General features: G+C 72.5%; 838 protein-coding genes, 11 tRNA genes, 11 pseudogenes and 5 riboswitches (2 of these 865 running past the window's edge). Of the genes and pseudogenes, 377 read left to right on the top strand and 483 right to left on the bottom strand.

Annotated elements, in window-relative coordinates; translation table 11 throughout:
* From GA0070608_RS05115 to GA0070608_RS05145, 7 genes are all read left to right on the top strand, one after another.
* On the top strand, positions 1 to 648 hold the 3' portion of the coding sequence (locus GA0070608_RS05115) for an IS110 family RNA-guided transposase (protein WP_141719611.1). The gene continues 552 nt to the left of window position 1, outside the view; the window shows 648 of its 1200 coding nt (coding positions 553–1200); the start codon falls outside the window, past its left edge; its stop codon occupies positions 646 to 648.
* Positions 649 to 1014: 366 nt separating this feature from the next.
* Positions 1015 to 1677 (top strand): peptide-methionine (S)-S-oxide reductase MsrA, encoded by a 663-nt coding sequence (gene msrA / locus GA0070608_RS05120; protein WP_091622527.1) that lies wholly within the window; start codon positions 1015 to 1017, stop codon positions 1675 to 1677.
* Between the two features lie 397 nt (positions 1678 to 2074).
* Positions 2075 to 3859 (top strand): N-acetylglutaminylglutamine amidotransferase, encoded by a 1785-nt coding sequence (locus tag GA0070608_RS05125; protein WP_091622530.1) that lies wholly within the window; start codon positions 2075 to 2077, stop codon positions 3857 to 3859.
* A gap of 2 nt (positions 3860 to 3861) precedes the next feature.
* Positions 3862 to 5679 (top strand): N-acetylglutaminylglutamine synthetase, encoded by a 1818-nt coding sequence (gene ngg, locus GA0070608_RS05130; RefSeq protein ID WP_091622533.1) that lies wholly within the window; start codon positions 3862 to 3864, stop codon positions 5677 to 5679.
* Positions 5676 to 6860, top strand: coding sequence for an osmoprotectant NAGGN system M42 family peptidase (locus tag GA0070608_RS05135; RefSeq protein WP_091622536.1), 1185 nt, complete (start codon positions 5676 to 5678; stop codon positions 6858 to 6860). Before ngg ends, GA0070608_RS05135 begins: the two co-directional genes overlap by 4 nt.
* A gap of 345 nt (positions 6861 to 7205) precedes the next feature.
* Entirely contained in the window at positions 7206 to 8135 is a 930-nt protein-coding gene (locus GA0070608_RS05140) for a ribonuclease Z (protein ID WP_091622541.1), read from the top strand.
* Complete coding sequence (locus GA0070608_RS05145; protein ID WP_091622545.1) at positions 8132 to 8641, top strand: GNAT family N-acetyltransferase; 510 nt, start codon at positions 8132 to 8134, stop codon at positions 8639 to 8641. Before GA0070608_RS05140 ends, GA0070608_RS05145 begins: the two co-directional genes overlap by 4 nt.
* 13 nt (positions 8642 to 8654) lie before the next feature.
* Here GA0070608_RS05145 and GA0070608_RS05150 read toward each other — a convergent pair whose 3' ends face one another.
* From GA0070608_RS05150 to GA0070608_RS05160, 3 genes are all read right to left on the bottom strand, one after another.
* On the bottom strand, positions 8655 to 9545 hold the full coding sequence (locus tag GA0070608_RS05150; RefSeq protein ID WP_091622550.1) for a peptidase associated/transthyretin-like domain-containing protein: 891 nt from the start codon (positions 9543 to 9545) through the stop codon (positions 8655 to 8657).
* 160 nt (positions 9546 to 9705) lie between these two features.
* The gene (locus GA0070608_RS05155; protein WP_091622554.1) at positions 9706 to 11076 is read right to left on the bottom strand and encodes a cystathionine beta-synthase; all 1371 of its coding nucleotides are present in this window, start codon (positions 11074 to 11076) and stop codon (positions 9706 to 9708) included.
* A gap of 75 nt (positions 11077 to 11151) precedes the next feature.
* The gene (locus tag GA0070608_RS05160; protein ID WP_091622558.1) at positions 11152 to 11508 is read right to left on the bottom strand and encodes a YkvA family protein; all 357 of its coding nucleotides are present in this window, start codon (positions 11506 to 11508) and stop codon (positions 11152 to 11154) included.
* 150 nt (positions 11509 to 11658) lie between these two features.
* On the opposite strand from GA0070608_RS05160, the pseudogene GA0070608_RS05165 reads away from it, so the two are divergent.
* The 3 genes and pseudogenes from GA0070608_RS05165 to GA0070608_RS05170 all read left to right on the top strand — a co-directional run.
* Positions 11659 to 12734, top strand: a pseudogene (locus tag GA0070608_RS05165) (SGNH/GDSL hydrolase family protein); the annotation flags it as partial.
* The gene (locus GA0070608_RS31885; RefSeq protein ID WP_141719410.1) at positions 12708 to 13511 is read left to right on the top strand and encodes an SGNH/GDSL hydrolase family protein; all 804 of its coding nucleotides are present in this window, start codon (positions 12708 to 12710) and stop codon (positions 13509 to 13511) included. The pseudogene GA0070608_RS05165 and the gene GA0070608_RS31885, both read left to right, overlap by 27 nt.
* A gap of 226 nt (positions 13512 to 13737) precedes the next feature.
* Positions 13738 to 15000, top strand: a complete 1263-nt coding sequence (locus GA0070608_RS05170) for an acetyl-CoA C-acetyltransferase (RefSeq protein ID WP_091622561.1) — start codon at positions 13738 to 13740, stop codon at positions 14998 to 15000.
* 269 nt (positions 15001 to 15269) lie between these two features.
* Here the strand turns inward: GA0070608_RS05170 and GA0070608_RS05175 are convergent, their stop codons facing one another.
* From GA0070608_RS05175 to GA0070608_RS05185, 3 genes are all read right to left on the bottom strand, one after another.
* On the bottom strand, positions 15270 to 15587 hold the full coding sequence (locus GA0070608_RS05175) for a hypothetical protein (protein ID WP_091622563.1): 318 nt from the start codon (positions 15585 to 15587) through the stop codon (positions 15270 to 15272).
* Between the two features lie 215 nt (positions 15588 to 15802).
* Positions 15803 to 16618 carry a Bax inhibitor-1/YccA family protein gene (locus GA0070608_RS05180; protein WP_091622567.1) on the bottom strand — a complete coding sequence of 272 codons (816 nt, stop codon included), beginning with the start codon at positions 16616 to 16618 and terminating at the stop codon, positions 15803 to 15805.
* A 110-nt stretch (positions 16619 to 16728) separates the two neighbouring features.
* Positions 16729 to 16809: transfer RNA gene (locus GA0070608_RS05185), tRNA-Leu, on the bottom strand.
* A 102-nt stretch (positions 16810 to 16911) separates the two neighbouring features.
* Between GA0070608_RS05185 and GA0070608_RS05190 the strand changes: the two genes are divergently transcribed.
* Positions 16912 to 18744 (top strand): hypothetical protein, encoded by a 1833-nt coding sequence (locus GA0070608_RS05190; protein ID WP_091622571.1) that lies wholly within the window; start codon positions 16912 to 16914, stop codon positions 18742 to 18744.
* 178 nt (positions 18745 to 18922) lie between these two features.
* Here GA0070608_RS05190 and GA0070608_RS05195 read toward each other — a convergent pair whose 3' ends face one another.
* The 13 genes from GA0070608_RS05195 to GA0070608_RS05255 form a co-directional block, all read right to left on the bottom strand.
* A complete protein-coding gene (locus tag GA0070608_RS05195) occupies positions 18923 to 20254 on the bottom strand; it encodes an NAD(P)/FAD-dependent oxidoreductase (RefSeq protein WP_091622574.1) in 1332 nt (443 codons plus the stop codon).
* A 104-nt stretch (positions 20255 to 20358) separates the two neighbouring features.
* The gene (locus tag GA0070608_RS05200) at positions 20359 to 20919 is read right to left on the bottom strand and encodes a hypothetical protein (protein WP_091622579.1); all 561 of its coding nucleotides are present in this window, start codon (positions 20917 to 20919) and stop codon (positions 20359 to 20361) included.
* Complete coding sequence (locus GA0070608_RS05205; protein WP_091622582.1) at positions 20916 to 22313, bottom strand: DUF58 domain-containing protein; 1398 nt, start codon at positions 22311 to 22313, stop codon at positions 20916 to 20918. Before GA0070608_RS05205 ends, GA0070608_RS05200 begins: the two co-directional genes overlap by 4 nt.
* 14 nt (positions 22314 to 22327) lie before the next feature.
* On the bottom strand, positions 22328 to 23332 hold the full coding sequence (locus tag GA0070608_RS05210) for an AAA family ATPase (RefSeq protein ID WP_091622587.1): 1005 nt from the start codon (positions 23330 to 23332) through the stop codon (positions 22328 to 22330).
* Positions 23329 to 23913 carry a hypothetical protein gene (locus GA0070608_RS05215; protein ID WP_091622590.1) on the bottom strand — a complete coding sequence of 195 codons (585 nt, stop codon included), beginning with the start codon at positions 23911 to 23913 and terminating at the stop codon, positions 23329 to 23331. Before GA0070608_RS05215 ends, GA0070608_RS05210 begins: the two co-directional genes overlap by 4 nt.
* Positions 23914 to 23977: 64 nt before the next feature.
* On the bottom strand, positions 23978 to 24721 hold the full coding sequence (locus tag GA0070608_RS05220) for a DUF4129 domain-containing protein (protein ID WP_091622594.1): 744 nt from the start codon (positions 24719 to 24721) through the stop codon (positions 23978 to 23980).
* Between the two features lie 76 nt (positions 24722 to 24797).
* Positions 24798 to 25511 (bottom strand): uracil-DNA glycosylase, encoded by a 714-nt coding sequence (locus tag GA0070608_RS05225; protein WP_091622597.1) that lies wholly within the window; start codon positions 25509 to 25511, stop codon positions 24798 to 24800.
* 19 nt (positions 25512 to 25530) lie between these two features.
* Positions 25531 to 26217, bottom strand: coding sequence for a dienelactone hydrolase family protein (locus tag GA0070608_RS05230; RefSeq protein WP_091622602.1), 687 nt, complete (start codon positions 26215 to 26217; stop codon positions 25531 to 25533).
* Positions 26218 to 26426: 209 nt separating this feature from the next.
* Positions 26427 to 26909 (bottom strand): LppU/SCO3897 family protein, encoded by a 483-nt coding sequence (locus GA0070608_RS05235; protein WP_091622607.1) that lies wholly within the window; start codon positions 26907 to 26909, stop codon positions 26427 to 26429.
* Positions 26910 to 27027: 118 nt separating this feature from the next.
* Positions 27028 to 28050: an HAAS signaling domain-containing protein gene (locus GA0070608_RS05240; protein WP_091622610.1), complete on the bottom strand. Its 1023-nt coding sequence runs from the start codon at positions 28048 to 28050 to the stop codon at positions 27028 to 27030.
* On the bottom strand, positions 28047 to 28379 hold the full coding sequence (locus GA0070608_RS05245) for a PadR family transcriptional regulator (RefSeq protein WP_089001967.1): 333 nt from the start codon (positions 28377 to 28379) through the stop codon (positions 28047 to 28049). Before GA0070608_RS05245 ends, GA0070608_RS05240 begins: the two co-directional genes overlap by 4 nt.
* A 77-nt stretch (positions 28380 to 28456) precedes the next feature.
* Positions 28457 to 30310: a serine/threonine protein kinase gene (locus tag GA0070608_RS05250; RefSeq protein ID WP_091622615.1), complete on the bottom strand. Its 1854-nt coding sequence runs from the start codon at positions 30308 to 30310 to the stop codon at positions 28457 to 28459.
* Between the two features lie 154 nt (positions 30311 to 30464).
* Complete coding sequence (locus GA0070608_RS05255) at positions 30465 to 30764, bottom strand: hypothetical protein (RefSeq protein ID WP_091622620.1); 300 nt, start codon at positions 30762 to 30764, stop codon at positions 30465 to 30467.
* Positions 30765 to 30916: 152 nt separating this feature from the next.
* Here GA0070608_RS05255 and GA0070608_RS05260 point away from each other — a divergent pair, with 152 nt between their 5' ends.
* Positions 30917 to 31726 carry a helix-turn-helix domain-containing protein gene (locus tag GA0070608_RS05260; protein WP_091622624.1) on the top strand — a complete coding sequence of 270 codons (810 nt, stop codon included), beginning with the start codon at positions 30917 to 30919 and terminating at the stop codon, positions 31724 to 31726.
* Positions 31717 to 31923, top strand: a complete 207-nt coding sequence (locus tag GA0070608_RS05265) for a DUF397 domain-containing protein (protein WP_091622629.1) — start codon at positions 31717 to 31719, stop codon at positions 31921 to 31923. Before GA0070608_RS05260 ends, GA0070608_RS05265 begins: the two co-directional genes overlap by 10 nt.
* An 81-nt stretch (positions 31924 to 32004) precedes the next feature.
* Here GA0070608_RS05265 and GA0070608_RS05270 read toward each other — a convergent pair whose 3' ends face one another.
* Positions 32005 to 32943 carry a Ppx/GppA phosphatase family protein gene (locus GA0070608_RS05270; protein ID WP_176733935.1) on the bottom strand — a complete coding sequence of 313 codons (939 nt, stop codon included), beginning with the start codon at positions 32941 to 32943 and terminating at the stop codon, positions 32005 to 32007.
* Between the two features lie 27 nt (positions 32944 to 32970).
* Entirely contained in the window at positions 32971 to 33963 is a 993-nt protein-coding gene (locus GA0070608_RS05275; protein ID WP_091622638.1) for an ArsR/SmtB family transcription factor, read from the bottom strand.
* A gap of 96 nt (positions 33964 to 34059) precedes the next feature.
* Here GA0070608_RS05275 and GA0070608_RS05280 point away from each other — a divergent pair, with 96 nt between their 5' ends.
* Positions 34060 to 34959 carry a CE1 family esterase gene (locus tag GA0070608_RS05280; protein ID WP_245715702.1) on the top strand — a complete coding sequence of 300 codons (900 nt, stop codon included), beginning with the start codon at positions 34060 to 34062 and terminating at the stop codon, positions 34957 to 34959.
* A gap of 46 nt (positions 34960 to 35005) precedes the next feature.
* On the opposite strand, the gene GA0070608_RS05285 is transcribed toward GA0070608_RS05280, so the two are convergent.
* Genes GA0070608_RS05285 through eno form a run of 4 tightly spaced genes read right to left on the bottom strand, consistent with a single transcriptional unit; the run spans position 35006 to position 38085 of the window.
* Positions 35006 to 35542, bottom strand: coding sequence for an amino-acid N-acetyltransferase (locus GA0070608_RS05285; protein WP_091634325.1), 537 nt, complete (start codon positions 35540 to 35542; stop codon positions 35006 to 35008).
* A gap of 2 nt (positions 35543 to 35544) precedes the next feature.
* Complete coding sequence (locus GA0070608_RS05290) at positions 35545 to 36102, bottom strand: DUF501 domain-containing protein (RefSeq protein ID WP_091634329.1); 558 nt, start codon at positions 36100 to 36102, stop codon at positions 35545 to 35547.
* 34 nt (positions 36103 to 36136) lie between these two features.
* Positions 36137 to 36769: an FtsB family cell division protein gene (locus tag GA0070608_RS05295; protein ID WP_091622644.1), complete on the bottom strand. Its 633-nt coding sequence runs from the start codon at positions 36767 to 36769 to the stop codon at positions 36137 to 36139.
* A gap of 32 nt (positions 36770 to 36801) precedes the next feature.
* Positions 36802 to 38085, bottom strand: coding sequence for a phosphopyruvate hydratase (gene eno / locus GA0070608_RS05300; RefSeq protein WP_091622649.1), 1284 nt, complete (start codon positions 38083 to 38085; stop codon positions 36802 to 36804).
* A gap of 233 nt (positions 38086 to 38318) precedes the next feature.
* Here eno and GA0070608_RS05305 point away from each other — a divergent pair, with 233 nt between their 5' ends.
* On the top strand, positions 38319 to 39008 hold the full coding sequence (locus GA0070608_RS05305) for a hypothetical protein (RefSeq protein WP_091622652.1): 690 nt from the start codon (positions 38319 to 38321) through the stop codon (positions 39006 to 39008).
* A gap of 20 nt (positions 39009 to 39028) precedes the next feature.
* Positions 39029 to 39844: an NAD(+) diphosphatase gene (locus tag GA0070608_RS05310; protein ID WP_245715703.1), complete on the top strand. Its 816-nt coding sequence runs from the start codon at positions 39029 to 39031 to the stop codon at positions 39842 to 39844.
* Between the two features lie 52 nt (positions 39845 to 39896).
* Here GA0070608_RS05310 and GA0070608_RS05315 read toward each other — a convergent pair whose 3' ends face one another.
* The 4 genes from GA0070608_RS05315 to mfd form a co-directional block, all read right to left on the bottom strand.
* Positions 39897 to 41516 (bottom strand): DUF885 domain-containing protein, encoded by a 1620-nt coding sequence (locus GA0070608_RS05315; RefSeq protein ID WP_091622659.1) that lies wholly within the window; start codon positions 41514 to 41516, stop codon positions 39897 to 39899.
* A gap of 9 nt (positions 41517 to 41525) precedes the next feature.
* Positions 41526 to 42497, bottom strand: a complete 972-nt coding sequence (locus GA0070608_RS05320) for a nucleoside triphosphate pyrophosphohydrolase (protein WP_091622663.1) — start codon at positions 42495 to 42497, stop codon at positions 41526 to 41528.
* A gap of 2 nt (positions 42498 to 42499) precedes the next feature.
* A complete protein-coding gene (locus tag GA0070608_RS05325) occupies positions 42500 to 43279 on the bottom strand; it encodes a hypothetical protein (protein WP_091634332.1) in 780 nt (259 codons plus the stop codon).
* 194 nt (positions 43280 to 43473) lie between these two features.
* Positions 43474 to 47136 carry a transcription-repair coupling factor gene (gene mfd, locus GA0070608_RS05330; protein ID WP_091622668.1) on the bottom strand — a complete coding sequence of 1221 codons (3663 nt, stop codon included), beginning with the start codon at positions 47134 to 47136 and terminating at the stop codon, positions 43474 to 43476.
* Between the two features lie 286 nt (positions 47137 to 47422).
* On the opposite strand from mfd, the gene GA0070608_RS05335 reads away from it, so the two are divergent.
* Positions 47423 to 48367, top strand: a complete 945-nt coding sequence (locus GA0070608_RS05335) for a cyclase family protein (protein WP_091622672.1) — start codon at positions 47423 to 47425, stop codon at positions 48365 to 48367.
* A 191-nt stretch (positions 48368 to 48558) separates the two neighbouring features.
* The gene (locus GA0070608_RS05340; protein WP_091622676.1) at positions 48559 to 49479 is read left to right on the top strand and encodes a DUF559 domain-containing protein; all 921 of its coding nucleotides are present in this window, start codon (positions 48559 to 48561) and stop codon (positions 49477 to 49479) included.
* A 184-nt stretch (positions 49480 to 49663) separates the two neighbouring features.
* On the opposite strand, the gene GA0070608_RS05345 is transcribed toward GA0070608_RS05340, so the two are convergent.
* Positions 49664 to 50704 (bottom strand): S66 family peptidase, encoded by a 1041-nt coding sequence (locus GA0070608_RS05345; RefSeq protein WP_091622679.1) that lies wholly within the window; start codon positions 50702 to 50704, stop codon positions 49664 to 49666.
* 281 nt (positions 50705 to 50985) lie between these two features.
* Here GA0070608_RS05345 and GA0070608_RS05350 point away from each other — a divergent pair, with 281 nt between their 5' ends.
* The 3 genes from GA0070608_RS05350 (at position 50986) to ppc (ending at position 55541) form a co-directional block, all read left to right on the top strand.
* A complete protein-coding gene (locus GA0070608_RS05350; RefSeq protein WP_091622682.1) occupies positions 50986 to 51474 on the top strand; it encodes a hypothetical protein in 489 nt (162 codons plus the stop codon).
* Positions 51475 to 51588: 114 nt separating this feature from the next.
* Positions 51589 to 52626: a hypothetical protein gene (locus GA0070608_RS05355; RefSeq protein ID WP_245715704.1), complete on the top strand. Its 1038-nt coding sequence runs from the start codon at positions 51589 to 51591 to the stop codon at positions 52624 to 52626.
* A gap of 128 nt (positions 52627 to 52754) precedes the next feature.
* Positions 52755 to 55541, top strand: a complete 2787-nt coding sequence (ppc, locus tag GA0070608_RS05360; protein WP_091622685.1) for a phosphoenolpyruvate carboxylase — start codon at positions 52755 to 52757, stop codon at positions 55539 to 55541.
* A gap of 136 nt (positions 55542 to 55677) precedes the next feature.
* On the opposite strand, the gene GA0070608_RS05365 is transcribed toward ppc, so the two are convergent.
* On the bottom strand, positions 55678 to 56421 hold the full coding sequence (locus tag GA0070608_RS05365; protein WP_091622689.1) for a hypothetical protein: 744 nt from the start codon (positions 56419 to 56421) through the stop codon (positions 55678 to 55680).
* 115 nt (positions 56422 to 56536) lie between these two features.
* Here GA0070608_RS05365 and rmuC point away from each other — a divergent pair, with 115 nt between their 5' ends.
* Positions 56537 to 57715, top strand: a complete 1179-nt coding sequence (rmuC, locus tag GA0070608_RS05370) for a DNA recombination protein RmuC (protein WP_091622692.1) — start codon at positions 56537 to 56539, stop codon at positions 57713 to 57715.
* A 162-nt stretch (positions 57716 to 57877) separates the two neighbouring features.
* The gene (locus tag GA0070608_RS05375) at positions 57878 to 61147 is read left to right on the top strand and encodes a S8 family serine peptidase (protein WP_091622695.1); all 3270 of its coding nucleotides are present in this window, start codon (positions 57878 to 57880) and stop codon (positions 61145 to 61147) included.
* Between the two features lie 847 nt (positions 61148 to 61994).
* Here GA0070608_RS05375 and GA0070608_RS05380 read toward each other — a convergent pair.
* Together GA0070608_RS05380 and GA0070608_RS05385 are read right to left on the bottom strand one after the other, a co-directional pair.
* Positions 61995 to 62441, bottom strand: coding sequence for a hypothetical protein (locus tag GA0070608_RS05380; protein WP_091622698.1), 447 nt, complete (start codon positions 62439 to 62441; stop codon positions 61995 to 61997).
* Between the two features lie 42 nt (positions 62442 to 62483).
* A complete protein-coding gene (locus tag GA0070608_RS05385; protein WP_091634338.1) occupies positions 62484 to 63473 on the bottom strand; it encodes a 4-hydroxy-3-methylbut-2-enyl diphosphate reductase in 990 nt (329 codons plus the stop codon).
* Between the two features lie 168 nt (positions 63474 to 63641).
* Between GA0070608_RS05385 and xseA the strand changes: the two genes are divergently transcribed.
* Positions 63642 to 64862, top strand: coding sequence for an exodeoxyribonuclease VII large subunit (gene xseA / locus GA0070608_RS05390; protein WP_091622701.1), 1221 nt, complete (start codon positions 63642 to 63644; stop codon positions 64860 to 64862).
* 36 nt (positions 64863 to 64898) lie between these two features.
* Positions 64899 to 65111, top strand: a complete 213-nt coding sequence (locus GA0070608_RS05395) for an exodeoxyribonuclease VII small subunit (protein WP_091622704.1) — start codon at positions 64899 to 64901, stop codon at positions 65109 to 65111.
* A 112-nt stretch (positions 65112 to 65223) separates the two neighbouring features.
* Here the strand turns inward: GA0070608_RS05395 and GA0070608_RS05400 are convergent, their stop codons facing one another.
* The 3 genes from GA0070608_RS05400 to GA0070608_RS05410 all read right to left on the bottom strand — a co-directional run bounded on the left by GA0070608_RS05400 (position 65224) and on the right by GA0070608_RS05410 (position 67957).
* Positions 65224 to 66078: a hypothetical protein gene (locus GA0070608_RS05400; RefSeq protein WP_091622707.1), complete on the bottom strand. Its 855-nt coding sequence runs from the start codon at positions 66076 to 66078 to the stop codon at positions 65224 to 65226.
* Positions 66079 to 66321: 243 nt separating this feature from the next.
* Positions 66322 to 67131, bottom strand: coding sequence for a hypothetical protein (locus GA0070608_RS05405; RefSeq protein WP_091622710.1), 810 nt, complete (start codon positions 67129 to 67131; stop codon positions 66322 to 66324).
* A gap of 112 nt (positions 67132 to 67243) precedes the next feature.
* Positions 67244 to 67957: a DUF4245 domain-containing protein gene (locus GA0070608_RS05410; protein WP_091622713.1), complete on the bottom strand. Its 714-nt coding sequence runs from the start codon at positions 67955 to 67957 to the stop codon at positions 67244 to 67246.
* Positions 67958 to 68109: 152 nt separating this feature from the next.
* Here GA0070608_RS05410 and glpX point away from each other — a divergent pair, with 152 nt between their 5' ends.
* A complete protein-coding gene (glpX, locus tag GA0070608_RS05415; RefSeq protein ID WP_091622717.1) occupies positions 68110 to 69141 on the top strand; it encodes a class II fructose-bisphosphatase in 1032 nt (343 codons plus the stop codon).
* The gene (locus GA0070608_RS05420; RefSeq protein ID WP_091622720.1) at positions 69138 to 70106 is read left to right on the top strand and encodes a DMT family transporter; all 969 of its coding nucleotides are present in this window, start codon (positions 69138 to 69140) and stop codon (positions 70104 to 70106) included. Before glpX ends, GA0070608_RS05420 begins: the two co-directional genes overlap by 4 nt.
* On the opposite strand, the gene GA0070608_RS05425 is transcribed toward GA0070608_RS05420, so the two are convergent.
* From GA0070608_RS05425 to GA0070608_RS05455, 7 genes are all read right to left on the bottom strand, one after another.
* Positions 70036 to 71652, bottom strand: coding sequence for a hypothetical protein (locus tag GA0070608_RS05425; protein WP_091622723.1), 1617 nt, complete (start codon positions 71650 to 71652; stop codon positions 70036 to 70038). The two genes, GA0070608_RS05420 and GA0070608_RS05425, sit on opposite strands and share 71 nt — an antisense overlap.
* Before the next feature lie 66 nt (positions 71653 to 71718).
* Complete coding sequence (locus tag GA0070608_RS05430; RefSeq protein WP_091622726.1) at positions 71719 to 72687, bottom strand: NAD(P)/FAD-dependent oxidoreductase; 969 nt, start codon at positions 72685 to 72687, stop codon at positions 71719 to 71721.
* Positions 72688 to 72833: 146 nt separating this feature from the next.
* Positions 72834 to 73487, bottom strand: coding sequence for a rhomboid family intramembrane serine protease (locus GA0070608_RS05435; RefSeq protein ID WP_091622729.1), 654 nt, complete (start codon positions 73485 to 73487; stop codon positions 72834 to 72836).
* Positions 73488 to 73599: 112 nt separating this feature from the next.
* On the bottom strand, positions 73600 to 74298 hold the full coding sequence (locus tag GA0070608_RS05440) for an aggregation-promoting factor C-terminal-like domain-containing protein (protein WP_091622732.1): 699 nt from the start codon (positions 74296 to 74298) through the stop codon (positions 73600 to 73602).
* A gap of 277 nt (positions 74299 to 74575) precedes the next feature.
* Positions 74576 to 75991: an RNA 5'-3' helicase PhoH2 gene (gene phoH2 / locus GA0070608_RS05445; RefSeq protein WP_091622735.1), complete on the bottom strand. Its 1416-nt coding sequence runs from the start codon at positions 75989 to 75991 to the stop codon at positions 74576 to 74578.
* Between the two features lie 379 nt (positions 75992 to 76370).
* Positions 76371 to 76736, bottom strand: a complete 366-nt coding sequence (locus tag GA0070608_RS05450) for a hypothetical protein (protein ID WP_091622738.1) — start codon at positions 76734 to 76736, stop codon at positions 76371 to 76373.
* Positions 76737 to 76767: 31 nt separating this feature from the next.
* Positions 76768 to 77112: a hypothetical protein gene (locus GA0070608_RS05455; protein WP_091634341.1), complete on the bottom strand. Its 345-nt coding sequence runs from the start codon at positions 77110 to 77112 to the stop codon at positions 76768 to 76770.
* Positions 77113 to 77376: 264 nt separating this feature from the next.
* Here GA0070608_RS05455 and GA0070608_RS05460 point away from each other — a divergent pair, with 264 nt between their 5' ends.
* From GA0070608_RS05460 to otsB, 3 genes are all read left to right on the top strand, one after another.
* Entirely contained in the window at positions 77377 to 77817 is a 441-nt protein-coding gene (locus tag GA0070608_RS05460; protein WP_091634345.1) for an XRE family transcriptional regulator, read from the top strand.
* Positions 77818 to 77980: 163 nt separating this feature from the next.
* Positions 77981 to 78334, top strand: a complete 354-nt coding sequence (locus GA0070608_RS05465) for a hypothetical protein (protein WP_091622742.1) — start codon at positions 77981 to 77983, stop codon at positions 78332 to 78334.
* A gap of 100 nt (positions 78335 to 78434) precedes the next feature.
* Positions 78435 to 79259 (top strand): trehalose-phosphatase, encoded by an 825-nt coding sequence (gene otsB, locus GA0070608_RS05470; RefSeq protein ID WP_091622745.1) that lies wholly within the window; start codon positions 78435 to 78437, stop codon positions 79257 to 79259.
* Positions 79260 to 79524: 265 nt separating this feature from the next.
* Here otsB and GA0070608_RS05475 read toward each other — a convergent pair whose 3' ends face one another.
* The 4 genes from GA0070608_RS05475 to GA0070608_RS05490 all read right to left on the bottom strand — a co-directional run bounded on the left by GA0070608_RS05475 (position 79525) and on the right by GA0070608_RS05490 (position 84608).
* Entirely contained in the window at positions 79525 to 80295 is a 771-nt protein-coding gene (locus GA0070608_RS05475; protein WP_091634348.1) for an isoprenyl transferase, read from the bottom strand.
* Positions 80296 to 80326: 31 nt separating this feature from the next.
* Positions 80327 to 81490: a geranylgeranyl reductase family protein gene (locus GA0070608_RS05480; RefSeq protein WP_091634356.1), complete on the bottom strand. Its 1164-nt coding sequence runs from the start codon at positions 81488 to 81490 to the stop codon at positions 80327 to 80329.
* Between the two features lie 372 nt (positions 81491 to 81862).
* Positions 81863 to 82723: a hypothetical protein gene (locus GA0070608_RS05485; protein WP_091622750.1), complete on the bottom strand. Its 861-nt coding sequence runs from the start codon at positions 82721 to 82723 to the stop codon at positions 81863 to 81865.
* A gap of 43 nt (positions 82724 to 82766) precedes the next feature.
* Positions 82767 to 84608: a phosphoenolpyruvate carboxykinase (GTP) gene (locus tag GA0070608_RS05490; protein WP_091622753.1), complete on the bottom strand. Its 1842-nt coding sequence runs from the start codon at positions 84606 to 84608 to the stop codon at positions 82767 to 82769.
* Between the two features lie 395 nt (positions 84609 to 85003).
* On the opposite strand from GA0070608_RS05490, the gene GA0070608_RS05495 reads away from it, so the two are divergent.
* Positions 85004 to 85537: a GtrA family protein gene (locus tag GA0070608_RS05495; protein ID WP_323135708.1), complete on the top strand. Its 534-nt coding sequence runs from the start codon at positions 85004 to 85006 to the stop codon at positions 85535 to 85537.
* Positions 85538 to 85601: 64 nt separating this feature from the next.
* A complete protein-coding gene (locus GA0070608_RS05500) occupies positions 85602 to 86348 on the top strand; it encodes a GtrA family protein (RefSeq protein WP_091622762.1) in 747 nt (248 codons plus the stop codon).
* Positions 86349 to 86399: 51 nt separating this feature from the next.
* On the opposite strand, the gene GA0070608_RS05505 is transcribed toward GA0070608_RS05500, so the two are convergent.
* Together GA0070608_RS05505 and GA0070608_RS05510 are read right to left on the bottom strand one after the other, a co-directional pair.
* Positions 86400 to 86972, bottom strand: coding sequence for a PH domain-containing protein (locus GA0070608_RS05505; RefSeq protein WP_091622765.1), 573 nt, complete (start codon positions 86970 to 86972; stop codon positions 86400 to 86402).
* Between the two features lie 189 nt (positions 86973 to 87161).
* On the bottom strand, positions 87162 to 88037 hold the full coding sequence (locus GA0070608_RS05510) for a biotin--[acetyl-CoA-carboxylase] ligase (protein ID WP_091622768.1): 876 nt from the start codon (positions 88035 to 88037) through the stop codon (positions 87162 to 87164).
* A 105-nt stretch (positions 88038 to 88142) separates the two neighbouring features.
* Here GA0070608_RS05510 and GA0070608_RS05515 point away from each other — a divergent pair, with 105 nt between their 5' ends.
* A complete protein-coding gene (locus GA0070608_RS05515) occupies positions 88143 to 89726 on the top strand; it encodes an acyl-CoA carboxylase subunit beta (RefSeq protein WP_091622771.1) in 1584 nt (527 codons plus the stop codon).
* A 50-nt stretch (positions 89727 to 89776) separates the two neighbouring features.
* Here the strand turns inward: GA0070608_RS05515 and GA0070608_RS05520 are convergent, their stop codons facing one another.
* From GA0070608_RS05520 to GA0070608_RS05530, 3 genes are all read right to left on the bottom strand, one after another.
* Positions 89777 to 90694 carry a hypothetical protein gene (locus GA0070608_RS05520; RefSeq protein WP_091622775.1) on the bottom strand — a complete coding sequence of 306 codons (918 nt, stop codon included), beginning with the start codon at positions 90692 to 90694 and terminating at the stop codon, positions 89777 to 89779.
* Complete coding sequence (locus tag GA0070608_RS05525; RefSeq protein ID WP_091622778.1) at positions 90687 to 91187, bottom strand: SigE family RNA polymerase sigma factor; 501 nt, start codon at positions 91185 to 91187, stop codon at positions 90687 to 90689. The genes GA0070608_RS05520 and GA0070608_RS05525 overlap by 8 nt, the downstream gene beginning before the upstream one ends.
* 75 nt (positions 91188 to 91262) lie before the next feature.
* A complete protein-coding gene (locus GA0070608_RS05530; protein WP_091622783.1) occupies positions 91263 to 92006 on the bottom strand; it encodes a M50 family metallopeptidase in 744 nt (247 codons plus the stop codon).
* Positions 92007 to 92107: 101 nt separating this feature from the next.
* On the opposite strand from GA0070608_RS05530, the gene GA0070608_RS05535 reads away from it, so the two are divergent.
* A complete protein-coding gene (locus GA0070608_RS05535) occupies positions 92108 to 92653 on the top strand; it encodes a Uma2 family endonuclease (RefSeq protein WP_245715706.1) in 546 nt (181 codons plus the stop codon).
* A gap of 71 nt (positions 92654 to 92724) precedes the next feature.
* On the opposite strand, the gene GA0070608_RS05540 is transcribed toward GA0070608_RS05535, so the two are convergent.
* Complete coding sequence (locus tag GA0070608_RS05540) at positions 92725 to 92955, bottom strand: hypothetical protein (RefSeq protein ID WP_091622787.1); 231 nt, start codon at positions 92953 to 92955, stop codon at positions 92725 to 92727.
* A 90-nt stretch (positions 92956 to 93045) separates the two neighbouring features.
* Positions 93046 to 94968, bottom strand: a complete 1923-nt coding sequence (locus GA0070608_RS05545) for a serine/threonine-protein kinase (protein WP_091634366.1) — start codon at positions 94966 to 94968, stop codon at positions 93046 to 93048.
* Between the two features lie 80 nt (positions 94969 to 95048).
* On the opposite strand from GA0070608_RS05545, the gene GA0070608_RS05550 reads away from it, so the two are divergent.
* From GA0070608_RS05550 to GA0070608_RS05575, 5 genes are all read left to right on the top strand, one after another.
* Positions 95049 to 95258, top strand: a complete 210-nt coding sequence (locus GA0070608_RS05550; RefSeq protein WP_091622792.1) for an acyl-CoA carboxylase subunit epsilon — start codon at positions 95049 to 95051, stop codon at positions 95256 to 95258.
* 144 nt (positions 95259 to 95402) lie between these two features.
* Positions 95403 to 95876, top strand: a complete 474-nt coding sequence (locus tag GA0070608_RS05555) for a hypothetical protein (RefSeq protein ID WP_091622795.1) — start codon at positions 95403 to 95405, stop codon at positions 95874 to 95876.
* 1420 nt (positions 95877 to 97296) lie between these two features.
* Entirely contained in the window at positions 97297 to 98448 is a 1152-nt protein-coding gene (mycP, locus tag GA0070608_RS05565; RefSeq protein WP_281186178.1) for a type VII secretion-associated serine protease mycosin, read from the top strand.
* A gap of 133 nt (positions 98449 to 98581) precedes the next feature.
* Positions 98582 to 99226: a Maf family protein gene (locus GA0070608_RS05570; RefSeq protein ID WP_411970811.1), complete on the top strand. Its 645-nt coding sequence runs from the start codon at positions 98582 to 98584 to the stop codon at positions 99224 to 99226.
* A 9-nt stretch (positions 99227 to 99235) separates the two neighbouring features.
* The gene (locus tag GA0070608_RS05575) at positions 99236 to 99889 is read left to right on the top strand and encodes an O-methyltransferase (protein ID WP_091622801.1); all 654 of its coding nucleotides are present in this window, start codon (positions 99236 to 99238) and stop codon (positions 99887 to 99889) included.
* Positions 99890 to 100006: 117 nt separating this feature from the next.
* Here GA0070608_RS05575 and GA0070608_RS05580 read toward each other — a convergent pair whose 3' ends face one another.
* The 4 genes from GA0070608_RS05580 to GA0070608_RS05595 form a co-directional block, all read right to left on the bottom strand.
* Complete coding sequence (locus GA0070608_RS05580) at positions 100007 to 101308, bottom strand: MFS transporter (RefSeq protein ID WP_091622806.1); 1302 nt, start codon at positions 101306 to 101308, stop codon at positions 100007 to 100009.
* A 111-nt stretch (positions 101309 to 101419) separates the two neighbouring features.
* Complete coding sequence (locus GA0070608_RS05585) at positions 101420 to 102175, bottom strand: ABC transporter permease (protein WP_091622810.1); 756 nt, start codon at positions 102173 to 102175, stop codon at positions 101420 to 101422.
* A 20-nt stretch (positions 102176 to 102195) separates the two neighbouring features.
* Positions 102196 to 103155, bottom strand: a complete 960-nt coding sequence (locus tag GA0070608_RS05590; protein WP_091622815.1) for an ATP-binding cassette domain-containing protein — start codon at positions 103153 to 103155, stop codon at positions 102196 to 102198.
* A 130-nt stretch (positions 103156 to 103285) separates the two neighbouring features.
* Complete coding sequence (locus tag GA0070608_RS05595; RefSeq protein WP_091622819.1) at positions 103286 to 103891, bottom strand: PadR family transcriptional regulator; 606 nt, start codon at positions 103889 to 103891, stop codon at positions 103286 to 103288.
* A gap of 146 nt (positions 103892 to 104037) precedes the next feature.
* Between GA0070608_RS05595 and GA0070608_RS05600 the strand changes: the two genes are divergently transcribed.
* On the top strand, positions 104038 to 105789 hold the full coding sequence (locus GA0070608_RS05600) for an acetyl/propionyl/methylcrotonyl-CoA carboxylase subunit alpha (protein ID WP_091622824.1): 1752 nt from the start codon (positions 104038 to 104040) through the stop codon (positions 105787 to 105789).
* 17 nt (positions 105790 to 105806) lie between these two features.
* On the opposite strand, the gene GA0070608_RS05605 is transcribed toward GA0070608_RS05600, so the two are convergent.
* On the bottom strand, positions 105807 to 106697 hold the full coding sequence (locus GA0070608_RS05605; protein WP_091634379.1) for a LysR family transcriptional regulator ArgP: 891 nt from the start codon (positions 106695 to 106697) through the stop codon (positions 105807 to 105809).
* A gap of 96 nt (positions 106698 to 106793) precedes the next feature.
* On the opposite strand from GA0070608_RS05605, the gene GA0070608_RS05610 reads away from it, so the two are divergent.
* On the top strand, positions 106794 to 107390 hold the full coding sequence (locus GA0070608_RS05610) for a LysE/ArgO family amino acid transporter (RefSeq protein ID WP_091634383.1): 597 nt from the start codon (positions 106794 to 106796) through the stop codon (positions 107388 to 107390).
* A gap of 86 nt (positions 107391 to 107476) precedes the next feature.
* Positions 107477 to 108916, top strand: coding sequence for a GuaB1 family IMP dehydrogenase-related protein (locus tag GA0070608_RS05615; protein ID WP_091622828.1), 1440 nt, complete (start codon positions 107477 to 107479; stop codon positions 108914 to 108916).
* 172 nt (positions 108917 to 109088) lie between these two features.
* On the opposite strand, the gene GA0070608_RS05620 is transcribed toward GA0070608_RS05615, so the two are convergent.
* Positions 109089 to 109658 (bottom strand): TetR/AcrR family transcriptional regulator, encoded by a 570-nt coding sequence (locus GA0070608_RS05620; protein ID WP_091622832.1) that lies wholly within the window; start codon positions 109656 to 109658, stop codon positions 109089 to 109091.
* Positions 109659 to 109744: 86 nt separating this feature from the next.
* Between GA0070608_RS05620 and GA0070608_RS05625 the strand changes: the two genes are divergently transcribed.
* The 4 genes from GA0070608_RS05625 (at position 109745) to GA0070608_RS05640 (ending at position 114527) form a co-directional block, all read left to right on the top strand.
* Complete coding sequence (locus tag GA0070608_RS05625; RefSeq protein WP_091622836.1) at positions 109745 to 110191, top strand: DoxX family protein; 447 nt, start codon at positions 109745 to 109747, stop codon at positions 110189 to 110191.
* Between the two features lie 25 nt (positions 110192 to 110216).
* Positions 110217 to 110681, top strand: a complete 465-nt coding sequence (locus GA0070608_RS05630) for a MarR family winged helix-turn-helix transcriptional regulator (RefSeq protein ID WP_091622841.1) — start codon at positions 110217 to 110219, stop codon at positions 110679 to 110681.
* Complete coding sequence (locus GA0070608_RS05635; protein WP_091622844.1) at positions 110675 to 112408, top strand: ABC transporter ATP-binding protein; 1734 nt, start codon at positions 110675 to 110677, stop codon at positions 112406 to 112408. The genes GA0070608_RS05630 and GA0070608_RS05635 overlap by 7 nt, the downstream gene beginning before the upstream one ends.
* Positions 112409 to 112484: 76 nt before the next feature.
* Complete coding sequence (locus GA0070608_RS05640; RefSeq protein ID WP_091622855.1) at positions 112485 to 114527, top strand: ABC transporter ATP-binding protein; 2043 nt, start codon at positions 112485 to 112487, stop codon at positions 114525 to 114527.
* Between the two features lie 53 nt (positions 114528 to 114580).
* Here the strand turns inward: GA0070608_RS05640 and thrS are convergent, their stop codons facing one another.
* Positions 114581 to 115798 carry a threonine--tRNA ligase gene (gene thrS, locus GA0070608_RS05645; protein ID WP_091622858.1) on the bottom strand — a complete coding sequence of 406 codons (1218 nt, stop codon included), beginning with the start codon at positions 115796 to 115798 and terminating at the stop codon, positions 114581 to 114583.
* Between the two features lie 546 nt (positions 115799 to 116344).
* Here thrS and GA0070608_RS05650 point away from each other — a divergent pair.
* Both GA0070608_RS05650 and GA0070608_RS05655 read left to right on the top strand, forming a co-directional pair.
* Positions 116345 to 116992: a DedA family protein gene (locus GA0070608_RS05650; RefSeq protein ID WP_091622862.1), complete on the top strand. Its 648-nt coding sequence runs from the start codon at positions 116345 to 116347 to the stop codon at positions 116990 to 116992.
* A 95-nt stretch (positions 116993 to 117087) separates the two neighbouring features.
* Complete coding sequence (locus GA0070608_RS05655) at positions 117088 to 117732, top strand: DUF998 domain-containing protein (RefSeq protein WP_091622866.1); 645 nt, start codon at positions 117088 to 117090, stop codon at positions 117730 to 117732.
* Here the strand turns inward: GA0070608_RS05655 and GA0070608_RS05660 are convergent.
* Positions 117710 to 119113 carry an NAD(P)H-quinone dehydrogenase gene (locus tag GA0070608_RS05660; RefSeq protein WP_091622869.1) on the bottom strand — a complete coding sequence of 468 codons (1404 nt, stop codon included), beginning with the start codon at positions 119111 to 119113 and terminating at the stop codon, positions 117710 to 117712. The two genes, GA0070608_RS05655 and GA0070608_RS05660, sit on opposite strands and share 23 nt — an antisense overlap.
* 106 nt (positions 119114 to 119219) lie before the next feature.
* On the opposite strand from GA0070608_RS05660, the gene GA0070608_RS05665 reads away from it, so the two are divergent.
* Positions 119220 to 119675, top strand: coding sequence for a gamma-glutamylcyclotransferase family protein (locus GA0070608_RS05665; protein ID WP_091622873.1), 456 nt, complete (start codon positions 119220 to 119222; stop codon positions 119673 to 119675).
* 93 nt (positions 119676 to 119768) lie between these two features.
* Here GA0070608_RS05665 and GA0070608_RS05670 read toward each other — a convergent pair whose 3' ends face one another.
* From GA0070608_RS05670 to GA0070608_RS05685, 4 genes are all read right to left on the bottom strand, one after another.
* On the bottom strand, positions 119769 to 120731 hold the full coding sequence (locus GA0070608_RS05670; RefSeq protein ID WP_091622877.1) for a GNAT family N-acetyltransferase: 963 nt from the start codon (positions 120729 to 120731) through the stop codon (positions 119769 to 119771).
* Between the two features lie 68 nt (positions 120732 to 120799).
* Positions 120800 to 121543, bottom strand: a complete 744-nt coding sequence (locus GA0070608_RS05675; RefSeq protein ID WP_091622882.1) for an SCO6745 family protein — start codon at positions 121541 to 121543, stop codon at positions 120800 to 120802.
* 37 nt (positions 121544 to 121580) lie between these two features.
* Positions 121581 to 122531 carry a hypothetical protein gene (locus GA0070608_RS05680; protein ID WP_091622887.1) on the bottom strand — a complete coding sequence of 317 codons (951 nt, stop codon included), beginning with the start codon at positions 122529 to 122531 and terminating at the stop codon, positions 121581 to 121583.
* 5 nt (positions 122532 to 122536) lie between these two features.
* Entirely contained in the window at positions 122537 to 123169 is a 633-nt protein-coding gene (locus GA0070608_RS05685; RefSeq protein ID WP_091622890.1) for an MBL fold metallo-hydrolase, read from the bottom strand.
* Between the two features lie 116 nt (positions 123170 to 123285).
* On the opposite strand from GA0070608_RS05685, the gene GA0070608_RS05690 reads away from it, so the two are divergent.
* The gene (locus GA0070608_RS05690; RefSeq protein WP_091622894.1) at positions 123286 to 124284 is read left to right on the top strand and encodes a DUF4349 domain-containing protein; all 999 of its coding nucleotides are present in this window, start codon (positions 123286 to 123288) and stop codon (positions 124282 to 124284) included.
* On the opposite strand, the gene GA0070608_RS05695 is transcribed toward GA0070608_RS05690, so the two are convergent.
* A complete protein-coding gene (locus tag GA0070608_RS05695) occupies positions 124241 to 125500 on the bottom strand; it encodes an amidohydrolase (RefSeq protein WP_091622898.1) in 1260 nt (419 codons plus the stop codon). The genes GA0070608_RS05690 and GA0070608_RS05695 overlap by 44 nt on opposite strands.
* A 719-nt stretch (positions 125501 to 126219) precedes the next feature.
* Positions 126220 to 127803: an acyl-CoA mutase large subunit family protein gene (locus GA0070608_RS05700; RefSeq protein WP_091622901.1), complete on the bottom strand. Its 1584-nt coding sequence runs from the start codon at positions 127801 to 127803 to the stop codon at positions 126220 to 126222.
* Between the two features lie 205 nt (positions 127804 to 128008).
* Between GA0070608_RS05700 and GA0070608_RS05705 the strand changes: the two genes are divergently transcribed.
* Both GA0070608_RS05705 and GA0070608_RS05710 read left to right on the top strand, forming a co-directional pair.
* On the top strand, positions 128009 to 130162 hold the full coding sequence (locus tag GA0070608_RS05705; protein ID WP_091622904.1) for a serine/threonine-protein kinase: 2154 nt from the start codon (positions 128009 to 128011) through the stop codon (positions 130160 to 130162).
* 36 nt (positions 130163 to 130198) lie between these two features.
* Positions 130199 to 131923, top strand: coding sequence for a phospho-sugar mutase (locus GA0070608_RS05710; RefSeq protein ID WP_091622908.1), 1725 nt, complete (start codon positions 130199 to 130201; stop codon positions 131921 to 131923).
* Between the two features lie 200 nt (positions 131924 to 132123).
* On the opposite strand, the gene GA0070608_RS05715 is transcribed toward GA0070608_RS05710, so the two are convergent.
* Together GA0070608_RS05715 and upp are read right to left on the bottom strand one after the other, a co-directional pair.
* Positions 132124 to 132801, bottom strand: coding sequence for a GOLPH3/VPS74 family protein (locus GA0070608_RS05715; protein WP_091622912.1), 678 nt, complete (start codon positions 132799 to 132801; stop codon positions 132124 to 132126).
* Positions 132802 to 132879: 78 nt separating this feature from the next.
* Positions 132880 to 133512: a uracil phosphoribosyltransferase gene (upp, locus tag GA0070608_RS05720; RefSeq protein WP_091622916.1), complete on the bottom strand. Its 633-nt coding sequence runs from the start codon at positions 133510 to 133512 to the stop codon at positions 132880 to 132882.
* A 133-nt stretch (positions 133513 to 133645) separates the two neighbouring features.
* Between upp and deoC the strand changes: the two genes are divergently transcribed.
* The 10 genes from deoC to GA0070608_RS05770 all read left to right on the top strand — a co-directional run bounded on the left by deoC (position 133646) and on the right by GA0070608_RS05770 (position 145299).
* The gene (gene deoC / locus GA0070608_RS05725; RefSeq protein ID WP_091622919.1) at positions 133646 to 134605 is read left to right on the top strand and encodes a deoxyribose-phosphate aldolase; all 960 of its coding nucleotides are present in this window, start codon (positions 133646 to 133648) and stop codon (positions 134603 to 134605) included.
* A 9-nt stretch (positions 134606 to 134614) separates the two neighbouring features.
* The gene (locus tag GA0070608_RS05730) at positions 134615 to 136045 is read left to right on the top strand and encodes an aldehyde dehydrogenase family protein (protein ID WP_091634387.1); all 1431 of its coding nucleotides are present in this window, start codon (positions 134615 to 134617) and stop codon (positions 136043 to 136045) included.
* Positions 136038 to 136877: an aldehyde dehydrogenase family protein gene (locus GA0070608_RS05735; RefSeq protein ID WP_091622922.1), complete on the top strand. Its 840-nt coding sequence runs from the start codon at positions 136038 to 136040 to the stop codon at positions 136875 to 136877. The genes GA0070608_RS05730 and GA0070608_RS05735 overlap by 8 nt, the downstream gene beginning before the upstream one ends.
* Positions 136878 to 137104: 227 nt before the next feature.
* Positions 137105 to 137566 carry a BlaI/MecI/CopY family transcriptional regulator gene (locus tag GA0070608_RS05740; RefSeq protein WP_245715707.1) on the top strand — a complete coding sequence of 154 codons (462 nt, stop codon included), beginning with the start codon at positions 137105 to 137107 and terminating at the stop codon, positions 137564 to 137566.
* 10 nt (positions 137567 to 137576) lie between these two features.
* Positions 137577 to 138482: a M56 family metallopeptidase gene (locus GA0070608_RS05745; RefSeq protein ID WP_091622924.1), complete on the top strand. Its 906-nt coding sequence runs from the start codon at positions 137577 to 137579 to the stop codon at positions 138480 to 138482.
* Between the two features lie 295 nt (positions 138483 to 138777).
* Positions 138778 to 140028 carry a cytochrome ubiquinol oxidase subunit I gene (locus GA0070608_RS05750; protein ID WP_091622926.1) on the top strand — a complete coding sequence of 417 codons (1251 nt, stop codon included), beginning with the start codon at positions 138778 to 138780 and terminating at the stop codon, positions 140026 to 140028.
* Between the two features lie 10 nt (positions 140029 to 140038).
* Entirely contained in the window at positions 140039 to 141046 is a 1008-nt protein-coding gene (locus GA0070608_RS05755; protein ID WP_091622928.1) for a cytochrome d ubiquinol oxidase subunit II, read from the top strand.
* Entirely contained in the window at positions 141043 to 142722 is a 1680-nt protein-coding gene (gene cydD, locus GA0070608_RS05760) for a thiol reductant ABC exporter subunit CydD (RefSeq protein ID WP_091634391.1), read from the top strand. The genes GA0070608_RS05755 and cydD overlap by 4 nt, the downstream gene beginning before the upstream one ends.
* Positions 142719 to 144503, top strand: a complete 1785-nt coding sequence (cydC, locus tag GA0070608_RS05765; RefSeq protein ID WP_091622931.1) for a thiol reductant ABC exporter subunit CydC — start codon at positions 142719 to 142721, stop codon at positions 144501 to 144503. The genes cydD and cydC overlap by 4 nt, the downstream gene beginning before the upstream one ends.
* Positions 144504 to 144639: 136 nt before the next feature.
* Positions 144640 to 145299, top strand: a complete 660-nt coding sequence (locus GA0070608_RS05770; RefSeq protein ID WP_091622934.1) for a permease prefix domain 1-containing protein — start codon at positions 144640 to 144642, stop codon at positions 145297 to 145299.
* 55 nt (positions 145300 to 145354) lie between these two features.
* On the opposite strand, the gene GA0070608_RS05775 is transcribed toward GA0070608_RS05770, so the two are convergent.
* Entirely contained in the window at positions 145355 to 145696 is a 342-nt protein-coding gene (locus GA0070608_RS05775; RefSeq protein ID WP_091622937.1) for a PadR family transcriptional regulator, read from the bottom strand.
* A gap of 117 nt (positions 145697 to 145813) precedes the next feature.
* Here GA0070608_RS05775 and GA0070608_RS05780 point away from each other — a divergent pair, with 117 nt between their 5' ends.
* The 3 genes from GA0070608_RS05780 to GA0070608_RS05790 all read left to right on the top strand — a co-directional run bounded on the left by GA0070608_RS05780 (position 145814) and on the right by GA0070608_RS05790 (position 150612).
* Positions 145814 to 146767 carry a DNA primase gene (locus GA0070608_RS05780; RefSeq protein ID WP_091622940.1) on the top strand — a complete coding sequence of 318 codons (954 nt, stop codon included), beginning with the start codon at positions 145814 to 145816 and terminating at the stop codon, positions 146765 to 146767.
* 40 nt (positions 146768 to 146807) lie between these two features.
* The gene (locus GA0070608_RS05785) at positions 146808 to 149258 is read left to right on the top strand and encodes a transposase (protein WP_091622943.1); all 2451 of its coding nucleotides are present in this window, start codon (positions 146808 to 146810) and stop codon (positions 149256 to 149258) included.
* A 130-nt stretch (positions 149259 to 149388) separates the two neighbouring features.
* Positions 149389 to 150612, top strand: a complete 1224-nt coding sequence (locus GA0070608_RS05790) for an ABC transporter substrate-binding protein (protein ID WP_091622945.1) — start codon at positions 149389 to 149391, stop codon at positions 150610 to 150612.
* A gap of 188 nt (positions 150613 to 150800) precedes the next feature.
* Here GA0070608_RS05790 and GA0070608_RS05800 read toward each other — a convergent pair whose 3' ends face one another.
* The 4 genes from GA0070608_RS05800 to GA0070608_RS05815 all read right to left on the bottom strand — a co-directional run bounded on the left by GA0070608_RS05800 (position 150801) and on the right by GA0070608_RS05815 (position 155840).
* Positions 150801 to 151394 carry a GTP-binding protein gene (locus GA0070608_RS05800; protein WP_091622951.1) on the bottom strand — a complete coding sequence of 198 codons (594 nt, stop codon included), beginning with the start codon at positions 151392 to 151394 and terminating at the stop codon, positions 150801 to 150803.
* Between the two features lies 1 nt (position 151395).
* A complete protein-coding gene (locus tag GA0070608_RS05805) occupies positions 151396 to 151773 on the bottom strand; it encodes a DUF742 domain-containing protein (RefSeq protein WP_091634396.1) in 378 nt (125 codons plus the stop codon).
* A gap of 96 nt (positions 151774 to 151869) precedes the next feature.
* Positions 151870 to 152274 (bottom strand): roadblock/LC7 domain-containing protein, encoded by a 405-nt coding sequence (locus tag GA0070608_RS05810; RefSeq protein WP_007455462.1) that lies wholly within the window; start codon positions 152272 to 152274, stop codon positions 151870 to 151872.
* A complete protein-coding gene (locus GA0070608_RS05815) occupies positions 152271 to 155840 on the bottom strand; it encodes a sensor histidine kinase (protein ID WP_091622955.1) in 3570 nt (1189 codons plus the stop codon). Before GA0070608_RS05815 ends, GA0070608_RS05810 begins: the two co-directional genes overlap by 4 nt.
* Positions 155841 to 156032: 192 nt before the next feature.
* On the opposite strand from GA0070608_RS05815, the gene GA0070608_RS05820 reads away from it, so the two are divergent.
* Entirely contained in the window at positions 156033 to 156638 is a 606-nt protein-coding gene (locus GA0070608_RS05820) for a uridine kinase family protein (protein ID WP_091622958.1), read from the top strand.
* 34 nt (positions 156639 to 156672) lie between these two features.
* Here the strand turns inward: GA0070608_RS05820 and GA0070608_RS05825 are convergent, their stop codons facing one another.
* From GA0070608_RS05825 to yczE, 4 genes are all read right to left on the bottom strand, one after another.
* Complete coding sequence (locus tag GA0070608_RS05825) at positions 156673 to 157752, bottom strand: adenosine deaminase (protein ID WP_091622962.1); 1080 nt, start codon at positions 157750 to 157752, stop codon at positions 156673 to 156675.
* Between the two features lie 115 nt (positions 157753 to 157867).
* Complete coding sequence (locus GA0070608_RS05830; protein ID WP_091622965.1) at positions 157868 to 158281, bottom strand: PPOX class F420-dependent oxidoreductase; 414 nt, start codon at positions 158279 to 158281, stop codon at positions 157868 to 157870.
* The gene (locus GA0070608_RS05835; RefSeq protein WP_091622968.1) at positions 158278 to 158847 is read right to left on the bottom strand and encodes an NADPH-dependent FMN reductase; all 570 of its coding nucleotides are present in this window, start codon (positions 158845 to 158847) and stop codon (positions 158278 to 158280) included. The genes GA0070608_RS05830 and GA0070608_RS05835 overlap by 4 nt, the downstream gene beginning before the upstream one ends.
* Positions 158835 to 159464, bottom strand: coding sequence for a membrane protein YczE (yczE, locus tag GA0070608_RS05840; RefSeq protein ID WP_091622970.1), 630 nt, complete (start codon positions 159462 to 159464; stop codon positions 158835 to 158837). The genes GA0070608_RS05835 and yczE overlap by 13 nt, the downstream gene beginning before the upstream one ends.
* A 59-nt stretch (positions 159465 to 159523) precedes the next feature.
* Between yczE and GA0070608_RS05845 the strand changes: the two genes are divergently transcribed.
* From GA0070608_RS05845 to GA0070608_RS05865, 5 genes are all read left to right on the top strand, one after another.
* Complete coding sequence (locus GA0070608_RS05845) at positions 159524 to 159997, top strand: MarR family winged helix-turn-helix transcriptional regulator (RefSeq protein ID WP_091634400.1); 474 nt, start codon at positions 159524 to 159526, stop codon at positions 159995 to 159997.
* A gap of 114 nt (positions 159998 to 160111) precedes the next feature.
* Positions 160112 to 162274: an MMPL family transporter gene (locus GA0070608_RS05850; RefSeq protein ID WP_091622972.1), complete on the top strand. Its 2163-nt coding sequence runs from the start codon at positions 160112 to 160114 to the stop codon at positions 162272 to 162274.
* Positions 162271 to 163488 (top strand): sensor histidine kinase, encoded by a 1218-nt coding sequence (locus tag GA0070608_RS05855; protein WP_091622974.1) that lies wholly within the window; start codon positions 162271 to 162273, stop codon positions 163486 to 163488. The genes GA0070608_RS05850 and GA0070608_RS05855 overlap by 4 nt, the downstream gene beginning before the upstream one ends.
* Complete coding sequence (locus GA0070608_RS05860; protein ID WP_091622983.1) at positions 163476 to 164120, top strand: response regulator; 645 nt, start codon at positions 163476 to 163478, stop codon at positions 164118 to 164120. The genes GA0070608_RS05855 and GA0070608_RS05860 overlap by 13 nt, the downstream gene beginning before the upstream one ends.
* Position 164121: 1 nt before the next feature.
* Positions 164122 to 164985 carry a putative RNA methyltransferase gene (locus GA0070608_RS05865; protein ID WP_091622986.1) on the top strand — a complete coding sequence of 288 codons (864 nt, stop codon included), beginning with the start codon at positions 164122 to 164124 and terminating at the stop codon, positions 164983 to 164985.
* 22 nt (positions 164986 to 165007) lie between these two features.
* Here GA0070608_RS05865 and GA0070608_RS05870 read toward each other — a convergent pair whose 3' ends face one another.
* The 9 genes from GA0070608_RS05870 to GA0070608_RS05910 form a co-directional block, all read right to left on the bottom strand.
* A complete protein-coding gene (locus GA0070608_RS05870; protein WP_091622990.1) occupies positions 165008 to 165688 on the bottom strand; it encodes a DUF4272 domain-containing protein in 681 nt (226 codons plus the stop codon).
* A 111-nt stretch (positions 165689 to 165799) separates the two neighbouring features.
* Positions 165800 to 167080: a thymidine phosphorylase gene (locus tag GA0070608_RS05875; protein WP_091622994.1), complete on the bottom strand. Its 1281-nt coding sequence runs from the start codon at positions 167078 to 167080 to the stop codon at positions 165800 to 165802.
* A 133-nt stretch (positions 167081 to 167213) separates the two neighbouring features.
* The gene (locus GA0070608_RS05880; protein WP_091622997.1) at positions 167214 to 167918 is read right to left on the bottom strand and encodes a cytidine deaminase; all 705 of its coding nucleotides are present in this window, start codon (positions 167916 to 167918) and stop codon (positions 167214 to 167216) included.
* Positions 167919 to 167932: 14 nt separating this feature from the next.
* The gene (locus GA0070608_RS05885) at positions 167933 to 169213 is read right to left on the bottom strand and encodes an ABC transporter permease (protein ID WP_091623001.1); all 1281 of its coding nucleotides are present in this window, start codon (positions 169211 to 169213) and stop codon (positions 167933 to 167935) included.
* A gap of 3 nt (positions 169214 to 169216) precedes the next feature.
* Positions 169217 to 170548 carry an ABC transporter permease gene (locus GA0070608_RS05890; RefSeq protein ID WP_091623005.1) on the bottom strand — a complete coding sequence of 444 codons (1332 nt, stop codon included), beginning with the start codon at positions 170546 to 170548 and terminating at the stop codon, positions 169217 to 169219.
* Positions 170545 to 172176, bottom strand: a complete 1632-nt coding sequence (locus GA0070608_RS05895; protein ID WP_091623008.1) for an ABC transporter ATP-binding protein — start codon at positions 172174 to 172176, stop codon at positions 170545 to 170547. Before GA0070608_RS05895 ends, GA0070608_RS05890 begins: the two co-directional genes overlap by 4 nt.
* A gap of 170 nt (positions 172177 to 172346) precedes the next feature.
* A complete protein-coding gene (locus tag GA0070608_RS05900; RefSeq protein WP_091623013.1) occupies positions 172347 to 173414 on the bottom strand; it encodes a BMP family lipoprotein in 1068 nt (355 codons plus the stop codon).
* 279 nt (positions 173415 to 173693) lie between these two features.
* A complete protein-coding gene (locus tag GA0070608_RS05905; RefSeq protein WP_091634403.1) occupies positions 173694 to 174035 on the bottom strand; it encodes a hypothetical protein in 342 nt (113 codons plus the stop codon).
* Between the two features lie 47 nt (positions 174036 to 174082).
* Positions 174083 to 175150 (bottom strand): hypothetical protein, encoded by a 1068-nt coding sequence (locus GA0070608_RS05910; protein WP_176733645.1) that lies wholly within the window; start codon positions 175148 to 175150, stop codon positions 174083 to 174085.
* Positions 175151 to 175239: 89 nt separating this feature from the next.
* On the opposite strand from GA0070608_RS05910, the gene GA0070608_RS05915 reads away from it, so the two are divergent.
* Positions 175240 to 175839 (top strand): TetR/AcrR family transcriptional regulator, encoded by a 600-nt coding sequence (locus GA0070608_RS05915; RefSeq protein WP_091623016.1) that lies wholly within the window; start codon positions 175240 to 175242, stop codon positions 175837 to 175839.
* A gap of 271 nt (positions 175840 to 176110) precedes the next feature.
* Here GA0070608_RS05915 and GA0070608_RS05920 read toward each other — a convergent pair whose 3' ends face one another.
* The 4 genes from GA0070608_RS05920 to GA0070608_RS05935 form a co-directional block, all read right to left on the bottom strand.
* On the bottom strand, positions 176111 to 177922 hold the full coding sequence (locus GA0070608_RS05920) for a glycoside hydrolase family 13 protein (protein ID WP_091623018.1): 1812 nt from the start codon (positions 177920 to 177922) through the stop codon (positions 176111 to 176113).
* A gap of 214 nt (positions 177923 to 178136) precedes the next feature.
* Positions 178137 to 178946 (bottom strand): sugar ABC transporter permease, encoded by an 810-nt coding sequence (locus GA0070608_RS05925; RefSeq protein WP_245716073.1) that lies wholly within the window; start codon positions 178944 to 178946, stop codon positions 178137 to 178139.
* Between the two features lie 113 nt (positions 178947 to 179059).
* A complete protein-coding gene (locus GA0070608_RS05930) occupies positions 179060 to 180700 on the bottom strand; it encodes an ABC transporter permease subunit (RefSeq protein WP_091623028.1) in 1641 nt (546 codons plus the stop codon).
* Complete coding sequence (locus tag GA0070608_RS05935) at positions 180700 to 181953, bottom strand: sugar ABC transporter substrate-binding protein (RefSeq protein ID WP_091623031.1); 1254 nt, start codon at positions 181951 to 181953, stop codon at positions 180700 to 180702. Before GA0070608_RS05935 ends, GA0070608_RS05930 begins: the two co-directional genes overlap by 1 nt.
* A gap of 197 nt (positions 181954 to 182150) precedes the next feature.
* Between GA0070608_RS05935 and GA0070608_RS05940 the strand changes: the two genes are divergently transcribed.
* Together GA0070608_RS05940 and GA0070608_RS05945 are read left to right on the top strand one after the other, a co-directional pair.
* Entirely contained in the window at positions 182151 to 183230 is a 1080-nt protein-coding gene (locus tag GA0070608_RS05940; protein ID WP_176733646.1) for a LacI family DNA-binding transcriptional regulator, read from the top strand.
* A 314-nt stretch (positions 183231 to 183544) separates the two neighbouring features.
* Positions 183545 to 185179: a glycoside hydrolase family 13 protein gene (locus tag GA0070608_RS05945; protein ID WP_091623035.1), complete on the top strand. Its 1635-nt coding sequence runs from the start codon at positions 183545 to 183547 to the stop codon at positions 185177 to 185179.
* 164 nt (positions 185180 to 185343) lie between these two features.
* Here the strand turns inward: GA0070608_RS05945 and GA0070608_RS05950 are convergent, their stop codons facing one another.
* From GA0070608_RS05950 to GA0070608_RS05980, 7 genes are all read right to left on the bottom strand, one after another.
* A complete protein-coding gene (locus GA0070608_RS05950) occupies positions 185344 to 185787 on the bottom strand; it encodes a hypothetical protein (protein ID WP_091623037.1) in 444 nt (147 codons plus the stop codon).
* 95 nt (positions 185788 to 185882) lie between these two features.
* The gene (locus GA0070608_RS05955) at positions 185883 to 186521 is read right to left on the bottom strand and encodes an SRPBCC family protein (RefSeq protein WP_091623039.1); all 639 of its coding nucleotides are present in this window, start codon (positions 186519 to 186521) and stop codon (positions 185883 to 185885) included.
* Between the two features lie 48 nt (positions 186522 to 186569).
* Entirely contained in the window at positions 186570 to 186938 is a 369-nt protein-coding gene (locus tag GA0070608_RS05960) for a GntR family transcriptional regulator (protein WP_245715708.1), read from the bottom strand.
* 14 nt (positions 186939 to 186952) lie between these two features.
* The gene (locus GA0070608_RS05965; RefSeq protein WP_091623045.1) at positions 186953 to 187876 is read right to left on the bottom strand and encodes a YihY/virulence factor BrkB family protein; all 924 of its coding nucleotides are present in this window, start codon (positions 187874 to 187876) and stop codon (positions 186953 to 186955) included.
* A 137-nt stretch (positions 187877 to 188013) separates the two neighbouring features.
* On the bottom strand, positions 188014 to 188571 hold the full coding sequence (locus GA0070608_RS05970; protein WP_091623047.1) for a 2'-5' RNA ligase family protein: 558 nt from the start codon (positions 188569 to 188571) through the stop codon (positions 188014 to 188016).
* Positions 188572 to 188613: 42 nt separating this feature from the next.
* A complete protein-coding gene (gene trpS, locus GA0070608_RS05975) occupies positions 188614 to 189639 on the bottom strand; it encodes a tryptophan--tRNA ligase (protein WP_091623050.1) in 1026 nt (341 codons plus the stop codon).
* 33 nt (positions 189640 to 189672) lie between these two features.
* Complete coding sequence (locus GA0070608_RS05980) at positions 189673 to 190698, bottom strand: hemolysin family protein (RefSeq protein ID WP_091623053.1); 1026 nt, start codon at positions 190696 to 190698, stop codon at positions 189673 to 189675.
* Positions 190699 to 190876: 178 nt separating this feature from the next.
* Here GA0070608_RS05980 and galE point away from each other — a divergent pair, with 178 nt between their 5' ends.
* Together galE and galK are read left to right on the top strand one after the other, a co-directional pair.
* Positions 190877 to 191860, top strand: a complete 984-nt coding sequence (gene galE / locus GA0070608_RS05985) for a UDP-glucose 4-epimerase GalE (RefSeq protein ID WP_091623056.1) — start codon at positions 190877 to 190879, stop codon at positions 191858 to 191860.
* The gene (gene galK, locus GA0070608_RS05990) at positions 191857 to 193017 is read left to right on the top strand and encodes a galactokinase (protein ID WP_091623058.1); all 1161 of its coding nucleotides are present in this window, start codon (positions 191857 to 191859) and stop codon (positions 193015 to 193017) included. Before galE ends, galK begins: the two co-directional genes overlap by 4 nt.
* Positions 193018 to 193101: 84 nt before the next feature.
* On the opposite strand, the gene GA0070608_RS05995 is transcribed toward galK, so the two are convergent.
* The 8 genes from GA0070608_RS05995 to GA0070608_RS06030 all read right to left on the bottom strand — a co-directional run bounded on the left by GA0070608_RS05995 (position 193102) and on the right by GA0070608_RS06030 (position 200817).
* A complete protein-coding gene (locus GA0070608_RS05995; RefSeq protein ID WP_091623061.1) occupies positions 193102 to 194415 on the bottom strand; it encodes a sulfate adenylyltransferase subunit 1 in 1314 nt (437 codons plus the stop codon).
* Positions 194415 to 195326: a sulfate adenylyltransferase subunit CysD gene (gene cysD / locus GA0070608_RS06000; protein WP_091623062.1), complete on the bottom strand. Its 912-nt coding sequence runs from the start codon at positions 195324 to 195326 to the stop codon at positions 194415 to 194417. Before cysD ends, GA0070608_RS05995 begins: the two co-directional genes overlap by 1 nt.
* An 80-nt stretch (positions 195327 to 195406) precedes the next feature.
* The gene (locus tag GA0070608_RS06005; protein WP_091623065.1) at positions 195407 to 196240 is read right to left on the bottom strand and encodes an inositol monophosphatase family protein; all 834 of its coding nucleotides are present in this window, start codon (positions 196238 to 196240) and stop codon (positions 195407 to 195409) included.
* Between the two features lie 119 nt (positions 196241 to 196359).
* Positions 196360 to 196950: an aminoacyl-tRNA hydrolase gene (pth, locus tag GA0070608_RS06010; protein WP_091634410.1), complete on the bottom strand. Its 591-nt coding sequence runs from the start codon at positions 196948 to 196950 to the stop codon at positions 196360 to 196362.
* Between the two features lie 102 nt (positions 196951 to 197052).
* Positions 197053 to 197736 carry a 50S ribosomal protein L25/general stress protein Ctc gene (locus GA0070608_RS06015; RefSeq protein WP_091623068.1) on the bottom strand — a complete coding sequence of 228 codons (684 nt, stop codon included), beginning with the start codon at positions 197734 to 197736 and terminating at the stop codon, positions 197053 to 197055.
* A gap of 366 nt (positions 197737 to 198102) precedes the next feature.
* Positions 198103 to 199083, bottom strand: a complete 981-nt coding sequence (locus GA0070608_RS06020) for a ribose-phosphate diphosphokinase (protein ID WP_091623073.1) — start codon at positions 199081 to 199083, stop codon at positions 198103 to 198105.
* Positions 199084 to 199136: 53 nt separating this feature from the next.
* The gene (gene glmU / locus GA0070608_RS06025) at positions 199137 to 200672 is read right to left on the bottom strand and encodes a bifunctional UDP-N-acetylglucosamine diphosphorylase/glucosamine-1-phosphate N-acetyltransferase GlmU (RefSeq protein ID WP_411970775.1); all 1536 of its coding nucleotides are present in this window, start codon (positions 200670 to 200672) and stop codon (positions 199137 to 199139) included.
* A 74-nt stretch (positions 200673 to 200746) separates the two neighbouring features.
* Positions 200747 to 200817: transfer RNA gene (locus GA0070608_RS06030), tRNA-Gln, on the bottom strand.
* A 193-nt stretch (positions 200818 to 201010) separates the two neighbouring features.
* Here GA0070608_RS06030 and GA0070608_RS06035 point away from each other — a divergent pair.
* The gene (locus tag GA0070608_RS06035; RefSeq protein WP_091623080.1) at positions 201011 to 201967 is read left to right on the top strand and encodes an acyl-CoA desaturase; all 957 of its coding nucleotides are present in this window, start codon (positions 201011 to 201013) and stop codon (positions 201965 to 201967) included.
* Positions 201968 to 202197: 230 nt separating this feature from the next.
* Positions 202198 to 202887 (top strand): TetR/AcrR family transcriptional regulator, encoded by a 690-nt coding sequence (locus tag GA0070608_RS06040; RefSeq protein WP_091634415.1) that lies wholly within the window; start codon positions 202198 to 202200, stop codon positions 202885 to 202887.
* A 15-nt stretch (positions 202888 to 202902) separates the two neighbouring features.
* On the opposite strand, the gene GA0070608_RS06045 is transcribed toward GA0070608_RS06040, so the two are convergent.
* The 7 genes from GA0070608_RS06045 to GA0070608_RS06070 all read right to left on the bottom strand — a co-directional run bounded on the left by GA0070608_RS06045 (position 202903) and on the right by GA0070608_RS06070 (position 209225).
* Positions 202903 to 203379 carry a DUF4383 domain-containing protein gene (locus GA0070608_RS06045; protein WP_091623083.1) on the bottom strand — a complete coding sequence of 159 codons (477 nt, stop codon included), beginning with the start codon at positions 203377 to 203379 and terminating at the stop codon, positions 202903 to 202905.
* A gap of 249 nt (positions 203380 to 203628) precedes the next feature.
* Positions 203629 to 204084: a DUF4383 domain-containing protein gene (locus GA0070608_RS06050; RefSeq protein WP_091623086.1), complete on the bottom strand. Its 456-nt coding sequence runs from the start codon at positions 204082 to 204084 to the stop codon at positions 203629 to 203631.
* 113 nt (positions 204085 to 204197) lie between these two features.
* Positions 204198 to 206003 (bottom strand): ABC-F family ATP-binding cassette domain-containing protein, encoded by a 1806-nt coding sequence (locus GA0070608_RS06055; protein WP_091634419.1) that lies wholly within the window; start codon positions 206001 to 206003, stop codon positions 204198 to 204200.
* Between the two features lie 277 nt (positions 206004 to 206280).
* Positions 206281 to 207237, bottom strand: coding sequence for a 4-(cytidine 5'-diphospho)-2-C-methyl-D-erythritol kinase (locus GA0070608_RS06060; RefSeq protein WP_091623089.1), 957 nt, complete (start codon positions 207235 to 207237; stop codon positions 206281 to 206283).
* Complete coding sequence (locus GA0070608_RS31890; protein ID WP_176733647.1) at positions 207234 to 207374, bottom strand: hypothetical protein; 141 nt, start codon at positions 207372 to 207374, stop codon at positions 207234 to 207236. The genes GA0070608_RS06060 and GA0070608_RS31890 overlap by 4 nt, the downstream gene beginning before the upstream one ends.
* Before the next feature lie 9 nt (positions 207375 to 207383).
* A complete protein-coding gene (gene rsmA, locus GA0070608_RS06065; protein WP_091623091.1) occupies positions 207384 to 208253 on the bottom strand; it encodes a 16S rRNA (adenine(1518)-N(6)/adenine(1519)-N(6))-dimethyltransferase RsmA in 870 nt (289 codons plus the stop codon).
* 51 nt (positions 208254 to 208304) lie between these two features.
* Positions 208305 to 209225: a TatD family hydrolase gene (locus GA0070608_RS06070; protein WP_091623093.1), complete on the bottom strand. Its 921-nt coding sequence runs from the start codon at positions 209223 to 209225 to the stop codon at positions 208305 to 208307.
* A gap of 167 nt (positions 209226 to 209392) precedes the next feature.
* On the opposite strand from GA0070608_RS06070, the gene GA0070608_RS06075 reads away from it, so the two are divergent.
* Positions 209393 to 210244: an alpha/beta fold hydrolase gene (locus GA0070608_RS06075; protein WP_091623095.1), complete on the top strand. Its 852-nt coding sequence runs from the start codon at positions 209393 to 209395 to the stop codon at positions 210242 to 210244.
* A 59-nt stretch (positions 210245 to 210303) separates the two neighbouring features.
* Here the strand turns inward: GA0070608_RS06075 and metG are convergent, their stop codons facing one another.
* Entirely contained in the window at positions 210304 to 212106 is a 1803-nt protein-coding gene (gene metG / locus GA0070608_RS06080; protein WP_091623098.1) for a methionine--tRNA ligase, read from the bottom strand.
* Between the two features lie 148 nt (positions 212107 to 212254).
* Here metG and GA0070608_RS06085 point away from each other — a divergent pair, with 148 nt between their 5' ends.
* Positions 212255 to 213184, top strand: coding sequence for a hypothetical protein (locus tag GA0070608_RS06085; RefSeq protein ID WP_245715709.1), 930 nt, complete (start codon positions 212255 to 212257; stop codon positions 213182 to 213184).
* A gap of 32 nt (positions 213185 to 213216) precedes the next feature.
* On the opposite strand, the gene rsmI is transcribed toward GA0070608_RS06085, so the two are convergent.
* Positions 213217 to 214083, bottom strand: coding sequence for a 16S rRNA (cytidine(1402)-2'-O)-methyltransferase (gene rsmI, locus GA0070608_RS06090; RefSeq protein ID WP_411970776.1), 867 nt, complete (start codon positions 214081 to 214083; stop codon positions 213217 to 213219).
* Between the two features lie 66 nt (positions 214084 to 214149).
* Between rsmI and GA0070608_RS06095 the strand changes: the two genes are divergently transcribed.
* The 7 genes from GA0070608_RS06095 (at position 214150) to GA0070608_RS06125 (ending at position 225647) form a co-directional block, all read left to right on the top strand.
* On the top strand, positions 214150 to 215865 hold the full coding sequence (locus GA0070608_RS06095; protein ID WP_091623100.1) for a dolichyl-phosphate-mannose--protein mannosyltransferase: 1716 nt from the start codon (positions 214150 to 214152) through the stop codon (positions 215863 to 215865).
* 453 nt (positions 215866 to 216318) lie between these two features.
* Positions 216319 to 216972 (top strand): HNH endonuclease family protein, encoded by a 654-nt coding sequence (locus GA0070608_RS06100; protein WP_091623104.1) that lies wholly within the window; start codon positions 216319 to 216321, stop codon positions 216970 to 216972.
* A 924-nt stretch (positions 216973 to 217896) separates the two neighbouring features.
* A complete protein-coding gene (locus GA0070608_RS06105; protein WP_091634429.1) occupies positions 217897 to 221823 on the top strand; it encodes a Pls/PosA family non-ribosomal peptide synthetase in 3927 nt (1308 codons plus the stop codon).
* An 81-nt stretch (positions 221824 to 221904) separates the two neighbouring features.
* A complete protein-coding gene (locus GA0070608_RS06110) occupies positions 221905 to 222714 on the top strand; it encodes a dimethylarginine dimethylaminohydrolase family protein (protein ID WP_091623107.1) in 810 nt (269 codons plus the stop codon).
* A 5-nt stretch (positions 222715 to 222719) separates the two neighbouring features.
* Positions 222720 to 223472 (top strand): BPL-N domain-containing protein, encoded by a 753-nt coding sequence (locus tag GA0070608_RS06115; protein ID WP_091634432.1) that lies wholly within the window; start codon positions 222720 to 222722, stop codon positions 223470 to 223472.
* Positions 223469 to 224812: a heparan-alpha-glucosaminide N-acetyltransferase domain-containing protein gene (locus GA0070608_RS06120; RefSeq protein WP_091623109.1), complete on the top strand. Its 1344-nt coding sequence runs from the start codon at positions 223469 to 223471 to the stop codon at positions 224810 to 224812. The genes GA0070608_RS06115 and GA0070608_RS06120 overlap by 4 nt, the downstream gene beginning before the upstream one ends.
* A 16-nt stretch (positions 224813 to 224828) precedes the next feature.
* Entirely contained in the window at positions 224829 to 225647 is an 819-nt protein-coding gene (locus tag GA0070608_RS06125; RefSeq protein WP_091623111.1) for a BPL-N domain-containing protein, read from the top strand.
* Between the two features lie 88 nt (positions 225648 to 225735).
* Here GA0070608_RS06125 and GA0070608_RS06130 read toward each other — a convergent pair whose 3' ends face one another.
* Complete coding sequence (locus GA0070608_RS06130; protein ID WP_245715710.1) at positions 225736 to 225972, bottom strand: hypothetical protein; 237 nt, start codon at positions 225970 to 225972, stop codon at positions 225736 to 225738.
* Positions 225973 to 226142: 170 nt separating this feature from the next.
* Between GA0070608_RS06130 and GA0070608_RS06135 the strand changes: the two genes are divergently transcribed.
* From GA0070608_RS06135 to GA0070608_RS06145, 3 genes are all read left to right on the top strand, one after another.
* Complete coding sequence (locus tag GA0070608_RS06135; RefSeq protein WP_091623117.1) at positions 226143 to 226343, top strand: hypothetical protein; 201 nt, start codon at positions 226143 to 226145, stop codon at positions 226341 to 226343.
* Positions 226336 to 226992 carry a 4'-phosphopantetheinyl transferase family protein gene (locus tag GA0070608_RS06140; protein ID WP_091623120.1) on the top strand — a complete coding sequence of 219 codons (657 nt, stop codon included), beginning with the start codon at positions 226336 to 226338 and terminating at the stop codon, positions 226990 to 226992. The genes GA0070608_RS06135 and GA0070608_RS06140 overlap by 8 nt, the downstream gene beginning before the upstream one ends.
* Positions 226993 to 227194: 202 nt before the next feature.
* Positions 227195 to 228253 (top strand): DUF4352 domain-containing protein, encoded by a 1059-nt coding sequence (locus tag GA0070608_RS06145; RefSeq protein ID WP_245715711.1) that lies wholly within the window; start codon positions 227195 to 227197, stop codon positions 228251 to 228253.
* A 484-nt stretch (positions 228254 to 228737) separates the two neighbouring features.
* Here the strand turns inward: GA0070608_RS06145 and GA0070608_RS06150 are convergent, their stop codons facing one another.
* Complete coding sequence (locus GA0070608_RS06150; RefSeq protein ID WP_141719411.1) at positions 228738 to 229427, bottom strand: hypothetical protein; 690 nt, start codon at positions 229425 to 229427, stop codon at positions 228738 to 228740.
* 260 nt (positions 229428 to 229687) lie between these two features.
* Here GA0070608_RS06150 and GA0070608_RS06155 point away from each other — a divergent pair, with 260 nt between their 5' ends.
* From GA0070608_RS06155 to GA0070608_RS06175, 5 genes are all read left to right on the top strand, one after another.
* Positions 229688 to 230431, top strand: coding sequence for a hypothetical protein (locus GA0070608_RS06155; RefSeq protein WP_091623131.1), 744 nt, complete (start codon positions 229688 to 229690; stop codon positions 230429 to 230431).
* Positions 230428 to 230772 carry a winged helix-turn-helix domain-containing protein gene (locus GA0070608_RS06160; RefSeq protein WP_091623135.1) on the top strand — a complete coding sequence of 115 codons (345 nt, stop codon included), beginning with the start codon at positions 230428 to 230430 and terminating at the stop codon, positions 230770 to 230772. Before GA0070608_RS06155 ends, GA0070608_RS06160 begins: the two co-directional genes overlap by 4 nt.
* A 139-nt stretch (positions 230773 to 230911) precedes the next feature.
* Entirely contained in the window at positions 230912 to 231415 is a 504-nt protein-coding gene (locus GA0070608_RS06165; RefSeq protein WP_091623137.1) for an O-acetyl-ADP-ribose deacetylase, read from the top strand.
* 230 nt (positions 231416 to 231645) lie between these two features.
* Positions 231646 to 233175, top strand: a complete 1530-nt coding sequence (locus tag GA0070608_RS06170; protein WP_091623140.1) for an MFS transporter — start codon at positions 231646 to 231648, stop codon at positions 233173 to 233175.
* 35 nt (positions 233176 to 233210) lie between these two features.
* Entirely contained in the window at positions 233211 to 233810 is a 600-nt protein-coding gene (locus tag GA0070608_RS06175) for a TetR/AcrR family transcriptional regulator (RefSeq protein WP_091623143.1), read from the top strand.
* Positions 233811 to 233897: 87 nt separating this feature from the next.
* Here the strand turns inward: GA0070608_RS06175 and GA0070608_RS06180 are convergent, their stop codons facing one another.
* From GA0070608_RS06180 to GA0070608_RS06190, 3 genes and pseudogenes are all read right to left on the bottom strand, one after another.
* A complete protein-coding gene (locus tag GA0070608_RS06180; RefSeq protein ID WP_245716173.1) occupies positions 233898 to 234593 on the bottom strand; it encodes a hypothetical protein in 696 nt (231 codons plus the stop codon).
* 325 nt (positions 234594 to 234918) lie between these two features.
* Positions 234919 to 235395: pseudogene (locus tag GA0070608_RS33270) on the bottom strand (SigE family RNA polymerase sigma factor); the annotation flags it as partial.
* A 790-nt stretch (positions 235396 to 236185) separates the two neighbouring features.
* Positions 236186 to 236851, bottom strand: coding sequence for an NUDIX hydrolase (locus tag GA0070608_RS06190; protein ID WP_245715712.1), 666 nt, complete (start codon positions 236849 to 236851; stop codon positions 236186 to 236188).
* 512 nt (positions 236852 to 237363) lie between these two features.
* Here GA0070608_RS06190 and GA0070608_RS06195 point away from each other — a divergent pair.
* Positions 237364 to 237864, top strand: coding sequence for a site-specific integrase (locus tag GA0070608_RS06195; protein WP_245715713.1), 501 nt, complete (start codon positions 237364 to 237366; stop codon positions 237862 to 237864).
* A 101-nt stretch (positions 237865 to 237965) separates the two neighbouring features.
* Here the strand turns inward: GA0070608_RS06195 and GA0070608_RS06200 are convergent.
* A tRNA-Ala gene (locus tag GA0070608_RS06200) sits at positions 237966 to 238042 on the bottom strand.
* 339 nt (positions 238043 to 238381) lie between these two features.
* Between GA0070608_RS06200 and GA0070608_RS06205 the strand changes: the two genes are divergently transcribed.
* The gene (locus GA0070608_RS06205) at positions 238382 to 239125 is read left to right on the top strand and encodes a class I SAM-dependent methyltransferase (protein WP_091623155.1); all 744 of its coding nucleotides are present in this window, start codon (positions 238382 to 238384) and stop codon (positions 239123 to 239125) included.
* A 121-nt stretch (positions 239126 to 239246) separates the two neighbouring features.
* Here GA0070608_RS06205 and sepX read toward each other — a convergent pair whose 3' ends face one another.
* The 5 genes from sepX to GA0070608_RS06230 form a co-directional block, all read right to left on the bottom strand.
* Positions 239247 to 240038: a divisome protein SepX/GlpR gene (sepX, locus tag GA0070608_RS06210; RefSeq protein WP_176733648.1), complete on the bottom strand. Its 792-nt coding sequence runs from the start codon at positions 240036 to 240038 to the stop codon at positions 239247 to 239249.
* A 178-nt stretch (positions 240039 to 240216) separates the two neighbouring features.
* Positions 240217 to 240867 carry a GNAT family N-acetyltransferase gene (locus tag GA0070608_RS06215; RefSeq protein ID WP_091623163.1) on the bottom strand — a complete coding sequence of 217 codons (651 nt, stop codon included), beginning with the start codon at positions 240865 to 240867 and terminating at the stop codon, positions 240217 to 240219.
* Between the two features lie 105 nt (positions 240868 to 240972).
* Positions 240973 to 242286, bottom strand: a complete 1314-nt coding sequence (locus GA0070608_RS06220) for a molybdopterin molybdotransferase MoeA (protein WP_091623167.1) — start codon at positions 242284 to 242286, stop codon at positions 240973 to 240975.
* A complete protein-coding gene (locus GA0070608_RS06225; protein ID WP_091623171.1) occupies positions 242283 to 243245 on the bottom strand; it encodes a UTP--glucose-1-phosphate uridylyltransferase in 963 nt (320 codons plus the stop codon). Before GA0070608_RS06225 ends, GA0070608_RS06220 begins: the two co-directional genes overlap by 4 nt.
* 9 nt (positions 243246 to 243254) lie before the next feature.
* Positions 243255 to 245525 (bottom strand): diguanylate cyclase, encoded by a 2271-nt coding sequence (locus tag GA0070608_RS06230; protein WP_091623175.1) that lies wholly within the window; start codon positions 245523 to 245525, stop codon positions 243255 to 243257.
* Between the two features lie 85 nt (positions 245526 to 245610).
* Between GA0070608_RS06230 and GA0070608_RS06235 the strand changes: the two genes are divergently transcribed.
* Complete coding sequence (locus GA0070608_RS06235; protein WP_091623179.1) at positions 245611 to 246279, top strand: 5-formyltetrahydrofolate cyclo-ligase; 669 nt, start codon at positions 245611 to 245613, stop codon at positions 246277 to 246279.
* Between the two features lie 216 nt (positions 246280 to 246495).
* Here GA0070608_RS06235 and GA0070608_RS33280 read toward each other — a convergent pair whose 3' ends face one another.
* Positions 246496 to 246777 (bottom strand): hypothetical protein, encoded by a 282-nt coding sequence (locus GA0070608_RS33280; RefSeq protein WP_245715714.1) that lies wholly within the window; start codon positions 246775 to 246777, stop codon positions 246496 to 246498.
* A gap of 62 nt (positions 246778 to 246839) precedes the next feature.
* Positions 246840 to 247034, bottom strand: a complete 195-nt coding sequence (locus GA0070608_RS06245) for a hypothetical protein (protein ID WP_091623184.1) — start codon at positions 247032 to 247034, stop codon at positions 246840 to 246842.
* Positions 247035 to 247130: 96 nt separating this feature from the next.
* Between GA0070608_RS06245 and GA0070608_RS06250 the strand changes: the two genes are divergently transcribed.
* Positions 247131 to 247460 (top strand): hypothetical protein, encoded by a 330-nt coding sequence (locus GA0070608_RS06250; RefSeq protein WP_091623187.1) that lies wholly within the window; start codon positions 247131 to 247133, stop codon positions 247458 to 247460.
* Between the two features lie 30 nt (positions 247461 to 247490).
* Here the strand turns inward: GA0070608_RS06250 and GA0070608_RS06255 are convergent, their stop codons facing one another.
* Entirely contained in the window at positions 247491 to 247973 is a 483-nt protein-coding gene (locus tag GA0070608_RS06255) for a DUF2231 domain-containing protein (protein WP_091623191.1), read from the bottom strand.
* 229 nt (positions 247974 to 248202) lie between these two features.
* On the opposite strand from GA0070608_RS06255, the gene GA0070608_RS06260 reads away from it, so the two are divergent.
* Both GA0070608_RS06260 and GA0070608_RS06265 read left to right on the top strand, forming a co-directional pair.
* Positions 248203 to 248628 carry a Fur family transcriptional regulator gene (locus tag GA0070608_RS06260; RefSeq protein WP_091623195.1) on the top strand — a complete coding sequence of 142 codons (426 nt, stop codon included), beginning with the start codon at positions 248203 to 248205 and terminating at the stop codon, positions 248626 to 248628.
* 50 nt (positions 248629 to 248678) lie between these two features.
* Positions 248679 to 249536, top strand: coding sequence for an oxygenase MpaB family protein (locus GA0070608_RS06265; RefSeq protein WP_091623199.1), 858 nt, complete (start codon positions 248679 to 248681; stop codon positions 249534 to 249536).
* Between the two features lie 405 nt (positions 249537 to 249941).
* Here GA0070608_RS06265 and GA0070608_RS06270 read toward each other — a convergent pair whose 3' ends face one another.
* From GA0070608_RS06270 to GA0070608_RS06315, 11 genes are all read right to left on the bottom strand, one after another.
* Positions 249942 to 250784 carry a RecB family exonuclease gene (locus tag GA0070608_RS06270; RefSeq protein ID WP_411970812.1) on the bottom strand — a complete coding sequence of 281 codons (843 nt, stop codon included), beginning with the start codon at positions 250782 to 250784 and terminating at the stop codon, positions 249942 to 249944.
* Between the two features lie 138 nt (positions 250785 to 250922).
* Positions 250923 to 251537, bottom strand: a complete 615-nt coding sequence (locus GA0070608_RS06275) for a MarC family protein (protein ID WP_091623207.1) — start codon at positions 251535 to 251537, stop codon at positions 250923 to 250925.
* A gap of 40 nt (positions 251538 to 251577) precedes the next feature.
* Complete coding sequence (locus GA0070608_RS06280) at positions 251578 to 252444, bottom strand: PHP domain-containing protein (RefSeq protein ID WP_091623210.1); 867 nt, start codon at positions 252442 to 252444, stop codon at positions 251578 to 251580.
* Positions 252445 to 252492: 48 nt separating this feature from the next.
* Entirely contained in the window at positions 252493 to 253770 is a 1278-nt protein-coding gene (locus GA0070608_RS06285) for a hypothetical protein (RefSeq protein ID WP_245715715.1), read from the bottom strand.
* Positions 253767 to 254939 (bottom strand): SigE family RNA polymerase sigma factor, encoded by a 1173-nt coding sequence (locus tag GA0070608_RS33285; RefSeq protein ID WP_245715716.1) that lies wholly within the window; start codon positions 254937 to 254939, stop codon positions 253767 to 253769. The genes GA0070608_RS06285 and GA0070608_RS33285 overlap by 4 nt, the downstream gene beginning before the upstream one ends.
* A 105-nt stretch (positions 254940 to 255044) precedes the next feature.
* Positions 255045 to 255920 carry a PH domain-containing protein gene (locus GA0070608_RS06295; RefSeq protein WP_091623214.1) on the bottom strand — a complete coding sequence of 292 codons (876 nt, stop codon included), beginning with the start codon at positions 255918 to 255920 and terminating at the stop codon, positions 255045 to 255047.
* Between the two features lie 6 nt (positions 255921 to 255926).
* On the bottom strand, positions 255927 to 256085 hold the full coding sequence (locus GA0070608_RS32515; protein ID WP_007455302.1) for a hypothetical protein: 159 nt from the start codon (positions 256083 to 256085) through the stop codon (positions 255927 to 255929).
* A gap of 151 nt (positions 256086 to 256236) precedes the next feature.
* Positions 256237 to 256938 carry a DUF6758 family protein gene (locus tag GA0070608_RS06300; protein WP_323135710.1) on the bottom strand — a complete coding sequence of 234 codons (702 nt, stop codon included), beginning with the start codon at positions 256936 to 256938 and terminating at the stop codon, positions 256237 to 256239.
* A gap of 108 nt (positions 256939 to 257046) precedes the next feature.
* Complete coding sequence (locus GA0070608_RS06305) at positions 257047 to 257670, bottom strand: TrmH family RNA methyltransferase (protein ID WP_091634445.1); 624 nt, start codon at positions 257668 to 257670, stop codon at positions 257047 to 257049.
* Between the two features lie 79 nt (positions 257671 to 257749).
* Entirely contained in the window at positions 257750 to 258277 is a 528-nt protein-coding gene (locus GA0070608_RS06310) for a hypothetical protein (RefSeq protein ID WP_176733649.1), read from the bottom strand.
* Between the two features lie 62 nt (positions 258278 to 258339).
* A complete protein-coding gene (locus GA0070608_RS06315; protein ID WP_091623222.1) occupies positions 258340 to 258855 on the bottom strand; it encodes a MaoC family dehydratase in 516 nt (171 codons plus the stop codon).
* Positions 258856 to 259404: 549 nt separating this feature from the next.
* On the opposite strand from GA0070608_RS06315, the gene trxA (GA0070608_RS06320) reads away from it, so the two are divergent.
* From trxA (GA0070608_RS06320) to GA0070608_RS06330, 3 genes are all read left to right on the top strand, one after another.
* Entirely contained in the window at positions 259405 to 259767 is a 363-nt protein-coding gene (gene trxA, locus GA0070608_RS06320) for a thioredoxin (protein WP_091623225.1), read from the top strand.
* 161 nt (positions 259768 to 259928) lie between these two features.
* Entirely contained in the window at positions 259929 to 260369 is a 441-nt protein-coding gene (locus GA0070608_RS06325; protein ID WP_091623228.1) for a hypothetical protein, read from the top strand.
* Positions 260366 to 261274: an HTTM domain-containing protein gene (locus tag GA0070608_RS06330; RefSeq protein ID WP_091623232.1), complete on the top strand. Its 909-nt coding sequence runs from the start codon at positions 260366 to 260368 to the stop codon at positions 261272 to 261274. Before GA0070608_RS06325 ends, GA0070608_RS06330 begins: the two co-directional genes overlap by 4 nt.
* Here GA0070608_RS06330 and GA0070608_RS06335 read toward each other — a convergent pair.
* The gene (locus GA0070608_RS06335) at positions 261238 to 261657 is read right to left on the bottom strand and encodes a thiol-disulfide oxidoreductase DCC family protein (RefSeq protein ID WP_091623236.1); all 420 of its coding nucleotides are present in this window, start codon (positions 261655 to 261657) and stop codon (positions 261238 to 261240) included. The genes GA0070608_RS06330 and GA0070608_RS06335 overlap by 37 nt on opposite strands.
* A 101-nt stretch (positions 261658 to 261758) precedes the next feature.
* Between GA0070608_RS06335 and GA0070608_RS06340 the strand changes: the two genes are divergently transcribed.
* The 3 genes from GA0070608_RS06340 to GA0070608_RS06350 are packed head-to-tail and all read left to right on the top strand — an operon-like array spanning position 261759 to position 263984.
* The gene (locus GA0070608_RS06340) at positions 261759 to 262805 is read left to right on the top strand and encodes an Rv2578c family radical SAM protein (RefSeq protein WP_091623240.1); all 1047 of its coding nucleotides are present in this window, start codon (positions 261759 to 261761) and stop codon (positions 262803 to 262805) included.
* A 23-nt stretch (positions 262806 to 262828) separates the two neighbouring features.
* On the top strand, positions 262829 to 263554 hold the full coding sequence (locus GA0070608_RS06345) for a hypothetical protein (RefSeq protein ID WP_091623244.1): 726 nt from the start codon (positions 262829 to 262831) through the stop codon (positions 263552 to 263554).
* A gap of 22 nt (positions 263555 to 263576) precedes the next feature.
* Entirely contained in the window at positions 263577 to 263984 is a 408-nt protein-coding gene (locus tag GA0070608_RS06350; RefSeq protein ID WP_091623247.1) for a CoA-binding protein, read from the top strand.
* Positions 263985 to 264224: 240 nt separating this feature from the next.
* Here GA0070608_RS06350 and GA0070608_RS06355 read toward each other — a convergent pair whose 3' ends face one another.
* Positions 264225 to 265421 (bottom strand): acyl-CoA dehydrogenase family protein, encoded by a 1197-nt coding sequence (locus GA0070608_RS06355; RefSeq protein WP_091623250.1) that lies wholly within the window; start codon positions 265419 to 265421, stop codon positions 264225 to 264227.
* A 174-nt stretch (positions 265422 to 265595) separates the two neighbouring features.
* Between GA0070608_RS06355 and GA0070608_RS06360 the strand changes: the two genes are divergently transcribed.
* Positions 265596 to 266180 (top strand): DUF4190 domain-containing protein, encoded by a 585-nt coding sequence (locus GA0070608_RS06360; protein ID WP_091623253.1) that lies wholly within the window; start codon positions 265596 to 265598, stop codon positions 266178 to 266180.
* Between the two features lie 9 nt (positions 266181 to 266189).
* Here the strand turns inward: GA0070608_RS06360 and GA0070608_RS06365 are convergent, their stop codons facing one another.
* Positions 266190 to 267026 carry an SDR family NAD(P)-dependent oxidoreductase gene (locus GA0070608_RS06365; protein ID WP_176733938.1) on the bottom strand — a complete coding sequence of 279 codons (837 nt, stop codon included), beginning with the start codon at positions 267024 to 267026 and terminating at the stop codon, positions 266190 to 266192.
* Between the two features lie 191 nt (positions 267027 to 267217).
* Between GA0070608_RS06365 and GA0070608_RS06370 the strand changes: the two genes are divergently transcribed.
* A complete protein-coding gene (locus tag GA0070608_RS06370) occupies positions 267218 to 267748 on the top strand; it encodes a DUF4190 domain-containing protein (protein ID WP_091623262.1) in 531 nt (176 codons plus the stop codon).
* Positions 267749 to 267804: 56 nt separating this feature from the next.
* Here GA0070608_RS06370 and GA0070608_RS06375 read toward each other — a convergent pair whose 3' ends face one another.
* On the bottom strand, positions 267805 to 268761 hold the full coding sequence (locus GA0070608_RS06375) for an HpcH/HpaI aldolase/citrate lyase family protein (protein ID WP_091623267.1): 957 nt from the start codon (positions 268759 to 268761) through the stop codon (positions 267805 to 267807).
* 127 nt (positions 268762 to 268888) lie between these two features.
* On the opposite strand from GA0070608_RS06375, the gene GA0070608_RS06380 reads away from it, so the two are divergent.
* Positions 268889 to 269713 carry an SDR family NAD(P)-dependent oxidoreductase gene (locus tag GA0070608_RS06380; RefSeq protein WP_091623272.1) on the top strand — a complete coding sequence of 275 codons (825 nt, stop codon included), beginning with the start codon at positions 268889 to 268891 and terminating at the stop codon, positions 269711 to 269713.
* A 71-nt stretch (positions 269714 to 269784) separates the two neighbouring features.
* On the opposite strand, the gene GA0070608_RS06385 is transcribed toward GA0070608_RS06380, so the two are convergent.
* A complete protein-coding gene (locus tag GA0070608_RS06385) occupies positions 269785 to 270453 on the bottom strand; it encodes an MFS transporter (RefSeq protein WP_176733650.1) in 669 nt (222 codons plus the stop codon).
* 245 nt (positions 270454 to 270698) lie between these two features.
* On the opposite strand from GA0070608_RS06385, the gene GA0070608_RS06390 reads away from it, so the two are divergent.
* From GA0070608_RS06390 to GA0070608_RS06405, 4 genes are read left to right on the top strand one after another with little or no spacing between them, the layout of a single operon-like run.
* Positions 270699 to 271793: a SagB family peptide dehydrogenase gene (locus GA0070608_RS06390; protein ID WP_091623279.1), complete on the top strand. Its 1095-nt coding sequence runs from the start codon at positions 270699 to 270701 to the stop codon at positions 271791 to 271793.
* Entirely contained in the window at positions 271790 to 272809 is a 1020-nt protein-coding gene (locus GA0070608_RS06395) for an alanine racemase (protein WP_091623284.1), read from the top strand. Before GA0070608_RS06390 ends, GA0070608_RS06395 begins: the two co-directional genes overlap by 4 nt.
* Positions 272806 to 274053 carry an MFS transporter gene (locus tag GA0070608_RS06400; protein WP_091623287.1) on the top strand — a complete coding sequence of 416 codons (1248 nt, stop codon included), beginning with the start codon at positions 272806 to 272808 and terminating at the stop codon, positions 274051 to 274053. Before GA0070608_RS06395 ends, GA0070608_RS06400 begins: the two co-directional genes overlap by 4 nt.
* A complete protein-coding gene (locus GA0070608_RS06405; protein ID WP_091623290.1) occupies positions 274037 to 274780 on the top strand; it encodes a class I SAM-dependent DNA methyltransferase in 744 nt (247 codons plus the stop codon). Before GA0070608_RS06400 ends, GA0070608_RS06405 begins: the two co-directional genes overlap by 17 nt.
* A gap of 135 nt (positions 274781 to 274915) precedes the next feature.
* On the opposite strand, the gene GA0070608_RS06410 is transcribed toward GA0070608_RS06405, so the two are convergent.
* Both GA0070608_RS06410 and GA0070608_RS06415 read right to left on the bottom strand, forming a co-directional pair.
* Positions 274916 to 277117 (bottom strand): APC family permease, encoded by a 2202-nt coding sequence (locus GA0070608_RS06410; protein ID WP_091623294.1) that lies wholly within the window; start codon positions 277115 to 277117, stop codon positions 274916 to 274918.
* Between the two features lie 171 nt (positions 277118 to 277288).
* Positions 277289 to 278251, bottom strand: a complete 963-nt coding sequence (locus GA0070608_RS06415) for a DMT family transporter (protein WP_091623296.1) — start codon at positions 278249 to 278251, stop codon at positions 277289 to 277291.
* Between the two features lie 105 nt (positions 278252 to 278356).
* On the opposite strand from GA0070608_RS06415, the gene GA0070608_RS06420 reads away from it, so the two are divergent.
* Positions 278357 to 279088, top strand: coding sequence for an HAD family hydrolase (locus tag GA0070608_RS06420; protein ID WP_091623299.1), 732 nt, complete (start codon positions 278357 to 278359; stop codon positions 279086 to 279088).
* A gap of 16 nt (positions 279089 to 279104) precedes the next feature.
* On the opposite strand, the gene GA0070608_RS06425 is transcribed toward GA0070608_RS06420, so the two are convergent.
* The gene (locus GA0070608_RS06425; protein WP_411970813.1) at positions 279105 to 279569 is read right to left on the bottom strand and encodes a hypothetical protein; all 465 of its coding nucleotides are present in this window, start codon (positions 279567 to 279569) and stop codon (positions 279105 to 279107) included.
* Positions 279570 to 279705: 136 nt separating this feature from the next.
* Positions 279706 to 280575 (bottom strand): PhzF family phenazine biosynthesis protein, encoded by an 870-nt coding sequence (locus tag GA0070608_RS06430; protein WP_091623307.1) that lies wholly within the window; start codon positions 280573 to 280575, stop codon positions 279706 to 279708.
* A gap of 33 nt (positions 280576 to 280608) precedes the next feature.
* Between GA0070608_RS06430 and GA0070608_RS06435 the strand changes: the two genes are divergently transcribed.
* From GA0070608_RS06435 to GA0070608_RS06445, 3 genes are all read left to right on the top strand, one after another.
* On the top strand, positions 280609 to 281895 hold the full coding sequence (locus GA0070608_RS06435) for a magnesium transporter MgtE N-terminal domain-containing protein (RefSeq protein WP_091623311.1): 1287 nt from the start codon (positions 280609 to 280611) through the stop codon (positions 281893 to 281895).
* The gene (locus tag GA0070608_RS06440; RefSeq protein ID WP_091623316.1) at positions 281888 to 282502 is read left to right on the top strand and encodes a DUF1003 domain-containing protein; all 615 of its coding nucleotides are present in this window, start codon (positions 281888 to 281890) and stop codon (positions 282500 to 282502) included. Before GA0070608_RS06435 ends, GA0070608_RS06440 begins: the two co-directional genes overlap by 8 nt.
* 175 nt (positions 282503 to 282677) lie before the next feature.
* On the top strand, positions 282678 to 283826 hold the full coding sequence (locus GA0070608_RS06445; protein WP_091623319.1) for an Mrp/NBP35 family ATP-binding protein: 1149 nt from the start codon (positions 282678 to 282680) through the stop codon (positions 283824 to 283826).
* A gap of 575 nt (positions 283827 to 284401) precedes the next feature.
* Here the strand turns inward: GA0070608_RS06445 and GA0070608_RS06450 are convergent.
* Positions 284402 to 284824, bottom strand: a complete 423-nt coding sequence (locus tag GA0070608_RS06450) for a twin-arginine translocase TatA/TatE family subunit (protein ID WP_091623322.1) — start codon at positions 284822 to 284824, stop codon at positions 284402 to 284404.
* A 73-nt stretch (positions 284825 to 284897) separates the two neighbouring features.
* The gene (locus GA0070608_RS06455; protein WP_091623327.1) at positions 284898 to 286238 is read right to left on the bottom strand and encodes a S1C family serine protease; all 1341 of its coding nucleotides are present in this window, start codon (positions 286236 to 286238) and stop codon (positions 284898 to 284900) included.
* Between the two features lie 279 nt (positions 286239 to 286517).
* Between GA0070608_RS06455 and GA0070608_RS06460 the strand changes: the two genes are divergently transcribed.
* The gene (locus tag GA0070608_RS06460) at positions 286518 to 287105 is read left to right on the top strand and encodes an O-methyltransferase (RefSeq protein ID WP_091634446.1); all 588 of its coding nucleotides are present in this window, start codon (positions 286518 to 286520) and stop codon (positions 287103 to 287105) included.
* 49 nt (positions 287106 to 287154) lie between these two features.
* Here the strand turns inward: GA0070608_RS06460 and GA0070608_RS06465 are convergent, their stop codons facing one another.
* Both GA0070608_RS06465 and GA0070608_RS06470 read right to left on the bottom strand, forming a co-directional pair.
* On the bottom strand, positions 287155 to 288621 hold the full coding sequence (locus GA0070608_RS06465) for a leucyl aminopeptidase family protein (protein WP_091623331.1): 1467 nt from the start codon (positions 288619 to 288621) through the stop codon (positions 287155 to 287157).
* 128 nt (positions 288622 to 288749) lie between these two features.
* Positions 288750 to 288917 (bottom strand): DUF3117 domain-containing protein, encoded by a 168-nt coding sequence (locus GA0070608_RS06470; RefSeq protein ID WP_007455245.1) that lies wholly within the window; start codon positions 288915 to 288917, stop codon positions 288750 to 288752.
* Positions 288918 to 289107: 190 nt separating this feature from the next.
* Between GA0070608_RS06470 and GA0070608_RS06475 the strand changes: the two genes are divergently transcribed.
* Together GA0070608_RS06475 and GA0070608_RS06480 are read left to right on the top strand one after the other, a co-directional pair.
* Positions 289108 to 289932, top strand: a complete 825-nt coding sequence (locus tag GA0070608_RS06475; RefSeq protein WP_091623336.1) for a PaaX family transcriptional regulator — start codon at positions 289108 to 289110, stop codon at positions 289930 to 289932.
* Complete coding sequence (locus GA0070608_RS06480) at positions 289929 to 290720, top strand: enoyl-CoA hydratase-related protein (protein WP_091623341.1); 792 nt, start codon at positions 289929 to 289931, stop codon at positions 290718 to 290720. Before GA0070608_RS06475 ends, GA0070608_RS06480 begins: the two co-directional genes overlap by 4 nt.
* Positions 290721 to 290797: 77 nt before the next feature.
* Here GA0070608_RS06480 and GA0070608_RS06485 read toward each other — a convergent pair whose 3' ends face one another.
* From GA0070608_RS06485 to GA0070608_RS34130, 4 genes and pseudogenes are all read right to left on the bottom strand, one after another.
* Positions 290798 to 291421, bottom strand: coding sequence for a hypothetical protein (locus GA0070608_RS06485; protein WP_091623344.1), 624 nt, complete (start codon positions 291419 to 291421; stop codon positions 290798 to 290800).
* Positions 291422 to 291434: 13 nt separating this feature from the next.
* Positions 291435 to 292016: a DNA-3-methyladenine glycosylase I gene (locus tag GA0070608_RS06490; RefSeq protein WP_091623347.1), complete on the bottom strand. Its 582-nt coding sequence runs from the start codon at positions 292014 to 292016 to the stop codon at positions 291435 to 291437.
* 50 nt (positions 292017 to 292066) lie between these two features.
* A complete protein-coding gene (locus GA0070608_RS06495) occupies positions 292067 to 292564 on the bottom strand; it encodes an SRPBCC family protein (protein ID WP_091623351.1) in 498 nt (165 codons plus the stop codon).
* Positions 292565 to 292959: 395 nt separating this feature from the next.
* A pseudogene (locus GA0070608_RS34130) lies at positions 292960 to 293316 on the bottom strand (DivIVA domain-containing protein); the annotation flags it as partial.
* Positions 293317 to 293600: 284 nt separating this feature from the next.
* Between GA0070608_RS34130 and folP the strand changes: the two are divergent.
* Complete coding sequence (folP, locus tag GA0070608_RS06505) at positions 293601 to 294470, top strand: dihydropteroate synthase (RefSeq protein WP_091623359.1); 870 nt, start codon at positions 293601 to 293603, stop codon at positions 294468 to 294470.
* A 49-nt stretch (positions 294471 to 294519) separates the two neighbouring features.
* On the opposite strand, the gene ndhC is transcribed toward folP, so the two are convergent.
* The gene (gene ndhC, locus GA0070608_RS06510) at positions 294520 to 294897 is read right to left on the bottom strand and encodes an NADH-quinone oxidoreductase subunit A (RefSeq protein ID WP_091623363.1); all 378 of its coding nucleotides are present in this window, start codon (positions 294895 to 294897) and stop codon (positions 294520 to 294522) included.
* A 135-nt stretch (positions 294898 to 295032) separates the two neighbouring features.
* On the opposite strand from ndhC, the gene GA0070608_RS06515 reads away from it, so the two are divergent.
* From GA0070608_RS06515 to GA0070608_RS06525, 3 genes are all read left to right on the top strand, one after another.
* On the top strand, positions 295033 to 296433 hold the full coding sequence (locus tag GA0070608_RS06515; protein ID WP_091623367.1) for a hypothetical protein: 1401 nt from the start codon (positions 295033 to 295035) through the stop codon (positions 296431 to 296433).
* 322 nt (positions 296434 to 296755) lie between these two features.
* The gene (locus tag GA0070608_RS06520; RefSeq protein ID WP_091623370.1) at positions 296756 to 298603 is read left to right on the top strand and encodes a 2-oxoacid:acceptor oxidoreductase subunit alpha; all 1848 of its coding nucleotides are present in this window, start codon (positions 296756 to 296758) and stop codon (positions 298601 to 298603) included.
* Complete coding sequence (locus GA0070608_RS06525; protein ID WP_091623373.1) at positions 298596 to 299630, top strand: 2-oxoacid:ferredoxin oxidoreductase subunit beta; 1035 nt, start codon at positions 298596 to 298598, stop codon at positions 299628 to 299630. Before GA0070608_RS06520 ends, GA0070608_RS06525 begins: the two co-directional genes overlap by 8 nt.
* 82 nt (positions 299631 to 299712) lie before the next feature.
* Here GA0070608_RS06525 and GA0070608_RS06530 read toward each other — a convergent pair whose 3' ends face one another.
* Together GA0070608_RS06530 and GA0070608_RS06535 are read right to left on the bottom strand one after the other, a co-directional pair.
* Complete coding sequence (locus GA0070608_RS06530; protein WP_141719413.1) at positions 299713 to 301488, bottom strand: trypsin-like serine protease; 1776 nt, start codon at positions 301486 to 301488, stop codon at positions 299713 to 299715.
* A 331-nt stretch (positions 301489 to 301819) separates the two neighbouring features.
* Positions 301820 to 302833 carry a potassium channel family protein gene (locus GA0070608_RS06535; protein WP_091623379.1) on the bottom strand — a complete coding sequence of 338 codons (1014 nt, stop codon included), beginning with the start codon at positions 302831 to 302833 and terminating at the stop codon, positions 301820 to 301822.
* Positions 302834 to 303031: 198 nt separating this feature from the next.
* Between GA0070608_RS06535 and GA0070608_RS34135 the strand changes: the two genes are divergently transcribed.
* Both GA0070608_RS34135 and GA0070608_RS06545 read left to right on the top strand, forming a co-directional pair.
* Positions 303032 to 303529: a helix-turn-helix domain-containing protein gene (locus GA0070608_RS34135; protein WP_091623382.1), complete on the top strand. Its 498-nt coding sequence runs from the start codon at positions 303032 to 303034 to the stop codon at positions 303527 to 303529.
* A gap of 136 nt (positions 303530 to 303665) precedes the next feature.
* A complete protein-coding gene (locus GA0070608_RS06545; protein WP_091623385.1) occupies positions 303666 to 304265 on the top strand; it encodes a ClpP family protease in 600 nt (199 codons plus the stop codon).
* Positions 304266 to 304496: 231 nt separating this feature from the next.
* On the opposite strand, the gene GA0070608_RS06550 is transcribed toward GA0070608_RS06545, so the two are convergent.
* From GA0070608_RS06550 to GA0070608_RS06570, 5 genes are read right to left on the bottom strand one after another with little or no spacing between them, the layout of a single operon-like run.
* Positions 304497 to 305273 carry an ABC transporter ATP-binding protein gene (locus GA0070608_RS06550; RefSeq protein ID WP_091623390.1) on the bottom strand — a complete coding sequence of 259 codons (777 nt, stop codon included), beginning with the start codon at positions 305271 to 305273 and terminating at the stop codon, positions 304497 to 304499.
* Positions 305270 to 306289 carry a FecCD family ABC transporter permease gene (locus GA0070608_RS06555; RefSeq protein WP_218107494.1) on the bottom strand — a complete coding sequence of 340 codons (1020 nt, stop codon included), beginning with the start codon at positions 306287 to 306289 and terminating at the stop codon, positions 305270 to 305272. The genes GA0070608_RS06550 and GA0070608_RS06555 overlap by 4 nt, the downstream gene beginning before the upstream one ends.
* The gene (locus tag GA0070608_RS06560) at positions 306286 to 307275 is read right to left on the bottom strand and encodes a FecCD family ABC transporter permease (protein ID WP_218107495.1); all 990 of its coding nucleotides are present in this window, start codon (positions 307273 to 307275) and stop codon (positions 306286 to 306288) included. The genes GA0070608_RS06555 and GA0070608_RS06560 overlap by 4 nt, the downstream gene beginning before the upstream one ends.
* Positions 307265 to 308080, bottom strand: coding sequence for a siderophore-interacting protein (locus tag GA0070608_RS06565; protein ID WP_091623396.1), 816 nt, complete (start codon positions 308078 to 308080; stop codon positions 307265 to 307267). The genes GA0070608_RS06560 and GA0070608_RS06565 overlap by 11 nt, the downstream gene beginning before the upstream one ends.
* A complete protein-coding gene (locus tag GA0070608_RS06570) occupies positions 308077 to 309081 on the bottom strand; it encodes an ABC transporter substrate-binding protein (protein WP_091623400.1) in 1005 nt (334 codons plus the stop codon). The genes GA0070608_RS06565 and GA0070608_RS06570 overlap by 4 nt, the downstream gene beginning before the upstream one ends.
* A gap of 126 nt (positions 309082 to 309207) precedes the next feature.
* Between GA0070608_RS06570 and GA0070608_RS06575 the strand changes: the two genes are divergently transcribed.
* Together GA0070608_RS06575 and GA0070608_RS06580 are read left to right on the top strand one after the other, a co-directional pair.
* A complete protein-coding gene (locus GA0070608_RS06575; protein ID WP_218107496.1) occupies positions 309208 to 310059 on the top strand; it encodes a helix-turn-helix transcriptional regulator in 852 nt (283 codons plus the stop codon).
* 173 nt (positions 310060 to 310232) lie between these two features.
* Entirely contained in the window at positions 310233 to 310628 is a 396-nt protein-coding gene (locus GA0070608_RS06580) for a RidA family protein (protein ID WP_091623409.1), read from the top strand.
* A 14-nt stretch (positions 310629 to 310642) separates the two neighbouring features.
* On the opposite strand, the gene GA0070608_RS06585 is transcribed toward GA0070608_RS06580, so the two are convergent.
* The 3 genes from GA0070608_RS06585 to GA0070608_RS06595 form a co-directional block, all read right to left on the bottom strand.
* Positions 310643 to 312457 (bottom strand): AfsR/SARP family transcriptional regulator, encoded by a 1815-nt coding sequence (locus GA0070608_RS06585; RefSeq protein WP_245715717.1) that lies wholly within the window; start codon positions 312455 to 312457, stop codon positions 310643 to 310645.
* A gap of 90 nt (positions 312458 to 312547) precedes the next feature.
* Entirely contained in the window at positions 312548 to 314122 is a 1575-nt protein-coding gene (locus GA0070608_RS06590; protein ID WP_245715718.1) for an amino acid adenylation domain-containing protein, read from the bottom strand.
* Positions 314119 to 315489, bottom strand: coding sequence for an MFS transporter (locus tag GA0070608_RS06595; protein WP_091623417.1), 1371 nt, complete (start codon positions 315487 to 315489; stop codon positions 314119 to 314121). Before GA0070608_RS06595 ends, GA0070608_RS06590 begins: the two co-directional genes overlap by 4 nt.
* Positions 315490 to 316268: 779 nt before the next feature.
* Between GA0070608_RS06595 and GA0070608_RS06600 the strand changes: the two genes are divergently transcribed.
* The 21 genes from GA0070608_RS06600 to GA0070608_RS06700 all read left to right on the top strand — a co-directional run bounded on the left by GA0070608_RS06600 (position 316269) and on the right by GA0070608_RS06700 (position 339379).
* Entirely contained in the window at positions 316269 to 316517 is a 249-nt protein-coding gene (locus tag GA0070608_RS06600; protein ID WP_091623422.1) for an acyl carrier protein, read from the top strand.
* Complete coding sequence (locus GA0070608_RS06605; RefSeq protein WP_091623427.1) at positions 316514 to 319705, top strand: non-ribosomal peptide synthetase; 3192 nt, start codon at positions 316514 to 316516, stop codon at positions 319703 to 319705. Before GA0070608_RS06600 ends, GA0070608_RS06605 begins: the two co-directional genes overlap by 4 nt.
* The gene (locus tag GA0070608_RS06610; RefSeq protein ID WP_091623430.1) at positions 319702 to 320427 is read left to right on the top strand and encodes an alpha/beta fold hydrolase; all 726 of its coding nucleotides are present in this window, start codon (positions 319702 to 319704) and stop codon (positions 320425 to 320427) included. Before GA0070608_RS06605 ends, GA0070608_RS06610 begins: the two co-directional genes overlap by 4 nt.
* Complete coding sequence (locus GA0070608_RS06615; RefSeq protein ID WP_091623434.1) at positions 320424 to 321164, top strand: SDR family NAD(P)-dependent oxidoreductase; 741 nt, start codon at positions 320424 to 320426, stop codon at positions 321162 to 321164. Before GA0070608_RS06610 ends, GA0070608_RS06615 begins: the two co-directional genes overlap by 4 nt.
* Positions 321161 to 322441 carry a glutamate-5-semialdehyde dehydrogenase gene (locus tag GA0070608_RS06620; protein WP_245715719.1) on the top strand — a complete coding sequence of 427 codons (1281 nt, stop codon included), beginning with the start codon at positions 321161 to 321163 and terminating at the stop codon, positions 322439 to 322441. Before GA0070608_RS06615 ends, GA0070608_RS06620 begins: the two co-directional genes overlap by 4 nt.
* The gene (locus GA0070608_RS06625) at positions 322438 to 322707 is read left to right on the top strand and encodes an acyl carrier protein (RefSeq protein WP_091623443.1); all 270 of its coding nucleotides are present in this window, start codon (positions 322438 to 322440) and stop codon (positions 322705 to 322707) included. Before GA0070608_RS06620 ends, GA0070608_RS06625 begins: the two co-directional genes overlap by 4 nt.
* Complete coding sequence (locus GA0070608_RS06630) at positions 322704 to 324035, top strand: TrpB-like pyridoxal phosphate-dependent enzyme (protein ID WP_091623447.1); 1332 nt, start codon at positions 322704 to 322706, stop codon at positions 324033 to 324035. Before GA0070608_RS06625 ends, GA0070608_RS06630 begins: the two co-directional genes overlap by 4 nt.
* Before the next feature lie 10 nt (positions 324036 to 324045).
* Complete coding sequence (locus GA0070608_RS06635; protein WP_091623451.1) at positions 324046 to 325269, top strand: phosphopantetheine-binding protein; 1224 nt, start codon at positions 324046 to 324048, stop codon at positions 325267 to 325269.
* Positions 325266 to 326765 (top strand): class I adenylate-forming enzyme family protein, encoded by a 1500-nt coding sequence (locus GA0070608_RS06640; RefSeq protein WP_091623455.1) that lies wholly within the window; start codon positions 325266 to 325268, stop codon positions 326763 to 326765. Before GA0070608_RS06635 ends, GA0070608_RS06640 begins: the two co-directional genes overlap by 4 nt.
* Entirely contained in the window at positions 326758 to 328008 is a 1251-nt protein-coding gene (locus GA0070608_RS06645; protein ID WP_091623458.1) for a type III PLP-dependent enzyme, read from the top strand. Before GA0070608_RS06640 ends, GA0070608_RS06645 begins: the two co-directional genes overlap by 8 nt.
* 7 nt (positions 328009 to 328015) lie before the next feature.
* On the top strand, positions 328016 to 328258 hold the full coding sequence (locus GA0070608_RS06650; RefSeq protein ID WP_091623462.1) for a phosphopantetheine-binding protein: 243 nt from the start codon (positions 328016 to 328018) through the stop codon (positions 328256 to 328258).
* Positions 328255 to 329421 carry an acyl-CoA dehydrogenase family protein gene (locus tag GA0070608_RS06655; protein ID WP_091623466.1) on the top strand — a complete coding sequence of 389 codons (1167 nt, stop codon included), beginning with the start codon at positions 328255 to 328257 and terminating at the stop codon, positions 329419 to 329421. Before GA0070608_RS06650 ends, GA0070608_RS06655 begins: the two co-directional genes overlap by 4 nt.
* 67 nt (positions 329422 to 329488) lie before the next feature.
* Positions 329489 to 330565: an acyl-CoA dehydrogenase family protein gene (locus GA0070608_RS33925; RefSeq protein WP_281185967.1), complete on the top strand. Its 1077-nt coding sequence runs from the start codon at positions 329489 to 329491 to the stop codon at positions 330563 to 330565.
* Positions 330562 to 331503 carry a hypothetical protein gene (locus tag GA0070608_RS06665; protein WP_091634461.1) on the top strand — a complete coding sequence of 314 codons (942 nt, stop codon included), beginning with the start codon at positions 330562 to 330564 and terminating at the stop codon, positions 331501 to 331503. Before GA0070608_RS33925 ends, GA0070608_RS06665 begins: the two co-directional genes overlap by 4 nt.
* 10 nt (positions 331504 to 331513) lie before the next feature.
* Positions 331514 to 333079, top strand: a complete 1566-nt coding sequence (locus GA0070608_RS06670) for an amino acid adenylation domain-containing protein (RefSeq protein ID WP_091623474.1) — start codon at positions 331514 to 331516, stop codon at positions 333077 to 333079.
* Positions 333072 to 335501 carry a condensation domain-containing protein gene (locus GA0070608_RS06675; protein WP_091623477.1) on the top strand — a complete coding sequence of 810 codons (2430 nt, stop codon included), beginning with the start codon at positions 333072 to 333074 and terminating at the stop codon, positions 335499 to 335501. The genes GA0070608_RS06670 and GA0070608_RS06675 overlap by 8 nt, the downstream gene beginning before the upstream one ends.
* A 15-nt stretch (positions 335502 to 335516) precedes the next feature.
* Positions 335517 to 336275, top strand: a complete 759-nt coding sequence (locus tag GA0070608_RS06680; RefSeq protein WP_091623480.1) for a HalD/BesD family halogenase — start codon at positions 335517 to 335519, stop codon at positions 336273 to 336275.
* A 5-nt stretch (positions 336276 to 336280) separates the two neighbouring features.
* On the top strand, positions 336281 to 337507 hold the full coding sequence (locus GA0070608_RS06685) for an argininosuccinate synthase (RefSeq protein ID WP_091634465.1): 1227 nt from the start codon (positions 336281 to 336283) through the stop codon (positions 337505 to 337507).
* A complete protein-coding gene (locus GA0070608_RS06690) occupies positions 337504 to 338424 on the top strand; it encodes a methionyl-tRNA formyltransferase (RefSeq protein ID WP_091623483.1) in 921 nt (306 codons plus the stop codon). Before GA0070608_RS06685 ends, GA0070608_RS06690 begins: the two co-directional genes overlap by 4 nt.
* A 54-nt stretch (positions 338425 to 338478) precedes the next feature.
* Positions 338479 to 338850, top strand: a complete 372-nt coding sequence (locus GA0070608_RS06695) for a VOC family protein (protein ID WP_091623486.1) — start codon at positions 338479 to 338481, stop codon at positions 338848 to 338850.
* Between the two features lie 4 nt (positions 338851 to 338854).
* Positions 338855 to 339379 (top strand): flavin reductase family protein, encoded by a 525-nt coding sequence (locus GA0070608_RS06700; protein ID WP_091623491.1) that lies wholly within the window; start codon positions 338855 to 338857, stop codon positions 339377 to 339379.
* A gap of 39 nt (positions 339380 to 339418) precedes the next feature.
* Here GA0070608_RS06700 and GA0070608_RS06705 read toward each other — a convergent pair whose 3' ends face one another.
* Positions 339419 to 339934, bottom strand: coding sequence for a hypothetical protein (locus GA0070608_RS06705; RefSeq protein ID WP_091623494.1), 516 nt, complete (start codon positions 339932 to 339934; stop codon positions 339419 to 339421).
* Between the two features lie 210 nt (positions 339935 to 340144).
* On the opposite strand from GA0070608_RS06705, the gene GA0070608_RS06710 reads away from it, so the two are divergent.
* Together GA0070608_RS06710 and GA0070608_RS06715 are read left to right on the top strand one after the other, a co-directional pair.
* Positions 340145 to 341410: a DUF11 domain-containing protein gene (locus GA0070608_RS06710; RefSeq protein ID WP_091623498.1), complete on the top strand. Its 1266-nt coding sequence runs from the start codon at positions 340145 to 340147 to the stop codon at positions 341408 to 341410.
* A gap of 300 nt (positions 341411 to 341710) precedes the next feature.
* Positions 341711 to 341968 (top strand): hypothetical protein, encoded by a 258-nt coding sequence (locus GA0070608_RS06715; protein WP_245715720.1) that lies wholly within the window; start codon positions 341711 to 341713, stop codon positions 341966 to 341968.
* A gap of 222 nt (positions 341969 to 342190) precedes the next feature.
* Here the strand turns inward: GA0070608_RS06715 and GA0070608_RS06720 are convergent.
* Together GA0070608_RS06720 and GA0070608_RS06725 are read right to left on the bottom strand one after the other, a co-directional pair.
* Positions 342191 to 342263 (bottom strand) — tRNA-Arg (locus tag GA0070608_RS06720).
* Positions 342264 to 342862: 599 nt separating this feature from the next.
* Positions 342863 to 344596 (bottom strand): hypothetical protein, encoded by a 1734-nt coding sequence (locus tag GA0070608_RS06725; RefSeq protein ID WP_218107497.1) that lies wholly within the window; start codon positions 344594 to 344596, stop codon positions 342863 to 342865.
* 507 nt (positions 344597 to 345103) lie between these two features.
* On the opposite strand from GA0070608_RS06725, the gene GA0070608_RS06730 reads away from it, so the two are divergent.
* Entirely contained in the window at positions 345104 to 345322 is a 219-nt protein-coding gene (locus tag GA0070608_RS06730) for a hypothetical protein (protein WP_091634469.1), read from the top strand.
* A gap of 9 nt (positions 345323 to 345331) precedes the next feature.
* On the opposite strand, the gene GA0070608_RS06735 is transcribed toward GA0070608_RS06730, so the two are convergent.
* Complete coding sequence (locus GA0070608_RS06735; RefSeq protein WP_091634472.1) at positions 345332 to 345634, bottom strand: DUF4193 domain-containing protein; 303 nt, start codon at positions 345632 to 345634, stop codon at positions 345332 to 345334.
* 1014 nt (positions 345635 to 346648) lie between these two features.
* Here GA0070608_RS06735 and GA0070608_RS06745 point away from each other — a divergent pair.
* Positions 346649 to 346846, top strand: a complete 198-nt coding sequence (locus tag GA0070608_RS06745; protein ID WP_091623507.1) for a hypothetical protein — start codon at positions 346649 to 346651, stop codon at positions 346844 to 346846.
* A 389-nt stretch (positions 346847 to 347235) separates the two neighbouring features.
* On the opposite strand, the gene GA0070608_RS06750 is transcribed toward GA0070608_RS06745, so the two are convergent.
* The 4 genes from GA0070608_RS06750 to GA0070608_RS06765 form a co-directional block, all read right to left on the bottom strand.
* Positions 347236 to 348834, bottom strand: coding sequence for a B12-binding domain-containing radical SAM protein (locus tag GA0070608_RS06750; protein WP_141719415.1), 1599 nt, complete (start codon positions 348832 to 348834; stop codon positions 347236 to 347238).
* 146 nt (positions 348835 to 348980) lie between these two features.
* Complete coding sequence (locus GA0070608_RS06755; protein WP_091623516.1) at positions 348981 to 350411, bottom strand: Gfo/Idh/MocA family oxidoreductase; 1431 nt, start codon at positions 350409 to 350411, stop codon at positions 348981 to 348983.
* A 102-nt stretch (positions 350412 to 350513) separates the two neighbouring features.
* The gene (locus GA0070608_RS06760) at positions 350514 to 351491 is read right to left on the bottom strand and encodes an Ldh family oxidoreductase (RefSeq protein ID WP_091623521.1); all 978 of its coding nucleotides are present in this window, start codon (positions 351489 to 351491) and stop codon (positions 350514 to 350516) included.
* A gap of 34 nt (positions 351492 to 351525) precedes the next feature.
* Positions 351526 to 352455, bottom strand: coding sequence for a ParB/RepB/Spo0J family partition protein (locus GA0070608_RS06765; RefSeq protein WP_141719416.1), 930 nt, complete (start codon positions 352453 to 352455; stop codon positions 351526 to 351528).
* Between the two features lie 1047 nt (positions 352456 to 353502).
* Between GA0070608_RS06765 and GA0070608_RS06770 the strand changes: the two genes are divergently transcribed.
* The 3 genes from GA0070608_RS06770 to GA0070608_RS06780 all read left to right on the top strand — a co-directional run bounded on the left by GA0070608_RS06770 (position 353503) and on the right by GA0070608_RS06780 (position 357565).
* Positions 353503 to 355080: a phosphopantetheine-binding protein gene (locus GA0070608_RS06770; RefSeq protein ID WP_176733651.1), complete on the top strand. Its 1578-nt coding sequence runs from the start codon at positions 353503 to 353505 to the stop codon at positions 355078 to 355080.
* Between the two features lie 172 nt (positions 355081 to 355252).
* Entirely contained in the window at positions 355253 to 355810 is a 558-nt protein-coding gene (locus GA0070608_RS06775; RefSeq protein ID WP_091623530.1) for a histidine phosphatase family protein, read from the top strand.
* Positions 355811 to 355954: 144 nt separating this feature from the next.
* Positions 355955 to 357565: a condensation domain-containing protein gene (locus tag GA0070608_RS06780; protein WP_176733652.1), complete on the top strand. Its 1611-nt coding sequence runs from the start codon at positions 355955 to 355957 to the stop codon at positions 357563 to 357565.
* 19 nt (positions 357566 to 357584) lie between these two features.
* On the opposite strand, the gene GA0070608_RS06785 is transcribed toward GA0070608_RS06780, so the two are convergent.
* On the bottom strand, positions 357585 to 358382 hold the full coding sequence (locus tag GA0070608_RS06785; RefSeq protein WP_091623539.1) for a hypothetical protein: 798 nt from the start codon (positions 358380 to 358382) through the stop codon (positions 357585 to 357587).
* 171 nt (positions 358383 to 358553) lie between these two features.
* On the opposite strand from GA0070608_RS06785, the gene GA0070608_RS06790 reads away from it, so the two are divergent.
* Entirely contained in the window at positions 358554 to 359051 is a 498-nt protein-coding gene (locus tag GA0070608_RS06790) for an NUDIX domain-containing protein (RefSeq protein WP_091634475.1), read from the top strand.
* 30 nt (positions 359052 to 359081) lie between these two features.
* Here GA0070608_RS06790 and GA0070608_RS06795 read toward each other — a convergent pair whose 3' ends face one another.
* On the bottom strand, positions 359082 to 359906 hold the full coding sequence (locus tag GA0070608_RS06795) for a hypothetical protein (protein WP_141719417.1): 825 nt from the start codon (positions 359904 to 359906) through the stop codon (positions 359082 to 359084).
* Between the two features lie 215 nt (positions 359907 to 360121).
* On the opposite strand from GA0070608_RS06795, the gene GA0070608_RS06800 reads away from it, so the two are divergent.
* The 5 genes from GA0070608_RS06800 to GA0070608_RS06820 all read left to right on the top strand — a co-directional run bounded on the left by GA0070608_RS06800 (position 360122) and on the right by GA0070608_RS06820 (position 364272).
* Complete coding sequence (locus GA0070608_RS06800; RefSeq protein WP_091623546.1) at positions 360122 to 361069, top strand: ABC transporter ATP-binding protein; 948 nt, start codon at positions 360122 to 360124, stop codon at positions 361067 to 361069.
* Positions 361066 to 361842, top strand: a complete 777-nt coding sequence (locus tag GA0070608_RS06805) for an ABC transporter permease (RefSeq protein ID WP_176733653.1) — start codon at positions 361066 to 361068, stop codon at positions 361840 to 361842. Before GA0070608_RS06800 ends, GA0070608_RS06805 begins: the two co-directional genes overlap by 4 nt.
* Positions 361843 to 361871: 29 nt before the next feature.
* Entirely contained in the window at positions 361872 to 362669 is a 798-nt protein-coding gene (locus GA0070608_RS06810; RefSeq protein ID WP_176733654.1) for an ABC transporter permease, read from the top strand.
* A gap of 526 nt (positions 362670 to 363195) precedes the next feature.
* Entirely contained in the window at positions 363196 to 364011 is an 816-nt protein-coding gene (locus GA0070608_RS06815) for a GNAT family N-acetyltransferase (RefSeq protein ID WP_218107498.1), read from the top strand.
* A gap of 21 nt (positions 364012 to 364032) precedes the next feature.
* On the top strand, positions 364033 to 364272 hold the full coding sequence (locus tag GA0070608_RS06820) for an acyl carrier protein (protein WP_091623560.1): 240 nt from the start codon (positions 364033 to 364035) through the stop codon (positions 364270 to 364272).
* A gap of 4 nt (positions 364273 to 364276) precedes the next feature.
* Here the strand turns inward: GA0070608_RS06820 and GA0070608_RS06825 are convergent, their stop codons facing one another.
* From GA0070608_RS06825 to GA0070608_RS06840, 4 genes are all read right to left on the bottom strand, one after another.
* Positions 364277 to 369121: a non-ribosomal peptide synthetase gene (locus tag GA0070608_RS06825; RefSeq protein WP_091623564.1), complete on the bottom strand. Its 4845-nt coding sequence runs from the start codon at positions 369119 to 369121 to the stop codon at positions 364277 to 364279.
* Positions 369108 to 370067: a quinone oxidoreductase family protein gene (locus GA0070608_RS06830; RefSeq protein ID WP_091623567.1), complete on the bottom strand. Its 960-nt coding sequence runs from the start codon at positions 370065 to 370067 to the stop codon at positions 369108 to 369110. The genes GA0070608_RS06825 and GA0070608_RS06830 overlap by 14 nt, the downstream gene beginning before the upstream one ends.
* Positions 370068 to 370242: 175 nt before the next feature.
* On the bottom strand, positions 370243 to 372426 hold the full coding sequence (locus tag GA0070608_RS06835; RefSeq protein WP_091623570.1) for a lantibiotic dehydratase: 2184 nt from the start codon (positions 372424 to 372426) through the stop codon (positions 370243 to 370245).
* Positions 372413 to 377803: a type I polyketide synthase gene (locus GA0070608_RS06840; protein ID WP_326564455.1), complete on the bottom strand. Its 5391-nt coding sequence runs from the start codon at positions 377801 to 377803 to the stop codon at positions 372413 to 372415. Before GA0070608_RS06840 ends, GA0070608_RS06835 begins: the two co-directional genes overlap by 14 nt.
* 140 nt (positions 377804 to 377943) lie before the next feature.
* Between GA0070608_RS06840 and GA0070608_RS06845 the strand changes: the two genes are divergently transcribed.
* Entirely contained in the window at positions 377944 to 378984 is a 1041-nt protein-coding gene (locus tag GA0070608_RS06845) for a thioesterase domain-containing protein (protein ID WP_176733656.1), read from the top strand.
* Here the strand turns inward: GA0070608_RS06845 and GA0070608_RS06850 are convergent.
* Positions 378941 to 379999, bottom strand: a complete 1059-nt coding sequence (locus GA0070608_RS06850; RefSeq protein WP_091634479.1) for an LLM class flavin-dependent oxidoreductase — start codon at positions 379997 to 379999, stop codon at positions 378941 to 378943. The two genes, GA0070608_RS06845 and GA0070608_RS06850, sit on opposite strands and share 44 nt — an antisense overlap.
* Positions 380000 to 380001: 2 nt before the next feature.
* Entirely contained in the window at positions 380002 to 383055 is a 3054-nt protein-coding gene (locus GA0070608_RS06855) for a non-ribosomal peptide synthetase (RefSeq protein ID WP_176733657.1), read from the bottom strand.
* 494 nt (positions 383056 to 383549) lie between these two features.
* On the opposite strand from GA0070608_RS06855, the gene GA0070608_RS06860 reads away from it, so the two are divergent.
* Both GA0070608_RS06860 and GA0070608_RS06865 read left to right on the top strand, forming a co-directional pair.
* Positions 383550 to 384059, top strand: coding sequence for a SigE family RNA polymerase sigma factor (locus tag GA0070608_RS06860; protein WP_091623584.1), 510 nt, complete (start codon positions 383550 to 383552; stop codon positions 384057 to 384059).
* Positions 384056 to 384901, top strand: a complete 846-nt coding sequence (locus tag GA0070608_RS06865; RefSeq protein WP_091623588.1) for a hypothetical protein — start codon at positions 384056 to 384058, stop codon at positions 384899 to 384901. Before GA0070608_RS06860 ends, GA0070608_RS06865 begins: the two co-directional genes overlap by 4 nt.
* 55 nt (positions 384902 to 384956) lie before the next feature.
* On the opposite strand, the gene GA0070608_RS06870 is transcribed toward GA0070608_RS06865, so the two are convergent.
* From GA0070608_RS06870 to GA0070608_RS06905, 8 genes are all read right to left on the bottom strand, one after another.
* Positions 384957 to 386186: a trypsin-like serine peptidase gene (locus tag GA0070608_RS06870; protein ID WP_091623592.1), complete on the bottom strand. Its 1230-nt coding sequence runs from the start codon at positions 386184 to 386186 to the stop codon at positions 384957 to 384959.
* A 176-nt stretch (positions 386187 to 386362) separates the two neighbouring features.
* The gene (gene mnhG, locus GA0070608_RS06875) at positions 386363 to 386725 is read right to left on the bottom strand and encodes a monovalent cation/H(+) antiporter subunit G (protein WP_091623596.1); all 363 of its coding nucleotides are present in this window, start codon (positions 386723 to 386725) and stop codon (positions 386363 to 386365) included.
* Entirely contained in the window at positions 386722 to 386985 is a 264-nt protein-coding gene (locus GA0070608_RS06880) for a monovalent cation/H+ antiporter complex subunit F (protein WP_091623600.1), read from the bottom strand. Before GA0070608_RS06880 ends, mnhG begins: the two co-directional genes overlap by 4 nt.
* Complete coding sequence (locus GA0070608_RS06885; protein ID WP_091623605.1) at positions 386982 to 387617, bottom strand: Na+/H+ antiporter subunit E; 636 nt, start codon at positions 387615 to 387617, stop codon at positions 386982 to 386984. Before GA0070608_RS06885 ends, GA0070608_RS06880 begins: the two co-directional genes overlap by 4 nt.
* Positions 387614 to 389191 carry a Na+/H+ antiporter subunit D gene (locus GA0070608_RS06890; protein ID WP_091623608.1) on the bottom strand — a complete coding sequence of 526 codons (1578 nt, stop codon included), beginning with the start codon at positions 389189 to 389191 and terminating at the stop codon, positions 387614 to 387616. Before GA0070608_RS06890 ends, GA0070608_RS06885 begins: the two co-directional genes overlap by 4 nt.
* Entirely contained in the window at positions 389188 to 389667 is a 480-nt protein-coding gene (locus GA0070608_RS06895; protein ID WP_091623613.1) for a Na(+)/H(+) antiporter subunit C, read from the bottom strand. The genes GA0070608_RS06890 and GA0070608_RS06895 overlap by 4 nt, the downstream gene beginning before the upstream one ends.
* Complete coding sequence (locus GA0070608_RS06900) at positions 389664 to 392531, bottom strand: Na+/H+ antiporter subunit A (RefSeq protein ID WP_091623616.1); 2868 nt, start codon at positions 392529 to 392531, stop codon at positions 389664 to 389666. Before GA0070608_RS06900 ends, GA0070608_RS06895 begins: the two co-directional genes overlap by 4 nt.
* 121 nt (positions 392532 to 392652) lie before the next feature.
* On the bottom strand, positions 392653 to 393132 hold the full coding sequence (locus GA0070608_RS06905; RefSeq protein WP_091623619.1) for a cation:proton antiporter regulatory subunit: 480 nt from the start codon (positions 393130 to 393132) through the stop codon (positions 392653 to 392655).
* 147 nt (positions 393133 to 393279) lie between these two features.
* Between GA0070608_RS06905 and GA0070608_RS06910 the strand changes: the two genes are divergently transcribed.
* On the top strand, positions 393280 to 394263 hold the full coding sequence (locus GA0070608_RS06910; protein ID WP_245715721.1) for a hypothetical protein: 984 nt from the start codon (positions 393280 to 393282) through the stop codon (positions 394261 to 394263).
* A 76-nt stretch (positions 394264 to 394339) separates the two neighbouring features.
* On the opposite strand, the gene GA0070608_RS06915 is transcribed toward GA0070608_RS06910, so the two are convergent.
* Positions 394340 to 395947 carry an amidohydrolase gene (locus GA0070608_RS06915; protein WP_091623622.1) on the bottom strand — a complete coding sequence of 536 codons (1608 nt, stop codon included), beginning with the start codon at positions 395945 to 395947 and terminating at the stop codon, positions 394340 to 394342.
* A gap of 200 nt (positions 395948 to 396147) precedes the next feature.
* On the opposite strand from GA0070608_RS06915, the gene GA0070608_RS06920 reads away from it, so the two are divergent.
* The 4 genes from GA0070608_RS06920 (at position 396148) to GA0070608_RS06935 (ending at position 400719) form a co-directional block, all read left to right on the top strand.
* Positions 396148 to 396714, top strand: a complete 567-nt coding sequence (locus GA0070608_RS06920) for a sigma-70 family RNA polymerase sigma factor (RefSeq protein WP_091623626.1) — start codon at positions 396148 to 396150, stop codon at positions 396712 to 396714.
* A gap of 87 nt (positions 396715 to 396801) precedes the next feature.
* Entirely contained in the window at positions 396802 to 397557 is a 756-nt protein-coding gene (locus tag GA0070608_RS06925; protein ID WP_091623630.1) for a zf-HC2 domain-containing protein, read from the top strand.
* A 158-nt stretch (positions 397558 to 397715) separates the two neighbouring features.
* Positions 397716 to 398354, top strand: a complete 639-nt coding sequence (locus tag GA0070608_RS06930; protein ID WP_091623634.1) for a copper resistance CopC family protein — start codon at positions 397716 to 397718, stop codon at positions 398352 to 398354.
* Positions 398355 to 398484: 130 nt separating this feature from the next.
* A complete protein-coding gene (locus GA0070608_RS06935) occupies positions 398485 to 400719 on the top strand; it encodes a bifunctional copper resistance protein CopD/cytochrome c oxidase assembly protein (RefSeq protein ID WP_425413223.1) in 2235 nt (744 codons plus the stop codon).
* Positions 400720 to 400726: 7 nt separating this feature from the next.
* Here the strand turns inward: GA0070608_RS06935 and GA0070608_RS06940 are convergent, their stop codons facing one another.
* The 12 genes from GA0070608_RS06940 to GA0070608_RS06995 all read right to left on the bottom strand — a co-directional run bounded on the left by GA0070608_RS06940 (position 400727) and on the right by GA0070608_RS06995 (position 413497).
* Positions 400727 to 401092: a hypothetical protein gene (locus tag GA0070608_RS06940; protein ID WP_091623642.1), complete on the bottom strand. Its 366-nt coding sequence runs from the start codon at positions 401090 to 401092 to the stop codon at positions 400727 to 400729.
* Positions 401089 to 401856 (bottom strand): ABC transporter ATP-binding protein, encoded by a 768-nt coding sequence (locus GA0070608_RS06945; RefSeq protein WP_091623645.1) that lies wholly within the window; start codon positions 401854 to 401856, stop codon positions 401089 to 401091. Before GA0070608_RS06945 ends, GA0070608_RS06940 begins: the two co-directional genes overlap by 4 nt.
* Positions 401856 to 402974 (bottom strand): FecCD family ABC transporter permease, encoded by a 1119-nt coding sequence (locus GA0070608_RS31910; RefSeq protein ID WP_218107499.1) that lies wholly within the window; start codon positions 402972 to 402974, stop codon positions 401856 to 401858. The genes GA0070608_RS06945 and GA0070608_RS31910 overlap by 1 nt, the downstream gene beginning before the upstream one ends.
* A gap of 5 nt (positions 402975 to 402979) precedes the next feature.
* Positions 402980 to 403993, bottom strand: a complete 1014-nt coding sequence (locus tag GA0070608_RS32990; protein ID WP_091623648.1) for an ABC transporter substrate-binding protein — start codon at positions 403991 to 403993, stop codon at positions 402980 to 402982.
* Positions 403994 to 404022: 29 nt separating this feature from the next.
* Positions 404023 to 404203: riboswitch (cobalamin riboswitch) on the bottom strand.
* A gap of 81 nt (positions 404204 to 404284) precedes the next feature.
* Positions 404285 to 404956, bottom strand: a complete 672-nt coding sequence (locus GA0070608_RS06960) for an ABC transporter ATP-binding protein (protein ID WP_091623651.1) — start codon at positions 404954 to 404956, stop codon at positions 404285 to 404287.
* Positions 404953 to 406017, bottom strand: a complete 1065-nt coding sequence (locus GA0070608_RS06965) for an ABC transporter ATP-binding protein (protein ID WP_245715722.1) — start codon at positions 406015 to 406017, stop codon at positions 404953 to 404955. Before GA0070608_RS06965 ends, GA0070608_RS06960 begins: the two co-directional genes overlap by 4 nt.
* The gene (locus tag GA0070608_RS06970) at positions 406014 to 406883 is read right to left on the bottom strand and encodes an ABC transporter permease (protein WP_091623655.1); all 870 of its coding nucleotides are present in this window, start codon (positions 406881 to 406883) and stop codon (positions 406014 to 406016) included. Before GA0070608_RS06970 ends, GA0070608_RS06965 begins: the two co-directional genes overlap by 4 nt.
* Entirely contained in the window at positions 406876 to 407919 is a 1044-nt protein-coding gene (locus tag GA0070608_RS06975) for an ABC transporter permease (RefSeq protein WP_091623658.1), read from the bottom strand. Before GA0070608_RS06975 ends, GA0070608_RS06970 begins: the two co-directional genes overlap by 8 nt.
* Complete coding sequence (locus GA0070608_RS06980) at positions 407916 to 409511, bottom strand: ABC transporter substrate-binding protein (RefSeq protein ID WP_091634494.1); 1596 nt, start codon at positions 409509 to 409511, stop codon at positions 407916 to 407918. The genes GA0070608_RS06975 and GA0070608_RS06980 overlap by 4 nt, the downstream gene beginning before the upstream one ends.
* 397 nt (positions 409512 to 409908) lie before the next feature.
* A complete protein-coding gene (locus GA0070608_RS06985) occupies positions 409909 to 410667 on the bottom strand; it encodes an SRPBCC family protein (protein ID WP_091623661.1) in 759 nt (252 codons plus the stop codon).
* Between the two features lies 1 nt (position 410668).
* Entirely contained in the window at positions 410669 to 411277 is a 609-nt protein-coding gene (locus GA0070608_RS06990) for an ArsR/SmtB family transcription factor (protein WP_176733658.1), read from the bottom strand.
* Positions 411278 to 411385: 108 nt separating this feature from the next.
* A complete protein-coding gene (locus GA0070608_RS06995; RefSeq protein ID WP_091623665.1) occupies positions 411386 to 413497 on the bottom strand; it encodes a heavy metal translocating P-type ATPase in 2112 nt (703 codons plus the stop codon).
* Between the two features lie 193 nt (positions 413498 to 413690).
* On the opposite strand from GA0070608_RS06995, the gene GA0070608_RS33305 reads away from it, so the two are divergent.
* From GA0070608_RS33305 to GA0070608_RS07020, 5 genes are all read left to right on the top strand, one after another.
* Entirely contained in the window at positions 413691 to 413963 is a 273-nt protein-coding gene (locus GA0070608_RS33305) for a hypothetical protein (protein WP_245715723.1), read from the top strand.
* The gene (locus GA0070608_RS07005) at positions 413918 to 414430 is read left to right on the top strand and encodes an ATP-binding protein (RefSeq protein ID WP_342672607.1); all 513 of its coding nucleotides are present in this window, start codon (positions 413918 to 413920) and stop codon (positions 414428 to 414430) included. Before GA0070608_RS33305 ends, GA0070608_RS07005 begins: the two co-directional genes overlap by 46 nt.
* Positions 414431 to 414562: 132 nt before the next feature.
* Positions 414563 to 415396 carry an MEDS domain-containing protein gene (locus tag GA0070608_RS07010; protein ID WP_091623672.1) on the top strand — a complete coding sequence of 278 codons (834 nt, stop codon included), beginning with the start codon at positions 414563 to 414565 and terminating at the stop codon, positions 415394 to 415396.
* Positions 415393 to 416352, top strand: coding sequence for a sensor histidine kinase (locus GA0070608_RS07015; protein WP_091623676.1), 960 nt, complete (start codon positions 415393 to 415395; stop codon positions 416350 to 416352). Before GA0070608_RS07010 ends, GA0070608_RS07015 begins: the two co-directional genes overlap by 4 nt.
* Before the next feature lie 208 nt (positions 416353 to 416560).
* A complete protein-coding gene (locus GA0070608_RS07020) occupies positions 416561 to 417799 on the top strand; it encodes a DUF2786 domain-containing protein (protein WP_091623680.1) in 1239 nt (412 codons plus the stop codon).
* A 30-nt stretch (positions 417800 to 417829) separates the two neighbouring features.
* Here GA0070608_RS07020 and GA0070608_RS07025 read toward each other — a convergent pair whose 3' ends face one another.
* The 8 genes from GA0070608_RS07025 to GA0070608_RS07060 all read right to left on the bottom strand — a co-directional run bounded on the left by GA0070608_RS07025 (position 417830) and on the right by GA0070608_RS07060 (position 424780).
* Positions 417830 to 419290, bottom strand: coding sequence for an alpha/beta hydrolase (locus tag GA0070608_RS07025; protein ID WP_218107631.1), 1461 nt, complete (start codon positions 419288 to 419290; stop codon positions 417830 to 417832).
* A gap of 267 nt (positions 419291 to 419557) precedes the next feature.
* Positions 419558 to 419827 carry a hypothetical protein gene (locus GA0070608_RS07030; RefSeq protein ID WP_091634511.1) on the bottom strand — a complete coding sequence of 90 codons (270 nt, stop codon included), beginning with the start codon at positions 419825 to 419827 and terminating at the stop codon, positions 419558 to 419560.
* Positions 419824 to 420180, bottom strand: coding sequence for an ArsR/SmtB family transcription factor (locus GA0070608_RS07035; RefSeq protein ID WP_091623685.1), 357 nt, complete (start codon positions 420178 to 420180; stop codon positions 419824 to 419826). The genes GA0070608_RS07030 and GA0070608_RS07035 overlap by 4 nt, the downstream gene beginning before the upstream one ends.
* Before the next feature lie 289 nt (positions 420181 to 420469).
* Positions 420470 to 420685 (bottom strand): hypothetical protein, encoded by a 216-nt coding sequence (locus GA0070608_RS07040; protein WP_091623688.1) that lies wholly within the window; start codon positions 420683 to 420685, stop codon positions 420470 to 420472.
* A 277-nt stretch (positions 420686 to 420962) separates the two neighbouring features.
* Positions 420963 to 421136 carry a CsbD family protein gene (locus GA0070608_RS07045; protein ID WP_089002267.1) on the bottom strand — a complete coding sequence of 58 codons (174 nt, stop codon included), beginning with the start codon at positions 421134 to 421136 and terminating at the stop codon, positions 420963 to 420965.
* 141 nt (positions 421137 to 421277) lie between these two features.
* Positions 421278 to 423533, bottom strand: coding sequence for a heavy metal translocating P-type ATPase (locus GA0070608_RS07050; protein ID WP_091634514.1), 2256 nt, complete (start codon positions 423531 to 423533; stop codon positions 421278 to 421280).
* Positions 423534 to 423543: 10 nt separating this feature from the next.
* A complete protein-coding gene (locus GA0070608_RS07055) occupies positions 423544 to 424542 on the bottom strand; it encodes a hypothetical protein (RefSeq protein ID WP_091623693.1) in 999 nt (332 codons plus the stop codon).
* Between the two features lie 28 nt (positions 424543 to 424570).
* Complete coding sequence (locus tag GA0070608_RS07060; RefSeq protein ID WP_091623696.1) at positions 424571 to 424780, bottom strand: heavy-metal-associated domain-containing protein; 210 nt, start codon at positions 424778 to 424780, stop codon at positions 424571 to 424573.
* A 151-nt stretch (positions 424781 to 424931) separates the two neighbouring features.
* On the opposite strand from GA0070608_RS07060, the gene GA0070608_RS07065 reads away from it, so the two are divergent.
* Positions 424932 to 425234, top strand: a complete 303-nt coding sequence (locus tag GA0070608_RS07065) for a metal-sensitive transcriptional regulator (protein WP_091098681.1) — start codon at positions 424932 to 424934, stop codon at positions 425232 to 425234.
* A gap of 108 nt (positions 425235 to 425342) precedes the next feature.
* Here the strand turns inward: GA0070608_RS07065 and GA0070608_RS07070 are convergent, their stop codons facing one another.
* The gene (locus tag GA0070608_RS07070; RefSeq protein ID WP_245715725.1) at positions 425343 to 425972 is read right to left on the bottom strand and encodes a DUF305 domain-containing protein; all 630 of its coding nucleotides are present in this window, start codon (positions 425970 to 425972) and stop codon (positions 425343 to 425345) included.
* A gap of 82 nt (positions 425973 to 426054) precedes the next feature.
* Positions 426055 to 426555 carry a hypothetical protein gene (locus GA0070608_RS07075; RefSeq protein ID WP_141719419.1) on the bottom strand — a complete coding sequence of 167 codons (501 nt, stop codon included), beginning with the start codon at positions 426553 to 426555 and terminating at the stop codon, positions 426055 to 426057.
* Between the two features lie 218 nt (positions 426556 to 426773).
* Here GA0070608_RS07075 and GA0070608_RS07080 point away from each other — a divergent pair, with 218 nt between their 5' ends.
* Both GA0070608_RS07080 and GA0070608_RS07085 read left to right on the top strand, forming a co-directional pair.
* Entirely contained in the window at positions 426774 to 428138 is a 1365-nt protein-coding gene (locus tag GA0070608_RS07080; protein ID WP_091623703.1) for a YibE/F family protein, read from the top strand.
* 166 nt (positions 428139 to 428304) lie between these two features.
* Positions 428305 to 428436: riboswitch (cyclic di-AMP (ydaO/yuaA leader) on the top strand.
* Positions 428437 to 428439: 3 nt separating this feature from the next.
* Entirely contained in the window at positions 428440 to 429456 is a 1017-nt protein-coding gene (locus GA0070608_RS07085; protein ID WP_091623706.1) for a coiled-coil domain-containing protein, read from the top strand.
* A gap of 60 nt (positions 429457 to 429516) precedes the next feature.
* Here GA0070608_RS07085 and GA0070608_RS07090 read toward each other — a convergent pair whose 3' ends face one another.
* Positions 429517 to 430269: a carbonic anhydrase gene (locus GA0070608_RS07090; protein ID WP_091623710.1), complete on the bottom strand. Its 753-nt coding sequence runs from the start codon at positions 430267 to 430269 to the stop codon at positions 429517 to 429519.
* A gap of 211 nt (positions 430270 to 430480) precedes the next feature.
* On the opposite strand from GA0070608_RS07090, the gene GA0070608_RS07095 reads away from it, so the two are divergent.
* Positions 430481 to 430822 (top strand): helix-turn-helix transcriptional regulator, encoded by a 342-nt coding sequence (locus tag GA0070608_RS07095; protein WP_091623714.1) that lies wholly within the window; start codon positions 430481 to 430483, stop codon positions 430820 to 430822.
* Positions 430823 to 430982: 160 nt separating this feature from the next.
* Positions 430983 to 432230 (top strand): type VII secretion-associated serine protease mycosin, encoded by a 1248-nt coding sequence (gene mycP / locus GA0070608_RS07100; protein WP_245715726.1) that lies wholly within the window; start codon positions 430983 to 430985, stop codon positions 432228 to 432230.
* Between the two features lie 271 nt (positions 432231 to 432501).
* On the opposite strand, the gene GA0070608_RS07105 is transcribed toward mycP (GA0070608_RS07100), so the two are convergent.
* The 10 genes from GA0070608_RS07105 to eccCa form a co-directional block, all read right to left on the bottom strand.
* Positions 432502 to 433827, bottom strand: a complete 1326-nt coding sequence (locus tag GA0070608_RS07105; RefSeq protein WP_141719420.1) for a WXG100 family type VII secretion target — start codon at positions 433825 to 433827, stop codon at positions 432502 to 432504.
* Between the two features lie 16 nt (positions 433828 to 433843).
* Positions 433844 to 434422, bottom strand: coding sequence for a hypothetical protein (locus GA0070608_RS07110; RefSeq protein WP_091623721.1), 579 nt, complete (start codon positions 434420 to 434422; stop codon positions 433844 to 433846).
* A gap of 33 nt (positions 434423 to 434455) precedes the next feature.
* Positions 434456 to 436060: a S8 family serine peptidase gene (locus GA0070608_RS33930; RefSeq protein ID WP_091623726.1), complete on the bottom strand. Its 1605-nt coding sequence runs from the start codon at positions 436058 to 436060 to the stop codon at positions 434456 to 434458.
* Between the two features lie 82 nt (positions 436061 to 436142).
* Complete coding sequence (locus tag GA0070608_RS07120; RefSeq protein ID WP_091623728.1) at positions 436143 to 436421, bottom strand: WXG100 family type VII secretion target; 279 nt, start codon at positions 436419 to 436421, stop codon at positions 436143 to 436145.
* 28 nt (positions 436422 to 436449) lie between these two features.
* On the bottom strand, positions 436450 to 436758 hold the full coding sequence (locus tag GA0070608_RS07125) for a WXG100 family type VII secretion target (protein ID WP_091623731.1): 309 nt from the start codon (positions 436756 to 436758) through the stop codon (positions 436450 to 436452).
* A gap of 149 nt (positions 436759 to 436907) precedes the next feature.
* Positions 436908 to 437180, bottom strand: coding sequence for a hypothetical protein (locus tag GA0070608_RS07130; protein WP_141719421.1), 273 nt, complete (start codon positions 437178 to 437180; stop codon positions 436908 to 436910).
* Between the two features lie 27 nt (positions 437181 to 437207).
* Positions 437208 to 437933 carry a hypothetical protein gene (locus GA0070608_RS07135; protein ID WP_176733659.1) on the bottom strand — a complete coding sequence of 242 codons (726 nt, stop codon included), beginning with the start codon at positions 437931 to 437933 and terminating at the stop codon, positions 437208 to 437210.
* A gap of 31 nt (positions 437934 to 437964) precedes the next feature.
* Positions 437965 to 438258, bottom strand: a complete 294-nt coding sequence (locus GA0070608_RS07140) for a hypothetical protein (protein ID WP_091623745.1) — start codon at positions 438256 to 438258, stop codon at positions 437965 to 437967.
* Positions 438259 to 438274: 16 nt separating this feature from the next.
* On the bottom strand, positions 438275 to 438700 hold the full coding sequence (locus tag GA0070608_RS07145) for a YbaB/EbfC family nucleoid-associated protein (protein WP_245715727.1): 426 nt from the start codon (positions 438698 to 438700) through the stop codon (positions 438275 to 438277).
* Positions 438701 to 438791: 91 nt separating this feature from the next.
* Entirely contained in the window at positions 438792 to 442754 is a 3963-nt protein-coding gene (gene eccCa / locus GA0070608_RS07150; RefSeq protein WP_091623749.1) for a type VII secretion protein EccCa, read from the bottom strand.
* A 168-nt stretch (positions 442755 to 442922) separates the two neighbouring features.
* On the opposite strand from eccCa, the gene eccD reads away from it, so the two are divergent.
* Positions 442923 to 444320 (top strand): type VII secretion integral membrane protein EccD, encoded by a 1398-nt coding sequence (gene eccD, locus GA0070608_RS07155; protein WP_091623753.1) that lies wholly within the window; start codon positions 442923 to 442925, stop codon positions 444318 to 444320.
* A gap of 53 nt (positions 444321 to 444373) precedes the next feature.
* Here eccD and GA0070608_RS07160 read toward each other — a convergent pair whose 3' ends face one another.
* Positions 444374 to 445555: a type VII secretion protein EccE gene (locus GA0070608_RS07160; RefSeq protein WP_091623756.1), complete on the bottom strand. Its 1182-nt coding sequence runs from the start codon at positions 445553 to 445555 to the stop codon at positions 444374 to 444376.
* Between the two features lie 151 nt (positions 445556 to 445706).
* Between GA0070608_RS07160 and eccB the strand changes: the two genes are divergently transcribed.
* The 8 genes from eccB to GA0070608_RS07200 all read left to right on the top strand — a co-directional run bounded on the left by eccB (position 445707) and on the right by GA0070608_RS07200 (position 452574).
* Positions 445707 to 447296 carry a type VII secretion protein EccB gene (gene eccB, locus GA0070608_RS07165; RefSeq protein ID WP_091623759.1) on the top strand — a complete coding sequence of 530 codons (1590 nt, stop codon included), beginning with the start codon at positions 445707 to 445709 and terminating at the stop codon, positions 447294 to 447296.
* Between the two features lie 107 nt (positions 447297 to 447403).
* Positions 447404 to 447772 (top strand): hypothetical protein, encoded by a 369-nt coding sequence (locus GA0070608_RS07170; RefSeq protein WP_091623762.1) that lies wholly within the window; start codon positions 447404 to 447406, stop codon positions 447770 to 447772.
* Positions 447765 to 449054, top strand: a complete 1290-nt coding sequence (locus GA0070608_RS07175; RefSeq protein ID WP_091623767.1) for a WXG100 family type VII secretion target — start codon at positions 447765 to 447767, stop codon at positions 449052 to 449054. The genes GA0070608_RS07170 and GA0070608_RS07175 overlap by 8 nt, the downstream gene beginning before the upstream one ends.
* A gap of 181 nt (positions 449055 to 449235) precedes the next feature.
* On the top strand, positions 449236 to 449604 hold the full coding sequence (locus GA0070608_RS07180; RefSeq protein WP_091623770.1) for a hypothetical protein: 369 nt from the start codon (positions 449236 to 449238) through the stop codon (positions 449602 to 449604).
* A 246-nt stretch (positions 449605 to 449850) separates the two neighbouring features.
* Positions 449851 to 450669, top strand: coding sequence for a hypothetical protein (locus GA0070608_RS07185; RefSeq protein WP_091634529.1), 819 nt, complete (start codon positions 449851 to 449853; stop codon positions 450667 to 450669).
* Positions 450670 to 450747: 78 nt separating this feature from the next.
* Entirely contained in the window at positions 450748 to 451080 is a 333-nt protein-coding gene (locus GA0070608_RS07190) for a DUF1232 domain-containing protein (RefSeq protein ID WP_091623775.1), read from the top strand.
* Positions 451081 to 451111: 31 nt separating this feature from the next.
* Positions 451112 to 451519, top strand: a complete 408-nt coding sequence (locus GA0070608_RS07195) for a pyridoxamine 5'-phosphate oxidase family protein (RefSeq protein WP_091623781.1) — start codon at positions 451112 to 451114, stop codon at positions 451517 to 451519.
* 377 nt (positions 451520 to 451896) lie between these two features.
* Positions 451897 to 452574 (top strand): C39 family peptidase, encoded by a 678-nt coding sequence (locus GA0070608_RS07200; protein WP_091623785.1) that lies wholly within the window; start codon positions 451897 to 451899, stop codon positions 452572 to 452574.
* Positions 452575 to 452666: 92 nt separating this feature from the next.
* Here GA0070608_RS07200 and GA0070608_RS07205 read toward each other — a convergent pair whose 3' ends face one another.
* The 3 genes from GA0070608_RS07205 to GA0070608_RS07215 form a co-directional block, all read right to left on the bottom strand.
* Positions 452667 to 452903, bottom strand: coding sequence for a ferredoxin (locus GA0070608_RS07205; RefSeq protein ID WP_091623788.1), 237 nt, complete (start codon positions 452901 to 452903; stop codon positions 452667 to 452669).
* Positions 452904 to 452907: 4 nt separating this feature from the next.
* Positions 452908 to 454110 carry a cytochrome P450 gene (locus tag GA0070608_RS07210; RefSeq protein WP_245715728.1) on the bottom strand — a complete coding sequence of 401 codons (1203 nt, stop codon included), beginning with the start codon at positions 454108 to 454110 and terminating at the stop codon, positions 452908 to 452910.
* Between the two features lie 201 nt (positions 454111 to 454311).
* Positions 454312 to 454494, bottom strand: coding sequence for an antitoxin (locus tag GA0070608_RS07215; RefSeq protein WP_091623794.1), 183 nt, complete (start codon positions 454492 to 454494; stop codon positions 454312 to 454314).
* A gap of 192 nt (positions 454495 to 454686) precedes the next feature.
* Between GA0070608_RS07215 and GA0070608_RS07220 the strand changes: the two genes are divergently transcribed.
* A complete protein-coding gene (locus GA0070608_RS07220) occupies positions 454687 to 455805 on the top strand; it encodes an AI-2E family transporter (RefSeq protein WP_091623797.1) in 1119 nt (372 codons plus the stop codon).
* Between the two features lie 184 nt (positions 455806 to 455989).
* Here the strand turns inward: GA0070608_RS07220 and GA0070608_RS07225 are convergent, their stop codons facing one another.
* The gene (locus GA0070608_RS07225) at positions 455990 to 456649 is read right to left on the bottom strand and encodes a dienelactone hydrolase family protein (protein ID WP_091623800.1); all 660 of its coding nucleotides are present in this window, start codon (positions 456647 to 456649) and stop codon (positions 455990 to 455992) included.
* A 261-nt stretch (positions 456650 to 456910) separates the two neighbouring features.
* Here GA0070608_RS07225 and GA0070608_RS07230 point away from each other — a divergent pair, with 261 nt between their 5' ends.
* Positions 456911 to 457090: a hypothetical protein gene (locus tag GA0070608_RS07230; RefSeq protein ID WP_091623804.1), complete on the top strand. Its 180-nt coding sequence runs from the start codon at positions 456911 to 456913 to the stop codon at positions 457088 to 457090.
* A 173-nt stretch (positions 457091 to 457263) separates the two neighbouring features.
* On the opposite strand, the gene GA0070608_RS07235 is transcribed toward GA0070608_RS07230, so the two are convergent.
* From GA0070608_RS07235 to GA0070608_RS07275, 9 genes are all read right to left on the bottom strand, one after another.
* Positions 457264 to 459636, bottom strand: coding sequence for a glycoside hydrolase family 65 protein (locus GA0070608_RS07235; RefSeq protein ID WP_091623808.1), 2373 nt, complete (start codon positions 459634 to 459636; stop codon positions 457264 to 457266).
* Entirely contained in the window at positions 459633 to 460385 is a 753-nt protein-coding gene (locus GA0070608_RS07240) for an HAD family hydrolase (RefSeq protein WP_091623811.1), read from the bottom strand. Before GA0070608_RS07240 ends, GA0070608_RS07235 begins: the two co-directional genes overlap by 4 nt.
* 62 nt (positions 460386 to 460447) lie before the next feature.
* On the bottom strand, positions 460448 to 460912 hold the full coding sequence (locus GA0070608_RS07245; RefSeq protein WP_091623815.1) for a DUF4442 domain-containing protein: 465 nt from the start codon (positions 460910 to 460912) through the stop codon (positions 460448 to 460450).
* Positions 460913 to 461148: 236 nt separating this feature from the next.
* Positions 461149 to 462447, bottom strand: coding sequence for an ABC transporter ATP-binding protein (locus GA0070608_RS07250; RefSeq protein ID WP_091623819.1), 1299 nt, complete (start codon positions 462445 to 462447; stop codon positions 461149 to 461151).
* Between the two features lie 158 nt (positions 462448 to 462605).
* Positions 462606 to 464819 (bottom strand): bifunctional glycosyltransferase/CDP-glycerol:glycerophosphate glycerophosphotransferase, encoded by a 2214-nt coding sequence (locus GA0070608_RS07255; protein WP_091623823.1) that lies wholly within the window; start codon positions 464817 to 464819, stop codon positions 462606 to 462608.
* Positions 464820 to 464835: 16 nt separating this feature from the next.
* A complete protein-coding gene (locus tag GA0070608_RS07260) occupies positions 464836 to 466896 on the bottom strand; it encodes a DUF5941 domain-containing protein (RefSeq protein WP_091623826.1) in 2061 nt (686 codons plus the stop codon).
* A complete protein-coding gene (locus GA0070608_RS07265) occupies positions 466893 to 467567 on the bottom strand; it encodes an ABC transporter ATP-binding protein (RefSeq protein WP_411970815.1) in 675 nt (224 codons plus the stop codon). The genes GA0070608_RS07260 and GA0070608_RS07265 overlap by 4 nt, the downstream gene beginning before the upstream one ends.
* Before the next feature lie 74 nt (positions 467568 to 467641).
* Positions 467642 to 468469, bottom strand: a complete 828-nt coding sequence (locus GA0070608_RS07270) for an ABC transporter permease (RefSeq protein ID WP_091623832.1) — start codon at positions 468467 to 468469, stop codon at positions 467642 to 467644.
* A 59-nt stretch (positions 468470 to 468528) separates the two neighbouring features.
* Complete coding sequence (locus tag GA0070608_RS07275) at positions 468529 to 469899, bottom strand: L-serine ammonia-lyase (protein WP_091623837.1); 1371 nt, start codon at positions 469897 to 469899, stop codon at positions 468529 to 468531.
* A 351-nt stretch (positions 469900 to 470250) separates the two neighbouring features.
* Here GA0070608_RS07275 and GA0070608_RS07280 point away from each other — a divergent pair, with 351 nt between their 5' ends.
* Positions 470251 to 470457, top strand: a complete 207-nt coding sequence (locus GA0070608_RS07280; protein WP_091623842.1) for a PspC domain-containing protein — start codon at positions 470251 to 470253, stop codon at positions 470455 to 470457.
* 122 nt (positions 470458 to 470579) lie between these two features.
* Here the strand turns inward: GA0070608_RS07280 and GA0070608_RS07285 are convergent, their stop codons facing one another.
* The 6 genes from GA0070608_RS07285 to pdxH all read right to left on the bottom strand — a co-directional run bounded on the left by GA0070608_RS07285 (position 470580) and on the right by pdxH (position 475635).
* Positions 470580 to 471407, bottom strand: a complete 828-nt coding sequence (locus GA0070608_RS07285) for a DUF4230 domain-containing protein (RefSeq protein ID WP_091623845.1) — start codon at positions 471405 to 471407, stop codon at positions 470580 to 470582.
* Between the two features lie 153 nt (positions 471408 to 471560).
* Positions 471561 to 471866, bottom strand: a complete 306-nt coding sequence (locus GA0070608_RS07290; protein ID WP_089002310.1) for a type II toxin-antitoxin system VapB family antitoxin — start codon at positions 471864 to 471866, stop codon at positions 471561 to 471563.
* 248 nt (positions 471867 to 472114) lie between these two features.
* Entirely contained in the window at positions 472115 to 472717 is a 603-nt protein-coding gene (locus tag GA0070608_RS07295; protein ID WP_091623849.1) for a nitroreductase family protein, read from the bottom strand.
* Positions 472718 to 472729: 12 nt separating this feature from the next.
* The gene (locus GA0070608_RS07300; protein WP_091623853.1) at positions 472730 to 473659 is read right to left on the bottom strand and encodes an aldose 1-epimerase family protein; all 930 of its coding nucleotides are present in this window, start codon (positions 473657 to 473659) and stop codon (positions 472730 to 472732) included.
* A gap of 48 nt (positions 473660 to 473707) precedes the next feature.
* Positions 473708 to 475009, bottom strand: coding sequence for an MFS transporter (locus tag GA0070608_RS07305; protein WP_091623857.1), 1302 nt, complete (start codon positions 475007 to 475009; stop codon positions 473708 to 473710).
* On the bottom strand, positions 475006 to 475635 hold the full coding sequence (gene pdxH / locus GA0070608_RS07310; protein WP_091634534.1) for a pyridoxamine 5'-phosphate oxidase: 630 nt from the start codon (positions 475633 to 475635) through the stop codon (positions 475006 to 475008). Before pdxH ends, GA0070608_RS07305 begins: the two co-directional genes overlap by 4 nt.
* 285 nt (positions 475636 to 475920) lie before the next feature.
* Here pdxH and GA0070608_RS07315 point away from each other — a divergent pair, with 285 nt between their 5' ends.
* From GA0070608_RS07315 to GA0070608_RS07330, 4 genes are all read left to right on the top strand, one after another.
* Positions 475921 to 477027 carry a citrate synthase 2 gene (locus tag GA0070608_RS07315; RefSeq protein WP_091623860.1) on the top strand — a complete coding sequence of 369 codons (1107 nt, stop codon included), beginning with the start codon at positions 475921 to 475923 and terminating at the stop codon, positions 477025 to 477027.
* Positions 477028 to 477318: 291 nt separating this feature from the next.
* Complete coding sequence (serC, locus tag GA0070608_RS07320; protein ID WP_091623863.1) at positions 477319 to 478446, top strand: phosphoserine transaminase; 1128 nt, start codon at positions 477319 to 477321, stop codon at positions 478444 to 478446.
* A gap of 187 nt (positions 478447 to 478633) precedes the next feature.
* Complete coding sequence (gene sepH / locus GA0070608_RS07325) at positions 478634 to 479713, top strand: septation protein SepH (protein WP_091623866.1); 1080 nt, start codon at positions 478634 to 478636, stop codon at positions 479711 to 479713.
* Between the two features lie 76 nt (positions 479714 to 479789).
* Positions 479790 to 480776, top strand: a complete 987-nt coding sequence (locus GA0070608_RS07330; protein WP_091623869.1) for an aldo/keto reductase — start codon at positions 479790 to 479792, stop codon at positions 480774 to 480776.
* 12 nt (positions 480777 to 480788) lie between these two features.
* On the opposite strand, the gene thpR is transcribed toward GA0070608_RS07330, so the two are convergent.
* The 5 genes from thpR to GA0070608_RS07355 form a co-directional block, all read right to left on the bottom strand.
* Positions 480789 to 481367, bottom strand: a complete 579-nt coding sequence (thpR, locus tag GA0070608_RS07335) for an RNA 2',3'-cyclic phosphodiesterase (RefSeq protein ID WP_091623872.1) — start codon at positions 481365 to 481367, stop codon at positions 480789 to 480791.
* Positions 481368 to 481380: 13 nt separating this feature from the next.
* Positions 481381 to 481890 (bottom strand): hypothetical protein, encoded by a 510-nt coding sequence (locus GA0070608_RS07340; RefSeq protein ID WP_091623876.1) that lies wholly within the window; start codon positions 481888 to 481890, stop codon positions 481381 to 481383.
* A 102-nt stretch (positions 481891 to 481992) separates the two neighbouring features.
* Positions 481993 to 483276, bottom strand: coding sequence for an MFS transporter (locus GA0070608_RS07345; RefSeq protein ID WP_091623881.1), 1284 nt, complete (start codon positions 483274 to 483276; stop codon positions 481993 to 481995).
* 68 nt (positions 483277 to 483344) lie between these two features.
* Positions 483345 to 483794 carry a MarR family winged helix-turn-helix transcriptional regulator gene (locus GA0070608_RS07350; protein ID WP_176733660.1) on the bottom strand — a complete coding sequence of 150 codons (450 nt, stop codon included), beginning with the start codon at positions 483792 to 483794 and terminating at the stop codon, positions 483345 to 483347.
* Positions 483795 to 483912: 118 nt separating this feature from the next.
* A complete protein-coding gene (locus tag GA0070608_RS07355) occupies positions 483913 to 485391 on the bottom strand; it encodes an NCS2 family permease (RefSeq protein ID WP_091623888.1) in 1479 nt (492 codons plus the stop codon).
* 87 nt (positions 485392 to 485478) lie between these two features.
* On the opposite strand from GA0070608_RS07355, the gene GA0070608_RS07360 reads away from it, so the two are divergent.
* Positions 485479 to 485727 (top strand): DUF2530 domain-containing protein, encoded by a 249-nt coding sequence (locus GA0070608_RS07360; protein WP_091623892.1) that lies wholly within the window; start codon positions 485479 to 485481, stop codon positions 485725 to 485727.
* 63 nt (positions 485728 to 485790) lie between these two features.
* Here GA0070608_RS07360 and GA0070608_RS07365 read toward each other — a convergent pair whose 3' ends face one another.
* Positions 485791 to 486630, bottom strand: coding sequence for a DUF3027 domain-containing protein (locus GA0070608_RS07365; protein WP_091623895.1), 840 nt, complete (start codon positions 486628 to 486630; stop codon positions 485791 to 485793).
* An 87-nt stretch (positions 486631 to 486717) separates the two neighbouring features.
* Between GA0070608_RS07365 and GA0070608_RS07370 the strand changes: the two genes are divergently transcribed.
* Entirely contained in the window at positions 486718 to 488427 is a 1710-nt protein-coding gene (locus GA0070608_RS07370; protein ID WP_091634537.1) for an MFS transporter, read from the top strand.
* Positions 488424 to 489074 (top strand): futalosine hydrolase, encoded by a 651-nt coding sequence (locus GA0070608_RS07375; RefSeq protein WP_091623900.1) that lies wholly within the window; start codon positions 488424 to 488426, stop codon positions 489072 to 489074. Before GA0070608_RS07370 ends, GA0070608_RS07375 begins: the two co-directional genes overlap by 4 nt.
* A 3-nt stretch (positions 489075 to 489077) precedes the next feature.
* On the opposite strand, the gene GA0070608_RS07380 is transcribed toward GA0070608_RS07375, so the two are convergent.
* Positions 489078 to 489977, bottom strand: coding sequence for a GNAT family N-acetyltransferase (locus tag GA0070608_RS07380; protein WP_245715729.1), 900 nt, complete (start codon positions 489975 to 489977; stop codon positions 489078 to 489080).
* A 583-nt stretch (positions 489978 to 490560) separates the two neighbouring features.
* Here GA0070608_RS07380 and GA0070608_RS07385 point away from each other — a divergent pair.
* Entirely contained in the window at positions 490561 to 491409 is an 849-nt protein-coding gene (locus tag GA0070608_RS07385) for a 1,4-dihydroxy-6-naphtoate synthase (RefSeq protein WP_091623903.1), read from the top strand.
* Here GA0070608_RS07385 and GA0070608_RS07390 read toward each other — a convergent pair.
* On the bottom strand, positions 491370 to 491756 hold the full coding sequence (locus GA0070608_RS07390) for a cold-shock protein (RefSeq protein ID WP_091623907.1): 387 nt from the start codon (positions 491754 to 491756) through the stop codon (positions 491370 to 491372). The genes GA0070608_RS07385 and GA0070608_RS07390 overlap by 40 nt on opposite strands.
* A gap of 34 nt (positions 491757 to 491790) precedes the next feature.
* The gene (locus tag GA0070608_RS07395; protein WP_091623910.1) at positions 491791 to 492414 is read right to left on the bottom strand and encodes an HAD family hydrolase; all 624 of its coding nucleotides are present in this window, start codon (positions 492412 to 492414) and stop codon (positions 491791 to 491793) included.
* A gap of 83 nt (positions 492415 to 492497) precedes the next feature.
* Between GA0070608_RS07395 and GA0070608_RS07400 the strand changes: the two genes are divergently transcribed.
* On the top strand, positions 492498 to 494978 hold the full coding sequence (locus GA0070608_RS07400) for a helicase-associated domain-containing protein (protein WP_091623917.1): 2481 nt from the start codon (positions 492498 to 492500) through the stop codon (positions 494976 to 494978).
* A gap of 10 nt (positions 494979 to 494988) precedes the next feature.
* On the opposite strand, the gene GA0070608_RS07405 is transcribed toward GA0070608_RS07400, so the two are convergent.
* A complete protein-coding gene (locus GA0070608_RS07405; RefSeq protein WP_091623920.1) occupies positions 494989 to 495237 on the bottom strand; it encodes a hypothetical protein in 249 nt (82 codons plus the stop codon).
* Between the two features lie 125 nt (positions 495238 to 495362).
* A complete protein-coding gene (locus GA0070608_RS07410) occupies positions 495363 to 496241 on the bottom strand; it encodes a L,D-transpeptidase family protein (protein ID WP_091623923.1) in 879 nt (292 codons plus the stop codon).
* Between the two features lie 176 nt (positions 496242 to 496417).
* Here GA0070608_RS07410 and GA0070608_RS07415 point away from each other — a divergent pair, with 176 nt between their 5' ends.
* The 6 genes from GA0070608_RS07415 to GA0070608_RS07440 all read left to right on the top strand — a co-directional run bounded on the left by GA0070608_RS07415 (position 496418) and on the right by GA0070608_RS07440 (position 500448).
* Positions 496418 to 498097, top strand: coding sequence for a DNA repair helicase XPB (locus GA0070608_RS07415; protein WP_091623927.1), 1680 nt, complete (start codon positions 496418 to 496420; stop codon positions 498095 to 498097).
* A gap of 44 nt (positions 498098 to 498141) precedes the next feature.
* On the top strand, positions 498142 to 498429 hold the full coding sequence (locus tag GA0070608_RS07420; RefSeq protein ID WP_091623931.1) for a DUF7660 family protein: 288 nt from the start codon (positions 498142 to 498144) through the stop codon (positions 498427 to 498429).
* 124 nt (positions 498430 to 498553) lie between these two features.
* Positions 498554 to 498904, top strand: a complete 351-nt coding sequence (locus GA0070608_RS07425) for an NIPSNAP family protein (RefSeq protein ID WP_091623935.1) — start codon at positions 498554 to 498556, stop codon at positions 498902 to 498904.
* A gap of 98 nt (positions 498905 to 499002) precedes the next feature.
* Positions 499003 to 499344, top strand: coding sequence for a hypothetical protein (locus tag GA0070608_RS07430; protein ID WP_091623939.1), 342 nt, complete (start codon positions 499003 to 499005; stop codon positions 499342 to 499344).
* 28 nt (positions 499345 to 499372) lie between these two features.
* Positions 499373 to 499864, top strand: a complete 492-nt coding sequence (locus tag GA0070608_RS07435; RefSeq protein ID WP_091623943.1) for a helix-turn-helix domain-containing protein — start codon at positions 499373 to 499375, stop codon at positions 499862 to 499864.
* Positions 499843 to 500448, top strand: coding sequence for a transposase (locus tag GA0070608_RS07440; RefSeq protein ID WP_245715730.1), 606 nt, complete (start codon positions 499843 to 499845; stop codon positions 500446 to 500448). The genes GA0070608_RS07435 and GA0070608_RS07440 overlap by 22 nt, the downstream gene beginning before the upstream one ends.
* Before the next feature lie 512 nt (positions 500449 to 500960).
* Here GA0070608_RS07440 and GA0070608_RS07445 read toward each other — a convergent pair.
* Both GA0070608_RS07445 and GA0070608_RS07450 read right to left on the bottom strand, forming a co-directional pair.
* Positions 500961 to 501209, bottom strand: coding sequence for a hypothetical protein (locus tag GA0070608_RS07445; RefSeq protein ID WP_091623947.1), 249 nt, complete (start codon positions 501207 to 501209; stop codon positions 500961 to 500963).
* A 1103-nt stretch (positions 501210 to 502312) separates the two neighbouring features.
* Positions 502313 to 502522 carry a winged helix-turn-helix domain-containing protein gene (locus GA0070608_RS07450; RefSeq protein ID WP_091623951.1) on the bottom strand — a complete coding sequence of 70 codons (210 nt, stop codon included), beginning with the start codon at positions 502520 to 502522 and terminating at the stop codon, positions 502313 to 502315.
* A 422-nt stretch (positions 502523 to 502944) separates the two neighbouring features.
* On the opposite strand from GA0070608_RS07450, the gene GA0070608_RS07455 reads away from it, so the two are divergent.
* Positions 502945 to 503211 (top strand): DivIVA domain-containing protein, encoded by a 267-nt coding sequence (locus GA0070608_RS07455; protein ID WP_326564704.1) that lies wholly within the window; start codon positions 502945 to 502947, stop codon positions 503209 to 503211.
* On the top strand, positions 503208 to 503477 hold the full coding sequence (locus GA0070608_RS07460) for a hypothetical protein (RefSeq protein ID WP_091623961.1): 270 nt from the start codon (positions 503208 to 503210) through the stop codon (positions 503475 to 503477). The genes GA0070608_RS07455 and GA0070608_RS07460 overlap by 4 nt, the downstream gene beginning before the upstream one ends.
* Positions 503478 to 503480: 3 nt before the next feature.
* Here GA0070608_RS07460 and GA0070608_RS07465 read toward each other — a convergent pair whose 3' ends face one another.
* Entirely contained in the window at positions 503481 to 504395 is a 915-nt protein-coding gene (locus GA0070608_RS07465; protein ID WP_091623964.1) for an RNA polymerase sigma-70 factor, read from the bottom strand.
* Positions 504396 to 504562: 167 nt separating this feature from the next.
* Here GA0070608_RS07465 and GA0070608_RS07470 point away from each other — a divergent pair, with 167 nt between their 5' ends.
* The gene (locus GA0070608_RS07470) at positions 504563 to 505048 is read left to right on the top strand and encodes a carboxymuconolactone decarboxylase family protein (protein ID WP_091623967.1); all 486 of its coding nucleotides are present in this window, start codon (positions 504563 to 504565) and stop codon (positions 505046 to 505048) included.
* A 90-nt stretch (positions 505049 to 505138) separates the two neighbouring features.
* Here the strand turns inward: GA0070608_RS07470 and GA0070608_RS07475 are convergent, their stop codons facing one another.
* From GA0070608_RS07475 to GA0070608_RS07485, 3 genes are all read right to left on the bottom strand, one after another.
* On the bottom strand, positions 505139 to 506098 hold the full coding sequence (locus GA0070608_RS07475; RefSeq protein WP_091623971.1) for a zinc metalloprotease: 960 nt from the start codon (positions 506096 to 506098) through the stop codon (positions 505139 to 505141).
* Positions 506099 to 506335: 237 nt separating this feature from the next.
* Complete coding sequence (locus GA0070608_RS07480; protein ID WP_091623975.1) at positions 506336 to 506935, bottom strand: dihydrofolate reductase family protein; 600 nt, start codon at positions 506933 to 506935, stop codon at positions 506336 to 506338.
* The gene (locus GA0070608_RS07485) at positions 506935 to 507699 is read right to left on the bottom strand and encodes a TIGR03089 family protein (protein ID WP_091623979.1); all 765 of its coding nucleotides are present in this window, start codon (positions 507697 to 507699) and stop codon (positions 506935 to 506937) included. Before GA0070608_RS07485 ends, GA0070608_RS07480 begins: the two co-directional genes overlap by 1 nt.
* Before the next feature lie 203 nt (positions 507700 to 507902).
* Between GA0070608_RS07485 and GA0070608_RS07490 the strand changes: the two genes are divergently transcribed.
* Entirely contained in the window at positions 507903 to 509063 is a 1161-nt protein-coding gene (locus GA0070608_RS07490; RefSeq protein ID WP_176733661.1) for a hypothetical protein, read from the top strand.
* A 34-nt stretch (positions 509064 to 509097) separates the two neighbouring features.
* Here the strand turns inward: GA0070608_RS07490 and ligD (GA0070608_RS07495) are convergent, their stop codons facing one another.
* A complete protein-coding gene (gene ligD, locus GA0070608_RS07495) occupies positions 509098 to 510012 on the bottom strand; it encodes a non-homologous end-joining DNA ligase (RefSeq protein WP_091623986.1) in 915 nt (304 codons plus the stop codon).
* Positions 510002 to 510943 carry a non-homologous end-joining DNA ligase gene (ligD, locus tag GA0070608_RS07500; RefSeq protein WP_091634551.1) on the bottom strand — a complete coding sequence of 314 codons (942 nt, stop codon included), beginning with the start codon at positions 510941 to 510943 and terminating at the stop codon, positions 510002 to 510004. The genes ligD (GA0070608_RS07495) and ligD (GA0070608_RS07500) overlap by 11 nt, the downstream gene beginning before the upstream one ends.
* An 86-nt stretch (positions 510944 to 511029) precedes the next feature.
* Between ligD (GA0070608_RS07500) and ku the strand changes: the two genes are divergently transcribed.
* The 6 genes and pseudogenes from ku to GA0070608_RS07530 all read left to right on the top strand — a co-directional run bounded on the left by ku (position 511030) and on the right by GA0070608_RS07530 (position 515405).
* Positions 511030 to 512046: a non-homologous end joining protein Ku gene (gene ku / locus GA0070608_RS07505; protein WP_091623990.1), complete on the top strand. Its 1017-nt coding sequence runs from the start codon at positions 511030 to 511032 to the stop codon at positions 512044 to 512046.
* Positions 512047 to 512139: 93 nt separating this feature from the next.
* Positions 512140 to 512532, top strand: a complete 393-nt coding sequence (locus GA0070608_RS07510; RefSeq protein WP_091623994.1) for a MerR family transcriptional regulator — start codon at positions 512140 to 512142, stop codon at positions 512530 to 512532.
* Complete coding sequence (gene trxA / locus GA0070608_RS07515) at positions 512502 to 512849, top strand: thioredoxin (protein ID WP_091623997.1); 348 nt, start codon at positions 512502 to 512504, stop codon at positions 512847 to 512849. Before GA0070608_RS07510 ends, trxA (GA0070608_RS07515) begins: the two co-directional genes overlap by 31 nt.
* 83 nt (positions 512850 to 512932) lie before the next feature.
* Positions 512933 to 513577 (top strand): DUF4241 domain-containing protein, encoded by a 645-nt coding sequence (locus GA0070608_RS07520; protein ID WP_091624001.1) that lies wholly within the window; start codon positions 512933 to 512935, stop codon positions 513575 to 513577.
* Between the two features lie 87 nt (positions 513578 to 513664).
* Positions 513665 to 514352 (top strand): annotated as a pseudogene (locus GA0070608_RS07525) (FKBP-type peptidyl-prolyl cis-trans isomerase).
* 162 nt (positions 514353 to 514514) lie between these two features.
* Positions 514515 to 515405, top strand: a complete 891-nt coding sequence (locus GA0070608_RS07530) for an SCO6745 family protein (RefSeq protein WP_425413224.1) — start codon at positions 514515 to 514517, stop codon at positions 515403 to 515405.
* Positions 515406 to 515414: 9 nt separating this feature from the next.
* On the opposite strand, the gene GA0070608_RS07535 is transcribed toward GA0070608_RS07530, so the two are convergent.
* Positions 515415 to 516155 carry a DUF981 family protein gene (locus GA0070608_RS07535; RefSeq protein ID WP_091624009.1) on the bottom strand — a complete coding sequence of 247 codons (741 nt, stop codon included), beginning with the start codon at positions 516153 to 516155 and terminating at the stop codon, positions 515415 to 515417.
* A gap of 224 nt (positions 516156 to 516379) precedes the next feature.
* Here GA0070608_RS07535 and GA0070608_RS07540 point away from each other — a divergent pair, with 224 nt between their 5' ends.
* Complete coding sequence (locus tag GA0070608_RS07540) at positions 516380 to 517393, top strand: NADPH:quinone reductase (protein WP_091624013.1); 1014 nt, start codon at positions 516380 to 516382, stop codon at positions 517391 to 517393.
* 226 nt (positions 517394 to 517619) lie between these two features.
* Here GA0070608_RS07540 and GA0070608_RS07545 read toward each other — a convergent pair whose 3' ends face one another.
* Positions 517620 to 519269, bottom strand: coding sequence for a fatty acid--CoA ligase (locus GA0070608_RS07545; RefSeq protein WP_091624017.1), 1650 nt, complete (start codon positions 519267 to 519269; stop codon positions 517620 to 517622).
* Positions 519270 to 519352: 83 nt separating this feature from the next.
* Between GA0070608_RS07545 and GA0070608_RS07550 the strand changes: the two genes are divergently transcribed.
* Positions 519353 to 519844, top strand: a complete 492-nt coding sequence (locus tag GA0070608_RS07550) for an NUDIX domain-containing protein (protein WP_091624022.1) — start codon at positions 519353 to 519355, stop codon at positions 519842 to 519844.
* A gap of 75 nt (positions 519845 to 519919) precedes the next feature.
* Here the strand turns inward: GA0070608_RS07550 and GA0070608_RS07555 are convergent, their stop codons facing one another.
* Both GA0070608_RS07555 and GA0070608_RS07560 read right to left on the bottom strand, forming a co-directional pair.
* Positions 519920 to 521587, bottom strand: coding sequence for an MDR family MFS transporter (locus GA0070608_RS07555; protein ID WP_091624026.1), 1668 nt, complete (start codon positions 521585 to 521587; stop codon positions 519920 to 519922).
* A gap of 141 nt (positions 521588 to 521728) precedes the next feature.
* Positions 521729 to 522289 (bottom strand): type 1 glutamine amidotransferase domain-containing protein, encoded by a 561-nt coding sequence (locus tag GA0070608_RS07560; RefSeq protein WP_091624029.1) that lies wholly within the window; start codon positions 522287 to 522289, stop codon positions 521729 to 521731.
* 113 nt (positions 522290 to 522402) lie between these two features.
* On the opposite strand from GA0070608_RS07560, the gene rfaE2 reads away from it, so the two are divergent.
* Positions 522403 to 524175, top strand: coding sequence for a D-glycero-beta-D-manno-heptose 1-phosphate adenylyltransferase (gene rfaE2 / locus GA0070608_RS07565; RefSeq protein WP_091624032.1), 1773 nt, complete (start codon positions 522403 to 522405; stop codon positions 524173 to 524175).
* Entirely contained in the window at positions 524172 to 525050 is an 879-nt protein-coding gene (locus GA0070608_RS07570; protein ID WP_091624035.1) for a glycosyltransferase, read from the top strand. Before rfaE2 ends, GA0070608_RS07570 begins: the two co-directional genes overlap by 4 nt.
* Before the next feature lie 76 nt (positions 525051 to 525126).
* On the opposite strand, the gene GA0070608_RS07575 is transcribed toward GA0070608_RS07570, so the two are convergent.
* The 3 genes from GA0070608_RS07575 to GA0070608_RS07585 form a co-directional block, all read right to left on the bottom strand.
* Positions 525127 to 526239: a glycosyltransferase family 9 protein gene (locus tag GA0070608_RS07575; RefSeq protein ID WP_091624038.1), complete on the bottom strand. Its 1113-nt coding sequence runs from the start codon at positions 526237 to 526239 to the stop codon at positions 525127 to 525129.
* Between the two features lie 8 nt (positions 526240 to 526247).
* Complete coding sequence (locus GA0070608_RS07580) at positions 526248 to 526796, bottom strand: Hsp20/alpha crystallin family protein (protein WP_091624041.1); 549 nt, start codon at positions 526794 to 526796, stop codon at positions 526248 to 526250.
* Between the two features lie 102 nt (positions 526797 to 526898).
* On the bottom strand, positions 526899 to 527405 hold the full coding sequence (locus tag GA0070608_RS07585; RefSeq protein WP_091624044.1) for a DUF2231 domain-containing protein: 507 nt from the start codon (positions 527403 to 527405) through the stop codon (positions 526899 to 526901).
* Positions 527406 to 527549: 144 nt separating this feature from the next.
* Between GA0070608_RS07585 and GA0070608_RS07590 the strand changes: the two genes are divergently transcribed.
* From GA0070608_RS07590 to GA0070608_RS33330, 5 genes and pseudogenes are all read left to right on the top strand, one after another.
* Entirely contained in the window at positions 527550 to 528167 is a 618-nt protein-coding gene (locus tag GA0070608_RS07590) for a pyridoxamine 5'-phosphate oxidase family protein (RefSeq protein ID WP_091624047.1), read from the top strand.
* Positions 528168 to 528196: 29 nt separating this feature from the next.
* Positions 528197 to 528517 carry a hypothetical protein gene (locus GA0070608_RS33935; RefSeq protein WP_176733662.1) on the top strand — a complete coding sequence of 107 codons (321 nt, stop codon included), beginning with the start codon at positions 528197 to 528199 and terminating at the stop codon, positions 528515 to 528517.
* 371 nt (positions 528518 to 528888) lie between these two features.
* Positions 528889 to 529593, top strand: coding sequence for a helix-turn-helix domain-containing protein (locus tag GA0070608_RS33940; protein ID WP_266317410.1), 705 nt, complete (start codon positions 528889 to 528891; stop codon positions 529591 to 529593).
* Complete coding sequence (locus GA0070608_RS07600; RefSeq protein ID WP_091624051.1) at positions 529590 to 530882, top strand: MFS transporter; 1293 nt, start codon at positions 529590 to 529592, stop codon at positions 530880 to 530882. The genes GA0070608_RS33940 and GA0070608_RS07600 overlap by 4 nt, the downstream gene beginning before the upstream one ends.
* Before the next feature lie 149 nt (positions 530883 to 531031).
* A pseudogene (locus GA0070608_RS33330) lies at positions 531032 to 531481 on the top strand (SRPBCC family protein); the annotation flags it as partial.
* Between the two features lie 424 nt (positions 531482 to 531905).
* On the opposite strand, the gene GA0070608_RS07610 reads toward GA0070608_RS33330, so the two are convergent.
* The 3 genes from GA0070608_RS07610 to GA0070608_RS07620 all read right to left on the bottom strand — a co-directional run bounded on the left by GA0070608_RS07610 (position 531906) and on the right by GA0070608_RS07620 (position 533484).
* Entirely contained in the window at positions 531906 to 532310 is a 405-nt protein-coding gene (locus GA0070608_RS07610) for a VOC family protein (RefSeq protein ID WP_091624057.1), read from the bottom strand.
* Positions 532311 to 532346: 36 nt separating this feature from the next.
* Positions 532347 to 532883 (bottom strand): DUF4240 domain-containing protein, encoded by a 537-nt coding sequence (locus GA0070608_RS07615; protein WP_091624062.1) that lies wholly within the window; start codon positions 532881 to 532883, stop codon positions 532347 to 532349.
* A 115-nt stretch (positions 532884 to 532998) separates the two neighbouring features.
* Positions 532999 to 533484 carry a hypothetical protein gene (locus GA0070608_RS07620; RefSeq protein ID WP_091624066.1) on the bottom strand — a complete coding sequence of 162 codons (486 nt, stop codon included), beginning with the start codon at positions 533482 to 533484 and terminating at the stop codon, positions 532999 to 533001.
* A gap of 307 nt (positions 533485 to 533791) precedes the next feature.
* Between GA0070608_RS07620 and GA0070608_RS07625 the strand changes: the two genes are divergently transcribed.
* Positions 533792 to 534286, top strand: a complete 495-nt coding sequence (locus GA0070608_RS07625) for a GNAT family N-acetyltransferase (protein ID WP_245715731.1) — start codon at positions 533792 to 533794, stop codon at positions 534284 to 534286.
* Between the two features lie 115 nt (positions 534287 to 534401).
* Positions 534402 to 534869, top strand: coding sequence for a hypothetical protein (locus GA0070608_RS07630; protein ID WP_141719423.1), 468 nt, complete (start codon positions 534402 to 534404; stop codon positions 534867 to 534869).
* Positions 534870 to 535354: 485 nt separating this feature from the next.
* Here the strand turns inward: GA0070608_RS07630 and GA0070608_RS07635 are convergent.
* Positions 535355 to 535428: transfer RNA gene (locus tag GA0070608_RS07635), tRNA-Thr, on the bottom strand.
* Between the two features lie 135 nt (positions 535429 to 535563).
* On the opposite strand from GA0070608_RS07635, the gene GA0070608_RS07640 reads away from it, so the two are divergent.
* Positions 535564 to 537321 carry a metallophosphoesterase family protein gene (locus tag GA0070608_RS07640; protein ID WP_245715732.1) on the top strand — a complete coding sequence of 586 codons (1758 nt, stop codon included), beginning with the start codon at positions 535564 to 535566 and terminating at the stop codon, positions 537319 to 537321.
* A 121-nt stretch (positions 537322 to 537442) separates the two neighbouring features.
* On the opposite strand, the gene GA0070608_RS07645 is transcribed toward GA0070608_RS07640, so the two are convergent.
* The 7 genes from GA0070608_RS07645 to tmk all read right to left on the bottom strand — a co-directional run bounded on the left by GA0070608_RS07645 (position 537443) and on the right by tmk (position 543842).
* Entirely contained in the window at positions 537443 to 537946 is a 504-nt protein-coding gene (locus GA0070608_RS07645) for an AAA family ATPase (RefSeq protein ID WP_091624077.1), read from the bottom strand.
* A 31-nt stretch (positions 537947 to 537977) separates the two neighbouring features.
* A complete protein-coding gene (locus tag GA0070608_RS07650) occupies positions 537978 to 538814 on the bottom strand; it encodes a PSP1 domain-containing protein (RefSeq protein ID WP_091624080.1) in 837 nt (278 codons plus the stop codon).
* Positions 538815 to 539026: 212 nt separating this feature from the next.
* Positions 539027 to 539713, bottom strand: a complete 687-nt coding sequence (locus GA0070608_RS07655; protein ID WP_091624083.1) for a hypothetical protein — start codon at positions 539711 to 539713, stop codon at positions 539027 to 539029.
* The gene (locus GA0070608_RS07660) at positions 539713 to 540018 is read right to left on the bottom strand and encodes a hypothetical protein (RefSeq protein WP_091624086.1); all 306 of its coding nucleotides are present in this window, start codon (positions 540016 to 540018) and stop codon (positions 539713 to 539715) included. Before GA0070608_RS07660 ends, GA0070608_RS07655 begins: the two co-directional genes overlap by 1 nt.
* Before the next feature lies 1 nt (position 540019).
* Entirely contained in the window at positions 540020 to 540349 is a 330-nt protein-coding gene (locus tag GA0070608_RS07665; protein ID WP_091624089.1) for a YbaB/EbfC family nucleoid-associated protein, read from the bottom strand.
* A 149-nt stretch (positions 540350 to 540498) separates the two neighbouring features.
* The gene (locus tag GA0070608_RS07670) at positions 540499 to 541779 is read right to left on the bottom strand and encodes a DNA polymerase III subunit delta' (RefSeq protein WP_091624092.1); all 1281 of its coding nucleotides are present in this window, start codon (positions 541777 to 541779) and stop codon (positions 540499 to 540501) included.
* Positions 541779 to 543842, bottom strand: coding sequence for a dTMP kinase (gene tmk / locus GA0070608_RS07675; RefSeq protein ID WP_091634562.1), 2064 nt, complete (start codon positions 543840 to 543842; stop codon positions 541779 to 541781). The genes GA0070608_RS07670 and tmk overlap by 1 nt, the downstream gene beginning before the upstream one ends.
* Positions 543843 to 544173: 331 nt before the next feature.
* Here tmk and GA0070608_RS07680 point away from each other — a divergent pair, with 331 nt between their 5' ends.
* Positions 544174 to 545382: an amino acid deaminase/aldolase gene (locus GA0070608_RS07680; RefSeq protein ID WP_091624095.1), complete on the top strand. Its 1209-nt coding sequence runs from the start codon at positions 544174 to 544176 to the stop codon at positions 545380 to 545382.
* A gap of 24 nt (positions 545383 to 545406) precedes the next feature.
* On the opposite strand, the gene GA0070608_RS07685 is transcribed toward GA0070608_RS07680, so the two are convergent.
* Positions 545407 to 545979: a TetR/AcrR family transcriptional regulator gene (locus tag GA0070608_RS07685; protein WP_091624098.1), complete on the bottom strand. Its 573-nt coding sequence runs from the start codon at positions 545977 to 545979 to the stop codon at positions 545407 to 545409.
* Positions 545980 to 546201: 222 nt separating this feature from the next.
* Here GA0070608_RS07685 and GA0070608_RS07690 point away from each other — a divergent pair, with 222 nt between their 5' ends.
* Positions 546202 to 547518, top strand: a complete 1317-nt coding sequence (locus GA0070608_RS07690) for a D-arabinono-1,4-lactone oxidase (RefSeq protein WP_091624101.1) — start codon at positions 546202 to 546204, stop codon at positions 547516 to 547518.
* 97 nt (positions 547519 to 547615) lie between these two features.
* Here GA0070608_RS07690 and GA0070608_RS07695 read toward each other — a convergent pair whose 3' ends face one another.
* From GA0070608_RS07695 to GA0070608_RS07725, 7 genes are all read right to left on the bottom strand, one after another.
* Positions 547616 to 548581, bottom strand: a complete 966-nt coding sequence (locus GA0070608_RS07695; RefSeq protein ID WP_245715733.1) for a DUF559 domain-containing protein — start codon at positions 548579 to 548581, stop codon at positions 547616 to 547618.
* Positions 548582 to 548717: 136 nt separating this feature from the next.
* Entirely contained in the window at positions 548718 to 551558 is a 2841-nt protein-coding gene (topA, locus tag GA0070608_RS07700; protein WP_091624104.1) for a type I DNA topoisomerase, read from the bottom strand.
* A 363-nt stretch (positions 551559 to 551921) separates the two neighbouring features.
* Positions 551922 to 552665 carry a hypothetical protein gene (locus tag GA0070608_RS07705; protein ID WP_425413225.1) on the bottom strand — a complete coding sequence of 248 codons (744 nt, stop codon included), beginning with the start codon at positions 552663 to 552665 and terminating at the stop codon, positions 551922 to 551924.
* On the bottom strand, positions 552656 to 553198 hold the full coding sequence (locus GA0070608_RS07710) for a hypothetical protein (RefSeq protein ID WP_091624107.1): 543 nt from the start codon (positions 553196 to 553198) through the stop codon (positions 552656 to 552658). The genes GA0070608_RS07705 and GA0070608_RS07710 overlap by 10 nt, the downstream gene beginning before the upstream one ends.
* Positions 553199 to 553311: 113 nt before the next feature.
* Entirely contained in the window at positions 553312 to 555681 is a 2370-nt protein-coding gene (locus GA0070608_RS07715) for a sodium-translocating pyrophosphatase (protein ID WP_091624112.1), read from the bottom strand.
* Between the two features lie 341 nt (positions 555682 to 556022).
* Entirely contained in the window at positions 556023 to 556457 is a 435-nt protein-coding gene (locus GA0070608_RS07720) for an ATP-binding protein (RefSeq protein ID WP_091624115.1), read from the bottom strand.
* The gene (locus GA0070608_RS07725) at positions 556457 to 556813 is read right to left on the bottom strand and encodes an STAS domain-containing protein (RefSeq protein ID WP_091624118.1); all 357 of its coding nucleotides are present in this window, start codon (positions 556811 to 556813) and stop codon (positions 556457 to 556459) included. The genes GA0070608_RS07720 and GA0070608_RS07725 overlap by 1 nt, the downstream gene beginning before the upstream one ends.
* A gap of 142 nt (positions 556814 to 556955) precedes the next feature.
* Between GA0070608_RS07725 and GA0070608_RS07730 the strand changes: the two genes are divergently transcribed.
* The 4 genes from GA0070608_RS07730 (at position 556956) to GA0070608_RS07745 (ending at position 561907) form a co-directional block, all read left to right on the top strand.
* Positions 556956 to 559478: a DEAD/DEAH box helicase gene (locus tag GA0070608_RS07730; protein WP_425413226.1), complete on the top strand. Its 2523-nt coding sequence runs from the start codon at positions 556956 to 556958 to the stop codon at positions 559476 to 559478.
* A gap of 91 nt (positions 559479 to 559569) precedes the next feature.
* Positions 559570 to 559776 (top strand): hypothetical protein, encoded by a 207-nt coding sequence (locus tag GA0070608_RS07735; protein WP_091624121.1) that lies wholly within the window; start codon positions 559570 to 559572, stop codon positions 559774 to 559776.
* A gap of 449 nt (positions 559777 to 560225) precedes the next feature.
* A complete protein-coding gene (locus tag GA0070608_RS07740; RefSeq protein ID WP_091624125.1) occupies positions 560226 to 560804 on the top strand; it encodes an LURP-one-related family protein in 579 nt (192 codons plus the stop codon).
* A gap of 158 nt (positions 560805 to 560962) precedes the next feature.
* On the top strand, positions 560963 to 561907 hold the full coding sequence (locus GA0070608_RS07745) for an inositol-3-phosphate synthase (protein WP_091624130.1): 945 nt from the start codon (positions 560963 to 560965) through the stop codon (positions 561905 to 561907).
* 89 nt (positions 561908 to 561996) lie between these two features.
* Here the strand turns inward: GA0070608_RS07745 and GA0070608_RS07750 are convergent, their stop codons facing one another.
* From GA0070608_RS07750 to ssd, 7 genes are all read right to left on the bottom strand, one after another.
* Positions 561997 to 562425 carry an Rv3654c family TadE-like protein gene (locus GA0070608_RS07750; protein WP_425413227.1) on the bottom strand — a complete coding sequence of 143 codons (429 nt, stop codon included), beginning with the start codon at positions 562423 to 562425 and terminating at the stop codon, positions 561997 to 561999.
* On the bottom strand, positions 562422 to 562820 hold the full coding sequence (locus tag GA0070608_RS07755) for a TadE family type IV pilus minor pilin (protein ID WP_091624137.1): 399 nt from the start codon (positions 562818 to 562820) through the stop codon (positions 562422 to 562424). The genes GA0070608_RS07750 and GA0070608_RS07755 overlap by 4 nt, the downstream gene beginning before the upstream one ends.
* Positions 562817 to 562945 carry a DUF4244 domain-containing protein gene (locus GA0070608_RS07760; RefSeq protein ID WP_208418639.1) on the bottom strand — a complete coding sequence of 43 codons (129 nt, stop codon included), beginning with the start codon at positions 562943 to 562945 and terminating at the stop codon, positions 562817 to 562819. The genes GA0070608_RS07755 and GA0070608_RS07760 overlap by 4 nt, the downstream gene beginning before the upstream one ends.
* Positions 562946 to 563008: 63 nt before the next feature.
* A complete protein-coding gene (locus GA0070608_RS07765; RefSeq protein WP_091624141.1) occupies positions 563009 to 563788 on the bottom strand; it encodes a type II secretion system F family protein in 780 nt (259 codons plus the stop codon).
* On the bottom strand, positions 563788 to 565020 hold the full coding sequence (locus GA0070608_RS33335; protein ID WP_245715734.1) for a hypothetical protein: 1233 nt from the start codon (positions 565018 to 565020) through the stop codon (positions 563788 to 563790). The genes GA0070608_RS07765 and GA0070608_RS33335 overlap by 1 nt, the downstream gene beginning before the upstream one ends.
* Positions 565017 to 566228, bottom strand: coding sequence for a TadA family conjugal transfer-associated ATPase (locus GA0070608_RS07775; protein WP_091624144.1), 1212 nt, complete (start codon positions 566226 to 566228; stop codon positions 565017 to 565019). The genes GA0070608_RS33335 and GA0070608_RS07775 overlap by 4 nt, the downstream gene beginning before the upstream one ends.
* Entirely contained in the window at positions 566225 to 567328 is a 1104-nt protein-coding gene (ssd, locus tag GA0070608_RS07780; protein WP_091624148.1) for a septum site-determining protein Ssd, read from the bottom strand. Before ssd ends, GA0070608_RS07775 begins: the two co-directional genes overlap by 4 nt.
* A gap of 386 nt (positions 567329 to 567714) precedes the next feature.
* On the opposite strand from ssd, the gene GA0070608_RS07785 reads away from it, so the two are divergent.
* The 3 genes from GA0070608_RS07785 (at position 567715) to GA0070608_RS07790 (ending at position 570204) form a co-directional block, all read left to right on the top strand.
* Complete coding sequence (locus GA0070608_RS07785) at positions 567715 to 568635, top strand: acetyltransferase (protein WP_091624152.1); 921 nt, start codon at positions 567715 to 567717, stop codon at positions 568633 to 568635.
* Between the two features lie 232 nt (positions 568636 to 568867).
* Entirely contained in the window at positions 568868 to 569044 is a 177-nt protein-coding gene (locus tag GA0070608_RS32530; protein WP_176733663.1) for a hypothetical protein, read from the top strand.
* Between the two features lie 353 nt (positions 569045 to 569397).
* Positions 569398 to 570204 carry an HAD family hydrolase gene (locus GA0070608_RS07790; protein ID WP_091624156.1) on the top strand — a complete coding sequence of 269 codons (807 nt, stop codon included), beginning with the start codon at positions 569398 to 569400 and terminating at the stop codon, positions 570202 to 570204.
* Positions 570205 to 570258: 54 nt separating this feature from the next.
* On the opposite strand, the gene GA0070608_RS07795 is transcribed toward GA0070608_RS07790, so the two are convergent.
* Positions 570259 to 571005 (bottom strand): Fic family protein, encoded by a 747-nt coding sequence (locus GA0070608_RS07795; RefSeq protein ID WP_091624160.1) that lies wholly within the window; start codon positions 571003 to 571005, stop codon positions 570259 to 570261.
* A 267-nt stretch (positions 571006 to 571272) separates the two neighbouring features.
* Between GA0070608_RS07795 and acs the strand changes: the two genes are divergently transcribed.
* The 4 genes from acs (at position 571273) to GA0070608_RS07815 (ending at position 580159) form a co-directional block, all read left to right on the top strand.
* The gene (gene acs, locus GA0070608_RS07800; RefSeq protein ID WP_091624164.1) at positions 571273 to 573237 is read left to right on the top strand and encodes an acetate--CoA ligase; all 1965 of its coding nucleotides are present in this window, start codon (positions 571273 to 571275) and stop codon (positions 573235 to 573237) included.
* Positions 573238 to 573504: 267 nt separating this feature from the next.
* Entirely contained in the window at positions 573505 to 576297 is a 2793-nt protein-coding gene (locus GA0070608_RS07805) for an immune inhibitor A domain-containing protein (RefSeq protein WP_091624169.1), read from the top strand.
* 324 nt (positions 576298 to 576621) lie between these two features.
* Complete coding sequence (locus GA0070608_RS07810) at positions 576622 to 579015, top strand: immune inhibitor A domain-containing protein (protein ID WP_091624172.1); 2394 nt, start codon at positions 576622 to 576624, stop codon at positions 579013 to 579015.
* Between the two features lie 211 nt (positions 579016 to 579226).
* On the top strand, positions 579227 to 580159 hold the full coding sequence (locus GA0070608_RS07815) for an alpha/beta fold hydrolase (RefSeq protein ID WP_091624175.1): 933 nt from the start codon (positions 579227 to 579229) through the stop codon (positions 580157 to 580159).
* Between the two features lies 1 nt (position 580160).
* On the opposite strand, the gene GA0070608_RS07820 is transcribed toward GA0070608_RS07815, so the two are convergent.
* Positions 580161 to 580526, bottom strand: coding sequence for a hypothetical protein (locus GA0070608_RS07820; protein ID WP_091624178.1), 366 nt, complete (start codon positions 580524 to 580526; stop codon positions 580161 to 580163).
* Positions 580523 to 583483 (bottom strand): SseB family protein, encoded by a 2961-nt coding sequence (locus tag GA0070608_RS07825; protein ID WP_141719424.1) that lies wholly within the window; start codon positions 583481 to 583483, stop codon positions 580523 to 580525. Before GA0070608_RS07825 ends, GA0070608_RS07820 begins: the two co-directional genes overlap by 4 nt.
* 153 nt (positions 583484 to 583636) lie before the next feature.
* Between GA0070608_RS07825 and mycP (GA0070608_RS07830) the strand changes: the two genes are divergently transcribed.
* Positions 583637 to 584917: a type VII secretion-associated serine protease mycosin gene (mycP, locus tag GA0070608_RS07830; RefSeq protein ID WP_091624182.1), complete on the top strand. Its 1281-nt coding sequence runs from the start codon at positions 583637 to 583639 to the stop codon at positions 584915 to 584917.
* A gap of 185 nt (positions 584918 to 585102) precedes the next feature.
* Here mycP (GA0070608_RS07830) and GA0070608_RS07835 read toward each other — a convergent pair whose 3' ends face one another.
* Entirely contained in the window at positions 585103 to 585396 is a 294-nt protein-coding gene (locus GA0070608_RS07835; RefSeq protein ID WP_091624187.1) for a WXG100 family type VII secretion target, read from the bottom strand.
* 26 nt (positions 585397 to 585422) lie between these two features.
* Positions 585423 to 585743: a WXG100 family type VII secretion target gene (locus GA0070608_RS07840; RefSeq protein ID WP_091634585.1), complete on the bottom strand. Its 321-nt coding sequence runs from the start codon at positions 585741 to 585743 to the stop codon at positions 585423 to 585425.
* 307 nt (positions 585744 to 586050) lie between these two features.
* Here GA0070608_RS07840 and eccE point away from each other — a divergent pair.
* The 4 genes and pseudogenes from eccE (at position 586051) to rarD (ending at position 589885) form a co-directional block, all read left to right on the top strand.
* A pseudogene (gene eccE, locus GA0070608_RS07845) lies at positions 586051 to 587903 on the top strand (type VII secretion protein EccE).
* Positions 587904 to 587963: 60 nt separating this feature from the next.
* A complete protein-coding gene (locus GA0070608_RS07850) occupies positions 587964 to 588350 on the top strand; it encodes a phage holin family protein (protein ID WP_091624194.1) in 387 nt (128 codons plus the stop codon).
* A 108-nt stretch (positions 588351 to 588458) separates the two neighbouring features.
* A complete protein-coding gene (locus tag GA0070608_RS07855) occupies positions 588459 to 588959 on the top strand; it encodes a GNAT family N-acetyltransferase (RefSeq protein WP_091634588.1) in 501 nt (166 codons plus the stop codon).
* Positions 588956 to 589885 (top strand): EamA family transporter RarD, encoded by a 930-nt coding sequence (rarD, locus tag GA0070608_RS07860; protein ID WP_091624198.1) that lies wholly within the window; start codon positions 588956 to 588958, stop codon positions 589883 to 589885. The genes GA0070608_RS07855 and rarD overlap by 4 nt, the downstream gene beginning before the upstream one ends.
* Before the next feature lie 160 nt (positions 589886 to 590045).
* Here the strand turns inward: rarD and GA0070608_RS07865 are convergent, their stop codons facing one another.
* Together GA0070608_RS07865 and GA0070608_RS07870 are read right to left on the bottom strand one after the other, a co-directional pair.
* Entirely contained in the window at positions 590046 to 590732 is a 687-nt protein-coding gene (locus GA0070608_RS07865; protein WP_091624201.1) for an anti-sigma factor family protein, read from the bottom strand.
* The gene (locus GA0070608_RS07870) at positions 590729 to 591223 is read right to left on the bottom strand and encodes a sigma-70 family RNA polymerase sigma factor (RefSeq protein ID WP_245716082.1); all 495 of its coding nucleotides are present in this window, start codon (positions 591221 to 591223) and stop codon (positions 590729 to 590731) included. Before GA0070608_RS07870 ends, GA0070608_RS07865 begins: the two co-directional genes overlap by 4 nt.
* Before the next feature lie 250 nt (positions 591224 to 591473).
* On the opposite strand from GA0070608_RS07870, the gene GA0070608_RS07875 reads away from it, so the two are divergent.
* Positions 591474 to 593585: a PhoX family protein gene (locus tag GA0070608_RS07875; protein WP_091624207.1), complete on the top strand. Its 2112-nt coding sequence runs from the start codon at positions 591474 to 591476 to the stop codon at positions 593583 to 593585.
* A 57-nt stretch (positions 593586 to 593642) separates the two neighbouring features.
* Here GA0070608_RS07875 and GA0070608_RS07880 read toward each other — a convergent pair whose 3' ends face one another.
* Entirely contained in the window at positions 593643 to 594425 is a 783-nt protein-coding gene (locus GA0070608_RS07880; protein WP_091624210.1) for an IclR family transcriptional regulator, read from the bottom strand.
* A gap of 154 nt (positions 594426 to 594579) precedes the next feature.
* Here GA0070608_RS07880 and GA0070608_RS07885 point away from each other — a divergent pair, with 154 nt between their 5' ends.
* On the top strand, positions 594580 to 595761 hold the full coding sequence (locus tag GA0070608_RS07885; RefSeq protein WP_091624213.1) for an MFS transporter: 1182 nt from the start codon (positions 594580 to 594582) through the stop codon (positions 595759 to 595761).
* 85 nt (positions 595762 to 595846) lie between these two features.
* Here the strand turns inward: GA0070608_RS07885 and GA0070608_RS07890 are convergent, their stop codons facing one another.
* From GA0070608_RS07890 to paaA, 26 genes are all read right to left on the bottom strand, one after another.
* The gene (locus tag GA0070608_RS07890) at positions 595847 to 596932 is read right to left on the bottom strand and encodes a polyprenyl synthetase family protein (protein WP_091624216.1); all 1086 of its coding nucleotides are present in this window, start codon (positions 596930 to 596932) and stop codon (positions 595847 to 595849) included.
* A gap of 90 nt (positions 596933 to 597022) precedes the next feature.
* Complete coding sequence (gene nuoN / locus GA0070608_RS07895; RefSeq protein ID WP_091624219.1) at positions 597023 to 598576, bottom strand: NADH-quinone oxidoreductase subunit NuoN; 1554 nt, start codon at positions 598574 to 598576, stop codon at positions 597023 to 597025.
* A 31-nt stretch (positions 598577 to 598607) separates the two neighbouring features.
* A complete protein-coding gene (locus tag GA0070608_RS07900; protein ID WP_091624224.1) occupies positions 598608 to 600143 on the bottom strand; it encodes an NADH-quinone oxidoreductase subunit M in 1536 nt (511 codons plus the stop codon).
* A gap of 64 nt (positions 600144 to 600207) precedes the next feature.
* The gene (nuoL, locus tag GA0070608_RS07905; RefSeq protein WP_176733664.1) at positions 600208 to 602166 is read right to left on the bottom strand and encodes an NADH-quinone oxidoreductase subunit L; all 1959 of its coding nucleotides are present in this window, start codon (positions 602164 to 602166) and stop codon (positions 600208 to 600210) included.
* A gap of 11 nt (positions 602167 to 602177) precedes the next feature.
* The gene (gene nuoK, locus GA0070608_RS07910) at positions 602178 to 602495 is read right to left on the bottom strand and encodes an NADH-quinone oxidoreductase subunit NuoK (RefSeq protein WP_091624228.1); all 318 of its coding nucleotides are present in this window, start codon (positions 602493 to 602495) and stop codon (positions 602178 to 602180) included.
* Between the two features lie 55 nt (positions 602496 to 602550).
* Entirely contained in the window at positions 602551 to 603321 is a 771-nt protein-coding gene (locus GA0070608_RS07915) for an NADH-quinone oxidoreductase subunit J (protein ID WP_091624233.1), read from the bottom strand.
* Positions 603318 to 603959 carry an NADH-quinone oxidoreductase subunit NuoI gene (gene nuoI / locus GA0070608_RS07920; RefSeq protein WP_091624236.1) on the bottom strand — a complete coding sequence of 214 codons (642 nt, stop codon included), beginning with the start codon at positions 603957 to 603959 and terminating at the stop codon, positions 603318 to 603320. Before nuoI ends, GA0070608_RS07915 begins: the two co-directional genes overlap by 4 nt.
* A gap of 1 nt (position 603960) precedes the next feature.
* Positions 603961 to 605316 carry an NADH-quinone oxidoreductase subunit NuoH gene (gene nuoH / locus GA0070608_RS07925; RefSeq protein WP_091624240.1) on the bottom strand — a complete coding sequence of 452 codons (1356 nt, stop codon included), beginning with the start codon at positions 605314 to 605316 and terminating at the stop codon, positions 603961 to 603963.
* Positions 605313 to 607877 carry an NADH-quinone oxidoreductase subunit G gene (locus GA0070608_RS07930; RefSeq protein WP_091624243.1) on the bottom strand — a complete coding sequence of 855 codons (2565 nt, stop codon included), beginning with the start codon at positions 607875 to 607877 and terminating at the stop codon, positions 605313 to 605315. Before GA0070608_RS07930 ends, nuoH begins: the two co-directional genes overlap by 4 nt.
* Entirely contained in the window at positions 607877 to 609193 is a 1317-nt protein-coding gene (gene nuoF / locus GA0070608_RS07935) for an NADH-quinone oxidoreductase subunit NuoF (protein ID WP_091624246.1), read from the bottom strand. The genes GA0070608_RS07930 and nuoF overlap by 1 nt, the downstream gene beginning before the upstream one ends.
* Positions 609190 to 610350, bottom strand: coding sequence for an NADH-quinone oxidoreductase subunit NuoE (gene nuoE / locus GA0070608_RS07940; RefSeq protein WP_091624250.1), 1161 nt, complete (start codon positions 610348 to 610350; stop codon positions 609190 to 609192). The genes nuoF and nuoE overlap by 4 nt, the downstream gene beginning before the upstream one ends.
* Positions 610347 to 611672: an NADH-quinone oxidoreductase subunit D gene (locus GA0070608_RS07945; RefSeq protein WP_091624253.1), complete on the bottom strand. Its 1326-nt coding sequence runs from the start codon at positions 611670 to 611672 to the stop codon at positions 610347 to 610349. Before GA0070608_RS07945 ends, nuoE begins: the two co-directional genes overlap by 4 nt.
* Positions 611669 to 612394, bottom strand: coding sequence for an NADH-quinone oxidoreductase subunit C (locus GA0070608_RS07950; RefSeq protein ID WP_091624256.1), 726 nt, complete (start codon positions 612392 to 612394; stop codon positions 611669 to 611671). The genes GA0070608_RS07945 and GA0070608_RS07950 overlap by 4 nt, the downstream gene beginning before the upstream one ends.
* A 55-nt stretch (positions 612395 to 612449) precedes the next feature.
* Positions 612450 to 613124: a NuoB/complex I 20 kDa subunit family protein gene (locus tag GA0070608_RS07955; protein ID WP_091624260.1), complete on the bottom strand. Its 675-nt coding sequence runs from the start codon at positions 613122 to 613124 to the stop codon at positions 612450 to 612452.
* A 14-nt stretch (positions 613125 to 613138) separates the two neighbouring features.
* Positions 613139 to 613504 (bottom strand): NADH-quinone oxidoreductase subunit A, encoded by a 366-nt coding sequence (locus GA0070608_RS07960; RefSeq protein WP_091624263.1) that lies wholly within the window; start codon positions 613502 to 613504, stop codon positions 613139 to 613141.
* A gap of 133 nt (positions 613505 to 613637) precedes the next feature.
* Positions 613638 to 614915 carry a geranylgeranyl reductase family protein gene (locus GA0070608_RS07965; RefSeq protein WP_091624268.1) on the bottom strand — a complete coding sequence of 426 codons (1278 nt, stop codon included), beginning with the start codon at positions 614913 to 614915 and terminating at the stop codon, positions 613638 to 613640.
* Positions 614916 to 615094: 179 nt separating this feature from the next.
* A complete protein-coding gene (locus GA0070608_RS07970; protein ID WP_091624270.1) occupies positions 615095 to 615325 on the bottom strand; it encodes a hypothetical protein in 231 nt (76 codons plus the stop codon).
* 54 nt (positions 615326 to 615379) lie between these two features.
* A complete protein-coding gene (locus GA0070608_RS07975; protein WP_091624273.1) occupies positions 615380 to 616099 on the bottom strand; it encodes a demethylmenaquinone methyltransferase in 720 nt (239 codons plus the stop codon).
* A 108-nt stretch (positions 616100 to 616207) separates the two neighbouring features.
* Positions 616208 to 617458 carry a cell wall anchor protein gene (locus tag GA0070608_RS07980; protein WP_091624276.1) on the bottom strand — a complete coding sequence of 417 codons (1251 nt, stop codon included), beginning with the start codon at positions 617456 to 617458 and terminating at the stop codon, positions 616208 to 616210.
* 228 nt (positions 617459 to 617686) lie between these two features.
* The gene (locus tag GA0070608_RS07985) at positions 617687 to 618892 is read right to left on the bottom strand and encodes an LPXTG cell wall anchor domain-containing protein (RefSeq protein ID WP_091624279.1); all 1206 of its coding nucleotides are present in this window, start codon (positions 618890 to 618892) and stop codon (positions 617687 to 617689) included.
* Positions 618893 to 619226: 334 nt separating this feature from the next.
* The gene (gene mqnC / locus GA0070608_RS07990; RefSeq protein WP_091624282.1) at positions 619227 to 620417 is read right to left on the bottom strand and encodes a cyclic dehypoxanthinyl futalosine synthase; all 1191 of its coding nucleotides are present in this window, start codon (positions 620415 to 620417) and stop codon (positions 619227 to 619229) included.
* Between the two features lie 194 nt (positions 620418 to 620611).
* Positions 620612 to 621730: a 1,2-phenylacetyl-CoA epoxidase subunit PaaE gene (gene paaE / locus GA0070608_RS07995; RefSeq protein ID WP_091624285.1), complete on the bottom strand. Its 1119-nt coding sequence runs from the start codon at positions 621728 to 621730 to the stop codon at positions 620612 to 620614.
* Positions 621727 to 622203 (bottom strand): 1,2-phenylacetyl-CoA epoxidase subunit PaaD, encoded by a 477-nt coding sequence (gene paaD, locus GA0070608_RS08000; RefSeq protein WP_091634596.1) that lies wholly within the window; start codon positions 622201 to 622203, stop codon positions 621727 to 621729. Before paaD ends, paaE begins: the two co-directional genes overlap by 4 nt.
* A 114-nt stretch (positions 622204 to 622317) precedes the next feature.
* Positions 622318 to 623043 carry a 1,2-phenylacetyl-CoA epoxidase subunit PaaC gene (gene paaC / locus GA0070608_RS08005; RefSeq protein ID WP_091624288.1) on the bottom strand — a complete coding sequence of 242 codons (726 nt, stop codon included), beginning with the start codon at positions 623041 to 623043 and terminating at the stop codon, positions 622318 to 622320.
* Positions 623044 to 623119: 76 nt separating this feature from the next.
* Positions 623120 to 623407 carry a 1,2-phenylacetyl-CoA epoxidase subunit PaaB gene (gene paaB, locus GA0070608_RS08010; protein ID WP_091624293.1) on the bottom strand — a complete coding sequence of 96 codons (288 nt, stop codon included), beginning with the start codon at positions 623405 to 623407 and terminating at the stop codon, positions 623120 to 623122.
* A complete protein-coding gene (gene paaA, locus GA0070608_RS08015; protein WP_091624298.1) occupies positions 623404 to 624471 on the bottom strand; it encodes a 1,2-phenylacetyl-CoA epoxidase subunit PaaA in 1068 nt (355 codons plus the stop codon). The genes paaB and paaA overlap by 4 nt, the downstream gene beginning before the upstream one ends.
* A gap of 363 nt (positions 624472 to 624834) precedes the next feature.
* Between paaA and GA0070608_RS08020 the strand changes: the two genes are divergently transcribed.
* Together GA0070608_RS08020 and GA0070608_RS08025 are read left to right on the top strand one after the other, a co-directional pair.
* The gene (locus GA0070608_RS08020) at positions 624835 to 625785 is read left to right on the top strand and encodes a hypothetical protein (RefSeq protein WP_091624302.1); all 951 of its coding nucleotides are present in this window, start codon (positions 624835 to 624837) and stop codon (positions 625783 to 625785) included.
* Complete coding sequence (locus tag GA0070608_RS08025) at positions 625785 to 626732, top strand: serine hydrolase (protein ID WP_091624305.1); 948 nt, start codon at positions 625785 to 625787, stop codon at positions 626730 to 626732. The genes GA0070608_RS08020 and GA0070608_RS08025 overlap by 1 nt, the downstream gene beginning before the upstream one ends.
* Before the next feature lie 51 nt (positions 626733 to 626783).
* Here the strand turns inward: GA0070608_RS08025 and GA0070608_RS08030 are convergent, their stop codons facing one another.
* Genes GA0070608_RS08030 through GA0070608_RS08040 form a run of 3 tightly spaced genes read right to left on the bottom strand, consistent with a single transcriptional unit; the run spans position 626784 to position 629616 of the window.
* Positions 626784 to 627635, bottom strand: a complete 852-nt coding sequence (locus GA0070608_RS08030; RefSeq protein ID WP_091624308.1) for a menaquinone biosynthetic enzyme MqnA/MqnD family protein — start codon at positions 627633 to 627635, stop codon at positions 626784 to 626786.
* A 33-nt stretch (positions 627636 to 627668) separates the two neighbouring features.
* Entirely contained in the window at positions 627669 to 628991 is a 1323-nt protein-coding gene (locus GA0070608_RS08035; RefSeq protein WP_091624311.1) for an MFS transporter, read from the bottom strand.
* 40 nt (positions 628992 to 629031) lie between these two features.
* The gene (locus tag GA0070608_RS08040; protein WP_091624314.1) at positions 629032 to 629616 is read right to left on the bottom strand and encodes an ArsR/SmtB family transcription factor; all 585 of its coding nucleotides are present in this window, start codon (positions 629614 to 629616) and stop codon (positions 629032 to 629034) included.
* Between the two features lie 321 nt (positions 629617 to 629937).
* Here GA0070608_RS08040 and GA0070608_RS08045 point away from each other — a divergent pair, with 321 nt between their 5' ends.
* The 4 genes from GA0070608_RS08045 (at position 629938) to GA0070608_RS08060 (ending at position 634881) form a co-directional block, all read left to right on the top strand.
* The gene (locus tag GA0070608_RS08045) at positions 629938 to 632274 is read left to right on the top strand and encodes a HelD family protein (RefSeq protein ID WP_091624319.1); all 2337 of its coding nucleotides are present in this window, start codon (positions 629938 to 629940) and stop codon (positions 632272 to 632274) included.
* A 58-nt stretch (positions 632275 to 632332) separates the two neighbouring features.
* The gene (locus tag GA0070608_RS08050) at positions 632333 to 633262 is read left to right on the top strand and encodes an ABC transporter ATP-binding protein (RefSeq protein ID WP_091624323.1); all 930 of its coding nucleotides are present in this window, start codon (positions 632333 to 632335) and stop codon (positions 633260 to 633262) included.
* A 14-nt stretch (positions 633263 to 633276) separates the two neighbouring features.
* Positions 633277 to 634014 carry an ABC transporter permease gene (locus GA0070608_RS08055; RefSeq protein WP_091624327.1) on the top strand — a complete coding sequence of 246 codons (738 nt, stop codon included), beginning with the start codon at positions 633277 to 633279 and terminating at the stop codon, positions 634012 to 634014.
* 105 nt (positions 634015 to 634119) lie between these two features.
* On the top strand, positions 634120 to 634881 hold the full coding sequence (locus tag GA0070608_RS08060) for a VOC family protein (protein WP_091624330.1): 762 nt from the start codon (positions 634120 to 634122) through the stop codon (positions 634879 to 634881).
* A 364-nt stretch (positions 634882 to 635245) separates the two neighbouring features.
* On the opposite strand, the gene GA0070608_RS08065 is transcribed toward GA0070608_RS08060, so the two are convergent.
* From GA0070608_RS08065 to GA0070608_RS08080, 4 genes are all read right to left on the bottom strand, one after another.
* The gene (locus GA0070608_RS08065; RefSeq protein ID WP_091634600.1) at positions 635246 to 636037 is read right to left on the bottom strand and encodes an ABC transporter ATP-binding protein; all 792 of its coding nucleotides are present in this window, start codon (positions 636035 to 636037) and stop codon (positions 635246 to 635248) included.
* 89 nt (positions 636038 to 636126) lie between these two features.
* The gene (locus GA0070608_RS08070) at positions 636127 to 637230 is read right to left on the bottom strand and encodes a FecCD family ABC transporter permease (RefSeq protein WP_091624333.1); all 1104 of its coding nucleotides are present in this window, start codon (positions 637228 to 637230) and stop codon (positions 636127 to 636129) included.
* A gap of 13 nt (positions 637231 to 637243) precedes the next feature.
* Positions 637244 to 638182, bottom strand: a complete 939-nt coding sequence (locus GA0070608_RS08075; protein ID WP_091624337.1) for an ABC transporter substrate-binding protein — start codon at positions 638180 to 638182, stop codon at positions 637244 to 637246.
* A 111-nt stretch (positions 638183 to 638293) separates the two neighbouring features.
* Positions 638294 to 638376, bottom strand: a riboswitch (cobalamin riboswitch).
* Between the two features lie 164 nt (positions 638377 to 638540).
* Positions 638541 to 640424: a M14 family metallopeptidase gene (locus GA0070608_RS08080; RefSeq protein ID WP_091624342.1), complete on the bottom strand. Its 1884-nt coding sequence runs from the start codon at positions 640422 to 640424 to the stop codon at positions 638541 to 638543.
* Between the two features lie 212 nt (positions 640425 to 640636).
* On the opposite strand from GA0070608_RS08080, the gene GA0070608_RS08085 reads away from it, so the two are divergent.
* Positions 640637 to 641995: a C39 family peptidase gene (locus tag GA0070608_RS08085; protein WP_091624346.1), complete on the top strand. Its 1359-nt coding sequence runs from the start codon at positions 640637 to 640639 to the stop codon at positions 641993 to 641995.
* A gap of 583 nt (positions 641996 to 642578) precedes the next feature.
* Here the strand turns inward: GA0070608_RS08085 and GA0070608_RS08090 are convergent.
* Genes GA0070608_RS08090 through mqnE form a run of 3 tightly spaced genes read right to left on the bottom strand, consistent with a single transcriptional unit; the run spans position 642579 to position 644514 of the window.
* On the bottom strand, positions 642579 to 642854 hold the full coding sequence (locus tag GA0070608_RS08090; RefSeq protein ID WP_091634603.1) for a DUF4229 domain-containing protein: 276 nt from the start codon (positions 642852 to 642854) through the stop codon (positions 642579 to 642581).
* A gap of 44 nt (positions 642855 to 642898) precedes the next feature.
* Positions 642899 to 643321 carry a hypothetical protein gene (locus tag GA0070608_RS08095; RefSeq protein WP_091624350.1) on the bottom strand — a complete coding sequence of 141 codons (423 nt, stop codon included), beginning with the start codon at positions 643319 to 643321 and terminating at the stop codon, positions 642899 to 642901.
* Positions 643322 to 643344: 23 nt separating this feature from the next.
* A complete protein-coding gene (mqnE, locus tag GA0070608_RS08100; protein ID WP_091624353.1) occupies positions 643345 to 644514 on the bottom strand; it encodes an aminofutalosine synthase MqnE in 1170 nt (389 codons plus the stop codon).
* Between the two features lie 240 nt (positions 644515 to 644754).
* Here mqnE and GA0070608_RS08105 point away from each other — a divergent pair, with 240 nt between their 5' ends.
* The 4 genes from GA0070608_RS08105 to GA0070608_RS08120 all read left to right on the top strand — a co-directional run bounded on the left by GA0070608_RS08105 (position 644755) and on the right by GA0070608_RS08120 (position 650709).
* Positions 644755 to 646386, top strand: a complete 1632-nt coding sequence (locus GA0070608_RS08105; protein WP_091624356.1) for a C40 family peptidase — start codon at positions 644755 to 644757, stop codon at positions 646384 to 646386.
* A 1133-nt stretch (positions 646387 to 647519) separates the two neighbouring features.
* Positions 647520 to 647993: a hypothetical protein gene (locus GA0070608_RS33345; RefSeq protein WP_245715735.1), complete on the top strand. Its 474-nt coding sequence runs from the start codon at positions 647520 to 647522 to the stop codon at positions 647991 to 647993.
* 220 nt (positions 647994 to 648213) lie between these two features.
* Complete coding sequence (locus tag GA0070608_RS08115) at positions 648214 to 649980, top strand: DEAD/DEAH box helicase (RefSeq protein ID WP_091624359.1); 1767 nt, start codon at positions 648214 to 648216, stop codon at positions 649978 to 649980.
* A gap of 108 nt (positions 649981 to 650088) precedes the next feature.
* Positions 650089 to 650709, top strand: coding sequence for a putative glycolipid-binding domain-containing protein (locus GA0070608_RS08120; protein ID WP_091634611.1), 621 nt, complete (start codon positions 650089 to 650091; stop codon positions 650707 to 650709).
* Between the two features lie 64 nt (positions 650710 to 650773).
* On the opposite strand, the gene cds1 is transcribed toward GA0070608_RS08120, so the two are convergent.
* The 3 genes from cds1 to GA0070608_RS08135 all read right to left on the bottom strand — a co-directional run bounded on the left by cds1 (position 650774) and on the right by GA0070608_RS08135 (position 653314).
* On the bottom strand, positions 650774 to 651865 hold the full coding sequence (cds1, locus tag GA0070608_RS08125; RefSeq protein WP_091624362.1) for an L-cysteine desulfhydrase Cds1: 1092 nt from the start codon (positions 651863 to 651865) through the stop codon (positions 650774 to 650776).
* Positions 651866 to 651887: 22 nt separating this feature from the next.
* Positions 651888 to 652715, bottom strand: coding sequence for an SDR family NAD(P)-dependent oxidoreductase (locus GA0070608_RS08130; protein WP_091624365.1), 828 nt, complete (start codon positions 652713 to 652715; stop codon positions 651888 to 651890).
* Between the two features lie 140 nt (positions 652716 to 652855).
* Positions 652856 to 653314, bottom strand: a complete 459-nt coding sequence (locus GA0070608_RS08135) for an Lrp/AsnC family transcriptional regulator (protein ID WP_091624369.1) — start codon at positions 653312 to 653314, stop codon at positions 652856 to 652858.
* A 268-nt stretch (positions 653315 to 653582) separates the two neighbouring features.
* Between GA0070608_RS08135 and GA0070608_RS08140 the strand changes: the two genes are divergently transcribed.
* Positions 653583 to 653849 carry a BldC family transcriptional regulator gene (locus GA0070608_RS08140; protein WP_089002465.1) on the top strand — a complete coding sequence of 89 codons (267 nt, stop codon included), beginning with the start codon at positions 653583 to 653585 and terminating at the stop codon, positions 653847 to 653849.
* Positions 653850 to 653921: 72 nt separating this feature from the next.
* Here GA0070608_RS08140 and GA0070608_RS08145 read toward each other — a convergent pair whose 3' ends face one another.
* Positions 653922 to 654551, bottom strand: coding sequence for a UbiX family flavin prenyltransferase (locus GA0070608_RS08145; RefSeq protein ID WP_091624373.1), 630 nt, complete (start codon positions 654549 to 654551; stop codon positions 653922 to 653924).
* 218 nt (positions 654552 to 654769) lie between these two features.
* On the opposite strand from GA0070608_RS08145, the gene GA0070608_RS08150 reads away from it, so the two are divergent.
* Entirely contained in the window at positions 654770 to 655777 is a 1008-nt protein-coding gene (locus GA0070608_RS08150; protein WP_245715736.1) for a terpene synthase family protein, read from the top strand.
* Between the two features lie 87 nt (positions 655778 to 655864).
* Here GA0070608_RS08150 and mqnP read toward each other — a convergent pair whose 3' ends face one another.
* The 3 genes from mqnP to GA0070608_RS08165 all read right to left on the bottom strand — a co-directional run bounded on the left by mqnP (position 655865) and on the right by GA0070608_RS08165 (position 658993).
* The gene (mqnP, locus tag GA0070608_RS08155) at positions 655865 to 656839 is read right to left on the bottom strand and encodes a menaquinone biosynthesis prenyltransferase MqnP (RefSeq protein WP_091624378.1); all 975 of its coding nucleotides are present in this window, start codon (positions 656837 to 656839) and stop codon (positions 655865 to 655867) included.
* The gene (locus tag GA0070608_RS08160; protein WP_091624381.1) at positions 656839 to 658299 is read right to left on the bottom strand and encodes a menaquinone biosynthesis decarboxylase; all 1461 of its coding nucleotides are present in this window, start codon (positions 658297 to 658299) and stop codon (positions 656839 to 656841) included. Before GA0070608_RS08160 ends, mqnP begins: the two co-directional genes overlap by 1 nt.
* A 61-nt stretch (positions 658300 to 658360) precedes the next feature.
* The gene (locus tag GA0070608_RS08165) at positions 658361 to 658993 is read right to left on the bottom strand and encodes a carboxymuconolactone decarboxylase family protein (RefSeq protein ID WP_245715737.1); all 633 of its coding nucleotides are present in this window, start codon (positions 658991 to 658993) and stop codon (positions 658361 to 658363) included.
* A 35-nt stretch (positions 658994 to 659028) separates the two neighbouring features.
* Between GA0070608_RS08165 and GA0070608_RS08170 the strand changes: the two genes are divergently transcribed.
* Positions 659029 to 659505, top strand: a complete 477-nt coding sequence (locus GA0070608_RS08170) for a MarR family winged helix-turn-helix transcriptional regulator (protein ID WP_091624388.1) — start codon at positions 659029 to 659031, stop codon at positions 659503 to 659505.
* A gap of 97 nt (positions 659506 to 659602) precedes the next feature.
* Positions 659603 to 660772 carry an FUSC family protein gene (locus tag GA0070608_RS08175; protein ID WP_091624393.1) on the top strand — a complete coding sequence of 390 codons (1170 nt, stop codon included), beginning with the start codon at positions 659603 to 659605 and terminating at the stop codon, positions 660770 to 660772.
* A gap of 90 nt (positions 660773 to 660862) precedes the next feature.
* Here the strand turns inward: GA0070608_RS08175 and ccsB are convergent, their stop codons facing one another.
* The 6 genes from ccsB to hemL all read right to left on the bottom strand — a co-directional run bounded on the left by ccsB (position 660863) and on the right by hemL (position 667053).
* Entirely contained in the window at positions 660863 to 661837 is a 975-nt protein-coding gene (gene ccsB, locus GA0070608_RS08180; protein WP_091624397.1) for a c-type cytochrome biogenesis protein CcsB, read from the bottom strand.
* Positions 661837 to 663492: a cytochrome c biogenesis protein ResB gene (resB, locus tag GA0070608_RS08185; RefSeq protein WP_091624401.1), complete on the bottom strand. Its 1656-nt coding sequence runs from the start codon at positions 663490 to 663492 to the stop codon at positions 661837 to 661839. The genes ccsB and resB overlap by 1 nt, the downstream gene beginning before the upstream one ends.
* On the bottom strand, positions 663492 to 664367 hold the full coding sequence (locus GA0070608_RS08190; protein WP_091624405.1) for a cytochrome c biogenesis CcdA family protein: 876 nt from the start codon (positions 664365 to 664367) through the stop codon (positions 663492 to 663494). The genes resB and GA0070608_RS08190 overlap by 1 nt, the downstream gene beginning before the upstream one ends.
* Complete coding sequence (locus GA0070608_RS08195; RefSeq protein WP_091624409.1) at positions 664367 to 664942, bottom strand: TlpA family protein disulfide reductase; 576 nt, start codon at positions 664940 to 664942, stop codon at positions 664367 to 664369. Before GA0070608_RS08195 ends, GA0070608_RS08190 begins: the two co-directional genes overlap by 1 nt.
* Positions 664942 to 665589, bottom strand: a complete 648-nt coding sequence (locus tag GA0070608_RS08200) for a histidine phosphatase family protein (protein WP_091624413.1) — start codon at positions 665587 to 665589, stop codon at positions 664942 to 664944. The genes GA0070608_RS08195 and GA0070608_RS08200 overlap by 1 nt, the downstream gene beginning before the upstream one ends.
* Before the next feature lie 126 nt (positions 665590 to 665715).
* Positions 665716 to 667053 (bottom strand): glutamate-1-semialdehyde 2,1-aminomutase, encoded by a 1338-nt coding sequence (gene hemL, locus GA0070608_RS08205; protein ID WP_091624416.1) that lies wholly within the window; start codon positions 667051 to 667053, stop codon positions 665716 to 665718.
* Positions 667054 to 667324: 271 nt separating this feature from the next.
* On the opposite strand from hemL, the gene GA0070608_RS08210 reads away from it, so the two are divergent.
* Entirely contained in the window at positions 667325 to 667660 is a 336-nt protein-coding gene (locus GA0070608_RS08210) for an STAS domain-containing protein (protein WP_091624421.1), read from the top strand.
* 499 nt (positions 667661 to 668159) lie between these two features.
* On the opposite strand, the gene GA0070608_RS08215 is transcribed toward GA0070608_RS08210, so the two are convergent.
* The gene (locus tag GA0070608_RS08215; protein ID WP_091624424.1) at positions 668160 to 668714 is read right to left on the bottom strand and encodes a response regulator; all 555 of its coding nucleotides are present in this window, start codon (positions 668712 to 668714) and stop codon (positions 668160 to 668162) included.
* Complete coding sequence (locus tag GA0070608_RS08220) at positions 668711 to 673078, bottom strand: HAMP domain-containing protein (RefSeq protein WP_091624427.1); 4368 nt, start codon at positions 673076 to 673078, stop codon at positions 668711 to 668713. The genes GA0070608_RS08215 and GA0070608_RS08220 overlap by 4 nt, the downstream gene beginning before the upstream one ends.
* Positions 673079 to 673284: 206 nt before the next feature.
* Here GA0070608_RS08220 and GA0070608_RS08225 point away from each other — a divergent pair, with 206 nt between their 5' ends.
* Positions 673285 to 675375 carry a SpoIIE family protein phosphatase gene (locus GA0070608_RS08225; RefSeq protein WP_091624432.1) on the top strand — a complete coding sequence of 697 codons (2091 nt, stop codon included), beginning with the start codon at positions 673285 to 673287 and terminating at the stop codon, positions 675373 to 675375.
* Positions 675376 to 675432: 57 nt separating this feature from the next.
* Here GA0070608_RS08225 and GA0070608_RS08230 read toward each other — a convergent pair whose 3' ends face one another.
* Positions 675433 to 676782 carry an FAD-binding oxidoreductase gene (locus GA0070608_RS08230; protein ID WP_091624436.1) on the bottom strand — a complete coding sequence of 450 codons (1350 nt, stop codon included), beginning with the start codon at positions 676780 to 676782 and terminating at the stop codon, positions 675433 to 675435.
* Between the two features lie 90 nt (positions 676783 to 676872).
* Between GA0070608_RS08230 and GA0070608_RS08235 the strand changes: the two genes are divergently transcribed.
* Positions 676873 to 678969 (top strand): S9 family peptidase, encoded by a 2097-nt coding sequence (locus tag GA0070608_RS08235; RefSeq protein WP_091624440.1) that lies wholly within the window; start codon positions 676873 to 676875, stop codon positions 678967 to 678969.
* A gap of 118 nt (positions 678970 to 679087) precedes the next feature.
* Here GA0070608_RS08235 and GA0070608_RS08240 read toward each other — a convergent pair whose 3' ends face one another.
* From GA0070608_RS08240 to GA0070608_RS08250, 3 genes are all read right to left on the bottom strand, one after another.
* Positions 679088 to 680029 (bottom strand): threonine ammonia-lyase, encoded by a 942-nt coding sequence (locus tag GA0070608_RS08240; protein ID WP_091624444.1) that lies wholly within the window; start codon positions 680027 to 680029, stop codon positions 679088 to 679090.
* A gap of 82 nt (positions 680030 to 680111) precedes the next feature.
* Positions 680112 to 680549, bottom strand: coding sequence for a VOC family protein (locus GA0070608_RS08245; RefSeq protein WP_091624449.1), 438 nt, complete (start codon positions 680547 to 680549; stop codon positions 680112 to 680114).
* Position 680550: 1 nt separating this feature from the next.
* Positions 680551 to 681135 (bottom strand): DinB family protein, encoded by a 585-nt coding sequence (locus GA0070608_RS08250; protein WP_091624452.1) that lies wholly within the window; start codon positions 681133 to 681135, stop codon positions 680551 to 680553.
* A 61-nt stretch (positions 681136 to 681196) separates the two neighbouring features.
* Here GA0070608_RS08250 and GA0070608_RS08255 point away from each other — a divergent pair, with 61 nt between their 5' ends.
* On the top strand, positions 681197 to 682183 hold the full coding sequence (locus tag GA0070608_RS08255) for a helix-turn-helix transcriptional regulator (protein ID WP_091624455.1): 987 nt from the start codon (positions 681197 to 681199) through the stop codon (positions 682181 to 682183).
* Positions 682180 to 682368, top strand: a complete 189-nt coding sequence (locus GA0070608_RS08260; protein WP_091624459.1) for a hypothetical protein — start codon at positions 682180 to 682182, stop codon at positions 682366 to 682368. The genes GA0070608_RS08255 and GA0070608_RS08260 overlap by 4 nt, the downstream gene beginning before the upstream one ends.
* Before the next feature lie 55 nt (positions 682369 to 682423).
* Here the strand turns inward: GA0070608_RS08260 and GA0070608_RS33945 are convergent, their stop codons facing one another.
* Positions 682424 to 682558 carry a hypothetical protein gene (locus GA0070608_RS33945; RefSeq protein ID WP_281185980.1) on the bottom strand — a complete coding sequence of 45 codons (135 nt, stop codon included), beginning with the start codon at positions 682556 to 682558 and terminating at the stop codon, positions 682424 to 682426.
* 65 nt (positions 682559 to 682623) lie between these two features.
* The gene (locus GA0070608_RS08265; RefSeq protein ID WP_091624463.1) at positions 682624 to 683199 is read right to left on the bottom strand and encodes a TIGR03086 family metal-binding protein; all 576 of its coding nucleotides are present in this window, start codon (positions 683197 to 683199) and stop codon (positions 682624 to 682626) included.
* A gap of 31 nt (positions 683200 to 683230) precedes the next feature.
* On the opposite strand from GA0070608_RS08265, the gene GA0070608_RS08270 reads away from it, so the two are divergent.
* Positions 683231 to 684097 (top strand): helix-turn-helix domain-containing protein, encoded by an 867-nt coding sequence (locus GA0070608_RS08270; protein ID WP_091624468.1) that lies wholly within the window; start codon positions 683231 to 683233, stop codon positions 684095 to 684097.
* A 97-nt stretch (positions 684098 to 684194) separates the two neighbouring features.
* Here GA0070608_RS08270 and GA0070608_RS08275 read toward each other — a convergent pair whose 3' ends face one another.
* Genes GA0070608_RS08275 through GA0070608_RS08300 form a run of 6 tightly spaced genes read right to left on the bottom strand, consistent with a single transcriptional unit; the run spans position 684195 to position 689793 of the window.
* Positions 684195 to 685733: a SpoIIE family protein phosphatase gene (locus GA0070608_RS08275; protein WP_091624471.1), complete on the bottom strand. Its 1539-nt coding sequence runs from the start codon at positions 685731 to 685733 to the stop codon at positions 684195 to 684197.
* A gap of 2 nt (positions 685734 to 685735) precedes the next feature.
* Positions 685736 to 687064: a sensor histidine kinase gene (locus GA0070608_RS08280; RefSeq protein ID WP_091634615.1), complete on the bottom strand. Its 1329-nt coding sequence runs from the start codon at positions 687062 to 687064 to the stop codon at positions 685736 to 685738.
* 32 nt (positions 687065 to 687096) lie between these two features.
* Positions 687097 to 688116, bottom strand: coding sequence for a SpoIIE family protein phosphatase (locus GA0070608_RS08285; protein ID WP_091634620.1), 1020 nt, complete (start codon positions 688114 to 688116; stop codon positions 687097 to 687099).
* On the bottom strand, positions 688113 to 688532 hold the full coding sequence (locus GA0070608_RS08290) for an ATP-binding protein (RefSeq protein WP_091624476.1): 420 nt from the start codon (positions 688530 to 688532) through the stop codon (positions 688113 to 688115). Before GA0070608_RS08290 ends, GA0070608_RS08285 begins: the two co-directional genes overlap by 4 nt.
* Positions 688529 to 688939, bottom strand: coding sequence for an STAS domain-containing protein (locus tag GA0070608_RS08295; RefSeq protein WP_091624481.1), 411 nt, complete (start codon positions 688937 to 688939; stop codon positions 688529 to 688531). The genes GA0070608_RS08290 and GA0070608_RS08295 overlap by 4 nt, the downstream gene beginning before the upstream one ends.
* On the bottom strand, positions 688939 to 689793 hold the full coding sequence (locus GA0070608_RS08300; RefSeq protein ID WP_091624486.1) for an STAS domain-containing protein: 855 nt from the start codon (positions 689791 to 689793) through the stop codon (positions 688939 to 688941). Before GA0070608_RS08300 ends, GA0070608_RS08295 begins: the two co-directional genes overlap by 1 nt.
* A 161-nt stretch (positions 689794 to 689954) precedes the next feature.
* Between GA0070608_RS08300 and GA0070608_RS08305 the strand changes: the two genes are divergently transcribed.
* The gene (locus tag GA0070608_RS08305; protein ID WP_091624489.1) at positions 689955 to 690311 is read left to right on the top strand and encodes an STAS domain-containing protein; all 357 of its coding nucleotides are present in this window, start codon (positions 689955 to 689957) and stop codon (positions 690309 to 690311) included.
* A gap of 8 nt (positions 690312 to 690319) precedes the next feature.
* Here the strand turns inward: GA0070608_RS08305 and GA0070608_RS08310 are convergent, their stop codons facing one another.
* A complete protein-coding gene (locus GA0070608_RS08310) occupies positions 690320 to 691627 on the bottom strand; it encodes an MFS transporter (RefSeq protein WP_091624492.1) in 1308 nt (435 codons plus the stop codon).
* Between the two features lie 50 nt (positions 691628 to 691677).
* Here GA0070608_RS08310 and GA0070608_RS08315 point away from each other — a divergent pair, with 50 nt between their 5' ends.
* The 4 genes from GA0070608_RS08315 to GA0070608_RS08330 all read left to right on the top strand — a co-directional run bounded on the left by GA0070608_RS08315 (position 691678) and on the right by GA0070608_RS08330 (position 693681).
* Complete coding sequence (locus tag GA0070608_RS08315) at positions 691678 to 692361, top strand: FadR/GntR family transcriptional regulator (protein ID WP_091624494.1); 684 nt, start codon at positions 691678 to 691680, stop codon at positions 692359 to 692361.
* A gap of 39 nt (positions 692362 to 692400) precedes the next feature.
* Positions 692401 to 692874, top strand: a complete 474-nt coding sequence (gene mscL, locus GA0070608_RS08320; RefSeq protein WP_091624496.1) for a large conductance mechanosensitive channel protein MscL — start codon at positions 692401 to 692403, stop codon at positions 692872 to 692874.
* Positions 692875 to 692956: 82 nt separating this feature from the next.
* Complete coding sequence (locus GA0070608_RS08325; protein ID WP_091624499.1) at positions 692957 to 693205, top strand: hypothetical protein; 249 nt, start codon at positions 692957 to 692959, stop codon at positions 693203 to 693205.
* 107 nt (positions 693206 to 693312) lie between these two features.
* Positions 693313 to 693681 (top strand): hypothetical protein, encoded by a 369-nt coding sequence (locus GA0070608_RS08330; protein ID WP_091624503.1) that lies wholly within the window; start codon positions 693313 to 693315, stop codon positions 693679 to 693681.
* A gap of 278 nt (positions 693682 to 693959) precedes the next feature.
* Here the strand turns inward: GA0070608_RS08330 and GA0070608_RS08335 are convergent, their stop codons facing one another.
* Positions 693960 to 695309 carry a benzoate/H(+) symporter BenE family transporter gene (locus GA0070608_RS08335; protein ID WP_091624506.1) on the bottom strand — a complete coding sequence of 450 codons (1350 nt, stop codon included), beginning with the start codon at positions 695307 to 695309 and terminating at the stop codon, positions 693960 to 693962.
* Between the two features lie 62 nt (positions 695310 to 695371).
* Here GA0070608_RS08335 and GA0070608_RS08340 point away from each other — a divergent pair, with 62 nt between their 5' ends.
* Positions 695372 to 695944 carry an XRE family transcriptional regulator gene (locus GA0070608_RS08340; protein WP_245715738.1) on the top strand — a complete coding sequence of 191 codons (573 nt, stop codon included), beginning with the start codon at positions 695372 to 695374 and terminating at the stop codon, positions 695942 to 695944.
* 113 nt (positions 695945 to 696057) lie between these two features.
* Here the strand turns inward: GA0070608_RS08340 and GA0070608_RS08345 are convergent, their stop codons facing one another.
* On the bottom strand, positions 696058 to 697122 hold the full coding sequence (locus GA0070608_RS08345; protein WP_091624510.1) for a LuxR family transcriptional regulator: 1065 nt from the start codon (positions 697120 to 697122) through the stop codon (positions 696058 to 696060).
* 63 nt (positions 697123 to 697185) lie between these two features.
* Between GA0070608_RS08345 and GA0070608_RS08350 the strand changes: the two genes are divergently transcribed.
* Together GA0070608_RS08350 and GA0070608_RS08355 are read left to right on the top strand one after the other, a co-directional pair.
* A complete protein-coding gene (locus GA0070608_RS08350; protein ID WP_091624515.1) occupies positions 697186 to 697905 on the top strand; it encodes a PP2C family protein-serine/threonine phosphatase in 720 nt (239 codons plus the stop codon).
* Positions 697906 to 697976: 71 nt separating this feature from the next.
* Positions 697977 to 699176, top strand: a complete 1200-nt coding sequence (locus GA0070608_RS08355; RefSeq protein ID WP_091624520.1) for a GNAT family N-acetyltransferase — start codon at positions 697977 to 697979, stop codon at positions 699174 to 699176.
* A 109-nt stretch (positions 699177 to 699285) separates the two neighbouring features.
* Here the strand turns inward: GA0070608_RS08355 and GA0070608_RS08360 are convergent, their stop codons facing one another.
* From GA0070608_RS08360 to GA0070608_RS32535, 5 genes are all read right to left on the bottom strand, one after another.
* Positions 699286 to 700368 (bottom strand): NAD-dependent epimerase/dehydratase family protein, encoded by a 1083-nt coding sequence (locus tag GA0070608_RS08360; protein ID WP_091624522.1) that lies wholly within the window; start codon positions 700366 to 700368, stop codon positions 699286 to 699288.
* A gap of 18 nt (positions 700369 to 700386) precedes the next feature.
* A complete protein-coding gene (locus tag GA0070608_RS08365; protein WP_245715739.1) occupies positions 700387 to 700719 on the bottom strand; it encodes a hypothetical protein in 333 nt (110 codons plus the stop codon).
* Positions 700720 to 700836: 117 nt separating this feature from the next.
* Positions 700837 to 701328 carry an anthrone oxygenase family protein gene (locus GA0070608_RS08370; protein WP_091624526.1) on the bottom strand — a complete coding sequence of 164 codons (492 nt, stop codon included), beginning with the start codon at positions 701326 to 701328 and terminating at the stop codon, positions 700837 to 700839.
* 223 nt (positions 701329 to 701551) lie between these two features.
* Complete coding sequence (locus tag GA0070608_RS33350) at positions 701552 to 701980, bottom strand: hypothetical protein (RefSeq protein ID WP_245715740.1); 429 nt, start codon at positions 701978 to 701980, stop codon at positions 701552 to 701554.
* 81 nt (positions 701981 to 702061) lie between these two features.
* The gene (locus tag GA0070608_RS32535; RefSeq protein WP_176733665.1) at positions 702062 to 702235 is read right to left on the bottom strand and encodes a hypothetical protein; all 174 of its coding nucleotides are present in this window, start codon (positions 702233 to 702235) and stop codon (positions 702062 to 702064) included.
* A gap of 243 nt (positions 702236 to 702478) precedes the next feature.
* Here GA0070608_RS32535 and GA0070608_RS08385 point away from each other — a divergent pair, with 243 nt between their 5' ends.
* The 3 genes from GA0070608_RS08385 to GA0070608_RS08395 all read left to right on the top strand — a co-directional run bounded on the left by GA0070608_RS08385 (position 702479) and on the right by GA0070608_RS08395 (position 703682).
* Positions 702479 to 703279, top strand: a complete 801-nt coding sequence (locus GA0070608_RS08385) for a helix-turn-helix domain-containing protein (protein ID WP_091624533.1) — start codon at positions 702479 to 702481, stop codon at positions 703277 to 703279.
* Entirely contained in the window at positions 703270 to 703461 is a 192-nt protein-coding gene (locus GA0070608_RS08390; RefSeq protein WP_091624537.1) for a DUF397 domain-containing protein, read from the top strand. Before GA0070608_RS08385 ends, GA0070608_RS08390 begins: the two co-directional genes overlap by 10 nt.
* A 146-nt stretch (positions 703462 to 703607) precedes the next feature.
* Positions 703608 to 703682: transfer RNA gene (locus tag GA0070608_RS08395), tRNA-Lys, on the top strand.
* A 62-nt stretch (positions 703683 to 703744) separates the two neighbouring features.
* Here GA0070608_RS08395 and GA0070608_RS08400 read toward each other — a convergent pair.
* Both GA0070608_RS08400 and GA0070608_RS31930 read right to left on the bottom strand, forming a co-directional pair.
* Entirely contained in the window at positions 703745 to 704170 is a 426-nt protein-coding gene (locus GA0070608_RS08400) for a tyrosine-type recombinase/integrase (protein WP_091624541.1), read from the bottom strand.
* A 200-nt stretch (positions 704171 to 704370) separates the two neighbouring features.
* Entirely contained in the window at positions 704371 to 704682 is a 312-nt protein-coding gene (locus tag GA0070608_RS31930) for a hypothetical protein (RefSeq protein WP_141719425.1), read from the bottom strand.
* Between the two features lie 672 nt (positions 704683 to 705354).
* On the opposite strand from GA0070608_RS31930, the gene GA0070608_RS08415 reads away from it, so the two are divergent.
* Genes GA0070608_RS08415 through GA0070608_RS08425 form a run of 3 tightly spaced genes read left to right on the top strand, consistent with a single transcriptional unit; the run spans position 705355 to position 708457 of the window.
* Positions 705355 to 706044: a hypothetical protein gene (locus GA0070608_RS08415; RefSeq protein ID WP_091624554.1), complete on the top strand. Its 690-nt coding sequence runs from the start codon at positions 705355 to 705357 to the stop codon at positions 706042 to 706044.
* Positions 706044 to 706922, top strand: a complete 879-nt coding sequence (locus tag GA0070608_RS08420; RefSeq protein ID WP_091624558.1) for an ABC transporter ATP-binding protein — start codon at positions 706044 to 706046, stop codon at positions 706920 to 706922. Before GA0070608_RS08415 ends, GA0070608_RS08420 begins: the two co-directional genes overlap by 1 nt.
* Positions 706919 to 708457, top strand: a complete 1539-nt coding sequence (locus GA0070608_RS08425; protein ID WP_091624561.1) for a hypothetical protein — start codon at positions 706919 to 706921, stop codon at positions 708455 to 708457. Before GA0070608_RS08420 ends, GA0070608_RS08425 begins: the two co-directional genes overlap by 4 nt.
* 38 nt (positions 708458 to 708495) lie before the next feature.
* Here GA0070608_RS08425 and GA0070608_RS08430 read toward each other — a convergent pair whose 3' ends face one another.
* Positions 708496 to 708879: a MerR family transcriptional regulator gene (locus GA0070608_RS08430; protein WP_091624564.1), complete on the bottom strand. Its 384-nt coding sequence runs from the start codon at positions 708877 to 708879 to the stop codon at positions 708496 to 708498.
* 59 nt (positions 708880 to 708938) lie between these two features.
* Here GA0070608_RS08430 and GA0070608_RS08435 point away from each other — a divergent pair, with 59 nt between their 5' ends.
* On the top strand, positions 708939 to 709844 hold the full coding sequence (locus GA0070608_RS08435; RefSeq protein ID WP_218107501.1) for an aldo/keto reductase: 906 nt from the start codon (positions 708939 to 708941) through the stop codon (positions 709842 to 709844).
* 210 nt (positions 709845 to 710054) lie between these two features.
* Here the strand turns inward: GA0070608_RS08435 and GA0070608_RS08440 are convergent, their stop codons facing one another.
* Entirely contained in the window at positions 710055 to 711554 is a 1500-nt protein-coding gene (locus GA0070608_RS08440; RefSeq protein ID WP_091624572.1) for a SulP family inorganic anion transporter, read from the bottom strand.
* Positions 711555 to 711827: 273 nt separating this feature from the next.
* Here GA0070608_RS08440 and GA0070608_RS08445 point away from each other — a divergent pair, with 273 nt between their 5' ends.
* Together GA0070608_RS08445 and GA0070608_RS08450 are read left to right on the top strand one after the other, a co-directional pair.
* Entirely contained in the window at positions 711828 to 713027 is a 1200-nt protein-coding gene (locus tag GA0070608_RS08445) for a chymotrypsin family serine protease (RefSeq protein WP_091624575.1), read from the top strand.
* Between the two features lie 259 nt (positions 713028 to 713286).
* Complete coding sequence (locus GA0070608_RS08450) at positions 713287 to 713793, top strand: hypothetical protein (protein WP_091624579.1); 507 nt, start codon at positions 713287 to 713289, stop codon at positions 713791 to 713793.
* Here the strand turns inward: GA0070608_RS08450 and GA0070608_RS08455 are convergent.
* Positions 713737 to 714228, bottom strand: coding sequence for a GNAT family N-acetyltransferase (locus GA0070608_RS08455; protein ID WP_091624583.1), 492 nt, complete (start codon positions 714226 to 714228; stop codon positions 713737 to 713739). The two genes, GA0070608_RS08450 and GA0070608_RS08455, sit on opposite strands and share 57 nt — an antisense overlap.
* Positions 714229 to 714302: 74 nt before the next feature.
* Positions 714303 to 714497 (bottom strand): hypothetical protein, encoded by a 195-nt coding sequence (locus GA0070608_RS31935; protein ID WP_141719426.1) that lies wholly within the window; start codon positions 714495 to 714497, stop codon positions 714303 to 714305.
* Between the two features lie 138 nt (positions 714498 to 714635).
* Between GA0070608_RS31935 and GA0070608_RS08460 the strand changes: the two genes are divergently transcribed.
* A complete protein-coding gene (locus GA0070608_RS08460; protein ID WP_091624585.1) occupies positions 714636 to 715274 on the top strand; it encodes a phosphatase PAP2 family protein in 639 nt (212 codons plus the stop codon).
* Positions 715275 to 715447: 173 nt separating this feature from the next.
* Here GA0070608_RS08460 and GA0070608_RS08465 read toward each other — a convergent pair whose 3' ends face one another.
* Positions 715448 to 716260, bottom strand: a complete 813-nt coding sequence (locus GA0070608_RS08465) for a prepilin peptidase (protein ID WP_091624590.1) — start codon at positions 716258 to 716260, stop codon at positions 715448 to 715450.
* 539 nt (positions 716261 to 716799) lie between these two features.
* On the opposite strand from GA0070608_RS08465, the gene GA0070608_RS08470 reads away from it, so the two are divergent.
* The 12 genes and pseudogenes from GA0070608_RS08470 to GA0070608_RS08525 all read left to right on the top strand — a co-directional run.
* A complete protein-coding gene (locus GA0070608_RS08470) occupies positions 716800 to 717417 on the top strand; it encodes a hypothetical protein (RefSeq protein WP_411970781.1) in 618 nt (205 codons plus the stop codon).
* Between the two features lie 140 nt (positions 717418 to 717557).
* The gene (locus GA0070608_RS08475; protein WP_091634632.1) at positions 717558 to 718442 is read left to right on the top strand and encodes a hypothetical protein; all 885 of its coding nucleotides are present in this window, start codon (positions 717558 to 717560) and stop codon (positions 718440 to 718442) included.
* A 101-nt stretch (positions 718443 to 718543) separates the two neighbouring features.
* Positions 718544 to 719125 (top strand): SAF domain-containing protein, encoded by a 582-nt coding sequence (locus GA0070608_RS08480; RefSeq protein ID WP_091634636.1) that lies wholly within the window; start codon positions 718544 to 718546, stop codon positions 719123 to 719125.
* Positions 719126 to 719127: 2 nt separating this feature from the next.
* Positions 719128 to 719928 carry a CpaE/TadZ family protein gene (locus tag GA0070608_RS08485; RefSeq protein ID WP_091624602.1) on the top strand — a complete coding sequence of 267 codons (801 nt, stop codon included), beginning with the start codon at positions 719128 to 719130 and terminating at the stop codon, positions 719926 to 719928.
* Positions 719918 to 721453: a TadA family conjugal transfer-associated ATPase gene (locus tag GA0070608_RS08490; protein ID WP_091624607.1), complete on the top strand. Its 1536-nt coding sequence runs from the start codon at positions 719918 to 719920 to the stop codon at positions 721451 to 721453. Before GA0070608_RS08485 ends, GA0070608_RS08490 begins: the two co-directional genes overlap by 11 nt.
* On the top strand, positions 721414 to 722358 hold the full coding sequence (locus GA0070608_RS08495) for a type II secretion system F family protein (protein ID WP_091634641.1): 945 nt from the start codon (positions 721414 to 721416) through the stop codon (positions 722356 to 722358). Before GA0070608_RS08490 ends, GA0070608_RS08495 begins: the two co-directional genes overlap by 40 nt.
* A 58-nt stretch (positions 722359 to 722416) precedes the next feature.
* Positions 722417 to 723286: a type II secretion system F family protein gene (locus GA0070608_RS08500; RefSeq protein WP_091634644.1), complete on the top strand. Its 870-nt coding sequence runs from the start codon at positions 722417 to 722419 to the stop codon at positions 723284 to 723286.
* A gap of 25 nt (positions 723287 to 723311) precedes the next feature.
* Positions 723312 to 723515 (top strand): hypothetical protein, encoded by a 204-nt coding sequence (locus GA0070608_RS08505; protein WP_091624611.1) that lies wholly within the window; start codon positions 723312 to 723314, stop codon positions 723513 to 723515.
* A gap of 69 nt (positions 723516 to 723584) precedes the next feature.
* Positions 723585 to 724037: a TadE family protein gene (locus tag GA0070608_RS08510; protein WP_245716085.1), complete on the top strand. Its 453-nt coding sequence runs from the start codon at positions 723585 to 723587 to the stop codon at positions 724035 to 724037.
* Positions 724022 to 724552, top strand: a complete 531-nt coding sequence (locus GA0070608_RS08515; protein WP_091624616.1) for a TadE/TadG family type IV pilus assembly protein — start codon at positions 724022 to 724024, stop codon at positions 724550 to 724552. Before GA0070608_RS08510 ends, GA0070608_RS08515 begins: the two co-directional genes overlap by 16 nt.
* Before the next feature lie 200 nt (positions 724553 to 724752).
* Complete coding sequence (locus GA0070608_RS08520) at positions 724753 to 725184, top strand: pilus assembly protein TadG-related protein (RefSeq protein ID WP_266318087.1); 432 nt, start codon at positions 724753 to 724755, stop codon at positions 725182 to 725184.
* A gap of 15 nt (positions 725185 to 725199) precedes the next feature.
* Positions 725200 to 726255, top strand: a pseudogene (locus GA0070608_RS08525) (LysM peptidoglycan-binding domain-containing protein); the annotation flags it as partial.
* Positions 726256 to 726583: 328 nt separating this feature from the next.
* Here the strand turns inward: GA0070608_RS08525 and GA0070608_RS08530 are convergent.
* Entirely contained in the window at positions 726584 to 727435 is an 852-nt protein-coding gene (locus tag GA0070608_RS08530; protein ID WP_091624620.1) for a Rieske (2Fe-2S) protein, read from the bottom strand.
* 127 nt (positions 727436 to 727562) lie between these two features.
* Positions 727563 to 728192, bottom strand: coding sequence for a 5,6-dimethylbenzimidazole synthase (bluB, locus tag GA0070608_RS08535; protein WP_091624624.1), 630 nt, complete (start codon positions 728190 to 728192; stop codon positions 727563 to 727565).
* A 37-nt stretch (positions 728193 to 728229) separates the two neighbouring features.
* Positions 728230 to 728422, bottom strand: a riboswitch (cobalamin riboswitch).
* A gap of 201 nt (positions 728423 to 728623) precedes the next feature.
* Between bluB and GA0070608_RS08540 the strand changes: the two genes are divergently transcribed.
* The gene (locus GA0070608_RS08540) at positions 728624 to 729388 is read left to right on the top strand and encodes a crotonase/enoyl-CoA hydratase family protein (protein ID WP_091624627.1); all 765 of its coding nucleotides are present in this window, start codon (positions 728624 to 728626) and stop codon (positions 729386 to 729388) included.
* A gap of 151 nt (positions 729389 to 729539) precedes the next feature.
* Here GA0070608_RS08540 and GA0070608_RS08545 read toward each other — a convergent pair whose 3' ends face one another.
* The 8 genes from GA0070608_RS08545 to GA0070608_RS08580 all read right to left on the bottom strand — a co-directional run bounded on the left by GA0070608_RS08545 (position 729540) and on the right by GA0070608_RS08580 (position 744409).
* Positions 729540 to 733232, bottom strand: a complete 3693-nt coding sequence (locus GA0070608_RS08545) for a discoidin domain-containing protein (RefSeq protein ID WP_091624630.1) — start codon at positions 733230 to 733232, stop codon at positions 729540 to 729542.
* A gap of 188 nt (positions 733233 to 733420) precedes the next feature.
* Positions 733421 to 736300, bottom strand: coding sequence for a galactose-binding domain-containing protein (locus GA0070608_RS08550; RefSeq protein WP_091624635.1), 2880 nt, complete (start codon positions 736298 to 736300; stop codon positions 733421 to 733423).
* 158 nt (positions 736301 to 736458) lie between these two features.
* The gene (locus tag GA0070608_RS08555; RefSeq protein WP_091634653.1) at positions 736459 to 738111 is read right to left on the bottom strand and encodes a glycoside hydrolase family 13 protein; all 1653 of its coding nucleotides are present in this window, start codon (positions 738109 to 738111) and stop codon (positions 736459 to 736461) included.
* A 13-nt stretch (positions 738112 to 738124) separates the two neighbouring features.
* A complete protein-coding gene (locus GA0070608_RS08560; RefSeq protein WP_091624639.1) occupies positions 738125 to 739012 on the bottom strand; it encodes a carbohydrate ABC transporter permease in 888 nt (295 codons plus the stop codon).
* A 13-nt stretch (positions 739013 to 739025) separates the two neighbouring features.
* Positions 739026 to 739982, bottom strand: a complete 957-nt coding sequence (locus tag GA0070608_RS08565; protein WP_091624642.1) for a carbohydrate ABC transporter permease — start codon at positions 739980 to 739982, stop codon at positions 739026 to 739028.
* An 82-nt stretch (positions 739983 to 740064) separates the two neighbouring features.
* Positions 740065 to 741444 (bottom strand): ABC transporter substrate-binding protein, encoded by a 1380-nt coding sequence (locus GA0070608_RS08570; RefSeq protein ID WP_091624645.1) that lies wholly within the window; start codon positions 741442 to 741444, stop codon positions 740065 to 740067.
* 375 nt (positions 741445 to 741819) lie between these two features.
* The gene (locus GA0070608_RS08575) at positions 741820 to 742821 is read right to left on the bottom strand and encodes a LacI family DNA-binding transcriptional regulator (RefSeq protein WP_091624649.1); all 1002 of its coding nucleotides are present in this window, start codon (positions 742819 to 742821) and stop codon (positions 741820 to 741822) included.
* Between the two features lie 112 nt (positions 742822 to 742933).
* Positions 742934 to 744409: a dihydrolipoyl dehydrogenase family protein gene (locus tag GA0070608_RS08580; protein WP_091624652.1), complete on the bottom strand. Its 1476-nt coding sequence runs from the start codon at positions 744407 to 744409 to the stop codon at positions 742934 to 742936.
* Positions 744410 to 744502: 93 nt separating this feature from the next.
* Here GA0070608_RS08580 and GA0070608_RS08585 point away from each other — a divergent pair, with 93 nt between their 5' ends.
* The gene (locus GA0070608_RS08585) at positions 744503 to 745567 is read left to right on the top strand and encodes a serine hydrolase domain-containing protein (protein WP_091634656.1); all 1065 of its coding nucleotides are present in this window, start codon (positions 744503 to 744505) and stop codon (positions 745565 to 745567) included.
* Between the two features lie 71 nt (positions 745568 to 745638).
* On the opposite strand, the gene GA0070608_RS08590 is transcribed toward GA0070608_RS08585, so the two are convergent.
* Positions 745639 to 746577, bottom strand: a complete 939-nt coding sequence (locus tag GA0070608_RS08590) for a phytoene/squalene synthase family protein (protein ID WP_091624656.1) — start codon at positions 746575 to 746577, stop codon at positions 745639 to 745641.
* 64 nt (positions 746578 to 746641) lie between these two features.
* On the opposite strand from GA0070608_RS08590, the gene GA0070608_RS08595 reads away from it, so the two are divergent.
* The 8 genes from GA0070608_RS08595 (at position 746642) to GA0070608_RS08630 (ending at position 752275) form a co-directional block, all read left to right on the top strand.
* Complete coding sequence (locus tag GA0070608_RS08595) at positions 746642 to 747790, top strand: polyprenyl synthetase family protein (protein ID WP_091624660.1); 1149 nt, start codon at positions 746642 to 746644, stop codon at positions 747788 to 747790.
* Positions 747791 to 747820: 30 nt separating this feature from the next.
* On the top strand, positions 747821 to 749299 hold the full coding sequence (gene crtI / locus GA0070608_RS08600; RefSeq protein WP_091624663.1) for a phytoene desaturase family protein: 1479 nt from the start codon (positions 747821 to 747823) through the stop codon (positions 749297 to 749299).
* 34 nt (positions 749300 to 749333) lie between these two features.
* Positions 749334 to 749954 carry an isopentenyl-diphosphate Delta-isomerase gene (idi, locus tag GA0070608_RS08605; RefSeq protein ID WP_091624667.1) on the top strand — a complete coding sequence of 207 codons (621 nt, stop codon included), beginning with the start codon at positions 749334 to 749336 and terminating at the stop codon, positions 749952 to 749954.
* Complete coding sequence (locus GA0070608_RS08610; protein WP_091624671.1) at positions 749944 to 750894, top strand: MerR family transcriptional regulator; 951 nt, start codon at positions 749944 to 749946, stop codon at positions 750892 to 750894. Before idi ends, GA0070608_RS08610 begins: the two co-directional genes overlap by 11 nt.
* A gap of 75 nt (positions 750895 to 750969) precedes the next feature.
* Positions 750970 to 751767: a polysaccharide deacetylase family protein gene (locus tag GA0070608_RS08615; protein WP_091624674.1), complete on the top strand. Its 798-nt coding sequence runs from the start codon at positions 750970 to 750972 to the stop codon at positions 751765 to 751767.
* A gap of 153 nt (positions 751768 to 751920) precedes the next feature.
* Positions 751921 to 751993, top strand: a tRNA-Glu gene (locus GA0070608_RS08620).
* A gap of 33 nt (positions 751994 to 752026) precedes the next feature.
* Positions 752027 to 752103, top strand: a tRNA-Asp gene (locus GA0070608_RS08625).
* A gap of 98 nt (positions 752104 to 752201) precedes the next feature.
* Positions 752202 to 752275: transfer RNA gene (locus GA0070608_RS08630), tRNA-Phe, on the top strand.
* 177 nt (positions 752276 to 752452) lie between these two features.
* On the opposite strand, the gene GA0070608_RS08635 is transcribed toward GA0070608_RS08630, so the two are convergent.
* Together GA0070608_RS08635 and GA0070608_RS08640 are read right to left on the bottom strand one after the other, a co-directional pair.
* The gene (locus GA0070608_RS08635) at positions 752453 to 752779 is read right to left on the bottom strand and encodes a hypothetical protein (protein ID WP_091624678.1); all 327 of its coding nucleotides are present in this window, start codon (positions 752777 to 752779) and stop codon (positions 752453 to 752455) included.
* A gap of 296 nt (positions 752780 to 753075) precedes the next feature.
* The gene (locus tag GA0070608_RS08640; protein ID WP_091624682.1) at positions 753076 to 754242 is read right to left on the bottom strand and encodes a hypothetical protein; all 1167 of its coding nucleotides are present in this window, start codon (positions 754240 to 754242) and stop codon (positions 753076 to 753078) included.
* Positions 754243 to 754547: 305 nt separating this feature from the next.
* Here GA0070608_RS08640 and GA0070608_RS08645 point away from each other — a divergent pair, with 305 nt between their 5' ends.
* The gene (locus GA0070608_RS08645) at positions 754548 to 755066 is read left to right on the top strand and encodes an SRPBCC family protein (RefSeq protein WP_091624686.1); all 519 of its coding nucleotides are present in this window, start codon (positions 754548 to 754550) and stop codon (positions 755064 to 755066) included.
* A gap of 144 nt (positions 755067 to 755210) precedes the next feature.
* Here the strand turns inward: GA0070608_RS08645 and GA0070608_RS08650 are convergent, their stop codons facing one another.
* Entirely contained in the window at positions 755211 to 755918 is a 708-nt protein-coding gene (locus tag GA0070608_RS08650; protein WP_091624688.1) for a DUF2786 domain-containing protein, read from the bottom strand.
* A 41-nt stretch (positions 755919 to 755959) separates the two neighbouring features.
* Positions 755960 to 756349, bottom strand: coding sequence for a hypothetical protein (locus GA0070608_RS08655; protein ID WP_091634660.1), 390 nt, complete (start codon positions 756347 to 756349; stop codon positions 755960 to 755962).
* 155 nt (positions 756350 to 756504) lie between these two features.
* On the opposite strand from GA0070608_RS08655, the gene GA0070608_RS08660 reads away from it, so the two are divergent.
* Positions 756505 to 757854, top strand: coding sequence for an ABC transporter substrate-binding protein (locus GA0070608_RS08660; protein ID WP_091624691.1), 1350 nt, complete (start codon positions 756505 to 756507; stop codon positions 757852 to 757854).
* A gap of 63 nt (positions 757855 to 757917) precedes the next feature.
* Here GA0070608_RS08660 and GA0070608_RS08665 read toward each other — a convergent pair whose 3' ends face one another.
* Positions 757918 to 758661: an enoyl-CoA hydratase/isomerase family protein gene (locus tag GA0070608_RS08665; protein WP_091624694.1), complete on the bottom strand. Its 744-nt coding sequence runs from the start codon at positions 758659 to 758661 to the stop codon at positions 757918 to 757920.
* The gene (locus GA0070608_RS08670; RefSeq protein ID WP_091624699.1) at positions 758658 to 759515 is read right to left on the bottom strand and encodes a 3-hydroxyacyl-CoA dehydrogenase family protein; all 858 of its coding nucleotides are present in this window, start codon (positions 759513 to 759515) and stop codon (positions 758658 to 758660) included. Before GA0070608_RS08670 ends, GA0070608_RS08665 begins: the two co-directional genes overlap by 4 nt.
* Positions 759516 to 759676: 161 nt before the next feature.
* On the opposite strand from GA0070608_RS08670, the gene GA0070608_RS08675 reads away from it, so the two are divergent.
* Positions 759677 to 759973 (top strand): hypothetical protein, encoded by a 297-nt coding sequence (locus GA0070608_RS08675; RefSeq protein ID WP_091624704.1) that lies wholly within the window; start codon positions 759677 to 759679, stop codon positions 759971 to 759973.
* Positions 759974 to 760080: 107 nt separating this feature from the next.
* Here GA0070608_RS08675 and GA0070608_RS08680 read toward each other — a convergent pair whose 3' ends face one another.
* Positions 760081 to 760860 carry a class I SAM-dependent methyltransferase gene (locus tag GA0070608_RS08680; RefSeq protein ID WP_091634663.1) on the bottom strand — a complete coding sequence of 260 codons (780 nt, stop codon included), beginning with the start codon at positions 760858 to 760860 and terminating at the stop codon, positions 760081 to 760083.
* Positions 760861 to 760914: 54 nt separating this feature from the next.
* Here GA0070608_RS08680 and GA0070608_RS08685 point away from each other — a divergent pair, with 54 nt between their 5' ends.
* Positions 760915 to 761313, top strand: a complete 399-nt coding sequence (locus GA0070608_RS08685; protein ID WP_091624708.1) for a PPOX class F420-dependent oxidoreductase — start codon at positions 760915 to 760917, stop codon at positions 761311 to 761313.
* Between the two features lie 89 nt (positions 761314 to 761402).
* Here GA0070608_RS08685 and GA0070608_RS08690 read toward each other — a convergent pair whose 3' ends face one another.
* Both GA0070608_RS08690 and GA0070608_RS08695 read right to left on the bottom strand, forming a co-directional pair.
* A complete protein-coding gene (locus GA0070608_RS08690) occupies positions 761403 to 761612 on the bottom strand; it encodes a BldC family transcriptional regulator (protein ID WP_007073996.1) in 210 nt (69 codons plus the stop codon).
* A gap of 251 nt (positions 761613 to 761863) precedes the next feature.
* Positions 761864 to 762703, bottom strand: a complete 840-nt coding sequence (locus GA0070608_RS08695) for a DUF8083 family protein (RefSeq protein WP_091624711.1) — start codon at positions 762701 to 762703, stop codon at positions 761864 to 761866.
* Between the two features lie 171 nt (positions 762704 to 762874).
* Here GA0070608_RS08695 and GA0070608_RS08700 point away from each other — a divergent pair, with 171 nt between their 5' ends.
* Positions 762875 to 763954, top strand: coding sequence for a Glu/Leu/Phe/Val family dehydrogenase (locus tag GA0070608_RS08700; protein ID WP_091624715.1), 1080 nt, complete (start codon positions 762875 to 762877; stop codon positions 763952 to 763954).
* A 286-nt stretch (positions 763955 to 764240) separates the two neighbouring features.
* Positions 764241 to 764456, top strand: coding sequence for a DUF3073 domain-containing protein (locus GA0070608_RS08705; protein ID WP_091624720.1), 216 nt, complete (start codon positions 764241 to 764243; stop codon positions 764454 to 764456).
* A gap of 143 nt (positions 764457 to 764599) precedes the next feature.
* On the opposite strand, the gene amcA is transcribed toward GA0070608_RS08705, so the two are convergent.
* The 5 genes from amcA to GA0070608_RS08730 all read right to left on the bottom strand — a co-directional run bounded on the left by amcA (position 764600) and on the right by GA0070608_RS08730 (position 769356).
* A complete protein-coding gene (gene amcA, locus GA0070608_RS08710) occupies positions 764600 to 764833 on the bottom strand; it encodes a multiple cyclophane-containing RiPP AmcA (RefSeq protein WP_091624724.1) in 234 nt (77 codons plus the stop codon).
* Positions 764802 to 765905: a cyclophane-forming radical SAM peptide maturase AmcB gene (gene amcB / locus GA0070608_RS08715; protein ID WP_323135714.1), complete on the bottom strand. Its 1104-nt coding sequence runs from the start codon at positions 765903 to 765905 to the stop codon at positions 764802 to 764804. Before amcB ends, amcA begins: the two co-directional genes overlap by 32 nt.
* 171 nt (positions 765906 to 766076) lie before the next feature.
* Positions 766077 to 767231 carry a phosphoribosylformylglycinamidine cyclo-ligase gene (gene purM, locus GA0070608_RS08720; RefSeq protein WP_091624731.1) on the bottom strand — a complete coding sequence of 385 codons (1155 nt, stop codon included), beginning with the start codon at positions 767229 to 767231 and terminating at the stop codon, positions 766077 to 766079.
* A gap of 58 nt (positions 767232 to 767289) precedes the next feature.
* Positions 767290 to 768831, bottom strand: a complete 1542-nt coding sequence (purF, locus tag GA0070608_RS08725) for an amidophosphoribosyltransferase (protein WP_091624735.1) — start codon at positions 768829 to 768831, stop codon at positions 767290 to 767292.
* A gap of 171 nt (positions 768832 to 769002) precedes the next feature.
* On the bottom strand, positions 769003 to 769356 hold the full coding sequence (locus tag GA0070608_RS08730; protein WP_091634666.1) for a sterol carrier family protein: 354 nt from the start codon (positions 769354 to 769356) through the stop codon (positions 769003 to 769005).
* Positions 769357 to 769516: 160 nt separating this feature from the next.
* On the opposite strand from GA0070608_RS08730, the gene GA0070608_RS08735 reads away from it, so the two are divergent.
* Positions 769517 to 771532, top strand: coding sequence for a peptidase associated/transthyretin-like domain-containing protein (locus GA0070608_RS08735; RefSeq protein ID WP_091634669.1), 2016 nt, complete (start codon positions 769517 to 769519; stop codon positions 771530 to 771532).
* 246 nt (positions 771533 to 771778) lie between these two features.
* On the opposite strand, the gene GA0070608_RS08740 is transcribed toward GA0070608_RS08735, so the two are convergent.
* The 4 genes from GA0070608_RS08740 to purS all read right to left on the bottom strand — a co-directional run bounded on the left by GA0070608_RS08740 (position 771779) and on the right by purS (position 776387).
* Complete coding sequence (locus GA0070608_RS08740; protein WP_091634674.1) at positions 771779 to 772534, bottom strand: 2-phosphosulfolactate phosphatase; 756 nt, start codon at positions 772532 to 772534, stop codon at positions 771779 to 771781.
* A gap of 4 nt (positions 772535 to 772538) precedes the next feature.
* On the bottom strand, positions 772539 to 775376 hold the full coding sequence (gene purL, locus GA0070608_RS08745) for a phosphoribosylformylglycinamidine synthase subunit PurL (protein ID WP_245715741.1): 2838 nt from the start codon (positions 775374 to 775376) through the stop codon (positions 772539 to 772541).
* A gap of 67 nt (positions 775377 to 775443) precedes the next feature.
* On the bottom strand, positions 775444 to 776127 hold the full coding sequence (gene purQ / locus GA0070608_RS08750; protein WP_091624740.1) for a phosphoribosylformylglycinamidine synthase subunit PurQ: 684 nt from the start codon (positions 776125 to 776127) through the stop codon (positions 775444 to 775446).
* Positions 776124 to 776387 carry a phosphoribosylformylglycinamidine synthase subunit PurS gene (purS, locus tag GA0070608_RS08755; RefSeq protein ID WP_091624745.1) on the bottom strand — a complete coding sequence of 88 codons (264 nt, stop codon included), beginning with the start codon at positions 776385 to 776387 and terminating at the stop codon, positions 776124 to 776126. Before purS ends, purQ begins: the two co-directional genes overlap by 4 nt.
* 413 nt (positions 776388 to 776800) lie before the next feature.
* On the opposite strand from purS, the gene GA0070608_RS08760 reads away from it, so the two are divergent.
* Positions 776801 to 777484 (top strand): S1 family peptidase, encoded by a 684-nt coding sequence (locus tag GA0070608_RS08760; protein WP_091624750.1) that lies wholly within the window; start codon positions 776801 to 776803, stop codon positions 777482 to 777484.
* Positions 777485 to 777508: 24 nt separating this feature from the next.
* A pseudogene (locus GA0070608_RS33950) lies at positions 777509 to 778076 on the top strand (YbjQ family protein).
* A gap of 158 nt (positions 778077 to 778234) precedes the next feature.
* On the opposite strand, the gene purB reads toward GA0070608_RS33950, so the two are convergent.
* The 3 genes from purB to GA0070608_RS08780 all read right to left on the bottom strand — a co-directional run bounded on the left by purB (position 778235) and on the right by GA0070608_RS08780 (position 781620).
* A complete protein-coding gene (gene purB / locus GA0070608_RS08770) occupies positions 778235 to 779656 on the bottom strand; it encodes an adenylosuccinate lyase (protein WP_091624754.1) in 1422 nt (473 codons plus the stop codon).
* A gap of 126 nt (positions 779657 to 779782) precedes the next feature.
* The gene (locus GA0070608_RS08775; RefSeq protein ID WP_091624757.1) at positions 779783 to 781108 is read right to left on the bottom strand and encodes a hypothetical protein; all 1326 of its coding nucleotides are present in this window, start codon (positions 781106 to 781108) and stop codon (positions 779783 to 779785) included.
* On the bottom strand, positions 781105 to 781620 hold the full coding sequence (locus GA0070608_RS08780; RefSeq protein WP_091624761.1) for a SigE family RNA polymerase sigma factor: 516 nt from the start codon (positions 781618 to 781620) through the stop codon (positions 781105 to 781107). Before GA0070608_RS08780 ends, GA0070608_RS08775 begins: the two co-directional genes overlap by 4 nt.
* A gap of 155 nt (positions 781621 to 781775) precedes the next feature.
* Between GA0070608_RS08780 and GA0070608_RS08785 the strand changes: the two genes are divergently transcribed.
* Together GA0070608_RS08785 and GA0070608_RS08790 are read left to right on the top strand one after the other, a co-directional pair.
* A complete protein-coding gene (locus tag GA0070608_RS08785) occupies positions 781776 to 781985 on the top strand; it encodes a type II toxin-antitoxin system VapB family antitoxin (RefSeq protein ID WP_091624766.1) in 210 nt (69 codons plus the stop codon).
* Positions 781982 to 782407, top strand: a complete 426-nt coding sequence (locus tag GA0070608_RS08790) for a PIN domain nuclease (protein ID WP_091624770.1) — start codon at positions 781982 to 781984, stop codon at positions 782405 to 782407. The genes GA0070608_RS08785 and GA0070608_RS08790 overlap by 4 nt, the downstream gene beginning before the upstream one ends.
* Before the next feature lie 312 nt (positions 782408 to 782719).
* On the opposite strand, the gene GA0070608_RS08795 is transcribed toward GA0070608_RS08790, so the two are convergent.
* Positions 782720 to 784450, bottom strand: a complete 1731-nt coding sequence (locus tag GA0070608_RS08795; RefSeq protein WP_091624774.1) for a hypothetical protein — start codon at positions 784448 to 784450, stop codon at positions 782720 to 782722.
* A gap of 187 nt (positions 784451 to 784637) precedes the next feature.
* On the opposite strand from GA0070608_RS08795, the gene GA0070608_RS08800 reads away from it, so the two are divergent.
* The gene (locus GA0070608_RS08800) at positions 784638 to 786947 is read left to right on the top strand and encodes a right-handed parallel beta-helix repeat-containing protein (protein ID WP_091624778.1); all 2310 of its coding nucleotides are present in this window, start codon (positions 784638 to 784640) and stop codon (positions 786945 to 786947) included.
* Positions 786948 to 787029: 82 nt separating this feature from the next.
* Here the strand turns inward: GA0070608_RS08800 and GA0070608_RS08805 are convergent, their stop codons facing one another.
* Positions 787030 to 788322: an acetyl-CoA C-acetyltransferase gene (locus GA0070608_RS08805; protein WP_091624781.1), complete on the bottom strand. Its 1293-nt coding sequence runs from the start codon at positions 788320 to 788322 to the stop codon at positions 787030 to 787032.
* 55 nt (positions 788323 to 788377) lie between these two features.
* Here GA0070608_RS08805 and GA0070608_RS08810 point away from each other — a divergent pair, with 55 nt between their 5' ends.
* The 7 genes from GA0070608_RS08810 (at position 788378) to GA0070608_RS08840 (ending at position 795716) form a co-directional block, all read left to right on the top strand.
* On the top strand, positions 788378 to 789733 hold the full coding sequence (locus GA0070608_RS08810) for a 3-oxoacyl-ACP reductase (RefSeq protein WP_091624784.1): 1356 nt from the start codon (positions 788378 to 788380) through the stop codon (positions 789731 to 789733).
* Positions 789733 to 790701, top strand: a complete 969-nt coding sequence (locus GA0070608_RS08815) for a MaoC/PaaZ C-terminal domain-containing protein (RefSeq protein ID WP_091624788.1) — start codon at positions 789733 to 789735, stop codon at positions 790699 to 790701. The genes GA0070608_RS08810 and GA0070608_RS08815 overlap by 1 nt, the downstream gene beginning before the upstream one ends.
* Positions 790702 to 790796: 95 nt before the next feature.
* Complete coding sequence (locus GA0070608_RS08820; protein ID WP_091624792.1) at positions 790797 to 791552, top strand: NUDIX hydrolase; 756 nt, start codon at positions 790797 to 790799, stop codon at positions 791550 to 791552.
* Positions 791549 to 792520, top strand: coding sequence for a serine/threonine protein kinase (locus GA0070608_RS08825; RefSeq protein WP_091624798.1), 972 nt, complete (start codon positions 791549 to 791551; stop codon positions 792518 to 792520). Before GA0070608_RS08820 ends, GA0070608_RS08825 begins: the two co-directional genes overlap by 4 nt.
* Before the next feature lie 10 nt (positions 792521 to 792530).
* Positions 792531 to 793490 carry a hypothetical protein gene (locus tag GA0070608_RS08830; RefSeq protein ID WP_091624804.1) on the top strand — a complete coding sequence of 320 codons (960 nt, stop codon included), beginning with the start codon at positions 792531 to 792533 and terminating at the stop codon, positions 793488 to 793490.
* 46 nt (positions 793491 to 793536) lie between these two features.
* Positions 793537 to 794889 carry an adenylosuccinate synthetase gene (locus GA0070608_RS08835; protein WP_245715742.1) on the top strand — a complete coding sequence of 451 codons (1353 nt, stop codon included), beginning with the start codon at positions 793537 to 793539 and terminating at the stop codon, positions 794887 to 794889.
* 212 nt (positions 794890 to 795101) lie between these two features.
* Positions 795102 to 795716 carry a DedA family protein gene (locus GA0070608_RS08840; RefSeq protein ID WP_091634683.1) on the top strand — a complete coding sequence of 205 codons (615 nt, stop codon included), beginning with the start codon at positions 795102 to 795104 and terminating at the stop codon, positions 795714 to 795716.
* 289 nt (positions 795717 to 796005) lie between these two features.
* Here the strand turns inward: GA0070608_RS08840 and GA0070608_RS08845 are convergent, their stop codons facing one another.
* Positions 796006 to 796623: a TetR/AcrR family transcriptional regulator gene (locus GA0070608_RS08845; protein ID WP_091624808.1), complete on the bottom strand. Its 618-nt coding sequence runs from the start codon at positions 796621 to 796623 to the stop codon at positions 796006 to 796008.
* A 94-nt stretch (positions 796624 to 796717) separates the two neighbouring features.
* Here GA0070608_RS08845 and GA0070608_RS08850 point away from each other — a divergent pair, with 94 nt between their 5' ends.
* Positions 796718 to 797629, top strand: coding sequence for an NAD(P)-dependent oxidoreductase (locus GA0070608_RS08850; protein WP_091624812.1), 912 nt, complete (start codon positions 796718 to 796720; stop codon positions 797627 to 797629).
* 64 nt (positions 797630 to 797693) lie between these two features.
* Here GA0070608_RS08850 and GA0070608_RS08855 read toward each other — a convergent pair whose 3' ends face one another.
* Positions 797694 to 798329 (bottom strand): TetR/AcrR family transcriptional regulator, encoded by a 636-nt coding sequence (locus tag GA0070608_RS08855; RefSeq protein ID WP_091624816.1) that lies wholly within the window; start codon positions 798327 to 798329, stop codon positions 797694 to 797696.
* 67 nt (positions 798330 to 798396) lie between these two features.
* On the opposite strand from GA0070608_RS08855, the gene GA0070608_RS08860 reads away from it, so the two are divergent.
* The 3 genes and pseudogenes from GA0070608_RS08860 to GA0070608_RS08870 all read left to right on the top strand — a co-directional run.
* Complete coding sequence (locus GA0070608_RS08860; RefSeq protein WP_091624820.1) at positions 798397 to 798849, top strand: SCP2 sterol-binding domain-containing protein; 453 nt, start codon at positions 798397 to 798399, stop codon at positions 798847 to 798849.
* Position 798850: 1 nt separating this feature from the next.
* Complete coding sequence (locus GA0070608_RS08865) at positions 798851 to 800065, top strand: acyl-CoA dehydrogenase family protein (RefSeq protein WP_091624823.1); 1215 nt, start codon at positions 798851 to 798853, stop codon at positions 800063 to 800065.
* A gap of 63 nt (positions 800066 to 800128) precedes the next feature.
* Positions 800129 to 801433, top strand: a pseudogene (locus tag GA0070608_RS08870) (MFS transporter); the annotation flags it as partial.
* Positions 801434 to 801561: 128 nt separating this feature from the next.
* On the opposite strand, the gene GA0070608_RS08875 reads toward GA0070608_RS08870, so the two are convergent.
* From GA0070608_RS08875 to GA0070608_RS08895, 6 genes and pseudogenes are all read right to left on the bottom strand, one after another.
* The gene (locus GA0070608_RS08875; RefSeq protein WP_091624832.1) at positions 801562 to 802413 is read right to left on the bottom strand and encodes a hypothetical protein; all 852 of its coding nucleotides are present in this window, start codon (positions 802411 to 802413) and stop codon (positions 801562 to 801564) included.
* Positions 802406 to 802924 carry a SigE family RNA polymerase sigma factor gene (locus GA0070608_RS08880; protein ID WP_091624841.1) on the bottom strand — a complete coding sequence of 173 codons (519 nt, stop codon included), beginning with the start codon at positions 802922 to 802924 and terminating at the stop codon, positions 802406 to 802408. Before GA0070608_RS08880 ends, GA0070608_RS08875 begins: the two co-directional genes overlap by 8 nt.
* A 59-nt stretch (positions 802925 to 802983) precedes the next feature.
* Positions 802984 to 804231: a phosphoribosylamine--glycine ligase gene (purD, locus tag GA0070608_RS08885; RefSeq protein WP_091624846.1), complete on the bottom strand. Its 1248-nt coding sequence runs from the start codon at positions 804229 to 804231 to the stop codon at positions 802984 to 802986.
* Between the two features lie 93 nt (positions 804232 to 804324).
* Positions 804325 to 805047, bottom strand: coding sequence for a hypothetical protein (locus GA0070608_RS08890; RefSeq protein WP_245716087.1), 723 nt, complete (start codon positions 805045 to 805047; stop codon positions 804325 to 804327).
* 72 nt (positions 805048 to 805119) lie between these two features.
* A pseudogene (locus tag GA0070608_RS33955) lies at positions 805120 to 805248 on the bottom strand (type IV toxin-antitoxin system AbiEi family antitoxin domain-containing protein); the annotation flags it as partial.
* A gap of 268 nt (positions 805249 to 805516) precedes the next feature.
* A complete protein-coding gene (locus tag GA0070608_RS08895; protein ID WP_091624852.1) occupies positions 805517 to 806803 on the bottom strand; it encodes an adenylosuccinate synthase in 1287 nt (428 codons plus the stop codon).
* Between the two features lie 123 nt (positions 806804 to 806926).
* On the opposite strand from GA0070608_RS08895, the gene GA0070608_RS08900 reads away from it, so the two are divergent.
* Together GA0070608_RS08900 and GA0070608_RS33365 are read left to right on the top strand one after the other, a co-directional pair.
* Positions 806927 to 808045 (top strand): diacylglycerol kinase family protein, encoded by a 1119-nt coding sequence (locus GA0070608_RS08900; RefSeq protein ID WP_091624855.1) that lies wholly within the window; start codon positions 806927 to 806929, stop codon positions 808043 to 808045.
* 98 nt (positions 808046 to 808143) lie between these two features.
* A complete protein-coding gene (locus GA0070608_RS33365) occupies positions 808144 to 810771 on the top strand; it encodes a chromosome partitioning protein (RefSeq protein ID WP_425413228.1) in 2628 nt (875 codons plus the stop codon).
* Between the two features lie 73 nt (positions 810772 to 810844).
* Here the strand turns inward: GA0070608_RS33365 and GA0070608_RS08915 are convergent, their stop codons facing one another.
* Positions 810845 to 811273: a DUF3151 domain-containing protein gene (locus GA0070608_RS08915; protein ID WP_091624864.1), complete on the bottom strand. Its 429-nt coding sequence runs from the start codon at positions 811271 to 811273 to the stop codon at positions 810845 to 810847.
* A 265-nt stretch (positions 811274 to 811538) separates the two neighbouring features.
* Here GA0070608_RS08915 and GA0070608_RS08920 point away from each other — a divergent pair, with 265 nt between their 5' ends.
* Positions 811539 to 812795, top strand: coding sequence for an LOG family protein (locus tag GA0070608_RS08920; protein ID WP_411970782.1), 1257 nt, complete (start codon positions 811539 to 811541; stop codon positions 812793 to 812795).
* A 102-nt stretch (positions 812796 to 812897) separates the two neighbouring features.
* Here the strand turns inward: GA0070608_RS08920 and fbaA are convergent, their stop codons facing one another.
* Together fbaA and GA0070608_RS08930 are read right to left on the bottom strand one after the other, a co-directional pair.
* A complete protein-coding gene (gene fbaA / locus GA0070608_RS08925) occupies positions 812898 to 813923 on the bottom strand; it encodes a class II fructose-bisphosphate aldolase (protein ID WP_091624872.1) in 1026 nt (341 codons plus the stop codon).
* Positions 813924 to 814074: 151 nt separating this feature from the next.
* Entirely contained in the window at positions 814075 to 814458 is a 384-nt protein-coding gene (locus tag GA0070608_RS08930) for a phage holin family protein (RefSeq protein ID WP_091624877.1), read from the bottom strand.
* 128 nt (positions 814459 to 814586) lie between these two features.
* Here GA0070608_RS08930 and GA0070608_RS08935 point away from each other — a divergent pair, with 128 nt between their 5' ends.
* The 5 genes from GA0070608_RS08935 (at position 814587) to GA0070608_RS08955 (ending at position 821734) form a co-directional block, all read left to right on the top strand.
* Positions 814587 to 814799, top strand: a complete 213-nt coding sequence (locus tag GA0070608_RS08935; protein WP_091624881.1) for a hypothetical protein — start codon at positions 814587 to 814589, stop codon at positions 814797 to 814799.
* A gap of 225 nt (positions 814800 to 815024) precedes the next feature.
* Entirely contained in the window at positions 815025 to 816617 is a 1593-nt protein-coding gene (locus tag GA0070608_RS08940) for an LPXTG cell wall anchor domain-containing protein (protein ID WP_091624884.1), read from the top strand.
* A gap of 305 nt (positions 816618 to 816922) precedes the next feature.
* Positions 816923 to 818401: a 3' terminal RNA ribose 2'-O-methyltransferase Hen1 gene (locus tag GA0070608_RS08945; protein WP_091624887.1), complete on the top strand. Its 1479-nt coding sequence runs from the start codon at positions 816923 to 816925 to the stop codon at positions 818399 to 818401.
* Positions 818398 to 820923, top strand: coding sequence for a polynucleotide kinase-phosphatase (locus GA0070608_RS08950; RefSeq protein WP_091624891.1), 2526 nt, complete (start codon positions 818398 to 818400; stop codon positions 820921 to 820923). Before GA0070608_RS08945 ends, GA0070608_RS08950 begins: the two co-directional genes overlap by 4 nt.
* Positions 820924 to 821020: 97 nt before the next feature.
* Entirely contained in the window at positions 821021 to 821734 is a 714-nt protein-coding gene (locus GA0070608_RS08955; RefSeq protein WP_091624894.1) for a DedA family protein, read from the top strand.
* A gap of 58 nt (positions 821735 to 821792) precedes the next feature.
* Here the strand turns inward: GA0070608_RS08955 and GA0070608_RS08960 are convergent, their stop codons facing one another.
* From GA0070608_RS08960 to clpB, 15 genes are all read right to left on the bottom strand, one after another.
* Positions 821793 to 822170, bottom strand: a complete 378-nt coding sequence (locus tag GA0070608_RS08960; RefSeq protein ID WP_007454255.1) for an ArsR/SmtB family transcription factor — start codon at positions 822168 to 822170, stop codon at positions 821793 to 821795.
* Between the two features lie 57 nt (positions 822171 to 822227).
* Positions 822228 to 822767 (bottom strand): orotate phosphoribosyltransferase, encoded by a 540-nt coding sequence (locus GA0070608_RS08965; protein WP_091624897.1) that lies wholly within the window; start codon positions 822765 to 822767, stop codon positions 822228 to 822230.
* 168 nt (positions 822768 to 822935) lie between these two features.
* Positions 822936 to 823745 (bottom strand): SDR family NAD(P)-dependent oxidoreductase, encoded by an 810-nt coding sequence (locus tag GA0070608_RS08970; RefSeq protein ID WP_091624900.1) that lies wholly within the window; start codon positions 823743 to 823745, stop codon positions 822936 to 822938.
* A 9-nt stretch (positions 823746 to 823754) separates the two neighbouring features.
* On the bottom strand, positions 823755 to 824417 hold the full coding sequence (locus GA0070608_RS08975) for a hypothetical protein (RefSeq protein ID WP_091624903.1): 663 nt from the start codon (positions 824415 to 824417) through the stop codon (positions 823755 to 823757).
* Positions 824418 to 824489: 72 nt separating this feature from the next.
* Positions 824490 to 825395, bottom strand: coding sequence for a hypothetical protein (locus GA0070608_RS08980; protein WP_245715743.1), 906 nt, complete (start codon positions 825393 to 825395; stop codon positions 824490 to 824492).
* A gap of 259 nt (positions 825396 to 825654) precedes the next feature.
* On the bottom strand, positions 825655 to 825912 hold the full coding sequence (locus tag GA0070608_RS08985) for a hypothetical protein (protein ID WP_091624907.1): 258 nt from the start codon (positions 825910 to 825912) through the stop codon (positions 825655 to 825657).
* A 164-nt stretch (positions 825913 to 826076) separates the two neighbouring features.
* Positions 826077 to 827645 carry a polyamine aminopropyltransferase gene (locus GA0070608_RS08990; RefSeq protein ID WP_091624911.1) on the bottom strand — a complete coding sequence of 523 codons (1569 nt, stop codon included), beginning with the start codon at positions 827643 to 827645 and terminating at the stop codon, positions 826077 to 826079.
* A complete protein-coding gene (locus tag GA0070608_RS08995; RefSeq protein ID WP_411970819.1) occupies positions 827642 to 828418 on the bottom strand; it encodes a hypothetical protein in 777 nt (258 codons plus the stop codon). Before GA0070608_RS08995 ends, GA0070608_RS08990 begins: the two co-directional genes overlap by 4 nt.
* A 62-nt stretch (positions 828419 to 828480) precedes the next feature.
* On the bottom strand, positions 828481 to 828903 hold the full coding sequence (locus GA0070608_RS09000; protein WP_091624918.1) for a DUF350 domain-containing protein: 423 nt from the start codon (positions 828901 to 828903) through the stop codon (positions 828481 to 828483).
* A 31-nt stretch (positions 828904 to 828934) separates the two neighbouring features.
* Positions 828935 to 829360, bottom strand: coding sequence for a DUF4247 domain-containing protein (locus GA0070608_RS09005; protein WP_091624922.1), 426 nt, complete (start codon positions 829358 to 829360; stop codon positions 828935 to 828937).
* Positions 829357 to 829863, bottom strand: coding sequence for a DUF2617 family protein (locus GA0070608_RS09010; protein WP_091624925.1), 507 nt, complete (start codon positions 829861 to 829863; stop codon positions 829357 to 829359). The genes GA0070608_RS09005 and GA0070608_RS09010 overlap by 4 nt, the downstream gene beginning before the upstream one ends.
* On the bottom strand, positions 829863 to 830489 hold the full coding sequence (locus tag GA0070608_RS09015; protein ID WP_091634693.1) for a DUF4178 domain-containing protein: 627 nt from the start codon (positions 830487 to 830489) through the stop codon (positions 829863 to 829865). The genes GA0070608_RS09010 and GA0070608_RS09015 overlap by 1 nt, the downstream gene beginning before the upstream one ends.
* A gap of 117 nt (positions 830490 to 830606) precedes the next feature.
* The gene (locus GA0070608_RS09020; protein ID WP_091624928.1) at positions 830607 to 831431 is read right to left on the bottom strand and encodes a hypothetical protein; all 825 of its coding nucleotides are present in this window, start codon (positions 831429 to 831431) and stop codon (positions 830607 to 830609) included.
* 70 nt (positions 831432 to 831501) lie between these two features.
* Positions 831502 to 831882, bottom strand: coding sequence for a hypothetical protein (locus GA0070608_RS09025; protein ID WP_091624933.1), 381 nt, complete (start codon positions 831880 to 831882; stop codon positions 831502 to 831504).
* A gap of 126 nt (positions 831883 to 832008) precedes the next feature.
* Positions 832009 to 834600 carry an ATP-dependent chaperone ClpB gene (gene clpB, locus GA0070608_RS09030; RefSeq protein WP_091624938.1) on the bottom strand — a complete coding sequence of 864 codons (2592 nt, stop codon included), beginning with the start codon at positions 834598 to 834600 and terminating at the stop codon, positions 832009 to 832011.
* 432 nt (positions 834601 to 835032) lie between these two features.
* Between clpB and GA0070608_RS09035 the strand changes: the two genes are divergently transcribed.
* From GA0070608_RS09035 to GA0070608_RS09045, 3 genes are all read left to right on the top strand, one after another.
* The gene (locus GA0070608_RS09035; protein WP_091624943.1) at positions 835033 to 835533 is read left to right on the top strand and encodes a cation:proton antiporter regulatory subunit; all 501 of its coding nucleotides are present in this window, start codon (positions 835033 to 835035) and stop codon (positions 835531 to 835533) included.
* A gap of 7 nt (positions 835534 to 835540) precedes the next feature.
* Positions 835541 to 836746, top strand: a complete 1206-nt coding sequence (locus GA0070608_RS09040) for a cation:proton antiporter (RefSeq protein WP_091624947.1) — start codon at positions 835541 to 835543, stop codon at positions 836744 to 836746.
* 181 nt (positions 836747 to 836927) lie between these two features.
* Positions 836928 to 837359, top strand: a complete 432-nt coding sequence (locus GA0070608_RS09045; protein WP_091624952.1) for a hypothetical protein — start codon at positions 836928 to 836930, stop codon at positions 837357 to 837359.
* Positions 837360 to 837576: 217 nt separating this feature from the next.
* On the opposite strand, the gene GA0070608_RS09050 is transcribed toward GA0070608_RS09045, so the two are convergent.
* The 5 genes and pseudogenes from GA0070608_RS09050 to dnaK all read right to left on the bottom strand — a co-directional run bounded on the left by GA0070608_RS09050 (position 837577) and on the right by dnaK (position 843036).
* Positions 837577 to 837786 (bottom strand): hypothetical protein, encoded by a 210-nt coding sequence (locus GA0070608_RS09050; RefSeq protein WP_091624957.1) that lies wholly within the window; start codon positions 837784 to 837786, stop codon positions 837577 to 837579.
* An 821-nt stretch (positions 837787 to 838607) separates the two neighbouring features.
* The gene (locus GA0070608_RS09055; protein ID WP_091624961.1) at positions 838608 to 839048 is read right to left on the bottom strand and encodes a heat shock protein transcriptional repressor HspR; all 441 of its coding nucleotides are present in this window, start codon (positions 839046 to 839048) and stop codon (positions 838608 to 838610) included.
* A gap of 46 nt (positions 839049 to 839094) precedes the next feature.
* Positions 839095 to 840287: pseudogene (gene dnaJ, locus GA0070608_RS09060) on the bottom strand (molecular chaperone DnaJ).
* An 86-nt stretch (positions 840288 to 840373) separates the two neighbouring features.
* Positions 840374 to 841102 (bottom strand): nucleotide exchange factor GrpE, encoded by a 729-nt coding sequence (grpE, locus tag GA0070608_RS09065; RefSeq protein ID WP_091624965.1) that lies wholly within the window; start codon positions 841100 to 841102, stop codon positions 840374 to 840376.
* 47 nt (positions 841103 to 841149) lie between these two features.
* Positions 841150 to 843036, bottom strand: coding sequence for a molecular chaperone DnaK (gene dnaK / locus GA0070608_RS09070; protein ID WP_091624968.1), 1887 nt, complete (start codon positions 843034 to 843036; stop codon positions 841150 to 841152).
* Between the two features lie 223 nt (positions 843037 to 843259).
* Between dnaK and GA0070608_RS09075 the strand changes: the two genes are divergently transcribed.
* The 3 genes from GA0070608_RS09075 to GA0070608_RS09085 all read left to right on the top strand — a co-directional run bounded on the left by GA0070608_RS09075 (position 843260) and on the right by GA0070608_RS09085 (position 848118).
* The gene (locus GA0070608_RS09075; RefSeq protein ID WP_091624971.1) at positions 843260 to 845101 is read left to right on the top strand and encodes a GTPase domain-containing protein; all 1842 of its coding nucleotides are present in this window, start codon (positions 843260 to 843262) and stop codon (positions 845099 to 845101) included.
* Entirely contained in the window at positions 845098 to 846783 is a 1686-nt protein-coding gene (locus GA0070608_RS09080) for a GTPase (protein WP_091624975.1), read from the top strand. The genes GA0070608_RS09075 and GA0070608_RS09080 overlap by 4 nt, the downstream gene beginning before the upstream one ends.
* A 114-nt stretch (positions 846784 to 846897) precedes the next feature.
* Positions 846898 to 848118, top strand: a complete 1221-nt coding sequence (locus tag GA0070608_RS09085) for a hypothetical protein (protein WP_091624978.1) — start codon at positions 846898 to 846900, stop codon at positions 848116 to 848118.
* Positions 848119 to 848284: 166 nt separating this feature from the next.
* Here the strand turns inward: GA0070608_RS09085 and GA0070608_RS09090 are convergent, their stop codons facing one another.
* Positions 848285 to 848905, bottom strand: a complete 621-nt coding sequence (locus tag GA0070608_RS09090) for a phosphatase PAP2 family protein (protein WP_091624984.1) — start codon at positions 848903 to 848905, stop codon at positions 848285 to 848287.
* 74 nt (positions 848906 to 848979) lie between these two features.
* Between GA0070608_RS09090 and GA0070608_RS09095 the strand changes: the two genes are divergently transcribed.
* The 7 genes from GA0070608_RS09095 (at position 848980) to GA0070608_RS09115 (ending at position 857673) form a co-directional block, all read left to right on the top strand.
* Positions 848980 to 849765: an LbetaH domain-containing protein gene (locus GA0070608_RS09095; RefSeq protein WP_245715744.1), complete on the top strand. Its 786-nt coding sequence runs from the start codon at positions 848980 to 848982 to the stop codon at positions 849763 to 849765.
* Between the two features lie 9 nt (positions 849766 to 849774).
* Positions 849775 to 850059 carry a hypothetical protein gene (locus tag GA0070608_RS33370; protein ID WP_245715745.1) on the top strand — a complete coding sequence of 95 codons (285 nt, stop codon included), beginning with the start codon at positions 849775 to 849777 and terminating at the stop codon, positions 850057 to 850059.
* A gap of 626 nt (positions 850060 to 850685) precedes the next feature.
* Complete coding sequence (pdhA, locus tag GA0070608_RS09100) at positions 850686 to 851861, top strand: pyruvate dehydrogenase (acetyl-transferring) E1 component subunit alpha (protein ID WP_091624988.1); 1176 nt, start codon at positions 850686 to 850688, stop codon at positions 851859 to 851861.
* A complete protein-coding gene (locus GA0070608_RS09105; RefSeq protein WP_091624991.1) occupies positions 851861 to 852850 on the top strand; it encodes an alpha-ketoacid dehydrogenase subunit beta in 990 nt (329 codons plus the stop codon). The genes pdhA and GA0070608_RS09105 overlap by 1 nt, the downstream gene beginning before the upstream one ends.
* A gap of 5 nt (positions 852851 to 852855) precedes the next feature.
* The gene (locus GA0070608_RS09110) at positions 852856 to 854325 is read left to right on the top strand and encodes a dihydrolipoamide acetyltransferase family protein (RefSeq protein ID WP_091624994.1); all 1470 of its coding nucleotides are present in this window, start codon (positions 852856 to 852858) and stop codon (positions 854323 to 854325) included.
* 218 nt (positions 854326 to 854543) lie between these two features.
* Positions 854544 to 854681 carry a hypothetical protein gene (locus GA0070608_RS32540; RefSeq protein ID WP_165823299.1) on the top strand — a complete coding sequence of 46 codons (138 nt, stop codon included), beginning with the start codon at positions 854544 to 854546 and terminating at the stop codon, positions 854679 to 854681.
* 343 nt (positions 854682 to 855024) lie between these two features.
* A complete protein-coding gene (locus GA0070608_RS09115) occupies positions 855025 to 857673 on the top strand; it encodes an LppU/SCO3897 family protein (RefSeq protein ID WP_091624997.1) in 2649 nt (882 codons plus the stop codon).
* Positions 857674 to 857737: 64 nt separating this feature from the next.
* Here the strand turns inward: GA0070608_RS09115 and GA0070608_RS09120 are convergent, their stop codons facing one another.
* Positions 857738 to 858862: an FG-GAP repeat domain-containing protein gene (locus GA0070608_RS09120; RefSeq protein ID WP_176733669.1), complete on the bottom strand. Its 1125-nt coding sequence runs from the start codon at positions 858860 to 858862 to the stop codon at positions 857738 to 857740.
* A gap of 435 nt (positions 858863 to 859297) precedes the next feature.
* Here GA0070608_RS09120 and GA0070608_RS09125 point away from each other — a divergent pair, with 435 nt between their 5' ends.
* Positions 859298 to 861943, top strand: a complete 2646-nt coding sequence (locus tag GA0070608_RS09125) for a helix-turn-helix transcriptional regulator (protein WP_091625011.1) — start codon at positions 859298 to 859300, stop codon at positions 861941 to 861943.
* 70 nt (positions 861944 to 862013) lie between these two features.
* On the opposite strand, the gene GA0070608_RS09130 is transcribed toward GA0070608_RS09125, so the two are convergent.
* From GA0070608_RS09130 to GA0070608_RS09150, 5 genes are all read right to left on the bottom strand, one after another.
* Positions 862014 to 862205: a DUF397 domain-containing protein gene (locus GA0070608_RS09130; protein ID WP_091625014.1), complete on the bottom strand. Its 192-nt coding sequence runs from the start codon at positions 862203 to 862205 to the stop codon at positions 862014 to 862016.
* Between the two features lie 473 nt (positions 862206 to 862678).
* Positions 862679 to 863152, bottom strand: coding sequence for a hypothetical protein (locus GA0070608_RS09140; RefSeq protein ID WP_218107502.1), 474 nt, complete (start codon positions 863150 to 863152; stop codon positions 862679 to 862681).
* Between the two features lie 71 nt (positions 863153 to 863223).
* Positions 863224 to 864177 (bottom strand): hypothetical protein, encoded by a 954-nt coding sequence (locus tag GA0070608_RS09145; protein WP_141719429.1) that lies wholly within the window; start codon positions 864175 to 864177, stop codon positions 863224 to 863226.
* A gap of 40 nt (positions 864178 to 864217) precedes the next feature.
* On the bottom strand, positions 864218 to 864565 hold the full coding sequence (locus tag GA0070608_RS34275; protein ID WP_141719430.1) for a helix-turn-helix domain-containing protein: 348 nt from the start codon (positions 864563 to 864565) through the stop codon (positions 864218 to 864220).
* A gap of 82 nt (positions 864566 to 864647) precedes the next feature.
* On the bottom strand, positions 864648 to 864839 hold the full coding sequence (locus tag GA0070608_RS09150; protein WP_091625032.1) for a DUF397 domain-containing protein: 192 nt from the start codon (positions 864837 to 864839) through the stop codon (positions 864648 to 864650).
* A gap of 87 nt (positions 864840 to 864926) precedes the next feature.
* Between GA0070608_RS09150 and GA0070608_RS09155 the strand changes: the two genes are divergently transcribed.
* Positions 864927 to 865370, top strand: coding sequence for an ankyrin repeat domain-containing protein (locus tag GA0070608_RS09155; protein ID WP_091625037.1), 444 nt, complete (start codon positions 864927 to 864929; stop codon positions 865368 to 865370).
* 143 nt (positions 865371 to 865513) lie between these two features.
* Complete coding sequence (locus GA0070608_RS09160; RefSeq protein WP_091625040.1) at positions 865514 to 867355, top strand: NHL domain-containing thioredoxin family protein; 1842 nt, start codon at positions 865514 to 865516, stop codon at positions 867353 to 867355.
* Between the two features lie 2 nt (positions 867356 to 867357).
* Here the strand turns inward: GA0070608_RS09160 and GA0070608_RS09165 are convergent, their stop codons facing one another.
* From GA0070608_RS09165 to GA0070608_RS09175, 3 genes are read right to left on the bottom strand one after another with little or no spacing between them, the layout of a single operon-like run.
* Positions 867358 to 868107 (bottom strand): LamB/YcsF family protein, encoded by a 750-nt coding sequence (locus GA0070608_RS09165; RefSeq protein ID WP_091625043.1) that lies wholly within the window; start codon positions 868105 to 868107, stop codon positions 867358 to 867360.
* Positions 868091 to 868981: a 5-oxoprolinase subunit C family protein gene (locus GA0070608_RS09170; RefSeq protein ID WP_091625046.1), complete on the bottom strand. Its 891-nt coding sequence runs from the start codon at positions 868979 to 868981 to the stop codon at positions 868091 to 868093. The genes GA0070608_RS09165 and GA0070608_RS09170 overlap by 17 nt, the downstream gene beginning before the upstream one ends.
* Entirely contained in the window at positions 868978 to 869667 is a 690-nt protein-coding gene (locus GA0070608_RS09175) for a 5-oxoprolinase subunit B family protein (protein WP_091625049.1), read from the bottom strand. The genes GA0070608_RS09170 and GA0070608_RS09175 overlap by 4 nt, the downstream gene beginning before the upstream one ends.
* Before the next feature lie 107 nt (positions 869668 to 869774).
* On the opposite strand from GA0070608_RS09175, the gene trhA reads away from it, so the two are divergent.
* Complete coding sequence (gene trhA, locus GA0070608_RS09180) at positions 869775 to 870452, top strand: PAQR family membrane homeostasis protein TrhA (protein ID WP_091625052.1); 678 nt, start codon at positions 869775 to 869777, stop codon at positions 870450 to 870452.
* Between the two features lie 60 nt (positions 870453 to 870512).
* On the opposite strand, the gene GA0070608_RS09185 is transcribed toward trhA, so the two are convergent.
* The gene (locus GA0070608_RS09185; RefSeq protein WP_091625056.1) at positions 870513 to 870800 is read right to left on the bottom strand and encodes a DUF6458 family protein; all 288 of its coding nucleotides are present in this window, start codon (positions 870798 to 870800) and stop codon (positions 870513 to 870515) included.
* Positions 870801 to 870915: 115 nt separating this feature from the next.
* Here GA0070608_RS09185 and GA0070608_RS09190 point away from each other — a divergent pair, with 115 nt between their 5' ends.
* Entirely contained in the window at positions 870916 to 871452 is a 537-nt protein-coding gene (locus tag GA0070608_RS09190; RefSeq protein ID WP_091625060.1) for a SixA phosphatase family protein, read from the top strand.
* A 61-nt stretch (positions 871453 to 871513) separates the two neighbouring features.
* Here the strand turns inward: GA0070608_RS09190 and GA0070608_RS09195 are convergent, their stop codons facing one another.
* The 4 genes from GA0070608_RS09195 to GA0070608_RS09210 form a co-directional block, all read right to left on the bottom strand.
* Positions 871514 to 871783 (bottom strand): DUF6458 family protein, encoded by a 270-nt coding sequence (locus GA0070608_RS09195; protein ID WP_013730795.1) that lies wholly within the window; start codon positions 871781 to 871783, stop codon positions 871514 to 871516.
* Between the two features lie 325 nt (positions 871784 to 872108).
* Positions 872109 to 873965, bottom strand: coding sequence for an acyl-CoA dehydrogenase (locus GA0070608_RS09200; RefSeq protein WP_091625064.1), 1857 nt, complete (start codon positions 873963 to 873965; stop codon positions 872109 to 872111).
* Positions 873966 to 874133: 168 nt separating this feature from the next.
* Positions 874134 to 875261 carry a PP2C family protein-serine/threonine phosphatase gene (locus tag GA0070608_RS09205; protein WP_091625067.1) on the bottom strand — a complete coding sequence of 376 codons (1128 nt, stop codon included), beginning with the start codon at positions 875259 to 875261 and terminating at the stop codon, positions 874134 to 874136.
* A gap of 98 nt (positions 875262 to 875359) precedes the next feature.
* Positions 875360 to 875989 carry a septal ring lytic transglycosylase RlpA family protein gene (locus GA0070608_RS09210; RefSeq protein ID WP_176733670.1) on the bottom strand — a complete coding sequence of 210 codons (630 nt, stop codon included), beginning with the start codon at positions 875987 to 875989 and terminating at the stop codon, positions 875360 to 875362.
* Between the two features lie 171 nt (positions 875990 to 876160).
* On the opposite strand from GA0070608_RS09210, the gene GA0070608_RS09215 reads away from it, so the two are divergent.
* From GA0070608_RS09215 to GA0070608_RS09225, 3 genes are all read left to right on the top strand, one after another.
* Positions 876161 to 876712 (top strand): phosphoribosyltransferase family protein, encoded by a 552-nt coding sequence (locus tag GA0070608_RS09215; protein WP_091625074.1) that lies wholly within the window; start codon positions 876161 to 876163, stop codon positions 876710 to 876712.
* Between the two features lie 34 nt (positions 876713 to 876746).
* Complete coding sequence (locus GA0070608_RS09220; protein WP_091625079.1) at positions 876747 to 877811, top strand: questin oxidase family protein; 1065 nt, start codon at positions 876747 to 876749, stop codon at positions 877809 to 877811.
* Positions 877812 to 877922: 111 nt separating this feature from the next.
* On the top strand, positions 877923 to 878354 hold the full coding sequence (locus tag GA0070608_RS09225; RefSeq protein WP_091634698.1) for an ASCH domain-containing protein: 432 nt from the start codon (positions 877923 to 877925) through the stop codon (positions 878352 to 878354).
* A 54-nt stretch (positions 878355 to 878408) separates the two neighbouring features.
* On the opposite strand, the gene GA0070608_RS09230 is transcribed toward GA0070608_RS09225, so the two are convergent.
* On the bottom strand, positions 878409 to 879290 hold the full coding sequence (locus tag GA0070608_RS09230; RefSeq protein WP_091625084.1) for an LLM class flavin-dependent oxidoreductase: 882 nt from the start codon (positions 879288 to 879290) through the stop codon (positions 878409 to 878411).
* Between the two features lie 123 nt (positions 879291 to 879413).
* Here GA0070608_RS09230 and GA0070608_RS09235 point away from each other — a divergent pair, with 123 nt between their 5' ends.
* The gene (locus GA0070608_RS09235) at positions 879414 to 880211 is read left to right on the top strand and encodes an AAC(3) family N-acetyltransferase (protein ID WP_091625086.1); all 798 of its coding nucleotides are present in this window, start codon (positions 879414 to 879416) and stop codon (positions 880209 to 880211) included.
* Positions 880212 to 880318: 107 nt separating this feature from the next.
* On the opposite strand, the gene GA0070608_RS09240 is transcribed toward GA0070608_RS09235, so the two are convergent.
* Positions 880319 to 881452, bottom strand: a complete 1134-nt coding sequence (locus GA0070608_RS09240) for an epoxide hydrolase family protein (protein ID WP_218107635.1) — start codon at positions 881450 to 881452, stop codon at positions 880319 to 880321.
* Between the two features lie 74 nt (positions 881453 to 881526).
* On the opposite strand from GA0070608_RS09240, the gene GA0070608_RS09245 reads away from it, so the two are divergent.
* Entirely contained in the window at positions 881527 to 882483 is a 957-nt protein-coding gene (locus tag GA0070608_RS09245; protein WP_091625089.1) for a helix-turn-helix transcriptional regulator, read from the top strand.
* 142 nt (positions 882484 to 882625) lie between these two features.
* On the opposite strand, the gene GA0070608_RS09250 is transcribed toward GA0070608_RS09245, so the two are convergent.
* A complete protein-coding gene (locus tag GA0070608_RS09250; protein WP_091625094.1) occupies positions 882626 to 882997 on the bottom strand; it encodes a winged helix-turn-helix transcriptional regulator in 372 nt (123 codons plus the stop codon).
* A 56-nt stretch (positions 882998 to 883053) separates the two neighbouring features.
* Between GA0070608_RS09250 and GA0070608_RS09255 the strand changes: the two genes are divergently transcribed.
* Together GA0070608_RS09255 and GA0070608_RS09260 are read left to right on the top strand one after the other, a co-directional pair.
* Positions 883054 to 883734, top strand: a complete 681-nt coding sequence (locus GA0070608_RS09255) for an SDR family oxidoreductase (RefSeq protein ID WP_091634707.1) — start codon at positions 883054 to 883056, stop codon at positions 883732 to 883734.
* Positions 883706 to 884980 carry an MFS transporter gene (locus GA0070608_RS09260; RefSeq protein WP_218107503.1) on the top strand — a complete coding sequence of 425 codons (1275 nt, stop codon included), beginning with the start codon at positions 883706 to 883708 and terminating at the stop codon, positions 884978 to 884980. The genes GA0070608_RS09255 and GA0070608_RS09260 overlap by 29 nt, the downstream gene beginning before the upstream one ends.
* Before the next feature lie 145 nt (positions 884981 to 885125).
* On the opposite strand, the gene GA0070608_RS09265 is transcribed toward GA0070608_RS09260, so the two are convergent.
* Positions 885126 to 885199, bottom strand: a tRNA-Gly gene (locus GA0070608_RS09265).
* 316 nt (positions 885200 to 885515) lie between these two features.
* On the opposite strand from GA0070608_RS09265, the gene GA0070608_RS09270 reads away from it, so the two are divergent.
* The gene (locus tag GA0070608_RS09270; RefSeq protein ID WP_091625097.1) at positions 885516 to 886502 is read left to right on the top strand and encodes a zinc metalloprotease; all 987 of its coding nucleotides are present in this window, start codon (positions 885516 to 885518) and stop codon (positions 886500 to 886502) included.
* A 136-nt stretch (positions 886503 to 886638) separates the two neighbouring features.
* Here GA0070608_RS09270 and GA0070608_RS09275 read toward each other — a convergent pair whose 3' ends face one another.
* Positions 886639 to 887190 carry a pyridoxamine 5'-phosphate oxidase family protein gene (locus GA0070608_RS09275; RefSeq protein WP_091625101.1) on the bottom strand — a complete coding sequence of 184 codons (552 nt, stop codon included), beginning with the start codon at positions 887188 to 887190 and terminating at the stop codon, positions 886639 to 886641.
* A gap of 78 nt (positions 887191 to 887268) precedes the next feature.
* Here GA0070608_RS09275 and dcd point away from each other — a divergent pair, with 78 nt between their 5' ends.
* Entirely contained in the window at positions 887269 to 887847 is a 579-nt protein-coding gene (gene dcd, locus GA0070608_RS09280; protein ID WP_091625106.1) for a dCTP deaminase, read from the top strand.
* A 75-nt stretch (positions 887848 to 887922) separates the two neighbouring features.
* Here the strand turns inward: dcd and GA0070608_RS09285 are convergent, their stop codons facing one another.
* A complete protein-coding gene (locus GA0070608_RS09285; protein WP_091625109.1) occupies positions 887923 to 888963 on the bottom strand; it encodes a C40 family peptidase in 1041 nt (346 codons plus the stop codon).
* A 12-nt stretch (positions 888964 to 888975) separates the two neighbouring features.
* Positions 888976 to 889109, bottom strand: a riboswitch (cyclic di-AMP (ydaO/yuaA leader).
* Between the two features lie 256 nt (positions 889110 to 889365).
* On the opposite strand from GA0070608_RS09285, the gene GA0070608_RS09290 reads away from it, so the two are divergent.
* Positions 889366 to 891384 carry an N-acetylmuramoyl-L-alanine amidase gene (locus GA0070608_RS09290; RefSeq protein WP_091625112.1) on the top strand — a complete coding sequence of 673 codons (2019 nt, stop codon included), beginning with the start codon at positions 889366 to 889368 and terminating at the stop codon, positions 891382 to 891384.
* A gap of 64 nt (positions 891385 to 891448) precedes the next feature.
* On the opposite strand, the gene GA0070608_RS09295 is transcribed toward GA0070608_RS09290, so the two are convergent.
* The 3 genes from GA0070608_RS09295 to GA0070608_RS09305 all read right to left on the bottom strand — a co-directional run bounded on the left by GA0070608_RS09295 (position 891449) and on the right by GA0070608_RS09305 (position 895565).
* On the bottom strand, positions 891449 to 892447 hold the full coding sequence (locus tag GA0070608_RS09295) for a C40 family peptidase (RefSeq protein WP_091625115.1): 999 nt from the start codon (positions 892445 to 892447) through the stop codon (positions 891449 to 891451).
* Between the two features lie 276 nt (positions 892448 to 892723).
* A complete protein-coding gene (locus GA0070608_RS09300; RefSeq protein ID WP_091625119.1) occupies positions 892724 to 894940 on the bottom strand; it encodes a (Fe-S)-binding protein in 2217 nt (738 codons plus the stop codon).
* 358 nt (positions 894941 to 895298) lie between these two features.
* Positions 895299 to 895565 (bottom strand): cell division protein CrgA, encoded by a 267-nt coding sequence (locus GA0070608_RS09305; protein ID WP_091625124.1) that lies wholly within the window; start codon positions 895563 to 895565, stop codon positions 895299 to 895301.
* Positions 895566 to 895792: 227 nt separating this feature from the next.
* Between GA0070608_RS09305 and GA0070608_RS09310 the strand changes: the two genes are divergently transcribed.
* The 4 genes from GA0070608_RS09310 to GA0070608_RS09325 all read left to right on the top strand — a co-directional run bounded on the left by GA0070608_RS09310 (position 895793) and on the right by GA0070608_RS09325 (position 899433).
* Positions 895793 to 896599 carry a DUF881 domain-containing protein gene (locus tag GA0070608_RS09310; protein WP_091625129.1) on the top strand — a complete coding sequence of 269 codons (807 nt, stop codon included), beginning with the start codon at positions 895793 to 895795 and terminating at the stop codon, positions 896597 to 896599.
* A 536-nt stretch (positions 896600 to 897135) separates the two neighbouring features.
* Complete coding sequence (locus tag GA0070608_RS09315; protein ID WP_091625132.1) at positions 897136 to 898485, top strand: class E sortase; 1350 nt, start codon at positions 897136 to 897138, stop codon at positions 898483 to 898485.
* A gap of 2 nt (positions 898486 to 898487) precedes the next feature.
* Complete coding sequence (locus GA0070608_RS09320) at positions 898488 to 898775, top strand: hypothetical protein (protein WP_091625136.1); 288 nt, start codon at positions 898488 to 898490, stop codon at positions 898773 to 898775.
* Between the two features lie 7 nt (positions 898776 to 898782).
* Positions 898783 to 899433 (top strand): aminodeoxychorismate/anthranilate synthase component II, encoded by a 651-nt coding sequence (locus GA0070608_RS09325; RefSeq protein WP_091625140.1) that lies wholly within the window; start codon positions 898783 to 898785, stop codon positions 899431 to 899433.
* A 44-nt stretch (positions 899434 to 899477) separates the two neighbouring features.
* Here GA0070608_RS09325 and GA0070608_RS09330 read toward each other — a convergent pair whose 3' ends face one another.
* Genes GA0070608_RS09330 through GA0070608_RS09365 form a run of 8 tightly spaced genes read right to left on the bottom strand, consistent with a single transcriptional unit; the run spans position 899478 to position 909147 of the window.
* The gene (locus tag GA0070608_RS09330) at positions 899478 to 900164 is read right to left on the bottom strand and encodes a SanA/YdcF family protein (RefSeq protein WP_245715746.1); all 687 of its coding nucleotides are present in this window, start codon (positions 900162 to 900164) and stop codon (positions 899478 to 899480) included.
* Positions 900165 to 900181: 17 nt separating this feature from the next.
* On the bottom strand, positions 900182 to 901987 hold the full coding sequence (gene pknB / locus GA0070608_RS09335; RefSeq protein ID WP_091625151.1) for a Stk1 family PASTA domain-containing Ser/Thr kinase: 1806 nt from the start codon (positions 901985 to 901987) through the stop codon (positions 900182 to 900184).
* The gene (locus GA0070608_RS09340) at positions 901984 to 903423 is read right to left on the bottom strand and encodes a serine/threonine-protein kinase (RefSeq protein WP_091634715.1); all 1440 of its coding nucleotides are present in this window, start codon (positions 903421 to 903423) and stop codon (positions 901984 to 901986) included. Before GA0070608_RS09340 ends, pknB begins: the two co-directional genes overlap by 4 nt.
* A 1-nt stretch (position 903424) precedes the next feature.
* Positions 903425 to 904930, bottom strand: coding sequence for a peptidoglycan D,D-transpeptidase FtsI family protein (locus tag GA0070608_RS09345; protein WP_091625155.1), 1506 nt, complete (start codon positions 904928 to 904930; stop codon positions 903425 to 903427).
* Positions 904927 to 906417 carry an FtsW/RodA/SpoVE family cell cycle protein gene (locus GA0070608_RS09350; RefSeq protein WP_091625158.1) on the bottom strand — a complete coding sequence of 497 codons (1491 nt, stop codon included), beginning with the start codon at positions 906415 to 906417 and terminating at the stop codon, positions 904927 to 904929. The genes GA0070608_RS09345 and GA0070608_RS09350 overlap by 4 nt, the downstream gene beginning before the upstream one ends.
* Before the next feature lie 25 nt (positions 906418 to 906442).
* Entirely contained in the window at positions 906443 to 907870 is a 1428-nt protein-coding gene (locus GA0070608_RS09355) for a PP2C family protein-serine/threonine phosphatase (protein ID WP_091625162.1), read from the bottom strand.
* Entirely contained in the window at positions 907867 to 908352 is a 486-nt protein-coding gene (locus tag GA0070608_RS09360) for an FHA domain-containing protein FhaB/FipA (RefSeq protein WP_091625166.1), read from the bottom strand. Before GA0070608_RS09360 ends, GA0070608_RS09355 begins: the two co-directional genes overlap by 4 nt.
* 6 nt (positions 908353 to 908358) lie before the next feature.
* Positions 908359 to 909147 (bottom strand): FHA domain-containing protein, encoded by a 789-nt coding sequence (locus tag GA0070608_RS09365; RefSeq protein ID WP_091625169.1) that lies wholly within the window; start codon positions 909145 to 909147, stop codon positions 908359 to 908361.
* Positions 909148 to 909373: 226 nt separating this feature from the next.
* On the opposite strand from GA0070608_RS09365, the gene GA0070608_RS09370 reads away from it, so the two are divergent.
* From GA0070608_RS09370 to GA0070608_RS09380, 3 genes are all read left to right on the top strand, one after another.
* Positions 909374 to 909459 (top strand) — tRNA-Leu (locus GA0070608_RS09370).
* A 67-nt stretch (positions 909460 to 909526) separates the two neighbouring features.
* Entirely contained in the window at positions 909527 to 910642 is a 1116-nt protein-coding gene (locus tag GA0070608_RS09375; RefSeq protein WP_176733671.1) for an NAD-dependent epimerase/dehydratase family protein, read from the top strand.
* Complete coding sequence (locus tag GA0070608_RS09380; protein ID WP_091625176.1) at positions 910639 to 911445, top strand: WecB/TagA/CpsF family glycosyltransferase; 807 nt, start codon at positions 910639 to 910641, stop codon at positions 911443 to 911445. Before GA0070608_RS09375 ends, GA0070608_RS09380 begins: the two co-directional genes overlap by 4 nt.
* A gap of 70 nt (positions 911446 to 911515) precedes the next feature.
* Here GA0070608_RS09380 and GA0070608_RS09385 read toward each other — a convergent pair whose 3' ends face one another.
* A protein-coding gene (locus tag GA0070608_RS09385) for a S8 family peptidase (protein ID WP_091625180.1) crosses the window boundary here: on the bottom strand, positions 911516 to 912756 show its 3' portion. The gene runs 625 nt beyond the window's last position; only the last 1241 of its 1866 coding nucleotides appear in the window; its start codon lies beyond the right edge, outside the window; the stop codon is at positions 911516 to 911518.

The raw sequence follows: 912756 nt of genomic DNA on the forward strand, positions 1-912756 counted from the left end.
TGCGGCGGTCCGGTCGGGTTACGCAAGGCCGGCCGCCGCAAACTGATGTCCATCGCCGCGCCTCACGCACCACGCATGGGTGAGCGCCTCGTCGAGCAGGTCATGATCGCCCTCGACGAGCAGACCGTCACCGTCCCCGGCACCCAGGCTGCGGAGACGATCCTGCCTCGCCTCGCCGACAGCCTCCGCGACGTCCTGCGACAACGCGACCAGGTCGCCACTCAGGTCGAGAGGATGCTTGATGCGCACCCTCTTGCCGGGGTCCTGACCTCGATGCCCGGCATCGGCGTCAGGACCGCAGCCCGGATCCTGCTCGAAGTCGGCGACGGCACCGCCTTCGCCACGCCCGGGCACCTCGCCGCCTACGCCGGCCTCGCCCCGGTGACCCGACGATCCGGCAGCAGCATCCGCGGCGAACACCCACCGCGAGGCGGCAACAAAAACCTCAAACGCGCGTTCTTCCTCGCCGCGTTCGCAGCCCTCGCCGACCCCACCAGCAGGGCCTACTACGACCGCAAACGCGCCGAAGGCAAACGCCACAACGCCGCCCTCATCTGCCTCGCCCGCCGCCGCTGCGACGTCCTGTTCGCCATGCTCCGCGACAAAATCCCCTACCAACCCCGCCCCACCACCCCGATCGCCGCTTGACGAAACACATAGGGACACCCCCCCGCCGGTGGACGGTCGGGTCACCGGCGGGGCGGGGCGGTGCTGCCGCGAGCGCCCCGGTGATCAGGACGCCATGGACGTTACCCGGCGGTTTTAGGGTCCATGGCGTCCTGATCACCGTTGGCTGGGTCGTGGCGTTCGTGGGTTGCGTCAGTGACTGGGCGGACGATTCGGGCAGGGTGTCGCAGTGCGTCGTCCGCCGTGAAGCGGCACCGACCAGCCCCGCCGCGCGTAGGGCGTTGAGTCGAGCTCCGACGCCGGCTCCGCCTGAGTGCGGGTGGAGCGGGTAAGGAAGACGGGTCCGGCGGTGTTGCACGCTGGGAGAGGTACGAGAGGAGTCCCACCGTGTTCCTGCGCCGTATGAAGGCCGAGCTGCCCACCTCCGACCGGGCCCTGCCGGGTCGGCTGATCGCGATGCCGATCGCGGACCGGCACGAGGTGCTGGGCAGCCCGCTCAAGGGCCCCTTTCCGGAGGGCTCACAGGTGGCCGTGTTCGGCATGGGCTGCTTCTGGGGCGCCGAGCGGCTGTTCTGGACCCTGCCGGGCGTGATCACCACGTCTGCCGGCTACGCGGGCGGCATCACGCCGAACCCGACGTACGAGGAGGTGTGCTCGGGCATGACGGGGCACGCCGAGGTGGTCCAGGTGGTCTACGACCCCGCCAGGATCAGCTACGAGGACCTGCTGAAGGTCTTCTGGGAGAACCACGACCCGACCCAGGGCATGCGCCAGGGCAACGACGTGGGCACCCAGTACCGGTCGACGATCTATGTGACCACGGACGATCAGCTCACCACCGCGCAGGCGTCGCGGGACGCGTTCGCGCCGATCGTGGCGCGGGCCGGCAAGGGCGAGATCACCACGGAGATCGACCGGCTCGGCGAGTACTACTTTGCCGAGGATCTGCACCAGCAGTATCTGGCGCCCACGAAGAACCCGAACGGGTACTGCAACCACGGTCCGAACGGGCTGAGCTGCCCCGTCGGCGTCGCGCGCACCTCCAGCTGACCCAGGCGCCCGCGCACCTCCAGCTGACCCAGGCGCCCGCGCACCTCCAGCTGATCCAGGCGCCCGCGCACCTCCAGCTGACTGAGGCGTCGGTGCCGCACCTCCGGCCGAGCCGGTGGCAGCCGTACCTCCGGCTGGAACCCGCGACGGCGCCGCGCCACCTCAGCGCCGCGCCGGCCCTTCGGTGGCCACGGCCGGGACCATCGGTGGTGACCGGGTCTGCGGTTTTTGTCACACCGCAGACCCGGTTCCGATCCGGGCACCGGGCCGAGCCGGGCGGGAAAGCCGCCGCAGCCGGACCTTGGGGGCGAGCAGCCGCGCATCATAGCAACCGAGTGCTGCTGACGGCATCAGCTCAACGGGCGAACCCCATCCGCCTCTGGCAGCATTGGCTCGCATGTGCGGACTTGCGGGAGAGTTCCGTCGTGACGGTTCACGCGCCGATGTGGCAGCGGTGGAGCGCATGGCGGCCACGATGAGCGACCGGGGGCCCGACGACAGCGGCGTCTGGGCCCAGGGCCCCACCGCCCTCGGACACCGACGCCTGAAGATCATCGACCTCTCCGCCGCGAGCGGACAACCGCTGGTCGATCCCGGCGCGGGACTGACCGGCGTCTTCAACGGGTGCATCTACAACTACCGCGAGCTGCGCGAGGAACTCCAGGCCAAGGGTCATCGGTTCTTCTCCTCCGGCGACAGCGAGGTCGTGCTCAAGGCGTACGCCGAATGGGGTCTCGACTTCGTCGACCACCTGATCGGCATGTTCGCCGTGGCGATCAGCGAGCGGGACACCGGCCGGCTGGTGCTGGCCCGGGACCGGCTCGGCATCAAGCCGCTCTACCTGGCCGAGACGCCCGGCGTGGTGCGCTTCGCCAGCACCCTGCCCGCGCTGCTGGCCGGGGGCGGGATCGACACCAGCATCGACCCGGTCGCGCTCGCGCACTACCTGAGCTTCCACAGCATCGTGCCGCCACCGCGCACCATCCTGCGCGGCGTCACCAAGCTGCCCCCGGCGACCGTACGGGTCTACGAGGCGGACGGCCGCACCTCCGAGCGGGTCTACTGGGATCCGGCCTTCACCCGCTCCGCCGAGCGGGCCGGCTGGTCCGAGCAGGACTGGCAGGACGCGCTGTTGGAGTCGCTGACCACCGCCGTACGACGGCGGATGGTCGCCGACGTGCCGGTCGGCGTGCTGCTCTCCGGCGGCCTGGACTCCAGCCTGGTGGTCGCCCTGCTGGCCGGGGAGGGCCAGCGCGGGCTGTCCACCTTCTCCATCGGCTTCGATGCGGTCGGCGGCCGGGAGGGCGACGAGTTCCGCTACTCCGACCTGGTCGCGAAGACGTTCGACACCGACCACCACCAGATCCGGGTGGCCGCCGCCGACCTGGTGCCGCCACTGGAGGCGGCCGTCGCCGCGATGTCCGAGCCGATGGTCAGCCACGACTGCGTGGCGTTCCACCTGCTCAGCGAGGTGGTGTCGCAGCACGTCAAGGTGGTCCAGTCCGGTCAGGGCGCGGACGAGATCCTCGGCGGCTACCACTGGTATCCGCCGCTCGCCCGGATCGGTCGGGACCAGGCGCTCGACACGTACGCCGGGGCCTTCTTCGACCGGGACGCGGCCGGTCTGGCCCGGGTGCTGAACCCGGCCTGGCTGGCCGACGGCGACCCGGCGCGGGAGTTCGTGGCCGCGCACCTGGGCCGGGCCGGCGCGGAGACCGCCGTCGACGCCGCCCTGCGGATCGACACCCAGGTCATGCTGACCGACGACCCGGTCAAGCGGGTGGACAACATGACGATGGCGCACGGGCTGGAGGCCCGGGTGCCGTTCCTCGACCACGAGTTCGTCGAACTCGCCGCGAGCTGCCCGCCGGAGCTCAAGCTGGCGCAGGGCGGCAAGGGGGTACTCAAGGAGATCGGCCGCCGGATGCTGCCGCACGAGGTCATCGACCGGCCCAAGGGCTACTTCCCCGTGCCGGGCCTCACCCACCTGGAGGGCAAGCTCCTCGACCGGGTGACCGACGCGCTGCGCGCGCCCGAGGCCCGCCGCCGCGACCTGTTCCGCGCCGATTACGTCGACGCCCTGCTCGCCGACCCGAACGCCGAACTGACCCCGTTGAACGGAAACAAGCTGTGGCAACTCGGACTCCTGGAAATGTGGCTCCAGAGCCACGGAATCGACTGACGGTGAACGACACCCTGGCGACCGGCGCGGCCCGGCCCGACCGGTTGCGTGGCGGGCGGCGACGGGAGCGGGTGGGCCCCGGCGGCGACCCGATGGCACCGGAGCCGGCGGAGCCGCCGACCCGGGAGGGCGACACGGACGTGGTGCTGGACTGCGGCTGGGGGCGGCTCGTCTTCGGGCAGACCTTCGCCGAGCAGGCCGCCGTCGCCGCCGTGTTGCGTTCCGAGGCCGCCGGTTCCCGGGACATCTGCGTCTACCTGCGCGACCCGCACGTGCTGGTGTCCCGGCTGCCCGACGAGTTGTTCATCGACCCGTCGCTGACCTACCGGCTGCCGCTCGGCGACGACCGGCCGACCGCCGACGAGGACGAAGTCCCGGGGCTGGCCATCCGCCCGCTGGCCGACGCCGCCGACGCGGACGCGGTGAACCGGATCTACGCCCGCAACGGCATGGTCACCGCGCCGGTCGACGTGCTCGTCGCCAACGCGCGTACGGACCGGTTCCTGCACCTGGTCGCCGAGGACGCCACCGGCGAGATCGTCGGCACCATCACCGGCGTCGACCACGTCGCGGTCTTCGACGACCCGGACGAAGGGGCAAGTTTGTGGTGCCTCACCGTCGACTTCAACACCGCGCCGCCGGGCACCGGCCAGGCGCTGATCACCGCGCTGGCCGCCCGGCTGGTCGAGCGGGGCCGGGCGTACGTGGACCTGTCGGTGCTCGCCGAGAACGCCGGGGCGATCCGGCTCTACGAGCGGCTCGGCTTCTACCGGATGTCGATGCTCTGCGTGAAGCGGAAGAACCCGATCAACGAGCGGCTCTTCCTGCCCGCCACGCCCGAGGGGTACGACCGGCTCAACCCGTACGCGAGGATCGTGGCCGACGAGGCGATGCGGCGCGGCATCCGGGTGGAGGTCACCGACCCGGCCTGGGGTGAGCTGCGGCTGAGCAGCGGCGGGCGGACCGTGCTGACCCGCGAGTCGCTGTCGGAGCTGACCTCGGCGGTGGCGATGAGCCGCTGCGACGACAAGCGGGTCACCCGCCGGATCCTCACCGAGGCGGGGCTGTCCGTGCCGCGTGGCCGGACCGCCACCGGCGACGACGGCGACGCCGCCTTCCTCGCCGAGGTCGGCCGGGTGGTGGTCAAGCCGGCGCGGGGCGAGCAGGGCAACGGGATCACGGTGGGCGTACGGAGCCCGGAGGCGCTGGCCGCCGCCGTCGCGCTGGCCACCCGGTTCTGCCCGGACGTGCTGATCGAACAGATGCACACCGGCGAGGACCTGCGGGTCATCGTCATCGACCACGAGGTGGTGGCCGCCGCCGTCCGGCGTCCCGCCTCGATCACCGGCGACGGGGTGCACGACATCGCCGAACTGATCGAGCGGCAGAGCCGCCGCCGGGCCGCCGCCACCGGTGGCGAGTCGCGGATCCCGCTCGACGACCTGACCCGGGACGTTCTCGCCGACGCCGGCCTCGAGCCGCACGACATGCTGCCGGAGGGGAAGGTGCTGGCCGTACGCAGGACCGCGAACCTGCACACCGGCGGCACCATCCACGACGTCACGGCCGAGCTGCACCCGACGATCGCCGAGGCGTGCGTGGCGGCCAGCCGCGCCCTGGACATCCCGGTCACCGGGCTGGACCTGCTGGTCGCCGCCCCGGACCGGCCCGAGCACGTCTTCATCGAGGCCAACGAGCGGCCCGGCCTGGCCAACCACGAGCCGCAGCCGACCGCCGAGTGCTTCGTCAACCTGCTCTTCCCGGGCACCCGCGCACCGCAGCGGCTCTGGACCCCGGCCGGACCGGGAGGTGCCGCGTGAGCCCGAGGCCCTTGGAGATCGACCTGGACTACCTGCGCCAGGTGCTGCTGGAGCTGCTGGAGATCCCGAGCCCGTCGGGGCGTACGGACCACGTGCAGCAGTACGTCGGCGAGCGGCTCTCCGCGCTCGGCATCGGCTCCACCCTGACCCGGCGCGGCGCGCTCAGCGCCCACCTGCCCGGCCCCCGCTCCACCGGCGCCGACCGGGCGATCGTGGTGCACACCGACACCATCGGCGGCATGGTCAAGCGGCTCAAGGAGAACGGCCGGCTGGAGCTGAAACCGATCGGCACGCACAGCGCCCGGTTCGCCGAGGGCGCGCACGTGCGGATCTTCACCGACGACCTGGACCGGGTGGTCACCGGCCAGGTGCTCCCCCTCAAGGCCAGCGGGCACCGCTACAACGACGGCGTGGACCTCCAGGGCGTGGGCTGGGAGCAGGTGGAGATCCGCGTCGACGAGCCGGTCGACGACATCGCCGGCCTGCGCGCGCTCGGCATCGACGCCGGGGACTTCGTCGCGTTCCTGCCGAACCCCACCATCACCCCCTCCGGGTACGTCAAGTCCCGGCACCTGGACGACAAGGCGGGCGTGGCGGCGGTGCTGACCGCGTTCAAGGCGATGGTCGACGCGGGCGCCCGGCCGGCGGTCACCGCGCACCTGCTGGTCACCGTGACCGAGGAGATCGGGCACGGCGCCTCACACGGCCTCGACCCCGACGTGGCGGAGATCGTCTCGGTGGACGCGGCGGTGGTCGCCCCAGGCCAGCAGTCCCGCGAGGACGCGGCAACCCTGGCGATGGGCGACGGGGTCGGCCCGTTCGACTACCACCTGACCCGCAACCTGGCCTCGATCGCCGCCGAACACGGCGTACGCCTGGTCCGGGACGTCTTCGACTACTACCGCTCGGACGTGGCGGCAGCCGTGGAGGCCGGGGCACACGCCCGGGTGGCGCTGCTCGGCTTCGGCGTGGACGCCACCCACGGGCACGAACGCACCCACCTCGACGGCCTGCGCCAACTCACCCAGTTGCTCTGCCTCTACCTCCAGAGCGACCTGGTCTTCCCCGAGTGGGACGCCGAGCCGGAGGGTGACCTGGCCGACTTCCCGTCGCTGGCCGTGCAGCCGGCCAGCGAGGAGGGCCCCCGCGAGGGCCCGATCGGCATCGCCGAGACCTCCTGACGCGGCACGGCACTCCCGGGAAGTGCCGTGTGATCGAAATCCGTTGCCGGGCGCGCGAGGGCTGGATAGCGTGGCGGTACACGGGAAAGGAGGTGGTCCAGACTTGTATAGCAATCGGACTCGTGAGGTGGCTGTCCGCTAGCCGCTGTCCTCGACAGTGAAACCGTCCGCCGCGAGGCGGGCACAGCACCATCGTCGAGACCGTGTGGCAGCGGTGCGGCGAAACCACGACAGCCACCCGACCCCCGGGGTGCCGGCCCAGTCCAGCCGGCCCGTGCGCGAGCATGGAAGCCCCGGGGGTCGACCCTTGTCCGGGGCGGGTGGTCGACGCAGCCGGAGGTCACCGTGTCGATGCGCGAACTGGTGGTGCTCGGGACGGCCAGCCAGGCCCCGACCCGGCAGCGCAACCACAACGGGTACGTGCTGCGCTGGGACGACGAGGTGATCCTCTTCGACCCGGGCGAGGGCAGCCAGCGGCAACTCCTGCACACCACGGTCACCGCCACCGACCTGACCCGGATCTGCGTCACCCACTTCCACGGCGACCACTGCCTCGGCCTGCCCGGCACCATCCAGCGGCTCTCCCTCGACCGGGTGCCGCACCCGGTGACGGTGCACTTCCCGGCCGGTGGCGCGGAATACTTCGCCCGGCTGCGGCACGCCGCCAGCTTCCACGAGACCGCCGAGCTGCGCGTCGAGCCGATCGAGACCGACGGGCAGCGGATCACCCTGGGCGTCGGCACGCTGGAGGCCCGCCGGCTGCGACACCCCATCGAGACGTACGGCTACCGGCTCGTCGAGCCGGACGGCTGCCGGATGCTGCCGGAGAAGCTGGCCGCGTACGGCATCGCGGGGCCGGCCGTCGGGGAACTGATCCGCGTCGGCCACCTCGACCTCGGCGGGCGCCGCGTCACCCGCGACGAGGTGAGCGTGCCGAGGCCGGGGCAGCGGTTCGCCTTCGTGATGGACACCGGCCTCTGCGACGGGGTGTACGCCCTCGCCGAACACGCCGACCTGCTGGTCATCGAGTCGACGTTCCTCGACTCGGAGGCCGCGCTCGCCGCCGAGGTCGGCCACCTCACGGCGGGCCAGGCCGCGCGGGTGGCGGCCGAGTCGGGCGTACGCCGCCTCGTGCTCACCCACTTCTCCCAGCGGTACGCCGACCCAGGCCGCTTCGCCGACGAGGCCCGCGCGCACTTCGACGGGGAACTGGTGATCGCCGAGGACCTGACGACCGTGCAGGTTCCGCCCCGGCGGGTAGCCTCGGCCGGGTGACGGTCACCCTGCGCCCCGCCGCCGTCGACGATCTGATGGCGGTGGGCGCCCTGCACCAGCGTTCCCGGGTCGCCGCCTACTCGGCCTTCCTGCCGGCGGAGGCGCTGGCCGACCCGACGCCCGAGGCGATGGGCGCCTACTGGACCGAGCGCTGGACGTGGGAGCGGGACGAGCACCGGATGACCGTGGTCGAGCGCGACGGCCGGCTGGTCGGGTTCAGCTATCTCGGCCCCGACGACGAGGGCGACCCGGCGACGGGCCTGCTCAACGCCATCCACCTCGACCCGGCCGAGCAGGGCCGGGGCACCGGCCGCGCCCTGATGGTCGACGCGCTGGACGCCATGCGGGCGCGCGACTGGTCCCGTGCGGTGCTCTGGGTGCTGGCGTCGAACGCGCACGCGCGGCATTTCTACGAGCGCGGCGGCTGGACCCCCACCGGCACGGCCCGGGACGAGCATGTCGGCCCGGCGGTCACGCCCCAGCTCCGGTACGCCCGACGGCTCTGACCGTCGGCGACCGTCACTGCCCGTCCCGATCCGCGTCGACACCGAAGTTGATCACGCCGAGGTGGCCGTCCCCGTCCTCGGTGACCTTGAGCAGCATGCTGGCGTCGTAGATGTTGTCGTTGTCGTTGAAGGTGTCCCGTCCGGTGTGCGCGGCGTACGGCTGCGCGGCGAAGACCTTCGAGTTCAGCGCCTCGTCGAACATCAGCTGCGTGGTCAGCACCCGGTCGGTGCCGATGTGCACCATCGCGTGGACGTGCACGGTGCGCCCCCGGTACCAGCCGGGCCAGACGGTGGTGAACTCGACGATGCCGTCGGCGTTGGTGACCTGCGCGCCACGCAGGTAACGCTTGTCGTCGGTCGGGGTGAGGTCGGCCAGCTCGCCGTTCCCGCCGCCCGGAGCACCGCCGCCAGCGGGCGGGCTGCCCGGCCGGGCACCGCCGGGTGCGCCGCTCGGTGGGGCACCGCCGGGTACGCCGCCCCCGCCGGACGACTGGGCCTCGGCGCCCGAGTACAGCCCGGCCGCGTCGCAGTGCCAGATCTCCACCACCGCGTTCGACAGCGGCCCGCACTTCTCGCTGTCCTGCACCCGGATGGCCAGCCGCAGCCGGGTGCCCGCGCGGTCCTCCCGGATGTCGCTTCGGATCTTGTCGGCGTCGAAGTAGTACGGCCCCTGAGTGGTGTCGGCGGTCAGCCGGCACGTGTTCGCGTCGGCGAAGAGCGCTGTCAGGTCCTTCGCCGTGGTCGCCTGCGGGCTCACCGTCTCCCCCGTGGAGGTGGTGACGCTCCCGCTGTCCCGGCCGCAGGCCGCCAGCAGGCCGGCCAGGCCCACCGAGCCGATCCCGGCGATCAGGCGGCGACGGCTGACCCGCTGCCCCTCGTGGTGGTCGTGGTGCGCGGCTGCCATCGGTCCTCCCAAAGCTGGATCGTCCCGGCACCGACGCTAGCCACGGCGAGTACGAGCAGCCTGTGCCACGCTTGTGCCCCCGCTGTGAAGGCACGGCGCGGATGTAAGGAAGGGCCCCTTGTTCACGCATTGCGTTAACAAGGGGCCCTTCCTTACATCGTCAGTGGGCGCCGAGGTGGGCCAGCAGGTCCTGCCGGGTGAGGACGCCCTTCGGCTTGCCGTCGACCAGCACCAGGGCGGCGTCGGACTTCTCCAGCAGGCCGACCGCCTCGCTCACCGGCTGCCCGCCGCCGATCATCGGCAGCGGGTCGGCCATGTGCCGCTCGATGGTGTCGTGCAGGTGTGCCTGCCCGGTGAAGAGTGCGTCGAGCAGGTCCCGCTCGGCGATCGAGCCGGCCACCTCGCCGGTGACCACCGGGGGCTCGGCCTTGAGCACCGGCAACTGTGAGACGCCGTACTCACGCATGTAGTCGATCGCGTCGCGGACCGTCTCGGTCGGGTGCACGTGCACCAGCTCGGGCAGGCCACCCGGCTTGCCGGCGAGCGCGTCGGCGACCGTCGGCTCCGCGCCGGAGTTGTCCAGGAAGCCGTACCGGGCCATCCAGGTGTCGTTGAAGATCTTGGACAGGTAGCCCTTGCCGCTGTCCGGCAGCAGCACCACGACCACGTCGTCCGGGCCGGCCCTGCGGGCCACCTCCAAGGCGGCAACCACGGCCATCCCGCACGAGCCACCGACCAGCAGCCCCTCCTCGCGGGCCAGTCGCCGGGTCATCTCGAAGGACGCCTTGTCGGAGACCTCGATGATCTCGTCGGCGACGCCCCGGTCGTACGTCTCCGGCCAGAAGTCCTCGCCGACGCCCTCGACCAGATACGGCCGGCCGGTGCCGCCGGAGTAGACGGAGCCCTCCGGGTCGGCGCCGACGACCTTGACCCGGCCCTCCGACGCCTCCTTCAGGTAGCGTCCGATGCCGGAGATGGTGCCGCCGGTGCCGACGCCCGCCACGAAGTGGGTGATCTCGCCCCCGGTCTGCTCCCACAGCTCGGGGCCGGTGGTCTCGTAGTGCGAGCGCGGGTTGGCCGGGTTGCTGTACTGGTTGGGCTTCCAGGCGCCGGGGATCTCCCGGGCCAGCCGGTCGGAGACGTTGTAGTAGGAGCGCGGGTCCTCCGGGGCCACGGCGGTCGGGCAGACCACCACCTCCGCGCCGTACGCGCGCAGCACGTCCTGCTTGTCCTGGCTGACCTTGTCAGGGCAGACGAAGACGCACTTGTAGCCCCGCAGCTGCGCCACCAGCGCCAGGCCGACGCCGGTGTTGCCGCTGGTCGGCTCGACGATCGTGCCGCCGGGCTGGAGGATGCCCGCCTTCTCCGCGTCCTCCACCATCCGCAGCGCGATCCGGTCCTTCACCGAACCGCCCGGGTTGAGGTACTCCACCTTCGCCAGCACGGTGGCCTGGATGCCGGCCGTGACATTGCGCAGCCGTACCAGCGGGGTGTTGCCGATCAGCTCGACGACGTTGTCGTAGTACCGCACCTGGTTGTGCCCTTCTCCTCCGGCGCCGGCGGAGGCCGGGCAGATGTCTTCCTCGACGCCCCAGGGTACGTGGGTTCAGGACGCCACGTGTCCGGGGATCACTGAGCTGCGCCGGGCCTCCCACTCCAGGAACCGCTCGGTCTCGGCCAGCACGCTGCCGGCCAGCCAGGTCACCATGACCGCGTCGTCGGCCAGCCCGAAGATCGCCAGCGGAATCTCCGGAAGCAGGTCGATCGGCGAGACGATGTACGCCGTCGCCGCGGTCATCAGGGCCAGCCGCAGGCCGCCGTCGTACTCCCCCCGGGTGGTCGCCCGGATCATGCGGGGCAGCGCGCCCAGCCGTGCCCCGAGCGACGGCCCGCCCCGCGACCCGGTCGCGAGCGCCCGGGCCAGCGCGCTGAACGCCGCGCTGCGTTTCAATGTCTTCCCCATGTTCGGCCCCTCTCCACGTGCCAGGATGACGCGCCCGCGCAAACCGGTCCCCCGGTCACCCGTACAGGTACCCACGAGCGTCGGCTTCCAGGCACCCGGGAGCCGGCACGACGACAGCGGCGTGTCGTGCCGGCGCGATAATGTCGCTGTATGGGGGTCGCTGGTTCCGTCGTCCCGGTCGGTTCGCGCTGGCAGCGTGCTCGGCAGATCGCCCGCCTCACGGCGATCGGCACGGGCGCCGCCGCCGCGGCCGTGGTGGCGACCGGCGGCGTGCTCCTCGGCCAGGCCCGGCAGGCCCGCCGCACGATCCCGATGGCCGAGGCGCCGCCGCCGCGCTGCGACGGGGTCTACGGCGCGAAGCTGCCCGGCCCACCGGTCACCGTGGTCGTGCTCGGTGACTCGACGGCCGCCGGCTACGGCGTGCACCGCCGCCGGGAGACGCCCGGGGCGCTGCTCGCCACCGGCCTGTCCCGCCGCCTGCAACGCCCCGTGCGGCTGCACCGTTTCGCCGTGGTCGGCGCGATCTCGGCCGTGCTCCGGCACCAGGTGGAGGCGGCGCTGGAGTGCCACCCCGACATCGCGGTGATCCTGATCGGTGGCAACGACGTGACCAACCGCGCACCGTTCGCCCTGGCGGTGCGCTACCTGGTCGACGCGGTCCGCACGCTGCGCGCCGCCGGCTGCGAGGTGGTCGTCGGCACCTGCCCCGACCTGGGAGCGATCCAGCCGATCCAGCCGCCGCTGCGCTGGCTGGCCCGCCACTGGAGCCGGCAGCTCGCCGCCGCCCAGACGGTGGCCGTGGTCGAGGCCGGCGGCTGGACGGTCTCCCTCGGCGACCTGGTCGGGCCCCGGTTCGCGGCCGAGCCGACCCGGATGTTCGGCCGGGACCGGTTCCACCCCTCTGCGGAGGGCTACGCGATGGCCGCCGCCGCGCTGCTGCCGACGGTGCTGTCCGCGCTCGGCGCGGGGCAGGAACGCCGCCCGACGCTGGTCCGGGGCGCGGGCGTACGGTCGCTGCCGCAGGCCGCACAGGAGGCGGCCCGCCACGCGGGCACCGAGGTCAGCGGCATCCGGGTCCGGGGGCGCGAGCGCGGCCCCGCCGGCCGGTGGGCACAGCTGCGCCGACGGGCCTTCTTCGGTGTCGGCGCGATGTCGCAACCAGGCCCCGCCGTCGACTCACCCACACTGGAGGGACTGGCATGAGCGAGCGCTTCACCCCCTCGGGGCTCGCCAATCGACTGGGCCGGGCGGCGACGCTCAGCCTGATCGCCGGCACGGTCGGCGGCGCCGCCGTCCTCGCCGGTCAGGCCTTCGCCGCCCGGCGCCGCCGGTACGCCCAACCGGAGCTGGCGCTCGCCCTGCGCGCCACGGTCGGGCGCGCCGGTGCGTCGCCGCTGCGACTGGTGCTGCTCGGCGACTCGTCCGCCCTCGGCGTCGGGGTCGGTCGCCTCGACGAGACCATCGGCGGCCAGCTGGCCAACCTGCTCGCCGAGGGCCCGAACGGCCGCCGGGTGCACCTGTCCAGCGTCGGCGTCTCCGGCTCGCGGTCGACCGACCTGGCCACCCAGGTGGCCCGGGCGCTGCTCGGTGAGCATCCCGACGTGGCGGTGATCCTGATCGGGGCCAATGACGCCACCGCCCTGCGTCGCCCGGCGGAGGCCGCCGCGTACCTCGCGGCGGCTGTGCACCGGCTCCGCGAGGCCCAGGTGGAGGTGGTCGTCGGCACGTGCCCCGACCTGGGCGCCGTACGCGCGATCGCGCCGCCGCTGCGGCAGGTGGTCGGCTGGTCCGGGCGTCGGGTGGCCCGCGCCCAGACGGCGGCGGTGCTCGACGCGGGCGGCACGGTGGTCGACCTGGCGACCGAGACCGGCCCGGTGTTCCGCGCCGACGCCGGGACGCTCTGCCACGACGGCTATCACCCCTCCGCCGACGGCTACCGGGTCTGGGCGCACGCCCTGCTGCCGGCTGTCGCCGCGGCGGCTGTGGTCGCCTCCAGGCACTGACCGCCGGCCGTCACCCCGACCGGCCGCGCCCACCCGGGGCGCCACACGGGGCGCCACACGGGGCGCCACACGGGGCGCCACACGGGCCCGAGGCCGCCGCACGGCCCCGTGCCCGCCCCAGGCCGTCGTCCGGCCCGCACCCGGCGGCTGCGGGTTCGGAGGGCGTGACATTTCCCGGCCGGCGGGCAGCTTCCGCCCGAAGTTACCGGCGGGTTAACGTTGGTTCATGCCGACCGAGTCGTCCCGCGACGCCGTCATCGTCGCCACCGCCCGCTCCCCCATCGGCCGGGCGCACAAGGGGTCCCTGCGCGACGTCCGCCCGGACGACCTCGCCGCGACCATCGTGCGGGCCGCCCTGGACAAGGTCCCCCAGCTCGACCCGGGCGAGATCGATGATCTCCACCTGGGCTGCGGCCTGCCCGGCGGCGAGCAGGGCTTCAACATGGCCCGGGTGGTCGCCACCCTGATCGGCCTGGACACCCTGCCCGGCACGACGCTCACCCGCTACTGCGCGTCCTCGTTGCAGACCACCCGGATGGCGATGCACGCGATCCGGGCCGGCGAGGGTGACGTGTTCATCTCCGCCGGTGTGGAGACCGTCTCCCGGTACGCCCGCGGCAACTCCGACGGGCTACCGAAGGAGGCGCAGGCGTTGGTCGGCGGCGGCTGGGAGAACCCGCGCTTCGCCGCCGCAACCGAACGGTCGAAGTCCCGCGCCCAGGGCGACGCCCCGGTCTGGACCGACCCGCGCGAGGCCGGCGAACTGCCGGACATCTACCTGACCATGGGTCAGACCGCCGAAAACCTGGCCCAGGTGTACGACGTGACCCGCGCCGACATGGACGAGTTCGGCGTACGCAGCCAGAACCTCGCCGAGAAGGCGATCGCCGACGGCTTCTGGGCCCGGGAGATCACTCCGGTCACCACGCCGGACGGCACGGTGGTCGGCACCGACGACGGGCCGCGTGCCGGAGTCACCCTGGAGGCGGTCGCCGGTCTGAAGCCGGTGTTCCGACCGGACGGCCGGATCACCGCCGGCAACTGCTGCCCGCTCAACGACGGCGCCGCCGCCGTGGTGATCATGAGTGCCCAGCGGGCCCGGGATCTCGGGATCACTCCGCTGGCCCGGATCGTCTCCACCGGCGTGACCGCCCTCTCCCCGGAGATCATGGGTCTCGGCCCGGTCGAGGCCAGCCGGCAGGCGCTCAGTCGGGCCGGGATGACCATCGACGACGTCGACCTGGTCGAGATCAACGAGGCGTTCGCCGCACAGGTGATCCCCTCGTACCGTCAGCTCGGCATCCCGCTGGAGAAGCTGAACGTGATGGGCGGGGCGATCGCCGTCGGGCACCCGTTCGGCATGACCGGGGCCCGGATCACCGGCACCCTGCTCAACGCCCTGGAGTGGCACGACAAGACGATCGGCCTGGAGACCATGTGCGTCGGTGGCGGCCAGGGCATGGCCATGGTCGTCGAGCGCCTCAGCTGAGCGCGCTGGCCCGAGCCGGCAAGCGCGCTGGCCCGAGCCGGCAAGCGCGCTGGCCCGAGCCGATGAGCGCGCTGGCCTGAGCCGGCAAGCGCGCTGGCCCGAGCCGATGAGCGCGCTGGCCTGAGCCGGCAAGCGCGCTGGCCCGAGCCGATGAGCGCGCTGGCCTGAGCCGGCAAGCGCGCTGGCCCGAGCCGGCATGGCCTGAGCCGCATGGCCTGAGCCGGCCGCACGCCGGGACCGGAGCCCCGGCCGGCCGCGCAGGGTTCGCGCTAGAGCGTTTCGCGGGTCGCCGTCACCTCGGCGGCGGCCCGCGCCAGCACCTCGGGCGGCGCGGCGGCGATCAGGTCGGCGGCCACCACCCGGAGCTGGTCCGGCAGCGCCAGGTCGTTGTCGAGCCGGGGCACCGCCCGCCGTGGCCCGCCCTCCGCGTCGGCGCACAGGTTGGCGATCTCCTGCACCAGGCGGTGCAGCAGGTCGGCGCGGGACATGTTGCCACCGGTGGCCGTCGCCGCCCAGCGCGGCTGCTGCCAGTGCCTGACCTGACGCACCAGCAACTCCACCGCCCGCCCCAACTCCCCCAAACTCACCCCGCCAACTCTACGTACCCCACCCACCCCACCCACCCGGCCCACCCACCCCGGTGCGGACGCGTCGATCATGAGGTTAGCGGGCAGGAACGCGATCAACTTCGCCGCCAACCTCATGATCGACGCTCGGGGGCACGGTGGGGGTGGGGTGGGGTGAGACGACGGCGCCCGCCCTCCGTGGAGCGGGGGCGGGCGCCGTCGGACGGGGACGACGGTCAGTCGTCGCCCTGGAAGTAGCTCAGCAAACGCAGGATCTCGAGGTAGAGCCAGATCAGGCTGACCAGGATGCCGAAGGCGGCGACCCAGGAGTAGCGCTGGGGCAGACCCATCCGGACGCCGTCCTCGACCTCCTTGAAGCTGAGCACGAAGCTCAGCGCGGCGACCACGATGCAGACCAGGCTGAAACCGATCGCCAGCGGGCTGCCGTCGCGAAGGCCGGTGTTCACGCCGAAGAGCGCGAACACGAGGTTGATCAGCATGACGGCGAAGAGACCGGCCATCACGGCGATCATGCCCTTGACGAACTTCGGGGTCGCCCGGATGACCTTCGCCTTGTAGAGCATGGCCATCACGAAGAAGACACCGAACGTGGCGGACACCGCCTGGAGCACGATGCCGTCGTAGAGCGACTCGAAGACCTTGCTGACCATGCCGACGAAGACGCCCTCGACGACGGCGTACGCGACGACCAGCGCCGGGTTCGCCATCCGGGAGAACGAGATGATCAGCCCGAGGACCAGACCGACCACCGCCGCGCCGATCCAGGCCGGGCCGAGCAGGGCGTCGGGCACCAGCACCCAGGCAGCCGCGGCGGAGACGCCGAGGATGCCGAGGAGCGTGACGGTCTTGACCACCACGTCGTCGATCGACATGGTGTTGACGGTCGGCGGGGCCGCCGGGTAGCCGGCTTCCGTCGGGTACTGCTGTGGATAGCCGGGCTGTCCGTACGGCCCGGTCGGGGCGTACCCGGCGGAGCGCTCCCGCTCGGCCGCCTGGCCGAGCCGGGCGAGCACCGGGTTCGAAGTCTTCACTGTCAGGCCTCCCTCAGGGGGTCGTTGCACGTGAACGTGCACTCCAAGAGTAAACGCCCAGGGCAGTCCCGTGGAGATCGCCAAGCTGAGCGGAAGCTGAGAGTGCGGCGTGCCCGGGGCGGGGGTCGAACCCGCACGCCTTGCGGCAGCCGCTTTTAAGGCGGCCGTGTCTGCCGTTCCACCACCCGGGCGGGTGACACCACGCGGGTCGACACGCGCGGTGCAGTGTCACGGTAGCGGGTCGGTGGCGACTCAGCGTACCCCGGCGTCCGGGTCGCACTAGGGTCGACGCCGTGAGCAGCACAGCCCCTACGGCCCCCGACGCCGCCCCCGACCAGGCTGTCCTCGCCGCCGGCCGGCTACCCCGCCGGTTCCGGCCGGCGCGTCTGCTGACCGCCGTCCGCCGTCGCCGGGCGGACCTCACCGTCGCGCTGGTCTTCGTGGCGCTCGCCGGTTGGCTCACCCACGGGCTCTGGCCCGACCCGGCGGCCCGGGTCCTGGCCCTCAACCCGGAGGACCAGGCCCTCTACGAATGGTTCCTCGCCGTCGACTCGCGGGCGCTGCTCGGCGACTTCGACCTGCTCACCGAACGGCTCAACGCGCCGGACGGGGTCAACCTGATGACCAACACCACGGTCATCGCCCTCGGGGTGCTTCTCGCCCCGGTGACCCTGCTGTTCGGTGCGCCGGTCACCTTCGCCCTGCTGGCCATGGCGAACCTGGCCGGCACCGCGGTCGCCTGGTACCTGCTCTTCACCCGGGTCCTGCGCGCCCGCCGGCTCGCCGCCGCGCTCGGGGCGGCACTCTGCGGCTTCGGCCCTGGGATGGTCTCGCAGACCAACAGCCACCTGCACATGACCGCGCAGTGGCTGGTTCCGGTGATCGTCTGGCTGGTGGTCCGCCTGCTGTGGGCCGCCGACCCGGCGGGCACCGCCGACGGGCCGGACAGCCGGCGGGTGGTCAGCTCGGCCGTCGGCCTGGCGGCGGCGGTCAGCGCGCAGGTCTTCATCGGCGAGGAGGTGCTCTTCCTCTGCGCCGTCACGCTGCTGGTGATGGCGGTCACCTACGCGGTGGCGGACCGGAACCTGGCCCGCCGCGCCCTGCCCGGTTTCGCCGGCGGGATGATGCTCGCCGCCGGGCTTGCCCTGCTCGTGCTGGCCTGGCCGCTCTGGTTCCAGTTCGCCGGCCCGCAGGGCGTCTCGGACGGCATGTTCAGCCCGCACTACTTCTCGGCGGACCTGCGCAGCTGGTGGACGGTCTCGCCGCTGTCGGTCGCGGGCGACGACGGGGCCGCCCGGCTGACCACCGGGCCGGCCGAGTACAACACCTTCCTCGGGTTGCCCCTGCTGCTGGTCGCCGCCGCCGGGGCGCTCTGGCTGGGCCGTCGTCCGCTGGTCGTCGCCTGCGTGGTCGGCACGCTGGTGACGGGAGCGTTGTCGCTCGGCCCCCGAGTGATCGTCGACGGCGAACGCACCGCCGTGCCGGGCCCGTACGCCCTGCTCTCGGGGCTTCCCGTGGTGGACGGCGCACTGCCGATGCGGTTCGCGCTCGCGGTGCTGCCGCTGGTCGCCACGCTGCTGGTGCTGGCGGCCGACCGGGCGCTGCGCGGCACCGGCCGGGCCCGCCGCCTGGTGCCGGTGGCGGTCGGCATGGCGCTGCTGCCCCTGCTGCCGACGCCGCTGCCCACCGCCGAGCGCCCGCCACTGCCCGAGTTCATCACCGGCGGGCACTGGCGCCGGTGCGTCGAGCCGGGCGGGGTGCTGGTGCCGGTGCCGCTCGCCACGCCCAAGGAGCCGTGGCCGATGCGCTGGGCGACCGCCGCAGACGCCGCGTTCGGCATGCCGGAGGGCTTCTTCATCGGGCCGTACGGCCGCGACGGCACGGCGGCGATGGGCGCCTACCAGCGGCCCACCTCGGTGCTGCTGGCCGAGGTCGGCAGGCACGGCGGGCAACCGGTCGTCGACGACGGACAGCGCCGGCAGGCCGCGCAGGACGCGGACTTCTGGGGCGCCTCATGCGTGGCGCTGGCCGTCGACACCCCGCACGCCGACAGCCTGCGCGGCACCCTGGATCAGCTCTACGGGCCCACCACCCGGATCGCCGACGCCTGGACCTGGCGGGTCTGACCCACCCCGGGTAACACGTTGAGGCCATCTGAAAGGGCGCAGGCGTACCCATGATCGGTTGATGCTGGCCCGGGTGGGAAGTGGCCCTGGGCCCGGCGGAGCATCAACGGATCATGAATGGCCATCGAGGGCACCGGTGCGCGGAGGCGGGCCAGGTCGGCGTCGTCCTTTGGGGCGGTCAGGGCCGGCCGACACCGACCGGCTGGGACGCCTCGGCGAACTCCTCGCGCGGGTCGTGCAACTGACCCAGGGCTACCACCTCACGCTTGAGGAAGAACGCCAGCGACCAGTCGACCACGACCCGGACCTTACGGTTGAACGACGGGATCCGGCTCATGTGGTACGTCCGGTGCATGAACCACGCCGGCCAGCCGGTCATCTTGATCCCGTACACCTGGGCCACGCCCTTGTACAGGCCGAGGCTGGCGACGCTGCCGGCGTGCTTGTGCTTGTACTCCACCGGCTCCCGGCCACGCACGGCGTTGACGATGTTGTCGGCCATCCGGGCGGCCTGCCGGACCGCGTGCTGGGCGCTCGGCGAGCAGTAGTTGCCGGGCTCCTTGGTCAGGTCCGGCACGGCTGCGCAGTCACCGGCGCTCCAGGCGCCCTCGACCACCCGGTCGCCATCGACCACCTGGAGGGTCGGCAGGCAGGTGACCCGCCGCCGCTCGTCGCGGGGGAAGTCCGTGGCGTCCAGCATCGGCGACGGCTTCACGCCGGCCGTCCAGACGATGGTGTCGGAGCGGAAGCTGTCGCCGTCGGAGAGCTTCACCACCCCGTTGAGACAGGATTCCAGGCGGGTGTCCAGCCGGATGTCCATGTTCCGCTTGATCAACTCCTGCACCGTGTAGGCGCCCATGTCCCGGTCGACCTCGGGCAGCACCCGCTGGGTCGCCTCGACCAGCACCCAGCGCATGTCCTCCGGCTTGAGCTCCGGGTAGTACTTCAGCGCGTCGCGGGCCATGTCCTCCATCTCGGCGAGCGCCTCGATGCCGGCGTACCCGCCGCCGACGAAGGTGAAGGTCAGCGCGGACCGGCGGACGGCCGGGTCGGGCGTGGCGGCGGCCACGTCGAGCCGATCCAGCACGTGGTTGCGCAGGTAGATGGCCTCGCCGATGGTCTTGAAGCCGATGCCGTGCTCGTGCAGGCCGGGGATCGGCAGCGTGCGGGAGACCGCACCGGGGGCGACGACGACATGGTCGTACTGGATTTCCCGGGTCGGGCCGCTGATGGGCTGCACCACCGCCGTCTTGCGGTCGTGGTCGATCCGGGTCACCGCGCCCGCCACCACCTTGCACCGCCGCAACTCGCGCCGCAGCGGCACCACGGAGTGCCGGGGCGAGATGTTGCCGGCCGCAGCCTCGGGCAGGAACGGCTGGTACGTCATGTGGGGCTGAGGGTCCACCACGACGACCTCAGCCTCACGGGAGCTGAGCTTCTTCGACAGGCGCAGGGCCGCGTAGAGACCGACGTGCCCGGCACCCACCACAAGGATCCGCTTCGGGTTCACGTCATCTATCTTTCCCCGCGCGGGCCGGCTAATCCCGCTCGCGCCCCTTCTCTGTGACGGAGCACAATCCTTGTGACCTGCGCAACGTTGCCAAAAAGGGGCTGTCACCTGCGGCGCAGCAGCCACCTCAGCAACGCCGCCACCGCCACCGCCACGAGCAGGCCGACCACCGTCGCCGCCTGGTGTCCGGCATCACCACCGAGCCCGGCGACCTCCACCAGCAGCACGCCGAGCACGAAGGTGGCCAGCAGCACCGCACCGGCCCGGGCCAGCCACCGCACGATCAGATCCGGGTCGACCACCGCGTCGTACGGCAGCACGGCAGCCAGCGCGCAGAGGGTGTGGGTGAGGTAGAGCACCGCCGCCACGGCGAGCAGCCGCCACAGGGCGATCGGCCGGCCGTACCCGTCGGTGGCGACCAGCCATCCGCCGACCGTGACCAGCGCCGCGAAGGTCGGCCAGACCCGGCGCGGCCCGACCGCCGGCAGCGCCGCCACCACCACCAGGGCGAGCAGCGCTCGACCGAGGAGCACCTCCGACGGGTACGCCAGCACCAGGCCGACCAGCACGGTGAGGAAGATGCCGGCCCGCACCAGCAGGGGCGTCAGGCTGATCCGGGCGGCGGCGAACCGCAGCGCCCGCACCCTCTCGATGACGGCGCTCACCGGTTGTTCACCCGGGGGGCGGTCGCCATCCGGGCCACGTCCCGCAGCACCTCGTCGAGGCTGCCCGCGCCGGCCCAGCGCACCACCGGCACGCCGTGCTCCCGCAGCTGCCCGATCATCGTCTCCCGGTCCAGCCGCCACAGCCGGTACGCCACCTCGGCCCAGCCCCGGTCCTTCGGCGGGGTGAGATCGGCGGGCAGGGTGTCCACCGCCACCACGAACCGCCCGGAGCGGGCCAGCCGGGCCAGCATCTCCGCCGACCGCTCGTCGAGCAGCGGGGTGAGGACCACCACCAGCGCGTCCGCCGACAGCAACTGCGGGCCGAACACCTGGTCGTACGGCTCGTGCGGGGAGGACTCCGCCCGCACCTCCAGCAGCCATTCCAGCACGGTCAGGTACTGCCGGCGGCCGGTGGCCGGGCGCAGCCGGCGGGCGGCGGGGCCGTATTCGAGCATCGACACCCGGTCGCCACGGTGCAGGTAGTGCTCGGCGATCGCGGCGGCGGCCCGGACCGTGGTGTCCAGCACGGAGGCCGCCCCGGACACGCCCCCTGAGCGGCCCGCCTCGGCGAGCACGTCGAGCAGCACCACCACCTCGGCGTCCCGGTCGGAGAGGGTGGCCGCCACGTGCAGTTGCCGGGCGCGCAGCGACACCCGCCAGTCGATCCGGCGCAGCCGGTCCCCCGGGGCGAAGACCCGTACGCCGGCCAGTTCGCCGCCCTCGCCGGGCCGGCGCGAGTGGTGCGCGCCGACCAGGCCGGCGGCCCGGGGCATCGCCTCGACCGCGTCGAACGGCTCGGTCCTCGGGTAGACCCGCAACCGGGACGGTTCGGCGATCACCGCGCGGGAGACCAGCAGGCCCTGCGCGGCGGCGACCCGGGCGCCCGCCGGGCCGATCGGGTGCCGACCCCAGCGCAGCGCCGTGCCGGTCAGCTCCAGGTCCACGGCCACCGCCCTCGGGACGGCCGTCACGAAGGGCCGTTCGGCGACGGACGGGGCGGTCGGCGAGCCGGCGCCGGACGCCACGGTCGCCCCGGCGATCGTCACCCGCTCCACCCGCAGCCACGGTGAGACCCGGCTGCGGACCACCGCCACGTCGTAGTCGAGCAGGTCCGGGTTGCCGACGGTGACCGTGCCGGTCAGCTCGCCCCCCTCGACCAGGTGCCCCTCGTCGGCGGAGATCCAGACCTGCGGCAGGGCGGCCGGCCGGCGGCGCAGCGCGTACGCGGTGCCGAGCGCGAACGGGGCGGCCAGCACGACCAGGTCGACCCGGCCGAGCAGCACTCCCGCGATCAGCAGCAGCCCGGTGAGCAGCACCGCCCGGCCGAGCGCCCAGGTGGGCGTCCAGCCGGTGGCGGGCTGCGGCCCCGGCGACGACTCGACCCGGGGCGACATGGCGGGCGCGAGCATCAGTGCCCGGGGCCGGCGGCGTAGCTGGGCAGCGCCCCGCTGGCGGGCGCCGGGGTCGCCTCCAGCACCTCGCCGACCACGAAGGACGGGTCGACGCGGCGCAGCCACATCTCCGGGCGCAGGGTGATCCGGTGGGCCAGGGCGGGTGCCGCGACCTCCTTGACGTCCTCCGGCACCACGTAGTCGCGGCCGGCCATCACGGCCCGTACCCGGGACAGCAGCAGCAGCGCCAGCGAACCGCGCGGTGACGCGCCCACCAGCACCGACGGGTGCTCCCGGGTGGCCGCGGTGAGCGCGACGATGTAGCGGCCGACGGAGTCCTCCACGACCACGTCCTCCAGCGCGGCCTGCATGGCGCGCAGGGTCTCGGCGTCGACCACCGGCTTGATCTCCGCCTCCTCGCGGCGGCGGGCCATCCGCCGGCGCAGCACCTCCCACTCCTCCTCGTGGTCCGGGTAGCCGAAGGAGACCCGGAGCAGGAACCGGTCGAGCTGCGCCTCCGGCAGCGGGTAGGTGCCCTCGTACTCGATGGGGTTGGCGGTGGCCAGCACGTGGAACGGCTCGTCCAGCTTGTACGTGACGCCCTCCACCGAGACCTGCTTCTCCTGCATCGCCTCCAGCAGGGCCGACTGGGTCTTCGGCGGGGTCCGGTTGATCTCGTCGGCGAGCAGCAGGTTGGTGAAGACCGGCCCGGCCCGGAACGCGAACTCGCCGCTGCGCTGGTCGTACAGGAACGAGCCGGTGACGTCGGCCGGCAGCAGGTCGGGGGTGAACTGGAGCCGCCGGAAGTCCAGCCCGAGCGCCTGCGCGAAGGACCGCGCGGTCAGTGTCTTGCCGAGACCCGGCAGGTCCTCCAGCAGCACGTGCCCGCCGGCCAGGATGCCGGCGAGGACCAGCTCCAACGCGTCCCGCTTGCCGACCACGACCTGACCGACCGCCTCCAGCACCGACCGGGCGAGGCGGCCGACCTCGGCGGCGGGCATGCTGCGGTCCACGTCGTTCATATCTTCTCCAGTTCGGCGACGATCGCCGCGAGGTCGCGCGGCGACGGGGGGCGGCGGGAGGGGGTGCTGAGGAAGGTCCAGAGCCGGTCACCGAGCAGGACCCGGGCCCGCTCCGGGTCGGACTCCCGGGTCAGGCCGTGGCGCTGGCGCAGCCGCTCGTCGGCCAGCTCGCCGAGCCGGGGCAGGATCCGCTCGGCGAACCGCTCCCGGTTGCCCCCGGACCAGTCCAACGGCCGTTCCCAGCCGTTGATCGCGGCCCGCAGCGCGTCCCGGGCGCCCCAGTTCCAGGTGCCGTCGTCGTCGCCGGCCGGAACCCTGCCGCCGGACCGGGGCGGGGGCGGTGGCGCGAGGGCGGCGACGACCCGGCGCACCAGGAACAGCGCGACCACCCCGGTCACGAGGACCGGCAGGGAGACCCGGAGGCCCACCAGACGCAGCCCGGCGACCAGCACGACCACGACGGCCGCGATGCCGGCCAGGGTGCGGAGCACCTGACCGGCCCGCCCGCCCCGGGACCGCTCGGCGGGCGCCGGCCGTTCCTCCTCGAAGCTCAGCAGGTCGTCGATACTGGTGCTGCTCACCGCGTCACCTCGCCACGCCGGGCGAACGCCGGCCGCATCCCGGTCCCGCCGGTGCCCGTCCCGGTCACGCCGGTGCCCCGGTTTCGTCGGCGACCACGGCGGTCAACTCGCCGCGCAGCCGGCGCAGCGCCGCGCGGGCCTGGTCGCGGGTACGTTCGTCGACTTCCCGGGTGGCGTACCGGGCCTCGCGGTAGACGTGTGCGAACTCGGCCAGCACGTCGGTGCTGGCGATCGACGGCACCCCCGCCGACGGGTCGCCCCGCAGCAGACGGGTGACCAGTTCGGTGGGGGTGTCACCGGTCAGCCGGGGCACGCCGGCCCCGGCGGCGGCCTCCTCCAGGCGTACCCAGCAGGCGATCACCGCCGTGCGGGGGTCGGTGTCCCGGTCGTCCAGCTCCTCCAGCCCGGCGTCGAGGGCGGCGGCCACCTCGCGGGCGGTGCCCTCGGGCGTACGCCGGTGCCGCCGGTCCGGCAGCACTCGGGTGGTGCGCCGGATCGCGCCCCGGATCAGCGTCCAGGTGAGGTAGCCGAACGCGGCTAGCAGTGCCAGCCCGAGCAGCACGACGGCGGCCGTGCCGATCCACCGCGGAATCTGCGCCTGGGTCGCCGCGCCGGCGTCCCGCGGCTCGACCGGGATCGAGGCGGCCGGCTCGGCAGTCGGATATTCCGGCACGTAGGGGATGTTGTCGGCGGCGGGCGGGACCCGGCTGGCACCGATCGACGAGTGGGCGGACGAGAGCGCGGCAACGGCCAGCAGGAGCACCACCGCCGCCACCGGCCACCACCTGCGCAGGACGCCGAGTTCCATCGAGGGCTACCTCCGGGCCGCCGGGGCGGGTCGCACGGGTCGACGCGTTCCGTCCGTCATCGCCACCCCCCACGCCTCAGTCCACCCCGGCCGACTGCTTCGCCTGGGCGAACACGTCGTCCAGCATCTCTGGTGTCAGCCGCCCGGTGAAGGTGTTCTGCTGGCTGACGTGGTAGCAGCCGAGCAACTCCGGCGCGCCCGTGCCGGACCAGTGTGCCCCATGGCCGAACGCCGGCCGCGGGCTGGGCGGGCGCACACCGTACACCTGACGCAGCACCGGCCACCACGAGGCCCAGGCGAACGCGCCCAGCGCGACCACGACGCGCAGGGTGGGCCGGATCAGCGCCACCTCGCGGTGCAGCCACGGCGCGCACGTGTCCCGCTCGCCGGGAGTGGGCTTGTTGTCCGGCGGCGCGCAGCGCACGGCGGAGAAGACGCGCAGGTCCCGCAGGGTCAGCCCGTCGTCGGCGGCGACACTGGTCGGCTGGTTGGCCAGGCCGGCCCGGTGCAGCGCGGCGAACAGGACGTCGCCGGAGCGGTCGCCGGTGAAGATCCGGCCGGTGCGGTTGCCGCCGTGCGCGGCGGGTGCCAGGCCGAGGATGGCGATGCGCGCGTCGGGAACGCCGAAACCGGGCACCGGGCGGCCCCAGTATTCCTGGTCCCGGAAGGCCGCCCGGCGGGTGCGGGCCACCTCCTCCCGCCACCGCACCAGCCGTGGGCAGGCGAAACAGTCGCTGACGGCGGCGTCGAGGTCGGCCAGGTCGGTCGCCCGCGTGGCGCGGGCGACCACCTCGTCGGGCGTACGGGGCTCAGCCAAGCTTGGCCCGGAAGAGTTCGAGGGTGCGGGCCCAGGCGGTGGCGGCGGCGCGCTGGTCGAAGTGCTCCGGCCGGTCCTCGTTGAAGAAGGCGTGTGAGGTGCCGGGGTAGTCGTAGGTCTGGCAGGTGCCGCCGGAGGTCTCGATGGCGCGGCGGACGGTCCGCACGCCGTCGGCGGCGGAGGTGCCGTCCTCTTCGGAGCAGTGGATGTGCGCGGCCTTGCCGGCGTAGTCGGCCCACTCGGGGCTCATCCCGTCCCACGGCAGCCGGGGGTAGAAGGCGGCGGTGGCGACGATCCGCTCGGAACGGGTCGCCGCCCAGAGGGCCAGGCTGGCACCGGCGCAGAAGCCCGCGCAGCCCACCTTGCCGGTGACCTCGGGCCGCCCGGCGAGGTAGTCCGCCGCGCCGGCGATGTCCGCCGCCGCCTCGTCCATCTGCGGGCCGTTCAGCATCTGTCGGGGCTCACTGGGCTTGCTCGCCGGGCCGCCGCGGCGGAAGTCCGGGGCGAGGGCGACGAAACCGGCCTCGGCGAAGCGGTCCACAACTGCCCGGACGTGCGGCACCAGGCCCCACCAGTCCTGGATGACGATGACCGCGGGGCTGGTCGCACCGCCGGAGGGTATCGCGAGATACCCCTCGCTGGTCCCCCCGTTGTTGCGGTAGCTCACCAATTCGCCCATCGGCCCTCCTCCTAGCGGTCAGTCATCGTTGGCTGGTCGCCCAGTGGTCCTACGTGTCGGTAGCCTGCCACGCAGTGAGCACCCGGGGAAGACGCCGGAACAGTGGCATTCACCTCCTGTTCGCGGGGCGGCTCCGCAGACGCCGTCGGCGGCGCGGACGTCGTCCGCGCCGCCGACGGCGGTGCTGTGGTGCTGTGGTGCTGGGGGAATCAGGCCTTCTTCGTCAGGCAGAGCAGGTAGCCGGTCTTGCCCGGCTCGATGCTGTAAAAGAGGTAGCCCTCCTGGCCCTCCTTGATGTACTGCCCGCACGCCTCGCCGGAGCGGGCCTGCGCCGTGGTCTGCCCGTCGACCCGGCCGACCACGTTGTAGACGGCATCGGCGGAGGTGCACTCGACGACCTTCGCGCCGTCGACCTTCTCCTCCTTCGTGCCAGTCACCTCGGGCAGCTCGGCGATGCAGTCACCGGCCTTGGCCTCGGCGGTCTCGTCCTTGTTGAAGAAGTTGCCGATCGCCGAGCCGATGCCGAACTTGAGGCCCGCGACGACCAGGAACACGACGATCGCGCCCACGATGCCGAGCAGCTTCTTGGAACCGGACTTCTTCGCCTCGGGCTCCGCCGGGGGCGGCGCCTGGACGGCCGACGGGGGCTGGCTGGCGTCCGGCGCGGGGGGCGGTGCGACCTGCTCTGACACGCGTTTTCCTTCCAAGGGGTGGGTGAGCAGACGACACCGTAGCGACAGGGGCCGACAGCCGTTGCCCCGCTGGACTCATCCGTTCAGCTATTTCACAGCTTCCGCGGCATGATCCGTTTCACGTGCGGTTCGGCACGGGCGTTCCGGCCGTGGTGTCCGACGGCGTGGGCGCCGTGGTCGGGGTGCTGCTCGGGGCGGGCGTGGGCTCGGTCTGGCCCTCCGACGTGGTGGGTGTCGGCAGCGGCGGCACGCCTGTCGACGGCAGTGAGCCGCCCGGCGCCCGCGGCGCGAACGGCGCCTGCTCCGGGCAGTACGGGTACGTGCGCAGTAGCGGGTTGCCGCGCTCGTCCGGGATCCGCAGGTCGAGGCAGTCCGGGTGGCCGAGCCGGATCGGGTCGCCGTTCTGGTCGAAGAGCCGGGCGTTCTCCACCAGCCGGCCCTCGCGGTCGTAGACGAAGACGTCCCGGATGTGGTCGTACCGGCCGTCGATCGAGATCTGCTCGTAGCCGAAGTCCCCGCTGCCGACGCGGCCGTTCATGTCCGCGAGGCCGACCAGCCCGAAGACCACCAGGACCGCCGTGCCGGCGTGCAGCATCCGCCGTTTGGGCCGGGACAGGCCGGGCGTGTGGTGGCCGAGCCAGATCGAGGCGAGCACGCTGCCGGCGAGCAGCACCAGGCCGGCCAGGGTGCTGCCGTTGAGCTCGGGCAGCACACCGAACGTGTCGCCGGTGGTGGCGACCGTGACGAGCATGGCGGCCAGGTAGCCACGCAGCACCCACCAGGCCGGCCGGAGCAGCCGGAGGAACTCGCTGGCGGTGGCGTACCCGAGGGGTGGTCCGAGTTGGACGTCCCAGCGGTGCGCCCGCCCACGGAGCCGGTCCACGGCGACGCCGAGGCGACGGTCCAGGCGGCGACCGCCGGCGACGGCGGCGCCGACCCCGGCGGCGGCGCGCAGCTCGGCCGCGTACGCCTCGGGCTCGCCGAGCCGCTCGACCAGCGTGCCGCCGGCCTCGGCGGCGACTTCGGCGAGGTGCTCCGGCAGGTCCTCGGTCAACTCGTCGCGGTGTGCCGGCGGCAGGTCGGCCAGCGCGGCCCGGACCCGTGCGGCGTAGTCCGCGATTTCCTGCTCAGTGACGGTCATGCCGCCATCCCCCGATCGTCGAGCAGTGCGTCCATGGTGGTGGCGAACGAGCGCCAGAGCTTGCCGGAGCGGGTGAGCTGGTCCCGGCCGGCGGCGTTGAGGGAGTAGTACTTGCGGTGCGGGCCGGACTCGCTCGGCACGACGTAGGTGGTCAGCAGGCCAGCGGCGTAGAGCCGGCGCAGCGTGCCGTAGACCGAGGCGTCGCCGACCTCCTCCAGCCCGGCGTCGCGCAGCCGGCGGAGGATGTCGTAGCCGTAGCCGTCCTCCTCGCGGAGCACGGCGAGGACCGCGAGATCCAGCACGCCCTTCAACAGTTGTGTGGTGTCCACGCATTGCACACTAGTGCGTAATGCGGAGTACCGTCAACGAGTCGCGACACGTGTCGGACTCATTGCGGCCCCGACGGTCAGGACACTATTCGCCAGCGCTGGTTCTCGCTGCCGTCGCACGCGCCGTAGCCGACCGGCTGGCCGGAGCCCCGGGAGGTCAGGCACCCGCTCGCGTTCCGCTTGCGGAACTGGCGTTTCCCGGAGTCGTAGACCCACCCGTAGAGATTTCCGAAGCTGGTTGGTTTCAGGATTCCGCGCTCGTCATAGTTGATGGTGAACTGCATGGACGGTAGAGACCTCACGACCATGACTTCGCCGTCCGACTCGAATTTCCATCTCTGGCCGGGAAGGTCTCCCCAGGCGGCGGTCACCACCTTCGAGCCGTGTTTCGTGTCGGTGGTGCTGAGCACCGTGCCGTCGGAGCTCACGATCACCATGTTGTCGGGGTTGAACGGCCCCGAGGGCAGCCCCGAGGCGCGCGGCGCGGTCCTGGTCGGCGCCGGGACGCCCGGATCGTCCTTGGTCGGCGTCCGACCGACCGACGGGCTGGTGACCACGCCCGGACCGCCACCGGGCGCACCGGGCGCATTCGTCGCACCGGTCGGGCCGGTCGCACCGGTTGCACTGGTCGCACCGGGAGCGTGGGGAGAACTGGCGGGGCCGGAGGGGCCACCGGCGATCGGGGCGGCAGGGGCGGCGGCGGCAAGATCGGTCGGCGGGCCGCCGGCCGAAGGTGCACCGGATCCCACGCCGCCACTGGCGAGATACGTCCCACCCAGCACCACCACGAGCACGCCGACCGCCGCGGCGACAGCCGGTCGACGCCAACTCCGGCGCCGGGTGTCGATCGGCGGCAGGGCATGGGTCGTCAGATCCGGTAGCTTCGTCAGCACCGCGGCGACCGGTTCGGCGACGGTGTCGGGTCCAGGAGCGCCGTCAGCGAGCCCGTCCTGGCCGATCGGCTTGGTGACGGCCAAGGTCGGTGCGATGCCGGGCGCCCTCGCGGGGACGGTCAGAGCGGCCCCGATCTGGGGAAGGGTCTCTTCGAGACCGTCGGGCAGCCAGCCCTGCCCGGTGGCTGCCGCACTGCGGTCGACGTAGGCGGCGATGACGTCCTGCGGCGTCGGGCGCAGCTGCGGCTCCTTCGCCAGGCACCGGCTGACCAGCTCCCGCAGCCCCGGGTCGGTGATCCCGTCAAGATCGGGTTCGCCCTGCGTGACGCGGTAGACGAGCTCCACGGCGTTGCCGGCGCGGAAGGGAGCCCTCCCGGTGGCGGCGAAGGCGACGACCGAGCCGAGCGCGAAGACGTCCGTGGCAGGAGTGGACTTCTCCCCGCGTACCTGCTCCGGTGCCATGTAGGACGGGGTGCCCATCCGTACGCCGGTCTGGGTGAGGTCGCGTTCGCCGTCGGCCCGGGAGATGCCGAAGTCGATGACGCGGGGTCCGTCGGCGGCGAGCAGCACGTTGCCGGGCTTGAGGTCGCGGTGGACGATGCCGGCGGCGTGGATGGCCTTGAGGGCCTCGGCCACCCCGGCGGCGAGTCGCCACACGCCGTGCAGCGGCAGTGTTCCGTGGCGCGCGACGGCGACGGCGAGGTTGAGGCCCGGCACGAATGCGGTCGCCAGCCACGGGCGGACGGCCTCGGCGTCGTGGCTCACCACGGGGGCGGTGAAGACGCCGCCGACCCGACTGGCGATCGCGGCCTCGCGCGCGAAGCGGGCGCGGAAGGAAGGGTCGGTCGAGTAGGGATCCTTGACGACCTTCACGGCCACAGCCCGGTCGGCCTGGGTCATCCCGAGGTAGACCCGGCCCATGCCGCCCTCGCCGATCCGGCCGAGCAGCCGGATGTCGCCCACCGCAGCGGGATCGTCCGGTTCGAGGGGGAGGAAGTCCAGCCCAAGCTCGGGCAGGGTCGGGATGATGTCGTTCACTCGGCGCCCCCTCGTCGTCGCAGCGATGCTACAGACGCGAAAAGGTTGCAGAGTATCGGCGTTGTCTGATCCCGACGGCCAGGGTGACTCACGTACGCGGCTGCCGTCCGGTGTCAGTCGTGGACGACAGCGGGCACGAGGAACGGGTGCCGGATCAGGCCGCCCGCCGCGCCGCGTCGTCCGCGACCCGCAGCAGATCCCGCAGTACGTGCACCAGCACGCGAGCCTGCACCAGGTCGATCGGCCAACGCTCCGGGTCGTCGCCGGCGGACAACTCCAGCAGCACACCGGACGGGCTGAGCCGCCCGACGTCCATCTGCCAGAGCCCGGCGCGCACCTGGATCACCTCGTCGCCACGCGGCGCCGCCGGCCGCAGGCGGGACAGGTGCAGCGCGCTGGCCGCGCACCCGCTCTCGGGTGCGCACCATCCCGGGTGGACACGTCGGATCGCCACGTCATCGCTCCTCGCTCGGGTTGTGAGGGCACTGTGGGCCCACCGTCACCCCATCCTCGTGACCACTCGACTACGGTCGGAAGTCGCGCGAGGGGCACCGGCCGACGGTGGCCCGCGCGGCCCGTCGCGTGAGACCTGGTGAGCGAGGTGTGATGACCGGATCGCAACTGTCGACGCTGGACCTGCTGGCCGGCGAGCTACGACGACTGCGCGTCGAGCGCGGGCTCAGCCAGGAGGAACTGGCCCGACTGATCAACTACTCCGGCTCGCTCGTCGGGATGGTGGAGATCGGCCGGCGTACGCCCTCGCTCGACTTCGTCCGCCGCGCGGACGAGGCGTTGGAGAGCGGCGGTTTGCTCGGGCGGATCCTGCCGCTGGTCAGCCTGGAGACCGCGCCGGCCTGGTTCCGGCCCTGGGTGGCGGTGGAGCAGGAGGCGGCCACGCTGTGGTGGTTCGAGATCTCGGTGCTGCCCGGCCTCCTCCAGACGGAGGAGTACGCCCGCGTCGTCCTTCAGGACGGGGGCCTGGTACCCGACGCCGAGGTCGAGGAGCGGGTTGCGGCACGACTTCAACGACAGCAGATCCTCGACCGCGCCCAGCCGCCACAACTGGTCGCGGTGATTGACGAGATGATCCTTCGCCGCCCGGTGGCGGACCGTTTCGGGGTAATGAGCGAGCAGGTCGACCACCTGATCGAACTCGCGGCCCGCCCGCACGTCCACCTGCATGTGATCCCGGCCGAGGTGGGCGTGCACGCCGGTATGGCCGGGCCGTTCATCCTGGCCGGGTACGACGACGGGGGTTGGGTGGCGCACCTCGACAGCCCGCTACGGGCCCAGGTGCTCGACCGCGCCGAGGAGATTGCCAGCCTGCACCGCAGGTGGGAAAGTGTCCGCTCAGAGGCGCTGTCCCGGCGGCAGTCGCTGGCGCTGATGCAGGAAGTGGCGAAGACATGGAGCTGATCGACGCCCGGTGGCGCAAGTCCACCCGCAGCGGAAACGGCGGCGCCTCGTGCGTGGAGGTCGCCGACAACCTGCCCGGCGTGGTGCTGGTCCGCGACAGCAAGGACCGCTCGGGCCCCCTGCTCTCCTTCGGCCCGGCCGCCTGGTCCCACTTCGTCAGCGGCGTCGCGAACGGCACGACACCCGGTCAGCCGTAGAGCCCGCGAAGCCCCGCGCGCGATTCCGGCACCTCGGCATCGCGGGCGACCACCTCGCGGGCGAAAATCCGCGCCGCCGGCTCAGCCGCCCGTCGCGAGGCTCCAGGCGATGCCGTCGAGGATGTCGTGCTCGGAGGCGACCACCGAATCCATCCCGGCCCGCTCCATGATCACTCGGAGCACCAGGGCACCCGCCCCGATGACGTCCGCCCGGCCCGGGTGCATCACCGGGATCGCCAGCCGCTGCTCCCTGGTCTTACCGAGCAGGTCGGCGGTCACGTCGGCCACCGCGTCGTACGACACCCGGGCGTGGTGGATGCGGTCCGGGTCGTACTCCTGGAGGCCCTGGGCGATCGCGACCACGGTGGTGACCGACCCGGCGAGCCCGACCAGCGTGGCGGCCTGCCGGCCCGGCACGGCCTCCAGGGCCCGGTCCACCGCGACCGCGATGTCGGCCTGCGCGGCAGCCACCTCACCCATGCCCGGCGGGTCGCCGTGCAGATGCCGCTCAGTCATCCGGACGCAGCCGATGTCCATCGAGATGGCCGCCTCGACGCCGCCCGCGCGGGTGCCCACGACGAACTCGGTCGAGCCGCCACCGATGTCGACGACCAGGTACGGCTCGCGTGCGTCGGCCGGCAGCCCGCGCACCGCGCCGGTGAAGGAGAGCCGCGCCTCCTCGTCGCCGGTCACCACCTCGGGCGCCACCCCGAGGGTCCGCTCGACCATCTCGCGGAACTCGGCGGCGTTGGAGGCGTCCCGGGACGCCGACGTGGCGCACATCCGGACCCGCTCCGCGCCCAGCTTCTCGATCTCGGCAGCGTAGGAGGCCAGCGCGACCCGGGTGCGTTCGATCGCCTCCGGGGCCAGCCGGCCCGTCCGGTCGACGCCCTGGCCGAGTCGGACGATCTCCATCCGCCGGCTCAGGTCGACCAGCGGCGCCTGCGGACCCGCCGAGGGGTCGGGCAGGTCGGCGACCAGCAGTCGGATCGAGTTGGTCCCGCAGTCGATGGCGGCCACACGCGTCGTCACGGCAGCAACCCTACGTCAGGCGCGACCGGCCGGCGGGACGTCGTCGTGGCCCAGCAGGTCGGTGCCGAGCGGCGTCAACCGGTGCAGCACCGCCCCGCCGTCGCGGACGCTGCTGACCAGGCCGGCCGCCCGCAACGCCCCGGCGTGCTCGGACGCCGAGGAGACGCTGATCCCGACGGCCCGGCCGAGCGCCGTGGTGGTGTGCCGGCCGGGGCGGGCGAGCCGGCGCAGCACCGCCGCCCGGGTGGCCCCCAGCAGCCGGCCGAGCGGATCGGTGGCGCTCGCCTCGACCCGGCGCGGCATCGGCGCGGGATACACCACCAGCACCGGCCGACCCGGCTCCACCAACACCCGGGGATGCGGGCCGGCCAGCGGGGAGGGCAGCAGGAGGAGGCCGTGCCCGGTGCCGGACATCGTCGCGCTCCACCACGTCCGCACCGTCAGCGTCGGCGCCTCCCACCGGATCGCCGGGTGCAACGCGTTCAGCAGACCGTCCAACCCGTGTGCCGCGAGGTGCCCGGTCGCCTCGGCCACCTGGTGCCGGTGCGCGTCCGTCAGGTCGGCCCAGTGCGGCGCGAGCACCGCGTCGTGCCAGGTGTCCAGGGCCCGGCCGAACAGGCTCATCGTCTCCCCGTCGGCCTCGGCGAACCGCCTTCGCAGCGGCGTCGCGGGCAGTTGGGCGTACGCGGTGGCGACCTCCGCCCGGACCCGCTGGACGGGGACGGCCCGGATCGCCTCCAGACCGGCTGCGACCGACTCCATGCCGTCCAGCGGGGTGAGGAAGTCCGGCAGGCGCCCGCGTACGGGCAGCAGGTGCCGCAGCACCGAGGCGGCGGACCGGGCCCGCCCCGTCGCCGCCGCCGCGCCCGCTGCGGGGCCCGGCGCCATCCGGGCCGTCTCCGCGTCGTACAGCACCTGACAGGCCAGCAGGGCCGTGCCCACCGGGTGCAGGCCGGCGGTGAAGCGGACCCGGCACAGGTCCGCCGGCCCCAGGCGGAGACGAAGCATGCCAGCAGACTGCCTCCCTTCGGCCTGGACCGAAAGGGTTGCCCCGCACGGGCCGGCCGATCCAGTGTGGGCCGTGGGTCACGGAGGAGGCGGGGCGTGCGACGGACGGTGGCGGTGCTGACGGGGGTGCTGCTCACCGTCGTCGCGACGGCGTGTGGTGGGGACAGGGGTCAGACCCGTGTCACGCCGGCCCCGTCGCCTTCGGGGGCCGTCGAACGCCCTGCCGCCGGCGACCACCAACTCACCCTGTCGCATGGCGGGGCCGACCGCCGCTACCTGCTACACGCACCGCCCGGATACGACCCCACCCGGCCCACCGCGCTGGTGATCGCCCTGCACTTCTATCCCGGCAGCGGCGCCCGGCTGCGGGAGATGGTGGGGCTGGACGCCGTGGCCGACCGGGAGAACTTCCTGGTCGCCTACCCGGACGGGCAGAACGGCGGCTTCAACGCGCTGATCTGCTGCGGGACGACCGACGACGTCGGCTTCCTCAAGGACCTCACCGCCCACCTCGTGCGGACGTGGCGGGCCGACCCGGACCGGGTCTACCTCACCGGGATCTCCAACGGCGGGGACATGAGCTTCCGGGCAGCCGTCGAGACCGAGGGGCTCTTCGCGGCGATCGGCGTGGTCAGCGGTGGCTACAGCGGCCCCCGGACGGCCGCCGAGACTTACGTGCCCCGGCGACCGGTGTCGGTGATCACGTTCATCGGCGGGCAGGACCGCTACGCCGAGACCTTCACCGAGGGCGTACGGACCTGGCAGCGGCGGCTGGGCTGCACACCGGCGACCGGCAGGGCGCAGGCGGGCGCGCCCGGCGTCACCCGCACCGACGCGCGGTGCGGCGACGGCAGCGACGTGACCGTCTACACCGTGGCGAACATGGGCCACTCCTGGCCCGGAGCGCCGACCGGCGAACTGGCCGCCCCGGACGCGGGGCTCGTCGCCACCCAACTCGTCTGGGACTTCTTCGCCGCCCACCCGCGCCGGAGCTGAGTGTCGCGGGCGCCGGCACAGGCCATGGTGCCCGGTGCCAGCCCGGTCAGAGACGCAACAGCATCCGGGTGTTGCCGAGGGTGTTCGGCTTGACCCGTTCCAGGTCCAGGAACTCGGCGACGCCCTCGTCGTAGGAGCGCAGCAGCTGCTCGTAGACCGGCTGCGGCACGGGTGCCCCGTCTATCTCGGTGAACCCGAACGAGGCGAAGAACCGGGTCTCGAAGGTGAGCACGAAGATCCGGGACACCCCCACCTCGCGGGCGCCGTCGATCAGCTCCCCGACGATCCGGTGGCCCAGCTTGCGCCCCCGGCAGGACGGGTCGACCGCCACCGTCCGGATCTCGGCCAGGTCCTCCCACATCACGTGCAGCGCGCCGCAGCCGACCACCGCGCCGTCGCCGGCGCGTACCGCGACCCGGAACTCCTGCACGTGCTCGTAGAGGGTGACGGTGGCCTTGCTGAGCAGCCGCCGGTCGTCGGTGTAGGTGTCGACCAGCCCTCGGATGCCACGCACGTCCGAGGTGCGGGCCCGCCGCACCATGATCTCGTCGGCCCCCGCCCCGGCCCGGTCCGCGCCCGCCATGGTCAGTCCGCCGCCGGCACGTCCACGCAGGGCCCCGCCGCCCACCACTTCTCCACCAGTTCCAGCGTCTCGTCGCCGAACGGGTTCACCCCCGGCCCGGCCCCGAGCGCGTGCCCGAGGTGCACGTGCAGGCACTTGACCCGGCCGGGCATCCCGCCGGCGGAGATACCGGCGATCTCCGGCACCTCGCCGACCGCGTCCCGGCGGGCCAGGTAGTCCTCGTGCGCGGCGCGGTAGCGCGCGGCGAGATCCGGGTCGGCGGCCAGCCGGTCCGCCATCTCCTTCATCAGCCCCGCCGACTCCAGCCGGCTGCACGCCGCCGTCGCCCGGGGGCAGGTCAGGTAGAACAGCGTCGGGAAGGGGGTGCCGTCGGCCAGGCGCGGGGTCGTCTCCACCACGTCGGGCAGGCCACAGGGGCAGCGGTGGGCGACGGCCCGGGTGCCCCGGGGCGGGCGTCCGAGCTGCGCGGCCACCGCGGCCAGGTCGGCCTCGGTGGCCGGTTCCCGCTGCGGCGGGGGTACGGAATCCGCCGCCGGCTCCTGCGGTGGTACGACAGTCACGGTGCCCATCTCTCGTTCGCTGCTCGGGTGTCGCTCACTTGTCGGAGTGCTCGCCGTTGGCGGCCCGCACGCTCGACCAGAGGGTGTCATACCAGGAAGCGGGCTCGGCGGGCGTCGACGGGGGCGTCGACGAGCCGGCGTCGCGGGCGGCGCCCTCCGGGTCGGAGAGCACCACCAGCAGCGTCTCGCCCGGCGGGCCCATGAAGAACCGCTCCCTGGCCTGGATCTTGATGTATTCCGGGTCCTGCCACTTGGCGGCTCTCTCGGAGAGTTCCTCGATCGCCTTCCGCTGGTCGGCCTGGGCGGCTTCCATCCGCTCGATGTCGGTCTGCTGGTCCAGGTAGACCCGTACCGGGTAGGTGTAGGCCAGGGCGAGCGCGATCAGCACCGCGAAGAGCACGGTGGCCCGCCCGGTGAGGCCCCGGGAGCGGGGTGCGGAGAGCCGCTTGACGGTGCCGGCGGCCGTACGACGGGCCGCGGCGGGCCGGTTCGCGGAGCGTACGCCCTCCGCCCCCCGGGTCGCCCCCGGCGCGCGACCGGCGGTGGCCCGCGGCTCGGCGCGGACGCCGCCCTCACGGACCGATGTCCGGGCGCCCCGGGCCCCGCCCGGCCGGCCGGTCGGCCGGCGGGCGGGACGCTGGCCGCCCGGTGTGCGGCGCTGCTGCATCGTCACACCCCTCCCCCGAGGCCTCGGGTGTCTCAGGCGGAACGGTAGCGCGGGAAGGCGCCCGCCCCGGCGTACCGCGCCGCGTCGGCCAACTCCTCCTCGATCCGCAGGAGCTGGTTGTACTTCGCGACCCGGTCCGAACGGGCCGGGGCACCGGTCTTGATCTGGCCGCAGCCCGTGGCCACCGCCAGGTCGGCGATGGTGGTGTCCTCGGTCTCGCCGGAGCGGTGGCTCATCATGCACTTGAAGCCGGCCCGGTGGGCCAGGTCCACCGCGTCCAGGGTCTCGGTCAGCGAACCGATCTGGTTGACCTTGACCAGGACCGCGTTGGCGGCCTTCTCAGCGATGCCGCGGGCGATCCGCTGCGGGTTGGTGACGAACAGGTCGTCGCCGACGATCTGGACGCGGTCGCCGATCGAGGCGGTCAGCGTCTGCCAGCCGGTCCAGTCGTCCTCGGCCAGCGGGTCCTCGATCGACACGATCGGGTAGTCGCCGGCGAGCTTGGTGTAGTAGTTGCTCATGTCCTCGGCGGTCTTCGCGGTGCCCTCGAAGGTGTAGGTGCCGTTGTCGAAGAACTCCGTGGCGGCCACGTCGAGCGCGAAGACGATGTCGGTGCCGAGCCGGTAGCCGGCCTTCTCGACCGCCTCGGCGATCAGGTCCAGGGCGGCGGCGTTGGTGGGCAGGTTCGGCGCGAAGCCGCCCTCGTCACCGAGGCCGGTGGAGAGGCCCTTCTTCTTCAGCACCGACTTCAGCGCGTGGTAGACCTCCGCGCCGGAGCGCAGCGCCTCGCGGAAGCTGGGGGCGCCGATCGGCGCGATCATGAACTCCTGGACGTCGACGTTCGAGTCCGCGTGCGCGCCACCGTTGAGGATGTTCATCATCGGTACGGGCAGCAGGTGCGCGTTCGGGCCACCCAGGTAGCGGAAGAGGCTCAGCTCGGCGCTGCCGGCCGCCGCCTTGGCGACCGCCAGGGAGACGCCGAGGATGGCGTTCGCGCCCAGCTCGGACTTGCTGTCGGTGCCGTCGACGTCGAGCATCTTCTGGTCGATCAGCCGCTGCTCGCTGGCCTCGTAGCCGATCAGCTCGTCGACGATCTTGTCCTCGATGTTCGAGACCGCCTTCTCGACACCCTTGCCCTGGTAGCGGTCGGCGTCACCGTCGCGCAGTTCGATCGCCTCGAAGGCGCCCGTGGAGGCGCCGGAGGGCACCGCCGCCCGGGCGATCGTGCCGTCGTCGAGCCCGACCTCGACCTCGACGGTCGGGTTGCCCCGCGAGTCCAGAATCTCCCGCGCGACGATTCCTTCGATGGTTGCCACTGAGTCGCTCCTCGTTTGTGTGTACCGGTCCGGTGTGGGCCGCGACGGTGCGGCTGAGGCAGTTGTTGAACGCAGCGTATCGGGCGACGCTCGGAGGCGGGCGGTCCGGTCGTACGCCAGCCCGGCCCGAAACCGGCCTCCGGGCAGTGCTTTACACGGACATTCCCGGATTCTCGTGCCTCAACCGGCAACGGGTTTGCGCGCGGTTGACCCGATCGGCCAGGCTGGTCGGCATGCCCGCCGCCTCGACCACCCTCCGCATGCTCGCCGTGTCGGTCATCGCGTCGCTCACGGTGACCGGATGTCAGACCCTCGACGACGCCGGCCGGGCGATCGGGCGGGCCGACCTGGTGAACGACATGGCTGCCCGCCTCGACCAGGCACTGGAGTTGACGTACTCCGCCGACTACCAGCTCGCCGGCGGGCAGACCGCCACCATCGCCCAGGCTCAGGAGCCGGCCCGCTCCGCGTACACCTGGCCCGGCGGCAAACTCACCGTCACCCCGGAGGCGACGACCCGCTGCGAGACCGCCGCCGGCCGCGCGACCTGCACCCTGGAGGCCCCGCCCGCGCCCAACGCGAAACCCACAGTGACCATGTTCGCCGAGGCCAAGCGGCACGGCCTGGTCACACCGCCGATCGTCGTGGGGCTGCTCACCGCCGCCGCGCTGGACCCGGACGCGGTGATCGCCCAGAGCGACACCACCCTCGCCGGCCACCACGCCACCTGCATCGAGGTGGACCGGTCCGCCGGCGACTTCACCGCCTGCGTGACCACCGAGGGTGCGCTGGGCAGCTTCACCGGCAAGGTCGACGGCAGCCAGGTCGAGCTGGCGCTGAGCCGCTACCGCGCGACGGTCGACGGCACGGCGTTCGACCTTCCGCCCCACGCCGGCGTCGTCGACCGCCGCCCGGCCAGCTAGTGACCGACCCTGGCGGGTTCGTGCCCGGGGCCGACCGGAGCGCCGCCCCCGCGCCCGCCGACCTCGCCCTCCCGGTGGCCGGAAACAAGCTGCTGACCGCCGACGACGGCGCCGTGCTGCGGGTCGCCGACCTGCCCGCCGACACCGACTGGGTGCCGCTGGGCACCCTGGACGGCGTACCCGCCTGGGCCACCGAGCCCGCCGGTGCGCAGGACCTGCCGGGCCGCTGGCGCGGCTGGGCGTCGCTCGCCGCCGAGGTGCCCGAACCACTCGCCACCCTGGCCGGCCGCGCGCTGGCGGTGGTCACCTGGCGGCGTACCCACCGCTGGTGCGGGGCCTGCCGGGCCGAACTGGCCGACGTGCCCGGGGAGTCGGCCCGGCGCTGCCCCGGCTGCGACCTGTACGTGCCGCTGCGGCTCTCCGCCGCCGTGCTGGTGGCGATCACCCGCCCCGGGCCGGCCGGCCGCCCCGACGAACTGCTGCTGGTCCGGCACTCGTACGGGCCGACGGGGCTGTGGGCGCTGGTCGCCGGGTTCGTCGAGGGCGGCGAGACACTGGAGGCCGCCGCCCGCCGCGAGGTCGGCGAGGAGGTCGGGCTCGCCCTCGACGGGCTGACCTACTTCGGCAGCCAGCCCTGGGCGTTGTCCGGCCCCGGCGTGCTGCTCACCGGCTTCACCGCCACCGCCGCCGACCCCGGTGCCGAACCGGTGGTCGACGGGCGGGAAGTGGCCGAGGCGCGCTGGTTCCCACTCGACGGGCTGCCGGCGGAACTGCCGCCCGCGTACTCCATCTCGCGCTGGCTGATCGACGCGACGGTGACCGCCGCGCGACGGTGAGCCCGACGGTGTCAGGAAGGGGCCCGTGACACCGTCAGGAAGGGGCCCTTCCTTACACGCCGAGCAGGGTGCGGAGGTGGCGTGGCGGCGGGCAGTTGTGGGCGAGCATCGCGTCGTGCCAGTCGCGCACCGACACGCCGGCCGGGCGGGCGGCGGCGATCCCGGCCACCTCGCTGTAGCCGACGAAATACGTCGAGAGCTGCGTCGAGGTGAGCAGCGCGCGCCGCCACTTGCCGGCCGCCTCGCCCTCCTCCTGGAAGCCCCGCCCGGTCATCAGCGCCATCGCCTCGGCCTCCGGCAGTTCCTCGCAGTGCACGAGCTGGTCCAGCAGCGCGTTGATGGTCATCCGGAGCTGCATCTTGAGCTGCTGCAACCGCACCGGCAGGCCGCCGAAGCCGAGGCCGACCATCAGCTCCTCCGTGTAGACCGCCCAGCCCTCGATGAAGGGCCCCGACTCGGTCAGCGCCCGGACCCGGGTGGGGCCGACGTGCCGGCGGGCGTGCGCGAGCTGGAGGAAGTGTCCCGGCATCGCCTCGTGCACGGTCAGATTGCGGATCATGTGGTCGTTGTATTCCCGGTAGAACGACTCGACCCGGTGCGCGGGCCAGTCCGCCGGGGTGGGTGCGATGCAGTAGAAGGTCGGCACGTCCGCCGTCTCCAGCGGGCCGGGCGAGTCGCAGTAGGCGACTGCCACGCCCCGGGCGAACTGGGGCATCTCCTGGATCACGCACGGGTCGTCGACCAGGGTGACCAGGTCGTGGGCGCGTACGAAGTCGGTCGCCTCGTCCAGGGTGACCGAGGCGAGATCCACGATGGTGTGGTCGTCGGGGTGCTCGGCGGCCAGCAGGGCCAGCGCCCGGCGTACCGTCTCGTCGTCGGCCGGGCCGCCGACCAGCTCGACGGCCGCCGCGCGGATCTCCTCGCCGACCCGGTCCAGGTTGGCCCAGGCCCGCCGCTGGATCTCGGCGGCGCCCAGCTCGGTGTCGAGGGTGTGCCAGAGCCGCGCCTCCCAGCGGCGGCGGCCCAGCCGCGGGTCCCGCCCCGGGCCGGCGTCGGCGGCCAGACCCTGACGCAGCCACGCGACGAACTCCTCCAGCGCCGCGATCGCCGCCGTGGCCGCCGGCTCGACCCGGTCGTAGAGGGCGGGGGCCTGCGCGAGCAGCGCCGGCACCTCGTCGCGGACCAGTGCCGCCGCGCCGGTGAACTGCCCGACCGCCGTCTCGGCGTGGATCCGCGGCATGTCGCGCAGCGTCGCACGCGCGGTCGCCAGCGCGTCCGGTACGGCGGCGAGCCGGCCGGCCAGGCTGGTCAGCCGGACCTCGACCGGGGCGTACGGGCGGGCGAGCAGCGCGTGTAGCAGCGGCCCCGGGTTGTGCCGCAGCGGATCCCACTCGTGCGCGCGGATGTCACTGCCCTCGAAGAGGGCCCGGTCCACGAACGAGGTGAGCAGCGTGTGGTCGACGCGCTGCTCGACGTCCAGGGCGTCCGGGTCGAGCTCGGCGAGCGCGTCCGCGGCCTCCTTGAGCATGGCCTGGTCGGCCGTGACCGCCTCGGCGGAGAGGTCCGGCAGCCGGTCGTCGTACCGGTGGTCGCCGGTGGAGGTCGCGAGCCCCGGCCGGCTCTCCAGCAACGCGTCGACGATCCGCTCCGCGAGCGGCACAAACGATTCCACCCGCCGACCCTACCGGCGTTCGGCCGTCCTGACGGCGTCGGCGTAGGCGAGGGCGGCGCGGCGTAGGGCGGCCTCCGGGTCCAGGCCTGCCTCGCGGGCCGCCGCGACCGTGGCGAGCAGGCCCGCGCCGAGCCTCGCCTCCGGGTCCACCTGGGACTCCGCGAGGGGCGGCGGGACGGCCAGGCCGACCCGGCCGGCGCGCTCCAGGATCTTGGCGGCCAGGGCGAGGGCGGGCTGGCTCAGCGCGATGCCGTCCAGCACCGAGTCACGTGCCTTCTCGGCCCGCTTGATCCGCTCCCAGCTGGCCTCGATCTCCTCCAGGGTGCCGGCCTCGGCGTCGGCGAAGACGTGCGGGTTGCGCCGAACCATCTTGTCGACCAGCTCTCCGGCCACGTCGTCGACGGTCCACCGCTGCTCCTCGGGCAGCTCCTCGGCGAGCCGGGCGTGCAGCACCACCTGGAGCAGCACGTCGCCCAGCTCCTCGCGCAGCGCGTCGGTGTCCCCGGCGCTGATCGCGTCGTACGCCTCGTAGCACTCCTCCAGCAGGAAGCCGGCGAGGCTGCGGTGCGTCTGCGCCCGCTTCCACGGGTCGCCGCCCGGCGAGGCCAGCCGGTCCATCACCGCCACCGCGTCGAGCAGCCGGGCGCCCGGGGGATCCCAGGAGCCGTACATCAGCTCCAGCTCGGCCAGGCCGGGCTCGCGGGCCAGCCGCAGGCCCAGCTCCCGGGCCAGCGACTCGTCGCCGGCCGGGCCGGCCAGCCAGACCGCGACGCCGTGCGCCGCCGCCGCGTCGAGCAGCGCCTGGGTGGCCCGGCCGTCGACCACCGTGACCTCGCCGCCCGCCACCCGGACCGCCGTCGTCAGCTCGCTCTCCGCTCCCACCAGCACCGGATGCCGGCGTACGACGTCCCAGGCGGCGGCGGTCAGCAGCCCGGCCGGCAGCCGGGGCGAGGTGACGAGCAGGACGATCCGGGCCGGCATGCTCAGCTGTCGGTCCCGCCAGGCGCCTGCGGTCCGCCAGCCGCCTGCGGCCCGGCGGTGGGCAGCGGATCCGGGGTGGAGACGTCGGTGACCGCGTCGGAACCGGCCTCGCCCAGCGGCACGCTCACCGCCGGCGCGTCGCCGGAGAAGCTCAGCACCGGGAACTCCAGCGGGCGGTAGCGGGGGTTGACCGTCACGTCGTACGCGGCGACCGCATCGGCCAGCGACTTGCGGGTGGCCAGCGCGGTGCGCAGCTGCTCACCGTCGAGCTGGCCGGCAGCCGCCTCGTCGGTCACGTCGGCCGGGATGGCACCCGCCTTGCGGCCCGCCGCCAGCACGTCCGCCAACTCCTGCGCGGTCGGCGCGACCGGCGCCCCGGCCGGCACCCCCGACAGGCAGCTGTAGAGCGCGGCCGTCTGGCGCACGTAGCCGGTGTCGGACGACAGGCCGAGCTGCTGGGCGACCTGTTCCGGCGCCACCTGCCCGCGCGGCTGGTAGTTCTTCTCCGCGGAGACCCGCTCGCAGACCTCGGACAGCACCAGCACGCTGACGACCTGGCCGCGGTCGGGCGGCTGCGGCACCTGTGCCGGGGGCTGCCCCTCGGGCGCCGCGGTGGGCGTCGGGTTCTTCGTCCGCAGGTCGTCCATGACCCCGGTGACGGCGTCCTCGGTGATCCGCAGGTCGCCGACGTAGGCGGCGACACCGGGCTCGGCACGGCAACCGGAGAGAGCGACGAGGCCGAGCGCCACGCTGGCGACGGCGACAAGACGGCGAGCACGCATGACGGCCACTCTCTCATGCCGCCCGGGATGCGCGTGACGCCGCCCACCGGTCCCCCCGCCCGCCGGTCCTGCGCCGACGGGTCCGCTGCCCGCCGGTCCCCGACCCACGGACCTCCCGCTGATCGGGCTCCCGCTCACAGGTATCCCGCTCACGGACCTCCCGCTCACAGGCATCCCGCTCACTGACCTCCCGCTCACCGGGCGGAGGCTCCCGCCACGGCCGGCTCGCCCAACACGTCCTTCAGCAGTTGGGCGCACCACTCCAGCAGGGCCTGGTCGCGCAGCGGCTCGCCGCCCAGCCGCCGGGTGCTCGGGCGGGGCACGCTGACCTGGTCGAGGGCCTGCTTGTAGACCGAGTCCGGGTGGTAGCGCTTGAGCCGCAGCTGCCTCGAGTCGGGCAGCGGCAACGGGCCGAACCGGAGGTGCTTGCCCTGCATGGAGACGTCGGTCAGGCCGTAGCGGCGGGCCAGCAGCCGGAACCGGGCCACCGCGACCAGGTTCTGCACCGGGGCGGGCGGCTCACCGTACCGGTCGGTCATCTCGGCGACCACCTCGCGCAGCCGCTCCTCCTCGCGCGACTCGGCGAGCTTGCGGTACATCTCCAGGCGCAGCCGTTCCACGCCGATGTAGTCGTGCGGCAGGTGCGCGTCGACCGGCAGGTCGACCTTGACCTCGGTCTCCTCCTCGGGACGCTCGCCCTTGAACGCGGAGACCGCCTCGCCGACCATCCGCACGTACAGGTCGAAGCCGACGCCCTCGATGTGCCCGGACTGTTCGCCGCCGAGCAGGTTGCCGGCACCCCGGATCTCCAGGTCCTTCATCGCCACGTACATGCCCGCGCCCAGCTCGGTGTGCTGGGCGATGGTGGCCAGCCGCTCGTGGGCGTGCTCGGTGAGCGGCTTCTCCGGCGGGTAGAGGAAGTACGCGTACGCCCGCTCCCGGCCCCGGCCGACCCGGCCGCGGATCTGGTGCAGCTGGGCCAGGCCGAGCAGGTCGGCCCGCTCCACGATCAGGGTGTTGGCGTTCGGGATGTCGATACCGGACTCCACGATCGTGGTGCAGACCAGGACGTCGAACTCCTTCTCCCAGAAGCCGACCATGACCTTCTCCAGGGCATCCTCGCCCATCTGGCCGTGCGCCACCGCGACCCGCGCCTCGGGCACCAGCTCGCGGAGCTTGCGGGCCGTCCGGTCGATCGACTCGACCCGGTTGTGCAGGTAGAAGACCTGCCCGTCGCGGAGCAGCTCGCGGTGGATGGAGGCGGCCACCTGCCGTTCGTCGTGCGCCCCGACGAAGGTGAGCACCGGGTGCCGCTCCTCGGGCGGGGTGGCGATGGTGGACATCTCCCGGATGCCGGTGATCGCCATCTCCAGGGTGCGCGGGATCGGGGTGGCCGACATGCTCAGCACGTCGACCGAGGCGCGCATCGTCTTCAGGTGCTCCTTGTGCTCGACCCCGAAGCGCTGTTCCTCGTCGACGACGACCAGGCCGAGCGACTTGAACCGGGTGGCCGCCTGGAGCAGCCGGTGGGTGCCGATGACGATGTCGGCGGTGCCCGCGCCGGCCATCTCCAGGGTCTGCTCGGCCTCCTTCGGCGTCTGGAAGCGGGAGAGCTGCTTGATGGTCACCGGGAACTGGCTCATCCGCTCGGCGAAGGTGTTGTAGTGCTGCTGCACCAGCAGCGTGGTGGGCACCAGCACCGCCACCTGCTTGCCGTCCTGCACCGCCTTGAACGCCGCCCGGACCGCGATCTCGGTCTTGCCGTAGCCGACGTCGCCACAGATCAGCCGGTCCATCGGGACGGTCTGCTCCATGTCCCGCTTGACCTCCTCGATGGCGGCGAGCTGGTCCGGCGTCTCCTGCCACGGGAAGGCGTCCTCCAGCTCCCGCTGCCACGGCGTGTCGGGGCCGAAGTTGTGCCCCTTCGACGCCTTGCGGGCGGCGTAGAGCTGGATGAGCTGGGCGGCGATCTCCTTGACCGCCTTGCGGGCCCGGGCCTTGGACTTCTGCCAGTCCGAGCCGCCCATCTTGTGCAGGGTGGGCTGCTCGCCGCCGACGTAGCGGGAAAGCTGGTCGAGCTGGTCGGTGGGGACGAAGAGCCGGTCGGCGGGCTGGCCACGCTTGCTCGCGGCGTACTCGATGACCAGGTATTCCCGGGAGGCCCCGTTGACGGTGCGCTGCACCAGCTCGACGTAGCGGCCGATGCCGTGCTGCTCGTGCACGACGTGGTCGCCGGCCTTCAGCTCCAGCGGGTCGATGGTGTTGCGCCGCCGGCTCGGCATCTTGCGCATGTCGCGGGTGGAGGTGCCCCGCCCGCCGGTGACGTCGTTGCCGGTGAGCAGCACGAACCGGGACGCCTCGTCGACGAAGCCGCCGGTCAGGCTGCCGCAGGCGACCAGCACCTCGCCGGGGGCGGGCGCGGTCGGGATCTCCTCGGTCAGCCGCGCGCCGAGGCCCGCGTCGCGGAGCACCTCGACCGCCCGCTGGGCGGGGCCGTGCCCCTCGAAGACCAGCGCGACCGACCAGCCCTCGCCCACCCAACGCGTCAGGTCGTCGACCACCCGGGCGGTCTCGCCGTGGTAGAGCGGGGCCGGCTGCGCGGCCAGGGTCACCGCTATCGCGTCGTCGGGGGTGACGTCGAACGTCTCCGGCGCGTCCTCCCAGGGCTGCCGGGACGGGACGGCGTCCGCCTCCACCAGGCCGAACGGCGACAGCGTCCACCAGGGCTGGCGCAGCTTCGCCGCCACTGCGCGTACGTCGGCCAGGGTCCGGAAGGCGGCAGCGCCGAGGTCGACCGGGGCCTGGCCACCGACGGCGGCGGCGGCCCAGCTCGCCTGGAGGAACTCGTCGGAGGTACGCACCAGGTCGTGCGCCCGGGTGCGGATCCGCTCCGGGTCGCAGAGCAGCACGTGGGTGCCGGCCGGCATGGCGTCCAGCAGCAACTCCATCGAGTCGGCGCCGATCAGCGCCGGGGCGAGAGACTCCATCCCCTCCACCGGGATGCCCTCGGCCAGCTTGTCGAGGATCTCGGCCAGCTCCGGGTGCTCCTCGGCGAGGGCGGCGGCCCGCTTGCGCACCGACGGGGTGAGCAGCAGCTCCCGGCACGGCGGCGCCCACAACTGCGGTACCTGCTCGATGGTGCGCTGGTCGGCGACGGCGAAGGTGCGGATCTCCTCCACCTCGTCACCCCAGAACTCGACCCGGGACGGGTGCTCGTCGGTGGGCGGGAAAATGTCGAGGATGCCGCCGCGCACGGCGAACTCGCCCCGCTTGGTGACCAGGTCGACCCGCGCGTACGCCATGTCGGTCAGCTGGCGGGCGACCTCCTCCAGGTCGGCCTCTCCCCCGGCGGCGAGCTGCACCGGCTCCAGGTCGCCGAGCCCTTTGAGCTGCGGTTGCAGGAGCGACCGGACGGGCGCCACGACCACCCGCAGCGGGCCGGTGCGACCGTGCGCGTCGGCCGAGGCCGGGTGCGCCAGCCGACGCAGCACGGCCAGCCGCCGGCCGACCGTGTCGGAACGGGGCGACAGCCGCTCGTGCGGCAACGTCTCCCAGGACGGGAAGACCGTCACCTGCTCGGGCGGGAGCAGACTGCCCAGCGCGGCGGCCAGGTCGTCGGCCTCCCGGGTGGTGGCGGTCACGGCAAGCACCGGACGACCCGCGCCGCCGCCGGTCCCGCCGGCCTGGGCGGCCCCATCGGCCTGGTCGGCCGCGACTGCGGCGACCGCGAACGGGCGCAGCGCGGGCGGCGCGGTGATGTCGAGCCCGTCGACCTGCGCGGCACCGGAGCGCGCCAGGTCACGCGCCCGAGCCAGCCCCGGGTCGGCCAGGGCGGCGGAGAACAGACCGGTGAGCATGTCAATCACTTCCCGTGGGATCGCCGGCTCGGCACACGGCGGCGCCGCAGCACGACAGAAGCCCCGCGTCCGTCGGACGGGGGGTGCACGCCCGCCAGCCTATCTCGCGGCGGGGACAATAAGGCCGCAGAGCCGACGGCGGCGGCGCGCGGAACCGGATCTTCACCGGGGCGGCGCCGGGCGGAACCGGATCTTCACCGGGGCGGCGGCGCGAACCGGACTGACCGGGGCGGCGGCGCGGAATCGGATCTTGACCGGGGCGGCGGCGGCGTGGTCGGCTTCGACGATGACCGGACAGTGGCGGGCACAGTTTGACGCGGAGGTCATCTTCGCCAACGGCGGCGGGCTGCGGACCGACGGTTTCCGGCTCGACATCCCCGGTCGGGAGATCGGCGACGCCGAACTGGCGGCGCTGTTCGTCCGGCACCTCGGGCTGCTGATGGTGGCCGAGGTGCGAATCAGCGACAAGACGGTCCTCCATGAGCCGCACAAGGGCGGCCGGGGCCTGGCCGGCCCGGACGGCCTGGCCGGCGGGACCGGGCCGGACGGCGGGACCGGGCGGCGGCTGGTCGAGCTGAGCCACGTGGTGGCCGACGGGATGATCACCCTGCCGGGCTGGCCGGCCCCGCGGATCACCGAGTGGCTGACCCGCGAGGCGTCCCGGGCGAACTACGCCCCGGGCACCGAGTTCCAGGTGGGGCGGATCGACATGATCGCCAACACCGGCACGTACCTGGACACTCCCGCGCACCGCTTCGCTGGCGGCGCCGACCTCGCCGGCACGCCACTGGACCGCCTCGCCGACCTGCCCGGCATCGTGGTCCGGGTACCGGCCGGCACCCGCGCGATCGACCGGCTGATGCTGGCCCCGTACGACGTCACCGGGCGGGCGGTGCTGCTGCACACCGGCTGGGACGCGCACTTCGGCACCGACCGGTACGGCGCCCCGGAAGCGCCCCACCTCACCGGGAACGGCGCCCGGGCCCTGGTCGAGGCGGGCGCCGCCCTGGTCGGCACCGACTCCATCAACATCGACGACATGAGCCCGGCAGCCGCCGGCGAGCGACCGGCACACAGCACGCTGCTGGCCGCCGGCGTCCCGATCGTGGAGCACCTGACCGGCCTCGACGCGCTGCCCCCGGAGGGCTTCCGGTTCACCGCCGCCCCGCCCCGGGTTGCCGGCATGGGCACCTTCCCCGTCCGCGCCTTCGCCGTCCTCGACACCGCTTGATCGGCCGCCGGCAGCCGAAACCACGGACTTCGAACTGCTGAAATTAGCTGCATGGCGCTCACGTCGAGCATCGGCGACGACGGGCACGGTCACAAACCCGGCTGACATTCTCCGCACCACGCTGCTACCGGAGGCAGCGCCGCGAACCCTCGGGGCAGCGCGCGACCGGTCCATGGCGGGAAGCTGTCGGAATGCCACGGGAACCACACACCCCCAGCGGGTTGGCATTCCTCCCGTTCTCCGGCAGTCAGGCCGTCGCCGCTGGCCTGGTCACGTGGCGGATGCTTCGTGGGCCGTCCTGGCGTCGGCTGCTGCCCGACATCTACGTCCACGTCGACGGTTACCGTGAGAACGACCACCGGATGTGGTGCGACGCCGTTGCCCTGACCCTGCCGACGGGGGCCGCCATCAGCGGCCTCAGTGCGGCGTTTCTGTGGGGCGTCGATCTTCTCCCACGCGCGAGCCCGGTCGTCGTCACGCTTCCGGGGGCGGCCCGCCGACGCTCCACCCAACGGGTGTCGGTCAACCAACGGTCGCTCTCCGCCCAGGAGATCACCCGGTTCACCGGCTTGCCGGTCACCACCGGTGTCCGCACGGCCTTCGACCTCGGGCGGCAGTTGCCCCGGACAGACTCACTGGTCGCGGTGGACGCGCTGCTGCATCGGCGGGTGGTCAAGCTCCCCGCGTTGGGCAGCTACCTGGACACGCACAACGGCTGGCCCGGCACCACCCAACTGCGCGAGGTGCTCACGCTGGCCGAGCCGCTGAGCGAGTCGCCGATGGAGACCCGGCTCCGGCTCGTCCTGCACGACGCCGGCCTGCCGCCCCTGACCGCGCAACACGACGTCCATGGTGCCCACGCGCAGCGAGGACGCATCTTCCTCGGCCGCGTCGACCTCGCCTACCCGCGGTGGCGGATCGCCATCGAGTACGAGGGTGACCACCACCGGGAGCGCACGCACTTCCAGCGCGATGTCGCTCGACTGAACGCACTACGCGCGGCGGGCTGGTTGGTGCTGCGCTTCACGGCGGACGACGTACTGCGACACCCTGCCCGAATTGTCCGCCTGGTCACTGACGCAATCCACGAACGCCACGACCCAGTCAGGTGATCAGGACGCCATGGACCCTAAAACAGCCGGGTAACGTCCATGGCGTCCTGATCACCGGGGCGCTCGTGCGGCATTGCCGTTGGGCTGCCGGGGGCGCTCGTGCGAGCGGGGCTGCGGCGCTCGTGCGGGAGGAGCTGGAGCGCTCGTGCGGGAGGAGCCTGGGCGCTCGCTAGGAGGAGCGGGGTCAGTAGCGGACTGAGATGTGCTGGGTCGCCGCGTTGATCCGGGCGGTGCCGCCGTACGGGAGGATCAGCTGCGGGTCGGTGTGGCCGAAGTCGACGTCGAAGACCACCACCGCGTCCGGGTTGTAGGCGGCGAGCACCCGGGTGACCGCCTCCCGCTGCGCGTCCGCCCAGTCCCGCCGCTCGTCGGGGGTGTGCGGCCGGTCGAAGTCCCACGCCTTCGCCCGGCCGACGAGGACCGCCGGGAAGCCCGCGAGCAGCCCCCGCTCCCCCATGTTGCGCAGGATCCGGAACACCTCGGTGGCGGACGGCAGTTCCTCCGAGGTCTCGACCATCAGCACCGACCCGGCCAGTTCCCCTGCGGAGGGCACCCGGTCGGTCGCCATCAGCCAGTGCAGGATCTCCAGGTTGCCGCCCCAGGTGCGCCCCTCGACCATCGTCGACGGCCCCTGCCAGCGCCAGCCCTCCCCCGGGAACATCTCCGGCTCGACCGCCAGTGACGCCGGGTCCCGCCAGTCGCCGGGCTGGTCGCCCCACTCCGGCGCGGGCCTGAGGTCGTACCAGCCGGAGGTGAAGAGGGCGGCGCGCAGCGAGTCGAAGGTCAGCGGGTGCGGCCGACCCGGCCGGCCGAGGTGCACCAGCACCGACCCGCCGTGGTACGCCACGACGCCCAGCCGGTACAGGTGGTTGAGGACGTTTATGTTGTCGGAGCAGCCGAAGTACGGCTTCGGATTGGCCCGCAGTACGGCGTCGTCCAGGTGCGGGGTGACCGTGATCAGGTCGTCCCCGCCCACCGTGGCGAGCACGGCCGTGATCGTCGGGTCGGCGAAGGCCGCGGTCAGGTCCCGGGCCCGGTCACGGGGGTCGGCACCGAGCACCCGGGTGGTCGGATACTCCACCGGCTCCAGGCCGAACTCCTCGCGCAGTCGGCGCAGCCCCAGCTCGTACACGTGGGGGAAGAGAGCGGGCAGGCCGGCGGAGGGCGAGACGACCGCGACCCGGTCTCCCGGTCGGGGCTTGGGGGGATACATCGGTGAGGTCATGATCGGACGCTACCGGCCCGCCCAACCGGTTTTCCCGGCCCACCGAACCGCTGGTGGGAGCCACCTATCCTGGGCTCCCTGAAGTTGATCGAGAACCTGGAGCCCTCGTGACCACCCCGGCCGGACCTCCGCCGCAGCCCTTCCACGGCGCCCCGCCGCCCGGCCACCCGTGGGCAGGACACCCCTCGCGGCCAGCGCCGGTGGCCAGGCGCGTCCCGGAGGACCAGCCCTACGTGGTACGCCCCGGTCTCGCGAAACGCGGACTGGTGTCCATAGGGATCATGCTGGTCCTCATCCTCCCGATCGCCTTCTGCGCCGGCCTCGGCATGGTGAACTCGGCGGACCCGGAGATGCGCTCCCAGGCGGTCGTCGGCATCCTCGGCGTGGTGGCCTGCCTGCTGGCCCTGATCGGCCTGCCGCTGGGAATCCAGCTCTGGCTGATCGGCTCCGGCGGTCCGGTTCTGGCGCTCGGTCCAGCCGGGCTCTGGATCCGCACCCGGCCGACCCGGGGCCAGGCGATCTGGCTGCCCTGGGAGGGCGTCGCGCAGATCTCCCGCCGCCGGTGGAGCCTGGAGAAGATGCTGGTGGTCAAGGCACGCGACTCGCGGGTGCTCCAGCGCCTCGGGGTGTTCACGGCGGTGGACAGCGCGACGCTGAACGCCTTCTACGGCTCCGGGCTGGCCGCCACGCTCAACTTCGCCGACCGGCCCGAGGCGGAGATCATGTCGGCGGTCGCCCACTACAGCGCGGGCCGCTGCCAGATCAACTGACCCGCGGGGCGCGGACCACCGCCGGACCTCCCGACCGGCAGGGCACGGGCGGCCCCGCCCGGACCGGGCCGGGAAACGCCACATACCGGGCGCGAGGCACCCTAGGCTGACGGTGTGGACCAGGAGATGCGCGACAGGCCTCCGCGCACCGCCGCACTGCTGCTCGGCACCCTGGTGCTCGCCACCGCGTTCATCGCCGCGTACGTCGGCGCGCTGCACCGGCCCACGCCCCGCGACGTGCCGGTCGGCGTGGTGAGCGGCGACCAGAAGGCGCAGGCCGTCCTCGCCGCCGTACGGAACCAGACCGACATCCTCGAAGATGTCGACTACGGCGACCCGGACGCCGCCGCCGACGGCCTGCGCAACCGCGAGGTGTACGGGGTGCTCGCCAGCACCACCGAGGGCGGGCTGGTCCTGACCACCGCCAGCGCCGCCGCGCCCGCCGCGACCGACGTCGTCATCCAGGTGCTCGGCAGCGCCGCCCGACAGGCGGAGATGCCGTTGCGGATCACCGACGAGGTGCCGGTGGCGCCGACCGACCCGCGCGGGCTCGTGCCGTTCTACCTGGCCGTCGGGTACGTGCTGGGCGGATACCTCGCCGCCACCGTCCTCGGCCTGGGCAACGGCACGGCCCCGCGCAGTCTCCGCCGCGCCGGGCTGCGGATCGCCGCGCTCGCCGTCTACAGCCTGGTGCTCGGGGCCGTCGGCGCGGTCGTGGTCGGGCCGGTCCTGGACGTCTGGGACCACGACCTGGTCGGCATCGGCGCAACCGGGGCGCTGGCGGTGTTCGCGGCGGCGATGATCGCCTCGGCGGTGCAGGCCTGGCTGGGGCTGTTCGGCACCGGGCTGGTGATCCTGCTGCTGGTGGTGCTCGGCAACCCCGGCTCCGGCGGCATCTACGCCCCCGAGTTCCTTCCCACCTGGCTGCGCGGAATGCACCTGTGGAACGTGCCGGGGCTCGCCACCGACCTGCTCAAATCCGTCATCTACTTCGACCGCCGGTCGTCCGGCTGGCCGGCCACCGGGCTCACCATCTGGACGGCGCTGGGCGTGGTGGGTGTGCTCAGCGCCACCCTGTTCCACGCCGGTCGCCGGGCCGCCCGCCGCCCGCCACCCGCCCCTACCAGCACAGATTCGCCGACCGCCGGCTGAGGTGGCAGGAATGACTCCTTCCTGTACCGCGGGTGATTGCAAGGGTCCCCTCCTTACCGGCAGGGGACGCGGATACGATCCAGGGAGTCGGACAGCGCTGTCCTTCGTACTCGCGTAAGGAGCGCATCGTGACCGACCAGCATGACCATGACGGCCCCGACGCCGCACTGCGGGCCGACATCCGACGCCTCGGCACCCTGCTCGGGCAGACCCTCGCCCGCCAGGAGGGTCGGCCGCTGCTCGACCTGGTCGAGGAGATCCGGGCGCAGGTCCGCTCCGACGCCCCGGCCGCCGCGCAGCGCCTCGCCGGCCTGGACGTCACCACCGGCACCAAGCTGGCCCGCGCCTTCTCCACCTACTTCCACCTGGCCAACATCACCGAGCAGGTGCACCGGGGCCGCGAGCTGCGCCGCCGTCGTGCCGTCCAGGGCGGCTGGCTGGACCAGGCGGCCAAGATGATCGCCGAGCGCGGGGTGCCGGCCGAGGAGATCGCCGCGGCGGCCCGGCGGCTGGCGGTACGGCCCGTCTTCACCGCCCACCCGACTGAGGCGGCCCGCCGGTCGATCCTGTCCAAGCTGCGCGCCATCGCCGACGAACTGGACACCGAGACCGCCAACGCGATCCTCTACGGCGCCAGCGACGAGGGCCCGGCCAACCGCCGGCTCGCCGAACTGCTCGACCTGATGTGGCAGACCGACGAGCTGCGGCTGGACCGGCCGGACCCGACCGACGAGGCCCGCAACGCCATCTACTACCTGCGTGACCTGTACGCCGAGGCCGCCCCGCAGGTCCTCGACGACCTCGCCGACACGCTGCGCACCCTCGGGGTGGAGACCTCCCCGACCGCCCGGCCGCTCTCCTTCGGCACCTGGATCGGCGGCGACCGCGACGGCAACCCGTTCGTCACCCCGGCCGTGACCCGCGAGGTGCTGACCATCCAGCACGAGCACGGCATCGCGGCCACCGAGAAGGCGATGGACCACCTGATCAACGAGGTGTCGGTCTCCCGACGGCTGCGCGGGGTGTCCCTCGACCTCTCCGCCAGCCTCGCCACCGACCTGGACGCGCTGCCCGAGGTGGCGGCCCGGTTCCGGCGGGTAAACGCCGAGGAGCCCTACCGGCTCAAGGCCCGCTGCGTGAAGGCGAAGCTGGCCAACACCCGGCAGCGGCTACGCCAGGGCACCGCGCACGTGTCCGGCCGGGACTATCGCGGCTCGGCCGAGCTGATCGCCGACCTGGAGCTGCTGCGCGCCTCGCTGGCCCGCAACTCGGGCCAGCTCACCGCCGTGGGCCGGCTCGCCTCGACCATCCGTACGGTCTCCGCGTTCGGCCTGCACCTGGCGACCATGGACGTCCGGGAGCACGCCGAGGCGCACCACGCAGTACTCGCCCAGCTCTACGCGGCCGTCGGCGAGGTCTCCGAATACCCGTCGCTGACCCGGCTGGAGCGGACGAAGCTGCTCGCCGACGAGCTGACCGGTCGCCGGCCGCTCTCCACGCTGGACACCCCGCTGACCGAGGTGGCACGCAAGACGTTCGACGTGTTCGGCACCATCCGCGAGGCACAGGACCGGTTCGGCAACGAGGTCATCGAGTCGTACATCGTCTCGATGACGCTCGGGGTGGACGACGTGCTCGCCGCGGTGGTGCTGGCCCGCGAGGCCGGCCTGGTGGACGTGCACAGCGGCCGGTCCCGGATCGGCTTCGTGCCGCTGCTGGAGACCCCGAGCGAGCTGAACGCGGGCGGCGAAATCCTCGACGAGCTGCTCTCGCTGCCGGCCTACCGGGCGCTGGTGACGGCGCGGGGCGACGTGCAGGAGGTGATGCTCGGCTACTCCGACTCCAACAAGGAGGCCGGCATCACCACCAGCCAGTGGTCGATCCACCGGGCGCAGCGCGCGCTGCGCGACGTGGCCGCCCGGCACGGCGTACACCTGCGGCTCTTCCACGGTCGCGGCGGCACCGTGGGGCGCGGTGGCGGGCCGACGCACGAGGCGATCCTGGCCCAGCCGTACGGCACCCTGGACGGCGCGATCAAGGTCACCGAGCAGGGCGAGGTCATCTCCGACAAGTACTCGCTGCCGTCGCTGGCCCGGGAGAACCTGGAGCTGACCCTGGCCGCGGTGCTCCAGGCCACCCTGCTGCACACCGCGCCCCGACAGCCCGCAGAGCTGCTGGAACGCTGGGACGCCACGATGGAGCTGGTCTCCGACTCGGCCTTCCGGTCGTACCGGTCGCTGGTCGAGGATCCGGACCTGCCCGCGTACTTCTGGGCGTCGACGCCGACGGAACTGCTCGGCGCGCTCAACATCGGTTCCCGGCCGGCGAAGCGGCCGAACACCGGGGCCGGCCTCGCCGGGCTGCGCGCCATCCCGTGGGTGTTCGGCTGGACCCAGACCCGGCAGATCGTGCCCGGCTGGTTCGGGGTCGGCTCCGGCCTGGCCGCTGCCCGGGAGGCGGGGCTGGCCGACGTGCTGGCCGAGATGCACCGCAACTGGCACTTCTTCCGCACGTTCCTGTCGAACGTGGAGATGATGCTCACCAAGACCGACCTGAGCATCGCCCGCCGGTACGTCGAGACGCTGGTGCCGAAGAAACTGCACCCGATCTTCCACCAGATCGAGCAGGAGTACGAGCTGACCAAGCAGGAGGTGTTGGCGGTGACCTCCTCGCCGGCCCTGCTGGAGAACTCCCCGGTGCTCCAGCGCACCCTCGCCGTCCGCGACACCTACCTGGAGCCGCTGCACCACCTCCAGGTGGCACTGCTGCGCCAGTACCGGGAGTCCGGGGCGGCGGGCCGCGCGGTGGCCACCGCACCGGGCGGCCGGCGGGCGCCGAGCGACGGTACGGCGCTGGAGCGCGCGCTGCTCACCACGGTCAACGGCATCGCCGCCGGCATGCGCAACACGGGCTGAGGACAAGGAAGGGCACCTTCCTAACGCATTTCGCACAGGAAGGTGCTCTCCCTTACCCGGCAACCGACGAACTCGGCCGACACCGGTCACCGCCGACGCCGTCAGCCTCACCAGTCACCGCCGACGGCGTCGGCCCTCACCAGTCGCCGCCGCCGAAATCACCGCCCCCGAAATCACCACCGCCGAAGTCACCACCGAAGTCACCGCCCTGCTCGCCGTAGCCGGTGGCATCCCCGAGGCCCTCCTGGCCGGCGGCCTCGTAGCCGTAGCCGGGGTCGACGAAGGCGGGCGAGAAGAGCGCGTCGGCGATCAGCATGCCGCCGAGCACACCCGCGCCGGCGCCCAGCGCGGTCTTCCACCAAGGGGTGGAGTACCAGCCCGCCGGCACCGGCCGGCCCTGGTAGCGCCCGCCCGGGTAGTAGTAGGGGGTGTCCCGGCCGGGCTGCGGCCCGGCCTTGAAGCTCTGCCCCTGTACGTCGACCTGACGCTCCCGGGTGAGCTGCCCCGCGCCCTGCGCGGCGGCCAGCGGGGGCAGCTCGGGGCCCGGGTCGATGCCGAGCGCCACCCGGGCCGCCCGCGCGTAGGTCAGCCCCTCCAGCGCGGTCTCCCGGGCCAGGCGGTACTGCTCGACGCTGCGGGCCTGCTCCAGCTGGCTGCCGGCCGCGTTGTAGCGCTCCCCGGCGTCGACCAGCGCCTGACGCACGGCCGGATGGTCGCCGTGCAGGTTCATCACCTGGCCGCCGAGCCGCTCGTACCAGCGCTGGGCGTCGGCCCGCGCGTCGGCGAGGCGCCGGTCCTCCCGGGCGACGCTCTCCCGACGCCACCAGAGGAACGCACCCACCAGCAGCACCACGAGGATGAGCAGCGGCAGATATCTCATGCCTGCGACGTTACCCACGCCAGGCCAGCGCCACGCCTCCGTTCGGCGGGGTGGGAACCGGGGACCGGGGAGCGGCACGGCGACGCGTGGTGGGCCCGTCTGGCAAGCTCCGGGGGTGGACTTCTCGACGCTGGCCGTGGTGATCGTCTGCCTCACCGCCGGAGGCGCGGCCGGCTGGTACGCCGCCCGGGCGCGCTCGGCGACCGAGATCGCGCGGCTGGAGGCGACGTTGGCCGCCACCCGGGAGGGCGAGGGGCGGCTGGAGCAGTCCATGCGGGCACTGAGCTACGAGGCCACCGCGCAGTCCCAGGAGGCGGTGGCCCGCGCCGTCGCCCCACTGCACGACATGCTGCGCCGATACGAGCAGCGGGTCGCCGAGTTGGAGCACGACCGCGTCGACGCGTACGCCGAACTGCGTGAACAGGTCCGCGCGATGAGCACGGTCTCGGGCGAGCTGCGTACCGAGACGAAGCAGTTGGTGGCGGCCCTACGGGCGCCGCAGGTGCGGGGCCGCTGGGGCGAGCACCAGTTGCGCCGGATCGTCGAGGCCGCCGGCATGCTGGAACACTGCGACTTCTCCGAGCAGGTCACCGCCGCCACCGACCACCAGGGGGTCCGCCCCGACCTGGTGGTCCGGCTGCACGGCGGCCGGTCGGTGGTGGTGGACGCCAAGGCGCCGTTCGACGCCTACCTGACGGCGATGGAGGCCCGCGACGAGCGGGGCCGCGACACGCACCTCGACGCGCACGCGAAGCACCTGCGCGGGCACGTGGACGCGCTCGCGGCCAAGACCTACTGGGCCGCGTTCGACAGCACCCCGGAGTTCGTGGTGCTCTTCGTGCCGGCCGACCCGTTCCTCGACGTCGCGTTGCAACGCGATCCGACGCTGCTGGAGCACGCGTTCAGCCGCAACGTGGTGCTGGCGACCCCGGCCACCCTGGTCGCACTGTTGCGTACGGTCGCCTACTCATGGCGGCAGGAGGCGCTGGCGCGCAACGCGGTGGCGGTGCACTCGCTGGCCCGGGAGCTCTACGGGCGGCTGTCGACCCTGGGTGAGCACGTCGGCAAGCTCGGCGCGTCGCTCGGCGGCGCGGTGACGGCGTACAACCGGGCCGTCGGGTCGTTGGAGGCGCGCGTGCTGGTCAGCGCCCGCAAGCTCGCCGAGCTGGGGGTCTCCGACCAGGAGTTGGCCACGCCGGCCCAGGTCGAGTTGGCGCCCCGGCAGCCGCAGGCCCCGGAGTTGGTCGGAACCGTTGACGCCGGGTCGCCGACCGGTCGGTCGACACTGGACTGAAAGACGATACCTATCACCGCCGATGTGACAATGGACAGCCATCCATATCACGAAGTGGTCACAACGAACTCTCCGGTAGTGACAGTGACCAGCGAAGGCGCGAAGGATTCGGTCACGCGTGCCCTGCATCTGAGGGGCCCTGTTCTCTGGAGGAAAGAGAACGTGAGCAAACCCCGAAACCTGAGCCGGCGGACCTCCGCCGCGCTCTTCGCGTCGGTCGTGGCGGCCAGCGCCGTGACCGTGGCGGGCGGTGCCGCCACCGCGAGCGCCGCCCCCAACGCCGCACCCGACGCATCCCAGGCCACCCCCGTGGAGGCGCTGGGCTCGCACGACGCCAAGCTGCTCGGCGAGGCGGAGGCGAAGAAGGCCCCGACCGTCACGCTCATCGTGGCCACCAAGAAGGGCGAGGCGAAGGACGTCGCCGCCGATCTCAAGGCGCTGGGCGCGGCCGTCACCGAGCGCTACGACAGCATCGGCTACATCCTGGCCAAGGTCCCCACCTCCAAGGTGGTGAAGGCGGCCACGCTGCCCGGCGTCTCCGCCGTCGACCTGGACGAGACGATCCAGCTGCCCGACCCGACGCCCGAGGTGGCACCCTCCGGCAAGAAGGCGGCGAAGCAGGCCACGACCCTGTCCGGCCCCGGGGCCGGCACCCGGGCCGACAACCCCTACATGCCGACGAACGAGATCGGCGCGGTCGACTTCGTGGCGGACAACCCCCAGTGGGACGGCCGCGGCGTCACGATCGGCATCATGGACTCCGGTGTGGACCTCGGTCACCCGGCGCTTCAGAAGACCACCACCGGCGAGCGGAAGATCGTCGACTGGGTGACCGCGACGGACCCGTTCGAGGACGCCACCTGGCGCCCGATGCTCACCGAGGTTACCGGTCCCACGTTCACCTCCGGCGGCGCGACCTGGACTGCCCCGGCGGGCACCTACCGGTTCAACCGGTTCAGCGAGTCGATCACGGCCGCCAGCGACCCGGCCGGTGACGTCAACCGCGACGGCGACCGGACCGACACGTTCGGCATCCTCTACGACCCGGCCACCCACAACATCTGGGTGGACACCAACCAGAACAACAACTTCACCGACGACGCCGTGATGCGGCCGTACAAGGAGAAGTACGACGTCGGCTACTTCGGCACCGACAACCCGGCCACCCCGGTGGCCGAGCGGATCCCGTTCGTGGTCGAGTACCGCGAGGACGTGGACACCGCGCCCATCGGCGGCCCCGGCCTGCTGGACTACGTCAACATCGGCATCGTCGAGAGCACCCACGGCACCCACGTCGCCGGCATCACCGCCGCCAACGACATGCTCGGCAACGGCGCCTTCGACGGTGCCGCGCCCGGTGCCAAGCTGGTCTCCGCCCGGGCCTGCTCGTGGGGCGGCGGCTGCACCTACGCCGCCCTCACCACCGGCATGGCCGACCTGGTGATCAACCGCAAGGTCGACGTGATCAACATGTCGATCGGCGGTCTGCCGGCGCTGAACGACGGCAACAACGCCCGCACCGTGCTCTACAACAACCTGATCACCACCTACGGCGTGCAGATGTTCATCTCGGCCGGCAACTCCGGCCCGGGCCTGAACACCATCGGCGACCCCTCGGTGGCCGGCAACGTGGTCAGCGTCGCGGCGAGCATCAGCAAGGACACCTGGCTGGCCAACTACGGTTCCGCGGTGAAGAAGAAGAACGCGCTGTTCAACTTCTCCTCCCGCGGCCCGCGTGAGGACGGCGGCGTCAAGCCGAACATCGCCGCGCCGGGCTCGGCCATCTCCACCGCCCCGACCTGGCAGCTCGGCAACGCGGTCCCCGAGGCCGGCTACTCGCTGCCCCCGGGCTACGCGATGCTGAACGGCACCTCGATGGCCTCCCCGCAGGCCGCCGGCGCCGCCGCGCTGCTGCTGTCGGCCGCCAGGGCGACCGACAAGGGCGTCACCCCGGCCGCGCTGCGCCGGGCGATCTACAGCTCGGCCAAGCCGATCAACGACGTCCCGACGTACGCCCAGGGCTACGGCATGTTCAACGTGCCGGGCGCGTGGAAGCTGCTGCGCAAGGGCGTGGAGGCCCGGTCCTACACGTCCGATGCCTCGGTCTGCACCGTGCTGTCCGGTCAGTTGGCCACCCCGAACCAGGGCACCGGCCTCTACAACCGTTGCGCCTCCACGGACGGCGGCCAGCGGATCGGCCAGTCGAAGACCTACCAGGTCAAGCTCACCCGCACCAGCGGGCCGGCCGGCACCGTGAAGCACAACGTGGGCCTGCGCGGCAACGACGGCACCTTCAAGGCGCCGAAGACCGTCTCGCTCCCGCTGAACAAGACCGTCACCGTCTCGGTCACCGCCAAGCCGGCCACCGCCGGCGCGCACGGCGCGATCATGACGATCGACGATCCGGCCACCTCGGTCATCGACTTCGAGGTCTCCGCCGTCGTGGTGGCCTCGAACGACGTGAAGAAGCCGAACTTCTCCTTCTCTGCCGAGGGCTCGGTTGACCGGAACGGCTTCACCTCGTACTTCGTGACGGTTCCGCCGGGTGCGGGTGCCCTCCAGGTGAACCTCTCCGGCATCGCCACCGGTTCGCAGACCCGGTTCGTCGCCTTCAACCCGTACGGCGTGCCGGTGGACAGCACCTCCAGCCTCGCCTGCTACACCAACTTCGCCAGCACGGTCGTCTGCAACGCGTTCGAGCGCGACTACCAGAACCCGATCGCCGGGGTCTGGGAGATCGAGGTGGAGTCCCGGCGGACCTCGCCGTCGCTGAACAACCCGTTCCAGCTCACGGCGCGGGTACAGGGTGTCGCGGTCGAGCCGGCCGTGGTCGAGCTGCCGTCGGTCGACGCCGGCACGGCGACTCCGGTGACCTGGTCGCTGCGCAACGCCTTCGGCCCGGTCGCGGTGACCGGCCAGGGCGGCCCGCTCTCCAGCGTCCACGCCGAGCGGCCCACCATCACCGAGGGCGGTTCGCAGGAGTACATCGTGGAGGTGCCGGCGGGCGCGACCCGCTTCACCGCCCGAATCGGCAACACGGCCAGCGCCGCGGCCGACCTCGACCTCTACGTCTTCCGCGGCGCCGCGGAGGTCGGTCGGGCCGCCGACGGCGACTCCGAGGAGGCCGTGACCATCAACAACCCGCCGGCGGGCACCTACCGGGTGGTCGTCGAGGGCTACGCGGTGGACGGGGCCGGTGGCAGCACCGCCTACGACTACCGGGACTCGTTCTCCGCGGCGGCGCTGGGTAGTCTCTCGGCGCCCGCCACCCCGCTCAACCTGGCCCACGGCGCCACCGCCACCCTCACCGGTACGGTGACCGCCCAGTCCACCCCGGTCGCCGGTCGGGCGCTCTTCGGTGAGCTGTCCGTGGTGACCACCGAGGGCGCGGTCGTCGGCCGCGGTGCCGTCTCCATCGGCGCCGTGAACTGACCCGTCCCGCACCGGAACACCGGAGCCCGTCCCCAACCGGGGGCGGGCTCCGCCCGTTCTGCTCGCCGCCGCGTTGACGGTCTACGGACTGTGGCGCGGTCCGGCGCGAACCGGTGGTTGACCTCGGCCTCGCGCGAGCCGCGCCGAAGTCCGGCCCGTTTCGGAGGGTGCGAGGCTGCCGTGACGGGACTGCCACCGGCGGGCTGGTGCCAGGTACAGCTGTCGGGGCGCGATGAGGTGTCGCGGGCGCTGTCGAGCTGCCCCGTCGATAGGACCGCCAGGGGATGGGCGGTGCGAACGCTGCCCCGATGGTCGATCGGAAGCCGGGCTCCCCAACGACCATCAGGCTCCTCGGGAGTCCGCTCCTCGCGGATCCGCTCTCGGGAATCGGCTCTCGGGAATCGGCTCTCGGGAATCGGCTCTCGGGAGTCCGCTGGCGTAGCGGTCGGTAGCGTTGCCCCATCTGTGCGGGCAGCTCGACAGTGGGTTACGGACGTCCGTGTCGACCACGGACCGTCGCACCGCCGGCGACGGTCTCCGGTGCCCGCCAGACCTGCCCGGCGTCCACGTGCAGGCGGCCACGTGGCCAGACCGTCGCCCGGGCCGGCGTACACCGTGCCCCATAGGGGCCTTCGACGCGCGGGCTGGTGGCAGCGGTCATCGCCAGCACGCGGTGCGGCCCTGGAGGTGTGTCCGGTCGCGTGGCCAGGGCGGATTCCCCCGATCCACGCCTCGACCCCGGCGGCCGTTCCCCGGCGGCCGTTCCCCGGCGACCCGGAGCCGACGCGGCCCCGGCCAAAGCCCCGGCCGAAGCCAAAGCCCGGCCGAGGCCGCCGCCGATCTGGTCTCAGCTACGGCGGGCGGTCTCGACCAGGAAGGGCGTGCCCTGCTGGCAGGTCGTGAGCAGGTCGCGCTGGACCCGGCCGGTGACCGTGACCTTCGCGCCCGACGTCAGCACGTCACGCGGGCCGCCGACCAGCAGGTAGTTGTCGAGCAGCAGGCAGTTGGGCTCCACGCCGGAGGTGACCGTCCCGGTCAACGTGGTGCCGCCGGCCGGCGGCGACGTCGTCGGCCCGCCGGAGCCCTTCGGGGGCGGGGGCAGGGCTGGACCGGTCGGGTCGACCGGGTCGCTGGGGGTCGGTGGGACGCTTGGATCCGGGCTGGGCGGGCTGGTCACCGGCTGCGCTCCCGTCGGGGTGGGGGTAGGGGTGTCGCCGATACCGTCCTGGCCGCCACAGGCGCTCAGCGCCACGCAGACGGCCAGCGCGGAGACGGCAAGCCGAAAGGTCCTCATACCTGTATCCGACGCAGCGGGGCCGCGCGCCGTTCCCGCCGGTCAGCCACGGGCCGCGGCGGCGGCCTTCATGTCCCGCTTGAGCTCCTGCGGCAACGAGAAGGTCAGCCGCTCGTTGGCGGTCACCACCTCGTCGACGTCGGTGAAGCCGCGCGCGGCGAGGTGGGCGAGCACCTCCTGGACCAGTTCGTCGGGGACGCTGGCACCCGAGGTCAGGCCGACCGTGCGCGCCCCCTCCAGCCACGCGTCGTCGATCTCGTACGCGAAGTCGACGAGGTGACCGGCGCGCGCGCCGGCGTCCAGGGCGACCTCGACGAGGCGTACGGAGTTGGAGGAGTTGGTCGAGCCGACGACGATCACCACGTCGCACTCGGGCGCGATCTCCTTGACCACGTGCTGCCGGTTGGAGGTGGCGTAGCAGATGTCGTCGCTGGGCGGCGACTGGAGCATCGGCAGCCGCTTCTTGAGCCGGGCCACCGTCTCCAGCGTCTCGTCGACCGAGAGGGTGGTCTGGGAGAGCCAGACGACCTTGTTCGGGTCGCGGACGGTGATCCTGTCGGCGTCCTCGGGCCCGTCCACGAGCTGGATGTGCTCGGGGGCCTCACCGGAGGTGCCGATGACCTCCTCGTGCCCCTCGTGGCCGATCAGCAGGATGTCGTAGTCCTCGGCGGCGAACCGCTTCGCCTCGTGGTGCACCTTGGTGACCAACGGGCAGGTCGCGTCGATCGCCCGCAGCGAGCGGCTCCGGGCCTGCTCGTAGACCACCGGGGCGACCCCGTGCGCGGAGAAGACGACGGTGGCGCCCTCCGGCACCTCCTCGTTCTCCTCCACGAAGATCGCACCCTGGGCCTCCAGGGTCTGCACGACGTGCTTGTTGTGCACGATCTGCTTGCGTACGTAGATCGGGGCGCCGTAGAGCTTGAGTGCCTCCTCCACGGTCTGCACCGCGCGGTCCACCCCCGCGCAGTAGCCGCGGGGCTTGGCCAGGATCACGCGCTTGCCGGTCCGGGACGTCGCTTCAGCCTGAGTCACCCACCCATCGTACGTGCCGCCCCAGAGGCCGACACGGGACGCGACCCCCACCACCCGGTCCCGCCTCCCCCCTTGTTGATCATGAAGTTGTCGCCCGCGACACGCCGTTGGCGGCACCACAACTTCATGATCGACGGCGCTGGGGGCGGCGGGTCGTAGGGTGGGCGGGTGAGCACAGGCGAGGTGGGGCGGAGCACATCCGAGGAGCCGTGGCCGGTCCGGGTGGTCAGCCAGAAGGTCGGCGCCTGGATCGCCCGGCTGGGCTGGGTGTGGGTGGACGGGCAGGTGGCGCAGATCAGCCGCCGGCCTGGTGCCAGCACCGTCTTCCTCACCCTGCGGGACCCGTCGGCCGACCTGAGCCTGACCGTCACCACGAACCGGGACGTCCTCGACTCCGGCGCGCCTGAGCTGCGTGAGGGCGCCCGGGTGGTGCTGCACGCCAAGCCGGAGTTCTACGCCGCCCGGGGCACGTTGAGCCTGCGCGCCGACGAGATCCGGCAGGTCGGCCTCGGCGAGCTGCTGGCCCGGCTGGAGAAACTCAAGAAGCTGCTCGCGGCCGAGGGGCTGTTCGACCGGGCGCGCAAGCGCCGGCCGCCGTTCCTGCCCAACCGGATCGGGCTGATCACCGGCCGTGCGTCGGCCGCCGAGCGGGACGTGCTGACCAACGCCGGCCGGCGCTGGCCGGCGGTGGAGTTCCGCACCGTCAACGTGGCCGTCCAGGGGCCGAGCGCGGTCCCGCAGATCGTCGACGCGCTCAAGGTGCTCGACGCCGACCCGACCATCGACGTGATCATCATCGCCCGGGGCGGGGGTGGCATCGAGGACCTGCTGCCCTTCTCCGACGAGGCGCTCTGCCGGGCCGTCTTCGCCTGCCGTACCCCGGTGGTCAGCGCCATCGGTCACGAGACCGACACGCCGCTGGTCGACTACGTCGCCGACCTGCGGGCCTCGACGCCGACCGACGCGGCCAAGCGGGTGGTACCCGACCTCACCGAGGAGGTACGCCTCATCCGGCAGGCCCGACACCGCCTCGAACGCGCGGTTCGTCACCTGGTGGATCGCGAGTCGCACCGACTCGACGGGCTACGCTCCCGTCCGGTGCTGGCCCGCCCGCAGGTGATGGTCGACCAGCGGGCCGCCGACCTGACCGGGCTGCGGCAGCGGGCCGGGCGCTGCCTGGACCACCGGCTCGCCGCCGCCGACGACGACCTGCGGCACACCCTGGCCCGGCTGCGCGCCCTCTCCCCCGCCGCCACCCTCGACCGGGGCTACGCGATCGTCCAACGCGCCGACGGTCACGTCGTGCGCGCCGCGTCCGAGGTCGGCAAGGGCGACCCGCTCCGGGTACGCCTCGCCGACGGCGAGCTGGCCGCGACGGTCGACGGGTGAACGGAGCGGGGATCACGATGTGGTGGGATGGCAGCGATGACTGACGAGAAGAAGGACGAACAGCTCAGCTACGAGCAGGCCCGCGCCGAACTGGCGTCGGTGGTCGAGCGGCTGGAGGCCGGCGGCACCACGCTGGAGGAGTCGCTGGCGCTCTGGGAGCGCGGCGAGAAGCTCGCCGACACCTGCCAGCGCTGGCTCGACGGCGCCCGCGCCCGCATCGACGCCACCCGCCAAGCCCCCACCTCCTGACCCGCCCTCCGCTCCTACCGCACCCCTGGCCCCACACCATCTTCTGCCCCACGCCCGCCTGCCCCGCACGCCGACGCGTGATCGACCTGACGGGGCAGGGCGGGGGCGGGGGTCAGTTGAACAGGTTGTAGAGCTCGGCCGGTGCCTCAACCACCTGGTCCGCCGGCGGCTTCTGCGCGGCGGTGGCACTGCCGTAGTCCGCGTACGTGATCTTGATGTCCTGCGCCTTCGTCTGGCCGGCGGCCGGGATCTGGATGACCATCTCGGTGAGCCGGCCCTGCGGGTCGAGCTTCGCGGTGAACGGCACCGACTTCGCCTGCGCCCCGAGGGCCGTGATCACGGTCGGGTCCACCGAACCCGCCTCCGCCGCCTTCGACACGTCGATGGTGCCGGCGTACGCACCCTCGCCCGTCTGGCGTACCTCCGTGATGCCCTGCGTCAGCACCTCGCTGCCGGCGGGATCGACCTTGTCGAAGTCGAAGCCGAGGTTCCGGTTGCCCTTGATCCGGGTCTGGTCCAGGTGCTGGTACTTGCCGAGGTTGAGCTTCTGCACGCCCGGCACACTGTTGGCGGTCGCGCCGCCGAGCTCGACCTTCACCCAGCTGTCCGGCTTGTAGTGGACCAGGTCGAGCTTCATGAACAGGTCGTCGGTCGGTTTGCCGACCGTCACCCGCATCTCGGCGCTCTGGGTGGGCTCGTGCACCCGCCCCTCGGCGGTCGAGCCGACACCGGACATGGTGAACCGGAAGTTGCCGTTGCTGATCTCGCGGGTCGAGGCCAGCAGCGCCTGCTTGGCGTCACCGGACCCCGGGGCCGCGCTGCCGGATGCCGCAGGCGTGCCGGACGCCGAGACGGTCGGGGTGGCGGACGATCCCGCCGTCGGGGTCCCGTCGGCGTTGCAGGCGGCCAGTCCGGGAGTGAACAGGGCGGCGGCCACCAGGCCGGCGCTCAGGCGTCGAACGGTCATGCGTGTCTCCCACGTGGGTCACCCGACGCACCTGTCGGCGGCCGGAACCGGGCGACGCACCACATCGGCTGCGCCGCGCGAACCCAGCGGGGCCGGCTGCCGGGGCGACCGACCCGGGTTCGCTCCACTCCTGTTCCCTGTCGCCGCGTCGCACAATCACCGTTGTGTCCGGTTGCCCCGGTCGGGTGACCCCGGAACGCGGAAACGGGGCGGCCGAGGCCGCCCCGTTTCCACCGTCCGGTGTTAGTTCTTGAACATCTCGTAGGTCTCGTCGGACGCCTCGACCACCTTGTCGGCCGGCGGCTTCTGCGCGGCGGTGGCGCTGCCGTAGTCCGCGTAGGTGACCTTGATGTCGTGCGCCTTGGTCTCACCGGCGGCCGGCACCGAGATCACCAGCTCGGTGAGCCGGCCCTGCGCGTCCAGCTTGGCGGTGAAGGGCAGCGCCTTGGCCTGCGCGCCGAGGGCCTTGACCGTGTCGGCGTCCAGGGCGGAGGAATCGGTCGCGGCGGACGCGTCGAGCTTGCCGGTGTAGCTGCCCTCGGCGGTCTTCTGCACCTCGGTGATGCCCTTGGTCAGCGTCGCGCTGCCGGCCGGGTCGACCTCCTCCATGTAGCGGCTGAGCTCGCCGGCGCCCTTGACCTTGGACTGGTCGAGGTGCTGGTACTTGCCCTTCGTCTTCTCCGCGCCCGGGATCATGGCGCCCAACTCGCCGAGGTCGAGCATCACCCAGCTGTCCGGCTCGATGTAGATCAGCTCCATGCCCATCGACGTGCCGGAGCCGTCGTCGAACTTCATGCTGAACTGGGCGCTGTTGCTGGGCTTGTGCACCAGGCCCTTGCCACTCAGGCCGTCGCCGGACAGCGTGAAGGTGAAGTTGCCCTTCTCGATCTCCTTGGTGGAGGCGAGCAGCGCCTCCTTCGGGTCCGCCGGAACGGCCACCTCGGACGAGCCGCCGCCGGCAGCGGGCTCGGAGGCGTCCGACTTGCAGGCGGTCAGGCCGGGAACCAGCAGCGTGGCGGCGAGCACGCCGATACTCCACCGTCGAATGTTCACAATTGTCTCTCTTCGCGAAACGGAAAGCACCCGACCAACCAGGGTCGCCGGGCAGTGGGCCGGGGCAGCGTAGCCGATCCCCCCGACGTCTGGGGGGCAGCGGCGGAGCCGGCTAGCGGATCGCCCCGGCCAGCTGTCGCAGCTCGTTGTCCCGGGCGTCGCCGATCACGATCACCGTCCGGTCCGGTTCGAGCAGCACCAGCGCCTGCTCGTTGCCCCGGGCGGTGTAGCGCTGCCAGGTAAGCCCGCCCAGGTCGGTCTGGCCCTGCGGCTGCCCCTCGGCGGTCAGCTCGGTCGGCAGCAGACGCTCCGGCGGCACGCTGCTCTGCACCAGCTGGGCACCCCGACCCTCCGGAGTCAGGTAGCCGAGGCGGAGGCTCGACCCGCCCTCGACGGTCTGGAAGTTCGCGGTGACCGTACGCCACCCGTCGTCCAACTCCGCCGGCTCGCTGACCGGGAAGGCGTTGGCGGCCCGCGCCGACTCCAGGGCGGGCACCGGATCGACGGTCGACGGCTGGTCGCCGCCGAGGAACCCCCGGTAGAAGGCGAGCAGCAGGGCGATCGGGATCAGCAGCACGAGCAACGAGATCGCCATGTCCTTCGGCGAGCGTTCCGACTTGCGGGTGTCGACCGCGGGCGGCGGCGCGGGCCGCTCGCCGGTCTCCGCCGGGCCGTCTGGCGGAGCCGCCCGGGGAGCGTCGGCGGGCTCGACCAGCGCCGGCTCCCCCTCCGGTACGGCGGCGGTCCGGCTCGGGACGACCGGCGGCTGGCCGTCCGGCGGGGTCGAGTCGGCGGGTACGCGATCGGCAGGCTGTGCGGGTTCCACCCTGCCATCTTCGCAGCCGCCCGACCGGCCGTATCCAGGCCATCACCGCCCCGGCCCGGCGCCGGGTGAGCCATCGTGTGAGGATCAGCGACAAAGCCGGCAGCGGCGACGCCGCACCCTGCCGCCCCGCAACGTCGCGAGGAGGAGCCGTCATGACGAACACCAGGACGCGGATCCCACAGGATCTCGACCGCAACCTCGCCCTCGACCTGGTCCGGGTCACCGAGGCCGCCGCGATGGCCGCCGGTCGCTGGGTCGGCCGGGGCGACAAGGAGGGCGGCGACGGGGCCGCCGTCGACGCCATGCGCAAGCTGATCAACTCGATCCAGATGCGCGGTGTCGTGGTGATCGGCGAGGGCGAGAAGGACAACGCCCCGATGCTCTTCAACGGTGAACAGGTCGGCGACGGCACCGGCCCGGAGGTGGACGTCGCCGTCGACCCGGTCGACGGCACCACGCTGATGAGCAAGGGCATGCCGAACGCGGTGGCGGTGCTCGCCGTCTCCGAGCGGGGTGCGATGTTCGATCCGAGCGCGGTCTTCTACATGGAGAAGCTCGCCGTCGGGCCGGCGTACGCCGACGTGGTGGACATCAACGCCGGGGTGGCCGACAACCTGCGCCGGATCGCCAAGGTCAAGGGCACCGACGTCTCCGAGGTGACGGTCTGTGTGCTGGACCGGAGCCGCCACGACGACCTGGTCACCCAGATCCGCCGGGCCGGGGCGGGCATCCGGTTCATCTCCGACGGGGACATCGCCGGCTCCATCGCCGCGGCCCGGGGCGAGTCGGGCGTCGACGTGCTGATGGGCATCGGCGGCACCCCCGAGGGCATCATCTCCGCCTGCGCGCTGAAGTGCATGGGCGGGGCGATGCAGGCCAAGCTCTGGCCGCGCGACGCCGCCGAGCGCGAGAAGGCGCTCGCCGCCGGACACGACCTGGACCGGGTGCTGGGCACCGACGACCTGGTCACCGGGGACAACTGCTTCTTCGTGGCCACCGGCGTCACCTCCGGTGACCTGCTGCGGGGCGTCCGTTACCAGGCCGGCGGGGCGTACACCCAGTCGATCGTCATGCGGTCGAAGAGCGGGACGATCCGCGTGATCGACTCGTACCACCGGCTGGAGAAGCTGGCGCTCTACTCGGCGATCGACTTCGACGGCCGTCCCCTGGCCGAGCAGGAGTGAGCCTCGCCGGGACGCCGGCCCCACTGGCCCCGTCGGCGACCCGCCGGATCGCCGGCGTGGGTCTCGCCACCGCCTCCGGGCTGGCCGTGGCCGTGCAGTCCCGGATCAACGGCGAGTTGGGCGTACGCCTGGCCGACGGGATCGCCGCCGCGGTGGTCTCGTTCGGGCTGGGCCTGCTGGTGCTGCTGGTGCTGGTCCCCGCCACCCGGGGTGGGCGACGGGGGCTGGCCGCCCTGCGCGGCGCGCTCACGGACGGCACGCTGCGGCCGTGGCAGTGCCTCGGCGGGGTGTGCGGCGCGTTCCTGGTCGCCACCCAGGGGCTGACCATCGGCACCCTCGGCGTGGCGGTCTTCACGGTGGCGGTGGTCGCCGGCCAGTCTGGCAGCAGCCTGGCCGTCGACCGGGCCGGGATCGGCCCGAGCGGCCGTCAGGCGGTCACCGGCCAACGGCTGGCCGGCGCGGCGCTGACCGTGGTCGCGGTCCTGCTGGCCGTCGGCGACCGGCTCGGCGACCCGGGCACTCTCGGGCTGGCCCTGCTGCCGCTGCTCGCCGGGGTGGGCATCGCCTGGCAGCAGGCGGTCAACGGCCGGGTACGGATGGCCGCCGGCAGCGCGCTGACGGCCACGCTGGTCAACTTCACGGTCGGCACGGTGGCCCTGCTGGTCGCGTTCGCCGTCAACGTCGCCGTACGCGGCTGGCCGGCGGGCAGCCCGCCGGCCGAGCCCTGGCTCTATCTCGGTGGGCCGATCGGGATCGTGTTCATCGCGATCGCCGCCGCGATCGTCCGGTTCACCGGCGTGCTGCTGCTCGGCCTGGCCACGATCGCCGGGCAGATCGTCGGCGCCGTACTGCTGGACCTGCTGCTGCCCACGGCGGCCTCCCGCCCGGGGCCGGTCACCCTGCTCGGCGCGGCGCTGACCCTGGCCGCGGTCCTCGTCGCCGCCCTCGCCCCACCGCCCCGCTGACCGGGTCGGCGGACGCGTTGACCAACCGGGCCGCCCGCCAGCCCAGCAGGAGCCCCGGCACGGTGGCCGCCACGGCGAGCAGCACTGCCGTGCGGGTGTACGCGGGCCGGCCGTAGAGCCAACCGACCAGCGGCAGTGCGGTCAACGCCAGGGTCAGGGCGGCGGCCAGCAGCACCTCCAGGGTCCACCGCCGGCGCGCGCCGCGCAGGCCGGTCGGCGCCAGGACGGAAAGCAGCAGCAGGGGAAGCAGGACCGCGGCCAACGCGACGAGACTCAACTCCCGGGTGAACAGCGGGTCCGACCAGGTCGTGGCCAGCAGTACCCAGGCGGCACTCCCGAGCGCCGCCAGGGGGAGGGGCTGCCAGCGGGTGGCGCCTCTCCGCAGCCCCACCCGCACACCCGACACGGCAAGCACCGACACGGCCAGCGTGAGCCCCAGGGCCAGGGCCAGGAGCAGATCATCCTGCCGGTCCGCCGGGGTGCTCCGGCCGAGTGCCGGCGGCCGCCCGTCGAACGGGTATCCACCCTTGCGGGCATCGACGAAGCCGAGCCGTTCCCAGGCCCCGTCGGGCCGGCGGATGGCGAACCCGTCCCGGCCGTTGGCCACCAGCACCACGTGCCGGCCGTCGCCGGTGTCCCGCACGGTCAGCTCCTGCGTGGCGATCCGCTCCCCACGCGGCCCCGGGTCCGGGTACTGCCGGCGGAGGACAGCCCGTTGCGCCTCGGTTGCGCCCCAGGCCGGGCGCCAGCTCCGACCCGCGTCGTCGCTCTGTTCCACGGCGAGCCGGCCGGGGACCACCCGGTAACAGCCCGTCGGCGTGGCGGTCGAACAGCTCCGGCTGACGGGGCCGGCGACCAGCCCGTTCCTACCGGCCAACGCGTCAGCCTCGCCCGGTGTCGGATCGCGCCACGTCGCCCCGGCGTCGTCGCTCACCTGCCAGCCGGTTCCGAAGACATGCGTGTCGTAGCCGGAACTGGTGCCGGCCGCCAACTGTTCGCCGAGGACCACCGCCCGGACGGCGTCGGGGTAGTGGACGGGGCTGGTGGCCGCCACCGCCAGCGTCGCCGCCGGCAGCAGCACCACCAGGCGGACCAGCCGCGCCGAGCGCCCCCGCACCGGTTCGCGCCGCGCCCGCAACCAGCTCCACCACGCGAGGGCCAGCGCCGGCAGGGCGAGCAGGTCGGTGCGGTCCGCCCGGATCAGCGACGGCCCGCTGACCACGCTCCACGCCGCGGAGACCACCGCGGCGGCGTACCCGCTGGACTTGACGATGGTGAAGCCTGCGGCGACGAGACCGAGCCCGACCGCGACGGCGCCGCGGGCCGGCAGCCGTGGCGCCAGCAGCGTGAGCAGCACCGCGACCAGCGGCGGCGCGAGGACCAGCCCGGCGACGTCGCTGAGCTTCCCGGTCAGCAGGCCGGGAAAGGCCGCCTTGAGCAGGTGGTCGTTGACCACGAGCAGGACGAGAGCGACGACCGTCGCGGGGTGGCCCAGCCAGGCCAGGGTCGCCGGGGCGCCGTCGCGGTGCCGGGGTGGGGCGCTCATCGGCCCACGATCACAGCCACCGATCTCGATTTGGGCACGGCCGGGGCAGCATCCGGTACCGGTGCGTCAGGTGCCGTCGGAGGAGTGCCCGGGGAACAGGTGCGCGCTCGGGTCGATGGCCACCGCCGCGTTGTTGACCGCCGTGGCGGCCTCGCCGAAGCCGGTCGCGATCAGCCGCACCTTGCCCGGGTATTCGGTGATGTCGCCGGCCGCGAAGACCCGGGGCAGGTTCGTGGCCATCGCGCTGTCGACCAGGATGTGCCGGCGGTCCAACCGCAGCCCCCACCCGGCCAGCGGGCCGAGGTCGGCGGTGAAGCCGAGGGCGGCCACCACCGTGTCCACCGGCAGCAGTTCCGCCGCGCCGCCGCGTACGGTGATCTCGGCCCCGGTGACCGCGCCGTCGCCGTACAGCCCGGTCACCTCGGCGTTGACGATCACCCGCACCGGCAGCTCCAGCACCCGGGCGACGGTGGCGGCGTGGGCCCGGAACTTCTCCCGCCGGTGCACCAACGTCACCGAGCGGGCCAGCGGCTGGAGCGTCGACGCCCAGTCGAACGCGGAGTCGCCGCCGCCGACGATCAGCACGTCCCGGTCGGCCAGTTCCGTCGGCTGCGGTACGAAGTAGACGATCCCGGTGCCGACGAAGTGCTCCGCCACCGGCAGCGGGCGGGGCGTGAAGCTGCCCAGCCCACCGGTGACGATCACTGCCCCGCACCGGAGCTGCTCGCCCCCGGCGAGACCGAGCACCGGCCGCCCGTCGGCGTACGAGAGCTTCTCGGCGCGCGCGCCGAGCAGGTAGCACGGGTCGAAGGGAGCCGCCTGGGCGACGAGGTTGGCCACCAGGTCCCGCCCCTTGACCGCCGGGAAGCCGGCCACGTCGTGGATCAGCTTCTCCGGGTACATGGCGGTGATCTGACCGCCGGGCTCGGGCAGCGCGTCGACGACCGCGACGGAGAGCCCGCGGAATCCGGCGTAGTACGCCGCGAAGAGCCCGGCCGGACCGGCCCCGATCACCGCGACATCGACCTCGCGCATGGGCGTACCGTCGCTTTCCGCTCACGGATCAACGCGTGCTGATTCCGACGGTAGGGTCGGCGGTGCCCCCGGGCAAGCATGTCCCACCGGATCGCACGACACCGGCGCGTCGGCGCCGGCCGGTCGGCCCGCCGGCTTCGTGCGGGTCAGGGCATGGTGAGGGTGGACTCCGAGCGGTACGGCCCGCCGAGGTCGCCCCGGCGGCGGCGGAAGATGATCGCGGCGACCACCCCGCCGAGCAGCCCGAACAGGTGCCCCTGCCAGGAGATCCGCTCGTCGGTGGGGAGGATGCCGACCAGCTGCCAGCCGTAGAGCAGGCCGACCAGCAGGAAGACCGCGAAGTTCCACCAGCTCCGTTCGACGATGCCCCGGGTCAGCAGGATGCCCAGGTAGCCGAAGATGACGCCGCTCGCACCGACGACGACGGAGGTCGACGAGCCGGTGAACCACACCCCCAGCCCGCTGACCAGGATGATGACGAGCGTCGACCAGAGGAACCGGCGGGCACCGGCGGCGAGCACGAAGGTGCCGAGCAGGATCAGCGGGATGCTGTTGCTGTAGAGGTGGTCGAAGCCGTGGTGCAGGAACGGCGAGAAGAAGACCCCGTCGAGCCCGTCGATGCGCTTCGGGATGATTCCGGCGGTGGCGTCGAGGCCGAACGCGAGGCCCTGGTCGAGGGCCTCGATGAGGAACAGGAACGGCACCACCGCGCACATGGCGACGAAGGCCCGGCCGAGCGCGGCGTAGAACGCCTCGGTGCCGAACCGGTGCGGGTCGCCGCTTCCCGGGTGCAGGTTCACCCGTCAAGAGCTATCAGGTGATGGGCTCCGCCGCCACTTCTGCGGCGATCCTTACCCGGAACGACGAGGGCGGGGTGTGTGGACGTCCACACACCCCGCCCTCGAACGTCGGTCAGTACCAGCCCACGTCCTGGGAGTGCGCCCAGGCCTTGCAGGGCGTGCCGTAGCGGCCCTCGATGTAGCCGAGGCCCCACTTGATCTGGGTCGCCGGGTTGGTCTGCCAGTCGCTGGCGACGGAGCCCATCTTGCTGCCCGGCAGCGACTGCGGGATGCCGTACGCCCCGGACGAGGAGTTGCGGGCCTTGTGGTTCCAGCCGCTCTCCTTGTTCCACAGCTTGTTCAGGCAGGGGAACTGGTCCATCCCGAAGCCCGCCTTCACCATGAGGGCGCAGCCGACCTCACGGTTGCCGCTGAACTCGGCGCAGGACGCCGGGATCGGCCCGTCGTACGGCTTGCTCTCGGCGGCCTTGGCGGCCTCGGCCTTGGCGGCGGCCTCGCGGGCCTTCTTCCGCGACGCGGCGGCGGCCTCGGCCTGGCGGGCGCGCTTCGCGGCCTCCTTGGCCGCCTCGGCCGCCCGCAGCTTCGCCTGGTACTCGGCGGACCGCTGCTTCGCGGACTGCACCTGGTGGGCGGCCTGCCGCTCGCGCTGGTACTCGAACTCTGCCTGCTCGACAGCGACGCCGACCTGTGCGGTCAGGCCCTGCTGCTGGGTCTGTCGGTCTTCGCCCAGGTATACGCCGCCGGCAACGCCCACTGAGAGCAGCGCGACAGCGGCCGTACGGGCGCCGAACCGGCTCCACAGCCGACTCACGAAGTGGTCCCTTCGTCGGGTGCAAGGACACGGCGCGGGGCGGCATTCCAGGTGGGATGCGTCCGCGCCGCAAGCGCCCCGACCCGGTGCCGGTCACAGCCGACGTACCCCGGTGGAGATGCTGGCGTGTCCTGTGACGAACGATCACCAACGATCTTCTCGGTACGTGGGCGCTCGTGGGACACCATCGCGCACAGTGGGACTGATGGGAAACCAACAGCCTCAAATGTGACTTGCACCACAAAGAGAATGCCGACAAAACCCTACATAACGACCGTCATTGCGGGATGTCCTCCAGGAGATCCGTCACCATCGCGGCGATCGGCGAACGCTCCGAACGGTTGAGGGTGACGTGGGCGAAGAGCGGATGACCCTTGAGCGCCTCGATCACCGCGGTCACCCCGTCGTGCCGCCCGACGCGGAGATTGTCCCGCTGGGCCACATCGTGCGTGAGCACCACCCGGGAGCCCTGGCCGATCCGGGAGAGCACCGTCAGCAGCACCCCGCGCTCCAGCGACTGCGCCTCGTCCACGATCACGAAGGCGTCGTGCAGGCTGCGGCCCCGGATGTGCGTCAGCGGCAGCACTTCCAGCAGCCCCCGCGAGGTGACCTCCTCCAGCACGTTCTCGTGCACCACCGCGCCGAGCGTGTCGAAGACCGCCTGTGCCCAGGGCGACATCTTCTCCGACTCGGAGCCGGGGAGATAGCCCAGTTCCTGGCCACCGACGGCGTAGAGCGGGCGGAAGACGACGACCTTCTTGTGCCGGCGGCGCTCCATCACCGCCTCCAGCCCGGCGCAGAGGGCCAGCGCCGACTTTCCGGTGCCGGCCCGCCCGCCCAGCGAGACGATGCCCACCGACTCGTCCAGCAGCAGGTCGAGCGCGATCCGCTGCTCGGCCGAGCGGCCGTGCAGCCCGAACGCCTCCCGGTCGCCACGGACCAGCCGTACGGACTTGTCGGGCATCACCCGACCGAGCGCCGAGCCCCGGGCCGAGTGCAGCACCAGGCCGGTGTGGCAGGGCAGCCCGGCAGCGGCGTCCAGGTCGAGCGACTCGCCGGCGTAGAGCTGGCCGATCTGCTCCTCGGCGAGCTCCAGCTCGGTCATCCCGGTCCAGGTGGGGTCGCTGGCCTGACCGTGCCGGTACTCGTCCGCCCGCAGGCCCACCGAGGCGGCCTTGACCCGCAGCGGCATGTCCTTGCTGACCAGGGTCACCTCCCGCCCCTCGGCGGCGAGGTTCAGCGCGACGGAGAGGATCCGGGCATCATTCGAGTCGGTGCGGAACCCCGGCGGCAGCACGCCGTCGTCGGAGTGGTTGAGCTCCACCCGCAGCGTGCCGCCGGAGTCGTTGGTGGGCACCGGACGATCCAGCCGCCCGTGCCGGACCCGCAACTCGTCCAGCATGCGCAGGGACTGCCGGGCGAACCAGCCCAGCTCCGGGTGGTGTCGCTTGCCCTCCAGTTCGGAGATGACCACGAGAGGCAGGACCACCTCGTGCTCGGCGAAGCGGTGGAAGGCCGCCGGGTCGGACAGCAGCACCGAGGTGTCCAGGACGAACGCCTGGCCTGCTGGTCGGGGCTCCTCGGTGCCGACCGGAGCGGCGGACGCGCTGCGGCGGCTCCGGGTGGCGCGGCGGGTCGTGGCAGTCGCGGCCGGGGTCTGGTCGGTCCCGGCGGGCGTACGGCGAGTCGTCACAGGCCTGCTCCGACGGATGGGCACCCGCCACCCGTGTTCCGCCTCCTCCGGTGCCCGGGGACACGGGGTCGGATGCGGAACCCCGTGCGCGAGGTCGCAGATCCGGGCGGACCGGCTGGCCCGGGAGAACCCCGTGCCATGCCTAGACGCTAGCCGCGCCGGACCCCGTGGGCTAGAGGGCGAACGTGGATCTCCGGGGACCGTCTGGTGAACGGGACCGGCGGCGGAACCGGCCGGGATGCATGCCCCCTGCGCGCATCCCGGCCGGCGGGACCACCGTCACCGGTCTGACGTGGTCCCGACGGTGCGTGTCCGCCGCGGACGCCGCACCGCGCCTGTGTTCCGGCCGACGGGGCCTCGGGCTCCCCGCCGACCGGGCTCATCCGGTCCGCCGGACCAGGGTGCCGGTCGGATGCCGCCCGGCGACCGGCGCTACCGGCGCTACCGGCGCTACCGGCGCTACCGGCGCGGAGAACGACGAGCCGGTGTACGTGGTGCCGGGCCGGACCACGGTGCCGGTGACCCGGTTGGTGGTGCCGGGCGACGGGCCGGCCAGGGCGGACGCGATGGCCGCCTGGGCGTCGCGGCGACGACGGTTCCAGGCCCCCCGGTCGCCGTCGAAGTAGCCCTGCCGGTAGCCGAACCGATAGCCGATCCGGTAGCTGAGCTGACCGTGCAGCCGCCCGGCGGCATAGCTCGTGGCGCCGAGGACGAGGACGAGGAAGACGGCGAGGAAGGGGCTCATCCGGCGGCTCCGGGCCGCCGCGGCTGCCGGGTCATCGCTCCTCCGGCTCGGTCGGGGCGGGCTCGGCGACCAGCAGCCGGTCCAGGTCGTCGGTGCTGACCTCCTCGACCAGCTCGACGCTGATCCGGCAGCCGTCCACGACGACCTCGGCCACCGAGGAGCGGCGGATCTCGCCACCGGCGTCGTACACCCGGACGCTGAGCTCGGGGCAGCCGAGGTGGGTCCGCCAGGCGTCCCACTCGGTGCGGTCGCCGACGCTGAGCGACAGATAGCGGCAGCCCCGGGCGAGGTAGAGCCGCCATGGCGCGCTCAGGCCCGCGGCCACCCCCGCCGCGATCAGGCCGAAGGCCTGGGCACGGGTGGCTAGCTCGGTCACCACACCCCCCTCGCACCGGTGGCGTGACGCATGTGAGCACTGATCGTCTCATGCACGTGACACACCGTAGATTGTCCCATGAGCGTGACAGTATCAGCTTTTCGTCCGTTTACCGCGGCCCCTACGGGCATCTACTCTGCCCAGGTGACACCCCTCAGGAGCGGTGCCGGATCGTTTACCGGCATTCCGAAGACCACGTCACGTACGCGTGACAACAGCGTGCCAGGACGCGCGCCGATGGCCGGCTGGTCGTACCGTCACCAGGTGACCGAGACGGCCAACGCACGGAAGATCGCCTTCGCCACCTTCGTCCGTAGGGCACTCGACGAGGCCCGGGCCACCCGGGCCTGGAGCGGCACCGAGGTGTCCCGTCGCACCGGCGTCTCCCGGCAGACCATCAACCGCTGGGTCCGGGGCGACTGGGCGAGCGACCCGGAGGCCGAACGCGTGGTCGCGTTCTGCGAGGGCCTCGGCCTCAGTCCCGCCACCGCCTTCGCCGCGCTGGGCTGGGAACGGACGACCAGCCCGCACAGTGCCCCGACCCCGCCGCCGATGGACCCGGACGTGGAGGCCCTGCTGCGCCGGCTGGTGGACCCCGACGTCTCCGACGCGGAGAAGTTCCACATCCGAGAAACCATCCGATATCTCGCGTACCGCCCCACGCTCCCGGTCGATGTCCGAAAGCGAGGGAAACAGGCCGGCTAGTTCCTCAGATGGCGAAAGAACGGCAGGTCAGACTCATTCGTTTCGCTCCGGGGCCGGAACGGGCGCGCTAGCGTCCCTATTCGTACTGCTTGGGCTCGTCGTCGGCGGGGGGACGGGACAAGGCCGAACCCAGCCCTGCGGGACAAGAAGGAGGGGTCTGTCCATGACCCTGAAGTGGATGGCAGTCGTGATCGCCACCGTGTCGCTGACACTGGGCGTGACCGGAAACGTGGTGACCCTGGCGGTCAACGGCGGGCAGCTTCCCCTGCTCGTGAACCTCCTCGCGCTCACCTGCGCCGGCACTGCGGTCGTCCTGGCCGTGGTCGCCGAGTTGCACGACCGGCTCGACAACCGGGTCAGCGCCCTGACCGACTTCCTCGTCGGCCGGCTGAAGGAGATCGAGGACCGCACCGGCGACCGCAACAGCGGATTCGTCGAGGGTTACCTGCTCAGCCACGGCCAGGAGGCCGCCGTCGTGCCGTTCGGCCGGCGGGGACGGGGAGCCGCCGAACGCTGACCGCCAGGCCCCCCGCAAACCGACCACGCGCCCCGGGCGCCGGCCGGACGCCACCTCTCGCCGGGGATTGAGCCGCCCCGCCCGGGGTACGCTGTGGCGCGTGCCGCCGTTGAACCTGGGCAACCAGCAACCGAGGATCCCGTTGGACGCCGACCAGGCCTGGCGGACGACCGCCGCGAGGGCGGCCGGGACCGTCCTCTTCTTCGACTTTGACGGCACCCTGGCGCCGGTCGACGACGATCCCACCGCCGTCCGCCCCGCCCCGAAGGTGCTGGCCGCGATCGAGGCGCTCGCCCCGGTCGTCCGGCGGATCGCGATCGTCTCCGCGCGCCCGGTCGACTTCCTCCGCGACCACCTCGGCGGCCTCACTGGCGTCGACCTGTACGGCCTGTACGGCCTGGAGCACAGTCACTCCGGCGGCGAGACCGTGACGGAACCGGCGGCCCTGCCCTGGGTGCCCACCATGGCCGAGCTGGCCGAGCTGGCCCGGGCCGAACTGCCCGAGGGCGCGCTGGTGGAATACAAGCGGCTCTCCGTGGCGCTGCACTGGCGCACCGCGCCGCAGCTCGGCGGGGCCGTGGAGCGGTGGGGCCTGGCCCAGGCCGAGCGGCTCGGGCTCAAGGTCCAGGCCGGGCGGATGGTGCTGGAGCTCAAGCCCCCGGTCGACGGCGACAAGGGCCTGGTGATCGGCGAGATCGTCCGGGACGCCGAGGGCGCCTGGTACTTCGGGGACGACGTCTCCGACATCAAGGCGTTCGCCGCGTTGCGGGCCCGGGCCGCCGCCGATCCACACTTCTTCGGCGTCTGCGTCGCCGTCGCCAACCCGGAGACGGGTGACGAGGTCGCGGAGGCAGCCGACCTGACCCTGGACTCCCCCGCCGCCCTCGGCGACTTCCTCACCGCCGCCACCCACCACCTCACCTGACCCCTCCCAAACCCCCAACCCCGCCCCGCCCCGCCCCGCCCCGCCCGGCCCTGCCCTGGCCCTGCCCTGTCCCGGCCCCGCGATCTTGCACTTTCCGCCCGGTCAAACAGGTTCAAAACGGTCATCGGTGGGGCCGGAAGTGCAAGATCGCGGAGGAGAGGCGGGGACGGGGCAGGGGCCGCGGGGCAGGGGGCAGGGGGCGGCGGGGTGGTGGTGGGGGAGAGAGAGGCGGGGCGCGCGAGTGGGCGAGTGGGCGCGGGTGGGGTCAGGCGCCGTAGCGGCGTTGGCGGTTGGCGTAGGAGCGCAGGGCGCGCAGGAAGTCGATGTGCCGGAAGTCCGGCCAGTTGAGTTCGCAGAAGTAGAACTCCGAGTGCGCCGACTGCCACAGCATGAAGCCGGAGAGGCGCTGTTCGCCGCTGGTCCGGATGACCAGGTCCGGGTCGGGCTGGCCTCGGGTGTAGAGGTGTTCGGCGATGTGCTCGACGTCCAGCACCTCGGCCAGTTCCTCGAGGGTGCCGCCGGAGGCGGCGTACTCCAGCAGCAGCGACCGGACCGCGTCGGTGATCTCCCGCCGGCCGCCGTAGCCGACCGCGATGTTGACCTCGGCCCCGCCGCTGCGGTCCCGGGTGCGTTCCTCGGCAGCCTTCAGCGCGGCAGCGGTTGAGGCCGGGAGCAGGTCGAGCGCGCCGACCATCCGCAGCCGCCAGGGGTTGCCCTCCTCAGCCAGCTCGACCACCAGGTCCTCGATGATCTGGAGCAGCGGGTCGAGTTCCTTGGCCGGACGGCGCAGGTTGTCGGTGGCCAGGAGATAGAGCGTGACGTGCCCGATGCCAGCCTGGTTGCACCAGCCCAGCATGTGCTTGATCTTGACGGCGCCCATCCGGTGCCCGTCGTTCGGGTCGACGTAGCCCATCTCCCTGGCCCACCGCCGGTTGCCGTCACACATCACGCCGACGTGCCGGGGCACCGGCTTGCCCGCGAGCTTCGCGGTGAGGCGACGCTCGTACACCGAATAGATCAGGTCCCGCAGAGTCATCACCTTGCAGCGTAGCGACATACCCGGCGGATCACCGCCTCGGAGTGCGCTCCCGCGCCGACAGACCGATGCCGATCATGCCCAGTGTGCGAGCGTCGAGCCGTCCGTCACCCAGCCCCAGCTCGACCACCGCCCGGTAGACGCGCTCGTCCCGACGCGCAGCGCGGACCGCCGCGTCGACCACCCGCCGGTGCCGGGCCAGCCACGCCGCGAGCGAACTGTGCCGCAGGTGGGTGCCGAGCCGCCGGCGCAGCCCGTCCGCGTACCGCCGGGCGGCCTGCTCGGGCGAGCCGGCCGCCGCCGCGCCCGCGAGCGCTCCGGAGAGCAACGCGTAGAAGATGCCCTCGCCGGTGAACGGGTTGATCAGGGAAAGCGCGTCCCCGGCGAGCACCACCCGGCCGAGCCCGGGGGACGGGCGGTGCGTCGACAGCGGCAGGTGGTGGGCCCGCAGGTCGGTGACCGTGGTCGGGTCCGTGTCGGGCAGCAACGCGCCGAGCCGGTCGACCAGGTGTGCCCGGGTCAGCGGCTCGCCCCGCAGCACCTCCCCGTACCCGACGTTCGCCCGACCGTTCCCGATCGGGAACGACCAGGCGTACGCCGGCCAACGCGGCGCCGATGTGACGATGAGCTGTTCGGGCGGGCCGGGCAGGGCAGGGGCGTACCCCCGGATGGCGAGCGCCAGGTGCCGGTCGGGATTCGGCCGCTGCCCGAGCACCCGCCGGACGATGGACCCGGCGCCGTCCGCGCCCACCACCGCCCGCGCCGTCAGCCCACCGTCGAGCACCACCCGATCGGCCCGTACCTCAATGTGACGTACCACGTGCCGGCGCAGCTGCGCGCCAGCCGCGACCGCCGCCACCACCAGCCGGGCGTCGAAGACCCGCCGGGGCACGGTGTACGCCGGCCGGGGCAGCGCCCGGGCCACCGTGCCACCGCCCGGCCCGACCAGTCGCAGCGCCGGCAGCGGCGCGTGCCCGGCCACCGCGTCGGACACCCCCAGCTCGTCCAGTACGTCCAGCGCGTGCGCCGCGATGCCGTCCCCGCACGCCTTGTCCCGAGGAAAGTCGGACCGGTCCAGCAGCAGCACACTCGCCCCCGCCCGGCGGGCCGCCAGCGCAGCGGCCGACCCGGCCGGACCGGCCCCGACCACCACCACGTCGAACTCGTCGCGTCCCACCGTGTCGCGTCCCACCATGTCGCGTCCCACCGCGTCACCTCCCACCGCCGGTCCGGCTCCTCCGGCCATCCTGCCGCCGGACACACCCACCGTGCCGAAACCCGCCCGGCACGTCAGGTCGCCCGGTGCTACATGCACCCGGCGGGCCGACCCACATCGGGGACGCGATCCGTGTGCTCTCGACGCGGGTCGCCGGGGGAGATCCGGTCGTGTCGGATCCATGTCGCGCTGACGCGGATACCGAGAGCGCGGGCGCTGTCGAGCCCGGCAACCCGCGCAGTTCGTCGTCGGGCTGCTCTTCCGGTGCTGATGCTGCCCGCACAGACGGGCAGGAAGCTCCGACCCACTAGCCGCGATCTCGGCCACCCGACCGCGGTGACCGCCACGGGCCTACGCCGCCGGAGCGGCCCGTTCGGCACGGGTCGCGCGCCTCAGGCCGTAGAGCGTCAACGCGGCGGCGGCGAGCAGGGGGCCGCCGTCGCGGACCAGCCCGTCCGGGCCGAGCAGCCACCAGCACAGTGGCAGGTCGACGGCGAGCACGACCGCGGTGACCGCCACCAGCAGTGTGCGGGCCCAGCCCTTGCCGCGCATGAGGAAGGCCGTGCAGAAGAGCACCGCGTAACTGGTCACGATCCCGGCGCCGAACCAGAACAGCACGGCGGGTACGGCGGCCAGCCGGTCGTCCAGCACCGCGCCGCCGGCGACCAACGCCGGGACCAGCATGAGCGGGCTGTAGGTGAACGCCGCGGCCCGGCTGGTGAGCAGCCAACCGCTCACCTCCGGCTGGCGGGGCGGGGTCTCCCGCCAGGAGATGCCGTCTCGGTCGATGACCAGCCGGGGCCGGTGGCGGACCAGGTGCCCGGACACGGCGGGCGAGCGGTAAAGCAGCCAGACCACGGCGACGCAGAGCCCGGTGAGCAGGGCAAACCCGAGCAGCCCCGGCAGCGGCGGCACCCCCTGGCGGGGCACGATCAGCCGGCCGACCGCGAAGACCGTGGTCACCGCCAGGATCAGCCCGAACGGCCGGGCCACCGTCCGGCCCCGACGGACATGCCCGATCAACAGCAGGAAGCCGAGCGACCGGAGCATTGCCCAGCCCGTCCGCACCGCCAGCCCGAAGCCCTGCTCCGGGGCGTACCACCAGTTGAGCAGCTCGACCACGACGGTGGCCGTCGCGGTCAGCGCGAGCAGCGTGGTCAGCGCCCGGACGGCGGACGGCCGCCGGACCTCGGTCACGGCGGCCGTCCTCATGGGATCCGATGATGCCCCGTCGGGGCGTCGGTCACACCTGTCCTCAGCGCTGCGGCTCCGCGTCGAGCCGGGCGCGCAGCGCGTCCAACTCGGCCCAGAGCACGCCCGGCAGCTTGTCGCCGAACTTCTCGAACCACTCGGTGACCAGCGGGAGCTCCTTGCGCCACTCCTCCGGGTCGACCTTCAGCGCGATCCGGACGTCCTCCGGGGTCATGTCCAGGCCCTCGATGTCGAGCGCGTCCTGGGCCGGGACCATGCCGACCGGAGTCTCCACCGCCTCGGCGCGCCCCTCGATCCGCTCGACGACCCACTTGAGCACCCGGGAGTTCTCGCCGAAGCCCGGCCAGAGGAAGCTGCCCTCCGGGTCCTTGCGGAACCAGTTGACGTAGTAGATCTTCGGCAGCTTGGCCTCGTCGCCGTCGGTGCCCTTGCCCATCTCGATCCAGTGCCGGAAGTAGTCACCGGCGTGGTACCCGATGAACGGCAGCATCGCCATCGGGTCGCGCCGTACGACGCCGACCGCGCCGGAGGCGGCAGCGGTGGTCTCCGAGGAGAGCGTCGCGCCCATGTAGACGCCGTGCACCCAGTCGCGGGCCTCGGTCACCAGCGGAATGGTGTCCCGGCGGCGACCACCGAAGAGGATCGCGTCGATCGGCACGCCGTTCGGGTCGTAGTAGTCATCGGAGAGGATCGGGCACTGGGTGATCGGGGTGCAGAACCGGCTGTTCGCGTGCGAGGAGAGGCTGTCGCTCTCCGGCGTCCAGTCGTTGCCCTTCCAGTCGATCAGGTGCGCCGGCGGCTCGCCCATGCCCTCCCACCAGATGTCCCCGTCGTCGGTCAGGGCCACGTTGGTGAAGACCGAGTTGCCGCGGTCCAGCGTCCGCATCGCGTTGGCGTTGGTCTTCCAGTCGGTGCCGGGCGCGACGCCGAAGAGGCCGTACTCCGGGTTGACCGCGTAGAGGCGGCCGTCGGGGCCGAAGCGCATCCAGGCGATGTCGTCGCCGATGGTCTCGACCTTCCAGCCCGGGATGGTCGGCTCCAGCATGGCCAGGTTGGTCTTGCCGCAGGCCGACGGGAAGGCGCCGGCGATGTGGTAGACCTTCCCCTCCGGCGAGGTGATCTTGAGGATCAGCATGTGCTCGGCGAGCCAGCCCTCGTCGCGGCCCATCACGCTGGCGATCCGCAGCGAGTAGCACTTCTTGCCGAGCAGCGAGTTGCCGCCGTAGCCCGAGCCGAAGGACCAGATCTCCCGGCTCTCCGGGAAGTGCGAGATGTACTTCGTCTCGTTGCACGGCCACGCCACGTCCTGCTGGCCGGGGGCGAGCGGGGCGCCGATGGAGTGCAGCGCGTGGACGAAGTCCACGTCGTCGCCCATGGCCTCCAGGACCTTCGCACCCATCCGGGTCATGATGCGCATGGAGGCGACCACGTACGGGCTGTCGGTGATCTCGACACCGAACATGGGGCTCTCGGCCTCGACCGGGCCCATGCAGAACGGGATGACGTACATGGTGCGCCCGCGCATGCAACCGCGGTACAACTCCGTCATCGTCCGCTTCATCTCGGCCGGCGCCATCCAGTTGTTGGTGGGGCCGGCGTCCGCCTCGTCGACGGAACAGATGTAGGTGCGCTCCTCGACCCGGGCGACGTCGGTCGGGTCGGTCCGCGCGTAGAACGAGTTGGGCTTCTTCTCGGGGTTGAGCCGGATCAGGGTGCCGGCCTCGACCAGCTCGTCGGTGAGGCGACGCCACTCCTCGTCGGACCCGTCCACCCAGACGACGCGGTCGGGGGTGGTCAGTTCAGCGACCTCACGGACCCAGGCGAGCAGTTTGGGGTGGGACGTCGGGGCCTGATCGATACCCCGAACGGTAGCCGGAGCAACCATGACACATCTCCTTGGTGGTCGACGCTGACCGATCTATGGGATGCACGAGTCTTGACGGCGCTATGCGTCGCCTTCGTGGAAACCTGGGATTGGCCTCAGCGTAAACCGGGTGCGGTCGCCAGTCAGTGGGACTGGTTGTGAAGAACTGCACAAGGTGCGGTCACGCTGCGGCATCACGAGCTAATACCCGCTTTCACGCGCAGTTTCACGCAAATCTTGGGGAAACCCTCGCCGGCCGAGCCGGCCGCGGCCCGTCGCCGGAACCCGCGAACGGACCCGGATGTCGCCCTGACCTCGTTACGCTCTGTCCACAGACGCACACCCTGTGGGCCCGTGCGTCGTTGCTACCCGTGCGGGATGTCCGCAGCCGGTAGGCTCGCGTCGTGGCCGCGACGATGACCGGGGAGCCAGGTTCCCCGCAGACCCGCACGGGTCTGGCCCGCTCGCTGGTGGACCGCTTCGGCCACCTCGTCCGCGAGCTGAGCAAGTTCGCCACCGTGGGCGGGATCGCCTTTCTGATCGACTTCGCGCTCTTCAACTACCTGACGAGCGTGCGGGGCGTCGAGCAGGTCACCGCGAAGACCATCTCGACGGTGATCGCGGCGACCGTGGCGTTCTTCGGCAACCGGTTCTGGACGTGGCGACACCGCAGGCGCTCCAACCCGGCCCGCGAGTACGCACTGTTCTTCTTCTTCAACGCGGTCGGCCTGGGGATCGCCGTGGCCTGCCTGGCGATCAGCCGCTACGGCCTGGGCAGCATCTGGCCGGAGGTGTTCCAGACCCCGCTGGCTGACAACATCGCCAGCTTCGTCGTCGGCACCGGGCTCGGGACGCTGTTCCGGTTCTGGTCCTACCGACGGTTCGTTTTCGTGGAAGCGGGAACCCCGACCGTTCCGGAAGAGAAGCACGACCGAGACCACCGGGCGTGACCTGCCGCCCACCTCGTCCCGGCCGGAGCCTGCCGGCCCCGCCCACTGCCCTAAGGTGTTCCGCATGCGTCTTGTCCGTCTGCTGCCTGAGCGCTGGCAGAAGTTCATCCACGAGGCGCTCAAGTTCGGAATCGTCGGCGGCGTCAACACCGTAATCAATTACGCCGTGTTCAATGCACTCGCACTGACCGTTTTCGTCGACGGCCAGCTGAAGGCGACGGTCATCGCGACGGTGGTGGCGACGATCACGTCGTATCTCATGAATCGTCACTGGACGTACCGGGACCGCCCGAAATCAGCAATGCGGCGCGAGTATGCCCTATTTTTCCTTTTCAACGGGGCTGGCCTACTCATCGAACTGGGCGTCCTGGCCGCTGCCAAGTACGGGCTGGGCCTGAACAGCCTGCTGGCCCTCAACGTGGCCAAGACCGCCGGCGTGCTGCTCGCGACGCTGTTCCGCTTCTGGTCCTACCGGACGTTCGTCTTCCAACCGACGCCCGCCCACGCGGCCGACACCTGGCACAGCATCCCGCGCGACGAGTGGGACACGATGGCCGAGATGGATCCGGTGGCCGAGCTGGCCGAGTCGATCTCCGAGTTGGAGGAGTCGGAGCCACCGCCGGGCACCGGGCGGCGCGTTCCCCGCACCGCGACCGGCCCCTCCCCCGCGTCGGCGGCGGGCCCGGGGGCCCCGGTCCAGGGGCGCCCCGCCCCGCTCGGCTCCGGCCTCGGCGGCTCCCTCGACCGGAAACTGGAAGCGGAACTGGCCCCCGAACTCCAGGCCTCCAGCCGCCGACCGCCCCGCCGCTGACCCGCGCTGGCCCGCCGCACGCCCGGCCGGCCGACCGGGGGTGCCCACGGGTCAGGCGGTGGGGTCGCGCAGCGGCTTGCCTTCGTGCAGGTCCGCCAGGATGTCGCGCATCTCGTTGTCGCCGAGGGAGTGCTTGTCGTGGTGGGCCTCCACCAGCTCGTAGAGCTTGGTCTGGACCTGACCGACCTTCGGCACGTCGTGCAGAACGGACTGGCCGCGTTCGCCGGCCGACTCGATGGTCAGCGTTCCGCAGCCGAGCAGGCGCTCCACGAACTGCTGGTTCATCGCGTGGTCGTTGATCCGGGTCAGCGGGATGTCTCGCCGATCGCGGGAGAGCACCCCCTGCTGGAGCAGTACCCGCTCGTCGGTGAAGAGGTAGTGGGTGGTCCGCCAGACCAGGAACGGCCAGAGCGCCAGCCACAGCACCGCCAGCAGCGCCAGGCCGCCGATGACGGCGAGCGCGATCGAGCCGCCTCCGCCAGACGGCAGCAGCACCACGCCGGCCACCACCGCCGCGACGGCGAGCACGAGCACCGCGGCTGGCCGGATCAACGCCTTCCAGTGCGGGTGCAGGTGCAGTACGACATGCTCGTCCTCGGTGAGCACGTCATCGGGGAACGCCACAGGAACCTCCTCGCAGAAACGGACGCGCTGACCGTAACCGCTCCCCTCCCGCCGGGGGATCAGCCGCGCGGCGGGCCGACCCCCGCGATCTTGCACTTTCAGCCCCCGTTTCGCGGCTTTCACCCCTTACGCCGGGGCAACAACTGCAAGATCGGCGCCGGAGGAGGAGGGAGGGAGGGAGGGAGGGGTTTAGCGGAGGTGGAGGATGTCGCCGGCGGCCAGGGGGCGGGTGGTGGTGGGGGTGGTGATCAGGAGTTGGCCGTCGGTGTCGATGTCGGTGGCGGTGCCGGTGAGTTCCTCGCCGCCGGGCAGCAGCACGCGTACCCGCCGGCCGATCGTCGCGCAGGCCGCCAGGTAGGCGTCGCGCAGGCCGCTGGCGACCGCGTCCCCGCCGGCCGCGCGCCACTCGCCGTACCAGTCGGCGATCCCGCGTAACAGCGCCCGCAGCAGTGGGTCCCGGTCGGTGGCCGCCGCGCCGGCCAGTTGCAGGGAGGTCGCCGACAGCCCCGTCGGGTTCTCCGGCAACTCGTCGGCGCGGAGCGTGACGTTGAGGCCGATACCGAGCACGATCGCGGGCGGCCGGGCCGGCTCGGGCCCCGGCACCGCCTCGGCGAGGATGCCGGCGCACTTCGCGTCGCCGACCAGCAGGTCGTTCGGCCACTTCAGTCCAGCGTCCAGCTCGGCCAGCCGGGTCACCGTCTCGACCAGGGCGACGCCGGCGAGCAGCGGCAGCCAGCCGTACCCCGTCTGGGGTGCCGGCGGCCAACCACGCTCGGCGTCGGCCTCCCCCGGGCGGAGCAGCACGCTGGCGGCGATGCCGGCCCGGGCCGGCGACTGCCAGGCCCGGCCGCGCCGACCACGCCCGGCGGTCTGCCGCTCCGCGACCACCACCAGGCCCTCCGGCTCGCCGGCCCGGGCCGCCTCGGCGACGTCCGCGTTGGTCGAGCCGGTCTCGGCGCGCAACTCCAGCCGCGTCCAGGGCCCGTGCGGGGCGACCAGCGCCCGCCGCAGCCGCGCCGCCGACAGCGGCGGGCGGTCCAGATCGGTGTACGGGGAGCCCGGCATCCCGTCAGCCTACGGCCAGCCCGGCCAGCCGCCCGGAGGCGTCGCGGGTCGGGCTGAGGCGAACTGCACAGCGGCGCCGGCCTGAACCATCGTTATATTCCCAGGGTGACTACCGAGACCGGGATCAACATCCACAGCACCGCGGGCAAGCTGGCCGACCTGGAGCGACGGGTCGACGAGGCGGTGCACGCCGGGTCGGCACGAGCGGTCGAGAAGCAGCACGCGAGGGGCAAGAAGACCGCCCGCGAGCGGATCGAGATGCTCCTCGACGAGGGGTCCTTCGTCGAGCTGGACGAACTGGCCCGGCACCGGTCCATCAACTTCGGGCTGGAGAAGACCCGCCCGTACGGCGACGGCGTCATCACCGGCTACGGCACCATCGACGGCCGGCAGATCTGCGTCTTCGCCCAGGACTTCACCGTCTTCGGCGGCTCCCTCGGCGAGGTCTTCGGCGAAAAGATCGTCAAGGTGATGGACCTGGCCATGAAGATCGGCTGCCCGGTGGTCGGCATCAACGACTCCGGCGGCGCGCGCATCCAGGAGGGCGTCGCCTCACTCGGCCTCTACGGCGAGATCTTCTTCCGCAACGTACGGGCCAGCGGCGTCATCCCGCAGATCTCCCTGATCATGGGCCCGTGTGCCGGCGGCGCGGTCTACTCCCCGGCTGTCACCGACTTCACCGTGATGGTCGACCAGACCTCGCACATGTTCATCACCGGCCCGGACGTCATCAAGACGGTCACCGGCGAGGACGTGGGGATGGAGGAGTTGGGCGGCGCCCGTACGCACAACGCGCGCAGCGGCAACGCGCACTACCTCGCCACCGACGAGCAGGACGCGATCGACTACGTCAAGGCGTTGCTGTCCTACCTGCCGTCGAACAACCTGGACGAGCCGTTGGTCTTCGACGCCCCGGCCGACCTCGACGTGACCGAGGAGGACCGGGAACTGGACACGCTGATCCCCGACTCGTCGAACCAGCCGTACGACATGCACCGGGTGATCGAGCACGTCCTCGACGACGGCGAGTTCCTGGAGGTCCAGCCGCTCTACGCGCAGAACATGGTCGTCGGCTACGGCCGGGTCGAGGGCCGGCCGGTCGGCGTGGTCGCCAACCAGCCGATGCACTTCGCCGGCACCCTGGACATCGCCGCCTCGGAGAAGGCCGCCCGGTTCGTGCGCACCTGCGACGCGTTCAACGTCCCGGTGCTGACCTTCGTGGACGTCCCCGGCTTCCTGCCCGGCACCGGCCAGGAGTGGGACGGCATCATCCGCCGGGGCGCGAAGCTCATCTACGCGTACGCCGAGGCCACCGTCCCGAAGGTCACCGTCATCACCCGCAAGGCCTACGGCGGGGCGTACGACGTGATGGGCTCCAAGCACCTCGGCGCTGACCTGAACTTCGCCTGGCCGACCGCGCAGATCGCGGTGATGGGCGCGCAGGGCGCGGTGAATATCCTCTACCGCTCGGATCTGGCCGGCGCCGAGGATCCGGCCGCCGTGCGGGCCGAGAAGATCGCCGAGTACGAGGACACCCTCGCCAACCCGTACATCGCGGCGGAGCGCGGCTACGTGGACAGCGTCATCGCGCCGCACGAGACGCGCGCCCAGATCGTCCGCGCGCTGCGGGTGCTGCGCACCAAGCGCGAGACCCTGCCCCCGAAGAAGCACGGCAACATCCCGCTGTAGGGGCGTTTCCGGAGATCCCCGCGTCCGTTCGTGGAGGCGGGGATCTCCGCTCAGCAGCCGGGGTTCGCCGCCGCGCACATCCGGCGTGCCGCGGTCCTGCCCAGCGCCTCCAGGTCGGCGTGACTGAGGCCACGGCCGGGGCGGACGTCGTCGACCGGCTCCGCGACGGTGTCCACGACGGTGTCCGGGCCGGTCGCGACCACGGTGACCAGGTCGCCGACCCGCACCACCATGGTGACCTCGACCGACGGGGTCGCGGCCACCGCCTTCCCACCAGCCTGGCTGCGCGGGGGGACCAGCGACTCGTGTCGCAGCATCACGGACTCGTCACCGGCGAAGCCGCTGACCGGCGTCTCCCACCGGTGCGTTTCGACGGATGCCACCGGATGGCCGCCCAGGAACGTGGGCCCGGTGAACTGCCACTCCGCACAGGCGTTGAGCAGCATCCCGACGAGGCCGAAAATCAGCCGTCCCTGGCCCGGATCGACCCGGTAGACGTCCTGGGTGAGCGCCGGATGTCGTAACGTCGGGTCGACCGGCGCCCAGAGCAGGGTCTGGGACCGTGAATAACGGGACGTGGGTGCGTCCGACGGCACCCCCCGGGCTCGGCCGCAGGCCTCCAGCACCGGGTCGAGCCGTACCGGCGCCACGATGCCTGTCTCACCGAGCTGCACACCGGTCTTCAGGGGCACGTCCCGGGGGGCGAGCAGGGCCTCCGGCGGGATCTCGCCCGGCGCGACGCTCACCGGAGACACCGAGGCGGCGGCGACCAGGGGTGACGGCGATACCGACCGTCCGGCTGCCGCGTACGCGGAACCCGACATCACGACGAGCACCGCGACCGCCGCAGTCAACGCCGTACGCCTGCCGCGTCTGCGGGCCCGGGCCCGGATTTCCGCCGGCTCCGGCCAGCGGACGTCGCGCAGGTCCCGGTGCACCTGTTCGATCAACGTCATCTCGTCACGCATCAGCGCCCTCCTCCAGGTCAGAGACGGCGAGCAGCCCGGCGAGCGCGGTGCGCCCCCGGGAGAGTCGGGCTTTGACCGTGCCCACCGGGGCGGCCGTCTGCCGGGCCACCTCGGCGACCGGCAGGCCGACCAGGTAGTAGAGGGCGATGGCGGTGCGCTGCTCCTCGGGGAGCAGGCGCAGGGCGGTGACCACCTCGACGGTCGCGGTGTCCGGGCCGGGCACGCTCTCGCTGGCGCCGTGCCGCAGGTAGGCGCGGGCCCGGCTGCGCAGGCTGCGCCACCGGCTGACCGCGATCCGGCTGGCCACCACCCGCACCCATGCTTCCGGCTCCTCGTACGTGCTCACCGTCGACCAGCGCTGCCAGGCCCGGATGTACGCCTCCTGCACGGCGTCCTGTGCCTCGGCGAGGTCACCGGTGAGCGCGTAGACGAACCCGAGCAGCCGCTGCCGGCTGCCCCGGTAGAACTCGTCGAACTCGTCGACGTCCGGCAACTGCTACCTCCCCGTGGCGGTCGCAGGGAACACGCGCCCGGCGGGGCCACCGGTTGCCCGGTCAGTCGACCATTTTCAGAGCGTGATGCCAGCCCCGGTGAGGATCGGTCCGGCGAGCAGCAGCGCGCCGACGCCGAGGGCGACCAGGTTGACCAGGGCGAAGACGGTGACCCAGAAGAACGCGGGCAGTGGGGTGAGACCGGCCAGCTGGTCGGCGTCGGAGGCGGGCATCCGGCCCCGGGAGCGCAGCCGTTGCAGCTCCACCACCGGCCGCACCCCGCCGAGCAGCAGGAACCACACCCCGGTGTACGCGAACGCCGCCTGCACCTGCGGCTCGGCATACCAGGAGACGGCGAGCACCACCCCGCCGGTGACCAGCAGCGAGAGCACTCCGAAGACGTTGCGGATCATGACGAGCATGGCCAGCAGCAGTGCCACGGCCACCCAGAGCAGCAGGGTGATCCGGTTGCCGCCGAGCAGCCACGCGCCGGCCAGCCCGACCAGCGGCGGGGCGATGTAGCCGGCGAGCAGGGTGAGGATCATCCCCGGGCCGGTGGGCCGCCCGGCGGAGAGGGTCAGCCCGGAGGTGTCCGAGTGCAGCCGGATGCCGTGCAGCCGGCGGCCGGTGAGCAGTGCGACCAGCGCGTGCCCGCCCTCGTGGGCGATGGTGACGGCGTTGCGGGCGATCCGCCAGGGCACCCGGGTGGAGACCACCACCAGCGCGACAGCGGCCGTCAGCAACACCAGCAGGGGCGGCGGGTCCGGCTGCGCCGCGAACAGCTTGTCCCAGAGACCGCCGAGCCCGTCGATCGACACCATGGGGCGCGAGCCTACCGGCCCCGACCTGTGTCGCTGCGCCCTCGTCGGTCCGTATCGTGTGAAGCTGACCTGGTGGCGATCGGAGCGGGAGGTGGACGCCGGTGAGCGCCGCACCCCTGGAACCCCACATCGGCCTGTGGACAGAGGCCGAGTACCTCGCCATGGGCGAGACTTCGAACCGGATCGAGTTGCTCGACGGGAGCCTGATCGTGAGCCCTGCCCCGAGCAAGCGGCACCAGCGGGTGTCGAGGCTGCTGGCCAACAGTCTCGACGGCGCAGCCGGAGCCCTCGCGGTCTTCGAGGCGGTGAACGTCCGGCTCGGCGTCGACCGCCTCGTCATCCCCGACGTGGTGGTGGCCGACACCGACGACGAGGGCACCGTGGTCGAGGCGGCCGAGGTCGCCCTCGTCTGCGAAATCGTCTCGTCGGGGAATGCCGCCGCCGACCGGTTGGTCAAGATGCAGCTCTACGCGATCGCCCGGATCCCGTGGTACCTGCTGGTCGAGCAGGACGGGGCCGGCCACTCGCTGCGGCTGCACCGGTTGGACGGCGCGCACTACGTCGAGGATCAGGTCGCGAAGCCGGGCGAGGAACTCAGCCTGGCCGAGCCGATCCGCTGGCGTGTCGACCCGGCCATGCTCCGCTGAGCGGCACCTTCAGCGCCTCCAACGGCGGTCGTCAACTGGTCCGGCTGCCCGCCACGCCACCGTCTCGGGCGTCAGGCTCGCCGTCGGGCCGACACGGGAACGGTCACCGCGTTGTCGCGGGCGAGCGCGTTACGCCGGGCGAACCGCCGGGCACCCACCCCGGCAAGCGTGACGGTGACGACGCTGATCAGCGCGTACAGCACCGGCAGGCCGGCGCTGACGAGCAGCAGGACGATGTCGCCGAGGGCCACGAGCATCCACAGTGCCACTCGAGGCCGGGCGTCCCTGAGTCGGTATCCCATGTCGTACCCTCCCTTCCGTCGTGAGGGTCAGATACCCCGTACGACGGAAGGTCATGCGGATCGATCTCGCAGCGGCGCGAATCCCGCGGGTCAGTCCTGGCGGTCGGGCACGAAGCCCTTCGCGATCCGGTCGAAGTTGGCCAGGTTGGCCTGCCAGTCCTTCTCGGCGACCTCCCAGCGGAGGGCGTAACCGCGATTCTTGGCCGTGACGAAGCCCCGGTTGCGGACGTGGATCCGGGTCCCGTCGCGGGTCTCCAGCCACTCCCAGTCCGCGCAGGTCTTCCAATAGTCGCAGCGTTCGATGCTGAGGTACTGGTAGTTGTTCACCCGGCTCTTGCGGCTCGGTTCGTTCCGCTTCCAGTCGGCGTACGCGTCCGACTTCGGCGAGGAGGTCCACTGCACCAACAACTCACCCACTCCGCCGGGCTCGTCGAAGACAACGGTGTCGGCTCCGGCGCTACGGCGCACCCAGGTCGCCGGCAGCGGCAACGCGAAACCTGCCGGGTCCTTGTGCAGCTTCCAACCCGCCGGCAGCGCGTTCGGATCGGTGGAGGGGGTGGCCGACGGTGTCGGGCTCGGCGCGGCGCTCGTGGGCGGGGCCGGCGCGGAGGACTGCGGCTGCGAGGTCGCGGCGTTGGTCGGGTCGGCCTGCGGGCCACCGCCGCCGCCCCCACCGTCGCCGCTGGTCAGCATCGGCACGACCACCACCAGGCCGATCAGCAGCACCGCGACCAGCACGCCGATCAGCACGTTGCGCCGGGTGTTGTCCGGCTTCGTGTCGTCGGACGGGACGACCGTCGCCCGGCCGGACGGCGGGCTCACCGGCGCGGGCATCACCGAGGTGGGGTTCGCCGGCTTCCGCGGCGCCGACTCCACCGGCTCGGTCCTCGTGTCGTCGAGTGCCGGCTTCGGGGCGTCGACCTTCGCCGTCGGGTCCGTGTCCGAGCTCGACGGTCCGACCTTGGCGGTCGGCGCGAGGTCCGAGGAGACCACCGAGGTCGCGTCCTCGGCGGCGGAAGCGGCAGCGGCGGCACCGGCCACCGCCTGTGGCGCGCGGGGTGCCGGCGGGCTGACCGGCTTGTCGGACCGTCCCTCGGCCGGACGCGGCGCCGGCACCAGCGGCGGGCGCGGCTCACGCGGACCATTCGGCCCCGGCCGGCGTACGCCGTCGAGCAGCGGGATGGTGCGCGTCCGCTTACCGCCGGCGCGACGCAGCAGCCGCTCCGCCACCTCGGCGGTGATCCGCTCGTTCGGGTCCTTGCGCAGCAGGCCGTTGAGCACCGGCTTGAGCGGCCCGGCGTTCTTCGGCGGCGGCATCGGCTCCGTGGCGAGCGCCGCCAGGGTGGAGATCGCCGACGGCCGCGCGTACGGCGACTTGCCCTCGACGGCGGCGTAGAGCGTGGCGCCCAGCGACCAGAGGTCTGCCTCCGGCCCGGCGGTGCCCTCTCGGGCCCGTTCCGGCGAGATGTACGCGGGCGACCCGAGCACCATGCCCGTACGGGTCACGTTCGGGTCGCCGGGAATCGTCGCGAGGCCGAAATCGGTCAACACCACCCGGCCGTCGTCACCGAGCAGCACGTTGCCGGGCTTGACGTCGCGGTGCATCACACCGGCCTTGTGCGCCGACTTCAGCGCGGCCAGCACGCCCAGGCCGATCTCCACGGCGCGGGCCGGCGTCACCGGGCCGTCCTCGGCGAGGGTGTCCTGCAACGACTTCGACGCTACGTACTCCATGACGATCCACGGGTCGCCGTCGGTGCGCAGCACGTCGAAGACGCGGACCACATTGATGTGGTTGAGTCTGGCGATGGCCCGGGCCTCGCGCAGCGACCGCTCCCGCATCTCGCGGCGTTCCTCGTCGGTGAGGCTGGGCGGCGGGACCAGTTCCTTGATCGCCACGTCCCGGTGCAGCACCTCGTCGCGCGCCTTCCACACCCGACCCATGCCGCCCTGACCGAGCGGCGAGAGGAGCCGGTATCGGTCAGCGACGAGTTGGGGCAGCGCGTTCGACATCGCCCAGACGGTACCCGGAGCCGACGACACTCACACCGCCGGCACGCCACTGTACGGTTCACGGCACGTACGCTGGCGGCATGTCTGCCGAAGAGCCGCTGTTCCGGGTCGTCCGTGGGATCCCCACCGCCGAGGAGTTGGCCGCGCTGGTGGGCGCGATCGTCGTACGCTCCCGCCCGGCCGCCGCGACCCCGCCGGTCGCCGCGTCCGCCTGGGCCCGCAGCGGCCGGCCCGTCGGAACGGCGGTCGCCGGCCCCGGCGCGTGGCGGGCCTCCGGCCTGCCCCGCTGACCTTTTCCGGTACGGATCACCGCAGCTCGGTGCCGATGCACACACGCAGGGTGGCCGGTGAGTGCCGGGGCGGGGCTGCCGACAGCCCCGGAGACCCATTAACCTCACTCAGGGAAACGGCGCAGTGACGGGTAGGGAGGATCGATGATCCCCGAGGAGGACCTTCCAGCGTCCTGGCTCCACGGCTACGGCGGCATCGAGGCGGACATCCGCCAGCTCCGCGAGTTCGCCGACAAACTCCAGGCCGAGGTGGAACGCAACTACGCCCCGCACCTGTCGTACATCGCCGAGGACATGACCGCGCCGGTGCCCAATCCCGCCGACGCCTTCATCGAGCTGGTCAATTTTCTGCGAGCACACCACGAGACCCAGCAGGCCGCCACCGACATGGTGTGGGGCGTCCGCGACGCCACCGGCCACCTGGCCGTCGCCGCCGGCACCGTCGCCACCCGCTACACCGGGTCCGACGCCTTCGCCTCGGCGCGCGTGATCGACGTCGAGCGAGCACTCGCCAACCCGGCCCCCGCAGCGCCTCGCGGCGCGTCCCCGGTGCTACGCGATCCCACCGGGCCGGATCCCGTGCCAGGGCAGGTGCAGGGACCAGTGGTGTTGCCGTGATCGAACGGGGCACCGGCGGTCGCACGTCCGCTCTCACCGACTGGCGGCTGATGGACGTCGCCAGCATGTGGGCCTGCCTCCAGGACCACGACACCACCAACCACTGGAAGCAGGTCGCCGGCTGGCGCAAGGTCTGCGAGCTCGCTCGCACGCACCTCGGCCGGCTCCAGGAATACCGCCGTGGGCTGGCGGAGGCCTGGCCCCCGGAGACCAACCAGGCCGCCCGGGCGTACGTCCGGGAGCTGGACGAGCTGATCGACAAGGTGCAGCGCACACACGACGCCGCCAGCGCCAACTACACCGCGCTCTCCGCCGCCACACAGGCCATCAGCGCCACCCGCGCCGAACTCAAGAAGGTCTACGACGCGTACGCCGTCAAGCTCCAGGAGAAGCAGACGTACGACGCGACCCTCGCCGACCCGAAGGCGGCCATGGGCAGCCGGGTCCCCGATCGCCCGGTCACGGACGCCGACCTGGAACGGCTCAACGTCCAGGCACGCGGCATCATGTACGGCCTCAGCGGCGAACTCCAACAAGCCCAAGTAATGCTCCGTCAACCGCCGCCTAGGCCTAAGCCTTCACCTGAAGCGGACCAGCCCAACTCCGATGTCTACGGAGGCGCCGGTTCAGGCGCTCCGGTAATTCCGCCCGTCGTTCCCGTGCCGTTGTCAAGTTCGACTACTTCGTCCGTTGCCCGGCCAACCACGAACACGCGACAGGTCTCCGCACCAACCCCCCGTAACGTCGGGCCTGTCCTCGGCGAGGTCAAACCCGGTCTAGCGCCCTCTCCAATCAATCCCGCGATGCCAGGTGCAACTCCACCCGGCCTCCCCACTGGCTCCGGCAGCGGACCGATGCCTGCTATGCCACCAAGCGTGCGACCTGGACACGGGATCTCTGGATTGCCGATCGGTCAACCTGGTCCTAGCAGCCGGCCGGTCAACGGAGCCAGTAGTGGACTCCCGCCTGCCACGCCACCGGGATCGCCCCGGCCCATGCCACCAGGTGGTCTGATCGGCGGAACCCCCGGAATGGGGTTTGGACCATCGAGTAGCAGCGGCGCACAGCAACGTCGGGTTAACCCGATTGGTGGAGTAATCGGTGGCGGGGGCGCAGGCACCGCTCCGACCGGGGGCGCAGGCTCCCGCCCTGGGGCTGGCCGCAACTTCAGTACGGTGCAGGGCATACCGCCAATGGGCGGAGCACCCGGCATGGGCACTGCCCGCGCAGGCGGGATGCCGGGCCAGGCAGGGCGGTACGACGGCAGTGACGAGGAGTCGCGACGCTGGGATCCGGACCACCCATGGGAAGTGGACCGAGGCGTAAGCCCGGTAGTCCGCGCCCCGGACGAAGATGGCCCCATCGACCCAGGTCCGGCTATTGGCTTTAACCGTTGAGAACTCGGACCATTCAAGCAGCCTTGGCGCTGTTCACTCTTACGGCAACACTCCTGCCACCAACTACCTCGCATTCCTGGTCTAACCGTAACGCCGCAAGTCCACAGGGCGTTGACCGAATCCGGGGGGACCAGTGGCACCTGACTTTTCTCAGGATCGCCGAAGCGCACAGGATCGCTCAAGGCGAAGGCGTAACGGTTGCGGTGCCAGACACCGGCGTTCATCCACATCCCGATCTTGCGCGCAATCTGCGCCGAGGCACAGATATTGTTGCTGGGGGTAGTGGCGACGGCCGACAAGACCGAAACAGCCACGGAACCGGCATGGCAGGTCTAATCGCCGCCCACGGGCGTGCTGGCAAACAAGGCGCTCTTGGCATCGCGCCAAAGGCGAGGATCCTTCCCATTCGGGTAAAAATAAACGACCAAGGGGGCACCACTCACCATTTGGCAGATGCGATCAAATACGCAATCACGCAAAATGTCAATGTAATCAGCATTTCAGCAGCAGGAGCAGCAGACAGCCGTTTACAGACGGCAATCGAGGCCGCAATTCGCGCGGATATTGTTGTCGTCGCCGCAGCAGGCAATAAGCCACTCAGCCAACACGTCGGATACCCTGCCTCCTATCCGGGCGCAATTGCCGTAGGTGGGGTTGATCGGCTCGGCCAGCGAGCCTCAGTGTCAGTCACCGGACCGGAGATCGACGTGGTCGCTCCGGCAGTCGATATCTTCAGCACTAGCATCGACGGCAAGTATCGCAAGGGCACGGGCACATCGGATTCCGCGGCCATCGTCGCTGGGGCGGCAGCGCTAATTCGGTCCAAGTACCCGTACCTGCCTGCTTCCGAGGTGGCGCATCGGCTTACGGCCACTGCGATCGACAAGGGCCCTCCGGGACGGGACGACGAGTACGGCTACGGAGTCATCGACCTGGTGGCGGCGTTGACGGCAGACGTACCGCCGCTGGGTTTTGGTTCGGCGACGGCGGGCGCCCCGGACCACACCGCCTCGACCACGACGACGGCAGCGGAGCCGGCGGACGATGGGGAGAGTGGGACGACAGCCCGCGGTCTGGTCACCCTCGGCGTGATCGTGGCAGCCTGCGGGGCGTGGGCGTTGATTGCCCGTCGGCGTCGCCATGGCAATGACCCGCCACCCCGCATCAGTCGCTGACCTGTCGATGACGACGGAGGCGGGAGTGCAAGACGCGCTCCGCTGGTCCGATCGTTTGACGGTCGTTCCGGGCAGGCCACCGGAGACACCTTCGTCACGGTCAGCCGGTAACGTCGGCGACGTGCCGAAATCCATGCCGCCCCGTCTCGTGCTCGCCTCGGCGAGCCCCGCCCGACGCAAGATTCTCCAGGCCGCCGGGATCGACCCGGACGTGCTGGTCAGCGGCGTCGACGAGTCCCTCGTGGTCACCGATCGGGCCGAGGAACTCTGCCTGGAGTTGGCCCGGTTGAAGGCACAGGCGGTGCTCACCCGGCTGCGGCCGGCCGACGACCAGCGGACGTTGGTGATCGGGTGCGACTCGGTGCTGGCCTTCGACGGAGAGATCCTCGGCAAGCCGGACGACGCGGCGGACGCCACCCGGCGCTGGGAGCTGATGCGTGGGCGCAGCGGCGTACTGCACAGCGGGCACTGCCTGATCGACGTCGAGGCGGGGCGGCGGGCCGAGGCGGTCGCCTCCACCGTCGTGCACTTCGCCGACGTCAGCGATGAGGAGGTCGCCGCGTACGTGGGCACGGGCGAGCCGCTGGCTGTGGCGGGCGCCTTCACGATCGACGGTCTGGGCGGGCCGTTCGTGGAGCGGATCGAGGGCGACCCGAGCACGGTCATCGGGCTCTCCCTGCCGGTGCTGCGCCGCCTCCTCGCCGAGTTGGACCTGCGGATCACCGATTTGTGGACGAAGGTCGCGCCCGGCAACCAGACGGTCCAGCCGCTCGGCTAGCGTCCGTTCATGACCACCAAGTCGATTTCGCTGACGTCGGAACTGCACGCGTACCTCGTCGCGCACGGTGCGCCGCCGGACGAGATCATGCGGGACCTCACCGAGGAGACCCGCGCGGTCCTGCCGGACGACGCGCAGATGCAGGTCGCGCCGGAGCAGGCAGCATTCCTGACCTTCCTCACCCGGCTGCTCGGGGTGCGGCAGGCCGTCGAGGTGGGCACGTTCACCGGCCTGTCGTCGCTGGCGATCGCCCGGGGGTTGCCCGAGGACGGGCGGCTGACCTGCTTCGACATCTCGGAGGAGTACACCGGCATCGCCCGGCGGTACTGGGCCCGTGCCGGCGTGGACGACCGGATCGAACTGCGCATCGGCCCGGCCGGCGACACGCTACGCGAGCTGCCCCACGAGCGTCACCTGGACTTCGCATTCATCGACGCCGACAAGACCGGTTACCCGGTCTACTGGGCGGAACTGGTGCCCCGGATGCGCCCCGGCGGGGTCATCGCGGTCGACAACGTGCTGCGCGATGGCCGGGTGGTCGCTCCGCAGAACGCCGCCGACCGGGCCATCGCCGCGTTCAACGACGAGGTGCTCGCCGACGTCCGGGTGGACGCGGTGATGCTCCCGGTCGCCGACGGCCTGACCCTGGCCCGGGTGCTCTGACGCCACCGGTCAGGGCTCGCCCTACGGATCTTGGTATGAAATTGCCCTTCCAGGGGCCGTTTCGTACCAAGATCCGGCCGGCACGGCTTCCGTCGGCACGGCTTCCGTCGGTCTCGGTCAGGCGTTTGTCGTCGCGGGGGTGGGGGCGGGGGTTGCGGTCGGGCGCAGGGCTCGGCCCAGCCGGGCGGCGAGCACCGCAGCCGCCGCGATGAAGCCCGGCAGCAGCAGGAAGGCCAGGTGCGGTCCGACGCCGTCGGCCACCCAGCCGAGCGCGACGGGCGCGATCCCGAAGCCGACCCCCATCGAGTACGACGCCCAGCCGGCCGCCCGGTCCGCGGCCGGCCCGGCGACGGCGAGCGCGATCGAGATCGCCAGCGGGTAGTGCAGGGCGTTGCCGAGGCCCAGGACGACCAGGCCGGTGACGGCGAGCCAGCCGATCGGGGCGATCCAGAAGAGCGCGAACCCGGCCAGCGACACGCCCAACGCGGCCAGCAGCAGCGGCACGGGACGGTACCGCAGGGCGAACCGGCCCCCGACGAGGCGGCCCACGAACATGCCGCAGACGATCGCCGCGACGGCGGCCGAGGCGGCGCCGGCCGTCATCCCGGCGTGCGAGCGGAGTACGTCGGCCGTCCAGAGCGACAGGCAGACCTCGATCGAGCCGGTGACCGCCATCAGCGCCCAGGCGATCCAGTACGCCGGAGGCAGCCGTCGCTCCGGTCGGCGGGCACCGGAAGGCCAGTCGGCGTCGACAGCCGGGCCGGTGTCGACAGCCGAGCCGACAACGGCAGTCGGGCCGGCGTCGGCCCGGTCGCCGGCCGGCCGGTCACCGGGAGCCGCGGCAGCGGGGGCGGGCCGCGGAAGGCGTACGCGCAAGATCAGGGCGGCGAGCGCGACCAGCGCGATCAGGCCGACCTCGACGGCCATCGCCGGCCGCCAGCCCCACCCCGCGTCCACGCTGGCGCCGATGACCAGCGGGGCGAGGATGCCGGCGCCGGCGCAGACGGCGTTGGCCTCGGTCAGCGCCGCCGGAGCGCCGGTGCCGTGCCGGTCGGTGAGTACCACGGAGACGCCACTGATCACCAGCATGCCGAAGGTGGCGATCACCGCGACGGCGGTGATCGTGGCGGGCAGGGCGCGGACGCCGCCCAGGGCGGCGACGCCGGCCGCCACACCGGCCAGCCCGGCCCAGATCACCCGGCCACGGCCGAACCGGCGGGCCAGGGGCGCGAAGAGGGCCCCGCCGGCCAGCGCGCCGGCGGCGATGCCGGTGCTGTGCAGGCCGGCCACGGCGGCCGAGGTGCCCTGTTCGTCGCGGAGCAGCGGCACGACCGGCCCGAAGCCGTAGAGGAAGAAGCCCCACAGCCCGAGTTGGGCGTAGGTCAGCCAGGTGAGACGGTCACGGGTGAGGCGGGGCACCGGCCTCACGCTACAAGCGTCGGGCCGGTGCCCCGCCCCTGGTGAGAGGCAGCTCTCCCGAGACGCCAGGAAGGGGCCGTTCCCCTAATACGAGGTGCCCTTCCTTCCAGCTCAGCGGACGCTGCGGGCGAACTGCCGGGCGGCCCAGAAGACACCGGCGGCGGCGAGGACCGCGATGATGCCCAGCCCCTGCCAGACCTTGTCGTCGCCGAGGTTGCCGGCGAAGAGGGCCCGGGTGCCGTCGACCGCCCAGGAGAACGGGTTCCACTCGGCGATGCCCTGGAGCCAGCCGGGGGCGAAGGTCAGCGGCAGCAGGATGCCGGAGAGCAGCAGCACCGGCTGGGCCACGGTGTTCATCAGCGGGGCCAGCGCGTCCTCGCTCTTGACCTTGAGCGCGATGCCGTAGGAGATGGCCGAGGTCATCAGCGCGATCAGGGCGAGCATGAGATACGCCAGCAGCAGGTCGACGAGGGAGACGCGCAGGTCGAACAGGAGCGCGAGCAGGGTGATGATGACGGCCTGCACGATGAGCGACACCACGTCGCGCAGCGAGCGGCCGAGCAGCAGGGCGAGTCGGCTGACGGGGGTTACCCGGGACCGTTCGATGACGCCGGCGCGCAGCTCGGCGATCAGGCCGAAGCCCTGGAACAGGCCACCGAAGATGGCCAGCAGCACCAGCAGGCCCGGTACGAAGATCTTGTAGGCCTCCGCCTGGGTGGACGCGTTCAGCGCCGGCTTGAGCAGCGGGGCGAAGAGCAGCAGGTACATCACCGGCTGGAAGACGCCGACGAAGACCCAGACGGGGTTGCGCAGCAGCAGCTGGAACTGGCGCTGGAAGATCAGCCAGGTGTCACGGGCGAGTTTCATGAGATCTCTCCGGTCTGGGATCAGGACTCGCGCAGCGAGCGGCCGGTCTTGGTGAGGAAGACGTCGTCGAGGCTGGGCCGGTGCAGCTCGATGGAGTTGAGCCCGAGGCCGGCGGTGTCGACGCGGCGCAGGATCTGTGGGATGGCGGTCGCGCCCTCGTCGACGTAGAGCCGCAGCCCGCCCTCGTCGACGGTCTCCAGCTTGTTGACGTACGGCTCGCCGTCGAGCAGTTGCGCGGCCTGCGGGGTGGCCCCGGCGTCGAGCCCGACCAGCACGACGTCGCCGGAGATCTCGCGCTTCAGGTCCGTCGGGGTGCCCTCCGTGACCACCTCGCCGTGATCCATGATCGCGATCCGGTCGCAGAGCGCGTCGGCTTCCTCCAGGTAGTGGGTGGTGATGAAAACGGTCATGCCGTCGGTGCGTAGCCGCCGGATCTCGTCCCACATGTGCGCCCGGCTCTGCGGGTCGAGGCCGGTCGTCGGCTCGTCCAGGAAGACGACCCTCGGCTCGTGGATGATGCCGAGGGCGATCTCCAGCCGCCGACGCTGGCCGCCGGAGTAGGTCTTGCACTTGCGGTCGGCGTACTCGGTGAGCTGGAAGGCGTCGAGGGCACGGGCGGCCCGCCGGCGCGCCTCGGCCTTGCCGATGCCGTACATCCGGGCGTGCAGGACGAGCTCTTCCCGGGCGGTGGACTCGTCCCAGGTGCTGCCGCCCTGGGCGACGTAGCCGATGCGGTGGCGCACCTCGGCCGGGTCCCGGCGCAAATCGGCTCCGGCGATGGTGGCCTCGCCGCCGTCCGGCTCGATGAGCGTGGCCAGCATCCGCAGGGTGGTGGTCTTGCCGGCGCCGTTGGGGCCGAGGAAGCCGAAGATCTCCCCCTCGGCGACGTTCAGGTCGACGCCGCGCACCGCGTCGACGGTCTTCGTCTGGCGACCCTCTCGGGAGCGGTACGACTTCCGCAACCCTCTGGTCTCGATCATCTCTGCTCCTGGTCGTCCGGGCCGGTGCGACCGGCCACCTGTCTGTCCCTCGGAGACGACGCCGGACGGCATGGTCCCCCGTGGCGCCCCGGGCAGGCTAACGCGATATAACTTTTCTGGTCAACGTTGATTATTCTTCTTCCGATCGGCGGGACGGCAGCCGCTCCTCCCCGCCATCCCGCCCCTGCGCCGTCGCGTCGGGCAGGTACGACACCCCCGACTCGATCCGTTCCGCGATCCGCTCGCACCAGGAGATCTCCGCCTCGGACCGGGCCGCCCAGAGCTCGAACATCCACTCCACGTGCACCGGCTTCGTCTCACGCATCCAGCCTGAACTCAACGACGTACGCATCCACTCGACACCGGCGCGCAGCAGGTTCGCCCGGTTTCGCAGGGCAGCCGCCGCCTCCTCGGGCGGCATCGCGGGCAGGAAGGAGAACGCCGCCGCGAACGGATCCGGCGGCTCGTGCAGCTGCCACCAGAGCCCGCGCAGCAGCGACTCGAACTCGTCCTCCCCCTTCGGCGTCACCTCGTACGTGGTGCGGGCCGGCCGGGCACCCACCTGCTCGGTGGCCACCTCGCGCAGCAGCCCTTCCTGGGTCAGCTTGCGCAGGGCGTGGTAGATCGAACCGGGTTGCACGTTCGCCCACCTGTCGGCGCCCCGACTGAGCAACTCGCGGCGCACGTCGTAGCCGTGCACCGGCTGCATCCAGCGCACCAGGCCGAGGATCATCATTCGCGTGGCAGACACCGGATGAGCGTAATAAGCAAATTTGACTAGAGCGCGGGGGACAGTGCGGCATCCCACACTGAGCGATCGTTTGGGCTGCCACGGTGGCCGATACACTCCCGGTCAGTGACCCTCCGGGAGGAGCCAGCAAGGTGCGCAAGGTACTCATCGCCAACCGCGGCGAGATCGCCGTCCGCGTCATCCGCGCCTGTCGCGACGCCGGCCTCGGCAGCGTCGCCGTCTACGCGGACTCCGACCGGGACGCCCTGCACGCCACGCTGGCCGACGAGGCGTACGCGCTCGGTGGGGACACCGCCACCGAGACGTACCTGCGCATCGACAAGCTGCTGGAGGTCGCCGCGAAGGCCGGGGCCGACGCGGTCCACCCCGGCTACGGCTTCCTCGCCGAGAACGCCGACTTCGCCCAGGCCGTCATCGACGCCGGGCTGGCCTGGATCGGCCCCACCCCGCAGGCGATCCGGGACCTCGGCGACAAGGTGACCGCCCGGCACATCGCCCAGCGCGCCGGCGCGCCGCTGGTGCCCGGCACCCCCGACCCGGTCGGCGGCCCCGACGAGGTGATGGCGTTCGCCGTCGACCACGGCCTGCCGGTCGCCATCAAGGCCGCCTTCGGTGGCGGCGGGCGCGGGCTCAAGGTGGCCCGCACCATGGAGGAGATCCCGCACCTGTTCGAGTCGGCCACCCGCGAGGCGGTCGCCGCGTTCGGCCGGGGCGAGTGCTTCGTCGAGCGCTACCTCGACCAGCCCCGCCACGTCGAGGCGCAGGTGCTGGCCGACCAGCACGGCAACGTGATCGTGGTCGGCACCCGGGACTGTTCGCTCCAGCGCCGGCACCAGAAGCTGGTCGAGGAGGCCCCCGCGCCGTTCCTCACCGACGCACAGCGGGCCCAGATCCACGACAGTGCCAAGGCCATCTGCCGGGAGGCGGGCTACCACGGCGCCGGCACGGTGGAATACCTGGTCGGCGCGGACGGCACCATCTCCTTCCTGGAGGTCAACACCCGTCTCCAGGTCGAGCACCCGGTCACCGAGGAGACCGCCGGCGTCGACCTGGTCCGCGAGCAGTTCCGGATCGCCGACGGCGAGAAGCTGCGGTTCACCGAGGACCCGACGCCGCGCGGGCACTCCATCGAGTTCCGGATCAACGGCGAGGACCCGGGGCGCAACTTCCTGCCCGCCCCCGGCACGGTCACCGCGCTGCGGCTGCCCACCGGCCCCGGCGTCCGGGTGGACACCGGTATCTCCGCCGGCGACGTGATCGGCGGCAACTTCGACTCGCTGCTGGCCAAGGTGATCGTCACCGGCGAGACGCGTACCGAGGCACTGGAGCGGGCCCGTCGGGCCCTGGACGAGATGGTCGTCGAGGGCATGGCCACCGCGCTGCCGTTCCACCGGCTGGTCGTCCGGGACGAGGCGTTCACCGCCGAGCCGTTCACCGTGCACACCCGGTGGATCGAGACCGGGTTCGACAACACCGTTCCGCCGTTCACCGCCGCCGCCGGCCCCGCCGAGGCGCCGGCCGGGCGCGAGACCGTCGTGGTCGAGGTCGGCGGCAAGCGGCTGGAGGTCAGCCTCCCCGCCGGCCTCAACGGGGGTACGACCGCAGCCGCGCCCGCCGCGCGTAAGCCGGCCCGCCGGGGCGGCGGGGCCAAGGCTGGCGTCGCGGTCGGCGGCGACGCGCTGACGTCCCCGATGCAGGGCACCATCGTCAAGATCGCGGTAGCCGACGGCGACACCGTCGCCGAGGGTGACCTGGTCGTGGTGCTGGAGGCGATGAAGATGGAGCAGCCGCTGCACGCCCACAAGGCGGGCACGGTCAGCGGCCTCGCGGCCGAGGTCGGCGCCGTCATCACCGCCGGCGCGGCGATCTGCACCATCGCCTGACCCCGCCACGATCACAGTCAGCGCAGCTCGGCGCCCGCCATCGCCCGGACGGCGGCGGTCAGCGCGTCCAGGATGGCGGACTCCACCCGCCAGTGCTGCCAGTACAACGGGCGGTCCAGGTGGCGCCCGGCGCCGAGGTCGACGCAGTGCCCGGTGGCGAGGTCGGCGCGGGCGAACCGCTCCGGGACCATGCCCCAGCCCAGCCCGAGCCGTACCGCCTCGTTGAAGCCGTCGAAGGACGGCACGTAGTGGATCGGCGGGTCGATCCGGCGGCGGGTCACGGTGCGGGCGAACGTGTGCTGGAGTTGGTCCTTGCGGTCGAACGCCATCATCGGCGCCGACCCGAGGGCGGCCTCGGTCAGCCCGTCGGGGAAGTGCCGGGCGGCGAACCCGGCCCGGGCCAGCGCGACGTACCGCATCGCGCCCAGCCGCTCCACCCGGCAGCCCTGGACGGCCTCCCGCTGCGCGGTCACCGCCGCCATCGCCGTACCGTCGCGGATCAGCTCCGCGGTGTGCTCCTCGTCGTCCCGGCGGACGTCGAACAGCAGCGCCAGCTCGGTGGGCAGCCGCGCCAGTGCGCCGACGAACCAGGTGCCGAGCGAGTCCCCGTTCGCGACGACCGTCACCCGGGTGGGGGCGGGCCCGCCGACCGCCGGCGGCCGGGCGGCGTGCAGTGCCTCCCGCTCCAGCAGGGCCACCTGCCCGGCCAGCCGCAGCAGCGGACGGCCCGCGTCGGTGGCCCGGCACGGCTTCGACCGGCGGACGAGCACCTGCCCGACGGCCTGCTCCAACGCCTTGATCCGCTGGCTGACGGCCGAGGGGGTGACGTGCAGGGACTGCGCCGCCGCCTCGAAGCTGCCCTCGCGGACCACCGCGGCGAACGTCCGGAGCTGCGTGGAGTCCAGCATGATGAAGCTGAGCTTATCCGCCATGAGAATCTTCAGCTGGGCTGCATCGCTCACGGCTCGTAGCGTCGGCTCGTGCCCGACATCCTCAGCAGCTCCGTGGCCGGCTCCGCCGCTGCCGGTTTCTCCCTCGCCATCGCGCTGATCGCCGCCATCGGAGCGCAGAACGCTTTCGTCCTGCGGCAGGGCCTGCGCCGGGAGCACGTCGTGCCGGTGGTCGCCGTCTGCGCCGCCTCCGACGCGCTGCTCATCGCGCTCGGCATCGCCGGGATGGGCACCGCCACCGCGGACCACCCCGCCGCCATCACCGCCGTCCGTTGGCTCGGCGCCGCGTTCCTGCTCGGGTACGCCGTGCTGGCCACCCGCCGCGCGCTGCGGCCCGGCGCGCTCTCCCCCGCCGACCGGCCGCCGGCCACCCTCGGGGCGACGCTGTTGGCCTGCCTCGCGTTCACCTACCTCAACCCGCACGTGTACCTCGACACCGTCCTCCTGGTCGGTGGGGTGGCCCGCCAGCACCCGCACCACTGGGTCTTCGGCGCGGGCGCCGCGCTGGCCAGCGTGGTCTGGTTCACCGCCATCGGCGTCGCCGCCCACCGGCTGGCGCCCGTGCTGGCCCGCCCGGCGGCCTGGCGGATCGTCGACGGCACGGTCGCCGTCGTGATGACCGTGGTCGCGGTGACCCTGCTGCTCGGCTGACTGTGCGTGCCGGCCCCCGGGCGTGGCCGGGGTGTTTTCGGCTACCACCGCGGGCGCGGGCCCCGCCGGGCGGGAATGATGGCGACGTGCAGTTTCTTCACGGCGCGGTCCCCGCGCACGACCTGACCTACAACGACGTCTTCATGGCGCCCGCCCGCTCCGAGGTGGGCTCACGGCTCGATGTCGACCTGGCCGCCAGCGACGGCACGGGCACCACCATCCCGCTGGTGGTGTCCAACATGACCGCCGTGTCCGGCCGTCGGATGGCCGAGACGGTCGCCCGGCGCGGCGCGATCGCGGTCATCCCGCAGGACATCCCCATCGAGGTGGTGGCGAACGTCGTCGCCTGGGTCAAGCAGCGGCACCTGGTGCACGACACGGCCATCACGCTGGGCCCGACCGACACCGTCGGCGACGCGATCCACCTGCTGCCGAAGCGGTCGCACGGTGCCGTGGTGGTGATCGACGAGGAGAGCCGGCCGCTGGGTGTGGTGACCGAGGCGGACACCGTCAGCGTGGACCGCTTCGCCCAACTCCGGCACGTGATGTCCACCGAGCTGCACACCGTGCCGGCGGACGCGGACCCGCGTACCGGCTTCGACCGGCTCTCGGCGGGCCGACGCCGGCTCGCCCCGGTGGTCGACGGCGAGGGGCGCCTGGTCGGGGTGCTGACCCGGCAGGGCGCGCTGCGGGCGACCCTCTACCGGCCGGCGGTCGACGACCGGGGCCGGCTGCGGATCGCCGCCGCCGTGGGCATCAACGGCGACGTGACCGGCAAGGCGGCGGCGCTGTTGGAGGCCGGGGTGGACACGCTGGTCGTGGACACCGCGCACGGCCACCAGGAACGGATGATCACCGCGCTGCGGGCGGTCCGCGCGCTGGACCCGGGCGTCCCGGTCGCGGCCGGCAACGTGGTGACCGCCGAGGGCGTACGCGACCTCGTGGAGGCGGGCGCCGACATCGTCAAGGTGGGCGTCGGCCCGGGTGCGATGTGCACCACCCGGATGATGACCGGGGTGGGCCGGCCGCAGTTCTCCGCCGTGCTCGACTGCGCCACGGCGGCCCGTCAGCTCGGCCGGCACGTCTGGGCCGACGGCGGCGTACGCCACCCGCGCGACGTGGCGCTGGCGCTGGCCGCCGGAGCCTCGAACGTGATGATCGGCTCCTGGTTCGCCGGCACCTACGAGTCCCCCGGCGACCTCTACACCGACGCGGACGGCCGGCGCTACAAGGAGAGCTTCGGCATGGCCTCGGCGCGGGCGGTCAGCGCGCGGACGGCCGACGACAGCGCGTACGACCGGGCCCGCAAGGCGGTCTTCGAGGAGGGCATCTCCTCGGCCAGGATGTATCTGGACCCGGCCCGCCCCGGCGTGGAGGACCTGATCGACGAGATCATCGCGGGGGTGCGGAGCGCCTTCACCTACGCGGGCGCGCGGGACCTCGCGGAGTTCCACGAGCGGGCCCTGGTCGGCGTGCAGAGCGCGGCCGGCTACACCGAGGGGATGCCGCTGCCCACGAGTTGGTGACGGCACGGCCTGGCACGGCGGTGCCGGGGGCGGGGTTCTCACGCGGTCCCTGTCGAGCTGAATCGTCTACGACATCAGCTCGACAGGACCGACGTGACGGCGCTACCCGCCCGCGGCGTTCCCGCGGCACCACGATCAGACGATGACCGTGCCCCCGGTTCCCAGGGGTTCCTCAGGTCTTCGGGAAGAGGCGGTGGGCGACCGCGCGGGCCGCGGCCCGGGGGTCGTCGCCGACCCGGGCCGGCAGCGCGCCCGACAGCCAGAGCGTGGCGAAGCCGTGCACGATCGACCAGGCCGCGAGCGCGTCGCCCTGCGGATCCTCCGCCGTCGGGCGTCCCTCGGGCAGCGCGGCCACCCCCGAGTGCAACGCGGCGCCGGCGCGCTCACGGGCCGCCACCAGTTCCGCCGCGTCGGGCCGGTAGAGGTCCGGGCGGAACATCACCTCGAAGTGCGCGCGGTGCCGGACCGCGAAGTCGACGTACGCGACGCCTCTGTCCAGCAGGTCGTCGCCCGCGCCGGTCAGCGCCTCGGCGAGCAGGTCGAACCCGTCGGCGGCGAGCGCGGTGAGCAGCCCGGCCTTGTCGCCGAAGTGGTGCGCCGGGGCGGCGTGCGAGACGCCGGCCCGGCGGGCCAGGTCGCGCAGGCTCAACGCCGCCGGCCCAGACTCCTCGATCACCCGCACCGCCTCAGCGAGCAGGGCTCGGCGCAGGTCGCCGTGGTGGTAGCCGCGCGTTCCGGTCATGCCGCCAGCCTATCTTGCTGTTGACAAGATGCCCACCGGGAGGGCAATCTTGTCGGCGACAAGATTCATGACTGAGGAGGCTCCCCATGGCTCCACTCATCGCCCTCGTGACCGGCACCGTGCTCGCCCGACTGGCCGGCCTGGCCGGCGTGGGCGCACTCGACGGCTGGCATCCCGCGCTACGGGTGGGGCTGGCCCTGATGTTCGTGGTGACCGGCGCCGCGCACTTCGCCCCACCCCTCCGCAGGGACATGATCGCGATGGTGCCGCCCACCCTGCCCCGGCCCGAGCTGCTGGTCACGGCCACCGGCGTGCTGGAACTGGTCGGCGCGGTTGGGCTGCTCGTGCCGTCGACCGCCCGCTGGGCCGCGGCCGGGCTGGCGCTGCTGATGCTGGCCATGTTCCCGGCGAACGTCTCGGCGGCCCGACGCGGGTTGACCTTCGGAGGCCGGCCGGCGACGCCCCTCGGGCCACGTACGGCGGAGCAGGCCCTGTTCGTCGCCGTGGCGCTCGCTATTTCGTTTGGGGCCTGATGTTCAGGGAGCTAACCTGTTGCCCATGGAACTGACCACGCTGCGGGATGTGCCGATCGGGCGACTGCTCGCGGTCGCCGGGCACCTCACCGGACAACGGTGGAACCGCTACCTCGCCGAGTCGCACGGCCTCACCCAGGCCGGGATGGTCACCCTGATGACCCTCGCGGAGCACGGCGAGCTGCCGCACCGCACGGTCGCCGAGCACTGTTTCGTCCGGCCGGCGACCCTGACGGGCATCGTCGACACCCTCGCCCGCGACGGCCTCGTCGAGCGGCAGCGCGACCAGGCCGACCGGCGCAGCGTCCGGATCGCGATCACGGCGGCCGGCCAGGCCCGGGTCGAGGCGTTGACCGCCGTGATCCGCTCCGGCGCCCCGCTCACCTCGGTCGACGCCGACCCGGCGAAGGAGGCGGTGATCCGCGAGTTCCTCCTCGAGGTCATCGGCAGCGGCGACCACTGCACCGTGGAAGGCGGTCCGGCATGCTGACCCGGCTGCTGCGTACGCACCTTCGCCCCTACCACCGGCCGCTGGTCGCCGTGGTGCTGCTCCAGTTCGTCGGCACGATGGCGTCGCTCTACCTGCCCAGCCTCAACGCTGACATCATCGACCTGGGCGTGGCCCGAGGCGACACCGACTACATCGTGCGCACCGGCGGATGGATGCTCGCGGTCAGCCTGGTCCAGATCGTCTGCTCGATCGCGGCCGTCTACCTCGGCGCGCGGACGGCGATGGCCTTCGGCCGGGACGTCCGGTCGTCGATCTTCGGGCACGTCAACCGCTTCTCCGCCCGCGAGGTCGCCAAGTTCGGCGCGCCCTCGCTGATCACCCGCAACACCAACGACGTGCAGCAGGTGCAGATGCTCGTGCTGATGAGCTGCACGATGCTCGTCGCCGCGCCCATCATGAGCGTCGGCGGCGTGGTGATGGCGCTGCGCGAGGACCTCGGGCTCTCCTGGCTGATGCTGGTCAGCGTTCCCCTACTGGCCGTCGCCCTGTGGCTGATCATCCGGCGGATGGTGCCGGGCTTCCGGCTCATGCAGACCCGCATCGACACGGTCAACCGGGTGCTGCGCGAGCAGATCACCGGCATCCGGGTGGTGCGGGCGTTCGTCCGGGAGCCGTACGAGACGGAGCGCTTCGCCACGGCGAACGCCGACCTCACCGCGACCGCCCTGCGCATCGGCCGCCTGATGGCGTTGATCTTCCCGGTGGTGATGCTGGTGCTCAACGTCTCCAGCGTGGCCGTGCTCTGGTTCGGCGCCCAGCGGGTGGACGCCGGGGCGATCCAGGTCGGCGCCCTCACCGCCTTCCTGCAATACCTGATGCAGATCCTGATGGCCGTCATGATGGCCACCTTCATGCTGATGATGGTGCCGCGCGCGGCGGTCTGCGCCGAACGGATCGTCGAGGTGCTCGACACCGACTCCTCCGTGGTGCCCGCCGCCCACCCGGTGACCGAGGTGACGACCAGCGGCGAGTTGGAGTTGCGCGAGGTCGGGTTCCAGTACCCGGGCGCGGCCGAACCGGTGCTGCGCAACGTGTCTTTCCGGGTGACGCCGGGGACGACGACGGCGATCATCGGCAGCACCGGCGCGGGCAAGACCACTCTGCTGTCGCTCGTCCCCCGGCTGGTCGACGCGACCGCCGGCATGGTGCTGGTCGACGGCGTGGACGTACGGGACCTGGCGCCGGACGAGCTGTGGCGCCGGATCGGGCTGGTGCCGCAGCGGCCGTACCTGTTCACCGGAACCGTGGCGAGCAACCTGCGCTACGGCAACCCGGACGCGACCGACGCCGAACTCTGGGACGCGCTGGAGATCGCCCAGGCGCGGGACTTCGTGGAGGCGATGCCCGAAGGGCTGGAGTCGCCGATCGCGCAGGGCGGCACGAACGTCTCCGGCGGGCAGCGGCAACGGCTGGCCATCGCGCGGGCGCTGGTCCGGCAGCCGGAGATCTACCTCTTCGACGACTCGTTCTCCGCGCTCGACCTCGGCACCGACGCGCGGCTGCGGACGGCGCTGCGGCCGGTCACCGCGGACGCCGCCGTGGTGATCGTGGCGCAGCGGGTCTCCACCATCGTCGGCGCCGACCAGATCGTCGTGCTGGAGAACGGCGGCGTCGTCGGGATCGGCAGACACGACGAACTACTCCGCACCTGCCCGACGTACGCCGAGATCGTGGCGTCGCAGAACACGACGGAGGTGGCCGCGTGAGCGAGCGACGCGTGCGAACCATCAGGCACAGCAGCACGGCGCCTCGCGCCGCCGCCGAGCGAAGCGAGGTGGTCGCGTGAGCGCCGTACCGCAGCAGAAGCCGGCCGCCGACGCGCCGACGCCGAAGCGGCTGCCGCCGGGCGGGCAGCGCGGCGGTCCGCACGGCGGCGTCGGGATGCCCGCCGAACGGTCGATGAACTTCGGGCCGTCGGCCCGTCGGCTGCTGGGCCGGCTGCGCCCGCAGCGCCTCCAACTCGTCGCCGTGATCGCGCTGGCGGTGCTCAGCGTCGGGCTCAGCGTGGTCGGGCCGAAGGTGCTCGGCTGGGCCACCGACCTGATCTTCACGGGGGTGATCGGTCGGCAGCTGCCGGCGGGCACCACCGCCGACCAGGCGGTGGACGCGGCGCGGGCGGCCGGCAACGACAGTTTCGCCGACATGCTCGCCCGGATGGACGTGGTGCCCGGCGTGGGCATCGACTTCGCCGCGCTGGCGCGGGTGCTGCTGCTGGCGCTCGGCCTCTACGTGGCGGCCAGCCTGCTGATGTGGTGGCAGGGCTGGCTGCTCAACGGGGTGGTGCAGCGCACCGTGCTGCGGCTGCGCGCCGAGGTGGAGGACAAGCTCAACCGGCTGCCGCTGCCCTACTTCGACCGGCAGCCCCGGGGCGAGCTGCTCAGCCGGGTCACCAACGACATCGACAACATCTCCACCAGCCTCCAGCAGACGCTGAGTCAGCTGCTCACCTCGCTGCTCACCGTGGTCGGCGTGCTGGCCATGATGTTCTGGATCTCGCCGCTGCTCGCCCTGGTGGCCCTGGTCGCGGTGCCGGTCTCGGTGGTCGTCACCACCGCCATCGCCAAGCGGTCGCAGCGGCAGTTCATCGCCCAGTGGGCGCACACCGGCGAGCTGAACGGCCATATCGAGGAGGCGTTCACCGGCCACGAGCTGGTCAAGGTCTTCGGCCGGCAGCGCGAGGTGGAGGCCGCCTTCACCGCGAAGAACGACGAACTGTTCCGGGCGAGCTTCGGCGCCCAGTTCATCTCCGGGATCATCATGCCGGCGATGATGTTCGTGGGGAACCTCAGCTACGTCGCCATCGCCGTGGTCGGCGGCCTGCGGGTGGCGTCGGGTTCGATGAGTCTCGGCGACGTGCAGGCGTTCATCCAGTACTCCCGGCAGTTCACCCAGCCGCTCACCCAGGTCGCCTCGATGGCGAACCTGCTCCAGTCCGGGGTGGCCTCCGCCGAGCGGGTCTTCGCCGTACTCGACGCCGACGAGCAGAGCCCCGACCCGGCCGACCCGGCCCGGGTACGCGACCCGCACGGCCGGGTCGAGTTCGCCCACGTCTCCTTCCGGTACACCCCGGACCGGCCGCTGATCGAGGACCTCTCCCTGGTCGCCGAGCCCGGGCACACGGTGGCCATCGTCGGGCCGACCGGGGCCGGCAAGACCACCCTGGTCAACCTGGTCATGCGCTTCTACGAGCTGGACGCCGGCCGGATCACGCTCGACGGGGTGGACGTCACCACCATGAGCCGCGACGACCTGCGCGGCCGGATCGGCATGGTCCTCCAGGAGACCTGGCTCTTCGGCGGCACCATCCGCGACAACATCGCGTACGGGCGGCCCGGGGCGACCGAGGAGGAGATCGTGGCCGCGGCCCGGGCCACGTTCGTGGACCGGTTCGTGCGCAGCCTCCCCGACGGCTACGACACGGTGATCGACGAGGAGGGCAGCAACGTCAGCGCCGGCGAGAAGCAGCTCATCACGATCGCCCGGGCCTTCCTCGCCGAGCCGTCGCTGCTGATCCTGGACGAGGCGACCAGCTCGGTGGACACCCGCACCGAGGTGCTGCTCCAGCGGGCGATGGCCGCGCTGCGGTCGGACCGGACGAGCTTCGTCATCGCACACCGGCTCTCCACCATCCGCGACGCCGACCTGATCCTGATGATGGAGGACGGCCGGATCGTGGAGCAGGGCACACACGACGAACTGCTGGCCGCGCAGGGCGCGTACCACCGCCTGTACCGGTCGCAGTTCACCGCCGCCATCCAGCCCGACTCCGAACCCCGGCCCGACCCCGAGCCCGAGCCCGCGCCACTTGAGGGGTCGACCCGGTGACGGGAAGGCCGCCGGTGGCGACGGGCGGGCGGGCGCCGGGGTCGGGCGGGGGCTCAGCGGGCCGGCAGCAGGTCCGGGCTACGGTCGGCCACCACCGCCCCGATCAGCCGGAGGGCGTCGGCGGCGGGCATCGGGTCCAGGACGCGACCGCCGCGCAACCGCAGCGCCACCGCGCCCCCGGCCGCCTCGCGGGGGCCGATGACGGCGGCGTACGGGACCCGGGCGCGGGCCGCGTCGCGGATCCGGGAGCCCAGCGACCCGGCCTCGTCGACCGCCACCCGCAGCCCCGCGGCCAGTGCGTCGCGGGCGAGCCGGGCCGCCGCGTCGGCCTGGCCGTCCCCGACCGGCAGCACCACCAGCTGCACCGGGGCGTACCAGGCCGGGAAGGCGCCCTCGTGCACCTCGATCAGGTACGCGAAGAGCCGCTCCATGCTGCCGACGAGGCTCCGGTGCACCATCACCGGTCGACGCCGTCCCCCGGACGCGTCGGTGTACGACAGGTCGAACCGCTCCGGCTTGTCGAAGTCGAGCTGGACGGTGGAGAGGGTGAACTCCCGCCCGGCGGCGTCCAGTACCTGGATGTCGATCTTCGGCCCGTAGAACGCGGCCTCCCCCGGTGCCTCGGTGAACGCCACCCCGTCGAGCGCGGCGCGGAGCAGTTCCTCGGCCCGCGCCCACTGGTCGTCGGTCCCCACGTACTTCTCCCCCGGCCCGCGCAGCGACAGCCGGAACCCGGCCGGCCGTACGCCGAGTGCCGCGTGTGCCACGCGGATCAGCCGGAGGATCTCGACGACCTCCTCGCCCACCTGCTCCAGGGCGCAGAAGTTGTGCGCGTCGTTGAGCGAGATGGCCCGCACCCGGGACAGCCCGCCGAGCACCCCCGAACGCTCGGCCCGGTACATGCCGCCCAGCTCGGCGATCCGCAACGGCAGCTCCCGGTAGGAGCGCCCCCGGGCCCGGAACACCAGGGCGTGGTGCGGGCAGAGCGCCGGCCGCAGCACGAACTCGTCGTCGGCGCCGAGCGCCATCGGCGGGAACATGTCGTCGGCGAAGTAGCCGAGGTGGCCGGAGAGTTCGAAGAGTTCCCGTTTGCCCAGCGGGGGGGTGAACACGTGCCGGTAGCCGGCCCGGCGTTCCAGCTCGCGGACGTACTCCTCGACGGCGTGCCGGGCGGCGGCGCCGGCCGGCAGCCAGAGCGGCAGCCCGGCGCCGGCCAGCGGGTCGGAGTCGAACAGCTCCAGCTCCCGGCCGAGCCTGCGGTGGTCGATCATGTCGCGCTCCTTGATCGGGTACGACCCGGAGGCGACCCGGTCACCGGACGCGACGAGGCCCCGGGGCGGATCGCCCCGGGGCCTCGTCGACGGTCAGGTCAGTGCGGCGCGCCGGGGTCTCCCGGCGTCGTGGTGGATACCGCACTGCGCATACGGCGACGGTACGTCCCCGGTCGAGGGACCGCAGCCGGTTTTTCGGGGCGGCCCGGCACCCGGACGGCGTGGGCGGGGCCACGGGTCGGCACGCCGTACGGGACGGGGGCGGGCCGCCGGCACGGGACCTGCCGGCGGCCCGCGGCGGCCAAACCATCAGGAACGGGGGACCCGACGGTCGTGGGGCCGCGCGTCGACAACGGTACGCCGGGCCACTGCGTTCCGCCGACCCTCGGCGGTACGCGGAACCGTCACCTTCGGCCGGGTCCGCTCGTTGTGTCCGGTGGCTCTGCCGTGTCGGTGGTCACCACGAGCCAGGGTCATGCCCTGTGACGCCGGCAGACCCGTCAGGCTCGCTACACGCAATCAGCCCCGTCCGGCGAGGTGGCAGTCGTGCCCGAACTACTCACTGAGGTCGCATCGCCGACCTGGGCGTACCTCGCGCTGCTCGCGCTGCTGGTCGCGGACGCCTTCGTCCCGGTGATCCCCACCCAGGTCGTGATGATCACCGGCGGCGCGCTCACCGTGTACGGCGGGCTGAACCTGCCGGTGACCATCGCCGTCGGCGCGCTGGGCGTCTTCGTCGGTGACCTCGCCTGCTACCTGCTGGGCCGGGGCGCACCGGAACGCCGGGCACCCCGCGACACCGAGCGGGGCCGGGCCCGGCAGATGGCCCACCGGGTCACCCAGGGGCTGCGGCGGCCCGGGCCGCTCGTGATCCTGCTCTGCCGCTTCGTGCCGGGCGGCCGGATGGCGGCCTGCTTCTCCGCCGGCCGTAGCCGATATCCGTACCGGCTCTTCCTGCTCTACGAGGGCCTGGCGGCGCTGGGCTGGGCGACGTACGGCGGCATGATCGGGCACCTCGGCGGGACGGCGCTCACCGAATCGGCGTGGCGGCTGGCGCTCATCGCCGGTGTCGCGGCGGCCGGCTTCGCGGCGGCGGGCTGGGCGATGACCGTCGTCGGCGCCCGACGGGCGGCCGAAGCGGTGGCGGCGATGCCGGTTGTCACGGCGAGGACGGACGCGCCCACAGCGGAGTGACCGGTCGCTCCGTCACCGCCTAGGGGTGGTCCCGGGGATCGGCCTCGGTGGGCTGCCCGGATCCGCCTGGGGTCCCTTCCGGGACAGGCTGAGCCATGCGCGCAACCCGGAACAGTGGACTGCTGGCCCTCGGCGGGATAGCCCTCGCGGCGCTGCTCGCGGTGATCGGCCACCTCGAGGTGAACGAGGACCTGAACCCCTGGGCGCTGACCGTCAGCGACTTCGCCGTCTCCGACCGGGGCGGCGTGATCGACGTCGCCATGGTGGTGCTCGCGGCGGCCAGCGCCGTGCTCCTGCCCGCCCTGCGGCGGGCAGGCCGGCTGCCCGGGGCCGGGCGGCCCGGCGTCGGCCGCCCCCGGGCCGGACTGCTGGCCGAGGCGCTTCTTGCCGCCTGGGTCGGCGGGCTGCTGCTGGCCGCGGTGGTGCCGACGAACGAGCCCGGCCTGCCCATGGACACCGCCGCCTACGTCCACCGGTACTCCTCGGTGGTCGCCTTCCTGGCGCTGCCGGTCGCCGGCTGGCTGCTCGCCCGGCGGCTGCCCGGGGCCGCCGGTCGCCCGGTACGCGGTCTCGCCGCAGCCAGCGTGGCCCTGGCTGCGGCGATGGTCTGGTCGGCCTACCCCGGCGACCGGCTGCTGCTCGGCCTGGTCGAGCGGGTGCTCATCCTCACCGAGGTCGCCATGCTCGTCGTCGTCGCGGCCGCCCTGCTCCGCCGGGTCACTCCAGCTCGTGCAGCATGAGCTGGCGGGCGGCCTCGGTGATGGAGCCGGAGAGGCTCGGGTAGATCGTGATCGTCTGGGCCAGCTCGTTGACCGTGAGGTTGTTCTCCACCGCCAGGGTGATCGGCAGGATCAGCTCGCTCGCCTTCGGCGCCACCACCACGCCGCCGATCACCTGGCCGCTGGCCGGGCGGCAGAAGAGCTTGACGAAGCCGTCGGCGAGGTCGTCCATCTTGGCGCGGGCGTTGCCGTCCAGCGTCAGCATGACCTGCCGGGCCGGCACCTTGCCCGCGTCGACCTCGTCCTGGGTGACGCCGACGGTGGCCAGTTCCGGGTCGGTGAACACGTTCGCCGCGACGGTACGCAGCCGCAGCGGCCGGACCGCCTCGCCGAGCGCGTGCCACATCGCGATCCGGCCCTGCATGGCGGCGACGCTGGCCAGCGGCAGCACCCCGGTGCAGTCGCCGGCGGCGTAGATGCCGGGCACGTTGGTCCGGGAGACCCGGTCGACGGTGACGTGCCCGCCCCGGGCCAGCGCGACGCCGTACTCGGCCAGGCCCAGGTCGGCGGTGTTGGGGATGGAGCCGACCGCGATCAGCGCGTGCGAGCCGGCCACCCTGCGGCCGTCGGAGAGCTCGACCTCCACCCCGTCGGCGGTACGCCGGACCGCGTCCGCCCGGGAGTTGTTCAGGATGCTCATGCCCCGGTTGCGGAAGACCCGCTCGATGGCCATGGCCGCGTCGGCGTCCTCGTGCGGCATCACCCGGTCGCGGCTGGACACCAGCGTCACCTGCACGCCCATCGCCAGGTAGGCGCTGGCGAACTCCGCGCCGGTGACGCCGGAGCCGACCACGATCAGGTGCTCGGGCAACTCCGGCAGGTCGTACACCTGGCGCCAGGTCAGGATGCGCTCGCCGTCCGGCAGGGCGGTGGGCAGCTGGCGTGGGGTGGCGCCGGTGGCAACCAGGACGGTCGACGCGGCGATGGACTGCTCCGCACCGCCGTCGGTCGGGGTGACGAGCACCCGGTGGGTGTGGCCGAGGGTGTCCTCGCCGAGCCGGGCGGTGCCCGACACGAAGGTCACCCCGGCCTTGACGAGCTTGGCGTGGATGTCGGCGGACTGGGCGAGCGCGAGGCGCTTGACCCGCTCGTGCACCGTGCTGGCGTCGACCGTGACCGCCTCCAGCCCGTCGGAGTGCACCCCGAACTCCTCGGTGTCCCGATAGCCGGTGACCACCTCGGAGCTGGCGATGAAGGTCTTCGACGGTACACAGTCGGACAGTACGCAGGCACCGCCGGCGCCCTCCGCCTCCACGACGGTGACATCAGCGTCCAACTGCGCGGCGACCAGGGCCGCCTCGTAACCGGCCGGTCCACCGCCGATGATCACGATCCGGCTCACAGCGCTCGCCCTTCGTCAGTGCTCACAGTGACTTTCTTCTCCCGAACGCGTCCGACACGCACCGTCGTATTCTCCCCCACCCGCCGGGCGGGCTATCGTCATCGCCGTGCGTCATCACGCCGCCTACGGCTCAAACCTCGATCCCGCCCGCATGCGCGCCTACTGTCCGCATTCGCCGATGGTGGGCACAGGCTGGTTGGAAGGCTGGCGCCTCACCTTCGCGGGCGAGGACGTGATCGGCTGGGAGGGTGCGGTCAGCACGGTCGTCGAGTCCCCCGGCGACCGGGTCTTCGTGGCGATCTACGACATCCACCCGTACGACGCAGCCCAGCTCGACGAGCTCGAGGGGGTGACCGCCGGCACGTACCGCAAGCTGCACGTACGCGTCTCCACCCTCGACGGGGACGTGACCGCGTGGATCTACGTCTTCGACGGGTACGAGGGCGGGCTGCCCACGGCGTGGTATCTCTCGGAGATCGCGAACGCCGCCGAGAAGGCGGGCGCGCCGGACGACTACGTCACCGAGCTGCGGTCCCGCCCCACCGGCACCGCGTCGGCCTAGCGACCCTCGTCGGCCCAGCGCGTATCCCACGGCCCCCAGTCTGCTCCGGCGCCGGGTGGGGCCTCCATCCGGCCCCGCGTCCGGCGTCGTCAGTCACACACCGGCGGCCGGCACGACCAACTCGTACATGTCGACCCAGCGCACCTCGCGCAGCCCCACGGAGCGGTAGAGCGACAGTGGTGCGGTCGGGTTGGCCAGGTCGACCCCGAGGCCGACGGACTCCCGCCCCTTCTCCACGTACCGGGCGAACGCGTGGTTCAGCAGCGCCGCGCCCACCCCACGGCGACGCTGGCCGGGCAGCACGGCGAGGACCCTGACCCAGCCCTCGTTGCGGTCGAGCGCCTGGTCGGACGACTGGAGGACGCCCGCCGGCTGGCCGTCCACCTCGGCGAGAAACCACTCGTCCCAGGCCGGGTCGGATTTGATCCGGGCCCGCCACCGGTCGTAGCCCACCGGCTCGTAGTCGGGGGTGTCGCGGAAGGCGGTGTCGTAGATCCGGTGAAAGTCGCGCAGCTCCGCCTCGTCGCCGGGACGCAGCGGACGGACCGTCACCCCGGGCGGCGGTGCCGGCGGCTCACCGGGTACCCCCGCCAGCGATCGGCGCATGAGCTGGTAGCGCTTGACGAAGCCGAAGCCCGCGTCGGTCAGCTCGGCCGCCCATCGGCGCTCGGGCGGACATGCGGGACACCGCACGGTCATGGCCGACAGGCCACGCTCGGCGGCGCGCCCGGCCACCCGGTCCAGCTGCCGGGCCAGCAGCGGCGCCCGCACCGACGCGCCCCGGTCCGGGTCGACGAACACGTCGACGAACTCCCGCCCGGTCCCGGTCTCGTTCTGCAGGATCGCCCAGGCCACCAGTGTGCCGTCGGGATCGGTCACCACCCAGGAGTCCCGGTCCGGGTCGACGTTCGGCGCGGTCAGCGCGCCCCGTACGTCCTCCGCGTCGAAGTCCGGATAGCCGATGGCGAAGGTGTCGGCGGCGTGTACCACCGCCAGGATCGCCGGAACGTCGTCCGGGGTGGGTCGGCGGGCGTGCCAGCCGGCAGGAAGAGTCACGGAGGCGATCCTGACAGGCGGGCCGGCGACCCGCCGCCGATTTTCCGGCGGGGGCGGCGGGGCAGCGCTCAGCTCGGGTCGGTCAGGTGGGCCCTGGTCGCGGTGAGCAGTTCCACCAGTTCGGTGCCGTCCGCCGGACCGAGCGCCGCGAACGCCGGCGAGGCCAGCCGATCGGTCACCGCCTCGGCCCAGAGCCGCCGCCGGACCAGTGGCTCGACCGGCGGGTACGGCGGCGGCCAGCCGCAGGCCACCGCGCCCGCCTCGCCGTCCGGCCCGGCGAGCACGGCCTCCAGCGGAGTCATCCCGCTGGCCCGGACCGCGATCAGGTGCGCCCCGGCGAAGTGCTCCCGGAGCAGGCGCAGGCCGACGGCTGCCCGGGCGCCGGCCGTCCGGACCGGCACCGGCAGGGAACGCCAGGCAGCGAAGAGCGGCATGCCGCTGGCATCCGCGGCGTCGACTGCTCGGCCGAGCAGTGCGGCGAGTCGGCTCACCCCGGCCAGGGTGTCCAGCTGGTCCTCGCCCCACCGGCAGCACTCGGCGAGGGTGGCGGCGGCCACCTCGACCGGCGGGACGATCCGCCGGGCCGCGTCCCAGCCGTCGGCGACCGCGTCGGGGGCCAGGAAGCCGAGGGCGGCGGCGACCGTCTCGGCGCGGACATCCCCCAGGGCGCCGGCCCGCCCGGTGACGTAGAACGCCCAGCCGGAGATGCCGAGCAGCCGGGCCCGGCGCAGGGTGGTCGGGCATCGGGTGAAGACATCGCCGAGTTCCAGCACGACCGGCTTGCTGGCTGCGGCGACCTGCTCCGGCGTCATCCGCCCGTTCCCCGGTCTCCCCGTCCGTCCACAGGGGTCAGTCTGCCGCGCCGCCACCCGGCCCGGCATCCCCCTCTTCGGCGTCGAACGCCTCCACCGCCGCCTCGACCTCGCCCGCGCGCCGGCGGGCGGCCGTCACCGTCCGTTCCGCCCCGCGCCGGGCCAGCCGGGCCCTGCTCAGGTCCTGCTCGGCGACGGCCCGCCGCCGCTCCAGCTCGGCCAGTTCCGCCTCGACCGCGTCCAGATCGGCGACGCCGTCGCGCTCGGCCGCCGTCGCACCGGCCAGCTCCGCCTCGGCCCGATCCTGGTCGGTACGCGCCTTCGCCAGTTCCTTCTCCAGCGCCCGCCGCCGACGTGCCCGATCCGCCCGGGCTGCCCGTTCCGCCTGCTCGGCGCGGAGCGTGGCCCGGTCGGTGCCGCCGGACTGCTTCCCGGCCGGCGCGGGCCGGGGCGCCGGTTCCGGCTCCTCGTCACCGGTCACCAGGCGCAACTGCGGGCGGGGCACCTCGCCGAAGCCGGCGTAGCTGGCGGCCCGGAGCAGCCGGCCGGAGCGGACCTGCTCGGCGACGTCGGTGTCGGCGAGCGCGGCGTTGAGGGTGGCCTCCACCTCGGCCAGCGGCAGCTTCCCGGCCGACGGGGCTCCCTCGGCTCCGGCCGCCAGCTTTCGCACCTCGGCGACGAGTGCGCCGACCACGGCCCGCCGCTGGGCGGACAGCTCCCGCAGCCGGGGCCCGCGCAGGTCGCGCTGGGCGGCGCGCAGTGCCTCGGCTAGCTGGGCCAGGTCGGCGACCAGCTCGGGGCGGCGGAGGGCGAGCAGGTTGACCAGCCAGGCCGCCACGGTGGGTCGGCGCAGCCGGGCGATCTCCCGGGCGGCCTTCGGGTCGCCGGCGCGGCGGGCCTCGGCGACGGCTTCGTCGCGGATCGCGACGAACCGGTCCGGCGGGGTGGTGTAGAGCCGGTGCACCAGCTCTCGGGGCGGGCCGGGCATCGCCGTCAGGCGTCGATCCGGGTGCCCGGTTCGAGCCGGCGGTAGTCCACCTCGGACAGCCGGGTGAAGTTGCTGTTCAGCACGCCGAGCCCGTTGTCGTTGAGCAACCCGTCGTGCAGCGCGTACGCCCTGCGCGGGGCGACCGCCCGGAGGAAGTCCAGCGACTCGGAGAACTTCGTCCACGGGGCGTGGATCGGCAGGAAGAGCGTGTCGACCTGCGCGTCCTCGGGGACGACCAGGCTGTCCCCCGGGTGGTAGACCACCTCGTTGATCAGGTAGGCCAGGTTGTCCACCACCGGGATGTCGGGATGGATCACGGCGTGCCGGCCGCCGTGGGCGCGTACCGGCACGCCGGCGGCCGTGAACGACTGTCCGGGTCGGACCGGATCGAGTGCCTCGGCGGCGTCACCCAGGGTGTCGGTGAGCGACGCCGGGCCGTGGATCACGAAGGTGCGCCGGTCGAGCTGCCGGGTGACCGCCTCGACATCCAGGTGGTCGGGGTGCTCGTGGGTGATCAGCACCGCGTCCGCGCCGTCGAGCGCTGCCGCCGCGTCGCTGAACACGCCCGGGTCGATGACCAGCACTCCCCCGTCGTGCTCCACCCGGAGACAGGAGTGGGCGTACTTGGTGAGCTGCATCGTGACTCCAAGATTATCGAATCGTGACGTCCTGAGCGCAGTCTGCCGGAACCGACGTGGTCGCGCGCCACGTCTGAGGTATCGCCCCGCACGGGGGCGAGGAGATGGGGGCGGGGATGGACACACGGGACCGACGACGTCGGGGCGTACGGCTGACGGGCATCGCGCTGGTCGCGCTGGTCGCGCTGGCGGGCTGCGGCAGCGGCGCGGGCGACGACTCCGCCGGCGCGCCTGCGGCCCGGGACCAGGCCCGCGGCGCGGCGGAGCAGGCAGGTGGCGCGGCGGACCAGGCGGACGGCGCGGCGGCGCGGGGCGGCGGCAAGGCCGAGCCAGGCAGCGGCGCCGGCGCGCCGGACCTGCGGGTCGACCAGCGCTCCATCATCTACACCGGCACGATGCGCGTACAGGTGGACGATGTGGATGCCGCGGCGCGCAGCGCGATCGCCGCGGTCACGGCGGCCGGCGGTTTCATCGGCGGCGACCAGCGGCGCAGCGCCGACGCGGACGCGCGGGCCGAGCTGGAGCTGCGGGTGCCGGCGGCCAAGTTCCACGGCGTCGTCGACGAGCTGGCGAAGCTGGGTCGACAGCAGCGCCGGGAGATCCGCACCGAGGACGTCACCGAGCAGGTGGTCGACCTGGACGCGCGGATCACCAGCCAGCGCGCCCGGGTGGCGAGCGCCCGCCAGCTACTGGCGCGGGCCAGCTCGATCAGCGACCTGGTGTCGCTGGAGAACGAGCTGTCCCGCCGGGAGGCCGACCTCGCCTCGCTGGAGGCGAAGAAGGAGCGACTGGCGGACCTGACGAGCCTGTCGACGATCACGGTGTCGCTGGTCGGCCGGGACGCGAGCACCGCCGACGAGGAGACCGAGGTCGGCTTCATGGTGGGGCTCAGGGGCGGCTGGAAGGTCTTCCTGACCTCGATGACCGTCCTGCTGACGGTGCTGGGTGCGGTGCTGCCGTGGCTGCTGCTGCTCGGCGTACCGCTGACGGTGCTGCTGGTGGTGCTGCGCCGTCAGCGACGCACGGTCGCGCCGCCGATGACGCCGACCGGCCCGGTCGCGCCGCTGCCGCCTACCGCGCCGCCGCCAGTGCCCGCAGCGCGGTCTGGACCATGAGGCGTACGCCGACGGGGATGGCCCGTTCGTCCGCGTCGAACGAGGCCCGGTGCAGGTCCACGTTCGGGCCGGAACGGCCGACGCCGAGCCGGGCGAGCGCGCCGGGGACGTACTCCAGGTACCAGGAGAAGTCCTCGCCGCCCATGCTCTGCGGGGTCTCGGCGACGCCCTCCGGTCCGAGCGCGGCGGTGGTGGCGGCGGTCAGGACTCCGATGGCCCGGGAGTCGTTGCACACCGGCGGGCGGCCCCGCAGGTATTCCAGGTCGACCGTGGCCCCGGTCGGGGCGACGACGTCGCGGACCACCTGACTCACGATCTTGGGGGCCAGCTCCCAGGTGTCGCGGTCCATCACCCGCAGGGTGCCGGAGGCGGACGCCTCGGAGGGGATGACGTTGTAACGGGTGCCGGCCGAGGCGTGGCCGAACACCAGCAGCAGCCCGCTGTTGGCCGGCACCCGGCGGCTGACCAGGGCCGGCACCTCGGTAATCAGGCGACCGAGCGCGTCGACCAGGTCGACGGTCAGGTGCGGCCGGGCGGTGTGCCCGCCGGGGCCGGTGAGCCGGACGGTGACGTTGTCGGCGGCTGCGGTGATCGGGCCGACCCGCAGGCCGATCTGCCCGACCGGCAGGTTGGGGTCGCAGTGCAGCGCGAAGATCTGCACCACGTCGTCCAGGCCGCCGGCCTCGATGACCTCCAGCGAGCCGCAGGGCAGGATCTCCTCGGCGGGCTGGAAGATCAGCCGGACCCGGCCGGGCAGCTCGCCGAGGTCAGCGAGCTGGGCCAGCAGCATGCCGACACCGAGCATGACTGTGGTGTGCACGTCGTGACCGCAGGCGTGGCAGACGCCATCCACGGTGGAGCGGTACGACACGTCCTTCGAGTCGGTCAGCGGCAGGGCGTCGATGTCGGCGCGCAGCGCGATCACCGGGCCGTCGGGGCGGCCGTCGATGTCGCAGATGACCCCGTTGCCCTTCGGCAGCATCCGCGGCCTCAGCCCGGCCAGGGAGAGCTCCCGGGCGATCAGGGCGGCCGTCTCGAACTCCTCGCCGGAGAGCTCCGGGTGCGAGTGGAGGTGGCGACGGGTGGCGATCAACCCGGGCATCCGGAGGTGGAGCAGGTGGTCCAGCTCGAACGGCAGGGGCTCGGACCCGGACGGCGCCGCCAGCCAGGACGACGCCAGCTGGTTGCCGGTGGGCAGCGTCAACGCACTCGTCACGTCGAATTCTCGTTCGCTAGAGATGGATGGATCATCAGGAACAGCCGACAGCCTAGACCTCCGACGGTGACGCTGCGCAACGTCGTTCCGGTAGCCGTCGGACCGCGCTGCGTCACGAATGCCCTGCTCGGAGCGGTCGTAGATCTGCGAGACAGCAGGTAGATCGCGGTCGGACGCTGTCATCTGCCCCACCCCTCCTACAACGCGTAACCGACTCGGCATCGGCGAAATCGATGTCGATCTCGAGAGCCGTCGTTCCGAATTGTCGCATTAGTCGGTCAGGTGAACTGACACTCCGACAATTACCCGACGACCGCCCGACCGGGGGCACCGGAGACGGTCACACGCCCCGTCGCGAACCGAGCGCACCCCGTGTGCGTCCACGGCCACGGGTTACCCCGAACCCGGCCCGCACACGCCACTCCCGGAGGGCAACACCGCCCGCCGAGCCTCGGCAGGTGTCGCCGGGAGACGCGTCGCGCCTCGGGCAGGCGTCGCCGGGAACGCTCCGCGCGCCCGCGCCGCCGACCGGCGGGGCGTCTCCCCCGACTGTAGCGCTCCGACCGAACGCCCGCGACCAGCGGAAACGCCCCGTGGGCTGGTCGTTACCCGCAGGTTGCCCGCCCGTTACGGCGCGAGGGAAGAACGGCGGCCCGCCGACCGACGGCTGCCCGACTCCCAGGCGTGGTGAGAGCCGGACGGCCGACGGGTCGGCGTGATCAGAACCGGTCGGTCGGGCGGTAGAGCCCCCACACCTGGCGCAGGGTGCCGCAGACCTCGCCCACCGTGGCGCGGGCCCGCAGCGCCTCCTTCATCGGGTAGAGCACGTTCTCGGTGCCCTCCGCGGCGGCGCGCAACTCGGCCAGCCCCCGCTCGACCGCTCCCGCGTCGCGCTCGGCGCGCAGCCGGGCCAGCCGCTCGGCCTGTGCCGCCTCGATCGTCGGGTCGACCCGCAGCGGCTCGTACGGCTCCTCCTCGTCGACGGTGAACCGGTTGAGGCCCACCACCACCCGCTCGCCGGAGTCGATCTCCTGCGCGATCCGGTACGCCGACTGCTCGATCTCCCGCTTCTGGAAGCCCGCCTCGATGGCGTCGACCGCCGAGCCGTGGTCGAAGACCCGGTCCATCAGCTCGTTCGCCGCCGCCTCCACCTCGGCCGTCATCGCCTCCACCACGTACGAGCCGGCGAACGGGTCGACGGTGGCGGTCAGGTCCGTCTCGTACGCCAGCACCTGCTGGGTACGCAGCGCCAGCCGGGCCGCCTTCTCGGTGGGCAGCGCGATCGCCTCGTCGAAGCTGTTGGTGTGCAGCGACTGGGTGCCGCCGAGCACCGCGCCGAGGCCCTGTACCGCCACCCGGACCAGGTTGACCTCGGGCTGCTGGGCGGTGAGCTGCACGCCTGCCGTCTGGGTGTGGAAGCGCAGCATCATCGACTTCGGGTTCTTGGCGCCGAAGTCGTCGCGCATCAGCCGGGCCCAGATCCGCCGGGCGGCCCGGAACTTCGCCACCTCCTCCAGCAGGGTGGTGCGGGCGACGAAGAAGAACGACAGCCGGGGCGCGAAGTCGTCCACGGCCAGCCCGGCCGCCAGCGCGGCCCGGACGTACTCGACGCCGTTGGCCAGGGTGAACGCGATCTCCTGCGCGGGCGACGCGCCGGCCTCGGCCATGTGGTAGCCGGAGATGGAGATGGTGTTCCACTTCGGCACCTCCTTGCGGCAGTAGCCGAAGGTGTCGGCGACCAGCCGCAGCGAGGGCTTCGGCGGGAAGATGTACGTCCCGCGGGCGATGTACTCCTTGAGGATGTCGTTCTGGATCGTGCCGTTCAGGGCCGAGCCGGCCACGCCGCTCTCCTCGGCCACGAGCTGGTAGAGCAGGAGCAGCACCGAGCCGGGCGCGTTGATGGTCATCGAGGTGGAGACCTGGTCCAGCGGGATGTCGTCGAAGAGCAGCCGCATGTCGTCGATCGAGTCGATGGCCACCCCGACCTTGCCCACCTCGCCGTGCGCGATCGGGTCGTCGGAGTCGTAGCCCATCTGCGTCGGCAGGTCGAAGGCGACGGAGAGTCCCATCGTGCCGGCCCGCAACAACTGGTGGTACCGGGCGTTGGACTCGGTGGCAGTGCCGAAGCCGGCGTACTGGCGCATGGTCCAGGGGCGGGAGGTGTACATGGTGGGGTAGACCCCACGCGTGTACGGGAACTCGCCCGGACCGCCGAGCCGGGAGTCCAGGTCCTCCGGAAGATCCGCCGCCGTGTAGACGCCCCTGATCGGAAAACCGGACTCGCTTGACCGCGGTTCGCTCATTAGCGGATGGTAGGACGCGCGACGGCGTCGGCGGGTGAGGGATACCGCACACCGGTCGGCGGACATCGACGAGAGGTGAACGTTCGGGTACGTACTGTTCAGTTCGGTAAACGTCCGCCGCGTCGGGTTTCGCATCGGGCGTCGGAACCAGCAAGATAGGGGGGTTGTGTCCCAGCCCCCCTCGAATTCCCCCGGTGGCTTTTCTGTGACTCAGATCCCGACGTGGAGCGGCGGACCAGTGAGTCCCCCCAACGGACGCGCGACCCCCGGCACGACCATCGGTGACCGCTACTCGCTGCGTTCGACGGTGGGCAACGGCGGCATGGGCACGGTCTGGCGTGCCACAGACACGCTCCTGCGGCGGGACGTGGCCGTCAAGGAGGTCGTCCTGCCTCCGGGGCTGGCCCCGAGCGACCGTGACTCCATGTACGAACGCACCCTGCGCGAGGCCCGCGCCGCAGCCGCGATCCAGCACCCGGCCGTCGTCCAGGTCTACGACGTGGTCACCGAGGGCGGCCGGCCGTGGATCGTGATGGAACTGCTCGACGCCCGCAGCCTCGCCGACATGGTGATCGAGGACGGACCGGTCACGCAGCGGGTGGTCGCCAAGATCGGCATCGCACTGCTCGGCGCGCTCGAGGTGGCGCACGCGATCGGCGTGCTGCACCGCGACGTCAAGCCGGCCAACGTGCTGATCTGCGCCGACGGCCGGTGCGTGCTGACCGACTTCGGCGTGGCCCGGATGCCCACCGACGTGCAGCTCACCACCCCCGGCATGGTGCTCGGCTCGCCGCACTTCATCTCCCCCGAGCGGGCGATGGGCCAGGAGTTCGGCCCGCCGAGCGACCTCTTCTCGCTGGGCGTCACGCTCTACACGGCGGTGGAGGGGCGGCCCCCGTTCGACAAGGGCGACCCGATCGAGACCATGCACGCCGTGGTCGAGGACCCGCCCGCCCCGCCGCAGCGCAGCGGGCCGCTGGCCCGGGTGCTGATGGGCCTGTTGGAGAAGGACCCGGCCCGCCGCTTCGACGTGCACACCGCCCGGGCCATGCTGCGCGAGCTGCTCGCCGGCCCGCTGACCAGCAACGCCGCCGCGGTGAACTCGGTGACCGATCCCTACTCGGTGGTCCCGGTCCCACGGTCGGTGCCGGCCCCGCCGGCCGCCCAACCGGAGCAGCCGAAGCCGAGCGGGCATATCGGCGGGCGGGCCATGCTGAACCCGGGCGAGTCGCTCACCGACCGGTTGGCGGCACTGCGCCGGGGTGAGCGCCCCGGCCAGGCCGCCCTGCCCGCCGGCCCCGCCGCGATGGAGGACACCAGCGCCGACGCGCTGGCCGGGCCGCTGCACACCCCCACCGGCGCGATGCCGGCGCCGACCGGGCCCAAGCCGGCCGGCCGCACCTACGGCGGCCCCGAGGCGACCCAGCGGATGACGGCCGGTGGCAACGACGCCACCCAGCAGATGCGGACCAACGCCGCCGGCCTGGTCGGGTTCAGCGGCCCGACGGAGGCGACCCAGCGGGTGAACGCGGGCACGCCCGTCTTCGGCGCACCGCCGGAGGCCACCCAGCGGGTGAGCGCGGGCACGCCCGTCTTCGGCCCGCCGCCGGAGGCCACCCAGCACATCGGTGGCACCTACGGCGGCGGCCAGTGGTCGGTGCCGGGCACCGGGCAGCCGTGGGCGACCCCGGCCACCGAGCCGGCTGCGGCCGGCTCCGGCGGTGGATTCGCCGGTCGGGTGGGCGGTGTCGTCGGCACGGTCAAGGGCTGGCCGCGCAAGGTGCAGCTCGCCGCCGCCGGCGGCCTGGCCGTGGTGCTGCTGATCGGGGCGGTCGTCCTGTTCAGCGGCGGCGACGAACCCGCGCCGACCACCCCGCAGGCCGCCCCCACCTCGCAGGCCCCGGCCGGCGGCGTGCCCCAGATGAAGGAGCACTCCGGCAAGGGCGTGCGGGTCATGGTGCCGCAGGGCTGGGAGCTCAACAGCGCCGGCAACTGGGTGGACTACGTCGACCCGCAGGACGAGGGCCGCAAGGTCCGGATCCTGGTGGAGGACTTCCGTACCACCTCGATGCGCTGGGCGGAGGTCGCCACGGACGGCCTGAAGAACCGTTCCAAGTCCTGCGCCAAGCCCTACAACCAGCTCGCCATGGACGAGGTGCAGTGGGTCGGCAAGGCCGCTGCCCAGTTCGAATACACCTGCGGCGAAGGCGAGGCCAAGCGGCACGGCGTGTGGCGCGGTGTGGTGCACGAGGGCAAGAGCTACTCGTTCTATCTCACCTCGAACGACGCGAAGTTCGCCGACAGCAGGCCGATCTTCGACGAGATGGTGAAGTCGTTCCAGCTCACCGAAGCCGGCTGAACGCGGGGGTGATCCGCCGGCGTGCTATCAAGAGACATGCCGGCGGACACCACTGACATCGACGACATTCGCGACCGAGCCCGGCGCTGGCTCGACGACGACCCCGACCCGGCCAGCCGGGACGAGCTGCAGGCGGTGCTCGACCGCCTACCGACGAGCGCCCCGGAGCTGGCCGACAGGTTCGCCGGCCCACTGACCTTCGGCACCGCCGGGCTGCGCGGCCCGCTGCGCGCCGGCCCGAACGGGATGAACCTCGCGGTGGTCACCCAGGCCGCCGCCGGGCTGGTCGGCTGGCTCGCCGCCCAGGGCGGCTCCGGCCCCCTGGTGATCGGGTACGACGCCCGGTACGGCTCCCGTCAGTTCGCCGAACGGACCGCCCAGGTCGCCACCGGCGTGGGCCGCCCGGCGCTGCTGCTGCCCCGTCCGCTGCCCACCCCCGTGCTCGCCTACGCGGTGCGCCACCTCGGGGCGGTCGCCGGGGTGATGGTGACCGCCAGCCACAACCCGCCCCAGGACAACGGCTACAAGGTCTACCTCGGCGCGGAGTTGGGCGGGGCACTCGGCGCGGGCGCCCAGATCGTGCCGCCGGCCGATGTCGGCATCGAGGCCGCGATCCGGTCGGTCGGCCCGCTGGCCGAGGTGCCCCTCGGGCCGGTCGGGCAGGTGCTCGGCGACGACCTGGTGGCCTCCTACGTGGAGCGGGCCACCGCCGTGATCGACCCGAACGGGTCGCGTGACCTGGCCGTGGCGTACACGCCGCTGCACGGGGTGGGCGCGGCGGTGCTCACCGCGGCGTTCGCCCGGGCGGGCTTCCCCGTGCCCGGGGTGGTGCCCGAGCAGGCGGAGCCGGATCCGGCGTTCCCGACCGTCTCCTTCCCCAACCCGGAGGAGCCGGGGGCGGTGGACCGGCTGGTCGCGCTCGCCGAGGCGACCGGCGCGGACATCGCCATCGCCAACGACCCGGACGCCGACCGCTGCGCGGTGGCCGTACGGGACACCGGCCCGGCGACGAGCGCGAGCGGCGAGGTCGCCGGGCCGAGCGAGCCGACCGGGGACCCGTCCGGCTGGCGGATGCTGCGCGGTGACGAGGTGGGCGTGCTGCTGGCCGACCACCTGATGCGGCGCGGCGTGACCGGCCTGTACGCCACCACCATCGTGTCGTCGTCCCTGCTGCGGGCGATGTGTGCCGCCCGGGGCCTGCCGTACGACGAGACGCTGACCGGGTTCAAGTGGATCGTGCGGGCCGGCGGCGGGGCCGCGCCGCTGGTTTTCGGCTACGAGGAGGCGCTCGGCTACTGCGTCGCCCCGGAGCACGTACGCGACAAGGACGGCATCACCGCCGCGCTGACCGTGGCCGAGTTGGCCGCCGGGCTCAAGGCGCGGGGGCGCACCCTGACCGACCGGTTGGACGAACTGGCCGCCGAGTTCGGTGTGCACCACACGGACCAGCTCTCGGTGCGGGTGGACGACCTGCGGCTGATCGCCGACGCGATGGCCCGGATCCGGGCCGCGACGCCGACCACGCTGCTCGGGCAGCCGGTCACCGAGGCCCAGGACCTGCTGCCCGAGGCGGACGTGGTGATCCTGCGCACCGGCACCGCCCGGGTGGTGATCCGCCCCTCGGGCACCGAGCCGAAGCTCAAGGCGTACCTGGAGGTGGTGGAGCCGGTCGCGGACGGCGACGTCACCGCGGCCCGCACCCGCGCCACGAACGCGGTCACCACCCTCCGCGCCGAGATCGCCACCACCCTGGCCCTCTGACCCACCCCCACCATCCCACCCGAGGCCACCACCCGCGCCCCACCGTGTCGATCAAGAGGTTTGCGTCAAGGAACGCGCTTCCCCGAGACGCAACCCTCTTGATTCGCCGCAGCTGACGACCGACGGCGGCAGACAGCGGCGGTGCCAGGGGTAGGTGGTGGGGGTGGACGGGTGGCGGGGGTGGGTCGGTGGCGGGGTGGTCAGCGGCGGGGGCCCAGGGCGGCGTTGACGGCGTGGCCAAGGGCGGCCACGACGAGGCCGACCGAGGGGCGCACGACGGAGTCGTCCAGGCTGACGGTGCCGGAGAAGCCGGCGCCGCCGGCGATCTCCTCCAGCCGGTGCCGGGCCTCCCCGGCCGCGTCACCGGTCAGGCCGAGCGCCGGCTCCATCCGCAGGACCGCGACCAGGGTGGCCAGGGCGGCGGTCCGCTCGTCGGGCAGTTCCCCGCTGGCCAGCGCCTCCGCCAGCCGGCGGCGGGTGTCCGCCTCGACGGCCGGGTCCACCGTCGGGTAGCGGTGCACGTGGATGAAACCCAGCTCGGTCTCGTCGACGTCACGCACCACGCCCCGGGCGCACAGGTCGCCGAGGATCCTGTCCCGCAGGCCGTGCCGCAGCCGCTGGACCCAGGACGCGGGGCTGCGCGGTAGGTCGGCGGCCATGCGGGCGAGAACCTCGTCGGCGAGCGGCTCGCCGATGGGCGTCGGGTCCACCGCCGCCAGGGACCCCTCGGAGTACACGATCCGCCCGGCCAGGGCCAGTTCGATCAACACCGCGGCAGCCATCCCCAGGTCGAGGCTGATCCGCGGCATGGTCGCCTTGCCGGTCTCGTCGTCGTACGCGAGGAGAAGCAGCTCTTCGGCGAGAGCAACACCAGTCATGGCCCGGAACGGTAGCGGCTGCGCGCATCCCACGCACGGACTCGCGCGTACGGACTCGCGTGCAGCCGCGCGGCGACCTCAGAAGCGGGGCATCCCACCGAACTGGCGGTCGCCGGCGTCGCCGAGCCCCGGCACGATGAACATCTGGTCGTTGAGACCCTCGTCGATCGAGGCGGTGACGAGGCGCAACGGCAGGCCGGAGCGCTCCAGCTTCTCGATGCCGACGGGTGCGGCGAGCACGCAGAGCACGGTGATGTCGGTACAGCCCCGGTCGGCCAGCAGCCGGCAGCAGTGCTCCAGCGAGCCGCCGGTGGCGAGCATCGGGTCGAGCACCAGCACCGGCAGGCCGCTGAGATCACGCGGCAGCGACTCCATGTAGGCGCGCGGCTCGTACGTCTCCTCGTCGCGGGCCAGGCCGACGAAGCCCATCGAGGACTCCGGCAGCAGGCCGAGCGCGGCGTCGGCCATGCCCAGGCCGGCCCGCAGCACCGGCACGAGCAGCGGCGGATTGGCCAGCCGGGTGCCCTCGGTGCCGGTGACAGGGGTCTGCACCGGGTACTTCTCGACGGGGAACGAGCGCGCGGCCTCGTACACCAGCATGGTGGTGAGTTCGTGCAGCGCCGCCCGGAAAGAGGAGGAATCGGTGCGCGCGTCCCGCATGGCGGTCAGCCGCGACTGGGCGAGCGGATGGTCAATGACGTGTACGTCCACGATCGCTCAACCTACCTGTCCGGCCGTGCCCGCACTGCGGCTGCGGGCGGACCAGCGACCTCGCTCACCACCGGACCGGCAGGCGGCACCGTGACCAAGATCACTCGTCGGTCGGATGCGTAGACTCCGGTGTATGACGGCGACAGCGACGTCGGCCCGGTCGGAGCTCTCCGAGTTGGGACGATCCGAGACCGCTCTGCGGACCTTCCTGCACGGCCTGCCGGGCGTGGACCAGGTCGGCGCGGAGCAGCGGGCGGCACAGCTCGGCACCCGCTCCATCAAGACCACCGCCAAGGCCCAGGCCATCGACCTGGCGATCCGGATGGTCGACCTGACCACACTGGAGGGGGCTGACACCCCCGGCAAGGTGCGGGCCCTCGCGGCCAAGGCGCTGCGCCCCGACCCGGCCGACCCGTCCTGCCCGCACGTCGGCGCGGTCTGCGTCTACCCGGCGATGGTCCCGCACGTGGCCGAGGTGCTGCGCGGAAGTGACGTGCACCTGGCCAGCGTGGCGACCGCCTTCCCGTCGGGCCAGGCCCCGCTGGAGGTCAAGCTCGCCGACACCCGGGCCGCCGTGGCGGCCGGGGCCGACGAGATCGACATGGTGATCAACCGGGGGGCCTTCCTCGCCGGCCGGTACAAGGAGGTCTACGACGAGATCGTGGCCACCAAGGAGGCCTGCGGGGACGCCCACCTCAAGGTCATCCTGGAGACCGGCGAGCTGGCCACCTACGACAACGTGCGGCGTGCCTCCTGGCTGGCCATGCTGGCCGGCGGCGACTTCATCAAGACCTCCACCGGCAAGGTCCCGGTCGCGGCCACCCTGCCGGTGACCCTGGTGATGCTGGAGGCGGTCCGCGACTTCCGCGCCGCCACCGGGCGGCAGGTCGGCGTGAAGCCGGCCGGCGGCATCAAGACCACCAAGGACGCGATCAAGTACCTGGTGATGGTCAACGAGACCGTCGGCGCGGACTGGCTCGACCCGGACTGGTTCCGCTTCGGCGCGTCCAGCCTGCTCAACGACCTGCTGATGCAGCGCACCAAGCTGACGACCGGCACCTACTCCGGTCCCGACTACTTCACCCTGGACTGAGAGCCGATGTTGTTCGAATACGCACCCGCCCCCGAGTCCCGCTCGGTGGTGGACATCAGAACCTCCTACGGGCTGTTCATCAACGGGGAGTTCGTCGCCCCCGCCGACGGCGGCAGCTTCAAGTCGATCAACCCGGCCTCCGAGGAGGTGCTCGCCGAGGTCGCCGAGGCCGGCGCGCAGGACGTGGAGCGTGCGGTCCGCGCCGCCCGGAAGGCGTACGACAAGGTCTGGGGCCCGATGCCGGGCCGGGACCGGGCCAAGTACCTGTTCCGGATCGCCCGGCTCGTCCAGGAGCGCTCCCGCGAGCTGGCCGTGCTGGAGTCGCTGGACAACGGCAAGCCGATCAGGGAGTCCCGCGACGTCGACCTGCCCCTGGTCGCCGCGCACTTCTTCTACTACGCCGGCTGGGCCGACAAGCTGGAGCACGCCGGGTTCGGCGCGAGCCCGCGACCGCTCGGCGTGGCGGCGCAGGTCATCCCGTGGAACTTCCCGCTGCTGATGCTGGCGTGGAAGATCGCCCCGGCGCTGGCCGCCGGCAACACGGTGGTGCTGAAGCCGGCCGAGACGACCCCGCTGACCGCGCTGCTCTTCGCCGAGATCTGCCAGCAGGCCGACCTGCCGGCCGGCGTGGTCAACATCGTCACCGGCGCCGGCGACACCGGCCGCGCGCTGGTCGAGCACCCCGGCGTGGACAAGGTCGCCTTCACCGGCTCGACCGAGGTGGGCCGGGCCATCGCCCGCTCGGTGGCCGGCACCCGCAAGAAGCTCACCCTGGAACTGGGCGGCAAGGCGGCCAACATCGTCTTCGACGACGCCCCGGTCGACCAGGCCGTCGAGGGCATCGTCAACGGGATCTTCTTCAACCAGGGGCACGTCTGCTGCGCCGGCTCCCGGCTGCTCGTTCAGGAGAACGTCGCCGACCGGGTGCTGGAGTCGCTGAAGCGCCGGATGGCCCAGCTACGAGTCGGCGACCCGCTGGACAAGAACACCGACATCGGCGCGATCAACTCGGCCGCCCAGCTGGCGCGGATCCGGGAGCTGTCCGAGGCCGGGGCCGCCGAGGGCGCGGAGCGCTGGTCGCCGCCGTGCGAGCTGCCGGAGCGCGGCTTCTGGTTCGCGCCGACGATCTTCACCGGGGTCACCCAGGCACACCGGATCGCCCGCGAGGAGATCTTCGGCCCGGTGCTGTCCGTGCTGACGTTCCGCACCCCGGCCGAGGCCGTCGAGAAGGCCAACAACACGCCGTACGGGCTGTCGGCCGGAATCTGGACCGACAAGGGCTCCCGGATCCTGTGGATGGCCGACCGGCTGCGCGCCGGCGTCGTCTGGGCCAACACGTTCAACAAGTTCGACCCCACCTCGCCGTTCGGCGGCTACAAGGAGTCGGGCTACGGTCGCGAGGGCGGCCGGCACGGGCTGGAGGGCTACCTCAATGTCTGAGCGGGTCGCGGTACGCAAGACGTACAAGCTCTTCATCGGCGGGAAGTTCCCGCGCAGCGAGTCGGGACGGTCGTATCTCGTGCAATCCGGCAGCGACGGTACCGCGAACGTGTCCCTTGCCTCCCGGAAGGACGCGCGGGACGCGGTCGTCGCCGCCCGCGCCGCCGTCAAGGGCTGGGCCGGGGCGACCGCGTACAACCGGGGTCAGATCCTCTACCGGGTCGCCGAGATGCTGGAGGGCCGACGCGAGCAGTTCGTCGCCCTCGGCGTGCCCGGCGACGAGGTCGACGCGGCCGTGGACCGCTGGGTCTGGTACGCCGGCTGGTCCGACAAGCTCCCCCAGGTGTACGGCGGCGCCAACCCGGTCGCCGGGCCGTACTTCAACCTGTCGGCGCCCGAGCCGACCGGCGTGGTGGCCGTGGTGGCTCCCGAGTCCCCGGCACTGCTCGGCCTGGTCAGCGTGATCGCCCCGGCGATCGTCACCGGCAACACCGTGGTGGTGGCGACCTCACCGACGCAGCCCCTGGCGGCGGTCACCCTGGCCGAGGTGCTCGCCACCTCCGACCTGCCCGGCGGCGTGGTCAACCTGCTCACCGGGCGGATCACCGAGACCGTGCCGGCGCTGGCCGCCCACATGGACGTCAACGCCATCGACCTGACCGGGGTGGCCGACGCCGAGCTGGCGACGGAGCTGGAGGTGAAGGCGGCGCAGAACCTCAAGCGGGTGCTTCGGCCGGCCCCGGCCGACCACGACTGGTCCGCCGACCCGGGTATCACCCGGATGACCGCGCTGCTGGAGACGAAGACGGTCTGGCATCCCAAGGGGGTGTGACGGGTTCTGGCCGGGGGTTTTCCGGGGAGCCCCGCCCGCTCCGGGCGGTCAGGCTTGATCCCTGCGCGGGCGGGGCTCCCCGGAAAACCGTCCGCGGGCAGGTCCGCGGGAGAGGCTCAGCTCAGGGGTGCTGCCTTGGGAAGGGTCAGCTCTGGTGTGCTGCCGTGACATGGGCGCTCGGATGTGCTGGTGGGGAATGGGTCTACTACCGGGGGTAGGATTGCGGCGTGACTCGGCTTGGTGATCTCGAACGTGCGGTGATGGACGTGCTGTGGGACTCGGTCCCGGGGCCGTCGGACGGGATCACCGTGCGGGAGGTGGCCGACGCGCTCGACGGCCGCGAACTGGCGTACACGACGGTGATGACCGTGCTGGACCGGCTCGCCGGCAAGGGCATGGTGCAGCGCGAGCGGGAGGGGCGGGCCTGGCGTTACCGGGCCGCCGCCAGTCGCGAGGCACACATCGCCCAGCTCATGCTCGACGCCCTCGATCTCGGCGGCAGCCGGGACGCCGCGCTGGTGCGCTTCGCCCGTTCGGTGACCGGCACCGAGGCCGAGGTGCTGCGCGCCGCCCTCGGGGCCGAGGCCGACGGGACCGGAAGCGGTGCCGCGCTGACCGACCGGGTCGAGGCGCCCTCGGCCGACGGGGTCGGCCAAGGGCCCCGGGTCGACAAGGCAGCGGACCGGTAGGGCGGCGGTCGTGGCGTACGCCCTGCACTTCGCCGCGTCGATGCTGGCCTGCTGGCTGACCGCGCAGGTGCTGGCCCGCTCCACCTGGACGTGGCGCAGCCCCCGGGTGGCGATCGTCTGCTGGCAGGCGGTCGGTCTGGCCCTCGGGCTCTCCGCCATGGGCGTACCGATGGCGCTGGGCCTGGCCGCCTACGACCGCCCGACCGGCAGCGCGCTGGTCGCCCTCGCCACCGACCTGAGCCACGGCGCCCTGCCCGTCGGGCTGGGCGCGGCACACCTGGCCGCCGTCGGGGTGGGCTTCGGCATCGGCGCGGTCCTACTGGGCACGACCGTCCGCAGCATCCACGGCACCGTACGCGCCCAGCGCCGGCATCGGGACCTGCTCGCCCTGGTCGCCCGCCGGGACCCGACGGTGCCCGGCGCGCTGGTGCTCGACCATCCGAGCGCGGCGGCGTACTGCCTGCCCGGGATGAGGCCCCGGGTCGTGGTCAGCGCCGGCACCCTCGACCTGCTGGACAGCGCCGAACTGGCAGCCGTGCTCGCTCACGAGCGGGCGCACGCCCAGGAACGGCACGACCTGGTGCTGCTGCCGTTCACCGCGCTCAGCCGGGCGCTGCCCTGGTTCGCCTGGGTCCGCGAGGCCCACGATCGGGTCGCCCTGCTGGTCGAGATGCGGGCCGACGACAAGGCCCGGGAGGCGCACGCCGACGCCCCGCTGGCCGGCGCGCTGCGCCGGTTCGCCGCGGCCGGCAACCGGATCACCCCGGCCGGCGCCCTCGGGCTGGGCGACCGGGACCTCGACGTCCGGGTGCAGCGGTTGCTGGTCGCCGACCGGCCGCCCCGGCTGCTCGGGACCGCCGCGCTGGCCGTGGCGACCACCGTGGCCGCCCTGCCGGTCTCCCTCTTCCTGAGCTGACAGCGGCGGGCCACCGCCCGGCCGCCCTCCGCACCGCGCCGGAGTTACCACTGCGTGGATCGTGCCCGACCATGCTGGAACCAGACCCGCACGGCCGTGTTGGGGCGAGACCCGCACGGCCGTGCTGGGACTGGACCCGCACCGCCTGCGCGAGCGCGACCCGCCCGTTCCTCGCCACTCCCCCACAACTACTACGACTCGTCGTAGCATCATCCACGACGGGCCACAGTTACGTGTAGGGAATCTACGTGTAGGCTGGCTACGACAAGCGAGCCAACCGTACGGAGAGCCGGCAATGGACACCCTGTTCCTCGCCCGCCTGCAGTTCGCCACCACCACCTCGATCCACTTTCTCTTCGTGGCGGTCACCCTCGGCCTGGTCACCCTGCTGGTCGGCCTCCAGACCGCCTCGGTGATCACGAACAAGCCGGTCTACGAGCGGCTGACCCGGTTCTGGGGCCAGCTCTACGTGATCAACTACGTGCTCGGCATCGCCACCGGCATCGTGATGGAGTTCCAGTTCGGGCTGAACTGGAGCGGCCTCTCGCGCTACGTCGGCAACGTCTTCGGCGCGCCGCTGGCCATCGAGACGCTGGTCGCCTTCTTCCTGGAATCGACGTTCCTCGGCATGTGGATCTTCGGCTGGCACCGGTTGCGCCGGGGCGTCCACCTCGCCCTGCTCTGGGGGGTCGCGATCACCGCGTACGCCTCCGCGTTCTGGATCATGGTGGCGAACTCCTGGTTGCAGAACCCGGTCGGCTACGAGGTGCGCGACGGGGTCGCCCACCTCACCGACTTCTCCGCACTGTTGGACAACCCCACCCTCCACATGGCGCTCGGGCACGTCGTCACGGCGGCCCTGCTGGTGGGCGGGATGCTGATGGCGGCGGTCAGCGCGTGGCACCTGCTCCGGCGCACCCCCGACTTCGCGCTGCACCGCAAGGGACTGCGGATCGGCCTGGTCACCTCGGCGGTGGCGATCTTCTTCGTGCAGGGCTTCGGGTTCGCCCAGTTCTTCGCGATCGGAGACGTGCAACCCACCAAGTTCGGCGACGACCCCGCCGCCGCGCCGCTGATCGCCGACTGGACCGCCCGGTTCGGCCCCGGTGACTACACCCCGCCGGCCCTCGCCAACGTCGGCCTCGGTTTCATGATCCTGATCGGTTTCACCCTCGGCCTGCTCTGGCTGATGCTCCCGCTGCTCTGGCGGGACTGGGTGATCCGGCTGCGCGTACCGCTGTGGATCCTCCAGTTCGCCCTGCCGCTGCCGTTCGTCGCGATGATCCTCGGATGGATCGCCCGCGAGGTCGGCCGCCAGCCCTGGGCCGCGTACGGGCTGCTGCCCGTGGACCAGGCGGTGTCGCCGGTCAGCCCGTGGCTGATGCTCGCCTCGCTGATCGGTTTCAGCCTGCTGCTCGGCGCCCTGGCCGTCACCAACTGGGTGCTGCTGGCCCGGCACGCCGCCCGGGGCGCGCACGACCCGGCCCTCGGCCGGCAACCGGACCAGCCGCCGGCCGACCCCCGCCCCGAGCCCGCCTTCGCCTGAGGAGACGACCGTGGAACTCGCCTGGTACGCCCTGCTCGGGCTCTTCTTCGCCAGCTACCTGGTGCTCGGCGGCTACGACTACGGCGTCGGCCTGCTGCTCGCCCGGGGCACCGACCCTGCCCGCCGCCGCGCCGCGCTCAACGCGGTCGGCCCGTTCTTCCTCGGTAACGAGGTCTGGCTGGTGGCCGCCGTCGGCATTCTGTTCGGCGCCTTCCCCGTGCTGGAGGGAGAACTGCTCTCCGGCTTCTACCCGGCCGTGTGCGGCGCGTTGACCGGGGTGGTCCTGGTGACCGCCGGCGTGCAGCTGCGCAGCCGCCCCGCCGGGCAACGGGCCCGCGCCTGGTGGGACCGGGTCGTGGTGGTCGGCAGCGTGCTCGCCGCGCTCGGCTGGGGCGCCGTGCTGGCCGGGCTGCTCCAGGGCGTACCGCTGCATGCCGACGGCCACGTCGCCGGGGTGACCCACCTCTTCACCCCGTTCGTGGCCGCCGCCGGGCTCGCCGTCGTCGCGCTGGTCGCGCTGCACGGTGCGACCTTCCTCACGCTGCGGCTACCCACCGCCGACGCCGCGCCGGTCGGGCGACTGGCCGCCCGGCTCGTCCCGGTGGCGCTCACCGCCGTCGGCGCGGCCACCGTCCTCGGCCTGCTCTCCGCCGACGTACGCGCCGCCGCAGGGCAGCCTGTGGCGGGCATACTGCTGCTGTCTTTGCTGGTCACGGCGCTGCTGGCGGCCCGGGTGGCGCTCGCCCGGCGGCGGCCGGGGCTGGCCTTCGCCGCCACCTGCGCGGCCCTGGCACTGCCGGTGGCGCTGGTCGGCGCGACCATCTGGCCCCACGCGCTGGTTTCCACGATCGAGCCGAGCGCGTCACTGACCGTGACCGAAGCAGCGGCTAGCACCCCCACTCTGCGGCTGCTGGGCTGGCTGACGCTGCCGCTCCTGCCGGCCCTACTAGGCTTTCAGGCAATGTGCTGGTGGGTGTTCCGGGGACGGACCGACGGCAGGGCACCGGTGTACTGGTGAACCGCCGTCCCTTCGACCCGCGTCTGCTGCGCCGGGTCCCGGGGGCTCGGCGCGACCTCGCCGTGCTCGCGCTGCTCGGCGTGCTGGCGGCGGGGCTGGTCGTCGCGCAGGCGACCGCGCTGGCCGCGCTGCTGGCGACCGCGTTCGACGGGCGGCTGGACCGGCCCGCGCTGGCCGGCTTCGCCGCCTCCGTGGCCGCCCGCTCGCTGCTGGTCTGGGCGCAGGGCACGGTGTCGGCGCGGATCGCGGCGACGGTCAAGGCGGCGCTGCGCGCGGACCTGCTCGGGGCGGTCGGTCGGCACGGCCCCGGCTGGGTCGCCGGCCAGCGCGCCGGACAGTTGGCCACGCTGACCGGGCGTGGGCTGGACGCGCTGGACGCCTACTTCACCGGCTACCTGCCGCAGCTGGTGCTGAGCGTCACCGTGCCGCTCGCCGTGCTGGCCCGGATCTTCGTCGCCGACTGGAGCTCGGCGCTGATCATCGCGGTCACCCTGCCGCTGATCCCGATCTTCGGCGCGTTGCTCGGCTGGCAGGCGCAGGCCGCCACCGAACGGCAGTGGCGCCGGCTCTCCCTGCTCGGCGGGCACTTCCTCGACATGGTCGCCGGGCTGCCCACGCTGCGCGCGTTCGGTCGGGCCCGGGCGCAGACCGAGGTGGTCCGCCGGATGGCCGACGGCCACCGGGTGGCGACCATGAAGACGCTGCGGATCGCCTTCCTCTCCGCCCTGGTGCTGGAACTGGTGGCCACCCTCTCGGTGGCGCTGGTCGCCGTGCCGGTCGGCATCCGGCTGCTCGGCGGCGGGCTGACCCTCCAGACCGCGCTGCTGGTGCTGCTGCTCACCCCGGAGGCATACCTGCCGCTGCGGGCGGCCGGCGCCCGGTTCCACGCCAGCATGGAGGGCCTCACCGCGCTGGACGACGCGCTCACCCTGTCGGCCACCGCCCCCGCGCCGACGGCGCGCGGCGTGGTCGCGGCCACCCCCGACGGCCGCGGCGAGATCCGGTTCGAGGCGGTGACCGTGGCGTACGAGCGGACCACCGCCCTGCGCGACGTCACGCTGACCATCCGGCCGGGCGAGCGCATCGCCGTGATCGGCCCGAGCGGCGCCGGCAAGAGCACCCTGCTCGGCCTGCTGCTCGGCTTCGTCACCCCGACCGCCGGCCGGGTCACCGTGGGCGGAGTGGACCTGGCCGACGCCGACGGTGACGGCTGGCGCCGCCAGGTGGCCTGGGTGCCGCAGCGGGCCCACCTCTTCGCGGCCTCGCTGGCCGACAACATCCGGCTCGGCGCGCCGGACACCCCGGACACCGCGCTCGCCACGGCGGTGCACGACGCCGCCCTGGACGACGTGGTCGCCGGGCTGCCCGACGGGCTCGCCACCGTGCTCGGCGAGCGCGGGTACGGCCTGTCCAGCGGGCAGCGGCAGCGGGTCGCGCTGGCCCGCGCGTTCCTGCGGGACGCCCCCGTGGTGCTGCTCGACGAACCGACCGCCCGACTGGACACCGCCGCCGAGGCGGTCGTCCTCGACGCCACCCGCCATCTGGTTGCCGGGCGGACAGCGCTGCTGGTGGCACACCGGCCGGCGCTGCTCGCCGACGCGGACCGGATCCTGCGGATCGAGAACGGCCGGGTCACGGAGCTGACGCCCACGTCGGCCGGGGAGGCGACCCGATGACCGACGAGCCCCTGCCGCCCGGCACCCGGCCCGCGCGTGCGCGTGCCGGCTCGGCCGAGCGGACCGTGCTGCGGCTGGCCCGGCCGTACCTGAACCGGCTGCTCGGCGCGGGGCTGCTCGCCGCCGCGACCGAGTTCGCCGGCCTCGCCCTGATGGCAACCGCGACCTGGCTGCTGATGAGCGCGGCCGGCCAACCCCCGCTGGACCGCCTCACCGTGGCGATCGTCGCGGTCCGGGCGCTGGCGATCAGCCGGGGGGTGCTGCGCTACACCGAACGGCTCGCCGGGCACGACGCCGTGCTGCGGCTGATCACCGACGTCCGGGCCCGGGTGTTCGGTGCCCTCGCCGCCCGCCAGACGGCCCGGCAACGCTCCGGCGACGCGCTGAGCCGGCTCGTCTCCGACGTGGAGGCAGTCCAGGACCTGCTGCTGCGGGTGCTGGTGCCGGCCTCGGCGGCGGCGCTGGTCAGCGTGCTCGCCGTCGGCGGGGCGGCGCTGATGTCGCCGGCCGCCGCCGGGGTGCTCGCGGTCGGGCTGCTGGTCGCCGGAGTCGCGCTGCCCGCCCTGGCCACCGTGCTGACCCGGCGGGCCGCCGCCGAACTGGCGCCGCTGCGCGGCGCCCTCGCCACCGACGCGGTCGACCTCACCCACGGCGCAGCCGACCTGGCCGCGTTCGGCGGCACCGGGCATGCGCTGGAGGCCGCCGGGGCACGGGCCGAGCGGCTGGCCCGGCTGGAACGGCGACTCGCCGCCACCGGCTTCGCGGTCGACGCCACCGGGGTGCTGGTGGCCGGGCTGACCGCTGGCGCGGTGGTGCTCGCCGCGCTCGCCGACGGCGTGGACGGGGTGCTGGTCGGCGTCCTGGCGGTCGGCACCCTCGCCGCCGTGGAGATCGCGCTGGCGTTGGTCGGGGCCGCCCGGCAGTGGACCCAGCTCCGGACCGGCCTGACCCGGGTCGCCGCCCTGTTGGAGGCCCCGGCCGGTCCAGCCGCGTCCGACGGCGCACCGGTCGACCCCGGGCCGTACGACGTGCGGTTCGAGCAGGTGACCGTCCGGTACCGGGAGGGCGCCCCGCCCGCCCTGGACGGGTTCAGCCTGGAACTGCCGCCCGGCCGCCGGGTGGCGGTGGTCGGGCCCAGCGGCGCCGGCAAGAGCACCCTGGCCGCCGTCCTCACCGGCGCGGTACACCCCGAACACGGGCGGATCGTCCTCAACGGGCGGGAGCTGTCGGCGTACCGGGCCGAGGAGTTGCCCCGCGCCGTCGGCGGGCTGCTCGCCGAGGCGTACGTCTTCCACGCGTCCGTGCGGGAGAACCTGCTGCTCGGGCGACCCGACGCCGACGAGGAGGAGTTGGCGACGGCGACCGCGGCGGCCGGCCTGCTGGACTGGGTACGCGAACAGCCGGACGGCTGGGACACCGTGGTCGGCGAGGAGGGCGGCCAGCTCTCCGGCGGCCAGCGGCAGCGGCTCGCGCTGGCCCGGGCGCTGCTCGCGGCGCCGGGTGTGCTGGTGCTCGACGAGCCGACCGAGGGGCTCGACCCCGCCGCCGCCGACACGGTGCTCGCCTTCGCGCTGGCAGCCACCCCGGCCGGGCATTCCGTGCTGCTGATCAGCCACCGGCTCAGCGGGCTCGCCGAGCTGGACGAGATCGTGGTCCTGGACGCCGGCCGGGTGGCCCAGCGTGGCCGGCACGCCGAGCTGGTCACCGCCCCCGGCTGGTACCGGGACCAGTGGCTGATCCAGGAGGCGGCCGAACGCGGGTACCTCGCGCTGCGCCCCTGACCGGTGCCCGCCCCGCCCCGTCCCGTCAGCATGGCCCCCGCGCTCTCGCACAGGGCCCGGCTGAGGCCGGCGGCTCCGGGTCGGGCCAGGGTTTGTCCCCGAGGACGCCGGCGGCGAGCCGTGACAGGGTGAGGCCATGCGGGGCGAGAACGACGCGACGATGGTGGAGCAACGGCTGCGGGAGCTGGGCGTACGCCTGCGGGGGCCGCGCCGGCTGAAGTCCGACCTGCTGACCGAGGCGCGGCACGGGCTGCTGGACGCCGTCGACGCGTACCGGGAGGACGGGTTGTCGGCGACGGAGGCGCAGCGCCGGGCGGTGGCCGAGTTCGGCTCGCCTGCGCAGCTCGCCCCGGCTTACCAGGCGGAGCTGGCGGCGGGTGCGCTGCGAGGGCTGTCGCTAAGGGTCATCGCACTCGCCACGGTCGCGTTCGTCGCCGGTGACCTCACCTGGCAGGGGTCGAGCTGGGGCGGCACCCGGCCGCCGGCTGCCTACCAGCTCCTGTCGGCGTCGGTGGGCTGGATCTGGGCGGCGGCGTTCGTGCTGGCCGTGGTCGGGCTGCTGCCGGCCGGCCGGTCGGTGCTGCGCGGCGGTGCCGGCGACCGGGCGGTGGGGGCGGCCCTGACCGGGGTCCTCGCCCTCGGCGTGCTGGCCGGCTCGGCCCTCTTCACGTGGTCACTCGGCCTCTGGGACGCCGCGCTCACCTGGCCGCCCATGATCATCGGCGTGGTGCTGGCCGCCGCCGGCTATCTCTGGCTCGGCCGGGCCGCCCGTACCTGGCTGCTCGCCAGCCGCTGACCCGCCGGATCCGGCACGGCGTGGCGATGGGCATGGCCGGATCGCCGCACGACCCTCAGGCCGGCGCGGTCGGTGGCGGGTCGGTGTCGAGGAACCGGCCGACGGTGGAGCGGAACTCGTGCCATCCGGACCGCTCCCCGGCCAGCGCCCGCCGGCCGTCGTCGGTCAGCTGGTACGTCCGCCGCTCCCGCCCATTGACGGTGCTCCAGGTGCTGGACACGTGGCCGGCCCGCTCCAGCCGGCGCAGCGCCGGGTAGACGGTGCCGGTCGGCAGGTCGAGCTGACCGTCGCTGCGGTTGCGTAACGCCTCGATGATCGCGTAGCCGTGCAGCGAACCCTGCTCGAGCACTGCGAGCAGCAGCGCGTCGAGGTGTCCGTGCAGCGCCTGGGCCTTCATGTGTAGCAACGCTACTTGTCACCGGCCCGCTCCGCCACCGGGGTGCGACACCGGTCACCCGGAGACGCCCACTAGGGTATGTGCCCAGAGTCACTCGTCGGCGGTGGACGCCGGCGGGTGGGCAACCCGAAGCACACGGAGGTCAGCGTGGCCCGCCAGTCGCCCCAACGGCCCGACGCCGACGAGCCTGAGCTCGACGACGCCGATGCCCCGGCCGAGTCCGGCACCGCACCCCTTTCGGCCGAGGCCGCCCGCGCCCTCTGGGACGAGTTGCGGATCGACCCGGTGGAGATCGCGCTGCCCGCCGGCACCGGCTACACGCTGCGGGCGTACCGGCCGGCGCGGGAGCTGACCCCGACCGACGTCGCCGAGCGCGACCAGGACGACCCGTTCCTGGCCCGCCGTCAGGTCGCGGAGGACGACGCGGAGGACGACGACGAGGCCGTTGTCATCCTCGACGAGGATGTCGCGCAGGAGTTCGCCGAGAGCGACGAGGACGAGGCCAAGGGCCGCCGTCGCGACGCGACCGACGACGAGGACGCCGAGACCGACTCCGAGGACGAGGACGAGGACGAGGCTGGCGACGAGGAGGTGCCGCTCTTCCTCAGCCACCGCGGAAAACTGCTGCTCTTCAAGACGCCTGAGTCGCTGGTCAGTTTCATCCGTTCCGGGGCGCCGAACGACCTGTCTCAGCTGGACAGCTGGAATGAATTGTCCGAACGGGTCGAGCCGGCCGACATCGCGCCACTCGACGAGGACATCTACGAGCTCGACCTGGTGGTGGAGAACCTCCGCGGCGGGCACGACACCTGGGACCCGACGCTGCTCATCGAGGCCGGCGAGGTGGCCCGCGACCTGGCGTACGGGCTGCGGCTTCCTGCGGTGCTCGACATGCTCTCCGCCGGCTCCAGCCTCGATGACCTGGACGAAGCCCTGCGCGCCACGGTCAACGGCGGCGTCGGCGGGTTCTTCGGTCGGCGTCGGCTGAAGAAAATCGGGGCACAAACCGCAAGTTTGGGTTGGCGCACCATTGTCGGCAAGATCTCTGCGGTCGTGGACTGGCGCGACTGACCCTTTACGGGGAGCATCAGTCTCTGGCAGTGAAAGCCTTGTGTCCCGGGAGGAGGACGACGCCGTGGCGCTCGTGCGCGTGTACTGCGGTCTGGCCTCGGCGGATCCGGCCGACCGACCGGCCTCGGCCGGTTCGACGCTGACGTCCGCTGTGGTCGACGACGCAGGCCGTCTGCTGCATGTCTGCGAGATCGGCGACGACCCCGCCGGATACGCCCGGCTGGTCGCGCTGCTCGTGGAGCGGTCGGGCGGGCCGAGCGGTGCGGCCATCGCCGCCGACAGCGACGACCACACGGTCACCTCGCTGCTCAGCGCCGCCGGTCGTCCACTGGCGATCGCCGACGACGACTCCGTCGACGACTTCGCCGAGCGGTTCGCCGACGACGACTCCCTGGAGGAGATGCAGTCGCCCCCGGCCGAGCGGCACGCGGTCGGACTGGCCCGCGCCCTGCAGGCCGGCGCCCTCTCCGCCGTCACCCTCCCGACCCCCCGGGACCTCGCCGGTTACAAGCAGGTCCTCGCCGCGCACGCCGCCCTGGCCAGCGGCCGGCACTCCGCCGCCGTCACGCTGCGCGAGGTGCTCCGCGAGCTCTACCCGGCCGCGTTGCGCGCCTACCCGGACCCGGCCGAGCCGGTCTCGCTGGCCGTGTTGGACGCGTTGCCCGAGCCCGGCATGCTGAGCGGCGCCGTCGGTCGCGGCGGCGATGTCCCGGTCGCCGTGGAGGCGGTCGCGGCGCGCCTCGCCGCCGACGGGATCGCCGACGCCGACGAGATCACCGACGCGGTGACCGCCCTGCGGGTGGCCATCAGCGAGACGCCCCGGCGTGCCACCGTGAACCGCGCCCTCACCTCCGCGGTCGCAGAGACCGTGCGGCAGGCGGTCGCCTCCGTCCTGGCCTGCGACGCCGGCTGCCAGGCCCTGGTCGACGCGCTCAACGACCGGGTCGGCACGCCCGTCGTGTCGGCCCCGGGCCGCCGCGCCGCCACCCGACATGGCGAACCGCTCGCCGACGTGCCCGGACTCGCCCCCACCGGCGGCAGCCTGCCCGGCTTCCCTGCTGCTGGCGGCGACCTGTCCGGACTCGCCCCCACCGGCGGCCTGCGTGCCCTGCGGCCCGCAGAGCCCGAGCCCACCCCGAGCGGTGGCCGCCGGAGCCGACCCGAGCCCGTCCCCGGTGTGACGCCGCCCCCGGTCCCCCGGCCGCTCGGCCCGCCGCCGGTCGCACCGGCCCCGATCGCCCCGCCCCCGATCGCACCGACGCCGATGATGCCGGCCGCGGTCGCCGGTCCCCCGGTCTCCGCGCCCCCCGCACGGCCAGGCCCGCTGCCCAGCCGGATCGACGGCCCGACCAACCGTCCGGTGTCCGCGCCGCCTCCTCCGCCGCCGGGCATCACCCCCATCGCCCCCGCCCAGCGGGGCACGGTGCCGCCCGCCGAGGCGGGGGAGCCGTTCCGCCCCACCCTGACCACCGCGGCGATCCAGAACGCCCGCGCCGAGCGCCAGCGCACCGTGATCCCGCCCCGCCCTAAGACCAACGGCGAGTCGGCCACGCCCACGGGCGGCTTCAGCGCCACCGACCTCAACGTGCCCGTGCCCACGCCGCGCCCCGGCCAGGCGTCCGCTTCCCCGGCCGCCCGGGCGGAGTCCGCGCCCCCCGGCTCCCGGGCGAACTGGCCGCTGGTCAACAACCCGGAGGACCCGGCCGACAGTTCCGCGAAGAACCCGGTCGTCGGCTCCTACGGCGACCGTGGCGGGCGCGGCGTCGACGCCCCGACCGATCCGGGGGCGGAGCGCCGGGTCACCCCGCCCTGGCTGGCCGACGACCTGCCCCAGGAGCCCCCGGTGCTGCGGCTGGTCGAGCCGCCGCCGCTGGCCGACCGCGCGCTGCTGGCCGGGACGGGCCCCACTGCCGAACCGCAGCCCGAGACGCCCCCGCTGCGGCTGGTCGACCGCGAGGAGGCCGCACGCAGCGGCCGGCCGGCCCCCCGTGACGAGCGGCCTGGAGCCGAGTACCGGCCCGCACCGCCGATGGAACGCCGCCCCCCGCCCGTGTCCGATGAGGGCGACGGCGACCTGCTGATCTTCGCCCAGGCCAAGTCCGCGTGGTTCGTAGGACACGACGACGAGTCCGACATGGACTGGTCCACCACGGCGGACACCGGCTGGCAGGCGGCCGAGCAGGCCGCCCGCCCGGCAGTCGGCGCCGAGACCCCGGCCGGGCTGCCCAAGCGGGTCCCCCAGGCCAACCTCGTCCCCGGCTCCCCGCTGCGGGACGAGCGACCACTGCGGATCGTCCGCGACGCGGCGAGCCTCGCCGAGAACACCACCGGCTACTTCCGCGGCTGGCGCCGGGGGCAGGAGATCGGTGGGTTCGCGGTCGGCGGCCGGCCCGGCCGTGAGGCCGCCGGCGGCTGGGACTTCACCCGCGACACGGGTGACCGCGACGACGACCGGGAATACGAGTACCGCTCCGCCGGCTACCGCTCCTGACCGCCCGGAAACCGCCTCCCACCTGCGTGTTCCTGCCCACACCCGGATAATTTGACGCCGGGTCGCGGTGGCCGGGAGCATACCGGCGGAACGGCCGGCGGCAGGGGTCGCCGGCTGGGAAGGCGACTCAATGGCGACATCGGCAACCGGCCCCTCCGCGTTCACCCGTCGTGGTCTGCTGGCCGCGACGGCGGGCACGCTCCTGCTCAGCGCCTGCGGGCGCGGCGAGGCGGGCGAGGGCGACCCGGTCAGCACGGTCACGCCAGGCGGCCAGGGGCTGCTGATCGGGGCCAGCCTGGAGCTGACCGGTCCCGGCGCCGCACTCGGCGTGCTACAGCACCGGGCGCTGGAGATCACCCTCGAATCGCTCAACGCCAAGGGCGTGCCGGTCGGCAACCTCCGCCGCGCCGTACGGCTGGAGGTTCGGGACAACACCGGCGACGCCGCGCTGGCGGCCCGGCACGCCACCGAACTGGCCCGCGACACCGGCGTGCACGCCCTGGTCGGCGGCACCATGGCCGAGACCTCGATCGCCCTGGCCGGGGTCGCGCAGAAGGAGCGGGTGCCGTTGCTCTCCCTCGCCTTCGGCGACGGGATCGTGCTGCCGCTGGCGCAGCGGACGTACGTCTACAAGATGACTCCGGACGCCGGCGACATGGCCCGGCGGCTCGCCCGGCTCATCGCCTCGCAGCGGCTGTCCCGGGTGGCGTTGCTGGCCGCGGCCGGCCTGCACGGCGACTCCGGCGTACGGGCGATGACAGGGGCCCTGCGTACGGCCGGGGTGGCGCTGGCCTCCGGCACCCGGCTGCCCCGCACCGGCGAGGACTTCCGCCGGGCGGCCCGGGCGGCGACGGGCTCCCGCCCCGACGGGGTGGTGGTGTGGGCGACCGCCCCGGACTCGGCCGCCGCCGTCGGGGCGCTGCGCCGGGCCGGCTACGACGGCCCGGTGTTCCTCGACGCGGGTGCGGTCGCCGAGCAGACCCTGGAGGCCGGGAACGCGGCCCTCATGGAGGGCGCGCACGCCGTCCATCCGACCTCGCTGGGCGGGGCGATGCTCACCAACACCACCATGTCGGCGTTGGACCGCAAGGAGTTCATCTACCGCTACGTCCAGCTGCACGGCGGATTCAGCGGCTTCGCCCCGTACGCGTCCGACGCGGTGCAGCTGATCGCCGACGCGGCGCGGCTCTCCACCAGCGTCGACCGTGGGCGGATCCGGGCGTTCCTGCAGAACCAGGTCACCGAGGGGATGGCGGGAATGTACTCCTTCACCCCCATCCGGCACGGCGGCATGGACCAGGGCTCGCTGGGCATCTACACCGTCAGCGCGGGTGCCTGGACGCGGGTGTCCTGACGCCGGCGGTGCGCGCCCGGCAGCGCCGCCTCGTCGACGGTCCGAGCCTGGCGCCGCCGCATCGACGGTCCGAGCCCGGCAGCCCGCGTCGACGGTCCGAGCCCGCAGAGGTGGCCCGGTGCCGTGGTGCGGGCAGCGACGAGCACCCGGTGGCGGCCGAGGCCGTCCACCGGGTGCGGTCGCGTCGATCAGGCCGGCGCGACGGCGCGCGTACGCCGCATGGTCAGCACGTACTCGACCAGCGAGATCAGCACGTGCTTCGTCGACTCCCGGTTACGGGCGTCGCAGGCCACCACCGGCACGTCGCCGGAGATCGCGAGCGCGTCCCGGACGTCCTGCGGGTCGTGGTACTGCATCCCGTCGAAGCAGTTGATGGCCACCAGGTACGGCAGCCGCCGATGCTCGAAGAAGTCGATCGCCGCGAAGCAGTCGGCCAGCCGACGGGTGTCCACCAGCACGACCGCGCCGATCGCGCCGCGGACCAACTCGTCCCACATGAACCAGAACCGGGTCTGACCCGGCGTACCGAACAGGTACAGAATCAGGTCACGGTCGATCGAGATGCGGCCGAAGTCCATCGCCACCGTGGTCGTCGTCTTGCCCGGCACCTGCCGGGTGTCGTCGACGCCCACGCCGGCGGAGGTCATGATGGCCTCGGTCGTCAGCGGCGTGATCTCCGAGACCGAGCCGACCAGCGTCGTCTTGCCGACGCCGAATCCCCCGGCGATAACGATCTTCGCCGACGTCACGCGCCCACTCGGGGTCGGCGGGCGGTGCGACATGTCAGAGCCTGCGAAGTCCACTCAGCACCCTCTCCAGCAGTTCAGTGCCCACCGCGTCGTCCGAGTCGTCCAGAATAGTCGGCTCGTGGACCGCGACCAGGCCATCCGTCGCCATGTCGGCGATGAGCACCCGGGCCACACCGAGCGGGAGCTGCATCCGCGCCGCGATCTCGGCGAGCGACTGCACACGTCCGTCACACAGCGCGGCGATGTACTGGTGCTCGCGGCCCTGGCCGCCGTTGCCAGTGGCAGCGGCGCGGCCGCGCACCGTCGTCTCGACGAGCGCCTCCAGCGCGATGTCGAGGCGGGGGCGGGTACGACCACGGGTCACGGCGTATGGACGGACCAACGCTCCGGTCGGTTCGTCACGATCGGCCATGTCGCCGTTCACCTCCTTCGCACCCGGCACCGGCTCCGGATGGAGCCCGTCGTCGTTGTCGTTGTCGCCCCGCGGACCTCACGGGTCAACAGGTCGTCAGCCCAGCATTCCCGCAGCCGCACGTGGCTGCGGGGTCAACGCGTCGCCCACCCGGTCGACGAGCAGGGCCATCTCGTAGCCCACCTGTCCCACGTCGCTGCTGCGGGCGGCGAGCACCGCGAACGACGATCCGTCCGAGATGGACATCAGGAACAGGAAGCCATTGTCCATTTCCACCACTGTCTGCAGCACCGCGCCTCCCTCGAAGCAGCGGGCCGCCCCCTGGGTGAGGCTGACCAGGCCGGACGCGATCGCGGCCAACTGATCGGCCCGGTCACGCGGAAGGTCCCGTGACGACGCCAGGAGCAGTCCGTCCGCGGAGACGGCGACCGCGTGCGCGACACCGGGTACCCGGTCGGCGAAGTTGGCCAGTAGCCAACCGAGATCCTGCGTAGTTGTCATCGTTCTTGCTCCTTCTGCCCGCTCCCGGCCATCGGGCCTGAGCCAGACTGCGAGGATTGCTGCCCTCCCGGAGCCGCCTCCGGGTTGGTCGGGTTGCTGTCCGACGGGTTCGTACGACCCCGTTGCACGCCCCGATGGTAGGCCGAAAGCAGGCCCCGGACACCCTCCGGCGTACGCCGCTGCACCGATGCGGCCGGCTTCTCCACCGCACCGGGCACCAACTGCGCCATCGGGGTGCGCTTGGGCAGCCCCGTCGTGGTGGTCGCCACGACGGGCACCTCGGTCGCCGCCGAAGCGGCACGCCACCCGTCGTCGGCCGAGGTCTGCCAACCGCCGGTCTGCTGCTGAGAGGGGCGGCGGTGACCGAAGCTGCCGGCGACGCCGGAGCGACCGCCCTCGTTGGCCGTCGGTCCGTTCTCGCGCGGCGCCCCTCCGGCCGCCGGGGTGTCTGCCATCGGTGCGTTACCTGTCGTCCCGGGTGATGTCGGCTGCACGGCCCGACCGCCGGCGTCGACCCGGGCGAACTGCTGGGTCGGCGCACCGCTGGTCGGCGTCTTCGCGGCGGCCGTCGGCGTCTCCTCCTCCGTCCCCGGGCGGCGGGTACGGAACCAGGCCGACTCGAGCTCCCGGAAGATCGGCAGCTCCATCGTCTCGTCCGCGTACCGCTGCCGGCTCTGGGCTGGCGGCGTGGTCGGCCGCGCCTGCGGGGCGGCCGGCGCCGGCGGAGCTGCCTGCTCGGGAGCCTGGGCAGCCGGGGCCGGCGCACCGGACCGCGACACTCGCGGCAGTTCGGTGGTCATGTCCAGCGCGGCGGCCAGACGCTCCGGTACCGGCGGGGTCGCCGCGTCGCGGTCCGCACCGACGACCGGCGGCCAGGCCGGCGGCGCCGGCGTGCTCGGACCCGGCAGGCCGGGGGCCTGACGTTGGGGCAGCGGGCCGGCCGGCGGCGCCGAGACCGGCGGGCCGGAGTACGGCACGGCCGAGACCGGGCCGGAGTACGGATGGCCGGAGACCGGAGACGCGGAGACCGGCATGCCGGAGACCGGCGGGCTGGACACCGGCGGCGCGGAGTAGGGCGCCGGCGGGGTGGACACCGGCGGGCCCGCGTAGGGCACGGGCGGCGCGGAGACCGGCGGGGCGGAGTACGGCCGGGCCTCGGGGCTGCTGGGCAGCTGCCGCGGGATGGCCTGCTGCTGGCCCGTGGCGTCCTGGTCGTCGGCGGACCGCCGCTGCGGCAGCGGGTCGATCGGCTGGCCGTTCGACGTGCGGGGCCGGAAGGCCTCGCCGCCGTTGAACCCGCTGGCGCCGGTCAGGTCGGACCAGGCCGGCATGGACCGCGTGGTGCCGGCCGAGGCCGGCGTGCCGGCCCCGTTGCGCGGCGCCGGGTCGAACGGCCGGCCGCCCAGGGTGACCTGGTTGCCGGACTCGCCGGGGCGCTGGGTGGGCAACGGACTGGCCGGGCTGTTGCCGAGCGCCGGCAGCGGACTGGCCGGGCTGTTGCCGAACGCCGGCAGCGCGCCGAAGGCCGGGGCCGGGCCGGGCGACTGAGGGCCGGGCGACGGCAGCGGACGGCCGGAGAGCGCCCGGGGCACGAGCACCGAGGTCGGCATGACCACCTCGGCGACGGTCCCCCGGTCGGTGCCGGGACGCAGCTCGACCTTGACGCCGTGCCGGGACGCCAGGCGGGCGACCACGACCAGGCCCATCATCCGCGAGACGGCCACGTCCACCTGCGGCGGTGTGGCCAGCCGCTCGTTGAGGTCGTGGAGCTGTTCGGGGCTGATCCCGATGCCCTGGTCCTCCACGTAGAGCGACGCGCGGTCGCCGACGCGCCGGGCCTCCACCATGACGTGCGAGTCCGGCGACGAGAAGGCGGTGGCGTTGTCGAACAGCTCGGCGACCAGGTGGACCAGGTCGTTGACCGCGTGCGCCGAGACCTCGATGTCGCGGTCGATGACCCCGAACTCGATCCGGGTGTAGTGCTCGACCTCGGACTGGCCCGCCCGGAGCACGTCGATCAGCGCGGCCGGCTCCCGCTGCACGCGGGTGGAGTCGGCGCCCGCGAGCACCAGGAGGTTCTCGTCGTTGCGGCGCATCCGGGTCGCCAGGTGGTCGAGCTGGAACAGCTCGGCCAGCCGGTCCGGGTCCTCCTCGCCGCGCTCCAGCCGGTCGAGGTGGCCGATCAGGCGGTCGACCAGGATCTGCGACCGGCGGGCCAGGTTGACGAACATCGTCGCGACGGACGCGCGCAGGGCGGCCTGCTCGGCGGCGGTGCGGACGGCCTCCAGGTGGACCGCGTTGAACGCCTCGGTCACCTGGCCGAACTCGTCCTTGCTGCGCACCGGCAGCGGTTCGGCGATCTGGTTGGCGAGCTGCACCGGGGAGAGCTGCCCGGTGACCTGGGGGTCGCGCAGCCGGGCCACCGCCTGGGGCAGGCCGTACTGCGCGATGGAGAGGGCGCCCTGGCGCAGGTCGCGCAGGGATCGGGCCATCGAGCGGGCGACCAGGTAGGCGAAGAGGATCGCCAGGAGCAGCATGCTGAGCAGCAGGCCGGTCTCCAGGAACACCTGGCGCTGCACGTCCGAGCGCAGGTCCTCGGCGAGCGCGACCACGTCACGGTCGATCTTCGTCTCGACCGTGCGGATCAGCTTGGCGTTGGCCACCATGGCCGCGTCCCACTGGTCGGCGTCGAACGGTGCGCCGGTGAGGCTGTCGGCGGTGGTGATGCCGTTGAGCCAACTGTTGTACGTGTTCGCCTCGCGCAGGTCGGGGCCGGCGACCGCCTGGGCGTAGTACTCCTGCTCGGGCTGGCTGGCCACCACCTGGAAGCTCTGCAGCCACTGGCTGGAGCCGGTGCTGGTGGCGATGTACTCGTTACGCAGGTTCGGGGTGAGCCGCTGCTGGATGAACGCCCGGTGCACCACGTCCCGGCGGCGGGACAGGAACTCCTTGTTCCGGGCGGTGGCGGTCGACGCGCGCATCTTGTCGCTCAGCTCGTTGTCACCGGCGAGCTGGGTGGCCGAGTCGCGGATGCTGATCAGGTCGTCGATCAGTCCGTCGTACGCCTGCATCGCCGGGACGAGCCCGAGCTTGCCGTTGAAGACCTGGCTCCGGGTGCCGGGCAGGTCGATCAGCGTCTGGTCGATCTCGCCCAGCAGGGTGTCGAAGTTGGCCGGGAGGTCCTCGACCTCGGCCCGCTGCTGGGAGTACAGCCCCTTGGCCTTGTCGACGCCGGCGTTGGCCTGCTCGTACGCCTGCTTGTAACGGGCGTTGTCCTGGTTGCGCGGCACGCCCAGCAGGCGCAGCGCGTTGGTCCGCTCGTTCTGGAGGGTGTCGACCAGGTCACCCGAGTAGCCGACGAGGTTGGCCAGGTCGCCGGCCCGGTTGGCGTTGTTCAGGGTCTCCAGGTGGTCGACGAGGCCGCTGGTGCCCACGACCACCGTGGCGATGGTCGGCACGATCATGATGAGACCGAGCTTGGACCAGATCGGCATGTCGCGGAGCCGACCGGTGGGCCGGCGCAGACGCGACAGGAAGGAGCCCTCCGCCTTCGGCCGTTTACTCACGTCACCGCCCTCGCGATTTCCGGACTGCGCTGCCCCTGGACAACGCCCAGCGTCCGACCCTGGGGGTCGGACCATCCGAGATTCCATCACGCCACCCCTGAAAGAGAAAGCCCAGGTTGGCCGCAGCCGGAGGTGTGATGAGATGTTGATGCAATTTGATAGCAATCCGTCTGGCCGGAGTCACTGAAGGTAATGAAGCACCCTCATCGCGTTGTCCTGCTCGCCGGGCCCTCCGGGTCCGGAAAGTCGTACATAGCGCAGCGAACCGGCCTTCCGGTGCTCTGCCTGGACGACTTCTACAAGGACGGTGACGACCCCACGTTGCCACGAGAAAACGGCGTGGTGGACTGGGAGTCGCCCCGCTCCTGGGACGCCGCGGCAGCCGTGGCGACGATTACCCACCTGGCCAGGGAGGGCAGGGCCGATGTGCCGGTCTACGCCATCGGTGAGGACCGCCGGGTGACCACCCGGCCATTCGAGGTCGCCGATTCGCCACTTTTCGTGGCCGAAGGGATCTTCGCCGCCGAGATCGTCGAGGAGTGCCGCCGGCGCGGGGTCCTCGCCGGGGCGTACGCCCTGCGGCGGCCCCGGGGCGCGACCTTCGTCCGCCGGCTGGCCCGCGACCTCGCCGAACAGCGCAAGGCACCCGGGCTGCTGGTGCGTCGCGGCCTGACGCTGCTACGCGCCGAGCCGGCCGTGCTGCGCAGGCAGACCGGCCTGGGCGCCGAGGCGGCCCGGGCTGGCGAGGTGCTGCGTGGGGTGGCCGGCCTGCTCGCCGGCCACCCGCACCGGTCCTGACGCGGAGCGCCGCCGCCCGTCGGCGGCGGCGCGGTCAGCCCAGCAGCTTGCCGTACGCGGGCTTGATCACCTCGTCGATGATCTCCAGCCGCTCGTCGAACGGGATGAAGGCGCTCTTCATGGCGTTGATGGTGAACCACTGGAGCTCCTTCCAGCCGTAGCCGAAGGCGTCCACCAGCAGGGCCATCTCCCGCGACATCGACGTGCCGCTCATCAGCCGGTTGTCGGTGTTCACCGTCACCCGGAACCGCAGGTCCCGCAGCAGCCCGATCGGGTGGTCGGCGATCGAGGCGGCGGCGCCGGTCTGCACGTTCGAGGACGGGCAGAGCTCCAGCGGGATCCGCTTGTCCCGCACGTACGCGGCCAGCCGGCCGAGCACCGGCTCCGGACCGGGGGTGATGTCGTCCACGATCCGCACCCCGTGGCCGAGCCGGTCCGCCCCGCACCACTGGATCGCCTGCCAGATCGACGGCAGGCCGAACGCCTCGCCGGCGTGGATGGTGAAGTGGAAGTTCTCGCGCTGGAGGTACTCGAAGGCGTCCAGGTGCCGGGTGGGCGGGAAACCCGCCTCGGCACCGGCAATGTCGAAACCGACCACCCCGGCGTCCCGGTGCCGGACGGCCAGCTCGGCGATCTCCTGCGACCGGGCGGCGTGCCGCATCGCGGTGAGCAGGGTGCCGACCCGGATCTGCCGTCCCGCCTCGGCGGCCGACGCGCTGCCCTCGACGAAGCCGGCCAGCACCGCCTCGACCACCTCGTCCAGGGTCAGGTCCCGCTCCAGGTGCTGCTCGGGGGCGAACCGCACCTCGGCGTAGACCACCCCGTCGGCGGCCAGGTCCTGGGCGCACTCCCGGGCGACCCGCCGCAGCGACGACGCGGTCTGCATGACGGCGACGGTGTGCGCGAACGTCTCCAGGTAGCGCTCCAGGGAGCCGGAGTTGGCCGCCTCGACGAACCACCGTCCCAGCGCCTCGGGGTCGGTGGTGGGCAGTTCGTGGCCCACCTCGGCGGCCAGTTCGACGATCGTCGCCGGCCGCAGGCCGCCGTCGAGGTGATCGTGCAGCAGCGCCTTCGGGACCTTGACGATGTCCTCGTAACGGATTGTCGCGACCATGCACAGACCCTAGTCGCCTCCGCCGGTCCCGTCGGCGGGCCCGGCGGTCGGCGTGGCGCCGTTTCGGACCGGCACCGGCCCCGGGAAGCGGTCCGGGAGGCCGGGCCGGATCCGGTCAGGGACGCCAGCCGTACACCCGATTGACGGCGAGCCGGAGCACCAGCCGGCCGTCGGCGACCATCGCCGCCCGGTATTCGGCCCAGTCGGGGTGCTCGCCGCGGATCCGCCGGTAGACCTCGACCAGTTCCTCGACGCTGGCATCGTCGGGTGCCGCCGCCGGCGGGGTGAGCGTGACCACCCCTTCCGCGACCGCGTACGCCTCGCCGTCGGCGGTGGTGACGTGCAGGCTGGCCCGGGGATCTCGGCGCAGGTTGCGCACCTTGGCCCGGTCGGCGGTGGTGGAGCAGCGGATCAGGCCGGGCTCGGCGAGGAAGTCGAGGTTGGACAGCTGGGGCCGCCCGTCGCGGCGCAGGGTGACCAGCACGCCCCGGCCGTGCTCCCCGAACAGCTCCCACAGCCGGGCGTTCACGCCGGCACCCGCAGCGGGGCGAGGGCGGCGGCGAGCCGGGCCATCTCGTCGAGCATCACCTCGGCGGCGGCGGCGCGCGCCGGGTCCGGCAGCAGCTCGCCGGCGTCGCCGAGGGCCTCCCGCAGGAACACGGTCACCGCCTCGTTGGCCGGCATCATCTTGAGGGTGGTCACCACCTGCTTGATCATCTGGACCGCGCGCAGGCCGCCGGAGGTCATGCCGTAACTGACGAAACCGACCGGCTTGTACTGCCACTCTGTGTAGAGGTGGTCGATCGCGTTCTTCAACGGCGCGCTGAAGCCGTAGTTGTATTCCGGCATGACGAAGACGAAGGCGTCCCCGGCGTCGACGGTGGCGCTCCACCTGCGGGTGTGCGGGTGCAGGTAGCGCCCCTCGGAGGGGTGGTGCGGCTCGTCGTGGAAGGGCAGGCCCACCTCGGCGAGGTCGACGAGGCGTACGTCGTCGAAGGCGTCGTGCGCGGTGGCGACGGCGGTGAACCAGTCGCCGATCCGGCGGCCCACCCGGCCGGGCCGGGTGCTGGCGACGATGACGGTCAGGCAGGGCATGGCGGTGTCGCTCCTCTGGTGGCGGGCCGGCCCGGGGCCGGCACGGTGAACTTCGGGATGAGGTGGTGCGCCAGCGGCCCGATGCTGACGGCGAAGAGGAGGGTGCCGGGGCCGACGGTGCCGCCGAGTGCCCAGCCCAGCGCGAGCACGCCGAGCTCGATGGCCGTGCGTACCCGCCCGATCGGCAGGCCGCGGGAGGCCAGCCCGGTCATCAGTCCGTCGCGCGGCCCGGGCCCGAGGCGCGCACCGAGGTAGAGGGCCGTGGCGAGCCCGTTGAGCAGGATGCCGGCGACCAGCAGGCCGATCCGGCCGGAGACGGGGGTCACGGGCGGCAGGACGGCAAGCGTGGCATCGGCGGTGACCCCGACCACCACAGCGTTCGCGAGGGTGCCGAACCCGGGTCGCTGCCGCAGCGGGATCCAGAGCAGCAGCACGACCACGGCGACCAGGTTCACCACCTGACCGAGGGGCAGCCCGGTCCGCTCGGCGAGCCCCTGGTGCAGCACGTCCCAGGAGGCGAGGCCCAGGTCGGCGCGGACCATCAGGGCCACGCTGACGCCGAACAGCACGAGGCCGGCCAGCAGGCGGGACAGCCGGCCCGGCAATCTGGTTGACATGTCACCCACCCTAGGAACTGAATTGATGACATGTCAACCAGATGGCTAGGGTGGTCGGCATGGAACAACCACGCTGGCTCGACGAGCGGGAACAGAGCGCCTGGCGGGGCTACCGGCAGATGCGCCGCCTGCTCGACCTGGAGCTGGCCCGCGAGCTGATGCGGGACGCGGGGCTCTCCGAGCCCGACTACGACGTCCTCTCCGACCTGTCGGAGACGCCCGACCAGCGGCTGCGGCTCAGCGAACTGGCCGACCGGATGCTCTGGTCACGCAGCCGGCTCTCCCACCACCTGACCCGCATGCAGCAACGTGGCCTGGTCACCCGCGAGGAGTGCGCGACGGACGGGCGGGGCGCGGTAGTCGCGCTCACCGCCGAGGGCCGACGCGCCGTCGAGGCAGCGGCCCCCGGCCACGTGGCGGCGGTCCGCCGGCACCTCATCGACCTGCTCACCCCCGACGAGATCGTCGCGCTGGACGCGCTGACCCACCGCGTGGTCGACCACCTGACCGGCCCGGACGACGCGCGGCGGTGACCGGTGGTGGTGCGGGCACCACCATCGGACCGGCGTACGCGCACCATCGAAGTGACCCGTCCGGCTGCCTAGCGTCAACGGCATCACCAGAAGCCGACGCGGGGAGAAGCACACGTGTTCACCACATTGGCCACGGCGGTGGTCAGGCGCCCGGGACGGGTGATCGCCACCTGGCTGCTCGTCATCACCGCGCTGACCGCCGCCACCTTCGCCGTCTACGGGCCGGAGGGACCGCGGCCCGCCGACAGCCAGGCCGAGTTCCTGCCCGACCGGTTCGAGTCCGCGCGGGCGGCCGGGATCGGCTCCCGGATCTTTCCCGAGCCCGCCGGCAGCAGCGCGGTGCTGGTCGTCCGCCGGGCCGACGGGTCACCGCTGACCCCCGACGACAGCGCCCGGATCGACGCGCTGCCGCAGCGACTGCGGGTCGCGGGGGTCACCGCGGTGACCCCCGGGGCGGTCGCCTCCGACGGGCGGCTACGCCTGGCCGAGGCACGCCTGGCCGGCGACGCCTACGCGGAGACGACCGTCCAGGCGGTCGACCGGCTGCGGGACGCCACCGACGACGCGCTGGCCGGCACCGGCCTGGTCGCCGGCTGGACCGGCGAGGCCGCCGGCGCCGCCGACAGCTTCCTGCTCGACCTGATCGTCCACGGCGCGATGATGCTGGTGATCCTGGTCCTGCTGCTGGTCGTCTTCCGCAGCCCGGCGATCGCGCTGCTCAACCTGTTCCTGGTGCTGCTGGTCGCGCAGGCCGCCACCGGCCTGCTCGCCCTGGGCGGCAAGGTCTTCGGGTACGCCCTGGACAGCTCCACCACCGGCCTGCTCCCGGTCGTGCTGCTCGGCATCGGCACCGACTACGCCGTCTTCCTGCTGTTCCGCTACCGGGAACGGCTCCGGGCCGGCGACGACCGCCGTACCGCGATGGTCCACGCGGTCAGCCGGATCGGCGGGGCGGTCACCGTGTCCGCGCTGGTGGTGGCGGTGGCGTTCGGCGCCCTGCTGCTCTCCCGGCTCACTTCCTTCCAGGTGCTCGGGCCGGCCCTGGCAGTGGCCGTACTGCTCATGGTGGCCGCCGCACTGACCCTGTTCCCCGCGGTCTACTCGCTGCTCGGCCGGCGGGCCTACTGGCCGGCGAAGCTGGTCGACCCGGGTGCCGGCCGCACCGACGCCACCGCGGCGACCGGGCCGGCGGCCCGGACCGCCCGCCTGGTCGCGCGCCGGCCGGCCCTGGTCGCGTTGGCCACGGTCGCCGTCCTCGGGCTGCTCGGTCTCGGCGCGCTGCACCACCGGCCGAGCTACGAGATGGACGCGCTGCCGCCCGGCTCCGAGTCGGCCCGGGCCCTGGAGTGGCTCCGCTCGGGGCTGCCGGCCGGGACGCTCTCCCCGACCGTCGTCTACCTCACCGGGCCCGGGATGGACGCGACCGCCGCCGAACGGTTCGCCGCACGGCTCGCCGAGGTGCCCATCGTGGCGGCGCCGGGCGGGGTCGAGGTCGAGGGCGACGTGGCGCGGGTCCAGGTGCTGCTCGCCGAGCCGCCGTACTCGCGGCAGGCCATGGACGCGGTGGAGCACCAACTGCGCCCGGCCGCGCACGCCGCCGCGCCGCCCGGCACCCGGGCGTACGTCGGCGGGGAGACCGCCACCTTCGCCGACATCCGGGCCGTGCTCGACGAGGACCTCCGGTTGGTCTTCCCGGTGGCCGCCGGGCTGATCGGGCTGCTCCTGCTGCTGATGCTGCGCGGGCTGCTCGCCTCGATCGGGCTGCTCGCCGCCGTCGCGCTCGGCTTCGCCGCCACCCTCGGCACCAGCGTGCTGGTGTTCCAGGTCCTCGGCGGGCAGTCCGGGCTCAACTTCCAACTGCCGCTGGTCGTGTTCCTCTTCGTCACCGCGATCGGAACCGACTACAACATCCTGATGGTCGCCCGGCTCCGGGAGGAGCTGCGCGCCGGGCGCCCGCCCCGCCAGGCCGCCGCGGAGGCGGTACGCCGGGCCGGGCCGGCGGTCGCCGCGGCCGGGGTCATCCTGGCCGGCAGCTTCGGGGTGCTCGTGGCGTCGCCGATGATGGCCCAGATCGGGCTCGCCGTCGCCGTCGGCGTGCTGATCGCCACGTTCGGGCTCTCCTGGCTGCTGGTGCCGGCGCTGGCCGCGCTCACCGGCCGGGCGGCCTTCTGGCCGGCCCGTATCCGCCCCGAGCCCGACCCGGGCGTCGCGCCGGGGGCCAGCCCGGTCTCGGCGCAGTCGGAGGCCGTCGTGCCGGCTGGGACAATGGCCCGATGAGCGGGGTGCGGCGGGCATGGCGGGAGCTGAACCAGCTGGCCGTCGCGGCGGGGCTGGCCTGGGTGGGCATCGTGCCCTTCCTGGCCACCCTCCTCACCGCCGGGCTCAGCCTGATCGGCGTCGGCCTGCCCCTGCTCGACCGCACCCTCGTCGGCACCCGGACGCTGCTGGACCGGCAGCGCCGCCGGTTGCCGGGCCCGCCGGTCCGGTCCCCGTACCGGCCGGTGGGCGGACCGCTGGTGGCCCGGCTGCGGACCATGGCCGGGGATCCGGCCACCTATCGCGACCTGGCCTTCCTGTTCGCGCACTTCTGCCTCGCCCCGGTCGCCGTGGTGCTGGCCGTGGGGCTCTGGCTCGGCGCCGCGCAGGGCGTCGCCATGCCGCTGATCCACACGGTGGCGCCCGGCGCGATCGACAACTACCTCGGCCTGCCGATCGACTCGCTGCGCAACGCCGCGCTGGCCGTGGTGCCCGCGCTGCTGGTGGGGGTCGGGGCGTACTGGCTGCCCCGGGGGCTGCTCCACCTGGAGGACCTGCTCACCCGGGCGCTGCTCGGACCGAGCGCCCGGGCGGCCCTGGCCGAACGGGTGGTGGAACTGGCCGACACCCGCGCCCAGACCGTCGACACGCAGGCGGCCGAGCTGCGCCGCATCGAGCGGGACCTGCACGACGGCGCGCAGGCGCGGCTGGTCGCGATGGCGATGAACCTCGGCCTCGCCGAGGAGCTGCTGGCCCGCGACCCGGAGGCGGCCCGCGGGCTGGTCACCGAGGCCCGTACGAGCGCCGGCACCGCCCTGTCCGAGCTGCGCGACGTGGTACGCGGTATCCACCCGCCGGTGCTGGCCGACCGGGGACTCGCCGGTGGCCTCGCCGCCCTCGCCCTCGGCGCGGCCCTGCCGGTCGACCTGGACGTCGACCTGCCCGATCGGCTGGCGCCCCCGCTGGAGTCCGCGCTCTACTTCACCGCCGCCGAGCTGCTCACCAACGCGGCCCGGCACAGCGGGGCGGCGCGGGTGGCGGTGCGGCTGCGCCGGGTCGACACGACGGTCCGGCTGACCGTCTCCGACGACGGCCGGGGCGGCGCCGACCCGGAGCGGGGCACCGGGCTGGCCGGCATCCGGCGGCGGCTCGCCGTCTTCGACGGCCGGGTGCGGATCAGCTCGCCGGCCGGTGGGCCTACCGTGGTCGACGTGGAGCTGCCGTGCGAATCGTGATCGCCGAGGACCTGGCGCTGCTGCGCGACGGGCTGATCCGGCTCCTCACCGCGTACGGCGACGAGGTGGTGGCCGCCGTGGAGACCGGTGACGAGCTGCTCGCCGCCCTGCTGGAGCACCGTCCCGACGTGGCGGTGGTGGACGTCCGCCTCCCGCCGACCCACACCGACGAGGGGCTGCGCGCCGCACTGACCGCCCGGGAACGGATTCCCGGACTGCCGGTGCTGGTCCTCTCCCAGTACGTCGAGCAGCTCTACGCCCGGGAGCTGCTCTCCGACGGCGCCGGGGCGGTGGGCTACCTGCTCAAGGACCGGGTGGCCGACGTGACGCAGTTCGTCGCCGCCGTGCACCGGGTCGCCGACGGCGGGATGGCGATGGACCCCGAGGTGATCTCGCAACTGCTGGCCCGGCCCGCCCGGGCCGCGCCGCTGCGCCGGCTCACCCCGCGCGAGCACGAGGTGCTGTCGCTGATGGCCGAGGGGCGCTCCAACGGCGCGATCGCCCAGCGCATGGTGGTCACCGAGAAGGCGGTCAGCAAGCACATCAACTCGATCTTCGCCAAGCTCGACCTGCGCGACTGCGACGACGACCACCGCCGGGTACGCGCGGTGCTGACCTATCTGGACGCCTGAGGTGGATTCCCGCATCGTCGACCGGCTCCGCTGCCCGGTCTGCGCCGAGCCGCTGGCCGAGGTCGCCGCCGGCGGTGCCCACGCGCTGCGTTGCCCGCGCCGGCACAGCTTCGACATGGCCCGCCAGGGCTACGTGAACCTGCTCACCGGCCGCGCCCCGCACGCCGGGGACACCGCCGAGATGGTGGCCGCCCGCGCCGACTTCCTCTCCGCCGGCCACTACGACCTGATCTCGACCGCCCTCGCCGCCGCCGCGACGCAGGCCGTGGAGCAGGTGGTCGGTGCGTACCCCCTGGTGGTGGATGCCGGGGCGGGGACGGGCCGGCACCTCGCGGCGGTGCTGGCGGCGCTGCCGGACGCCGCGGGTCTCGCCCTGGACGTGTCGAAGCCGGCGCTGCGCCGGGCCGCCCGGGCGCACCCGCGCGCGGCGGCGGCGCTCGCCGACACCTGGCAGCGGCTGCCCCTGGCCGACGCCGGCACGGCCGTGCTGCTGAACGTCTTCGCGCCGCGCAACGGGGCGGAGTTCCACCGGGTCCTCGACCCGGCCGGGTCCCTGTTGGTGGTGACGCCGGCCGAGGACCACCTCACCGAACTGGTCGGTGCCCTCGGCCTGCTGCGGGTGGACCCGGCCAAGGCGGACCGGGTCGCTGACAGCCTCGGCGGGCACTTCACCCCGGCGACGTCCACCGTGCACCGGCGGAAGCTGACGCTGACCGGCCCGGAGGTCGCGACGCTGGTCGGGATGGGCCCCAGCGCCTGGCACACCGACCCGGCCGGGCTCGCCGCCCGGGTGGCCGCGCTCGCCGAGCCGGTCCGGGTGACGGTCGCGGTGGATCTCACCGTCTGGCGCCCGACGTCCCGCTGACCGCCCGTCGCTCTCCCGGCGGTCAGGTGGAGAGGTCGACCTCTTCCCAGCCGGGAGGCTCGTCGTGGTACGGCCCGCGCAGGATCACCGCCCACTCCAGGGCCCACCGGCGCTGGCCGATCGCGTTCGCGTCCACCAGCCCCGGTGGCGTCCGGCCGGACCGCTCCGTCTCCAGATATGCCCAGTCCAGGCAGTAGTGCAGGTCCAGCAGGGCCGCCGCGTCGGCGGGATGCTGCGGGGCGGTGAGGATCCGGGCCCGCCACTGGCCGAAGTTCTCCCCGTCGGGGATCTGCGGCATCCGCTCCACCAGCCGCTCGTCGACCGGCAGCGTCGGGTCGAGCTGCTTGGTCAGGCCGAGCACCCAGGCCAGCGCGAAGAGCGCGTCGTGGTGCAGCACGAACGACCGGTGGTCGCCCCTGCCGCCGGTCACGAACTGGAACTCCGGCGGCGTGACCATGTCGACCAGGTGCGAGGCGAGCAGCCAGCTCATCGCCGACTGCGGCGGCATCCCGAAACAGCGGGCCAGGATCAGGTGCAGCACCGCGATGCGGGCCTCGATCTCCACCGTTGGTCGGAGCTCGATCTGGTCGCCAGGCTCCCACACGAGCGGGAACTGGGCTGGCGGCAGCGGGAGACGCAGCCGGGACAACTCGTCCAGGCTCGCCTCACGCACCTCCCGTGGATCGGGGGCAGGTACGGTCACGGCGGAAAAATCCTGTCTGCTCGCGACGACTCAGCGCCGGTTGTCCCCCTGGCCAGGGAGGATAGCGCTCCGAGCGGGCCAGCACCATGCCCGCCCCGGCGACCGTCGCGCTCAGCCGATCCGCTCGATCACCAGCTGCGTCGTGGCGGGCGCGACCGGCGAGATCCGCACCGCCCGCGCGGCGTCGTCCCGCGCCGCCGGAAGCCGGGCGGCGTCGTCCGTGCGCAGTTCGTAGATCGGGTCGCCGGCCCGCACCGGGTCGCCCGGACGCCGGTGCAGCACGACCCCCGCCGGCACGCTGACCGGGTCCTCCTTGCGGGCCCGCCCGGCGCCGAGCCGCCACGCGGCCACCCCGATGGCGTACGCGTCGACCGCCGCGACGAAGCCGTCCGCGTCCGCGCGGACCACCTCGACCTCCTTCGCGACGGGCATCGGGGCGTCCGGGTCCCCGCCCTGGGCGCGGATCATCGCCCGCCAGGAGTCCATCGCCCGGCCGTCACGCAGGGCGGCCTCCGGGTCGGCGTCCGGCAGCCCGGCCGCGTCGAGCATCTCGCGGGCCAGTGCCAGGGTCAGCTCGACCACGTCGGCGGGGCCGCCCCCGGCGAGCACCTCGACGGACTCGGTCACCTCGACGGCGTTGCCGATGGCCAGGCCGAGCGGGGTGGACATGTCGGTGAGCAGGGCGACGGTACGCACGCCGTGCGCGCCGCCCAGCTCGACCATCGTCCGGGCCAGCTCGCGGGCCTGCTCGACGGACTTCATGAACGCGCCGGAGCCGACCTTCACGTCGAGCACCAGCGCACCGGTGCCCTCGGCGATCTTCTTGCTCATGATCGAACTGGCGATCAGCGGGATGGCCTCGACGGTCCCGGTCACGTCACGCAGCGCGTACAGCTTGCGGTCGGCGGGGGCGAGGCCCGCGCCGGCCGCGCAGATCACCGCGCCGACGTCGCGGAGCTGGGCGGTGAACTCGTCGTTGCTCAGCGCCGCCCGCCAGCCGGGAATCGACTCCAGCTTGTCCAGCGTGCCGCCGGTGTGTCCGAGGCCCCGGCCGCTGAGCTGTGGCACGGCGGCGCCGCAGGCGGCGACCAACGGGGTGAGCGGCAGGGTGATCTTGTCGCCGACGCCACCGGTGGAGTGCTTGTCGACGGTCGGCCGGTCGACGGCGGAGAGGTCGAGCCGCTCCCCGCTGGCGATCATCGCGGCGGTCCACCGGGCGATCTCCGGCCCGGTCATGCCGCGCAGCAGGATCGCCATGGCCAGCGCCGACATCTGCTCGTCGGCGACCATCCCCCGGGTGTACGCGTCCACCACCCAGTCGATCTGCGCGTCGGAGAGCACTCCCCCGTCCCGCTTCACCCGAATAACATCAACCGCCGCAAACCCACTCATCACAAAAGATCTTCCTAGTCGTATGGCAATACCGATTCGCGCACCGCGCCCACCGGGGATGGGCCGACCGTGCCCGGCGGAGGGATCAAGCCTGACCGCCCGGAGCCGGGCACGGTCGGCCCATCCCCCAAGCTCAACCCGCCCAGCGAACCGGAATCTCCATCGGCGGCTCACCCTCGCCGGCCCAGAAGATGCCGCCGGCCGCGTCCACGACCACCACCCGGGGCGTACGGGCCAGGCCCCAGGCAATCGCCTCCGCCGGGTCACCCCAGCTCGGACCCTCCTCCAGCACGCCGGTCTCGGCGTCCTCGCTGTCGCCCGCGGACCGCTCCCAGTAGGCCGTCCAGACCTGCTGGCCGGCGGAGAGGTCGGGGTGCGCGAAGACCGTGCCGCGCCCACGCCAGGCGGCCAGCCGCTCCGGCACCACGGGCACCGGGGCCTCCCCGGTCACGGCCTCCAGGTCGGTCACGTCGAAGGCGTGCGGCAGCAGCTCGGCCATCCGCAGCGGCCCGCCCCTGGCCTCGATCAGGCACTCCGGGCCACCCTGCTCCCAGAGCAGCTGACGGCACCGGCCGCACGGCATCAGCGGCTCGCCGGTGGCGTCGACGCAGGACAGGGCCACGATCCGGCCACCGCCGGTGGCGTGCAGCGAGGAGACCACCCCGCACTCGGCGCAGAGCACCACGCCGTACGCGGCGTTCTCCACGTTGCAGCCGACCACCACCCGGCCGTCGTCGACCAGGGCGGCGGCCCCGACCGGGAATTTCGAGTACGGCACGTACGCGTGCCGCATCACCTCGGTGGCGGCGGCCCGCAGCCGCTCCCAGTCGATCTCCATGTGGTACTCCCCCGTCAGCCCTTGATGTACGGCTTGCCGTCGGCGGCCGGCGCCCGGACCCGGCCGACCAGCCCGGCCACCGCCAGGATCGTCGCCAGGTAGGGCAGCATGGCCAGGAACTGGTTCGGGATCACGCTGTTGATCGCGCCCAGGTAGGTGGCGAGCTGGTCGGCGAAGCCGAAGAAGAGCGCCGCGAGCAGCGCCCCCGTCGGGCTCCACCGGCCGAAGATCAATGCGGCCAGGGCGATGAAGCCCTTGCCGCCGATCATGTTCTTGGTGAACGAGTAGAGCGCCAGCGTGTAGGAGGCCCCGCCGATGCCGGCGACCACCCCGGCGAGCAGCACGTTGCGGTAGCGCAGCCCGAGCACCTTGACGCCCAGCGTGTCGGCGGCGGTGGGGTGCTCGCCGACCGAGCGGGTGCGCAGGCCCCACCGGGTGCGGAACAGCGCTATGTGGATCACCAGCACCAGCAGCAGGGCGAGGTAGAGGAAGATGTTGCCCCGGAACAGCGCCGGGCCGAGCAGCGGGATGTCCGACAGCAGCGGGATCTCCCAGTTGCTGAACCGGGGGGCGCTGTTGTACTTCTGCGCGTTGGTCTGCATCAGCCGCTCGTAGAGGAAGCCGGTGATGCCGAGCGCGAGCAGGTTGAGCACGATGCCCATGACCACCTGGTCGACCAGGTAACGGATCGAGAAGACGGCCAGCAGCAGCGAGATGAACGCGCCCCCGATGGCCGCGGCGACCAGGCCCACCCAGACGCTGCCGGAGAGGCTGCCGAAGAGCGCGCCGCTGAAGGCCCCCATCAGCAGTTGCCCCTCGATGGCCACGTTCACCACACCGGAGCGTTCGCAGAGCACGCCGGCCAGGGCGCCGAAGATCAACGGCAGGGCCAGGAAGAACGTGCCCCGGATGATGTTGACCAGCGGCATGAAGTTCTGCCCGGCGGGCGCGGCGGAGACCTGCCAGCAGAGGAACGACAGCACGAACCCGACCAGGCCGACGCCGAGCACCAGGGTGAACCAGCGCTTCGGCAGCCCGGCGAGCATCGTGACGCCGGCGGCGACCGCGACGAGCCCGAAGAGGATCGCGCCGAAGGTGCCGTCGATCTTCAGCGCGGCGCCGGCAGAGTCCTCGCTGAGGGTGAAGCGGGCCTGCTCGCCGGTGGCGAGCGCCCCGAACAGCACCGTCGCCAGCAGGCCGAGCGCGAGCAGCACGGCGCCGACCTTGCGGGTACGGGTCCAGAAGCCCTGGTCGACGGGGGCGACCGCGACGTCTTCGACAGCCATGGTGGACATGAGTTACCAGCCCTTCGCCAGGCTCGTCTGCAACCGGGCGGCGCGGGCGGCCCGGAGCTGGAAGATCGCCTTCACCAGGGCCGGCGCGGCGATGAAGATGACGATCAGCGCCTGGAGCACGGTGACCAGCTCCAGCGAGATCCCCGAGTACGACTGCATCCGGTTGCCGCCGGCCTGGAGCGCGCCGAAGAGCAGCGCGGCCAGCGCGACGCCCCACGGCTTCACCCGGCCGAGCAGCGCCACCAGGATGCCGTCGAAGCCGATCTGCGCGGCCACCAGCGGGGTCAGCGCGCTGGCGGTGGAGCCGAGCACCATGTTGGAGCCGCCGAGGCCGGCCAGCGCCCCGGCGAAGACCATGATCAGGACGTACGTCCGGGTGACGCTGATGCCGGCGGTCCGCGCGGCGTCCGGGTTGGCGCCCACGGCGCGTAGCTCGAAGCCCAGCGTGGACCGGTTGAGCAGCCACCAGACCGCCCAGGTGGCCAGCACCGCCAGGATGATGCCGGCGTGCACCCGCAGCCCGTCACCGAACAGGCGGGGCAGTTGGGCCGAGCCGTCCACCGGCCGGCTGATGGCGTCCGCGCGGTTCGGGTCCTGGACGCCGTTCTGCACGATGATCCAGGTCAGGAAGTACGTGGCGATGTAGTTGAGCATGATCGTGTTGATCACCTCGTGGGCGCCGGCCCGGGCCTTGAGGATGCCCGGGATGAAGCCCCAGACCGCCCCACCGAGCGCGCCGGCGAGCACCGCGACGAGCAGGTGCAGGCCGGGCGGCAGCGGCAGCAGGAAGCCGGCCAGCGCGGCCACGATCACGCCCACGATGGCCTGGCCCTGGGCACCGATGTTGAACAGGCCGCCCCGGAAGGCCAGCGCCACCGACAGGCCGGTGAAGACCAGCGGCGCGGTGTAGGTGAGCGTCTCCGAGATCGGGCTCATCACCGCCTGGAAGCCGACCGCCTCCGGGTCGAAGATGGCGCCCTTGAACAGGTTCCCGTACGCCTCGCTGACCAGCGTCCAGCTCGCGTTCAGCGCGTCGCCCGGCCGGGCGGTGATGTAGCTGAAGGTGGCCAGCACCTCGGGGTCGGAGACGATCATCAGCAGCGCGCCGACGACCATCGCCAGCACCAGCGACAGCAGGGTCACCGTGAAGGTGTTCGCCGCCCAGAGGTTGTCCAGGAACAGCCGGCCCAGCGAGGGCTTCGCCTCCGGGGCCGGCGACTTCGGGGTGCTGGCCGGCTCGGCGCGCTCGGTGTTCTCCAGCGCGGTCTCCGCCGCCTGCGCCTCGGTCGCCGGGTCCTTGTCCGGGGAGCCCGAGTCAGGGTTCGGGTTGGTCATGCCTCGTCCTCGCTACCAGGGCCTTCGGCGGCCGGGGCCGGCGCGGCGCCGTCAACCGGGGTCGTGCCGTCCACTGCGGCGGGGGCCGCATCGGGGGTGATGCCGGCCATCAGCAGGCCGATCTCCTCGCGGGGGGTGTCCGGGCCGACGATGCCGATGATCCGGCCGCGGTACATCACCGCGATCCGGTCGGCCAGGCCGATCACCTCGTCGAGCTCGCTGGAGACCACCATGACGGCGGTGCCGACATCCCGCTCCCGGATGACCTGGCTGTGGATGAACTCGATCGACCCGACGTCGACGCCGCGGGTCGGCTGGGCGGCGATGAAGAGCTTCAGCGGCCGGGACAGCTCCCGGGCCACGATGACCTTCTGCTGGTTGCCGCCGGAGAGGGTGCCGACCGGCGCGTCGGCCGAGGAGGTGCGGACGTCGAACTGCTCGATCCGCTCCTTCGCCGACTTCGCGATGGCGTCCGGCCTGAGCGCCAGGCCCTTGCCGAAGGGCGGCCGGTCGTAGATGTCGAGCACCAGGTTCTCCGCGACGGAGAACTCCTTGACCAGGCCGTCGACGCTGCGGTCCTCGGGCACGTAGCCGACACCCGCGCGGAGCACCTTCTTGGTGGACCAGCCGTGGACCTGCTGGCCGTCGAGCGTGACCGTGCCGGCGAGCATCGGGCGCAGCCCCATGATCGCCTCGATCAGTTCGGTCTGGCCGTTGCCCTGCACGCCCGCGACACCGAGCACCTCGCCCGCGTGCACGGTCAGGTCGATCCCGTCGACCGCCCGGATCTGCCGGTCGTCGTCGACGACCAGGCCGGCGACCTCCAGGATCGGCTTGCCGGGGGTGGCGGGCTCCTTCTCCACGGTGAGCCGGACGCTGCGGCCGACCATGAGCGCGGCCAGTTCGTCCCGGCTCGCCTCGGGGGACGCGGTGCCGACGGTCCTGCCGCGCCGGATCACGGTGATCCGGTCGGCGATGGCCTTGACCTCGCCAAGCTTGTGGGTGATGAAGACGATCGACTTGCCGGCGGCCTTGAGCGACCGCATCACGGCGAGCAGTTCCTCGGTCTCCTGCGGGGTGAGCACGGCCGTCGGCTCGTCGAGGATGAGCAGGTCGACGTCGCGGGTGAGCGCCTTGACGATCTCCACCCGCTGCTGGATGCCGACCGGCAGGTCCTCGATCACCGCGTCCGGGTCGACCCGCAGGTTGTACCGCTCGGAGACCTCGGCGACCTCGCGCCGGGCCCGCCGCCGGTCCAGGAAGCCGACGATGCCGCCCCGGACCTGCTCGGAGCCGAGCATGATGTTCTCGGTGACGGTGAAGACGGGCACCAGCATGAAGTGCTGGTGCACCATGCCGATCCCGGCCGCGATCGCGTCGGACGGCCCTCTCAGCTTCAACGGCTGTCCGTCGACCAGGATCTCGCCCTCGTCGGGCTGGTAGAGCCCGTAGAGCACGTTCATCAGGGTCGACTTGCCGGCGCCGTTCTCGCCGAGCAGGGCGTGAATCTCTCCAGGCTCCACCGTCAGGTCGATGTGGTCGTTGGCGACCAGATCACCGAACCGCTTGGTGATGCCGCGCAGTTCGAGTCTCAGCGCAACCTCCTGGAGTGCGAAGCGATGGTGCAGCGTAGCTGCCGGGTGACCGCTCGCGGCGCGGGGCCGTCGTCGGGTGGAGCGGGATCGGCCGCCCCGGCGCCGCAGGGTTTTCCCGCGACGCCGGGGCGGCCGGATCTTCGTGCTGTACCGCCCGCCGGCCTACCCGGGTGATCGTCTCACCGCGGTCGGCCGGCGGAGCCTCACTTCGGCTGGGCCGCGGAGGTGACCGGGACGGTACCGGCGGCGATGTCCGCCTTCAGCTTGTCGATCTCGGCCTTCAGCTCGGCCGGGACCTTGCTGTCGAACTCGTGGAACGGGGCGAGCCCGACGCCGTTGTTGGACAGGTTGCCGAGGTAGCCCGGGGTCGGCGACAGCTTCTCGCCGCCGGCGGCCTTGACGACGGCCTCCTTGACGGCGTCCGGGATGTTCTTCTCGACGGTGGTGATGATCGCCGAGCAGTCCTGGGTGCTCTCGCAGCCGTCGACGTCCACCCAGATGGTGTTGTACTTGCCGCCGGACGCCTTGGCCGCGCCGGTGGTGCCGAGGCCCGCTCCGCCGGCAACCGGCATGACGATGTCGGCGCCCTGGGCGACCAGCGCGTCGCTGATCTTCTTGCCCTCGTCCTGCTTGACGAAGTCGTTGGTGAAGGAGCCCTTCTGGGCGGCCTTGTCCCAGCCGACGACCTTGACGGTCTTGCTCTTCGTCTTGTTGTAGTGCGCGACGCCGTCGGCGTAGCCGTCCATGAAGATGGTGACCGGCGGGATCGGCAGGCCGCCGTAGGTGCCCACCGTGCCGCTCTTGCTCATCCCGGCGGCCAGGTAACCGGCGAGGAAGCCGGCCTGGGCGGTGTCGAACTGCATCGGGTAGACGTTGGTCTCCGCGACCTTCGCGTCGACGATGCCGAACTGCTGGTTCGGGTTCGCCTTGGCGATCTTGGAGGTGGCGTCACCCATCAGGCCACCGACGGCCAGGATGAAGTCGCACTTCTGGTTGACGTACTGGGTCAGGTTGACCTCGTAGTCCGCCTCGGCCTTCGACGCCGTGTACTTGATGTCGATGTTGGGGTTGGCCTTCTTGGCCTCCTCCAGGCCCTTCCAGGCGGAGGTGTTGAACGACTTGTCGTCGATGCCACCAACGTCGGTCACCATGCAGGCGCTGTACTTCTTGCTGTCGCCACTGCCGGCCTTGTTGTCGTCCTCGGGAGCCTCACCACACGCGGCGGCGCCCAGCACGAGCCCACCGACCGCGAAGACGGAGGCAATCCGCATCCCACGCACAGAGCGCAAGACGTCTCCTTCCCAATTGCACACCGCGTCCTGCACGGTGGCAGCCCTTTTGAGCCGGCCTGCACTGCGCCGCCGGCGTCCCACGTTACGGACGGGAGCGTACGCCCGCGCCCACCCACCGGCCGACAATCGTGCACGACTGTTGAGTGCCTGTTACCCCTACGTAACCCTTAGGTGGGGCAGATCACTCAAAGTGCTGGTAAGTGTGCGGCGGGGCACCGCGAAACGTCCGGTTCTGTGCGTCGCCCCCTGCCGGTGACGTTACCGCCAGAAAACCGCCACCGCCGCGTTGACCAGGGTCAACCCGACGATTGCCAGGAAGTGCCCGCGGTTGACCGCGTCGCGCTTCCGGGAAAAGAAGACCATGACGAAGATCAGTATGGCGAGCACCAACTTGGTAACAAGTTTCGCGGGGTCCGGCTCGTTGCCGTCGCGCAGCGGCGCGGAGAGGCCGATCCCGGTCAGCAACATGATCACGGCCCCCCAGAGCATGGCCGGGTTGATCCGCAGCTTTCCGCTGATGTACTGGACGATCGCGCCGCCGAGCAGCAGGGCGAACCCGATCAGATGGACGTAGCGCAATATCAGTCTCAAGGCTTCCACGCGCACCATCCTCCCCCACCAACGACGGATCGTAGTAGTGGGGCGGCTCAGCGCGTGTCGGCCGCCGTCCGGGCACCGGCCGGGCGGGACACCTCGGCACCGGCTGGACCGGTCGGGTGGGGCGCCCCGGCACCGGCTGCACCGACCTGGTCAGGCGCCCCGGCACTGGCCGGGCCGCGCGCCACCAGCACCAGCACGAGGCCGACCAGCGCGTACCCGGCCAGGACGGCAAGGGGCTGACCGGCGCCGGCACCGTCGAAGAAGGTCACCGAGCGGAGCAGGGTGCCGCCAGCGCCCACGGGCAGGAACTGGCCTACGGCACCCCACGGCTGCGGCAGCAGCTCGGGGGCCGCGCCGACCGCCGAGATCGGATTGCCGACCAGGAAGACCAGCAGCGCGCCCAGGCCGATGCCCGGCCGGCCGAGCACCGCTCCGAAGCCGGCCACCGTGGCTGCGCCGGCCAACGCGAAGATCCCGACCGCCGCAGCCTCGGCGAACGGGTTGCCGTCGAGCACGCCGAGCCAGCCGTGCAGCACGATCGCGCCGACTCCCCCGGCGAGGGCACCGAACGCCACCAGGCCGAGCAGCCGGGCGACCCGGCTCGCGACCAGCAGGATGAGCAGCGCGCCGGCCGCCATGGCCGCCATCGCGAACGGCAGGAAGCCGGCGGCGAATCCGACGCCCCGGGGATCGTCGGGGGCGGCCGGAACCACCTCGACCACTGGCACCGGGCGGCCGGTGCCGGCGGAGAGTTGGGCCGCCGCCTCGGTGAGGAGCGCCGCGACCGTCGGGCTGGCCGCCGCCGCGGTGTGTAGGGCGACCCCCGCCGGACCGATGACGAAGGCCCCGTACACCTGCCGGTCGCGCAACGCCCGGTCGGCGGTCGCGGCGTCCGGCAGCGTGGTCACCTCGAACGCGCCCGGCCGCGCGGCGGCGAGCCGGCCGGCCAGTTCGTCGGCGGCGGGCGCCGGGCCCGCGACGGCAACGGGCAGGTCACGCGGCGCCAGGTTGGCCGCCGGAGCCGCGAAAAGGGGTACGAGCAGCGCCATCAGGACCGCCGCCAGCGCGGCGATTCCGAGGGCGGTCGGCAGGGGCCGTCGGATGCGGTTCAGCATCGGTCCACTCCTAAAACGAACATTCATTCTTTTAAAAACCAGGTTCCCCCTCGCTTGCATCACTGTCAAGAACGAACGTTCGATTTACGATGCATCCCGTGCCACGCGTCTCGCCGGAACACCTCGCCGCCCGCCGCCTCCAGATCGTCGACGCGGCCCGCAGATGCTTCCTGCGCGAGGGCTTCCACCGCACGACGATGCAGGACGTGATCGCCGAGGCCGGCCTCTCGGTGGGCGCCGTCTACCGCTACTTCCCGAGCAAGGCGGATCTGATCAGCGCGATCGCCGAGGAAGCGGTCGGCGGAGCCGAGGTGGTCCTCGACGAACTGCTCCACCGGGAGCCGCCGCTGCCCCTGGTCGAGGTGCTCGACCGCGCGCTGGCGTACGTGGAGACCCAGACCGGCGACGACGGCGCCCTGCGGATCGCGGTCCAGGTCTGGGGCGAGGCACAGCGGGACCCGGTGCTGGCCGAACTGGTCGCCGCCAAGTACGACAGCTTCCGCCGTCACTTCGAGGCGCTCGTCCGACGCGCCCAGGGCATTGGCGAGGTGCCCGCCGACGCCGACCCGGAAGCCGTCGCCGCCGCACTGTTCGGCCTGGTCCCCGGTTGGTTCCTCCAGCGCCTGCTCACCGGCCGCCCGGACCGCGCCACCTACCTGGCCGGCGTCCGCACCCTCCTCGCCCGCTGACCCCGCCCCGCCCTCCCCGCCCTCCCCACCCCTCCCCGCCCGAGCCTCCGAGCTCCGAGCCTCGGCGATCTTGCACTTTGTGCCCTTGGTTTGCGACATATGTCCCTGTTGCCCGGGCCGCAAGTGCAAGATCGCGGGAAGGGGAGGGGGAGGGGGAGGGGAAGGGGAAGGGGAAGGGGAAGGGGGCGGGCGGGACGAGGCGGGAGGGCGGGGGCGGGGGCGGGGGCGGGGGCGGGGGCGGGGGCGGGGGCGGGGCGGGGTGGGGTGGGAGTTAGGGGAGGCGCCAGGCCTGGAAGGTGGGGCCGTCGGGCGGGAGGGTGATCGTGCCGTCCGCGTCGGGGCGTAGGGCCGGGGCACCGCCGTGGAGGTTCTCCGCCGGCCGCAGCCCGGTCAGGCGGATCGGGGCACCGGCGGCGCGGCGGGCCAGCACCAGTACCGCGCCGGTCGGGGCCTCGCGCAGGAAGACCAGGGTGTCCGCGTCGGCGTGCAGCCAGCGCAGGCCACCGTGGCGCAGCGCGGGCTCGGCCCGGCGCAACGCGACCAGCGCCCGGTAGTTGGCGAACGTCGAGGTGTCCCAGCTCTCCGGCCGGTGCCACGGCATCGGGGTACGCGAGCCCTCGCCGTTGCTGCCGGTCAGGCCCAACTCGTCGCCCGCGTAGATCATCGGGGTGCCGGGCATGGTGGCGAGCAGACCGGCGGCGACCTCCTGCCGCGCGGCGTCGCCGACCACCGTCCTGATCCGGGCGGAGTCGTGCGAGCCGAGCAACTGCCACGAGTGGGTGTACGACCGCCAGGAGATCAGTGAGCGGTAGGCGTTCATGGTGGCGAGCACCGCGTCCGCGTCCCGCCGCACCACTCCGCCCGGGGTGCCGAGGAAGTTCGGCACGGGCTGGTCGCCGTGCCGCAGCCAGGACCAGACCGGGTCGGTGAAGCCGACGTAGTTCATCGTGCCGTGCCAGCCGTCGCGGTCCAGGTCGCCGGTGTGGTCGTGGCCGTGCTCGGCCATCAGCAGCCCGTCGGCCCGGGTCCGGACGACCACCTCGCGCAACAGGGCTGCCACCTCGTGGGTGTACGCGTCGGCGCCCCGCCGCCCGGTCATGTTCGCGACGTCCACCCGCCAGCCGTCCAGCCCGTACGGCGGGCGCAGCCAGCGGCGCAGCAGCGAGTCGTCGGCGGTGGCGAAGCGCCGGCGAAGCTCGGCGCTGCCCCAGTTCAGCTTCGGCAGCGACCTGACCCCGTTCCAGGACTCGTAGTCGGCGGTCGCCTCGTCGAAGTAGTACAGCTCCCGCTCGGGCGCGGACCCGTCGGAGGCGGCCCGGGTGAACCACTCGTGCGCGTCGCCGGTGTGGTTGCTGGTGATGTCGCCGAGCAGCCGCCACCCCCGGGCCCGTACGGCGTCGGCGAGGCGGGCCAGCGCGGCGTCCCCGCCGAGCAGCGGATCGACGGTGTCGAAGCTGGCCGCGTCGTAGCGGTGGTTGGAGCGGGCCGGGAAGATCGGGGTCAGGTAGACGGTGTTCACGCCGAGGCGGTCCAGGTGGTCCAGCCGCTCGGTGACGCCGTCCAGGTCGCCGCCGTAGAACTGGCGGGGCGTCTCGGGGCCACGCCCGATCACCGGGGTGTCCCAGTCGCACGGGACGGCCCAGTCCGGCAGCTCGCGCCCGTCGGCGCCGGCGGAGCGGGCGAACCGGTCGGGGAAGATCTGGTAGATCACCGCGTCCCGGGCCCAGGCCGGCGGCGGGGCGTGGGTGACCAGCTTGAAGTCGCCGTTGTCGGGCACGTCGTGGGGCGCCACACCGGCGGCGTTCAGCCAACGGTGGCCACGGCTGCCGGTGAGCATGAACCGGTAGTTGCTGACCGGGTTGCGGGCCTCGACGGGGACCCGCCACCAGACGTCACCGCCGTCGGTGCGGTCGACGACCGCCTCGGTGAACCGGGGCTCGCCGTCGCCGGTGGTGCGCACGTGCACCTGCCGGACGCCGGCGCCGGCCGGCACCCGGACGAAGACGTCGATGGTCTCGCCGAGCGCGGGTTCCTGCTCGGGGACGTACAGGGCGGATCCGTCGTGGTGCGGCAACAGGGACATGGCGGTGCCTTTCGCGTCGGTCGGACGGGGAGAGAAAGGGGTCACCCGCCGCGGCCGGTCATCCGACCGCGGCGGTCGATCCGTGACTGCTCCGGTGTACGTCGGACGCCGACGCCCTTGCCGCAGCGAACGGGAGATCGGGTGGGGGATCAGGCGGCCGACGGAGCCGGCACGCTGACCCTGCCCTCCGCGGGAGGGCGGCCACCCATCCGATTCATCCCTTGACGGCTCCGGCGGTGAGGCCGGAGACGATGTAGCGCTGGACCATCTGGAAGACCAGCACCGTGGGGATCGCGGTGAGCAGGGTGCCCGCCGCGAAGATCCCGAAGTTGTTGTTGCGTTCACCGGCCACCAGGCCGAACATGCCGACCGCGAGGGTCTTCGACTCGCTGTTGGTCAGGAAGACGTTCGCCATCAGGAACTCGTTGATGGTGCCGATGAAGGCGAGCAGGCCGGTCACCGCCAGGATCGGCGCCACCAGCGGCAGCATGATCCGGAAGAAGACCTGGGCGTGCGTGGCGCCGTCCATGGTGGCCGACTCGTCCAGCTCCCGGGGAAGCGTGTCGAAGAAGCCCTTCATCAGCCAGGTGTTCACGCCCAACGCGCCGCCCAGGTAGAGCAGCAGCAGGCCCCACGGGGTGTTGAAGCCGATCGCCGGCCACAGGTCGGTGACCGTCGTGAAGATCAGGAAGATCGCCACGATCGCCAGGAACTGCGGGAACATCTGGATCAGCAGCAGCGAGAGCAGCCCGACCCGGCGCCCGGAGAAGCGCATCCGGGAGAAGGCGTACGCCGCCAGCGCCGACAGGAAGACCGACACGAACGCGGACACCCCGGCGATCAGCAGCGAGTTGAAGAACCACCACCCGAACGCCGTACGGTCGAACAGGTTCGTGAAGTTCTCCAGGGACGCCCCGGTCGGCAGCAGCTCCGTCGAGGAGAGCGTGCCGAGCGGGTTGATGGCGGCCGACAGCACGAACAGGATCGGGAAGAGACTGAACGCGACTGCCAGCACGGCGACCAGGTGACGCCAGCCGACCTGGGCGAACCACCGGTTGCGGCGCCGGCCCGTGTTGCGGTTGACGGCCGGGGTTGCGCCGGTCGCGCCGCCCGCGACCGGAGTGCCGCTGAGCGAGGTCACGAGTACACCTCCTCCTGCTTACGGGTGCGCCGGAAGCTCACCGCCGACACCACCGCGACGATGGTGAAGATGAAGATCGACACTGCGGCGGCCAGGCCGAACTGGGCGCCCTGCGCACCGAAGGCCAGCCGGTACGTGTACGTGATCAGCAGGTCCGTCGCCCCCGCCGTCGGGTTGTCCGCCGGGAAGGGACCGCCCTCGGTGGTCAGGTAGATCGCGTTGAAGTTGTTGAAGTTGTACGCGAACGACGCGATCAGCAGTGGGGAGAGCGCGACCAGCAGCAGCGGCAGGGTGACCGCCCGGAACGACTGCCACGGTGACGCGCCGTCGACCGAGGACGCCTCGGTCAGCTCCTTCGGGATGGCCTGGAGCGCGCCGGTGGCGACCAGGAACATGTACGGGTAGCCGAGCCAGAGCTGCACCAGGATCACCGCGATCCGGGCCGACCACTCCTGGCCGAACCAGTCCACCCCGAGCCCGAACAGGTTGTTGATCAGCCCGAAGTCGGTGTTGAACATGTCCCGCCAGACCAGCAGCATCGCGAACGACGGCATGGCGTACGGCAGGATCAGCAGGACCCGGTAGAGGTTGGTGCCGCGCATCCGGGGCGAGTGCAGCGCCAGGGCGATGAACATGCCCAGGATGAACGTGCCGCCGGTGGAGCCGACGGCGAAGGCGAAGTTCCACAGCAGCGTGCCGAAGAAGGGCCCGGAGATGGCCGGGTCGGTGAGCACCCGGGAGAAGTTCTTCAGCCCGACGGTGACCTTCCAGCCCTGGGCCAGCCGCTCGCCGTCGGCGGCGACGAAGGCGCCGGTCTCCTCGTCCGCCGTCCAGGTCCGGCCGGTCTCGATGTCCTTGACGCAGTCGCAGCCGGCGTCGTACGCCCGGATGGCCTTGCCCTCGTAGGCGCGGGACAGGCCGGCGGAGCGCAGCGCGCCGCCGGACGTCGGCACGATCAGGTCGGTGATCTCCTGGCTACGGGCGCTGGCCTGGCCGAAGTTGAGCACCGTGTAGCCGTCGGCGGCGGTGACCTTGCCGCCCGGTGCCACGGTGACGTCGGCCGCATCGAGCTGGCGCAGCCCGCCGGCGTCGCCGGCCGATACGGCGCCGGTGCCCGGGTCGCTGACCAGGAAGACGAGCGGGCCGGTCGTCGGGTCGCCCTGGGTGGCGACGGAGAGGGCGTACTCGGTGGAGCCGGGCAGCTGCTTGACCGAGGCGGTCTGGATGGCGACGACGGCGTCTTCCTTGGTGCCGCGGTGGCCGTCGCCGAAGTTCGTGAAGGCGGTGCTCGCCGTGTAGAGCACCGGGACCACCTGGAACGCGATCAGGAAGAGCGTGCCGGGGACCAGGTACTTCGCCGGGATGTGCCGGCGGGTCAGGTAGAGGTAGAAGAGCCCGGCGGTGGTGGCGGCCAGCACGGCCAGCCCGGTCCACTTCTCCGCCTCGATGAGCGGGAAGGCCGCCCAGATCGCGATCCCGGCGGTCAGGCCGAGCAGGGCCACCTTGACGAGCAGACCGGTCATGGTGGTCGGCGCGTGGTGTCGCGCGGTGCGGGATTTGCCCGGCAGCCCGGGGCCGACGGGCTCCCGGCCCGGGGGCTGCGTGGCAGCCCCCGGGCCGGACAGCGACGTGCTCATTACTTGATCTGGCCGGAGATGGTCTTGCCGGCCGCGGTGATCGTGGTGGCCGGGTCGGCGCCACCGATGATGGCGGCCTCGGCCTTGCCGAACGGGTCCCAGATGGTGGCCATGGCCGGGATCGCCGGGAGCACCTGGCCGTTCTTGCCGGCCTCCTGGAACTTGGCCAGGTCCGGGTCGGTGCCCTTGACCTGGTCGAGGGCGGCGGTCAGCGCCGGCGGGCGGGCCTCGGCGTTGTAGAGCGCCACGGCCAGCTCGGGGGTGCTGACGTGGTTGGCCACGAACTCCTGGGCCAGGGCCTTGTTCTTGCCCTTGGAGGCCACGTAGAACGCCTGGACGCCCACGAACGGCTGGGCCTCCTTGCCACCGGCGAAGCCGGGGACCGGCGAGATGTCGTACTTGATGTTGGCCTTCTTGGCGTCCGCGACGGCCCACGGGCCGGAGACCAGGTAGGCGCACTTCTTGCCGGTGAAGTTGGCGATCGAGTTCTCGGCGGTGATCGAGCGCTTCAGCGCGCCGTCGCCCTTCTCACCGAGCTTGGCGATCTTCTTGAACGCCTCGATCGACTCCGGCTTGCCCACGCCCAGGTCCTTCGGGTCGTAGTCGCCGTTGGCGGCGGTGCCGAAGAGGTACCCGCCACCGGAGGTGTAGAGCGGGTAGATGTGGTAGGCGTCGCCGTTCTGGCCGGACTGGAGGCAGAGGATCTCGCTGGCCTTCTTCTCGGCCTTGAGCTTCTTGCCGGCTGCGACCAGGTCCTCGATGGTCTTCGGCGCCTCGGGGGCCAGCTCGGTGTTGCGGATCAGCGCCAGGTTCTCCATGGCGTAGGGCACGCCGTAGAGCTGGCCGTTGAACGTGACGGCCTTGACGGCGGTCTCGTTGAAGCCGCTCTTCTGCTCGGCGGCGAGCTGCACGGGGTCGATGGCGCCATTCTGGACGAGGTTGCCGATCCAGTCGTGCGCGCCGACCACCACGTCCGGGCCACTGCCCTGCTGGGAGGCGGTGACGAAGTTGGTCTGGAGGTCCTTGGAGACGGCCTGTACCTCGACCGTGACGCCGTTCTCCTGGCCGAACTTCTCGGCGAACGGCTTGAGGGCGGCGGTGCGCTTGTCGTCGGCCCAGATCACCAGCTTGCCGCCGGTGGCGGCCTTGGTGGATTCCTTCGCGGCCGGCTCGTCGCTGCTGTCGCTGCCGCAGCCCGAGGCGGCGAGGGCCAGTCCGAGGACGGCGACCACACCCGCGGTACGGATGCGCATCGGTACTCCTGTCGTCATGGCGGCCCCGGGGGAAGGGCGATCCGCCAGTGGAAGCTCTGGAAATTTCTTGCCAACCGGCGCCCGGTGTGCTGCGCCGCTGCTCTCGCATGTTGCGGGGACGTTAGCAAGAGGTTGCAGATAATGGAAGGGCTTGCAGAGGCGTACGCAAGAACTTGCCCGTGAGCTACAGTGCGGCCATGCGCGCTCGACTGTCCGACATCGCCCAGCAGGCCGAAGTCAGCGAGGCCACGGTGTCGCGGGTGCTCAACGACCGCCCGGGAGTGGCCCCCGAGACCCGGCAGGCCGTACTGACCGCCCTCGATGTGCTCGGTTACGAGCGTCCGGCCCGGCTGCGCAAGCGCAGCGCCGGCCTGGTGGGTCTGGTGGTCCCCGAACTCGACAACCCGATCTTTCCCGCCTTCGCCCAGGTGATCGAGTCGACCCTGGCGCAGAGCGGCTTCACCCCCGTGCTGTGCACCCAGACAGCCGGCGGGGTCACCGAGGACGAGTACGTCGAGATGCTGCTGGACCGGCAGGTCTCCGGAATCGTCTTCGTCTCCGGCCTGCACGCCGACACCTCCGCCAACCACGACCGCTACCGGGCCCTGATCGCCCGCCCACTGCCCGTCGTGATGATCAACGGATACGCGCCCGGCATCCCCGCCCCCTTCGTCTCCTGCGACGACGGCGAGGCCACCGAGCTGGCCGTGGCCCACCTGGTGGCGCTCGGGCACCGCCGCATCGGCCTGATCACCGGTCCGGACCGGTTCGTGCCGGTGCAGCGCCGGGTGGCCGGCTTCCGGGCCGCGGTGAGCCGCCTGGTCGGCGTCACGGAGGCCGGCCTCGACGAGCTGGCCGAGCTCTCCCTGTTCGGTGTGGAGGGTGGCGAGGCCGCCGCCGCGCGGCTGCTGGACCGCGGCGTCACCGGCATCGTCTGCGGCTCCGACCTGATGGCGCTCGGCGCGATCCGGGCCGCCCGGCAGCGTGGCATGTCCGTCCCGGGGGAACTGTCGGTGGTCGGCTACGACGACTCCCCGCTGATGGCCTTCACCGACCCGCCGCTGACCACCATGCGGCAGCCGGTGGCCGCGATGGCGGTCGCCGCCGTCCGGGCCCTGGTCGACGAGATCAACGGGCACGCCGCCCCGAACTCGGAGTACGTGTTCCGCCCGGAACTGGTGGTGCGCGGCTCCACCGCGGTCGCCCCCACGCGCCCCGCGCCGGACACCCGGGCCCGACAGCGCCCGGCCCCGCCCGCCCTAGCCGTCCCAGCCTGACCCCCCGCCCCTCCCCGCCCCTCCCCGCCCCTCCTCCCCTCGCCTCGCCTCGCCTCGCCTCGCCCCTCCTCCCCTCCTCCCCTCGCCTCGCCTCGCCGATCTTGCACTTTTGGCCCGCGAATCGCGGCAAATGCACTCTTTGCTGAGGCCGGAAGTGCAAGATCGCGGGCGCGAGGGCAGGGGCGGCGTCATTTCTTGCGCAAGGAATGCTTGACTCTTGCAGTGTCGGGCGGCATTCTGCTCAGACACCGCATCCGAACCCGCAACCGCGCCGGGTGCAGCCGTCTTGCGCCACAGAACGGGGAACGCCACAGATGACCGTCAGCAACCCCACGCCGCTGACCTCCGACGACGACTGGTGGCGCTCCGCGGTCGTCTACCAGGTCTACGTACGCAGCTTCGCCGACTCCAACGGCGACGGCGTCGGTGACCTCCAGGGCATCCGTGAGCGCCTGCCGTACCTGCGTGACCTCGGGGTGGACGCGCTCTGGCTGACCCCCTTCTACACCTCACCGATGATCGACGGCGGGTACGACGTCGCCGACTACCGCGACGTCGACCCGATGTTCGGCAGCCTCACCGACTTCGACGCGATGATCACCGACGCGCACGCCCTCGGCCTGCGGATCATCGTCGACCTGGTGCCCAACCACACCTCCCACGCGCACCCGTGGTTCCAGGCGGCGCTGGCCGCCGGGCCCGGCTCACCCGAGCGCGCGCGCTATCTCTTCGCCGAGGGCACCGGCGAGAACGGCGAACTGCCCCCCAACGACTGGGAGAGCATCTTCGGCGGCCCCGCCTGGACGCGGATCGACGACGGCCAGTGGTACCTGCACCTGTTCGACCCGGCCCAGCCGGACCTGAACTGGCGCCACCGGGAGGTACGCGCCGAGTTCGAGGGCGTCCTGCGCTTCTGGCTCGACCGGGGCGTGGACGGCTTCCGGATCGACGTGGCGCACGGCATGATCAAGGCCGAGGGGCTGCCGGACGTCGGCTTCAGCACGATGACCACCGGTCAGCGCCAGGCGGAACTGCTCGGCAAGGGCCGGCTCCCCTACTTCGACCAGGACGAGGTGCACGAGATCTACCGCGCCTGGCGGCCGATCCTGGACAGCTACCCCGGCGGTCGGATGGCGGTCGCCGAGGCGTGGGCCGAGACCCCGCAGCGCCTCGCCCGCTACATCGGCCCGGACGAGCTGCACCAGGCGTTCAGCTTCGACTTCCTCGACGCGACCTGGTCGGCCGACTCGTTCCGCAAGGTCGTCGACACCGCGCTCGCCGAGTCGACAATCGTCGGCGCGCCCACCACCTGGGTGCTCTCCAACCACGACAAGCGGCGGCACGTAACCCGCTACGGCGACGGCGCCGAAGGGCTGCGCCGGGCGCGCGCCGCCACCCTGCTGATGCTCGCCCTGCCCGGTTGCGCCTACCTCTACCAGGGCGAGGAACTGGGCCTGCCGGAGGTGCTCGACCTGCCGGACGAGCTGCGCCAGGACCCCGCGTTCCTGCGTACCGGCGAGAGCCGGGACGGCTGCCGGGTGCCGATCCCGTGGAGCGGAGAGCTGGCCCCGTACGGCTTCGGGCCGACCGGCAGCGAGCTGAGCTGGCTGCCGGCCCCGGCGACCTGGCGTGGCCTCTCGGTCGCCGCCCAGGCGGGCGTGCCCGGCTCGACGCTGGAGCTCTACCGCACCGCGCTGCGGATCCGCCGGGACCACCCGGCGCTGGCCGCCGACGCGGGCGGGGTCACCTGGTTGGAGGCCGGGCCGGGCGTGCTCGCCTTCAGCCGCGCCGCCGGCGACACCGTGCTGACCTGCGTGGTCAACATCAGCGGTGCGCCGGCCCTGATCGACGGGTACGGCACGCCGGTCGCCGCCAGTGCGCCGCTCACCGGGCAGGGCTCCGGCCATCTGCTTCCGGTCGACGCGGCCGCCTGGTTTGAACGACGCTGAGCGGGTAACCCGTCATCGACCTGGTCGTCCGTTGTGCCCCGCGCCGACGGGCGGCCGGGCCATCGACCCCTTGTGGTGGGGGGTGAGGTGGCGCCGGCGTTCCCCGGAGTCCGCTCCGGGGGGCGCCGGCGTCCGTCTGGAAGCGCCCGCCGGGTCGGATCGGCTCAACCGGCCCGGCCGGTGAGCTTCGCGGCGATGCGCTCGAAGCCGGCCCGCAACTCGGCCTCGGTGGGCGGGGCGAGCGGCTCCGCGTGGTCGTCCTGTGCGGCGGCCTCCTCCAGCTCCTCGTCGATGGTGTCCTCGAAGTCGCCGTAGAGATCGGCCCCCTCCATCCGCGCCGTCTCGTCCTCCGCGGCAACCTGCGCGGCGACGATCTCGCCCCGGATCTCCTCGGCCGAGACCGCGGGCAGCAGCGGCTCGACCACCGCCATCAGCTCCTCCTCGGCCACCACCGCCTCCGCGAGCGCGAGCGCGTGCAGGCGCTCGTAGGGACCGCAGACCACCGGCTCCCACTCGTCGATGTCGCCGAGCGGGCCGAAGGTGATGATCCACGGCAGGCCGAGCATCGGCGAGTCGTCCGGCAGGTCCAGAGTCACGAGTGCGCCCACGCGCCCATCATGGTCCGTCGCACCGGAGACCCGGGTGGCATTCGCCCTATTCACCGTCGCGGAGCCTGTCACCGATCCCGCTTCGCAGTCGCCGGTCAGGTGCCGACTGCGGCCCGCCAGCGGGCCGCCCAGTCGCGGTGCAGGAGGTCGAGCCCGGCCTCGTCCAGGCCGTAGGCGCTGACCGTCAGGCTGACCGTCGAGGCCGCGCCGTCTGCCAGTGGCGCGCCGGCGGCCACCACGAGCAGCCGCCCCTCGGCGTCCACCACGATCCGCTGACGCGGGCTGTCGTGCCACCGCCGGGTCGGACCTGCCGCGTCGAGCACGGCGAGCACCTGAGCCCCGGTCGCGCTGCCCGTCAGGTGCACGGTGCTCCGCCGCCCCGCCGGTGCCCGCTCCAGCAGGAAACGCAACTGCTCGAAGAACGCCCGCCAGCCCTCCACGATCGCGTCCCACCCCGGCTCGGCGTCGGCCGACGGGGGCAGAACCGCCCGCAGCACGGTCCGGTCGCCCTCGCTCGCGAGCTGGAGCTCCTGCCCGCCGGCCAGCCCGATCCGGTCCGGCGGGGCGGGCACGGCGTGGTCGACGAAGATGAAGCGGATCTCGTCGGCCAGGCCCTCGTGCTCCCAGCCGAACCACTGCCGGATCTGCTCCGGCTCGGTCAGTGCCCGCCAGACCCGTTCGGCAGGCGCGGACACCGCCGTCTCGACCTGGATGGTGCGGTGCGTCTCGGGCATCGGTCTCCTCCTCCTGCTGTCGTCGGTGGCCGGACCGGCACCGCGCCGTCAGCCCGGTCGCGCCGCGTCCAACGCCGCGCGGACCAGGGCCAGCGCCGCCGCGGGTGGCACGCCCAACCGGGCGGCCTCGGCGGCGTAGCCGGCCGCCACCCGCTGCAACCGGTCCGTCGCATCATCGCGCCCGGGTGCGACGAAAGTGCCGAGCCGGCCCCGGGTCTCCAGCAGACCGGCCGCCTCCAGCTCCCGGTAGGCACGGGCCACCGTGTTGACCGCCAGCCCAAGGTCCGCCGCGAACCCCCGGACGGTGGGCAGCCGGGTGCCCACCGCCAGCCGGCCCGTCCCGATCAGCTCCGCGAGCTGCCCGCGCACCTGCTCGTACGGCGGCACCGCCGAAGCCTGGTCGACCGAGATCCGCACGCCCGCTCCCCCGCTCATCCGGCCCCGCCCGGGGTGCCGGGATCCGTGTCCGCGTCCAGGTCGGCCGGTGCCGGGCCCTCCGCCAGGTCCACCACCCGGCCGCGCGGGCTGGTCGCGGCCAGCGCCGCACCGAAGAGCACCAGCTGGTTGAGCAGGTAGAGGTAGAGCAACAGCCCCACCGCACCCGCCACCACCGTGTACGCCGGGTTCCGCTCGGTACGCACCACGTAGTAGCGCCCGACGGTGTTCAGCAGCGTGATGCCGACCGCGACCAGCACCACCACCGGGCGCAACCGGGACCGGCTCATCCGCAGCCTCGGCACCGCCACCAGCAGCAGGGTGGCCAACACCGCGTTGACCAGCACGCTGAGCACCGCGCTGACCGTGGTCAGGCCGACCGAGCCGGTGCTGCGCAGCAGGAAGCGCAGCAGCGATTCCAGGGCGTCCACCGCCGCCACCGAGACGCCGAGCAGCACGAAGACGGCCACCATCACGCCCAGGTCCACCAGACGACGGACCACCAGGTTGCCGGGCTGCTGGTTGAGCCCGTACATCAGCCGCTGGGAGGAGCGGATCGCCTCCACCCAGCCGACCCCGGTGAACGCCAGGATGATCAGGCCGACCACCCCGACCGTGCCGCTGCTGTCGGCGATCTGCACGGGGTCGAGGAACGGCAGGTTCTCCCGGAGGAAGTCCGCGGCGGCCGCGCTGACCTCGTCGTTGTCCTCCAGGATGGCCCCGAAGATCGAGTACCCGACCAGCGCCAGCGCGAAGACCGCGAAGAAGCCGTAGTAGGCGATCGCGGCGGCCAGCCGCCCGCCCAGCACGTCGTTGTAGAGCACGCCGGCTCGCCACAGGTGGTCGGCGGCGCTCCACCGCCGACGGGTGGCGCTGATCCGACGGTCGATGCCCGCCTCGATACGGCCCAGCACGTTCACGCCGTCATCCTCGCCGATCTCCCGCCACCGCGCGGGCAACCGGGCGGCGGCCCGCGCCGGGCGGCGGTCGTGGACCGTGGTGGGCCGGTGTCAGTGGCGTGGAGATCGTGGCGCTCGGGGCACACCCGGGCGACCGCTCAGCCGCCCAGCCGGAAGTCCCGGCGCGGCTGCCACCGGGTCTGCCCACTGTGCGAGAAGAGGGTGAACGCCTCCACCTCGAACATGGCGGAGAAGTCGGCCAGGTCCTCGTACGCCCGGTCCAGCGCCTCCGGCGCGACGTCCTGCGCGACCGTGACGTGCGGGTGGTACGGGAAGCGCGCTTCGCGGTGCAGTTCGGGGGCGGCGCGGATCGCGGCGGCGAGCAGTTCGCACTCGCTGATCCCGGCGGCCACCGCCACGAAGACGACCTGGGTCACCGGCCGGAACGTGCCGGTGCCCCGCAGGTGCAGGGCGAACGGCAGGTGGGCGGCGGCGACCACGCCGAGGTGCCGCTCCACCGCCGGCAGCGTCGCCACCGGGATCTCGGTCGGCCCGAGCAGGGTCACGTGCGCGGGGACGACCCGGGGGTCGCCGGCCTCGACCCGCCGCCGGGTGAGCAGGCCGCCCCACGGCTCCGGGATGTCGACCGCGATGCCGATCTCGATGGTGTCACCGGCGTCCGGCGCCCCGTCCCTGCGATCCACGCTGTGCGTCATCCCTCCACCGACCCGTCCGCCCTCACCCGTCGCGCCGGGGCGCTACTCGCCGCGCACCGGCGGGAAGAAGCCCACCCGCTCGTACACGGTGCGCAGCGTCGCCCCGGCGAGCACCCGGGCCTTCTCCGCGCCGGCGGCGAGCAGCTTGTCCAGCTGCGCCGGGTCGTCGAGGTAGGTCCGGGTGCGCTCCTGGATCGGGCCGACGAACTCCCGCACCACCTCGCCGAGGTCCTTCTTCAGGTCGCCGTAGCCCTTGCCGGCGTACGCGGCGACCAGGTCGTCGATGCTCCGCCCGCTCAGCGCGGAGTAGATGGTCAGCAGGTTGGAGATGCCGGGCTTGGTCCCGGTGTCGAAGACGATCTCCCGCCCCGTGTCGGTGACCGCGGAGCGGATCTTCTTGGCCGAGCGGGCCGGATCCTCCAGCAGGTTGATGATGCCGGCCGGCGACGAGGACGACTTCGACATCTTGGCCGTCGGGTCCTGGAGGTCGGTGATCTTCGCGGTGTCCTTGACGATGTGTGGCGCGGGCACCGTGAGGGTCTGCCCGAACAGCGAGTTGAACCGCTGGGCCAGGTCGCGGGAGAGCTCCAGGTGCTGGCGCTGGTCCTCGCCCACCGGCACGGCGTTCGCCTGGTAGACCAGGATGTCGGCGGCCTGGAGGATCGGGTAGGTGAACAGGCCGACGCTCGCCCGCTCGCCGCCCTGTTTCTGCGACTTGTCCTTGAACTGCGTCATCCGGCTCGCCTCGCCGAACCCGGTGATGCAGCCCAGCACCCAGGCGAGCTGCGAGTGCTCGGGCACCTGCGACTGCACGAAGAGCGTGCTGTGCTCCGGGTCGAGGCCGACGGCGAAGAGCTGCGCGGCGGCCATCCGGGTGCGTTGCTTGAGCGTCTTCGGGTCGTGTCCCGCAGTGATCGCGTGCAGGTCGACCACGCAGTAGTAGGCGTCGTGGGTGTCCTGCAACGCCACCCAGTGCCGCACGGCGCCCAGGTAGTTGCCGAGGTGGAACGAGTCGGCCGTCGGCTGGATGCCAGAAAAGACGCGGGGGCGGGCGGGAACGTCGGACATGGCGGCAATTCTGTCAGCAAGACCCGGTGCGCGTCATGACGGGCCGGCGGGTCGGCTGCGCCTCGCCGGTGCCGGGGCGGCGACCTCGCGTCGTGGTTCCGGCAGGCGCACGGCGGAGACCGTGAGTCGGGCCACCCGTCGCCCCTCCAGCGTGAGCACCCGCAGCAGCCAGCCGCCGGGCGGGTCGTCGGGTTCCGCGCCACCGTCGCCGGCCCGGCCGGCGGCCACCGGCACCTCGTCGCCGGCGGCCGGGAGCCGGCCCAGCGCCGCCATCACGAAGCCGCCAACCGTCTCGTACGGGCCGGACGGCAGGCTCACCCCGGTGCGCTCGGCGAAGTGGGCGAGGTTGAGCCGGCCGTCCACCACGGCGGGCAGGCCCGCGTGCACCGGGTCGGGGGCGGTGTCGTACTCGTCGTGGATCTCCCCGATCAACTCCTCGATCAGGTCCTCCAGGGTGACGATGCCGGCGGTGCCGCCGTACTCGTCGACCACCACGGCGAGGTGGTGGCGCTCCCGGCGCATCTCGCTGAGCGCGGCGAGCACCCGTTTGCTGCCGGGCAGCCGCTTCACCTCCCGGGTCAGCTCGCCGACCGTGGTGCAGGGGTCGAGGTCGGGACGGAGCAGCACGTCGCGTAGGTGCACGAAGCCGACCACGTCGTCGTGGGTGCCGTCGACCACCGGGTAGCGGGTGTGTGTCGCGGCCCGGACCAGCCGCTCCGCCTCGGCGATGGTGAGCCGGGCGGAGAGGAAGACCACCTCGGTGCGCGGCATCATCACCTCGCGGACCAGGCTCGCGCCCGCGACCAGCACCTCGTCGATGATCCGGCGCTCGACCGGGTCGAGCAGGGTGTTGGCGGCGACCAGATCGCGCAGCTCCGCCTCGCTGATCCGCTCCCGGCCGGCCGCCGGGCTGGCGCCCAGCAGGGCCGTCACCGCGCGGGTGGCGCCGTCGGCGGCGCGGACCACGATCCGGGCGACGGCCCGGGCCAGCGGCCCCGGCTCGCGGCGCGGCCGATTCCGGGCGCGTCGCCGCAGCCCGGGACCACCCGATCCCCGCATGACAGTGATGGTAGACAGCGTCGGGCCGGATGGGCTGCACCCGCGCTCGCCTCTGTTCGAAGTTGGGAAGTCATGACGGAACTACAAGGCCGCTGACGGAGGGCGGTCACCGGGCGACCGGCCGTAGGGTGATCACGACACGGGCCGCGTCCGGGCGGCCTGGCAAAAGGAGACCGACGTGAAACTGCTCGTCACCGGCGGTGCCGGCTTCATCGGCAGCGTGGTTACCCGGCTGCTGCTCGACGCCGGCCACGAGGTGGTGGTGCTCGACGACCTGCGCACCGGCCACCGGGAGGCGCTCGCCCCCGACGCGACGTACGTCGACGCGTCCGTGCACGACGCCGCGCGGGTGCTCACCCCCGGCGCCGGCTTCGACGGGGTGCTGCACTTCGCCGCGCTGATCGCCGCCGGCGAGTCGATGACCAGACCCGAGCTCTACTGGCACACCAACACGGTCGGCACGATCGCCCTGATCGACGCGGTCCGGGCCGCCGGCGTGCCCCGCCTGGTCTTCTCCTCCACCGCCGCCGTCTACGGCAACCCCACCGAGCTGCCGATCCCGGAGACCGCGGTCAAGGCCCCCACCAACACGTACGGTGCCACCAAGCTCGCCGTCGACATGGCCCTCACCTCGGAGGCGATCGGGCACGGCCTGGCCGCCGTCTCGCTGCGCTACTTCAACGTGGCCGGCGCGTACCTCGACGGCGACGTCGCGCTCGGCGAGCGGCACGACCCGGAGACCCACCTGATCCCCATCGCGCTGGAGGTGGCCGCCGGCCGGCGGGAGAAGCTCCAGCTCTTCGGCGACGACTACCCGACCGTCGACGGCACCTGTGTGCGCGACTACATCCACGTCGCCGACCTGGCCCGCGCCCACCTGCTGGCGCTCGGCGCCGCGACCGCCGGCCAGCACCGGATCTACAACCTGGGCAACGGCAACGGCTTCACCAACCGGCAGGTGGTCGACGTGGTCCGCGAGGTCACCGGGCACCCGGTGCCGGTCGAGGTGGCGCCGCGCCGCGAGGGCGACCCGGCCGAGTTGGTCGCGTCGTCCGCACTGGCCCGCGAGGAACTGGGCTGGGTGCCGCAGAAGCCGACGCTGCCCGACATCGTCGCCGACGCCTGGGCCTTCTACCGCACCCACGTCGTGGGGCCGCGGTGACCGACGACGTCGCGGCCCGTGCCACCGCCGGGTTCCGTTCGGCGTACGGCGGGCCGCCCGCCGGCCGCTGGGCGGCTCCCGGGCGGGCCAACCTGATCGGCGAGCACACCGACTACAACGACGGCTTCGTGCTGCCCTTCGCCCTGCCGCTGCGCACGGTGGCGGCCGCCGTCGGGCAGCCCGACGACACCTGGACGGTCTGCTCCGAACTCTCCGGCGCGACGGTCACCTTCGGCGTCGACGAGGTCGCCGGGCCCGGCCGGGTCGCCGGCTGGGGCGCGTACGTGGCCGGGGTCGTCTGGGCGCTGCGGGAGGCCGGGCACGCCGTGCCCGGCGCGCGGCTGGCAATCGCCTCCGACGTGCCGCTGGGCGCGGGGCTGTCCTCCTCGGCCGCGCTGGAGGCCGCCGTGCTGGCCGCCCTGGTCGACCTGGGCGGGCTGGACCTGCCCGCCGAGCGACGGCCCCGGCTGGCCCAGCGCGCGGAGAACGACTACGTGGGCGCGCCGACCGGGATCATGGACCAGTCGGCGGTGATCCGTTGCCGCGCCGGGCACGCGCTCTTCCTGGACTGCCGTGACGAGTCCGTCGAGCAGGTCCCGTTCGACCTGGCCGCCGCCGGCCTGGCCGTGCTGGTCGTCGACAGCCGGGCCCCGCACCGGCACGCCGACGGCGAGTACGCCGCTCGGCGCGCGTCCTGCGAACGGGCGGCCGGGCTGCTCGGCGTGGCGGCGCTGCGGGACGTCCCGACCGACGGGCTGGCCGACGCCCTGGCCCGGCTCGACGAGGACGAGACCCGCCGCCGGGTGCGGCACGTCGTCACCGAGAACCAGCGGGTGCTCGACACCGTCGCGCTGCTGCGCGCCGGCCGGGTACGCGAGATCGGCCCGCTGCTGACCGCCTCGCACGCCTCCATGCGGGACGACTTCGAGATCACCGTGCCGGAGATCGACACGGCCGTCGAGGCGGTCCTGGCGGCCGGGGCGCTCGGTGCCCGGATGACCGGCGGCGGTTTCGGCGGCTGCGTCCTCGCCCTGGTCGACGCGGAGCGGTCCGACGCGGTCGCCGCCGCCGTCACGGCCGCGTACGCCGAGCGGGGATTCGCCGCACCCGGCCTCGTCACCGTCCTACCCGGTCCGGGCGCGACCCGGCTGGACTGAGCGCCAACGGCGGCGCCGGACGAGGCCCCACACCCCACCCCGACGCCGCTCAACCGCCCCGGACCACACGCCCGCCGGTGCGCGTCACTGTGCCTCGACGATCATCCCCGCGCCGACCGTACGGTTGGTGGCCTCGTCGATGATCACGAAGCCGCCGGTGGTGCGGTTGCGGCGGTACTCGTCCGCGAGCAGCGGCACGGTGGTCCGCAGCCGCACCCGGCCGATCTCGTTGAGCCCCAGCTCGCCCGCCGACTCGTCGCGGTGCAGCGAGTTGACGTCCAGCCGGTAGTGCAGCCCGCGCACGATGGCCCGCGCGGAGCGGGTGGTGTGCTTGATGGCGTACCTGCCGCCGACCTGGAGGGGACGGGTCTCGTCCATCCAGCACACCATCGCCTCGATGTCCTGGGACACCGCCGGGGAGTTGTTCGGACGGCAGATCATGTCGCCCCGGGAAATGTCGATCTCGTCTTCCAGGCGTACGGTCACCGACATCGGCGGGAACGCCTCCGTGACCGGCCCGTCGGCGGTCTCCACGGCGGCGATCCGGCTGGTGAACCCGGACGGCAGCACCATCACCTCGTCGCCCGGCTTGAGCACCCCGGAGGCGACCTGGCCGGCGTAGCCCCGGTAGTCGGTGACGGTGGTGGACTGCGGGCGGATCACGTACTGCACCGGGAACCGGACGTCGACCAGGTTGCGGTCGCTGGCGATGTGCACCCGCTCCAGGTGGTGCAACAGCGACGGGCCCTCGTACCAGGGCATGTTCTCCGACCGGCTGACGATGTTGTCGCCGCGCAGCGCGGAGATCGGCACCACCGTCAGGTCGGGCGCGTCGAGCTTCGCGGCGAACGCGGTGAACTCGTCCGCGATCCGCTCGAAGACGTCCTGCGACCAGTCGACCAGGTCCATCTTGTTGACGCAGAGGACCAGGTGCGGCACCCGCAGCAGCGAGCAGAGGAACGCGTGCCGGCGGGACTGCTCGACCAGGCCCTTGCGGGCGTCCACCAGGATCAGCGCCAGGTCGGCCGTCGACGCCCCGGTGACCATGTTCCGGGTGTACTGGATGTGCCCCGGGGTGTCCGCGATGATGAACTTCCGCCGGGGGGTGGCGAAGTAGCGGTACGCCACGTCGATGGTGATGCCCTGCTCGCGCTCGGCCCGCAGCCCGTCGGTGAGCAGCGCCAGGTTCGTGTACTCGTCGCCCCGCGCGGCACTGACCGCCTCGACGGCGGCAAGCTGGTCGGTGAAGAGCGACTTCGTGTCGTAGAGCAGCCGGCCGATCAGGGTCGACTTGCCGTCGTCGACGCTGCCGGCCGTGGCGAATCGCAGCAGGTCCATCGGCCTGGCCCCGGTGGCGGCCGGCCCGTCAGTCGTGTTCGTGACGGTCTCGGTGGTCATCAGAAGTAGCCCTCCCGCTTGCGGTCCTCCATGGCGGCCTCGCTGACCCGGTCGTCGCCGCGGGTCGCGCCACGCTCGGTGATCCGGGTGGCGGCGACCTCCTCGATGACCTTCTCGACCGTGTCGGCGTCGGAACGGACCGCCGCCGTGCAGGAGGCGTCGCCCACCGTCCGGTAGCGCACCCGCTCCTTGAAGCGGTCCTCGCCCGCCCGAGGACGGAAGAACTCGTTGACCGCGTAGAGCATCCCGTCCCGCTCGATCACCTCGCGCTCGTGCGCGTAGTAGATCGACGGCAGCGCGATGTGCTCCCGGGCGATGTAGTGCCAGACGTCCAGCTCGGTCCAGTTGGACAGCGGGAAGACCCGGATCGACTCGCCCGGGTGGCGGCGGCCGTTGTAGAGCGCCCACAGCTCCGGGCGCTGGTTCTTGGGGTCCCACTGGCCGAACTCGTCACGGAAGCTGAACACCCGCTCCTTGGCGCGGGCCTTCTCCTCGTCGCGGCGGGCGCCGCCGAAGAGCGCGTCGAACCGGTGCTTCTCCACCGCGTCCAGCAGCACCGGCGTCTGGATCCGGTTGCGCATCCCGTCGCCCGACTCGCGCACCAGCCCGCTGGCCAGCGCCTCGGGCACACTCGCCACCACCAGTTGCAGCCCCAGCTCGGCGACCCGCTGGTCCCGGTACTCCAGGACCTCGGGGAAGTTGTGCCCGGTGTCCACGTGCATGACCGGGAACGGGATGTTGGCCGGGGCGAACGCCTTCTGGGCCAGCCGGAGCATCACGATCGAGTCCTTGCCGCCGGAGAAGAGCAGCACCGGCCGCTCCATCTCGGCGACCACCTCGCGCATCACGAAGATGCTCTCGGCCTCCAGCGCGTCGAGGTGCGACACCTGGTAGGCGGCGGGGGCGGTCATGACACGGGCTCGCTTCGCTCGAATCCGCTCATCGAATTCCAGACCTTTCCGGTCGGGTATGCCAAGAAGTGCGGCTCAGGCTACCCGGAATGACGCTGCAACGCTGCAAGCAACCGACTGGCGAGATCCTTGCGGCAGACCAGCAGATCGGGTAGGCGCGGATCCGCCTCGTTGTATCTCAGCGCAGAACCATCGATCCGGGAAGCGTGCAGCCCGGTGGCCGTCGCCACAGCCACCGGCGCCGCCGAGTCCCACTCGTACTGGCCGCCCGCGTGGATGTAGGCGTCCACCTCACCGGTGACCACCGCCGCGATCTTCGCCCCGGCCGAGCCCATCGGCACCAGGTGCGCGCCGACGTCCTCGGCCAGGTCGGTCAGGAACACCGGCGGTCGGCTCCGGCTCGCCGCCAGGCGGATCGTACGACCGCCGGGAGTGTTCGCCGCCTCCACCGTCATCGGCGGGTACGCCGGCGGATAGTCGGTGCCGAGCACCCGGTGCTGCGCCGGCAGCCCGACCGCGCCCGCGACCAGACCGTGCGGCGTCGGCGCGGTACGCGCCCAGAGCGCCACGTGCACCGCCCAGTCCGAGCGGCCCTCCTCGGAGAACTCCCGGGTGCCGTCCAGCGGGTCGATGATCCACACCCGGTCGGCGGTCAGTCGGGGCACCACCGCGGCGTTCACCTCCGCGGCCCAGGCCAGCCGTGAGCCCTCGTCCTCCTCGGAGAGGACCGCGTCGCCCGGCCGCCACTTCGCCAGCTCGGTACGGATCAGGTCGTGCGAGACCTTGTCGCCCGCGGCCTTCAACGCCCCCGCGTCGGCGAAGCCCATCTCGGACCGCAGGCCGACCAGCGCCTGACCGGCCCGGGCCGCCAGCCACCGGGCGAACGCGCCGTCGATCATCGGAGGACTGCCCATGACTCCTGCTCCCGTCGCTCGCCACGCTCCGCATCCGATCCGCCACACCGCCGACGACCCACGTCGACGGTCGCGCCGGAATGGCGAAGACTACCGGCCCCCGGCGTCCGGCCCGGCGCTCACACCCCGTGGTAGAGGTTCTGCGTCGGCTCCACGCCCCTGGTGATCACCGACTCCACCACATCCGCGGCCCGGTCCACCAGAAACTCCAGTTCCTTGCGCTCCGCCGCGCTGAAATCCGACAGTACGTAGTCCGCCGGATCCTGCCGCCCCGGCGGCCGACCGATACCGAACCGCACCCGGACGTACTCCTTCGTGCCCAGCGACTTCGACATCGACCGCAGGCCGTTGTGCCCGCCCTCGCCGCCGCCGCACTTCACCCGCAGCTGGCCGTAGCCGATGTCCAACTCGTCATGCACCGCCACCACCTGGCCGGGCGGCACCTTGTGGAACTGGGCCAGGCCGGCCACCGGCCCGCCGGAGAGGTTCATGTACGTCAGCGGCTTGACCAGCACCAGCTTCGGCCCGCCGAAGCCGAGCCGCCCCTCGGCGACCTCCGCCGCCGCCCGCTTGTGTCGGCCGAACCGCGCGCCGAGCCGGCCCGCCAGCAGGTCGGCCACCAGGAAGCCGACGTTGTGCCGGTTGCCGGCGTACTCCCGACCTGGATTGCCCAGGCCGACCACCAGCCACGGCCCCGTCTCGTCCGTCACGCCTCGCCCCTCCCGCTGCTCGCCGTCACCCACCCGCATACCGATACGCCGACAGGCGCCCCCGACCGTGCGGGGACGCCTGTAGCAGCGAATGCGAACCGATCAGGCCTCGGTCTTCGCCTCGGCGTTCTCCTCGGCGGCCGGAGCCTCGGCGCCCTCGGCGGTCTCCTCGCCAACCTCGGCCTCGGCCTCCTCGGTGGCCTCCTCGACCTCGGGGAGGGTGGCCTCGAGCTGCTCGGCGGTCGGCGCGGCGGTCACCGAGGCGACGGTCTGCTCCGGGTCGGCGGCCAGCTCGACACCGGCCGGCAGCTCCACGTCGCCGGCGGTGACCTGGGTGCCGGCCTCCAGACCCGCGATCGAGGCCTCCAGGTGGTCCGGCACCTTGGTGGCGTCGGCGGTGACCGACAGGGTGTCGTGGTCGTGCACGATCAGGGTGTCCCGCGCGGCCTCGCCGGTCAGCTGGACCGGGACCTCGACGGTGACCTTCTCGCCCCGGCGGACCAGCAGCAGGTCCACGTGCTCGAAGGTGTCCCTGATGGGGTCACGCTGAATCGCCTTCGGCAGCGCCAGCACCTGGGTGCCGTCGCTGACCTCGATCGCGAAGAGCTGGTTGGCACCGCCCTTGCGGATCGCGGCCGCGAACTCGCGGGCCGGCAGCGCGATGTGCTTGGGCTTCTCGCCGTGGCCGTAAAGCACGGCGGGCACCTTGCCGGCCCGGCGGGTACGACGGGCACCACCCTTGCCGAACTCGGTACGGGGCTCGGCGCTGATCTTTACCTCGGACACGGGGAAACTCCTGATGCTTTCGCTGCGGCGGCTTGTCGTCTGGCGGTGCTGGGGCGAGGGGCTCGCTGGGGCTCAGCGTCGAGAACGACGGCCCGGAGCACCGCGTCGATGACGGTGCCTCCGTGCGGCGCTTGTCAGCGACCCGCCGGGCACCCTCGCCGTGGCAACCGCACCAGTCTACCCGAGCTGATTCCGCGCTTTCCGGCAGTCCCCTTATCACCGTTCCCGCAGGCCCGCAGGGTGATACGGATCCGCCCGCCGGCCCCTCGTCCAGGCACCTCCCGCGCGGCGGCCGTCCGGTCGCCGGCCGCGACGGCCGACGCCTGGGCCGACGGGCAGTGGCCCGCCGGCCCAGGCGTCAGGCGGTCAGCTCAGGCCGCCGAAGAGGGTGGTCACCGAGCCGTCGTCGAAGACCTCACGGATCGCCCGCGCCAGCAGCGGCGCGATCGACAGCACGGTGATCTTGTCGAGCTGCTTCTCCGGCGGCAGCGGCAGCGTGTTGGTCACCACGACCTCGCTGATCGGGGCGTTCTTCAGCCGCTCGGTCGCCGGGTCGGAGAGCAACGCGTGGGTCGAGGCCACGATCACGTCGGCCGCGCCGGACTGCCGGAGGATGTCCGCCGCCCCGCAGATCGTGCCGCCCGTGTCGATCATGTCATCGACGATGAGGCAGACCCGGCCCTCGACCTCACCGACCACCCGGTTCGCCACCACCTGGTTCGGCTTCAGTGGGTCCCGGGTCTTGTGGATGAAGGCCAGCGGACAGCCGCCCAGCCGGTCCGTCCACCGCTCGGCCACCCGCACCCGGCCCGAGTCCGGCGCGACCACCGTCATCGGGCGGCCGGCGTACTTGTGCTGGACGTACTCGGCGAGGATGTCCATCGCGAAGAGGTGGTCGACCGGGCCGTCGAAGAAGCCCTGGATCTGCGCGGTGTGCAGGTCGACGGTGAGGATCCGGTTCGCCCCGGCCGTCTTGAGCAGGTCCGCCACCAGCCGGGCCGAGATCGGCTCCCGGCCGCGGTGCTTCTTGTCCTGCCGGGCGTACGGGTAGAACGGCAGCACCACGGTGATCCGTTTGGCCGAACCGCGCTTCAGCGCGTCGATCATGATGAGGGTCTCCATGACCCAGGTGTTGACCCCGTGCGTGACGGACTGGACCACGAAGGCGTCCGAACCGCGCACCGAGTCCTTGAACCGTACGAAGATCTCACCGTTGGCGAACTCGTACGCGTCGGCCGGCGTCGGCGCGACGCCGAGCACCTCACCGATCTCCCTGGCCAACTCCGGAAAGCCACGTCCGGAGAAAAGCATCAGGCTCTTGCGGTTTTCGGCGACGATGCTGCCCATGGGCCCGTCTGCTCCCGTTGGTCGGTGGTACCCGGCGGGTGGTGGGCCGGGGCCTATTCGGTTGCAGTATCCCCCGCGCCGGACGCCGACCTGACCGGCTCGGCGTCCCCGTGGATTGCCTCACCTTCACTTGCCCCGGACCCCGACGCCGACGCACCCTCATCAGCCGTTCGGGCCCGCCCGGCCGCCTTCGCGGAGGCCGTACCGGCCCGTTTGCGGGTCACCCAGCCCTCGATGTTGCGCTGCGGCGCCCGGGTCACCCCGAGCGCACCCGGCGGCACGTCCTGCGTGATCGCGCTGCCCGCCGCCACGTACGCCCCGGCGCCCACCTCGACGGGCGCGATGAGGCTGGTGTCGCAGCCGACGAACGCGGCCTCGCCGACCGTGGTGCGGTGCTTGTTCACCCCGTCGTAGTTCACGAAGATCGTCGCCGCGCCGATGTTCGCCTTCGCGCCGATCGTCGCGTCCCCCACGTACGACAGGTGCGGCACCTTCGCGCCCGCGCCCACCTCCGAGTTCTTCACCTCGACGAACGTGCCGACCTTGGCCTTCTCGGCCAGCCGGGCGTCCGGCCGCAGGTACGCGTACGGCCCGACGGCGGCGCCCGGGCCGACCTCCGCGCTCACCGCGTGGCTGCGCAGCACGGTGGCGTCCGGGCCGACGACGGTGTCGATCAGCGTCACGTCCGGCCCGACCACCGCGCCGGTGCCGACCACCGTGCCGCCGCGCAGCTGGGTGTTCTGGTCGATCACGGCGTCCCGGTCCAGGGCGACCGTCACGTCGATCCAGGTGGTGTCCGGGTCGAGCAGGCTGACCCCGGTACGCATCCAGGCCTCGTTGACCCGGTCGCGCAGCAGCCGGCGCAGCACGGCCAGCTCGACCCGGTCGTTGCAGCCCAGCGTCTCGACGTGGTCCGCCGCCACGTGCACCACCACCGACTCGCCGGCCGAGCCCAGCAGGCCGAAGACGTCGGTCAGATATTCCTCGCCCTGGTCGTTGTCGGTCGACAGCTTGCCCAGCCCGGCGCGCAGCCGGGCGGCGTCGAACGCGTAGATGCCCGCGTTGATCTCCCGGATCGCCCGCTGTGCTCCGGTGGCGTCGCGCTCCTCGACGATCTGCTCGAGCCGCCCGTCGGCATCCCGCACGATCCGGCCCAGGCCGGTCGGGTCGGGCACCTCGGCCGCGAGCACGGTCGCCGCCGCGCCCGCACCCTCGTGCGCCTCCACCAGCGCGGCCACCGTCTCCGGGCGGAGCAGCGGCACGTCGCCGTTGATGACGACCACGGTGCCGGTGGCGTCCGCCGCGGCGTCCAGCGCGATCCGTACGGCGTGCCCGGTGCCGAGCTGCTCGGCCTGGAGCACCGGGGTGGCCTCGGGGGCGATCTCCGCGAGGTGCGCGCGGACCTGGTCGGCACCGTGTCCCACCACGACGATCGTGCGGTCTGCGGTCAGCGGCGCGGCGGCGGCGAGCACGTGGCCGACGAGGGTACGGCCGAGCAGCGGGTGCAGCACCTTGGGCAGCGCCGACTTCATCCGCTTGCCCTCACCGGCGGCGAGCACGACAACGGTGCGGAGGTGGGGCTGGGACACGACACGGGCTCCCGTCGGGACAGCGGACAGTCTCGCGGCCATGCTAACCAGACATCGTCCGCGACGAGCGGAAGCTCCCGGGAGAGGACTCGAACCCCTACAATCAGGACCAAAACCTGACGTCCTGCCATTAGACGACCCGGGACGGCCTAAAACGGGCAAACCGAACGGCTGCCCGTCCTCTACACCTTAGCGCCCCTGGTCCGTAACGCCATCGCTCATTCCGTGCGGCAGCCTCAGGCATTCATCCCCGCCGCTGTCCCATGCGTGTCCAGGGAACCTAAGTTACGGTGACGTAGGCGTAACTTCGTGATCTTCCCATCCGTCTGCGAGGTGACATGCCAACCACATCCCTCGATTCGTCCGCCGGCCCGAAACCACTCACCCAGGGCACCCAGTCCCGAGGCATCCTCGTCGCCCTCTGGGCGTTCGTGGTGATCCCCTTCCTGGCCCTCGTCGCCGCCGTACCGGTCGCCTGGGGCGGCTGGCTGAGCTGGACCGACGTGGCCGTCGCCGGGTTCTGGTACGTGCTCTCCGGGTTGGGCATCACGGTCGGCTACCACCGGTACTTCACCCACGGGTCGTTCAAGGCGAAGCGCTGGCTGCGGGTCGCGCTGGCGGTGTCCGGCTCGCTGGCGGTGCAGGGCGAGATCATCCAGTGGGTGGCCGACCACCGGCGCCACCACGCCTTCTCCGACCTGGAGGGCGACCCGCACTCGCCCTGGCGGTTCGGGGAGAGCGTCAGTGGCCTGACGAAGGGCCTGTTCCACGCGCACGTCGGCTGGCTCTTCGGTCGGGAGTTGTCCAACCGGCGGCGGTTCGCCCCGGACCTGCTCGCCGACCGGGACATCAACCGGGTGGACCGACTGTTTCCGCTGCTGGTGGTGCTCTCGGTGCTCGGTCCCGCGCTGATGGGCGGCCTGCTCACCTGGTCGTGGCGGGGGGCGCTGTCCGCGCTCTTCTGGGCCGGCCTGGTGCGCATCGCGCTGCTGCACCACGTGACCTGGTCCATCAACTCGGTCTGCCACGTCTATGGGGAGCGGCCGTTCGCGATGCGCCAGGGCGACCGGGCGTCAAACTTCTGGCCGTTGGCGATCCTGTCGTTCGGCGAGAGCTGGCACAACCTGCACCACGCCGACCCGACCAGCGCCCGGCACGGCGTACTACGCGGCCAGGTGGACATCTCGGCCCGGGTGATCTGGCTGTTCGAGAAGGCCGGCGCGGCCCGGGACGTGCGCTGGCCGAAGCCCGAGCGCATCGCGGCGAAGCTGGTCGAGCCCGGCACTGGGCGGTGAAGCGGGGCAGGTGGGCGCGAAGGCCACCTGGCAGTATGGCCGGGTGACCGAGCGAAGCGGATGCGATGCCGGGCGGCCCGGCGAACCGGGGGCGGGGCCCGACGGGGATACGGTCACCGGGGCGGCAGCGCCACCCGACCGACGACCGGCGAGGGGACGACGTGACCCAGCACGGCGGCGGCAACATCCCACGACAGGGCGGCACCGAGCGCCGGCGGAGTGACGAGAACATGGCGGATGTCCCTGGCAGCGACGGCACGGCCGGCCGGCGGCGGGCGGTTCCCGCCGCGGCCCCAAAGCCCTCCTCACGGGTACGCATGTCGGCGGCCCAGCGCCGGGAGCAGCTGATCTCGATCGCCCGGCAGATCTTCGCCGAGCGCGGTTTCGACGCCACCTCCATAGAGGAGGTGGCGTCCCGCGCGAAGGTCTCCAAGCCGGTGGTCTACGAGCACTTCGGCGGCAAGGAGGGGCTCTACGCGGTGGTGGTGGACCGGGAGGTCCGCGCCCTGCTGGACCGGATCACCACGGCCCTGACCGCCGGCCACCCGCGCGAGTTGCTGGAGCAGGCGGCGCTGGCCCTGCTGACCTACATCGAGGAGGAGACCAGCGGCTTCCGGGTGCTGGTACGGGACTCGCCGGTGCTGTCTGCGGCGGGCAACTTCAGCAGCGTGATGAACGACGTGGCGCACCAGGTGGAGCACATCCTGGGTGCGGAGTTCAAGAGCCGGGGCTACGACCCGAAGCTGGCCGAGCTCTATTCGCAGGCGCTGGTGGGGATGGTGGCGCTGACCGGCCGCTGGTGGCTGGAGGTCCGCAAGCCGCGCAAGGAGACGGTCGCGGCGCACCTGGTCAACCTGGCCTGGAGCGGGCTGTCGCACCTGGAGGCGAAGCCGGGCCTGATCACGGTGCGGGGGCGCTGACCCGGGGGCGGATGTTCAGCGGCTGTGGGCGTCGGAGACCGGGTGGTGCCGGCGGCGCCGCTCCTCCTCGGCGTGCTCGTCGGTGCCGACCTTGTCGTACAGGCCGGTGCCGAGCAGGAGCAGGCCGAAGAACATCGACACGACGACGGTGGACATCGAGAAGTTGAGGAAGTTGGCGTCGGTCTGGAGCACGGACATCATGAGGATGCTGGTGGCCAGGAAGACGACCCCGGCGGTCAGGTTCATGTGGTGACCGAGGTTGCCGCGCCGGGACGCCCCGACGATGAGCACGATCCCGAAGGCGACGGAGATCAGCGAGAAGGCCAGGTTGGTGCGGAGCCCGAGGGCCCAGTTGCTGCCCCGGTCGAAGAGCGGGTCGCCCCACGTCAGGGCGACGCCCCAGACCCCGAAGACCAGGATGTAGAGCCCCACCAGGCCGGCGAGGACCCGGTAGACCGGCCGTGCCGGATGGTTCACGGGAAAGTGCGGCATGGCCCCTCCGCCCGAGTAGGACAATCGCCCCGATTGTCCCCCGGCAGGAGCCGACTGTCCCCCAAACCGCCCAAAGGCAACACCCGACAACGGGCGGAACGAAGAAGATCCCACCCCACCGGACCGCAGGGCCGGGTCGGAGCGGGACCACGTCGGTTGTCGCCGGAGCCCGACCCGCGCAGGGATCAAGCCTGACCGCCCGGAGCGGGTCGGGCTCCGGCGACAACCCGGAGCACAATCAGAGAAAGATCAGAGTACGAGCCGGGCCTTCTGCCAGGCGTCCTGCTCCGCGTCCGTGCCGACCTTGCCGTACATGCCGACCATCAGCAGGACCAGGCTGACCACCATCAGCACGATGACCGTGAAGATGCTGAAGTTGAAGATGTTGGCCTCGGTCTGGATGAAGGCGAGACCGGCGAGGCTGATCACCATGATGACGTACGCCAGCCACTGGTTGACCATGACGTCGATGTTGCGACCGATCGCGGTGCCGGCCAGCACCGCGGCCCCCAGCAGGACGCTGACCAGTGAGAACCCGAGGTTCGTGCCCTGGCCGAGGATCGCGGTGTCATCCTGGGCGAAGACCTCGTCGCCGACGCTCGCGATGATGCCGAGCACGCCGAAGGCCACCAGGTACAGACCGGTCAGCCCGCCGATCGCCCGGTAGACCGGCCGCGCGGGGTGATTGACGGGGGTGTGGGCCATGTCTGAGTCTCCAACGCCGTTCGGTTGAGGGGTCGCGGACGATTGTCCCGCACGTCGAAGTGTGACGCCGCACACGGGGGCCTCCCGGTGCGGCGCCGCGACGACGGGATGGCTCAGATCGCCGGAATCTCGTCCGCCAGGGTCAGCCAGGTCTCCTCGGTCCGCTCCCGATCGGCCCGCACCTCCTTGAGCTGCGCGTCGAGTTCGGCGACCTTGGCGTAGTCGGTGGAGTGCGCGGCAAGCTGGTCGAGCAGCGCCCCCTCCTTCTGGTCCAGCTTGACGACCTGCCGTTCCAGCCGGGCCAGTTCCTTGCGGGCCTGCCGTGCCTCGGCGGCGGACATGCCGGTCGCGGCGGGGGCGTCGGAGCTGGTCCCGGGGGCCGCCCCCGGCACCGCCGGCCCGGGTTGGCCGGCGGCCCGGGCGAGGTACTCGTCGACGCCGCCGGGCAGGTGCACCAGCCGGCCGTCGCCGAACATCCCGTACGCGACCTCGGTCACCCGCTCGATGAGGTACCGGTCGTGGCTGGCCACGATGACGGTGCCGGGCCAGGAGTCGAGCAGGTCCTCCAGCGCGGCGAGGGTGTCGGTGTCCAGGTCGTTGGTGGGCTCGTCGAACAGGAGCACGTTCGGCTCCCCGGCGAGCAGCCGGAGCATCTGCAACCGGCGCCGCTCGCCGCCGGAGAGGTCGCTGACCGGCGTCCAGAGCCGCCGGTCGTCGAAGCCGAAGACCTCGGCGAGCTGGGCGGCGGAGACCTCCCGGTCGCCGAGCTGCACCCGCCGGGCGACCTCCTCGACCGCTTCGAGCACCCGCAGGTGCCCGGGAAGCTCGGCCAACTCCTGGGAGAGGAAGGCCGGCCGGACGGTCGAACCGGTGGCGAAGCGCCCACCGTCGGGGCGGGTGATGCCGGCGAGCATCCGCAGCAGGGTGGTCTTGCCGGCGCCGTTACGGCCGAGGATGGCGATCCGGTCGCCGGGGCCGACGTGCCAGGTGGTGTCGCGCAGGATCTCCTTCGGGCCGGCGTGCAGGGTGACGTCCTCCAGGTCGTACACCTGCTTGCCGAGCCGGGCGGTGGCCATCCGTTGCAGCGACATGGTGTCGCGCGCCGGCGGGACGTCGGCGATCAGCGCGTTGGCGGCATCGATGCGGAACTGCGGCTTGGAGGTACGGGCGGGCGGCCCGCGCCGCAGCCAGGCGATCTCCTTGCGGAGCAGGTTCTGCCGACGGGCCTCGGTGGCCGCGGCGACCCGGTCCCGCTCGACGCGGGCCAGGGTCCAGGCGGCGAAGCCGCCCTCGTACGCCCGGACGGTCTGGTCGGCGACCTCCCAGGTGTCGGTGCAGACGGCGTCGAGGAACCACCGGTCGTGGGTGACCACGACCAGCGCGCCCTTGCGGCCGACGAGATACTTCGCCAGCCAGTCGACTCCGCCGACGTCGAGGTGGTTGGTGGGCTCGTCGAGGATGAGCAGGTCCGACTCGCGGACCAGCAGCGCGGCCAGCGCGACCCGCCGCCGCTCACCGCCGGACATCGGGCCGACCGGCTGGTCGAGGCCGAGGTGGGGCATGCCGAGCCCGTCGAGGATGGCGCGGACACCCGCGTCGCCGGCCCACTCGTGCTCGGCGCCCATGCTCTCGCCGAGCCAGGCGGTGCCGAGCACCACGTCGCGGACGGTGGCCTCGGGGGCGAGCTGGAGGTTCTGCGGCAGCCAGGCGACCCGCAGGTCGCGGCGGTGGGTGACCCGCCCGTCGTCCGGTTCCTCGATCCGGGTGAGCAGCCGCAGCAGGGTGGACTTGCCGGCGCCGTTGAGACCGACCACACCGATCCGGTCGGCGTCGTCCAGGCCGAGCGAGACGTCGGTGAGCAGTGGCCCGGCGGCGCCGTAGCCCTTGGAAACCCGGTCCAGGTTGACGATGTTGGCCACGACCTCACCTCCCATGATCAAGGCGTCCCGGTGCCGGCCGGCACCTGGGACGCCTGAGCCTCCAGCCTACGCGGACCACCCCACCGCCCGCCCCACGCGGGGTTCCCGCAGACTTCCCCGCGATCTTGCACTTAGCGCCCCGACAAGGGGCACATTCCACCCATATCTCGGGCCAGAAGTGCAAGATCGGCGGCGATGGTGCCGAACACCAGCGAGCGTCTTGCCCGCGCGGACACGCGCGGGAGGACGGGGGGACGGGGGGGGAACGGGGAGGGGGTCAGGCGATGCGGGCGCCGGGGACCGGGCCGTGGGCGGTGCGGGCGGTGCGGCAGACGTCGGCGGATGCCAGCTCGGTGGCGATCCGTTCGGCGTCGGCGGCATCCGTCGCCAGGAAGACGCAGGTTGGCCCCGAGCCTGAGACGATTCCGGCCAGCGCGCCCGCCGCCTCGCCGGCCTTCAGCGTCTCCGCCAGCGACGGGCGCATGGCCAGGGCGGCGTCCTGGAGATCGTTGCCGAGGGTCTCGGCCAGGACCCGGGGGTCGCGTTGGCGCAGCGCGGCGAAGAGCGCGTCGGTGCTGCCCAGCGGCTCGCCGGCCACGCCGGCCTCGCGGAGCCGGTCCAACTCCCGGTAGGCGGCCGGGGTGGAGAGGCCGCCGTCGGCGATGGCCACCACCCAGTGCCAGGTGGTGGGGCGGGCCAGCACGGGGCTGACCGTCTCGCCCCGACCGGTGCCCAGGGCGGTGCCACCGTGGATCAGAAACGGCACGTCGGAACCGAGGTCGGCGGCGATCCGGGCCAGCTCGTCGCGGGACAGCCCGGTCCCCCAGAGCGCGTCGCAGGCGACCAGCGCGGCGGCGGCGTCGGCGCTGCCCCCGGCCAGCCCGCCGGCCAGCGGGATCTGCTTGCGCAGGTGCAGTCGGGCGTGCGCAGGCACCCCGGCGTGGGCGGCGAGGGCGTGGGCCGCCCGGATGACCAGATTGGTGTCGTCCAGGGCCAGCTCGCCGGTGCCCTCGCCCTCCATGGTGAGGGTGAGCGTGTCGCCCCGGCGGGCGGTCAGCTCGTCGTGGATGGAGATCGCGTGGTAGACGGTGTTCAGCTCGTGGTAGCCGTCGCCGCGCAGCGGCCCCACCCCGAGGTGCAGGTTGACCTTGGCGGGCACCCGGACCCGCACCGGCCCGCTGGCTCCGCGCCGCCGCTGCTCGCCCTCGTCGTCCGGTCCCCAGGCCTCGGTCACGGGGCGGTGTCCCGCACGCGCAGGCGGATGTCGAACGGCTTCTCCACGATCAGCTCCTCGGCGGAGTCGACGGCCAGCTCGTACCGGCCGTCGACCAGGTCGTACGCGTACACGTGCGGATGGCCCCCGGTGGGCACGGCGTCAGCCTACTGCGCGGCGGGTGGGGCGGCCGGAGCCGACGCGGCGATGGCGGCGAACTGCTCGACGGTGAGTGACTCCCCGCGCGCGCCGGGGTCGACCCCGGCGGCGACGAGGGCCGCAGCCGCCCGGTCCGCGCCGCCGGCCCAGCCGGCCAGCGCGGCGCGCAGGGTCTTGCGGCGCTGCGCGAACGCCGCGTCCACCACGGCGAAGACCCGTTGCCGGGGTACGTCGACGCGGGGCGGCTCGCGGCGGGCGAAGGCGACCAGTCCGGAGTCGACGTTCGGCACCGGCCAGAAGACGTTCGGCGGGACCTTCCCGGCGGCGCGGGCCGAGGCGTACCAGGCGAGCTTGACCGAGGGCACGCCGTACACCTTGGAACCGGGGCCGGCGACGAGCCGGTCGGCGACCTCCTTCTGCACCATCACCAACCCGTGCCGCAGGCTGGGCAGCTCGGCGAGCAGGTTCAGCACCACCGGCACGGCCACGTTGTAGGGCAGGTTCGCCACCAGCGCGGTCGGCGGCGGATCGGCCAGCTCGGCGGCCCGGATGCGCAGCGCGTCGGCGTGGTGCATGGTCAGCCGCGCGGCGTGGGGCTCGGCGTGCCGGGCGACGGTGTCCGGCAGCGCGCCGGCCAGCGTCGGATCGAGTTCCACGGCGTGCACGTGCGCGGCGACCGGGAGCAGGGCGAGGGTGAGCGAGCCCAGGCCGGGGCCGACCTCCAGCGCCACGTCGTCCGGGGCCAGCCCGGCGGCGGTGACGATGCGCCGGACGGTGTTCGGGTCGTGCACGAAGTTCTGGCCGAGCCTCTTGGTGGGGGTGACGCCCAGCCGGGCGGCCAGTTCCCGGATCTCCGCCGGGCCGAGGAGACCGGTCACGCCCCGTAGCCTATGCGGCCCCCCTCAAGTGAAAGGAGGGGCCCCTTCCTTTCACCACGGGCCGAAGGTGCGGTTGCCGGTGGTGGAGATGGCGGCGCAGAGCCGGTCCAGGTCCGTACCGGTCGTCTCGGCCAGCGCCCGTACGGTCAGCGGGATCAGGTACGAGGCGTTCGGCCGGCCCCGGTGCGGCATCGGGGTCAGGTAGGGCGCGTCGGTCTCCACCAGGAGCTGCTCGACCGGGGTCAGCGCGGCGGCCTCCCGCAGCGCGGTGGCGCTGCCGAAGGTGACCGTGCCGGCGAAACTGAGCAGGTAGCCCCGGCGGACGCACTCGCGGGCGAAGTCGGCGTCGCCGGAGAAGCAGTGCAGCACCACGGTCTCCGGCGCACCCTCGTCGTCGAGGATCCGCAGCACGTCGGCGTGTGCGTCCCGGTCGTGGACGACCAGCGCCTTGCCGTACCGCTTGGCGATGGCGATGTGCGCCCGGAAGCTCTCCTCCTGCACGGCGCGGCCCTCCTCGCCGGTACGGAAGAAGTCCATCCCGGTCTCGCCGATCCCGCGTACCCGGTCCCGGGCGGCGAGCGCCTCGATCTCGCGCAGCGCCTCGTCCAGGTCGGCCAGGCGGGGGGCCTCGTTCGGGTGCAGCGCCACGGTGGCCAGCACGGCCGGGTGGGTGTCGGCGACGTCGGCGCCCCAGCGGGAGGAGGCGACGTCAACGCCGACCTGCACCAGCCGGTCCACCCCCACCGAGGCGGCGACGGCCACGGCCACGGCGACCGGGTCCTCAGCGGCGCCGCCGCCCGGATCTCCGTCCGCCCGCGGGGGCACGCCGGCCTCGCTGACGGTGATGTCGAGATGGGTGTGGCTGTCCAGCACGGGACGGGGCAGCGGATCGGGCACCGGCGGGAACTCCCCGGCCCGGCGGGCGGCACGCTGCTTGCGGGTTTCGGTGGGCTCGCTCATCGCGGCCAGCATCACACACCGCCGTCAGCGCGGCGGAAAAGACCCGCGCGTGACGTACGGGGGCGTGGTGGACCTGCCGTACCCGCTCTGACCGGGCGCGGCACCCGCAAGCGGCGGCATAACCCCGGGCGGGGCGGGAACCCGCGGGCGTCCGACCGTCACGTGACCAGGAGACGCGTATGCCTTTCATCACCGTGGGTACGGAGAATTCCGCCCCCATCGACCTGTACTACGAGGACCACGGCCAGGGGCAGCCGATCGTGCTGATCCACGGCTTCCCGTTCAACGGGGCGACCTGGGAGAAGCTGAGCGGCCCCCTGCTCGCGGCCGGCTACCGCGTGATCACGTATGACCGGCGGGGCTTCGGCAACTCGGCGCAGCCCAGCTTCGGCTACGACTACGACACGTTCGCCGCCGACCTCGACGTGCTGATGAACGAGCTGGACCTGCGCGACGCGATCCTGGTCGGCCACTCGATGGGCACCGGCGAGGTGACCCGCTACCTGGGCGCGTACGGCTCGCAGCGGGTCGACCGGGCGGTGCTGATGGCCCCGCTCGCGCCGTTCCTGCTGAAGACCTCCGACAACCCGGAGGGGGTCGAGAAGAGCCTCTTCGACGGCTTCCAGAAGGCGATCATCGATGACCGGTTCGCCTACCTCACCACCTTCTGCGAGGCGTTCTTCAACTACCAGGAGAACAAGGGCAGGGTGGTCAGCGAGGAGGCGTTCCGGGCGCACTGGGAGATCGGCGCGCGGGCCTCGGCGAAGGGTACGCACGACTGCGTGGACGCCTGGCAGACCGACTTCCGGGGCGACCTGCCGAACATCGACGTCCCGGTGTTGATCATCCAGGGCGACAAGGACGCCGTGCTGCCCTACCCGGCGACCGGTCAGCGGCTCGCGTCGATGCTGCCCGACGGGAAGCTGGTGACCCTGAAGGGGGCGCCGCACGGCACTCCCTGGACGCATCCGGCCGAGGTGAACCGCGCGATCATGGACTTCATCGGCGCCCCCGCGATGGCCCGGGCCTGACGCGTACGACGACGGGCGCGACCCTCCCGGGGTCGCGCCCGTCGGCACGCAGGCGGCCGTCAGTCGGCCAGGCGGGCCAGTTCCTCGTCGACGATCGACGGGTCGAGCTTGCGGAAGACCGGCGTCGGCGTGGCCAGCGGCCGGCCGGCCTCCAGCGGCACGGACTCCCAGCGCGCGCCGACGGTGTAGTCGCCGGTCAGCACCGGGTACGCGGGCCCGCCGTCGAGGTCCTCGACCTCCTCGATGACCGGCATCGGGGCGTGCACGTCGGTGCCGCCGAGCAGCTCGTGCACCTTCTGCGCGGAGTGCGGCAGGAACGGGGTGAGCAGCGTGTTGGCGTCACTGACCACCTGGAGGACGACGTGCAGGATGGTGCCCATCCGCGGCTTGTCGGCGTCGCCCTTGAGCTTCCACGGCGCCTGCTCGGAAAGGTATCGGTTGGCCTCGGCGACCACCTTCATCGCCTCGCCGATGGCCTGCTTCTGGCGGTGCCGGGCGATCAGGTCGCCGACCGTGGTGAAGCCGGCCCGGGCGACCGCGAGCAGCGCCTCGTCGGCCTCGGTGCGGCCGGCCGGGTCGACCGGCGGGATCGCGCCGAAGTTCTTCGCCGCCATGGAGACGGACCGGTTGACCAGGTTGCCCCAGCCGGCGACCAGTTCGTCGTTGTTGCGGCGGAGGAACTCGGCCCAGGTGAAGTCGGTGTCGTTGCTCTCCGGGCCGGCGGCGGCGATGAAGTAGCGCAGCGCGTCGGCGTCGTAACGCTCCAGGAAGTCCCGCACGTAGATGACGACCCGGCGGGAGGAGGAGAACTTCTTCCCCTCCATGGTGAGGTATTCGCTGGAGACCACCTCGGTGGGCAGGTTGAGCCGGCCCAGCCGGCCCGGCTCGCCGGCCCGGCTGCCCTCGCCGGAGTAGCCGGAGAGCAGCGCCGGCCAGATCACCGAGTGGAAGACGATGTTGTCCTTGCCCATGAAGTAGTAGCCGCGGGCGTCCTTCCCCTCGCCGTCGGCGGACCAGTACTTCCGCCAGGCCTCGGGGTCGCCGGAGCGGCGGGCCCACTCGATGGAGGCGGACAGGTAGCCGATCACGGCGTCGAACCAGACGTAGATGCGCTTGTCGGGGCGGTCCCGCCAGCCGTCGAGCGGGATCGGCACGCCCCACTCCAGGTCGCGGGTGATGGCCCGGGGCTGGAGGTCGTCGAGCAGGTTCCTGGAGAAGCGCAGCACGTTGGGCCGCCAGCCCTCGCGGGTGTCGAGCCACTGCCGCAGCACGTCGGCCAGGGCGGGCAGGTCGAGGAAGAAGTGCTCGGTCTCGACGAACTTCGGGGTCTCCCCGTTGATCCGCGACTTCGGGTCGATCAGGTCGATCGGGTCGAGCTGGTTGCCGCAGTTGTCGCACTGGTCGCCACGGGCGCTGTCATAGCCGCAGATCGGGCAGGTGCCCTCGATGTAGCGGTCGGGCAGGGTCCGGCCGGTGGACGGGGAGATCGCCCCCATGGTGGTCTTCGGGACGATGTAGCCGTTGCGGTACATCCCCTCGAACAGCTCCTGCACCACCGCGTAGTGGTTGCGGGTGGTGGTGCGGGTGAACAGGTCGTAGGAGAGGCCGAGGCCGTGCAGGTCCTCCACGATCACCCGGTTGTAGCGGTCGGCCAGCTCGCGCGGGGTGACGCCGTCGGCGTCCGCCTGCACCTGGATGGGGGTGCCGTGCTCGTCGGTGCCCGACACCATGAGCACGTCGTGGCCGGCCATCCGCATGTACCGGCTGAAGACGTCGGAGGGAACGCCGAAACCGGAGACGTGGCCGATGTGGCGCGGGCCGTTGGCGTACGGCCAGGCGACCGCCGCGAGAACGTGACTCATGACCAGGAAGCCTAGTGACCCGCTCACGGTGACCGCGAACCAATAGGGCCCACGGGTCGTAGGACCGGCCGGGAAGGCCCGCTGTTTGTCCGATTTGTCGCCGACACGCGGCCTGAACTGCCGGCCGCCGACCCGGCGGCGGGGTGCAATGAACGTCGTGACTGGCAGACGAGCGGCCCGGGATCGTGACGACCGTCCCTTCGGGGCGCCGCGCGGCGGCGCGGAGTCGCCACGCGGCGGCGTCGGGTCGCCACGCGGCGGCGTCGCCCCGCACCCCCGCGTCGTACCGGCCGCCGCCGGACCGGAGGCGCCCGCCGACACCGCCGAGCCCCTCGCGCCCGCCGTCGAGGTGGAGCCCACCACGGGAGCGCCGGTCGACGCGGTGCCGCGCCGGGTCCCGGTCCGCCGGGGGCACTCCCCCGTCGGGAGTACGCCAGGCGCAGGCGACGCCGCAGGTACGCCGGACGGCGGCGACGGCGCGTACTGGCCGCCGATCGAGCAGGTGCACTGGGACGGCACGCCGATCCGGGAGGAGCCGAAGCCGCAGCGGCGGCGGTCACCCGGCGCCGACCGGGGCACCCCACGCCCGCCCGACCCGCTGCCCGGGTTGGCCGTGCTGCTGTCGTTGAGCCTGGTGGCGGCCTTCTTCGCCTGGGTGAGCGCGGGGCCGTTCTGGCTGGCGACGGGGCACGCCACCCGGGGCGAGGTGGTGATCGTCGACTGCACCGGGGACGGGCTCGCCCAGCGCTGCCGGGGCACCTTCACGCCGGCCGGCCACCCGTGGGTCGCGCCCGCCGTACGGGTCAGCGGGGTGGCCGCCGAGGAGACCGCGACCGGTACGACGCTGCCGGCCCGGATGACCGGCCCGGACAGCGGCACCGCGTACGCGGACACCGGCCCCGCCGGGCACCTGCGTTGGCTGCTCGGCCTGCTGGTGGTGCTCGGCTGCGGCGCCGGGATCGCCCGGTGGACCGGGGCCACCCGGCTCGCCGATCCCCGGCTGCGCCGCTGGGCGGTGACCGGCGCGCTGGCCGGCCCACTGGTGATCACCCTCGGCTTCCTCGTCGCCGCCTGGTGACCCCCGGCCCGCGCGGCACACCGGCGGGTCGCTCAGGCGTGCACGACGGTGTAGACGTCGCGGCGGCGCAGGCCGTACCCGGTGGCGACCTCGGTGATGGCGTCCCGGCGGGACAGGCCGGCGGCCTCCCGGGCGGCGACGGCGGCCCGCAGCGTGTCGTCGTCGGGTCGCTCGGGGGCCGTTTCGGGCGCACCGGCCACCACGAGGGTGATCTCGCCGCGCGGATCCCCCTCGGCCGCCCAGGCGGCCAGTTCGCCGAGCGGACGGCGGACGATCTCCTCGTACGTCTTGGTCAGCTCGCGGCAGAGCGCGGCGGGTCGGTCGGCGCCGAACGCGGCGGCCAGGTCGGCGAGCGCGGCGGCGATCCGGTGTGGCGCCTCGAAGAAGACCAGCGTCCGGTCCTCGGCGGCGAGCGCCCGCAGGCGGGACCGGCGGGCGCCGGGGGTGCGCGGCAGGAAGCCCTCGAAGCAGAACCGGTCGCAGGGCAGGCCGGAGAGCGCCAGGGCGGTGGTGACCGCGCTCGGACCGGGCGCGGCGGTGACCGGCACGCCGGCGTCCACGGCGGCCCGGACCAGCCGGTAGCCCGGGTCGGAGACGCTCGGCATGCCGCCGTCGGTGACCAGGGCGACCAGGTAGCCGGCGGCCAGCACGTCGACCAGCTCGGGTGTGCGTCGCTCCTCGTTGCCCTCGAAGTAGGAGACGATCCGGCCGCCGACGGTGACGTCGAGGTCCCGGGCCAGCCGGGTGAGCCGGCGGGTGTCCTCGGCGGCCACCACGTCCGCGGCGGCGAGCACCTCGCGGAACCGGGCGGAGGCGTCGGCGGGGTTGCCGAGCGGCGCGCCGAGCAGGACCAGGCGCCCGGTGTCGGACATTTCACCCACGAGATGCAGCTCCTTCATCGATGGCGGTACCGGTATCGGGGACGACGGGCGCCACCGGGCACCTTCGCAGCCTACGATCGCCGGGTGACGAGTGCGTCGACAGCACAGAGCGCGAGCCAGGCGGAGCCGGATCCCACGGACGGGAGCACGCCGGAGGGAGCGGCCTCCGATTCCGGTGGCGTCCCCGGCGTGGTCCGCCGGCGGCTGGCCACCGTCGAGGCCCGACTGGACGGGCGTTCCTGGTTGGCCACGGGCGTGATCGTCGCGATCGCGGCGATCCTGCGCTTCGTCGGCCTGAGCCACCCGCCGGGCAAGATCTTCGACGAGACCTACTACGCCCGGGACGCGTGGGCGCTCGTCGACAAGGGCGTCGAGTGGAACTTCAAGGACAACGGCCCGTCGTACGTGGTCCACCCGCCGCTCGGCAAGTGGCTGATCGGGCTCGGCGAGTGGGCCTTCGGCTACTCCGACGCCGAGCACGGCATCTCCGTGCCGGGGCACCTGATGACGACCGCGCCGGAGTTCGGCTGGCGGTTCTCGGCAGCGCTGATCGGCACCCTGTCGGTGCTGCTGCTGGTCCGCATCGGCCGGCGGATGTTCCGCTCGACGGCCCTCGGCTGCGCCGCCGGCCTGCTGCTCGCGCTGGACGGCTTCCACCTGGTGCTGTCCCGCACCGCGCTGCTCGACATCTTCCTGCTCTTCTTCGTGCTGGCCACGTTCGGCGCCCTGGTGCTCGACCGGGACGCCCGGCGCCGCCGGTGGGCCCGGGCGTTGGAGGCCGGTCTGGACCCGGGCCGACCCGGGCGGGCCGGGCGGCCGGCGGGCGGCTGGCGGAACTGGCCGTGGTGGCGGCTCGCCGCCGGGGTCCTGTTCGGCTGCGCCTGCGCCGTCAAGTGGAACGCGCTCTACTTCCTGCCCGTCTTCGCGCTGCTGGTGATCCTCTGGGAGGTCGGGGTCCGCCGCTCCGCCGGCGTACGCCGGCCGTGGCGGGACGCCCTCCTCGACGAGTTGCCCTGGCTGGTGCTGGCCGGGGTGCTGATGGTGCTCACCTACCTCGGCACCTGGTCCGGCTGGCTGCTCAGTGACGACGGCTACTACCGGCTCGCCGAGCGGTACCCGAACGCCCCGCTGAGCGACGCCCCGGTGTTCGGCGCGCTGAACAACCTGATCGAGTACCACAAGGCCGCGTACGGCTTCCACCGGACGCTGGACGAGGGGCACAAGTACCAGTCCTGGCCGTGGCAGTGGCTGCTGCTCGGCCGGCCGGTCGCCTTCTACTGGTCGGGCGACGGGGCCTGCGGGGCGGCGAGCTGCGCCTCGGAGGTCCTATTGCTCGGCACTCCCCTGCTCTGGTGGTCGTTCCTGCCCGCCCTGGTGGCGCTGGCCTGGCTGGGCCTGGCCCGGCGGGACTGGCGGGCCGGGGCGATCCTGCTCGTCGTGGCGGCCGGCCTGCTGCCCTGGTTCTGGTTCGCGCTCGACGGCCGGACGATGTTCTCCTTCTACACCGCCCCGGTCCTGCCGTTCCTGGTGCTGGCGGTGGTCTACGTGCTCGGTGCGATCGTGACGCCGGCCGGTCCACCGGGAGCCGTCGCCGAACGGTCGGGTGACGCCGGTGCTGCCGCCGGGGGCGGGGGGCTCGACGAGGCCCGGGACCGCAGGCTGGTCGGGGGGGTGATCGCCGGGGCCTACGTCCTGCTGGTCGCGCTCTGCTTCGCGTACTTCTATCCGATCTTCGTCGGGAACGTGCTGCCGTACGCGGAGTGGTCGGCGCGGATGTGGCTGGACGGCCGCTGGATCTGACGGACGGCACGGCACCCGCCGCGCGTGCTGAACGGCGGCGGGTGCACGGAGAACGGGCCCGCACGCGGTGGCGTGCGGGCCCGTCGACGTAGATGCGCGCCCCGATCGCCTGCCACGGGGGAAGCGGGCGATTGGGGCGCGCACCAAGAGCTTAACCACCCCGTACCACTGACACAACGGGTCGACTTCGGTCAGATTTCCGACCTATGCGACACCGAACGGATGGTTTACATCCGACATCTGACGGTCCGTCATCTTGCGCAAACGGTACGGATCGACGGCACCATCCGGGACCGGCATCTGCCACATTTGCGGCCGGCAGGATTCCCACCAGCAGCTGAGTTCCCGTAACGTATCGATCGATGTGGTTTTGCAGTCATCCGGGGTCCGCCCCGTCGACACCCGTGCCGGCTGCACTGTCGGCCACCCCCGATCGATCGGACGGAGTACGCGATGACCCGTACCCTGCGCTGGACCGGCGGCCTGCTGGCCACCGTCACCGCCGCCACCCTCGGTCTGGCCGCCCCCGCCCACGCGGCCACCGTCTCGGTGCCGTTGCGCACCCTCGTCGCCGACCTGCCGGTGGCCACCGAGGTCCGCACCGGCTACTCCCGGAGCCTGTTTCCGCATTGGGCCGACACCGACTCCGACGGCTGCAACACCCGGTACGAGGTACTGATCGCCGAGGCCACCACCCGCCCCACGGTGGGCTCCGGCTGCCAGCTGACCGGCGGACGCTGGCGCTCCTACTACGATGCGGCCTACTGGACCAACCCGTCCGATCTGGACATCGACCACATGGTCCCGCTGGCCGAGGCATGGGACTCGGGCGCAAGGAACTGGACCACCACCCGGCGACAGGCGTTCGCCAACGACCTCGGTGACGTCCGCTCGCTGGTCGCGGTGACCGACAACGTCAACCAGTCCAAGGGCGACCAGGACCCGGCAACCTGGCTGCCGACCCACGAGAAGTGCCGGTACGTCGGCGAGTGGGCGGCAGTGAAGACCCGGTGGCGGTTGAGCGTCGACAGCACCGAGAAGAGCGCGTTGACCAGCCGGGCGGGCTCCTGCACGAACATCACGATCACGGTGACGCACGCGTACTGACCGCATACCCGGGGAGGGCCACGCCCTCCCGTCACGGGAGGAGCCGATCTCCGGCGCGGCTCCTCCGGCCGCGCAAACCGCCTGCCCTGGCGGGGCTTCATGCCCGGGTATACCGGTATTCGACTGGTTGGGCCGTTCGTCATCCATGTCGTCGGACGGTCCGTTCATCCGGACGTTCACCTTCTGGAAACTCCGCCTTACGCAACGCGGCATAACCAGACATAGAACTCTTATTGCCTCCCTAGTCTCGTCCGAGTGGTCGTTTACATTCACGACGGTGGGACGCCTGTCGTCCTCAAGGGACTTCCCGCCGCCAACTCCGCCCCGGTCCTCGTCGAGGTCACCGGACGCCGACATCGCCCGGCACGCCCCGGCGGAGTCCTCGCCGCAGCAGGCTCCCTGACGCACCTCCCGGTCATCGCGACCACTGTCCCGTCAGGACCGGCGCTCCCGACCCCCCGCCCTCGGGATGTCGACGGCTCGCCCCACCCGCACGCGGCCGACCAGCCCCGCTCGTCCACAGGCGGGAGCGCCGACTGACCACGGCGACAGTCAGCGGTACAGGCGACGCCAATCACGACACTTTGCTACTTCCGTGACGCCCTACGGGCTTCACGGCACATCTCGCCGCCCATTTGCTCATGCCCTGCGTCCGGCTTCCGCCGGACACCCCTGCCACCAGCCTGGTGATCGCAGGAGTTCGCAGAGGTGTTCACCGCATGGGACCGGTGCTGGCTCGTGATCAAGCAGGAGGTTTGCGGTTCCGTGAAGCACGTAGGTCTCACCGGCACACCCGTGTCACCCCTGCGGCCGGAGCATCATCCGGACGCGGAGGCGCGGGTCGTGGTTGGCTCGCTGGACGTCGGTCCCGTGACCGGACTACGGGACGAAAGCGACGTCAAGCGCACGCGACGTCTGCACCACGTGTTCGAATCCGCTTGCGACCGGAATCCGTCGGCCATCGCACTCGAGCACGGCAGTGAGCGGTTGACCTACCGCGAGCTGGACGAGCGCGCCAACCGGTTGGCCCACCACCTGCGCGCGCTCGGTGTCGGTGCCGGCTCACGGGTGTCCATCCTGCTACGGCGCTCCGTCGAGACGTACGTGGCGTTGCTGGGCGTGGGAAAAGCCGGCGCCGCGTTCGTGCCGATCGACCCCGAGTCCCCGGCCGACCGGGTCGCCTACATCACCGAGGATTCCGACGTCGACCTGACGGTGACGTCCTCGGCGCTCGCCGACCGGGCCGGCGAGCGGCCCACTCTCGTCGTCGACGAGTGCGCTGCCGAACTCGCCGCGGCACCGAGCGACCGGCCGGAACTCGGCGGCGACGGAATCCAGGACCCCAGCGCCTACGTGATCTACACCTCCGGGTCGAGCGGTCGACCCAAGGGCGTCGAGGTCGCGCAGTCGAGCATCTGCAACTTCCTCGAGGTGGTGCCCGGCGTGTACGACGTACGCCCGACGGACCGGGTCTACCAGGGCATGACGATCGCCTTCGACTTCGCAATCGAGGAGATCTGGCCGACCTGGTCGGTCGGCGCCACCCTGGTGGCCGGCCCGAACGACTCCCGCCGCCTCGGCGCGGAGTTGGCGGACTTCCTGGACGAGGCACGTGTCACCGTCTTCTACTGCGTGCCGACCCTGCTGGCCACCATCCCGCGCGACCTACCCCGGATCCGCAACCTGCTCGTCGGCGGGGAGGCCTGCCCGGGGCAGTTGGTCGAGCGGTGGAGCCGGCCCGGCCGACGGATCCTCAACACCTACGGGCCGACCGAGGCCACGGTCACCGCGACCTGGGGAGAACTGCTCCCCGGACGGCCGGTCACCATCGGGCGGCCCCTGCCGACCTACTCCGTGGTGCTGCTGGACGAGCGGCGGCAGCCGGTCGTCGACGGCGAGGTGGGTGAGATCTGTATCGGCGGCCCGGGGGTGGCGCGCGGGTACGTGGGGCGCCCGGACCTGACCGCCGACCGGTTCATCGAACACGCTCTGGCGCCGCCCGGCAGTCGGCTGTACCGCACCGGGGACCTCGGTCGGATCACCGCCGAAGGCGAAATCGAATACCTGGGCCGGGCGGACTCCGAGGTCAAGATCCGTGGCCATCGGGTGGACCTCGGTGAGATCGAGAGCGTGCTGCTGGAGGATCCGGGGATTGCCGAGGCCGTGGCTGCGCTGGTCCCGGTCGCCGACGACCCGGCCGCCCCCCACGAACTGGCCGCCTACCTCGTTGCGCACGACAGCGACGAGGGCGGGTGGGAGGAGCTGACCGTCCGGCTGTGCCAGACCCTGCAGACCCGGCTGCCCGGTTACATGGTGCCCTCCTTCCTGGATGTCGTCACCGCGCTGCCGACCATGCCCAGCGGAAAGGTCGACCGGAAACGACTGCCCCCGCCGAACCGCCGGCTCACCCTCCCCGCCGGCCCGCTGGTGGCCGCCGAGGGCGAGTTGGAGGAGCAGGTACGTGCGGCGTGGGCGGAGGCGTTCGGCATCGAGGCCGGGGCGCTCTCGGTCGAGGCGGGCTTCTTCACCGACCTCGGAGGGCATTCGCTGCTCGCGGCGCGGGTGGTGTCGCTGCTGCGCGCCCGCAAGGTCGGCGTGAGCCCGGCGGTCCGGGACCTGTACGCCCACCCGACCGTACGAGGCATGGCCGCTCACCTCGGCGCCGCCGATCGGACCGGTGGGTCCGGCGCGCCGCCCCGCCCCGCCCCGCTGCGGCACCGCAGCCGGCGGATCGCGCTGGCCGGGTCCGGCCAGGTGGCGGTGATCTACCTGCTGCTGTTGGCAGTCACGCTCCCCGTCTCCTACGTCTACACCCGCAACGACGGTCTCGTGTCGGCCCGCGTCCTCGCGGAACTGATGATCGCGATCCTGCTCAGCTACCTTGGCGTGCGGTGGGTGCTGCCGGTCCTGCTGGCCCGGCCCTTGGCCGCGGGCATCCGGCCCGGCCGGTACCGCCTGTGGGGGCTCACCTACGTCCGGCTCTGGGCGTTGGACACACTGCTGGCGGTCGGGCCGCTGCCTGTGCTCAGCGGTTCTCCGCTGATGGCGACCTACCTGCGGCTGCTCGGTGCCCGGATCGGCTGCCGGACCACGATCGCGACCAGCGCGATCAGTCTGCCGACCCTGATCTCCATCGGCCGGGACGCCTCAGTCGGGTACGGCGTTTCGCTGCGGCCGTGGCGGGCGGAGGACGGCTGGGTCGTCGTCGGGCCGATCATGATCGGGGCGGACGCCTTCGTCGGCGCGAACGCGGTCCTCGAGCCCGGCGCTTCGGTCGGGGCGCGAGCCGGCCTCGGCGAGCAGTCCGTCCTCGTCCACGGCGAGGCGGTGCCACCCGGAGCGCGTTGGGCGGGCTCACCGCCGGCTCCGACCCCCCGGCTCGCTCCCACCGTGGAATCGCTGCTCAGCTACCGCCGCCTGCGGCGTGGCTGGCGCCCGCACCACGTCGCCGCCGCACTGGTCGGCCTGATCGGGCTGGAACTCGGGGCGATCGCGATGGTCCTGCCCAGCGTGGCGCTGGTGTGGTGGGTGCTGCTGACCCGAGGCCTGCTCACCGGCCTGGTCGCGACCATCCCGGCCGGGATCGTCTACGTGCTCACCGTCTGCGCGCTGGTCGCCCTCGGCAAGCGCCTTGTGCTGCCGCGGGTACCAATCGGCGTTCACCACCGCCTCCACTCGATGCTCGGCGTACGAAAGTGGATTGCCGACAAGCTGCTCGAGTCCAGCCTCATGTTCACCAACTCGCTCTACGCGACCCTCTACACCGGGCCCTGGCTGCGACTGCTCGGTGCCCGGGTCGGCCGCGGCGCCGAGGTCTCCACCGCCGCGCACCTGGACCCGGACCTGCTCACCCTGGGGTCGGAGAGCTTCGTCGCCGACATGGCCAGCCTGGGCGCCGCGACGTTCGCCAACGGCCGGATGGCGTTCCTGCCCACCACGGTCGGCAGCCGGGCCTTCGTCGGAAACGCCGCGTTCGTACCGGCCGGCACGGTGCTGGGCGACGGATCCCTGATCGGCGTCGGCACGTTGCCGCCCGACGACGGTGTCCCGGAGGGCACGTCCTGGTTGGGCTCACCGGCGATGCACCTGCCGGCCCGCCAGAGCAGCGGTTCCTTCTCGGAGGCGGTGACGTTCCGCCCGCCGCGCATCGTGGTGGCCCGCCGGCTGTTCGTCGAGTTCTTCCGCGCGACCCTGCCCGCATCGGTGCTCGGCGCCAGCTTCTACCTCTACCTCCTGGCGCTGTCCTCACTCGCCAACGGCCGGGACCTGCTCGTGCCGGCACTGGTGTCGCCCTTCGTCGCGATGGCGTCGAGCGTCGCGGTGATCGCCTTCTGCGCGGCGACCAAACGCAATGTCGTCGGCACCTACCAGCCCCGGGTGGAACCGTTGTGGAGCGGCTTCGTCCGGCGGACCGAGTTCGTCACCGGTCTCTACGAGGCCGCGGCGGTCCCCGCCGGCATCGGGCTCCTGGTCGGCACCCCGTTCCTGCCGCCGATGCTGCGCTGGTTCGGGGTCCGCGTCGGCAGACGCACCTGGATCGGCACGACGTACCTCACCGAGTTCGACCTGGTCGAGATCGGCGACGACGCGACCGTGGGCACCGAGGTGTCGCTGCAGACCCACCTCTTCGAGGACCGGGTGATGAAGATGTCCGTCGTCACGGTCGGCGCCGGCGCCACGATCGGCACCCGCGCCATCGTGCTCTACGACGCCGTCGTCGGCGACGACGTCATGCTGGGCTCGCTCTCGCTGCTGATGAAGGGCGAACACCTGATTCCCGGCACCCGATGGCGCGGGATCCCCGCCCAGGGAGTGCTCGCCCAGAGCACCACGAGACCACGGGCGGCCTGATGCCGCGCCGTACGGCGGCGGCTCGCACCACGCCGTGGCCCGATCCGTCCGCCATCCACTCCCCGAGAGGAAGAACGCTCGATGAACAAGGCCCTGCTGGTATCCGACGCGGCCCACTTCCGGGTCGACTACGAGATCAACCCGTACATGCACACCGAGGTTCAGCCCGACCGCGCGGTGGCGATTCTCGAGCACGAGCGCATCATCGCCGCGCACCGGGCGGCGGGGCGCCGCATCGAGTACGTGACGTCGGCGCCGGAGTGCCCGGACATGGTCTTCGCCGCGAACGCCGCGCTGGTACGGGGTGGCCGGGCCGTGCTGGGAGCACCGCCACCTGAGCGCAAGGCAGAGCTGCCGTACTTCCAGGAGTGGCTGATCAACCACGACTTCGAGGTCCTGGAGGCGCCGTACCCGTTCAGCGGGCAGGGCGACGCCCTGGCCTGCGGCGACCTGCTGCTCGCCGGCCACGGCCAGCGGACCGACCGGCGGATGCATGCCGTGCTCGCGCGGGAACTCGGCTACGAGGTCGTGCCGCTGCGGACGGTGAGCCACCGGTGGTACGACCTCGACCTTGCGGTCGGGGTCGTCGAGCCGGGACGCACGCTCGCCTACTGCCCGGACGCCCTCGACGAGCCGAGCCGTCGGCGGCTGCGTGGCCTCGGCATGGACCTGATCGAGGTCTCCGTCGAGGAGGCGGCGCGCTTCGCGCTCAACCTGATCAGTGACGGCGTCACCGTGACCATGACCAGGGGGGCACCGCGGCTGGCGACCTCGTTGCGTGCGCGCGGCCTGCGGGTCGTCGAACTCGACACGACCGAACTCGCCAAGGGCGGGGGTGGGGTCCGCTGCACCGCGCTGACGCTCGACAACCCGCTGCCGGCGGGATCGTGATCGCGATGGGGAACGTGGGTCGGTTGCTCGCCGCCGGCGGACGGGCCCTCGCCGGCCGTGGCCTGACCGTCCGTTCGCCGCTGCCCGGGTTGCCGGAGCCGCCGGTGGCGCTGGTCTACCGGGGGCCGGCGACGCTGCCCGGGTGCCCCGAGGCGGTGGCGGCGCTGCTCAAGTCCAGCCGTTGGGGCTTCGACGTCCGGTACGTCGGCCCGGACGAGGACCTGCCGCTGACCCGTCGGGCCCTGGCCGGGGCGGCGCTCTACGCCCAGCCCGGTGGCGGCACCCTCAAACGCGGCTACCGCCACCTGAAGCGCCACCGCGACGAGATCAGGCAGTTCGTCCACTCCGGCGGAAACTACCTGGGCTTCTGTCTCGGCGGCTACCTCGCGGGGGCCACCCCCGGCTTCGGCCTCCTGCCAGGGGACACCGACCAGTACATCGTCTCGTCCGCCGCCACGGTCGGCTCGGAGAAGAACACCGTCGTCCAGGTCTCCTGGCGCGGCCGGCGGCGGACGCTCTTCTTCCAGGACGGCCCGTACTTCTGGCTGCGCCCGGAGGCCGGCGCCGATATCCTCGCCACCTACCCGAACGGCACCATCGCCGCGATGGCCACCGCCTTCGGCGCGGGCCGGGTCGGAGTCGTCGGCCCTCACCCCGAAGCCACCGACGACTGGTACGTCGACGCCGGGCTACCGATCGTCGACCGGCTCGGCACGGATCTCGGCTGCGACCTGGTGGACACCGTGATGCGGCCATGACTCAGACCGCACACCTCAGCCGCACCGCCCTGGACAGGGCCGCCAGTCCGCCCGCGACGACCGACCTGTCGGCCGGGCGGACCCGACTGCTCGGCGTGGACGCCGCGCGTGGCGTCGCGCTGTTCGGAATGATCGCCGTGCACTCGTTGTATCAGGCTGACGCCGCAGGTCTACCGACCTGGTCGTTCACGGTCTTCGGCGGTCGGGCGGCTGCTCTGTTCGCGGTGCTGGCCGGAGTCGGTATCGCGTTCATGACCGGTCGGCGACGGGTCCCCCTGACCGCCGGCGCGGGTCCCGTGGCGGCGCTCGGCGTCCGGGCTCTGGTCATCGGCGCGATCGGGTTGGCGCTGGGCTACACCGACGCGTCCCTGGCGTCGGTGATCCTGCCCTACTACGCGGTGATGTTCGTGCTGGCGATCCCGCTGGTGTTCCTGCCCACCTGGTTGGTGGCGTTCACCGCCGTGACCGTGGCCGCCGGCGCTCCCGTGCTCCGCCAGCTCCTGCTGCCACGGCTACCGGAACCGACCTATGACAACCAGGCATTCACACATCTCATCGGCGACCCCGGCGCGCTGCTCACCGAACTGTCGATGACGGGGGAGTTCCCGGCGGTGACGTGGCTGGCGTACCTCTGCGTCGGGCTGGTGGTCGGGCGGTTGGCCCTGAACCGGTTGATGGTGCTTCTCGGGCTGCTCTACACCGGAGCCCTGCTCGCCGCCGCGGCGCCGGTGGCGTCGTGGATTCTGCTGAACCGGTACGAGGGCTTCCGGCAGATCTGGTTCACGCAGCCCCGGAGCGGGCTGACCGCAGCCGAGACGACGGAGCTCCTCGTGTTCGGCGGGGACGGCAGCACGCCCACCTCGACGTGGTGGTGGTTGGCGGTCGACGCGCCGCACACCGGCACCCCGCTCGACCTGCTCGGCACGGTCGGCAGCGCGATCGCCCTGCTCGCCGTCATGCTGCTCGCCTTCCACGTCGCACGGCCCGTCCCACGGCGGGCGATCTCCGTGCTGCTGGTGCCCCTGGCCGCGGCCGGCAGCATGACGCTGACGCTCTACACCGCGCACATCATGTTCATCAACTCCGAACTCGACTCCTTCGAGCCCGTGACGGGTTACCTCGCGCAGGTCCTGGCCATGGTGCTGTTCGGGACGGCGTGGTGGGCCACGGCCGGCCGCGGCCCGCTGGAGGGGCTGGTGACGCTGCTCTCCGACGGCGCCCGCCGAGTGGTCACCCGGCGCAACCGAGCCAACCGCCACCGGGCCGGCATGTCGATGTACTCACAGGAGGAAACGCGGCGGCGATCACCTCGGCAGGCGACCACTCGACACCGCCGCTGAACGGCGGGCGTACGACATGAGATGGACCAGTGCGGGCCTGCTGCCCGGAGAGACACGCCGGATCGACCGGCGGCGCCTCCTTGTCGGTGCCGGTGCCGCCGGCACCCTGGCCGCGCTGGGGTGGGCCGGTGCCTCGGCGGTCACCGGGGACCACGACCGGCCGCTGGCGCTCATCTACCGGGGTCCGGCCGCCTGTTCGGGCTGCGCCGAGGCCGTAGCCGCCCTCCTGCGCGCCGCCCCGGGCAGGTTCCGCACCGGATACTGCGGTCCGGACGAGCAGCGGCAGATCTCGCGGAGCACGTTGACGCAGGCGGCTGTCTACGCCCAGCCTGGCGGCGGCAACGTCAGGCCGGCTTGGCGGAGGCTGCGTGACCACGCCGACGAGATCCGTGACTTCGTCCACGACGGCGGTCACTACCTCGGCTTCTGCCTGGGGGCATACCTCGCCGCCGGCCAGCCCGGCTTCGGACTGATCGACGGTGAGGTCAACCAGTACATCAGCACTGACGGAGCGAGCGTCGACAGCGTCGACGACACGGTGATCCCGGTCCGGTGGCGCGGCAGTTCCCGGCACATGTTCTTCCAGGACGGGCCGACGATCGAGCTGCGCCCGGGGGTGCCGGGCGTCGTGCTCGCCACCTACGACACCGGGGCGCCCGCCGCCGTCGTCACCACCTTCGGCGCCGGGCGGGTGGGGCTCGTGGGACCGCACCCGGAGGCCGACCGGTCGTGGTACGCCGAGGCAGAGCTGACCAACCCGGACGGCATCCGCTTCGACCTGGGCCATGACCTGATCAGGAACACGATGGACGGAACGGGTCTGCCCGTCCGGTGACCTGCTGGTTCGGCGTCGCGGCCGATCCGGGACAGCGGTGGCGGCAAGAGCGGGGATGCGGGCGGGGACGGTGGCGTCCCCGCATCCGTCACATCCGCCGGTGTTCCCGTGGCAGCCAGCCGATGAACCGGTCCTGGAGGGCCGTCCCGCGCGCGGCCGACAGGTCCTGCGTGGCGGCGGCCAGGCAGGACCCGAGGTACACGCTGAGCATCGCCCGGTCGACCTGGTACTCCTCCAGCAACCGCGCGCGTTTGGTCGCGCACGGCCAGTCCGCGCCGCAGGTGCCGCAGGTCCAGGCCGGCGTCACCGGCGTGTGTTCGTCCATGGGGGATGCCGTGGATTCCGCACCACCGAACATCGCACTCCCTCTCCGGTTCCACGTGGCGGCCACCGCCGGCGTACCGCACCGACGATAGATGTCCGTCACCCTTCGGCGACGCCCTGTCAGCGCCACGGAACGCTGCGGCGTTACACCTTGCGGTACGTTCACCAACCATGTCCCTCACGACGCTGACCGTGGCCCAGGTGCTCGCCTGGCGGGACGGTCGACAACTGCCGCACCGGCCGGCGGGCGGGCGGCCCGTCGACGTGGACGAGCTCGGCGCCGTCCGCCCCGACGACGCCGTACGCCTGCTTCCCGCGTTCCCGGTGCGGGCGCACGTGCGGTCGTACCGGTCGGGGGGCGGCGATGCGTGACCTGCTGCCGCCTGCGGTGGCGGTGGCCGTGGCCGGGCCGGCGGACTGGACGGGCGAGCTGCTGCCGGCCGAGCGGGCCTGCCTGACCGAACGCGCGGTGCAGAGCCGCCGCCGCGACTTCACCGCTGGGCGGGTCTGCGCCCGCCGGGCGATGGCCGCGCTGGGACTGCCCCCGGTCGCGGTGCCGGCGGCGGCGGACCGCTCGCCGGTCTGGCCGGCCGGCGTGGTCGGCGCCATCACCCACACCTCCGGCTACTGCGCCGCCGTCGCGGCCCGCGTCGGCGAGATCCGGTCGGTCGGCATCGACGCCGAGGGGCACCAGGAACTCAACGCGGGCGTACGCCGGCTGGTCTGCCTGCCCGAGGAGGATGAACGGTGCGCCCGGCTGCCGGCGGGGACCTCCTGGCCGGCAGTGGTGTTCAGCGCCAAGGAGAGCATCTACAAGGTGTGGCACCCGGTCGTCGGCACGTGGCTGGGCTTCCACGACGCGCTGGTGGAGCTCGATCCGGATGCCGGCACGTTCACCGCCCGCATCGCGCCGGCCCGGCTCGACGCCGCCCCGGTGGCCGATCCGCCCGCTCTGGTCACCGGCCGGTTCGCCGTCGACGACGCGCTGGTCCGCACCGCCGCCGTGCTACTGCCCCTTTGACCCGGGAACGGACTCCGAACAGGGGACAGCGCGGCGCTGCAGGAGACGCGAAGATGGTCCGTTGTCCGCGCACGGTAGCGTCAGCCGCGTTTGCCGTCGTCGTCAGGTGCTTAGGAGTACGGTGAGTCACCCCCAGCCCCCTTATGGGCCGCAGGATCCGAATCAGCCGAACCCGGAGCAGCAGCCGTACCCGCCGGCCCCGATGCCGCAGTTCCCCGCCGAGCAGGGCGGCTACCCACCGCAGCCACCGACCTCCGGCGTCCCGCAGCCCGCGGGCGACCCGTGGGCCCCGCTCCCGCCCGTGCCGCCGCAGCAGCCGGCCGGCGACCCGTGGGCAGCGCCGCAGCCCCCGGTCTCCGGGGTCCCGCACCCCCCGGTGTCGGGCACGCCCGGCGAGCCGTGGGCACAGCCGCCGGTTTCCGGGGCACCGGGCGAGCCATGGGCCGCCCCGCACCAGCCGACCTCGGGCGTGCCGCAGCCGCCGGTGTCCGGCACGCCGTACCCGCCGGTGTCGGGGACGCCGTACCCGCCCGTGTCGGGGACGCCGTACCCGCCCGTGTCCGGCACGCCCGGTTACCCGCCCGCGGGGCCCGGCTATCCGCCCGCAGGGTCCGGTTACCCGCCCGCAGGGCCCGGCTACTCGTTCGGCGCGCCGCCGCCGGTCGCTCCGCCGAAGAAGAACAGGACCGTCCTGATCGTCGTGGCGGTGGTGGCCGTGCTGGCCCTGCTCTGCTGCGTCGGCGGCGTCGCCGCCCTCATCGCCGGTGCCAACAAGGCGGCGGACGACCTGGAGAAGGCCCTGCCAACCCCGGGAACCACCCATGTGGCACCGGGTGGCGCCTCCGCGCCGGCGAAGAACGGCGAGACCTACAACATGAAGCCCGGCGCCACCCTGGTGCTCTCCGACGACGAGGGGACCATCGAGATCACGGTCAGCCGGTTCACCACGGAGACCAAGGGCTGCCGGACGTACGCCCCGGACCCGGACAAGGGCATGTACCTGATCGCCCATGTCACCGCGACGGTGACCAAGGGCAAGAGTTCCATCAACCCGTTCTACTTCGAGTGGGTGGCCGCCAACGGCACCACGGCCAACGGCCTGGCAAGCGCCCTCTCCGGCTGCGGCGACACGCTGAGCTCCGGCAACAACCTGCGCGAGGGCAGCAAGCGGGCGGGCACGGTGGTGTTCAACGTGGCCGACAAGAACGGCGCCCTGGAATACCGGCACAAGTTCGAGACCGCCGGCTCCTGGAAGCCGTGATCCGCACCTGCCGATGGAAGGCCGGTCCCCTCGGGGCCGGCCTCCCGTCTTTCCACGGCCGTGGCGAGGTGGGCCTTCCCGACTATCTCTCTTCGATGGCGATAAAGTGACCCAGAGATGGGACGATTCGCCACTTGAAGGCCGGTTTGGGGCGCGGCAGGCTGGTTGGCGCCGTGCTTCACAGCGGACGACGCACGGCGACATCCCGCCCGAATTGCGTCCGCTAGCAACTGACGCAATCGTCGGACGCAGCTGAAGCGGCCAAAGGTGATCAGGACGCCATGGACGCTACCCGCCCGTTTTGACGTCCATGGCGTCCTGATCACCACAGCGCTCGTGCAAGCGCAGCGCTCGTGCAAACGCAGCGCTCGTGCAAACGCAGCGCTCGTGAAAGCGGCGTAGGGAGCCGGACGGAACGAACCGGGATGGTCGTCGCGCTGTTTCCGGCGGTCGTCTCCCGTCCCGGCGCAGGGTCGGCTCTTCGTCACCGGCCCTGTTCGAGCAGGTCGGCGACCGTGATCAGCGGTGTCACCAGGGATCCCACCGAGGTGTGATCATGCAGCCGGCCGCTCCGGTAGGTGATCAGTTCCGGGCCGCGCACGCTCCACGCCGGCACCGCCCCGGCCAGGTGCGCGGCGAGCAGGGTCGGCCCGACCAGGGCCTGCTGCCCGGGAGCCGCCGCACCCACCCGCCACTGCCGGTCGAACTCGGCGTTGCCGGTGGCGTACCCGTCGCTGCCGAACAGGGCGCGGCCGAGCTTCGAGAACACGTGGCGCGGCGCGACCGCGAGGTCCGGGAACGGCCGCCGCAGCCACACGAACGCGACGACGTACGCGTGGGTCTGCGAGCTCGTCGTCTGGTTGCCGTCCGCGCCGGTCGAGGTATGCGTCTCGGTGTACGCGTACTCGGCCACCCCGACCGGCCGTCCGTGCATCGTTCCGGTCAGCGCGAACCGCACGCCCCGACGGTTACGACCCGGCACCCGGCCGGTCCAGGCCACCTGCGGGTTCTCGGTGAACGTCCACCCCTGGTGGGCCGCCCACCGCCGCCACGAGTCCCGCCGCTCCCGCTCCTGGCGGTGGGCCACCACCACGATCGCGGCCAGTCCCGCCCCGAGGAGGAGCACGAGGCCGACACAGCCGCCCATCCAGAACACGGTTGTCACACGGTCCACGGGCGGCAGCGTAGTGGCCGACCGCACGCGACGCGTTCACCCCGTCGGGGTGCTTGAGCATCCCGTGCCACCCGCTCCGCGAACCTGCTGATGCCCCAGCCCGTACCCACCTCCTGCGAGCAGGGGTCCTGCTGGCCGAAGTTCCCGGGATGGTGCCGGTACCCCTCCCCGGTGCGCCCACACGCTTGCCATCGGCACAGGCCGCCCTTACGCTTTGCGATGCAAAGTTATCGCGATCGCAGAGCGGATTGGGGCACGCCATGGACCAGGGCGCCACGGAAGAGGCCGGACGCACCCTCGCCGACCTGGAACGGCTGCGCAGGCGCACGCACCGGCGGGCACACGGCGGCGCGTGGCTGCCGGCCGCCGCGATCGCCGGGTTGCTGTTGGCCAGCATGGCGCTCTACCGTCACCCGCTCGGGCAGACATCGTCCATCACGGCAGACCACCCCTGGTGGGCCGGCCTGCCCGACGAGCAACGCGACCCGGTCACGTCCTACCTGTTCTGGTTCGTCGGCACGCCCCTGCTGTTCGCCGTCACCGCACTCTGGTACCACTGGCGCGCCCGCCGGCAAGGCGTACGGGTGGCCTGGCCGTTGTTCGCCGGCACCGGGCTCGGGGTGCTGGCCCTGCTGGCCGTGCTCGCGGCGGTGCCCACCGGGCCCGTACCGGACGGGCTCGCCGCAACCGACGGACCGTACTGGCAGGGGCTGCTGACTCCGTTGCTGCCGCTCGCCGCCGCGGTCATGGTGCTCGGCTGGGCTGAGCGCAGTCGCGGCCTCATCGCCGCCGGCGGATGGATCACCCTGCTCACGGTCTGGCTCTGCACCTCGTTCCCGCTGGGCTACCTGCCGGGTTGGGCGACCACACTGCTCAATGGCGGTGGGGAATCCCTCGGTGGCAATCTCGCACTGCGCCCCGGCCACTATCTTGTCCTGATGGCCCTGCCCCTGCTCACCGTCGCCGCTGTCCGGCTGGTGTCGAGCCGTGCGGACCGCGCGTGACGCAGGAACAACCGCCGCACCCCGCCACAGCCCTGGACGACGTCGTCCACCAGCGGGTCCGGCTCGGCATCCTCACCGTGCTCAGCGAGACACACGAGTGCCGGTTCGCCACCCTGCGTGACGAGCTCGGGCTCACCGACGGCAACCTCAACCGGCACCTGCGGATCCTGGAGCAGGCCGGCCTGCTCCAGGTGACCAAGGGCTACGAGGGCCGCCGCCCGTGCACCTGGCTGCGGTTGACCCGCCAGGGCCGCGTCGCGCTGCGCGCGGAGGTCGCCGCACTGGAGCAACTGGTCAGCCGGATCCGCACCGCCACCGACCGGCCCGACCCGCAGGCCTGAGCGCTCCCAGCTGGCATGCCCGCAGGTCACGGCCATCGGTGTGGCTGCCGCACCCGGGCAAGGCTTGGCCGCCCCCCCGGGTGGGCCGACGGCCAGGTATGGAACCACGCACGGTCGGCCGCGCTGACATCATCGGGCCATGCCCCGAATCGAAGTGGTACGCGGTGACATCACCCGCGAGGACGTCGACGCCATCGTCAACGCGGCGAACGAGTCGTTGCTGGGTGGTGGTGGCGTCGACGGGGCGATCCACCGGGCGGCAGGACCGCGGCTGGCACAGGCGGGTGCCGCCCTCGCGCCGTGCGACCCGGGCGAGGCGGTCGCCACCCCCGCGTTCGACCTGGACCCACCGGTACGCCACGTCATCCACACGGTCGGGCCGGTATGGGAGGGCGGCGGCCACGGCGAGGCCGAGGTCCTGGCGTCGTGCTACCGGCGCAGCCTCCAGGTCGCCGACGAGATCGGCGCCCGTAGCGTCGCCTTCCCCGCCATCGGTACCGGCGTCTACGGATACCCGCCGGACCGGGCGGCGACGATCGCGGTCACGACTATCAGGGCGACCCTCACCGCCGTCGAGCACGTCCGCCTGGTGGCCTTCGACGAGGCCACATATCGACTGTTGCTGGCGGCCTCGGAGGTCTGAGCCAGAGCAGTACGGGCACGGGTGTGCCTTCCGAAGCAAGAACGTCCGGCAGCCCTGACCTGTCCGCTTCGGGAGAACTCACCATCCCGACGTATCAACCGGCCGCCTTCCGTCGATATGACGAGGCAACTGCGTGCAGAGCGAGCACTGGCTGGCCTACATCTCCCAGATATTTGAACGATAGTTCTATTTGTACTATCGTTCAAATAATTCCTTCGGAGGAGACTGACATGCCAGAGACCGCGACCCGACGAGCCGGAGCGCGGGAGTGGGTCGGCCTGGGACTGTTGGCGTTGCCGACTGTGCTGCTGGGACTGGACGTCACCGTCTTGTACCTGGTGTTGCCGAGCATGGCCGCCGCCCTCGACCCCTCTGCCACCCAGACGTTGTGGATCATGGACGCGTACGGGTTCTTCATCGCCGGATTCCTCATCACGATGGGCACCCTGGGCGACCACATCGGCAGACGTCGCCTGCTGTTGATCGGCATGACGGCGTTCGCCGTCGTGTCAGTGCTCGCCGCCTTCGCTCCCAGCGCCGAGTTGCTGATCGCAGCCCGGGCCCTGTTGGGGATCGCAGGGGCGACGCTGATGCCGTCCACGTTGTCGTTGATCTCGAACATGTTCTCCGACGTGCGTCAACGTGCGGTGGCGATCGGGGTGTGGGCCACCATGTTCGCCCTCGGCATGGCCGCCGGGCCCGTGGTCGGAGGGGCGCTGGTCGACGCGTTCTGGTGGGGTGCGGCGTTCCTGCTCGCGGCCCCCATCGCGATCATCGTCCTGGCTGGCGCGAAGGCTCTGCTGCCGGAGTACGCCGCCCCGCAGGCCGGACGGCTGGATCTGGCCAGTGTCGCCCTGTCCCTGGGGGCGATCCTGCCGGGCATCTATGCCGTCAAGCACGCCTCCTCACATGGCGTGGATGCGAGCACGGCGATCCTCCTCGCTGTCGGCGCGACCGCAGGCGTGGTGTTCGTACGGCGACAACAGCGGCTGACCTCCCCGTTGCTGGACGTCTCGCTGTTCACCAACCGGGCCTTCTCCGCAGCGCTGGCCGTGCTGCTGATCGGGCTCGTCGGTGTCGGCGGCACCATGTACCTGGTCACCCAGTACCTCCAACTCGTCGAGGGCCTCACTCCGTTCACCGCGGGACTCTGGATGGGGCCACCGGCCTTGGCGATGTTCGCCGCCGCCATCGGCGCACCCCTGATCGCCCGCAGGGTCCGCCCAGGCTTGGTCATGGGGATCACGCTCGCCCTGTCGGTGATCGGGTATGCACTACTGGGGACCGCCGGCACCGGCGACGCCGTGGCCGTGGTGGCCGGGTTCGCATTCGTCTACCTCGGCCTCGGCGCGATCGCCGCACTCGGCACCGACATGGTCGTCGGCGCCGCACCGGCATCGAGGTCCGGATCGGCCGCCGCGATGTCCGAGACCGTCCAGGAACTCGGCATCGCCGTCGGTGTCGCCCTGCTCGGCAGCCTCACCACCGCCCTCTACACCGCTCACATGACCGCACCCACCGGTGTCGCGCCCGAGGACGCCGACCGGATCACCGACAGCCTCCCCGGCGCGCTCTCGATCGCAGACCGAGTGCCTGCCGAGGTCGTGCGGGCCGCGCAGGAGGCGTTCACCACCGGGCTCAACATCGCCTCGGCCGTAGCCGGCGGCGCCATCGTCGTCGCGGCGTTGCTGTGCCTGGTGGCGCTGCGGCACGTCCGTCCGCTCGGCGAGGACCAGGAGGCCGCAGCAGATCCCCGGTGACGGACTCAATTATCCTGACCCCAGGAGGAGGGAGCATGAGCGGTGGCGAGGGACGACCCGTCGACGGACGACGCGCCAGGGGCGACAAGCGCCGTGCGGAGATCATCGAGGCGACCCTCGCCGTGGTCACCCGTGACGGCGCAGCGGGTGTCACCCACCGCACCGTCGCCAAGCAGGCCGGCATCACCACCAGCCTGAGCACCTACTATTTCGCCGCCCTCGACGACCTCCTCGTCGCCGCACTGTCCAGCGTCGCCGACACCTACACCGCGCGCATCCGCCAGATCATCGACGAACCCGGCGACAAGCTGCACGGCCTCGCCGAACTCATCGTCGAATCCGGCGGCCCCGGGCGCGAGCGCGCCCTGGCCGAACGCGAACTGTCCACCCTCGCCGCTCGCAGGCCAGCTCTGGCACCGGTCGCCCGACAGTGGCGCGAGAACGTCGCCGAGCTCGCCGCCACCCTCACCAACGATCCGGAAGCCATCGCCGCCCTCGTCGCCGCCTCCGACGGCCTGTGCACCGCCATCCTCATCGACAACATCCCCGCCGACACCGACTATGTCCAGCGGGTGCTCTCCCAAGCCCTCGGAGCACCCCGCGAGGCAGCCCGCTGGCCGGTCGAGGAGCGCTGACTAGCTCAGGCGTCGTTGGTCGACATCTGCATGACGGGTAGGTCGACCGCGCTTGGAAGGGGCCGCGCGCATCGGCTGAGCCCGACGTCAGCTCGTGGTCGGCTCCGGTTTCGTGATGGAGGATTCCGCAGTTACCACCACCTGCGAGACATCGATGCGTACGGCTTTGGCGGCCTGTGCGCGCAGCAGGTCGAGGGTGGCGCGGTCGGTGGCCGGGCCGACGTACGTGGCGCGTACCCAATTGACCCAACGATTCTGTGCGTCACGTTTCTGCCCGCTGGCGAAGCCGCTGATCCCTGTCCCCTTGAGGCCGATGGACGGTGGCCTACTGGTGCCGGAGGCGGCGGGGCCGGAGGCCGATACGGTGAACCAGAGGCCGGGCACCTCGACGACCCGCGCGTCCCGTACGCCATCGAGCTTGCGTAGGTTCGCGGCGGCGTGCTCCAGCTCAGCTCTCGTGACCGACTGATCAATGACGATGGCCGGGCCACCGACCGGAGCGTCGGGAAAGGCCGCCCGCAAGTCGTTGGGCTGGGAGAAATCGTGATCTCCCGGGCCAAGCGCGGAGAACACCGCCGTACGGAACTCGTTCGTGGAAGACACGTCCGACGCCACGCGTCCCGCATCCGGAGTCCAGCTCAGGATAGGAATTTCTGTCCAGTACTCGCGCAACGACGGGTCCAGGGCGATGGACGACGCGGCCGGCTGCGGGCGGTCCCGGTCGGGCCCGGCACCGGTGACGGCCACCATCCCGATCGCCAGAAAGAGCACGACCCCGAACACGCCGGCCGTCGCGGCCCTCGCGGCTCGACGGCGCCGTGCCAGACCCTGGACCACGCCGTACGCGGCACCAACGCCTGGCGCGTCGCGTCGTCGGCCGCGTCCCGAAGCATGGTGTCCAGACCGGGCAGCGGGCTCTCCAGGGCAGGTTTCCCGACCATGGGGCTTTCGAGCTCGCGGCTCTCTCGATCGGGGTACTGGCGTTCAGGCATGACGACGCTCCAGGGTTGTGATCTCGTTCTGTCGGTCGGACCGGCGGGGCGTGCCGGCCTGTGGCTCGCCCGCGAGGGGCGTGGAGACCGGATTCCGGCCGCCTCCACGGATGCGAAACGTCCACCTCTTCGAGGACCTGTCGCAGAGCGGTGCGCCCGCGCGACAACCGGGCCTTGACCGTTCCGGATGGCACCCCCGTCTCTACGGCGACCTGATCGACGGACCGATCGCACAGGTGGTGCAGCACAATCGCGCGTCGCTGCTCCTCAGGCAGACGTTGCAGGGCCGCCACGATCAGCGGAGTCTCCACGCCGGGCGCAGGCACGTGTGGAACCAACCCGTGGCGCCGCCACGCCGCCAACCCGGACCGTGCCGAGCGCCAACAGCTGACCGCGATCCGGCGGGCGACGGTTCTGATCCACGCCTCCGGCTCGTCCCCGTCAGCGAACCGGCGACGTCTGCTCCAGGCCCGGACAAACGCCTCTTGAACAGCGTCCTGCGCGTCGGCAAAGTTGCCGGTCAGCAGGTACACCTGACCGACCAACCGCGCGAACGCCGATGCGTAGAACGCCCGGTAGTCGTCCTCTGTCACGCCGACCTCACTCTCCTCGGTACTGCTCCTCCCACCCACGCAGCAGAGCGACACGACGGTTGCACTGGATCGAGGAAATATCCCGGCCTACGACGACCTCACCTGTTCGGATGGCGCTGGATGATGTGCTGACCGCCTTGCTTCCGCCTGGGCAGACCGGACGTGCACACACCCTGAGCACCTGCTACTCGCCGCGCGGGACACTGGCGGGCTCTGCTACGCAAGATCAGAAAAGGCCGCCTCCGGCGAGCGGAAACGGCCTTTGAGCTGGGTGGAGTTGAGGGGATTCGAACCCCTAATGCCGCTTGCCGCCGACAAGTTAGCCTGAACCGGACAGTTCTGGCCTCTGACCAGCGCGGCAGCCTACATCGACTCTCGACGTTTTACAGGGCTTCCGGCCTCAGTTGTGCCCGATCTGTGCCCGATGATCTTGCACCGGCATCAATGATGCCCCTTGCCGGTCGCCCTGACCGCTCTGAGGTCGGACCCGGCTTTCGTGTCGCGGACCCTGCCCCCGGCGGACACCGCCACATCGGCCCTTTTGACCTGACCGCGACCGGCTACGGGGCCGGCTCCTGGGCGACCGGCCCGACCACGGCGGCCACCACCCCCTTCCCAGGTGCCGGGTTTGATCTGAGCTGGACTGCGGTGGCGGCTCGCGTGGGGGTCGTCTGCTCGGGCACGGCGGACAACGCCCCCATGCTTGGGGCTTGTAGCTCCTCCCCTGCAGCTTCATCTCGGTACCGCACTTCGACGGCATAGGTCTACGGCTGGGTTGCCCGACGCGGCCTCACAGACCGATCTGCACCGGCTTGGGCGGGACGCCGCCGGCAACCAATACCGTCAGCAGGTCGGCGAGGTCGCGGGGCCCGAACAGGTCGGGTCCCGGGTAGGCGATGATGTCGGGCAGGCGCCACCATCGGAGTTCGCTGATATTTTCGGCGGCTAGTTGCTCGTCGGACATGGTGCCTCGCGGGTTAAAGGCGGCGGTGCGGACGAGAAAGTAGTCGTTGATCACGCCGTCGTAGCCCGGTAGGTGTCCGGGTACGACAAACTCCTGGTGCCACACGTGTGGTGGTTCGGCATCTACGGCCAGCCCGACTTCCTCTTGCAGCTCGCGACGAAGGGCTACAAGCGCTGTCTCGCCGCTCTCGATGCCTCCGCCGGGCGTTGCCCAGACGACTCGTCCAGGCGGATCGGGAATGACGTGTCGACAGAGCAGGATGCGGTGGTCTTCCGTGAGGATGATCGCCCGGACAGAGTGGCGCAGCTTCGGTGATGGCACGTCGGCATCCTCGGTGATGCGTGCGCAGAAGGCACGTGACTTTGTTCCGATCGAGCGCCATGCCGTGCGCGCCGGGGCGTGACCGGCCGCCAGGCCGCACGCGCGCCCCGGCGCTGGCACGGCATGGCGCGCCAAGGCCCGCCCTTGACCAAGTAAAGAAAGTCTGAACACACTACCCTCCGTTCGCGAGAGGTTGACACTCCCCGAACAGTGTGAACAGATTGATGGATGACGTCCTCATATAGGTGCACCTTTTGCGGCACTAGCTTCTCGGGCAGTTCGAGCTGGAGCAGCGGCGGGCCCGAGTATTCCTGCTCGTCCTGCTCCAGCAAGGGCAAGAAAGCGTACGAGGAAAGAAAACGGGCCTACGAGTCTAGGTCCGGAGGGGGAAGCGGATGCGCCATCGTCGCGATCCTTCTGGTCGCCGCACCGATCTTAACGGCCTCCGCCTGGATGATCATTACCTGACACAATTCATCTCCCCAACACCCCTCGCAGGGGTTCTCAAAAGGAATCTTCATCGCTCTTCTTCGTGCGCGCTCCCATCGCCGTCATGAACGCCGCTGCGGCGGACAAGGTCATCTCCGATAACCCGTGCAAAGCGGTACGGCTGTCGGCAATTCTGCGGGACTTATCCCGTGCGCCGAAGTGGGGTTCCCACCGATGAGGACATGCTTGCCTTGGTGAAGGTCGTTCCTGACCGTTGCCAGGCGGCCATTTGGTGCGGTGCGGGCGAAGGGCTGCGCCTGGGTGAGGTTCTGGGCCTGGAGAACAGTGAACGGTGTATCGATCGCTCGCGTCAGGAGTTGCACGTAGTTCAGCAGCTACGGTTCCACAAAGGCCAGTACGGCGGGTTCTATCTTGCTCGACCGAAGTCCGGCTCGGTTGGTGATGTGGACTTGGATGATCACGTAGCGCTAGCGCTCGGGGAGCACGTCCGCAAGTACCCGCCCGCGTTGGTGGAGTTGCCCGACATCACCGGGGGGACCCCCGATCCGGGGAAGCGGGCGAAGCGCCGGACGGTCTCGCTGTTGTTCACCGACGACCAGGGCAAGCCGATTCAACCCGACCGACGTGCAGAACGCGCTACGGCATTCCAGCCTGCGGATCACGCTGGAGACGTATGTGCACTGGTGGCCGAAGAAGAACCGCCGTCGCAACATCGTCAGCACGGCGCTTCGTGAGGCTGCGGGCAACTGCCCTGGGCTGAGGCTTCCGGGCTGAGTTGTGCCGGATCTGTGACAAACGATCAATGACCAGCGTTTCCGCTGGTCATTGATCGTTATGGTGGAGTTGAGGGGATTCGAACCCCTGACCCCCTCGATGCGAACGAGGTGCGCTACCAGACTGCGCCACAACCCCTCCGCCGGCGAACCGGCATCGGTCCCACCCGGCTTTCACCGGGCGGGCCGGCAACAAGGCTAACAGGTCGGCTGTCCCCGCCGCGAATCCGCCCCCCGCGCGGGGAGATCTTGGCCCGAAACGGCCCTCCACTTGGGGACAACCACCCCAAGGGCCGGAACTTACCAAGATCTCCCGCAAACCAACCAGTCAACGGACAGGGACCAGCCGGCGGCAGCCGGTCGAGCGCCTGCCGAGACGGAACCGGGACGCGGCAGGTGGGCAGGGCGGGCGAAATCGATGGACAGGGCATCCACGTGCGAGATGGACAGGGTATCCACGTGCGAGCAGCCTCGGGGCATGCGACAGGAGAAGCTCTGGGACGCGGACACGGCCCGCCGCTACGACACCCCCGGCACCGGCATGTTCGCGCCGGAGGTCCTGGAGCCGACCGTGGACCGCCTCACCGAGCTGGCGGCCGGCGGGGCGGCGCTCGAATTCGCCGTCGGCACCGGCCGGGTGGCCGTACCGCTCGCCGCGCGCGGGGTGCCGGTCACCGGCATCGAGTTGTCCCGCCCGATGGTCGAGCGGCTGCGTACGAAGGTGGACGAGGCGACGGTCCCGGTGGTGATCGGCGACATGGCGACCAGCACCGTCCCGGGCGAGTTCTCGCTGGTCTACCTGGTCTACAACACGATCTCCAACCTGCTCACCCAGGCCAGGCAGGTGACGTGCTTCCGCAACGCCGCCCGCCACCTCGCCCCGGGCGGCCGGTTCGTGATCGAGTTGTGGGTGCCGGAGCTGCGCAAGCTTCCGCCGGGCCAGCAGGCGACGGTCTGGAGTTCCGAGCCGGGATACATCGGCCTGGACACCTACGACGTACTGCACCAGCAGGTCGTGTCGCACCACTTCCAGTTCGACGAGAGCACGCAGGCCCGATTGTTCCGGTCGCCGCACCGCTACATCTGGCCCGCCGAGCTGGACCTGATGGCCCAGCTGGCGGGGTTCGAGTTGGAGACCCGGCACGCGGACTGGGCCGGCGCCGAGTTCACCGCCGACTCGCGGTCCCACGTGTCCGTGTACCGACTGCCCACCACGAACTGACGTACGGCAGGCGGCCCGGTCAGGCCAGGACCGACCGCCGGCCACGGACTGACGCACGGCGAGCTGCCCGGTCAGGCCAGGGTGGCCGTCGGCCACGAACGACTCGCGGCGAGCGGCCCGGTCAGGCCGGGTGGGAGCCGCGGCCGGACTGGTAGGGGCGACCGCGCAGGCCGCCGGAGCGGCGGTAGGAGACCGAGCCGCCGTTGGCAGCCGCCGGCAGGTCGGCCGGCCGGTCCAGGCCCATCGCGGCGCGGCGTACCACCTCGCGTTGGGCCGCCAGGCGGCGCTGCGCCTCCCGGCGGGCCGCCGCCCGGCGGGCCTGCTCCCGCCTGACCTCGGCCTGTCGGGCGGCCAGCCACGCCGCCTCCCGGGCCCGGGCCCGCCGCCGCCGGCGATCCGCCACCGCCAGCCTCCGCAGGTGCACGACGTACGCGACCAGCAGGGTGGCGGTGACCCCGAAGCTGATCCAGAAGCCGGGGCTGACCACGATCACGCCGATCAGCTCGACGAAGTTGAGCAGCAGCAGGGCGGCGAGCACCCGGCGGCGCCGGTAGACGGCGGGTGGGTGGTGCCGGCGGGGCGGTGGCCGGCGGCGGCTCTTTTTCGCGGCCGGCGGCACGGCGCGCAGCCGGTTCGACCGGCGGGCGGCGGGCGGTGCGGAGACCGGCACGGAGAGACCGCCGGTGTTCGCATCTTCACTGAGCGTGATAACGAGGGAGCGGGGCGGGTGCGTCGGGCGTCGCCCCGGCACAGTGCGGCGCCGCCGGCGGCGCTGGAGCACCCGCGCCGTCGACTGCGCCCGCTCCGCCACCAGCCGCTCGGTGGCGTCGTACCGGCGAACCAGCGCCGGAGCGAGGGCGAGCAGGCCGGCAGCGGCGAGGACGGCGAGGAGCACCGAGGTCGGCACCCTCACCCCTCCCGTCACCGAATTCGGAGCAACCGCCGTCCGACCGCAGGATCTTCCACCGATCGTGGTCGGGTGCGCGGATCGTACGGGTGAAACAGCGCTTGCCACAGCTTGCAGTTACTTGAGGTTACGGGCCGTGGACGCGGATGCTGACACGCCGCGCCGATCCCGTGCGTGGGACGGCTCACCCCGTGGTGGCGCGGATCCGGTGCCAGCGGGCCAACAGCCCACCCTCAGCGACGACCTCGTCACTGGTCATCGCGTATCCGATGTGGTCCCGCCACGCACCGTCGATGTGCATGTAGCGCACGTGGTACGACTCCTCGCGGAAGCCCAACTTCTCCACCACCCGGCGCGACGGCCGGTTCTCCGGGCGGATGTTCACCTCGACCCGGTGCAGCCCGGCCACTTCGAAGGCATGGTCGACGGCGAGCGCCAGCGCGGTGGGGATCACGCCGCGACCGGCAACCCGGGAGTCCACCCAGTAGCCCACGTACCCGGAACAGAACGCCCGCCGCACGATGCTGCCCACGTTGAGGTGGCCGACCAGCCGCTCCCGGTCACCCTCACGCAGGCAGACGGCGAACGGCAGCCCCTCGCCGGTGCGCGCCGAGCGGCGCTGGTCGCGGTGCACCCAGCGGAAGGCGGCCGGCGAGTTCAGCTCGTACCAGCTTCCCGGCAGGGACGACTCCCACGGCGTGAGCCACTGCCGGTTGGCGCGGCGCACCTCCGACCAGGCGGCGGCGTCCGAACGCCGGTAGGGCCGCAGCAGCACCGGCCCGTCGGCCAGCACCGCCGGCCACCCCGGTATCCGCCCCGGGCCCCACAGGCTCACCGGGCAGACCTCCCGCTCGCAACCGACGAAGCCGATGCCCGGGCAGCGCTCATCAGGCCAATCTTCCGCTCGCGACCGCGGGGCTCGCAAGCTCACTGCTCGCGCTCACCGGCGCCGGTCCAGCAGGAGGACGTCCACGGTGGATCCGGCCGCCGCGCTGGTCACCCGCTCGCCGAGCACCATCAGCCCGTTCGCCTCGGCCAGCCCCGAGAGGGTGTACGGCCCACCGTTGAGCGGCTGCACCGTGTAGCCGCCGCCGCGCCGCTCGGCGACGTGCGCGGGGCGGAACTCGCGCAGCCCGACCGGGGACGAGATCGTCTCCAGTAGGTGTGCGCGGACGCTGGGCCGGAACACCGGTTCCGCCCCGGCCAGCAGGTTGATCGCCGGACGGGCCAGCACCTCGAAGCCGATCAGGGCCGAGCCCGTGTCGCCGGGCAGGCAGACCACCGGCACCTCCTCGGCGCCGACCGTGCCGAAGCCGAGCGAGGTGCCGGGATAGAGCGCGACCTCGGTGAAGGTGACCGGGCCGGCCCGGCTGCCCTCCCGCCGGGAGAGGATCCGCCGCACCATGTCGCCGGGGCCGGTGCCGGTGCCCCCGGTGGTGATGATCAGGTCGGCGCGCAGCGTCTGGTCCTCCAGCAGCCCGCGCAGCCCCTCCGGGTCGTCGTCGCAGATTCCCACCCGGTACGCCAGGGCGCCCACCTCGGCCGCTGCGGCGGTCAGCGCGTGCGAGTTGGCGTCGACCGTCTGGCCGGGCTGGCTGCCCCGGCCCACGTCGACCAGTTCGTCGCCGGTGGCCACGATGACCACCCGGGGGCTGGGCCGGACCACGACGTGCCCGATGCCGGTGGCGGCGAAGACCGCCACCAGCGCCGGCGAGACGTAGGTGCCGGCCCGGGCCAGCAGGGTGCCGGCCGGCAGTTCCTCGCCGGCCCGGCGTACCCCGTACCCCCGTTTGGGGACGCGGAAGATCTCCACCGCGGCCATGCCCTGGTCGGTCCACTCGACCGGGACGACCACGTCCGCGGTGAGCGGCAGCGGCGCCCCGGCGGCGACGGAGAAGCACGCCCCCGGGGTGAGCCGGACCGGTCGCCAGCTCGCCGCGCCGAGATCGCCGACGACGTTGAGCCGGACGTTGCGCCCGCCCGGCCCGCCGGACTGGGTCGGGACGTAGCCCATGCTCCGACCGCCGCCGGAGATGTCCTCCCAGCGGGCGGCGTATCCGTCCACGGCCGACTGGTCGAAGGCCGGGAAGGAGTGCGGCGCGACGACGTCCTCGGCGAGGACGTTGCCGTGCGCCTGGGTGAGGTCGAGGTCGAGCGGAGGCAGCGCGCGTAACCTGCGCAGCACGCTGCCCAGGTAGTCGGCGAGCGGCGTCAACTCGTTCGCGGCCGCCTCGGCGTCGGCCGACGCTGTCATGTACCAGTCACGCCCGATGCGTCGGAGTTGACGAACTCGGTCAGCCACGCGCGGAACTCGGCTCCGAGGTCGTCGCGCTCGGCCGCGATCTGCACCACGGTCTGGAGGTAGCCCAGCGGCATGCCGGTGTCGTAGCGGGTGCCCCGGTAGACGATCGCGTGCACCGGCGTGCCCTCGCTGCGCAGCAGCTCCATCGCGTCGGTCAGCTGGATCTCCCCGCCGCTGCCCGGCTTCGTCCGCCGGATCGCGTCGAAGATGGTGCCCGGCAGCACGTAGCGGCCCAGCACCGCGAGGTTGCTCGGCGCGTCCTCCGGCTTGGGCTTCTCCACCATGCCGGTGACCCGGACGACCTCGCCGATGTCGGTCAGCTCCGCCTCCGCCGGCTCCACCGAGGCGATGCCGTAGCGCTTCGTCTCGGCCGGGTCGACCTCGAAGAAGGCCAGCACCACGCCGCCGGTGCGCGCCTGGAGCTCCAGCATGGCCGGCAGCAGCGGCTCGGACGGCTTGACGAACTCGTCGCCCAGCAGCACCGCGAAGGGCCGGTCGCCGACGTGCGACTCGGCGTAGCCGACGGCGTGGCCCAGGCCGAGCTGCTCCGGCTGGCGGCAGCTGTAGATCTCGGCCAGCTCGCTGGGACCGCGTACGGCTGCCAGCCGCTCCGCGTCACCCTTCGCCTCCAGCCGCGCCTCCAGGTCGGGGCGGCGGTCGAAGTGGTCCACCATCGATGTCTTGCCCCGCCCGGTGATCAGCAGGACGTCACCGATGCCGGCCTGGGTGGCCTCCTCGACGATGTACTGCAACACCGGCCGGTCGACCACCGGGAGCAGCTCCTTGGGCACCGCCTTCGTGGCCGGCAGGAACCGGGTGGCCAGGCCGGCAGCCGGGATGACGGCTTTGACCGCACGGGAGCGACCGGTTGCGGCGGTCGCCGTTGAGGGGTTCGCTGAGTGCTCCGACATGCCGCGAGACTATCGGCCACGGCTCTGTCTTGGAGGGTGAGGACCGGAAGACGCGCCGCCGCCGGGACCCGGCCCCACCGGGCCGGGCCCGGCCGGCGCGCTCCCGGGTTCGGCGTCGGCCGGTTCGGCCGGTTCGGAACGGGCCCGGACCGGCTGGCGGGGAGCGCCGGCGCGCGGCATCCCGTCCTCGGGGGTGGTCGCCGCGGCCGGGACGGGGATCTCCCGCGCCGGCGCCTCGGCCCGGGCCTCGGCGATCCGCCAGGTGTCCCGGCCGGCCGCCTTGGCGGCGTAGAGCGCGTCGTCGGCGGCGTCCAGCACCTGCTGGCCGGTACCGCCGTGGTCGGGGTGCACGGCGATGCCGATGGAGACGGTGACTCCGATGGCCACCGCCGCCCCACCGTGCCCGTCGGCGGCGATCGGCTCGTCCCGGATCGCCGCGCCGAGCCGCTCCGCGACGATCGCCGCGCCCCGGGCGTCGGTCTCCGGCAGCAGCAGCACGAACTCCTCGCCGCCCTGGCGGAAGGCGAGGTCGACCTCGCGGATCTCGCCGCGCATCCGGCGGGCGAACTCGGCCAGCACGGCGTCGCCGGCCGCGTGCCCGTGCGTGTCGTTGACGTCCTTGAACCGGTCCAGGTCGAGAACGAGGACGCTGAGCATCCGGCCGAACCGGGTCGCCCGCTCGACCTCCCGGCGGATCGACTCGCGCAGGTAGCGGTAGTTCCACAGCCCGGTGAGCGGGTCGGTCAGCGAGAGCCGCTGCGCCTCCTCGTGCACCCGGACGTTGTCCACCGCCACCGCGGCGTGGCCGGCGAAGGTGCGCAGGGTGACCAGGTCGTCGTCGTCGAACTCGTCCGCGCCGAGCCGGTCGTAGAGGGCCAGCACGCCGAGCGCCCCGGCCGGGGCCGCCGGCTCCGAGCCGGGGCGGGCGGCCGGCCCGTCGCCGCGGGCGGTGACGTCGGGCGGGCCCGCCGTGCCGGGAGCGGCGAACGGCACCGCGATGTACGTCCGGCACCGCGGCTCCCCCGGCGGCGTGGCGGACGGATCCACCCGGCCCCGGCGCGGTTCCCCGGTTGCCGCGACGGCGCCCACCACGCCGCTGCCCAGCGGCACCCGCAGCGCCCCCGTCCGCTCGTCCGCGGCAGCGGGCCCGTCCAGCCCTTCGGTGCACTGCGCGACGAGTACCCCGCCGTCGTCCACCAGCAGCACCGCGCCCGCCCGGGCGCCGGTCGCCGCGATCGCGCTGTGCAGGATCACCCGCAGGATGCGTTGCAGGTCGTGCGTGCTGGCCAAAGTGTCCCCCAGCACGGCGAGATGCCCGCGTAGCTGGTCCCGGCTGCTGGTCAACGCCGCCACGTAGGTGCCCGTCTCGCGGGTCATCCGGTTGAACGCGCCGGCCAGCCGGCCGATCTCGTCCCGGCTGCGTACCGGCACCCGGGTGGTCAGGTCGCCGCTGGCCACCCGGTCCACCGCGCCCGCCAGCTCGACCAGCGGGCGGGTGGTGACCCGGGCCAGCCGCCAGGCGGCCACCACGGCCAGCAGGGTCGCCACCAGCACCGCCGAGCCCAGGGCGACGTACAGGCCCCGTGGTCGTTCACTGGGGACCGAGAGCACCAGCGGCAGGGGCTGCCCGAAGGACGGGCCGACCCGGCGGACGTACCGGCCGTCGGGGGTCTCGGTGACCCGCTCGCCGTCGAGCGTGCCGGCGGCGGCGAGCACGGCGTCGCGTACGCCGCTGGACTCGGTGCTGTGGACGAGCCTGATGGGCGCCTCGGCGTCGTCGAGCAGGGTGACCGCCACTCCCGTCACGGCCGCGAGGCGCGCCACGAAGGCCGGGTCGACCGGCTGCGCGGCGGTGACCGTGCCCAGCGGCCCGCCGGCCCGGTCGCTCAGGTCGGCCCGGGCGGCGAGGGCCCGCACCGGCCCGACGACCGGCGGGCCGGCGCAGTCCCGCCAGGGCGCCGGAGGGCCGCCGGGCGTATCGTAGGTGACCCGGCCGGTGACGTCGGTGACCAGCACGGCGGTCGCCAGGCCACGGCGTACCACCTGGCTCGCGGCGGCGGGCCGGTCGCCGGCCAGGGCGACCGCGTCGGCGGCGGCCCGCAGCTGCTGGCAGAGGGCGTCGACGGAGGTGCGCACGGTCGCGGCGGCCACCGCGAGCCGCTCGGTTGACCGGCTCGCGTCGACCGCCGCCACGGTCGCCCCCACGAACATCACCCCGAGCACCACCGGGCCGAGCGCCACCGCCAGGAAGGCTGTGGTCAACCGCCCGCGTAGCGTCACTCGGTCCCCCCGGAAGTTACGCCGCCGTTGCCTGCGATGCTGACACAGAGCCACCAGACGACAAGCGTTGCGTCAGGAGTGTTGCGTGCCCGAATTTTCTGATGGAGCGGAAGAGGCGAAGCGGGATGTTCGCACCGCTGTGCTCGCCCACCGCCGGGCGCTGACCGCGCCGCAGCGGGCCGATGCCGCCGGGCGCGTCCAGACGGAGCTGGTGGCTCTCGTACGCCGGCTGCGCCCGCTCCGGATGACGGCGTACGTGCCGGTCGGCTCCGAGCCGGGCGGGCCCGACCTGCCGGCGGTGTTGCACGCGGCGCTGCCGCCGGGCGGGGAGTTGCTGCTGCCGGTGCTCCGCGACGACCTCGACCTGGACTGGGCGGCCTGGAGCGGGCCGGCCGGGCTGGTGGCCGCCGGCCGGGGGATGCGCGAGCCGGCCGGGCCTCGGCTGGGCCGGGCGGCGGTCGCCGGGGCACACCTGTTGGTGCTGCCGGCGCTGGCGGTGGACCACCGTGGGCTGCGGCTGGGCCGGGGCGGCGGCTCGTACGACCGGGCGCTGGCCCGGGTGCCGGTGACCGCGCTGACCGTGGTCCCGCTGCACGACGGCGAGCTGGTGGAGGCCCTTCCCGCCGAGCCGCACGACCGGCCGGTACGCGCGGTCGTCACGCCCGCCGACGGCCTGCGTACGCTGGACGCCGCCCCGGGGGGCGCGGCGGGTGTCGCGCCCCACACTTCCGCTGGACGAACCCGGGGGCGATGACGCACCATTGGCACTCGAATACGTCGAGTGCCAACCGGCCGTGCCAGATCCGGAGGAGAACGTGCCCACCTACCAGTACGCCTGCACCGCGTGCGGTCACCAGCTCGAGGCGGTGCAGTCCTTCTCTGACGAGCCGCTGACCGAGTGCCCGGCGTGTGAGGGGCGGCTGCGGAAGGTCTTCAACTCCGTCGGCATCGTGTTCAAGGGCTCGGGCTTCTACCGCACGGACTCGCGCTCGTCCGGCTCGGACAACGCGACGGCCGGCGGCGCCGCCAAGCCGGCGAAGTCCGACTCGTCCTCCGGCGGCGACTCCGGCTCGACCGGTGCGTCGTCGGACTCGTCCTCTTCGTCGGGCTCGTCGTCGTCCTCGTCCTCGTCGGGCTCTTCGTCGGGCTCGTCGTCGTCGGGCTCGGGCGGCTCCTCCGGTGGCGCGGGCAAGGCCCCGGCCGCCAGCACCTCCTGACCCGCGCCGCACCGGGTCGCACCGGTCCGCGGCACCCACGCACCGACCCGGGGCCGGCTCTCGACCGCCGCCCCGGGGCTCATCCCGCAGGCCGGACTCAGTCCCAGTGTGGGGGGCGCTCCGCGAGCAGCCAGTCGTCGTTGCCGCCGGAGCGCTCGCCCCAGCCCCGGTCGGTGTCGTCGGCGGTCTGCTCGGGCAGCACCACGAAGTCGTCGCTGAGGTCGACCGTGCGGTCGTCGTCGCCGCGTACCGCTGGCCTGCCCGGATCCTCGGTGATGCTCACGAGCGGCAAGACTAGCGCAGCCACGACCGGCGGGACCGGCGTCGAACCGGCGGGCCGCCGCGTCCAGCCGGCCGGCGGGCCGGGGCGTTGGTAGCGTCGGACGGCGTGACGACCCCCACCTCCGGCAGCTCCCCGGACGAGTACTGGCGTCGGCCCGACACCTCGCCCGAGTGGCCCGCTGTCGTCCCGGCCGCGTCGCCCCCGGCGCGTGGGAGCGGCTACCCGGGCCCGCCCCCGACCACCCCGCCACCGGCCGGGTGGCGCCCGCCGGTGCACCTGCGGCCACCACCGCCCCGGCGGCTGCCACCGCAGGACATGGCGGAACTCGACGCGGCGGAGCAGCGGGCGCAGCGGCTCACGTACGGCGTGGGCACGGTGGCCGGTGTGCTGCTGGTGGTCCTCGTCTGCGTGCTCTGCTCCCGGCTCCTGTTCTGACCGGCGCCGGGGCCACCGGATACCGGGACGTCAGAAGGTGTTGCCCCAGACCGCCTCGGACCCGGAGTGCCCGGTGAGATAGACGTAGATGAGGCTGACGACGCCGAGCGCCACCACCACGACCGACAGCACCGGTGTCACCCAGGACGGCAGCTTCGGCACCCGCGGGTGCCCGCTCGTCACCACGAGCAGCAGCAGTGTCGCCACGGCCAGCGGCAGCACCCAGCGGAACAGGACGTCGCCGTAGCCCGAGTGCTCGAGGATCTGGTCCAGGATCGGGCCCTGCATGCCCCGGGCGACGAACGCGTCGGTCAACTCCTCCCCCGACTCGACCGCGACGAAAGCCGACAGGGGTGCCGCCACGGCCAGGAGCGCCACCGCCCAGTCCAGCCGCGACCGGAACCGGGGCAGCGCCACGTACGCGGCGGAGAGCAGGGCCAGCAGCGGCACGAGCACGACGACCGCGTGCACCACCAGCACATGGGCCGGCAGACCCATGATCTCCTTGAACATCGAAACCTCCGGCGGTACGCGGTCGCGGGATGGCCAGCGTACGGTGTGCCGGTCGACCCGCCCAGGTCATCTCGATCGACTACACGCGTCCGGAGCCGGTTCGGTTCACCGTTCGGGGCAGCCAGGCTCACCACCGATCCACCGTCGGACGAGCGGCCCGGCTGTGGCCGGCGCCACCCTCACCCGGAGGCCGGTTGTCGGTCCCCGACCCTCGTGCTGTCATTGGCACATGCCCGGTGGCGAGGAACTGCTCCGGTCGAGGGGCCTGCGGGTCACCCGGCCGCGTCTCGCCGTGCTCGACGTGCTGGCCGCCGGCGGCCACCTCGAGGTGGACGAGATCACCCGCCGGGTCCGCGAGCGCCTCGACTCGGTCTCCACCCAGGCGGTCTACGACGTGCTGGGCGCCCTCTCCCGGGCCGGGCTGTCCCGCCGCATCGAGCCGGCCGGCAGTCCCGCCCGGTACGAGGCCCGGGCCGGGGACAACCACCACCACGTGGTCTGCCGGGGCTGCGGCGAGATCGCCGACATCGACTGCGCGGTCGGCAGCACGCCCTGCCTGGATCCGGACATCGCCCACGGGTTCGAGGTCGACGAGGCGGAAGTGACGTTCTGGGGCCTCTGCCCCACCTGCCAGGCCCGCCGGTCCGCCGACTGACGGCAGCCCGCCCGCGGGCGTGCGGTGGCAGGGCGTGGCACCCTTGGTCGGTGGACTCCGATGACCTCGGTCTCTTCGGTCCGGGTTCGGTCACGTGGAAGGTGCACGAGGAGCCGATCCTGATCGTCGCCGGCCTGCGTTCGCTCTACCTCCAGTCACTGCACCCCCGGGCCATGGCCGGGGTCGCCCAGAACAGCAACTACCGCTCCGACGCCTGGGGCCGCCTGGTACGCACCGCCACCTACGTGGGGACCACCGTCTACGGCACCACCGCCGAGGCGGAGGCCGCCGGGTTGCGGGTCCGCCGCCGACACGCCCGCCTCCGGGCCACCGACCTGTTCACCGGGGAGGAGTTCCGCGTCGACGACCCGGAGCTGCTGCGCTGGGTACACGTCACCGAGGTCGAATCGTTCCTCGACACGGCCCGCCGGGCCGGGCTGCCGCTGACCGCCGACGAGATCGACGGCTACTACACCGAGCAGCGGCGCTCCGCCGCCCTGGTCGGCCTCGACCCGGAAACCGTCCCGGGCACCGCCGCCGAGGTGGCCGACTATTACCAGCGGATCCGCCCGGAGCTGCGGATGACCCGCGAGGCGGCCGAGACGGCGCTCTTCCTCACCGCGCCGCCGATCCCGTGGAAGCTCAGCCTGCCCGCCCGGATCGGGCTCAACCTCGGGCCGGCCCGCTGGGCATACTTCGGCATCGCCGGCACCGCCCTCGCGCTGCTGCCGGCCTGGGCCCGGCGGATGTACGGCGGGCCGGGCCTGCCCACGACCGCGCTCTCCGCCGACCTGAGCGTACGGGCGCTGCGACTGACCCTCGCCACGGTGCCCCGCCGGTGGCGGGAGGGGCCGTTGCAGCAGGCCGCCAAGGAACGCGCCGCTCGCCTCGCCAGCACCCTCGCCTGACCCGCACCGGCCGCGCCGGTGGGCCGTTGCCGGTGGGCCAGGCCGGTGGGCTAGGCCGACGGGCCGTTGCCGACGTCACGGGATGCGCCGTGGCAGCGCTTGAGCCTACGCAGGGGTGAGCGGTTCGACGGCAACGAGCCTGTCGCAGTCGACGGCAGACCTTGCGCACGCTGTCGAGCTGCCCCTATAGATGGGGCGGCGGTGCCCGGTCGCATACACGGGGCAGCTCGACAGCGCCCACAGCACCACTGCGGCTCTGGAGCCACGAGTACGAGGTCGACGCGGGCCGTCCTCAGTACGCGACGGTGAAGCGGCGTTCTCGTGACGCGGGTCCTCGATCTCGTCCACGATCGCCACCGGCCACCGGGGCAGCCAGTCCTGGCCGGGCACCGGCCACCGGGGCGGTCAGTCCTGGCCGGGCACCGGGTCAACGGCGCGCTCGACGGCCGCCCACGGCTCCTTGCCCGGCGCCTGCGCCCCCGCCGGGCAGGTGCGCCGGTAGTCGCACCAGCCGCAGCGCGGGCCCGGGGTGGTCGGGAACGCCTCGTCGGGGTCGCCCCCGTCGGCGACCACCCGTTCCGCGGCCATGATGTCGCGGGCGCTCTCCTCGGCCCGGGTGAGCTGCCGGGCCAGTGACTCCACGGTGTGCTCGTGCGCGGCCACCGTGCCGGTCGGCAGGTGGTGCAGCTCCACCCGGCGGCACGGCCGGCGGAACACCCGCTCGGCCGCGTACGCGTAGAGCGCCAGCGCCTGCGAGCCGCGCGCGTCGTCGGCGTCCAACCCGGTGCGGCCCGTCTTGTAGTCGACGATCACCAGCTCGGGACCGTCGGGCCCGGGGCGGGAGTCGATCCGGTCGGTCCGGCCGTTGAAGGCCAGCACGGCGGTCTTGACCGCCACCACCCGCTCCACGCCGAGCGGGTCGACCCCGGGATCCAGGGTCTCGACGTAGGACTCCAGCCAGCCCAGGGCCCGCCGGTAGGCCGCCCGCTCCTGCTCGTCGTCGCGGTAGCCCTCACGCACCCAGGTGCCCTTGAGCAACGCGGCGAGGGCCTCCGGCCGGCGCCGCTCGGGGCTCAGGGCATACCAGTTCTTCAGAGCGGTGTGCACGCTCGCACCGAGGGAGTTGTGCGCCCACGGCGGGCCCTTCGGCGGGGCCGGACGGTCGACGTAGGAATAGCGGTAGCGCCGGGGGCAGTCGGCGTAGGCGCCGAGCTTGCTGGGGGTGCAGACGAAGAGCCGCTCCGGCATGCCCTCGAAGCCGAGCTGCTCGGGCTGGTCGCCGCGTGGCCGGGGCGCCCGGCCGCCACTGGTGGAGGATCGTCCTGCGGAAGAGGCTCGTCGCACATCTCGATCCTGCCATCCGCCCCCGACAGAACCGGCCGGTGGTCAGGTCATGTTGGCGTACTGGGTCACGAACGCGGCCACCGCATCCGCGATGAGCTGCACCGCGATCGCGGCCAGCAGCAGACCGGCGATCCGGGTCAGCACCTCGATCCCGCCGGGGCGCAGGATCTTGACGATCCCGCCGGAGAACCGGAGCACGAGCCAGACGGTCGCCATCACGGCCAGGATCGCGGCGGCGATGGCCGTGACGTCCGCCCCGCCGTCGGCCTGCTGGACGAAGAGCATGGTGGCCACGATGGCGCCGGGCCCGGCGAGCAACGGCGTACCCAGTGGGACCAGGGCGATGTTCGAGGTGGCCTGTTGGCTCGGGTCGTCGGCCTTGCCGGTCAGCAGCTCCAACGCCACCAGCACCAGCAGCAACCCGCCGGCGGCCTGCAACGCCGGCAGGTCCACGTGCAGGTAGTCGAGCAGTGTCTGTCCCGCCACCGCGAAGATCACGATCACGCCCAGCGCCAGGGCGACGGCCTGCCAGGCCGCCCGATGCCGGTCCCGGGCCGCCAGTGGGCCGGTCAGCGCCAGGAAGATGGGCATCATGCCCGGCGGGTCGACGATCACCAGCAGGGTCACGAAGACCTCGCCGAACAGCTTGGCATCCACGTGATCAACGTAGCCGCGCCGCCGGATGCGGAAACATGGATCAGCCGGAAGCGACCTCGGTCACCCCGCGCGCCTCGGCGACGATCCGCTCGTACGCCTCGGGGCCGGTGGTGAACGCGCCGAGCCGGACGGTCTTGTGGGTGCCGTGGAAGTCCGACGAGCCGGTCACCAGCAGGCCCAGCTCGCCGGCCAGGGCGCGGACGTGCGCCCGCTCGGCCGGGGAGTGGTCCTCGTGGTCGGCCTCCAGCCCCGCCAGCCCGGCCGCGGCCAGGTCGGCGATCAGCTCGTCGGGCACGATCCGCCCCCGCCGGGTGGCTCGGGGATGGGCGAAGACCGGCACGCCGCCCGCCGCGCGGACGAGCCGGATCGCGCGGAAGACGTCGATGTCCTCCTTGGGCAGCCGGTAGCGCTCGCCCAGCCAGTCCGGCCCGAACGCCTCCGTGGTGGTGGTCACCAGGCCGGCCCGGATCAGCGCCTGTGCGATGTGCGGCCGGCCCACGGTCCCGCCGCCCGCGCCGGTCAGGATCTCCGGCCAGCTCACGTCGACTCCGTCGGCCCGCAGCAGCGCCACGATCCGCTCGCCCCGTTCCTCCCGGGCGGCCCGCACCCGGGCCAGTTCCGCGACGAGTTCCGGGGCGTCCGGATCGAACAGGTACGCCAGCAGGTGCAGCGGCAGCGCCGGCTCCTCGCCGTACCACCGGCAGGAGAGCTCCGCGCCGCGGACCAGGCTGAGCCCGGCCGGCAACGCGTCCAGGGCCGGCGCCCAGCCGGCGGTGGTGTCGTGGTCGGTGATCGCCACGACGTCCAGCCCCGCCTCCGCCGCCGCCCGCACCAGCTCGGCCGGGCTTAGCGTGCCGTCGCTGGCGGTGGAGTGGGTGTGCAGGTCGATCCGTGGTGCCGCGCTCATCGCCCCGACGCTACCGGCCGGCCGGCCACCACCGGCGCGCGGGCGCCGTCAGGGACGATGGTCGTTGCCCACCGGCACCGGGCGGTCCCCGGCGGGCAGGCCGTTCACGGGCACGGACCGGGCCGCCTCGCCGTCGAGCACCCGGCTCACCTCGACCCGCACCAGGGCGCCGGCCGCGTCGGAGTAGTGGGCCGTTCCCTGCGGAGTCCAGGCCACCGGCCCGGCCAAGGGCGGACCGGCCGGGCGGGCCGTCGGCGTGGGGGCGAGCCGGTCCAGGTCGACCAGCAGCGCCCGGTCCTCCCGGCCTGCCTTCCCGTTGGCCAGGAGCCACCGCCCGTCGGCGGAGACCCCGCCGGGTCCGTCCTCGTTCAGCGTGGGCCCACAGGCCGTCCGCACCGGCGCGAGGTCCCGGGCCGGGTCGAGCAGGGCGACACAGGGCCGGCGGGGGGTGCCTGCGGAGACCAGCGCGACCACCAGTCCGTCGGGGCGGGCGCCGTAGACGTGCAGTGCCCGGTCGCCCACGCCGCGCGGCGGACCCGCTGCCGGGCGCCATAGGGCGTGACCGGACCGGCCCGGGTCGGGGCGGATCAGGACGGTGTCCCCGGCGAAAGCGACCGGCACCGCGTCGGGCGACGCCGGGGTGCGGGCTGCGGCGACGACCTGCGTGCCGACGATGCCCGCGACGACCAGCTCCGTCCCCTCCCGCCAGGCCACCTGTCGACTGTCCGGGCTGAGGACGATCTCCCGCGCCCCGGCCAGGAGCAGGTGTGCCGCGCCCTGCGGCAGCACGATCCACAGCGAGCGGCCGGCCGCCGTCGGCGCGCCCACCACCGCCCAGCCGGCCCCGTCCGGCAGCCGCTGCGCACGCTCGGCGGCCGGGCCCACGTCGGGCAGGGCCAGCCGCAGCCCGCCGGCGGTGACCAGCACGTCGTCGAGGATGAGGTCCACCTCGCCCCGACCCAGGTCGGCCCGCGGGGCGGCCGACAGGTGCGGGGCCGGGCCCGGCAGCGGCGAGGCGTACGGGTCACCGAGCACCACGGTGGGATGGGTGGGTGGTCCGGGCTGCTGCCCCAACTGCGCCATCCCGGCGCTTACCGTCACGGTGGCCACCGCGGCGAGGGCCACCCCGGCCAGCATCTGCCGGCGCCGGGCGCGGTCGGCCCGCCGGATCGCCAGTCCCGCCGGGTCGGCGACGAACGGACGCGCGACGGCCACCCGGCGGGTGAACGCCTCCCGTACCGCCTGCTCCAGCTCGTCCTCGGTCACGGCGAATGGACGCGTCGGGCCGCCGGTCCGGTTGTCGTCACGGCCGGCCGGAGGGCTCACCGGTGTTCTCCGGCGCCGGTGCCGGCCGGTACGCCCGGGCAGGCGGCCTGCCGGCCGCGTTGCTCGTCGCGAGCGGCACGCACCGCCGGCCCGGCGCCGGCCCGCGCCCCTGAGGCCACGGGCACCGGATCACCCTCCGGCTCGGCAGCCGGCGTGGGACGCCCGGTGTCCGGCGCGGAGAGCCCGGCGGCCTGCGCCGGGAGCGCGGTGGCGGGGTCGCCTGGGACGGCGGTGGTGGCACCCGGCCCACCCGGGACGGCGGGAGTGGCGCTGCCAGTCCTGCTTGCGGCGACCGGCGGTACGGCGTTCGCCGCCGCGACCACGGCCGCCGCGTCCGCGCCCACCACCATCGTCGGCGCCCCGTAGGCCGCCGACGGTCGGACCGGTGCGCCGCCGGGGGTGAGGGCGGACCGGTCCGTGCCGCCGCGGACGGGGACGGACCGGTCCGCGCCGCCGCGGACGGGGACGGACCGGTCCGCGCCGCCGTGGACGGGGACGGACCGGTCCGCGCCGCCGTGGACGGGGGCGGACCGGTCCGCGCCGCCGTGGACGGGGGCACCGCCGTGGGCAGGGGCACCGCCGTGGGCAGGGGCACCGCCGTGGGCGGGGGCGGGCTGGCCGGTGTCGTCGCGCTGCCGGGCCGGGGTCGGGTCGGCGCCGGCCGGCAGGTCGAAGGCTGCCTCGGCGCCCATCCGGCGGCGCAGGGTGCCCAGGGCGCGCGAGGTCTGGCTCTTGACCGTGCCCGGCGAGATGTTGAGCAGGGCGGCGGTCTGCGCCTCGGACATGTCCTCGTAGAAGCGCAGCACGAGCACCGCCCGCTGCCGGCTGGGCAGCGCGCTCAGGTGGCGCCAGAGCAGGTCCCGGTCGAGCTGCTGCTCGATCTCGTCGACGCCGGCCCGCTCCGGCAGCACTTCCGTGGGGCGTTCACCGTGCCAGCGCCGGCGCCACCAACTGGTCGAGGTGTTGATCATGACCCGGCGGGCGTACGGCTCGATCGCCTCGATCCCGCCGAGCCGCTTCCAGGCCAGGTACGTCTTGGTCAACGCGGTCTGCAGCAGGTCCTCGGCGGTGGCCCAGTCCCCGCTGAGGAGGTAGGCGGTGCGCAGCAGGGCGCTGGAGCGGGCCGCGACGAAGTCGCGGAACTCCTCCTCCAAAGGATCCCTGCTCACCACCGGCCACCTCCGCACCCTGTTCCCCTGGCAGGTTGCCATGCCCGAAGTGGTCAGGTCGACGGCGAACGGTGCGCAGTTCCTCCGATGTTCGGTCGAAAAGTTTCACGCCCCGTCGTCGGCCTTGGCCTCGTCGGCCTCCTTGCCCAGCCGTGCCTCGACCGCCTGCGGCTCGTACATCTCCTCGACGACACGCAGGTAGAGCTCGTTCGGGTTGGGCAGGTTCTTGATCTCGCGCAGCGCCTGCTCCTGACCGGCGGACTCCAGCACGAACGTGCCGTAGTTGAGCGCCCGCCCGGTCGGGGTCTGTTCGTATTTCATGTCGGTGACCCGGACCAGCGGCATCATCGCGACCCGCCGGGTGATGATGCCGTTGACCACCATCACCCGCTTGTTGGTCAGGATGAAGCGGTCGTACCACCAGTCGGCGACCTTCCAGGCCACCCACCCCATCACGGCGAACCAGAGCAGCACCGCGATCGTGGTGAGCGCGCCCACGTCCTGCCCGGCGAGGAAGCCGGAAAGGTAGCCGAGCACGAAGGTGGCCGCGATGCCGACCAGCAGCGGGGTGGTGAGGTGGATCCAGTGCCGCTTCCACTCGCCCCGGTAGCGCTCGGTCGGGAAGAGGTAGCGCGCCACCAGCGAGCTGGGCTCGTCCTCCAGCGGCAGCACCCGGCGCGGCGCCATGCCGGCGGCGTCGGCCCGCAGGCCGGCCAGCTCGTCCTCGGAGATCTGCGGGGGCTGGTAGCCGGCCTCCGGGTCACGGACCCAGGCCCGGCCGGACCGGCCCTCCCCGGCGTACGCCGGGCCGTCGCCGAAGCCGACGTCGTCCGAAAGGGAGGGGCCGTCGGAGAGGCCTGGACCGGTGCCGTAGCCCGGCCCGTCGTCGGGGCCGACTCGGGGGATCGGCTCCGTGTCTTGCTCCCGGCGCTCCCGATCGGGGTCGTCGGGATCGAAGGGTGGACCGGAGGGGTTACCCATCGGCGGCTAGGCGACGAGGCTGGTGAAGAAGTCGCCGAACCCCTGGGCGATGTCCATGATCCCGCCGCCCAGCGACTTGAACACGTCCGCCGCAGAATTTGGCCGATAGGCGACGAAGAAGATCAAGAATGCGATTCCGGCCCAGGTGAGGACCTTCTTGACCATGGCGGGCCATCCTCTCGCGCGGCGCCGGGTCCCATTACCGCAGCGGTACCCAGAGTATCAGTGTGGTGTCGTACAGTGAATATCTGCGTCCGTTCTCCGACATTCCGGAAGACCTGTCAAGCTCTGGAGCCCTGTCAGGCCCCGGAGCACGTCAAGCCTTTCCGTGCAGATACGGAGACGGTGCGCCGTACACGAGCTCGGGCGGTGTCCACTCGGTCAGGTCGTGCAGCACGACATCTTCCGCGAGCAGGTGACCCGCACTCGCCGGCCAGGCTATCGCATGGAGCCACAATCCCCGAGCCTCGCCGGCGTACGCGCTTCGATCTGTCGGCGAGTTCACGAGCCACAGTGGAGTGGGATGGCCGGCCACCCTGATCCTGGCCTGCCCGACGTGCTCCGGATGCCCCGGCCCGGGGTCGGTCAACGCCTGGGCGAGTTCCGGGCCCGGATCCGGGCCGGCCAGCCCCGCGAACCGGGTGCCCAGGCCCACCCCCGGCTCCTCGGCCACGAAGAGCAGATCCGCGGGGCCACCGCCGAGCGGCTCCGGCCCGGCGCAGGCCACCGCCGTGGCACGCACCCCGGTGCGGTCGTCGCCGGCGTACGCCACGCCGGTCATCGTCCAGCCCGTCGGCAGCGGCCACGGGCACCACAGCGGCGTCGCCGGCCGGCGCGGCGGCTCGGCGGCAGCGGTGATCCGCTCCACCACGCTGGCCACGATGCCGGCGCCGATGTGCTCCGGCACGTGCAGCGGGGCAACCGGGCCGCAGTCCAGGCAGCGCGACTCGGTGTGCATCAGGTCCGGCGCCCGCACCGGTCCACCACATTTAGGGCAACTCACCGCGACACTCACCATCCCACCGTCGCCCCGCCGCGCCGCCCCGTCAAGTGGAGCGCCGGTTTCGGTGCCGTCGGACAACACCCGGACCGAGGCCGGCCAGCCGGACGAGCCCGGCCGGGCCGGTCAGGCCGGCAGCGGCCCGGCGTGCGTACGGATCCAGGCGTGCATGGCGATGCCGCTGGCCACGCCGGCGTTGATCGACCGGGTGGAGCCGTACTGGGCGATGGAGAACAACTGGCCGCAGGCGGCACGCGCCGGGTCGGACAGCCCCGGGCCCTCCTGCCCGAACAGCAGTACGCAGCGCCGCGGCAGGGTGGTGGTCTCCAGCGGACGGGACCCGGGCAGGTTGTCGATGCCGACGACCGGCAGCTCCCGCCCGGCCGCCCAGGCGACGAACTCCTCGATGGTCTCGTGGTGGCGGACGTGCTGGTAGCGGTCGGTCACCATGGCTCCGCGCCGATTCCACCGCCGGCGGCCCACGACGTGCACCTCGGCGGCGAGGAAGGCGTTGGCGTTGCGGACGACCGTGCCGATGTTGAAGTCGTGCTGCCAGTTCTCGATCGCCACGTGGAAGTCATGCCGGCGCCGGTCCAGGTCGGCCACCACGGCCTCGCGCCGCCAGTAGCGGTACCGGTCGACGACGTTGCGCCGGTCGCCCTCGGCGAGCAGCTCCGGGTCGTACCGCGGGTCGTCCGGCGGGTCCCCGGGCCACGGTCCCACGCCGACGTCGAGCTGGTCTCCGGTCACGGTCACGCAGGGTACGGCCCGCAGATCCCGCCCTGGGCCGCGACCCCGGCCGGGCCCGGTGCGGGCGGAACGGGGCGGCTCAGCACAGCCCCAACGCGCCACCGAGCCGGTCGAGGAGGTGGCGGTCGGCGGGGGCCGGCGGCAGCCCGGGGGCACCGACCGTCGCCGCCCGGCAGACCCGGGCCGCGACCGACTGCACCCACTGCCGGTAGGCGGCCGAGTCGGCGGGATCTGCCCGGCGTCGCAGCACCCGGGTCGCGACCCGGCAGGCGGCGAACAGGTCCACCACGTCGGCGGGGAGGGCGCCGGGGCCGGCTGCCCCGTCGTGCCGGGCGTAGATGGTGGCGACCACCGCGCGTACGAGATCGCTGTCGAAGGCCCGACCGGCGGCGACCGCGTCCAGGCCGGCGAGCCCGGCGTCGACTCCCGGGTGGGGCCGCCCGGGGCCGGGCGCGGCGGCGGCCACGATCACCCGGCCGGGCAGGCTGGTCAGCAGATCCCACTCGGCGGCGGAGTAGACGGCGGTGGTCAGCGGTGCGGCGCGGCGGCCGGCAGAGGACGGCTCTCCGGCGACGGAGTGGCTCATGGGGACCTCCGGCGCCAGCATATGCCCCGGATGGGAAAAAGGGCCCCTACCACCCGGAACCCGGATGAGAAGGGGCCCGTCGGTCAGCGCGGCTCGGGAAAGCTCGGCCGTTCCGGGTCGACGCCCTCGGGCACCGTCGTCGCCGCGCACTCCTTCTTCGGGACCATCACCCGGCGGCGGAAGACGCACACCATGGTGCCGTCCTGGTTGTAGCCCCGGGTCTCGACGGAAACCACGCCCCGGTCGGGCTTGGAGGCCGACTCGCGCTTGTCCAGCACGGTGGTCTCGCCGTAGATCGTGTCGCCGTGGAAGGTCGGCGCCACGTGCCGCAGGGACTCGACCTCGAGGTTCGCGATGGCCTTGCCGCTGACGTCGGGCACCGACATGCCCAGCAGCAGCGAGTAGATGTAGTTGCCGACCACCACGTTGCGCTTGAACTGGCTCGCCGTCTGAGCGTAGTGCGCGTCCATGTGCAGCGGATGGTGGTTCATGGTGAGCAGGCAGAAGAGGTGGTCGTCGTACTCGGTGACGGTCTTTCCGGGCCAGTGCCGGTAGACCGCGCCGACCTCGAACTCCTCGTAGTAACGGCCGAACTGCATCCTTGTCCCCTTCGAAGGGTGGCGATGGAGTTCGGCACAGCATGCCTTATGGAGTGTTAAGGCGAGGCCTGGGGCGCGTGGCGTGCGGAAATGTCACACCCGCCACAACCGAGGGGAGACGCAATGAGCGGCGGGGCCCTCCCCGGCACCCGCCGCCCACGCTCTGATGGGGAAGATTCTGCCGCACGACAAGGCGAATCGAACAGAGACCGAGGTCACATTTACCTTTTCGTAACACTACTCTCCGTGAGCGACCGACCGAACGCCGGCGATCTCCGCATACCGGATAGCCGCTTGTCAAGCGCCTGATTGCTTATTTGACCCGGCCAATCGTGTCGATCTCAATGGAAGCGCTCCCATTACGGCTGGTCACGCAAATGCGTCATGCACTTGCGTACCGCAACGGCACAACCGGAACAACTTCGGTCGATGGGAGCGCGACCGCCCCACGGCGTGACGAGCACGTTTCGGCGGAGGTGGGCCGGGAATTCCACGTGGTACGCCCTGGTTCCACCTGACGTAGCTATTCCGCGCCGATCGGAGACTTTCATGGCAACCGTAGAGCTGACCACGGCAAACTTCGACGAGGTGACCGGCAGCGACGGCATCGTGCTGGTCGACTTCTGGGCCGACTGGTGCGGCCCGTGCAAGCGGTTCGCCCCGGTCTACGAGCGCTCCTCCGACAAGCACTCCGAGATCGTGTTCGGCAAGGTCGACACCGAGGCGCAGCAGGAGCTGGCCGCCAAGTTCAACGTCAGCTCGATCCCAACGATCATGGCGATCCGCGACGGCGTCATCGTCTTCGCCCAGCCCGGCGCCCTCCCCGAGTCCGCCCTGGAGAACCTGATCGAGCAGGTCCAGGCCCTCGACATGGACGACGTCCGCAAGAAGCTGGCCGGGCACAGCCACTGAGCCGGAACGCCTCACGACGGCCGGGCCCGAACGGGCCCGGCCGTCGTCGCCTGCCCGCCGGCTGACCGGGAAGCGGCCCAGACCTCTGGCCCCCTGGGCAGCGCGAAGTGGCCGACGGAGGGACCCGGGGCGGGCGGTACATCCCGTATCGTCACGACCCGATGGAAACCTTGACCACCCGCGGTCGCGCCGCCCGGCTCACCGCCACCGCCCTCGGTCTGGCCGTTCTGCTGGCCGGTACGGCCTGGGGCGCCGACGACCACTTCCCGTTCGGCCCGTTCCGGATGTACTCGACGTCCAACCCGTCGAACTCCCCCGCCCCGGACACCCGGGTCGAGGGCGTCGACAGCACCGGAGCGGTCGTCGAACTGGGCGAGGGCGCCACAGGCATCCGCCGGGCCGAGATCGAGGGCCAGCAGAGCCGGTACGCCGCCGACCCCGAGCTGCTCACCGAGGTCGCCGACGCGTACGCCGAACGCCACCCGGACGCGGCGGAGCTGGTCGAGGTCCGCATCGTCATCCGCTGGCACGGCATCCGCGACGGGCGGCCCACCGGCCGCTTCACCGACGAGACCGTGGTCGCCTGGCAGGCGGACCGATGAGCCGCTGGTTGACCGAGCCGGTGCCCCGCGGCCGGGTGGCCGCCTTCCGCACCCTGATCTACCTCTTCGTCGCCGCCGACCTGGTCGTCTTCACCCCCTGGGTGCGCACCCGGGTGGCGGTGCCCGGCGAGCTCTACCAGCCGCTGCTGGTCGGCCGGCTACTGCCGCTGCCCACGCCCACCCCGACGCTGGTCGCCGCACTCTTCTGGGCCCTGCTGCTGCTCGCTCTGCTCGCCGCTACCGGCCGGGCGCCCCGGCTGCTCGGCTGGACGGTCTTCGCGCTCTACTTCGAGTGGATGATCATCGCGATGAGCTATGGAAAGGTCGACCATGACCGGTTCGGCCTGCTTGTCGCGCTGGCGGTGCTGCCCACCGTCGGCCGGGCCCGACACGGCGACGCCACCCGCACCGAGGCGGGTGGCTGGGCGCTGCGGGTCACCCAGATCGCCGTCATCTGCACATACTTCCTGGCCGCCTGGGCCAAGTTCCGCTTCGGCGGGCTGGACTGGCTGACCGGCTCGGTGCTGGCCCGGGCGATCCTCCGACGCGGCACCGAACTGGCCGACCTGATCGCCTCGGTGCCGTACCTGCTGATCGTCGCCCAGTTCGGCATCATCGCGTTCGAGCTGTTCAGCCCGGTGATCTTCCTGCTCAGGGAACGCTGGCGACTCGCCACGGTGGGCTTCTTCTACACGTTCCACCTGGTCACCATCGCGACCATCACGATCTCGTTCGCCCCGCACCTGGCCGCGATGACCAGCTTCCTGCCACTGGAACGGGTCCGGCCGGTGGTCTGGGCACGCCGGCTGCTCACCCGCTGGCGGCGGGACGCCGCACCACCTGCCGGTATCGAGCCGGCACTCGCCGGTCAGGCGTCGGCGGCCGGGCGACCGGACGGTCCGTAGAGGCGCTCCCGCGCCTCCTGGGGCAGCGCGCAGGCGGCCGTGCCGCCGGGCAGCCGGTGCCGGTTGCGGGCCACCCAGCGGTACGCGGGCCAGGCGGCGGCGCGTACCGGGGGGAGCCTGAGGCCGGTGCCAGCGATCCGCCAGAGCGGGCCGCTGTCGCCGAGCAGCCTCGCGATCGCGTCGGGGCCGGCCGCGCGGGAACCGTCCGCGCCGACCCACTGCACCGCCTCCTCGCACTCGGCCTCGCTCAGGCCCAGCGCGTCGAGGTCGGCGAACTGCCACGGCACCACCCGGGTGCCGGTCGGAATACGCCGCTCGATGAACTCGGCGCACCGGGTGCAGAACGCGCAGTCCCCGTCGTAGACGAACGTCGACCTCTCCATGCCTCCATCCTCCACCCGCCGACCGCGCGGCCGGCGGCGAGGTGGGCGGGAACACGGCCGGCCGCTTGCGGCGCGCTCGTACGTGTGTTCGAATGAGGGCCATGCGCTGGGACAACCTCACCGCTCCCCCGGATGAGGGAGTCCCCGATCGGGCAGCGCCAGCGACACCACCCCTGCCGCTGGCGCTGCCCGGCGCGGTCGCCCGCACCTTCGACACCCCGGGCTTCGCCGGCATGACCTTCTACGAGGTGCAGGCCAAGTCGATCATCAACAAGGTGCCCGGCACGTCCCGGGTCCCGTTCGAGTGGACGATCAACCCGTACCGGGGATGCAGTCATGCATGCAAATACTGCTTCGCGCGGAACAGTCACACCTATCTCGACCTGGACGCCGGGGCGGACTTCGACCGGAAGGTGATCGTCAAGGTCAACGCCGGTGAGCTGGTCCGGCGGGAGTTGGCCGCGCCGCGCTGGCGGGGCGCGCACGTCGCGATGGGCACCAATGTCGACTGCTACCAGCGGGCCGAGGGGCGCTACCAGCTCATGCCGCAGATCATCGCGGCGCTGCGCGACTTCGCCAACCCGTTCTCGATCCTGACCAAGGGCACCCTGATCCTGCGGGACCTGCCGCTGCTGCGCCAGGCCGCCGAGGTCACCCGGGTCGGTCTCTCCTTCTCGGTGGGCTTCGTCGACGAGCGGCTCTGGCACACGGTCGAGCCGGGCACCCCCAGCCCGCGGCGACGGCTGGACGCCGTACGGGCGCTGACCGACGCCGGCTTCGACGTCGGGGTGCTGATGGCGCCGATCCTGCCCGGGCTCGGCGACGACGAGTCGGCGATCGACGCCACCGTCGCGGCGATCGCCGGCGCCGGGGCGACCAGCGTGACGCCGCTGGCGCTGCACCTGCGGCCCGGTGCCCGCGAGTGGTACGCGCACTGGCTCGGCCGCGAGTTCCCGCACCTGATCCCCCGATACCGCGAGCTCTACCACTCCGGCGCCTACGCCCCGCAGTCCTACCAGCGGGAGTTGACGGCGCGGGTGCGGATCGCGGCCCGTCGGCACGGCCTGCCCCGGGGCGAACGCGACGACGTTCGTCAGCCCGACCCCGCGCCCGCGCCGCCGCCCGCCGAGCAGCTCAGTCTCCTGTAGACGACGGCCGATACGCTACCGCCGTGCGGGAGATGATCGATCGGGCGCTGCGCCGGCAGCGCATCGCGGCGGCGGTCGCGGTGGCCGCCGGGCTGCTCTGGGGCCTGGCGGCCAGGCGGGTGGAGAGCGCCGGTGCCGTCGCCCTGCTCACACTGGTGCCGATACTCGTGCTGCTGTGGGCCATGCTGCGCGCCTTCGGCAGGCCCGGCACCGGCGAGTTTCGGGTGGACGAGCGGGAGCACGCCTTCTTCGTCCCGCCCACAGGCCGGACGAGCTACCGCTGGATTGTGCTCGCCTTCGCCATTTACACGACAACCAACCAGCTCGCCTCGGACCGGGAGGGGCTGTGGTGGCTCTACCCGAGCCTCACCGGCCCGCTCGCCGTGGTGCTGGCGGTCGCCCTCTGGCGCCGGGTGCCGAGTGTCGCGCTGACCCCGACCGGGATCAGCGCCGGCGATCCACTGCGGCACCTCTGGGTGCCGTGGGAGGCCCTGGACCCGGCGGGTCCGGGCGGTTCCTACCGGCAGTCCGGTCACCTGCGGCTGCCGGTGCGCAACCGGAATCTGGTCCGGCAACGGGGGATCGCCTCGCGCCGTCACACCGTCGTCGAGACCAGCGAGCTGGACGTCACGCCGGAACTGCTGGCCGGTGCGATCCGGCACTACGCCACGCATCCCGAGCACCGAGCGGCGATCGGCACGCCGCAGGAGCACGCCCGACTGCGTACTGCACTCGCGGGCGACGGCTGAGCGGCGGGGTTACAGTCGGCGGGTGCGCTCCGCTCAGCAGATCCTCGCCGACTCCGCCGTGATCGCCGTCGTGGGCGCGTCCCGCGACCCGCGCAAGGCCGCGCACAGCGTGCCGGCGCAGATGCAGCGGTACGGCTGGCGGATCATCCCGGTGAACCCGACGGCCCACGAACTGTTCGGCGAGCGGGTCTACCGCTCCCTGGCCGAAATCCCGCACCCGGTGGACCTGGTCGACGTGTTCCGGCCGGCCCACGACGCGGTCGACGTGGTGCGCGAGGCGGTGGCGATCGGCGCTCCCGCGGTCTGGTTACAGCTCGGCATCGTCTCGCCCGAGGCGCGGCGGATCGCCACGGAGGCGGGCATCGACTACGTCGAGGATCGCTGCCTGATCGTCGAGCGCGCCGCCGGCGGCCTGACCCGACTGGGCTGAGCGGACGTACGGCCGGCGGGCGGCGTCGGTGCCGTCGGGTCGGCCCTGTCGAGCTGATGTCGTAAACGACTCACGCTCGTACGCGCGGGTGATGTCGTGGACGACTCAGGCTCGTACGCGCGGGTGATGTCGTGGACCACTCACGCTCGTACGCGCGGGTGATGTCGTAGACGATTCAGCTCGACAGGGGCCGGATGGCGGCACCGGTGGTGGGCCGGCGCCGCCAGCGCGGCGAAGGCGTCAGAGCTTGTACTCCTTGAGCAGGCCGCGGGAAATGATGGTCTTCTGGATCTCCGAGGTGCCCTCGCCGATGAGCAGGAACGGGGCCTCCCGCATCAGCCGCTCGATCTCGTACTCCTTGGAGTAGCCATAGCCGCCGTGGATGCGGAACGCCTCCTGGACGACCTCGGCGCAGTATTCCGAGGCGAGCAGCTTCGCCATCCCGGCCTCGACGTCGTTGCGCTGGCCGGCGTCCTTGAGCCGGGCCGCGTTGACCATGAGCGAGTGGGCGGCCTCGATCTTGGTGCCCATCTCGGCGAGCTTGAAGGCGATGGCCTGGTGCTTCGCGATCGGCTGACCGAAGGTGCGGCGCTGCTGGGCGTACGCGACGGCGAGCTCGAAGGCCCGGATGGAGATGCCGCAGGCGCGGGCGGCCACGTTGACCCGGCCGACCTCGATGCCGTCCATCATCTGGTAGAAGCCGCGGCCGACCTTCTCCGCGCCGCCGAGGACGGCGGAGTCGGGGACGGTCACCCCGTCGAGCACCATCTCGGTGGTCTCGACACCCTTGTAGCCCATCTTGTCGATCTTGCCGGGGATGGTCAGGCCGGGCGCGGTCTCGCCAAAGCCGGGCTCCTTCTCCAGCAGGAAGGTGCTCATGTTGCCGTAGACGGAGTCGGCGCCGGTGTCGGTCCGAACCAGGGTTGCCACCACCGAGGAGTACGCCCCGTTGGTCAGCCACATCTTCTGCCCGTTGATCACGAACCGGTCGCCGTCACGGACGGCCTTCGACTTGATCGCGGAGACGTCGGAGCCGCACTCGGGTTCTGACATCGAGAAGGCGCCGCGCACCTCGCCGGTGGCCATCCTCGGCAGCAGCCGGGTCTTCTGCTCGGCGGAGCCGTGCTGGGAGATCAGGTACGCCACGATGAAGTGGGTGTTGACGATGCCGGAGATCGACATCCAGCCCCGGGACAGCTCCTCGACCACCAGCGCGTAGGTGAGCAGGGACTCGCCGAGCCCGCCGTACTCCTCGTCGATGGTGAGGCCGAAGAGGCCCATCTCGCGCATCCCGTCGAGGATGGCGCTCGGGTACTCGTCGGCGTGTTCCAGCCGCTGCGCGTGCGGGATGATCTCCTTGTCGGCGAACTCCCGGACGGTTTCCAGGATCGACCGCTGCACATCGGTCAGGCCGGGCGTCTGGGCGAGTCGGGCCATCTCAGCCTCCGGGTGGTCGGCGCCTTACTCATGGGTAACTGAACGCCTGGTCAGTATTGGCCGCTCGGCGGTCGAGGCCAAGGTGACCAGTCCACACAACCGCTGTGAAAAGGTTCACCGCTGCGGGTAGCGTCCGGCAAGAGGGACGCGATCCGCCACCGGCAGGAGGAGACCGTGAGCCAGCCACCGCCGTCGGGCCCGCCCGATCCGGACCGGCCGCCGTCGCCCTGGGAGCCCCCGGAGGGACACGACCCGTCGAGGTACGAGCCGCCCTCGGAGCCGCCGCCCACCCCCGAGCCGCCGTCATACGGCCCACCCGGGCACGAACAGCCAGCGTACGGGCAGCCGGCGCACGAGCAGCCCAGCTACGGGCAGCCCGGCTACGAACAGCCGGCGTACGGGCAGCCCAGCTACGAACGGCCCGGGGAGCCGCCGCACGGGCAGCAGTGGGGGCACCAGCCCCCGTACACCCCGCAGGTGCCCTACGGGCAGTACGGCCCGCCGTCCTCCGGTCCCCGGCCGGGCGGGACGAACGTGCTGGCCATCCTCTCGCTGGTCTTCGCGTTCGTCTTCTCCCCGGCCGGCATCGTCCTCGGGCACCTGGCCAAACGGCAGATCCGCACCACCGGCGAGGAGGGCGACCAGCTCGCCACCTGGGGCCTCATCCTCAGCTACGTCATCACCGGGCTCGGCCTGCTGGCCTGCTGCGGCTGGATCGCGCTGGTCGCCATAGCCGGTAACAGCGGCAACAGCTACTGACACCCCCGATCAGCGGAACTGCGCCTCCCGGACACTGTTGCCGCCGTCCACCACCAGCATCTGCCCGGTGATGTACGAGGCAGCCGGCGAGCAGAGGAAGGCAATCGCCGCGGCCACCTCGTCCGGCGTGCCGGGGCGGCCCACGGGGGTGCCCAGGCCCTGCCTGATCTCCGCCACCGTGGAGGCCGCGGTGTGGATGGTGCCCGGCGCGACCGCGTTGACGGTCACCCCGTCGGCGATCATCTCCATCGCCAGCGCCCGGGTCAGCCCGACCACGCCCGCCTTGGCCGCCGCGTAGGCCGCCTCGGTCGGCAGTGCGTTGACCGGCCCAGCGGTGGCCGCCAGGTTGACGATCCGCCCCCAGCCCCGCTCGGCCATGCCGCCGATGAAGGCCCGGCTGCACAGGAACACGGTGGTGAGGTTCCGGTCGATCTCACCGCGCCACTCGTCGTAGCTGAGCTGGGCCACCGGGCGCAGCACCTCGGGGCTGGCCCGGCTGGCCAGCCCGGCGTTGTTGACCAGCACCTCCACGTCGCCGAGTTGCTCGGCGACCGCGTCGGCGAGCGCGCCCACCTCCGACTCGTCGGTGAGGTCGGCGACGAAGCCGGTCACGCCCAACTCGCCGGCGCGTTCATGGATGCGTCGGGTGGTGGAGACGATGGCCACCCGGGCGCCGAGGTCGGCCAACCGGCGGGCCGTCGCGTACCCGATGCCGTCCGGGCTGCCCGCCCCGGTGACCAGGGCGACCTTCCCGTCGAGCCGCATGGTCACCGGGTCCGGCAGCGGCGCCGGCTCGTCGGTGCCGTCGGTGCCCGCCGGGGCGGTGGCGCGGGTACGCCGGGCCAGGCCGGGGCGGCTCGCGTCCCGTCTCGGTCGACTGCCGGAACGGTCCGCGGCTCGCGCGTCAATCACCATGCCAGAATCCTGCCCGCTTCCCGGGGCCCGGGCAACGCGGCACACCCGGTGGCGACGCACCGGGGTCTGGGCAGGGCTCACTACCCTGACGGGCAGCACCCCGCACCCAACGGAGCAGACAGATGACATATCCCCCGCCCTCCGGCGGCTGGAACGACCCGGCGTGGTCGGGCCAGCAGTCGAGCCCGCCCGCCGACCCCGCCCTCCCGGTGAGTGGTCAGCCCATCCCCACCCAGCCCACCGGCCCCGACCCGTACGCGCCGGCCGACCCGTACGCGGGCGGCGACCCGTACGCCGGGATGAAGCAGGCCCCGGGCCAGCCGGCGCCCGCCGCCTACCCGCCGCCGGGCTACCCGGGTTACCCGGGCTACGGCTACGCCCAGCCGCCGAAGACCAACGGCATGGCCATCGCCGCCCTGGTGCTCGCCCTGGTCGGCATCGGGTCCTGCATCACCGCCCCGGTCGGCGCGATCCTCGGCCACGTCGCGCAGAAGCAGATCCGGCAGACCGGCGAGGGTGGCGAGGGCATGGCGAAGGCCGCCATCATCGTCGGCTGGATCCTCACCGGCCTGCTCGTGCTGGTGATCCTCTTCTACGTGGCAATCATCGTCTTCGCGATCACCCAGGCCGAGACGAGCAGCACCAGCTACTGACCCGACAGTGCCGCCCCGGCGCGGGCCGGGGCGGCACGGGTCGTCAGGCGGCCGGACTACTCCGCCGGCGGGGTGAAGGACGAGGTGCGGGTCATCCCGGCGGCCCGCCCCTTCGCCGAGACCACGAGGGCCATCTTGCGGGACGCCTCGTCGATCATCTCGTCGCCGAGCATCACCGCGCCGAGCCTGCCGCCCGCCTCCGACGTGTAGTGCTCGTACGCGTCGAGGATCAACTCGGCGTGGTCGTAGTCGGCCTGGGCCGGCGAGTAGACCTCGTTCGCGGCGTCGAGCTGGCCCGGGTGCAGCACCCACTTGCCGTCGAAGCCGAGCGCCGCCGAGCGCTTGGCCACCTCGCGGAACGCGTCCACGTCGCGGATCTGGAGGAACGGGCCGTCGATGGCCTGCTTGTCGTGCATCCGGGCCGCCATCAGGATGCGCATCAGGATGTAGTGGTAGGGGTCGCCCGGGTAGTCCGGGATGAGCGCGCCGACCACCAGGGACTTCATGTTGATCGAGGCCATGAAGTCGGCCGGACCGAAGATGATGGTCTCGACCCGGGGCGAGGCGGCGGCGATGGCGTCCACGTTGACCAGGCCGGCGGCGTTCTCGATCTGCGCCTCGATGCCGATCCGGCCGACCTCCAGGCCGAGCGTCTTCTCCAACTGGGTCAGCGTCATGTCGAGCCACTGCACCTGGGCCGCGTTCTGCACCTTCGGCAGCATGACGCAGTCGAGGTTGGCGCCGGCCCCCTCCACCACGTCGATGACGTCCCGGTAGGTCCACGGCGTGGTCAGGTCGTTGACCCGGACCACACGGGTCTTGCCCGACCAGTCGCCCTCGTTGAGCGCCGCGACGATGTTCTTCCGGGCGTCGGGCTTGGCCAGCGGGGCGACCGCGTCCTCCAGGTCCAGGAAGACCTGGTCAGCCGGGAGTCCCTGGGCCTTGCCGAGCATCTTGACGCTGGAGCCGGGTACCGCGAGGCAGGACCGGCGGGGGCGACCGACTGCGGTCATGGAAGCGCTCCTTCCAGCGTGCGGAGGGCACGCCGACGTCACCTGACGGAGATACCAGGGCTTAACGATCCCAAAGGTCTTTGTGACGCCACGGTAACCTCGTGCCGTGACCGGGGTGAATGGACCTGTGGAAGATCTCACTGGGCGTCGACTCGTGGTGGTGACGGGGGCCAGTTCGGGCATCGGCCTGGCCGCCGCCGTCGACCTGGCGCGCCGCGGTGACCAGGTGGTACTGGTCGGCCGGGACCCGGCGCGACTCCAGGCCGCGGCGGAACAGGTCCGGGAGGCGTCCGGCGAGCGACCGGAGCTGTTCCGGGCCGACTTCGCGGTGCTGGACGACGTACGCCGGCTGGCCGGGAAGCTGCGCGACGCGTACGACCGGATCGACGTGCTCGCCAACAACGCCGGGGCGATCGTGCTCCAGCCGCTGACCACGGTCGACGGCTTCGAGCTGTCGATCCAGGCCAACCACCTGGCCCCGTTCCTGCTCAGCAACCTGCTGCGGGACCGGATCGGCCGGATGGTGGTGACCGCCTCCGGCGCGCACCGCAGCGGCGTGCTCGACCCGGCCGATCTGAACGCCCCGCTGCGCCGCTACGGGCCGATGCGGGCGTACGGCACCAGCAAGCAGGCGAACATCCTGTTCACGGCCGAGGCGGCCCGGCGCTGGCCGGACATCCCCGCGTACTCCTTCCACCCGGGGGTGGTGCGCAGCCGGTTCGGCAACGACAGCCGGCTGGTCGCCCTGGGCATGCGGATCCTGCCGTTCCGCAGCCCGGAGAAGGGCGCCGAGACGCTGGTCTGGCTGGCCAACCAGGATCCGGCGCGGCTGGTGACGGGCGGCTACTACGCCGACCGGCGACCGCGCCGACCGCTGCGCCGGGCGGCCGACCCGCAGCTCGCCGCCCGGCTCTGGACGGCCAGCGCCGAGGCGGTCGGCGTCGCCGGATAGCGGGGCCGCCCGGCAGTGGCCGGGGGCGCCGGTTCGCAGGGGGCGCGGGGCTCGCCGGATACCCGCGACGGCTACGACGGCTTCATGGCCGAAGGTGCGGTCGGAGGCTGAGCGGGCGGGGACGCGCGCCGGATCAGCACGACGATCCCGCTCACCGCCGTGGCCAGCAACGCCACCATCTCGACCGGGACAACCAGCACGAAGGGAAGTCTCCAGTTTGCCGTCTGGGCCAGAAGCGTCCCAGCCACGGGTCCCAGACAGAGCGCCAGCCCCACCACGCCGCCCACGAGCGGCGCCACCCACACGCGCCGCGCCCCCATCTGCGCGACCAGCACGGCCGTGGTGCCCCAGGCCAGGCCAGCCCCGAACCCGGTCACCGCGCGGCCGAGCAGCAGCGAACCGCTTCCCGGCGCAAACGCGGTCAGCAGCGTTCCGAGAACCAGCAGCGTGATCGCGGACAAGGTGACGGCAGTGGGCCACCGCCGGCCGACCAGAGTGCCGGCCAGCACCGCCAGCACCGCGGGAAGCAGGTACGCGACGAAGATCCAGAGCTTCGCCGAGGCCGGCAGACCCAGGGCCCGCTGGATCGCGGTCAATGCCGGCCCGACAGTGACGGCGAGCAGGAAGGCACCCACCGACGCGGCAAGTGCCGGACCGATCACCAGCCAGACTGGACGGGCGTCGGGGCGCAGGCCATCTGCGGAAAGCTGCTTGGCCGTGCCGGGGAGGGGTGTGGTCACCGGAGCAGCATACGACCGCACGGCACTGTGGCCGGCGTCCCGCTGAGGCGAGGATCAGCCGATCCGCCGGAGAGGCTGTGTTCACAGTGGACTTGCTGGTACGGTCGATGCGTTCCAGTGATCAACACCGATTAGTGAGGGAGACCCACATGACCGAGCAGGTTGAGGCCTTCGAGCCCGTGGCGTCCGACGACTACGACCAGGAACTGACCTGCCTGGAGCCCCCGGTCGAAGCCTGAGTAGTCATGCGTGCCCGTGTGTCGCGGCTGGTCGTCTTCCTGTGGCGTGATGGTCAGCTCGTCTGCGACGATCCGCTGCGGCACCGGCAGTTCGCGTTGACTGTTGAGGCTGAGAGGCTGCTGCGCGACTACGCCGACTGGGCTGAGCCCACCGGCCGGCTCGCGCAGCAGCTCCTCGACGCCCACGTCCTCGTCGCCGAGGGCTCGCCGGAACATGCCCAGGAGGAACGCCTCGGCGCCTGGCGCGAGCTGGGGCCGGCGGCCACCTACTACCACCTGGCCAGCCGTACGCTCGGCAGCGACGTCTTCCGTTCCGCCGCCGAGGACGCCGCGGTGCTGCGCGCCAAGACCGGTCAGCCGGATCCGGTCAAGGAGTACGACGGGCCCCGCATCGCCCTGCCTCGTGCAGACCCGCCCGCGGTCGACTTCACCAGCGTCCTCGACGCCCGACGGTCGACGCGATGGTTCGACCCGGATCGCCCGGTGCCGCTGTCGGCATTCGCCGCCCTGTTGCGCTGGACGGCCGGGGTCCGGCGCGAGGTGGATGTCTCGGGCGTCGGGACGGCGCTGCTCAAGACCGTTCCGTCCGGCGGGTCCCGCCATCCGGTCGAGGTCTATCCGGTCATCCGTGACGTCGAAGGGCTGGAGCCCGGCGTCTACCACTACTCGGTGCGTCGCCACGAGTTGGTGCGGCTCGCCGACGCCAGCGGCGAGGACCGGCTGCGCGAGTGGTGCGGCGGGCAGCCGCACGCCGCCCAGGCCGGTTTCCTGCTGATGTACGCGGCGGTCCTCGACCGGACCGTGTGGAAGTATCCGGCGGCGCGCGCGTACCGGGCGCTCCTGCTCGACGTCGGCCACCTGAGTCAGACCGTGTACCTCACCGCGACCGCACTCGGTCTCGGGACGTTCTTCACCGCCGCCACCCGCGACGCGCCTGTCGAGGACGCCCTCGGGCTGTCCTGGCCGGACGAGATCTTCCTCGGCGTGTCCGGCGTCGGCGTGCCGCATCCCGCCGAACGGGACCGCCAGGCGGCGATGCTCGCCGGCGGCGAGGCGGCGTTCTCCTTTCCCCCGGACGCCTGGCACGGACGGGGCGAATGACGCCGAGGACGACCGTCGACCTGGCCAGGCTGGACGCGAACATCTCACGGTACGGCAAGCTCGCGGACGAGGCCGGTGTCGCCCTGCGCGCACACGTCAAGGGACACCGGACGCCCGAGATCGCCGCCCGGCAGGTCGCCGCGGGCGCGGTGGGCGTCGCGGTCCACTCCGCCGCCGAGGCCGAGGCCTACCTGGCGGTGGGCGTGACGGACGTGGCGGTGGCCTGGCCGTGGCGTGATCCGTGGCGGTGGACCAGGTTCGCCCAGCTCGCCCGGCACTGCGCGGTGACGGTGCACGTGGACCACCCGGACGCGGTGACCGGGCTCGGCGCGGCGGCCGTGGCTCATGGCGTCGCACTCGACGTACGGATCGAGGTCGACACCGGCCTGCACCGGGTCGGCGTCGACCCCGACGCCGCCGGGGAACTGGCCACGTCGATCGCGGAGACCCGCGGGCTACGCCTGGCGGGCGTGACCGGGTACGTGGGGATCACCGACCCCGTCACCGCACGGGACAGGGGCGACCTGGGCCGCCGCCAGGCGCAACTGCTGGTGTCGGTCGCGCAGCGGATCCGCGCCACCGGAGCACCCTGCCCGACGGTGAGCGTCGGGGGCACACCGACCCTCCTCGGCGCGCTGGGCGTCGCCGGTGTGACCGAGGTCTGCGCCGGCGCGTACGCGCTGCTCGACGGCGGGCTGGCCCGGCTCGGCGAGTGCGCCCCCGAGGCGGTCGCGATCGCCGTCACCACGACCGTCACCGGCATCGACGGGCAGGTGCCGCGCACCGACGCCGACACGCTGCTCGCGGGCGCCGACCAGACCTGGATGAGCGGTGTCGTGATGACCCGGCCCGACGGCACGCCGGTCGCCGCCGACTCGGTGTCCGTGGGAGACGAACTGCGGGTGCTGCCCGGACACGTGTGCCCGGTGGTGGCCCGCCAGCCGCTGCTGCACGTGCTCGACTCCGGCGAGCCGGTGGCGCGGTGGCAGGCGCTGGTCCGCCCGGATCGGGCATGACCGGCGCCGTCGCGTCCGTGGACCGCCCGGTGGACCCGCTGCGCCAGCGCCGGTTCGTCCTGTTCGCCACCGCCAGGACGATCTCCGTCTTCGGCAACGCGATGGGTCCGCTCGCGCTGACCTTCGCCGTACTCGATCTTCCCGACGGATCGCCCCCGGCGTTGGCGCTCGTGCTCGCCGCGATCTCGGTGCCCAGGATCGCGCTGATGTTGCTCGGCGGCGTCATCGGCGACCGGCTGCCGCGCCACCGCGTGCTGGTGGCCGCGGAGCTGCTGTGCGGTACGGCCTACGGCGCGATGACCGTCCTCGTCCTGACCGGGCGGGCGGGCGTCGCCACCCTCGCCATCTGCGCGGCCGTCGCCGGCACCGCCTCCGCGCTGCTGCTGCCCTCGCTGACCGGGCTGACCGCCGAACTGGTCGCGCCGGAGGCGCGGCAACGCGGCAACGCCGTGCTGCGGCTGGGTACGAACACCGCCACGGTGGCGGGCTTCACCGCCGGCGGCGCGCTGATCGCCTGGCTGGGGCCGGGTTGGGCGCTGGCCCTCGACACCGCCACGTTCGCCGTCGCCGCCGGACTTCTCGCGCGGCTACGCCTCGCCAGGACGTCCCGGCCAACCCGGCGGAACCTGCCGGCCGAACTCCGCGACGGTTGGCGCGAGTTCGTCCGGCGGGCCTGGCTGTGGCGGATCGTGCTCGCCGCGGCCGTGATCAACGCCGCCGTCGGGGTCACCTTCGGGCTCGCGGGGCCGTTGCTCGCCAGGACACACCTGGGTGGCGCGGGCGCGTGGTCCGGCATTCTCGCCGGGTACGCGGTGGGCATGTTCGCCGGTGTGCTGGTCGCGATGCGGATCAGGACGACCCGTCCGCTGCGAGTGGCCGTGCTCGCCGTGTCGGTGCTGGGACTGCCGGCGCTGCTGCTCGGATCCGGCGCCGCGCTGCCGTTCGTGATAGCCGCCGCCGTGCTGGCCGGGGTGGCCTTCGACGTCTTCGGGGTGCTGTGGGAGACGACCGTCCAGTCCGAGGTGCCGACCGAGGCGATGTCCCGGGTGAGTGCCTACGAGTGGCTGGGGGCGGTGGGCCTCGGACCGCCGGTCATGATCGCCGCCGGCTTCGTCGTACCCGAGATCGGCGTACGAACGACCCTGCTCGGTCTGGCCGCGGTGATCTTCGTCGCCGCACTCGCCCCGTTGGCCAGTTCCCCCGTCCGGCACTACGAAAGGCAACCCGATGGCCGAGTACGTTGACGCCTTCGCCACGGCGTATGACCGCTTCTGGGCGCCGTACCCGGAGCGGATGGGCGACGCGTGGCTGCGGCTGCACGCACAGGTGGCACCCGGAGCCGAGCGGAGCCTGCTCGATGTCGGCTGCGGTACCGGCATCGTGGCCGCCCGGTTCGCCGCCGCCGGCTACCGGATCGTCGGGGTCGACATCTCCGAGGCGATGATCGCCCGTGCCCGCGAACGGCTGGCCGGCACCGACGCGGTGCTGATCGCCGCGGACGCCACGGACTTCGAGGTGCCGCGTCCCTGCGCGTTCGCGCTCTCCACGTACGACATCCTCAACCACGTCGGCGAAATCGACCGGGTCCGCGCCTACCTGCGCCGCGTCCACGCGGCGGTCGCGCCGGGCGGATGGTTCGGCTTCGACATGTCGACGATCAGAGGGCTGCGCGCCGATGTCCCACCGGTCACCCGGCAGGACGGGACAGCCTCCGTCGTGGCGGCTCGTGGCCCGCTCGACGGCGACCGCCGCCCGCTGCACATCACCGGCGAGCTACGCACCGACGACGGCCGCGCGACCCCGTTCGCCACGACGATCACCAACACCGCCCATCCCGTCGCCGACGTGCTCCGCGCCCTGACGGAAGCCGGCTGGGTGCCGAGCCACGTCGCCGCCATCGACGATCTGCTCACCCCGGTACCGGACCCGGAGGCGCTGCCCCGGGTCGCGGTGGTCGCCCGACGCGACTGACGGGCGCGGTCAGTCGTCCCCGGCGCCACCGCCGGGACGGCTGTGGCGGTGCCGTTCGGTTTGCTGGTCCAGCCGGTGGCCGTCTCCGCCCACGCGGTCGATCCGCGCCCGGGTGCGCCCCACCGGCGCGGGCGGCTACCCGCCCGGGTGCACCGGGAGGCTGGTGACCACCACCCCCGGCAGCCGGCGCAGCGCGGCGCGCAGCCGCTGCTCGGTGCGGCTGTGCAGCAGCCGGTGCCAGCGGCTGCGCACCACCACCTCCGGCACGACGACGGTCAGCACCAGATCGGCCCGGGAGGCGTGCAGCGCCTCCAGGTAGTGCGCGAGCGGCCCGATCACCGCCCGGTACGGGGAGACGATCGTCTCCAGCCGCAGGTGGTCACCCCACGCCCGCCACTGTTCCCGGAACCGGTCCGCCTCCGGCTCCTCGGGGGCGATGTGCACGGCCAGCGTCGGCTGCCCGAGCGAGGCCGCGTACGCCAGGGCCCGCAGCGAGGCCCGGTTCAGCCGGGCGACCGGCACCACCACCAGGTGACGTACCTGCTCGGGCAGTTCCTCCTCCTCCGGCGCTGCGGGCCCGGCGGCGGGCGGCGCAGCCGGCACCACCGACGGCCCGGGCGCCGGGCCACCCGACGGCGGGTGCAGCGCCAGAGACCGGTGCAGCCTCTCGTAGTGCCGGTGGATGGCCCCGAACAACAGGACCAGCAGCGGCACGGCGACGACCACCACCCAGGCGCCCTCGGTGAACTTGGTGACCGCGGCGACGACCAGCACCAGGCCGGAGAACGCACCGCCCACCGCGTTGATCGTCGCCCGACGGCGCCAGCCGGGGCCGCGCCGTCGTCGCCAGTGCAGCACCATCCCGGCCTGGGACAGGGTGAAGGCGAGGAACACCCCGACCGCGTAGAGCGGAATCAGCGCCTCGGTGTGCCCGCGGAAGGCCACCAGGATCACCGCCGCCGCGACGGTGAGCGCCACCAGCCCGTTGCTGAAAGCGAGCCGGTCGCCCATGTGCAGGAACCGGCGTGGCGCGTGCCCGTCCCGGGCCATGAAGAAGAGCAGCCGGGGGAAGTCGTTGTAGGCCGTGTTCGCGGCCAACAGCAGGATCAACGCGGTGGCGGCCTGGATCAGGCCGTACCAGGGGCCGCTGGGAAAGGTGACCCGGGCCAGCTGGGAGAGGATCGACTGCTCGGCGGTGGGCACCAGCCCGGACAGGTGGATCAGCCCGACCAGGCCGCCGAAGAACAGCACCAGCATCGCGACCATCCAGGTGAGCGTGGTGCGCGAGTTGCGCCACTCGGGAGACCGGAACGCGGGAACCGCGTTGGAGACCGCCTCGATGCCGGTCATCGACACCGCGCCCGAAGAGAACGCGCGGAGCACCAGCAGCAGCCCCAGCCCCTCCACGGCCGACACCGGCGGCGGGTCGACCGGGACGAAACCCCGCCCGGCCGCGCGGAACCAGCCGACCGCGAGCAACGCCAGCAGCGCGACCACGAAGGCGTACGTGGGCAGCACGAAGAGGTTGCCGGCGGTCCGTACGCCGCGCAGGTTGCCGGCGAGCAGCAGGCCGACCACGGCCAGCCCGAGCGGCACCGTCCAGCCGGCCAACTCCGGCACCGCCGAGGTGACCGCCCGGATGCCGGCGGAGACGGACACCGCCACGGTCAGCACGTAGTCCGTCATCAGTCCCGCCGCCGCGGCCAGGCCCGCCCCCGCGCCCAGGTTGTCGCCCGCCACGATGTACGACCCGGCCCCGTGCGGATAGGCGGCGACGGTCTGCCGGTAGGAGACGCCGACCGCGACCATGAGCAGCGCCAGCCCGGCGGCCAGCGGCAGGGACAGCCCGAGCGCCCCGCTGCCGGCGAGCAGCAGCACGGCGAGCATCGCCTCCGGCCCGTACGCCACCGAGCTGAGCAGGTCGGAGGAGAGCACCGGCAGGGCCACCAGCTTGCGCATCCGCTCGTAGAGCACGGCAGCGCTGCTCAGCGGCGGCCCGAACAGCACACGTCGCAGCCGGGTGGCCGCCCGGCCGAGCCGGCTGCCGGGCAGGTTGGCCGGCTCGGTGGCGACCAGTTCGTCCGGCTCCCCGACCCGGAACATCACGATCGGGGCGAGCCGGCCGAAACGCGTCGGAGCCGGCCGGTCGGGGTGGCGGCGCAGCGTCGGGTCCACCGGCAGCAGGTCCGCGCCGGGCGGTCGACCCCGGCGGGCGTCGCGCCACCGGTCACCGATCCGGCGTAACGCCCGCAGCTCGTCCGGGTCGAGCGGCGGGAACTCGGCCGACGGCGTGACGACCGTACCGCCCTCGCCCTCGCCGCCGTCCCGATCCGCCATCGGCCTTCCCGTCCCGGTGTTTCCCTCCTCCGCACTCTCACGGACGCGGCCGGCTCCGGCAGCGAAACGGCCGTTCCCGCGCCGACGAGTGGCGTCCGCCGCGTCGCCCGGCGGTGCGGTCGGTCCGCCGGACCGAAGCGGATCGAGCCGCCGGCCGGGGAGTCGGGCGGCTCAGTCGGGCAGCGGGCCGGCGTCGGCGGGGACGACGGTGGGCACCGGTGGGATGCGGCGGGCGGCACGGGCGCCGCCGAGCACCACCACCGCGACGCCGGCCAGGAGCAGCGCCAACCCGAGCAGGGCGGTCACCCCGGGCAGCTGCCCCAGCCAGGCCCAGCCGAGCAGGGCCGCGCCCGGCGCCTCCAGCAGCACCAGCACGCTGACCGTGGTCGCCGAGACCTTCCTCAGCGCGTAGTTGAACATCGAGTGCCCGAGCAGTTGGGCCCCGGCGACCAGGGCCAGCACGGCGGCCCAGCTGCCGGCGTCGAAACCGGTCAGTGGTACTCCGCCGACCAGGCAGACCAGCAGCAGGAGCAACGCGCAGACGCCGTAGCAGATGGTGGTGTAGGTGGTCGTGCTGATCGTCGTACGAGCCCGCTCGCCGAACGCGGTGTAGACCGCCGCGAACATTCCACCGGCCACCGCGAGCAGGTCGCCGGCGACGGCCCGGCCGGAGACGGCGAAGTCGGCCCCGGTCGCCACGCCCGCCCCCGCGACCGCCACCGCGATGCCGGCCCACACGACGCCCGGCAGCCGGCGGCCCTGGACGCGGGCGATCAGTCCCTGCCAGACCGGCTGGGTGGCGCACAGCGCGGTCGCTGCGGCGACCGAGGTGAGCCTGGTGCTGGGCATCCAGGTGGCGAAGTGCGCGGCGAGCGCCACGCCCGACAGCATGCAGTAGACGCCCTCACGCCGACCGGCGCCGACCGTCAGCGACCGGAACTCGGCGCGTCGCCGGGCCATCGAGAACGGGCCCAGCACGACGACCGAGAGCAGGTTGCGCCAGAACGCGACGGCCAGGGCCGGCGCCGCCGCGAACGCCACCAGCGGCGCGGACGACGAGACGGCGACGACGGCCAGGGCGAGCGCCCCGGTGGTGACCGGGTCGAGCGGCGGGCGGCGCGGTGCGGGGGACACAGGGTGAAATCCTCACACGTGACGGGGCATCACCTACCGTCAACGCTCCGTTACGATCATGCCGTCCGCGCCGGCGATTCCCCTACCGCCCGGAGGCGCTCCCCCATGCCCACGTACCAGGCGGTCCTGTTCGACTTCTTCGGCACGCTGACCCGTTCCGTCCAGCGGGGTGCGGCCCACCGGTCGACCGCCGAGTTGCTCGGATGCCCGCCGCGCGCGCTCGTCGAGGTGCTCGACCGCACCTACTACGAGCGGGCCTGCGGGCGGCTCGGCAACGCCGAGGCGACCCTGCGCTGGGTCTGCGAGCAGGCGGGCGTGCACCCCTCGGACGACGCGGTCCGCTCGGCGGTCGCCTCCCGCCACCGGGCCATCCGCGCCGACACCCGGCTGCGGGACGAGGCGGTGCCCACGCTGGCCGCGCTGCGCCGGCTCGGCCTACGGACCGGGGTGATCAGCGACTGCACACACGAGCTGCCGGCGTTCCTGCCGCAGTTGCCGATCGCCCCGCTGCTCGACGTGCGGGTCTTCTCCGTACAGGTGGGACGCTGCAAGCCGGACCCGGCGCTCTACCAGGCGGCCTGCCGGCGGCTCAGCCTGGCACCGGCCGACTGCCTCTATGTCGGCGACGGCGGCAGCCAGGAGCTGACCGGGGCGGAGCGGGCCGGGATGACAGCCGTACGGCTGGCCGCACCGGACCTGGCCGGCCACATGGTGTTCAACGCCGACGCCGCCTGGATCGGGCCTGCGCTGCACTCGCTCGACGAGGTGGTCGACCTGGTGCGGGCCACGACCGTGCCGCCGGGCCCCCCGCTGCCGGCCGCCTGCGGCTCCTGCTGACCTCGGCCCGCCCGCCTCAGCGGCGGCGGACCCGGTGCAGGCGGAACGGTTTGCGGGTCACTCGCACCGCCGGCGTCTCGCGGGGCACCTCGGCCAGCGAGTCGGCGGGCAGCCCGGCACCGGCGACCGGCTCGCCGGCCGGGGTCAGCCGGTTCACCGCACAGCCCTCGGCCGCCCAGCGCTCCACCAGTTCGGCGGTGGATCCGGACGCGTTCAGCCGCTTCGCGGCCACCAGCGGCGCGGCGGTCTCCCAGTGCTCGGTGCCCGGCGCCAGGCGGCTCACCCGGGCCGGCCAGGTGACGATCCGCCCGCCATGGTCACCGCGGAGCGTGACCTGCGCCTCGGTCGCGTCGGCCAGCCCCGGCGCGGACTGTTCCCCCGGGCCGCTGACCACGAAGAGCGCCCCCTCCAGAGGTGCGCACCACAACGCGAGCGCCGGCCCACCGGGCACGCTCACCCAGGCCACGGCGGCCTTCTTCATCGCCTCGTCGACCAGGGGCGTGCTGGTCCGCTCCACGTCGGTCACCCTCGTATTCTCCCGCACCGCGTGCCTCCCGTCAGCGCCACCCGCCACCGGAACGCCGAGATCTGCCACGGAGACGTCCAGGCCCTCGTCGTCAGCCGACGAACGGGGGAACGGCGATCTCGCCCCGGGCCACCGGCATCACCTGGCCGGCCACGGTGGCGCCCACCGCCTGACCGCCGGCTGCGGTCACCGTGCAGGCCAGCAGGGACGGACGGTTGATCTCGACGCCCTGGTGGACGGTGTACTCCGCGCGCCCGTCGGCGGGCAGCAGGCCGCTGGCGACCAGCCACACCCCGAGGCCCAGGGCGGCCGAGCCGGTGGCCGGGTCCTCCGGCACGCCGAGCCCGGGGACGAAGACCCGGGCATGTGCGGTTTGAGCGACGGCGTTCCAGGAGAAGACGCTGACGTGCTCCACTCCGTACCGTGCTGCCGCCGCCGCGTTCACCCGGGCGCGGGCCACCGCGTCCGGACGGACCGGAAGGTAGGGGAACTCCAGCCCGCAACCGGCCACCCGGGGGGCCGGGCCGACGTGGTCGTCCGCGGCGAGCCCGGCCATCTCCAGCAGCGGCTCCGGGTCCAGCTCGGGGCCGAGGGTGGCCACGCCGCCCGTCAGCGTCGCCCCGGTGGGGGTGACCTCGATGGGCAGCACGCCCGCCCCGCACTCCTGGGTGACCTGCCCCACACCGAACATGCCGCGACGGCTGGCGGTCACCGCCGCGCCGACGCTCGGGTGCCCGGCGAAGGGCAACTCCTCGGCCGGGGTGAAGATCCGGGCCCGATAGGTGGCACCGACCTGGGTGGGCGGGAGCACGAAAACCGTCTCGGAGAGGTTGAACTCCAGCGCGAGCGCCTGCATCTGCTCGGTGGCCAGCCCTTCGGCGCCGAACACCACCGCCAGCGGATTGCCGGCGAACGGGCGATCGGTGAAGACGTCCACGATCTCGTAGGACAAGGTCGACATGTTGCTAGACACTAGGCGCTTAGGCTGGTGCCCGTGAGCACGCCGACCCGGGTCTACCTCGCCCGGCTCGCCGGAGTCGCCGTCTTCGATCCCAACGGTGACCAGGTGGGCCGGGTCCGCGACGCGGTGGCCCGGCTGCGGCCGACGCAACGCCCGCCCGAGGTGGTCGGCCTGGTCGCCGAGATGCCGATGCGGCGGCGCATCTTCCTCTCGCTGAACCGGATCACCTCCATCGACTCCGACGCGGTCGTGCTCGGCAGCGGCACGCTCAACCTGCGGCGCTTCGAGAAGCGCCCGAACGAACTGCTCGTGCTCCAGGAACTGCTGGACCGGCGGGTGCAGGTCGAGCCCGTCGGGCAGCCAGGGTCCGTGGTCGACGTGGCGATGGAGTGCAGCCGGGGCGGCGAGTGGTCGCTGGCCCGGGTCGCCGTACGCGAGCAGACCGGCCGGCTGACCCGCCGGGGCCACCTGCACCAGGTCGAGTGGGAACGGGTACGCGGGCTCAGCGGCATCGCCGACAGCCGGGGCACGGCCAACCTGCTCGCGGTGCTGGAGGACATGCGCCCCGCCGACCTCGCCAACGCCCTCCAGGACCTCCCCGACGCCCGGCGCAACGAGGTCGCCGCAGCGCTGGACGACGAGCGCCTGGCGGATGTGCTGAGCGAGCTGCCGGAGCGCGACCAGGTGGAGATCCTGGCCGCGCTGGACCGGCAGCGGGCCGCCGAGGTGCTGGAGGAGATGGACCCGGACGACGCCGCCGACCTGCTCAGTGAGCTGCCGCCGCCCGAGCAGGACGTGCTGCTCGACCTGATGCAGCCGGACGAGGCCGATCCGGTGCGTCAGCTGCTCAAGTACACGCCGGGAACGGCTGGCAGCGTGATGACCTCCGAGCCGGTGATCCTGCCGCCGGACGCCACCGTCGCCGAAGCCCTGGCCCGGATCCGGGAACCGCAGCTCTCGCCCGCGATCGCCGCGCAGGTGTTCGTGTCCCGGGCGCCGATGACCACGCCGACCGGCCGCTACCTGGGCATGGTGCACTTCCAGCGGCTGCTCCGCGAGCCGCCGGCCGACCTGCTCGGCGGCGTGGTGGTCAACGACATCGACCCGCTGCGGCCGACCACCCCGCTGCCGGAGATCACCCGCCGGATGGCCACGTACGACCTGGTGTCCATGCCGGTGATCGACCGCAACAACCGGCTGGTCGGCGCGGTCACGGTCGACGACGTGCTGGACCACCTCCTGCCCCGGGACTGGCGGGACCGGGACGCAGCCGCGCGCCCGCCCACCGCCGCGCCGACGCTGGACGGCGCGGATGGCTGAGCAGCGACGGGCGCAGCGGCTCGACCAGCCGCGCGAGCCCCGGGGCGTCAAGCTGCCCCGGTTCGACCCGGAGGCCTTCGGCCGGTGGTCCGAGGGGATCGCCCGGGGGATGGGCACCGCGAACTTCATCGTCTACATGACGATCGTGATCGCGCTGTGGTTCGGCTGGAACACCCTGGCCCCGGCGGACCTGCGCTTCGACCCGTACACCTTCACGTTCCTGACCCTGGTGCTGTCCCTCCAGGCCAGCTACGCGGCCCCGCTGATCCTGCTGGCGCAGAACCGGCAGGCCGACCGGGACCGGGTCACCCAGGAGGAGGACCGCCGGCGGGCGACCATGCAGAAGGCCGACACCGAGTACCTGGCCCGGGAGATCGCCGCGCTGCGCAACGCGATGGGCGAGGTGGCGACCCGGGACTTCCTCCGCTCCGAGCTGGCCCGGCTGGCCGAGGAGCTGGACGAGGCGGGCCGGCGCCGCCAGCGCCTGGAGCGGCGGCAGCAGGGGAAGGTCGCGCAGCACGGGGAAGGGCTGGAGGAACCCCGCGACGACCTGGACGGCGACTGGGCCCACGACGGCCGGCCGGGGGGCCGGGAGCCGGAGAGCTGAGCGGCCGGAAGGGCTGAGCTGAGCGCCGTCCGCCCCACGGAGCCGGGCGAGCGGCGTTCGCCTGGAACCTCCCACTTCGCCCCGCATTTCGGCCACCCAGCCGTCGCCATCGAATCGCTCACACCGGCCCCCGCTGGCGGCGGCGGGGCATCGGCCCCGACGTAGCATTGCGGGCATGTCAGCACCCGTCAGCACCGTCTCCGACGCGATCCAGGCCGCGCTGGCCACCGTCAACGACCCGGAGATCCGCCGGCCCATCACCGAGCTGGGCATGGTCCGCTCCGCCGAGATCGGCGACGACGGAGTCGTACGGGTCGAACTGCTGCTCACCGTCGCCGGCTGCCCGCTGAAGGACAAGCTGCGCTCGGACATCACGGCCGCCGTCGGCACGGTGCCCGGGGTCACCGGCGTGGAGATCGAGTTCGGCGTGATGAGCCCTGAGCAGCGCCAGGAGCTCCAGTCGAAGCTACGTGGCGGCGGCGCCTCCCAGGAGCCGGTCATCCCGTTCGCCCAGCCGGGCTCCCGCACCCGCGTGTACGCGGTCGCCAGCGGCAAGGGCGGCGTCGGCAAGTCCAGCGTGACGGTCAACCTGGCCGCCGCCCTGGCCGCCCGCGGGCTCTCCGTCGGCGTGGTCGACGCGGACATCTACGGCCACTCGGTGCCCCGGATGCTCGGCGCGGACGGCCGCCCGACCCGCGTCGAGGACATGATCATGCCGCCGCAGTCGCACGGCGTGAAGGTCATCTCGATCGGCATGTTCACCGCCGGCAACGCCGCCGTGGTGTGGCGCGGTCCGATGCTGCACCGGGCGTTGCAGCAGTTCCTCGCCGACGTCTACTGGGGTGAGCTGGACGTGCTCCTGCTCGACCTGCCCCCGGGCACCGGCGACGTGGCCATCTCCCTGGCCCAACTGCTGCCCAACTCCGAGATCCTGATCGTCACGACCCCGCAGGCCGCCGCCGCCGAGGTGGCGGAGCGGGCCGGCGCGATCGCGTTGCAGACCCACCAGCGCGTGGTCGGCGTCATCGAGAACATGTCCTGGCTGGAGCTGCCGGACGGCTCCCGGATGGAGGTCTTCGGCGCGGGCGGCGGCCAGACGGTCGCCGAGTCGCTGACACAGACCATCGGCGCGCAGGTGCCGCTGCTCGGGCAGATCCCGCTCGACACCCGGGTCCGCGAGGCCGGCGACGACGGCACCCCGATCGTGCTGGCCGCGCCGGAGTCGCCGGCCGCGAGGGCACTGGGCCAGATCGCCGACCGGCTCGCTTTGCGGCGGGAGTCGCTGCTCGGCAAGCCGCTGGGCCTCAAGCCCGCCGGCCGCTGACCGTACGCCGGTCGCCGGCGGCCGGCGGCCGGCGGCCGGCGCTGTCGCCACCGGCTCGAAGCGACGAAGCTCAATCGCAGGAGGGCGTCGGGGGCAGCCGGTCTCGCGCACAAGCTCTGCCCGACCATGATCGTCTGATGGAAAACCGGCCGGATCCATCCCCACGCTCCGGCTGCCCATCAACTGATCATGGTAGTGATCGAGCCGCAGTCGGGCGGGGGCAGGGCGCAGCCGGGCGGGCGGGTCAGGGCGCAGCCGGGCGGGCGCAGCCGAGCGGGCGCAGCCGGGCGGGCGCAGCCGAGCGGGCGCAGCCGGGCGGGCGCAGCCGAGCGGGCGCAGCCGGGCGGGCGCAGCCGAGCGGGCGCAGCCGAGCGGGCGCAGCCGAGCGGGCGCAGCCGAGCGGGCGCAGCCGAGCGGGCGCAGCCGAGCGGGCGCAGCCGCGCAGCCGAGCGGGCGCAGCCGCGCAGCCGAGCGGGCGCAGCCGCGCAGCCGAGCGGGCGCAGCCGCGCAGCCGGCGGGGGTTAGGGCGCGGCGGGGGTTAGGGCGCGGCGGGGGTTAGGGCGCGGCGGGCGGGGTCAGGTCGCGTCGTCGTAGCTGGCCCGGGGGGCGGGGGCCGGGGCGCTGCCGGTGGCGGTGGCCGGGCGGCTGCCGCCCGCCCGCAGGTCGGCGGCGGAGGCGACGTCCTTCAGCTCGTTGTGCACGCCGGTGACGTCCGCCCGCAGGTTGTCGTAGACGCCCTGCAACGGCTTCCGGATCGCCTGCTCGTCCTCCTCGCTGAGCAGGTGCTTGCGGATGAACGCCTTCGGGTGCAGGTCCTCCAGCTGGATGTCGGTGCCCAGCTCGCGACTGAGGTCGGTGGTGGCGTTGTTGGCCATCGTGCGCAGGTTGCGCACCATGCGCAGGCCGTCGCTGATCACCGCGGGCAGCCGGTCACCGAAGATCAGCAGCGCCACGAGCAGCAGCGCACCGATCTCCCACCAGTTCAGGTTCTCGAACACTGCACGGGCCTCCTTCGGCGTCAGCAGCAAGACTACGCACGTCGGACGCCACCGGGGAGGGGGTGACCGGCCCCTACTTGGCGTCTGCGGCCAGAGTCACGGAGGCGTTCTGCCGGTCCGCGCCCCGGCGATACTCCACGGTCACCACCGCGCCGGGGGCGAACTTGCGGACCAGGGCGATCAGGTCGGTCGGTTCGGTCATCGGCCGCCCGTTGAGCTTCAGGATCACGTCACCGGCCTTCAGTCCCGCGCCGGCCGCCGGCCCGGACGGCTCCACGGCCGCCAGTCGTACGCCGGCTCCTCCGGTGCCCGCGGCGGACCCGCCGACCTGGGCGCCGATCACCGTGCGGCGGGCCTTGCCGGTGCCGATGATGTCCTGGGTGATCCGCTTGGCCTGGTTGATCGGGATGGCGAAGGCGAGGCCGATGTTGCCCGCCTCCTGCCCCTCCGCCACCAGCGACTTGATGGTCGAGTTGACCCCGATCACCCGGCCCGCCCCGTCGACCAGCGGGCCGCCCGAGTTGCCGTGGTTGACCGCCGCGTCGGTCTGGATCGCCGCGTAGTAGCGCGTGGGGCCACCCGGCTCGCCGGCCCGCATCGTCCGGTCCAGTGCGCTGACGATGCCGGCTGTGACCGTGTTGGCGAGCGACAGCGGCGAGCCCATGGCGAGCACCGGGTCGCCCACGGCCAGCGCGTCGGAGTCGCCGAACTCGACCGGCCGCAGGCCCGTCCGAGAGACCTTGATCACGGCGATGTCGGATTCCGGGTCCTGCCCGATGACGGTCGCCGGGGCCGAACTGCCGTCGTTGAAGATCACCGACGCCTTGCCGGTCGCCCCGGCCAGCACGTGGTCGTTGGTGATCACGTGCCCGTCGGCGCTGGCGATGAAGCCGGAGCCCTCGCTCGTGCCGCCGAGGCTCGCCACCCGGACGGTCACCACGCTGGGCAGCACCCGCTCGGCGACCCCGGCGAGCGACTCGGGCCGGCGCTGGGCCAGACCGGGTGCCTGCGGATCCGCGCCGAGCACCGTGCCGGCGGCGCCGCCGCGCACCGCGAAGGCGTACCCGAGCGCGCCGCCCAGGCTGCCCGCGAGCAACGCGGTGATCAACGGGATGAGCAGCAGTTGCCGCAGCGTGGGCCGGCCCGGGGCGTCCGGGTCGCTGACCGGCTCCGGCTCGTTTCCGGGGCTCGGCGCGGCCGGCAGCAGCACGGCGGCCGGCGCGCTCGGGTCGCGCCACGGGTCGGCCAGCGCGTCCGACCACCAGGGCGAAGTCGTGCCGCCCCCGGCGCCCGAAGGCGTCGGCGGCGACCCCACCGGCGGATACCCGGGCCCCGGCGGTCGCGCCGGTGCCGGAGCTCCCCCGGGCTGGCGCCAGTCCCAGCCGTCGGTCACGTCGGTGCCCTCCCAGTCCATCCCCGGATCCCGCGCTCCACCGACCCGGCGACAGGGTCGCCCGGTCGCGCTCGCCGGAACACCGCTTCCAGGATTACACGGATGCCACGGCTGGAGTCACCTGTTGCCGGCCGTGATCGTCGGGTGGCGGACGCGCGGCTGCGCCCGTACGACGTCGCCTCTAGGCTCACAGTGCCCACCCGCCCCCGCACCACGCACGCCGCCCGGAGGTGTCCCATCGCCACGGTCGCCGGTTCCGGCACTTCGACGGCCCAGACCCTGCACTTCGCCGAGTCGTACGTGACCGAGGATCTCGTCCTACGCACCGCCCGCAGTCTGGCCCACGAGGTCGGCCTCGAGGCGGTGACCCCCGGCGCCGGCGCGGCCCTGCGGCTGCTCGCCGCCGCCGGCAGCGCCCGGGCGGTGGTGGAGATCGGCACCGGCACCGGAGTCAGCGGCGTCTGGCTGCTGCGCGGCATGCGCGCCGACGGCGTACTCACCACCATCGACGTCGAGGTCGAGCACCAACGGATCGCCCGGCGGATCTTCACCGAGGCGGGCGTCGCCGCAGGTCGGACCCGGATCATCACCGGTCGGGCGCTGGACGTGCTCCCCCGGCTCACCGACGGCGCGTACGACCTGGTCTTCGTGGACGCGGAGGCGACCGGGTTCGCCGCCTGCGTGGACGCCGCGCTGCGGCTGCTGCGGCCGGGCGGCGTGGTCGCGCTCAACGGCACGCTGGCCGGCGGCCGGATCGGCGACCCCGCCGCCCGGGACGTCGAGACGGTGACCGTCCGCGAGGCGCTGAAGACGATCCGGGAGTCGGAACACTGGATCCCGGCGCTGCTGCCGGTCGGCCACGGGCTGCTCGCCGCCGTCAAGTGCTGACCTACCGCCGCTGACCGGGCGCCCGCCGGGTGCGGGCGCCGCCCGGCGGTCAACCCAGCGAGCCCAGCCAGCGCAGCAGCGAGCGTACGCCCCAGCCGGTCGCGCCCCGGGTCAGCTCGGCGTCGTCGCCGTCGGCCCAGGACGGCGCGGACATGTCCACGTGCAGCCACCGGTCGCGCAGCCCGCCGGTGAACTCCCGCAGGTAGAGCGCGGCCATCACGGAACCGGCGCCCCGGTCCGGGGAGCTGTGCAGGTCGGCCAGCTCGCTGCCGAGGTGCTCGGCGTAGTCGGCGGGCAGCGGCATCCGCCAGGCGGCCTCGCCGGCGGCGGAGATCGCGGCCAGCACGTCCGCGGCGAGCCCCTCGTTGTCGCTGTAGAGGGCACCCATGCGCTTGCCCAGTGCGACCGCGTTCGCCCCGGTGAGCGTGGCGAGGTCGACCAGCAGGTCGGGCTTGAGCTCGGCGACGGCGTACCCGAGCGCGTCGGCCAGGACGAGCCGCCCCTCGGCGTCGGAGTTGGTGGTCTCGCTGGTCGTGCCGCCGTAGTGGCGGATGATGTCGCCGGGGCGGAACGCCGAGCCGCTGAGCATGTTCTCGGCCAGCGGAGCGAGCGTGGTGACCCGGACCGGCAGGCGCAGGGCCGCCGCGCCGAGGGTCGCCGCGACCACCGCCGCCGCGCCGGCCATGTCCTTGCGCATCAGCTTCATCGACGCCACCGGCTTGATCGAGATACCGCCGGTGTCGAACGTGATCCCCTTGCCGACCAGCACCACGTGGATGCGCGCGTCGGCCGGCCGCCAGTCCAGCTCGACCAGGCGCGGGCCGCTGGCCGAGCCGCCTCCGACGGCGAGGATGCCGCCGAATCCCTCGGCCGCCAGCTCGTCCGGGCCGCGTACCCGCAGGTGCAGGTCCGGCACGTCGGCGGCGAGGGTGGCGACCTGGTCGGCGAACCACTCCGGGTTCTTGGTCGACGAGGGGGTGTTGGTGAGATCTCGGGCGAACCGGGTCATCCGGGCCGTCGTCCGGGCCAACTCCACCACTGCGGTGTACGCGTCCGGGTCGGCCACCACCACGTCGACCCCGGCCAGGGCGGGAGTGCTGCCGGCGTCGGTCAGCCGGAACCGGTACGAGGCCAGCAGCAACCCCTCGACCAGTCCGCGTACGGCCGCCGGGGTGACCTCCGCCGGCATGGCCAACGTGATGTGTGTCTCATCCTTCCCGGCCCGGGCCAGGGCCGCGCCGGCCGTCCGCCAGCCCGCCTCGTCGCCCTCGCCGACGCCGAGCAGCAGCAGCCGGCCGGGATCGCGTCCGGGCCGCAGCTGTGCCTGGACCTCACCGGGGCGTCCGGTCAGCCGGGCCGCCGGCACCAGGGCGGCAGCCTCCTCGACCACGCCGTCGGGCAGCGTCGCCGCGGTCGGGGCCGGTCGGGCCGGGTCGTCGTCGCCCGGACCGGGCCAAACGGGCAGAACGAGGGTGTCGAGCCGGTCCGGCTCGGCGAGCAGACGGATGGCGAGCACGCGGAGCCGTACCTCCAGGAAGCGCGCGGAGGGTGGCTCCGCGGGGAATGAAGACCCTGAGCCACCGGCGGTGCCGGTGGCTCAGGGGTTGACGAAAGGCCCACGCGGGCGCGCGGGCCACTTCTCGGTCAGCCGGCGGCTGCCTTCAGTGCGTCACCGAGCGCGTTGGCCTCGTCGGGAGTCATCTCGACGACGAGCCGGCCACCGCCCTCCAGCGGGACGCGCATGACGATGCCCCGGCCCTCCTTGGTGACTTCCAGCGGACCGTCGCCCGTCCGCGGCTTCATCGCCGCCATGTTGTCTCCCCTCAGACCTACACCAGGGTCGGTGGGTTGCCCCACAGCCACTTCGTCTTGACCACCCGCAACCTACGCGGGGGTGTCGACCAACGATTTTCCCTGATGAACACCGCCGGACCCAAACCGAAGCAGCATTGATGTAACAGCATCTAGCTTATCCTGAGAAGGCCTGTCACAATGTGCGGTCATGCAGGCACGGTCGGCACTCTTCGACCTGTACGGCGACCACCTCCGGGCGAGGGGCGGCCGGGCACCCGTTGCCGCCCTGGTCAGGCTGCTGGCGCCGCTCGGGATCGCCCCGCCCGCGGTGCGCACGGCGGTCTCCCGAATGGTCCGCCAGGGGTGGCTCGACCCGTGCCGGCTCGCCTCCGGGCCGGGATATTCGATCACACCGAAAGCCGCCCGCCGGCTGGACGAGGCGGCGGCCCGGATCTACCGGACCGGCCGGATCACCTGGGACGGACGGTTCGACCTGCTGTCGCTGGAAGTCCCCCTGTCCCGGCGGGACCGGCAGCGGCTCGCCGCCAACCTGACCTTCCTCGGCTACGGCGCCCTGGACGAGAGCACCTGGGTGGCCACCCGACCGGGTGAGGACGTGGACGTGCTGCTCGACGAGGCGGGCGTGCGCTACGAGCGGTTCACCTCCGCGCACACCGCCGGCACCCCCGGCGCGATGGGCGTGGTCCGCCGGGCCTGGGACCTGACGGAGATCGGTCAGGCGTACGAGCAGTTCGTCGCCGAGCAGCGACCGCTGCTGGCCGGGGTCACCGTGCGCAGCCCCGACGAGGAGGCGTACGCGGCCCGGTTCCGGCTAGTGCACGCGTGGCGTACCTTCCTGTTCCGGGACCCGCAGCTGCCCCCGGCACTGCTGCCCGAACGCTGGCCCGGCACCGCCGCCGCCAGTTTCTTCGACCGGCACGCGGCCCGGCTGCGGCCGGCCGCCGACAGGTACGTCGAGCAGTGCCTCGACGTTGGCAACCGCATCGCCCGACAGAAGGGTCGTGAGAAGTGACCGAGCCTCTGCTCGTCGACCGCACCGACGCCGTCGTCACCCTGACGCTGAACCGCCCCACGGCGATGAACGCGCTCGACGTGGCACTCAAGGAGGCGCTGCGGGACACGCTGGCCGAGCTGGAGACCGACCGGTCCTGCCGCGCGGTGGTGCTCGCGGGCGCGGGCCGGTCGTTCAGCGCCGGCCAGGACCTGCGGGAGCACGTGCAGACCCTGGAGTCCACCGACGGCAACCCGTTGGACACCGTCCGGGCGCACTACAACCCGATCGCCGCCCGGCTGGCCAACCTGCCCAAGCCGGTCGTCGCGGCGGTGCGGGGGATGGCCGCCGGGGCGGGCGCCTCGCTGGCCTTTCTGGCCGACATCCGCATCGGCGGACCGTCGACCAGCTTCCTGATGGCGTTCGCCAAGGTCGGGCTCGCCGCCGACACCGGCGCCTCCTGGACGCTGCCCCGGCTGGTCGGCCACGCCAAGGCGATCGAGCTGCTGATGCTGGCCGAGCCGGTGCGCGCGACGGACGCCTGCCAGCTCGGGCTGCTCAACCGCCTGGTGGAGGACGACGAGCAGGTGCTGCCGACCGCCCAGGAGCTGGCCGCCCGGCTGGCCGCCGGCCCGACCGTCGCGTACGGGGCGATCAAGCGGCAGCTCTCCATCGCCGACGCGGGCACGCTGGCCGACGCCCTGGCCGCCGAGGCCCAGGCGCAGTCGATCTGCGGGAGCACCGCCGACCACCGCGCCGGCACCCTGGCCTTCGTCAACAAGCAGAAGGCGGTCTTCGAGGGTCGCTGACGCCTACCGGGCCGGCCCACCGCAGGCCTCGGGCAGGCGGCGGGCCGAGCCTGCGGCGGGGCACCGACCCGATCGGGTCAGTCGTCCTCCTCCGGATCCTGGTTGGCCTCCGCGCCGAGCACGAACGCCTGCATGGCCAACTCGTCGCCGAAGGGCGACACGAAGGCGGGCAGCTCGCGGGGCCCCAACTCCTGCACGTAGGCCCAGAACAGGCGGACCGCCTCGGCGGGCGACCCGGCCTCGATCGGCAGGTCGAGGCTGACCAGCCAGGGACGCCGTTGCGGCGGCGGACCGAGCCGGTCGGACAGTTCCCGGAAGGCCGTCGGGGCCAGCGCGGTCACCGGCCCGTCGAGCGCCAGCGCGTCGGCCGGCACCGGCTCGTCGAAGGCCCGCCGGGTGTACGCCACCACCAGCGGCGTCTCGGCCCGCTCGGACTGCGGGTCGTCCGGGTCCTCCGGCTCCTGGCCGCTGGCCGCGGCGACCCGGCCCAGCGCCACCAGCCGTGGCGGCGCGTCGACCAGCACGGCCACCCGGTCGCCGGGGCGGGGCCGGGGGGCGTCGGTCAGGCCGGTCAACTCGAGCGTGTCGTGGTGGACCAGCCGCTCGGCCTCGTAGCGCCCGGTGGGCAGCAGCACCGCCCAGGAGTCCGTGCCGTCGGCGGGGCGCGCTCCGTCCACCCGGTGCGCGGTGTCGGTCGTCATGGCTTCCATCCCATCACGCCGCCCGCGCCGCCACGACGTGGCAGCCCGCAAGGTGGTCGTCGACCATCCCGGTGGCCTGCATCAACGCGTAGGCCGTGGTGGGGCCGACGAAGCGGAAGCCCCGCTTCTTGAGTGCCTTGGCCAACGCGGTGGACTCGGCGGTCAGCGCCGGCACCTCCGCGAACGACGTGGGCCGGGCCGGCCGGGGTGGCGGGGCGAAGGACCAGAGCAGCGCGGAGAGCCCTTCCGGCAGCTCCAGCGCCGCCCGGGCGTTGAGGATCGCCGCCTCGATCTTGGCCCGGTTGCGGACGATGCCGGCGTCGGCGAGCAGCCGGGCGATGTCGGCATCGCCGTAGCCGGCCACGGTCCCGATCCGGAACTCGTCGAAGGCCAGCCGGAACGCGGGACGTTTGCGCAGGATGGTCAGCCAGGACAGCCCCGACTGGAACGCCTCCAGCGTGAGCCGCTCGTAGAGCGCGTCGTCGCCGTGCAGGGGCCGGCCCCACTCGGTGTCGTGGTAGGCGACGTAGTCAGGGGTGCTGGTACCCCAGCCGCATCGTGGCAGCCCGTCGGCGCCGATCACCAGGTCATTCACGCGTCCACGCTAGGGCACCGCCCCGACAGGCCGGTGGCCTCCGCCCCGGGTCAGGGGAGCCGGCCCTGCTCCACCAGCCGACCGAACTTCTTCAGCGCCTGGGTCAGGCCGAACTTCGACCCGGGCCAGAGCACCGGCCAGGCCACCCGCCCGGCAGGGCCGCCCGGCAGGTGGAACCACTCGTGCCACACCACCTGGGTGCGGTTCCGCTCCAGCGGTGTGCAGCGGAGCACGCCAGGGCCGCGCAGCAGCTTCCCGCAGTGCACGACGCCCACCTCGTACGGCGCGTCCACCCGGACCACCCGCATCTCGTCGCGCAGCACGGCGGGGCCGAGCGTGGTGACCGCCTCGACCAGGCTGCCCTCACCGCCGTCGCCCTCGACCACTCGGACGGTGGTGAAGGGGATCCAGTCCGACTGCCGCTCCCAGGCCGTCAGCGCCGCGAAGACCCGCTCCGCCGGCGCGTCGACGATCACCGTGGCGGTTACCTCGCCCGCGCCGGGGTGCGCCACGTCGCGCAGGTCCTCGCCGCTTCCCGGCCCGGTCACTTCGACTCCGACTGGACCACCGGATCGGGACGTGCCCCGTCGCCCGCCGGCCGCGTCGTGCCGTCGTCGCCCGCCCCGGCCCGGTCCGTGCCCTGGTCACCATCGGTCCGGTCCGTGGCGACGTCGCCCGCCCCGGCCCGGTCCCTGCCCTCGTCACCATCGGCCCGGTCCGTGCCGTCGTCGCCGTCCCTCCGGGCGACGGCCCCGTCGTCGGGGCACGCGGTGGCTCCGACGCCGGCAGGGGTCGCGTCTTTCGCCCCGGAGCCGACGGTCGGGCCCGCGAACGCGGGAACCGGCTCGACGACCACGTCGGCGTCCCCGGGCGCGCCCGGCCGGTCGGCACCGACCGGCACCGTCCCCCGGGCCTCCGGCGACGGCTCGGCGGCGCCCGCCCGGGCCGCCTGCTCCCGGGACCGGCGCAGGGCGTCGGCGTCCGCCGCCCGCCCCTCGCGCAGCGCGGCGACCTCCGCCTCCAGCACGCCGATCAGCTCGGACTTGTAGCCGATGTCGTAGGCCGCCCGGCGCATCGCGTGGTCGACCTGGGCCATCCGATAGCCCCGCAGCGCGGTGTCGAACCGGACCTCACCCACGTCGGACTCGCGGAGCGGACGGGCCGCCGGCAACGGCACGGCCCGCCCGTCCGGCTCGGCCGGCGTCAGGCCGGGATCCCGGCCGGAGACCAGCACAGTCACCCCGAACACGACCGCCGCGACGGTCAACGCCACCACAAGCAGGAGCAGAACCTGATCCATGCACAGATCGTGGCACGTCGAACCGGCTGGAGCGACCCCACCACCCGCCCGCGTCCGGATCCGCCCCGACTGACCTCCGTCCGGCGCACCGGCCCACGCCGCCGATGTGGCGGGGAAAACTCGTCCCGCGCCCGGCACGCGCGACGGCTTGGGCTGGGAGAGCAGCGCCCGGGGCGCCCGACCGCCGGCATCGGACCGGCGGGGCCCGACCGGGGTGGACCGGCTAGCGTCGTGATCGGCCGACGGCGGGCACGGGTCGGCGGCGCGGACCTTCAGGAGGCGGCATGGCCGGGGCGCTTCGGCTCGGTGGGCGCACGTTCGGCCCGGACGAGCTGGTGGTGATGGCGATCGTCAACCGTACGCCGGACTCGTTCTTCGACCAGGGTGCGACCTTCGCCCAGGACAGCGCGCTGCGCGCGGTGGAGCGGGCGGTCGAGGAGGGTGCCGAGATCATCGACATCGGTGGGGTGAAGGCCGGCCCGGGCGCGGTGGTCGACGTGGCCGAGGAGATCCGGCGCACGACGGCGACCATCGCCGCCGTCCGGACCGCCTTCCCCGATGTGGTGATCTCGATCGACACCTGGCGGGCCGAGGTGGCGGTGGAGGCGGTGGCGGCCGGCGCCGACCTGCTCAACGACACCTGGTCCGGCGCCGACCCGGCGCTGGCCCGGGTCGCGGCGCAGACCGGCGCCGGCCTGGTCTGCTCGCACGCCGGTGGCCTCGCGCCGCGGACCAGGCCGCACCGCGCGGCTTTCGCCGACGTGGTCGCCGACGTGGTCACGACGGTGACCGGGCTCGCCGAACACGCGGTCGCGCTGGGCGTACGCGCCGACGGGATCCTGATCGACCCGGCGCACGACTTCGGCAAGAACACCCGCCACTCGTTGGAGATCACCCGCCGGCTCGGCGAGCTTTCCGACACCGGCTGGCCGTTGCTGGTCGCCCTGTCGAACAAGGACTTCATCGGCGAGACGCTGGACCTGCCGGTGGCCGAGCGGCTGGAGGGGACGCTGGCGGCCACCGCGGTCTCAGCCTGGCTGGGCGCCCGGGTGTTCCGCGCGCACCAGGTCCGTCCCACCCGTCGGGTGCTCGACATGGTCGCCTCGATCCGGGGCGACCGCCCGCCGACGCTGACCCGGCGCGGCCTCGCCTGACCGCCGCGCCGGGAGCGGGCGGCACGGCGGCCGTCGCCGCCCGGGGCGGTCAGGTCCAGCGCAGGATGTTCTTCCGCCAGGCGTAGAGGATGCCGAGCGCCAGCACCGCGACGAAGACCGCCATCTCCACGACCGTGACCATCCCGAACCCGGGCCGGTCGAAGACCACCGCCCAGGGGAAGAGGAACACCGACTCCACGGCGAACAGCACGTAGAGGTAGGCGTACACGTAGTAGCGGATCTGCATCTGCGCCCAGTCGGCGCCGACCGGGTCGAGGCCGCACTCGTAGGTGGCGCGCTTGCTGAAGGGCTCGGCCGGACGGGCGGGACGTAACACCCGGTTGGCCGAGAACGCCGTCACGAAGAAGAGGACGCTGGCGAGCAGGAGCAGCCCGAGCGTCGCGTACGAGCCCAGGTAACCGGTCACGGTCGCTGAGCCTACCGCCCCCCGTCGCCGCCCGGGTCGGGTCGAACCCGTTACGGATTTGTTTCCCGGTGGGACTAGTGCCTCCAGACAACGGTTGTCGAGTATTGGAGCTCATTCATCGGCGCCGGAGGACAGATGGTTCGCGTGGACGTACGGCCCGGCCGGCGGGCGCGTGACCGACGCGCCGCGCCACTACTGGCGATCTGCCTCGCGATCGGGCTGACAGTCATCATGGTGCCGGGATGGGCGACCGCCACCCCGACCCCCCGGGTCGCCGCCCCCGCGACCGAACAACCGGGCGCCGAGCCGGGCGGGGACACCCCGACGACGGATCCCACGGACACCGGGCCGGTCCCCACCGAGGCGCCGCCGACCACGGCGCCTCCGCCGGAGACCACGCCACCAGTCGCGACGACCGAGCCGGCGCCGACGACGACGGCCCCGGAGCAGCCGGCGTCCACCACGGCCGCGCCGACCACCGGCGCACCGCCCCCGGCACCGTCGGCACCGCCCTCCGCGCCCGCACCGACCCCACCGGCGCCCCCGGTCGGGGTGAGCGTCACCACCGACGACATCACCCTGGACGCCGCGTACTGGAACGCACCGAGCACAGCGACCACGCTGCGGGTGACCGTCACGAACACCGGCGCCACGCCCGCCCGGATCCGGCTGGCCTACACGCTCCCGGCCGGGCTGACCGATGCCGGCACTGGCGGCTGCGCCCTGCTCGGCGGCGGGGAGCACCGCTGCGGCGAGTGGGCGGGCGCACCCGGTGCCCGGTTCAGCGCCCTGCTCCGGATCCGCGTCAGCGGCGACGCCTGGCAGCGGATGCCGCTCAGCGGCTCCGTACGGGTCACCGCGACCGCCCCCGGCGGAGCCGGCCCGGCGCACGACAACGAGGGGTTCGCGGTGCTCTTCCCGCCCGGCCCGCCGGTGCCGGGGATCAGGCTGGACGCCGACGGGGTCTCCTTCGACATCAGCGGCGTGGCGGGCGGGCTCGACGTGCGCCTGGGCAACACCGGCCGGGTGGATGCCGACGGCCGGATCGAGGTTGTCCTGCCGGCCGGGGTGACCGTGCCGACACCCCCGTCCGGTTGCACCACGGTCGACGCCGCCCGTACGCGTTGCGAGCTGGGCACCCTCACCGCGGGCCGGACGGCGGAACTGCGGCTGCCGGTGTCCGCGACGCCCGAGGCCCAGCGGCAGGCCCCGCTGGCCGGCGCGGTGCTCGGCTGGCTCGACCCGCGCAGCGGCCCGACCAGGCAGGTGCGGATGAGCTTCCGGATCACCGCAGCCGCCGCGCTGGCGACCCCGGTGGCCTCGCCACCCGCGCCGACCGGCTCGCAGGGCGTGCTGGCCGCCGGCGCCCCGGCCGTCAGCGATGGCGGCGGGGGCGGCTCGGTACGGCGGACGGCCCTCCTCCTGATCGCGGTCTCCACGCTGCTGGTGGTGTTCGCCCTCGCGCTCGCGACCACCACACTGCGGCGGCGGCTGACCGCCCCGGCGGCCGGACCGTCGACGGCATCGACGGAGTGAGCCGAGACGGCCCCGGGACGCCGATCGGACCGGGCTGGCGTCCCGCCGACCGGGGCGACCGGTGATCTCGATTACGGCGAGCGGATGGAAACACCTCAAATCGGGGTGGAATCTCGCTGGATCGCATCCCACAGGGCGGCCTCCGAGAAGGTTGGGGCGGCGATTCGACGTAGGCTCTCAGGTGAGGTAACTACAGCGGACCGGGCCCGTTCGGCGGGTCTGGTACAGCGGTGCGTCAAGGAGGTCACGTGGCCGGGCAAGGCGAGGTCACCATCAAGTTCAGCCGCCCGCGCGACCGCGCCCAGCGAAGCGAGGTGCAGGCGTGACCAAGCAGATCCGTCAACTGGACCGGGTGGTCATCCGGTTCGCCGGTGACTCCGGCGACGGCATGCAGCTCACCGGCGACCGGTTCACCTCGGAGACCGCGCAACTCGGCAACGACATCTCCACGTTGCCGAACTTCCCGGCGGAGATCCGGGCTCCCGCCGGCACCCTGCCGGGCGTGTCGAGCTTCCAGGTGCACTTCGCCGACTACGACATCCTGACCCCCGGCGACTCGCCGAACGTGCTGGTGGCGATGAACCCGGCGGCGCTCAAGGCGAACCTCGCCGACCTGCCGCGCGGTGCGGACATCATCGTCAACACCGACGAATTCACCAGGCGCAACCTGGCCAAGGTCGGCTACCAGTCGAACCCGCTCGATGACGACTCCCTCGCCGGCTACGTGTTGCACCCGGTGGCGCTGACGTCGATGACGGTCGGCGCGCTCGCCGCGCTCGACGTCTCCAAGAAGGACGCCGAGCGGGCCAAGAACATGTTCGCCCTCGGCCTGCTCTCCTGGATGTACAGCCGGCCGTACGAGTCGACGCTGCGCTTCCTGGAGCGCAAGTTCGCCGCCCGCCCCGAGCTGGTCGCGGCGAACGTCGCGGCGTTCCGGGCCGGCTGGAACTTCGGCGAGACCACCGAGGACTTCGCGGTCCGCTACGAGGTCAAGCCGGCGAAGATGCGGCCGGGCACCTACCGCAACATCACCGGCAACGCGGCCCTCTCGCTCGGTCTGGTGGCCGCCGGCGTCCGTTCCGGGCTGCCGGTCTTCCTGGGTGCATACCCGATCACCCCGGCCTCGGACATCCTGCACGAGCTGAGCAAGCACAAGCGCCTCGGTGTGCTCACCATGCAGGCCGAGGACGAGATCGCCGCGGTCGGCGCGGCGCTGGGCGCGTCGTACGGCGGGGCGCTCGGCGTCACCACCACCAGCGGCCCGGGCGTGGCGCTCAAGAGCGAGACGATCTCCCTCGCGGTGGCACTGGAACTGCCCCTGGTGATCGTCGACGTGCAGCGGGCCGGCCCCTCCACGGGCATGCCCACCAAGACCGAGCAGGCCGACCTCAACATGGCGCTGCACGGCCGCCACGGCGAGGCTCCGATCGCGGTGATCGCGCCGAAGTCTCCGTCGGACTGCTTCCACGCGGCCATCGAGGCGGCCCGGATCGCGCTGACCTACCGCACCCCGGTCATCCTGCTCTCCGACAACTACGTCGCCAACGGCTCCGAGCCGTGGCTGCTGCCCGACGTCGAGTCGCTGCCCGACCTGCGGGTCGAGTTCGCCACGAAGCCCAACGGCGACGACGGCACCACGTTCCTGCCCTACCTGCGCGACCCGGAGACGCTGGCCCGGCCGTGGGCCATCCCGGGCACCGCCGGGCTGGAGCACCGCATCGGCGGGCTGGAGAAGGCCGACAAGACCGGCGACATCTCGTACGACCCGGCGAACCACGACTTCATGGTGCGTACCCGGGCGGCCCGCATCGAGACGATCCCGGTGCCCGACGTCGAGGTCGAGGACCCGGACGGCGACGCCCGGGTGCTGGTGCTCGGCTGGGGATCCACGTACGGGCCGATCGGCGCCGCGTGCCGGGGCCTGCGCCAGCGTGGCCACGCCGTCGCGCAGGCGCACCTGCGGCACCTCGCCCCGATGCCGGCCAACCTCGGCGAGGTGCTGCGCTCCTACGACCGCGTGGTCATTCCCGAGATGAACCTCGGCCAGCTCGCCCACGTGATCCGGGCGAAGTACCTGGTCGACGCGATCAGCTACAACCAGGTCCGCGGCCTGCCGTTCACCGCCGCCGAGCTGGAGACGACGCTGGAAGAGGTCCTGAAGAATGTCTGAGCCCGTCGCCCTCAAGCTCACCACCAAGGACTTCAAGTCCGACCAGGAGGTGCGCTGGTGCCCCGGCTGCGGCGACTACGCGATCCTCGCCGCGATCCAGCAGTTCATGCCGGAGCTGAACATCCCGCGCGAGCGGATCGTCTTCGTCTCCGGCATCGGCTGCTCCTCCCGCTTCCCGTACTACATGAACACCTACGGGATGCACTCGATCCACGGCCGTGCCCCGGCGATCGCCACCGGCCTGTCGGTCTCCCGGCCGGACCTGTCGGTCTGGGTGGTCACCGGTGACGGTGACGCGCTCTCCATCGGCGGCAACCACCTGATCCACGCGCTGCGCCGCAACGTCAACCTGAAGATCCTGCTGTTCAACAACCGGATCTACGGCCTGACCAAGGGGCAGTATTCTCCGACCTCCGAGGTCGGGAAAGTCACGAAGTCGACGCCGGCCGGCTCGGCCGACGCGCCGTTCAACCCGCTGTCGCTCGCCCTCGGGGCCGAGGCCACCTTCGTGGGCCGCACCATCGACTCGGACCGCAAGCACCTCCAGTCGGTGCTGCGAGCCGCCGCGGAGCACCAGGGCTCGGCGTTCGTGGAGATCTACCAGAACTGCAACATCTTCAACGACGGCGCGTTCGACCAGTTGAAGGAGCCGACCACCCGCGACGACTTCCTGATCCGGCTGGAGCACGGGCAGCCGATCACCTTCGGCAGGGACGGGCAGTTCTGCGTCGTGCACCCGCCCGGCGGGTTCGGCCTGGAGGTCCGGGAGACCGCCGCTGTCGACGCCGGGGAGATCGTCGTGCACGACGCGACGGTCACCGACCCGGCGTACGCCTTCGCGCTCTCCCGGCTGCCCGGCCTGGACCTGCGGAACACCCCGATCGGCGTGTTCCGCTCGGTGGACCGGCCGTCCTACGACAGCGTGGTGCAGGCGCAGCTCGCCGAGGCGAAGGCGACGGTCACCGAGACGCCGGAGCAGCAGCTCGCCGGTCTCCTCGCCAGCGGGGACACCTGGACGATCAGCTGATCCGAGCCGCCTCCGCCGGCAGAACAGGGACCGGGGCCCGCAACCGATCGGTTGCGGGCCCCGGCACGTTCCACCTGCCTGGTCAGAAGACCAGGTTGAAGTAGTCCCAGTCGGTGGAGATGGTCTTGCCCTTGGCGTCGAGCCACTGGCCGTAGCCGTTGGTCGTGTAGATCCGCATCTGGTGGAGGTTGTTGACGCCCAACATGTCCACCATGTTGTCGCCGTCCCAGTCGCCCGGGGTGATGATGTTCTTGAAGCCACCCCAGCCGCTGCCGATCAGGTCGCCCTTCGGGTTGGTCCACCCGCCGGTGCCGTTGGACTGGTACAGCTTCAGGTCACCGCCCGAGGTGCGGCCGATGATCACCTCACGCCCGTCGCCCTTCCAGGCACCCGGCGTCAGGAACAGGTTGAAGGTGTTCCAACCGGTGCCGATCAGGACGCCCTTCGGGTTCTCCCAGCCGCCCGCACCGTTGCTGGTGTAGCGGACCAGCTCGCCGTTGGACCGGCGGACCAGCAGGCTCGGCCGGTTGTTGCCGACCCAGTTGTTGGTCACCATGAGCGAGGTGAAGTTCTGCCAACCGGTGCCGACCAGCTTGGCCCCGCCGACGAAGTTGCCCGCGCCGTCGGTGTCGTACCGGTACAGCTCGCCGTTCGGCCGCATCGCCATGATGGACGGCTTGTTGTCGCCGTTCCAGTTGTAGACGCGGAAGATGCGGCTGAAGCCGCCCCAGCCCGAGCTGATCGGGCGGGACATGTAGAAGCCGCCGAACCCGTCCTTGCCGAAGCCACTGCCGTAGTGCAGCCAGAGGTCGCCGGCAGCGTCCCGGGACATCAGGTCGGTGTGACCGTCACCGGTCCAGTCGGCGTTGACCAGCGGCGGCCGGGTGAAGTCCGCCTTGACCGTGGTGACGTAGTTGTTCAGCCGCACGTAGTAGCCGGCGTACTTGCCACACGGCCGGAAGCCCCAGCTGGTGATGCCCACCTGCTTGCCGCCGACGACGAGCGGGCCGCCCGAGTCGCCGTTGCAGGTGTCGCTGCCCAGCTCCGCGTCGGTGCCGCCAGTGCCGGCACAGATCATCTCGTTCGGGAAGTAGAGACCCGTAGCGTTGCAGTCGGCGTTGGACCGCATCGGCACGGTGGCCTTGCGCAGCCGGCTGTCCGGGTTCTGTTCGTCGGACGAGGTCTTGCCGTAACCGGCGATCACCCCGGTGGTGCCGGCCGTGTACGGCGCCTGGTCGCCCTGGGTGCCCATGGCGATCGGGGTGTACTCGGCGGGCAGGTTCTTCTTGAGAGTGATCACCGAAACGTCGTTGCGGATCGGCGCGTTCTCGTCGGCGTACTGCTGTTCGAGGTTCCAGTTCGGGTGCGACCAGGTGGAGGCCACCTCGGCGACGTACCCGCTGTTGTTGAGGATGTTGCCGTTGGAGTCGAGGATCTGATCGTTACCGGCGATGACCCGGGTGGTGCCCGGCCCGTCGGTGACGCAGTGCGCGGCCGTCAGCACCTTGTTTCCGGCGATGATCGTGCCGGTGCACCAGTACCAGTAGGACTCACCGTCGACCTTGAGGGTGGTGACGATCCCGACGATGTACGGGAACTCCGAGGCGCTGGCGAGTTCCCCCTTCACGATGCGGGGTGACGCCCCGGTGCCGGACTGGAACCGGCGTCCCTTGGCGCCCGGCTCGGGCAGCTTCAGCTCGCCCTTTTGCAGGTTCGGCAGCTTGTCCAGGTTCCTCTTCCCGGACTCGCCCGCCGCGTTGTAGACGCCGTCCCCGGCGGGGGCGGCCTGCGCGACGGTCGCGGGTGCGACGGCCACGACGCCGGCGAGGGCCAGGCCCGCGACGACACCGGCCGACAACCGCCGTCTGGCTCCTGCGGATGTTGCCACTTCAGCCACTGATGGTTTCCCGTCGTTCGATTAACGAGGCACTCGGAACTGCGCAGATTGGGTGCCCGACCGGACGGAAAGACGACAATCGACACCCGGGCCTGATTGCCCCGCGCGAAAGATGTTGCCCCCGTCGCCTGAGCCAGTGACGGTGCGTCGACTTCGGCCGATGATCGCACCCGTTTGGCAATTCCAAGCCGTCGAACGATATCAAGCATCCCGCCGGAGAAAAAGATCCGTAAAGGTGATTCTTCAATCAGCCCAAGGGTCCGACCAGGCACACCCTGCGGCCCACGACCGGTCAGGGCGTGCTGGTCGCCTTAGGACGGTCGTCGCGCACGTGCACCAGCATGTCGCCGGTTTCGATGACCGCGCCGGCCCGGTCGGCCAGGGTGACCACCTTGCCCCGCCGGACCAGGGCGATGACCAGCGATTCCAGCTCCCGGGGGGAGCGGCCCACCTCGGAACGCTCGGCGGAGCGCATTGCCAGCGCCATGCCCTGGCCGGGGGTGAGCAGGTCCTCCACCACGTCGATCAGCGGTGGGGCCGAGGTGGACAGACCCAGCAGCCGGCCGGCGGTGGCCGAGGAGACGATCACGTGGTGGGCGCCGCTCTGCTTGAGCAGTGGGGCGTTCTCGGCCTCGCGCGCGGCGGCGATGATCCGCACCTGCCCGGCGGTGAGTTGCCGCACGGTCAGGGCCACCAGGACCGAGGCGTCGTCGCTGTCGGTCGCGATGATCACCGCTTTGGCGTTGCGTACGTGCGCCTCGTTGAGCACCGACGAGCGGGTCGCCGAGCCCTCGATCGCCACCAGGCCGGCCGAGGTCGCCTGCCGCAGTGCCGGCCCGCTGCGCTCCACCACCACGATCCGGGACTTGTCCAGCCCGTTCTCCAACAGGGCGGAGACCGCGCTGCGGCCCTTCGTGCCGTAGCCGCAGATGATGACGTGGTCCTTCACGGCTCTCCTCCACCGCGACAGGCGACGCCCGGTGCGGTACTGCTCGGTCAGCACTTCCAGCGTGGTACCCACCAGGATGATCAGGAAGAGCACCCGGGCCGGCGTGATGTAGACGACGTTGATCAGCCGGGCGGTCTGACTGATCGGGGTGATGTCGCCGTAGCCGGTGGTCGAGAGAGTGACCACCGCGTAGTAGAAGCAGTCGAGGAGGGTCAGCCCGTCCTCCTCGACGTCGCGGTAGCCGTCCCGGTCGAGGTAGACCACGGCGACGGTGGCGAAGACCAGGCCGACGGCGGCGGCCAGCCGGAGACTCAGCGCGCTCAGAGGGCCCCGTCGCTGCGCGGGAAAATGGATCATGTAAGAGCCTGCCCCGGACCTGTCGTCGCCTGCACGACCACAACATAGCGGCCTGTGCGGATCTCGCATGGCGGGGTCGCCGACCCGGGCGGCGACGGATCGCGGCACGACGCGCGCCCGGGCGGGCCGACCCGCGCGGCCGGCAGGGGGCATGATGGAGGACGTCCCCTGGACGACGAGCCCGAGAGTGAGGCCGGCATGTCCCTGCTGCGACGAGTGATCGGTGGGGTGCTGCGCCGGCTCCGGCTGCGGCAGGGCCGCACGCTGCGGGAGGTGGCCGAGGCCGCCGGGGTGTCGGTTCCTTATTTGTCCGAGGTCGAACGCGGTCGCAAGGAGGCCTCCTCGGAGGTGCTCGCGGCGATCTGCCGGGCGCTCGGCATCCACCTGTCCGACCTGCTCGAGGAGGCGCGCGACGACCTGCGCCGGGTCGAGCCGCGGATCCCGGCCGCGCCCCGGGCCAGCCAGGGCCGGCTGGAGCGGGCTGAGGTCGGCCGGCCCGACACCGCCACCCCGGCCGTCCGGGTCGGTCCCCGGGCCGGCGGCCCCCTGCTCCACCTGGGGCCACGCACCGGTGGTCCGACCCTCCGGGTCGGGCGCCCCGCCTCCGCCGGGGGCGGTCGCCCCGGCCCGCGTACCCGCGTCGTGCTCGGCTGCGGGCGGACGCGGGCGGGCGCGCGGCAATTGACCGTCGTCTAGGCCGGCCGGTTCTGCCGTCGGCAGATCGGCCGACGGCAGAATTGCTGGGTTCCCGGGCCCGTCGCGCGCAGGCTGGAGGGGCCGGTTTCCGGGCGCCCTCCGGTCGCCCGCCGGCACTGCCGGGAGGGCGGACGCGATGATCGGTCTCGACGTGCGGATGTTGGACGGTGGGCAGCCGTCCTTCGGTGACCAGGTGTTCGATCGGCTGCTGAGGGAGCGGATCATCTTCCTCGGCACGGAGGTGACCGATGCCTCGGCGAACCAGATCTGCGCCCAGATGCTGCTGCTCGCCGCCGAGGATCCGGAGCGGGACATCGTGCTCTACATCAACTCGCCGGGCGGCTCGGTGAGCGCGGGGATGGCGGTCTACGACACGATGCGGTTCGTCCGCAACGACGTGGCCACGGTGGCGCTCGGCTTCGCCGGCTCGATGGGGCAGTTCCTGCTCTGCGCGGGCACGGCCGGCAAGCGTTACGCGCTGCCCCACTCGCGGATCATGATGCACCAGCCGTCCGGCGGGTTCGGCGGCACCGTCGCGGACATCACCATCCAGGCGGAGAACATGCTGCACGTGAAGCGGACCATGCAGGAGCTGATCGCCCAGCACAGCGGGCGCAGCCTGGCGGAGATCCAGCGGGACTGGGACCGTGACCGGTGGTTCACCGCCGAGGAGGCCCGCGAGTACGGGCTGATCGACCGGGTGGTCACGAAGGCCGAGCAGCTTCCGGCGAGCTGACGGTCCGGGCCGCGACGGGGGCGGTCCGGGCCATACCGGCGCCGGACGCGCCCCCTCGATCCGCGTCCGGCCCCCGGTACGCGATGGCCACTGATGGTGCTGGCCGCCGTACGCAGAGCCTATTCCCGGCAATGAGAATCCGTGCGGACGACAGCTTGCAGCGTATTGGGCACGAATCTCGTTACACCCGACGGCGGGGCGGCCTGAGCTTGCGGTCAACCCCGCCGGGGGTCAGACGGTCGGCACCACCATCGGGGTGCCGGTCACCGGGTTCGGCATCACCACGCTCGGCAGGCCGAAGACCTCCCGCATGAGATCCGCGTCCACCACGTCGGCCGGCGGCCCCTGCGCGACGACCCGGCCACCCTTCATCGCCACGAGGTGATCGGCGAAGCGGCACGCCTGGTTGATGTCGTGCAGGACCGCGACGATCGTACGGCCCTCGTCGCGCAGCCGCGCGAAGAGCGCCAGCAGCTCGTACTGGTGGGTGATGTCGAGGAACGTGGTGGGCTCGTCGAGCAGCAGGTACGGCGTCTCCTGCGCGAGCACCATCGCGATCCAGACCCGCTGCCGCTGGCCCCCGGACAGCTCCTCGACGGGCCGCTCGGCCAGGTCCGCGACGCCGGCCACCGTCATGGCCGAGCGGACCGCCTCCTCGTCGGCGGCCGACCCCGTGCCGAGCAGGGACTGGTGCGGGTAGCGGCCCCGGGCGACGAGCCGCCGGACGACGATGTTCTCCGGGGCGACCAGGCCCTGCGGCAGGAACCCGACCTGGCGCGCGAACCGCTTCGGACGGTGGTCGGCGACGTCCCGACCGTCGAGGCGGACCGCGCCCGACGACGGCGTGAGCAGTCGGACGAACGCCTTCAGCAACGTCGACTTTCCGCACGCGTTGGGCCCGACGATGGCCGTGAACGCACCGTCCGGCACGGCCAGGCTCACCCGCGTCGACACCACCCGCTCGCCGTAGCCGAGCGTGACGTCCTCCGCGGTCAGGCGGCTGCTCACCGTCGTTTCACCTCCATGCTCAACAACCAGATGAGATAGCAGCCGCCGATCGCCGTGGTGACCACACCGACCGGCAGGGCGACCGGTGCCAGCAGCAGTTGCGCGACGAGATCGGCGGCCAGCAGCAGCACCGCGCCGGTCAGCGCCGCCGGCACCAGGGGCACGCCCGCGGCCCCCGCCAGCCGCCGGCCGATCTGGGGCGCGGCGAGGGCGATGAACACGACCGGCCCGGCGACGGCGGTCACGGTGGCGGTGCAGCCCACGCCGGCCAGGACCATCAGCAGCCGCAGCCGACCCAGCCGTACGCCGCTGGTGCGGGCGATCTCGTCGCCCAGTGCCGCCTGGTGCAGGGCGTGGGAGATCACGAGGAGCAGCAGCACGAACACGCCGATGACGGCGAACGGCAACCGGATCTCGGCCCAGTCGACCCCGTTGAGCGAGCCGGCACTCCACCCGGTGGCGGCCATCGCCACGTCGATCTCGGCCCGCAGCACGATCCAGGAGTTGAGCGCGGTGAGCATCGCGTTGACGGCGATCCCGACGACGACCAGCCGCAGGCCGCTGAGCCCGGAGTCCAGCGACAGCAGGTAGATGACCGCGGCGGCCAGCAGCCCGCCCGCCACCGAGCCCGCCGCGAGCTGCCCGGCGCTGCCGTTCAGCACCGTGATCGCCACCAGCGCACCCGTGTACGCGCCCGCGTCGAGGCCGATGACGTCCGGGCTGCCCAGCGCGTTGCGGGTCAGGTTCTGGAAGATCGCCCCGGCGAGCCCCAGGGACGCGCCGAAGACCAGTGCGGCCGCCACCCGGGGCAACCGCCACTCCCTGATCACGAAGGCCGAGTCGCCGCCCCTGGTCAGGGCCGTGAACACCTCCGCCGGGGTGGCCCAGTCCTGCCCGTGGCAGAGGGCCAGCAGGGCGAGGCCCGCCGCGACCGCGACGAGCACCGACGACACGACGGCCGTACGGCGTTCGACCTCGACCACGACCGGTCCCGCCCGCAGCGTCAGCGTGCTCACAGCGTCGCCGCCCCGTAGCGGCGGACGGCCCAGATCAGCACCGGACCACCCAGGAACGCCGTGACGATCGACACCGGCACCTCGCCGGTGGGCAGCAGGATCCGCGAGCCGATGTCGGCGACGAGCAGCAGGATCGGCCCGAGCAGCATCGAGTACGCCATGATCCACGGAATCGAGTCGACCGCCAGCCGCCGCGCCAGGTGCGGCACCATCAGGCCGACGAACGCGATCGGCCCGGCGACGGCGGTGGCGACGCCGGTGAGCACGGTGACGAGCACCAGGACGGTGATCCGGATCCGCGTCACGTGGGCGCCGAGCGCGTGGGCGACGTCCTCGCCGAGGGCCAGCGCGTTCAGCGGTCCGGTGGTGGCCATCGCGGCGACCAGGGCGACCACGGTCACCAGCACGGGCAGCAGCAACGGCGTCTGCTCGGTGCCGGCCAGCGCCCCCACCGACCAGAACCGGTAGCGGTCGAAGACGTCGGGGAAGGTCAGCCGCAGGCCGAGCGAGACGCCCATCAGGACCCAGCCCAGCGCGACGCCGGCCAGGACCAGCCGCAGCGGCGAGACCCGCCCGACGGCGTAGACCGCGACCGCGGCGAGGGCGGCGCCGGCCACCGCGAGCCCGAGCTGCCCGGCCTGCGATCCGGCGACGCCTGCCAGGACGCCCAGGTTGATCGCGAAGCCGGCCCCGGCGGTCACGCCGAGGATGCCGGGCTCGGCCAGCGGGTTGCGGGTCAGTGTCTGGATCAGCACGCCGGCCGCGCCGAGGGCGGCGCCGACGCAGACGCCGAGGATCGTGCGGGGCAGCCGGATGTCGCGTACGACGAGGTGGTCCGCGGTGCCCGCGAAGTCGGTGAGGGCCCGCCAGACCTCGGCCACCGCGACGGCGCGGGCGCCCACCACCAGGCTCGCGCCCGCCGCGACGACGAGCAGCGCGGCGGACACGAGCAGGAGGGTCGCGCGTCGGGACAGGTCAGTCTTCAAGCCCGGCGATCCCGCGTTTCCAGTATCCGGTGATCAGCGAGTCGAGGCGGTCCCGGCTCCAGGCGCGCAGCGGCTTGATGTCGGTCGCCTCGCCGGCCGCGAAGAGGAAGCTCCGCCCGGCCGGCAGGCGCAGCGACCGCACCTCCTCCGCGAGCGTCGAGCTGATGCCCTCGCGCACCAGCCAGGTCACCGCCACCCGGTCGCGCGGCGTCAGCGGGTAACCCCGTTCGGCGGCGTCGTCGACCTCGACCACGACGTGGGCCGACACGTCGGCCGGGGAGTCCTCCAGCCACCGGCCGACCGCCGGCAGGGCGGTGCCGTCGACGGCGAAGACGTAGTGGTCGTAGGTGTGCGGGAACGCCTTCGCCCCGGGCGGGCCGGCGATCGTCGCCTCGTCGCCCACCGCCGCGGAGGCGGCCCAGGTCGAGGCGACTCCGCCGTCGTGCAGCACGAAGTCCAGGTCGATCTCGTGGGCGGCGGCGTCGTACCGGCGCACGGTGTACTTGCGGGAGGTGGGCGACGGCCGAGGCCAGTCGAGCATCCCCTGCCCGTCCGGGACGGGGTCGCGGCGGGTGCCGTCCGGATCGGGGAAGACGACCTTGACGTGGTCGTCGGCCTGGTACGTGTGGAAGCCCGCGAGGTCCGGGCCGCCGAGGGTCAGCCGCAGCATGCGCGGGGTCAGCTGCCGCCGGGCGAGGACCCGGACGCGCCGCACCCCGATCGGGTAGCCGATCCGGGTCGTACCGCTGCCGGCGCGGTGGTGGGCGGCGACCCGCGCCGCCGGGTCGTGCCGGTCGACGGTCATCGGGTGAGCAGCGGCGCGAAGGCCTTGTCGATGGAGTCGAGGGTCTTGAGGGCCGACTCGTACGTCGCCGCCTCCGTGTACCGGAGCGGGAACACCCGGCCGGCCTTGACGGCGGGCAGGTTCTTCCACAGCGCGGAGTCGAGCACCTGCTTCACCGCCTCCGCGGGGGTGCCGTCGGGCTGGACCGTGTACGTGATGGCGTCCGCCTCGCCGAGGCTCTCCGGCAGTTCCTCGAGCGCCGGGTACTCGCTGACGTCGCGCCCGCCGCCGCCCTTCTCCTTGACCTCGCCGTAGTAGGTCACGCCCGCGTCCTGAGCGATGTTCGTGCCCCACGCCTTGGCGAACTCACGCTGGAAGGTGCCCTTGGAGATGTCGCCGTAGGAGCCCACGTGCCCGAACTTCAGGCTGGCGAGCGCGGTGCCGTACCTGGCCTTCAGCTCCCCCGCTTTCTTCTCGTACGCGTCCTTGGCCGCCTGGAAGTGCTCGGTGCGGCCGGCGGCGTCGGACTGGCGGCGGGACAGTTCACGCCAGGCGTCGGGAACCGTGGGGCCGATCGCTACGACGGGCGCGATGCTCTCGAGCCGCTTCATGTCGATGTCGCCGAGGACCGGCTTCGGCACGCCGATCACGATGAGGTCCGGCTTGGCGGCGGCGATGGCCTCGTAGTTGGTCTCGGCGGCGGCCTCGCCGGCGACCTTGGACAGCCGGTCGTAGGTGGCGCGGTCCTGCTCGGTCATCATCGCCAGGCCGCGCTTCCAGGTCGAGATCCCGACCAGGGCGGCGTCCGCCTCGATGAGGACCGGCACCGCGTAGCCGGTGGCGACGACGCGCTTGGGGTCGACGGGGATGCTGATCTCGCCGTTGTCGGCGGCGAAGACGCGGGTGTCGGAGCCACCGCCGGACGTCGCGGCTGATTCGGCGCCGTCCGAGCCGCAGCCGGTCAGCACGGCGAGGGCCAGGGCTGCGGCAACGGTCAGACGCCGGTGCTGTCGTACGGACATCTACACAGTTCCTTTGCGGGGCATCAAGGGGTGGCAACCCCACTGGGCTGCAAAGGTTAGGTTAACCTTACTTTTTCGTGCGGGATGTCGACGAGAGGTCAACCCATGTCGGGGAGAGGTCAGAGCGTGACGGTCACGGGCCCGATCACGGCGGATCCCGTCAGCTGCGACGAGTTCGGCTACGGCCTCGGCCACCCCGACGGCATCCTCGTCCTGCGCTACCGGTCGGTGACCCGCCTGGCGTTCGGCGAGAACCGGCAGGACTTCCTGCACCAGCTCTACTGGTCGCCCGACGGCCTGCTCTCCGCCCGTCACGGTGGGCACACCACCTTCGTCGGGCCGGACGAGGTCTTCTGGGTCCACCGGGCGGTGACCCACGAGGTGCACGCGGCGGACCGGCAGTCCGTCTACCGGATCTGCCTGCGCGAGGTGCCCCCCGCCCTGGCCGGGCTGCGGGCCGGCGTCGCCGCCATCGACGCCGAGGCGGCTCGGCTCGTCCTCGCGCTCACCGACCGGGGGTACGACGAACGCGACGCGCCCGAGGCCCGCAGCCGCATCATGGCCGGGCTCGACCCCCGGTCCCACCCGGCCGACGACCGGCAGGCCGGCGGCCCGGGCGTCGCGGTGGCGGTCGCCACGGCGCTGGCACACGACCCCGGCGACAGCACCGGCCTCGCCGAATGGGCCGAACGCCTGCACGTCAGCGTCAAGACGCTGCAACGCGACTTCGCCCGCGAGTTCGGCATGTCGTACTCGCAGTGGCGGACGAGGCTGCGCCTGCGCGCGTCGCTGGCGCTGCTGGAGACCCGACCGGTCGGCGAGGTCGCCCGCCGCATCGGGTACGCCAGCCCGTCCGCCTTCATCTCCGCCTTCGCCCGGGAGTACGGCTACACGCCGGGACGCGCCGCTGCGATGAGACGCACCGCCGACACGCCCGTGCCGTCGTCCCGTCCCGGGCCGGGGTCCGCCCGCTCGTAGTCGTCCGGCCCGGCGCACCGAAAAGGGTTGGGCGGCACCCCGATCCGGGTACCGGACGAAACGGAAACGAGACGCGGTCCCGGTCCGTCCGGGATTCAGGTCCCCGGGATGACCTTTAGACTAAGGTCACAGTCCGTAATCCGGATTCCCCCGGACAATCGGAAGGACAACACATGATCGAGACCATGCAGATGAGGCCGATCAACCCCGAGTCGGTGCCGGAGGCCACGGGCGGTTACCACAACGCGCTGGAGGTCCAGACCGCCGGACGGATGCTGTTCATCAGCGGGCAGATCCCCCAGTCCCGGGACGGCCACGTCCCGGCCACCCCCGAAGCGCAGTGCCGACAGGTCTGGGACAACATCCGGGCCGTCCTCGCCGAGGCCGGCATGGGCGTCGACAACCTGGTCAAGGTCACCACGTTCCTGGCCGACCGCGGGCACGCCGACGTCAACACCAGGGTCCGCAACGAGGTGCTCGGTGCGCACCGCCCGGCCCTGACGGTGATCATCACCGGGATCTTCGACCCGGAGTGGGTCATCGAGATCGAGGCGATCGCCGTCGCCTGACCGCCCACCGACGGTCAGGCGGTCATGGCGGGAGGCTGGCCGCGCAGGGGGACCAGCTGGTCGCACTCGGGGTTGTGGCCCAGTTCGCGCACGTGGGCCCGGACCAACTCGGGGATCCGGTAGCGGCCGTCGGGCAGCGCCTCGGCGAGCCCCGTGTCGACCAGACGTTCGACGGCGACCTCGGCGGCAGCCGTCGGCTGACCCGACAACGCGGCGAGGTTCGACACGCTGACCATGCCTCGGTCCAGCCGACCCAGCAGGCACAACGCCCGCAGCGCCACGCCGTCGCCGTCGCCGTACCGGGCCAGCACCCGCACCGCGCCGGCCAAACAGTCCCGGACCGTCATCGATTCGCAGACCAGGGCGTCGAGCCGGCCGGCGGGATCGGCCAGCCGGGCGGCGAAGGCGGCGAGGGACCAGTTCTGCCGGGTCGCGAGCCGGGCTGCCGCGATCCGCAGGGCCAGGGGCAGCGCGTCGCAGCGCTCCACGAGCATCCGCGCCGCCTCGGGCTCGGCATCCACCCGCTCGGCGCCGAGGTGGTCACGGAGCATGTCGAGCGCGTCGTCCGGGTCGAGCGAGCCGACCGACACCCGGGTGGCGCCGTCGAGCGTGGTCATCCCGGAACGCGAGGTGGCGATCAGGGCGCCACCGGCCGGCATCGGCCCGAGGACACGCACCTGCGCGGCGGTCGCCACGTCGTCGAGGACGACCAGGACCCGGCGGCCGGTCAACAGCGTCGACCAGCCCGACGCCGGGTGCTCGTTCCTCGGTGACGAGAGTCCCAGGGCGTCGGCCAGGACCCGCACCGCCCGGGCGGCCTCCGCCGGCCCGTCAGGCGTCCCCCCACCCATGGGTACGAACACCAGCCCGCCCGGATATTCCGCGGCCAACTCGTGGGCGGCGCGTACCGCCAGGGCGGTCTTTCCGGCGCCGGCCAGGCCCTGGACCACGCCCAACCGCCCCGACCGCACCCCCTTGAGGAGCCGGTCCAACTCGGAGTGCCGCCCGCGCAGGGTCACCGGGTCGGCGGGGAAGCGGGAGACCGGCGGGCTCGACGTGACCACCCGGGCAGGCGGACGGGCGCCGGGTCGGTCCGGCCGCAGCGACGGGTCGTTGCGCAGGATCCGCTGTTCCAGGTCGCGCAGGGACTCGCTGGGCTCGATGCCGAGCTCGTCGACCAGCAGCCGCCGCAGGTCGCGGTACGCGCCCAGGGCGACCGCCTGCTGGCCGTCGCGGTACAGGGCGGTCATCAGATGGGCGTGCAGGCGCTCCCGCAGCGGGTGCTGGCTGACGAGCACCTTGAGTTCCGGCAGCAGCATGTTGTGCCGGCCCAGCTCCAACTCGGCGCCGATGCGTGCCTCGACCGTCGCGATCCGGGTCTCCTCCAGCCGGGCCACCTCGGCCATCACCAGCGGGGTCGGCCGGACGTCGGCCAGCGGGGCGCCACGCCACAGCGCCAGCGCCGCGTCGAAGCCCTCGACGGCGGCGTGCGGCAGGCCGGCCGCCAGATCGGTGTGGGCCTGCCTGATCAGCCGCTCGCACTCGCCGATGTCGATCGTCTCCGCGGCGACCACCAGGCGGTAGCCGGGGCTCCGGGTGGTCAGGACCCGACCCTCCCGGTCGTTGAGGGCCCGGCGCAGCCGCCACGCGTACCCGGCGACGAGGCCACTGGCCGAGGCCGGCGGGTTGTCGTCCCAGAGTTCGGCGACCAGTTGTTCGAGCGACACCACCTGGTCGGCCTTGAGCAGCAGCATCGCCAGCAACGCGCGCTGTTTCGCCGAGCCGATCCCCCGCCACTGGACGCCGTCGTGGAACTCCACCGGTCCCATCAGCCGGAACCTCAGGCGAGCGGGCGGTGACTGCCGCGGGATGGGCATCTCTGCTCTCGATTCGTGAGCCGTGGTGGAGTTCGCTGCCCCTCAGACCAGTCCGACGTCGGCTGCCAGCCGTCGGCGGTCGACCTTGCCGTTGGCGTTGACCGGGAAGAACTCGACCCGGTGGTACCGGGTCGGCGCCATGTAGCGCGGCAGGTGACCGGCCACCAGCGCGGCCAACGCCGTCTCCTGCACCGTGTCGCAGGTGTAGAGCGCGTGCAGCTCGATCTCCGCCGCGCCGGCGGGCAGCGCCAGGACCACGACGTCGTGCACCCCCGGATGCCGCCGCAGGACGGACTCGATCTCGCCCAGCTCGATCCGGTAGCCGTGAATCTTGACCTGGTCGTCGAGCCGGCCCAGGTGAACCAGTTCACCGCCCTCCCGACGCACCCGGTCCCCCGTCCGGTACCAGCTCTCCGGGCCGGGCAGGCCGTCGACGGGGGTCGTCCGGCGGCCGTCGTGGTGCACGAAGCGGCCGTGGTTCTGCCCGGCGTCGAGGTAGCCGTCGAACCGCTGGCCGCCCCGCACGCAGAGCTCGCCGTCGTCCCCGGCGGCCCCGTCGGCCGCCAGCAGGACCGCCTCCAGGTGCGGATGGATCCGCCCGATCGGCACGGTGTCGTTGCTGGTGTGGGGCCACCGTGCCGGATCGGCGGGAAGCTGGTAGCGGGTGCAGGTGACGGTGAGCTCGGTGGGCCCGTACAGGTTCTCCAGGGTGCTGTCCGGCGCGGCGTCCGCCCACACCCGCGCCTGGGTCAGGGTGAGCTGCTCACCGGCGAACAGGCTCCACCGCAGGCCGGGCATGCTGCCGGGCCGCAGGCTCCGGAGGCGGCGGGCCAGGGAGATCACCGACGGTACGGAGAACCAGTGGGTGATCTGGTTGTCGTTCACGAAGCGGACCGGAGCCAGGGTCTCGCCGGGTGCGGCGACCACCAGCAGCGCCCCCGACAGCCAGGCGACGAACATGTCGAACACCGACGGGTCGAAGGTCAGCTCGAAGTTCTGCGACAGCCGTGACCCCGGCCCCACCTGGTACGCCTCGACGCAGTGCGCGAGGTAGGGGGTGAGGTTGCGGTGCCTGATCGGCACCGCCTTGGGCGCGCCGGTGGACCCGGAGGTGGACAGCGTGTAGGCGACGTCGTCGGGGCCGCCGGAGTACGCGTCCGTCCACCGCTCGGCCGGCACGTCGTACCAGCGGTCGTCCGGGGTGTCGGGCAGGTGCAGGACGTCGAGGGGTCCGGCCGCCTCCTCGGCCACCCGCCGGCCCGCGTCGTCGGCGAGCAGGGCGTCCACCCCGGCGTGGGCGCAGGTGCGCCGGATCCGTTCCGCCGGCGCGTCGGGGCCGAGCGGCACGACGGTCGCGGCCAGCCGCAGCGTGGCGAGATAGCCGACGTACGCCGCGAGGCTGCGTGACGCGCAGAGCCCGACGACCCGGGGCGGGCGGCCGTGCGGGGCGACCAGCCGGGTGGCCAGACGCTCGACCCGGTCCAGGAGCTCGGCGTAGCTGAGCTCGTGCCCGGCGACGCGCAGGGCCGGCGCGTCGGGATGCCGACGGACCGAGTCGGTGAAGCCCTGGAAGAGGGTCGGGCCGTCCGCGCGCACCGGGAGGCCGCCCGTGCTCACCGGGTGCCGCCGGTGGTCGCCGCCTCCGGCAGGTCCCCGCCGTCGTCGGCGGTGCCGGTGCCCCTGTCGCCGTCCGGGCCCCCGCCGGGCACCGGGTCGGCGGCTCCGCCGGCCGGGCCGTCGACCTCGGCGATCCGCTCCGCGGTGACCACCTTGAAGAACGGGTAGATCAACAACACGCAGAGCACCGCGAAGAAACCGAACGCCACCTGGTAGGAGAAGACCTGGGCGAGGATGCCGGCGAGGATCGCGGCGACCGGGGTCATGCCCCAGGCCACGAGGCGGCTCGCCGCACTGAATCGACCGAGCATGTCGGCCGGCACCAGCGACTGCGTGATGAACCGCGAGTTGACCGTCCACATCGTGCCGCCGGCGCCGGCGACGAACGCCGCGACGCCGATGGCCCAGGCACTGGACGGCGCGGCGGGCAGCAGCGCGGGGGCCGCGACGAGGGCGAAGGCGCCGATGATGTCGGTGAACATGGACCAGCGCCGGCCGATCCACCGGTTGACCGGCCCGACGATGACGGTGCCGATCACCCCGCCCGCGCCGAGGCAGGTGAGCAGGAAGCCGTACTGACGCTCGTCGAGCCCGAGCGGGCCGTTGACGGCGTAGACCGGGATGAGGGCGAGCCAGGCCGCCCAGCAGCCCGCCATGATCGCGATGAGTAGCGCCATCGTCCGCAGCAGCCGGTGCTGCCAGAGGAACCGGATGCCCTCACGGATGTCCTCGTTGACCGAGCGCTTGCGCGTGGTGGCGGCCACCTTGAAGTTGCCGACCAGCAGGAGCAGCAGGACCGCGCCGACCACATAGGCGAAGCCGGTGACGCCGAGTGCCAGCCCGAACCCGATCGCCACCAGGAAGCCGCCGATCGGCTGCCCGGCGAAACCGTTGAACAGGTATTCCAGGGCCGTGATCCGCGCGTTGGCGGTCTCCCAGCGGTGTTTCGGCACGGCCGACGGGACGATGGAGGCTCCGGCGATTCCGGCCACCACGTCGGCCAGGCCGATGACCAGGGCGGCGACGTAGATCAGCGCCAGGGTGGGGCTGGCGGCGAGCACGGCGACGAGGAGCGCGCCGACGGATACCATCCGGGCGATCTCGGCGGCCATCATCAGGGCCCGCCGGTCCATCCGGTCGACGAAGACGCCGACGTGCAGCGCGGCCACCAGCCACGGCAGGCTCATGATGGCCGCGACCGCGGTGACCACGACGGGTGATCGACTGATCTGGGCGGCGAGCAGCGGGAGGGCGATCCGGGCCACCGCGTCGGCGATGTTCGTGGTGCCCGTGAAGATGACCAGAATCCATTCGTTTCGCCTGGCTCCGGGCGGATCCGCCTGCACTGTGGTTTGAGCTGTGGCCACGACAATCCCTCGCACGGTCTTGAATTAGGAGAAGTGAATGGGAACTTCGCCGCGAAACGCGCGCACCACCCCGACAAACGATAAAGGACCATTTACCCGATCGCGCTCGTCAATTAGCTGACAAGGTAATGCTGAGCGGACGGGTGGCTGATCCCGGGCATCCGCCCCGTCATCGCCGGCAATTCCGGCCGGACGGATCATCGGAGCGGAGCGGGTTCGCAGGCCAGCGGGGTCCGCGCGTTGAGGGTGTGGTCGTACATGCATCGACAGGCGGCTCCAACGATCGCGGATAGTCCCTTTCGCGCCTTTTAGAAATACTCTGCGTTGCGCTTGTTGCACCATAGGTCATCCGCAGGGATGTGTCCATCCTCACCGCAGCAGGTCCGCCCACCCGCCGGTAACGGCCACGACGGCCGATCGCGGGGCGGCCGGCGACCCGAAAAATACGTACCGGTAGTTCTGTCGTCCCGTGCCCGGATCTGGGGCGATTACGGTGGCATTGCCATCCCACGAGCACCACCGCCACGGGCTCCGCCACTGGCCAGCGCCCCTTTCCCGCCGCCCCGGCCCGCACTCCGGGCGAGCTCCGCGGTGCCGCCCGAATGAACGACCAACGACATTCCATCCCGGGAACATCGAGAGAACATCGGGGCCGGGATGCTCGGACCCGTAGAACTTCCAAGCGCAAATTCAGTCGACCAACGTCGATCGGAAACCCACTCCTTGTCCGGTTTCCGATCGTTCGGGCGCGGCCGACCTCAGGTGAACGGGAAGCAGGGATGACGACTCCAGCTGACCTCGACACGACGATCGCGAAGTACGCGTCGGTGGCCTTCGACGACTCGACCCCTCTGCTGGAGGCCGGACTCGAATCGCTGTCCCTGCTGCGGCTCGCCGTCGAGTTGGCCAACGACGACGACGCGGAGATCGACGCCACCCGACTGGTGGACCTCCGCACCGTCGGCGACCTCAAGCAGTGGCTGCGCGAGCTGAGCGCCGTGGGAGCCGACAGAGGAGGCGCACAGTGACCACGACGGCCGGGACACAGCCCACGGCGGACACCGGGCCGGTGCGACTGCCGATCACCGAATCCCAGAAGGGCCTGCTGGTCGTCAACGAACGCTCGCCCGGCCGCGCCGTCTACAACCAGCTGGTCCGGTTCGACATCGACCCGTCGATCCCCGACGAGACGATCGAACGCGCACTGGCCACGGTGGTCGCCGTCCAGCCGGCGATGCGGCAGGTCTTCGGGCTGCTCCCGGAGATGCACGCCCGGCTCACCCCGCCCCCTCGGTCGGAGGACTTCCCGCTCGACCGGGTGACGGCCCGCAGACGCGACTTCGAGGAGGCCGTCAGCGCGGCACAGCGACGGATCGGCCGGCCCGAGTTCGACCTCGCCGACGGTCCCGCGTACCGGTTCGCCGTCGTGCGCTGCGTCGACGAGCCCCACGTGGCCGTCCTCATGTGCGACCACCACATCATCCTCGACGGCGTGTCGATGGGGCCCCTGGTGCGGGACCTGGAGGAGGCGCTGTCCGGACGCCTCGCCGGGGCGGAGATCGAGCAGCGGCGCGTCGCCCGCGAGAAGGCCTTCGGCAAGGAACTGGCGGCGCAGAACCGCACCGCCACCTCCGACCGGGTCGTCGACCGGTCCCGGGAGTGGGCCGCCCGGCTGCGGGAGGTCCCTCCCCTGGTACTGGCCCCCATGCCCGGTCGCGCCGCGCAGACGGAGTTCACCGGCGACCGGGTCAGCTGGTACCTCAGCCAGGCCGAGACGACCGCGCTGGCGGAGACCTGCCGGCGGCTGGAGATCTCCCCGTTCGTCTTCTTCTCCGGCATCTACGGCACCGTGCTGGCCCGGCACGGCAACGTGTCCAGCGTCCTGGTCGGCAGCCCGTTCATGGCCCGCCGCACGATCGGCGCGTTCGACCTCGGCGGATTCTTCGTCAACACCCTGCCGGTCACCGTCGACGTGGAGTGGAGCCGCACCGTCGACGAGCATCTCGGCAAGGTGGTCCGGGAGTCCATCGACTTCTGCCGCGCGAACGTCGACGTCACCTTCAACCGGCTCGTCGCCGACGTACGGCCCGACCGGTCCAGCAACCGCAACCCACTGTTCTCGGCGATGCTCGCCATGCAGGACACCTTCACGCCGGAACCGGGCGGAGCCGTGCTACGGGTCCTGGAGCCCGGCAACGGCACCGCCAAGTTCGACCTCTGGCTGGGCGCCACCCCCGTCGACGGGCGGTGGCTACTCGAACTCGAGTACGACCGGCAGCTCATCGCGCCGGTCGTCGCCGACGGGCTGCTCACCTCGCTGCGCGACGCCGTACGCGGGGCGGTCCGGGACGGCTCGCGCCGGCTCGGTGACCTCTTCGCCGACGCGTCCGCCACGGCCAGCGTCCGCTCCGACGGCTGGACCAGCCCACTGACCGGTGACACGCCGTGGGACTGGGTGTCGGCGGCGGCCCGACAGCGTCCCGGAGCCCCCGCGATCGAGGACCCGACCCGACAGCTCGACTACCGCCAGTTGCTGGCCGAGGCCGAGCGGATCAGCGCCGGGCTCGCCGCGCACGGAGTGGGCCCCCGCGCCGTGGTGGGCCTCGCCGCGACCACCCTCTGCGACACGGTGACCGCCATCCTGGCCATCCTCCGCCGGGGCGCGGCGTACCTCCCACTGGATCCGGGGCTGCCCGCCGAGCGGCTGGAGTACATGGTCCGGCGGGCCGGCTGCGAGTTCGTCGTCGGCGAGGCGCTGGTGCCCGACGTACCCACGGTCGCGGTGGCGGACCTGGCCGCCACGACGGAGCCGGTGCCCGATTCGCTGGCCGACCCCGACGCCCCGATCTACGTGATGTACACGTCGGGCTCCACCGGGCAGCCCAAGGGCGTCCAGATGGGACACCGCCCGCTGGCCAACCTCACCGGCTGGCAGATCGCGGCCCTCGGCATGGACGCCGAGACCCGGTTCCTCCAGTACGCCCCGCTCGGTTTCGACGTCTCCTTCCAGGAGATCCTGCCGACCCTGGCCGCCGGCGGGACGGTGGTCTCCCGCGAGCCGGCCGACCGGCGGATGTTCACCGCGGTCCTCAGCCGGATCGTCAGGACCGAGGTCACCCACGTCTACCTGCCGGTCGCGGCGCTGCGCCCCCTGGTGCAGACCGCCGCGAGTCGGGGCACCCGGTTGCCCGCGCTGCGCTACCTGTGCGTCTCCGGCGAGCAGCTCGTCGTTGACGACGAGATCCGCGACTTCTTCCTCGCCCACCCGCACTGCACCCTGGTCAACCTGTACGGCCCCACCGAGACCCACGCGGTCACGTCGCACCGGCTGTCGTACCGGGACGCGGTGTGGCCGGCCCACGTGCCGATCGGCCAGCCCTATCCACGGGTGAGCGCGTACGTGGTGGACGCCACCGGTCACCTCGCCCCGCCCGGCGTCACCGGCGAGCTGCTGCTGGGCGGGGACTGTCCCGCCGACGGCTACATCAACGACCCGGAGATCACCGCCGAACGGTTCGTGCCCGACCGGTTCTCCGGCGTACCGGACGGGGTCATGTACCGCACCGGGGACCTCGTGGTCCGCGACGACCGGGGTGACCTGGTCTTCCTGGGCCGGATGGACACCCAGGTCAAGATCCGGGGGTACCGGATCGAGCTGGGCGAGATCGAGGCGGTCGCCAACCAGGTCGACGGCGTCCGGCAGGCGGTCGCGGTGGTCCGGGGCGCCGGCGCCGACCGGGAACTCGGGCTGTTCGTTCGTCCCGACGCGGACTCCACCGTCGACCCGGAGCAGGTCCGCCAGCGGCTGACCACGACGCTGCCGGTCTACATGCGCCCCCTGTGGATCTTCCCGGTGGACCGGGTCCCGACCACCCCGACCGGCAAGACCGACCGCGACGCCCTGCTGCGGCTCGCCGACGAACTGCTGGTGGAACAGCAGAGCGCGGACCCCGCCGAGGTCGCGTACGCCGACGAGCTGGAGCGTGAGCTGGCCGGGCTCTGGGGCGGGGTGCTCGACGTCGAGGGCATCCGGCCGGACCGCCCGCTGATCGAGTACGGCGCCCACTCGCTGAACATCTTCACCACCCTCGCCGAGGTGCAGGAACGCTACGGGGTGCCGGTGCCGCTGGTCGACTTCTTCGCCGCGCCCACCGTGGCCACCCTGGCCGGGCTCGTCCGCGCGGCGCGGGGCGGCGACCCGGCGGTGACGCCGTGACGACCAGGCTGCCCGGCCGGCTGGTCCCCCTGCTACGGCGGGGCGTCCGCCCGGCGTGCGTGCTGCTGCCGGGGGCCGGCGGCGGCCTGCACCCCTACCTGCGGCTCGCCGCGGCGATCGGAAAGACCCACAACGTCGCGGCGGTACGCGCGGCCGGCCTGCTGCCCGACGAGGAACCGGAACTCAGCATCGCCGAGATGGCCGACGCGGCGCTGCGGGCGCTGGACGAGGACGGCACGGTCCCGGCGGCCGTTCTCGGCTGGTCCCTCGGCGGCTCGGTCGCCTGGGAGCTGTGCGTCCGGCTGGCCGAGCGGGGGCACCTGCCCGACCTGGTGCTGGTGGACGCGTCGCCGCTGCCGCGCCGCGCCACCGCCGACGAGGACGCCCGGGTACGCGAGACCGTGGTCGGAATGCTCGGGCCGCGCCCCGACCCGGCGACCGTCGAGCGGGTCCGACGGGTCTTCGACACCCAGGTCGCCGCCTTCGCCGACTACCGGGCCGACCGGCCCTACGCCGGCCGGGTGCTGATGCTGACGTGCACCGACGAGGAGTTCGAGTTCCGGGCCGAGGCCTCGACCCGGTGGCGGGAACTCGCACCGGACCTGCGCGCCGGGCGGCTCGACGCGGGCCACTTCGACGTCTTCGATCCCGACCGCCTGCCGCAGCTGGTCGACGAGGTGACGCCGTTCCTCGGCCGGGCCTCGGGGGCGGTGCTCCGATGAGCCCGCTCGCGGTGGTCAGCGGCGGCACCCGGGGCATCGGGCTCACCTTCAGCCGCCGGCTGGTGAAGCTGGGGCACCGGGTGGTCGCGCCGTACCGGGGTGACGCCGGCGCGGCGGCGTCGGCGGCGGCCGAGCTGGGCGAGGCGTTCCACCCGGTCCGGCTCGACGTGGGCGACGCCGACGCGGTCGGCGCCACCGTGCGGACGGTCCTCGCGGAGCACGGCCCGCCGACCGTGCTGGTCAACAACGCGGGCATCAACATCGACCGGCCGTTCCTGGAGATGTCGACCGAGGACTGGCGGCGGGTGCTGGACACCAACCTCTCCGGCGTCTTCCACCTGACCCGGGGGTTCGCGCCGGCGATGCTGGCGGCCGACCGCGACGGCGTGATCGTCAACGTTGGCGCCACCACCGGCATCCGTCCCCGCCGCAACGGCGTGAACTACTGCGCCAGCAAGGCCGGCCTGCTCCAGCTCACCAAGTGCCTGGCGCTGGAACTGGCGCCCCGGATCAGGGTCAACTGCCTGATCCCGGGCATGACCGAGACCGACGAGCTGGTCACCCGGTTCCGGCTGGACGACCCGGCCGCCCGGGCGGCGGTGGTCGCGGAGATCCCCCGCGGCCGGATCGGCACCACCGACGAGATCGCCGACGCCCTGGAGTTCCTCGTCGGGCCGGCGAGCGGATATCTGACCGGGCAGAAGCTGATCGTGGACGGTGGGCAGTTCATGTGGTGACCGATCTGGACGAGATCCTGGACGACGCGACGCGGGCCCGGGCCGAGCTGCCCCCGCCCGGCGACGGACGCTACGACCGGTACTGCGCGGCGCTCGCCGACCGGCTCACCTCCGGCTGGGCCGACGTCCTGGCGGCCAACGCCACCGACGTGGCCCGGGGCACCGAGGCCGGCCTCGGCCCCGAGCTCGTCGACCGCCTGGTGCTCGGCAAACGCCACCTCGACGCGCTGGTCGACCTGATCGCGCGGACCCGTGCGGCGCTGCCGGCGGTGACCGCCCCGACCGGTGGGCACCACGCCGGCAACGGCGCGTTGGTACGCCGGGTGCCCAAGCCGCTCGGCGTACTCCTGATGATCTTCGAGGCGCGGCCGACGGTGACGGTGGAGGGCGCCCTGCTGCCCGTGGCAGTCGGCAACGTCGCCGTCCTGCGCGGCGGTGCGGAGATCGCGGCCACCAACCGGGCCCTCGCCGTCGTCATCGGGCGGGCGCTGGACGACGCCGGGCTGCCCGCCGGCACGGTGCGGATCGTCACCGACCCCGACCGCCGGCTGGTGCGGGCCCTGCTGAAACGGCACGACGCGGTCGACGTGCTGATCCCCCGGGGCAGCCCGTCGCTCATCGACTACTGCCTGACCAGCTCCACCATCCCGGTCATCGCCAGCGGCGGCGGGGTCAACCACCTCTACGTCGACCGCAGCGCCGACCTGGAACTGGCCGCCCGGATCGCCCTCGACAGCAAGCTGGGCGAGCCCACCGCCTGCAACACGCTGGAACTGGTGCTGGCCCACGCCGACGTGGCCGAGGAGCTGACCCGGGCCCTGCTGCGGGTCGGCGCCGGGCAGGCCGAGCCGTGGCTGCTGCGGGTCGACCCCCGGCTGACCGCCGCCGCACCCGCCGGGGCGCCGGTGGTCGAGCTGACCACCGCCGACGACGGCCGGGAGTTCCTGGAACGGGCGGTCGGCATCCGCCCCGTCGCCGGTCTCGACGAGGCGGTCACCCACATCCGCCGCTTCGGTTCCGGGCACACCGAGGGCGTGGTGGCCACCGATCCGGCCGTGGTGGACGCGTTCCTGGCCCGGGTGGACGCCGCCGCGCTGGTGGTCAACGGCTCCCTGCGCCTGCACGACGGTCCGACCATGGGGCTGGGACCGGAGCTGTCCATCAGCACGGGTCGGCTGCACGTGCGCGGGCCCGTCGACCTGTCCGCCCTGCTGACCTGGAGCTGGGTCGTGGACGCCGGGGGCCGGCTGCGCGGCGACGGGACGGAGGCGGCATGACGGACCGGTCCCTGATCAACGAGGCCGTCAAACGGCTGGTCGTACGCGAGTCCCGGCTCGCCGTCGACCCCGGCACGGTCGACGACCACGAGCCACTCAACGGCGACCTGCTGAGGGTCAACTCGCTCGGCTTCCTCGGCATGCTCGTCCGGCTCGAGGACGAACTCGACGTGACACTGCCCGACGACATCTTCGCCGGGCGGGTCTTCACGACCGTCGCCGACCTGGTCGACGTCGTCGCGGACGTGGTGAAGGAGGAGGCGTGACCGAGACACCCCGAGCCTGGCGCAGCGTCCTGCCGCACCTCGGTTACGAGCTGCCCACGGATCTGACCCCGGAGGACAGCGGCGGACCGGTGACCGCGACCCTGCCCCTGGAGCTGATCCGGCAGAGCATCTCCAGCCGGGAGTTCTGGCCGATCCCCGAGCCGGTGGCGGAGCGCTACCGGGCCTACCGGCCGGCGCCGCTGTGGCGGGCCCGACGCTTCGAGGCGGAGATCGGGGCCACCGTCCCGGTCTACGTCAAGTACGAGGGCGGGAACATCTCCGGCAGCCACAAGTTCAACACCGCGCTGGCACAGGCCCACTACTACCATCGCGCGGGCTTCCGGGAGCTGGTCACCGGCACCGGTGCCGGGCAGTGGGGCAGCGCCCTCGCCGCCGCCTGCGCCGCGTTCGGCATGGCCTGCACCGTCTTCATGGTCGACGGGAGCCTGCGCGACAAGCCGTACCGGGGCAGCCTGATGCGGCTCTACGGCGCCGAACTGCACGCCAGTCCCAGCCCGCTGACCGGGGTGGGACGTGCCGCGGCCGAGCATCCGGGGCAGGGCAACAGCCTCGCGCTGGCCATCGGTGAGGCCGTCGAGTACGCCCGGGCGGACCCGAAGCGGGCGTTCTGCATCGGCAGCGGCGAGACGTACAGCATCCTGCACCAGTCGGTGATCGGCCTGGAGGCGATCGACCAGCTCGCCGCCCTCGACGCCACCGTGGACGCGGTGATCGGCTGCGTGGGCGCCGGCAGCAACTTCGGCGGGCTGGCCCTGCCGTTCTTCGCCGCCGACTCAGCCGGCGAGCGGGAGGTTCCCGCCGACCTGATCGCGGTCGAGTCCAGCACCACCCCGAAGCTCACCCGGGGGGTGTACGCCTACGACCACACCGACTCCACCGGCACCGGCCCGATGGAGGCGATGTACACGATCGGCAGCGGGTACGCGATCCCCGCGTCGCACTCGGCCGGGCTGCGCTTCCACGGCGCGGCGAAGCTGATCTCCGCCATGCGGCACCGGGACCAGATCTCGGCGCTGGCGGTGGGCCAGCGGGAGGCGCTGACCGCCGGCCGGACGTTCGCCCTGACCGAGCTGGTGCTGCCCGCGCCGGAGTCGGGTCACGCGCTGGCCGCCGCCGCCCGGGTGGCGGCCGGGCGCGAACCGGGACACCCGGCGCGGCACGGGGTGCTGGTCTGCGTCAGCGGGCACGGCCTGCTCGACCTGGCCGCGTACGACAAACTCCTCGCCGGTCTGCCCGAGGACCGGCCGGCCGACGAGGACGCGTTGCGGACGGCGACGGCGTCGCTCCGCGCGGTCCACCCGATGTGAAGGGCCTGACATGGTCGTTGTGCCTGCGGTGCCGACGCGCAGCCGGGAGTGGACGCCGGTGCTGACCGGTCTCCGCGCCGACCTGCTGGACTGCGTCCAGGTGAACCTGGCCGCGCTGGCCGACCGGGCCTACCGGCCCGGCGCGCACCTGGCGCTCGGCGCCACCCTGCGGTTCCACACCGCCGAGGGGCCCGCCGGGGCTCCGGCGGTGACCGCGTCGGTCGACCAGCGCCTGGCCGAGGCGGCCGACCTGCTCGGCCTGCGGGTCACCCGACGCTGGGACGACGTCTCCGGCGCGCGGCTGCGCGAGCTGCTCGCGGAGCACTCGCCGCTCTACGTGGTCGCCGACACGTTCACCATGAGCTGGCTGCCGTACGCCGGCAACCAGCACATGGAGCACAGCTTCCTGCTGGTCGACGCCGGTGAGCACTGCGTCGTGGCCGACGGCTACCACAACTCCACCCAGTGGGGCGACGCGCGACCGGGGGTGTGGCGGATGTCGGCTGCCGACTTCGACGCGGCGGTGCCCCACGCGACCGCGATGACCATCGCCGCCGAGGGCGCCCCGGTGCTCGACCGGGCTGCGGTCCTGCGGGACAACGCCGCCGCGCTGCGCGCCGGAGCCGATCGGATCGAGGGCTACCTGACGGCGGTCCGGCAGCGGGCCGGCGAACCGGAGGCGGCGGCCCAACTGGTGCTCGACGTGTGGCTGCTCGGCCGGTCCCGGGCCCTGCACGCCGCCTGGCTGGCGGGCGAGGCGGACGCCGCCGACGCGGCGCGGGAGGCCGCCGACCGCGCCGACGCCTGGCTCGCCCTGGCCGGTCAGAGTTACGTGGCGATGCGCCGGGTCCGCCGGGGCGGCGTCTTCCCCGCTCCCGTCCTCGACCAGCTCACCGGCCTGCTGCGCGGCGAGGTGGCCCTCGCCGGAGCCGGGTCGGAGCCGCCGCACGGCGGGCCGGTGGCCGACCCGGACCGGATCCGCGCGGTGCTGGCCGACGAGGTGCGCGCCGTCCTCGGAGTCGGCCCGGAGGTGCCGGTCGACCAGCGTCCACTGCGGACGCTGCCCGGTTTCAACTCGTTCCGGCTGGTCGAGGTGATCGAGCGGGCGGAGGCCCGGTTGGGGGTGGAACTGGAGCCGGACGATCTCACCGGGCCCGCGCTGCACGACCTCGACTCGCTGGGCGCCGTGTTCGACCGGGCCCGGCCGGCGACGCAGGGGGTGTCGGGCCGGTGACCGGGCTGCTGCACGAACTGCTGGACCGCGCCGCGACCGACCGGCCGGACGCGCCGGCGATCGGTCACGGCGACCTGGTCCAGAGCTACGGCGAGCTGGACGCCGCCAGTCGGCGGCTCGCCGGCTGGCTGGCCGGCCGGGGCGTCCGCCGGGGCGAACGGGTGATCGTCTGCCTGCCCACCGACCCGCTGGTGCCCGCCCTGTTGTACGCCTGCTCCCGGGCGGGCGCCGTGTTCAGCGTGGTCAACGACCAGTCCCCCGCGATCGCCCTGGCGCACGTGCTGACCGACGCCGAGCCGGCGCTGCTCGTCACCGACAGCGCCCGGGCGCTCGCCGTGGCCGCCGAGCACGGGGTGCCGACCATCGGCTCGGCAGACCTGCGCCGGATCGTGCGGGACGGCCCGGACGCCGAGCCGGCGGCGGCCCCGCTGACCGTCGACCCGGTCTGCCTCATCTACACCTCCGGCAGCACCGGGATGCCTAAGGCCGTGGTGTCCACCCACGCGCAGGCGGTCTTCGCCGTCGGGGCCATCGCCTCCCAACTCGACTACCGGGCCGACGACGTGGTGTGGTGCGCCCTGCCGCTCTCCTTCGACTACGGCATGTACCAGATCTTCCTCAGCACGCTGGCCGGCGCCCGGCTGCACCTGGCCTCCCCGGCCGACACCGGCCCGACGCTGGCCCGGCAACTGGTGAACAGCGAGGCGACCGTGCTGCCCGCGGTGCCCGCGCTCGCCCGTGGCCTGGCCCGGATGCTGTCCCGCCCGGGCACGGCCGCGCCGGCGCTGCGCCTGCTCACCAACACGGGTGCCGCGATGCCGCCCGAGGTCCTGCGCGACCTGCGCGCCCGGATCCCCACCCTGCGCGTACAGCTGATGTTCGGGCTCACCGAGTGCAAGCGCGCCGCGATCATGCCGGTCGACGAGGACCTGCGCCGGCCCGGCGCCTCCGGGCTGGCCCTGCCGGGCACCGAGATCCTGATCGTGGACGCGGCCGGCGCGACGGTGCCGCCCGGCACGGTCGGCGAGATCGTGGTCCGCGGCCCGCACGTGATGGCCGGCTACTGGCGTCGCCCGGAACTCACCGCACAGCGCTTCCCCCGCGCCGAGGGGCTCTTTCCCCAGCTGCGGACGGGTGACCACGGCTGGCTCGACGCCGACGGCTACCTCTACTTCCACGGCCGGCGCGACGACATCTACAAGGAACGCGGCATCCGGGTCAGCGTCACCGAGGTCGAGGCGGCAGCGCACCGGATACCGCAGGTGCAGGCCGCCGCCGTGCTACCGCCCCGCGCCGAGGACGGCACCGACTCGGCCACCCTGTTCGCGGTGGGCGAGCTGACCGCGCCGGAGGTGCTCGCCGCGCTGCGGACCGAAATCGACGAGATCAAGACGCCCCGGACCTGCCTGGTCGTCCCGGAGATCCCGCTGACCCGCAACGGCAAGGTCGACCGGGCCGAGCTGTACCGGATGTGGTCGGAGCGGGCCCGTGTCTGAGCTCGCGGAACTCTTCGACCGGCCGGACGCGCCACAGACCCCGGCGTACCTCTACGACCTGGACGAGCTGGCCCGCTCGTACGCCGCGCTGCGCGCCGCCCTGCCCACGCCCGCCGAGCTGTTCTACTCGCTCAAGGCCAACCCGCACCCGACGGTGGTCGCCGGCCTCACCGCCTCCGGGTGCCGGGCGGAGGTCTGCTCCCCCGGCGAGTTGCACGTCGCCCTGGCGGCCGGCTGCGATCCGGCCGAGATCCTCTACACCGGTCCCGGCAAGCGGGACGTCGACCTGGCCGACGCCGTACGGGCCGGGGTCGGGCTCTTCTCCGTCGACTCGCCGTACGGGCTGGACCAGCTCGACCGGGTGGCCGGCGAGCACGGCGCCGAGGTACGCGCGCTGGTGCGGATCAACGACGACACCCCGGCGCCCGGGCAGGGACTCACCATGACCGGCGTCGCCTCGCAGTTCGGCGCGGACGTGCGCTGGGTGCTGGACCGACCCGACCTGTTCGGGCCGCGCGGCCACGTCCGCCCGATCGGGTTCCACCTCTACATGGGCAGCAACGTCGACGGCGAGGACGCCCTGGTCGCCCAGTTCACCCAGTCCGTCGACACCGTACGGCGGCTGGCGGCGGCGACCGGGGTGCAGCCGGAGCTGATCGACCTGGGCGGCGGCTTCGGGGCGCCCTTCGCGCGGGCCGGCGGCCGACCGGACCTGCCCAAGCTGGCAGACCGGCTGACGGCGTTGCTGGACGACGCCTTCCCGGGCTGGCCGGGGCGCGGGCCGGGGGTCGCCTTCGAGTCGGGCCGGTACCTGGTCGGCACCTGCGGCACCCTGGTCACCCGGGTCCTGGACGTGAAGCGGTCGCAGGGCGCCACCGTGGTCGTGCTGGAGTCGGGCATCCACCACCTCGGCGGGATGTCCGGGCTGCGCCGGCTGCCGCCGATCGTGCCGGACCTGGTCACCGTGGACGCGGCGGCCGGCCCACCGGTGCCGGGGACCATCGTCACCGGGCCGCTGTGCACACCGCTGGACACCTGGGCCCGTTCCGCCGCCCTCCCACCGCTGGTCCCGGGCCAGCTGGTCGCCGTGCCCAACGTGGGCGCGTACGGCCTCTACGCCAGCCTGGTGGCCTTCCTCGCACATCCCATGCCGGTCGAGGTCACCGTCGCCGGGGGCCGGATCACCGGCGTGACCCGGCTGGAGCTCACCCGGCACACCGTCATCGGCAGCGACAGGGGTTGATCTGACAATGGACGCCGCTTTTCCGGACCTGCTCAAGCCGTTCCTCAAGTACGCGGGAACGCAGCCCATCACCGCCGAGGCCTCGCTCAACGAACTGGGCCTGGACTCCATGCGCGCGATCGAGCTGCTGTTCACCATCGAGGACACCTACGGCGTGTCCATGCCCGACGAGTTGCTGACCGACAGCACCTTCGCCACCGCGGGCAGCCTCTGGAGCACCATCGAGTCGCTGCGGGGACGGGCAGCGTGAGCGCCGCGACCGGGGCGGCCCGCCACGAGAGCGCGCTGGCGGAGGTGCTGGACGCTGCCGCCACGCACGCGGAGCACGCCGACGAGACGGCGGAGTTCCCCACCGCAGCGCTGGACGCGATGCGGGCCACCGGCCTGCTCGGCCTGCTGGTGCCGGCGGAGCACGGCGGCGGTGGCGGCGGGCTCGGCGACCTCGTCGACGTGACCCTGCGGCTGGCCCGGGTCGACATGTCCGTCGCCTTGATCTTCGCGATGCACTGCCAGCAGGTCGTGGCCGTGGTCCGGCACGCCGACGGTCCCCTCGCCGAGCGGCTCCTGCCGGCCCTCGGCAAGGGAGACGTCTACCTCGCCTCGGTCACCACCGAGCGGGGCAAGGGCGGGCACCTGCTCAGCTCGGAGTCGGCGGTCCAGCAGGACGCCGGGATGTTGACGATCGACCGGGACGCCCCGATCGTGACCGGTGGCCAGCACGCGGACGCGTACCTCATCACCACGCTGGCGCCGGACGCCACCTCGCCGAGTCAGGTGTCCCTGGTGTACGCCCGCCGCGACCAGCTCACCCTGGAGGTACGCGGCGGGTGGCAGCCACTCGGGATGCGGGCCACCCAGAGCGTGCCGATGCGGCTGACCGGGCGGGTGCCGGCCGACCAGGTGATCGGTGCCCCCGGGAAGTTCCGCGAGATCGTCGCCCCCACCTTCGGCCCGCTGGCGCACATCGGCTGGTCGGCGGCGTGGCTCGGCGCGGCGACCGGCGCGCTGTCCCGGATCCTGCACCACATCCGCGACGCCGGCCGGGGCCAGTTCGATCCCTCCTCGGAGCTGCTGCTGACCCGGCTGGCCCGGGTCCGGGGCCGGCTCGACCTGATCAACGCGCTGCTGCGACACACCGTCGCCGCCGTGGACGCCGCCCCGGACGTGGCCGACCCGTCGACCCAACTGCTGGTCAACTCCCTGAAGGTGCAAGCCGCCGAGCAGTGCTTCGCCGCCGCCGACGAGATGGTGGAGCTGGTCGGTCTGCGGCACGGCTACCTCAGGTCGTCGCCGCTGTACCTGGAGCGGGTCTTCCGGGACCTCCGCTCGGCCTCGTTGAACTACGCCAACGACCGGCTGCTGCTGGTCAACGGGGCGCTGACGCTGCGGGACCGGCAGGTGCACCTTGCCTGAGCTGCGGACGGCACCGGCGACGGCCCCCGCCGGGCCCGTCCCGGCGGCATCCGACACCGGTGGCGACGTGGCCGCGCGTACCGAGGCGGCGCTGCGCGGGCTGGCGACCCCCGGGGACGCCCAGGCGCTCTGGCGGACGCTCGGCGACCACGGCCTGCTGCGTGACCTCGGGCCGGACGGGCTGCCGGGACTCCTCGCCACCCTCGACGCGCACTGCCCGGTCGGGGTGGTGCTGTCGGTCTGCGTCCAGGTCGCCAGCGCGCTGCCGGTCCTGGCCGAACAGGTCGACGCGGAGCGGGAGGACGGGCCGCTGCGGGCCGCGTACCTCGACACGGTCTCCGGTCGCGCGACGCTCGCGCTGGCCGCGACGGACCGCGACGGTGCCGGCTCCGACCTGATGGAACTCGGCACGACGGTACGGCTCGACGACCGGTCACTGGTGCTCGACGGCGGGAAGCGGTGGATCACCAATGCCCGCACCGCCGGGCACGCGCTCGTGCTGGCCCGGCACCGCCCGCAGCGGCACTTCACCAGTTTCGTGTGGGTGCTGGTGCCGATGGATTCCCCCGGCGTCCGGGTGTCCGCGACCCGGGGCACCCCGCTGTCCGGTGCCGGCCTGGGCGACCTGCACTTCGACGGCGTACGCCTGGACCGGTCGTACCTGGTCGGCCGGCCCGGCCGGGGAATGGTCAGCTTCGCCCGGCACATCGCCACGGAACGTTTCGCCGGTGGCGTGTGGGCCGCCGCGATGTGCCGGCGGGTGCTCGCCGACACCCACCGCCGGCTCGTCGAGCGTCCCCTCGGTGGCGGCCGGGCCTGGGACAACCCGGCGATCCGGGAGCGGTTCGCCCGGTGCGTGGTGGAGGCGTGGCGGATCGGGGCGGCCTGCGACGCCCACCGGGGGAGCACCGAGCCCCTGGTGACCAGCATGCTGCTCAAGACCTCGGTGGCGCAGAGCCTGGACCTGGTGCTCGGCGAGTGCGCCGCCCTGATCGGCGCGGAGGCGTACGCCGAGGGCGGGCTGGCGCAGCTGCGGGCCGCGGCCGGCATGTTCGCCACCGCCGGCGGCGCCACCGGCGCGATGCTGGCCGGGATCGCCGAGCACGTGCCCGACCTGCTCCGGAGCGGGCCGTGGTCGCGATGACCGCCCCGGACCCCCGGTTCGCGGGGCTGAGCTGCTACACCAGCAACCTGGCCGGCTACCAGGCCGGCGAGTTCGCCGACACCCCGGACCGGTTCGCCGACTCGGTACGCGTCGCGGTGCGCACGGACCTGCCGGAGGGGCAGCTCGCCTTCTCCCACCACCGGGTGCCGCTGCACCGGCTGCCGGACGGCACCCGGCTGGCCTGGGCCACCGCCGGGCCGGACGGGGTCGTCGACCGCGTCGACGCGGAGCTGCGCCGCCACGGCCGGGTGCTGGTGGTCACCGACAACGCGGCGTTGCCCTGGTCACCGTCGGCCGACGGCACCGGGCACGCGCCACACTGGCTGCTGCTCGACGACCGGCGCGGCGACGACTGGCACGTGGTCGACGGGTTCAGCGGGCTGCTGCCCGCCGGCGAGCAGGAGCCGTACGCCGGCTGGCTCGGCACCGCCGGGCTGCTCGCCGCGATGACCCCGCCGCCGACCTGGCACCCGGAACAGGACCGGCGCAACGCGTTGGCCTTCGGCTTCTGGCTGCCCCCGCCGGGCGGCGCGCAGCCGCACTGGCTGGCCCGTACGGACGGTGCCGGGGACGAGCCGGGGCTGCCCGGTGACTGGCTGCTGGACGAGGGCGAGGCCCTGGAGTTCCTGTGCGAGCACGTCGTCGCGCACCCGGAGGCCGCCGGGTCGCATCTGGACGACCTCTGGGCCGTCGCGCAGCACCGGACGTTCCGGTACCGCCACCTCGGCGACGACGAGGCGGTCCGGGCCTGGGCGGACCTGCCCCGGGCACTGCGCTTCGCGGTGGAGTCGGCCCGCCGGGGACGCCCCCGCCCGGCGCTGGTCCGGACCACCTTCGACCACCTGCGGCACCTGGAACGAGACCGGTCGACCACCCCAACGCCGGCGGCGGTACGCCCGCACCGGCAGACCTTGTGAAGGATGTGCGATGCAGACCCGTTCCCTCTACGACTGGTTCCGTACGTCAGCCCGGCTGCACCCGGACAACGTGGCGATCGAGGTCGCCTCGGACGCACTGACCTACGCCGAGTTGCGGGCCGCGGCCGAGCGGTTGTCGGCCGCCATGCAGCGGGTGCCGGGGCGGCCACCCCGACGGGTCGGGCTGCTCACCTCCCGCAGCCTCGTCGGTTACGTCGCCTACCTGGCCGCGCTGCGGCTCGGTGCGACGGTGGTGCCGCTCAATCCCGCCAATCCGGCGGCCCGCAACCTCGCCATCGCCGACGAGGCGGGGCTCGACCTGGTCATGGTCGACGACACCTCCGGCGACGGGCTGGCCGAGTTCCGGGCGCAGACCACCGTCACGGTCCTCGACCTGACCGGTGAGGGCTGGCGCCGGTTCCTCGCTCCCGGCGGCGGCCAGGAGGTCCCGCCGGAGGTGGAGCGGGGCCGCGACGACTTCGCCTACATCATCTTCACCAGCGGCACCACCGGAAAGCCCAAAGGCGTGCCGGCAACCCACGCCAACGTCGACTCGTTCCTCACCGAGGTGATCAAGAGGTACCGGTTCCGGCCCGAGTCGCGGGTCTCGCAGACCTTCGAGATGTGCTTCGACGGCTCGATCCTGGCGATGTTCGGCGCCTGGGGCACCGGCGCCACCCTCTGCGTGGCCCAACGCGGCGACGTGCTGACGCCGGTGCGCTTCATCAACACGAAGCGGCTCACGCACTGGTTGTCCGTACCGTCGCTGATCTCGTTCGCCAAGCGGCTGCGGGCCCTCGCGCCGGACAGCATGCCGACCCTGCGGCTGAGTTCCTTCGGTGGGGAGCCGCTCACCATCGAGCAGGTCAACGACTGGACGGCCGCCGCACCGAACACCGCGGTGATCAACTGCTACGGCCCGACCGAGACCACGGTCATCGTCACCGCGTACGAGGTGCCCGCCGACCCGGCCGCCCGGATCGAGTCGTCGAACCGGTCGGTGCCGATCGGGGACATCTACCCGCACCTCGACTACGTGCTGCTCGACGAGGACCTGCGCCCGGGCGACGACGGCGAACTGTGTGTCCGCGGCGAGCAGCGTTTCCCCGGCTACCTGGACCCGGCGGAGAACGCGGGCCGGTTCGTCTCCTTCGACGGCGACCGGGGCCGGCTCTACGACGGCACCGGGCCGCTGACCGCCGAGCACTGGTACCGCACCGGCGACCGGGTCCGCCGCGAGTTCGGCGAGTTGGTGCACCAGGGCCGGATCGACCACCAGGTGAAGGTGCGCGGCAACCGCGTCGAGCTGGCCGAGATCGAGGCCGCGCTGCGCGCCCACACCGACGTGGTGGAGGCCGTGGTGCTCACCGTGGCCGGCACCGACGGGGAGTTGGACCTGCACGCCGTCTACACCGGCACGTCGCTCGCCGACGACGACCTCACCCGGCTGGTGGGGCACCTTCCCCCGTACATGCGGCCACATGCGTTCCACCACCGGGCCGAGATCCCGCTGACCGAGGTCGACAAGGTCGATCGCAAGCGGTTGACCTCCGAACTGCTCGCCCCCCGTGGCTGAGCGGCGCGCCGGGGCCGCCCCGGACCTGATCCCCGCCACCGCCATGCAGGAGTCCCTGTGGTGGGTGCACCAGCGGGCTCGCAACCGGTCCGTCTACCACCTCACCTGGCGGCTCGCGGTCGACCAGCCGCTCGACGAGGCGGCGCTGCTCGTCGCCTGGCAGGCGATGGTCGACCGGCACGAGGCGTTGCGGACCTCGGTCGTACGCCAGGCGGACGCCGTCACGTTGGTGGTGGCGCCCCGGATCGTGGTGGGCCTGCACCGGGTGGAGGTGGACGACCCGGGCCCCGCCGATCCGGGCACCCTGCTGCGGCTCGTCGCCGAGGAGGTGCACGCCGGGCCGATGGAACCGGAGACGGCACCGCTGGCCCGGATCACCCTGGTCCGGGTCGGCGACCGGCACGAGGTGCTGCTGACCGTGCACCACGTGGTGCTGGACGGTTGGGCGGTCCAGTTGCTCGTCGGCGAGCTGTCCGAGGCGTACGCGGCCGTGCGGGAGGGGCGTGCCGTGAGCTTCGCGGCCGACCCGGTGCCGTTCAGCACGTACGCGCGAGAGCAGGCGGCGGCGCGCGTGGACGGGCGGTGGGACAAGAGCCTGGCGTACTGGTGCGACGCGCTCGCCGACGCCGCCTCCGCCGTGCTGGAGCCCGACCTGCCGGGCGAGGTGGCCAGCGGTGCACCCGGTGCGATCCTGCGCTACGGCTTCAGCGTCGAGGCGGGCGCCGGGATCGCCGCGCTGGCGAAGGCCACCTTCGCCACCCCGTTCGCGATCATCCTCGGCGCGGCGCAGCTCGTGCTCGCCCGGGCCGGCGCCGGACCGGACGTGGCGGTGGGCGTGGTGACCGCGAACCGGATGACCGCCCGCGACCAGGCGTTGCTCGGCTACACCGCCAACCTCTGCGTGGCCCGGGCCAGGGTCACCGACGCGGACACCGTCGCCGGGGTGGTGGGCGCCGCCCGGGACGGGATGTGGCAGATGCTGGCCCACCAGGCGGTGCCGTACCCGGTGGTGTTCGGGGCGCTGCCCGAGGAGACCCGGACCGCGCTCGGTGACCCCGCGCCGCTGCTGCTGAGCTACCTCGGCCCGATCGGCACCGACCTGCGACTCGGCGCGGTGCCGGCGACGCTGCTGCCCAGCCCGAACCGGGCCGCCCGGGCCGACCTGGCGATGTCCGCCTGGGAGGCCGACGGCGGCTACCTCGCCGAGATCGAATACCACACCGGGCGGTACCGGGAGAGCAGCGTGCTGGCCCTGCTGCACGACCTGGACGCGGTGCTGGCCGACGGCGGCGCCGAGCCGCAGCGCACGGTCGGCTCGTTCGACGTCGCCACCCGAGCCCGTACCGGCCGCGCGGCCCCGGTCGCCGTGGACGCCGACCGGGCGGCCGGCCCGCTGCCCGAGTCGACGGACTGGCAGCGGGTCGTCGCCACCTGGACCGACGTGCTCGGCGGCCCGCCGGCCGGGCCGGACGTCGACTTCTTCGCCGCCGGCGGCAACTCGCTGAGCGCCCTCCGGCTGGTGGACGCGCTGGCCGCCGACGGGCAGCCGGCGGTGGACGTCGTGCGGTGGCTGGGCGAGCCGACCCCCCGCCGGCTGGCCGACCTGCTGGGCAACGGGTCGCAGTCGGCGCCGGCGGAGTCGACCCTGGTGGGGCTGCGGGACGGCCCGGGGCCGCACCTGCACCTCGTGCACGGCGCCGGGGGCAGCCCGCAGGACTACCAGGACCTGCTGGCGGAGTTGCCGGAGCACTGGCGGGTGACCGCCTCCCGCGACAGCGCGGAACTGCCGACGGTGCCGGCGCTGGCCCGCCGGTACCAGGCCGACCTGGACGCCGCCGGCCTGGTCCCGGACCTGCTCGGCGGGTGGTCGTTCGGCGGTCAGGTCGCCTACCAGATGGCCGCCGACCAGGTCGGGCGGCGGCCCGCGCTGGTGCTGCTGGACTCCGCCCCGCCGGTCGGCTACGAGCTGCCGGCCGACGACGTCCGGCAACGCTTCGACACCTTCACCGAGAACATCCACCGGGCTCTCGACCTGGAACCGGACGCCCCGAGGCCCCGGGTGACGGGCGGTACGGAGCCGGCCGGCTTCGACGAGCGGCTGGCCGTCGGCACGCTCGCGGCCTGCCTGGCGGCCGTCCGGCAGCCCGTGCCGACAGCGCTGTTGGCGCACCGGTGGCGCAGCTACGAGCGCCACGTACGGGCCAGTGCCGAGTACGTCCACGACGGCCCGGTCGACACTCCCGCGCTGGTGATCGGCGCGGACCTGCTCGACGCGCAGCTCACCCAGTGGGCGGCCCGGCTCGGGGCACCGCGGTCCCAACGGATCGGGACCGACCACTTCGGAGTGTTGCATTCCGCCGCCGTGGCGCTGGTGGCGGCGGCCGTCATCGATTTCGCGCGCGTCGCGGCGGCGCGAGGTTAAACCAAGGAGGAATCCGTGTTCGACTCGAGAGTCTTGTACCAGGAACTGCGGGAGCATGTGGAACGCGACGTCGCACCGGACGACATCGCCACGGCCCGCCGCGACTTCTCCTACCTGGGGCACGCGAAGGTCTCCTTCGTCGCCCCCGACAGCGTCAAGAAGGCGGTCGCCGACGAGGTCAACGAGCTGATCGACAAGGCCGGTACGCGACGGGACCTGCGATTCGCCGAGACCGACTACACGCCGCGCCGGATGCGCAACGTGACCCGGGCCGAGATCGCCGAACTGGGCACCGTGATCACCCAGGTCTACACCGCCGAGCCGATGCTGCGGGTGCTGTCGGAGGTGGCCGGCGAACCGGTGCACCCGTGCCCGTACGAGCCGGAGCAGTTCGTCATCACCTGCCTGGAGAAGGACGGCGACACCCACGGCTGGCACTGGGACGACTTCGCCTTCGCCCTGGTCTGGGTGGTGGAGTGCCCGCCGGTGGAGCATGGCGGTTTCGTCCAGTGCGTGCCCGGCACCACCTGGAACAAGCAGCGTCCGGAGATCAACCGGGCGCTGGTCAGCCGGCCGATCTACTCGATGGAACTGTTCCCCGGCGACCTGTACCTGATGCGGACCAACACGACGCTGCACCGGGTGGCCCCGGTCCGCCAGGGCCGCCGCAAGATCATCAACATGGGGTACGCCTCGACGTCCGACCTGACCCGCGACTTCACCCACGAAACCATGGACCAACTGTGGGCGACCGCGCCCGCCGGAGAGGTGTGACCATCATGTCGACTCGGAACAACATCGCCCCCCAGCACATCGTGCTCGCCTTCTCCGGCGGGCTCGACACCTCGGTGGCCCTGGTCTGGCTCAAGGAGCGCTACCGCTGCCGGCTGACCGCCTTCATCGCCGACCTGGGGCAGGGCGAGGAACTGGACACCGCCGCCCGCAAGGCCGAGAAGCTCGGCGCCGACGAGGTGCGGGTGGTCGACCTGCGTGAGGAGTTCGCCCGGGACTACGCGTTCCCCATGTACCGGGCCAACGCCCTGTACGAGGGGCAGTACCTGATGGGGTCCTCCATCGGCCGGCCGCTGATCGCCGCCGCGCAGATCCGGGTGGCCGAGGAGGTCGGCGCCGACGCGGTGGCGCACGGGGCCACCGGCAAGGGCAACGACCAGATCCGCTTCGAGATGACCTTCGCCGCGCTGCGTCCCGACATCACGGTGATCAGCCCGTGGCGGGAGTGGGATCTGGCCTCCCGCAGCGACCTGCTCGCGTACGCCGGCCGGCACGGCATCGAACTGGACCTGAGCAGCGGCGAACGGCCGTACTCCATCGACAGCAACCTGCTGCACACCTCGTACGAGGGAGAGGCCCTGGAGGACCCGGCGCAGCCGGCGCCGGAGGGCCTGCTGTTCCGGGTGCGCGACCTCGCCGACACCCAGGACGAGCCGGAGACCGTCGAGATCCACTTCCAGGGCGGCAACCCGGTCGGCGTCAACGGGACGCCGCTGTCGGCCAGCGCCGTGCTGGAGGCGCTCGACGAGATCGGCCGCCGGCACGGGATCGGCCGGCTGGATATCGTGGAGAACCGGATCTTCGGCATGAAGACCCGGAACATCTACGAGGCGCCATCGGGCAGCCTGCTCTGGCACGCCCACCGGGCGGTGGAGTCGCTGGTGCTCGACCCGGAGGTGGCCCAGCTCAAGGAGGAGCTGATGCCGAAATACACCGCCCTGGTCTACCGGGGCCTGTGGTTCGCCCCGGAGCGGCTGATGTTGCAGACCGCCATCGACTTCAGCCAGCAGGACGTCACCGGCGACGCGATCCTGCGGGTGCACCGGGGCACCGTCCAGGTCATCGGCCGCCGATCCCCGCACAGCCGCTACGACACCGCGTTCGCCACCTTCGAGGCGGACGACGTGTTCGACCAGCGGGACTCCTCCGGCTGGCTGCGGGTCAACACCGTCCGTTTCCGGGCCGGGCTGGCCAACGGGGCGGCGAAGCGGTGAGAGTCGTCTTCTTCGGGTACGGCCAGTTGGGCGCCACCGTCCTGCGGGGCATCGCGCCCCTGCACGAGGTGCTGCTGGTGCTGACCCACCGGGCCGAGTTCAGCGGGCTCGGCGAACCGGACGTGGAGCTGGCCGCGGCGGAACTGGGGCTGCCCGTGCGCTACTCGACCACCGCCCGCGAGCCCGACCTGCACGAGCAACTTCGCGAGCTCGCACCGGAGGTCATCGTCTCCACCAACTGGCGGACCCGGGTGCCGCCGGAGGTGCTGCGGATCCCGGAACACGGCGCGGTCAACACGCACGACGCGCTGCTGCCCGCGTACGCCGGGTTCGGCGCCGTCAACTGGGCGATCCGCAACGGCGAGGAGGAGACCGGCCTCACCGTGCACTACATGGCGGAGGAGCTGGACACCGGGCCGACGATCACCCAGGCCCGCGTGAAGATCGGTCCGCACGACACCGCCGGGCAGATCCTGGAACGACTCCTCGCGGAGTACGTGCCGATCACGCTAGAGGCGTTGGACCGGGTCGCCGGAGGGCACCGGGGCGAACCGCAGCCGCCCGAGGGGGCGTCGTTCTACCACCGGATCGGGGTCGAGGACACCCGGATCGACTGGCGGGACAGCGCCACCACGATCTGCGACCTGGTACGCGGCCAGTCGGACCCGTTCGTCAACGCGTGGACGACGCACCGCGGCTTCCGGTTGTGGGTCAAGGCCGCCACCCGGCCGACGCGGGCGCACGGTGGCACTCCCGGCCGGATCGTCAAGGCCGACTACGGCGGAGTGGTCGTCGCCAGCGGCGGGCCGGGCGACGGCGACGACCGCGGGGTGGTGCTGCTCCAGGTCTGCACCGAGACCGGGCCACCCGTGCGCGCCATCGACTACTTCACCACCTTCGGCGAGTACCTTCACTGACACGGTGACCGGGGGCACCGGTCATCGCGCCATGACGATGACGGGAGAGGTCGGATGATCGGTCGACTGCACTCGGTGGTGCTGGACTGTCCGGACGCCGAGAAGTTGGCGGAGTTCTACGTCGAGCTGACCGGCCTGGAATGGGCTGACAGCGACGGGTACTGGGTGACGCTGAAGGGCTCGGACGGGCATCCCCGCCTCTGCTTCCAGAGCGTTCCCGACTACCAGCCGCCGCAGTGGCCGGATCCGACCTTCCCGCAACAGGCCCACCTCGACGTGGAGGTGGACGACATCCAGGAGGCCGAGCAGGCGGTGCTCCGGCTCGGGGCAACCCGGCTGCGCGGCGGCGGGAGCCGTAACCACGGCTTCCGGGTCTACACCGACCCGGCGGGGCACCCGTTCTGCCTGGTCTGGGGTCAGGACTGACACCATGACAAGCCAGGACCGGGCAGTGGAGTTCCGCCGTACCGCCGGGGCGTTCGCCACCGGCGTCGGCATCGTCAGCAGCGTGTACGACGACATCCCGCTGGCGATGACGGTCAACTCGTTCACCACCGTCTCGCTGAACCCCACCCTGGTCCTGACCTGTCTGAAGCACCGGAGTCGACTGCTCGGCCAGATCCGCGACTCCGGCATCTTCGCGGTCACCGTGCTGGCGGCGGACCAACGGGACGTCGCCCGTTGGTTCGCCGACGCCCGGCGGCCCTCCGGCGCGGCCGCGTTCGCCGGCGTCCGGGTGCACCGGGCACCGGCCACCGGCTGCCTCGTGTTCACCGAGGGACTGGCCTACTTCGACTGCCGGGTGCGCGACCTCTCCGACCAGGGCGACCACTCGGTGGTCATCGGGGAGGCGGTGTCCTACGGCGCCCTGAACCCGGCCAAGGCGCCGCTGTTGTACCTCAACGGGTCGTACCGGTCGATCGCGGTGGCACCCTCGGCGGTGTCGGCCGCCTAGCGGGCGGCTGGGCCGCTACGACCCAGCCGTACGAGACGGTCATGTCGAGTTACTCCGACGCAGCCGCAGAGCCACGGCCACCAGTCCCGCGACAATGACGGCCAGCATCGCACCCGCCATGAGCCACCAGCCCGGCAACTGCGCAGGCGCCGGTGCCGCCGTGGCAGGCATCGAGACCGCTGCGGGCGCGGATGGCGTCCCCGGCAGCGGGCGGATCCCGATACACAACCCGGTGGCCCCGCCGGCGGAATTCACCCGGTACCGGGTGCCGGCATGGAAGTCGTACCCACAGCTGGCCTCGTTGCGGCTAACCCTGAGCCTCAGCGTGGCCCCTTGCCCGGCGCTGCCCTTCTCGACCGACTCGACCGCGAGTCGAACCGCCTTGCCCGTCACCTCGGTGACCGCGCCGACGACGATGAGGTCGGCCCGCTCATCCTGCTCACCCGGTCCCAGGGCGCAGGAACAGGCCCACGCGGGCTCCGCCGGTGAGACGAGCACGACGAGGCCGAAGCCGAGCGTGGCCAGGGCAAACATGATCACGGCGCGCAGCATCATGCCATCACCGACGCGCGCGAGACGCCCGGGGTTCCGTTCAGCGCTGGCCGAATGCTGGGCCGCCAGCACCCGATTCTTCGATATCAACGGTTGGAGGGAAGGGCGCGCGGACGTAACGGTGGTCACGATCGTGGCGCTCTACTAACGGAACTCCGACGTTCCCGAGGATCGGGCCGCCGGCCCGGTCGATCCCTCCGACGTTAGGACGTGATGTCCGTTCAACTCCGCTCCACCCGCCAACACCTGCTCCGTAGCGGCCTCGCGATCGGCGCGCTGGCCGCAGTCGGCACCGGCCTGCTGCCCGCCGCCCCGGCCGTCGCCGCCCCGGCCCGGGCGGACCTGGTCGTCGCCATCTCCGTCGACCCCGTCGAGGTGCCGGCCAGCGGCGGCTCATCGAACCTCACCCTCGACCTACGCAATTCCGGTACGAAGGCCAGCCAGGACGTGACGGTGGCGTTCACGCTGCCGGCGGGGGCCTGGTTCTTCACCGACGGGTTCGTGATCCCGCCGAGCTGGAACTGCGACCTGCTGGGCACGGCGACCTGCACCCACGCCCCGCTCGCCGCCGGGGAGGTCGCCGACACGCTGGCCATCCCGTTCGGGATGCCGGCCGGTACCGCCGGCGACACGCTGACCGTCACCGCCACGGCGTCGACCGGCATGGAGTCGTCGACCGCCAACAACACCGGCCAGGCAACCCTGCGCTACATCCCCAGCACCGTGGATCTCGACGTCGTGCCCGCCGTCACCACCCAGCAGCTACTTCCGAACGAGCAGGCGCAGCTCGTCACGTCCGTCCGAAACACCGGGAACTCGCCCTCGGGCGACGTCACCGTCACCACCCCCGTGCCGACTGGAATGCGCGGCTGGGAGACGTACAACGAGGGGTGGGACTGCGCGTTCGGTGACGGCGTGGCAGACGGCCGGACCGGCTGGCGGTGCGTTCACGGCCCGCTGCAGCCGAACCAGACGAGCGAGCCACTGACCTTCGCCGCGAACCTGACCGATGTCACAGCAGGCGACGTCGTGACGATTGAGGCGACCGCGTCGACGACGTCGACGGAGACCACCCTGGACAACAACACGGCGCGGGACACCGTCACGGTGGAGCAGGGCGCCGTCGTGCGCGGCATCGTCTGGGTGGACAGCAACCGCAACGGCGTGCGGGACGCGACCGAGGGAGGTGCCCCGGTCGGCAACGGCGGGATCGACCACCTCGAGCTGATCCCACAGACCCCGGGCCAGCCCGGCTACACGGTCACCGTCAACCCCGACGGCACCTACGTCGCGTACGCCCGCTCAGGCACCTACCGTGTGGAGTTCTACGTGCAGGACCCGCACGAGTTCATTGACTCGGTCGACTCGGACCTGATCTACCACTGGAACGAGACCGGTGGCTACAACAACTACGGCTACACCGACTGGTTCACCGTGGCGACCGGTGACCAGGTCACCCTGGACGCGGGCGTGAACTGACAATCCTCGGCGCCGTGCCGGGCGGTCCGGCCTCCGCGGCCGGGCCGCCCGGACCTCGTCGTGGGCCCATCGGGTGGCGCGGTTGCGCGCTGTTCGTGTTCGGGCCCGCGCGGTTGCACTACACGCTGGCCCGCGGTGACATCATCTCGAAGGCCGCTGCAGGCGAGTACCTCGCGCAGTTGTTCCCTGGGTACGCCGATCTCGCACACCGAGCGGTCCGCTGGCGTACGGGCGAAGCGGAACGGTTCACCGCCACAGACCTTGTCGCCGCAGGCGACAGTGTCAACGTGGTGGCCGACGATGCGTGGCGTCGCATCGGAAACTGATCCACCGTCCTCGACGTACTCCAGGGTATGGGATGAGGCCCGGACGGAGCCCGACCCCGGACCGGCCGGCCTTACCCTGGCCGGCCGACCCTCCGACCTGCGGCACGCCGGGGTGTCGCTCTGGCTCAACGCCGGGCACCCGGTTGACGTGCTGCTCAAGGTGTACGCGAAGTGCCTCGACGGTGACCGCAGCCGGATGAACGAGCGGATCGAGGCGGCGCTGAGCCGATGATGATCACTGGTGGGATGTGTGGGCCGCGGCGATGCTGCGGCCCGTCCGCGTTGCAGCGGCTCTGAGCTGGGGAAACAGGGCCGCTCAACCGTCGAAGATCGTTACACGCATCTGCACGGAAAGCTGTAATCGGTGGCTACGGGTGACACTGGCTGCGCAGGTCGACCGATCGACGCGATGACGCATCCGCTGCTCAGATGGCGTCTTTGCTGATCTTCGAGGTGCCCCCGGCAGGATTCGAACCTGCGACACACGGTTTAGGAAACCGATGCTCTATCCCCTGAGCTACGGGGGCGCGAGGGCCTAGTCTAGCGACCTGCGGGTTCACCTGGGGTGGCAGGGAGTGGCCCACGTTCACCTACCTCACCCGTACCCCGTGTTCGCCCAGCCCAGGACCACACCCGGAGCACACGAACCCCGGTTGCGACCGGCGGCCGCCGCGGTGACCCGCGTTGGCACCGGTTCACCCGGGTTGGCATCCGCTGGAGAGCACACACGCGCACATCGTCGATCATTGTCGATGCTTTGTCAGGATGCCTACCGTGGGCGCCGCCACCGGAGAACCTACGGAGGGCTCACCTCGGGATGGCATCGCTCGGACCCGCCGCGATTCTGACTCTGACGGCCCCGCCAAGCGTCCGCTCACAGCCGATGAGCGGGCATTCGGGGCTTCCTGGAGCCAGGTGCCGACCTGATCCGCGAGGTAGCGCCGATGTCTGCGCCGGTCGGCCGCACACCGCTGCCCACCGAATGGAGCGAGTGAACATCGATCACACCGGAACGCTGCTCACCCGATCCATTCATCGTGCCCGCACCAGGCACCCATACCCACCGCACGTGACGAGTCCCGGTACGTGCGGACAGGGACGGCCCTTCGCCAGTTGGGCTTGAGGCCTACTCGTCGTTGCCGGTCGTCGCCTCGGATCCAGTCGGCTCCGTACACGTCGTGCCGGCGATCTCGCCCTTACTGCCCGACTCGATGGCAGCGTGGCTCCGCCGTTGAAGCTCTTCGCGTTCGACGTCGGGGATAGTCATCGACTCGGCGAGCACGGCGGCAAGCGTGTCCACCTGACTGTTGTCGATGTCGACCTGGAAGTGCCATCGGATGTTCTCGTCGCGCGTGATGAGGTCGATCGCCGAGCGTGAGCTTTTGTCCTGGCTGGTCACTGCTCGGACGTACCGCACCCGTTCGATCGGGATTTCCTGATGAATCTCGCCCTGCTCGAGGAATGTGTTCGTCTTCGCCGTGATGATGCGGCGATCGGTGACGGCGACAAGTATCTTTGTCGTCGCCTTGTCCCTCGCTGCTGCCAGCATTTCCATCGCTCCGTTGAGGATCGAAGAAATGGGGTCGGAAGCATCGGGCTGATCGGGGAAGCCGAGGACGCGGAGGGTCTCACCGTCCTCGAGGAACCATCGCAGAATGCGGAGGTACGGTTCGAGATCCAGCGATTCGGGTGCGCAGACGGCGCCTGGCGCCTCCAGCGGAGGGGCCGGCGGATGGAGAGCATCGGCAAGCGGCTGGATCGCCTCCAGGAGACGGGCGGAGGTTTGGCGGGCAGCGGTCGAGCCCTTCCGCTTGCCCGACAGCGGCAGTGTGCCGCGTCCGGGGAGCTCAACGATGATGCGTAGTTCCCGGGTCAGCGAGTCGACGAGGCTGGTCGCCTCGGGGAGAGCGGAATCGAGCGCCGTACGGGTATCGCGCGCGATGACGTCGACGAGCCGTGCCTCGTCGACGTCTTCGGCTCCAGCGGCTCTAGCCCGCGCGGCGTGCAGCGCCTGATGTCCGGTCCATGCTTTGAGGGAGGACAGCAGGGCGTGTGCGTCGAAGATTATCGCCTCGGCGTTCGTCTCCAGATATGCACGGCGGCCCTGCGTGTCGTGACGGATCTGCCCGATGTGATTACTGACGTTCAGCCGGTACAGCTCAAGCTGCTTACGCAACGACGCTTCATTGCCCGCGATGCTGTTCCACAAGGAGGTGGGTACCGATTCGATCTCTCGCGCCTGGTCGACCGCGCGATCGATGCTAGCGACGAGCGCCGTCAGTTCGGCCCACTGCTCGTGGCGGATGGTCGTGAGTACCTGGCTGGTCAGCGCGATGTTGGTTCTCGTGAGGCCGGTGACCTCACTGAGCTGCATCTGAAGGGCGATCATGGCCAGCGCCGGCCCGATCGTGGCCGCAAGCTGCGCCGCACCCACCGCGGCCACTGGGATGAGGCGGGCCTGACCGACTATCTTGCCGTTGGCGAATATCGCGCCGAGGTTCGCGCCGTCCTTGACCGCGAGCGTTCCGCCTGCCTTCAGCAGGGCCTGTGTCGTGCTGCTGAGCCTGTAGAGCCCCTGTGCGCTGGCGAATGCTTTTCCGAGGTTGCCGGCCGCAGTCGCCGTGTTGCCGATCGAGGCGAGAAATGTGGAGATCTGCGTGCGGTCGGCGGCCGGCACGAGCCCGAAGTCAATCAATTCGAGTTTGAGCACCGCCGGGACCTCGCCGAAGACGACAGCAACTCCTGGGAGCACCTCCGCCAGGACCGTCGATGCCGTCGTTGAGTCGATGTCCGAGTCGGGTGCCGGTCTGTCCACAACAGGCGAATCGACGGTTTTGCGCTGACCGTTCTCCTCAGGCACGGCGCTCCATCGAGTCTGAAGGGTCTTGCATGCGATCTCCTCCCCGCGGGCGCGCAACGGCCAGACGTCGTTGGCGCTCGATGCCGGAGAGTGTACGGCTCGACGCCCTAAGTTCAGACGCCGCCGAGAGTAGAGCACGTTTCACTCGCGAACAATCGTGCCGCGCACCCTCCCTGGCCTCACCCCCCGTACTACATGAGGTGTGCGCTTCTGCCGCAGACCGCATGCCCGCAGCCGCTGCCGCCCGACCTCAGAATTCAGTTGGCCGCTTGAAGGCTTTAGATCTAGGGCGGCAGGGGAGATCGCCAGAGATGCTGCGAGAACGAGTCGACCGCACATCGTCCGGCCACGCAACGACCAGACGGCCCTGAATCGTCTACGACATCAGCTCGACAGGTCCGGTACGGAGATCCTCTGCCGGCCGGCACCGTGGCGGATCCTGACGCTCACGTCTTTTCAAGATCATTATGTTTCGTCTGCTTGCCCGCGGTGCTATACGGTCAGCAGGTGAAAATCGAGCGTCACTGGTGGAATGGGGACCGGAGTTCGCGGGGGCGTCGCGACGTCTACATCCGCACCGACGGCCAGCGGTGGGAAGTAGAGGCGCAGACCGGCGGCGTCGCGGGCCGGTCGAAGCTACACGTCTGTCCGAGCCAGACGTCGGCGCAGATCCTCGCCGATGCATGGCTGGGTGTTCGTCCGGGCTGGCGGGAACTGGTGCCCTGACGGCGAACGTCAGGAGCACTCCCGGCAGACCTCCCGACCATCGGGCTGCGCGGCGAGCTGACTGCGGTGGTGCACCAGGAAGCAACGCGGACATCGAAACTCGTCCGGCTGCATCGGCACGACCGCCACGGTGAGTTCCTCGCCGGACAGGTCCGCGCCAGGCAACTCGAACTTCTCGGCAGCCTCGGCCTCGTCGAGGTCGACTCTCGGTGACTGCGCCGCCGCGCCGCGCGCCTTGAGTTCCTCCAAGCCGTCGTCTTCAACCTCAACCGCCGGCCGGCGCGGTGCGTCGTAATCGATGGGCTTGCTCATCGTGATGGCCCCTCCGGTTTGGTCCACGGTTGCCACGACGGTAGACCGCGCGGGTCATGTCGTGGCGCTCAAGAGAGCCGTGGAAGGGTAGCGCTCCCCCCTGAAGGCGAGGGGCACCATAGGCAGTGATTGCCCCTCCCAACGGCGAATGGCTCCGCACTCCCCCGGCCATGACCGGCCCTGAAGAGCGCTGGGAGGGACAGCAGGTCACGTACGACCATGCGAGCAGCGCAGCGGGGCCGACGCCATTCAGCGCCGTTCAACGCGCCCTGCTGCTCCCGCTCTGCCCCCTGTCACCATCGCCGCGGACACCGGAAGCCGTGTACCGACGAAAGCTCCAGCAACGGATCAGCCGCTTCGGCGGTTACCCCACTGGCGAGGGCTCTGGACCGAGCTCCGGCCGCCGGGGTGCTGACCCTTTCCATACGGTTGAGGCGAGGCCACCTTGCCCTTCGCGCGTCGGGCAGCCCGATTTGCGTAAACGGCAGCCTCGTCGGTCTCGGTCTCGGTCTCGGCCGTGGTTGGCCTGTCGGCGTCCTCGGCGTGGACGTCTTGAGCCGGCTCAGGCTCCAGCATCGGTATCTCCCTGGATTCGTGGGTGCCCTGCGGACCGTCGCCAGCCGGCGGACGCGGACGGCTCGACGCCGGTGGGGGCACCTTGACGGTATCGCAAGGCCGGGCCCGTCCGATCGACGGTCCGTGGCCCAGCGCGGGTGGCGACGCCGTCCGGGACGTGACGGTGCCGTTGCCGTACCGCACGTCCGCATCCCGGTCGAGCAGGGCCGCCAGCATCAGCGACGCTGGTCCACCGCGGACGTCGACGGCCCAGCGGGCTGGCTTGCGGCGCGACGGATGGCGACGACGGGTATGGTGCGGTGTGTGCCGCCGGGCGGTCGCCGGCGATCCAGGTACCGCCACCGGATGCCAGCGCGAACGCGGGCCTGTCACGAAGACGGCGTGGCAAGAATTGCCCACGACCCAAGGCACTCCTCTCCCGAAGATTCGGACTGCTGCATGATTCTGAACGGCAATGATCGTCCGGCGTTGTTTCTCGCCACCCCGGCCGCCGACGGGCTCGACGACCCGGGCGTGACCTTCGACGGCAGCGAGGAGGCGATGCGGCGACTACGCCATCCGTTCGCGGTGAACCCGGCCCGTCCATCGCTGCGGCCGACGGCAACCGCGAGCGACAACCCGGAGCAGCGCGTCTGATCCCGCAGGTCGAAGGCCACCTGCTCCAGTCGTCGATCATGCGTTGTGTGGTGGCCGCCGGGCACCCAGCCCACCGTCGACTGGCAGGCCGAGACCGAGGAGCGACCGACCGGCCGATCAGCCCGGCGATCCGGCCGCGCCGCCACCGGCGGCCACCTGCGGGGACCGGCCGGTTCGCGACCGGGGGTTGGCCACGGTGACCAGCGCTGGCGCCGGTCACCCCGGGTTGACCCCGGCTGGAGAGCACACTCCTCCTCGATCGTGCGAAATCATGAAGGCCCCGCCGTCGGGGCAAGCCGCGGCGGGGCCCAGCCGGCCCGCCGGCATTGTTGCCACGGCGGCCACGGCGTCCCGGCGGGCGCACCCGCCGGGTGTTCGTCGGGGACGGTTCAGCTGCTGGCACCGACCGGGGCGGGCTTGATCAGGAACGGGTTGGGGTCGGCGTCGTAAACCAGCTTGAGGTCCTGGTACAGGACGTCCACCTCGGCGTCCACAGCAGCAAAGACCGGTGCCGTCCGCGCCTCCTCCTCGGCCTCCATTTCCAGCAGAGCGGCCGAAGACGGCTCACGCCGGGCCAGGTCCAGCGCCTTGCGCATGAAGTCCAGATCCAGTTCACGCAGCCGCTGCAGGGCGGGCTCGAAGGACCGCATCTGCTCACGGTTGATCGCCTTGGGGGCGGCCAACGGATCGATCGCCTTGTCGTACGAGGGCTGGTGCGCCACGTGCCAGCGCTTCATCGCGTCGTACACCGCGCGAGCCGCTTCGTCCCGCACCGAGTAGACGTAGTTCTGACCCACCAGCGGCAGGGGTTCGTTGTCCGTACGCCGGTTCAGGATCTTCGTCCAGGGAGTGCCCTCCGCAGCGTAGAGCTCTGTGAAGGCGCCCTTGGTCACCAGCCACGGGTACTGGCGGTACGCCTCGTAGTTCTCCTCGAGTTCATCCAGCACCGTCTCGGAGTCGAACAGGATCATGCCGCCCTGGACCACGTAGTCGAGCTTGCGGAGCAGCCGGAGCGCCTCGTGGTTCTGCTCGACGGTGGCTGGCTTGCTCCACCGGTCGAGCACCCTCTGCGAGAAGTTCTCGACACCCACGAAATACGACTGGAAGCCGGCCCGCTTCAACTCGCTGAGAATGTGCTCGTCCACCCGGTCCGCGCGCAGGTAGGTCCACATGGTGAGGTCCAGGCCGTTGGCCTCGATGGCGTCAGCGAAGCGGGTGCACCACTCCCCGTCACGCGGCGGCTCGATGAAGGAGTCGTCAACCACCTTGATGTGCCGAGCGCCGAGCGCCTGCAGTTCGACGAGTTCCGCGACGATCGACTCGATGCTGCGACTGCGCCAGCGCGGCGCGGACGCCTTGGTCTGGAAGGCATTGATGGAGCAGAACAGGCAGTGGGCGTTGCAGCCGCGCGCGGTCGAGATGTGCGCCGCACTCCCCCGCTGCAGGGCCGTGGTGGTGTAGTCCCTGCACGGGAAGGGGTACGAGTCGAGATCGGCGGACCAGATCGCCGGCCGGTCGTGCTTTACCCTGCCGTCCACGTGGTAAGCGGCGCCCGGGACGGAATCGACGTCCTTGCCCTGCAACCGGTCGGTCAGGGCGAGCACGGTCAGCTCCGCCTCACCGCGCACCACGTAGTCGAACCCGGATTCGAGAAAGTACTGCGTCTGGAAGGTGGGCCCGAACCCACCCACCACCGCCGGCACCGACGTCAACTTCTGCTTCACCAGATTGGTGGTCTCGATGGCCTGCGTGCTGTTGAAGCCATAGCAGGCAAAGCCGTACCAGAGCAGGTCGTCGACCTCGGTGATCCGGTCCGCCAGCTGGCGAGGGCTCAGCCCTTCCAGCCAGGCGTCGATCACAACGACGTTGATGCCCCGGTCCCGCAGCATCCGGGCGAGGTAACCGAGACCGAGGTTCTCCTCGGCTGTGCGGTGGGACGTCGTACCTGGCGTGGCCAGGACCACGCTGTTCTTCACGGAAGTCGACACTGGCTCTCCAACGGAGCTTGAAGGGGGATGGGGTCGGGGGCCGGCGAGCAGCAGCTAGGCCGAAGGCCGGGAACGCAGATCGGAGGCAGCGAGGAATGCGCCGCGCAGCACCGAGGTCCGCATGTTGGCGGACGGGGTCGGACCGGTCACGGGAGCGGGCTGATGAGCTCGTCGAGCAGCAGGGTCTTTGCCGGCGGAACAATGCCGGGACCGCTCTGGTACTCCTCGGCGATCAGCTCGTAGAAGGCAGAGAACAGCCGCATGGCGAGCCGTTGCTCCTGCAGGGTCGCGAAGTGGGAGAGGTGAAGCGCGTCCACCTCGTATCCGCCGGAGGCCAGGATGAAGGACTGCGTCAGCTGCCGCGGGGTGATGGTCTGCTCTTCGTAGGCGTTGGAGTACTCCGTCTTCCGATATTCCTCGCCCAGCGATGGATGCTGACGGCGGATGGTCGTGATGGAGTCGCCGTAGAAGACCCGGTCGTTCTTGATGAGCTGCCAGTTCTGCATCATCCCCTGGTGGATGTCCAGATAGACCTGGGACATCCGGCCACCCGACTTCTCGTTGGCGGGGTTCAGCACCTCCTTCTCGTAGCCGTTCTCCCGCGGCGCGTACGTCGAGTGGTTCGAGGTGTAGGTGATCACCCCGATCGGGACGTTTTGAGCGTCCAACACCTGGACGACAAACGAGAAGTCGAGCTCGCACGCCAGGGTCCGCGCCGGCAGCTCGACGTCCTCCAGCGCGAGGTCCCGCTCGCCGGTCAACTCCATGAGCTGCTGGTACCGTCTGCCGGCGAGGTAGTCCCGCACCCGGTTGACGTAGCTCAACGAGACGCGCAACTTGGCCGCCCGGCCGCGGGCCATCTGCAGATACCAGCCCAGCGTGTCCACATAGTGGTAGCTGGAGTGGGCCAGACCGCCCACGCCCTCGAGGTATCCGTGCGCCCCACCCTTGAGGAACTCGATGGGAAACCGGTGCAGGCCGCCGTTGACGATCGCGTTCAGGAAGGTGATGCCTTCACCGGTACGCCGGTGGACCTCGTCCAGATGGGTGGCGATGCTCAGGAAGGGGGTGAGAGCTCGGCGGCGCAGCGGCGTGCCGAAGAGGTAGTCCGCGCGCTCACGCACGGCCGCCCGCTCCAGGGCCAGATGCTCGTCGAAGGTCGTCCAGATCGCAGCGGCCTGCTCACGGTCCCAGGAGGCGTCCGGCATCAGCACCGGCGGCTTGTCACACAGCACGTTGATCCCCCGCTGGAGACCCCAGCGGGAGTAGGTCTCGTGGTGGGCAGGGCCGCTGGCCACGAGCACGGCGTCGCATCCGTTCTCGGCGACATGGCGATCGAGGGCGCCGACGACTTCGGCGTCCGAACGACCGACCGTGTCAATCCACTCCGGCCGGTCGGCGGCGACGAGTTCCCGGCCGGCCGGGCGCAGCGCCGTCGGCACCGGCTCCACGGGATCGACGATTCCCGTCACCCGCACGGGAACACCGTTCCGCTTCATTTCGAGAACTGCCGGATGATGGTTAAGTTCTGCCCACCAGCCACAACCTCCGGCAATCAATAGCCTGATCTCGCGCATGACGCCTCATTCCGGAAAACCTACTAACGTACCGTTCAGACTATGTGAACAACGACGCCCAAAACAGCGTGCAGAGGCGGCAAAACTGCTCACCCGGCCGGTTCAGACGTCGTCACCGCGGCAGGCCCGCAGAAACTCCCGGTACCGGTCCTCACCAAGCTCGACCAACCCCGTTCTGGCCGTTTCAGCAAAGCGGGCACCACTTTCCTCACCCGGCAGTCGTACGGGGACGGCCGGGTTCTTCGGGCGACTGTGCCGCAACTCCGCCAGAAATCGGGAATTATCTCGCTTGAAGTCCTCGATGCTGCCGAATCGCGCCGGATCGACGGCGACGAAGAAGTAGCCGAGGTCGGCCGGCGACCGGATGGCCGATCCCATCGGCGTACCCAGCAGAGAGCCGGTCAGCAACTGGAGCACGAGGCCGACCAGAAAGCCGCGGTGTTCGCCGAACCCGTCCACGGCGCGTACCTCGGCCGGAGTCGTCGTGTAGTCGCCCGCCCCGTTCAGGAAGGTCTCCTCCGGCAACGGGTCGTCGAGCAGCAGGCGGCTCATCGGTGCCTTGGCAGTCGCCATGTCGATCACCAACGGGGTGGTCGAGGTGGGAAACCCCGCGGCCAACGGGTTGGTGCCCAACACGGCTTGGGTGCCACCGAACGGCGCGACCGCCGGCTCACAGGAGTTCGTGACGATCCCGACCAGGTCGGCCTCCGCGATTCGGCGGGCCCACGGATCCAGCATCCCGTACCGCTGAATGTTCGTGAGGCCGACGAGCGCGATCCCGTGCCGCCGAGCGCGCTCGATCACCAGCCGCACCGCCAGGTCCGCCCCGACCGGCCCGAGTTCACCCTGCCCGTCCAGCAGAACGCACGCCCCGGTGTCGCGCACGACGACCGGTTCACCATCGCGTTGCCGGTACTGCGCCAGCTCCTTGCAGAACTTGCTGAGACCGTGGGTCTGCTTACCAAGCCGCTCGGCGTCGACATAGTGCTCCGCGGTAATCCGCGCCGCCGCCGGCGGACAACCCGCCGCCTCCAGCGCTCGACATGCGGTCTGGATCAGATCATCGACGGAGACCTTCATACGCCCTCCTACCCGCGCTGTCCGGACGCGGCGGTTAGCCGGCCTCTCTGGTCTGCTGCTTGAGACTGAGCGCGAGGCGACCCCACTCGTCCGCGCACTGTTGCGCCAGGTTGGCGAAGATATAGGCCGTGTGCGGTGGCAGCTGCGACACCAGTTGGTGCCACTCCCCCGGTCGCACGGCGCGGGTCGACAGCCAGCGCAGCATCGCCCGCCCTGACTCGGTGAACCGCAGAGACGGGTCGCGGGTGAGGCTGTCCAGGGTGGCGTTGATGTCCGCGACCTGGCTCTGCCCGGTCACCTGGCGCAGCTTTGGCGCGGGCTGGTCGATCCGGCGGTCCGTGGCCGATCCTGACAGCGCGGACGGCTCCTCCGCCCCCATCTCGCGCTGCATGCGGCACCGCACGTCGCGCACCGTCGACGGGGAAACTCCCACCTGCTTTGCGACCTCCCGCAGGGAGGCGCCCGGCGAGCGCTCGATGACTTCCCGGATCTGTTGCCGCTTCTCGATCGGGTCGGTGGGGCGGGCCCGGCCGTCTCGGCCGATCCGGGCCTCGTCGCGGGCCCCTTCCGGCACCGCGCGTTGCCGGACGCCCTTGACAGTGCCGGGACTCAGGCCGCTCGTGGCGGCCACCGACCGATCCGACCAGGATGGATTCTGCTGAATCAGTACGGTGGCGGCGGCGACGCGCTCAGCGTGGGTCAACGGCAGGCCATGGGTGATGTTGGCCCGCACGGCGAGCGCGAAGGCTTCCTGGTCGGTGCCGTCGAAGAAGCATGCCGCGATGGACGTGACGCCGCGCGACCGTGCCGCGGCCACCCGGTGTGCCCCGTCGATGATCCGCATGGTGGCGCGGTGAACGATGATGGGTGGCAATTGGGCGTCAGTCTCGGCGAGGGCTTGGATGTGTTCTGGGTCCTCGCCCTTCAGACGGGGTGACCGTGCGGGCAGCAACGATTCGATCACTACCAGTTCAGCATTTCCCGGGCTCGGACACACGCTGCCCTCGTCTGATTGATACGGCCCCCCGTGACGCACGTGGCGCAAGGTGTTCCTCCGTACTTTCCAAATGCAACCAGCAATTAACACAAGCACTGCGCCAGACGTACCGGAGAACGGACGGACACTCCTTCCGGGTTGCCGACAACCAATTGAGGCGTCCACAAGAGCCTCCCGGGGGACAGAGCGTACCGGACCATCGCGGCCACGGGGAGAGCACAGGTTCCCGGGGGCAGCCCGGTGCACAGGGCCCCAGAGCCCCGGCAAAGTCGTCAGGTGATGCAGAGTAAGGCCAACGGCCAGTTACTGTCACGGGCGTGGTGACGGTTGGTGACGCCGGCGGTGCATAGCGCGCCGATGGCAGCGTTGCGTAGGGCGGCCATTACTTTTCGATTCCACTCCGGCACACATCTGAGACCAGTTTTCGTCGCAGGTCACGTCACATAAACAGTCAATTTCATTATCATTAGTAATGACGTAGACGCTCTCGGTGGCGAAACGCTTCGGTTCGTCGAGGCGATGCCTTCGGCGACGGGTCTGCATCGCCTGGACAGCGCGCGGGAGGCCGACCCCGGTCGAGATGGTCAGGACCTTCGGGGTGCGGATCTCGTGGCGGCCGTGTCCACGGTCGGCCTCACGGGCGACGTCCAGGACGGCTCGCGGCCACCTGTTCAACTGCTCAGTCGGTCACTTGAACACCCGGCCGGGTGGCAGAACTCCACCGGCAGAGACCCTTTCACGCCCACCACGTCCGCCTGCCGGACGTCCACGTCGCCTGGCCGCGACTACGCCGCATCCAGAGTGGACGGACGCGTCGCGGGGGGCGACGCCCGCAGCTCGCCGTCAGGCCCGCCCGCTGGCCCGACCAGGCACCGCCAGCTACATTCGGCACCGCGACGCGGACCGCGAGGCAGCATGGCCGTTCGGGGGTCGACGATCGGCTCCGATCTCGGCCGCCTTCGCAGGCCTCGCCCACATTCATCCAGCCGCTCACTGTCTCCGAGGAGTGCGTTCATGACCTCCGTCCACGAGGCAACCGGCCTCGAAGACCGCGTGGCCCGGCTCGTCGAAGACACCACGGGAATGGGCCAGGTGCCATTCGACGAGTCACTGTTCGCTCTCGGCCTGAGCTCGATCGGAGCGGCCGTGTTGAACGTCGGACTCTCCGAGGCGTTCGGCGTGGAACTCCCGGACGACTTCGTGTACGTGAACCCCACGGTCCGCACGATGGCGCGAGCCCTGGCCGCGGTACCGGACGTGGCACCGGCTCCCGCCACTCCGGCGGCCCCCGCGCCCGCCCTCGCGTCCACCGACCTCGCCGCGACCCTCGCTCGCAACGGCGAGGTCTTCGGCGAGACAGCCGAACTGTTCCCGGCGTACTTTCTTCAGCGCTGGTACCTGCACGACGGCTATTCCAGCAACATCACGGTCGAGCTCTCCTTCGCGAAGCAGCCCGGCGTGGCCGACCGGTGCAGCCAAGCGATCGGCAAGCTGATCGAGGGTTCGGAGCTGCTGCGCTCCCGGCTCGTGCAGACCGAGGACGGGCTGTCCTTCCAGGTGGCGCCAGCAGGGGTGCAGTGGGAGATCGCCCGGGTCGGCGCCACCGACGCCGAACTTCAGGACCGGTCGTTCGTGGAGTCCCTCCGGAGCAAACTCTCCACCACGCTGGGCAAGGTGCGGACCGACCAGCCACTGCATCAGCCGCTGCTCGTGGAGTCCGACCACCATCTGCTGTGCGTCTGGACCTTCTCCCACGCGATCTTCGACCAGGCCAGCGCGCACGTGGTCAAGCGGTTCGTTGCCGAGGAGGTCGCCGGCATGGAGCCGGTCTATCCGGCACACTCGTCATACGCCGAGTACGCGCGATGGATGACGGCGTACAACACCATCGACCGGATCGAGGCCCACCCCCTCACCCTGCGGCTGGCTTCGGCCAAAACGCCGGAGTTCACCTTCCCGGACGAGCCACGGCCCCTGTTGCTCTCCTGCCCGGTGGAAGACTCGTCCGACCCGGAAGCCGTCACCCGGACGCTCATCCACCGGGTCGGCACGCTGCTCGCCGAGGTCGCGCAGGTCGATCGCATCGCGGTGTCCACCATCCTCAACATCCGTGAGGTCGGAAGCATGGACAACCGTGGCCTGGTCGGCGACTACCACTCGAACGTGACCTTTCCGGTCGACCGCGGTCAGAGCTCGTCGTCGCTACTGGCCGAGCAACGCGCCGTGCTGGCCGACTACCGGGACGGACTACAGCCGCTGGTCGCGGTGTTCGGCACCTATCCCGAGATGTCCGAGCGGCAACGCCGGCTCGACGACCTGTACAACATCCGTCCGGTCACCAAACTGAACTACCTCGGTGAACTCCAGAGCCAACGCCTGTCGGACGTGTTGGCGGGCCTCCAGGGCGTCTGGGCCTCGCTCGCCGCCTTCCGCGGCTCCCGGATCTACGCCACGGCGTTCAGCATGGCCGGTACCGCCTACGTCGCATTCCCGCGCTTTCCGGTCACCAGCCATCAGGTGGTCGAGGGTGCGGGTCTGAGCGTCGTGACGCTCGACGAGCCGGACCAGCTTCCTCACACCGAACTGAGGTAGCCGTCGCCGGCATCTGGGCCGACATCCTGAGTTGCCCGAAGATCGGCATGACCGGCAACTTCCTGCCACCATCCACGACATCCGTCGAATTGACGCCGAACGCGGTGCCGACTTAGTGCTGCGGCAATTTCCGTTCATTGTGCACGGTTGCCGCCGGACCTAGACTCGGCCCATGTTTGATGACTTGGACGAAGTCGTTCTCGTACGACATGCCATGCCTGTTCTCCAGCCCGAAATCCCGGCCGTGGACTGGGAACTGGACGAGCAGGGTCGTGCCGCTGCACGCGCATTTTCCGGCACCCTTCCGGATTCCGCATACCTCGTCTCCAGCACGGAACCGAAGGCGATGCAGACCCTCCAAGAGATGGCGTCCGGGCGCACCGTTGTGCCCGAGGACGGCTTCCGGGAGGTCCACCAGCCGATTCGCTGGTGCGACAACTACCACGATCTCGCGCGCGCCTACCTGGACGGGGTGGTGCCCGACGGTTGGGAGACCCACGAGGACCTCGTTGCGCGGTTCAACACGGCGGTCGCCCGTCACGCGGCCGCAGCCAGGGCCCAAGGGCAGACGCTGATCATCGGCACCCACGGGCTGGCAGCGACCGTCTGGCTCGCCCAGCATCTGCCTCTCGAGCCCACCCCGACCGACTTCTGGGCGGCCATCGGCCTACCGGACGTCATCGACGTGGATTTCGCCGGCAAGCAGGCTCGACGGCGACAGATTTCCTGAACTCGCCTGAACGAACAGCCCGGTGCTCCGTCCGGGCGAAGCGGTCCCGAAATGGCCCTCCCGACACCGGGGTCGGATGCCCGCACATGCGCATCGGGACTCATCTCGACGACCCGCCTGCCAGAAAGCGATGATCGGTGTTCAATGATTGAGTACGCGGCAACCGGAGAAGTCGACTGGGCGCAGCGGTGGCTGATCGAGAACGACCTGCAGGACCTGACTCCCGACGAGTACGAGCACTGGCTGACGCACAGCCTGTCGCAGGGCGGCGCCCCCGCCGAGGTCGCCGTCGCGTGCGCGATCTCGGGAGCCATCGACCCGGCCGCACTCCGCCGGGCACTGGCCACCCTGATCGAGCGTCATCCCGCGCTTTGCCTCGCGTACCCGGAAAGGTCGGGAGCTCCCTGTCGGATACTGGGCGGTCAGGACGACGCCGACGGGATGCTGACCGTCACGGAGGCCGCGGCGGAGTCTGTCGCGGCCTCCGTCAGTGCCCTCGCCGTCCGGAGTTTCGACTTGAGCACCGGACCGTTGTTCCGCGCCGGGCTCGTCCAGGTGGACGACGGGGACTCCGTCATCGTGCTCACCGCACACCAGGCGGTCTGCGACGACGCCTCCATGCTCGCGCTGCTGAAGGAACTCGGCGACCTGTACGCCGCCGTCGAGAACCGGACCGCCCCGGCGGCGGCCCCGGTCAGCCGCAACGGCACCCCCATCTACCCTGCCAGCTCGGCGCTGCTGAGGCACTGGGTCGACAGCCTGGCCGGATTCGATCCTGAGAACATGGCGCTCACCCTGCCCGACGGCGTGGACGCCGGCCCGTTCGACGGCGCCCAGTGCGAGCGCCGGCTGCCGGCCGCCATCACGTCTGCCCTGACCTCCGTCGCGGCGCGGCTCGAAACCGACGAGCGGACCCTGCTGCTGGCCGCGTACTTCGTCCTGTTGCACCTGCACGGAGCGCAGGACGACATGGTGGTGGGACATCCGCTCAGGTCGGGCGACGAGCCGGTGGTGGCCCCGCGTACGCCGACCGCCGCGATCCGGCTCCGCTGCCAGCCCAGTGACATCTTCGCCGAACTGGTGGCCCGTACCCGGGCAGCAGTGCTGACCGGGCAGCAGCACTCTCCCGTACCGCTCGGGCAAATCGTGACCGCGCGGGTCCCGACTGGTGCCGATTGGCGTACGCCGCTGTTCCGGCACCTCTTCGACTACCAGGTCGTCCACGCCCTGCCACTGGTCGCCGGCCGGCCGGCCCGGCTGATTCCGGTCGGTGCGCGTCGGTGCCGGCTCGACCTGGAGCTGCTGGTGCAGCGCGAGGCCACGGAGACGGTCGCCGTCCTCACGTACAGCCGGCGAGCCCACCGCGACCGCGACGTCGTCGCGCTGCTCGAACGTTACGAGGCCATCGTGCGGGCGGTCACTGCCGATCCCACGGTCGGCTTGTCCGCGCTGCGCGCGGTCGTGGGCGACCGCACGGTTACCACGGCGGCCCACGACACGGTGCCCGGCGTCGAGAGGGCACCGGCCGGCCCGTTGGACCGGCACACCGAACTCTTGACCGAGGTCTGGCGGCATGTGCTACGGGACAGCTCTCTCGGGCCGGAGACCAACTTCTTCCGCAACGGCGGCAACTCGTTCAAGGCGCTGCTGCTCATCAAGGAGATCGAGGACCGGCTCGGGGTGAGCGTGCCGCTGGACCTGGTGTTCGAGTCGGCGACGCCGCGCAGCATGGCCGCGGCCATCGAGACGCTGTGACGCACCCGGGTCCGTCCGGTCATCCGACGCGGTCGTCCACGAGCGCGGCCACGTCCCGGTCGAGAAACAGTTCCCCAAGTTCCACGGCCGGCTGTAGACAGTCGACGCCGTCGCGCCCGCACGGCGGCACCGCCCGGGAGTGGATGCACATCGCGACGTCGCCGGGCGAATCCTCCACCCGACCGCACAGCGCCAGGTACCTGAGGTACGTGGCGACCCGGGTGGCGAGTTGCTCAGCGACCTTCGCCGGCATCTTCAGCTCCTGCAGCGTCTCCCGGGCTAGCCGGGCATATTCGACGTGCAGCGCGGCGGCGATGTCGTCCAGCTCAGCCGGATCGAGGTCGAGCGACGGGTCACGGACGGGAAGGAGTGCCTCGGTCGGGGCACCCGCCTCCACGGCCCACTGGGCCAACGTCCGGACAGCCGTGACGAACTCGGCGCGCAGCGTTTCCGCGGTAACCCGGGCCGGGTCCAGCAGGACGAGTGGGAGGTCGCCTTCGACGCTGAGGCGCCGGTGCAGCATCCCGGCGACGTTCGAACCCGCGCAGTAGCCGAGCACTCCCCGGATCATCAGGTTCGACGAGCGCAGGTCCGCCAGCAACTCGTCGACGTACCGGTCGACGGTCATTCCGGCCTGGGCCGGGGGCCGCGATTCCAGAATCCAGCCAGAGAAGCTCAGGCGCTGAGCGAGATCCCCCATTCCGGCGCCCGGCCGTCCGATGCCGAAGTCGAGAGCCACCAGAGCTGCGTCAGTCTCTCCCTGGCGCACCACACGCCACTGCGTGAACGACATGTCGTTGCCCCCGACCCTCGTCATTTCGTCTCCGTCAGCGGAGATCCGTGCCGAACTCTGGCCAGGAACGTACAGCGGCATCCGGCCGCACGCCACACACGGCGGTTTCTACTTCACCTTGTCTGGAACGCCCCCTGACCCCGTCCACGTGGGAGATCGCGGAGCCTCGTGGTAGGCGGGGCATAGGGTCGCGTGGTGACTGACGCCGTCGTACCGTCGGGTGCTGAATATGTCGCGGGCGTGACGCGGGTGCGGGCCGCGGCTGGGGCGCTGCTGTTAGACGAAGCTGGCCGGGTACTCGTCGTGCACCCCACCTACAAAGACGTGTGGGAAGTTCCGGGCGGAATGCTGGAGCCCGACGAGTCGCCAGCGCAGGCGTGCGAGCGGGAGATCCACGAGGAACTCGGCCTGGCCCTGCCCGTTGGTGACCTGTTGTGCGTGGACTGGGTGGCGCCGAGCCCGCCTTGGGATGGCGGGCTGATGTTCCTGTTCGACGGTGGCGTGCTCCGTGGCGAGCAGGTCGCCGCGGTGCGGTTGCGCCGGGAGGAGCTGGACAGGTTCGAGTTCGTCGAACCAGCGGCCCTGGGAGAGGTGTTGATCCCCCGTCTGGCTCGACGAATCACCGAAGCGCTGTCCGCACGGCGCGACGCTCGGGCGGTCTACCTCGAGGACGGCTTCCAGCTCGCCCGGTGATCGCCCCTCGACGCAGGTCGTCGCGGCCGGTCAGGCCCTGCCGGACAGCAGCCGCGTCACCAGGTCGGCCGCCTCCTGGCTGCCGAGCAGCTCGACCCGTGGCATGTCGAGTTGTCGCACGTCGGCGTGTGCCAGTCGCAGCGAGTCGGCGTGTTCCAGCAGTGCTGCCGGCACCGGATCGTGCGATCGCAACACGAGCGCCGGTGAGGAGCCCGGCGACAGCGGCGCGGCCGCCGCGATTGCCAGGTACCGGAGATACCGCGCCAGCCGGCTGACCAACTGTTCGGCGAACTCTGCGCCGATGCCGAGTTCCTCGCAGCCGCGCGGCGCGAGGTCAGCGTAGGAGTCACTGAGCCACCGGGCGAGTTCGTCGATGCTGGTGGTGGCGTCGGCCTGGACCCGGGCGTGCTCGATGGCCTGGCCGACGACACTGTCGCCGAGGCCCGGCGCCAACTGGGTGACGGCTTTCGCGTACTCCTGCCAGAGCGACTGCGGCAGCACCGGCAGCGGGTCGAAGAAGACCATCACCGGCGCCGTCGGGCTGGCGATCCGATCGGCGAAGGCGGCGGAGAGCCGGCATCCGGCGCAGTACCCGAGCACGGCCACCACCTCGGGCCCGAACTGGGCGGCCGTCGAGAGCCACTGCTCCAGCCGGGCGGTCGGGCCGACCGTGCCGTCCTCGCCGTCGGTCCAGGCGGAGCGGAGCGGCGCCTGGACCGTGTAACGGTCGGGAAGGAGCGGGACCAGATCCCCGAACCCGGCGGTCTCGCGGCCGGTATCGGCGCTGAAGTCGACTACGAGCACGATCTCGCTGCCGGTGCCGACCCTCAGCGTGTCCCACATTGGAATGCTCACCCGTTCCGCCCTCCCACCCCACCACAGCGGTTTCAGTATCGCAAGAATTGCGCTGAGTAACTCCCGGAGCGGAAGTCGGGACGACACTATCAGCGACTTCCCAACCGCCCACGACGACGTCTATATTGACCAGGCCAACCGGGCCGGCCGCCAGGGATGGCGGACGTCCGCATGGCGCGCGTCGGGCCGACCAGCACCGCGACAAAGGAATCCGAATGCCAGCGGTTGTCGAAATTCGCGAATTGGTCCGCACGTACCGGACACGGCGCAAGGCTGAGGAGACCGTAGCCCTCGGTGGCGTCACCCTGTCTGTCGATGACAGCGAGATCCTCGGCCTGCTGGGGCCGAACGGAGCAGGGAAGACCACGCTGGTCAAGATCCTTTCCACCGTTCTCCTGCCCACTTCCGGTACCGCGATGGTGCTCGGAAAAGACCTGGTCACTGCTCCGCGAGCAGTCCGGGAGAACGTCGGTGTCGTTTTCGGCGGCGAGCGCGGACTGTATCCCCGCATCAGTGCGCGACAGAATCTTGCCTTCTGGGCCGCGCTGTACCGGCTGGACCGCCGTACCGCCCAGAACCGCTGCACCGAGCTACTCGAACGGATGGGGCTCGCCGACCGGGCGGATGAACCCGTGGAAACATTTTCCCGGGGAATGAAACAGCGACTGCACCTGGCTCGCGGGCTGATCCACGGGCCCCGGATCTTGTTTCTTGACGAACCGACGACCGGAATGGACCCAGTCGCCGCCCGCGATTTCCGCGTACTCGTGCGGGAATTGCGGCAGGAAGGGCGCACGGTCTTTCTCACCACGCACGACATGGCCGAGGCCGAGGCCCTCTGTGACCGGGTCACCCTCATCGACCACGGCCGGCTCGTACTCGATGAACCAACCAGGCACATCGGCCGGTACCTGGACGCCCGCGAATGCGTCGACTTCTCCTGCGACGACCCGGCGCTGCTGGCCCAGGTGCCGGAGTTGGCGTTCGTGGAGAGCGTCGAGCCACGTGAGGGCGGCTACCGGGCGCTGCTGAGGGAACCCGCGGATGTGGCACAGCTGCTGGTATGGCTGATCGAGCGGGGTGTGCTGTCGGCGCGTCGGAGCGAGTCCACGCTCGAGGATGTGTACCTGCGGCTCATCGGCACGAGAGCGATGTCGGTGTGAACGCGTTACGCGTCATCGCCGCGGCCTTCCGGCTGCAGCTCGCCATCACCCGGCGCAGCCCGGGCCACCTGATGATCCTGCTGACCTCACCGCTGTTCAGCGTCATCTTCCTGTCGCTCGTCATGAACGGCCAGCGGCCGGGAGCGCTGGTGAACGGCGTGCTCGCGCCGGGCCTGATCGGGCTCTGGTTGATGTCCCTGGACCTGGCGGCTTCGATCATCGAAGAGGAGCGGTGGGGCGGGCGGATGGAACTACTGGTCGCCTCGCTCACTCCGGTGAGCCTCGTGGTGTTCGGACGGATCGGAGTCGTCATCCTGGCCGGCGCGCTGACCTTCTTCGAATCGTGGTTGGTGGCGGTCGTCGGATTCGGAGCCGACGTACCACTCGAACGACCTGGCGTGTTCGTGGTGTCCATCCTGGCCACCTGCTTCGCGATGGCCGGTACCGCCACCCTGCTCGCCGCCGTCTTCATCAAGTCACGGGCGCTGCACGTGTTCCAGAACGCGCTCACCTACCCGTTCTACATCCTCGGCGGGGTCCTGGTGCCGGTCGCGCTCCTGCCGGGCTGGCTGGAACCGGTCAGCCGGGTCGTCTTCCTGTCGTGGAGCGCTGACCTGCTGCGCGGCTCGATGAGCGGGGATCTGCCGGACGCCTGGCCGGCCTGGATCGCCGTGACCGCCGGTCTCGGCGCGGCAGCGCTGGTCACCGGCTTCCTGCTGATCAACCGGATCATCGATCAGAGCCGCGAGACCGCACACGTGGGTCATTCATGAGCGCCCCCTCTTCCCTCGGATCTTCTTCGTTGACTGCCGGATGGCTACGCCTCGGGTACCAGTCGGTGCTGTTCTCGATCGCGGAGATGCGAACGGTCCACACGTGGCGCACCTGGCTGTTCGGCTGGGTGGCCCGGCTGCTGACGCAGGTGACCTTCTTCGCGTTGATCGGGAAGTTCCTCGCCGACGACGCCACCATGCAGTTCGTGCTGGTGGGCAACATCGTCGCGCTCTGCTGCCTGGAATCGATGATCGTCGTGCTGACGATAGCCGGTGAGCGCCGACTGGGCACCCTGCCGCTGCTCGCGATGGCCCCGACCAGCCACGTACCCGTGTATCTCGGTCGCGGTCTGCACTGGCTGGCCAGCGGCATCGCCAGCTCTGTCATCGGTTGGCTCGTCCTGCCGCCGTTGCTGGGCGTGCCGCTGCCGTGGCCGGAGGCGTTGCCAGCGATGGCGATCATCCTTCTCGTCGCGCTCAGCTGCTACTGCTACGGCTGCTTCCTGGCCGGTCTCGCCGTGCGCTACCGCAGCCTGCAGGTGATCGTGCTGAACCTCGGCTACCTGCCCATCATGGCGTTCTGCGGCGTGAACGTTCCACTCTCCTTCTGGCCCACCTGGCTGCAACCGGTTCTTCACCTGTTCCCGTTGACCAACGGCCTGCAGGCCATCCGTACCGTTCTCGCCGGTGGCACCTGGTCCGAGGTATGGCCGAAGCTCGCGCTGGAGGCGCTCGTCGGGATCGGCTGGTTCGCCCTGGCCACCGTTTCGATCAACCGCGTGGTCACAAAGGGTCGCGCCGACGGCACTCTGGAGTTTGGAAACTGAGCGGACGGCCGCACTGATCAATTCCTGATGCTACGGATCCGGCTTGGCCACCATTGCCGGAAATTGCGGGCCGGTGGTTTGATCGACCAAGGCCGGACAGGTGGGGAACCGGCACAGGCCCGCTGGCAGCGCCCCGTCGTCGCCAGCAAGGGCCGCGCCGACCGCCGCCGCTGACCGACCGCACCGGATCGGTCACACCGGGAATTGGGCGTCGATAATACGCGTCCGGTGCGGGCGACATCATTGACAGTGCCAAGGCCGGACCCTAGCATTTCTCACAATGTCGCAGCCTGATGATAACCCCGTAACGGTCAGCACGGATCTGATTGCGGTTCTGCGTGACGCGGGGCCGGCGCTGGTCAGTGAAATCGACCGACTCGAAATGATACGGGTGGACCAAGCCCTGGCGAATATCGGCCAGGCCGCGAAGTATGTCGTCCTCGGGTCCGGGCAGCCGGGTCCGCTGGGCCTTCTTACGGTTTATCCGGTCGGGTGGCCGTACAGCGTGGCGCCGCATCCTCGGCTGGTGCTCGACGGGTCGGAGGCGACCCGGGGATGGCGGACGGGCTGCTACCTCGGTTCGCTCGGCCGGGCACCGGCGATGGTTGCGTTGAGCCCCGCCGCCGAGGCCGGCCCGGTCCGGGCGGCCCTGTTGGAAGCCGGCTGGAAGCTGGTGCTGCAACAGTCCGAGGGGCTGGATTTCGCGTGCTTCCCGCTGTTGGATGACGAACTGCTGGCGGCGGTGATGCCGCTGGTCGCGGCGGATGACCCGGTGCTGGTGGAGAGCAACGAGGCCTTCGTCCCGGTGTCGTACGACTCCTTCGCCGGATACCTGGCGGCGCAGTCGTCGAGTCGCCGGGAGATGATCCGCAAGGAGCAGCGGCGGTTCCAGGCGGCGGGCTTGCGGGTCGTCGAGGTCGACCTGTCGGCGCGGCACCGGGAACTGGCGCCGCTGCTGCGGAACGTGGAACTCAAGTACGGGGTGGCCGGCACCGTCGAGGACTATGAGAACTACCTGCTCAGCATCGCGCGGACGCTGGGCGATCAGGCGATCTGCCTGGCGGTGTTCGGCGACGACGATCCACACCAGAGCGAGCCGGTCGCGTTCACGGTGATCTGGCGGCAGGACAAGGTGTGGCGGGTCCGCTGCTGGGGCTGTGACTACGAGCGGACGGCGGGCACGTACTCGTATTTCAATCTGGTCGTCTACGAACCGGTGCGGCTCGCGATCGAGGCCGGCGCGCAGCGGCTGATACTCGGGCGCGGCAGCCTTGAGGCGAAACTCGCCCGAGGTGCCGAGCTGCTGCGGCTCACCAGCGTTGCCGTGTCACTGGCACGATGAGCAAGAGATAAAGGAAAACTTATGTCTGGCGATGTCATCGCACAACTGGTCACCATCTGGCGGACGGCGCTCAAGAACGACGCACTCGGTGCGGAGAGCGATTTCGTGGATTTCGGTGGTACGTCACTGACGGCGGTGCGTATCCGGGCTCTCATCCGGACGGATCTGGCGAAGGACGTCGATCTGCTCGACATCCTCGACTTCCCTACCCCGACGGCGCTGGCTCCCGCCGTCGCGGCAGCACCCGGCTGGAGCGAATAGCCGGTCAGCTGGCCAGCGCCGCCGCCAGGCCGGCGATCGTCGGATAGCGGAACAGGTCCAGCAGCGCCACCTCCCGCGACAGCCGACGGGACAGTTCCGTCTGCACCTTCAGCAAGCCGGCCGACGTACCGCCGCAGTCGAAGAAGTTGACCTCCGGACCCGCCGGTCGCATGCCCAGCACCGTGCTCCAGACCTGCGTGATCGTGGCTACCAGCGCGTCGGTTCCCTTGGCGGAGGCGGTCGGCGTGGTGGTGACGGTCTTCGCGATCTCCGCGAGCCGGGCCAGGTCCGGCTTGCCGTTCGGTGTCAACGGGATCGCCGGCATGACCACCACCCGGCTGGGCACCATGGTGTCCGGCAGCCGTTGCGCGAAGTGCCGGATCACGGCATCGCTGGGCAGCGCCCCCGGGTCACCCTCCACGAAGGCGACGACCTCGGTCGACGACGACCGGACCGCCGTCGTCACCACGCAGTCACGTACCAGGGAATGTTCCCGGGCCACGAGTTCCAGCTCCGCCGGTTCCACCCGGAGTCCGTTGACGGTGATCTGCCGATCCGCCCGCCCGGTGATCACGACGCTGCCGTCCGGCCGGGTGTGGCCCAGGTCGCCGGTGCGGTACTCGCGCACCCCGTCCCGGAGCAGGAACTGCCGCGCCGTCCGGGCGGGGTCGCCCAGGTAGCCCAGGGCGAGATACGGGCCGCGTACCACGATCTCGCCCGTGCCGTTCACCGGCGCGGGCCCACCCGAGGGCGTGGCCACCGACACCTGAGCGGTCGGTCCACCGGAACCGACGCCCACACCGGCCCCCAGGTCGGCCACGCTCACCACCTGTGGCGTCTCGGTGGTGCCGTAGTACGACATCAGCCGTGCCTGCGGGAACAGGGCCCGGGCATCAGCGGTTCCCGCAGGCGTCATCGCCGCGCCACCGAACCCCACCAGCCGCACCGACGGCAGCGTGACTCCCTCGACGATCGCCGCGGCGCTCAACAGCCGTCCCAGCGCGGGCGTCAGGTGCAGGACCGTCGGCTCGATCCCGGCGAGCCAGCGCACCATCGCGACCTGTGACTCCGACGCCACCGGCGGTGGCACGAAAAGCCGTGCGCCGATGGACAGCGGCGTGAGCACGTCACGGAGAAGCGGATCGTGCCCGATCCCGGACAACAGGACGAACCGGTCGGACGCGGTGAGGGCGAACTGCGGTACGTACCACTCCAGGAATGCCTGCAACGGCTCCTCACCGGCGGCGATGGCCGCGGGTGCACCGGTGGTACCGGACGTGAAGGCCACGTACGCGGTGCCGTCGGCAACATCCGCGCCCGTACCCCGGTCGCATCCGCTGAGCTGGCCGACCAGTTCCGGGTACTGCCCGTCGGTGGCGTCCCACCATTGGCCGACCTGGGCCTGGGCGATCATTCGGCGCAGCCGGGCGAACGGCTGTGAGGCATCGAGCAACACGAACGGAACGCCCGCCGTGAGTGCCGCCAGGACGCCGACCGGCAGTGCGGGGGTACGCCCCGCCACGATCCCGACCGGACCCTTGCCGCGCCAACCGGCAGCGAGATCCGTGACCGCCGCATCCAGCTCCGCGTACGAGTACGCGTCGCCGATCGCGGGTGCCGCACCTCGCCGCGACACGGCCTGCCGGAACCGCTCCACGACGCGCGGGCCCGGCACGATGAAGTGTCGTGGCGTACGACCAGGGTCGTGCACCCCGAAGTCGAGGTCGGAGATCGCACCGTCCGGCACGGAGGCAGCCAGCGGCAACAGCGTGCACAGGTGGTCGGCCATCGCCTGTGCGTGGTCGGCCTCGAAGAGCTCCGCGTCGTAGACGACCTCGATGTTCAGCCCGGCGCCGTCCTCGACGAAGTACCAGGACAGGTCGAAGAGCGCCCCGGCCAGCGGTACCGGCAGCGGCTCGACCACGCAGCCGGGCAGCCGCAGCGGTGCCGGCGGGTAGGAGAGCATGTTGCACCACATCTGGAACAGCGGGTTCGCGCCCGGCGTACGGGGGGCGTTCACCTCGCGTACCAGCACGTCGAACGGGACATGCGGGTGTGCCAACGCGGCCATCAGCCGCTCGTGCGTGGCTGCGGTCAGCTCCGCGACCGTCGCGTCGTCGGCCACCTCGCAGCGCAGCGGCAGCGAGTTGTTGAAGAACCCGACCAGGTCCTCGGCCCGCAGGTCGTCACGCCCCGCCACCGGCATGCCCAGCAGGAACTCGTGGCGACCGCTGTACCGGGCGACGATCACCTGGACGCAGGTGACGAGCACGGCGAACACCGTGGTGTGCAGCGCCCGCGCCAGTTCCCGGACGGCGTCCATGGTGGACGCCGGCACCGGTGCCGTGACCCGGCCGCCGCGAAACCGTGGCCGGGCCGGCCGGAGCCGTTGCACCGGCAGCCGCAGCGGCTCCGGAATCGAGGCCAGCTCCCGTCGCCAGAAGTCCAGCTCAGCGGTGACTGTCTCCTGGTAGCCGGCGGCCTGCTGCTCGGCCGCCAGGTCGATGAACTGCGCCGGCAGCGGCTCCCACGCCGGCGGCCGACCGGCCTGCACCGCCTCGTACGCCAGCCCGAGATCGCGTTGGATCACGGTGAACGACCAGCCGTCGGTGATGATGTGGTGCGCCAGCAGCAACAACGCGTGCTGGTCGGGCCCCGTCCGGAACAGCACCGCCCGGAACAGCCGGCCCCCGGCCAGGTCGAAATCCGCCGCCGCGACCTCGGCCTCGCACCGCGTCGTCAGCTCCGCCTCCGACACCGTTACCAGCAGCAGGTCGATCGGCTCGTGGTCGACGACACGCAGGACGTCCCGGTCGGCCACCGTCGTGATGACCGTGCGCAGCGCCGAGTGCCGTTCCACCAGCAGGTCCAGCGCCGCCGAGAGGACGGCGACGTCGAGGTCACCGGTCAGGCGGTGCAGCGCCGCCAGGGTGTACGCCTGACAGTTCGGGTACAACCGGTGGAGCAGCAGCAACGCCTGCTGCGCCGTCGAGAGCGGCCCGATCCGCCGGCTCGGCCGCGCGGCACCCGGCGTCGGGGCGGTGGTCGCCTGCGCGTCGATGGCGGCGGCGACGGCGGACACGGTGCGGTGCCGGTAGACGTCGGCCACGGTCAGGGCGACCCCGAAGTCGCGCCGGATCCGCCCACCGAGGCGCACCGCGGCCAGCGAGTGCCCGCCCAGCGCGGTGAAGTCGGCGGCCACGTCGATCGTCTCGACGCCGAGTACCTCCGCCCACAGGCGGGCCAGCGCCGCCTCCGTCGGCGTCTGCGGTGCGTTGTCGCCGGTCGGGGCGATCGGCGGGGAACGCCGGGCAAGGGCTGCCCGGTCGAGCTTCTCGTTGGCCGTCAACGGGAACTCGGCGACGAAGACCACCCAGTTCGGCACCATGTAGTCCGGCAGCAGCTCACGCGCGTGGGCGAGCAGGGATTCCGTGGTGCCCGCGCCGGTGACGTAGGCGCAGAGCGTCTCGGCGGCCGACTCCGGCTGCACGACGACGGCGCCCGCCACCCCGGGGTGGCGTTCGAGCACCGCCTCCACCTCGGCCGGTTCGACGCGGAATCCGCGCAGTTTGATCTGCCGGTCGACACGTCCGCAGTAGACGAGGTTGCCGTCGGAACGGCGTCTCACCAGGTCACCGGTGCGGTACAGGCGGGCGGAACGGGCGGTGTCGAACGGGTCGGGGACGAAGCGTTCCCGGGTGAGTTCCGGCCGCCGGTGGTAGCCGAGTGCCACCTGGACACCACCGACCCACAGCTCACCGACCTGTCCGGCGACGACCGGGCGGCCGTCGGGGTCGAGAACGTGCGTGGTGACGCCGCGTACCGCCATGCCGATCGGGGTCCGGCCGTCGTCCGGCTCCGGGCCGTCGCCGGTGATGTCGTACGCGGTGGCGATGACGTGGGCCTCGGTCGGCCCGTACGCGTTGACGATCTTCAGCCCCGGGACGGCGGCGGCGATCCCGTGCAGGAGCCGCTCCGGGATCGGTTCCACGCCGACCATCAGCCGGCGCAGCGTGAGCGCGCCCGGATGCGCGTCCACCCATGCGCGCAGCGACGGCAGGATTGCCGGTGGCAGGTAGGCGGTCGCCACCGCGTGCCGGGCCATCAGGGCGAACATCGCCGCCGGCTCCAGCCGGACGTCGTCCGGTACGACCAGCAGGGTGCCGCCGGCGAGCAGCACCGAGAAGATCTCGTAGACCGACGCGTCGAATCCGACCGACGACCACATCGTGCCGACCGCGCCCGGGGCGAGCGGTTGCCGCGTCGCGAAGTCGGTCAGCAGGTTGCTGATCCCCCGGTGGTGGCAGAGCACCCCCTTGGGCGTACCGGTGGATCCGGAGGTGTAGATGAGGTACGCCGGATCGTCGCCGTGTGCCATCGGCCGCGCCACCGGCACGTCGGCCGGCGCCGCAGCCCAGTCCAGGTCGATGACCGGCGTCGTCGTCGCGGGGAGGGGAAACGTCGGCACCCGCAGGACGGCGGCCGGCGCGGCCTCGCCGAGCACCGCGGCGACCCGGCCCGGTGGTGTGTCCGGGTCGATCGGCAGGAACACCGCGTCGGCGGCGAGCGCGGCGAGGAGACCGAGGAGATACTCCGTCGACCGCCCGGCGCAGACCGCGACGACATCGCCCGGCCCGACACCGGCAGCCCTCAGCCGCCCCGCCAGCCACGACGCGGTGGTGAGCAGCCGCGCGTAACTGACCGACTCGTCGCCGGAGCGGATCGCGGCCAGTTCGGGGTCGCGCCGCCCTGCCGCACTGATGAGCGAGAACAGTCCCACGTCAGCCGGTGACGGGAACGGCTCCTCGTCGGCCGGTGACGTGAGTGTTTCCTCGTCAGCCGGCGACATCGAGGATGAGCTTTCCCGTCGTCTCCCGGTTGGCCAGCGCCATCAGCGCCTTGCCCGCCTCGGCCAGCGGATACACGTGCTCGGTGACCGGGGTCAGCGCACCCTTGCTGATCATCGCGAACAGGCCGGTCATCGTCTCCGCAGTGATCCTCGGGTACCGGGTGACCAGGTCGTTCGCCCAGAAACCGAGAACGCTGCGGGAGCCCTGCATCAGCGACTCGGCGCGGATCGGCGTGCTGCCCCGGCCCGACGCCGCGCCGTAGGTGACCAGTCGGCCGAGCCGCCCCAGCGACGCGAGCGCGGTGTCGAGGGAGGCGCCGCCCGACATCTCCAGATACAGGTCGACCGGCTTGCCGTCGTTCGCGGCGATCAGCTCGTCGGTGAGGTCCTCGGAGGTCGGGTCGAGCGCGACATCGGCGCCGAGCTGGACCGCGAGGTCACGTTTGGTCCCGGTGGACGCGAGCGCGATCACCCGCTTGGCACCCCACGCCCGGGCCAGTTGCACCGCCAGCGATCCGACGCCGCCGGCGGCGGCGGTGACCACCACGGTGTCCTGCCGGGTCATCCGGCCCGTGGTACGCAGGATGTGCCACGCCGCGAACCCCTGGTTGGCCACCGCGAGTGCCTGTAGGTCGGTGATGGCGTCGGGCACCGCGACCAGCGTCGCGGCGGGGGCGGCCACCCACTCCGCCCACGCCCCACCGGTGCGGGGCAACGCGACGACCCGCCGCCCGTCGGGGTCGGTACCGACCGCCTCGATGCCCGGGACGTACGGCAACGACGGCCGGTAGCTGTAGGAGCCCTCGACGACGTGCTTGTCGGCGAAGTTGATGCCGGCCTTCTCCACCCGGACGAGGACTTCGTTCTCACCCGGTACCGGTTCGGCGAAGTCGATCGCCGAGAGCGACTCCGCAGGGCCGAACCGCTCCACCACGACCGCTTTCACACTGCCTCCCACCGAAACACCAGCATCACCGCACCCTGCGGCCGATGATCTGACCCGACAACGTTGTCGCCACCGGCTGCCCGGAGTCGACAACGAAGAACCAATCCGTGCCGCCCGGGCAGCGCGGCCGAGCGACCACGGTGGGCGGCCTGCGTCGTCGACGCCAGGTCAACGCTCACCGGCCGAACCGATCCACGCAGACGAACCTGAACTCCCCGGTGTACCGGCGACCGCGGGAGTCCCTGAGCCACAGCTGTTCCGGCCCGGGCAACATCTCGCTGAACCGGAGCCGGGCATACCCCCGGCGGCGCAGCCGGTGGCTGAGCACCGCCAGCGACATGGGGTTCGACAGGTCGACATGGAACGGCTTGCGTTCTCCGGCGATCGTGGCGAACACGTGCCGGGGCAGGCCGAGCTCGTCCCGCAGCCGACCGGCTGCGGCGTGCAACACCCGATCCCGGCCGTCCAGGCGTCCCGCCGGGATCGTCCACGACTCCCGCGACACGACCAGGTTGTCGACCGTCACCCGTGGCTGGTGGGGGCGGGCCGGCAGCATCCCGAACCGCTGCGCCGCCGCGTGTGACAGGAAGTCGCCCAGCACCTGTACCGCCGGCGCCTCGAAGTCGCCCCGTACGTCGGTCACCACCAGTCCCGCCTCGCCGCGCCGCAGCCGTAGCCGGGAAGCGGGCAGCAGCCGGTCGGGCGGCCCGTACGGCGTCTCCGCGGCGAGCCCGAGGTAGCGGTACCGCGCCGACAGGTACGTGTCCGGCGGCACCGTGCGGGAGTTGAGCACGCCCGAGCCCAGCTGGTAGATCGGCACGACCCGGTCGTCGCCCATCACCTCGTCGATCAGCGCGTGCAACGCCGGACGATCCGGATGGAACTCGTACGCCGACAGCACATCCATGGTCTGCATGGCCGGATGCACCTCGCCCAGCACCGCCAGAGCCTGACCGGCGCGGACCTGTTCCAGGTCCGTGGCCGCGAACATCAGGTCGGGGCTGTGCCAGCGGGCCTGCGCCCACAGCGGCGGGCCGGCCGGGAACGCCGCCTCGACCCCTGCCCGCAGGTCCTCGCTGGTCAGCTGCACCGCCCTGACGTCGGGATCGGACACCAGCAGGCCTTCCCAGCGGCGCCGCAGCTCCGCGACGGCCGCGTCCGCGGGCGGCGAGGAGTCGCCGTACGTGGCCGACCTGGCGACCATGTCCATGACGCTCAGCAGCGGCACTCCCGCCACCGGGTCCACCTGCGGCGTGAGCCAGGCCTCGTACTCCGCGGCGGTGCGGCGGCAGTACCACGAGGCCCCGGCGAGCACGAGATCCAGCGCCGGCCCGACGTCGGCGAGCAGTTGTGTGCCCAGCGAAACGTCGAGGTCGCCCAGGCAGTCCTGGAACAGGACGGTGCGCCCGGCATAGAAGTCACCGGCCCGGTGGTACGCGTTGCCGCTGGTCAGCTCGACGAACCGGTCGTCGAGGCCGGTCAGCGCGGCGTCGAGCGCGGCCAGGTCGTCGCCCACCGCGGCCACCCGGTCCCGCGCCTCGACGACGCGGTCAAGGTCGGCCAGCGCCGCCGAACGGCGGGCCGGGTCGGTCACCCGCAGCAACTGACCCCGCAGCGCACGCTCCGGTTTCACCCCTCGCAACACCGCGAAACCGCTGGTCAGCAGTCGCATCGTACGCAGCCGGGCGATCTCGGCGAGCACCGTGTCGCGGTCGGCGTCAGCGATCTCGGCCACGACGTCGTCGACGGTACGGCGGCCGTCACACAGTGCCAGCACCCGGGCGCGCAACGCCGACAACCGCAGTTCGGTGCCGTCGGCGAGCAACAGGCTCTCGCCTTCCAGGTGGGTCACCGGCGCCCGTCGCGGTACTGTCCAGCGGCTCAGGTCGTGCCGTTCGTGCAGGGCATCGGCGACGGCGCGGATCGCCCACGACTCGAAGAACGTGCCACGTTGCCGTGGCGGCCGGCCCGCTTCGCTGACGTCGGTGGGCCCGTCGGTCCACTGCCCCCAGACAACCGGGCCGAAGAAGCCGATCATGTCGTTCTTGGCGCAGTACCGGGAGGCGTACGCCCACAGCGCCCGGTCCCGTTTGCGCTGTTCGCTCGGCTTTCCCGCCTTCTCGCGACTACGGTACCGGCGGCGGTAGACGGCCGGGTTCTGCCACAGCAGCGCCTCCCGCAACACCGGCTGCTCGTCGACGGCCGCCAGCGCCTGCTGCGCCGCCTTCTCGTCGACGTCGAAGTCGCCGGTCGCCTCGATCTGCACCCAGTCGAACGGCATTCCGGCGGTACGCGCCACGAGAGTCGGCCACACCTGCCACCGTTGCCCGTGGCCGAACTCGTACTCAGCCGATCGCATCGGCGGTCCGGTCAGAATCCAGCAGGCCCGCCAGTTTGCGGATGGTCGGATATTCGAACATGTCCGCGGCCGACAGCTCCACCGTCAACCGTTCCCGGATCCGCGACGCCAGCTGCACCACCGTCAGCGACGAGCCGCCGAGCAGGAAGAAGTCGTCGTCGATGCCGACCTTGGTCAGCCCGAGCGACTCACACCACAGCCGTGCCAGCTCCCGTTGCACCGGTGTCTGCGGCGCCACGAACGTCGTACCGATCGTGCGTACCGGCTCGGCGACCGTCTCGGCCGCCTCGACCGCCTGCTGGTTGAAGGTACGGGCGACAGCCAGCCGCTCCGGCAGCGATCCGACCGACGTGATGACCTGCGGCCCCGGTCGCAGCCGCATGATCCGCCGGAACAGTTCGCCGCCCTCGACGTTGGTCAGCATTCCGGTGCCGCGAACGGTCGGCTCGCCCGCCGGCCCCGCGGCGGTGACCGCCACCGACTCGTCCACGCTGCGCAGCGAGTACCCCTCGACGGTCACGCAGACCCTGCCGTCGGCGTCGACGATGACCTCGTCGATCTCCATGAAGTCCGGTCGCGTCGGGTCGCTGTGATAGGTCTGCACCACCCAGCACCGTTCCGGGATACGGCGGTGCACCTCCACCGACCGGTACAGGAACGGCAGGTAGCGGCGACCCTCGACGCCGGACAACCCGTAGACCGCCCGGTCCAGCAACGCCGGATGCAGCGTGTACCGGTCCGCGTCGTCGCGCCCCGCCGCCGGCAGTTCCAACTCGACCAGGCCCCGGGTGTCCTTCTCCCAGTACCGGCTGACCGCCTGGAACCGTTGCCCGAACGCGACGAGCCCCGAGTACGGCTGGGTCGCGTCCGCCTCGACCAGTTCCTCCCGGAACTCCGCGATGTCGACGCGCTCGGCGCTGCCGTCCGGTACGGCACGAACCCGGCCACGACAGTGCACCGTGGCCGACTGCCCCGCGAGGGCGAAGCTGATCGCGAATTCGAAACCGCCCGCGTGCGCCGGCGACAGCGTGACCACACCGGTCGCCGCCGCCGTGACCCGCACCGGGTCGATGAAGACGACGTCCTCGAGTCGTACCGGCACCTCACCCCACACGTGCCGGGCAGCGGCGTGGACCATCTCCAGCAGACTCGTGCCGGGCAGCACACCTACGCCGCCGATCCGGTGATCGGTCAACACCCAGTGGCTGTCCACGTCCAGGTCGACCTCGAAGGTCCAGCCGTCCCCGTCGGGCGACGCCCGATGCAACAACGGATGGTCGAGCGTCGTGACCGCCGAGCCGCCGCGCAGGCGCCGCAGGGTGCGGAACCCCTCACCGGCACGGTCGGTCGACACCATGCCGACCTCCTGCCAACCCCACCAGTTGATCGCGACCACGTACGGCGAACCGTCCGCGTGGGCGGTGGCGTACGCGTCGAGGAAGGTGTTCGCCGCCGCGTAGTCGCTGTGCCCGTAGTCGGCCGAGACGGCGACGATCGACGAGAAGAGCGCGATGAAGTCCAGCTCGGGCAGCTGACCGGCCCGCACGAGCGCGTCCAGCACGAGCGTGCCGCGCACCTTCGGCGCCAGCACCCGATCGGCCGTCTCCGCGTCGTGCAGCGCCAGCAACTGGCCCCCGGCGATCCCGGCAGCGTGGATGATGCCGGTGATCGGGCCCAGCTCGACCTGAGCTCTCCCCACCACGGACGCCATCGCGTCGGCGTCGGTCACGTCGGCGCGCAGCACCAGCACCCGGGCACCGGTCGCCTCGATCCGCCTGACCGCCGCGATCTGCCCCCGCACCCCGTCCGGCGTACCGGGGTCGTCCCAGCTCTCCCGGTCCGGCAGCCCACCTCGGCTGACCAGCACGAAGTCGGGCTGTTGCCGGGCTGCCAGGTCCTCCGCGACCGCCAGGCCGAGGCCGCCGAGCCCGCCGGTTACGAGCAGGACGCCGCCGCCGTCACTCTGCCGCGGCACGCTCACCGGCTCGTTCGGGATCGACGCGTGGTGGTGCACCCAGCGACGGTGTCCACGCAACGCCACCAGTTCCGCGTCCCCACCGGCACCGATCTCACCGACCACGGCCACCGCCACCGCGGCAGCGGTCAGCGCCGCGTCGACCTGCCGCACCCGGACCGTGCTCAGCTCACGCGGCAGCGTCCGCAACGGGCCGGCGATCGTGGCGCCTTCGGGCCGCGCCGGCTCACCGTTGACCGACCACACCCGGTCGGTGACCGCCACCAGTTCCACCTCGGCCCGGAAGGTCCGCAGCATCGCCTTGGCCAGCGCCGCCATCCGGTGGTAGCCCCGCATCGCGACCAGTTCCGGATCGGCGGTCAGGTCGTCGTCGAACACGGCGTAGACGATCCGGTCCGGCAGCAGACCCGCCTGGTGCACCGCCTCCACCAGCAGATCCACGTCGTGGCTGGCATCCGGGTCGAACTCGTAGCCGTCCGGCGCCGAGACGAAACCCGGGCCGGCGTACGCGGGCAGCACGAACACGTCCCGCCGTCGCGCCGCCTCGATGATCTCCGCGCCCACCGGACCGTCGCCCGCGAGGACCAGCCACGTCTCGCCGAGCAGGCTCCCGCCCCGGCGCGGTACCGGCTGCGACCGCCACGCCGGCAGGTACAACGGCGTCAGCAGCGGGTCGTTGGACACCTCGACGTCCTCGTCGAACGCCCCAGGACGGACCGGATCCGGGTCCACCCAGCAGCGCCGCCGCTCGTAGGGGTAACCGGGCAGGCTGACCCGCCGCCCGCCGCTCGTCCGTACCGCCGAGAAGTCCAGGTCGACGCCGGACACCCACAGCCGGCCCACCGTCGTCGCCAGCACCGTCACGTCGGTGGCGGTGGTGTCGTTCGGCAGCGCCATCGTGGTCAGCGCGGTCGCCGACCGGCCCTGGCTGGCGGCGTACTGGCGGGCGAAGACGCACATCGACTGCCCCGGCCCGACCTGGACGTGCACCGCGTCGGTCAGCTCGTCGAGCCGCGCCAGGCAGCCCTCCAGCCGCACTTCCTGCCGTACGTGGGTCGCCCAGTACGCGGCGCTGGTCGCCTGCTCGTCGGTGATCCAGTCGCCCGTGACGTTCGACAGGTAACGCAGTTGCGGCGCCTGCCGGGGGAAGCTGTCCACCAGCGCTGCCAGGTCGTCGCAGATCGGCGCCATCATCCGCGAGTGGAACGCGTGCGACGTGCGCAGCAGGGAGCCGGACAGCCCGATGTCCGCCAGTTCCTGCGCGAACTGCTCGACGGCGGCCAGCTCACCGGAGACCACACAGGACGACGGCGAGTTGCTGGCGGCGATGTCCAGCTCGCTCGGCAGCATCGCCCGTACCGCGTCCGCGCCCAGCGACAACGACAACATGCCGCCCGGCGGCAGCGCCTGCATCAGCTGCCCGCGTCGCGCGACCAGCCGCAACGCGTCCGGCAGCGCGAACACGCCGGCGACCGTCGCCGCCACGATCTCCCCGATGCTGTGCCCCAGCAGCGCCACCGGTTCGATGCCGAACGAGCGCAGCAGTTGTGCCAACGCCCATTCCACGGTGAACAACGCGGGCTGGGTCACGGCGGTCTCGTTGAGCTTCGCCGCGGCCTGCTCGTCGGTGACCTCGGCGTTCAGCAGCTCCCGCAGATCCAGACCGAGCAGCGGCAGAAGCTGGTCGGCGCAGGTGTCGACGGCGTCCCGGTAGACCGGCCAGGTCCGGTAGAGGTGCCGCCCGGCTCCCGGGAACTGCGCACCCTGGCCGGGGAACAGGAACGTCACCTGCGGCGACCCCGCGACACCGGCGATGGTGCGTACCGTCGGCTCGCCGGTCAGCTCCGCGACCGCCGCCTCCGGATCGCCGGCCACCACCAGCCTGCGGTGCGCGAACGCGGCCCGCCCCTCCTGCAACGTGAACGCCACGTCGGCCGGGTCGTACCCGGCGTCGCCGAGTCGCTCGGCCAACGTCTCGCAACTGGCGGCGAGGGCGTCGGCGGAACGGGCCGACACCGGCCACAGCTGCGGTGCCGCCGTCGTCCGCGCCGGTGGCGCCGTCTGCGTGGGGGGCTGCGCGATGATGACGTGCGCGTTGGTACCGCCGATGCCGAACGAACTCACCGCGGCGACCCGCGGCGCGTCCCGGTCGAGCCACTCGGGGTTGGACCAGTGCTGGGCCTCCCTGGCGAGCCGGAACGGGGAGTTCGCGAGGTCCAGCGCCGGGTTCGGCTCAGCACAGTTGATCGTCGGCGTGATGACGCCGTCGCGTACCGCGAGGATCGCCTTGAGCAGGCCGACGGTGCCGGCCGCCGGGCCGAGGTGGCCGACGTTGCCCTTCGTCGAACCGAGCCAGCAGTACTCGCGACGTTCGGTGCGCTCCAGGTATGCGGCACTCAGCGCCGCCACCTCGATCGGGTCGCCCACGACCGTGCCGGTGCCGTGCGCCTCGACCATCCCGATCGCCTCGGGATGCACCCGGGCGTCGTCCAACGCCGCCCGGACCAACTCCAGTTGGCCGTCCACGCCGGGAGCGGTGAACCCGGCCCGCCGGTTGCCGTCGTTGTTGACCGCGGAACCCTTGATCACCGCGTACACCTGGTCGCCCGCGGCCGTCGCCGCCGCCAGTGGCTTGAGCACCACCAACGCGCCGCCGTCAGCGAAGATCGTGCCGGTGGCATCGGCTGCGAACGGACGGACGTGCCCGTCCCGCGACAGGATCCCACCCTCCAGGTACGGGTAGCCGCCGCCCAACGGCAGGTCGATCTGCACGCCGCCGGCGATCGCGACCTCGCACTCGCCGCGGCGCAGCGCCTGCATCGCCTGGTGCACGGCGACCAGGGACGTCGAGCACGCCGTGTAGACAGACACGCTCGGCCCCATGAACCCGAGGCGGTACGACACCAGCGGAGCGATGTAGTCCGGGTTGTTGCCGGTGCTCATGCTGGTCAGGCCGGCGGCGCGACTGACGGCGCGGTTGCGTTCGATGTGGTCGAACCGGTACCGGTTCGTGGTCGCGCCCCCGAAGACACCCACCCGCTGCCCGATGCCGCGCGGGTCGTAGCCCGCATCGGTGAGCGCGGTGTAGGAAAGCTCGAGGAACAGCCGGAACTGCGGATCGCAGAGCTCGGCCTCACGTTGCGTGAATCCAAAGAACTCAGGATCGAACAGGTCGAGATCGGCGGCGGTGGCCGTCACCGGTTGGTAACCCGGCGCATCCGTCTCTTCCGGCGGCAGTTGCCGTGCGCGCGCCACTTCGGGAGCAAAGCGCTCGACAGACTCCACACCGCTTTGGAGGTTGCGCCAAAACTCACGGACATTGCGTGCGCCCGGTAACCGTGCCGCCACTCCGACAACAGCTATGTCGTTGTCAGATGTGCCGTGAGTGTCCGTCACCAACACTCCCTTACAATACTGTTGGGCGGGCCAGCCTACGGGACGATAGTCGCGCCCCCAGGCCGTGTCAATGGGCCTTTGTGTGACACGCCCGCCGGTCGGTTCACCAGCTACAATGACGCGTGCCAGAAGAAGCCCCGAACCGTTTGAGTAACGAATTTGCCGATTACGCGACGGTCGGCAGTCAAATGGTCGTCGCCGAGGCGATGGGACTGTTACAGCTACCGCCAACCAACGTCACTCTCGGTGATTTGGGCATCATCGGCGCGGAATGGGAACGCATCCAACGCGACCTGTTCGAGATCTTCCACCTCCGCGTCGACCCGACGGCACTCAGCGTGCTCACTCCGGCACAACTCGGTCAGTTCATCGCCGACCAGCCGATCAACCGGCCCGGCCCCCAGTTGCGCCTCGCGGACGGAAGCGGCACCGCGACGTGGCTGGTGCACGGCGCCGACGGCGAGGTGAGCTGGTTCCTCAAGCACCTCGACGGGATCGGGTTGCCGACCCCCCTGATCGGTCTGCGCGCCCCCGGCTGGTACGACGAGCCCACGCCCGCGTCGATCGAGGAACTCGCCGCCCGGTACAGCGACCAGGTCCGGGCCGCGCAGCCGACGGGCCCCTACCGGCTCGCCGGGTACTGTGCCGGCGCCGTCATCGCCGTCGCGATGGCGAACCTGCTGGAAAGCCAGGGGGAGACGGTCGAACGGATGTTCTTCATCGACCCGGACCTGCGGCACGAGCCCGCGTCGAGACGCGACGCCGTCATGTTCCGGCTGCACCAGCTCAAGCGCCGTCCCGAACCGGCCGCGCGGCTGCTGCGCAAACCCGCGACCGAGACGACGCTCGCCCAGGTGCTGGAACGGATGGCCGACCCACGGCCCCATCAGGACCCGGTGGAGCGCGTCCTCTACCGCGGGCTCGGGGTCGTCGCCGACATGATCGGCCTCACCGGTGGTGACACGCTGACACCGGTCGCCAGCACGGCGACCGCCTGGTTCACCGATTCCTACCTGACCTCGATCGCCGAGAGCAAGGACAAGGTCATGGCACACCTCGCCACCATGTTCAGCGGCGGCGTCGACATCCGGTACAGCCCCTCACACACGGAGATATTCGCGACCACCGAATTCCGTGACTGGCTCATTCAGTATGCCGCAGCGGAAACCCACAACGCCGCCAGATAGCCGCCATCTCCCGCAACCCGGCGATTCGCTCGGCCATTGTTGCGCCGCGGGGCGCAACCGACAGCGTATTGAGACCGGCTGCGGCGTACGCCCGCACCCTGGCCTCGATCCGCGCAGTGGAGCCGAGCAGGCACGTACGGTCGAGGAATTCGAACGGTACTGCCGCGAGCGCGTCCGGGTCGCCTTCCTGGAACAGTTTCCGCACCTTGTGTGCCGCGTCGCCGTAACCGAGCCGCTCGGCCTGTTCGACATAGAAGTTGCGGGCGTTTCCACCCACGCCCAGGAATTGGGCGGCGTACGGCCGCACCTGATTCGCGCACGCCTCCAGGTCATCACCCATGGCCATTGGCATCGTGGCGACCAGGTCGAACCCGGTTCTGTCGCCCGACGCCCGGTTTCGGCCCGTCGCGATATGCGCGAGGGTCTCCGCGACGCCCTCCGGCGGCAGGAAGAGCGACAGCGATCCGTCGGCGATCTCCCCGGCCAGTTCCAGATTCTTCGGCCCCAACGCCGCCAGATAGATCGGCAGGTCGCGCCGTAGCGGGCGCATCGTCAACCGTTGCGGCTCCCCCGGCGCGCCCGGCAGCGGCAGCGTCGTGTGCCGTCCCGCGAACCGGACCGGCCGGCGGGTCAGTGTCGCGCGGACCACGGCCACGTATTCCCGGGTCCGGGTCAACGGCTGTCCGAAGGGCACCCCGTACCAGCCCTCCGACACCACCGGGCCGGATATTCCCAGCCCCAACCGGAATCTGCCGCCGCTGGCCAGGTCGAGCGTCGCCGCGGTCATCGCAGTCATCGTCGGCGCCCGGGCGGGAATCTGCATGACTGCGGCGCCCAGGTCGATCCGCTCGGTCTGCGCGGCCAGCCAGCCCAGCAGCGTCGGCACGTCGCTGCTGTACGCCTCGGCGATCCACAGTGCGTCGTACCCCAACTGGTCCGCCGCCTGTGCCAACGCCAGCAGATCGTCGAGACTGGTCCGGTCGTGCAACGTACCGAGATTCAGTCCGAGCCTCATCGTCATGCTCCCTCCGATTGTTGGCTCAGCACGAATCCGGCCAGCTGCTGCGGTGTCGGTGCCGAGAAGACCGTCGACAACGACACACTCACCCCGGTCGACCTGGTGACCTGCTGCGCCAGTTTCGCGGCGAGCAGCGAATGACCGCCGCTGCGGAAGAAGTTCGACTGCTCGTGCAACTGCGGCGCCTTCAGAATGCTCCGCCACAACTCCACGAACTCACCGACCAGACCATCGGCGACCGGCGCGGCCTCGGCCGAGTGAGCTCTCCGGGCCGCTGTCCGCTGCTCGGCCATTGCGCTCAACGTCGGATAGTCCACTTTGTCGTTGCCGGTCGTCGGCATCGCCTCCAGCACCACCACGTCGGTGGGTACCGCGTACGACGCGAGCTGGTCCTTCGCGAAACGCCACACGTCGTCGGCGATGTCGGCGCTGGCACCACGCACGAAGGCCACCAGGCCGCCGTCGGCGCTCGGGTCGCCGGCCAGCACCACCGCGGCGGCGCTCACCCGCGGATGCTGCTCCAGCACCGCCTCCACCTCGCCGAGCTCGATCCGGTGGCCCCGCAGCTTGACCTGGCGGTCGGTACGTCCCCGCAGCTCAAGCGTGCCGTCGTGGCGCCAGCGGCCGACATCGCCGGTGCGGTAGAACCGGCCCGCACCCCCGAGCTCACCGAACCGCTGCGCCGTCAACTCGGGGCGGCGCAGGTAGCCGATGGCTACACCGTCGCCGCCGATGCACACCTCGCCCGGCATTCCGGGCGGCTGCGGTCGGCCATCCCCGTCGGCGATCACCACGGTGGTGTTCGCAATCGGCCGACCCACCGGTACGCCCGCGTCGATGTCGGTGACCAGCGCGCTGGTGGACCAGATCGTCGTCTCGGTCGGCCCGTACACGTTCCACAGCGTGCAGCCGGTCGCGAGCAGCGCCCGTGCCAGATGCGCCGGCAGCGGTTCACCGCCGCAGAGAACCCGCCGCCCCCGCAGCCGGCCCTTCGCCTCCTGCACCACCAGCCGCCACGTCGTCGGTGTCGCCTGCAGCACCGACACGTCGTAGCGCTCCACCAGGTCGAGCAGGACCGCGCCGTCGCTGCGGGCGGCATCGTCGGCGACGACCACCCGCGCGCCGGCGACGAGGGGCAGGAACACCTCGAGAGCGGAGATGTCGAACGCGAAGGTCGTCAGCCACAGCAGGGCGTCCTGGCTGGTCACGCCGAGGTCGGTGAGGTAGTGCCGCACCACGTTCGCCAGGTTGGCGTGGCTGATCACCACGCCCTTCGGCAACCCGGTGGAGCCGGAGGTGTAGATGACGTACGCCGGGTCGGTCGGTGTCGGCGTCGGTGCCGGCCAGTCCCGCTCGTCCGGATCGGCCGACCCGAGCTCGATCACCCGACAGCCGGCGGGAACTACCCCCGGCGGCGGCTCATGATCCACCAGGAGCACGCTGACCTGGGCATCCGTGAGCTCGTACGCGAGCCGCGCAGCCGGTTGGTCCGGGTCGAGCGGCAGGTACGCCGCTCCCGTCTGCCAGATGCCCAACGCGGCCACCGCGCACGGGAAGTCCCGCTCGGCGTAGAGGCCGACGATCGCACCCTTCCCCACCCCCGCCCGGGCCAACAGCGCGGCGACACCGGCCGTCCGCGCCGCCACGTCACGGTACGTCCATGTCACGCCGTCGCGATCGATGATCGCCGTCGCTTCCGGCTGGGCCGCCACCTGCGCGGCGATTCCTTCCGCCACCGTTCTCAACGGACTGTCGACCGCTGTCGCGTTGGCGTCGTCGACCACGGCCCGGTCTGCGGCGCTCCAGATGTCGAGGCCCCCGACCGGCCGGTCGATCTGAGCCGGCAGTCGTTCCAACACCGCCTCGTACCGCGCCAGCAGCGCGGCGATGTCGTCCGCGTCGTGGACGTCCGACCCGTAGACCGCCTTCAGCGTGACGCCGTCGCCCTCGCGCATCACGACCAGCTCGATGTCGAGCCGGCTGTGATCGCTGTCGATATCCCACACCTCCGCCGCCAGTTCGTCCAGGCCGCCGGTCATCGGCTCCGCGGGCGGCCGGTGGTTGAACATGTGGCGGAACGGCGGCACCCACCACGCCGCCTCACTGCGCGTGTGCGACGTCTCCAGTTCCTCGTACGAGACATCAGCGTGGTCCATCGCGGTGACGAACAACCGCCGGACCTCCCGTACCAACTCCCCGAAAGTGCGCTCCGGCGCCACATCCACCCGCAACGGCAGGGTGTTCATGTAATAGCCGACCGCCCGCCGCGCCGCGCCGTCCCGTAGGTCGACCGGCACCCCGACCACCACGTCCCGACCCGCGCCATGGCGCATCAGCAGCACGTAGTACAGCGTCAACAGCACGATGTTGTCGGTTGCGCGGCACGCCCGACGCAGGTCTCGCATGGCGGTGATCGCAGCCGCGGACAGGCGCCGGGTGACGGCGCCGCCAGCGAACGTCGGCGTCGCCGGGTCCGGCCGGCCGAACTCCAACGCGGCCGGTAGGCCCCGCAGGTCCGCGAGGTGCCGGTGCCAGAAGTCGAACGCCGCCGCCGTCGGCGCGGCGAGTTCCGGTGCCGGTCCGGGCCCGGCGAGCTCCGCCGGTGGTCGGCCGTCGGCGAGCATCGCCGGATACAGTGCCGCGAACTCCTCGACCAGTACCGCGGCCGACACCGCATCGACCGCCAGATGGTGCAGGCACAGGCAGATGACGTCCCGGTCCGGGCACCGCACCAGGACCGCGCGGACCGGAATGTCCTCGGCCAGGTCGAACGGCCGCCCCGTGGCAGCGCGGCACACCTTGCCGGCCTCGTCGGCCGCTGCCTCCACCAGTTCGAGCGGCACCGGGGCGGACTCCGCCACCACCCGCGCCGGCAGCCCGTCAACCTCGACGAACCGCGTCCGTAGCGCCCGATGCCGCCGCGCCAGCTGATCCAACGTGGCCTGTAGCGCCACGACGTCCAGTCGTTCCGTCGTGACCAGCGTGATCGGCACGTTGTTCACGCCGCTGCCCGGCAGCAGCCGCTCCAGCGTCCAGAGCGCGTTTTCCTTCACCGACAACACGGTTTTCACCTCACACAATCGGCGGCGAGGACGTCAGGGCAGTCGTCGTGACGCGGTACGCCGTTCGCGAGCGCAACGGCGGACGGAGTTACGCCCGGGCGACGACGTGACGACGCGGCCGATCCGGGCAGGCGGAACACTGGGGATTCCGGCACATGAACCCCCTGAGACACGGCTCTGAGCCGCCCCGCGACGAATGATCTCCGACAGGCTAGCGGCGCATGTCGCGTGGCATCAAGGGCGTGGCGCCGCAGACGCGACCCCAGTCCACCACTCCCCGGCGGCCCATCGAAGCTTGTCGTAGGCCGGCACTGGTCCAGTAGCGACAGTCGTGGCCTCGTGCGGTAGCTCCTCGTTGGGGAGTTGGGCCTGGTGGATTGTGGCGACCCGGCCCGAACGTGGCGGCACGGAGGAATTCGCTCCCGGAGGCAACCCGGGGAGTCCGATGCCGCGTGACTATCTCGAAACGGGGATCGGAGGCCTGGATGGGCGATCGCGACACGGCGTTCGCGGAGTACTTCGCGGCAAGGTCGGACGCGATGCGCGGGACCGCGTACCTGCTCTGCGGCGACTGGCACCGGGCGGAGGACCTGGTCCAGACCGCGTTCACCAAGCTCTATCTGGTCTGGAACCGGATCTCGCGGCACGAGGTGCTCGATGCGTACGTGCGGCAGATCCTGATCCGCACCTTCCTCGACGAGCGAAGGCGGGGCTGGTGGCGGCGGGAGCGGGTGGGCGGGGAGGCCGCCGAGCGGACGGCACCGCCCGACGCGCCGGAGAACCGGCTGGTGATGCTCCAGGCACTGGCCGCCGTACCGCCACGCCAACGAGCCGTCCTGGTCCTCCGGTACTGGGAGGACCTTTCGGTCGAGGAGGCCGCGGCAATGCTCGGATGCTCGCCGGGCACGGTGAAGAGCCAGGCCGCCCGTGGCCTGGGCACGCTGCGGAGCCTCCTGTCACCCACACACAGCGGGATCGAGAAGGGGGCACGATGAACGGAGAAGAGTTGCGGGAGGCGTTGCGCGGCGAGATGTCGGCAACCACCCCGCCGCCGCCGCTGAGTACGACCGCCATGTTGGGCACCGCCCGACGCGCGCGCAGCCGCCGTCGTACCGTCTGGGCCTGCGCCGGATCGGCGGCGGCAGTTCTGGCGGTCGTCGGCGTCGCGACGGTCAACCCCCCCGGTGCCGGCGGCTACGGCCCAGCGGGTCCCGCGCCGCAGGCCGTCCCGCATCCCTCGGTCAAGGACACCGCGCAGCCGTGGCCCACCGGACCGGACGGCCGCCCGCAGGAGGACCGGACCGCGCGGGCCGGCTCCAGATACGACCAGGGGATCCGCCTGCTCGACGAGGTCACTTCTGTCGTGCCCGCCGGTTACACCGCGCCGGAGAACCCGGCGAACCTGCCCGCTGATCGGATGCCGTTTCGGACGCACCAGGCGCAGTTCGAAGACAAGGTGAACGGCGTCGACGTGTGGAGTTACATGTCCTCAGCCGCCTTGGCGCAGGGGAAGCGGATGGGGCGCCTGCTCGTCGAGGTGCACACCGCGGGCAACCAGCTTCCGGCCGAGCCGTGCCCGCTGGCCCGCCAGTTCTGGGGCATGCAGGGCGAGTGCCAGGTGGTGAGCGCCGGAGCGGCTCAGGTCGGCGTGGTGGTCCGGCCGGCCAGGGACGACCGGTTCGACCAGTGGGCGGCCTATCGGCATCCGGACGGTGTGGTGGTGTTCGTCGCGCAGGGCGCGAGCCTCGATGACGAGCGGCAGGGCCTGGCCACGCTGCCGTTCTCGGTGCGGCAGCTGGCGGCCCTCGCCGTGAACGAGAGGTTCCACCTTCGGTGAGTCGGCATCGAGCGGGCCGCCGGGCCGCGCATCGCGCCCCGGCGGCCCGTCGTCGTCAGCCGTTGGCGATCAGACTGGCGATCTCGTTGTAGATCAGGTGTGCCTTTGCACCCTGGTTCGACGGGCAGCCGCCGAGGTGGTGCAGGGCGATCACCCGGTGGCTGGCATTCAGCACCGGCGAGCCCGAGTTGCCGCCGGAGGTGTCACAGCTGTAGCTGATGTTCCAGGTGTTGTAGTTCGCGTTCTTGACGGTGCACGTCGCGCCGTTCTGGGTGTCCTCGAAGATCGACAGTCGCTTCGGGCTGCCGTCGCCGTGCCCCGGGATGTACATCCGGGTGCCGGTGGTGGTGGCGGTGGTCGCCAGGTAGAGCGTGCCGAAGCTCTGGATGTTGGCGAAGTTGTTCACCGAGTACAGGGTGTAGTCCAGCTGGTTGGAACCACCGCTGCTCACCTTGTAGAGGGTGGCGCCGCTCACCTTGGTGCCGGCGCCCGGGTTGGCGCCGCCACAGGTGGCGCACTGGTAGTTGAACTGCATCTCGCTGCCGCTGACGGCGGACTGGGTCGAGAAGCAGTGCTTGTTGGTCAGCATGCGGTTCGTGTTGCCGACCCGCCAGGTGGTGCACATCCCACCGCCGCTGATCAGCAGCCGCGCCACCGCGTTGCCCCGGGCGTACTCGTTGGGGTGGCTGCTCTGGTAGCAGACCGCGTCGCGGCGGGCGTCGGTGCTGCAGACGGACTGCGTGGAGAAGTTGTGCTGCGCGATCTCCGCGCGGTCGTAGCCGCGCCAGAACCGGTCGATGGTCGCCACGTTGCCACGGGAGGAGCGGCTGCTGTGCACCGTCACCACCGCGGTGTCGCCCTCCACCGACATCGCCCAGAAGCCGGGCTGCCCGTCGGTGGTGTAGTCCGAGCCGGTCGCCCGGTTCAGGTAGCGGTCGTACCGGTGGCTCTCCCGGCCGTCGGGGCTCGCCACGGTCACGTAGTCGCCGTGCGCCAGTCGCAGCGCGCTGAAGTGCACCTTCACGTACGACGCGCCGGGGTGCTGGATGATCTGCGTCCGGCCGTCCCGAGCGGAGGACAGCGCGCCGTCGACGGTACGGAGTTCACCGACCGTGGTGACGCCCTCCGCCGAGAACTGATCCGATTCGGGTGCCCGCTCGGAGTGTGGTGCGAGAGGTTGAACCGCGTACGCCTCGGCGGCCGGCACCGAAAGCAGACTCAGCCCGAGTGTGCAGGCGCCGAGCGCGACCGCCGCCGTTCGCAGGCGACGCATGGCATGTTTCATCATCGCTCCTCCCCAGGAACCAGCACCCAGAAGTGCTTTCAGCCTTCATACACGAAAGCAAGCAAGACATGCAAGATTATCGATGTCTTGGAATCTGCGGGGCGGTGCGGTCGGGTCGGTCTCCACATTGATCGGTTCCCGTGCGGTCCGCTCGACGCCCGGGCCGGCGGCGCCGGTCAGGACCGGCCGGAGCTGATCCGGTCCAGGTGGGGCGCGAGTTCGTCGGTGATCAGCAGGTCGCGGCGGATCTCGTCGTGCGGGTAGCCGGCCCGGCCCACCATGTGCGCCGCGACGGGCGCGGTGGCGAGTTGGAAGGCGCCGACGAGCACGAGGGTGGTGATGTCCACGCCGGTACGCAGCCGCAGCGCGCAGCCGAGCATGACGAGCAGCAGGCCGAGCACCTGGGGCTTGGCCGCGGCGTGCATCCGGGCGAGCAGGTCGGGGAAGCGCACCAGCGCCGCCCCGGCCGCGACGCAGAGCAGCGCACCGGCGATCAGGCAGACGGCGGCGATGACGTCGAGGACGGCGTCGAGCGTCACTTGTCGTTCCTCCGGGCGGCGAACCGGGCGACGCTGACGGAGCCCACGAACCCGAGGATGGCGAGAACGACCAGCACGGGCAGCGCGGTGGCGTCGCGGCTGTAGGCGACCTCGGTGGCGATGGCGGCGACGACGACGGCGAGCAGGACGTCGACGGCGACGGCACGGTCGAGGATGGACGGTCCACGGATGATGCGGACGAGGGTCAGTCCGACGGCCACGGCGAGCAGCGCGGCGACGGTCACGGCGACGACGGTCATCTGGGTGCCCCTTCCGGGTGGGCCGGCTCCGGCGGGCCGGCGGGGTCGGGTTGCGTCACGCGGCGCAGTTCGTCGGGCGAGCCGATGGCGGCGACGATCCGCGCTTCGAGGTCGAGTACGCCCTGCCGGAACCGCTCCACCTCGGCGCGGTCGCGGATGCCGATGACGTGCACGTAGAGGGTGCCGGTCGCCCGGTCAGCCTCGATGATGAGGCTGCCGGGCACCAGGGAGAGCGCCTCGGCGGTGAGCGTGAGGTTGAGGTCGGTGTTGACCCGCAGCGGCACGGCGATGATCGCGCTGAGCGGGGGGTGCCCGAACCGCACCGCCAGCCGGGCGATCTGGACGGAGGCGACCACGAGGTCTCGCAGGAAGCGCACCCAGAACCGGGCGAGCGGCACGGGGCGGATCCGACCGGCGAAGGTCACCGGCGGCAGCGGGAACACCGCCAGCAGCACGACGGAGAGCACCAGCCCGCTGATCAGGTTGGCCCAGGTGAAGGTGCCCCAGAGCAGCACCCAGACGCTGGTCAGCCCGATCACGGCGATGATCCGGTTGCGACGGCGCGCCTTTCGGGTCAGCGGCGGGTTCGTCGGTCCGGCGGGGTGCGCCGGGGTCGTCGGTCCGGCGGTCACGGGGCACCGTCCGGGAACACGGCCTCGACGTACGGGGTCCGGCGCAGCAGGTCGTCGGCGGCGTCGGTGCTGATGTCGAAGAGCGGCCCGGCCACCACCGTCAGCGCCAGGCCGAGCACCACCAGGGCGGCGGTCGACCCGATCATCAGCCGGGGCAGCACGGCGCCCGACGCCTCGGGGTCCGGTTCCCGGTGTGGCTGCTCGGCACCGTCGGTGCGGGCGGCCCGGACGGTGTCGCCGGCGTCGGGCATGTCCGGGTGCGGGGCACGCCAGAAGGCCAGGTTCCACACCCGGGCGATGGCGTAGAGGGTGAGCAGGCTGGTGAGCAGCCCGCCGGCGACGAGCGTCCAGGCGAGCGGGCCGCCGTCGTCCACACCGGCCTGGACGAGGCCGAGCTTGCCGAGGAAGCCGGAGAACGGTGGGATGCCGGCGAGGTTGAGCGCCGGCAGGAAGAACAGCACGGCCAGCAGCGGCGAGAGTCTGGCCAGCCCACCGAGCCGGTCCAGGGCGGTGCTCCCGCCACGTCGTTCGACGAGGCCGGCGGCGAGGAACAGGGTCGTCTGGATGGTGATGTGGTGCACCACGTAGAAGATCGCCGCGGACAGCCCGAGGGAGGTGCTCAGGCCGACGCCGAAGAGCATGTAGCCGATGTGGCTGATGAGGGTGAACGACAGCAGCCGTTTGACGTCGGACTGGGCGACCGCGCCGAGGATGCCCACCACCATGGTCAGCGCCGCCACCACCAGCAGCAGGTCGGCGGTGCGCCCGCCGGGGAACAGCAGCGTCTCGGTGCGGATGATCGCGTACACGCCGACCTTGGTGAGCAGGCCGGCGAAGACCGCGGTGACCGGGGCCGGGGCGGTCGGATAGCTGTCCGGCAGCCAGGCCGACAGCGGGAACACGGCCGCCTTGATGCCGAAGGCGAGCAGCAGCATGCCCTGGAGGACCAGCCGCAGGTCGTCCGGCAGCGCGTCGAGCCGGTCGACGAGCTGGGCCAGGTTGAGCGTGCCGGTCGCCGCGTAGACCAGGCCGATCGCGACCAGGAAGATCAGCGACGACAGCAGGCTGACCACGACGTACGTGGTGCCGGCCCGGATCCGGGTCTCGGTGCTGCCCAGGGTCAGCAGCACGTAGCTGGCCACCAGCAGGATCTCGAAACCGACGTAGAGGTTGAACAGGTCGCCGGAGAGGAACGCGTTGCACACGCCCGCGGTCAGCACGAGGTAGGTCGGGTGGTAGACCGACAGCGGGGTCTCCTCGTTGCCGTCGGCCGTGCCCTGCCCGATCGAGTAGACCAGCACGCAGAGGGTGACGGCGGCGGATACGACGAGCATCAGCGCCGCGAGCTGGTCGGCGACCAGGACGATGCCCAGTGGCGCGACCCAGCCGCCGACCTCGACGACCAGCGGCCCGTCGACGGAGGAGAAGAGCAGCAGCATGGCCGCCACGGCGACGGTGGCGGTGAGGACGGTGAGGCTGACCCAGCGCTGGGCACGGGGTCGGGCGACGAGCAGCAGCGTCAGGGCCGCGCCGAGCAGCGGCATCACCACCGGCAGGGGTACGAGCCAGGTCATCGGCCCCTCCCCGCGTCCCCGGCCGGGCTCGCCGCCCGGTCGTCCGCGGGCCCGGTGACCGGGCCACCGTCACCGCTGTCGTTGTCATTGTCGTTGTCGGCGGTGCCCGGGCCCTCGTCCCGGTCGGCCAGCTCCATGATGCGGCGGTCCTCGACGTCGTCCTGCACCTCGTCGTGCCCGTTGAGGTGCCAGCTGCGGTACGCCAGGGCGAGCAGGAACGCGGTCATGCCGAGGGTGATGACGATCGCGGTCAGCACCATGGCCTGGGGCAGCGGGTCGCTCATGTCCCCCTCGGCGGTGGTGCCGACGATCGGCGGGCCGCCCGCCCGGCCGCCGGTGAGCAGCAGGAGGTTGGCGCCGTTGCCGAGCAGGATCACGCCCATCAGCACCCGGGTGAGGCTGCGTTCCAGCAGCAGCGTCACCCCGGCGGCGAAGAGCACGCCGACCACGAGGACGTAGGTCAGGTTCGGGTTCACACCAGCTCCTTCGTCCGGTCGTCGGGCTGTTCGGTCTCGTCCTGGTCCGTCTCGTCCTGGTCGTTCTCCTGCTGGTCGGTCTCCTGCTGGCGGTCCATCTCCGCGCCGAGGCTGCGCAGGATGTCCAGGATCAGGCCGACCACGATGAGGTAGACGCCGACGTCGAAGAAGGTCGACGTGACGAAGTGGAGGTGACCGAGGACCGGCACGTGGAAGTCCAGCAGGGCGCTCTGTAGGAACTCCCCGCCCAGCAGCATCGCGGCGACGCCCGTGCCGACCGCGACGAACAGTCCGGCGCCGAGCAGCTTGCCGGCGTCGACCGGGGCGGCCCCGTTGAGTTCGGTACGCCCGCCCGCCAGGTAGCGCACGGCCAGCGCGAGCCCGGCGACCAGTCCGGCGGCGAAGCCGCCGCCGGGGGCGTTGTGCCCGGAGAAGAGCAGGTAGATCGAGAAGAGCACGATGGCGTGGAACAGCAGCCGGGTGACGACCTGGAGGATGACCGACTGCTGGCGGGTGGTGGCGCCGGTGGTGAGCCAGCGCGGCCGCGCCGACGCGGTGCGGCCGGCGCCGGGGATGCCCCGGCGCAGGCCGAGGTCCCGGGTCCGGCGGAAGATGAGGCTGGCCACGCCCGTGGCGGCCACCACCAGGACGGCGATCTCGCCCATCGTGTCCCAGGCCCGGATGTCCACCAGGGTCACGTTGACGATGTTCTTGCCGCCGCCGTAGGAGACGGCCTGGTCGGGGAAGTCGACGGAGATCGGGGTGGCCACCCGGGCACCCGCCGCGACGTACGCCATGCCGGCCGTGACCACGCCCACGGCGACGCCGAGCGCGACGCGACCGCGCCGGCTGGACCGGATGGGCCGCTCGGAGAACTTGGCCGGCAGGTGTCGCAACACCAGCACGAACATGACGATCGTGACGGTCTCCACCAGGAACTGGGTCAGGGCCAGGTCCGGAGCTCCGTGCAGGATGAACAGCAGCGCGGTGCCGTAGCCGGCGACGCCGACGAGGATCATCGCGGTCAGTCGGCGCCGGGCGCGGGCGGCGGCCACGGCGGCCACGATCACCACCGCGGCGGCGACGGCCTGCAACGGGGTGTCCCACAGTTGGAACCGCTGTGGCCAGGGGAACCCGGCCAGCAGCGCCCCACCCGGCAAGGTAATCAGCACCAGCAGGATGACCCCGAGATAGAACGGGAGGGATCCGCGCTGGGTGGCGCCGGTCAGCTCCACCGCCAGCCGGTCCACCCCGCCGATGAGCCGGTCGTAGACGGCCGCCCCGTCGAAGGGCAGGCGGGCCGCCGGGCCCAGCCGCCCCCGGTGGCGCAGGAGGAACAGCCCGACGCCGGCGGCGACCGCCAGCGCCGACAGGCCCAGCGCCGGGGTCGGCCCGTGCCACAGCGCGAGGTGGTAGCCGGGCTCGGCGGTCGGGTACAGGTCCGCGTACGGGGCGAGGAACCTGTCGACGACGGGCGCGAAGAGCCCCACCGCCAGGCCGGCGGCGGCGAGCACGACGGCCGGCGCGAGAAAGAGCCAGCCGACCGGCCGGGCCTGGGTGGCGGGCACGTCGCCTTTGGTGGCGAACGCGCCCCATACGAAGCGCAGCGTGTACGCCACGGTCAGCGCCGAGCCGAGCACCACGCCGGCGAGCACCGCCAGGTCGGCGGCGCCGCCGTGCAGGAACGCCTCGACCGCCGCCTCCTTGGCGACGAATCCGGCCAGCGGCGGCAGGCCGGCCATCGAGGCCGCCGCGAGGCATGCCACCACCGCGAGGGCCGGTGCCCGGCGACCGAGGCCGCTGAGTTCGCGCAGGTCACGGGTGCCGGCGGCGTGGTCGACGACCCCGACGACGAGGAACAGGGTGGACTTGAACAGCGCGTGGGCCAGCACCATCGCCACGCCGGCCAGGGCGGTGTCGCGGGTGCCGGCGCCGAGGACCACCATCAGCAGGCCGAGCTGGCTGACGGTGCCGTAGGCCAGCAGCAGCTTCAGGTCGACCTGCCGCAGCGCCGCCCACCCGCCGAGGAACATGGTGATCAGCCCGCCGGCGAGCAGCACCGGCCGCCACGGCGTGACCCCGGCCACGGCCGGCCCCATCAGGGCGACGAGGAACACACCGGCTTTGACCATCGCCGCGGCGTGCAGGTAGGCGCTGACCGGGGTGGGCGCGGCCATCGCGCCGGGCAGCCAGAAGCTGAACGGGAAGATCGCCGACTTGCTCAGGGCGCCGAGCAGGATCAGCACCAGGGCCACGGCCAGGTAGCTGCCGCCGGGCAGGTCGGCGGCGATCTCCGACCAGCGGTAGGTGCCGGCGTGCTGGCCGAGCATGACGAACCCGGCGAGCATCGCCAGGCCGCCCAGGGTGGTCACCAGCAGCGCCTGCATCGCGGCCCGCCGGCTGGCCCGCCGGGTCGGGTCGCTGCCGATCAGCAGGTAGGAGAGGACGGTCGTCAGCTCCCAGAACACGTACAGCAGCAGCAGGTCGTCGGAGACCACCAGGCCGAGCATCGCCCCGGCGAAAGCGACGAAGACCGCCGCGAAGCGGCCCAGGCCCGGGTCGTCGGAGCGGAAGTAGCGGGCGCTGTAGGCGAGCACCAGCGCCCCGACCCCGCCGACGAGCACCACCATCAGCCACGCCAGGGTGCCCATCCGCAGGGCGACCTCCAGGCCGAGCTGGGGAACCCAGGTGACCGTCTCGACGACCGGGGTGCCGGAGCGGACCGTCCCGGCCCGGGTCAGCGCCCAGCCCAGGGTCGCGGCGGGGGCGAGGGCGACCAGGTAGAGGGCGCGCCGCCCCCAGATACGTATCAGTCCCGGGGCGATCACGGCTGCGAGCGCATGGATCGCCACCAGAACCAGCACATACCCTCCCCAGAGCTCGACAGCCGGTTAGTCAAGCCTAACCGGTAAGGAGCGAATCCGCCTACTGCCGATACCGGTCCAGCAGCGCACCCGCGCCTGTGGATGGTGCGACTACCGGTCGTCAGCCCCCCGCGAGGAGATCCGCGGCGGCCGACGTCGCGGCCTCGGTGCCCGCGACCACGACCTCGTCACCGGCGTGCAGGACGAACCCGTCGCCGGGGGTCGGCACCACCGTGCCGTCACGGACGACCGCGAGCAGCGCCAGTGCCTGCCCGGCCAGGCCGGTGCCGGCGAAGGGCCGCCCACCGGCCGGCGAGTCGAAGCTGACCGGTATCCGCACCACGGAGACCCCGGGCAGCCGCCGCTCCAGCTCGGCGACGTGGTCCACCGTCACCGCCTCGTCCAGCACGGCGGCGACCGCCTGCGCCTCACCTTTCGCCAGCACCAGGGTGTGCAGTGCCGTGTCCAGGTCCTGCGGGTGGTAGACGACAAGGTCACGCTGGCCGTTGACGTGCGAGATGACGGCGGCCTGCTGACCCCTGGCGGTCGTGAAGCGCTGGCAGACACCGATCCCGGCCATCACCGTACGTTCGAACCGCATGGCCGACCTCCCGTCGCTCGCGTACCTTCTGCCTATCATGATCAGGAGGCGATCGCCCACCTTCCGGCTACTCTTGGCGGCCTGGTGAGCAGGGCGGACGGCATGCTCCGAAGCGCGCCGGATCGCGCCGGTGATCGAAGATGACAGATGGGTGGGGCGATGCGGATCGGGGCGCTGGTGTCGACCCGGGCGGCCCTCGCCGGGGCGACGGGCAACGCCCTCGTGATGGGCGTGGCCGAAGTGAGCACCCCGCTCGGCTGGGTGCTCCTTCCCGGGCTCCTCGGCGTGTCCACCCGCCCCCGGGTGGCCGCGCTGGTCTCCGCCTGGGCGGCCGTCCTGCTGGCGGCGTCCGTGGTCGTTCCCGTCGTACCCGGGCACCGCGCCGATCCGTGGGCGCTCGGCGCCTCCGTGGCCAGCCTGGCCGCCGTACCGCTGCTGGCCTGGACCCGGCGACGTCGTGTGGAGCGCGCGGTAGCCCGCGTGCCCGCACCGCGCGACGTCGCCGTGTTCACCATGCCCGCCGGCACGGGACGCGCCGCACTGGCCGTCTGCCGCACCCCGGGGGAGGTCGCCGCGGCGGTACCGCTCCGGCGGGGCGGCCTGCGCGTCCTCGTCGGTGTGGCGCACGGCGCCACCCTGGCCCGACCCGAGCACACCCGGGCACTGGAGGCGGCCTTCCGCACCGAGGCCCTGCGCGGCGGACGATCGCTGCCACGGATCGCCGACACCCTCGACCACGTCGTGCGGGACATCTCCCCCGGCGGCTACCTCGCCGCCACCCTGGTGGAGGTCGCCGGGGACGGGCGCGTCGTGCTGCTGCGCCGCGGCGGCCCGGACGTCGCCGTGCACGCCGGGGACGGGACACGTCCCGGGGATCTGCCCGACGCGGGCCCGATCGGCCTGGCCGAAGTGGCGACGAGCGTCACCGAGGCGCCGGCGGACGCCCTGCGGCTGGCGGTCACCCCGGCCGCCGACCGGCCCGGCCACGCCGCCGGGTCACACCGGTGGACCGACGAGGCGCTACGGTCCACGCTTCCCGCGGACGCCGTGGTCGCGCTGACCCGACTCCCCGGCAGCGGTCGCCGGATCGGCCCGGCGCTGGTGATCGACCTGCCGCCCGAGCGACCCTGACCGCCGGCCCCGCTCCGCTCGGCGACCGGCGGGTCAGCGCTGCCCGGCGACCGGCGGGTCAGCGTCGTCCGGCGGGTCAGCGCTGCCAGCGCACCACCCCGCCGACCACGGTCAGCGCCACCGTGAGGTCGCGCAGGTCCGCCGGCTCGACCCGGTACGGGTCGGCGGGCAGCGCGATGAAGTCCGCGAGCATCCCGGGGGTCAGCCGCCCCTTCAGGTGCTCCTCGTAGGAGGCGTACGCGCCCGCCTCGGTGAAGCAACGCAGCGCCGTGTCGACATCGACCCGTTCGTGCGGGTCCACGCCGCCGGGCGGGGTGCCGTCGGCCTGCTGCCGGGTCACCGCCGCGTGGATGCCGAAGAACGGATCCGGGTCCTCCACCGGGGCGTCCGAGCCGAACGCCACCGTCGCGCCGGCGTCCAGCAGGCTGCGCCAGGCGTACGAGGCGAGGTCCCGGCCGGCGAGCATCCTGCTGGTCAGGGGAATGTCGCTGGTGCAGTGGGTGGGCTGCATCGAGGCGGTCACGCCCAGCCGGGCGAGCAGCGGCACGTCCGCCGGCCGCAGGTGCTGGGTGTGTTCGATCCGGTGCCGCAGCCGCCGTACGGCTCCCGCGACGGTCGGGTTGGTGCGCGCCGACTCCTGCCACCGGGCGTACGCCCGCAGCACCATCTGGTTGGCCGCGTCACCGATGGCGTGCGCCGCGACGGCGATGCCGGCCCCGGCTGCCTTCGCCACCAGCCGCTCGAACTCCTCCACCGGGGTGACCGCGATGCCATGGTTGCCCGGCTCGCCGTCGTACGGTTCGGTCATCAGGCAGGTGTGCGAGCCGAGCGCCCCGTCGGTGAAGATCTTGACCGGGCCGGTGCTCAGCCAGCGGTCCCCGTCGCCGGTCGCCCAGCCCCGGTCGATCGCCTCGTCCAGCGCGGTCGACGGGATCGACTTGTGCACCCGCAGCGGCAGCTCGCCCCGGGCGTACAGGGTCTCGTAGGCGGCCCGGCAGTCCTGCCCGTCCAGGTCGTGGATGCTGGTGAGGCCGACGGAGAGCAGCCGGGGCAGGTGGGTGCGCAACAGCGCGACCAGGTCACCGGTGAGCGAGGTGCGCATCAGGTCGTAGGCCGCGTCCCCCGCCGACTCCCGCAGGATGCCGGTCGGCTCGCCGCGTTCGTCACGGACGATCTGCCCGCCGGCCGGGTCGGGGGTGCCGGCGTCGATGCCGAGCCGGCGGAGGGCGGCACTGTTGACCCAGGTGGTGTGCCCGTCGATGCTGGGCAGCACGGCGGGCCGGTCCGGGCAGACCCGGTCCAGGTCGGCCCGGGTCGGCTGCACCGGCCGGTCCCACTTGTGGCTGTCCCAGCGCCCGCCGAAGAGCCAGGCGTCGGACGGCAGGGTGGCGGCGTGCCGCCCGATCCGCGTCAACGCCTCGTCGAGGCTGGTCGTGCCACGCAGGTCCACCTGTTCCAGACCGCGTACGTAGAGCGCCGAGTGGAGGTGGCTGTCGACCAGCCCGGGCAGCACGGTCATCCCGTCGAGGTCGACCCGGCGTGCCTCGACGCCGGCGCGGTCCCGGCATTCGGCGAGGCTCCCGACGGCGACGATCCGCTCGCCGCGGACCAGCATCGCCTCGGCGTGTGGACGGGCGGGGTCGAGGGTGTGGATCTGGGCGTTCTCGAAAACCGTGGCGGTCATGGGCTGCCTGCTTCGACGGTCGGGTGGGGGCCAACCATGCTAGACAGCTCCCGGCGACGGGCACAGTGACCCCCGGAGATGGGTGCCGGCAGTGGGTCCCCGCTGGAATCGGTTGCGGTACGCTACCGACCAGTCACTACTACAACCTGTCGTGATTGTCGGCGGGCTCCCCCTCCGGCAGCCCGACGCGGAGGTGCCGGATGGCTGACGACGTGGAGCTCGCCGCGTGGGCGCTGGCCGCCGGCCGGGGCGATCGGACCGCCGCCGCCTCGCTCGTCCGGGCGACCCAGCAGCAGGTCCGGCGCTTCCTCGCCGCGTTGATCTCGCCCCGCGAGGCGGACGACCTGACACAGGAGACCTTCCTTCGGGCGATGCGGTCGCTGCCGTCGTACGCCGGACGCTCCTCGACCCGGACGTGGCTGCTCGCCATCGCCCGCCGGGTCGCGGCGGACCACGTCCGCACCGTGACGTCACGGCCACGGATGGTCCCGATGCCGGACCGGTACGACGCCCCCGACCCGGGGCACAGCGGCTTCGACCGGCAGATCGTGCTCGAACACCTCATCGCGGCATTGCCCACGGACCGGCGGGCGGCGTTCGTCGCCACCCAGGTTCTCGGCCTGTCCTACGCCGAGACCGCGCAGGTGTGCGGCTGCCCGGTGGGCACCATCCGTTCCCGGGTGGCCCGGGCCCGGGAGGATCTCGTCGCCGCCGTGCACAACTGGCCCGAGTTGGACGCGCACCGGGGCGGCAAGGCCACCGGCTGAGCCGCACTCCCCCGCTGACCTGCGCGAAAGCGGCGGTCCGGCAAACTGCGCGGGAACCAACGACCTGTCCGGGCCGACTACCGGTACATGGGGTGTGAGCAGTGGCGTGAGGTGCTGTCGGCGCAGTTGGACGGGGAGGAGACCACCGCCGAGCGGACGGCGGTGGCGGCCCACCTGGCCGGCTGCGGCGGCTGCCGGACGTGGTACGACCAGGCCGCGGCGGTGACCCGTCGGGCCCGACTGTCGGTCGCCGTCACCGGTGCCGACCTCACCGACGTCATCCTCGACGCCCTGCCCACGCCGGCTCCACGCCGCCGGCGGGAGCGGGTCGCGCTCACCCTGCGGGCGGCGCTGGGTCTGATCGGGGCGTTGCAACTCGTACTGGGGCTGGCACAGGTCGGACGCGGCACGGCGGGCGCACACGGGCACGCGGCGACCGGCGCGCTGGCCTCCGGGCACCTGTGGCACGAGTCAGCGGCGTGGAACGTCGCCGTGGGCGCGGGCTTCCTGTTCGTCGCGGCCCGGCGCACACCCCCGACCGGGCTGGTGCCGATGTTGAGCGCCTTCGTCGGCATGCTCGCCCTGCTGTCGGTCAACGACCTGCTGACCGGCCAGGTGGACGCCACCCGGCTGGTCAGCCACGGCTTCCTGCTCGTGGGCTACCTCATCGTCGTCGCCCTGTCCCGCCGGAGGGCGCACCCCGACAGCCCGGTACGGCGCAGCCGTCCGGACGAACCCCGCTGGAGCCTTCCCGCCGACGAACCCGCGGAGTCGCCGGGGCTGCGGCTGCTCCCGGCTCCGCATCCCGGCTCCGCGCGTGTCTCCGACCGTCGCGCGGCCTGACTCGGCGGAGCCGCCCGACGGCGGGGCGGATCGCTCGGAAGGCGCCCACAGTCGCCGGCCAGAGGTACCCGTCCGGGCCGGAACCTCCCCGGCCAGCCTGCCGACCAACCGGACGTCACATGACCAGTCACCACCAACAACCAGGAGAAACACCAGACATGCACACCCGGTCCCGCCGCCCGACCGCTGCGGCCCTCGTCGCCGCCGCGCTGGCCGCCGCCGCGCTGCTGCTCGTACCGGCGACCCCCGCCGCCGCGCACAACACGCTGCGGGCCGCCAGCCCCGCCGACGGCGCCCACCTGACGACGCCGCCGACGCGGATCACGCTGGAGTTCGCGCAGCGGCTCGACCCGACCTTCACCACCATCGCGCTGACCGACGCGGTTGGGCGGAAGATCCCCACCGGTGCGCCAGCCGTCGACGGGACGAAGGGCACGGTGACGATCGACGAGGCGCTGGGCGAGGACACCTACACCGTCGCCTTCCGGATCGTCTCCGCTGACGGACATCCCGTGCAGGGGTCGTACCGGTTCACGGTCGCCGGCGGCGTCGGCGCCGCTCCCGGAGCGACCGGAGCGAGCAGCGCCCCGCAGACCGGCGGGGCACCCGTCTCGTCGGGTGGCCCCACCGCCACCGCTGCCGCGACCGACTCCGGCGCCGCTCCCTCGACCGCCGCTGCGGCGACCGGCTCGGGCGGCTTCGGGGCGGGCGCCGCCGCGCTCGTGGCCGCCGGGGTCCTGGTCGCCGTCGTCGGCGGGGCAGCGCTACTGCTGCGCCGACGCCGCGAGACCGCCTGACGGGCCAGCACCCCTACCTCCTGACGGGGACCGCCCGGCCTCGACGCCCCGGCCCGTGTCAACGGCAGGACGTCCACCGCTACCCCTCCTCCCGCACCGCCGCCCTCCTCGTACACCAAGGGACACCGACGTGCCAGACACCACTTCCCGCCCTGCCCACCCCGCCCCGGGTCCGGACGCCGACTCCGGGGCGGAGACGGCGGTGGGTGATTCCGGACCGGTCGCGGACCCGGCCGGCGCCGGCGTCCGTCCCGACGTCCGGGGTCGTGGCGGGTGGCTCCTGCCCGTCGCGGCCGTGGCGTCGGCGGTGGCTGTTCTCCTGCTCGGCCTGCGTGTTGGCGGAGCGCTCGCGGTCGCGATCCCCGGGCTGCCGGACCCGGGGCCGGTCACGGCGTGGGCGCTACCCGTGGTCCGACTGCTCGCCGACGGCCTCGCCACCCTGACGGTCGGGCTGGTGGTGACGGCGGCGTTCCTGCTACCCGGCGACGGGCGGAGCGTCTCCCCGTACGGCTGGCTGCTGCTGCGCCGCGCGGGCGCGGTGGCCGCGGGCTGGGCGGTGGCGGCGGTGGCGCTGATCGTGCTGACGGTCTCGGACCTGCTCGGCATCCCCGTGGGCAGACTCGGCATCGCCACGGTGGTCAGCTTCGCCTCCTCGATCGCACAGGGGCAGGCGCTGCTGCTCCAGGCGGGGCTGGCGCTGCTCGTGGCGGTACTGGCCCGGGTCGGGGTGTCGCGTGGGCTCGCCGCCGTGGCCGCGTTGGTCGCGCTGGTCGGGGTGCTGCCGCCGGCGTTCACCGGGCACGCCGCCGGGGCGGGCAACCACCAGATCGCGGTGTCCAGCCTCGCCCTGCACGTGCTGGCCGCCGCCCTCTGGGTCGGCGGGCTGGTGGCGCTGCTGATGATCCGCCGCAGCCGGCAACTGGCCGACGCCGCCGACCGGTACAGCCGCCTCGCCCTGGGCTGTTTCGTGGCCGTCGCGGTCAGCGGGACGGCCAACGCCGCCGTACGCCTCGGCGCCGTGGCCGAGCTCTGGCAGTCCCGGTACGGCTGGCTGGTCCTCGGCAAGCTCTTCGCCCTGGCGGCCCTGGGTGCCCTCGGCGCCGTGCACCGGTCGCGGACCCTGCCGGCCCTGCGAGCCGGCCGACGCGGCGCGTTCGCCCGGCTGGCCGCAGGGGAACTGGTCGTGTTCGCCGCCACCGTCGGGCTGGCGGTGGCATTGTCCCGCAGCCCCACCCCGGTGACGCAGAACCCGCTGGACGCCGATCCGATCACCGAACTGCTCGGCTTCCCGATGCCCGCCGCGCCGACCCCGGAACGTCTGGTGGGCCAACTGCTGCCGGACATGTTCTTCCTGACCCTCACCGTCCTCGGCGTCGGCGGCTACCTGGCCGGGGTGTGGCGGCTGCACCGGTCCGGGCACCGCTGGCCGGTCGCCCGGACCGCCAGTTGGCTGGCCGGTCTGCTGCTGCTGGCCGCCGTCACCAACCTGGGTGTGGCCCGCTACGCGTACGTGCTGTTCAGCGCTCACATGGTGCAGCACATGGTGCTGTCGATGCTGGTGCCGATCCTGCTCGTCGGCGGCGCCCCGGTCACCCTCGCGCTGCGCGCCCTGCGTCGCCCCACCGACCCGCAGGTGCGGGGCGCCCGGGAATGGCTGCTGCTGGCGTTGCACAGCCGGCCCACGAGGCTGCTCACCCATCCTCTGGTCGCGCTGGGCATCTACGCCGGGAGCCTCTTCGGCCTGTATCTCAGCGACCTGCTCGGCACGTTGATGCGGTCCCACCTCGGCCACCTGGCCATGCTCACCCATTTCGTGGTCGCCGGGTACCTGCTGTTCTGGGTGCTCATCGGGGTCGACCCCGGCCGGCCGCGGATCGCCCACCCCCTCCTGGTGATCATCCATCTCGCGTCGATGATGGCGCACGGCTTCTTCGGCCTGGTCCTGATGCAGACCACCACCCTCATCGCCCCGGACTGGTACGTCGCGGTCCACCCCGACTGGGCGTCGTCGCTGATGGAGGACCAGAAGCTGGGCGCGGGCATCGCCTGGGCGTTCGGGGAGATACCGGCCGCGGTCGTCCTGGTCGTGCTGGTCCGGCAGTGGATCCGTGCCGACGGGCGGGAACAGGCGCGCCTCGACCGGGCCGCCGCCCGCGCCGAGGCCACCGGTGAGCCGGACGACCTGGCCCGCTACAACGCCTTCCTCGCCGCCGCCGGCCGCGCCGGTCCTCCCGTCCCCGCCGGCACCGCTGCCGGGGACGGCGGCTTCGTCGGCGACAGCGGCCCGCCCGGCGACGGTGTCGGCGCTGACGGCCCGGCGGCGAGGGCCGGCGACGGTCGGACCGCAGCGTCGGGGCCCACCTGAGGCCGCCTCACCGGCCGGGGCGGAGCGCCGGGGCGACCACCGACAGCTCCAGCGCGGCGGGCAGCGGCGCCACGCCCGGCCCGCCGGCCCGGACCCATGCGGTGATGTCGTCGACGACGGTGTCGTGCAGGACCAGGCCGAACCAGACCGGACGTGTGCCGGCGCGGCGGGCCGCCGGCGCGGGGTGGACGACGACCAGGTTCGACTGCGCGCAGAGGTCGAGGCAGTCGCTGATCCGTACCCGGTGAGGTGCCGGCAACCCGGCGCGCAGCCGCCGCAGCTGTGCGTCGTGGTCGACGGAGGGGTGCTTGCGGGTGCTGCCGCAGCAGCAGTCGCGGCAGACGGTGACGAGGCAGCCCGGTGCGACGGTCATGGCGCGGGCGGGTGGTAGGTGATGGCGGGTCGCCCGGTGGCCGGGTGCGCCACGACGTCGGCTCGTACCCGGTAGACGTCGGCGAGCAGCCCGGGGGTGAGGACCTCGGTGGGTGTACCGGCGGCGACGACCTGCCCGGCGGCCAGGACGACCACCGCGTCGCAGAACATGGCGGCCAGGTTGAGGTCGTGCAGCGCGGCCAGGGTGGTCACCTCCGAGCGGCGGACCAGGTGCAGCAGGTGCAGCTGGTGACCGATGTCGAGGTGGTTGGTGGGCTCGTCGAGCAACAGCAGCAGCGGTTGCTGAGCCAGGGCACGGGCCAACTGCACCCGCTGCCGCTCGCCGCCGGAGAGGGTGTGCCAGCGGCGGTCGGCGTACCCGTCCAGGTCCACCCGGGCCAGCGCGTGCGCCGCCGCGGCGCGGTCGGCGGCGCTGTCGGACCACCGCGAGCCACGGTGGGGCGTACGACCGAGCAGCACCACCTCGCCGACGGTGAGGTCCAGGTCCGTGTCGGCATGCTGGGCGAGCAGCGCGGTACGGCGGGCCAGCGTGACCCGGGGCAGGGCGGCGACGTCGTCGCCGCCGACCGTGACCAGCCCGGCGTCCGGCGCGGCGAGCCGGGCGACGATGCGCAGCAGGGTGGTCTTGCCGCAGCCGTTGGGGCCGAGCAGCCCGACGAGGCTGCCCGCCGGCACCGCGCAGGTGACGTCGTCGAGGATCCGCCGGGCTGCGACGGACCAGGACACCCCGGTGACGGCGAGCATCAGCCACGCACCTTCCGGCGGTGCAGTAGCACCACGAAGGCGGGCACCCCGAGCAGCGCCGTCAGCACGCCGACCGGCAGTTCCCGGGGCGCGAACACGGTCCGCGCGGCGGTGTCCACCCAGACCAGGAAGATCGCCCCGACGAGGACCGCGACGGGCAGCAGGCGCCGGTGGTCCGCCCCGGTGAGGAACCGGGCGGCGTGCGGCAGGATCAGCCCGACGAAGCCCACCGCGCCACTGACGGCGACCAGCGCCGCGGTGAGCAGCGCGGTGGCGACCAGCAGCAGCCACCGCACCCGGGCGACGGGGACACCGAGGGTCGCCGCGGCGTCCTCGCCGAAGGCGAACGCGTTGAGCGTGCGGGCGTGCGCCGCCACCAGGGCGAGCACGGCGGCCAGGACCGGCGCGGCCCAGGCCAGGGCGCTCCAGTCGACGCGGGCCAACGAGCCGGAGAGCCAGAAGGTGATGCTCTGGGTGGCGTGCGGGTCGGCGACCCAGATGATGACGAACGAGGTCGCCGCCCCGCAGAGCTGCGCGACGGCCACGCCGGCCAGCACCACCCTTGTGGGGGCCAGCGCGGCCCGCCGGCCGGCCACCGCGGCCACGACCGCGAACGCGGCCAGCGCCCCGGCGAAGGCGCCCCCGGTGAGCGCGGCGACCCCGCCGCCGAAGCCCAGGACGAGGACCGCGACCGCGCCGAGCGACGCCCCCGAGGAGACCCCGAGCAGGTACGGGTCGGCCAGCGGATTGCGGGTGACGGTCTGCATCACCGCGCCGACGGCGGCCAGCCCGCCCCCCACCGCGGCGGCCCCGAGCACCCGGGGCAGGCGCAGCCGCCAGACGATGTGCTCACGCAGCAGCGGCACCTCGGCGTGCGGGAGTCCCAGGCGGTCGGCCACGACCGACCAGACCGTCGACACGGGAATGTCGGCCGGCCCGACGGTGACGGCCACGCCGATCGACACGACCAGACCCGCCAGCAGGGCCACCAGCAGCGCCGCCAGGCCGACCGGGTGCGTCGCGCGGAACCCGGCTTGGCGGACGGGTCCGGAGTCGGTGGGCCGGGTCGGGTCGGCGGCGGCGCGGTAGGTCGGATCGGCGGCGGCGCGGCGGACCACGGCGGTCAGCGGTCCGCCCCGGCGGGGAGCTGCGCCACGCCCGCGGCCAGCGCCTCGACGCCGAGCACGACGCGTACGCCGGCGGAGGTGGACGAGAACGGGATGACGACGAAGCGTTGCCCGGCCACGGCGGGCAGGTCCTTGAGGCTGGGGTGCCGGGTCAGGAAGGCCCGCTTCGCGGCGGCCGGGTCCCAGCCCGCGTCGACCAGCACGATCGCGTCGGGGTCTCGGTCCGCCACCGCCTCCCAGCTGGTGTTGGCCCAGCCGCCGGTGAGGTCGCCGAAGGCGTTGCCCACCCCGACGGCCGACATGATCATGTTGGGGCCGCCGCAGCAGGCGCCCACGCTCGGGGCGTCGGTGCCGGCGTCCCACCAGAGCACGGAGACGTCCCGTGCGCCGCCGATCCGGGCGACGGCCGTGGCGATCCGGGCCCGCTGGTCGGCGATGAGCTTCTCGGCCCGCTCCGGCACCCCGAAGACGGCCGCCACGTCCCGGATCTCGGCGAACACGTCCTCGACAGTCAGCCTCGCCGGCCGGTGCTGCTTCGGGCATCCGGCCCGCGAGAGGTACGTGCCGATGCCGAGTCCCGACAGCGCGGCGCGGTCGCCGACACCCTCGTCGCCGAAGGCACTGTGGAACGAGGCGTAGACGAAGTCGGGTGTCGCCTCCAGCAGTTTCTCCTTCGCCGGGTACCTGTCCGACAGCACCGGCACGGCGGCGTACGCGACGGCGTGCTCCGGCAGGATCGCGTCGTCCAGGTACGCCGTGCCGGCCATGCGATCGGCGAGGCCGAGCGCCAGCATGATCTCCGTGGCGGGCTGGTTCAGGGTCACCGCCCGCTCGGGCGGGGCGGGGACGGTGACCGGCGTACCGCAGTTGGTCAGCGTGACCGGGGCGGCGGACGGCGGGGGCGTCGTGGCCGGATCGTCCGTGGCGCACGCGCCGAGCAGGACGACGAGGACGGACAGGGGCGCGGCAACGCGCCGGGACAGGGTGGACCGCACAGCGCGCACGCGCATCGGGACTGCCTTCCAACACCTCGTGGACGGGTCATCGCAGTGCCGTGGCCGGTCTCCTGGCTGACGGGAGGTGCGTCCGTGGCCGGCCTTCCCAGGCGTGTGACGCCCAGTGACCTCTTACGACGAGGGCCGCGAACTTCCCGATCACAGTGGCGAGGGCCGCACCGGTCTTCCACCGGCTTCCCGAACACCACGGCAGCGTCACCATAGCCGCCCGCCGGCCCGGAAGTCACGGTGACGAACACCATCGGGGACGGTCGAACCGAGGGCGCTCGGCCGGACACCGCCCTGTCAGGACTGCGGCGGGGACGGCAGGTCGACCACCCGGGTTGCCCAGCGGGCCATCAGCGCCGGGTCGTGGGTGATGAGCAGGACCCCGGCCGCGTGCTGCCGCTGGTAGTCGGTGATGACGGCCGCGAGGTACGCCTGGGTGGAGGCGTCGAGCATGGCGGTGGCCTCGTCGCAGAGCAGGTAGTCCGGCTGGTGCACCAGCGCGCGGGCGAGGCAGGCGCGTTGCAGTTGCCCGTCGCTGACCGCGTGCGGGCGGCGGGCGAGCAGGTCGGGCGTGAGGCCGACGAGGTCGGCCAGCTCCGCCGCCCGGGCTCGCGCCGGTTCCTCGGGTGTGCCGGTGGCGCGCAGCGGTTCGGCGATGATGTCGGCGAGACTCAGCCGGGGGTCGGTGGCGGCGCGGGGGCTCTGGAACAGGATCGCGACGCGGGTACGGACGGCGGCGGGCAGCCGGTGCCGGGCGCCCGGCACCCGTTGGCCGTCGAGGGTGACGTGCCCGGCCTCGGGGGCGTGCAGCAGGGCGAGGACCCGGGCGAGGGTGGACTTGCCGCTGCCCGAGGGCCCACGCAGCCCTACCGTCTCGCCGGGGGCGACGCGCAGGTCGACGCCGTCGAGGACGCGCCGGCCGCCGTAGGAGACCGCGACCTGGTGGACGGCGAGCGCGGTGCTGGTCATGCCGGCGCTCCGAGGGTCAGCGGGTGGTGGCAGGCGGCCCGGCCCGGGACGCCCGCCGAGGGCACCGGCGGGGTGCGGCAGAGGTCGGTGGCGCGCCCGCAGCGCGGCGCGAAGGCGCAGCCGTCGGGCAGGTCGGTGAGCATCGGCGGGTGGCCGGGGACCGGCCGGAAGGCCCGCTCGGGCAGGGCGTCGAGCAGGCCTGCGGTGTAGGGGTGGGCGGGCGCCGCGAACAGCTCGCCGGTGGGCCGCCGTTCGACGATCCGGCTGGCGTACATGACGGCCACGGTGTCGGCGACCCGGCGGGCGGCGGCCAGGTCGTGGGTGATGAGCAGGACGGCGCCACCGGCGTCACAGCGGCGGCGCAGCAGGTCGAGGGTGTGGTCGACCAGGGGACGGTCAAGGCCCGTGGTCGGTTCGTCGGCGAGCAGCAGCGGCGGGTCGGGGGCGAGGGCGAGGGCGGTGGCCAGGCGTTGGGCCATGCCGCCGGACAGCTCGTGGGGATAGCGGTCCAGGTCGACGGGGTCGAGACCGACGTCGGCGGCGACCCGCTCGGCCGCCGCGGGCGCCTCACGCCGGGTACGCCCGTGGGCGCGCAGGGTCTCCTCCAGCAGCCGCCGCCCCGTCCGTACGGGAGTCAGCGCGGTGGCCGGGCTCTGCGGCACCAGCCCGACCGCGCGTCCGCGTACGGCGCGGGCGAGGTGACGCTCGGAGGCGCCGACCAGGTCGACCGGCTCCCCGGCGGCTGGGCGCAGGCGGGCGTGCCCCGTGACGGTGGCGTTGCCGGGAAGCAGGCCGAGCAGGGCGTGGGCGAGCACCGACTTGCCGCAGCCGGACTCCCCCACCACCGCCAGCAGTTCGCCGGGTTGGACGGTCAGGTGCAGGTCGGTGACGGCCTGCACCACGGCGTCGCGGAGTTGGAAGCGGACGGTCAGCCCGTCGACCTCCAGCAGGGCGGGCCGACCATCGGTGCCGGTGCCGGCGGTGCCGCTCGTCATGGCGGTGGAGTCGGGCGTCGCGGTGGAGTCGGCCGGTACGGCGGCGGGCTCGCGGGTGGTGGTCACAGGTTCAGCTCCGCTCGTACTCGCGGGTCGAGACGGTCGCGCCACCGGCCGGTGAGGGCGGCCAGGGCCAGCGTGACGACGACGAGAAGCAGACCGGGCACGATGCTCGCCCACCAGGCGCCGGTGAGCAGGGACCGCTGCCCGTCGTTGATCATGTTGCCGACGGAGGCCAGGTGCGGGGGCAGACCGAGACCGAGGAAGGACAGCGCCGTCTCGTGCCAGACGGCGTGCGGCACCATCAGCGTGGTGGCCAGCGCCAACCGGGGCAGCACGTGCGGCAGCAGGTGCCGCAGGATCACCCGGGGGCGGCTGGCGCCGCCGGAGATCGCGGCGTCGATGAACGGCCGGGTGCGGAGGCTCAGCAGCTCGGACCGGACGATGCGGGCGGTGGACAGCCAGTGCGTCAGCCCGATCGACAGGATCACCGCGCCGAGGCTCGGACGCAGCATCGCGACGATGAAGATGCCCAGCAGCAGGTGCGGCAACGCCGCGATGGTGTCGACCACCCGCATCAGCACGCGGTCGACCCAGCCGCCGAGGGTGCCGGCCACCGCGCCGACGAGGCCGCCGATCACGGTGGCGACGATCGCGGCGACCGCGCCGACGAGCAGCGAGACCCGCAGGCCGTAGAGGCTGCGGTGGGCCACGTCGCGGCCCAGGTCGTCGGTGCCGGCCGGGTGCGCCCAGGACGGCGCCAACCGGGTGCGGGCCAGGTCCACCGCGCTCTCGTCGAGCGGCCAGAGGACGGGGGCGAGGAGACAGGCCAGGCCCGCGCCGACGAGCACGGCCCAGGCGACGACGGCACCGGCCCGGCCGGTACGCGGCCTGGACCGCCGGACCCGGGCGGGCAGGGAGAGGTCAGTCATCGAGGCGTACCCGGGGATCGGCTGCGGCGTAGCCGAGGTCGGTGGCCAGGTTCGCGGTCAGCACCACGACGGTGGTGGCCAGGGTGGTGGCGGCCAGCAACGGGAAGTCGCTGCCCAGCGCCGCCTGGACGGTGACCGCGCCCAGACCGGGCAGGGAGAACACGGTCTCCACCAGGACGGCGCCGCCGATGAGCTCGGGCAGGTGGGTGCCGACGAGGGTCAGGAACGGCAGCAGGGCGGTACGCAGGGCGTGGCCGAACAGGACGGTACGGCCGGGCAGCCCCCGGGCCCGGGCGGCGAGGACGTGATCGTCGCGGAGGCTCTCGGCGACGGCGTCCCGGATGAACAGCACGAACCACGGCGTCTGGGAGATCGCCAGCACGCCCACCGGCAGGATCAGGTGCCGGGCCACGTCGGCGGGGTCGGTGCCGGTGGCGGTGATGTCGGTGAGCCCGCCCGCCGGCAGCCAGCCGAGGGTGAGGGCGAACAGGGCGATCGCGGCCAGCCCGATCCAGAACACCGGCATCGACTGCACGGCGTACGCGGTGGCGCGCAGCGCCCGGTCGAACCAGCCTCCGCGCCGGTACGCGGCCAGCGTGCCCAGCAGCAGGCTCGCCAACAGGACGAGGGCGAGGGCGGCGCCGACGAGCAGCAGGGTCCAGCCGGCGCGGGCGGCGAGCACGGAGGTGACCGGTTCGTGCCGGCTGGTGGACCAGCCCAGGTCGCCCTGGAGCAGGTTGCCCACCCAGCGGAGGTACTGCACCGGCAGCGGGTCGTCGACACCCCAGTTGGCGCGGATCTGCGCCAGGTTCTCCTCGCTGGCGGTGAACGCCGCCGCGCCCGCGTACTGCTGGGCGGGGTCGATGGGCGAGGCCGCGCCGAGGGCGAACATGCCGATGCTGGTGGCGGCGAGGATGGGCACGGCCACCAGCAGCCGACGGCGGACCACCGTGCCGGCTCCCGCCAACCGACGCGGCCGGCGCCCGGCGGTGGTCTTCGCCGGGGCTGGCGCGACTGTCGGGGCGGGTGTCGTCACGACTTCCTCGTCCAGGTGTGGATGTTCCACCACAGGCTGTTGGCCACGTCGTGCTCGTGCGGCTCCACCCGCGGCGTCACCCCGGCGACGGCGTCCTTCACCACATAGGTGTGCTGGAGATAGTTGAGGAACACCCACGGCATGTCGGTGGCGAGCTGCTTCTGGAACGTGGCGTACGCGGCCTTGCGGGTGGCCGGGTCGGCGTTGGCGCGGCCATCCTGCAACGCCTTGTCCGCCACCTCGGACCGGTAGGAGCCGGGGTTGAAGAAGCCCTGGCCGGCGAAGGCGGAGCCGAACAGCTTGTAGGTGACGAAGTCCGGGTCGTACGGGGTGCCGTAGCCCATCATCAGCGCGTCGCTCTTCATCCGGGGGGTGATCGCGTCCCAGGTCAGTCCCTCGGGGGTGATCTTGATGCCGACCTTCTTGGCGTCGGCGGTCACCGCGAGGGCGAACTCCTTGCGCAGGCTGTCGGTGGCCGGGTACATGAGCGCGAAAGCGGCCTGCCGACCGTCCCGGACCCGGATCCCGTCCGGGCCCGGCTTCCAGCCGGCGGCGTCGAGAGCGGCGGTCGCCGCGGCCGGGTCGGCGGTGGGCTTGCCGACGATCGACGGATCGGCGTACTCCGAGCTGGGCGGGATCGGCCCGAACGCCGGCTCGCCCGCGCCGCCGAGCAGGCCGGTGACCATCGCCGCGCGGTCCACCGCCGCGTTCAGCGCCCGACGCACCGCGAGGTCGGCGGTGACCGGGTTGCCCATCGGCAGCATCACGCCCCGGTAGTCGGCGGTGGGCACCCGCTGGACCCGGTAGCCGGCCTGCCCGTCGAACCCGGTGGCCAGTTTCGGGGCCAGCTCCGCCGCGTCGAACTCTCCCGCCCGCATCCGCTGCGCGCGCACGTTGTCGTCGGCGACGAACGCGACCACCACGCCGCTGTTGGCGGGCCGGCCGCCCCAGTACTTCTCGTTGGCCGCGAGCACCAGCCGGTCGCCCGGGGTCCACGACGTCACCCGGTACGGGCCGGTGCCCACCGGCTTGCGGTTGAACTCGGCCTTGTTGATGTCCTGCCCGGTCAGTGCCTTCGCCGGCACGATCCCCAACGCCAGCCGCTGCGCGAAGGGCGCGTAGGCGTACTTCAGGCTGAACACCACGGTCGACGGGTCGGGCGCGGTGACCGAGGCGAGCATGTCCAGGTCGGAGCGGAGGGTGGAGTCGACCTTCGGGTCCAGCACCGACTGGTAGGTGAAGACCACGTCCTGGGCGGTGAACGGGCTTCCGTCGTGGAACAGCACGCCGTCGCGCAGCTTCGCGGTGACCGTCCTGCCGTCCGTCGACACGGTCGGCAGCTCCCGGGCCAGCGCCGGCACGAGCTGGTTACGGGCGTCGCGGGCGACCAGCCCGTCGAAGATCAGGGAGCCGCCGTCGACCCCGTAGTTGAGCACCGGGTTCAACGCGTCCGGCTCGCCCCCCGTCGCCACCACGAGGGTGCCGGCACCGCCGCCCCCCGTCGCCGTGGTCGTCGGGGACGAGCAGCCGGCGAGGGCGAGGACACCGGCGACGGCCATCGCCGCCACGCGCTTGGACACAGGCGTACCCATCACATGCTCCCGGGTCGGTTCATCGCACGACCGGCGGGCGCACGCCGGGTCGGCGTCCTGCGGTGGACCGGCCGTGCCGCTGTGGTTCGCGGTCACGAGCGGGGCGGACATCCTGGAGATGGTCTGGTACTCGCCACGACACCGCCCACTAACGCCAGCATTACGCAGTTGCCAGTTACATGCAACAAGCGCCACGTCACAACAGGTCGCAACCGGCCGTCCGGCGCCCCCGCCTCGCCCAGCATGATCCGCTCGCTGGTCCGTCCCTTGATCATGCGCGAGACACCCTGCGCGAGACGGTACGGGCAGGCATGCCGGCGCCACCACACGCCGTGTAGCGCCTGTCGACTACGTCACGAACGCCCGGTGCGGCTCATCGGGCGTTCGGGTCGACGGATCAGCCGACGGGCAGGGCGGCCAGCCAGTCCTGCCAGGCCCGCTCGGCCCGGGCCGGATCCTGCCCGGCGGCGAAGACGTGGTGGCCGAGGACCAGGGCGTCGCCCCGCTCGGCACCGGAGTAGAGGAACCGGTGGAGCGCGTCGGCGGTACGCACGCCGACGTAGGTCGGGAGGCCGGCGAGGTCGACGACACCCTCGATCGGTGGCAGTCCCTCGACGGTGAACCGGACCCGGTCCCCCTCGGCGATCGGTCCACGCAAGCCGAAGGCACCGGCCACAGCCGCCCACACCCGGTCCGGGCCACCGGCATCCGGTCGGAATGCCGAGATCGGCACCGCGGTCCGGCCGGGGAAGTGGGCGAGGTAGGCGGCCAGCGTCCCGAGGTACATGTCCCAGCCGACCGCCATCGCCTCGTACTCGGTCTCCCAGTTGTCGCCGAGGACACCACTCTGGACGAGCCGCAGGGTCGTGCTGCCCCGCTCGCGGCCCTCGATGAGATATTCCATGGCCATGAAGGTGCCGTCCGGGGCTGGCTCGGTGCGGTCGGCGAACCGCTTGCCGGGCTCCCAGCCGGTGATCGTCGCCTCCTCGACGTGGCCGGCCATCGTCAGGCGGGTCCGGCCGCCCTCGCCCGGCTCGACCTCGGTGCGGCCCATGAACCAGGAGTCGATGCCCGGGCCGGTGGCGATCGCCTCCCACACCTGCTCCGGCGTGGCGGCCAGCTCGACGTCCTTGCGCAGCTCGAAGTGGTGTCCCATGTCAGTGCTCCTCGTTCGGGGTGCTGTCGTCGGGGTCGGCGCTGGGGTGCAGGGCGACCACCACCCGGTGCTCGCGCCCGCCGGGGGCGTTCTCGTCGTGATACCTGCCGACCAGGGCGGTGACGGTGGCCGCCAACTCCTCGGCGAAGGCCGCCCGGTCACGCGCCGAGGCGAACCGGACGGTGCCGTCGACGGCGAACGTCGCCACCCGCTGCTTCGCCCGCTCCGAGCCGGTGATGAGCGCGCCGACGTCCTGCACGAGCCGGGCGGCCAGCGCCAGCAGCCAGCGCGCCGAGAGCCGGTCCGGCGACCGGGACGGATCGGGTCGCACGGCGGCGAGGGCCAGGGGCGAGATCACGTACGACGCCGCGGTGGCCCGCATGACCCGCTCGGTGACGTTGCCCTTCCGTCGCTCCTCCACCAACTCGACCAGGCCGTGCTGCTCCAGCGCCCGGAGGTGGTAGTTGACCTTCTGCCGGGGCAGCCCGACGCGGGCGGCGAGCATCGTCGCCGAGGCCGGCTCGGCGAGCGCGGCCAGCAGCCGCGCCCGCATCGGATCCAGCGACACCTCGGCCGCCGCTGGATCCTCGATCACTGCGATCTCGAACATGACCACAGCGTCCCACCGACAGATTTTTCTGTCAAGACAACCCGATTAGTCGGCGTGCCTGCTGGTCGGCCTCGGCGTCTTCGCACAGCATCCTGGCGCTGAGGCCCCTCACCCCTCCGGCCTCAGGCGTACCCGGCGCAGCAGTTGGGCGTTGAGCGCCACCACGATCGTCGAGGCCGACATGAGGACCGCACCGACCGCCGGGCTGAGCGACACACCGGCCCAGGCCAGCACGCCCGCGGCCAGCGGAAGGGCCACCACGTTGTAGCCGGCGGCCCAGGCCAGGTTCTGGATCATCTTGCGGTACGAGGCCCTGGACAGCCGGATCACGCCGGTGACACCGCGCGGGTCGGACGAGGCGAGCACCACCCCGGCCGACTCGATCGCCACGTCGGTGCCGGCGCCGATGGCGATGCCCACGTCGGCGCGGGCCAGGGCGGGGGCGTCGTTCACCCCGTCGCCGACCATCGCCACCCGCAGCCCACGCCGTTGCAGGTCGGCCACGGCGTCGTCCTTGTCGGCGGGCAGCACCTCGGCGAAGACCTCGTCGACGCCGGGGCGGAAGCCGAGGTCGGCGGCGACCGCCTCGGCGACCGGCCGAGCGTCCCCGGTGATCATCACGATCTTGCCGATGCCCTGCTGTCGCAGCTCGGCGATCGCTTCCCGGGCCTCGGGGCGGACCTGGTCCTCCAACGCGAGGGCGCCGAGCACGGTGGCCGTGTCGCCGTCGAGGCGCAGCAGGTGCAGCACCGCCGCACCCCGCCGCGACCAGTCGTCCTGCCGGTCGGCCAGGTCGCCCGGCACCTCGGCCTTCAGCTCGCGGAGCAGGGCGGGACCCCCGACCGCGTACGCCGTGCCGTCGACCTCGGCGCGGACGCCGCGCCCGGTCAGCGAGCGGAACCCCGTCGCCCGTCGGGCCGGGCCGCGCTCGGCCCCGGCGGCCACGATGGCCCGGGCGAGTGGATGCTCGCTGTCCGCCTCCACCGCCGCTGCCAGGACGAGCACGTCGTCCTCGCTGCCTCCCCCGGTGGCGACCACCCCCGACACCACGTGCTCACCCCGGGTCAGGGTGCCGGTCTTGTCGAACAGCACCGCGTCGACCGTGCGCATCCGCTCCAGCGCCAGCCGGTCCTTGACCAGGATCCCGCCCCTGGCCGCCACGGCGGTCGACAGCGCGATCACCAACGGGATGGCCAGGCCCAACGCGTGCGGGCAAGCGATCACCAGCACGGTGACGGTACGCACCACGGCCTCGCCCGGGTCGCCGAGCACGGCCCAGGTCACCAGGGTCGCCAGGGCCACCGCGGTCGCGATGTAGAACAGCCAGGCGGCGAACCGGTCGGCGAGCACCTGCGCGCGACCGCTGGACTGCTGCGCCTGGGCCACCAGGCGCTGGATGCCGGCCAGCGCGGTGTCCTCACCGACCGCCTCGACCCGCACCCGGATCGCCGCGTCGGTGGCCACCGTGCCGGCGACCACCCGGTCGCCGACGCCACGGGAGACCGGCCGCGACTCGCCGGTGACCATGGATTCGTCCAGCTCGGCGTCGCCCTCGGTGATCCTGCCGTCGGCCGGCACCCGGGCGCCGGGCCGGACCAGCACCAGGTCGTCGACCCGCAGGTCCGCCACGGACACCCGCTCGACCCCGCCGTCGGCGGTCACCCGTTCGGCGTCGTCGGGCAGCAGCGCCGCCAGGGCGGACAGGGCGCCCTGCGCCTGGCCGATGGCCTTCATCTCCTGCCAGTGCCCGAGCAGCATGATCGTGACCAGGGCCGCGAGCTCCCACCAGAAGTCCAGGTCGAAGGCGCCGAGCGCGGTGGCCGCCGAGGCGACGTAGGCCACCGTGATGGCCATCGCGATCAGCAGCATCATGCCGGGCGCCCGGTCGCGCACCTCCCGTACCGCGCCGACCAGGAACGGCCAGCCGCCGTAGAGAAAGACGACCGTGCCGAGCACCGGACCGACCCAGGCCATGCCCGGGAACTCCAGCCGGTAGCCGAACCAGTCCATCACCATCTCGCTGGTCAGGATGATCGGCACGGACAGGGCAAGGCTCAGCCAGAACTTCCGGCGGAACATCTCCGGGTCGTGCCCGGCGTGCTTGTCGTGGCCGCCGCCGTGGCCGCCGCCGTGGGCGTGCTCTGCGGCGGGCGGCGACTCACCCGGGGCCGACTCGTGCGGCCGGTGGTCGACGTGCTCGTGGTGTGGATCGTGGGACATGTCCGCCTCCTCTCGACCACCATATACCCCCTCGGGGTATCGGCAAGCAGTGGTTGCGAAACAGCGGCGATCGACGTGACGCCGGCCGCGTCCGGTGGCGTCGATCGGGTGGGTCACCGCGTCCGGGGCCCACCAGTCGGCCGGTTCCGGGGGTGGCGGCGGGTCGGTTGCCGCGCTGGTCGATCATCGGCCCATGTTCAGACGCCTCCGCGAGACCGCTCGCGAGAACCGCCGACAGCAGGACCTCCGGGCGAAGTCGAAGAACCCCGACGGCTGCTGCGACTGCTGCGACCTGGGCCTGTTCTCCACCCTGCTGATGGTCGGCTCGGCGACGGCCGCGGCCACCCACGCGCCGGTGCTGGACCGTGGGAGGCCGGATGGCCGCCGAGCGGGTGCGTCGCTGCCGTCCCGGGGTGGCCCGTGGCACCCACGATCCGGTGCGCTGACTCGCCCACCAAGGGCGTGAGCCGGCGGGAGATCGGGTACGACAAGGCCATGGGCAAGCTGAGCAGTTCCCCATTCCCGCCGCAGGCCAGCGAGCTGCGACGGTGGACGTTGTCGGAGGCGGCGGACCTGCGGGCCCTGCGGGCGTCCCTGCACGAGGAACTGACCGGCGACGTGCTCGGTGAGGACGAGGCCCTGGAGGAGGTCCCCGAGCTCATCGCGCTGATCGCCACGGAGCTCGCCACGAACGCCCTGCGCCACGGGATCCCGCCGACCGTCGTCCGGCTGCTCGCCACCGACGACCATCTCGTCCTCGACGTCGCCGACCACGACGTGGGCTCGCTGCCAGAGCTCGTCGAGGCCCGGCCCGTCGGCGACGGCGGGCGCGGCCTGGAGTTGGCCCGCGCCCTATCCCTCGACGTCGGCTGGTACGCCACGGGCACCACCAAGAACATCTGGGCGTCCTTCCCCCGCTCCGCGCGCGTCTGAACAAACACGCGCACCGCCTGACCGGCCGCCGGCCGGCACGGCGCCGGAAGCCGGCCCGCCGGGTCCCGGCAGGTCGGGGGACATGGCCCCTGTCTCCGTCCGGCCTACACTCGTTGTCGTGAGGCAACCAGCGTGATCAGCAGAGAGCGGCGGGCCACGTCGCGGGGTCACGTCTGCTGGACGTACGACGACCCGGAGGCTCTCGCCGACCAGGCGGAGCGTCACCTGGCCGCGAGCCTCGCCGCCGGCGAGCGCTTCTGGTACATCACCCCGCAGCCCTCGGACCAGGTCGCCGAGCGGCTACGCGCCCTGCCCCACTTCGCCGCCGCCGTGCGCCGCGGAGCCGCCGCCGTGGTCCCCCTGGTCGCGACCTACTCGCCCGACCACGTCGTCGACCCGGCGACGCAGGTCGCCGCCTACGCCGCCGCCACCGACGAGGCGCTGGCCGCCGGCCACACCGGGCTGCGCGTGGTCGCGGAGGCCACCGAACTGGTCCACACCCCGGCCAAGCTGGATGTCTTCACCCGCTACGAGCACCAGATCGACCGCTACATGTGCACCCGGCCGTTCGCGGCCCTGTGCGCCTACCACCGGCCCAGACTCAGCGACCGGGCGGTCACCGAGCTGGCCTGCATGCATCCGGAGAGCAACGTCGAGGGCCTACTGTTCCGGTTGTACGCCGTGGCGCCCGGCGACGGGCACGCCGCGCTGGCCGGCGAGCTGGACATGTCGAACCACGAGCTGTTCCGCACCGCCCTGGACCGCGCCGACCTGCGGCCCACCGACGGTGAGCTGGTGCTTTCGGCGGCCGACCTGCGCTTCCTGGACCACCGCGCCCTGACCTACCTGGCCGAGTACGCGAGTCGGCGCGGCGCAACCGCCGTGCTGCGCACTCCCCGCCCGGCCACGACCCGCCTGGTGGACCTGCTGGACCTGCCCGGGATCCGGGTGGAGGTCACGCCATGAGGACCGGCGCGGCCACCCAGCACCACGGCTACTACCACGAGGCCATCCGCTACGCCTCCGACGAGGAGCTGCTGGCCGTCACGGTGCCGTTCCTGCTCGGCGGCGTCGAGGCGGGCGAGCCGACCTTCGTGGCCCTGGGCGAGCGCACCGGCGGGCTGGTCCGCTCGGCGCTGCCGGCCGGTTCCCCGGTCGACTTCCTCGCCGGCGGCGACGTCTACGCCCGGCCCGCCGCCGCCATCCGGTCCTACCGTCAGCTCCTCGCCGAGCAGGTGGCCGCCGGCGCCGGGCAGATCCGGATCATCGGTGAGGTGCCCCCGACCTCGTTCGGCGCGACCTGGGACTGGTGGGCCCGCTACGAGTCGGCGATCAACCACGCGTACGACGACTTCCCGCTGTGGAGCATGTGCGCGTACGACACCCGGATCACGCCGACGTCGGTCATGGCCGACGTGGCCCGGACGCATCCCCGGTTCGCCACCGCCGACGGGCGGCACCTGCCCAGCCCGAACTGGACCCCACCCACGGACTACCTGCGGGAGAACCGCCCGATCGTGCCCGACCCGGTCCAGGCGCAGCCGCCGGCCGTCGAGCTGACCGACCCGACGGCGGCCGAGGCGCGCGCCGCCGTGCACAAGGCCGACCACGGGCAGGTGCCGGTCGACGACGTGGAGGATCTCGTCGTCGCGGTCAGCGAGATCGTCACCAACGCGCTGCGCCACGGCCGGCCGCCGGTCCGGCTACGCGTCTGGGCTGGCGACGACCGCATCGTGGCAGCGGTCAGCGACGGTGGCGAGGGGCCGGACGACCCGTTCTGCGGGCTGCTTCCGGCGTCCGGCGACGCCCCCGGCGGGCTCGGTGTCTGGATCACCTACCAGTCCTGCAACCACGTGACCTGGCAGCGCGAGGACGGTGGCTTCATGCTGCGGCTGACGGCCGGGAACGCGTACACCGGCTGACCGGACCGACCCGGACGGCCTCCCGCCCCGGCGCGGAGCCCGGCGGGCCCACGCCGGCGGAGGGCGGGACCGGCGTGCTGTGCTCCCGCTGCGCACCGGTGGCACCGGTCACGACTGGCGTACGGCTGCCCGGCCGGGAGGTACCTTCGGCGGGCGGGCGACGATCGTTTCCCGGCGCGGGAGAAGCAGACCCCAGGAGGACGCGGCCGTGCCGGACGCCGAGGAACTGATCAGCGACGCGCTCGCGGCGGTGCGCGGCACCGACGTACGCCTCGCGGAACGGCAGCTGGACCGGCTGATGATCGGAACGGGCGCCCCGGACGGCGCAGCGACGGTGGACGCCACGCTTCTGCGCCGCCTGGCCCGGGGCGTCGGCCGGCTCGCGCAGCGCGGCTGGCAGCCGGTGGACCTGTGCCGGCTCGCCGCCCGCCGGCTCGACCCCCGCGCGGCCGGGCTGGTCACCGACGCGTTCGCCGCACAGCGCCGCGACCTGACCGGGCCGGTGCCGCCGTGGTGGGACGACCAGCTGCGCGACCTGGGCGCGGCGGTCTGGTGGGACACCGACGAGGGCCACCTGGCCGCCTGGTCGACCCGCGCCGGGTGTGACCGGTTCACCACGCTGCGGGCGGCGGTCGACGCGCTGGCCCTCGTCGAGGGACTCCCGCCGGTCGCCGTGTTGCGCCCGCCGCCCGGCGCGTCCGTGGCCGACGTCGCGCGTGCCGGGTCGGGCAGCGGCTCCCGGATGCTCGGCCGGGTGCGGGCGCTGCTGGCCAAGGCGGAGTCGACCACCTACCCGGCCGAGGCGGAGGCGCTGACCGGCAAGGCCCAGGAGTTGATCGCCCGGCACAGCATCGACCAGGCGCTGCTGGCCGGCGCCGCCGAGCCCGGCGACCGGCCGGGCGGGGTGCGCCTCGGCACCGAGTCCCCGTACGCGGGTGCGAAGGCGCTGCTGGCGCAGGAGGTGGCGGCGGCGAACCGCTGCGAGGCCGTCTGGTCCGACGATCTCGGCTTCACCACCGTGCTGGGCTGGCCGGCCGACCTGGAGGCAGTCGAGCTGCTCTACACCTCGCTGCTGGTGCAGGCCACCGCCGCGATGCTGCGCGGCCGGGGCGAACGGCGCACCAAGGGCGCCGGCCGGCGGACCCGGGACTACGACGAGTCGTTCCTCAACGCCTTCGCACTGCGGGTCGGCGAGCGGCTGCGGGCCGCCACCGACGCCGCGGACCGGGAGGCGGCGGCGCAGGCCGGGCCGGAGCGGCTGCTGCCGGTGCTCGCCACCCGCTCCGCAGCGGTACGCGAACGCCTCGACACGCTCTTCCCTGGCGTCACCCGGTCCCGGCTCACCGTCCGCGACGCCGACGGCTGGTCGTCGGGCACCTCCGCCGCGGACCGCGCCTCGCTCAGCGCCGGCCCCGCCCCGAAGCGCCAGGTGCGCGGCCGGCGCTGAGGGTTCCTCCGCGCCGGCCGGCTCCCCACGTCAGGCCCCGGGCTCCGCGACGGCGGGGCAGCTGCTGCCGTCGACGGGCACGTCGACCGAGATCAGGTAGCGGTCGATCGCCTCGCCCATGCACGGGCTGCGGGTGTAGTTGCCGTGTCCCCATCCCTCGTAGGTCAGCAGCACCCCGGAACGGCCGAGCTGCCGCGACACGTTCGTCGCCCAGTTGTGGCCGCTCGCCGGGTCGTGTCGGCTGTTGGCGAGCAGCAGCGGCACGTCGGTGCGGACCCGGAGCCGGTGCTGCGGGTTGGCGACGGGGGCCGGCGTGCCGAGGCAGGTCGCGATCGCCGGCAGCGCCTGCGGGTAGCGCACGTCGGGCGCGATCCGGGCCATCCGGCGCAGGTGGGCCGCATACTCCCGGTGGTCGCGGACGGGCAGGTGCCAGTCGGCGCAGAAGACCGCGAAGGGGTACGGCGCCACGGTCTCCTCGCCGCCCTGGTCGTCGGCGGCACCGGGCCCGGCGGCTGCGGTCGGCTCCGCCCGCAGGGCGACGATGCGCCGGACCAGACCGGGCCAGTCCGGGCCGTACAGCCTGCGCTGCGCGAACCGGCTGAGGTCGTACGGGGTCAGCGCCACGCCGGGCCGGTCCGGGTCCACCAACTCGCCCTGCTCCGCCCGGGCCAGGAGGCCGGCCCAGACGGCGCGGACATCCTCGCCGTGCAGGGCGCAGCTCGGCGTACGGACGCACCAGGCGACGAACTCGTCGAAGGAGTCCTGCGCGGTGGCGGCCTGGGTGTCGAGGAAGGCGCGGGTGCCGAGGCTGTGGTCCACCACGCTCTCCAGCACCATCGCCCGGATCCGGCCCGGGAACTCCTCGGCGTACTGGGCGCCGAGCAGGGTGCCGTACGAGCTGCCGTGGAAGGTGAGGCGCGACTCGCCGAGCGCCGCCCGGACGGCGTCCACGTCCCGTACGGCGCTGCGGGTGTCGACGTGGTCGTACAGCGGCCCGGTCCGCGCCCGGCAGTCGGCCCGCAGCAGCGCGTTGTCCTTCAGCGCGGCGTCGAACCGGGCCTGGTCGGTGATGACCTGTGGCTGCCGGCCGAGCAGTTCCGCCGAGCAGCGCACCGGGTTGCTTCGTCCGATGCCACGCGGGTCGAAGCTGACAATGTCGAACCGGCGGCGCAGCTCGTCGCTGAACCGGTCGTTCTTGATGATCCGGTCGACGCCGGAGTCTCCCGGCCCGCCCGGGCCGAAGACCAGCGAGCCGATCCGGGCGGCCGGGTCGGTGGCGGCGCGGCGGGCCAGGTGGAGCGTGAACCGGTCACCGTCCGGCCGCTCCCAGTCGACCGGGAGCGACATGGTGCCGCACTCGGCGGTGCGGTCCTTTTCGCAGGGCTGCCAGGCGATGCCCGGCGCGGGAACTGGCGTGGGCCGGGCTGCCGAGGCCGGCGCGGGCGTCGGCAGGGCCGCCGCCAGCAGCGCGGCGGTCGCGCCGACCGCCAGCGTCCGGAACCAGACGGGGCGTGGAAGCTGGGCTGGGCCAGCCCGGCGGCCAGCGGCCTGACCGACCTCCGCGTCCTGTCGAGCTGAGTCGTCCACGACATCGGACGGGTCGCCGCCACGAGCGGCGGATTTGCGTGTGCGCAGCACGAGATGCTGTCCTCTCCATCGAAGGAGCGTTGCGATGAGAACTCGCCCGTGGGCGAGGCGATGCTTCTTCCACCCGGGCCGTCGAGTTGGCGCTCGGCGGTCCGGGGCCTTTCGGGTCCGTCAGTCGACCTCCTTGAGGACGCGTTCCACCGAGACCAACCGGGACTCCATCGCGCCGAGCCGGCCGTCGAGGGCGGCCAGCACCCGCCCGTTGGCCTCCTGGGCCTGGACGGCGCTCTCGGCGAGCCGTCGGTACTCCTCCTCGCGTGCCCCGACCACCCGGGCCCGCCGGGTCTTGGCAACCTGCACGATCGTCACCGTGATCACGCTGAGGAGCAGGGCGAAGATCCCGATCGCCCCGACCACCTCGGTCCAGTCGTGCTCGCTCATGCCGGCCACTTCTCGTCCTCGTCCGGCCCAGCGCCCGGGGCGGCGGTGAGGCTGTCGGCCGCCGTGGCGATGGCGGCCGGAGTGAGGGTGTACACGAACGGATTCACCTCGTAGTACTTCATTGCCTTCCCGTCCTCCGATAGCTCCAGGTACGCGGACACGAGGCCGGCCGCCGCGAGCTTGCGCAGGTGCACCTGCACCAACGCCCGGCTGATGCCCAGCTCGCGAGCGAGTTGGCTGACGTACGCGCGCCGTCGCGCCAGCACGGCGACCACCCGCATGCGGTGCGGGTTGGCCAGCGTGGCCAGTACGCGCACCAGTTCGTCGCCGGTGACCGGCGGATCAGCGCTCATGACCAGCCCTTGCACATGCAAACGAAAGTTAGCGGGTCGAGGTCGGTGATGTCACCAGTGGACGGTCGATCTCAGGGGCGGGTGGGGGATGCCCCTGTTCCTCCCCGGAGCGGGGCGGGGCGGGAGGCCCGGGGTGATCCCCCGCCGCCCGCGCGGGCACGCCGACGCCTCAGACCGCCCGCGCCCGGCCGGGCCGCCGTCGAGGACGCGCGCCAGCGCCGGAGTTGGCGGGCGATGGCCTGGCTGCTGGTCGCCGGGGCGGACCGGGAAGCGTCGACGCCGTCAGCGTTCAGGCGCGGCAGTCGCGGGTCAGCGTCGGCGGGAGGCCCGTGAAGGTGGAGTCCAGCCAGGCGGCCGGGCGGGAGGCCCGGGAGCCGGCGTCGATCCGGTCGGCGGTCTCCTCGATCAGGGTGCGGATCTGCGGGTCGGCGGCACGGCGGGCCTGCGCGCGTACGTCGTCGGCCAGTTCCGCCAGGTTGCGCCGGAGCTGGGGCGACCTGCTCACGGTGCGGTCACGGGTGAGCGAGGCCGCCGGGTCGGTGGAGATCTTCCGGCTGCCGGCGCGGATGACCTGGTCGACCTCGCGGCAGACCTCGACGGTGTTGGCCGCGGTCGTGGCGACCGGGTCTCGGCCGGCCCTGTGGACGGCACGGGTTCAGCCGACGCCGGGGGCGGCAGCACGTCGTCCTGCCAACGAGTGGCGGCGGCTGCGGGACACGTCGACCGGTACGCCTTCCGCCGGGCCGGCTTGCAGCCGGCCCGGCGGTGTTCGCGTACGCGAATCAGCTCTTGAAGGCGTCCTTGATCTTCTCGCCGGCCTGCTTCAGCTTGGCGCTCGCCTGCTCGTTGCGGCCCTCGGCCTCGAGCCGCTCGTTGTCGGTGGCCCGGCCGGCGCCTTCCTTCAGCTTGCCGGCCGCATCCTCGGTCGTGTTGTTGATCTTGTCGTCGAAACCCATGTCAACCTCCCGATTGGCAGTGCCGGTACGCCCCCGATGTACCCCGTCCGGCCGCCGCCCAACCGCCCCGGTCACCGAGCGTCAACAATTCACCGGCACCGCCCGCCCCCACGCGGGAGCGGGCGGCACGGTGTGGCGGGCTCAGGCGACCGAGCGGAAGCCGCGCAGCCGGAGGCTGTTGGCGACCACGAAGACCGAGGAGAAGGCCATCGCGGCACCGGCGATCATCGGGCTCAGCAGGCCGGTGGCGGCCAGCGGCAGGGCCGCCACGTTGTAGGCGAAGGCCCAGAACAGGTTGCCCTTGATGATGCCGAGGGTGCGCCGGGCGAGCCGGATCGCGTCCACGGCGGCCATCAGGTCGCCCCGGACCAGGGTCAGGTCGGACGCCTCGATCGCCACGTCCGTGCCGGTGCCCATGGCCAGGCCGAGGTCGGCCTGGGCCAGCGCGGCGGCGTCGTTGATCCCGTCGCCGACCATCGCCACCGTCCGTCCCTCGTCCTGGAGCCGCCGCACGACGTCGACCTTGTCGGCGGGCAGCACCTCGGCGATCACCTCGTCGATGCCCACCTCGGCGGCGACCGCGCGGGCGACGGTGGTGTTGTCGCCGGTCAGCAGGATCGGGGTCAGGCCGAGCCCGCGGAGCTGTGCGACCGCCGCCCGACTCGTCGGTTTGACCACGTCGGCCACCGCGAGGACGCCACGGGCGCGGCCGTCCCAGCCGGCCAGCACCGCCGTCCGTCCCTCGGCCTCCGCCGTGGTCGCCGCCCGCTCGACCTCCTCCGGCACGTCGAGACCATGCTCGCGCAGCAGCCGGAGCCGGCCGATCAGCACCTCCCGGCCGTCGACCGTCCCGCTCACGCCGAGCCCCTCGGCGTTGGCGAAGCCGGTCACCGGCGGCAGCACGCCCGCCTCGGCCGCCCCGGCGGCGATCGCCCGGGCGATCGGGTGCTCGGACGCGGACTCCAGCGCCCCGGCGAGCCGGAGCAGCTCGGCGCGGTCCTCGCCGGCCGCCGGGAACACGTCCACCAGGGTCATCTGACCGGTGGTGACGGTGCCGGTCTTGTCCAGCACCACGGTGTCCACCTGCTTCGTGGACTCCAGCACCTCCGGCCCCTTGATCAGGACGCCGAGCTGCGCGCCCCGGCCGGTGCCGACCAGCAGGGCCGTCGGCGTGGCCAGCCCGAGGGCGCACGGGCAGGCGATGATCAGCACCGCCACGGCGGCGGTGAACGCGGCGGTCGCGCCCGACCCGCTGCCGAGCCACCAGCCGAGCGTGCCCACCGCGAGGGCGATCACGATCGGCACGAAGACGCCGGAGATCCGGTCGGCCAGCCGCTGCACCGCCGCCTTGCCGGTCTGCGCCTGCTCGACGAGCCGGGCCATCTGGGCCAGTTGGGTGTCGCCGCCGATCCGGGTGGCGGTGACCACCAGCCGGCCGCCCGCGTTGACGGTCGCGCCGACCACGGAGTCACCCGGACCGACCTCGACCGGAACGGACTCACCGGTGAGCATGCTGGCGTCGACCGCCGAGGTGCCCTCATCGACCACCCCGTCCGTGGCGATCTTCTCGCCGGGCCGGACCACGAACCGGTCCCCCACGGCGAGCTGGTCCACCGGGATCCGGGTCTCCGTGCCGTCACGCAGCACCGCGACGTCCTTGGCGCCCAGCTCGAGCAGGGCGCGCAGGGCCGCGCCTGCGGTCCGCTTCGCCCGCGCCTCGAAGTAGCGGCCGGCGAGGATGAACAGGGTCACCCCAGCCGCCGCCTCCAGATAGATGTTGCCGGCGCCGTCGGTGCGGTCGATGGCCAGAGTGAACGGGTGGGTCATCCCCGGTGTCCCGGCGGTGCCGAGGAAGAGCGCCCAGACCGACCAGCCGAGCGCGGCCAGGGTGCCGAGCGATACCAGGGTGTCCATGGTCGCCGCGCCGTGCCGCAGGTTGATCCAGGCCGCCCGGTGGAAGGGCAGGCCGCCGTAGACGACGACCGGGGCGGCCAGGGTCAGCGACAGCCACTGCCAGAAGTCGAACTGCCAGGCGGGCACCATCGCCAGCACGATCACCGGCACGGTGAGCACGGCCGAGACCCACAGCCGGGTACGCAGGCCGCGCAGCTCGTCCACCGGCTCGGCGGCCGGTTCGTCACCGGCGGACCTGGGCGGGGGCGGCAGGGCCGCGGTGTAGCCGGTCTTCTCGACCGTGGCGATCAGTTCGTCCGGGGTGACCTCGTCGGCGAACCGGACGGTGGCCTTCTCGGTGGCGTAGTTGACGGTGGCGGTCACCCCGTCCATCCGGTTCAGCTTCTTCTCGATCCGGGCGGCGCAGGAGGCGCAGGTCATCCCGCCGATTGCCAGCTCGATCTGGTTCGGCGCGTATGGCAGGGGCTTGCTGCTGGTCGTCATCACGGTCCCGTCAGTCATGCCCGTGACCGGGGACGCCGTGGCTGGCGTCGACGGTCGGGGAACTTGTGGCGGCGGGCGTGCTCGCCGCCGGGGCGCCCGTCGCGGCCGGGGCGCCCGGCACGGTCAGGCTGCCGGCGACGACGGTGAATTCGGCGGTACGCACGACGCCGCCGTGCTTGAAGTCCAGGTAGAGCCGGTAGGCGCCGGCCGACGGCACCTCGGCGGAGAAGCTCACCTCGGGGCCGGGCCTGGTCCGCCCGTCGCCCGGCTCACCGTTCGGGTGCACGTGCAGGTACGCCAGGTCACCCTGGCGCAGCGCCACCAGGTGGCCGTACGCGCCCAGGTAGGGCTCCAGGTCGGTGACCGGCGCGCCGTCGCGGCTCACGGTCAGGGTCAGCTCGGCGGTGCGGCCGGGCTGCGGGGCGCCGGCGAGCGTGACGGTGTAGCCGTCGACCGTGGTGCTGGTCGCCGGGGCGGGCAGGGGTCGCCCGGTCAGCGCGCCGGGGACCGTCACGTCGACGCCGAGGGTCAGCGCCTCGCCCCCGGTCGGGGTGAAGTCGGCGAACGCCCGCCAGACGCCGGGCCCGGCGAGCGGCGAGTCGACCCGCCAGGTGCCGTCCGGCTGCATCTCCGGGTGCACGTGCCGGAAGCCGGAGAGGTCGCGGCGGGCCACGATCAGGTGCATGCGCTTGTCGTGCGCCACGTCGTACGCGGTGACCGCCCGGCCGTCGGGACCGGTGACCTGGAAGGCGAACTGCCCGGCCGGGGCGCCGAGAGGGTGGAGGGTGTATCCGCGGTCGGAGACGAGCAGGCCGCCGGGCAGGTGCGCCGCCGTGCCGTTGTCGCCTCCGTGTCCGGCCTCGCCGTCGTTCCCGTGACCGCCGGTGGCGTCGTGCGGGGCTTCGACGGGCGGCGCCACGGGGTCGGCCACCCGGCCGACCCCGTACGTCGCGCCGAACACCACTGCGAGGCCGAGGGCGAAACCGCTCAGCTTCGTCGCCGTGTTCATGGTGTTCCTCGATTCTCCGTGCTCGCTGTCAGACGCCGACGAGGTCGTAGCCGGCCTCGTCGACGGCGGCACGCACGGTGTCGGTTTCCAACGGGCTCTCGCTGGTGACGGTGACCCGACCGGCGGCGACGTCGACCTGGACGTCGCTGACGCCTGGGATCGCGCCGACCTCGGTGCTGACCGAGTTGGCGCAGTGCCCGCAGGTCATGCCCTGCACCTGGTACGTCGTGGTGATCATCGAACTCTCCTCTCGACACCCCCAGCCTATACCCCCCGGGGGTAAGGCGGAGGCAGACCGGCGCCTGTTCAGTGTACCGGTACCCGGTGGGGGTATCCCGGCCACGGAAGGACAGTACCATACCCCCGAGGGGTACGGTATCCTCGACCCCATGACCACACCGACGCCCGCCCCGACCAGGGGCTACACCGCCACCAAGGACCAGCTGCTCGCGCGGCTGCGCCGCGTCGAGGGGCAGGTCCGTGGCATCGAGAAGATGGTCGACGACGACCGCTACTGCATCGACGTGCTCACCCAGATCTCCGCGATCCAGGCCGCCCTGGACAAGGTCGCGCTCGGCCTGCTCGACGGGCACGCGCGGCACTGCATGCACGAGGGCGCGGCCGAGGGCCGCGCCGACGAGATGGCCACCGAGATGATGGCCGCCGTGGGCCGACTGATGAAGCGCGGCTGAATCCGCGATCCCCGGGTGACTCCCTGAGGGACCCCGTCGGGCCGCGCCCGTCGAGGCTCGGCCGGGGCGCCCCGGCGCTCCCTCGATGGGAGCGCCGGGGCGACCGGGTCAGAACCGGCCGAGGATCTTCCTCATCGTGTCGATCTCGGCCTGCTGGCTGCTGACGATCTGCCCGGCCAGGGCCTTGGCCTCCGCGTTCACGCCCTTGGCGATCTCGTCCCGGGCCATCGTGACCGCGCCCTCGTGGTGGGCGATCATCATGGTCAGGAACTGCCGGTCGAACTCCCGGCCGGAGGCCGCCGCCAGCTTCGTCATGTCGGCGTCGGACATCATGCCGGGCATGCCGTGGTCCATGTGCGGCATCTCGGCTCCCGGCGACGGCACCGGCCGCCCCCAGGCCGTCAGCCAGCCGCTCATGGTGGCGATCTCAGGTGCCTGGGCCGCCTTGATCTCCGCGGCGAGCCGCTTCACCTCCGGGTCCGCCGCCCGCGTCGCGGCCAGGTCCGCCATCTCCACCGCCTGCTGGTGGTGCGGGATCATCATCTGGGCGAACATCGCGTCGGCGTCGCCGAACGCGGCCGCGCCGGTGGCCGTGGCGGACGGCCCGCCGGTGCCGGGCGTGCCGTGTCCCATTTCCGGGGACGAGTGGCCGTCGCCGCCGCAGGCGGTCAGGGCGAGGGCGGCGGTCAGAGTGGCGCCGGCCAGGGCGGCACGGCGCGCAAGGGTACGAGTGGTCACGTCTGAGGCCTTTCGGTGTCGGAACGTACGCAGCACGACGAGGACGCGGAGCGGCGTGGGGCCGGACCGCGCCGGACGCGTCCTACCTGCGCAGCACCGAGACCGTGGCGAGCCGCAGACCGACCGGCCGGTGCGGCGGGGCCCGGGGCGACGGGAAGGTGCCGGCCGTGCCACGCCCCGGCGGACCGACGGCGCGTGCGACGGCCGACAACAGCGCGGCGGCCAGCAGCGTGACCACGAACGCACCCAGCACGGCCAGGCACACGCCCCACCCGGGCAGCTCTCCACCCGCGCCGCCGAACGGCAGGAGCCGGTCGGGCACACAGTCACCAGCGCAGCCCGCGACGGCCTGGAAAGTCGCCACGGCGGCGTACTCGAGGACGGTGTCGTGCCTGGGTGGCATGGCCGCGTCCGCCCCGTCCGGGTGCGGGCCGGGCCCGGCGACGGCGTGCGCCGACGGTTCGGCGGAATGCCCCGTCGGGTGTGAGTCGTGGCCGATGGTGTGCATCGCGGCCAGACCGAGCAGCGTGCAGAAGAGCAGCAGGAGCCGGGCCCCCCGCGCCGCTGTCACCGTCGTCCGCACACCCGACACGCTAGCGTGCCGGCCCGCCCGTATGGCGGCCACCGCGCGGTACGGCACCTGAACAGGCGGCACCGACGGCGGCGGACGGTGGTCCACGTCCCGACACCCCCCGCACGACCTGCGCCCGGACGTCGGGGTGACTACCATTCGCCCGGTGGCCCTCCGGATTCCGCACCGGCCGGCACGTACCCCGCCCTGGATTCGTTGGGAGACACTCGATGGGCGCCGACCACACCCGTCCCGCTCCGTCCGCCCCGCCGGGGGTACGGCGGATCCTCGTCGCGACGGTGGTGCCCCTCTTCGTCGCCACGCTGATCGCGGCCCTGGTGCTGTGGCCGTGGGACACGTCGGATCCCGCGGCCGGCACCGAGCCACCCCGTTACCACGGCACGGTGACCCGGGTGGTGACGGAGCCGTGTCCGCCGGCCCCGGAGACCCCGGAGGGGAGCCCGGGCACGCCGCAGGGTCCCTGCGGCACGGTCACGGTGCGGGTGGACGACGGTCCCGACGCCGGCCAACAGGTGCAGACGCCGGTGCCGGCCGGCCCCGGTGCGCCGACCGTCGCCGTGGACGACGAGATCATCCTGGTCGAGCTCACCGACCCCGCCGACCCCACGGCCAGCGCGTACAACATCGCCGAGCACCAGCGCGGCAAGCCGCTGGTCTGGCTGGTGGTGCTCTTCGCGGCCGCGATCGTCGCCTTCGGGCGGTGGCGTGGGCTGGCCGCGCTGGCCGGCCTGGCGGCGAGCTTCGCCATCCTGCTGACCTTCGTACTGCCCGGCATCGGCGCCGGAAGCCCGCCGCTGCTGGTCGCGGTCGTCGGCGCCGCCCTGATCATGTTCGTGGTGCTCTACCTGACCCACGGGGTGACCGCGCAGACCTCGGTCGCCGTGCTCGGCACGTTGGGCAGCCTGGTGTTGACCGGCATCCTCGCCACGATCGCCACCGCCGCGACCCACCTGACCGGGTTCGGCACCGAGGACGCCACCACGCTGTCGATGCTCCAGGCCGACGTCGACCTGCACGGCCTGCTGCTGGCCGGGATCATCATCGGCTCCCTCGGTGTGCTCGACGACGTCACGGTCACCCAGGCCGCCACTGTCACCGAGTTGGCGCACGCCAATCCCGGGCTGTCCCGGAGGCAGCTCTACCGGGCGGCGACCCGGGTCGGCCGGGCGCACATCGCCTCGACGGTGAACACCATCGTGCTGGCGTACGCCGGCGCCTCGCTGCCGGTGCTGCTCCTGCTGACCGCCGACTCGCGGGCGGTGACCCAGCTCCTCACCAGCGAGTTCCTGGCCCAGGAGATCGTCCGCAGCGCGGTCGCCACCCTGGGCCTGATCGCCGCCGTGCCGCTGACCACCGGGCTGGCGGCCGTGGTGACCACGGCGGGCCGGCGGGGCGGTGCCGCCACCGGCCGCGACGGGCCCGCGCCCGCGCCCGCGCCTACGCCCGCACCGACGCCCCGGCCGGCGGCCGACCGGTCCGAGGCGCTGGAGGCGCTCGGCGGGCCGCGTGCCGGGAGCACGCCGTCCGCCGCCGGCTGGCCCGACCGGGACAGGAGCACGGATACCGCATGGTGACACTCCTCAGCGTGACCGCTCTGGACGTCCGGCTTGATAAACGCATCACTGGTCACCGTCTGCCATTACGAAATAACGCATTTAGTCGGCTTAGGGGCGTAGATCCCCAGGAGGCATCTCGGGTAACCTCGCTGCCGGTCACCGCCGAAGGCGCGCAGCGGCGCCTGCGGTGCCACCGCCCAATCGCCGCCAGGCGAGCCGGGGACCCAGGCACGTGGGGTGAATCCGCGACAGCGGTAGGGGCCACTTCCGCCCCGAACCCGTCAGCTAACCCGGTCGGCGGTCGACGGAAGGGAAAACTGTGACGGCACCCCTACGCCGCTGGTTGACGCCCGTGGTGGCCGTGTTCGCCGCCCTGGCGGTCTTCGCCGGGCCCCTCCCGGCGGTGGCCGCGCCCACCCCGCCCAAGCCCTCCGGGCACGGGGACGACGAGCCCAAACTGCTCGGCGACCTGATCGAGGCCCGGAACCGGTCCTTCGTGCAGGCCCAGGCCAAGCTGAAGAAGTCGCAGGACCGCCAGCGTGAGCTCGCCCGGGAGGTCGACCGGGCGCAGGCCGCGCTGGCGCTCCTGGCCCCGCAGGTGAGCCAGATCGCCGCCCAGTCCTACCGGACCGGGCGGATCGGCGCGGTGTCGATGCTGCTGGACACCGCCAGCCCGGACTCGTTCGTCCAGCGCGCCGCCGCCCTCGACGAGCTCAACCTCGTCAACTCCAAGAAGCTCGCCGAGGTGAACGCGGTCAAGGACCGCGCCGAGCAGGCCAAGCTGGCGCTCGACGCCGAGGTCCGCGAGCAGCAGAAGCTGACGAACGAGTTGGGCCGTGAAACGAGAGAGGCGAAGAAGGCGCTGGCGCTGGTCGGCGGCAACGGGCTGACCAAGGGAAAGGTGGTGGCCGAATCACCGGTGGCCCGATTGGCGCCCGGTCGTACCGCCGACGGCGACTGGAAGCCGCTGTCCTGCACCGAGAACGACCCCACCACCGCCGGCTGCATCACCGCCCGCACCCTGCACATGTACAAGGAGGTCAAGCGGGCGGGCTTCAACAGGTTCGTCGGCTGTCACCGCTCCGGCGGACCGTACGAGCATCCGAAGGGCCGGGCCTGCGACTGGTCGTTGCAGAACAGTGGCTTCGCCCCCTGGCACAACGACAGCACATTCAGGTATGGCAACGACCTGACCGCGTTCCTGGTCCGTAACGCCGACCTGCTCGGCATCTACTACGTGATCTGGAACCGGCAGATCTGGTTCCCGGCGACCGGCTGGAGCTCCTACAGCGGCCCGTCGAACCACACCGACCACGTCCACGTTTCACTGCTCTAGCCGAGCGCTACGAAAAGGGCCGCCCCGCCGACGACGCGGGGACGGCCCTTTCTCGTCGGGTCAGGCGAGCGCGGCGCTGGCCGAGGGCTCCGGTGTGTCGACCGCGCCGGCGGGCACCGCGGCCACCGTCCGCACCCCGCCGGCGGTCAGCCGGTACGACATGCCGACCACCCCGCAGCGACCGGCCGCCACCTCCGCCGCGAGCGCGGCGGACCTGCCCAACATCGCCTCGACGGTGTACGCGATGTGGATGTCGACGATCCGGTCGATGTCGTCCACCCCCTCGGCGGCGGCCCGGCGCAGGCTGGGCACCACGGCGTCCACCACGGCGCACAGGTGCCCGGGCGGCGGGGTGCCGGTGGCATCCGCCGTACGCGCCGCCTGGACAGCCCCGCAGGAGTCGTGCCCGAGCACCACCACCAGCGGCGTGCCCAGGACCGTCACGGCGTACTCCACGCTGCCCAGCACCTCAGGGCCGATGGTGTGCCCGGCGGTACGGACCACGAAGAGGTCACCGAGGCCCCGATCGAAGATGATCTCGGCGGCGAGTCGGGAGTCGGAACAGCCGACGATCACCGCGAAGGGGTGCTGCCCGTCGGCGACCGCGGCCCGGTGCCCGGCGTCCTGGTTGGGGTGGCGCGGAGCGCCGGTCACGAACCGGAGGTTGCCGGCGTGCAGCTCGGCGAGCGCCTGTCCGGGATTCGTGGGGGCGGCGGGCGTGGTGCCGACGTCGACGGGGGCACCGCCCGTGGTCGGCACCGGGAGCGTCCGCTCCGGGCCCGGTTGAGTGCCTGGCGATCCGGGACGGCTCATCCCCCACCTCGCTGCCTTACGTGAACGGCCTGGTCACCCGGGCCGACGCTGGACGCGGGCTGCCACCACCGTCACACGCAGCGCAAGATACGTCAAGGGATGCGTGATATCCATTTCATATGTTCGGCGACCCTCGTGCGCTGGTGATCGGCCCCTCGCGCACCCGCCGGCCACGAGGGCGCGAAGCGAAACCCGAAGCAGTGGCCATACGATGACGGACATGGCGACGACAGGGGAGAACGGGAGCACCCGCAACTGGACCTTCCTCACCAACCACGGGCACGTGCTGCTCGCCATCGCCCGCAACCCCACCGCCCGGCTGCGCGACGTCGCCGACGAGGTGGGCGTCACCGAGCGGGCCGCCCAGGCGATCGTCGCCGACCTGGAGGCCGGCGGCTACCTGAACCGCACCCGGGTGGGCCGGCGCAACGAGTACACCCTCAACCCCGCCGGACGGTTCCGGCACCCGGCCGAAGCGGACCGGCAGGTCGGCCACCTGCTCGCCCTCTTCGCCGACGAGCAGGAGCCGGCCGAGGCCGTCGAGCGCTCCTGACGACGGATCCACCCGTCCGCTGCCGCAACGCCTCCGCCCGGGTCGTCGCCGGTCGCCCCCACCCACGTCACCGGCCACCTGGCAGGGCTCCCACCCCGCCACGACGCCCGGCCCGGAGGCCGTGGCGCGCGCCCTCGGCCCGCGGCGGTAATCTCACCGCGTGCGCGAGAGTTTCCGACCGGGCGGGCCCGAGCCGGCCCGCCGACCCGGGCGTGGTGCCCGCGCGGTCCTCTGTGGAGCGGCTGCGGTTCTGCTCGGCACCACCGTCGTCGCTCCGTCGCCCGCTTCGGCGGCGGTCCCCGACTGCGGTCCAGGCGGCGTCGCCGCCCCCGCCGAAACCCCGTGGCCGCTACGGAGACTCGAGCCCTCGTCGGCCTGGCGGATCTCCCGGGGCGCCGGCGTCACGGTGGCGGTCATCGACTCCGGCGTCTCCGCCAGCCATCCCGCCCTGAAGGGCCAGGTCAGGGTGGGCCGGGACTTCAACGGCCTGCCGCAGCAGGAGGGCCGCTGCGACCTGGCCGGGCACGGCACCATCATCGCCGGCATCATCGCCGGGAAGGAGGGCCGCGGCGCGTCGTTCAGCGGCATCGCGCCACAGGCCAGGATCCTTCCCGTACGCGTACTGCCCGACACCAAGACCACCACCGACGAAGGTCTGCCCGGGCAGATCGCCGCCGCGATCCGGTGGTCGGTGCAGAACGGCGCCGACGTGATCAACCTGTCACTGGTGACCCAGGACCGGCAGGAGCTCGCCGACGCCGTCCGCCACGCCCTCGACGAGGGGGTGGTCGTGGTGGCCGCCGCCGGCAACCGGCAGGAGAACCAGCAGGACCGGCCCGCGTTCCCGGCCGCCTACCCGGGGGTGATCGCGGTCGCCGGGGTGGACGAGGAGGGCGGCCACGTGGGCAGCTCGGTGAGCGGGAACTACGTCGACCTCGCGGCGCCCGGGGTGAACATCCTCGGCCCGGCCCCCGGGGGCGAGGGCTATCTCGTCGAGCCACAGGGCGGCACCAGCTTCGCCGCCGCGTACGTCTCCGGGGTGGCCGCGCTGGTCCGGGCCGCCCACCCCGACCTCGGCCCGGAGCAGGTCGCCGACCGGTTGACCCGGACGGCCGACAGCCCGCCCGAGGGGAAGAACGCCGAGGTCGGCTACGGGGTGGTGAATCCGTACCGGGCGGTGGCGAGCCTGCTCGGCAGCCGTACCGACCCGCCGGCCGGCGCGATGCCCACACCGCCCTCCACCGCCGACCCACTGGCCTGGCAGGGCACCGTCGCGCTCTGGGTCGCCGCCGTCGCCGCGCTCGTCGCCGGGCTGCTGCTGTCCGTGAAACCGATCATGGTTCGTGGACGGCGTCGGGGCTGGCGCCCGGGCCGCCGCACCTCGGAAGCGGACGCCACCGCCGGCTGACGCCCGCCCCGGTGCCACTGCACCAGCGACGGCAGCATCCGCCCGGTGGAGAACGCCGCCCCGCGCGCCCGTGCCTCATGCCTCGCATTCCACCCACACCGGCCGGTCCCGGCCCGTACCTCTGCTGCCGGATGCCCGAACCGGGCACCGGTGACGGGTCGGGGGCACGCCGAAGGTCCGTCCGGCACCTCGGGGATGGCGGGTGCCGCACGGCGCCGGACAGCGCTGAGCGCCGCCCACCTGTGCGGTGGACGACGCTCAGCCAACGCTGTCAGCGCAGGATGCCGGGCGTACCGCCGCCGTCGGCACCCCAGACGTCGTCGTCCTCCTCCAGCCAGGTGTTGCGAGCGGTCTCCTCCTCGCCGTAGCCGGCGCCACCCATGCCGCCCATGCCACCGACGCCCCGTGCGCCCGCACCGGCGCCCTTGGCGCCCGCACCGGCGGCACCCGCGCGACCGCCGCCGCCACGACCGGCCCCACCGGCCGCGCCGCCCATCATCGGCGACATTCCACCCGCGCCGAGCTTGCCACCGGCACCGAGCTTGCCGCCGGCGCCCCGGCCGCCACCGCGATTGGCACCAGCCGCGCCGCCGCCCATCATCGGCCCCATGTTGGGGCTCACCGGCCGGCCGAGCGAACCGCCACCGGGGATCATGCCCCCGCCCAGCCCGCCGCCACCGGAGCCCAGCCCGCCACCGGAGCCGAGCCCCGAGGTGCTGGGCAGGCCGCCACCGCCACCGCCGAGGGCGGGAACGGTCGGGGCACCGGCACCGGCCAGACCGCTGCCGTAGTCGTCGGCGAGGCTGCCGGTGCCCGGCGGCCTGTAATCGCCGGAGAGGTCGGGATGCGTGCCGGAGCCGATGTCCGGAGTCTTCGTGTAGGGCGGGTTGAAGTCCGGCTTCGTCACGTCCGGAGGATTACTGCCGATGTCCGGCATCTTGGTGTCGGGGGTCTTGATGTTCGGGTTCCCGATGTCCGGGTTGGCGCCGATCGGTTTCACCGGGCCCGGCTTGTCGAGGTTCGGCGTCTCCACGTCCGGGCCTCTGTCGTCGATCGGCGGCCTGCCATCACCGGGCGTGCCAGAATCGACAGTCAGGTACTCGCCCCTGACCTGGTTGTAGACCTTGGCCGCCTCATCGGACTTGTCATTGATCCAGTCGGCGAGCGAGGTGAGCGGGTCGAGCAGACCCAGGAAGTCGGGCTTGACCTTCATCTCGAAGAACCCCGCGCCGATCACGAGTCGGCCGTTGCGCGCCTCCAGCACGTCGTTGAGGCAACTGGCGGGGATGGGAAAGTCGGCCTGCGCGGCACTCAGCTTGTCGGCGGCGGTCTTCAGCGACTGGACGATGCCATTGTGCTTCTCAGCATCATCGACGATCTGGCCCGTCGTCATGGCGAGCCCCTTGACGTGGGTCTTGAAGGACTCGTACGCCGGGCCCTTCCACACGTCACCGAGATCGGTGACGTTCTTCTCCAGGCTCTCCTTGACGGCGTTCAGGTTCTTCAGCAACTGCTCCCAGCCCAACGCGGCGCTGGCGACGTCGCCCGGCCTGCCTGCGACGACGAGTTCCTGGCACATCTCTTCCCAGCTTGGCATCCTGTCAACCTCCCGTTCAGCCGGTGGGCCCGGTGGGGGCCTGCGTGAAGGCACGCGTCATCTCGGCGGCAGACATCTCGTTCGCCTTCTCCGCGGTCTCGTAGTTCTCCTTGACCTCTTTCAAGGCGTTGGCGGCCTGGTAGAGGCTCTCGGAGAGAGCGCGGACCTTCTGCTGAGAGGTGGTGAAAAGACCACTGTGCTTCCGCGCCAGGTCACCCGCCCGGTCGAAGGCACCCAACGGGTTCGACGACCCGCCGCCCGGGCCGCCCACGCCCCCCGCCGCGACGCCGCCCATCTTGTCCTGGATCTCAACCATCTCGTACGACTGGTTGTGCAGGAAGGAGGCGTGCGCCTCCAGCCAATCGATGGCGCTGTCCAGGCTGGACGCGTCCCACTCCGTGTCGTCGCCCTTCTCGCCCGCCCCCGGCACCAGACCGGAGGGGGTCTTCGCGCGGTTGACGTTGTCCATCGTGATGCCGTTGTAGGTCACCATGGGCGCCAGCGGGTGGACCGGCACGGGAACGGGCAGGTCCGCCCGTATCTCCTCCGGCAGCTCCGTCCTGTCCACCCGTGGGCTCGTCCCGTCGTCCGTCATCGGTTCCTCCCCGTCGCCGACTGAAAATCTGGCTTACTGCTGGTGCCCGCCGGAAGCCGGCGGAGGTGGGGGTGCCGTTGGGCCCGCGCCGGGCGCCCAGGCACCGGCCTGGGGCGCTGGCGGCGTGCCGTACGGGTGGGGTCCGCCGGTGGGCGTCGGGCCGTACCCGGCCGGGGGTCCCGCCTGCGGCGGTGCGGGCGAGCCCGTCGGCGCCCCACCGGACGGCGGGTGTCCGGGCACACCGAACTGCGGGTTGCCGGACGGCCTCCCCGGTGCACCGCCGAGCGGCGCGTAGCCGGGCGGCGGTGGATAGCCGGGAGGCGTTGGGTAACCGGGGGGCGGTGGGTAGCCGGGGGATCCGGGCGGCGGGCCACCGGACGGTGGAAAACCGGGCGGGCCAGTCTGCGGGCCGCCGGACGGCGGGTAGCCGGGCGGGCCCGTCGCCGCCTTCCGCCGGGACCGGCGCACCAGCACGATCACGAGAATCAGCAGCGCGATGGGCACGAGCAGGCAGAGCGCGCCCTGGACCAGCGCGCCGGTGCCATTCTTCATGCTGATCGACACCGCCGGACCGTCGTCCTTCGACGGCGTCGCCGCTGGCGCGGACGGGGCGGCGCCGTTGGTGGCGCCGGCGAGCAGCGGGTGCGCGTCCACCGCCGGCACTGAGCGGGTGAGCGCGGCGAGCGGGTCGACCGCGCCGAAGCCGTACTGGCTGTCGCGGCCGGCCGGGCCCTGGTCGCGGGCGGTCCGGATCAACCGGTTCACCACGTTGGCCGCATCGAGGTCCGGGTACTTCGCGCGGACCAACGCCGCCACCCCGGACATGATGGCGGCTGCGTCGCTCGTGCCGCTGCCGAGGCCGTAGCCGTTCGACGAGACCGACTTTGGCCGTGGCGAAATGATCTTCTCCATCGGCGCGGCGAGAACCGCCTCCGGCCCGCCGACGCTCTCGGCGAAGTGCCCGCCGTCCTTCGCCAGGCCGGTCACGGCGATGATGCCGGGAATACTCGCCGGGCTGCCGACGCCCCGGGCGCCCTGTTTCCGGTTGCCCGCGGAGGAGACCAGAACGACGTCCTTGTCCAGGGCATACCGGACGGCCGCGACCTCCTCCGGAGTGGGCTGTGCGTCGGACCCGATGGACAGGTTGATCACGTCCGCGCCGGCGTCGGCCGCCCACCGGATGCCATCCGCGACATCCCTCGTGTCGAAGGGCCTGCCGAGTGCGACGGGCAGGATCCGGGCCTCGGGCGCGATGCCGAGGCACCGCATCGCGCCGCCACCTCGCGACGCGATGATGCCCGCCATCGCCGTGCCGTGGGCCAACTTCTCGTCGTCGTCACGCCGGCCGTCGGAAGCGGTCGCGGAGCCCACCCCCTTGCCCGGGAGGATCTGCCCGCGCAGGTCGGGGAGGCTCGCGTCGACACCGCTGTCGATGACCGCGACGGTGACGCCCTTACCCTTGGTGATCTTGTGAGCCTGCGGGATCTTCAGCGTGTCGAGATACCACTGCAGTTCGCGCACCGTGTCGGCGCGTGCCGGAGCCGGCGCGGCCAGTGGACCGGAGCCGGCGCCGACGACCAACGCCAGCGCGGCGACGGCCAGCCTGAGCTTGGGCCGCGGAGGCTTCCTCGCACGCATGATTCTCCCAGGACCTATCGACGCACAACGCGATGCGGCTCCGGCCCGGTCGAACCGGACCGGAGCCGCATCGGCGATTGTGTCAGTTCCACGCCTTGGCGTTGCTCATCTCGGTGCTGACGTAGTTCTCGCGGGCAATGCCCACCGCGCCACCGATGTCGTTCAGGATCTTGTTGATGTCCCGGACGGCGGCATCCCACTGCGCCTGGTGCTGCTCGTACGAGGCACGGTCCTCACCGTCCCACTGGAGCTTCGACAGCATCGAGCGCAGCGTGTCCAGTTTCTCGTCGATGGTCTTCGAGATGGCCATCATCTGCTGGTTACTGCTCTCGAGGACCGCGTAGTCGACCTTGATGCTCATGAGTTCCTCCCCTGCTCGTCTCGGCGGATCACGGGTTGAGTGCAGAGTGGAACTTGTCCAGCATCTGCTGCTGCTCTTCGTCGTTGACCTGGTGCGTCGTACCCGACTTGTCGAGCAGGTCGGCGATGTTGTCCATCGCCGTCAGCAGCTTGCCCGTGTCCTCGTTCCAGCGCTGCATCAGCGACTGGAAGCCGGTGGACGCCCCGCCCTTCCAGGCGATGGCCAGGTCGTCGACCACGTTCCAGAGCTTCTTCAGCTCGCCGTCGACGTCGCTGCGCGTGGAGCGCACGTCACCCGCGGCGGTATGCAGAGTCGCTGCTTCGACCTCGAACGCCATGCTTCACACCCTTCCGTCATGTTGTGGCGGCGCAGTCGCCGCGCCCTCCCCCGCCGCAAGGCAATCACCCCACCGACGGACACTCAGTCAAGACCGTAGCGGACGGTGTCCAATCCGCGCAGCCCTGCCCCACATGGCGCGACAACCGCTCAACTGGGCCCCTGGGACGGCCGGAAGTACGAGCGGAGGTGCATCACCACGCCGACGGCGAACAGGGCGACCAGCAGCACCACCAGCGTCCACTGCAACCCGTCGTCGGCGAGAGTCCCGAGAGCCACCGCGAACGCGGCCACACCACTGAGCAGAACGATCTCCATCAACCGCCGGGCCAGCCGCGAGCGAGTCAACTGCGCGACCAGTCCGAGGACGATGAAGACCGGGATGGTGACCAGTGCGTACACGAAAACGCCTGTCTGCCACACGTTGCCAACCACCTTCCGGCCAGCCGATCAGGCCGTGTAGAAACCCGAATCCTGCACCCAGTCGATCTTGACGTCCTTGATGTCGGGGTCGGGCCCCGTCGCGAAGCCCGGCTTGGACTCGGTGGTGAACTGGTGCACCTCGGCCCCCCGGAACGAGCTCGTGATGGTGGAGAGCAACGACCCGATGTCCTGGAAGACGAACGCGACGATCGCCATGCTGGCGGTGAGGCCGGCCACCCCGATCGCGTTCGCCAACGGAATGGTGGGCGGGAAGGCCTGGAGTGCCACCGCCGCGATCACCGCGATCAGGATCGTCGTCAACACGGCGACCAGCGCGTCGATCACGGCGTTGTAGTGGTCCTGTAGCCCCTGCAACGCGTCCTTGTTGGCATTGAGCGCGTCGGCGAGGGCCGAGACCTCCATGTTGAGCTGCTGCACGAACTTGTCGAACGCCTCGCGGTCCTCGAAGTTCCACTCCTTGTCGGACGGCGGCACGCTTTCCATCGCCTTGCCGAACTGGTCCCCGCCGAGATAGGCGGCCGCGTCACCCCAGTTCTTGACGGCCTTGGAGATCTCGTCGTTGTCGAAGGACTCGAGGTGGACGATGGCGATGATGAGGACACCGGCACCGACGAGCCAGGCCCAGTTCGCCCGGGCCGCACCGGCCAAGGTCCGGACCGGCGCGGTCTGCGCGGCGACGCTGTGCGTCCCCACCACCGAACCCGAGGAATTGGCGATCAGGATTTCCGGCATCAGGGCCTCCCTGCGTCCTGCGCCTGCGGGATCACTTGACCACCCAGGGCTGGTCCGACTTCTCCCAGTTGCTTGCGGTCTTCTCGAGGTTGTCGGCGGCCTTCTGCAGGTGCTCGATGCCGGAGGTCAGGTTGTCCACGTGCTCGTCGATCACCGCGTTGTGCCTGCCCACGGCACCGATGCCCAGGATGGTCATGGACAGGCCGGACAGTTTGACCTCGTCCAGCTTCTCCTTCGCGTTCCGCAGGAAGGCCTTCGGGCCGTCCTCTGCGGCGAGCTTCTTACCGGCGCCCCGAATCGCGCCGACGTCGACCTCGTTCGCCACTGTCCTCCCCTTCCCGTCAGCCGCGCAGCCGGCGCAGCGGGTCCTTGAGGTCCACCCCGAAGTGCTTGAACCACTCCTCCGGAGTCACCTTCCCCGCCTCGGCCTGCCGGACCAGGTCGGCGCCGCCGACCATCTCCTCCACCAGCTCACGCTGCCGATCAGCGTGCGCGGAGTACGCGGCGTCGATCGCGGCCTGGAGCGACTCGGCCAGGGCGAAGCTGTCGAGCCGCATGGCCCGCGCGTTGATCTCGATGTCGCCGACCTTCATGTCACCGTCGACGGTGACCTGGACCAGGCCGTCCGGGCTCTCCCCGGTGACCCGCAGTTCGGCGCGCTGCCGCTGGAAGTCCGCGAGCCTGCGCTGCTGCTCCTGCGCCTGCCGTAGCAGTCCCTCGAGACCGGCTGCTCCCGCGCCCCCGGGCGTCCACGATGTGCTCAACACGGTCCTCTCGTCGGTTGCGACGCTCGTGCCGCAGGTTACCGGATGCCGTCCCGTCGGTCCGCCCCGTCGACCCGGCCGGACCAACACCCCCTCAGAGCGGCTCTGACCAGGCCGTCTGGATGAGCTGCTGACCGTCCCGCCGACGCACCAGCGTGCCCCGCCCCGGCGGCTGCGGGCTCGGCCGCAACGTGCCGAAGACCGCGCCCTCCTCCCGGTTGCCGGACATCAGCAGGCCGGGCTGGTCCAGCTCGCGCAGGCGTTGCAGGACCGGCTCGTAGAGCGCCCGGGCCACGCCACCCACCCGCCGGGTGATGATCAGGTGCAGGCCGATGTCGCGGGCCTGGGGCAGCAGCTCGTGCAGGGCGCTGAGCGGGTTGTTCCCGCCCGAGGCGACCAGGTCGTAGTCGTCGACCAGGACGTAGAGGTCCGGCCCCTTCCACCAGCTGCGGTCGCGCAACTGTGCGGTGGTGACGTCCGGGCCGGGCAGCCGGTTGGACAGCGCGCTGCGGATCGAGCCGAGCCCCTGCGCGAACACCTGGTTCGAGGGCGCGTAGTCGAGCAGGTGGTCCCCCTCGACCGCACCGAGCAGGCCACGTCGGTAGTCGGCGATGACCAGCCGGGCCTGCGCCGGGCTGTACCGCTCCGTGATGCCGCGCGCGATCAGCCGCAGCAGGCTGGTCTTGCCGCACTCGGCGTCCCCGAAGATCGTCAGGTGCGGCTCGTTGACGAGGTCGAGGTAGACCGGGGCCAGCGCCGACTCGTTGACACCGATCGGCAGGCCCGGCGCCGACCGGTCGACGACCCGGGCCAGCTCGCTGACGGGCAGCCTGCGCGGCAGCAGCCGCACCTTCGGGGCCGGCTGACCGGTCCAGGCCTCCGCGACGTGCTGGCACAGGGCGATCGACGCCTCGGTCAGGTCGTCGATGTCACGCCGGCCGTCGATCCGGGAGATGGCGGTGAGGAAGTGCAGCTTGTCGCGGGTCAGGCCGCGCCCGGGCGAACCGTTCGGAACGTTCGCCGCCGCCCGCCGGTCGATCTCCGACTCGTTGGGGTCACCGAGACGCAGCTCCAGCTTCGTGCCGAGCAGGTCCCGCATGTTGATTCGGATCTCCGCCCACCGCACGGCGGTCAGCACCACGTGCACGCCGAAGCCCAGGCCGCGGTTGGCCAGGGTGGTGATGGTCTGCTCCAGCTCCTCGTACTCCTGGCGCAGGGTGTTCCAGCCGTCGATGACGAGGAAGACGTCGCCGAACGGGTCGTCGGCGAACTCCCCGGCCGCCCGGCGGCGACGGTAGCTGGCCACCGAGTCGATGCCGTGCTGGGCGAACCGGTTCTCCCGGTCGTCGATGACGGCCACCACCTCGGCCACCGTACGGCGTACCGCCTCGGTGTCCCGCCGCCCGGCCACGCCGGCCGTGTGTGGCAGCCCGTCCAGGCTACGCAGCGCGCCGCCACCGAAGTCGAGGCAGAAGAACTGCACCTCGCGCGGGGTGTGGGTGAGCGCGAGCGAGGCGAGCATGGAACGCAGCATCGTGCTCTTGCCGCTGAGCGAAGCGCCCACGATCACCACGTTGCCGCCGGCACCCGCCAGGTCGACCAGCATCGGGTCACGGCGCTGCTCGTACGGCCGGTCCACGATGCCCACCGGAGCGGCCAGCCGCCCGCGACCGCCCCACGAGGCGGTGCAGAGGCCGAACCTCGGGTCGACGCTCAGCGGCGGCAGCAGCTCGCCCAGGCCCGGCGGTTCCGCCAGCGGCGGCAGCCAGACCTGGTGAGCCGGACGGCCCCGTCCCTTCAGCCGGTCGATCAGCACGTCCAGCATCGCCACGGCCTTGCCGTCGGTGGACTGCTCCGGCTCGGGCGCGTCCGGCACCGGCAGGGTGGGGTTCTGCACCGGCACGAAGTCCACCCCGTACCGGACGATCCGGCGCTGCACCATCGCCCGCGACGACGCGGCGGCCTGCCCCGGCGCCCGGTACGGCCCGGACACGTACGCGGCCCGGAACCGCAGCATGGTGCTGGTGTCGGTCTTCAGGTAGCCGTGGCCGGGGGCGCTGGGCAACTCGTACGCGTCCGGCACGCCGAGCACGATCCGGCTCTCCACCGCCGAGAAGGTACGCAGGCCGATCCGGTACGACAGGTGGGTGTCCAGGCCGCGCAGCTTGCCCTCCTCCAGCCGCTGGCTGGCCAGCAGCAGGTGCACGCCGAGCGAACGACCGAGCCGGCCGATCATCACGAAGAGGTCGATGAAGTCGGGCTTCGCGGCGAGCAGCTCGCTGAACTCGTCACAGATGATCAGCAGGCTGGGCATCGGGTCGAGTGGCTCGCCGGCCGCCCGGGCCTTCTCGTAGTCGTAGCGGGAGACGTAGTTGCCGGCGGCCCGCAGCACCTCCTGGCGACGGTTCATCTCGCCGGCCAGCGCGTCCTTCATGCGGTCGACCAGCGTCAGCTCGTCGGCCAGGTTGGTGATCACCGCGCTGGTGTGCGGCAGCGCGTCCAGCGAGGCGAAGGTGGCACCACCCTTGAAGTCGACCAGGACGAAGTTGAGCTCCTCGGAGGAGTGCGTCACCGCCAGCGCGCCGACGATCGTCCGCAGCAGCTCGCTCTTGCCGGAACCGGTCGCGCCGATGATCAGGCCGTGCGGGCCCATGCCCTCGTGCGCGGACTCCTTGAAGTCCAGCTCGACCACGTTGCCGTCCGGTCCGACGCCGAGCGGGATGCGCAGCCGGTCGCGGTGGCTGCGCGGGCGCCAGGTGTGCTGCACGTCGACCGAGGCGGCGTCGCCGATGCCGAGCAGGTCCGGCAGCTCCATGCTCTTCGCCAGCGGCTCGTCCGACGTGCTCTGCTGCTGCGACAGCCGGTACGGGGCGATCTGCCGGGCCAGCCCCTCGGCGGCGGCCTCGGTGAGCCGGTCCGGCCGGCCGAGCCGGGACGAGGACGTGCCGCGGACCAGTTCGAGGGAGCTGCCGTCGCCCACGTCGAGGCAGAGCAGCCACCGGCCGGCGTCGCGGGGCACGGTGCCGGAGAGGTCGAGCACGGTCGCGCCGAGCAGGCCCGGCCCCATGAGCTGGCAGGCCGCCGAGACCTCACCGCCGTCGATCACCACCACGAGGTGCGGCGCGGCGGTCAGCGGCTTCGCCTCCGGCGCGAACCGGGGCCGGCCGGCCAGCTCGTCGGCGAGCGCCTCCTCGGCCTCGGCAAGACTCGCGAAGACCATCCGGCGCGCGCCCGCCGCGTCGGTCCGGGCGCTGTGGTGGTTGTGCGGCAGCCACTTCACCCAGCCCCAGGACGCCTGCCGGTCCGGCGCGGCGACGATCGCGACGACCATGTCGTCCGGGGCGTGGAAGGTGGCGAGCTGGCCGAGTGCGGCCCGGGTCAGGTCGAGCACCGGCTCCCGGTCGCCGCGCAGCACCACCCGGCTGAACGCCCGGACCGAGAGCGCGGTCGGCAGGTCCGGCACGTTCGAGTGGGCGCGGACGAAGCGACGCAGCGCGATCGCGCTCATCGGCTCCAGGTCCTCGACGGGCTTGGTCTCCGGCGGAACGATCTCCACGGCCAGGCGCTGCGGACCGGTGGCGATCCGGGTCTCGCCGAAGTCGTCCTCGGTGATCCGCCGCTCCCACAGCCGGCGGGAGGCGCCGATCGACCAGAGCGCGTCCGGCTCAGGGTGCCGCCAGGCCATCGCCGCCCGCTGCTGCTCGGCGGCCCGCCGGGTGCGCTTGCGCATCTGGGCCAGGTAGCGCATGTAGTCGCGCCGGTCGGCGTTCAGCTCGGCCTTGTCGTTGTTGCCGTTGCTCATCGACCCGAGCGCCATGCCCAGCATCGAGACGCCGAAGAGGCCGCCGACGATGTAGGTCATCGTGCCGCCGCCCCGGCCGGCGTACAGGAACGCCATGGCGCCCGCGCCGCAGAGCATGGGCAGGATCATCAGCAGCTGCCCCATCCCGCGCGGGGTCGGTTCGGGCAGCTCCGGAGGCGACTCCAGCAGCACCTCGCCTCGCGGCAGCGCAGGCCCCGGCTGACGCGGGAGCCGGCGGAACACCACCGTGCTCACGGCTGTCTCCTCCCAGAAGCGGCCCTGATGAAGTTCGGCGAGCGACCGGAGTCGTCGGGTGGGCATCGTACGTGCCCGCCATCGTAGGTAATCTCCCGTGGGCGTCAGGAACCCGTACGTCGGTACCGCCGGCCAGGGGTGATCGTAGAAGAACGCGAGGAGGCCACTGTGGCGACGAAGACGGCGACCGGCGGCCTGAGCCGGATCACCATCGTGGCGCCCCGCACCCGGATGGATCTCGCGCTGCCGTCGGACGTACCGCTCGCCGATCTGCTGCCGACCCTGCTCCGTTACGCGGGTGAGGACCTGGCCGACGAGGGGGTGCGGCACGGCGGTTGGAGCCTGGCCCGGCTCGGCGGCGAGCCGCTGGACGGCGGCCGGACCGCCACGCAGCTCGGCATCCGCGACGGCGAGGTGCTCTATTTCAACCCCCGGTCCGCGACCGCGCCGGAGATCGTCTTCGACGACGTGGTCGACGCCGTGGCCACCGCCACCAACCAGCGTCCGGGCGCCTGGCAGGTCGGCACCACCCGTTCCTTCGCGGTGCTCTTCGCCGCCGCGGCGCTCGGCGCCGGAGCGGTGGCGGCGCTGTTCACCGGGCCGCCGCACCTGCCCGCCGCGCTCGCCGCGCTGGTCGTCGCGGTCGCCCTGGTGGTCACCGCGGCCGTGTTGTCCCGGGCCGCCGCCGACAGCGCGACCGGGTCGGTGCTCGGGGTCGTCGGCCTGGCGTACGCGGGGGTCGGCGGCCTGCTGGTGCTGGCCGGCGACCGTCCGTTGACCGGGTTGGGCGCCCCGCACGTGCTCCTCGGCGCCACGGCGGTGGTGCTCTGTGCGGCGGTGGCCGCGCTGGCCGTCGGCGACCGGATCCCACTCTTCTTCGGCGCGGTCGGGGTCGGTGCCGTCACCGGCCTCGGCGCGCTGGTCAGCCTGGCCTTCGACACCGATGCGCCGGCCGCCGCCGCGGTCGTCGCCGCGGTCGCGTTCGGCACGGTGCCGGCGCTGCCGATGGCGGCGTACCGGCTGGCCCGGCTGCCGGTGCCGTCCATCCCGACCGGCCCCGACGACCTGAAGAGCGACACCGAGTCGGTGGACGGCCGGCAGGTCCTCCAGCTCAGCGAGCGGGCCGACGAGTTCCTGACCGGCCTGCTCTGGACGGTGTCGCTGCTGGTGCTCGGCGCCCAGGTGGTGCTCGCGCTGCACGGCAGCCTGCCGGCGGTGCTGCTCTGTCTCGTGCTGGCCCTGCTGTCGCTGCTGCGGGCCCGGCCGTTCCTGGGCCGCGCCCAGCGGACCCCGGTGCTGTTCGCCGGCACCGGGGGGCTCGGCCTGACCGCCGCGGCCACGTTCGGCAACGGCTCGACGGCGGTACGCCTCGGCCTGATCCTCGGCGGCCTGGTGCTCGCGGCCGTGGTGAGCCTGATCTACGGGCTCAGCGTGGCCGGCAAGCGGATCTCCCCGGTCTGGGGCCGGCTGCTCGACATCGTGGAGATCATGCTGATCATCGCCCTGGTCCCGCTGGCCGTCTGGGTCATCGGTCTCTACGGCTGGATCGTCAACCTCCGTCCCTGACCCACCCCACCCCACCCCTGCCGCCCGCCGGGCGGCGGGGGTGGGCGTCTTCGTCAGTCGGTCGGGGGCAGGGTCGTGACGGTGGTGGCGACCGGGGCGGTGGCGTAGACGGCCGGGCCGTGCTGGCCGTCCACCGGGCGGGCCGGGGCGCCGGACCGGCGGGCCACCTCGCGCACCGCCTTGACCAGCGCCTCCACGTGGTCGTCGAGCGCCGCCACCCGGAGCATCGGCGGGGCGACGCGCCCGCCCGGCAGCACCACGGCGGCCAGCGTGTGCGACGGGGCGGACGTCGCCGTCACCGCTTCCACCAGCGGCCCGAACGGCGCGTCGGCCCGGGGCCGCAGGACCAGGCAGCGCTGGGTCCAGCCACCGCCGCGCAGGCCGGTCCAGGTCTCCGCCGGCGGCGCCGGCGCCAGGTCCAGCCCGGCCGCCGAGACCACGGCGGCACGCAGCTCGTCGCGGCTGAGCGGGCGGTGGGCGAGCCCGGCCGCGGTCAGCGCCTTGCCCAGCCGGCCGATCCCGGCGGACAGCGTGCGGTGCACCCCGGGCATGCCGCCGCCCCGGCTGACGGTCTCGGCGCGGGCGTCCCGTACGGAGAGCCGCAGCGCGAGCCAGACCGTCCGGTGGGCCGCGGGTGGCGCTCCCGGTGCCGGGTACCAGACCAGGGTGTGCGAGATCGCCTGGGCGCGGGTGACCGGGCCGGTGAAGTCGGCGAGCACCCGCAGTGCCCGGTCGATCACCGAGGCCTCGACCGATCCGGCGGGCTCCCCGGCCCGGCCCTGCAACGCCACCGCCGCGAACCAGCCCTGTGCGTCCTGCCCGATGCCGAGCCGAATGCCACGGTCTGTGAGCTCCGTCACAGTGAGCTCGGGGGCCAGAACGGCCAGCCTCGGATCGACCCCGCCGTCCGCCGCGACGGTGCTCCTGGCCGCCTCCCGTCGCCGCCGCAGCCGCCGGCGCAGCAGCAGGTCCTCGTACCACCAGCGGCCGCCCCGGCGGGCGAAGACGGCGACCACCACCGCCAGCGACAGCGCCCCGACGGCCCCGGCCAGCCAGACCGGCCCGCCCAGCGCCGCCCAGACGGCCAGGGCGCAGAGTTCCAGCACCACGAGTTGCCCCACGGCTACGGACCCGATCCGACCACGGTCGCGCCGGTCGGCCGGAACGACCGGCCGTTGGGCGACGCCGGACGGCTGCGGAGCCGGACGACCGGGTGGCGCCTGAACCTGCGTCATCGCTGACAGTCCTTTCTGGACGGCGGAGCGTCCGCCGGATCAGGTCGGGCGCTGGTCCCGGTGACCCGTCGACGGCCCCTTATCGTAGGGAAGCCCGCGACACCGACTCGGACCTGCTCGTCGCGGACCCACCCCCCGCCGGAGGTAAGTCATGCGGACCCGCCGCGATCAGGTGCAGGCGTACCGCTTCGTCACCCGCCGGATCGTCTCAGCGCTGCTGTCGGGCGACCCGGAGACCAGCAACCTGCCGATGCGGCGGCTCGGCATGGCGGTCTTCGGCAGCGTCATCGCCGCGGCCGTGGTGCTCGGCGGCGTCGGCGCGTACGGGCAGTTCACCGGCAACACGGCGCCGCTGGAGCCGAACACCCTGGTGATCGAGCGGGAGACCGGGGCGACGTACGTCTTCGTCGACGGGCAACTGCACCCCACCCTCAACTACGCCTCCGCCCGGCTGATCATCAACGAGCCGGCCCCGCAGGTCCGCACGATGTCCCAGGCGTCGATCCGGGAACGGCCACGGGGGCGCACGGTCGGCATCGTCGGCGCCCCCGACGCGCTGCCGGACCGCAAGTCCCTGACCGGTCTGCCGTGGTCCGTCTGCGACGTCCCGGACCCGGCCGATCCCCGCCGGTCCGGCACCCGGGTGGTGATCGACCGCCCGCTGCCCGGCGGTTCGCCGCTCGGCGACCGGGGCGTGCTGGTGGAGGCCGACGGCCAGCGGCACCTGCTCACCGCCGACACCCGGTTGCGGGTGACCGGCGGCGACTCCGCGCTGGCCGCGCTGCGGATGGCCAACGCGCCCCGCCTGCCGGTGGGGCAGCAACTGCTCAACGCCGTGCCGGCCGGGCCGGTCATGCGCGAGCCGGCCATCGCCGGCGCGGACGAGGCCAGCAGCCTGACCGACCGCCCGGCCCGGGTCGGTCAGGTCTTCCGGTCGGCAGGCCAGCACTACGTGCTCACCCGGGAGGGACTCTCCGCGATCGGCGAGATCAGCGCGCTGCTGTTGCTGCGCGACGGCGGCCAGGTCACCGACATCACCCCGGCGCAGGCTGGCAAGCTGCTGACCGACCAGCGGGCGGAGGAGGCCGGGATGCCGCAGGCCCTGCCCGCGCTGCACCCGGTCACCGCGGGCCGGACGGCGATCTGCGCGACCTACCGGGCGGGTACCGACGGCGGGCCGCCCACCACCACGCTGGAGGTCTTCGACCGCGTACCGGCAGAGCTGGCCGCCTCCGGCGCCGTCCCGGTACGGCAGGGCGCGCGCGACGGCGTGCGTACCGCCGAGGGCGTGCTGCTGCCGGGTGGCAAGGGCGTGCTCGTGCAGGCCACGCCCGGGTCCGGCGAGAGCGGCACGGCCGCCCCCGGCGCCACCGTCTACCTGATCAGCGCCCAGGGGGTCCGCTATCCGCTCGGTGTCGGCGCCATGTCGGCGCTCGGCTACGAGGGGGTCACCCCGGTGGCCGTGCCCGCGTCGCTGCTGGCCCTCGTGCCCACCGGGCCGACCCTCTCGCGGGACGACGCGCTCGCCCACTTCGCGCCCGGCCCCGCGGCGTCGACCCCGGCGGGCGGCCAGCCGAAGCCGACGGGCAGTCCCGCGAAGCCGACAGGCAGCCCCGCGAAGCCGACGGGCAGTGCGACACCGGGCAGATCCGGCACCCCGGCGACGCCCTCCGGCGGGCCCACGTCGAGGTCACCGGCCTCCCCCGGCACGTCGTCCCCCACCGCCGGGTCGGACGGCTGAGTTCGCACCTGGTGGATCGATACCGGCGGCGGGTCGCCCGTGTCGCACCGGTCGACTAACCTGTGCCCTGCCAACGGTTATCGACGATGACGTACGGGGATGCTGCCATGACCGGGCGCACGACAGTCGACCTGATGTCCCTGGAAGACTTCCACCAGAAGTTGGCCAACCGGCTGACCGAGGCGGAGAAGGCGTTGCGGAAGCTGAGCACCGAGATGCAGTGCCAGCCGCCGGCGCTGGGCTCGTTCACGGACGCCACCCAGAACTCCCGCCGCTACTCCGAGATCCACCAGTCCTACCTGGACCAGGTCGACCGGCTGCGTGCCGCGGTGAAGGCGGCCCAGAGTGCCACCGCGACGATCCTGGCCAACTACCGCACCACCGAGGAGCGCAACGCGGCCAACTCCGCCGACATCTCCGCCGTGCTGAACGGGGTGGACGACGCGTTGAAGCCGAAGGAGGCGCCCCGTGTCTGAATACACCTCGCGTTACGAGGGCGTCGGCCACCAGCAGCTATACGACGGCGTGATGGCCGGCCAGCCAGGTCAGATCGACGGCATCGCCGCGCAGTGGACGTCACTCAAGGGCATGCTCGACGGGTTGTCCCGCGACCTCAGCAGCGACCTCGACAAGCTCGCCAACACCTGGACGGGCTCGGCCTCGCAGGAGTTCCAGCGCCGGTTGACGCTCGTCACCGACTACGCCGACACGCTCGGCGAGGGCATGGCGGACGTGAGCCGGGGCCTGACCCTGATGGCCGGCGAGCTGCGCACCGCCCGCAAGCAGGCGGAGAGCCCGGCCGAGACCGACGACCACGACCAGACGCTCTCCGGCGCGGCCAAGGGCGCCGTGTTCGGCGTGCCGGGCATGGTGATCGGCGGGCTGTTGGGCCACCAGCAGGACAAGGCCGAGCAGGAGAAGGCGCACAAGCGCATGGTCAAAGTGGTGGCCGAACTGGCCGCCGGCTACGACCTCTCCGCCTACGGTCGGCTCGTCGCGCCGCCCCCGCCGCACCCCGACACCCCGGGCCGGACCAGCCGCGATCCCTCCACGACCCCGCGCAGCGGCCCGAAGGCCACCACGCCGACGGCCGCGCCGACCACCACCGGCCTCGACGGGCGGCCAAAGCGCGCCACCGTCGCGGCCCCCGACCGGCCGGGCTCCGGACCGGACGGCGGTAACTCCGGGACTCTCACCCCGGGCGTCGTCGGCGGCGGGCACCCGGGCAGCGGCGCGACCGGCGGCACGCCTGGCGTCGTGGTTACCGGCACCGATACCGGCACCTCCCTCGCCGGGGCCACGCCGCTGGCCCCGACCGCCGTGACGGGTCCTGGCGGGCCGGGCGGCACCTCGACGGCCTCGGCCAGCCTCCAGTTCGGCCCGCAGGGCAGCGGCCCGGCGGGCGGCGTGCTCGGCACCGGAGCCCTCGCCGGGTCGAGCGGCAACGCGCCGACCTCTGCGGTCCGGTCCGCCGGTGGCAGTCCGATGGCGGACAACCGGTCCGCGACCGGGATGGGCCGGCGCTTCGACAATTCGCGGGACGGGGCACGGCAGGGCGCCGCCGGTGACCGGGCGGCCACCGGGACCGGGCGTTCGGGCGGCGCTCGCGGCGCGGCCAACCGCCACGGCGTCCTCGGCGCCGGCCAGGGAGCACACGACGACGACGCCGACGGCCGGCTGACCTGGCTGACGGAGGACGACATGGTCTGGGGAAACGACGCGTCCGCCGCTCCGCCCGTGCTCGGCACCGACGGCTGACGCACTTCCGCACGACGACGGCCCACCCGGCGGGCGTACCACCGGGTGGGCCGTCGCACGTCCAACGGGCCCGGTCGGTTCCGGCCACTGGGCGATCCACTTCGGACATGGTGGTGGCGGTCACCCGATCCCGGGCCGTCGCCGCGCTGCACGAGCCGGGCCCGGGCGATAGGTTGGACGGGTGCCGTCCGTAGCGTCCGTCGACCCGTTCTGGTCGGTCACGCTGCGCTCGCTGCGTGAGCTGACCCGACTGGCTGTCGCCGCGCTGGTGCTCGCCGTGGGCCTCGGAGGGGCCGCCGCCGCGCCGTCCGCCGCCGCCGGTCCGGCCGCCGTCACCGTCGGTCCGGTCGCCACGACCGCCCGGGTCGCGCAGCCACTGCCGGGCCGCGAGCCGATGGCCGAGCAGGCCAGCGACGCCGCCGCCCCGCCGAGGATCCGTCTGGCCGACACTTCGGTCGGCACCTCCGCCGGTCCGACCGACCGCCCGGACGGCCCCGCCCACGACCCCGGCCGGGGCGTTCCCGCCCGCCGCGGTCCGCCCACCGCCTGACCCGTCGGCCACCGGCTCCGCGTCCGGAGCGCCGGCCGCCACGGACCGCCGTCGTACGACGCGGGTCCGTCCGCCCGGCCCCGATGCTCCGGCCGCCGCGTCACCGGCGTCCGCCCGTCGGCCTACCGCCCCGGCGCTGTCCGCTACCGGAGCCGTACGCCCCGCACGCGCGCCAACGATGCTCACCCGCCCGTACGCCGGGCGCAGACCCTGTCGACTCCCTCGATCGACCGCGAGGTGCTGACCATGCAAAACGTGTTCTCCTCCGTCCTGCTCGACGTGCCCCGGGCCGCCGTGATCTGGCTGAGCCTGCTCGGGGTCGTCGCCGTCACCGTGGCCGGCCTGCTGCTGCGGCCCGGCCGGCTCCGGTTCGCCGCCGGTTCCCGGATCCGTCGCGCCGCCATGCCGAGCGAGCTGGAACGGGCCGAGGAAACGCGTGAGCGTTCCCGGTACGCCGAGGAGGTCTCGGTGGCCGCGGAGCGGTCCGCCACCACCGCTGCCCGGCTGCGGGCCGAGTGGCTGACCGCCCAGGAGGAGGTCGAGGCGGCCTGGCAGGCGTACGAGGCCGCCGAGGCGGATGTCCGCCGGTTGACGGTCGCCGAGGCGATGCCCCTTCCACGGACCGTCCGGACGCCCGCCGAGTACGCCGAACGCGAGCGTTTCCTGCACCGGGCCGCCCTCGACGCGTACTGGCGGAAGGACCTGTCGGTGGAGCAGCTCAGCGACGTCTTCGCGCACCGCAACGGCTGGGACCCCCGGCTGCACCCGGTCGAGCAGGAGCTGGTGCTGCGCCGGGCGGTACGGGACAACCTGCTCGCCCGGCAGCGGACGGCCCGGGAGCGGGAGCAGGCCGCCTGGCGGGCTGCCGAACTCGCCGCCGAGTCGGCGGGCAGCCTGCGGGACGAGGCGTTCGCCGCGGTCAACCGCCGCCCCGAGGAGTCGCAGTCACTGCTGCCGCTGATCGAGGGCACCGGTGTGACGGAGCAGACCCGGGAGTTCCCGGCGGTGACCAGCCGAGAGGTGCCGGCGGTGGCCCGGGGCCGGGCTCCGGTCGTCGCGTACTGACCGGCCACGCCGGGCGGAACCCGGTCCGGCGGGGCTGGCGTGCGGGCGGAACCGGCCCGGCTGGGCTAGCGTGGCGGTATGTCCAGGGAGGCGTGGGTCGTCGTCGGCGTCGTGGCGGTCGCCACGTTGGTCGGCGCGGTGCTGCTGGCCGTCCGAGTGATCCGCACCCGCCGGCTGCTCGGCACGCTCGGGGTGAACGGCAAGGTCGCCTTCTACGGCGCGCTGCTCTACACCATCCTGCCGGTGGACCTGCTTCCCGACCCCATCTACCTGGACGACATGGCGGTGCTGACCGGCGCGCTGCTCTACCTCGGCCGGCTGGTCCGGCAGCGTCGGGCCGCGAGCGCACCCCTGCCCGGCGCACCGGACGCGCCGTCCGACCTCGACCGGGCCGGCCGCCGCATGCCATGATCGGTGCCGCGCCGCGAGACGGGGGACGGACATGCCCGGCGACCATCGGTTGGCACCGCAGGACGAACTGGTCGTCGCGTTCTGCCGGGAACGGCACCTGGCCACGTTGACCACCCTCCGCGCGGACGGCAGCCCGCACGTCGTACCGGTGGGGGTCACCTTCGACGCGGCGACAGGCCTGGCCCGAGTGATCACCGACGGGGCGTCCCGCAAGGCGCGGCACGTCGCCGCCGCCGGCCCGCAAGGCGCCCCGGTGGCCGTCTGCCACGTCGACGGGCGACGCTGGCTCACCTTCGAGGGGCGGGCCGTGGTGCGCTCCGACCGGCCGGCGGTCGCCGAAGCCGAGCGCCGGTACGCCGAGCGCTACCGGACGCCCCGCACGAATCCGGGCAGGGTGGTCATCGAGATCTCCGTGACCCGCCTGCTGGGAAACCTGTAACCGACTGACCGTTTCGTCCCGCGACGCGTCGGGCCGCACGATTGACCGGTCCACCCGCCCCGCCCGCCGTGCCCCGGCGGCGGAGGCAGTGGGGATGCGAACCGGCCCGGCGTCCGGATGGCATGGCCGGCGGGCGGCGTGTGACACGCGGCATCCGTACGCCGGAATTCTGCTGCCCGCGGCCCGGTTGAACCTCGACGTGCGGCCGGTACGCCCCGGCCGAAAGCCGGAATGCCCACCGGAGCAGGGCCGTTGCGTCCCTGAGTACGCCCGTGGGCCGACCGCCCCGGGCCGTCGAGTCCCCGAGCCGAGCGCCTCTCCCGGTGCTGTGCGCCCCCGATCCCCCGGAGGCGTCGACCCCCGATTGGAGCCCGACCATGAATCCGATCGTCCAGAGAAGCGGCCTTTCCGTCGTCGGCCTGCTGGTCGCCGGTGGCTGCCTCGCGGGCACGACGGTGACTGCCCAGGCGGCAGCGGCGGCGACCACCCCGGCCGGTCCGGTGCACACCGACCGGGATGGCCGTGCCGAACAGAACGGCCGCGCCGACCGGCGGGCCGAGCGCACGGTGAACATCGAGTACCAGGCTCAGCCCAACTTCTACTATTGCGGCCCGGCCGCGACCCGCATCGCCCTGTCGGCGATGGGCAAGGCGCTCTCCCAGGACGAGGTCGCGAAGAAGTTGGGCACCACCGAGGCCGGCACCGACTCGGCCCTGGACACCACCCGGGTGCTCAACGAGCTGACCGGCGGCAGGTACCGGACCACCGAGATCCCGGACCCGGTGGCCAGGCCGGCGCAGGTCGACCGGCTGCGGGCCGACGTGCTCGCCGCGTTGGACGAGGGCCGGCCGGTGGTGGCCAACGTCAAGGGCACCGCAGTCGACACCGACGGCCACCCGCAGTCGTACGAGGGCGGGCACTACCTGACCCTGGTGGGCTACCGGGACGGCGGTGGCCTGATCCGGATCGCGGACCCGGCCTCTCCGGAAGGCGAGTACTGGATGACCCTGGAGAAGGTCGCCAACTGGATCGCCGAGCGTGGTTACTCGTCCTGATCCGACCGAAAACTGGTTGACCTGTCCCCGGGCCGGCGGCACGATCGGCCCGGCTGCGATCATCGCCCCCACGCCGGCACACCCACCCGGGCTCAGGGCTCCGGTGCGATCCGGCGCGGGCCGTCCGCCTCGGACACGATGATCGCCTCCATCGGGCAGGAGTCCGCGGCGTCCACCAGCGCGTCGTCCGGCGCGACCCGTTCGGCCAGCGGGCGGGACAGCCCGCTCACCAGCACGAAATGCCCCGGCGCGGTGCCCGCGCAGATCCCCGACCCGATGCACCGCGTCGGATCCACCCGCACCCGCCACTGCTCGTTCGTCGCACTCACCGGATCACCAGCTCACCGGCATGGCGAGCAGGCCCCGGACCAGCAGCCCACTCTTCCAGGTCAGCTCGGATTCCGGCACGGCCAGCCGCAGGCCGGGGGTGCGGGTGATCAGCGTTTCCAGGACGACCTGGAGTTCCATCCGGGCGAGCTGTGCGCCGATGCAGTGGTGCACCCCGTGCCCGAAGCCGAGGTGCGGGTTGGCCTGCCGGGTCAGGTCGAGCCGGTCCGGCTCGGCGAAGACCGTCCCGTCCCGGTTGGCCGAGGAGATCGACACCACCACCGGCTCGCCGGCCCGCACCAGCACGCCGCCGAGCTCCACGTCCTCCAGGGCGTAGCGGGCGAAGGCCGAGGACGCGCCGAGCGGCACGAACCGCATCAGTTCCTCGACGGCGCTCGGCACCAGATCCGGCCGGGCCCGCAGCCGATCCCACTCGTCGGGGTGGGTGAGCAGCGCGTACACGAAGTTGGGTATCTGGGTCACGGTCGTCTCGTGCCCGGCCGCGAGCAGCCCGGCGGCCAGCCGCACCACCTCGTCCGCCGCGAGCCGGTCGTCGGCGTCCCGGGCCCGGACCATCGCGCCGAGCAGGTCGTCGGTGGGTTGCTCGCGCCGCCGCGCGATCAGCTCGCCCATGTACGCGAACAGGTTGTCGATGTACTCCTGGGCCTGTTCCAGGCTCAGCGAGGTGGTCGACACGATCGCCTCGGACCAGGTGTGGAATCGGTCCTGGTCGGCCACGGGGACGCCGAGCAGGTCGCAGATGACCCGGATCGGCAGCGGGGTGGCCAGGTGCGCCACCAGGTCGGCCGGCGGACCGGCGGCGAGCATGCCGTCGACCAACTCGTCGGCCACCTGTCTGGTCCGGGGTCGCAGCTCCTCCACCCGCCGGGCGGTGAACGCCTTCGCCACCAGCCGACGCAGCCGGGTGTGCTCCGGCGGGTCCATGGACAGGATCCCGCCCTCCTGCCGCCGTGGCGAGTTGCGGGGCTCGTCCCGGTCCACCGAGGCGGCCCGGCTGAACCGGGAGTCGCCGAGCACGGTCCGGACGTCGGCGTGCCGGGTGGCGAGCCAGGCCGGCTCGCCGAACGGCATGCGGATCCGGGTGAGCGGTTCGTCCCGGCGCAGCCGGGCGTAACACGGGTCCAGGTTGAGCCGGTCGGGATCGCTGAACGGGTAGCGCTGGGGCACGGTTTCGGGTGCCTCGGTCACCGGCTTGACTTCCTCTCGCCACGGCGCCCCAAGGGGTTGGGCGCCGGTCCGGTCGGGGACGAATTGACTGTTAGTCATGCTCCGACTGCGGATAGTAGCGAGAGTGGTCGATCCTTGGCTAGCGGTGCGCGTCGATCCGCCAAAAAGGTGACCGCCCCGGGCCGCCGACCGCACGGCGATCCTGGGACGGTCCCGACCGGGTCAGCGAACCTGGTCGCCCTCGCCGGTGCGCGCCTGGGCCTGGTCGACGCCCTTGTCGATCTGCTCGTCGTACTTACCGCCCGTGCGCTTGTCGGCCATGTCGCCGCCCTTCTCCATGCCCTGGTCGACCTGCTTGTCGTGCTTGTCAGCGAAGTCCTTGGCCTTGTCCATGAAGTCGCTCATCGGGTCCTCCTCGAATCCGGGGTCCGACCTCCGCCTTCCCTGAGGTAGCGCGCGCAAACGGACGGGCAGGCGGCCGGGAAACGGTCGGTCGGTCCTCCGACGTCTCGCCCGCCTGTCCAGCGGGAGAGGGGACGCGGGTGTCGGAGGGACTCCGGCCGGGTACCGACTCGCCGGAGATCGAGGAGGGCCGACGTGGTCACAGACGATGCCGGGCGTACGCCCGAAGGGACGACAGGCCGGGGCGCGGGTCCCCGACAGGCCTGGGCCGGGCTTCCCTGGCTGGTCCGCTCGGCCGTGGTGTGGAGCGCCTGCCTGGTGGTGATCGTCGCCGGGCTCTACCTGCTGGGGAAGATCGCGGTGCTGCTCGCGCCGCTGGCCATCGCGCTGGCCGTCACCGTGTTCCTCACGGCGCTGCTCGACCCGGTGCAACTCGCGCTGCGCCGACTCCGGCTGCCCGCCGCACTGGCGGCCCTGCTCACCGTGCTGCTGCTGCTCGGCGTCCTGTTCGGCGTCGGCGCGCTGGTGTGGAGCCTCACCGCGGGCCAGTTCAGCGAGTTGAGCCAGGAACTGGGGCAGGGCCTGCAACGGACCCGGGACTTCGTGACCTCCACGCTGCCGGTCAGCGACCAGCAACTCGACCGGCTCGTCGAACAAGCCCGTCAGGGCCTCGGGCAGAGCTCGCTCGACCCGGTGTCCAGCGCCCGGACGGCCACGGAGGTGATCGGCTCCGCGCTGCTCGCGCTCGTCCTGCTGTTCTTCCTGCTCAAGGACGGTCGGTCCATGTGGCACTGGACGCTGTCCCGGATGACCGGACCGAACCGGGCCGTGACCGCCGAGGCGGGCCGGGCAGGCTGGCGGACGCTGGGCGCGTACAGCCGGGGCACGATGCTGATCGCCGCGATCGACGCGATCGGCATCGGCCTGGCGCTGGTGGTGCTCCGGGTGCCACTGGCGTTTCCGCTCGCGCTCATCACCTTCTTCGGCGGCTTCATCCCGATCATCGGGGCGACCGTGGCCGGCGCCGTGGCGGTGCTGGTCGCGCTCGCGGCGAAGGGGCCGGTGACCGCGCTGCTCGTCCTGGCCGCCGTGATCACCGTGCAACAGGTCGAGGGCAATCTGCTGGAGCCGCTGGTCATGAAGCGTCAGGTGCGCCTACACCCGGCGGTGATCCTGGTTGCGGTCACCGCCGGCACTCTGATCGCCGGCGTCGCCGGTGCCTTCGTCTCGGTGCCGATCACCGCCGTCGTGTGGCGGGTCATCGACACCATCCAGCAACACCGCCAACGCCCGACACTCCCACCCCCCGCCTGACCCACCCACCCCAGCCCCAGCCCCAGCCCCAGCCCCAGCCCCAGCCCCGGTGATCATGAGGTTAGCGGCGAAGTCGATCTCCATTACCGCCGCCAACCTCATGATCAACCCACATCGGACGGGCGGGGGCGGGAGGCGGGGCGGGGCGGGCGGGGCGGGCGGGAGCGGGGCGGGGAGGCGGGGGTCAGTGGGAGGGGGAAAGGTGGGTGGTGAACCAGTCGGCGGCGCGGCGGGCGACCTGTTCCAGGGTGCCGGGCTCTTCGAAGAGGTGGGTCGCCCCGGGGATCACCGTCAGCTCGGCGGTGTCCGGCAGCGCCTCCTGCGCCTGCTCGTTGAGCGTGATCACCTGCTCGTCCAGACCGCCGACCAGCAGCAGCGTGGGCGCGCGCACCTGGCCGAGGGCCGGGCCGGCCAGGTCGGGACGGCCGCCCCGGGAAACCACCGCGCCGACGAGTTCCGGTCGGGCCGCCGCCGCTACCAGGGCGGCGGCGGCCCCGGTGCTGGCCCCGAACAGTCCGATCGGCACCGCGCCGAAGGGCCGCTCCGCCGCCAGCCAGTCCACGATCGCGGCGAGACGACCGGCGAGCAGCGGGATGTCGAAGCGCAACTCGGCCGTCCGGGCGTCCACCCGGTCCTCAGCCGGGGTCAGCAGGTCGACCAGCACGGTGCCGAGGGCGCCACGGTTGAGGACGTGCGCCACGGCCGTGTTACGCGGGCTGTGCCGGGAGCTGCCGCTGCCGTGCGCGAAGAGCACCACACCGGCCGGCTCCGCCGGCACCAGCAGGTCGGCCGGGAGATCGGCGTCCCCCGCCGGGATCGTCACCGCACTGTCGCGCACGTCCATCTCGCCTCCGTACGTCCTCGGTCGGTCCCCGCCCGGCCGTCGTCGCCTGCCCGGCCATCGTCCCCCGCCCGGCAGGCGGTCGCCTCGGCCCGGGGCAGGCGGGTCGCCCGCCCGACAGTCGTCGCCCGGCCGCATACCCGCCCCTGACGGCGGCAAGCGGCCCCGGCGCACCGGCGTTTGTCGCCGGGGGCCCCGGGTAGGCGATAGGTGACCGCAGACCGTACCGGCGCAACCGCGCCCCGACGGATCGCGAGGATCGCCATGGCGCAGCAGCAGCGGAACCCTCGACAGCAGACCACCGACCGGGACCGGCGGGAACAGGACACCGAACGTGGCCGCGACTGGGCGGACGAAGCGGCCCAGGCGCGCACGGCCGACGATCCGCGGGCGATGGCGCCCCGAGACGCGGCCGGCCGCCCGTCACAGGGCAGGCCGCTCTGACCGGCGCCGCCGGTCGCCATTCAGGGCCGCAAGCCGGCCTGACCGGCACCGCCGGTCGCCCGCACCGGAGTAGGCCACGCTGATCCACGACGCCGGCCCGCCGCCACCGGGCAGGCCACGCTGATCCGATGCCCGTCGGCCGCCGTGACGAAGGCGGGCCCGGCGGGCATCGGTCACGGTTCGTTCTCCGGCAGGCGGAGCAGGGGAGCACGGCCCGGGGCCTGCTCCGGGGCCGGACCGGACACCTCCGCCGGGGGGATCGGCATCGTCACCGGTTCCGCGCCGGTGACCCGGACCGGCTCGTCGTGGTGGCGCAACTCCAGCACGTCGTCCGGCTCGCCGTGACGCAGCGAATACGTGGTCCGGTCCGGCCGGACGTCCACCCGCAGCCGCATTCCGCGCCACTGGAGCGAGAACTCCAGCCGCCCGAGCCGGCTGGACAGCCGGGGCGCGAACGACAGGTTGCCGTCATGGTCGCGCAGCCCGCCGAACCCGGCCACCAGGGCGATCCACGCCCCGGCGAGCGAGGCCATGTGCACGCCGTCGCGGGTGTTCTCGTTGAGGTCGTGCAGGTCCATCAGCGCCGCCTCCCGCAGGTAGACGTGCGCCAACTCCGGGTGGCCCACCTCAGCCGCCAGCACCGACTGGGTGCACGCCGACAGCGACGAGTCGCGCACCGTCCGCCGCTCGTAGTAGAGGAAGTTGCGCAGCTTCTCGTCCGGCGTGAACGCGTCGCCCCGCCAGTGCATGGCCAGGACCAGGTCCGCCTGCTTGACGACCTGCTTGCGGTACAGGTCGAAGTACGGGTAGTGCAGCAGCAGCGGGTACTTCTCCGGCGGCGTGTGCTCGAAGTCCCACTCCTGGAGCCGGGTGAAGCCCTCGACCTGCTCGTGGACGTCGATATCCTCGTCGTACGGGATGTGCATGGACGCCGCCGCGTCCCGCCAGGCGGCTGCTTCCTCGTCGGTCACGCCGAGGTGGAACGCCTCGTCCCGGTAGCGCATCACCGCGTCGGCGGCGGCGACCAGGTTCCGCTGCGCCATCAGGTTGGTGTAGATGTTGTCGTTCTTCACCGCCGTGTACTCGTCGGGGCCGGTGACCCCGTCGATGTGGAACTGGCCGTGCCGGTCGTGGTGGCCCAGCGACCGCCAGAGCCGGGCGGTCTCCACCAGCAACTCCAGCCCGATCTCGCGTTCCAGCTCGGTGTCGCCGGTGACCTGCACGTAGCGTCGCAGCGCGTCGGCGACGCCGGCCGCGATGTGGAAGGCCGCGGTGCCCGCCGGCCAGTACCCCGACGACTCCGGTCCCTCGATGGTGCGCCACGGGAAGGCCGCGCCCTCCAGGTTGAGCGTCCGGGCCCGCTCGTGGGCGGCGGCCAGGGTGCCGTGCCGCCAGTGCAGCGCGTCCCGCACAGCGGCCGGGTGGGTGTAGGTGAGCACCGGCAGGACGAACATCTCGGTGTCCCAGAACGCGTGCCCGTCGTACCCCGGGCCGGTCAGGCCCTTCGCGGCGATCGGCCGCCGCTCCGCCCGGGAGCCGGCCTGGAGTACGTGGAACATGCCGAACCGGACGGCCTGCTGGATCTCAGGGTCGCCCTCCACCACCACGTCGGCGGCGTCCCAGAACTCGTCGAGGTACTCGCGCTGCTCCCGGTGGAGCCCGTCCCAGCCGTCGAGCCGCGCCCCCGTCAGGGCGGCCTCGACCTGGTCGCGCATCGCCGGCAGCGACCGGCGGCTCGACCAGCCGTAGGCGAGGTACTTGACCACGCGCAGCGTCTCGCCGGGCTGGAGCACGCACCCGATCGTGGTACGCACCCAGTCCTCGTACCCCTCGGACTCGATGGTCTTGCGCGCCGGGGCGTACACCTCGTGTTCCATCGCGGCGGCCACCCGCAGCCCGGAGAGCTTGGTCCGGTGGATCAGCAGCCCGCCGTCGGCGGTGGTGAGCTCCTCCTCGGCCTGCAACGGCGACTCCAGCACGGCCGCGACCCGCGGGTCCCGGCTCTGCGCGGGCAGCGTCTCGTTCGCCACCAGCTCCGACTGGAGGATCAGCCGCAGCGGGCCGTCCACCGCCTCCACCTCGTAGTTGATCGCGGCGACGGCGCGTTGGGTGAACGAGACCAGCCGGGTGCTACGGACCTTGACCTCGCGACCGGCCGGGGAGCGCCAGTGCATCTCCCGGTGCAGGGTGCCGGCACGCAGGTCGAGGACCCGTTCGTGGGCGAGGAGTTCGCCGTAGCGGACGTCGAGCGGCTCGTCGTCGACCAGCAGCCGGATCAGCTTGCCGTTGGTCACGTTGACGACCGTCTGGCCGGACTCGGGAAACCCGAAACCAGCCTCCGCGTACGGCAGCGGGCGCAGCTCGTAGAAGGAGTTCAGGTACGTGCCGGGCAGGCCGTGCGGCTCCCCCTCGTCCAGGTTGCCGCGCAGCCCGACGTGCCCGTTGGACAGGGCGAAGACCGACTCGGACTGGGCCAGGACGTCCACGTCCAGTCGCGTCTCCCGGACGTGCCACGGCTCGACCGGATAGGCACGTTCCCGGATCACGCGGGTCCTCCGGTGTCGAGCAGGTCGGCGAGGTCGGTGACGACGACGTCGGCGCCGTGGGCCCGCAGCTCGTCGGCCTGGCCGACCCGGTCCACCCCGACCACGTACCCGAACCCGCCGGCCCGTCCGGCGGCGACCCCGGCGAGGGCGTCCTCGAACACGGCGGCGTCACGTGGGTCGACCCCGAGCAGCCTCGCGCCGGCGAGGAACGTGTCCGGCTCGGGCTTGCCGCGCAGCCCCTCGGCGCGGGCGACGAGCCCGTCCACCCGGGCCTCCAGCAGCGGTTCCAACCCTGCTGCGGCGACCACCTCCCGGCCGTTCGCGCTGGCCGTGACGACTGCCCGGCGCAGGCCGGCGGCGGTGACCGCCTCCAGGTAGGCGACCGATCCGGGGTAGACGTCCACGCCGTGGGTGCGCAGCTGCTCCAGCAGTAGCACGTTCTTGCTGTTGCCGACCCCGTTGACGGTGTCGGCGTCCGGCGGGTCGTCGGGCGATCCCTCGGGCAGCACGATGCCCCGGGAGGCGAGGAAGGTGCGCACCCCGTCGGCGCGCGGCCGGCCGTCGACGTGGCGGTTGTAGTCCGGCCCCGGGTCGAAGGGGCGGAACGCCTCGCCGGTGGTGGCGGCGCGTCGGCGCAGGAAGCCGTCGAACGTCTCGGTCCAGGCGGCGTTGTGCACCCGGGCGGTCTGCGTCAGCACACCGTCCAGATCGAAGAGGCAGGCGGTCACATGAGCAGGTAGGCCCAGCACGGTACGAATCTATCCAGACCTCCGCACCCGCAAACCGCTTTCGGTCCGCTTGCCGCTCCGACTCAGTTGGGGCGCAGCGTCCAGACCACGGTCATCTCGCCGGTCGGCTTGCCCTCCTCGGTGGCGATCTCCACCCGCACCGGGAACTCCGGCCGCCGGCCGGACTCCAGTTCCGCGACCACCTCGGCGACCGGCCGGTCGAGGCGCGCGGTGGCCCGCACCGGCCCCAGGGCCAGCTTCCGGTACGCGATCTCGGCCCGTACCGCCAGCGGCGTGGCCCGGTCGAGCAGCTGCCCGAACGCGGCCAGCACGACCGCGCCGGAGGCGGTCTCGCCGAGGGTGAACATGGCCCCGGCGTGCGGCCCACCGACGTGGTTGTGGGTGGCCGGCGAGTCGGGCAGCCGGACGGTCACCCGCACCCCGCTCTCCGCCTCGGGGGCCACCTCGACGAATTCGATGCCGAGCGTACGGGCGAACGGTACGGCCTCCAGAATGCCGGCCGCCACCTGGCGTGAGTCGATGGTCATGGCCCGACGTTACTAGCCAGTAACTTCACCCACAACCCCCGTCCTCAGACGCAAGGCGTCGCGCGGCGGGCTGATCGGCCAACCAACGGTGATCAGGACGCCATGGACCCTAAAACGGCCGGGTAACGTCCATGCCGTCCTGATCACCGGGGCGCCGCGCGGAGCGCCCCGGCAACAAACATGGGAACTGCGTCCGGTCCGGCGGTGTCGGGGCTGCTGCTCCTTGCTGGCGCCCGTCAGCGCCAGCCGACGTCGATCCGGTCACCGCGTTCGTCGAAGAAGTGCAGCGCGTCCATGCGTACGGAGACGGCCAGGGCATGACCGGCGGAGACCCCGGGGTACGGCGCGAGCCGTACCGCGAGCTCGGCGGGGCGGCGGTGGTGCCGGCCCGGGTCGTTGAGCACGCTGGTGCGGGTGACGGTGGCCGGGACGGGCTCCTCCTCGGCGGCGGCGCGACCGGTCAGCCGCTGCATGACCTGCCCGACGCGACGCAGGCCGCGCTGGCCGGTGGGTGCGTCGACCCGGGTGCCCATCTCGTCCACGACGATCGCGGTGGCCCCGATGTCGAGGTAGGCGAGCGACTCGTGCCCGTGGTGCTCCAGGTAGCGGATCCGGCCGTGCAGTACGGCGCCCCGGGTGTCCGGCGCGACCGGGGTGAGCGCCTCGGCCCGCATCCCGACCACGATCCGCTCCCCGTGGTAGTGCGCGACCGCCCGGCTGCGGATGTCGTCCCACGGCAGGTGAAGCGCCTGGTCGCCGAGGGTGAGGGTCACGTAGCGGTCGAGGTGGACGTAGACCGACGCCTCCAGGAGGTTCATCCGCGGGCTGCCGAGGAACGCGGCCACGTAGAGGGTGGCCGGGCGGCCGTACACCTGGGTGGGGGTGCCGACGTCCTGGAGGACGCCCTTGCGCATGATGGCGACCCGGTCGGCCATGGTCAGCGCCTCGGCCTGGTCGTGGGTGACGTAGATGGTGGTGACGCCCAGTTCCCGGGTCAGGCCGGAGATCTCGGCGCGCAACTCCGCCCGGAGCCCGCTGTCGAGGTTGGACAGCGGCTCGTCCATCAGGAACAGGCCGGGGCGGCGGACGATGGCCCGGCCCATCGCGACCCGCTGGCGCTGCCCGCCGGAGAGCTGGCTGGGTTTGCGGCCGAGCACGTCGCCGATGCCGAGCGCGCTGGCCACGTCGGTAACCCGCTCGCCGCGGGGCTCGGGTTCCATCCCGGACAGCCGGAGCGGGAAGGCGATGTTCTCGCCGACGGTCATGTGCGGGTAGAGCGCGAAGTCCTGGAAGACCATGGCGATCTTCCGGTCGCGCGGCGGCAGGTCGTTGGCCAGCTCGCCGTCGAGCATCACCGCGCCCGACGTCGGGTCCTCCAAGCCGGCGACCATCCTCAGCACCGTGGACTTCCCGCAGCCTGACGGGCCGAGCAGCACCATGAACTCGCCGTCGTCGACGTCGAGGTTGACCCTGTCGACGGCGAGGGTGCCGTCCCTGAACACCTTCGAGACATCCTTGAGCGCGACGGTTGTCACCGTGCCCTCCCCCCAGCTCGTCGACCGAACCCGGAATGACTGTGACGAGGATCATCCGGTTCGCACATCGGGTAAACGTGTCATGTTCGGCTCGTGACGGCCCTGTGAAGTCCACCGCACGGGGACACCGCCGCCGGCAGCGCGGCGCGGGCCGGTCGTCAGCAGCCGGACGCGCCCGGCTCCGGCTGCTCGCCGAGGAAGACCCGGCGGACCACCCGCTCGGCGGCGTGGCCGTCGTCGAGCGCGCAGAACCGGGCCCGGAACCGCTGCCGGGCCTCGCGCGCCGCCTCCGCGTCGACCTCGCCGGTGTGGAACAGGTCGAGCAGGTCGGCGAAGCTGGTGGCCACCGCGCCCGGTGGCTGGGCGGTCACGTCGAAGTAGACGCCGCGGGCCAGCCGGTACGCCTCCCAGTCCGGGGCGTAGACGACGATCGGCCGGTCGAGCACGGCGTAGTCGAACATCGCCGAGGAGTAGTCCGTGATCAGCACGTCCGCCACGAGGTAGAGGTCCTCCACGCGCGGGTGGTCGCTGACGTCGCGTACCCGGTCCCGCTCCCCCGGGCGGCGGGTGCGCCGGTCCCGGTCGTGGAAGTAGTGGCTGCGGATCAGCAGCCGGCCGGCCGGGCCGAGCGCGTCGAGCAGCCGCTGCGGGTCGAACGGCGGCCGGTAGCCGGGCAGGTGCTCGCGGTGCGTCGGGGCGTACAGGACGACCTGTTCGCCGAGGCCGAGGCCGAGCCCGGCGCGCAGCCGGAGCACCTCCTCGGCGGTCGCGGTGACCAGCCGGTCGTTGCGCGGGTAGCCGACCTCCAGGGTGGTGTACGCGGCCGGGTAGGCACGCTCCCACATCTGGCTGGAGAAGCTGTTCGCGCTGACGCTGTAGTCCCACCGGTCCACCCGGCGCAGCAGCCCGGCGAAGTCCATCCCGACCGCGCCGAGCGGGTACCGCTGCTGGTCGAGCCCCATCACCTTGACCGGGGTGCCGTGGTGGGTCTGCACGTGCACGGTGCCTGGCCGCTTGCGGACGAAGTCCGGGAAGTTGACGTTGTTGACCAGCCACCGTGCCCGGGCCAGCGCCCGGTAGTACGCGGGCGTTCCGGCGACCACGTACGCGACGCCCTCGGGCACGGTGTGCACCCGGTCCCGCCGGACGATCCACACCCCGTGGACCTCCGGCGCCAGCCGGCTGGCCGCCTCGAAGACGGCCGCCGGGTTGTCCGCGTATCCCCGGTACCAGTAGGCCGCGTAGACGGCCAGCGTCGGGTCGACCGGCCGGCGCGACTCGGCCCGGTAGTACTCCCGCAGCAGGGTGTCCCGGGTCAGCCGGGCCGCACGCCGGGCCCGGGGCGCGACCCCTCGCCGGGTGCCGCGGGCGGTACGCCGGGCGGTGTCGCGCGCCTGGTACGCGGTGCGCAGCGCGCTGAACGTACGCCAGCGGCCGGCAGCCACCAGCCGGTGCTTGAGCCCTTCGGCGCCCGCTGGTGGCGGATAGCCGCCGGGGGGCAGCCAGCGCGCGTGGTCGGCGGTGATCCGGGCGAAGAAGGCCGGCCGCAGTTCGGGGGCGATCCGCTCCCCGTTGCCGAGCACGGTCAGGTAGTGCCAGATCATCCGCTCGAATACCGCGGGGCGCAGGTCGTCGACCGCCGGCCCCCAGGCGTCCATCAGCCGGAACACCCGGTGCCACTGGTGGAAGACCTCGAAGTGCCGGTCGCCCCTGGTCCTGGTGATCGCCCCGGCGCGGCGCTGCCGGTAGTTGACGCAGACCCGGTCCAGCACGGCGATCCGCTCGGCGGCCATCAGCACCGGGTAACTGAACGAGACGTCCTCGTACCAGCCGGGGGCGAAGCGCAGGCCCTCCTCGATCAGGAACTGCCGGCGGACCGGGCGGTTCCAGGCGGTGTGCAGCAGCCGCAGCGTCTCGGGGCGGTCGCGCAGCCGGAAGGTCTCCTCGCCGGGCGGCTCCGGGAACACCTCCGCCATCGCGCTGGGGCTGGTGGTGTTGTTCCAGTACGTCCGGACGTGGTCGACCAGGAGCACGTCGGGGCGGCTGGCGCGGAGGCTCTCGACCACCTCGGCGAGGCATTCCGGGACGAGCCAGTCGTCGCCGTCGACGAACCAGACGTACTCGCCGGTGGCTCGGTCCAGCCCGATGTTGCGGGCTGGACCGAGCCCGACGTTCTCCGTCAGCCGGACGGCGTGCATCCGCCGGTCGCGGGCCGCGTACTCGGCGAGGATGTCGCCGCTGTCGTCCGGCGAGCAGTCGTCGACGCCGATCACCTCGATGTCGGTGACCGGCTGGTCGAGGATGGAGTCCAGGCATTCGCGCAGGTAGCCCTGCACCCGGTAGGCCGGCACGACGAAGCTGATCAAGGTCATCGGCCGGCCCCTGTCGTCAGCCCGGCGAGCGACCTCCCGCGCCGGCCAGGCCCACCGACGCCCGCGCGGCGCGGGCGGGCAGGACGACCCAGGCGAGGACGACACTCCCCACGAAAACCACGAGAAGGTACGTACCGAGTGTAGCCATCCCGATACCCGCAAAACCGACGATCGCCGCCAGGGCCAGCAGCACCGACCGCCCATCCCAGCCCAGCGTGCCGCCGTGCAGCGGCGGGGCGGCCTGCCGCTTCTCCAGCCGCGCGGTCAGGTCGTAGTGGTGCAGGGTCAGCACGAAGACGTACCCGAAGATCAGCCACGGCGGCACGTCGCCCACCACCCCGACCGCGATGGCGAACAGGAACTCGCCCGCCCGCAGCACCGCCGGGACCAGCCAGTCCAGCGGCCTGTTGTGCGCCACTCCCGTCACGCCGCCGGCGAGCAGCAGCCCCACCAGGGCGAGCGGCAGCGTCCACCGGGGCGGCGGGGCGGCGTCGCCCCCACGCAGCGCGATGAGCAGCACGATCGCCGCCGGCAACGCGGCCAGGACCGCCAACGCCAGCGGCCCCGGGCGGCGGGCCACCGGCAGCAGCCGGGCCAGCGGCCCGTCGTCGCGGTACAGGGTGGTGTCGACCGTGTCCAGCACCGGCACCCGCATCCAGCGGGCCCGCAGCGTACGCAGCGCCCCGGTGTACGCGAAGGCCAGCACCCCCCAGGCCAGCACCGCGTACAGGCTGACCAGCGGGCCGAACAGTGCCACGGTGATCGCGATCAGCGCCCACCGCTCCCCGATCGGGAAGACCACCGTCCGCTTCAGCCAGTACGACACCGAACCCGTGTCGGCCTGCACCCGGTTGGAGGCGGCGTTCAGCTTGTCGCCGATGCCACCGCCGGAGGCAACCGTCGCCTTCGGCCGGCGGGCCGCCTCGTCGTGCAGCACGCCGTACCAGGTGTCCGTCATGTGCCGGACGGTCTGCAGGGTGATCGCGGCGATCGCCAGCGCCCAGCCGTACCGGAATCCGGCCTGGGTCGCCCCGTAGCCGAGGCCGGCGTAGACCACGTACTCCTTCGCCCGGTCGGCCATGGTGTCCAGCCAGCCGCCCCAGGCGCTGAAGTGCCGGGTGTAGCGGGCGACCTGGCCGTCCACGCAGTCCAGCACGAAGCCGAGGTAGAGCAGCACCGCCCCGACGACCAGCGCCGCCCGCCCGCCCACACCGAAGAGCACGGCGGCGGCCACCGCGAAGGCCACCGAGATCATCGTGACGGCGGTCGGGCCGAGCCCGAGCTTCGCCGACGCCTTCGTCACGTACGGCGACCAGGTGCTGACGAAGAAGGTGGTGAAGAAGTCGTCCCGCTCCTTCACCGAGAGCTTCAACTCGGCCCGGTCCTCGTCGACGGCGGCCACCGCCGCCTCCGCGGCGGCCAGCCCCACCGGATCGCTGACCCGGTGCGCGACGAGCAGGCGTACCCGCTGGGCGAAGGTCAGCGTGCCGAGCCCGTTGAGGCCGGCGAAGAGCCGGTCCACGGCGGGCCCGACCACCGCCGGCCCGGCGGCCGACGGCGGCACAGCGGCCACCGACGGAGGTCCGGCGGGCATCGGCGGCGCCACGGCCGACGGGGGCCCGGCGGGCACCGTTCCGGCGGTGGCGCGCGCGGCCCGGGCGAGCGCCGGCAGGTCGTCGACGCCGACCCGCAGCGCGCCGCCGAAGACGCCGGTGGCCCTGCCGTCGAGCGCCTCCGGCGGCCCGGCCTCGACCACCTGGCCGCGTTCCTCGCGCACAGCCGTGCGTCCGTGGCCGGGCGGGTCGGTCAGCACCAGCGCGACCGTCGGCCCGACGGGGCTGGTCGCCAGGTGCCGCAGGACGGCGGTGTGCGCGACCAGGTCGGCGCCGGTGACGAGCACCGGGTGCGTAGCCGCGTCGACGAGGGCGGCCAGCTCGGCCAGGTCGGCGGCGTGGCGGACCTCGTCCGCCCCGGCGCGACGCAGCTGGTCGGCCAGCCGGTCGGCGAGGGATTCGCCCGAACGGGTCGGCAGGCTCGCGGCCGGGTCGTCGGCGGCGAGCACGATCGCGAGCGTCACCGCGGAACCGCGGCGTGGTACGCGTGCAGCGCCTCGGCGATCGTGCCGTCGACGCTCAGCCGGCCCCCGTCGAGGTAGAGCCCCCGACGGCAGAACCGGGTCAGATCCTTTTCGTTGTGTGACACCAGCACCAGAGTGCGCCCCTCCCCGAGCAGACGGTCGATCGTCGCATAACACTTCTTGCGGAACTCCTCGTCCCCGACCGCGGTCACCTCGTCCATGAGCAGGATCGGGTGCGGCAGGTGCGAAATGATGGCGAAGCCGAGCCGGACCTTCATGCCGGACGAGTAGTGCCGCACCGACGTGTCGACGGCCCGCTCCACCTGCTCGCCCGCGAACGAGACGATGTCGTCGAAGTGCCGCCGCAGGTAGCCCGACGAGAGCCCGTGCAGGCCGCCGACCAGGTAGAGGTTCTCCCGCCCGGTCAGGTCGTTGGAGAACCCGGCGGAGAGCTCCAGCAGCGGCGCAACGTCCCCACGCACCCGGATCCGGCCCTCGTCGGGGATGAGTACGCCGGCGATCAGCCGCAGCAGGGTGCTCTTGCCGGAGCCGTTGCGGCCGATCACACCGACGGTCTCCCCGGCCCGGACCGAGAACGACACCTCGCGCAGCGGCCAGAACCGGCCGTCGGCCGCACCACGCCGCCCCCGGTGGATGAACAGTTCCCGCAGCCGCAACTGCCGCCGCCGGTTGCGGACGAACCGGATGCCGAGCCCCGCCGCCTCGATGATCGGGTCGGTCATCTCTACAGTTCCTTGAGCACGGCGGGTTCGAGCCGGCGGAACGACCACCAGCCGGCGGCCAGCACCAACAGGCTGACACCGACGGTGGTGGCCAGCAACCGGGCGTCCGGGAACTCGTCCGGATACCAGACCGCGTGGTGCAGTTGGAAGATCCCGACCAGCGGGTTCAGCTCGTAGGCGATCTTCAGCCAGCCCGGCAGGTCGGCGTCCCGGACTAGGCTCAGCGGGTAGATGATCGGGGTGGCGTAGAAGAGCACCCGGATGACCAGCCGCATGAACCGCTCGACGTCGCGCATCAGCACGTTGACCGCCGAGAGCAGCAGTGCCAGCCCGACCAGCAGGACGGCCTGCACCGCCACCGCGAACGGCAGGGCCAGCAGCGACCAGCCCAGCTCGATCCGGCCGTACGCGGCGTAGCCGACGGCGATGGCCAGCAGGATCGGCAGGCCGGCGGCGTACTCGGCGAAACGGCCGGTGACCCGGCCGATCGGGAAGACCTGTCGTGGCACGTTCATCGTCGTGATCAGCCGGGCCTGGCCGGTCAGCGCGTTGGTCGCCTCGCTCAGCGCCGAACTGGTCCACATCCAGGCGAAGATCCCGGTGAGCAGGAACAGCGGGTACGAGTCGGCCGCGTCACCGAGGTGGCGGTTGGTGTCCCGGGAGTAGAGGACCCCGAAGACGAACCAGTAGATCGCCCCCATGCCGAGGGGCTCGATCAGCGACCAGAGGTACCCGAGCATGGACTGCTGGTACTTCACGGCGAGGTCGCGCCGGACGAGGATGCGCAGCGAGGTGCGGTGCGACCACAACGCCGCGATGCCAGAGGTCACCGCCGCCTCCCGCCTCACCGGACGGACGACAGGCTAGCAGTCGGTGAACGAACGCCCCCTCAGCACTCGATCACGTTGACGGCCAGTCCGCCGCGCGCCGTCTCCTTGTATTTGACCTTCATGTCCGCGCCGGTCTCGCGCATGGTCTTGATGACCTTGTCCAGCGAGACGTGGTGCACCCCGTCGCCGCGCAGCGCCAACCGGGCGGCCGTGATCGCCTTGATGCTAGCCACCGCGTTCCGCTCGATGCAGGGGATCTGCACCAGACCACCGACGGGGTCGCAGGTCAGCCCGAGGTTGTGCTCCATGCCGATCTCGGCGGCGTTCTCCACCTGCTCCGGGGTGCCGCCCAGCGCCTCGGCCAGCCCGGCGGCGGCCATCGAGCAGGCCGAGCCCACCTCGCCCTGGCAGCCCACCTCGGCGCCGGAGATCGAGGCGTTCTCCTTGAACAGCACGCCGATCGCGCCCGCCGCCAGCAGGAACCGGACCACCCCCTCGTCGGAGGCGCCCGGCACGAACCGGGTGTAGTAGTGCAGCACCGCCGGGATGATCCCGGCCGCCCCGTTGGTGGGCGCGGTGACGACCCGGCCGCCGGCCGCGTTCTCCTCGTTCACAGCGAGGGCGAAGAGGGTCACCCAGTCCATCACCCGCAGCGGGTCGGTGTCGTCGGACTCCGTCTCCAGGCTGCGGCGCAGTTCGGCGGCGCGGCGGCGGACCTTCAGCCCACCGGGCAGCACCCCGTCGCGCGAGCAGCCCCGCTCGACGCACTCCCGCATCACCCGCCAGATCTCCAGCAGGTAGGCGCGCACCTCGCCCCCGCTGCGCCAGGACAGCTCGTTGGCGAGCATCACCTCACTGATCGACAGTCCCGTCGACGCGGTCACGTCGAGCAGTTCGGCACCGGTGAGGAACGGGTGCCGCACCCGCGTGGCGTCCGGCTTGATCCGGTCCGCCCCGGCCGCCGCCTCGTCCACCACGAACCCGCCGCCGACCGAGTAGTACGTCCGTACCCGCAGCTCCGCGCCTCTGTCGTCGTACGCGACGAAGGTCATCCCGTTGGGGTGGTACGGCAACGAGCGACGCCGGTGCAAGACCAGGTCCCGGTCCGGATCGAAGTCGATCTCGTGGGCGTCGAGCAGGCCCAGCCGACGCTCGGCGCGGATCCGGGTGACCCGCGCGTCGACCGTGTCGGTGTCGACCGTCTCCGGGGCCTCGCCGGCCAGCCCGAGCAGCACCGCCCGGTCGCTGCCGTGGCCGTGCCCGGTCGCGCCGAGCGAGCCGAACAGCTCCGCCTGCACCCGTACCGTGCCGGTCAGCAACCCGTCGGCCTTCAGCCCGTTGGCGAAGGTGCGGGCGGCCCGCATCGGCCCCACCGTGTGCGAGCTGGACGGCCCGATGCCGACGCTGAAGAGGTCGAAAACGCTGATCATGGCTGCACTTCCTCGCCGTCGCACCCTCGTGGGATTCCGGCCCGTCGTGGCCGCCCGGTCCGGGCGGCCGTGCGGCACCCGGGGGTGTGGGTGCCCGACCGGCGAGCCTACCCGCCCAGCTCAGCGCCTGCCCGTCGTCGCGGGCCGACCGCCGAAATCCGGCAAAATCCGCCCCGGCGGCCCTCGCCCGGAAGCGTCGGCGCGGGCGCGGAGGCATCGCGGGGTCGGCTCCCGGGTAACCACCTACGGGTACGGGCGGCGCCGATCCTCCTCGCGACCGAGGGCACGGCGGTCACCCCTTCCTACCGTTGAGGCAGAGGCGGCGAACCGCCGCAGAGTGGGAGTACGACGATGAGTCGCAAACTGGTCCGCCCCCGTCAGGGACGCATGATCGCTGGCGTCTGCGCCGGCCTGGCCCAGCGTTTCGGCAGGTCGGCCGGCTTCATCCGGCTGCTGTTCCTGCTGTCGCTGCTGCTGCCCGGCACCCAGGTGATCGTCTATCTGGTCCTCTGGGTGCTGATGCCCAACGAGGACCGCCACGCCGCCGCCCGCTACTGACCCCGCCACCGCCCCGCGGGCCGGCGGCGGGGCACCGGCTGCCGCCCGGCGCGGGGTGACCACGCAGCGGCGCCCGTCCCGACGACCGGGGCGGGCGCCGCCGCCTCGGCGGGGTCCCCTCGTCACGGAGCGATGTACGTGACCGTCACCTTCTCGTAGCCGAGGGAGCGGAGCAGGCCCTCCAGCATCTTGCGGGTGTTCTCCTCGGCCCGCTGGGTCAGGCCGCTGTCGCGGGCGGCGCCGGTGATCCGTTCCTCGGCGAGCTGGTAGACCTGCTGCTGGCGGTTGGGGTCGCCCTTCACCAGCTCGCCGACCCGGTTGAGCAGCCCACGCTCCTCGGCGAAGACGTAACTCTTCTCCAGGTCGAGGTTGGTCTTGCCGAGCTGCGGCGCCGGCAGTTTGATCTCCACCGACTTGCCGTCAGCCGACTCGACCACCGCACCCTCGGAGATCTTGGCGAAGTCGACGTACGCCTCGACGCTGCCCGCCCCGACGAAGAGGGTGCGCTGGCTGAGCAGCCAGTCGGGCACGTTGCGCCGGTCGTTCTGGAGATCGACGACCACCTGGAAGTTGCCCTCGGCCGCGACGTAGCGGCTGAGGTCCTGGATCGACTTGAGCAGCGGCGGCTGGCTGCGGTCGGTCTGCTCCTTGGTGAACGGGTTGCGGAAGTCCGGCAGCAGACCGGTGGCCTGCACGCCGAGCAGCGCCACCACCGCCATCGCCGCCGCACCGAGCACCCAGAGCAGGCCGCGCGCGGGCCCGCCTGCCGACGGTGGCGCATCCGGCTCCGGCGGTGGCGCATCCGGCTCCGGCGGTGGCGCACCCGGCTCCGGCGGTGGCGCACCCGGCTCCGGCTCGGGTGTGACAGCCGTCCGGTCCTTGAGCGCCTCGCCGGTCGGATAGCCGGGAAACTCCCTGGTGGGCTCGTTGATGTCACCGTCGCGGGCCATCGCCCTCACCGTCCTCGTCAGACACGTCGTCTGAAGATGACGGTACGGCTCCCGTACGACAGCCGCTCGCTGAGCGGCACGACCAGGCGGAACCGCCGCGTCGATCCGGCGAAACCGCAGGTCAGGACGGGTCGGACAGCCGGCGGGTCGAGTTCACTCGATCGGCCCCGAGAGGACGAGCACCCGGGCGTGGATCTGGTTGCGCTGCTGTAACGCCGCCCGCAGGGCGCGGTGCAACCCGTCCTCCAGGTAGAGCCCGCCGTTCCACTGCACCACGTGCGGAAAGAGGTCGCCGTAGAAGGTGGAGTCCTCGGCGAGGAGCTTGTCCAGCGCCAACTCGCGCTTGGTGGTGATCAACTGGTCCAGGCGCAGCGGCCTCGGCGGAATCTCCGCCCACTGCTTGAGCGTCAGGTTGTGCTCCGGGTAGGGACGCCCGTCCCGAACCGCTCTGAAGATCACGACGGCACGCTCCCCTCCCCCTGGCCGGGCCGACCCACGACACCGGGTCGGGTCGCGGCGCGGCACCGCGAGCCACGGCACCGATGACCGTGCCAGCGTAACCGGCTGCGCCACACCGCGTTCTGCTCCCTGATGTCAGTTTCACTACCCACAGTCCGGTTTGCCTCCGAACAAAACACCTGACGGGACTCCATGACGCCGCGCCAGGCCGCCTGTCCCGACTCGTCGGACAAGGCATCAGAGGCCGGTCAGCTCCACCGCCCCCACCGGACCACCTCGTCCACCGGGCGGCGCCCCCGGCGCAACGACGGTGACCGGTGGTCGGGTGCACGATAACCCACCGTGACAGCCCCGACGGGGTCGTACTCCGCCGGCACCCCGAACGCCTCCCGGTACGCGTCGAGGCGCGGCGACGGAATGCCGAAGAAGCACGCCCCCAGCCCCTCGTCCACGGCGGTCAGCAGCATCAGCAGGGCGGCGAAGCCGGTGTCCACGTACCAGTAGGGCACCGGCCAGCGCTCCGCCGAGCGGTCCGCCCAACCCTTGTCCGGTTCCGCGTACCGCTCCAGGTAGGCCGACCGGTTCGCGTGCGGTACGACGATCAGCGGGGCCTTCCGCATCCCCGCCAGCCACCGCTCCCGACCGCCGCCGCCCGGCGTGGTCGCGGCCCAGAACCGGTCCCGGTCCGCCGCAGTCTCCAGCACCAGGAAACCCCAGCCCTGGGCGAAGCCGGCCGACGGCGCGCGGACCGCGTGGTCGAGCAGCCGCCGCACCACGTCGGGCGGGACGGGACGGTCCGGGTCGTAGTTGCGCACCATCCGGCGCCGCCGGACCACCTCGCTGAACTCCATGCGCTCCTCCGCTCAGGCCCCGGGCCGTACGCCCCACACACCCCGCCAGGTCGCGCCCGGCTTCAGGGTGATCACGTCCCGACCCGAACGGAACGCGTCCGGCGGGCAGGTCATCGGTTCCACCGCCACGGAGCGGCGCCGCCGCTCGCCGGGCAGGGCGTCGCCGGTGAACACCTGCCACCAGCCGAACTCCCGGTCCGCCCAGATCCGCACGCCCGTCACACCGTCCGGGGCGGCCAGGCTGACCACCGATCCACCGTCGTCGTCGCGGATCACGTCACCGAAGGTGAGATCGAGCCGGGCGCCGCCGATCCGGCGGGGGCTGGTCCAGTCGTACTCGGTGCCGGCGACCGGGGTGCCTCCCAGCGGCAGCAGCCGCGAGTCCACCAGCAACCGGGTGCGGGCCGGCAGCCGCAACGCCAGGTCGTCCACCGCCACCCCGGGCACCCGCAGGTACGGATGCGCGGCGAAGCCGAACGGCGCGGGCTCGGTGCCGAGGTTCGTCGCCTCGTGCTCCGCGCGCAGCCCGTCCGGGCCGACGCTCCACCGGGTGCGCAGCCGCAGCGGCCACGGGTAGCCCGGCTGCGGCGGCAGGTCGTAGCCGACGGTCACCGCGTCGGGCGACCGTTCCACCAGCCGCCACGGCACCCAGTTGACCAGCCCGTGGATGGCCACGGCCCGGTCCGGCTCGCTGAGCGTGAGCTGCAACGACCGCTCGCCGAACGTGTAGCGCCCGTCGCGGATCCGGTTCGGCCAGGGGGCCAGCACCTGCCCCGCGCAGCCGGGGCAGATCTCGTCGGCGTCGTACCCGTCCAGCCGGTCCACCCCGTCCTGCCGGTATGTCCGGACCCCACCGCCCACTTCCACGATGACGGCCTCGTGGCCGGCGGCAGAAATAGTCCACTGTGCGCCCGAGGGCGGACGCTGGTCGGAGGTGTCCATGCGGGGGACCCTAGTGGTTCCCGTCCCGCCGTCGCTCGCCCCGACCCGTCACGCCCGGTCACCGCCGGAGGAGGACGCCGCCCGGTAGCGCAGCAGCACCGGGAACGCCACCGCGAGCAGCACCGCGAGCGCCGCCGAGAGCAGGCCGCCGCCGACCCAGGCGACGCCGCCGCCGAAACCGGCCGCCACCGCACCGGCCCGCAGGTCGCCCAGGCGTGGGCCACCGGCGATGACCACCGTGTTGACCCCCATCAGCCGCCCGCGCATCCGGTCCGGCGCGTAGACCAGCAGCATCGACTGCCGTAGCACCGCACTGACCAGGTCGGCAGCCCCGGCCACCGCGAGCAGCAGCACCATCAGCCAGAGCTGACCGGCCAGCCCGGCCGCCGCCACGGCCAGCCCCCAACCGACCACCGCCACCACCAGCACCAGCCCCTGCCGGCGCAGCCGGCCGATCCAGCCGGAGGTCAGCCCGCCGAGCATCGCGCCGGCCGCGATCGCGCTGTAGAGCCAGCCGACCGCCGCGCCGCCGCCGAACCGGGACTCGGCGATCTCCGGGAAGAGCGCCCGGGGCATCGCCAGCACCATCGCGATCAGGTCGATGACGAAGGAGAGCAGCAGCACCGGCGTGGTGGCCAGATAGCGCAGCCCGTCGAAGATGCTGGCCAGCCCGGCCCGCCGTGGGGTGTCCGTTGCGTCCGGGTCCGGCTCCGGCGGCATGGCCGGCAGCTTCACGGTCGCCCAGACGGCGACCGTGTAGAGCACCGCGTCGGCGGCGTACGCGATCGGCAGGCCGAGATCGGTGCCCCACCCGGCGAAGATCACGCCGGCGACCAGCGGGCCGAACACCGAGGCGGCCGTGAAGGTGGTGAAGTTCAGGGTGCTCGCCGCCGGCACCAGCTCCGCCGGCACCAGCCGGGGCAGGATCGCGTTGCGGGTGGGCGAGCTGACCGCGAAGGCGATCGACTGCACCGCCACCAGGGCGAGCAGCAGCAGCGGGCTGCCGATCCCGAGCACCGCCTGCACCGCCAGGCCGAGCGTGGCGGCCCAGAGCACCGCCGCCGTCGCCAGCAGCACCTTGCGCCGGTCGTACGCGTCGGCGACCGCGCCGCCCCACAGCCCGAAGACCAGCAGCGGTACGAACGCCGCGATCCCGATCAGGCCGACCCAGAGGGAGCTTCCCGTCAGCGCGTACATCTCCACCGGCACGGCGACCGCGGTGAGCTGGATGCCGAACATCGCGATGCCGTTGCCCAGCCACATCCGCCGGTACGCGGGCACGGCCAGCGGACTCAGGTCGATCGCGAACCGGCGCAGCCCACCCGGGCGGGCGTCCTTGAGCTGGGTCACGGCGCCAGTCGCTCGATGGTCCACTCCCCGGACCCGTTGAGCCGGAACCGCAGCCGGTCGTGCAGGCGGCTGGCCCGGCCCTGCCAGAACTCCACCGACTCCGGCCGCACCCGCAGCCCGCCCCAGTGCGGCGGGGCGGGAATCGGCTCGACCTCGGCGAACCGCTCCGCCGCCGTCCGGTACGCCACGTCCAGCACGACCCGGTCGGGGATCACCCGGGACTGGGTGCTGGCCCAGGCACCGAGCTGGGAGCCGCGCGGCCGGCTGGCGAAGTACGCCTCCGTCTCCGCCCGGTCGACCCGCTCGACCCGGCCGGCCACCACCACCTGCCGGTGCATCGCAAACCAGGGAAAGACGAGGCTCACATACGGGTTGACGGCCGCCTCGGTGCCCTTGCGGGACCCGTAGTTGGTGAAGAAGACGAAGCCCTGCGGGTCGTACCCCTTCAGCAGTACGGTCCGCGCGCTCGGGTGGCCCTCGGCGTCGGCGGTGCCGACCACCATCGCGTTCGGTTCGGGCAGCCCGGCGGCGACCGCGTCGGCGAACCAGCGGGCGAACTGGCCGTGCCAGTCGGCGGCCAGGTCCGCCTCGGAAAGGCCCAGCTCCGCGGCGTACTCGTTACGCATCGCCGCCGGCCGGTCTGTGTCCCCCGTCACGTTCCCTCTCCTCCTCGCCGGCCCGGCCCACCCCCTGCGGCGCAGGCCAGCCCATACCGCCCAGTGTCACCGACGCGGACCGGGCGGCCCTGACCGGGGATGTCGCGTGCGGCACAGTCGCTGTGGGTCGCGGATCCGGTTACCCAGCAGGCAAGATGTCACGAACACATCCCTGAGGGTCGCCTAAGGCGCTCGCCCGGCTGGGCCGGGACCGGAGCCCCGGGCGGGCGCACCGAGCAGATCCAGGAGAACGAGATGGCCGATTTCAAACCCGGTCTGGAGGGCGTCGTAGCCTTCGAGACCGAGATCGCCGAACCCGACCGCGAGGGCGGCGCGCTGCGCTATCGCGGTGTCGACATCGAGGATCTGATCGGCCAGGTCTCCTTCGGCAACGTGTGGGCGCTGCTGGTCGACGGGCGGTTCGGCCCGGGCCTGCCGCCGGCGGAGCCGTTCCCGGTGCCGGTGCACTCCGGCGACATCCGGGTGGACGTGCAGTCCGCGGTCGCGATGCTGGCCCCGTACTGGGGTCTCAGCCAACTGCTCGACATCTCCGACGAGCAGGCCCGCGAGGACCTCGCCCGGGTGTCGGTCACCGCGCTCTCCTTCGTCGCCCAGTCGGCGCGCGGCCTGGGCCTGCCGGCGGTACCGCAGAAGGAGATCGACAAGGCGTCCACCATCGTCGAGCGCTTCATGAAGCGCTGGCGGGGCGAGCCGGACCCGCGGCACGTCAAGGCCGTCGACGCGTACTTCATCTCGGCCGCCGAGCACGGCCTGAACGCCTCCACCTTCACCGCCCGGATCGTCGCCTCCACCGGCGCGGACGCCGCGGCCTGCATCTCCTCCGGCATCGGTGCCCTCTCCGGCCCGCTGCACGGCGGCGCCCCGTCCCGCGTGCTCACCATGCTGGAGGCGGTCGAGCGCGGCGGCGACGCCGAGGGCTACGTCAAGGGCGTCCTCGACCGGGGCGAGCGGCTGATGGGCTTCGGCCACCGGGTCTACCGGGCCGAGGACCCGCGCGCCCGGGTGCTCCGCCGCACCGCCAAGGAGCTGGGCGCGCCGCGCTTCGAGATCGCCGAGGCGCTGGAGAAGGCCGCCCTGGCCGAGCTCCAGGCCCGCCGGCCGGACCGGGTGCTCGCCACCAACGTCGAGTTCTGGTCGGCCGTGGTGCTGGACTTCGCCGAGGTGCCGGCGCACATGTTCACCTCCATGTTCACCTGCGCCCGGATGGGCGGCTGGAGCGCGCACATCCTGGAGCAGAAGAAGCTCCAGCGGTTGGTCCGCCCGTCCGCCCGCTACATCGGCCCGGGCACCCGCAAGCCCAGCGACGTCGAGGGCTGGGACGCCATCCCGCACGGCGTCTGAGCGGTCCACGAAGGGGCCCCTTCCCGTCGCCCGGCGGCGGTGAGGGGCCCCTTCGTGTGCGTGGTCACAACAGGGCACGACACCGGCCACGGTTGTGGTGCACGCCTCAACGCCGCTGGTGGGACCAGCGACCGGACCGGCCGCGTCGGGTGGGAGGATGAAGGCCGGCAGTGTCGCCGGACCGGGCCCGGGTCCCGGCCGCGTCGTGCGCCTGAGCGCGCGTCCGCCGTCGATCCGCGCCCACCTGAACACCGGGCCCGCTCGCGCCCATGCGGAAGGATCTCGACAACCGTGGCTGACGCACCGACCATCCGGATTCCCGACGACCTCAAGCCCGCCGACGGGAGGTTCGGCTGCGGGCCGTCCAAGGTCCGTCCGGCGGCGGTATCCGCCCTCGCCGACGTGGCGACCAGTTACCTGGGCACCTCGCACCGGCAGAAGACCGTCCGCGACCAGGTGGCCCGACTGCGCCGCGGCCTCGCCGACTTCTTCTCCCTCCCCGAGGGCTACGAGGTGGTGCTGGGCAACGGCGGCACCACGGCGTTCTGGGAGGTCGCGACGTTCGGCCTGGTCCGGGACCGGGCGCAGTTCGCCAGCTTCGGCGAGTTCGGCGCGAAGTTCGCGAAGTCCGTCAAGGACGCCCCGTTCCTCGGCGAGCCGACCATCCACAAGTCGGCGGCCGGCTCCGCCCCCAGCCTGGTCGCGGAGGCCGGGGTGGACGTCTACGCCACCCCGCACAACGAGACCTCGACGGGTGTCGCGGTGCCGATCAGCCGGGTGGCCGGCGCCGACCCCGGCTCGCTGCTGCTGGTCGACGCCACCTCGGGCGCCGGCGGCCTGGACGTCAACGTCGGCGAGACCGACGTCTACTACTTCGCCCCGCAGAAGTGCTTCGGCTCCGACGGCGGCCTGTGGCTGGCCCTGATGTCCCCGACCGCGCTGGAGCGCGCCGGCGAGATCAAGGCGTCCGGCCGCTACGTTCCGGCCTTCCTCGACCTGGTCACCGCGATCGACAACTCGCGGCTGGAGCAGACCTACAACACCCCGGCGTTGGCCACCATCTTCCTGGCCGCCGAGCAGACCGACTGGATGAACTCCCAGGGCGGGCTGGCGTGGGCGGCCAAGCGCACGGCCGAGAGCGCCGCGATCGTGTACGGCTGGGCGGAGCGCTCCGAGGTGGCGACGCCGTTCGTCACCGACCCGGCGCTGCGTTCCAACGTGGTCGCCACCATCGACTTCGCCGACTCCGTCGACGCGACCGCGGTCGCCAAGGTGCTGCGCGCCAACGGCATCGTGGACACCGAGCCGTACCGGAAGCTGGGCCGCAACCAGCTTCGCGTCGCGCTCTTCCCGGCCGTCGAGCCGGCCGACGTCGAGGCCCTCACCGCGTCGATCGACTACGTGGTCGAGCGACTCTGATCGCCGTCACGGTCGGTGGCCGCCGACGCGTTCGACGGCCACCGACCGTGATCATCGCCGCAGCTCAGTCGCGACATGCGGGTGTCGCATCCCCCACCTCCGGACAGATGCGCGTACGGTGGTGCGAGGACGCCCGGGTGGCCGGCTCGTGGCGTGACGGCCAGCGAAGCGGGACGGAGGCAACGTCATGCGCCCAGTACGCTTCGTCGCCCTCTCCGAGGACGGCCAGGCCATGGTGCTCGCCGACGAGGTCGGGCGACTGCTCGCCCTGCCCATCGACGAGCGCATCGCCGGTGCGTTGCACGCCGAGCCCGGCGCCCCGCCGCTCGCGGTGGCCCCGGCGGCCGGCGCCGACCCGATACCCTCACTCTCCCCACGGGACATCCAGGCGAAGATCCGCTCCGGCGAGTCCGCCGAGGACGTCGCCCGGATCGCCGGCGTGCCGGTCGACCGGGTGCTGCGCTACGCCGGCCCGGTGCTCCAGGAGCGGGCCATGCTCGCCCAGCACGCCCGGCGCACCCGGCTCAAGGGCGCGGAGAAGCCCACCCCGCTCGCCGAGGTGGTCAACGGCCGGCTGGCCCAGCACGGCATCGACACCGAGAAGATCTCCTGGGACGCCTGGCGCCGCGACGACGGCACCTGGCGGATCGTGGCGACCTGGCCGTCGGGCAAGGCGACCGCGCAGGCGATCTGGGATCTCGACAAGACCCGGCAGTCGGTCGCCCCGCACGACGACATGGCGCAATACCTCTGCGCCGAGCGCCCCACCCCGATCCTCGGCCAGGAGCCGGCGCCGGAACGGGGCGGCCACGCGCTGCCCGGTCCGTCGCGCGGCGAGCCGAGCCGGGGCGGGCACGGCCTGCCTGCGGCGGCCGAGCACAGCCGTCCCGGCCGCGACCCGATCCGGGCCGGGCGGGACGCCCTGCTCGCCTCCCTCGACCGTCCGCTCGGCTCGACCTCGGGCCGCGGGCTCGAACCGCGCACCCCGGCTGCGCTGGCCGGGCAGGACGCGCCGCGCCAGCGGCCGGTCGGCGGCGGAGCGGCGGCGCTGCTCGGCGGCGGTCAGGGTTCCGCGTTCGACGACGACTCGGACGCACCCAAGGAGGTGCCGGCCGTGCCGTCGCTGGCGGTGCTCCGGCCCCGCCGTACGGGTACGGCGGCAGCGGCCGGCGAGTCGACCGACGCCGCTGGCAAGCCGCGCAAGCGCCTGCCGAGCTGGGACGACGTGCTCTTCGGCAGCGGACCGGCGGCACGCGAATCCTCGTGATCACCCGGCTCCGGCGACGACCTGTCGCCGGAGCCGACACGAGGCGCTCGAAGTGCCGCCGTGGCAGGGTGGCCTCATGGAGTACACGAACCTTGGCCGTACCGGCCTGTCAGTCAGCCGCCTCTGCCTCGGCACGATGAACTTCGGGCCGCAGACCACCGAGCCGGACAGCTTCGCGATCATGGATCGGGCCCTCGAACACGGGATCAACTTCTTCGACACCGCCAACGTCTACGGCTGGCAGACCGGCGAGGGGATCACCGAGCAGATCATCGGGCGCTGGTTCGCCCAGGGTGGCGGCCGACGGGAGAAGGTCGTGCTGGCCACCAAGGTCTACGGCAAGATGGGTGAGTGGCCCAACGAGCAGGGCCTCTCCGCCCGGCACATCGTGCGGGCCTGCGAGGACTCGCTGCGCCGCCTCCAGACCGACACCATCGACCTCTACCAGATGCACCACGTCTCCCGGAGCACGCCGTGGGAGGAGATCTGGCAGGCCATGGAGACCCTGGTCGCCCAGGGCAAGGTGCTCTACGTCGGGTCGTCCAACTTCGCCGGTTGGCACCTCTCGGTGGCGCAGGAGGCGGCGGGGAAACGCCACTTCCTCGGCCTCGTCTCCGAGCAGTGCATCTACAACCTGATGACCCGGTACGTCGAGTTGGAGGTGGTGCCCGCCGCGCAGCACCACGGGCTGGGCATCATCCCGTGGTCGCCGCTGCACGGCGGGCTGCTCGCCGGTGTGCTGCGGAAGATGACCGAGGGCGGGGCCGCGCGCGGCGCCGCCGGTCGCTCCGCCGACGCGCTCGCCGAGCACCGGCCGACCATCGAGGCGTACGAGAAACTCTGCGGCGACCTCGGTCACGACCCGGCGGACGTGGCCCTCGGCTGGCTGCTGTCCCGGCCCGGGGTGACCGCCCCGATCATCGGACCGCGTACCGTCGACCAGCTCGACCGTTCCCTGGGCGCCCTGACCGTCACCCTCGACGAGGACACCCGTACCCGTCTGGACGAGCTCTTCCCGCCCGTCGGCGCCGGCGGCCCCGGCCCCGAGGCCTGGGCCTGGTAGCCGAGGGAAACGTCAGAGGGGCCAGGCGGCCAGGCGGTCGTAGCTGCGGCGGGGGCCGGGGTTGCTGCGCACGAGGACCATCTCGGTCGCCGGCCACTGCGGGCCCTCGTAGTCGTCGAGGGTGGCCACGTCAGCCGCCACGTCGGCCGGTGACATCCGGTCGCCGGGGCGGGCGACGGTCAGGTGCGGGCGGAACGGCCTCTCGTCGTACGGCAGCCGGGCGTGCCGCAGCCGGGAGCGGATCAGCCGGGCCAGCACCAGTATCGGCTCCAGTTCGCCCCGCAGGTCGACCCAGAGCACGGTGGCCCGGTCCTGGCCGAACCGCCCGCCGCCGGCGAGCCGGAGCCGGGGCGCGGCGTGGCGGCCGTCCCGGGACCACTCGGCGGCGAGCCCGAGCGCGCTCTGCACGGCGACCAGCCGGTCCGCCTCGACGTCGCCTAGGAAGGCGAGGGTGACGTGCGCGTCGGCCGGGTCGGCCAGCCGGACATCGATGCCGGCGGCAGCCGCCGCGCCGGTCCGCAGCCGGGCGACCTGCTCGCCGAGGTGCGCGACCGCCTCGGGCGGTGGGTGGACCGCGACGAAGAGCCGCACGCCGCTACGCCCCTCAGTGGTGGCGCTGCCGGTGGCTTGCCCGGGCGGCGGGCAGGGCCAGCCCGGCGGCGTGCAGCAGGCCCTCCACCCGGACCCGTTCCAGCTCCAGGTCGACGCCCGCCAGCTCGGCCAGGTGCTCGGTGATCCCGAGCGCCTGGCAGGCCAGTCGGAGTCGGTCGTCGTACGCCTTGAGGACCATGGGGTGCCAGACGGGCTGGCGGCCGTCGAACCCGACCCCGTGGCTGCGCAGGCGGCGCAGGTCGACGGCGAGTTCCTCCAGCGGGCGCCGGTCGGGCCGGTCGAGGGCGGTGAGGTCGATGTCGCGGGTCAACGCGTCGGCCTCGACGGCCTGGTCGAGCCGGGCGATGGTGCGCCGCTCCCGCCGGCGCTCACGCCACTCGGCGTAGCCACAGGCGACCCGGTCGATGATCTCGTCCGCACAGAAGACCAGGGCGATCACCGCCGGCAGGCTGGCCATGGCAACGAAGGCAAGGATCAGCAGCAGCGCGCGCCCGGGCTCCACGTATCGACGCTAAGCCCCTTGCTCCCGGATCGCCACCGCTTTCGTGTCATCCGCGCCGTCCGGGACAGGACCGGTCTACCCATCCCGGGACGGCGGGGACGTTCAGCAGTCCGTGGAGGTGACGTAGAAGCGCGGCATCGGCAGGACGCGGAAGCGCAGCCGGGCACCGGAGCGGCGGAGCTGCCAGGTGAGCGCGATCAGAGCGGTGGCCAGCGAGATCAACCCGCCCATCCAGATGCTGGCACCGGCGCCGTAGGTCTCGGCGACCCAGCCGATGAGCGGTGCCCCGACCGGGTTGGTGCCGAGGAAGACCAGCACCCAGAGGGCCATCACCCGGCCGCGGAAGGCGGCATCCGTGCCGAGCTGGACCCGCTGGTTGGCCGCCTGGGCGAAGAACACCATGAAGAACCCGGTCGGCAGCAGCAACGCCACCACCAGCCAGTACGCCTGGGCGAGCCCCACCAGTGTGCCGAAGCTGGCACAGCCGACCGCCGCGCCGAGCACCAGCCAGATCGACGGGCGGCTGCGCCGCCCGGTGCCGGCGAGCGCGCCGACCAGCGCGCCGACGGCCAACGCGGTGCTGAACAGCCCGAACGAGGCCGCCCCGGTCTGGAACACGGTCTTGGCCAGCGCGGCGAGGGTGAGCTGGAAGTTGAACAGCGACATGCCGATCACCGACATCACCGCCATGGGTAGCAGCAGGTCGGGCCGGCGCCAGACGTAGCGCAGACCGTCGATGACCTTGGCCGACGCCCGCTCGTCACGCGGCAGCAGCGCCTCCCGGTTCAGCTCGGCCGGCCGCATCTGGATCACGGTGACCAGCGGGGCGATCGAGCTGAGCGCGGTGAACATGAAGACCGGTCCGACGTCGAAGGCGGCGATGGCCAGGCCGGCGACGGCGGGCCCGACGATCCGCGCGGAGTTGAACACGGCCGCGTTCAGCGAGAGCGCGTTCGGCAGCAGCGGGGTGCCGACCAGTTCGGAGACGAACGCCTGCCGGACCGGGGTCTCCACGGCGTTGGCGACGCCGAGCAGGGCCGCGAACGTGAAGACGTGCCAGAGCTGCACGACGCCGGTGATCACCAGCAGGCTCATGCCGAACGCCAGCACGGTCCAGAACGCGTTCGCGACGAAGAGCAGCATCCGCTTGTCGTAGCGGTCGGCGAGCCGCCCGGAGAGAAGCGTGAGCAGCAGCACCGGGGTGAACTGGAGTGCGGTGACCACGCCGAGCGCGGTGGCGGAGTTGTCGGAGAGCTCGAGGACCAGCCAGTCCTGGGCGATGAACATCATCCAGACGCCGATCAGCTTGATCAGCTGCCCGGATGCGAAAAGCCGGTAGTTGCGGACCTGTAGGGACTGGAACATCGTGCTCAGCTTCGCCTGCACTCTTAGTGCGCCTCCTTGCGGTCGTACGCGTCATCGACGGCGGACGGCGCGGTGGCACGACGCGCGGGTCAGGCGCGGGCGACCTGCTGGAGGATCTCGGCAGCCTGCCGCAGGGTGTCCCGCTCGGCTTCGGTCAGCTCGGCCAGCCGGCTGGCCAGCCACTCGTCACGGACCCGCTCGAACTGTTCGAGCACTGCCCGTCCCCCCTCGGTCGCCGCCAGGATGACCTGCCGGCCGTCGGTCGGATGGGGGGTGCGCTGCACGAGGCCACGCTCCTCCAACTTCGCGACGATCTTGGTCATCGTGGGCGGCTGCACCCGTTCCACGTCGGCCAGTTCCCGAGGCGTCAGCGCACCCGCCAGCTGGAGGCTGGTGAGCGCGGAGAGCTGGGTGACCGTGAGGTCGCCGACCGGCCGGGCCTGGCGGACCCGTCGGTTGAGCCGGGTGATCGAATCACGCAGCTGGGGAGCCAGCTGCGCCGGTGGCACGCGTTTCGCCGTCACCGTCCGCTCCGTCACGATAGTTAGCCTAGCTAATTAGCCTGGCGAATGAGATGCGATATGAGCAGGCTCACGAAGAGACGCCCTGCTCCGGGCCGGTCACCCGATTCGGCCACCGGCCCGGAGCAGAGGGAGTTCAGAGCACCACGGACTCGATCGGCCCGCGCAGGAAGTAGAGCACGAAGAGGGCGGCCACCCCGTACAGCAGCGGGTGGATCTCCCGGGCCTTGCCCTTGGCGAGCTTCACCACCACGTACGCGATCAGGCCGGCGCCGATGCCGTTGGAGATCGAGTACGTGAAGGGCATCACCGCGATCGTCAGGAACGCCGGGATCGCGATCTCGTAGTCGGACCAGTCGATCGTCCGTACCGCGGTCATCATCAGGAAGCCGACCACCACCAGCGCGGTGGACGCCGCCTCGAACGGCACCACCAGGACCAGCGGCGCCAGGAACATAGCCAGCAGGAACAACCCGCCGGTGACCAGGTTGGCCGCGCCCGTCCGGGCACCCTCCGCCACACCGGCGGCACTCTCGATGTACGACGTGTTGCTGGACGTGCTCGCCGCACCGCCGGCCGCCGCCGCGATCGAGTCGACCAGCAGGATCTCCTTGGCCCGCGGCGGGGTGCCCCGCTCGTCGAGCATCTTCCCCTCCTGGCCGACCGCGACCATCGTGCCCATCGTGTCGAAGAAGTCCGTGATCAGCAGGGTGAACACGAACATGAGGACGACGAGCCAGCCGGCCTTGCTCCACGAGTCGAACACGTTGAACTTGCCGAGCAGCGACAGGTCCGGCAGGTCCACCCAGGTCTTCGGCAGCTCGGGCACGTTCAGCGCCCAGCCCTTCGGGTTCGGCTTGCCGTCGACGAAGGACGGCCCGATGTTCGCCACCGCCTCGACGACGATCGCCAGCACGGTGGAGCCGAGGATGCCGATCAGGATCGCGCCCTTGACCCGGCGCACCATCAGCACCACGGTCAACAGCAGACCCACCACGAAGACCAGCATGGGCCAGCTGCCCAGGCTGCCGTCGAAGCCCAGCCCGACCGGGACCGTGGTGTTCGCCGAGTCCGGCACCCGGCGGACGAAACCGGCGTTGACCAGGCCGATGATGGTCAGGAAGAGGCCGATGCCGACGCCGATCGCCGTCTTCATCTGCGTCGGCACCGAGCGGAACACCGCCGTACGCAGGCCGGTCAGCACCAGCACCGCGATGATCACACCCTCGATCACCACGAGGCCCATCGCGTCCGCCCAGGTCATCTCCGGGGCGATCTCGTACGCGACCAGCGCGTTGACGCCGAGGCCGGCGGCGAGCGCCAGCGGGAACCGGCCGACCACACCCATCAGGATGGTCATCAGGCCGGCGACGAGAGCCGTCGCCGCGGCCAGGGCGGGAATGGGGAGCTTCTGACCGTCGCCGTCGACGGCACCACCGATGATGAGTGGGTTGAGCACCACGATGTACGCCATCGTGAAGAAGGTCGCCAGGCCACCGCGTACCTCGCGGCTCATCGTCGAGCCACGGGCGGAGATCTCGAAGTACCGGTCGAAACCGCTACGCGGGCGGGCTGGGTCGGGTGGTGTGCCGTTCTCGGGCGGCGCTACTTTCATCAAGTCCTCGCAGGTGATCTTCCGTTGTCGCGCGCATCGTCGCAGATCACCGGCCTGCAGGAAAAGTTGATCGCGTACGCTTGCCGCGTGTCGAAGGAGCAGCCACCGCGGCCCGAGCCGCTCGACCCGCCGATGGTGCCGTTCGCCCTCGCCGGGATCGCGGCCTGGGCGCTCGCCGGGTTGGTGCTGCTGGTCTTCTTCCGCGACTGGCTGACCACACACGATCACCAGGACTGGCTGTGGACCTGCCTGGCCGGTTTTCTGTGGGGCTTCCCCGGTCTCGCCGTGATGATGCGGCACGACGCCAACCGGCGTCGCCGCCGCGCCGGCCGCTGACCTGCGCCGACCCTGATCCGCCGGACCGGCGCCGCAGCCACGGCCCGGCGCCGGGCCCGATCGTCAGGGGTGGCCGTACGGCTCCGCAGGCTCCGCGGCCTCGACGGAGCCCGGTGCCCGGCTGACCGCCATGGGCTCGACTGCGCTGTCGTCGTAGACCGTCGGCATCTCGTCGACCGGGGTCTCGGCGGCCTCGATCAGGGTCTCCGAATGCGCCCCGCAGCCATGGTCGGCGCTGACCACCCGGCCGTCGTCGGGGGCGTAGAAGTTGCCGCAGGCCCCGAAGGCCTGCCGCAGGGCACCGGCGAGCGGCAGGTAGAAGCCACAGGTCCCGCAGCGGGCGGCGGCGGGAGCGGCGGTCGAGATCGCGGCGGACGGGCCGTGGTCGCCGTCGTACCAGCGCTGGGCGGCATCGCTGCGGCCCTCCCGGGAGAGCACCCGGGCCCGGCCGAGACCAAGCTCCCAGGCGGTCTCCTCGACCGCCGGGTCGTCGGAGAGCAGGTAGCCGGGCTGGAGCCGGTCGTCGTCCGGCGAGGTGGGCAGCAGGTCGCCGGGGCCGAGGTCGCCCGGCTTGAGCCGCTCCTGCCACGGCAGCCAGCCGGGCGCGAGCATCGCGTCCGTGCCGGGGATCAGCACCGTCTCACAGACGGTGACATGCCGGCTGCGCGGCACCCGGGTGACGGTGACCGCCCACCGCCAACCGCGATAGCCGGCGAGCTGACACTCGAAATAATGCGTGACGAGTCGGTCGCCCTCCGCGACGGCCTGCAGGTGGTCGCCGATGTCCGAGGGGTCGACCTCGGTGATGGCGTCACGTGCCACCTCGACGGCGGCGGCGCAGACCTGGTCGAGACGAGCGGCACGAGCGGAGGCGGGCCTGGTCACCAGACCATTGTTCCCCATGCGTACGGCCGAGCGACAGGCACCCGCCGACGATGTTCTGGGACAGTGGTGCGGCACGGACGGACCGGATGGGTGAGGATGGTGGACATGCCGCTGTTCTCCCGCTCCGGGCGGTCCGTCGCCGGGCGGACCGTCGGCACCGGCATCAAGGCCGTCCGCCTGCTGTTCCGTGGTTCGGTCAGTGGTGGGCGCTGGATGACCCGCCGGGCGGGCCGGGCCCGCACCCGGGGCGCCGGGGGCGAGGTCGGCATGGTCCGCCTCTTCGACCTGCACGCGGTCTCCTGCGCCGGGGACACGCTGATCGCCATCGGCCTCGCCGGCACGATCTTCTTCAACGTCCCGCTCGGTGAGGCGCGTAGCAAGGTCGCCCTCTACCTGCTGGTGACCATGGTGCCGTTCGCCATGCTCGCCCCGGTGGTGGGCCCACTGCTCGACCACTTCCGCCACGGCCGCCGGTACGCGCTGGCCGCCACCATGCTCGGCCGGGCCTTCCTGGCCTGGCTGATCTCCGACTACATCCACGGCTTCGGCCTCTATCCGGCGGCCTTCGGCGTGCTGGCGCTCTCCCGCGCGTACGGGGTGGCCCGCTCGGCGGCCGTCCCACGGCTGTTGCCGGAGGGGCTCGGGCTCTCCCAGGTGGGCGCCCGTGCCAGCGTCTACGGCACGGTGGCCGGCGCCCTGGTCGCCCCGATCGGGCTGGCCGCCTTCTGGTTCGGGCCGCAGTGGCCGCTCCGGGTCGCCTCGATCATCTTCCTGGTCGGCATGGTGATCTCCCTGCGGCTGCCGCCGAAGGCCGACTCGGAGCCGCCGGAGCGGGTGCCCCGGCCGCTGCGGGCGCTCGGCAGGCGCAACGGTGACCGCCCGCTGGGCCGGGGGCGGCCGGCCGGCCGGCTCGTGATGGCCACCCTGATCAACTCCGCGACGCTACGCGGAGTGTACGGATTCCTGCTGCTCTTCCTGGCCTTCGCGATCAAGGCCGGCGACCTGACCACCGTCGTCTTCGGCCGGGACCTGGGCGACGAGGGAGCGCTGGGCCTCGTCGGCGCGGCACTGGCCGTGGGCACCTTCCTCGCCACCGCGATCGGCACCCGACTGCGCATCCACCGACCCGTCGCGATCCAGTCCAGCGGTCTGATCATCGTGGGCGGGGTGGGGATCCTCACCGCGGTGATGTTCTCGCTGCCGATGGTCGCCCTGCTCTGCCTGGTGGCCGCGCTGATCAGCGGCATCGCCAAGCTCGCCGTGGACGCCTCGATCCAGGAACGTATCCCGGAGCGGCTGCGCGCCAGTTCGTTCGCCCATTCCGAGACGGTGCTGATGCTCGCGTTCGTCGCCGGGGGCGGGCTGGGGCTCGTACCCTTCGACGGCCGAATCGGGATCGCAGTCGTCGCCGGGGTCGGCGCGTTGGCCGCCATCCGGGGCGTGGTGGTGGCGAGCCGCCTGCGCGCCGAACGGCTGGCCGGTCGCCCGCTCGCCGACGACGAGTTGGCCGACAAGACCGACGAACCCGACCCGGACCCCGAGGCCGATACGGACACCGGAGCCGGCACGGACACCGGACCCGGCACGCGCACCACGGCCGAGGCCGGCGCGTACATCGAGCCCGAGGCCGGTCCCGAGCCCGAGGCGGCACCCGTCTCGCCTGCCCCGGCGCAGGGCGGCTCGCCGTTGGACGACCCGACCCTGGCCCCGCCGGGGTACCACATCTACCGGCCGTCGTCGGCCGTCGGCGGGCCGGTTGGGCCGGGCGGGGCGGACGACGAAACCCGGCGGGAACCGCAGGGACCTCTGCCGTGACGGGCCTGCTGGTGGTGACGGCGGTGCCCGCCGAGGCCGAGGCGGTCCGCGCGGGCCTCACGGACCCGTCGACGACGGTGCTGCCGGTGGGGGTGGGGCCAGCGGTGGCCGCCGCCACCACCGCCCGACTGCTGGTGCTCGCCGAGGCTGCCGGGCGGCCGTACCGCGGTGTGGTCAGCGCGGGCGTGGCGGGCGGCTTCGCCGGCCGCGTGGAGGTCGGCGCGACGGTGCTGGGCTCCGTGTCCGTCGCCGCCGATCTGGGCGCCGAGTCACCGGCGGGCTTCCTCCCGGTGGACGAGCTGGGCATGCCCCCGGAGTGGCTCGGTGGTGGCACAGCGCCCGCCGCCGACCCGGGACTGCTGGCGGCCCTGCGGGCCGGGCTACCGACGGCAACGGTGGGCGCGGTGCTTACCGTCAGCACCGTGACCGGCACCGCCGCCAGCACGGACGCCCTGCGCCGGCGTCACCCCGACGCGGTCGCCGAGGCCATGGAGGGGTACGGCGTGGCCGTCGCCGCCGCGCAGGCCGGCGTCCCGTTCGTCGAGCTGCGTACCGTCTCGAACCCGATCGGCCCCCGCGACCGCGACGCCTGGCGCATGCGCGAGGCGCTCGCCGCCCTCACCACCGCCGCCGCGGCCCTGACCTGAGAGTCAGTCCGCAGCAGCAGGCCGACGGTCCAGCCGCAGGGCCCACGGTCGGCTCGCCTCCAGCCGATATCCGCAGCCGAGCAGGAGGTCGACGCCCCCGAACTCGGCGATCGCGTGGGCGGTCCGGATACCCGCACGGTCCATCTCGTCCGCGAGCAGTCCGACCAACCTGCGCCCGATGCCGAGCCGTCGACAGTCTCCGGCGACGAGGACACCGTCGATGACGATCTCCCGCTCCTCACTCGGGTCGTCGCCGTACATCAGGTGCGGGCTACGCTCGTGGGCCCGCAGCTCACCGACCAGCTCGCCACCCGGCAGTTCCGCCACGAACCGCCACGACGTCGTCGGCAGGCCGCCTCCCGCCACCCGACGCAGCCGGACCGTCCGCCGGATCTCCTCGGCCCGTCGGCGCCGATCCCGGTGGGCGCGACTCCTCTGGTACGTAGCCAGCGGTAGCGGTAGTGGCCAGAGCGCTGGCGGCAGGTTGTACCAGTTCGCCCACCAGGCACCCGGCCAGTCCTTCGGCTCGTTCACCTCCCAGACGTCGAGGTGGGCGGGATAGCGACGTCCTGCTCCCTCCCGCAGCCGGTCGTGCGGCACTGCCGGCAGCGACCGGTCGATGCTTCCGGCCGCTCCCCCCGCGTCGGCCGTGACGGTGGTGGCGGTGGTGGCGGTGGTGGCGGTGGTGGCGTGCAAGCTGATTGTCACCTCCCCGCCGGCAGCCCGGACCAGCCGCTCCACCGTCCGGAACCGTGGATCGGCGGCCCGGCCCGACTCGATCCGGGCCAGGGTCGCCTGGGGCACTCCAGACCGCTCAGCCAGGTCGCGCTGGCTCAGGTCCGCTCGGCGTCGCAGGGCCCGCAGGGTCGCGCCAAGGTCAACGGCATCCGTCAGCTCTGCCACGAGAACATGTTCCCCGGTGCAACGCTGCGTTCTCAACAACTGCCCACCATCTGTGGACAACCCTGTGGACAACGTCGGCCGCCGGCGGATCGGACTGTCGCACCGGCTCGCCAACCGGCTGAAAACGGCACGGCCAAGGACGAGAACAGGACTCTGCCACGACGCTGTCGAGCTGAATCGTTTACGACATCAGGCACCGCGATCCGCCCGTCACCCCAAAACGATGATCATGATCCGAACAAACAGGAAGAACCGCAGCCGAACGGCGCAAGCGCTGCGGGGCGGCGGCTGGCAGACGGCAGACGGTGGGCGGCGGCGAGCGGCGAGCGGTAGGGGGCCGACCAAGGGATGGCGGGCACCGTACGGGGCTGAATCGTTTACGACATCAGCTCGACAGGGGCTGTCGGGCAGAGCCGACCGGCAGAGCGGGACAGACACGCCGGTCCGTCGGGCGTGTGTTCATCGGTGCACGGGCGGGCGGAACCGCTCGGCCGAGTGGCCGCTGGCTCGGCGGGACGGATCCAGGTCACACCGAGGCTGCCACGGTCGGGCGACCCGCACAGCGCGGGGATACGGTGGGGGCGTGGCGCACTCGCTGGCGATCTCGCCCTGCCCCAACGACACGTTCGTCTTCCACGCCCTGGTGCACGGCCTCGTACCCGGCGCCCCGCCGGTCGACGTCACGTACGCCGACGTGGACGTCACCAACACGGCCGCCGAGCGGGGGGCGTTCGACCTGGTCAAGGTGAGCTACGCGGCGCTGCCGTGGCTGCTGGACGACTACCACCTGCTGCCCTGCGGGGGTGCGCTCGGCCGTGGCTGCGGCCCGCTGGTGCTGACCCGCCCCAACCGATCCGACCGACCCGGCCGCGCCGATCTGAGCGGCGCCACGGTGGCGGTGCCGGGCGACCGGACCACGGCGTACCTGCTCTTCCGGCTGTGGGCGGCAGAGCGGCCCCCGGCGCGGATCGAGGTCGTGCCGTTCCACGAGATCATGCCGGGCGTCGCCGCCGGCCGGTACGACGCCGGCCTGGTCATCCACGAGGCCCGGTTCACCTATCCGCGGCACGGCCTGACCGCCCTCGTCGACCTCGGCGAGTGGTGGGAGGCCGACACCGGGCTGCCCATCCCCCTCGGCGCCATCCTGGCCCGGCGCGGCGCGGTCGACCCGCAGGCCGCGGCCGGGTGGATCCGCGAGTCGGTCCGCCAGGCCTGGGCCGATCCGGCCGCCAGCAGGGAGTACGTGCTGGCGCACGCGCAGGAGATGGAGCCCGACGTGGTGGATCGGCACATCGGGCTCTACGTGAACGAGTTCACCGCCGACCTGGGGGACGCGGGGTTCGCCGCCGTGCGGGCGCTGCTCGGCCGGGCCGCCGACGCCGGGCTGGTGCCTCAGACCTCCAGCTCGTTCGCGACCGCGTGGACCAGCTGAGCGACCTTCTGCGCAGTCTTACGGTCCGGGAAGCGGCCCCGGCGCAGGTCCGGCTGGACCTTCGCCTCCAGCACCTTGATCATGTCCTCGACGAGGCCGTGCAGCTCCTCTGCCGGCCGGCGACGCAGCTCCGCCACCGAGGGCGGCGCGTCGAGCAGCTTGACCCCCATCGCCTGCGCACCCCGGCGGCTGTCCACCACGCTGAAGTCGACCCGCTGGCCACCCTTGAGGTCGGTGACACCCGCCGGTAGCGCGCCCTTGGGCAGGAACACGTCGCCACCCTCGTCACTGGTGACGAACCCGTATCCCTTGGCCGTGTCAAACCACTTCACTCGACCCGTCGGCACCTGAGAACCCCTGCTTCGCTTGAGCTTGAGACGTCTACCGCTCCAAGGCTAGCCGGATCATGCCGTCGAGCGCCGCCGGGAATCCGGTGAGATCATCCAGCACCACCTCCGCCCCTGCCGCGCGCAGCTCGTCGGCAGTGCACGGGCCGGTGGCTACCGCGATGCCGGGTACGCCCGCCGCGCCGGCGGCCACCATGTCCGCCACATGGTCGCCGACGTAGTGCGTCGCGCCGTGCCGCCGCAGCGCGGTCGCCTTCTGCTCCGCGAACAGGTCGCCGGCCACCTCGTCGACCACCAGCCCGAGATGGTCGAGGTGCAGCCGGGCCAGGCGGCCCAGCTTGGCGGTGACCACCAGCACCCGGCCGCCGTGGCCGCGTACCGCGTCGATCGCGGCGAGCGCACCGGGCAGCGGGACGGTGGGCGTGATCGCGTACGCCGGATAGAGCTCGCGGTACGTCCGGACGGCCGCGTCGACCTGCTCCGGCGGGAACCAGCGGGCGATCTCGGTGCGCAGCGGCGGGCCGAGGCGCGCCACGGCGGCGTCCGCGTCCACGGGCACCCCCGTGCGGGCCGTCAACGCCCGGAACGTGTCGGCGATGCCGGGACGCGAGTCGACCAGAGTCATGTCGAGGTCGAAGCCGACCGTCAGCGTTGCCATCCGGAGAACGTACCGCCCATCCCCGGGTCAGCCGGACGTCCGAGGGGCGCAAGGGCCCCCTGCCGGGCTAGCGTGGAACGACGATGACCACCTCACTCGCCGACCACCTGCGCTCGCTGCCCGACGAGTCGCTCGCCGCCCTGCTCCAGCTGCGGCCGGACCTGGTCGTACCCGTGCCGGCCGACGTCTCCGCGCTCGCCACCCGGGCCCAGTCCCGGGTCTCGGTGGCCCGCGCGCTCGACGCGCTGGACCAGTTCACCCTGCTGGTGCTGGACGCCGCCCGGCTGACCCGGGACCCGGCCGACGGGACCACCTCCACCGAGGCGGTGCTCGCCATGGCCACCGCCGGCCCGAACCCGCCGGCCCCCACCACCGTCCGGGCCGCCGTGAACCGGCTGCGCGCGCTCTTCCTGCTGTACGGACCCGAGAGCGGCCTGCGCCTGGTGGCGAGCGTCGACGAGGTCTCGCCGCATCCGGCGGGGCTGGGGCGACCGGCGGCAGACCTGGACCCGCGGGCGGCGGCGCTCTGCGCGGACCCGGCGAAACTGCGGCGGACGCTGCTGGCCGCGCCGCCCTCGGCCCGGGCGATCCTGGACCGGCTGGCCGCCGGACCGCCGGTCGGCAGCGTGCCGGCCGGCGCGTTGCAGGCGCCCCCGGTCGGCGCGGAGGACGACCTGCCCCCGGACCTGACCAACGGCGGCTCGCCCACCGGCTCGCCGGTGCGCTGGCTCGTCGACCACCACCTGCTGGTGACCGTCTCCAGCGGCAGGGCCGGCGCCACCGGCACCGTCGAACTGCCCCGGGAGGTCGGCCTGCTGCTGCGCCGGGACAGCGGCCCGCTCGGCCCGCTACGCAGCAGCCCACCGCCGGTGGTCACCCCGCCGCGTGAGCCGAAGGCCGCCGACTCGGCGGGGGCCGGTCAGAGCATGGAGGTGGTACGCCACACCGAGGCGCTGCTGGAGCAGTTGGCCGCCGAACCGGCGCCGGTGCTCCGCTCGGGTGGCCTGGGCGTCCGCGACCTGCGCCGGCTGGCCCGGGTGGTCGGGGTGGACGAGCCGACGGCGGCCCTGCTGCTGGAGGCGGCGTACGCGGGTGGGCTGATCGGCGAGGTCGACCTGCCCGGGGCCACCACCACCCGGTACGGCGCGGACCAGCAGGTCCTGCCCACCGCCGGGTACGAGGTGTGGCGTGCCGGAACGTTGGCGCAACGCTGGGAGCAGGTGGCCCGGGCCTGGCTGACCATGACCCGGCAGGCCGGGTTGGTGGGGCAGCGCGACGACCGGGACCGGCCGATCACGGTGCTCTCCGCCGAGGCGGAACGAGCCAGTGCGCCGGCCGCCCGGCGGGCCGTGCTGGAGGTGCTCGCCGACCTGGAACCGGCCACCGGCCCCACCCCCGAGGAGGTGCTGGCCCTGCTCGACTGGCGGGCGCCGCGGCGCAGCCGGGGACGGGAGGCCGCACACCGCGAGGTGCTGGCCGAGGCGGCCACGCTGGGCGTGACGGGGCTGGGGGCGCTCACCTCGTACGGGCGGCTGTTGCTGGCCGACGTGACCGCTGCCGACGAGCGGGGCGGGGACGACCCGCTCGGGCTGCGGTCGGATGCCGAGAGCGGCGACGCGACCAACGCCGTACGCGCGCTGGACGCCCTGCTGCCCGCCCCGGTCGACCACTTCCTCGTGCAGGCGGACCTGACCGTCGTGGTGCCCGGCCCGCCCGACCCGGCGCTCGCCGCCGAGTTGGAGGTGGTGGCGGAGCACGAGTCGGCTGGTGGGGCCAGCGTGCACCGGGTCACCCCGGCCAGCGTGCGCCGGGCCCTGGACGCCGGCTACTCGGCCGACGACCTGCACGCCCTGTTCCGGGGGCGGTCCCGCACTCCCGTACCGCAGGGGTTGAGCTACCTGGTGGACGACGTGGCCCGCAAGCATGGCGGGCTGCGGGTCGGCTCCGCCGGGGGGTACGTGCGCAGCGACGACGAGGCGCTGCTGACCGAGGTGCTCGCCGACCGGCGGCTGGAGCCGCTGGCGCTGCGCCGGCTGGCGCCGACGGTGCTGTCGACGCCGTACCAGGTGGGCCGGATGTTGACGGCGCTGCGTGACGCCGGGTACGCCCCGGTGCCGGAGGACGGGAGCGGTGCGGCGGTGTTGGCCCGCCCGAAGACTCGACGCGCACCGGCCCGGGTGCCGGTGACGACCCGGACGCTCGACCCGCTGACCACACCGAAGCTGGCCATGCCCCGCCTGCTGGGCGTGGTGGAGCAGATCCGGCGGGGCGAGGCGGCAGCCCGGGCCGCCCGACGGGCGCCGGCCGTGGTCCGGGGCGGGGTCGGGCGCACCGGTCCGGCGCCGGTGCCCGGGCACAGCGACGCCCTCGCCGTACTCCAGCAGGCGGTGCGGGACAGGGCGCTGGTCTGGGTCGGATATGTCGACGCGCACGGGGCGACCGCGTCCCGGCTCGTCCGGCCGGTCTCGATCGGCGCCGGCTATCTGCGCGCCGAGGACGAGCGGACGGAGATGCTGCACACCTTCGCCCTGCACCGGGTCACGGCGGCGGTGCTGGAGGACTGAGCGGGGTGGGTCAGCGCCGGCTGCGGCGTACGGTCCCGATGACGGAGACGATCAGCAGCAGCGTGAACCCGGCGCCGGCCGACTCGCCGACCGAGTCGACGAAGCCCTGCCGGAGCACCAGCCAGCCGAAGAGGAACCAGCCGACAAGCACGATCGCGGCGCCCGCGTACGCGACCACGGTGGCGGTGGAGACCTCCTCGGCGGGCGACCGGTCGTGTGCGGGACTGTGTTCCGGGATCGCTTCGCGGTCGACCGTCATCTCCAGCCTCCCCGTCCGGTTCGACGCCTGGCATCCCAGCGTGTCACTCCGGTGGCGCGAGTGACAGGGGATAAAACCCGGATCGGACGAGATGTGCGACGCCGTCGGCCCGGCGACGGGGCTGCTCAGGTGCCGGGTCGCCGCCCGATCAGCACCACCTTGTTGCCGACCTTACCCAACTCCCAGTAGCGGACGGCGTCGCCGGGCAGCAGGTTGACGCAGCCGTGCGAGCCGATCGACTTCTCGTGCAGGTAGGTGGTGGTCTGGTGGAAGCCCATCCCCCGGGTGAAGTGCTGCCAGTACGGCAGCCACACCTCGTACGGGTCGGACCACTCCTTCACGTTGCGGTAGTTGATGGTGAACGTGCCGGCCGGGGTGCGGTAGCCGGGCATGCCCGTCCGGGTCACGGTCGGCTTCACGAGCACCTTGCCGTTGCGCATCACCCAGGTGGTCTGCCGCGTCAGGTCGATGCAGAAGGTGGTGCCGGAGCCGGCCTTGCAGCGCGCCGTGTCGGTGGTGGCGAGCCGCTTCGCCACGTCCTGGGTGGTGGGGCCGGCGCGGCCGAGGGCCGGGCGGATGTCGTACCGCTTCTGGAACTTCTTGATGGCGGCGCAGTCGGCGGCGGACTGCCGGCCGTCGACGGTCACCGGGCCGAACCCGCCCAGCCGGGCCAGGTGCGCCTCCACCTCGCGCTGGTGTTCGCCCTGCGGGCAGCCGGCGGCGGACGGCGAGCTGGTGGGTTTCGCCGCGGGGCGGGTCGGCTTCGGCGTGCTCCGCGTCGGTTTCGGCGTGGCCTTCGGCTTCGGCGGGGTGGTGCCGGGCTTCGCCCGCTGGTCCGGCCCGGGCGTACCGCTCGCCCCCGTTGCCCGCTCCGCAGCCCCGGCCGCGACGGATCCCCCGCCTCCGCCACCGTCGGCCTGCGGATCGAACGCGCACGCACCGGCGCCGACCAGCGTGACCACGGCCAGGGCGACGAGCCGGGTGGTGATCCGGACGTGCTTCATGACGCCTCCCTGACAGTTGTCCTCTTTGCTAGACGTTGCGAGGACCGCTCCGGTTGCTCCAGGTGGCCAGATTTTTCTGTGCCCACCCGGTTACGTGCAACACTGGTGGGTCGGCCTGGGGCGGGTCAGTCGCCTCCCGGACAGCCGACGACCCGAGGTGGAGGAGAGGCACTGGCGTGAGCGGTGGACCCCTGATCGTGCAGTCGGACAAGACCCTGCTGCTGGAGATCGACCACCCCGACGCGCAGACGTGCCGGATGACCATCGCGCCCTTCGCCGAGCTGGAGCGCTCCCCCGAGCACGTGCACACGTACCGGCTGACCCCGCTCGGGCTGTGGAACGCGCGCGCCGCCGGCCACGACGCCGAGGGCGTGGTGGACTCGCTGATCAAGTACTCCCGCTACCCGGTGCCGCACGCGCTGCTGGTCGACGTGGCCGAGACGATGGACCGGTACGGCCGGCTCCAGCTCGCCAACGACCCGGCCCACGGGCTGGTGCTGCGGGCGCTGGACCGGCTGGTGCTGATCGAGGTCGCGAAGAGCAAGAAGCTCGCCGGGATGCTCGGCGCGAAGCTCGACGACGACACGATCGCGGTGCACCCGTCCGAGCGGGGCCGGCTCAAGCAGGCGCTGCTCAAGCTCGGCTGGCCGGCCGAGGACCTGGCCGGTTACGTCGACGGCGAGGCGCACCAGATCGAGCTGGCCGAGGCCGGCAAGGACGGCAGCAAGCCGTGGACGCTGCGGTCGTACCAGCGGGAGGCCGTGGAGGCGTTCTGGGCCGGCGGCTCGGGGGTCGTGGTGCTGCCCTGCGGCGCCGGCAAGACGCTGGTCGGGGCGGCGGCGATGGCCGAGGCGAAGGCGACCACCCTGATCCTCGTCACGAACACGGTCGCCGGCCGGCAGTGGAAGCGGGAGCTGATCGCCCGCACCTCCCTGACCGAGGAGGAGATCGGGGAATACTCGGGCGAGCGCAAGGAGATCCGCCCGGTCACCATCGCCACGTACCAGGTGCTCACCTCGCGGCGCGGTGGCGCCTTCACCCACCTGGACCTGTTCGGGGCCCGCGACTGGGGTCTGGTCGTCTACGACGAGGTGCACCTGCTGCCCGCGCCGATCTTCCGCTTCACGGCGGACCTCCAGGCCCGCCGCCGGCTGGGCCTCACGGCGACTCTGGTACGCGAGGACGGCCGGGAGGGCGACGTGTTCAGCCTGATCGGCCCGAAGCGGTACGACGCGCCGTGGAAGGACATCGAGTCGCAGGGCTGGATCGCCCCGGCCCAGTGCACCGAGGTACGGGTGACCCTGACCGACGCCGAACGCATGTCGTACGCGACAGCGGAGGCCGAGGAGCGCTACCGGATGGCGGCGACCGCCCGCACGAAGCTACCCGTCGTTAAGGCGCTGGTGGACCGGCACCCGGGCGAACAGGTGCTCGTCATCGGCGGCTACATCGACCAACTGCACCAACTCGGCGAATACCTCGACGCGCCGATCGTGCAGGGGTCCACCACCAACAAGGAACGGGAACGGTTGTTTGACGCGTTCCGCTCCGGCGAGGTGCGAACGCTCGTCATCTCGAAGGTCGGCAACTTCTCCATCGACCTGCCGGAGGCGGCGGTGGCGATCCAGGTATCGGGGACGTTCGGGTCGCGGCAGGAGGAGGCACAGCGGTTGGGGCGGGTGCTGCGGCCGAAGGCCGACGGCCGACAGGCGCACTTCTACACCGTCGTCTCCCGCGACACCATCGACACCGAGTACGCGGCGCATCGGCAACGCTTCCTCGCCGAACAGGGCTACGCATACACCATCGTGGACGCCGACGACGTCCTCGGCCCGAAACTCCCCACCGTCGACTGACCCTGCAAGACCAACTCCCTCTACAGAACAGGCACGATGACCGGATGAGCGGTGCCTACGAGACCGGCAGGTTCACCAACATCCGTCTAGACGAGGTGGACCACGTCACCACGAACACCGAGGCAGCCGAGATCGTCGGGCGAATGCTCGCAGATCTGCGTGCGCACCCTACGGAGTGGGAGAACCACACACTCGAACGCTTCCTGGACGCACTGGAGTCCTCGTTCAAGTCCCTGCCCTGGCTCTACCGCAACCGAGGGGAAGACTTCCCCGACCAGCCGACCTGGAAGCAGTTCACCGAGGCCCTCATCATGGCCACCGGCCGCGAGTAGCCCTCGCCGAGGCGTTGAGGTCCTAACCAGGGCACCCGCTCGCCCTACTCCTTCATGTCCACGATGACCTCAGGAAGCAGTTCGTGAAGCCCATCCAGCGCCTCGGGCCCCGTAGGGTTGTGCCATGATCACCTGCGTCGTGCACTACACCATCGACCCCGCGCAGATCGAGGCGTTCGAACGCTTCGCCCGCGCGTGGATGCGGCTGGTGGCCCAGCACGGTGGTGTGCACCACGGTTACTTCCTGCCCGCCGAGGGAGCCAGCGACCAGGCCGAGGCGCTGTTCAGCTTCGAGAGCCTGGCCGCCTACGAGCGTTACCGCGCACGGTTCGGCAGCGATCCGGAATTCGTCGCAGCCGACCGCATCCGCGACGACTCGGGTTGCGTCGTGCGGTATGAGCGAACGTTCATGCGCCCGCTCTTGCCCACTGAGGGGTTCACCGAGACCCTCGTCATGACCACCAGCCGCGAGTAGCCCTCGCCTGCGCAGCCTGGGCTTGAGGTAAAGGGGGGCCGTCGTCGATGAGATACACCGCCAGATGCGTACGCACAGGCGCTTGGTGGGCGATCAGCGTGCCGGAGATCAAGGGCGTGTTCTCTCAGGCCCGTCGTCTCGACCAGGTCGAAGGCATGGCACGTGAAGCTATCGCCCTCATGCTCGACGTCGACCCGCACAGCTTCGACATCGACGTACAGCCCGACCTGCCGCAAGAGGTGACCCGCGCCCGCAGCGCCCGCAGCGAGCTGCGCAAGGCCGAAGAGTCCGCCGAGGAGGCGACTGTCACCGCCGCACGCGCGCTACTCGCAAAGGGCTACACGGTCCGCGATGCGGGCGCACTTCTTGGCATCTCCCCGCAGCGCGTGTCGCAGCTACAGACCTTGAATGGCCAGGTTCGTCCGATGTGGCCTGTGTGATGGCCTCGCGTTGGGGTAGATCGATGGGATGAGGTATCCCGATGGAGGTGGGTTGTCCGCGCGGGGGCGGGCGAAGCGTGAGGCGGTACGACGGCAGGCGGCCGGGTGGTTCGCCCAGGATGTGTCGGTGCCGGAGATCGCGCGCAGGCTGCGGGTGTCGCAGACCGCGGTGTACGGGTGGCGTAAACGGTGGCAGGTCGGTGGTGAGCAGGCCCTGGCCTCGAAAGGGCCGGGTGGGTCTCGGTGTCGCCTGGATGAGGGCCGGCTGCGGCGGCTGGCCGATGGCCTGGAGGAAGGGCCGGCGGCGCACGGGTTCGGTAGTGATCAGCGGTGGACCCTGGCGCGGGTGTCGGACTTGATCGCCCGGATGTTCCGTACCCGGTACACGCTGCGCGGGACGGCGAACATCATGTACCGGTTGGGTTGGTCGGTGCAGGTCCCCGCGCATCGTGCGGTCGAGCGTGACGAGGCCGCGATCGTCACCTGGCGGCGGGAGACGTGGCCGGCGGGAAAACGGTAGCGGCGCAGCGGCAGGCGTGGCTGGTCTTCGAGGACGAGGCTGGTCAGACGTTGCGCCCTCCGAAGGCCCGCACCTGGGGACGACGCGGGCACACCCCTGTGGTTCCGGTGGCGGGCAAGGGTTCCGGTCGGGTCTCGATCGCCGGGTTGACCTGTTACCGGCCCGGGAAGCGGTCCCGGCTGATCTACCGCACGATCACCCATCGCGGTCGCAAGAACGAGCGCCGTAGCTTCAGTGAACGCGACTACATCTGCCTGCTCGACGCCGCTCACCAGCAGCTCGGCGGCCCGATCGTGTGCGTCTGGGACAACCTGAACACCCACGTCTCCGCCGCCATGCGGCAGATGATCGACGCCCGGGACTGGCTGACCGTCATCCGGCTACCGGCCTACGCCCCGGACCTGAACCCGACAGAGGCAGTGTGGTCCCACCTCAAACGCAGCATCGGCAACCTCGCCGTGACCGGCGTCGACCACCTCCTCGCAATCGTCAAGAACCGACTCAAGAGCATCCAGTACCGCACCGACCTACTCGACAGCTTCCTCGCGCACACCGGACTGACCCTCAAACCCGACACAACCTGACCATTCAAGATCTGTAGCGCCGAAGAAGGGCACGGCCGGGCAGTCCGGCAAGGGCGCGAAAGGCGTCCTCAAGCAGGACCACGGCATCGCCGCCGCTTGATGCGGCGATCTCCCATCCCGGAACGACCTCCTCAGCCGGCAGCACGGCGACGTCCAGGCGTCTCTGATGCCCCGATCGGGGGCCTTCGATCAGCTTGGTCTGACCGTCCTGGTCGGGAGGACGATGTGTTCAGCCTGCTCGCCGCACCTGGAACCGCCCCGGCGGATGCAACTGGCGATCCGGTGGGATCGCGCCGTCCGACGGGTTGCTGTCGGCTGTGCTCCCGCAGCGCCTCCGGCCGGACATGCCCCCGCCGGGGGGAAAAAGTGACCTGACGTAGCGGCGAGTGTGATCAAGTGTCGTACCGCGTGGTCAGACGCATAGGTCGTGCCGTCGAGCATGATCGAGTCGGATCACGCGGTACGGCGTTCGCTGACGATCCGCTGACTTTCGGATGGCGTGCTGCGGGCGGTCAGCCGATCGGCCCACGAAGCGGCTGCCAGCCCCACCCGTCGAGCTTGGATAGCGCCGCCTCCCACGCAGCGACTGTCAACTCCCGGGCATGCTCATCACACAGCACCAACCGGACCGCGAGGTCCTTGACAGACAGTTCGAGCCTGATTCCTTTCCGGTACTGCTCTATCCCCTTCAGCGGGTCGCCCGTCCACGCCTGTCCACGGGTCGCCGGACGATCACAGTCATTCACCACGCAAGTCAGCATCAGAGGATGCTCTCTCGCCCGCGATCTCCGCGTGGGGCTGGCACGGCTGTGCGTGCACGCGCGGCTGTCCGGCGGCGTACGGCTCACCGCCCCCGGCCTCGGGTCGGGGGCGGCTTGCCGTGCCGCCGGCTCTTCGTGCGTCTGGACCCTGGTACCCGGTGGCAAGCCGCGAAGCGGCGCGGCAGCGGTCGCCCGACCTCGACGGTGGCCAGCCACCCTCGCGACCGTCACGGCCTGGCGGTGGCCGTGTACGACTGGCAGGATGTCGTCATGAACGCCGTTCGAAGGGGTTATGCCGCGTAGAAGACCGGCATCGCTTCGACTGCGGGAGCAGACCTGGCGACGACCGTGGGTGCGCTATCGCAGCACTCCCGGGCTGTCCGGAGCAACCAACGCGGCGATTCGGCAGCTTGAAGGCGCGCAACTGATGCCAGGGGGCGTGGCTGCGGCAATCAGCGTGTGGTCCGTGCACGTACGTGGGCTCCGACGTTCGTGGAAGCAGTGGGAGGCCGAGTTCACCTGCTCCTGCTGCGGTGCGGGCTGGGCTCGCGACATGCTCGAAGACGTCGTGACGATGCTCCCACCGCGCGCCGGGAGTGAGGTGCGCTCCCTCGTTGATGCCTTGGACGCCGTCCTGCTGCGCCGGAGCCTTCACGATCCCCAGACGTCGCCCGAACTACCGTGGTGGCACCGTCGATGCTGACCAGCCGAACGACCGGCCCGCCGTGCCGGCCGATGCCGGCCGAAGGCCGCCAGCAGGCCGAGCACGGCGGGCGGGCCGCGCTTGCGCGGGCCCTTGATCCTGTTGAGAGTGTTTCGGCAATGCCGGGACTAGACACAGGACTAGACACCACCGGTAATCCATCGGGTTTTGTCACGGGACATGCTTGACGGTTGGGCTCCCGCAGATGCCTGGCACGATCGCACGGCCAGCGGCATGAGTGAGCCTTACACGAGGAAGATCAGCAGTAACCGAGCCCGGCGTTGTTCTTGTTCAGCTCTCGGCAGCGCCGGCCAACTTGGGTCTTGATCTTCCAGATTGCAGCTTAGAGCCGCAATATGCCGACCAGACCGAAGACCAGCTCATGGCCGGCCAGCACGGGTCAAGGCCGGGTGGACTCCGCAACGAAGACGCCGCGACCCGGGCGGCCGACCAGGACACCCTGCTCCCGCAGCGTGGCAACCGCTCGCTGGATGGTCGAGTGGGAGACGTCGTAGGAGTCGGCGAGAGCCCGGCCTGACGGCAACTGACTGCCCGGCGGATAGGTCCCGTCCTTGATCTTGCTCCGCAGGTCGTCCAGCAACTCGTCCATCGTGGGCGGAATAGGCACAGTGAGGCCCCTTGTAGTCGGTTGGCCCACCCAGTATTGATCCACGCCCTTGAAGTAGGCAATGCATGAGCTGAAAGAGGTGATGGTGGTGACAGAGATGATGATGGTGATGGTTCAGTAAAAGAGTATGGCGCTGCACTTGACGTAGGTGAGGTCGCATCGGTAGCGTCACTGTCGGTGATGCGGTGCTGCTGCGGTCGGTTGGCGCCTCTCGTACTGGTCTCGCATCGCCGTCGAGACCCCCACTCCCGCGCTCCCCCGGCGCGGCCCTGTTGCCGTACCGCCGATCGAGGCTGCGGTGACAGGGCGGGTCTCCGTCGACCGCAACCGGCGGAGACCGCCCCTTCCACTACCGACGCGATCCCGACGAAGGGCGGTCACCCGTGCGCAACCTGATCCGTCGACTGACGGGCCGACACGAGCAACGACGCCCGGCGGACGTCGTCCGCCCACCACGAGGGCTACGGCCGTGGCAGATCCGCGACCGGTGCTTCAACGTCCGCCGGCGTGGCCTCGATCCCGTCGAGATCCGCGCCTTCCTGCACCAGGTGGCCGACGAACTGACCGTCGCGCAGACTGCCCTGGTCGCGGTGCAGGAGGAGAACGTACGCATCAAGAAGGCCCTGAGTGCGTGGCAGAGCGCCCAGCCGGCGAACCACCGCTACCGGTGACCGACCGTTGGGTGATCCACCTGCCGGTCACCGCGCCCGACCTGCTCCAGGCCCAAATCCTCGCCCGGGCCGCCGCCCGGGTGCTGGCCCGGCTCACCGCCCGAGTCGAGCCCGGCGGGGTTACCGTCTCGGCCGAGGACCAGCAGGGCGTACGCCACTGGGTCTTCTGCGACCGGCCCTTGCCCGACGGCGGCGTGCGGTGTGCGCTGCCGGTGGACCACACCTCGGCCTGCGCGCGGCGTCCGCCGGGGCTCAGGCGGCGCTGAGGCTCACCGGCTCAGGACGGTCTCCCGTTCCATGTGGGACAGCTTCTCGGGATTGCGTACGGCGTAGATCCCGGTGATGAGGCCGCCCTCGACGCGCACGGCCAGGACCGTGTCCATCTCGCCCTTGAGTTGGACGATCAGCGCCGGGTGGCCGTTGACCTGCGCCGGCCGCCACGACGTGCTGCCCGCGATCTTGCCCCACCCGCCGGCCAGCAGGCGGGCCACCTTGTCGGCTCCGATGATGGGCCGCGGGACTGCCTGCTTGACGCCGCCACCGTCGCCGAGGAGGACCACGTCCGGCGCAAGGATGTCGAGCAGGCTCTGCAGGTCGCCGGTCTCGATCGCCCGCCGGAACGCGTCGAGCGCGTACCGGGTCTCGGCCGCGGAGACGACCCGGCGGGGCCGGCGTGCCGCGACGTGTGCCCGTGCCCGGTGAGCGATCTGACGGACAGCGGCGGGGTTCTTGTCGACGGCTTCGGCGATCTCGTCGTAGCCGAGGTCGAACACCTCGCGCAACACGAACACCGCCCGTTCGGTCGGTGCCAGCGTCTCCAGCACCAGCAGCATCGCCATCGAGACGCTGTCGGCCAGCGCGATGTCCTCGGCGACGTCCGGAGCGGTGAGCAGCGGCTCGGGCAGCCAGGGACCCACGTAGGACTCTCTGCGGCGGCTGAGCGTACGCAGTCGGATGAGTGCCTGGCGGGTGGTGACGCGGACCAGGTAGGCGCGCCGGTCCCGGACCGCGCCCAGGTCGACGCCCGCCCACCGCAGCCAGGTCTCCTGTAGGACGTCCTCCGCGTCGGCGGCCGAGCCGAGCATCTCGTACGCGACGGTGAAGAGCAGGTTGCGGTGGGCGAGGAACGCCTCGGTGGCCGGGTCCGGGCGATCGTCGGCGGCGGTCTGCGGCGTGCCCACCATGGGTGACTCCTGTTCCCTCTCGACTGCGTCACCCATCAGATGCCGGCCCCGGCCGTTCTGTGACACCTCAGTCTGTGGCAGTCCTCACCCGGCCGCACCGTCACATGGCGCTGCTCGCCGGCATCTCGTGTTCGTCCGATCGAACACCAGGAGTTAAGGACGGAAGCATGGACGCCCGATTCAACATGTTCGACAACGAGATCGCCATGAAGTTCGCCAAGCGGTTCGCGAACGCCGGCATGGTGATTCAGCAGTCGCCGCTGCCCAAGGCCACGCAGGAGCTGGTGTCGCTGCGGGCCAGCCAGATCAACGGCTGCGGCTGGTGCATCGACATGCACACCAAGGAGGCCGTAACGGCCGGCGAGAGCGCGGTCCGGCTCAACCTGGTCGCCGCCTGGCGCGAGTCCACCGTCTTCACCGAGGCCGAACAGGCCGCGCTGGCGCTCGCCGAGGAGGGCACCCGGCTCGCCGACGCCCACCAGGGCGTGTCCGACGAGACCTGGGCCCAGGTGCGCAAGCACTACGACGACGACCAGATCGCCGCGCTGGTCGCCCTGGTCGCCCTGATCAACGCGGCCAATCGGCTCGCCGTGATCGTGCACCAGCGGGGCGGTTCCTACCAGCCGGGCATGTTCGCCGCCGCATTCGACTGAATCGAGATCCGGCCCCGGACCGGGATCAGCCGATCCGGGGCCGACGGTGGCGGCCGGTCAGCGACCGGCCGCCACCTGCACAGCACTGCGTCAGCCAGCACCGCCGGCCCGGAACGCCACCCAGGCGTCGCTCATCCGGTCCGCCTGGCCCGGGGTGAACATGTTCATGCAGGAGTCCTGCGTGTAGTCCATGAAGTTGTGGATCGGGTCCAGCCCGGGTGCGGTGCAGGTGTCCGCACCCACCGGGCAGTTGAACTGCGGTGCCGCCTCCCGAGGGGTGTCCGCGACGAAGTCGCCGGCCGCAGAGCACCCGTGCGCGAAGGTGTGCTCCAGCATCAGCCAGTGCCCGACCTCGTGCGTCAGCGTGTCACCGAGGGCGTACTTGCCCGCCGTGCCGCCCGGCATCGACTCGTCGAGCATCACCACGCCGTCGATGTAGTCCCGGCCGTTGTTGTAGCCCTTCGGGAAGTACGCCCAGCCAAGCAGCCCGCCGCCGATGTTGGCCGCGTACACGTTGAGGGTCTCGGAGTCGCCGGTGTACAGCGCCTTCTTCATGTCCCGCTCGTTCTTGCCCGGCACGACCGTGTACCAGGCGCTGTTCACCGTCCACGTCGTGTCGACCAGCGAGAACCGGAACGGCGTGTCGGAGGCGTTCGCGGCGGTGCTGCCCGCGAACGAGTCGTTGAGCACCTCCATCTGCGCCGCGATCAGGGTGTTCCACCTGGTCGTCTCGGCCGCGCTGAGCGGGTGGTCGGAGATCATGTGGAAGACCGTCGGCACGTTGACGCTGCCGTTGGCCAGGCGCGGGGCGTCCTTGATCACCCCGTAGGCCTTCGCCTCGTTCTTGGCGTACAGCTCCGGCTCCTGCGCGGTGGCGCCCTCGGCGAGCCGGGCCGCGCTGTGCTCGTCGGCGCCCGGCTCACACGCCGCGACACCCGGGGAGACGGTCACGGGCGCTGCCGATACCGCGCCGTAGGCGCCACCGGAGGCCAGGAACGTCGCGGCGGTGGCGGTGAGGACTGCAAGTCGGAAGATCGGTCTCCTGTGCATCGGTGCACCTTTCAGAGAATGGAGGCGGTGCGGAGTCGACGCGGGGTTGTCATGACCTGGTCGATGACGTCGTCTTCCCGGTATGAGAACACGTCGATGGCACCGGCAACAGACCTGCGAAAAGGGCTGGATTTCCCTGTAACGGCAGCGGGCCGGGGAGCGCTGTTTGGAGGCACTCGGGGCGTTCGGCGGGCCACGCCGAGCCTCCTCGAGGCTCAACTCGTCCTCTGCGGACGGCTACGGGCGACGGACCCGGTAATAGAGGTGGGTTACCCGGTCGCCCTCGACGACCGTCGGGTTCGACAGCTCGACGGGGGCGTCGCGGACGTGGTCGAAGAACGGCACGCCGTCGCCGAGCAGGACCGGCACCAGGTTGACCCGGATCTCGTCCAGCAGCCCGGCCGCCAGGCACTGGCGGGCGATGGTGCCCCCGTTGACCCCGACCCAGCGGTCACCGGCCAGCTCCCGGGCCTGCGCGACGGCCGCCTCGATGCCGTCGGTCACGAACGTGAACGGGGCGCCCGGCCGGGGCCAGCCGTCCGGCACCTGGTGGGTGACGATCACCACCGGCTTGTCCAGCGGGTGCCGGCCGTCCCAGCCGCCGATGAGGTCGAACAGCCGCCGGCCGACGACCAGGGCGCCGGTGTCGTCCAGGGTCTGCCGCAGGTGCCCGGCGCTCGCCGGGGAGGTGCGGAAGGTCATCTCCGGCTTGGTCGTCGGGATGGCGACGTCGCCGTTCTCGTACCACTGGAAGAGCTGGTCGAAGCCGGTCGCGCCCGGACCGGCGATGTAGCCGTCCAGCGACATGCTCGCCTCGGTGTAGATCCCGCCAGCCATCAGAGCACCCGGGTGACGTGCTCGGCGGCGACCCGGGCGTCCAGGGTCGCCGGATCGAGGTTGGCGCAGAGCACGACCGACGCGCCGACGGCCAGCGGCGCCAGCAGCCAGTACACCGGCTGTTCGTGTTCGGCGACGTCAACCAGCAGCCGGTCGCCGGCCCGCAGGTCGAGCCGCTCCGCCACGGCCAGCGCGACACTGCCCCACTCGCGGTAGCTCGTGCCGTCCGGGCTGGCCGCGTCGGTGCTGGTCAGCGGGGCGGACGCGGGCAGCGCGTCGGTGTGCCGGCCCACCTCGGCGAACCAGTCCAGGTAGCCCAGGGGCACCTCGCGTGGCGGGGCGGCGCCGAGCCCGAGCACGTAGCGGTGCCGTGCCTCCGGCACGTCCTCCAGCCAGTCGTCCAGCCGCTCCGCGCTGACGAAGACCGCGTCGAAGGGCCCGTCGGCGCCCGGCCCGAGTCGCGGCAGGCCGGCCGTCGCCCGAGGCTGGAACGACACCGCCACCCCCGCCGACCAGGCGCCCAGCAGCACGGCGGCGGTCTGCCAGTGCGCCGGGAGCAGCACCGCCGCCCGGTCTCCGACACCGAGCCCGCAGCCCTCGCGCAGCAGCCCGGCGGCCCGCGCCGCCCAGCTGCCCAGTTCCGTCGCGGTCAGGTCGACCCGCTCGCCGGTCGCGTCGTCGAGATAGGTGAGCAGGGGCCGGTCCACCTCCGCCGCCCGGCCACCGGTCAGCGGATCCCGGACGAGGGCATCAGTCAGGTTCATGTCGCACTCCTCGGCAGGCTGCGGCCACCCTACTCAACCGGCGACGGGCCGGCGGGAGACCGCCGCGCGGGTCCCCCGGCCGGCGCGGAACGCCGGTCGCCGGCTCCGCCCCCGACGCGTCGCCGCCGCACCGGGTCGGCCATTGACGGGCATTGCCACACTCGTGGCGCAACGGTCCGGCGAGGCTCAGAGAGGCTGCGGTCATGCAGACAGATCAACGAGTGCCCGGGGCCCGCCACGGCCGACTGCTGCGCGGCGCGGTGGCGCTGGCGATACTGCTCGCCGGAGTGGCGCTGGCCGGGCCGGCGCCTGCCGCGGCGGATCCGCTGCCCGGGATTGACCCGACGGTGACGGCCACCGTCTGGGCGTACTCCCCGACGACCACCGAATATCGCATCACCGACGGCTACAGCGCCCACTCCGGCGAGGGCGACGTCGTCGTGCGGCGGACCGGCACCGGGGCGTACACGGTGGTGCTGGAGGGGGCGGCGGCCACCGGCGGGGTGGCGCACGCGGTGGCGTACGGCGGCGGGCCGGTTTTCTGCACGGTGTCCAGCTGGTACCGCAGCCCCATCGGCCCGCCCGACCTGCTGATCCTGGTGCGCTGCTTCGCCGCGACCGGCAGCCCGGCGGACAGCCGGTTCGTCACCACCTTCACCAACGTCCGGCAGGTCAGCCAGGGCCGGCTGGCGTGGTTCGTCACCGACCAGGCACAGCCGACCGGCGTACGCACCCTGCCCGCCGCCTACCGGTACGACTCGACCGGCGGGGCGGTCTCCTACGAGCGCCTCGGCACCGGCCGGTACCGCTTCCTGATGAACCCGAACCCGGCCAGCGAGGACGGCCCGATCTTCCCGATGTCGCACGTGACCGCGCTCGGCAGCACCGCCGTGCACTGCCAGCTCGACCCGCCGGACGTGTGGGTGGTGCACTGCGCGAACGCCGCCGGCAACCCGGTCGACGCCCGCTTCGTCGTCACCTACGGCTCACGGGTGGACCTGCTGGGCCGGGCGTCGGGGCCGCGCTTCGCCAGCGGCGTGTTCCACGGCGAGAACGTCAGCGGCACCTGGATCGGCGGCGAGAGCTACAACTCGACGATCCCGGGCTTCGGCGGCGCGGCGGGCACCGTGATCGGCACCGGCCGCTACCAGGCGCGCTTCGCCGGCACGGGGACCGGCTACGGCACCGCCTTCGTGAACTCCTTCGTGACCAGTCTCCAGCGCCCGCCGCGCGGCTACTGCGTACTGGCCGGCTGGTTCCCGTCCGGGGCCGACACGGTCGTCTCGGTCAACTGCTACGCCTGGCTGGGCGTGCCGGCCAACCTGAACGCGCGGATCTCGTACACCACCTGGCCGGCCGCCTGACCGGCTGCCCGGCCGGTCTTGCCCGCCGGCCGGGTCACGGGGTGGGCAGTTCGGGGCCGCCATCGAGGAGCGGGGCGAGCAGGTCCCCTTGCTTCTCCACCCGCCTGAGCACCTCCCCCGCCGGGTACGGCTTCGATGCCGGCCGCCGGCCGGCCGCGCCCGCCTCGACCTCGTCCCAGGTCAGCGGGGTGGAGACGGCCGGCACGGACTGGGCCCGCAGCGAGTACGGCGACACGGTCGTCTTGGCCGCGTTGTTCTGGCTCCAGTCGATGAAGACCTTGCCGGGCCGCAGGTTCTTCGCCATCTTCGACACGATCAGCTTCGGGTTTGCCTGCTCCAACTCCTGCGCGATCCGCCTGGCGTAGTCGGACACGACATCGGCGGACTGGGTACCGGCGACCGGGCAGCAGAGCTGCATGCCCTTCTTCCCGGACGTCTTGGGATACGAGGAGATCCCGTCGTCGGCGAGCCGGTCGCGCATCAGCAGCGCCACCTGGCAGCACTGGCGCAGCGTTGCCGGCGGCCCGGGGTCGAGGTCGACGACCATCACGTCGGGGTGCTGGCCGATCTTCCACTGCGGCGTGTGCAGCTCCAGCGCGGCGAGGTTGGCCAGCCAGACCAGGGTGGGCAGGTCGTCGGCGACCACGTAGTCGATGGTCTCCCGGCCCTTGCTGGACCCGGGCGCGGGCAGCGTCTCGGTGCGTACCCAGCCGGGGGTGGCGGCCGGGGCGTTCTTCTCGAAGAACGAGCCGCCGGTGACCCCGTTGGGGAAGCGGATCCGGGTCAGCGGGCGGTCGGCCAGGTGCGGCAGGAGCACCGGGGCGATCCGGGTGTAGTAGTCGATCACCTCGCCCTTGGTGAACCCGGCGTCGGGATAGAGCACCTTGTCGAGGTTGGACAGATCCAGCGCACGTCCCTCGACGTCCACCCGGAACCGTTCAGCCGGCATCATCGACCTCCTCGGCGGGCTTGTCGGGCCGCAGCCGCAGCACCCGGGGGAACCGCAGTCGCCCGTCCGGGGTGCGCTGGCCGTACTTCACCTCCACCACGACCCGGGGGGTCACCCAGATCGCGCCTCGGGCATCCTCGCGCGGCACGCCGTCGGCGAACGGCGACGCGCCGGTCCGCAGCGGCTCCAGTTCGCGGAGCAGTTCCCGCTCGATGGCCGCGCCGATGCCACCGCCGACCCGCCCCCGATAAATGAGCCGCCCGTCCGGGCGTGGCACCCCGACCAGCAGGCCGCCGATCTTGCGCGCCCCGGGCCGCCAGCCGCCGACCACGAAGTCGCCGGTGACCTCCAGCTTGACCTTGACCCAGTCCGGCGAGCGCACGCCCGGCCGGTAGACCGAGCCGACCCGCTTGGCCATCACCCCCTCCAGGCCGTGCTCGCCGGCCGCCTCGTAGGTGGCCGGTCCGTCGCCGAAGACCGGCGGCACCGCCCACCGGGAGCCGCCGAGCGCCAGGCCGTCCAGGGTCTCCCGCCGGCGTTCGTACGACCGGCCGGTCAGGTCCTCGCCGTCGAGCCGGAGCAGGTCGAAGATCATGTACGTCACCGGGGAGACCGCCGCCAGCCGGGCGGCCTTGTTCCGGTCGCGTACGTGCATCCGCTCCGCCAGGGCGGTGAACGAGGGTTGGCCGGTCTCGCCGAGCAGCACCACCTCGCCGTCGAGCAGCGCGTCGCCCACCTGCTCGGGCAGGGTGGCCAGTTCGGGGTACGCGACGGTGATCTCCACGCCGCTGCGGGCGTACAGGTGCTGCCGGCCGCCGGTGATGTCGGCGAGCGCGCGGATGCCGTCCCACTTGAACTCGTACGCCCAGCCGGCACCCGCCGGGAGCTGCCCGGTCATCGCGAGCATCGGCTTGAGCGGCGCGCCGGGCACCTCCCGACTGTACTTGCGCACCGAAGCACTCGCGTGGCCTTCGATCTTTTGCGATCCTGGGCTGTACCGGCGAGAGGAGCACGGGGATGCGGGCCATCTGGAAGGGAGCCGTCTCGTTCGGGCTCGTCTCGATCGGGGTGAAGCTCTACTCGGCCACCGAGGAGAAGGACATCCGCTTCCACCAGGTGCACCGGGAGGACGGCGGGCGGATCCGCTACAAGCGCACCTGCCAGGTCTGCGGCGAAGAGGTCACCTACGACGACATCGCCAAGGGCTACGACATCGGCGGCGGCGAGATGGTGATCCTCACCGACGACGACTTCGCCGAGCTGCCGCTGTCCAGCTCGCGCGCGATCGACGTGCTGGAGTTCGTCCCGGCCGAGCAGGTCGACCCGATCCTCTACAACAAGGCGTATTTCCTGGAGCCGGAGGGCACCGCCACCAAGCCGTACGTGCTGCTGCGCGACGCGCTCACCGACTCCGAGCGGGTGGCGATCGTCAAGGTGGCGCTGCGCCAGCGGGAACAGCTCGCCACGCTGCGGGTCCGCGAGGGCGTGCTGCTGCTCAACACGATGCTCTGGCCGGACGAGATCCGTACCCCCGCCTTCGGCTTCCTCGACGAGGACCTGAAGGTCCGCCCGCCGGAGCTGGCGATGGCCAGCTCGCTGATCGACTCGATGGCCGGCGAGTTCGAGCCGGACGCCTTCACCGACGACTACCGGGCGGCGTTGCAGGAGGTCATCGACGCCAAGGTGGAGGGCCGCGAGGTGGTCCAGCCGGAGGAGGTCGAGGAGGCCCCGGCTGCGGCGGTGGACCTGATGGCGGCGCTGAAGGCGTCCGTCGAGCGGGCCAAGGCCGCGCGCGGCGAGGCCCCGGCCGGCGGCGGCGGGGAACCGACCCCGATCTCGTCGGCGCGCTCGGCCCAGAAGAAGGCCGCCGAGAAGAAGGCGGCGAAGGCGCCGGCCAGGAAGACCGCAGACAAGAAGGCCGCACCCAAGAAGACGGCCGCGAAGAAGGCAGCCCCGAAGAAGGCCGCCGAAGGCGAGAAGAAGCCCGCCGCCAAGAAGGCCGCCCCGAAGAAGGCAGCCCGCAAGACGGCCTGACCACCCGAACGAAGTGCCCGTCCCTACCACCGAGGTTGCCTTGACGCCGGTGGCAAGGTCTAGCGTCGGTCGGGTCGGACGAAGGGGGGCCGGATGCTGATCGGTGAGCTGGCGGAGCGCGCCGGCACGAGCACCCGGGCCCTGCGCTACTACGAGACGCACGGCCTGGTCCGGGCGGCCCGCTCGGCCAACGGATACCGGGTCTACGACGAGGCGGAGCTGCCCGTCGTACGCGAGATCCGGGCGCTGCTCGCGGTGGGCTTCGGCCTGGACGACATCCGCCCGTTCGTCGCCTGCCTGCGGGCCGGCAACGCCTCCGGTCACGTCTGCCCCGACTCGGTGGCCGTGCTGCGGCGGAAGCTGGCCGAGGTCGACGCCGGCATCGACCGGCTGCACGAGGTCCGCCGGGAGTTGCGCGACCAGCTCGCCCACGCCATCACCCACCGGGAGGAAACATGCTCGAGACTGCGCCGGACGGCTCACTGACCGTCGTCACCGACGACACCTTCGCCACCGTGGTGCTCGCCGCCGACCGTCCGGTGGTCGTCGACTTCTGGGCGGACTGGTGCCCGCCGTGCCGGGCCATCTCCCGCAGCCTCGCCGAGCTCGCCGAGGAGTTCACCGGACGGATGGTCGTCGCCACGATCGACACCGACGCCAACCCGGCGGCCACCCGCACCTACGGCGTGATGTCCCTGCCCACCCTCCTGGTCTTCCGCCACGGCAAGGTGGTCGGCTCGATCGTCGGGTCCCGCCCGAAGCACCATCTGCGCCAGTCCCTGGCACGGCACCTCGAGGGCTGAGCCGCCGAACGGTGCGGTGCGGTGTCGCCCGGCGAGATCCACCGCGGGTACGCTCCGCGCGCACCTGCCGCGAGAGGAACCCCATGCCGTACACCCCCGACCTGGACCGGCTGCTGACGCCCGGCGCCCACTTCGCCGACCAGCACGCCACGTACGTCATCGAGGTGCACCCGGTGGGCGATGTCGTGCTGCCGACGGGGCGGGTGGTCGGCTGCGACCCGGTGGCCTGCCCCGAGGACGAACCGTTCACGGTCGGGGTGGCTCCCGGCCGCTACCCGGCGCGGGCGTGGGTCGCCGTGGTGCGGGGCGAGGACACCGAGGCGGACCGGCGGGTGGCCGCCCTCCAACTGGTGATCCACGACGAGCCTGCGGTCCGCTGGGAGATGGCGCTGGTCGGTGACCAGGAACTCGCTGCCCTCAAGCCCGACGGCTGGTTCGGTTACGGGGTGGACACCGGCATCGGCACCCTGGCCGACCCGACCGCCCTGGCCGCCTTCGAGGCCTGGGACGAGGACGCGGTGACGGACGTCTTCGTCGCGGACAGTCCCGGTGACGGGCCGGTGCCGGGGCACGTCGCCGCAGTGCTCGACGAGGCGACCGGGGCCAACGTGGTGACGGTCTGGTCGGGCTGGGGCGACGGCTGCTACGGCACCTGGATCGGGCGCGGCGCGGACGGCCGGGTCACCTCGTTCGTGACCGACTTCATGGTGGTGCCGGGGCCGGCGTGACGGGTGCGGTGGTAACCACGACCGTCGAGGCGGCGCGGTGGGCGGCCGGGCGGGTACCGTGTGCGTCGGCTTTCCCCCGGCACTCGGATGCCGGCCACCACCTTCGCAGCAGGGAGTCGACGCCGTGAGCGAGCGTACGCAGAACCGGTCCCAGAAGTCGGAGCGGCGGCTGGCCGCCCAGTTGGCGGCGCAGAAGGCGGCCGAGGCGAAGCGCCGTCGGCAGGCCTGGGCCGGCGGGCTCGCCGGTGTCGCCGTGGTCGCGGTGCTGATCACCGTCTTCGTGACGATCGGGCGCAACGACGACGGCGACAAGAACCCGACGGCCAGCGGCCCGTCGGCGGGCGCGGACGCCAGCGCCCCGCCGGCCGCCGCCCCGGGTGCCCCGCAGCTCCCGGCGGGCGCGGACCCGGCCCTGGGCAGCAAGCCGACGGTCACCGCCGGCACGGGCGAGCTGACGAAGCTCATCGTGACCCCGCTGATCAAGGGCACCGGCCCGGCGGTGAAGGCCGGCCAGACGGTCACCGCGAACTACGTCGGCGTCTTCTTCAAGGACGGCAAGGAGTTCGACTCGTCCTGGAGCGAGGGCCAGCCGGTGCCCTTCCCCATCGGCGTCGGCGGGGTCATCCCGGGCTGGGACCAGGGCCTGGTCGGGGTGACCGTCGGCAGCCGCGTGCAGCTCGACATTCCGACCGAGCTGGCGTACGGCGAGAAGCCCACCGGGGGCCGCCCGGCCGGCCCGCTGCGCTTCGTGGTGGACGTGCTCGCGGCCCAGTGACCGGCCCGGCGCCCCGGGTGACCGGCCTGTTACCTCTCGGTAGCAGCCCGGTTCGCCCGGGATGTCGCCCGTCGTTGATGCAGTAGCCCACACGGGGCTTCCGGCCCCTTGCCCAGCCGCAGTAGGTTCGGCGTCACCCCCGGGCGGTCCGGCCTCCCGGGGATGATCGGACCGGACGCGGAGGTGCACGTGACGGCGCTGGACGACGCGGGGCGGGCCGCCCGGGTGATGTGGACGCACTACGAGCCGGTCCACGCGGTCACCTACTTCCATCCCCGTGCCCGGGCCGCCTTCGAGGCGGTCGGGTTGCGGGGCTTTTGGCGCGGCTACTTCGCGGGCCGGGCCGCGCCGCTCGGGCCCGCCGAGCCCGCGCCGGTGATCGCGGCGTTCTTCAGCTTCGCCCCGCACACGGTGGCGCGGGCGCTGCCGGCCGTCTGGCGGCTGGCCACCCCGCAGGAGGCGCTGCGGGCGCGGCTCACCGGCGCGGTGCAGGCGCTGGCCGAGCTGACCTACCAGCTGCCCGAGTCGCACCTGGTGGAGGCCGCCGAGCTGCTGGAGGCCGCCGCCGCCGAGGCGGAGCCCGCCGGCCGGGTGCTCGGTGCCGCCAACGCCGCCCTGCCGCGCGGTGAGTACCCGCTGGCCCGGCTCTGGCAGGCCGCCACCACGCTGCGGGAGCAACGCGGTGACGGGCACGTGGCGGCGCTGGTCGCGGCCGATTTCGACCCGGTGGAGACGCTGGCCTGGCGGGCCGCTGTCGGCATGTCCCCGCTGAACCTGCTCGGGCGGGGATGGACCGAGGAGCAGTGGGCCGCCGCCCGCACCCGGCTGGCCGGGCGGGGCTGGCTGACCCCGGACGGCGAGCCGACCGAGCAGGGACTGGCCCGGTTCGAGGCGATCGAGGACGCCACCGACGCCGCCGCCGCCCGCCCTTGGCGGACGCTGGGTCCGGAGCGTACCGAGCGGCTGCGCGAGCTGCTCGAACCGATCGCGCTCGCCGGCCACACGGTCATCCCGGAGGGCAACCCGATCGGCCTGCCCGCACTGCGCAGCTGACCACGGCGGCTACTGGGTGTTGACGATCAGCCCGATGTGGGTGAAGTAGTTCAACGCGCCGAAGAGCAGGAACGCGAGTCCGGCGAGGCCCCAGGCCCAGCCCGCGATCAACAGCAGCGTGCGTTGCAGGCGGCGCAGCGCGAACGGGAAGAGCACGGCGCCGACCCCGACCAGCACGTAGAGGCCGGAGATGAAGGTCGCCTCCACCAGGGGGTAGTCGGCGAACTGCCCAGAGATCGGTTCTTCCGGCGGCGCCGCGAAGAGGGTGTACGTCCAGCCGGCGGCGGCGATCGCGAAGCAGGCGAGGCCGAGCCCGAAGATGAACACCGACATCGGCCCGATGAGCCCCCGCACGTACCGCATCCGTGCGTCGCCGGCCGCCTCTTCGTCCGGGACCGCTGACGCGAAGAGCGGCGCCCGACGCCACAGCACGAAGCCGATGGCCAGCATCAGTACGCCGAAGGCCAGCGCGGGTTCCCCGAAGATGATGTTGTCGAATGCGAAGCCCCCGCTGGCCAGGGGCCAGGTGAGGGTCATGTGCAGCCCGGTCGCGGCGAGGATGGCGCCGGGGACGATGAAGGCCATCGCCCATCCCTCGGGGACGATGTCCCGGCGTTGTAGCAGTTGCCGGCCGAACGTGACGATCAGCAGCAGGCCGGCGCCTGCGGCGAGCGCCATGATCGTGTTGTAGGTGGGCATCTCCACCCAATTGATCTTCAGGCCGTCCTGGGCGAGCGTCTCCGTCGTCATGCCGCCTCCAGCGCAGTCGAGGTCCACCGCTCACCGAGGGCGGCGCCCACCGACCGCCCTGTCCCCGTTGTGAGCTGCGGGAAACCCCCTTGCGCAGAAGCCAACGCAGGTCAGCGGGGCTTTCACCGGTTCGACCGACGGGCGTACCGGATTGATCGGGGCCTACCGGGGTAGGGCGGAACGCACGTCCCGACGTGAGGAGACCCCGACGTGAGGAGACGACGATGAGGGCGATCGTGTACGAGACCGGCGGCGACGCGTCGGTGCTGCGCCTGGTCGACCGACCGGTGCCCGAACCGGGGCCGGGCGAGGTCCTGATCCGGGTGGCTGTCTCCGGGGTCAACCCGACGGACTGGAAGTCCCGCCGGCAGGACCCGCCGGCCGGCTGGCAGATCCCCGGCCAGGACGGCGCCGGGATCGTGGAGGCGGTCGGCGAGGGCGTCGACCGGGATCTGATCGGCGAACGGGTCTGGCTGTGGGAGGCCGCGTGGCAACGGCCGTGGGGCACCGCCGCCGAGTACACGGTGGTGCCGGTCCGGCAGGCGGTGCCCCTGGGCGACGCCTCCTTCGAGCTGGGGGCCTGCCTGGGCATCCCCTTCCTCACCGCGCACCGGTGCCTGACCGCCGGCGAGTACGCGCCGGACCGGCTGCACGCGGGTGCGCTCAGCGACCACACGGTGCTCGTGCAGGGCGGGGCGGGCGCGGTGGGCAACGCCGCCATCCAGCTCGCCCGATGGGCGGACGCCTGCGTGGTCGCCACGGTCAGCAGCCCGGAGAAGGCGCAGTTGGCGGCGGCGGCCGGCGCGTCCCTCGTGGTCGACTACCGGACGCAGGACGTGGTCGAGGAGGTCCGCAAGATCGCACCCGACGGGGTGCACACGATCGTCGAGGTCTCCGCGGCGCGCAACGCCGCCACCGATGTCCAGTTGCTCCGGCGCGGCGGCGCGATCTGCGTCTACGCCGACAACGGCGGGGACGAGGTGACCCTGCCGATCCGGCCGTTGATGGCGCCGAACGCACGGTTGCAGTTCGTGCTCGTCTACACCGAGCCGAAGGTGGCCAAGGCCCAGGCGGTGGTGGACGTGGCCGCCGCGGTGGCGCAGGGCGGGATCCGGGTGGGCGAGGACGCCGGGCTGCCGCTGCACCACCACCCGCTCTCGGCGGCCGGCGCGGCGCACCAGGCGGTGGAGAACTCGGTGGTCGGCAAGGTGCTGATCACCACCAGCGGGGACGAGTGACGGCGGGGACGCGGAGGCGGACCGACGGCGACGACCGACGAAACCCCGCCGAGCTGGGCGGATTTCCCCGTCACCGGGACAGAGGCGAACAACTTTCGCAACAATGACGGTGCGGGTCACCCGCATGGAACGGGCGGCCCCGGCGCGGTGCGAACGCCGGGGCCGCCCCTGGGGAGGGATTTCAGGAGTGGTCCCTACCCGACAGGCGACGGTGCGCCTGAGAACGTTACGGGGCGGTCAGCTCCCGGACACTCAGTTCGCCCCCGGCGTACCGGGAACGCACCACCTTCTTGTCGAACTTGCCCACGCTGGTCTTCGGCACCGCGTCGACGACGGCCCAGCGCTCCGGCAACTGCCAGCGGGCCACCGCCCCGGCGAGGAACTCCCGCAGCTCCTCGGCCGTGGCCGACGCCCCCTCACGCAGCACCACGGTGGCCAGCGGACGCTCGCCCCAGCGCTCGTCGGGCACCCCGACCACGCAGGCCTCCAGCACCGCCGGGTGGGCCATCAGGGCGTTCTCCAGCTCGACCGAGGAGATCCACTCGCCGCCGGACTTGATGACGTCCTTGGCCCGGTCGGTGAGCGTGATGTAGCCGTCCGGCGAGAGGGTGCCGACGTCTCCGGTACGCAGCCAGCCGTCGCGGAACTTCTCCTCGTCCGGGGTGTCGTCGCCGACGTACCGGGCGGTCACCCACGGGCCGCGGACCTCCAGCTCACCGACGGACGTCCCGTCGGCGGGCAGCGGCTCGCCCAGCGGGCCGACGATCCGGGCCTCGACCCCGGCCGGCACCCGGCCCTGCGTGTAGCGGTAGCGCCAGGCCTCCTCGCCGCCCGCCCCGGCCGGCGGGCGGGACACCGAGCCCAGCGGGGACGTCTCCGTCATCCCCCAGGCGTGGATGACGTCGATCCCGTGCCGCTCGGCGAACGCGTGCATCAGCGCCGGCGGGCAGGCCGAACCGCCGACGATCGCCTCCCGCAGCGAGGAGCTGTCCACGTCGTGGGTGTCCAGGTGGGCGAGCAGGTCGGTCCAGATGGTCGGCACCGCACCGGCCAGGGTGGGCCGCTCGGCGGCGATCATGTCGGCGATCGGCGCGGCCTGGAGGAACCGGTCCGGCATGATCAGCGACGCCCCGGAGAGGAAGGCCGCGTACGGCAGCCCCCAGGACATCGCGTGGAACATCGGCACGATGGCCAGCTCACGGTCGGTCGGGCCGAGACCGAACCCCTCCGGCATGCAGATCTGTAGGGAGTGCAGGTAGATCGAGCGGTGCGAGTAGGCCACGCCCTTCGGGTTACCGGTGGTCCCGGAGGTGTAGCAGAGAGCGGCGGCGTCGCGTTCGTCCACCTCCGGCCAGTCGTAGCTGTCCGGGCGGTCGGCCAGCAGCGCGTCCCAGTGGTGTACGACGATCCGGTCGCCGGCCGCCGCCGTCAGCGGGGCCGGATCCCCGCCGCCGACCACCACCACGTGCCGCACGGTGATCAGCTCACCGATCACCCGGGCCAGCAGCGGGATGAGCGTCGAGTCGACCAGCACCACCCGGTCCTCGGCGTGGTTGGCGATGTAGGTGACCTGGTCCGGGAAGAGCCGGATGTTGAGGGTGTGCAGCACCGCGCCCATGCTGGGCACCGCGAAGTACGCCACCAGGTGCTCGGCGTTGTTCCACATGAAGGTGGCGACCCGCTCGTCACCGGTGACACCGCACTCGTCGCGCAGCGCGTGGGCCAGCCGGGCCGCCGTCCGCCCGACCTCGGCGTACGTCATCCGGCGCGGCTCGCCGCCCGTCCAGGTGACCACTTCCGCCGTCCCGTGCACGCTCGCGCCGTGGCCGAGGATCCGGGAGACCTGGAGGGGGGCGTCCATCATCGTGCTACGCATGAGTAACAAGCTAGTGTCGCCAGTCACAGGTTGGGAACCCTGGAAAGCCGGTCGACCCCGGACCGGGCCCGTAAATTGTCCGGGTGAGCATCTCCTGGGCCGATTCGTACGTGGGACAGCTGCGCGCCCTCGCCGGTGACCGGACGCTGATGTTCGTCGGCGCCCGCGCCGTGGCCCGGGACAACGCGGGACGCCTCCTGCTGATCCAGCGCTCCGACAACGGACAGTGGGCCATGCCCGCCGGGGCGATGGAGCTGGGCGAGTCGATCGCCGACTGCGCCGTCCGCGAGGTACGCGAGGAGACCGGGCTGCGCGCGCTGCGGGTCAGCGCCTTCGCCCTCTACACCGGCCCGGACCGCACCCACACCAACATGTACGGCCACACGTACCAGATCTTCACGGCGGCGTTCCGGGTCGACGAGTGGGACGGCGAGCTGGCCCGGATCACCGACGAGACGACCGACGCCGGCTTCTTCCACCGACGCCAACTCCCCGCCCCGCTCTCGCCGAGCGTCCCCGAGACCCTCGCCGACCTGGACGTCTTCGAGCAGACCAACCGGCTGATCCTCAAGTAGCGCGCGGCTCCCCAACGGGCGGCGCCTCCGGTAGCGGGCGGCTCCCCAGCCAGCGGGCGGCGGCATCCGCCCCGGTCAGAGCATCGTCTGGCTCTTCGCCTCCATCTCGGTGGCGGCCTCCTCCTTCGACTCCTTGGCCAGCGGCTTGCCGCCGGGCGCCGGGCCCTCGCCACCGAGGCCGTCCGTGCCGCCCGTGGAGCCGCCCGGTCCCGCGCCGCGCAACTTCTCGTTCGGCAGCGCCAGGGTGACCAGCACCGCCACGATCGCGATCAGGCCGGTGGTCAGGAAGACCAGGTGCAGCGACTCGACGAACGCCGCCTGGACGGCCGCCCGCACCGGGGCGGGCAGCGCCAGGATGGTGGCCGGATCGTTGATCGAGACGTCCGCCCCGCCGCCCGCCGCCACCGCGGCCTGCTGCTGCGGCGGCAGTTGGGCGATCGCGCCCGGCAGCCGGTCGGCGAGTTCCGAGGTGAGCCGGGACGACAGCACCGCGCCGAGGATGGCGACGCCGAACGAGCCGCCCAGCGACCGGAAGAACGTCGCCGACGAGGTGCCCGCGCCCAGGTCCCGCATCGAGACGGAGTTCTGTACGGCCAGGATCAGCGACTGCATGCAGAGCCCCAGCCCGACGCCGATCACGACCATGAAGCCGAACGCCAACCAGAGCGAGGTGTCCACCTCCAGCCGGGTGAACAGCAGCATGCCGACCAGCAGCACCGCCGCGCCGGCCACCGGGAACCACTTGTAGCGCCCGATCCGGCTCATCGCCCGACCGGTCAGCACCGAGGTGACGATGATGCCGGCCATCATCGGCAGCATCAGCAGGCCGCTGCGGGTCGGCGAGGCGCCCCGGACGATCTGGAGATAGAGCGGAATGAAGATGATCGAGCCGAACATCACCAGGCCGAGCACGAAGCCGGCCGAGTTGGCCAGCGCGAACGTGGCGGAGCGGAACAGCCGCAGCGGCAGGATCGGCTCGGCGACCCGGGCCTCCTGGAGCACGAAGAGCACGCCGAGCACCACGCCCGCGACGAAGAGGCCGACGATCACGCCGGAGCCCCAGGCGTACTCGTTGCCGCCCCAGCTCAGCGCGAGCAGCAGGCAGCTCACCCCGGCGACCAGCAGCGCCGCGCCGAGCCAGTCGATCGTGTGGTCGCGCCGGGTGAACGGGACCAGCCGCAGCACCCGGGAGCACACGATGATCGCCAGGATCCCCAGCGGCAGGTTGATGTAGAAGATCCACCGCCAGTCGGTCTCGGCGAAGTAGCCGCCGACCAACGGGCCGGCGACCGAGGAGACGCCGAAGACCGCCCCGAACAGCCCCTGGTAGCGACCGCGTTCCCGGGGCGACACCACGTCCGAGATGATGGTGAACGCGAGCGTCATCAGGCCGCCCGCGCCGAGACCCTGGATTCCCCGGGTGGCGATGAGCTGGGTCATGTCCTGCGACAGGCCGGCCAGCAGCGAGCCGAGCAGGAACGTGCCGATGGAGAAGAGGAAGACGGGACGCCGCCCGTACAGGTCGGCCATCTTGCCGTAGAGCGGCGTCGAGGCCGTGGAGGCGAGCAGGTACGCGGTCACCACCCACGAGTAGTGGTTGATCCCGCCCAGCTCGCCCACGATGGTCGGCAGCGCGGTGCCGACGATGGTCTGGTCGAGCGCGGCCAGCAGCATGCCGGTCATCAGGCCGAACATCAGCAGCCGGATCTGCCGCGCGCCGAGCGCCGGGGCTTGCGTGGTCATCCCGCCTCCTTTCCCCGCCCACCCGGAACATGCCTGCGGAACAGCGTCCACCTTGCCGGTCGTGAAGTCGACGGCACTCGGCGGCCGGCCTCACGACCAACGAGGCGACGCTCGGCCGCCGACCTCACGACCAACGATCGGTCAGCGGGACGAGTGCGGGCCCGCGGCGAACTCTTCGACGATCTTGGCGCAGAAGGCCGGCAGGTCGTCCGGCTTACGGCTGCTGACCAGGCCGTCGTCCGTCACCACCTGCTCGTCGACCCAGTCCGCGCCGGCGTTGGCCAGGTCGGTGCGCAGGCTGGGCCAGGAGGTGATCCGGCGGCCCCGCACCACGTCCGCCTCGATCAGCGTCCACGGCCCGTGGCAGATCACGCCGACCGGCTTGCCGGCGTCGAAGAACGCCTTCACGAAGCGGACCGCGTCCGCGTCGGTCCGCAGGAAGTCCGGGTTCGCCACCCCGCCGGGCAGCACCAGCGCGTCGTAGCCGCCGGCGTCCGCGTCGGCCGCCGTCACGTCCACGTCGTACGTCCCGGACTGGTCCAGGTGGTTGAAGGACCGGATGGTGCCGGGCTTGAGCGAGACCAGCACCGCCGTGGCGCCGGCCTTCTCCACCGCCTCGCGGGGCTGGACGTACTCGACCTCCTCGACGCCGTCGGCGGCCAGGAACGCGATCCGCTTGCCCTGAAGTGTCGTCGCTGCCATCTTGGTGTCTCTCCTCTCGGGGGTACCGTCCGTCCCTTCCCGGCGGCCGGTGCCCGAAACCCGTGGCCGGCGGCACAGGTTTGGCCCGGATGCCCCGGGGGACCCGGGACGGCATGGCAGGAGGAGCAGCGGAACAGCGCCGGCTCGCCGCAGTGGTGGAGGGCTGGCTGGGACGTCCCGTTCTGATCGTGGGCGACGCCATGCTCGACGAGTGGCGGTTCGCCGAGTCCGACCGGCTCTGCCGGGAGGCGCCCGCCCCCGTCCTCACTCTGCGCCGGCGGATCTCCGCAGCCGGTGGGGCGGCGAACACCGCCGTCAACGTCGCCACGCTCGGGGGCCGGGCGGTGCTGGTGGCGCCGGTCGGAGCGGACGTGGCCGGCGACGAACTGCACGACTGTCTGGACCGGGCCGGCGTCTGGGACCGTACGGTCAACCAGCCCGGCCGCCCGACGCCGGTGAAGCGACGGATGCTGGCGGGCAACCAGATCCTGCTCCGGGAGGACTCCGGCGACCCCGACGACGCGCTCGACGACGACGGGGTGGCCCGGCTGCTCACCGCGCTGGACTGCGCCACCGAGGAGCTGCGCGCCGCCGGCGGCGAGGCGCCGACCCTGGTGGTCTGCGACTACGGCCTGGGCGCGCTGCCCGCGCCGGTCCGCGCGTGGCTGGTCGCCCACCGGGAGCGGTACGCGACGGTCGCGCTGGACGCCCACGACCTGGCCGACTGGCGCGGCCTGGCCCCGACCGTGGTGACCCCCAGCTTCGCCGAGGCGACCCGGCTGCTCGCCCGGGCCGCCGGTGCCCGCCCGGCGCCGGGCGTCGAGCTGCACCTGGACCATCCGGACGGCGATCCGGCCGACGGTCCCTCCGAGCTCACGGTGGGGGTCTCCCCCGGCGGGGCCGGCCGCACCGGGCTCGGGGCGACCGGCGAGCCGACGCCCGGCGAGGGCCGGGTGGCGATGACCGGGAACGGGCTCACCGTGACCGGCACCGGCGTCACCGTGAACGCCACCGTCGGCGAGGGCGTCGACCGGGCCGTACTGGCCGAGTCCCGGCTCGCCGAACTGCGCGCGCACACCGGCGCGGACGTGGTGGCGGTGACCCTGGACACCGACGGCGCGGTGGTCGGCGGGGCGGACGGCGAGCCCCGGCGCAGCCACAGCACCCCGGTGCCGGCCAGCCACGCGGTCGGGGCGGGCGACGCGTACCTGGCGGCGATGACGCTGGCGCTGGCCGCCGACGCGCCACTGCCCACCGCCGCCCAGCTGGCCCAGCTCGCCGCGACCGTCACCGTCTCGGACACCGGCACCTGCGTGTGCCGCCGGGAGGACCTGTTCGACGCGCTGGGCGCACCGGGCGACGGGGCGGTCCACCGGGCGCTGGTCGGCACCGACGAGCTGGCCACGCTCGTCGAGGAGCACCGCCGGGCGGGCCGCGCGATCGTCTTCACCAACGGCTGCTTCGACGTGCTGCACCGCGGTCACGTGCGCTACCTGGAGCAGGCCCGCGCGCTCGGCGACCTGCTGGTGGTGGCGGTCAACTCCGACGGCAGCGTACGGCGGCTGAAGGGCCCCGACCGGCCGGTGAACCCGGTCGAGGACCGGATCGCCCTGCTCGCCGCACTGGCGTGCGTCGACCACGTGGTGGTCTTCGAGGAGGACTCCCCGGCCGGGCTGATCGAGACCGTCCGCCCCGACGTGTACGTCAAGGGCGGCGACTACCCGCCGGAGATGGTGCCCGAGGCGCCGCTGGTACGCCGACTCGGCGGGCAGGTCCGCACCCTCGGGTACGTCCCCGACCGGTCCACCTCGGCGATCATCGACCGGATCCGGTCGCACGGCCACGAGCCCCAGCCGGACACCTCCCTGACGAGCAAGCCGTCGTGAGTCGCCCGCTCGACCTCGGCACGGCCGGGCGGTTCCGCGCCGAACGGCTGCTCGACGTGCTGGTCCCGACCCGCAACCGGCCCGCCGAACTGGCGGTCACCCTCTCCGGGCTGGCCGCCCAGGAGGGCCTGCCCGGTTTCGGCGTGGTGGTCAGCGACCAGTCCGACGGCGACGCCGCGTACCGGCATCCGGCGGCGGCCACCATGGTCCGGGCGCTGCGCCACCGGGGGCACCCGGTGCTGCTGACCCGCCGGCTGCCCAGGCGCGGGCTGGCCGAGCACCGGGCATACCTGCTGGCCGCGTCCGCCGCCCGGTACGTGCTCTGCCTCGACGACGACGTCTGGCTGCAGCCGGGCACGCTGCGCCGGCTGGTCACCGCCATCGAGGAACTGGGCTGCGGCTTCGTCGGCAACGCGGTGCACGGGCTGTCGTACGCCGACGACGTCCGGCCGGAGACACACCGGCACTACGAGGAGTGGACCGGCCCGCCCGCCCCGGAACGGATCCGCCCGGGCACTTCGCAGTGGGAGCGGGCGTCGATCCATTCGGCGGCGAACCTGCTGCACGTCACGCGGCAACTGGACCTGCCGGCGGGGGCCTGGCGGGCGTACAAGGTGTCCTGGATCGGCGGCTGCGTGCTCTACGACCGGGCGAAGCTGGTCGACTCCGGCGGGTTCGACTTCTGGCGGCGGGTGCACGAGAAACACCAGGGCGAGGACGTCGCCGCCCAGCTCGCCGTGCTGGCGCGCTTCGGCGGCGCCGGCGTCCTGCCCAGCGGCGCGTACCACCTGGAGTCGCCGACCACGGTCACCGACCGGGACGTGGAGGCGTGGGAGGTCGTGCTCGCCGAGGACGACGCCGCCCAGCCGGCCTGAGGCCGGCGCGGGCATCCCACGCGCGGCGGACGGCGGCGGCGTTCAGGGCGCGCCGGGCTCCGGGAGTCGGTCGCCGTCACCGAGGCCGGCGGAGCAGCTCGCGGGCCGACTCCACCACCTCGGCCACCGGCACGTCGGTGACGAAGGAGTCCCGGTGCGGGCAGTCGCCGTCGCCGGGGCGGTGCGGGTAGATGCCCGGGGTGCAGTCCACCCCGCAGACCGGGCAGAGCACCGTCCACGAACAGATCGGCCGGTGCCGGCCGCGCAGCGGGTTCGCCACCGTGATCAGGTTGCCGACCCAGTAGATGCCGACGGTCGCGGTGCCCACGGCGGCGGCCAGGTGCAGCGGCCCGGTGTCGTTGGAGACCACCAGCTCGCAGCCGGCGTAGCAGCCGGCCAGCCCGCCGAGGCTGAGCGTGCCCACCTGCGGACGGACCGGCACCCTGGCCGCCCCGACCACCCGATCCACCACCTCCTGCTCGGCGGGGGTGCCGGTGACCAGCACCTCGTACCCGTCGCCGACCAGCTCGCGGGCGACCTCGGCGAAGCGTTCGGCGGGCCATCGCCGGCGGGTGTCCGTGGCGCCGGGGTGCAGCGCCACCCTCGGCCGCTCCGCCGGGCCGAGCACGTCGGCCGCCTCGGCCCGGTCGGCGTCGGTCACGGCCAGCACCGGGACGATCGTGGTGGCGCCCGCGCCGACGAGCCCGGCCACCTCCAGGTAGCGGATCACCTCGTACTGGTAGTAGACGTACCGGATCCAGCGGTCCAGTGGCGGCGCGTCCGCGGCGCGCAGCCCGGCGGTGACCCGCGCGCCGAGGGCGCCGACGAACGGGTTGGAATTGGCACCGCCGCCGTGCAGCTGCAACGCCAGGTCGAAGCGTTCCTCACGGGCGGCGGCGAGGAACGCGTCCGGCGTCGACTCCGGCTCGCCCGGCTCCGGGTGGCGGATCCCCGGCGCGGGCGGCACCACCAGCACGCGGTCCACCGGGCCGGGCCGCTCCCGCCAGAGCTTCGCGTGCCACGGCGCACCGAGCAGCACGATCTCCGCTTCCGGGTACGCGCCCCGCAACGCGTCCAGCGTCGGCAGGACGAAGATGAAGTCGCCGAGCGCGTTGGCGCGCAGCACGGCGATCCGCTCGACGTCGGGCACGAGCCCGGTGGCCGGGCCGAGCAGGTCCGGGGTGACCACGTCGCCCGTTACGGCTGGACCGTATCGCCGACGGCGATGTCCGGGCGGTGCATCTCCCGGTCCGCGGCCGGGTCGACGACGCTCGGCGTACCCCCGACGGGGCCGGTGGAACGGGGGCCGGTACGGCCGACGGTGATGGTGCGCGGCCCGGGCCGGGTGGCCCGGGGCAGCCGCACCCGGAGCAGGCCGTGGTCCATCACCGCGTCGATGGCGTCGGGGTCCACCCGGGACGGCAGGTCGACCCGGTATTCGAAGCCCCGGGTCTCGAAGCCGCCGGGGATACCGTGGTCGGCGTTGACCTCGGCCTCGGAGCGGGCCCGGACGCAGAGCTCACGGTCGTCCAGCTCGACGGCCACCTCCTCCGGTGCCACGCCGGGCAGCCGCACCACGACCTCCCAGCCGTCGGCGGTCTCGGCCAGCTCGACTTCCGGTGGCCCGGCCCGACCGCCGACCAGCCGGCGCAACTCCGTACGCAGGGACTGGAGCTCACCCATCGGGTCCCAGCCCTGCTGCCGGCCGCGCCAGCCCCGGCCAGCCCCTCCGCCCTGCTCGCTCATGACGGCCCTCCGCTGCGCTCCGTGCCGCCATGAGGCACCACCGCACTGAGCCCGATGACTCGCTCGCTGCGCTCGCTCATGACGGCCCTCCGCTGCGCTCGCTCATTGCCTCTCTCCGATCCGTTGGATGGCCGCGGTTGATCGCAGTGAGCTGGGCGCGTCCAGGCCGGCGTCCCGGTCCACGCCGACGCCGAGCCGGTCGACGAGTTCCCCGCCCAGCCAGGCGCTGACGCCGAGGATGGCCAGCGCGACCACCTCGATGGCGATCAGCGCGCCACCGGCGGCCCGGGAGTCGGCGTTGAGCCGGACCACCCAGACCGCGGCGAAGAGCAGGATCACCGCCAGGTTGGCGGCGGCGTGGGTCAGCGCCACCCGCTTCGCGCGGGTGGCCGACGGGATGGCCAGCAGGTCGAACGTCCCGGCCACCGCGGCCAGCAGGCCGCCGATCAGGCCGACGGTGATGTTCCAGTACGCGACCTCGCCGAGGAAGTCCGGCCCGCCGACGGTGTCCACCAGGTCGAACAGGACGGCGGTGACCAGCAGGCCGACGGGAAACATGACCAACATCGGGTGGAGGGGATGGCCCAGCACCTTGAGTCGGCTCTCCATCGGGCCTCCACTGCTCGGTCTCTCCGGGCGGGTCGGGTGAGGCGGTACCCCAGCCCGGGCGGGACAAACCTCGCGCCGGCCGCGCCCATAGGCTGGCGGTCGGCGGGCAGGCCGCCACTGGCTCAACGCACAGGGGAGGATCACGTGACGGTGGAGATCACCTCGCACGAGGAACTGCGCGAGCTGCTGGGGGCGCCGGTGGCGAGGGCGCTTGCCAAGGAGCGGCCCGTCCTGCACCCCCGGGACCGGGACTGGCTGGCCGCCTCGCCGTTCTGTCTGGTGGCGACGGCGGGCGCGGACGGCAGTTGCGACGTCTCGCCGAAGGGCGACCCGCCCGGCTTCGCGCTGGTGCTGGACGAACGGACCATCGCCATTCCGGAGCGGCCGGGCAACAGGCGTGCCGACGGCTACCGCAACATCCTGGACAACCCGCACGTCGGGCTGATCTTCCTGATTCCCGGGCGTACCGACACGCTGCGGATCAACGGCCGGGCCCGGCTGGTCCGCGACGCGCCGTGGTTCGACGACATGGTGGTCAAGGGGCACCGCCCGGTCCTTGCCGTGGTGGTGGAGATCGAGCAGATCTTCTACCACTGCGCCAAGGCGTTCCTGCGTTCACAGCTGTGGCAGCCGGAGAGCTGGCAGCCGGACGTGCTGCCGTCCCGGGCCCGGCTGGTCAAGGAGGTCGAATACCCGGCGGCGGACCTGGCGGACCTGGAACGCCACTACGGCCCGGACTACGCCACCACCATCTACACCTGAGTTCTCGCCCCGCCCCGGACGCCATGGTCATGTTCGACCTCGAAATTTCGGCACACCGACCCCCGGTTGATCGCCCCGTCCCGTCCCTTCCCGGCGGCCCGGCGGCCGGGGCGGCCGGCGGCGGGGCGGCCGGCGGCGGGGCGGCCGGCGGCGGGGCGGCCGGCGGCGGGGGCGGCGGGGCGGCCGGCGGCGGGGTGGCGGGCGGCGGGGGCGGCGGGGTGGCGGGCGGCGGGGTGGCGGGCGGCGGGGGCGGCGGAGCGGCCGGCGGCGGGGTGGCGGCAACGCCCTCGGGTCAGCGCGGCAACCCGCCACCTCTCAGTCCGCCACTGACTCGGCTCACCTTCCACTGACTCGGCTTAACCATCTAGCGAGCGCCCTGGTGATCAGGACGCCATGGACGTTAAAACCGCCGGGTAGCGTCCATGGCGTCCTGATCACGTTTGGCGGCGGCGGGGGAGCGCACCGCCGCCCGCGCTGATTCACTTTCCGATGCGGCATTCCAGGGTTGCGTCCGCCACTAGACGGATAATTCGGGGCAGAAAGTCAGTACGCCGTCCGCCGCGAAGCGCAGCACCCACCAGCGTGACGCGCGAAGGTGCGTTGAGCCGAGCAACGTCGCGTTGAAGGTGAACACGCTCCCGCCGGTGGTCACCCTCGGACCAGACAGCACCCTCACCCTCAGCAGTTGCTAAAGCTATCTTTATAAAGATAGCTTTAGCATGTGTCCCTACCCGAGGTGAAGCTCACCGACCCCAAGGCCCTGCGGGGCTACGCGCACCCGCTACGAATGGCCCTGATCGGGCTACTGCGCCAGCAGGGCCCGATGACCGCCACCCAGGCCGCCGAGCGGCTCGGCGAGAGCGTGCCGAACTGCTCCTTCCACCTCCGGCAGCTCGCCAAGTACGGGCTCGCCGAGCGGGCGCCCGGCGCCGACGCCCGAGAACGGCCCTGGCGGGCCACCGCCCTCAATACGTCCTGGGACGACGTCTCGGACGACCCGCAGACCCGGGCGGCCGTTGACGAGCTGAGCGCCGTCCAGCTCGCCCTCTACACCCGCCAGGCCGAGGAGTTCCTGACCCGGCGGGCCGACGAGTCGACGGCCTGGCGGGCGGTCACCGGGTTCGGCGACCGGCCGGTGTACGTCACCCCCGAGGAGATGGCCGCGCTGAGCGCGCGGATCGACGCCCTGCTCGCCGAGTACGACGACCGGATCGTCGACCCGACGAAGCGGCCGGCCGGCAGCCGGAAGGTCAGGCTCGTGCACCTGACCGTCCTCGCCGACCCGCCACCCGCCGAAACCGCCGGGGCCTCCGCTGATTCCGCCAACACCGCTGGTTCCGCCGACACCGCCGCTGGTTCCACCGGCGACGCCACGGGCCCCGGGCTGGCTGCCGGCCGCTCCGGCCAGTCGGACGACGCACGATGAGTGGCGCGGAGGCGACCGCCGCCCCGGCCGCCGCCCCACCGGACGGTCCGGCCCGACGCGGCCCGCTGCCCCGGCTGCTGCGTGAGCGGGTGTTCCGTCGGTTCTGGTCGGCGCAGACCGTGTCGTACTTCGGCGACGAGATCTCCACCCTGGCCCTGCCGCTGCTGGCCGTGCTGGTGTTCCAGGCCACGCCCGCCGAGATGGGCTACCTGACCGCCGCCGCAGTCATCCCCAACCTGCTCTTCTCGCTGCTCATCGGCGCCTGGGTGGACCGGCACCCGCACAAGCGCCGCCTCATGATCCTCACCGACCTCGGCCGGGCGCTGCTGCTCGTCGCAGTGCCGGCGGCCTACCTGCTGGACGTGCTCACGATGGCCCAGTTGTACGTGGTCGCCTTCGCGGTCGGCACCCTCGCCGTGATCTTCGAGGTCGCCCGAGGGCCGCTCTTCGTCTCCGTCGTGGACCGCTCCGACTACGTCGAGGCGAACACCCTGGTCAACGGCAGCCGGGCGATGTCCCACGTGGCCGGGCCGAGCCTCGGCGGGATCCTCGTGCAGGTGCTCACCGCGCCGATCGCCCTGATCGCCGACGCCCTGTCGTACGTCGTGTCCGCGTACTTCCTGGGGCGGATCCGACCCACGGAGCCGGCACCCGCCCGCGGCGCCCTGGCGCTCGGCGGTGGGCTGGGCTTCATCGCGCGGACGCCGATGATGCGCGCGATCCTGCTCGGCACCACCACGGTCAACCTGTTCAACTTCATGTTGATCGCGCTGTTCGTGCTCTACGCCACGCAGGAACTCGGCCTCACCCCCGGCCTGCTGGGCGCCGTGCTGGGTGCCGGCGCGGTGGGCGGCCTGATCGGCGCGGCACTGACCGGCCGGCTGGTCCGCCGGTTCGGCGTCGGCCCGACGCTGCTGGCCGGGTTCGTCCTCTTCCCTGCCCCCATGCTGCTCATTCCGCTCGCCGGCGGACCGACGCCGATGGTGGTCGGGATGCTCTTCGCCGCGGAGTTCCTCTCCGCGATCGGGGTGATGATGCTCGACATCACGACGGGCTCGGTGCAGACGGCGCTCACCCCGCAGGCGCTGCTGGCCCGGGTGGCCGGGGCCCGGCGCACCGTCAACTACGGCGTCCGGCCGATCGGCGCGCTGCTCGGCGGCGCGCTCGGCACCATCCTCGGCGTACGGCCGGCGCTGTGGATCGCGACGGCGGGCGCGCTCGCCGGGGTGGCGTGGGTGGCCTTCTCGCCGGTCCGCCGCCTGCACGGGCTTCCCGAGCAGGCCGACTGACCAGGCCGGGCCGGCCCGCGCCACGACCATCCTGTGTGGTGTCTCGGAGGTCCGGCGGTTGAGCGTCCTCGCCGGGGGTAGGAGTTTCTGTGACGAGGACGGCTCTCCCCACCGACGAGAGCGGTACGACCTGACGAGGAGGATTGCCCATGACCACGAAGGTCGAGAAGTCCATCGAAGTGCAGGTTCCGGTCAGCACCGCATACAACCAGTGGACGCAGTTCGAAGAGTTCCCCCGATTCATGGGAGCCGTCCGCGAGGTGCGCCAGCTCGACGACCAGCGGATGCACTGGGTCGCCGAGATCGCCGGCGTCCAGCGCGAATGGGACGCTCACGTTCTGGAGCAGGTGCCCGACCGGAAGGTCGCCTGGGCGGCCACCGAGGGCGTGACCAACGCCGGGGCGGTCTACTTCCAGCCCGTCGGCGCCGACCGCACCATGGTTCAGCTGCATCTGGAGTACGAGCCCGAGGGCCTGGTCGAGAAGGCCGGCGACAAGCTCAACATCATCGAGCGGCAGGCCGAATCCGACCTGCGGAAGTTCAAGTCGTACATCGAGGAGCGTGGCGTGGAGACCGGCGCCTGGCGCGGCACGGTCGACAGCGGCCTCGGTGTCGGCACGCCGGGCGTCGAGCACGCCGCCGCCACCCGAGGCGACAGCGGCAAGGCCGGGGTGTCCGGCAAGGCCGTCGCGGCGGGCGCCGCAGTGGCCGGGGCAGCGGCGGCCGGAGCCGCAGCGGTCGCGAACCACCGCTCCGACAAGGACGACCTACCGGCCACCACAACATCCGACACGGAGTACGTGGTGACCGAGGTCGAGGTCGTCCCGGAGACCGGCACCGCCGGCTACCCGCATCGAACCCTCTGATCGATTCCGTACGCCTGCCCTGTCAACGGACGGCCCGGGTCCTCGCGACCTGGGCCGTCCGCTCGTCCCCACCAAGTGCGCACCTCGCCGCCGCCCCGACGCACACCTCGCCGTGGCCCCGACCCGAAATCCGGCGGGCGGCGTTCGCGGGGCGGCGTCAGTGTGCGTCCGCGAGCACCGTCCAGAGGTGACCGTCGGGGTCGGCGAAGGTGCCCGTGTAGCCCCACGGTTGCGGGCCCGGCTCGACGACGACGTCCGCACCGGCGGCCCGGGCCCGCCCGACGAGCTCGTCGACCTCGGCGGGCGTCGCGGCGGGGAGGCTGACGACGCACTCGCTCTGCCCCCGCCGGGCCACCTCGTGGCCACCGATGACCCAGCCGAAACCGCCGGTGGGCACCAGCATGACCCGGAGACCGTCGTTGAGCGTGAACTGCAGGGGCTCGGGGACGCCGTCCTCGGCCGGCTCGCCGACGGCCTCCAGGCCGAGCCCCTCCGAGTAGAAGCGGTACGAGGTCGGGCGATCGGCGATCGGCAGGGCGACGACGACGGGTGCGTACTGCATGAGGCTGCCTTCCAGAGAGCTGACGACTGTGTGCTGTCAGTTGGTCCAACCGGCCGGATTGCTGAAGGACTCCCGGGAAATGCCTGAGCCGGTGACCGGCCAGCCGCCGAACCGCTCGTTGTGCAGGTGGGCGAAGAGGTAACACACACCCCCGCATTCGCCGTCGGGCACAGCCACGGTGGGATCGGCGGTCACTGCCTCGTAGAACTCGCGCCCGAGCGCGACGACGTGCCCCCGGCAGTAGAGGAACCCGTCGTCGGAGCCGTCGGTCACCTCGTGCACATCGGCCCGGTCGATGTCGTGCAACTTGCGCTCGACCACCCGGTCCAGGTCGGTCAACTCCTGGCTGGACAGGCCGGCAGCGAGCTGGCTGAGGTTGTCGAGGAACGGGTCGAGCCACTCGTCGATGGTGTAGACGCCTTCGACATTGGCCCCGGGTTCCCTGGTCAGGAGCGCCCGCCGGACCGCTGCGGGCTCGTCGCCGAGCCGCTCCCAGGCCGACTCGACGAGGGCCCAGAACCTCGCCTCGTCCTCGGCGCTCGGCACCCGTACGCCATCCACCAGATCAGTCACGCCGGGAGCGTAGCGACCACGACCGACAACATCGCCCCGCCGCCGTGCCGGCCGGCCGGCCGGCCGGGCTGGCTGGCTGGCTGGCTGGCTGGCTGGCAAAGGCCGCCGGCTTTCGTCAGCCGACCCGCCCACGGCTCGCCGACGGCAACCGCCGGCGGGCCCTGATCCGCACCACGATCATGATCACCGTGAGCGCGACGAACAGCGCCGCCGACCCGGCCACCAGGGGGTTGACGAAACCGGGCACCAGATCCGGGCCGCACGTGGTGTCCCGCAGCGGCCACATGCCTGACGACCCGTCGTCCGGGCCACGGTGGCCGTAGCCGTAGAGGTCCGGCCGCGCCAGCCCGCACCGGTCGTCGGGGTCGGTGACCGCCCCGAAGGTCGTCGTCCGCAGCCCGTACCCGTAGGCGGCGCACGCCGTCAGCGCCGCCCCGCCGGTCAGCAGCCATCCCGCCCGCGTCAGCATCCTCGGCACGGCCTGCGTGGCCCGGGCGTCCCGGAGTGCCAGCGCCGCCAGGCTCACGAGCACGGCTGCGCCCACCGCGACCACCGGCCAGGCCAGCGCCAACAGCAGGAGCGCGAGGAAGATGAGAGCCATCGGGGTGCCAACCTACCCGCAACTCCGGCCCCGGTCGCGTGGATCATGGCAGGACGTCATCGGGTGCGGTCAGCGACATGGATCGGCAGCGGGAACGGCCTGACCCGGCCAGCGACCGGTCACCCCGCCCGGAGAAGGACCGCCACGGCTACCCGCCCGTGGAATCGCCCGTGCCAGCGGCACCCGCGCAAGACTTCGCGAAAAATCCGGTTGTGCGCCCGATCGCAGCTCTGCTGAGGTGCTGGCACGCTTCCGACATCGGATGGAGCCAGACATGCTCGCTGGAAATCTCGTACGGCTACGACCGATGGAGCCGGACGACGCGGAAGCCCTGTGGCGGTGGAACAACGACCCGGACGTCATGCGCTGGCTCGACGATGGATACCCGGAATCCCTGGCCCAGGTCACCGCACGATGCGAGCAACGTGAGCGGAACTCGTACGAACACGTGCTCTTCGGGATCGAGACGCTGGCCGAGAAGCGGCTGATCGGCCTCGTCAAGCTCGGCGACGCGACGCCCGAGACCGGCGATGCGGAGCTGGACATCTACATCGGCGAGAAGGATTGCTGGGGGCGCGGTTACGGCACTGAGGCCACTCGCCTGATCTGCCGATACGGATTCGACAAGATGCGCCTGCACCGCATCACGCTGTGGGTCGCGGACGAGAACGCTCCGGCGATCCGCGTCTACGAGAAGGCCGGCTTCGTCGAAGAAGGCAGGGCCCGCGAATCGTTCCGCCGCGACGGCAGATGGCACGACATGGTCATGATGGGCCTGCTGGAAGGCGAGCTGCACCGCTGACCGGGCCCGGAATCGGGTGCGGGCAGCGGCATGGATCGACCGTACGACAAGTGTCTTCAGCGGACGAAATGGCCTCAGCGTCCGCCTCGCCCCGATGGCTTGGCAGACTGGCCGTGTGACTGATGAGCACGGCCAGGGCGCACCCGACACCGACGAACCGTCTCGGACCCCGACTCTGAGAATCGCGAGGCAGTTGTCAGAGGAGTTGTTTGGGGCGGCGACTGTGGGAATCGCCGGCGTCAAGGGCGGGATATCGGTCACCGTCACGCCACACAACCCCGATGCCCGTGCCTTCGGATGGGCGGACTTCTCCGATCAACTCGTCCTGGCGGTCGGCGACCACGGCGGCCGGTGGGAGTTGGACGCCGCACCCGAAGATGTCGCCCTGCTCGAAGACATCGCCCGCTCGGTGATCGCCGGCAGGGTTCGGGAGGTGTTCGCTCCGGGCCGCTCGGCCGTCTCCGTCACGCTCGCCGATGGATCCGTGGAAACCGAGATCGGCGGCGAAGCGCCAACCGGTTGCCTGCCGCTTCCCTTCTGGCGGCGCTGGTCCCGCAGCGTCCAGTACGCCCCCTACGAGTGACCCGCAAGCGGGTGTGAGCGTCGGCTTCCGCCGGGCACGCTGACCCGGTCGGCGCGGCCACGCACCAGCCGCCCACCGCACCCTCGAGGAGTAACACCCGATGACCCTGCCCCGCCCAGCACTGTCGGCGGGAAACCTGCCCGCCGACCTGGGTGCACGGCTGCGCCCGACCTGAGGCCTGCTACCGGCAGGCGTGGCGGTGCCCGAACCGGTCGTCGGCCGGCCGGTGCCGGCTACACCAGCGGGCGTGCCCTCCGCTGTGCCCGGCACGCGGCCCGCGGCCGAGCTACCTCAGCGGCGAAGCGGGCTTTGTTCCGACCGGTGGTGGATCTCGCCGAGCGACGCTGGCGGAAGGCTGCCGGGTGGTCCTGTCCTCAGCTCTGTCCTCAGATCGAGAACGCCAGCTGCCCGCGAGCCTCCTCGCCCGAGGGTGAACAGCAGAAAGGCCCTGGTCAGGGATAGTGACCAGGGCCTTTCACCTGCCGAGCCGCCTGACGGAATCGAACCGTCGACCTACGCATTACGAGTGCGTCGCTCTAGCCGACTGAGCTAAGGCGGCAACGATCATCAAGTGTACGGCACGACCAGCCTTCCGGCCGAGCGGGATGCCACCCGCCCGCCGACCCGGACAACCGGCCCCGAACCGTCATCCGCCGGACAGCGATCCCGGCCGGCCGGGACTACGCTGCGGCGGGTGACCGACGATCGCGCCCCCGACGTGGACCCGCAGGACGGCGTGGCGGAGAGCCCACACGCGAGCGAGGCGGCCGGTGGGCGCGCGGCATGCCGACCACGCAGCGTCGATCCCCGGGAGTTGGGCTTCACCCCGCGCAAGCCGGTGCCGTGGCTCGCGCCGTTCCTGCTGATCAGCACCGGAATCCGTACGCTGCTGGCGATGCTCTTCGGGGCTTACCTCGACAAGCGGGAGTTGCAGAATTCGCTCGACGCCGGCATCGCGAGGCAGGTCGGGCCGGACGGCGGTCTCTGGCTGGACTACGTGGCCGACCTGGGCGACGGCTTCAACGCCACCTACTCGGTGGCCTACCTGCTCGCCCAGCCCGAGCTGGAGGTGGACGGGCACCGGTTGCCCCGCGCGCAGACCCTGGTGATGGGTGGCGACCAGGTCTACCCGTCGGCGGCCTTCGAGGCGTACGAGGACCGGTGCAAGGGGCCTTACCAGGCCGCGCTGCCGGTCACCCCGCCGGAGCGGCCCACGCTCTTCGCGGTTCCAGGCAACCACGACTGGTACGACGGACTGACCGCCTTCCTGCGGCTCTTCGTCCGGTCCCGGGACCGGCACTTCGGCGGCTGGGAGACCGGCCAGTCCCGCTCGTACTTCGCGGTCGAACTGCCCGCCGGCTGGTGGCTGCTCGGCCTCGACGACCAGTCCGGCTCGTACCTGGACGATCCCCAGCTCACCTACTTCGACCGGGTCGCCGAGCGGCTCGGCCCGGACAGCCGGGTGATCCTGGCCGTGCCGGCGCCGACGTGGGTCAAGGCCGTCGACCAGCCCACGGCGTACGACTCGGTGGACTACTTCATCCGTACGATCGTCGCGCCCACCGGGGCGCAGGTGCGGCTGCTGATCTCCGGCGACCTGCACCACTACGCCCGGTACGCCGGCCCGGACCGGCAGCTGATCACCTGCGGGGGCGGCGGCGCGTATCTCTACCCGACGCACGAGTTGCCGGAGCGGATCGAGGTGCCGCCGCGTGACACCCTCGCCCGGCGGGCCAGCGCCTCCCACCCGTACGAGCTGGCCGGCCGCTACCCGGACGCCGCCCGCTCCCGGCGGTACGCCTGGGGGATCTTCCCCCGCCTGCCGCTGCGCAACCCGGGCTTCACGACCCTGCTGGGCACCCTGCACACGCTGCTGATGCTGGCGATGGCCGGCGTCGCGACCAACCCGGAGGGGACGGAGCAGCGACTGTTCAGCGTGCCGCTGATGGCGATGCTGATCGTCACGATGCTCGGCGCGGCCTTCTTCGCCAAGCCGCCCAGCTCCGGCGGCAAACGGCACGCCCGGCACTGGATCCTCGGCGTGGGCCATGGCCTGGCCCAGGTCGGGCTGGCCGCCGCCGGCACCTGGGCCTGGCTGGCCCTCCCCTTCTACGACTGGCCGTGGCCACTGCCGGTCGCCGCCGCGGCGGTGCTCTACGGCCCGGTGAGCGGGCTGGTGGCGAGCCAGTTGGTGGCCGCGTACCTGCTGGTGGCCGGCGCGTTCGGGGTGAACGTCAACGAACTCTTCGCCGGCCAGGGCATCGAGGACGCCAAGTCGTTCCTGCGGCTGCGCATCGACCCGGACGGCACCCTGACGATCTACCCGATCGCCGTAGACCGGGTTGCCCGCGACTGGCAGGTAAACCCCGACCAGTCCCCCGAGTCCTCCTGGCTGACCCCGAAGCACCCCCTCCGCCCCCGCCTGGCCGAACCCCCCACCACCCTCACCTGACCCCCACCACCCACCTACCCCACCCACCGGGCAGGGGCACGCGTCGATCGTGAGGTTGGCGGCGAAGTTGATCGCGAACAGTGCCGCCAACCTCATGATCGACGCGGTGGGGTGGGTGCTCTTACGTGCTCGGAGACAGCATCACTTGACGAAGGATTTCGTCGACGACGCTCGCGAGAGGTGCGGTGGCGTCGATCACGGTACCGACTCTCGGAGTGTCTTCCTTCGTCCGATGCAATCGGACGACGAGTTCGCGTTCCGCCGGTCTTGCGCCCCACTCGTCCTCGGGTCGACCGTCAAGTCGCCGATTCAAGGTGTCCAGGTCGACGTCAAGGACGAAGACGCCGTCAAACAAATCGATGAACTTCGGGAAGTTCCGTGAACCCCCGCAGAAGAAGGTCACCGGCTCGTCGTGGCTGGCGACCAGGGCTCTTACGTCGTCCACGCGCCAGATGTGATGCTCGTGAGTGCGATCATCCATCGGCTCACCAGTTTCCGGGTCGCCTTGATAAGCCAGTTCCCGGTCGCCGTTGATGGCATGAAAGCCGCGCCGCTGCAATTCTCTGCAGACCGAAGTCTTGCCGGTGCCGGAGACGCCTTCGATCAGGTAGTTTCTCTCGCCCATGGCGGGATCAGCCCTCTACAGCTTCCACTTCTCACTGGTCGCGGCTCTCGTACGCCTGCCTCGGTCCGCAGACCGAGGCCCGCGAGCAGGAACACCGGGAACCGTCAGCGTCCAGACGCACCGTGACGGCGTCCTTCGGGACGCTGTGGCCGACCACCCGGCCGTCGCCCTCCGGCGTCGACACCCGGGTGCCGATCGTCGGGGCGGACTCCTGGAACCGCTGGTAGAGCGGGTGCTCGTATTTCAGGCAGCACATCAGCCGGCCGCAGGCGCCGGAGATGCGCAGCGGGTTGAGCGGCAGGTCCTGGTCCTTCGCCATCCGGATGGTGACCGGCTCGAAGTCGGTGAGGAAGGTGGCGCAGCAGAGGTCCCGGCCGCAGGAACCGATGCCGCCCTGCACCCGCGCCGAGTCCCGCGCGGAGAGCTGGCGCAGTTCCACCCGGCAGTGCAGGGTGGCGCCGAGGTCCCGGACCAGGGCGCGGAAGTCCACCCGGTGCGGGGCGGTGAAGTAGATGGTGCTCCGCTCACCACCACCCTCGGCGGCGCCGAGCACGTGGTCGATCGCGACCACCTTCATCGGCAGGGCGTGCTCCCGGATCAGCCGCTTCGCCGCGACCTTGGCCTCGGCCTTGCGGCGGCGCACCGTCTCGTCGCGGCGCAGGTCATCCTCACCGGCCAGGCCGGCGAGCCGGGGAAAGCCCTCGGTCTCCTCGGTGACCCACTGCGCCGCCCAGACGCACTCGGCCACCTCGGGCCCGTCGTCGGTCGGCACCAGCACCTTGTCGCCGACCTGGGGGCGCAGCTCACCCGGGTCCAGGTAGTAGAGGCGCCCGTACCGCTGGAAGCTGACCGCGCAGAGCATGCCCATGTCTCACACCCTACGACGCGCGGGCGGGGGCGACCCGGCCGGCCGTCGCCACCCGACTACGGTGCGCAGCCGTCCAGGCCCGGCCGAGATCCCGCGCGGCCGACGCGCGCCGAGCCGCGACGTGCCGGCGGCTCGACCCCGCGACGTGCGGGCGCGGTCCGAGCGCGCAACGTGCCGGCACGGCCGCTTCCCGGCACCGCCGCGCCACCGCATCACCAGCCGACGCGGGTGGGGGTGTCGTAGCGGGGGCGGTCGGCCGCCGGTGCCCGCCAGCGGGACTCGGCGAGACTCGGCGCCCACTGGCGCAGCAGGGTCTCGGCCCCGTCGTACGCGACGCAGAGCACCGCCAGCACCCGCGCGGCGATCTCGGCGGCCTCGGTCCCGCCCGGCCCGGCCGCCCCCCGGTGCCCCGGCCCACCGCTCGGCGTCGACGTCGCCGCGACCACGGCCACCGCCTCGCCGGAGCGCAGGACGTCGGCCAGCGCGCGGGCCAGCGCGAGGCGGCTGCCCTCCACCCAGTCGGCGAGCGCCTCCGCGTAGCCGGCCGTCGACTCCAGCCGGCCGACCAGGCTCTCCGGCCCCTCGTCGAGGTGGCGCAGCAGGGCGGCCCGGGCCTGCCCGTACGACGAGGCGGCCGAGCCGGACCAGAGCACCGGGTCGGTCAGCGCGGCGCAGACGTCGTCGTACCCCCGCATCAGGTGACGTGCGGTGTGGCCGGCGGCGGCCAGCGGTGCCGGATGAAGGTCGAGGAAGTTCCGGACGGCCTCGCCGGGGAGCACCTGCATCCGGCGCAGCAGCGGCCAGACACGGTGCCCCTCGGGTGCCCCGGTGGCGAGCAGTGGGTCGACCCGGCGGAGCAGGTCGAGGCCGGGCTCGGCGAGCCGGTCCAGCCCGTCCATCACGCCTCCCCGGTCAGCCGGTGGCGTGCGGCGCGGTCGACGTCGGCGTAGTGGTCGGCGGCGGCCCGCACCGCCGCGGCGGCGGCGGCCAGCCGGTGGGCGGCGGCGTGCGCCTCCCGGGCCCGGTCGCCGGTGGCGGCCGTCCACTGCCGGTGCAGGGCCCGCCCGATCTCGCCGGGCCGGCCGGCGGCGTCCACGCCGAACGCGGCCTGCGCCGGGTCGCCGGCGGTGACGGTGCGGGACAGGGCGGTCATGGTCTCGCTCGCCGCGTCGAGCCGGGCGGCGAGCGCGCGCAGGCTCTCCATCTCAGGCTCCCGCCAGCGGCCGGTAGGCGGCGAAGGTCTCGTTGTGCAGCTTCTCCCGGGCCCACTGGGCGGCGTCGGCCGCCGCGGTGACCGCTGCCTGCACCGAGCCTGCGACGTCGCGGGGGTTGCGGGTGTGCAGCGGGCCGAGGAACCGGACGTCGGTGATCCGCCCACCCGCGGTGACCACCACCTCGACCAGCCCGTCGGGCGACCGGACGGTGACCTCGACGGTCGACACCGCCTGGTCGAACTCGGCCTGGAGGGACTCGATCCGGCGGTAGCGCCGCACCGCCTCCTCGATCCAGGCCTCGTCGATCTCCCCCCGCGGCATCGGCGGACTCCTCCCGGAACAGGGAATCACTGTGCGTGCCGCCACCGTCACCACGGCACACCGGACCGTACCGCACAGCAATCGCGCCTGTCGATGCCTGTGGACAGCCGGTCCGGTCGGCGGGACCTCGTGGCCGCCGACCGGCCCGCTCAGCCCTTCCAGAGCGAGAGCATCATCGCCTCGACGGCGATCCGGGGCTTGACGTTCGACTCGATCGCCGTCCGGCACTCCAGCACCGCCTCCAGGCGGCGCAGCGCTCCTTCGGCGTCCCACTTCTGCGCGCCCGCCCCGGCCAGCGCGGCGGTGTCGGTGTGCACCGGCGCCACGGGGGCCCGCAGCGCCATGGTGAGCGCGTCCCGGTAGAACCCCGCCAGGTCGACCAGCGCCCGGTCCAGCGCGTCCCGCTGCGCCCGGGTGGCCCGGGACTTCTGCCGCTTCTCCAGGTCCTTCAGCTGCCCGGCGGCGCCCCGGATCGCGCCGGCCGCCCCCCGCCCGGTGCCGCCGGCGCCGAGCGCGGTCTCCAGCGCCGCCCGCTCGGAGGCGTCGGCCTCCACGACCGACGCCTCGGCCTCCGCCTCGGCCGCCTCGATCAGCGCCGACGCCGCGTCGAACGCGGCACCCACGCCGGTCAGCCGACGCGGCACCGCGAGCACCGCCTCCCGGCGCTTGCGCGCCTCCGGGTCGTGGGCCAGCCGGCGGGCCCGCCCCACGTGCCCCTGCGCGGCTGCCGCAGCCCACCGCGCCACGTCGGGCGCGACGCCGTCGCGGCGGACCAGCACCTCGGCCACCGCGTCCGGCGCGGGCTGCACCAGCGGTACGACCCGGCAGCGCGACCGGATGGTCACCGAGATGTCGTCCGGGTGCGTGGAAGGGGCACAGAGCAGGAAGACCGTCCGCGGCGGCGGCTCCTCGACGGCCTTGAGCAACGCGTTGCCGGCCGCCTCGGTGAGCCGGTCCGCATCCTCGATGACCACCACCTGCCAGCGCCCGCCCGACGGGGTGCTGGCGGCGCGCAGCACCAGCGCCCGCATCTCGTTGACGCCGATGGAGAGCCCTTCCGGCACCACCATCCGGACATCGGCGTGGGTGCCGGTCATCGTGGTGTGGCAGCCGGGGCACTCACCGCAGCCGGTGCCGTACGCGCACTGGAGAGCGGCGGCGAAGGCCCGCGCCGCCACCGACCGGCCCGACCCGGGCGGCCCGGTGAAGATCCAGGCGTGCGTCATCCCCGCCCCCGGGTCGACGACGGCTGCCGCCGCCCCGCCCGCCCCGTCGGCCTCCTCGGCGAGCGCGTCGAACTCGTCCCCGGCGGCGTCGGCCACGGGCGGGACCGCGGCGGCGCGCAGCACGGCCGCCGCCGCGGCGGCGGCGCGGCGCAGCGTGTCGACCGCCTCGTCCTGCCCGACCAGGTCGGCGAAGACGTCGGGCATCAGGTCCGGCGCTCCATCGGTACCAGCTCCGATTCGGATAACTCCGGCTGCACCGTGGTGTCCGGCCCCTGGGCGGGGCGCGGGTGCACGATGCCGCCGGGGCTGCCGAACATCTCCTCGACCCGCCGGACCACCTGCCCGGTGATCTCCTCGACCGGACGGGACGCGTCGAGCACCAGGTAGCGCTTCGGGTCGGCGGCGGCGAGGTCGAGGAAGGCGTACCGGACCCGCTCGTGGAAGGCCACGGACTCGGCCTCCAGATGGTCCGCCGCCTCGGCACGGGCCGCCACCCGACCCAGGCCGGTACTCGGGTCGACGTCCAGCAGCACCACCAGGTCGGGCTTGAGTCCACCGGTGGCCCAGGACGAGAGCCAGGAGACCTCGTCGGCGGGGAGCGTCCGCCCCGCCCCCTGGTACGCCAGGGACGAGTCGACGTACCGGTCGCTGATCACCACCGCGCCCCTGACGAGCGCCGGCCGGACGACGGTGGCCACGTGGTGCGCCCGGTCGGCGGCGTAGAGCAGCGCCTCGGCGCGCGGCGACGGCACGTCGGAGCCGGGCGCGCCGAGCAGCAGCGACCGGATCCGCTCACCGACGGCGGTGGCACCCGGCTCGCGGGTCACCACCACGTCGCGCCCCTGCCCGCGCAGCCGCTCGGCGAGCGCGGCGAGCTGGGTGGACTTGCCGGCGCCCTCGCCACCCTCGAAGACCACGAAGAGGCCGGCGGAGACGAACGGCTCGGCCGGCATCAGCGGGCGGCCCCGGATCGAGCCCCAGAGGTCGGCCAGGACGGGAACGCCCTTCTTGTCGTCCATCTGCCCGAACGCGCTGATCCCGGCGAAGATGCCGGCGGCCCCGGCGGCGAGCAGCAGCAGTCGGGTGGACGAGATCGAGACGCCCAGGTCGGCGAGTTCCAGCCGACGCGATCCGCCGACACCGGCGAGCAGGCTGCTCAGGCCGATCGCGAGGATCAGCACCAGCCGGGTGCCGATCTGCACCACCGCGAAGACCCGGCCGCGCACCTCGTCGGCGATCTCCCCGCCGAGCAGGGTGGTGCCGGAGAGGAAGGCCATCCCGGCGCCCGCGCCGACCAGGATCGCGCCGGCCATCGCCATGGAGAGGTGGATGGCGAAGGCCAGGGTCATCACCGAGGCGCTGGCCAGCACGATGCTCATGCCGAACCAGCGTCGCCGGGACATGTCCTTGACGATCATCGGGCCGAGCCCGATGCCGAGCGCGAGGCCGACGAAGATGGCGCCGAAGAGCATGTAGAAGGCGGCGTCGCCGGCGCCGAGCGAGGTGGCGAAGAACTTCGCGGTGCCGATCACGATGCCGCCGCCGGCGAACGCGCCGAAGATGCCGAGCACCAGGCCGCGGACCAGCGGGGTCTGGCCGATGAAGCGCCAGCCCTCCTTGAACTGGCGCATCATGCCCTGATCGGGGCCCTCCCGCTCGGCGGCCTGCCCCTGGCTGATCTCCTTGATGCCGTACGCCACCACCAGTGCGGTGGCCAGCCGGGAGAACGCGTTGACCCAGAGCGCCAGTTGGGCCGGCTCGGCCCAGTCGGGTGCCGCTCCCCCGGTGGCCGCCCGCACTGCCACGTCCAGGATGGCGGCGACCGCCGCGGCGAGAATGGGGGTGAGGCCGTAGGTGGTGATCAGCGTGAGCTGGTTGGCGGCCTCCAGCCGGGCGCGCGGGATCAGGTTGGGGACCGCGGCCTCCTTGGCCGGGATCCAGAGCAGCGTCACCGACTCGATCAGGAAGGTCGCGATCGTGGCCCAGCCGACCACGACGGGCCCGCTCGCCCCCAGCAGTGCGACCAGCGGGATCGAGGCGAAGAGCAGGAAGCGCAGCACGTCGCAGATGACCATGGTCCAGCGCCGGTCGAACCGGTCGGCGAACACGCCGGCGATCGGGCCGAGCACCAGCGCCGGCAGCAGCCGGATGGCGATGACGCCACCGAACGCGGCGCCCTTGGCGGTGCTCCCCTCGACCTGCGAGGCGGCGAAGACCGACGTGGCGAGCAGACCGAACCAGTCGCCGAAGGAGGCCGCGCCGAGCACGATCCAGAGCCGGCGGAACGGGGTGATCCGCAGCACCGAGCGGATGCCGGCATAGCCGGAGTGGTCGGCACCGGACTTCTCGGCGGTGTCGGGCGGGGTCGAGGACGGCGACACGCCGGGCGACTCGCCGTTGAACTGGCTTTCGATGGCCGTACCTCCACGTGCCGGCCCATCGCTGGGCAGTCCCGGTGGAACACTCTAGACCCGGTGGGGACCTGCCCCGCCGCGACATTCTCCTGCTCGCCGAGCCTAGGCCGCCACGACCACCGCCCGCAGCCCGGACAGACGCGAGGGTATTTCGCATTGACCGCCAGACAGTTAGCGTGCACACGTGGCCATCGAAAGCGACAAACTTCGTGATCGCCTCGACCGGGCGACCGCGCACCTCGACCCGCCGTACGCCGTCGTCGACCTCGCGGCCTTCGACGGCAACGCCGCCGCGCTGGCCGGACGGGCTGACGGCAAGCCGGTCCGGATCGCCAGCAAGTCGGTCCGTGCCCGGGAGCTGATCGGCCGGGCGCTGGCGCGACCCGGCTGGCACGGCGTGATGGCCTTCACCCTGGCCGAGGCGATCTGGCTGGTCCGCGCCGGCGTGACCGACGACGCCCTGGTGGCGTACCCCACGGCCGACCGGAGGGCGCTCGCCGAACTCGCCGCCGACCCGACGCTCGCCGGGGCCGTCACGCTGATGATCGACGGCACCGACCAGCTCGACCTGGTCGACGCCGGGTGCCCACCCGGGCGCCGCCCCGAGCTGCGGGTCTGCCTCGACCTGGACGCCTCCTGGCGACCGCTGGGCGGGCGGGTGCACGTCGGGGTGCGCCGCTCACCGGTGCACAGCGCCCGGGCGGCCGGCGCGCTCGCCGCCACCGTCGCGGGCCGCGCGGGCTTCCGGCTGGTCGGTCTGATGGCGTACGAGGCACAGATCGCCGGCCTCGGCGACGCGCCGCCCGGGCGGGCGCTGCTCGGCTCCGCGATCCGGCTGGCCCAGCGCGGGTCGTACCGCGAGCTGCTGGCCCGCCGGGGCGCGGCGGTGGCCGCCGTACGCGAACACGCCGACCTGGAGTTCGTCAACGGCGGCGGCACCGGCAGCGTGGCCGCGACCAGCGCCGATCCCGCGGTCACCGAGGTCACCGCGGGATCGGGCCTGTACGGGCCGACGCTCTTCGACGCGTACCGCGCCTGGCGCCCCACCCCGGCGGCGTTCTTCGCCTGCGCGGTGGTCCGCCGCCCCGGGCCCGGCCTGGCCACCGTGCACGGCGGCGGCTGGGTCGCCTCCGGCCCGGCCGAGGACAGCCGGCTGCCCCGGCCGTGGCTGCCGGAGGGCCTGAAGCTGATCGGCACCGAGGGCGCCGGCGAGGTGCAGACCCCGCTGGCCGGCACGGCGGCCGGTGCGTTGCGGGTCGGTGACCGGGTCTGGTTCCGGCACGCGAAGGCCGGTGAGCTGTGTGAGCACGTCAACGAGTTGCACCTGGTCGAGGGGGATGCGGTCGTGGCCACCGTGCCCACCTACCGGGGCGAGGGCCACGCCTTCCTCTGACCCACCGACCCGGCGGAGACGGCGTCAGCCGGACTGGTTGGCATCGGCCGGGGCGTCGACCTGGCGGTGCAGGTACTCCCGGATCAACGCCTTCGCCTCGACCAGCACCCGGTCGTCGCCCTCGGGCAGCCGGCGGAACGCCAACTTGATCAGCGCGTCGGCCACCTCCACGGCGATCTCCAGGTGGAACCGGAGGTCGGGGACGTCCAGCCCGAAGCGCTCGGCGAGCACCCGGGCCAACTGGTCCGCGATCACCCCGTTGTTGTCCCGCCGCTCGTCGAGCAGGTGCAGGTCGACCACGTCGCCGAAGTGCAGGGTACGGAAGCCCGGGACGTTGCGGTGCATCGTGATGTACTCGTCGATCCCCGCGTCGACCCCGTCCCACCAGTGGGTCAGGTCGTCCGAGGCGAAACGCTCGTCGAGCCGCTGGAGGTAGGACTCCATCGTGCGCAGGGTCAGCGCCTGTACGATCGCCCGCTTGTCCGGAAAGAACTGGTAGACCGACCCGATCGCCACCTCGGCACGCTCGGCGAGCAGGGTCGTGGTCAGTCCCTCGTACCCCACCTCGTCGACGAGTTCGGCGCAGGCGTCCAGCATCCGCTGGACCCGCGCGACACTTCGACCCTGCACCGGTACGCGGCGCAGTGGCCCGGCTGTGGCGGCTGGTGTGGACACTCGCCACCCCCCTTCGACGGATGAACATATCTGCACGTCACGGGTTCGTGACTACCGGTACAACGAGCAAACCTTGATTGCGGTATTTACCTGCGACAACGTTCCTGATATGAAGTCAGTTCACATTCATGTCGAGGAGTGCGCATGGCCGGTACCGCACCGCCAACAGTGGCCGCCTGGTCCAACTGGGCCGGCAACCAACGCGCCACCGCCACCGCCATCCTGCGCCCCACCTCCCTCGCCGACGTCACCGAAGCCGTACGCGCCGCCGCCACCACCGGGGACAGGATCAGGGCGGTGGGCAGCGGACACTCCTTCACCGGCGTCGCGGTCACCGACGCACGGCGGATGGAACTGACCGACCTGGACACCGGGGTACGCGTCGACGTCGATCGCCGACTGGTCACCGTACCGGCCGGAACCACCCTGCGCGCGCTCAACGACCTACTCGCCGCACATGGCCTGGCACTACCCAATCTGGGCGACATCGACGCGCAGACGATCGCCGGCGCGATCTCCACCGGCACCCACGGCACCGGCGCCGGATACGGCTGCCTGTCGACGTTCGTCGAGGCGCTCACCCTCGTCACCGGCACCGGCGAGGTGCTGCGCTGCTCCGCCGACGAGCACCCCGACGTCTTCGCCGCCGCCCGGGTGTCGCTGGGCGCGCTCGGGGTGCTCGTCGAGGTGACCCTGCGCTGCGTGGACGCCTTCATGCTCCTCGCCCACGAGCGGCCGGCGCCGTTGGAAGCCGTACTCGACGAACTGCCCTCGCTGGTCGGGGAGCACGACCACGCCGAGTTCTACTGGTTCCCGTACACCGACCGGGTGCAGGTCAAGACCAACGACCGGGTGCCCGCCGACGACCGGCCGCTGCCCCGGTGGCGCGGTTGGCTGGACGACGAGTTCCTGTCCAACACCGTCTTCGCCGGGGCCTGCCGGCTCGGCCGCGCCGTACCGGCGCTCGCCCCGGGCATCAGCGCCGTCTCCGCCCGCGCACTCACCGAACGCCGCTACACCGGCCGCTCCGACCAGGTCTTCTGCACCCCGCGCCGGGTCCGCTTCGTGGAGATGGAGTACGCGCTGCCGCGCGACGCCCTCCGCGAGGCGCTCGACGCGCTGCGGCGGATCGTCGACGGGCTGCCGTTCAAGGTGCTCTTCCCGGTCGAGGTGCGGTTCACCGCCGCCGACGACATCTGGCTCTCCCACGGTTACGGGCGCGAGTCGGCGTACGTGGCGATCCACCAGTACGTCGGCATGCCGTACGAGCCGTACTTCCGGGCCTTCGAACAGGTCGCCGCGAGCCTCGGCGGCCGACCCCACTGGGGCAAGCTGCACTGGCGCGACGCGCAGTCACTGGCGGCGGCCTACCCCCGCTGGGCGGACTTCCAGACACTCCGCGCCCGCCTCGACCCGCACCACCTCTTCACCAACCCTCACCTGACCCGCCTCCTCGGCTGACAGCCCCACCCGCCGCCGCTTCTCCAGATCTTGGAAAAAATAGGCCCCCGGGAGGGCCGAAATCTTCCAAGATCCGGCCGCTTGAAGAGCAGACGGGTCAGCCAGGCCATCCGGCGGCTCGGAGGGCGGCGTGAAGTTGGGCGAGCACCTCCGCCGCATGGGCGCGAAGCGCCCACGCCGGGAACCGGAGCACGCGGTCGCCCTCGACCCAGAGTGCGTTCTGCCGGCGCATGTCGGCCCAGGCGGTACGCGGATCGAGGTGCTGACCGCCGTCGATCTCCACATGCACCTTCCACTCCTCGAAGTAGGCATCCAGGTAGCGGCGTCGCCCGGCGGAGTCACGGCGGACCCTCTGTCGGGTCGGCTCCGGCAGCCCGGCGCGGCGCACCAACTCCAAAAAGTCCAACTCGGCCAGGGAATGTGCACCGCCGGCCGCGTCCCTGGCGACGTCCAGGATCAGCCTGCGACGACGCAGTCGAGGCATCCGATCGAGAACCTCCTGCACGTCTGCACCGCACACGAGTCGCTGCTGGAAGGCTGCGGCGACGATCGCCCGGGCCTCCTCGTCGGTGCGCGCCCACTGCGCCGCGTCCACGATCGAGCGGGCGGCGGTCGTCCGGCACGGCTGCCCGACCGCGAGCACGTCCCGCTCAGGCAGGTGGGTCGTCCGATGCGCCAGCACACCCTGAGGTAACAGATCCCGCCTCTGGCCGGCTGGCAGCAGAAGGTGGATGACCCGCGCGGGAAAGCCGCCCAGACCTCCCGCCTGAGCAGCGGTCAGCCCACCGAGCATCGCATCCGGACCGGCAGCCAGCACCGCTGTCCACCGCAACTGAGCGGGACCGACCGGACCGTTGTGGGTGACGAAGACGGCCCGGTGGACCTGTCGCCACCGCCCGCTCGCCACCCGGTGCCGGATCGCCTTGCGGGACAGGTGCCGCAGTCCCTGGCTGAGGCTGATCACCTCATCCTGCCGGAAGAGCAGCCAGGTCAACTCGTCGGCGTGGTCACCCGGCAGCGCCCGATTCAGTTCCGCAAGCGAAGGTTCGAAGCACGGCTTCACGCCCCCACCCTGCCCCGAAGGCGCCCCCGTCAGCTGCCCCTGTGGACAACGTCAAAGATCTTGGAAAGCTCCGGCCCCTCCGAGGGCCGTTGCCCTCCAAGATCTTCTGTCGCGGCGGGCGGCAGCCGTAGGGACGTCAGTCGGTGCTGGTGGTGGCCTTCTTCGGAGCCGCCTTCTTCGGCGGGGCCTTCTTGGCCGTCGTGGTCTTGGCCGTCGTGGTCTTCCTGGCAGCCGTGGACTTGGTCGCCGCAGCCGTCTTCTTCGCCGCCGCGGTCTTCTTGGCGGGCGCCTTCTTCGCGGGTGCCTTCTTCGCGGCGGTCTTCTTCGGCGCCGGCCCCTTCGCCCGCTTCTCGGCGAGCATCTCGGAGGCCTCCTCCATGCTCAGCGCCTCCGGGGTCTGGCCGCGCCGCAGCGACGCGTTCGTCTCGCCGTCGGTCACGTACGGGCCGAACCGGCCGTCCTTGATGACCAGCGGCTTCTCGGTCAGCGGGTCGACGCCCATCTCCCGCAGCGGCGGCGCGGCGGCGCGGCGCTGGCGGGCCTTCGGAGCGGCCAGCAGGGCCACCGCCTCGTCCAGCGTGACGGTGAACATCTTCTCTTCGGAGTCCAGCGAACGGAACTCGTCACCCTGCTTGACGTACGGGCCGTAGCGGCCGTTGTTCGCGAAGACCTCGGCGCCGTCCGGGGCCAGGCCGATCAGCCGGGGCAGGCTGAGCAGCTTCAACGCCTCGTCGAAGGTGAGCGAGTCCGGCGCCTGCGAACGCAGCAGCGACGACTTGCGCTCGCCGCTGGACACGTACGGGCCGAAGCGGCCCGACTTGAGCAGGATCGGCTCACCGGTGGCCGGGTCGTCGCCGAGCTTGCGTTCGCCCGCGCCGCCGAGGAACAGCTCGTGCACCTTCTCCGGGGTCAGCTCGTCCGGCGCCAGCCCCTCGGGGATCGGCGCCCGGTCGCCCTGCCCGCCGCCTTCCTCGCCCTCGGCGGCCGGCGTCTGCTGCTCGCCCGGCACCGCCCGCTGGAGGTACGGCCCGTAGCGGCCCACCCGGACGACGACCTCGCGGCCCTCGTCGTCGGTGAACAGCGGGATCGAGTTGACGCTGCGCGCGTCGATGTCGCTGACGTTCTCGGTGACCAGCTTCTTCAGCCCGCCCGAGCGGGCGATGTCCCGGTCGCCGGCGCCGTTGGCGCTGCCGAAGTAGAACGCGGTGAGGAAGTCGACGGCGGCGTGGTCACCGCCGGCGATCTCGTCCAGCTCGTTCTCCATGCTGGCGGTGAAGTCGTAGTCGACCAGGCGCGGGTAGTGCCGCTCCAGCAGGCCGATCACCGCGAAGGCCAGGAAGGTCGGGATCATCGCCTGGCCGCGCTTGGTCACGTAACCGCGGTCCTGGATGGTCTGCATGATCGACGCGTACGTCGAGGGGCGACCGATGCCCAGCTCTTCGAGGGCCTTGACCAGCGACGCCTCCGTGTAGCGCGACGGCGGCTGGGTGTGGTGGCCCTGCGCGGCCAGCTCGTCGGCGGTGAGTGGCTGGTCCTTGACCAGGTTGGGCAGTCGACGCTCGGCGTCCTCGGCCTCGGCGTTCTCGTCGTCGCTGGACTCGACGTACGCCCGCAGGAAACCCGGGTCGGTGATGGTCTTGCCGGTGGCGCCGAAGTCGGCCTCCTCCTGGGCGGAGGAGACGGCCCGGATGCGCACCGAGACGCTGGAGCCGACGGCGTCGGTCATCTGCGAGGCGATGGTGCGCCGCCAGATCAGCTCGTAGAGCTTGAACTCCTCGCCGGAGAGCTCCTTGGCCACGTCGCCCGGGGTGCGGAAGTTGTCCCCCGCCGGGCGGATCGCCTCGTGCGCCTCCTGCGCGTTCTTCACCTTGCCGGTGTAGCGGCGCGGCTCCGGCGGCACGCTGCGCTCGCCGTACAGCTCGACGATCTGCCGGCGGGCCGCCGTGATGGCGGTCTCCGACAGGTTCACCGAGTCGGTACGCATGTAGGTGATGTAGCCGTTCTCGTAGAGCCGCTGCGCGGTGCGCATCGTCTGCTGCGACGAGAAGCGCAGCTTGCGGGCCGCCTCCTGCTGGAGGGTGGAGGTGATGAACGGCGCGTACGGGCGGCGGCGGTAGGGCTTCTCCTCGACCCGGGTGACGGTGAACGGCCGGCCCTCAAGGCGGGCGGCGAGCCCCCGGGCGCCGCCGGAGTCGAGGTGGACGACGCCGGCGCCGGGCTTGACCCGGCCGGTGGTCGGCTCGAAGTCCTTGCCGGTGGCGATCCGGTCGCCGTTCAGCGCGACCAGGGTGGCGTTGAAGCTGCGCGGCCCCTCGCCAGCGTTCACCACGGCCAGCGTGGCGAGGATGTCCCAGTATTCGGCCGTGCGGAAGGCCATCCGCTGCCGCTCGCGCTCCACCACGATCCGGGTCGCCACGGACTGCACCCGGCCCGCCGAGAGCTTCGGCATGACCTTCTTCCACAGCACGGGCGAGACCTCGTAGCCGTAGAGGCGGTCGAGGATGCGCCGGGCCTCCTGGGCGTCGACCAGGTCCCGGTCGATCTCGCGGGGGTTGGCCACCGCCGCCTGGATGGCCGGCTTGGTGATCTCGTGGAAGACCATCCGCTTGACCGGCACCTTGGGCTTGAGCGTCTCCACCAGGTGCCAGGCGATGGCCTCGCCCTCGCGGTCCTCATCCGTCGCCAGGAAGATCTCGTCGACCTCCTTGGCCAGCTTCACCAGCTTGCTGATCTGCTGCCTGCGGTCGGCGGAAACCACGTAGAGGGCGTGGAAGCCGTTGTCGACGTCCACCCCGAGGCGGGCCCACGGCTCGCCCTTGTACTTGGCTGGCACGTCGGCGGCGTTGCGTGGGAGGTCCCGGACGTGGCCGAAGCTGGCCTCCACGACGTACCCCGGGCCGAGGTAGCCCGAGATCGTCTTGGCCTTCGCCGGTGACTCGACGATGACCAGACGGGTGGTTCCAGCTTTGCTCGGCACGTCTCTCCCCGACCTCACTCCTGCTCGTAGCCACCGGTGCCCGGTCCGGGCCGCTTTCGACCCACCGGCCCCCGGCGGTCCGGATGTCCAACGTAACGCGCCGCCCACGTTTCGGGTTCCGCGGGCGGCAAACCGTCCCGCGGGGCGGCCTCCTGCGCCGGCGGCGGCTGGGCGTGCCGGACGGCGCCACCGTACACCGTGCGTGTGCCGCCGGGTGGGACACTGTGACGATGGCGGGCCTTCGGCCGAGGCGTCGCCCGGCCGTTTTCCGCGAGATCGCGCGCCCCGCTGTCCCGCATCGGACAGGCGTGCCGCGGGTAGGAGCCGGCCAGCCAGGCCCGCATCGGACAGGGGCGTGGTGGGTCAGGAACGGGCTGGCCAGGCCGTCGCGGGGGCGGCGGGCGGCGGGTCCCCGACCAGCTCGGCCAGGCGGGCGAGCCGTCGGTGGCCGGTGATCCGGTACGCCGGTCCGCCCTCGCCGGGACCGAGCAGCACCCCGGAGAGGCCGACCGCGTGGAGCGCCCCGCCGACCGGTTCCCAGCATCCCTCGTCGGCGACGCCGAGCCGGAGCAGGAAGCCGGACGGCTCGGCGGCCCCCGCCGCGGCGAGCCAGAGCCGCAGCCGCCGGCCGTCGAGGTGGAAACCGGCGGGCGGTCGCTTGCCGGTACCGCGTAGCCAGGCCACCGCGAGCGGCTTCAGCGTGCGGGCGTACGAGGTGCGCACCGCGTGCCGCCCGTCGGTGGTCGCCTCCCAGGTCGCCGCCACCCCACGCAGCGCCAACTCGGCAACGAGCACGTGCACCCGCCAGGCGGCGTCGACCACCACCGACAGCCGGGCCGTACCGCCCATCCGGACCACCTCACCCGGGCCGGCCAGCAGCCCGGCGAGGTCGGCGAGGGACGGGTCCGCCGCCTCCGCCCCGAAGAAGGTCAGTTGCCGGGCGGACTCGTCGACGTCGGCAGGCGGGGGAGGCGCGGCACGGCGGGCGACCGGTGCACCCCGGCCCGTGTCCGGTCGCTCGGCGCGAAGCGCGTCGTCGCCGGGGGCCAGGAAGAGCACCGGCGGCGTCTCGCGGCCCGACGGGTCACCGGTCCCGCTCAGCGACACTCCGGCACCTCGTCGAAGGCGCGTTTCAACTCCTCGGAGTTGAGCCGGCTGGTGTCGAGCGCGCTGGCGTCGTACTCCTTGTTCAGGGTGTCCACCGCGGCGCGGACGCCGTCGTAGAAGACGGTGGGCTGGCCGGTGCCCAGCCCGTCGATGGTGTCGCGGGCCCTGCCGTACGCGTCGCGCACCTTCTCCAACGAGGCGCGGAAGCCCGCGGACACCTCCGCGCCGTGCTCGGCCTCCGGGATGCCGGCCTCCTCGACCTTGCGTCGGGCGGTCTCGCTGGCCTGCTCCGCGCCGCCGAAGAGCCGCACCAGGTTCTCCTTCGCCTGTCCCGGGGTGGTCTGGGCGGTCATCTGCTGGTCGGTGCTGCTGGTCAGCTTGCTGATCTCGGCCCGCCACGGGGTGAGCGCCGAGCAGACCGACGCCGCCCACGCCTGCGGGCTGGGACCGCCGCCGCAGCCCGCCGTCACGAGTACGAGCGTGGCCAGGACCACCGTGAGCTTTCCGGCGGCTGCCGCCCGGCGCGTACGCATGCGTTGCAGCGTACGGCCTCTGTCGAGCCTGGGCAGCGGACAGGTTTGCCGGGTGGTACGGGCGGTCCCCGGCCGGCCGCTCGGGCCGACCGGGGACCGGAATGCCGGACGGATCAGGCGTTGACCGGCTCCGACCGCTGACCCGGGCTGCCCGCACCCGCGTCGGAGTCGGAGTCGTCCATCGCCACACCCTTGCGCTTGCTGAACACCACCGCCGCGACGATGACCAGCGTCGCCGCCACGGCGATCCCCACCCGCAGGGCGGTGTTCCGCTCGTCGCCCACGCTCCACGCCACCACGGCCGGCGCGATCAGCAGCGAGACCAGGTTCATCACCTTGATCAGCGGGTTGATCGCCGGGCCGGCGGTGTCCTTGAACGGGTCGCCGACGGTGTCACCGATGACCGTCGCGGCGTGCGACTCGGAGCCCTTGCCGCCGTACGCGCCGTCCTCGACGAGCTTCTTGGCGTTGTCCCAGGCACCGCCCGAGTTGGACAGGAAGACCGCCATCAGCGTGCCGGCCCCGATCGCCCCGGCCAGGTACGCCGCCAGCGCGCCCGGCCCGAGGCCGAAGCCCACCGCGATCGGCGCGAGGATGGCGAGCAGGCCCGGGGTCACCAGCTCGCGCTGCGCGTCCCGGGTGCAGATGTCGACGACCTTGCCGTACTCGGGACGCTGGGTGCCGTCCATGATGCCGGGCAGCTCGCGGAACTGCCGGCGTACCTCCATCACGACCGCGCCCGCCGAGCGGGAGACCGCGTTGATGGCCAGGCCGGAGAAGAGGAACACCACGGCCGCACCGATGATCAGGCCGACCAGGTTGCGCGGGTTCGCCACGTTCAGCGAGTTGAGGATCTCGGCACCGACGTCGGTCACCCCGGCGTCGGCGTACGCGGTGCTCAGCGTGTCGGTGTACGAGCCGAACAGCGCCGTCGCGGCCAGCACCGCCGTGGCGATCGCGATGCCCTTGGTGATCGCCTTGGTGGTGTTGCCGACCGCGTCCAGCTCGGTGAGCGTCCGGGCGCCGTGCTCGTCGATGTCGCCGGACATCTCCGCCACGCCCTGCGCGTTGTCGGAGATGGGGCCGAAGGTGTCCATCGCGACGATCACGCCGACCGTGGTGAGCAGGCCGGTGCCGGCCAGCGCCACGGCGAACAGCGAGAGCGTGATGGAGCTGCCGCCGAGCAGGAACGCGCCGAACACGCCGGCGCCGATCAGCAGCGCCGAGTAGACCGCCGACTCCAGGCCGATGCTGATGCCGGCGAGGATCACGGTGGCGGCACCGGTCTGCGAGCTCTTGCCGATGTCCTGCACCGGGCGCCGGTTGGTCTCGGTGAAGTAGCCGGTCAGCGCCTGGATCGCCGCCGCCAGCACGATGCCGATCACGACCGCGCCGATGGCGACTGTCCGCGGGTTGCCGTCGATCGGGGTGCCATCGGCGTTGGTGAGCCCACCCGCCAGCTCGCCGAAGGTGGCCGGCAGGTACGCGTACGTGGCGATCGCCACCAGCACCGCGGAGAGCACCGCCGAGATGTAGAAGGCCCGGTTGATCGCGGTCAGGCCGTTGCGGTCGGAGGCGCGCAGCCGGGTGATGAAGACGCCGATGATCGCGACGAGCACGCCGATGGTGGAGATGATCAGCGGGAAGACCAGGCCCTCCTCGCCGAAGGCTGCGCGGCCGAGGATCAGCGCGGCGACCAGGGTGACCGCGTACGACTCGAAGAGGTCGGCGGCCATGCCGGCGCAGTCGCCCACGTTGTCGCCCACGTTGTCGGCGATGGTGGCGGCGTTGCGCGGGTCGTCCTCGGGGATGCCCTGCTCGACCTTGCCGACCAGGTCGGCACCGACGTCGGCGGCCTTGGTGAAGATGCCGCCGCCGACCCGCATGAACATGGCGAGCAGTGCGGCGCCGAAGCCGAAGCCCTCCAGCACGGTCGGCGCGTCGCCCCGGTAGAAGAGCACGACCAGCGCGGCGCCGAAGAGGCCGAGGCCGACGGTGAGGAAGCCGACCACGCCACCGGTGCGGAAGGCGATCTTCATCGCGGCCTCGCGGCCACCCTCGCGCTCCCGGGCGGCGGCGGCGACCCGCAGGTTGGCCCGGGTGGCCAGCCACATGCCGGCGCCGCCGATGAACGCGCTGAACAACGCGCCCACGACGAAGAAGGCGGACCGGCCGATCTTCACCGCCGTCTCGCTGCCGTCGGTGTCGTGCACCGGCAGCAGGAAGAGCAGCACCACGGCGATGACCACGAAGATCGCCAGGGTGCGGAACTGCCGGATCAGGTAGGCCGAGGCGCCCTCCTGGACCGCGCCGGAGATCTCCTGCATTTTGTTGGTGCCCTTGCCGGCGGCCAGCACGGCCTTCGTCAGCGCGCCGGCGAAGGCGAGCGCCACCAGCGCGAGCACCGCGGCGATGACGACGTACGTGACGTTGTTTCCGGTGAGGGAGATCCCGCCGCCCTCGGCGGCCAAGGTCTCGGACATCTGTGTCCTCCTGTACCGAACGCTCGCGCCGGCCGGTGGAGACGCACCGACCCGGCGCCTGGATGCGGAGTCGCAAGCGCGCCACCCCACCCTGGCGGACCAGCGATGAACAGCCGTTCCCGCTGGCTGCGGGATGGATCACTTGCTGACAACCCGCGTACTGTAGCCCTCCACAGTGTTGGAGGTCACACCGAGGGGGCGCCGCATCTCGATGATCTTCGTCGCTGTGTTATGAGGAAAAATCTGATATAGGAGTCCGTCCATGGCAAAGGGGCCGCGCCCCGGCGGGACACGGCCTCTCACGACGTACGACGCCCTCAGCGGGGCGGTGGAAGATCAGCTCAACGGCCGACGGGCCAGACCATCCGCACCTCGGTGCCGACGCCCTCGTCGACCGGGCGGACCTGGAGATCCTCGACGAAACCGGCCAGCAGCGCGAAGCCGACGCCGGTGGTGAGGTCGTCCTCGTCGAGCGACTCGTTGGCGAGCTGGTCGGCGTTCAACGCGGCCAGGCCGAGACCGGCCTCGATCGGCGCGCGGTCGACGACGCGCACCGCGTACGCCCCCGTGTCGGACATCTCGACGAGCACCGGCTCGGGCACGCCGTACTGGCGGTGCAGGGCGACCGCGCGGGTGCACGCCTCGCCGATGGCCAGCCGCACCTCGTCGAGCAGTTCCTCGCGGACCCCGGCCCGCCGGGCGACCGCCACGCCGACCAGACGCGCGGTGCGCACGTGCACCGGGGCCGGCGAGAAGGAGAGCTTGACCGTGGCCATCAGGCGCCAGCGCCGGCCGGGCCGGCGCCGATCGCCGCGTCGACCGTGGGATGCAGCGGGAAGACCTGGTCGAGTGCGGTGATCCGGAAGATCTTGAGCAGCGGTTCCTTGTCGCAGACCAGCGCGAACGAGCCGCCGGCCGCGCGCAGCCGCTTGAGCGCGCCGACCAGCACGCCCAGCCCGGTGGAGTCGAGGAAGTCCACCCGGCCCAGGTCGACCACGACGTGGCGGGCACCACCGTCGACCAACTCAAGGAGCCGCTCCCGCAGCCGGGGGGCGGTGTAGACATCCACCTCACCACCGACTTCGAGCACCGTGTGCTCGCCCACGGTGCGGGTCGCCAGCGACAGCTCCATCGGTCCTCCCCTCGCAAGAGCCGTAAACTCTCCTGGGCATCTAACCATCCCGCCGGACGACGGCTCTGCTCGCCAGCGGAGGCCTCCTCTTACCCCGACCCCCGGCTTTTCATCTCCGAACACCAGTGCGAAAGTGCGAAACGTGACCTCCGACAGCTTCAGCTCGGCACGTCTGCCGCCGCGCCACGACCTGAAGTCGTCGTCCGCAGCCACCGGATCCGCAGGTACCGGCACCGGGCGAACGCCGGCCGACCTGCTGGGCCGGCTGCGCACCCGCACCGGCGCCGACCCGGTCACCCACGTCGAGCGGGTGCCGGCGCGAGCCGGCGAGCCCGCCCCGTGGCCGGACTGGGCGCCGGAGGAACTGCGCGCGGCGTTCGCCCGGCGCGGCGTGGTCGCGCCCTGGCGGCACCAGGCGGAGGCCGCCACCCTGGCGTACGACGGCCAGCACGTGGTGGTGGCCACCGGCACCGCGTCCGGCAAGTCCCTGGCCTACCAGCTTCCCGCGCTGGCCACCCTGCTCGCCGACCCCCGGGCCACCGTGCTCTATCTGGCGCCGACGAAGGCGCTCGCCGCCGACCAGTTGCGCGCCGTCGCCGCGCTCGAACTGGAGGGCGTACGCCCCGCCTGCTACGACGGGGACACCCCGCGCGCCGAACGGGAGTGGATCCGGCGGCACTCCCGGTTCGTGCTGACCAACCCCGACATGCTGCACCACGGCATCCTGCCCGGGCACGCCCAGTGGTCCGGTTTCCTGCGCCGGCTCACATATGTGGTGATCGACGAGTGCCACACCTACCGGGGGGTCTTCGGCTCGCACGTCGCACACGTGCTGCGCCGGCTGCGGCGGCAGTGCGCCCGGTTCCGGAGTACCCCCGTCTTCGTGCTGGCCTCGGCCACGTCCGGCGACCCGGCGACGGCAGCCGGGCGACTCACCGGGCTGCCCGTGGCCGCCGTCACCGAGGACACCTCGCCGCGCGGCGGGGTGACGTTCGCGCTCTGGGAGCCGCCGCTGCTGCCGCCGGACTCCGCCGCGGACCAGCAGGCCGACCTAACCCAGGTCCGCCGGTCGGCGCTGCGGGAGACGGCCGACCTGCTCGCCGACACGGTCGCCGAGGGGGTACGCACGCTGGCCTTCGTGCGCTCCCGACGCGGCGCGGAGGTGGTCGCGGCGAACGCCCGCCGGTCGCTCGACGAGGCGGTGCCCGGGCTCGGCGACCGGGTGGCCGCCTACCGGGCCGGCTACCTGCGCGAGGAGCGACGCGAGCTGGAACGGGCACTGCTGCACGGCGACCTGCTCGGCCTCGCCTCGACCAACGCGCTGGAACTGGGCGTCGACCTGATCGGCCTCGACGCGGTGCTGATCTGCGGATACCCGGGCACCCGGGCCTCGCTGTGGCAGCAGGCCGGGCGGGCGGGGCGCTCCGGGCAGGAGGCGCTCGCCGTGCTGGTCGCCCGGGACGATCCGCTCGACACCTATCTCGTGCACCACCCCGAGGCGCTGTTCGGGCGCCCGGTGGAGGCGACCGTGCTCGACCCGGCCAACCCGTACGTGCTGGCCCCACAGCTCGCCTGCGCGGCGGTCGAGGCACCGCTGACCCCGGCCGACCTGGCACTCTTCGGCGACGGGGCGAAGGAGGCGGTGGACCAACTGGTGGCCGCGGGGGCGCTGCGACAGCGGCCGACCGGCTGGTACTGGCGGCACCGGGAACGACCACAGGTGGACCTGCGCGGCGAGGGCGGGGCGCCGGTATGTGTGGTCGAGGCTGCGACCGGGCGGCTGCTCGGCACCGTTGACGGCGGCTCGTCGCACTTCCTGCTCCACCCCGGCGCGGTCTACCTGCACCAGGGCGTCTCGTACGTGGTCGACTCGCTCGACCTGGCCGACGGGTGCGCGCTGGTGCACCCCGAGGAGCCGGACTGGTCCACCCACGCCCGCGACGTCACCTCGCTGTCGGTGGTGTCGGTCCGCTCGTACGTGGACGCCGGGCCCGTCGGGCTCTTCCTCGGCGAGGTCGACGTGACCAGCCAGGTGGTGTCGTACCAGCGGCGGCGGATCGCCACCGGCGAGGTCATCGACACCCGCCCGCTGGACCTGCCGGCCCGGGAACTGCGCACGGTCGCGGTCTGGTTCACCCTGTCACCGCAGTCCCTGACCACTGCCGGCGTGCAGCCCGCCGATGTGCCGGGCGCGCTGCACGCCGCCGAGCACGCCGCGATCGGCCTGCTGCCGCTCACCGCCACCTGTGACCGCTGGGACATCGGCGGGCTCTCCACGGCGGTTCACCCGGACACCGAGGCCCCGACGGTCTTCGTCTACGACGGGCACCCGGGCGGGGCTGGTTTCGCCGAGCGTGCGTACGGGACGGCGGCGGCCTGGCTGCGCGCCACCCGGGACGCGATCGCGGAGTGCGGCTGCGAGGCGGGCTGCCCGTCCTGCGTGCAGTCCCCGAAGTGCGGCAACGGCAACAACCCGCTCTCCAAGCCGGACGCGGTCCGGGTGCTGGACGTGGTGCTCGCCAACCTGCCCGACGCCGTACCGGCACCCCGCTCGCCCGGCAGCCCGGACGGCGGCCCGTCCGGTGGTTCGGACGGTGGGCCGGCCCGGACGGTAGGGACAGGTTCGGGTGCCGACCTCGTCCTGGGCGGCGGAAAGCAGGCATAGAACCGCTCCGATTGGGGCAAGTGACGGCATGGGAGCGCTTCCATCAGCGCTCTTGAATCACCTAGCCGTCCTTCCCGCCGAAGGAGGAGTCGTGGCCGACACCATCGCCGAGACCGTCGACCTGCTCTACACGATCGACCAGGAGAAGCTCACCCCCGACCAGCAGATCGCCCTGGGTTCCGCGCTGGCCACCCTGGCGCAGGCCGAACGTCTGGAGCAGATCAACGAGCGGCTGCGCGGCATTCACCAGGTCCTCAACACATGGGCGCTCAAGGCGACCGTCGACGGGAGCCGGTGACCCGTGGAACACCACGGGCGGGGAGACACCCGTGCTGTTCCACTCACGCCCCGCGCCGAGCGGGCCTCTGAGGGCGGGCTCGGTCAGGGGCGTTCGGTGACGGAGTTGACGAACGCGCGGGGCGACAGGTCGCGGATAGCCGGAAACGAGACGCGTGGCCGGTCCGGTCCATCGGCACCGGCCCGGCCCGTACCAGCGGCCCGGCCGGCACCGCCCGGTCCGATCCGCACCACCGGTCCAGTCCGGCACAACCGGCAGACCGCACCACCGGTCCGGTCCGGCACAACCAGCGGACCGGACAGCCGGGCCTGGGCGGGTGGCGTCTCGGCTCGGAACCGCCCCGTTCGTGGTGGGCGGGGCCGCGTGGCCTACCGGGGGAGGGGCGCACGGCCTGTCTGCGGCGTGGTTGAAGCTGTGCGACACTCCGGCGACCCCTCGAAGGAGATCTCATGCACCCCGACAACTTGCAGGCCCAGCAGCAGTTCCACATCCGGCAGCGGATCCGGATGATGGTCAACCAGTACGAGGTCCACGCCGTCGCACCGGACGGCTCCGAAGCCGGGCTGCTGGCGTTCGCCCAGCAGAAGCGGCTCGCCTTCAAGGAGCAGGTGACGATCTACACCGACGACTCGAAGCAGCAGCCACTGCTCGGGTTCAAGGCCCGCCAGCGCCTCGACATCGGCGCCACGTACGACGTGACCGACCACGCCGGCACCCCGATCGGCCTGTTCCGCAAGGACTTCGCCCAGTCCCTGCTGCGGTCCACCTGGCACGTCGAGCAGGCCGGCCTGCCGCAGGTCACCGGCCAGGAGCGCAGCATGCCGGTGGCGCTGCTGCGCCGGTTCGTCGACTCGCTGTCCTGGCTGCCGTACCACTTCGACTTCGTCGCGGGCGGCCAGCCGGTCTTCTCCGTCATCAAGAAGTGGGGCCTGCGCGACCGGTATGTCGTCGAGATCCAGCACCCGCAGGTCGACCGCCGCCTCGTGATCGCGATGGCCATCGGCCTCGACGCCCTCCAGGGACGCTGATCCGCCCGGGTCGGGGTGTCGACTCCCGTCGCCCCGGCCCGGCCCGCCGCACGCCCAGCGCTGATCACGGCTGGACGGGTTTGTGGCAATCGCGGACGCCTATCCGTGAATGCGCGCGCCGCCTCCTGCCCGGATTGACGTGAAGTAGTCTCGCGCCCATGGTCGAACGGGTGAGAGTTGCGGTTGCGGGTGCTGGTAACAACACATCAGCGCTGGTGCAGGGGATTGCTTTCTACCGCCAGACCGGCAGCCTGTCGGGCATTCGCAGTCCGATGATCGATGGCCTCGGGGTTGGTGACATCGACTTCGTCGCGGCTTTCGCCATATCCGAGCAGAAGATCGGCAAGGACCTGACCGAAGCGATCTTCATGCCGCCGAACAACTTTCCTCGTCTCGACTGCGATCTCCCGAAGGCGAATGTCTCCGTGACCAGGGGCCTTGTCGACGGGAATGAGGTGGATCGGGTGGCAGCGGCGCTGGCAGGGGCGGAGGTGTTGCTCTATTCGGCACCGAGCGGCCGACCGGAGACGGCCCGGGCCTACGCCGAAGCCGCCTGCGAAGCCGGTGTCGCCTTCATCAACACCACGTCCGACGCGATAGCCCGCGATCCGATCTGGATGACTCGATTCGAGGCGGCCGGCCTGCCGTTGCTCGGTGATGACCTGGCCAGCCAGTTTGGCACCTCGGTGGTGCACAACACGTTGCTGCGGTTGCTTGAGGAGCGGGGTGTCACCCTGGTCAGCTCCTACCAGGTCAATCTGGGAGGCACGGAAGACTTCCGTAACCTCGTCGAGAACCCCAACACCAAGAAGCAGTCCAAGCTCAACGCACTGACGGCGGCTGACAAGGTCCAACTGGCTCCGCTCGGTTACCTGTCGCATCTCAAGTCACAGAAGGTGGCGCACCTCAACATCGAGGCGCAGGGTTGGGGTGGGACGGCGGTGAGCCTTGACGTGAAGCTGAAGGTGCACGACCCGAGTGGCGCTGCCGGCGTCAACATCGATCTGATCCGTATCGCGGCGAGTGCGCTCCGAGGCGGGCGTGGCGGCTATCCCGTCGAGGCGTCGTCGCTACTCAAGTCCCCGCCTGGAACAGCGATCTGACCGCCGATCCGCTGTGGGAGCCGCGATCGTGTCAGGGACCTTGGATTCCACACCTCGAAGAGCGATACCAGCCACAATCGGCTCCCCACTCAGCCGCGTACCGGGCCGGCGCGGGCGCTGGCCGTCGCGACCCGCGCCAGGCCGGGCAGCGGGGTGACGGCAACCTCCGCGGTCACCAGGACGTCGAGGCCGTCGAGCCGGCAGGCAAGCAGCCGTCCACCGTTGGCGGCGGCGATCTCGGCAGCCCGCCCGCAGGCGGCCGGCTCACCCAGCAGGACCCCGCCGGCACCGGCCAGCGCTCCGAAGTCCGCCGCCACCCGGGCCTGTTGCCGGGCCTCCCGGGCCGTGCCGACGGCGGCGCCGAACAACCCGACCAGGACGAACGCCAACCCCACGGCGAGCACGCAGACGGTCGCCCCACCACGCTCCCCCGCGCGGCGCACCGCGCTTTCAACATCTCTCCGCCCGGCCGCCGCGCTGCCCCGCGCTTCCGCCCGCCCCTCGGGGCGCCCGCTCACGGTCCGTCCTCCGCAGCCCCGGGGGCCGGGGTGGCGGGCCCCGCGACCCCGGGCTCCAGGGCGGCGACCGCCGTCGCGGTGACGGAGATCCGGGGCAGCCGGGAGCCGAGCGCGCGTACGGGTGCGCGGACGGTGGCGACGACCCGCTGACCGTCGAAGGTGACGGTCACCTCGGCGCCCGCCGGGATCGCGGCGGCAGCGGCGGTCGCCCCGTCGGCACCCCGGGAGGCGGCCAGCGCCGCCTCCCGGGCCGCGTGCAGGCAGCCCGCCCTCGTGCCGACGGCGTTGACCGCCGACAGGCCGGCGAACAGGAGCAGCAGGAGCGCCGGCAGGCCGGCTGCCAGTTCGGCAGTGAAGGAACCCCGGTCACGGCCGGCCGACCGGCGCCGGGTCACTTCAGTGCCCGGTCGATGACGGCGGTCAACGCGGACTGCACGTTGCCCGACGTCAGCACCTTCAGCAGGATCCCGGCGAAGGCGACCGCGGCGAGCGTGCCGACGGCGTACTCGGCGGTGTTCATCCCGGCGTCCCCGCGCAGGCGGGCCAACAGTTTGCGCACGTTCTCGTCCCTTCTCGAAGCGGGTCAGAGCACGTCGCCGAGGACGGCGACGATCACCGGCACCAGGCCGGCGAGAATGAAGGCCGGCAGGAAGCAGAGCCCCAGCGGCAGCACGATGAGCACGCCGGCGCGGCGGGCAGCCGCCTCCGCAGCCGTGGACCGGTCGGCGCGCAGGTCGTCGGCGAGTCGGGTCAGCGCGCCGGCCAGCGCGGCTCCGCTGTTCGCGCTGCGCAGCACGGCGGCCGTCAACCGTTCGGCCCCCGGCACCGCCGCGAGCGGGGCCCACGCCTCTTCGGGGCCCCCACCGAGCCGCAGTAACCGGCCGACCCGGGCGAGCCGGTCGGCGAGCGGCCCGTCGAGCGCCTCCGCCACGGCCTGGATCGACCTGTCGACCGGCGCTCCCGCCCGCATCGTCGCCGCCAGCAGGTCGGCAGCGAGTGGCAGATCGGCTGCCTCCCGCAACCGCCGGTTACGCACCGCCGGCGGCTCGATCCGGCGGAGCAGCCGGTCGAGCAGCACCGCCGCCGGCAGGGCCACCACCGCACCGGGCCAGCCGCCGACGACGACGGCCACGGCGACCCCACCCAGACCGGCGGCGACGCGGATGGTGTCCGGCCGCCGCCGGCCGTCCGTCGCGTCGTCCTCGGGACCGCCCCGGCGGCGGGGCGAGGTGGCCGGGCGTACGCCGATCGGCGCCCCGCGCAGCGCACGCAGCCGACGCAGGGGCCGCCGGCCCGCCACGAGCATCGCGGCGAGCAGGGCGACCGTCACCACCAGGCCCGCTGCCAGCACTGCCCGGGGCATCAGTTCACCCGGCCCGGCGTCGCACCGAGCCGCTCGGCCCAGAACAGCCCCGCGACCTGGAGGGCGATGGCGACGACCGCGCACGCACCACCGACGGGGGTGTGCAGCAGCACCGCCACCGGGTCGACGCCGATGCCGTAGCCGAGCCCGATACCGCCGAGCGGCAGGGCGGCGAGCAGCAGGGCGGTGGCCCGCGCCCCGGCTGCCTGGGCGTCCGCCGCAGCCAACCCCCGGTCGCTCGAGCGGGCATCCGCCTCGATCCGCTCCAGCAGCTCGGCCAACGGTGCGCCCGTCTGGTCGGCGAGGCGTACGGCCGCCCGGGCCAGTGCATCGAGTCGCCCGGCCCCGCCCCGCTCGGCGCCGGCCGCCGCGTTGGCGCCCGAGAACTCACCATCGGGCTGCGGCGGCCCGGGAGTGAGCCGCTCGGCGGCGACCGGCACCGGCAGGCCGGCCCGGAGGTCCGCGGCCAGGCCGCATAGCTGGTCCAGTTGGTGCTGCCGGGCCCGCACGGCGTACCGGCCGGTGCGCCGTCGCAGCAGCGCGCGAGCGACCAATGTGCCGTAGGCGCCGACGGCCACCGCCGCGACCGGGCCGGCCAGCAGCATGCCGGCGCCGGCGCCGAGCGACGCGGCGAGCAGCAGGGTGCGCCGGGGCGACCGGGTGAGTACGTCCGACCGGAGCCACCCGGACCGTTGCTCCTCGCCCGACGGGTTGGTCACCGCTCCGGGCCGCCGGGGTGTGGCAGCCGTCGGGGCCGGCGTTCCACCGGGGCGGCGGCTGTCCCGCCGCTCGGGTGGCCGGAGTCGAGCGGGAGCGCCGTCGCCGGGCCGGCCCGGTCCCGCAGGTCGGGACGCGCCACGGTTCTCCCCCGCCGGCCAGGGCGACCCGTCCACCGCGACCCGTGTCGCCCGCAGGGCAGAGCCGCCCGCCTCGCGCTGTTCCACGGGAGCGTCGCCGGCCGGGGGCTGCCGGTGCCGTACCCGGAATTCGTCGGCCGCGCGGTCGGCGGGCTGGGGGCACGCCGGTTCGGCCTGGCCCGGGCGGCTTCGGTCGAGGGCCTGACCGGGTGTCCGGCGCAGCTCGGCGATCCACTCGACGAGCGGGTCCTCCGCGCCGGTGCGCGCGCCGAAGGCCAGCACGCCCCGCCGGATCCGGCTGCCGCGCAGCGCCCCGGCCACCAGCACGGCCGCCAGAACCGGAAGCAGCGCCATCAACGCGTTTGGGGCGGTCACTTCGGCCCCGCCGAACCGGGCCACGGCTCGGTCAGCACCGGCGGCACCGGTACGGCCCGTTCCCGCAGCAGTGCGGCGAGCGCCCGGGCGGCGAGGTCGGGACCACGTCCGCGTACCCAGGCGGGAACCGCCGTGACCAGCCGGTCCGGGCCTTCCGGCAGGAGCAGGCAGACCGACTCCAACACCCGCCCCTCGGTGCCTCGGCGCACCTGGAGCAGCACCTGGAGCGCGGCGGCCACCTGGGCGTGGAGCGCGGGGCGGGGCAGCCCGCCGAGCATCCCGAGGGCCTCCAGCCGCGCCGGCACATCCGACGGGGCGTTGGCGTGCAGGGTGCCGGCGCCGCCATCGTGGCCGGTGTTCAGGGCGGCGAGCAGGTCCACCACCTCCGCGCCCCGGCACTCGCCGACCACCAGCCGGTCGGGCCGCATCCGCAGGGCCTGCCGCACCAGGTCGGTCAGCCCGACCGCCCCGGAGCCCTCCACGTTGGCCGTCCGCGCCTGCAATCCGACGACGTGCGGGTGTCGTGGGTGCAGTTCGGCTGCGTCCTCCACCAGAACGATGCGCTCGGTAGCCGGCACCAGCCCGAGCAGGGTGTTCAGCAGCGTCGTCTTGCCCGAGCCGGTGCCGCCGGTGACCAGGTACGCCAGCCGGGCCGCCACCACGGCGGACAGCACCGGCGCCACCGGCCGGGGCACCGTCCCCCGGCTCACCAACTCGTCGAGGGTGAAGGGCCGCTGCCGGAAGGTCCGCAGGGACAGGTAGGGCCCGTCGGTCGCCACCGGCGGCAGCACGGCGTGCAGCCGGGTGCCGTCGGGAAGCCGGGCGTCCGCGAACGGGGAGCCGTCGTCGAGCCGCCGGCCGGCGCTGGCGGTGAGCCGCTGCGCGAGGCGGCGTACGTCGTCCACCGTGCCGATCGGCACCGCGACCTGGTGCAGGCCCCGTCCCCGGTCCACCCAGACCCGCACACCATTTACCAGAACGTCGGTGACCTCCGGATCAACCAGCAACGGGGCGAGCGGACCGGCTCCCACCAGGTCGTCGTGCACCTGGTCGGCCATCCGCAGCACGGCGGTGTCGCCGAGGACGGCGGCGGTGGGCTCCGCGCGTACGGCGGAAACGATCGCGGCAGGGGTGACCGGCGCCGCCGCAGCCGCGATGCGCTGTCGCACCCGGGCGGCCAGGGTGTCGCCCTCGGACGGCCCGGTCATGCCGCACCCGCCGCCGGCGTGCCGGTCAGCTCGGCGACGATCCGCTGGCAGAGCGCCGCCAGCGGCCCCCGACCGTGGGCGGCCGGTGCCTCGCCCCGCTCCAGCCCACGGGCCAGCGCCGGTTCCGGGCGAAGCGTGCCGGCCAGCGGCAGCCCGAGCGCCCGGGCCACCTCCGCGGCTGAGAGCCGGCCCGGTGCCGGACCGCGCACGATCACCGACATCGCGGCGCAGTGCGGGGCGGCAGCCGCCACCACCCGCGCCGCCGAGGCGGTGGCCCGCAGCTCGGCCGGGACCACCAGATATACCTGGTCGGCCGCCTGGAGCGCGGTGACGGCCGCGTCGTCCAACTGCCGGGGAAGGTCCACCACCACGAAGTCCCGGCCCCGCCGCGCGGCGTCGACGGTGGCCGCCATCGCCTGGGCGGGGAGGGCGAGCAGGTCGCCCCGGTCCCAGGAGAGCACCACCAGGTCGCCCCGGCTCGGCAGGGCCCGCACCAGCGCCGGTGCGTCCACCCGGCCGTCGGCGCCGGTCAGTGCCGGCCAGCGCAGCCCTTCCAACTGCTCCCAGCCGAGCACCAGGTCGAGCCCGCCGCCGAGAGGGTCGGCGTCGACGAGCAGGGTGCGCAGCCGGGCCCGGGCGGCGGTGACGGCGAGGCCGCCCGCCAGGATGCTCGCTCCGGCGCCGCCCCGCCCGCCCAGGACGGCCACGATCCGGGCGCCACCCGGCTCGGCGCCCTCCGGCCCGCACTCGGCGAACCGGTCGACCAACCACGGCTCGGCGGCCGGCAGCGTCGCCACATGCTCCGCGCCGATCAGCTCGGCGACCTGCCAGCCGGGATCGAGCTCCCCGGACCTGCCGACCAGCACCATCCGTGGCCGCTGCGGCAACCGCGCCCGCAGGCAGGGCTGGGCCTGGTCGGCGCCGACCAGCACCAACGGGGCGGGCAGCCAGCGGGTACGGGCCGCGGCGGGGTCGGCGGCGAGTTCCACCTCGATGCCACCCGCTGCGGCGAGCCGGAGCAGGTCGTCGAGCAGTTCGCCGTCCGAGGTGACGAGCAGCGGCAGGCGCCGGTGCGGCGGGACGGAGGTACGTGGTGCCATCGCGGCCTCCAGCGGTCGGGCTCGGGTTACTGGCCGAGACCCTGCTCGGGCACCATCCCTGGTCGCTGCCCCGACCGCCCGGCCTGTGGACAACCGCGCGCCCTGTGGACAACGCCCGCCAGAGCCGTCGATCTGCTATGGACCGGTCTGCGCTACGACAGCCGCTCACCTTCCAGCAGGTCCGCGCACAGGTGTCCGGCGGCCGGCTTGGCCGCGCTGCCCGGCCGAAGACTTGTTGCGGGCAGGCGCAGGCGTCGAGTAGGTTTCCGGGCACGCCGTCGAGCCGGAGGGAGGTCAGAACAATGTCCGATGTTCTGCGCCTCGCCCGCGTTCCGGCGTCATCGCGGATCTGAGCCGGGGCGTCAGCTTTTCCGGAGGATCAACCCATGACCGAGCTGGTCATCCGTCCGCTTGTAGCGGGCGAGGAGAGTCTTTTCGATTCAATGCCCGATCCGCTGCCTCAACTGCGTCAGGTCGGTTACGCCGACGGCATCGCCGGTGGCGGCTACCGGCCCGAGCACACCTGGGTCGCCCTACGAGCCGGGCGCGTCATTGGCCGGGCAGCCTGGCTTCTTCCGCCGGGTGCGGTCGGCGCTCCCTGGCTGGAACGGTTCGACCTGGCTGCCGAGCCGGAGGTGGGTGCCGCTCTGCTGCGCGCCGCCCACGAGGCACTCGGCGGTCCCCAGAGGTACTACGCCGCCGTGCCGGCACACTGGCGGCGCCGGCCGGAGGTACTCGCCGTGGTCAAGGCACCGATGGCGGCGGCCCGCCTTGTTGGGCTGGTCGAACGCGGGGAGCGGCTGAGATGCTCCTGGACGGGCACACCACTGCCGACGACCGCCGGGCGTTACACCTTCCGTCCGGCCACCGACACGGCGGAGATCAACGCGATGGTCGCCCGCATCAGCGAGCCGGACATACTCACCGGCAAGGAGATCGCGTTGGCGGTCGGCGGAGTGGACCTGGCGACCGACCCGCTGGCCTGGCTGAACAGCCCAGCCGGAGATTGGCGCATCGGGATTCACGCCGGGAAGCCGGTCGGTCTGGTCGGAACGGCCGGGGATGCGTGCTACCCACTCATCGCATACCTCGGCCTGTTCGACGAAGCCGTCCGAGGTGAACTGCTGGCCGAGGCGGTGCGGGCACTGGCCGCCGGCGGTGCCCGAGAGGTGCTGGCCGACGTGGACGCCCACCGGGTCGTGGTGCTGGCAGAGCTGGAACGGACCGGGTTCCGACAGCTGCGGTCGCGGGTCATCTTCGAGCCCGCCGCCAGTACGCCGTCCGGTTCGGGCGTCACGCACGGCTGAGCGGTCGCTGCCATCCAGGAGCTCGCCCCCGCACGCCGGCCCGTACTCCAGAACGGGCCGGCGTGCGGGCGGTGCCGACGCCGCCGATCCTCGTCGACCAACTGCCGGCGGCGCGCGGCCGCCTCGCCGGGCGACGTGGTACGGCGGGTGGGCCGCAGACTTGTCTGGACCGATGACGAGGCACTGCCCCGCAACCATGACGTCCTGCGCCTGACGGTCTTCGATCAACCTGGTGCAGCGGGTCATGGGCCACGAGCAGGCGTCAACGACGCTGAATCGTTACACGCACGCTCCGGACGACTATGCGGCCCGCGTCCTACCGGCCTTCGAGGACTTGCTGCGCACTGCCGCCTTCGGCCGCAAAGCCCCGCCCGGGAGCACCTTCGACGAGGACGGAGACGACCTGTGACCTGCGATGGAGCGCGCACGACGGAAAGGGACGACCCCCGTCGGGGGGAGACGGGGGTCGTCGGAGGTTCGGCTCCGGGGGGGTTGAGCCGAACCTGCTCGGCGGTCACGGGGGGTGCGACCGCCGAGGGTCTGCTGTTGTACGAGATGTGAACACTCGTCGCGTCGACAAGTCTGCCTGAGCGGACCTGTATACGTCGAGTGGTGTCGCCTCCACTCCCTGCGAAATAATATCCGCAGAGTGTGACCATCGTCACGGTGCGCGAAGGCGGCAGGGGCTGGCCCGCAGGTCCGAGGGGTCATCGAGCCCCGGGCACCCGCCGACCATAGACCATCCGGCTAGACTTTCGCGCCGTGGGCCGAAGTGCCGCTTTCTTCGATCTGGACAAGACCGTCATCGCCAAGTCGAGCGCCCTGGCGTTCGGTCGGCCGTTCTACCGGGATGGGCTGATCACCCGGCGTGACGTGGTCAAGTCGGCGTACGCGCAGCTGATGTTCCGGCTGGGCGGCACCGACGAGCAGACCATGGCCAGGACCAGGGACTACCTCGCCACGCTCTGCAAGGGCTGGCAGGTGGAACAGGTTCGCCAGATCGTCGCGGAGACACTGCACGAGCTGATCAACCCTTACGTGTACGCGGAGGCCGCCGCTCTCATCGAGGAGCACCAGGCCGCCGGCCGGGACGTCGTCCTGGTTTCCGCCTCCGGCGAGGAGATGGTCCGGCCGATCGGCGTGCTGCTCGGGGTCACCGACGTCATCGCCACCCGGATGGGTGTGGTGGACGGCCGCTACAGCGGCGAGGTCGAGTTCTACGCGGCCGGCCCGCGCAAGGTCGACGCGGTCGGTGAGCTGGCCACCGAGCGCGGCTACGACCTGGCCGACTCGTACGCCTACTCCGACTCGTACAGCGATCGGCCGTTGCTGGAGTGCGTCGGCCACCCCTCGGTGGTCAACCCGGACCGGCAGCTGCGCAGGCTCGCGGTCGAGAACTCCTGGCCGGTGCTGGAGTTCCGGCACCCGATCCCGCTGGGCCGGCGACTGCGCGAGCGCCCGGGCGTCCCGGTCGCCGCCGCGGCGCTGGGGGTGGGCGTGGGCGTCGCCATCGGCATCGCCTGGTACGGCCGCCACCGCCGCACCCGCACCGCCCCCGCACCTGCCTGAACCCGGAACGAGCGACGCCCACGGGCGGCCGGACGACCATGCCGGGCGCGGCGGTCAGGCTGCCGCGAGGACCTCGTCGCCGATGGCGGTGAGCTGGTCGGCGCCGACCTCCACCGCCGCCAGGTAGTGGCGCAGCCAGGAGCGCAGGCCGTCCGGGGTGCCGGTGGCGAAGGCGCCGGCCGAGCCCACGTACTCCGGCTCGCGCTCGTGGTGACCGACGTCCACGGCGAGCAGGCCGCGCGGGTCGAGCCCGCTGGACAGCAGCACCAGCCGGGCGGCGCCCCGGGCCACCACGCCGGACGGCCCGGCGAAGGGGCGCAGGTTCAGCAGTTCGCCGTGGACGACCGCGGCCAGCACCAGCGGCGAGACCTTCGTGCCGCCGGCGACGAGCCCGGACAGCCCGTCCAGCCGGGCGGCGACGACCGGGTCGGCCACCGGCCGGCCCAGCTCGGCCTCGCCGACGATGTCGCGGGCGGCGAGCACGTGCAGCCTGGCCAGCGCCTGCCGGGGCGCCTTCGGCCACAGCTCGGACAGCCCCGGCAGTGCCCCGGCGACCCGCAGCGCGCCCTGCACCACCGTTTCGGTGACCGTCCCGGCACGGACCGCCTCGCGCTCGCGGGCGTACCCCTCAAGGGCTGCGCTGGCCACCGCGGACCGGAGGCTGACCTCGGCCGCGACCTGGCCGCCGTGGCGGCGCAACGCGCGGTGCCCGAGCGCCTGGTCGAACCGCTCGCGGGCCTGCTCCAGGGCGGGGGCGATGTCGGCGAGGGCGAGCAGCGGGGCGAGCGGATCTGCGGTCACCCCGTCACGCTATCGACTGCCCGGGGCGATCCGCCGACGAGCCGCCCGGAAGCGACCGTCGCCACCCCGTGACTGGTGTTGGCAAGGGACCCTTCCTCGACAGAAGGCGTCAACAAGGTGCTCTTCCTTGCATCCGGAGCGCCGTCCGGCGCGCGGCGAGGGCCGCTCGGCGCGCGCCGGACGGGCCGGCGGTCGCCCCTGCTGGCCGCCCCGACTAACCTCGTGCCCAGAGAGATGCAGGTCACCTGAGCGACGAGGGAGCACGGCATGAGCGAGGCCTTGGCCAATCTGCTGAACGAGACTCGCCAGTTCCCGCCGCCGGCCGAGCTCGCCGCGAACGCCAACGTCACCGCCGACGCGTACGCGGAGGCCGCTGCCGACCGGTTGGCGTTCTGGGAGCGGCAGGCCGGACGGCTGGCCTGGGCGAGGCAGTGGGACCAGGTGCTCGACTGGTCGAATCCGCCGTTCGCGAAGTGGTTCGTCGGTGGGCAGCTCAACGTGGCGTACAACTGCCTGGACCGGCACGTCGAGGCCGGCGGGGGCGACAAGGTCGCCATCCACTGGGAGGGCGAGCCGGGCGACACCCGCACCATCACGTACGCCGACCTGCACCGGCTGACCTGCCAGGCGGCGAACGCGCTGACCGACCTGGGTGTCACCGCGGGCGACCGGGTGGCGATCTACCTGCCGATGGTCCCGGAGGCGGCGGTCGCAATGCTGGCCTGCGCCCGGATCGGCGCCACGCACAGTGTGGTCTTCGGCGGCTTCTCCGCCGACGCGCTGACCAACCGGATCCAGGACGCCAGCGCGAAGGTGGTGATCACCGCCGACGGCGGCTACCGCCGGGGCAAGCCGTCGGCGCTGAAGCCGACCGTGGACGAGGCGGTGGCGAACTGCCCGTCGGTCGAGCACGTGCTGGTGGTGCGCCGCACCGGCGAGGAGGTCGCCTGGTCGGGAAGGGACCGCTGGTGGCACGAGGCGGTGGAGACCGCCCCGGCCGAGCACGTCGCGCAGCCGTTCGACGCCGAGCACCCGCTGTTCATCCTCTACACCAGCGGCACGACGGCCCGCCCGAAGGGCATCCTGCACACCGCCGGCGGCTACCTGACCCAGACGTCGTACACGACGCACGCGGTCTTCGACCTGAAGCCGGAGACCGACGTCTACTGGTGCACCGCCGACATCGGCTGGGTGACCGGGCACTCCTACATCGTCTACGGCCCGCTCTCCAACGGCGCCACCCAGGTGATGTACGAGGGCACCCCGGACACCCCGCACAAGGGCCGGTTCTGGGAGATCGTCGACAAGTACAAGGTCAGCATCCTCTACACCGCCCCGACGCTCATCCGCACGATGATGAAGTGGGGCGAGGACATTCCCGCCGGCTACGACCTGTCCTCGCTGCGGCTGCTCGGCAGTGTGGGTGAACCGATCAACCCCGAGGCGTGGATGTGGTACCGGCAGCACGTCGGCGGGGGTGAGCTGCCCATCGTGGACACCTGGTGGCAGACCGAGACCGGGGCGATGATGATCTCGCCGCTGCCGGGCGTGACCGCGACCAAGCCCGGCTCCGCGATGACCCCGCTGCCCGGAATCGTCGCCGACGTGGTCGACGACCAGGGTCAGTCGGTGCCGAACGGCGGCGGCGGCTACCTGGTGCTGCGCGAGCCGTGGCCGTCGATGCTGCGCACCATCTGGGGCGACGACAACCGGTTCATCGAGACGTACTGGTCGCGGTTCGAGGGCATGTACTTCGCCGGGGACGGGGCGAAGAAGGACGCCGACGGGCACGTCTGGCTGCTCGGCCGCGTCGACGACGTGATGCTGGTGTCCGGGCACAACATCTCCACCACCGAGGTGGAGTCGGCGCTGGTCTCCCACCCGTCGGTGGCCGAGGCGGCGGTGGTCGGCGCGACCGACCCGACCACCGGGCAGGCCATCGTCGCGTTCGCCATCCCGCGCGGCACCACCGACATCGCCGGCGAGGCCGGCGAGAAGCTGATCGCCGAGCTGCGCAACCACGTGGCGAAGACGCTCGGCCCGATCGCCAAGCCCCGGCAGATCATGCTGGTGCCGGAGCTGCCGAAGACCCGCTCGGGCAAGATCATGCGCCGGCTGCTGCGCGACGTGGCGGAGAACCGCTCACTCGGCGACGTCACCACGCTCCAGGATTCGTCCGTGATGGACCTGATCTCGTCCGGTATGGGCGGCAAGGGGTCCGACGAGGACTGACGTCAGGCGTACGCCCCGATGGGTGACGGTCCCGCGCGGATCGTCACCCATCGTCGTTTCTTACGGGTGGTAGACCGAGCGGGTGCGCGCTGTCACATCGGTCGGTCGGGTGAGCCGGGAGAAGCTGAACGGACACAGGCAGACGTCGCCCCCTGTCGTTCGCCTTCGTTCTGATTTAGGTTCACGCAAGTCGGAACGATTCGATGACCGTCACATCGATGGAGCGCCGACGCCTCCCTCCTCACCATGCCCGAGAAACGGAGCGGAATGAACAGAAATCCGCAATCCGGGCCGCGTCGACGTCTGCTCGTCGCGCTGCCCGCCCTCGCCCTCGCCGCCACGTCACTGACCGTGACCGGCAGCGCGGCGGTTGCCGAGTCCGGCCCCGCCCGCGCCACGATCGGGGCGAACGAGCACTACATCAACTACGCCGAGCCCGCCGTCCAGCCGGACAGCAGCGGTCGCGAGGTCAAGGGCAAGGGTGGTGTCTACGCCCCGGCGGTCGAGGACGCCCGCGCCTACGACCGCAAGTACGCCCGTGGCAACCCGGTCGCGGCCGAGCAGCTCGCGAAGCACGAGGCCAAGGCGATCAAGACGGGCAAGAGCCCGCGGCACATCAAGAAGGCCCCGACCACCCAGACCGCCAAGCTGCTGACCCTGCTGGTGGAGTTCAACGACCAGGCCAACGACGACTTCACCAACGTCATGGTCCCTCAGACGGTCTTCGAGGACCGGACCTGTGTCCCCGGCACCGTGCAGAACGGGCCCCGGCACAACAAGATCCCGAACCCGGCGGCCCTGCCGCACAAGGACAACAACTCGATGTGGGTGCCGGACTTCTCGCCCACGCACTACAACAAGATGCTCTACACCAAGAAGGGCATCACCGAGCGGGTCCGCAAGGACCTGAAGGCTCCGGACGGCAGGCGGGGCATCGACCTGACCGGCCGCACCATGCACAACATGTACCTGGAGATGTCCAAGGGCGCGTACACGGTCGACGGGCAGGCCAGCCCGTGGATCACCGTTCCGCACTCGGAGGGCTGGTACGCCGCGTCGCGCTGCTTCCAGGACGAGACCGGCGCCTGGGTCGCCGGCCGCCAGCAGTCGATGAACGGCCACCCGGACAACCCGCAGGGCGCGGGCCGGCTGGCCACCGACGCGATCGACGCGCTGGCCGCGATGGACCCGAACTTCCCGTGGGCCGACTACGACATCGAGGACCAGGCCGACCGCGACGGTGACGGCAACCTCTTCGAGCCGGACGGCGTGATCGACCACCTGGTGCTGGTGCACGCCGGCCAGGGCAAGTCCCGCGGCGGCGGCGCCGAGGGCACGTACGCCGTCTGGGCGCACTCGTCGACGGTCACCGGCGGCTACACCATCCCCGGCACCAACCTCCAGGTCTCGAACTACATCGTGCAGCCGGAGGACGCCGGCGTCGGCGTCTTCGCCCACGAGTTCGGCCACGACCTGGGTCTGCCGGACCTCTACGACACCTCGGGCAACGCCGACTCGGACGTCGACTTCTGGGACCTGATGGCCTCGGGCTCGCACTCCGGTGAGATCTTCCAGGCGTTGCCGACGCACATGGGCCTGTGGGACAAGTGGGTGCTCGGCTGGGCCGACCCGCTGACCCTCGCGCCGGGCTCGGACCCACGCACCGTCAAGCTTGGCCAGACCTCGCGCACCCCGAAGCACACCGAGGACGGCATCAAGGTCGACCTGCCGAACAAGGTGATCACGATGGCCACGCCGCACAGCGGCGCGAACATGTGGTACTCCGGCGCCGACCAGGACTGGGCGGACGTCAAGATCACCCGCCAGGTGGCCGTGCCTGCGGCGGCCGACGCGAAGTTCTGGATGTGGAACAACTTCATCATCGAGGCCGACTGGGACTACGGCTTCGTCGAGGTCTCCACCAACGGCGGCACCACCTGGACCGAGCAGAAGGTCTACGACTCGGCCGGCAACCTCGTCACCACGAACGACGGCTACGCCGACCCGAACGGCCGGATGGTCGACTTCGGCAACAAGAAGTACGGCCTGACCGGCAACACGAACGGCTGGCGGCACGACTACGTCGACCTGTCGTCGTACGCCGGGCAGACCGTGCAGGTCCGGCTCCGCTACGCCACGGACGAGGCGTTCGCGGAGCGCGGCTGGTTCGCCGACGACTTCTCGGTGACCGGCGGCGGCGCCACCACGTGGAGCGACGACGTCGAGAGCGGGGCCAACGGCTGGACGGCTACCGGCGGCACCTTCGTCGACACCACCGGCCAGGGCTGGACCATCCACAGCGGCACCTCCACCCAGGCGCACTACTACCTGGCCGAGTGGCGCAACTTCGACGGCTTCGACAAGGGCCTCAAGTACGGCTACGACACGATCTACTCGCACGAGGCGTGGAAGGTCGACCGGGTCGCCTACAACGCCCCGGGCATGCTGGTCTGGTACCGGGACACCGCGCTGGGCGACGTCAACCACACGACGGCGCAGCTCACCGCGCTGCCCAGCTACGGCGCCAAGGGCGGTCTGCTGATCGTCGACTCGCACTTCGACCCGTACCGCCGCAAGGGCGAGGCGGCCGTCAAGGACCCGTCGGTGCTGGACAACCTGCCCAGCCGCCCGCAGTCCGCGAACGCGGCCTTCTCGCTCAAGCCCACGTACCCCTTCACGGAGTGCCTGGAGGCGGCGAACGAGCCGTACAGCGAGTACTGCACCAAGTTCGGCGCCCAGCCGGCGGTGCCGTCCTTCACGGACGCGAAGGGCTGGTACCCGGGCATCGAGATGCGCGACGGCTCGCCGTACGCCCGGGACAGTGACGCCTCCGTGGTCATCCCGTCGAAGGGCAACGCGCCGTACACGACCCGGGTCACCAACCCGGACGGTACGCCGGCACCGTCCTACTACGGGGTCGTCCTCGGCGGTGGCGCCATCGTGCTGGGCACCGGGAACCCCGGCGACCAGGGCGTGTCCTACGGCGTCACCATCACCGTCAAGCGCGCCGCGAGGGACAACTCGTACGCCACGGTGTATGTCACCCCCGCGCGTAACTGATCGGGGCAACTGACGATCGTGGGGCCGGTGGCGGTGACGCCACCGGCCCCACTTTTCGCGTACCTGATCAGTCCTATCGAAAACCGTCTCTTCCTTCCCAAGGGGGGCCGTTCGCGCTGCTCACGGCGGCTGATGAACGGCCAGGATGTGACGGTGAAAAACGTTCCCAACAAAACTTTGCAACAAATCGACGTATGCGTCTTCCCACCGGTCACACGAGTGTCTATGTTCACCATTGGTCCCACTAGTGGGACTGCTCACCCGGCCCGTACCCCCGTTGGGCCGGTTCCCTCACACCGGAGGTACCACGTGCGCAAAGTCGCAGTGGGTCTGCTCGGGCTTTCGCTGACGGCGATGGGACTGGCGGTCAGCACGTCCGCCAGCGCCGCGCCGCAGCCGAAGCTGCCGACGGCCGCTCCGTCGGTCGCCGAGCCAGCCCCCGACCACGACCTGCCGAACCCGCTGGAGGAGAAGCGTCGCGCCCTGCGCCAGGAGGGCCTGAGCGACGTCCTTTCCGGCCGGTCCAAGCCGCAGAATGTCAACGGCAGCACGGTCGTCAAGGTCGGCAAGACCCAGGCCGAGGGGGCTGCCGCCCGCTCGACCCGGGCCAACGCCGCCAGCCAGACCCAGGACCAGTACGTCGAGCTCTCCCGGGAGAAGACCGACCGGATCTTCGTCATCCTGGCCGAATTCGGCAACGATCGGCACCCGAGCTACCCGGACCAGGACACCAACCCGAACACCGCGGGTCCGACCCGGTTCGACGGGCCGCTGCACAACGAGATCCCCCAGCCCAACCGGGCAGTGGACAACTCCACCGTGTGGCAGGCGGACTACAACGCCGACTACTTCCGCAAGCTCTACTTCGGCACCAACCCGGGCGACGAGTCGGTGAAGCAGTACTTCGAGGCCCAGTCCTCGGGTCGCTACAGCGTCGACGGCACCGTCACCGACTGGGTGAAGGTCCAGTACAACGAGGCCCGCTACGGCCGCTCCGGCGGCTACCCGTGCGGCTCGAACGTCTGCACCAACACCTGGGCGCTGGTCCGCGACGCCGCCAACAAGTGGGTCGTCGACCAGAAGGCCGCCGGCCGCACCGACGCCCAGATCGCCGCCGACCTCTCGGCGATGGACCAGTGGGACCGGTACGACCACGACTCGGACGGCAACTTCAACGAGCCGGACGGCTACATCGACCACTTCCAGATCGTCCACTCCGGTGGCGACGAGGCCGACGGTGACCCGCACCAGGGCGAGGACGCCATCTGGAGCCACCGCTGGTACGCCTACGCGTCCGACCAGGGCTCGACCGGCCCGGTCGGCAACCCGCTCGGCGGCACCCAGATCGGCAACACCGGCCTCTGGATCGGTGACTACACGATCCAGCCGGAGAACGGTGGCCGGAGCGTCTTCTACCACGAGTACGCCCACGACCTCGGGCTGCCGGACGACTACAACGTCACCAGTGGTGGGGACAACAACAACGAGCACTGGACCCTGATGGCCCAGAGCCGGCTCGGCGCCAAGAACGACGCCGGCATCGGCGACCGTGGTGGCGACCTGGGCGCGTGGAACAAGCTCCAGCTCGGCTGGCTCGACTACGAGGTGGTCGTCGCGGGGCAGAAGCGCACCATGACCCTCGGCCCGCAGGAATACAACACCGACGAGGCCCAGGGCGTCGTCGTGGTGCTCCCCCAGCGGGACTACACGTTCGACCACGGTGCGCCGTTCGAGGGCACCAAGCAGTTCTTCTCCGGCAACAAGGACGACCTCAACAGCACGATGACCCGGACGCTGGACTTCACCGGGAAGTCGTCGGCGGCGCTGTCGATGAAGGGCCGCTACAACATCGAGGCCGACTACGACTACCTGTTCTTCGAGGCCTCGCTGGACGGCGGGCAGTCCTGGGTCACCCTGCCCGGCACGGCCAACGGCCAGCCGCTCAAGGAGATCTCGGCCGGCCGCTTCGCGCTGGACGGCAGCAGCAACGGCCAGTGGGTCGACGTCGCCATCCCGATGGACGTGGCGGCGGGCAAGGTCGCGCAGTTCCGGCTCCGCTACCAGACCGACGGCGGTGTCTCCGACGGTGGCTTCTACGGTGACGCGATCACCGTGACCGCCGACGGTCAGACCGTCCTCTCCGACGGCGCCGAGTCCGGCGCCGCGGGCTGGACGCTCGCCGGTGGCTTCGAGACCGCCGCGGCGAGCTACACCAAGGCGTACGACAACTACTACATCGCGGGCACCCGGCAGTACATCTCGTACGACAAGTACCTGAAGACCGGCCCGTACTTCTTCGGCTACTCGAACACCCGCCCGGACTACGTGGACAACTACGCGTACCAGGAGGGTCTGCTGATCTCCTACTGGAACACCCGCTGGGCGGACAACGACACGTTCGCGCACCCGGGTGAGGGTCGCAACATGATCATCGACGCGCACCCGCGGCCGATCTACAACCTGACCGGCCAGCCCTGGCGGTCCCGCGTCCAGGTCTACGACGCGCCGTTCGGTCTGAAGAAGGCCGACTCGTTCACGCTGCACCTCAACAGCCAGCCGCAGTACATCCGTGGCCAGGCCGCGCAGCCGCTGTTCGACGACACCCAGCAGTACTGGTTCCCGGAGCTGCCGAACCACGGCGTCAAGCTCCCGGCCACCGGCACCAAGATCAAGGTTCTGGAGAAGAACGGCCTCAACACCAAGATCCGTATCTCCTGATCCACTGATCCCGCACCACCAGCACCACGCGATGCCCGGGCAGGTCACCTGCCCGGGCATCGCCCGTTTCGCCGGCCGGTCACCGGCGTCGGCATCATGAAGATCGACACGGTCGGCTGGGCGGGCGTCGAACTCCCCGCCGCGAGCGGTCCCGGCCACCCCACAGGTCGGCCGCGGAACCGGCCGGCGTCGGGGTCCTAGGCTGTCTGCCATGACCGAGCAGCGTGGCGGGCCCGTCGACGAGTCCTGCGTCCTCACCGAGGGGCCGTGGACGCACCGGTTCGTCGGCGCCAACGGCAGCCGCTTCCACGTCGTGGAGGCCGGCACCGGCCCGATGGTGCTCTTCCTGCACGGCTTCCCGGAGCACTGGTGGGCCTGGCACGAGATGCTGCCGGCGGTCGCCGACGCCGGTTTCCGGGCCGTCGCGGTCGACCTGCGCGGCTACGGCGCCAGCGACAAACCGCCCCGGGGGTACGACGGCTACACGCTCGCCGCCGACGTCGCCGGGCTGATCCGGGGCCTCGGCGAACGGTCCGCCACCGTGGTGGGCACCGGCATCGGCGGCATGATCGCGTGGACGGTGGCGTCGTTCCACCCGTCGCTGGTCCGCCGGCTGGTGGTGCTCGGCGCTCCCCACCCGCTCCGGCTCCGGGCCGCCATCTTCGCCGATCCGCGCGGCCAGTTCGCCGCCGCCACGCCCACCCTGAAGTTCCAGCTGCCCCGCTACGAGCACGTGCTGACCCGCGACGACGCGGCGGCCGTCGACGAGATGCTGCGCCGCTGGGGCGGGCCGCGCTGGATCGGCGGTCCGGGCTTCGAGGCGTACGCGCAGCGGTGCCGGGAGGCCATGCTCATCCCGCAGGCGGCGTTCTGCGCCCTGGAGGGCTACCGCTGGGCGTTCCGCTCGGTGCTCCGCCTGCACGGCTACCGCTTCGTCCGGCTGATGCAGAAGCCGCTCATCACGCCCACCCTCCAGTTGCACGGCGCGCTGGACGAGGCATCCCTGCCGCGTACCGCCCAGGGCTCCGGCCGGTACGTGGTGGCGCCCTACGAGTGGCGGCTCCTGGACGGCATCGGGCACTTCCCGCACGTGGAGGCCGGCGACGTGGTGCTGGGCGAGATCCTGCGCTGGGCGAAGTCCTGACTCAGACCCGCTGCTCGCGCAGGTCGGCCACCTCGGCGGCGGGCGCCCAGCCCTGGTAGACGCCGAAGTCGAAAACCTCCAGCCCCATCGCCCGGGCCACCGGCCAGCGCCCGCCGGTGTACTCCACCCGAAGCCAGCCGTCGTGCTCGCCGAGAACGATGAACGGCTGCCCCTGCCAGGTGCAGGTGGTCCGCACGTACGCCAGGTCGTCGACCTCGGTGGCCGGCAGCACCCGGACGTACCGGCCGGGACGGACCTCCTCGAAGCCCTCGCCCGCCTCCGGCTGGTAGAGCCGGACGTCGTCGCCGTCCGGGCTCGCCTGGTATTCCCGGCCCTGCCAGCGGGCCACGTAGCCGTCGCGCGTCACTGCTCACCGACCTGTCGCCACCGCAGCGCGTCCGTGTCGAGAATGGCGACCACCCGCTCGGTGCCGTCCGCGCCGATCCGCCACAGCTGCGCGCCGTGCGGCAGCCGGGCGCTGTCCACCTTGAACTCCGCCACCACGTCGCTGCTCTCACCCGGCGCGAACCCGTTGCCCCGGAACGGCGGGCGCTCGATGACCCAGCCCTCCATGGCCCGCATGGCGGCCTCGTTCTGCCCGCCGTACGGGATCCGGTAGAGGCTGGGCCGGTGTGCCGGCCAGCGCAGCACGTAGATGTCCCCGGCGTCGCGTGCGAAGGGGGAGTCCGGGTAGCCCAGGCCGAGCGCGTCGTGCAGCTCGGCCGGGCTGGTGAGGTGGGCCAGCTCGCCGGCCCGGTGCACGAAGCCGGAGACCCGGTCGTAGCCCCGTTCCAGGTAGTACGCGAGCTGGCTGGGGGCGACCGCCTTCTGCATCACGGTCGGCCGTGCGGGGTCGGGCGCGGGTGGGTCGTAGCGGGGGCGGCTGACCGGTTCCTCGGCGGCGGGCAGCTCGGTCTCGGCGTCGTCACCGAGCCCCACCTCGGCCGCCCAGTTGGCCAGCCCGACGATCTGCTCGCCGGGCAGCTTCGCCCCGACCGGAGTGCCCGGGTTGACCGCGAACGACCAGCACTCGTCCGGCCAGCGACGGATCAGCTGGACGAACCTGACCTCGATGGTCTCGACCGTCGCGTCGGTGTGGTCGGCGAGCCGCTCCGGCGAGGTGTGCACCACGACGAACGTCTCGCCGTCCAGTTCCTCCGTACGCCAGACGAAGCCGGGCTCGCCGGGCCGGCTGCCCGGCGCGGATTCGGCCGCCACCGGCAACAGCACGCGGGCCAGCAGCAGGGTGGACAGAAAGGTGTCGGTGCTGCCGGCGCCGGCGGCATCCAGCAGATTCTCCTCGACCTCGTTGGCCGGCTGGAAGCCGGCCGGCCCGGCATCGGGCGACAGGTCCCCGACGACCCGCCCGATCTCGGCCTCCGTCGTCGGTACGTCGGCGACCGACCCGTGGTCCTCCGTCGGCGCGATCGGCTCGACATCGGAGTCGCCGGCATCGGTCGACGCCGTCGCCGCTGGCGCGGTCTCCTCCCGGGCCGCACCATCCGGCGCCGGCGCGGCCCCGGGCACGGCGACGCTCGCCGGCTCCCGCTGCCCCATCGGGGCACCGGACCACGCCGGGTCGGCGAGGGTGGGCTCCTCCCCGGACCACGCCGGATCGGCGGGAACGGGCACCTCTCCGGTCGCCGCCGGCTCGCCGGGCCACACCGGGTCGACGGGCGCGGTCGGGTGTCCGGTCTCGGGCGTGACGCCGGGCGCGGCCGGCGCGGGCGCGACATCGGCCGGGACGGCCGACGCGGCCACCGACTCCCGCCGACGCCGGACCGGCTCGAACAGCGAGACGGTCTCGTCGGCTGCCGAACCGGGCTCGGCGGCGGGCGGCCCGGCGAGGTCCCGCGACTCTATGACGGTGCCCTCGATGACGATCGGCGTGTATCCGCGCCGGGGGGCGGGAGGCGCGGACACCGGCTCCGCACCCGAGGCGTCCGCCACCGGTTCGGCACCGACCGGCTCGGGGGTGGGCCGCTGGTGTGGCAGCGCCTGGGTGGCGTCCTCGGGCTGCTCCGGTCGACGCCCGCCGTACGTTGGTGACGGCCCGGGCTCCGGGGCGCGGGCCCGAAGGTCCCGGGTGGCGTCCTCGTCGGGCCCACGCGGCGGCAACACCTGGGTGGCCTCCGCGCCGGGCACCGCGAACGCCCGGGTCGATTCCCCGTCGGACACCGCGAAAGCCCGAGTCGGCTCCGCGTCGGACACCGCGAAAGCCCGAGTCGGCTCCGCGTCGGACACCGCGAACGCACGGGTCGGTTCCGCGTCGGACACCGCGAAAGCCCGAGTCGGCTCCCCGCCGGTCGGGGCGCTCGGGATCGGGTGGGTCGGCTCCTGCGGCACTGGTTCCACGAGCGGCCGGCGGCGGGGGAACGGCTGACTGCCGGACCCGAGGCGGGGCGGCGGAGCGGCCCGCTCGCCGGAGCGCAGCGCCTCCTGCCGATAGGCCGCCGCACGACCGGACGCCGGTTCGAAGAACGACCGGTTCGTCCGCTCCGGGGCCTCCCCGGCGGGGCGGCCGTTGGTCGACGGCGTGGGCTGGGCGTCGGGCGTCGGCAGGCCCCTCGGTCGCTCGGTCAGCGGCGCGGAACGCGGCGGCGGAAGCCGGTCGGGTGCCGACCCGGCGTCGAACCCCGCAGGGCCGCCAGCCGTCGGAGCGCCGCTGCGCGGATCCGGCTGGCCCGGCGGGAACGCCGGCGTGACGGACGTGCGGGACGACTCCGCCGGCAGCCCGGGTCGGGCGGGTGCGGAGGCACGGCCGGTGGACGACACGGCCGTGGGCTCGGGCCGGAGCGTGCCGTCAAACCGGGCCACGCCGGTGGTCGGCCCGGTGTCCGGCCCGCCCGGCAGGTCCTGACCGGCAGCCTGGGCCCGCGCCCTGGCGGCCGTCTCCACCCGCTCCAACCGCGCCCGCGCCCCCATGGTGCGGCCGGGCAGCCGGACGTCGCCCCGGGAGAGCTGGGCGACGAACCAGGCCGGCAGGTAGCCCTCGACGGGCAGGCCGGGGTTCACCGCCAGCCACCACTCGTGGTTGGGCCAGCCGTCGGCCAGGTCGGTGTACGTGATGCGCCGGACGGCGCTCTCGTTCTCGCCGAGGCAGGCGCGGACGGCGGAGCTGGAGGTGAACGCCAGCACGTGGGTGCGGCCACCGGTGCTCCAGGTGCCCCAGCCCACCGGTGCCGTCCCCGCGAGCGCCTCGGCGGAGATCGGCAGCAACAGCTCGGTCCGGGCCAGGACGCGGAAGTAGAGCTGTTGGTCGTTGGCGCGCAGCGCGTCCCGCATCGCCGCTTCGGCGTCGGTGGCCGGCTCCCACTCGGTCACGGCCACCCCCTTCTCCCGCGAACAGGCCATAGGTATCGCGTACAACCTACAAGGTCAAGGCAAGATCACAATCGCTGGCTGGCAGCGGTGCGCCGGGTGCCGCCGAAGGCGCTAACATCCCGTTCCGGAGTCGACACGATACGGAGGCGGTCGATGTCCCGGTCCCCCGCGCGCCCACTTCTCGCCGCTCTCACGACGGCGTTGCTGACCGCCGTTCCGGCCGGCCCCGCGGTCGCCGACCATCCGGCCGAACCCACCCCCGGCCCGGTCCCCGCCGGACGGTCCGCGTCCGCGTCGACGTTCGTACGCGCGGCTCCCGGCTGCGCCTCGCCCCTCGCCCCGGTCCGGCCGGTGTCCGCACCCCCCTGGCCCCAGCAGCGGTACGCCCCGGAACGGCTGACCCCACTCGCCACCGGGGCCGGCGTGACGGTCGCGGTGATCGACTCGGGGGTGGACCGGCGGCACCCGCAGTTGGCCGGCCGGGTGCTCGACGGCACCGACCTGCTCGACCCCGGCGGCGACGGCAGCCGGGACTGCGCCGGCCACGGCACCGGTGTGGCGAGCATCATCGCCGCCGCTCCCCGCGACGGGGTGGCGTTCCGTGGGCTGGCCCCGGGGACCCGGATCCTGCCGGTACGGGTCAGCGAGCAGCAGGTGGTCGAGGGACGCGAGTCGGGGCGTACGGTCAGCGCCGAGGACTTCGCCCGCGCCGTCCGCTGGGCCGTCGACCACGACGCCGACGTCCTCAACCTCTCCGTCGTCCTGTACGCGGACGATCCGGCGGTGCGGGCCGCGATCGGCTACGCGGTCGACCGGGACGTGGTCGTGGTGGCCGCCGCTGGAAACCTGCACGACGCCGGCGATCCCCGGCCCTACCCGGCCGCGTACGACGGGGTGCTCGGGGTGGGCGCGATCGGGGCGGACGGGGCTCGTGCCCAGTTCTCCCAGACCGGCCCGTACGTCGACCTGGTCGCCCCGGGCAGCGACGTGCTGATGGCCGCCCCCGGTCAGGGTCACCACCGGGCCGAGGGCACCAGCTATGCGGCGCCCTTCGTGGCGGCCACCGCCGCGCTGCTGCGCCAGTACCGGCCGGAGTTGACCGCGGCGCAGGTAACGCAGCGGATCGTGGCGACCGCCGATCCGGCCCCGGGCGCCGGCCGGGGTGGCGGGTACGGCGCGGGGGTGCTCAACCCGTACCGGGCGGTCACCGAGACCGGGGGCGGGGCACCGGAGCGGGCGCGTCAGGTTGCCGCGCTCGCCGACGACAGGGCCGATCCGGGCCTGGTGGCGCAGCGTGCCCGCCGGGCGACGGCCCAGGACCGGGCGCTGCTGGTGGCGGGGGTCAGCGGAGCGGTGGTGGCCCTGGCGGCGTTGTTGGCGCTCGTCGTGCCGGGCGGCGCCCGCCGCCGCTGGAAGCCGGCCGATCCCGCCTGACCGGCTGCCGGCCCGATCCCCGCCTGAGGGGCCGCCCATCGACCCGGTTCCCGCCTGACGGGCCGCCGGTCACCGGACCGGTCACCGCCTGTCGAGCCGCCTGGCCCGGTCGCACCGCTCGCGGCCCGGCCCGGACGCCGGTGGTGGCGCCGACCGGTCAGGTCGACGCCACCACCGGGCGGGGCTCACTGGAACAGGCCGACGTTCTTCTTCTCCGTGTCGAGGTAGTCGGTAGCGGAGTCGTTCACCGCGAGCTTGATGTCGCGCAGCATGGCCTGGAGGTCCTGCGAGGCCGAACGCCAGCGGCCCTGCCGCTGCTCGTATGCCTGTCGGGCCTCGCCGGACCAGCTGGCCACGAGCGGGGCGGCGTCCCGTTCGAGCTGCCCGAGCTGCGAGTCGAGCGCGTTCAGCGCCTTCTGGATGTCCGCGCCCGCCTGTTGCAGGGCAGCGAAGTTGACGACCAGTACACCGTGGTCCATCGGATGTTTCCTCCCCCGAGACCGGGTCAGAGCGGCAGCTGGATGCCGCCGCGGTTGGTGGTGGACACCCGGCTGGCGGCCTCGGTGTCCGAGACGTCGTACTGCTGGCCGGCCGAGCGGATGGCACCGGCGGTCTCCCGCAGCGCCCGCTGCAACGCCGCCTGGTCCTGTGCCCACTGCTGCTTCACCTGCTCGAACGAGCGCCCGCCCGCCCCGCGCCAGGCCTGCTGCAACACCTCCAACTCGGCCATCAGGCTGCTCAGCATGGATTGCAGGGACTGGTCGACCTGCTCGAACTTCGCGGCGGTCTGCTGCATCACCGCTGCTTCTGCCTGGGTCTGGGACACCCGGGACGTCACCTCGTCTCATCGGTCGTGGCTGGCCGTCGGCGCGCCCACTCGTCGGGCGTGTCGCTCGCGCCGCCCGGATGTCGAGCACGGCGGGCGCGGGGTCAGCAGAACTCGTCGCTGACGGTAGCGGCCCGGTCGCGGTTCTGCTACCCCGGAGCGGTCCCCTGTGGACGACCACGGTCCCCATCCCACCCGGCTCGCCCCTTACGATGGGCGGCGTCGATGTCGCGGCGAGTGACCGGTCGAGGAGGCGCGGTGACGGTGACCACCGGGGCGGACCCGCACCGGCCGATCCCGGGCCACGATCCCGGCCCACCCGCCGCGGCCCTCGCGCCGGCCCCGACCGGCCCCGCCGGCCGCGCAACAGGCACCCCGGCGCCCCGGATCGCCGTGCCGCCACAGTGGATCCCGGCCGCTCGGCGGGGCGGCGCCGGTGTCCGGGCCGGTCAGGTCGTCGCCACGCAGGTGGCGGTGGCCGCTGTGGTCGCGGCCGTCGGCGGCGGCGTGCTGGCGACCCTGGCCGCCGTGGGGGTGGCCGCGCTGCTGCTGCCCGTGGCGTGGGTGCGGCTGCGGGGGCGGTGGCTCTTCGAGTGGCTGACCACCGGCCTCAGCTACGCCACGCGCCGCCGCGCCCTGCCCCCGGCCGCCGGCCCGGCGGCCCTGCTGGATCTGGTCGACCCGGGCGCGGTCGTCCGCCCCGCCGAACTGGCCGGTACGCCGGCCGCCGTGCTGGACGACGCCGCGGGCATGGTCGCCCTGCTGGAGATCGGCGACCCGGCCGACCTGCTCGGCGATGCTCCCCGCGCGCTGCCGGTCCCGGCGTCGCTACTGCCGGCCGCCGCGCCGGATGGTCCCCCGGTCCGGCTCCAGCTCCTGCTGACGGGCTCACCGGCGCCGACTGTCGGCGCGGGTGGCGGCACCGTCGGCACCTCGTACCGGCAGCTGACCGACGGGCGACTCGCCGGCCGGGAACGGGTCGTGCTCGCCGTCCGGGTGCTGCGCGTCGAGGGCTGGACGGCAGAAGAGCTGCGGCGGGCGCTCTCCGGGACGGTGCGTCGGATCATCCGCCGGATCGGGCCCGTCGCCGCCCGCCCGTTGGGCGAGCACGCGACGCTGCGGGTGCTGGCGGAGCTGGCCCACCACGACGACCACCCCGCGCAGGAGTCCTGGCAGGCGGTCCGGGCGGGCGACCTGCTCCAGACCACCTTCCGGCTGAGCCGCTGGCCCGACGCGGACACCGACGCCGGTCGGCGCCTGGTGGGCCGGTTGCTCGCGCTGCCCGCGACGGCGACGACGGTCGCGCTCGGCGTCGGGCCGTGGGTCGGCGCCGACCCCGCGTCGGCGCCGACCGAGCTGGCCGTACGACTGGCCGCCGCCACCCCGGCGGAGCTCTCGATCGCGGCGCAGGCGCTACGCCGGCTGGTCGCCGAGGTGGGCGGCGAGGTGCACCGCCTCGACGGCGCGCAGCTCGACGGGCTGGCCGGCACGCTGCCGCTCGCGACGGCGGGCGCGGTGAGTCCGGGCCCGGCGCCCGACGGCCTGGAGCTGACCCTCGGCGCGGCGGGGCTGATGGTCGGCACGAACCGGCACGGCGGCGCGGTGACCGTCCGGCTGTTCCGGCCGGAGGGCACCCGGGTGATGCTGGTCGGCGGGGTACGTACGGCGCAGCTGGTGGCGGTGCGGGCCATGGCTCTCGGGGCCCGGGTGGTGGTGCAGACCGCCCGCCCGCGCGAGTGGGAGCCGTTCGTCCGGGGCGTCGGCACCCCCGGCGCGATGATCCCGGTGGTCCCGCCCGGCCGCCCGGTGGGCGAACCGGGTTCGCCGCTGCGCCCACTGCTGGTGGTGGTCGACGCCGGTCCCACGCCCGTCGAGACGGAACCGGGGTCCCCGTGGCGGACCACGCTGCTGGTCCGCGACGAGCTGACTCCCGCCGACACCGACGCGCTGGGCCGCGCCGACCTGGCCGTGCTGCAACCGCTCGACCCGACCGAGGCCGCCGTGGCGGGCGCCGCGCTGGGCCTCGGTGGCTCGGCGGAGTGGCTGACCCGGATCCGGGACGACATGGTGGCGGTGGTCAACCGGCGGGCGTTGCGCTGGGCGCTGCTCTCCCCCACCCCGATCGAGTCGCAGCTGATCGGCCGCCCGTCCCGCCGCTGAAAGCGGCCCGGACGGTCTCGTGGGTTCCCCGGGTGGTCCGTCCGTGGCACGATCCCCGCCATGGGTTTCCTCAAAGGGCTGCTGATCCGGCTGGGCAGCACGGCACTGGCCTTCTGGCTGGCCACGCTGCTCATCCCGGGCATCACGTTGGGTACGGCGTCCGCCGGCGAGGCGGTCATCACGCTGGTCCTCGTCGCGGTGATATTCGGTGTGGTCAACGCGGTGCTCCAGCCGATCATCAAGACCGTCGGCTGTGGCTTCTACCTGCTGACCCTCGGGCTGATCGCGCTGGTGGTCAACGGGCTGCTGTTCCTTTTCACCAGCTGGATCGCCGACCAGGTCGGGCTGCCCTTCCACGTCGAGAGCTTCTGGCCGGAGGCGGTGCTCGGCGCGCTCTTCGTCGGCATCGTCACCTGGATCCTCGGAGCCGTCCTGGACCGGGACTGACCCGGACGGCCCACCCTCTGGCCGCCCCGGAACGCGGGCCGACCAGAGGGTGGGAATTGGTCGCTGATCGGGCCGGAGGGCCGGGCTAGCGTCGCGGGCATGTCCACCCTGACCTGCCTGACCCGCGACGACGGCTACCTGCTCAGCACCGACCCGGACCGGATCGACCTGGACCTGGTCCACCACTGGCTCTCCACCGACGCGTACTGGGCGATCGGGCGGGACCGGGAGACGGTGGGGCGGGCGTTCGCCGGGTCGGTGCCGTTCGGCGTCTACCGCCCGGGTGACGGCCGGCAGGTCGCGGTCGCCCGGGTGGTCACCGACCGGGCCACCTTCGCCTGGCTCTGCGACGTCTACGTCGACCCCGCCGAGCGTGGTCGGGGGCTGGGCACCTGGCTGGCCGGGTCGGTCCGCGACCATCTCGCCGGCCTGGGCGTACGCCGGATCCTGCTGGCCACCGCCGACGCCCACGAGGTGTATGCGAAGCTCGGGTTCGCCCCGCTGACCGATCCGCACCGCTGGATGCAGCTCGACCAGCGGGAGCAGCCGGTGAGCCCGATCACCGGCAAGGATCCGGGTGGCTGTTCGCCCCTTACGGTGGAGGCGTGACGCCACTTCGTCTCGGCTACCTCTACGGCATCGGCGCGTACCTGCTCTGGGGGTTCTTCCCGCTCTACCTGAAGCTGATGCGCCCGGCCGGGTCGGTGGAGATCCTGGCCCACCGGATCGTCTGGTCAGTGGTGTTCGTCGCCCTGCTGCTGGGTGCGATGCGCAACATCGGTTTCCTGCGGGCGCTGCTGCGCCGGCCCCGGGCGCTGGCCGGCATCGGCATCGCCGCCGTGCTGATCGCGGTCAACTGGGGCGCCTACATCTACGGCGTGACCTCCGACCGGGTGGTGGAGACCGCCCTCGGCTACTTCATCAACCCGCTGGTGGTGATGCTGCTCGGCGTCACCGTGCTGCACGAACGGCTGCGCGCCACGCAGTGGGCGGCGCTCGGCATCGGCGGCCTGGCGGTGGTCGTGCTGGCCGTCGACTACGGTCGGTTGCCGTACCTGGCGCTGGTGCTGGCGTTCAGTTTCGCCGGGTACGGCCTGGCCAAGAAGCGGCTCGGGCTGCCCGCCGCAGAGGGGCTCTTCGTCGAGTCGGCGGTGCTGGCGCTGCCCGCGCTGGCGTACCTGGGTTGGCTCGGCGCCAGCGGCGACGCCACGTTCGGGCAGGTGTCGGTCGGGCACACCCTGCTGCTCGTGTCGGCCGGGGCGGCGACCGCGATCCCGCTGCTGCTCTTCGCCGGGGCGGCGAACCGGCTCCCGCTCACCAATCTCGGCATGATCCAGTACCTCGCCCCGATCCTCCAGCTCGGCTTCGGCGTGCTGATCTTCCACGAGCCGATGCCGCCGGCCCGGCTGGCCGGCTTCGCCCTGGTCTGGGCCGCGCTGATCGTCTTCACCGTCGACGCCCTGCACAACTCCCGCCGTACCCGCCGCGCCGCCACCACAATGGCCTCCCCCACCCCCCACCCCATCCCCCGCTGACCGACTCCCCCTCGCCCCTCGCTCCTCGCCCACGATCTTGCACTTTGGGCCCTCGGATTGCCGGGATTAACCCTTATGTCGGGGCCAAAAGTGCAAGATCGCGGGAGCGCGGGGCAGCGCGGGAGCGCGGGGCAGCGCGGGGCAGCGCGGGAGCGCGGGGTCAGGGGACGTCGTAGGCGAGGACGGGGGTGCCGTCGGAGCGGAGCAGTTCCAGGCGGACCAACTCCGCGTTGGTGAACCGGGTGGCCCCGGTTATCCGCAGGTCGTCGCCGGGGGCGGCGAGCCAGGATCCGATCTGCTCCGTCGCGCCGTCCGGGCCGTACGCCACCAGCCGGAAGGGGTACGCCTTGGCGTACCCGGCCTTCGCGTCGTACCCGCAGCGCATCTTCACCTCGACGCCCCAGTCGGTGCCGCTGAGGGCGATCTCGGCGTGCACCGGCACCGTTCCGGCGACCGGTTGCATGGCGACCATCCGCACGTCGTCCCGGGGCGGGACGGTTGCCTCGCGGGGCAGCAGGACGGCGGTGCCGACGACCAGGGCAAGCGCGGCGGCGGCGAGCGCGGTGAGGGCGTACCGTCGGCGGGTGGCCGACCGCTCCCGGTGGCGGCGCTCCCGCGCGGCGGCGAGCAGTTCGGGCACCCGGGGGTTCTCCGGCGGCGGCAGGAACTGCTCCAGCCCGGCCTGGTCGAGCCGGCCGAGCAGCCCGGGCAGGACGGCGATCCCGGCGACCGCCCGCCGGCAGGCGGCGCAGCCGGCGAGGTGCCGCTCGTAGGCCGTCCGCTCGGCGGGGGCCAGGGCACCCAGCACGTACGCGCCGTCGTCGTGCGCGAACTCGCACCGGGTCATTCCGTCACCCCCATCTCGGCCAGGACCAACCGTAGTGAGCGCAGGGCGTAGTGGGTCCGGGACTTGACGGTGCCCGGGGGAACGCCCAGCCGGGAGGCCGCCTCCGCCACCGACCGTCCCTGGTAGAAGCATTCGACCAGCACCTCCCGGTGGGTGGGGCTGAGCCGGTTCAACGCCTCGGCGACGGTCCACGCCTCCACCGCGCGTTCCGCCTCGTCCACGGGCTCGGGTGGTTCGGGCAACTCGTCGGTGTAGACCTCGCCGACCCGGGTGGAGCGGCGCCGCCAGGCGTCGATGGCCAGGTTGCGGGTGGTGGTGAAGAGCCAGGCCCGGACCGAGCCGCGGGTCGGGTCGAGCGACTCCGGGTGCCGCCAGGCCCGCAGCAGCGTCTCCTGCACCAGGTCCTCGGCCCGCTGCCGGTCGCCGTTGACCAGCCGCAGGGCGTGTGCGTACAGCGCCTCCGCGTGCTCGTCGTGCAGCGCGCGGAGCAGTTGGGCGTCGTGGTCGCTGATGGCGGTCTCCTCGCTGTCGGCGCGAGTCCGGCGGTGGCGTTCGCACGGGAATACGTGCCGCCACCCCGAACGGTTCAGCCGCAGGTCGCCGTGGGATTCCCGGCCGAGGTGTTCATGCCCGGTTCATACCACCGCCGACGACCGCTCACCGTGCCCTCCTAGCGTCCGGCGGGTACGCACGCCAGCAGCTGGTTCGGCGTGCACCGACACCCATCAGGAGGCTCCTTCCATGAGCGACCGTCCCCGGCTGCTTCCGTTGCTGGGCGCCACCCGCCACGGCAGCCGCGACGCCATGACCTGTCTCTACCGGTGCGGCAACGCGTGCGACCACCCGGTGCCCAACACCTCCGACAACGCGTACTTCGCAGACGTGGTGAACGCGGAGGTGTCCCGGCGTGGCGTGGTCCGGGCCGGCGCGGTCGGCGCGCTGGTCCTCGGCTTCGGCGGCGCGGTGGCCGGTGCCGCCCCCGCCGGGGCCGCGCCCGCCACCCCCGTGGTCCCCGAGGCCGCCGGCTTCGGCCGGCCCGACGGGGGCGTCGGGAACGGCGCGTTGACCTTCAAGCCGGTCCCGCCGAACACCCTGGACAGCCTCGTCGTGCCCAACGGGTACGACCACGCCGTCGTCATCCGCTGGGGTGATCCGGTGGTGCCGGGCGCCCCCGAGTTCGACGTGCGCGCCCAGACTGCCGCCGCCCAGGCCCGGCAGTTCGGCTACAACAACGACTTCGTCGGGGTGCTGCCGCTGGACGGCCGCCGGCGGGCGCTGCTCGTGGTCAACCACGAGTACACCAACGAGGACCTGATGTTCCCCGGCTTCACGAGCCAGGACGCGCTGACCGTCGAGCAGCTCCGGATCGCGATGGCCGCGCACGGCATGTCCGTGGTGGAGCTGGAGCGGGTCGACGGCGCCGGGCAGTGGCGGCCGGTCACCAAGGGCCGGCGGCCGTACAACCGGCGGGTCACCGCGCTGGCCACGAAGTTCGAGCTGACCGGGCCGGCCGCCGGCTCGGCACACCTGAGGACCGCCGCCGACCCGAAGGGCCGTACGGTCGTCGGCACGCTCAACAACTGCGCCGGCGGGGTGACCCCGTGGGGCACGGTGCTCTCCGGCGAGGAGAACTTCAACCAGTACTTCGTCGGCGGCGACGGCGCGCCGGAGGCGGACAAGCCGAAGCTGGCCCGCTACGGGATCACCACCACGACCCGTCACCCGAGCGGCAGCCGCAAGTGGGAGCGCGCCGACGAGCGGTTCGACCTGGCGAAGCACCCGAACGAGGCCAACCGGCACGGCTGGATCGTGGAGATCGACCCGTACGACCCGGAGAGCCGCCCACGCAAGCACACCGCGCTGGGCCGGTTCAAGCACGAGGGCGCGAACGTCATCGTGGCGAAGGGCGGGCAGGTGGTCGCGTACATGGGCGACGACGAGCGGTTCGACTACCTGTACAAGTTCGTCTCCGACAAGAAGTTCATGAAGGGCAACTCCCGGGTCGCCCGCCGGCACAACCTGACCCTGCTGGAGTCGGGCACCCTCTACGTCGCCAGGCTCGACGAGACCAGCGCCGGCGAGATCGACGGTTCCGGCAGGCTCCCGTCCGACGGCGCGTTCAACGGCCGGGGCCGGTGGATCAGGCTGGTCGGCGGCAACCGCTCGTACGTCGACGGGATGACCGCCGCCGACGTGCTCACCTTCACCCGGCTCGCCGGCGACCGGGTCGGGGCGACCAAGATGGACCGCCCGGAGGACGTCGAGCCGAGCCTGCTCACCGGCAAGGTGTACGTGGCGCTGACCAACAACACCGACCGGGGCAGGGCCGGCAAGCCGGCCGCCGACGAGGCCAACCCGCGCAACCTCAACAAGCACGGCCAGGTGCTGGAGCTGGTCGAGGACCGCGGCGACAACGCGGGCGAGGCCTTCGCCTGGTCGCTGCCGATCGTCGCCGGTGACCCGACGGACCCGTCGACCTTCTTCGCCGGGTACGACAAGACGAAGGTCTCCCCGATCTCCTGCCCGGACAACGTGGCCTTCGACGCCACCGGGAATCTCTGGATCTCCACCGACGGCAACGCGCTGGGCAGCAACGACGGCCTGTTCGCCACGGCCGTGGAGGGGCCGGAGCGGGGTCACCTGAAGCAGTTCCTCACCGTGCCGGTGGGCGCGGAGGCCTGCGGCCCGTTCATCACCGGGGACAACCGCTCGGTCTTCGTGGCGGTGCAGCACCCGGGCGAGCTCAGCGGGGCGTCGGTCGAGCGGCCGGCCTCGAACTGGCCGGACGGCGACTACGCAAAGCCGGGCGTGGTGGTCACCTGGCGCCTGGACGGCGGCCCGATCGGCAGCTGACCTCTCCTCGGGCGGGCCGGCGCCGGACCGCCACCAACACAACAGGGGCGGTCGGGGTCAGCTGTCGGCGGCCAGGCTGTCGGCGATCGCCCGGGCGATCGTGAGCAGCTTCGCCCGGACCGCCCGGGCGGAGGTCATCATCTCGCCGGCCGGCAGCGCACAGGCCAGCACCACCCGACGCTCCATGTCCTTGTCGGGACTGACCAGCACCGCGGCACAGGCCACGCCCTGCCGGAACTGCCCCAGCTCCAACTGCATGCCCCGCCGGTCCCCAGCGGCCAGGTCGGCCTCGAACGCCTCGGCGGTGGTCAGGGTGGCGGAGGTGAACGGACGCATGCCGTAGTCGCGCAGGTAGCGGAAGCGCTGCTCGGCGGTCAACGTGGCGAGCAGGGCCTTGCCGAGGGCGGTCGCGTGCGCCCCCTCGTCGAACCCGGGTACCAGGTCCTCCAGGTACGGCGAACGGGGGCCCTCGGTCACGGCCGTGACCGCCACCTGGCCGCCCACGAACCGGCCGAGGTAGTGGCTGTAGCCGGTGTCCATGGCGGCCCGGCGCAGGCTCTCGCCGACCGCGGGCGGCCCCCGGAACGCCGTCACCAGTTCGCGGTAGCGGTCGGCCACCTCCAGGCCCACGATGTACGTGCCGTCCTCGCGCCGGATCACGTAGCCCTCGTAGGCGAGGGTGCGGACCAGGTGGTAGGTCGTCGCCACGGTCAGCTCACAGCGCCGGGCGATCTGCTTGACGGTCAGCCCTTTCGGGGCGCGACCGACCGACTCGAGCACTCGTAGCGCGCGGGACACACTCCGGATGAGGTCCGAAGGTTCCGCCAAGGGGTCGCGCACAACCACCTCCGCCGCCGGGGACTTACACCATATGAAAAACAGGCCCGGTGCGAAATGCCTGTTCGGGTGGAGGATGCCAGATCATCATGAACGGGATGTGCCGCGACAGGCACGTTCCGTGACGCGATCCCGGCTCGCGTAGGTTTGCCGGACCATGACCGACACCGCGCTACCGCCCGCCCCGGGCAGCACCGGGCCCCGGCCGGTCCGGGCCGCCACCGGGGCCGTCGCCGTCACCATCGCCTGCGTCCTGCCGGTCTTCCTGCTCGGCGGCCTCGCCGTGCAGATCAGCGAGGACCTGGGCTTCTCCCCGGCTGGCCTGGGCCTGGCCGTGTCGGTCTACTTCGGCGTGAGCGCGCTGGCCTCGGTGCCCTCCGGTGTCCTCGCCGAGCGGCACGGGCCGGCCGTGGTGGCCCGTGCCGGCATCCTGCTCTCCGCCGCCTGTCTGCTGGCGGTGGCGGCGGCTGCCCGCTCGTACCCGGTCCTGCTCGGGCTGCTCGCGCTCGCCGGCACCGCCAACGCCCTCGGCCAGCTCGCCAGCAACGCCACCCTCGCCCGGCACGTGCCGGCCCGGCGGCAGGGGCTGTCGTTCGGGGTGAAGCAGGCCGCCATCCCCGTCGCCACCCTGCTGGCCGGGGCGGCGGTGCCGACCGTGGCGCTGACGGCCGGCTGGCGCTGGGCGTTCGTGGCGGCTGCCGGCGCGGCCCTGGCGGCGCTGCCGGCCGTACCGACGCGGGAGCCGCGCCCCACCCGGACGGCCGCCCCCACCCGTGCCGGCCGCGCCACCGCGGCCCTGGTGGTGGTCGGGGCCGCCGGGACCTTCGCCGCAGCCGCCGCGAACGCGCTCGGCACCTTCGTGGTCGACTCCTCCGCCGACCGGGGGCTGTCACCCGGGCTGGCCGGGCTGACCCTGACCCTGGGCAGCGCGGTCTGCGTCGCCGCCCGGGTCTCCGTCGGCTGGCTCGCGGACCGTCGCGCCACCGGGCACGTCACCCTCGTCGCCGGCATGCTCGTGGTCGGCGCGGCCGGGCTGGGCCTGCTCGCGGTGGCCGGATCGGTGCCGCTGGTGGCCGGCGTGCTACTCGGCTTCGGCCTGGGCTGGGCGTGGCCGGGCCTGATGACCTTCGCGGTGGTCCGGCTGCACCCGCAGGCCCCGGCCGCCGCCACCTCGATCACCCAGACCGGGGTGTACGCGGGCGGCTGCCTCGGCCCGCTCGGCCTCGGCGCGGTGGCCGCGCACGCCGGCTACCCGACGATGTGGATCGTGTCCGCAGGATCGATGCTGCTGGCCGCCGCCCTGATGCTCACCGGCAGCCGGATGCTCGCCCACCGCTGAGCGGGCCCGACCGGTCGGCGCCGACCGTTACCTCGCGGGACGAGCCAGGCGGTTCCACCAGGCCGCCGGGCGGCCCGGGTGAGGCTCAGCTGGTGCGGTCGGCGATGTAGTCGCAGAGGGATTCGAGGGCGCTGCGGGCCGGGCCCTCGGGCAGCGGCGTGAGCTGCGCCCGGGCCTCCTCGGCATAGCCGCGGACCGTCTCCCGGGCCCGCTTCAGCGCCGGGCTCTCGCGGAGCAGGCCGAGCGCCTCGGCGTGCAGGGCGTCGTCGGTCAGCGGGCCGGTCGCCAGGATCTCCCGCAGCCGCACCGAGGCGGCGTCGGCGTCGTCCGAGCCGAGCGCGTAGAGCACCGGCAGGGTCGGCACGCCCTCGCGCAGGTCGGTGCCGGGTGTCTTGCCCGACTCCGTCGACTCCGAGGCGATGTCGAGCAGGTCGTCGGAGAGCTGGAAGGCGACGCCGATGGTCTCGCCGTAGCCGGCCAGCGCCTCGATGTGCTCCGGGGAGGCACCGCCGAACATGCCGCCGAAGCGGGCCGAGGTGGCGATCAGCGAGCCGGTCTTGCCCGCGATCACGTCAAGGTAGTGGGCCACCGGGTCGTCGCCGGGGCGGGGGCCGACGGTCTCGGCGATCTGGCCGTGCACCAGCCGGGCGAAGGTGCGCGCCTGTAGGCGTACGGCGTCGATGCCCAGGTCGGCGGCGATGTCGGCGGCGCGGGCGAAGAGGTAGTCTCCGACGAGGATGGCGACCGAGTTGGTCCACCGCGAGTTGGCGCTCTGCGCTCCCCGACGCACGGCGGCCTCGTCCATCACGTCGTCGTGGTAGAGCGTCGCCAGGTGGGTGAGCTCCATCACCACCGCAGCCGGTACGACCTGCGCCCTGGTCGGATCGCCGAACTGCGCGCCCAGCGCCACCAGCAGCGGCCGGAACCGCTTGCCGCCGGCCTCCACGAGGTGCCGGGCGGCCTCCGTGACGAACGGGTCGGCGCTGGCCACGCTCGCCCACAGCTCGGTCTCGACGCCCTCCAACAGGCCCAGCACGGACGCCTCGACGCGGGGGTCGGCGAGATAGAGGCCGAGCGCGCCGAACTGACTCGTGCTCACCCTGGTCCGACGGCCGCCGGACCCGGGGGCACCTGAACGCTCGCCAGCCGGATTCACCACGCCATCAACCATGCCACACCCCTCCGACCTGCCCGGGACGGGGGATACGGCCCGAGGGCCGGCACGCCGTGGCGTACCGGCCCTCGGGGGCCCGCGCGTCGGTCATCTGACAAATTCGGCGGCGCCTGTGGCCAGGTCGAGCAGCGGCGCGGGGGCGATACCGAGGATCAGCGTGGCGAGCACGCCGATCATCAGCGCGGCCGAGGTCAGCCCGCCGGGCACCGCGACGGTCGGCGTCGACTCGCTCGGCTCGGAGAGCCACATCATCACCACGACCCGCAGGTACGGGAAGGCCAGCACCATGCTGGTCAGCACGCCGGCGATCACCAACCACGCGTGCCCGCCGTCGAGCGCCGGGGCGAAGACCGCGAACTTGCTGGTGAAGCCGCTGGTCAGCGGGATACCGGCGAAGGCCAGCAGGATGAAGGTGAAGATCCCGGCGTAGAACGGCGAGCGCCGCCCCAGCCCGGCCCACCGGGACAGGTGGGTGGCCTCCCCGTCGGCGTCCCGCACCAGGGTCACCACGGCGAACGCGGCGAGCACCGAGAAGCCGTACGCGACCAGGTAGAACATCGTGCCGGAGATGCCACCGGCCCCCGGGGCCAGCACGCCGACCAGCAGGTAGCCGGCGTTGGCGATCGAGGAGTAGGCCAGCAGCCGCTTGATGTCGGTCTGGGTGACCGCCAGCACCGCGCCGACCAGCATGGTCAGCACCGCCACCACGCCGAGCACCGGGGTGAAGTCCCACCGGGCCCCGTCGAAGGCGACGTGGAATACCCGCAGCAGGGCGCCGAACGCGGCGACCTTCGTGCAGGCGGCCATGAGGCCGGTGACCGGGGTCGGCGCGCCCTGGTAGACGTCCGGCGTCCAGACGTGGAAGGGGGCGGCAGCCGCCTTGAAGAGCAGGCCGATGGCGATCAGCGCCATGCCGGCGAAGAGCAGCACCGGGCTGGCCGGGGAGTTCGCGACGGCGGCGTCGATGGTGGCGAAGTCGACGCCCGCCGGCCGGCCGGGGATGCCCGCCGTGAAGCCGTAGATCAGGGCCACGCCGAACAGGAAGAAGGCCGAGGCGTACGCGCCGAGCATGAAGTACTTCAGCGCGGCCTCCTGGCTCAGCAGCCGCCGGCGGCGGGCCAGCGCGCAGAGCAGGTACAGCGGCAGCGAGAAGACCTCGAGCGCGATGAACATGGTCAGCAGGTCGTTCGCCGCCACGAAGATCAGCATGCCGCCGATCGCGAACGTGGTCAGCGGGTAGACCTCGGTGAGGCCGTTCTTGCCCTCGGCCTGCCGCCGGTCGTCGGCCGACTCGGCGGTCACCGCGGCCTGGGCGACGAACGCCCCGCCCCGCTCCACCGAGCGCTCACCGATGAGCAGCAGCGCCATCGCGGCGAGGACCAGGATCGCGCCCTGGAGGAAGAGCGTCGGCCCGTCCACCGCGATCGCCCCACCGATGGTGATCTTCCGTACGTCGGCGGACAGCACCACCATGGTCAGCGCGGCGAGCACCGCCAGCAGGGCCATCGACAGCTGGACCGCATGCCGGAGCCGGCGGGGCACGAACGCCTCGACCAGCACGCCGAGCAACGCGGCGCCCAGCATGATCAGGGTTGGCGCGAGTGCCGCGTAGTCGATCGACGGCAGTTTCAGCTCGGTCACTGGGCCGGCCTTTCGTTCACGACTGCGGGGCTCACTTGGCCGCCTCCTGGACTGTGCCGCCCGAGGTCGGGGCGGGGTCGGTCCTGCCGACGTCCTGCATGGTCGCCTGCACGGCCGGGTTGATCACGTCGATGACCGGCTTCGGGTAGAAGCCGAACAGCACGATCAGCGCGATCAGCGGGGCGACCACGAACTTCTCGCGCAGGTTCAGGTCACGCCGCATGCCGTCGATCTGGGTCAACGCCGGGTTGAGCGTGCCCTGGGTGGTGCGCTGCACCATCCACAGCACGTACGCGGCCGCCAGGATGATGCCGAGCGTCGCGATCACGGCGACCGGCTTGTTCACCGTGAACGTGCCGATCAGCACCAGGAACTCGGAGACGAACGGCGCGGTGCCGGGCAGCGCGAGCGAGGCCAGACCGGCGAAGAAGAGCACCCCGGCCAGGAGCGGCACCAGCTTGCCGGCGCCGCCGAAGTCGCTGATCAGCGCCGAGCCGCGCCGGGTGATGAGCATGCCCACCACCAGGAAGAGCAGGCCGGTGGCGAGCCCGTGGTTGACCATGTAGAGCACCGCGCCGGTGCCGGCCTGGGTGGTGAAGGCGAAGATGCCCACCCCGATGAAACCGAAGTGCGCGATCGAGGTGTACGACACCAGCCGCTTCAGGTCGTTCTGGCCGACCGCCAGCAGCGCGGCGTAGATGATGCCGATCACGCCCAGCGCCAGCGCCCACGGGGCGAACCACTTGGCCGCGTCCGGGAACAGCGGCAGGCAGTAGCGCAGGATGCCGAAGGTGCCGACCTTGTCGAGCACGCCGACCAGCAGCGCCGCCGCGCCCGCCGGAGCCGCACCACCGGCGTCCGGCAGCCAGGTGTGGAACGGGAAGAACGGCGCCTTGATGGCGAACGCGAGGAAGAAGCCGAGGAACAGCCAGCGCTCCGTGCCGTTGGAGATGTCCACCTGGGACAGCGCCTGCCAGTCGAAGGTCTTTCCGCCGACCACCCACAGGCCGATCACCGCGGCGAGCATGAACAGGCCGCCGACCAGCGAGTAGAGGAAGAACTTCACCGCCGCGTACTGCCGCTGGTGGCCGCCGTAGCTGCCGATGAGGAAGTACATCGGCACCAGCATGACCTCGAAGAACACGTAGAACAGGAAGACGTCGGCGGCGGCGAAGACGCCGATCATCGTGCACTCGAGGACGAGCAGCAGGGCGAAGTAGACGGGCACCGAACGCTTGGACGACTCGGCGTCGTGCCAGGACGCCAGGATCACCAGCGGCACGAGCACCGCGATCAGCATCAGCATCACCAGCGCGATGCCGTCGGCGGCGAAGGTGAAGCTGACGCCCCAGTTCGGGATCCACGCGTAGGACTCGCGGAACTGGAAGCGGTCACCGCCGACCTTGAAGGTCACCCACATGACCACCGACAGCACCAGCACCAGCAGCGACCAACCGAGCGCCACCTGCTTGGCCAGCTCCGGCCGGCTGCGCGGCAGGAAGGCCACCACCAGGGCACCGACCAGCGGTGCCACGGTGAGCACCGAGAGGAACGGGAAGTCGGACATTATGCGGCCTTACCTCCGTCGTCACTGCGCGGTCCGCCGGTGACGGCCGCCTGGAACAGGTCGATCACGTCAGCCACCCCGCCTGGACGGCCAGGAACGCCGCCACGACCAGCAGCGCGCCGGTCAGGATCGAGGTGGCGTACGACCGGACGAAGCCCGTCTGGAGCCGCCGGAGCCGGGCCGAGCCGCCACCGATCCCCGCCGCGAGGCCGTTGACCAGCCCGTCGATGCCCCGGTTGTCCAGGTAGACCAGTGCCCGGGTGAGGAAGATGCCCGGCTTCTCGAAGATCGCCTCGTTGAACGCGTCCGTGTAGAGGTTGCGTCGGGCGGCGGTGACCACCACACCGGCCGGCTGCGGCGCGATGGCCGTGCCCTTGCGGAACAGGAACCAGGCCAGGCCCGCGCCGACGACGGTGACCAGCAGCGACAGCACGGTGATCACGGTGTGCGAGAGCACCGCGTGGTGCTCCGCCTCCTGGCCGCCCAGCCCGGCGGTGGCCGTCAGCCAGTCCGGCACCGAGGTGGCGAGCAGGAAGCCGGCCCCGACCGAACCCACGCCGAGCAGGATCAGCGGAATGGTCATCAGCTTCGGCGACTCGTGCGGGTGCTCGATGTCCTCCGTCCAGCGCTTCGGCCCGTGGAAGGTGAGCACGAAGAGCCGGGTCATGTAGAACGCGGTGAGCCCGGCGCCGGCCAGCGCGGCCATGCCGAAGAGCCAGGCCGTCCAGTCGTCCCGCTCGAACGCGGCCACGATGATCGGCTCCTTGGAGAAGAAGCCGGAGAACGGGAACATGCCGATGATGGCGAGCCAGCCCATCATGAAGGTGATCCAGGTGATCTTCATGTACTTCGACAGCCCGCCGAAGCGGCGGATGTCGACCTGGTCGTTCATGCCGTGCATGACCGAGCCGGCGCCGAGGAACATGTTGGCCTTGAAGAAGCCGTGCGCCAGCAGGTGAACGATCGCCAGCGCGTACGCTCCGCCGCCGAGACCGACGCCGAGGAACATGTAGCCGATCTGGCTCACCGTCGACCAGGCCAGCACCCGCTTGATGTCGTCCTTGGCCGCGCCGATGACACAGCCGATCAGCAGCGTCAGCGCGCCGACGCTCACCACCACCAGTTGGAGGGTGGTGTTGGCCGAGAAGATCGGGTTCGACCGGGCGATCAGGTAGACACCGGCGGTGACCATGGTGGCGGCGTGGATGAGCGCCGACACCGGGGTCGGGCCCTCCATCGCGTCCGGCAGCCACGCCTGGAGCGGGAACTGGCCGGACTTGCCGGTCGCGCCGAGCAGCAGCAGCAGGCCGAGCACCAGCACCGTGGTCGCGGTCAGCGAGCCGACCCCGTTGAAGACCTCGTCGTACTGGGTGGTGCCGAGGGTGGCGAACATGATGAAGATGCCGATCGCCAGGCCGGCGTCGCCGACCCGGTTCATCAGGAACGCCTTCTTGCCGGCCGTGGCGGCGCTGGGCCGCTCGTACCAGAAGGAGATCAGCAGGTACGACGCCAGACCGACGCCCTCCCAGCCGAAGTAGAGCATCACGTAGTTGTTGCCGAGCACCAGCAGCAGCATGGCGGCGACGAACAGGTTGAAGTAGGCGAAGAACCGCCGGCGTCCCGGGTCGTGCGCCATGTACTCGACCGCGTAGAGGTGGATCAGGAAGCCCACCCCGGTGATCAGCAGCACGAAGACGGCGGCCAGCGGGTCGAACAGCAGACCGAAGTCCACCCGCAGGTCGCCGACCATGATGAAGTCCCACAGGCTCAGCTCGACCGACTTGTTCTCCAGGCCACGCAGCTGGAGGAAGTAGGTCAGGCCCAGCACGAACGCGGCGCCGATGGCAGCCACCCCGAGCCAGTGCCCCCAGCGGTCCGCCCGCCGGCCGAGCAGCAGCAGGACCACCGCGCTGACCAGCGGAATCGCCACCAGCAGCCAGACGCTGCCCAGCAGCCCGTCCGCCGTCGCGTAGGCGACGGTGCCCACCGGCTCAGCCGGGGCGTTCGTCAGAATCGTTCCCACCGCAGGACCCCTCAGTACTTCAGCAGGTTGGCGTCGTCGACGCTCGCGGAGCGTCGGGTCCGGAAGATCGCCATGATGATCGCGAGCCCGACCACGACCTCGGCCGCCGCCACCACCATCACGAAGAACGCCATGATCTGGCCGTTGAGGTCACCGTTGATCCGGCTGAAGGTGACCAGCGTCAGGTTGGCCGCGTTGAGCATCAGCTCGATGCACATGAACAACACGATCGCGTTGCGTCGGACGAGCACACCGGCAGCGCCGATGGTGAACAGCACCGCGGCCAGGATCAGGTAGTAGTTCGGCTCGACCGAGAAGAACTCGCCCATTACCGGGCCCACCTTTCGTTCGCGACTGCGGGGCTCGCCAGCTCACTCCTCGCGCTCACCGGTCCGTCCCCTTCAGCGAGGTTTCCCGGTCGGTGAGCTCGCGCACCGGCAGGATGTCCGGGGTGCTCCGCTCGGACAGCCGGCCGTCGGGCAGCCGGGCCGGGGTGGCCACGGAGGAGGAGGTCGCGAAGACACCCGGGCCGGGCTTCGGGCCCGGGTAGTTGCCCGGGGCGAAGCGCGCCCGCATCGTCTTCGGCTGGTCCAGCTTGTCTTCCTTGCGCCGCTCGAGGTGGGCCAGCACCATCGCACCGATCGCGGCCGTGACGAGCAGCGCCGAGGTGAGCTCGAAGGCGAAGACGTACTTGGTGAACAGCAGCCGGGCGATGCCCTGCACGTTGCCCTCGGCGTTCGGCTCGGCCAGGCCGACCGCGGTGACGCCGTCCAGGCCTCGGTAGAGGCCGGTGCCGACCAGGCCGGCGAAGCCGAGCGCCAGCAGCAGCGCTGCGACCCGCTGGCCACGTAGCGTCTCGATCAGCGAGTCGGAGGCGTCGCGGCCGACCAGCATCAGCACGAACAGGAACAGCATCATGATGGCGCCGGTGTAGACGATGATCTGCACCATGCCGATGAACGGCCCGGCCTGGAGCACGTAGAACACGCCCAGGCAGAGCATGGTCAGCACCAGCCAGAGCGCCGAGTGCACGGCGTTGCGCGCCGCGACCATCCCGATTCCGCCGATCAGCGCCAGCGGGGCCAGGATCCAGAACGTCACCTGTTCCCCACCGGAGACCCCGCCCGCCGCGGCGAGCACCGTCTGCGTGGTCATGCTCCGTCCCCCTTGGCTGCCGCCGCCCGCTGGGCGTGCTGCTCGGCGCCGGGGAAGGTCACCCCGGGGTGCTCCTCCACCTGGTACCGGCCCGGGTTGTTGGCCGAGTGCTCCGCGCCGGCCGAGGTGCCCGGGTTGGTGAGCGCGCCGACGTAGTAGTCCTTCTCGCTGTCGCCGAGTCGCATCGGGTGCGGCGGCTGCTCCATGCCCTCCAGCAGTGGCGCGAGCAGCTGCTCCTTCGTGAAGATCAGATCCTGCCGGTTGTCCCGGGCCAGCTCGTACTCGTTGCTCATGGTGAGCGAACGGGTCGGGCAGGCCTCGATGCAGAGCCCGCAGAAGATGCAACGGGCATAGTTGATCTGGTAGATGCTGGCGTACCGCTCACCCGGCGAGAAGCGCTGCTCGTCGGTGTTGTCGCCGCCCTCGACGTAGATGGCGTCCGCCGGGCAGGCCCAGGCGCACAGCTCGCAGCCGATGCACTTCTCCAGCCCGTCCGGGTGCCGGTTGAGGATGTGCCGCCCGTGGTAGCGCGGCGCCGACACCGGCGGCTTGAACGGGTAGTCGGTGGTGATGACCTTCTTGAACATGTGCGAGAAGGTGACACCGAATCCCTTGAACGTTCCGGTGATCGCGCCCACGTCACACCTCCCTGGAGTCCGGGCCGGCGGCGATGTTGGCCGGTTCCCGCTCGGCGACCACGCGCCTCGTGCGCGGGCTCGGTGGTACCTGCAGGTCCATCGGGGGCAGCGGGAAGCTGCCGTGCGGCCGGCTGTTGACCTGCTCCTGGACCGTCGGCTTCGGCTGCTTCTTCCGGCTCGGCCAGAGCAGCGTGGCGAGCAGCAGGAGGCCAGCGGGGATGCCGACGGCGATCAGCTTGCCGCGCGAGTCCCAGTCCTCGATCGAGCGCAGACCGGCCAGGACCAGGATCCAGACCAGGTTGATCGGGAGCAGGACCTTCCAGCCGAAGCGCATGAACTGGTCGTAGCGCAGCCGGGGCAGCGTGCCCCGCAGCCAGACGAAGACGAAGACGAGCATGACGACCTTGGCGAAGAACCACAGCATCGGCCACCAGCCGGAGTTGGCGCCCGCCCAGATGGAGGTGATCGGCCACGGCGCGTGCCAGCCGCCGAGGAAGAGCGTCACGGTGAACGCCGACATCGTCACCATCGCGACGTACTCGCTGAGCATGAAGAGCGCGAACTTCAGCGAGCTGTACTCCGTTTGGAAGCCCGCCACCAGCTCCGACTCCGCTTCGGGCAGGTCGAACGGCGCCCGGTTCGTCTCACCGACGATGGCGATGAAGAAGATGATGAAGCTGGGGAGCAGCAGGAGCGCGTACCAGCCGGGGGCCGGAACCTCGAAGCCCCCGATGCTCAGCCGGGTGCCGTCGCCCTGGGCGGCGACGATCCCGCTGGTCGACATGGTGCCGGCGGTCATGAAGACCGCGACGACGCTCAGGCCCATGGCGACCTCGTACGAGACCAGCTGAGCGGCGGAGCGCAGGCCGCCGAGCAGCGGGTACGTGGAGCCGCTGGCCCAGCCGCCGAGCACGATGCCGTACACGGCCAGCGAGGAGAAGGCCAGCACCACCAGCACCGCCACCGGCACGTCGGTGACCTGCAGCGGCGTCCGGTGCCCGAAGATGCTGACCATCGGCCCGAACGGGATCACCGAGAGCGCGGTGACCGCGCAGACCACCGAGATCACCGGAGCGAAGAAGAAGACGACCTTGTCGGCGGTCCGCGGGAGGATGTCCTCCTTGAAGGCCAGCTTCAGGCCGTCGGCGAGGGTCTGCAGCAGGCCGAACGGGCCGGCCTGGTTGGGGCCGGGCCGCACCGCCATGCGGCCCACGACCCGGCGCTCGAACCAGACGCCGAGCAGCGTGGCCAGCACGGCGACGACGAACGCGAAGACGATCTTGCCGAGGACCAACCACCAGGGGTCCCGGCCGAAGTCGGCCAGCGTCGGATCCTGGGCCAGGTAGACCGCGTTCACTGCTGTACACCCCCTGCGTTGAGGAGCGGGCCCGGGCGGTCGGCCGCGTCGGCGGCGACCGCGGCGGCGGAGATCCGCACGACCGCTCCGGACGTCGCGCCGAGGCTGCGCCGCACGGTCGAGCCGGGCGAGTTGGTCGGCAACCAGACGACGCCGTCCGGCATCTCGGTGATCTCCACCGGCAGGGTCAGCGCCCCCCGGTCGGTGCCCACCGTCACCGGGTCACCGTCGGCGACGCCGAGCGCCTCCGCGGTGCCCTTGCCCAGCCGGACCACCGGCGGGCGGGCGGTGCCGGCGAGGTACTCGTCGCCGTCGATGAGGCTGCCCAGGTCGATCAGCTGGTGCCAGGTGGCGAGCACCGCCTCACCGGCACCCGGCTCCCGCACTGCGGCCGGCTCCACCGACGGGGCGGCGGGACGGTCGGTGCGGGTCCGCGGCAGCGCACCCAGCTCACGGCGGACGCTGAGCACGTCGCCGGTGCCGAGCTGCACGTCGAGCTGCGCGGCGAGCGCGTCGAGCACCCGGCCGTCGGTCATCGCGGCGGTGTGCAGCACCGCCTCGAAGGTACGCAGCCGGCCCTCCCAGTCCAGGAAGCTGCCGGCCTTCTCGGCCACCGGGGCGACGGGGAAGACCACGTCGGCCCGCCGGGCCACCGCGCTCATCCGCAGCTCCAGGCTGACCAGGAACGGCACCTCGTCCAGGGCCGCCTCGGCCAGCCTCGGGTCGGCCAGGTCGGCCGGGTCGACCCCGGCCACCACCAGCGCGCCTAGCTGACCGCCGGCGGCGGCGGCGAGGATGCCGTCGGTGTCCCGGCCGGCCTGGCTCGGGATCACCCCGGCCGCGATGTCCCACGCCTCACCGAGCTCGGCCCGGCCGGCCGGCTCGTTGACCAGGCGGCCACCGGGAAGCAGGTTGGGCAGGCAGCCCGCGTCGACCGCACCGCGGTCACCCGCGCGCCGCGGCACCCAGGCCAGCCTCGCGCCGGTACGCCGGGCCACGTCCGCCGCCGCGGAGAGCCCGCCCGGCACGCTGGCCAGCCGCTCGCCGACGATCAGGATCGCGCCCTCGGCGCTGAGCGCCTCGGCGACCGTCGCGTGCTCGGCGAGCACGGTCGCCTCCTCGCCCGGCACCACCCGGGCCAGCTTGGCCCCGAGCTTCTCCAGGCCGCGGGTGGCGAACGGCGCGAGCGCGTACACCGTCAGCTTCTTCTTCAGGTACGCCTTGCGCAGCCGCAGGAAGAGGATGGGGCACTCCTCCTCCGGCTCCAGGCCGACCAGCACCACGGCCGGCGCCTTCTCCACGTCGGCGTACGTGACGTCGGTGACCCCGGCGACCGAGCTGGCCAGGAAGTCGGTCTCCTCGCGGGAGACCGGCCGGGCCCGGAAGTCGATGTCGTTGGTGTTCAGGGCGACCCGGGCGAACTTCGCGTACGCGTAGGCGTCCTCGACGGTCAGCCGGCCGCCGGTCAGCACCGCCGTGCCCCGCCCGCCGTCCCGCGCCGCGCGCAGCCCCTCGGCGGCGACGGCCAGCGCCTCGCTCCACGCCGCCTCACGCAGCTCGCCGGTCTGCTCGTCGCGGACCAGAGGCGTGGTGAGCCGGTCGAAGGCGCGGGCGTACTGGAAGCCCCACCGCCCCTTGTCGCAGTTCCACTCCTCGTTCACCGCCGGGTCGTCGCCGGCCAGCCGGCGCAGCACCTTGCCGCGGCGCCAGTCGGTGCGCTGGGCGCAGCCGGCCGAGCAGTGCTCGCAGACGCTCGGGGAGGAGACCAGGTCGAACGGCCGGGCCCGGAACCGGTACTGGGTGCCGGTCAGCGCGCCGACCGGGCAGATCTGCACCGTGTTCCCGGAGAAGTACGAGTTGAAGGGCACATCCCCGGAGACAGCCGGAGCGTCGGCGGAGGCCGAGCCGGCATGGCACGCACAGCCGGTGCCGGCGGAGGCAGAGCCGCCGCAGCCGGTGTCCGCCCCTACGCCGTAGTCCTCGTCCCGGTAGATGTTGATCTCCTCGGCGGACGACCGGCCCATCAGGTCGATGAACTTGTCGCCGGCGATCTCGTCGGAGAACCGGGTGCAGCGCTGGCAGAGCACGCAGCGCTCGCGGTCGAGCAGCACCTGCGTGCTGATCGGCAACGGCTTCGGATACTCCCGCTTGTGCTCGTGGAACCGCGAGTCGGCGCGGCCGGTCGACATGGCCTGGTTCTGCAGCGGGCACTCGCCGCCCTTGTCACACATCGGGCAGTCGAGCGGGTGGTTGAGCAGCAGCAGCTCCATGACCCCCTCCTGCGCCTTCTTGGCGACGCTGGAGGTGAGCTGGGTGCGTACCACCATGCCGTCGGCGACGGTCTGGGTGCAGGAGGCGACCGGCTTGCGCTGCCCCTCCACCTCGACCAGGCACTGCCGGCACGCGCCGGCCGGGGCCAGCAGCGGGTGGTCGCAGAACCGGGGGATCTCGGTGCCCAACTGCTCGGCGACCCGGATCAGGAGCGCCCCCTTGGGGGCGGTGACCTCGACGCCGTCGATGGTGAGCGTGACGGTATCGGTCTGCTTGACGACGTCAGTCATTAGTGCGCTCCAACCAGCTGCTTGTCCGACAGCTTCGGCGCGGTACGTCCCTCGATGTAGTCGAGGTAGTCCTGCTTGAAGTACTTCAACGAGGAGGTCACCGAGCTGGTCGCACCGTCACCCAGACCGCAGAACGAGCGGCCGAGGATGTTGTCGCAGGTGTCCAGCAGGGTGTCCAGGTCCTCGTGGGTGCCCTGGCCGGCGAGGATCCGCCGGTAGACCCGGACCATCCAGTAGTTGCCCTCGCGGCACGGGGTGCACTTGCCGCACGACTCGTGGTGGTAGAACTCCAGCCACCGGTAGGTCGCGTAGACCGGGCAGTCCTGGTCGGAGAAGATCTGGGTGGCCGTGGTGCCGAGGATCGAGCCGGCCGCAGCCACCCCCTCGAAGTCCAGCGGCACGTCCAGGTGCTCGGCGGCGAGCAGCGGCGTCGAGGAGCCACCCGGGGTCCAGAACCTCAGGTTGTGGCCGGGCTGCATGCCGCCGGCCAGCTCGATCAGCTCCCGCAGGGTCACGCCCATGCCGCACTCGAACTGGCCCGGGTTGACGATCCGGCCGGAGAGCGAGTAGATCATCGGGCCGGACGACTTCTCCGTGCCCATGGTCTTCCACCAGTCGGCGCCGCCCAGCACGATGTACGGCACGCTGGCGATGGTGCCGACGTTGTTGACCACGGTCGGGCTCGCGTACAGGCCGTGGGTGGCCGGGAACGGCGGGCGCAGCCGGGGCTGGCCCCGGAAGCCCTCCAGCGAGTCCAGCAGCGCGGTCTCCTCGCCACAGATGTACGCCCCGGCGCCCGAGTGCACCACCAGCTCCAGGTCGAACCCGCTGCCGAGGATGTTCCGGCCGAGGTAGCCCTTGGCCTGCGCCTCCCGTACGGCGTTGCGCAGCCGGCGCGCGGCGTGTACCGCCTCGCCGCGGATGTAGATGTAGGCGCGGTTGGCCCGGATCGCGTACGACGCGATGATCACGCCCTCGACGAGCGCGTGCGGGTCGTGCGTCATCAGCGGGAGGTCCTTGCAGGTGCCCGGCTCCCCCTCGTCGGCGTTGACCACGAGGTAGTGCGGCTTGCCGTCGCCCTGCGGGATGAATCCCCACTTCAGACCGGCCGGGAAGCCTGCGCCGCCGCGACCGCGCAGGCCGGAGTCCTTGATCAGCTGGATCAGGTCGTCCGGGTGCGCCTTGAGCGCCTTACGCAGGGCCGCGTAGCCGTCGAGCTTCTCGTAGGTGCCGATCCGCCAGGCGTCCGGCGACAGCCAGCGCTTGGTGAGGACCGGCGTCAGCTTGGCCAGGGTCTCCGGCCGGGGAGTGGTCACTTCTGGACCCCTGTCTCGCTCGCGGCGGCGGAGCCCGCGCCAGCGGCGCCCGTCCCCGCCTCGGCTTCCTTGAGGTTGCGCTGCTGTGCCCCGGCCTCGTCGCCGGCGGGCTTGCCGTCGCCGGCCGGCGCGTTGGCCGCCACACCGGCGGCCTCCGCCTCCTGCGCGTCGCTGGGAGCCGGCGGCGCGCCGTCCACCGGGATCTTGGTCCCGGGGGCGTCCGGCACGGCGGTCGCCGCGTCCGGCTGCCGCGTCTCGGCGGCCCGCACCTCGGGCGACTTGTCGTCCGGCGCCTTGACGTCCCGGGTGGTGCTGCCGGCCGCCTCGGCGGCGGGGGCCGGCTCACCGACGCCCGCGTTGCGCGCCGTACCCGAGGTGGTGGCCTTGCCGCTCACGGCCGGGACGGCCTCGGGGGCCGGCTTCGCGGCGGCCTCGCTCCTGGCCTTCGCCTCGGCGGCGGCCTTGTCGGCCTCGGCCTTGCTCCGGATCGGGGTGTTCGGGTCGAAGCCCGGCACCGAGATGCCGTGCTCCTGGGCCAGCCGCAGCCCTCGCAGGGTGGGCTCTCCCGGCCCGCCGTCGGCGACCGCGCCCTCCCGCTCGTCGGCGAAGCCGGCGAGCTGGACCGCCATCTCCTTGAGGGTGCAGAGCCGGGCGCCCCGGGTCGGCATCGGCCGGCCCCCGGCACGCAGCTCGTCGACCACGCCGCGCGCGGCCTGCGGGTCCACCCCGTCGAAGAAGTCGTAGTTGACGGTCATCACCGGGCCGTAGTCGCAGGCCGCCAGGCACTCGGCGTGCTCCAGGGTGATCTTCCCGTCGGCGGTGGTCTCGTCGTGCCCCACCCCGAGGTGCTCGGAGAGGGTGTCGTAGACCTCCTGGCCACCGAGCACGTTGCACATCGTGTTGGTGCAGACGCTCACCAGGTAGTCGCCGGTCGGCCGGCGCTTGTACATGGTGTAGAAGGTCGCGACCGCACCGACCTGGGCCTTGTTCAGGCCCAGCACCTCGGCGCAGAACGCCACGCCGGCCGGGGAGACGTAGCCCTCCTCGGACTGCACGAGGTGCAGCAGCGGCAGCAGCGCCGACCGGGACCGGTCGGCCGGGTAACGGGCGATGATCTCCCGTGCCCGTTCGCGGGTCTCGTCAGTAAAAACGCTCATCGGTCACAACCACCCATCACGGGGTCCAGCGAAGCCCCACCGGCGATCACGTCGGCGATCAGGCCGCCCTCGGCCATCGCCGGGAGGGCCTGGAGGTTGACGAAGCTCGGCTCCCGGTAGTGCACCCGGTAGGGCCGGGTGCCACCGTCGGAGACGGCGTGCACACCCAGCTCGCCGCGGGGCGACTCGATGCCGACGTAGACCTGACCCGGCGGCACCCGGAAGCCCTCGGTGACGAGCTTGAAGTGGTGGATCAGCGACTCCATCGACTGACCCATGATCTTCGCGACGTGCTCCAGCGAGTTGCCCATGCCGTCGACGCCGATGGCGAGCTGCGCCGGCCAGGCGATCTTCTTGTCGGCCACCATCACCGGGCCCGGCCGGAGCCGGTCCAACGCCTGCTCGACGAGCTTGAGCGACTCCCGCATCTCGGCGAGCCGGACCAGGTAGCGGCCCCACACGTCGCCGTCGGTGTGCGTCGGCACGTCGAACTCGTACGTCTCGTAGCCGCAGTACGGCATGGTCTTGCGCAGGTCCCAGGCGAGGCCGGCGGAACGCAGCACCGGGCCGGTCACGCCGAGCGCGACGCAGCCGGTCACGTCGAGCACGCCGACGTTCTTCGTCCGCTCGAGCCAGATCGGCTGCCCGGAGAGCATGTTCTCGTATTCCTTGAGCCGCTTCGGCAGCAGCTTCAGGAACTCGCGGATCTTGACGATCGCCTCGTCCGGCACGTCCTGGGCGACGCCGCCCGGCCGGACGTACGCGTGGTTCATCCGCAGGCCGGTGATGATCTCGAAGATCTCCAGGATGTACTCACGCTCGCGGAAGCCGTAGAGCATGACGTTGATCGCGCCCAGCTCCATGCAGGTGGTGGCCACCCAGACCAGGTGCGACGAGATCCGGTTCAGCTCCATCATCAGGACCCGGATGGTGTTCGCCCGCTCGGTGATCTGCTCCTCGATGCCGAGCAGCTTCTCCACCGCCAGCGCGTAACCCGTCTCGTTGAAGATCGGGGCGAGGTAGTCCATCCGGGTCACGAACGTGCTGCCCTGGATCCAGTTGCGGTATTCGAGGTTCTTCTCGATGCCGGTGTGCAGGTAGCCGACGACCGCGCGGGCCTCGCGGACCGTCTCGCCCTCCAGCTCGAGGACCAGCCGGAGCACACCGTGCGTCGACGGGTGCTGCGGACCCATGTTGACGACGATCCGCTCGTCGTTGATCGGGTCGGTCCCCGAGACGACGCTGTCCCAGTCGCCACCGGTGACGGTGAAGACCCTGCCCTCGGTGGTGTCGCGCTCGCTGGCGTAGTTCGACGTGCTCACTGGTAGGACCTCCTCCGGTCCGGCGGCGGGATCGCAGCGCCCTTGTACTCGACCGGCACGCCGCCGAGCGGGTAGTCCTTGCGCTGGGGGTGCCCCTCCCAGTCGTCCGGCATGAGGATCCGGGTCAGGTTGGGGTGGCCGTCGAAGACGATGCCGAACATGTCGTACGCCTCGCGCTCCTGCCAGTCCGCCGTCGGGTAGATCGACGTGACGCTCGGCAGGTGCGGCTCCTCGACGGAGACCGCGGCCTCCAGCCGCACCGTGCGACGGTAGGTCATCGAGGTGAGCTGGTAGACGACGTGCAGGCGACGGGCGTCGGCGCCGAGGTAGTCCACCCCGGAAACCGACGAGCAGAGCTCGAAGCGGAGCGCCATGTCGTCCCGCATCACCTGGCAGACCTCGGCGATCCGCTCCGGGCGGATGTGCAGGGTCAGCTCGCCCCGGTCGACCACGACCTTCTCGATGGCGTCGCCGAAGGCGGGGTACGCCTCCTCCAACGCGTCGCGGACCTCGTCGAAGTAGCTCCCGTACGGCCGGGGGGCGTCCTCGATGGTCTGGCGCCGGCGGACGAGGCCGCCGAAGCCGGACACGTCTCCGGAGCCCTGGTTGCCGAACATGCCCCGGCCGGCCGGGCTGGCCGGGGGATACTCGGCGGGTGCTCCGCTGGTGGCGCCGGCCGGCGTCACCGGTACCGGCACGCCGCCGTCGTTGGGCGCGGTCACTGGGCCCGCCCTCCGTTCGCGGCTGCGGGGCTCCGCTCCGCCGCACTCCTCGCGTTCACCGCGACCCTCCGTGCTGAAGGTGGTTCTGGGCCTTCATCCAGTTCTCGATCCGCAACTGCTCCTCGCGGCCCTCACGGACCGCCTTGGTCCACTCGGCCCGCCGGGCCTTGTCGCTCCGGTAGGACGACGGCATCGAGCCGTAGGGGACGGCCGGGATGTCGCCACGGGCCTGGCGCGCCTCGAGCATCTTGCGGCCGTTCGGACCGAGCGGCTCGTGCCCGATCTTCTCGCGCAGCTTGAGGATCGCGTCGATGAGCATCTCGGGCCGGGGCGGGCAGCCGGGAAGGTACATGTCGACCGGGACGATGTGGTCGACGCCCTGGACGATGGCGTAGTTGTTGAACATGCCGCCGCTGCTGGCGCAGACACCCATCGAGATGACCCAGCGGGGCTCCGCCATCTGGTCGTAGATCTGGCGCAGCACCGGGGCCATCTTCTGGCTCACCCGGCCGGCCACGATCATCAGGTCGGCCTGTCGGGGCGAGGCCCGGAAGACCTCCATGCCCCAGCGACCCATGTCGTAGTGCGGGCCACCGGCGGCCATCATCTCGATCGCGCAGCAGGCCAGGCCGAAGGTGGCCCCCCAGACCGACGTCTTCCGCGACCAGTTGACCAGCTTCTCCACCGAGGTGAGCAGGACACCGGCGGGAAGCTTCTCCTCGATACCCATCTGAGGTTCCTCCCTCAGTCCCAGTCCAGGCCGCCACGCCGCCAGACATAGGCGTACGCGACGAAGACCGCGACGATGAACAGGACCATCTCCACGAAGCCGAAGATCGGCAGGGCGTCGAACGAGACCGCCCAGGGAAAGAGGAAGATGATCTCGATGTCGAAGACGATGAAGAGCATCGCCGTCAGATAGAACTTGATCGGGAACCGGCCGCCGCCGACCGGCTGCGGGCTGGGCTCGATGCCGCACTCGTACGCCTCGAGCTTGGCTTTGTTGTAACGCCGGGGACCGGCGAAGCGGGCGGCGGCCACGGAGAACAGCGCGAACCCCGCGGCGAGGGCGAACAGCCCGATGATCGGTGCGTAAGGCGAGAGCGACATCGTATTCTCCTGCTCGTCCTTCCCTGCCCCTGGTCCTTGACAAAAAATCACACTATTCACGTCCCGCGCGACGGCTGCCGGCGGGGGTCGATCTGTCCTGGCCCGTGGCCGTCGCCAGCCGCGCGCCCGGTCGTCACACGGCTGGTGCCGCCCTCGTCATCGCGTTGATGACGCGGTCCATCGCGTCCCCGTCCCGGGGGTCGGTCAGGTTGGCCAGCAGCTTGAGCACGAAGCGCATCAGCATCGGGTGGGGCATCCCGTGCTTCGTGGCCATCCGCATGATCTCGGGGCGGCCGATGAGCTTCACGAAGATGCCGCCGAGCCGGTAGTAGCCGCCGAAGCGGGCCTTCAACTCCGTCGAGTACGCCGCCAGGGCACGCTCCCGGTCCGCGCCGGCCGGACGGGCGAGCGCCTGCACGGCGACCTCCGCGGCCAACTCGCCGGACTCCATCGCGTACGCGATGCCCTCGCCGTTGAACGGGTTGACCATGCCGCCGGAGTCGCCGACCAGCATCACGCCACGGGTGTAGTGCGGCACCCGGTTGAACCCCATGGGAAGGGCGGCGCCGAGGATCGGGCCCTCCGCGTTCGCCTCGTCGGTCATGCCCCAGTCGGCGGGCGTGTTGGCCAGCCAGTCGGTGAGCAGCCGGCGGTAGTTGGTCTTGCCGAAGGCGGACGAGGAGTTGAGCACGCCGAGGCCGACGTTGACCCGGCCGTCACCCAGCCCGAAGATCCAGCCGTACCCGGGCAGCAGGTTGTCGCCGCTGTCCTTGCTGCGCAACTCCAGCCAGGACTCCAGGTAGTTGTCGTCGTGCTTGGCCGGCGAGCGGTAGTAGCGCCGGACGGCGACGCCGATCGGCCGGTCCTCCCGCTTGGCCAGCCCGAGAGCGAGCGGGAAGCGGCCGGAGACCCCGTCGGCCGCGACGACCAGCGGGGCGTGGAAGGTGGCGGGCTCCTTGCCCGGGCCGACCTCCGCCTCGACGCCGGTGACCCGGCCGTCCGGGCCCAGCACCGGGCCGATGACGTTCACGCCGGTACGCAGGTCGGCCCCGGCCTCGACGGCCCGTCGGGCGAGCAGGTCGTCGAAGTCGAGCCGGGTGCGCACCAGGCCGTAGTTGGGGAAGCTCGCCAGGTCGGGCCAGTCCAGCTCCAGCCGGACGCCGCCGCCGATCACCCGCAGGCCCCGGTTGTGCAGCCAGCCCGCCTCGGGCGAGGTGTCGACGCCCATCCGGATCAGCTGTCGCACCGCGCGCGGGGTCAGCCCGTCGCCGCAGACCTTCTCCCGGGGAAACTCGGTCTTCTCCAGCAGCAGCACCCGTACGCCGTGCTGAGCCAGGTGGTACGCGGTAGCCGACCCACCGGGACCGGCGCCCACGACAATCACGTCGGCGTCATGCTCCACTGCGGTCATCCGCGCCTCCCTCCCGCACGCTCGTGAAATCCTTCACAAGCCAGACGGTGGGAGTCTATGACCGACGCGATAACCGGGCCGGAGCAGGGGTACCTAACTTGCCGGAATCGCGCCGGCCGAGGTCGGGTGGGGCGCCGGCCGAGGTCGGGTGGGGCGCCGGGCGGGCGTCGGGTGGGGCGTCAGTGCCGGGCGGAGGCGGTCGCGTCCAGACCGGCGTCGTGCCGGATCGCCTCCGGCAGGTGCTCGCGCAGCGCGCCGCCGGCGGCGCGGTCCAGGGCGGCCAGCACCTCGGCCACCACCTGACGAACTTCGGCGGGATCCGCGCCGGCCAGATCCTTGAGCTGGGCGATGAGTTCGGCCGCGTCGTCCTCGGCGGCCTCCACGCCGACCGCCTGGTCTGGTCCCGTCATGGGGCGAGCTTACGGAACAACGTGGAGCAAAAACGGATATTCGCGAAAGAGGGATCAGACCGTCTGAACGCGGACGGCACGGTGCAGTGCCGCGATCCCGCCCGACATGTTGCGCCAGGCCACCCTGCCCCAGCCCGCCGCGCCGATCCGCGCGGCCAGGGCGGGCTGGTCGGGCCAGGCCCGAATCGACTCGGCCAGGTAGACGTACGCGTCGGGGTTGCTGGAGACGGCGCGTGCCACGCTCGGCAGCGAACGCATCAGGTACGACAGGTAGGCGGTGCGGAAAACCGGGTTCACCGGCGTGCTGAACTCGCACACCACCAGCCGGCCACCCGGCCGGGTGACCCGGGCGAACTCACGCAGCGCGGCGTCGGTGTCGTTCACGTTACGCAGCGCGAACGAGATGGTCACCGCGTCGAAGCTGGCGTCGGCGAAGGGCAGCTTCAACGCGTCCCCGGCCAGCAGCGGCACCTGGGGGCGGGAGCGCTTGCCGACACGCAGCATGCCGAGGGACAGGTCCGCGCCCACCGCGTACGCGCCCGACTGCGCCAACTCCTCGGTGGAGACACCGGTGCCGGCGCCCACGTCGAGCACCCGGTCACCCGGCCGCAGGTCGAGCGCGGCCCGGGTGGCCCGCCGCCAGAACCGGTCCTGCCCGAAGGAGAGGACGGTGTTGGTCAGGTCGTAGCGGGCCGCCACGCCGTCGAACATCGCGGCGACCTCGTGCGGCTGCTTGTCCAGGTTGGCGCGCTGGCCCTGCGGGGTACGGCTCACCCCTCCACTCTGCCAGCCCGGCCCGGCCGGGCGGCCGGTGGGTCAGCCGCGGGCCGGGTACGCCACAGGGGCGGGGGGTCGCCCACCCCGCCCCTGTCCGATCGTGCGTCAGTTGGTCGACTTCTCGTCGCCGGGCGTCACCAGGACGACCCTGCGCCGCCGGGAGAGCAGCAGCAGCGCGCCGCCGGCCAGCAGCACGGCCGCGCCGATGCCACCGATCAGGCCGGCCTGCACACCGGTCACCGGCAGTCCGCCGCCGTCACCGCCGCCACCGCCACCGGCGCCCGGGGTCGTGGTCGGGCCCGCCGTGGGTCCGCCGGTCGGGGTCGTCGTCGGCGCCACGGTCGGGGTCGGCTGCGGGGTCGGCTGCGCCGACAGGTCGACGAAGGCCTCGAAGGTCGTGTGGTTGTCCAGCACGTCGACCTCGGTGAAGGCCTTCCGCTGCGCCGGGCCGGCCACCTGCGGCTCCGCCTCCGGCTCGCCCTCGGCCGCGTCCAGCCCCTGCGCGAAGAGGTCGCCCTCCCGGAGCACCGGCTCGGTCACGTCGTCGCCGACCTTCACCGTGACGTCGGCGGTGTAGTACTGCCCCCGGCGGATGGTCACGCCGGCGTCCTCGCAGAACGCCTGCTGCTTGCCGAGGAACTCCTGCCTGAGGCAGCCCTCCGGCAGCGTGACGAAGCTCACCCCCGCCGGGAGGCTGATGCCGTAGAAGAGTCCGGTCGCGGGCCGGCTGCCGTCGTTGTAGACCGCCCAGTCCAGCGGGACGGTCTCGCCCCGGCGCACCGGCTTCAGGTCCGGCTCGTCGGCCACCGCCCCGTTGACCACGACGTTGGCCTGGACGTCCTGCACCCAGGCGGTGAGGTCGTAGCCCGGCTTCGTCACGGTGATCGGCACGTCGATGTCTTTGTTGTTGTTGAGGTCCGGATCGCCGGTGGCCGAGCTGACCGTCACCAGCAGCACGCCGCCGTTGCCCTTGCCGCCGGTGCTGAACAACGGGATGCCGAAGTCCTCGCTGGTGCCCCCGCGCAGGTCACCGAGCAGGCAGGTGAACGTGGCACCGGTCGTCTCGCAGCCGTCCGGAACGACGTAGCCGACTCTCTTGGCCTTGAGGCCGCTGGTGTCCACGGTGACCGTGACCGCCTTCGCGTCGACCGCGCCGGTGAGGTTCTGGACGGTGAACTTGAACGGTTTGGCCTTCGCCGCCTTCACGCCCTTGGCCACGTGGTAACTGACCGGCGTCAGAGCCAGGTCCGCCTGGTCGGCGGCGTGTGCGGGAACGGCGACGGCGGCCAGGCCACCCGCCGCGAGGAGCGCCACGACACCGGCGCGGGCCAGGGTCGAGCGGTGGAGCAGGGTCATCGGTCCCCCGGGGGGTTGGGAAGAAACGGATGGTTGCGGAACCGGCCGGACGTTATCGAAGGTCGATGCGACACGCCAGCAGGGAGAACGTGTTTCATCCGTCCGGCCGGTCCGGTCGGACGGACGGTCTGACGGCCCGACACACGGCGGGGGCGGGATGGTCGCCCATCCCGCCCCCGCCGCCGTGCGTTATGTGAACGACCCTCGCGGGTCGATGGAGGACGAGCCTCAGGCGGTCGGCCTCTCGTCGCCCGGGGTCACCAGGACGACCCGGCGCCGCCGCGCCACCATGAACATGACCGCGCCCGCGACCAGCACCGCGCCGCCGATGCCGCCGATCAGGGTGGTCTGCGCGCCAGTCACCGGCAGGCCGCCGTCGTCGTCACCGCCGCCGCCCTCGCCGCCGGTTCCGGCGGCCACGACGACCGCGTAGTCGTCCTTGTTGTCGGTCGGGTCGAGGTCGGCGAACCGCGGGTCGTCGGCGCCGACCACCACGGCCTTGCCGATGGTGGTCCGGCTGGTCTTCCTGGCCAGCGGGGAGTCGACCGGCAGGGAGCCGAGCGCCTCGGCCTCGAGCGAGCCGCCGGGCAGGGTCGAGGGAGCCTTGACGCCCTTGTCGACGACCACCGGCATCTCCAGGAACATCCCCATCCGCGGCTCGAACTGGAACGCCTTGTCCTCGCAGACCGCGCTGCGCTTGTCCGCGCTGACGGTGCAGGCCTCCATGGGCAACGCGAAGGTCACGCCCTTCGGCAGCTGGAACGTCAGCCTGATGCCCTGGCCGATCATGTCCCCCTGGTTGATGACCTCGCCGAGGACGACGGCGGTGTCGCCCGGCCGCACCGGAGCGGCCGGCTGCTCCGCCCCGGCGTCGAGGTCGAACCGGGTCTTCACGTCCTCCACCACGACGCCGAGGTCGACGCCGCTGTCCGTGGTGATCTCGACGTTCGCCTTGGCGGAGTTGTTGCTCTTGTCCGTGTCGTCCGGCGACTCGATGCTGAAGGTCACCGGGGCGGAGTACGCCTCCTTGACCGCGTCCGGGTTCTTGACCACGAAGACGAGCACCTCGGCGGTCTCGCCCGGGCCGGGGATGTCCTCCTTGGCGACCTTGCAGGTCACCAGCTCGGGCCGGTCGTCACCCTCCAGGGTGCAGTCTCCCGTGAACGGCGTGATCAAGGCCTTGTCGAAGTCCACCTTCGACACGTCGGCCTTGACGACCAGCTCGGTCGGCGTGCCCGTGCCCTTGTTACTGATCTTGACCCAGCCGAACTTGCCCTCCACGTTGGCGGTCGTCTTCATGCCGACGACGGCCTGGAGCGCCAGGTCCGTCTCGGTGCTCGTGGCGTGGGCCGGCGTGCCCATCGCCGTGAACACGCCGGATGCCAGCAGCGCGGCAGCGCCGAGGCGCGCCAGCGAGCGGTTACGGAAGATCATGGAAGAGGTCCCCCCGTTGGGGTGCAGGAAAGGTACGGGCCGGGACGTTAGCGGTCCACGATCATGCCCGCCACCCCGCCTCTCACCGCGCTGAGCAGCACCGCTAAGAAACGCTTAAGGAATGTCCGGATTGATGTGGCTTGTTGCCGCCGGCCACCCGATCCCGCCGGCTCAACCGCCAGCTCAATCGATACCCGTGGCCGGTAGCCGCTCCACCGATCGGCCAGCCCGTCCCGACCACGGTCGCTCACGTCGGGTCGACACGGTGTTCACCTGTGACGCACAGACGTCGACCCCCCACCGTCCTGGACGGTGGGGGGTCGAGATGTCGGGATCAGCGGGCGTCGACCAACGGCAGGGTCTTGCCTGCGCCGCCGCCCGGAATGGCGATCGAGGAGAAGTGCGAGACCACCCGATCGTCGGTCGGGTCGTCGGCCGGGGTGCGGTGCACGGCCAGCCGGTTGTAGAGCGTGTCCCGCTGGGCGGGGATCCGGTCCGCCGAGCGGATCATGCCGATCAGCTCGTGCAGGTTGGAGCGGTGCCGCGCACCGGCGGAGGAGATGACGTTCTCCTCCAGCATGATCGAGCCGAGGTCGTCCACGCCCATGTGCAGGGCGAGCTGCCCGACGTCCTTGCCGGTGGTCAGCCAGGACGCCTGGAGGTGCGGCACCGTCTCGAAGAAGAGCCGGGCCACCGCGACCAGCCGCAGGTACTCCAGGGTGGTGGCCTGGGTCCGGCCCTTGAGATGGTTGTTCTCCGGCTGGTACGTCCACGGGATGAACGCCCGGAAGCCCTTGGTGCGGTCCTGCACGTCGCGGATCATCCGCAGGTGCTCGATCCGCTCGGCCGCGGTCTCGCCGGTGCCCATCATCATGGTGGCGGTCGACTCGACGCCCTGCCGGTGCGCCAGCTCCATGACCTCCAGCCAGCGCTCGCCCGACTCCTTCAGCGGGGCGATCGCGGTGCGCGGGCGCGCGGGCAGCATCTCGGCGCCGGCGCCGGCGATCGAATCCAGCCCGGCTGCCTTGATCCGGGCGATGGCCTCGTCGAGGCTGACGCCGGAGACCTTGGCCATGTGCAGGATCTCGCTGGGGCCGATCGAGTGGATGGCCAGCTGGGGGTATGCCTTCTTGACCGAGGAGAACAGCTCCTCGTAGTACTCCACCCCGTAGTCGGGGTGGTGCCCGCCCTGGAGCATGACCTGGGTGGCGCCCAGCTCGACCGCCTCGCCGCAGCGGCGCAGGATCTCCTCGGTCGGGTGGGTCCAGCCCTCCTTGTGCTTGGGGGCCCGGTAGAACGCGCAGAACTTGCACGCCGTCACGCAGACGTTGGTGTAGTTGATGTTGCGATCGATCAGGTACGTGACGATGTTGTCCGGGTAGCGCCGTCGGCGCACCGCGTCGGCAGCCTCGCCCAGGGCGTGGAAGGGCGCCTCGGTGTAGAGCAGCAGGGCCTCCTCAGGCGTGATCCGCCCGCCGTCCGCGCCGCGCTGCAGGATGTCGTCGATCTCCCGGCTCACACTCACCCCCCGAGCCTACGTCGCCCCGCCCCCGGCCGGCCTCGCCGGACTCCTGTCGACCACGCCACAGGTGGCGCCGTTCCGCACGGCGCCAAGGCCTGCTCACGCTGAATCTTGGACAGTTTCCGTTGGCGCCGGACGGAAACTGTCCAAGATTCACGGAGATCATGATCGATTCGCCGGGGTGGCGGACGATCTCGTCAGGCGTCGTAGTCGACCGTCAGGGTGTCGGTGGTCGGGCTGGACTGGCAGGTGAGGACGTAGCCGGCGGCCACCTCGTCCGGCTCCAGCGCGTAGTTGCGGGCCATCGTGACCGCGCCGTCGACCACCCTGGCCCTGCAGGTCGAGCAGACCCCGCCCTTGCAGGCGTAGGGCAGCTCGCCGCGGACCCTGAGCGCCGCGTCCAGCACCCGCTCGTCGCGCCCCATGGTGAAGCGCGACGACCGGCCGTCCAGCAGGATGGTCACCTCGGCGCCGGCCCCCGGCTCGTCGGCCGGACGCCGTGGCGGGGCCGGGGCCTCGGCGACGTGGAACAACTCCGTGTGCACCGCCGACTCCGGCACGCCACGCGCGGCGAGCACCGCCCGGGCGTCCACCACCATGTCGTACGGGCCGCAGAGGAACCACTCGTCGACGGCGTCACCGGGCACGATGGTGTCCAGCAGCCGGCCCAACCGGTCGGCGTCGATCCGGCCGGAGAGCAGCGGCGACTCGCCCTGCTCCCGGGAGAGCACGTGCACCAGGTGCAGCCGGGTCGGCCAACGGTCCTTCAGGTCGGCCAGTTCCTCGGCGAACATCACCGTGTTCGCCGTGCGGTTGCCGTACACCAGCGTGAACGTGCTGGCCGGCTCGACGGCGAGCGCCGTCGCGACCAGCGCGAGCACCGGGGTGATGCCCGAGCCGGCGACCACCGCGCCGTAGCGGCGGGCCCGCTCCGGTGTGAAGGCCGTGGTGAAGTGCCCGAGCGGCGGCAGCACCTCGATCGTGTCGCCGCCGCGCAGCGCGCCGCAGGCGAACGCGGAGAAGGCGCCGCCGGGGATCTCCCGCACGCCGATCCGCAGCCACCCGTGCCGGGCCAGCTCGTCGGGCGTGGAGCAGATGGAGTACGACCGCCGCACGTCCGCGCCGACGGCAGCGGCGGTGCCGGGGCGCCGGACGGTGAGGTGCTGGCCGGCGAAGAACGCGAACGTCTCCCGCAGCTCCGCCGGCACGGCGAAGGTGACCGCCACGGCGTCGTCGGTGAGCCGGTCGACGGCGGCGACGGGAAGCGGGTGGAAGACCGGCCGGCGACGGACCGGGCGGGTGATGGTGACAGTCACAGCGCCTTCAGGTGGTCGAAGGGTTCACGGCAGGAACGGCACCGCCAGAGCGCCTTGCAGGCGGTCGAGCCGAAGCGGCTGACCTGCTCGGTCTCGGGCGAGCCGCAGCGCGGGCAGCGGACGGCGAGGACCAGCGGCACCACGTCGCCCGCGCGGACGGGCGCCGGTGGGGCGATACCGGCGGCGGCCAGCTTGGCCCGGCCGCTTTCGGAGATCCAGTCGGTGCTCCACGCCGGGCTCAGGACGGTCCGCACCTCGGCGTCGGGATGCCCGGCGGCAGCCAGCGCGCGTCGGATGTCGGCGCGGATCACGTCCATCGCCGGGCAGCCCGTGTAGGTGGGGGTGATGGTCACGACCACCCGACCGGTGGCCGGGTCCTCGTCGACCGCCCGCAGGATGCCGAGGTCGTCGATGGTGACCACCCGGATCTCCGGGTCCACCACCGCCGCCACGGCTGTCCTGGGGTCACTCACCAGTGCCACCTTCCGTTCGCGACTGCGGGGCTCCGCTGCGCCGCGCTCCTCGCGCTCACCAGTGCCGCCCTCCGTTCGCGACTGCGGGGCTCCGCTGCGCTGCACTCCTCGCGCTCACCAGTTCGCCCCGGGGTGGGCGCGGTGCAGCACCTGCATCTCGGCGAGCAGGAAGGACAGGTGCTCGGTGTGCACGCCGTCCCGCCCGCCGGCCGGCGCCCAGCCGGCCTCCGGCCGGGTCAGCGTCGCCTCGTCGAGCACGGCGGCGACGCGGGCTTCGAAGTCGGCCCACAGCGTCGCCGGGTCGACCGGCGCCGCCGGGTCCGGGGCGAACAGCTCGTGCACGTAGGGCCAGACCTGGTCGACCGCCGCCTGCATGCGCCGGTGCGACTCCTCGGTGCCGTCGCCGAGCCGCTTCACCCACAGCGAGCCGTGGTCGAGGTGGTAGGCCGACTCCTTACGGGCCTTGGCCCCGATCGCGGCCAGCCGCTCGTCGGCGCACCCGGCCAGCACGGTGTAGAGCGGGAGCTGGTAGGCCGCGAGGAAGAACAGCTTGGCCATGGTGACCGCGAAGTCGCCGTTGGGCAGCTCCACCAGCAGGCAGTTGCGGAACTCCCGGTCGTCGCGGAGGAACGCCAGCGCGTCCTCGTCCCGGCCGGCGCCCTCCAGCTCGCCCGCGTACGACAGCAGGAGCCGGGCCGCGCCGAGCTGGTCGAGGGCGATGTTCGCCAGCGCGACGTCCTCCTCCATCTCCGGCGCGCGGGTGGTCCACTCGGCCAGCCGCTGCGCCGCGATGAGCGCGTCGTCGCCGAGGGCGAGGGCGAAGCCGAAGGGGCCGGTCACGCCGCCACCTCGCTCCGCTCGGCGGCGGCGCGACGCGCCCCGGTGCTGAGCCGAATGGTTCGCTCGCTGCGCTCGCTCACAGGTGGGCCACCCCGTCCGGCACCTCGTAGAAGGTGGGATGGCGGTAGACCTTGTCGGCCGCCGGGTCGAAGAAGGCGTCCTTCTCGTCGGGGCTGGACGCGGTGATCGCGCCCGCCGGCACCACCCAGATGGAGACGCCCTCCTGGCGGCGGGTGTAGAGGTCCCGCGCGTTACGCAGGGCCAGCTCTGCGTCGGGGGCGTGCAGGCTGCCGACGTGGGTGTGCGACAGCCCGCGCCGGGCCCGCACGAAGACCTCCCAGAGCGGCGAGAATTCCCTACTCACGCGGCCACCTTCTCCTTCTTCTCCGCCCGCTTGGCGGCGTACGCCACGGCGGCCTCGCGTACCCAGGTGCCCTCGTCGTGGGCGCGGCGGCGGTGCTCCGCCCGCTGCCGGTTGCACGGCCCGTCTCCCTTGATCACCCGCATCAGCTCGTCGTAGTCGGGCTGGGTGAAGTCGTACGACTGCCGGGACTCGTTCCAGCGCAGGCCCGGATCCGGGATGGTCAGCCCGAGGATCTCGGCCTGCTGCACGCACATGTCCACGAAGCGCTGGCGCAGCTCGTCGTTGGAGAACCGCTTGATCTTCCAGGCCATGGACTGCGCCGAGTGGGTGGAGTCGGTGTCCGGCGGGCCGAACATCGCCAGCGACGGGTACCACCAGCGGTCCAGGGCGTCCTGCGCCATCGCCTTCTGCGCTCCGGTGCCGTGCGTCAGCGTGTGCAGGATCTCGAAGCCCTGCCGCTGGTGGAACGACTCCTCCTTGCAGACCCGGATCATCGCCCGCGCGTACGGCCCGTAGGAGCAGCGGCAGAGCGGGACCTGGTTGACGATCGCGGCACCGTCGACCAGCCAGCCGATCGCTCCCACGTCGGCCCAGGTCAGGGTGGGGTAGTTGAAGATCGAGCTGTACTTCTGCCGGCCGTTGAGCAGCAGCTCGACCAGCTCGTCCCGGCTGATCCCGAGGGTCTCGGCGGCGGCGTAGAGGTAGAGGCCGTGGCCGGCCTCGTCCTGGACCTTGGCCAGCAGGATCGCCTTGCGCTTGAGCGACGGGGCGCGGCTGATCCAGTTTCCCTCCGGCTGCATGCCGATGATCTCGGAGTGCGCGTGCTGCGCGATCTGCCGGATCAGCGTCTTGCGGTACGCCTCGGGCATCCAGTCGCGCGGCTCGATCTTCTGGTCCGCCTCGATGACCTCGGCGAAGTATGCCGCGAGGTCCTGGTCCGGGCCGGGGGCGCCGACCCGGCGGCCCCGCTCGGCGGCCTCCCGCAGCGCCACCTCCGCCGCCTCGACCTCGCCGAGCAGGCCACCGCCGGGTGCGTCCTCGGCGGAGAAGTCGTTGCCATACATGGGGTCAAGTGTTACAGCTCGCCTCTCGGGACACCAGAGGGTGTAACAGGTTTCCGGAGACACTTTCGGGACGGACCAGCCAGCACCGACAGCCGCTCAAACTATGACTTGAGTCACCAAGGGAAGGTGAATCCTCTCAACAGCCGCATAGCGGGATCGATATCCCGCCTTCATGGCAAGTTGCCAGGTGTCAGGTTCTGGCGCGGCGCCGATCCGCACGTAGACTTCCCCCGTCACACCGATCGGTTGCCGACGATCGCCTTCGAGAAACACGCAGGGCGCATCCCCCGGCCCTCGGCGAGCCGCCGATCAGTCCGACGACCAGCCGGTCCCCCGGCCCTGACATCTGGAGCTCATCCACTCATGCGATCCCGCGTGACCCTGGTGCTCGCCGTCGTGGCGGTCCTCCTCGGCGGCGGCCTGCTCGTCCCCGCCGCGTACGCCCGACTCGCCGGCGACGACGCCGCGAGTGGCGGAAGCGGTGGCGGAAGCGTCGCGGCGCCCGCGCCGATCCCGCCCCTGCCGCCGACCCTGGCCGCCGGCCCGGTGTCGGTGGACTTCAAGGGCGAATTCTTCTCGTGGGCCCTGATGGACCGGGAGACCGGCGAGATCTCCGGGTCGAAGAACCTGGCCTCGACCAGCTCCACCGAGTCGATGATCAAGGCCTGGTTCGCGGCGGACTACCTCCGCGAGCGCGAGGGGATCTCGGTCGAGCGGAAGAACCAGATCATCACCGCCATCCGGGACAGCAACGACGACGCCGCCAACGCCCTCTACAACGCGGTGGGCCGCGCCGCGACGATCAAGCGGATGGTCAGCACCTGCGAGCTCACCGACACCAAGCCGGGCAACGTGCCCGGCTACGTGGGCTGGTGGAGCTTCACCCGGATGTCGCCGCGCGACGCCGTCCGGCTCGGCGACTGCATCGCCGACGGCACGGCCGCCGGCCCCAAGTGGACCAAGATCCTGCTGAACGAGATGAGCAAGGTCAGGGGCAGCACGGCCGACAAGGACCAGAAGGCCCGCTCCGGCGGCGGCCGTTGGGGCATCATCGACGGCCTCCCCCAGTCGATCCTCAGCCAGGGCCCGGTCCACATGAAGAACGGTTGGACCCCGCTCAGCTACGACGGCAACTGGCACGTGAACTGCCTCGCGGTCACCGACAAGTGGAGCCTCGCGGTGATGCTCCGCTACCCGCAGAAGAGCGGCCTCGACTACGGCGCCCAGACCTGCGCGTCGGTCGCCAGCCAGCTCGTGACCCCGCAGCCGGGTGCCGCCCTCAAGGTGCCGCAGCAGCCCACCGGGAAGCTCTGATGGCGCGACAGCGTCGGGCCGACGGGCCCGGCGACGCCTCCCCGGTCAGGCTGATCGCGATCGCGGTGGTCCTCATCTGCCTCGTGCTCGTCTCGCTGCGGCTGCTGCCGGGCTCGCCGTTCGAGGCCACCGCCGCCGCGAAGTGGGGCGTCCCGGCCGGCCCGGCCGAGCGCGCCACGGAAGCCCCGAGTGACCGCAGCTCGCGGCCGTCGCCGACGCCGACACCGAGCCCCACGCCGGAGCCGCTCCCGTTCGAGGCGAAGGATCTCGACCTGGACATCGACGGCTGGTACTCCTGGAGCGTCCTCGACCGGCGCAGCGGCGAGATCATCGGCTCGGACAACATGGACGAGACCAGCACCACCGCGTCGCTGATCAAGGCCTGGATCGTCGCCGACTACCTACGTCGCGCCGACGACGCCGGCCAGAGGCCGAGCGACGCCAAACTCGCCGACGCCACGAAGATCATCCGGGACAGCGACAACACCCGGGCCGAGCAGTTCTACAACACGGTCGGCCGGTCCGCCTCGATCAAGCGGCTGATCTCCCTGTGCGAACTGACCGACAGCAAGGTCGCCCCGGACGGCGGCTGGAGCCGCACCGCGCTCTCCCCCCGGGACACCGCCCGGATGGGCGCCTGCATCGCCGACGGCCGGGCCGCCGGACCGAAGTGGACCAAGTGGCTCGTCGACGAGATGCGACTGGTCCGCGGCGGCGGTGACTTCGGCATCCGCAAGGCGTTCCCGGCCGCGGAACGCAAGACCATCGCCATCAAGAACGGCTGGATCGACCGGACGCGTGAGCAGGAGATGCACATCAACTGCCTCGCCATCGGCGACACCTGGACGATGGGCGTGATGGTGCGCTACCCGATCGGCAAGGGCTACGAGTACGGCATGAAGAACTGCCAGAAGATCACCGAGGCCCTGCTCCGCCCCGCCACCTAGACACCCGACCCGGGTCAGGTCGGGTCGGGTCGGGTCGGGTCGGTCCGAGGGTCAGCCCGCGAAGAAGGCCGGGCCGGAGTTGGGCAGGGGCGGCGCTGCACCGAGGTCGGCGGCGCGCCGCGCGAACTCGCGCAGGCCGGCCACCTGCCGCTCGCCGAGGGAGAAGTCCAGCGCCCGGAAGTACGTCGCCAGGGTCGCCGCGTCGAACGGTTCCCAGCGTGCGGCGGCCTCGGCCACCTGGTCCAGCTCGGCCAGGCAGAGGTCCCGGGAGCGCAGGAACGCCTCGTGCACCTCCTTGACCAGGCCCGGGTGGGCGGCGGCGAAGTCGCGGCGTACCGCCCAGACGGCGAAGACCATCGGCAGGCCGGTCCACTCCCGCCACGCCTGCCCGAGGTCGGTGACCTCCAGCCCGCGCTTCGGCGCCTCGTAGAGGGCGCGCAGCGCCACGTCGCCGATCAGCACCCCGGCGTCGGCCTCCAGCAGCATCTGCGTCAGGTCGGGCGGGCAGCGGAAGTATTCGGGGTTCACCCCGTACCGCTCGCCGAGCAGCAACTGGGCCAGCAGCACCCCGGTCCGCGAGGTCGAGCCCAACGCCACCTTGCCGTGGTCCAGTTCGGCCAGCGGACGGGTGGAGACGATGTTGACCGACAGCACCGGACCGTCGCTGCCGACCGCCAGGTCGGGCAGGAGCAGCAGCTCGTCGGCGTGGCGCAGGTACTCCACGTGGGAGATCGGGCCGATGTCCAGGTCACCGGCGACCAGTGCGGCGCTGAGCCGGTCCGGGGAGTCCTTGTGCAGGTCGACGTCGATCAGCGCGCCGGAGCGCATCAGCCCCCAGTAGATCGGCAGGCAGTTCAGGAACTGGATGTGCCCGACCCGGGGGCGTGCGACGTGCTCAGCCATACTCCGACCGTATCCCCGCCGCCGGGCGAGGGCTCAACGGGCCGGCGCGGGAGTGGCCAACCCCGCATCCGCCGCCGGGCCGCCATCGCGCCCTTCGGCCTGCGCGCCGTCCGCCGCGCCGGGTCCGACTGCCGGGCCGTCTGCCGCCCGAGCGCGTCGGACGGACCGGACGACGAACGGCACGAACCCCACGACGACCAGCAGCCCGACCACACCGGCCGCCGCGATCAGGGGTCGCGGCGACAGCAGCGCCAGCAGGGCGCCCCCGATCAGGTAGCCGCCCATCGAGCCGCCCTGCACCGCCGCGCCGTAGAGGGCGTACGCCCGGCCGCGCGACGCCTCCGGCACCCGCCGGGCGGTGAGCACGTTGGCGAAGACGTTCTCCCCGCCGTTCGCCGCGCCCGCGACCAGCCAGAGCGGGACCAGCAGCGCGGCCGTGGGCACGGCGGCGGCGACCGCCACCATCAGGCAGATGCCGCCGAGCGTCGCCAGCACCCCGTACACCAGCGCGCCGTCGTCGGTGAGCCGGTGGGCCAGCCGGGCGCAGAGCCAACTGCCGGGCAGCATGCCCGCCATCCAGGCCGCGCCGACCAGTCCGTACGTGGTGGGCGAGCCGCCGAGGGTCTCCCGGATGAAGAAGACCTCGATCACGTTGATACCACCCACCGCCGTGATGACGACGGCCGTGCTGAGGACGACGGCCAGCAACAGCGGGTCGCGGCGTAGCCGCCAGGCCGGAGCCCGGACCGTCCCGGCCTCCGGCACGGCCGGGGCGGTCCGCCGGCCGCCCCGGCGGGTGCGCAGCAGCAGGCCCACGGCCACCAGCGCGAGATAGCTCGCGGCGTCGATGAGCAGCGGTACGCGGGTGCCGAACTGCCCGACCAGCAGCCCGGCGAGCACCGGGCCGGCGAGCGCGCCCAGGGAGGAGGCGGTCTGGTTGATCGCGCTCGCCCGGGGCAGGTCGGCGGGGCGCACCATCGTCGGCAACAGCGCCGCGAGGCAGGGCTGGGTCACGGCCAGTCCGCAGGCGAGCAGCGCGACGAGTCCGACGATCAGTGCGGGGTGGTCGGCGAAGGCGAGCAGGGCGCAGACGGCGGCCTGTCCCAGGCCGGCGGCGACCAGCAGCGTCCGGCTGTCCACCCGGTCGGCGAGCCGCCCGGTGAGCGGGGCGAGCACCACCAGCGGCAGGGTGGCCGCCAGCAGCAGTCCGGACACGGCGAGGCCGCTGGCGCCAGCGGCCTGGAGCGCGAGCGCCAGTGCGGTGGCGGCAAGGAAGTCCCCGCAGATCGAAATGCCGCGCGCGGCGGCGGTGAGCCAGACGTCGGACCAGCGCGACTCGCCAGTTGTGAAGGACATACTTCGAAAATAATCCTTCACAACTGATCGAATCAACCCCTTACGGCAACGGCACCGCCCGGTACTGCACCGCCACCGTGCGCGCCCCGGCCGGCGGATCCGCCTGACGGTTCCGCTGCCGGTACGGCTCGAACAGCGCGCTCACCGCCTCGTTCAGCCCGGCCAGCTCATCGGCGGTGAGCAGCAGCAGCGTGTCGCTGAACAGCGCGGCGTCGTACCACTCGGGGGCCTCGTCACCGGCGCGGCGCAGCCAGTCCCGGCTCCGCGCCAGGTCCCGGGCCGCATGCGCCTCCACCAGCGCCTGCTCGGCCGCGCGCGCCTCCGGACCGGCGGAGCGTCCCGCGTCGACCATCAGGCCCTGGCCGACCGTGCGCCACAGCCGCTCACGCGCGTCGCCCCGGCTCGGCGCCTGCTCCACCAGGCCAGACTTCGCCAGTGCCCGCAGGTGATAGCTGGTCGCGCTCGGCGACAGCCCGGCGACCTCCGCGCACTCGGTGGCGGTCGCACCGCCCTCCGCCATGTTCAGACGTTCCATGATCACGATTCGGGCCGGATGGGCCAGCGCCCGCATCACCTGCGGGTCGCTGATCGTCATCCGCCGTTGCTCGGGACGCGCATCCGTCATGGGTCCATGATTCCCGCCCGCGCGGTCGCCGGTGCACGCCGGTGGGCCGGCATGCGGAACCGCCGCCGGTGACAACGCGCCAGGGGCGCCGACGCCGGACCGCGAAGGCGCCCCGCCCCGGGCTGCGGCATCACGGTCGAAATCCGTCCGAAGGCGGCCCGCCCCCGGGCACCGGCGCCACGGTCGAAATCCCGTGGAGCGTAGTGCGCCCGGCGCGTAGGCTGTCAGGTCGCTGACGGCCAGGGTGGGGTGACCACCGCATCGGACGTCCCGCGCCGGGGGCCGGCCCATCCGCCCGCCGGAGACGCGAGCGACCGACCGATGACCCCGACGGGACTCAGCGTGAACGACCTCGATCTCGACCTCGAAGCCGAACGCGAACACCTCACCACCTCCCGGGCGGCCCTGGCCCAGATGCGGGAACGTGCCCGAGCCCTCTTCGTCACCGGTGACCAGGTGGCCGGCGACGCGTACGCGGCCGAGACGCTCGGGCGCACCCTGGCCCGCCGGGTCGCCGAACTCGCCGACGACCCGACCACGCCGCTCTTCTTCGGTCGCCTCGACTTCGGCCCGGCGCCTGACGCCCCACTCGCCGACACCCCACCCGGCGGTGCCTCACCCGGCGACGCCCCGCCCGGTAACGCCTCACTCACCGGCGCCTCACCAGCCGGCGGTCGGCCCGGTGACCCTGGCGACGGGCCGGACGGGTGGCACGCGGACCACGCCGGACGGCGGTACCACGTCGGCCGGCGGCACGTCACCGACGACCGGGGCGAGCCGCTCGTGCTGGACTGGCGCGCCCCGGTGTCCCGGTCGTTCTACCGGGCGAGCGCGCGCGACCCGCAGGGCGTGGCCGTACGGCGCCGCTTCGGGTTTGGCAACGGGGCGCTGACCAGCTTCGAGGACGAGCGCCTCGACCGGGGCGAGGAACTCGGCACGACCAGCCGGATCCTGACCGCCGAGATCGAACGGCCACGCGTCGGGCCGATGCGTGACATCGTCGCCACCATCCAGCCGGAGCAGGACGAGCTGGTCCGCGCCGACCTGGCCGACTCGATCTGCGTACAGGGCGCCCCGGGCACCGGCAAGACGGCCGTCGGCCTGCACCGGGCCGCCTACCTGCTCTACCTGTACCGGGATCGGCTACGCCGGTCCGGTGTGTTGATCGTGGGGCCGAACCGGGCCTTCCTGTCGTACATCGCGGCGGTGCTGCCGGCACTCGGTGAGGTCGAGGTCGAGCAGGCCACGGTGGAGGACCTGGTCGGCCGGGTGCCGGTACGGGCAGTCGACGACCCGACGGTCGCCGCGGTCAAGCACGACGCCCGGATGGCCGAGGTGCTGCGCCGAGCGGTCGACGCGCACATCGGCGAGCCCACCGAGCCGATCATGGTCTCGGACGGCTCGTTCCGCTGGCGGATCGGGCTGGACCCGCTGCACCGGGTGGTTGAGGAGACCCGCCGGGAGCGGCTGCCGTACGCCACGGGGCGCGAGCGCGTCCGGGCCCGGGTGGTGGCGCTGCTGCAACGGCAGGCCGAGGCGCGGCGCGCCGAGTCGCCGAGTGACACCTGGCTGCGCCGGATGGGCAAGGCCACGCCGGTCACCACCTTCCTCGACGCGGTCTGGCCGGCGCTCACCCCGGAAGGGCTGCTGCACGCCCTGCTCACCGCCCCGGAGCGGCTCGCCGCGGCAGCGGGCGGCCTGCTCAGCGCCGACGAGCAGGCGCGGCTGCGCGGGATCGCCGCCCCGGCTCGGACGCCCGAACCGACAGCGGCAGCCGACCCGACGGCGGCGACGGCGACGGCGGCCGATCTGGCAGTGGTAGCGGCAGCGGGCCCGACAGCGGTGCCCGGTGCTACCGACGCCCCGCCCCCGGCGCGCCGTCCGGCCCTGGGCACGACGAAGCTCGGCCGGACGCCGAAGGCCACCAAGTGGACGGCAGCCGACGCTGTGCTGATCGACGAGGCGGCCGGGCTGATCGAGCGCCCGGGCGGCTTCGGACACGTCGTCGTCGACGAGGCGCAGGACCTCTCCCCGATGCAGTGCCGGGTGATCGCCCGGCGCAGCGAACACGGCTCCATCACCCTGCTCGGGGACCTGGCCCAGGGCACCGCCCCGTGGGCCGCCGCCGACTGGCGGGAGTCGCTACGCCACCTCGGCAAGCCGGACGCCGTCGTGGTGCCGCTGACGGTCGGCTTCCGGGTGCCCGCAGCCGTGGTCGCGTTCGCCAACCGGCTGCTGCCGGCGCTCGCCGTCGACGTACCCCCGGCCGAGTCGCTGCGCCGCGACGGCGCGTTGGACGTGCGTACCGTCGACGACCTGACCGCCGCGACGGTGACCGAGGTACGGGCGGCGCTGGCGTTCGACGGCTCGGTGGCGGTGATCGCCGCCGACGAGGCGGTCAGCGGGCTGCGGACGGCGCTGGACGACGCCGGCGTCGAGACCGCGACCGTCGACGAGCCGACCGCCGCGGCGCGCGTCACCGTGGTGCCCGCCACCCTGGTCAAGGGCCTGGAGTACGACCACGTCATCGTCGTCGAGCCGGCGGCGATCGTGGCCGCCGAGCCGCGCGGCCTGCACCGGCTCTACGTGGTGCTCACCCGGGCCGTCTCCCGGCTCGCAGTGCTGCACGCCCGACCGTTGCCGCCTCCGCTCGGGTGATCGGCGACTTGCGCCGGTGCGGTAGACAGGCGTCCGTGACACCCTCGATGAGCATCCCGTGATCCTCGCCCGCGCCGAGGCGGTCAGCCGCCGCTACGGCGACGTGATCGCCCTCGACCGAGTCGACCTGGAGGTCCGGGCCGGCGAGCTGGTCGGCCTGCTCGGCCCGAACGGGGCTGGCAAGAGCACCCTGCTGAACCTGCTCGTCGGGCTGCGCCGGCCCACCGCCGGCCGGGTCGAGCTGTTCGGCGGCGACCCCCGCGACCCGGCGAGCCGGCAGCGGATCGGGGTCACCCCGCAGGAGACGGGCCTGCCCGGCACGCTGCGGGTCGGCGAGGTGGTGGACTTCGTTGCCGCCCACCACCCCGACCCGGTCCCCCGGGGCGAACTGCTCGACCGCTTCGGCCTGGGCGAGCTGGCCCGGCGGCAGACCGGCGGCCTCTCCGGCGGGCAGCGCCGCCGGCTCGCGGTGGCCATCGCCTTCGTCGGCCGGCCGCGGCTGGTGCTGCTCGACGAGCCGACCACCGGCCTGGACGTCGCTGCGCGGCACACCCTGTGGGAGGCGATCCGGGCGTTCCACGACGACGGCGGCACCGTGCTGCTGAGCAGCCACTACCTGGAGGAAGTCGAGGCGCTGGCGCGGCGCGTGGTGGTCATCGGGCACGGCCGGGTGCTGGCCGACGACACGGTCAGCGCCATCCGGGGCATCGTCGGCGTACGCCGGGTGAGCCTGGTCGCCGACGAACTGCCCGCGCTGCCGGGCGTGGTCCGCACCGAGCGGGTCGACGGCCGCACCCACCTGCTGACCACCGACGCCGACGAGCTGGTGCGGGCCCTGGTCACCGCCGGGGTGACGTTCACCGACCTGGAGGTGCGCCCCACCTCGCTGGAGGAGGCGTTCCTCGCCATCACCGCGACCGACGCGGCACCGGGCTCCGGAGCCGACCGTCCGACGACCGCCGTGGCCGGCCCACCGGCCACCGCCTGAGAGACGGGTCTCCCATGCGCCTCGCCCTGCTCCACGCCCGCTACCAACTCCTGGAGACGGTCCGCATCCCGGTCGCCGTCGTCGGCAGCGCCTTCTTCCCGGCCGCCGCGATGCTCTTCTTCGTGGTGCCGTTCACCGGTAAGGACCCGGTCGGCGCCACCTACGCCACCGCCGCGATGGTCACCTTCTCGGTGATGAGCGCGAACATCTTCCAGTACGGGATCGGGGCGGCCGAGGACCGCGCCCACCCCTGGGACCCGTACACCCGGACGCTGCCCGCCGGCCCCACGTCGCGTTTCGCGGGCCGGATACTGGCCGGGCTGGCACTCACCTACCTCTCGCTGCTCCCGGTGGTGGTGATCGGGGCGACGCTCACCGAGGCGCGGGTCAGCGCAGCGGCGTTCCTGCTGGCCCTGGCGATCGTCACCATGATCTCGGTGCCGTTCACGCTGTTGGGGCTCTCCATCGGCTACTCGATGCCGAGCAAGGCGGCGATCGTGGTGGCGCAGGTCGTCTTCTTCCCGCTCGCCTTCGGTGGCGGCCTGCTCTCCGCCCCGGACCAGGCGCCCGGGTTCGTCGAAGCCGTCGCGCCGTTCCTGCCGACCCGGGGCGCGGTGGAGCTGATGTGGGCGGCGGTCGGCGACTACTCGGTCAACTCGCTGTCGGTGGTCATGCTCGGGGTCTGGGTGGTGCTGCTGGCGGTGTTGGCCGGGTGGGCGTACCGGCGTGACGAGGGTCGACGGTTCAGCTGACGTTTTTGTCCGATCCGTCCGATCCACCCCGAAGCGTGGCGGGTCGGTGCCACGATTCCGGCAGGGGCGCGCCGGCGTGGCCGCCCCCCGCCGAGAGGGGTCGACGTGAGCACCGTCCCGCCGGGCACACCCTGCTGGGCCGATCTCGCCACCCCGGGCCTCGCCGACGCGCGGCGGTTCTACCCCGAACTGTTCGGTTGGACCGGCCGGATCGACCCGGAGCCCGAGGCGGGCGGCTACACGGTCTTCCTGCTCGGCGGACAGGCGGTGGCGGGCGCGGGTCCACCAGCCATCCCCGACCAGGTGCCGATCTGGTCGACGTACCTGGCGACCGACGACGCGGACCTGGTGGCCGGCCGGGTCGAGCGGGCCGGCGGACAGGTGGTGGTGCCCCCGTTCGAGGTCTTCGACCGGGGACGGATGGCAGTCTTCGCCGACCCCGCCGGGGCGGCCTTCAGCGTCTGGCAGCCGATGGCGATGCCAGGGGCCGAGGTCTTCGACACCCCCGGCGCGCTGACCTGGACCGAGCTGGTCACCCCGGACCCGGAGGGCGCGAAGGTCTTCTACGAGCTGGTCTTCGGCTGGCACCCGGACGACCAGCGGGTGGGCCCGGTCACGTACACCGGCTGGCGGCTCGGCACCCGGATCGTGGCCGGCATGCTGCCGCCGCTGGGTGACGGCTTCCCCGCGGACACGCCCGCGTACTGGTCGGTGTACTTCGCGGTGGCCGACGTCGACGCGGCCGCCGCCCGAGCCGCCGAGCTGGGCGGCACCATCCTGGTCCCGCCCCAGGACGCCCCGCTGGGCCGCTACGCCGCCCTCCGCGACCCCCACGGCGCCCTCTTCAACATCCTCACCCGCCCCTAACCCACCCCCACCCACCCCACAGTCCCCCGCCCGGCCCGGCACTCAGCCCGGCCCTGCCCGGCCCGCCCTGCCCGCCCTGCCCGGCACAGCCCTACCCGGCACAGCCCTGCCCGCCCGTGCACGGCGCTCGGCTCGGCTCGGCTCGGCTCGCGGCGATCTTGCACTTTGCGCCCTCGGATTGCACGCTTTGCCCGGTTTTGCCGGGGCGCAAAGTGCAAGATCGCGGGGCGTCGGGGCCGCGAGGGCCGCGAGGGCCGCGAGGGGCAGGGAGGCGCGCGAGGGGCGCGAGGAGGGGCGCGAGGAGGGGCGCGAGGGGCGCGCGGGGCGAGGGGGTGCGCGAGGGGCGAGTAGGGCGCGCGGGTGGTCAGGGGCGGGGGTGGGGGCGGATGGGAACTATCAGGGGGCCGTGGTCGCCTGGGATGACTCGAACGGTGGCGCGGTACCAGGTGGCCAGGAGTTGCTCGGTGAGCACCTCGTGGGGGGTGCCGGCAGCCACCACCCGGCCGCCGGCGAGCAGCACCATGCGGTCGGCGTACTCGCCCGCTATGGAGAGGTCGTGCATGGTGGCGAGCACGGTCAGGCCGTGCTCTCGGCGCAGCCGGTCGACCAGCTCCAGCACCTCCTGCTGGTGGCCGATGTCCAGGGCACTGATCGGCTCGTCGAGCAGCAGCAGGGTCGCGCCCTGGGCCAGCGCGCGGGCCAGGAAGACCCGCTGCCGCTCGCCACCGGACAGGGTGGTCAGTTCCCGGTCGTGGAACCCGGCCAGGTCCAGCCCGTCGAGCACGTCGTACGCGGCCGTCAGGTCGGCGGCGGACTCCCGGCCCAGCGACGGGATGTAGGGGGTGCGGCCCAGCAGCACGTAGTCGAGCACCGACATGCCGGCCGGCACGACCGGGGACTGGGCCACCGTGGCGACCACCCGGGCCCGGTCGCGGCGGCGCAGCGCCTCGCTCGGCGTACCGAAGAGGGAGACGGCGCCCGGCGCGGGTAGCAGGCCGCCGACGACGCGCAGCAGCGTCGACTTCCCGGCGCCGTTCGGACCGATCACGGTGACCCATTCGCCCGGGGCCACGGTCAGGTCGACGCCGGCCAGGATCGGTTTGCCATCCAGGCGGACGTGCAGGTCGCGGACCTCGACGGCGGGCACGGCGGGCACGGCCACCCCGTCGCCTCCGCCCGGGGCTCGCGAAGCCGACCCGACGGCCCCGCCGTCCACCGACCGCGAGGCCGGTACGCGCCGCGCGCTCACCCGAGCATCCGGCGGGAGGTACGCAGCACCAGCACGAAGAACGGCCCGCCGAGCAGCGCGGTGACCACCCCGATCGGGATCTCGGACGGGGCGGCGACGGTGCGGGCCACCACGTCGGTCAGGGCCAGGAAGGCGCCGCCAAAGAGCAGCGAGAGCGGCAGGATCACCCGGTAGCTCGACCCGGCGAGCAGCCGGACGGTGTGCGGCACGATGATCCCGACGAAGCCGATCAGGCCGGACGCGGAGACGGCGGCGGCGGTGCCGAGCGAGGCGGCGGCGATCAGCAGGTACCGGGACCGCTGCGGGTGCAGCCCGAGGCTCGCGGCCTCGTCGTCGCCGACGGAGAGCACGTCGAGTTCCCGCCGGTGCAGCAGCACCACCACGGCGGTGACGAGGAAGTACGGGAGCACGAGTCGCACGTCGTGCCAGCCGGCGGTGGCGAGCCGCCCGAGCAGCCAGGAGTAGACCTGCTGGATGCTGTCGGAGTTGCGTTGCAGCAGGTAGGTCTGCCCGGCCGAGAGGAACGCGGAGACGGCCACCCCGGCGAGGATCAGCGTGGCCGTGGAGCGTCCGCGCCCGCCGGAGACGCCGAGCAGGTACGTCATCGCCACCGCGCCGATCGAGCCGACGAACGCGGCCAGCGGAATGGTGAGCGGCAGCCCGGTCAGCGCCCCGCCCGCCCCGGCGCCGATGGTGATCACCGCCGTGACCGCGAGCCCGGCCCCGGCCGCCACGCCGAGCAGGTACGGGTCGGCCAGCGGGTTGCGGAACACACCCTGGTAGCAGCCGCCGGCCAGGGCGAGCAGCCCGCCGACCAGCAGGCCGAGCACCACCCGGGGCAGCCGCAGCTCGGTGACGATGGCGATCTCGCGCTCGGTCAGCCCGCTGTCGATGCGTACCCCGGGAATGAGGTTGAGCAGCTCGGCCGCGACGCTGCCTGGCGGCAGGCTGACCGGGCCGAGGGACACCCCGGCGACCAGGGCGACCAGCACCGCGGCGATGCCGGCGACGAGCCAGCGGGGCCGCAGCCCGGCGGGCCGGGACGCGGGGAGCGTCCCGGCCAGCCGGGTGGGTGGCGCCTTGGCGAGCGGCTTGGTCATCGACGGGTGCGGATCACGCGGGGACCTTGGCGGTGGCGTCGACGATCACGCGGAGCAGGTCCACGACGCGGGGGCCCCAGCGGGAGGCGACGTCGTCGTCGAGGGCGACGATCTGGTTGTTCTTGACGGCGGTGACGGCGGCCCAGCCGCCGCGCGCCTTGACCGTCTCCGCGCTCTGCTGGCAGCACTTCGAGTCGGCGAGGAAGACGAAGTCCGGGTCGGCCTTGACGATGACCTCCTGGGAGAGCTGCGGGTAGCCGCCCTGCTTCCCGTCGGCGTCGGACGCGTCGGCGATGTTCTCCAGGCCGACCAGGCCGTAGAGGGAGCCGATGAAGGTCTTGCTGGTGGCGGTGTAGAGCTCCGGGCCCAGCTCGTGGAAGTAGGTCAGCTTCTCGGCCCGCTTCGGCAGGTCGGAGACCAGCTTGGCGATGTCGTCCTTCATCCGCTTGGTCACGTCGGCGGCCTCGCCTGCGTGACCGGTGAGGGTGCCCAGCTCGGTGATCTGCCGGTACGAGTCGTCGAGCGTGGTCGCCGCCGGGGTGAGGTAGACCGGGATCTTCAGCGTGGTCAACTGCTCGACGATCTTGTTGCGGTCGTCCGAGAGCACCACCAGGTCGGGGCTCTTGCCGGCGATCGCCTCGGCGTTCGGGGTGAAGCCGGACAGGTCGCTCTTCGGCACGTCGGCCGGGAAGTTCGACTGGTCGTCGACGGCGGTCACCTGCTTGCCCGCGCCGATGGCGAAGAGCATCTCGGTGGCCGTCGGAGAGAGCGAGACGATCTTCTCGGGCCGCTTCTCCAGCGTGAGCGAGCCGACGGTGGCCGGGAAGGCGGCGCCCGCCGAGCTGGCACCGGCGGCGGGGGTGTTGTCGGAGCTCTTCTCGGCGCACGCGCCGAGGGCGAGCGCGGCCACCGCGAGGGTCGCGGCGAAGAGCCGGGGGGTACGTCTGAGCATGGGTCCTCCTGTCGGTCGAGGAGCGTGGTGCTTCGCCGACAGGGAGCGGGGGCGCCCGTCCGCGAGGCGCCCTTCCTCGAGAGCGCGTGTCGCGACCACGGACGCAGGCGACCTGGCTCGCCCCGCCACGCCCCGGCGTTCGGCCGGGGTGGTGGGGCATCACAGTTGCGGGACAGCACCGGTTTCTCACCGGCTTCGCTGCGCGTGGTCGATAGAACCGTAGCGCACGCCCCAGACGTGCCTCGACGATCCAGGGCGCATCGGCGCACGTTGATTGCCAACGGCAGCGACGCGCCCTGGATCGACGTCTGCTGGAGGTGGTGGGGCCCCGCCGGGGGTGGATCGGGGCCCCACCAGGTCAGGAACTGGTGATGGTGACGTTGTCCACAGCCGCCTCGACCAGGCTCGCGCCCGAGGCGTCCGCCGACTCGACCAGGATCCGCACCGACTGGCCGGCGTACGGGGTGAGGTTGGCGTTGGCGACCGCCCAGGCGCCGTTGCGGTTGCTGGCCGCGCCGGACTGGGTGAACAGGGCCGTGGTGCCGCCGTCATGCACCACGCTCACCCGGAGGTAGTCGGCCGACGAGGCGTTCGAGCCGTGGGCCAGGTACCAGGCCAGCGAGAGGGTCAGCGTGCCGCTCGACGGCAGGGTCACCGCCGGCGACCGGGCGCTGGTCACGCCGCCGTCAACGTCGTGGTCACCCGCCGCCGTACCGGCCAGCCTCCCGGTGACCAGGTCGTTGGCACCGGCGTACGGGACGAGTTGCTTCGCCCCGCTGGAGGTGGTGGCCTGGGCGGCGCCCCGCTCCCACGCCCCGGCCGTCGCGGTGTCGGTGCCGTTCGGGTTGATGGTCCAGCCGGTGGCCGTCTCGAAGGTGTCCGACCAGACCGTGGTGCCGCCGCCACCGCCGCAGTACTCCGCCTGCTTGCCGATGGCCCGGTACGGGCAGTCGGCGTACTCGCTGAACAGCAGGACCGCCTCCCGGTTGCGCGAGGTCTGGGCGGGGATCACCTCGTCGGGCGGGTAGAAGCCGCCGCCACCGGCCGATCCGGGATACATCTCGAAGGTGTACGCCCAGATGCCGTGCTGGCCCCACATCCAGTCGATGCTGTCCCCGTCGGTGATGTAGAGGTCGCTGGACTGCTGCGGGGTGTAGCCGTTGGTGTTCGCCATCTGCTGGCCCAGGGTGGCGAAGGTGTTGTACTGGTCCGTCGTCATTCCCGGGGCGGTGTTGTTGTACGTGTAGCCGAACGGCCAGAGCACCAGCTGCGAGTAGGTGTGGAAGTCGATGTTGGCCTTGATCTGCTGGGTGCCGCCGACCACCCGGCTGTTGACGAAGTTCCGCAGCGCCGCGGTCTCCGGAGCGGAGAACGCCGACGGGCCCCGGTAGGTGTCCGACGAGGTGGAGCCGGACGAGCCGCCGCAGCAGCCCCACTGGTAGGACCAGTTGCGGTTCAGGTCGGTGCCGACGGCCGTCGAGCCGCTGTTCGGCTGCCGGTTCTTACGCCAGGAGCGGTAGGAGCCGGTGGCGATGTCGTACTCGCTGCCGTCCGGGTTGACCGTGGGCACGATCCAGATCTCCCGGGTGTTCACGATGTTGGTGACCCGGGAGTCCGTGCCGTAGCTGTCGGTGAAGAGATTGAGCAGGTAGATCGCCATCTCGACGGTCAGGTGCTCGCGGGCGTGCTGCTGCGAGTTGAACAGGATCTCCGGTTCGTTCTCGTCGGTGGCGACGTTGTCGGAGATCTTCACCGCCATCAGGTCCCGGCCCTCGTACGAGGAACCGATGCTGATCTTCCGGGCGAGCGTCGGGTGGTCGGCGACCACCTTGTTCACCGCGGCGGTCAGCTCGGCGTAGTCGTGGTAGTTGGAGTCGGCCGGCGGGAAGGCGGCCGTGCCGACGTCTCCCTCGGCGTGGTCGTGGCCGTCGGCCGACGGGGCAGGGGCCGCCGCCTCCAGCCGGAAGCCGAGCCGGGTGATCGCCGCCGCCTCGGCCGGGGTGGCCGAGACGTTCAGCACGCCGTGCTCGACGAAGTCGATGGCGGCGCCGGTGCCGGCGACGGCGGTGCGGTCGGCGACCGTACGCGGGCCGAGCACCCGGTAGGACGCCGCCGCTGATTCGGCGGTGTGGTCCGGGGCCGGCCGGGCGGTGGCCGGCGCGGCGGCCACCGTGAGCAGGCCGAGCCCGGTGGCGACGGCGAGCGCCAGGCGACGGCGGAAGGCGGGCTTGCGGAAGGCCATGGACAACCTCCTCGGAGGGCGGGAGAAGATCCCGCTCGGTGGAGGACACTCCACCACCCGTCACATGGTCATATCAACATTCATCGCTGCCTAGTTGCATGCCATCCTGATCCTCACATCGGCAAGGATTTTCCAACTGTCGACCTCTGGCGAAAGTTCCCTCCGAGCGGGACACTGACCCGCAACGATCCGTCCGTCCCTGCGGAGGACCCATGGCCCAAACACGCCTGCGCACGGCCGCCCTCGCGGCCGCCACCGCACTCACCCTTCTCGGCACCGCGGCCCCCGCCGTCGCCGCCGCACCCGTCGCAGCCCCGTCGACCAAACGACCGGTGGTCCACGACGAACAGATCACCTTCCAGGACTGGTCCCGCTACCCCGACTGGCGTCGCGGCACCCACGCCGGCACGCGGGCCGTCCCCGGCCTCCGGCCGGGTGTGACGCTGGCCAGGCCGCTCGGCACCACCGACTACACCGACCCGCACACCGGCATCACCAAGAGCTGGGAGTACGCGACCTGGACCTCCCCGGTCACCCGGATCGGGTTCGACGCCACCGAGCTGATCGCCTCGTGGAACGCGAACACCCCGGCCGGCACCTGGATCCAGGTGGAGATGCAGGGCACGTACAACACCGGCGTCCAGACCAAGTGGTACGTGATGGGTCGGTGGGCCTCCGGTGACGCCGACATCAAGCGCACCAGCGTCAACCGGCAGGGCGACCCCTGGTCGACCATCTGGACCGACACGTTCAGCATCGACGACGCCTCCGTCGGCGTGCTGCTGCGGGACTACCAGCTGCGGCTGACCCTCTACCGGACCCCGGGCCAGCGCGCCGCGCCGGTCGTGCACACGGTGGGCGCGATGAGCTCCAACGTGCCGGACCGGTTCACCGTCGAGCCGAGTGCCGGCCGCATCGCCTGGGGCCGGGAACTCCGGGTCCCCCGCTACTCGCAGAACGTCCACGCCGGCCACTACCCCGAGTACGACGGCGGCGGCCAGGCCTGGTGCTCCCCCACCTCCACCACGATGGTGATCGAGTACTGGGGCCGGAAGGCGTCCGAGGAGGACACCTCCTGGGTCGACCCGACCTACCCGGACCCGACGGTCAACCACGCCGCCCGGATGGTCTACGACTACCAGTACGACGGCGCCGGCAACTGGCCGTTCAACACCGCGTACGCGGCCAGCTTCCCCGGCCTGGAGGCGCGGGTCACCCGGCTGCACTCGCTGGACGAGGTGGAGCGCTTCATCGCCGCCGGGATCCCGGTGGTGACCAGCCAGTCCTTCCTCGCCAGCGAGCTGGACGGAGCGGGCTACGGCACCGCGGGGCACCTGTTCGTGGTGGTCGGCTTCACCGCCGACGGGGACGTGATCGTCAACGACCCGGCCTCGTTGAACAACGAGTCGGTGCGCAACGTCTACAAGCGTGAGCAGTTCGAGCAGATCTGGCTGCGGACCAAGCGGACCAACGCCAGCGGCGGGGTGTCCGGCGGCTCCGGCGGCGTGGCCTACCTGATCAAGCCCACGTTGAAGCCGTGGCCGAAGGTCTCCGGCTCCACCAACTGGTGACCTGACACCGACCCGATCGAGGGGTCCGCGTCGCCCGGCTCAGCCCGGCGACCGGGCCCCTCGGCCGTTCCCGGCTCAAGGGGCGCGGGAACGGCTACACCTGGTGACACCACCCCGGCGCCGACACAGTCATTGAGTACCGTCACTCGACACGGGATGGTTCGACACGTTCCGCGTCCCGGCCCCATGGGATCAACAGCGAGGCACATGCGGAGGTTCGCTAGGACACCCGCAATGTCGTCAGTGGACTAGAATCGCAGCCTCATCGAGGGAGGCGAATGTGGCGAGCTGCTCGAAGTGTGGCCGCTCAAGGGACTACGCGGGCGAATGCATGTACTGCTGGGGCCGGGAGGCGGGAAATGACGTAAACGCCGGGAAAACTATTCGACTTCCAAACTCCGATTCGAGGCGCGACATAAATACCGGGCAGACCTACCACCCTAAAAGTTCCGGTTGCCTCGTGCTCGCCGTGCTCGCACTGTCGCTGTCCGGGCTCATCCCCGGCGTGCTGCTGATGTGGCATCTGGCAATCTGACGGCCTGGCCGCCGGACGCCCCTGTTCAGGGCCTGTCAGCGTCAAGCGCTAGTTGGAGGGCCCGGGCGTCTCCGGGTCCTGGTCCTCGCCGGCGAGGGCGGAGCGGAGCCGCTCCTTCTCGGCCCGGCGGCGCTCGGCGGCGACGGCCATCTCCTCGGCCATCTCGTCCCGCCAGCCCTTCAGCAGGAAGAAGGAGAGGGCCGCCGAGAAGGCCAGCGCCAGCATCAGCTTGAGGAAGATGTTCATCTCGACCAGCCAGAGGGCCGCCACCACGGCGACGAACAGCCCGATCCGGCCCAGCGTGTACTTGACCGCCGCGCTCACGTTCCGCACTCCGTTCTCCGCCGCCGGGGCATCCGGCGGCAGGTTCAGCCCGTCCGGCGGGCCAGCCAGTGGACGCCGTGGAACCAGACCACCGCGTACCCGAGGGTGAAGGTCGCCGCCCCCAGCCCGCCGGAGAGCAGCGGCGGGAGTCCGGCGGCGAGGCCGGCCACCACCAGCCCGGCGACCACCCCCACCGCGGCGGCGGCCAGCGCCGCCACCACCCGGGCCGCGCCGAACTCCCAGGCGCGGAAGTCGTCCCAGAACAGCCAGGCCGGCAGGATGATCGCCAGCCAGCCGTTGGCGTGCCCGAAGTCGCCGCTGCCGATCAGCGCGAACGTCCAGTCGAACAGCACCACCGCCAGCACGCCGATGACCAGGCCGGCCAGGCTCACCCCGAGCAGGTCGCCCAGGGTGAGGACGCGCCCTTCGGCGTCCCGCCGGGGGAACCCGCTCCGCTGCTCGGTCATGGTCTTGGAGGGTACGTGCCGGCTCAGGCCCAGACCTGCTGCGGCTCGGCGCGGCGCTCGGCCAGGGACGGGGCGGCGTCGTACTCGCGGACCACCTCGTAGCGGGTGTTCCGCTCGACGGGGCGGAAGCCGGCGTCCCAGATCAGGTGCAGCAGGTCGTCCCGGTGCATCGTGTTCGGGGTGCCGTACGAGTCGGCATCGTGGGTGATCTTGTATTCGACCACCGAGCCGTCCAGGTCGTCCACGCCGAAGTTGAGCGAGAGCTGGGCCACCGAGAGCCCGTGCATCACCCAGAAGTTCTTCACGTGCGGGACGTTGTCGAAGAGCAGCCGGGAGACGGCGAAGGTCTTCAGCGACTCGGCCGGCGAGGCCATCGTGGTGCGGGCCTGGATCCGGTTACGGATCTTGCCGTCCGCCGAGTCCACGAAGTCGTGCTGGTAGCGCAGCGGGATGAAGACCGCGAAGCCACCGGTCTCGTCCTGCAGTTCACGCAGCCGCAGCACGTGGTCGACCCGGTGCCGGGGCTCCTCGATGTGGCCGTAGAGCATCGTCGCCGGGGTCTTCATGCCCTTGCTGTGCGCCAGGGCGTGGATCCGGGACCAGTCCTCCCAGTGGCAGGCGTGGTCGACGATGTGCTGGCGGACCTCCCAGTCGAAGATCTCCGCGCCGCCGCCGGTCAGCGACTCCAGGCCGGCGTCCATCAGCTCGTCGAGGATCTCGTCGGCGCTCAGCCCGCTGATCTTCTCGAACCACTGCACCTCGGTCGCGGTGAAGCACTTGAGCTTGACGTTCGGCAGCGCCGCCTTCAGCTCGCGCAGGACCTTCGGGTAGTAGCGCCAGGGCAGGGTCGGGTGCAGGCCGTTGACGATGTGCAGCTCGGTGAGCTGCTCGTCCTCCATCTCCTTGGCCTTGCGGACCGCCTCGTCGATGCGCATCGTGTAGGCGTCCTTCTCGCCCGGCTTACGCTGGAACGAGCAGTATGCGCACGAGGCGGAGCAGACGTTGGTCAGGTTCAGGTGCCGGTTGACGTTGAACATCACCCGGTCGCCGTTGAGTTCGGTACGCCGGTGGTGCGCCAACCGACCCAGCCACGTGAGGTCGTCGCTGTCGTAGAGGGCGATCCCGTCCTCGCGGGTCAGCCGCTCGCCGGCGTACACCTTCGCTTCGAGCTCACGCTTGAGTCCGGCGTCCATGAAAGCCACGTCCCTTCCACCTGCGGTAGGAATCGAGGGTACGTCGGCCCGCAGACGCCGTCACAGCACGGTCGGCCCCCGTGCGTCGGCTCACCGAACTCTCAGGCTCCCGTTACCTGCCCACGCATCGACATCGTTGCCTGGGTGCGGTAAGACAGGGTGGGACGTTCACCACACGCTGGTAGCGTCCCCACGGCCGCGCCCACCCGGCGCGACGAATCACGCCGGACGGGGAGCGGAATGGTCGACAGCGAGCGCGGGCGACGGCAGCGACGACGACGGAGCCCGGTGATCTCGCCGGTCCTGCGCCCGGCGCTCTGGTCCGCCCTGCTCGGCGCCATCGCCGCCACGGTCCTCGCCAACCCGGTCCAGGCCGATCCGTCGCTGCCCACCAGCGTCCCCGACACCGGGTCCCGGCCGGCCTACACCGGCCAACTCCAGCTCCCGGGTGGCACGCCGGTCCCCGGGCTGCCGGGCTCGGTTCCCGGGCTGCCGGGCACCGTCCCCGGGCTGCCGACCGGCAACATCGGCACCGGCCCGCTCGCCGCCCAGATCTACGCCGCCGAGGCCCAGGTCGGGCAGCTCCGCGACCAACTGCTCCTGCTCCGGCAGAGGCGCACCGACGCCGAGGCCCAGCGGGCCACCGCCGAACGCGACCTCGCCAACGCGCGGGACGCGCTGGCCCGCGCCCAGGAGGGCGCCGACGCCGCCGCCGCCGGCGCGTTCAAGGCCGCCGCTGCCCTCCCGCCGGGCGAGTTCGCCAACGACCTGCACGAGCTGAGCCGGTTCTCCCGGATCATCCGTGGGGAGAAGGCCGAGGGTGGCACCACCGCCGCCCAGGGCGAGCTGTCCCGGACCCGCACCGGCGAGCAGGCGGCCGGCCAGGCGATGATCTCGGCCGAGTCCCGCCTCGCGGGAGTCAGGGCGGAATACACCGCCGGCGACACGGCCCTGCGCGGGGCCGAGAAGGCACTCGACAAGCTGCGGCGGGACAACGCCGCGCAGCTCGTCGAGATCGAGCGCCAGCAGGAGGCCGCCGAACAGCGCCTCGGCGCCGGCTACCTCGGCGACGAGACCGCCAACGGCCTGGCCGCCCACCCGACGGCCCTGAAGGCCCTCGCGTACGCCAGGGCGCAGCTCGGCGACCCCTACCTGTGGGCCGCCGAGGGGCCGGACCGGTTCGACTGCTCCGGCCTCATCTACGCCGCCTACCGGTCGGCGGGCTACTACGGGCTGCCCCGGGTCTCCCGCGACCAGTACTACGCCACCCGGTCCCGCACCGTCTCCCGGACGGCGCTGCTCCCCGGAGACCTGGTCTTCTTCGCCTCCGGCACCAGTTGGACGACGATCCACCACATGGGCATGTACGTCGGCGGCGGCAAGATGATCCACTCGCCGACCACCGGCGACGTGGTCAAGATCTCCACGGTGCGCTGGTCGCGCCTCTATGCCGCCACCCGCGTCATCGGGGCGGTCCCCGCGCCGGCCAGCACGCCCTCGCCGACGCCGACGCCGACCAAACCGCCCAAGCCGACGCCGACGCCGACGCCACCGGCCAGCCCGAGTCCGACCCCGAAGCCCACTTCGCCGTCGCCGTCGCCGACCCCGAAGCCCACCTCGCCGTCGCCGAGCCCGTCGACCTCGACCTCGCCGTCGGCCACGCCCACCGGCTCCGCCTCGCCCACGGCCACGCCCGACGCGTCGACGTCGGCCTCGCCGTCGCCGAGCAGGTCGACCACCTCGTCGCCGAGCAGGTCGACCACCTCGTCCCCGACCGCCACGACCGGCAGTGTGGCGCCGACCACGGCGGCGAGCAGCTCCGATCCGGTGGGCAGCACCTCGGCCACCGCCTCGGCGAGCACCGGTAGCTGACCAAAGGCCACCGGCGGGGCCCGCCGACCGCGTCGGATCGACACCACCCGCGGAACGCACTCCGGCTGTGCCGCCGGGCCGGAATGTGGCACGGTGACAGTCAGGCACGCCCGGTCCGATGTCGCGGATCCGGGCGCGAGCGTGCGCGGAGGGCGAGCATGGCCGAGCAAGAGGTTCCGGCAGAGCCGGTCGACCACGGATCCACGCCCGACCGGAGCCGTGCCGAGGCACCGCACCCTCCGACGCCCTTCGGCAGCCCGACGGCGACCGCATCCGACACGTCGGGGGCCGGCTCCGCGGCGGCGTCAGGGTCGTCGCCCGAGCCACCCGCCGACGACGTACGCCGACAGCCCGCCGCGCCCGCCCGGGGCCGGGTGTCCGTGGCCACCGCCGCCACCCCCGGTGAGGGCGACGCGGCACCGCCTGCCGCCCCGAGCGCCGGCACCACCTACCGGGCAGCCGCTCCAGCCGCTCCAGCCGCCGCTCCGGTCCCCGGGCAGCGGGGCACGGCGGGGGCGCGGGCCAGCGCCGCCGTACCCGGAATGAGGCGGATGTCGGCCGACGAGGCCGGCGCCGTCCGCTCCCGGACGGGCGAAGCCAGGATCTACCGGGCGGCACCGGTCGACCCGGAGCCCCCAGAGCCCGCACAGCCGCCACAGCCGGCCCAGCCGCCGACCCCACCGGTCCCGGAGCCCGAGCCTGCGCCGGCCCCCACGCCGCCGGTGCCGGGCCCGAACCCGCCGTCACCGGCCCCTCCGGTCCCGACCCCGGCACCGCCGGTTCCCGGTCCCTACCCACCCGGCCCGGTGCCCCCACGTCCGGGGCCCCCACGTCCGGGGCCCCGGCCGCCGGCGCCGGTACCGCCCGTGCCGGGTCCGCCCGCGCCGCCACCGGGGCCGCCGGTGCCCGCCCCGCCGCCACCGCCCGGGCCGCCGCCGGCACCGCCGTTCCCGCCACCGCCCCTCACGGCCGGTGCAGGCGCCGCGCCGGCACCGGGACCGGGACCTGTCGCAAGCGCACCGCCGTTCTCCGCGCCCTCGTTCTCCGCGCCCTCGTTCTCCGCACCACCGGCCTCCGCACCACCGGCCTCCGCGCCCTCGTTCTCCGCACCACCGGCCTCCGCGGCGGTGGTCGTGCCCGCCCCCGCACTGCCCGGCTGGCCGCCACCGACCAACCCGGTCGACCGTCGGCCCGGCGGAGCCGGGCCGACCACCGCGCCCCTGGAGACGCACCGGCTGACCGACCGCCCCGACGGCGCGGGTTCCGTCGGGGGCCCGTCCGCGCGCGTCGGGCGGGCCGGGGGCACCCCTGCGGGCCGCTACGACGGCGGGCCCGACCTCGGCACGCTCTACGGCGCCGGCACCGAGGGACCAGGCTTCAGCACGGTCTCGCTCCCGGACAACCCGGTGGAGAACTCCGGCTCGTTGACCGGGCACATCCTGGCGCAGGGCTGGACGGAGACCCCCACCGAGGAGCGGTCCAGCACGACCAAGGTGGTGGTCGTACTGGCCGCCTCGCTGGGTCTGCTGGTGGCGATCGGTGTGCTGGTCGTGCTGCTGGCCAACGACACGGTGGGCGGCCTGGTGGGCGGCGTGCTGAGCAAGTGAGCCACGGACAATGACGATGGTGAGCCCGCCCACTACCCGTCCGTGGTCCGGTGGCAGGTTCGTCCGATCGCCGTACACTGGTGGGGATCACTGACCCGGCGCGCCCTGCGCGCCCATGGGCGATCTTGCGGGCGATTCGGCGGCGTTCAGCTGCGGCAGGCCATCGCGAAGATGCGCCCCGCTCGAAAGGCATTTCTTGACGACCTTTGCTGAATCCAGCATGCTTCCGTCCGCCCTCGACACCGCCGACGCGCAGACCGTCGCGGAGCAGGACATCACCCCTCAGGACCCGGCCGCCCCGGTGACGCCCGAGGCCACCGACTTCGCCGCGCTGGGGCTGCCCCAGCCGCTGGTCCACGCGCTCGCCCGACAGGGCATCACCGCCCCGTTCGAGATCCAGCGCGCCACCGTGCCGGACGCGCTCGCCGGCCGGGACGTCCTCGGCCGGGGCCAGACCGGCTCCGGTAAGACCCTGGCCTTCGGCCTGCCCCTGCTGGCCCTGGTGGCCAATCGCAACCGGGCCCGGCCGCTGCGGCCCCGCGCCCTGGTCCTGGTGCCCACCCGGGAACTCGCCATGCAGGTCAACGACGCGCTGATGCCGCTCGGCAAGGCCGTCGGCGTGTTCCTGAAGACCGCCGTCGGCGGCGTGCCGTACGACCGGCAGATCGACGCCCTGCGGCGCGGGGTGGAGATCATCGTGGCCACCCCGGGCCGGCTGGGCGACCTGATCGCCCGGGGTGTCTGCATCCTGGACGAGGTCGAGATCACCGTCCTCGACGAGGCCGACCAGATGGCCGACATGGGCTTCCTGCCCGAGGTCACCGAACTGCTGTCGAAGACGCCGGCCGGCACCCAGCGACTGCTCTTCTCCGCCACCCTGGACGGCGACGTCGACGCGCTGGTCAAGCGGTTCATGACCGACCCGGTGACGCACTCCACCGCGCCGTCCACCGCCTCGGTGTCCACCATGGACCACCACATGCTGCTGATCCCGCCGCACGACAAGTTCCCGGTCGCGGCGTCCATCGCAGCCCGGGACGGCCGGACGATGGTCTTCGCCCGGACCCAGCTCGGCGTCGACCGGCTGGTCGAGCAGCTGGCCGCCGTCGGCGTACGGGCGGGAGGGCTGCACGGCGGCAAGACCCAGCGGATGCGTACCCGCACGCTGGCCGAGTTCCGTGAGGGTCGGATGAACGTCCTGGTCGCCACGGACGTGGCGGCCCGGGGCATCCACGTCGACGGCGTCACGCTGGTGCTGCACGTCGACCCGCCGAAGGACCCGAAGGACTACCTGCACCGCGCGGGTCGTACCGCCCGGGCCGGCGAGTCGGGCGCGGTGGCCACGCTGGTGCTGCCCAAGCAGCGGCGGACCACGCTCGCCATGCTGGAGAAGGCCGGCGTGGCGCCGGCCGAGACCCGGGTGCGGGTCGGCGACCCGGCGCTCGCCGAGATGACCGGCGCCCGCGCGCCGAGCGGCGTCCCGGTCCGCATCGAGATCGAGGAGCCGCGCCGGCACGGCGACCGGCAGGGCGGCCCGCGCCGCTACGGCGACCGGCCGCAGGGCGAACGCCGCTACGGCGACCGGCCCGCCCAGAGCCGCGGCTACGGCGACCGGCCGCAGGGCGAACGCCGCTACGGCGACCGCCCCACCGAAAGCCGTGGCTACGGCGAGCGGGGCTTCGCGGACCGTGGCGACCGGCGCTTCGGCGACCGGCCGACCGAAAGCCGCAGCTACGGCGACCGCCCCACCGAGAGTCGCGGCTACGGCGACCGACCGCAGGGCGAACGGCGCTACGGCGACCGGCCGACCGAAAGCCGCAGCTACGGCGACCGCCCCACCGAGAGTCGCGGCTACGGCGACCGACCGCAGGGCGAGCGCCGCTACGGCGACCGGGGCGGCTTCCGGCCCGAGGGCCGGGGTCGCGAGGACCAGCCGCGCGACGAGCGGCGGGGCTTCGGCGGGCGTCCGCCGGCGCGTACCCACTGATCACCAGCGTCATCTCGGAACGCCGTCGCGGGGCCAAGCCCCGCGGCGGCGTTTCCACATCCGCTGCCGGCGTCGGCCGGGTCGCGTAACGTCCGGCTCATGCCGACCATGCCGAAGTCGCTCTTCTGGACCCGGACGGACACCGCCGGCGCGGAGCACGCGCTGTTCGACGACGGCCAGGGGCTGACGGCGCGGGGCACGCTGACGGCCGTCGACCCGGTCCCCTACACCTGCCGCTACCACCTCGCCACCGACCCGCAGTGGGCCAGCGTCCGGCTCGAGGTCGAGGCGGAGGGCACCGGATGGCTGCGCAGCGTACGCCTGGAGCGGACGACCGACGGGTGGCGGGTGACCACCGCCGAGCAGGGTGACCTGGACGCGGCGCTGCGAGCGGCCGGCCACCCGACGGCCGGGCTGCCCGGCACCGACGACCCGGGCCGGCTGGCCGGCGCGCTGGACGTCGACCTCGGCGGCGCGGCGCTGTTCAACGCCCTGCCGGTGCATCGGCTCGGGCTGACCGCCGCGCCGGCCGACACCCCGCACCGGATCGACGTCGCCTGGGTGCTGGTGCCCAGCCTGACGGTGGTGCCCGCCGAGCAGGTCTACACCCCGCTCGGCCCCGGCCGGGTCCGCTTCACCAGCGACACCTTCACCACCGACATCGACCTCGACGGCGACGGCTACGTGCTGCGCTACCCCGGGCTGGCCGAACGCGTCGACCCGCGCTGACCGGGCGGGGCTGGCCGAACGCGTCGACCGACGCTGACCGGGCTGCGGCCCCCACCCCGGCGGTTCAGGCCGGCCAGGCGCCGGTGCTGAGGAAGCGCTCGACCGTCGCCAGGTGCGGGGTCGGGTCGAGCCCCTGGGCGGCCACCCAGTCGTCGGCGTAGTAGGTGTCGGCGTAGCGGTCGCCGGCGTCACAGATCAGGGTGACCACCGAGCCGGTGCGGCCCTCGGCGAGCATCTCCGCGATGAGCCCGAAGGCGCCCCACAGGTTGGTGCCGGTCGAGCCGCCCACCCGGCGGCCGAGCACGGCCGAACCGGCGCGCATGGCGGCCAGCGAGGCGGCGTCGGGCACCTGGACCATCCGGTCCACCACCGACGGCACGAACGACGCCTCCACGCTCGGCCGGCCGATCCCCTCGATGCGGGAGCCCCGCCCGGTGCGTACCGACCAGTCGGCGGCCTGCCAGGCGGGATAGAACGCGGAGTTCTCCGGGTCGACCACGCACAGTTTGGTGGGCAGCCGCTGGTAGCGGGCGTACCGGCCGATGGTGGCACTGGTGCCGCCCGTGCCGGCGCCCACCACGACCCACGCCGGCACGGCGTGCCGCTCCAGGGCGAGCTGCGCGTAGATCGACTCGGCGATGTTGTTGTTGCCCCGCCAGTCGGTGGCCCGCTCGGCGTAGGTGAACTGGTCCATGAAGTGCCCGCCGGAGTCCTCCGCCAGCCAGCGGGCCTCGACGACCACCTTCGCCGGGTCGTCCACGAGGTGGCAGCGGCCGTCCTGGAACTCGATCTGGGTGATCTTCTCGGGCGAGGTGGAGGCGGGCATGACCGCGATGAACGGCAGCCCCAGCATCCGCGCGAAGTATGCCTCGGAGACCGCCGTCGACCCGGAGGAGGCCTCCACGATCGTGGTGTCCGGCCCGATCCAGCCGTTGCACAGCCCGTAGAGGAAGAGCGAGCGGGCCAGGCGGTGCTTCAGCGAGCCGGTCGGGTGCACCGACTCGTCCTTGAGGTAGAGGTCGATCCCCCACGCCCGGGGCAGTGGGAACGGCAGCAGGTGGGTGTCGGCGGAGCGGTTGGCGTCCGCCTCGACCGCGGCGATCGCCTCGGTCACCCAGCGCCGGCTGGCCTCGTCGCACCGGTCGAGATGAGTCACGTCCGAAACCTAGCAAGCCGGTTCACCGCGGATCGATTCCGGTCCGGCGGCGCTGTCGGCGCTGACCGGCCCGGCCGGCCGCGAGGATCAGCGGAGCGAGCCGCACGGCGGCGCCGGGCAGCGCGTCGAGGAGCCGGACCTGCGCGCCGCGCCAGCGGGGCATGCTGACCACCGGGCGGGGCCGCCGGGCCAGCCGCGCGGCCCGCCGGGCCACCCGCTCCGGGGTCAGCAGCGTCCCGGTGAAGGAGACCGCGGCGCCCGGGTCGTCGAGCCTGTCGTGCAGCATCGGCGTCCAGATCCCGTCCGGGCACAGGCACGACACGTGTACGCCCCGGTGCCCGGCCAGCCGCAGGTCGGCGAGGGTGCCGATGCTGAAGGCGAGCAGGGCGTGCTTGCTGGCCGCGTAGACGGTCTCGCCGGGCGCGGCCACCAGGCCGGCCAGCGACACGACGTTGACCACGTGCCCGTGCCCCTGGGCGCGCATGACGTGCAACGCGGCCGAGGTGCCGTTCATCGCGCCGAGGGCGTTGACCTCGACCACCCGGCGGCGGGTCGCCGCGTCGTGTTCCCAGGAGGGGCCGGTGACGAGGATCCCGGCGTTGTTCACCCAGAGTCCGAGCCCGCCCCGACCGGCGGCCTCGGCGGCGACGGCGGCGCAGGCGTCCTCGTCGCGTACGTCCAGCCGGCGGGACCAGCCGCCCAGCGGCTCGGCGGCACGGGCGACCGCCTGGGCATCGTGGTCGGTGAGGAGCACCGGCCACCCGTCGGCGTGCAGCGCGGCGGCGATGGCGCGGCCGAGGCCGCCGGCCGCGCCGGTGACCACCGCCGTCGCGAGGGCTGGCTTCGTCATCGGCGCACGCTATCGTCGCCCGGCGACCGTGCGCCAGAGCCTGTCGGACGCGGCTTTCCGGCAGTACGAGGACTGCCCGGACGCGACTTCCGCCGTCGGGTGGGCCCGCCTTCCGGTCGCCGAGGGCCTGCGGTGGCGGTTCAGGCCGCGGGAGGCGTCGCGGCCTGCGGCCGGTTCTCCCACTTCGTGGAGAGGGCGATGCCGGTGCGGGTGGAGGCGACGCCCGGGGTGCGGTTCAGCCGCACGATCAGCTGCTCCAACTCGGCGATGGTGCCGACCCGGGCCTTGAGCAGGAACGACTCGACGCCGGCCATGAAGTAGCAGGACTCGATCTCGGGCATCCGCCGGAACGCCTCCAGCACGTCGTCGGTGTCGCCGCCGGAGTCTTCGACGATGCTGATCAGCGCGGTGACGGCGAGGCCGATCGCCTCGGGCTCCACCTCCGCCCGGTAGGCCCGGATCACGCCGCTGGACTCCAGCTTGCCCACCCGCTCGTGCACGGCCGGCGCGGAGAGGCCGACCTGTCGGGCCAGCTCGGCGTAGGACAGGCGGGCGTTGCCGCGCAGCAACTCCACGAGGCTCAGGTCGATGGCGTCCACGGAGTGTGACCCTAGCGGTCCGGGCGTAACGTCGGGCATCCGGCACGCGTTGAACATGACAGCGTGTAGTCGTTCGAAAACCCACAGTCAAAGGGGTCGTACGCAGGTAATATTTCCTAACTTCCCACTCAGTGCGTTTTTCGCGTTTGGCGGACAGGCCAGGTCGCTGGTGCTGTAATTGCCATACGTCCCTCATGACGGCTCTGGGCTCGCACCGGCCGGGGGCAGTGTGTTCAGCCGGGGGCTTCGTCGACGCGAGGAGGGGGCTGTGGACACTGGAGATCGCCTGCTGACACCGGGTGAAGTTGCCGCGCTGTTTCGGGTTGACCCGAAGACTGTGACGCGATGGGCAGCGGCGGGCCGGATAGGCAGCATCCGGACTCCAGGCGGGCATCGCCGGTTTCGGGAATCCGAGGTGCGGGCCCTGCTTGAGGGGGAGGGCATGTTGGACGAGGCGGAAGACGTCGGCAAACCGCGCAACGCGGGACCGGCCGCCTCGACCGGGCCAGGCCCGGCCAACGCCGGCATGTACTGAATGGTGCGGATCATCGCGCGGACCGGACGCCAGCTCCGGTCCGCGTCCCGGTGAGCGTGAGCCGGGCCCAGGTCACTCCCGGGCCACGCCCAACTCACCCGACCAACGACGGAACAGCGTGTGCGGTACGCCGAGGGCGTCCAGCACCTTGCCGGCCACGAAGTCGACGAGTTGCCGGGCGGAGGCCGCCGCCCCCGCGCCGTAGAAGCCGGGGCTGGCCGGCAGCACCACCGCCCCGGCGTCGTGCAGTGCGATCAGATGCTCCAGGTGGCTGCGGGTCACCGGCGTCTCCCGGGGCACCACCACCACCGGCCGGCGCTCCTTGAGGTTGACCTCGGCGGCCCGCTGCAACAGATCCTTGGAGAGCCCGATCGCGATGCCGGCACAGGCCGCCGTGCTCGCCGGGACCACCGCCATTCCGCGTACCCGGTAGGAGCCGCTGCTCGGGCCGGCAGCCAGGTCGCCGGCCGGCCAGTGCCGCACGTCGGCTCCCGCGAGATCGCGGCCCAGCCAGGCGGCGAGGTCCTCGGCCCAGTGCCCGTCCCGGAACGGGCGCCCGGTCTCGTCCAGGACGGTCAGCCGGGCGGCGCGGGAGACGATCAGGTCCACCGGCTCGCCCGCGTCGAGCAACGCCCGCACGACGGCCGCCGCGTACGGCGTGCCGGACGCCCCGGAGACTCCGACCACCCATGGTTCGCGCATGCCCTCCAGCCTGCCTGGTCGCCCCCTTCGGGCGTCGGGCACCCCCGCCCGGAGCATCCGTGATGCCCCTTTCGCACGCTGCCGAGCGCCGACTTTCCATCATGCACCGATTGCGCCCTGGCGGGCGTGATGTCCCGGCCGGGAGCGCGCTCATCCCGCCGACCTGACATGCTGCCGGTGCGATTCGCATGCGAGCGGATCGCACGCGGGAGGAATCGGTGACGACCGGCGAGGTCCTCTGGTCGCTACGGTCCGAGTGCCCCATCCCGCCCCGGCTCTCGCCGCACGCCGACCGGGTGCAGCGGTGGCTGGTCGACGACCTGCTGCCGAGCCTCGGCCTGGCGCTGGACGGGGCGGCCCTGCAACGGCTGTCCCGGGCCGGGTTCGCCCGGTACGCCGGCCGGCTCTACCCGGGTGCCGCCGAGGCCGACCTGCGGGCGTTGACGGCCCTGTTCACCTGGTTCTTCCTGGTCGACGACGCGTGCGACGGACCGGGCCGGCTCAGCACCGACCAGATCCGGGCGCTGCGCGCCGGCGCGCTGACCCTGCTGCACGCCGGCCCCCGGCTCCGACACGCCGGCCTGACCGGGCCGATGAGGCGGCTGCTGGTGCACGGGTGGCGGGAACCGCGCCGGCGGATGCCGGCCCGCTGGCGGATGCGCTTCGCCGACGCCGTCGCCGTCCACCTCGACGGCACCTGGCGGGAGGCGGTGAACAAGGCGGCCGGGCACCGCCCCGGCGTCGCCGAGTACGTCGTACTGCGGCGTGCCACCTCCGCCGCGTACGTGTCGTATCCGCTGGTGGAGTTCGTCACCGGGCACCCGCTGCCCGACCCGGTCCACCACCACCCACTGCTGCGCGAGATCGCCGACACGGGCAACGACCTGCTCTCCTGGTACAACGACCTCGCCTCCCTCGATCGGGACGAGGCCACCTCCGGCGGCCACAACCTGGTCCTCGCGACGGCGGCCGAGCAGCGGGTGCCGGTGCGGACCGCGGTCGGCCTGACGGCCGAGCGCTGGCGGGCGTCGATGCGGCACTTCGTGGAGCTGCGCGCGGCGGTGCCGTCGTTCGGTCCGGCGCTGGACCGGGCGGTCGCCGACCATCTCGACGGGGTGGCGAACGCCGTCCGGGCCACCGTCGACTGGACCCTGGAGAGCACCCGCTACGGCGGTAGGGAAGGGCACCTCGTCAACGCCTCCGGTGGAGGAATCGCCCCTTCCTGACCGCCAGGTCGGGCACGCCGCCGACAGCTCCGCGCCGGCAGGGCAGGCGACGGCGGCCCGCCGGGCGAGCCGCCGTACCGGCTCCGGTCAGGCGCGCAGGCCGAGGCGGATCACCAGGTCGAGCAGGGCGAAGACGAACAGCGCGATGCCGACGAAGCCGTTGGCGGTGAAGAAGGCCCGGTTCACCTTGCTCAGGTCGGTCGGGCTGACCACCACGTGCTGGTAGCCGAAGGCGAGCGCGGTCAGCGCCAGCCCGATCCACCAGAGCCAGCCGAAGCCGACCAGCGCCCCGAACCAGATGAAGAGCGCGAACGTCACCACGTGCGCGACGGTGGAGGCGTGCAGCGCGAAGCGCCGACCGTAGCGGGCCGGCACGCTGTGCACGCCGATCTCCTGGTCGATCTCGGAGTCCTGGCAGGCGTAGATGAGGTCGAAGCCGCCGATCCAGAGGCCGACGGCCACACCGAGCAGCCAGGCCGGCCAGGAGCCGTCGAGGGTGCCGGTGACCGCCAGCCAGGCGCCGACCGGGCCGACCGCCTGGGCGATCGCGAGGATGGCGTGTGGCCAGTTGGTGAACCGCTTGCCGTACGGGTAGACGACCAGCGGCACCACGGCGAGCGGCGCGAGCACCAGGCAGAGCGGGTTGAGCAGGGCGGCGGCGACGAGGAAGACCACGAGCGCGACGGCCGCGCCGGTCCAGGCCGTCCGTACGCTGACCGCCCCGGTGACCAGTTCCCGGGCGGCGGTACGCGGGTTCCGCGCGTCGATCCGGCGGTCCAGGATCCGGTTCGCGGCCATCGCGAACGTCCGCGCGCCGACCATCGCCACGGTGATCAGCAGCAGGTCTCCCCACCGCACCCGCCCCCCGTGCACCTGCATCGCAGTCAACGCCGACAAATAAGCGAACGGCAGCGCGAACACGGAGTGCTCAATCGCCACAAGGTCGAGGAACGCCCGCACCTTTCCCCGCGATCTTGCACCTTCCGCCCCGACAGAAGCGGGTGAATCGGGCGAGTCGGGGGCCGAAACTGCAAGATCGCGGGGATCGGAGGGTGCGGGCATCAGATTCCGTATTCCTTCCAGCGTTTGTCGACCAGGGAGACGACCTCGGGGGCCATGGTCATCTCCTCGGGCCAGCCCCGGGTGTAGCCCTCGGTCGGCAGCTTGCGGGTCGCGTCCACGCCCGCCTTGCCGCCCCAGAACTGCTGGTACGACGCGTGGTCCAGGTGGTCCACCGGGCCCTCGGTGAGCAGCAGGTCCCGGGCGTAGTCGACGTTGCCGAAGGCGCGGAAGGCGACCTCGTTGTAGTCGTGCACGTCGCAGTCCTCGTCGACGATCACGATCAGCTTGGTCAGCGACATCATGTGCGCGCCCCAGATGGCGTTCATCACCTTCTGCGCGTGCTTCGGGTAGCGCTTGCGGATCGACACGATCGCGCAGTTGTGGAAGACCCCGGCGGCGGGCAGGTCGTAGTCGACGATGTCCGGGATCAGGAAGCGCAGCAGCGGCGCGAAGATCCGCTCGGTGGCCTTGCCGAGGCCGTGGTCCTCCTGGGGCGGTTGCGACGTGACGATCGTGTGGTAGACCGGGTCGCGCTGCATGGTCATGCACTCGATGTGCATCACCGGGAAGGGTTCCACCGGCGTGTAGAAGCCGGTGTGGTCGCCGAACGGGCCCTCCGGGAGCCGCTCGCCCGGCTCGATGTAGCCCTCCAGGACGATCTGCGCGTGCGCCGGCACCTGCAACGGGACGGTCAGGCAGTCCACCATCTCGACCCGCTCACCGCTCAGGAACCCGGCGAACAGGTATTCGTCGATGTCGGCGGGGAGCGGCGCGCTGGCCGAGTAGGCGACCGCGGGGTCGGCGCCGATGGCGATCGCCACCGGCAACCGCTGCCCGAGCCGCTCGGCGACCGCGTGGTGCGCCGTGGAGTTCTTGTGGATCTGCCAGTGCATGCCGATGGTGTTCCGCGAGTGCTGCTGCAACCGGTAGAGCCCCAGGTTGCGCTTGCCGGTCTCCGGGTGCTTGGTGTGGGTCAGCCCGAAGTTGTGGAAGATCCCGCCGTCGCCCGGCCAGACCTGCAACCCCGGCAGCCGGTTCAGGTCGACGTCGTCGCCGCGGTAGACCACCTGCTGACAGGGGGCGGTCCTGACCTTCTTCGGCGGCATCGACGTGAGCTGCCTGACCTTGCCGAGGCCGTCCATCATCCCGGAGAGGCCCACCGGCAGCTCCGGCTTGAGCATGTTGCCGATCCGCTCGCCGATCTCGTCGAGGTTCTCGACCCCGAGCGCCATCGCCATCCGCTTCTCGGTGCCGAACAGGTTGACCACCACCGGCATCTCGCCCCGGGTCGGCCGCTCGAAGAGCAGCGCCGGGCCGCCCGCGCGGACCGTCCGGGTGACGATCTCGCTGATCTCCAGGGTGGGATCGACCGGGGCGCTCACCCGCCGCAGTTCGCCCGCGCGCTCCAGCGCCGCGAGAAAGTCCTTGAGATCGGTGTACGGGAAGCCACGAGCCGCCATGCCTGCCAGTCTCCCGCACCGGCCGGGGCCGCGACCACGCCGGGTGGTGTGACACCGGCGATCACCCGGCCGGCGCCCAGGCGTACGCGGCCACGGGCGGGTCGAGCGGGGCATCGGTGAGCCGGTTGGCGAAGGTGGAGATGGTGTACGTGCCGACGCCGAGCACCACGTCCAGCGCGTGCCGGGGCTGGTAGCCGGCCGCCAGGAAGGCGCTGATCCCGTCCTCGGGGACCGCGCCGGAGTGGTCGAGCACGGCGAGGGTGAAGCACCGCAGTGCCTCCAGCCGGTCGTCGGGCAGGGGTGTGCCGGCGCGCAGCGCGCCGATCAGCTCGGGCGCGGCACCTTGCCGGGTGAGGGTGGCGGTGTGCATGGCGACGCAGAGGTGGCACTCGTTGCGGGTGGCGACCGTCATGACGACGACCTCCCGTTCGACCGGGTCGAGGGCGCACTTCTCGAAGATCCCGTTGACGGTGAGGAACCCGGTGAGCAGCTCCGGGGACTCGGCCATCAGGCCGACGGCGGCGGGCAGGTGGCCGAACCTGCGGCGTACCCCCTCGATGGTGGGTCGCGCGGCGGCGGGGGCGGTGTCGGCGGTGTGCGCGGTGAACGGAGGCACGGTGAGCCTGCTCTCAGGGTCGGCGATGGCCGGCGCGGCCCGATCGGCGACGCGCCGTACGTGACGTAGAATCGTCAACGTGGTTGTCGAAATCGTAAACCAGGTTGTCGAACGTGGCAACGGCTGAACCCGACCGGCCCGGCTTCCTGCTGCCCCTGTTGCTGCTGGCCGGCTTCCGTACGCTCATCGACGACCTGCACGTGGAGCTGGCCCGGCAGGGGCACCCGGAGCTGCGCCCGCTGCACGGCTTCGTCCTCCAGGCCGTCGGCGGCGACGGCACCACCGCCACCGAGCTGGGCCAACGACTCGGCGTCTCCAAGCAGGCGGCCGGCAAGACGGTGGACCGGATGGTCGCCCTCGGCTACCTGGAACGCGCCGACGACCCGCGCGACGCCCGGCGCAAGCTGGTCCGGATGACCCCGCACGGCCTGGACGGCCTGCGCCGCTCGGCGGCCGTCTTCGACCAGCTCCGGCAGCGGTGGACCGCCACCCTCGGCCCCGACCGGGTCGCCGCCCTGGAGGACGACCTGCGCGCCGTCACCCCGGCCGACCCGTTCCGCCTCGACGTGCCCGGCTGGATCGGCGGCTGACCAACCGGCGGGCGTGAACCCGAAACCGCGCTGCGGGAGAGACCGCCCGGGCCCCACCGCTGAACGACGAACGGTCAGTCACGTCGTTGAACCAGCGATGGGGAAAACGCGTGGGGCCCGGCTGGCGCACTGGTTCCGGACCGCCTGGGGCCGCCTGCGAAGCGGCTGGCAACTACTGGCGGCGGTGACCCTGGGGGCGACTGCGTCCTGGTTCGTCGCCAGCCGCCTCATCGGCGGCCCGCACGGTGGTGACGACAGCGCGGCGTTCTACGCACCCGCTGCCGCGCTGATCGTTCTGTCCCAGGCCCGGGGCGTACGGCTGGGGCAGGCGATCCGGGTCCTGGCCGGGATCGCGGTCGGGGTGGTCCTCGGCGAGGTCGCCATCTGGCTGCTCGGTGCCCGCTCCACCGCCGCCATCTTCGTCGTCATCCTGGCTGCGGCCGGGCTGTCGATCGCCGCCGGTGCCACGGGCGTCGTCCGGAACCAGTTGACGACGTCCGCGCTCTTCCTGGTCGCCGTGGTCCCGCCGAACAAGGAGTTGGAGCCGACCCGCCTCTACGACGCGCTGATCGGTGGCACCATCGCGTTGCTGATCACCCAGGTTGCCGGCGCACGCTCGCCACTGGCTCCGCTGGACACCGAGGGGCGGCGGTCGTTCACGGAGTTGTCCGGGGTCCTGGACAGCATCCGCCAGGCAGTGCAACGACACGACGAGAAGGCGGCCCAGGCCGTGCTCGACCGGGCACGGCAGTTGGACTCGCGCACCGCTGCTCTGCGCAGGGCCGTGCTGGTCGCCGACGAGAACCTGCATCTCGCGATCTGGGAACGGCACAGCCGCCCGCGTGTCCAGGCCGCCCGAGCCACCGTCGACCAGGTCGACTACGCCGTCCGCAACACCCGGACGCTGGCGCGCTCGGCAGTGACACTCACCCGGCTCCCGGATCCGACGCCGCCACAACTCGGCACCGCGCTGGCCTCGCTGAGTCAGCTGACGGGTTGTGCCGCCGCAGTGCTCGCCGCCGTCGTCTCCGGCGAGAGCGACGCGGCCGACAGGCATGTCGACCAGGCGGGGAAGATCGCGGTCGACACCGTCCAGGCGATGGCACCGTTGCTCCGGCACGACCAGTCGTTGCCGGTCAGCACGGCCATCGGCCAGATCCGGATGGTGGTCATCGACCTGCTGCGCAGCGCCCGGGCGGACAAGCCAGAGGTGCTGAACGCGATCGACCGGACGCTGGACCTGCCCACCGGCTGGAAGAAACGGTGATCGGCGCGCGTCTACGGCGCCCGCTCACCACGCCGAGCGTGGCACCCGGACGACTGTCGGTGAAGTCCTAAAACCTGCGGAGAACGGTGATCAGTCCAGGCCACCGTAGGAGTGCAGGCCCTCGAAGAAGATGTTCACCCCGAACAGGTTCATCAGCATGGTGAGGAAGCCGACGATGGCCAGCCAGGTCGCCACGTTCCGCTTCACGCTCGGGGTGGCCCGGGCGTGCAGGTAGCCGGCGTAGATCACCCAGGAGATGAACGACCAGGTCTCCTTCGGGTCCCAGCCCCAGGGCCGCCCCCAGGCCGCCTCGGCCCAGATCGCCCCGGCGATCACCGCGAAGGTGAAGATCGGGAACGCGAAGGCATGCAGTACGAAGGTCAGCCGCTCCAGCGCCGCCGCCGCCGGCAGCCGCTTCGCCAGCGTGTACGGGAAACTTCGCCGGCCCCGCTCGTAGCCGGAGCGCATCAGGAACGCCACCGCCGGCACCGCGCCCAGCAGGAAGATGCCGGAGGCGAACACGATCGTCGAGACGTGGATGACGAACCAGTACGAGTTGAGTGCCGGCACCAGCGGCACGATCGGGGTGTAGAGCACCAGTTCGGCGGTCGCCACCAGAAGCACCATCACCAACGACAGGAACAGCCCGAGACGGCGCAACTGCGGTCGCTTCCAGAGCACCACCAGCCAGGCGGCGACACCGATCCAGGTGACCGTGAGCACGAACTCGTACATGTTGCCCCACGGCATCCGGTCGGCGGCGATGCCGCGCGTGACCAGCGCCCCGAGGTGCAGCAGCACCCCCAACGCGGTGACCGCGACGGCGACCAGACCCGCCATTCGGGCGCGCCGGGCGGTGCGCTCGGCCGCCGACGAGCCGTTCGCGACGGGCGTCTCCGGGGTGCCGCCTCCGGCCGCGCCGACACCGGCCCCGACCAGCGCGCGGGCGGGCGCCGCAGTCTGAGCCCGGGCGTTGCCGAGCGCGTACTCGACGGCGTGGCTGATCATCGCGACCAGATACGCCAGGATCGCGAACGACACCAGCTGGTCGGAGAGTGCGGACATCACTCGACTCCTTCTCGCGCTCCGGCCCGGTCGCCGCCGTCGCGGTCGACACCGGCCTCCTCGTCCGGCCGCCCGTCGCCGCCGATCGCGGCCACGAGCTGCGCGAACTCGTCGGCGAATCCGGGATGGTCGGTGCGCGGCAGGCCACCGGCCTCGACCAAACTACTACCGCCCGTCGGAGATCCACCCGCCGGGTCGGCCGGAAGCACCCGGAAGAAGACCCGTCGGCGCCGGCCGAACAGCGAGCCCATCAGCCCGACCAGCAGGACTGCGGAGCTGACCAGCAGCAGCGTCGCGCCGGGGTCGTACCGGACCGACAGGGTGATGTACGGCTCGGTACGCAGGAACTCGACCGTGGTGCCGTCGTCCAGCTTCCAGGTCTCGCCCTTGCGGAGCAGCTTCGTGCCGACCTCCTTCACCTTGCCGGCGCTCACCTGCCGCTGGTCCAGCTTGTAGATCGAGCCGGGGATGCCGGCGTCCATGCCCAGGTTGCCCCGGTAGGCGACGAGGTTCAGCGCGGGATTCCGCTCGGTCGGGTAATCGGAGCGGGCGAAGGGCGCGGCGGCGGGCGCGGTCGGCAGGTAGAGGCCGGAGAAGGCCATCTGGAGGTCCGGGTCCCGGCTGCCGGTGGCCGGGTCGACGTTGACGTCCGGGAAGGCCGCCAGGCCCTCGCTGGTCAGCCCGACGTCACCGGTGGTCAGGAACGGCACCGCGCTGGTCTGGCTGTTGCCGAACCGGTCGGTGTAGCGGATCACCGGGGCGTAGCCGTGGCCGAGCAGGTAGACGTTCGCGCCGTCGAGGCGCAGCGGGGAGTTGACCGAGAAGTTGGCCTGTCGCCGCTCGCCGCCGGCCTCGTCGACGGTCACCTTGGCGTTGAAGAACTCCGGCTGGCCGGTCTCCAGGAAGCGGGCCTCGAAGTCGTCGAGCCGGACGCAGAAGCGGGGCAGATCGGCGCTGCCCACCCGAGGGCCGATCTTGGACTCGGCGTACTGCTGGCGGGTGTTGCAGAACGCGTTGTCCTCGCCGGCCACCAGCAGCTTGTTGCCGCTCCAGCCGTACCAGGAGCCGAGCGCGACGCCGACCAGCACGACCACCAGCGAGCTGTGGAAGAGCAGGTTGCCGGTCTCCTTGAGGTAGCCCTTCTCGGCGGAGACCTCGTCGCCGCGTACCACCACCCGCCAGCGCCGCTGGCGCAGCGCCGCCGCGATCGCAGTGGCGCCGCCCTCCGGCACCGGCAGCACCGTGTGCTGCGGCAGCCGGTCCAGCCGCTTCGGCGCGGCCGGCGGCTTCGACCGCAGCGCCCGCACGTGGTCGCGCAGCCGGGGCGTGATGCAGCCGACCAGCGAGGTGAAGAGCAGCACGTAGATCGCGGAGAACCAGACCGAGCTGAACGCATCGAAGGCGCCGATCCGGTCCAACACCGGAGCCAGGTCGGGGTACGCGGTGAAGTAGTCCCGCACGTCCTCCGGGTTGACCCCGCGCTGCGGCAGCACCGAGCCGGGGATGGCAGCCACCGCGAGCAGGAAGAGCAGCACCAGGGCCGTACGCATGCTGGTGAGCTGCCGCCACGAGTTGCGCAGCAGGGCCAGCAGGCGGTTGGACCGGCGCCGGGGAGCCTCGACCGGCGGTGCCGGCCGCTCGTCGACGGCGGTCATCAGATGCTCACCTCGCCCACCCCGACGGTGGTCTGCAACCAGATCACGAAGTTCGTCCAGCCGCCGGTGACCAGCGCGAGGCCGATCAGGATCAGCAGCGCACCACCCACCCGGGTGATCCAGCGGCTGTTACGCCGGACCGCGCGGAACACCCCGAGCAGGCGCTCGAAACCCAGCCCGAAGACGACGAACGGTATTCCCAACCCGAGGCAGTACGCCACGGCGAGCACCACGGCCCGGTTGGTCTGCCCCTCGACTGCTGCCATGCCGAGCACCGCGCCGAGCGTCGGGCCGACGCAGGGCACCCAACTGAGCGCGAAGACAGCGCCGAAGACCGGCGCGCCGAGCAGCCCGGCGGCGGGCAGCCGCTGGATGCGGAACTCCCGCTGCATCCCGGGGACCAGCCCGACGTAGCTCAGTCCGAGCACGACGATCAGCGCGCCGATGACGATCTCCAGCGTCCGCTCGTACTCGAAGAAGACCCGGCCGATGCTGGCGAAGAGGATCGCGGTGACGGTGAAGACGACGGTGAACCCGGCGATGAACAGCAGCGTGCCGGCGAGCACCCGGCCCTTGACCGCAGCCGTGGCCGGCTCGGTGCGTTCCCGCACCCCCACCCCACCGCCGCCGCTGTCGGTGTCGGTGTCGGCGTAAGGCCCTTCCGCTACCGAATCCGTTGACGGGGGGCCCTTCCTTACACCAGGGCGGCGGGTTTCGAGGTCTGCGCCGGCGAGGCCGGTGACGTACGACAGGTAGCCCGGCACCAGCGGGAGCACGCACGGGGAGAGGAAGCTGACCAGCCCGGCGAGCGCCGCCGCGCCGATGGCGAGCAGCAGCGGACCCGACTGGGCCAGTTCCCGGAACGTCTCGCCCATCAGCGTGAACCGTTGGGCGCCGGCTGCTCGGCCGCGATCCGCTCGACGATGGGCTGGAGGCCTTCCTGCTTCACCGCCGCCCGGATCACCACGGCGATCCGGCCGTCCCGGTCCAGCACGATGGTGGCCGGGATGGTGTTCGGCGCGATGTCCAGGGCGAGCGCCAACCGGCTCGGCGGGTCGAACAGGCTCGGGTAGGTGACCTTGAAGCTCTCCTCGAAGGCGAGCGCCTTGTCCCGCTGGTCCTGGATGTTGATGCCCAGGAAGGTCACCCCGGAGGCCTTCGTGGCCTGGTAGGTGTTCTCCAGGTCGTCCGCCTCGGCCCGGCACGGCGCGCACCACGAGCCCCAGAAGTTGACCACCACGACCTGGCCGCGGTCCTTCGCCACGTCGTGGCTGCCGCCGGTGAGCAGCTCACCGGCGAGCTTCGGGGCGGCCGAACGCTGGTCGGGGGCGCACTCGATGATGCCGTCCCGGTTGTCGCAGGCATCCTCCCGGTCACGCGACGTGCAGCCGGCCAGCGCCACCGTCACGACGGTGGCGAGCAGACCCGCGGTCCACCTCCGGGCGGTCATCAGGCCCCCTTGGCCGTCCTGGCCGTCGCCGACATCGCGATCAGGTGGGCGGCAGGCTCGGAGTAGCCGATGCCGGCCACCTTGGCGCCGTCGAAGTGGAAGGAGGTGAGGCTGGCCAGCCCGCACTGGCGCCGGCGCGGGTCGTGCCAGAGCCGCTTGCGCTCGACATGCCGGCGCAGCGTCCAGATCGGGAGCTGGTGCGAGACCAGCACGGCCTCACGCCCCTCGGCAGCCACCCGGGCGGCGTGCACGGCGGCGAACATCCGCTCCGCGATGGCCCGGTAGGCCTCGCCCCAGGACGGGGTGACCGGGTCCCGCAGCACCCACCAGTTGCGCGGGTCGCGGAACGAGCCGTCACCGGGCGATACCTTCTTGCCCTCGAACCAGTTGGCGCTCTCGATGAGCCGCTCGTCCACGCCGACCGGCAGCCCGAACTGGGCCGCGATCGGCTCGGCCGTCTGCTGGGCGCGTTCCAGCGGGCTGGCCACCACGTGCACGACCTCCCGCTCAGCCAGCCCCTGCGCGGCGGCCTTCGCCATCTGCACGCCGAGCTCAGAGAGCCGGAAGCCCGGCAGCCGGCCGTAGAGGATGCCGTCCGGGTTGTGCACCTCGCCGTGCCGCAGCACGTGGACCACCGTCTTGCTCACCGCTGCACCCCCTTCGTTCGCGACTGCGGGGCTCGCAGACCCGGCTCGCTCCTCGCGCTCACCGCTGCACCCCCTTCGTTCGCGACTGCGGGGCTCGCAGACCCGGCTCACTCCTCGCGCTCACCGCTACCCCCCGTGACCTGCCGCTGCCGCTGCGTTGGCCGCCACCGGCAGTGCGGCGGCGATCTGCTCCAGAGCGGCGTCGTCCAGCGCCGCCGACACGAACCACGCCTCGAACGCGCTCGGCGGCAGGTAGACGCCGCTGGCGAGCATCGCGTGGAAGAACGCCTTGAACGCGGGCACCTGCTGGGTGCGTGCGCTGTCGTAGTCGACCACATCGGCGTCGGTGAAGAAGATCGAGAACATGTTTCCCGCGTACGACAGCCGGTGCGGAACCCCGGCGGCGGCGAGCGCGTCGGCGGCGAGCCTGCCCACGCCGGCGGCCAGGTCGTCCAGCCTGCGGTAGAGCGCTTCGTCGGCCAGCCGCAGGGTGGCCAGGCCGGCGGCACAGGCCAGCGGGTTACCGGAGAGGGTGCCGGCCTGGTAGACCGGGCCGGCGGGGGCCAGTCTTTCCATGATCTCCGCGCGCCCGCCGAACGCCGCGGCCGGCAGCCCACCCCCCATGACCTTGCCGTACGTCCACAGGTCCGCGTCGGAGGGGTCGAGGCCATGCCAACCGGCGCGGGAGACCCGGAACCCGGTCATCACCTCGTCGACGATGAGCAGCGCGCCGTGCGCGTGCGCGATCCGGGCGAGCTGGGTGTTGAAACCGTCGCGCGGGGCGATCACGCCCATGTTGCCGGCGGCGGCCTCGGTGATGATCGCGGCGATGTGCTGGCCCTCGGCGGCGAACGCCTGCTCCACAGCGGCGACGTCGTTGTACGGCAGCACGATCGTGTCACCCGCCGCCGCGCCGGTCACCCCCGGCGAGTCGGGCAGCCCGAGGGTGGCCACCCCCGAACCGGCGGCGGCCAGCAGGCCGTCGGAGTGCCCGTGGTAGCAGCCGGAGAACTTCACGATCCGGGGGCGGCCGGTGAAGCCGCGCGCCAGCCGGATCGCCGACATGGTGGCCTCGGTGCCGGAGTTGACCAGCCGGACCTGCTCGACCGGGGTGCGGTCGACGATCTCGGCAGCCAACTCGACCTCGCCCGGGGTGGGGGTGCCGAAGCTGGTGCCCCGGGTCGCGGCCGACCTGATGGCCTCCACGACCTCCGGGTGCGCGTGGCCGAGGATCAGCGGACCCCAGGAGGAAACCAGGTCGACGTAGCGCCGGTCGTCGGCGTCGTAGAGCCAGGGCCCCTCCCCCCGGACCATGAAACGCGGCGTGCCGCCGACGGCACGGAACGCGCGCACGGGGGAGTTCACCCCGCCGGGCACGATGGCCTTGGCGCGGTCGAACAGGGCCTCGGAGGCCGGTGCGTCGGCCGGGTAGCGGCCGGATCCGGCGGGAAACATATCGGTCACGATGCCGCCATTGTGTCAGCGTCGGATGGCGAATCGGCAGGCACCCCGCACCGGGGTTACCCGGCTCACCCGGGCCGGCCCCGCCTCCGGTGTCGCGGCGGACTGGTTCCTGCGCCCGGCGCGGGCTCGCTCCCGTAGTCGCGGCGGGTTGGTTCCGGCGCCCGGCGCGGGTTCGCTCCCGTTCTCGGGAGCGGGTCGTTCCGCCCGACGGGGCTCGGGTCGCCACCCCGCTCGACAGGCCGGGTCGTCCGGATCGCGCTAGGCTGACCCGGTGGATCGTGCCGAACTGTCCATCACGCTACACCGGACGGGCGATGAAGCTGTGCTTCGCCTGGCCGGTGAGATCGACATGCTCACGGCCGCTCAGCTGTCGACCGTCGTCAACGAGGTGCTCGTCGACCCGCCGCCGCGGATCGTCCTCGACCTCGGCGGGGTCACCTTCTGCGACTCGCAGGGCCTGGGCACCCTCGTCGTACTCAGCCGCAAGGCCAGCCACGCGCAGAGCCTGCTGATGCTGACCAACGTCGGCGAATTCCTGATCCGCGTCCTGGACATCACCGGCCTGCGTAGCGCCCTGATGATCCGCAACGACCAGACCACCGGCTGACCCACCCGTTCCTGGCCCTCTGCACGCCCCGACAGGCCGGCCCGCCAACCACCCAGCCGCCCCAACCACGACTCTCGCCCGGCCCGCCCCGCTCTGCCTCAGCTCACCCGGCCTGCCTCAGCCCGGCCCGCATCAGCCCAGTCCAGCCCGCCTCAGCCCAGCCCACCCTCGCCGCACCGCCCCGACCCGACTACGCCCCGGCCTCAGCCCAGCCCGGCCCGCTCTCGGCGGCCCAGCCCGTCCCGGCCAGGCCTGCCCTCGACCCGCTCGGTCCGTCGATCTTGCACTTTCAGCCCTCGTTAATCGGCATTTGACCGCTATGCCGGGGCACAAAGCGCAAGATCGGCGCGGGACAGGTCGGCGCGGACAGGTCGGCGCGGACAGGTCGGCGCGGGACAGGTCGGCGCGGGAGGGTGGGGTGGGATGGCAGGTCAGCGTGGGGTGGGGCAGGGGGTGGGGTGGTGGGGTGGTGGGGTGGGCTGCTCTCGCATCATCGCTGTCAGGGGGTGTTGCCCCAGCGGGCCTGCTCCAGGAGGCGCACCGCGCGGTCGGAGGCGTCCGGGTCGTCCGTGCGTAGCATCGCGGTGGCCTCGTCGACCGCGTCGGTCAGCACCCGCCACTGCGCGTCGCGCTCCCGCACCAGATCCGACTGGGCCGCGAGCTGCCGGGTCTTCACCCACAGCTCGACGAAGACCGACACCTTGGCCCGCAGCACCCACGGGTCGAACGGCTTGGTCAGGTAGTCGACCGCGCCGACCGCGTAACCACGCAGCGCGAGCTGGGCGTCCCGGTCGGCGGCGGTGAGGAAGATGATCGGTACGTGCCGCGTACGCTCGCGCCGCTTGATGTGGCTGGCCGTCTCGAAGCCGTCCATGTCCGGCATCTGGGCATCCAGCAGGATCACCGCGAAGTCGTCGACCAGCAGTTGCTTCAGGGCCGCCTCGCCACTCTCGACAGCGACGGACTGGACCGGCAGCCCCTGGAGAATCGCCTCCAGTGCCATCAGGTTCTCCCGGCGGTCGTCCACCAGCAGCGCCTTTGCCATCTGGGTCACGAACTCTCCTCGGTTCGGCTGCCGCTGATCCAGGACGACATGAGTTCGATCAACTCGTCCAGGTCGACGGGCTTGGTGATGTAGTCACTTCCCCCGGCCGCCAGCGCCGACTCGCGGTCGCCGGGCATGGCCTTCGCGGTCAGGAAGACGATCGGCAGGTCGGCGAACCGGTGGTTGCGCCTGATCTGTCGGGTCGTCTCGTACCCGTCCTGATCGGGCATCATCGCATCCATCAGGACAATGTCCACCTCCGGATGCTCGGCCAGCAGGCGGACGCCGTCCGCACCGTTGTCCGAGTACAACACGGTCAGCCCGTGCAGTTCCAACGCGCTGGTCAGCGCGAAGACGTTCCGGACGTCGTCGTCGACGATCAGCACGGTGGCCCCGTCCAGCCGCCGGGTGGCCGGCGTGGAGGCCGCTACGGGCAACTCCAGCGGCGGCATCAGCAGTGAGGACGGCAGTCCGGCCCGCGCCGGTGACGGCGGCAGTGGCGCGACCACCGCGTCCGGGGCGAGCACGTCCGGCACGAAGAGGGTGAACGTTGAGCCCTGCCCGGGTGCCGACGCCACCACGATGCTGCCGCCCAGCAGGCGGGCCAGGTCCCGGCTGATCGACAGCCCCAGCCCCGTACCGCCGTAGCGACGGCTGGTGGTGCCGTCAGCCTGCTGGAACGCCTCGAAGATCAGTGACAGCTTGTCGTCGGAGATGCCGATGCCGGTGTCGACCACCGTGAATGCGATGACCTGCTGCGCGTTGGTCAGGGCCGGCACGTCGAAGATCGTGTTGTCGGGCGCCGTCGCGATCCGCAGCGTCACCGCGCCGTTGTCGGTGAACTTGACCGCGTTGGAGAGCATGTTGCGCAGGATCTGCTGGAGTCGCTGGGCGTCGGTGACCAGCGCCGCCGGCAGGTCTTTGCTGATCCGCACCTGGAAGTCCAGGCCCTTCTCCTCGGCCTGCGGCACGAACGCCTGCTCCACGTAGCCGCGGATCTCGTCGAACCGGACCTCGGTGGGCTCGACGTCCATCCGCCCCGCCTCGATCTTCGACAGGTCCAGGATGTCGTCGATCAGCGACAGCAGGTCGGAACCGGCGCCGTGGATCGTCCGGGCGAACTCGATCTGCTTCGGCGTGAGGTTCCGCTCCGAGTTCTCAGCCAGCAGCCGGGCCAGCAGCAGCAGTGAGTTCAACGGGGTACGCAGTTCGTGGCTCATGTTGGCCAGGAACTCCGACTTGTACGCCGACGCCCTCGTGAGCTGCTGGGCCTTCTCCTCCAGGCCGAGCCGGGCCAACTCGATCTCCCGGTTCTTCGTCTCGATGTTGCCCTTCTGTTCCGAGAGCAGCTGCGCCTTGTCCTCCAGCTCGGCGTTGGTGCGCTGAAGCTCCGCCGACTGCTCCTGCAACTCGTGGGCGAGCCGCTGGGACTGCGCCAGCAGTTCCTCCGTACGCCGGTTGGCCTGGATGGTGTTGACCGCGACGCCGGTGGTGAGCACGAGCCGCTCCAGGAACGACAGGTGCAGCTCGGAGAAGGCCGCCACGCTGGCGAACTCGATGACCCCGAGCAACTCGCCCTCGAAGAGCACGGGCAGCACGACCAGATCGGCCGGCGGGGTCTCGGCGAGCCCGGAGCGGAGCATCAGCTTGCCGTCCGGCGCCGCGCCCATCCGGATCGTGCGGCGGGACAGGGCGGTCTGGCCGACCAGCCCCTCGCCGGGGCCGAAGGTGACCTCCTGTCCCCGGGCGACGTAGCCGTACGAGGCGGTCAACCGCAGCCGCATCACGCCCTCGGACGTGTCCGCCAGGAAGAACGCGCCGAGCTGCCCGTCGACCAGCGGAGTCACCTCCATCATGATCATGCGGCAGACCTCGCCCAGGTCGCGCTGCCCCTGGAGCAGGCCGCCGATCCGGGCCAGGTTCGAGTCGAGCCAGCCCTGCTCGGCGTTCTTCTTGGTCGTCTCCCGGAGGGTGACGATCATCTGGTTGATGTTGTCCTTCAGTTCGGCGACCTCGCCCTGCGCCTTGACCGCGATCCGCTGGGTCAGGTCGCCCCGGGTCACCGAGGTGGAGACCTGCGCGATGGCGCGCAGCTGGGTGGTTAGGGTCGAGGCGAGCTGGTTGACGTTCTCGGTGAGGTCCCGCCAGGTGCCCGAGACGCCCTTCACCTGGGCCTGACCGCCGAGCTTGCCCTCCGAGCCGACCTCGCGGGCGACCCGGGTCACCTCGTCGGCGAATGACGACAGCTGGTCCACCATCGTGTTGACCGTCGACTTCAACTCCAGGATCTCGCCCTGGGCGTCAACGGTGATCTTCTGCGACAGGTCACCCTTCGCCACCGCCGTGGTGACCGACGCGATGTTGCGCACCTGCGACGTCAGGTTCGACGCCATCGAGTTCACGTTGTCGGTCAGATCCCGCCAGGTGCCAGAAACGCCCTTCACCTGGGCCTGACCGCCGAGCTTGCCCTCCGTACCCACCTCACGGGCGACCCGGGTCACCTCGTCGGCGAATGACGACAACTGGTCCACCATCGTGTTCACCGTCGACTTCAACTCCAGGATCTCGCCCCGGGCATCCACGGTGATCTTCTGCGACAGGTCACCCTTCGCCACCGCCGTGGAGACCTGGGCGATGTTGCGCACCTGGGCGGTCAGGTTCGACGCCATCGAGTTCACGTTGTCGGTCAGGTCCCGCCACGTACCGGCGACCCCCCGCACCTGGGCCTGGCCGCCGAGCTTGCCCTCCGTACCGACCTCGCGGGCCACCCGGGTCACCTCGTCGGCGAACGACGACAACTGGTCCACCATCGTGTTCACCGTCGACTTCAACTCCAGGATCTCGCCCCGGGCATCCACGGTGATCTTCTGCGACAAGTCACCCTTCGCCACCGCCGTGGTGACCGACGCGATGTTGCGCACCTGCGACGTCAGGTTCGACGCCATCGAGTTCACGTTGTCGGTCAGATCCCGCCAGGTGCCCGAGACACCCTTCACCTGGGCCTGGCCGCCCAGCTTGCCCTCCGTACCCACCTCACGGGCCACCCGGGTCACCTCGTCGGCGAACGACGACAACTGGTCCACCATCGTGTTCACCGTCGACTTCAACTCCAGGATCTCGCCCTGGGCGTCAACCGTGATCTTCTGCGACAGGTCACCCTTCGCCACTGCGGTGGAGACCTGGGAGATGTTGCGGACCTGACTGGTCAGGTTGCCGGCGAGCTGGTTGACGTTCTCGGTCAGGTCCCGCCAGGTGCCCGAGACACCGCGCACCTGGGCCTGACCGCCCAGCTTGCCCTCGATGCCCACCTCGCGGGCCACCCGGGTCACCTCGTCGGCGAACGACGACAACTGGCCCACCATCGTGTTGACGGTGTCCTTGAGCTCCAGGATCTCGCCCTGCGCCGCCACGGTGATCTTCTGCGACAGGTCGCCCCGGGCCACCGCCGTGGAGACCTGGGCGATGTTGCGCACCTGGGCGGTCAGGTTCGACGCCATCGAGTTGACGCTGTCGGTCAGGTCCTTCCAGGTGCCGGCCACGTTCGGCACCTCGGCCTGGCCGCCGAGCTTGCCCTCCGTACCCACCTCGCGGGCCACCCGGGTCACCTGCTCGGCGAAGAGTCGCAGGGTGTCGGTGAGGTAGTTCATCGTGTCGGCCAGCTCGGCGACCTCGCCGCGCGCGCTGACCGTGATCTTCTGCGACAGGTCGCCCTTGGCCACCGCCGTCGCCACCTGCGAGATCGACCGCACCTGGCCGGTCAGGTTCGACGCCATGGTGTTCACCGAGTCGGTGAGGTCCTTCCAGGTGCCGGCAACGCCGCGCACGTCGGCCTGGCCGCCCAGCTTGCCCTCGGTGCCCACCTCCCGTGCCACCCGGGTGACCTCGTTCGAGAAGGACGAGAGCTGGTCGACCATCGTGTTGACCGTGCGGCCGATCCGCAGGTACTCACCGCGCAGCGGCCGGCCGTCGATCTCCAGGGCCATGTGCTGGGTGAGGTCGCCGTCGGCCACCGCGACGATGACCCGGGCGATCTCGGTGGTCGGCCGGCCCAGGTCGTCGATCAGTGAGTTGACCGCCCGCTGCCCCTCCGCCCAGGAGCCGTCCAGGCCCTCGTCGTCCAGGCGCTCGGTGAGCCGGCCGTCCCGGCCGACGATCCGGCTGATCCGCCGCAGGTCGAGGTACTGCCGCTCCTGGAGCGACACGACCTCGTTGAAGGCGTCCGCGACCTCACCGGCCCGGCCCGCCCGGCGGGGCAGCCGGACCTTCAGGTCGCCCCGGCGGACCCGCAGCAGCGCTTCGGTCAGCTCGCCGAGGAGCGCCTCGTGGTCGGGCGCGGACGGATCCACGGTCGCCGACTGTTTCGTGGTCATCATTCCTCGCTCAGGTCGGGGCGACCGGCTCCTGCCGACACCGGCCATCCCATCATTGTGCCCGTGCTCTCGTCCGCGCCACGCCCACGCCCACGCGCCCGAAGGCCGAGGGCGGGGCTGGCGGGACGGGCGAGGTGGGTGGGGGCGGGCGAGGCGCCCGTACGGGGATCGGCTTGGCGCTTGCGCCGGTGGCGGTGGAGGATACGGGGGTGTCAGCGGAGGCGGGGCCCGCGTCGACCGGGGGCCGAGACGAGCACATCCGGCGCGTCAGGCTCCCCGCGGACCGGCGTACACCCGCTGCGGCGCGGGCCCTCGTGCGGTCCGTGCTCACCGAGGCCCACCTGGACGAGTTGGCCAACGAGGCCATGTTGCTCACCACCGAGCTCTCCACCAACGCGGTGGAACACGCCCGCACCGAGCTGGACGTCGAGGTGGTCGCCGACCCGGTCGGGCTCACCGTCACCGTGTCCGACTTCGCGGCCGGGCCGGTGGAGGAGCTGACCGTCGGGGTCCGCAACGACGCCACCGACATCAACGAGGTTTCGGTACGCGGCCGGGGGCTGCTGCTGGTCGACCACTTCGCCAGCCGCTGGGGCACCACCTACCTGCCCACCGGCAAGGGCGTCTGGTTCCGGCTGGATCGGCCCGGCCTGGCAGCGGCCGGCCGGGAGGCGGGATCCACCGGACAGGCGGTGCCCGCCGCGGCGACCGCCGGGGGCGGCACGCCGGCAGCTCCGGAGAGTTCCGCGCCGAGCGCCGGGGCGATGAGTGAGCTGATGCAGACCACGCCCGACCCGTACGCCGAGGATCCGCTGCCCGACTTCGCGACCAGCCTGCTCACCCGGGTAGGAGAGATGGTCGGCGCGGCCGGCGGGGTCGTCCGGCTGGACCGGGGGGACGGGCAGGGCACCCAGGTGCTGGCCCGGTACGGCCGCCAGCCCCGGCCCGGCAACGAGCTGCTCCTGGTGCCGCTGGCCGTGCACCGCCCGTACGCCGGCGAGCTGGAGCTGGATGCGGCCCCGTCCGCGTACGCCCGGCCGCTGGCCGTGCTGATGGCCGAACGGCTCTCGCTGCACCTGGAGAACGACCGGCTGCGCCGGGCGGACATCCGCAGACGGGCCTGGCTGACGTTCCTCGCCGAGGCCAGCGAACTGCTCGCGCAGTCGCTCGACGTCGAGTTGACCATGGCGTTGGTCCCGCAGCTCGTGGTGCCCCGGCTCGGGCAGTGGTGCGCGGTGCACACGACCGACGAGTGGGGCCGACTGCGCCTCGCGGCGTCCAGCCACGCCGACGAGTCGGTGCTGCCCCAGCTGCACCAGGTGCTGGAGGAGACCGGCCCGGACTCGGTCCAGGCCCGGCTGCGCGAGGCCTCCCGCAACGGCACCCAGATGCCGCTCGGCGCGCCGATGGAGGGCTTCGCCGTACCGCTGATCGCCCGCGGACAGCGGCTGGGCACGCTGGCCGTCGGCCGGCACCAGCGGCACCGGCACGACCCGGACGAGGTCGCCGTGCTGGAGGACGTCGCCCGGCGGGCGGCGCTGGCGATCGAGAACGCCCGGATCCACGCCGAGCGCCGGCGGATCGCGCACACCCTCCAGCAGTCGCTGCTGCCGCCGGTGCTGCCCGTGGTCGAGGGCATCGGATTCGCCGCCGAGTACGTCCCGACCGGCGCCGACGTCGACGTCGGCGGCGACTTCTACGACGTGGTGCCCCTGCCGGACGGACGCTGGCTGGTGGTGATCGGCGACGTGTCGGGCAAGGGGGTGCAGGCGGCGACCGTCACCGGCCTGGTCCGCGACGTCATCCGGGTGCTGGTGGGCGACGGCAAGCCGCTGCCGGAGGCGCTGGCCCGGGTCAACGAGACCCTGTTCGAGCGGGGCGGGGGACGCTACTGCACGCTGGCCCTGGCTGCGGTGGGCCCCGGCGACGGCAACCAGCTCGACGTCTCCCTGCACCTCGCCGGCCACGACCGGCCGGTGCTGCTGCCCGCAGGCGGCGGAGCGCGTTTCGTCGGTGCCGGGGGCACCGCGCTCGGCCTGCTCGACTCGATCGCCACACCGACGGCGGAGATGACGCTCGACCCGGGCGACTCGCTGGTCTTCTACACCGACGGGGTCACCGAGCGGCGGCGCGGTCGGGAACTGTTCGGCACCGACCGGCTACGCGCCGCCGCCGCCCCGCTGGCCGGCTACTCGGCAGACGTGATCGCTGCCCGGCTCCGCTCGACGGCGATCGGTTTCTCGGCCGAGGCGCCCCGCGACGACATCGCCATCCTGGTGCTCCGTAACGACGCCACCTGAGCACCGGTGGCAGGGCCGGCACGGGTCGACGGCCGGGCCTCGGCAGCGGCGACGTGATCAGAGGCCGCCGGGTAGGCGGCCCGGGGCGAGGCGGCGGTGCGGATCGAGGTGCTCCTTGGCCGCGCGCAACCGGGCCAGCCCGGCCAGCTCGCCCCACAGGTCGACGGCCCGCCGGACGGCTGCCGGCGCGGAGACCACCACGCACCGGCCCTGCCGGGCGAGGAGCACGCCACGAACGGCGGCCAGAATGGACGCCACCCGGTCGGGTGACATGGCGCCAGGCAGGGCCGCGTGCACCACGCCGAGACCGGCGGAGCCGCGCACCGGGACGGGCCCACCGGCGGCATCCCGCAGCGCGTAGACGGCGGCGTGCAGGTCGGCGATCGGCACCTCGATCCGCAGCGCCGTGTCGCCCGGGCCGAACGGATAGCGCCGCCACCACTCCGGTGCGGCGTGGCTGGCGGTCACGCCGCCGCCGAGGAGCGCGACGAGCCGGTCGGCGCGCTCGGCGACGTCGGCAGGGCCGCCCTCCAGCAGCACCACCAGCCGACCGGCGCCAACCGGGCCGCCGCCGGCGCGCCCCGCCATGGACGGGTGAGCGGCCATCGCGGCGGCCCGGCTGCCCTGGCGCGGCCGGGATCCCGCGCCGGCCGGCAGGTCCAGCTCGACCGCCGCCGGGTCGAGGCGGGCGGCGAGCACGGTGCGGACCAGGTCGTGCACCTCCAGCGGGGTCCAGACGGGTCGGCTGACCCAGATCCGGCCGGCCGGGACGGCCTGCACCCGCAGGGTCGCGGAGACCAGCACGCCGAGTGCCCCCTGGGAGCCGCAGAGCAACCGGGCCAGCTCCAGCCCGGCAGCTCCTCCCCCGGCGTCGACGAGCGCGCCGTCGGCATCGAGGTAGCGCACCCGGACGAGCTGGTCGCAGGGGCTGCCGTGGCGGTGCCGCAGCGGCCCCGCCTCGCCGGCGGCGAGCACCCCGCCGAGGGTGGCGCCGGGCGACGGGGCGTCGAGCGCCAGGCGCTGCCCGGTGCGGTCGAGAGTGGACTGCACCGCGCGCAACGGGGTGCCCGCCCCGACCTCGGTGGTGGGCGCGCCGACCGGCTCGTGCCCGATCCCGGCGAGCCGGCCGGTGTCGAGCATGATGTCGACCCGGTCGGGGGCGGCACCCCAGTCGATCTTCGTGCCGGCACCACGCGGCACCACCGACAGGTCGTGCCGGGCGGCGAGCCGCAGCACCTCGGCGGCGGCGTGCGGGCCACCCGGGACGGCGACCCAGCGGGCCGGGCGACCGGCCACCTCGTCGGCGGGGCCGGCGAAACGGGCGAACGGCGGGCCGCAGATCTCCGTCAACCGCCGGGTGATGTCGAGGGCTCCGGGCCGGTCGGTGGAACTCGCTGCAGCCGCCATGCCGGCTATCGTACACATGTTCTAAAGATGTGGCGGCGGGTCGCCGACGAGGCCGCGCGGCGGGCGGCGCGCGGCCGGTAACGTGGCGCCGTGACCACCGAGACCCCCGCGCCCACGGCGAAGCGGGTGCCCAGCGAGCGCACCCACCACGGCGACACCGTCGTCGACGAGTACGCCTGGCTCACCGGCAAGGACGACCCGGAGACGATCGCCTACCTGACCGCCGAGAACGCCTACACCGAGGCCCGGTCGGCGCACCTGGAAGGGCTGCGCGCCGACCTGTTCGAGGAGATCCGCCGGCGCACCCAGGAGACCGACCTGTCGGTGCCCGGCCGCAAGGGCGGCTACTGGTACTACACCCGCACCGTCGAGGGCCAGCAGTACGGCGTGCAGTGCCGCCGGGCGGTCCGCGACGGCGAGACCGAGCCGCCGGTCAGCGCGGACGGCGCACCGCTCGACGGCGAGGAGGTGCTGCTCGACGGCAACCTGCTCGCCGAGGGGCACGACTTCTTCGCGCTCGGCGCGTTCGACATCAGCCCGGACGGGCGGTGGCTGGCATACTCCACGGACTTCTCCGGCGACGAGCGGTTCACGCTGCGGGTCAAGGACCTCTCCACCGGCGAACTGCTGCCCGACGAGGTGCCCGACACGTTCTACGGCACCGCCTGGTCCGCCGACGCCTCCGTGCTGTTCTACGTCACGGTGGACGAGACGTGGCGCCCCAACCGGGTCTGGCGGCACACGCTGGGCACGTCGTCCGGCGAGGACACGGTGGTCTACCAGGAGGACGACGAGCGGTTCTGGGTCGGCGTCGAGTTGAGCCGCTCGGAGCGGTTCGTCCTCATCGACGTGCATAGCAAGATCACCAGCGAGGTGCTGGTGATCCCGGCCGGCAACCCGACCGGCACGCCGGCCTCCGTGGCGCCCCGGCGGCAGGGCGTGGAATACAGCGTCGAACACCACGGGCACCGCTTCCTGATCCTGCACAACGACGGCGCGGAGGACTTCGCGCTGGCGTACACCTCAGCGGACACGCCCGGCGACTGGGTGCCGCTGATCGAGCACTCGCCCGGCACCCGGCTGGAGGCGGTCGACGCCTTCGCCGACCACCTGGTCGTCTCGCTGCGCACCAACGGGCTGACCGGGCTGCGGGTGCTGCCCGTCGGCGGCGGCGACGCGTACGACATCGACTTCCCGGAGCCGCTCTACAGCGTCGGCCTACAGGGCAACCCGGAGTACCGCACCGAGCAGATCCGGCTGGGCTACACCTCGCTGGTCACCCCCGACTCGGTCTACGACTACGACCTGGTCACCCGGCAGATGGTGCTGCGCCGGCAGAAGCCGGTGAAGCCCGGGCCGGACGGGCGGGCGTACGACCCGGCCGACTACGAGCAGCACCGCGACTGGGCGCTCGCCGACGACGGGACCCGGGTGCCGATCTCGCTGGTCTGCCGGGCCGGCACGCCGAAGGACGGCTCCGCCCCCTGCGTGATCTACGGCTACGGCTCGTACGAGGCGAGCATGGACCCGTGGTTCTCCATCGCCCGGCTCTCCCTGCTGGACCGGGGCGTCATCTTCGCCGTGGCGCACATCCGCGGCGGTGGCGAGCTGGGCCGCCGCTGGTACGACCAGGGCAAGCTGCTGGCCAAGAAGAACACCTTCACCGACTTCGTCGCCTGCGCCCGGCACCTGGTAAAGGCGGGCTGGACGACGAGTGACCGGCTCGTCGCCCGGGGCGCGTCGGCCGGCGGGCTGCTGATGGGCGCGGTCGCCAACATCGCCCCGGACGCGTTCGCCGGGATCGTCGCGCAGGTGCCCTTCGTGGACGCGCTCACCTCGATCCTCGACCCGTCGCTGCCGCTGACCGTCACCGAGTGGGAGGAGTGGGGCAACCCGCTGGCCGACCCGGAGGTCTACGCGTACATGAAGTCCTACACGCCGTACGAGAACGTGCGGGCGGTGGACTATCCGGCGATCCTCGCGGTGACCAGCCTCAACGACACCCGGGTGCTCTACCACGAGCCGGCGAAGTGGGTCGCCCGGCTGCGGGCGGTCGCGCCGCGAGGCGACTACCTGCTGAAGACCGAGATGGGCGCCGGTCACGGCGGCCCGAGTGGCCGTTACGACTCCTGGCGTGAGGAGGCGTTCGTGAACGCCTGGATCCTCGACCACCTCGGCCACGCCTGACCTGAGGTAAGGAAGGGCACCTTCTCAACGGATTCCGTACAGGAAGGTGCCCTTCCTGACACGCTCAGCGCAGGACGCCCGACTGACACGCTCAGCGCAGGACGCCCGACTGACGCTCTCAGCGCAGGATGCCCGCCAGCACCGCCGGGTCGACGTTGCCGCCGGTCACCACGGCGACCGTACGACCGGACGGCAGCTCGGCGGCGCGGAACAGCCGGGCGGCCACCGCCACCGCGCCGCTCGGCTCCACCACCAGGCGGGCGTCGGTGACCAGCCGGCCCATGGCGGCGTGGATCTCCTCCTCGGTCACCGTGACGATGCGGTCGAGCCGGGCCCGCAGGTGGGCGAGGGTCAGCTCGGACGGCGGCAGGCGCAGCCCGTCGGCCATCGTCCGGTAGGTGCGCTCCTCGCCCCACACCACCACCGATCCGGCCGCCAGCGAGTCCCGGGCGTCGGCGGCGAACTCCGGCTCGACGCCGATCACGGTCGCCGCCGGCCGCAACGCCTTCACCGCGGTCGCGACACCGGAGGAGAGCCCGCCGCCGCCCACCGGCACCAGCACCACGTCGACGTCGGGCAGGTCCTCGGCGATCTCCAGGCCGACCGTGCCCTGCCCGGCGATGATCCGCCGGTCGTCGAAGGGCGGCACCAGCACCGCGCCCGTCGTCTCGGCGATCCGCTCCGCCTCCGGGCCACGTCGCGCTGGCGGCACCAGCAGCACCTCGACCCCCAGCGCCCGGATCCGGTCCACCTTCGCCGCCGGGGCGCCCTCGGGCACCACGATCCGGCACGGCACGTCGGCCGCCCGGGCCGCGTACGCCAGGGCCAGGCCGTGGTTGCCCGAGGAGTGGGTGACCACTCCACGGGCCCGCTCCTCGGGCGTCAGCCGGGCTACCGCGTGGGTCGCGCCACGCAGCTTGAAGGACCCCACCGGTTGCAGGCTCTCCGGCTTGAGCCACAGCTCTGCGTCCCATCCGGTCCGCAGCAGCGGAGTGTGCAGCACGGTGCCCGCGATGTCGGCGGCGGCGTTCCGGACGTCGGTGATCGAGACCAGATCCATCGGCCCATCCTGCCCGATCCGGGGCATGTCGACGGTCCCACGAAATCCCGGTCGGGCCCCGGACCCACCTTCATCCGGCTGGTCAGTCGAGGCAGAACTCGTTGCCCTCGGGGTCGGCCATCACGATGTGACCGGTGCCGAGCGGGGGCTCGGGCTCGAAGCGCCTGAGCCGGGTGGCACCGTGGGCGACGAGCCGCTCGGCCTCCGCCTCCAGGGCCGCCATCCGCGTTTCGCCCTCGGTCCCGGGGGCGGCTCGCACATCGAGGTGCACGCGGTTCTTGGCCTGCTTCCCCTCCGGCACCCGCTGGAAGAACAGCCGGGGCCGGGAGCCCTCGGGGTCGACCAGCCCCGAGGCGTCGTTGCGGCCCTCGGGGGGCACGCCCATCGCCTCCAGCGCCTGCTCCCACGACTCGTAGCCGCCGGGCGGGGCCTGCAACTGATAGCCGAGGGCCTCGGCCCAGAACGCCGCCAATCCGGCGGGGTCGGCGCAGTCGAAGGTTATCTGGACGTCGCGCGCCATCTCAGCTCGCCTCCTGTCGGGTCTGCTGACGAGTGTGCAGGTGCAGATCGCGCAGCAGGCACACTTCGGCCAGATGGTGGATCATCTCGCGGTTGATGTGCAGCACCAGTTCCGCCAGCGGACGCTCGGCGTACGGCCCCTCGGCCGCCCCGCACGGACGGGCGAGGCCGGTTTCGCCGAGGGACTCGACTCCGGCCTGCCACGCGGCGTACTCCGTGTCGAGCTGGGCCAGCGCCTCGGTCGCGGTCGCGGCGTACTCGAACGACTGGTAGTCGGTGGGCGCGCGACCGAAGTGCGCGGCATTGCGCACCGCGAGCACGCCGACGATCACGTGCCCGAGTCGCCAGGCGATCGTCGTGAACGGTGGCGGGTCGGGCATCGGCATCGCGAAGTCGATGGTCATCGCGCCGGCCCCGGCCTGCACCGGTGCGGTTCCCGTGCCGCGCGGGCGCACGTTCCAGCAGCCGGGCGTCGGCTCCCAGAAGTACTCGTCGTCGGTGAGTCCGCCGAGGCGGTCGCGCAGCTGGTTGTCCCAGTGCCAGGCGAGCTGGTCTCGGAGCAGGGGGTTCCAGGTCTGGTCGGTCATGGCTCCAGCCTCCCGCAGATAGCGGACAGTTTCGTTCCGTTATCCGTGGAACGATGAGCGGGTGACCGTCGAGGCGACGACCGAGCGGGTGCTGCGGCTGCTGGCGCTGTTGCAGCGGCGGCCGTCCTGGACCGCCACCGAACTCGCCGCCGAGCTGGGGGTCACCGACCGCTCGGTGCGCCGCGACGTGGAGCGGCTGCGCGCGGTCGGCTACCCGGTGCACTCGACGGCGGGCGTCGGCGGCGGCTACCAGCTCGGCGCGGGCACCCGGCTCCCGCCGCTGCTCCTCGACGACGAGGAGGCGATCGCGACGGCGGTTTCTCTGCGGCTGGCGTCGGGGGGCACGGTCGCCGGGGCGGGCGAGGCGGCGCTGCGGGCGCTCGCGAAGCTCGACCAGGTGATGCCGGCCCGGCTGCGCGCCGAGGTGCGGGCGGTGCACGGCGCCACCGCGACCCTCGTCAACCCCGGGGTCGAGATCGACGCCGAGCTGCTGGTGACCCTCGCGCGTGCCTGTCGCGACGCCGTACGGGTGCGGTTCCGGTACGCCGGCCGCGACGGCGGGGAGCGCGAGCGCACGGTCGAGCCGGTGCGGATGGTCACGACCGGTCGCCGCTGGTACCTGATGGCCTGGGACGTCGACCGTGACGACTGGCGCACCTTCCGGCTGGACCGGATGCGCGGGGTGACGGCGACGACCTGGCGGTTCCGGGCTCGGGAGCATCCGGACCCGGTCGCCTACGTGCACCGGTCCGTGGCCGAGGCGCCGTACCGGTATCTCGCCCGCGTGCGGGTGCACGCCCGACCCGACCAGGTACGGGAGCTGGTGCCGCCCCAGGTGGGGCGGGTCGAGGACGATCGCGACGGGTGCTGCGTGCTCGTCGTCGGCGGCGAGAGCCTGGACTGGGTCGCCATGCACGTGGCCCGGCTGGGCTTCGAGGCGGAGGTGCTGGAGCCTCCGGAGCTGCGGGAGGCCGTCCTCCGGCTCGCCCGCCGCCTCACGGCGATGGCCGGGAATGCGCGGCCCGCAACACCTAGACTTTCGGGGTGACCGGGGCCGGCGAGGTGGACGACGACGAGCCGGCCGAGGGCGTACCGGCGTCGGGATGGCGGGCGGCGGCGCGCGACGGGCGCGTCTGGGCGATCCTCGCGGTGGTCGCGTTCCTGCTGGTGTGCTGCTGTTCCGCCGCCGCCGGGACGCTGCTCGCGCTCTCGGCCGGCCTGCTCGCCGTCTGAGCCGCCGGGTCGACAGGCGACCCGGGGCCGCCGGTGGGGCCGGCGTCGCGCCGGCTCAGGTCGTCCGCAGTTCCTCCACGGCCGTGCCGGCGCGCAGGAAGAGCAGGCCGACGCCGACCGTCACCAGCACCGCCGCCAGTGCGCCGGCACCGAGCAGTGCCAACTGCTCCAGGGGTACGTCGGGCGGCACGGTCACCACCGGCGGCCGTCAGCCGGCGGGCGGCGGGCTGCCGCGCGGGCCTGGGAAGGGTCCGTTCAGGAGCCCGCAGACCAGCCGGGGTCCCGGCCCGTCAGGGCGAGCAGGCGGTCGATCTCCGGGGCGTCCGAGGACGACGTCCCCACCGGTTCCGCGAAGACGCCCCGTTCCCGGGCCGTCGGCCCCATCTGTTCGGTCAGGGCGTACAGCGGGGGCAGCGCCTCGGGCACGGGCCGGTACGGCTGCCCGGTGGCGGCGGCCAGGTCCCAGGCGTGCACCGTCAGGTCCAGCAGCACCATGGTGCCGACCGTCTCCTGCGGCAGCCCCATCCCGGGTGAGACGCCGTCCAGCGCGGCCGGGTCCGACCACGCCTCCACCAGTTTCGCGGTCTCCGTCTCGAACCGGTCCCGCCAGCCCTCGGCCAGGTGGTCGGGCTTCGCCGCCCACTCCGGCTGCCGCCGGCCGGCGAGGGCCTGGAAGTTGACCACCACGTCGTAGAGGTGGTTGAGCAGGTCGCGCACTGCGTAGTCGCTGCACGGGGTCGGCAGGTCCAGTTGGTCGTCCGAGATCCCCCGGACCACGGCGACAGCATGCGGCGCCGCGGCTGCCAGCAGATCACTAGTCTTTGTGGCCATGGGACCAGCGTATGAGGATGGTCTTGAAGAAATGCGACACCAGCCGCGCCGCGACAGCCGCGGCATCCTCGACCCTCACCGCCTGCTGCGGGAGGTCCGGTTCCGCCGACGTCTGCCGGCCCCCGCGCTGCGGCCCTACGTGGAGCACTACTGGCTCGTCGACTGGGAGCTGACCGAGCCGTTCGCGCAAAAGGTGGTGCCGCATCCGGCCGTGAACGTGGTCTTCTCCCGGTTCGGCGACGCCCCGGAGACCGCCGAGATCGCCGGCGTCGGGCAACGGCTGTTCTCGATCACGCTGGCCGGCAACGGCCGGGTCTGCGGGGTCCAGTTCCGGCCGGGCGGCTTCCGACCGTTCTGGGGCCGGCCGGTCGCCGAACTGACCGGCCAGCGCCGGCCACTCACCACCGGATCGCCCACCGCCGGATTTCCCGCTGCCGGACCGGCCGCCGGCCCGACCGGGCCCAGCCGTGTCGGAGCGTCCGGCGCCGTCGGCGGCAGCCCGGTCTGCGGGGGTACGGACGACGAGCGCTGCGCCGCACTGGACGCCTTCCTCACCGCCTGGGCTCCCGAGCCGGACCCGGTCGCCGACGAGGTGATCGCGCTGGTGCAGGAGATCCGCTCCGACCGGAGCGTCCTGCGGGTCGACGACTTCGCCCAGCGCCACGACAGCTCGGTACGCCGGCTGCAACGGCTCTTCCTGGCGTACGTCGGCGTCGGTCCCAAGTGGGTCATCCGGCGGTACCGCCTCCAGGAGGCGATCGAGCAGGCCGCCGACGGACCGCAGGACTGGGCGACACTCGCCGCCGACCTGGGCTACAGCGACCAGGCCCACCTGGTCCGGGAGTTCACCGCGGTCGCCGGGATCCCCCCGGCCGCGTACGCCCGCTCGCTCGGCTGACCCCGCCCCGACCGCCGAACCTGTCAGGAAGGCCCTTCCTGTACGGAATCCGTCAACAAGGCGCCCCTCTTTGCACGGCACGGCACGGCGTGGCGGGTCAGTGGCGGCGGAGAGCGACCACGGCGACGTCGTCGTTGATCTCCGGCGGGGCCAGCTCGACCAGCAGCCGCTCGCAGAACCGGTCCAGGTCGTCGTCGACCCGGCAGGCGACCGCGGCCAGGGCGGCCAGCCCGTCGTCGATCGTGGTGTCCCGCCGCTCGATCAGGCCGTCGGTGTAGAACACCAGCGTCGCCCCGGCCGGCAGCACGAACTCCAGGTCGGGCGGCCGTGGCGCGCGGACCCCGAGCAGCGGGGCCGAATGCTGCACGAACTCCACCTTGCCGTCGAGGCTGAGCGCGGGCGGCAGGTGGCCGGCGCTGGCCAGCCGGATCCGGCCGCTGGGCGGGTGCAGCAGCAGCACGCAGATCGTGGCCAGTTCGTCGGGCAGCAGGGTACGCATCAGTTCGTTGACCCGGTGCAGGATCTCGCCCGGCTGGTGCCCCTCCACCGCGTACGCCCGCACCGCGTGCCGCAGCTCGGCCATCACCGTCGCGGCGTGCAGCGAGTGACCGGCCACGTCGCCGATGGCCAGCAGCAGGTGGCCGTCGAGCATCACCAGCTCGTAGAAGTCGCCGCCCACCTCGGTCTGGGCGCTCGCCGGCTCGTAGCGGACCGCCAGGTCGAGGCCGTTGATCTCCGGTATCCGGCGCGGCAGCAGGCTGCGCTGGAGGGTGACCGCGATGCGGTGCTCCTCGTCGAAGGAGCGCTGCGCCTCGACCGCCGCCGCCACCGCCTGGGCGAGCTGCACCAGCACCGGGGTGCGCGCGGTCTGCGTGGCGGTGGGCACGACGACGTAGAGCGGCGCGCGGTCCTCGCGCAGTCGGGCGGCGGCCACCGTGACCGTGTCGCCAGCCGGCCAGTCGACCAGGCCCCAGACGGCCGGCTCGGCCACCCGGACCGTCGTCCCGGTCGGCACCCCGGTGTCGTCGACGGTCCACCCGACGATCGTGGCGGCGGCGTCGGGGCCGCCTGAGACCCCGGCGACGCAGTCGCCGTCGAACGTCTCGGCGATCACCGCGGCCGGGCTCTTGAAGATCTGCGCGGCGCCGGCCGCCGCCGCCTCCAGCAGCCGCGCGAAGTTCGGGGCGGAGTGCACCGCCACGGTGGTGTCGGCCAGCCCGAGCAGCCGTTCGGCGAGCAGTTCCGCGCGCTGCCGGGCCCGGTAGTAGCGCAGCACCGCGTGGGAGGTGGCGACCAGTTCCTCCGGCTCGATCGGCTCCGCCAGGTACGCGTCCGCGCCCCGGGTCAGCCCCTGTGCCCGGTCCACCACGTCCACCGCGTGCGCGGACACGTGGATCACCGGCATCGCCGGGTGCGCCGCCTTGATCCGCTCGCAGACCTCGAACCCGTTCATGTCGGGCAGCCGCACGTCGAGCACCACGAGGTCGATCGGGTCCACCCCGACCCGGGACAGGGCCTCGCCGCCGTTCTCCGCCTCCAGCACGGCGAAACCCGCCCGGGAGAGCCAGCTGACCAGGAGGTAACGCTTGGTGGGACTGTCGTCGACCACCAGCACTGTCGCCGGGCCGCCCTCCACCGTCACGCTCCGCCCACCGGCAGGGTGACCGTGAACGTGCTGCCCCGTCCCGGCTCGCTGGACACCACCAGTCTGCCGCCGAGCAGGTTCACCAGCCGTCGGGCGTACGGCAGGCCGAGGCCGGTGCCGCCGACCCGGGTCGCGCCGGGCACCTGGTAGAACTCCTCGAAGATCCGCTCGTGCAGCCCCGGAGGGATGCCCGCGCCGGTGTCGGAAACCGACAGTGACCAGTGCTCGTCCCGCCGCTCCGCCCGCAGCCGGACCTCCCCGCGCTCGGTGAACTTGAGCCCGTTGTGCAGGAGATTGCGCAGCACCTGGGCCAGCAGCACCTCGTCGGTGCGCAGCGTCGCCGGCATCGGCGGCTCCTCCACCACCAGCTCCACCTCGGGGCGGGTGGCCAGGGCCCGCAGCGTGCCTCGCAACTGGCCGAAGACCGACCGCAGGTCGACCTCGGTCCAGTCGGGCTCGATCCGGCCCGACTCGGCCTTGGCCAGGTCGAGCAGCTCGTTGACCAGCGTGAGGAGGTCACTCGCGGAGGAGCGGATCAGCCCGACCTGGCGGGTCTGCTCGGCGGTGAGCGGGTCGGAGGCGGAATCGTCCAGCAGCCGGCCCAGCCCGATGATGGCGGTGACCGGCGCCCGCAGCTCGTGGCTGACGTTGGCCAGGAACCGGCTCTTCGACTCGCTCGCCGCCCGGAGCTGGGCGGACTTCTCGTCCAGCTCGGCGTAGAGGGCCACCACGCCCCGGTTGGTCTCCTCCAGCTCCTCGGTGAGCTGGTTGTAGAGCGCCATCACACCGCGGTTGGTCTCGGCCAGTTCGTCGTTCAGGACGGCCAGCTCGTCGCGTTGGCTGCGTACCTCGTCGAGGGCGGCGATCAGTTGGGCATTCTGGGCGGCCAACTCGTCCAGGGCGCTGCCCGGGGCGTTCTGGCCGAGCTCGGAGCGCAGCTCGGCGAGACGCTCGGGGGTCAGCGCCGCTGCGGTGACCGGAACACGTCGGGACATCCTCACGACCGTATCCCCCTCCCCGGGCACCACGCTCAACTTGTCCACCAACCGCGCCACCGCGCCGGACTGCGGCTCGTACCGCCCGTCGGGCAGCGGGCGCACCGGGACGAGGTCCACCCGGAGGTGCCGCCTACCGTCGGCGATGTCGTCGGCAATGATGAATGTCACGTCCGCCCCGCCGACGGCACGCAGCAGGTCCCGGGCGACCTCGCTGAGCGCCGTGGCGATGCGTACCTGGTCCTGGTGCTCCAGCCCCACGGCGGCGGCGACCTCACGACCCCGCTGCCGGACGACGAAGATGTCGTGTTCGACCCGCAGCGTCATCTGTAGCAGCGGCGCCGTTCCGGCGGGCCCGGTCACGACCACCCCCGGACGACCAGGACACAGGCGTCGTCGCGACGGGTGCCGGCGTCGCGCAGCACCGTCCCGGCCACCACCAGGGGCGACCGGTCGACGAGACCGGGATAGTTGGCGAGCTGCCAGCGGTCGACCACCCCGTCACTGTGCATCACCAGCAGGGCGCCGGCCTCGAACGGGTAGTCGTACTCCCGGACCGAGGGCCGCTGGTGCCCGGCGATGCCAGGCAGCGAGACCAGGCCCCGCCGCTTGCCGTCCGCGCCGACCACGGCGGCGGAGATGTTGCCCAGCCCCGAGTAGCGCAGCACCCCGGCCGACGGATCCGGCTCGGCCACGGCCAGCGCCGCGCCCCGGGTGTGCGACATCGAACGGTGCAGGTGCTGGACGACCACCGACGGTGGCCCCGCCGGCGCCTTTCGGAACGCGTCGAGCGCGGCGTCGGTGGCTGCCGCGGCGAGCGGGCCGTGCCCCAGTCCGTCGCAGACCAGCACCTGGCGCCGGCCGTCGACGATCCGCCAGGCGTACCCGTCGCCGCTGACCGACTCCCCGGCCAGCGGCCGGCTGAGCGCGCCGACCCAGGGCCGTTCCCGCTCGACCGCACGGCCGGGCCAGAGCTGTACGGCGAGGACGGTGCCGCGTTCCGGCCGGGAGTAGCCGTCGAACCAGCTGGCCTGCCGGACGATCGCGCCGAGGCCGATGCCGAGCGTCCCGGCGGTGGAGTGTCCATCCTGGGATGAGACGGTGAGGTCGGCCATCCCCGGCCCGGTGTCGAGGGCGACCAGTTCCACACCGGCCTCCCCGTCGCGCCGCACCGGCCGCAGCAGCAGAACGCCGTGGTCGGCGTGCTTGACCAGGTTGCTGGTCAGCTCGGCGGCGACGATCGCCAGGTCGGCGGTGCGGGCGTCGCCCAGGTCGAGCTGGACGCCGAGCCGTTCGGCAGCCCGCCGCACCGCGCTGGCCGAGCTGCCGTTCTCCACCCGGAACCAGACGCCGCGGTCAGAGACCGCGTCGTCGTTCATCGGGACCACTTGGTGACCGTGATCCGGGTGCCCTCGCCGACAGCGGTCTGGATGTCGAACTCGTCGACCAGCCGGCGTGCGCCGCTGAGCCCGAGGCCGAGCCCGCCGCCGGTGGTGTAGCCGTCGGTCAGCGCCAGATCGAGGTCGGCGATGCCCGGGCCGGAGTCGGCGAAGACGATGCGCACGCCCCGTCGCCGGCCGTTGTCCGCGGTGCTCACCTCGACCATGCCGCCACCGCCGTAGACCAGGGTGTTGCGGGCCAGTTCGCTGGCCGCGGTGACCACCTTGGTCTGGTCGACCAGCGAGAGCTTGACCCCCACGGCCACCGTACGCACCAACTGCCGGACGCGTACCACGTCCTCGTCGCTGCGGATCGCCTGCGCCTGCGGCTGGCCCAGGTCGACGCCCGCCGTCACGACGACGCCGTCGTCTCGGTGTCCGGCTCGTCGTCGAACGCGAACTCTCTCTCGTCGGTGTGGGCCGCGATCAGCTCCATGCCCCGCTCGACGTTGAGCGCCGTCCGGATGCCGTTGAGCGACAGGCCCAGCTCGACCAGCGTGATGGCGACAGCGGGACGCATCCCGACGACGACCGTCTCCGCGTCGAGCACCTTGGAGATCGAGGCGATGGTCGACAACATCCGCCCGACGAAGGAGTCGACGATGTCCAGGGCGGTGATGTCGATGATCACACCGTGGCAGCCGGTGGCGACGATCCGCTCCGCGAGGTCCTCCTGGAGCTGCACCGCCGTCTGGTCGGACATGTCGACCTGGATGGAGACCAGCAGGATGTCGCCGATCTTGAGGATCGGCACCCGCTCCATCACGCCTCCCGGCGCTGGCGGCGGGTCTCGGCTCCGGTCGACCGGAGGACGTGTCGCAGCGCGTCGGCGAGGCTGGCCTTGGTGGCGATGTCGCCGAACTCGATGCCCAGGGCCACGATGGTCTGCGCGATCTGCGGCCGGATGCCGGAGATGATGCAGTCGGCGCCCATCAGCCGGGCGGCCACCACGGTCTTCAGGATGTGCTGGGCGACCTGGGTGTCCACCGCCGGTACGCCGGTGATGTCGATGATCGCGTAGGGCGAGCCGGTGTCGACCAGCGTCTGGAGCAGCCGTTCCATCACCACCTGGGCCCGGGCCGAGTCGAGGGTGCCGACCAGCGGCACGGCGACCACGCCCTCCCAGAGCTTCACCACCGGGGTGGAGAGCTCCAGCAGCTGCTCCGCCTGGTCGGCGATGAGGCTCTCGCGGGTGCGTACGAAGCTCTCGAAGGTGAACAGACCCATCTGGTCGATCAGCGCGGAGAAGGCGACGTAGTCGCGGAGCGTGTGGGGGCCGCCCTCGGCCTCCATCAGCTCCAGCAGCACCTCCTTGAGCGAGAACACACTGATCGCGGTCTCGGATGCGGAGAAGCCCTGCCGGGCGCGACCCCGGGACAGCTCCGAGAGCACGGCGCGCAGCTCGGTGGCCTGCTCGGATTCGAGATCGATGACGCCCTGCCCACCGGCAGTGATCATGCTGGAGTGCAGCTCCTGCACCTGCCGGCGCAGCTCCCCCTGGCTGAGTCGCCCGCGTAGGGACCCGGCGATGATCTCCGTCCAGTGTTGCGTGATCCGCTCGGCGTGGCCGGTCAGCAGACCGGCTAGCCGGTTGCTCTCCTCGGCGCTCAGCGCCATGGCAAACCCCCTTCGACCTGGACGGCGGACTCTATCACCGGAGGCCGGAGCGCTATTTGCCGCATGGCAACAAATGAGGATGGCCACCGGATACCGGCTCCCGTTCTGCGTACCACCCCGATCGTGGGATACCGTTTCCCCGATAACAGGAGGTCTGGCGAATGTCCTTGACGGTGCACACGGAACAGCGCGGCGACGTGGTCGTCGTGTCGGTCGCGGGCGAGCTTGACATGGCCACAGCACCGCAGCTCCAGGACCAGATCACCGATCTGCTCGACAAGGGCCGCAGTCGGCTCGTCTTCGACCTGGCGAACGTCTCGTTCTGCGACTCCACGGGCCTGTCGGTGTTCGTCCGCGCCAAGAACAGCTGCGACGAGGCCGGCGGCGTGGTGCGGCTGGCCGCCCCACAGCGGGGCGTGCTCCGCATCCTCGAGGTGAGCGGTCTCGTCGAGGTCCTGCACACCTACCCGACGGTCGACCAGGCCGTGGCCGGCGACCCCACGCCGGCCACCTCCTGACGGTCCCCTCACACCTCGTCCTCGATGTAGCGGGGACGGGCGATCACCATGCCCGCGCCGGTCTGCACGGCGAGCGCCACCAGCAGGAACCCGATCGGCACGGTCCACCCGCCGGTCGTTCCGTAGAGGATGCCCACCAGCAGCGGCCCCAGGGCGGCGATGAGATAGCCGACGCTCTGGCTGAACGCGGAGAGCGCCACCGTTCCCTCCGTGGTCCGGGCGCGCAGCCCGATGGTGGCCAGGATCATCGGGAAGGCGCTCTGCCCGACCGCGAGCAGCACCACCCAGAGCAGCGCACCGTCGTGCGGCGCGACGGCCATCCCGACGTAGGCGAGCGCCATCGCGGTGGAGAGCGTCAGCACCAGCGGGTGCAGCGTGCGCAGCCGGCCGGCGAGGGTGGGCATCAGCAGCGCGATCGGCACGCCCAGCGCCGTCACCCCGGCGAGCAGTAGGCCGGCGTCCTGGGGACGGTAGCCGGCGTCGCGGAAGAGCTGGGCCAGCCAGCCCATGATCGCGTAGGCGCCCAGCGACTGTGTTCCGAAGTAGACCGCCATCGCCCAGCCGAGCCGGGTCCGGCCGGGCCGGATCCGGCTGGGCCGGGGCACCACCGCCGCCGGGGGCGCCGCCCGCCGGGCCGCGCGCGCCCGCAGCGCCAGCGGCACCCACGGGAGCAACGCCACCAGGGCCAGCCCGGCCCAGACGGCGAGCCCGGCCCGCCAGGTGCCGAACAGGTGCGCCACCGGCACCGCCGCCGCGGCGGCCACCGTCGCCCCCACCGTCAACGTCATCGAGTACGCCCCGGTGACCAGCCCGATGCGGTGCGGGAAATACTGCTTGACCAGGAGCGGGAGTAGGACGTTCGCCACCGCGATCCCGGCCAGCGCGAGGGCGCTGCCGAGGATGAAGACCAGCGCGGAGCCCGTGGCCACGCGGACGAGCTGCCCGGCGGCGAGGATGATCATCGCCACCACCAACACCCGGGCCGGGGAGTGCCGGCGGACCAGCCGGGGAGTGAGCGCCCCGAAGACGGCGAAGGCCACCGCGGGCAGGGTGGTCACGAACCCGGCCAGCGCACCGGAGAGGGCCAGGCCGTCGCGCACCTCGTCGAGCAGGGCGCCCAGGCTGGTGATGGCGGCCCGCAGGTTCAGCGCGACGAGCAGCATGCCGACGAGCACGAGCAGGCCACCGGCGACCGGGCCGGCCGGCGTGGGGGTGGGCACGCCGTCCGGCCGGGTGCCCGCGCCCGGCGCCTGGGCGGCGGGGGACGGCGGGGCGCCGGCGTCGACGGCCGGGACGGCGGTGGTTGGCGGGGTCATGCGTCTGAACCTACAATCATGGGATGAATTCCAGGCAGGTGATGTAACCAGTGCCACCGCCGGTTGATTCCGTCGCAGCGCCGCCCAGGGGGCACCGGGTACGGCAGACCATCGCGCAGCTCAGGGAGCGGATCCTCGGGGGCGAGTGGCCGGTCGGCGGGCGGATCCCCACCGAGCCGCAACTGGTCGCCGCGCTCGGTGTGGGGCGCAACACGGTCCGCGAGGCGGTGCGGGCGCTGGTGCACGCCGGGGTGCTGGAGTGCCGGCAGGGCTCCGGGACGTACGTGGTGTCGACCGACGAGCTGGCCCCGGTGGTGGCCCGCCGGCTCACCGCCGACCGGATGGCCGAGGTGATCGAGGTGCGCCGCGCCTTCGAGGTGGAGGCCGCCCGGCTCGCCGCGCTGAGGCGTACGACCGAGGACCTGGCCGCCCTCGACGGCGCGCTCGCCGCCCGCGAGGCGGCCTGGCGCGGCGGCCGGGTCGACGAGTTCGTGGAGACCGACGCGGCGCTGCACACCGCCGTGGTCGCGGCAGCGCACAACGGCATGCTCGCCGAGCTGTACGCCTCGGTCGGCACCGCGCTGCGCAGTACGGTCGCCCAGTCGATGGGCGACGCGCTGGAGCCGGAGCGCTACGTCGACCACTCCCGGCTGGTCGAGGCGATCCGGGCCGGCGACCCGGGCCGGGCGGCGATCGAGGCCGGCGCTTTTCTGGAGCCCCCGCCCGGGGCATAGGTTGTGCCGGACGGAAGACCGGACACCTCGGGAGTACGGATGCTCAAGGGCTTCAAAGACTTCATCATGCGCGGCAACGTCGTCGACCTGGCGGTCGGTGTCGTCATCGGCGCCGCGTTCACGTCGGTGGTCACCACGCTGACCAACGCGTTCCTCAAACCGCTGATCGGGCTCTTCGTTCTGCTGCTCACCGGCAAGAGCAACGGGCTCGCAGGAGCCGCGTGGAAGATCCGTGGTGTCGAGTTCGACTGGATCAGCTTCATCAACGCGCTGATCACCTTCCTGCTCACCGCGGCGGCCCTCTACTTCCTCGTGGTTTTCCCGATGAACAAGCTGGCGGAGCGGCGCAAGCGGGGCGAGGAGCCGCCGCCGAATGCGCCGAGCGAGGAGGTCAAGCTGCTCACCGAGATCCGGGACGCCCTGGTCGCCGCCGGCCACACCACCCCCGGTCAACAGCGCGGCGCGCTCGACGACGTACTCGGCCGCCGGGAGGAACCGCCCACCCGACACTGAACCCGGCGCACGCACATCAGCCCCTGCGGGATTCCCGCAGGGGCCGCCTTTTTTCGTACGCATGTTCGATAGAGTCCCCGCCATGGAGCAGCGGAAGCACTGGTGGAACGGGAAATGGGGCCGGCTGGCCCGGCGCGACGTCTTCCTCCGGGTGGACGCCGACCGGTGGCACGTCGAGCAGCGCGCCGGCGGCTCCGAGGGTGTCTCCCGGTTCTATGAGCACGACACCGCCGAGGAGGCCGAGGAGACGGTCCGGGCGCTGCTCCAGGGCACCGACACCTGGCGTGAGCTCTCCCCGCGCCCGCCCAGCGCCTGGTCCCCGGAGTCCTGACGCACAGCCACCACGAGATCCTGGACAGTTGCCGTTCGGGCCGAACGACAACTGTCCAAGATCTCGACGATGGTTTAGCCGGAGCGGGGGCCGGGAACCGCGCCAGGATGGAGCAGCAGGGCATCGAGGCGACAGTTTCCCGGGTCAACACGGGCATGCGGGTGATCGACGTCGACGGCACCGAGGTCGGCACCGTCGACCTCGTCCAGCGGGGCGACCCGAACGCGGTGACCGTGCAGGCGCCGACCGCCGACCCGGGCAGCAGCCTGGACGAACTGATCGAGTCGACGGCGGTCGAGGAACCGGACGTGCCCGCCGACCTGGCGGCCCGGCTGCTGCACAGCGGCTACCTCAAGGTCTCCACCGATCTCGTCCGCGCCGGCGCGGTCTACGTGCTCGCCGAGCAGATCGACGCCGTCACCGACGGCCAGGTACGCCTCGACGTCCCGGCCCGGGACCTGCCGCCCGAGGAGTGAGCGACGTCCTGCCACCGCCGGGTGCCCACCCAGCGGTTGGGCGTGCCCGGTCGGGGTCAGGTCGCACGGCACAGCGCTGGCACCGCACCGGGCATACCCGCCGCACGCTGTCGAGCTGATGTCGTAGGCGATTCAACTCCCGCAGGCCGCCGGGGGCCCTGCCGACACCTACGCCGCGCTGCCGCCCCTGGACGGCTGCCGAGCGGTACCGATGCCGGTGGCCGGCCGTGGCGGAGCCGTGATGTCGTAAACGACTCAGCTCGACAGCGCGTGGACGGTCAGGTGCCGCTGGCCCGGCCACCGCTCGGCGACGAGGCGACCGCGACGGAATCCGGCCCGGGCGAAGCCGGCAATGGCGGCGCGGTCACGGTTACGGCCGCGGGTTCGGTCACGGTCGCGGGTTCGGCCGCAGTCACGGTCGCGGGTTCGGTCGCGGGTTCGGCCGTCGGCCCCGGCCCCGGCGCGGTCGGCTCGGCGGAGCGGTGGCGGAAGAGCAGGAGCATCACCGCGCCGGCGACCAGGCCCCAGAACGCGCCGCCCACGCCGACCAGGGTCACCCCGGAGGCGGTGACCACGAAGGTGACCACCGCGGCCTCGCGGGCCGCCGGCTCCGCCAGCGCCGAGGTGAGCGCGGTGGCCAGCGCGCCGAGCAGCGCCAGCCCGGCGACCGCCTCGATCAGCACCGGCGGGGCGAGCGCGACCAAAGCGGTGGCCGCCCCGGCGCCCAGCCCCAGCAGGGCCAGCCCGATCCCGGCGGTGACCGAGGCGATCCAGCGACGGTCCGGGTCCGGGTGGGCGTCCGGGCCGGCCGCCAGCGCGGCGGTGATCGCGGCGAGGTTGACCGCGTGCCCGCCGGCGGGGGCGGCGACCACGGTGGTCAGCCCGGTGGCCCGCAGCGCGGCGCCGAAGGGCGGCCGGTAGCCGTAGCCGACCAGCACCGCCATCCCGGGGACGTTCTGCGCGGCCATGGTGACCAGGAAAAGCGGCAACGCCAGGCCGATCAGGGCGGAGACGTTCCAGGCCGGGGTGGTGAGCTCCACCGCGGGCAGCAGCCGGGCGCCGCCGAGGCCGGTGACCGGGGTGGTCAGCGCGATCGCCGCCACCGCGACGACCAGCGCGCCCGGTACCGCCCAGCGCCGGGCGAAGCGGTGCAGCAGCAGCCAGGCCAGCACCACGGGGACGGCCAGCCGGGGCACCTCGACCAACGCGCGGACGGGGGCGGTGCAGAGCGGCAGCAGCACCCCGGCGAGCATCGCGCCCGCGATCGGCCGGGGGATCGCCGCGACGGCCCGCCCGAGCACGGGGAACAGCCCGGCGGCCACGATCAGCACGCCCGAGACGAGGAACGCCCCGACGGCGACGGGCCATCCGCCCGGCACCGCGCCGGTGGCGACCAGCAGCGCCGCGCCGGGGGTGGACCAGGCGATGCTCATCGGGATGCGGTGCCGAAGGCCCAGCCAGACGGCGGAGACCCCGGCGGCCATGCACACCACGAGCAGCCCGGAAGCGGCCTGTGCGTCCGAGGCGCCGACGGCACGCAGGCCGGCCAGCACCACGGTGAACGAACTGGCGAACCCGACCAGCGCGGTCACCACACCCGCCAGCACCGGTTGCGACCGTCCCGCCATCCCCCGCCCCCGCCCGCTCCGTTCCGTTTACGGAACATGGAAACGTGTAGCACGATAGCGGGGTGCCGCTGACGCCACCAATCCACCGAACGGCCCCCGACCCGGGCGCCGATCCGGGCGCCGAGGACGTCGGGCGGCGGATTCGCGCCCTGCGGGGGGAGCGGGGCCTGTCGCTGTCGGCCCTGGCCCGGCTCGCCGGGGTGGGCAAGGCGACCCTCTCCGGACTGGAGAACGGCACCCGCAACCCGACCCTGGAGACGCTCTACGCGATCACCGCGCAGCTCGGCGTACCGCTGACGGCCGTGCTCTCCGGCCCGGCCTGCGGGCCGACCGTCCGCGGCGCCGCGGTCAGCGCCATCCTGCTGGAGGTCTTCGAGGACACCGACGCCACCTACGAGCTGTACCGGATGCTGGTCGCGCCCGGCCCGGAGCAGCTCTCCCCCGCCCACCAGCGGGGCGTCACCGAGCACATCACCGTCTTCGCGGGCGTGCTGCGCGCCGGCCCGGTCGACGCCCCACTGACCGCCGCCGCCGGCGGGCACCTGCGCTGGACGTCCGACGTGCCGCACGTGTACGCCGCCGTCGGCGACGAGGAGGCCGCCGCCAGCCTGCTGCTCCGCTACCCCCGCCGCTGAACCCACCGACGACGGCACCCCGACGGGCCGCCCCGTCGACCGGGGCCAGCCACCGACCGGGGCCAGCCGTCAACCAGGGCCAGCCGTCGACCGGGGCCGCCCGTCGACCTGGGTCAGCCGTCGGCCGGGGCCGACACCGGCAGTCGCCGCCGCACGGCCCAGATCGCCGCCTCGGTACGCGACGCCGACCCGGTCTTGCGCAGCAGGTTGGACACGTGCACGGTGACCGTACGCACCGAGATGCCGAGAGCCCGCGCCGCCTGCTTGTTGGACATCCCGGCGACCAGGCAGCCCAGCACCTCGATCTCCCGCCCGGTCAGCTCGGCGTCGACCGGGTCGGCCGGTCGCTGCGGCACCGCCCCCTGAACTGAAGCTGCGGGCCGCGCTGCCGGCGGACGCGGAGCGGGCGGCGGACGGAGCAACGCCTCGGGCCCCCGGCCGGCGTGCGCTGCGAGCAGCTCGGTCAGCGCGTACGGGTTGCCGCCGGTGCGCTGCCAGACGGCGCGCACCAGCCGGCCGGACGGGCGTGGGTCCGCGTACACCTGGGTCAGCACCTCGGCGACCTCGGCCGGAAGCAGCGGTCCGAGGTGTTGGCGGACGGCGCCGCGGACGCCGCAGAGCCGGGCCAGGGCACGGACCGCGAGGTCCGGCGCGACCGCGTCCTCGGCGGGCCGACTGGCCACCACCAGCAGCGCCGGCAGGTCACCGGCGGTCGCCAGCTCGCCGACCAGGTTGAGGCTGGCCGGGTCGAGGGCGTGCAGATCCTCCACCACCAGCACGGCCGGGCCGGCAGCGACCAGCAGCCGGACGACCCGCACCGCGAGCCGCAGCAGGGTGCCCGGCGGGTAGCGCTCACGCGGCGCGGTCGGCTGCTGGGCGAGCCAGGCCAGCGCGTCGCGCGGCAGATCGAGCCGGCTCGTGTCCCGACCCGTGAGAACGGCGGCCAACCAGTCGTACGGGGCGGGGCTGTGCACCCGGGCGGCGCCGGAGAGCACCACCGCCGGCCGGGGGGCGAACGCCTCCAGGGCTGCCGCGACCAGCAAAGACTTGCCCACCCCGGCGGCACCGGTGATCACCGCGACGGTCAACGCGGGCCGCCGGGACGTGACCACGGTGGACCACGCCCGGTCGAGCTCGGCCAGCTCACCGGCGCGCCCGACCATGGACACCGGCATCATTCCCCAACCCTACGCAGTAGTGCGTAGAGACGGCGGGAGGGTGTTCTTGGCAAGCTTGACCCCATGACGCTGATCCTCCGCTCGGCCATCCTCAACGACATCGGCCTGGTCCGCACCAACAACGAGGACTCCGCCCTTGCCGGTGACCGCCTTGTCGCGGTCGCGGACGGCATGGGCGGCCTGCCCGCAGGCGAGGTGGCGAGTGAGATCGTCATCCGCATCCTGGACGAGCTGAGCCCGCCGACCAACCCCGACGAGGCGGCCGGGGCGCTGCGGGCCGTGGTGAGCACCGCCAACCGGCGCATCCACGCCGCCATAACCGTCGACCCGGCGCGCGACGGCATGGGTACGACGCTGACCGCCGCCCTGCTCGCCGGGGACGCGCTGGTGCTGGCCCAGGTGGGTGACTCCCGCTGCTACCTGCTGCGCGACGGGGAACTGACCCAGCTCACCCGCGACGACACCTTCGTCCAGGCGCTGGTCGACCAGGGGACGCTCTCGCCCGAGCAGGCGCGGCACCACCCACAGCGGTCCCTGGTGACCCGGGCGGTGCAGGGGTCGGACACGCCCCCGGCGGTCGGGGTGCTCACGGTCGTCGCGGGCGACCGGCTGCTGCTGTGCAGCGACGGGCTCTCCGACTACGTCGAGGACGGCACGATCGCTGCCGCGCTGAGCACGTACGGCGACCGCCACCAGTGCGGCGAGCAACTCGTCAAGCTCGCCCACCAGGCCGGCGCGCCGGACAACGTGACCGTCGTGGTCTCCGACGTCGTCGCCGTCTGAAGCGGTGAGCACCGGCCCGTCGACCGGCGATTACGGTTGCGGGGACCGCCGGGCCGGGATGGGATGGGCGGATGACCATCCGCCGGGTGAACGCCGAGGAACGACTGACCACCAGCTTCCCGCTCCAGGCGTACGCGTTCGAGACGTCGCCGCGCAGCGCGGCCCGGGCGGAGGAGTTCCGCGACTACCTGCCCTACAACGAGGGCAACCGGACGCTGGTCGTCGAGGAGAACGGCGTCACGCTGGCCGCCGCCTCGGCGATCCCGATGCGGCAGAACGTGCGCGGCGAGGTGCTGCCGATGGCCGGCGTCGCCGGGGTGGCCACCCACCCGCTGGCCCGCCGGCAGGGGCACGTACGTGGCCTGCTGCACCAACTGCTCGACGAGATGCGCGACGAGGGGCACCAGCTGAGCGCGCTGTACCCGTTCCGGCCGTCGTTCTACGCCCGGTTCGGCTACGTGGGGCTGCCGGCGCCGCGTACCGTCACGTTCTCGCCGGCCGACCTGGACGGGCTGCTCCGCGCCGACCTGCCGGGCGAGGTGCGCTGGGAGCGGATCGGCGGGGGCTACCAGGACTGGCGCACGTTCACCGAACGGTGTCTGGGTGAGCGGCACGGCTTCGCGATCTTCCCCGGCTACCGGGACGTGGGGCTGCGCGACCGCGACGAGCACTGGCTGCTGACGGCCCGCTCCGGCGGCACGGTCACCGGCGCGGTGATCTACCGGATCGACGACCACGGCGGCACGCTGGCCGCCGGCGACCTGCTCGCCGGCGACCCGGTCGCCCGGACGCTGCTGTTGCAGTTCTTCGCCCGGCACGTCGACCAGGTGGAGCGGGTGACCCTCCAGCTCCCCGCCGACGAGCTGCCGGAGCTGTGGCTGACCGACCTGGCCGTGCACGTCGAGGCACGGGTGGCCCGACCGAACGCCGCCGCGCCGATGGCCCGGCTGCTGTCCGTCGACGCGTTGGCGGGGCTGCCCGTCGGGCCGGGTCGGGTGCGGGTGGAGCTGACCGGCGACCGCTGGCTGGCCGGGTCGTGCCTGCTGGACGGCACGACCGGCACGCTGGAGCTGGTCACCGGCGCCGCCGCCACCGCCGGCTCGCCGCCGACCGCCACGCTGACCGCCGCCGGCATCTCCGCCCTGGCGTACGGGGTGCTGGACCCGGTGGAGGTGGGCCTGCGAGGGCTGGGCACCATGTCGACGGACGCCGCGACGGAGCTGCGCCGCCTCTTCCCGCGCCAACTCCCCTACCTCTTCGCCGACTTCTAATCCCCCACCCCTCGATCGCCTCGTTGATCAAGAGGTTTGCGTTCTCCGTGGTGCCGATCCAGGACACAAACCTCTTGATCAACCCGAGCGGTGGCGGGTGGGTGGGGGGTTAGTTGGGGTTGCCGTGGCCGGCAGGGCGACCGCGTAGCAGGGCCGCCGGCCGGCCGGGGCGGTCGGTGGCCGCCGACATCGGTGGGCTGGCGGTGTGCGCACCCTCGGCCATGCCGGCGAAGAGTTCCTTCAACGCGCTCACCGCGTCGTGGCGCGGGTGCCAGCCCAACTCCGTCTCGGCGCGCTCGCTCGACATCAGCGGGGCGTGCAGCGCCAACTCCACCCAGCCGGCGTCGACCGGTTGCAGCCGCGCCCGCCAGGTCAGCGCGGCGGCGGCGCGCAGCACCGGGGCGGCCACGGGCACCGTCCAGCCGTGGAAGTGCCGGGCCACCAGCTCCGGAGTCAGCACCGGGTCCGCGGCGACGTTGAACGCGCCGCGCGCGTCACCCAGAACCGCCCGGGCGTACGCGTCGGCGACATCGTCGGTGTGCACCGCCTGCATCCGCAGCCGAGGATTCGTCGGCACCAGCGGGATCCGGCCGAAGCGGAGCAGCCGGACAGGCGCGAACGGGCCGAGAAAGTAACGGGTGATCTCGGTGGCCGCCGCCCGCTGGAAGTTCAGTCCGGGCCGCAGCCGCACCACCCGCAGCCCGGGATGCTCCCGCTCGGCGCGGTCGAGCAGCGCCTCCACCTCAGCCTTGTCCCGGCTGTACGACGAACCGGGCACCCCCGTCGCCGGCCAGCGCTCGGAGACCGGGCGGTCCTTCGGGCCGGACGCATAGGTGCCGACCGACGACGCGTACACGAGAGCCGGCACCTTGGCGCGGACCACCGCGTCGATCACGGCCGTGCTGCCGCCGACGTTGGTCCGGTACAGCACCCGCTGGTCGTGGCTGGGCTGGATCTGCCAGGCCAGGTGCACCACCGCATCGGCCCCGGCGAAGACCTCGGCGAGCTGGCCGGCCGCCCCGGGCAGTCCGATGTCGCAGGAGTGCCACTCCACCTGGTCGTACGGCTCGCCGCAGTCCGGCCCGGGCAACCGCCGCACCACCCCGGCGAGGTCCAGTCCACGTTCCCGCCGCAGCCGGCGCAACAGGGCGGTGCCCGCGTTGCCGGTCGCCCCCACCACCACGATCCGCATGCCCCGGTCCGTACCCGGTCAGCCACGAGTCAATCGCGCTGCCGCTCGCCGCCGTCGGGGCCGGGGCGAGTCACGGACCCAGCTCTGCTTCCCGCCCCGGCGCCGGCCGTCCGAGGCGGCCAGGCAGCGTGGGCAGATCCGGCCGACCGGGTCCGCCTCGGTGAGTACGTCCGTGGAGGCGTACTCGAACCGCACATGCGGAAACCGGCGCAGCCGGGTCCGGCTGAGCGGGAGCCCGCAGACGGTCTGGTTCTGCCCGGGCAGCCAGGCGTGCACCTCTCCGGCCGGATCCCGTACGCCGTCCGGCCCCGTCTCCTCGCCGGAGGCCGCCACGGCCGGGGTGCTGCTCATCCTCATACGGGCCCGGTTCCCCCACGCCCACCCGCCCATGCCTGCCGCGCCGGTGGTGGCGACGTCGGTCACCGCGCCGGTGATGGCGACGGCGCGGCTCTCTTAGCGCGGCGATGCTCAGCCCCGCCGGGTCAGCAGGGCCGCGATCAGGCAGGCGAAGGCGGCCACCGAGGAGAGCGTGCGGACGAGGTTCCAGCGCACCCAGGCCGCCTCGAACCAGAGCCGCACGTCGGCCAGGTCGGCGATCCGGTCCACCGGGCCGGCCGCCTCCAACCGGTCGTTGAGCGGCACGTTGAGGCGGATGGTGACGCCCAGGGTGACCAGATAGCAGGCCAGCGCGGCGACGGTCCAGAGCAGGACCGGCCCGCCCCGGGTGAGGTGCGCCGCGGCGGTCACGGCGAGCAGCAGCAGCGCGCCGAGGAAGGCACCCAGGAACCAGCCGTTGAGGATCTTCCGGTTGATCGACTGCATCGTGCCGACCAGCGTCCGGTCGTCGGTCGCGGCCAGGCCCGGCATGACCGCGCAGGTGAACGCGAAGAACAGCCCCGCCACCAGCCCGCTGGTCAGGGTCGCCCCGGCCAGGGCGGCGGTACGGATCGTCTCGGTCAAGGTGGTCCTCCCCCGTTGTCGTCCCCACCAGTCAACCGCCCCGCGATCCCCCCGCCCATGGCCAACCCACTCACCCCCATAAGCACCCGTCCACCACCCCCTCGGCCCGCCCCTCCACCCGCCCCTCCACCCGCCCCTCCACCCGCTCCGGCGTCAGCGTCAGCGTCAGCGTCAGCGTCAGCGTCAGCGTCAGCGTCAGCGTCAGCGTCAGCGTCAGCGTCGATCATGGAGTTGTGGCCCTCAAGATGTGCCACTCGCACTTTTTGCCCGGGCCATAACTGCATGATCGACGACGCTGGGCCGACGAGGGCGGGGGCCAGGGGCGGGGGCCAGGGGCGGGGGCGGGAAGGGCGCTGGGCGGGAGGGCGGGAGGGCGAGGGGCGGGTTGACGGGGGCGGGAGGGCGGGGGCGCCCAGGTGGTGAAGCGGTGGGTCAGGTCGGCGCGGGGGCGGGAGGCGTCCAGTTCGGCGAGTTGAGCGAGTTGGGCGGCGGCCTCGGCCTGGAGGGTGGCGAGGTGGAGCAGCAGGGCGATCCGGTCGGTTCGGTACTCGCCGAGCAGGCGCAGCTTCGCCGCCGAGCAGGGCCAGGCGATCCCGCAGGCCGTACAACGCCAGGTGGGGCGGGACGGCACATGCTCACGGCGCCGGGTCACCGCGACGGCACCTTGACGACGTCGCCCGGTCCACCCGGACGGAGGCGTACCGCTCGCGTGGCCGGAGCGTGCTGTCCGGGTTCAGCCCTCGGCCACGCGGCTCGACCCACCCCGCACCTGGAACTGGCTCCGGTCGAGGACCTCAGTGGCATACATCGCGAGCGCCCCGGTGCCGAACTGGTAGGAGTCCTCCGGGACGCGGATGACCTTGCCCGGCGCGATCGTGCGCTCTTCACTTGGCCTGTCGACTGTCACGCCTTCCTCCCGCCCGTCCGCCTGCTTGCCGATGGAAGGGGGCCGCCGACGGCCGCTTGCCCGAGGGCGGCCCCCGCGAGAACCACCCCCGGCCAACGCTCCACGGACAGCCCTCGCTGATGACACTCTGCTGTGGAGGCGACTACGCTCGGAAGGCTCCGGAGGTGGCCGGGTCGGGCTGGCCGAGCCCTTGCCCGACGGGTGGCTTCATGGGTAGTCGATCTTCAAACTGGGAGGCCCTGAATGGCCGACGTGCCGAGTCCGCTCGCCGCCTTCATCCTGGGCGAGATCCGTCGCGCCCGGGGCGGCGCCGGCATGACGCAGGAGACGTTCGGCCGGGGCGCTGGCTTCAGCGCGTCGCACGTCAGCGCCGTCGAAGGCGGCACCCGGGCGCTGACGATCGACTTCATCAAGGGCGCCGACCGGGCCCTCAGAACCGGCGGACTGTTCGAACGGCTCGTCGCCAGCCTCGGCGCCCCGTCCTGGTTCCTGCCCTGGCTCGACGCCGAACGCACGGCCACCCAACTCCGCTACTTCGAGCCGAACCTGATCCCAGGTCTGCTCCAGACGGACGCCTATGCCCGCGCGGTGCTTCGGCTCGATCCCCGACTCAGCGATGACGAGATCGAACGGCGGGTGATGGCGCGAGTCGAGCGACAGGTGATCCTGACGCGCGAGCCGCCGCCACAACTCGTCGTCGTGGTAGACGAACAGGCGATCCGGCGCGCCGGTGAGGGCAGCGAGAAAGTGATGGCTGAGCAGTTGACGCACCTACTAGCCTGCGCGGAGCGACCGCACATCAGCGTGCATGTCGTCCCGGCTGACGTCGGGCTACACGCGGGGCTCTCGGGCCCGCTGTCGCTGGCACGCCTGGCCGGCGGAAGTTGGGTGGGGCACTTGGAAAACCAGCTCGGCGGAGACGTCGTAGATCGACCGGAAAAGCTGGATACGCTCTTCGATCGATGGGAAAGCGTCCGCACCGAGGCGCTGCCGAGGCGGCAGTCCCTCAACCTGATCAAGGAAGTAGTGAGTCCATGGATCTAACTGGCGCCTTGTGGCGGAAGTCCACCCGGAGCGGGACCAGCGGCGGGAACTGCGTCGAGGTGGCCGACAACCTGCCCGGCGTGGTCGCCGTCCGCGACTCGAAGGACCCGACCGGCCCGGCCCTGACCTTCGCCCCCACGGCCTGGCGCGCGTTCCTCGCCCCCACCGCCCGGCGGGCCTGACCGCCTGCGTACGCCCGGAGATGCCCGTCCCTCGACGGCGGGCGCTCCGGCGGCGAGGTTTGCCCGGCGGCCCCGAGCTGCCGGTGTCAACGGCGGCGCGAAAGCCGAAAGCCGCGACCGGCCGCCGTCCGGTAATCTGAGCGCGCGGGCCGCTAGCTCAATGGCAGAGCTGTGGACTTTTAATCCATAGGTTCAGGGTTCGAGTCCCTGGCGGCCCACCACAAACCGCCCCTGAGCTGCGAGAACGTCGGACCAAGATCACCGGGCACAACCAGGGCACAACTCAACTCCGATCTTGGTCCGCGCGAGGATCCCGCCGCGTGCTGTCTGCGTCTCGCAGGAGGCCACCGACCAGGCCCCGCGGCCGGTCCTTCTTCGGCATCCAGTGGACGTAGGTCTCCAACGTGATCCGCAGGTTGGCGTGCCGCAGCGCCTTCTGCACCTCCTGAGGCTCCACGCCGTTACTCATCAGCGTGGTAGCGAAGAAGTGGCGCAGAGAGTGGAAGGTCCCTTCCTTCGGCCAGCCGGCCGCCTCGCGCCAGTCCGCCCACAACTCCGACCAGTAGGTGTCAGCCAGCAGCTTCCCCCGCGACGACGTGAACAGGAACGCCACCGAACGAGTCAGCCGCTCCCCCGTGGTGATGTCGGGAAGCTCGAACTCGACGGGTCCGACCGCGGTGAGGTGCGCGGCGAGCTCTTCGGCAACCACGGCTCACTCTGGCGGGGATGCCGCCGGGCCGCCGTGGTCGTCATTCGGTGCTGGGCTTGGCCGAGGTGGGATTGCCGAGTCCTTGACCAGTGAGCGCAGGCGGACCGCGCCACAGGTCAGAGCATTGCACCGACTCCTGGATAGATCGGGTTCAGTGGTAGCCCCTCTTGGACCAAGCTTTCTGCGTCAGCGAGTGCTTGTCACCAGGGGCAGGTGTAAACCTGGAACGTGCGATTGCCGTTGTAGCCGGTCCCGGTGACATGCTCAATGATCGCCCACACCCAGTTTTCGTCCGAGCCTGGGTCGGGAATGTTGGCCTCGATCGACAGCGGCTCGCCGTCATCGACGGTGAGCTCGCCGTTGGTGTAGACGGCGCGCCGGACTTTCACGCCCTCGTTGACGAGGGTGAATCCGTAGTGCTCGATACGCTGGAAAAGAAGACGGTCAGGGTGTTGCGCCCGGGTCTGGCATCGACGACGTGCAGCATCTCCGGGTCCCAGAGTTGTTGCCACTCTTGATCTCTGGCGACAAAGACAACGTCGTGAGCGAGCCCGCTGGTCGCCTCCTCGGAGGTAGCCAGCGCGCCCGTGGCGGTCGCGGTCGCCGACAGAAGTGCAAGCGGGTCTTCTCCGCGCGCGAACAAAGCTGACGTGTTCCACCCCATGATGACATTGTGCACTGCTTCGTTGAGGATCCACGGTTACCGCGACCTTGCCGGTGAAGGCTCAGTGCGTAGACCCGCCAGCCGAACGAAGATCTCCCGAGGGGCTGGCCACCATTGACTCGGCCGCCCTGGTCCGATGTCACAGACGACTCAGCTCGACAGCGTCGTACGACCCTTTCGGCTGCGAACCGGCTCGGCGACCGCCATCGCTTCCTGGAGCGCGGATCACCCTTCCAAGGCCCAAGTCCGGGGCGTGACCAGCGCGCCGAGCAGGTCGACGCATGCTGCACGAGCCCCCCGTGATCAATTGACGCTGAGCCGGTCCGGCGAGCCCTCAGAGCCCGGTTTTCTGTCAACGGATGAGCACTCGCCGCGACCGGTGGTATGCCTGGCACTACCCCTGTTCGGGCGTCTGGTGGTAGTGCTTCGAGCCCTCCTCGGGTGATGTGCTGAACATTCCGCTATCACCCAACAGGAGCAATTAATGCGTGTTGCGCCGCTGCTTTCCATTGCAGCCCTTATGGCCGTTTCCGGCTGCGCCGACATACGGGCGATCAACGAAACCCGCGACGACCGGCAGGAGTTCAGCCTCTCCGGCGACCGGCTGGTCATCGACAACGACGGCGCCGACCTGCGCCTGGTCGCCGGTGCTGGCGCTGCCATCGAGGTGCAGCGGTCGCTGACCGGCAAGGCCACCGTCGACGACAACGCGTCCTGGTCCATGGACGGTGGCACGCTACGGCTGAAGGTCAAGTGCAGCGGCCTCGTGCCCGACTGTGGCGGCCGGCACATCGTGCACGTGCCGGCCGGCGTCGTGGTCGAGGTGAACAGCGACGCTCCGGTACGGGCCGTCGGGCTCGACGCCGACTTCTCCGCGACGGTGACCGATGCCTGGCTACGGGTCGAGGAGTCGACCGGTGCCCTGCGGCTGCACGCCGAGGAGGGCGTCGACGTCACCGGGGCGCGTTCCGCCAATGTCACCGTCACGTCGACCGGCAGGAGCGTCAACCTGGGCTTCGCCAGCCCGCCCGATCGGGTCGAGGCGCGGGCCGGCGGATCGGTGCAGGTCAGCCTGCCCGGTGGGCCGGAGACCTACCGCGTCACCGCCGCACCCGGCCGCCCCGCTCTGACCAGCGATCCGGCCAGCAAGCGAACCGTCACCGCCACCGCAGGCGTGGGCCACACCGCCCAGGTACGGAAGGTGGGCTGATGTTCGAGTTGATCGATGTGACAAAGGTCTACAAGGGGCGCAAGCTGGCCGTCGACGGGGTGACGATGCGCTTCGGCTTCGGTGTGGTGGGCCTGCTGGGCCCCAACGGCGCGGGCAAGTCGTCGCTGATGCGGATCGCCGCCACGGTCACCAGGCCCACGAGCGGGCGGGTGCTCTTCGACGGCGCCGACGTCGTCGCGAAGCCGGACGAGCTCCGCCGGCAGCTCGGCTACCTGCCGCAGGACTTCGGCGTCTACCCCAATCTCAGCGCGCGCGAGTTCCTGTCGTACCTGGCGGCCGTCAAGGGCCTGTCGGCCCGGTCCGCCCGGGCCCGCGTCGACGAACTACTGGAACTGGTCAACCTGACCGAGGCGGCCAAGCGCCCGATGGGCAGATACTCGGGCGGCATGCTGCGCCGCGTCGGCATCGCGCAGACACTGCTCGCCGACCCGCGGGTACTCATCGTCGACGAGCCCACCGCCGGCCTGGACCCGCAGGAACGGGTGCGGTTCCGCAACCTGCTCAGCGACCTGGCCGCCGACCGGCTCGTTCTGCTGTCCACCCACATCGTCTCGGACATCGAGTCGGTGGCCGGTGACATCGCCATCGTGGCCCAGGGCCGGCTGCTGCGTCGCGGCACCCCAGAAGAGTTGCTGCACACCGTGGCGGGGCACGTGTGGGAGACGGTCGTCGGGCCGGACGAGGTCGCCGCGGCGCAGGCCCGGCACGTTGTCAGCCGGATGGTCCGTACCGCAGACGGCGTACGCCTGCGGCTGCTCTCGACGACCCGGCCCGGACCGGACGCGACACAGGTCTCGCCCGACCTGGAGGACGCCTACCTCGGGGTGGTCGGCGGCGTCCGGGAGCTGACGCGATGAGGCCGCGCGTGCTGGGCGCGCTCGCCCTCGCGGACTTCCGCGAGCGCGTACGCCGGCCGGGGTATCTGGTGGTCCTGCTGGCCGCCGTGGGTCTGGGTTACCTGGCCGCGCCGTCCTCCGGATCACACTGGACGATCGTCAACGCGGGGATGTACCGGGGTGTCTACAACAGCGCCTACGTCGGCACGGTGACCGCGCTCGCCGGAGCGCTGTGGCTGTCCGTCGGCGGTTTCTACGTCATCCGGACGACGCTCGCCCGCGACGAGCAGTCCGGCGTCGGGCAACTCCTCGCCGCGACGCCACTTCGGATGTCCGGTTACCTGGTCGGCAAGTACCTCAGCAACCTGCTGGTGCTGGGATCGATGGCAGCGGCACTCGCCGGCACGGCAGTGGCGATGCAGTTGGCACGCGGCGAGTCGTATTCCGTCGACCCGATCGCCATCCTCCTGCCGTTCGCGCTCTTCACGTTGCCGGCGCTGGCGCTCACCGCAGCCGCCGCGGTGCTGTTCGAGACCCTCCCGGTGCTACGCACCGGGTTCGGGAACCTGATCTGGTTCTTCGTGTCGATGTTCGCGGTGATGGCCGGACAGTCGCCTGACGCGCCACTGGGCGGCCTCGGTATGCACGTGTTCGCCGAGTCCATGCGCGACGAACTGGCCGCCCAGGGGATCAGGCTCACCGAGATCGCGCTGGGCCTGATGTACCTCGACATCCCACCCCGCGCCGTCGTGTGGACAGGCATGGACTTCACCGCGGGCTTTGTCGGCGATCGAATTCTCCTCCTGGTGCTGGCGACCGCGGTCGCGGCGCTGCCGGCCATCTGGTTCGGCCGCTTCGACCCGGCCCGCGCGGTTCTACGCGCCACGCCCGCACCAGCCGCACCGGCCGCAGCCACGGTGGAACCCGTCCCGGCCCACCCGGTGGTGTCGTCTCCGCAGACCATGCCGCAGCGCGGCCACAGCTTCGGCCGTCTGCTCGTCGGCGAACTGCGCATCCTCACCCAGGGCGTCTCCTGGTGGTGGTGGCTCGGCGCTGCCGCGCTGATCGTCATCGGCGCGGCGATGCCCGCGAGCGCCTCGGGAACGATGCTGATCGCAGCCTGGATCTGGCCGGTGCTGATCTGGTCGCGGCTCGGCACCCAGCCCCGCGAGTACGGCGTCGAGGCGCTGCTCGGCGCCTACCCCTCGCCTGTCCGCGGCGTGCTCGCCCAATGGTTGGCCGGCGTCGCGCTCACCGCGCTGGTCGGGCTGGGTGCCGGCGTACGGATGGCGGCCGCCGGTGACCTGGCGGGCTGGCTGGCCGGGGCGGCCTTCATTCCCGCGCTCGCACTGGCCCTGGGTGTGCTGAGCCGGACGAACCGGCTCTTCCAGGTCGTCTATCTGCTGCTGTGGTACGCCGTACTCAACAACATGGTCGGTTTCGACTACCTGGGCGCGCTGGACGGCGGCCCGTCCCCGATCCTGGTGGGCGCCGCCACGGCGCTGCTGCTGACCGCGGCCCTCTCCGTCGTCGCCGCCCGCCACACCCGCCGATAGCCAGCCGGGGACGCGAGCACCTTGACCGGTGGTCGGGCCTATCCGGCCAGTGCTGGTGCGCTGGCCGGAGCGGAGAGGTGGTCCTCTTGGGCGGCAGAGACGATCTGGTCCAGAGCGGACCGGCTCTCCTGGAGGGTGGTCAACTGCTCGTCGAGTTCTTCCAGGCGATGCTGGAGCACCTTCAGCATGCACGGCGCGACCTGACCGTCGCCGTCGACGCATGGCAGGACGTCGCGGATGACGCTCGTGGGCAGGCCGGCGCGCAGCAGCCTGCGGATATGCCCGACAGTCAACGGCGCGTCGGGCCCGTAGCGGCGGTGCCCTCCCTCCCGGTGCTCGGGCGCCAGCAACCCCTGTTCCTCGTAATATCGCAGCAGGCGAACGCTGACGCCGGTCCGTCGGGCAAGTTCGCCGATTCGCATGTGATCCCCCTCCCATCTACTTGAATCTCACATCGATGAGAGATTCTAGCGTGACAGGCATGACCACCACACAGACCACCAACAGCCGAAACACCGGTGTCGGCGGCGACCTGACAGTCAGCCGTATCGGCTACGGCACCATGCGCCTGTCCGACACCCCTGGCATCCCTCCGACCGAGGCCATCGTCTGGCAGCCGCCGACCCCGCGCGCCGACGCCATCACGATGTTGCGCCATGCCGTTGAGCGCGGGGTACAGCTGATCGACACCGCCGACGCCTACGCCCTGGGCGGCAGCGAGGAACTCGTTGCCGAGGCGCTACACCCGTACCGCGACGGCGTCGTGATCGCCACGAAGATCGGCATGACCCGGCCGAGCCCGGCCGAGTGGGTGCCCGTCGGTCACCCTGCCTACCTGCGCCAGCAGGCCGAGCTCAGCCTGCGCCGGCTCAAGGTTGAGCGGATCGACCTGATGCAGCTGCACCGCATCGACTCCGAGGTCCCGCTCGCGGACCAGATCGGCGCGCTCAGGCAGCTACAGCAGGAGGGCAAGGTCCGCCACATCGGCCTGTCCGAGGTGACCGTCGACCAGCTACGCGAGGCACTCCGAATCGCCCCGATAGCGTCCGTGCAGAACTGGTACAACCTGGCCCACCGCGAGCACGAGGCGGTGGTCGACTTCACCGCGGAGCACGGCATCGCCTTCCTGCCGTTCTTCCCCATCGCCATCGGAAGCCACGCCACCAACGACAGCCCGGTCGCGAAGATCGCCTCCGAGGTCGGCGCCACCCCCGCGCAGACGGCCCTGGCCTGGCTGCTGCACCGCTCCCCGAACATCGCGCCGATCCCCGGCACCACCTCACCGACGCACCTGGACGAGAACCTCGGCGCGCTCGACATTGCGCTCACCGGCGAGCAGATCGCCCGCCTGGACGCCATCGCCGAGCAGGCTGAATCGGGCACGTGAGCCCGGCCCGGCGGCCCGCCCGACCCACGGCAGCGACTGCCCCACTACGTCGCGCTGACCGGGAGCGGGTGGGGTGGGCCGCCGTACGCGCCGCCGCCAGGGCCCGCAGCCGGCAGCCGGCCGGGGCGCGGCGGCCGTCGTACCGCCGCGCCGTAGCTCCGTAAGCGCGAGTCACCGCCGCCCGCCCGGCCGTACGGCTGGCGGCGGCCATCAGTGGCCGACGCCGAGCCGACCGGCGAGGGTGCCGTGGAGGTGGGCGCTGGGGCGGTTCAGCTCGATGATCTCCACGGTCTTGCCGCGGGCCGCGTACTTCGTGGTGATGGCGTCGAGGGCGGCGACCGAGGAGGCGTCCCAGACGTGGGCGTTCGTCATGTCGATGACGACGGAGTCAGGGTCGTTGGCGTAGTCGAACTGGCCGACCAGGTCGTTGCTGGAGGCAAAGAACAACTCGCCGTGCACCGAGTAGACCCGGCTCGTCCCGTCGGGGTCGAGGACGCTGGTCACCTTCACCAGGTGGGCAACCCGCCGGGCGAAGACGACCATCGCGGTGAGCACGCCGACGACGACACCGACGGCGAGGTTCTGGCTGGCCAGGGTGGCGACGACGGTGGCCAGCATGACGACGGTCTCGCCGTACGGCATCCGCCTGAGGGTGGCCGGGGCGACCGAGTGCCAGTCGAACGTCGACACCGAGACGACGATCATCACGGCGACCAGGGCGGCCATCGGGATCACCGCTACCACGTCGCCGAGCGCCACCACCAGAACCAGCAGGAACACACCGGCGAGGAAGGTCGACAGTCGCGTACGGGCGCCGGACGCCTTCACGTTGATCATCGTCTGGCCGATCATCGCGCAGCCGCCCATCCCGCCGAAGAACCCGGTGACGATGTTCGCCACGCCCTGCCCCCACGCCTCTCGGGTCTTGCTGGACGGGGTGTCGGTGATGTCGTCGACCAGTTTCGCCGTCATCAACGACTCCATCAGCCCGACCAGGGCGATGCCCAGGGCGTACGGGGCGATCAGGGTCAGGGTGTCCATCGTCCACGGGATCTGCGGCAGGCCGAGCGTGGGCAGGCTGTCCGGCAGGGCCCCCTCGTCGCCCACGGTCGGCACCGCCAGGTGGGTGGAGACCGTGACCACGGTCAGCACCACGATGGCGACCAGCGGCGCCGGGACGGCCCGGGTGAGCCGGGGCAGCCCCACCATGATCGCCAGCGCGACCGCCACCAGCGGGTACACCAGCCATGGCACCCCGATCAGATGCGGCATCTGGGCGGCGAAGACCAGGAGGGCCAGGGCGTTGACGAAGCCGACCATCACACTGCGCGGGATGAACCGCATCAGCTTCGCCACCCCGAGCACCGCCAGCAGAATCTGGATCGCGCCGCCGAGGATCACCGCGGCGACGAGATGGTCGAGGCCGTGTTCCTTGGCCAGGGGAGCCACGACCAGGGCGACCGCGCCGGTGGCGGCGGAGATCATCGCCGGCCGTCCGCCGCAGAACGCGATCGTCACCGCCATGGTGAACGAGGCGAAGATCCCCACCCGGGGGTCGACCCCGGCCAGGATCGAGAAGGAGATCGCCTCCGGGATCAACGCCAGGGCGACGACCAGGCCGGCGAGAGCCTCGGTGCGGAACACCTTCGGTGACAGCCAGGGCGGACGGGGAAGGCGCGGGCGGGAGACCACGGACAGCACAGACGACATACAGCCCATTTCCACTCGGAATGCACGTCAACAGGCGTGCGCCACACCCGCTCGGCACGGGTCGGATCGCGTACGGAAGCGATCGGTGAGGCCGGCCGAGCCTCGTTGCCCGGGTCGACGCGGGCTGCGGTCGCCGGACGACAGCCCCGCGGACCCTACTCTTCCGTGCCGGGCATGGGGCGACGCAGGTGGGGAACGCGCTCCGGCAGAGGACCAGAGCCTCGCGGTCACCGCGCTGAGGTGCGGTCCGGAACGTAGGGAGCGCAGCGCACCATGCACGAGATCACGCCTCAGGAGCAGGAGCAACTGCTGACACTCATGCGTCGGCACCGGAAGCGCCTGATGGCGTACCCGAATGTTCGTGCCGTCGACGTCGGTTTCGCGCTCAAGCAACAGCGGCCCTCCGACCGCCTCGCGATCCGGGTCCACGTCAATCGCAAGTTGCCGACCTCGGACCTGGCCGACGCGGAGCGGCTGCCCGAAGAGATCGACGGCCTTCCGGTCGACGTGATCGAAAGCAATCCGGTGCCCGACGCCGAGTTCCGGCACTCCCGTCAGGACCCCGTGCTGGGCGGCATCAGCATCGGAAACGTCAAGGTGGGAGGCCCCGGCACACTCGGGTCCATCGTGTTCGAGAGAGGCACCCTGCGGCCCCTCGCCCTGACCAACTGGCACGTCGTCGTCGCGAGTCCGCCGGTCGCGATGGACCCGATCGTCCAGCCCCAGCCGGTGCCACCCGACCCGGAGCCGCCGAACAGCTTCCTCGGTCGGCTCCTGCGGTGGGACGAGGGCCTGGACGCCGCGCTCTGCTCCATCGGGGAACAGGACGGCACCCGAAGCCGGAGCGTCTCCACCAGGATCGCCGACCTGCCACTGCCCGCGGCGGGCAGCAAACCGCACACCATCGGCCTCAGGGTGGTCAAGTCCGGACTGCGGACCGGCGTCACGAACGGCATCATCGACGGCACCGACGGGCTGGAGTTCTCGGTCGTCGTCGACAACGGTCTTCCGCCGCCTCAGGGGGTGCTCGGCGGGCCTGGCGATTCGGGGTCGCTCTGGCTGGACCGGGACACCTTCACAGCGGTGGGCCTGCACTTCGCGAGCATCACCGACCCGGAGGTCCGCGCCTGGGGGCACTCGATCTCGGCGATCTGCGACAAGCTGAACGTCTTCGTACTGAACGACGTCGCCATCGGCACCCCCTGGATCGGTGGGCACTGCCGCGTGCTCGCCCAGACGCGGGCCAACGCCGTGTGCAACCTGCGGGTGGTCTACCCGAGCGGACGCACCAGCCGGGCCAGCGGGCTGGGGCAGGCGCTGGCTGACGCGCAGGGCCTGGTCAGGTGGCAGTGGCGGATCGGCACGAGCACGGGGCGCCGGCCGGGCATGAAGCTGAACGCGTTCGTGACCCTGGACGGCACGGAGCATCTCGTCACGACGGAGCTTGAGGGAACCCCGGACGTCACCCAGTAGCGATCTCGTACGACAAGTTCGGCCTGGCCACGAACGACGACCGGCGCCGCTCCCGACTGGCCGGCGAGGCCGTCCGTCGCGGCGCGAGTGGCCGACCACCGTCCATGTCCTGCCTCTGGCCGCCACCGAACGCCCGGTCGCGGGGACCACCCGACCGTGCGCCATGCGCGATCCGTTTGCCCGCCGTGTCGTTGATCCGGGTGAGCCCGCCCGCCACCTGCGACGACGGTGCGGGCACCGACGTGGAGGAGGGACGCCGATGACCAGTCAGCGCGAGACCGTGGAGGTCGACCCGGTCCTGTTCCGTGCCGTCTACGACTCGCCCGCAGCACTGCCCGGCGAGCACCGGTGGACCACCCCCGAGTCGGACGTGCGGCGGATCGAGAAACTGCTCGGCATGCCACTGCGCAGCATCGGCGCACCGCTGTGGGTGAGCGGGGACGAGCCGGACTGCCCGAAGTGTGGCCGCCGGGTCAACTGGTACGACATCGTCTCCTCCGCCCTCTCCGGCGTGCACGACCGGATGATGATCGCGACGGTCATCCTCGGCGACCGCAGATACGTCAACACCGAGGTCCCGGACGCGATCGCCGGGGTGCGCTGCACCGACTGCCGCACCCCCATCGAAGGGCTGCGCAGCTTCAAGTGCCACAACTGGGCGTACGCCTTCGAGGCGCTGGAGGCCGTCCGGCAGCGGATGGCCGGCGCGTCAGTCGTCGGCCGTCAACTCGCGGACGAACCGCAGCCCGGAGCGCCCGTCGAGTGACACCTCGCCGACCGGCGTGAACCCGGTACGCCGGAGCACAGCGAGCGAGCCCGCGTTGTCCAGGGTGGTCTCGGCGGTCAGCCGACGCAGCCCGTACGCCTGACGGGCCAGCGCGGCGACGCGGCGGACGCCGTCGGTCGCCACCCCGCGCCCGGCGGCCCGCTCGGCCACCCGGTAGCCCAGCTCGGCCTCGCCGTCGGCGACGTCGACCAGGTTGAACCGGCCGATCACCGCCTCGTCGGCCTCGACCAGGACGTGGAAGTGACACCCGCCAGTGGCCTGCTCGGCGAGCAGCCCCGCGTGCCGCTCGGCGAAGCCGGCGAAGTACGCGTCGCCCCGGTCCGGCACCGACCGCGCGAACCACTCCCGGTTCTCCCGCTCGAAGCGCAGCAGCGCGGTGGCGTGGTGCGCGGCAAGCCGCTCAAGCTCAGACACCGCGCCACCCTACCCAGGCGTGAGGAAGGGCACCTTCTATACAGAAAGCAATAGGAAGGTGCCTTCCTTACGCCTCAGCGGCGGCGGGTGGGGCGGCGGCCGGGTGGGGAGGGCGGCTCCGGGCCTGGGTCGGGCACCTCGGGCATCGGCCGGGTCGCCGCCTCGCCGCCGGTGATCCGGAGCAGCTCGCCGTGGTGCCACACCTCGATGCCGGTCTCCGGGCCGGCGTCGGGCGGCTCTCCTCCAGAAGTGCGACGTATCAGGGTCAACGGATGCAGACCGGGCTGAGAGGTCGCTGAGACGAAAGTCGGGGTCACCGCCTGACCAACGCACACTGCGCCCGGCTTTTAGGTGTTCCAGGGTTGTCTGCGAGGTAAACGGGGTATGAACGACAGGCGAGGTGAATCATGACTGATGTGGATACACCGGATGTTCCGGATATCAGTGTCGAGTGGTACCAGGAAATCGTCGACTTCGCGGCCGACACCCCGCAACCGGTGCAGTGGTTCGCCGAGCACTTCACCGAGGGCGCGATCCTGCTGCTCGGCGCGCTGTGGCTGATCGCGGCCGTGTCCCGGCTCCGGGGCGGACCACGCGACCGGGCGTACGCCCTGGTGTCGCCCGTGCCGGTGGTGCTCGCGTACGGATTCAGCGAACTGTTGAAGACGGTGGTGGACCAGGAGCGCCCCTGCCGCGCGCTAGCCACCGAACTGGCCATCATCGCCGGCGAGTGCCCGCCGACAGGCGACTGGTCCTTCCCCAGCAACCACGCCACGATCGCGGGCGGGTTGGCGGTGGCGACCCTGCTGCTGTCCCGCCGGGTCGGGCTGATCGCACTGCCGCTGGCGGCGCTGGCCGCGTTCTCCCGCACCTTCGTCGGCGTGCACTACCCGCACGACGTGGTCGTCGGCGTCCTGCTCGGCGCCCTGTTCGCCGCGCTGCTCACTCCACTGCTGGCCCGCCCCGCCGCCGCCCTGCTGCACCGCCGCACCCGACACGCCGAACCCCCCACCCCCGCCCCACCCACCCCCGCCTCCCACCACTGACCCCCCGCCCTCCCTCACCCCTCCCCTACCCCTCGCCCTCCTCGGCGATCTTGCAGTTTTGGCCCCGGCAAAAGGCGCAAAACGCGCAATTCATGGGCCATAAGTGCAAGATCGCCGAGGAGGGCGAGGGGGCAGAAGGCGCGGGGGCAGAGGGGGTGGGCGCGGGGCGCGGGTCAGGGGAGGAGGAGGGCGGCGAGGGTGCCGAGGACGAGGAACGGGCCGAACGGGAGGTGGCTGCGCCAGCCGACGCGGCGGGCGGCCAGCAGCGCGACGCCGACCAGCCCTGAGAGCATCAGGGCGAGCACCAGCCCGGCCACCGGGACCGCCCAGCCGTGCCAGCCGAGCAGCGCGCCGACGCCGAGCGCCAGTTTGGCGTCGCCGAGGCCGAACCCGCGCCGGCCGAGCAGCAGCGTGGTGGTGGCGAAGAAGAGCGCGAGCGCGATGCCGGCGGCGGTGGCACGCAGCCAGGGTGTCGGGCCGGCCCCGGCGACAGCGGCCAGCCCGAGCAGCAGCCAGGTGCCGGCCGCAGCGGGCCAGGTGAACCGGTCCGGCAGCCGATGCACGGCCGCGTCGACGAAGACCAGCGGGATGGCCCAGCCCAGCCACCAGGCGGTGGCGAGCAGCACGGCCGGTTGACCCTCGAACCAGGCACCACCCCGGGGACCGGCGGGCATCCCGAGCAGCACCAGCACCCCGAGCGCCACCGCGACGGCGAGTTCCACCGTGCCGGGCGGCGGGCCGACGCGCGCCCGGCACCGCCCGCACCGCGCCGCCGGGCCCAGCGCAGGCCAGGGACGGGCCAGCCCGATCGGGGCGACGCACGCGTCGCATCCGGTCCGGATCGCCACCCCCGGCGGTACGGCGTGCCGGATCACGGCGAGCCGGAGCGCCGGGGCGAGCGCGAGTACGGCCAGCAGTCGCGCCCCGCGCGAGGTGGCCGGCGGCGCGGTCGGCTCCGCCGCTGCCGGCGGCTCGGTCAGCGCCATGATCGCCCCCGGAGACCGACACCGGAGGCAACCACGCAGGGTAGCGGCCCTCCTGTCCACCGGTAACGGGCGGAGCGGCCCGCACTCCTCCCACCGAAGGCGCACCGCTGCGGGTGGGAATGACGTGTCCGAACCGGCGGGAGTCCCACGGTGGCCGGTTTGTGATGCGCTGCCGCAGGGGACGGATCGGACCAGACGCCGCGTCCGGGACACGTACCGCCCGCCGCGACCGGCCCCCGCCCACCGGGCGAGCCTCCCACGCCGCAGCCGCCCCGGCGGCCCCTCCGACTCTCGCCGGGCAACCCGCCCGCACCGCCCACTACCACCTGCCGCCACCACCTGCCATCACTCACAGTGTTCGGATGAATTGCCTCTGTTGCATCGGCGAGCGTCAGCCTATGCTCGCCCCTTGGGTGCGGTGCAACCCCGCGACGAAACGACAGGACGACACGGAACATTGCATTTGTAGAGATCCGTAACGGTAAATGCAGTGGCGCTTTCGGGCAGGTCCGGATGACCTCATCCGGTCGCGCCGCCGCATGCCCGGAGGCTGCCACGCCGGCCCCGGGTGGCCACCGAGGAGGCACGACGTGCGCGGACGGCGGTTCAGCCGATGGGCAACCTGCCTGCTCGCCATCGCGGCGCTCGGCGCGGCCCCGGCGTGCGGCGCCGACCCCGGGACGACCACCCGGGCGGCGACCCCCGGCGACCTGCCCGCCCCCACCCACCGGGCCGCCGACGAGCAGGCGGCGAGGAAAGCGGCGCTGGCCGCGTACGCCGGATATCTCGCCGCCTCCCGCACGGCGAGCGGGCGCGGCGATCCACATCACCCGGAACTGTCCCGGTTCCTCGCCGACCCGCTGCTGACCCGGGTCCGGCTGTCCATCCGCAAGGCGAAGGAGCACGGCGCGATGCGTACCGGCACGTTGGTTTCCGACCCCACCGTGACCTCCGTGAGCCTGGATTCGAGCCCACCCACCGTGGAGATCCAGGACTGCCTGGACGCCACCGGCTACCGGCTGGTCTACGCCAGGGACAAGCGGGTCGTGCCCGGCACCGGCGGAACCCGGCACCTGGCCACCGCCACCGTCACCCGCTACCCGGACGGCCGCTGGCTGATCAGCGCCGGTGCCGCCCACGAGGACCTGCCGTGCTGACCCGGGCAGGACGGCGCGCGTCGACCGTCGCACCGCCCGGGACCGAGGCGTCCCGCACCCGTACCGCCGGGGTCGCCGACAGGCGTACGGCCGGCGGCACCCGGGGCGGGGCGGCCCGGCGGTCGCTCGCGGGCGCCGGGCTGGTCCTGCTGCTGGCGCTCGGGGCGGCCGTGCCTGCGATCGCCGCCGGGCGCGCGGACCCCGGCGCGGAGTGCCCACCGGGGCAGAGCGACTGCAGCGTCTGGGACGACGATCCCGGCACTCCCGGCGGCCCGGGCGGCGGCGGGGACGACGGCGGAGGAGGCGACTCCGGCGGTGGCGGTGGCGGCAAGTGCCAGTGGAACGGCCGCACCGTCAAGTGCTACGACGACTTGCTCGGCTGGTTCAACAACAGCGACGGCTGCTACTACAAGCTCTCCTCGCCCCAGAACGAGGCCCCCGAGGGCATGCAGTGGTACACGCGTACCTGTAACGGCGGCGACCTGGGCTTCCAGACCGAGGTCCTGCGCGACGCCCCGCCGCCCGGCTTCGGCACGCCGCCCGACCCGGAGGAACTCGCCCGGCGAGCACTCGCCAAGATCACCATCTCGGCGCCCCGGATCGCGGTCGCCCCCCGCCGCAGCAACGGTCCCGGCCTGGTCGGGCTGCCGGTCTGGATGTGGGGCAGCAGCAACCATCCCAGGTACTTCGGGCCGACCCGGAAGGCGTCGGAGACCGACCGGGGCCTGACCGTGGAGATCACGGCGACGTTCGGCCGAATCGTCTGGGACATGGGCAACGGCCGCAAGGTCACCTGCCTCGGCGCCGGCACCCCGTACCGGGCCGGCGGCAAATTCGCCGGCCGCCCCTCCCCCGACTGCGGCTACGCCAGCGGCTACCCGAAGGCCGGTGACTACCGGGTGCAGGCCACGACCTACTGGAAGGTGACCTGGAGCGGCGGCGGCCAGAGCGGCGTCATCGACCTCACCCGGACCACGGGGACGGTCCCGGTCCGAATCAACGAACTGCAGGTGGTGGCCCAGTGAGCGCGAGGAGTGAGCCGGTCCTGCGAGCCCCGCAGTCGCGGAACGGAACCGGGCCGGTGGACGCGCCGGTCGCCCCACCCAGGGTGGTCCGGCAGCGCCGGATGCGACCCGGGCTGCTCGGCCTGGCGGTGCTGCTGATCGCCCTCGGCGGCCTGGGGGCGGCGTTCGCGGTCACCTCGGTACGCGCCACCGGCAGCTACCTGGCCGTGGCCCGGCCGGTCGAGGTCGGTCGGCAGGTCAGCGCCGACGACCTGGTCCCGGTGCAGGTGGCCGGCGGCCAGGGGCTGTCCCCGGTGCCCGCCGGCCGGCTCGACGAGGTGATCGGCAAACGGGCCGCCGTGGCGCTGGCCCCCGGCACGCTGCTGACGATGGCCCAACTCACCGACGACCCGCTGCTCGGGCCCGGCCAGCAGCAGCTCGCGTTGGGTCTGGACCCCGCCGAGGTGCCGGCCCGCAAGCTGCACCCCGGCGACAAGCTTCTGCTGGTGAGCACGCCGGACGGCAACGACGACAGCCCGGCGGGCGCCGCCACCCGGTTCCAGGCGACGGTCATCGACGCCGTCACCTCCGACACCGACGACAAGGTGGTGGTCTACCTGGCGCTCGCCGTCCGGGACGTGCCGGCCGTCGTCGCGTTGTCCAGCCAGGAGCGGATCGCCGTCGTACTGACCGAGGCGGCCTGACCATGGCGATCATCGCGCTGGTGTCGGCGAAGGGCTCCCCGGGCGTCACCACCACCGCCCTGGCCTGCACCCTGACCTGGCACCGGCGGCTGCTGCTCGCCGAGTGCGACCCGGCCGGCGGGTCGATCCTCGCCGGCTACCTGGGCGGCGCGCTCGACGGCCCCCGGGGCATCGGCGAGCTGGCGGTCGGCGAGTTGCGCGACGGCAACCTGGAGTCGGCGTTCTGGTCCCAGCTGGTCGACCTGGACGCGCCGAAGCGCGAGCGGCTGCTGCTGCCCGGCGTCGTCGACCCCGCCCAGGCCGGCAGCGTCACCCCGCTCTGGCAGCGGTTCGCCGACTTCTTCGGCAGCCTGGCGGGCGGCGACCCGCCGTACGACGTGGTGGTGGACTGCGGACGGCTGCACGTCGTCGGCCCACCGTGGCCGATCCTGCGCGCCGCCTCGGTGGTGCTGCTGGTCAGCCGGGCCCGGCTGCCCGACCTTTCCGGGACACGGGCCATGGCCAGGAAGATCGAGCGGGACTTCGCCGAGCACCGGGTGCCGCCGGGCACCCTACGGCTGTTGCTGGTCGGCGACGGCCACAGCGACGGCGAGGTCAGCAAGGCGCTGCGGCTGCCGGTGATCGCCCGGTTGCCGGACGACCCACGTACGGCGGGGGTGCTCGGCCTGGGCGGCACCGTGCGGGCCGGTCGGCCGCTGATGCGCGCGGCCGGGGCTCTGGAGGTGCCGGTCGGGGCGCTGCTGGAACGCCGGCGCGCCCGGCTGGCCTGGCCCGTGCCGCAGGGGGTGCCGGATGCGGTTTGAACCGGTTTCCGGTGACCCGCGCCGGCAGCCGCCCGGCGCCACCTCGACCGCGCCACCACTGTCGGCACCCAACGGGCGGCAGCAGCATCCGGTCCCGCTGCCGGTGCCGGTCACCGCGCCGCAGCCGGAGCCGCCGCCCCGGCCCCGGGTCGACTTCCAGGTGGTCCGCGAGCTGCGCCGGGAGCTGAGCGAACGGCTCGCCCTGTGGCAGCGCGGCCGGGAGTTCACCGTCGACGAGGAGGACACCGAGCGTGCCCGGCTCGCGGTGACGGTGGTGGCCGGGTACGCCGACGCGGTGCGCCGGGCCGGCACCCCGATGGCGGCCGGCGAGGAGCGGCTCCTGCTCGACCAGGTGACCGCCGAGCTGGCCGGGCTCGGCCGCCTCCAGACGCTGCTGGTCGACGACACCATCGAGGAGGTGCACATCCTCGGCTGTGACCAGGTACGGGTCACCCGGCACGGCGGTGGGGTCGACTGGCTGGAGCCGATCGCCGACAGCGACGACGAGTTGGTGGAGATCCTCCAGGCGGCGGCCCGCCGGGCCGGCGCCACCGAGCGTTCGCTGTCGACGTCCAAGCCCACCCTCGACCTGCAACTGCCCGACGGCAGCCGGCTCGCTGCGGTGTTCCTGGTCAGCCACCGCCCGTACGCGGTGATCCGCAAGCACAACACGCTGGAGGTGACCCTGGACGACATCGCCGGGGGCCGGGGCGACCTGGACGAGATGATCGACCCGCTGGTGCGCGACTTCCTCCGCGCGTCCATGCGTGCCGGGCTGAACATCATGGTGGCCGGCCTCGCCGGTGCCGGGAAGACCACCGTCATCCGGGCGCTGATGGACGAGATCCCGGCCGACGAGCCGTACGTGCTGCTGGAGGAGAGCCGCGAGCTGTTGCCGGCCCGCCGCCGGCTCAAGCACCGGGCGGTGATGAGCTTCGAGTCCCGGGAGGGGCACGGCGAGCGCGGGGCGGACGGCCGCCCGGCGGGCGAGGTGAGCATCGCCGACCTGATCCCGGTCTCCCTGCGGATGGGCGTGCTGCGGATCATCGTCGGCGAGGTCCGGTCCCGGGAGATCGTCCCGATGCTCCAGGCCATGACGACCAGCCGCGGCTCGATGTGCACCATCCACGCGCGTACGCCCGCCGGGGTGAGCGAGCGGATCATCGAGCTGGCGCTCGCGCACGGCCGGGAGATGACCGTCGACCAGGCCCGCCGGATGGCCGGCAACGCACTCGACCTGATCGTCTACGTCACGATCGATGACGAGACCGCGATCGGCGGTCGCAAGCACCGCTTCGTCTCGCACGTCGAGGAGGTGATCGGGGTCGGCGACGGCAACCGGATCACCACCACACAGGTGTTCGGGCCCGGGCCGGACGGGCGGGCCGTACCCCGGCATTTGCCCGAGCGGATCCGCGCCCAACTTCTCCGGGTCGGCTATGACGCCCGGCTGCTCAGCCGGTGGATCGAGGCCGGCACGGGCGCCTGGCTGCGGCCCCGGCAGACCCGGCTCGGACGGCGGTGACGCCGGTGCTGGACAACGTCGAACTCGTCGCGGTGGCCTCCGGGGCCGCCTGCGTGGCGGGGCTGCTGCTGACGGTCGTCGCGCTGGTCGGCACCCGCCGGCCGCCCGGCGGCCCCGGCGCGGGCCGGGGCCTGGACCGGCTGTGGAAGGGCTCGGGCGCCACCGGACGCGAGCACCGGGCCCACCAGGCACTGCTGGTGGGCGCCCTGGCCGCGGGCGCGCTGGCGTTCCTGGTCACCGGCCTGCCGGTGGTCGGCCTGCTGGTCGCGGTGGCCGTTCCGGGCACCCCGTGGTTGTTCTCCGTCGGCAAGGCCGAGCAGCGGGCCATCGCCCGAATCGAGGCCGTCGGCGAGTGGACCCGCCGGCTAAAGGACGTCTCCGCCACCGGCCAGGGGCTCCAGCAGACGATCATCGGCACCGTCGGCACCGCGCCCGAGGAGATCCAGGAGGAGGTACGGCTGCTCGCCGCCCGCCTCCAGGCCGGCTGGCTGGCCCGCTCCGCGCTGCTCGCCTTCGCCGACGAGATCAGCGACCCGGTCTGCGACCAGGTGGTGGCCGCGCTGATCCTGCACGTGACCGACCGGGGCGAACGCCTCGGCGACGTGCTCGGCTCGATCGCCGGGGCGGCGGCAGCCGAGGTGTCCACCCGCCGGGAGATCGAGGCGAAACGCACCCAGCCCCGGTTCGCGGTCCGCTTCCTCACCGGGATGACCCTGGCCACCGTCGCGTACGGGCTGCTCAACACCGAATACATCAGCCCGTACGGCACGCCCTTCGGGCAGCTCGTGATGGCGGCGCTCGGCGCGGCCTTCGTCGGCCTGCTGGCCTGGGTGCGGTCGATGAGCCAGCCCCGCCGGCCGGCGCGCTTCCTGCCGGCGCCCGACCCGCAGGAGGTGCTGGTGTGAGCGCGCCCCGCAGTCGCGAACCGGAGCCCAGCCCTGTGAGCGGGAGGTCGGTGCCGTGATCCTCAACTGGCAGCTCGCGGTGGCCGTCTGCGGCGGGGCGACGGTCGGGCTGGGCGCGTTCCTGGTGGTCCGTGAGCTGGTGCCGGCCACTCCCTCACTCGGGCCCGCGCTGCGCCGACTGCACCAGCCGCCGGGCGTCGGGCAGCCCACCACCCCCGCCGACCGGCGGCTGGAGTGGCTCACCGGGCTGTCCCGCTGGCTGCGGCCACCACACCGGCAGCTCGCCCTGATCGACCGGACCCCCGAGCAGTACGCCCTGTCGATGCTGCTCTCCACGCTGGTCGGGCTCGCCGCGCCGACGCTGCTCGGCGCCACCCTGTTCGCTGTCGGCGTCCGGCTGCCGGTGGTCGTGCCCGTGCTCGGCAGCCTCGGACTGGCGCTGCTCTGCGCCCTGATCGCCCACCGGTCGGTGCTCGACCGGGCGGACCGGGCACGCGACGAGTTCCGCCAGGCGATCTGCACCTATCTGGACCTGGTCGCGTTGCAGCTCTCCGCCGCGCACGGGCCGGTGCAGTCGCTGGAGCGGGCGGCGGCGGTCTGTGACGGCTGGGTCTTCGACCGCATCTCGGAGTCCCTGCGGATCGCCCAGATGCAGATGCACTCGCCGTGGGACGAGCTGCGCGACCTCGCCGAGCGCATCGGCATCACGGAACTGGGCGATGTCGGGGCCATCATGCGCTCCTCCGGCAGCGAGGGCGCGCAGGTGCACGAGACCCTGCGCAGCCGCGCCGACTCGCTGCGCGACCAGATCCGCACCGACAACCTGGCCCGGGCCGAGGGGGTGACGAGCCGGCTCGACATCCCCGGGGCCCTGCTCGTCTTCGTCCTGCTCGGCTTCGCCGTCTACCCGTTCATCGCCCGCCTGTGATCCGCCCCGAGAGAAGGAGCACGTCATGTCCGTCATCACCTACCTGCACGTCGCGCTGACGACGCGCCTGGCCGAACTGCGGAAGGACGGCGAGCGCGGCGACAGCCCCGTACCCACCGCCGTGATCATCTTCGGCCTGGTGGCTGTCGCGATGGCGGTCACCGCCGCCGCCCTCGCTGCGGCCAACGACTGGATGACCAACATTCCGAAGCACCAGGACCCGAAGTAACGCTGAGCCGTGCGCCGAGCAGACTCCGCGCCGGGGCACCGGGCGGCCACCGCCGCCCGGTGCCCCGCCCTGGCCGCCGCCCGGCATCCCGGTCCGACCACCGCGCGGCGCCCCGGTCCGACTGCCGCCCGGCGGCTCACGGCTGGCGGGGCCGACCGGGGAGCCAACCCGGTCGAGCTGGCGGTGGCGATGCCGGTGATCCTGCTGCTGCTCTTCGCCTCGATCCAGACGGCGGCCTGGTTCGTCGCCCGCTCCACCGCGCTCAACGCCGCACAGAGCGCGGTCAACGCGCAGCGACTGCACCAGGCCCCACCGGGAGCCGGCGAGGACCGGGCCACCCGGTTCCTGCGGGCCGCCGGTGGCTGGCTCGTCGACTGGGACGACCCCGCCCCGAGCTGCCAGAGCACCGCGACCGAGGTGACCTGCACGGTGCGCGGGCGGTCCCTGTCGGTTGTCCCCGGGGTCAGCTTCCCGGTGCTCCAGACCGCCCACGGGACCGTGGAACGGTGGACCACGCCGTGAGTCGTACCGCCGAGCGGGGCTCGGTCTCGATCGAGGTGGCGGTCCTCGCCCCGGCCTTCATCGCGCTGATCGTGCTGGCCGGCGTCGCCGGGCGTACCGCCGTCGCGGCCGAGGCGATCGACGCCGCCGCCCACGACGCCGCCCGTGCCGCCTCGATCTCCCGGGACGCCCGCACCGCCCGCGTGCAGGCCCGGGACGCGGCTCTCCGGCAGCTCGACTGGCGCGGCCTGGACTGCGCCGGCACCCCGCGGGTCACCTTCAGCGGCGCGGTACGCGGCGCCCCGACCAGCTTCGACAGGGCGTTCCGCAGCCCGGCCGGGCGGGACGCCTCGGTCACCGTCCGGATCTCCTGCACGGTCTCCTACCGGGACCTGCACCTGTCCGTCCTGCCGGGGATGCCCGCCGACAGGCAGGTGTCGGCGAGCTTCACGTCGCCGTTGGACCGCTACCGGAGCAGAGCGCTCGGGGCCGGGACCGCTGAAGCAGGTTCCGCGGCGAACCCGGGTGGCGTGTGATGAGCGTGGCGACCAGCCTCGGTACCGGCACCCGGAGCGGCGGACCCGGTGGAAGGTCCACCGCGGCCAACTCGGCCCTACCTCGGACCGGCCGGGCCGAACTGGGCGCGGAGGGCCGTGGCGACCTCGTCCTGCTGCTGCTCGTCAAGGCGTTGGCCCTGCGGGGCGCCCAGGTAGCCGAAGATGGCGGCCTCGCCCGGGTGGGCCCCGGTGCGGGCCGGCGCGACCAGGGCCGGGTGAGCATCTTCCTCGCGGTGGCGATGGTCGGTGTCCTCGCCATCATCGGCCTGGCCTTCGACGGCGCGGGGCAGCTGCGCACGTTGCAGCGGGCCGACAACCTCGCGGCCGAGGCCGCCCGCGCCGGCGGCCAGGCCATCGACCGGGCCACCGCCATCGAGGGCGGGCCGACCCGGATCGACCGGCCCCAGGCCCGCCGGGCCGTCGCCGGCTACCTCACCGCCGCCGGGGCCGCCGGCCACACCGTCAGCTTCCCCGTCGTCGACGGGGAGACCCGGATCCGGGTACGCGTCACCGTCACGCACCGCAGATCCATGCTCGCTCTGTTCGGCTTCGACGAGACCGTCACCGTCTCCGGCGAGGCGACCGCGCGGCCGCTCACCGGGGCACCGTAGGAAGGGAAGGCTGCCATGGCCGCATCGAGGCGTTCCGCCGTACGGCGGGCCGGACGCGTCCTGACCGGGTTCGGTGCGCTCGTCGTGCTCTGCGCGGTGCTGGTCGGTGCGCCGGTGGCGCTGCTCGCCCTCGCCGGCAACCCGCTGCCCGATCACCTGCCCACCGTCGCCGAGATCGGTTCGACGCTGACCAGCCGCGACGACGGGCGGCTCTTCCTGCGGGCGCTGGCGCTGGCCGGTTGGTTCGGCTGGGCCACGTTCGCCTTCTCCGTACTGGTCGAACTCTGCGCACAGGTGGTACGCCGGCCGGCACCCCGGTTGCCGGGGATGAGTCGCCAGCAGCGGGCCGCCGCCGCGTTGGTCGGTTCGGTGGCGCTGATCCTCGCGGCCAGTCCGGCGGCGAGCGCGGCGACAACGGTCGCCGGCCCGTACGCCCTGCCGGCGACCCCGGCCGCGACCGCCCCCGCTGCCCGGCCGGCCACGACCGCCCCGGTTGCGCCGCCCGCCGCGACCGCCCCGGTTGCTCGGCCGGCCGCGACCGCCCCGGCCGATCAGGCCACCTTCGACGACGGTGTGGCGGTCTACCGGGTGGCCCGGGGCGACCACCTGGGTGCCGTCGCCCAGCGCTACCTGGACGAGTTCGCCGACTACCGGGAGTTGGCCGAGCTGAACCGACTCGGCGACCCCGACCGGATCCACCCCGGCCAGTTGCTGAGGCTTCCTGGGAACGCCGAGGACCAGGGTGCCCGCCGGCACGCCACCGGGCGCCTCGTCTCCCGCCCGACACCGCCCTCGCCCGTCCGGCCGGCCCCGCAGCCAGCGCCCGACCAGGCCGGGGTGACCCCGCCCCCACCGGGGGCCGAGGCTCCGGCGCCGCCCCAGGCAGACCCGAACGCCGGCGAGGTCCCGACGGTGACGGTGGGAGCCGCGCGGGCCGGCGAGCCCGATCGGGTGAACCGACCGCTGGCGGTCTCCGCCGTACTGGCGGTGGCGAGCATCGTCGGCGCGCAGATCGGTGCGGTCCTGGGCCTGCGCCGTCGTCCAGGCCACGTACCGGCCGGCGCCGTCCGCACCACCGCTGCCGCCCGCCGTGGCACCACCACCCGCCGTGACGCCACCACCCGCCGTGACGCCACCACCCGCGCCGGCACCCGCGCCGGCACCGCCGCGACCGGGGGCGGCGCGGGAAACCGGGGCACCGGCGCCGCCCCGCGAGGCAACGCGATCGCGACCGGCCAGAGCGCCTCCGACACCGGTACCCACGACCTCGCGCACCCGACCAGCCACGACAGGGCCCACGTCGACGCTGTCCGCGACATCCCGACCGGCCGCCACCGCCGCTCCTGACCCGCCCGCATGAACAGAGGGGGGCGAGGGCCCGGGTTGGGAGCGGGACAGGTCAGGGGAGGCGGGTCTCCAGGACACCGTTGACGATGCGGGTCGGCAGAACCTGCTGGTCGTTTCCGGACGGGCCGTGCACCACCTCGCCGCCGTTGAGCCGGAACGTGCTGCCGTGCCACGGGCAGACCACGCACGCGTGCCCGTCGATCTCCCGCACCTCGCCCTGGCCCAGCGGGCCACTCTGGTGCGGGCAGCGTTCCAGCATGACGGTGACCTCGTCGCCGTGCCGGTAGAGGATCACCGAGACGTCGTCGACCTCGCGGGTGATCAGCTCGCGCTGCGGCAGCGCGGCCATGTCCGCGATCGAGTGCCAGCCGTCGGTCATCCGGTGCAGCTCGGAGATGCTCTGGTTGACCTGCGCGCCCTGCGAGTACGCCAGGTGCCCGCCAAGGTACGCCCCCATGCTGGCGGCACCGAGCCCGAGGAAGCCGAGCGTACGGCCAAGGTTGTGCCGGCCAGCCATCCGGGCGGCCACCGAGCCGGCGTAGAACGCCATGCCGACGCCGTTGGCGGCGGCGTGCACCAGGCCGACCCGGCGCTGGTCGCGAGCCAGTGCCGCCCAGTCGTTGAGGCCGGCGACCGCAGCCGGAAGGGCGCTGACCGTGCCCACCGCGCAGAGAGTGGTGGCGGCCCGGCGCTGCCCCGGCATCAGGTCCAGCACCGCCGTGCTGATCCACGCGCCGACCGGCACCTGCACCATCGCCGGGTGCAGCGGATGTCCCAGCCAGACGCCGTGCAACAGGTCACGGACCCGCTGCGGTCGGAGGGTGGTCTGGACGGCCCGCTGCAACCGGTCACCGACCCGGTCCAGGCCGGAAGCCTGCTCGATCTTCGTCAGTATTGCTCGCACCCGTACCGCCTTCCCGGCAGGAGTGACCGCAAACCGGTCGGCGGTGACAGATCCGCAGCGTTACGTGACGACACCACCGGCCGGCCCGTAACGGGACGCGCCCGGCGGGAGCACGCCGCCGGACGGCTCAGCTCCCCGGTGCCGCCCAGCGGTCGTGGTGGATCGCCTCGGCCAGTGGGCGCTTCTGCCGCCAGCCGTGCCGGGCCAGATCGGGGACGGGCTCGAAGTGGGTGACCGGCCCGAGGCAGAGCCATGCCACCGGCCGGACCCCGTCGGGGATGCCGAGCAGGTCGGCGAGCCAGGGCTCCCGGTAGAAGGACACCCAGCCCACCCCGAGCCCTTCGGCGGTCGCGGCGAGCCAGAGGTTCTGGATGGCGAGGCAGGTCGAGTAGAGCCCGGTGTCGGCGATGGCGTGCCGGCCGAGCACGGCGGGGCCGCCCCGGGCCTGGTCGTGGGTGACCACCACCGACAGGGTCGACTCCAGCACCCCGTCAATCTTGATCCGGGCGAACCGCTCGGCCGCTTCCCCTTCGAGCGTGGCGGCGAAGCTGTCCCGCTCGGTGTGGACGTGCCGGTGGAACCGGCTGCGCAGCTCCGGGTCACGGACCACGACGAAGTCCCAGGGCTGCGAGTAGCCGACGCTCGGTGCGGCGTGTGCCGCCGCCAGCACCCGGTGCAGCTTCTCCTCGGGCACCGGCGCCCCGGTGAACTGGGCGCGTACGTCCCGACGGCGGTGGATGACGTCGTAAAGATCCAAGGCAGGCTCCCGCTGCGCTCGGCCCACGCCCGAAGGGGTGGGCACCGGACGCGAGGCCGGTCTTCGGACTCCCGGATCGACGCCTGGCCGTCCGCCTTCCCGGTCCGTCCGGACCAGTGGCTGCGCGTACGCGTGGACGGTGGCTCCCCGGTCACCGCGGCGGGCCCGTGCCGGATTCGCACCGGCTTCCCGATTCTCCCCGCTCGCGCGGGGCACCTCACATGATCGTGCCGTCGGGAATGCTAGCGCCGGCCGGCCCGCCCCGGCCGGGCGGGCATGGAAATCCGGTCGCGGCCGTCCGCGGCCACTGTGGTCCGGGTGTACGCACTCTCCTCCCGCCCGCTGCTGGTCGGCCGGCGCTGGTCCGCCCGGCGCAGGCCGCCGGCGCTGACACCCTGGCGCCACCGGCACCGCCGGGGCATGCTGTCCCGATGGGGGTACGCGTCGAACGCGCGGCAGCGGTGACCACGGTGATCCTGGACCGGCCGGCGGCCCGCAACGCGGTCGACGGGCCGACTGCCCGGGCGCTGGCCGACGCGTTCCACGCCTTCGAGGCCGACCCCGACGCCTCGGTGGCCGTGCTCTGGGGGGCCGGCGGCACGTTCTGCGCCGGGGCCGACCTGAAGGCCATCGGCACCCCGAGCGGCAACCGGGTCGAGGCGCAGGGGGACGGCCCGATGGGTCCGACCCGGATGACGCTCAGCAAGCCGGTGATCGCCGCGATCTCCGGTCACGCGGTTGCCGGCGGGCTGGAGTTGGCGCTCTGGTGCGATCTGCGGGTCGCCGAGTCCGACGCGGTGCTCGGGGTGTTCTGCCGCCGCTGGGGGGTGCCGTTGATCGACGGAGGCACGGTCCGGTTGCCCCGGCTGATCGGCGAGAGCCGGGCGATGGACCTGATCCTCACCGGGCGTCCGGTGCCGGCCGAGGAGGCGTACGACATGGGGTTGGTGAACCGGCTGGTCGCGCCGGGTGAGTCCCGGGCGGCGGCCGAGCGGCTGGCGGCCGAGATCGCCCGGCACCCGCAGACCTGCCTGCGCAACGACCGGGCGGCGCTGCTCGCCGGCGCCGGCCTGCCGGAAGAGGCGGCGCTGGAGGTCGAGCTGGCGTACGGAATGGAGTCGCTGGCCGCCGACGCGATCGCCGGGGCGGCCCGGTTCGCCGCCGGCGCCGGCCGGCACGGCGCCCCGGCCCACTGACCGGGCGGAGGCCCGACCGGCATCGCGCCCCGGCCAGCGCACGCCCGGGCCGACGGGTCGGGCGGCCCGACGGGTCGGGCGGTACGGCCACCGGGTGTCCAGTGGCCGCACCGCCCGGGAGTCCGGCCGCCGCTCGGGCGACCGGGGTGGGTCAGTTGCGGTTGATGGTGAACGTCGGGGTGGTGTTCTGGATGTCCACCGCGTTGTTGCTCAGGCGAAGGTTGTTGAAGGTGACCGACCCGACGGCCGGCCCCTGCCCTGCCTCCGGCATCGGGTTGGCCCAGACACCGAAGCCGGACTTCGCGTCGTACGCGTCACCGCTCTTGCGGGCTCCGCTGATGGAGATGTTGGTGAAGACCGTGTCGGTGACCGGGAACTGTGGCTGCCCACCGACGTAGTTGGTCTGGAACATGATGCCGCTGTAGGTCGGGTCGACGATGTCGACGTCGCTGACCCGGATGCCCTGGAACACCTTCGAGGCGGAGAAGACCCAGATCGCCGGGAAGGTCTGCGCGCCCCAGAAGTGCCCACCGGCCCGGACGATCGAGATGTTCTCGAACCGGGTGGGCGGGTCGGCACCGAAGCCGTTCATCGGGTAGCCGAAGTCGAGCGAGCTGATGGTGATGCCGGAGTAGACCAGCGTGTCCGCGATGTAGATGTTGCGGAACGTGTTGCCGTAGCCGCCGTAGACCGCGACACCGGCGGCCCGCCAGGTCAGGGTCGAGGTCAGGTTCTCGTAGACGTTGTCCTTCATGTCCGCGCCGCCCGCGTCGATCGCCGAGAAGAGCGCGAAGCTGTCGTCACCGGTGGCCCGGGCGTCGTTGTTGCTGACCAGGTTGTTGGTGCTCCCGTTGGTCATGTTGATGCCGTCGGCGAACATGTTCCGGATCCGGGAGTTCTTGATCGTCATGTGGTCGGTGTTCGCGCCCCAGTAGAGGCACACCATGTGCTCGTTCCAGATGTTGTCGATCACGATGTTCGACACGTTGGAGAAGTCGAACACCTTGCCCGGCCCGTCGATCCGCGACGTGTAGTTGCCGAAGTAGGCGAAGTTCGCGAACGACGATCCGGCCGCCGAATTATCGGCCCGGAAGCCGATGTCGGTGTTGTCCTGGCCGGACGGCGCGTTGAACCGGGTGTACCAGGGGCCGGCGCCGACCACCTTGACCGCCTTGCCGTACACCTGGAACTTCGACGCGGTGGCGTAGTTGCCGGCCGGCAGGTACACCCCGACGAGGTTGCCGGTGGTGTCCATCCGTACCCGGTCCAGGGCGTTCTGCACATCGGAGTGGGTGAAGCCGGTCGGCGTGGCGTAGCGCGCCGGGTCCGGGTTCGCGATCGGGGAGACCTGCTCGGTGTTCATGAAGTCGATCGCGTACGTGGTGGTGTTGGCCGGGTCCTTCTGGAGCCGGATCCTGCTGCCGGCCGGCACGGTCGAGTTGAGCATGACGTTGGCCTCGTCGTAGATGTGCCGCGGTCCGCCCGCACTCGGCGAGTTGCCCGGGCTGGCCTCGGCCCCGTAGAGCCAGGCGTACCGGGACGTCAGGTCGATGGCCTTGTGGAAGGCACCGTTGACGTAGACGTTCAGCGTCGAGTTGATCCCGCCGCCGCCCGGGGCGTCCGGGATGGAGAAGCGGGTGACCAGCGTGTTGGTGCTGGCCCGGGTGGTCCACTCGACGTAGCTGCCGGCCGAGTTGAGGGTGACCGCCCGCCGGCCGGACGCCTCACCGGCGAGGTCACCGACGGTCCGGTTCGGTCCGACGACGCTGGCGCCACCACCGACCATGCCGTCCTCGGCCTCGTACATGTCGTAGGGCATGTTGGCGCCGCGGCCCACGAAGAGTGGGCGGTCACTGGTGTTGTTGGCCTGCTTGACCGGCAGTTCGTTGCCGTCGACCGCGAGCACCACCCGGACGGTGTACCTACCGTTCGCGGCGGTCCAGGTGCCCAGGTTGACCGGGCCGACGGTGGCCCCGGCGTTGATCACTCCGGAGTACGAGCCGGTCAGGGTACGCACGGCCGTGCCCGCCTCGTTGAGCACGGTGAGCGTGATGCCGTGCGCGCCGGACGCGGACGCCACACTGCCGGCGTTGCGGACCGACACCGAGAAGTTGACCGTGCTGCCGGCCGACGGGTTGCCCGGCGACCAGGCGACCGCCGAGGCGACCAGGTCGGAGCTGGCGACCGGGCTGACCACCAGCGGGCTGGGGTTGGTGTAGCTGTTGTTGGTGTCGTCCTGCTCGACGACGGTGTTCGACTCGTCGACCTTCGCGCTCAGCGGATAGCTGCCCGCGTCCCGGGTGCCGATGTTCGCCGAGACCGTGGTCGAGGCGCCGGCCGCCAGGCCGCCGACCGACGCGGTGCCGACCCGGGTGGCGCCCAGGTAGAAGTTGACGTTGGTGGTGCCGGAGGCCGCCGAGCCGGCGTTGCGCACGGTGGCCGAGAGCGTGACGGCACTCGTCTCCACGGGCGCGGACGGGCTGAACGACATGCCGGTCACGGTCAGGTCCGGGTTCGGCGCCGGGATGCCGATGACCTGGAGCTCGGCGACCTGCCCGGCCGGGGCACCGGTGTTGGAGGCGATCGAGAGCCGCACGTCGGCCGCCGCGCCGGAGACCGGGATGGTTACCGTGTTGCCGCTGGCCGGGTTGAAGCTGTAGTTCGCCGCACCGACCAGGGTGCTGAAGGTCGAGGAGCCCTGATCTCGGCCGAGCACGGTGATGTTCTGGGTACGCGTCCCCCAGGCGGAGTCGGGGTTGAGCTTCAGCACGATCTGGCTGAGGCTGGCGTTGGCGCCGAGCTGCACGGTCAGCGTGCTCGGGTTGCCGTTGCCCTCCCAGTAGGTGGCCACGTTGTTGTCGTTGGCGTTGGTGGCCACGAACGTGTGCACGTGCCCGGAGGCGGTGATCGGCTTGCCGACGGCCAGGTTGGTGCCGGCCGGCGGGTTGCCGGTGCCGGTCCGGGTAACGGTGTTGCTGTTCGCCGACTGGTTGCCGGCGGCGTCCCTGGCCCGGGCCTGGTACGAGACCGTGGCGCTGTCCGGCTGGCTGTCGGTGTACGTCAGCGTGGAGCCGTTGACACTGCCGCGCAGCCCGCCGTTGGCGTACACGTCGTACCCGGTCACTCCGACGTTGTCCGTGGACGCGGACCAGGTGAGCCGGATCTGCCCGCTGGCGGGCTGGGTGTACGCCAGGTTTCCGGGGGCGCTGGGGGCCTGGGTGTCGGGGTTGCCGACGGCACCGTAGACCTCGACCTCGGACAGTTGGGCGGCCGGCCAGCCGGTGTTGCCGGTGACCTGCACCCGCACGTACCGGGTGCTGGCCGCGGTGAAGCTGACGGTCGCGGTGTTGCCGGTGGCCGGGTTGAAGGTGTAGCCACCGGACGCCTTCAGGGTGGCGAACGACGAGCCGTTGGTGGAGCCGAGCACCGACAGCGTCTGGGTACGGGTCTGCCAGGCTGACGACGGTGGCAGCTTGAGCACCAGCCGGTCGACGCTGACGGTGGCGCCGAGGTCGGCCTGGATCCACTGCGGGAACGCGTTGTTGGCGCTCTCCCAGTAGGTGTCCGCGTTGCCGTCGTTGGCGTTGCCCGCCAGGTAGTTCTGGTTGTGGCTGCTGGCGGTCATGGTGGCGGATAGCCCGGCGAGCAGGGCGGCGCGGGCGACGGTCGCGGACGGGTCCGCCGCCGGGGTGGCGACCGCCGGGGTCACGGCCGGGACGGCGGTGAGAAGCAGTCCGGCGAGCAGTCCGGCGAGCAGCCGTCGGTGGGCCGGGCGGGTGGATCGCGGGGCGGGACCGGGCGCGCCGGTCGGCGGGGTGCCCGTTCTGATGCCGAGTCTGGACATGGGGTCGCTACACCTCTTTCGGGGGTGGGGTGCGGGTGCGTTGCCCGGCTGTGGGCGCAGGGGTACGCCCGTCGTGCCGCGACAGGTGGGGGACGGTGCGGGACGGGGATCGGGCGGGACCAGGGCCGCGCTGCGCCGGGCCGCCCAGGCCGGGGTGCCCCCGCCCGGGCCGGGCGGGGGCCACCCGCCTAGCTGGAGTGGACCTCGAACTCGCTGAGCTGACCGGCGGGCCAGCCGCTGTTGCTGGTGAACGTCAACCGCAGGTACCGCTGACTGGTCGCCGAGAAGGTGACGGTGACCGTGTTGCCGCTGGCCGGGTTGAAGGTGTGGCCGGCGGACGCCTTGAGGGTGGCGAACGACGAGCCGTTCGTGGAGCCGAGCACCGACAGCGTCTGGGTGCGCGTCTGCCAGGCCGACGACGGCGGGAGCTTCAACACGACCCGGGACACCGACCGGTTGGCGCCCAGGTCCACCGTGAGCGACTGTGGGAAGGCGTTGTTGACGCTCTCCCAGTAGGTGTTCGGGTTGCCGTCCACCGCGTTGCCGGCGACGTACACGTCGGCGTGGCTGGTCGCCGCGGCCGGCCTGCCGAGCGCCAGGTTCCCGGTGGGCGGCGGGGTGGTGGGCGGCGGCGTGGTCGGGGGCGGGGTGGTGGTGCCGCCGTACACCTCGAACTCGGAGAGCTGCGCCGCCGGCCAGCCGGTGTTGCCCGTGACGGTCAGCCGGACGAACCGGCGGTCGCCGGCCGGCAGCGGGATCGACACCGTGTTGCCGCCGGCCGGGTCGAAGGTGTGCCCGGCCGACCCGGCGAGCGTGGCCCACGACGAGCCGTCGGTCGAGCCGAGCACCGACAACGTCTGGGTCCGGCGCTCCCAGCCGGCCGGCAGCTTGAGCACCACCCGGTCCACGGTGCGCGTCGCGCCCAGGTCGACGGTCAGCGACTGCGGGAACGCGTTGTTGGCGCTCTCCCAGTAGCTGGCCGCGTTGCCGTCCACCGCGTTCGCCGCGACATAGTTCTGGTTGGCGCTGGTCGCGGTCACCGGTCGGCCCTGCGCCAGGTTCCCGCCGGTCGGGGGCGGGGTGGTCGGCGGGGGCGTGGTGGGCGGCGGGGTGGTCGGGGGCGGAGTCGTCGGCGGGGTCGTCGGGGGCGGGCTGGTCGGCCCGCCGCCCCACTGCGGTTGCGGCCACGGCCCGCAGTACGGGGTTGGCGTGTACCAGCCGGAGTTGCCGGCGCCCTGGGTGATCTGGAAGCCGCTGCCGACACAGTTGTGCATCGGGTTGGCCTGGGCGATCCCGGTCGCCCGCACGTTCGTGAACGACACCTGGCTGGCCGCCTGCACCTGGAGTGCGTACGTGCCCGCGCCGTCGATCCGTACGTTGTCGAGGCTGATGCCGCTGGTCTGCCCCTCGATCCAGTGCAGCGCCGCGTACGAGCTGTCCAGGATGTCGGTGTCGGTGACGTTGATGGACGCGCCCTGGATCGGCTCGTTGAGCGCGGAGAACCAGATCGCGCCCACCCCGAACTGCCAGTTGTAGTCCGAGTTGCCGTTGCGGATCAGCGTGTTCCGGGCGACGGTGATCGTCCCGGAGACGGCGGTCGGGCCGGTCACCCCCGGGTAGCGGTTGGCGACGTGGATGCCGCCGCCGTTGGTGACCGAGTCGGCGGTGACGTTGTCGGTGATCCTGATGTCCCGCCCGCCGTAGGTGACCAGGTGGTTGGCGAGGATGGTCACCCCGATCGTGTTGCGGGTGAAGGAGTTGTTGACGTTCGGCACGCTCTGCGCCCACATGGCGAGGGCGTCGTCGCCGGTGTTGCGTACGAAGGTGTTGGTCACCGTCGAGTTGGTGACGCCCCAGTGGAAGTTCACCCCGTCGGCGGTCTGGTCCAGGATCCGGCTGTTGCGGATGGTGAAGTTGTCCATCGGGCCGTCCATCCAGGCCCCGACCTTGGTGTGCTGCATCCAGACGTTGTCGACCACCGAGTTCGACATCGCCCCGCCGATGGCGTTGACCTGGTCGTCGTCGATCCGTTCCCGGATGTCGCCGATGATGGCGAAGTCGCGCAGCGTGACGTTGCGGCTGGGTCCGCCGGTCTCGTGCGGCCGGATCTCGCCGCTGTAGCCGCCGCCGGGGACATACTTGCCGTAGATGCCGGCGGCCCGCTTGCGGTCGGTCGGGTGCCGCCCGCCGAGCACCGAGTGCCACGGGCCCGCCCCGCGCAGGGTCACCCCGTCGACGACGACGTGGTCCCAGAGGGTGAACGTGCCGGTCGGAATCCAGACGGCCCGGCCCTGGGCTCTGCCGGCGTCCACCGCCGCCTGGAACTTCGCGGTCGAGTCGGTCGCGCCGGTCGGGTCGGCGCCGAAGTCGGTGACCACGTCGAGCGCGCCGGCCGGTTTGGCGATCGGCGCGCCCACCAGCTCGAAGTCGGCCAGGTCGATGGTGAAGGTCGGTGACTGGGCGGTCGAGGAGACCTGGAGGCGGATCTTCGTGCCGGCCGGGTACGTGGTCCCGAACATCGTCCGGGTCTCGTCGTAGAAGTGGTGTGGGTTGGTGTCGCCCGGGTTGTTGTTGAACGGGTAGCCGCCGTAGTACCAGCCGTACCGCGAGGTCACCGGCACCGCCCTGACCAGGGTGCCGTTGGCCCGCAGGTCGATGCTGGCGTCCCGGCCGGTGCCGGCGGCGTTGTCCGGCAGGCTGTGGCGGAAGGTGACCGCGTTGGCGGGTGCGGTCAGGGTGAACTCGACGTACTCGCCGACGGCGTCGAGGGTGACCGCTTCCCGGCCGGACGCCTCGGACGGCAGCGTGCCGTAGCGCCGGTCCGGGCCGATCCTGGTGCCGGTGTGCGCGACCTCCTCGGCTTCGTGCTCGACGAACGGGACGGTGGCGCCCCGGCCCGGGATGTCGAACGGGGAGAGCCCCGCGGCCTGGGCGGGGGTGGCGGTGCTGGTCAGCGCGACGACGGTGAGCGAGGTCGCGGTGAGGGCGGCGCCGACGAGGGCGGCGACGACCGCCCGGGTCCGGACTCTTCGGGGCGGATGCGGGGTGGCGGTGGCGTGGTCGGGCATCAGCGGAGTTCTCCCTTTCGTCGGAATTCCAGATCCCCCGTGCGTTACGGCGTGGCGCTGGAGCGACGTACCTCCCTGTCGGGCTAGGGCCGGGGCGGGCCGGCGGGGTGGCGCGGCGCCGGCAGCAGGGACGGGGGCTGCCGGCACCACACGGGTGATCAGGCCGTTCCGGGTCCGGCCGGGGTCGGTTCGGCGGTACGCAGCCAGACGGCGGTGTCCGGCGGAAGCAGGTCGTCGTCGAGCGGCCCGCTGGCGAGCAGCCGCTCGGTGTGCGGTGGCAGTGGCACCGCGACGTCGGAGAGGTTGACCAGGCAGGTGAAGCCGGGCCGACGGTGGTGGGCGAGCACCCCGTCCGGGGCGGGCAGCCAGGTCATCGTCCCGTCGCCGAGCGCCGGGTCGGCCCGCCGGATCCGGATCGCCATCCGGTACAGCTCGAGCATCGAGGTCGCGTCGCCGGTCTGCGCCCGGACCGTCCGGTCCTTCCAGTCGGCCGGCTGCGGCAGCCAGGGCGCGGCGGCACCGTCGGGGCTGAACCCGAACGGCGGCTCGTCACCGGTCCAGGGCAGCGGCACCCGGCAGCCGTCCCGGCCCGGGTCGACCCGGCCGGAGCGTTCCCACATCGGGTCCTGGCGCAGCTCGTACGGGATGTCCTCGACCTCCCAGAGGCCCAGTTCCTCGCCCTGGTAGACGTAGGCGGCACCGGGCAACGACAGCGACAGCAGCGCGGCGGCCCGGGCCCGGCGGGTGCCCAGCTCCAGGTCGGTGGGGGTTCCCTCCCGCTTGGCGGCGAAGCTGAACGTGGTGTCCGCCCGTCCGTAGCGGGTGACGTGCCGGGTGACGTCGTGGTTGGAGAGCACCCAGGTGGCCGGCGCGCCGACCGGCGCGTGCGCGCTCAGCGTCCCGTCGATGCTCTCGCGTAGTGCCGAGGCGTCCCAGGCGCAGCCGAGGAAGTCGAAGTTGAACGCCGCGTGCAGTTCGTCCGGGCGCAGGTAGTTGGCGAACCGCTGCCGGTCCGGCATCCACACCTCACCGATCAGGGCCCGGTCGCCGGGGTACTCGTCGGCGATCCGACGCCAGTCGCGGTAGATCTCGTGCACCCCGTCGAGGTCGCGGAACGGGTGCGGTCGGCCCGGCCGGGTCTCGGGCAGCGTCCCGTCCTTGACCAGCAGCCCGGCCGAGTCGATCCGGATGCCGTCCACCCCCCGGTCGAACCAGAACCGCAGGATGTCCTCGAACTCGGCCCGCACCCCGGGGTGGTCCCAGTTGAGGTCCGGCTGCTCGGGGGCGAACAGGTGCAGGTACCAGTCGCCGGGGGTGCCGTCCGGGTTGACGGTCCGGGTCCAGGTCTCGCCGCCGAACTCGCCGACCCAGTCGGTGGGCCGCTGGTCGCCGTTCGGGCCCCGGCCGGGGCGGAACCAGAACAGCTCCCGCTCGGGCGCGTCCGGCCCGCCGGCGAGGGCCGCCTGGAACCAGGGGTGCGCGTCGGAGCAGTGGTTCGGCACCACGTCGACGATCGTCCTGATGCCGAGCGCGTGTGCCTCCGCGACCAGTGCCTCCGCCTCGGCCAGCGTGCCGAACACCGGGTCGATGTCGCGGTGGTCGGCCACGTCGTAGCCGGCGTCGGCCATCGGGGAGGGGTACCAGGGGCTGAACCAGATCGCGTCGACGCCGAGCGCGGACAGGTGGTCCAGCCGGGACCGGATGCCGGCGATGTCGCCGACGCCGTCGCCGTCGCCGTCGGCGAAGCTACGCGGGTACACCTGGTAGATCACCGCTCCACGCCACCACGGACCATCGTCTGCTGGGGACACGGGCACCTGCTTTCTATCCCTTGAGGCTGCCGGTGGTCAGCCCCGACATGATGTTCCGCTGGAAGATCAGGAAGACGATGACGGTCGGAATCGCGGCGATGACCGACGCGGCGATCACCTCGTTCATGGGTGTGCCACCCGAGAAGGAGTAGATCCCGACGCTGACCGTCCGGGTCTCGGGCGACGGCATGACCAGCTTCGGCCAGAGAAAGTCCTTCCAGACCGCCGTCACGGCGAAGATCGAAACCACGCCGAGGATGGGACGCGACATCGGCAGGATGATCGACCACAGCGTGCGCAGCGGCGTCGCCCCGTCCATCAGGGCCGCCGCCATCAGCTCCTCCGGGATCGAGTCGAAGAACCGTTTCAGCAGGAAGATGTTGAACGCGTTCGCGACGGCGGGCAGCCAGATCGCGAACGGCGAGTCGAGCAGGTTGATGTGCAGGACCGGCAGGTCGATCACGGTCACGTACTGCGGAACGATGAGGACCATCGCCGGGATCATCAGCGTCGCCAGCATCAGGCCGAGGATCACGTTGCCGAACACCGGTCGAAGCTTCGACAGGGCGTACGCCGCGGCGGTGTCGAGGACGAGTTGGAACAACAGCGCGCCGGCCGCGTAGTAGAACGTGTTGAACAGCAGCTTGGCGAGGTCCAGGTTGTGCCACGCGTTGGCGTAGTTCTGCAACCGCGGATCCTTCGGGAAAAGCGATGGCGGAGTCTGCGCGATCTCCTGACCGGACTTGAGCGCGCCGGTGACCATCCAGTAGAGCGGCCCGAGGAAGACGAGCGTGAAGCCCACGACGACGACGGCGAGCAGCGTCCAGTAGACGACCCGGCCGCGCCCCCGCCGGAGCTGGGCATGGGAGATGAGGGTCCGGGTTCCGGAGTCCTGTGCCATGGGTCGCCCTGTCCTAGTCCTGTTTCGAGCTCAGCCGTACGTAGGCGGCGGAGAATCCGGCCAGCACCACGAGCATGATCACGCCGAGCGCCGCGGCGCCGTTGAGGTCGTTCTGGAAGAACCCGTGCTGATAGATGAGGTACGCCACCGAGGTCGCCGAGTCCTCCGCGCCCGTACCGTTCGCGAGGATCAGCGGCTCGACGAAGAACTGCATCGTGGCGACGATCTGCATCATCGCCAGGAGCGCGAGGATCAGCCGGGTCTGCGGGACCGTCACGTGGCGGATCCGCCGCCAGATCCCGGCTCCGTCGAGCTCGGCCGCCTCGTAGAGTTCGCCGGGGATGTTCTGCAGTGCCGCCAGATAGATGAGCACCGCGCCGCCCATGTTCATCCAGGTCGACGCGATCACCATTGCCGGCATCGTCATGTCGGGGGACTGCATCCACTGCGAGGTGGGCAGGCGCAGCGCCTTGAGGATCGAGTTGAAGAGTCCCGCGTCGCTGGGGTCGTACGCGTAGAACTTGAAGAGGAAGAGTGCCGAGGCCGGCGGCAGCATCACCGGCAGGTAGACCAGGATCCGCAGGTATCCCTTGGCGTGGCGGAACTCGTTGAGCAGGATCGCCACGAAGAACGGCACCGCGTACCCGAGGACGAGCGCGAGGATCGTGAAGTAGAACGTGTTCTTCCAGGCCGCCCAGAAGCTGGGGTCGGCGATGATGCGGTCGTAGTTGTCCCAACCGACCCAGGTCGTGACGCCGCGCCGGGTGCGCTGGAAGCTCATGACGATGCCGCGGATCATCGGATACCAGGAGAAGACCGCGAAGCAGAGCACCGCGCCGATCAGGAACGCGTGCCCGGTGAGGTTGTCTCGTACCCTGCGGCCGAGGCTCGTACGCTGCGGCCCGGCCGGATACGGCGACGCGGGGCGGCCCGGTTCTCTCCTGGTCCCCGGGACGATGGTGATCGCCAAGGCAACTCCTGTGTGAGTTGGTGACCGGACGGTGGGGCGCGGCGGGGTGTGGGGCCGGCGCACCGGCCCCACACCCCGCGGATCAACTCTCGGCGGCGAGGAGCTTGTTGACCTTGTCTTCGGCCGTCTTGAGAAGCGCGTCGATGTTCGCGTTCGGGTTGGTCAGCACCCCGGACATCGCCGCGTCGAGCACCGCGTAGATCGCCTGCGCGTTGCGGGGCTCACCCTTGATCGGCACCGGGGTGGCCTCGAAGATCGCGAAGTTCGCGGTGTCGACGTTCGCGTTCGCCTTGCGCAGCTCGAGCTCCTGCTTCTGGGTTTCGCTGCCGTTGGCGAAGAGCAGCGGCTGAGGCAGGCCGACCGGGTAGTTCTGCGGCTTGGCCCGGACGTAGTCGAACTGGCCCTTGCCCGGCGTCAGCTTCTGGTAGGCGATCCACTTCAGACCGGCCTCGACCTGCTCGGGGGAGAGGCCCTTCTTGAAGAAGTAGCCCTCGCCACCACCGAGCGTCCCCTTCGCCTTGCCGTCCTGGCCGGGCAGCGGGGCCATCGCCCAGTCCTGGAACTTGCCCTGGAACTGGCTGACGATCGCCTGGGTGGCGTCGGGCGCGCCGACGAACATGCCGACCTTGCCCGCGCCGGCGTTGGTCAGCAGGTCGCCCCACTGCAACAGCTGGCGGCTGCCCATGCTGTTGTCGCCGTACCGCATGTCCTTGAGGTTCTGTAGGACCTGCCGGCCCATCGCGTTGTTGAAGTCGGCCTTCTTGCCGTCCGCGGTCAGCACCTGACCACCCTGGGAGTAGAGCAGGGAGGTGAAGTGCCAGCCGCCGGTGTTGCCGGCGCTGTACTCCGAGTAGCCGGCGATCCCGTTGCCGAGCGCGGAGATCTTCCTGGCCGCCTCCCGGACCTCGGGCCATGTCCTGGGCGGGCTGTTCACGTCGAGCCCCGCCTGCTGGAACAGGGCCTTGTTGTAGACCAGGCCCATCGAGTAGTTCTTCGCCGGGACGGCGTAGAGCTTGCCGCCGTCGCTGAAGACCTCCTTGAGCGCCGGGTCGACGCTGTCCCAGGTCGGAATCGTGTCCTTGTCGGCGTACCCGGTGATGTCCATCGCCTGACCGGAGTCCAGCACCTGTTGGAGATCGGTCATGTACCCGTAGAACAGGTCGGTCACGGTGCCGCCGGCCAGGCGGGCGGTGAAGTCCGGCGGGTTGTTGCACTGCTCGCCGACGCTCACGCTCCTGATGACGATGTCAGGGTTCTGCCGCTGGAACTCGGCGACATCGTCGTTCCAGTTCTGCAACAGCTCTTTCTGGGAGCCGACCGGCTGGCAGTCGACGGTGATGGTGACCTTGCCGCCTGCATCGTTCGTCGCGTCGTCACTCTTCGTGGAGCAGGCCGCAAGGCTGAGCCCCAGGCCGGCCACGAGCGCCAACGCCGCAGCCTTCCGGTACTGCGGTACGGACATCTGTCCATCCCTTCGGGAACGGGTGTCTCCATAACCTGCGCTGATCTGCGGTGGTCGTCACCGCGCCGATGCCCTGTCACTGGTCTGCATCTGCCGTGCGACCTGACCCCTGTGGCTTCACCGAGGTCAGGTGTGAGTGGAGTCACTGTAACTACGCGAACTAGTCTCGGCAAGGTCTGGATAGAGACTTGAAAGGATGCAACTTACCAATGACAGATTTTGACAGAGCCGCCACTGCTCGGCGCCGGCAACGACGAAACGGCCGCCGACCGCGAACTGGCGGTCGACGGCCGAAGCGTCGTCTCTGGCGGCCGGAGCAGGCGATCAGCGGCCGGATGGTCGGTCAGTGCCGCCGATCGGCGACGGGAACGGTGGTCAGCGGCCGGGGGCGGGCGCGGTGGAACCGCGTACCACCAGTTCGGGCTCGAACAGCAGCTCGTCGTGCAGCACGCCGACCCCCTCGATCTGGGTGACCAGCAGGTCCACCGCAGCCTGCCCCATCGTCTCGATCGGCTGCCGCACCGTGGTCAACGGCGGATCGGTGCAGGTCATGAACGCGGAGTCGTCGAAGCCCACCACCGACACATCGGCCGGCACCGAACGACCCAGCCGCCGGGCGGCCCGGATGGCGCCCAGGGCCAGCACGTCACTGGCACAGATGATGCCGGTCACGCCACGCTCGACCAGCTTGGTCGCGGCGACCCGCGCCCCCTCCATGGAGAAGCTGGAGCGCTCGACGTGGGCCGAGCCGTCGACCCAGCCCGCGGCCTGGACCATCGCGCCCAGCTTGCGCCGGGACGGCACGTGCCCCTCCGGGCCGAGCACCATCCCGATCCGCTCGTGCCCGAGCGAGCGCAGGTGCCCGTACGCCTGCTCCACCGCCACCGCGTCGTCGGTGGACACCCGGGGGAAGCCCAACTCGTCCACACCCGCGTTGACCAGCACCACCGGCAGGCCCCGGTCGGTCAGCCGGCGGTAGTGGTCGTGCCGGGCGTCGGCGAGCGCGTACGAGCCACCGGCGAAGATCACCCCGGAGACCTGATGGTCGAGGAGCATCTCCACGTAGTCCATCTCGGAGACGCCACCGATGGTCCGGGCGCAGAGCGCGGGGGTGAAGCCACGCTGGGCGAGTGACCCGGTGACCACCTCGGCGAGCGCCGGGAAGATCGGGTTCTGCAACTCGGGCAGCACCAGCCCGACCAGCCGGGCACGCTCGCCGCGCAGCTTGGTCGGCCGCTCGTAGCCGAGCACGTCCAGCGCGGTCAGCACGGCCGTCCGGGTCGCCTCGGAGACCCCGTCCCGGCCGTTGAGCACCCGGCTGACGGTGGCCTCGCTGACGCCCGCCTTCTTGGCAACTTCCGTCAACCGCTTCGTCACGGCCGCAATCGTACGTCATCACGGTGAAAGAAATGAACAGTCCTCTGCCGGGCGACCGTCTCCTGCTGCCGCGATCTGCCCGCCACCCGACATCCGCCGTGCTCGGGCAGCGTCAGGACAGGTTGCGCAACGCGTCCTCGATGGTCCGGTGGAAGGTCGGGTACGCGTAGATCATGTGCCGGAGTTCGGCGAGCGGCACCGCCGCGTGTACCGCCACCACCAGCCCGGAGAGCACCTCGCCACCGGCCGGCCCCACCGAGGTGGCACCGATCAGCACGCCCTGGTCGGCGTCCGCGACGAGCTTGACGAAGCCCTCGTTGCCGCTCTTGTGGATCCAGCCCCGCGCCGACGACGACAGCTCGGCGAGGCCGACCTGCACGTTGACGCCCCGCTCACGGGCCTGCCGCTCGGTTAGGCCGACCGCGCCGACCTCGGGATCGGTGAAGGTCACCCGGGGCAGCGCCCGGTAGTCGGCGCGCGGCACGGAGCCGGCGGAGCCGCTCGACCCGGTCGTGCCGAGCGCGCTCACCACGCCGACCGCCCCGCCCACCACGCTCGCGGTGCCGCTGGGGTCAGCCCCGCCGTCGCCGCGCCGGACGTGGTCGAGCACGTCGGCGACGACGATTCCCGCCTGGTACATCGCGACGTGGGTGAACGCGCCCTCACCGGTGACGTCACCGACCGCCCAGATCCCCTCGGTGACGTGCAGCCGGTCGTCGACGGGCAGGTAACGGCGGCCGGCGTCCACCCCGACGGTGTCCAGGCCCAGCTCGTCCAGGTGGGCCCGGCGGCCGGTCACCACCAGCAGCCGCTCGGCGGTGAGCGCCGTCCCGCCCGTCGCGTGCAGGGTGAAGCCGCGCCCGTCGTGGCTCACCCGCTCCGCCTGCACCCCGGTGTGGATCTCCACCCCGTCGGCGCGCAGCGCGGCGGCGGCCACCTCGGACGCCTCCGGCTCCTCGACGGCGAGCACCCGGTCCAGGGCCTCGACCACGGTGACCCGGACGCCGAACCGGGCGAACACCTGGGCCAGTTCCAGCCCGATCGCCCCGCCACCCAGCACCAGCAGCGACTCCGGCAGTTCCTCGACCTCGATCGCCTGCCGGTTGGTCCAGTACGGCGTGTCGGCCAGCCCGTCGACCGGCGGCACGGACGGTCTGGTGCCGGTGCCGAGCACGATCCCGTGCCGGGCCTGGAAGACCCGATCGCCGACCCTGACCCGGCCGGCGCCGTCGAGCCGGGCGCTGCCCCGGACGAACCGTCCGCCCCTGCCGGTGAACCGTTCCACCGCGACCGTGTCGTCCCAGGTGTCGGTGGCCTCCTCGCGGATCCGCCTCGCGACCGGCGCCCAGTCGGGCCGGACCTCGGCGCTGCCGGCGAGCCCGTCGACCCGGCGGGCCTCGGCGATCGCGTTGGCCGCCCGGATCATCATCTTGCTCGGGACGCATCCCCAGTAGGGGCACTCCCCACCGACCAGGTCGCGTTCGACGCCGACGACGGTCAGCCCCGCCTCGGCGAGCCGCCCGGCCACCTCCTCGCCGCCGACCCCGAGCCCGACCACGACCACGTCCACCAGTTCCGGATCCGCCATCTGGCCAGCATCGCGCACCGCCCGGCGGCCGGCCAGCCGGTCACTGGAGGAAATCCGCTGCCCACCGGCGTGGCGACCTCCTACCGTGGCCGGATGCGCACCCGCTTCTCCGCCGTCCACGACTGCTTCGCCGAGCTGCTCGCCGAGGGCCGGGAGACCGGGGCCGGCCTGGCGATCTGGTACGACGGCGAACCGGTGGTCGACATCTTCGGCGGCGAACGGTCGGCGGGACGGCCGTGGCTGCCGGACACGCTGGTGAACGTCTACTCCGTCGCCAAGCCGGTCGCCGCGCTCTGCCTGTTGGCGCTGGTCGACCGGGGCCGGCTCGACCTGGACGACCACGTCGCCGAGCACTGGCCCGGCTTCCGCGCCCCGGCCACCGTCCGCCAGGTGCTGACGCACACCGCCGGGCTGCCGGCCTTCCCGGTGCCCCGGCCGGCCGCCGCCGTCGCGGACTGGGACCTGCTCTGCGCCGACCTCGCCGCTGCCGAGCCGGAGTGGCCGCCCGGCTCCGTCGCGGGCGAGCACGCCTGGACGTACGGGCACCTGGTCGGTGAGCTGGTGCGGCGGGTCGACGGGAGGTCGGTGGGTCGCTTCCTGGCTGAGGAGATCGCCGGGCCGTGGCGGCTGGATCTCGGCTTCGGCCTCGGCGGGGCGGACCAGCGGCGCTGTGCCGAGCTGCGGTACGGCGATCCGGGGTGGCCGGACCGGGTGGCCGGCGAGCCGGGTTCGCTGTGGGCGCGGGCGCTGGACAACCCGCCCGGCGGCCGGGACCTGTCGGTGGTGAACAGTCCGCTCTGGCGGGGCGCCGAGGTGCCGGCCGTCAACCTGCACTCGACCGCGGGCGCCCTGGCCCGCCTCTACGCGGGCCTGCTCGCCGGTGGCGTCCTCGACGGCGTACGGCTGTTCAGCCGGGAGCTGGTGGCCGAGGCGACCCGGGTCCAGTACGACGGCGACGACCTGCTGCTCGGCCGGCGGACCCGGTGGACGCTGGGCATGCAGTGGGAGCCCGACGGCAGTTGGGGCATGGGCGGGATCGGCGGCAGCTCCGCCTGGGCCGATCCCGGGCGCGGCTACACCTTCGCCTACGCCACCTCCCACCTGGCCGACCACGACCGGGTCGAAGCCCTGGCGGACGCCCTGCACTCCTGCCTCTGACCGGGCGTCTCCAAGATCGAGCCGGACGGCGACGACGACGGACCGGGCGAGCGGTCAGCGGCAGGAGACCGTCACGGGGTGGACACGGTCAGCGGGCCAGGCATCAGGGCGGGACCGGGGATCACCACCGGCGTGCCGGCCGGGGTGAGCAGGGCGCGGGCGGCCACCGCCAGCCGGCGGTGCCGCGGCACCAGCGCCCGGGCGGCGAAGACGTCGAAGTCCAGCGCGGCCACCTCGTCCAGGATGCCGCCGTACAGCGCGTACGCGGTGCGCATGCAGGCCTGCGACGCGGGCACGAGCAGGGTGATCCCGGGGGCGGCGGCGGCGTAGTGCGCCTGGGCGCGGGTCACCTCGTACGCGATCAGCTCCCGGATCCGTGCCGTGGAGCGGCCCCGGGCGCGCGCCTCGGCCAACTCCTCGCGGGTGACGCCGAACAGGGCCAGGTCTTCGTCGGGCAGGTAGGTCCGCCCCCGGTCGAGGTCCTCGGCCACGTCCCGGATGAAGTTGGTGAGCTGGAAGGCGAAGCCGAGCTGGCGGGCCGGCTCCCGGGCCGCCGCCGGGTCCGAGCTGCCCAGGATCGGCAGCATCATGGTGCCGATCACCGCCGCCGAGCCCTCCATGTAGTCGAGCAGGTGGTCGTAGGTGCGGTACGAGGTGACCGTCAGGTCCATCGCCATGCTGCTGAGGAACGACGCGAAGTCGTCCCGGTCGAGATCGAAGACGGCGATCGTGTGCAGCACGGCGGGGAGCAGCGGGTCGTCCACCGGTTCGCCGTGCAGGCCGGCGACGAAGCGGCCGGCCCAGTCGTCGAGGCGCGCGGCGCGCTCGGCCGGGGGCAGTTCCTCGGTGCGGTCGACGATCTCGTCGGCGTAGCGCGTGAATCCGTACAGGGCGTGCACATGTCGCCGTTTCCAGGCGGGCAGCAGCCGGGTGGCGAGATAGTAGGTGCGGCCGTGTCGTCTGTGCAGCTCACGGCTGTGGTCATAGGCCGCGGTGAGATCCGTGTCCACCGGCCCTCCTCAATAATCGACGCACCAATCGACGCAACTCGTAGCCTAGGGTACGCTCGGCCGCATGGCCAACGACGCAGTTGCGGAGAATGCGCTCCGGGTGGCCCCCGCCGGCCCGACCGAAGGCGACAACCCGGTCCGCGCGGTCCTGGCCGCGTACACGAAAGACCTGGTCACGGCGGTGGAAGACACCCTCGCCGCCTTCCTGGCCGGCGAGGTCGACGCACTGACCGGGATCGACGCGGCGATGGGCGGATTCGCCGCGACGGCCCGCGACTGCGTGCTGGCCGGCGGCAAGCGCGTCCGCCCCGCGTTCGCCTACTGGGGCTGGCGCGGGGCGGGCGGCGACGTGGCCGCGCTGCCGCCGGTGCTGCCGGCGTTCGCCGCCCTGGAGTTGCTGCACACCTTCGCCCTCGTGCAGGACGACGTGATGGACGCCTCCGCCACCCGGCGGGGCCGGCCGACCGTCCACGTGGCGCTGGCCGCCCGGCACGCCGCCGCCGGCCACCGGGGCGACCCGCGTCGGTTCGGCGAGACGGTCGCGGTGCTGATCGGCGACCTCTGCATGGTCTGGGCGGACCGGCTCCTCGCACACGCCGCGCTGCCGCCGGCCCGACTGCTCGACGTCCGGCGCTGCTACGACCAGATGCGCGTGGAAACCGTCGCCGGGCAGTACCTCGACGTGCTCGGCGAGAGCGACGCGGCGAACTGGTCGGTCGACCGGGCGCTGCGGGTCGCCCGCTACAAGACCGCAAGCTACACGGTGCAGCAGCCGCTGCTCTTCGGCGCCCGGCTGGCCGGCGTAGGGGACGACGCCCCGCTGTCCGCCGCGTACACCCGCTACGGGCTCGCCGTCGGCGAGGCGTTCCAGCTCTGCGACGACCTGCTCGACAGCTACGGCGACCCGGTGACGACCGGCAAGTCGGCCGGCGACGACCTGCGCGCCGGTAAGCCGACCGTGCTGCTGATGCTGGCCCGGCAGCTCGCCACGCCGACCCAGCGGCGCGCGCTGGACCGGGTCGGCGCCGGGGATGCGGGGGTCGCCCGCCTCACCGAGCTGGTCGCCGACACCGGGGCGGTCGACCGGGTCGAGCGCATGATCTCCGACCGGATCGCCGAGGCGCTGACCGCGCTCGACACCGTGTCGATCGACGAGACCACGCGCACCGCGCTCACCGGTCTCGCCACCGCCGCCACCGACCGGCGGGCATGATGGGCAACTTCGCAACAAGGAGGTGGTCGCGTGCGCACCGTTGACGGGCGTACGGACCGGGTGGTCGTGGTCGGCGCCGGGCTGGGCGGGCTGGCCTGCGCGCTGCACCTGGCGGGCAGCGGTCGACAGGTGACCGTGCTGGAACGCGAACCGGTGCCGGGCGGTCGGGCCGGCCGGCTCGGCGTGGACGGCTACGAGTTCGACACCGGGCCCACCGTGCTCACCATGCCGGACCTGATCGCCGAGGCGCTCGGCGCGGTCGGCGAGGAGCTGGACGACTGGCTCGACCTCACCCCGCTCGACCCGGCCTACCGGGCCCACTACCCGGACGGCTCGACGCTCGACGTCATCACCGACACCACCCGGATGGCCGCCGAGATCGCCCGGGTCTGCGGCCCCCGCGAGGCCGACGGCTACCTGCGTTTCGTCGACTACGCGCGCAAGCTCTGGCAGTGGGAACGCGCCGACTTCATCGAGCGCAACCTGGACGCGCCCACCGACCTGCTCACCGGCAACCTGCTGAAGCTGCTGGCGGGCGGCGCCTTCCGCCGGCTCCAGACGAAGATCAACCAATTCTTCCGGGACCCGCGCACCCAGCGGATCTTCTCGTTCCAGGCGATGTACGCCGGCCTCGCGCCACACGACGCGCTGGCCATCTACGCGGTCATCGCGTACCTCGACTCGGTGGCCGGGGTCTACTTCCCGCGCGGCGGCGTCCACGCGGTCTCCCGGGGCATGGCCGGCGCCGCCGAGAAGCACGGCGTCGAGATCCGCTACGACACCACGGTGACCCGGGTGGAGACGGCGAACGGCCGGGCCACCGGCGTGCTGACCGCCGACGGCGAGCGGATCCCGGCCGACGTGGTCGTGCTCAATCCCGACCTGCCGGTCGCCTACCGCGACCTGCTGCCGCCGACCCGTCCGCGCCGGCTCACCTACTCCCCGTCCTGCGTGGTCCTGCACATCGGGTCGACGCAGGGGTATGGGAAGATCGCCCACCACAACATCCACTTCGGACGGTCCTGGAGGGGCACCTTCGATGAGGTCATCCGGCGGGGCGAGCTGATGAGCGACCCGTCCCTGCTGGTCACCAACCCGAGCCGGACCGACCCGACGGTGGCGCCCGCCGGGCGGCACACCTACTACGTGCTCGCCCCGGTGCCCAACCTCGAACGGGCACCGTTCGACTGGCGGGGCGACCTCACCGACCGCTACGCCGGCCAGCTCGTCGGCACCCTGGAGGAACGCGGCTACGTCGGCTTCGGTGCCGGCGTCGAGGTGCTGCGGGCCGTGACCCCGGCCGAGTGGGCGGAGCAGGGCATGGCCGCCGGCACCCCGTTCGCCGCCGCGCACAGCCTCTTCCAGACCGGCCCGTTCCGCCCGTCGAACCTGCACCGGACGCTGCCGAACGTCGTCTTCGTCGGCTCGGGCACCCAGCCCGGCGTCGGCGTGCCCATGGTGCTCATCTCCGGCAAACTCGCCGCCAGCCGCATCACCGGGGGATCCTGATGGCCCTCGCCCTCGAACCCGGGAGACACCTGCCGTGACCACCCGCGAGAACCACCTCGTCGAGCTCGTCGACGACGCCGGGCGGACGCGGGGCGAGACCACCGTGTCCGCCGCCCACCAGCCCCCGGGCCAACTCCACCGCGCCTTCTCGGTGCTGCTCGTCGACCCCGACGGCCGGGTGCTGCTGCAACGGCGGGCCTCGGTGAAGACCCGCTTCCCGCTGCGCTGGGCCAACTCGTGCTGCGGCCACCCGGCTCCGGGCGAGTCCCTGGTCGAGGCCGCCAACCGCCGGCTGCGCGAGGAGCTCGGCGCCGGCCCGGTCGAGCTGACCGAGGTCGGGGTGTACGCCTACTACGCCGAGGACCCGGCCACCAGCCGGGTGGAGTTCGAGTACGACCACGTCCTGCGGGGGGAGTTCCGGCCGGACAGCCCGCTGCTGCCCGACCCGGCGGAGGTGGCCGAGCTGCGCTGGGTCGACCCCGTCACGCTGGTGGCCGACCTCGACGCCGACCCCCGCGCGTACGCACCGTGGCTGGGCGGGGTGGTGAACCGTCTGCTGCGCCCCTCGGGGCCGACCGTCGGCCCGTCGAAGCCGGCCGTCACCCCGTCCGGTCCGCCGGCGAACGACGCGGCGGAGCGGTCGGGTGGCCGATGAGGCGCTGAGCGCGGGAGCCGTCGCCCGGCGGCTGGGCGTCGCCGTGACCACCCTGCGCACCTGGCACCAGCGCTACGGTCTCGGGCCCAGCGAGCACGTCCCCGGGCACCACCGGCGCTACACGCCGGCCGACCTCGCGCGCCTGGAGATCATGCGGCGACTCACCGCCCAGGGGGTCACCCCGGCGGAGGCGGCCCGCTGGGCCGGCAGGACGCTGGACGCCGTTCCCACCGACACCGGCGTACGCCCACGGGTGAGCACCGCCGACGGCCGTGACGGCGGCGGGTCGACCATTCCGGTCGGCCGGGCCGGACCGGCGGCCCGGGGGCTGGCCCGCGCCGCCATGCGACTGGACCCGGTGGCGATCGGCGAGACGATCGCCAGGGCCGTCCAAGCGAACGGCGTGGTCGCCACCTGGGACGGGTTGCTGCGCCCGGTGCTCTTCGGCATCGGGGAGCGGCACGCCGCCACCGGCGCCCTGGTCGAGGTCGAACACCTGATGTCGCGCTGCGTCTCGGAGGCGTTCGCGGTGGCCGTCCGGACCGGCATGCCCGCCGGTCCGCCGCGCATCCTGCTCACCTGCGCCGACGAGGAGCAGCACACCCTGCCGTTGGAGGCGCTCGCCGCCGCGCTCGCCGAGGCCGGGGTCGGCTGCCGGATGCTCGGCGCCCGGGTGCCGCTGCCCGCGCTGCTCGATGCCGTCAACCGCACCGGGCCGGCCGCTGTGGTGATCTGGTCGCACACCCGGGTCACCGCCGATGCCGCCCAGCTCAACGCCCTGCTCGCCGCGCCCCACCGGCCGCTGCTGGTGCTCGCCGCCGGGCCTGGCTGGCTGGCGGACTCGCTGCCCGCCGGGGTGGTGCGGCCGGTCGATCTCACAGAGGCGGTCTCGCTGGCGCTGGCCGTACGCGACTCGCTGGACCAGGTCACGCCGGACTGACCGGGAGTGTCGGGGCGAATCGCCGTCCACTAGCGTCGGGAGGTCCGCCGACCCCGACCCCTCCGGGAGCGAACGATGCGCCCACGCGCCGTGCTGGCCTCCGGTCTGGCCCTGCTCATCCTCCTCGGCGGCTGCGGCGACGGCTCCACGGCCGACCGGTCGGCCGCCGGCCCCAGCCCCGTCGCCTCAGCCCCGCTGCCGACCGAACCAGCCCCGTCGGTCAGCCCGCAACCGACCCGGAGCACCCCGCCCCGGCGCCTGGTCCGCCCGCTGCCGGCCAAACTGCCGGCGGGGCTGCGCCGCACGACCGGCGTACGGACGGTGGCGTTGACCTTCGACGACGGGCCCGACCCGGCCTGGACGCCGAAGATTCTCGACCGCCTCCGGGCGGCCCGGGTCACCGCCACGTTCTGCGTGGTGGGCACCCAGGCCCGACGTCACCCCGACCTGGTCCGACGGATCGTGCGGGAGGGGCACCAGCTCTGCAACCACAGTTGGCAGCACGACCTGGACCTCGCCCGACGGCCGGTCGCCGAGATCCGGCGGGACCTCGTCCGCACCAACGCGGCGATCCGGGCGGCGGTGCCGGACGCCAAGGTGCCGTTCTACCGGCAACCGGGCGGCCGGTGGACGCGCGAGGTGGTGACGGTCGCCAAGCAGCTCGGCATGCGGTCGTTGCACTGGGACGTCGACCCGCAGGACTGGGGCAAGCCGACCGCCGCGACGATCATCAAGCGGGTCCGCGCCGCAGCCCGGCCCGGCTCGGTCGTGCTGCTGCACGACGGGGGCGGCAATCGGGCGGCCACGCTGGCCGCCTGCTCGCACCTGATCACCGATCTGAAGCGCCGCTACGGCATCGCCCCACTCCGCTAGCCCCCTCTGACCTGCGGGTTTACGGGTCGCTGCGGCCATGGCCATACCGGTTTGGTCGCGGGGCCGACCATCACGTAAGCTATCCAAGCCTCCGGCGGGGCCGGATGGGAGCAAGTCCGCTTGAAGTTGCGAGTGTGCAATGATGGCGGGGCCGCCCTCATCGTCTAGCGGCCCAGGACGCCGCCCTTTCAAGGCGGTAGCACGGGTTCGAATCCCGTTGGGGGCACGGTCCGGCTTCGGCCGGAGGCAACAAAAGCTAGGTCCTGTGGAGCAGTTGGAGTGCTCGCCGCCCTGTCAAGGCGGAGGTCGCGGGTTCAAGTCCCGTCAGGACCGCCAGCGCTGACGCCGCGCCTTTGCGCGGCGTTCTGCGTATCGGAGCATGTGACCCTCCCGGCGGAGCACCCGCCGTGCGGGTAACATGAGCCGAGCAACACGGCCAGGTAGCTCAGTTGGTACGAGCGTCCGACTGAAAATCGGAAGGTCGGCGGTTCGACCCCGCCCCTGGCCACATAGCCTTTCGCCGGGCTACTGAAACGCCGACCAGCGGAAACGCCGGTCGGCGTTTCTGCGTTCCGGCCAAGCCTGTCGGCACACACCGGCCAGGTCTGTCTGCACACCGGCCGGGCCTGTCTACACACACCCGGCCGGGCCTGTCTGCACATGCCGGCCGGGCCGCAGGTGACGACTAGCGCCGGACCAGGACGAACCACGCCATCGCAGCCACGACGAGCAGCAGTGCCACCGCGAACAGGGCGTCTCCGACCGGGTGGGGCACGGGAACGAGAAACGGCGTCTGCTGCACCAGCTGGCTCGCGCCCAGCAACGCGACGTTGCCGCCGAGGCGGACGGGCTGGGACCGCTGACTCTCCGTCAGACGCGCGAAGCGGGACCAAACCCCGGGAACCCGCCGCGACACGGCAACCCGGACGCCCAAAACGAGGAGAGAGAGGCTGACAACCACGATCAGCAGGCGAAGGGCCACCCACACCGGTTCCGGCTCGTCCAGGCTCATTCGCCCATGCTTCACCCCGCAGTCAAGCCCTCTCAACGAGCCCGACCCGACCGGCCAGGTCCGCTCGCCGGACCCGACGTCGAGACAGGCCGGCCCGTCAGGAGCCCGCCGATCTTGCACCTTGCGCCCCGGCAAACCCCACAAAAGCCGCTAAGTAGGGGCGGAAAGTGCAAGATCGGCGGCGTGTTGTGGTGGGGGCGACGATCGACGAGCACGGTGCCACGCTGCGGAACGGGCGAGCTGTGAGGACGGACGGCGATGCCGCGGACCGAGGGGGTCGGGATCGCCTTGCGGCGTCAGTGCCGCTGTTGTCGGCGCTGGGCCATCCCGTCCTGGATCGCCCCCCAGACGGTCCGGCCGGCCTGCCGCAGCGTCTCCCCCGCCTGTTCGGCGAGCTGTGCCGCGCTCGGCGCGCCGCCACCTCCACCGGGGGGGCTCGGGTTGTCGGCCGGGCCCGCCTCGGACGGACCACCCGACGGCTCACGCTGTCCGGCTCCCGTCCCACCGCCCGGTCCGCCGGTGCCACGATCCGCGCCCACCTCTCCGGGCGTCCCCCCACCGCCCCCGGCTCCGCCGACCCTCTCACCGCCCGGTTGCCGCGCGCTCTGTTCCTCGCGACCCGGCCGTTGCCCGCCCTGCTCGCCATCATCCGGACGTTGCCCGCCGCGTTCCTCGCGACCCGACCGTTGCCCGCCGCGCTCCTCACCACCCGGCCGTTCCCCGCCCTGCTCGCCGCCCGACGGCTGCCCACCCTGATCCGGGGCAGCCTGGCCGCGCTCCCGTTCCTCAGGGCCGCCCGGCCCTCGCAGGGGCTGGTCGGCGACCGCACCGATCGCACCCACCTGCTGGCCGAGATCGTCGGTGGCACCGCCCGCCCGCTCCACCGTGCCCGCGAGCTGCTCCGCCGGGCCGCCGGCCCGTTCCACCGGACCGGTGAGCTGCTCACCCAGGTTGGCCACCTGCTGCGTCGCCCGGTTCACGTCGTCCAGCGAGGCCGTCGCCGTACGCGACAACGCCTCGATGACCTGCGGGTTGCGGTCGATGGTGGTCAGCGCCCGGTCGAGGATCTCCACCAGCTTCTCCAGCCGTACCTTGAGCAGCGCCTCGGCGTGTACCCCGGTGATGTCCAGTTCGACGCCCTCCAGGTGCACCCGGACCCCGGCGTCGAGTTGGAGCAGGTTGGCCAGCCGGGTCCGCAGGGAGAGGTCGGCGTCCAGCCCGTTCACGGCGAGCCGGATCGAGTCGACCGACACCTTCGGTATGTCCAGCAGGACGTCCGGCTCGGCCTCGCCACCCCGACCGGCACGCTCCGCCGTCCCACCCCGACCGGAACGCTCCGCCGTCCCACCCCGACCGGCGTGCTCCGCCGTTGCGTCCCGGCGGGCAGGCTCGGCCTCCCCGTCGTACCGGTTCGATCGACCGCCGTCCCGGTCCGGATCCCGCTGTTGCGCGTTCTCGCTCATACTCCCCACTCCGCATTCTCCGGCCGGGCCGACCGGGACCGTCCGGCGCGGGTACCCGCTTTCCGACCGAACATCCCGCCCGGGGGTGGTGGCGGCAGCCGCCGAGGGCGGTGACCCGACCCAGGCGCTCCGCACGACCACGGGTCGGCGTCGCCGGCGAGGGCTCTGCGGTCCGGCGTACGGAAGGAGGATGTGGCGTTTCCTTTCATTCGGCCGGGACGGTGCCCTGATACCGGCCAGTACACAGAGCTGCGCACCCGGGCATCAGCCGGTATCGTCCGGGCCTATGGGACGGGAGATGGCTGATGGGACGGGAGATGGCTGACCCGGCCGGCATCCGGCAGGAGTCCGAACAGTTCGCACTGCGCAGCGCCCTCCTGGTCCCCGCCCCCACGGAGCGGGCGTTCGAGGTGTTCACCGGCGCCCTGGCGCAGTGGTGGGTGGTGGAATACACCTGGTCCGGGCCGGAGCAGCTCGCCGACCTGGGCATGGAGCCGCGCCCCGGCGGCATGCTCTACGAGATCGGCCCACACGGCTTCCGTTGCGACTGGGGCCGGGTGCTGACCTGGGACCCGCCCGAGCGGCTGGTCTTCACCTGGCAGATCGGGGCCGACCGGGCGCCGGTGCCTGATCCGGCGAAGGCGAGCGAGGTGGAGGTGCTCTTCCACCCGGAAGGGCCGGAGCGGACCCGGATGGAGGTCGAGCACCGGCACTTCGACCGGCACGGCGAGGCCGCGGAGGGCTACCGGCAGGCGCTGACCGCCGGCTGGCACGAACTGCTCACCCGCTACGCCGCCAGGGTGGCCGACCGCGACGCCGGCTGATCGCCCCCACCGGGCCCTGGCACGCCGCCCACCGCCCGCCGGCACGACGCCCTCATCGGCCCCGGCACGACGGCCCACCGGCCGCCGGCCACCAGCACGACGGCACACGGCCCGCCGGCACGACAGCCGCCGATGGCCGGCTTGTCAGCCGGCGATGCCGGGACGGGCGCCCGGCGTGGTGGTGACACCCCGGCCGCCGAGCTCGGCGCGGCGGCCGGCCTCGGCACCTCGGCCGAACCCGCCGCCGGCCAGCCGACGCGGCGCGGCGGTACGCAGCCGTGGGTACACCTCGGCGACGCGGTGCCGGACCCGGTCCGAACGGTCGGCCAGGACCAGCGCCATCGAGGGTGCTCCCGCCTCGGCGACCGCCCCGGCCTCCGCCGCACGCAGTCGCACGCCGACCACCTGGGCGAAGCCCGCCAACCAGGAGCGCCGGAAGGCGGCGACATGCGCGCCGGCCGGCACCTCGACGCCGGCCAGCCCGTGCGCGGCCTGCACCAGCAGTGACGTGAAGAGCAGCTCGACCCGTTCCAGGTCGCTGGCGAAGCCGAACAGGTGCATGGCGAAGCCGGCGCCCTCCTGGCGGCGGACGCAGCGGCACCGCAGCGGATCGGCGACCGCGGCCAGCAGGCCGGCCTTGTCCCGGGCGTACGGGGCGACGACGTCGACCACGCGGTCGCCCACCGGGTCCGTGGCCGGGTCCCGGGCGGCAAGCAGCGCCCGGTCCACGCCGTAGCGGGCGATCAACTCCGTCGCCTTGGCGGTGAACGCGGCCGACTCGGCGGGGGTGCAGGCCGGGTCCTCGGCCTGGGCCAGCAGCTTGCGTACCTTGCTGAGCATGGCGTCGGACATGCCACTCAGCCTGTCACGCCCGGCTGGCCTCGCCGGAGCGGTCAGGCGGCCCGGCTACGCAGTGTCGCCACGGTCGAGCCGGCGAGGGTGAGCAGGCACTCCGGCAGCAGCCCGTCGGCCGCCGCCGCCCCGAACAGCGCCTCGCCGGTGTCGTCGTCGGCGTTGGCGTACGCGCTGACGAAGCGCGCCACCCAGCGGGTGTCGTAGCCCGCCTCGTCGATGCCGGGAAAGTCCAGGGCGCAGGTGCCCGGCGGGACCGGATCGCCGACCATCGTCGCGGCGAGGCACCAGGCCACCCCGTACGCGCCGGCCAGGCCGGACCGGTCGACGACCTCGTCGAACGCCACCGTCACCGCGTCGCCGTCCCCGGCCAGCGCCGAACGGAGCACGGCGGTCGCGTCGTCGAACGTCTGCTGTGGTGAGTCCGTCACCCACAGCACGGTAGAGGGGAGGGTCAAGCCACCCGCCGGCGGTGACATTGCGTAGTCAGGGCGGACGACCTGCGGATTGAGCCGCCTCCGTGGTCCCACCGCACGTCTCGGCACGCTAATGTGCGCAGCGGACCTTCGCCGGAGGAAGGACGACCATGTTCAAGTCACGCGCCTCGCGGGCGGCCACCCTGGCTGCCTGCGCGACGTTCCTGCTCGCCACGAGCGCCTGCGGGACCGAGGAGCCAGACGAGGCGACCACCCACCAGGTGCGCCTCTACGGCATCGACGGCAACATGCTGAACTCGTATCCTGCCGAGCTGAAGGACCGCGCCGACCTCGTCGACGGGATGAAGGGCACCACGCCGCTGACGCCCCTGCCGGAGGACTTCAAGAACCGGCTCCGGTCCGTCGATCCGAAGCTGGCGGACTTCTCCTACGCCGCCGAGGCGTACGACGCGGTGCTCATCAGCGCGATCGCCGCCCAACTCGCGGGCACGACGGAGCCGGCCGCCATCGCGAAGCAGATCGTCGGCGTCACCAACGGCGGGCAGCGCTGTGAGACCGCCGTGGAGTGCCTGAGCCTGGCACGGGCGGGTCAGGACGTGGAGTACCGCAGCGTCTCGCTGACCCGGGCCGGTTTCACCGACGCCGGCGAGCCGTCCACCGCCAGCTACGCCACCCTGCACTTCGACGGGCAGCAGCTCAACGACGGCAAGACGGAGTTCGTCGGGGCCGGCGACGAGTCGGCCGCGAGCACCAAGGCCCCGCCGAAGGGAAAGAAGCAGCGGGGTGGCCGCACCGACCGCAGTGACGGATCCCCGCTGGTCATCGGCGGCCTGATGCCGCAGACCGGTGACCTGTCCCTCGCGAACCCGCCGATGGCCGCCGGCGTCGCCCTGGCGATCAGGGAGATCAACGCGGCCGGCGGGGTGCTCGGCGAGCCGGTGGTCTGGATCGACGGGGACGACGGCACGAACCCGGCCATCGCCAAGGCCACCGTGGCCAGCCACGTCGCGCGGAACGTCCACGTCATCATCGGCGCCGGCGCCTCCGGCATCTCCCGCGAGGTGCTTCCCCAGGTTGTGGCGGCCGGGAAGGTGCTGTTCGCCCCGTCGAACACCGACGCCAGCCTGACCGAGCTGGACGACAACGGCCTCTACTTCCGCACCGCCCCGCCGGACAGCCTCCAGGGCCGGGCGCTGGCCGACGTGATCCTCCGCGACGGGCCGCAGAAGATCGCCATCGTGGCCCGCAACGACTCGTACGGCAAGGGCCTCCAGGGCAACGTCCGGGCCGAGCTGGAACGGGCCGGCATCGGCGGCGACCGGCTGAAGCTGCTGACCTACGACCCGCCGGCCGACGCCAAGGCGAGCCCGGTGGACTTCACCGCCGGTGCGAAGGAGATCAAGGACTTCGGTGCGGAGGCTGTGCTGATCATCGGCTTCGCGGAGTCCGCGCAGGTGATCCGGGGCCTCGCCGACGCCGGGGTGCAGATCCGGCACTGAGCCGCCACCCGTCGGACCCGGACGGCCGCACCGGTGACCGGTGCGGCCGTCGCCGTCCAGAACTCAGCGGGGGCGTCGCCGCTCCAGGAACTCCGTCATCCGCCGGTGCTTCTCCTCGTCCTCGAAGAGCACCGCCTGGCTGACCAGGTCGAGGTGTGGGTGCGCGGCTGCCGGCGCGTCGACCGCCAGCTTGGTCAGCCGCAGCGCCAGCGCGGACCCCTTCGCCATCTCGTCGAGCAGCCCGTGCGCCGTGGGCAGCAGCTCGGCGGGCTCGGCCACCACCCGGTTGACCAGGCCGATCCGCAGCGCCTCCTCGGCGTCCACCCGGCGGCCGGTGAAGAGCAGCTCCTTGGCCCGGGCCTCACCGACCAGCGCCGGCAGCCGGTGGGTCGCGCCCGCCCCGGCCAGGATCCCCAACCGGACCTCCGGCTGGCCGAACACCGCCCGCGCCGTGCAGACCCGCAGATCGCAGGCGTACGCCAGTTCGGCGCCCCCGCCCAGCGCGGGCCCGTCCACCGCCGCCACGGTCGGCATCGGCAGTGCCCGGATCCGGGCGAAGGCCGCCGAGTTGATCGCCGCGAGGGCGTCCAGCCGGCCCCGCTCGCGCAGTTGCCCGATGTCCGCCCCACCGGCGAAGATCCCCTCGGTGCCGCCGGTGAGTAGCAGCAGGCGGGGCCGCGCCTCCAGGTCCGCGCAGACCTGGTGCAGCTCGGCGATCAGGTCCGCGTCGATGGCGTTGCGCTTCTCCGGCCGGTCGAGCGTGACCACCAGCCGGTCCGGATGCTCCTCGATCCGCAGCCCACTCATGATCTCTGCCCGCCTTCCCAGCGGTAGAAGCCCTGGCCGGACTTCTTGCCCAGGCGGCCGGCGGCCACCATCTCCTCAAGCAGCGGCGGCGGCGCGAACCGGTCCCCGTACGCGGCCTGGAGGGTGCGCGCGATGTCCAGCCGCACGTCCAGCCCGACCAGGTCGGTCAGTTCCAGCGGGCCGACCGGGTGCCGGTAGCCGAGCACCATCGCCTTGTCGATGTCGGCGGGGCTGGCCACCCCGTCGGCGACCATCCGGATCGCCTCCAGCCCGAGGGTGACCCCGAGCCGGGAGGTGGCGAAGCCCGGCATGTCGCGTACGACGACGGGGTCCTTCCCCAACCGGCCGGCGAGCGTGACCGCCTCGGCGGTGGTCCCCTCGGCGGTGGCCGGGCCGACCACGACCTCCAGCAGCGCCATCGCCCAGACCGGGTTGAAGAAGTGCAGCCCGAGGAAGCGCTCCGGTCGGGCCAGCCCCTCGGCCAGCGTGGCGATCGGGATGCTGGAGGTGTTGCTGCCCAGCAGCGCCGGCCGCAACGTCTCGGCCTCGCGCAGCACCGCCCGCTTCAGGTCCGGTCGCTCCGGTACGGCCTCCACCACCACGGCCGGCTCCTCGGCGACCTCGGCGAGCCCCGCCCGCAGCCTCACCTGCCCCCGGTTCGTCGCGGCCTGGTCGGCGCTCAGCTTGCCGCGGGCCACCGCCCGGTCCCACAGCTCCCCGAGCCGCTCGACGGCCGCCGCGCCCCGCTCCCGGTCCACTTCGACCAGTTCGACGGCGTGCCCGGCCCCGGCCGCCACGTACGCGATGCCGAGCCCCATCGTGCCGGCCCCGACGACGACAAAGCGGTCGCTCATGACGCCTCCCGGTCTCCGGTGGCGGGACGGGGTTGACCCGCGCCTCGCCGCCCGTTCCACTCGCTCATGGGCCGACCCTATGCAGCGGCGTTCTCCCCGGCATGCGTGGGGGCGCGGCGGATCGGGTACCACGGCCCTCAACCGAGGGAAGGACGGGCCAGATGAGCCAGGCACCGGAGACCGTGCACGCCACCGACGCCGCGGAGACCGTGGAGACCCGCGGAGACGAGCGGGTCGACCTGCTGCGCGCCGACACCAACAACGACGGCCGCACCGACGTCTGGGTGGCCGACACCGACGGGGACGGCAAGCCCGACCTGTTCCAGTTCGACACCGACGGGGACGGCAAGGTGGACATCACGATGGTCGACCTCGACGAGGACGGCACCCCGGACGAGGTGGTCGACGGCGACGGCGGGTTGCCGCCCGAGCCGCTCCCCCCGACCGTCCAGGTCTGAGACCTCCGCCGGGTTCCCGCGACTGGCGGGAGCCCGGCGTCGGCGTCCGGGGCTGTGCCGTCCGGCGCGTCGGGCGCGGTCCCACCGCCGGACTGCCGGCCCGGACGTCAGCCGGCGAGGCGCAGGGTGGCCAGATAGTACGGTGCGTCCTGATCGTCCACGTCGGTCAGTCGCCAGCCGCTGCCCCGGACCAGCTCGGCCAGCTCGTCCGGGGAGCAGACCAGGTAGTCGAACCACTCGGTGCCCAGCTCCCGGTAGCGCAGTCGGAGCCGGAGCTGCCCACCGAAGCGTCCCCGGCGCCGGTTGCGCTCGTGGTAGCCCGTCTGCACCGGGTCCCGGGTGCCGTACGGGTCGGTGCCCTGGGCGATGACCTGGGCCCCCGGCCGGGCCAACGCGGCGAGCGCGGCCAGCAGGGCCGGTGCCCCTTCCCGCCCTTCCAGCAGGCCGACGTTGTTGCCGAGCAGCAGGAACGTGTCGTAGCGGTGCCCGTCCGCCACGTGCGCGGCGGCTGTGCCGTGCACCAGCTCGCGTACGCCCCGGCGGCGGCAGACGGCCAGTGCCCCGGCCGAGGTGTCCAGCCCGGTCACGGGCACGTCCCGTTCCTGGAGCAGCAGCGCGATCCGGCCCGCCCCGACCCCGACGTCCAGGGTCGCGCCCCGGACCCGGTCCACGGCCCGGTGGTCGTACGGTTGCCAGTCCGCCGGCCCGTCCAGGTAGTGCGCGGCGGGTGCGCCGTTGATGAGCCCGTCGTCCCGCTCGATGATCTCGATGACCGGTCGCGGCAGCCGCCCGCCGGCCAGCGGGCGGGGACCGATCCCGGTGGCCACGGCGTACGCGTCGCGCAGCATCTCTCCGAACACGTCACCGATCTGTGGCTCCGCCGTCACGGGCTTCACGCTATCCGGCCGGTCAGTAAGCCGCACCGGCCGTATCCTGGCGGGGTGACCACCCTGGACCGCCTCGGCGCGGAGAAGTACATCCTGCTCACGACCTTCCGCAAGGACGGTCGGGCGGTGCCGACCCCGGTCTGGGCGGTGCGCGACGGCGACGCGCTGGCGGTATGGTCGGCGGCGGACGCCGGCAAGGTGAAGCGGATCCGGCGCAGCGGCGACGTCCTGGTGGCGCCGTGTGACGTCCGTGGCCGGCCGCACGGCGAGGCGGTCGCCGCCCACGCGACCCTCTGCGACCCGGCCGGCACCCGGCGGGTACGCGACCTGATCAAGCGGAAGTACCGGCTCATCGGGCGGCTCAGCCTGCTCGGCAGCCGGCTGCGTCGCGGCGAGGGCGGGACGGTCGGCATCCGGGTCGCCCTCGCGGACCGGCCGCCGACCGGCGCCTGATCCGCGCCCGCCAGCGGGTACCCGGACACGACGGAGGGCGGCGGACCATGTCCGTCGCCCTCCGTCACACCTGTCTGACTCCCGGCTGGTCAGTCTCCCTGACGTTGCTGCGGGATCTGCCCCTGCAACAGCGCCCTGACCTCCGACTCCCGGTATCGACGGTGGCCACCCAGCGTGCGGATGGCGCTGAGCTTGCCCGCTTTTGCCCACCGGGTCACCGTCTTCGGGTCGACACGGAACATCGACGCCACCTCGGCCGGTGTAAGTAGCGGCTCTGGTTCGTGCGTTCGCGATGCCATCGGTCACTCCTCCACATGTATAGACATCGGCCGGGGTCCCGCCGGCCGACGCGTCTCCCATGGTCCGGCTAGTCCCCGATGTCCGACATGGGCCGAACGGCCGAACGTCCCTAGACGGACGGATGAACCATGCCCGATTTATGCGTCTTTTACACGGTAGAAAGTACCTTATTCGGACTCATGATCACGGTTCGTGATGCGTCAACTACGAACTCGCCTCGACTTGGGAGCGCTCCCTGGGCGGTTTCGTATCAGTTGCACCGTTCCAGCAACTGCACCGCGCGCCAGCGCGCGACCAGCCTGTCGTACGCCGCCGAGGCCTCCTCGGCCTCGCCCTGGGACAGCCCGGCGAGCCCTTTCGCCACCAGCTCCGGCGAGTCGTCGGCGGCCAGCGTCTCGTCCGACAGCAGCTCGACCAGGCCGCCGTAGTCCAGCTCCACCAACGAACGGGGGTGGAACTCCTCCAGCCAGCGGGCGGCCTCCTCGACCGCCTCCGTGATCGGCGCGTCGCCGATCGACTTGCGCAGCACCGACAGGGCCCGGGACGAGCGGCGTCGCGCCTTGGAGATCTCCGTCCGGTAGCGCAGCGCCCGTCGCCCTGGCCGGGTCACGTGGTGCCGCTCCTCCGCTTCGAAGAGCACGAACCAGCGCAGCGGCACGCCCCAGGTGGCGGTCTGCTCGTGCACCCGCGGCACGCCGTGCTCCAACACCCGTGCCCCGCTGCGCCAGTCCTCCACCGCGGCCTTCGCCTGACCGGCCAGCACCGGCGGGACGAAGGCGTCAGCCAGCACCGGCGGCACCCCGTCGCGCGCGCTCAGCGCCGCCTCGGCCACCCGGATGCGCAGGTTCCACGGGCAGACCAGCAGGTTCTCGTCGGTCTCCAGGACGTACGCCTCGTCCGGCAGGTCGGGCAGCCTGGTCCAGCCGGCGCCGAGCGCCTCCAGCACCGACGACCGCTGCCGGCCCGGGCCCTCCACCGGTGCCACCGCCCGCCCCTGCTCGACGTAGCGCCGCCAGTACGCCTGGCGGTCCCGGTCGAAGGCGGTCAGCGGCTCGTACACGCGCAGGTATGAAGCGAAGAGCGACGGCACGGCGCGATCCTCCCACGAATTGGAACTCGACCGTCGTCGGCGGCGCGATCACGCACGCCGTGGGCGGCCGGGCGACGTCGGCCGATACTAGGCTCAGCAGCACCGGCAGCATCCCGCCGGCGTCCACAGGTCCGCGTCCCACAAGGACGCACCCCACACCAGGAGCGAGTCATGGGTGTATTCGCCAGCAACGACGACCCCGGGTCCAGCGGTCACGAACAGGTCGTGTTCTGCCAGGACAAGCAGACCGGCCTCAAGGCGATCATCGGCATCTACTCCACCGCGCTCGGCCCGGCGCTCGGTGGGACCCGGTTCTACCCGTACGCCAGCGAGTCCGACGCCCTCGCCGACGTGCTCGACCTCTCCCGGGGCATGGCCTACAAGAACGCCCTGGCCGGGCTCGATCTGGGCGGCGGCAAGGCCGTCATCTGGGGTGACCCCGAGCGGATCAAGAGCGAGGCGCTGCTGCGCGCCTTCGGCCGTTTCGTGGAGTCCCTCGCCGGGCGCTACTACACCGCCTGCGACGTCGGCACGTACGTCGCCGACATGGACGTGATCGCCCGCGAGACCTCGTACGTCACCGGCCGCAGCGTCGAGCACGGCGGCGCCGGCGACTCCTCGATCCTGACCGCCTGGGGCGTGTTCCAGGGTATGCGGGCCGCCGCCGAGCATGTCTGGGGCACCCCGACCCTCGCCGGCCGGCGGGTCGGCGTGGCCGGCCTGGGCAAGGTCGGGAAATACCTCGTCGGTCACCTGATCGAGGACGGCGCCGAGGTGGTGGCGACCGACGTCAACCCGAAGGCCCTTCAGTGGGCGCGCGCCACCCACCCGCAGGTCGCGCTGGTCGACGACGCCGCGCTGGTCGCCGCCGACATCGACGTGTACGCCCCGTGCGCCCTGGGCGGCGCGCTCGACGACGACACGGTGCCGGCGCTGCGCGCCAGGGTGGTCGCCGGCGCGGCCAACAACCAGCTCGCCCACTCCGGCATCGAGAAGATCCTCGCCGACCGGGGCATCCTCTACACGCCGGACTACGTGGTGAACGCCGGCGGCGTGATCCAGGTGGCGGACGAGATCGAGGGCTTCAACTTCGAGCGCGCCAAGCTGCGCGCCACCCGGATCTACGACACCACCCGGGAGATCCTGCGGCTGGCGGATGCCGAGGGCGTGCCGCCGGCGGTGGCGGCGGACCGGCTGGCGGAACGGCGGATGGCCGACGTGGGTCGGCTACGCACGATTCACCTGCGTTGACGGCCCCGGGGGCGGAGCGGTCGTTCCGCCCCCGGCCCCGACGAGCCACGCGTCCCGTTAAGCTGGTTTCGTAGTGATTTGCCCGGTGTCACGGGCGCTCCCGGCATCGCCCCTTACCGAGTACAATCAGTCACGGCTGGATGACCGCGACGCGCGGCGCCGGTCGACGGTAACCCGAGGTGCCGAACGGTGGCATCCCCATGTACCGTAAGAGCCACGAGAGATGCCTGACGTCATCGGGGCCCGCCTTCGGGCTGCCCCGCATTCTGTGCGAGGGGGTCGAGCCATGGGGCGCGGCCGTGCTAAGGCCAAGCAGACGAAGGTGGCCCGGGAGTTGAAGTACCACTCCCCGAACACCGACCTCACCGCCTTGCAGCGCGAACTGGCGGGTGCTGGTAAGTCTGAGCACAACTTCGACGACGACTACAAAGAGTATGTCGACGACGATGATGAGGATCACGCGGGCGAAGACCCGGACACCTGGGTACGTCCGACCCGCTGACCTCCGGTAGCAAGCTGAGCACGCGGTGATCGCCCGCGTGCTCACGCATGTGCCCATCGAAGCGGCGCCAGCCCGACGATCAGGGGCCTGCCCCGTTCGGAGAACCCTCCGGACGATCGGCAGGTCCCTGATCACGGTCTGTCTCAGCGGGGGCGGTTGTTCCAGTTGTAGAACGTCGGGATGTTCTCGAAGTGGTTCCAGGCGCAGACGGCGCTCGCGCCGTCGCCGCCCGCCACCTCGGCCCGTAGTCGCCGCGCGACCTCGGCCTCGCGCAGGAGAGCGGTGAGTCCCGGCGCGGCTTCCCGCACCCGGTCGACGACCTCGTCCGGGGCGTCCGCCCTCCGGTCAGGCTGCCGGTGACTGATGGTCTCGGGCATGCTCCAACACTCCCTCCAGTAAATGGATCTTGCTGTTGCGGCAGTGCGCGGTCTGCGTACCGTCGAAACGCCCCAGCTCGAAGTAGCGGTTGGCCGCGTGACCGCCACCGCAGAACCCGAAGTAGGGGCAGGACGAACGGCACGCCTCGACGCCGGCGAGGAACTCGCCGACCCAGGGCGTCCGGTCCGCGTGGGCAAGGATCTCGGCCAGCGGGGTGGTCAGCACGTTGCCGCTGCTGAAGTCGCCGTACCGGACATCGGTGAAACCGGCCAGCTCGGGCGAGAGCACGGTCACCGAGCCATCGTGGCCAACCGTCGGGATCGGGTCCAACCGCCGGGGAAGCAGATCGTCGGCGGTGCCGTCCAGCACCGCCGCGGCGTACCGCAGCGACCACTCGACCTCGCGCAGGTGGACCCGGGGCTCCCGGCGCCAGGCCGCCACCAGCTCCGCCCAGAAGGCGGTCACCAGCCGGGCGTCGTGCGAGTTGTCGCGGAGGTTGACCCCCTCGGTCTCCTCGATGTTGACGCCGAGCACGTCACAGCCCAGGCCCAGGAAGTAGTCGTACAGCTCGGTGGCCAGGCCCGGCTCGGGCCGGCCCACCACCGCCAGCGCCGAGAACGGCAGGCCGTGCCGGCGCAGCGCCGCCACCCCGCGCAAAATCCGGTCGTACGCGGGCCCGCCGCCCCGGGTGACCCGGTCGCCGTTGCGCTCCCGAGGGCCGTCCACGCTCACGCTCACCCGCACCCCGTGCTCGACGAAGAACGCGCACCAGGCGTCGTCGATCAGCGTGGCGTTGGTCTGCACGTGGTGCTCGACCTCGGGCCCGAAGGGCGCGATCAGCGCGGCGAGGTGCTCCCGGCCGGCGGCCAGCGGCTCACCGCCGTGCCACACCACCGAGAACCGTCCCGCCGCCGCCCACGGGTTGACCGAGGCCGCCACCGCCTCGGCCACCGGCACCGGCATCCGCCGGTCGGCGGCGCGGAACGGCAGGTAGCAGTAGGCGCAGTCCAGGTTGCACAGGGTGGTGGGCTGCATGACCACGTACGAGGGGACGGCGGCCAGGCCGCGCATCCCGCTGAACGACTGTCCCCGAGCAGCCATTGCCCTCCTCAGCGACTGAAGGGCTGCCAGGGAACCCGGGCGGGTCGCCCCGACAGCTTCGAGGGTGCCCTTCAGGCTAGGCGGCGACGGCCACTCGGGTGAAGCCCTGATCAGGTGCCCGTACGATCACCGGGAGTGTGATCAGCCCCGGGTGTGCTGGCCGATCATCTGCACGTTGCCGGAGCCTTCGATGATCTCGCCGGCCTGCCATGCGTCGACGCCCCGGCCCGTCAGGGTGGCCAGCGCGCGGTCCGCGTCCTCGGCGGAGACGATCGCGAACATGCCGACGCCCATGTTGAAGGTCGCCTCCATCTCCGGGTCCTCGATCCGCCCCTTGGACTGGATCAGGTCGAAGATCGGCTGCGGCTTCCAGGTGGAGCGGTTGACCACCGCGTCGACGTTCTCGGGGAGCACCCGGACCAGGTTGCCGGGGATGCCGCCGCCCGTGACGTGGGCGATGGAACGCACCTCGGCCTCGGCGATCAGCTTGAGGCAGTCCTGCGCGTAGATCTTCGTCGGGGTGAGCAGCTCCTCGCCGAGGGTGCGCTGCCGGCCGAAGTCGTCGATCACCACGTCGAGCCGCATCCGGCCGGCGCCCAGCAGCACGTGCCGCACCAGGGAGTAACCGTTGGAGTGCAGGCCGGAGGAGCGCATCGCGATGACCACGTCGCCCACCTCGACCCGGTCCGGGCTGAGGATGTCGCTTTCCTCCACCACACCGACGCCGGTGGCGGAGATGTCGTACTCGTCCGGGCGGAGCACACCCGGGTGCTCGGCGGTCTCGCCGCCCAGCAGGGCGCAGCCGGCGTACCGGCAGCCGTCGGCGATGCCGGCGCCGATCTCGGCGACCCGGTCCGGCACGACCTCGCCGGTGGCGATGTAGTCGAGCAGGAAGAGCGGCTCGGCGCCGCAGGCCACCAGGTCGTCGACGACCATCGCGACCAGGTCGATGCCGACCGTGTCGTGGATGTCCATCTGCTGCGCGATCACCAGCTTGGTGCCCACGCCGTCGGTGGACGAGGCCAGGATCGGGTTCTTGTACTTCTTCGTGTCCAGCCGGAACAGGCCGGCGAAGCCACCCAGGTCGCCCATCACCTCGGGGCGCCGGGTCTGCTTCACCTTCGACTTCAGCAGCTCGACCGCGCGGTCGCCCGCCTCGATCGAGACCCCGGCGTCCGCGTACGAGACCGAGCGTTTGCGCGCCTGGCGGCCGGTGCCGGCCGTCCAGGGCTGGCGGTCGCCGCCGGCGCCGGTCGGGCTGCTTCCTGCGCCGCTGCGCTCGGACACGTGCGTCACGGTTCTCCCCTTTGGTTCTGGCACCGTGCCGGCGGTGACCGGCCCGTGCCGGGTGGTGCTACGGGCGGTGTGTGATCACGCCGCCCGGAGTGGCGACGAGCGGGGCGGTGTTCTGCTCCGGGGTGTCGGGCGCCTCCGCGACGACCCGCCGGCCCACCCCTTCGAGCACGTGCTTGCCGATCAGGTTGCCGGCGGGCAGTTCGATCGGGTATTCCCCGTCGAAACACGCACGGCACAGCCGGGTCTTCGGCTGCTCGGTGGCGGCGATCAGACCCGAAAGCGACACGTAGCCGAGCGTGTCCGCCCCGATGGAGCGCCGGATGCCGTCGTTGTCCAGCCCGTTGGCCAGCAACTCGGCCCGGGTGGCGAAGTCGATGCCGTAGAAGCACGGCCAGTTGACCGGCGGCGAGGAGATGCGCACGTGCACCTCAAGCGCGCCGGCCTCGCGCAGCATCCGCACGATCGCCCGCTGGGTGTTGCCGCGCACGATCGAGTCGTCGACCACGACCAGCCGCTTGCCCCGGACGTTCTCCCGCAGCGGGTTGAGCTTGAGTCGGATGCCGAGCTGGCGCAGCGTCTGCGACGGCTGGATGAAGGTGCGCCCGACGTACGGGTTCTTCATCAGGCCGGCGCCGTAGGTGATGCCGGACTCCTCGGCGTAGCCGATCGCGGCCGGGGTGCCGGACTCCGGCACCGGAATGACCAGGTCGGCCTCGACCGGGTGCTCCTTGGCCAGCTGGCGGCCGATCTGCACCCGGGCGGAATGCACGTTGCGGCCGGCGATGGTGGCGTCCGGGCGGGCGATGTAGACGTACTCGAAGAGGCAGCCCTTGGGCTCCGGGGCGGCGAACCGGCTGGAGCGCAGGCCGTCCTCGTCGATCGCGATCAGCTCGCCGGGCTCGACCTCGCGGACCACGCTCGCGCCGACGATGTCCAGCGCGGCCGTCTCGCTGGCCACCACCCAGCCGCGCTCCAGCCGGCCCAGCACCAGCGGGCGTACGCCCTGCGGGTCGCGGGCCGCGTAGAGGGTCGACTCGTCCATGAACACGAAGCTGAACGCGCCGCGCAGCTGCGGCAGCACCTCCAGCGCCGCCGCCTCGACCGACAGGTCCGGACGGCTGGCCAGCAGCATCGTCACCAGGGAGGTGTCGTTGGTCGAGCCGTCTGCGCGCAGGCCCCGCTCGGCGACCTCGCGCTGGAGCTCGGCGGTGTTGACCAGGTTGCCGTTGTGGGCCAGCGCGATGGTGGTGCCGGACGTGGTGGACCGGATGGTCGGCTGGGCGTTCTCCCAGGTCGAGCCGCCGGTGGTGGAGTAGCGGGCGTGCCCGATCGCCAGGTGCCCGCGCAGGCTGGCCAGGGTCGGCTCGTCGAAGACCTGGGCGACCAGGCCGAGGTCCTTGTAGACCACCACGCCCGAGCCGTCGCTGACCGCGATGCCCGCCGCCTCCTGGCCACGGTGCTGTAGGGCGTAGAGCCCGAAGTAGGTCAGGTTCGCGACCTCCTCCCCGGGCGCCCAGACGCCGAAGACGCCACACGCGTCCTGCGGGCCTGGTCGTTGGGGATCAAGGTCGTGGCTCAGCCGGCCGTCGCCTCGGGGCACCTGCGCTCCCTCATGCTGGTCTGGACCGGCCTTGCGGAATCACGCGGGGGGCGGATCCGCACTCCTCAGCCGGGACCACTGTCGTCGCCTGACAGTGTACGCGAATCGGAGTCGATACAGAAAGTCACGATCTGGCTCCGTCGCGTCACCGGTCGATGGGCATCACCGCAGCTAGAGCGGGAGGTACGCGGAGAGATCCGCCCGGTTTCCGCTCACCCGTACGCGACCCTGGGTGATCGCGTCAGCCCAGTCGAGCCGTCCGGTGGCCACCGCCAGCCAGGTCCCCGGCTCCATCTCGACGACGTTCGCAGGGGTGCCACGGGTGTGTCGGGGGCCCGGAACGCACTGAACTGCGCCGTAAGGTGGGACACGCACCTCCACCGATCGGCCGGGGGCGCGCTCCGCAAGGACGGTCAACAGGGCACGGACCGCATCCCGGAGGACCGGTCGTTCGGGCGTACGCCCCTCGTCGAGCGCCGACAACGCCGCCGCGACCGCGGCGGACTTAATGTGCGGAGAGGACACGACGGGACGATACGGCCCGAGCACACCACGCCTGACGCTGGCCCTGGGTCGCGCTGATCCGGTCAGACAAGGCATAGTTGCCGACGGCGTATTCGTACCGTGATGATCCCCGGCCCGGCGCCCCGCCGGCCGAGGGAAGTCAGTCCGGAAGGCGGTGGACGTGTCAACACACCGACGTGCCTGGAAGCAGCGGGCCGGTGTGGTCGTGGCGCTGGTTGTCGGCGCCCTGCTCACCGTCCCCGCCACACCAGCCCTGGCCGCCGACGTCAGCGTGTCGCCCGGGTCGATCACCGTCAACGCCGGCAGCGACGCCGCCATCACCGTGCTCGTCACCCCCCGCGATGGCGACGAGGAGGCCCGGATCAGTCTCGCCGGACTGCCGGGCGGCGTAAGCTGCGCCGGCGGCTGTGGCACGATCCGATTCGCTGGCGGCCAGCCGAGACCCCAGTTGCTGCGGATCAGGGCCAACGACAACGCCGGGGACGCGAACGTCACCGTCACCGTGGCGGTCGAGGCCGAATCCGGCCCGGGCACCGCCACCTTCCAGCTCGGCGTCAAGGGCAAGGCGCAGCCGACCCAGCCGCCGCAGGCGCAGACCGTCAAGTCGGTCTCCGGCAAGGTGGTCGCCCAGGCGAACGGCAAGGCCGTGCCGAACGCCGTGGTCATGCTCCAGGACGGCGCCGGCAAGAAGATCGACACGATCAGCGACGACAACGGCAACTTCCGCTTCAACGGCACCACCGAGAAGCCGATCGCGCCGGGCCGGCTCGCCGTCGGCGCCAGCCTCGGTGAGATCTACGCCACCAAGAGCTTCGACGCGTCCGCCGGGCAGAGCATCACCGGCCAGCGCATCACCCTGGCGATCAAGGTCGAGACGACCCCGAGCGCCACCCCCTCGGCCAGCGACGAGCCTCTCCCCACCGAGGAACCCGTCGACGAGACCCCCGAGGCGACCGGCGACGCGACCCCGGGCGCGGCGGCCAACGCCGGCAACGAGAGCTCCGACGGCATGGGCTGGCTGTTCATCCTGCTCGGCGGCCTGCTCGTCGCCGCCGGTGTCGGCACCATCGTGCTGCTCTGGATGCGGCGCAAGGACAGCGGTGACGAGGACGACGACGCCCCGGCGGGGGCCGGCGCGGTCCCGGCGGCGCGCGGGGCTCTCCGGGGTGCGGACGACCAGACCCGGGTGGTCAACCGGGTCGGTGCCGCACCGGATCCGACGATGGTCGGCGGCACCGCGCTCAGCGACGCCCCCACGATGATGCAACGCCCCGTGGTCGACGACGTGCCGCCGGACCCGTACGGCGCTCCCCCGCAGCCCTACGGAGCGGCGGGCAACCAGCAGGGCTGGGGCGGCAGCGGCTACAGCGACGAGCCGGGCGGCTACGGCGCTGCCGGCTACGGCAACGCACCCGCCTCCGGCGGCGGCTACGGCAGCGGCGGATCCGGTGGCGGCTACGGCAACGCGCCGTCATCGGGCAGCGGCTACGGCAACGCGCCCGCCTCGGGCAGCGGCTACGGCAGCAACGACTACAGCGCTCCGGCCGGTGCGGCGGGTGCGGCGGGCTACCCGCCTGCCGGCGGCGGCCGGGGCCACGGCGAACGGTACGACGAGCCGACCGGCCGCTACACCGGCGACGCCACCCAGTACCCGGCCCCGGCCGACCCGTACGCGACCGGCGTCTACCAGCCTGAGCAGGGTCAGGGCTACGGCCAGTCCGAGCCCGGGGCGTACGGCCGGGGTGGCGAACCGACCGGCGGCTACGACCAGCAGGGCGGCTACGAGCGGGGTGGCTACGACCAGCAGGGCGGCTACGGCCAGGAGCCCGCGCCCCGCGGCGGCCACGGCCAGGGTGGCGGCTACGACCAGCCCACCTCGTACGACAACCAGGCCGGCTACGGTCAGGGTGGCTACGGTCAGGGTGGCTACGGTCAGCAGGGCGGCTACGGCCAGGAGCCCCCGCAGCAGCGCGGCGGATACGACGGCCGCAGCGGTGGATACGACCAGCAGGGTGGCTACAGCCAGCAGGGCGGCCACGGCCAGCAGGGCGGGTACGGTCAGGGCGGCTACGGTCAGCAGGGCGGCCACGACGAGCCGCAGACCGGTCGCGGTCGCCCGGACGGCCCACCGCAGCAGGACCGCGGTGGCCGCCGGTTGGACTGGTTGGACGACTGACCGCTCGGGGCACACCCCGACGACAGCACCACGGCGAGGGCCGTCCGGAACTCCGGGCGGCCCTCGCCGCTGTTCCGGGACGCAGACAGACTCGCCGCTGTTCCGGGACGCAGACAGACTCGCCGCTGTTCCGGGACGCAGACAGAGTGGTGAACGTACCGGGCGGCGCGGGCCCGGGTCGGGTCGGGCGTAAGCGGGTCGGGCACGCCCTCGGCTCCGTCGGGCGGAAGGTGCCCGGCAGCGCCGTCAGGCGGCGGAGAAGACGTTCTGACGCAGCACCGGGACCACGTCCGAGACGCCGACCCGGGTGGCGACCTCGACGTCCTCGGCGAAGCCGCCCTCGATGAGCTCGCGGCCGGACACGCTGCCGCGTACCGCGGCGGACACATCGGGAGTGCTGGCGAGCGCGGCGAGCGCCATGGCCGCCTCCACGGAGAGGCCGCCGGGCACACCCGACAGGGCGTCCAGCACGCTGGCCGCCCCGAGCTGGTCCTCGACCGAGGGGCGCAGCGAGCCGTCCGGCCAGCGCTCGCCCGAGGCGATCACGCCGATCGGCGCATCCGTCGAGCCGTACCCATGGTGGGTCAGCCAACGGCCGACGGCGTGTGCGTTGCGTAGGCAGGCCGCGACCACCGGCAGCCCGGTGGCGCTGGCCGCCGCGCTGATCGCCGATCCGTTCGGCGACGGCAGTACGAGATCGGCGACGACCGGCGCGGTCGTCAGCGCGGCGGGCGAGAGTGACCACGGATGGTCCGGGGTCATCTGCCGGCGGCCCACCGCGGCGACCGCGCCCACCCGCCGTGCGTAGTCGGCCGCCTGCTCGCCCCACGGGAACGGGTGTACCCGCATGCCACGCCCGACCGCGACGTCCACGGCGGTGGTGAACGACAGCACGTCCACCACCACCAGCACCCCGCAGACCCGGCCCAGCTCAGCCGCCCCCGTCAGCCCCCAGTCGAACCGGGCGCCGGAACCGGGCTGCGCGTGGACGGCCGCGGCCAACGCCTCAGCGCTGACCGGGCTCGGTGTCACCGGCCTCGGGGGCAGGCGCCCCGCCGGTTTCGGCCGGTCCGGCGGTCTCGGCCGATCCTGCGGTCTCGATCGGTCCGGCGGTCTCGATCGGTCCGGCGGCCTCGGCAGCCGGCTGCTCCGGGCCGGGTGCCTCGGTCTCCGCCGGGGCTGCCGCCCGCGCCGGGGCCACCGGCTCGACGGCACCGGTCGGCGGAACCGGCCCGGCCGACGCGATCGGCTCGGCCGCGACAGCCGTCGGGTCCACCGGCGCCCCGGTCTCGCCTCGGCCGGCAGTCGGTTCCGCACCGGCGTCGGCGTGCTCGGCGACGGGCAGCGGCACGGCCTCGACCGCACCCGCCACACCGGCGGCCGGAGCTGGCACCTCGACGACGCCCGCGCCCCCGAAGAGACGTGGCAGCGTCTCGGTGTGCGCGGCGCGCAGCTCGTCCAGGCCGATCCGGAACTGGCCGTGCACCTCCAGCGCACCGCCGGCTGGGTCGGTGACACCGATCAGCTCGAACGGCACCCCGCGCTCGGCGCAGAGCGCGGTGAACGCCTTCTCGTGGCCGCGCGCCACCGAGACCATGACCCGTCCGGCGGACTCGCTGAACAGGTAGACGAACGGCATCGAGCCGCCGTCGAACCGCTCCGGCACCGCGACCCGGGCGCCGACGCCGCGTCGCAGGCAGGACTCCACCAGGCTCTGCGCGAGGCCACCGTCGGAGAGGTCGTGCGCGGAACTCAGGTGCCCGACCCGCGCGGCCTCCGCCAGCAGGTCGGCCAGGAGCCGCTCGCGGGTCAGATCGACCTGCGGGGGTACGCCGCCGAGGTGCTCGTGGGTGACCCAGGCCCACTCCGAGCCGGAGAGCTCCACGTGCGTCTCGCCGAGCAGGAAGATCTGGTCGGGCTCGCCGCCCGGCCGGGACGCGAAGCCCATCGGCACCCGGTCGGCCACGTTGTCGAGCACCCCGAGCACACCGACCACCGGGGTCGGGTGGATGGCCGCCGCGCCGGTCTGGTTGTAGAAGCTGACGTTGCCGCCGGTGACCGGGATGCCCAGCTCGGCGCAGCCGTCGGCCAGGCCGCGGACGGCCTCGGCGAACTGCCACATCACGCCCGGGTCCTCCGGCGAGCCGAAGTTGAGGCAGTTGGTGACGGCGATCGGCTTCGCGCCGGTGACGGCGACGTTCCGGTACGCCTCGGCCAGGGCGAGCTTCGTGCCGTGGTAGGGGTCGAGTCGCGCGTACCGGCCGTTGCCGTCCACCGACAGCGCCACGCCGAGCCCGGTCCGCTCGTCGATCCGGATCACGCCGGAATCCTCCGGCTGGGCGAGCACGGTGTTGCCCAGCACGTAACGGTCGTACTGCTCGGTGACCCAGGACTTGTCGGCCAGGTTGGGCGACGCGATCATGCGCAGCACGGTCTCGCGCAGCGCCTCCGGGTCGGCCGGCCGGGGCAGCGTCTCCGCGCGGTCGGCCTGGAGCAGGATCAGGTCGGCCGGCTCGCGCATCGGGCGGGCGTAGACGGGTCCGTCGTCCACCAGCGAGCCCGGCGGCACGTCGACCACCAACTGGTCGCGCCAGGTGACCAGCAGTCGGCCCGGTTGCCCGTCCGGCGCCGGCGGGGTGACCTCGCCGATCGCGGTCGCCCAGACGCCCCACCTCTCGGCGATCTTGAGTACCGCGTCGAGCTTCTCGGGCTCGACGACCAGCAGCATCCGCTCCTGCGACTCGCTGGCCAGGATCTCGTGCGGCTCCATCGAGGGCTCGCGCAGCGGCACCCGCTCCAGCCAGACCCGCATGCCGGTGCCAGCCGCCGCGGCGGTCTCGGTCAGCGCGCAGGTCAGGCCGGCGCCGCCGAGGTCCTGGATGCCGACGACCAGCCGGGCGTCGTACAGCTCCAGGCACGCCTCGATGAGCAGCTTCTCCATGAACGGGTCACCGACCTGCACCGACGGGCGGCGCTTCTCGCTGCCCTCGTCGAAGGTGGCGCTGGCCAGCACCGACACACCGCCGATGCCGTCCCGGCCGGTCTTGGCGCCCATCAGCACCACGACGTTGCCGGGGCCCGCGGCGGCCTTGTTCTGCAACCGGTCGACCGGGAGCACGCCGAGGCAGAGCGCGTTGACCAGCGGGTTGCCCTGGTAGCAGGGGTCGAAGACGACCTCGCCGCCGATGTTCGGCAGGCCCAGGCAGTTGCCGTAGCCGCCCACACCGGCGACGATGCCGGGCAGCACCCGGGCGGTGTCGGGGTGGTCGGCGGCGCCGAAGCGCAGCGGGTCCATCACCGCGACCGGACGGGCTCCCATGGCGAGGATGTCCCGGACGATGCCGCCCACGCCTGTCGCCGCGCCCTGGTAGGGCTCGACGAAGCTCGGGTGGTTGTGCGACTCGACCTTGAAGGTCACCGCCAGCTCGTCGGAGATCTGCACCACGCCGGCGTTCTCGCCGATGCCGGCGAGCAGCCGGTCGCTCGGCGGGGCCTTCTCGCCGAACTGGCGCAGGTGCACCTTGCTCGACTTGTAGGAGCAGTGCTCGCTCCACATGATCGAGTACATCGCCAGCTCGGCCTGGGTGGGCCGCCGGTCGAGGATCTGCCGGATCCGCTCGTACTCGTCGTCGCGGAGCCCGAGCTCGGCGTACGGCTGGAGCTCACCGGGGGTGCCCCCGGCGCGCGGCACGGTGTCCAGGCCGTCGGCCCAGTCGGCAGTCACCGGCCGCCCGGGACGCCCGGCCGGCGGCGCGACGGCGGCCGGACGCGGCTCCACCGGCTGCGCCGGGGCGGCCGGGAAGGCCTCCGGGTTCTCCCGTACCTCGTCCGGGTGGGGGGTCATGACCTCTCCTCGCTGCGCTCGCGTCCGCCCGACGGGCGGGTGAGCCGACCGATGATGCCGCGCACGGTCACGCCGGCGCCCCCACCAGGTGCTTGAGCACCGAGGTGAAGAAGCCGAGACCGTCCAGGGAGGGGCCCGTGAGCGCCTCCACCGCGTGCTCGGGATGCGGCATGATGCCGACCACATTGCCGGCGGGGTTCGTGATCGCGGCGATGTCGCGCTGCGATCCGTTGGGGTTGCCGCCGACGTAGCGGGCGACCACCCGGCCCTCGGCCTCGAGCTGGTCCAGCGTCGCGGTGTCGGCGACGTAGCAGCCCTCGCCGTTCTTGACCGGGATCAGCACCTCCTGGCCGGGCTGGAACGCGTTGGTCCACGCCGTGCCGGCCGACTCGATGCGCAGGATCTGGTCGCGGTTGCGGAAGTGCAGGTGCTGGTTGCGGGTGAGCGCTCCGGGCAGCAGGTGGGCCTCGCAGAGGATCTGGAAGCCGTTGCAGATGCCGAGCACGGGCAGGCCGCCCCGGGCCGCGTCCACGATCGTCTCCATCACCGGGGCGAACCGGGCGATGGCGCCGCAGCGCAGGTAGTCGCCGTAGGAGAAGCCGCCGGGCAGGACGACGGCGTCCACCCCGTGCAGGCGCGGGTCACCGTGCCAGAGGCGGACCGGTTCGGCGCCCGCGATCCGGACGGCCCGGGCAGCGTCCCCGTCGTCCAGCGAGCCGGGGAAGGTGACCACACCGACCCGGGCGGTCACGAGCGGGCGTCCGCGGTCTCGTCGGCCTCGACCACGCGGACCGTGAAGTCCTCGATGACCGGGTTGGCGAGCAGCTTGTCGGCGATCTCGCGGGCCCGGTCCAGGTCCGGTTCACCGGTGAATTCGATCTCGATCCGCCTGCCGATCCGAACCGAGGCGACGTCGCTGACGCCGAGCCGGGGCAGCGCGTTTGCGACGGCCTGGCCCTGGGGATCGAGGATCTCGGGCTTGAGCATGACGTCGACTACGACGCGAGGCACTGGGCACTCCTGACTGTGTACGCAGTTGGGTGCCGACCCACAACGGGCGAGCGCAGCCAGCCTACCTGGCAGATACCGCCTCGGACGCACCGGTCGGACGCGGCTCGGGCAGTGATCGACAATCCCGGCGCAGGGGCCCGGGTCCGATGCGGGTTCGTTGCGATCCCGATGCGTATCCGTTGCCGACCAGCCCGTTTCGCCCCGCTCCGCCGGACCGTGGGGCACCCGCCCACCGTCGGGTCCGCCATCCCATCTGATCCATCATTTTCGATCGATGCCTTGTGAACGACATCTCAGGAGCCCTACCGTACATCGGCGCACGTCGATCGGACGTGCTCGACCGGCCGGGCCACCCCGCCCGCCGGCCGACAGCTCGACCCGGTGAACCCGGGCCCCACCCCGAAGGAGCCCCCATGCGCATCCGATCCATGATCGCGGTGCTGGCCACCGCGGCGGCCGGCCTGCTCGGCGCCAGCTCCGGCGCCCTCGCCGCCCCGGCCGGTCCGCAGCCCATCATCGGCGGCGGCACCGTCTCGTCGGCGCCGTGGGTCGCCGCCGTGCTCAGCAACGGCTCGTTCACCTGCTCCGGCAGCATCATCGCGCCGGACTGGGTGCTCACCGCCCGGCACTGCGTCAGCGGCACGATGTCCGTCCGGGTCGGCAGCGTCTACCGCTCCTCCGGCGGCGTCACCCGCACCGTCAGCGCCACCTACAGCCGGTACGACCTGGCCCTGATGCGCCTGTCCAGCTCGGTCAGCACCTCGTACGTCACGCTGGCCAACAGCAACCCGCCCATCAACTCGACCAACTCGATCTACGGCTGGGGCATGACCTGCTACAGCGGTTGCTCCGCCGCCACCCAGCTCAAGACCGCCTCGGTCCGGGTGACCAGCAACAGCGCCACCGACGCGTACGGCGGGCAGGCCATCCGCAGCACGCGGATCAACGGCAACGCCTGGCGGGGCGACTCGGGCGGCCCGCAGTTCTACAACGGCGCGCAGGTCGGCGTCGCCTCCACCGCCGACGGCCAGAGCATCCAGAACTACGGCAGCGTCGCGTACAACCGGGCCTGGATCACCCAGACGGCCGGTGTCTGACGGTTAGCGCCGCGGGCGGCGCGGATGGCCGGCGACGCTCCGGCCGTCCGCGCCGCGCCGTTTTGCAGCATCCGATCAGGTGACCAAGGCTCGCGATCAGGCGCGGGTCCACCCTGACAGCATCGGAAGCGTGCTGGTCGTGACGACGGAGCAACTACCCGGGTACGAGATCCGCCAGATCCTCGGCGAAGTGGTGTCATCGATGGCCAGGACGCGGAACCCGTACCGCGAGGGGGTCAAGAACCTGCGCGGTGGCGCGTACGACCCGATGGCGCCCGACAACCTCACCAGGTGGCGTACGGACTCGGTGGCCCGACTCGGCGAGGAGGCCCGCCGCATCGGCGCGAACGCCGTGGTGGGGATGCGCTTCGACAGCCGCGACTGCGGCGAGATGTGGATGGAGATCTGCGCGTACGGCACGGCCGTGGTCGTGGTGGCCAAGATGCCCGACGTCATGCCGCCCGACCAGCCCCTGGTCGCCGCGGAGACCGCGCAGGACCCCGCCTTCACCGAGTCCCCCGGCGGCATCGCCGAACCGGCAAGCGCCCCCAACCTCCGCTCGGCCGCCGAAACCCCCACCCGCGACTCCTGACCCCGGCCCCCGACGCCCCCGGACCCCGACGCCCCCGGCCCCGGCCCCCGATGCCCCCGGTTGATCAAGACGTTTGCGTCCGAATCGGAGATCGAACAGGGCGCAAACCTCTTGATCAACCGTCGCGACGGGGGCGGGTGGGTGGGGTGGGTGGGGGTTCAGAGGATGGGGGGTGGGGTGTAGGTGGCGGCCTGGGGGTGGGCGTTCACGACGGCGGTTACTCGGCGGGCTACCGCCTCGATCTGGGCGGGGGCGGCGCCGACGAAGGCGGTGCGGTCGGCGACGAGGGCGTCGATCTCGGCGCGGGTCAGGTTGAGGCGGCCGTCCGCCGCGAGGCGGTCGAAGAGGTCGTTCTCGGTGGCGCCCTTCTCGCGCATCGCCAGGGCCACCCCGACCGCGTGTTCCTTGATCGCCTCGTGGGCGACCTCCCGGCCGACGCCGCGCCGGACCGCCGCCACCAGGATCTTCGTGGTGGCCAGGAACGGCAGGAAGCGCTCCAGTTCGCGGTTGATCACCGCCGGGTACGCGCCGAACTCGTCCAGCACGGTGAGAAACGTCTGGAACAGCCCGTCGGCGGCGAAGAACGCGTCCGGCAGGGCGACCCGGCGGACCACCGAGCAGGAGACGTCCCCCTCGTTCCACTGGTCGCCGGCCAGTTCGCCGACCATCGACAGGTAGCCCCGGATGATCACCGCGAAGCCGTTGACCCGCTCGCTGGACCGGGTGTTCATCTTGTGCGGCATCGCACTGGAGCCGACCTGACCCGGTTTGAAGCCCTCGGTGGCCAACTCCTGGCCGACCATCAGCCGGATCGTGGTCGCCAGCGAGGACGGCGCGGCGGCGACCTGCGCCAGCGTGGAGAGCACCGCCAGGTCGATCGAGCGCGGGTAGACCTGGCCGACGCTGTCGAGCACCCGGCTGAAGCCCAGGTGCCCGGCCACCCGGCGCTCCAGCTCGGCCACCCGGTCGGCGTCGCCGTCGAAGAGGTCGAGCTGGTCGGCGGCGGTACCCACCGGGCCCTTGATGCCGCGCAGCGGGTACCAGTTGATCAGGTCGTCCAGCCGCTCGTACGCGATGAGCAGCTCCTCCGCGGCCGACGCGAAGCGCTTGCCGAGCGTCGTGGCCTGCGCCGCGACGTTGTGCGAGCGGCCGGTCATGACCAGGTCGGAGTGCTCGACGGCGAGCCGGGCCAGCCGCGCCAGGGTGGCCACCACGCGGTCGCGGACCAGCTCCAGCGAGCGGCGCACCTGAAGCTGCTCGACGTTCTCGGTGAGGTCCCGGGAGGTCATCCCCTTGTGCACGTGCTCGTGCCCGGCGAGCGCGCTGAACTCCTCGATCCGGGCCTTCACGTCGTGCCGGGTGACCCGTTCCCGCTCGGCGATCGAGGCCAGGTCGACCTGGTCGACCACCCGCTCGTACGCCTCGACCACGCCGTCGGGCACGGGGATGCCGAGGTCCCGCTGGGCCCGGAGCACGGCGAGCCAGAGCCGCCGCTCCATCCGGATCTTCTCCTCCGGCGACCAGAGGGCGACCAGCTCGGGCGAGGCGTAACGGTTGGCGAGCACGTTCGGGATCGTCACGTACCTCAGTCTTTCATGCCTGCGGACACGACCCCGACTGGACGTCCGGCCGCTCACCAGGGGCGACAGTCGGTCGGTCGCCGGCCGGCGGCGCGTACCACCGGCCGGCGACCTCCCGCCGACGTCCTACCGTCCGGCCAGGGCGACCGCCGGATCGAACGCGACGGCCTGCTGCTGCGCGACGGTCAGCGCGAACCTGGCGTCGGGCAGGTCAGCGGTGAGAGTCACCGCCAGCCACGAACCGTCCTTGCGTAGGACGTGGACACCCCGCTCCGCCGAGACCTTCGAGCCGTTCCGCGTGGTGTTGGTGACGGTCCGGTGCCGTTCGCCATCGGGGCCCTTACCCGCCGTACAGGCGTATGTCCTGGTGGGCTTGCCACACGTCATGTCCCCGGAGAGGCCCGGATTCTGCCGGTGGATCTGCACCGAGAACAACCCGGCCGCCTTGCCGACCAGGATTCGACCCTGACCCCAGTAACTGTCGGCGTTGTTCTCGCTCCCGCTGCCGCGCCAGACCGAAGCGAGGTCGACCGGGCTCGCGGTGGCACCACCCGCTCCCATGACGTCGGGAGCCTGCCGCCGCAACGACGCGAAGACGGCGTCGTCGATGCGCTTCTGCTCGGCGCTCTTCGTCAGCGACGGGCGGGGGGTCGGTGACGGCGGCACCACGCCCGGCGGCAACGGGGCCAGGGCGATGGCCGGGTCGAGCGCGACGGCGGCCTGCTCCTCGGCGGTCAGCGGTTGGCTACCGTCCAGCGAGTAGCCCTGCAGGCTCACACTGAGCACTGTGCCGTCCGGCCGGAACACATGTATCCGCCGGTGGTTGTGGGCGTGCCGGCGGCCGTCCCGGCTCTGCTCCTGTTTCCGCGAATCCACCGTCACGAGCCGCTCGCCGTTCGGGCCGTCGCTCTCTCGACACGTCGAGTTCGGTGTCAGGTCTTCGCACGGATCGCTGGCGAGGTGCTTCGTCGCGTCCCGCTCGATCCGCACCATGACGAGTCCTTCGACGCCGTCGACGCTCATCCACCCCGAACCCGCATAGCCCACGAGAGTGTTCATCCGGTCGGAATCGTCCCAGGCCGGGGTGTCACTCAACGTGTCGGTCTTCGGGCCGGGGTTGAGCGGGGATGGCTTGTGTACCCACTTCATGCCAGGCGCCTCCCGCTTCAGTGCCGCGAAGACCGCGTTGTCCAGGCGGGCAAGATCCTCCGGAGTGCCCGGCGCGGTGGTGATCTTCTGGCCGCCCGCGGCCTCCGTGGTACGCGGCGCGGCTCCCGGCAGCAGCAGCGCCGCCGTGACGGCCACCGCCAGGACGGCCGCTGCCCCCGCACCGCAGGCGCCCCAGCGGTGCAGCTTCCCGGCCCGGCGCTGACGAGCGATGACCCGGTCCACATCGATCGAGGTGGGCGGGATCTCACCGACCGCCTCCCTGAAAATCGTCCGGTAGCTCACGCGCGTTCTCCGCTCAGTGCCGAATCAACCGTCGCCAGTGCCCGGAGGCTCCCCAGTCCACGTGCGGTCTGGCTCTTCACCGTGCCGGCGCTGATGCCCAACGCCCGGGCAGTCTCCTCGACCGAGAGGTCGCAGTAGAAGCGAAGAACCACCACCGCCCGCCGTCGAGGCGGAAGCTGCATCAGCAGGTCCAGGAGCAGTTCCCGGTCGGCCAGCGCCGCCTGCGGGAGGTCCAGGTCGACCCGGTCGGGCAGCTCCTCGGTCACCTTCTCGCGGCGCCACGGCCGACGCCGCTCGTCCAGCCAGGCGTTGGTGAGCATCCCCCGGACGTACGCATCGACGTGCTCCAGAGCGCGCACCCGCCGCCAGTGCCGGTAGAGCTTGCCGATCGTGATGGAGACCAGGTCGTCGGCCGTGTGCCAGTCCCGGCAGAGCAGGTACGCCGTCACCCGCAGCGGCTCCAACCGGGCGATCACGAACTGCCGGTACTCGTCCTCCTCGGCCCGGTTCACCGCGCTGGACCTCTCGTCTGTCTCATGTCTGGGGAACGGAACCACGGACCGGCGAGGTTGCTCGCCGACCGACCTGCTCGCACGGCCTCGATTCCGCACCCGACCGGATCGGCGATGGATATACTCACAGCGCAGTCCGTATATAGGAGGTGTGCGTGACCAAGATCCTGGTGGACGTCGACGACGAGGCGTTGGCGGACGCGGCCGCGGCGTTCGGCACCAAGACCAAGAAGGACACGGTGAACGTCGCACTGCGGGAAGGGGCCGCCCGCCTCCGTCGCGCCCGCGCCCTGGCGGAACTGAGCGCGCGGGCCCAGGCCGGGGACTTCGACGAACTGCTCGACAAGACCACGTACCGCCCGTGAGCCTCGCGGATTACCTGGTCGACACCAGTGCGCTGGTCCGGCTGCTCCGCGACCCCGACACGCAGGCCCGGTGGGAGCAGCCTCTCACGGCCGGCCTGCTCGCGGTCTGTCCGCTGGTCGAGTTGGAGTTCCTGTATTCGGCCCGTTCACTGGCCGACCGCAGGTCGCTGGGGGACCAACTCCGGGCGGCGTTCAACTGGGTGGGGATGCCGGATCGAATCTATGAGCGGGCGGCCGAGATCCAGGACGAGCTGACCGCCCGGGGCACCCATCGGTCCGCCGGTGCCGTCGACCTGCTGATCGCGGCGACGGCCGAGTACCAGGGCCTGTCCCTGCTGCACTACGACCGTGACTTCGACCAGATCTCGGAGGTGACCGGCCAGCCCGTGCGATGGCTCGCCCCGGCCGGCACGATCAAGTAGATCGCGGTCCCTCGTCGTGGCGCTGGCCACGCCCACCGCTGCGCGCGTCCACCCCGCCGGCATCCAACCACGGTCCCGGGCCTGGCCGGCCTTTGGTGAGCTGGTCAGGCCCCTGACCGGCCTCAGGACGGGGGCGCGGGACGGCCGGTGAGGGCCCGCCACCGCCCACGTCCGCCGTGGCGTCCGGACATCTGGCCGGGTTGATCAAGAGGTTTGCGTCCCGGATCGGCGCGACGGAGGACGCAAACCTCTTGATCGACAGCGGGAACCGGGCGGTGGGTCCGGCGGGCACACCGGATCGCTGCCGCACGGTCAGTCGCGCCGTTCCCCCGTCGACCCCGCCCGGACGACGAGCCGGTCCAGGTAGCCCACCTGCAACGCCACGAACGCGACGAGGAACAGTGCCAGCATCGGCAGCGGCAGCACCTGGGCCACCAGCCCCTGCGCCGCCCCCTCGGCGCCAAAGGTCTGGGCGAGCCGCATGACGAGCAGGTTGGTCGCCGGCGCGTGCTGGAGGTCCTGGACCACCAGTTGCGGCCAGAGCCAGCTCTGCGCACCGACCAGCCAGTCGAGCAACCCGACGCCCGCCAACAGGGGGAGGGCGGGCAGCAGCATGGTCGGGACGAACCGGCCGCCGGCTGCCCAGCGTTCCCGCTGGCCCCGGAAGAAGAGGGTGAACGCCACCAGCGCGGGGATGCAGAGCCAGCCCGGCGGGATCGACCCGACGAAGGTGTCGAGCTGGTCGGCCTCCCGGGCCCGGAGGAAGTGGGCGATGGCCAGCGGGCCGTCGCCGACGAAGAGCCAGGGCGCGAACGGCAGCAGGAGCAGCTCGCTGGCGCGGCCGAGCGGGCGCAGGCCCCCGATGGCGAAGCCGGCCAGAGCGGCAAGGCCCACCCCGACCACCGCCGAGACCAACGGCGGCAGCCAGGTGTTGGCCTGGATCCGGCCGGTGGAGAGGCCGGCGGGCAGGGCCGGCGCGTCTGCGGTGAGCACCCCCAGCCACGGCGTCAGCACGTACGCGAGCACACCGAGGAACGCCAGCAGCCCCACCACCAGCAGGCCGAGCACGACCGGACTGCGCGCGCCGGCCGGATCGGCGGTCTGGCGGTCGGGCGGATCGTCGGCCGGGCGGTCGGCCGGGCGGTCGCGCCACCCGGTGAAGGTGATCCTCGTCCGGGTGACCAGGAGCAGGACGACCGCCAGGACGCCGAGCACCGCCAGCAGCGCCAGCAGCAGCACGCTGCCGGCGGCGCCGACGCCGAACTGGAAGTGGACCAGGCTCTCCCGGACGATCCGTACCAGCGGGCCGGTCTGGTCGCCCCGCCCCGCGAGGACGGGCCACTGGAGGGACCAGGACTGCACGGTCACCGCGACGACGGCCAGCCCGAGCACACCGCCGACGGCCAGGGCCGCCGGGCCGGACCGGCCGTCGCCGGAGCGGCGGCGCAGCGCGGCGAGGAAGACGGTGGCACCTGCCCCGACCACCAACCCGGCCGTCAGCAGCGCCACGGTGCGTACGGCGGTCAGCGCGGGCGCCTGCGCCCAGGTGTCCCCCTCGGCCTCGAACCGGTCCATCGTCCATGCCACCCCCACGGCGAGCGGGGCGTAGGCGGCCAGCGGCAGGGCCAGCAGCGCCCGGGTCACCAGGCGGGGCACCCGGCCGGCCCGCGCCGCGGCGAGCGCGAGGAGCGGGGCGACGAGCAGCGCGAGGAGCAGCGGAACGAGGGCGAGGAGCAGCGCGAAGCCCAGGTCGCCGAGGAACCCGCGCTCGATCACCTGTGTGTAGTTGTCGCCGCCGGCGGCCTCGGTCGGGCCACCCGGCCCGTTGCTCCGCCGGAAGCTCTCCACCAGCGTGCGGACCGACGGAAGCACGTACGACCAGAGCAGGGCGGCGACCGCCGGCACGAGCAGCAGCAGGCCGGTGACGACCTGGGCGCTCCGGCCGATCCCGACGCCCCCTGACGACGCGCGACCAGGCGGGGCCGGCAGGGACACCGCGGGGTGGGCCCCGGGATCGGGCACGGACGTCGGGGTGGCTGACACCGGAGCCGTCCTTCGGTCGACAGTGGAAGGGACCGCCTCAGGTTAGGCCCCCCGTCCGACACCCCGTCCAGGCGCCGGCTGCCGGCTATGTCCCAGAGGGCAGCCGGAGACCGTCAGGTGGGAGATCATCGACTCCGTCTCATCTCCGGTACGCGCCGGAGCATTCTTCCTCCCTCTGAGGACACCCATGCGCAAAACTCCCCTTGCCGGCCTCACCGCTCTCGCGTTGGCCGGCACCCTGTTCGGCGCCGTGACACCGGCTCACGCCGAGGAGCCCGGCACCCTGTACGTCCGGGGCACCTCGACCGCCTGCTCGGACGGCGGGTCCGGCTCCCTGGAACAGCCCTTCTGCACGATCGGCAGGGCCGCCGCGGTGGCCACGGCGGGGCAGACGGTCGACATCGGTGGCGGCAACTACCGGGAGCGCGTCACGATCGCCAACTCCGGTACGCCGGAACGACCGATCGTCTTCTCCGCCACCGGCACCGCCACCCTCCACGGCCCGACGTCCGGCTACGTCGTCGACGGCCAGCACGACATCCTGCTGCGGAATCTCCGGGTCAGCGGGGCGACCGACCTGCCCGCCCTCGATTTCCGCGACGCCTCGGGCATCACGGTCCAGGGCGGCAGCTTCGCGATGGCACAGGTCTCGACCACACCCGCCGTACGGCTCACCGCGGTCACCCGGTCGAACCTGAAGAACGTCGTCGTCAGCGGAATGGCGCTCGTCACCGGGCTGACCATGGATGCCGCATCCAGCGACGTGCTCGTCTCGAGAACGACCGTGGGGACCGGAGCCACCAACACCAACGGTGTGGGCATCCAGGTCGACGGCCCTCGCAACACCATCCTCGGCAACGTCGTCCTCGGCTTCAGCCGGGCCGGCGTCGCGGTGGGCCCGGGCGCGGCCGACGTGGAGGTGGTCAACAACGAGGTCCGTAACGGGACCGGCTACGGCATCCACAACCACGGCGCCACCGGTACGGCCATCACCAACAACACCGTCGGGTACAACTGCCTCGGCGGCATCCGGGTCGACGGGGCATCGACCGGGGTGTCGGTGCAGAACAACATGCTGACCTCGAACGGCCGTCTCGGTCAGCCCCATTGCGTCGGCTCGCCACCGGACGAAGGGGAGATCGGGGTGCACGGCGACGCGGTCACCGGCACCGTGGTCGACTACAACAACACGTACCACTTCACCTCGCCGTCCGGGGTGGCCTACTCGTGGAACGGCACGCGGATGGGGCTGGCGGCCTTCCGTACCGCGTCCGGCCAGGCCGCCCACGACCGGGACACGCCCAACCCGAGGGACAGATACGACTCGGCGAACTCGGCGGCGCCCGGCTACCGGCCGGAGGACCGCGTCAACGCGCCTCGGGTCGACGACCCGACCGCCCCGAACACCGGCGCCGGGCCGGTCGCCTACGCCGACCGGGGCGCGGTCGAGACCGTCCGGACCCCGCTGGCTCGCACCAGCGTCACCCTGGACCTCGCCGCGGCCTCGGTGACCGTGGACGCCACCGCGTCCGTGCCTGGCTTTACCCCGATCAACTCCTACCAGTTCAGTTTCGGCGACGGGACGGTCGTCACCCAGGCCTCGCCCGTCGCCTCGCACCGCTATGCGAACCCGGGCGAGTACGCGGTCTCCACCCGGGTCACCGGCCCCGACGGCCGGTCGAACGACAGGACGGATCTGGTCAGTGTGCTGCCGGGCACGGGGACCGTGGGTCTGCTCGCGCTGCACAACCTGCGCTACGTCAGCCCGCCGTCCCAGAACTCGACGGTGCTCGGGTTGGACCAGGCCGGGCTGACGGCGGCGGCGCAGTTCGACCTCGCGGACGCGGGCTCCGGGCAGGTGGCCCTCGTCTCCCGGGCCACCGGCAGGTACGTCTCGGCCGACACCGCCGCCGTCGAGCTGCTCACCATGACGCGTACCCGGGTGGACACCACGGAACGGTTCACCCTCGTGCGTAACGCCGACGGCAGCATCAGCCTCCGGTCGGTGTCCAGCGGCCGGTACGTCAGCCCCTTGTCCGAGACCTCGCCGTACCTGATCGCCAACCAGACCACTGTCGGCACGTCCGCGAAGTTCCACCAGGTCAAGGTCACTGATGCGGCCCGATCGCTGAGGGCCCTCGTCAACGGCCGGTTGGTCACGGCCGAGAGCGCGGGCACGAAGCCGTTGATCGCCAACCGGACGGCAACCGGCACCTCCGAGCGATTCGACGTGGTGGACCTCGGCAACGGGCAGGTGGCCCTGTTCGCCCGCGCCAACAACCGCTTCGTCACGGCCGCCGACGGGCTGCCGCTGATCGCCGGCCGGAGCACGGTCGGCAGTTGGGAGCGGTTCACCGTCGTGCGCAACCGCGAGGGCACGGTGAGCCTCAAGGCGGTCGCCAACGGCCGGTACGTCACCGCCGCGAACGCCGGGGCGAGCCCACTGGCCGCCAACCGCACCGGGATCGGCCCGGCGGAGAAGTTCACTCTCCGCTGAGCCGGTACCGATCCTCCCGACGCCCGCCAGGCGAGTGCCCGGCGGGCGTCGGCGTGCCGGGGCGACCGCGCCGTACCGGGCGTCAGCGCTCCAGGATCGCGGTCACGCCCTGGCCGCCGGCCGCGCAGATCGAGATCAGCCCCCGGCCGCCGCCCTTCTCGGCGAGCAGCTTCGCCAGGGTCGCCACGATCCGGCCGCCGGTGGCCGCGAACGGGTGCCCGGCGGCCAGCGACGAGCCGTTGACGTTCAGCTTCTCCCGGTCGATCGCGCCCAGCGGGGCGTCCAGGCCCAGCCTCTCCTTGCAGAACTCCGGCGACTCCCAGGCGGCCAGGGTGGCCAGCACCTGCGAGGCGAACGCCTCGTGGATCTCGTAGAAGTCGAAGTCCTGGAGGGTCAGCCCGGCCCTGGCCAGCAGCCGGGGCACCGCGTACGTGGGGGCCATCAGCAGCCCCTCGTCGCCGTGCACGAAGTCGACGGCGGCGGTCTCCGACCAGGAGAACCAGGCCAGTACGGGCAGACTGTGCTCGCGGGCCCACTCCTCGCTGGCCAGCAGCACCGTCGAGGCGCCGTCGGTCAGCGGCGACGAGTTGCCGGCGGTCATGGTCGCTTGTTCGGCGTCGGGCCCCTTCGCGCCGAAGACCGGCTTCAGCGAGCCGAGCTTCTCCAGGCTGCTGTCGGGGCGCAGGTTCTGGTCCCGGTTCAGCCCGAGGTACGGCGTCAGCAGGTCGTCGAAGAACCCCCGGTCGTACGCGGCGGCGAGCCGCTGGTGCGAGCGCAGCGCCAGCTCGTCCTGGGCCTGCCGGTCGACCTGCCAGCGCAGCGCGGTGCGGGCGGCGTGCTCCCCCATCGACAGCCCGGTACGCGGTTCCGCGTTACGCGGGATCTCCGGCCGGAACGGCTGGGTGGGGCGCAGCTTCGCGGCGATCTTCAGTCGCTCGCCGAGGGTACGGGCGCTGTTCAGCCTGAGCAGCGTGCGGCGCATCTCCTCGTTGACCGCCAGCGGGGCGTCGGAGGTGGTGTCCACGCCGCCGGCGATGCCGACGTCGAGCTGCCCGAGGGCGATCTTGTTGGCGACCAGGATGGCCGCCTCCAGCCCGGTGCCGCAGGCCTGCTGGATGTCGTACGCGGGGGTGTGCGGGTCGAGCTTCGAGCCGAGCACCACCTCGCGGGTCAGGTTGAAGTCCTTCGCGTGCTTGAGCACCGCGCCGGCCACCACCTCGCCGACCCGCTGGCCGGCCAGGCCGAACCGGGCGACGAGCCCGTCCAGCGCCGCGCCCAGCATGTCGGCGTTCGACGCGCTCGCGTACCGCGAGTTGGACCGCGCGAAGGGGATGCGGTTGCCGCCGATGACCGCGACCCGCCGGATGCTCTGCACGATCCCGCCTCCTCGAAAGACTTGCCCTGAACCTACTCGCCAGTAGGCTACGCCTATGACCGACAGGTACGCGAGCTTCGTCCGATCGGGGGCCGGCCGCGCGCTGGTCAAGCGCCTCGGGCTGCCCGACCCGCCGCGACTGCGCCGGCACACCCCCGGCGACCCCCTGGCGTCCGGCCCCGTCCTGCTCGGCGCCGCGACCGGCGGCCGGCTCGCCGAGCCGACCCGCAAGATCCTGACCGCCGCCGGGGTCGAGCTGCGCGATCCCGACGCCGTGGAGTCCACCGAGCGCTTCGCCGCCCTGGTGTACGACGCCACCGGCATCACCGACTCCACCGACCTGCGTCGGCTGTACGACTTCTTCCACCCGCGCGCCCGGTCGGTGCTGCCCAGCGGCCGGGTCGTCGTGCTCGGCACCCCGCCCGAGGAGTGCGGGTCCCCCAGGGAGGCGACGGCCCAGCGAGCTCTGGAGGGGTTGACCCGCAGCATCGGCAAGGAGTTCGGCCGGGGCGTCACCGCCCAGCTCGTGTACGCCACGAAGGGCCCCGACGCCGGCACCTGGACCAGCCTGGAGGCGACCCTGCGGTTCCTGCTCTCGGGCCGGTCCGCGTACGTCTCGGGGCAGGTGGTCCGCGTCGGCGCCGGCACGGCCGGGCCGCCGGCCGACTGGGACCGGCCGCTGGACGGGCAGGTCGTCCTGGTCACCGGGGCGGCCCGGGGCATCGGCGCGGCGCTGGCCCGGGTGCTGGCCCGCGACGGCGCCCGGGTCGTCGCGCTGGACGTCCCGGCGGCCGGCGACGAGCTGGCGGCGGTCGCCAACGAGATCGGCGGCACGGCCGTCCAGCTGGACCTGACCGCCCCGGACGCCCCGGACCGGCTCGCCGGGCACCTGGCCGACCGGCACGGGCGGGTCGACGTGGTCGTGCACAACGCCGGCATCACCCGCGACAAGACCCTCGGCCGGATGGACGCCGACCGCTGGGACTCGGTCATCGACGTCAACCTCTCCAGCCAGGAGCGGATCAACGACGTGCTGCTGGAGCGGGAACTGATCCCGGCCGGCGGCCGGATCGTCTCGGTCTCGTCGATCGCCGGCATCGCCGGCAACCGGGGACAGACCAACTACGCCACCAGCAAGGCGGGCGTGGTCGGGCTGGTCGAGTCGCTCGCCCCGGCGCTGCGCGCTCGGCAGATCAGCGTCAACGCCGTGGCGCCCGGGTTCATCGAGACCCGGCTGACCGCGCGCATCCCGCTGGCGATCCGCGAGGCGGGCCGGCGGATGAACAGCATGTCCCAGGGCGGGTTGCCGGTGGACGTCGCCGAGACCATCGGCTGGCTGGCGTGGCCGGCCTCCGGCGCGGTCAGTGGCAACGTCGTCCGGGTCTGCGGCCAGAGCCTGCTGGGGGCGTGATGGCGACGGACGACATCTCCGGACACCCGCCGTCGGGCGAGGCGACGCGCGACCGCTCCGCCCTCGCCCCGTCGGGCGAGGCGACACACGACCTGGCCGGGCGCACCGGGGCGGGAGGCCGGGAGCGCGTCGAGCTGCCCCGGATGCCGGCGGCCGGGGCGCTCTACCGGCGGGCGCTGCTCGGCGCGCTGCCCGGCGTCGGCGGCCGGCGGCGGTCGGCCGGCGTCCCGCCCGTCGAGCTGGCCGTCGGCGGGATCGCCGTCGACCGGACGCGCCTGGCCGACTACGACCGGGTCTGCGGGTTCCGGCTCACCGACCGGCTGCCCGCCACGTTCCCGCACGTCATGGGCTTCCCACTGACCCTGCGGCTGATGACCGGGCCGGAGTTTCCCATCCCGCTGACCGGTGTGGTGCACGTCGGCAACCGGATCACCGTGCACCGCCCGATCAGCGCCGACGAGACCCTCGAATTCACCACGTACGCGGAGAACCTGCGCCCGCACGACCGGGGGCGGCAGGTCGACGTGGTGCTGGTCGGCCGGGTCGGCGGGGAGGAGGTCTGGCGGGGCGTCTCGACGTACCTCGGCAGGGACAACGCGCCCGGTGGCGGTGCGGGGCGCGACCGGGGCGAGCGGCCCCCGACGCCGGCCGGTTCGGCTCGCTGGCGGGTCGAACCCCGGGTCGGTACGGAGTACGCGCGGGTCTCCGGCGACCACAACCCGATCCACACCTCCCGTCTCGGGGCCCGGCTGTTCGGCTTCCGCCGGCCGATCGCGCACGGCATGTGGAGCAAGGCCCGCTGCCTGGCCGCGCTGGAGAACCGGCTGCCGGACGCCTACACCGTCGAGGTGGCCTTCAAGCTGCCGGTGCCGCTGCCCAGCACGGTGAGCTTCGCTCTCCTGCCGGACGGTGGGTTCGCCCTGCACGACCTGCGCGGCCGACCGCACCTGGCGGGTCTCGTGCGCTGAGGCGCCCCTGCCGAACCCGAGACTCTGGGCTTGGCAGGGGCGTTCTCGTGCGCTAGGTTCTTCTCAGAGCGAGATGTTCTCAGAATGAGAGAGACATGGTTGACGAGCAGGACTTCCTGTCCACGTACGACCCCCGGGCCTACCCGTCCGTCGCCGTGACCGTGGACGTGGTGGCGCTGACCATCCGGGACGGCGCGCTGCACCTGCTGCTGATCCGGCGCGGCCAGCCGCCCTTCGAGGGGCACTGGGCGCTGCCCGGCGGCTTCGTCCGCCCCGACGAGGACCTGACCACCGGCGCCCGACGGGAGCTGGCCGAGGAGACCGGGCTCGGCGGCGAGCGGCTGCGCCGCGTACACCTGGAGCAGTTGGCCAGCTACGGCGACCCCGGCCGCGACCCGCGGATGCGCGTCGTCTCGATCGCCCACCTCGCGTTCGCCCCCGACCTGCCGGACCCGGCCGCCGGCACCGATGCCGACGAGGCGATCTGGCTGCCGGTGACCGCGCTGGCCAGCCGGCAACTCGCCTTCGACCACGGCCGGATCATCGACGACGCGCTGGAGCGGGCCCGGTCCAAGCTGGAATACACCCCGCTCGCCACCCGCTTCCTCGCCCCCGAGTTCACGATCAGCGAGCTGCGCGCCGTCTACGAGACGGTCTGGGGCCAGCCGCTGCACGCCGGCAACTTCCACCGCAAGGTGATCTCCGTGCCGGGCTTCGTGGAGGGCACGGGCGCCAGCACCGAACGCGGCGGCGCCCGGGGCGGCCCCCGCGCCCGGCTCTACCGGGCCGGCGACGCCCGGCTACTGCACCCGGCGCTGCTGCGCCCCGCCCCGGAGGAGCCGACGCCGTGAGGACCGCAGAGGCCATCCGCCTGGTCGCGGCGGCCCGCACCGACGCCGACCTGTTCGGCACGGACCAGCCGGCCCGGCGCTACCGCGAGCTGGTCGCGGCCCTGCACCCCGACCGCCTGCCGGCCGACCCGGCGGTACGCGCCGAGGCCACCGACGCGTTCGTCCAGGTCACCACCCGGTGGCGGGCCCGACAGGTCACCGTCCTCGGCGACTACCGCCTCGGGCGGTCGGCGCACTCGGGTGACCTGGCCGATCTCTACGACGTCGGCGACGACCGGCTGCTCAAGCTGCCCCGGCGGCCCACCGACAACGACCTGATGGCCCGCGAGGCACACGCCCTGCGCACCATCGCCGAACGCGGCGACCCGCGCTACCTGCCGTACGTGCCCCGGTTGGTTGACCAGTTCCGGCACCGGGACGCCACGACCGGCGCCGAACGGCGGATCAACGTGCTCGCCACCGCGCCCGGCCTGCACGACCTCGACGAGGTCCGGCGCGCGTACCCCGACGGGCTGGACGCCCGCGACGTGGCCTGGATGTGGCGTCGGCTGCTGGTGGCGCTCGGCCTGGCCCACCGGGCAGGCGTGGTGCACGGCGCGGTCCTGCCGCCACACGTGCTGATCGAGCCGGACGGGCACGGCGTGGTGCTGGTCGACTGGTGCTTCTCCGTGACCGGTGGCGGCGCCGTCCCGGCACTGGTGCCCGGCCACGACGACTGGTACCCGCCCGAGGTTCTCAAGAAGCGGCCCTGCGGGCCGGGCACCGACATCGCGACGGCCAGCCGCTGCATGACCTGGCTGATGGGCCGCCGCGCACCGCGCGAGCTGCTCGACTTCGCCCGGGGCTGCCAGCAGCAGTCCCTTCAGAAGCGGCCCGACGACGCCTGGCGCCTGCTCCGCGAACTCGACCAGGTGCTGGACCGGCTCTACGGCCCGCGCACCTTCCGACCCTTCACCCTCACCCCCTAAGGAGCCTGTCATGGGCAGTGGAATCTGGTCTACCGACGTGTACGACGCCGCCGACCGCTACCGCCGGAGCACCGGCAAGAGCGCGTTCTCCTACAGCGACAGCGGGGCGCGGACCGTGCACCCCGCCCTCGACCCCCGCGACGCGACGCGCGAGAGCCGCGACTCCGACGAGCACCCGCAGTCGACGGCCGTCGCGGTGCTGTTCGACGTCACCGGCTCGATGCGCAACGTGCCGCGCGTCCTGCAGACCAAGCTGCCGCAGCTGCTCGGGCTGCTGCAACGGCAGGGCTACGCCAGCGACCCGCAGATCATGTTCGGCGCCATCGGCGACGCCACCTGCGACCGGGTTCCGTTGCAGGTCGGCCAGTTCGAGTCGGACAACCGGATGGACGACGACCTCGGCCGGATCGTGCTGGAGGGCGGTGGCGGCGGGCAGATGACCGAGTCGTACGAGCTGGCCATGTACTTCATGGCCCGGCACACCGTCACCGACTGCTGGGAGAAGCGCGGCCGGCGCGGCTACCTGTTCATCATCGGCGACGAGCTGGCGTACCCGCAGGTGAAGGCCCGGGAGGTGGCCGGCCTGATCGGCGACGACCTCAGCGAGGACGTGCCGCTGCGGCAGGTCGTCGACGAGGTGACCCGCCGCTGGGACACCTACTACCTGCTCCCCGCCGGCAGCCACTACGCCGGCAACGCCAAGGTGCTCGACTTCTGGCGGGACCTGCTCGGGCAGAACACCGTCGTGCTCGACGACCTCGACGCGGTCTGCGAGACCATCGCGCTCACCATCGGCCTCGGCGAGCAGGCCATCGACCTGGACGAGGGCCTGCGCGACCTGGACCGCACCGGCTCCGGCGCCACCGGCACCGTGTCGAAGGCGCTGGCCCGCCTCGGCCGGGGACGGCGGGCCGAGGTGTCGACGCTGCCGGCCCTGGGCGACACCGGTGGTGGGGTGACCCGGCTGTGAGGGACCTGGCAGTGGTCGACCTCGGCTATGGCGAGGTGAATCGACGGTGAGGCACATTGCGGTGGTCGACCTCGGCTATGGCGACGCCGGGAAGGGCACGGTGGTGGACTGGCTCTGCGCCACCCGCCCCGTGCACACGGTGGTCCGCTTCAACGGGGGCGCGCAGGCGGCGCACAACGTCGTGCTGCGCGACGGGCGGCACCACACGTTCGCGCAGTTCGGCGCCGGCACGTTCCGCCCCGGTGTGCGTACGCACCTGTCGCGGCACGTGGTGGTGGACCCGTTGGCGCTGGCCGCCGAGGCCGACCACCTCGCCTCGGTCGGGGTGCCCGACGCGCTCGACCGGTTGACCGTCGACGGGGAGGCGCTGCTCGCCACCCCGTACCACCGGGCCGCCAACCGGGCCCGGGAGATCGCTCGGGGAGCCGACCGGCACGGCTCCTGCGGGCTCGGGGTGGGCGAGACCGTCGCGTACGGCCTCGCCCACCCCGACGAGGCACCCCGGGTCGCCGACTGCCACAGCCCGGCACTGCTGCGCCGCCGGCTGACCGCCCTGCGGGACCGGCTGACCGCCGAGCTCGGCCCGCTGGACGCCCCACCGGTCTCCGACTGCCTGCCCGCGTTCACCGGGTTCGCCGAGCGGGTCGCGATCGTCGACCGGAGCTGGCTGGCCGGGGCGCTGCGCGCCGGCACCTGCGTCTTCGAGGGCGCGCAGGGAGTGCTGCTCGACGAGTGGCACGGCTTCCACCCGTACACCACGTGGAGCACCACCACGTTCGCCAACGCCGACAGCCTGCTCGCCGAGGCGGGCCAGGCGGGCGCGGCGACCCGGCTCGGGGTGCTGCGCGTGACCACCACCCGGCACGGGCCCGGCCCGCTGGTGACCGAGGACCCGGCCCTGCCACTGGCCGACCCGCACAACCCGACGAACCCGTGGCAGGGCCGGTTCCGGTTCGGCCACTTCGACGCCGTCGCCCACCGGTACGCCCTCGCCGCGGCCGGCGGGGTCGACGGCCTGGCGCTGACCCACCTCGACCTCGCCGGCCCAGGGCTGCGGATCTGCCGCCGCTACGACACCACCGACCGGCTCACCCCCGGTCCGCCCGGCGACCTGGACCGGCAGGCCGCGCTCACCGCCCGCCTGCTGCGCTCCCGCCCGCTCTACGACGACGCCCCGCCCGTCGACTGGCCGTCGACGGTGGCCCGGGAACTGGCCGCCCCGGTGGTGCTCACCTCACACGGCCCCACCGCTGCCGACAAAACCCCCCACACCCCCCTCCTACTCCCTTCCTCCTCCCCGCCCTCCCCCTCTTTCTCCCCGCCCTCCCTCTCTCCTCCCCGCCCTCCCCTAACCCGCAACCCCCGCAAGCCCAACCTCACCGAGACAGCCCTCATCTAGGCGCCGATCTTGCACTTTCCGCCCTCACCTTGCGGCTCTTGTGAAGTTTGCCGGGGCACAAAGTGCAAGATCGACGGATTGGGAGGCGCGCGGGGCGAGGGGGGTGTCTTCGTGGAGGGGGTGGGGGTGGGGGTGGGGGTGGGGGTGGGGGTGGGGGTGGGGATCTGGTGGCTTGGCCGCCGGGCGGGTTGCGGGGGGCGAGCATGGGGGGCGTGGACGCCGCGCTCGATCTGCTCCGGCAGCTGGTCACCTCGCCTTGGGTGTACCTGCTGATCTTCGGGCTCACAGCGGTCGACGCGTTCTTCCCGGCGGTGCCCGGCGAGGCAGCCGTGATCACCGCCGCCGTGCTCTCCACCAGTGGCAACCCCAACCTGGTGGCGGTGATCGTCACCGCCGCGCTGGGCGCCTGCGTCGGCGACCACATCTCGTACGCCATTGGGCGCGGCGGCGGCGCGAACCGGCTCGCCCGGTTCCCCGAGGACAGCCGGCGGCGGTCCGGTTCAGAATGGGCCCGCCGGGCGCTGCACCGGCGTGGCGGGCTCATCCTCACCACCGCTCGGTACATCCCCGGCGGCCGGACGGCGGTCACCCTCACCATGGGCGCGGTCCGCTACCCACTCCGCTCGTTCCTGCTCTTCGACGTGATCGCGGCGGTGAGCTGGGCGCTCTACTCCGCCTTGCTCGGCTACTTCGGCGGGCTGGCCTTCGAACGCGACCCGATCAAGGGCATCCTCGCCGGTGTGGGTCTGTCGGTGGCGATCACACTGCTGCTGGAGTCCGCCCGCTGGCTACGCCACCGCGCCCACCGCTCCGGTGCCCGCCACTGACCCGCTGCCCCAACGTCCCCGCCCACCAGCCGGCGCCTCGCTCTCTCCCCCGGCGCCCAGCCACTTAACGTCGCCCGCCCAAGACGACGAGTGGAACACCACGGGTGTCACCGGCCCTTCCTGGCACCCATGGTGTTCCACCCGACTGTCACGGCTGGCGAGCAGCACGGGAGCGTACCGGTCGACGGTGCGGCGGAGCGCGACGGCGCGGGAGGTCACGTCCCGAGCCTAGGCAAGGTGGAGGCCGGTGCCGCCCAGCCGCCTCCGGTGTCCGCGCCGTCCGCGCCGCTCAGGCGCCCGGCGGCCGGTGCAGGTTGATCAGCTGGGCCAGATGGCGGCCGGCCGTCAGCAGCGGCTGGTCGTTGCGGGATACCTGAGCCGCGAGTTCGGCCCCTTCCAGCGTGGAGATCACCGTGTGGGCCAGGTCCTCCGCGTCGTCCTCCGCGATCCCGGCGCGGCGGAGTTTGTCCGCGACCAGCAGCCGCCAGTGCGCGAAGGCGTCCGCGGCGGCCCGCTGGATGTCGGGCGCCCGGCTCGCCGTGCCGAGGGCGGTGGAGGTGACCGGGCAGCCGTCGGTCCAGTCGGAGTCGCGCAGCCCTTCGGCGAGGTCGCGGGCGCAGGTGACCACCGCCTCGGCCGGGTCCGCCACCTGGTCGAGGGTCGCCCGGAGCAGGTCGGCGAATTCCTGGTCGCCGTGGCGGATGGCGGCCACGGCCAACTCCTGCTTGCCGCCGGGGAAGAAGTGGTAGACCGAACCCAGCGTCGCCGCGGCCTCGACCGAGATCTGCTTGATGCCGGTGCCGTCGTAGCCCTGGCGCTGCATCAGCCGCGACGCGACCCGCACGATCCGCTCCCGGGTGCCGAGGCTGCCGTTCACGGTCGCGGCCTGCCGTGCCGACGTCTTCATGCGGTCACCCTACCGGATAGAACGTTCATTCCAGTGTTGTGCTAGCGTCCCTCTCGCTCACTAGATAGAGCGTTCGCTCTAGAGGAGGATCCGCATGACCGACCGCACAGTGACCGTCATCGGCCTCGGTCCGATGGGCCGGGCGATGGTGAATGCTTTCCTGGACAGGGGATACCAGGTCACGGTCTGGAACCGGACTGCGGCCAAGGCCGACGAACTGGTACGCAGGGGCGCCCGCCGGGCGGCGACCGTGGACGAGGCCCTGGCCGCCAACGAGCTGGTCGTCCTCAGCCTCACCGACTACGACGCGATGTACGCGATCCTCGGCCCGGCCACGACCGCGCTGTCCGGTCGGGTGATCGCCAACCTCAGCTCGGACACCCCCGAGCAGGCCCGGGAGGCGGCGACCTGGCTCGCCGAACGTGGCGCCCGGCAGCTCACCGGCGGCATGCAGGTGCCGCCGTCCGGTATCGGGACCCCCGACTCCGCCACGTACTACAGCGGCCCGGCGGACGCGTTCGAGGCCCACCGGCAGACGTTGGAGGTGCTGACGAGCGCCGACTACCAGGGCGAGGACCCGGGGCTGGCGGCGCTGCGCTACCAGCTCCAGATGAACATGTTCTGGACCATCATGGTGAGCTGGCTGCACACGGTCGCCGTGGCCCGTACCCACGGCATCACCGCCACGGAGTTCCTTCCCGTCGCGCTGAAGACCGCGGACGTGGCCCAGTTCCTGGAGTTCTACGCGCCTCGCATCGACGCGGGCGACCACCGGGGGGACGTGGACCGGTTGGCGATGGGCGAGGCGAGCATCAGACACGTCCTGCACACCGTGCGGGCTGCCGGCGTCGACACCACGCTGCCGGCCGCGGTGCTCGACGCCTTCCAGCGGGGCATGGCGGACGGCCGCGTCGACCAGAGTTTCACCAGCCTCGTCGAGGTGTTCGCGGCCGATACCGCCGTGGATGGCCGCGACGCCCCGGCGCCGGTCCGCGCCCGCCCCTGAGAACCGACCGTGCCCGGTCGGCGACCACGTCTCGTACGCCATCGGCCGATCCGGCCCCGCCCGGCTACCGCTCGGGTCGCCAGGTCACGCCGGCCAGCAGTTGTCCGGCCCCCATCCAGGCCACGTTCATCATCCGGGTGGCGGTCTTCTCCGGGTCGGCCTCCGGGTGGTCGGCGAGCCAGTCGGCCAACGACTCGGTGGCGCCCACCAGGGCGTACGCGACGACCTCCAGGTCGGTCTCGCTCACCTCGCGCCCCTCGGCGCGCAGCGCGTGGTCGAGCATCCCGGCGACCACCTCGACCAGCCGGGCGCGCATGCCGGCCAGTTCGCCGGCGAAGGGCTGCTCGCCCCGGGCCTGCCGGTAGAGCACCGCCCACCCGTCCCGGTGCGCCCCGACGAAGCCGAAGAAGGCGCGCAGCCCACGCCAGAGCCGCTCGTCGGCCGGCAGCTCGGGGGCCGCCGCCCCGGCGATGGCCTGCGTCATCCGGGTGCCCTCCCGGTGCAGGCAGGCGACGAAGAGTTCTTCCTTCGTGCCGAGGTACGCGTAGACCATGGGCTTGGAGATGCCGGCGTCCTCGGCGATCTCGTCCATGCTGGCAGCGTGGAATCCCCTGCGTGAGAACACTTTCACGGCCGCGTCGAGCATCTGCTGCTCGCGTACGGCCCGAGGCAGCCGCCTGAAGGTGGGTGGGGTGGACACCTTGCGAGCATACCTACTCGCCCGTAAGGTTACGCACGAGTAGCCAATTCCCGGAAGGTGCAGCCCCATGACTGACTTCGACCCGGCCAACTTCGCGAACGTCGGCCCCAAGGAGTTCGCCCAGCTGGTCAAGTCCACCCCGGACGACAAGATCGCCGAGGTGATGTCCGGCGACCTGCGCGGCAAGATCCTCGCCGAGGTCTTCAACCGGATGCCGCAGCTCTTCCGCGCCGACCGGGCCGGCTCGACCAACGCGGTCATCCACTGGAGCATCACCGGCCGCCCCGACGGTGGCACCGACACCTACGAGGTGGTCATCGCCGACGGCACCTGCACCGTCAACGAGACCCCGCAGCACGACCCGAAGCTCAGCCTCACCATGGGCCCGGTCGAGTTCCTGAAGATCATCTCCGGTGGCGCGAACCCGGTCATGATGTTCATGACCGGCAAGCTCAAGGCCAAGGGCGACCTAGGCCTGGCCGCCAACATCGCCAACCTGTTCGACATCCCCAAGGCCTGAGATGGCCGAGTTCTCGCTCGACCTGAACGAGGAACAGCGGGATCTGCGCGACTGGGTGCACGGCTTCGCCGCCGACGTCGTGCGCCCGGCCGCAGCCGAGTGGGACGCCCGGGAGGAAACTCCCTGGCCGATCATCCAGGAGGCGGCGAAGGTCGGCCTGTACGGCTTCGAGTTCCTCGCCACCTGCTGGGCCGACCCCACCGGCCTCTCCCTCCCCATCGCCAGCGAGGAACTCTTCTGGGGTGACGCCGGCATCGGGCTGGGCATCTTCGGCACCTCCCTCGCGGTGGCCGCCATCTACGGCACCGGCACCCCCGACCAGATGGTCGAATGGGTGCCGCAGTGCTTCGGCACCGTCGACGAACCGGCCGTCGCCGCGTTCTGCACCACCGAGCCTGAGGCCGGTTCCGACGTCGGCGCCATGCGCACCCGCGCGGTCTACGACGAGGCCACCGACGAGTGGGTGCTCAGCGGGCAGAAGGCGTACGCCACCAACGGCGGGATCGCCGGAGTGCACGTGGTCACCGCCTCGGTCGACCCGACGCTCGGCTCCCGTGGGCAGGCGGCGTTCGTCGTACCGCCGGGCATCGCCGGACTGAACGCGACCCGCAAGCTGCGAAAGCTGGGCCTGCGCGCGTCGCACACCGCCGACGTCTTCCTCGACGACGTACGCGTGCCGGGGCGCTGCCTGCTCGGCGGCCGGGACGCCCTGCTCGAACGCCTCGACCGGGCCCGCTCCGGCAGGCGCGCGTCGGGCCAGGCCGCGATGCGCACCTTCGAACTCTCCCGGCCGACGGTCGGCGCGCAGGCGCTGGGTGTGGCCCGGGCCGCCTACGAGTACGCCCTGGACTACGCGAAGGAGCGGGTCCAGTTCGGCCGGCCGATCATCGAGAACCAGGCGGTCGCGTTCGCGCTGGCCGACATGAGGATGGAGATCGACGCCGCCCGGCTGCTGGTCTGGCGGGCGTCCTGGATGGGCCGCAACAACCGGCCCTTCACGGCCGGCGAGGGCTCGATGTCCAAGCTGAAGGCCGGCGAGGTGGCCGTCTCCGTCACCGACAAGGCCGTGCAACTGCTCGGCGGGGCCGGTTTCCTGCGGGACCACCCGGTCGAGCGCTGGTACCGGGACGCCAAGATCTACACCATCTTCGAGGGCACCTCGGAGATCCAACGGCTGGTGATCTCCCGAGCCATCTCCGGCGTCCAGATCCGCTGACCGCTGCCCCGTTCCCCGGCCGTTACTGTTCGGAGGCACCACCGCCCCTAGGCTGGCGGCACCATGATCGGCTCCGGACCCCGCCGTTCCCGTCACCGCCGGCCGAGACCACGGATGGCGCCGCTGCTGCTGGTCGAGGCGGCGACGCTGCTCTCCAACACCGGCAACGGGGTCGCCAACGTGGCCCTGCCCTGGCTGGTGCTGGAACGCACCGGCAGCGCCACCGCAGCCGGCGTCGTCGCGGCAGCCGCCGCGCTGCCGCTGCTGCTCTCCGGCCTCGTCTCCGGCACCGTCGTTGACCTGCTAGGCCGGCGGCGTACGGCACTGGTCTCCGACACGCTCTCCGCCGTCTCGGTCGCCGCGATCCCGGTGGTCGACGCCCTGCTCGGGCTGAACCTCGGCTGGATCGTGGCGCTGGCCGTGCTCGGCGCGGTGTTCGACCCGGCCGGTCTGACCGCCCGGGAGACGCTGCTGCCGGCCGCCGCGCAGGCCGCCGGCTGGCGGATCGAACGGGCCAACGGGGTGCACGAGGCGGTCTGGGGGCTGGCCTTCCTGATCGGGCCCGGCGTCGGCGGCATGCTCATCGCCACGATCGGCCCCGGCTCGACGCTCTGGGTCACCGCCGCCGGATTCGCGCTGGCCGTGGCGATGATCTCCGCTGTCCGGCTGCCCGGGGCCGGCCGCCCCGAACGCCCCCCGGCCGGTCTGTGGCGTGGCACCGCCGAGGGGCTGCGGTTCGTCTGGCGGGACCGGCTGCTGCGGACCATCGCGCTGCTCACGATGGTGCTGGCCGCGCTCTACCTGCCGGTCGAGGGCGTGCTGCTGCCGGCGTGGTTCGTCGGCCAGGGAGAGCCGGCCCGGCTCGGCGCGATCCTGATGGCGATGAGCGCCGGAGGAGTCGTCGGGGCGCTCGCCTCCGGCGCGGCCGGCCGGCTGATCCGTCGCCGCACCCTGATGGTGATCGCCCTCGTCGTCATCGGGGTGGCCCTCGTCGGGCTGGCCACCCTGCCACCGTTCCCGGCCATGATCGGCTTCGCCGTCGCGATCGGGCTGGCGTACGGGCCGGTCAACCCGCTGTCCAACTACGCCATGCAGACCCGCACGCCGGAACAGTTGCGCGGGCGCGTGGTCGGGGTGATGACCTCGTTCGCGTACGCCGCCGGCCCGGCGGGCTATCTGCTCGCCGGGCCGTTGGTGGAGTGGCTCGGGCTGCGTACCGCCTTCCTGGTGCTGGCCGGGGCGCTGCTGGTGGCGGCGCTGACCGCCGCGCCCCTGCCGGCGCTGCGGGAGCTGGACGAGCCGCCCCGCCATCCACCCGCCCCACCGGGCGACCCGTCGGGCCAGATGGAGGCGCCCGCCCCAGCCGGCGGCCCGGCGGGCCAGGTGCAGGGGCACGTCCCGCCCGGCGACACGTCGGGCCAGGTGGCCGGAACCGGCTCGCCCGGCGAGCGTCGGAGGCCCCCGACACACCGCGGTCGCCACCGGGTGGACGCCGGTCAGGGATAGAGCGTCAGCCCGGACATGGTGGCGATGGCCGTCAACTGCGCCACGGTGAGCACCGGCGGCGGACCGAAGCGGACCGTCGGCGTCGCACCGTTCTCCCCGCGGGTGATGTGGTGGTTGTCCGTCGTCACCGTCACGGTCGTGCCGTCCGCCCGTCGCACCTGTGCCCAGCGCCGCTCGTGGCCCTCCTTGCCGGGTCTGGTGGCGCCGACGGCGAGGCTGCTGCCGTCCGGCAGCTGGCTGCTGCCCGTACAGCGACCAGGATCGGGGGTGGCGGCGCATCCGACGGGCTCGTCGGCGGCCGTCGGGATCAGCGTCACCGTCACGTTGTCGGCCTGACCGTTCCCGCGCAACCGGGCGTGGGCGTAGTAGTGCCAGTGGCTCTTCTCGTAGGTGAACTGCACCCGGTCACAGCCCGGGATCGTGCCGTCGACCGTCAGCCCCGCCGGCACGACGGCCGCCAGCGCCGGACGCAGCACGAGGGTCAGCCGGGCCACACCCGCGTCGGGGCGCTCGGTCGGCCGGTCGCGCACCGTGTCGTACGACTGCTGGGGTGCCGGCGGCCCGCTGGGATCCGGCTCCACGACCGGGCAGAGCGACGCGTCTGCGGACGGCGAGCCCGTAGCGGCCGGTGGCAGGGCGAACCCGTCGGGATCAGCGGCCGGACCGGCGATCAGCGCCGGTGTCACCACGGCCGCGGCGACCGCCGCAGCGACACCGGTACCGGCCAGGACCCGGCCGCGGTGGCGGCGGCGCCGATCATCGGCGATCAGCCGGTCCACGTCGATCCGCGTCGGCGGCGAGGACGCCACCGCCGTACGCAACTGCTGGGTCAGGTCATCCATCGGTGCGTGCCTCCTCGGTTCGGGCCGGTACGCCCACGAGGCGGCTCCGCAGCGCCTCGATCGCGCGCGCCGACTGGCTCTTGACGGTGCCGGTGGTGCAGCCGAGTTCCCGGGCGGTCTCCTCCACGGACAGGTCGCAGAAGTAGCGCAGCACCAGGACCGCGCGGCGGCGCGGCGGCAACTCGGCCAGTAGGGCGAGGATGGTCAGCCGATCTGCGGCACCGTCGCTGGCGGAACGGACAGCGGCATCGGGCACCTCGGCCCAGGCGGCCTCGCGCCGCCACGGCCGGCGCCGCTCGTCCAGCCAGACCCGCAGCAGGGTACGCCGGACGTACGCGTCGGGGCTGTCCATCCTGGACACCCGTCGCCAGTGTCGCAGCAGCTTGACCAGCGCCGTCGACACCAGGTCGTCGGCCGTGTGCCAGTCACCGCAGAGCAGGTACGCCGTGCGGCGCAGCGGCTCCAGCCGCGCCCCGACGTACTCGCGGTAGCCCTCGATGTCGGCAGGCAATCCCGCCACCTCCTCGCCTCACCGCTCAAACGGAGGCGGGGCGGGGGGAGGTTGCCCGGTCAGCCCGGAATGCTGATCCGGCCCTCGACGGCGGCGGAGGCGATGTCGGTGCGGTGCTGCGAACCGGCCAGCTCCACGCCGGCCACCAGCGCGTACGCGGCGTCCCGGGCGGCGGACAGGTCGGCACCGGTGGCGGTGGCGCAGAGCACCCGGCCACCGGCGGAGAGCAGCGCCCCGTCGGCGTCCCGGCGGGTGCCGGAGTGGATGATCCCCGGCCCCTCGGCCCCGGCGATCACGTCGCCGGTACGCGGGGCGGCCGGGTATCCCTCGGCGGCGACCACGACCGTGACGGCGGCACCGTCGCGCCAGCGCAGCGGCGGGTGCCCGGCCAGCGTGCCGGTCGCGGCGGCGTGCAGCAGCCCGGCCAGCGGGGTCTCCAGCAGGGCGAGCACCACCTGTGTCTCCGGGTCACCGAAGCGGGCGTTGAACTCGATCACCCGGGGGCCGTCGGCGGTGATCGCCAGCCCGACGTAGAGCAGGCCCGCGAACGGGGTGCCCCGCCGGGCCATCTCCGCCAGAGTGGGGTGCACGACGTCGCGCATCACCTCGTCGACCAGGCCGGCCGGCGCCCAGGGCAGCGGCGCGTACGCCCCCATGCCGCCGGTGTTCGGGCCGGTGTCGCCGTCGCCGATGCGCTTGAAGTCCTGCGCCGGCAGCAGCGGCACCGCAGCCTCGCCGTCGGTGACCACGAAGAGGGAGACCTCCGGGCCGGCAAGATATTCCTCGACGACGGCCCGACCGCACTCCTCGGCGTGCCGGAGCGCGGCGGCACGGTCGTCGGTCACCACGACGCCCTTGCCGGCGGCAAGCCCGTCGTTCTTCACCACGTACGGCGCGCCGAACTCGTCCAGCGCCCGGGCAGTGCTGTCCGCATCCGTGCAGGTGTACGCGCGGGCGGTCGGCACGCCGGCGGCGGTCATCACGTCCTTGGCGAACGTCTTCGAGCCCTCCAGCCGGGCCGCCTCCCCGGACGGCCCGAACACGGCGATCCCCTTGGCGCGTACGGCGTCGGCGACCCCGGCCACCAGCGGCGCCTCCGGCCCGATCACCACCAAGTCGACCCCGGTCTCCACCGCCAGCGCGGCAACAGCCGCCGGATCACAGGGATCCACCCCCCGCACCGAGGCAAGCGCAGCAATACCGGGATTACCAGGCGCCGCAATCAGCTGCTCAACGGACGGATCACCGGCGAGGCCCAGCGCGAGCGCATGCTCCCGCCCCCCACCACCAAGAAGAAGAACCCGCACCCCCGCATCCTACTGACCCCCTCCCCCCGCCCCGTTGATCAAGAAGTTTGCGTCCCATTTCCGCCTCGGTGCGGACCAGAACCTCTTGATCAACTACCTGGGGTAGGGGTGAAGGGCTGCTTTGATCGTGTGGGGGATGTAGTCGGGGCGGAGGGTGTCCGCCCAGGTGAAGCGGAGGATCCGCCAACCGGCGTTGACCAGCCGGTTCTGCCGCGTCCGGTCCTCGAAGACTGCCGTGGGAGTGCGATGGGGCGCCTGGCCGTCCGCCTCGGCGATCAGCCGCGCCGCCCGCCAGCCGAGGTCGCCGATGCCCAGCAGATAGCCGTCCCGGTCGCGTACCTCCAACTGGAGCACGTCGGGCGGTACGCCACCGTCGACACACCGCAGCCTGGTCCGGGTCTCCAGCGGGGACTGCGCCCGCCCGTCCGTCTCCGCGAGATGACGCCGGGCCGCGACGGCTCCTCTGCGGCCCACGAGAAGAGCCGGAATCCGGACCAGGTCGGACTCGGTGACGACCTGCCGGTTCAGCGCGGAGTCGAGTACGCACACCGCCGAGTAGCGGTCCGCCCTGAGGATGACATCGGCGACCGTCCGCAGCGGGGTGGTGACGGGCAGACCGGCCACCTCGCTCACGGCGTCCGGATCGACTGCGAGCTGGTGCACCACGACATCAGGGTCGGTGAGCCGCTGCGGCCGTGGCCGGTTCGCCGGCAGCGACACGTGGATGGCGGACTCCGGACGGAGCCCGGCGATCCTGTGCAACTCGGCTGCGGTGTCGAGAACGACGACCGAGCCCGGCCCGAGGGTGGTGGTCACAGCCCGGATGCGGGCCCTACGGAGCGCCGCAGGGCTCAACTCGGGGGCCGGCACGAAGCAACCCCTCGCCACCCGGATCCAACGGCCCGAGCGACACAGGTATCGGATCTGGCTCCGACTCAAGCCGGCGGACAACGCCTGCGCGGCCGTCACCACCCCGTCCTGACGACTGGCGATGCGTTGGAGAACCTCGACGCTCACCCCACCACGATGACCGCCCGTCCACCCCGCACACCGCCCCTGTGGACAACCCCGCCCCTCCTGTGGACAACCCCAACCCTCCGCACGTCGATCAAGAGGTTTGGGTCCGAATCCGAGTCAGACCAGGACGCAAACTTCTTGATCAACGCGCAGGCCCCCGGAGGGGGCGGGGGTGGGGGTGGGGGTGGGGGTGGGGGTGGGGGTGGGGGTGGGGGTGGGGGTGGGGGTGGGGGTGGGGTGGGGGTGGGGGTGGGGGTGGGGGTGGGGGTTAGAGGAGGGGGTGGCGGACGACGTTTTCCTCGCGGCCGGGGCCTACGCCTACGACGCTGACGCGGGTGCGGCAGATCTCCTCGATGCGGGCAATGTAGCGCCTGGCGTTTTCCGGGAGTTCGGCCTCGGTCCTCGCCTTGGTGATGTCCTCCCACCAGCCGTCGAGCTCCTCGTAGATCGGAGTCGCGTGGTGGAAGTCGGTCTGGGTCATCGGCATGTCGTCGTAGCGCTCGCCGTTGATCTCGTACCCGACGCAGATCGGCACCTTCGGCAGGCCGGTGAGCACGTCCAGCTTGGTGACCACCAGGTCGGTGACGCCGTTGAGGCGGCACGCGTACCGGGCCACGACGGCGTCGAACCAGCCGCAGCGGCGCTCCCGGCCGGTGGTGGTGCCGTACTCGTGGCCGACCTTGCGCAGGTGCTGCCCGTTGTCGTCGAAGAGCTCCGTCGGGAACGGCCCGGAGCCGACCCGCGTCGTGTACGCCTTGCTGACCGCGATCACCTTGTTGATCGCCGTCGGCGGGATGCCGGCGCCCACGCAGGCCCCACCGGCCGTCGGATTCGACGAGGTCACGAAGGGGTACGTGCCGTGGTCCATGTCGAGCATGGTGGCCTGGGCACCCTCCAGCAGGACCGTCTCGCCGCGGTCCAGCGCGTCCCAGAGCATCACCCGGGTCTCGGCGATGTACGGCTTGAGCCGCTCCGCGTAGGCCAGGTATTCCTCGATCGTCGCGTCGACGTCGATCGCCTTGCGGTTGTAGATCTTGAACAGCAGCTGGTTCTTCTCGCGCAGCGCCAGCTCCAGCTTCTTGCGCAGGATGCCCGGGTCGAGCAGATCCTGCAGCCGGATGCCCATCCGGGCGACCTTGTCGCCGTACGCCGGGCCGATGCCCCGACCGGTGGTGCCGATCCGGGAGCTGCCGAGGTAGCGCTCGACGACCAGGTCGAGGGCACGGTGGTGCGGCATGATCAGGTGCGCGTCGCCGGAGATCCGCAGCCGGCTGACGTCGACCCCGCGCTCGGCCAGCCCGTCGATCTCGGCCAGCAGCACCTTCGGATCGACCACCACGCCGTTTCCGATGACGATCATCGCGCTCGGTGAGAGCGCACCCGACGGCATCAGGTGTAGCGCGTACTTCTGGCCGTCCGGCGTGATCACCGTGTGACCGGCGTTGTTGCCGCCGGAGTAGCGCACGACGTAGTCGACCCGCTCACCCAGCAGGTCGGTAACCTTGCCCTTGCCCTCGTCGCCCCATTGGGCACCGAGGAGCACGATCGCTGGCATCTTTTCGCCTCCAGAAGGCTCGGGTGCCAGGTGGCGACCGGTCAGCGAGCCCGGGGTGTCAGGCTAACAAGTAGTGGCGGCGCGGCCGGCAGGGGTCGCGTCGGGAGGCAGGAGGCCCTTTCCGTGTACGACGTGGTGCTGCTTACCCTCGGCTCGGAGCGCGACGCGTCCGGCGGGGCCTGTGGCAGCGGAGGCGCCTGCTGCGGCAGCGCGACGGCGCACGGGGACGACGCCGGTTCGACGGCGCACAGAAGCGACACCGACGCGACGGCGCACGGGGACGACGCCGGCGCTGGTGCGATGGCGGGTGACGCGGCCGGGGCCTGTGCGAGTGGTGACCGGGACGGCGGGAAGGCCGGGGAGCGCTGCGACACCCCCCGGGTGCCGGTGCTGGCCTGCGCGGACGCGCTCACCGCCCGGGGCGCCCGGGTGGAGACGGTCACCGCCCGCTCGGACGCCGAGATCGACGAGGTGCTGGCCCGGTTCGACGGCTCGCCCCGCCCGGACGGCCTCACCTGGCCCGACCCGGACTCCAAGGTCCGACTCGTGGTCGCCTCGGCCAGCGACGCCCAGTTGCGCGCCGTCGTGCGCCGGCTCGTCCGGCGGTACGCCCCACCGCCCAGCCGCCGCCCCGACGACCTGCCCGGCAACCGCACGGTGCCGGACCTGCCGCCGATCGGCGTACTCCCGCTCGATCCGGCGCGGAGCATGACGCACCGTGACCTGGCGGCGCAGCTCGGGCTGCCCCGCGACCCGGCGGCGGTGGCCGCCGCGGTGCTGGACGGCACGCCCCGCCGGCTCGACCTGCTACGCAACGATGGCGGCTCGGTGACCCTGGACGGCGTGCTCGTCGGCGCCGCTGACGACAGCGGCCGGCCGCTGCACTGGCGTGGCCGGGTGGAGGTGGACGACGCCGTGCTCTCGAACGGCGACGACCCGCTGCTGGCCTGCGCGATCGGCAACGCCGGCGGGTACGCCCGGCTCGACGACGTGGCCCTGCTCGGCAGCCCCGACCCGACGGACGGACTGGTCGAGGTGGCGGTGGCCGTTCCCGTGGTGACCCGCTCGACGTTGGGTAGGAAGCGGGTCAGGCTGGAGGTACGCCGCGCCCGGGGGCGAGCCGTGGCCGTGCTGCCCCGCGAGGGGCGGGTCCCGTTCCTCGACGACGGCGCCGAGGGCGAGCTGAGCCGGAAGCGATCCTGGTGGATCGAACCGGGCGCCTGGGCGGTCTGGGCGGGCTGACCTCGCCCGTCCCCGACGCGACCGACCCGACCGGCCCGCGACGGCCGGCCCGGCGCGGCCACTGGGCCTATCCTCGGCAGGAGGAATGGGGAGGAACCGTGGTGGACGAGAATGTCGACCGGGTCCACGTGCCCGGCCAGCAGCCGATGCCGGAGCGGGACATCGAACCACTCTGGCCACCGGACCAGATCGGCGGCACCGACACGCCGCCCTGGGCGTCGACCGCCTCGCCACCGTCCCCCGTCCCGCCGCAGGGCCGGCCGGGTCACCCGCCCTCGCCGGCCGACTACCCGTCCCTGACCGGCGGGATGCCGGCCACCGGTGCGGGAACGACCGTGCCGCAGGGCGTGGGCGCCGGGTGGTCGCCTCCACCGGCTGCCCACTCCGGATGGGAGCCGGACGCCTCGGCCTGGGCACCGCCGACAGCCGCCACCCAAGCCCCACCGACCACCCCGGCGGGCCCGGGACCAGTCGCCCCGGCGGGCCCCGGCCCGACCGTCCCGCCAGCCTCGGGCCCGGCCGACCCTCCCGTCGACGCGACCGCCCCGCCGGGCTCGGACGCGGCGGGCCCGGCCGTCTCCGGTCCGGCCGGTGATCGCAGGACGGCCGGGGTGGGCGGGAGTCTGTCGGAGGCCGCCGGAGGCGGCGTACCCGCTCCCCGTTCTCCGCAGACCGGCCCCGCCCGGGTCGATCTCAACATGCCGTTCAGCCTCGACCATCCGGCAGCGCCCGTTCCGGTCGCGTCCCCGCACTCCCAGGCCACCGCCAGGACCGTCGAGGGCCCGGGCGAGCCGGCCCGGGGGCACGCCGGACGGCAGGACGATCCCCCGCCGGCCGCCGTTGCCGGTATCTTCTCCGGTGGCCGGCCTGCACTCCCTGACCCGACGCCTGACCCCGCCGGAACGACCAGGGCCGACGGCGTCCACCCGACCGTCGAGGCCCCGACGGCCCACAGCCCGACGACGGGCGGGAACGAGGCCGGCGACCCGACGACCGGTGGAAACGGAACCGGCAGCCCGACGACCAGTGGAAACGGGGCCGGCGGCGGGGCGCGGATGCCGGCGGAGTCACCGTGGGCGCAGCCGCCGCAGCGACCCGCCACGACGGCCGTCGAGCCCGGGCCAGGGCCCGGCGCCGCCGGCCTGGCGCCCGCGCCCCAGAGCGCCGTACCCCGACAGGCCCTTCTCCATCACCAGAGCCCCGCCCAGCGAGACCCGGCCGACCAGAGCCCACCCCAGCAAAACCCGGCCGGGCAGAGCCCACCCCAACGAGACCCGGCCGGGCAGGCCCCGTCCCCACATGCCCCGCCGCAGAATGCGGCCCAGGGCCCGGTCCCGCACGACCCGGCTGGGCAGGGCACGCCGGTCGGGCCGGCGACGAACCTCGGGGCCGACCCGGCGGCTCAGCCCGACCCCGGGGCCAACGTGGCAGCGGCCCAGCCCGACCTCGGAGCCGACCCGGCGACGGCGCAGCAGGCCGCCCCGCCTGGTCCCTACCCACCGCAGCAGGCCGGGCCCTACCCACCACAGCAAGCTGCCCCGCCCGGCCCGTACCCGCCACAGCAGGGCGGTCCGCCCGGGCCGTACCCGCCGCGACAGGCCAGCCCGCCCGGCCCGTACCCGCCGCAGCAGGGTGCCCCGACGCCGCCCGGGCCGTACCCGCCCGGCTGGTACCCGCCGACCTGGCAGCAGGCCGCTCCAGGAGCCCCCGCCCCGGATCCGCAGCAGGCGTACCAGCCGGCGGAGGGGGTCACCGCGGTGCCGCCGGCACAGCCCGACGCGAACTGGCACCCGGGGATCACCACCCCGCCGACGGCCGAGGACTTCGCCCGCCGCCGGCAGATCCGCCCCGCCGACCCGGTGGCCGCGATGGGCGTACGGGCGGTGGCGAACCGGATGGGGCTGCGGCTGGCGCCGGGACGGCACGAGCAGGAGTTGCGGCGGGACATCGAGACGGTGCGCCGCAACTTCGGCGGGCTGCGCCAGGTGACCGTGGTGAACCCGAAGGGTGGCGCCGGCAAGACGGTGGCCATCCTGCTGCTGGCGATGACGTTCGGCCAGAAGCGCGGCGGCTACGTGCTGGCCTGGGACAACAACGAGACCCAGGGCACCCTCGGGATGCGCGCCCAGCAGGACTTCCACTCCCGTACGGTGCGGGACATGCTGCGGGACCTGGGCCAGTTCCAGGGCCCGCACGGGCGGGTGGGTGACCTTTCGCAGTACGTCCGCTCGCAGGGTGAGGGGATGTTCGACGTCCTCGCCTCGGACGAGTCGGCCACCGGCGGCGAGATGCTCACCGCCGCCGCGTTCGCCGAGATCCGCGAGGTGGTCAGCCGGTTCTACAAGCTGATCTTCGTGGACACCGGCAACAACGTCCGGGCCCAGAACTGGCAGGCCGCGATGGACGCCACCGACCAGTTGCTGGTCACCATGTCGGCCCGTAACGACTCGGCCGAGACGGCCGCCAGAATGCTGGACCACCTGGAGCAGAGTGGCCGGCAGCGGCTGGTCCGGCAGGCGGTAACCGTGGTCTCCATGCCGCCGTCACGCAAGGAGATCGACCTGCCGGCGATCCAGGAGCACTTCGCGGCCCGCACCCGGGCGGTGCTGCTCGCGCCGTACGAGCGCCTCATCGACACCGGCGAGCCGATCCGGTACGGGGGACTTTCCGCCGCCACCCGGGACGCCTGGCTGAAGATCGCCGCCGCCGTCGCGGAGGGGTTGTAGGCGGCAGGGTTGCGGGGCTCGGACGAGCCGACGGCCGGCCTGGACTGTGCCGGGCCGGCCGTCGGCTCGGACGTCAGTTGCTCGCCAGCGCGTCCGCGGCTGCCGGGTCGCAGTCGCGGAGGAACTGGGCGCAGCGGGCCGCCTCGTCCGCCTCGCCGATCTCGTCGGCGGCCCGGGACAGCACGTAGAGGCAGCGCAGGAAGCCCTGGTTCGGCTCGTGCGACCACGGCACCGGACCGAACCCCTTCCAGCCGCTGCGGCGCAGCTGGTCCAGGCCCCGGTGGTAGCCGGTGCGCGCGTAGGCGTACGCCGGGACGACCTGGCCGGTGGCGAACGCCCGCGCGGCCAGCGCACCCCAGCCGGCACTGTAGGTCGGGAAGCGTGCCGCCACCTTGGCGTACGCCTCGTCGCTGCCGGCCTGCTCGGCGTCGGCCAGGGCGGCGTCGGCCTCGTCGTGCGCGGGGAGGAGGGTGGCCGGTGGTTCCGGCAACAGGTTCTGCATCGCCCCATTCAACCCGCTTCGCACTGGCGTGCGCGAGGGGGTTGGGTGTGCTGACTGGCTGAACGGCTGAGGAGTTGGTCACGCCTGCGGCCTATGCCCCCGGCTGGTGCTTTCGACTACAACTATTGGTCCGGAGCCTCCCCAGGAACCGGTATCGCAGGAGCCCGGTGGCCACGACCGCCGGGCTCCTGTCGGTTCCCCGGCCAATCGCCGGGAGCGGGACAGCGGGTTTGGCCGGTTGACCCGGCGGGGCAGGATGGCCAGGGTGCCGACCCCACCTCCCGCGGACGTCATCGAGCCGCACACCTGTACCGACGAGATCGAGACCCGCGCCGAGTTCGACCGGCGGCTGGCCACCGGCAGCCTGGTCGGGCTGACCGTGCAGGGGCTGCGGCTCGACCTCGATCCCGTTCCCGACCTCACCGCCGTCGAGGTGACCGGCACCCTCTTCGTGGGGTGCCGCTTCGCCAACCGCGAGGTCGGCGCCGACCTGGTCCGGCGCGGCGCGAACGTGGTGCCGCCGTTCTCCGGGCTGCCCTACCCGACCCAGCCGTCGCACCTCTACACCCCCGAGGAACTGGCCGCCGGCTTCGCCGAGGGCGGTTTCGCCGGGATGTACGACACCCGGGTCTACGAGCACTTCCGGGCGCACGGCGGGGCGCTGCCGGACGTCCGGGAGGCACTCGGTCAGCGGCTGCACGACCACGGCGTGGACAACGCGCTGGCCGATGCCACCCGCGCCTGGCTGGCCACCCACGGGCCGCAGTCGGTGGTCGGCATCATGGGCGGGCACGCGGTGCCGCGCGGCAGCGCGCCGTACCGGACAGCGGCGGTGCTCGGCTGGGAGCTGGCCCGGGCCGACCGGCTGGTGGTGACCGGCGGCGGCCCCGGGGTGATGGAGGCCGCCAACCTCGGCGCCCACCTCGCGCTGCGGCCGGCCGAGGACCTGGACGCCGCGATCGACCTGCTCGCCGCGGCGCCGGACTTCACCGACCACGACCGCTACACGGCGGCGGCGCTGCGGGTCCGGGAGCTCTACGGCCAGCCGGTGCCGTTGCCCCGGCCCCGGGCCGCCGACCCCGGCAGCGTGTCTCGCGCCGACTCGGCGACGCTGGCCAGCGGCGACGTGGACTGGGCCCGCGCCGGCGGGCTGGCCATCCCGACCTGGCTGTACGGGCACGAGCCGGCGAACCTGTTCGCCGGCCGGATCGCCAAGTACTTCTCCAACGCCATCCGCGAGGACACCATCCTGCGGCTGGCCCGGGGCGGGATCGTCTTCGCCCCCGGACGGGCGGGCACGGTGCAGGAGGTGTTCCAGGCCGCGACCAAGACCTACTACGGCACCGACGGCGCCAGCGGCGCGTACGTCTTCCTGGACCGCGCGTACTGGACCGACGAGCTGCCGGTGGAGTCGCTGCTGCGGCCGTTGCTGGGTGCCTCGCCGTTCGGCGACCTGTCGGCCACCGTGCACCTCACCGACGACGTCCACGAGGCCGTCCGGGTGCTCACCGCGACGCACTGACGGCTTCCGGACACGCCGACGGCCGGCCCCCCGGGTGGGGAGCCGGCCGTCGGCGGTACGCGTCAGCGCGTCACTGTGCCGGCGCGGATGCCGTTCAGCGCGTCACTTGGCGAGCGTGGTGCCGGCCGAGCGCAGGTGCTCGCAGGCCTCGGCGACGCGGGTGGCCATGCCGGCCTCGGCGGCCTTGCCCCAGGCCCGCGGGTCGTACAGCTTCTTGTTGCCGACCTCGCCGTCCACCTTGAGTACGCCGTCGTAGTTGCGGAGCATGTGGTCCGCGACCGGCCGGGTGAAGGTGTACTGGGTGTCGGTGTCGATGTTCATCTTCACCACGCCGTAGTCCAGCGCCTCGCGGATCTCGGAGAGCAGCGAGCCGGAGCCGCCGTGGAAGACCAGGCTGAGCGGCTTCTCCTTGCCGTACTTGGCGCCGACCGCCTCCTGGATCTGGTTCAGGATCTCGGGGCGGAGCTTGACGTTGCCCGGCTTGTAGACGCCGTGCACGTTGCCGAAGGTCAGCGCCGCCATGTAGCGGCCCTTCTCGCCCAGGCCGAGCGCCTCGACCATGGCCAGGCCGTCCTCGACGGTGGTGTAGAGCTTGTCGTTGATGGCGTTCTCGACGCCGTCCTCCTCGCCGCCGACCACGCCGACCTCGATCTCGAGGACGATCTTGGCCTCGGCGGCCCGGTCGAGCAGCTCGGCCGCGATCCGCAGGTTCTCCGCCACCGGCACGGCCGAGCCGTCCCACATGTGCGACTGGAACAGCGGCTCCTGGCCGGCGGCCACCCGCTCCTTGGAGATCTGCATGAGCGGCCGGACGAACTTGTCCAGCTTCTCCTGCGGGCAGTGGTCGGTGTGCAGGGCGATGTTGACCGGGTACTTCTTGGCGACCTCGTGCGCGTACGCGGCGAACGCCACCGAGCCGGTGACCATGTCCTTCACGGAGGGGCCGGAGAGGTATTCCGCGCCACCGGTCGAGACCTGGATGATGCCGTCGCTCTCCGCGTCGGCGAAGCCCTTCAGCGCCGCGTTCAGGGTCTGCGAGGACGTCACGTTGATCGCGGGGTACGCGTACCGGCCGGCCTTGGCACGGTCCAGCATCTCCGCGTAGGTCTCGGGGGAAGCGATGGGCATGTCGAACGCTCCTTACTTACCGCTGTCGGCCGTCACCGGCCGCTGTTGTCCCTGGGTGCGCCGGACCGCGCTGTCCACCGTCGGCAGTATCCCGCAGGAGACCGTGGCCGGCACAACCGACCCGGTACGCGCCCGGTCCCTGGCCATCGCCTCACCGCCCCTCCCACCTGTCGGGCACGACGACGCTGATCAGCCAGGTCGCCACGGCCATCACGATGGCGCCCCAGAACGCGGCCCAGAAACCGTCCACGTGGAACGGCAGGTCCAGCGCCCGGGCGATCCGGTCGGTCAGCAGGAACAGCAGGGCGTTGACGACCAGCGCGAACAGGCCGAGGGTGAGCAGGTAGAAGACGCAGCCGAACACCTTTATCAGCGGCTTGAGCACCGCGTTCACCACACCGAAGATCAACGCCACGACGACGAGCGTGAGGGCACTGTTGGTGCCGGACCGGCCGCTCACCTCCACCCCGGGCACGATCAGCGTGGTGACCCACAGCGCGACGGCGGTGATCGCCAACCGGATAAGGAAGCCCACCGCCCCATCCTGGCACCGGGGGTGGCGGCAGGTGGGGCAATTCGGTCGACTCGGCTTCCGAGCGGCGGGCGGGCGCAGCCCGTACGGTGTGTGGGGAACTGTCCGCCGAGATCCCGGGAGGGACTGATATGGGTCAGCCCGAAGAGGACTTCGCACCCGGCGACCACCTCAGCCCCGAGGAGCGCGACATGGAGACGGAGCCGGCCGACGCGGTCGAGCAGGCCGCCGTGGTCGGCCCCGACGAGGCTGACGCCGAGCCGCACCGCGGCCTGGAGGTCGGCGACTGGGACGCGATGGAGCAGGCCCGGGTGGTCGCCCCCGACGAGGAGGACTACCGCTGAGTTCTACGCGTCAGTGGGTGCGGGTGACCTGACCCGGATGCTGCGCCGCCCACTGCGCCAGCCGGTCCTCCCGCACGGGGTGCGGACGGCCGGAACGTTGCGGCGCTCCTGGTCAGCCGTTCGGTCGATGTTTGCCGCCGGACGCGGGTCGGGGCAGCGGCAGACCTTAAGGCCTCCTTAAGATTCGCTCGCCACTCCTGGCATCCCCACGGAGGAAACCCCCACATGCTCAAGCACTCCACCCGGCGCTGGCTTGCCGGGCTGGGCGTCGCAGGCGCGATCGTCGCCGCCTCCGCCAGCCCCGCGTCCGCCGAGGACACCGACGTCAAGCTCGGTGTGTACACCCCCAACCTGACGATCGCGGCCGGCTCCGTCGGCAAGTACCCCGACGTGATCCTCAGCGCCTCGGCCCCGGTCGTACTGCCGCGCGGGTTCACCGTTCAGTACGACTACACCGACCTCGTCGGCAAGGTCACCGTCAAAGAGGAGCAGGACAGCGGCTCGGACTGCACCAGCCCGTCCGCCGGCCTCGTGACCTGCACCATTCACCATGAATACGACCTGGACGAGGGTGGCACCAACATCGCCGGGCTCTTCCAGGTGGTCGTCGCCCCGACCGACAAGGCCAAGGACGGCGACAGCGGCAAGCTCATCGTGACCCTGAACGGCTCCGGGTTGAAGTCGGTCAGCCACGACGCCACGGTCCGGGTGGGCGAGGGCGTCGACCTGGACGCCGGGCCCGAGACGAATCTCTCCCTCGCGCCGGGTACGAAGTTCACCGCCCCGCTGAAGGTCAGCAACGCGGGCGAGCACACCGCCAAGGGCGCCAGCGTGCTCTTCATGAACGACTACGGCCTGAACGCGGGCAAGCACTACAGCAACTGCACATACGTGGGTGACGCGCTGCGTAGCTGCCAGTTCACCGAGAATCTGCCGGCGGGGGCGACCTTCGGCACCACCCTGCCGTACGTCCTCGGGAAGGACGCCTTCGCGCCCGGGTTCAAGTACGGAGAGATTCTCTGGATGACCCCGGCCGAGTTCGAGGACTACCAGGGCTACCTCGACAGCCGCGGGGGCACCCTCGGCAAGCCGGGCACCGACGGAAAGCTGGATCTCACCGAGGAGAACAAGGCTTCCCGGGGGGCACAGGCCGACACCAATCCGGACAACGACTGGTCCAGCCTGGCGGTCACGGTAACCGGCGAGAACAGCACCGACCTCGAGGCGATCGGAGCCAAGCTCACTGGCAAGGCGGGTGACAAGGTCAAGGCCGCCGTCGGGGTCCGCAACAACGGCCCGGCGACGCTCGACCACGGCCGTGCCGGCAGCAGCATCACCTACATGACGGTCGACGTGCCCAAGGGCACCAGCGCCGTCGCGGTGCCGAAGAGCTGCGCCCCCGTCGAGGGTGACAACTGGGGCGAGCCGGGTGAGCCGGGGGCGCGCCAGTACCGGTGCTACTTCGAGACGTTCCTGAAGGCAGGCGACGAGGCCGTCATGGACTTCGAGCTTCGCATCGACACGGTGATCGCGAACGCGACCGGTCTCGTGAAGGTCAACGTCCCCTGCAAGTGCGACGGCGGCTTCTACAAGGACCTCAAGCCCGCCAACGACACCGCCAAGCTCCTGGTGAACGCGACCGGCGGCCAGGGCGGCGGCGACGGCGACGGTGACGGTGACGGTGACGGTGACGGTGGCACCCTGCCGATCACCGGTGAGTCCACCGGCCTGATCGCGGGCATCGGCGGGCTGCTGCTCGTCGCCGGCGTGGGCGGCTACGTGATCACCAAGCGCCGCAAGACCCGCTTCGTGGCCTGATCCACCCGCACCACCGGTGCCCCGTCGACCACCCGGTCGGCGGGGCACCGCCACATCTCACCGCACATCTCACCGCCACATCCACCGCCGCCTCCCCCAGACACCCACCCCGACAGCACGCGCCCCCCACCCAGACGGCCGAAGCCACCGGACGAGCCCGGACCACCACGGGTTTCCGGGGGAGCCCCGCCCGCGCAGGGATCAAGCCTGACCGCCCGGAGCGGGCGGGGCTCCCCCGGAAACCCCACCCCGAAGAGACAAAAACGGGACGACGCAAGATCGACCCAACTGACACCATTGGGCGCGTGCTGCTCACCCTGACCACCACCCACCGCCCGGCGACCGACCTCGGTCACCTGCTGGTCAAGCACCCCGACCGCACGCACTCCTTCGACGTGCCGGTCGGCACCGCGCACGTGTTCTACCCGGAGTCGGGCGAGCAGCGCTGCACCGCCGCCCTGCTGCTCGACGTCGATCCGCTACGGCTGGCCGGCGCGCGTGGCAAGGGTCGTGGCCGGCAGCAGGCCCCGGCTCCGGACAGCTTCACCCTCGGGCGGTACGTCAACGACCGGCCCTACGCGGCGTCCAGCCTGCTCTCCTCCGCACTGTCCAGGGTCTACCGCTCCGCCCTGCGCGGCGAGTCCCGGGACCGCCCCGAGCTGGCCCGTACGCCGATCCCGCTTGAGGTGCGGGTGCCGGTGCTGCGCTGCCGGGGTGGCGCGGACGTGGCGGTCCGGGTGTTCGGCCCGCTCGGTTGGGCGGTGACCGCCACCCCGATCCCACTCGACGAGCGGCACCCGGAGTGGGGCGACAGCCGGTACGTCGACCTGACGCTGACCGGCACGGTGCGGGTGTCCGACGCGCTCAACCACCTCTACGTCCTGCTGCCGGTGCTGGACGACGCCAAGCACTACTGGGTCGCCCCCGACGAGGTCGACAAGCTGCTCCGGGCCGGCGAGAGCTGGCTGGCCGACCACCCGGAACGCGACCTGATCACCCGCCGCTACCTGGCGCACCGACGGACGCTGGCCGGGCTGGCCCTGGCCCGCCTCGCCGAGCGGCAGCCGACCGACGAGCCAGCCGCCGACGAGACCACGGTGGACGAGACGGCCGGGGACGGGGCGAGCGGGAACGGGGCGGCCGTGGGGGGCGGGCAGGCTGCGGCCGTCCGGGCGTCGCTGGCCGCGCGACGGCGGGAGGCGGTGCTCGGCGCGCTCGTCGAGGCTGACGCGAGCCGGGTGCTGGATCTCGGCTGCGGCGGCGGCGCCCTGCTCGCCACGCTGGTCGGGGACCGCCGGTTCACCGAGATCGTCGGCACCGACGTGTCCACGCACGCGCTGGCCCTGGCCGCCCGGCGGCTGCGGCTGGACCGGCTGCCCGAACGGCAGCGGGACCGGATCCGGCTCTGGCAGTCCGCACTGACCTACCGGGACGACCGGCTGCTCGGGTACGACGCGGCGGTGCTGATGGAGGTGATCGAGCATGTCGACCCGCCTCGGCTGCCGGCGCTGGAGGACGCCGTGTTCGGTCACGCCCGGCCGGCCACCGTCGTGGTGACCACGCCAAACGCGGAATACAACGTGCGCTACGAGGGGCTGCCCGCCGGGCGGTTCCGGCACCCCGACCACCGCTTCGAGTGGACCCGCGCCCAGTTCGCCGGCTGGGTGAGCCGGGTCTCCGCCACGTACGGCTACACCGCCGCGACCAGCGGCGTCGGCGACGACGATCCCGAGGTCGGCGCCCCCACCCAGCTCGTCGTGCTGACCCGGAAGGAGCACCCGTGACCACCCTCGACATCCCCGAGCTGGCCCTGGTCGCGCTCGTCGGCATCTCCGGCTCCGGCAAGTCCACCTTCGCCCGGCGGCACTTCGCGCCCAGCCAGGTGCTCTCCTCGGACATGTTCCGGGCGATGGTCGCCGACGACGAGAACGACCAGTCCGCCTCCGCCGACGCCTTCGAGGCGCTGCACCACGTCGCCGCCACCCGGCTGCGCCGGGGCCGGCTCACCGTGGTCGACGCGACCAACCTCCAGCCACACGCCCGGGCCGCGCTGGTGCGGGTGGCCCGCGAGCACGACGTGCTGCCGGTGGCCGTGGTGCTGGACGTGCCCGAGGCGCTGGCCTGGGAGCGCACCGAGGGCCGCGCCGACCGCACCTTCGGCCGGCAGGTGCTCGCCCGGATGCAGCGTGACCTGCGCCGGTCGTACAAGCAACTGGCCCGGGAGGGCTTCCGCAAGGTGCATGTGCTGCGCGGCGTCGAGGAGATCGACGCCGCCGAGATCCGCAACGAGAAGCTGTTCAACGACCGGCGCGACCTGACCGGGCCGTTCGACATCGTCGGCGACGTGCACGGCTGCCGCGCCGAGCTGGAGACGCTGCTCACCCGGCTCGGCTGGGAGCTGCGCCGCGACGAGCGGGGCCGGCCGGTCGACGGGACGCACCCGTCGGGGCGTACCGCCGTCTTCGTCGGTGACCTGGTGGACCGCGGCCCGGACTCCCCCGGCGTGCTCCGCCTGGTGATGGGCATGGTCACCGCCGGGCACGCGATCTGCGTGCCCGGCAACCACGAGCAGAAGCTGCTGCGCCGGCTGCGCGGCCAGAACGTGCGGCTCACCTACGGGCTGGCCGAGACGATGGAGCAGCTGGCGGCGGAACCGGACAGCTTCGTGACCGAGGTGGCGACCTTCATCGACGGCCTGACCAGCCACTTCGTGCTGGACGACGGCCGGCTGGTGGTCGCGCACGCCGGGCTGAAGGAGGCGTACCAGGGCCGCGCGTCGGGCCGGGTGCGGGCGTTCGCGCTGTACGGCGAGACCACCGGCGAGATCGACGAGTACGGGATGCCGGTGCGCTACCCGTGGGCGCGGGAGTACCGGGGCTCGGCGATGGTGGTCTACGGGCACACGCCCACCCCCGAGCCGGAGTGGGTGAACCACACCATCTGTATCGACACCGGCTGTGTCTTCGGTGGCCGGCTCACGGCGCTGCGCTACCCGGAGAAGGAGCTGGTCTCGGTGCCGGCGGAGCGGGAGTGGTACGCCCCGACCCGCCCGCTGACCGCCGCGCCGGCCCGGCCGGACCAGGTGCTGGAGCTGACCGACGTGGCCGGCCGGCGGCACATCGAGCACGGGTACGGGTCGCTGACCGTGCCGGCGGAGAACGCCGCCGCGGCGCTGGAGGTGATGAGCCGCTTCGCGGTCGACCCGCGCTGGCTGGCCTGGCTCCCGCCGACGATGGCGCCCTGCTCGATGTCGACAGTCGGTGACTTCCTGGAGCACCCGGCGCAGGCGTTCGCCGACTACCGTGCGGCGGGCGTGGACCGGGTGGTCTGCGAAGAGAAACACATGGGTTCGCGGGCGGTGGTGCTGGTCTGCCGGGAGCCGGACGGCGGGCCCTTCGGTCCGGGCGGCGGCGTGGTGCACACCCGCACCGGCCGGCCGTTCTTCGGCGAGCCGCTCGACACGGAGTTGCTCGACCGGGTGCGCGCGGCGGTCGGCGGGGCGGGGCTCTGGGACGAGTTGGAGACCGACTGGCTGCTGCTCGACTGCGAGCTGCTGCCCTGGTCGGCGAAGGCGGGTGGCCTGATCCGCGAGCAGTACGCCGGGGTCGGCGCCGCCGGCCGGGCCGCCCTCCCAGCGGCGCTGGCCGCGTTGGAGGCCGCCGCCGGGCGGGGCCTGCCCGTGGACGGGCTGCGCGACCGGACGGCCCGCCGCCACGACGAGATCCTGGCCTACTCGGCTGCCTACCGGGCGTACGTGGGGCCGACCGACGGGCTGCGCGGGGTGACCCTGGCCCCGTTCGCGGTGCTGGCCGGCGCGAAGGCCGGTTACGCCGACCGGGACCACGACTGGCACCTCGGGCTGGCCGACCGGCTCTGCGCCGCCGACCCGGAGTTCTTCACGCCGACCCGTCGGCAGGTCGTCGACCTGGCCGATCCGGTCGCCGAGGCGGCGGCCACGGAATGGTGGCTGGCGCTGACGGCCGACGGCGGCGAGGGCATGGTGGTGAAGCCGTACGCCGGACCGGCGGCCCGGACCGAGCGGGGTTCGCTGCTCCAGCCGGGCATCAAGTGCCGGGGCCGGGAGTACCTGCGGATCATCTACGGTCCGGGGTACGCCGAGCCGGAGCAGCTCGCCGCGCTGCGCCGCCGGTCGCTGGGGCGCAAGCGGGGGCTGGCGCTGCGCGAGCACGGGCTGGGGCTGGCGGCGTTGGACGCGCTGGTCGCCGGTGCCCCGCTGTGGCGCCGGCACGAGCTGGTCTTTGCGATCCTGGCCTGCGAGTCGGAGCCGGTCGACCCCCGGCTGTAGGGGGTGGGGCTGTTGTGACGTCGAGCACCGGCGTGGGCGGGCGGCACCTAGACTACGGACGTTCCGCCACCGACCGGCACACATCGGAGGTTGCCTCGTGTCGACGCCCACCACCACCCTGGCCCTGGGCCCGAGTTGGCTCGATCCAGAGGTGTTGATCTCCACGTTCGGGCTGATCGGCATCCTGGTCATCGTCTTCGCCGAGTCCGGCCTGCTGATCGGGTTCTTCCTGCCGGGCGACTCGCTGCTGTTCACGGCGGGTCTGCTCACCGCGGACGGGAAGTACATCACCTACCCGCTGTGGCTGGTCTGTCTGCTCATCACCATCGCGGCGATCGCCGGCGACCAGGTCGGGTACGCGTTCGGCCGCAAGGTCGGCCCGGCGTTGTTCCGTCGGCCGAACTCAAGGCTCTTCAAGCAGGAGAACGTGCTCAAGGCGCACGACTTCTTCGAGAAGTACGGCGCGCGGTCGATCGTGCTGGCACGCTTCGTGCCGATCGTGCGGACGTTCACGCCGATCGTGGCCGGGGTCAGCCGGATGAACTACCGCACGTTCGTGATCTACAACGTGATCGGCGGCGTTCTCTGGGGCACGGGCGTGACCGTGCTCGGCTATTTCCTCGGCCAGATCCCGTTCGTCAAGGCGAACATCGAGATGATCCTGATCGGCATCGTGCTGATCTCGGTGATCCCGATCGCCGTCGAACTGCTGCGGGCGTGGATGGCCGCCAGGCGTGGCACCACCCCGCAGGAGCGGGCCGCCGCCGAGGAGGCGATCCGGGAGACCCGCGAGCACTACGGCAAACACTGACCGACCGGCCGCCCGGTGCCGTCCCTGGTGGGGGATGGCACCGGACGATCGGTGAAGGTCAGCGCGCCTTCTTGGTGGCGCGCTTGCGCGGCGGGGTCAGCAGATCGGCGATCGTGGCGATCGCCGACGGCACCAGCCGGTAGTAGGCCCAGACACCGCGCTTCTCCCGCTCCAGCAAGCCGGCCTCGGTGAGGATACGCAGGTGGTGACTGACCGTCGGCTGCGAGAGGCCGAGAGGCGCGGTCAGGTCGCACACGCACGCCTCGCCCTCGGGGGCCGACTGGATCAGGCTGAGCAGCCGAAGTCGAGCAGGGTCGGCGAGGGCCTTGAGGACCCCCGCGAGACGCTCGGCATCGGCACGTTCGATCGGCTCGCCGGCAAGCGGCGAGATCTGAGGCATAGTCATTTCAGCCAACGCAGTTCCCACGTATTCCATCCTTCCACCAGCAGCATCGATCCGCCTGCATATCGGCGGATCCGAATCGGTAGACTTTTACGCCACAAGGCCGAGGTCAGCCAACGTATAGGCCGCCCGATACGGCAATCCGGCGGCTCGCACCGCGTCGCCGGCGCCTCGATCAACAATAACCGCCACACCCACGATCTCGGCCCCGACCTCGCGAAGGGCCTCGATCGCCGTCAACACACTTCCCCCGGTGGTGGAGGTGTCCTCCACCGCCAGGACCCGCCGGCCGGCCACGTCCGGTCCTTCGACCCGACGCTGGAGCCCGTGTGCCTTACCCGCCTTGCGGACCACGAACGCGTCCAGCGGGTGACCGGCCCCGGACGCGGCGTGCAACATCGACAGTGCCACCGGGTCGGCGCCCAGGGTCAGCCCGCCCACCGCGTCGTACTCCCAGTCCGCTGTCAAGTCACGCATCACCCGCCCGACCAATGGAGCAGCCTGGTGATGGAGCGTGACGCGACGTAGATCGACGTACCAGTCGGCCTCGCGGCCCGAGGAAAGCACCACCCGGCCGTGGACCACCGCCAGGTCAGTGATGAATTTACGCAGGTCGTCGTGGTCCCCCATGGCGATAGAGGGTACTGCGCAAGTCTGGGAGTCGGATGCCGGGTCCACCCTGATCAGCCCTGTGGACGACCGACGACTGGCGATGTCCGGCTACGCTGAGCGACCGTTCAGCCGTTCGGGCGGGCGCTCGGCGGGAGCCGGCGGGACGATGCCGCCCCGATCCGGCGCTCAGCCGTCGTCGCGGCCGATCCGGCCCCGGGTGTCCCGGGACACCGCCTCCAGCAGCCGCCGGGGCGCGTGCCGAAGGCCGGCGACGGCGAGCTTGTACTTCCACGCGGGAACGCTGACCAACTTGCCTTTCCGCAGGTCACGCAGGGCTTCGGCGACCACGTCGTCGGCCCGCAGCCACATCCACTCCGGAGTCTTGGACATGTTGATGCCGGCGCGGTCGTGGAACTCCGTACGCGTGTAACCAGGGCAGAGAGCCATCACGCGTACGCCGAGGGGCCGGGCGGACTGGCCGACGGACTCGCTGAAGTTGGTGACCCACGCCTTGCTGGCGGAATATGTCGAACCCGGCATGACCACGCCAAACCCGGCCACCGAAGAGACATTTATCACTGCCCCGTGGCGTCGCTCGGTCATCGGCCGCAGGGCCGCGAGGGTCAGCCGCATCACGGCGTGCACGTTGAGCCGCAGCAGCCGCGCCTCGTCCTCGGCGGACGACCGCAGAAACGGGGTGTTCAGGCTGATCCCGGCGTTGTTGACCAGCAGCTCGATCGGCGACCCCTCAGTCAGCCGCCGCTCCACCGTCGCGCAACCGTCGTCGGTGGACAGGTCGGCCGGGATCGTCTCGACCTCCCGTCCGTGCCGCCCGGTCAGCTCGGCCGCCGTCGCGGCCAGCCGGGCCGCGTCCCGGGCCACCAGCACCAGGTGCCAGCCGTCAGCGGCCAGCCGACGGGCGAAGGCCGCGCCGATGCCGGCGGTCGCTCCGGTGACCAGGGCCCGGCGCTCGTTGTCCGGCCTGTCGAGCGTCACGGGCGGTCCTCACCTCGGCGGGTACGGGGGCGCGGGCGGTTGGTGCGAGGGCGGAACGGGTGGCGGCGCGGGCGACGCCGGGGCGTGGTGCGGAGCGGACGGCGCGGGCCGCCGGCGGAACCAGGCGCTTGCCCCCGGCAGCGCCAGCAGCACGGCTACCACAAGGTAACCGAGCACCTGCCCGACGGAAAGCCCTGTGCCCAGCGGAATCCACCAGGACGGATAGGCGTCAGCGAGAAGGTTGAAGAGTTCCGCCGTCGCCCGGTCGTTCTCGTCCGGTCCCAGCGGGAGGGCGCGCTGGCCGACCAGCAGCGTCAGCCCGCAGCAGCCGGCGAGCAGCCCCAGCCCTGAGACCACCCAGGTCGCGGTGCGGGCGCCGTCCCGGCCGGCCCGCAGGCCGAGGGCCAGACCGGCGAGGAGCAGCCCCGCGAGCAGGCTCACCACTGCGGTAAGCACGGTGGACACGCCCAGCAGGGTGGCCACCGTGTCGATCTGGTCCGGGCTCGCCGAGGTGTCTGCCGAGGCGGCGCGGAACCGGTCCACGGTGCCACCGCGCGTCACCGCACCGACGGCGGCGTACGCGAGGGCGGCGACCGCCATCAGCGCCAGCACCGCCACGGCCGCCGTGACCACGGCAGGGCGGCGGGCCGGCGTCCGATCGGGGTACGACACGACGAGTCCCTCCGGTAGGTATCGGGTTGCAACCTACTCGGAGGGACCGTCGGCGTCGCTGTTATCGACCGGTCAACTCACCGGCGGCGGAGTCGGGCCAGGACGGTCCGACCCGGGCTGTTCACCACCCGGGGTCGAACCCGGCTCCCCACCGTACGGCGCGGACGGCTGCTGACCGCCCGGTGCCGGCTGGTCGGGCTGGCCCGGAGCCGGCGGGTAACCCGGTGCCTGCGGCTGGCCCGGGGCCGGCGGGTAACCCGGGGTCTGTGGGTAACCCGACGCCTGCGGCTGGTCCGGCGTCTGCGGGTAGCCCGGCGTCGGCGGATACCCAGGGGTGGGCGGGTAGCCGGGCTGGCCGGCGGCCTGCGGGTGACCCGGGTAGGACGCGCCCGGTACCGGCGGCTCCCACCCCTGCTTCGGCTTGCGGAAGAACTCGTTGGCCTTCGGCAGCGCCAGCAGGATCAGCGCGGCGAGCAGCGCGAGCATGCCGACCACGGCGAGCAGCGTGGTGACCGCGTTGAACCAGCCGGGCAGCGCCTCGTCGAGGCGGCGCTGGATCTCCTCCGGGCTCGGCGCGTCGCCGGTCGTCTGACCGGTGCCGATGCCGCCGCCCAGACCGCTGAGCAGGCCACCGCCCGTGCAGCAGACCATGATGCCGCCGAGCACCCAGGTGGTGATCCGCGACCCGTTGCTGCCCCGGTTGTTGAACACCCCGAGCACGGCCAGCACGACCGCGAGCAGGAGCACGAAGACGGCGCCACCGACGGTGATCATCGTGGTGATGTCGGCCAGGTTCTGCGCGCCGTTGGCCTCGGTGCCCCGGTACGCCTCGTCGAGCACCTCCGAGAAGGTGCTCACGGTGGAGAGCGTGATGATGAGGCCGATCAGCTGGGTGAGCGCGAACAGCCACAGCAGATACGTGGATATGGTCACCACACCCGGCCGGGTGCGGGCCGGAGCGTTGTGGGATTCGACCATGATTCTCCTTCCCTAGATCGCGGTCACACCGTATCCAGGTCAGGCCAGTCGGGCACGTCAGACGGACACCGACCCGCCGGACCGGCGGACCGGGCGGCGTGGGAACGGGCGCGGGTGGATTGGCCGACACGGCCCGAGGTGGGCAGGCGCCGACGGGAAAACGAGCCCCGCTCAGCCTTTACCGGGGGCCGGCACCGGTATGACGGTGATCCTCGTTGACCACCATCACCTCGGCGTCAATCACGGTCGGGCGACGGAATCAGTACCGGGTCTTCACCAGGAACGAGTAGCCGATCCGCTTCGTGCCGTTCCAGTTGTACATCGGGTAGCACGCCTGCGGCGACGTCCACGACGAGACGTACGACGGGCGGGCCGCGTTGCACGCCTTCAGCGTCGAGTAGAGCGGGCTGTTGTAGTCGGCCTGCGCGGGCGTGGCCATGGTCAGCACCAGACCGCCGGCCACCGCACCGACAGTGATCGCGCCACGAACGCGGGGGTGACGCAGGATGTTCGCCATCGTTCTCCCTGAATAGCAGCTCAATCTCTGTGACCGAGCGACACCGGCAGTCTAGGGATGACCTTGCGATGCCGCATGATCAGGGCAGGAACGACACAGAACGTGACAGGCAGGATGCCTGACGGGAGAACGGCAGTCGCTGCGCCGTCGAATGGGGAGCGCGGTCAGTAACCCCGCCACTCCGCGCGGGCGTACTCCAGCACCCGGGGCTGGAGCAGGGTGGAGGCCGGCACGTCCACCCGGCGGCGGTCGGCGGGGAAGGCCCCGGCGGCGGAGAGCGTCGCCGCGTCGAGGAAGCGCAGCGCGGGCGCGTCCGGCGGCAGGGCCAGGGCGGGCGCGGTCGGGCCGGGGGCGGCCAGCAGGAAACCCCAGTCGCCGAAGGACGGCACGTCCACGTGGTACGGCGTGGTGGCGAAGCCCGCCTCGCGCAGCGACGCGTCGATCGACCAGTACGACCGGGGAGCGAAGTACGGCGAACCGGACTGCACGACCAGCCGGCCGCCCTCGGCGAGCACCGCCTGCACCAGCGCGTAGAACTCGACGGTGTAGAGCTTGGCGGTGGCCGTCTCGTCCGGGTCGGGCAGGTCGGCCACCACCGCGTCGAACCGGTCGGCGGCGGTACGCAGCCAGGCGAATGCGTCGGCGTGCACCACCCGCACCCTGGGGTCGTCGAGCGCCCCACCGTTGAGCCGGCGCAGCTGCGGCTCGCTGCGAGCCAACGCCACCACCGCCGGGTCCAGGTCCACCACGGTGATCCGCCGGACGTCCGGATAGCGCAGCAGTTCGCGTACGGCGAGGCCGTCCCCGGCGCCGAGCACCAGCACCTCGCCGCGTGGGCCGTTCAGCACCGGATGCACCAGCGCCTCGTGGTAGCGGTACTCGTCGACCGAGCTGAACTGGAGGTCGCCGTTGAGGAAGAGCCGCAGGTCGGTGCTGGCCCGCCCGGTCTCCGCCACCGAGCGGGTGAGCACGATCTCCTGGTAGCGGCTGCGCTCGGCGTGCACCACCGGGTCCCGGTAGAGCTGCTGGCGGGCGGTCAGCTCGAAGTCGTGCGCGGTCACCCACGCGTACCCCAGGCTGAGGAACACCACGACGGTGCCGGCGCCGAGCGCGACGCGGGCCCGGCGGCTCAGCTCCCGCCGGAAGACCGTGCAGACCAGCGCGAGCCCGGCGACGGCGTTCACCGCCCCGACCACCAGCGACCCCTTGAGCAGGCCGAAGACCGGCAGCAGCAGGAACGGGAAGGCCAGCCCGCCGAGCAGCGCCCCGACGTAGTCGGCGGCGAACAGGTCGGCCACCGCGCTGCCGGCGGCCTGTTCCCGGATGCGTTGCAGCATCACCATCAGCAGCGGAATCTCCGCGCCGATCAGCAGGCCGAGCACGAACGCGGTGCCGATCAGCGCCGGGCTGTAGAGGTTCAGCCACGCGAAGGCCGCGTAGAGGCCGAGCACGGAGAGGCCGCCGAGCAGGGCCAGGGCCAGCTCGATCGCGGCGAACGAGGCGGCGGCCCTGGACTGCAACGGCTTGGCGGCGAGCGCGCCGACCCCCATCGCGAACACCATCACGCCGAGCACGATCGACGCCTGCCCGACCGTGTCCCCGATCAGATAGCTGCCGAGGGCGACCAGGGCCAGCTCGTAGACCAGGCCACAGGCGGCGCAGACGAAGACCGCGACGAGCACCGCGGCCCGGGACAGCCGCCACCGCGCGGGTGCCGGCGCGTCGACGGTCACCGCCCCTCCGGCGTACGCCTGGGCTTCCGCGTGCGCTGCGCGGGAGCCAGGAGCTGATCGCGGCGGGCCGCAGCCTGCTGCTCCCGCTCGGCCTCCTGGCGGAGCTGGCGGCGGCGCTGCCACACGCCGACGGCGACCAGCAGCGCGGTGAGCAGCAGCAGGCCGGCCACGGCGAGCAGATAGCCCCAGCGGTCCCGCCAGAGGTCGCTGCCGGCGTCGGGCAGCGCGGCCGGCGTGGCCGCCGGGGCGGCGGTGGCCATCGGCGCCGGGCTGACCGCGCCGGTCTCGGCGAGCAGCAGCGGCAGGCTGACAGCGGCCCGGGTGACCGCCCAGCCGGGCTCGTCGATGAAGGCGTCTTCGTCCAGGCCGAACCGCTCCAGGCCCCGCTCGACGGCGCGCAGGTCGGCCCGCGTGAAGTCGTCCGAGCCGCCGACGGTGATGTAGGCGGTGTCGTTGGACTCGCTGCTCTGCGGGGTGTAGTTGATGCTCCCGGTGACCCGCACCCAACGTGGGCACGCCGGGTTGTCCTCGACGGAGACGCCGTCGCCGAGGTTGGAGCCGACGTTGACGACCTCGACCCTGGCGAACCGGTCCTTCAGCTGCCAGCCGTAACAGATGCCCTGGCTCTCGGCTGCCCGGGCGAGGATCGACACGGTGTCGGCCCGCTCGGTGGTGGTGGGCGGAGGCACGACGGTGCTGCTGTCGTCGTCGCGGATCAACGCGGCCCCGACGCAGCCCGCGACGACCACCACCGTGATGATGGAGAAGATCACCACGCCCTTCCGCTGGTCGGTCGCGTTGGGCTTGCCCGGGGCGGGCTTCTTTCCGGTGGTCATCAGCTGATGGCGGCGGCGATGATCGCGCCGGTCGCGAGGTGCACGATCGCGGAGACCCAGACCGCCGGGTGCGGCTCCGGGTCGACCAGAAGCTCGCCGAGCTTGCCCGGCGTGGCCACGTCGAGCAGTACGAACGCCGCCGCCATGATCACCAGGCCGAGGATCCCGTACGCGGACGCGCCGACGATGCCGAGCACGAAGTCGTCCTCGCTGGCGGCGATGGCGGCGACCACGATGATGCCGACGCCGGCCAGGTTGGAGGCGAGCAGCAGCGCCGCGTTGCGGTTGCGCTCGGTCCAGATCAGCTGGTTGAGCCGGCCGGGGGTGGCGAGGTCCACCAGGACGTAGCCGATGCCCATCAGCAGGACGCCGACCACCCCGTAGGCGAGGGTGACCAGCAGATCGGTGACGAGGGTCTGCACAGGAGGCTCCAGGGTGAGGGGGATCGGTGCGTCACTTGCCGCTGCCGGGGCCGCCGCCCCGAACGGTGCTGCCACGGCCCCAGCCCCAGTGGGAGCCGACCGTGGAGTGGTAGCGGGGATAGGCGGAACTCATGCGCTCCAGCAGGATCACCGAGCCGGCGGCGATCGGCAGGATCACCACCGAGTCGTCGTCGTAGCGCAGGTAGACGCCGCTGCCGTCGACGTACTGGTCGGCCGGCTGCCACGCGTCGGTGACCTCCTTGGCGACCTGGCTCGGCGAGCGGGTCGAGGTGTAGGCGACGGCGTTCCCGGCGATGTCCCGGCTCGCCGCCCGGGCATACCTGTCCTCGACGTAGCCGCGCGGGGAGAAGTTGCCGTAGAAGATGGCGAAGGCGGCGACCAGCGCGCCGATGACGGCGAACGCCGCCCCCACCACGAACCAGCGTCGGTACGTCATCGCAGTGCCACCACCGTCTCGGTCAGGACCAGCTCGTTGGTCTGGGGATACGCGTGCCAGGTACGCCAGGCGAGGGCGCCGGCCGGCGGACCAGGGCGGACCGCCAGCGCGGTCACCGCGTCGGTGTCGCCGGGGAACACGCCCACCAGCGCGTACGGGTCGTCGGCCAGGTCGGCGCGGAGGGCGGCGACCTGTTCGCTGAGCCCGGCGCCGGCGGGCCGCAGCACGGTCGCGGTGAAGTGGTAGCCGCTCGCCTCGTCGTGCACCGTCGGCGGCAGCTCGGGCGGTCGGCCGGGCAGGCAGGCGACCGTCTCGGTCAGCGTGGCCCCGGGTGCGCGCAGGACCACCTGGTGCGAGGCCCCGAGCAGCCGCAGCCGCATCTGGACGTCCCCGGGCAGGTCCAGGTCGAGCACGTGCAGCGCGGGTCGCTCCACGTCGTCGAGCGCCAGGCTGAGGTCGGCGGCGCTGGTGTCGACGTACGGGGCGTCGAGGGTTACGAGCATCAGCCCACCTCGGACTGCGGGTAGATCATCACTTCGCCACGGTGCAGCAGCTCACCGAGCGCCACCTCCCAGCCCGCCTCGCCGTACGCCTCGAAGGAGAGCTTGGCCCCGCCGGGCGCCTGGTAGTCGTGGTACCGCATGGTGCCGGTCGGGTCGAGGCCGGTGTTGCCGACGGCGGTGTAGCGCGCCTGGCCGGACTCGTTCCAGGTGTAGCGGCGACCGGCGAGGTCGATGGTCGGGGCGCCGGGGGTGACGGTGGCACCCTGCTCGGCCCCCCAGAGCACCAGCTCCAGCTCCGGGTCCTCCTCGACGGAGAGCCAACGCCGTACGCCGGCGGAATCGTCGAGCAGGTGCTCGGCCCAGCTCCAGCCGCCCTCGACCAGGCGGATCGAGCCGCGCACCGCGTACGACACGCCCCGGATCTCGACGATGTCGCCGGGCTTCAGGCGGCGTGGGTCGCCGCGCAGCGCGTCGGCGTCCCGGTCCCGCAGCGGGTCGCCCGGTCCCTTGGCCCGTTGCTGCGGGCGGGACTGCGCCCGGCGCAGAGCCACCACGGCGACCACCACACCGGCCACCCCAGCCAGACAGCCCACCGCCGCCAGCAGGTACGCCATGGACCCGTTCACGCCGACCACCTCCCCAGGTATGTCGGCGGAGACGGTAACAACCCCGCGCACCTGGGGAAACTGCGTGGCCTGGGAGTGAGAGGCCAGTTACGCCACGTGCCCGGCGAATGCGCCGGCTCAGCCCTCGGCCGGCCCCGTTTCGGAGGTCCCCGGTCCGGGTGGCGGAGGCTGGTGCGCCGCCGGATCGGGACAGATCAGGTAGCCGGGCGGGGCGACACGGTAGCCGCCGGGCGTGAGCGACGGAGCGTAGGCGACCGGGAACACGGGGTACGCGGTGGGTGGCACGGCCAGGGACTCGGTCCGGGGCACGAACCACCGGTTGGCGGGCGGCAGCGCCAGCAGCAGAACCACCGCGAAGGTGAGCAGCAGCACGGTCAGCACCCCGACCCCGGCCAGCGGGAACAGCACCGCGTCGAACGTGTCGGGCCCGGCGTAGAGGGCCTCGGAGAACTTCGACTCCGCCCAGATGTCGGCCTCCGGCGCGGCGGAGTCTCCATCCGGGTACTCGCCCTCCACGTACGGCCCCTCTTCGAAGCCGAGGACGAAGAACAGGGGAAACACCAATGCCCCGAAGAGTCCCTGGCAGAGGCAGACGGCCAGTTGCAGGCCGCCGGCCACGAAGACCATGATCCTGGCGGTGTTGCCGCCGCGACGCACCGGCACCGCGGTGGCGGCCAGCCAGAGCGCGAGCAGCAGCGTGGGCAGGCCGACCACCACCGTCATGGTCACGTTGATCCAACGCTCCCCGCGCACCTCGTCGGGGTCGGCGTCCGGGACCGCCCGCACCGCTCGGTCGATCTGGCCGTCCCACTGGATCGCCTGGGTGACCAACAGGGCCACCAGGGCGAGCAGGGCCAGCACCGCGACGAGCTGCAACCAGAAGGCGATGGTGACGGTGACGGGTCTGGGCGGGCGTACCGGGGCGTCGGCGGGCGGCGTCATGGGACGGAAGGTACGGACCGGCGCCAACCGTCGGCAGCCCCGATCGGGCGGTGCCGGACCGGCGAACGGATCATGCTGCGGCGAGCCGCTCCGACGCATATTCGCGCAGGGTGCTGCGGCCCATGACGCAGCCGATGAAGGTGCCGAACTCAGCCGGGTCGTCGCGCAGCGCCGTCCAGGCGGCCCGCCCGGCCGCCGGGTCGACGCGTTCCAGCAGCGTGGCGGCGTAGACGCGTCCGGCCGGGGTGCCCTCGTCGAGCAGCCGCTCCAGCTGCCCGCGCAGGTTCTCGGGTCCGTCGCCGAGCGCCGCCTCCACCCGCCGGTACGCCTCGGTCACCGGCAGCACCGTCCCGGCGATCCCCACCCCACCGAACGCCACCATGTCGGCCTGCCGCAGCTCGTCAAGGGCCGCCGCCACTCCCCGCTCCCGATCCTTCCCATTCCCAACCATCCCCCACTCCTTCCCCGTCGGCCCGCCGGCCACCCTGTCGATCAAGAGGTTTGCGTCCTCAGCATGGTCCTGCCGGAACGCAAACCTCTTGATCAACGCGGGCAGGTCCGGGTGGGTCCGGGTGGGTCAGGCTGGTGAGACCGTCAGGGCGTTGCCGGGGTCTGCCAGGGTGACCTTGACCGTGTTGCCGTCTCGGATCTGGCCCGAGAGGAGAGCCTTGGCTAGTTGGTCGCCGATGGCTGTCTGGACCAGGCGGCGCAGTGGGCGGGCGCCGTAGATGGGGTCGTAGCCGTGCTCGGCTAGCCAGGTGCGGGCCGGGTCGGTGATCTCCAGGCCCAGGCGGCGGTCGGCGAGCCGCTTCCGGAGCCGGTCGAGCTGGATGTCGACGATGGAGCTCAGGTCGTCTCCGCGCAGCGCGGCGAAGACCACGATGTCGTCGAGCCGGTTGAGGAACTCCGGCTTGAAGTGCGACCTGACCACCGCGAGGACGCCCTCCCGGCGCTGCTCCTCGGCCAGCGTCAGGTCGCCGATCACCGACGACCCGAGGTTGGAGGTGAGGATCAGGATCGCGTTGCGGAAGTCCACCGTACGGCCCTGCCCGTCGGTGAGCCGGCCGTCGTCGAGCACCTGGAGCAGGATGTCGAACACGTCCGGGTGGGCCTTCTCGACCTCGTCCAGCAGGATCACCGAGTACGGCCGGCGGCGCACCGCCTCGGTGAGCTGGCCGCCCTCCTCGTAGCCGACGTAGCCGGGCGGAGCGCCGACCAGTCGGGCGACGGAGTGCTTCTCGCCGTACTCGCTCATGTCGATGCGGACCATGGCCCGCTCGTCGTCGAAGAGGAACTCGGCGAGCGCCTTGGCCAGCTCGGTCTTGCCGACACCGGTCGGGCCGAGGAAGAGGAAGCTGCCGGTCGGGCGGTCGGGGTCGGCAACGCCGGCCCGGGCGCGGCGGACCGCGTCGGAGACCGAGCCGACCGCCTCGGACTGACCGACCACGCGGGCGCCGAGCGACTCCTCCATCCGCAGCAGCTTGGCGGTCTCGCCCTCCAGCAGCCGGCCGGCGGGGATGCCGGTCCAGGAGGCGACCACGGCGGCGATGTCGTCCGCGCCGACCTCCTCCTTGAGCATCGCGCCCTCGGCATGGAGCCGGGCCAGCTCCTCCTCGGCCTGCTTCAGCTCGACCTTCAGGGCGGGGATCCGGCCGTATCGCAGCTCGGCGGCCCGCTCCAGCTCGCCGTCGCGTTCGGCCCGCTCGGCCTCGCCGCCGAGCCGCTCCAGCTCCTCCTTGGCGGTGGAGAGCTTGGTGATGTGGCTCTTCTCCAGCTGCCAGCGCTCCGACAGGACGGTGAGCTGCTCGCGCTTGTCGGCCAACTCCTTGCGCAGCCGCTCCAGCCGTTCGGCGGAGGCGGCGTCCGGCTCCTTGGCCAGCGCCATCTCCTCGATCTCCAGCCGACGCACCGCCCGCTCGATCTCGTCCACCTCGACCGGCCGGGAGTCGATCTCCATCCGGAGCCGGGACGCGGACTCGTCGACCAGGTCGATCGCCTTGTCCGGCAGGAACCGGTCGGTGATGTAGCGGTCCGACAGCGACGCGGCGGCGACCAGGGCGGCGTCGGTGATCCGTACGCCGTGGTGCACCTCGTAGCGCTCCTTGAGACCGCGCAGGATGCCGATGGTGTCCTCGATGGTCGGCTCGCCGACCAGCACCGGCTGAAAGCGGCGCTCCAGGGCCGGGTCCTTCTCGATGTGCTCGCGATACTCGTCGAGCGTGGTCGCGCCGACCATCCGCAGCTCGCCGCGGGCCAGCATCGGCTTGAGCATGTTGCCGGCGTCCATCGAGCCTTCGCCCTTGCCGGCGCCGACGACGGTGTGCAGCTCGTCGAGGAAGGTGATGACCTGGCCGTCGGAGTTCTTGATCTCCTCCAGGACGGACTTCAGCCGCTCCTCGAACTGGCCCCGGTAGGACGCGCCGGCGACCATCGCGCCGAGGTCGAGCGAGACGAGCTTCTTGTTCCGCAGCGACTCGGGCACGTCGCCGGCGATGATCCGCTGGGCCAGGCCCTCCACGATGGCGGTCTTGCCGACGCCCGGCTCACCGATCAGGACCGGGTTGTTCTTGGTACGCCGGGACAGCACCTGGATCACCCGGCGGATCTCGGAGTCCCGGCCGATGACCGGGTCGATCTTGCCGTCGCGGGCGCTGGCGGTCAGGTCCACGCCGTACTTGGCCAGGGCCTGGTAGGTCTGCTCGGGGTCGGCGCTGGTGACCCGCCGGTCCCCGCCACGCACCGACGGAAACGCGGCGACGAGCGTCTCCTCGGTGACGCCGGCCGCCTTCAGCGAGTTCGACACCGCACCGCCCACCTGGGCCAGGCCGGCGAGCAGGTGCTCGGTGGAGGTGTACTCGTCGCCGAGCGGCCGGGCGATCTGCTCGGCGGCCCCGATGGCGTTGACGAACTCCCGGGCCAGGGTCGGCTCGGCGAGGCTGGAACCCCGCGCGGCGGGCAGTGCGTCGACCGAGCGCTGGGCGACCCGACGCAGCTCGGCGGGGTCGGCCCCGACGGCGCGTAGCAGGCCGGCGGCGGTCGAGCCGTCGGTGTCCAGCAGTGACAGCATCAGGTGCCAGGGCTCCACGGTGGCGTGTCCGCGCTGGTTCGCCAGCGCGACGGCACCGGTGATGGCCTCGCGGCTCTTGGTGGTGAGACGTTCCGTGTTCATGGGCTCCCCCGGATCGGCGTGTCCACTGGAAAGGACACAACCAGAGTTGAGCCTATTCCGCTCAACCCTGGACGTGTGAGCTGGATCACTCTCGCCCGCCGGCCGTCCCGCCTGCCGCCGACCGCCCCGCCCCGCCGATGCCCGCTGCGTCCGCCGGAACGGGCATCGGCGTTCGGCCCCTGTCGAGCTGAATCGTCTACGACATCACCCGCGCGCCCGCCCCGGCGGGCGGGAAGCGCAGGGCGCGTCGTGGTCGGCCGGCAGCGCACACCGCCGGCCACCGTCCAGCGTGCGGTGCGGTCGCAGAAGACCCAGTGTCGTACGCCCTGGGCGTTGGCGTCTTCGTGGCGGAGAAGCACTGGCGAGGTCACGGAACGGAGCGGCCCTCCTGGGCAGGTTCCACACGAGCCGGTGGGGAGTAGCCTGACGGCCGTGCGCGTACGTGTCGAACAGACCGCCCTGCCTGGCATCGGGGTCCGTCATGATCTGCTGACGGAATCCGGCCGCCGCCTCGGCGTCGTCTCCCACCGCAATGGCCGCCGTGACCTCGTCCTGTACGACCCGGACGATCCCGACTCATGTCAGCACGACATACCGCTGACCGACGACGAGGCGGAGGCGCTGGCCGACATCCTCGGCGCGTCCCTGATGCTCGGCCAGCTCGCCGGGCTGCGCGAGCAGGCCGCCGGGCTGCTCACCGAGCAGATCGCCATTACGGCCGGGTCGAAGTACGTCAACCGGAAACTCGGCGACACGCAGGCGCGTTCCCGTACGAGCGCGTCGATCGTCGCGGTACTGCGCAACAGCGAGGTGATCGCCTCGCCGGACCCATCCTTCCGCTTCGCCGCCGGTGACGTGGTGGTCGTCGTCGGGACCCGCAAGGGTCTCGACGGAGTGACAGCCATTCTCGCCGACAGCGACCCGGACGGCTGAGGCGCGGATGCACGAAACGACAACGCTGCTCATCGAAGTCGGTGCGCTGCTGTTCCTGCTCGGCCTGCTCGGTCGGCTGAGCCGCCGGATCGGCCTCTCGCCCATTCCCCTCTACCTGCTCGCCGGGCTCGCCTTCGGCCACGGCGGCCTGCTCCCCCTCAACGCCAGCGAGGAGTTCTTCGGGGTCGGTGCCGAGATCGGCGTGATCCTGCTGCTGGTGATGCTCGGCCTGGAATACTCGGCCAACGAACTCGTCGGCAACCTGCGCGCCGCGGCCCCCGCCGGACTGATCGACGCGCTGCTCAACGCACTGCCGGGGGCGGTGTTCGCGCTGCTGCTCGGCTGGGGCTGGATCGCCGCCCTGGTGCTGGCCGGCATCACCTGGGTCTCCTCCTCCGGCGTGATCGCCAAGGTTCTCGCCGACCTCGGTCGTCTCGGTAACCGGGAGACGCCGGTGGTCCTGTCGGTCCTGGTGATCGAGGACCTGGCCATGGCGTTCTACCTGCCCCTGGTGACGGCGGTGCTAGCCGGCAGCGGCCTGCTCGGCGGCGGGATCGCGCTCGGCGTCGCGGTCGGCACCGTACTGCTGGTGCTGGTGGTCGCCATCCGGTACGGCAACCTGATCTCCACGGCCATGTCGGCGAAGGACCCGGAGGCGCTGCTGCTCGGCGTACTCGGGATGACCCTGCTGGTGGCCGGCATCGCGGCGAAGCTCCAGGTGTCGGCGGCGGTCGGCGCGTTCCTGGTCGGCATCGCGCTCTCCGGGCCGGTGGCGCACCACGCCACGGAGCTGCTCACGCCGCTGCGGGACCTCTTCGCGGCGGTCTTCTTCGTCTTCTTCGGCCTGGTCACCGACCCTCGGGACATCCCGCCGGTGCTGCTGCCCGCGCTCGCGCTGGCCATCATCACCATGGGGACGAAGACGCTCACCGGCTATCTGGCAGCCCGTCGGGTCGGCATCGCCGAACCCGGTCGATGGCGGGCCGGCCTGACCCTCGTACCCCGGGGCGAGTTCTCCATCGTCATCGCCGGGCTCGCGGTGGCAGCCGGCAGCGTCGAACCGGAACTGGCGGCGCTCGCCACGGCGTACGTGCTGATCACCGTGGTGACCGGGCCGATGCTGGCACGGCTACCCGACTTCGCGTGGTTCAAGCGCTGGCTGCGGCAACGCGGTGCGGCCCAGCGGGCCCGGCCGGCGCCCGTGTCCGACTGACCGATCTCCGCTGCCGAGGGCCGGATCGACCGTACGGTCGGCCCGGCCCTCGGCCATCGGTTTGTCGAATCGCTCCCCTCGGGGTCTACCGTCGGCCAGCGCTCCGGGTTACCGTTTCGCCCCAGCAGCCAGAGCTAGTGGGTGGCCGACGCCCCCGCGGACGAGAGCGGAAGGTTGGCCGGTGAGCGTGCAGGAGTGGACGTTCCACGGCTTCGCCAACCCCGTCGACCCGACGCCCGCCGAGTTGCGGACTTGGGCCTACCAACCGGATTCCGTACCGCTGACCTCGATGCCGCCGGACTGGGACCTGCTGGTCTCCGGCGACCGGCTGGTGGCGGTGCTCTTCGACCTGGCGATGGACCCGACCTGCCCGGCCCGCCGGTTCGCGCTGCACTGTCTCTACATCTACGCCGCCGACGGCATCCGGACGAACTTCCGCGCTCACCCGAAGCGGCGCTTCCGCAAGCTGGTCGAGCAGGCCGAGCGCAACGGCGACGACCTGATGCGCACCTGGGCGTACAACAGCCGGGTGCTGCTGGCCCGCCCGGAACTCTTCGTCTACCGGGACTGGTGCGAGGGCGGCCTGGTCCGGGAGAACCGCCGCCTCGCCTGAACACCACACGCGCCCGCGCGGCGCGCCGGCGTCCCGGCCCGCACCCCGAAACGGCGGGTTTTCCGGGTCCCCACACGGGCACCACGGCGTCCGGCCGCACCCCGAGACGGCGAGCTTTCCGGGCCCCACACGGGCACCACGGCGTCCCGGCCCGCACTCCCAAACGGCGAACGGGCCGGGGCCCCCCGTGGGTCCCGGCCCGCACGTCGGCGGATGGTCAGTGTTCCGGTCCGCCCTGCTTGTGGCGTCTCGTCTCGTCGCGCCCCTGGTCGACGCCGTGGTCGACCTGGTCGGCGAACCTGCCGTTCTTGATCTTGTCGGTGAAGCTGCCCTCGGTGACCCGGTCGAATCTCTCCCGGACGCTCTTCGCCAACTTTTCGAGCCGGTCCTCCGTCTGCTGCGCTACCTTCCTCGCCGCTTCCGTCATGGCTCCCCCTGCCACTGAAGTCCGGATTAAGCTGGTTAGACCTGATTCGGAGGTTAGCGGATCCGGTGCCGTCCCCGCCGGCAAACCCGCCAACCGCGCCCGGTGGAACACCGTGGGTGTCACTGCCTGCGGATGACACCCACGGTGTTCCACCGAGCGCCTCGTATCGAGGCGCTGCGAGGGTCTGCCCCATGCGGCGACGCGGATGGTCCGGCGAACCCGCAGTTTCGCGCGTCGCCCCCTCTGCCGTCCCGGCCGGCGCGCGGTTACCGGGTAGGGCGACAGAGCCAGCTTGACCTCAGGCGCGGCGGCCCACCCAACGAACGTCGCCCGCCAACGGTGATCAGGACACCATGGACCTTAAAACGGCCGGGTAACGTCCATGGCGTCCTGATCACCGGGCCGCTCGTGCGTCTCTGCCCGCCGCTCGCGCGGGAGGGAGCGGGAGAGAGCGGGAGGAGCCAGCGCTCGGCGGTTGACGTCATGCAGCGCGACGCTGCTGTCACTAATTTTTCGTGACTTGTGTCCGGCGTCGGGGGTGGGCACGCGCTGGGACGACGCGCAGGGATGCCGGTCGGCGGCGGTGAGATCGGCCGTACGGCAGCGGGTAGCGGTGGGGCCGGCGTCCTGTCCGGGGACGGACGGCGAGGGCCGGGCGGCAACGACCGGACGGCGAGGGGTCGGGCGGTAAAGGCCGGGCGGTAAAAGACCGGGCGATAAAGACCGAACGGCGAGGGGCCGGGCGGCAAAGGGGGGAAGGCGGGGGTGGGAAGGCGACCGCGCCCGGCCGGGGGAGGGCGGCCGGGCGCGGTGGGGTGTCGTCAGCGGTCGGGATTCCGTCGGGGACGCCAGACGACCAGCGCGGTGGAAATACGGTTGGTCGGCACCATGTCGCTGCCCGGGAAGGGAGCGATGGCCTCCAACTCGGCGATCCGGCGGTATGCCGCGTCCAGCTCCGCCTCCAGCCGGGCCACCCGCTGCTGCGCCTGCTCCAGCAGCCGCTCCAGCCCGATGATCCGTTTGACCCCGGCCAGGTTGATCCCGTCGTCCTGGCTGAGCCGTTGCACCTCGCGCAGCAGCACGACATCGCGCACGCTGTACCGGCGTCCGCCGCCGGCGGCACGTCCCGGCTGGACCAGGCCCAACCGGTCGTACTGGCGCAGGGTCTGCGGGTGCATTCCCGCCATCCGCGCCGCCACCGAGATCATCAGCACCTTGGCCTCGTAGGCAGGGTCACCCGAGCCGCCGAACTGATCCGACATCCCGCTCACCTCCGCGTGCACTCCACCGAGCAGACTGAACACCGGGTCAACTGAAACGACGTACCCGCGCCTCGAGATGTTCCCGGGCGGCCGGCGGGGTCTGCGCGGCGAAGGTCTCCAACGCCACACGCGCCTCGTCGGACAACCGCGCGGGCACCACCACGTCGAGCGTCACCAGCAGGTCACCCGCCTGACCGTCACGGCGGACCACCCCCTTGCCCCGGGCCCGCAGGATCCGACCGCTCGGCGTGCCCGGCGGCACCCGCAGGGTCACCGTGCCGTCGAGAGTGGGCACCCGCAGGTCCGTGCCGAGCACGGCCTCCGCGAATGTGACCGGCACCGTCAGCGTGAGGTCGTCGCCGGTACGCCCGAACAGCTCGTCCGGCCGCACCTTGACGTGTACGAAGAGGTCGCCCGCCGAGCCGCCCCGCGTGCCCGGCTCGCCCCGCCCGGCCAGCCGGATCTTCTGGCCGTCCGCCACCCCGGCCGGGAAGCGGACGTTCAGTGTGCGGGTCTTGGTGACCCCGCCGGTGCCCTGGCACTCGGGGCACTTCTCCTCCACGATCGTGCCCACGCTCTGACAGTTGCGGCACGGCTCGGAGAAGCTGAACGACCCCTGGTTGCGGTTGGTCGCCCCGGCCCCGTGGCACACCGGGCAGGTACGCGGCTGGGTGCCGGGCTTGGCCCCGTTGCCGTGGCAGGTGTCGCAGACGCCTGGGGCGCGCAGCGTCAGCGGAAGCGTCACCCCGCGTACGGCGTCCTCGAAGTCGAGTGCCACCTCGGTCTCGACGTCCCGCCCCGGGCCGGGCCGCGGGGCGCCGCCCCGCCGCCGGGACCACCGGCGCCACCGGAGAAGATCGAACCGAACAGGTCCTGGAAGCCGGCCCCGCCGAAGCGACGGTCACCGCCCCCACCGGCGGCGCCCCCGAACAGGTCGGAGACGTCGAACGGCACGCCGCCGGGCTGGCCGGCGCCACGGGCACCCCGCCGGAACGCGCCCGAGCCGAACAGCGAACGCAGTTCGTCGTACTCGCGCCGCTTGGCGTCGTCGCCGAGCACGGCGTACGCCTCGGAGGCGACCTTGAAACGCTCCTCGGCCTTCGGGTCACCGGGGTTGTGATCCGGGTGCGAATCCCGGGCCACCTTCCGGTAGGCCTTCTTGACGTCGTCTGCGGAGGCGGCCTTGTCCACGCCCAGCACGGCGTAGAAGTCCTTCTCGATCCAGTCCTTGGAACTCACCGGTCCACCCCCTCCCTAGCTGGGGACCGACCGTCCCGCCCGCCCTCTGCGGGCGGGCGGGACGGTCCGGTCGTCGTACTTCCGCACTACTCCGGGTCGGCGACCGCGACCATCGCGGGCCGCAGTAGCCGCTCACCGGCCTGGTAGCCCCGGCGCATCACCTGCACGCAGGTGGGCTCGGTGACGTCGGCCGAGGTCTGGTGGGCCACCGCCTCGTGCCGGGTCGGGTCGAACGGGTCGCCCTGCTCGCCGAACGCGGTCAGCCCGAACTTGCCGAGCGCCGTGGTGAGCTGTTCGGCCATGGTGCCGAACGGCCCGACCAGGTCACCGTGCTCGCGGGCCCGGTCCAGGTCGTCGAGGATCGGCAGCAGCGCGGCGAGCACCGCGCCGGTCGCCTGCTCGGTGACCAGACCCTTGTCCCGGTCCACCCGCTTGCGGTAGTTGGCGTACTCCGCCGTCACCCGCTGGAGGTCCCGGGTCCGCTCGTCGAGGTCCTTGCGCAGCGCCTCCAGCTCGGCGCCGAACGCGGTCGGGCCGCCGTCGACCGGCTGTGCCGGGGCGTCCACCACCGGCGGGCCGGTCACCTCGGCCGCCTCGACCTCGATCTCGTCGACCACGACCTCGGCCTCCTCGACCAGGCCCTCGGCCGGTACGTCCGACCCGGCGTCGGCGGCGGCCGGCTCGTTGGTCTCGCTGATCTTGCGGTTGTTGCGGATGACGACCCGCGGCCCGTCGCCGGCCTGCTCGGCGGGCGCGGAGCCACCCGGCGCCGACCCGGTCGCACCCGGGTCGGCGGCTCGTGGCTTCTCCGTCATGGGGCTACCTCATCCCTCTGCCGTGGTGCCGTGTCCGGGACGGATCGTCACTTCTTGTCCTCGTCCACGATCTCCGCGTCGACCACGTCGTCCGGGCCACCGGCCTGCGGCCCGCCGGCCTGCGGGCCACCGGTCGCCCCGGCGCCCGCGGCACCCGCGGCACCCGCCGCACCCGGACCGGCCTCGCCCGGCTGCTCGCCCGGCTGGTTGTAGAGCAGCGAGCCAGCCTGCTGGGAGACCTGCGCCAGCCGCTCGTGGGCCGACTTGATCTTCTCGATGTCCTGACCACCGAGCGCGCCGCGCAGCTCGCCGAGCGCCTCGTTGATCTGGTCACGGGACTCCGACGGCAGCTTGTCGCCGCTCTCGGCCAGGAACTTCTCGGTCTGCCACTGGAGCGCCTCGGCCACGTTGCGGGTCTCGGCCTCTTCCCGGCGACGCTTGTCGTCGTCGGCGTGCTCCTCGGCGTCGCGGCGCATGCGCTCGATGTCGTCCTTCGGCAGCGAGGAGCCGCCGGTGATCGTCATCTTCTGTTCCTTGCCGGTACCGAGGTCCTTGGCGTGGACGTTGACGATGCCGTTGGCGTCGATGTCGAAGGTGACCTCGACCTGCGGCACGCCGCGCGGCGCCGGCGGGAGGCCGGTCAGCTCGAAGGTGCCGAGCTTCTTGTTGTAGGCCGCGATCTCCCGCTCGCCCTGGAACACCTGGATCAGCACCGACGGCTGGTTGTCGTCCGCCGTGGTGAAGACCTCGGAGCGCTTGCTCGGGATGGTGGTGTTGCGCTCGATCAGCTTGGTGAAGATGCCGCCCTTGGTCTCGATGCCCAGGCTCAGCGGGGTCACGTCGAGCAGCAGGACGTCCTTGACCTCGCCCTTGAGCACACCGGCCTGGAGGGCGGCGCCGACGGCGACGACCTCGTCCGGGTTGACGCCCTTGTTGGGCTCCTTGCCGATGAGCTGCTTGACCAGGTCGGTCACGGCCGGCATCCGGGTCGAACCGCCGACCAGGATGACGTGCTCGACGTCGGCGACCTTGATGCCGGCGTCCTTCACGGCCTGCTCGAACGGGCCCTTGCAGCGGTCCAGCAGGTCCTGCGTCATCCGCTGGAACTCGGCCCGGCTGAGCGTCACGTCGAGGTGCAGCGGGCCCGCCGCGCCAGCCGTGATGTACGGCAGGTTGATGTTGGTGGTGGTGGCGGCGGACAGCTCGATCTTGGCCTTCTCGGCCGCCTCGCGGAGCCGCTGCAGGGCCATCTTGTCCTGACCCAGGTCGATGCCGTGCTCGCCCCGGAAGGTCTTCACCAGGTGGTCGATGATCCGCTGGTCCCAGTCGTCGCCACCGAGCTGGTTGTCACCGCTGGTGGACTTGACCTCGACGACGCCCTCGGCCAGCTCCAGCAGCGACACGTCGAAGGTGCCGCCACCGAGGTCGAAGACCAGGACGGTCTGCTCCTTGGAGCCCTTGTCCAGCCCGTACGCCAGGGCCGCCGCGGTCGGCTCGTTCACGATCCGCAGCACGTTGAAACCGGCGATCTCGCCGGCCTCCTTGGTGGCCTGGCGCTGGCTGTCGTTGAAGTAGGCCGGGACGGTGATCACCGCGTCGCTGATCTGCTCGCCCAGGTACGCCTCGGCGTCCCGCTTGAGCTTCATCAGCGTGCGAGCCGAGATCTCCTGCGGGGTGTACTTCTTGCCGTCGATGTCGACGGTCCAGTTGGTGCCGACCTCCCGCTTGACCGAGCGGATCGTCCGGTCCGGGTTGGTCACCGCCTGGCGCTTGGCGACCTCGCCGACGAGCACCTCTCCGTTGCGGGCGAACGCGACGATCGACGGGGTCGTCCGCGCGCCCTCAGCGTTGGCGATGACGGTGGGCTCACCGCCCTCCAGAACGCTGACGCAGGAGTTCGTCGTGCCGAGGTCGATACCGACCGCACGTGCCATCTTCGCTTCCCTCGCTTCATCACGTTGTGGGCAGGTGACGGGCGACGCCCGCCGAGCTGCCCGGCGGACGTCGCCCGCAGCGACCCCACCATAAGTTGAGTGAACTTGACTCAATAGTGCCACGCCCCGCGAAATCGTCAAATCGGGGTTGAGTCGATCCGACGCAACCCCGGTTGGTACCGACCGGTTGTCTTCCCTTGCTTCGGTCGGGCACGCTTTAGCGGTGACGACGCACGGCGATCCCGCCACCCCGGCCGGCACGCCCACCGTCGCAGCCCGCACCGGCCCCACGGACGCCGGGGAGGACCGGCCCGCCACCACCGGGGACGACAGCCTGCCCGCCGCACTGGCCGGCCTGCGCGCCGCGATCGGGGCGGCCCGGTTCCCGCTCGCGCTGCCCTCCGCCGAGTCCGCACGGCGGGCCGGCGGGAGCCTCAGCGACCAGCTCGACGACTACCTGCTGCCCCGGCTGCGCCGGCTCGACGCGCCGCTGCTCGTGGTGATCGGCGGGTCCACCGGCGCGGGCAAGTCCACGCTCGTCAACAGCCTGGTCCAGGCGCGGGTGAGCGCCGCCGGCGTGCTCCGCCCGACCACCCGCTCCCCCGTGCTGGTCTGCAACCCCGCCGACTCGGGCTGGTTCCGGCAGGGCGAGCTGCTGCCCGGCCTCACCCGCAGCACCGAGCCCAGCGAGGACCCCCGCACCCTGCAACTGGTCACCGCCCCGGCCCTGCCCGCCGGGCTGGCCTTCCTCGACGCCCCCGACATCGACTCCGTGGTCGACGCCAACCGGGCCCTGGCCGGCCAACTCCTGGCCGCCGCCGACCTCTGGCTCTTCGTCACCACCGCCGCCCGCTACGCCGACGCGGTCCCCTGGGAGCTGCTGCGCAGCGCCCGGGCCCGGGGCGCGGTCATCGCCATGGTGCTGGACCGGGTGCCCCCGGAGGCGGCCGACGAGATCGCCGCCCACCTGTCGGAGATGCTCGCCGCGCAGGACCTGGGCGCCGCCCCGCTCTTCGTGCTGCCGGAGACCTGGGTCGACGGGCAGGGCCTGCTGCCCGAGCGGGTCACCGCTCCACTCGCCGCCTGGTTCGCCCGGCTGGCCGCCGACGCCGACGCCCGCGCCGCCGTGGTCCGGCAGACCCTTGACGGCGCGCTCGCCGCCCTGCACCCGGCGGTCGAAGGGCTCGCCGACGCCGCCGAGGAGCAGGTCGCCGCCGTCGACGCGCTCGACGAGCGGGTGCTGGCCGCGTACCGGGGGGCGCACCGGACCGTCGAGCAGGGGTTGAAGGACGGTCGGCTGCTCCGCGGCGAGGTGCTCGCCCGCTGGCAGGAGTTCGTCGGCACCGGCGAGTTCTTCCGCACCCTGGAGGCCCGCATCGGGCGGCTGCGCGACCGGGTGGTGGCGGCCGTCACCGGCCGGCCCGCGCCCGCGTCCGAGCTGCGGGACGCGATCGAGTCCCAGCTGGTGACCCTGCTGCGGGGCGTCGCCGCCGAGGCGGCCGAGAACGCGTACACCGGGTGGAAGGCACACCCCGCCGGGGCGGCGCTGCTCGAACCGGGGCTCGCCCATCCCGCCGCCGACCTGCCCGAGCGGGCCGAGCGGCTGGTCCGGGACTGGCAGCGTGGGGTGCTGGAACTGGTCCGTGCCGAGGGCGGTGACCGGCGCTTCGTGGCCCGCACGGCCGCGTACGCGGTGAACGCCACCGGGCTCGCCGTGATGATCGCGGTGTTCGCCTCGACGGCGTTCGTCCCCACCGGGCTGGAGGTGGCCACCGGGGCCGGCACGACCGTCGCCGCGCAGACCGTGCTCCAGGCGATCTTCGGCGACCAGGCGGTGCGTACGCTCGCCGCCAAGGCCCGGGCCGACCTGCTGGACCGGGTGCGGGCCCTGCTCGGCGACGAGGCTGCCCGCTACCTGGACCGGACGGCGGAGGCGCGGCCCCCCACGGACACCGCGACGGCCCTGCGCCGGGCCGCCACCCGGGTCGAGATCGCCCGGAACCGCAGCGGCCTCGCCGACGCGACCGTCGCGGGCCTGCCCGGCACCGAGGGTGGAGGGTCATGACCAACATCGTCGGGCGGATGCGCGAGGCGTTCCGCGGTGACCAGCGGGTGGACGCCGACGCGCTCGTCGCCCGCCTCGACGCCGTACGCCGGTTCCTCACGGTCGTCGACGGCCACCTGCCGGACGCCCGGCTGGTGCCGGCGCACACCCTGGTCGAGCGGGCCGGCACCCGGCTGGCGCTCTCCCGCGACCACACCGTGGTGGCCCTCGCCGGCGCGACCGGCAGCGGCAAGTCCAGCCTGTTCAACGCGCTCGCCCGGATGGAACTCTCGCCCGTCGGGGTGCGCCGCCCCACCACCGGTGTCACGCACGCCTGCGTCTGGGGGCCGCTCGACGGCGGCAACCGGCTGCTCGACTGGATCGGCGTGCTGCCCCGGCACCGGTTCGTCCGGGAGAGCGTGCTGGACGCCGACGACGAGTCCGCGCTGCGCGGGCTGATCCTGCTCGACCTGCCCGACTTCGACTCGGTGCAGCGGTCCCACCGGTCGGAGGTGGACCGGCTGCTCGGCCTGGTCGACCTCGTCGTCTGGGTGGTCGACCCGCAGAAGTACGCCGACCGCGTCATCCACACCAACTACCTGCGCGAGTTCCACCGGCACCGGGACGTCACCCTGGTCGTGCTCAACCAGGCGGACCGGCTGCCGCCGGCCGAGCTGCCCCGGGTGCTGGACGACCTGCGCCGGCTGCTCGACACCGACGGCCTGGACGGCGTACCGCTGCTCTCCACCACCGCCGTCGATCCGGCGGGCATGGTCGGCCTGCGGGAGGCGCTGGAACGCACGGTGGCCGAACGGCAGGCCGCGCTGCGACGGCTCCAGGGTGACCTGGACGCCGTGGTGGCGAGGCTCGACGAGCACGCCGGGGGCAGCACAGCGGCGGGCGGGCCGGACGACGCCGCCGTCACCGCGCTGCACCGGGCGTTGGCCGACGGGGCCGGGGTGCCGGCGGTCGCCGAGGCGGTCGAACGGGCGTACCGGCATCGGGGCGGCGCGGCCACCGGCTGGCCGCTGGTCCGGGGCTGGCGGCGGCTGCGGCCCGACCCGCTGCGCCGGCTGCACCTGCCCGGCCCGGCCGCCGGCCGCGACGAGCCGGCGGAGAGCCTGGTCGCCGCGACCTCGGTGCCCGAGCCCACCGCCGCGCAGCGCTCGGCGCTCGGGCTGGCGATCCGGTCGGTGGCCGACCGGGCCGGGACGGACCTGCCCGGCGCCTGGCCGACCGCGGTGACCGCCGCCGCCCGGTCCCACCTCGGCGACCTGCCGGACGCGCTGGACCGGGCGGTGGCCGGCACCGACCTCGGCATGGACCGGCGGCCGTTCTGGTGGCGGTTCGTCGGCGGCCTCCAGTGGCTGGTGACCCTGGCCGCGCTGGCCGGGCTGGGCTGGTTGGCCCTCGGCTACGCGCTGCGCGCGCTGGGCCTGCCGGCGCTGGAGCACCCGATGGTCGGCGAGGTGCCGCTGCCCACTCTGCTGTTCCTCGGCGGCCTGCTCGCCGGGCTGCTGGTGGCCGCCCTGACCAGGCCGATCATCCGGTGGGCGGCCCGCCGGGCCCGACGCCGGGCCGAGCGACGCCTCACGGCCGCGGTCGCGGCGGTCGGCGAGGAGCACGTGCTGACCCCGGTCCGGACGGTGCTCGCCTCCTACGCCGAGGCCCGCGCCGCCCTGCGAGAGGCCGCCGGCCGCTGAGCCGGGAATCCCGTCCCACGACAACCGCAGGTCGGCGGCGTGGCGCCGCGACGCGGGCGGGCGCTCGGGGTCGCTCGTACCGTCCCGAGGCGGGCGGCGGCGTAGGGTCGGTGGATGGGAACGCCTCAGACCCCGTACGAAGCGGTGCTGCACGCCGCCCGCGACGTGGCCAAGCTGGACAATGCCCTCGACGCGGAGATGCTCGGCGCGGCCCTGCTGGGCAGCGTCTACTCGGTCGCCGAAACAGAGCGTGACGCCGCCGTCCGGGACTTCGTGGCCGGTTTCCTGGCCGCCACCTCCCGCCGCCGCTCGGCCGCGGCGACCACCATCCGCGCCGTCTTCGCCGCGCTGGTGCCCGACGCCGAGGGCGCCGGCCGGGTCCGCCCCGGCGCCGCCACCCCGACCTGGGCCGCCCAGCTCGGCCACGTACGCCTGACCGGTTGCTGGTCCTACGGCGACGTGTACGGCGACCAGACCTCCTACCTGGCGACCTTCGCCTACGACGACCCGACTGGCGGTTCACCGCACGCCGTGGTGACGCTGCTCGACCACAACATCGGCATCACCAAGGACGTCTTCGTCGGCGGGCCGCCCGACCGGATCCTCGACCAGGTCCGGCAGATGTGTGCCGGGGACGAGCTGACCTGGTTCCGCGACGAGGAGCCGGCCCGGATGCGCGCCGAGGTGACCCGCCACCTGGCGATCACCGACGGCCTGACCGAGTTGCCCGGGGAGGGCTCGCTCGCCACCGACCGCGCCCTGCTCGGCGCCCGGCTGGCGCGGCTGCCCCAGGCTGCCGGCGCGGCCCCCGCGCCCGCCGAACCGCTCTCCGCCGCCGAGCGTACGGAGTTGGTCCGCCGGTTCCTCGCCGCACCGGAGGCGGCCCGGTTCGGCCTGGACGCCATCGACGGGGCGGAGCTGGCCTCGCTGCACTTCTGCCTCAGCCTGCTGCTGGACCACGCGGCCAGCTTCCCGGACGCCGACCCGATGCGGTGGAGCCCCACCGTGGCCGGGCTGTTCCTGCTCGACTGGGTGCACCGGCGGGCGGTGCTGGACATGGACGACGCCGCGCTGCTGCCCCGGGTGCTGCGCGGCTGGGCCGGGTACGCCGCCCGCAAGCGAGGGCTGCCCGAGCAGGCGGCGGCGCAGATCGACACGGCCATCGAGGAGATGGTGCCGGAGTTCGCCCGCCTCTACAGCACGGGTGAACGCCGCAGCCCCGCCACCGCCGCCGTCGCACAGCTGATGGCCGACGGCGTCGACCCCGACGACCCGGCCGCCCTCGACGCCTGGATCGAGGCCAACCGCCACCGCCTGACCGACGACCCCGCCTGACCCCGCCCCACCCCCACCCCCACCCGCCCCCGCCCCCGCCTCGTGTCGATTTTTTTGTCGATCATGAGGTTGGCGGCGCTGTCGATCTTCCTGGGCGCCGCCAACCTCATGATCGACGGCTGGCCCCCGGGGGAATCGGGGGGCGGGAGGGAGGGGGCGGGGAGGGTCAGCGGAGGGGGGCGAAGACCAGGGCGGCGACCAGGGCGCCCAGGGCGAGCCCTGCGACCACCTGGGGCACCGTGTGGTCGCGCAGGCGGACCCGGGACCAGCCGACCAGCGCTAGCAGTGGCGCGGCGGCCAGCAGCCCGGCCCCGAACGTGAACACCAGCACGACCACGGTGCCGGCGGCCACCGCCGAGTGGATCGACATCTTCCACCAGTGGCTCACCGCCACGGCGACCACCAGGCCGACCAGCCCGGCGGCGGCCAGTGCCAGCACCGGACGCGGCGCGCCGAGCACCGCGAGCAGGGCCAGCCCGGCGGCCACCGAGCAGAGGCCGAACAGCAGCGGGACCCGGCGCTGCTCGCGGACCCCCACGTGATGGTCGGTCAGCCGACCCCGCCGCACCCCGCCAAGGATGTACGCGAACGGGATGCCGCTGACGAAGAGCGTGGCCAGCAGCCCCCAGGCCAGGCCGTGCGCGCCGCCCCGGGCGCTGTGCCAGCCGACCGCCACCGTCAGCGCCGAGACCAGCACCGCAGGCGCGGTCAACTCGGTCACGAACCGGGCGAGCCGGAGGGCTCGGCCGGGTGGCGGCGCGGCGGCCGGACGGCTCTGGGGCCCCATACCCGAACCGCCCGATCCGTTCAGCGCCCCGCCTCTGCTCCGCCCCGGGCCGCCGCCCGGAAACCGTCCCCGTCATGTCCCCGGGCGTTCCAACAGGGCCGTGGTCACCGGAATCACCTGCCGTCGACCGTCACCGTACCCGCGACCGACCGTCCCGGTGCCCGGTCGGGCCCGACGGCCGTACCGGAACCGACGGCCGTACCGGAACCGACGGCCGTACCGGAACCGACGGTCACTCCGGGGCCGACTACCGGTTCGGGGCTTCGCTCGCGCCCACGATCGGGCCCGGGTCGACGGTCCGGCCCGGGTCAACGGTCGCGCCGGCGGTCCGGCCCGGACCGACGGTCGGGCCCGGATCGACAGTCCGGCCCAGGTCAACGGTCGGGCCCGGGTCAACGGTCGCGCCGCCGGTCGGGCCCGGATCGACGGTCGGGCCCGGATCGACGGTCGGGCCCGGATCGACGGTCGGGCCCGGATCGACGGTCGGGCCCGGATCGACGGTCGGGCCCGGATCGACAGTCGCGCTGGCGGTCGGGCCGTCGGGTGACGAGGAGTCGCTGGGCGCGGGGGTCGCGGTGGGCGCGGGAGGCAGTGGCGAGCGTGTGCTCGTCGGCTCCACCGAAGTCGGCTCGCCGGTCGGCGTAGGCGCCGGGTTCGGACTCGGGTTCGGACTCGGACTCGGACTCGGCGACGGCACCGGCGACGGGGTCGGGGTCGGGGAAGGGGACGGGGACGGGGACGGGGACGGTCTCGCCGGGGGCGGCGGGACCGGCCGGCCGCCGGGCCTGGGCGGGGGCTTCGGGTGCGCCGCCGCCCCGTGCTCCCGCGGCGGGGCCGGCGCCGCGACGATCGGCAGGTGAGGAATGGGCATGCCGGTCCACCAGTCACCCGGGGTGACCACGGCGGGGGACGGGGCGACCGGCGGCTGGCTCGTCGCCGGCACCGGGATCACCACCGGCCCGACCGAGGGGGTCGGCAGAAACGGGGTGCTGCTGTCCGGCAGGGCCGTACTGCCGACGGTGGCGGAGCCGGTGCTGATCGCGGCGAGGATCGGCATCGACGCGGTGCCTGCGAGCAGCGCCACGGTGAACAGGTACCCCCGGGACCCCCCGCCCGAGCCGGGAGCCCGGTGCGCGCCAACCACCGGGCGGTAGCTGGCAGCGCGGTGCCGGCCGAGGAAGGGCGTGGCGGGATCCTGTTCTGGCTCGGGCACCGCGCACTCCTCCTCGTTGGCTCCGGCGGCGGACGGGGTGGTTACGGCGACCGACCCGAGCGCCCGGGACACCGCCCGGACGCGAGGAAGCGGCAAAACCGCCCGACGCGGACGATCCCGCGCCAATCAGCCTGGACCAGTGACGCTGGGTCGGCCAACCCCACACAGCGTGTCGACACGCGTATATGGCCGAACGGTGACGAACCCTTGCCGGATGGTCCGCGCGTCGATACAACGGACACCGGGCGCTTCGTGCGACGAAGCAGGCCAGCGCCCGGGTGCCGGACCGGCGCGGGACGGGCGCACTGTGGGCACGCTCACGTGTGATGCGAATATGGACCACGACGGCAACGCAGCCTCGACCTCCGCGCACCCTCGCGGCAGGCGCGGCTGGGCGCCGGCGCTCCCGAACCGGGTTCGGCCAAGAATCCGGCTCACGCCGCGCGGCAACCCCCACCGGGGCTAGGCGCGGCCGCCAGGAACCCGCCCGGCACCAGCCGGGCAGGCGCACGAGTTGCGCGGCCGGGTGACCCCCCGGTGCCGACGCAGACAGACAGGGAGAGACGGATGGCAAAGGGCGACCCCGGGGTCTCCAGTCGCGGCCGACGGGCCGCACCCCGGTCCAGAAAGGGTGCGACCGGCGACCCGCAGCTGGTGCAGCTGCTCACCCCGGAGGGTGAGCGGATCGAGAGCGCGACCGGCCCGGACGGGACCGAGTACCGCGTCGACTTCACCAACGAGGAGTATCGCGGGCTCTACCGCGACCTCGTGCTGGTCCGCAAGCTCGACGCCGAGGCCACCGCGTTGCAGCGCCAGGGCGAGCTGGGCCTGTGGGCCAGCCTGCTGGGCCAGGAGGCCGCGCAGGTGGGTTCGGGGCGCGCGCTGCGTACGCAGGACATGGCCTTCCCGACCTACCGGGAGCACGGCGTCCTCTACTGCCGGGGCATCGACCCGATCATGCCGCTCGGCCTGTTCCGGGGCGTCGACCAGGGCGGCTGGGACCCGAACGAGTTCAAGTTCAACATGTACACGATCGTGATCGGGGCGCAGACCCTGCACGCGACCGGGTACGCCATGGGCGTCCACATGGACGGCAGGACCGGCACCGAGGACGGCGAGGCGGTGATCGCCTACTTCGGCGACGGCGCCACCAGCCAGGGCGACGTCAACGAGGCGTTCGTCTGGGCCAGCGTCTTCAACGCCCCTCTGGTGTTCTTCTGCCAGAACAACCAGTACGCCATCTCCGAGCCGCTGGAGCGGCAGACCCGCGTGCCGCTCTACCAGCGGGCGGGCGGCTTCGGCTTCCCCGGCGTCCGGGTCGACGGCAACGACGTGCTCGCGTCGTACGCGGTGACGCGGCACGCGCTGGACAACGCGCGGCTCGGCCAGGGCCCCAGCCTGATCGAGGCCTACACCTACCGGATGGGCGCGCACACCACCTCCGACGACCCGACCCGCTACCGGATCGCCAGTGAGGTCGAGGCCTGGCAGGCGAAGGACCCGATCGCCCGGATGAAGGCGTTCCTGGAGAAGCAGAAGCTCGCCGACGCGGACTTCTTCGCCGCCGTCGACGAGCAGGCCCGCACCGAGTCGGTGCACCTGCGCGAGCGGGTGCTCGCCATGCCCGACCCGGAGCCGGTGACGATGTTCGACCACGTCTACCCCAACGGGTCCCCCGAGCTGGACGAGCAGCGGGCGCAGTTCACGAAGTACATGGAGTCGTTCGAGGGGAGCGCCCACTGATGGCCACGGAGACGCTCACCCTCGGCAAGGCCCTCAACACCGGTCTGCGTAGGGCCATGGAGGACGACCCCAAGGTCGTCATCATGGGCGAGGACGTCGGCAAGCTCGGCGGCGTCTTCCGGATCACCGACGGCCTCCAGAAGGACTTCGGCGACCAGCGGGTGATCGACACCCCGCTCGCCGAGTCCGGCATCATCGGCACCGCGGTCGGCCTGGCCATCCGTGGTTTCCGGCCGGTCTGCGAGATCCAGTTCGACGGCTTCGTCTACCCGGCGTACGACCAGATCGTGTCGCAGGTGGCGAAGATGCACTACCGCTCGCAGGGCAAGGTCAGGATCCCGATGGTGATCCGGATCCCGTTCGGCGGCGGCATCGGTGCCGTCGAGCACCACTCGGAGTCGCCGGAGGCATACTTCGCCCACACCGCCGGCCTGAAGGTGGTGTCCTGCGCCAACCCGCAGGACGCGTACACGATGATCCAGCAGGCCATCGCCTCGGACGACCCGATCGTCTTCCTGGAGCCGAAGCGGCGCTACTGGGAGAAGGGTCCCGTCGAGCTGGACACCCCGCTGTCCGGTGCGTACCCGCTGCACTCGGCCCGGGTCGTCCGGCCCGGTGCGGCCGCCACCGTGCTGGCGTACGGGCCGATGGTGCGGACCTGCGTGGACGCGGCGACCGCCGCCGCCGAGGACGGCCGGGAGCTGGAGGTCATCGACCTGCGCTCGCTCTCCCCGCTGGACCTGACCGCCGCGTACGAGTCGGTGAAGCGCACCGGCCGCTGCGTGGTGGTGCACGAGGCACCGGGCAACCTGGGCCTGGGCTCGGAGATCGCCGCCCGGATCACCGAGGAGTGCTTCTACTCCCTGGAGTCCCCGGTGCTGCGGGTGACCGGCTTCGACACCCCCTACCCGGCCTCCCGGGTGGAGGAGGAGTACCTGCCCGACCTCGACCGGGTGCTCGACGCCGTCGACCGCACCTTCGGCTGGTGAGCGGCATGTCGCGAATCAAGGAGTTCAACCTGCCCGACCTGGGCGAGGGGCTGGCCGAGGGCGAGATCCTCGCCTGGCTGGTCAAGGTCGGTGACGTCATCGAGCTGAACCAGCCGATCGTCGAGGTGGAGACGGCCAAGGCTGCCGTCGAGATCCCGGCGAAGTGGGCCGGCCAGGTGCAGGCGATCTTCCACCCGGAGGGGAGCACGATCGAGGTCGGCACGCCGATCATCGCGATCGACACCGATCCGGGCGCCGGGCCGATCGAGGCGTCGACGACCGGCGCGCCGGCTTCCGCCCTGCCCACCCCGTCGGCGGCGTCGCTGGCCGCGGTCGAGGTGGCACCGGCCGAGGGCGCGGTCGAGCCGGGTCTGATCGGCGGTCCCGCCCCGGGTGGGCGTACCGCCGTGCTGGTCGGCTACGGCCCCCGCACCACGGCGGCCAAGCGCCGCCCCCGCAAGGGCGAGACCCCGGTGCCGACCCAGGCGCCGGCTCCGGCCGCGCCCGTCGCGCCGGCTGCCCCGGCCGTCCCGGCTCCGCCGGTGGCGACCGCGCCGTCGAACGGTCACGGCCCGACGGGCGGACCGGTGCTGGCCAAGCCGCCGGTACGCAAGCTCGCCAAGGACCTCGGCGTCGACCTGTCCACGCTGACCGGGTCGGGGCCGCTGGGCTCGGTCACCCGGGAGGACGTACAGCGGGCGGCGGACGGGGCCACGGCGGCGGCCGAGCCGCTCGCGGTGTCGGCCCAGGCCACGACGGCGGCGAGCTTCGGCGCGGACCGCGAGCAGCGCATCCCCGTCAAGGGGGTACGCAAGCTCACCGCCGAGAACATGTCCCGCTCGGCGTTCACCGCGCCGCACGTCACGGAGTTCCTCACCGTCGACGTGACCCGGGCGATGAAGGCCCTGGACCGGCTCCGCGACCGGCGGGAGTGGCGTGACGTACGGGTCTCGCCGCTGCTGCTGGTGGCCAAGGCGGTGCTGCTGGCGGTCCGGCGTCACCCGATGGTCAACTCGACCTGGGCGGGCGACGAGATCGTCGTCAAGGACTACGTCAACCTGGGCATCGCGGCGGCCACGGAGCGCGGGCTGATCGTGCCGAACATCAAGGACGCCGGCCGGCTCTCGCTGCGCGAACTGGCGGACGCGATGACCGGCCTGGTGCAGACGGCCAAGGCCGGGAAGACCTCGCCGGCCGACATGTCCGGTGGCACGCTGACGATCACCAACGTCGGCGTGTTCGGGGTGGACACCGGTACGCCGATCCTGCCCCCGGGCGAGTCGGCGATCCTGGCCTTCGGCGCGGTCCGCGAGATGCCCTGGGTGCACAAGGGCAAGGTCCGGCCGCGTCAGGTCACCACGCTGGGCCTGTCCTTCGACCACCGGATCATCGACGGTGAGCTCGGCTCGAAGTTCCTGCGCGACATCGGGGAGTTCCTGGCCGATCCGGAGGCGGCGCTGCTCGCCTGGACCTGACCGGTCTCGACGCCAGCCACGGCCGGTGTGCACGGGTTAACGCCCGGCACACCGGCCGTGGCCGTTGGGAGACGAAAACGTCAGCCAGCAGGCCTCCATACCTTCGATTGTTCAGCCCGTGTCCCAGCTCACCTAAGAATCGATGGAAGTTTGGGCCGCCTTGGGGTTCAATAGAGACATCAAGGGGCTGACAACCGAATAGCCAGGAGGAGAAACCCGTGAGCATGATCGAGCGAATCCGCAACCGCCGCGACGCCAACCGCCGCGCCCGTGCCATCGAGCACGCGCTGCGCTCCGCCAACTCGCCCGCGGTCCGCGAAGAGCTCCTCGCCATCGCCCAGCGTCACATGAGCTGACGCCCGCAACTTTTCTCACCTCCTCCAGATCGATGACCCGCCCGGTCCGCCCGGGCGGGTCATCGGCGTTTCACACCGGTTGGCACCGGGATTCCACCTCGCCCCAGCGCCCGGTACGGTGGGCTTCGGTCGTCACCCGCCGACCCGGAGCAGTCGAGTCGATAGAAGCCACTCGACACCCTCCGGCCACGTGGAGTGACGACCGTGCTCCCCGGGTGCCCCCGGGCGGTCACCGGATACGGTGCGGGGAGCCGGCACGGCCGGTACACCGGCGACGCCGGCCACCCTGCTGAGCAGACCGAGTCGGCAGCGGCGGCCGACAGGTGATGGAGGAGGCGCACGCATGACGTCCGAGGGCACGCACCACCCCGGCCAGCAGCCGGACGAGGTGTCGCCGGGCGCCGGCGGACCGGCGCCGTACGGCGACCGCCCGGCACAGCAGGACAACGGCTACGGCGCCGGCGCCCCCGACCTGGGCTGGGCGCCCCCGCCGCCGTCGGGGCGACCGAGCCCGCCCGCCTGGGGCGCACAGGGTGAGCAGCCGCCGGCCCCCGCGTGGGCCGCCCAGGCACCACAGCAGACCGAGCCGGCCCAGCCCGGCCAGTGGGGACCGGCCGGCGGTTCGCCGCAGCCGGCGTGGCCGGGTGCACAGGAGCAGGCCGGCCCCGCCTGGGCCGCCGCACAGCCGCCACACGCCACCCCGCAGCCGCCGCACGCCGGCCCGGAGCAGCCCGCCTGGGGAGCCGCCGAGCAGGCCTCTCCCGCCTGGGCACCGCCCGAGCCCGCCGCCCGTGGCGCCGCCCGCGTCCCACAGGCCACCCCCACCCCCCAGCCCTGGCCCACCCAGGACGACCCCGCCCGCTCCGGCGGCTGGAACACCGAACCCGCCCAGGACCCCGCCCCCACCAGCGGCTGGAACCCGGAACAACACCAGGACGACCCCAACCGCTCCGGCAGCTGGAACGGCGGCGGCCAGCAGCAGGACGAGCAGCCCGGCTGGGGATCGGCCGAGGGTGTCACCCGGGACGACCGGCCCCCGCAGGACGGCTGGACCGCACAGCAGGACGACCCGAACCGCTCCGGCGGTTGGAACGGCGGCGGCCAGCAGCAGAGCGAGCAGCCCGGCTGGGGAGCCGCCGAGCAGGCCTCTCCCGCCTGGGCACCGCCCGAGCCCGCCGCCCGTGGCGCCGCCCGCGTCCCACAGGCCACCCCCACCCCCCAGCCCTGGCCCACCCAGGACGACCCCGCCCGCTCCGGCGGCTGGAACACCGAACCCGCCCAGGACCCCGCCCAGCCCACCTCCACCCCGCCCGGCCGGGCTTCCGTCCCGGTGCCCGGCGACGGCGGAGCGACGCCATGGGGTTCCTCCCCGGAGAACCCCCCGCAGTGGGCCGGCAACGCCGGCGAGCGTCCGGCCGTACCGGACGTCGAGCCGTGGTCGGCGGACGAGGTGTGGGGCCGCGCGGACGCGGGCGAGCCCGCCCCGGGCCGGGCCGGCAACGGCTGGGAGCCGGAGCGGGCCGAAGAGCCGCCGATCTACCAGCCGGCACCAGGGCCCGGAATCTCGCCGGCCAACGCGGTGCCGCTACCGCCGCAGGAGCAGCGGGTGCCCGGCGCCAGCCTGGCCGCCGCCCCGCCGGTCGCCTATGCACCGCCGGCCCAGTTCGCCCCCGAGCAGCCCGGCCGGGACGGCGGCCTGCCGTCGTACGAGCAGGAGCAGCCGGGCTGGGCGCAGGCCGGTTCCCGGCACGACGAGCCGCAGTCGCCCGCCGGGCCGGTGGTCCCCACTCCCCGTAGCTCGCCGGAGGCGGGCGGGTGGGCGGGCGTACCGTCGCCGGAGGGCGCCGATTCGGCCGCCAGCGGTGTCTCGGCGAGCGCCGCGGTGCCGCTGGCCAGCCGGGTGATGCCCCCGACCGACCAGGCCCTGCGACCGGGCGGCACGTCCGCGCCGCAGCCCCGGGTGTACGGCCGGCCGGCCCGCCCGGAGCCGACGGACGAGCCGGAGCAGGGCGACCCGAGCGGGCACCGGCCGGACCACGCTCCGGCGCCCCGGTTCGACCAGGGGCCGGACCCGCGCTTCGAGCAGGGACCGGACCCACGGTTCGAGCAGGGACCGGACCCGCGCTTCGACCAGGCCTCCGAGGCCCGGTTCGACCAGGGACCGGATCCCCGGTTCGGCCAGGAGCCGCGCTTCGGACAGGGCCAGGACAACCGGTTCGACCAGGGCCCCGAGGCCCGGTTCGACCAGGGACCGGATCCCCGGTTCGACCAGGGTCCGGAGGTTCGCTTCGACGACCGGGACCGGGCGCCGGGCGGGACCGCCGTCTTCGGCGCGGCAGCCCCGGTGGCGCCCGCCTCGCCGGCCGCGCCGCCGGCCTTCCCGCCGGGCGTGCCGTCCTTCGTCGACGCGCCGCACAGCAACCGGCCCGTGAACGGGGTCCGGCCGCACAGCGACGCGGACCGACCTGCCGACCCCTTCGGTACGCCGGCAGCCGGCGGTGCCGCACCCGGCTACGGGCCCGCCCCGACGACCGGGCCGACGCCGGGCGGTGCGTTCCCGCCGCCGCAGCAGCAGTCCGGCCCGTCGTGGGACCAGGGCGGCTCGGAGCAGGACCAGGGTCGGTTCGACTCGTTCAAGCCGATCGCGGAGCCGAAGGCCGAGGCCCCGCTGCCCAAGGTGCGCAACGGCCGGGTGCTCGCGGCGGTGCTCGTCGCGGCGGTGCTCATCCTGGCGGTGCCGCTGGGTCTGCTCATGCTGCTCGGCAAGGTCGGCGGCGAGGACGCGGCCCCCGCGTTCGACCCGGCGGTCGGCAGCTGCGTCAAGCAGTCGGGCGAGGGCGCGACGGCGGCCGAGTGCGGCGACGCGGGCGCCTTCACCGTGGTCTCCAAGGTGGACGCGAAGGACAAGTGCGCCGACCCCGCCCAGCCGCACGTGGTGCTTCAGGGCAGCGGAGCCAACCGGGTGCTCTGCCTCAAGCCGGCAGGTCAGTAGCCGCAAGCACGCCGGCGGGGCCACGGATGACCGTGGCCCCGCCGGCGCTTGCGCTGCCAGGCGTTCAGGCGAGCGGACGCGGACTGGTCAGGGGTCCGCCCCAACCCGTCCCGGTGGAGAGGTAGAAGGTGGTCTCGTCCTTGATGACCGAGTGGTCGGCTCGCCCGTCTCCGTTGAAGTCCGCCCACCCGTTCGCGCCGGCAACCTCGAACTTGATGGACGGGTGCGAATAGGTGGTGCCGAAGGCGCTGCCGTTCGACACCGTGCAGACCCCGACATTGTTGTTGATCCGGCAGAAGTCGGGGCGGCCGTCACCGTTGAAGTCGGCCCATCCCCGGGTGGCCTGGTATCCGACATCCATGGCAGCCGAAGTGATGGTCGACCCGAAGTTGTTGCCCGTCGAGAGCGTGCACTGAACCGACTTGGAGACGGTGCCGACGATCCGGCAGTAGTCGACGCGTCCGTCGCCGTTGAAGTCGACCCAGTCGCGGCTGTCGTCCCACCCGCCGTCCAGGCCGGCGGACGTGAAGGTGGCGCCGAACCCGGTGCCCGTGGATACCGTGCACTGAAGTTTGCTGGAATCGACAACGCGGCAGTAGTCGGCCCGGCCGTCACCGTTGACGTCCACCCAGTCCCGACCGGCGTCCCAGCCCGCGTCAAGGTTGCCCGAGGTGTAGGTGGCGCCGAAGCCGGTGCCGGTGGAGACGGTGCACTGGACCTTCTGGCCCCAGGTCCCGATCACCCGGCAGAAGTCGGCACGCCCGTCCGCGTTGAAGTCGACCCAGGCCTGACCTGCGGTCCAGCCTGGGTCGAGCCCTCCGGAGGTGTGCGTCGACCCGAACGACGTGCCGTTCGACAGGGTGCAGGAGAGAGACTTGCCTCCGGCCGCGACCACGCGGCAGTAGTCGACACGACGATCGCCGTTGAAGTCGACCCAGGCCCGCCCCTCCTTGTAACCATGGTCCTGGTTGAACGCCGTGATCTTCTGGCCGAGGCCGGTGCCCGTGGAGAGCACACACCTCAGATCTGTATTCATATGGATTGAGCAGTAATCGGCTTTCCCGTCGCCGTTGAAGTCACCCCAGGCCGCGAACCCATTGATACCCTCGACGCCTGCCGACGCCGCTTGCACGACGGTTGGCGGCGTAACGGCAATGGAACCGAGCAGGAGAGCGGCGGCGATAAGCACACGAGCCCCCCATCTTCTGAGGTTTCGCCCGTACGACATTGTGGATAACCCACTTTCTGGTGGCGGTCGAGATCTTTTTGACAAATGCTTATTCCGCCAATCAGCGGAATTCGTGCGCCCGGAATGGCGTCGCCACTGATGATGTCCCGACACCTTGGCCACACGCGTGAGTAGCGAATACTCAGCCGAATGTGCCCCAGGTCACAGATTGTGTCCGAGTCTGGACCAAGGACGAGTGGGGCGCGCTGCGTGACCGACGGTCGGAGGGCGGGCGGCGAACGGTCGGAAGCCGCACCCGTCTGGGGCAGGACCAGTCGACTGGATGTGCCGGTATCAAGGCCCAGCGCTCGATCTACGCGCCATGCCAGCTGGATATCCTGACAGGCCGGTTTTGTCACCCCCGGTGCCGCGAACACCCGCACAACAGGAGTTCCCGTGCCCGACGCGATGATCAGGTCGACCGCTCAGATCGGACGACGGTGGCCGCTGGTGGGCCGCGACCCCGACGTCGACCGGACGGTCGAGCGACTGCTGGCACCCGAGGGACGCTCAGTGCTGGTCACCGGTCGCCCGGGGGTGGGCAAGAGCCGGGTCCTGGAGGCGGTCCTGCACCGCTGCGTGGCCAAGGGTCACCACGTGCTGCGGGCCAACGGCACCGTGACGGACCACGGTGCCCCACTCGATGCGGCCCGTCACCTGGCCCCGCAGGTGGAGCCGCTCGGCACCACACCCGCAGAAGCCCTGCACCGGATCGTCGCGAGGCTTCTCCGACCGACCGGGCAGCACCTGGCCGTTCTCGCCATCGACAACATGAGCGAACTGGACGAGGCTTCCGCGCGACTGGTGGGAAAGCTGGCCTCGGAGAACAGGGTGCGGGTGCTGCTCGCGGCGGAAGAGACGGCGATCGGCACGGGTCCGGTCGATGTACTACGCCGGACCGTACGGCTCGACCGGGTGGATCTCGCACCACTGGATTGGCAACACACCAGGCAACTGGCCGCAGCCGCATTCGGCACCGACGTCGACGGGCTCACCGCGGACGAGTTGTGGCAGCTCACCGGAGGTAATCCACTCTTCCTCCGCGAGGTGTTGCGGAACGCGGTGGAGAACGACGCGCTGACCCTCCACGATCACGTGGTGGGCTGGCGGCAGGGTGCGGCGATCCGGTCCTGGGCCGGTGACGCGTTGACGGGGCCGTTGGGGTCGCTGTCGGCGGAGGAGACCGCAGCACTGCGATACATCACGTACGGTGACGGGGCCCCGATCGAAGTGATCGAACGCCTCGCCCCGGTGCCGGTGATCGAACGCCTGGAGGAGCTCGGCCTCATCCGGCTCGACCAGTCCAGCCCGTCCACGATGGTCACCGTGGCCCACCCGCTCACCGCTCGTGCCGTCCGTACCCGGACCGGCCCGTTACGAGCCCGGCGCGTACACGGCGAGTTGGTTGCGGCGCTGGTGGCGACCGGGTTCCGCGACCGGGTCCGCGAGGTCGTGTGGCGGCTCGCCGCCCAGTTCGAGGTCTCCGATGACGAGGTGCTGCGAGCCTCTACGGAGGCACTACTCGGCCACGACGCAGCCACCGCGGAGCACCTCGCGCGACAGGTGCACAGCCCCGCAGCCGCCTGGCACCTCGGCCGCGCACTGCTCGCCCGGGGCGATCACCGCTCGGCGGAGCGATGGTTGGCCGAGGCGTACCGGCACCTGGCCGACCCGGCGTCACGCGCGAACGCGGCCGCTCTGCGCGCCGTCAACCGGTGTTGGGGGATCGACGGGCCGCACAGCGCGCTTCAGGTGGTCGCCGAGGCACGGGCCGCGCTACCCACCGACGTCCACGACGACCTGATGGCGGCCGAGGCATTCGTCTTGGCCCTCGCCGGCTCAGCCGCCGAGGCGGCCGAGGCGGCGGACCGGCTTCTGCACCCACCGCAGGACCCGCTCCTGGCGAGCGTGCTCCCCCCGCTCCGCCCGCGACTCCTGCTGCTGCGTGGAAGACCCGAGCGGGCCGTCGCGGAACTCCCCACGGACCTGAGCGAAAAGCCCTCGATCTGGCCTGCGATGCGCGCGCTTCTCCAGGCCACTCACGTGCAGGCCCTCATCATGGCCGGCGAGGTCCGCCAGGCCGCCGACCTGGTGGGACGCTACTACCGGGACGCCGTGGGGCACGGCACGCCGGACGGGGTGGCCACCATCGCCCTGGTGGGCGGGATCTGCGCCTATTACCAGGGGCACGCCGGGCAGGCGGCACGGTGGCTGCGTGAGGCCCGTGCGCTCACCGCCGAGCAGCCCGGTTTCAGGTTCCGGGAAACCCTGCTGGCAATCGGCGTCGGTGTCGAGGCACAACTCGGGCAGGCCAAGAACGCCCAGGAACTGCTTTCCCGACTCGGGCGGGGCGGAACGGAACGCACCACTGTCGACTACGGGGCCTTCGGCGAGGTGTGGGCGCTGGTCATCTCCGGCAACCGAAGCGGAGCCGCCACCCTCCTACGCCGTCTGGCCGCCGAGGCGGACAAGGCCGGCAACCCGCTGATGGCCATGGAGTTCCTGCATGTGGAGGTACGGCTCGCCCCGTCCGCTGCGGTCGCCGGCCGATTCCGCGGACTCGCAGCCAGGACGGATGGCCTGCTCTTCGCTCTCTTCGCCGAACACGCGGGGGCGTTGGCCCGCCGGGACGCGCGCGCGCTGAACCGGGTCAGCGCGACGTTCGAGGAGCTGGGATACCGAGGCTTCGCGCTGGAAGCCGCAGCCAACGGGGCGATGTTCGGTGGCGGCCGGGTCACGAACGCACTGGCCAGACGGACGCAACGGCTGCTCGGCGAGCACCAGGGCACCTGGCCGGAGTGGCTGCCCGAGCCGAAGACGGCTCCGGCTCTGACCGACCGGGAACGGCAGGTCAGCGAACTCGCCGCGACCGGCATGGACACCCCCGCGATCGCCAGGGCGCTGACCATCTCGGCGCGCACCGCCGAGAACCACCTTCATCGCGCCTACCAAAAGCTCGGCATCCATCGCCGTCACGAACTCGCCAGGGCGCTCGCCGAGGACGGATTCGTCCTGCCCGCGATTGCCCGCCAGGTCGTGTGACGGCCCCGGTCGTACGTACGAAGCGCCCGCCCCCGGTGTGGGGACGGGCGCTCTCGCGCGTCTGGGGCGGTCAGTGCCGCTCGGCGACCTGGGCGACGAAGGCCCGCCAGGCGGCCGGGGCGAAGGCCAACGCCGGGCCGCTCGGGTCCTTGGAGTCCCGGACGCCCACGACGCCGGGAAGGTTGTCGGCGACCTCGACGCAGTCGCCGCCGTTGCCGCCGCTCTTCGTGCTCTTGCGCCACCGTGCGCCGGTCAGGTCCATGATCCCGCCGCTTCTCTCAGGAGATTCAAGCGTAACAAGCTCGGATGCCTGGTCCAGGATCTGAGCCTGCGCCGGGCTGTCGACGCCGCCGCTGATGCCCGTCATGCCCCTGCCCGGCGCTGAGGACATCCCCGAGGCCGTCTACGCCGTTCCGGTCGTGGCCCTGGCCGACGTCCTCGAGCACCACCTTGTCGCGCCCGACCACATCGGCTTCGGCGACTCTCCGCGGGCGGTGCCCGATGACCCCGGCGGCCCGCGCGGCGCTGACCACGTTCGCCCCGTTCAGCCGGCTTAAGCGGCGCACGGCCTGCACGCTGCTCGTGAGCTGGACTCGGCGTGCCGGGTTGACCCGCGCCGACGTGCGCACTGTTCATTGCGGCGGTGAACGGATGAACGCCCGCCACGTTGCCTCGCTGTCCGGCACGGTCGACACCGCTGTGTCGTTCACATCGTTGGCTGGATGCAGCCGAGCTTCAGGCAGGGGCGAGCCACTGGGTCACTTTGTCGGTGAGGACCACCTCGTAGGGGAGGCCTCGCAGGTCTTGCGCGGTCACGCTCAGGCCGCGAGCCCGAGCAAGGTCAGCCAGCCACGACCAGGGGTGGCCCTCGGTGCCGTCCTCGTCGTCGGGAAGCACGGTGTTCAGCACGTTTTGGGCGATGCTGTCCCGGGTCTCGCCGACCGGGGCAGTGTCGGTGCGTGGGTCGCCGGTTGATCTCCAGCCGATGGTGAAGCCGCGATCGTTGTGCAGGGTCACGCGTCGGCCATCTTCGAGTGTGACGAACTCACTGACGGAGAAGCTCTGGGAGTCCGCTTCGTCGGGGCGCTGCGGCCTCAGATCGCAGATGGCGCCGAGGCCTACGACCCGGCCGGGCTCGACAGGAGGGAGATCCGTCCGGTCGTCGATGGCCTCCGGGTGCGCGCGCCAACCGCCTTCCACGCTGCTCACCTCCCCGCTGTCGAGCCCTTCGTGACCGTCTTGGGTATTGAGAGGGCGTTGGATCGGGTTTGCCCGGCCCTTTACACGCCGATGCCGACCGCTGCGGTGCTCAGACTGTCGAGATCGGTGTGGTACCAGGTGGATCGGATGAAGGCGTGCAACTCCTCGCCTCGGGCGATGTACTGCAATCCGCGGGTCTCCATGCCGTCAGGGAGCACGACTCTGCATTGCGCACCCAACTGAGGTTGGTCGTCTCGGCTGATCCGCAGCATCGTCGCGACGTCGTACTCCGGACCCCAGCCCCTGATCAGGGCGAGATCCGGGCCGCGTCGCAAGAGGTGGTGGGCGGACCTGTACGGGGACGGTCCCCAGTCAGTCACCTGGCTGCCGGTCGCGGAGAGGATGTGGAAATGGGTGTAGGGACAGAAGTATGCGGTTTCCCTGGCAACGTTGAGCGAGTAGCAGTCCGAGATGTAGGGCAGCCCGGAGTTCAGCGGGTAGAGCCAATCGACGGTCAGGTCGCTGTTGAAACGCGCGAGGCCGTGGCCTTCTGGGCCGCATCCGCCCATCGCCTCGTCAAAATAGCTGGCCCACACCTTGCCGGAGGGGGTGGTCAGCAGGTCCTCGATAGCGTCACCGAGGTGGCCCCGGTGCTGTAGATCGCCGCTGCCGGTCCATACTTCGGCGTTGGCTTCCCCAGTCCGGGCCCGAGCAGCCACCAGGAGCACGCGCCCCTCAGGCAGCGGCTGCACGAAGCTCACCCGCAGGTCGGATTCGACATCGACAGCACCGAGGACACGTCGCCTGCCGGGGACATGCCACGTCACCTGCTTGCGATTGACGCCCTCGCGGAACCGCCACACGGCCAACGCGGTGCCGTCGGGACCTACGGCGACCGCTTCAGGCTCCTGCATAGTGGCTGTTGGATGCGCTGGCATCACGAATCCGTGGCGTTGCAACGGCGCGACCGGCAGCTTCAGAACCTCCAATCGCCGCAGGAGGTTGGCCCGATCACGCTCCACGTCAGTTCTCATCGCGAGCATTATGTTGGCATGGCGGTCTGCCGATGCGGGCTCACCGCCGCGACCTTGCGAGTAGCGTGGCTGCCGGCGGTTCGCAGATACGCCTTCGCCCGGCGGCGGTCGGCGATGTGGATGCGTTCGGCCTCGCTGAGTTACCGGGAAGACAACGAAGCCCGGGCCACCGGCGCATTGCGCGCTGGCGACCCGGGCTTCTTCTTTGTTGGGGCTCGCCGTTGCGCCAGCCTCGTGCGGTTCGATAGTGCACACCGACGATCTTGGCGGCTTCGCGGCTGCTGTACCCCTCTTGCCTGAGCTGGAAGTATGCGGCCCGCTCACGGAGAAGCCCGCGGCCCACCCCCGCCGATCCTGAACTCCGATCCTTGCGCTGCTCGAACTCCATGACACCCCCATCAAGGTAGGGGTGTTACGACGACCGATGGAACTCAAGGTGTGGGGACGGGCGCTCTCGCGCGTCTGGTCGGTCAGGCCCGCTCGGCGACCTGGGCGACGAAGGACCGCCAGGCGGCCGGGGCAAAGACCAGCGCCGGGCCGCTCGGGTCCTTGGAGTCCCGGACGCCCACGACGCCGGACAGGTTGTCGGCGACCTCCACACACGCGCCGCCGTTGTTGCCGCTCTTCGTGCTCTTGCGCCACTGCGCGCCGGTCAGGTCCATGATCTTGCCGCTTCCCTGAGCAGGTCTAGCGAGTGGCAGTGGAAATGCCACTCGCGTGAGACGCCGAACCTACCTACCCTGAAGACCGTGAACAGGCGAAAGCGAAAGAAACTCACGAAGCGCCTGATGGCGGCGATACTACACGGGGCACTACACAAGGACGCAGTAGCCGTAAGCGCCCTCCTGCGCGTCGGAGCGGATCCCAACGCGGCCGACCAGGAGGGCACGACCCCGCTGTACCAGGCATCCGTGCACGGCGCGGTCGATCTCGTGCGGCTTCTCCTCGCAGCCGGTGCCGCGCCGAACACCGAAAGCGGGCACGGTCAGGAGGGAACACCCCTGTGCGCTGCGGCGGTCGGGGGATACCCCGACGTCGTACGTGAGCTTCTCGCCCACGGCGCAGACCCGAACCTTCGCGAAGACCAAGGGACCGGCCACTCGCCACTGGACTGGGCGCTAGAGAACGACCACTCACAGACGGCCGACCTGCTCCTGGCCGCTGGCGCCCGACCCACCGCCGTCGGCACCTGAACCGCGCCCCGGTCCCGGGTCGCCCCATCAGGTCGCCCGGCCAGGCCGCAGGCTGCCATGCGGGATCGACGAGACGTTTCACCAAAGGTCGTCCAGGTCACGGCGTCCGGCTCGGCCCGGCCTGACATGGCAGGCTGACGGGCATGGGAACGACACCGCGCGTACGAGCGCCGGAGCTACGGGGCCGACAGTGGCTGAACACCGGCGGGCGAGAGCTGAAGCTGTCCGATCTGCGCGGAAAGATCGTGATCGCGGATTTCTGGACCTTCTGCTGTATCAACTGCCTGCACGTGCTCGACGAGCTGCGCCCGCTGGAGGACAAGTACGGCGACGTGCTCGTCGTGATCGGCGTGCACTCGCCGAAGTTCGAGCACGAGAAGGACCCGGCCGCGTTGGCCGCCGCCGTCGAGCGGTACGGCGTGCACCACCCGGTGCTCGACGACCCCGAGCTGGACATGTGGCAGCAGTACGCGGCCCGCGCCTGGCCCACCCTGTCGGTGATCGACCCCGAGGGCTACGTGGTGGCGACGATGGCCGGCGAGGGTCACGCCGAGGGGCTGGCCCGACTGATCGACGACCTGATCGCCACCCACGAGGCGAAGGGCACCCTGCACCGGGGCGACGGCCCGTACGTCCCGCCGGCCGAGCCGGAGACCACGCTGCGCTTCCCGGGCAAGGCGGTGCTGCTGGAGAACGGCAACCTGCTGGTGTCGGACTCCGCCCGGCACTCGCTGGCCGAGCTGGCCGGAGACGGCGAGACGCTGGTTCGCCGGATCGGCGCGGGCGCCCGGGGCCGGGCCGACGGTCCCGCCCGGGCCGCCACCTTCTCCGAGCCGCAGGGACTGTGCCTGCTGCCGGCGCACACCGCCGAGGTGGCCGGCTACGACCTCGTCGTCGCCGACACCGTCAACCACCTGCTGCGCGGCGTACGGCTGGCGAACGGTGAGGTGGTGACGATCGCCGGCACCGGCCGGCAGTGGCGGTCCACGGTCGACGACCACTCGCACGACGCGCTCTCGGTCGACCTCTCCTCCCCCTGGGACCTGGCCTGGTACGACGACAGGGTCGTCATCGCGATGGCCGGGATCCACCAGTTGTGGTGGTTCGACCCGGTGAAGCGCACCGCCGGCATGTACGCGGGCACCACCGTCGAGGCCCTGCGCGACGGCCCGCTGGCCGAGGCGTGGATGGCGCAACCGTCCGGCCTCTCCGTCTCCGCCGACGGCACCCGGCTCTGGGTGGCCGACAGCGAGACCAGCGCGATCCGGTACGTCGAGAACGATGTCATGGGCACCGCCGTCGGGCAGGGGCTCTTCGACTTCGGGCACGTCGACGGGCCGGCGTCGACGGCGCTGCTCCAGCACCCGCTGGGGGTGTGCGCGCTGCCGGACGGTTCGGTGCTGGTCGCCGACACGTACAACGGGGCGGTCCGCCGCTTCGACCCGGAGAGCGACCGGGTGTCCACGGTCGCCGACGGGCTCGCCGAGCCGAGCGACCTGGTGCTCACCCCGGCCGGCGAGGTGCTGGTGGTGGAGTCCGCCGCGCACCGGCTGACCCGGCTGGCACCGGGCGCGCTCTCGGCGGCCGGCGCCAGCACCGTCGACGGTCCTCGGCACCGCACCGAACGCAGGCCCACCGACGTGGCGGCCGGCGAGGTGACCCTGGACGTCATCTTCACCCCCGCGCCGGGGCAGAAGCTGGACGAGACGTACGGCCCGTCGACCCGGCTGGTGGTGTCCGCGTCGCCGCCGGAGCTGCTCGTCGAGGGGGCGGGAACCGGCACCGAGCTGTCCCGCCGGCTGGTGATCGACGGCACGGTGCCCGGGGGCGTGCTCCAGGTGACCGCCCAGGCGGCGACCTGCGACGCGGACGTCGAGCACGCGGCCTGCCACCTGACCCGACAGGACTGGGGCGTACCGGTCCGGGTGGTCGACGGCGCAGCCGCCCGCCTCCCGCTGGTGCTCCGCGGCCTGGACGACGCCTGACGTCACGCGAACGGAGTGAGCGTGACCCCCGCGTCGATCAGCGCGGCGCGGACCAGTTCGGCGCAGCGGACCGCGCCCGGGGTGTCGCCGTGCAGGCAGATCGACTCCACCGGGCACGGGACGACACTGCCGTCGACCGCGACCACGGTCCGCTCGGTGGCCATCCGGACGGCCCGGGCGGCCACCTCCTCCGGGTCGGTCACCAGCGCCCCGGGGGCGGTGCGCGGCACCAGCGAGCCGTTGGGCAGGTAGCCCCGGTCGGCGAAGCCCTCGGCGACCACCCGCAGTCCGGCGCCGGCGGCGAGCTGGGCGAGGACCGAGCCGGGCAGGCAGAGCAGCGGCAGCTGGTCGTCGTAGTCGCTGACGGCCGCGACCAGCGCCGCCGCCTGGGCCTCGTCGCGGGCGGCGGCGTGGTAGAGCGCCCCGTGCGGCTTGAGGTAGCGGACCCGGGTGCGGAACAGCCGGCAGAACGCCTCAAGGGCGCCGAGCTGGTAGGTGACCTCGTCGCGCAGCTCCGCGAAGGCGTACGCGATGTGCCGCCGGCCGAAGCCGGCGAGGTCCCGGTAGCCGACCTGCGCGCCGACAGCGACCCCGCGTTCGGCGGCGCCCTCGCACACCCGGCGCATGGTGGACGCGTCGCCGGCGTGGAAGCCGCAGGCGACGTTGGCGGAGGTGACCAGGTCCAGCAGCGCGGCGTCGTCGCCGAGCCGCCAGATGCCGAATCCCTCGCCCAGGTCAGCGTTGAGGTCCATGGAACCTGACCGTAGTCCCTGGGCGGGCCTGCGCGAGCGGGGTCACGTCGTCCACCACCCCGACGACTGGGTACCCGCCGGTGGTCGGATGGTCGGCGAGGAAGATCAGCGGTTGGCCGTCCGCCGGCACCTGCACCGCGCCGAGCACGATGCCCTCGCTGGGCAACTCCCCGGCCACCGCGCGGGGCAGCGCCGCGCCGGTGAGTCGCGCGCCGACCCGGTTGCTGACCGGACTCACCGTGTACGCGCTGCCGAACAGCCGGTCGAGCGCGGCCGGGGTGAACCAGTCGTCGCGGGGGCCGAGCCGCAGCGTCAGCCGCAGCTCGGTCGGGGTGGACGCCACGACGGTGACGTCCACCGGGGCGGGCGGCCCGGTCGGTGCGCCCAGGGGCAGTCGGTCGCCGTCGCGCAGCGGCGGCGGGCCGAGCCCGGAGAGGGTGTCGGTGGCCCGGCTGCCGAGCACCGGCTCGACGGCGATCCCGCCGCCGACCGCGAGCCAGTTGCGCAGTCCGTCGACGGGCGGGCCGATCCGCAGCACGGCGCCCGCCGGCACCGACAGCGGCCGGCCCACGTCGCCGGGTCGGTCGCCGACCCGCACGGCTGCTCCGGCTCCGGTCACCGCGACCGCAACCGCGTGCGGGAACCGCAGCTCACAGCCCGTCATCGTGATCTCCAAGCCGGCGGCGGACTCCGGGTTGCCGACGAGCCGGTTGGCCAGCCGCAGCGCCGCCGGGTCGAGTGCTCCCGACCGGGGTACGCCGAGGTGCGCCCAACCGGCCCGGCCCAGGTCCTGGACGGTGGTCAGCGCCCCGGCGCGGAGCACCTCGACCACTCCGGCGCCCGCCGTGGGCGTGCTCCGCGTGCTGCCGGTCACGCGGCCACCAGGCGCACCGGGGTGCCCGGGGTGAGCCGGGCCGGCGGATCGGCGTGCACGTCGAAGAGGTCCAGGTCGGTGCGCCCGACCAGCAGCCAGCCGCCGGGCGAGGCCGCCGGATAGATCCCGGCGTACGGGCCGGCCAGGGCGACCGAGCCGGCCGGCACCCGGGGGCGGGGGGAGGGCAGCCGGGGCACCGCCAGTTCGGCGGGGAGCCCGGTGAGGTAGGCGAACCCGGGGGCGAAACCGCAGAAGGCCACCCGGAACGGGGTACGCCCCAACCGCTCGATCACCGCCGGCACGTCCACGCCCCAGTGGCCCGCGACGACGGGCAGGTCCTCACCGTCGTACGTCACCGGCACCTCGACCGGGGCGGCGCCGGCTGCGGAAGTGCCCCCGCCGCCTGACAACCCGCCAGTTGTCGGCGAGTCAGTTGTCGGCAAGCTGGCAGCGGTCGGCGCGCCGGGTGCGTCCGGCCTAGGTTGCCAGGCGGCGATCCGCGCGGCCGTCGTAGCCGGGTCGGGTACGCCGTCGAGCAGGACGGTGGTGGCCGCCGGCACGATCTCGACGGCGGTCAGCTGGCCGCGTTCGCGCCGCCGCCACAGCTCGGCCCGCCAGGTCTCCACCTGGTCGGCGTCGGCACAGTCGATCAGCAGGGCGTGCGCCCCGACGGGTCGGATCCGCATCCCGCCATACTTCCTGACCGGCGGACGGCACCAGGGCCGGGCGACCGGTGTCCCACGTGACCGGACGCACTACTTGAAAGTAACCTACGGTGCCGTAACCTAAGGGCGTGACCACCTCCGCACCGCTTCGACTCAAGCCGGTCGACATCGGTAAGCCCCGGATGCGCGGCTGGCTGCACACGTACGCGTTCTTCGTCGCCCTCCTCTGCGGCATCGTGCTCAGCGCCATCGCCGCCAGCCGACCGGGCTGGGCCCCGCTGGTCAGCTGCCTCATCTACAGCCTGACGGTGTGCGGGCTGTTCGGCACCAGCGCGCTCTATCACCGGCGGGTGTGGTCCGAGCGCGGCTACCAGATCATGCGCCGGATGGACCATTCGATGATCTTCGTGTTCATCGCCGGCACCTACACGCCGTTCTGCGTACTGCTGCTGGAACCCCGGCCGGCCGCGATCATGCTGGCGCTGGTCTGGGGCGGCGCGGTCGCCGGCGTGGCCCTCAAGCTGGTCTGGCCGCACGCCCCGCGCTGGGTCTCCGCGCCGCTCTACCTGGCGCTCGGCTGGGTCTCGGTCGCGATAGTGCCCGACATCCTGCACCAGGGTGGCGTCACCGCCCTGGTGCTGCTCGTCGTGGGCGGCGCGATCTACAGCGTCGGCGCGGTCTTCTACGCGCTCCGCCGGCCCAACCCCTGGCCCACCGTCTTCGGCCACCACGAGTTCTTCCACGCCTGCACCCTGGTGGCCGCGCTCTGCCACCACATCGCCATCTACTTCGCCCTCTTCGCCTGACGGACACGCACCGGGGGCCCCGCCGCGCGGCGGGGCCCCCGGAAAGAAGGTGTCCAGACGTCAGACGGTACGACGCGGCCGACGGACCTCGCGGTACTCCTCCACGACCCGGTCGTCCTGCACGGGCACGACCTGCTCGGAGACCACCCGCTGCTGCCCACGCACCGGGGCGACCACGGCCCGGCGACGCGAGTTCCAGAAGTGGAGGGTGAGCAGCAGGCCGGCCACGCCGGCGAGCATCAGCACCCAGCCGACGACGGCCAGGTTGAGCCAGCCCAGATCCGCCTCCACGGCGAACGCGAAGATCGCACCCAACGCGATCAGGAAAATACTGCCACCAAAGCCCATCTCGTCGCCTCCTCGGCTGTCCCCTGGCGTTTCCATCCGCCGCGGCCATCGGTGAGGGTGCGGCACCCATCGACTTACCCAGGCGTTCTGATCGCCAATCGGGCAAGCTGGGGACATGACGGACGCTCACGCCCACAAACGGACGCTGGTGCTGCTCCGGCACGCCAGGGCCGAACCACCCGGGGAGACACCGGACGTACGCCGTCCCCTGGCCACCCGCGGCCGGGCCGACGCGGCCGCTGCCGGCGTGTGGCTGGCCAGACACGATCTGCTGCCGGACGTGGTCATCTGCTCGACCGCCCGACGCACCCGGGAGACCTGGCACGGCGCGGCGATGGGCATGACCGGATCGCCGCCGGAGGGCGGTTCGGCCGGCCCCGCCCCCATGGTGCGCTACGAGGCGGACGCGTACGAGGCGCACCCGGAGGACCTGCTGACGCTGGTCCGACACGTTGATCCGGCCGTCCGTACGGTGCTGCTGATCGCGCACAACCCGGGCATCTCGCTGTTCTCGGCCCTGCTCGACCCGGAGCGGGCGGACCCGGACGGGATGCGCACCAGCGACGTGGTGGTGCACCGCCCCGACGTCGACTGGCCAGAACTGGGCCCGGGACAGGCCCCGATCACCGACCGGCACACCGCACGCGGCTGAGCCACCCGCCGATGCTCGGGCGGGTGGCTCGATGTCGCCGGCTCAGGGCGGTCGCGCCAGCTCAGGACGGTGGCGCGGTCGGCGGTGGCGGGTCGGGCGGCGGTGGCATCATCGCCGTCGGGTGCGAGAGCCGGTTCTCCTCGACGATCAGGGTCCGAGCCCGCTTGCGGCGGTCCTGCCAGAACCAGAGCGTGGTGAGCAGGACGCCCAGCCCGGCCAGGATGAACACCCAGCCGACCGCGCGCAGGTCGACCCACCAGACGTTGGCTCTGATGGCGAAGGTCAGGATCGCGCCGATCGCGATCAGGAAGATTCCGCTACCAATGCCCATGTGCGCTGCACTCCCCCGTGCGGTGGCTCTGGGCGTTCTCTGACGTGGCCTCGCGACGGTTACCCGTCACACCGCCCGGCTACCCGGATGAGGTCCCCGAATAGCAACAGCCCTCTTCTCCGCGATCTTGCACTTGTCGCCCCCACATAAAGGACAAAGGCCGCAGAACGGGGGCCGAAAGTGCAAGATCGCGGAGAAGAGGGGGTGGGGCGCGGGGAGGGGCGTGGGGAAGGACGACGGCCGGCGGGCTGCTGCCCGCCGGCCGTCGTGCCGGATCACCGCCGGGTCGTCCCCGACTACGCCGCGTGGCGCGCTACGGCGTACCTCAGAAGGCCTCCTCCGGGAGGTCCATGATGTCCAGGTCGGTGCCCTCGATGATCCGCCGGTCGGCGCCGACGCGGGGCAGCACCTCGCGGGCGAAGAACCGGGCGGCGGCTACCTTGCCGGTGTAGAACGCCTTGTCGGCGGCGTTGACCTCGCCGGCCAGAGCCTTCAGAGCCACGTCGGCCTGCTTCTGGAGCAGCCAGCCGACAACCAGGTCGCCGATGGCCAGCAGGAAGCGGCGGCTGCTCAGGCCGACCTTGTAGAGCGCCCGGGTGTCGCCGCCCTGCGCCTCGCCCAGCCAGCCGGTCAGCACGCCGACCATGTTCTGGATCTCGGCGAGCGCCTTGCCCAGCGCCTGCCGCTCCTCCTTGAGCTGGCCGTTTCCGGCCTCGGTGGCGATGAACTCCTGGATCTCACCGGCGACCGCCATCAGGGCCTTGCCGTTGTCCCGGACGATCTTCCGGAAGATGAGGTCGAGGCTCTGGATCGCGGTCGTGCCCTCGTAGAGGGTGTCGATCTTCGCGTCCCGGACGTACTGCTCCAGCGGGTAGTCCTGGAGGAAGCCGGAGCCGCCGAAGGTCTGTAGCGACTCGTGCCCGAGCAGCTCGTACGCCCGCTCCGAACCGACGCCCTTGACCAGCGGGAGGAGCAGGTCGTTGACCCGCTTGGCGAGCTTGGTCGCCTTCTCGTCGCCCGCCGCCTCGGCGATGGCAACCTTGTCCTGCCAGGTGGCGGTGTAGCAGACCAGGGCGCGCAGGCCCTCGGCGTACGACTTCTGGAGCATCAGCGACCGGCGTACGTCCGGGTGGTGGGTGATCGTGACGCGCGGCGCGGTCTTGTCCGCCATCTGGGTCAGGTCGGCGCCCTGCACCCGGCTCTTGGCGTACTCCAGGGCGTTCAGGTAGCCGGTCGAGAGGGTGGCGATGGCCTTGGTGCCGACCATCATCCGGGCGCTCTCGATGATCATGAACATCTGCCGGATGCCCTCGTGCTTCTCACCCAGCAGCCAGCCCTTGGCCGGTACGCCGTGCTCGCCGAAGGTCACCTCGCAGGTGTTGGAGACCTTGAGGCCCATCTTGTGCTCGACGTTGGTGGCGAAGGCGCCGTTGCGCTCGCCCAGCTCGCCGGTGTTCTCGTCGAAGTGGTACTTCGGCACCACGAACAGGGAGAGGCCCTTGGTGCCCGGGCCACCGACGCCGTCGACGCCGACCGGGCGCGCCAGCACGTAGTGGATGATGTTGTCGCTCAGGTCGTGCTCGGCGGACGTGATGAAGCGCTTCACGCCCTCGATGTGCCAGGAGCCGTCGGGCTGCTGGATCGCTCGGGCGCGACCGGCGCCCACGTCCGAGCCGGCGTCCGGCTCGGTGAGCACCATCGTGGAGCCCCACTGCTTGTCGACGAAGAGCTTCGCCCACTTCTTCTGCTGCTCGGTGCCCTCGACCTGTAGCACGTGCGCGAAGGACGGGCCGGAGGAGTACATCCAGATGGCGGCGTTGGCGCCGACGATCAGCTCGGCGAGCGACCACACGAGCGCCCGGGGGGCGTTGCTGCCGTCCAGCTCCGTCGGGAGCTCCAGCCGCCAGAACTCGGAGTTCATGTACGCCTGGTACGACTTCTTGAACGACTCCGGCAGCGGCGCGGTGTGCGTGGCCGGGTCGAAGACCGGCGGGTTGCGGTCACTGTCCGTGTAGCTGGCGGCCAGATCCTCGCGGGCGAGGCGGTCGACCTCGGCGAGGATGTCGCGTGCGGTGTCGACGTCCAGGTCCGAGTACGGCGCCTGGCTGAACGTCTGGTCCGCCCCGAAGACCTCGAAGAGGTTGAACTCGAGGTCCCGAAGGTTGCTCTTGTAGTGGGTCATGCTCGCTGGCCCCGCTTCCGGACAGGTGTTACCGATCAGTAACCCCGACTGTATTACCGATCGGTAGTCAGCGACAACCCGATCTCGGAAGTGACGGCGATTACACACCTTCCGTTCGGATTGCGAAACGAGACGCAGCACCCGCCCGACCCGGGCCCTCCGGCCGGCTCAGCTCTCGGCCGCGCCGACCTCCCAGCTCGGCACGGCCACCGTCGCGGGACCGCGCGAGCCCGTGTATTCCATCAGGACCAGGGCGATGTCGTCGTCGAGCCGGCCGTGCACCCACTCGACCAGGGCGGTCTCCAGCGAGGCGAGCCCGTCACCGACCGTGCCGTGACCGAGCAGCCGCCAGGCCCGGTCGGCGGTCGGGAAGAACTCCCCGTCCCGACGCGCCTCGCCGAGCCCGTCGGTGAAGAGCAGCAACCGGTCTCCGGGCTCCAGCCGCTCGACCCGGGGACGGACCACCGGCATGAAGCCCAACGGTGGGGCGGGGGCCGGCGGTTCGAGCGGGATGACGGCGCCCCGGCGCAGCAGCAGCGGCGCCGGATGGCCGCAGTTGACGATGGTGAGCGTCCCGCCCCGCTCCTCGACGAGTGCGGCGGTGACGAAGTCCTCGTCGCCCACGCTGCGGGCCACCGCCCGGTCCAGGTCGGTGACGACGGCCCGCAGGTCCGCCCGCTCGAACGCCACGTGCCGGTACGAGCCCAGCACGATGCTGGCGAGCCGGACCGCGTCCAGGCCCTTGCCCCGCACGTCGCCAATGATCATCCGCACCCCGTACGGCGTGTCGACCGCCTCGTACAGGTCACCGCCGATCTCGGCCGTGGCGGTGGACGAGATGTACCGGGCGGCCACCGAGAGCGTGCCGACCTGCGGCCCGAGCGGGCGAAGCACGGCCTGCTGGGCGACCGAGGCCAGCCGGGTCAGCTCGGCGATCCGCTCGGCCTGACGCTGCCGTACGGCTGCGGTGGCCACCGCGATCGCGGTGCCCAGCGCGATGCACGCGACGGCGACGGCGGTGGGGAGCGCCGTGGACTCCTCGCCGAGCGCGAAGCCGGCCCCGAGGGCCGTGGCAGCCACGCCCACGCCGAGCGTGATGCGCCACGACGCCAACGCCGCGGTCAGGAACGGCGCGGCCACCATCAGCGCGATGTAGTTCGCCGCCCGGCCGTCGGCCAACTCCACGGCCGAGACGATCGCGAGCAGGACGAAGGCCGCGCCGAGGCCGGCGCGGGATCCGGGGCTCAGTGGGCCGGGGCCCGACTGGAAGGGTCGCGTGCGTACGAGGGACAGCATGCCTGATTGACGTGAGCGGGTGAATGAACCTGGCCCGTCGTCCGAGGGATGTTTGCCCACGCGGATCGTGTCGCCCGGCCGATCGCCACCGGCGGGGGTCAGCCGAGCACCTCGTACCGGACCTCGACGTGGCCGGCGTCGAGCGACGCGATGTCGGCGAACGCGGCCCGGGACAGGTCCAGGCAGCGCCCCTCGATGAACGGGCCACGGTCGTTGATGCGTACCGTCACGGATTTGCCGTTCGCCGGGTTGGTGACCCGGACCTTCGTGCCGAACGGCAGGGTCTTGTGGGCGGCGGTCAGCGCGGACGGGTCGAAGTTCTCACCGTTGGCGGTGAGCTGCCCCTCGGAGTAGAACGAGGCGCCGCACGAGCCACTGTCGACCACCGGGCGGGCGGTGCTGCTCTTCTTCGTCGCGGTGGGCTTCGGCGCGGCGGTGCGCGGCTTGCTCCGGGAGGGGGCCTGGGTGGACCGGGTGACCTTGGGGCTGGCGGTCGTGCTCGGCGACGCGCTGACACTCGGCGGGGCGGCCGGCGTGCTGGGGGTGACGCTGCTCGGCAGGCTGGTGGGCGCGAGGTCGACGGCGGCCGGCCGGGCGGTCTCCGCGCCCGAGGTCAGCTGTACGGCGCCGACGGTGCCGCCGACGACGAGGGCGACCCCGACCGCCGCGGTGGCCGCGATGCCGGCCGGCGAGGAGAACATGCGGGTACGGGAGTGCCTACCAGCCACCGTTCCGGTCCTTTCGTCATCTGAACAAACCGGGTCGGACCGTAACGAGAGAAGCACATCCGAAGTCAACGTGATCATGGCGCTATGCCCGTAATTGCGGTAATACGTGTAGCCGATCATCCGACCGACGGTGGGCCGGGCGGCCCAGGTGCGGTGGCGCAGGATGGGGGCATGCCCTTCGAGCTGAGCGGACGTCTTGCCGCGCTGGTCAGGTGGATCGATCCCGGTCCCGGCGCCAGTCACCTGGTCAGCGACGTCTCCGGCTGGTGGCGGGACCCGGAGGTCCTCGCCCGACTGGGGCCGGCCCTCGTGGAGCCGTTCCGGGCCGCCCGGCCGACGGTGGTCGTCTCGCCGGCCGTCACCGGCTACCTGCTCGGCCCGCTCGCCGCGACGGCGCTCGGGGTCGGCTTCGTGCCAGCCCACAAGCCGGGCGACGGCCGGCTGCCCGCCGGGCCGCTCACCTGGGCGCAGAGCCCGTCGGACTTCCGGGGCCGGCGGGTCGACCTGGCCGTCCGGGACCACGGCCTCGACCGGGGTGACCGGGTGCTGGTGGTGGACGACTGGGTCGCCACCGGGGCGCAGGTCCGCGCGCTCTACGAGATCTGCGCCGCGCGGGGCGCCGAACCGGTCGGCACCGCCACGGTCGTGCTCGACTGCCCCCCGGAGGTCGCCGCCGAGCTGCGCGTCCGAGGGCTCGTGGACGGCGCCGACCTGACGGCTTGACCTGAAGCGCAGTTCAGGTCGGAGGATCGGCCCCATGGGCGAGGAGATCCTGGACGAGGCGTACCGACGACTGCACCGCACCGGTCCCGAGTACGAGGGCTGGCTCTCCAACCACGGGCCGATGGCCGTGGAGGCGCTGGTCCGACACGGTCACGAGCGGGGGGTGCACCGCTGGCTGGACGCGTACCTGGGACGGCTGGACGAGCTGCCGCGCGGCCTGCGCCCGATCGAGGACTGGCGGGAGGCCCTCGGCGACCCGAAGCGGGCCGGCGACTGGCTCACCCACTTCGACCGGGAACTGCGGGAGCGACCCTGGCGGGAGGTGCTCGGCACCTGGTGGCCCCGGCTGCTGCCCGGCATCGCCGCCGGCGCCACCCACGGCGTCATCCGGGTCGGCCACGCCGTACGCGCCCTGCGGACACCCGCCCGGCTGCCCGGCATCGCCACGGGCGAGGCACCGGAGAGCCCGGAGCGGCTCGCCGAGCTGGGTCAGGCCCTCGGCTACTGGGCCGCTCGATGGCAGGCGGTCCCCGGCGTCGACCGGCCGACCGATGCCGCAACCGCCGATCCGGACGTCGCCGCCGCGCTGGCCGGACTGCCCCGGATCGCCGACCGGACCGGGGGCATCCGGGAGCGGCTGGGCCGGCTGCCGGCCGTACCGGAATGGCCGGCGGCGGTGGCGGCGCTGCGGCCGGCGCGGACCCCGGCCGAGGCCGAGCGGGACCTGATCGCGCTGGTGCACGGCGCGAGCCTCGACTACCTGCGTTCCGGGCACGCCGAGCCCGTGATGCTGGTGCACGCGGTGACCGCGCCGACCGCGGTGCTGCGTACCCTGCCGGCTCTCGACCGGGCGCTGTGGGCCCCGAGCGTCACCGCGGCCTGGTCCGCGACGGCGGCCGTGACCTCGGTGTACGCCTCACCGCAGCCGGCCGCGCCCCCGGCGGTGGCCGGCGGTGACCCGGCGGAGGTCTTCGCCCGGGCCGCGCGGCACGGCGACGCGCACGTGGTGAAGCTGGCCGACGCGGTCCTGGACGCGCACGCGGCGAGCGGCGACGACCGGGTGCTCGCCGCCGCCGGCTACGCCGGTCAACTGATCTGACCAGGACGTCACGGAACGCGCCGGGGTGGCCGCCGAACGGGTGTCCGCCGCGCCGAGCGTGGGGTGAAAATGCCGCGTCGGGTGGCCGGCGGCGACGGTACCGTCGGCAGGATGTGGCCTCGGATCGGTGGACTGCGCAGCCTCGCCCTCGGCACGCCCGGTGAGCTGCGGACACGGCTGAACACCCTGGTGCTCGCCGGGGTGAAGACGGCGACCGCCGGGCTGACCAGCGAGTACGCCGAGGAGGGCGAGGAGCTGGAGTACGCCGGCGAGCGGCTGGCTCTCGTCGACGACGGCGACGCGCTGGTCGGCGTCGTGGAGGTCACCGGCGTCGAGGTGGTCCGCTTCGCGGACGTGCCGTGGGACTTCGCCCGCTCGGAAGGGGAGGGCGACCGCTCCATCGAGGAGTGGCGCGAGGGTCACGCCGCCTACTGGGCGCGGGTGGGCACCCCCGTCACCCACGACAGCGAGATCGTCTGCATCCGGTTCCGGCTGGTCTCCGCCGGAGACGGCGGGATCGCCACCGGGGACCTCGGCACCTGAGCCCGCCGGCTCGACGCGTCCGTCGGTCCGGGGCGCGCTGGCCCGGCGGCACGGTCAGGCGCGGCGCAGCTCGGGCAGCAGGCGGGTGGCCACGTCCACCAGGACAGCCTCGTCGCCGGCATACCAACTGCTGGCCCGGGGCCAGTGGGTGACCACGTCGGTGAAGCCGAGGGCGGCGGCCCGGCCGACCTGGTCGGCGAAGAACTCGGCGCTGCGCAGCGAGAAGACCGGCGCGGAGTCGAGCGAGAGGTAACGGTCCAGGGTGCCCGGGTCGCGGCCGGCCGCGGCGAGCGTCCCGTCCATCCGGGCGGCGGCCTCGGCCACCCCGTCCCACCAGCTCTCCAGGTCGTCCTCGTCCGGGCCGGTGGTGACCCAGCCCTGACCGAACCGCGCCACCAGCCGCATCGACCGGGGCCCGTTGGCGGCCACCACGAACGGCACCCGGGGCGTCTGCACGCAGCCCGGGTTGTTCCGTGCGTCCACGGCGGAAAACCACTCCCCACGCCAGGTCGTGCCGTCCTCGCGCAGGATGAGGTCGAGCAGCTCGGTGAACTCGGCGAACCGGTCCACCCGCTGGCGCGGCGGCAGCGTCTCCCCGCCCAGCACGGCCGAGTCGAAGCCGATCCCGCCGGCGCCGAGCCCGAGCAGCAGCCGCCCGCCAGAGACGTCGTCGAGCGCGGTGACCTGCCGGGCGAACGCCGCCGGGTGGCGGAAGTTCGGCGAGGCGACCAACGTGCCGAGCCGGATGCGGGAGGTCACCGTCGCGGCGGCGGTCAGCGTGGTCACGGAGTCGAACCACGGCCCGTCGACCAGGTCCCGCCAGCCCAGGTGGTCGTACGTCCAGGCATGGTCGAAACCCCACTCGTCCGCCTGCTGCCAGCGACGCCGCGAGTCGGACCAGCGCTGGTCGGGAAGGATCACGATGCCAATCCGCATGATCGCCAGACTAGCGGCCAGTTCTGCCGCTACCACTGTCGTCGGCTCACGGTCCGTCGGCTCACGGCGCACCCGGCGCAAGCCCGGTGGGCGACCACATGACGGCCGCATAGGCTGCCCGGCGTGGATCAGACGGCGCCGCACACCATCGATTCCCTGGCCGCCGACCTGCGCGGTCTCGGCCTGTCAGCCGGCGACGTCGTGCTGGTGCACTCGTCGGTGCGGGCTCTCGGGTTCGTCGCCGGCGGGGCGCAGTCGGTCGTAGCGGCCCTGCTGGAGGTGCTCGGCCCGGGCGGCACACTGGTGGTGCCCACCCACACCCCCGACAACACCGATCCTGCCGGTTGGCAGGCTCCGCCCGTGCCCGAAGCGTGGTGGCCGGTGATCCGCGCGAGCACGCCCGGCTTCGACCCGGCGCGCACCCCCAGCCGGTACATGGGGATGCTTCCCGAGGTCGTCCGCGCCTGGCCGGGCGCGGTGCGCAGCGACCACCCGCAGGTCTCTTTCGCCGCCCTCGGCACGCGGGCGGCGGAGATCGTGGCCGGCCACCGCCTGGACGACGCGCTGGGCGAGCAGTCGCCGCTCGGCGCGGTGTACCGACTCGACGGCCGGGTGCTCCTGCTCGGGTGCGGGTACGACTCGAACACGTCGCTGCATCTCGCCGAGTGGCGGCAGGCGACCGCTCCCCGCACCGAGCAGGGCGCCTCGGTGCGGCACCCGGACGGCGGCAGCCACTGGCTGACCTGGACCGACGTACAGACCGACGAGGACGACTTCCCGCAGCTCGGTGCCGACTTCGAGGCGACCGGCGCGGCCGCCTCGGGCCGGGTCGGCGAGGCCACGGCGCGGCTGATGTCCCAGCGTGCGCTGGTCGACTTCGCCACCGCCTGGCTGGCCGCCCACCGGCGCCGGATCAGTTGACGCGGTCGAGAAAATCCGGAGTGCGCCCCATGAGCAGCGCCGCCGCCTGCTCGTCGTGGTCGACGCTGCCGCTGTCGGCGAAGAGGTGACCGGCGCCGGGGTTGCCGTCAGCGGAGCTGGCGGAAGAACTTCCGCACGTCGTCGACCAGGAGGTCGGGTGCCTCCAAGGCCGCGAAGTGGCCGCCACGGCTGAATTCGCTCCAGTGCACCACGTTGTGGTCGCGTTCGGCGAGGGGCCGGAGGGTGATGTCGTTGGGGAACACGGCCACCCCGGTCGGCACCTGTGACCGCGGGCTGGCCTGGCCCCAGGTGCGGGCGTCCTCGTAGTAGATCCGGGCGGCGGATCCGGCGGTGCCGGTCAGCCAGTACACCGAGACGTCGGTGAGGATCAGGTCGCGGTCGACGGCGTCCTCGGGCAGGCCGGCGCTCGGGTCGGTCCACTCCTTGAACTTCTCGATGATCCACGCGAGCTGGCCGACCGGTGAATCGGTGAGGGCGTAGGAGATCGTCTGCGGCCGGGTCGACTGGACGATGGCGTACCCGGACATGTCCTGGCCCCAGGTCTTCATGAACGCGAGGCGGGCCTGGTCTGCCTCGGTGAGGCCGACCAGCTCGGCCGGATCGCCGGAGGGGAAGGTGCCCAGGTTGTTGACGTGCACCCCGATCACGTGATCGGGGTCGATGCGGCCGAGTTCGGGGGTGACGATCGCTCCGGTGTCGCCGCCCTGGGCGCCGTAGCGGTGGTAGCCGAGGCGCTTCATCAGCTCGGCCCAGGCATGGGCCACCCGGCTGGTGCCCCATCCGGGTGCGGCGAGCGGAGTGGAAAAGCCGAAGCCGGGCAGGGACGGGGCCACGACGTGGAAGGCGTCGGCGGGATCGCCACCGTACCGGGCGGGATCGGTCAGCGGGCCGATGATGTTCATGAACTCCACGACCGAGCCGGGCCAGCCGTGGGTGAGGATGAGCGGCACCGCTTCCGGCTCAGGCGACCGGACGTGCAGGAAGTGCACGGTCTGTCCGTCGATGTCGGTGGTGAACTGGGGAAACTCGTTCAGCCGTGCCTCATGGGCGCGCCAGTCGTATTCGGTGCCCCAGTAGTCGGCCAGACCCTTCAGGTAGCCGAGCGGCACCCCAGCCTCCCAGCCGGCGGTGGGCAACTCGTCCGGCCAACGGGTGTTGGCGAGCCGGTGGCGCAGGTCGTCGAGGCGGTCCTGGGAAATCTCGATCCGGAACGGGGTGATCTGTTCGCTCATGAGGATCACACTACGAGCGAGCTAGGACAGGTCTGGCCCTAGCTTCCTGGCAGACTCGGGGCATGTTGGAAACCTCCGCCCGGTTGCTGCGGCTGCTCGGGCTGCTACAGACACCCCGCGAGTGGTCCGGCGCCGAGCTGGCGCAGCGTCTTGAAATCGACGTACGGACCGTGCGCCGCGACATCCAGAAGCTGCGTGACCTCGACTACCCCGTGCACACCACCCCGGGCGCCGCCGGTTACCGGCTCGGCGCGGGAACGAAGCTCCCGCCGCTGCTTCTCGACGACGACGAGGCCGTCGCTGTCGCGATCGGGCTGCGCACCGCCGCCAGCGGCACGGTCACCGGCATCGAGGACAACTCGCTACGCGCGTTGGCCAAGCTCGAACAGGTCCTGCCGTCGCGCCTACGGCACCGGGTCAACCTGCTGCACTCGGTCACCGTCACGGTTTCCGCCGCCGGTCCCACCGTCGACCCGGACGTGCTGGTCGCCATCGCCACCGCCTGCCGCGACCACCAGAGGCTCCGCTTCGACTACCGCCGCCACGACGGCACCTCGTCGGTACGCGACGCCGAGCCCCACCGGCTCGTCCACACCGGACGGCGCTGGTACCTCATCGGTTGGGACACCGACCGAAGCGACTGGCGCACCTACCGCGTCGACCGGATCCAACCGCGCATCCCGACCGGACCCCGATTCGCGCCACGGCAAGCACCCGACGCAGACTTCGCCGCGTACCTGACCCGCGGTGTGTCCACCGCCCCCTACCGCTACCAGGCTCGGATCACCCTGTACGCCTCAGCCGAGACCGCCGCCGAACGGATCGCGCCCACCGTCGGGGTCATCGAAGCCATCGACCCGCACACCTGCATGCTGCACACCGGGTCGAACTCCCTGGACGAGATCGCCGTCTACGTCGCGCTGTTCGGCTTCCGCTTCCGCATCCACCAGCCACCCGAGCTGATCACACACGTCCGAGGCCTCGCCGCCCGACTGGCCGAAGCCGTCGAGGCCTCCTGAGCACCGCGTTGGTCAAGGTGTACGTCGGGGTACGCCTAGACCAGACCCGCATTACGCCTACCAGGACCGGTGACACCACGCGGACCACATGATCTTCTGAATCCGCGGGGAAGCGGCGGGAGAGCGTGCCGTACAAGCATCGTCAGCCTGAGGCCTCCCCGACGCCGGCTCGTTCGCGCGCAGCGAGGATGTCCGGGACGTGCGTCTCGGCCCACTGTCGTACGGCACGCAGCGGAACCAGCAGGGAACGGCCGAGCTCGGTCAGGGCGTATTCGACGTGCGGCGGGTTGCCGCCCAGGTTGGTACGGGTGAGCAGGCCGTCAGCCTCCATGGCGCGCAGCGTCTCGGTGAGGGCCTTGGGGGTGATCCCGCGGATGTGCGCTTTGAGTTCGGTGAACCGCATCGGTCCGTCCTCCAGTGCGTTGACGGCGAACACCGTCCAACGCGCCCCGATGCGGTGCAGCACGGTGCGACTCGGGCACGTCGCCGCCATGACGTTGTACGCCTTGCCCATGGGGGTCCTCTCGGTAGCGTTGAAGATACCGGTAGCAAATGTATACCGTCGCGGTCATGAGCGAGAACCTGACAGGCAAGCGGATCCTGGTCGTCGGCGGGGCCCGCGGTATCGGCGCTGAGATCATCCGGCGCACCGGGCAGGCCGGCGCCGACGTCGTCGTCGCCACACGGTCTGGCCCCGAGGTCCAGATCGACGTCACCGACGAGACCACCATCGCGCGGGCCGCGGAGTCGCTCGGCGCCTTCGACCACGTGATCTCCACCGCGTCGGCTCACCATGACGTGCCGGTGCCCGACCTGGAACACGACAAGATCCAGGCCGCGTTCTCCGCAAAGGTCGTCGGCCCGCTGCTGCTGGCCAAGCACTTCGCCCCACGGATGCCTGCCGACGGATCGTTCCTGTTCTTCTCCGGCATTGTGGGCTGGCAGCCCAAGCCCGGCACCGTCGTCAAAGGTACTGCGAATGCTGCCCTGGCCGCGCTGGTCACCCACCTGGCCGTCGAGCTCGCGCCGCTGCGTGTCAACGCCATCGCGCCCGGTATCACCGACTCTGGCACCTGGGACCGGCTTCCGGACGAGCGTCGCCGTGCCTTGTACGACAGAGCCGCCGCGGCCTCCCTCGCAGGCAGGGTCGGGACGCTCGAGGACGTCACCGACACCGCCCTGTGGCTCCTGGGTGCGGGATGGGTGACGGGCGAGACGGTCCATGTCGACGGCGGCGCCCGGCACCGCTGATCCCAGCGCCACCAACACCATGGCAACCACCAAGATCCAGGCGCGTGCCCTCGTCCGTGCCTCCGGAGGCCCCCGCTATGCCGTCGCCCTGGCCGTGGACGCGCTCGGCACCGGCCTGCTGCGACCCTTTCTGCTGCTCTACGGGGTGATGGTGCTCAGGCTGCCCGCGTCGGCCACCGGCATCGCCTTGACGGCCGGCATGGTCGTTGCTCTCGTGTGCATGCCCGCGGTGGGCCGATGGCTGGACCGGGGCGCGCGCAGCACGGTCGTGGCGGCGTCGATGCTGGTACGGGTGCTGGGCGTGGCGCTGCTGCTGGCCACCCCGACGGGGAACGTCTGGCTGTTCGCGACAGCCGCGCTCTTCCTCGGCATCGGCAACCAGGCATGGCCGGCCGCCCACGCCGCCCTCGTGGCCACGGTCTCCCACGGCCGGGAACGCGACGCCGCTCTCGCAGGGGGCCGCGCCCTGCGCAACGCCGGCCTGGGCGCCGGTGCACTCCTCGCCACCGTGTGCCTGGCGGGCGGCACCACCGCGTTGCAGGCGCTGGCAGTCGTCACCGGGCTCGCCTACCTCGCCGCGGCGGCCCTGGCGTGGTCGGTTCACGTGCACGCTCATCCGGCCGCTACTCCAGCCAAGGACAGGGCCGATGAGCCCGCACCCCGGATGCGTACGCTGCTGGCCGCCAACGTGATCTACGTCTTCTGCCTCAACGTCCCCGAAATCGCGCTTCCTCTGGTCCTGGTGACCCAGTTGCACGCCTCTCCGGTGTGGTCGGCAGCCATCTTCGTGGCCAACACGGTCCTGGTGGTTACCCTGCAGGTTCCGGTCACCGTCCTGATGTCCCGCTTCTCCCGGCGGACCGTGCTTACTCTCGCCGGCGTGGTGCTTGCCGCGTCCTATCTCGGCTTCCTCGCGGCCACCTCACTGGGACACGGCTGGGGTGCCCCGGCTGTCGCCACGGTGTCCGTGGTCTGCACCATCGGCGAGATCATCTATGCCGGCAGCGCCACCGCGCTTGTCACCGCCCTCGCTCCGGCCCATGTCCTGGGACGCGCCCTCGCCCGCTTCCAGTTCTCCACGGGCTTCGGCCTCGCCGTCTCCCCGGCGGTCATCACCGCTCTCGCCTCCCGCGGCTCGGCCGCCCTCTGGGGCAGCCTCGCCGCTGCGACGCTCCTCTCCGCCTCCGCCGTTGCCACCGAGAAGGATCAAGGAACACGGCTCAACCGGGCGCGAGCAGGCCGCTGAACGAGGCGGTGCGCGCCGACAGTAAGGAGCCCAACCGGCCGCAGGTCGTGGGGATCATCCGATGACGCCACGGCTCTTGGCAGGTGATGCTCCTGAAATATCGAAGGCCCTGGTGGGACTCGCGTCCTGACCAGGGCCTTCGTGTTGGAGCGGGTGACGGGAATCGAACCCGCACTGTCAGCTTGGGAAGCTGATGTTCTGCCATTGAACTACACCCGCGGGCGGCACCACTGTACCTGAGTCGCCACGCCGGTGCACCCAGGTACCCCTCCGACGCGCGGGCCGCCGCGATCTTGACAGGAAGCCCTCAGCGGCCATCCGCACGAAGATCGCCAGGCGCGGCGGTGCAACCGCCCCGACGTGGGGTGCCAGCGGGACGTCGACACGACCGCCGCCGGCGACCACCTCGCGAAAAAGTTCCACCACGGCAACACATCGCCATTCTCAAATTCATCGATCGGTTGTAACGTCTGCCCAACGTTCTCAGCCACGGCGTGACACACCCCCTGTCGCGCGGCCAGAAAGAGGTGGGCCCATGGGACTCCGTCCCAACCTGCTGACCCGGCGTACGGCCGGCGTCGCGTCGACGACCCTCGCGCTGCTGCTCAGCACCGCCGCCGTGGGCGTCCTACCGGCCGCTTCGGCCTTCTCCGCCGCCCCGGCCGAGGTCTGCGCCGAGCCGGCCGACGTCCACTCGGACGCCCGCATCAAGCCGGGCGGCGGGGCCAAGCACGAGCCGAACGAGCTGACCCTCGCAGAGACCCGCGAGCGCGAGGCCGACCTGGCCGCCGCGGTGCGTGAGCGGACCCGGTTCCGCGCCGGCGCAGGTGCCTCCACGATGGCCGCCAGCGTCACCATTCCCGTCGTGGTGCACGTGATCCAGGAGAACAGCACCCGGGCCGGCGGCAACATCCCCGACTCGATGATCAACTCGCAGATCAGCGTGCTGAACCAGTCGTTCAGCGGGGCGACCGGCGGCGCTTCCACCGCGTTCGCCTTCCAGCTCCAGAGCATCAACCGGGTGACGAACCCGGCGTGGTACCCGATCGTGTCGGGCTCCTCGGCCGAGCGGTCGATGAAGACCTCGCTGCGTACGGGCGGCAAGAACACCCTCAACATCTACCTGGGCGAGCTGAGCAACAACCTGCTCGGCTGGGCGACCTTCCCGACCCGGAAGCTCAACACCATGGACGGCGTCGTCGTGCTGAGCGAGTCGCTGCCGGGCGGCACCGCCACCAACTACAACCAGGGCGACACGGGCACCCACGAGGTCGGCCACTGGCTGAACCTCTACCACACCTTCCAGGGCGGCTGCTCCGGCTCGGGCGACAGCGTCAGCGACACCGCGGCCGAGGCGTCGCCGGCCTCCGGCTGCCCGACCGGGCGGGACACCTGCACCGCCCCGGGCGTCGACCCGATCACCAACTTCATGGACTACAGCTACGACTCCTGCATGTACCAGTTCACCGCGGGGCAGGCCAGCCGCATGCTGACCGCCTGGAACGCGTACCGCGCGGCGTAGTTTCGCCGTACGACCCGACCGGTGCCGGCCTCGCTCGACGGGGCCGGCACCGGCGTCTGCGCGGCCGAGTGGGCGCGCGGGCAGGGGTCACGGTGTGACGCCCCGGACGGGGGACGGCCCGGGGCGCCACACCGCGTCAGGCGGCCGGGCGGGCGGCGTGGCCGCCGACGCTCCCCGACCGGGTCTCGGGCACCACGGCGGTGCCGGCGGCAGCCGCGTGGGGATCGAGCCACACCTGGACCGCGGGCCGCCCGTGCCCCTCGACGGCGCCACCCGGGACGCCGGACTCGCGGCGGGCCAGCATCGCCACGTCGACGGTGAACTCGAAGACCCGCCAGTCGACCTGCGGCGCGGCCCGCGAACTCCGGGCCAGCCGGGCGACCCGGGCCGGGTCGGTCACCGGCCGGGCGTGGCCGGCGACGTAGGCCTCGTCGTCACTCTCCTCCGGCGGGAAGGAGTGCAGCGCGTAGCGCCCGTCGCGCTCCAGGTCGCGCCGCTTGGGCGAGTCGACGACGAAGCAGAAGAGCCCCTCGTCGGTGATCACCGGGGAGACCGGGTGCACCCGGGGCCCGCCGTCGGCGCGGACGGTGGCCAGGTAGCCGAAGCCCGGCCCGTACTGCTGCATGAGGAGGCGGATCCCGTCGGCGAGGCGGGGCTCGTCGGCGGCGAATTCGGACCAGGAAGCCATGCGGGCATTCTATCGAACAAATGTACGAAGGCACACTCCGACACGCAGGTCACACGTATCGCTCGCTAAGGTGTTCGGATGCTGCTCTCCGACCGCGACCTGGCCTCCGAGATCGAGGCGGGAACGCTCGCGCTGGAGCCGTTCGAGCCCGCGCTGGTGCAACCGTCCAGCATCGACGTGCGCCTGGACAAGCTCTTCCGGGTCTTCAACAACCACCTCTACACCCACATCGACCCGGCTCAGCAGCAGGACGACCTCACGTCGATGGTCGAGGTGCCCGACGGCGAGCCGTACGTGCTGCACCCGGGCGAGTTCGTGCTCGCCTCGACGCTGGAGGTGATCTCGCTCGGTGACCAGCTCGCCGGCCGCCTGGAGGGCAAGAGCTCCCTCGGCCGACTCGGGCTGCTCACCCACTCGACGGCGGGCTTCATCGACCCGGGCTTCTCCGGTCACGTGACCCTCGAGCTGTCGAACGTGGCCAACCTGCCGATCACCCTCTGGCCGGGCATGAAGATCGGCCAGCTCTGCATCTTCCGGCTCTCGTCGCCGGCCGAGCACCCGTACGGCTCAGCCGTCTACGGCTCGCGCTACCAGGGGCAGCGCGGCCCGACCCCGAGCCGCTCCTGGCAGCACTGGCGCACCTGGCCGATCCGCTGATCCGACCCGCCACATGTAGGGAAGGGCCCTTTCCTGACGCCCGCCATGCGTTAGGAAAGGGCACTTCCCTACACCTCAGCGGGGGCGGCCGTAGCTGTGGATCGGGCCGTCGTCGACCTTCTTCATCCTGACCGGCACCCCGGCCCGGGAGGCGTGCACCACCCAGCCGCCGCCGACGTACATGCCGACGTGGTGCAGGTCGCTGTAGTAGAAGACCAGGTCACCCGGGCGCAGGTCGCCCCGGCTGACGGTCGCGGTCACCCGGCGCTGCTGGGCGGCGTTGTGCGGCAGCGAGACCCCGGCCTTCGCCCAGGCGGCGAGCATCAGGCCGGAACAGTCGTACGAGTTCGGCCCCTCGGCGCCCCAGACGTAGGGCTTGCCGATCTGGGCGCAGGCGAACTTCACCGCGGTGCCGGCCGCGCCACCGGGATAGCTGGCCGGGCAGGGGGCGGGACGTAGCGGCCCGCCGCCGCCGTTGCCGTAGACCCGCAGCCGCAGCTTCTGCAACCGGTCGATCTCGGCGTTGATCTGCTTCTTCTTCGCCGCGAGCTGGGCCTCGGTGCGGCCGAGCTGGACGACCATCTCGTCCAGTGGGGCCTTCTTCCCGGCCAGTTGGTCGCGCAGTTCGGCGACCTGCCGCACGTCCTGCTGCTGGTGCTGGGCGAACTGGTCGAGCAGTTCGAGCTGCCCGACCATCTCGCTCGGCGAGCGGCTGCCGAGCAGGGCGTTGATCGCGGACACCTGCTCACCCTTGTAGGCGCGGACGGCCAGCGCGCCGACCTTCTCCATCGCCTGGTCTACCTGCTTCTCCAGCGGCTTGATCTGCGCGGCGAGCGTGTCGGCCTGCTTCCGCTTCGCGGCCAGGTCCTGTCGGGTGGCGTTGTGCCGTTCGATGATCGGTTCGAGCTTGTTCCAGTCCTCGTCGATCTGCCGCTCGATCTCGGCGACCGTCGGTTCGGCGTGGGCCGCCGGTGCGCCGCCGGTCAGAACGACGGCGAACGCGGCCAGGGCAGCCAGGGCGGTGGTGCAGCGGTACCAGCGTGGGCGCGGCGCAGCCGTCGTCGGGTCGGTGAGGACCGACCGGGCGGACGGGGGCCGCGGGGCATGGTGTGCCACCGGGGTCCGTACTCCTTCTTCCGTACCGCCTACCGGGTTAGCTGACGGGTTCGGGCGGGAAGGGGCGCCCTACCGCAGGACTGCGGATTCACCCCGGGGAACCTGGGTCCCCGGCTCGCTCGGGAGCGACTCGGCGGTGTCGGGCCGGCACCGCCCTGGTTGGACGGATTGTCACCGGCCGACAAGGGACCAGAGTAGAGACGACCGTTATCGATCCGCAACCCTCCGGCCGCGACACTCCGCACCCGGGTCTGGCCGGAAACCGCGTCCTGGGCCGGGGCAACCGCAACCCGGCCGACGAAGATTTTCTTCCTTCTGAAGTGTCCGGTGGAAAGGTATTGACCAAAGGTGGCGGGCGGGGCGAAGGTGACCCCACCTTTGCCCGTCCGAACTGGGGGTCTGATGCACCTGTCAGCGACAACGAGGAGCAGACGCGTCCTGCTGGCCGCCGCCGTGGCCGCCGTCATGGTGGCGACGCCGCTCACCGCCGCCGGATCCGCCGCCGCCGCACCGGCGACCGACCGGCAGCAGCAGTACGCCGCCGCGGCAGCCGAGTACGGCGTGCCGGAGAGCGTCCTGCTCGGCGTCTCCTATCTACAGTCCCGCTGGGACACCAACGCCGGCACGCCGAGCACCAGCGCCGGCTACGGACCGATGCACCTCACCGACGCCGAGCACGTCGCCGCCCTGCCCGGGGGCACCCACCACGACGAGGGCACCGAGGACCCGCGCGGCGACGACTCCCGTCCGTCCCTGGCGGAGGCGCGCGAGCCGGCCGAGCCGGCTCCCGCCGAGGCGGCGCTCCGGACGCTCGACGCCGCCGCCGGACTCACCGGCGCCAGCGAGGAGGCGCTGCGGACGGACGTCACGGCGAACATCCGGGGCGGCGCGGCGCTGCTGGCCGCGTACCAGAAGGAGATCGGTGCCCCGGTCGGTGCCGAGACCGACCCGGCGGCCTGGTACGGCGCGGTGGCCCGCTACTCCGGCGCCGACACCACCGACGCCGCGGCGGCCTTCGCCAACGAGGTGTACGCCACCATCGCCACGGGCGACACCCGACTGACCGACGACGGGCAGCGGGTCACCCTCGCCGCCCGCGAGGTCCAGCCGGAGCGTTCCTGGCTGGACCGGCTGGGCCTGCGCAAGCTCGCCCGGCCCGACGGGCTGGAGTGCCCGAGCGACATCTCGTGCGAGTGGATCCCGGCGCCCTACCAGAACTACGGCACCACCCTCGGCGCGTACGGCAACCACGACCTGGCTGACCGGCCCGCACAGCAGAAGATCGAGTACATCGTCATCCACGACACCGAGGGCTACTTCGGGCCCAGCGTGAACCTGGTCAAGGACCCGAAGCGGGTGGGTTGGCACTACACCCTGCGCTCGGTGGACGGCCACATCGCCCAGCACATCAAGACCAAGAACGTCGGCTGGCACGCCGGTAACTGGTACGTGAACTCCAAGTCCATCGGCCTTGAGCACGAGGGCTTCGCGGGACACGGCACCTGGTACACCGAGGCGATGTACCGCACCTCCGCCAAGCTGGTCCGCCACCTGGCGCGGCAGTACAACATCCCGCTGGACCGCAACCACATCATCGGGCACGACAACGTCCCCGGCACCGTCGCCGCGAACGTGCGTGGCATGCACTGGGACGCGGGCCCGTACTGGGACTGGTCGCACTACTTCGACCTGCTGAAGGCGCCGTTCTGGTCGACCGGCACGCACCGGACCGGACTGGTCACCATCGACCCGGACTTCGCCACCAACCAGCCGCAGTTCACCGGCTGCAACCGGCAGCCGCCGGGCGTGCCGAACCCGCCCCCGCCGACGGCTCCCTGCCCGCTGCGCGGCTCGTCGGCGCTGCCCCTGCACAACGCGCCGAGCCAGGACGCGCCGCTGGTCAACGACATCGCGCTGCGGCCCGACGGCACCCCGAACACCATGTACGTCTCCGACCACGGCGCCCGGGTCTCGGCAGGACAGACGTACGCCCTGGCCGAGGTGCGGGGCGACTGGACGGCGATCTGGTACCTCGGCCAGAAGGCGTGGTTCCACAACCCGGCCTCGGCGCGGACCGCCAAGTGGTCCGTCGGCCTGGTCGCCACCCCGAAGGCAGGCAAGACCACCATCCCGGTGTACGGCCGGGCGTACCCGGAGCAGGCGGCATACCCGGAGGGCGTGCCATACCAGACGATTTCGCCGCTCCAGTACACGCTCTCGGCCGGTGAGCGGTACGCCGTCGGCAACCTGCTCCCCGGCGAGTACTACCGGGCCACCACGTTCGACGGCTCCGCCCCGGGTGACCGGACCGTCATCCGCGGCGAGAACAAGTACGTGCAGATCCAGTTCGGCCACCGCATCATGTACGTCAACCTGGCCGACGTGAACCTGCTGCCCTCGCCGCTGGGCGCGCCCCGCTGATCCATCGCACGACGAGGGCCCCCGGTCGAGGAGACCGGGGGCCCTTTCGTTGCGTTGTGCGGGATCAGCCGGGTCTGCGGAACCCGGCCACCGGCATGGTGTTGATGCTGGAGACGTTGACCGGCTTGCCGGCCCGGGCCGCGTGCACCATTTTGTCGTTGCCAAGGTAGAGGCCGACGTGGTGCAGGTCGCTGAAGAAGAAGACCAGGTCACCGGGGCGCGCCTCGGAGCGCGGGATGGCCTTGCCCTCGTTCCACTGCGCGCCGGTGAAGTGCGTGAGGTGGATCCCCGCCGCCTTGTAGGCGTACTGGGTCAGGCCGGAGCAGTCGAACGAGTTCGGGCCGACAGCGCCCCAGACGTACGGATCACCGATCTGGGCGCAGGCGGTCCTGATCGCGGTCCGGGCCGCGTCGCTGACCACCCCGTTGATGGTCGGGCACTTCTCCGTCTTGACGGTCGTCACCGGCAGCGACGCCTCGAGCTTCTTGATGTCGACGTCGATCTGCTTCTTCTTCGCCCCCAGGTCGGTCTCCTGCTTCTTCTGGGTGGCGATCAGCGTGTCGAGCTTCTGCTTCTCCCCGTCGTACTTCTCGCGGAGGGTCGTCACGCCCTGGAGCTGCTTGCGCTCGTTGGCGGCCAGCCGGTCCAGCATGGTCAGCTGCTCGGTCAGCGTGTCCGGCTTGGCGCTGACCAGCAGGGCCCCGATGTCGTGGGACGGGCCGGACATGTAGTAGCGGGAGGCGAGGTCGCCGACCCGGTCCATCGCCAGCTCGCTCTCCAGCGCCAACGGCTGGATCTTCTTCTCCAGCTCCGTCGACTTCTTGGTGTTGACCTTCAGCTGCGCCCGCACCTTGTTGTACTGCTCGATGGTGGGCTCGAGCTGCCTCCACTTCTGGTCGATCGCGGCCTCGATCTCGTCGACTGAGGGCTCGGCGTACGCGGGCGCGGCCAGCATGCCGGCGCCGACCGCCGCCGCGGCGACCAAGGTGAGCAGACGATGGGCGACCCTACGCAGGCCACCCGGACGAGCAGACCGTCCCGGCGCGCGACGATGAGGGGGCATGGTTGCCACCGGCACCGACTCCTTTTGCAACCCGACCGCCGGGCGCCTCGCGCGAGGGAAGAGGGGCGAGACAGACGACCCTCAGCGGCCGGTGCCCAACATTAGGGAAGGCTGGCAGCGGAATCAAGGCGACCATCGTTCACATCACGCCTGCGCAACCACCCGCGCACGAAGGGTGTCGGCCCGCCGCCATCGTGACCACCACGGCCTCCTGAACGACGACGGCGGCGGCACCGGGGAGGTGCCACCGCCATCGGGTGTCTCAGGGGGTACGCGTCAGCCGGCGACCGGTGCCCGCTCGGTGTCGCCCGGCGCCTGCTCGGGCTTGACCGAGCGGAGCAGCACGCTGGCCACGTCGACCACCTCGACCTCTTCCCCGGCGCCCTTGCCGTTCACGCCGTCGTTGAGCATCGTCGAGCAGAACGGGCAGCCGACGGCGACCGTCTTCGCCCCGGTGGAAATGGCCTCCTCGACCCGGTCCACGTTGATCCGCTTGCCGATCTTCTCCTCCATCCACATCCGGGCGCCGCCGGCGCCGCAGCAGAAGGAGCGCTCGCTGTTACGCGGCATCTCGATGAGGCCGCCGTCGCCCGGTCCGGCCTCGCCGGCGATGGCGCTGCCGAGCACCTCACGCGGCGGGGCGAAGATCCGGTTGTGCCGGCCCAGGTAGCAGGGGTCGTGATAGGTCACGCCGCCGTCGACCGGCTGCACCGGGGTGAGCTTGCCGGTGGCGACCAGGTGGGCCAGGAGCTGGGTGTGGTGGACCACCTCGAACTCGCCGCCGAGCTGGCCGTACTCGTTGCCCAGGGTGTTGAAGCAGTGCGGGCAGGTGGCGACGATCTTCCGCTTGCTCTTCTCCCGGCCCTCGAACGCCTCGTTGAGGGTCTCGACGTTCTGCTGGGCGAGCATCTGGAAGACGAACTCGTTGCCGATCCGGCGGGCCGGGTCGCCGGAGCAGGTCTCGCCCTCGCCGAGGATGGCGAAGGAGACGCCGGCCTCGTTGAGCAGCGTGGCGACCGCCCGGGTGGTCTTCTTGGCCCGGTCCTCGAACGCGCCAGCGCAGCCGACCCAGAAGAGGTACTCGAAGTCGTCGACCTCGCCGACCCGCGGCACCTCGAAGTCCAGGCCCTTGGTCCAGTCCTCGCGGGTGTTCTGCGGGGCGCCCCACGGGTTGCCCTTGTTCTCCAGGTTGCGCAGCATCACGCCGGCCTCGGACGGGAAGCTCGACTCGATGAGCACCTGGTAGCGCCGCATGTCGACGATGTGGTCGACGTGCTCGATGTCGACCGGGCACTGCTCGACGCAGGCGCCGCAGGTGGTGCAGGACCAGAGCACGTCCGGGTCGATGATGCCGCCTTCCTCGGCGGTGCCGATCAGCGGCCGCTCGGCCTCGGCGAGCGCGAGCACGTCCAGGTGGGCGAGTTGGGCGGCGGTGGCCTTCTCCTCGCCGGTCAGGTCCTTGCCGCCGCCGGCCAGCAGGTACGGCGCCTTGGCGTACGCGTGGTCACGCAGGCTCAACACCAGCAGCTTCGGCGACAGCGGCTTGGCGGTGTTCCAGGCCGGGCACTGCGACTGGCAGCGACCACACTCGGTGCAGGTGCTGAAGTCCAGCAGACCCTTCCAGGTGAACTGCTCGACCTGGGCGACGCCGAACTGGTCCTTCTCCGGGTCGGCCTCCTCGAAGTCCAGCGGCTTGCCCTGGCTGGTCATGGGACGCAGCGCGCCGAGGCCGGAGACGTTGGCGCCCGGGTCGCGCTTGAAGAAGATGTTGAAGAAGGCCAGGAAGCGGTGCCAGGCGACGCCCATGGTGACGTTGAGGGCGATCACGATGAGCCAGGTCATCGAGATGACGATCTTGATGAGGGCGGCGACGCTGACGCCTGCCTCCCAGTCCGGCAGCACCCCGCCGACGGCGTGGCTGAGCGGGGCGGCCCAGACCGGGTACTCGAAGTGGTCGGTGGCGACCTTGAAGCCCCGGATGACGAAGCCCATGATCAGTACGGCGAGGATGATGCCCTCGACGAAGTAGCCCTGCCACATGGTCGAGCCGGTGAACCGGGACTTCCCGCCCGGCCGGGTGGGCCGGTTGCGAAGCCGGATCGCGATCAGCACCAGGATGCTGACGATGCCGAGGATGGCCAGCCACTCGGTGACCAGCCCGTAGAGCGCCCAGTCGCCGACCAGCGGCAGCCCGCCGGTCGGAGAGACGACCTCGAAGTACGCCTCCAGCACCAGCAGCGACAGCACGACGAAGCCGACCATCACGAACCAGTGCGCCGCGCCCACCACGCTCCAGCGGAGCATGCGGGTGTGGCCGGCGGTCTCGGCCAGCATGGTCTTCGTGCGGGTGCCCTTGTCACCGAAGCGGGTCGGGTCCGGCTGCCCCAGCCGGATGACGGCCACCATCTTCATGACCGCGCGTACCGCAAGCCACACCGCCACGGCGGTGATGGCGAACGCGAGGATCGTGGTGACGATCTGGACGCTGCCCATCGAGTTGGCCTCCCGGTCTGCTGCCTGTCGAGCGGCTCGGCGACCGGGGCCGGGTCAGGGCGCGATCGGCAAGCCGCCGCCGCACCCTTGACCGGACCGGTCGATGACCTCGCTCCACTCGGTCATGCAGTGCAGCATACGTGCAAGGTTACCCAGCAGTAACGTGAATCATCTCGCACTCCGGCCAACGCCGCCCTGCGCCCACCTTAGGGCGCAACTACCCGAACCGCCGGGCAGGGGCTCCACTGAGTGACATGGATTGCCACCGCACCAGGCGGCCCAGGGCCGCAACGCCGTCGACGGCGGGCTGATCGCGCTCAGGGCCCCCGCCGCCGGGCCGGCGACGGGGTCGTGATGCTCAGCGCCAGCGGGAGAGCAGGATCAGGGAGCCGACCATGGCCCCGAAGCCCACCGCGAGGTTCCAGTAACCCCACGACATGACCGGGTACTCCTGCTCGGAAAGGTAGTAGACCACCAGCCACCCGATGCCGAAGACGATGAGGGCGACCGCCGAGATCGGCAGCCAGACCGGGCTAGGCTTGCGCGTCGCCGCCGTCGTCGTCGTCGGACGGACGTCCGTCGGCGGGGTGTACACCTTCTTCTTGCGAACCTGAGACTTGGGCACGACGCTCTCCAGAGGGGTTACGACCTCGTCCGGCCTGACAACCGGGCGCGGGGGCGACGGTCCATGGCCAATAATGTCCGACAGCTAGCGTAGTCCCGAAGGCCCGTCCAATCCACGAATGGGGTGAGGCCGGTGCACGCAGTGACCGAAAAAGGCGGGAGTGTTCTGCTCGCCGCAGCGGCCCGCGCCTCCGTGGGCTGAACCAGACGACGGGGAAGGAACGCTCGGTGGAATACACATCCGGCGCAGCCTCCTGGCAGAAGGTGCTCCGACGGGCGGTCGCCGGGCTGCTGCCTCGGCGCCCACGGCAGCGACGACCGGGCTGGTCGATCGGGGTGCCGCTGATCGCCGCGGCGGCCGGGCTGCTCTTCACCACCACGGCCACCACCGCCGGTGGCACCGCCCTGCGCGAGGATCGCCGCCCTCAGCTCAACCAGTTGATCGAGGACCGTCGCGCCGAGGTCGCGGCCAGCGAGCGACGGGCGGCCGACCTGCGCGACGAGGTCGAGGGCCGTACCTCGGCGCTGGCCAGTTCCGACGGCCCGATCAGGGAACAACAGGACCGGGCCGACAGCCGCCGGGACGACGCCGGCTTCACCACGCTCGCGGGGCCCGGAGTGACGGTGGAACTCGACGACGCGCCCCGGCGCAACGACGGCGCCCTGCCCGCCGGGGCCACCAACGACGACCTGGTCGTCCACCAGGGGGACGTGCAGGCCGTGGTGAACGCCCTCTGGGCGGGTGGCGCCGAGGCCATGTCCATCATGAACGTCCGCGTGCTGTCGACCAGCGCGGTACGCTGCGTGGGTAACACCCTGCTGCTGCACGGCCGGGTGTACTCCCCACCGTTCAAGATCGTAGCAATCGGCGATCCCGCTGCTCTGCAGCGGTCCCTCGCCGACTCTCAGGGAGTCCGGTTGTTCAGGGACCTGGTCGACGACTACAAGCTCGGTTACAAGGAAACCGTCTCCACGGTTACCGTGCCTGCGTTCGAGGACTCGACCACGCTGCGCTCGGCGACGGTGCCCAAGTGAGCCGCGCGCCGGACGACTGGCCCAAGGATCGCGACGGCCGTCACCGCGACCAGGGTGACGCACCGACCGCCTTCCTGCCCAAGGTCGACCGGCCCGGGCCCGCTCCGGCCCGCCCCGCTCCGGCCGGCGCCTGGCCGGAGCCCACGCTTCCGCCCCGATCATCGGCGCCCCGCCCTCCCTACGGGCCCGACCAGGCCACCGTCGACGGTCGCGCACCTGCCGGCTCCTCCACCGGGCGGTCGCGCGCCATGCCCGACCCCGTCCGTCCGACACCGGAGCCGGGCCGTCCCGCGAACCCCGGCCGGTTCCCGCCGGGCGCCGACCAGGCCCGCTCCGCCACAAACCCCGCCCGGCCCGCCGATCCCGGCCGCCCAGGCCCCACGGACTTCGGCCGGCCCACAGACTTCAGCCGCTCGACGGATTTCGGCCGCTCGACGGATTTCGGCCGCTCGACGGATTTCGGCCGACCCAGGTCCGCTGGCCCGGGTCGCCCGGGCTCGGGCGACTCCGACCCGTCCGCCCAGCCCGGCGGCGGCATGCCGCCGTGGTCGGGCGCCGGCCCGGTCCGGCCGGCCACCCCACCGCACGCGGCTCCGCCGGCCACCCGACCACACGCCGCTGCGCCGGCCACCCCACCACACGCGGCTCCGCCGGGCGGCGCCGGCTGGCAGCCGGACGGTCCCCGGGCCGCCGGTCCCGGTGACGGAAGCTCCCGTCGCCCGCCGGCCGACCGCGCCGTCGGGCAGCCCGGTGACGAGCACTCTTTCCGCCCGCCGGCCGACCGCGCCGCCGCGCCCGACGGCGGGCACTCCCTCCGCCCGCCACCGGGTCGGCCGAACACCGACGCGCCGACCGCCCACATCCCCAGGGTGGGCGCGTCGGGCACCGGCCCGTCGGCCCCGGGTTCCCCGGCCGGTCGGTCCACCGCGCCTCCGGCCGCCGCTGGCCCGGGCCGCGACGTCGACCCCGGGGCCACCGCCCTGATACCGGCCGTCACCGGTCGTACGCCGACCGCCCCGGCCGCCCTCGTCGAGTCCACCGCCCTGATGGGCGCGGTGCCACGTCCTCCGAAGACGGACGAGCCGGAAAGCTCCGACGCTCGCGCCGTGCAGCCTCGCCCGCGCCGAGGCGAGCGGGTCGTCCAGCTCCGCCCGGAGCAGACCGGCGAGGGCTACAAGAGCGTCTACTCGGAGCTCACCCGGCCGTCGCTGGGCTCTCGGCTGCGCACCGGCATCCGGATCAGCGGCGAGGTGTTGATCACCTTCGGCCTGGTGGTGCTCCTCTTCGCCAGCTACGAGATCTGGGGCAAGTCGGCGATCGTCGACGCCCACCAGAACGACCTCAGCCAGCAGTTGGCGCAGGCGTGGGGCCCCGAGGGCGACCCGACGGTGGCACCGTCGGCGAGCGCGTCCACCAAGCCGAAGCCGCCCGCGCAGGGCAAGCCCATGGCAGGGCTGTACATCCCCAAGCTCGACAAGAACTGGGTCGTCGTCGAGGGCGTCACCCAGAAGGACATCCGGTTCGCGCCGGGCCACTACCCCTCCAGCGCCCTGCCGGGACAGGTGGGCAACTTCTCCGTCGCCGGGCACCGCAACCGGGCCACTTTCTGGCGGCTCGACGAACTGAACGACGGCGACGCCATCGTGGTTGAGGGCAAGACCGACTGGCACGTCTACAAGGTGACCCAGAGCCGCATCGTCAAGCCCACCCAGGTCGAGGTCGTGGCACCCGTGCCGGGCAAGCCCGGGCAGAAGGCGACCAGGTCGATGCTCACCCTGACCACCTGCAACCCGAAGTTCGACAACTACCAGCGGCTGATCATCCACGCCGAGCTGGCACGCAGCCAGCCGAAGTCGGCGGGTCGACCGGCGGAGCTGAGGGCCTGACGATGTACGGCTGGATCTGGCGCAAGCTCCCCTTCGGGTTGCCCGGCAAGCTCGTCGGCAGTTTGCTGATCGGCAGCGCCATGGTGGCCCTGCTCTGGTACGTGGTCTTCCCGTGGGCCGAGCCCCTGCTGCCCTTCGACGACGTGCAGGTCACCCAGGACTCCGGCGACCCCGCCGGTGACGTGGTGCCGGGCGGCGGGGAGGGCGACGACGCCCCGGCCGGCGACGAGCACGACCTGCCGTACGACACCGAACAGAACAACACCCCGCCTCCCTCCCCGGACGAGTGAGCCCCTGATGCGTGTCCTGGTGATCGACAACTACGACTCGTTCGTCTTCAACCTCGTGCAATATCTCGGCCAGCTCGGGGTGGACTGCGAGGTCCGACGCAACGACGAGATCGAGGTCGCCGAGGTGGGCAGGGTCGGCGCGGCCGGCATCCTGCTGTCACCCGGCCCCGGCAGCCCCGACCGCGCCGGCATCTGCCTCGACGTCATCCGCGCCTACGCCGGCGAGATGCCGATCTTCGGCGTCTGCCTGGGTCACCAGGCGATCGGCGAGGCCTTCGGCGCCACCGTCACCCGCGCCCCGGAGCTGCTGCACGGCAAGACCTCCGAGGTCCGCCACCACGATGTCGGGGTGCTCGCCGGCCTGCCGGACCCGTTCACCGCCACCCGCTACCACTCGCTCACCGTGCTGCCCGAGACGCTGCCCGAGGAGCTTGAGGTCACCGGCTGGACGGATTCCGGGGTGGTGATGGCGATGCGACACCGGACGCTGCCGATCGAGGGCGTCCAGTTCCACCCGGAGTCGGTGCTGACCGAGGGCGGTCACCTGATGCTGGCGAACTGGCTCGCAGCCTGCGGTCACCCGGAGGCGCTGGATCGGGCCCCGGAGCTGGCCGCCGAGGTGGACGCGCGCCGCCGCGCCGCCTTCGCCGCCGCCTGACGCCAGCAGGACGATCCGCCGGCTGAACCCGACAGTCGGCCGGGTCAGCCCTTGAGCGCGTCCTGGAGTGCCGGGTCCGCGGGCGAGTGGACTGCGGGCGGCCTGCCTCGGGCCGCGTCCCAGGCCGCCTTGCCGCTGGCGAAGTAGTCCCGGACCGCCTTCCTGAAGAGCAGCGCGGGCCCGCAGCCGGAACAGCGGGCGGCCACTCCCTCGACGTCGAGGCCGAGGTGCCGGCACAGCGTCACCGCGCGGGACAGGTGATAGGACTGGGTCACGATCAGGGCGCGCTCGACGCCGTACACCTCGCGGGCCCGGGCGCAGGTGTCGTAGGTGTCCAGGCCGAACGGGTCTGCCACGACGCGGCGCGGATCGACGCCGAGCCGCTCGGTCAGGTGGGCGGTCATCGCCGCCGGCTCGTCACCGGAGGTCCCACCTCCGTCGCCCGACACGAGGACCACCCGGGCCCGCCCGCTGTTCAGCAGCGCGGCGGCGGTCTCCAGGCGGCCGGTGAGGCGGTCTCCCGGTTGACGGCGGTCTGCCGCCACCGCCGTGCCGAGGACGATCACGACGTCGGCAGCCGGGGCGTCGGCCTCGCCGTACAGGTGGCCGCGAGCGGCGGTCGTCGTCCACAGCCAGGGAAGACTGGCGAGGAGCAGCACGGCCACGCCCGGAACCGCCGCCCGGATCAGGCGTCGCCGCCACCGGTTCGCCCGACCCGCGGCGTCGGTCACCGCGCTCACGAGCGGGGTCAGCGCTCGGGAAGCCGGATCGGCGGGGTGGTCGGCAGCGGGAAGCCACCGCCACCGCCGCCACCGTCACCCGGGGTCGGCGTGGTGGAGGGCGTCGGGGTCGCCGAGTCGGTGGGCGTCGGTTCGGCCTGCGGCACGGTGACCGTGATCGTCACGGTCTTGCCCCGCGCCAGGTTGCTGCCCGCTCGCGGGTTCTGCTGGATGACCCGGCCGGCCTCCTCCGGCGGCACCTCCCGGCCCGGCTTGACGCTGATCCGGTAGCCAGCCTCGTCCAACTCCTCCTTGGCCTCATCCTCGGAGGAGCCGACCACGTTGGGCACCTGGCCGACGTTGCCCCGGGAAACGGTGAGGGTGACCTGGGATTCTGCGGCGACCTGCTTCCCTTCCTCGGGCGACACCGCGAGGACAATGCCCTCCTTCTCAGCGTCGTCCTTCAACTCCCGCCTGACCGTGAAACCTGCGGCTTCCAGTCGCTTCTTCGCGTTCTCGTACGTGGAGCCCTTGAGGTCGGTCGGGATGGCCTTCATCTCGACGCCGCCGCAGACCTGGACGGTGACCTCGCCATTCGCCTCCAGCGGGGAGTCGGCGGCCGGGTTCTGGTTGACCACCTGGCCCTTCTGGCAGGTGCCGAAGACCTGATCGCCCTCCTTGGGCACCAGATTGGCCTGCTCGATCCGGGCGAACGCCTCCTGCTGGGTCAGGCCGGTCACCGTGGGGACCGTGACCCGGTCGTCTTCGCGCTGGCTCAGCAGGGCGGCGGCGAGGGCGATCACCGCGAGGACGCCCACCGCGGCGAACAGCGCGATCAGCCAGGACGACGCCTTACGCCGGCGCGGGTCGCCCACCCGGGCCGGCATCTGCCGGGTCTGCGGGGCACCGGGGCCGCCCCCGTACCCGCCGGCGGCCGGGGCGAGCTGAGCGGTCTCCTCCTGCGGCAGCACCGGGGTCGCCATCACCGGGCGGCCGGCGGCGGCGCGGAGCATGTCGGCCCGCATCTCACCGGCGCTCTGGTAGCGGTTGAGCGGGTTCTTCGACAGCGCCTTGAGCACGATCGCGTCGACCTCTGGCGTGACGTCCGGGTTGATGTCGCTCGGGGTCGGAGGGGTCTCCCGCACATGCTGGTAGGCCACGCTGACCGGGCTGTCGCCGACGAACGGCGGGTGCCCGCAGACCAACTCGAAGAGCACGCAGCCGGCGGCGTAGACGTCGGAGCGGGCGTCAACCGCCTCGCCGCGCGCCTGCTCGGGCGAGAGATACTGCGCCGTACCGATGACCGCGCTGGTCTGGGTCATCGTGGTGGCGCCGCTGGCCAGCGCCCGCGCGATGCCGAAGTCCATCACCTTGACCTGGCCGGTCTGGGTGAGCATCACGTTGCCGGGCTTGATGTCGCGGTGGATGATGCCGTGCCGGTGGCTGAACTCCAGGGCCGCGCACATGTCGGCGCAGATCTCCAGCGCCCGGCGCGGCTGGAGCCGCCCCTCGACGCCCAGCACCTCCTTGAGGGTCCGCCCGTTGACGAACTCCATCACGATGAACGGCAGGGTCTCACCGGTCGGCGCGGTCTCCTCGCCGGTGTCGTAGACGGCGACGATCGCCGGGTGGTTGAGGGACGCGGCGTTCTGCGCCTCCCGACGGAACCGCATCTGGAAGGTGGCGTCCCGGGCGAGGTCGGTCCGGAGCATCTTGATCGCGACATCCCGCCCGAGCCGGAGATCGCGACCACGGTGCACCTCAGCCATACCGCCGTAGCCGAGCAGCTCGCCGACCTGGTACCTGCCACCGAGCAGGCGGGCCTGCGCTGTCATCGCGTCTCTCGTCCTTCGCTCGTCGTCTCGTCGCCGTCCGACCGGGGCGGTTCCTGTCGACGGTACGACGTCCCGGCCGGATCGTCGCGTCCGTCGGGCCGCAGCACGCCGGACGTCACCGTCGGCGGGCTGGCCGCCGTGTTCTGCCGCAGCTTGTAGGCAAGCGTGCCGGAGCAGACGAGAACCAGCACGGCCACCAGGATGGCGAGGAACACCATCCCGGCCCGGGACTGCTGCCCGCCCGGCTGGTGCGCCGGTGGGACGGCATGTCCCGCGTACGGCATCGGTCGGGCCTGCGACACGGGCGTCACGCCCCGGGGGTAGCCGGTCGGTGCCATCTGCGGGTGCTGGACCGATGCGGAGGGCGGGACCGAGGTGGGACGGTGCGGCGCAGCCGGTGGGACCGAGGTCGGGTGGTGTGGTCCGGCAACCGGACGGTGGGCCGCCACGGGCGGGCGGTGGGCCGTCATGGGCGGGCGTGGCGGCTGCACGGTGGGGACCGGCGGCCGGTGCGGCGACACCGGTGGGCGCGGCGGCGGCACCTGGGCACGGCCGGGCGGGGCGGCCGGCGACGCCGGTGCGGCGGAGATGGGCTGACCGGCGGCCCGAGCCTGCTGGGAGAGCTGGGACTTCAGTTGGCGGGCCACTCCGGCCAGCGCGGCGGCGCTCGACCAGCGGGCCCCCGGGTCCTTCGCCAGAGCCCGCTCGACCACCGTCCGGACCTGCGGCGGAATGTCGGCGGGCAGCGGCCGGGGGGCTTCCCGGACGTGCCGCATGGCGATCTCGAGGGGATTCTCGCCCTCGAACGGGCGCCGTCCGGCGAGGCACTGGTAGGCCACCACACCGAGCGCGTAGACGTCGGACGCGGGCGTGGCGACCCCGCCGGTGGCCTGCTCCGGCGAGATGTACGAGGCGGTGCCGAGCACCGAACCGGCCGCCGTCAGCTGGGCCACCAGCTCCGACCGGGCGATGCCGAAGTCGGTGAGCACCAGGGTGCCGTTGGGGCGGACCAGCAGATTGCCGGGCTTCACGTCCCGGTGCACGATGCCCTTCACGTGCGCCGCGTGCAGCGCGTCAGCGGCCTGGGCGACGAGCGCCATCGTGCGGGCCGGGGTGAGTCGGCCGACCCGGGCCAGGGTGGCCGACAGGGCGTCGCCCTCGACGTACTCCATGACCAGGAAGGCGATCTGCTGGTCGTTGCCGAAGTCGTAGACGTCGACCACCCCGGGGTGGTTGATCGTGGCCATGGTGCGGGCCTCGCCACGGAACCGCTCGGCGAAGTCGGGGTCGTCGAGCAACGCGGGGAGCAGGCTCTTGACGGCGACCGTCCGGCCGAGCACCTGGTCGGTGCCGCGCCAGACGTCGCCCATGCCACCGCTGGCGATCCGCTCGTCGAGACGGTAGCGGTTGCCGAGCTGCACCCCGGGGCTGAGCATGTCAGCGGCCTCCCGGGTCGGCGATGGCGGCACGCATGATCTGCCCGGCGATCCGGGCCGCCTCGGCGCTGCCGCCCGGGCCGGCCTGCTCCAGCATCACGCAGACCGCGGAGATCGGGTTGCCGTTCTTGTCCAGCGCGAAGCCGATGAACCAGCCGTGGTCGGGCCGGTCCGGCGCGGACTGCGCGGTGCCGGTCTTGCCGCCGACCGTGTAGCCCTTGAGCTGCGCGTTCCTCCCGGAGCCGTTGTTGACCACGCTGACCATCATGTCCCGCAGGTCGTCGGCGACCTGGCCGCTGACCGGCTGCCGCAGCTCCTTGGGCTTGGCGGTGTAGTAGCTGGTGGTGCGGTCCGGGGCGAGCAGCTGACGGACCAGGTACGGCCGCATCTGGCTGCCACCGTTGGCGACCGACGCGGCGATCATGGCGCCCTGGAGCGGGGTCATCCGCACGTTGTTCTGGCCGATCGAGGACTGCGCCAACGCGGCCGGGTCGGTGCCGCCGTCCGGGTTCTGCATGTCCCCGGTCCGGCTCGCCGCCACCGGGTAGCCGCCCTCGCCGAGCTGGCCGACGGTGAGGTCCTCCTGCTCGAAGCCGAACTGCCGGGCCTTCTCCTTGATCTTGTCCGCGCCGAGCCGTACGCCGAGCTGCGCGAAGCCCGTGTTGCACGACTCGGTCACCGCGTTCATCAGGGTGACCTCGTCCTCGGGGCAGATCGACGGGGCCGCGTTGCGGATCGGCGTGCCCGAGGTGGGCGGGGTGTAGCTGGCACCCGCCGGGATCCGGGTCTCCTGACCGACGCCGTTCTCCAGCGCCGCGGCAGCCACCACGATCTTGAAGGTGGAGCCCGGGGGCAGCACCTCGCCGAGGGCCCGGTTCTTCAGCGGGCCCGCCGGGTCCTGCTCCAGCTTGTTGTACGCGGCCGTGGCCTCGTTGGTGCGGTGGCTGACCAGCGGGTTGGGGTCGAAGCTCGGCATCGAGACCAGCGCCTGCACCGCCCCGGTACGCGGGTCGACGGCAATCGCCGCGCCCTTGGCGGCGTCGACGCCGTTGTTCCGCAACTGCTCGTACGCGACGTCCTGGGCGCGCTTGGAGACCGTGAGCAGCACGTTGCCGCCGCCGGTCTGGTCGCCGGTGAACATGTCCTTGACCCGGTTCGCGATGAGCTGGTCGCTGGTGCCGGCCAGGAAGTCGTTCTCGAACTTCTCGATCCCGGTCTCGGCCAGGTTGACCGGCTTGTAGCCGAGCACGTGCGCGTACTTCGCCCCACCGGGGTAGCTGCGCTGGAACTTCAGCTCGCCGTCCGTCTCCTTGCTGACTGCGAAAGCGGTGCCGCCGGCCTCGATGTTGCCGCGCTTGCGGTCGTACTCGGCGACCTGGACCCGGCCGTTGTAGTCGCTGGTGCGGTATTCGTCGGCCTTGTAGGCCTGGATCCAGTTCAGGTTCGCGAAGAGCAGACCGAACAGGACCATGACGACGACGCCGACACGGCGCAGGGGTGCGTTCACGGCCTGATCACCTCCGTGGGGGCACCGTGCAGCTGCTCCGGCGGACCGCCGGACGGTCGGGCCGCCTTGCCGCCCCCGCCGCCGACGGGCCGACGAGCGCCGTCGGAGATCCGGAGCAGGACCGCGATGAGCAGCCAGTTCGCCATCAGCGAGGAGCCGCCGGCAGAGAGGAACGGGGTGGTCTGGCCGGTCAGCGGGATGAGCTTGCTGATCCCGCCGACGATCACGAAGACCTGGAGCCCGAGGGTGAAGGCCAGGCCGCCGGCCAGCAGCTTGCCGAACGAGTCGCGGACCGCCAGCGCCGCCCGCAACCCGCGCTCGACGATCAGCAGGTAGACCACGAGCAGCGCAGACAGGCCGAAGAGCCCGATCTCCTCGCCGATGCCAGCGAAGATGAAGTCGTTCTGCACCTCGGGCAGCAGGCCCGGCTGACCGCCGCCCGGCCCCGCGCCGAACAGGCCGCCGGTGCCGAGCGCGAGCAGCCCCTGCACGAGCTGGTAGCCGTCGTTGTAGGGGTCGGCGAACGGGTCCAGCCAGATCTGCGCACGTAGGTAGAAGTTGGCGAACGGCCCGCCGACGACCTCGCCGAGCACGTATGCCAGGTAGACGCCGCCGAAGAAGAGCACCAGGCCGATGAGCAGCCAACTGACCCGCTCGGTGGCGATGTAGAGCGTCACCACGAACATGCCGAAGTAGAGCAGCGAGGTGCCGAGGTCCTTCTCGAAGACGAGGACCAGGACGCTGATCAGCCAGACCACGACCACCGGGCCGAGGTCACGCCCACGCGGGAAGTCGATACCGAGGAACCGGCGGCTCGCCAGCGACAGCACCTCACGCTTGCGCACCAGGTAGTAGGCGAAGAAGACCAGCAGGGCCAGCTTGGCGAACTCGCCGGGCTGGATGGAGAAGCCGCCGACCCGGATCCACAGCTTCGCGCCGTTGATCTCGGAGAACCGGCTGGGCAGCACCGCCGGGATCATCACCAGCACGATGCCGGCCAGCCCCAGCGTGTACGCGTAGCGGGACACCGAGCGGTGGTCCCGCATCAGGGCGAGCAGGCCGGCGGCGAGGATGACCGAGGCGAGCGTCCAGGCGAGCTGCCGGCCGCCCGTGCCGGCGAAGATGGCCAGGTCCTCCCGCTCGGCGGGGGTCGCGTTGCCCAGGTCGAGCCGGCGCAGGAAGCCCACGCCGAGCCCGTTGAGCAGCGCCACCGCCGGCAGCAGGGCCGGGTCGGCGAAGGGCGCCAGGAACCGGATCACCAGGTGCAGGCCGAGAAAGACGGCGGTGAGCGCGGCGGCCGGCATCCAGAAGTCCGCCGTGACCGTGTCGAGCACCTTCGCCTCGACCATCGCCCCGTACGCGGCCACCAGCACCATGGCGACCAGCAGCAGCGACAGCTCGGCGTTGCGCCTGGATCGGGCCAGGCGTACACCAGGCTGCTCGCCCGCGATGGCGGGCGAGGATGCCGGAATGGCCGCTGCGGTCACGGAACGTCCTCGGATCGAGCCGCGCCTACTCCGGCGACCGGCACACGGCGGGATCGAGCGCCGGCGATTCGGTGTCGGAGGGCGGGGCGTCAGGTGTGGTGGTCGGCGCGGCCGGTGTGCTCGGCCCGCCACTCACCGGCGCGCTGGCGGTCGGGGCGGGCGACACCGGGCCGGTCGGCGTCGGGGCGGTGGTAACCGTCACGGCGCTCGGGCTCGGGATCGGCGGGCAGACGGGCTTCAGGTTCGGGTTCGACGGGTCGTCGCTGGTCAACTCGGCCAGTCGACGCTCGGCGTCGGGCTCGCTCTTGGCCGGGATGCCCTGCTTGACCTGTTCCTGGGCGGCCAGCGTCAGGTCGTCCAGGTCCGCCGGGCTGGTGGAGTGCACGCTCGACAGGTCCATGCCGGCGATCTCGCCCTGGATGCCCCTGAACACGGCGACCTGGCCGCCCTCGGTGGCCCCGACGTAGTACTGCCGCTGGGTGTAGCTCCAGCCGCCGAAGACGGCGCCGCCGACGAGGATCAGCAGCGCCAGCGAGATCGCGGCGGCCCGCACCGGCCGACGCTTCGGGCGCTCCGACTCGTCGTCGGCACCGGCCGACGGTTCCTCGGGCACGGGCGGCCGGGGCGCGGAGAGGGCGGACGCCCGGGCGGCCGGAGTGGACACGTCGGCGGAGGTCGCCATGCCCCGGTCCCGGGCCGCGGCGCCGCCGACGATCGGGCTCGCCTCGACGATGTCCTGGTCGGTGGCGTCCGCGATGATCACCGTGATGTTGTCCGGGCCGCCGCCGCGCAGGGCGAGCTGTACCAGCCGCTCCACGCACTGCTGCGGGTCGGCGTATTCCCGCATGGTCTCGCCGATGGTGTCGGCACTGACCACACCCGAGAGACCGTCGCTGCAGATCAGGTAGCGGTCGCCGGCGAGCACCTGGCGGACACTGTATTCCGGGTCGATGTCGCGACCGTCGAGCGCCCGGGTGAGCAGCGACCGCTGCGGGTGGCTGCTCGCCTCCTCGGCGCTGATCCGGCCCTCGTCGACGAGCATCTGGACGTACGTGTCGTCCTTGGTGACCTGCGCGAACTCACCGTTGCGCAGGAGGTAGGCCCGCGAGTCACCGATGTGGACCATGCCCAGCTTGCTGCCGGAGAAGAGGGTCGCGGTGAGCGTGGTGCCCATCCCCTCCAGCTGGGGATTGGCGTCCACGGTGTCGCGGAGCTGCTGGTTGGCGGTGCCCACGGCAGAACGCAGCGCGTCGACGAGGGCGTCACCGGGGACGTCCTCGTCGAGCGGCGCCATGGCACCGATGACGATGTTGCTGGCGACGTCACCGGCGGCCATGCCGCCCATGCCGTCGGCAACGGCGAGAAGCCGCGGGCCGGCGTAGACGGAATCCTGGTTACCGTCTCGGATCAGACCGCGGTCGCTGTGGGCCGCATAGCGCAGGGTCAGAGTCATGGCCGTAATTCGAGAGAAGTGCGGCCGATCCGGATCGGCACGCCGAGGGGGACGGGGGTTGGTCCGGTGACCTTAGCGCGATCCAGGTAGGTGCCGTTAGTCGAGCCGAGGTCCTCGACGAACCACTGGCCGTCGCGTGGCACCAGTCGGGCGTGCCGTGCCGAGGCGTAGTCGTCGGTGATGACGAGGGTGGAATCCTCGGCCCGACCGATGGTGATCTGCGCTTCGCCGAGGGTGATCCGGGTCCCCGCCAGTTGACCGGCGGTGACCACGAGCTGGTGCGCCGCCCTGCCCCGCTTCGCCTTCGCCGGTTTCGCCGCCTGACCGAGCGAGGCGCCGACCGCCCGGGGGGCGGCCACCAGCCGGCTCGACCGGGCACCTGCGAAAAGGTCCCGGCGGATCACGCCGACCACCGTGAACACGAAGATCCACAGCAGGATGAGGAACCCGAACCGGGCGACGGTGATGACGAGTTCCGGCAAGGCGGGTCAGCCGTCCACGCGGAAGGTCAGCGTCGTGGTGCCGAGCTGGATCATGTCGCCGGGGTTGAGCGCGACGGCGGAGACCCGCTGGCCGTTGACCATGGTGCCGTTGGTCGACCCGAGATCGGTCAGCACGACCTGGCCACCGTCGAAGTCCAGCCGGGCGTGTCGCCGCGAGATACCGACGTCGGGCAGGCGCAGGTTGGCCTGGTCGCCACGGCCGATCACGGTCGAGCCCATCTGGAGCGGGTAGGTGCGCCCGTCGCCGGAGACCAGCCGCACGTTGCGGCCGCCGCCGTGGCCGGGCGGAGGACCGTAGCCACCACCCTGGTCGTACGCCGGGTAGGCGGGCTGGCCCGCGTCGTAGCCGGGCGCCGAGACCGGGGCGACCTCGCCACCGGTGTAGACCTCGGCGGTGACCCGGAACATGCCGGTGTCCAGCCCTTCGCCGCGTTCGATCTCGACGATCACGTCGCCGTAGACCGTCCAGGCCTGCTCGCCGATGAACTCCGCCTGCGACTGGGCCAGTTCCTGGGCCAACGCGGCAGCGTACGGCGCCAGACGACTGTGGTCGTAGGGCGAGAGATCGATCACGTAGCGGTTGGGCACCAACGTGCGCCCACCGGCCAGGATCGCCTTGTGCGCCTCGGCCTCCCGCTGCATGGCGTTGAGGATCTCCACGGGGTGAACCACCCCTTTGAAGACCTTGGCGAAGGCCCCTTCGACCAGGCCTTCCAGACGCTTCTCGAAGCGTTGCAGCACGCTCACCGGCTCCTCCTCGGGTCCCGAGGACATGATGGTATCCGGCCGGCGCGCGCGCAGCTCACACGCCGCTCGGCCGTCTGACGGCGACCCGGTCGGGCGGGCCGATACTGCCGTGCTAGTCTTTCGTCCGCCACGAACGGTAACCGCTCCTCGGACGGTAACCAATCGTCGCAACGATCACGGACCGGGTAGGATGTCCGGGGCCCGCTGGAGACAGCAGGACCGGCACAGACTACAGTGTTCGAGGTCAAGCCACGGGGAAGTGGCGGAATGGCAGACGCGCACGGTTCAGGTCCGTGTGCCCGAAAGGGCGTGGGGGTTCAACTCCCCCCTTCCCCACCAAATACGCGAGGGCCCCGCATCACTGCGGGGCCCTTGTGCCGTATCGGGGCGTGCCGTACGTCACGCTATGCTCCGATGGTTTCTGCCTTCGACGGACCAGGAGTGGCGTGTGAGTGTCGCGTTCGTGACCGGGTCGGGCGGTCTGATCGGCTCCGAGGCGGTCCGGCACTTCGCCGGCCTCGGTCTCGAGGTCGTCGGCATCGACAACGACATGCGGCAGGAGTTCTTCGGCGAGGAGGCGTCCACCGCCTGGAACGTCCGGCGGCTGACCGACGAGCTGGGGTCCGCCTACTCGCACCACAGCATCGACATCCGCGACCGGGCCGCGCTGGCCAAGCTGTTCAAGCGGTACGGCACCGACGTCGCCGTGGTGATCCACACCGCCGCCCAGCCGTCGCACGACTGGGCGGTGCGCGACCCGTTCACCGACTTCGACGTGAACGCCGCCGGCACGCTCAACGTCCTGCAGAACGTGCGCGAACACTGCCCCGAGGCGCCGGTCATCCACTGCTCCACCAACAAGGTCTACGGCGACCGGCCGAACAGTTTGCCCCTGGTCGAGCTGGAGTCCCGCTGGGAGATCGAGCCGGGGCACCCGTACGAGCAGGGCATCCGTGAGGACATGTCCATCGACGCCTGCCTGCACTCGATCTTCGGCGCCTCGAAGGTGGCAGCCGACATCATGGTGCAGGAGTACGGCCGCTACTTCGACATGCGGACGGCCTGCTTCCGGGGCGGGACGCTGACCGGCCCGGCGCACTCCGCGACGGAACTGCACGGCTTCCTCGGCTACGTGATGCGCGCCAACATGGAGCGCCGGACCTACAAGATCTTCGGCTACCAGGGCAAGCAGGTCCGCGACGCCATCCACAGCTCGGACGTGGTCTCCGCGTTCGAGGCGTTCTTCCGCAACCCGCGCCCGGCTGCGGTCTACAACCTCGGCGGGGGCCGGCACTCGAACACCTCCAACCGGGAGGCGTTCGCGCTGGCCGAGCAGATCACCGGCCAGGAGATGATCACCGAGTACGTCGAGGCCAACCGGATCGGCGACCACAAGTGGTGGATCGGCTCGAACGAGGCGTTCCAGGCTGACTACCCCGAGTGGAAGCAGGTCTACGACGTGCCCATGATCATGCGGGAGATCTACGAGGCCAACGTGGACAAGTGGGTGCCGGGAGCATGACCGGCAGTGGCAAGCGGAACGTCCTCGGGGTCCTGGTCGACGCCACCGACTATGCCGGGGCGACCGACCAGGTGGTGGCGGCGGCACAGGAGCGCCGTTCGCTGGCGCTGACGGCGCTGGCCGTGCACGGCGTGATGACCGGGGTGCTCGACCCGGCGCACAACGCCCGGCTGAACTCCTTCGACGTGGTCACCCCCGACGGCCAGCCGGTCCGCTGGGCGCTCAACCTGCTGCACGGCGCCGGGCTCACCGACCGGGTCTACGGCCCCACCCTGACCCTGCACGTGCTCTCCCGGTTCGCCGACGAGGGACTGCCGGTCTACCTCTACGGCTCGACCGAGGAGACCCTGGCCAGGCTGATTCCGGCGTTGGAGCAGATGTTCCCGGCGCTGAAGATCGCCGGGGTGGAGCCGTCCAAGTTCCGGGCGGTACAGCCGGGCGAGGACGTCGAGATCGCCGACCGGATCAGGTCCAGCGGGGCCCGGCTCGTGCTGGTCGGGCTGGGCTGCCCCCGCCAGGAGGTCTTCGCGTACGCCATGCGACCGCTGCTGGACATGCCGCTGATGGCGGTCGGGGCGGCCTTCGACTACCACGCCGGGCTGCTGCGCCAGCCCCCGCCATGGATGCAGCGGGCCGGCCTGGAGTGGTTCTGGCGCCTCGGCCTGGAACCGAAGCGGCTCTGGCGACGCTACGTGATCCTCAACCCGGCCTACCTGACCCGGCTCGCCGGACAGAAGACGGGGCTGTGGAAGGCGAGGCCGCCGGCCCCGGCCACGGAGCAACCGGCGACCTTCGCCGTCTGACCGCCGACAGATGTGAGGAGGGCCCCTTCCAGTCGCTGAGCGATTGGAAGGGGCCCTCCTCACATCCCTGCTAGAGGGTCAGGGTCCAGGTGTTGAGGTAGCCGGTGTCGCCGGAGTAGACGTCCCGCACCCGAAGCTGCCAGGTGCCGTTCGCCGCCTCGCTCGACAGGTTTGCCGTGTAGGTGGTGTTGATGTTGTCCGTGCCGTCGAAGAGGCTGCTGTTCTTCAGCCGGTAGGACGAGCCGTCCGGGGCGACCAGGTCGATGACGAGGTCACCACGGTAGGTGTGCACGATGTTCACCGCGACGGTGGAGGCCGACGAGGCGTTGCGGGCGCACCCGGAGATCGGGATCGAGCTGCTGACCGTGACGCCCGTGTCCGGGATCGCGACGTCGGTGCCGTTGCTGCCGGAGCAGCCGCCGCCACCGGTGCCGGTCACCGTCAGCGAGTAGGACGCGGTCTTGCTCCCCGAGGTCGCGGTGCCCGTCACGGTCACCGGGTAGGTGCCGGGCGGGGTGCTCGCCGAGGTGCTGATGGTCAGCGTCGAGGAGGCGCCCGAGGTGACGGTGGCCGGGCTGAACGAGGCGGTCGCCCCGGACGGCAGCCCGCTGGCCGAGAGGCTCACCGACTGGGCGGAGCCGTTGGTCGTGGCGGTGCCGACCGTGGCGGTCACCGAGCCGCCCGGCGCGGTCGAGCCGGAGGTCGGCGAGACCGAGACGGAGAAGTCGTTGGTCGGCGGCGGGGTGTCGCCGTTGACCACGTAGAGCAGCTTGTTGGGCGAGCCGGTGCCCGGGCTGCCCACCACGTTGCTGGTGGCGTTGTTCACCAGGTAGTCGCGGACCTGCTGCGGCGTCCAGGACGGGTTGACGCTGGCCACCAGGGCCGCCGCGCCGACCACGTGCGGGGTCGCCATCGAGGTGCCGCTGATCGTGTTGGTCGAGGTGTCGTTGGTGTGCCACGCCGAGGTGATCGACGAGCCGGGCGCGAAGATGTCCAGGCAGGTGCCGATGTTGGAGAACGACGACCGGGCGTCGGTGTTGGTCGTCGAGCCGACCGTGATGCCCTCGGCGGTCCGGGCCGGCGACGTGTTGCAGGCATTGCCGCCTGAGTCGTTGCCGGCCGCGAGGCCGTAGCTCACACCCGAGTTGATGGAGTTGCGAACGGCGGTGTCGAGCGAGGCGTTCGCGCCGCCGCCGAGGCTCATGTTGGCCACGGCCGGCTTGACGGCGTTCTGGGTGACCCAGTCGACGCCGCCGATGACGCCGGCGTTCGTGCCACTGCCCTGGCAGTTCAGCACCCGTACGCCGACCA

Source organism: Micromonospora peucetia, assembly GCF_900091625.1.
In the GTDB taxonomy this organism is placed as follows: Bacteria; Actinomycetota; Actinomycetes; order Mycobacteriales; family Micromonosporaceae; genus Micromonospora; species Micromonospora peucetia.

What these genes read in the sequence shown, in the direction of transcription:
- GA0070608_RS05125 (WP_091622530.1), top strand. Translation starts at nt 2,075, where the DNA reads ATGTGCGGACTTGCGGGAGAGTTCCGTCGTGACGGTTCACGCGCCGAT.
- GA0070608_RS05150 (WP_091622550.1), bottom strand. Translation starts at nt 9,545, where the DNA reads ATGGCAGCCGCGCACCACGACCACCACGAGGGGCAGCGGGTCAGCCGT.
- GA0070608_RS05160 (WP_091622558.1), bottom strand. Translation starts at nt 11,508, where the DNA reads ATGGGGAAGACATTGAAACGCAGCGCGGCGTTCAGCGCGCTGGCCCGG.
- GA0070608_RS31885 (WP_141719410.1), top strand. Translation starts at nt 12,708, where the DNA reads ATGAGCGAGCGCTTCACCCCCTCGGGGCTCGCCAATCGACTGGGCCGG.
- GA0070608_RS05170 (WP_091622561.1), top strand. Translation starts at nt 13,738, where the DNA reads ATGCCGACCGAGTCGTCCCGCGACGCCGTCATCGTCGCCACCGCCCGC.
- GA0070608_RS05205 (WP_091622582.1), bottom strand. Translation starts at nt 22,313, where the DNA reads ATGTCGCCCCGGGTCGAGTCGTCGCCGGGGCCGCAGCCCGCCACCGGC.
- GA0070608_RS05210 (WP_091622587.1), bottom strand. Translation starts at nt 23,332, where the DNA reads ATGAACGACGTGGACCGCAGCATGCCCGCCGCCGAGGTCGGCCGCCTC.
- GA0070608_RS05220 (WP_091622594.1), bottom strand. Translation starts at nt 24,721, where the DNA reads ATGGAACTCGGCGTCCTGCGCAGGTGGTGGCCGGTGGCGGCGGTGGTG.
- GA0070608_RS05230 (WP_091622602.1), bottom strand. Translation starts at nt 26,217, where the DNA reads ATGGGCGAATTGGTGAGCTACCGCAACAACGGGGGGACCAGCGAGGGG.
- GA0070608_RS05240 (WP_091622610.1), bottom strand. Translation starts at nt 28,050, where the DNA reads ATGACCGTCACTGAGCAGGAAATCGCGGACTACGCCGCACGGGTCCGG.
- GA0070608_RS05260 (WP_091622624.1), top strand. Translation starts at nt 30,917, where the DNA reads ATGACCGGATCGCAACTGTCGACGCTGGACCTGCTGGCCGGCGAGCTA.
- GA0070608_RS05265 (WP_091622629.1), top strand. Translation starts at nt 31,717, where the DNA reads ATGGAGCTGATCGACGCCCGGTGGCGCAAGTCCACCCGCAGCGGAAAC.
- GA0070608_RS05275 (WP_091622638.1), bottom strand. Translation starts at nt 33,963, where the DNA reads ATGCTTCGTCTCCGCCTGGGGCCGGCGGACCTGTGCCGGGTCCGCTTC.
- GA0070608_RS05285 (WP_091634325.1), bottom strand. Translation starts at nt 35,542, where the DNA reads ATGGCGGGCGCGGACCGGGCCGGGGCGGGGGCCGACGAGATCATGGTG.
- GA0070608_RS05295 (WP_091622644.1), bottom strand. Translation starts at nt 36,769, where the DNA reads ATGCAGCAGCGCCGCACACCGGGCGGCCAGCGTCCCGCCCGCCGGCCG.
- GA0070608_RS05305 (WP_091622652.1), top strand. Translation starts at nt 38,319, where the DNA reads ATGCCCGCCGCCTCGACCACCCTCCGCATGCTCGCCGTGTCGGTCATC.
- GA0070608_RS05320 (WP_091622663.1), bottom strand. Translation starts at nt 42,497, where the DNA reads ATGCCGGCCCGGATCGTCCTGCTCGTCACCTCGCCCCGGCTGCCGGCC.
- GA0070608_RS05325 (WP_091634332.1), bottom strand. Translation starts at nt 43,279, where the DNA reads ATGCGTGCTCGCCGTCTTGTCGCCGTCGCCAGCGTGGCGCTCGGCCTC.
- mfd (WP_091622668.1), bottom strand. Translation starts at nt 47,136, where the DNA reads ATGCTCACCGGTCTGTTCTCCGCCGCCCTGGCCGACCCGGGGCTGGCT.
- GA0070608_RS05335 (WP_091622672.1), top strand. Translation starts at nt 47,423, where the DNA reads ATGACCGGACAGTGGCGGGCACAGTTTGACGCGGAGGTCATCTTCGCC.
- GA0070608_RS05340 (WP_091622676.1), top strand. Translation starts at nt 48,559, where the DNA reads ATGCCACGGGAACCACACACCCCCAGCGGGTTGGCATTCCTCCCGTTC.
- GA0070608_RS05345 (WP_091622679.1), bottom strand. Translation starts at nt 50,704, where the DNA reads ATGACCTCACCGATGTATCCCCCCAAGCCCCGACCGGGAGACCGGGTC.
- GA0070608_RS05350 (WP_091622682.1), top strand. Translation starts at nt 50,986, where the DNA reads ATGCTGGTCCTCATCCTCCCGATCGCCTTCTGCGCCGGCCTCGGCATG.
- GA0070608_RS05365 (WP_091622689.1), bottom strand. Translation starts at nt 56,421, where the DNA reads ATGAGATATCTGCCGCTGCTCATCCTCGTGGTGCTGCTGGTGGGTGCG.
- GA0070608_RS05380 (WP_091622698.1), bottom strand. Translation starts at nt 62,441, where the DNA reads ATGAGGACCTTTCGGCTTGCCGTCTCCGCGCTGGCCGTCTGCGTGGCG.
- GA0070608_RS05395 (WP_091622704.1), top strand. Translation starts at nt 64,899, where the DNA reads ATGACTGACGAGAAGAAGGACGAACAGCTCAGCTACGAGCAGGCCCGC.
- GA0070608_RS05400 (WP_091622707.1), bottom strand. Translation starts at nt 66,078, where the DNA reads ATGACCGTTCGACGCCTGAGCGCCGGCCTGGTGGCCGCCGCCCTGTTC.
- glpX (WP_091622717.1), top strand. Translation starts at nt 68,110, where the DNA reads ATGACGAACACCAGGACGCGGATCCCACAGGATCTCGACCGCAACCTC.
- GA0070608_RS05425 (WP_091622723.1), bottom strand. Translation starts at nt 71,652, where the DNA reads ATGAGCGCCCCACCCCGGCACCGCGACGGCGCCCCGGCGACCCTGGCC.
- GA0070608_RS05430 (WP_091622726.1), bottom strand. Translation starts at nt 72,687, where the DNA reads ATGCGCGAGGTCGATGTCGCGGTGATCGGGGCCGGTCCGGCCGGGCTC.
- GA0070608_RS05450 (WP_091622738.1), bottom strand. Translation starts at nt 76,736, where the DNA reads ATGAGCCCCTTCCTCGCCGTCTTCCTCGTCCTCGTCCTCGGCGCCACG.
- GA0070608_RS05465 (WP_091622742.1), top strand. Translation starts at nt 77,981, where the DNA reads ATGACCCTGAAGTGGATGGCAGTCGTGATCGCCACCGTGTCGCTGACA.
- GA0070608_RS05475 (WP_091634348.1), bottom strand. Translation starts at nt 80,295, where the DNA reads ATGACTCTGCGGGACCTGATCTATTCGGTGTACGAGCGTCGCCTCACC.
- GA0070608_RS05480 (WP_091634356.1), bottom strand. Translation starts at nt 81,490, where the DNA reads ATGGTGGGACGCGACACGGTGGGACGCGACGAGTTCGACGTGGTGGTG.
- GA0070608_RS05485 (WP_091622750.1), bottom strand. Translation starts at nt 82,723, where the DNA reads ATGAGGACGGCCGCCGTGACCGAGGTCCGGCGGCCGTCCGCCGTCCGG.
- GA0070608_RS05490 (WP_091622753.1), bottom strand. Translation starts at nt 84,608, where the DNA reads ATGGTTGCTCCGGCTACCGTTCGGGGTATCGATCAGGCCCCGACGTCC.
- GA0070608_RS05495 (WP_323135708.1), top strand. Translation starts at nt 85,004, where the DNA reads ATGACCGGGGAGCCAGGTTCCCCGCAGACCCGCACGGGTCTGGCCCGC.
- GA0070608_RS05500 (WP_091622762.1), top strand. Translation starts at nt 85,602, where the DNA reads ATGCGTCTTGTCCGTCTGCTGCCTGAGCGCTGGCAGAAGTTCATCCAC.
- GA0070608_RS05510 (WP_091622768.1), bottom strand. Translation starts at nt 88,037, where the DNA reads ATGCCGGGCTCCCCGTACACCGATCTGGACCGCCCGCCGCTGTCGGCG.
- GA0070608_RS05520 (WP_091622775.1), bottom strand. Translation starts at nt 90,694, where the DNA reads ATGCGTGACGAGATGACGTTGATCGAACAGGTGCACCGGGACCTGCGC.
- GA0070608_RS05530 (WP_091622783.1), bottom strand. Translation starts at nt 92,006, where the DNA reads ATGGTGTCGATCGACGGGCTCGGCGGTCTCTGGGACAAGCTGTTCGCG.
- GA0070608_RS05540 (WP_091622787.1), bottom strand. Translation starts at nt 92,955, where the DNA reads ATGGGATACCGACTCAGGGACGCCCGGCCTCGAGTGGCACTGTGGATG.
- GA0070608_RS05545 (WP_091634366.1), bottom strand. Translation starts at nt 94,968, where the DNA reads ATGTCGAACGCGCTGCCCCAACTCGTCGCTGACCGATACCGGCTCCTC.
- GA0070608_RS05550 (WP_091622792.1), top strand. Translation starts at nt 95,049, where the DNA reads ATGTCTGCCGAAGAGCCGCTGTTCCGGGTCGTCCGTGGGATCCCCACC.
- GA0070608_RS05555 (WP_091622795.1), top strand. Translation starts at nt 95,403, where the DNA reads ATGATCCCCGAGGAGGACCTTCCAGCGTCCTGGCTCCACGGCTACGGC.
- GA0070608_RS05570 (WP_411970811.1), top strand. Translation starts at nt 98,582, where the DNA reads ATGCCGCCCCGTCTCGTGCTCGCCTCGGCGAGCCCCGCCCGACGCAAG.
- GA0070608_RS05575 (WP_091622801.1), top strand. Translation starts at nt 99,236, where the DNA reads ATGACCACCAAGTCGATTTCGCTGACGTCGGAACTGCACGCGTACCTC.
- GA0070608_RS05585 (WP_091622810.1), bottom strand. Translation starts at nt 102,175, where the DNA reads ATGAAACTCGCCCGTGACACCTGGCTGATCTTCCAGCGCCAGTTCCAG.
- GA0070608_RS05590 (WP_091622815.1), bottom strand. Translation starts at nt 103,155, where the DNA reads ATGATCGAGACCAGAGGGTTGCGGAAGTCGTACCGCTCCCGAGAGGGT.
- GA0070608_RS05595 (WP_091622819.1), bottom strand. Translation starts at nt 103,891, where the DNA reads ATGATGATCCTCGGCCTGGTGCGCTGGATGCAGCCGGTGCACGGCTAC.
- GA0070608_RS05605 (WP_091634379.1), bottom strand. Translation starts at nt 106,697, where the DNA reads ATGCTGGACTCCACGCAGCTCCGGACGTTCGCCGCGGTGGTCCGCGAG.
- GA0070608_RS05620 (WP_091622832.1), bottom strand. Translation starts at nt 109,658, where the DNA reads ATGACCGGAACGCGCGGCTACCACCACGGCGACCTGCGCCGAGCCCTG.
- GA0070608_RS05625 (WP_091622836.1), top strand. Translation starts at nt 109,745, where the DNA reads ATGGCTCCACTCATCGCCCTCGTGACCGGCACCGTGCTCGCCCGACTG.
- GA0070608_RS05630 (WP_091622841.1), top strand. Translation starts at nt 110,217, where the DNA reads ATGGAACTGACCACGCTGCGGGATGTGCCGATCGGGCGACTGCTCGCG.
- GA0070608_RS05635 (WP_091622844.1), top strand. Translation starts at nt 110,675, where the DNA reads ATGCTGACCCGGCTGCTGCGTACGCACCTTCGCCCCTACCACCGGCCG.
- thrS (WP_091622858.1), bottom strand. Translation starts at nt 115,798, where the DNA reads ATGATCGACCACCGCAGGCTCGGCCGGGAGCTGGAGCTGTTCGACTCC.
- GA0070608_RS05655 (WP_091622866.1), top strand. Translation starts at nt 117,088, where the DNA reads ATGCGCGCAACCCGGAACAGTGGACTGCTGGCCCTCGGCGGGATAGCC.
- GA0070608_RS05675 (WP_091622882.1), bottom strand. Translation starts at nt 121,543, where the DNA reads ATGACGCCGGAGCAGGTCGCCGCAGCCAGCAAGCCGGTCGTGCTGGAA.
- GA0070608_RS05680 (WP_091622887.1), bottom strand. Translation starts at nt 122,531, where the DNA reads ATGCCCGGCCCGCCCCGAGAGCTGGTGCACCGGCTCTACACCACCCCG.
- GA0070608_RS05685 (WP_091622890.1), bottom strand. Translation starts at nt 123,169, where the DNA reads ATGCAGCTCACCAAGTACGCCCACTCCTGTCTCCGGGTGGAGCACGAC.
- GA0070608_RS05690 (WP_091622894.1), top strand. Translation starts at nt 123,286, where the DNA reads ATGGACACACGGGACCGACGACGTCGGGGCGTACGGCTGACGGGCATC.
- GA0070608_RS05700 (WP_091622901.1), bottom strand. Translation starts at nt 127,803, where the DNA reads ATGAGCGAACCGCGGTCAAGCGAGTCCGGTTTTCCGATCAGGGGCGTC.
- GA0070608_RS05710 (WP_091622908.1), top strand. Translation starts at nt 130,199, where the DNA reads ATGCCGGCGGACACCACTGACATCGACGACATTCGCGACCGAGCCCGG.
- GA0070608_RS05715 (WP_091622912.1), bottom strand. Translation starts at nt 132,801, where the DNA reads ATGACTGGTGTTGCTCTCGCCGAAGAGCTGCTTCTCCTCGCGTACGAC.
- deoC (WP_091622919.1), top strand. Translation starts at nt 133,646, where the DNA reads ATGACGGCGACAGCGACGTCGGCCCGGTCGGAGCTCTCCGAGTTGGGA.
- GA0070608_RS05735 (WP_091622922.1), top strand. Translation starts at nt 136,038, where the DNA reads ATGTCTGAGCGGGTCGCGGTACGCAAGACGTACAAGCTCTTCATCGGC.
- GA0070608_RS05750 (WP_091622926.1), top strand. Translation starts at nt 138,778, where the DNA reads ATGGACACCCTGTTCCTCGCCCGCCTGCAGTTCGCCACCACCACCTCG.
- cydC (WP_091622931.1), top strand. Translation starts at nt 142,719, where the DNA reads ATGACCGACGAGCCCCTGCCGCCCGGCACCCGGCCCGCGCGTGCGCGT.
- GA0070608_RS05770 (WP_091622934.1), top strand. Translation starts at nt 144,640, where the DNA reads ATGCGGGGCGAGAACGACGCGACGATGGTGGAGCAACGGCTGCGGGAG.
- GA0070608_RS05775 (WP_091622937.1), bottom strand. Translation starts at nt 145,696, where the DNA reads ATGAAGGCCCAGGCGCTGCACGGACACCTCGACGCGCTGCTGCTCGCA.
- GA0070608_RS05790 (WP_091622945.1), top strand. Translation starts at nt 149,389, where the DNA reads ATGGCGACATCGGCAACCGGCCCCTCCGCGTTCACCCGTCGTGGTCTG.
- GA0070608_RS05800 (WP_091622951.1), bottom strand. Translation starts at nt 151,394, where the DNA reads ATGTCGCACCGCCCGCCGACCCCGAGTGGGCGCGTGACGTCGGCGAAG.
- GA0070608_RS05805 (WP_091634396.1), bottom strand. Translation starts at nt 151,773, where the DNA reads ATGGCCGATCGTGACGAACCGACCGGAGCGTTGGTCCGTCCATACGCC.
- GA0070608_RS05810 (WP_007455462.1), bottom strand. Translation starts at nt 152,274, where the DNA reads ATGACAACTACGCAGGATCTCGGTTGGCTACTGGCCAACTTCGCCGAC.
- GA0070608_RS05820 (WP_091622958.1), top strand. Translation starts at nt 156,033, where the DNA reads ATGAAGCACCCTCATCGCGTTGTCCTGCTCGCCGGGCCCTCCGGGTCC.
- GA0070608_RS05825 (WP_091622962.1), bottom strand. Translation starts at nt 157,752, where the DNA reads ATGGTCGCGACAATCCGTTACGAGGACATCGTCAAGGTCCCGAAGGCG.
- GA0070608_RS05835 (WP_091622968.1), bottom strand. Translation starts at nt 158,847, where the DNA reads ATGCCCTGCCTGACCGTCATCGTCGCCAGCACCCGGCCCGGCCGGGTG.
- yczE (WP_091622970.1), bottom strand. Translation starts at nt 159,464, where the DNA reads ATGTCAACCAGATTGCCGGGCCGGCTGTCCCGCCTGCTGGCCGGCCTC.
- GA0070608_RS05845 (WP_091634400.1), top strand. Translation starts at nt 159,524, where the DNA reads ATGGAACAACCACGCTGGCTCGACGAGCGGGAACAGAGCGCCTGGCGG.
- GA0070608_RS05855 (WP_091622974.1), top strand. Translation starts at nt 162,271, where the DNA reads ATGAGCGGGGTGCGGCGGGCATGGCGGGAGCTGAACCAGCTGGCCGTC.
- GA0070608_RS05875 (WP_091622994.1), bottom strand. Translation starts at nt 167,080, where the DNA reads ATGAGTGGGTTTGCGGCGGTTGATGTTATTCGGGTGAAGCGGGACGGG.
- GA0070608_RS05880 (WP_091622997.1), bottom strand. Translation starts at nt 167,918, where the DNA reads ATGGAGATCGACTGGGAGCGGCTGCGGGCCGCCGCCACCGAGGTGATG.
- GA0070608_RS05885 (WP_091623001.1), bottom strand. Translation starts at nt 169,213, where the DNA reads ATGTCCACCATGGCTGTCGAAGACGTCGCGGTCGCCCCCGTCGACCAG.
- GA0070608_RS05890 (WP_091623005.1), bottom strand. Translation starts at nt 170,548, where the DNA reads ATGACCAACCCGAACCCTGACTCGGGCTCCCCGGACAAGGACCCGGCG.
- GA0070608_RS05900 (WP_091623013.1), bottom strand. Translation starts at nt 173,414, where the DNA reads ATGCGGATTGCCTCCGTCTTCGCGGTCGGTGGGCTCGTGCTGGGCGCC.
- GA0070608_RS05910 (WP_176733645.1), bottom strand. Translation starts at nt 175,150, where the DNA reads ATGCTGAACCGCATCCGACGGCCCCTGCCGACCGCCCTCGGAATCGCC.
- GA0070608_RS05915 (WP_091623016.1), top strand. Translation starts at nt 175,240, where the DNA reads ATGCATCCCGTGCCACGCGTCTCGCCGGAACACCTCGCCGCCCGCCGC.
- GA0070608_RS05920 (WP_091623018.1), bottom strand. Translation starts at nt 177,922, where the DNA reads ATGTCCCTGTTGCCGCACCACGACGGATCCGCCCTGTACGTCCCCGAG.
- GA0070608_RS05930 (WP_091623028.1), bottom strand. Translation starts at nt 180,700, where the DNA reads ATGAGCACGTCGCTGTCCGGCCCGGGGGCTGCCACGCAGCCCCCGGGC.
- GA0070608_RS05935 (WP_091623031.1), bottom strand. Translation starts at nt 181,953, where the DNA reads ATGCGCATCCGTACCGCGGGTGTGGTCGCCGTCCTCGGACTGGCCCTC.
- GA0070608_RS05940 (WP_176733646.1), top strand. Translation starts at nt 182,151, where the DNA reads ATGCGCGCTCGACTGTCCGACATCGCCCAGCAGGCCGAAGTCAGCGAG.
- GA0070608_RS05945 (WP_091623035.1), top strand. Translation starts at nt 183,545, where the DNA reads ATGACCGTCAGCAACCCCACGCCGCTGACCTCCGACGACGACTGGTGG.
- GA0070608_RS05955 (WP_091623039.1), bottom strand. Translation starts at nt 186,521, where the DNA reads ATGCCCGAGACGCACCGCACCATCCAGGTCGAGACGGCGGTGTCCGCG.
- GA0070608_RS05970 (WP_091623047.1), bottom strand. Translation starts at nt 188,571, where the DNA reads ATGACGCACAGCGTGGATCGCAGGGACGGGGCGCCGGACGCCGGTGAC.
- trpS (WP_091623050.1), bottom strand. Translation starts at nt 189,639, where the DNA reads ATGTCCGACGTTCCCGCCCGCCCCCGCGTCTTTTCTGGCATCCAGCCG.
- GA0070608_RS05980 (WP_091623053.1), bottom strand. Translation starts at nt 190,698, where the DNA reads ATGCGGGGATCGGGTGGTCCCGGGCTGCGGCGACGCGCCCGGAATCGG.
- GA0070608_RS05995 (WP_091623061.1), bottom strand. Translation starts at nt 194,415, where the DNA reads ATGACCACCGAGACCGTCACGAACACGACTGACGGGCCGGCCGCCACC.
- cysD (WP_091623062.1), bottom strand. Translation starts at nt 195,326, where the DNA reads ATGACCGCCCCCGCCGCCTACCAGGTGTCGCACCTCGACGCGCTGGAG.
- GA0070608_RS06005 (WP_091623065.1), bottom strand. Translation starts at nt 196,240, where the DNA reads ATGGGCAGTCCTCCGATGATCGACGGCGCGTTCGCCCGGTGGCTGGCG.
- GA0070608_RS06020 (WP_091623073.1), bottom strand. Translation starts at nt 199,083, where the DNA reads ATGGGCAGCATCGTCGCCGAAAACCGCAAGAGCCTGATGCTTTTCTCC.
- GA0070608_RS06035 (WP_091623080.1), top strand. Translation starts at nt 201,011, where the DNA reads ATGCCAACCACATCCCTCGATTCGTCCGCCGGCCCGAAACCACTCACC.
- GA0070608_RS06040 (WP_091634415.1), top strand. Translation starts at nt 202,198, where the DNA reads ATGGCGGATGTCCCTGGCAGCGACGGCACGGCCGGCCGGCGGCGGGCG.
- GA0070608_RS06045 (WP_091623083.1), bottom strand. Translation starts at nt 203,379, where the DNA reads ATGCCGCACTTTCCCGTGAACCATCCGGCACGGCCGGTCTACCGGGTC.
- GA0070608_RS06050 (WP_091623086.1), bottom strand. Translation starts at nt 204,084, where the DNA reads ATGGCCCACACCCCCGTCAATCACCCCGCGCGGCCGGTCTACCGGGCG.
- GA0070608_RS06070 (WP_091623093.1), bottom strand. Translation starts at nt 209,225, where the DNA reads ATGCTGGCCGCGATGAGCGAGCCCACCGAAACCCGCAAGCAGCGTGCC.
- GA0070608_RS06075 (WP_091623095.1), top strand. Translation starts at nt 209,393, where the DNA reads ATGCCTTTCATCACCGTGGGTACGGAGAATTCCGCCCCCATCGACCTG.
- metG (WP_091623098.1), bottom strand. Translation starts at nt 212,106, where the DNA reads ATGAGTCACGTTCTCGCGGCGGTCGCCTGGCCGTACGCCAACGGCCCG.
- GA0070608_RS06085 (WP_245715709.1), top strand. Translation starts at nt 212,255, where the DNA reads ATGAACGTCGTGACTGGCAGACGAGCGGCCCGGGATCGTGACGACCGT.
- rsmI (WP_411970776.1), bottom strand. Translation starts at nt 214,083, where the DNA reads ATGAAGGAGCTGCATCTCGTGGGTGAAATGTCCGACACCGGGCGCCTG.
- GA0070608_RS06100 (WP_091623104.1), top strand. Translation starts at nt 216,319, where the DNA reads ATGACCCGTACCCTGCGCTGGACCGGCGGCCTGCTGGCCACCGTCACC.
- GA0070608_RS06110 (WP_091623107.1), top strand. Translation starts at nt 221,905, where the DNA reads ATGAACAAGGCCCTGCTGGTATCCGACGCGGCCCACTTCCGGGTCGAC.
- GA0070608_RS06115 (WP_091634432.1), top strand. Translation starts at nt 222,720, where the DNA reads ATGGGGAACGTGGGTCGGTTGCTCGCCGCCGGCGGACGGGCCCTCGCC.
- GA0070608_RS06120 (WP_091623109.1), top strand. Translation starts at nt 223,469, where the DNA reads ATGACTCAGACCGCACACCTCAGCCGCACCGCCCTGGACAGGGCCGCC.
- GA0070608_RS06125 (WP_091623111.1), top strand. Translation starts at nt 224,829, where the DNA reads ATGAGATGGACCAGTGCGGGCCTGCTGCCCGGAGAGACACGCCGGATC.
- GA0070608_RS06130 (WP_245715710.1), bottom strand. Translation starts at nt 225,972, where the DNA reads ATGGACGAACACACGCCGGTGACGCCGGCCTGGACCTGCGGCACCTGC.
- GA0070608_RS06135 (WP_091623117.1), top strand. Translation starts at nt 226,143, where the DNA reads ATGTCCCTCACGACGCTGACCGTGGCCCAGGTGCTCGCCTGGCGGGAC.
- GA0070608_RS06140 (WP_091623120.1), top strand. Translation starts at nt 226,336, where the DNA reads ATGCGTGACCTGCTGCCGCCTGCGGTGGCGGTGGCCGTGGCCGGGCCG.
- GA0070608_RS06145 (WP_245715711.1), top strand. Translation starts at nt 227,195, where the DNA reads ATGCCGCAGTTCCCCGCCGAGCAGGGCGGCTACCCACCGCAGCCACCG.
- GA0070608_RS06155 (WP_091623131.1), top strand. Translation starts at nt 229,688, where the DNA reads ATGGACCAGGGCGCCACGGAAGAGGCCGGACGCACCCTCGCCGACCTG.
- GA0070608_RS06165 (WP_091623137.1), top strand. Translation starts at nt 230,912, where the DNA reads ATGCCCCGAATCGAAGTGGTACGCGGTGACATCACCCGCGAGGACGTC.
- GA0070608_RS06170 (WP_091623140.1), top strand. Translation starts at nt 231,646, where the DNA reads ATGCCAGAGACCGCGACCCGACGAGCCGGAGCGCGGGAGTGGGTCGGC.
- GA0070608_RS06175 (WP_091623143.1), top strand. Translation starts at nt 233,211, where the DNA reads ATGAGCGGTGGCGAGGGACGACCCGTCGACGGACGACGCGCCAGGGGC.
- GA0070608_RS06205 (WP_091623155.1), top strand. Translation starts at nt 238,382, where the DNA reads ATGCGACAGGAGAAGCTCTGGGACGCGGACACGGCCCGCCGCTACGAC.
- GA0070608_RS06220 (WP_091623167.1), bottom strand. Translation starts at nt 242,286, where the DNA reads ATGACAGCGTCGGCCGACGCCGAGGCGGCCGCGAACGAGTTGACGCCG.
- GA0070608_RS06225 (WP_091623171.1), bottom strand. Translation starts at nt 243,245, where the DNA reads ATGTCGGAGCACTCAGCGAACCCCTCAACGGCGACCGCCGCAACCGGT.
- GA0070608_RS06255 (WP_091623191.1), bottom strand. Translation starts at nt 247,973, where the DNA reads ATGTTCAAGGAGATCATGGGTCTGCCGGCCCATGTGCTGGTGGTGCAC.
- GA0070608_RS06260 (WP_091623195.1), top strand. Translation starts at nt 248,203, where the DNA reads ATGCCCGGTGGCGAGGAACTGCTCCGGTCGAGGGGCCTGCGGGTCACC.
- GA0070608_RS06270 (WP_411970812.1), bottom strand. Translation starts at nt 250,784, where the DNA reads ATGCCGGAGCGGCTCTTCGTCTGCACCCCCAGCAAGCTCGGCGCCTAC.
- GA0070608_RS06280 (WP_091623210.1), bottom strand. Translation starts at nt 252,444, where the DNA reads ATGAGCGCGGCACCACGGATCGACCTGCACACCCACTCCACCGCCAGC.
- GA0070608_RS06295 (WP_091623214.1), bottom strand. Translation starts at nt 255,920, where the DNA reads ATGGGTAACCCCTCCGGTCCACCCTTCGATCCCGACGACCCCGATCGG.
- GA0070608_RS32515 (WP_007455302.1), bottom strand. Translation starts at nt 256,085, where the DNA reads ATGGTCAAGAAGGTCCTCACCTGGGCCGGAATCGCATTCTTGATCTTC.
- GA0070608_RS06300 (WP_323135710.1), bottom strand. Translation starts at nt 256,938, where the DNA reads ATGGTGAGTGTCGCGGTGAGTTGCCCTAAATGTGGTGGACCGGTGCGG.
- GA0070608_RS06310 (WP_176733649.1), bottom strand. Translation starts at nt 258,277, where the DNA reads ATGCTGGCGCCGGAGGTCCCCATGAGCCACTCCGTCGCCGGAGAGCCG.
- GA0070608_RS06315 (WP_091623222.1), bottom strand. Translation starts at nt 258,855, where the DNA reads ATGCAGTTCGGCCGTTACTACGAGGAGTTCGAGGTCGGCGCGGTCTAC.
- trxA (WP_091623225.1), top strand. Translation starts at nt 259,405, where the DNA reads ATGGCAACCGTAGAGCTGACCACGGCAAACTTCGACGAGGTGACCGGC.
- GA0070608_RS06325 (WP_091623228.1), top strand. Translation starts at nt 259,929, where the DNA reads ATGGAAACCTTGACCACCCGCGGTCGCGCCGCCCGGCTCACCGCCACC.
- GA0070608_RS06330 (WP_091623232.1), top strand. Translation starts at nt 260,366, where the DNA reads ATGAGCCGCTGGTTGACCGAGCCGGTGCCCCGCGGCCGGGTGGCCGCC.
- GA0070608_RS06335 (WP_091623236.1), bottom strand. Translation starts at nt 261,657, where the DNA reads ATGGAGAGGTCGACGTTCGTCTACGACGGGGACTGCGCGTTCTGCACC.
- GA0070608_RS06340 (WP_091623240.1), top strand. Translation starts at nt 261,759, where the DNA reads ATGCGCTGGGACAACCTCACCGCTCCCCCGGATGAGGGAGTCCCCGAT.
- GA0070608_RS06355 (WP_091623250.1), bottom strand. Translation starts at nt 265,421, where the DNA reads ATGGCCCGACTCGCCCAGACGCCCGGCCTGACCGATGTGCAGCGGTCG.
- GA0070608_RS06370 (WP_091623262.1), top strand. Translation starts at nt 267,218, where the DNA reads ATGACATATCCCCCGCCCTCCGGCGGCTGGAACGACCCGGCGTGGTCG.
- GA0070608_RS06375 (WP_091623267.1), bottom strand. Translation starts at nt 268,761, where the DNA reads ATGACCGCAGTCGGTCGCCCCCGCCGGTCCTGCCTCGCGGTACCCGGC.
- GA0070608_RS06390 (WP_091623279.1), top strand. Translation starts at nt 270,699, where the DNA reads ATGCGTGCCCGTGTGTCGCGGCTGGTCGTCTTCCTGTGGCGTGATGGT.
- GA0070608_RS06395 (WP_091623284.1), top strand. Translation starts at nt 271,790, where the DNA reads ATGACGCCGAGGACGACCGTCGACCTGGCCAGGCTGGACGCGAACATC.
- GA0070608_RS06400 (WP_091623287.1), top strand. Translation starts at nt 272,806, where the DNA reads ATGACCGGCGCCGTCGCGTCCGTGGACCGCCCGGTGGACCCGCTGCGC.
- GA0070608_RS06405 (WP_091623290.1), top strand. Translation starts at nt 274,037, where the DNA reads ATGGCCGAGTACGTTGACGCCTTCGCCACGGCGTATGACCGCTTCTGG.
- GA0070608_RS06410 (WP_091623294.1), bottom strand. Translation starts at nt 277,117, where the DNA reads ATGGCGGATCGGGACGGCGGCGAGGGCGAGGGCGGTACGGTCGTCACG.
- GA0070608_RS06420 (WP_091623299.1), top strand. Translation starts at nt 278,357, where the DNA reads ATGCCCACGTACCAGGCGGTCCTGTTCGACTTCTTCGGCACGCTGACC.
- GA0070608_RS06425 (WP_411970813.1), bottom strand. Translation starts at nt 279,569, where the DNA reads ATGAAGAAGGCCGCCGTGGCCTGGGTGAGCGTGCCCGGTGGGCCGGCG.
- GA0070608_RS06430 (WP_091623307.1), bottom strand. Translation starts at nt 280,575, where the DNA reads ATGTCGACCTTGTCCTACGAGATCGTGGACGTCTTCACCGATCGCCCG.
- GA0070608_RS06440 (WP_091623316.1), top strand. Translation starts at nt 281,888, where the DNA reads ATGGCTGAGCAGCGACGGGCGCAGCGGCTCGACCAGCCGCGCGAGCCC.
- GA0070608_RS06445 (WP_091623319.1), top strand. Translation starts at nt 282,678, where the DNA reads ATGTCAGCACCCGTCAGCACCGTCTCCGACGCGATCCAGGCCGCGCTG.
- GA0070608_RS06455 (WP_091623327.1), bottom strand. Translation starts at nt 286,238, where the DNA reads ATGGACTGGGAGGGCACCGACGTGACCGACGGCTGGGACTGGCGCCAG.
- GA0070608_RS06470 (WP_007455245.1), bottom strand. Translation starts at nt 288,917, where the DNA reads ATGGCGGCGATGAAGCCGCGGACGGGCGACGGTCCGCTGGAAGTCACC.
- GA0070608_RS06475 (WP_091623336.1), top strand. Translation starts at nt 289,108, where the DNA reads ATGCAGGCACGGTCGGCACTCTTCGACCTGTACGGCGACCACCTCCGG.
- GA0070608_RS06485 (WP_091623344.1), bottom strand. Translation starts at nt 291,421, where the DNA reads ATGACGACCGACACCGCGCACCGGGTGGACGGAGCGCGCCCCGCCGAC.
- folP (WP_091623359.1), top strand. Translation starts at nt 293,601, where the DNA reads ATGGCCGGGGCGCTTCGGCTCGGTGGGCGCACGTTCGGCCCGGACGAG.
- GA0070608_RS06515 (WP_091623367.1), top strand. Translation starts at nt 295,033, where the DNA reads ATGGTTCGCGTGGACGTACGGCCCGGCCGGCGGGCGCGTGACCGACGC.
- GA0070608_RS06525 (WP_091623373.1), top strand. Translation starts at nt 298,596, where the DNA reads ATGTCTGAGCCCGTCGCCCTCAAGCTCACCACCAAGGACTTCAAGTCC.
- GA0070608_RS06535 (WP_091623379.1), bottom strand. Translation starts at nt 302,833, where the DNA reads ATGATCCATTTTCCCGCGCAGCGACGGGGCCCTCTGAGCGCGCTGAGT.
- GA0070608_RS34135 (WP_091623382.1), top strand. Translation starts at nt 303,032, where the DNA reads ATGTCCCTGCTGCGACGAGTGATCGGTGGGGTGCTGCGCCGGCTCCGG.
- GA0070608_RS06545 (WP_091623385.1), top strand. Translation starts at nt 303,666, where the DNA reads ATGATCGGTCTCGACGTGCGGATGTTGGACGGTGGGCAGCCGTCCTTC.
- GA0070608_RS06565 (WP_091623396.1), bottom strand. Translation starts at nt 308,080, where the DNA reads ATGACCGTCGACCGGCACGACCCGGCGGCGCGGGTCGCCGCCCACCAC.
- GA0070608_RS06570 (WP_091623400.1), bottom strand. Translation starts at nt 309,081, where the DNA reads ATGTCCGTACGACAGCACCGGCGTCTGACCGTTGCCGCAGCCCTGGCC.
- GA0070608_RS06580 (WP_091623409.1), top strand. Translation starts at nt 310,233, where the DNA reads ATGATCGAGACCATGCAGATGAGGCCGATCAACCCCGAGTCGGTGCCG.
- GA0070608_RS06585 (WP_245715717.1), bottom strand. Translation starts at nt 312,457, where the DNA reads ATGGGACCGGTGGAGTTCCACGACGGCGTCCAGTGGCGGGGGATCGGC.
- GA0070608_RS06600 (WP_091623422.1), top strand. Translation starts at nt 316,269, where the DNA reads ATGACGACTCCAGCTGACCTCGACACGACGATCGCGAAGTACGCGTCG.
- GA0070608_RS06615 (WP_091623434.1), top strand. Translation starts at nt 320,424, where the DNA reads ATGAGCCCGCTCGCGGTGGTCAGCGGCGGCACCCGGGGCATCGGGCTC.
- GA0070608_RS06625 (WP_091623443.1), top strand. Translation starts at nt 322,438, where the DNA reads ATGACGGACCGGTCCCTGATCAACGAGGCCGTCAAACGGCTGGTCGTA.
- GA0070608_RS06635 (WP_091623451.1), top strand. Translation starts at nt 324,046, where the DNA reads ATGGTCGTTGTGCCTGCGGTGCCGACGCGCAGCCGGGAGTGGACGCCG.
- GA0070608_RS06650 (WP_091623462.1), top strand. Translation starts at nt 328,016, where the DNA reads ATGGACGCCGCTTTTCCGGACCTGCTCAAGCCGTTCCTCAAGTACGCG.
- GA0070608_RS06665 (WP_091634461.1), top strand. Translation starts at nt 330,562, where the DNA reads ATGACCGCCCCGGACCCCCGGTTCGCGGGGCTGAGCTGCTACACCAGC.
- GA0070608_RS06670 (WP_091623474.1), top strand. Translation starts at nt 331,514, where the DNA reads ATGCAGACCCGTTCCCTCTACGACTGGTTCCGTACGTCAGCCCGGCTG.
- GA0070608_RS06685 (WP_091634465.1), top strand. Translation starts at nt 336,281, where the DNA reads ATGTCGACTCGGAACAACATCGCCCCCCAGCACATCGTGCTCGCCTTC.
- GA0070608_RS06695 (WP_091623486.1), top strand. Translation starts at nt 338,479, where the DNA reads ATGATCGGTCGACTGCACTCGGTGGTGCTGGACTGTCCGGACGCCGAG.
- GA0070608_RS06700 (WP_091623491.1), top strand. Translation starts at nt 338,855, where the DNA reads ATGACAAGCCAGGACCGGGCAGTGGAGTTCCGCCGTACCGCCGGGGCG.
- GA0070608_RS06705 (WP_091623494.1), bottom strand. Translation starts at nt 339,934, where the DNA reads ATGATGCTGCGCGCCGTGATCATGTTTGCCCTGGCCACGCTCGGCTTC.
- GA0070608_RS06710 (WP_091623498.1), top strand. Translation starts at nt 340,145, where the DNA reads ATGTCCGTTCAACTCCGCTCCACCCGCCAACACCTGCTCCGTAGCGGC.
- GA0070608_RS06715 (WP_245715720.1), top strand. Translation starts at nt 341,711, where the DNA reads ATGCGTGGCGTCGCATCGGAAACTGATCCACCGTCCTCGACGTACTCC.
- GA0070608_RS06735 (WP_091634472.1), bottom strand. Translation starts at nt 345,634, where the DNA reads ATGAGCAAGCCCATCGATTACGACGCACCGCGCCGGCCGGCGGTTGAG.
- GA0070608_RS06745 (WP_091623507.1), top strand. Translation starts at nt 346,649, where the DNA reads ATGATTCTGAACGGCAATGATCGTCCGGCGTTGTTTCTCGCCACCCCG.
- GA0070608_RS06755 (WP_091623516.1), bottom strand. Translation starts at nt 350,411, where the DNA reads ATGCGCGAGATCAGGCTATTGATTGCCGGAGGTTGTGGCTGGTGGGCA.
- GA0070608_RS06760 (WP_091623521.1), bottom strand. Translation starts at nt 351,491, where the DNA reads ATGAAGGTCTCCGTCGATGATCTGATCCAGACCGCATGTCGAGCGCTG.
- GA0070608_RS06770 (WP_176733651.1), top strand. Translation starts at nt 353,503, where the DNA reads ATGACCTCCGTCCACGAGGCAACCGGCCTCGAAGACCGCGTGGCCCGG.
- GA0070608_RS06775 (WP_091623530.1), top strand. Translation starts at nt 355,253, where the DNA reads ATGTTTGATGACTTGGACGAAGTCGTTCTCGTACGACATGCCATGCCT.
- GA0070608_RS06780 (WP_176733652.1), top strand. Translation starts at nt 355,955, where the DNA reads ATGATTGAGTACGCGGCAACCGGAGAAGTCGACTGGGCGCAGCGGTGG.
- GA0070608_RS06785 (WP_091623539.1), bottom strand. Translation starts at nt 358,382, where the DNA reads ATGACGAGGGTCGGGGGCAACGACATGTCGTTCACGCAGTGGCGTGTG.
- GA0070608_RS06800 (WP_091623546.1), top strand. Translation starts at nt 360,122, where the DNA reads ATGCCAGCGGTTGTCGAAATTCGCGAATTGGTCCGCACGTACCGGACA.
- GA0070608_RS06820 (WP_091623560.1), top strand. Translation starts at nt 364,033, where the DNA reads ATGTCTGGCGATGTCATCGCACAACTGGTCACCATCTGGCGGACGGCG.
- GA0070608_RS06825 (WP_091623564.1), bottom strand. Translation starts at nt 369,121, where the DNA reads ATGTCGCCGGCTGACGAGGAAACACTCACGTCACCGGCCGACGAGGAG.
- GA0070608_RS06835 (WP_091623570.1), bottom strand. Translation starts at nt 372,426, where the DNA reads ATGCGATCGGCTGAGTACGAGTTCGGCCACGGGCAACGGTGGCAGGTG.
- GA0070608_RS06850 (WP_091634479.1), bottom strand. Translation starts at nt 379,999, where the DNA reads ATGAGGCTCGGACTGAATCTCGGTACGTTGCACGACCGGACCAGTCTC.
- GA0070608_RS06860 (WP_091623584.1), top strand. Translation starts at nt 383,550, where the DNA reads ATGGGCGATCGCGACACGGCGTTCGCGGAGTACTTCGCGGCAAGGTCG.
- GA0070608_RS06865 (WP_091623588.1), top strand. Translation starts at nt 384,056, where the DNA reads ATGAACGGAGAAGAGTTGCGGGAGGCGTTGCGCGGCGAGATGTCGGCA.
- GA0070608_RS06870 (WP_091623592.1), bottom strand. Translation starts at nt 386,186, where the DNA reads ATGAAACATGCCATGCGTCGCCTGCGAACGGCGGCGGTCGCGCTCGGC.
- GA0070608_RS06880 (WP_091623600.1), bottom strand. Translation starts at nt 386,985, where the DNA reads ATGACCGTCGTCGCCGTGACCGTCGCCGCGCTGCTCGCCGTGGCCGTC.
- GA0070608_RS06890 (WP_091623608.1), bottom strand. Translation starts at nt 389,191, where the DNA reads ATGACCTGGCTCGTACCCCTGCCGGTGGTGATGCCGCTGCTCGGCGCG.
- GA0070608_RS06905 (WP_091623619.1), bottom strand. Translation starts at nt 393,132, where the DNA reads ATGCGGTTCGAACGTACGGTGATGGCCGGGATCGGTGTCTGCCAGCGC.
- GA0070608_RS06910 (WP_245715721.1), top strand. Translation starts at nt 393,280, where the DNA reads ATGGGTGGGGCGATGCGGATCGGGGCGCTGGTGTCGACCCGGGCGGCC.
- GA0070608_RS06915 (WP_091623622.1), bottom strand. Translation starts at nt 395,947, where the DNA reads ATGACCGCCACGGTTTTCGAGAACGCCCAGATCCACACCCTCGACCCC.
- GA0070608_RS06920 (WP_091623626.1), top strand. Translation starts at nt 396,148, where the DNA reads ATGGCTGACGACGTGGAGCTCGCCGCGTGGGCGCTGGCCGCCGGCCGG.
- GA0070608_RS06925 (WP_091623630.1), top strand. Translation starts at nt 396,802, where the DNA reads ATGGGGTGTGAGCAGTGGCGTGAGGTGCTGTCGGCGCAGTTGGACGGG.
- GA0070608_RS06930 (WP_091623634.1), top strand. Translation starts at nt 397,716, where the DNA reads ATGCACACCCGGTCCCGCCGCCCGACCGCTGCGGCCCTCGTCGCCGCC.
- GA0070608_RS06940 (WP_091623642.1), bottom strand. Translation starts at nt 401,092, where the DNA reads ATGACCGTCGCACCGGGCTGCCTCGTCACCGTCTGCCGCGACTGCTGC.
- GA0070608_RS06945 (WP_091623645.1), bottom strand. Translation starts at nt 401,856, where the DNA reads ATGCTCGCCGTCACCGGGGTGTCCTGGTCCGTCGCAGCCCGGCGGATC.
- GA0070608_RS32990 (WP_091623648.1), bottom strand. Translation starts at nt 403,993, where the DNA reads ATGCGCGTGCGCGCTGTGCGGTCCACCCTGTCCCGGCGCGTTGCCGCG.
- GA0070608_RS06960 (WP_091623651.1), bottom strand. Translation starts at nt 404,956, where the DNA reads ATGACCAGCACCGCGCTCGCCGTCCACCAGGTCGCGGTCTCCTACGGC.
- GA0070608_RS06970 (WP_091623655.1), bottom strand. Translation starts at nt 406,883, where the DNA reads ATGACTGACCTCTCCCTGCCCGCCCGGGTCCGGCGGTCCAGGCCGCGT.
- GA0070608_RS06980 (WP_091634494.1), bottom strand. Translation starts at nt 409,511, where the DNA reads ATGGGTACGCCTGTGTCCAAGCGCGTGGCGGCGATGGCCGTCGCCGGT.
- GA0070608_RS06985 (WP_091623661.1), bottom strand. Translation starts at nt 410,667, where the DNA reads ATGGGACACCACTTCGAGCTGCGCAAGGACGTCGAGCTGGCCGCCACG.
- GA0070608_RS06990 (WP_176733658.1), bottom strand. Translation starts at nt 411,277, where the DNA reads ATGTTCGAGATCGCAGTGATCGAGGATCCAGCGGCGGCCGAGGTGTCG.
- GA0070608_RS06995 (WP_091623665.1), bottom strand. Translation starts at nt 413,497, where the DNA reads ATGTCCCACGATCCACACCACGAGCACGTCGACCACCGGCCGCACGAG.
- GA0070608_RS33305 (WP_245715723.1), top strand. Translation starts at nt 413,691, where the DNA reads ATGTTCAGACGCCTCCGCGAGACCGCTCGCGAGAACCGCCGACAGCAG.
- GA0070608_RS07015 (WP_091623676.1), top strand. Translation starts at nt 415,393, where the DNA reads ATGAGGACCGGCGCGGCCACCCAGCACCACGGCTACTACCACGAGGCC.
- GA0070608_RS07030 (WP_091634511.1), bottom strand. Translation starts at nt 419,827, where the DNA reads ATGAGCGAGCACGACTGGACCGAGGTGGTCGGGGCGATCGGGATCTTC.
- GA0070608_RS07035 (WP_091623685.1), bottom strand. Translation starts at nt 420,180, where the DNA reads ATGAGCGCTGATCCGCCGGTCACCGGCGACGAACTGGTGCGCGTACTG.
- GA0070608_RS07045 (WP_089002267.1), bottom strand. Translation starts at nt 421,136, where the DNA reads ATGGGTTTCGACGACAAGATCAACAACACGACCGAGGATGCGGCCGGC.
- GA0070608_RS07050 (WP_091634514.1), bottom strand. Translation starts at nt 423,533, where the DNA reads ATGACGACCAGCAGCAAGCCCCTGCCATACGCGCCGAACCAGATCGAG.
- GA0070608_RS07055 (WP_091623693.1), bottom strand. Translation starts at nt 424,542, where the DNA reads ATGAACACGGCGACGAAGCTGAGCGGTTTCGCCCTCGGCCTCGCAGTG.
- GA0070608_RS07060 (WP_091623696.1), bottom strand. Translation starts at nt 424,780, where the DNA reads ATGATCACCACGACGTACCAGGTGCAGGGCATGACCTGCGGGCACTGC.
- GA0070608_RS07065 (WP_091098681.1), top strand. Translation starts at nt 424,932, where the DNA reads ATGACCACACCGACGCCCGCCCCGACCAGGGGCTACACCGCCACCAAG.
- GA0070608_RS07080 (WP_091623703.1), top strand. Translation starts at nt 426,774, where the DNA reads ATGGGCGCCGACCACACCCGTCCCGCTCCGTCCGCCCCGCCGGGGGTA.
- GA0070608_RS07090 (WP_091623710.1), bottom strand. Translation starts at nt 430,269, where the DNA reads ATGAGCCGTCCCGGATCGCCAGGCACTCAACCGGGCCCGGAGCGGACG.
- GA0070608_RS07095 (WP_091623714.1), top strand. Translation starts at nt 430,481, where the DNA reads ATGACGGACATGGCGACGACAGGGGAGAACGGGAGCACCCGCAACTGG.
- GA0070608_RS07105 (WP_141719420.1), bottom strand. Translation starts at nt 433,827, where the DNA reads ATGCCAAGCTGGGAAGAGATGTGCCAGGAACTCGTCGTCGCAGGCAGG.
- GA0070608_RS07110 (WP_091623721.1), bottom strand. Translation starts at nt 434,422, where the DNA reads ATGACGGACGACGGGACGAGCCCACGGGTGGACAGGACGGAGCTGCCG.
- GA0070608_RS33930 (WP_091623726.1), bottom strand. Translation starts at nt 436,060, where the DNA reads ATGCGTGCGAGGAAGCCTCCGCGGCCCAAGCTCAGGCTGGCCGTCGCC.
- GA0070608_RS07120 (WP_091623728.1), bottom strand. Translation starts at nt 436,421, where the DNA reads ATGAGCATCAAGGTCGACTACGCGGTCCTCGAGAGCAGTAACCAGCAG.
- GA0070608_RS07125 (WP_091623731.1), bottom strand. Translation starts at nt 436,758, where the DNA reads ATGGCGTTCGAGGTCGAAGCAGCGACTCTGCATACCGCCGCGGGTGAC.
- GA0070608_RS07135 (WP_176733659.1), bottom strand. Translation starts at nt 437,933, where the DNA reads ATGCCGGAAATCCTGATCGCCAATTCCTCGGGTTCGGTGGTGGGGACG.
- GA0070608_RS07160 (WP_091623756.1), bottom strand. Translation starts at nt 445,555, where the DNA reads ATGACGCAGGTTCAGGCGCCACCCGGTCGTCCGGCTCCGCAGCCGTCC.
- eccB (WP_091623759.1), top strand. Translation starts at nt 445,707, where the DNA reads ATGCGGACCCGCCGCGATCAGGTGCAGGCGTACCGCTTCGTCACCCGC.
- GA0070608_RS07170 (WP_091623762.1), top strand. Translation starts at nt 447,404, where the DNA reads ATGACCGGGCGCACGACAGTCGACCTGATGTCCCTGGAAGACTTCCAC.
- GA0070608_RS07185 (WP_091634529.1), top strand. Translation starts at nt 449,851, where the DNA reads ATGCAAAACGTGTTCTCCTCCGTCCTGCTCGACGTGCCCCGGGCCGCC.
- GA0070608_RS07190 (WP_091623775.1), top strand. Translation starts at nt 450,748, where the DNA reads ATGTCCAGGGAGGCGTGGGTCGTCGTCGGCGTCGTGGCGGTCGCCACG.
- GA0070608_RS07195 (WP_091623781.1), top strand. Translation starts at nt 451,112, where the DNA reads ATGCCCGGCGACCATCGGTTGGCACCGCAGGACGAACTGGTCGTCGCG.
- GA0070608_RS07200 (WP_091623785.1), top strand. Translation starts at nt 451,897, where the DNA reads ATGAATCCGATCGTCCAGAGAAGCGGCCTTTCCGTCGTCGGCCTGCTG.
- GA0070608_RS07215 (WP_091623794.1), bottom strand. Translation starts at nt 454,494, where the DNA reads ATGAGCGACTTCATGGACAAGGCCAAGGACTTCGCTGACAAGCACGAC.
- GA0070608_RS07225 (WP_091623800.1), bottom strand. Translation starts at nt 456,649, where the DNA reads ATGGACGTGCGCGACAGTGCGGTGACGATCCCGGCGGGGGACGCCGAT.
- GA0070608_RS07230 (WP_091623804.1), top strand. Translation starts at nt 456,911, where the DNA reads ATGGCGCAGCAGCAGCGGAACCCTCGACAGCAGACCACCGACCGGGAC.
- GA0070608_RS07245 (WP_091623815.1), bottom strand. Translation starts at nt 460,912, where the DNA reads ATGACCATCGACTCACGCCAGGTGGCGGCCGGCATTCTGGAGGCCGTA.
- GA0070608_RS07255 (WP_091623823.1), bottom strand. Translation starts at nt 464,819, where the DNA reads ATGACCTTGATCAGCTTCGTCGTGCCGGCCTACCGGGTGCAGGGCTAC.
- GA0070608_RS07275 (WP_091623837.1), bottom strand. Translation starts at nt 469,899, where the DNA reads ATGATCAGCGTTTTCGACCTCTTCAGCGTCGGCATCGGGCCGTCCAGC.
- GA0070608_RS07280 (WP_091623842.1), top strand. Translation starts at nt 470,251, where the DNA reads ATGAGTCGCAAACTGGTCCGCCCCCGTCAGGGACGCATGATCGCTGGC.
- GA0070608_RS07285 (WP_091623845.1), bottom strand. Translation starts at nt 471,407, where the DNA reads ATGGCCCGCGACGGTGACATCAACGAGCCCACCAGGGAGTTTCCCGGC.
- GA0070608_RS07295 (WP_091623849.1), bottom strand. Translation starts at nt 472,717, where the DNA reads ATGGAGTTCAGCGAGGTGGTCCGGCGGCGCCGGATGGTGCGCAACTAC.
- GA0070608_RS07300 (WP_091623853.1), bottom strand. Translation starts at nt 473,659, where the DNA reads ATGGACACCTCCGACCAGCGTCCGCCCTCGGGCGCACAGTGGACTATT.
- pdxH (WP_091634534.1), bottom strand. Translation starts at nt 475,635, where the DNA reads ATGCGTAACGAGTACGCCGCGGAGCTGGGCCTTTCCGAGGCGGACCTG.
- GA0070608_RS07315 (WP_091623860.1), top strand. Translation starts at nt 475,921, where the DNA reads ATGGCCGATTTCAAACCCGGTCTGGAGGGCGTCGTAGCCTTCGAGACC.
- sepH (WP_091623866.1), top strand. Translation starts at nt 478,634, where the DNA reads ATGCGCCCAGTACGCTTCGTCGCCCTCTCCGAGGACGGCCAGGCCATG.
- GA0070608_RS07330 (WP_091623869.1), top strand. Translation starts at nt 479,790, where the DNA reads ATGGAGTACACGAACCTTGGCCGTACCGGCCTGTCAGTCAGCCGCCTC.
- GA0070608_RS07355 (WP_091623888.1), bottom strand. Translation starts at nt 485,391, where the DNA reads ATGAAAGTAGCGCCGCCCGAGAACGGCACACCACCCGACCCAGCCCGC.
- GA0070608_RS07365 (WP_091623895.1), bottom strand. Translation starts at nt 486,630, where the DNA reads ATGGGGAACAATGGTCTGGTGACCAGGCCCGCCTCCGCTCGTGCCGCT.
- GA0070608_RS07370 (WP_091634537.1), top strand. Translation starts at nt 486,718, where the DNA reads ATGCCGCTGTTCTCCCGCTCCGGGCGGTCCGTCGCCGGGCGGACCGTC.
- GA0070608_RS07395 (WP_091623910.1), bottom strand. Translation starts at nt 492,414, where the DNA reads ATGGCAACGCTGACGGTCGGCTTCGACCTCGACATGACTCTGGTCGAC.
- GA0070608_RS07400 (WP_091623917.1), top strand. Translation starts at nt 492,498, where the DNA reads ATGACCACCTCACTCGCCGACCACCTGCGCTCGCTGCCCGACGAGTCG.
- GA0070608_RS07405 (WP_091623920.1), bottom strand. Translation starts at nt 495,237, where the DNA reads ATGACGGTCGACCGCGAAGCGATCCCGGAACACAGTCCCGCACACGAC.
- GA0070608_RS07410 (WP_091623923.1), bottom strand. Translation starts at nt 496,241, where the DNA reads ATGAAGCACGTCCGGATCACCACCCGGCTCGTCGCCCTGGCCGTGGTC.
- GA0070608_RS07420 (WP_091623931.1), top strand. Translation starts at nt 498,142, where the DNA reads ATGAGCGGTGCCTACGAGACCGGCAGGTTCACCAACATCCGTCTAGAC.
- GA0070608_RS07425 (WP_091623935.1), top strand. Translation starts at nt 498,554, where the DNA reads ATGATCACCTGCGTCGTGCACTACACCATCGACCCCGCGCAGATCGAG.
- GA0070608_RS07435 (WP_091623943.1), top strand. Translation starts at nt 499,373, where the DNA reads ATGAGGTATCCCGATGGAGGTGGGTTGTCCGCGCGGGGGCGGGCGAAG.
- GA0070608_RS07445 (WP_091623947.1), bottom strand. Translation starts at nt 501,209, where the DNA reads ATGCTGACTTGCGTGGTGAATGACTGTGATCGTCCGGCGACCCGTGGA.
- GA0070608_RS07450 (WP_091623951.1), bottom strand. Translation starts at nt 502,522, where the DNA reads ATGGACGAGTTGCTGGACGACCTGCGGAGCAAGATCAAGGACGGGACC.
- GA0070608_RS07465 (WP_091623964.1), bottom strand. Translation starts at nt 504,395, where the DNA reads ATGGTGGGCACGCCGCAGACCGCCGCCGACGATCGCCCGGACCCGGCC.
- GA0070608_RS07470 (WP_091623967.1), top strand. Translation starts at nt 504,563, where the DNA reads ATGGACGCCCGATTCAACATGTTCGACAACGAGATCGCCATGAAGTTC.
- GA0070608_RS07475 (WP_091623971.1), bottom strand. Translation starts at nt 506,098, where the DNA reads ATGCACAGGAGACCGATCTTCCGACTTGCAGTCCTCACCGCCACCGCC.
- GA0070608_RS07480 (WP_091623975.1), bottom strand. Translation starts at nt 506,935, where the DNA reads ATGGCTGGCGGGATCTACACCGAGGCGAGCATGTCGCTGGACGGCTAC.
- GA0070608_RS07485 (WP_091623979.1), bottom strand. Translation starts at nt 507,699, where the DNA reads ATGAACCTGACTGATGCCCTCGTCCGGGATCCGCTGACCGGTGGCCGG.
- GA0070608_RS07490 (WP_176733661.1), top strand. Translation starts at nt 507,903, where the DNA reads ATGCAGACAGATCAACGAGTGCCCGGGGCCCGCCACGGCCGACTGCTG.
- ligD (WP_091623986.1), bottom strand. Translation starts at nt 510,012, where the DNA reads ATGCCGGCTGAACGGTTCCGGGTGGACGTCGAGGGACGTGCGCTGGAT.
- ku (WP_091623990.1), top strand. Translation starts at nt 511,030, where the DNA reads ATGCGGGCCATCTGGAAGGGAGCCGTCTCGTTCGGGCTCGTCTCGATC.
- GA0070608_RS07510 (WP_091623994.1), top strand. Translation starts at nt 512,140, where the DNA reads ATGCTGATCGGTGAGCTGGCGGAGCGCGCCGGCACGAGCACCCGGGCC.
- trxA (WP_091623997.1), top strand. Translation starts at nt 512,502, where the DNA reads ATGCTCGAGACTGCGCCGGACGGCTCACTGACCGTCGTCACCGACGAC.
- GA0070608_RS07520 (WP_091624001.1), top strand. Translation starts at nt 512,933, where the DNA reads ATGCCGTACACCCCCGACCTGGACCGGCTGCTGACGCCCGGCGCCCAC.
- GA0070608_RS07530 (WP_425413224.1), top strand. Translation starts at nt 514,515, where the DNA reads ATGATCGGACCGGACGCGGAGGTGCACGTGACGGCGCTGGACGACGCG.
- GA0070608_RS07535 (WP_091624009.1), bottom strand. Translation starts at nt 516,155, where the DNA reads ATGACGACGGAGACGCTCGCCCAGGACGGCCTGAAGATCAATTGGGTG.
- GA0070608_RS07540 (WP_091624013.1), top strand. Translation starts at nt 516,380, where the DNA reads ATGAGGGCGATCGTGTACGAGACCGGCGGCGACGCGTCGGTGCTGCGC.
- GA0070608_RS07545 (WP_091624017.1), bottom strand. Translation starts at nt 519,269, where the DNA reads ATGCGTAGCACGATGATGGACGCCCCCCTCCAGGTCTCCCGGATCCTC.
- GA0070608_RS07555 (WP_091624026.1), bottom strand. Translation starts at nt 521,587, where the DNA reads ATGACCACGCAAGCCCCGGCGCTCGGCGCGCGGCAGATCCGGCTGCTG.
- GA0070608_RS07560 (WP_091624029.1), bottom strand. Translation starts at nt 522,289, where the DNA reads ATGGCAGCGACGACACTTCAGGGCAAGCGGATCGCGTTCCTGGCCGCC.
- rfaE2 (WP_091624032.1), top strand. Translation starts at nt 522,403, where the DNA reads ATGGCAGGAGGAGCAGCGGAACAGCGCCGGCTCGCCGCAGTGGTGGAG.
- GA0070608_RS07580 (WP_091624041.1), bottom strand. Translation starts at nt 526,796, where the DNA reads ATGAGCGAGCAGGGCGGAGGGGCTGGCCGGGGCTGGCGCGGCCGGCAG.
- GA0070608_RS07585 (WP_091624044.1), bottom strand. Translation starts at nt 527,405, where the DNA reads ATGGAGAGCCGACTCAAGGTGCTGGGCCATCCCCTCCACCCGATGTTG.
- GA0070608_RS33935 (WP_176733662.1), top strand. Translation starts at nt 528,197, where the DNA reads ATGTTCGACCTCGAAATTTCGGCACACCGACCCCCGGTTGATCGCCCC.
- GA0070608_RS07600 (WP_091624051.1), top strand. Translation starts at nt 529,590, where the DNA reads ATGAGTGGCGCGGAGGCGACCGCCGCCCCGGCCGCCGCCCCACCGGAC.
- GA0070608_RS07610 (WP_091624057.1), bottom strand. Translation starts at nt 532,310, where the DNA reads ATGCAGTACGCACCCGTCGTCGTCGCCCTGCCGATCGCCGATCGCCCG.
- GA0070608_RS07620 (WP_091624066.1), bottom strand. Translation starts at nt 533,484, where the DNA reads ATGGCTCTCATCTTCCTCGCGCTCCTGCTGTTGGCGCTGGCCTGGCCG.
- GA0070608_RS07625 (WP_245715731.1), top strand. Translation starts at nt 533,792, where the DNA reads ATGGAGCCGGACGACGCGGAAGCCCTGTGGCGGTGGAACAACGACCCG.
- GA0070608_RS07645 (WP_091624077.1), bottom strand. Translation starts at nt 537,946, where the DNA reads ATGGGCGAGAGAAACTACCTGATCGAAGGCGTCTCCGGCACCGGCAAG.
- GA0070608_RS07650 (WP_091624080.1), bottom strand. Translation starts at nt 538,814, where the DNA reads ATGGGCATGCTCTGCGCGGTCAGCTTCCAGCGGTACGGGCGCCTCTAC.
- GA0070608_RS07655 (WP_091624083.1), bottom strand. Translation starts at nt 539,713, where the DNA reads ATGGACGGGCTGGACCGGCTCGCCGAGCCCGGCCTCGACCTGCTCCGC.
- GA0070608_RS07660 (WP_091624086.1), bottom strand. Translation starts at nt 540,018, where the DNA reads ATGGAGAGCCTGCGCGCGCTCGCCGCCCGGCTCGACGCGGCGAGCGAG.
- GA0070608_RS07665 (WP_091624089.1), bottom strand. Translation starts at nt 540,349, where the DNA reads ATGCCGCGGGGGGAGATCGACGAGGCCTGGATCGAGGAGGCGGTGCGG.
- GA0070608_RS07670 (WP_091624092.1), bottom strand. Translation starts at nt 541,779, where the DNA reads ATGCCCGACGTCTTCGCCGACCTGGTCGGGCAGGACGAGGCGGTCGAC.
- GA0070608_RS07685 (WP_091624098.1), bottom strand. Translation starts at nt 545,979, where the DNA reads ATGCTGGACGCCTGCGCCGAACTCGTCGACGAGGTGGGGTACGAGGGA.
- GA0070608_RS07690 (WP_091624101.1), top strand. Translation starts at nt 546,202, where the DNA reads ATGGCCGGTACCGCACCGCCAACAGTGGCCGCCTGGTCCAACTGGGCC.
- GA0070608_RS07710 (WP_091624107.1), bottom strand. Translation starts at nt 553,198, where the DNA reads ATGCGTACGCGCCGGGCGGCAGCCGCCGGAAAGCTCACGGTGGTCCTG.
- GA0070608_RS07715 (WP_091624112.1), bottom strand. Translation starts at nt 555,681, where the DNA reads ATGTCCGAGACCTTGGCCGCCGAGGGCGGCGGGATCTCCCTCACCGGA.
- GA0070608_RS07720 (WP_091624115.1), bottom strand. Translation starts at nt 556,457, where the DNA reads ATGGCCACGGTCAAGCTCTCCTTCTCGCCGGCCCCGGTGCACGTGCGC.
- GA0070608_RS07725 (WP_091624118.1), bottom strand. Translation starts at nt 556,813, where the DNA reads ATGGAGCTGTCGCTGGCGACCCGCACCGTGGGCGAGCACACGGTGCTC.
- GA0070608_RS07740 (WP_091624125.1), top strand. Translation starts at nt 560,226, where the DNA reads ATGCACCCCGACAACTTGCAGGCCCAGCAGCAGTTCCACATCCGGCAG.
- GA0070608_RS07745 (WP_091624130.1), top strand. Translation starts at nt 560,963, where the DNA reads ATGGTCGAACGGGTGAGAGTTGCGGTTGCGGGTGCTGGTAACAACACA.
- GA0070608_RS07760 (WP_208418639.1), bottom strand. Translation starts at nt 562,945, where the DNA reads ATGAACACCGCCGAGTACGCCGTCGGCACGCTCGCCGCGGTCGCCTTC.
- GA0070608_RS07765 (WP_091624141.1), bottom strand. Translation starts at nt 563,788, where the DNA reads ATGCCCCGGGCAGTGCTGGCAGCGGGCCTGGTGGTGACGGTCGCCCTG.
- GA0070608_RS07775 (WP_091624144.1), bottom strand. Translation starts at nt 566,228, where the DNA reads ATGACCGGGCCGTCCGAGGGCGACACCCTGGCCGCCCGGGTGCGACAG.
- ssd (WP_091624148.1), bottom strand. Translation starts at nt 567,328, where the DNA reads ATGGCACCACGTACCTCCGTCCCGCCGCACCGGCGCCTGCCGCTGCTC.
- GA0070608_RS07785 (WP_091624152.1), top strand. Translation starts at nt 567,715, where the DNA reads ATGACCGAGCTGGTCATCCGTCCGCTTGTAGCGGGCGAGGAGAGTCTT.
- acs (WP_091624164.1), top strand. Translation starts at nt 571,273, where the DNA reads ATGAGCGAGGCCTTGGCCAATCTGCTGAACGAGACTCGCCAGTTCCCG.
- GA0070608_RS07805 (WP_091624169.1), top strand. Translation starts at nt 573,505, where the DNA reads ATGAACAGAAATCCGCAATCCGGGCCGCGTCGACGTCTGCTCGTCGCG.
- GA0070608_RS07815 (WP_091624175.1), top strand. Translation starts at nt 579,227, where the DNA reads ATGACCGAGCAGCGTGGCGGGCCCGTCGACGAGTCCTGCGTCCTCACC.
- mycP (WP_091624182.1), top strand. Translation starts at nt 583,637, where the DNA reads ATGTCCCGGTCCCCCGCGCGCCCACTTCTCGCCGCTCTCACGACGGCG.
- GA0070608_RS07835 (WP_091624187.1), bottom strand. Translation starts at nt 585,396, where the DNA reads ATGGACCACGGTGTACTGGTCGTCAACTTCGCTGCCCTGCAACAGGCG.
- GA0070608_RS07850 (WP_091624194.1), top strand. Translation starts at nt 587,964, where the DNA reads ATGGGTTTCCTCAAAGGGCTGCTGATCCGGCTGGGCAGCACGGCACTG.
- GA0070608_RS07865 (WP_091624201.1), bottom strand. Translation starts at nt 590,732, where the DNA reads ATGACCCGGTGCGAGTTCGCGCACGACGACGGCGCGTACGTGCTGGGT.
- GA0070608_RS07875 (WP_091624207.1), top strand. Translation starts at nt 591,474, where the DNA reads ATGAGCGACCGTCCCCGGCTGCTTCCGTTGCTGGGCGCCACCCGCCAC.
- GA0070608_RS07885 (WP_091624213.1), top strand. Translation starts at nt 594,580, where the DNA reads ATGACCGACACCGCGCTACCGCCCGCCCCGGGCAGCACCGGGCCCCGG.
- GA0070608_RS07890 (WP_091624216.1), bottom strand. Translation starts at nt 596,932, where the DNA reads ATGGTTGATGGCGTGGTGAATCCGGCTGGCGAGCGTTCAGGTGCCCCC.
- GA0070608_RS07900 (WP_091624224.1), bottom strand. Translation starts at nt 600,143, where the DNA reads ATGTCCGACTTCCCGTTCCTCTCGGTGCTCACCGTGGCACCGCTGGTC.
- nuoK (WP_091624228.1), bottom strand. Translation starts at nt 602,495, where the DNA reads ATGGGCGAGTTCTTCTCGGTCGAGCCGAACTACTACCTGATCCTGGCC.
- GA0070608_RS07915 (WP_091624233.1), bottom strand. Translation starts at nt 603,321, where the DNA reads ATGACCACGCAGACGGTGCTCGCCGCGGCGGGCGGGGTCTCCGGTGGG.
- GA0070608_RS07930 (WP_091624243.1), bottom strand. Translation starts at nt 607,877, where the DNA reads ATGACTGACGTCGTCAAGCAGACCGATACCGTCACGCTCACCATCGAC.
- nuoE (WP_091624250.1), bottom strand. Translation starts at nt 610,350, where the DNA reads ATGAGCGTTTTTACTGACGAGACCCGCGAACGGGCACGGGAGATCATC.
- GA0070608_RS07955 (WP_091624260.1), bottom strand. Translation starts at nt 613,124, where the DNA reads ATGGGTATCGAGGAGAAGCTTCCCGCCGGTGTCCTGCTCACCTCGGTG.
- GA0070608_RS07960 (WP_091624263.1), bottom strand. Translation starts at nt 613,504, where the DNA reads ATGTCGCTCTCGCCTTACGCACCGATCATCGGGCTGTTCGCCCTCGCC.
- GA0070608_RS07965 (WP_091624268.1), bottom strand. Translation starts at nt 614,915, where the DNA reads ATGACCGCAGTGGAGCATGACGCCGACGTGATTGTCGTGGGCGCCGGT.
- GA0070608_RS07970 (WP_091624270.1), bottom strand. Translation starts at nt 615,325, where the DNA reads ATGACGGGACCAGACCAGGCGGTCGGCGTGGAGGCCGCCGAGGACGAC.
- GA0070608_RS07980 (WP_091624276.1), bottom strand. Translation starts at nt 617,458, where the DNA reads ATGACCCTGCTCCACCGCTCGACCCTGGCCCGCGCCGGTGTCGTGGCG.
- GA0070608_RS07985 (WP_091624279.1), bottom strand. Translation starts at nt 618,892, where the DNA reads ATGATCTTCCGTAACCGCTCGCTGGCGCGCCTCGGCGCTGCCGCGCTG.
- paaA (WP_091624298.1), bottom strand. Translation starts at nt 624,471, where the DNA reads ATGTATGGCAACGACTTCTCCGCCGAGGACGCACCCGGCGGTGGCCTG.
- GA0070608_RS08020 (WP_091624302.1), top strand. Translation starts at nt 624,835, where the DNA reads ATGCGATCCCGCGTGACCCTGGTGCTCGCCGTCGTGGCGGTCCTCCTC.
- GA0070608_RS08025 (WP_091624305.1), top strand. Translation starts at nt 625,785, where the DNA reads ATGGCGCGACAGCGTCGGGCCGACGGGCCCGGCGACGCCTCCCCGGTC.
- GA0070608_RS08030 (WP_091624308.1), bottom strand. Translation starts at nt 627,635, where the DNA reads ATGGCTGAGCACGTCGCACGCCCCCGGGTCGGGCACATCCAGTTCCTG.
- GA0070608_RS08035 (WP_091624311.1), bottom strand. Translation starts at nt 628,991, where the DNA reads ATGTCCTTCACAACTGGCGAGTCGCGCTGGTCCGACGTCTGGCTCACC.
- GA0070608_RS08040 (WP_091624314.1), bottom strand. Translation starts at nt 629,616, where the DNA reads ATGACGGATGCGCGTCCCGAGCAACGGCGGATGACGATCAGCGACCCG.
- GA0070608_RS08045 (WP_091624319.1), top strand. Translation starts at nt 629,938, where the DNA reads ATGACCCCGACGGGACTCAGCGTGAACGACCTCGATCTCGACCTCGAA.
- GA0070608_RS08055 (WP_091624327.1), top strand. Translation starts at nt 633,277, where the DNA reads ATGCGCCTCGCCCTGCTCCACGCCCGCTACCAACTCCTGGAGACGGTC.
- GA0070608_RS08070 (WP_091624333.1), bottom strand. Translation starts at nt 637,230, where the DNA reads ATGACCAAGCCGCTCGCCAAGGCGCCACCCACCCGGCTGGCCGGGACG.
- GA0070608_RS08075 (WP_091624337.1), bottom strand. Translation starts at nt 638,182, where the DNA reads ATGCTCAGACGTACCCCCCGGCTCTTCGCCGCGACCCTCGCGGTGGCC.
- GA0070608_RS08080 (WP_091624342.1), bottom strand. Translation starts at nt 640,424, where the DNA reads ATGGCCTTCCGCAAGCCCGCCTTCCGCCGTCGCCTGGCGCTCGCCGTC.
- GA0070608_RS08085 (WP_091624346.1), top strand. Translation starts at nt 640,637, where the DNA reads ATGGCCCAAACACGCCTGCGCACGGCCGCCCTCGCGGCCGCCACCGCA.
- GA0070608_RS08095 (WP_091624350.1), bottom strand. Translation starts at nt 643,321, where the DNA reads ATGACCGAGCAGCGGAGCGGGTTCCCCCGGCGGGACGCCGAAGGGCGC.
- mqnE (WP_091624353.1), bottom strand. Translation starts at nt 644,514, where the DNA reads ATGGACGCCGGACTCAAGCGTGAGCTCGAAGCGAAGGTGTACGCCGGC.
- GA0070608_RS08105 (WP_091624356.1), top strand. Translation starts at nt 644,755, where the DNA reads ATGGTCGACAGCGAGCGCGGGCGACGGCAGCGACGACGACGGAGCCCG.
- GA0070608_RS08115 (WP_091624359.1), top strand. Translation starts at nt 648,214, where the DNA reads ATGCTTCCGTCCGCCCTCGACACCGCCGACGCGCAGACCGTCGCGGAG.
- GA0070608_RS08120 (WP_091634611.1), top strand. Translation starts at nt 650,089, where the DNA reads ATGCCGAAGTCGCTCTTCTGGACCCGGACGGACACCGCCGGCGCGGAG.
- GA0070608_RS08130 (WP_091624365.1), bottom strand. Translation starts at nt 652,715, where the DNA reads ATGACGAAGCCAGCCCTCGCGACGGCGGTGGTCACCGGCGCGGCCGGC.
- GA0070608_RS08145 (WP_091624373.1), bottom strand. Translation starts at nt 654,551, where the DNA reads ATGCGCGAACCATGGGTGGTCGGAGTCTCCGGGGCGTCCGGCACGCCG.
- mqnP (WP_091624378.1), bottom strand. Translation starts at nt 656,839, where the DNA reads ATGCCCGCACCCTCCGATCCCCGCGATCTTGCAGTTTCGGCCCCCGAC.
- GA0070608_RS08160 (WP_091624381.1), bottom strand. Translation starts at nt 658,299, where the DNA reads ATGGCGGCTCGTGGCTTCCCGTACACCGATCTCAAGGACTTTCTCGCG.
- GA0070608_RS08175 (WP_091624393.1), top strand. Translation starts at nt 659,603, where the DNA reads ATGGGGAAAACGCGTGGGGCCCGGCTGGCGCACTGGTTCCGGACCGCC.
- ccsB (WP_091624397.1), bottom strand. Translation starts at nt 661,837, where the DNA reads ATGTCCGCACTCTCCGACCAGCTGGTGTCGTTCGCGATCCTGGCGTAT.
- resB (WP_091624401.1), bottom strand. Translation starts at nt 663,492, where the DNA reads ATGACCGCCGTCGACGAGCGGCCGGCACCGCCGGTCGAGGCTCCCCGG.
- GA0070608_RS08190 (WP_091624405.1), bottom strand. Translation starts at nt 664,367, where the DNA reads ATGGGCGAGACGTTCCGGGAACTGGCCCAGTCGGGTCCGCTGCTGCTC.
- GA0070608_RS08195 (WP_091624409.1), bottom strand. Translation starts at nt 664,942, where the DNA reads ATGACCGCCCGGAGGTGGACCGCGGGTCTGCTCGCCACCGTCGTGACG.
- GA0070608_RS08220 (WP_091624427.1), bottom strand. Translation starts at nt 673,078, where the DNA reads ATGATGACCACGAAACAGTCGGCGACCGTGGATCCGTCCGCGCCCGAC.
- GA0070608_RS08230 (WP_091624436.1), bottom strand. Translation starts at nt 676,782, where the DNA reads ATGGCGGCTGCAGCGAGTTCCACCGACCGGCCCGGAGCCCTCGACATC.
- GA0070608_RS08240 (WP_091624444.1), bottom strand. Translation starts at nt 680,029, where the DNA reads ATGGATCTGGTCTCGATCACCGACGTCCGGAACGCCGCCGCCGACATC.
- GA0070608_RS08245 (WP_091624449.1), bottom strand. Translation starts at nt 680,549, where the DNA reads ATGGCGCGCGACGTCCAGATAACCTTCGACTGCGCCGACCCCGCCGGA.
- GA0070608_RS08250 (WP_091624452.1), bottom strand. Translation starts at nt 681,135, where the DNA reads ATGACCGACCAGACCTGGAACCCCCTGCTCCGAGACCAGCTCGCCTGG.
- GA0070608_RS08265 (WP_091624463.1), bottom strand. Translation starts at nt 683,199, where the DNA reads ATGGCCACAAAGACTAGTGATCTGCTGGCAGCCGCGGCGCCGCATGCT.
- GA0070608_RS08270 (WP_091624468.1), top strand. Translation starts at nt 683,231, where the DNA reads ATGCGACACCAGCCGCGCCGCGACAGCCGCGGCATCCTCGACCCTCAC.
- GA0070608_RS08280 (WP_091634615.1), bottom strand. Translation starts at nt 687,064, where the DNA reads ATGACGCTGCGGGTCGAACACGACATCTTCGTCGTCCGGCAGCGGGGT.
- GA0070608_RS08285 (WP_091634620.1), bottom strand. Translation starts at nt 688,116, where the DNA reads ATGAACGACGACGCGGTCTCTGACCGCGGCGTCTGGTTCCGGGTGGAG.
- GA0070608_RS08295 (WP_091624481.1), bottom strand. Translation starts at nt 688,939, where the DNA reads ATGGAGCGGGTGCCGATCCTCAAGATCGGCGACATCCTGCTGGTCTCC.
- GA0070608_RS08300 (WP_091624486.1), bottom strand. Translation starts at nt 689,793, where the DNA reads ATGGCGCTGAGCGCCGAGGAGAGCAACCGGCTAGCCGGTCTGCTGACC.
- GA0070608_RS08305 (WP_091624489.1), top strand. Translation starts at nt 689,955, where the DNA reads ATGTCCTTGACGGTGCACACGGAACAGCGCGGCGACGTGGTCGTCGTG.
- GA0070608_RS08310 (WP_091624492.1), bottom strand. Translation starts at nt 691,627, where the DNA reads ATGACCCCGCCAACCACCGCCGTCCCGGCCGTCGACGCCGGCGCCCCG.
- mscL (WP_091624496.1), top strand. Translation starts at nt 692,401, where the DNA reads ATGCTCAAGGGCTTCAAAGACTTCATCATGCGCGGCAACGTCGTCGAC.
- GA0070608_RS08325 (WP_091624499.1), top strand. Translation starts at nt 692,957, where the DNA reads ATGGAGCAGCGGAAGCACTGGTGGAACGGGAAATGGGGCCGGCTGGCC.
- GA0070608_RS08330 (WP_091624503.1), top strand. Translation starts at nt 693,313, where the DNA reads ATGGAGCAGCAGGGCATCGAGGCGACAGTTTCCCGGGTCAACACGGGC.
- GA0070608_RS08335 (WP_091624506.1), bottom strand. Translation starts at nt 695,309, where the DNA reads ATGGCGGGACGGTCGCAACCGGTGCTGGCGGGTGTGGTGACCGCGCTG.
- GA0070608_RS08345 (WP_091624510.1), bottom strand. Translation starts at nt 697,122, where the DNA reads ATGATGCCGGTGTCCATGGTCGGGCGCGCCGGTGAGCTGGCCGAGCTC.
- GA0070608_RS08350 (WP_091624515.1), top strand. Translation starts at nt 697,186, where the DNA reads ATGACGCTGATCCTCCGCTCGGCCATCCTCAACGACATCGGCCTGGTC.
- GA0070608_RS08355 (WP_091624520.1), top strand. Translation starts at nt 697,977, where the DNA reads ATGACCATCCGCCGGGTGAACGCCGAGGAACGACTGACCACCAGCTTC.
- GA0070608_RS08360 (WP_091624522.1), bottom strand. Translation starts at nt 700,368, where the DNA reads ATGCGGATCGTGGTGGTGGGGGCGACCGGCAACGCGGGCACCGCCCTG.
- GA0070608_RS08365 (WP_245715739.1), bottom strand. Translation starts at nt 700,719, where the DNA reads ATGAGCAGCACCCCGGCCGTGGCGGCCTCCGGCGAGGAGACGGGGCCG.
- GA0070608_RS08385 (WP_091624533.1), top strand. Translation starts at nt 702,479, where the DNA reads ATGGCCGACGTGCCGAGTCCGCTCGCCGCCTTCATCCTGGGCGAGATC.
- GA0070608_RS08390 (WP_091624537.1), top strand. Translation starts at nt 703,270, where the DNA reads ATGGATCTAACTGGCGCCTTGTGGCGGAAGTCCACCCGGAGCGGGACC.
- GA0070608_RS08415 (WP_091624554.1), top strand. Translation starts at nt 705,355, where the DNA reads ATGGCCGTTTCCGGCTGCGCCGACATACGGGCGATCAACGAAACCCGC.
- GA0070608_RS08420 (WP_091624558.1), top strand. Translation starts at nt 706,044, where the DNA reads ATGTTCGAGTTGATCGATGTGACAAAGGTCTACAAGGGGCGCAAGCTG.
- GA0070608_RS08425 (WP_091624561.1), top strand. Translation starts at nt 706,919, where the DNA reads ATGAGGCCGCGCGTGCTGGGCGCGCTCGCCCTCGCGGACTTCCGCGAG.
- GA0070608_RS08430 (WP_091624564.1), bottom strand. Translation starts at nt 708,879, where the DNA reads ATGCGAATCGGCGAACTTGCCCGACGGACCGGCGTCAGCGTTCGCCTG.
- GA0070608_RS08435 (WP_218107501.1), top strand. Translation starts at nt 708,939, where the DNA reads ATGACCACCACACAGACCACCAACAGCCGAAACACCGGTGTCGGCGGC.
- GA0070608_RS08440 (WP_091624572.1), bottom strand. Translation starts at nt 711,554, where the DNA reads ATGTCGTCTGTGCTGTCCGTGGTCTCCCGCCCGCGCCTTCCCCGTCCG.
- GA0070608_RS08445 (WP_091624575.1), top strand. Translation starts at nt 711,828, where the DNA reads ATGCACGAGATCACGCCTCAGGAGCAGGAGCAACTGCTGACACTCATG.
- GA0070608_RS08450 (WP_091624579.1), top strand. Translation starts at nt 713,287, where the DNA reads ATGACCAGTCAGCGCGAGACCGTGGAGGTCGACCCGGTCCTGTTCCGT.
- GA0070608_RS08460 (WP_091624585.1), top strand. Translation starts at nt 714,636, where the DNA reads ATGACTGATGTGGATACACCGGATGTTCCGGATATCAGTGTCGAGTGG.
- GA0070608_RS08465 (WP_091624590.1), bottom strand. Translation starts at nt 716,260, where the DNA reads ATGGCGCTGACCGAGCCGCCGGCAGCGGCGGAGCCGACCGCGCCGCCG.
- GA0070608_RS08470 (WP_411970781.1), top strand. Translation starts at nt 716,800, where the DNA reads ATGCCCGGAGGCTGCCACGCCGGCCCCGGGTGGCCACCGAGGAGGCAC.
- GA0070608_RS08480 (WP_091634636.1), top strand. Translation starts at nt 718,544, where the DNA reads ATGCGACCCGGGCTGCTCGGCCTGGCGGTGCTGCTGATCGCCCTCGGC.
- GA0070608_RS08485 (WP_091624602.1), top strand. Translation starts at nt 719,128, where the DNA reads ATGGCGATCATCGCGCTGGTGTCGGCGAAGGGCTCCCCGGGCGTCACC.
- GA0070608_RS08490 (WP_091624607.1), top strand. Translation starts at nt 719,918, where the DNA reads ATGCGGTTTGAACCGGTTTCCGGTGACCCGCGCCGGCAGCCGCCCGGC.
- GA0070608_RS08505 (WP_091624611.1), top strand. Translation starts at nt 723,312, where the DNA reads ATGTCCGTCATCACCTACCTGCACGTCGCGCTGACGACGCGCCTGGCC.
- GA0070608_RS08540 (WP_091624627.1), top strand. Translation starts at nt 728,624, where the DNA reads ATGGGGGTACGCGTCGAACGCGCGGCAGCGGTGACCACGGTGATCCTG.
- GA0070608_RS08545 (WP_091624630.1), bottom strand. Translation starts at nt 733,232, where the DNA reads ATGTCCAGACTCGGCATCAGAACGGGCACCCCGCCGACCGGCGCGCCC.
- GA0070608_RS08550 (WP_091624635.1), bottom strand. Translation starts at nt 736,300, where the DNA reads ATGCCCGACCACGCCACCGCCACCCCGCATCCGCCCCGAAGAGTCCGG.
- GA0070608_RS08560 (WP_091624639.1), bottom strand. Translation starts at nt 739,012, where the DNA reads ATGGCACAGGACTCCGGAACCCGGACCCTCATCTCCCATGCCCAGCTC.
- GA0070608_RS08570 (WP_091624645.1), bottom strand. Translation starts at nt 741,444, where the DNA reads ATGTCCGTACCGCAGTACCGGAAGGCTGCGGCGTTGGCGCTCGTGGCC.
- GA0070608_RS08580 (WP_091624652.1), bottom strand. Translation starts at nt 744,409, where the DNA reads ATGGCGGATCCGGAACTGGTGGACGTGGTCGTGGTCGGGCTCGGGGTC.
- GA0070608_RS08585 (WP_091634656.1), top strand. Translation starts at nt 744,503, where the DNA reads ATGCGCACCCGCTTCTCCGCCGTCCACGACTGCTTCGCCGAGCTGCTC.
- GA0070608_RS08595 (WP_091624660.1), top strand. Translation starts at nt 746,642, where the DNA reads ATGGCCAACGACGCAGTTGCGGAGAATGCGCTCCGGGTGGCCCCCGCC.
- GA0070608_RS08615 (WP_091624674.1), top strand. Translation starts at nt 750,970, where the DNA reads ATGCGCCCACGCGCCGTGCTGGCCTCCGGTCTGGCCCTGCTCATCCTC.
- GA0070608_RS08635 (WP_091624678.1), bottom strand. Translation starts at nt 752,779, where the DNA reads ATGAGCCTGGACGAGCCGGAACCGGTGTGGGTGGCCCTTCGCCTGCTG.
- GA0070608_RS08640 (WP_091624682.1), bottom strand. Translation starts at nt 754,242, where the DNA reads ATGAGCGAGAACGCGCAACAGCGGGATCCGGACCGGGACGGCGGTCGA.
- GA0070608_RS08645 (WP_091624686.1), top strand. Translation starts at nt 754,548, where the DNA reads ATGGGACGGGAGATGGCTGACCCGGCCGGCATCCGGCAGGAGTCCGAA.
- GA0070608_RS08650 (WP_091624688.1), bottom strand. Translation starts at nt 755,918, where the DNA reads ATGTCCGACGCCATGCTCAGCAAGGTACGCAAGCTGCTGGCCCAGGCC.
- GA0070608_RS08660 (WP_091624691.1), top strand. Translation starts at nt 756,505, where the DNA reads ATGTTCAAGTCACGCGCCTCGCGGGCGGCCACCCTGGCTGCCTGCGCG.
- GA0070608_RS08665 (WP_091624694.1), bottom strand. Translation starts at nt 758,661, where the DNA reads ATGAGTGGGCTGCGGATCGAGGAGCATCCGGACCGGCTGGTGGTCACG.
- GA0070608_RS08670 (WP_091624699.1), bottom strand. Translation starts at nt 759,515, where the DNA reads ATGAGCGACCGCTTTGTCGTCGTCGGGGCCGGCACGATGGGGCTCGGC.
- GA0070608_RS08675 (WP_091624704.1), top strand. Translation starts at nt 759,677, where the DNA reads ATGAGCCAGGCACCGGAGACCGTGCACGCCACCGACGCCGCGGAGACC.
- GA0070608_RS08690 (WP_007073996.1), bottom strand. Translation starts at nt 761,612, where the DNA reads ATGGCATCGCGAACGCACGAACCAGAGCCGCTACTTACACCGGCCGAG.
- GA0070608_RS08700 (WP_091624715.1), top strand. Translation starts at nt 762,875, where the DNA reads ATGGGTGTATTCGCCAGCAACGACGACCCCGGGTCCAGCGGTCACGAA.
- GA0070608_RS08705 (WP_091624720.1), top strand. Translation starts at nt 764,241, where the DNA reads ATGGGGCGCGGCCGTGCTAAGGCCAAGCAGACGAAGGTGGCCCGGGAG.
- amcA (WP_091624724.1), bottom strand. Translation starts at nt 764,833, where the DNA reads ATGCCCGAGACCATCAGTCACCGGCAGCCTGACCGGAGGGCGGACGCC.
- amcB (WP_323135714.1), bottom strand. Translation starts at nt 765,905, where the DNA reads ATGCGCGGCCTGGCCGCCGTCCCCTCGTACGTGGTCATGCAGCCCACC.
- purL (WP_245715741.1), bottom strand. Translation starts at nt 775,376, where the DNA reads ATGACCCCCCACCCGGACGAGGTACGGGAGAACCCGGAGGCCTTCCCG.
- GA0070608_RS08760 (WP_091624750.1), top strand. Translation starts at nt 776,801, where the DNA reads ATGCGCATCCGATCCATGATCGCGGTGCTGGCCACCGCGGCGGCCGGC.
- GA0070608_RS08800 (WP_091624778.1), top strand. Translation starts at nt 784,638, where the DNA reads ATGCGCAAAACTCCCCTTGCCGGCCTCACCGCTCTCGCGTTGGCCGGC.
- GA0070608_RS08810 (WP_091624784.1), top strand. Translation starts at nt 788,378, where the DNA reads ATGACCGACAGGTACGCGAGCTTCGTCCGATCGGGGGCCGGCCGCGCG.
- GA0070608_RS08815 (WP_091624788.1), top strand. Translation starts at nt 789,733, where the DNA reads ATGGCGACGGACGACATCTCCGGACACCCGCCGTCGGGCGAGGCGACG.
- GA0070608_RS08820 (WP_091624792.1), top strand. Translation starts at nt 790,797, where the DNA reads ATGGTTGACGAGCAGGACTTCCTGTCCACGTACGACCCCCGGGCCTAC.
- GA0070608_RS08830 (WP_091624804.1), top strand. Translation starts at nt 792,531, where the DNA reads ATGGGCAGTGGAATCTGGTCTACCGACGTGTACGACGCCGCCGACCGC.
- GA0070608_RS08845 (WP_091624808.1), bottom strand. Translation starts at nt 796,623, where the DNA reads ATGAAGACGTCGGCACGGCAGGCCGCGACCGTGAACGGCAGCCTCGGC.
- GA0070608_RS08850 (WP_091624812.1), top strand. Translation starts at nt 796,718, where the DNA reads ATGACCGACCGCACAGTGACCGTCATCGGCCTCGGTCCGATGGGCCGG.
- GA0070608_RS08860 (WP_091624820.1), top strand. Translation starts at nt 798,397, where the DNA reads ATGACTGACTTCGACCCGGCCAACTTCGCGAACGTCGGCCCCAAGGAG.
- GA0070608_RS08865 (WP_091624823.1), top strand. Translation starts at nt 798,851, where the DNA reads ATGGCCGAGTTCTCGCTCGACCTGAACGAGGAACAGCGGGATCTGCGC.
- GA0070608_RS08875 (WP_091624832.1), bottom strand. Translation starts at nt 802,413, where the DNA reads ATGGATGACCTGACCCAGCAGTTGCGTACGGCGGTGGCGTCCTCGCCG.
- GA0070608_RS08895 (WP_091624852.1), bottom strand. Translation starts at nt 806,803, where the DNA reads ATGCCAGCGATCGTGCTCCTCGGTGCCCAATGGGGCGACGAGGGCAAG.
- GA0070608_RS08915 (WP_091624864.1), bottom strand. Translation starts at nt 811,273, where the DNA reads ATGCAGAACCTGTTGCCGGAACCACCGGCCACCCTCCTCCCCGCGCAC.
- fbaA (WP_091624872.1), bottom strand. Translation starts at nt 813,923, where the DNA reads ATGCCCATCGCTTCCCCCGAGACCTACGCGGAGATGCTGGACCGTGCC.
- GA0070608_RS08935 (WP_091624881.1), top strand. Translation starts at nt 814,587, where the DNA reads ATGGGTCAGCCCGAAGAGGACTTCGCACCCGGCGACCACCTCAGCCCC.
- GA0070608_RS08940 (WP_091624884.1), top strand. Translation starts at nt 815,025, where the DNA reads ATGCTCAAGCACTCCACCCGGCGCTGGCTTGCCGGGCTGGGCGTCGCA.
- GA0070608_RS08960 (WP_007454255.1), bottom strand. Translation starts at nt 822,170, where the DNA reads ATGGAATACGTGGGAACTGCGTTGGCTGAAATGACTATGCCTCAGATC.
- GA0070608_RS08965 (WP_091624897.1), bottom strand. Translation starts at nt 822,767, where the DNA reads ATGGGGGACCACGACGACCTGCGTAAATTCATCACTGACCTGGCGGTG.
- GA0070608_RS08980 (WP_245715743.1), bottom strand. Translation starts at nt 825,395, where the DNA reads ATGGTCGAATCCCACAACGCTCCGGCCCGCACCCGGCCGGGTGTGGTG.
- GA0070608_RS08985 (WP_091624907.1), bottom strand. Translation starts at nt 825,912, where the DNA reads ATGGCGAACATCCTGCGTCACCCCCGCGTTCGTGGCGCGATCACTGTC.
- GA0070608_RS09005 (WP_091624922.1), bottom strand. Translation starts at nt 829,360, where the DNA reads ATGACGTACCGACGCTGGTTCGTGGTGGGGGCGGCGTTCGCCGTCATC.
- GA0070608_RS09010 (WP_091624925.1), bottom strand. Translation starts at nt 829,863, where the DNA reads ATGCTCGTAACCCTCGACGCCCCGTACGTCGACACCAGCGCCGCCGAC.
- GA0070608_RS09020 (WP_091624928.1), bottom strand. Translation starts at nt 831,431, where the DNA reads ATGACGCCGCCCGCCGACGCCCCGGTACGCCCGCCCAGACCCGTCACC.
- GA0070608_RS09025 (WP_091624933.1), bottom strand. Translation starts at nt 831,882, where the DNA reads ATGGTTGGGAATGGGAAGGATCGGGAGCGGGGAGTGGCGGCGGCCCTT.
- clpB (WP_091624938.1), bottom strand. Translation starts at nt 834,600, where the DNA reads ATGAACACGGAACGTCTCACCACCAAGAGCCGCGAGGCCATCACCGGT.
- GA0070608_RS09040 (WP_091624947.1), top strand. Translation starts at nt 835,541, where the DNA reads ATGCACGAAACGACAACGCTGCTCATCGAAGTCGGTGCGCTGCTGTTC.
- GA0070608_RS09050 (WP_091624957.1), bottom strand. Translation starts at nt 837,786, where the DNA reads ATGACGGAAGCGGCGAGGAAGGTAGCGCAGCAGACGGAGGACCGGCTC.
- GA0070608_RS09055 (WP_091624961.1), bottom strand. Translation starts at nt 839,048, where the DNA reads ATGTCGGATCAGTTCGGCGGCTCGGGTGACCCTGCCTACGAGGCCAAG.
- grpE (WP_091624965.1), bottom strand. Translation starts at nt 841,102, where the DNA reads ATGACGGAGAAGCCACGAGCCGCCGACCCGGGTGCGACCGGGTCGGCG.
- dnaK (WP_091624968.1), bottom strand. Translation starts at nt 843,036, where the DNA reads ATGGCACGTGCGGTCGGTATCGACCTCGGCACGACGAACTCCTGCGTC.
- GA0070608_RS09080 (WP_091624975.1), top strand. Translation starts at nt 845,098, where the DNA reads ATGACCAACATCGTCGGGCGGATGCGCGAGGCGTTCCGCGGTGACCAG.
- GA0070608_RS09085 (WP_091624978.1), top strand. Translation starts at nt 846,898, where the DNA reads ATGGGAACGCCTCAGACCCCGTACGAAGCGGTGCTGCACGCCGCCCGC.
- GA0070608_RS09090 (WP_091624984.1), bottom strand. Translation starts at nt 848,905, where the DNA reads ATGGGGCCCCAGAGCCGTCCGGCCGCCGCGCCGCCACCCGGCCGAGCC.
- GA0070608_RS09095 (WP_245715744.1), top strand. Translation starts at nt 848,980, where the DNA reads ATGTCCCCGGGCGTTCCAACAGGGCCGTGGTCACCGGAATCACCTGCC.
- GA0070608_RS33370 (WP_245715745.1), top strand. Translation starts at nt 849,775, where the DNA reads ATGCCGGTCCACCAGTCACCCGGGGTGACCACGGCGGGGGACGGGGCG.
- pdhA (WP_091624988.1), top strand. Translation starts at nt 850,686, where the DNA reads ATGGCAAAGGGCGACCCCGGGGTCTCCAGTCGCGGCCGACGGGCCGCA.
- GA0070608_RS09105 (WP_091624991.1), top strand. Translation starts at nt 851,861, where the DNA reads ATGGCCACGGAGACGCTCACCCTCGGCAAGGCCCTCAACACCGGTCTG.
- GA0070608_RS09110 (WP_091624994.1), top strand. Translation starts at nt 852,856, where the DNA reads ATGTCGCGAATCAAGGAGTTCAACCTGCCCGACCTGGGCGAGGGGCTG.
- GA0070608_RS09115 (WP_091624997.1), top strand. Translation starts at nt 855,025, where the DNA reads ATGACGTCCGAGGGCACGCACCACCCCGGCCAGCAGCCGGACGAGGTG.
- GA0070608_RS09130 (WP_091625014.1), bottom strand. Translation starts at nt 862,205, where the DNA reads ATGGACCTGACCGGCGCACGGTGGCGCAAGAGCACGAAGAGCGGCGGC.
- GA0070608_RS09145 (WP_141719429.1), bottom strand. Translation starts at nt 864,177, where the DNA reads ATGAGAACTGACGTGGAGCGTGATCGGGCCAACCTCCTGCGGCGATTG.
- GA0070608_RS34275 (WP_141719430.1), bottom strand. Translation starts at nt 864,565, where the DNA reads ATGGAGTTCGAGCAGCGCAAGGATCGGAGTTCAGGATCGGCGGGGGTG.
- GA0070608_RS09150 (WP_091625032.1), bottom strand. Translation starts at nt 864,839, where the DNA reads ATGGACCTGACCGGCGCGCAGTGGCGCAAGAGCACGAAGAGCGGCAAC.
- GA0070608_RS09160 (WP_091625040.1), top strand. Translation starts at nt 865,514, where the DNA reads ATGGGAACGACACCGCGCGTACGAGCGCCGGAGCTACGGGGCCGACAG.
- GA0070608_RS09165 (WP_091625043.1), bottom strand. Translation starts at nt 868,107, where the DNA reads ATGGACCTCAACGCTGACCTGGGCGAGGGATTCGGCATCTGGCGGCTC.
- GA0070608_RS09175 (WP_091625049.1), bottom strand. Translation starts at nt 869,667, where the DNA reads ATGCGGATCCGACCCGTCGGGGCGCACGCCCTGCTGATCGACTGTGCC.
- GA0070608_RS09185 (WP_091625056.1), bottom strand. Translation starts at nt 870,800, where the DNA reads ATGGGCTTTGGTGGCAGTATTTTCCTGATCGCGTTGGGTGCGATCTTC.
- GA0070608_RS09190 (WP_091625060.1), top strand. Translation starts at nt 870,916, where the DNA reads ATGACGGACGCTCACGCCCACAAACGGACGCTGGTGCTGCTCCGGCAC.
- GA0070608_RS09195 (WP_013730795.1), bottom strand. Translation starts at nt 871,783, where the DNA reads ATGGGCATTGGTAGCGGAATCTTCCTGATCGCGATCGGCGCGATCCTG.
- GA0070608_RS09200 (WP_091625064.1), bottom strand. Translation starts at nt 873,965, where the DNA reads ATGACCCACTACAAGAGCAACCTTCGGGACCTCGAGTTCAACCTCTTC.
- GA0070608_RS09205 (WP_091625067.1), bottom strand. Translation starts at nt 875,261, where the DNA reads ATGCTGTCCCTCGTACGCACGCGACCCTTCCAGTCGGGCCCCGGCCCA.
- GA0070608_RS09215 (WP_091625074.1), top strand. Translation starts at nt 876,161, where the DNA reads ATGCCCTTCGAGCTGAGCGGACGTCTTGCCGCGCTGGTCAGGTGGATC.
- GA0070608_RS09220 (WP_091625079.1), top strand. Translation starts at nt 876,747, where the DNA reads ATGGGCGAGGAGATCCTGGACGAGGCGTACCGACGACTGCACCGCACC.
- GA0070608_RS09225 (WP_091634698.1), top strand. Translation starts at nt 877,923, where the DNA reads ATGTGGCCTCGGATCGGTGGACTGCGCAGCCTCGCCCTCGGCACGCCC.
- GA0070608_RS09230 (WP_091625084.1), bottom strand. Translation starts at nt 879,290, where the DNA reads ATGCGGATTGGCATCGTGATCCTTCCCGACCAGCGCTGGTCCGACTCG.
- GA0070608_RS09245 (WP_091625089.1), top strand. Translation starts at nt 881,527, where the DNA reads ATGTTGGAAACCTCCGCCCGGTTGCTGCGGCTGCTCGGGCTGCTACAG.
- GA0070608_RS09250 (WP_091625094.1), bottom strand. Translation starts at nt 882,997, where the DNA reads ATGGGCAAGGCGTACAACGTCATGGCGGCGACGTGCCCGAGTCGCACC.
- GA0070608_RS09255 (WP_091634707.1), top strand. Translation starts at nt 883,054, where the DNA reads ATGAGCGAGAACCTGACAGGCAAGCGGATCCTGGTCGTCGGCGGGGCC.
- GA0070608_RS09260 (WP_218107503.1), top strand. Translation starts at nt 883,706, where the DNA reads ATGTCGACGGCGGCGCCCGGCACCGCTGATCCCAGCGCCACCAACACC.
- GA0070608_RS09270 (WP_091625097.1), top strand. Translation starts at nt 885,516, where the DNA reads ATGGGACTCCGTCCCAACCTGCTGACCCGGCGTACGGCCGGCGTCGCG.
- GA0070608_RS09275 (WP_091625101.1), bottom strand. Translation starts at nt 887,190, where the DNA reads ATGGCTTCCTGGTCCGAATTCGCCGCCGACGAGCCCCGCCTCGCCGAC.
- dcd (WP_091625106.1), top strand. Translation starts at nt 887,269, where the DNA reads ATGCTGCTCTCCGACCGCGACCTGGCCTCCGAGATCGAGGCGGGAACG.
- GA0070608_RS09290 (WP_091625112.1), top strand. Translation starts at nt 889,366, where the DNA reads ATGCACCTGTCAGCGACAACGAGGAGCAGACGCGTCCTGCTGGCCGCC.
- GA0070608_RS09295 (WP_091625115.1), bottom strand. Translation starts at nt 892,447, where the DNA reads ATGCCCCCTCATCGTCGCGCGCCGGGACGGTCTGCTCGTCCGGGTGGC.
- GA0070608_RS09300 (WP_091625119.1), bottom strand. Translation starts at nt 894,940, where the DNA reads ATGGGCAGCGTCCAGATCGTCACCACGATCCTCGCGTTCGCCATCACC.
- GA0070608_RS09315 (WP_091625132.1), top strand. Translation starts at nt 897,136, where the DNA reads ATGCCGCCGTGGTCGGGCGCCGGCCCGGTCCGGCCGGCCACCCCACCG.
- GA0070608_RS09320 (WP_091625136.1), top strand. Translation starts at nt 898,488, where the DNA reads ATGTACGGCTGGATCTGGCGCAAGCTCCCCTTCGGGTTGCCCGGCAAG.
- GA0070608_RS09325 (WP_091625140.1), top strand. Translation starts at nt 898,783, where the DNA reads ATGCGTGTCCTGGTGATCGACAACTACGACTCGTTCGTCTTCAACCTC.
- pknB (WP_091625151.1), bottom strand. Translation starts at nt 901,987, where the DNA reads ATGACAGCGCAGGCCCGCCTGCTCGGTGGCAGGTACCAGGTCGGCGAG.
- GA0070608_RS09340 (WP_091634715.1), bottom strand. Translation starts at nt 903,423, where the DNA reads ATGCTCAGCCCCGGGGTGCAGCTCGGCAACCGCTACCGTCTCGACGAG.
- GA0070608_RS09355 (WP_091625162.1), bottom strand. Translation starts at nt 907,870, where the DNA reads ATGACTCTGACCCTGCGCTATGCGGCCCACAGCGACCGCGGTCTGATC.
- GA0070608_RS09365 (WP_091625169.1), bottom strand. Translation starts at nt 909,147, where the DNA reads ATGTCCTCGGGACCCGAGGAGGAGCCGGTGAGCGTGCTGCAACGCTTC.
- GA0070608_RS09375 (WP_176733671.1), top strand. Translation starts at nt 909,527, where the DNA reads ATGCTCCGATGGTTTCTGCCTTCGACGGACCAGGAGTGGCGTGTGAGT.
- GA0070608_RS09380 (WP_091625176.1), top strand. Translation starts at nt 910,639, where the DNA reads ATGACCGGCAGTGGCAAGCGGAACGTCCTCGGGGTCCTGGTCGACGCC.